This window comes from Collimonas fungivorans, assembly GCF_001584145.1.
GTDB classification, from domain to species: domain Bacteria; phylum Pseudomonadota; class Gammaproteobacteria; order Burkholderiales; family Burkholderiaceae_D; genus Collimonas; species Collimonas fungivorans.
Window position 1 is genome coordinate 974412 of record NZ_CP013232.1, and the last position, 922746, is coordinate 1897157.

A 922746-nucleotide genomic window follows, 5' to 3' on the forward strand; every position below is an offset into this window, starting at 1 on the left:
AATCGCCTATCGTCAAGAACCTGCACGACGCCGCGCTGGCGCAGATCCTGGAATTGACCGGCGCAGAAGACGGCGACCTGATTTTCTTCGGCGCCGACAAGGCCAAGGTAGTCAACGACGCCATCGGCGCGTTGCGCGTGAAGATCGGCCACAGCGAATTCGGCAAGAAGGTCGGCCTGTTCGACGACACCTGGCGTCCATTGTGGGTGGTCGATTTCCCGATGTTCGAATACGACGAAGACGGCGACCGCTGGAACGCCTTGCACCATCCGTTCACGTCGCCGAAAGACGGCCACGAAGATTTCATCGAAACCGATCCGGGCAAGGCAATCGCCAAGGCCTACGACATGGTCTTGAACGGCTGGGAACTGGGCGGCGGTTCGATCCGTATCCACCGCGCAGAAGTGCAGAGCAAGGTGTTCCGCGCCCTGAAGATCGATGCTGAAGAAGCGCAGCTGAAATTCGGCTTCCTGCTCGACGCCCTGCAATACGGCGCGCCTCCGCACGGCGGCCTGGCGTTCGGCCTGGACCGCATCGTCACCATGATGTGCGGCGCCGAATCGATCCGCGACGTCATCGCTTTCCCGAAAACCCAGCGCGCGCAATGCCTGCTGACGCAAGCGCCGTCGGCAGTCGACGAAAAACAGTTGAAAGAACTGCATATCCGCCTGCGTCTGCCGGAAGCCAAGGTAGTCTGATTTCCAGGTAAAAGGCAGCAAAAGAAAAAGCGCGGGGGTTTAGTTTACCTCGGCGCTTTTTTTATGTCCGGGCCAAACAGGTTTATAGTGATGCTTTCTGAGATTGGGTAGGGTGAGCAATTTTTTGCCCACGCGGAACTGGCTGCAAGCGCTGTTTCCGGCAGCACCTGGGCACGCTGTGCCTGCCCAACGCGCAATAATAAAAGATACGCATGTATAAAATTCCCGAATCTGTATTGGTGGTTATTTACACGGAAGACCTCCAGGTCTTGCTGATGGAACGGGCCGACAAGCTGGATTACTGGCAATCGGTCACCGGCTCCAAGGATTTTCCTGAGGAAGACCTGGACGTGACGGCAACGCGTGAAGTACAGGAAGAAACCGGCATCGTGGTGGCCGCTGAAGCAGGCGCCGTGCCGCTGTCTAACCTGCGCGACTGGGGCGTCGCCAACGTGTACGAAATCTACCCGGTCTGGCGTCACCGTTATGCACACGGCGTCACAAAAAACACCGAGCATGTGTTCGGCCTGCTGGTGCCGGACGGCATTCCGGTGACCCTGGCGCCGCGTGAACACCTGCAATACAAGTGGCTGCCGTACCGGGCGGCTGCGGACGCATGTTTTTCGCCGTCGAATGCCGAAGCGATCCTGCAGTTGCCGCGCCACCTTGTCGCGCATTCTGCCAAATAAGCTGAAGAGTCATGAAACTGCGCATCGCAACTTACAACATCCACAAAGGCGTATCGTCGCTGGGCAGCCGCCCGCGCGTGCACGCCTTGAAACAGGCCTTGAGCCGGATGGAGGCCGATATCTTTTTCCTGCAGGAAGTGCAGGGCCGGCACGACCTGATGGCGGCGCGCCATGCGGCGCACTGGCCGGAACAGGCACAGCATGATTACCTGGCTGGCGATTCGCACCACGCCGCCTACGGCATGAACGCTGTCTACGACCACGGCCACCACGGCAACGCCTTGCTGAGCCGTTTTGAAATCGGCTCGCAGAGCAACCAGGATGTGTCTGACCACGCCTACGAGGCGCGCGGCATCCTGCACTGCGTCCTCAAGACCGAATTCACCGATATCCATTGTTATGTGGTGCACCTGGGTTTGTTCGGCGGCGGCCGCCGGCGCCAGACCGCGGCCCTGATCGAGGCGGTGCGCAGTTCGTCGCCGCCGGGAGCGCCGCTGATCATCGCCGGCGATTTCAACGACTGGGGCAACCGCCTCAGCGAATTGCTGCGGGCGCGGCTCGATGTCACCGAAATATTCGATGAGCGGATCGCGGCGCAGGGCATGATGCAGGGCGTCGGTTCCTACCTGCAGCAACTGATAGGGCGGACGCCGAAACTCAAGCCGGCGCGCACTTTCCCCGCCGCTTTTCCCTGGCTGCGGCTGGACCGGATTTACCTGCGCGGCTTTACGGTAGAATCGGCGGAAGTGCTGCATGGAGCGGAATGGGCAAAACTGTCCGACCATGCACCCATCGTGGCGACGCTCAAGTTGCGATGACTGCAGCATCAATTACAACTTCAGAAAGACCGGCGGATGTCGTCTCTCCTCATAGCCATCGCATGCGCGCGGTAAATCTTTGCGCAGATAACCACATCACGCTGTTGCACAACGGCGCTGCCTTTTTTCCGGCGCTGATTGCCGCCATCGATGCTGCCCGCATCGAAATCTACCTGGAAACCTACATCTTCGCCGACGACCAGACCGCGCAGCTGGTGCAGCAGGCGCTGACGCGCGCCGTGCAGCGCGGCGTTGCCGTGCGAGTGATCGCCGACTGGCTGGGCACAGGCCGCCAGCGCTCGGTATCGCTGCAGCAGGAATTCACGGCGAGCGGGGTCATGTACCGCAGTTTCAATCCCTGGTTCCGGCGCGGCGTGGCGCGCATGCATCGCAAGATCTGCGTGGTCGATCGCCAGGTCGGGTTTGTCGGCGGCCTCAACATCATCGACGACATGGTTTCCGACGACGACCTGCGCCAGCCGCTGCCGGCGCCGCGCTGGGATTTTGCGGTCGGCATCAGCGGTACGCTGGTGAACGTGATCCATATCGAACTGGAGGCGCAATGGCTGCGCCTGGGCGAGATGAAGCTGCTGGCGCGTTTCCAGCAATTCAAGCGCACCCGTTTCAAGGGCGGCGGCGTCGCCCATGGTCCGGCATCGGCCGGCCTGGTGCTGCGCGATAACCTGCGCAACCGCCGCACCATCCAGCGCGCCTACCTGCAGGCGCTCGGCCATGCGCGCCAGAGCGCCTTGCTGACCAGCCCTTATTTTGCCCCGAGCCGGAAATTGCGGCGCGGCCTGGAACAGGCGGCGCTGCGCGGAGTCGACGTCACCTTGCTGCTGGGCGTGGGACAGTTCCGGCTGCAAGACGCGGTCAGCCATTCGTATTATCCGAAACTGCTGAAAGCCGGCGTCAAGATCGTCGAATACCGCAAGACCGCCTTGCATGCAAAAGTGGCGGTGATCGACGACGACTGGGCCACCGTCGGCTCCAGCAATTTCGACGGTTTCAGCCTGCTGGTGAACCAGGAGGCCAACGTGGTGGTGATGGATGCCGATTTTTCGCGCGCGCTGCGGCAACAGATAGCAAGCGGGATCGCCGACGGCGAGCCGATATCGGCCGATGCCTTCAACCACCGTTCCTGGCGCGCGCGGCTGTGGCACGGCACGGCTTTTTTCCTGTACCGCTTCCTGATGCGCATCATCACCATCGGCGACGGCGAGCGCTGATGGCTGCTATATCCTGATCCAGGCGCCCTTGAACAGGATAGGGCCGGTCGGTCCCTTGGGATCCGGCGATCCGCCTTTCGGCTCCAGCGTCACCGCCAGCAGCGGCACGGTCTGCGGCGTGGCGTCGGCCGGCAGCGTCAGGCTGATGCTGCCGTTGGCTTCCAGCAGGCCGAGCGAACGCGGCGGCCCTTCTTTCGGCACTGCCCATAATTCCAGGCTCTTGTCGGCTGCGATCTTCTGCGGAATCACCAGCTTGACCAGCAGGCGGCCGCCCGGCGCGTCGCCGGTCACCACGGCGATCGGCTGCGCCTGATCGTTGCTCAGCATGGCGATATACGATACGGCCGGCGCCGCAGGGACAGGCGGCAACTGCTGCCGGGACAGCAGCAGCGAGGTCAGGATGATGGCGGCGGTGGTCGAAACCAGGCCGAGGCCGCGCCAGAAGCTCAGGTCTTCGCGCAGCTCGAGCCAGACCGAGCGTTTGTGTTGCGGTTTGCGCGGCAAATCGAGCCTGGTTTCGATGGCCGACCAGACTGCGGCTGGAGGTTGTGCCGGCGGCGCCAGTTCCGCCATCGGGTGCAGGCGGTCCTGCCATTCGGCGACAGCCTGGCGCAGCACGGCATGACGGCGCAGCAGGGTTTCAAAACGGCGCAAGGCGCCGCCACGCAAGGTGCCGAGCACGTATTCGGCTGCCAGCTTGTCCACCAAAACAGGATTGCGTTCGATATCCATCAGGCGCTCCCCAGCTTGCCGAGGCAGCTCTTGAGGCGCTCCAGCCCGCGCCGGATCCAGGTCTTGACGGTGCCTATCGGCAGCTGCAGCTGCGCCGCCACTTCGCTATGCGAGAGATCGTGATAGAACGACAGGGCAATCGCTTGCCGCTGCATGGCTTCCAGCCGAGCCAGGCAATGCGCCAGCGCCTTGGCGTCGGCAGTCAGCTGCAGCGCCTCCAGCGGCGTCGGATCGGCGCTTTCCATAGCGTCCATGACTTCCTTGTCAAATGTGTCCGCATCGATTTCTACCGCGCCGTCCGTGCGCCGCAGGAAATCGAATGCCTTGTTGCGCACGATGGTGGTGATCCAGGTCATCGGCGCCGCCAGGCTGGCCTGGTAGCTGTCGGCGTTGTTCCAGATGCTGACGAAACTCTCCTGCAGCACTTCTTCCGCCCACTCGTGCTTGACTAGTATACGCAGCGCGAAGCCGAACAGTTTCGGCGAGGCGGCGTCGTAGAGGGCGCGGAAGGCGACGGCGTCCTTGCGCACGACCGCGGCAAGCCAGATTTTCAATTGTTCCGGTTGCAAGTCTTGGGAGGGCAATTCGGCTTCCTTTATGCGCAGTGCCGCCGTTATGTGCCGCGCCTGGATTTTGTTGTTGCAGAGCCAAGCCGGTTATTGCGCAGATTACCCCATGGTAACTTGCGCCGCAACCCGCAAATCCGCTATCGCCGGGCCGCTGAAAACAAAAAGCCCGCTGCAGGCAGCGGGCTTTGGCGACGAGCGCAGGCCACCGTTATTTTTTCAGTGAATCGCGGATTTCGCGCAGCAACACGGTGTTTTCCGGATCGGCGGCAGGCGCGGGAGGCACTTCGCCGCGCAGCTTGTTGATGATGCGCACCATCTGGAAAATCACGAAGGCCAGGATGACAAAATTCAGGGCAATCGTGATGAAATTGCCGTAGGCCAGCACAGCGCCGGCTTTCTTGGCTTCCGCCAGCGTCAGTTCAGTGCTCTGGCCGTTCAGCGGGAAGTAGTGGTTGGCAAAATCCAGGCCGCCGAAAATCTTGCCGACCACCGGCATGATGATGTCCTGCACCAGGGAGTCGACGATCTTGCCGAACGCGCCGCCGATGATCACGCCGACTGCCAGGTCCATCACGTTGCCTTTGAGTGCAAAGGTCTTGAATTCTTGCATCATGCCCATGTGTTGTTTCTCCATAACTAATGTTGACAATCGGGAAGATACTGCGATCCCGGCAGGATTAAAAGGATAAATTTGTCAATTCTTGTTATTTTCCACCCCTGGACTTGCTTGCTGCAGTGCAAGAATCGGCTTCTGAAGGGAATTGTGCCAGGTTTAGCCGCAATTTCCATGGATTTAGCTGATTTTGTACCTGCGTGCATGTATTTCCTTTAAAACAGGCCTCAGCTTCGATATAATCTAGGGTTGCTAGAAGTTCCGTGCAAGTTTCGTATTTTGACTGATTGGGGTTGGTATGAGTATCGAAAAGCAGGTCGACTCCGGTCGACGTGGATTGCTCGTGGCTACATGCGCGGCAGGCGGTGTAGCCGGTTTGGCGACGGCGGGGGCTTTTGTCTCCACTTTCCAGCCATCCGAACGCGCAAAAGCCGCGGGTGCACCAGTGGAAGTGGATATTTCCGGCATTAAACCCGGCGAGATGCAAGTGTTCGAATGGCGCGGCAAGCCAGTCTGGATCATGAAACGCACCCCGGAACAACTGAAGGGGCTGGAACATACCGCCTCCGAAGTGGCCGACCCCGAGTCGCTCAAGCCCTACACCATGGACTTGCCTGACTACTGCAAGAACAAGTCGAACAACCGCGGCCGTGCCGGCCACGAAGAAACCCTGGTGCTGGTGGGCATCTGCCCGCACCTCGGCTGTTCGCCATCCTCGAAATTCGCCCCTGGCGCCCAGCCTTCGCTGCCGGACGACTGGCAAGGCGGCTTCCTCTGCCCCTGCCACGGTTCGACTTTCGACCTGGCCGGCCGTGTTTTCAAGAACAAGCCGGCGCCAAACAACCTCGACGTGCCACGCTACATGTACCTGTCCGATACCAAGATCGTCATTGGTAAAGACGAGAAAGGTGAGGCTTAATCATGGCATTCCACGAAAAACAGCTGCCGGCCGATGCTCCCATCGCCGATAAGGCGCTGAACTGGGTCGATGCGCGTTTCCCCGTCACGTCGACCTGGAAAGCCCATCTGTCCGAGTACTACGCGCCAAAGAACTTCAATTTCTGGTACGCCTTCGGTTCGCTGGCGCTGCTGGTGCTGGTGATCCAGATCGTCACCGGGATCTTCCTGGTCATGCATTACAAGCCGGATGCCGCGCTGGCGTTCGCTTCCGTCGAATACATCATGCGCGACGTGCCGTGGGGCTGGCTGGTGCGCTACATGCATTCGACCGGCGCTTCAGCCTTCTTCATCGTGGTCTACCTGCACATGGTGCGCGGCCTGCTGTACGGTTCATACCGCAAACCGCGCGAGCTGGTATGGCTGTTCGGCGTCGGCATTTTCCTGTGCCTGATGGGCGAAGCGTTCATGGGCTACCTGCTGCCATGGGGCCAGATGTCCTACTGGGGCGCGCAAGTTATCGTCAACCTGTTCGGTGCGATTCCTTTCATCGGCCCTGACCTGTCGTTGTGGATCCGCGGCGACTACGTGGTCTCCGACGCTACCCTGAACCGCTTCTTCTCGTTTCACGTGATCGCGATCCCGCTGGTCCTGATCGGCCTGGTAGTAGCGCATATCATCGCACTGCACGAAGTAGGCTCCAACAACCCGGACGGCGTAGAGATCAAGGAAAAGCTGGACGCCAAGGGCGTGCCGCTGGACGGCGTGCCGTTCCACCCTTACTACTCGGTGCACGACGTGATGGCGGTTGCCGTATTCCTGATCGTGTTCAGCGCCGTGGTGTTCTTCGGCCCTGAAATGGGCGGCTACTTCCTGGAGTACAACAACTTCGTCCCGGCCGATTCGCTGAAGACGCCGCCGCATATCGCACCGGTCTGGTATTTCACGCCTTACTACTCGATCCTGCGCGCAGTCACTTCAGACTTCATCGTCTACCTGCAAGTCGGCGTCGCCGCTTTTGTCGCCCTGCTGTGGCTGAAGTCGAGCCTGAGCAGCGTGCTCAAGATCGCCGCTTCGGTCATCGGTCTGGCCATCATCGGCGCCATGTTCGTGTTCGACGCCAAGTTCTTCGGCGTGGTGCTGATGGGCGTCTCGGTCGTCATCCTGGCCGGCCTGCCTTGGCTGGATCATTCCAAGGTGAAGTCGATCCGCTACCGCCCGAGCTGGCACAAATACATCTACATCCTGTTCGCGATCACCTTCGTGGTGCTCGGCTACCTCGGCGTGCAGCCGCCTTCGGCGATCGGCGGCCTGGTGTCCAAGGTCTGCACTTTCATCTACTTCGGCTTCTTCCTGCTGATGCCATGGTGGAGCGCCGCAGGTACATTCAAGCCAGTGCCGGACCGTGTTGTCTATCACCCGCACTAAGCCAGAGGATAAGAACATGACATTGCTGAAAAAATTAGTGGCGACCCTGGTGCTGCTTCCGGCGCTGGCTTTTGCCAGCGAAGAGGGCGGGTATCCGCTCGATACCGCGCCGGAACAGAGCAACAACCTGTCCGCGCTGCAAAACGGCGCCAAGCTGTTCGTCAACTACTGCCTGAACTGCCACTCGGCATCGTCGATGCGCTACAACCGCTTGCACGATATCGGCCTGAGCGACGAGCAGATCAAGAACAACCTGCTGTTCACCGGCGATAAAGTGGGCGACCTGATGACCATCGCCATGTCGCCGAAAGACAGCAAGGCCTGGTTCGGCGCCGCGCCTCCGGATTTGTCGGTGATCGCCCGCGCCAAGGCATCCGGCGCCGGCAGCGGCCCGGACTGGCTTTACACTTATCTGCGTACTTTCTACAAGGATGACACCCGGCCAACTGGCTGGAACAACATGGTCTTCCCTAACGTCGGCATGCCGCACGTCCTGTGGGAACTGGAAGGAATTCGTACTGCCAAATACGAAGACGTGAAAGATCCGCATGAAGAGGGCAAGACCGAACACAAGTTTGTCGGTTTCGAGCAAGTCAAGCCAGGCAAGATGAACAAGGTCGAATATGACGTTGCAGTCGCTGACCTGGTGTCCTATCTTGCATGGATGGGCGAACCTGCTCAGAACACCCGCAAGCGCCTCGGCGTCTGGGTCCTGCTGTTCCTCGGCATGTTCTTCGTTCTGGCATGGCGTCTCAACGCGTCATACTGGAAAGACGTCAAGTAGTTTTCATGCCCGCGATTTTGCGGGTATGCGTTTTGGGGTGAGCCGTATCGGGTCTCACCCTTTTGTTTCTAAGGAACTATAAAAATGATGGTTCTCTATTCGGGTACAACCTGCCCATTTTCACAACGCTGCCGTCTCGTTCTGTTCGAGAAGGGCATGGACTTTGAAATTCGCGATGTCGACTTGTTCAACAAGCCGGAAGACATCTCGACCATGAATCCGTATGGTCAGGTGCCGATCCTGGTCGAGCGCGACCTGATTCTGTACGAATCCAATATCATCAACGAATACATCGACGAACGTTTCCCGCATCCGCAGCTGATGCCGGCCGATCCGCTGATGCGCGCCCGTGCGCGGCTGATGCTGTTCAACTTTGAGAAAGAACTGTTCATCCACGTGCACACGCTGGAGAACGAGAAAACCAAAGCAGCAGAGAAAAGCCACGAAAAGGCACGCTCGGAAATCCGTGACCGCCTGACCACGCTGGCGCCTTTGTTCCTGAAGAACAAATACATGCTGGGCGACGAGTTCTCGATGCTGGACGTAGCCATCGCGCCGCTGCTGTGGCGCCTGGATCACTATGGCATCGAGCTGTCGAAGACGGCTGCGCCGCTGATGAAGTATGCTGAGCGTATATTCTCGCGCCCGGCCTACATCGAAGCGCTGACCCCGTCCGAAAAAGTCATGCGTCGTTAAGATCGTGTAGATTACCGGTATGCGCTGCCGCTGCGGCAGTGCATATTTCCCCATGCTTTTGTACCGTTGCTTCCCATGTCAGAAACTTCTACCAAACCGTATTTGTTGCGCGCCATTTATGAATGGTGCACCGACAATGGCTACACCCCGTATCTGGCGGCCAGGGTAGATGCGCACACGCGCGTGCCGATGCAGTTCGTCAAGAATGGCGAGATTGTATTGAACGTCAGTTTCGAAGCCACCAGCGGCCTGAAGATGGACAACGAGTTCGTCAATTTCAGCGCCCGTTTCGGCGGCGTATCGCGGGAAATCTCGGTGCCGGTGGAAAACGTGATCGCCATCTATGCGCGCGAAAACGGCCAGGGCATGGCGTTCGAACCATCGGCCACGGCTGCTGAAACGGACACCGAAGCCGCCGCCGAGCAAGAGGCCAATCCAGAGCCGACCGCCACGGTAACGCCGATCCTGAGCTCGGTGCCGTCGTCATCCAGCGACACAAAACAGAATTCGTCCGGCACGGACCCGGAAAAAGATCCGGAACCGCCAAAAAAAGGCGGGAGACCTACCCTAACTCGAATTAAATAGGTATAATTGCGGACTTCGCAGTTTAGCTGGCTTAGCTCATCTGGTAGAGCACCTGACTTGTAATCAGGGGGTGGCGGGTTCAAGTCCTGCAGCCAGCACCAATATCTAAAAGGCCCACCGTTCGGTGGGCCTTTTTCTTTTGTTCCGCAAAAATCATTTTGCAGGTTTGACTAGCTTCCTCCTGCGATGTCGAACATGGTGCGCAGTCATTGTCGCGGTTGCTTGGTCTCAACTGGTTCTGTGCCGCAGAAATACCATCAATTTCCTCTTTGTCGGTCCCTGCATTTACCCATAAATCACGACTTCAAGCTGAAGCGCTCCGCCACGAAATCAACGAAGCTGCGCAGCTTGGGCGACATACGGCGATCACGTAGGTAGATGAGGTTCAACGGCCGGGTCGGCGGCGTGTATCCGGGGAGCAGGCGAACGAGAAGGCCGTCCTCGATATCCTTTGACAGCATTATCTCAGGCAACATGACAATACCCATGCCAGCGAGCGCAGCCTGACGTAATCCTTGAGCGCTGTCGATCTGCATCCGGCCTGAAATCGGTACGCTGATTTCGCCCTCTGGACCGGTCATGCGCCAGGATGCCTGTGCCGATCGCCACTCGGACCGCGAGGAATAGGTATAGGCCAAACAATTGTGCTGGGCAAGATCCTCCGGCCGTCGTGGTTCGCCGCGCTTCGCCAGATAACTCGGTGCGGCGCAAATCATCAATCTATACGGTGCAAGCGGGCGCGCAATCAGGTCGGAACCCTGAAGGTTGCCAAGGCGGATCGCCGCCTCGAATCCGTCCTCAGCCAAATCCACGACAGTGTCGGTGATGACCACGTCGAGATTCACTTTGGGATAGCGCGCCGTATAGTCGGCGAGCGCGGGGACCAATCGTTCCGTGCCGAAAGTCGCAGATGCGGTAACACGAAGTCGCCCTTTGGGGCTGGTTTGTGTTTCGAGTGCGAGGGCATCGGCATCCCCAACGAGACCCAGGATCTCAATGCATCGTTCGTAATAGGCCTTGCCGAATTCAGTCAGATTTTGCCGCCGTGTGGTCCGATTGATGAGGCGTGTACCGAGATGATCCTCTAGCGCCTGCAAATGGTTGCCCACCATGGTTGGCGAAAGGTCGCATTCCGCGGCCGCCGCCGTCAGACTCCCCGTGTCAACTACACGGATGAAGATGGTCATAGCCTTGAGGATGTCCATTGCCAATATTTACTAGGTAGTTATCAAACAAAATGGCAGTTTATATAATTTTTTAAGGTAATACAATGAGATTGGAATTAGTCAGCGGTTTTCGTGACGACCATTTTTCAACAAGAAAACAATCTCCGGGACTCTCCTCTCATGTCTTATCTGAAACCGAATCAATCAACATCGCCACGCCTGACCTTGATAGCCACCAGCCTAGGCTTGGTCCTCGTCACTCTCGACGTCACAGTCGTGAACGTTGCGCTGGAAAGGATCCAAGCGTCGCTCAGCACCAACGTGACCGGTTTGCAATGGATCATTAACGCTTACACGCTGGTCTTCGCGAGTCTGCTGCTAACGGCAGGTGCCATTGGTGACCGCTTCGGTGCCAAACGAATCTTCGTCATAGGCTTTGCGTTGTTTACCATTGCCTCACTGGCCTGCGGCTTGGCGGGCACAATCGGTGCCCTCATTGCGGGCCGTGCCGTCCAAGGAGTGGGTGCGGCACTTTGTGTACCAGCCTCGTTGGCGTTGCTTAGCGCCAGCTTTCCGGAAGCGGCCTCCCGTGCCCGAGCCGTGAGCATATGGGCTGGCGTTGGCGGCTTGGCGCTTGCAGCCGGGCCGGTCGTTGGCGGCATCATGGTGGATCGCTTCGGTTGGCCGAGCATCTTCTTCCTCAACCTGCCACTCGGGCTCTTAGGCATCTGGTTGACTTTATCCTATGCCCCGTCGGGTTCAAAGACACCCAACCGTGGACTGGACCTCGCCGGGCAAGTGTTGGCGATTCTCGCGCTAGGTGGGTTCACCCTCGGATTCGTCGAGGCCGGCGCACTCGGCTGGACGCATCCGCTAGTCCTGTCAGGTTTTACCTGTTCCCTGGTGGCCGGCGCGTTGTTCATATTGGCAGAAGCCCGTGGTGCGGATCCTATGCTGCCGCTGTCATTGTTTCGCTCCTCAGTGGTGAGTACCTCCTGCATCGTTGGACTCCTCACCAACTTCGCCTACTACGGGCTGATGTTTGTGCTCAGTCTATTCTTCCAGGCGACGAAGGGGTATTCACCGTTGATGACTGGACTAGCTTTTCTGCCGATGACGGCACTGGTAACCGTCGCTAATTTGATTTCTGGTCGGCTGACCGCGCGGTTCGGGCCGCGGCTCCCCATGGTGATGGGGCAAGCGCTGGCCGCCTGCGGTTACCTGACTCTGGCTGGCATCGACGGCGGAACTCCCTATAGCGTCATCATTGGTCCACTACTAGCGGCGGGCATCGGTGTGGCGCTGACGGTCCCCGCAATGACGGCCGCCGTTCTCGCCAACGCCGATAAGCAACGCACAGGTATTACCTCCGGAGCGTTAAACGCCGCGCGCCAGACGGGAGGCGTCATCGGCGTCGGGGTATTCGGATCGTTGGTCGCAGGAGGACCGGAAAAACTCCTTGCGGGCATGCATGTCGCGCTAATCCTGGCAGGTCTGGCACTCGGCATTGGCGCCGTCATCAGTTTTGTAAGTATCAAGGTAAGATTGATTACGAAATCAACGTCACTTCCCGTTGAAATGATTACCAAGGGCGAAGCCAGTTGAAGGTTAGAGTTCGAATGCCTGATCAGAGGGCATGCTGCGATGGTTTCTGGCCAATGTGATTCGCGCAGCGTCTAAAATGTAAAAAAATAGGTGACCTCATGGTTCCGCAATTTCATATGAACCCGCGCCGACATTGCGTTCGCAGACTACAGGAGTTGCTAAATTGCGGAACTGAAAATTCAGTAAGTTATTGAAAGTATTGATTTTGTCGCTGGACTTGTAATCAGGGGGTGGCGGGTTCAAGTCCTGCAGCCAGCACCAATATCTAAAAGGCCCACCGTTCGGTGGGCCTTTTTCTTTTTTGTGGAGCAATCAGGTTTTTTGCGGAGCAAGTTCTAAAGTGCGTACGCACCCAATGACGGCTTCCGACGGCGGATTCAACTGGTCGGTCAAGATGGGTTCCTTCATCGTCTGCAATGCGCAAGCGAAAGCAGACATTTAAATTCTTCAGACGAAGCGCAGCTTCTGGCCGAAAATAGTCTAGCAATTGATACTCCGCACTTGTTGAACAATAAAACACATTCACATATTAGCGGTCAGTATTATCAATTGATATCCGGACTTTTGTTGCTCTTGTAGACATTAATACAGGCGCGGCTCGGCCGAGGCGCATGGCACTCGTCCCAACCTGAACCTGCTGCACGTAAGGCTTACTGTAGGTTTATATCCCTTCGGAGCTTTCCTGTGTCAACCAGTTGCGAAAGGTGCGTGCGGCCGTGGGTTCGGTGCGGTCCTGCGGCCATACCGCGTAGTAGCCGCCGCCCAGGCTGGCACTGGCATCGCAGGCCCGCACTAGCAACCCATCGCGCAGGCAGGCGTCGATCATATGGCGCCAGGCCAGCACGATACCCTGACCTTCCATTGCCAACTGCAGCAGGATCGGGTACTGATTGGCCACCAGTTTGTGCTCCGTACGTGCTTCGGTCAGCCCGTTCTGAGCCAGCCAGACCTGCCATGACATCCACTGGCGCTGTCCGTCCTCCAACATAAGCAGCGTCTCTTCGGGTAGGTCGGCCGGCGTAAGTTTTCGGCCGGCCAGGTAGTGCGGCGCGCAAACCGGGAAGACTTCCTCATCATACAACCTGCGTGCAGCCAAGCCAGCTGGCGGCCCTTCTCGCAAGTAATACATACCCACGTCGAACTCGGTTTCGGACAAGGAAGCTAGGCTGTCGTTGACGATCAGTCGCAGGTGGAAATCGGGATGGGTGGCGCGAAAACGCGTGAGCCTGGGCATGAGCCAGAGCACCGCAACGCCGGATGAGCAGGCCACGGTCAGCTCGATATGGCCCTTGCGCTTCATCACGGCTTCGGTAGCTTCGGCACAAGCGACCAGCAAACGCTGTACCTCCTCCGCGTAGGATTGTCCGCTCACCGTTAGGCGCAGTGCGCGTGGCTCACGGATGAAGAGTTTTTTTCCTAGAAACCGCTCCAGTTGAGCAACCTGACGGCTGATGGCGCTCTGCGTCAGGTGCAGTTCGGCAGCGGCACGTGTGAAGCTGCCGTGGCGCATGGAAGCCTCGAATGCAATGAGGCACGGCAGTGGCGGAAGCGGGGAAATACGCATGGCAGTCGCTTAGAAATTAAACTGCCATCATAGGCCCAAAGCGGCCCGTGCGCGCTTCAGGTTGTTTGCCGATACAGGCGGCCGGCCTGCATTACCAGCGCGAGATGTTTGCCTTGGCCTGCGAGCAGGCTGATGTCTGCCAGTGGGTTGCCGTCGACAACAATCAAGTCCGCCAACGCACCGACTCGGACGGTGCCGAGCTCTCCTTCGCGTTGCAGGATTGCCGCCGCTATCGAAGTGGCCGAGCGGATCGCCTCCAGATTGCCGAGCAGTTCGGCCCTGATACGGAACTCGTCGGACTGGTGATTGTGCATCTCGCCCAGCAGGTCGGACCCGAAGCCCATCGGCACGCCGGCTTCGGCATAGATGCGCAGTGAGTCGCGGCCCGCCTGGCGTACTGTTTGTATCTTGACCACCGATTCCGCCGGCAAGCCGAGGCGGGCGCCGTCACGGGCGAGGGCATCGTAAGTGACAAGGGTTGGAACGACGAAGGCGCCGTGGTCGCGCATGATCCCGGCTGCCTCACGGTCGACCAGATTGCCGTGTTCGATAGTACGCACGCCGCAGCGCACCGCTCGGGCGATGGCACGGCCGGTATACGCATGCGCCATCACATAAGTCTGCGCGGCCTCGGCTTCGGCCACAATAGCGCGGATCTCGTCCTCGCTATACTGGGTATTGCCGATCGGGTCGGTTGGCGATGCTACGCCGCCCGATGCCATGATCTTGATCTGGGTCGCGCCTTTCTGGATTTCCTCGCGTACCGCAAGCCGCACCGCGTCAACGCCGTCAACCACGCGAGCGATGGCGCCAGCACGGAAGGCACATGAACACGGTTCCAGTACATCTGAGCGCGGCCGAAAATCGCCATGGCCGCCAGTCTGTGACAGTGCTCTGCCGGACGGAAAGATGCGTGGCCCCGGCACCAGGCCGGTGGCGATAGCGTGCGACAGGCCCCAGTCGGCGCCGCCGGCATCGCGTACGGTTGTGAAGCCACGGTCAAGCATGGCTTTCATGATGGGCAAGGCGCGGATGGCTGCCAGCACGTTGGGTTGCACTGCGTTCAGGCCGAGATTGGCAATCGAGGCTAGCACGTGTACGTGACAGTCGATCAGGCCCGGCATAACGGTCTTGCCGGTGACGTCGATCGACTGCGCGGCGGGCGCGTCGATCGGTGTCGCGGACACCTGGATGATGCGGTCGTCTTCGATCAGCACATCATGACGGTTGAGTATGCTGCCATGGGCAGGGTCGAAAACGTTTCCGCCCTTGAGGAGTATCTGGGTCATATCAATTCTTTTTCAGGTAGTCAGGGTCGCGCACGAAACGTGTGCCGATAGAGCTTATGGCCGCCGCGATCATCACGTAGAAAGCAGGCGCCATGGTGCTGCCGGTGGTGGCAATCAGCCAGGTGATGATGAACGAGGCGAAGCCGCCGAAGATGGTGACAGCGCAGTTGTAGGCGACCGACAGCCCGGTCGACAGCACCTTGGCCGGAAACATCTCCGACATCGCGGCAAGGATTGGTCCGGTGTAGGTGGCAATTAGCACACCGAACACAAACTGAAAAATCATCAACGAGACCAGCCCCGGCATCTGGTTAATATAGACGAACATCGGGTAGACGAGCACCAGGATCAGCAGTGCTGAACCCGACAGCAGGATACGGCGACCAATGTGGTCTGCCAACAGCCCGACCAGAGGCGAGAACACCATGATTGTCAGGCCTCCGACCATGCCGGCAATAAAGCCGGTTGACGGCGGCATATGCAATACTTTGATCGAGTAGGTCGGCATGTAGAAAAGCAGCACATAAGTACACACGGTCCAAAGGATCACCATGGAAAAACTGGCAGCGGTTTCACGCGGGTAATTGCGCAATACCTCAACAAGCGGCGAGTCGGACTTGTCGGAGGTCTCGCGGAAGGTCGGCGTCTCGTCGAGGTGGTGGCGAATGTAGTAACCCAGCGGACCGATGACGATGCCGAGCAAAAATGGCAGACGCCAGCCCCAGCTGTGGAGCGCTTCCGTGCTCAGGGAGCTGGTGACGAAGGTGCCAACGGCCGCGCCCAGCAGCACCGCAACGCCGATGCTGGCCTGGACCCAGCTGGAGTAGTAGGCGCGTTTTCGGAGAGGCGCGTACTCGGTCAGGAACGCGGTGGCGCTGCCCATTTCTCCGCCTGCGGAGAAACCCTGTATCAGCCTGGCTATCACGATCAGTAGTGGTGCGAACATACCGATCTGGTCATAGGTGGGAGCCAGGCCGATGATCGTGGTGCCGAGCGCCATCAGGAGGATTGTGAGCGACAACGCGGCCTTGCGACCGACGCGGTCAGCATAGATGCCAAGGATGATGCCGCCCACCGGACGCATGAAGAAACCCACACCGAATGTACCTACGGCCAGCAATAATGAGGATAGGTCATTGCCAGTTGGAAAGAAGAGCTTCGCGATAATAACGGCGAAGAAACTGTAGACGGTGAAGTCGAACCACTCAAGCCCGTTGCCGATCACCGTGGCGACAATAGCGCGGCGGCGTTGGCTGGCATTGGTGGCAGGTGGGCTTTCTGCTTCTAGATAGGTAGCGCTTGTGTTCACGGCGGTCTCCTTGTGAAGGTAGTACTTATGCGGCCGATGGTAGGGGAGGACGCGGCGCGGTGGAAATGAAATCTGCGCATGTGGGCATGCTGCCAGCGCATGCATGTGGGGGATCCTGGAGTGCAGCGCGACGAGGAGACGCGCATCTCTATTCCTGTGCTATTTGTGCGCTCGAACCTGACCAAGGAGAGCGCTGCCTGGAAGGTTGTGCAGTTAGGCTTCACACCAACCTGTCGGCTCAAATGCCCGTTGGCGGAGGTTTTGGTGCTCAATGCTGATTCTTAATTTTTCTTAGGGTTCCAGGACTGCCATTCGCGTAATTCATTTGCCGAAATTACTATTGCAGTGCAATGAGTGCTGACTATGAAAAGCCCACTGTTGGCGACACCCAAGAAAATATTTTGAAATTTTATTGGCCGGCTTGGGTTGCGTGCCTCTCGTCAGACCAGCGGCCGAACGTCTGATAACAGTCTGAAGCAGCCTGTGAAGCGACGTCACTGGCCGATTGCAGCCGTCTGCTATTGCCCGTTCCCAGATCATTTTTCCACATAAACTAGATTTCACGATTCTTTCCCGGAGCTAGCCCTCGTAGAATCTCTAAACGATTCGCCGGAGCATTAGAAGCAAAGAACTCTGGAATAGTCATTGTGTCGCGCTGCGGTCTGGATAGAAACTCCACAGGCCATTCAGTAATTCGCTGTTCCTGAACATGAACATATTGTCCGGGAATTGATTCGTCAATGTACTCACGTTGCAAGACTAACGCCAGCGGCTCCTCTGTTCCGTCATTAGTTCTGGAAAATGCATCGGCATCTTCGTAACTGGCGAAGGCGTAATAATAATCAGATCCATCCTCATCATCGGGCGCCCCTCGTTCCGGGTGACACCACACTCTGTATTCGAGAACAGCATCCCAAACAAAACCACCACCAGCCTTTGCAACGGCTGGGTACGTACCTACTTTGGAAGGTTCGAGTACGGGAGGATATTGCACAATCGGGCCCTTTCGTAATTTTAAATTTTAAAAAAATGCTGGCGAAGGGACGTTTTTAATGCCTGCTATTGGCCGCGTGCTGCCGGCTTATTGCTGCATTGTTAGTTAGAACACGAGATATATCATCCAATTTCCAGTCTTGCTCATTACACTAAATGCCCGCGACTTCACGAAAACCCTTGGCCCAGAAAATCCCATCTCTGGAATACGATGAGGCGAATTCCACTTCGTAGTTCGCGTTACCCCATTGACGATCCGTGATATCAGTCACAGTACATTCGCATCCAAACGGCATAGGTATGCTAAAACCACCTTGGCCATTTGTGACAATTGCAGTTAACTCAATCCAATTGCTGTCGCCCAAACAAAATACTGCCCGATCAATACGTTGGGCATGATGATCAATTTCCAAATATAGCTTTGACAAACAACCGCCAGCCACTTTAGTCATATTGAGTCGCCATCAATTTTGCGGACACTATCGACCGTCCGCAATTGGCCGGCAACGGCCGCCCCAAAGCGGACAGCGTCACAACGGATAGTATGCTGGCAGTTAGCAGGTTGATATGAGACTTACCAACTGCTGGGGGATGTTTTACTGTTGCCAGGTGACGTACTATAGTGCCGGCCTGGAAAAAAAGCAGATCCTTCCCCGGCGCGAATGGCACTTCGCGACGGGGGCTTGCAAGCGTTCCTTAGGGGCAAACTCCGCCAGAACGAACTGGGCTTAACGATGCATCATGGCGTACGGCACCTCCCATGCAAGGTGCTGATTGAAGTGACTTAGCGGCATGCCCCTGTCCGGACCTTTCTGAGGATCATGGTAAACAACACTGCTGGTCTTCTTGTCAACACCTATCAGAACTGACATGTGCCCATTGTTCTGGTTGGGGTGCCACGCGAAAAGAATGGGACCGTGCTGCTCGAGAAGAGAGACCAACTCCTCGAGCGAAAACGCTTGTGAATCTGGTAGATTGACCCTCGATAGTCCCTCGTTCGAAATGAATTGCTCAATATCAGCTGGTTCTTTTAGTGCCTGATGACCAGCGTCCGAACTATAACGTTGAGGAAGACCTAGTCTAGGACCGGCTTCGGCGCTATGGCCTATCATCCTGGCACATGCGTACCAGCAACCCATCCGTTCACTCCCTTGGGAGACATAAGGCACATTGCGGAGGAGGAATAACGGAGGTTTGCTTTGCATTAAGGCCGCATATCGAGAAGAACTCGATGCCTTCGAACTAGAACTTTTCTGCCCTCCGCCCCCGAACGATGGGGTGCCGCTGAATGTAGGAGCGCCACACTCGGCTGCCGAACTATGACGCGATATAACTTTCAGGCGCGGCGGTTGGGTTGGCAGAGAATTGCGCGTCTGACGCGTACCTAGGGGAGGGAGTGCCGACAGCGCGCTGGGACGCGAGTTCTTGGTTTGAGTGAACTTCTGCTTGGGCTGCTGCGACACTCCACCCGCCTCGGATCTATCGGTTATCTGCGCTTCGTAAGCGGTATTCTGCCCAATCTTCATTGCATACCTAGTTTGTTGAGAATGACGCTGATTTTTTCACCGCTTAGTAACAAGTGACCAGTCAAAGCGAAATTTCTTCTTACTGAGCGAAATCCCGCTCGAAACCACTCTCCCCGGTGTAACGTGATGGCGCTGGATGCTTGTGATGATATATATCTACAAGTATTGTTGCCCGCGCCAGTCTTTTCTTAGATTTTGTCGAGATGGCGCAACAATGAATCACGTATCAACGCTTGGTCGGTAGCACTAAAACCAAGCAAGGGACGCGCTGGATAGGAATACTCGGGCCCTTTTTTGAGACCTTGTCCTTCAATCCCTCCTGGTGCACGCGGACGATGCGCGCCACCCGTCCAAAGAACCCGACCGATAGCTGGTTTTCGTCCTGTTCGGTTTTGAGATTTTTTTGCATGCGGATTTTCTCAAATATCGCAGCTTTCTGCCGTGTGATTCTCCCTTTCTTGCCGCGCAGGTTCCGGCGCACCGTTTCCATCTTCTGCAGGCGGCCAACGGTTATTAAATTCGTAAATCATATTTATATGTACGGTTTTCCCTACGGTTATTTCGGGATTATCCGATGGACGGGAGAGATTGTTTTCTGTAATTATTAATCTAGTAATTGATCAATTCTGTTTTAGACAAGGCTCAATCAAGCCTGATACCGGTGGTAATCGATTATTTATAAATAGTTGATGCGGAACGACAATCTGAGATTTGTAATCTGGTTCTCGATAAACCCTTGCTATGAAGAACTTTCAAAATGGACGAATTGACTAGTATCGAGTTCCAAGACAACGTTGAAGCGACATTCACGATCACGATTTCGCACGCAACCGGGCATACCACGCTGATGAGAGATGAGGCCTTGGCGATTGTCCATTTTATGACGCGAATCGGATGGCCGGATTTGCTCAAACATTCAAAAAATAACGACGAAGCATATGTAATGATGAGAGCAATTGATAAAGCTCAAATAGCGTTTTGTAATGCACAACGTCGGCCCATATAACAGATTCATGTTCGCTAGATTCTGTCTATCTGATTATTTTGGTAGTTCCGCAATCTGAAATGGACCCGCGCAGTTATTGCGTTTTCCGCGCATTGGAATTATTTGATTGCGGAACTAAAATATGGACAAGTGATTGAAAATAATGACTTTGTCATTGGACTTGTAATCAGGGGAGGCGGGTTCAAGTCCAGCAGCCAACACCAGAATTTAAAAGGCCCACCGTCTGGTGGGCCTTTTTCTTTTGTTCCGCAAACATATTTTTTGCGGAACAAGTTCTAAAGCGCATACGCGCCCAATGACAGCTACCGCCAGTAATGGACATGCTGCCAAAAATCTGTCGTGTGATACTCGCTCTCTCAAACAGTAGATCGAACCAATGCCAATTTTGCCGCCGGATAGGCTATTGCAGAGCTTCGGAAAACTGATCAAAATGTTCCTCGGCCTTAATCCCATGAGAATGCGATACGACCATTACACTGCCGTGTCTCACCCTCAGCGTTCTGCTGCCCTACGACTAGATCTTTTTGAACCACTCGACCGCATCCGCGCCGGCCGGAACGCGGAATGCAGTCGAACCGTCTTGCACAACCTGCCAGACCGCGTCGGCAACATCAATCGAATGCGTCACTGAACCGGCGTAATTCTGAAACCCCGACATCACCGCGTTCATCGTGGCCGCGTAATCTTCAGGAAATGTCTGGATGACTCGTGAACCGGCATTGGATGCAAAAGCGGTCTCCGGCGCCATTCCTGGCAACACTACGCCTACCAGGATGTTGAACTCCGCCAGTTCGAGCGCCAGCGATTCGGTGAATGCGACGACTGCGGCCTTGCTGGCTGTGTAGACGGGAAGTAGCGGCAAGGCCTTCAGGGTCACGGCAGATGCCACATTGACGACAACGCCCGCTCTGCGTGCCCGAAACTGCGGCAAAAGTGCCTGCGTCATGGCCATCGTACCGAACGTATTGGTTTCGAACACATCGCGCACGGCTTCCATCGGCGTACTTTCGAAAGGCCCTAGCATACCGATGCCTGCGTTATTCACCAGGACATCCACCTGACCAGCTTCTTCGACTGCACGACGTATGCTTTCAGCGTCGGTTACGTCCAGCTTCAAAATTCGCAAATGTTCAGACTTTGGCAGAACGCCCTCATTCGGCGTACGCATGGTGGCGACCACGTTCCACTTGCGGTCCAAAAAATACTTGGCGATTTCCAGGCCAAATCCAGAAGAGCAGCCAGTGATTAAAACGGTTTTCATGTGAATCCTTTCATCATCAGTGAGCCGCAACGATAACCCTTGCCAGGAAAATCATCTACAATAGAAAGTCCTAATTTTGTTTGCGAGCGTCCGGAATGATTGACCCCTTAGCTTCTGTAGTGGCGCTACTGCAACCGAAAATGACGTTCTCGAAGATTGTGACCGGCGCGGGACGCTGGGGAGTGCGCGGCGAACTCATCGGCACACGATTGTGTTGCTGCGTGGTTTTGGAAGGGAAGCTACGATATACGATCGATGAGGCTGAATTCGTCGTCGAAGCTGGTGATTTCGTGCTAATGCCGTCGATGTCGAAATTTTTGGCAACCAGCTTTGACCTTCCTTCTGAGGATGAATGGCAGTCTGAACCCGCTCTCTTGGAAAACGGCGAACACCGCAATGGGTCTATATCAGCCGATGCCGACGTGAGAACACTGGTCGGCTTTTGCCAATTGACGTCTCCAGACTCCACTTTACTTTTGACACTGCTCCCGAAGCTCGTACATATTCGGGGAGACGTTCGCTTGTCAGCGCTGGTTCAACTCGTTATTGATGAATCACGCTCGCAGCGCTCAGCACGGGACGTGGTTCTCGAGCGCTTGCTGGAAGTCTTGTTGATTGAAGCGCTTCGCTCATCAAACAATGCAGTGACCTCGCCAGGGCTGTTGCGCGGACTTGCCGATATCCGACTGGCGAACGCAATCCGGTGCATCCATGAAAGCCCTCAAGAGTCATGGACCGTTGCGCTTTTGGCGAAAGAATCGGCGCTGTCCCGCTCGGCCTTTTTTGAGCGATTTAGCAAAGCCGTGGGCGTCACACCAATGGACTACCTGCTGTCATGGCGGATGGCATTGGCAAGAAATCTTCTTGAACGAAAAGAGGCAATTGCGGAGGTGGCGGTTCGCGTGGGTTACAGCTCATCTAGCACATTCACCGTCGCGTTCACTCGTCATACCGGTATGCCGCCCGGTCAATATGCCAAATCGTGGCATAACGTGGGTAACTCGTCCGACGCGAGAGTCTCTGCCACGGCATGAATTGCTACAGGGACGTCTGCTATCGGCGATTGCGGCCTTTCAAGTTGAGCGACTTCATCAGAAATATTTGAGTTTTCTCGAAATCTATCTGGGCTACCGCTTGTTCCGCAAAAAATTAGTCAGCAAATACTGAAAAGACTTTGCAGGCATGCGCAAAAATGGAAATTGCGGAATAAAAACTAACTTAACTATTTGTGTTTATTGAGATTTGGTTCGGACTTGTAATCAGGGGGTGGCGGGTTCAAGTCCTGCAGCCAGCACCAATATTTAAAAGGCCCGCCGTTCGGTGGGTCTTTTTCTTTTGCTCCGCAATTCTCAATTAAGCATTAAAATTTCCCTCTAGACATTACGCCGACAAATAAATAACGGTATTGGCAGCTTGCAATCGGCCAAGAGCGATCTGTCGCGACCGACAGCTTTCCGATGCGCTACCTTTGCTCCATATCCTGCACTGTAGATGCGGACCGTCAAATTGGCGTATTTCTCGACACCACCAAAAAAAGGAATCACGCATGACGCCCCCGACCCGCCTTGCTTATCCCACGCCCTTCGAACTCGGCAATGGCAACCAGACCTCCACCTGGGCCGAATGCATCGCCTTCTACGAGCGGCTGGCCGAGCGATTCCCGGGGGTGCTGCGATGGTGGCGGATCGGGACCTCCGACACCGGCCTGCCGATGCACGCCGGCCTGGTCACGGCCGACGGCGTGTTCGACCGCGATACCTTGCGCGAGCAGGGGCGTCCGGTGTTCTTCAACAATAACGGTATCCATCCCGGCGAGCCCGAAGGCATCGATGCCTGCATGGCGCTGGTGCGCGACTTCTGCCTTGAGCCCGAGCGGCTGGCTGCGCTCGGCGATACGGTGTTCCTTTTCATCCCGGTCTACAACGTCGACGGCTGCGTGAACCGCCAGTCCAGCTCGCGGGCGAACCAGCTCGGCCCCGAGGCGTTCGGCTTCCGGGGCAACGGCCGGCACCTCGACCTGAATCGCGACTTCATCAAGTGCGACAGCCTGGCCGCCCAGGTGTTCAACCGCTTCTTCAACGCCTGGGACCCGGATGTGATGGTCGACACCCACACCTCCAACGGCGCCGACTACGCCTACGCCATGACCCTGATCCCGACCCAGCCTGACAAGTTGGGCGGCGGCCTGGGCGACTTCCTGCGTGAGCGCATGCTGCCCGCGATCTACGGCGACATGCAGAGGCGCGGCTGGCCGACCTGTCCCTACGTCAACCTGCTGGCCGAGACGCCGGACGACGGCATCGAAGATTTTCTCGATCTGCCGCGCTTCTCCACCGGCTACGCCGCGCTGCACCACACCATCGGCTTCATGCCCGAGACCCACATGCTCAAGCCCTTCGCCGACCGCGTGGCGGCGACGCGCACGCTGGTTGAGGTGGTGCTGGACTTCAGCGCAGCGCAGGCGGGGCGCATTCAGCAACTGCGGCGCGATGCGCGGGCCGACGCCGCACGCCGTACACAGTGGCCGCTGCGCTGGCGCAACGACCACGAGCGGCCGGCGCGCCTGCGCTTCAAGGGCTACGCGGCGGTGCGTACGCCGAGCTTGCTGGGCGACTATCAACGGCTCGCCTACGACCGCAGCCAGCCGTGGGAGAAGGACATCGTCCACTTCGACCGCTGTGTCGAGGAACAGGCGGTGACGGCGCCGAAGGCCTACCTGGTGCCCCAAGCCTGGCGCGAGGTGATCGAGCGGCTGGAGTGGAACGGCGTCGAGCTGCAGCGCCTGGACGCCGACCGACTATTCGATGCGGCCCGGGTGTACCGGGTTCTGGAAGTCGATACACGCGCGACCGCCTACGAAGGCCACATGTTCCATGACCGGGTGCTGCTGAGCACGCACACCGAGGCCATCCAGGCGCGCGCGGGTGACGTGCTGGTGCCTCTCGACCAACCCCAGGCCCGCTACGCGGTCGAGACCCTGGAGCCCGAAGCGCACGACAGCTTCTTCCGCTGGGGGTTCTTCAACAGCGTGCTGGAGAGGAAGCAGGCCTCCATCTCAGCCTATGTCTTCGAGGACACGGCCTTGCAGATGCTGGCCGACGAGCCGGCGCTGCGGCCGGCGTTCGACGAATGGAAGGCCGCACATCCGGCGCAGCTGTCCGATCCGCAAGCGGTGCTCGGGTTTCTGTTCACCCACGGCCAGCGCCATGCCGAGCCGGAATGGCGGCGCTATCCGGTGGCAGCGTTGATTTAGTCAAGAATCTCCTACGGGATGCGAACGCGTCGCGGGCGATCACCGGATGATGTCAAACGCCAGTGAACTCGAAATGGTGCTGCGCCTGTCGATGGCCGTAGCACTCGGCAGCGTGATCGGCTTCGAACGCGAAGAGCATCGGCCTTCGCATCGACACTGGCGAGATCGTGTTCTTGCTTGGCCCTTCGGGTTCCGGGAAGTCCACGTCTAACAATCCCCATCTAATACGGTTTGAGGTCCTAGAATCATTTCGCAGGAGTTAGCGATTAATGCGACGACACATAGATCGAAGCTGGACCGGCATCAGGCAAGGCAAACGCCTGCTTCATTCTCGTTACTTCCTCAATCGGCGTTCTGCCGAACAGGCGTTTGAATTCGCGGCTGAATTGCGAGGCGCTTTCATAACCGACTTCGACGCAGGCGCTGGCGGCAGTCAGGCCATTCCGCGCCATCAAGAGACGTGCCTGGTGCAGGCGTGTCGACTTCAGGTATTGCATTGGCGAAGTCGCCGTGACGTTCTTGAAATGGGAATGAAACGACGGCGCGCTCATGCCAGCTTCCCTGGCAAGCTGATCGACATCGAGTTTCTGGTTGTAGGACGCGTGGATTTTTTTGAGCGCTTTTGCGATTTTCCCGAACTGTCCTTCGTTCGCGAGGGCTGCGCGCATTGACGCTCCCTGATCTCCAGTCAGCACGCGCAGATAGATTTCTTTCACCAGTGCCGGACCGAGGATCTTCGCTTCCATGGGCTCATCCATGGCTTCCAGGAATCGCAGAATCGACGCCGACATTTTCTCGTCCATTGCAGTGGCGAACATGCCTTGGGGAGTGGCATCGCCTGGCTCAACCACTTCCATCTGCAATAACAGGTCGGCGAGCATTTTGAAATCCAGCCGGAAATAAATTGCCAGCAACGGCTTCTTTTCACTTGCCTCGGTTTCCATCGTGAACGGCACCGGCACCGACACGGCCAGATAATGCCGCGCATCGTAGACGTAGGTTTGGTCGCCTAAAAATCCCCTTTTTGTTCCTTGGCATACGACCACAATTCCTGGTTCATAGAGAACCGGCGTCACACTCAGTGGACGGTTGGATCGAAGAAACCTCACATCCCGCAGATACGAGAGGTTATATCCCTCGTCTGGCGCGAGTTTTGTCAGCAGGCTCACCATGCGCTGTTGCTGCTGTTTGCTGTTGTTCGTCAACTCGGTCATCTGTTATGGGTTGATTGAAAATTGAAGGTCAAAATTTCAGGGTTAATAGGTTTAGGCAAGAACCGCATAAAAACCGGTATTTGGATATTTTGCGTTCGCTCTTAAGATTACGTCAAGCCAAGACTGACTTGGCTGATTGATTCGCTCCGTCAGAATGTTTGAAAATTAACCGTAAAGGACTAAATCCATGGGAAAGCTAACTGAAATGAAGTTTCTGATTACCGGTGTCAGTTCAGGATTCGGCCGGGCCTTCGCTATGGCGGCACTGGCCGCCGGGCACACCGTAGTCGGAACAGTCAGAAATGCATCGGCAAAAAAGGATTTCGAGGATTTGGCTATCGGCCGCGCGATTGCGGTCGTACTTGATGTGACCGATTTTTCTGCAATTGACGTCAAAGTGGCAGAAATAACCGGAAAAGTCGGGCCGATCGACGTCCTGGTCAACAACGCCGGTTACGGACATGAAGGAACGCTGGAAGAGTCGCCATTGGAAGAAATGCGCCGTCAGTTCGACGTCAATGTGTTTGGCGCGGTTGCCATGATCAAAGCCGTGTTGCCGTCCATGCGGGAACGCCGGAGCGGACACATCATCAACGTCACGTCAATGGGGGGCTTCATTACCATGCCAGGCATTGCCTACTACTGCGGCAGCAAGTTTGCACTGGAAGGCATCTCGGAAACACTGGCAAAAGAAGTTGCGGGCTTCGGTGTGAAAGTCACCGCAGTCGCCCCGGGCTCCTTCCGCACTGACTGGGCCGGCCGTTCAATGGTTCGTTCGCCGCGCCATATCCAGGATTACGACACTTTGTTCAACCCTATCCGCGGAGCGCGGCAAGAAAAAAGCGGCAAGCAGCTTGGCGATCCGGCCAAGGCCGCGGAGGTATTGCTGAAGATCGCCAATGCGCCTGACGCCCCTGTGCATTTACTGCTTGGCAGCGATGCGGTGACATTGGTGAAAAATAAGATTGCCGCCATGTCGGATGAAATGAAGTCGTGGGAAAGCGTTTCGACGTCGACGGATTACCAAGGAATGTAATGACGTCTGCAGCCAGGGTGGGGTCATAAGATTTTCTTTACTCTTGTAAAAGCTAATCTCGCTTGTGTGCAAGCCGCCGAAAGAGGACATTACTGAAAAGTTACGACGCCCCCGAAACATTAATTCATAGAACGGTCCGAACGCTCATGGTGAAAACATATATCTCTATTTCCGTCCTTCTGGCGGCCATCCTGTCGATGCATTCTGCCATGGCCGCTGCTACGGTGCCGGCAGCAAAGGATACACAAGTCTTGCAAAGAATCCGCGTGCAGGGAACCGATCGCGAAATGGGCATGGGGATTGCCGAGTTCCCTCCCAATGCCGAAAAACCGCGCCACAAGGCAATTGGGCCTGAGGTCGTCTATGTGCTTGAAGGGGAAATCACAATCCTGGTAGATGGCATGCCTGCAAAGGTCGTTCATGCGGGCGAGAGTTACCAGCTTGCGGCGAAAGATATCCATGTCACTAAAGCAGGACCGGCCGGCGCGAAAACCATCGCATCTTGGGTGACCGTACCAGGCAAGCAATTTAATGTATATGTTCCAAAATAATTGCCCTTCACGCTCACCTTGTTACGTTCCGAACGTCGGTGGATTTCCAGTGAAGGGGATAATTTTGCGCAGGCCAACTCGGCTGGCCTGTCACAAAAATGTCACAAATCCGTTTTCAAAATTCGCTAAAATAAATCTTAATCCACCGACCAAAGAGTGAGCGGCGCATGTCGAAATTGACCCAACAGGATAATTAGGCAGCAGCGGCCGCTTGCGACTGGCGCCAATCTAAAAGCCCACCTTTCGGTGGGTCTTTTTTTGTGGAGCAAGTTCTAAAGCTCATACGTATCCAGTGGCCACGGCGAAGCTACACCTGGCGATGACGCCAGGTAGAAAAGTCGCATTTTGTTAAGAAGATGACGGGTCCTGACTGTTCGTTGTTTGCCGGCTTTCTAAAATCCCAGCGTCAACGCAGTTGTTCTCAGTTGATATATCGGCGCCCTAGGCGTATCGGGGTACCACTGTGCCATCCGTGTGATTCCTGTCACGGCCTCGATGTGAACCTAGAAAGCAACCATGCTAAAAAAGAACTCTTCCAGGCGCCAATTCCTATCCGATACACTCAAACTTGTAGGGGCATCCGCCACCGTCAGCCTGCTGCCGGAAAGCATCCTGAGAGCCCAGTCGATAGCGGCGGCAAGCACTACCGGGACAATACAGGACGTCAAGCACGTGGTCATCCTGATGCAGGAAAACCGGTCGTTTGATCATTATCTGGGCAGCGCGGCCGGCGTTCGAGGTTTTGGCGATCCGCGTCCGGTTGTCTTGCCGACGACTGGCTATCCTGTCTGGTATCAACCGTCGTTGTTTTCCTATGTGCTGCCTTTCCGGCCGGCATCTTCGAGCACGAATGGAGATACCTACTACGCAGGTCTCAATCATGACTGGAGCGGCGGCCACTCGGCCTGGAATCTTGGCCGCTACGATAATTGGATACCGGCCAAATCCTCGGCGACGATGACGTACTTCACCAATCAGGACATTCCTTACTACTACTCGCTGGCGCAGGCGTTTACGGTATGCGATGGCTACCATTGTTCGCAGCTCGGTCCTACCAATCCCAATCGCCTTTATTTCTTTAGCGGCTGCTGTGGAAACGTCGCTGGGGCATCGCCACAAATCGATAACAATGCAACGCCAAATGCCAACTGGACGACTTTACCGGAACGTCTCAACCAGGCAGGCATTACCTGGAAAGTCTATCAGGACAAAGGGCAGGGGCTGGATGCGAACAGCGGTTTCGGGGAATATAAAACGGCGACGACAAGCGATCTCTGGTGGAATGGAAACTACGGCGACAATACGCTGCTCAATTTTAAGCAATACCAGAACCTGGCCTCGACCAGTGCGCTTACTCCGGCATTCAATGGAACGCAAATCGATGCCAGGGGAAGTGGCCAGCCGTATGACACGCGCCTTTTCCAGCAACTCAAAGACGACGTTACGAACGACACGCTGCCGCAAGTTTCATGGATAGCCGCGCCTTATGCCTATACCGAACATCCGTCGTGGGCATCGAGCGGCGGCGAATGGTATGTCAGTAACATCTTGAATGCATTGACGTCCAATCCAGCAGTCTGGGCCAGCACAGTCTTCTTTATCACCTACGATGAAAATGACGGCTTTTTCGATCATATGTCGCCACCGGTTCCGCCTACACCCGGCAACGGCAAATCAAATGTCAGCACGGCTGCCGAGTTTTACAACAGCAGCAATACCCAATCGGCATCGGACGGCTCGAAACAGGGAGATCAGCAAATCGGCCTCGGGGTGCGGGTTCCGATGTTTGTCATCTCTCCGTGGTCGAAGGGTGGCAGGGTCAATTCGGAAGTGTTCGACCACACGTCTATCATCCGTTTCATCGAAGCGCGGTTCAACAGCGCGTCGTCGCCGTTGAAGGAAACGAATATAACGGCATGGCGACGGGCCGTCTGCGGCGACCTGACATCGGCATTCGATTTTTCGGCGCCGCCTCAAACCGGTTCGACGACTACCGTAGCCGACAGCAAGATGGATCCGAATGGTCCGACGGTACCATCCCCCCAGCCACCCAGCCCACAGAAGTTGCCGACGATATCGGCCAGTCGCCGCACGGCATGCCGGCTGCCATATGCCTTCCTGGCCAAGGGCTCTGCCGACCGAACCGCCAAAGCGATGGCGCTGACCTTCACCAATACCGGCCGCGCCGGTTTAAACTTGCAAGTCAGGACAGGAAACAATACCAGCGTCGCACCGCGCCACTACACGCTCGCTCCGGGCAACGCACTGGCGCAGGTGTTGCAGGACTCGTTGGCGGTCAGCGCCGACGGCAGTTACGATCTGTCGGTCTATGGGCCCAATGGCTTCTTGCAGGAGTTCCGCGGCAGCATCGGCAGTTCTGGTACATCGGGGTCGCTGGCTGAGATCCAGCTTGGCTACGACGTCCAGAACGGTAATGTGCGCATCACCCTGGACAACAGCAAGAGCAGCAGGGTCAGCGTATTTCAACTTACCGACAACGCCTACAAAAAGAATGCATTCGTCTCCGTCAACGTCGCCGCAGGGGCCACCCAGGATGTAGCGTGGCTCGGCGACGCAGGCTGGTACGACGTGGGGATCCGCGTGGCTGACGATGCCAATTACCTGCGGCGCGTTGCCGGCTGCGTGCAACTGCAAACAGGAGCCTTGCTGACCGATTCCGCAATCGGCAATACCACTCAGTTTGTGCCGTCGTTTTCCGTCCAGGGTACGACATCCGCCACGCTTCGTTTTGATTATGTTGCGCCTCCGTGGCAGCATAGTCCGAAGAACTGGATTGGCGTATTCAAGCGGGGCGTCAAGCCTAGCTCAGCTTCTTGGCTTGCCTGGGTTTACGCGCCCAAGAGTGTTGGATCGGTAATGCTTGCGAGTCGAAGCGGCAATGCTGTGCTGGCCTCGGGGCAATACGATTTGTGGTATTTGTTTGACGATGGCTACGGTGCGTTGAGTGGGCCGGTGGCGTTGAATTTGTAATCAGGGGAGCGGGTCTTGCAGCTAGCACCAGAATTTAGATGGGCCCTCAGAAATGGGGGCCTTTTTCTTTTGGAACGAAATATGTCTTTGTTATCCAGCACGATATAGCGCTAAACTGCCCTTTAGCATTATCTGCTCATCTCGCGTGACCATTGATAAAGGATGTCTGGTTCATGTTCTTCATTGGTGCTTCCGTCGGTCTCCTGGATAGCTGCAAAGCCCCGTGTTTCGTAGAAGATTCGCGCAGGCGCATTTCGCTGAAAAGTCCAAAGCAGCATACTGGGCGAGGCAGCTTGCGCTATCTGTAGAAGGGCGCTACCGACACCTCGCCCCTGACTATCTGGTAATACGTAAAACTGGTCGATCCATCCAGTACGAAATGCAATCACACCAAGTAACTTTTCATCGATGGCTCCCCAGACCTCGCATTCAGCGAAAACATGCTCCCGAAAATAAGTGCGATCCTCAGCCGGTGTATGAAGTCCGGCAAGCCAAGGAAGGCGCTCATCAAATGATGTTCTCTGTACGATGGCTGCTTGATCCGTGTCTTCCAGCGAAAGGCGTTTCAGGGAAAAAGTCACTGGTGGCTCCATCCAAATCTAATTGGGTAATGTAAAACGCGTGGACTTCGCTTCAACTCACCGTCTCGCCAACCGCACGATCAAGATTGGCATTCACGCGCAGCAATAGCGTCATCAACTGATCCCGCTCTTCCTCGGTAAAGCCTGCCAAAGCCTGCCGGCTGGCCGCATCCATCACAGCTTTTCCCTTCGGCATCCGCTCAGAGGCCCCGGCAGTCAACGAAACCAGCTGGCTGCGCTTGTCATCGGGATTGGGAACCCGCTGCACCAGCCCGTCGCGTTCCATGCGATTCAGCAGCTGCGCCATGCTGGGCTGTTCCACCTGCGCCAGCCGCGCCAGCTCGGCCTGCGACAAGGAGCCGCTTTTCTTGAGCGCCACCAACACCGGCAGTTGTCCCATGGCAAATCCTAGCGCGCGTAGCGGGCCGTCAACCAGCCGCATTGACGTGCGATAAGCCTGACCGATGAGTTTCACGGGATTGTTCGACAGGTCAATCTTCATCATGTTGACATTTAATAGGTAACTATGTTTATATATAGGCGCCTATTATAAACGAATCAATCAATTCTGTGAATACACAATTACGCATCGCCATAGTCGGCGCGGGCCCGGGAGGCCTGACCCTTGCCCGTATCCTCCATCTGAACGGCATCGCCGTGACGGTGTTCGAGAAGGAATCCCATTCGCTGGAGCGCCCGCAGGGCGGCACCCTGGATCTGCATGAAGGATCGGGCCTGCAAGCGCTCAGGCAGGCCGGTCTCATGGAAGAGTTCCTGGCCATCGCCCGTTACGAGGACCAGGGTTCGCGCCTGCTGGACAAGGCTGGCAATGTGCTGTTTGAGGATCAGGACACCAGCGGTGACCGGCCCGAGGTGGATCGCACTGAACTGCGCGCCATGCTGCTGCAGGCGTTGCCCGCCGCCTGCGTGCGCTGGGGTTGCACGCTGCGCGAGGCGCAGGCGCGGGACGACGGCCGCTGGGACCTGATCTTCGATCATGGCAGCGAGGGGCCGTTCGACCTGGTGGTTGGCGCCGATGGCACGTGGTCGCGGATACGGCCTTTGCTGTCGCCTTACCGTCCGCAATACAGTGGTCTCACTTTCATCGAGTGCGGCATCGACGATGTCGACCGCAGTCATCCCGCGTTATCGCAGCTGGTGGGGCGCGGCAAGATGGGCGTTGAAGCCGATTGCAAGGAAATCATCGCGCAGCGCAACGGCAATGCGCACATCCGCGCTTATGCGATTTTCCGCGTGCCGGCCGACTGGGCAGCGCGGCGTTTCGACCTGACTTCGCCCGCTGCCATGCGCGCGGAACTGATCAAGGAATTCGACGGTTTTGCTCCCGAGATACTCGACCTGTTCCGGGCCAGCAACGACAACTTTGCTATCCGTCCGATTTTTGCGCTGCCGGTGGGCCATTGCTGGGCCAACCGGCACGGCCTCACGCTGCTTGGCGATGCTGCGCATGTCATGTCGCCTTTTGGCGGTGACGGCGTGAACAACGCCATGTTCGATGCGGCCGAACTGGCGCGCTTGCTGATTGAACGCGCCGACTGGGCCGAGGCCGTGGCTGAATACGAAGCGCTGATGTTTGCGCGCATTGTCGAATCTGCCGAAGGTGCGGCGGAAGGGGCTGCGACGCAACTGTCGCATGTCGGCCAGGAGCTGACGCTGGCAATGTATCGGAGCCATGCCGGCTAGATTCAACGGGAAAATCTGCTGCAGGCGCCGGAATTAAAATGCCCTCAGTAATGAGGGTTTTTTTTGATTTCTGCCACCCGCGGCTGAGGAGGAGGGCGAGTGTCGGGGGAAAGTCAGATACCGATTTTTTTAAGAAGAACCGGTAACAGCTGGACCAGGAAAACTGCGCCCACTACCCAGACGATGATGCTGTTTTTAGCTTCAGTCAGATCAGCTTTCGTTGCGTAATTAGACCTGATGACTGCAACGTCTGTTTTGACGGCAGCCAGCTCGGTTTCCAGTTTTTCCATACGTATAAGCATATCTTTATCATCCTGCCGCCGGTCGCGTTTGTCAATGCGTCCTGCCGGCTTGTTCGGGAAAGGGTAATCAACATTTCTCATAGCCTGTCCTTATTTTTCACTCGGCAATATTATTCCTCGAAGCTGATTTACGATACCGTCGGTCTTGCCGAGTATTTTCACTCTCTTCGGCTCTGCATGAAATGGCCGCTGTGTCGAAGGAGCATCAATTTTCATCTAGATTATCAGGAAGAGTTTTGTTTTTCGTTCCTCAATGTAAAGTTCTCCCTTTTGCTTAAGAGCTGGGCTGCATCGACATTCAGAAGTACGCCTTTGCGCCCGGCTTGAGGATAGGTTTCAATGCGCGTATCGGCATGACCAACTGCGGTCCCAGGCAAACGCCCATGGCGTGGCCGATGCCGGAAACGACGAAGGAAATCTTGTCCGGTTCGTCAAACTCGAAATCCAGATATTGCGGCAGCACATCGGTGCAATCGATATCCGGATTCAATTTGCCGCGGTTCTTCTTTGACTCCACCTTCTCGCTGATGAAGTCCGCAAGAACAGGGGTAATGTCGGACCCGTCTTTATTCCGTATCCGGACTGGAAACAGGCGGTTGAAATCCAGGTAGCCGCCGCGAATCAGATCAAATGTAAACGGATCGTAATGGTTGTTCGGATGCGCTCCTCCGCAAAAAGTGCTTCCCGCTTCGACGATGCTCATCAGTTTTTCTGACAGATAGCGAACTTCTATTGTCTCCGAGTCATAGTCACCCAGGGTGCCGGAGGCAGGCCCGTCCGCGGTGTAGAGTGTTGCCTTGCACTCCAGCGCAGCCAGGCTCATTTGCCAATGGCGCTGCTCAAGGATCTGGTTGATGCTCGCCAGTACCTGGGGATCGGGATGGCGGGTCAGGCGCGGATAGGCGAACTTGGTTCTCGGATCTGTCACCATTCTGTAGCCGACGTTTTTGCGAATGATTTCGGGCCCAGGCTGCAGCGGGATTTGCATTTTCAGGTAGTCATAGGGAGCGTACTTGAGCGAGATGGCCGTGCCATACGCGATGTTGCTGCCTATGCCTGGCGCAATGGCCGCAGTAACGGCCTCCACGCCGACCGGCCTGATGGCATCGGGGTCGTAGCGTCCGACCTGGTGCAATTCGAACGCCAGGCTCTTCTTTGTTTTGGCGTCACGCCAGGTGCCCAGGTAAGTATCGCCATCGATTTTCCCTTGCCAGACACTGCGCGGTTTTTCCGTGGCTGGATCGATGAATATCGGCTGGTCACGGTTATCGTCGCCGGCCAGCAGCTCTCCATGTTCATATCTGGGCAGCGCTTCCTTGAGCGATGCAAGGGGACCGTGCAGGGGAATATCGACGCCATGGCGCATGTAGAAATAGCGGCCGTCATAGCCATCGGCTACTTTCTCCAGCTCTAGCACGACTTCAGTATTTTTCCCCAGCGTTCCTTTGAAAACGATGCGTTCGCCAGCCAGCGCAGCGCCGGTGGTAGCACAGGACAATGTGCCGAACATGATCAGATATTGAAAGAAAGTTTTCATTGTCGGGTTGGATAATTAGTAGGGCAAGGGAAAACATCTTGGGATCATGTCGAAAATTCTATCTTTAAATGGTACTGTTTCCCCGCTATCGAAAAAATAATTCGCAGCCAAAACACATGAAAGGAAAACATTCATGATGGTTCAAGGAAAATTCCCGAGGATGTCCAATGTCCTTGGTTCGGCCCTGTTGGGGATGATGCTGCTGTCCGCCGGATGCGGCGGCAGTGGCGAGCTGCATCCCGGCGTCCCTGTCAGCTGCACCCAGCTGAACGGCATGGCCATATCTGCGCAGGCCATCGTCACCGACGCGCGCACTGTAGCGCCGGCCGGCAGCGGGGTGGCGGCGACCGGAGAGTATTGTTTGGTGAAGGGGGAAATCAACCCGGTCGATTCGGCCGCACCGAAAATCAAGTTCCAACTTGGCCTGCCTACGGCCTGGAACCACAAGGCGCTGATGTTCGGCGGCGGCGGTTATAACGGTACTGTGCCCGATGTCGGCGGCAACGTCCCCGCCGGCCCGCAAGACAAGGCCAGGCCGCTGGCGCGCGGCTACGCGACCTTCGGCAGCGATTCCGGACACCAGGCCAACCAGATGGGCAGCCGCGACGGCACATTCGGGCAGAACGACGAAGCCTTGCGGAATTTTGCCGGCGATGCGCTCAAGAAAACGCGCGATGCGGCGATGTACCTGATCCAGCGCTATTACGCCGGCGCGCCGCAAAAATCCTACTTCGCCGGCGGTTCGACCGGCGGCCGCGAAGCCTTGGCGGTGGCGCAGCGCTGGTCGCAGGATTGGGACGGCGTGATTGCGCTGTATCCGGCCTGGGCCGCGGCCAGCCTGGATCTGCAGTTCGGCCGCATCACGCGCGCGTTTGCCATGCCGGGTGCCTATCTGAATCCGGCCAAACGCAAGACGCTGTACGACGCGGCAATGGCAAGCTGCGATGCGCTGGACGGCGTCAAGGACGGCTTGATCAGCAATATGGCGGCATGCAACAGCGGTTTTGATCCCGCCAGCGCGACACTGAACGGCGCACCGCTGCGCTGTGCCGGCGGTGCGGATAGCGGCGACAGCTGCCTGTCCGATCCGCAGATCGCCGCGCTGAAAACCTACAGCACGCCGATCACGTTCAGCCACCCTCTCGGCAGCGGAGAAACGCAGTATCCCGGCCTCAATGTATGGGGCGCCGATCTCGGCCTGGCCGGCGACTCGGTGGCGCAGAAAACCGTAAGGCTGCTGGCCATGGGCGACAGCCAGCCGGCGCAGCCGATGCCGACCGATGCGCCTTACTGGGCGACGTTCTGGGACCAGTGGGTGAAATATTTCATCACGCGCGATGCGGCGTTTGATTCCCTGTCGCTCGATCCGCAGAATGCCGGGCCATGGCAGGCGCGCATCGACCGGCTCACGGTCATGCAAGACATCAACAAGACGGATTTGTCGGCATTCAGGGCCAAGGGCGGGAAAATCCTGATGGCGCATGGCATGTCGGATGCGCTGGTCAGCACCCGTTCCAGCGAGGATTATTTCCGGCGCCTGCAATCGACCATGGGCGGCGCTGCGGTCGGCAGTTTTGTCCGTTATTACGAAATCCCCGGCTACGGCCATTCCTTATCGACGGTCTTCAATGCCGCATGGGATTCGCTGACGGCGCTGGAAAACTGGGTGGAGCAGGGCAGTGCGCCGGTAGCGCAGATTGTCGCGGATACGGCAGGCATCCCGGGCCGCAGCCGTCCCCTTTGCGAGTTTCCCGCGTGGCCCAGATACAAGGGCGCGGGCGATATCAACCTGGCGGCGAGTTTCAGCTGCGCTACGCAATAGAGGCCTGGCAGGACAGTAATTGCGGGAGATCGTAGGGTGGGCACCTGTGCCCACGCGGAACGTCGATCATTCGAGGAGTGGATTTGGCGTGGGCAGAAAACCTGCCCACCCTACGTCGTACGGTAAGGACCAAAATTGAATGGCTTTACCACCAGGACAGGCCATTTTAGCCACACAAATAAGGCTAATTTCAGTTGTCGTCTAAATGGCAACGAAATTATGGAGACGACAACAAATCCGAGGAATACAATAAAGCCAAGGGGAGGATGCGGCCAGCCTAGGGTAGGGTCCCGTGTGGCCGCATTGGCTTATGAGAAGCATCAAATACAAGAAAATGACCGGGATGGGCGGCATCGTCGCCCTCGGGTGGCTGATTTTCACCACCGCGGTCGCCGTCAGCCAGCGCAAGCTGATTTTCAAGCCGGTGCGCACCAAGGAAGTCGAACATCCCCATAGCATCGGACACCGCTCCCGCCTTGTCGTTTTACGCAGCACCGACGGCACCCGGCTTTCTGGATGGCTGCTGACGCCGCGTGTGCCCGGCCCCCATCCCGCCGTGGTGTATTTCGGCGGCCGCTCGGAGGAAGTGTCTTGGGTGGCGCGCGATGCCTGGCGCATGTTCCCGAATATGACAGTGCTTGCCATTAACTACCGCGGCTACGGCGATTCGGAGGGCGTTCCGGGCGAGCTGAAAATGATAGAAGACGCACAGATGCTGTTCGACTGGTTTGCCGAGCACCGCCATATCGACGCCGGACAAATCGCCGTGGTCGGGCGCAGCCTGGGTTCGGGCGTGGCGGTACAGATAGCCGTCAGCCGGCCGGTGGCTGCGGTGGTGCTGATTACTCCCTACGACTCGCTGCTGGCCCTGGCCAAGCGCCGCTTCCCGGCGGTGCCGGGTTTTGTCCTCAGGCATCGCTTCGATTCAGTCAAGCATGCGCCTTTGCTGTCGGCGCCGACGTTCATCGTTCGCGCCGCATCCGACGACGTGGTGCCGGCTTCGCATACCGACCTGCTGGTGGCCAAACTGACCAAGGCACCGCAGGACGAAACCATTCCTGGTTCCGACCATCACAACATTCCCTACCTTGATGCAACCCAGGAGCGGATTGCCGGCTTTCTTACCGCGAAATTCAGCGGGGCCGTCCACCTTCCGAGCGCCGGTGAATTGTAAGCGGCGCCTGTTTTTTTGCGGAGCGCGCAGCCGATTCCGCTAACCGCATGTGCCGGCAGGCACAAGCTGCCTTGCTGCTGCAGATTTCTTTCATGGATGTACAGGCGGTGGCTTTTTGGCCAGCCGTCTGGACACCACGCATGATATGCTGGACCAAAAGCTTTTCAAACCAACTAAAACCGCCGAGGACACCGTGAATACACCTGTTCAGAAGTCGTTAGATGCTGTCGTGTTCGAATCCGTTTCCGAGCTTCACCCTAACGCAAGTTTGAGCAGCTTTGCCGGTTCAATTCCCGGCCAGTGGGTTATGCGAAGCAATGGAAGCAAACCCTATGTTTACTACACATGTTCAGATCTCATCGGAGACGTGATTTTCAGCGGCCCTGCGGATTGGATCATAATCGGTACCTGCACGATGCAAACCCATGGCTGGCCCGCACATCCCGGCATTGCGTTTTACCTCGAATATCGCAAGGCCAGCGACAATCTGACATGGTCATTCAATTCGGGAACACAGAACTATCAAAATGTTTCTGCGCCAGAAAGCCCGGTTGGCGTCATCTCTGATTTTGCCAGCGGAAAAATCATCGTCCGTGTGAGTAAGGAAGTACCGCATGGCGTGTTCATACTGCAGCCAAACAGCTTTGTGCTTGCGACAGCCCCGCGGCCATAGCCGCATTCAAACACGATACAAATAAAAAGGTCCGCAGCAATGCGGACCTTTTTCGTTACACCCAACGGCTCCTGTTTCGAGCCGGAAAACTAATTATCTTGCACTAGCTATTCTGTTTATTGGACTTTCTTGGTACGCGCAATCGATCCGCTGCTCGCATCTTCCCGGTAGGCATAAGCCACCTTGCCATTGCGGATTTCACCCATGACGATCATGTTGAGAGCGATCGCTTCATGGTCGGTCGCCGAGAACGGTTTGAAGTAACGCGAGACGACGGTTGACGTGGTGTGCACCTGCAGGTTCTCGAGGGCGTCCTTGACCTTGGCGCCTTCTACCGTGTTGGCCTGGAATATCGCCAGCGTGATCAGGCGCAGCGCATCGTAGGTCTGGGCGGCGGCCACGGCGGACGGGATGCGGTTGGTCTTGTTGACGTTGCGATAGGTCAGCGAGAACTGGTTGCTGACTGAACTCAATTCGTTTTCGATGAAAGTCACCGAGCTGCGCACGCCTTCCGCGCTCTGGCCGGCCTTGTCGATGAAGGTCTGCTGCGACATGCCCCATGGGCCGACGATCGGCAGCCGCAGTTTTAGCTTGTCTGCGCTCTTCACCACCATCGCGCCTTCGGGAGCCAGGCAATACATCACGATGGCCTGGGCGCCGTTGTCCCTGGCATGCTGCAGCTGTGCCGTCATGTCCTGGTCGCCGACCTTGAAACCTTCCACCAGCACCGGCTTGATCTTGCGCCGATCCAGTTCCGCCAGCATGCTTTGCTTGCCGAACTGGCCGTAAGGGCTCTCGTCGTGCAGCACGGCGATCTTGTCGATCTTGCGGCGGTCGATGACGTCGTTGAGGATCACGATAGGCTGCAGCGCGTCGCTGGCCGAAGTGCGGAAAATGTAGCTGACCGGGTAGGCCGGCGGCATGAAGGATTTGGTGATGGTAGCGCCTGTAGCTCCCGTGACGATCAGCGGGATCTTGGCTTCCTGGAACAGTTTCGCCGCAGGCAGGGCGACGCCGGTATTGCCGAAGCCGACCACGGCGACCACGCCTTCTTTCTCGATCATTTCCTTGGCCATGGCGGCGCCGACATCCGGCTTGGCGCGGTCGTCGCGTTCGACCAGTTCGATCTTGCGGCCGAGCACGCCGCCGACCTGGTTGATGTCAGCCAGGAACACCCTGGCGCCGCCTATCATGCTTTGCCCCATGTCTTCCGAAGGGCCGGTGATCGGGCCGATGACGCCGATCTTGATGGGCGGTAGTTCGGCTAGTGCGCTTGCGCTGAATCCTGCTGCTGCCAGACAAAAAATGAAGCCATACGTGCTGCGTTTTTGCATCGCCATCTCCTAGATTTAATTGCCGTTTTTAATTGCGGTTTTAGTTTCTTTTGGGAAATATACAGCAGAGCGACGAAAAACGAGGGGTTTTCAAACCTTCCAATCAAAATATAAGGTTGTCGTTTTAAACTGACTGGACCGCTGCTCCGGATAAAAGAGCGGCGCGCATCAGCTTGCGTCAGGCAGCATGCGCCTGATTGCATCGCCGCAAGCGGCCTTGACCAGGACGCAGACTGCTTCCGCCGACCTGCCGGAGGCGAGCAGGCGAAACATGGCGAAGCCGGTGAGGCCGAAGATGAGGTCGGCAGTGTCGCACTGCTGCGCGGCCGTGGCACGGCCTTCGGCCAGGCGGCCAACCAGTGCGCCGATGATCTGGCGGCCGCGTCCCAGTCTTTCGCCCAATGCCTGGGCAATTTCCGGATCGACCAGCATGGCGTCCTGCAGCCGGCCTATGGCGGGATCGCTGCTCCAGAACTCGCAGAAGATTTCCGCCAGCAGATCCAGGCCGAGCCGCGGATCAGGCGCGGCCCAGGCCTCGCCGAGGCGCATGATGCGGCCCCTGCGCGCTATATCGTCGAACACTGCCTCAAGCAGGCCCTGGCGCGAGCCGAACTGGTTGTACACCGTCAGCCGTGTAACGCCCGCTGCTTTGGCCACCGCCTCCAGCGAAAAAGCGGTAATGCTGTGTTCCTCGCGCAGCAGCTGGGTGGCCGCCTCGACGACGCGGCTGCGCTTCTCGGCCGCGGCGTCCGCCCTCACCGAACTGACATAACTACGTTTAGGCATTGCACCCCTTTTTATTTGAATATACTATGAGTATAGTTAATTTGAATCTCACCGGGAGTCCATCATGCAGCATGTCATTATGTTAGCAACATCCCTTCATGTCCTCGCCACTGTTTTCTGGGCGGGATCGACCATGGCCATGGCCGCTACCGGCGGCGTCGGCAAATCGCTGTTCGTGCGCCAGCTGGTTGCCGGGCTGGTAGCCCTGCTGACTGGCGTCTTTCTCTGGCACACCTTGCATGCAGGCGAACCTGGTCCCGGCGAGCGGATCCTGGCGCTTGGCGCCGGCTGTGCATTGCTGGCGCTCGCGTTGCAGGGACTGCTCGCCGGGCCGGCGGTCTGGAAGCTCAGCAAGGGGGCCAGCGCCGAGGGCGGCGTGCGTACCCGCGTCCTGGTGGGGTATCGCGCTGCGGCGCTGCTGCTGGCGGTGGCGGCCATCGCCATGGGGGCGTTCCGCTACGCCGGGTCTTAGGATTTTCAACGGCTTGATCCGCTGGATATCAGGCGGATGATGCGCCATTCAGGTAGCCGGCCACCGCCAGCATGACGCGCCGTTCCAGCGCAGCCGCATCGAGTTCTCCGCGTTCGCCGGCGGCATCGACCATGCCGTGCACGATCGCCAGCAGGTCGTAGGCTGCCAGCTCCCTGTCGGCCAGCCGCGGCGCGTCGGACAATTGCAGGGCGCCTGTCAGCTGCGCATGGATGGTATCGGCTACGCGTTGATCGCGGTCGCCTAGCGGCAACCGTTTTTCTTCGAAATCGATGAGCCTGGCCAGCACCGGCCGCCGCATCTGATGCGCAACCGAGGCCCGCACCATGTCCAGGATGCGGCCGTGCGAGGTTTGCCCTTGTCCGGCGCGCTCCACATCCGCCAGCAGTTGCGCCGTCTCGCGTTCGATCAAAGCAACGGTCAAGGCATCGCGGTTTGGAAAGTATTGGTAGAGAGAGCCGACGCTGACGCCGGCGCGTTCCGCGATGGCGTTGGTAGTGCAGGCCGCGAGCCCCTGCGTCTCGAGAATGCGAGCCGCCGCTTCGAGAACGGCTTCAACAGTGTGGGCTGAACGCGCCTGGACCGGTAATTTGCGGGGTTTCAGGCGCTGCGTGGCGGGCGATTTCGGCATGAGAGGAGCGCGAGCTTTTAATGTGAATGATAGCTCGTATTATGGACTTGTTCGAGAAACGCAGCGACTTGTCTTTCACTCTCAACGGCACGCCGATAAGCGATTTAAGCGGTACGCCAATATCGGTAGCCGGGTAGTGCAGACGATAATCAATTACCTCGCATATTCCTTCTGATCCGTTGAGCTGGTGCGGCAGGAAAGCATCGGCGGAGAAGCCGGTATTGGGGGCAAATTTCACTCGGAGGATGCGACGCTCTTGGCTGAACTGCTGCAGCGAATCGGCAATGTTTATGAGCAGAGAGGACACGACCAAGCTCCTAGGGAGAAATATTTTGATCTTGGATATGGGCAGGGTGTTATTGGCAAAATACCCGTTATTTACCAAAAGACAATTTTTCAGAATGCTGTGGCATTTTCGGGAAAAGCTTATCGGCAAGTGTGGCAAAATTCCCAAAAAGATAGATTTATTTCTACATAGAAATAATTGTAATTCTGACTGGTGATACAATTGTTTGCAATCTTGCATGCTTATATGGTTGTAAGATTGCTGTACGGAATGCGTTCACGGGTCTTTTCTCATGCCGCCGTTCGTAGCGCGAGGACGTCTCAGGGCCCGTCGCGTTGTGTCGTTTTTCTACAGACACTCTCAGCTTGACGAACTTTCAGTTTCAATCCGCTTGCTTGCGGAATAACCAGCGTTAACCAAGTTTTACTTAATTCATAAGGGGTATCACCATGGCAATAGACGTTTATCTGCAAATCGACGGCATCAAGGGCGAGTCGACGGACAGCGCGCACAAAGACTGGATCGAATGCAAATCGGTGCAATGGGAAGTGCTGCAGCCGAAGTCGGCGACTGCATCCACCGGCGGCGGCCACACTGCCGAGCGTTGCGAGCACAAGGACATCGTCCTGACCAAGATCGCCGATCTGGCCACACCGCTGCTGCTGCAGAACTGCTCGTCGGGCAAGACCATTCCGAAAGCCAAATTCGAATTCCTGCGCGCCGACGGCAAGGGCGACCGCATCAAGTACTTTGAAATCGAGCTGGTCAACTTGCTGATTTCCGATGTCACCCCATCGGTCCAGGAAGGCGATGTGCTGAGCGAGACTGTCAGCCTGAAGTACTCCCAGGTCAAATGGAAGTACACACAGCAAAAAATCGGTGGCGGTTCGGGCGGCAACACTTCCGGCGGCTGGGATCTGTCGACCAACAAGGTCGTTTGATTTTCCTGCACCAATAAAAAAACCGCAGCTTGCTGCGGTTTTTTTTTGTTTGCGCCGGCTCAGGCTAGGCATGCCGTCAGGCTGCAACGATGAACATAGCGGAAGAGAGCAGGCAGCCTATGGTCCGGACGTGGTTCCAGTTGGTCCAGACACGGAGGTAGTTTTGCCAGACCTGGGACGATTCCGGTTTTGACGGATCCACGACAGCCAGTGCGTTATTGAGTGGAACGTTGAATCCCATCGTCACCAGAAAACCTCCCGCAAGATAGAACAAGCCGCCCGCCAGGAGCCAGCCTGCATACGGTTGCTGCCAGCGGAAAATGGCAAACACGACCAGGGCCGCGCAGACCACGGCAGTGCCAAGGAATAAAAGCAGGAACAGTGGATTGAGCACCGTGATATTGACGGACTGCATGGCGGCAATCCCGCTGGCCGGCGCGATGCGGGACAGGGCGTTCATCACGAAATTCGAAAATGCGAAGAACAGCCCGCCCAGCAACCCGCAGGCGAGTGCTGCATAAAGCGAAATGGGAAACAACAGATTTTCAATGAAAGTCATGTGAAGATCTCCGCTGATATAAAACCGTTGATAGCCGCGCGCGGCTTGGCGCCGCCGTTTGCTCCAGGTCTCTTTTTGTTGATTAGAGGCCGATTTCTAATGTACCATGCTGGTCCCTTTGAGCTTTGGCGCAAGCTTGCCATCAGGGGCGCAGCCTTGCCCAGGTTTCATGAAGCCTTCAGCCCTGGGGCTTTTTTATTTTTCCAGTAGGACGTTGGTATTTTCGCAAAGTACGGTTTATTGCGTCAATGGCAATCTCCTCGCGATGCCGGCACAGTCGGGTCGACAGTTTTTGTATTTTTTGTATTTTTGTATGTCTAACGGCCGGATACGTAAATGAAAAAAATTAAAGCAACGACTTGGATCATGGTCGGCATGGTCCTCGGGATCGTGGTCGGCTATATCTGCCACAACCTGGCGCCGGATGAAGCGGCGGCAAAAGAAATCGCCGGCTACTTCTCCATCATCACTGATGTATTCTTGCGTTTGATCAAGATGATCATCGCGCCGCTGGTGTTCGGCACCCTGGTGTCGGGTATCGCCGGCATGAAGGACAGCAGTTCGGTGGGCCGCATCGGCGTACGCGCCCTCGGCTGGTTCGTGATTGCTTCCCTGCTGTCGCTGGCGCTGGGCATGTTGTTCGTCAACGTGCTGCAGGTCGGCCACGCGCTCAACCTGCCGCTGCCTGTGGTAGGAGCAGATACCAAGCTCAATACCAGCGGCTTCAACCTGAAGGATTTTGTTTCGCATGTGTTCCCGAGCAGCTTCGTCGACGCCATGGCGAAGAATGAAATCCTGCAGATCCTGGTGTTCTCGCTGTTTTTCGGGTTTGGCCTGGCTTCGGTCAAGGGCGAGGCCGGCAAGGTAGTCACCAGCGCCATCGACGGCCTGGTGCACGTGATGCTGAAAGTGACCGATTACGTGATGCGCTTTGCGCCGATCGGCGTGTTTGCCGCCATCGCCGCCGTCATCACGGTGCAGGGCTTCGGCGTGCTGACTACCTACGCCAAGTTCCTCGGCGGTTTCTACGCCGGGCTGGCCACCTTGTGGGCGGTGCTGATCGGCATCGGCTACATCTTCCTGCGCGGTTCGATCTTCACCTTGCTGCGCCTGCTGAAGGAGCCGATCATGCTGGCGTTTTCCACCGCCAGCAGCGAAGCGGCTTATCCTAAGACCATGGAGCAGCTGGAAAACTTCGGCGTAAACAACAAAATCACCGGCTTCGTACTGCCGCTCGGTTATTCCTTCAACCTCGACGGTTCGATGATGTACCAGGCGTTCGCCGCCCTGTTCGTGGCGCAGGCCTACAACATTGAAATGTCGTTTGCCCAGCAGCTCACCATGCTGCTGGTGCTGATGGTGAGCAGCAAGGGCATGGCCGGCGTGCCGCGCGGTTCACTGGTGGTGGTGGCCGCCATTCTGCCGATGTTCCATTTGCCGGAAGCCGGCATCTTGCTGATCATCGGCATCGACCAGTTCCTCGACATGGGCCGCACCGCTACCAATGTGGTGGGCAACGGCATCGCCACTTCGGTGATTGCCAAGTGGGAAGGCGAGCTGGATGAAGACGCCGGCCGCCGGGCCCTGGAAAACAGCCGGGCCTGACCGGCAGACGTGAAATGTAGGATTTGAGACACAGCGCCCGCGAGGCGCTGTTTTTCATTGGGGAGTATGCTAATTTACAGGCTCGCATTTTTCTGTAAATAACTGGAAAGAAATCCCGATGGAGCAACTGCGCCTCACCACCGAAGCGGCGGAACTGGATGTTCCGCTGATCCATCGCTTCCTGTCCGAGGAATCGGCGTGGGCCCGCGGCATATCGCTGGCCTTGGTCGAAGAGTCGATACGGAACTCCCTGAATTTCGGCCTGTTTGCCGGTGCTGGCCAGGTGGCTTATGCGCGCGTTGTCACCGACTATTCGACGTTTGCCTACCTGGTCGACGTCTTCGTGCTGGCCGAGCATCGCGGCAAGGGCCATAGCGCCAGGCTGATGGCCGCAGTCATGGAACATCCGCGGCTGCAAGGACTGCGCCGCTTCATGCTGGCGACCAGCACCGCCCACGGCCTGTACGCAAAATTCGGTTTTGCGGCGCCGGCCCGACCGCAATCGCTGATGGAGCGTTATGCGCCTGATGTGTATGCAACCCTAACCTGAACGGACCGCCATGTATATCCCCAAACATTTTGACGAACCGCGCATCGAGGTCCTGCACGAGCTGATCCGTGCGCGCCCGCTGTCGACCCTGGTGACACTGTCTTCGGACGGGCTCAACGCCAACCATATTCCCTTCCTGCTGTCGGCGCAGGCCGGTCCTTTCGGCACTTTGCACGGCCACGTGGCGCGCGCCAATCCGGTCTGGCAGGATTTCCAGAAGGAAGTCGAGGTGCTGGTGATATTCCATGGCCCGGAGGCTTACATCACGCCGTCCTGGTACGCCACCAAGGCCGAGACCGGCAAGGTGGTGCCGACCTGGAATTACGCGGTTGCGCATGCTTATGGCACGCTGCGCATCATCGACGACGCCAGCTGGCTGCCGGCGCACCTGGCGGCGCTTACCGCACATAACGAAGCAGCTTTCCCGGCGCCATGGCAACTGACCGATGCGCCGCATGATTACACGGAAAAGCTGATGAAGGCGATTGTCGGCATCGAGATCGTGATTACCCGCTTGTCGGGCAAATGGAAGGTCAGCCAGAACCAGCCGGCGCAGAACCAGGCGACGGTGATCGACGGCTTGCATGGACAAGGCAGCGACGAGTCGCAGGCGATGGCAGCGCTGGTCGAGGCTGGCAAGACCACACGCTGAACTGCGGGATCAACAGCGCGCCGCGGCCCGGCTTGTCGAGGCCGCGGCGCGGTTTTTACTTCAGGGTCATGGCAAACACGTGCATCAAGGCGCCGTTGTCGGTCTGGTAGGGCAGGGTCACGCTCTTGACCGTGCGCTTCTTGTCAAGCTGCGCATCCCAGTAGAAGACATAGGCTTTGGTAGTGTCGGCATTGCCGTTCTGGTCGACCCGGTAGGCGCTGGTCAGGGCGATCTGGTTGTAGCTGCCGACCTTGCCGCTACCGCCGCCCAGGGTCCAGTCGTCGAAACGCAAGTCGAAACTGGCCTGGGTATCGTCGCTGTAGGTGACGATCAGCTTGCCGGTGGGTGCGGTCGAGGCATTGGTTGAGCTGCCGAGCAGGGCCAGCTTGTCTGCCGATTGTGGTTTGGCGAAGGTGATGACCTGGCCCTGGGTGACCATGTTGTCCAGGCCCGACTTGCCGTCCGGCCAGGCGAACGATACGCCGTTGAAGCTGACGTTGCCGCCCGCGATTGCTCCGGCCGCCGCCAGCGCTTTCGAGGAATAGCTCCAACCGCCCATGTCGTAGGTATAACCTTCCAGCCCGCGCACGGTTTTCTGGCCGTCAGTGCCTATGCCGCGGTTGTTCAGCGCATCAGCCAGGCTGCCGAAACCGTCTAGGCCGAAGGACGGCATCTTGGCCGATGAATCCTTGCCCCACTGCGACTGGCTCGCCGCCAGGGAGAAGTCCAGCGTTGCGCTGTCCTTCAGGTCCTTGAGCCACAGCCATGGCATGTCGAGCGCCTGGCCGTTCAGCGCCAGGCTCTGGATGTAGGGCGAATTGGTGGCGGCGCCGCTGGCGTTGATCACCAGTTTCTTGGCGCCGTCGGCCCAGCGTACCACCACCTTGTCGAACATCGGGCTGCCGATGGTCAGGCCGCTTACCGCCTGGATTTCAGGATACAGGCCGAGCGCCGCCCACACATACCAGGAGGAAACGGCGCCGAGGTCGTCGTTGCCGGGCAAGCCGCCCGGATCGTCCGAGAACACGGTGTTGGCGACATCGCGTACTACCTTCTGGGTGCGCCATGGGGCGCCGGTCCAGTTGTACAGCCACGGCGTAGCGAAACTCGGCTCGTTGCCCATGTAGAAATTGGGTTTGTTCATGCCGGCGTTGAGATCCTGGAAGAAGGCGTCCAGCCGCTTGATGGCGGCGTCGTTGCCGCCGACCAGGCCGAACAGGCCGCGCGCATCGTAGGCCGACATCCAGGTGTACTGCTCGGCGTTGCCTTCCACCATGTCGGCGTTAGGCTGCGGATTGAGCATCCAGGAACCGTTGCGGTAGCGCGGCAGCAGCTGCTTCTGGGCCGGGTTGAACTGGTTTTTCCAGTTGGCGGAACGGCTCAGGAACAGCTGGTAATTCATGTTGTCGCCGAGCGCCTTGGCCAGCTGCGAGGTGGCGAAATCGGCGGTGCCGAATTCGAAGGTCAGCGAGCCTGCCCACCAGCCGTTGTCCATGCCGGCGTAGCCGTGGACCAGGTAGTCGTTCATCCGTTCGGTGCTGTCCCTGACATGGTCGCCGGTGCATTGCACGTCGGCCTTGTTGCCGACCAGGGTCATGTAGTCCAGCGCCTTCTTGGCGTCGAAGCCGGTGGCGCCGAAGGCGTAGCCGCCCATGATGGTCGGCACGCCGGAATCACCCGGCATGATGCCGGCGTCGACGTTGATCGGCGCCCAGCGCGGGATGGCGCCGCACTGATCGGCATCGTTCACCAGCGATTGCATCATGTCGCTGGTTTCTTTCGGAAACAGCATGCTGGTCAGGGGGATCAGGCTGCGATACACATCCCAGTTGGAATAGTTGACGTATTGGGTGCGGCCGGCCGCAACCTGGTGCACTTTCTGGTCGAAACCGATGTAGTCGCCGGTGACGTCGCTATTGGTGTTGGGCGACAGCAGCGAGTGATAGAGCGCGGTGTAGAACTTGCGCTTTTCGGTATCGCTGCCGCCGCTCACCTGGATCGTGTTGAGGCGGTTGTTCCAGGCATCGGCGGCAGCATCGCGCACGGCGTTGAAGTCCCAGCCAGGGTTCTCCTGTTCCAGGTTCTTGCGGGCATTGTCGCTGCTGACATAGGACAGGCCGACCTTCATCAGCACCGCCGGCGTGGTGCTGGCGTCGAAGGTGATATTGGCCTTGCCGTTGCTGATGGCGGCGCTGATGTTGCGGTCGAACTTGGCGTAGAAATACAGGGTGTAAGTGCGGGCGCCGCAAAACTTGCCGCCGACGGTAGAGCCGGACAGCGCATCCTTGCCTTCGGTCTTGATCACGCCAGTGGTCGAGGCGATGGTGTTGGTGCGGGTGGCGTCGAACACCAGATAGGGAGTCTTGTTGGCGCTGGCGATAGCCGATTTGGCGGGAAAGGTGAAACGGCCGAAACCGGTCCTGGTGGTGGCGGTCAGTTCGGTATTGATACCGTCGTTCAACGCCACCTGGTAATAACCTGGACGCGCCGCTTCGTTCTTGTGATCGAAGTTTTCCTTGGCGTTGACGCCGACCGCGCTGGTGTCGAAGGTCGGCATGACCGGCAGCTCGCCTTCATTGCCGTCGCAGCCGGAGCCGCTCATTTGCGTCAGCGGAAAACCAGTGATGGTCTTTTCCTTGTAGATGTAACCGACCGGGTGATCCTGGCCGCCGTTGCTGGGCGTCATGGGTGTCCACTGCACCATGCCGAACGGCGTCGTGGCGCCGGGAAAAGTGCCGCCGCGGGCTCCGGCCGGCACCGGGTCGGTGGCCGGTTTCGACGAGTCCGCGGTGCCGACGAACGGATTCACATACTTGGTGAGCGCGGCTTTGACAAAAACGTCGTTGTTCGGAACTGGCTGCGGCGTGCCTGCGCTCGACGTGGCTGGAGGGGCGGCAGGATCGGTAGCGGGATTGGTGACAGCGACAACCGGCGGCGTGACAGCGGTGCCGTTGGCGACTGGTGTCGATGTCGTTCCGTTGGCGGTGCCAGGTTGCGCAGTGGTGCCCGCGCCATTGGCATTGAGCAGGGATTGGTCGGAGCCGTCGCCGCAGCCGAACAGCAGCGCGACGGCAAGTCCGATCGAGAAATTTTTCTTCAATTGCAGATTCATTGTTCCTCCAATATTTTTGAAAGTCCACGTTTCTGGATAATGCTGGCGTGATGGAACAAGGGCGCAGGCGCCCGCGCCAGCAGCGGGCGGACGTCGGCGGACCGACCGCGTGGGAGCGGTCCGCGCTGTTCAATGCGGATCAGGGAGTCTGTGAGAAATTGCCGCTGGCGCCGGATGGCGGGGCGCTGGCCTGGCCCCACGTGGTGGGAGCATCGGCAGTGCTGAAATCCAGTGTGCCGCCAGCCTGCACCTGGTTCAGTGGCAGCCAGGTGCTGTTCCAGTCCTTGCCGTTCACCTTCAAGGCTTTGACAAATGCGGCATTCTTGTCGCGCTTGATGAGCAGCCGCTTGCCGTCGGCCAGCTGGATGGTGATATTGGCGAACTGCGGCGTCGCCATGGTCAGCCCAGGCACGCCGGGGATCATCGGGTACAGTCCGAGCGAGGCCCATACATACCAGCCCGAGGTGGCGCCGACGTCGTCGTTGCCAGGCAAGCCTTGCGGTTTGCTGGAAAAGGTGGCGGCCATGATTTGCGGCAGCACGAACTGGGTGCGCGACGGGTTGCCGCTCCAGTTATAGGCCCACGGCGCAGCGAAACCGGGCTCGTTGCCCATGTAGAAATCGTTCGAGTTTTCGCCGCCGTTCAGCCGGCTGGGATCGAGCGCCAGTCCGGCCGGCGATTTTTTCGCGTCGGCCGAGGTGGTGCTGACGGAAAACAGGGTGTCGAGCCGCGCTACGGCGGCAGCATTGCCGCCCAGGGCTGTGACGATCTTGCCCAGGTCGTGCGGGATGGCCCACAAGTACTGGGCTGCGGTGCCTTCATGGTAACCGTCGTCCTGCGATGGCGAGGCCCAGTTGCCGGCGAGGTCTTTGACCGCCAGCGTCTTGGTATCCGGCTTGAACAGGTTTTTCCAGTTCTCGCCGCGCAGCAGCAGCGTACTGGCGCTCTTCTTGTCGTCGGTACTGGCGTCGCTCAGGTTGTTGATGAAGCGGCCGATGGCGAAATCGCGGCTGGCGCCTTCGATGGTGATGGAGCCGGTATGGATGCCGCTGGCGTCGCTACCCTCGGCGACGTAACCGAGTTTCAGGTAATCCGGCATGTTGCCTTGCGCGCTGCCCGCCACGTTCCTGCCGAAGGCTGGATTACCGTTGCAGGCCGGCCATTGCGGCGAGTCGGCGGTAGGGCCGAAGGCTGAGCGCTTCAGGAAACCAAGGGCGGTGGCGCTGTCGAACCGGGTGGCGCCGAACGCTTGCAGGCTGGCCAGCAGCATCGGCGCGTGGTCGCCTTCCATCGGCACATCGTCGACATTGGCGTCGGCCCAGTGCGGGAAGGCGCCGCATTGCATGGCGTCGTTGACCAGCGATTGCGCCATGTCGGCAGCCTGGTCGCGGAACAGCCAGGCATGCATCGCGCCCAGCGAGCGGTAGGTATCCCAGATCGAGAAGGTGGTGTAGTGGTTGCGCCGCACCAGCTTGCCGTCCTTGTCCTTGTAAGTCTCGGTCTGGTGGCGCTGCTTGTCCATGCCGATGTAGCTGCCGTCGACATCGCTGAACAGGGTAGGGCCGGACATGACGTGGTAAAACGCCGTATAGAATTGCTGGAGGGCGTCGGCGCTGGCGCCGGCGCTATCGACCTGGATCGTGTTGAGCCGGGTGTTCCATTCGGCGCCGGCCTTTTTCGCGGTGGCGTCGAAATCAAAACCGGCGTTTTCCTTTTTCAGGTTGAGGCGAGCGTTTGCCGGACTGACATACGACAGGCCGATCTTGACCACGACGCTGCTGGCGGCCGACTGCGACAGGTCGAAATTGAGGATCAGCGTACCGTTGTTGTTGATCAAGCGCGGCGCCTTGGCGTAGGCCGATCCGGCCTGCAGGTAGAAATAGGCATCGTAGCCGCCGCCGCAGTTGAACTTGTTGCTGGTCTTGCCGTAGAAGCCGTTGGCGTCGGCCGGATCTTGCCAGATCTGGGCGTTGATGCCGGTCATGGAATTGGTCTGGGTGGCGTCGATCACCAGGATCGCCTTGCTCTTGTCCGGATAGGTGAAGCGCGCCATGCCGCTGCGCGCGGTGGCGGTCAGCTCGGTGACGATGCCGTCGTCGGCCTGCACTTTGTAATAACCGGGCGCGGCTTGTTCGTTCTTGTGGTCGAAGGTGCTGCTGCTTTTGCGCATGACCAGGTTGCTGTTGCTGGTGAGCTGACTGGTCAGCATGGTCGGCATGATCGGCAGGGTGCCGCCGCTGCGGCAGCCGGGGCCGCTGATGCGCGTCATGCTGAAATAATTGATCATCTTGCTGTCGTAGTTGTAACCGGAACCGCTGGAATAATATTCATGATCGATGTCGGTGTCCGGCCCGAATGACACCATGCCGAACGGCAGTGTGGCGGCGGGACTGGTGTTGCCGGGATGGGTGCCGCCCGGCTGCTGCTGGGTGCCGAGGAAGGGCTTGACGTATTGGGTCAGCGCCAGTTCGGGCAGCGGCTTGATGATTTCGTTGGCGTCGGCAACCACAGGGACGGTGCCCGCCGGGCCGGTCGGACCGGTGGCGCCTGTTGCACCTGTCGCTCCGGCAGCGCCAGGCTGGCCGGGAGCGCCGGTCGAACCAGCCGCACCGGTGGTTCCGGCGACGCCAGCCGTTCCTGCTGCACCGTCGCTGCCCGGCAAGCCGCTTGAACCGTCGCTGCAGCCGAACAGCATTGCGGCGGCCATACCAATTGCAAGATTCCTGCATGATTGCTTGTTCATTGTTCCTCCTTATAGTCGTCACCCGGTTCAAACCGGGTAATCGGATACACCTGCCTGCTACGAATGCCACTGTAAAGCCGGTATTGCCAAAATCCGGGCGCAAGTCGGCCCAGCGCGGAGCCACGGGGCGCCACGTATCAAGAGATGATCAAGAGAAAAATGCTGCCGGTTGCGTCGATGGATCCAGGATCAGCGGTAGTTCGGTTTCCTCCGGAGGCGGCGCGTCTGCGCCGCGTGTGCTGCTACAAATTCATGGTTCGGACAAGGCGCCCAGCACTTCGTAACAAGCACCCATGGTGTGATAGTCGGTCTTGCCGGCCGGGCTTTTGTCGTCGCCGTACTTGCGGTTGTCGCGCGTCAGGATGCGGAACCAGGCGCCGTGCTGGTGATCGACAAAATGCTGCCAGCTGTACTGCCAGATATGTTCGTACCAGTCCCAGAAACGGTTCTTGCCGGTGCGTTTGGCGAGCAGGGCGGCGGCGGCGAAACTTTCCGCCTGCACCCAGAAATACTTGTCCTGGTCGCAGATCACGCCGTCCGGTGCGAAGCCGTAGTAGATGCCGCCGCAATCGATATCCCAGGCGGCGTCGAGGCCGGCGTCGAACAGTTCGATGGCGCGCGGCAGCAGCCACTCTTGCGGCCGGTGCCGCTCCAGGATCAGCAGCAGCTTGGCCCACTCGGTATGGTGGCCGGGCTGGAAACCCCAGGGGCGGAAGATATTGCTGCTGTCTTCCTTGTTGTAGTTCCAGTCTGGTGTCCAGTCCTGGTGGTAATGTTCCCAGACCAGGTCGTTGCTGAGCGCGGCCTGGCGTACGGTGACATGGCGCGCCACGGTTTCGGCGCGATCCAGGAATTTTGCATCGCCGCTGGCTTCGTAGGCGGCCAGCAGCGCTTCGGTCATGTGCATGTTGGCATTCTGGCCGCGGTAGCTTTGCACTTGCCAGTCGGCGCTGGCCTCGTCCGCATACAGGCCGGGGCCGGCTTCCCAGAAATGCTGTTCGAGCAGGTCGTAGGTCTGATACAGGTCTTCTCTGGCGCTTTCCACGCCGGCCATCAGGGCATGGGCATAAGCCAGCAGCACGAACGCCAGGCCGTAGCAGTGGCGGGTCGGATCCAGCACCTGCTTGCGGCCGTCTTTCCATGACAGGGTCCAGTCGTAGCCTTTGTGCACTGGATCCCAGTGGCCCTCGCGCAGGAACGCCAAGCCGTGCTTTAGCGCATCCAGGTAGGCGGCGTCGCCGAAATGGCGGTACGCCATCGCGTAGTTGAAGATGAAGCGGGTGCTGCTGACCAGGTGCCGGGTTTCGCTGTCGTATACGCTGCCGTCATCCTTGAAGAAGTGATAGAAGCCGCCGGAGGGATCGAGCGCCGCCGGGTGGTAGAAGCGCATGGTGTCGCGGATGTGCTGCAACAGGAAAGCGGGATTGCGGAATTCGGCTTTAGGCATTGCGGTCGGTTCAAGCATGTTCATGGCGGTAGCGGATCAGTTGCCAAGCGTGCTGGCGCGCTGGATCAGTTCCACCGGCAGCATCACTTCAGGTTGTACGAGGGCGTCTTCCAGCAGCAGCTTGATGCCCAGCTTGCCGAGGGCTTCCTTGTCTACTGCCAGAGTAGTCAGCGGCGGCGAGGAGCTGGCGGCGGCGTCGATATTATCGAAGCCGACAATCGCGATATCTTCAGGAATCCGCAAGCCGCGCATCTGGCATATGCTCATCACGGCCAGTGCGGTGGCGTCGTTGTAGCAGAACACGGCGTCGGGCGGCGAGTCTGACTCCAGCAGGGTTTGCATCGCGGTGGCGGCGTGCAGGTGGAGTTCCGGCCCCGGCAGCAGGGTGACTTCCAGGCGCGGGTCGAACAGGCGGCCGGCTTCGAACAGCGCCTGGCGGTAACCTAGCGCGCGTTGTGCAATACTGTAGTGCGACAGCGGGCCGCTGATGAAGGCCAGCCGTTTGCGGCCGATTTCTATCAGGTGGCGGGTGGCGGCCAGGGCACCGCCCAGGTTGTCGGAATTGATGGAACGGAAACCGGGCGCCCACAAGTCGATCAGCACCACCGGCTTGCCGGTCTGGGTCAGCAGTTCCAGCACTTCCGGTTCCATGAAACCCGCCACTGCCAGCGCATCGGGTTCATGCAGGCGGATCTGTTCCATCACGCTGTCGGCGGGGCCGACGGACAATACGGTAGGCACGATGCTGCGTTCGCGGCAGGCGGTTTCGACGCCGTGCAGCACATGCGAAAAAAACGGGCTGGCGACGAAATTGTTGTGCTGGCGATGCAGCAGGAAAGTCAGGCGCCGGATTTTCCCCTGGCGCAGGTTAGATTCGTTGTAGCCGAGCTGGCTGGCGATCTTTTGCACATGGATGCGCGTCTGTTCGGTCAGGCCGGGCTGCTTTTTCAGGGCCCGCGATACGGTGCCTATGGATACGTTCGCAGCGGATGCGATATCCCGAATCGTTGGTCTCATGATCTCCTCCTGCAAGCTGGGGCGTGCATCTTTCCTGGGCGGGCGCCGCTGGCTGCTGCGGCGATGGTTGCTGCCCGGGATTGTTTTAGTTGAGTAGTAATGTATAGTAAAAAACTTAAATTTACAAATATTCTGAAAAATAAATTCGCATAACGCATTGTTATATAAGGATTTATTGATTGTAAACTGGATTTATTTGTTTATTAAACGTACTAAAACTTTGTTTCTTAAACAGCCTGTAATGGGAATTCGTGCAGAAACAGTATCGAAAGCCGGGCAGGAGGGCATGCTTGCCGCACACAAGGTTTACCAAGTCTCATTCGCCGGCGCCGAAATAAAAATGGCGGACCACCGTTGCCGGTCATCCGCCATGTTCCGACAGCCGGTTTTTATTGCGGCGTCAGGTGCTTGGCCAGGAAGCCTTCCATCGCAGTGTAGAAATCAAAGCGGTTTTCTTCGTTGTGGAAGCCGTGGCCTTCGTTATCCTTCACCATGTATTCGACCGGCACGCCGCGCTTGCGCAAGCTTTCGACGATCTGGTCCGACTCCGCCTTGTTGACGCGCGGATCGTTGGCGCCCTGCGCCACGAACAGCGGAGTCTTGATGCGGTCGGTGTGCAGCGCCGGCGAGACTGCCGTCAGCAATTCCTTGTCCTTGACCGGATCGCCCACCATCTCGTACATCTGGTCGAGGAAGGGTTTCCAGTACGGCGGGATGGTCTTCATGAAGGTGAACATGTTGGAGACGCCGACATAGTCGACCGCCGCCGCATACAGGTCAGGCGTGAAGGTGACTCCGGCCAGCGTCGCATAACCGCCATAGGAGCCGCCATAGATCGCAACCCGCTTGGGATCGGCGATGCCTTGCTGGACCAGCCACTGCACGCCATCGGTGATGTCGTCCTGCATGGTCTTGCCCCACTGCTTGAACGAGGCTTCCCAGAACTGGCGGCCGTAGCCGGTCGAGCCGCGGTAGTTCATCTGCAGCACGGCGTAGCCGCGGTTGGCCAGCAGCTGCACTTCCGGGTTGTAGCCCCAGACGTCGCGTACCCACGGGCCGCCGTGCGGATTGACGATCACCGGCAGGTTCTTCGGGTCTTTGCCGAGCGGCAGCGTCAGGTAGCCGTTGATCACCAGGCCATCGCGCGCCTTGTATTGCACGGGCTTCATTTCCGCCATGTCTTTTTCGGCGATGGCGGGATTGATATCGGCCAGTTTGGTCAGCGAGCCGCTCTTGCTGTCGAACAGATAGCGGCTGCCTTGGGTGCGGTCATTGTAGGCGGCCACGATCCAGGTCGATTCGTCCTTGGTGTGCGACTGCGTGATGACTTCGTAGCCGGGCAGTTTTTCCTGCAGGGTCTTATGCAAGGCTTCGCTTTGCGGATCGAGGAATTTGTACTGGGTTTTCCAGGTGGTGTAGCTGATCTCGGTCAGCACCTTGCGTTTCCGGGAGTAAGCCAGGCCTTCGACGTCGACCTCGGGGTTTTCATACAGCAGCTGCTCTTCCTTGGCGGTTTCGGGATCGAGGATCACGATCGTTTTTTTATCGCGGCCGAGGTTGGACGACACATACAGCTTCTTGTTGTCGAAGGTGAAGAACAAAGGGTCGACCGAATCCTTGAACGAGGTGGTCAGCACGGTCTTGAACGGCGCGCTTTCGGTGGCGCGGTACAGCAGGCTGGTGTTGACGCCGTCGGAAGTGGTGGCGGCCCTGACTTTGCCGTCATGGTCGGTGATCCAGCCCTGGATGTTGCCGGGATTCTTGGCTACCAGCTTTTCGGCGCCGCTCTTGACGTTGACGCGGTAGACGTCGAACACTTCCGGATCGCGTTTGTTGTGGCTGACCAGGATTTCATCCTTGTTGTCTTCCAGGTCGTCGACGATCTGGGCGCGCACCTTGGGATAGGGCGTCAGGTCTTTCAGGCCTTTGCCGTCGCGGCCCACCGACACCACGTGGAAATTTTCATCGCCGCCGAAATCCTTGGCGAACAGGATGTGGTCGTCGCCTTTCCAGAAATAGCCGCTGATGTCGCGCGCTTCCTCGGAGGTGATGCGCAGCGGCGCGGCATCCGAACCGACGGTCCTGACAAAGATGTTCATGCGGCCCTTCCAGGGTTGCATGAAGCTGATGTATTTGCCGTTGGGGGAAATCTGGAAGCCGCTTTGCTCTGGATTGCGGAAGAAATCCCGCACCGAATATTGCTTTAGCGGGCTTGCCGCCAAGGCATCGCCGCCCAGTATGGACAAGCTGAAACATGTTGCGGTAACCACCTGATAAATAGCGCGCATCAAATACCTCCAAAAATACTTCAAGTTGTCGTCGTGCCTCGTCGTTTCGTTTCCGGACCGGTTCGGTTGACGTCTTATTATATGGATAAAATGGAAATGAATCTCAGTCAGCGTCTACTTGAGACATATCGACATGCAAAATCGTTCGTTAGCGGTTGCCGAGGCTTATGTGAATATCGTGTTTTTATTCACGGAGCAAAAATGCGCCATCTTTTCCTCAAGACCTTGCCGCTTCTGTTGCTGGCAGCCGGCATCGCTACTGCCCATGCGCAGGACAAGACCAGGATCAAGGTCGGCGTCTCGGTCGGCAATGCCGAACAGACTTTTGAAGTGGTGAAGAAAGTGGCGGCCCAGGAAGGCCTGGATATCCAGGTGATCACCTTCAGCGATTACCTGCAGCCGAATGAAGCTTTGGCCGCCGGCGACCTGGATGCCAATGCATTCCAGCATAAACCCTTCCTCGACAGCCAGATCAAGGCCAGGGGCTACAAGATCGTGCCGGTGGCGTTGACCATCACGGCGCCGCTGGGAATCTATTCGAAGAAGTATAAAAATGTCGACCAGCTGCCGCAGGGCGCCAGCATCGGCATCCAGAACGATCCCTCGAACGGCAACCGGGCCTTGCTGTTGCTGCAGAAGGCCGGCCTGATCAAGCTCAAGGCGGGTGTCGGCGAAAACGGCGTCAATGCGACGCCGCTGGATGTGGTCTCGAATCCGAAGAAATTGAAACTGGTGGAGCTCGACGCCGCGCAGTTGCCGCGTTCGCTGGACGACCTGGCGGCGGCATCGGTGAACAACGATTATGCGGTGAAGGCCGGCTTGTCGCTGCAACGTGATGCGATTGCGGTGGAGGATGCCAAAGGGCCTTACGCCAACTTGATCGCCACGCGGGCGGAAGACAAGGATAAACCTTGGGTGAAGAAACTGGTCAAAGCCTACCAGTCGGCACAGGTGCGCAATTTTATTGAAACCGAATTCAAGGGTTCGCTGATTCCGGCGTTCTGATCTTGCGTCCTGGCGTGGCTGTTGCTACGCCAGGACGCAGGTTTCAATTGTCAAACAGGCGGCCGAGTTCAACTCCCGGCTGCGCGGCGCGCATGAAGGCTTCGCCGACCAGGAAGGCGTTGACGTTGGCGTCGCGCATGCGTTTGACGTCGTCGCGGGTGTGGATGCCGGACTCGGTCACGACCAGTTTGTCCGCCGGTATCTGCGGCAGCAGGTCCAGGGTGGTTTGCAGAGAGGTATCGAAAGTGCGCAGGTTGCGGTTGTTGATGCCGAGCAGCTTGGTTTTCAGTTTCAACGCCGCCTGCAGTTCTTCCGCGTTATGCACTTCCACCAGCACGCTCATGCCCAGTTCGTGGGCGACAGCCTCCATTTCCGCCATCAGCCCATGGTCCAGCGCGGCCACGATCAGCAGGATCGCATCGGCGCCCCAGGAGCGCGCCTGGTACACCTGATAGGGATCGATCATGAAATCCTTGCGCAGGGCGGGCAAGTTGCATGCGGCGCGGGCCTGTTTCAGGTAATCGGGCGAGCCCTGGAAAAACTGGATATCTGTGAGCACCGACAGGCAGGCTGCACCATGCGCCGCATAGTCGACCGCAATCTCTGCAGGCCGGAAGTCGGCCCGGATCACGCCTTTGGAAGGCGACGCTTTCTTGACTTCGGCAATCACGCCGGCCTGGCCCGCGGCGATTTTTGCGCGCAATGCGGCTTCGTAGCCACGCAAGGCGGCGCGCGCTTCGGCATCGGACTCTACGTCGCGGCGCAGGCTGGCGAAGTCCTGCTGTTTTTTCGCCGCTGCGATTTCATCGGCCTTGACGGCCAGGATTTTATTCAAGATATCTGACATGGTGCGTTTCCTTTGCTGTGCTTGCCGTCAGCCGGCGGCAGCGATGGCTTGCGTGGCTTGCACGAATTGATCGAGTTTGGCCTTGGCCGCGCCGGAAGCGATGACGGCGCGCGCCTTGTCGAGCCCGTCCGCAATCGAACTGGCGACGCCGGCGGCATACAAGGCCGTGCCGGCATTGATGGCGACGATGTCGCGCGCCGGCCCCGGCTGGTCTTCTAGTGCTTCCAGCACTTTCTGTTTCGACTCGGTCGAGTTCGACACTTTCAGGTTGCGGCTGGCGATCATCTGCATGCCGAAATCTTCCGGATGGATTTCGTATTCGCGGATTTCGCCGTCCACCAGCTCACCCACCATGGTGCCGGCGCCCAGCGAAACTTCATCCATATTGTCGCGGCCCCAGACCACGATGGCGTGCTGTGCGCCCAGCCGCTGCAGCACGCGCACCTGGATCCCGACCAGGTCGGCGTGGAATACGCCCATCAGGATATTCGGCGCGCCGGCCGGATTGGTCAGGGGACCTAGGATATTAAAGATGGTGCGCACGCCCAGCTCTTTGCGTACCGGCGCTGCATGTTTCATTGCCGCGTGGTGGTTCGGTGCGAACATGAAACCGATGCCGGTCTGTTCTATCGATTCCGCCACTTGCGCGGGCGTCAGGTTGATGTTGGCGCCGAACGCTTCCAGCACGTCGGCGCTGCCGGACGACGACGACACGCTGCGGCCGCCGTGCTTGGCGACGCGCGCGCCGGCGGCGGCGGCGACAAACATCGATGCCGTTGAAATATTGAAGGTTTGCGCGCCATCGCCGCCGGTGCCGACGATATCGACCAGGTTGGCGGTGTCGCGGCAGGGCACGGGAGTGGCAAATTCGCGCATGACTTGCGCTGCGGCAGCGATCTCGCCTATGGTTTCTTTCTTGACGCGCAGGCCCATGGTCAGCGCCGCGATCATCAGCGGCGACATTTCGCCGCGCATGATGCGGCGGAACAGCGACAGCATTTCGTCGTGAAAGATTTCGCGATGCTCGATGCAGCGCAACAGGGCTTCTTGTTCGGAGATGGGCATGATTTCCTTGCTACGAATCAGGTTGGCGGCGCCTGGTTACGCGCCGGCGCCAAGTGTTCTCAGGCAGTTCTTTGAACAAAGTTACGCAGCAAGGCGTGTCCATGTTCCGACAGGATCGATTCAGGGTGGAACTGCACGCCCTCGATATCGTAATCCTTGTGCCGCACACCCATGATTTCGCCGTCCTCGGTCCATGCCGTGATTTCCAGGCAAGCCGGGATCGAGTTGCGCTCGATGGCCAGCGAGTGGTAGCGGATCACCGTAAACGGGCTCGGCAGATCCTTGAACACGCCGACGCCGGTATGGGTGATCGGCGAGGTCTTGCCGTGCATGACCTGTTGCGCGCGGATCACCTTGCCGCCGAACGCTTCGCCGATGGCCTGGTGGCCGAGGCAGACGCCGAGGATCGGCAGCTTGCCGGCAAACTGCTGCAGCAGCTCGACGCAGATGCCGGCTTCCTTCGGACTGCATGGGCCTGGCGACAGGCAGATGCGGTCCGGTTTCAGCGCCTGGATCTGTTCCAGCGTGATTTCGTCGTTGCGGAAAGTACGTACATCTTCACCCAGTTCACCGAAGTATTGCACCAGGTTGTAGGTGAAGGAATCGTAGTTGTCGATCATCAGCAGCATCAGATTTCTCCATCCAGTCCGTCTTGCACCTGTTCCGCCGCGCGCAATACCGCGCGCGCCTTGTTCTCGGTTTCCTGCCATTCCATCTCGGGCACCGAATCGGCGACGATGCCGGCGGCGGCCTGCACGTACAGCATGCCGTCCTTGATGACGCCGGTGCGGATCGCGATGGCGACATCCATTTCGCCGCCGAACGACAGGTAGCCGCAGGCGCCGCCGTAGATGCCGCGCTTGGTCAGTTCCAGTTCGTCGATGATTTCCATGGCGCGCACTTTCGGCGCGCCGGACAGGGTGCCGGCCGGGAAGGTGGCTTTCAGCACGTCCAGGTTGGACAGGCCGGACTTGAGCTCGCCTTCGACATTGGACACGATGTGCTGCACATGCGAATATTTTTCGATCACCATCTGGTCGGTGACCTTGACGCTGCCGGTTTCGGCGATACGGCCGATATCGTTGCGCGCGAGGTCGATCAGCATAACGTGTTCGGCGATTTCCTTGGGATCGGCCAGCAGTTCGGTGGCCAGCTGCGCATCTTGTTCCGGCGTGGCGCCGCGCGGACGGGTGCCGGCCAGCGGACGGATGGTGACTTTGCGCTTGGCTTCGCCATCAGCTTTTGGCGCCGAGGTCTGTTCGTTGCGGACCAGGATTTCCGGCGAAGCGCCGACGATCTGCATGTCGCCGAAATTATAGAAATACATGTACGGCGACGGGTTCAGCGAGCGCAGGGCGCGGTACAGCATCAGCGGCGAGTCGACATACGGTTTCTTGATGCGCTGGCCGATCTGGACCTGCATCAGGTCGCCGGCCATCACGTATTCCTGGGCTTTGGCCACAGCTTTCAGGTAATCCTCTTTCTTGAATTCGCGGATGGTTTCGGTGCGCACCGAAGCCGAGGTGACCGGGGCGTCGGCCGGGCGGCGCAGCATGTTGCGCAAGTCTTTCAGGCGCTGGCGGCCTTTGGAGAACGCTTCCGGCTGGGTCGGGTCGGCATATACGATCAGGTACAGCTTGCCGGACAGGTTGTCGATCACCGCCAGCTCTTCCGTCAGCAGCAGCTGGATGTCGGGCAGGCCGAGATCGTCCCTGGGCGTCGAGTTGGCCAGGCGCTTTTCGATATGGCGCACCGTGTCGTAGCCGAAGTAGCCGGCCAGTCCGCCGCAAAAGCGCGGCAGGCCGGGGCGCAGCGCGACTTTATAGCGCGACTGGAATTCAGCGATGAAATCGAGCGGATTGCCTTCGCGGCTCTCGACCACCTTGTCGTTATTGAGCACTTCGATGCGCGTGCCGTAGCTGCGCAGCAGCATGCTGGCCGGCAGGCCGATGAAGGAGTAGCGGCCGAAACGTTCGCCGCCGACCACCGATTCCAGCAGGAAGGTGTTCTTGCCGGTCTGCTGGGTTTGCGCCAGCTTCAGGTATAGCGTCAACGGCGTTTCCAGATCGGCAAAAGCTTCTGCGATCAGCGGGATGCGGTTGTAGCCTTGTGTGGCCAGCGATTTGAATTCGAGTTCGGTCATTGTTTCTCTCCAGGCCGCTATTGTAAAACAGCGGTGGTGTACTACAAAAAACGTTGCCTGGGTTCTAATACTGCGGAAGCAGCAGGCAGCGGCGATCTACGGACTTAGTTAGCCCAGGATTGCCAGCGTCGCCAAAGCCAGGCCTCAGGGGCGGCCAGGTAGACGGAATGTTTTTTGTCGAGAAACATGAGTGGTTTAGATAAAACGGTCAGTGACTTATATGTTGTGCTGCAACCAGCAGTGAAGCGACTATACCATCGGAATCGACATTTTGTATAGACTCGCCGTGATTGTATCCGTAAGGCACGTTAAACACCGGGCAGCCGGCGGCGCGGGCGGCCTGGGCGTCGTTGCTGGAGTCGCCGATGGCGACTACCTGCGCCGGCTGCAGCTGGAAAGCGGCGCACACCGCCAGCAGCGGCATCGGGTCGGGTTTTTTCAGCGGAAAGGAATCGCCGCCGTAGACCACTTCGAAATAAGCGCGCAAGCCGGTTTTTTCCAGCAGCGCTTCGGCGAACAGCAGTGGCTTGTTGGTGACGCAGGCCAGGCGCAGGCCTTTGGCACGCATGGCTTGCAAGCCGTCCACCACGCCCGGGTAAAGCGTGGCGTAGCTACCGTTGACCACGGCGTAGTGGCTTTGATAGGAATCCAGTGCGGCGCTGAAGCGCAGCTCCACTTCCGGCGCCGGGTAATCGACGCCGAGCACGCGCCGGATCAGGTTTTCGCTGCCTTTGCCGACAAAATCGACGATCGTCTGCTGCGCCAGCGGCGCCAGGTCCAGTTCGGCGCGCATGCGGTTGACGGCGACGTGGAAATCCGGCGCGGTATCCAGCATGGTGCCGTCAAGGTCGATGATGGCGGCGGCGATGCCCTTCAGGGCGACGATTCCTGGCGCGGCCGCGGTCATACGCTTGCCAGCTGGATCCGCATGTCGTCGATCACGGCCTTATAGTCGGGTTTGCCGAAAATGGCCGAGCCGGCGACAAAGGTGTCGGCGCCTGCCTTGGCGGCGGCTGCAATGTTGTCGATCTTGATGCCGCCGTCGACTTCCAGCATGATCTCGCGGCCCGAGGCGTCGATGCGCTGGCGCGCTTCGGCGATTTTCTTGAGCGCTTCCGGGATGAACGACTGGCCGCCGAAACCTGGGTTGACCGACATGATCAGGATGATGTCGATCTTGTCCATCACATAGTCCAGGTAATGCAGCGGCGTGGCCGGGTTGAACACCAGGCCGGCCTTGCAGCCGTGGTCGCGGATCAGCTGCAGCGAACGGTCGACGTGGTCCGATGCTTCCGGATGGAAAGTAATGATGTTGGCGCCGGCCTTGGCGAAGTCCGGGATGATGCGATCTACCGGACGCACCATCAGGTGGACGTCGATCGGCACCTGCACATGCGGCCGGATCGCTTCCAGCACCAGCGGGCCGATGGTCAGGTTGGGAACGTAATGGTTATCCATCACGTCGAAATGGATCATGTCGGCGCCGTCGCGCACGACATTGCGTACTTCCTCGCCCAGGCGGGCGAAATCGGCGGAGAGGATACTGGGAGCGATACGATAGGTTGGCATAGGCATTATAGGCAATCCAGGGAAGGGCGCTAAAAAGAGCGCTATTTTACCCTTTCGTCTTGCGCCTGGTGGGCTGTTGCAGTCCACTAACTGCCTTGCAGCTTGCGTCCGGGGGTAAATTCGTGTGCAATGACCTGCTATATAGAGTATCTGCAGTATTAATCGAGGAACCCCGCGAGGAAACCAGCATGGCCGCCTATGAATTTACCGTTTCTGTCAAAACCCAGTACCTGGAAGAGCAGTCCCAGCCTGACAGTTCGCACTATGTATTCGCCTATGCGATCACGATCAAGAACACCGGGCAGGTCGCGGCCCAGTTGATTTCACGCCACTGGGTGATCACCGACGCCAACAACCATGTCGAAGAAGTGCGCGGCCTGGGCGTGGTCGGCCACCAGCCCCTGCTGCAGCCGGGCGAGCAGTTCGAATACACCAGCGGCACTTCGATGGCGACGCCGCAGGGCTCGATGACGGGCGAGTATTTCTGCGTGGCCGAAGACGGCGAGCAGTTCGAGGCGCGCATTCCGGAATTCATCCTGTCTTTGCCGCGCACCTTGCACTGATGCATTGGTATTGCGCATTGGAGTTGAACTATTGGTCCTGGCCGCCGTCTTTTGGTGGTAACGGTTTGGCGGGCGGTTTCCGGTCCGGCTTGCGGCCGGAAAACATGGTCCACCAGACAATGAATGCAAATAACAAGAAGGCGAAACACGCTTCGAGAGCCACTAACCACATAAAGAATCCTAAATGCTATTTAAACGTATCAGTCTACCCGCTTCTGCTGCCCTCATCATCGCACTCAGCCTAGCTGCCTGTACTACCACTCCAGTCACCACACCGGCGCCGGAAGGTCCGCGCCAGCCGGGCACGCCGACGGCGCCATCCGCCGCACCGGGCGCCAACTTGCGTGCAACCACCTTTGCTGCCTTGCCAGGCTGGGGCAGCGATGACTTGCGCCAGGTCCTGCCGGCGTTCCTGACTTCATGCTCGACCCAGGCGCGCAAGAGCGACTGGAAAGAGCCCTGCGCGGTGGCGGCTGGCCTGGACGGCAATAATGAAAGCGCGATACGCACGTTTTTCCAGTCCTTTTTCACGCCCTATCAGGTGATCAATCCTGACGGCTCCGATAACGGCCTGGTGACCGGCTACTACGAGCCCTTGTTGAAAGGTTCGCGCAAGCGCGGCGGCCCATACCAGACGCCGATCTACCGGGCGCCGGAAGACTTGCTGACGGTCGAGCTGGCCAGCATTTATCCCGAGCTGAAAGGTTTGCGCTTGCGCGGCCGCCTGGTGGGAAACAAGGTGCTGCCTTACCCGAATCGTGCTGAGCTGGACAAGTCTGGCATGCTGGCGGGCAAGGAAATCCTGTGGGTGGACGACCCTATCGATGCTTTTTTCCTGCAAGTCCAGGGTTCCGGCCGGGTCCAGCTGAACGACGGCAGCAGCGTCGTGCGGGTCGCTTACGCCGACCAGAACGGCTATCCCTACAAGTCGATCGGCCGCTACCTGGTGGATAAGGGCGAGCTGACGCTGGCGCAGGCTTCGGCGCAGGGGATCAAAGCCTGGCTGGCGGCCAATCCGGGCCGCCAGCAGGAATTGCTGAATGCGAATCCGAGCTATGTCTTCTTTAAGGAGGAGAAGGTAGCCGATCCGAGCAAGGGGCCGAAAGGCGCGCAAGGCGTGCCGCTGACGCCGCTGCGCTCGATCGCGGTGGATCCGCAGTTCGTGCCGCTCGGCACACCGGTATTCCTGGCGACCACGCAGCCGAACAGCAATGCGCCGCTGCAGCAGCTGGTGGTGGCGCAGGATACCGGCGGCGCCATCAAGGGTGCGGTAAGGGCCGATTTCTTCTGGGGTTTTGGCAATGAGGCCGGCGACAAGGCCGGCCGCATGAAGCAACGCGGCATGATGTGGCTGCTGCTGCCGAAGCTGGCAGCAGCGCGCTAGGGGAAAAGCAGCCCGAGACCGGCCGGCGCCGGGCTAGATGGGTATTTAGCGCAGGACCAGCACCGGGATGGTGGAATGGGCCAGCACGCGCTGGGTCTTGCTGCCCAAAAACAGCCGGCTCAGGCCGCTGCGGCCGTGCGAAGCCATGAAAATCGCGTCGCAGTGGTATTTTTCGGCGGCGCTGATGATCTCTTCGTCGGGATTGAAGGCTTGCGCTGTCAGCATTTCGCAGGGGACGCCGGCATTCTTGGCGGCGTCGGCGACTTTTTGCACATTGAGTTTTGCCAGCGCCAGCATGTTTTCTTCATAGGTGCCGGGATCGGTGGCCATGGTGCTTTCAGCCATCGGCGAGAACGGATAAGGTTCGGCAACCGAGAGGGCAATGATCCTGCCGCTGCTGAATTTGGCAAATTCAATCGCTGTATTGATGGCCTTGTCCGACAGGTGGGAGCCGTCGGTAGGTACAAGAATGGTTTTGAACATGGCTTGCCTCCTTCTGGTTGAAAAAGGTGTGTCGGTCAAAATCTGGCGATCTTGTCGGTAATATAGAGCCTTGATTCAATAGCCTTGCTTAAATGTATAGACAGTTTGCAGGCAGGAAGATTCCTTGGATTTCTGTAAAGTATTCGCGTTACAGCCATCCTATCTCTTATATAGCGGCGCTACAATTAAGTTTATTCGACTCAAGTTAAATGGGATCTGCAATGACATACGAAAACATTCTGGTTGAAACACAAGGAAAAGTCGGCCTCATCCACCTGAATCGTCCCAAGGCCCTGAACGCCCTGAACGACCAGCTGATGAGCGAGCTGGGCGAGGCTTTGCTGAAATTCGACGCTGATCCCGAGATCGGCTGCATCGTCCTGACCGGCAGCGACAAGGCGTTTGCGGCCGGCGCCGACATCGGCGGCATGGCCGAGCTGAGTTACATGGACGTGTTCAAGGGCGACTACATCACCCGTAACTGGGAGAAGATCCGCAGCGTGCGCAAGCCGGTGATTGCCGCCGTGGCGGGCTTTGCCCTGGGCGGCGGCTGCGAGCTGGCCATGATGTGCGACTTCATCATTGCCGCCGACAACGCCAAGTTCGGCCAGCCGGAAATCAAGCTGGGCATCATCCCCGGCGCCGGCGGCACTCAGCGCCTGCCGCGCGCCATATCGAAATCCAAGGCGATGGACATGTGCCTGACCGCACGCATGATGGACGCCGCCGAGGCCGAGCGCGCCGGCCTGGTGTCGCGCGTGGTTCCGCTGGAAAGACTGCTGCAGGAGGCGCTGGAAGCGGCGATAGTGATTTCCTCGATGTCGTTGCCGGCGGTCATGATGATCAAGGAATCGGTCAACCGCGCCTATGAAACCACCCTGGCGGAGGGTATCAACTATGAGCGCCGCCTGTTCCACAGCACCTTCGCTACAGAGGACCAAAAGGAGGGCATGCAGGCCTTCCTGGGAAAACGTTTACCCGTTTTTAAAAATCTTTAACAAATCGCTTGCCATAGGGGGAAATGGTTTGCTATAGTTCGCCTCCCGTTGAGAACGACGCGAAATTACCGAGACAGCGAAGAGAAGTTAGAGCTGTTTTGTGAGTGGAGTTTGAGAGGGGAAAAGGGGGTTTGCAGGTGATGTGGGCAGGTAAAAGTTTTTCGGTAAGTAGTAAAAAAAGTAGTTGACGAAAAGCTGGAAACGCCACATAATCTCATCTCTCTGCTGCTGACAAACAAAACGATTTGTTGGCGACGCGAACCGGCATGCTGGTGACGCGAAGTAGAAGGTTCTTTAACAATTAACAGTCGATAAGTGTGGGCGTTTGATGGAAGTGCAGCGTCATTCATGTAAATGGGTGGCGTATAACTTAAAACATTAAATGTTCACAAAAGAAGAAAATAGGCGCTTTTGAAAGAAAGTGGCCTGTCAGTATTTTGAGTGAGCGATAGCAGAGATGCTAGGCAGCAATGCCACAAAACAGAGATTGAACTGAAGAGTTTGATCCTGGCTCAGATTGAACGCTGGCGGCATGCCTTACACATGCAAGTCGAACGGTAACAGGGAGCTTGCTCCGCTGACGAGTGGCGAACGGGTGAGTAATATATCGGAACGTACCTTTGAGTGGGGGATAACTAGTCGAAAGACTAGCTAATACCGCATACGATCTACGGATGAAAGTGGGGGCTCGCAAGACCTCATGCTCATAGAGCGGCCGATATCTGATTAGCTAGTTGGTGAGGTAAAGGCTCACCAAGGCATCGATCAGTAGCTGGTCTGAGAGGACGACCAGCCACACTGGGACTGAGACACGGCCCAGACTCCTACGGGAGGCAGCAGTGGGGAATTTTGGACAATGGGGGCAACCCTGATCCAGCAATGCCGCGTGAGTGAAGAAGGCCTTCGGGTTGTAAAGCTCTTTTGTCAGGGAAGAAACGGGGGATCCTAATACGGTCCCCTAATGACGGTACCTGAAGAATAAGCACCGGCTAACTACGTGCCAGCAGCCGCGGTAATACGTAGGGTGCAAGCGTTAATCGGAATTACTGGGCGTAAAGCGTGCGCAGGCGGTTTTGTAAGACAGGTGTGAAATCCCCGGGCTTAACCTGGGAATGGCATTTGTGACTGCAAGGCTAGAGTGTGTCAGAGGGGGGTAGAATTCCACGTGTAGCAGTGAAATGCGTAGAGATGTGGAGGAATACCGATGGCGAAGGCAGCCCCCTGGGATAACACTGACGCTCATGCACGAAAGCGTGGGGAGCAAACAGGATTAGATACCCTGGTAGTCCACGCCCTAAACGATGTCTACTAGTTGTCGGGTCTTAATTGACTTGGTAACGCAGCTAACGCGTGAAGTAGACCGCCTGGGGAGTACGGTCGCAAGATTAAAACTCAAAGGAATTGACGGGGACCCGCACAAGCGGTGGATGATGTGGATTAATTCGATGCAACGCGAAAAACCTTACCTACCCTTGACATGTACAGAATCCCGAAGAGATTTGGGAGTGTTCGAAAGAAAGCTGTAACACAGGTGCTGCATGGCTGTCGTCAGCTCGTGTCGTGAGATGTTGGGTTAAGTCCCGCAACGAGCGCAACCCTTGTCATTAGTTGCTACGAAAGGGCACTCTAATGAGACTGCCGGTGACAAACCGGAGGAAGGTGGGGATGACGTCAAGTCCTCATGGCCCTTATGGGTAGGGCTTCACACGTCATACAATGGTACATACAGAGGGCCGCCAACCCGCGAGGGGGAGCTAATCCCAGAAAGTGTATCGTAGTCCGGATTGTAGTCTGCAACTCGACTACATGAAGTTGGAATCGCTAGTAATCGCGGATCAGCATGTCGCGGTGAATACGTTCCCGGGTCTTGTACACACCGCCCGTCACACCATGGGAGCGGGTTTTACCAGAAGTAGGTAGCCTAACCGTAAGGAGGGCGCTTACCACGGTAGGATTCGTGACTGGGGTGAAGTCGTAACAAGGTAGCCGTATCGGAAGGTGCGGCTGGATCACCTCCTTTCTAGAGTTTGCATGAAAGTTAAGCGTCCACACTTATCGTCTGTTAGTTAAGAAGAACAGGTATCGGTCAAAGGCTGTTGCGTAGAGATACGCGATAGTTGATGGTAGGCTCGTACTGATCCAAGCGGGTCTGTAGCTCAGTTGGTTAGAGCACCGTGTTGATAACGCGGGGGTCGTTGGTTCGAGCCCAACCAGACCCACCAAAGATTTCCGGGGGTTTAGCTCAGCTGGGAGAGCACCTGCTTTGCAAGCAGGGGGTCGTCGGTTCGATCCCGTCAACCTCCACCAAGTTTCCTTGGTGAGAATCGTGAAATATCAAACCTAAGTCGGTGCGAAGGATAGGCACTGGGATTTAGGTTTGGTCTTTTTAAGATCAAAAGCAATAACTGTTCTTTAACAATTTAGAAGAAGTAGTAAAGATTCGTCCATGACAAGACATTGTTGTGGATGGGTATGATTGTATCAAATCAAAAAGTATGTAAAGAGTTCTCAAAAGAGTCCATGGGCGCAAGCTGCATGGACATGCGAAAACACTTTGGATACGGCAAACGCTAAACTCATAGAAATACCTCTATAACCGCTTTTTGGGTGTGAACGCACTCAGAGGCTAAAGTTATAGGGACAAGTGAATAAGTGCACATGGTGGATGCCTTGGCGATATCAGGCGATGAAGGACGTAGTAGCTTGCGATAAGCTGCGGGAGCTAGCAAACAAGCTTTGATCCGCAGATTTCCGAATGGGGAAACCCGGCCCTAGTGGTCATTGCATACTGAATACATAGGTATGCAAAGCGAACGCGGCGAACTGAAACATCTAAGTAGCTGCAGGAAAAGAAATCAACCGAGATTCCCAAAGTAGTGGCGAGCGAAATGGGAACAGCCGCAAGTTTTAGCAGTGGACATAGTAGAACGACTTGGAAACGTCGGCCATAGAGGGTGATAGCCCCTTATACGAAATGATCATTGTGGAACTAAGCTTGCAACAAGTAGGGCGGGACACGTGTAATCCTGTCTGAACATGGGGGGACCATCCTCCAAGGCTAAATACTCGATATCGACCGATAGTGAACCAGTACCGTGAGGGAAAGGCGAAAAGAACCCCGGAAGGGGAGTGAAATAGATCCTGAAACCGTGTGCATACAAACAGTAGGAGCGGACTTGTTCCGTGACTGCGTACCTTTTGTATAATGGGTCAGCGACTTACATTCAGTGGCAAGCTTAACCGTATAGGGAAGGCGTAGAGAAATCGAGTCCGAATAGGGCGTTCAGTCGCTGGGTGTAGACCCGAAACCAAGTGATCTACTCATGGCCAGGATGAAGGTGCGGTAACACGCACTGGAGGTCCGAACCCACTAATGTTGAAAAATTAGGGGATGAGCTGTGGGTAGGGGTGAAAGGCTAAACAAACTTGGAAATAGCTGGTTCTCTCCGAAAACTATTTAGGTAGTGCCTCAAGTATCACCATCGGGGGTAGAGCACTGTTATGGCTAGGGGGTCATCGAGACTTACCAAACCATTGCAAACTCCGAATACCGATGAGTGCGAGCTTGGGAGACAGACGCCGGGTGCTAACGTCCGACGTCAAGAGGGAAACAACCCAGACCGCCAGCTAAGGTCCCAAAGATTGGCTAAGTGGCAAACGAAGTGGGAAGGCTAAAACAGTCAGGAGGTTGGCTTAGAAGCAGCCATCCTTTAAAGAAAGCGTAATAGCTCACTGATCGAGTCGTCCTGCGCGGAAGATGTAACGGGGCTAAGCCAGTCACCGAAGCTGCGGATATCAATTTATTGATATGGTAGGAGAGCGTTCTGTAAGCCTGCGAAGGTGTCTTGTAAAGGATGCTGGAGGTATCAGAAGTGCGAATGCTGACATGAGTAGCGATAATGGGGGTGAAAAGCCCCCACGCCGTAAGCCCAAGGTTTCCTGTTCAACGTTCATCGGAGCAGGGTGAGTCGGCCCCTAAGGCGAGGCAGAGATGCGTAGCTGATGGGAAGCAGGTTAATATTCCTGCACCGTCGTGTGATGCGATGGGGGGACGGATCGCGGAAGGTTGTCCGGGTGTTGGAAGTCCCGGTTCCTATATCAGAGAAGGCTGTTAGGCAAATCCGGCAGCGTAATTCAAGGGTATGGGACGAGCCAATTTATTGGTGAAGCAATCGGAAGTGGTTCCAAGAAAAGCCTCTAAGCTTCAGTCACACGAGACCGTACCGCAAACCGACACAGGTGGGCGAGATGAGTATTCTAAGGCGCTTGAGAGAACTCGGGAGAAGGAACTCGGCAAATTTGTACCGTAACTTCGGGATAAGGTACGCCCATGTAGTTTGACTGGCCTGCGCCAGAAGGACGAAAGGGCTGCAATAAAAAGGTGGCTGCGACTGTTTAATAAAAACACAGCACTCTGCAAACACGAAAGTGGACGTATAGGGTGTGACGCCTGCCCGGTGCTGGAAGATTAAATGATGGGGTGCAAGCTCTTGATTGAAGTCCCAGTAAACGGCGGCCGTAACTATAACGGTCCTAAGGTAGCGAAATTCCTTGTCGGGTAAGTTCCGACCTGCACGAATGGCGTAACGATGGCCACACTGTCTCCTCCCGAGACTCAGCGAAGTTGAAATGTTTGTGATGATGCAATCTACCCGCGGCTAGACGGAAAGACCCCATGAACCTTTACTGTAGCTTTGCATTGGACTTTGAACCAATCTGTGTAGGATAGGTGGGAGGCTTTGAAGCGGGGACGCTAGTTCTCGTGGAGCCAACCTTGAAATACCACCCTGGTTTGTTTGAGGTTCTAACCTTGGTCCGTTATCCGGATCGGGGACAGTGCATGGTAGGCAGTTTGACTGGGGCGGTCTCCTCCCAAAGTGTAACGGAGGAGTTCGAAGGTACGCTAGGTACGGTCGGACATCGTGCTAATAGTGCAATGGCATAAGCGTGCTTAACTGCGAGACTGACAAGTCGAGCAGGTACGAAAGTAGGACATAGTGATCCGGTGGTTCTGTATGGAAGGGCCATCGCTCAACGGATAAAAGGTACTCTGGGGATAACAGGCTGATTCCTCCCAAGAGTTCATATCGACGGGGGAGTTTGGCACCTCGATGTCGGCTCATCACATCCTGGGGCTGTAGCCGGTCCCAAGGGTATGGCTGTTCGCCATTTAAAGTGGTACGTGAGCTGGGTTTAAAACGTCGTGAGACAGTTTGGTCCCTATCTGCCGTGGGCGTTGGAAATTTGAAGGGGGCTGCTCCTAGTACGAGAGGACCGGAGTGGACGAACCTCTGGTGTACCGGTTGTCACGCCAGTGGCATTGCCGGGTAGCTAAGTTCGGAAGAGATAACCGCTGAAAGCATCTAAGCGGGAAACTTGCCTTAAGATGATATTTCCCGGGAACTAGATTCCCCTAAAGGGTCGTTCGAGACCAGGACGTTGATAGGTCAGGTGTGGAAGCGTAGTAATACGTTAAGCTAACTGATACTAATTGCCCGTGAGGCTTGTCCCTATAACCTTAGCAGGTTATATGATGAGCTTATTTGTTTGCCAAGATTCGAAAGAATCGTTTGGACACTCATACCCAACCGGACTCACTCACCCTAGTGAGTTCGGTATAAAAAACTACTTCTTCTAAATTGCGTTCTTTGTTGCTCCAATCGGAGAACAAAAACGATACAAGTTATGCCTGATGACCATAGCGAGTTGGTACCACCCCTTCCCATCCCGAACAGGACCGTGAAACGACTTTGCGCCGATGATAGTGCTGCAACCAGTGTGAAAGTAGGTCATCGTCAGGCTTTTATTAAAAAACCCTCTGCATTCATCTGCAGAGGGTTTTTGCTTTGGGGTTTTGGTTTGCGCAGCCGATAATTTCCGGCAATTTCATCTTTCCGCTAACAAAACCACTGTGTTTTTAACCAGTTGTCCTGTATGATTCATTGATTCACATAAAGGCCAACTGCGATGATAGGTCGTCTTTCCGGGATTCTGCTCGAAAAAAATCCTCCCCAATTGCTGATTGACTGCAACGGCGTCGGCTATGAAGTCGGTGTGCCGATGAGCACTTTCTACAATTTGCCGGGACTGGGTGAGAAGGTCGCCTTGCTCACCCACCTGGCGATACGGGAAGATGCACATGTGCTGTATGGTTTCGGCACAGCTGAAGAACGGAATGTTTTCAAGCAGCTGATCAAGATCAGCGGCGTCGGCGCCCGTACTGCCTTGTCCATTTTGTCTGGCATGTCGGTGCAGGATCTGGCGCAGGCAATCACCATGCAGGAAGCCGGCCGTCTGACCAAGGTGCCGGGCATCGGCAAGAAAACCGCCGAACGCCTGTTGCTCGAATTGAAAGGCAAACTGGGAGCCGACCTGGGACCGGTCGGCAGCCATCATGCCAGCGACGCCAGCGGCGATATCTTGAATGCCCTGATTGCGCTTGGTTATTCCGACAAGGAAGCGATGCTGGCGCTCAAGCAGCTGCCGGCTGACACCAGCGTGTCGGATGGTATCAAATTGGCACTGAAAGCCCTGTCCAAGTTGTAATCGGACAGGCTAAAGCTGATCATTATTGCTTTATTGATGGTGTAGATGTCTTTTTTTATATCTAATCGCTACAGTCTGGCTACAATCCGACCATGAGTATCCAAACCGACGATTTCGCCGAACAACGCATTATCGCTGCCACGCCCGCTTCGCCGAATGAAGAGGCGATCGAGCGGGCGCTGCGGCCGAAGCAGCTGGACGAGTACGTCGGCCAGGAAAAGATACGCGACCAGTTGCAGATATTCATTACCGCCGCCAGGCAGCGGCGTGAAGCTTTGGACCACACTTTGCTGTTCGGTCCCCCGGGCCTGGGCAAGACCACGCTGGCGCATATCATTGCGCGCGAAATGGGCGTCAACCTGCGCCAGACTTCGGGGCCGGTGCTGGAACGCGCCGGCGACCTGGCTGCGCTGCTGACCAATCTCGAAGCCAATGACGTGCTGTTCATCGATGAAATCCATCGCTTGTCGCCGGTGGTGGAAGAAATCCTGTATCCGGCGCTGGAAGATTATCAGATCGATATCATGATCGGCGAAGGCCCGGCAGCACGCTCGGTGCGCCTGGACCTGCAGCCGTTCACCCTGGTAGGCGCGACCACGCGCGCGGGGATGCTGACCAATCCGCTGCGCGACCGCTTCGGCATTGTCGCCCGCCTGGAGTTTTATACGCCGCAGCAATTGAGCAAGATCGTTACGCGCAGCGCCTCCTTGCTGGGCGCGCCGATCATGGACGACGGCGCTTTTGAAATCGCCAAGCGCAGCCGCGGCACGCCGCGCATCGCCAACCGCCTGCTGCGTCGGGTGCGCGACTACGCCGAAGTCAAAGGCAACGGTGAAATCACCAAGCCGATGGCGGATGCGGCGCTGGTGATGCTGGATGTCGATCCGGTCGGTTTCGACGTCATGGACAGGAAGCTGCTGGAAGCGGTGCTGTTCAAGTTCGGCGGCGGCCCGGTCGGCCTCGACAACCTTGCCGCCGCCATCGGCGAAGAACGCGACACGATCGAAGATGTGCTTGAGCCGTACCTGATCCAGCAGGGATACCTGCAGCGCACGCCGCGCGGCCGTATTGCAACTCCGCTGGCATACAGCCATTTTGGCGTGGCGGCGCCCCGCACCGGACCGAACGGCGAGTTATGGGGGCAAAATTAATCCGCCCACAGATACTGATGCAGCAAGCGGACAGCCGGCGGCAATGCAAATCTGGGTCGACGCCGATGCATGTCCCGGCGTCATCAAGGAAATTCTGTTTCGGGTCGCCGACCGGCTGCATATCGTGGTGACCCTGGTAGCCAACAGGTTGTTAAGGGTGCCGCCTTCGCGGTTCATCAAGGCGGTCCAGGTGGCGTCCGGTTTCGACGTCGCCGATCGCGAAATTGTTCGATTGCTGCAAGCGGGCGACCTGGTGATTACCGCCGATATCCCGCTGGCAGCCGATGTGCTTGAAAAGGGCGGCAACGCCTTGAATCCGCGCGGCGAATTTTATACCGAGGACAACATCCAGCAGCACCTGACGATGCGCAATTTCATGGATGAACTGCGCGGCAGCGGCGTAGAAACCGGCGGTCCGGCGGCATTCAGCCAGAGCGACCGCCATCTGTTCGCAGCACAGCTTGACCGGTTTTTGCAGAAGTCGCGGAATCGATGAATGTTTCTAAGAGCCTGTTCACGATCTGTAGCGAGCGCCCGTCAGCTGGTACTAAACGGCGCGGAGAAACCGGAGTGTACTTCAGTACATGAGGATTTCGAGCACCGATTAGTGCCAGATCACGGGTGCGCAGTAAGATCGTGAATAGGCTCTAATCAAGGCAGGACCGCGGGCCCGGTGTCGTCCCGCAATCCAGGTGTCGAAATGTCAATGTTTCTGCGCTTGTGTAAAAATTGAACGTCACAGACAATACGATAGCCTTCACTAATAGTGTGCAAGTCAACCATGCTTATGTCTACCAAAGCTAACCGTTACGCCAACCAGCTTCTGGATGCGCGGGCGCGTGCCAAATTGATGCCGCTGTTGTCGGCCGCCGACGCTCTCTCGCCGATGGATGGATACGATATCGGCAAGCGCATCCTGGACGCCAGCATCGGCCAGGGCGATACCCCGGTCGGCCGCAAGGTCGGCTTCAGCAACCGCACCATCTGGCCGAAATACGGCATCACCGAAACTATCAATGCGCCGATCTGGGCGCACGTATTCGACAGTACCGTGCGCTACGCTGAAGATAACCGCGGCATCCAGAGCCTGGAAGGGGCCCTGCAGCCGCGCATCGAACCGGAAGTAGTGTTCAGCCTGGGACGGACGCCGGCGCCGGATGCGGACCTGGAGGAAATCGCCGACTGCATCGAATGGATGGCGCACGCCTTCGAAATCGTGGTGTGTCCATTCCCGGACTGGAAGTTCGAAGTGGTCGATGCGATCGCTGCGTTCGGCCTGCACGGCACGCTGATCGTCGGCGAGCCGCATATGCTGTCGACGGCAACCCGCCGCAATCTCGCCAGCATGCTGGCCAACGCCAGCGTTTCGCTGTCGTGCTGCACCGAAGATTCGGTGACCCTGTGCGGCGCCGGTTTCGGCAGCGACGTGCTGGATAGTCCGGTGCACGCCTTGTGGCACTTGCACCAGGTGCTGAATGCGCAATCGCAGTTCACGCCTTTGCAGGCCGGCGAAATCATCACTACCGGCACCTGGACCGATGCTTATCCGGTGCAGGCGGGACAGACTTGGGTCACCGCATTTTCAGGCATCGCGCTGCCAGGCTTGACGGTATCCTTCGTGTAATCCATCTGATGCAGGGTGTGGCGCCAGGCAAATAAAAATGCCGTTCAGCGAATCGCTTGAACGGCATTTTTTTGGGAGCAGCGTGCTAGTCTGGCGAAGCACTTACTCTTCGCGTACCCAGGTCTGGGTGCGGCCAAGCATCGGTACGCCGATATAGCCGCGTACGTTCAGTTTTTTGCCGTCGTCGATCAGTGCCATCTTGCTCTTGTAGACCTTGCCGTTGTCCGGATCAAGAATGGTGCCGCCGTTGTACTCGTTGCCATCCTTTTTCATGCCGTTGATGATGGTCATGCCGAGGATAGGCTGGTCTTTCAGCTCGCCCTGGCATTTCACGCATTTCGGATTCTGGTCCTGGCTAGGATCGCGCAGCAGTTTTTCGATCTTGCCGTGCAGTTCGCCATTGGCTTCGCTGATGCGGATCAGTGCCTTGGGCTTGCCGGTATGGTCATCGATATTCTTCCAGAGGCCGACTGCCGAGCTGGTGTCCTGCGCGAAGGCGCCGAAAGCCAGCAAGGCGGTGCTGGCGATTGCGGTCGTCAAAAGATGCGTCAAAAGTTTCTTCATGTTTGTCTCCTGTTTCTGTCGCACCGGCTGCATTGCTGCGGGCCGGGACAATCATATTATTAAGAAATCAAGATACTTTTAATTTTGCAAACTGTTCGCGAAGTTTCTCAAGGGTACTCGAAAAACTGACCAGGCGCTCCCGCATCTGCGCAACCACCTGTGCCGGTGCTCTTGCGACAAAGCTTTCATTGCCTAGCTGGGTCTCGGCTTTCGCCATCTCACCTTCAATACGAGTGATTTCCTTGCCCAAACGTTCCCGTTCAGCTGCAACATCAATTTCTACCTTGAGCAGCAGCTTAGCATCGCCCACTATGGAGACCGGCGCAGGGGATTCGGGTAGAGTCTCTACTACTTGCACCTCTGACAATTTCGCCAAGGCCTGCAGGTACGGTGCAAACGACAGCAAGGTCGCTTGCTGGTCCGCCGCGCCGGCGATGATCAGCGGCACCCGTACTGCCGGCGACAACTGCATTTCGCCGCGCAGGTTGCGGCAGGCGTCGGTCAGCGACTTCAGCTGGGTCATCCAGGCTTCCGCGCTGTCATCGATCTTTTCCAGGTTCGCTTCAGGATAAGGCTGGCGCATGATGGAGTCGCCGGCCGGATCGAGCGCCTTGCCGGTCAGCGGCGCCACGCTTTGCCATAAGGCTTCGGTGACGAACGGGATGACCGGATGCGCCAGGCGCAATACGACTTCCAGTACGCGCAGCAAGGTGCGGCGGGTAGCGCGCTGCTGCGCTTCGCTGCCTTGCTGGATCTGCACCTTGGCCACTTCCAGGTACCAGTCACAATATTCATCCCAGACGAATTTGTAGATGGCCGAAGCGATATTGTCGAAACGGTAGTCGGCAAAACCCTTGGCGACTTCAGCCTCGGTGCGCTGCAGGAGCGACACGATCCAGCGGTCGGCTTGCGAGAATTGCAGTTTTTCCTTGTCGCAGACGCCAGGCGTATGGCCGTCGAAACCGCAGTCCTTGCCTTCGGTGTTCATCAGTACGAAGCGGGTGGCGTTCCACAGCTTGTTGCAGAAGTTGCGATAGCCGTCGCAGCGGCCGAGGTCGAAATTGATATTGCGGCCGAGCGTCGCCAGTGAGGCGAATGTGAAGCGCAGTGCATCGGTGCCGAAGGCCGGGATGCCGTCGGCAAATTCCTTGCGGGTCGCCTTAGCAATGCGTTCCGCATCCTTCGGTTGCATCAACCCGACAGTACGCTTCGCCACAAGCTCCTCGAGCGTGATGCCGTCGATCAGGTCGATGGGGTCAAGCGTATTACCCTTCGACTTCGACATCTTCTGGCCATTGCCGTCGCGTACCAGGCCATGCACATACACGGTCTTGAACGGCACCTTGCCGGTGAAGTGGGTGGTCATGATCACCATCCGCGCCACCCAGAAGAAGATGATGTCGAAGCCGGTGACCAGCACCGACGATGGCAGGAACATCTTGTAGTCCGGCGTTTCTTCCGGCCAGCCCAGGGTCGAGAACGGCACCAGCGCCGATGAGAACCAGGTATCGAGCACATCGTCGTCGCGCCGCAGCGCGCCGGTATAGCCGGCAGCAGCAGCCTTGGCTTGCGCTTCCGCTTCATTGCGGGCGACATAGATCTTGCCGTCGTCGGCATACCAGGCCGGGATCTGGTGGCCCCACCACAGCTGGCGCGAAATGCACCAGTCCTGGATATTGTTGAGCCACTGGTTGTAGGTGTTGTTCCAGTTTTCCGGGATCATCTGGATTTCGCCGTTGGCGACTTTTTCCAGTGCGACTTCGGTAATCGATTTACCCGGGAAGTGCGTGCCTTCCGGCGCCGGCTTGCTCATGGCCACGAACCACTGGTCGGTCAGCATCGGTTCGATCACCACGCCGGTGCGGTCGCCGCGCGGCACCATCAGCTTGTGCGGTTTCACGGATTCCAGCAGACCTTGGGCCTCAAGGTCGGCTACTATCTGCTTGCGCGCCGCGAAACGATCCATGCCCTGGTATTGGGCCGGCCCGTTTTCATTGATCTTGGCGTCCAGCGTCAAGATGGTGATTTGCGCCAGATTGTGCCGTTGTCCTACCGCGTAGTCATTAAAATCATGCGCCGGCGTGATCTTCACGCAACCAGTGCCGAATTCCTTGTCGACATAGCTGTCGGCAATGACCGGGATTTCACGGTCGGTCAGCGGCAGCTTGAGCATCTTGCCGACCAGATGGATATACCGTTCGTCAGTCGGATCGACTGCCACCGCGACGTCGCCCAGCAAGGTTTCCGGACGGGTAGTCGCCACCGTCAGATGGCCGCTGCCGTCGGCAAACGGATAGCGGATATGCCACATCGAACCGTCTTCTTCTTCCGACACTACTTCCAGGTCGGACACTGCGGTACCGAGCACCGGATCCCAGTTCACCAGGCGCTTGCCGCGATAGATCAGGCCTTGCTCGAACAGGCGTACAAATACTTCAACCACGGTCCCGGACAGCTTGTCGTCCATCGTGAAATATTCACGGCTCCAGTCGGTGGAAGCGCCCATGCGGCGCATCTGGCCGGTAATGGTGGAACCGGATTTTTCTTTCCACTCCCAGACTTTTTCGACGAATTTCTCGCGGCCGAGGTCATGGCGCGAAATTTTTTGCGCATCGAGTTGCCGTTCGACCACGATTTGCGTGGCGATGCCCGCGTGGTCGGTGCCCGGGATCCATGCCGTGTTGAAACCGCGCATCCGATGGTAGCGGGTCAGGCCATCCATGATGGTCTGGTTGAAAGCATGGCCCATGTGCAGCGTGCCGGTGACGTTGGGCGGCGGCAACTGGATGCTGAAGGACGGCTTGTCGGCGTCGGTGGTGGCGGTGTAGTACCCGCGCTTTTCCCACTCGCTGCGCCAGAATTGTTCAATCTCGGCAGGGTCGAAAGACTTGGCTAATTCCATGATTTATTGGGGTTCTTTGCTAAAGCGATCTAAAACGATGATTATAAAGTACGCAGCCGACTCGCTCCTAGCATTGGGGCCTGGCAGACATGGTTTTTTGACGTAAAGACAATCGCGCAGGCGGATTTGCCACGGATCGCCGGCTTCTATACTTGATCTGGGATAAGGAAACCCGGATTTTCGATATACCGCAAGCCGATTGCGGGTGTAAAATCCTTTCCGCTGCCTTGGGACTTAGATTCATTCAAACACCGGGGCAATGCAACGCTAGGGGTCCTGATTGCTGAAATGCCAATGCAATCGGGTGAGAAATACCCTCGAACCTGATCTGGGTAATGCCAGCGAAGGGAAGCTGTCGAGATGTAACCGGCCGATTCACAATGCTGTTCCGTGATCCCGCGCCACCAGACTCGAAAACTCCTTTGCTGGCTCCAAGCCATGAATTACAAGCAAAGGAGCCAATATGAACGCCAATCCAAAATTCTTGTCCGCCACAGCAACGGTGGATGAAGCCGCAATCCATCCCCTGCCGAATTCCCGCAAGATCTATGTCACCGGCTCGCGTCCTGACATCCGCGTACCGATGCGGCAGATCAGCCAGTCCGATACGCCGGCCTCGTTCGGCGCTGAAAAGAATCCACCGATCTATGTCTATGACACTTCGGGACCATACAGCGATCCCGATGTAAAGATCGATATCCGTTCCGGCCTGGCGACGCCGCGCCTGCCATGGATCATGGAACGTGACGATACCGAAGAACTGCCGGGCCCGAGCTCGGAATACGGCATCGAGCGCCTCAACGATCCGAAGCTGGCCGAACTGCGCTTCAACCTGCACCGCAAGCCGCGCCGCGCCAAGGCCGGCAAGAACGTCTCGCAAATGCACTATGCGCGCCAGGGCATCGTCACGCCGGAAATGGAATTCGTGGCGATCCGCGAAAACATGCGCCGCAAGGAATACCTGGAAGAGCTGAAAGCCTCCGGCCCGATGGGCAACAAGCTGGCCGATTTGATGGGCCGCCAGCATCCCGGCCAGTCTTTCGGCGCTTCGCTGCCGGCCGCGGGCGATTTTGTCACGCCGGAATTCGTGCGCGACGAAATCGCCCGTGGCCGCGCCATCATTCCTGCCAACATCAACCACCCGGAAATCGAGCCGATGATCATCGGCCGCAATTTCCTGGTCAAGATCAACGCCAACATCGGCAATTCGGCGGTGACCTCGTCGATCGGCGAAGAAGTCGAGAAAATGACCTGGGCCATCCGCTGGGGCGGCGATAACGTGATGGATCTGTCGACCGGCAAGCACATCCACGAAACCCGCGAATGGATCATCCGCAACTCGCCGGTGCCGATCGGCACCGTGCCGATCTACCAGGCGCTGGAAAAGGTTAACGGCAAGGCCGAAGACCTGACCTGGGAAATCTTCCGCGACACCTTGATCGAGCAAGCCGAGCAGGGCGTGGACTATTTCACCATCCACGCCGGCGTCCGCCTGCAATACGTGCCGATGACCGCCAAGCGCCTGACCGGCATCGTCAGCCGCGGCGGTTCGATCATGGCCAAGTGGTGCCTGGCGCACCACCGCGAATCGTTCCTCTATGACCATTTCGAAGACATCTGCGAAATCATGAAAGCCTACGACGTCAGTTTCAGCCTCGGCGACGGCTTGCGTCCTGGCTCGATCTACGACGCCAACGATGAAGCGCAGCTGGGGGAACTGAAGACCCTGGGCGAACTCACCCAGATCGCCTGGAAACACGATGTGCAAGTGATGATCGAAGGCCCCGGCCACGTGCCTATGCACCTGATCAAGGAAAACATGGACCTGCAGCTGGAACAGTGCCACGAAGCGCCGTTCTACACACTCGGACCGCTGACCACCGACATCGCCCCTGGCTACGACCACATCACGTCCGGCATCGGCGCCGCCACCATCGGCTGGTACGGCACGGCCATGCTGTGCTACGTCACGCCGAAGGAGCATCTGGGCTTGCCGAACAAGGTCGACGTCAAGGACGGCATCATCACCTACAAGATCGCAGCGCATGCGGCTGACCTGGCCAAGGGACATCCGGGCGCGCAGATCCGCGACAACGCCTTGTCGAAAGCACGCTTCGAATTCCGCTGGGAAGACCAGTTCAACATCGGCCTCGATCCGGACAAGGCGCGCGAATTCCATGACGAAACCCTGCCCAAGGATTCCGCCAAGGTGGCGCATTTCTGCTCGATGTGCGGTCCGCATTTCTGCTCCATGAAGATCACCCAGGAAGTGCGCGAATATGCCGCCGCGCAAGGCATTTCCGACATCGCCGCGTTGAAGCAAGGGATGGAAGTGAAAGCCATCGAGTTCGTCAAGAACGGCGCGGAAATCTATAGCAAGCAGTGAGGCCGATGATGGAAATCGTTCTGAACGGTGCACCGCATCCGCTGGCTGACGGCGAGAACCTGCAACAGCTGATCACGGCGCTGGAACTGGCCGGCAAGGCGGTGGCGGTCGCCGTCAACCGGCAGGTGGTGCCGGCCAGCCTGTGGCCGCAGCGCGTCTTGCAACCGCAAGACAAGGTTGACGTGGTGCGCGCTATCGGCGGCGGCTGAAACCGTAGGGTGGGCATAGCATGCCCACCCTGCAACTTTCTTTATTAGAGGATTTGTCATGAATCTGAACTCATCTCCCGCAACGGGACAAGCAGACTCCGGCCTGACCATCGCCGGCAAGACCTACAGCTCGCGGCTGCTGGTCGGCAGCGGCAAGTACCGCGACCTAGAGCAGACACGCGCCGCCACCGAAGCCAGCGGCGCCGAAATCATCACGGTGGCGATCCGGCGCGTCAACATCGGCCAGGATCCGAAAGCGCCCAACCTGCTGGACGTGGTGCCGCCGTCGCGTTACACCATCCTGCCCAACACGGCAGGTTGCTACACCGCGGCCGATGCGATCTATACCCTGCAGCTCGGGCGTGAACTGCTGAACGGACACAAGCTGGCCAAGCTGGAAGTGCTGGGCGACGAACGCACGCTGTTTCCCAACATGCCGGAGACCTTGAAAGCGGCCGAGGCACTGGTCAAGGACGGCTTCGACGTCATGGTGTATTGCAGCGATGATCCGATCCAGGCACGCCTGCTGGAAGAAATCGGTTGCGTCGCGGTGATGCCGCTGGCGTCGCTGATCGGTTCCGGCATGGGCATCTTGAACCCGTGGAACCTGTCGCTGATCATCGAACAGGCCAAGGTGCCGGTGCTGGTCGATGCCGGCGTCGGCACGGCGTCCGATGCGGCGATTGCGATGGAGCTGGGCTGCGACGGCGTGCTGATGAATACCGCGATTGCTGGCGCCCAGGACCCGATCCGGATGGCGCGGGCGATGCGACTGGCGATTGAAGCCGGGCGCGAAGCGTTTCTCGCCGGCCGGATTCCGAAACGCTTTGCAGCATCGCCGTCTTCGCCGATGGCCGGACGACTCAAGTGAAAGCAGGTGCTGCGCCGCCACCCTGCGTGCTGGTGTTTTCCGGCTCGGATCCGAGCGGCGGCGCCGGTTTGCAGGCCGACATCACGGCGATTGCCGCACTCGGCGCACATCCTTTATCGGTAGTGACGGTGCTGACGGTGCAGGATAACCAGCACGTGTTCGGCGTCCATCCAGTGGCTGCCGAACTGGTGCGGCAACAGGCGCAGGCGCTGGTCGACCGCATCGATATTTCCGCGGTCAAGCTCGGCATCGTCGGCAATCGCGCCAATGCCGAAGCGATTGCCGCGGTTATCCGCGAACTGCGTTCACGGCAGCCCGATTTACCGGTGGTGTTCGATTCGGTGCTGGCGACCGGCGGCGGCGACAGCCTGGCAAGCGACGACCCGGTCGCGGCGCTGGCCCCGCTATTCGAGCTGGCCACGGTGATTACGCCGAACCGGATTGAGGCTGACCGCTTGTGCGGCGCCGAGATCGGTCCTGAGCAACAAGCCATGCTGCTGCTTGAGCGCGGCTGCCGGCATGTACTGCTGAAGGGCGGCCATGGACCGGAACCGGATGAAGTCTTGAACCGCTGGATCAGCAAGACGCAGCAACGCAACTGGCGCTGGCCGCGCCTGCCGGGCGAATTCCACGGCAGCGGCTGCACCTTGGCGGCGGCGTTGTCGGCGCTGCTGGCGCAAGGCATGGACATGGAGCCGGCGATAGACGCTGCGCAAACCTATTGCCAGCAGACTTTGGCGGCATCCTATGCAATCGCGGCCGGCCAGCGCATCCCTAGCCGCACTCTGCCATTCTTAAAATTACGAGGATAAAGCGATGAAGGGTTTATACATCGTCACACCCGATTGGGACGACACCGACAAATTGTTGCAGGTAAGCGAGCAAGCCTTGCAGGGCGGCGCGGCCTTGCTGCAGTACCGGCACAAGACCGCGGATGCCGTGCAACGGCGGCAACAAGCCGAAGCTTTGCTGAAATTGTGCCGGCGTTATCAACGGCCGTTTATCGTCAACGATTATGTCGAGCTGTGCATGGAACTGGGAGCCGACGGCATCCACGTCGGCGGCACCGACGCCAGCGTGGCCGAAGTGCGGGCCACGGTGGGCGCGGACAAGATTGTCGGCGCGTCCTGTTACGGCGATCTGGAACTGGCGCATGCCGCCTACCGCGACGGCGCCAGCTATGTGGCTTTCGGCGGATTTTATCCGTCGCGCGTCAAGAAATATCCGGTCACTACGCCGCCCGACATCGTCACCCGCGCCAAAGCGCAAATCGCGGCGCCGAACGTGGTGATCGGCGGCATGACGCAAGAGAATGCAGCGCCACTGATTGCCGCCGGCGCCGATATGGTGGCCGCCATCAGCAGCGTTTACCTGGCTGACGATCCTGTCGCTGCGGCGCGCAGCTTCGTTGCGTTATTTGAAAATCGCTAGATCAGGTTTCCAGCAGGCTGCGCAGCATCCACGCATTTTTTTCATGCAGCTGCATACGCTGCGTCAGCAAGTCCGCGGTCGGTTCATCCGAGGCGGCGTCAACCACCGGGAAAATCGAACGCGCGGTGCGGGTGACGGCTTCCTGCCCTTGCACCAGCTGCTGGATCATGGCGGTCGCGTTCGGCACGCCTTCCTCTTCCGTAATCGAGGTCAGCTTGGAGAAGGCCTTGTAGGTAGCCGGCGCCGGGTAGCCGAGCGCGCGTATCCGTTCCGCGATCAGGTCCACCGCCAGCCACAGTTCGTTGTACTGGGTTTCGAACATCAGGTGCAATGTATTGAACATCGGCCCGGTGACGTTCCAGTGGAAATTATGGGTTTTCAGGTACAAGGTGTAGGTATCGGCCAGCAGCTTGCTGAGCCCGTCGGCGATTTTCTTGCGATCCTTGTCGCTGATGCCGATGTCGATGACGGCGACGCTTTTCTTTACCATTGCGCTACTCCTTCTAACAGTGATGTATGAAGACTTGCAGTTCGATTTTAAGTCAATTCGCCGCAGGCAAAGCAATGCGCGTGTTTTTCCCCGCTTAACCGGGGACGGCAGTACTGGCAGCCGGCTGCGCTCGGCGATACATGCTGACGGTCAAAGCTACCGCGGCCAGCGACGCCACGGCGGCGAACAGGAACACTTCCGGATAACCGAACTGGCCCACGATCAATCCCGCCAGCGGACCTGTGACGCCCAGCGCCAGGTCGAGGAACACCGAATAGGCGCCGAGGGCGCTGCCGCGGTTGGTGGCCGGCACCAGGTTTACCGCTTCCACACCGAGCGCGGGGAAGATCAGGGCAAAACCGAAACCGGTGAGCGACGCGCCGACCAGCGCCAGCGCAGGTGAGCTGGCCTGCCACAACAGCAACAGGCCAAGCGCTTCGACCGAAAAACAGACGATCGCCACCCGGAAACCGCCGAAGCGCGAGATGGTGCTGGCGAACAGCAGGCGCGCGCCGACAAAGAAGGTTCCGAACAAGGTCAGGGAAAATGCCGCATTGGGCCATTGGTGGCTGGCGTAAAACAAGGTGATGAAAGTGGCGATGGAACCGAAGCCGATCGAGCCCAGGGCCAGGCCCATGCCATGTGGAAATACTTTGCGCAATACGTGCTGGAACGGCAAGTGTTCGCCGCGCACCACGGCTGTCGCCGCTTTCAGGCGCGCCAGCAGGAAACCGCCCAGCGACAGCACGGTCACCGTGGCGCCTACCGCCGCCAGGCCCCAGGCATGGTGGATCACCACGCCCAGCGGCGCACCGATAGCCAGTGCGCCATAAGTGGCGATGCCGTTCCAGGAAATCATGCGCGCAGTGTGCTGGGCGCCGACCCGGCCAATGCCCCAGGTAATCGCGCCGGTGCCGACCATGCTCTCGCCGCAGCCGAGCACCAGCCGGCCGATCAGCAGGATGGCCAGGCTCAGCGCCGGCATGTGCGGAAAGAACCCCGCCGCCAGCAGGAACACGCCGCTGATGCTGCAGCCGGCCAGGCCGCGCAGGACGGCGGTCTTGGGGCCGACCGAATCGGCCATGCGGCCGGCGAACGGCCGGCTCAGCAGGGTCGCCAGGTATTGCATGCTGATCGCCAGGCCGGCCAGCACCGAGCTGTAGCCGAGGTCGGTATGGACGTAGCCGGGCAGCACCGCCAGCGGTATGCCGATTGCCAGATAGCAAATGAATGTAAAAAATGCAGTAGAAACGATGTGGAACGTGACGGCGGTCCCGGACGGCGGCTGGCTGGCGCGGTCGAGACTAACTTCTTCGGGCATGGTGGACGACGACTTGGTTGTTGGGTTGATTAGGTGAATTGCTGAGAAGAGGATTGATGCGTTGCAGTATTTTACTCTCCTGGCCCCGATGCTGCTGGCGCTTGCCATTGGCGCGATGACAGCATGGTGCTGCCGGTCGCGATCATTGCGTCATCGTTGCATCGGGCAACTGCCGGCGCAGCTTATAATGGCGGCATGCAAAATCTTCTTCATAACCTCAATCCAGAACAGCTCGCGGCGGTCACCTTGCCGGCGCAATCCGCACTCATCCTGGCCGGCGCCGGTTCCGGCAAGACGCGGGTGCTGACCACCCGCATCGCCTGGCTGATCCAGACCGGCCAGGTATCGCCGTCCGGCGTGCTGGCGGTGACCTTCACCAACAAGGCGTCGAAGGAAATGATGACGCGCTTGTCGGCGATGTTGCCGATCAATACACGCGGCATGTGGATAGGGACTTTCCATGGCTTGTGCAACCGCCTGTTGCGCGCCCATTACCGCGACGCCGCTTTGCCGCAGACTTTCCAGATCCTGGATTCGCAGGACCAGCTGTCGGCCATCAAGCGTTTGCTGAAATCGCTCAATGTCGACGATGAAAAATACCCGCCGCGCAACCTGATGTACTTCATCAACGGCGCCAAGGACCAGGGCTTGCGCGCCAACGAAGTCGAGGCGAACGACGATTACAACCGCAAGTTCGTCGAGCTGTACGACCTGTACGACCAGCAATGCCAGCGCGAAGGCGTGGTCGATTTCGCCGAGCTGCTGCTGCGCACCTATGAACTGCTGAGCCGCAACCAGCCACTGCGTGAGCACTACCAGTCGCGCTTCAAGCACATCCTGGTGGACGAGTTCCAGGACACCAACGACCTGCAATACAAATGGCTCAAGCTGATGGCGGGCCAGCGCGGCGCGGTGTTTGCGGTGGGCGACGACGACCAGAGCATCTATGCTTTCCGCGGCGCCAACGTCGGCAACATGAGCGCGTTCGAGCATGAGTTCCGGGTCGAGAACCTGATCAAGCTGGAGCAGAATTACCGTTCCCACGGCCATATCCTGGACAGCGCCAACACGCTGATCGCCAACAACAGCAAGCGCCTCGGCAAGAACCTGCGCACCGACGCTGGCCATGGCGAACCGGTGCGGATCTATGAAGCCACCAGCGACCTGCAGGAAGCGCAGTGGATCGTCGAAGAAACCAAGAGCCTGATCAACGACGGCGCCAGCCGCAGCGAAATCGCCGTGCTGTACCGCTCGAATGCGCAGTCGCGGGTGATCGAACACGCCCTGGTGGCGTCGGGCATCCCTTACCGGGTGTACGGCGGCCAGCGTTATTTCGAACGGGCCGAGGTCAAGCATGCAATCGCCTACCTGCAGCTGATGGACAATCCGCACAACGATTCGGCCTTCCTGCGCGTGGTGAATTTCCCGGCGCGCGGCATCGGCGCGCGCTCGCTGGAGCAGTTGCAGGATGCTGCCAAGCAGTACGGCATCTCCTTGTACGCAGCGGTGCCGTATGTGGCCGGAAAGGCCGGCGCCACGCTCGGTTCCTTCCTCAAGCTGATCGAAGGCGGACGCTTTGAAACCCAGCATCTGCCGCTGCCGGAAATGGTGCAGGTAGTGCTCGACCTGAGCGGCCTGATGCAGCATTACCAGAATGAAAAAGAAGGCGCCGACCGCATCGAGAATCTGGAGCAGCTGGTGAATGCTGCGACCCTATTTGTTTCGGAAGAAGGATTCGGCATCGATGCGCCGGCCTTGTTGGGCCCCAAGGCGCAGGCGGTGTCAGGCGCCGCCATCACCACCGCCGACGGCATCGAGGTGTTCGATGCCGATGCGCCGCTGTCCGCAGTGATGTCGCCTTTGTCTGCCTTCCTCTCGCACGCATCGCTGGAGGCTGGCAACAACCAGGCCCAGGCCGGCGAGGAAGCATTGCAGTTGATGACGGTGCATTCGGCCAAAGGCCTGGAGTTCGACGCGGTATTCATTACCGGCCTGGAAGAGGGGTTGTTCCCGCACGAGAATTCGCAGAAAGAGGACGCCGGCGTGGAAGAAGAGCGGCGCTTGATGTATGTCGCCATCACGCGTGCGAAAAAGCGGCTGTACATGAGTTTTTCGCAAACCCGGATGCTGCATGGTCAGACCCGTTACAACATGCGCTCGCGCTTCTTTGACGAGTTGCCGGAAGATGCGCTGAAGTGGCTGTCGCCCAAGGTGCAGCAGCATAGCTGGTTCGCCAATGCCAAATCGGCCTGGGACGAGGCGCCCGAGAAGGCTGCCAACAGCATCTCCAAGAACTTCGGCCGGCGCGATATCGGCTGGCGCATTGGCGAGAACGTGGCGCACCTGAAGTTCGGCGAGGGCGTGATCGTGAATATCGAAGGCAGCGGCGGCAACGCCCGCGCCCATATCAATTTCGGCAAGCACGGCATGAAGCTGCTGGACCTGAGCGTGGCGAAGCTGGAGAAGGTTGCGTAGGGCGCGCAGCTGTGCCTACGCGTGACCTCGAATTCATCATCATGCTGGTATCGGCGGTAACGCGTAGGCAAAAAAAATCTTGCCCACCCTGCGTTCATTCTTGTGTGGGGTATTCCGCAGGCGGCGGCACGTCCGCTTCGGGTTTGCCGAAGATGTGGGTATAAGTAGGATAGAAAGAGCAATACATCACCACTGTCAGGGCGATCGACAGCGGCAGCAGGATCATGATCGTGACCGCCTGGTTGCCGACCAGCACCGCGATCAATACGCTGACGATCGCCGGCAGTACAACGCCGATGCCGGCCCAGGCCAGTCCATATACGGTGAAGGCCTTGATTTCGCGCGACACCGCAAAGAAGCTGTAGAAAATGGCTTTCGATACGCTCATGTTTTTCCACATGATGAGCGGCGCCGCATACCAGAACGCCATCGCCGCCGGCGTGTAGACCGCGGCGGAAAACAGCATCGCCAGCGACATGCTGGAATCCTGTATCTCCTTGGGATCGAGCGCAGCCTGGCCGGTGATCGTCAGCCAGAACACGCCGCCGTCGATCAGGGAGGAGGCGGCCAGGGCGATGACCGCCGCCACCAGGTACAGGGCGCCCAGGATCAGCAGGTTTTTCAGCGCAGGCGAACGGAAGCTGATCAGCAGCAGGTTGGGATAGACGCGCTTGCCCTGTTCGATCATCAGGCAGGCCTGCATGAAGGACATGGCAAATACCGGAACCAGCATCAGCGGCAGCAATTGCCCAAGCAGCGGCACGAAACTGAGCAGCAGCATCAGGAACATGTAAGCCAGGAATAGAGTGGATATTTCGGCAGGCTGTTTGCGGAACAGCGCAAACCCCTCCTTGATCCATATCCATCCGGTTTTTGCAGGCAGTTTTTCCATTGTTTCAATCAAGAATTTTGCTTAATACAGGAACGGAGCCGGGTGGGCTACGCGTTCCCGAAGAATCCGTTCGAAATGGCCGGGGTCGTGCGGCGTCAGCATTTCTGCTTCGCGCGGCAAATAAAAATCGTAAAGCCGCGACAGCCAGAAGCGCAGGGCGCCGGCGCGCAGCATCGGCTGCCAGGCGCTTTGTTCGTCAGCGCTGAACGGCCGCACCGCATGATAAGCATCGAGCATAGCTCTCACCCGGCTGTCGTCAAGCTTGCCGCTGGCGAGATCTATGCACCAGTCGTTGACTGTGACCGCGAGGTCAAACAGCCAGGTGTCGCAGCCGGCGAAATAGAAATCGAAAAACCCTGTCAGCCGCTCGCCGTCGAACATCACGTTGTTGCGGAACAGGTCGGCATGCACCGGTCCGCTCGGCAACCGATTATACGTTTGCGAGGCGGCGAAGCTTTCCTGGAACGCCATTTCCTCGCGTAGCAGCTGTTGCCCTTGTTCCGGCAGGTAGGGCAGTACCACCGGCGTGGTTTCGCGCCACCAGGAAAGGCCGCGCAAATTCGGCTGGCGAATCGAGAAATCCTGCGCCGCCAGGTGCATCTTTGCCAGCATCGCGCCCACCGCTGCGCAATGCACCGGCGCCGGCGCCAGCTGGCAATCGCCTTCCAGCTTGGTGACGATGGCGGCCGGCTTGCCATGCAGCGGATTGATGATCTGGCCCTGCAGGTTGGCGATAGGCTCGGGCACCAGCACGCCGCGCTGCGCCAGGTGGCGCATCAGTTCCAGGTAGAACGGCAACTGTTCGAAACTGAGGTTTTCAAAGACCGTCAGCACATACTCGCCGCGCTCGGTGTCGATGAAAAAATTGCTGTTTTCGATGCCGGACGAGATGCCCCTGATCGCCAGTGCCTTGCCTAAGGAAAAGGGAGGGATCCACTGCGTGAGATCGTCCAGCGTGACGGGGGTAAATACTGCCATGGGGAAAATCGGAAAAGGACAAGATTCGGACAAGGTTCAGGCCGGGTTGGAATGAATATGCGGCAAATGCGCAGAGGTTTTCCGCGCATCAGCCGCATGGCTGCTGATGAATCGCCAGGTTAGTTCTTGGACGGCTCCACTGTCGGCGGCGGCAATCCGGCATCGCTGTCGCTCTGCACTGCTTCGCCGGGCTTGCGGGCTTTCTGGCCCAGGTCGAATTCCTTGATTTGCCATTGCGCGCCGCGCGGGATCGAATCGCCAGGCTGCAGCGTGCCGGCTTGCGATCCCGGCTTCACGTAATACGTGCTGCCGCCGCTCTCGACCTTGACTTCGGTAACCCGGCCTTGCTCGCGCTTTTGCGAGATTCCGGCTGGTTCGTCGCCCGGTTTGCGGATAGTGACAGCCGGCGCTTCGCCTTCTTCCAGCTTTTGCAGCTCAGGCGGTGGCGGCGCTGCATTCCTGGACGGTTGCGGCGCTTGTTGCGCATTTACCAACAATGGTGTTGCGAGCGAGACAATACCTGCTGCCAGCAGCTGCCAGACTTGTGATTTATTCATGAGAATTTGGCTACCTTGATTAAAACAAGATGGAAGTCTTCATTGTAACAAACCGCCAGCCCCTATAGGCGATAAGGGGCCGGGAATCTGTCGGAAACAGGCTCTCAGGCGACGCCGCGGCTTACAGCAGCACGCTGGCATGGCGGTCGGATTCCGCCATGACGGTTTCACCCGCCTCGTAGAATTTCACCACGGCGGCGAGAATCTCGGCCGGATCGTCCAGCACCTGGATCAGGTCCATGTCCTTGGCTGCGATCATGCCGTCGCCCACCAGCTGGCTGCGGAACCAGTCCAGCAGCCCGCTCCAGAAGCTGCTGCCGACCAGGATGATCGGGATGTGGCGGCATTTGCCGGTCTGGATCAGCGTCAGCACCTCGGTCAGCTCATCCAGCGTGCCGAAACCGCCGGGCAGCACGATGTAGGCGTCGGCGTAACGTACGAAGGCGACCTTGCGGGCGAAGAAATGACGGAAACTGAGCGAGATGTCCTGCCATTTATTCCCGCTCTGCTCGTGCGGCAGTTCGATATTCAGGCCGACCGACGGCGACTTGCCCTCGAACGCGCCCTTGTTGGCCGCTTCCATCAAACCTGGACCGCCGCCCGAAATCACGGCAAAACCTTCGTCGGAAAAGCGTCGTGCGATATCCTTGCACAAGGGATAATAAGGATTGTCCTCCTTGATGCGGGCCGAGCCGAAGATCGACACTGCCGGATGCAACTCGGAAAGGCGTTCGGTCGACTCGATAAATTCTGCCATAATCGTGAACATATGCCACGATTCGCGCGCCTTCTTGGAAGTTGCGCGTTCGATGTCCGTCACTTGCCGCAAACGCGGCACATTTTTTCCGTTCAATTCCATATGCAAAAAACCCTGCTGTTAGTTGATGGTTCCAGTTATCTTTACCGGGCCTTCCATGCCTTGCCCGATATGCGCAATGCTGCCAATGAACCGACCGGCGCGATGTATGGGATCATCAATATGTTGCGCCGCTTGCGCCTCGATTACCCCTCAGCTTACCTCGCCTGCGTGTTCGATGCAAAAGGTAAAACTTTCCGCGACGACATGTACGCCGACTATAAGGCAACCCGGGCATCGATGCCGGAAGACCTGGTTAAACAGATTACGCCTATTCACGCCGCCGTGCGCGCCATGGGCTGGCCGATCCTGATGGTCGAAGGCGTGGAAGCCGACGATGTGATCGGCACCCTGACCGTGCAGGCCGTGACGCACGGCATGCAGGCCATCGTCTCGACCGGCGACAAAGACCTGGCGCAGCTGGTCAACGATGATGTGACCCTGATCAACACCATGAGCAACGAAACGCTGGACCGCGCCGGCGTGATCGCCAAGTTCGGCGTACCGCCTGAGCGCATCGTCGATTACCTGACCTTGATCGGCGACACCGTCGACAATATCCCCGGCGTCGCCAAGGTGGGGCCGAAGACCGCGGTCAAATGGCTGGCGCAATACGACACGGTCGACCAGGTGATCGCACATGCGGCCGACATCGGCGGCGCAGTCGGCGAGAACCTGCGGCAAGTGCTGGACTGGCTGCCGAAAGCAAAGGAATTGGTGACGGTAAAAACCGATTGCGACCTGAGTGCGCACATGGTGTCGATCCCGGAATCGCTGAAGGCGCCCGAGCAGGACAAAGAGACGCTGATCGAATTGTTCACGCGCTATAACTTCAAGACCTGGCTGCGCGAACTGAGCGTAGCGGGCAATGCCGCCGACACAGCTGAGGCGGGAAAGCCGGCCGCTGCCGGCAGCAAGCCGGGAGCCGCCGAGCCGGCCCAGAGCAGCCTGTTTGCGGCAACTGCGGCGCCAGTTGAGCGGCAGTACGAAACCGTGCTGACGGAAGCCCAGCTGGACCAGTGGCTGCAGCGCATCGACAAAGCCAGCCTGACTGCGGTCGATACCGAAACCACTTCGCTCGATCCGATGACGGCCCAGCTGGTCGGCATCTCGCTGTGCTGCGAAGTCGGTATCGCCGCCTATATTCCAGTCGCGCATCGCTACCAGGATGCGCCGGCGCAATTGCCGCGCGAGCTGGTGCTGGAAAAAATGCGCGCTTGGCTGGAAGACGACAGCAAACCCAAGGTCGGCCAGAACCTGAAATACGACAGCCATATTTTCGCCAACCAGGGCGTCAACCTGCGCGGCATCGTGCACGATACCCTGCTCGAATCCTATGTGTTCGAATCGCACCGCAGCCACGATATGGACAGCTTGGCGCTGCGCCACCTGAATCACCAGACCATCACCTTCCAGGAAGTATGCGGCAAGGGCGCTTCGCAAATCGGTTTCGACGAAGTCGAGATCGGCCGCGCCACCGAATACGCAGCCGAGGACGCCGATATCACGCTGCAGCTGCACCTGACCATGTGGCCGCACATCGCCGACGACGCCAAGCTCAGGTTCATCTACGAAAAAATCGAAGTGCCGACATCGGTAGTGCTGCAAAAGATCGAGCGCAACGGCGTTCTGATTGACGCCAGCTTGCTGGCGACGCAATCGAACGAGCTGGGCAAGCGCATGCTGGAGATCGAGCAGCTGGCTTATGAACTGGCCGGCCAGCCGTTCAACCTGAGTTCACCCAAACAGCTGGGCGAAATCCTGTTCGACAAGCTCAAGCTGCCGGTGGTCAAGAAGACGCCGTCCGGATCGCCGTCTACCGATGAAGAAGTGCTGCAGAAACTGGCCGAGGATTATCCGCTGCCGAAAGTACTGCTCGACTACCGCAGCCTGTCCAAGCTGAAATCGACCTATACCGACAAGCTGCCGAAGATGGTCAACCCGAATACCGGCCGCGTGCATACCAATTACGCGCAGGCGGTGGCGGTGACCGGGCGGCTGGCGTCCAACGATCCCAACCTGCAGAACATCCCGATCCGCACGGCCGAAGGCCGCCGTATCCGTGAAGCGTTTGTGGCGCCGCCGGACAGCGTGATTGTCTCGGCTGATTATTCGCAAATCGAACTGCGCATCATGGCCCATATTTCCGGCGATGAAAACATGCTGCGCGCCTTTGCCGAAGGCGTGGACATCCACCGCGCCACCGCCGCCGAGATTTTCGGCACGCCGGCAGCCGAGGTCAGCAGCGAACAGCGCCGTTACGCCAAGGTGATCAATTTCGGCCTGATCTACGGCATGAGCGCATTCGGCCTGGCCGGCAACCTCGGCATCGAGCGCGCGGCCGCCCAGATGTATATCGAAAAATATTTCATGCGTTTTGCCGGCGTCAAGCAGTTCATGGACATGACGCGGGTGGAAGCCAAGTCGCAAGGTTACGTCGAGACTGTGTTCGGGCGCCGCCTGTGGCTGCCGGAAATCAATTCGCCCAACGGCCAGCGCCGCCAGGGCGCCGAGCGCGCGGCGATCAATGCGCCGATGCAGGGCACGGCTGCCGACCTGATCAAGTTGTCGATGATTGCGGTGCAAGGCTGGATTGAAACAGAACGGCTAAAATCCAAGATGGTCATGCAGGTGCACGATGAGCTGGTGCTCGAAGTGCCGCAGGACGAGCTGGCGCTGGTGCGGGAAAAGCTGCCGCAGCTGATGGCCGGCGTGGCTGAACTAAAAGTGCCGCTGATTGCCGAAGTCGGTGTGGGCAAGAACTGGGACGAGGCGCACTAAAGACGATGCGCACACGGTTTTTGCGATAGCTGAAGATCAACTTTAAAGGAGAGCTTGATGCCGAATTTGAAAGAAGATTTTGATAGCCTGGTGGCGAAAACCAGCTTGTCCGATGGCGTGGACCGCCGTACATTCATGAAAACCGCCCTGGGTACAGGGTTTGCCGCCGCCGTGCTGCCGGTAACGGCGCAGACCGTGATCAAGACCGATAGCGAGGGCCTCACGGCCGGCGCGCTGGACATCGAGGAAAATGGCCTGAGCGTGCCGATCTACCGCGCGCAGCCAGAGGGGAAAACCAATTTACCGGTGGTGCTGGTGGTCTCGGAAATTTTCGGGGTGCACGAGCATATCGCCGATATCGCAAGGCGTTTCGCCAAGCTGGGTTATCTTGCGATTGCGCCGAATTTGTTCAAGCGCCAGGGCGATCCGGCGGCTTTCGCATCCATCCCGGAACTGTACGTAAACGTGATTTCCAAAGTGCCGGACGACCAGGTGCTGGGCGATCTCGATGCCTGCGTGGCCTGGGCCAAGAAAAATGGCGGCAATGTCAACAAGCTGGCGGTCACCGGTTTTTGCTGGGGCGGCCGCATCACTTGGCTATACGCCAGCCACAACCCCAAGGTCAAGGCTGCCGCGGCGTGGTACGGCGGCCTGGTCAGGGGGAAGGACCCTGAAGGCAAGACAGAGGCCGAGATCAAGGCATTGACGCCGAAGCAGCCGGTCGACATCGCAGCAACCTTGAAAGTGCCGGTGCTGGGTTTGTACGGCGCCAAGGACCAGGGCATTACGCAAGACCATGTGGCGCAGATGAAGGCGGCGCTGGCCAAGGGCAGCAGCAAGTCGGAGATCGTGGTGTATCCGAATTCCGGCCATGCGTTCAACGCCGATTACCGGCCCAGTTATGTCGAGGCGGATGCAAAAGACGGCTGGAAGCGTGTTCTGGCCTGGTTCAAGGAACATGGCGCGAGCTGATGCCCGCGCCTGTATCTGGACGCCTGCCGTCCAGATAGAGCGATATTTGCCGGCTGCCACCGAGTCCCGATAAACAGCTGATTTTGCTGAAATACGTTTGCTGAAATGCAGCAGCTGTGCTTTAATTTGCAACCTTGTTGCATGTAAAGCTGTTTGCCGGAGCAAAAAAATTAATTCCACACTCGTTTCAATCCTCCTGGCGACCATGATCGCCGGCCTCTTCAGCATTACCGCTGCAGCCGTTTTTTCGTTCGCGCTGCTGTCCAAGATGGTCGAGCGCATGGTCAGCCTGTCGGTCGGCATCATGCTGGCGACTTCCTTGCTGCACGCCTTGCCGGAAGCCTTCGAATCGAAGGCGGACAACCATACGCTGTTCGCCGTGCTGCTGGGCGGCCTGCTGGCGTTTTTTGTGCTGGAAAAGTTCGCCATCCTGCGCCATTCGCACCATCACGAGGACGACGGCCACGGCCATCACCACGGGCATGACAAGAAAGAGGCGGGCAAAGCCGGCTGGATGATCCTGGTGGGCGACGGCTTGCACAATTTTACCGACGGCATCCTGATCGCCGCGGCCTTCCTGGCCGATCCGCACTTGGGCCTGATCACCGGCCTGGCCATCATCGTGCATGAGATACCGCAGGAAATCGGCGATTTCATCGTGCTGCTCAACGCCGGTTTTTCGCGCACCCGCGCTTATGTGTATAACCTGATCTGCAGCCTGATGGCGGTGGTGGGCGGCCTGCTCGGCTACTTTACGCTGGAGCGCGGCATGGAATGGATTCCCTACGTGCTGGTATTTGCTTCATCGGGCTTTATCTACATCGCCGTCAGCGACCTGATGCCGCAGATGCAGCGCCGGGCAACCCTGCGCGAAACCATTCCGCAGATACTGCTGATCGGGGCAGGCGTCGCCATCGTGCTGTTCCTGACGCGCCACGCCCACCATCATTAAATGTAGGGCGGCACATAGCGGTCACGCGTGGGCACAAAGGCGTGCCTACCCTACACGCCCTTGGCCATCGGCCGCTTCGGATCTGAGCACCACTCGCTCCATGATCCCGGATACAAGGCGGCGCCGTGCAAGCCGGCGATTTCCAGCGCCAGCAGGTTATGGCAGGCGGTGACGCCTGAACCGCATTGCATGACCGCAGCTTGCGGTTCGCTGATCAGGGCGCCGAATTCCTCATGCAATTGATGGCCGGGCTTGAAGCGGCCGTCCGCTTGCAGATTGTCTTTGAAGAAACGATTCTTGGCGCCGGGAATATGGCCGCCAACCGGGTCTATGGTTTCATTTTCTCCGCGAAAGCGGTCCGGCGCGCGGGCGTCGAGGATAGTCCGCCGCGGATTGGTCAGGTTGAGCAGGATGTCATGCGCATCGACGCTGCTGGTCAGCGCCGGCTTGGCGCTGATGTTGCCGGCCGCGGGCGCCGGCTCGGCAGTCGACAGGCTGCCCGCAGCCGCTTGCCAGGCCGCCAGGCCGCCGTCCAGCACCGCCGCCGAACTGTGGCCGATGGAGCGCAGCAGCCACCACAGGCGGGCGGCATACATGCCGCCCTGGGCATCGTAGGCGACGACCTGGGTATCGTCATTGATGCCCCATTGCCGCAGCGTTGCCAGCAGCGCATCTGTTTCAGGCAACGGATGGCGGCCCTTGAAGCTGCCGTCGGCCGCCTGCTTGGCGCCGGACAGGTCGCGGTCGAGATTGGCGAAACGGGCTCCGGGAATATGGCCGGCATCATATGCCGTCCTGCCGGCGGCGGCATCCACCAGGTCGTGGCGGCAGTCGAGGATGACCCAGTTGGGGTTCTGCGCATTCTGCAGCAAGTTCGCGGCAGAAATCAGCGTCTGGTAGGGATGGGCTTGAGACATGGCATTCCTTTTATCAAGTGTGTGTCAGGTGATGCAGGGCAACGCTCGGCAGTTCATCAAGGGTCGGGCCAGGCGCCCCCGTCTGGGCGACCCCGTCTAGGCGACCCCGTTTAGCCAGCCACTGGTTTTTCCTCATGCAAGGAGCTGAGCGGACGCGCCTTCTTTTGATTATAAAACGTTGCCAGCAAACCGCTTATAAGGATTACGGCGGTGCCAAGCCAGCCGCGCCAGTCCATCTGGTCGTGCCAGATAAGGATGCCCCATATGCTGGAAAAGACAATGCCGGTGTATTGCAGGTTTGCGGTCAGTAGCGGGTTGCCAAGGCGGTAGGCGCGTGTCATGGCCATCTGGGCCAAGGTGGCCGACAGGCTCAGCGTAATCAGCAAGGCCAGGCCTTGCGCGCTATGCGCATGCCAGAGCGGGATGCCGCCGCCGGATAGCAAGATGCTGCCGGCCAGGCCAGCGAGGGCGCTGGTGCTTGAAAAATAGAACACCACCCGATACTCCGGTTCGCCCAGTTTGCCCAGGCGCCGCACCTGCAGGTAAGCCACGGCGGACAGCAGGCCGGATGCCAGCGCGATCATGCCGCCGGTGGTCTGGTCGGCGTCGAACGATGGCCGCAGCAACAGCATCACGCCGATGAAGCTGAGCAGGATGGTGAACGCCATGCCCCATTCGAAACGGCTGTTGCCGCGCCACCAGGCGGCGCCGAACAGGATTGCCGCCAGCCATATCGAGGAAGTGTAGTTGAGGGTGGTGGCGGTCGCCACCGGCAGCAGGCTGAAGGAATAGAACCACAGCGACAGGGCAATCACGCCGATCACGCCGCGCCACAGGTGCTGGCGCGGCATGGGGGTCTTCAGGGTGCCGCCTTTCAGCAGGATCAGGACGACGATGAACAGCATGCCGATCAGGCCGCGGCTCAGTACGATTTCGGCGATGGAGTAGTGGTCGGAGGCGAGCTTGACGCAGACTCCCATGATGGAAAACATGAGACTAGCGAACAGCATCCAGAGTGATTGCATGGGGCGGGAATGAAGTAGAAGAGCGGTGTTGCTATTCTGACTGATTCTGGTCGCAGTGCATGCCCGTGGCGCTAAATAATGACAAAGGGCCGGGGTTTGTGCGCTTCAGCATGCGCACTGACCCCGGCCCCGTTTCCGATCCGGAAATGCTTAGACCAGGCCGTCCTGGCTCCGGTACCACTCGTGGAAATGCTGCATGCCGTCTTCCATCGGCGACTGGTAAGGGCCGACTTCATTGACGCCGCGCTCCATCAGGATGCGCCGTCCGGCATCCATGCGCAATGCAATTTCATCATCTTCGACGCAGGTTTCCATGTATGCGGTGCGTTCCGCCTCGACCATTTCGCGTTCGAACAGCGCAATTTCCTCGGGGTAGTAGAACTCGACCACATTGGTGGTCTTTTGCGGACCGCGCGGCCACAGCGTCGACACCACCAGGACATGGGGATACCACTCGACCATGATGTTGGGATACAAGGTCAGCCAGATCGCGCCGAACTTCGGCGGTTCGCCGTTGTTGAACTTGAGCACTTGCTCTTGCCACTTCTTGTATGCCGGCGAGCCGGATTTCGCCAGGCCGTGGTTGACGCCCACGGTCTGCACGCTGTAATCCTTGCCGAATTGCCATTCCAGGTCGTCGCAGCTGACAAAGCTGCCGAGGCCCGGATGGAACGGTTCGACGTGATAGTCCTCCAGGTAAACCTCGATAAAGGTTTTCCAGTTGTAGTCGCATTCGTGGACTTCGACATGGTCGAACAGGTAGCCGCTGAAATCGAGATCCTTGGCCACGCCCAGTTGTGCCAGCTTTTCGCCGACATGGAAGGCGTTTTGCTCAAACAGCAAGCCGTTCCAGTTTTGCAAGGGCGTCCTGGACAGGTTCATGCACGGCGTTTCGCCGAAATGCGGCGCGCCTATCAGTTCGCCCTTGAGGTCATAAGTCCAGCGATGCAGCGGACAGACGATATTGCGGGCATTGCCGCGGCCGTCGAACATTTTTGCCTGCCGATGGCGGCAGACATTGGATACCAGCTCAATCCCCTGGGGATTGCGCACCAGCATGCGGCCTTCGTTTTCAGAAGCCAGCGTGGCGTAATCACCGACGTTGGGCACCATCAGTTCATGGCCGACGTAACGTGGGCCATTCTGAAACAATTGCTGGATTTCGCGCTTTAACAGCGCTTCGTCAAAGTAGACGTTGACCGGAAGTTGCGCATCGGAGCGCGCGAGCTTGGTTATAGAAGCCAGATCGGACATCCCTCCACCCCCAAATGTGTTGTATCAACCTAAGAGAGAAAGAATCCGCAAAAACCTGTGTTCAAATAATATGAAACGGAAATTTTGGACAGAACCGAGGATTATCCCATAAAAATGCCGGTTTTGGCGCTGTTTTACGCTTTTTATCCAGATACAGCCCTCGAATTTCAACGGCTTATAGAGCTTTGCTCTAAAATAGCGAACTAAACTATTTATAGCCACTATGCCAAAAAATCCGATTTCCGCCAGCAGCCCTGCATCGTTTGAACAAGCGATGGCCGAGCTGGAGCAACTGGTCGCCCAAATGGAAGCTGGCGAGTTGCCGCTGGAAGCATCCGTCGCCGCCTATAAACGAGGATCGGAGCTGGTCAAGTTTTGCGCCGTGCAACTCGAAAAGGTCGACAGCCAGGTCAAAGTGCTGGAAGGCGACATGCTCAAGCCGTTTGCCGGCGAAGCTTTGAAAGACCATAGCAGCGGGGCCGACGAATGACCGCGGCGCAATTGTCAAACCCGGCATCCAGCCTGGCCCCGGAGCCGGCTTTCGCCGCCTGGATGCGGCAGGTGCAGCTTGATATGGAAGTTGCTCTTGGGCAGTTTTTGCCGGCCGAAACCGGCATCCCGACCAGGCTGCACCAGGCCATGCGTTATGCCGTGCTGGATGGCGGCAAACGGGTCCGTCCCTTGCTGGTATTTGCCGCCGGGGAACTGTTTGCAACGCCAGCCGGCGTTGCCCAGCGCGCCGCCGCCGCAGTTGAAATGATCCACGCTTATTCACTGGTGCACGACGACATGCCTTGCATGGACGATGACGCCTTGCGCCGTGGCAAGCCTACCGTGCATGTGCAATACGATGAAGCGACCGCCCTGCTGGTGGGCGACGCCTTGCAGTCGCAAGCATTCGTGGTGCTGGCCGAAGCCGGCGCGGAAATCGGTGCGAAAATTGATTCGGCGCGCCAGATCGTCATGCTGCGCCTGCTGGCGCAAGCCTCCGGCTCGCTCGGCATGTGCGGCGGCCAGGCGATCGACCTGGCCAGCGTCGGCCTCAACCTGTCGCTGACAGAACTGGAACAGATGCACAAGCTGAAAACCGGCGCTCTGCTGCGCGCTTCGGTATTGCTGGGAGCATGGGGTGGCAAGGCCTTGGTGCCGGCTGAAATCCAGGCGCTGGAAGCCTACGGCACCGCCATCGGCCTGGCGTTCCAGGTGGTGGACGATATCCTCGACGCGACCGCGGATTCCGCGACGCTGGGAAAAACCGCCGGCAAGGATGCCGCGCACAACAAGCCGACGTATGTCTCGATCCTGGGTTTGCCGGAATCGCAGGCGCTGGCAGAAAAATTACGCAACGACGCCCACCAGGCGCTTGCGATCTTTGGGAACAAGGCACGCCGCCTGCGTGAGCTGGCGGACTTGATCGTGCAACGCAAGGCTTAGAACAGAAGGCTTAGATATGGAATTACTCAACACAATCGACAGCCCGGCAGACCTGCGCAAACTGACGCGGGCGCAACTCAGGCCGCTGGCCGACGAGTTGCGCGAATTTGTCATCGAATCGGTGGCGCAGACCGGCGGCCACCTGTCGTCCAACCTGGGCACGGTGGAGCTGACGATCGCGCTGCATTACGTTTTCAACACGCCGGAAGACCGCGTGGTGTGGGATGTCGGCCATCAGACCTATCCGCACAAGATCCTGACCGGCCGCCGCGACCGCATGCACACGCTGCGGCAGCTTGACGGCATTTCCGGTTTCCCGCGCCGCAGCGAAAGCGAATACGACACCTTCGGCACCGCCCATTCGTCAACCTCGATTTCCGCCGTGCTGGGCATGGCGCTGGCCGCCAAGACCAAAGGCGAAACCGACCGTCACGCGATCGCCGTGATCGGCGACGGCGCGATGACTGCCGGCATGGTGTTCGAAGCCATGAATAACGCCGGCGTGTATGACGACATCAACATGCTGGTGATCCTGAACGATAACGACATGTCGATCTCGCCGCCGGTCGGCGCCCTGAACCGCTACCTGGCGCGCCTGATGTCGGGGCAGTTCTATGCCCAGGCCAAGAACGTCGGCAAATCGATATTGCCAGGCCCGATGCGGCAGCTGGCCAAGCGTTTCGAAGAACACGCCAAAGGCATGGTGGTGCCTGCCACCATGTTCGAAGAATTCGGTTTCAACTACATCGGCCCGATCGACGGCCACGACCTGGAATCGCTGATTCCGACCTTGCAGAACCTGAAGAACCTGAAGGGGCCGCAGTTCCTGCACGTGGTGACCAAGAAGGGCCAGGGCTACAAGCTGGCGGAAGCAGACCCGGTGCTGTATCACGGCCCGGGCAAGTTCAACCCGGCCGAAGGCATCAAGCCGGCCGCGGTCAGCAAGATGACCTACACCCAGGTATTCGGCGACTGGCTGTGCGACATGGCGGCGCAAGACGACAAGCTGATCGGCATCACCCCGGCGATGTCGGGCGGCTCCGGCCTGGATACGTTCGCCCAGCGTTTTCCGCAGCGCTTCTACGACGTCGGCATCGCCGAGCAGCATGCTGTCACTTTCGCTGCCGGCCTGGCTTGCGAAGGGCTGAAGCCGGTAGTGGCGATCTATTCGACTTTCTTGCAGCGCGCCTATGACCAGCTGATCCACGATGTCGCCCTGCAGAACCTGGACGTGACCTTTGCGCTCGACCGTTCCGGCCTGGTCGGCGCCGATGGCGCCACCCACGCCGGCAACTACGACATGGCGTATCTGCGCTGCATCCCCAACATGGTGGTGATGGCTGCGTCCGACGAAAACGAATGCCGCCAGATGCTGTCGACCGCGTATCACCATAACGGCCCGGCAGCGGTGCGTTATCCGCGCGGGGCCGGTATTGGCGCCGCCATTGTTCCGGAACTGACCACATTGCCTTTGGGTAAAGGCGAAATCAGGCGTCAAGGCCAGAGCGTAGCGATCCTGGCATTCGGTTCCATGCTGGCGCCTAGCGTGGCAGCGGGCGAACTGCTCGACGCCACGGTCGTCAACATGCGTTTCATCAAGCCGCTGGACGTCGAGCTGGTGCTGGAGCTGGCGCAAAGCCACGATGCGCTGGTCACGGTCGAGGAAGGCTCCATCATGGGCGGCGCCGGCTCCGCAGTAGCGGAAGCGCTGGCGGCGGCAGGATGCGTCAAGCCGCTCTTGAATCTGGGCTTGCCGGACCGATTTATAGACCATGGCGACGTCGGCCAGCTGCTGGCGCAATGCGGCCTGAATGCGGAAGGTATCGCCGCATCGATACGCCAGCGCTTCGGCAAGGACCAGCCGCGCCTGGTCGTCAACCAGAATTAAGCGGGCCTGGCCGCCTGCGCCGTTCTCAAGCAATTCAAGCAATTCCAGCCAGGACGCTGCTGCCGATCGAACGGCTGCTTCCAAGCCAGACTTATATCCAACCACCCCGGTTCTCCTGCCGAGCCTGCAGGCGAAGCGGGATCAGGCTGCTGCCGGCAGCCTTTCATTCAAAGGTTAAGCATGAATACTCGTGACCAGAATCTGACGATTCCAGACGTGCAAAGTAGCGTCGACACCCGCCACCTGGCGATCCAGCGCGTTGGCGTAAAAGGCGTGCGTTATCCGGTGACAGTGCGCACCGGAGCAACGGCGCAGCCAACCATCGGCAGCTGGAACATGTACGTGCATCTGCCGGAACAGCAGAAGGGCACCCACATGTCGCGTTTCATCGCCTTGCTGGAAGGCCTGGAAGGGCCGCTGGATGTCGCGTCGTTCGGCGATCTGATGCGCAAGATGGTGACCCTGCTGGACGCCGAGCGCGGCCGCATCGAGCTGACTTTCCCGTATTTCATCAACAAGACCGCGCCGGTTTCCGGCGTGCAGAGCCTGATGGATTACGAAGTGGGCCTGACCGGCGAGATCAGCCAGGGCCAGCTGGAAATCACGCTGAAAGTGCTGGTGCCGGTGACCAGCCTGTGCCCTTGCTCGAAGCAGATTTCTGCCTATGGCGCGCACAACCAGCGCTCGCACATCACCGTCAACGCGGTGCTGGACGGCGAGATCCAGGTCGACCAGCTGATCGCGAAGATCGAAGCGCAGGCATCTTGCGAACTGTTCGGCCTGCTGAAGCGGCCGGACGAAAAATACGTGACCGAGCGCGCGTATGAAAATCCGAAGTTCGTGGAAGACCTGGTGCGCGACGTGGCGGTGGCCCTGAACAATGAACCGCGCGTGCTGGCGTATGTGCTGGAAGCGGAAAATTTCGAGTCTATCCACAACCATTCGGCGTATGCATTGATCGAACACGACAAGCGCGGCAAATAAGCGCGATTGATGTAAAGCGGGCGGGATGATGCCGGTGGCGGCCTCATCCCTTTTTTTACGTGTCCCGCAACCTGTCCTTCTGCCACAACACATCGCTGCCGCCATCCGCGCGGTTCAATACCCGCGACAGCACGAACAGCAAGTCCGACAAACGGTTCACATACTGCCGCACTGCCTCATTCACCGTTTCACTCTTGCCCAGGCTGACGATGCTGCGTTCCGCGCGCCGGCAGACCGTGCGGCAGACATGCGCCAGCGCTGCCGGGCGGTTGCCGCCTGGCAGGATGAAATCCTTGAGCGGCGGCAGGCCGGCATTGTATTTTTCCAGCAGGTCGTCGAGCCGGGCCACCTGGGCCGCGCTGACCAGCGCATAACCGGGAATGCACAGTTCGCCGCCGAGATCGAACAGGTCGTGTTGTATCGATAACAATGCTTCGCGCAGTTCCGCGGCCAGTTGTTCGCACAGCAGCAGGCCCAGCTGCGAATTCAGCTCGTCGACATCGCCGATGGCCTGGATGCGCAGGCTGTCCTTGTCGGTGCGGCTGCCGTCGCCGAGGCCGGTGGTGCCCTTGTCGCCGGTGCGCGTGGCAATCTTTGAGAGTCGGTTACCCATGGTTTTCTGTGTTGATTCGGAGTGGAATGCGGGAGCTTGTACTTTACACCAGCAGAGCGCAGTCCCGCAGAGTAAAATTCAAAGGACAAGGAGACCTTCCAATGAATCACATAGCCGATCTAGCGGCCCAGAAGAAACCGTTGCCCGACGCCTTGCTTGCCACCCTCGGCACTCTGTTTGGCGAACGGTTCTCGACCACCATGGCGATGCGCGAACATCATGGCCGCGACGCCTCTTCGTATGATCCCATGCCGCCGGATGCCGTCGTGTTTGCCGAATCGACCGAAGAGGTCGCCGCTCTGGTCAAGCTGTGCAGCGAATACCAGGTCCCGGTGATTCCTTTCGGCAGCGGCACTTCGCTGGAAGGCCATGTGCTGGCCCTGCAAGGCGGGATTTCCATCGACCTGTCGCGCATGAACCGCCTGCTGGCGATCCATGCCGAAGACCTGACGGCGACGGTGCAGGCCGGCGTCACCCGCAAGCAGCTGAACCACGAAATCAAGGACAGCGGCCTGTTCTTTCCCATCGATCCTGGCGCCGACGCCTCGATCGGCGGCATGGCCGCAACGCGCGCCTCCGGCACCAACGCCGTGCGCTACGGCAGCATGCGCGAGAATACGCTGGCGCTGACGGTGGTGACCGCCGACGGCCGTATCATCAAGACCGGCACCCGCGCCAAGAAATCGGCGGCAGGCTACGACCTGACCCGCATCTTCGTCGGCAGCGAAGGCACGCTGGGCGTGATCACCGAAGTGACCGTCAAGCTCTATCCGCAACCGGAAGCCATTTCGGCCGCGGTCTGTTCGTTCCAGAACATCGCCGACGCCGTCAACGCCGTGATCCAGACCATACAGCTGGGCGTGCCGGTGGCCAGGGTAGAGCTGCTGGATGAAAACGGTGTACGGGCCATCAACGCGCATTCCAAACTGGCGCTGCCGGAACAGCCGCTGCTGCTGTTTGAATTCCACGGCAGCGAGAATGGCGTCAAGGAGCAGGCGGAGCTGGTGCAGGCGGTAGTCGCCGAGCATCATGCCGTGGGTTTTGAATGGGCGACCCGTCCGGAAGACCGTTCGCGCTTGTGGACCGCGCGGCACAACGCCTATTTCGCCTTGCTGCAATTGCGTCCCGGCAGCCGCGCGATTTCCACTGATTGCTGCGTGCCGATCTCGCGCCTGGCGGAATGCATCCTCGAGACCAAGGCCGATTGCGAGGCCAACGGCATGGTGTATTCGATCATCGGTCATGTCGGCGACGGCAATTTCCATGTGCAGATGCTGGTCGATCCCGACGATGCAGCCGACATTGCACGCGCCGAGGGCGTGAATGCGCGCATGGTCAGCCGCGCCATCGGCATGGACGGCACTTGCACCGGCGAGCATGGCGTCGGCCTGCACAAGATCGATTTCCTGATTGAAGAGCATGGCGTGGAAGCGATTGCCACCATGCGCGCGCTGAAACATGCGTTCGATCCGAAGAACATCATGAATCCAGGAAAAATAATCCGGTGGTAAGTCTACGTGTCTAGGTAATAATGCTGAACAAAACCCCATTGATCAATCGCCTGCCGCCGGTGCATGCCTTGTCCGCGTTTGAAGCCGCCGCCCGCCATCGTTCATTTGCACTGGCGGCGGACGAGCTGTGCATCACGCCGTCGGCGCTGTCGCACCGTATCCGTTTGCTGGAAGATTTTGTCGGCGAGCGCCTGTTCTCGCGCGAAGGCAGGACGGTCACCTTGTCCGAATTCGGCCACCGTTACCTGGATGTGGTGCGCAGCGCCTTGCGCACCTTGACCGAGTTCCCGCTGCCGCAGCGTAACGCCCAGGTGCAGCCGCGCGTCAAGATCACCGCGCCGCCGACTTTTGCCCGCCAGCTGCTGATTCCGCATCTGCACGGGTTTGCCAGCCGGCATCCCGAGATCGTGGTCGAGATATTCCTGTCGGTGCCGCTGTACGACCTGAGTTTGACCGAGAGCGATCTCGAAGTACGTTTCGGCGCCGGCAAGTATCCCAACACCACCACCGAGAAACTGTTTGAAGAACCGACCTTCGCCGTCGCCAGCCCCGGATACCTGAAGAAGGTCGGTCCGCTGCACAAGCCTGCCGACCTGCGCAAGGCAAGCCTGCTGCGTTCGGCCCTGGAGCCTTGGCAGCCATGGTTCCAGGCGGCGGGCCTGGACTGGCCTGAACCGTCCTCGGGCTTGCGCGCCGACGACCTTGGCCTGTTGCTGGAGCTGGTGCGCCATGGCCACGGCGTCGGCCTGACCCGCAAGCATTTTGCCCAGCAAATGATCGCGCAAGGGGAAGTGGTGCAGTTGTTCGATATCAGCCTGACTTCGCCGCCCCACGCCTATTACCTGGTGTACCAGCAAAAACCGCAGGAACGGCCGGAAGTGACGACTTTCATTGAATGGATGAAAGATACTTTCAGCCGCATCTGAAGCGGGCGGCCGGTTGCCTGAAAACATTTCACCTGCGCGGCGCAAGCTTTTCAGGCGGATATCCGAGGAAATTGTTCTGTAAAAAACACAATATCGTTATACTCGACAACAGAAAAGACACCCTCAGATAGCCAGCCTGCCAACGGGAAAACAGAATGAATGGGGAAACAGCATCTCCCGCCTCAGCGCCTGCCGAGCCTGCCTTTAGCCCGCTCCGCCAGCAGCAGGTAGTCAGTGCTTTACGGGCGCTGTTGCCGGCGCACGCGCTGTTATCCAATATCGAAGATACCCGGCCCTACGAATGCGATGGCCTGGCCGCTTATCGGCAGACGCCGATGGTGGTGGCGCTGCCCGAGAACGAGGAACAAGTGGTGGCCATCCTCAAGGCTTGCCGCGATCTCAAGGTGCCTATCGTGCCGCGCGGCGCCGGCACCGGCCTGTCCGGCGGCGCCATGCCGATCGCCGACGGCGTGGTCTTGTCCACCGCCAAATTTACCCGCATCGTCAAGCTCGATCCGTATGCGCGGACTGCGGTGGTGCAGCCGGGCGTGCGCAACCTGGCCATTTCCGAAGCGGCAGCCGCGCACGGCCTGTATTACGCGCCAGACCCGTCGTCGCAGATCGCCTGCACCATAGGCGGCAATGTGGCGGAGAATTCCGGCGGCGTGCATTGCCTGAAATACGGCCTTACCGTGCATAACGTGCTGCGGGTGCGGATGGTGACCATCGAAGGCGAAGTGGTCGAACTCGGCAGCGGCGCGCTGGATGCGCCCGGCCTCGACTTGCTGGCGGTCTTCATCGGCTCGGAAGGCATGCTGGGCGTGGTCACCGAGGTCACGGTCAAGCTGATTCCCAAGCCGCAGGCGGCGCGGGTCATCATGGCTTCGTTCGACGACGTGGTGAAGAGCGGCAACGCGGTCGCCAACGTGATCGCCGCCGGCATCATCCCGGCCGGCCTGGAGATGATGGACCGCACCAGCTCACGCATGGTGGAACCCTTCGTCAAGGCCGGCTACGACATCGACGCCGCCGCCATCCTGTTATGCGAATCGGATGGCACCGCGGAAGAAGTGGAAGAGGAAATCGGCCGCATGAGCGCCGTGCTCAACGCCAGCGGCGCCACCCGCATCGAAGTTTCGAGTTCGGAGGCCGAGCGCCTGCGCTTCTGGTCGGGCCGCAAGAATGCCTTTCCGGCGGCCGGCCGCATTTCACCCGATTACTACTGCATGGACGGCACCATCCCGCGCAAGAACCTGGCGCAGGTGCTGCTGGGCATCGAACAGATGGAAAACAAATACGGCCTGCGCTGCGCCAATGTGTTCCATGCCGGCGACGGCAACCTGCATCCGCTGATTTTGTTCGACGCCAATGTGCCGGGCGAATTCCACCGCGCGGAAGAATTCGGCGCCGAAATCCTCGAACTGTGCGTTGCCGTCGGCGGCACCATCACGGGCGAACACGGCGTCGGCATCGAAAAGATCAATTCGATGTGCGTACAGTTTTCGCCGCTGGAGCGTGACGCTTTCTTCAATGTCAAACGCGCCTTCGATACCGCATTCCTGCTCAATCCGGACAAGGCGATCCCCACTTTGCAACGCTGCGCCGAGTACGGCAAGATGCATGTGCAGCGCGGCCAGCTGAAATTTGCGGAACTCCCGCGCTTCTAAACCAGACCCGACAATATGGACGCAGAATCATTCATGCAGCAGGCTAAAGCGCAGGTTCTCGCCGCCGCTGCAGAACGCCGGCCGCTGGAAATCCGCGGCGGCGGCAGCAAGCGCTGGTATGGCCAGCAGGTGCAGGGCGAGCTGCTCGACACGCGCGGCTATAGCGGCGTCATCGATTATGAGCCGACCGAACTGGTGATCACCGCCCGTTGCGGCACGCCGCTGGCCGAGATCGAGGCGCTGCTGGCGCAGCGCAACCAGATGCTGCCATTCGAACCGCCGCATTTCGGCAGCACCGCGACGTTGGGCGGCATGGTCGCCAGCGGCTTGTCCGGGCCGTCGCGGCAGGCGGTCGGCGCATTGCGCGACTTCGTGCTGGGTGCAGTACTGATGGACGGCAAAGGCGATGTCCTGCATTTCGGCGGCCAGGTCATGAAGAATGTGGCGGGATACGATGTGTCGCGCCTGCTGGCCGGCTCGCTTGGCACGCTGGGTTTGATCCTGGAAGTTTCGCTGAAAGTATTGCCGCGTCCGCTCGCCAGCAGCAGCCGCCGGTTCGCCATGGCCGAAGCGGAGGCGATACGCAGCCTCAACCAGTGGGGTGGCTTGCCTTTGCCGATTTCCGCCAGTTGCTGGCAGGACGGCCAGTTGACGTTGCGCCTGTCCGGCGCGCAGGCTGCGGTGAGCGCGGCCGAAAAGAACCTTGGCGGCGAAGCGGTCGCCGATGCGGACGATTTCTGGCAGGCGCTGCGTGAGCAGACACACGCCTTTTTTGCTCCGATGGCGGCGCAGAAGCCCTTGTGGCGGCTGGCGCTGCCATCGACTGCAGCACCGCTGGTATTACCCGGTACTACCCTGATTGAATGGGGTGGGGCGCAGCGCTGGCTGTTCACTGATGCCGACGCGCAGGCGGTGCGGGGCGCGGCGTCCGCCGCCGGCGGCCATGCCACGCTGTACCGCGGCGGCGACAAAGATGCCGGCGTGTTTCATCCGCTGGCGCCGGCGGTGGCGCAGATTCACCGGCGTTTGAAATCCAGCTTCGATCCCGCGGCGATCTTTAATATCGGCCGCATGTATCGGGACTTCTAGTCCGAACCTCAACCAACCTCTAGCGCAGCAAGCCATGCAAACCAATCTAGCCGACTTCATCAAGAATACACGCGCAGGCAAGGAGGCCGATGCCATTCTGCGCGCCTGCGTGCATTGCGGATTCTGCACGGCTACCTGCCCGACATATCAATTGCTGGGCGACGAGCTGGATGGTCCGCGCGGCCGCATTTATCTGATCAAGCAGGTATTGGAAGGGGCCAAGGCTACCGTCAAGACCCAGTCCCACCTGGACCGCTGCCTGACTTGCCGCAATTGCGAATCGACTTGCCCATCCGGGGTCGAATACGGCCGCCTGCTCGATATCGGCCGCAAGGTGGTGGAAGATCAGGTGCCGCGGCCTTTCGCGCAGCAGCTGACGCGCAAGTTGTTGAAAGAATTCCTGCCGCGTCCCTGGCTGTTCAAGCCGGCCATGGCGGCTGGACAATTGCTGCGACCTCTGCTGCCGCGCAAATTGAAAAACAAGGTTCCGGAAAAACAGCAAGCAGGGATTTTTCCGCGCCGCGAGCATGCGCGCAAGATGTTGTTGCTGGACGGCTGCGTACAGCCTGCGATGTCGCCCAATATCAACCACGCCACGGCACGGGTGTTCGATGCGCTCGAGGTGCAGCTGCTAGTGGCGCCCAAGGCCGGCTGCTGCGGCGCCATTCGCTATCACCTGAACGATCAGGCCGGCGGCCTGGACGACATGCGGCGCAACATCGACGCCTGGTGGCCGTATGTCATCGGCAGCAATGGACAAGGCGTCGAGGCGATCGTCATGACTGCCTCAGGTTGCGGCGTCACTGTCAAGGAATACGGCCATCTGCTGGCGGCCGATCCGGCCTATGCCGTCAAGGCCAAAGCCATTTCAGCGCTGACCAAGGACCTGAGCGAAATCTTGCCGGCGTTCGAAGCAGAGCTGCAGGAAAAACTGCATGGCAAATTTCCCCAGCGCGTGGTTTACCATCCGCCATGCACCTTGCAGCACGGCCAGCAGATCCACGGCAAGGTGGAAGGGCTGTTGCGCAGCGTCGGCGTCGATGTGCAGCTGTGCGCCGACAGCCATTTGTGCTGCGGTTCGGCCGGCACCTATTCCGTATTGCAGCCGGAACTGTCGTATCGCCTGCGCGACAACAAGCTGAACAGCCTGCAGGCGACCCAGCCGGACATGATCGTCTCCGCCAATATCGGCTGCCTGACCCATCTGCAATCAGGCACGCAGACGCCGGTCAGGCATTGGATAGAACTGCTGGACCAGGCGCTGGCCTGACGGTCAAGGTCAGCGGCGCGGCGTCGTTAAAACTGATGGCGGATGCCGATTGCCGCGACAATCTGCTTGCCATTGGAAGACGGCGTCCCATTTTGCGAATCGCCGACAACTGCGACGGCGTCGACCGCTGTCACCCCATCTTTACCCAAGGTCTGGCCGCGCGCCTTTTGATAGGCTTCCAGGAAGTAGAGTGCGGTGCGTTTGGAGAAATCGTAGGTCTGTTCCAGGGACAGCTGCTGATAGCGGGCCGGGTTGCTTATGCCGTTGGCGGCCGATTCGCGCGTATAGCTGTAGCCGGCTGCCAGCGTGACGGCCGGTGTCAGTTTATAGCTTGAAATCAGGCCTGCCGTGTTGAAGCTGGCCTGATGCGTAAACAAGGAAGCTGCTCCGGGCGTCATCTGGACATTGGAAAAATTCAGGCCCAGCATCAGGTTGCCCGACGCCTGGTAGCGCGCGGCGGCGGCGATCATCTGCACCGACCTGGCGGAGGCATAACCGGCGTTGACGGGAGACTGGGCATAACTGCCCGAGGTGACGTTCGGATCCCAGGGCGCAAAGCCTTTCAGGTTGTTGTTGGTCAGCTTGAGGTATCCCAGCGCAACGCTAAACGCGTTGATGTCATAGCGCAGCGCCGCACTCACGGTATTGCCCGAGCCCATGGTTCCGGCATTTTCGCCGAAACCATACAAGGCGCTGGCCTGGAAACCGGCTATCACCGGTGTCGCATAGACCAGGGAATTGTTGATGCGTATGGTCGTGTCGAGGCCGTCCAGGTCGCCTGGATGGGAACCTGTGGCGCCTGTCAGCACGCCGGTTGGCCCCAGCCCGCCGACGTAACGCCAATACGGCGTGTACTGGCGCCCGAGGGTAAAAGTGCCATAGCCGGCATTGCTCAAGCCGATAAAGGACTGGCGGTTGAACGCCTTGCTGGGATCGCTCTGGGCGCCATTGTCGATGTTGAATCCCTGCTCCAGCGTGAAGAGGGCTTTGCTGCCGCCGCCCAGGTCTTCGCTGCCGCTGAAACCCAGTTTGCTGGCATTCAGGTTGCCGCTGTTCATATAGGTGTTGGCGTGGCCGCGCTGGCTGCTGGAGTAGATGATTGCAGCGTCGGCGGTGCCATAGATGGTGACGCTGTTTTGCGCGCGGACATGGCTTGCGCCGGCCAGCGAGGCCGCTGCAGTCAGCAGCGCCAGTGTTTTATGTTTCATGTGTCTCCCGTATAGTTATTGGACTGCTGGCTTGGTGATTCTTATCTGGATTTCTCGGTAGCCATCGACGATGGCATCGCTCACGACGGGGGCATTTGAGGCCAGCCGGCGAGTTTCATGTTTTGGCAGGAGCAGGGCCACGATGTCGGACGCCGGCTGCACGCCGCTGCATCCGACCGTGATTTCCAGGACCGATGCGTGGCTCTGCACATGGATTTTCCACAGGCTGCTCTGGCCGTTCTTGTAGGCATGGCTGGCGCCGTCGTCGTCGAAAAATTCAGCGGCGAAACTGCCGTCGGCCTGGTGCGGAAAGAGCATGAAGCCTTGCTGGTGCGCGGGCCGGTTGAAATGCTGTTCGGCGACATTGACGGCGATGGCGCTGCCGGCCCTGGCCAGCAGCGGCGGCTGGTCGCCGACGGCAGGCAGCACAATTTCCTGCCCGCCATGATGATGCGCACCGCTCCAGAAATCGTACCAGCCGGCGCCGGCCGGAAGATATACGGTGCGGCTGTGCTGGCCCGGCTCTACCACGGCAGCCAGCAGCAGGTTTGGGCCGACCAGCATGTCGTCGTTTTCCGCGAAGCATTGTGGATCGTCGGGAAACGCCAGGAAGGTCGGCTTGATCATCGGTTCGTAGTGCTGGTGATAGCGCCACAGCAGATCGTAGAAATACGGCGTCAGGCGGGCGCGCAGCTTTAGCAGGTTGCGGATGGCGCCGGTGATTTCCGGATACATCCAGGCTTCGTTGACGGTCTTGTCGTCGTTCCACGAGTGGATCGAAAAGCGCGGCATGAAAATGCCGAACTGGACCCAGCGCAGCAACAGCTCCGGGCCCGGAGCCGGGCCGCTGAAGCCGCCTATATCATGGCCGGTGTTGGAGACGCCGGACAAGGCCAGGCCGATGCCCATCTTGATGTTGTACTTGAGCGTCTGCCATGAAGTGTAGTTGTCGCCGGACCAGGTCTGCGCATAACGCTGCATGCCGGCCGCGCCGGAACGCGAAACCAGGTAGGGACGCTGTTGCGGCGCGAAGGCGGTTTGCGCTTCTCGCGAAGCCATCATCATCAGCAAGGTTTGCAAGCCCTTGGCTTGGACTGCCTTGAACGGCTTGCCGAAGCCGTTGGCGACGGCTTGCGGATTGAGCACCTGGAATTCGTTATTGTCGTTCCAGGTGCTGGCGATGCCGTATTCCAGCAGAGAGCTGGTCACCGACTGCTTCCACCAGTCGAAGGTGTCGGGGTTGGTGAAATCCAGGTAGGCGCCGATTTCATCCCAGAACTGCACCATCTCCGGTTCGCCGTCCTGGTCGGTGATGAACAGGCCAAGGTCCCGTGCTTCGGCAAAACAGGGATGGTCCTGCAGCAGGCACGGCTTGATATTGGCGCACAGGTGCACGCCATGCTTCAGGTAGTGCTGCGCAAATTCCTTGGGATCGGGGAATTTCTCGCGATTCCAGTTGAAGACATACCGTTTGTCACCGATCGAGGTGTAGCCGGAGGACAGGTGGAACGACTCGCACAGCATGTCGTGCCGCTCGCAGTTTTCCAGGAATTCATTCATCTTTTCCTGTGCGTTCGGAGCGTCGGTATACGTCATGGTCGAACCGGAATAACCCAGGCCCCATTTCGGCGTGAACGCCGGCTGGCCGGTCATCCAGGTATAGCGCCGCACCACTTGCTCCATGTCGTCGCCGGCGATGAAGTAATAATCCAGGTCGCCATGGTCGGCGACGAAATAGCGGTAGTGGCCATGGTAGTTGTCCATCTCGCAGCCCATGTCCAGCTTGCCTTCCGACAGCGTGTCGTAGAACAGGCCGAAACTGGTTTTCTGCCGCTTGTTCCAGGTCAGGTAGAACGGGATGTGCTTGTACAAGACATCCGTGCTGCTGGCGTTGTAGCCCATTGCATCGATGGTTTTCAGGGAATAGCTGCGGCCATGGCGGTTGGTGTCGCCGCTGCGTTCGCCGAGGCCGAAATACATTTCGTCGCGAGCGTCGCGCTTGAGGTAGTGATAGACCTTGTCGTCCCAGTAGCCGAAATTCACATGTTGCGTGCTGCGATCCTGTGCGACGTTTTGCCAGACGCCGTCCTTGCGGGTTTCCCAGCTGCAGAAGAAGCCTTTGAGCTGCACCGTTAGCCGGATTTTTCCGGTCTCGACCTGCAAGGCGCCGCCATGTTCTTCCGCCGTGTAAGCAGGCTGTGCGAAACCTGACAACGAGAAGCGGTCGCGTCCTGCCAGCGGCAGCTGCTGGTCGCCCGGCGCAATCGCCCAGGTATGAGGAAAGTGCAGGCTGGCGTCGGGCAGCACCATGACGCGGATGATGTCTTGTTCCAGCACGAAGATGTGGGCGGCCTGGCCGCCGGATCCCTTGAGCGTCAGCATGGCGCCCTTGCGAGCGGTGAGATGAAACTCGGGTATTTGTTTGACTGACATGAGAATCTCCAGTTTCTGGTTCAGTTGCCGGCAACGCTGCTGTCTTTGTAGCCGCGATACAGCAGGAACAGGATCGTTACGCCCACCACGTCAAACATGCCTAGCGCGGCGAACAGCGGGGTATAGCCGATGGATTCGGCCAACTGCCCGATCAGCAGCGAAAACGAGAGCCCGCCGATCCAGCTGATCATGCCGGTCAGGCCGTTGGCCGTGCCGACTTCGCGGGTGTTGAAGACGTCGGTGGTCATGGTGTTGACCAGGCCGGAAATCATTTGATGGGAAAAGCCGCCTATGCAAAACAGGGCGATCGCCACGTAGGGGCTTTCTACATAGCCGACAAAACCGACGCTGGTCATCAGCAGTGCGCCGGTGGCGATGCCGGCGATGCGCGAGCTGACCAGCTTGAATTTGAAATGCTTCATCAGGAACGGCGACAGATAACCGCCCAGGATGCCGCCCATGTCGGCGGCAAAGAATGGCATCCAGCCGAAGATGGCGAACTCTTTCAGGTTCATGCCGCGCACCGAAATGAAGTACAGCGGTATCCAGAAATTGAAGGTTTGCCAGGCTGGTTCTGCCAGGAAGCGGGTGATTGCGATCCCCCAGAAGCGGCGGGTGCTGACGATCGTCCGCACCGATGGCTTGGCGTGGGCCTGGCTTTCGGCAATGCTTTCCTGGCCGGAGAGGATATAAGCGCGCTCCGTATCGGACAGGTTGGGATGGTCTTTAGGGGCGCGGTAAAAGAAGAACCACAAGCCGGCAAAGATGAAACCCAGCGCGCCGGTCGCGACAAATGCCGATTGCCAGCCGTGCTTGTAGAGCAGCCATGCTACGAGCACCGGTGCGATCACCGCGCCCATCGAGGTGCCAGCGTTGAAATAACCCACGGCCACCGAGCGCTCTTGTTTGGGAAACCACTCCGATACTGCTTTTACCCCGGCCGGAATCGCGACAGCTTCGGTCAGACCGAGCAAGCCGCGGAAAAACGCCAGCGATATCCAGCCGGTGGCAAGGCCGTGCAGCATGCCAACCACCGACCAGGCGGCGGCAAACAGGGCAAAGCCCACTTTCAAGCCGAGAAAATCGATGATGTAGCCGCATACCGGCTGCATGATGGTGTAGGCCACCTGGAACGCCGCCACCACATACGAATATTCCTTGGTGCTGAACGCCAGGTCGTGTTTCAGCGTATCCGCCAGCACGCCCAGCGAGTTGCGCGAGATGTAGTTAAGTATGGTGCCAAAACAGACGAGGGCAATAATCCACCAGCGCAGACCTTTGATACGTTTCATTGTTTTGTCTCGGTTAGTTTTTATTTATGTGATTGATATCTGACTGAGCGCCAGCCCGGCGTTACGACGGTTCCGGAATATCCGGACCGGAAAAATCCATCCGCAAATCGCAGCTGAACGTGTGGCCGGGGGATAATGTCTGCAAACCGGTATTGGGGAGGCCGGATTGCGCCAGGTTGACTGCATTTGCCACATGGGTCACCGGTTCGATGCAGAAGTAGTCGCCCGCCTTGGGGGCATGCAGCACCAGGTGCGACAGCAGGGGGGAGGCGGAGATCGCGATCTGGTGTTGCCGGCCGTCTCCGATCGTGGCTCGCCGGTTCCAGCCGCCGTAATACAGCGTCAGTTCCTCATCTTGCGTAATGCCGCGCGGAACGTCGTAGTCATGTTGCAGAGGGACGCCGCCGACGCCAGTGGCGACATGTCCGGCATCGGCTTGCCATAACTGTTGCGCGGCAAAGGAAACCTGGCGCGCAAAGCGCCGCGGGAAATACGGGTGGAAACCTGCGCCGAGCGGCATGGGAGGAAGCGCTGCATCGCCGGTATTGGTGACTTCCATCTTCATGGCAAGCGCGCCGGCCACCAGGCTTATCGTCTGTTTTGCCTGGAAGCGCCAGGGCCAGCCGCTGTCGCCGGCGGCATGGACATACAGCATGGCGGCGCTGCTGCCGTCGCAATCCAGCAGCTGCCACTCGGCGCGGTGGCCAAAACCGTGCATGGCGTGCGGTTCTCCCGGGTGTAGCGGCAGGCTGATGTCCAGGCCGGCCCAGGAAAATGCGCCGCCGCGGATACGGTTGGAGAATGGCAGCAACGGGTAGATGCCGGCCTTGGGCCAGGCACTTGCCTGGAAGCCGTGGCGGCGGCAGTGTTCCGGCATGGGGACGATCCAGTCGATCGCACGTCCGTCTTGCAACGAGCTGAGAGAAGTGACGCGGCCGCCGGCGGACGGCGACAGCGTCAAATGCCAGCCGCCGTTGCCGAGGCTGATTTCCGGTGCGAGCAGGAGTGTTTTCATTGGGCGCTCACTGGATGCTTTAGCGCAGCAGGCAAGGCTTCTTGTTATCGAATTTCCAGCCAGGGATCAGGTATTGCATGGCCACGGCGTCGTCGCGTGCACCCAGCCCCATGCCGCGGTAGAGCTGGTGCGCCGCTTCCAGTTCTGCCAGGTCGAGCTCGATGCCAAGCCCTGGTTTTTTCGGCACTTCGACCATGCCGCCGGCGATCTGCAGCGGCTCTTTGGTCAGGCGCTGGCCATCTTGCCAGATCCAGTGCGTGTCGATGGCGGTGATGTCGCCCGGCGCCGCCGCGGCGACATGGGTGAACATCGCCAGCGAGATATCGAAATGGTTATTGGAATGCGAACCCCAGGTCAGGCCCCATTCGCGGCACATCTGCGCCACCCGCACCGAGCCCTGCATGGTCCAGAAGTGCGGATCGGCCAGCGGGATGTCTACCGACTGCAGCTGGATCGCGTGGCCCATCTCGCGCCAGTCTGTCGCGATCATGTTGGTGGCGGTCTGCAAGCCAGTGGCGCGGCGGAATTCCGCCATCACTTCACGTCCTGAAAAACCGTTCTCGGCGCCGCAAGGATCTTCGGCATAGGCCAGCACCGCATGCTGGTCGCGGCACAGACGAATGGCATCCTTGAGCAGCCAGCCGCCGTTCGGATCAAGCGTGATGCGGGCCGCCGGGAAACGTTCGGCCAGCGCCGTCACCGCTTCGATTTCGTCTTCGCCGCGCAGCACGCCGCCCTTCAGTTTGAAATCGTTGAAGCCGTAGCGTTGGTACGCGGCTTCGGCCAGCGCCACCACTGCCTGGGAGCTCAGGGCGGGTTCATGGCGCAGCCGCAGCCAGTCGTCGGCGGCGTCCGGTGCGCTGGCGTAGGGCAGGTCGGTGGCGTTGCGGTCGCCGACGTAGAACAGGTAACCGAGCATTTTCACCGCATCGCGCTGCTGGCCTTCGCCCAGCAATGCCGCTACCGGCACGCCGAGGAATTTGCCCAGCAGGTCGAGCAGCGCGGCCTCGAGCGCCGTCACCGCATGGATCGCGATACGCAGGTCGAAGGTTTGCAGGCCGCGGCCGCCGGCGTCGCGGTCGCCGAACGCCGTGCGCGCGCTGTTGAGGATGGCCTGGTAGTTGCCTATGGATTTCCCCAGCAGCAGCGGGCGCGCATCTTCCAGCGTCTGCCGGATGCGTTCGCCGCCCGGCACTTCGCCCACGCCGGTATTGCCGGCGCTGTCGCTGAGGATCACGATGTTGCGCGTGAAGTAGGGGCCGTGCGCGCCGCTCAGGTTGAGCAGCATGCTGTCGCGGCCGGCTACCGGCACCACGCGCATGTCGACGATATGGGGAGTGCCAGGGACCGGAGAGCTGGTGTTCGAATCTGTCATGAAAGGTTGCCTGTGGCTGTGTTTGTTGTGGTGATTTGTTGTCTTAATTGCTAAAAATGGGACCGCTACCAAATCGTATTCGAGTAAATGGTAGCGGTCCCATTTTTGGCTGTCAACGGATTTTTTGCGAAACGAGGAGTTAAACGCTGGCGCGCTCTATGATGGAGAAGCCGAGATCGCAGATCGGTTCGGCCACGCTTTTGCCTTCGGAGCGGTCGATGATGAAACGCGCCGCGGTGCTGCCGATTGCGGTGCCGTCGATACGGACCGTGGTCAGCGGCGGATGCAGGTCGCGCGAAAAACTGAGGTCGCCCAGGCCGATGACGGCTAGCTGGCCGGGGATGGCGATGCCGCTGGCTTGCGCTTCTATCATCACGCCCAGGGCCAGCAGGTCGGAGCTGCAAAACACGGCGTCGATATCAGGTGCGCGCTGCAATAATTCCCGCAGTCCGCTACGGCCATTGCCAAGCGTGGTGGGCGCCGTCACCAGGCAGGCCGGCACTTCGGTTTCCTGCGGCCGCGCCATGCCGAGCCGGACCGCGGCCTCGGAAAACGCCGTGGCGCGGCGCCGGCTGCGCTCATCGTCGCCGCTGATGGCGGCCACCCGGCGCTTGCCTTTGCTGTGCAGGTATTGCGCCACTGCGGCGCCGATCTTTTCGTGGGAAAAACCGACCAGCATGTCGACCGGGGTCGGCGTCAGGTCCCAGGTTTCCACCACCGGGATGCCGCTTGCCAGCAAGCGCCGGCGCGCCTGCGGCGAACGGGTGATGCCGGTCAGCACGATGCCGTCCGGACGGCGGCCGATAATGGCGTCGAGCAAGGCATCCTCGCGCGAGTTTTCATAGCCGCTCTGGCCCAGCATCACCTGGTAGCCGGCGCCGGCCAGGGTGTCGGTCAGCGCTTCCACGGTTTCCAGGAACATCGGGCCGGACAGGGTCGGCACCACGGCTGCCACCAGGCGGCTTTTCTGCGAGGCCAGCGCGCCGGCCAGCAGGTTCGGCACATAACCGGTCTGCAATACGGCGGCTTGTACTTTTTGCAGGACCTTGGCGGAGACGGCGTCTGGCGTATTCAGCGCGCGCGACGCCGTAATCGGGGCGACACCCGCGAGTTTGGCGACGTCGCGCAAGGTGAAGCCGCCGGCTTTACGGCTGCCTTGGCGGCTGCCTTTGCGGCGCGCGGCGACATCGGCGACGACAGCATTCATCAAGGATTCTTTTTCCATGGTGAAATTCTAACATTAGAAAATGATACCGTTACCATTTTGCTGGGCAATGCGACAAAATGCGATTTGCATTCTCCCCCACGCGGGGCAAATCCCATCATAATAAAAGCCTTTGAAAAATCCGCACGGGACAGGGTTCATGCCAGAGATATCAACGCTAAATCTTAACGGTCGCCAGCGGGAGCTGTTGAGTTATGTGCAACGTGACGGCTTCGTGACGGTAGAGCATCTGGCGACGCGTTTCAAGATCACCCAGCAGACGATACGGCGCGACATCAACCTGCTGGCGGAACTGAACCTGCTGCAGCGTTATCACGGTGGCGTCGGCCTGCCTTCCAGCGCCGAGAATATCGCTTACGGCGCCCGGCAAGGCTTGTATTCCGAGGAGAAGCGCCGCATCGCCGCACTGGTGGTGGAGCACATTCCCGACCAGGCCACGCTGTTCATCAACCTCGGTACGACCAACGAGGAAGTCGCCAAGGCCCTGAGCCGGCGCCGCAACCTGCGCGTCATCACCAATAACCTGAACGTGGCTGCCATCATGAGCGGTTATCCGGGCTGCGAGGTGATCATCACCGGCGGCGTGGTGCGCGCCCGCGACCTCGGCATCACCGGCGAAGAAACCATCGATTTCATCCGCCGCTTCAAGGTCGATTTCGGCATCATCGGCATCTCCAGCATCGAAGCCGACGGCACTTTGCGTGATTTCGATTATCGCGAGGTGCGGGTGTCGGAAGCGATCATCGAGCATTCGCGCACCGTATTCCTGGTGGCCGACCACTCGAAGTTCTGGCGGCCGGCGCTGGTGCGGCTTGGCGATATTTCGAAAATCAATGCGCTGTTTACCGACAAGCCGGTGCCGGAAACCATGGCCGGCATTTTCGAAGAAGCGAAAATCGATGTGTTCGTTGCTGACGACGGCGCGTCTGCAGACTAGCAAATAATCCCGCAGGGCCGTTCGTGCGCTGCAATCCTCCCCTGGCCTTGAATCTGTGGATAGTGTTTATCTATCCATAATTAAGTTTATATCTATCGGATAATTGCTTTTGATAAATATAAACGATTATCAATGTTCGAATTCGAACAATATACTTTCGAATATAAATATTTTATGATGTGCGGTGACATTACAGGCTGCGTGCGGTATTAGCGTGGCTTGTCCGATGAGCAAGTTGCCGACACAAGGAGATGGCTGTGGCATCAAGTGAAATTGTAGATTTGCTGGTGGTGGGCGGCGGCGTCAACGGCGCCGGGATCGCGCGCGACGCCGCCGGGCGCGGACTGAGCGTGTTGCTTTGCGAACAGGACGACCTTGCCTCGCACACGTCATCGGCCAGCACCAAGCTGATACACGGCGGCTTGCGTTACCTGGAGCACTACGAATTCGGCCTGGTGCGTAAAGCGCTGCAGGAGCGCGAACTGCTGCTGCGCCTGGCGCCGCATATCATTGCGCCGCTGCGTTTCGTGATGCCGCATGTGTCGAGCCTGCGGCCGGCCTGGATGATACGCGCGGGTCTGTTTTTATACGACAACCTGAGCAAACGCGAATTGCTGCCAGGGTCGCGCTCCATCGATTTCCGCAAGCATCCGGCCGGCGCACCGCTGAAAAAGACCTTGAGCAAAGGGTTTGTGTATTCCGACGCTTCGGTGCAAGACGCGCGCCTGGTGGTGCTCAATGTGATGGACGCCAAGGAACGCGGCGCTTCCATCCTCACCAAAACCCGTCTGATCGAAGCCAGGCAAGGCACGCAATACTGGGACGCCACCCTGCTGTCGACTATTAGCGGCGAGACTACCAAGGTCAAGGCGCGCTGCGTGGTCAACGCTGCCGGGCCTTGGGTCGCCAGCCTGTTGAACAGCGCCCTGAATACGCCGGCGCAGCATCACATCCGCCTGGTCAAAGGCAGCCATATAGTCACCAAGCGCCTGTTCGACCACGATCACGCCTATATCTTCCAGAACCCCGACAAACGCATCGTGTTCGCGATTCCGTATGAAAGCGACTTTACCCTGATCGGCACCACCGATGTCGAATACAGCGGCAATCCGGGCAAGGTCGAGATCTCGGACGAAGAAACCGCCTACCTGTGCGAATCGGTGAGCCGCTATTTCGAAACCGCGGTGACGCCGCAGCAAGTGGTCTGGTCGTATGCCGGCGTGCGGCCGCTGCTGGAAGAAGAAGTCGCCAATCCTTCCGCAGTGACCCGCGACTACCGCCTGGAATTGCGCAACGAGCAGGGACTGGCGCCGGTGCTGTCGGTATTCGGCGGCAAGATCACCACTTACCGCCGGCTGGCGGAAGAAGCCATGGAACATTTGCAGCCGCTGTTCGGTTACATGAAATCGCACTGGACCGCGCACGAAGCGCTGCCGGGTGGCGATATCGCCAATGCCGATTTCGCCGATTTCCAGCGCATTTTCCAGCAGCGCCATGGCTGGCTGCCGGCCAGCCTGGCGGCGCGTTATGCGCGCACTTACGGCACGCGCGCGGCGCGCCTGCTGGACGGCATTCACGACATGGCCGGCCTGGGCGAACTGTTCGGCGCTGACTTGCATGAAGCGGAAGTGCGCTATCTGATGGACCACGAATGGGCGCTGACTGCCGACGATATCCTGTGGCGCCGTTCCAAGCTGGGATTGCGTTTCGACGCCGCCGGCGTCGAGCGTTTGCGGGCCTGGCTGGAGATGCAGCAAGCATCTGCGCCGGCGGCCATGCTGGCCTGAGTGCTTACCTGAAGTTTTGCCCGGCAGGCAATAGCGCCGGAAGATAAAAAGACGGATCCGGTTTCGTTGCCGGATCAAAGTCGCCCGGTCCGCGCAGGCGGATTCACCAACCTTGGAGTAGACAAGTTGAAAGATAAATACATTTTAGCCCTGGATCAGGGGACCACCAGCTCGCGCGCCATCCTGTTCGACCGTCAAGGCAATATCGTTTCTTCAGCGCAGAAAGAATTCCGCCAGATCTATCCGCAGCCGGGCTGGGTCGAGCACGATCCGCAGGAAATCTGGTCGACCCAGGTGGGCGTCGCCGCCGAGGCCTCGACCAATATCGGCCTGAACGGTACGTCGATCGCCGCCATCGGCATCACCAACCAGCGTGAAACCACCGTGGTCTGGGATCGCGAAACCGGCAAGGCGGTGTACAACGCCATCGTCTGGCAAGACCGCCGCACGGCGGCATTCTGCGACCAGCTTAAAGCCGACGGCCTGGCCGAAACCATCCGTGAAAAGACCGGTTTACTGGTCGACTCTTATTTTTCCGGCACCAAGATCCGCTGGATCCTGAACAACGTTGAAGGCGCGCAGCAGCTGGCGGATCAGGGGCGCCTGGCGTTCGGCACCATCGATACCTGGCTGGTATGGAACATGACTCGCGGCAAGCTGCACCTGACCGACGTCACCAATGCATCGCGCACCATGCTGTTCAATATCCACACCATGGAGTGGGATGACGAGCTGCTCAAGATCATGGGCGTGCCGCGCAGCATGCTGCCGGAAGTCCGCTCTTCCAGCGAAGTCTACGGCCACACGGAAATTTCCGGTTTCGGTTCCGAAATTCCGCTGGCCGGGATTGCCGGCGACCAGCAGGCAGCCTTGTTCGGCCAGATGTGCACCGAGCCCGGCATGGTCAAGAATACCTACGGCACCGGCTGCTTCATGGTGATGAATACCGGCACCAAGCCGATCATCTCGAAGAACAACCTGCTGACCACGGTCGCCTGGAAAATCGGCAACGAAGTCAACTACGCGCTGGAAGGCAGCATCTTCATCGGCGGCGCCGTGGTGCAGTGGCTGCGCGACGGCCTCGGCATCATCAAGACCTCGACTGAAATCGAAGCGCTGGCGCGCAGCGTCAAGAGCAGCGACGGCGTCTACCTGGTGCCGGCGTTTGCCGGCCTCGGCGCGCCGCACTGGAATCCGCATGCACGCGGCACCATCTTCGGCATTACCCGCGGCACCACCTCGGCGCACTATGCGCGCGCCGCGCTGGACAGCATCGCCTATCAAACCATGGATGTATTGAAAGCCATGGAAGCCGACGCCGGCATCGTGATCCCGGAACTGCGGGTCGACGGCGGCGCCACCGCCAACAACCTGCTGATGCAATTCCAGTCAGACATCCTCGGGGTCGACGTGGTGCGTCCGAAAGTGACGGAAACCACGGCGCTGGGCGCGGCCTACCTGGCTGGACTGGCGGTCGGCTACTGGAGCAGCACCGACGACGTGCGCGGCCAGTGGCAGCTCGACCAGCGCTTCAAACCGGCGCTGCCGGCGGATGAAGTGAAAACCAGCATCAAAGGCTGGCAGCGGGCGATTGCAGCGGCAACGGTCTGGGCAGATTCCTGAAGATCAGTCGCTAGGCTAGCTCCACTGTTGGATAAAAACAGAACGGAACGCAGACCAGAATCTGCGTTCCTCTCACTTCCTATTTCCGAAAGAGTTGATCATGACTCCCTTTTTAGCTGAATTCGTAGGCACCGCCCTGATTGTCCTGCTTGGCAACGGCGTGGTTGCCAACGTTCTTTTAAGTAAAACCCATGGTCACGGCAGCGGCCTGATCGTGATCACGGTCGGCTGGGCGATGGCGGTGTTTGTCGGTGTGTTCGTGGCGGCATCCTCCAGCGGTGCTCACCTGAATCCGGCCGTGACCCTGGCGTTGGCGGTGGCCGGCAAGTTTGCCTGGGGCAGCGTGCCCGGTTATATCCTGTCGCAGATGCTGGGCGGCATGATGGGGGCTTTCCTGGTGTGGCTGGTTTACCGTAATCACTTTGCCGAGACCACCGACGGCAACCTGAAGCTGGCGGCGTTCTGCACCGCGCCGGCGATCCGCAACACCTTCGGCAACGTGGTGTCGGAAGTGGTCGGCACCTTCGTGCTGGTCTACTGCGTGCTGAACATCGCTTCGCCGAAGATGGGCCTGGGCGCGCTGGATGCCTTGCCGGTGGCTTTGCTGGTGATGAGCATCGGCGTTTCGCTGGGCGGCACCACGGGTTACGCGATCAACCCGGCGCGCGACCTCGGGCCGCGCCTGATGCACGCATTGCTGCCGATTCCCGGCAAGCGCGACAGCGACTGGGGTTATGCCTTGGTGCCTGTGGTGGGTTCAATTTGCGGCGGCGTGCTGGCGGCGCTGGTGTATGGCTTGCAGATGGCGCACTGACCTGCGATGATGATGTGACCGGATCGGCTGGCCGCAAGGCCGGAAACCGATCCGGGATGTTCCTGCCTTATTTCCCCAGCAATTTCTCAATATCGGCCGCCAAGGCTTCCGGCTTGGTCTGCGGCGCAAAACGGTCGACTACGCCACCGTCCTTGTTCACCAGGAACTTGGTGAAATTCCATTTGATTCCCTCGCTGCCGAGCAAGCCCGGCGCCGCGTTCTTCAGGTATTGGTAGAGCGGGGCCGCGTGATCGCCGTTGACGTCGATCTTCTCGAACAGGGGAAAGGTGACGCCGTAGTTTTTCTCGCAGAAAGCGCCGATTTCGTCGGCGGTTCCCGGTTCCTGGGCGCCGAACTGGTTGCAGGGAAAACCGAGCACTTCGAAACCCTGCTCGTGGTACTTCTGGTAAATCTCTTCCAGTCCCTTGTATTGCGGCGTGAAACCGCAGTTGCTGGCGGTGTTGACGATCAGCAGCACCTTGCCGCGAAAGGCTGCCAGCGACTCGGGCGTGCCGTCTAGTTGCTTGACGGTGAAATCGTAAATGCTGGTGTCGTTGCTCATACTATCCCCAGGTGTTCAGTGCCGGCAGACAGGTCGCGGTCTTTTGCATCCTTGCCGCGCAGCTTGATGGAAAGCCGCAGGTCGTTGACCGAATCGGCGTTGCGCAAAGCGTCTTCGTAACTGATTTTATCTTCTTCGTACAAATCGAACAGGGCCTGGTCAAAAGTCTGCATGCCGAGCTCGCGCGACTTCTTCATGATTTCCTTGATTTCATGCACGTCGCCCTTGAAGATCAAGTCGGAAATCAGCGGCGAATTCAACATGATCTCCACCGCGACCGCGCGTCCCTTCACTGTTTTCAGCGGCACCAGCCGTTGCGAGATGATCCCTTTCAGGTTGAGTGACAAGTCCATCAGCAGCTGCGGCCGGCGCTCTTCCGGGAAAAAGTTGATGATACGGTCAAGCGCCTGGTTGGAGCTGTTGGCATGCAAGGTGGCCAGGCACAAGTGGCCGGTTTCGGCGAAGGCGATGGCGTAGTCCATGGTTTCGCGGTCGCGGATTTCTCCGATCAGGATCACGTCCGGCGCCTGGCGCAAGGTGTTCTTCAGCGCCACGCCCCAGTTGTCGGTATCGACGCCGACTTCACGCTGGGTCACGATGCAGTTCTTGTGCGGATGGATATATTCGACCGGATCTTCGATGGTGATGATGTGGCCGTAGCTGTTTTCATTGCGATAGCCGACCATCGCCGCCAGCGTGGTCGATTTGCCGGAACCGGTGGCGCCGACCATGATCACCAGGCCGCGCTTGGTCATGGCGACCTCCTTCAGCGTGGGCGGCAGGCCCAGGTCTTCGAATTTCGGGATGTCGGTGGTGATGGTCCGCAGCACCATGCCGACCCGGCCTTGCTGGATGAACGCGGAAGCGCGGAAGCGCCCCAGCCCTGCCGGGCTGATGGCGAAGTTGCATTCCTTGGTTTCTTCGAAATCGGCCGCCTGCTTGTCGCTCATGATGGCGCGCGCCAGTTCCAGGGTATGGACCGAAGTCAGCGCCTGGTTCGATACCGGCGTGATCTTGCCGTCGATCTTGAACGCCGGCGGGAAGTCTGCGGTAATGAACAAATCGGAGCCGCGCTTGCTGACCATAAGCCGCAGCAAGTCGTGCATGAATTTGGTGGCTTGATCTCTTTCCATGATTCTCTATCCTAATAAATTACTAGCTTAGCCCGGGAAGTTGTCCGGTGTCTTGGCTGCTGCGCGAGCACTTGCCAGCGAGATCACATTGCGCTTGACCAGCTCGGTCAGGTTGCTGTCCAGGGTTTGCATGCCCATGTTGCTGCCGGTCTGGATCGCCGAATACATCTGCGCAATCTTGCTTTCGCGGATCAGGTTGCGGATCGCCGGCGTGCCCAGCATGATTTCATGGGCAGCAACGCGGCCGGAGCCGTCCTTGGTCTTCAGCAGGCTTTGCGAAATCACCGCTTGCAGCGATTCCGACAACATGGCGCGCACCATTTCCTTTTCTTCGCCGGGGAAGACGTCGACGATACGGTCGATGGTCTTGGCGGCTGAGGAGGTGTGCAGGGTGCCGAATACCAGGTGGCCGGTTTCGGCGGCGGTCAGTGCCAGGCGGATGGTTTCCAGGTCGCGCAATTCGCCCACCAGGATGACGTCAGGATCTTCCCGCAAGGCCGAGCGCAGCGCATTGCTGAAAGAATGGGTGTGCGGGCCGACTTCGCGCTGGTTGATCAGGCACTTGTTCGACTGATGCACGAATTCGATAGGATCTTCGATGGTCAGGATATGCGCGTATTCGTTTTCGTTGACGTGGTTGACCATGGCCGCCAGCGTGGTCGATTTGCCGGAACCGGTCGGGCCGGTGACCAGCACCAGGCCGCGCGGCTTGAGCGCCAGCTCGGCAAAGATGCGCGGCGCATTGAGCTGTTCCAGGGTCAGGACGGTCGATGGAATTGTCCGCAGCACGGCGGCGGCGCCGCGGTCCTGGTTGAAGGCATTGACGCGGAAGCGCGCCAGGCCGGGGATTTCAAACGAAAAATCGCATTCCAGATGTTCTTCGTACGCTTTGCGCTGGCCGTCGTTCATGATGTCATAGATCATGGAGTGCACATCCTTGTGCTCCAGCGGCGGCAGGTTGATGCGGCGCACATCGCCATGAACCCGGATCATCGGCGGCAAGCCTGCGGATAAATGCAAATCGGATGACTTATTCTTCACCGAAAAAGCCAGAAGTTCGGAAATGTCCATTTATAATCCCTGTGCTGTATTTTGTTTGTTGAAAGGCATTTTTCTGCCCAGGCGCTGCTTGCCAAAACCGCCTGGCCATGCAAATTAGTAGTTCTTTACGGCAATTTTCAAACTCTCCGATTATGTCCTTAATGTCGCACAAGTTGCAAGCCGTCCATAGCAGTATTCATGCCACGGCCATTGCGGCGTCGCGCCGACCTGACAGTGTGGCGCTGCTGGCGGTGTCAAAAACCTTCGGCGCCGATGCGGTGCTGGAAGCGGTCGCCGCCGGCCAGCGCGCTTTCGGTGAAAATTATTTGCAGGAAGCACTGACAAAAATGGCTGAGGTGGAACTGAAATTGGCACTGAAATCTGGAGAGGGAGACGATGTCTTGCTGGAATGGCATTTTATCGGCCCGATCCAGAGCAACAAGACGCGTGCCATCGCCGAGCATTTCGACTGGGTGCATACGGTCGACCGCGAAAAGATCGCCCAGCGCCTGTCGCAGCAGCGGCCGCCGCAGCTGGCGCCGCTGAACATCTGCCTGCAGGTGAACATCAGCGGCGAGGCCAGCAAGAGCGGTTTGGCGCCGGCGGAGGTGAAGGATGTGGCGCGCGCCATCGCCGGATTGCCGGGGCTGAAATTGCGCGGCTTGATGGCGATACCGGAGCCGACCGACGACCTGGAAAAACAGCATGCGGCATTTCGCCGGACCAGGGAATTGCTGGAACAGCTGCAACAGGATCCGGATATACAGCAAGCTGGGCAGCGGCTGGATACTTTGTCGATGGGCATGTCGGCCGACATGGCAGTGGCGATTGAAGAGGGCGCTACCATCGTGCGCGTAGGCAGCGCAATTTTTGGACAACGGGAACGGAACCATGAAAAGTAAACTGAATATCAGCTTCATCGGCGGCGGCAATATGGCGGCGGCCCTGATCGGCGGCCTGGCCGGCAAGGTGACCGACGGCGCCAGCATCCATGTGGTCGACCTGAATCCGGAAGCTTTGCAGAACCTGGCGCAGCGTTTCGGCGTCAGTACCGCAACCGGGATCGACGCCGCGATCGAGGCCAGCGAAGTGATCGTGCTGGCGGTCAAGCCGCAGCAGATGAAAGAAGTCGTGGCCAAATTGCGGCCGCATGTGACGGGCCAGCTGGTGTTGTCGATCGCTGCCGGCATCCGCGCCGTGGACCTGGCGCGCTGGCTGGGCGGCCACGACGCCATCGTGCGCTGCATGCCGAACACCCCGGCGCTGGTCGGCCTGGGGATTACCGGCATGGTCGCCACTGCAGGCGTGTCGGCGGCGCAACGCGATACCGCCGACCTGATCTTGCGTGCGGTGGGAAGCACGGTGTGGCTGGATGACGAGGCAAAGATCGATGCGGTGACAGCGGTATCCGGCAGCGGCCCGGCTTATGTATTTTATTTTATCGAAGCGATGCAGCAGGCAGCCCAGGAACTCGGCTTGACTGCGCAACAGGGCATCGAACTGGCCAAGGCCACCTTCGTCGGCGCAGCGCAGCTGGCGGCACAGTCGCCGGAACCGGTGTCCTTGCTGCGCGAGCGCGTCACGTCCAAGGGCGGCACCACCTATGCCGCGTTGAGCAGCATGGAGGCGGCAGATGTGAAGGGCGCGATCATCGCCGCCGTCAAATCGGCCGCGGTCCGCGGCCAGGAGCTGGGCGACGAGTTCGGACGCGACTAGTACCGAGTCCGGCAGCACAGATAAAAAAACAGCGGCATCGCATAACGATTGCCGCTGTTTTTTATTGCAAACCCGCTTGCAGGCCCGCTTGCAGGCCCGAAGGAGTATCCGGGCTCTTGCAGGTCTTATTTGTTGCGGCCGATCGCCAGGCCCGCCAGCAAGCCGATGACGGCCGCCACGCTGACAGCTTTCCAGGGATTGTCGCCGACATATTCGTCAGTCACATGAGCGGCGTGCTTGGTGTGCGCCACTGCTTTCTTAGTGGCTTTCGGCAGTTCGGTTTTAGCCGTTTCCAGCGCCGCTTTCAGTTTTTCGCGCGCCGAGTTGTATTTTTTCTCTGCATGGTCGTGGGTATCGTCGAGCAGGGTTTCTGCTTCCTTGATCACGGATTTGAGCTCGCCAGCCAGATTGTCGCGCATATCTTTTACGTTATCGGTAGTAGTAGCCATGTTTGCCTCTTCAATGTGGATTGCGGGGAAAGATGTTGCCTAATATATCACGATAAATCGTGTCTGAATGTTATCTCAGCGCGTAGTCCAGGGCGATGCCGCCAAATACCGCCGCTCCCAGCCAGTTATTGTGGCGGAAAGCGGTAAAGCAACCGGCGCGTTCGCGTGTGCGGATCAGGCGGTAATGATAGACGGCGCAAGCGGCGGCCAGCAGCATGCCGGCGCTGAACCAGCCGCGCAGGCCGAATTGCCAGCCTACAGCAAATACTAATCCCAAACTGAGCGCGTAACAAAGCATGATTGCCAGCACGTCGTAGCGGCCGAAGGTAATCGCCGAGGTCTTGATGCCGATCTTGAGGTCGTCGTCGCGGTCGACCATGGCGTATTCGGTGTCGTAGGCGACGGCCCAGAATACATTGGCGATCAACAGCAGCCAGGCGGCCGCCGGCACTGTGCCTTGCACGGCGGCGAAACCCATGGGAATGCCGAAACCGAAAGCGATGCCGAGATAGGCTTGCGGAATCGCGAAAAAGCGCTTGAAGTAAGGATAGCTGCCAGCCACGATTACGGCGATCACCGACAATTCCTTGGTCAGCGTGTTCAGCGGCAGGATCAGCAGCAAGGACAGCAGCGTCAGCACGACGGCAACCATCACTGCTTCCCAGGCGGCGATCTTGCCGCTGGTCAGCGGCCTCTGGGCGGTGCGTTTGACATGCTTGTCGAAGTCGCGGTCGGCGAAATCGTTGATCGCGCAGCCGGCCGAGCGCATCAGGGCGGTGCCAAGGATGAAGATGGCGACCAGGCTCCAGGCCGGTTTGCCGCCGGCAGCCAGCCACAGCGCGGCCAAGGTCGGCCACAGCAGCAGCAGGATGCCGATGGGTTTGTCCATGCGGACCAGCTGGAAGTAGAGTTTGAGACGATTCATTGCGATTTGGATCAGTGTTGCCGCCAGGCGGCAGCGGGGAAAACGGACGGATGGAAGAACGGCGGCGGACGGAAACGGCTTCCGCCCCGGCCAGCTCAAGTCAGCGTTTGATTCAACCTTCGACCGCAAGCGCGTCATGCAGCAGGGTGACGCCTTTCAGGCCGCAATCCAGCACCGCTTTTTGCACAGCTTCGATGGCGGCATGGCGGGTGAAGCTCTTGCGCCAGACGATCACCACTCGGCGCGACGGCTCCGGGTCGGTAAACGGCACATAACGCAGCATGCCGTCCTTGGCGTCGAGATCGGGCACCGAAGCCAGCGGCAGCACCGTAATGCCGATGCCGGAAGCCACCATGTGGCGTATGGTTTCCAGCGACGAACCTTCGAAGGTGCGGGCGATGCCGTCGCCGGCAGTCGAGAAGCGCGACATCTCGGGGCACACTTCCAGCACCTGGTCGCGGAAGCAGTGGCCGTTGCCGAGCAACAGCATGGTTTCCGACTTGAGATCCTGGGCGCTGATGCTGCTGCGGTTGGCCCAGGCATGGTGCTTGGGCAGCGCCACCACGAACGGTTCGTCGTACAGCGGCTGCACCATCAAGCCATGCTCGGGGAACGGCAGGGCGATGATGGCGGCGTCCAGTTCGCCCTGGCGCAGCAGCTCCAGCAGGCGCACGGTGAAATTTTCCTGCAGCACCAGCGGCATCTGAGGTACTTGCTCGATCATGGTTTTCACCAGCGGCGGCAGCAGGTAAGGGCCGACTGTATAGATGATGCCGAGGCGCAGCGGGCCGGCCAGCGGATCCTTGTTCTGGTTGGCGATTTCGCGGATGGTGGCGGTCTGCTCCAGCACCCGTTCGGCCTGGGCTACGATCTGCGCACCCAGCGGCGTCACTGAAATTTCGGTGCCGCCGCGTTCGAAGATCACCACGCCTAGTTCGTCTTCCAGCTTCTTGATCGCCACGGAGAGGGTCGGCTGGGCTACGAAGCAAGCTTCTGCAGCATGGCCAAAATGCTTTACGCGGGCTACCGCGACGATGTATTTGAGTTCGGTCAGAGTCATGTTGTTATCTTCGCATATTTTTTTGATGGAGATTGTATCTCCATGTTTCAGTGTCATTTTTGCAAAATAGCCAACATTCCTGGCCATGCAGCTCAAACCTTCAGGAAATCTTCGCGGCCGCCCAGCCAGCGCGCCAGATGGGTGCTGACGGTGGCCTGGTTGGCCGGGGTCGGATCCTGCAGCAGCGTGTGCGCCAGGTCGCGGGCGCGATCGACCAGCCACTGGTCGGTGGCCAGGTCGGCAAAACGCAGCATGGCCTGGCCGGACTGGCGCGCCCCGAGGAATTCGCCGGGGCCGCGGATTTCCAGGTCGCGCCGGGCGATTTCGAAGCCGTCGGTGGTTTCGCGCATGGTCATCAGGCGCTGCTTGGCGATATAGCCAAGCGGGCTTTGGTATAACAACAAGCATACGCTGGCGGCAGAACCGCGTCCAACCCGGCCGCGCAGCTGATGCAGCTGCGACAGCCCGAAGCGTTCCGCATGTTCGATCACCATCAGTGAAGCGTTGGGCACATCGACCCCGACTTCGATCACGGTGGTGGCGACCAGCACATGGCAGGCGCCGGCGCTGAAGGCGTCCATCACTTCCTGCTTCTCGGCTTGCTTGAGGCGGCCGTGGACCAGGCCGATCCGCAGGTCGGGCAGCGCCTCCACCAGCATGGCGTAGGTTTCGGTTGCGGTTTGCAACTGCAGGGCTTCCGACTCCTCGATCAGCGGGCAGACCCAGTAAGCCTGGCGGCCGTCCTGCACCGCTGCATGGACCCGCGCGATCACTTCATCGCGCCGCGACTGGTCGACGGCGCGGGTGACGATAGGGGTACGGCCGGGTGGCAGTTCATCGATCACCGAGATTTCCAGGTCGGCGTAGTAAGTCATCGCCAGGGTGCGTGGAATCGGCGTGGCACTCATCATCAGTTGATGCGGCACCACGGCCGTCGTGTTTTGGACAGAGTCATTGCCGCCGTTCTCGGATACTGTCTTGTTGCGCAGCGCCAGCCGCTGGCCGACGCCGAAACGATGCTGTTCGTCGACAATCACCAGGCCCAGTTTGGCAAACTGCACGCTGTCCTGGATCAGGGCGTGGGTGCCGATCACCAGTTGCGCCTCGCCCGATTCGATCATGGCCTGGGCCGCCAGCTTTTCTTTCTTTTTCAGGCTGCCGGTGAGCCAGGCGACACGCACGCCCAGCGGCTCCATCCAGGCTGCGATCTTGCGGAAATGCTGGTCGGCCAGGATCTCGGTCGGCGCCATCAGCACCGCCTGGTAACCGCTGTCGATGGCTTGCGCCGCGGCGAGGGCGGCGACCACAGTCTTGCCGCTGCCGACATCGCCCTGCAGCAGTCGCTGCATGGGAAACGAGGCGCGCAGGTCGGCGCTGATTTCCGCCACCACCCGCTGCTGGGCCTTGGTCAGGGTGAACGGCAGCGTGCCGAGGAAGGCTGCCGACAATTTGCCGACGACCGGCAGCGCCCGCGCATTCTTGGCGCGCCGTGCGACCTGGGCGCGTTTCAATGACAGCTGCTGGGCCAGCAGCTCATCGAACTTCATGCGCACCCAGGCCGGATGGGAACGGTCTTCCAGCGCATGTTCGTCGACTTCCGGCGGCGGGTTGTGCAGCAGGCGCACCGCATTTTCGAAGGGCATCAGTTGCTGGACCGCCAGTTGCGCCGGCGACAGGGTGTCGCGCCACTCGATGTCCCGCATGGCGTCGGCGATCGCCTTGCGCAGGAAAGTCTGCGACAAGCCTTCACCGGCCGGATAAACCGGCGTCAGCACGTCCGGCAACGGAGCGCCTTCCAGCACCACCTTATAATTAGGATGGACCACCTCGGCGCCGAAAAAGCCGTGGCGGATTTCGCCACGTGCACGTACCCGGGTGCCGACCGCCAGCTGCTTGGTCTGGCTACCGTAGAAATTCAGGAAACGCATTACCAGCTGGCCGCTGTCGTCGGCGATGGTGACTACCAGTTGCCGTCGCGGCCGGTACTGGATATCGCAAGCGGTGACGAGACCTTCGACTTGCGCTACGCTGGCGCCCATCATGCCTGCTTGCTGGATGGCGACGACCTCGGTCTCGTCTTCATAGCGCAGCGGCAGGTGCAAGACCAGGTCGATGTCAGTGCGCAAACCGAGCTTTTCCAGCTTGCTGGCGCGGGTGTTCGCAACCGGGGCAGAAGGGGCGGCAGCAGCAGGTTTTCGCTTCGGAGCAGGCATATCAGGCGTTAATGGAGACTTTTGGGTAGCTTTGAGGCCACAGGGCGTAAAATAGCGGGTTTGCTCATAAAAAAGCATAGCGTTGCTGCATCCCTGTTGTGTACGGATTTCAGCGTTTGCCATTGTAAAGCCTATGGCCGTATTGGCAAATTGAGCCTGATTTCCTTATTTATTTCCTTACTTATTCTGTGCATGCATTCTCTCTCCGATTACGATTTCGAGCTGCCTCCCGAGCTGATCGCGCAAACCCCGCTGTCCGAGCGCAGCGCCTCGCGCCTGCTGCATGTGGACGGCAATCGCCTGATTGACCGCCAGTTTACCGACATCGTCGACCAGCTCAACGCCGGCGACCTGCTGGTGTTCAACGACACCCGGGTGCTCAAGGCGCGCTTCTTCGGCGTCAAGGAAACCGGCGGCAAGGTCGAGGTGCTGGTCGAGCGCGTGGTCGACAACCGCACCGTGCACGCCCAGGTGCGCGCCTCGAAATCGCCGCCTGCAGGCAGCCGGATCTGCCTGGCTGAAGCATTTGATGTGGTGGTGAGCGAGCGCGTCGGCGAGTTTTATACGCTGGTGTTCCCGGCCGATGTATTCGAGCTGATCGATGCCCATGGCCGTTTGCCATTGCCGCCGTATATCGAGCACGATGCCGACGCCTTCGACGAAACCCGTTATCAAACCGTCTACGCCAAACACGCCGGCGCAGTGGCGGCGCCGACCGCCGGCCTGCATTTCGACCAGGCTCTGCTGGAGCGCCTGCAGCAGAAGGGTATCGGTTTTGCCTATGTCACGCTGCATGTGGGCGCCGGCACCTTCCAGCCGGTGCGCAGCGAGAACCTGGCGGAACACAAGATGCACAGCGAGTGGTACACCATCACCGAAGCCACGGTGGAGGCGGTGCGCGCCACCAAGGCTGCGGGCGGCAAGGTGATCGCGGTCGGCACCACCAGCTTGCGGGCGCTGGAATCGGCTTCGCAGTCCGGCGTTTTGCAGGCGGGCAGCGCCGATACCGCCTTGTTCATCACTCCCGGCTATGTTTTCAAGACCGTGGAGCGCCTGATCACCAACTTCCATTTGCCGAAATCGACCTTGCTGATGCTGGTCTCGGCTTTTGCCGGCTACGACTGCATCCGCGCCGCCTACGCCCATGCCATCGCGCAGCGTTATCGCTTCTTCAGCTACGGCGATGCGATGCTGCTTACCTATAACGCCTGATCCTGATTATTAATTGATTGAAACCCATGCTTGAATTCACGCTGCTGAAAACCGAAGGAAAGGCCCGCCGCGGCCGCCTCAAACTCAACCACGGCGTTGTCGAAACGCCGATCTTCATGCCGGTCGGCACCTATGGTTCGGTGAAGGCAATGTCGCCGCTGGAGCTGGTGGAGATCGAAGCCCAGATCATCCTCGGCAATACCTTCCACCTGTGGCTGCGGCCCGGCACCGACGTCATCGACAAGTTCAGCGGCCTGCACAAGTTCATGGCCTGGGACAAGCCGATCCTGACCGATTCCGGCGGTTTCCAGGTGTTTTCGCTGGGCGCGATGCGCAAGATTACCGAGGAGGGCGTGAAATTTTCTTCGCCGATCAACGGCGATAAACTGTTCCTCTCGCCCGAGGTGTCGATGCAGATCCAGAAATCGCTGAATTCCGACATCGTGATGCAGTTCGACGAATGCACGCCGTATGAAATCGATGGCCGTCCCGCCACCAGCGAGGAAGCGGCGCAGTCGATGCGCATGTCGCTGCGCTGGGCCAAGCGTTCCAAGAACGAATTCGACCAGCTGGAAAATCCGAATGCGCTGTTCGGCATCGTCCAGGGCGGCATGTTCGAGAACCTGCGCGACGAGTCGCTCGCCGGCCTTGAAGATGTCGGCTTCCACGGCATCGCCATCGGCGGCCTGTCGGTGGGCGAGCCCAAGGAAGAAATGATGCGTGTGCTGGAGCACATCGGCCCGCGCCTGCCGGCCGACAAGCCGCATTACCTGATGGGGGTCGGTACGCCTGAGGACCTGGTGGCCGGCGTTGAAAACGGCGTCGACATGTTCGATTGCGTGATGCCGACCCGCAACGCCCGCAACGGCTGGCTGTTTACCCGCTTCGGCGACCTGAAGATCAAGAACGCCCGCTACAAGGATGACGAAAAGCCATTGGACGAGACCTGCGGCTGCTACGCTTGCCGTAACTTCTCGCGTGCTTACTTGCATCATTTGCATCGCACCGGCGAAATCCTTGGCGCGCGCCTGAATACGATACACAATCTGCATTACTACCTGGACCTGATGAAAAATATCCGGGCAGCGCTGGATGTCGGGCAATTCGGCGTATTCGTGACCCAATTCCACCTGGACCGGGCGCGCGGCGTCTAGGATTTACCCTGGCAAAAAGTATGCATTTTGCAACTATTTGCCGATAAACCGGTCTATGCCCACTGGCCTGATCTGCCGGCTCACACTATAAAGGCGGCGGATTGGCCGATTTTCCCGGCAATAAATAGCGCCGGGGCGCGGCTGGACGGTTGTATGCCGTTACCCAATGCTAGAATGCTGGGCTATTTTCAAACTATTACCTGGAGCAACTCGTGTCAATTATTTCCAGCGCTTACGCGCAAACTGCACCTGCGGCTACTGCCGCTGCCGGCCCATTTGGCCTGAGCGGCAACCTGACCAGCTTTTTGCCTATCATCCTGATGTTCGTGGTGTTGTACTTCCTGATGATCCGTCCGCAAATGAAGCGTCAGAAAGAACAGAAATCCATGATGGAAGCGCTGGCCAAGGGCGATGAAGTAGTGACAGCCGGCGGCATGCTGGGCAAGATCACCAAGGTTACCGACGGCTACATCACCCTGGAAATCGCCAGCGGCACTGAAGTCGTGGTGCAAAAGGGTTCGGTCACCACATTGCTGCCGAAGGGCACAATCAAGACGGCACTGTAATTCAGGCGCCTGACTGATGGAACGAGAGCATCCGGACGGGTGCTCTCTTCAAATGTAAAGTCCGGAATAAAAAGAGCCTGGCGGTGCAATGCTGGAAGTGCAGTACTGCAAGCGCAGCAACACCAGCGCAGTACTACAAGACATTGCACGCAGGGCATCGGCTGCAAACCATGCAAGCAAGAGACTCCCTCTGAGACTCACACAGAACGCTGAATCAATATGAATCGCTATCCTCTCTGGAAATATATCCTGATCGTCATCGCGCTGCTGTTCGGCGTGCTGTACACCATACCGAATCTGTTTGGCGAATCGCCTGCGGTACAGGTGAGCAGCGGCAAATCGACCTTGAAGATCGACAGCTCGCTGGCCGACCGGGTGTCGCAAGTGCTGCAGCAAGGAAATTTGCTGACCGACAGCGTCACTTTTGAGAACGCCGGCGCCCAAGGTACGGTGCGCGCCCGTTTTCACGATACCGACACCCAGTTCAAGGCCAAGGCTTTGCTGGAACAGACCCTGAATACCGACCCGACCGATCCGGTCTATGTGGTGGCTTTCAACCTGGTGCCGAATACGCCGCATTGGCTGCAAGCCATCCACGCATTCCCGATGTACCTGGGGCTCGATTTGCGCGGCGGCGTGCACTTCCTGATGCAGGTCGACACCAAGGCGGTGATCAACAAGCGCCTGCAGGGTTTGCAAGCCAGCGCCCGCACCGAACTGCGCGACAAGGATATCCGTTACAGCGGCATCAACCGCAATGGCGATACCATAGAAATCAGTTTCCGCGATCAGGATACGCTGAACAAGGCGCGCAACATATTGGCGCCGCAACTGTCCGAGATGTCGATCCAGGTAGTGCCGCCAGTGGCCGGCGCCGATCCCATGCTGACCGCATCGCTGAAGCCTGAAGCGCTCAAGCAGATCGTCGACAACGGCGTCACGCAAAACATCACGACCTTGTCGAAGCGGGTCAATGAACTGGGCGTCAGCGAACCGATCATCCAGCGCCAGGGCGCCGACCGCATCGTGGTGCAGATGCCGGGCGTGCAAGACGTCTCGCGCGCCAAGGACATCATCGGCCGTACCGCGACGCTGGAAGTGCGGATGGTGGATGAATCGGTAACCCGCGGCACGGAAGCCACCGCCGCGGTGCCTTTCGGTTCCGAACTGTTCAAGGTCGGCAAGAACGCGCCGGTAGTGCTGTACAAGGATCCTGTGCTGACCGGCGACTATATCTCTAGCGCTGCCGTCAGTTTCGACCAGAACCAGCAACCCGCGGTCAGCATCGACCTCAACGGCGACGGCGGCCGCAAGATGCGCGACGCTACCCGCGGCAAGGTCGGCAAGGCGATGGCGATCGTGCTGTTTGAAAAAGGCAAGGGCGAAGTCCTGACCGTGGCGACGATCCAGAGCGAACTGGGTTCGCGCTTCCAGATCACCGGCATGGGTTCGCCTGAAGCGGCTGCCGACCTGGCGCTGCTGCTGCGCGCCGGCTCGCTGGCGGCGCCGATGACCATCATCGAAGAACGCACCATCGGCCCGCAGCTGGGCGCCGAGAATATCAAGAAGGGTTTTGACTCGACCATGTACGGTTTCGCCGTCATCGCCGTGTTCATGATCATCTACTACATGCTGTTCGGCTTGTTCAGCGTACTGGCGCTGTCAGTCAACCTGCTGCTGCTGATCGCGGTATTGTCGACTTTGCAGGCGACGCTGACCTTGCCGGGTATCGCCGCGATTGCGCTGACCCTCGGTATTGCGATCGACGCCAACGTGCTGGTGAACGAACGCATCCGCGAAGAACTGCGCAACGGCAATTCGCCGCAGGCAGCGATTTCCATCGGTTTCGACCGCGCCTGGGCCACGATCCTGGATTCCAACGTGACGACGCTGATCGCCGGCCTGGCATTGCTGATTTTCGGTTCCGGCGCCATCCGCGGTTTTGCGGTGGTGCATTGCCTGGGCATCCTGACTTCGATCTTCTCGGCAGTGTTCGTTTCGCGCGGTTTCGCCAACCTCTGGTACGGCCGCAAGAAGAAACTGACCAGCCTGTCGATCGGCCAGATCTGGAAACCGGACGCTTGAGCCGCAACCAAGCGCAAGCGCATATTGAATAACGTTGCGGCCGCCATGGTGCGGCCGCACAGGCAAGAACCAGTGGTGTGAACCAAAAGGAATGTGATGGAACTTTTCCGTATCAAGAAAGATATTCCGTTCATGCGCCATGCATTGATATTCAATGCAATCTCGGCGCTGACGTTTGTATTGGCCGTATTCTTCCTGTTCTCGAAAGGCCTGCATCTGTCGATCGAGTTTACCGGCGGTACGGTAATCGAAGTCGCCTACAGCAAACCGGCCAATATCGAAGGCATACGCAAGACGGTCGAAGGCATCGGTTATAGCGATAACCAGGTCACCAATTTCGGCACCGCCCAGGACGTGATGATTCGCCTGCCGGCAAAAAAAGGTGAAAATTCCAACGCCCAAAGTGCAACCGTACTGAAAGCCTTGCAGCAGCAAGACCCCGATGTGCAGCTCAAGCGCACCGAGTTTGTCGGGCCGCAGGTGGGCGACGAACTGGCGCACGACGGCTTGATGGCGCTGCTGTTCGTGGTGATCGGCATCGTCATCTACCTGGCCATCCGTTTCGAATGGAAATACGCGGTGGCGGCGATTATCGCCAACTTGCATGACGTGGTGATCATCCTCGGCTTCTTCGCCTTCTTCCAGTGGGAATTCTCGCTGACCGTACTGGCGGCGATCCTGGCGGTGCTGGGTTATTCGGTGAATGAATCGGTGGTGGTGTTCGACCGCGTGCGTGAAACTTTCCGCGATCGCCGCTTCGGCAAGCTGGCAGTGGCCGATGTCATGAACCACGCGATCACCAGCACGATTTCCCGTACCATCATCACCCACGGCAGTACGGAAATCATGGTGTTGTCGATGTTCGTGTTTGGCGGTCCGGCGCTGCACTACTTTGCACTGGCGCTGACCATCGGTATCCTGTTCGGTATTTACTCTTCGGTGTTTGTGGCGGCGGCCGTGGCAATGTGGCTGGGCGTCAAGCGTGAAGACATGATCAAGCCGATCAAGGAAAAAGACGAGACTGACGGCGCCGTGGTGTAAAGCGTTGCGGTTATAAAAAAACCAGCCTGCGGGCTGGTTTTTTTTGGTCTGGCGGAAAGCGGCGCTTCAGATTTTCTTGGCCAGCGATGCTGCATGTCCGATGTAGTTGGACGGCGTCATGGCCAGCAGGTGGTCTTTGGCTTCCTGCGGGATTTCCAGCTTGAGGATGAACTCGCGCAATGCATCCTTGGAGATGCCTTTGCCGCGCGTCAGCTCTTTCAGCTGTTCGTACGGATTCTCGATGCCGTAGCGGCGCATCACGGTTTGCACCGGCTCGGCCAGCACTTCCCAGGTAGCATCCAGGTCTTCCGCCAGGCGGCCGGGATTGACTTCCAGCTTGTTCAGGCCGCGCAGGCAGCTGTCGTAAGCCAGGATCGCATAACCGAGGCCGACGCCGATATTGCGCAGCACGGTGGAGTCGGTCAGGTCGCGCTGCCAGCGCGACAGCGGCAGTTTTTCCGACATGTGCTTGAGCACGGCGTTGGCCATGCCCAGGTTGCCTTCGGAATTCTCGAAATCGATAGGGTTGACCTTGTGCGGCATGGTCGAGGAACCGATTTCACCGGCCTTGGTGCGTTGCTTGAAAAAGCCGAGCGAGATGTAGCCCCAGATATCGCGGTTGAGGTCGAGCAGGATGGTATTGCTGCGGCTGATGGCATCGAACAGTTCCGCCATGTAGTCGTGCGGTTCGATCTGGATGGTGTAGGGATTGAACACCAGGCCCAGCCGTTGCTCGATCACGTTTTTCGAGAAATTTTCCCAGTCGAAATCGGGATAGGCCGACAGGTGGGCATTGTAGTTGCCGACCGCGCCATTCATCTTGCCCAGGATTTCCACGGCGGCGATGCGTTTCACCGCGCGTTGCAGGCGCGCCACGACATTGGCCATTTCCTTGCCGAGCGTGGTCGGGCTGGCCGGCTGGCCATGGGTGCGCGACATCATCGGCAGATCGGCGTTGACATGCGCCAGTTCGGTCAGCTTGGCGATCACCTGTTGCAGGGCCGGCAGCAGCACGGTATCGCGCGCCGCTTTCAGCATCATGCCGTGCGAGGTGTTGTTGATGTCTTCCGAGGTGCAGGCGAAGTGGATGAATTCAGACGCCGCGACCAGTTCCGGCACATCCTTGACTTGTTCCTTGAGCCAGTACTCGACCGCCTTGACATCATGGTTGGTGACGGCTTCGATGGCCTTGATGCGTTCTGCATCGGCTTCGCTGAAGTCGCTGGCCAGCTTGTCGAGCAGCGCGGTGGCGCTGGCGGAAAAGGGTTTGATCTCGGCGAAGCCCGCATCCGACAGGGCTTGCAGCCAGGCGATTTCAACCTTGACCCGGTGGTGCATGAAACCGGCTTCGGACAGGATAGGACGCAGCTTGTCGGTTTTGGCGGCGTAGCGGCCATCCAGCGGGGACAGGGCGGAAAGCGTGGAAAGAGACATGATAATGGTGACTATAGAGGTGAATGAAGATAGGGGCGGCAAGCCTGTTGTTTCTATTTTGCAAGTACGCAGCGTGCTTAAGCGCGCTATGAAATTCTGGCAACAAATTTTGGCAACAACGTCTGGCAACAACGCAAGGCAATAACCAGCCAAACCGAATTTTACCATTTGCAACGTGGTAAATATGCCGCTTTGCGTTCGGACCCGGGCGGGGATGGACAAAGTGGCAGGGGGCGAATGCTATAATCAGCCAACATTTTTTACCATAAGTGACATATGAAGCTGATCGGTTCCCTAGGTAGTCCTTTCGTCCGCAAGGTACGCGTAGTGATGGCGGAAAAGAAACTGGACTACGACTTTGTGCTGGAAGATGTCTGGGCCGCCGACACCAAGATTCACACTTCGAATCCCTTGGGAAAAGTGCCTTGCCTGGTGATGGAAGACGGCGGCGCCATGTTCGATTCGCACGTAATCGTCGAATATCTCGACACCCTGACGCCGGTTGGTAAACTAATCCCGATCAACAGCCGCGAGCGCTCCGAAGTGAAATGCTGGGAAGCGCTGGCCGACGGCGTGCTCGAGGCCGGCGTGCTGATCCGCCTGGAGGGCACGCAGCGTGCCGAAGGCGAACGCAGCCAGGCTTGGATCGCCCGCCAGCAGCGCAAGATCGACGGCGGCCTGAAAGCGATGGCGGCGGGACTGGCAGAAAAGCCGTTCTGCTCCGGCACCCACTATTCGCTGGCTGACGTCGCAGTCGGCTGCGCCCTGGGCTGGCTCAGTTTCCGTTTCCCCGAGATTAACTGGCGCGAAGATTATCCGACGCTGGCCAAACTGTATGAGAAATTGTCTGAGCGCCAGTCGTTCAAGGACACCGCTCCGCAATAAGCCCACATCGCCGAAGCCGGCTGTTCCGCAAGATGGACCATGGAACAGCGGCATTCGGAGGCATCTTTCTTCCGCGTAAACCTCTTCTCACTCCTGCATGACCCGAGGCCCGGCCGCGCGCTAATTGCCTGCCTGGCTGCTTTTCTTCGGCGCGAAGAAAGTCGATGGCGACTGCCCGAAAGTTTTCCTGAACATGGCCGAAAAAGCCGACTGGCTGGCGTAGCCCAGTTCGGTCGCCACCAGCGACAGCGGCATGCCGCGCGCGATCATCGGCGCCGCATGCGCCAGCCTGATCTGTTGCCGCCACTGGCCGAAGGTCATGCCCAGGTCGCGTTCGAACAGGCGCGCCAGAGTTCTTTCCGAGGCGCCGACCTGGTCTGCCCAGGCGGCCAGCGTCATGCTGGAATCGGGCGTTTCCATCAAGGCCTGGCAGATGGCGTGCAGGCGCTTTTCGGTCGGCAGGGAGATGCGTATGCCCTGGGTTTGCGCCGCCGCCAGTTCGCTCAGTATCAATTGGCTGAGCAAGGTTTCCCTGCGGCTGCCGTCGTCGGTTTGCGACAGTGCGGCGATCAGCTCGCGCAGCAAGGTCGATACTTCCAGCACGATGCATTCCTGGCCGTCGAACGGCGTCGCATCGGTATGGATGTACAAGGCGCGCAGCTGCGATTTTTCCATGGTGGCGATTTCATGTTCCGCCAATGGCGGAATCCAGATCGCCCTGAGCGGCGGCACGATCCAGGTGCTGTTGCCGACGCTCACGCGCAGCACGCCTTCCGCGGCGTAGGTGACTTGGCCCCAGGGATGGGAATGTGCGCTCAGCAGCTTGGCGGCGTCCAGGTCGCGCGCGCGCAAGCGCACCGGATGCAGTGTGTCCGGCACGACATCAAGCAAGCCGATGGTGGTATGGGTAAGTATTTGGGCTGGCATATGGCAAGAACGGGCAAGAATGGCAGAAATACGACAAATTATGTCTTTCTATCTTAAAACAGTCTCGGGTTTTTTGCTTACACTGACATCTTGCGAATGATGATCATCTTTTCGACGGCGAAACCGGCCGCGTCCTTTGCGCCTTGCACATTATCTCCACTATTCATCTCACCACCATGCCAACCGCAGCCAAGCAGATTTCCCCCGCCATGGGGTCGCAGGACGCCGAGAAAACCGGTTTCCGCGTATTGGGCGCCATCAGTTTCGCCCACTTCCTGAATGACATGATCCAGTCGCTGATCCTGTCCATCTATCCGCTGCTGAAAGGCAATTTCAATCTGAGCTTCGCGCAGATCGGCCTGATTACCCTGACTTACCAGATCACTGCCTCGATCCTGCAGCCGCTGGTGGGGCTCTACACCGATAAACATCCGAAGCCGTATTCGCTGGCGCTGGGCATGGGTTTCACGCTGGTGGGCTTGCTCATCCTGTCGGTCGCGCCCAGCTACGGCATCTTGCTGTTCGCCGCGGCCCTGGTCGGCACCGGCTCGTCGATTTTCCATCCGGAGTCGTCGCGCGTGGCGCGCATGGCTTCCGGCGGCCGTCATGGCCTGGCGCAGTCGATTTTCCAGGTGGGCGGCAACGCCGGCAGTTCCATGGGCCCGTTGCTGGCCGCATGGATCGTGATCCCGCACGGACAGACCAGCATCGCCTGGTTCTCGGCGGCGGCGCTGCTGGCGATCGTAGTGCTGTGGCAGATCGGTAACTGGTACAAGCGCAAGCGCCAGGAAGCCAAGAACCAGCCGGCCAAGGCAAAACAGCATCATGTAACGCTGCCGCGCAACAAAGTGCTGTTCTCGGTAGGCATCTTGCTGATGCTGGTTTTCTCGAAATATTTTTACATGGCCAGCCTGAGCAGCTACTTCACGTTTTACCTGATCGACAAATTCCAGCTGTCGGTGCAGTCTGCGCAGCTGCATTTGTTCGTGTTCCTGTTTGCAGTGGCTGCCGGCACCGTGCTGGGCGGTCCGATCGGCGACAAGGTTGGGCGCAAGGTGGTGATCTGGGTGTCGATCCTCGGCGTGGCGCCGTTTACCCTGATGCTGCCGTACGCCAACCTGTTCTGGACCGGCGTGCTGACAGTGGTGATCGGCGTGGTCCTGGCTTCCGCCTTCTCGGCGATCCTGGTGTTCGCCCAAGAGCTGGTGCCTGGCAAGGTCGGCACCGTATCGGGTTTGTTCTTCGGTTTCGCTTTCGGCATGGGCGGCATCGGCGCCGCTGCGCTGGGCAAGCTGGCCGACATGACCAGCATCAGCTTCGTCTACCAGGTCTGTTCGTTTCTGCCGCTGATTGGCCTGCTGGCGGCGTTCCTGCCCAATCTAGAGGGACACCGGCGCAAAGCTGCCGGTTGACCGGCATCAGTCGTGAAAAAAGCGCGCTGGCGACAGCGCGCTTTTTTTCTGCTCATTTTCTACCTGCTGCAGCATCATTTCTTTTGCTTGGCCACCCACTGTTCCAGCGCTTGCAGCGTGTTGCTGACATGCTTGTCCGGATCCATGCTGCTGTATTCATAGATGATGCTGCCGTTGGGAGCGATCACGTACGATACGCGGTCGGCGTAGTTGGTCTTCGCCAGCAGCACCGAATCATAGGACTTCATGATTTTCTGGTCCTGGTCGGAGGCAACCGCGAATTTGCTGCGGCATTCGCTGACCGAGAATTTGTTGAGAGTATCGATGTTGTCGGCGGATACGCCGATCACCGACGCGCCGAGCGCTTTGTACTTGTCGACCGCATCGGCAAACAGATGGGCTTCGATGGTGCAGCCTTTGGTAAAGGCTGCGGGATAAAAGTAGAGCACTACCGGGCCTTTTTTCAGCTCATCGGCCAGCGAATAGCTGAACACCTTGCCGCCGAGGGAAGCCTGGGTGGTAAACGGCGGCGCCGGCTCGCCAGCCTTGAGAGCGGCAAAAGCCGGTGCTGCAACAGCGCTGCAAACCATTAAAGCGGCAATCAGTCGTTTCATGAAGACTCCTGGATGAATAATAAGCAGCATCATGCGTCGAGATCGCGGCGTTGTCCAATCACTTGTTTAGTCAACGCTGCGATCAGCCATTTTTAATGGCCGCCGTGCCAGCCGCCGCCCCATCCGCCTCTGCCGCCCCAGCCTCGTCCACCCCAACCGCCGCCGCCCCAGCCACGCGAATAGCCAAAGCCGATGTCCACGCTTGGCGCCACATATACCGGCGCCGGAGCGTAATAACCGCCGCCGTAATAACTGCCGTAGCCGCCGCCGTAATATCCGTCACCGCCGTAAGGATAGGCAACGCAGCCGCCAAGCAGCATGGTTGCACCCAGCAGTGTTGCTCCAATTAACAGTCGCTTTTTCATGAGACCCTCCGTCTCTGGTACTGATGGAAATTGGATATAAGCCTAGCAGATAAGTTCAGCTTGGACAGGGCGATGTGTATCACGCCGGAATTGACGGTTACGGGGAGTATGCCTGAGTGATGCAGGGAGATGCGGGAGAGATCGGGGATTTTTCTTCCTATACTCCGTCCAGTACCGGATCGGAGCACAGGATTTGATGTGCTACTTTTACAATCGGTAACCAAATTCACTATGGAAGTGTTCATCGATTTCGGCACGGCTGGGCGCGTGGTTCTGCGGTCCCAGGTGAGCGATCTTGATGCTGCCCAACAAACTGGAGAGGCGGCCGGTGGTGGCCCAGTCCATGCCGTTGCTCAAGCCGTACAGCATGCCGGCGCGGAAGGCGTCGCCGCAACCGGTAGGATCCAGCACCTGGTCGGCCTTGACGCAAGGGATGTCGATCTTGCCGCCGCCGGTGAAAATCTCCGCGCCGAGTTCGCCGCGAGTCACTACCAGCGCCGACACCCGTTCGGCAATCTGCGCTAGCGATAAACCGGTGCGCGAAGCGAGCATTTCAGCTTCATAGTCGTTCATGGCGATATAAGTCGCGAGTTCGATGAACTGCTTCAGCTCGTCGCCGTTGAACATCGGCATGCCCTGGCCCGGATCGAAGATCAACGGGATGCCCTGCGCCGCGCAGTCGGCAGCGTGCTGCAACATGCCGTCGCGGCCGTCGGGGGCGACAATCGCCAGCTTGACCGGGCCGGCGTCGGCTACCTTGTTCTCATGCGAGTGGGTCATGGCGCCGGGATGGAAGGCGTTGATCTGGTTATTGTCGGCGTCGGTGGTGACGAAGCATTGCGCGGTATAGATCGATTCGATGGTGCGCACCGTCTTGCGCGAAATGCCTTGCTGGTCGAGCCGCGCCAGGTAGTCGCCGCCGTCGTGGCCGATGGTCGCCATGATTTGCGGATCGCCGCCCAGCAGTTTCAGGTTGTAGGCGATATTGCCGGCGCAGCCGCCGAAGTCGCGGCGCAAGGTCGGCACCAGGAAGGAGACACTGATCTTGTGCAGCTGGTCGGCCAGCAGCGCATCCGAGAAGCGTCCCGGATATTGCATGATGACGTCGAAAGCCAGTGAACCGCAAATGAGAGAGGTCATAATAAAAGAGGAAAACTCGCTGGTTGGCGCGGATGGTCTGCGCAAATAAAATAATTACGGGATAGAGTTTAAGCGCAACCGGCAAACTTTGCGCCGCTCACTGCAGGCCCTAAGGATAATACAGGTACACCCGGTAACCGGACGCCTTCAGCTGCAATAGCTCAAAACCCAGCTTCACAGGCTGTTCCTGGTCGCTGGCGAAACCCTGGGCCGGATTGGCCGATGCGCTCAAATAATCGTGGGGGTAAACACCCGGCGCGCTATCGCCTTCTCGTTGCCGTCGTTTAAGGTCAGTTCGATATTGGGCCAGGCTTGCACCGTGTCGCTGCGGTTGCGCAGCAGCAGGTTCAGCGAAAACAGGTTGCGGGCCGGATCGACCGCCTGCAGCTCGTTGGCTTCGATGGAAATGCTGTCGATTTTCATGGGCAGGCCGACGCTGCAGCCGATTTTCGCGCAAGCGCCGACCAGCACCGGCTTGAGCTGCGGCACGCGCGCCGCCAGCTGGTCGCGAAAGAAATAAGTCGATTGTCCGGCCAACCCGACCAGCAGTAGCGCACCTGCGCCCCACATGGCCCAGCGCAGCGTGCCGCCGATCCGTTGCCTGCGCCTTGCGCTCAGCACAAAATCGGGCTCGTCGGCAGCAGCCGGCTCCGGTTCGGCAGCGGTTTTGTCGCGGTTCTTCTTTTTGCTGCTGCCGTCGCCGCCGTCCGCTGCGTTCGAGGGATTTGCCACGGCAGGGGTCTTTTCCGCCCGCCACGGCTTGCGCTGCAATTCATCGATGATGCGATCCAGTTCATCGTCGTCAGCAGCGGTGCCGGATTCGGCTTTTGCAGCCTGCACGTAATCTTCCTGGCCGGCGACATGCATCAAGGTCATGCGCGCCATCTGCTTGTCTTCGTCTTCGTCGACATGACGATGCCAGACATTCGGCGTCGGCGGATTGCTTGCCGCTTCGTCCGGATCGGTAGAGGCGGAGGGTTTGATCAGGCCGAACGGCGTGTGATGCACATCGGCCGGCGCCGACTGGCTGGTTTCTTCGGCGATCCGCAAATCCTCTTCGAGGCCGTCAATCGCCGCTTCCACCCGACCCGATGCCATTGATCGGCCGGTGGTTTCAGGCGCGGCTGAAGGTGCGATGACAGGCAACGGGTGATCTGTGGCGACGGCGACTGCCGGCTCGGGTTCTGGTGTTGGTCTCGGTATCGGCGTTGGTTCGGGCGCGACGTAAACCGGGGGCGGCGGAGCGCTATGCTGCGGTTCCGCCTGGGGTGCTTCGTCAGCGCCAAACCCGTGGGTCTGGATAGTTACAGCATCTTGCTCTGGCGCCGTTGCAGGCGCCGGCACCGGTCTCGATATCGGGACCGATACCGGGACCGATACCGGGACCGCCACGTCGGGCCGCACCAGGTGCTCGATGCCATTGAAGACTTCGCGGCAGCTGCCGCAGCGAACCAGGCCGCCGCGCAGCTTCAGCTGGTCGTTGGCGACCCGGAAGGTGGTCTGGCAATGCGGACATTGGGTCGCGAGCGCCATGGCCTGCTTACTTCAAGGTTCCGGACAGCGCTACCCAGCCATCCTGCTCTGCCCAGACACTCAGGGGCAGCCACTGCGCGTAGGCGGCGATGACGTCTTGCGCCTGTTCCGCCAGCACGCCGGACAGGGTCAGGCTGCCGCCGGCAGCGATGCGGCTGCACAGCATGGGCGCCATCAGCTTGAGCGGACCGGACAGGATGTTGGCGACCACGATATCGAATACTTGCACCGTGCTCTTGGCGCTGAAATCTTCCGGCAGGTAATAGGCGACGTCGCAGTGATTGCGTTCGCTGTTGTAGCGTGCTGCATCGATCGCATGCGGGTCGATATCGACGCCGACGACGGTGCTGTCGCTGCCGAGTTTCATGGCCACCATGGCCAGGATGCCCGAGCCGCAGCCGTAATCGAGCAGCGATTTCGGCTTTTGCAGCGGTACATGGATTTCCAGCCATTCCATGCAAAGGCGGGTGGTCGGATGGCTGCCGGTGCCGAAAGCCAGGCCCGGATCGAGTTCCAGGATCAGGCCGTTGGCGTCGGGCGCATCGTGCCAGCTAGGCACCACCCAGATATTCTTGCCGATATGGATGGGTTCAAACTGCGATTGCGTCAGCCGCACCCAGTCTTGCGCCGCCACCGGCCGCAGCGAGTAGGGCGGGACCGCGACGCCGCAAGCCTTGGCGGCGTTGCTGACGATCGCTGCATGATCGGCGTCGACTTCGGCCAGCACCACTACCCGGCTGCGCTGCCAGGCGGCTTCCTTGGGTTCCATGCCGGGTTCGCCGAACAAAGGCTGCTCGGCGGCGGTTCCCAGGTCGGCATCTTCCACCGAAACCGATAAGGCGCCGGCATCCATCAACGCATCAGACAGCGTTTCGGCGTCGTTCAGGGCAACTTCAATAACAATTTCGGTCCAGCTCATCAGATGCCTTACTGTGTAATGGAAACTCCCTAAGGGGAATCCTTATTTCTTTGCTGCTTTATCCGTTTCCTTCGCCACCACCGGCCGCTCGGCCAGTTTGTGTTCCAGGTAGTGGATGTTGGTGCCGCCTTCGATGAAACGGGCGTCAATCATCAGTTCACGGTGCAGCTGGATGTTGGTTTGAATCCCTTCCACCACCATCTCGGACAGGGCGATCTGCATCCGCTTGATCGCCTGCTCACGGGTGGAACCATAGGAAATTACCTTGCCCACCATCGAATCATAATGCGGCGGCACGAAATAACCCGCATAGGCATGGGAATCGACCCGGATGCCAGGACCGCCAGGCGCATGCCACGACAGGATCTTGCCTGGCGACGGCGTGAACTTGAACGGGTCTTCGGCGTTGATGCGGCATTCGATGGCGTGGCCGGAGAGCTGGATATCGCGCTGGCGGAAGCGCAGCTTTTCGCCGGCGGCGATGCGGATCTGTTCCTGCACGATGTCGATGCCGGTGATCATTTCGGTGATCGGATGCTCAACCTGGACCCGAGTGTTCATTTCGATGAAATAGAACTCGCCGTTTTCATACAGGAATTCGAAAGTGCCGGCGCCGCGGTAATCCATCTTGCGGCAAGCTTCGGCGCAGCGGTCGCCGATTTTTTCGATGACCTTGCGCGGGATGCCTGGCGCCGGCGCTTCTTCGATCACTTTCTGGTGGCGGCGCTGCATGGAGCAATCGCGTTCGCCCAGCCAGACTGCGTTCTTGAACTGGTCGGCCAGGATCTGGATTTCCACGTGGCGCGGATTTTCCAGGTACTTCTCCATATACACTTCCGGATTGCCGAACGCGGCGCCGGCTTCGGTCTTGGTCATGGTCACCGCATTGGCCAGCGCCGCTTCGGTGTGCACCACGCGCATGCCGCGTCCGCCGCCGCCGCCGGCCGCCTTGATGATGACCGGATAGCCGATCTTGCGGGCAATCTTGACGATTTCCTTCGGATCATCCGGCAACGCGCCTTCCGAGCCGGGAACGCAGGGCACGCCGGCGCGGATCATGGCTTGTTTGGCCGATACTTTATCGCCCATCAGGCGGATGTTCGCCGGCCGCGGGCCGATGAACACGAAACCCGACTGCTCAACCCGCTCGGCGAAATCGGCGTTCTCGGACAGGAAGCCGTAGCCTGGGTGGATGGCCTCGGCGTCGGTCACTTCAGCTGCGCTGATGATGGCCGGCATGTTGAGGTAGCTCAGGCTGGATGGCGCCGGCCCGATACAGACCGATTCGTCCGCCAGTTTCACATACTTGGCGTCACGGTCTGCCTCGGAATGGACCATGACGGTCTTGATGCCCATTTCACGGCAGGCGCGTTGGATGCGCAAGGCGATTTCGCCGCGGTTGGCGATAAGGATTTTTTCAAACATAGTAATTGGTATATGCGTCGCTAAGAGTTAAGCGTTATCAAGCATTGGGTTGACAATGCGGCCTTGGCACAAAGGCCCGCACTGGCAACCAGAACGGCGGGACCCGGATGAGCGGATGCCGCCGTGCAGGCTACTCGGTAGTTCTCTCGGTACAGATCGCTCGGTACAAATCTATCAACCAATGATGAACAGCGGCTGGCCGAATTCGACCGGCTGGCCGTTTTCCACCAGTATCTTCTTCACTACGCCGGAAGCGTCGGCTTCGATTTCATTGAGCAGCTTCATCGCTTCGATGATGCACAGCGTGCCGCCTTCCTTGATTTCCGAGCCGATTTCGACAAATGCCGGCGAGCCGGGCGCCGACGAGCGGTAGAAGGTACCGACCATAGGCGATTTGACGATATGGCCTTCCGGTACAGCGGCCACTTCTACCGGCGCCGCGGCAGCCACTGGCGCCGGTGCGGCTACCTGGTACTGGGCCGGATGCTGTTGTTGCGGTTGCATCATGACAACCTGGTTTTGCTGGGATGCAGACGACTTGACGATACGGACCTTGCTTTCGCCTTCCGTCACTTCCAGCTCTTCGATGTCTGATTCAGCGACGAGGTCGATCAGCGTTTTGAGTTTTCTCAAATCCATATGCAATCCTTCAGAATAAATAATGAAAAGCTATTTTCGTTTTTATGACACGCAATCCGGCGCTGCAAAGGATCTGCGAACGCCGCATTGCTGCAAGATTATCAACTAGAGTTTCTTAATGGCAAAATCAATTGCTGCATGATAGCCATCCACGCCTAAACCGCAAATGACTCCAACAGCGACATCCGATAAATAGGAATGATGTCGAAACGCTTCTCGCTGGTGGATATTCGAGATGTGGACCTCGACAAAACGGATTGCCACTCCGCTCAATGCGTCGCGCAGGGCGACGCTGGTGTGCGTGAGCCCGCCCGGGTTGATCACAATGGCGTCGACGCCTTCTGCCTTGGCCGCATGGATGCGGTCTATCAGGGCGCCTTCGTGATTGCTTTGGAAGTGCTCAAGCCGAGCCCCAGCAGCAGTTGCCTGGACCCGAGCTGCTTGTTCGATATCGCTCAGCGAGGTCGAACCGTAGACTTCTGGCTCTCTTGTACCCAGCAAATTCAGGTTGGGTCCGTTGAGTAGAAGTATATTTTTTGCCATGGAGATGGTGCTCCGTTTGACGACGATGGCCGCATTTTGCCGTCAAATGACGTTGACTGGCAAGGGGAAATTTGTTTCTGTGAAATTTCAGCCTGGCATTGTTAAATGTTTTTGCAGTAAGTTTTCATCTTATAGCAATGCCAAGTCTTTTCGCAATTCGTCGAATTTGATGCTGCCCAGGTACATTTTTTTCACTGCGCCATCGTGGCCGATCAAGACGGTGAACGGCAGGCCGCCGCTCTGGTTGCCGAACTGCCGCAATAGTGCGGTGGCGCCGGTACCGGCCACATACAAGGGGTAGGAGATTTTGTATTTGTCGGCAAATTTTGCGATGTTGTCGGCAGAATCGATGCCGATGCCCACAACCTGGATGTTTTTGGCAGCTATCTCGGTTTGTAGGGCATTCAGTTCCGGCATCTCTTCCACGCAGGGCGCACACCAGGTTGCCCAGAAATTGACGACCAGGGGTTTGCCTTTCCACTGCGACAAGGCGCTGGCCTTGCCGCTGGCGTCAGGCATTTCCTGGGCCAGCAGGGCCGCTACCGCCACGCTTTCCGGCGCAGCCGGGGTATGGCGTTGCATGCCGAAATAAACGCCGATCGCGCAAAATAGGATGGCGATCGGCACAAATATCAATATGTTTCTTTTCATCAATCTTCTTCTTTATCGATCAAGGCGAGTACGGTATTCAGGTCGGCCCTTAATATACGCCCACCGGACGCGGCCCTGATACTACCGCGCAAATCGTCGGTTTCATATAGGGTCAGGTGCAGGCCCTCTTTCTTATACATGAAACTCAGGGTTTCTACCGGGTCATTATTACCACCGGTTTTAAGCGGCGGGCTGCTGGATACTTCGAATTGCACATTCTTGTTAAAAAGGAAAATTTCTACATCTTTGGGGCTGTCGACAAACAAGTGCAAATAGATGTCCGAGTGCTCGCCGGCAGTGCCGTTAAGGACTGCGCCGGTGAGATAGGGATGGAACTGCACCAGTTCGGCCATGATTTCCGCAGCAATCTTGCGTAAATGCAAAAGCCGTGCCGGTTGTGTGCCGGCAAAGAACAATTCGTTATATATACGCACTTCTTCTTCGATCTGGGCGTTATCGGGCAGGAAGTCGCCACGCGTTTTGCCGCCCCCGCCACGTTTGCCGCCGACGCACAGTTCCACCGCCTTGCGCTTGGCGGTGCCATAGTCGGCGCCGTCTTCGGCAATCATGCGGGCCGCCGCCGCGGCAATTTCCGCGCGCAGCTGTTCTAGTTCAGGTGATAGATTGGATGCCATGAGCGGCATGATAAATCGATTTCCCTGCCGGCGTCCTGGCGTCCCCCAGATGCGGGATTAAGCCGAATCCGAAAACTGCCGCCGGTTTCCTGCATTTCACTTTTTCCAGGCGCGGCTACCGGGTGCAGCAGCCGCTCAGGTAAAATCACGGTAATCCTCTTTTCAGCATAGTGAAATTCAAGAATGCATATTCATATCCTTGGCATCTGCGGCACCTTTATGGGCGGTTTGGCGGTGCTGGCCAAACAGGCCGGGCATAAAGTCACCGGCTGCGACGCCAATGTGTACCCGCCGATGAGCACCCAGCTGGAAGCGCAGGGAATCAGCCTGATCCAGGGTTTTGGCGTCGAACAGACCGCCTTGCAGCCGGACTTGTACGTGATCGGCAATGTTGTGGTGCGCGGCAACCCCTTGATGGAAGAAATCCTGAACCGCGGCTTGCCTTATGTCTCCGGGCCGCAGTGGATAGGCGAGCACATCCTGCGCGACAAGTGGGTGCTGGCGGTGGCCGGCACCCATGGCAAGACCACCACCTCCGCCATGCTGGCCTGGATCCTGGAAGACGCCGGCTACGATCCGGGTTTCCTGATCGGCGGCGTGCCGATGAATTTCGGCATTTCGGCGCGTTTGTCGGGTAAAGAGGGCGCGGCGCCATCGTCATTCTTTGTCATCGAAGCCGATGAATACGATACGGCTTTTTTCGACAAACGCAGCAAATTCGTCCATTACCACGCCAAGACCGCGATCCTGAACAACCTGGAATATGACCACGCCGACATTTTCCCCGACCTGGCGGCGATCGAAACCCAGTTCCATCACCTGGTGCGCACCATCCCGGGCGTAGGCCGGCTGGTCGTCAATGCCCGCGAGCCGGCGTTGCAGCGTGTGCTGGAGCGCGGCTGCTGGAGCGAAAAGGAATTTTTCGGCAGCGACCAGCAGGACTGGTCGTTGCATACCCAGGACAACGGTCATTTTGAGGTCGGCTTCAATGGCCGGCCTCAGGGCACGGTGCAATGGGAGCTGAGCGGCGAACATAACCGCATGAATGCCCTGGCTGCGATTGCCGCCGCCCGCCATGTCGGTGTGCCGCCGGCCCAGGCCATCGACGCCTTGTCCCGTTTCGAAAATGTGAAGCGCCGCATGGAATTGCGTGGCACGGTACGCGAGATTGCGGTGTACGACGATTTTGCCCACCATCCGACCGCCATCGCCACCACGATCGCCGGCTTGCGCAAGAAAGTCGGCGCGGCGCGCATCCTGGCGGTGCTGGAACCGCGCTCGAATACGATGAAGCTGGGCGCCATGAAAGAAGCGTTGCCGGGCAGCTTGGGCGAGGCCGACCTGGTGTTCGGTTATGGCGCCAAGGGAACCGGCAAGGATGCGCTGGACTGGGACCTGGCCGCGGCGCTGCAGCCGCTGGGAGGCAAAGCGAGTACTTACCACGAGCTCGACCAGCTGGTGGCGGCGATAGCCAAGGCCGCCAGGCCGGGCGACCAGGTGCTGGTGATGAGCAACGGCGGTTTCGGCGGCGTCCATCAAAAAATTCTTGCCGCACTGTCTTTGCCGCCATCGTTACCCCTGCCTGGTGCGCAATGATCCTGTACCTGCACGGCTTCCGCTCGTCGCCGCAGTCGTTCAAGGCGCGCTTGCTGGCTGAGCGCATGCAGCAGCTGGGAAGGGCAGCCGAATACCAGTGTCCGCAATTGCCCGCCTCGCCGGCAGCCGCGATCGCCATGGCGCAAGATTGCATCAAAGATTGCGATCCGGCCGCACTGACCCTGGTCGGCTCCTCGCTCGGCGGTTATTACGCCACCTGGCTGGCCGAGCAGCTCGGCTGCCGCGCAGTGCTGCTGAATCCGGCGGTCAAGCCGCCGCGCGACCTGGAAAAGTATGTCGGCGTCAGCACCCAATACCATTCCGACCAGCCGTTTGAATTCAAGCGCGAGTACGTCGCCGAGCTGCAGGCGTTGCAGGTCGACCGGATCACCAGGCCGCAGCGTTATTTCCTGATCGCCGCCACCGGCGACGAAGTGCTGGACTGGCAAGAAATGGTCGGCCATTACCCGCAAGCCAGGCAACAGGTGATCCAAGGCAGCGACCACGGCATCAGCGAATTCGCCGAATATGCCGATGCGGTGCTGGTCTTTTGCGGAATTGCCGTTGCTCATGGAGCCGCATCTGCTATTGTTTCGGCAGCGGGCACCTGATGCCGCGCTCCCGTACCTGTGCCAAATGGCATGACCATGCCAATGGCGTCCATCCCTCCGATAATCTGCGCGGCTGGCTGACCGACCGCGTTTCGCTGACCTACAAGCTGATGGCGCACTGCCAGCAGTTCCGGGTCCAGCGCCTGCGCCAGCAGCGAGCGTCATGCCTGGCGGACGAGTGGCAAAGGATAGAACTGCCGCGCCGCCTGCAGGTGCAGGAGCGGGATGTCTTGCTGCGCTGTGACGACCGTCCGATGGTGCTGGGGCACACGGTAGTAGCGCTGGATGCCACCACCACCGAATGGCCGTTCTTCAGTACACTGGGTGAGCGCTCGCTAGGCACCACGCTGTTCGGCGACCCGCTGGTGGCGCGCGGACAGCTGCAGTTTGCCCGCCTTTATCACGATCATCCGCTGGTGCAGCGCATGTGCGCCGCGACCGGCGCCGACGGTTTTGCCTATCCGCTCTGGGCCAGGCGCTCGACCTTCCGCCGCAAAACCGGCGTGATGCTGGTGACAGAAGTATTTTTCCCCGAGATCGAACAACTGCAGAGGACGCGGCCGGATCCGAAGGCGATGGCCTCCCAGCCTGTCAGGCAGGTTGTTCCGGCCTATCAACAACATTCATTTGACGCTGCGGCACAGCCGGCAGCGGTATCGTCAGAAATCCACACAGAAATTCACAAGTAAAGCGCATGCAATGAATCTATTTTTTGAAGAGTCCGGCGACTTTAAAGCAGGGGTTGTACTGTCGCAGCAAGGCGAGGCCTATCAGGTCGAACTGCAGTCGGGCAAACGCAGCAAGGTCAAATCCAAGGATGTGCTGTTGCAATTCACCGCGCCGACACCGCAACAGCTGCTGGAAGAAGCGCAGCAGATCGCGCAAGGGATAGAGCTCGATTTCCTGTGGGAAGTCGCGGGCCAGGAAGAATTCGGTTTTGCCGAGCTGGGTGCGGAATATTTCGGCCATGCGCCGTTGCCGGCTGAAGCCGCGGGTTTGCTGCTGAGCCTGCACACGGCGCCGATTTATTTTTATAAAAAGGGCAAGGGCCGTTACAAGGCGGCGCCGGAAACCTCGCTGAAAGCGGCCCAGGCCGGCATCGAAAAGAAAAAGCAGCAAGCCTTGGTGCAGGCCGAATATGTAACGCAGCTGAAGGCCGGGCAACTGCCGGAGGTGATGAAGCCGCTGGCGCTGCAGCTGCTGTTCAAGCCGGACAAGAACAGCATCGAATACAAGGCGCTGGAAACCGCCTGCAATGAATTGCAGACATCGCCGCAGCGCCTGATGTTGACGGTAGGCGGCATCGCCTCACCGAAGCAGTTGCATCTTTCCAGGTTCCTGCTGGAATTTTTCCCCAAGGGTTCAGGTTTTCCCAAGATCGTCATTCCAGCGGTAGCGGAGCTGCCGCTGGCATCGGTGCAGGCATTTTCCATTGACGATGTCACTACTACCGAAATCGACGATGCCTTGTCGGTGCAGACGCTGGCGGACGGCAAGGTGCGGGTCGGCATCCACATCGCGGCGCCGGGCCTGGGCATCAAGCGCGGTGACGCGCTTGATGCGATCGCGCGCCAGCGCATGTCGACCGTGTATATGCCGGGCGACAAGATCACCATGCTGCCGGACGAGCTGGTCGAGGCCTTCACCCTGGCCGAAGGCAAGAACTGCCCGGCGCTGTCCCTGTACGCCACGCTCGACCCTGCCGACTGGAGCGTGGTCAGCACCGAGACCAAGGCCGAACTGGTGCCGATTTCAGCCAACCTGCGCCACAACACGCTGGACGAGCTGGTGACCGAGGAAAATCTCGCCAACGACGCCGGCGAGTATCCGCACAAGGCTGACATTGCCTTGTTGTGGAAATGGATACAAGTGCTGGAGCAGGGCCGCATGGCCAAGCGCGAAAGTTTCGGCTTGCGGCCGGAACAGAACAATCGCGTCGACTTCAACTTCTACGTGGAAGACGAGATAGTCACCATCGCTCGCCGCAAGCGCGGTGCGCCGCTCGACAAGATCGTGGCGGAGCTGATGATCTTCGCCAACAGCAGCTGGGGCAAACTGATGTCCGACCATGGCGTGCCGGGCATCTACCGGGCGCAGGGCGGCGGCAGCGGCGGCTGGGCCGCCAAGATGCAGGTGCGCATGGTGACCCACGCGGCGCCGCATCAGGGGCTGGGAGTCGACCAGTACGCCTGGAGCACCTCGCCCTTGCGCCGGTACACCGACCTGGTCAACCAGTGGCAGATCCTGGCTTGCGTCGAAGGCGGAGTCGCGGCGCCCTTGGTCGCCCCATTCAAGCCGCGCGACGCCGATCTGTTCGCCATCGTATCCGGCTTCGACGCCGCTTATTCCGGTTATGGCGATTTCCAGTCGAACATGGAGCGTTACTGGTGTCTGCGCTGGCTGGGCCAGGAACAGGCGCAGCATGGAATGCGCCAGGTCGAGGCGGCAGTGCTGAAAGACGAAATCCTGCGCCTGGCAGAGATCCCGCTGATCATCAAATTGCCAGGCATGCAACAGCTGGCGCGCGGCACCCAGGTCAAGCTGGACATCCTGCGCTGGGATGAGGTCGAACTGACGGTCGAGGCACGCTTGCTGGAAGTCTCCGCGGCGCCAAGCACCGAGGCCCAGCAGCTGGAGCCGGAGGACGAAGAGGAAATTTCGGAAGAACTGGATGCGGCAATGGACATGCCGCACGAGACAGCGCATGAAGCGGTGGACGCGCTGCCGGAGGATCCTGCGGGCGATACGGCCGCCGAGCCTGGGAGCGCTATCGGGGAGATCAAGCCACTAACGGAATGAACTCTCGCGGCAAGCTGAAGAAAGCGACGGTAAATTTCCCGTGGGCATCTCTCTGCACCTCTCTATGCCGTAGAATCTCTCTCTTTTATAGCCATTTTTAGCTCACGCGTGAAATCTTTTTTCCAAAATCGAATCCTGGTCGGCGCCATTGCGGCGTCGGTATTGGCGCATGCGGGCCTGCTGGCGGTGCGCTTTGCCGCGCCGGAAGCGTTCAGGCTGAAACCCACCGACCCGTTGCTGGAAGTGATCCTGGTCAATGCCAAGCACAATACCAAGCCGGTCAAGGCGGAGGCGCTGGCGCAAGCCAACCTGGACGGCGGCGGCAATGCCGATGCCGGCCGCGCCAAGTCGCCGCTGCCCGATATGCGCAAGTCGGAAGACGGCGACAACGTGCAGGCGACCAGGCGCCGGATCGAACAGCTGGAACAGCAGCAGCAGCAGATGCTGGCGCAGATGCGCAAGGAAACGCCGCTGAAGATGCCAGTCATGGATCTCAACGACAAGGTCAGCGACAACACGCCGCAGCCTAGCGGCAAGGACATGGTCGAGAGCGCCAAGGCGATTGCCCGCAAGGAAGCGGAAATCGCCAAGAATATCGACGATTACAACAAGCGGCCGAAAAAGACGCAGATTACGCCGAGCACCCGCGCCGTCGGTTACGCCGCCTATTACAAGTCGTTCCAGGACAAGGTTGAAAAACTGGGCACGCTGAACTTCCCGAAAAAGAATGGCCGCAACCTGTACGGGCGGCTGGTGGTGTACATTCCGATTTACCAGGACGGTTCGCTGTACACCAGAGAGGGCGGCCCGCGGATCGAGCGCGGCTCAGGCAATCCCGAGCTGGACCGCGCCACCCTGAAAATCATTGAGCGCTCCGCCCCGTTCGGACGCTTCCCGGAGAACATGCGCAGCAGCGGCAAAGACGATGTGTGGGAAGTGATTTCCACTTTCGAATTCACCCGTGAAGGCTTGCTCGAAGCGCAACTGATGGGAGGAGTCAACCAGTGACTGCAAAGATGACTGCGGCCTACGTAGTGATCGGCAATCCGATCGCGCACAGCAAGTCGCCTGACATCCACGCCCGTTTTGCCGCCGAGACCGGCCAGGACATGCGTTATGCACGCTTGCTGGCGCCGCTCGACGGCTTTGCCGCGACAGTGCAGGAATTCATCGGGCAGGGCGGCCGCGGCGCCAACGTCACCGTGCCGTTCAAGCTGGAAGCATATGCGCTGGCGAACAGCCTGACCCCTCGGGCGCAGGCTGCCGGCGCCGTGAACACCTTGAAATTCGACGGCGCCGAAATACTCGGCGATAACACTGACGGCGTCGGCCTGGTCACCGATATCGCGGACAATGCCGGTTTCGACCTGGCGCATAAAAAAATCCTGCTGCTGGGCGCCGGCGGCGCCGCGCGCGGCGTCTTGCTGCCGTTGCTGGAGCGCCAGCCGGCGCAACTGACAATCGCCAACCGCACCGCGGCCAAGGCGCAGCAGCTGGTGCAGCAGTTCCAGCCATACAGCGGCGCCGGCTGCACATTGAGCGCTTGCGGTTTTACCGAAGCAACGCAGCAATACGACCTGGTGATTAACGCTACTTCGGCCAGCCTGCAGGCAGAGCTGCCGCCGCTGGCCGCCAGCGTATTCGGTCCGGCGACGCTGGCTTACGACATGATGTACGGTCCTCAGCCGACCATATTCATGCGGTTTGCCGCCAGCCATGGCGCCCTGGTGCGCGACGGCCTGGGCATGCTGGTGGAGCAGGCGGCGGAATCGTTTTTTATCTGGCGCGGCGTGCGGCCGCCTACCGATGCGGTATTTACCGCCTTGCGCGCGCAGCTTTAAGCGTTTGTTAAGTTAATTATTTGCAGGGAACGGGGATGAAGCCAGTCGGCAAGCTTGTGTTGCGCTTATGTATGCTGCTGATTGCGGCCGTCCTGCTGCTGCAGCTGTATTTTTTCCTGCAGATCGGCTGGTGGGTCGATCACAATCCGAGCTCCACCAGCTTCATGCGGCACCGCTTGTCGGAGTTGCATGAAACCGTGCCCGATGCACAGCTGCAATTCAAATGGGTGCCGTACTCGCGCATCTCGAATAACCTGAAGCGCGCAATCATCGCCTCGGAAGACGCCAATTTTTCCGAGCATGACGGCGTCGACTGGGATGCCTTGCAGCAGGCTTACGAAAAAAATGCCAAGAAGGGCAAGGTAGTGCGCGGCGGTTCCACCATCACCCAGCAGTTGGCGAAAAACCTGTTCTTGTCCGGCGAGCGTAGTTACCTGCGCAAGGGACAGGAGCTGGTGATTACCTACATGCTTGAGTTCTGGATGGACAAGGAACGCATATTCGAAATTTACCTGAACGTGGTGGAGTGGGGCAACGGCGTGTTCGGCGCCGAGGCCGCGGCCCAGCATTATTTCAGGACTTCCGCCAGCAATCTCGGCGCCAGCCAGGCCGCGCGGCTCGCGGTGATGCTGCCGAAGCCGCGTTTCTACGACAAGAATCGCGGCTCGGCATATTTGTCGCAACGCACCGGCCTGATTTTACGGCGCATGGGATCGGCCGAATTGCCTTAATATACGCCCTGTCGGAAGTTGTTTAATTGGCAGCGAATCCCCCGTTGTAGGGACGCAAGAAACTGAAAAGCAACTTCCCTGAAAATCAGTCGAGGTAAGCATGATCAATGTATTTGTTTTGCAAAACGGCCGCCTCAACCAGGTCAACATCGAGAGCCACAGCGACCTCGAGAAAGTACAGCCGGTATGGGTCGACCTGACCGAACCGAACGACCAGGAACGGGCCTGGGTCAAGAGTATCTACGGCGTGACCTTGCCGGGTGAAGACGAGGTCAAGGATATCGAGGCATCCGCCCGATACTACGAAGCCGAAAACGGCGACTTGCACCTGCGCACCGATTTCCTGTTCGAAGAAGACGACGGTCCGTCATCGACCGTTACGGTCGCCTTTATCCTGGCGCGCAATATCCTGTTTTCGGTACATGGAGAAGATTTGCCGGTGTTCCGCCTGGTGCGCATGCGCGCGCGCTCGCGGCCGGGCTCTATCGGCGATTACAAGGACGTATTGCTGGACCTGTACCAGACCGATGCCGAGTACTCCGCCGACGCCCTGGAGGGCGTATACAAGCAGCTGGATGAGGTCAGCCAGCGCGTGCTGCAAAAGAAACTGACCGACCAGGCCGCGGCCGAAGCCCTGAGCGCGATGGCGCATGAGGAAGACTTGAACGGCCGCATCCGGCGCAACATGATGGATACGCGCCGCGCGGTGAGTTTCCTGATGCGCGGCCGCCTGCTGAGCGTGGACCAGTTTGAGGATGCGCGGCAGATCCTGCGCGATATCGAATCGCTGGACGGCCACACCGCCTTCCTGTTCGACAAGATCAACTTCCTGATGGATGCGACAGTCGGTTTCATCAACATCAACCAGAACAAGATCATCAAGATCTTCTCGGTCGCTTCGGTGGCGTTCTTGCCGCCGACCCTGATCGCCAGCATCTACGGCATGAACTTCCGTTTCATGCCGGAGTTTGAGTGGCATATGGGTTATCCGCTGGCGCTGGTGCTGATGGTGTGCTCGGCGATCACGCCGTTCTGGTATTTCCGCCGGCGCGGCTGGCTGAATTAAGGCAGAGTGGGATACTTGAAAGAAGTAGGGTGGGCAGGTCTTTTTGCCCACGCGTTATAGAATTGAAGTCACGCGTGGGCACGGGTGCCCACCCTACGTCCCAGGGTTAAACCAGCTGTGCAAATGCACCGCGTGCTGCGGCGATGGTGGTTTCGATCACTGCATCGTCATGCTGCGCCGAAACAAAACCTGCTTCGAACGCCGACGGCGCCAGGTATACGCCGGCGTCCAGCATGGCATGGAAGAATTTGTTGAACAGGTCCTTGCTGGACGCCATCACCGCTGCATAACTGTCCGGCACCGCTGCAGCAAAATACAGGCCGAACATGCCGCCGATCGCATCGCCGCTGAAAGTGACGCCGGCTTCTTTTGCTGCCGCGCTCAGGCCGTTGACCAGCTTGCTGGTCTGGGTCCCCAGCCTGGTGTAGAAACCAGGTTCCTGGATCAGCTTGAGGGTGCTCATGCCGGCCGCTACCGCCACCGGATTGCCGGACAGCGTGCCGGCTTGATATACCGAACCGAGCGGCGCCATGTGGCCCATCAGGTCGGCGCGGCCGCCGAACGCCGCCACCGGCAGGCCGCCGCCTATCACCTTGCCCAGCGCGGTGATGTCGGGCTTGATGTCGTACAGCGCTTGCGCGCCGCCCAACGCCACGCGGAAACCGCACATGACTTCATCGAAAATCAGCACCGTGCCGTACTGCGTGCACAGGCGGCGCATGGTTTGCAGGAATTCCGGCGTAGCGCGCACCAGGTTCATGTTGCCGGCAACCGGTTCGACGATCACGCAGGCGATCTGGTCGCCCATGTCCTTGAAGGCGTCTTCCAGCTGCTGGGTGTTGTTGTAGTCGAGCACCAAGGTGTGCTTGACGAAATCTTCCGGCACGCCGGCCGAAGTCGGATTGCCGAAGGTCAGCAAGCCGCTGCCGGCCTTGACCAGCAGCGAATCGGCATGGCCGTGGTAACAGCCTTCGAACTTGACGATCTTGTCGCGGCCGGTAGCGCCGCGCGCCAGGCGCAGCGCGCTCATGGTGGCTTCGGTGCCGCTCGAGACCAGGCGCACCTGTTCTATCGACGGCACCAGCTTGCAGATTTCTTCCGCGATCTCGATTTCGCCCTGGGTCGGCGCGCCGAAACTCAGGCCGCGCGCGGCGGCGTCTTGCACTGCCTTGATCACGGTCGGGTGGGCGTGGCCGACAATCGCCGGGCCCCAGGAGCCGATGTAGTCGATATAACGACGATCGTCGGCATCCCAGAAATACGGGCCTTCGGCGCGGGTGATGAAGCGCGGCGTGCCGCCTACCGAACGGAAGGCGCGCACCGGCGAGTTGACGCCGCCGGGAGTGGTCAGCTGGGCGCGGGCAAACAAGGTGTCGTTATTGGAAGTCATGTCGTGATCGTCGAAAAATAAGTGTGGAAAGATGCTGGCGCGCGCTGTGTATGGCAAATACACTGAAAAATCAGGAAGCCTCGCCGCCGTCCTCGTCGCGCCGTTCCAGGCCTTCTTCGCGGGCCCAGAAATAACGGTCCGGGATCAGCTTGCCCATGCCCAGCCGCTGTGCGGCGGTGACCGCCGCCAAGGTGAATTCCTGCGCCTCGGACACCGCTTCCGGCACGTCCAGGCCGTTGGCCAGCATCGCTGCGATCGCCGCCGACAGGGTGGTGCCGGCGCCGCTGAAAGAGCCGGAAATGCGCGGCCAGCTGTCTTGCCGCACCACGCCCGATTCATTGAACAGGGTGTTGCCGATTTCGGCGGCAGGGGTCGGTGTGCCGGTCACGAACAGATATTCGCAGCCGAGTTCGATGATGCGCATGGCGTCCAGGCTCATCATGTCTTCGGACGAAGGTTCGCGCCAGGTTTCGGCCAGGCGCGCCAGTTCCACCGCCGATACCAGCATCACCGTGGTTTGCGGAACCAGCAGTTCGCGGATCGCGGTCAGCAGGTCTTCGCTGTCTTGCCCCTGATCTGGCATGGCCGATAAGAAAGGGTCTAGAATCAGCGGGATTTCAGGATAATCCGAAACGATCTCGGCGATCACCGAAACGCTTTCGATGCTGCCGACGGCGCCTACCTTGAAGGCAGCAACAGGCATGTCTTCCAGCAGCACGCGCGCCTGGTCCGCCACCCAGTCAGCGTCGATCTGCTGGGTGTCTTCGATGCGGGCGGTGTCGCCGATCAGGATCGACGTGATGACAGACAGGCCGTGGCAGCCCATGGCCGAAAAGGTGGCCAGGTCAGCCTGGATGCCGGCGGCGCCGACGGGATCGGCAACGCCGAAAGTCAATATAAGTGGAGAAGTTTGGTTTTGCACGGCGGGTAGATTAAGATATCCGACTTTGCATTTTACTTGATTGAAGGGTCACCGCTGTGAGCAATAACGAAACTAACGAGTTCCAAACCTGGATGTGCCTGATTTGCGGCTGGGTCTATGACGAAGCAGCCGGTTTGCCGGAGGAAGGCATTGCCCCCGGCACCAAATGGGCGGACGTGCCAATGAATTGGACCTGCCCGGAATGCGGCGCGCGCAAGGAAGATTTTGAAATGGTTGCTATTTAAGCCAAATACCACATTTTCATTGCAGGAATATCAAGTTATCGTCTCAAGTTACAAAATAAATTGAACTTTATCGGCTGCCCTTCGCAAACATTGTTCTAAGGAATGTCTTTCTTTGTTACAGTGACGCCGTAGATTTATTTGGATTGAATGAGACGATTTCATGACAACATCACTTGGCGGCGTCAACCTGAAGGTAATGGTCATTGACGATAGCAGCACAATCCGGCGTTCTGCGGAGATTTTCCTGAGCCAGGCTGGGTATCAGGTGGTACTTGCCGAAGACGGCTTCGATGCCTTGGCGAAAGTTAACGATCACAAGCCTGCGCTGATCTTCTGCGACATCCTGATGCCGCGCCTGGATGGCTATCAGACTTGCGCCCTGATCAAGAAGAGCGCCAAATTCCATGCTACGCCGGTGGTCATGCTGTCGTCCAAGGACGGCTTGTTTGACCGTGCGCGCGGCGCCATGGTCGGTTCCGACGAATATCTCACCAAGCCGTTTACCAAAGACAGTCTGCTGAAGGCGGTGCGCCAGCACACGCAGACGGCGGACGGTGCCATCCCGGTTACAGCCTGAAGCAAGATCTGGAAGCAGGCTGGCCGATTTACATCATTTGAAGCACGAAGCAATTACGAAGCAATTACGAAGCAAATAAAGGTTGAACATGCCCATACAGAAGATTCTCATTGTCGACGACTCGCCAACCGAGCGTTATGTCCTGACCGATATCCTGGCGAAAGCCGGCTACTCGGTGTCGACCTCCGAAAACGGCGAAGGCATCCTCGACAAGATCAAGGCTGACAAACCGCAACTGATCCTGATGGATGTGGTGATGCCGGGCCAGAACGGTTTCCAGGTGACGCGCTCGATCACGCGCGATGAGGACACCAAGGACATTCCCATCATCATCTGCAGCAGCAAGGGCCTGGAAACCGACCGTATCTGGGGCCTGCGCCAAGGTGCGCGCGACTACCTGGTGAAACCTATCGATCCGAAGGAATTGCTGGCGAAAATCGCTGCGCTTGGTTAATCGAGCGCCGCATTCGACGTTGCTGAATTTAAGCCGACGAATCTAGCCAAGTTTACGCGAAATGAGCGCCCAATCAATATGACCCAATCAAGCTCGCATCTGACGGCAGAAACATCGCCTTCCTCGCTACCAGTCAACAAGGTCGCCCTTGACGCCGACTCGCGCCGCAGCCGGCTGCGTGAATTCCAGTCGCATTTGCTGGAGCGGATGCAGGCCGCGCGCAGCGGCAGCGAAGCGCAGGAAAGCCAGCTCGGCTTGCTGATCGGGCAGACCCGGTGGTTGTTGAATTTGCAAGAGGCGGGCGAAATCGTCGCGGTCGACCAGATCTCGCGGGTGCCTTTGACCCATGACTGGTACCTGGGACTGAGCAATGTGCGCGGTACGCTGATCAGCGTGATCGATTTTGCGCGTTTTCAGGGCCATGGGGTGACGCAAATTGACAAGGAATGCCGGATTGTCGCTTTTGCACCGTCATTTTCATTCAACAGCGGCTTGCTGGTTTCCCGTGTCATGGGCTTGCGCAACGTCGCCCAGATGACCCTGCAAGCCCCGGATTCACTGGACCAGGAAGGCGCCAAACGCTATCTCGACAGTGACTCGCAGCTCTGGACCGAGCTGAGCATGGCCCAGATCTTGCACGACCCTCGTTTTTTACAAGTAGGTTTATGAGTCCCAGGTGCCGTTGCAACAACAGCGGTATCCGGTGGCAGCGAATTTGCAATTAGGAGATTCTGTAATGGCATTCAAACTACCGTCTTTATCCAAGGCGGCCAAGGAAGAGCAGGGCGAAGCAGGTGATCGTTTCGTGCAGGAAGCATTGATGCATGATCCGGAGCAGACTGTGATGGAAGAGCGTTTCATTCCTGAACCGTCGCCTGCGCCGTTGTTGACGCCGATCGCTGCACCGCAGCCGGCTGCGGCCCCAGCCCCGGCGTTCACCGCCGCTCCGCGGGAAGCTGTCAAGGAATCCGCCGCGGCACCGTCTTTCGCCAGTGCCGCCGCCAGCATCGCCAGCCCCGATTCTTCGCCATTGCCGCTGATCGGCAGACTGCCGCAGCAAAAGCAGATCCGCCTGCTGGTGACCGTACTGGTCGGCGCCTTGCTGCTGACCATCCTGTTCCTCTGGCTGAGCGCCAAGAGTTCGGCGATGAGCTCGACCCAGACCCAGATCGCCGGCGACGCGCTGATGCACTCGCAGCGTATCGGTAAGGCGACGCCGAATGCGATTCAGGGTAACCCTGAAGCGTTCAAGCAGTTGGCCGACAGCCGCAAGGAATTCAACCAGGACCTGAACATCTTGTCCAAGGGCGGCGATTACAAGGGACACGATATCGGCAGCCCTAGCGCCACCATGGGTTCCAAGCTGACCGATGTCAACAAGGTCTGGTCGAATACCGACAAGGCCGCGGATACCATCCTCAAGCTGCAAAAGGAATTGACCAGCTTCGGCGTGACGCTGCAAAAACTGAACGGCATCTCGCCTAACCTGCTCGACCTGTCGGAACAGATCGCGACGCTGAAAACCCAGACTGGCGCCACTCCGCGCGAAATCGCTGCTTCTTCGCAACTGGTCATGCTGACCCAGCGTCTGGGCCGTAGCGCGAATGAATTCCTGACCTCGGAAGGTGTGAACCCGGAAACCGCATTCTTGCTGGGCAAGGATACCAATACCTTCCGCGACATCGTCAGCGGCTTCCTGAACGGCAGCGACGTATTGCGCCTGCCGGCCAGCAAGAGCGAAGAAGAGCGCAGCAAGCTGACCGAACTGGAAAAGAGCTTTGCCGAGTACCAGGAATCGGTGGCATCGATCCTGGGCAACATGCAGAACTTCGTTTCGGCGAAACAATCGGAACAGCTGATCTTTACCGAGAACGAAAACCTCAAGCAACGCCTGGGCGCCTTGCAAGACACCTATCGCGACGCGCAGGACTCGCAAAGCATCTGGTTCTGGCTGATGCTGCTGGCCGCCCTAGTTACGCTGCTGGCAGCGGCAGGCATCGCCTGGGTCCAGGTGCAGGACGGACGTCACCGTACCCATGAGGCTGACGTGCGCCGGATGGAAGCGGAAGAACAGCGCCTGCAGGCGATCAAGCAGGAAGAAGATGCAAGTAACGCCAACGACCAGAACCAGGCCGCGATTTTGCGCCTGATGAATGAATTGCAGGAAGTGGCGGACGGTGACTTGACGGTGCAGGCAACGGTGTCGGAAGACATTACCGGCGCGATCGCCGACTCGGTTAACTACACGGTGGAAGAGTTGCGCGGGCTGGTCGGCCGGGTTACCGCCACCGCCCAGCAGGTGACGATTGCATCGGACCAGGCGCAAAGCATTTCGATCGAACTGCTGGCAGCGTCGCAACGGCAGTCGCGCGACATTCAGGAAACCACGCAAGCGGTCCTCGACATGGCGACCCAGATTACCGACGTTTCCAAATCGGCCAGCGAGTCGGCCGAAGTGGCGCGGCAATCGGTTAGTGCGGCGGAAGAAGGTTCCAAGGCGGTGGAAAACGCGATCTCAGGCATGAATGAAATCCGCGAACACATCCAGGAAACTTCCAAGCGCATCAAGCGGCTGGGTGAATCGTCCCAGGAAATTGGCGAAATCACCGAACTGATTTCCGACATTACCGAACAGACCAACGTGCTGGCGCTGAATGCGGCGATCCAGGCAGCATCGGCCGGCGAAGCAGGCCGCGGATTCTCGGTGGTGGCGGAAGAAGTTCAGCGCCTGGCGGAACGTTCCGGCGCGGCGACCAAGCAGATCGGCGCTCTGGTGCGTACGATTCAGACCGACACCCACGATGCGGTGGTGGCGATGGAGCGTTCGACGCAAGGGGTGGTCGAGGGTGCCAAGCTGTCAGATGCGGCCGGTGCGGCCTTGTCGGACATCCGCCGCGTTTCGAACCGGCTGGCGGAACTGATTCAAAGCATTTCTTCCACTACCGAGCAGCAGGCCAACTCGGCAAACGGCGTGGCCACCAACATTCAAAACATTCTTTCAGTGACTGAGAAAACACGGGAAGGTACACGACAGACGGCCTTGTCGATTCGTGAACTGTCCAAGCTGGCAGAAGATTTGAAGAGCTCGGTATCGCGTTTCCGCGTGACCAATTAATGTGTAGCACCGCGCTTGCTGTCCCGCTTGTCATTGGGCCGGGACCAGGCGCGGCATCCTTGCCCGGGTTTGCGCTGCTGTCGCGTGCCTGGGCGAAGGATATGCATCGTGGTCGATTCTCTGGCCACTTCCTGAATCCATGAGGCAGTCATGACCACCGATTTTTCCAGCACCGCTGCTCAGTTGCAAGATTCAGCGCGGACGCGCCTTGATACCGGACCGTTGTCATGGGTGATGAGCGAAATTCGCGAGGCGCTGAACCAGTCCGGCGCCGCCCTGGCGCAAGCCGGCGACGTTGCCAGCGACGATTACCTGACAGCTATCCGCCACGCCAAGACCTATCTGCACCAGGCGCACGGCGCTTTGCAGATGGTCGACATCGATGGCGTCACCATCATCACAGAAACGGTTGAAGACATACTTGAACGCGCAGAATCCGGCCATGCCGAGCTGAGCGCGCAACATGTGCAGATTATCGGCAATGCCTACCAGGCGCTGATCGAATACCTGGACGAAGTGCTGGCCGGCGGCAGCCACCAGCCGGTACGCCTGTTTCCTTATTACCAGGCGCTGCTGGAGATTCGCGGCGCCGAACGCATCCATCCGGCCGACCTGTTTTTCCCTGACCTGACGATTCGCCCCCATTTCCCTGCTGCGGAACTGGCTGCGATAGTTGAAGCGGACGTTTACCTGCCATTACGCAAGCGCTTCGAACGCGCCCTGCTGCCATTCCTGAAAAGCGCCGACAAGGCGATTGAACTGGAAAACGCCGCTGCCATGCAAGGTGTGGTGACGGAAGTCGAACAGATGCAGCGCAACCAGCAATCGCGCGCGTTCTGGTGGGTGATGCATGGTTTTGCCGAAGCAGTAGCCAGCGCTCAGATATCGAACGAGCTCTACGTCAAGCAGTTGTTCGCTCGCATCAACCTGCAGCTGCGGCGTTTGAGCCAGGGTTCGTCGAGCATTTCGGAAAGGCTATTGCGCGATGCCTTGTTTTTTATCGCCGGCATCGAACAGACATCAAGACTGGCGAGCCAGATCCGTGTCGCTTACCGCCTCAACGGCTTGGTGCCGGCCGACTACAGCACGCGCCACTACGGCCAGATCAGCCTGGATGCCTTGAGCACAGCCAAGGACCGTCTGGCGCAAGCCAAGAACATGTGGGACCGGCTGGCCAGCGGCGACGCCAGCCCGGCGTCCGCCTTCGAACAGGAAATGCATGGCCTGAGCGAAGCCGGCAGCCGGCTGAATGCGCCATCGCTGTCCAAGCTGCTGCGCGAACTCAACGGCATTGCCCGCCATGCTGCGCATTCGCGGCCGGGCGATGCGATCTGCATGGAGATCGCCACCAGCCTGCTGTTTATTGAAAATACGCTGAACCACATCAGCCGCCTGCCGGAGAATTTTTCCGAACGCGCCGATGCGATGACGGCGCGCCTGCTGTCGGTAGTGTCCGGCGAGACGCTGGGCAAGCCGGCGCAATGGATTGACGATATCTACCGCGAAGCGCAGCAGCGCCAGACGGTCAAGATGCTGGCTTCCGAAATGCTGGCCAGCCTGCGCCAGGTCGAAAAGATGCTGGACGAATTTTTCAACGATCCGGATCGGCGCGAAGTGCTGGCCCAGATCGAGCAGGTATTGCACCAGATCCAGGGTGCGCTGGCGATCCAGGAGCAGAGCGACGCCATACGCGTGGTCGAGCATACCCGCAGCACTCTGCAGCGGTTTGCCGCCGACGGCAGCGACGTGGTGCCGGAGCAGAAGGAATTCGAACGGATTGCGCAAAACATCGGCGCACTCAGCTTCTTTATCGAAACCCTGCAGCACCAGTCGGATACGCAGAACAATCACTTTACTTTCGATGAGGAAGCCGGGGTGTTCCGCATCAACTTGCTGGAGCGGCGCGCCGTGGTTGCTGCTCCTCTGCCTGATCCGGTGGTGGTGCCGTCTGCCGCCGACAGTCACGCGCTTGCCGCCGGCACAGTGGCCGGCGCGGCAGCCGGTGGCAGCTTGCCGTCCTTGCCCGAACTGGCTACGGTGGAAGAGGAGCTGTTGCAGCACCAGCAGGAATCGGCGGACCTGGCGCTGTCGCTGACCGCGCAGCCGCATGATCCGGAGTTGCAGGAAAGGCTGAAAGAGTCGCTGGTGCAGATGCGGGTCGATGCCGCATTGAGCGACAATCCCGAAGCTACGGACCGGGCCCAGGCAGCCATCGATATCCTCGATCATCCGGATTTCTCGGCACAATCGCTGGCGGGCATTGTCACCGCTATCGTGCCGTTGCACACGGCGGAAGTTGCCGTGCCGGTAGCGCCGGCTGCAGTAAGCGACGAGGAGGCTGACGCCGAACTGCGTGAGATTTTTTTGTCAGAAGCGGACGAGGTCCTGACGAATGCCAGGCAGACCTTGCCGCAATTGCACGACGCCCCGCATAAGCAGGAACCTCTGACTGTACTGCGCCGCGCTTTCCATACGCTCAAGGGCAGCGGCCGCATGATCGGCCTGAACGCTTTCGGCGAAGCAGCCTGGAGCGTCGAGCAGGTGTTGAACCTGTGGCTGTCGGAATCGCGTGCAGTGAGCGCCGACCTGAACGCCTTGCTGGATCACGCCGTGACCCAGCTGGACGGTTGGGTAAAAGAGATACAGCAGCACGGACATTCGCAGCAGACACCTGACGCATTGGCTGAAATTGCGGCAAGAGTCCGTGAAGGCGGACCGTTTGCCGACCCGGCGGCGCTTGCCCTGGCCGAGACAGAGGAAACACTGGAATTCGGCGAGCTGCCGGAACTGCCGGCGCAGGCCGAAGAAATCCAGTTGACGGACGACGCCCTGGCGTTGTTTGCAGCGGCTTCACAGCCTTCAGCTGCCGAAGAAATAAAATTGCCCGAAATTCAATTTGAGGAGCAGGCGGAAGCAGTTGCGGAGCCAGCAGCTGTTGAAGCGGCGCCGGTAGAGGCGCTGGCCAGCGCTGAAGTGATCGCTTTTCCCGGCATGCAGGAAATCCGTCATGACGACAGCACCAAGCAGATCGGCGACCTGACGATCAGCCTGCCGCTTTACAATATTTACCTGGCCGAGACCGACCAGCTGGTGCGGCACTTGTCGCACGATTTTGCCGAATGGCGGCATGAACCTGAACGGCCGGTGATGACGCAGTCGGTCCACGCCGCCCATTCGCTCGCCGGCAGTTCCGCCACAGTCGGTTTCAAGCCTTTGCAGGAAGTGGCGCATGCGCTGGAGATGGCTTTGCAGCGGATGGCGCTGCAGCCGGGCCCTCTGCACGGCGCAGACTACGACACGCTCCAGCTTAGCGTCGAGCGGGTCAAATGGATGCTGCAACAGTTCTCGCAAGGCGACATGCCGTATTACGAACCGGCCCTGGTCAGCAGCCTGGATAGCCTGTGGCAGGGCCAGGAATCGCGCGCCGCCGAAGTGGAAGTAGAGCCGGAAGCTGTCGACGAAACCATAGCCGCCGCCGATGCGGCGGAGACGCCGGAATTTGCTGCAGACGTTGCGGGACCAGCTGTCGAGAGCCATCTCCATGTGGTCCCGGCTGTTGCGGAAGAGGTAAGCGCAAGCGTTCCGGCTGAGGCAGGCGACCTGCAGCCAATAGCTGCGGCGCCGCTGGCAGCCGTGCCGCAGTTGTTCGATTCGGCCAAGGAAGAGATCGATCCTGCGCTGGTGGTGCGGGATGAGCTGGATGCCGACCTGTTGCCGGTGTTCCTGGAAGAGGGCAGCGACATGCTGCCGCAAATCGGCAGCGCCTTGCGCAGCTGGCAGCAGCACCCCACTGACGTCAAGCCGTCGCAAGCCATCCTGCGCCATCTGCATACCATCAAGGGCAGCGCCCGCATGGCCGGCGCGATGGTGCTGGGCCAGCACATGCACGAGATGGAAAGCCATATCGAAGTGATCCTGCAATCGGGCAGCTCTTCGCGGCAGACTATCGACGAATTGCTGGCGCATTATGACCGTGGCGTGCACATGTTCGAGAACCTGCGCAATCCGCAGGCGCCGCAGCCGGTCGCGGCCGCAGTCGTTGCGCCGGCTCCGGAGGCGCACGACCCGGTCAACTTGCCGAGCGTGATGCCGTCGCTGGCGGCTGGCGTGGCGCCGGTGCCGGCGGTTGCCGCCACCACCGGCCTGGTATCGCAGGTGCGTGTCAATGCCGAAGTGCTGGACCGGCTGGTGAACCAGGCCGGTGAAGTATCGATTACGCGTTCGCGGCTGGAGTCCGGCATCGGCACCTTGCAGATATCCTTGTCGGAACTGACCGAGAACGTCGATCGCCTGCGCGGCCAGTTGCGCGAAATCGAAATCCAGGCGGAAGCGCAGATCAGCTCACGCATGACGCTGGCCGGCGAACGCGAATTTGACCCGCTTGAATTCGACCGTTTCACCCGGCTGCAGGAACTGACGCGGATGATGGCGGAGAGCGTCAACGACGTCGCCTCGCTGCAAAAGAACCTGACCAACACGGTAGACGGCGCCAACGCCGACTTGCTGACCCAGCGCCGTTTGACGCGTGATCTGCAACAGGATCTCATGCACGTGCGCATGGTGCAGTTTGCCAGTATCGCCGAGCGTCTGTACCGGCTCACGCGCCAGGTCGCCAAGGAACTGGACAAGCGCGTCAACCTGGATATCCGCGGCAGCAACGTCGAAATCGACCGCAGCGTGCTGGAAAAAATGATTGCGCCGTTCGAGCATCTGCTGCGTAACGCTATCGTGCACGGCATCGAATCGCGTGAAGAGCGGCGCGCCGCCGGCAAGAACGAAACCGGCGAACTGAAGATTGAAATCCGCCAGGACGGCAATGAAATCCTGATCCAGCTTTCGGATGACGGCCAGGGCTTGAACCTGCAGCGCATCCGCGACAAGGCGCGCACGATTGGCTTGTTGGAAAACGACGAACAGATATCCGACCTGGAAACCACGGACCTGATTTTCCGTCCCGGCTTTTCCACAGCGGCCGATATCACGGAACTGGCCGGCCGCGGCGTCGGCATGGACGTGGTGCGCTCCGAAGCGGCATCGCTGGGCGGCCGTGTCGCCGTCAGCAGCGATCCTGGCCAAGGCACGCATTTCACGATTCACCTGCCGCTGACGCTGGCTGTCACCCAGGTGGTGGTGCTGACCACCGGCGGCAGCACGTATGCGGTGCCGTCGGCACTGGTCGAGCAGGTGCAGCAATTGAAGGTGAAGGCGCTGGCCGCGGCCTATAACGACGGTTCGCTGATCTGGCAGGGACATAAAGTGCCGCTGCAATATCTGTCGACCTTGCTGGGCGATACCGAGATGGTGCCGGTGGCGCAGCAATATTCGCCTATCATCATCCTGCGCAGCGGTAACGACCGGGTAGCGATACACGTCGACGAAATCCTCGGCAACCGAGAAGTCGTGGTCAAGAATATCGGCCCGCAGCTGTCACGCATGATCGGCATTGCCGGCGCTACCGTGCTGGGTTCGGGCGATATCGTGCTGATCTTGAATCCGGTGCCGGTGGCAATGCGGCAGTTATCCAATGCGGCCCACGAATTGCGGGCGCCGCGGCAATCGCACCTGGCTACCCACGAGACCTTGGGCGCGGTGGCGGAAATGAGCGTCAGCGCCGAATCCGGCTCACCGCAAGCAGCCCAGGCAGTGCAGGGCCTGCGCAGCCAGAACGTGGTGATGGTGGTCGACGATTCGCTGACCGTGCGCCGGGTTACCCAACGCTTGCTGTCGCGTGAAGGTTACCAGGTGGTGCTGGCGAAAGACGGTGTCGATGCGCTGGAACAGTTGCAGGCGATTACACCTGACGTGATGCTGGTGGATATTGAAATGCCGCGCATGGATGGCTTCGATCTGAGCCGCAACATCCGCAACGATGAACGTACCCGTCATATCCCGATCATCATGATCACGTCGCGAACCGCGGCCAAGCACCGCAGCTATGCGATGGAGCTGGGCGTCAACGAGTACCTGGGCAAGCCGTATCAGGAAGACGAGCTGATCAGCACCATCAAGTCTTTCATCAAGAAAGAAGCCAACACCCTGCAATAACACTTTATGCGCATGCATGGAAGACAGGTCTTCCATGCATGCGCATAATTTTCCTTACCCCGCATTCACTGTCTTCACCACCGCATAACGCTGCAAGGTTGCCTTACGTGCCTCATCGTGTTGCACCAGCGGGAGCGGATAGTCTTGTCCGAGCCTGATTCCGGCTCGTTCCAGTTCTTGCGCGGGCGCCAGCCAAGGCGCGTGGATATGTCTGTTGCCGAGAGCGGACAATTGCGGCAGGTAGCGGCGGATGAACTTGCCGTCGGCATCGAATTTTTCAGACTGGGTAATGGGATTGAAAATGCGGAAATAGGGTTGCGCATCGCAGCCCGACGACGCAGCCCATTGCCAGCCGCCGTTATTGGCGGCGAGATCGAAATCGTTGAGGCGCTCGGCAAAGTAGCGTTCGCCCCAGCGCCAGTCGATGCCGAGATCCTTGATCAGGAACGACGCCGTCACCATGCGCAGGCGATTGTGCATATAGCCGCTCCGATTGAGTTGCAGCATGGCGGCATCGACCAGCGGATAGCCGGTGCGGCCATCGCACCAGGCCAGGAACAGGCTGCGTGCGCGCTCGCCGCTTTCCCATCGGATGGCGTCGTATTCCGGCTTGAAAGCGGCTCGCGCTACGTGCGGATGATGATGCAGGATCATGAAGTAGAAATCGCGCCAGATCAGTTCCGACAGCCATATAGCGGCGCCGCCGGCCGCCGCGCCCTGGTGCAGCGCCTGATAAGCCAGGCGGGCCAGCGTGCGAATCGAAATAGTGCCGAAGCGCAGGTGTATTGAAAGATACGATGGTCCCTTGATGGCCGGGAAATCGCGGCTCTGGCCGTATTGTCCTATACGCGGCATGAAGTCCTCCAGCAGACCGGAGGCGCCAGACATGCCTGGCGCGATCTTCAGCTCTCTCAGGTTGGTTTCCTTGAAGCCTAGCGCGGCCAGGCTGGGTATCTTTTCGGGTGGCGAGGAAGGCGGCGGCGCAAGACGCGCCGCATATTTTTCTATCGGGTAGGGTTTCAGAAAAAACGGGCCATCTGCTGCAGTCAGCCTTTTCATCCAAGCATTCTTGTAGGGCGTGAATACAGAAAACGGCTGGCCCGCCACGGTCAGCACCTCCTCGCATTCAAAAATCACCTGGTCCTTGTAGCTGTGCCAGGCACGGCCATCGGCGGCCAATGTTCTGGCGACGCCGGCATCGCGCTGCCGTGCCTGCGGTTCGTAATCGTGGTTGCTGAACACGGCGTTGACGCCAAGCTGCCGTGCTAGCGCAGGGATGACATCGTGGGCGGGACCATGGCGCACCAGCAGTCCGCCGGCCAGTTTGCGCAGCTCCAGGTCGAGCTCGGTCACGCTGCCGCGGATGAATTCAACCCGGCGATCGGCGCCTAGGCCGGCATCCAGCAATGGCTGCAGGATATCGGTATCGAACACGAATACGCAGAATACCGCCGCGCTGTTTTTTAATGCATGGTGCAGGGCCGCATGATCGGACATGCGTAAATCGCGACGAAACCAGACCAGGGATTTCTCAAATTGCGGCATGAGGGCAATGATGCATACAAAAAATGAATGATTGTGAGGCAACGCCGAGGCGGGCTTGCGAGGACTTTACCCGACAAGCAACACTATGCAAAGCGGCTTTAGCGTATTCAAAACTGATAAAATGCGGTCCATGGCCAAGCTAGACACAACTCCGGACGATTCTCCCGCGCGCAAGAGCAGCGCGAAGGCCGGCGCGGATTCCCCGCCCCTGAACCTGACAAATCATTTCCTTATTGCAATGCCTTCCATGCTGGATCCCGTTTTCGGCGGGACCGTGGTGTATTTGTGTGAACATAATGCCAACGGTGCGCTGGGCGTGGTGATCAACAAGCCGACCGACATGACTATGCAGGTATTGTTCGACCGCATCGATCTCAAGCTTGAAATCAGCCCTGGATTGGGTTTCGACGACCCGATCGCCGACCGGCCCGTGATGTTTGGCGGCCCGGTGCAGGTTGAGCGCGGTTTTGTGCTGCATGCGCCGATCAAGAGTTATTCGTCAACCTTGAAAGTGACGGACCAGATCGCCATGACCACCTCCAAAGATGTGCTGGAAGAAGTGGCGCACGGCAGCGGGCCGCAGCGCATCCTGGTCAGCCTGGGCTGTTCCGGCTGGAGCGCCGGCCAGCTGGAAAGCGAGATTGTCCACAACGGCTGGCTGACTGTCGCCGCCGATCCCGCCATCATTTTTGAATTGCCGATTGCCGAGCGGTTTGCCGCCGCGGTCAACCTGCTGGGCATTTCACCGTACATGCTGACCGCGGAATCCGGACGTGCTTGAACTGATGAATGCGTTTCTGAATGAGTTGCTGAAAAATCTGTGCGGGAGCCGGGCATGACGGGTTTGACCGGCACCGTGCTGGCTTTTGATTTCGGCTTGAAGCGCATCGGCGTGGCGGTCGGCAATACCTTGCTGAAGCAGGCGCAGCCGCTGCAGGTCATCAGCGCTGCCACCAATGACGGCAAATTTGCTGAAATCTCGGTCCTGATCAAAGAGTGGCAGCCGGTGTTGTGCGTGGTTGGCTTGCCTCTGCATCCGGACGGCGCAACGCACGAGATGAGCGTCCGCTGCCAGCGTTTTGCCAACCAGCTGCACGGCCGCTACGATGTCGCTACGGTGCTGGTCGATGAACGCTACTCGTCTGCGGTGATCAAGCAGCAGCGCGGAGAAGTAATCGATGACCAGGCCGCGGCGATCATCCTGCAGCAGTATTTTGATGACTTGTTTGATGACTTAACCGAATGACTTTGACTTTGCGGTGAAGATGCAATGACTACTACTACTCCCCAATCCGCCCAATTCGATGCCGAAGCGCTGTACCAGGCGCTTGAGGCAAAAGTAAAGACAGCCCTGGCGCAAGCCGACAATGTCGCCGTCATCGGCATTTATTCCGGCGGCGCCTGGATCGCCGAGCGGCTGGTCGCGGCCTTGAAGCTGAACCCGGCTGAGCGCCTGGGTTTTATCGATGTCTCGTTCTATCGCGACGACTTTTCCGAAAAAGGCCTGCGCGCCGACATCAAACCGACCCAGATTCCGTTCGACGTCGACGACGCCACCATCCTGCTGGTGGACGACGTGCTGTACACAGGACGCACCACGCGCGCGGCGATCAACGAATTGTTCGACTACGGCCGCCCTAAAAAAATCATGCTGGCGGCGCTGATCGACCGCGGCGAGCGCGATTTGCCAGTGGCCGCCGATTTCATCGCCGATGCAGTCACGCTGCAGCCGGGCCAGTCCCTGCAACTTCAACGCGCCGACGACGGCAGCTTTACTCTAATTATCCAATCTAATGCTTAATCCTCAACTCAATAAAAACGGCGAACTGCAACATCTGTTGACTATCGAGGGACTGCCGACTTCCGTCGTCACGCACATCCTGGACACGGCGTCTTCCTTTGTCGGCGTCAGCGACCGCGATGTCAAGAAAGTGCCGCTGATGCGCGGCAAAAGCGTGTTCAACCTGTTCTTTGAAAACTCCACGCGCACCAGAACCACTTTCGAAATCGCTTCCAAGCGCCTGTCGGCCGATGTGATCAACCTGAATATCTCCGCTTCCAGCGCCAGCAAAGGCGAATCGCTGCTGGACACCATCGACAACCTGTCGGCCATGCACGCCGACATGTTCGTGGTGCGCCACGCTCAGTCCGGCGCGCCTTACCTGATCGCCAAGCACCTGACCGACACCAGGCAGCACCACGTCCACGTGGTGAACGCCGGCGACGGCCGCCATGCCCATCCGACCCAGGGTTTGCTGGACATGTACACGATCCGGCACTACAAGAAAGATTTCAGCAACCTCACGGTGGCGATTGTCGGCGACATCCTGCATAGCCGCGTGGCGCGCTCCGACATCCACGGACTGACTACCCTGGGCGTGCCGGAAGTGCGCGCCATCGGCCCGCGCACCTTGCTGCCCAGCGGCCTGGAGCAGATGGGCGTGCGTGTCTTCACCGACATGAACGAAGGATTGAAGGGCGTCGACGTGATCATCATGCTGCGCCTGCAGAATGAGCGCATGAGCGGCGCCTTGCTGCCGTCGGCGCAAGAATTCTTCAAAAGCTACGGCCTGACGCCGGAGCGCCTGGCGCTGGCCAAGCCGGATGCGATCGTGATGCATCCGGGGCCGATGAACCGCGGCGTGGAAATCGACTCGGCGGTTGCCGACGGCGCGCAGGCGGTGATCTTGCCGCAGGTGACATTCGGCATCGCGGTGCGGATGGCGGTCATGAGTATCCTGGCCGGGAACTGAAGTTGCGAAGTTGCGTTGCCCCGAGCCTGAATCCAGATAATTATTTATAGAATCGCCACGACATTTACAGATGAAACTTCACATCAAAAACGGCCGCCTGATCGACCCCGCAAACAACATCGACGCACAGCAGGATCTGTATATCGCCGCCGGCAAGATCGTCGGCGTCGGCAGCGCGCCGGCTGATTTCTCCGCCAACAAGACGATTGACGCCAGCGGCCTGGTGGTGGCGCCGGGCCTGGTCGACCTGAGCGTGCGCTTGCGCGAGCCCGGTTACGAATACAAGGCCACGCTGGAATCGGAAATGCAGGCCGCCATGCAAGGCGGCGTCACCAGCCTGGTGTGTCCGCCCGATACCGATCCTGTGCTGGACGAACCGGGCCTGGTGGAAATGCTGAAACACCGCGCCAAGAGCCTGAACCAGGCGCATGTCTATCCTCTGGGAGCCTTGACGGTCGGCCTCAAGGGCAAGGAACTGACGGAGATGGCCGAGCTGACCGACGCCGGCTGCATCGGCTTCGCCCAGGCGGAAGAGCCGATCCTGGACACCACTGTGCTGTTGCGCGCCATGCAGTACGCCCGCACCTTCGATTACACGGTGTGGCTGCGCCCGCAAGACCCTTACCTTGGCCATGGCGGTATTGCCCACAGCGGCGCGGTTGCGTCGCGGCTCGGCCTGTCGGGCGTGCCGACCATGGCGGAAACGATCCGCCTGCAAACCATTTTCGAACTGGTCCGTGCGACCGGCGCCCGCGTGCATTTGTGCCGTATTTCATCGGCGCCGGGGCTGGAACTGATCCGGGCCGCCAAGAAAGAGGGTTTGCCGATCACTTGCGACGTCGGCGCCCATCACATCCACATGACTGATGTCGATATCGGCTTTTTCGATTCCAACGCCAGGATGACGCCACCGTTCCGTTCGCAACGTGACCGCGATGCGATCCGGCAGGCGCTGCTGGATGGCACCGTCGACGCCATCTGCTCGGACCACACGCCGGTCGACGACGATGAAAAACTGCTGCCGTTCGGCGAAGCAACGCCCGGCGCTACCGGCCTTGAGCTGTTGTTGTCGCTGGCCCTGAAATGGGCCGACGAGTGTGTCGCCCCGGAGCAGCAAGGACTCAGCCGCGCACTGGCGAAAATCACCGCCGATGCAGCACGCGTGGCAGGCCTGGCCGCCGGCCAGTTGACAGTCGGCAGCGTCGCCGATATTTGCCTGTTCGATCCGGCCGTGCGCTGGAAAGTGGAAGCCAAGGAGCTGGCGAGCCAGGGCAAGCACACGCCGTTCCTCGGATATGAACTGTGCGGAAGGGTCAAGACCACGATTGTGGCTGGCCACATAGCATTCGAACGCGCATGAGGCAGCTGTGGTTCGCCTTGCGCCTGGTGCGGGTGCTGCTGCACCTGCTGATAGGCTTGTGGACTTGTGCCGTGGTGTTTCCGCTGACCGACAACGCTGGACGGCAACGGCGCATACGGCTGTGGTCGATCCAGCTGCTGGCGATCTGCCGCGTCGAGGTCACGCTGCGCAATCCGCACAACAGCATGGCGGCGGCGCGCGCCTTGATCGTTGCCAACCATGTTTCGTGGCTCGATATCTTTGTCATTAACTCGATCCAGACCTGCCAGTTCGTGGCCAAGTCGGATATCCGCGACTGGCCCTTGATCGGCTGGCTGTGCGACAAGGGTGGCACGATTTTCATCGCGCGCGGCAAGCAGCGCGATGTGCGGCGCATATTCCAGGGGCTGGTGACGAGTATCGAAGCCGGCGCGCGGGTTGCCTTCTTCCCTGAGGGGACCACGGCCGCGCAGGGTTCTCTCCTGCCTTTCCACGCCAACCTGTTCGAAGCCGCGCTCGACGCCAAGGTGCCGGTGCAGCCGTATGCCTTGCGTTACCTGGATGAGCAGGGAGGGCTGCATCCGGCTGCGAATTTTATCGGCGACATGACGTTTGCCGAAAGCATGCTGGCGATCCTGAAAGCCCCGTCAATGAAAGCGGAGCTGGTCCAGCTGGCGCCTATCGATACGACCGGATCGCATCGCCGCGACCTGGCTGTCCTCGCACATGCCGCGATTGCCGAGGCGTTGGAGATCACGGAAAAAAAAGTGGCAGATACCTGATTTATCCCGGCCGCTGCGCTTGCGGGCAGCCGACCTGGAGCAGCAAACGGTCGGACAGCCGCACCGCGCTGAGTTTGCCCCCCCACACGCAGCCGGTATCCAACCCGATCAGGTTCGGCCTGAGCACCAGTCCCAGGGTTGACCAATGGCCGTACACCACCGTCACGTCCTGGGTCTGCCGCCGCGGCACATCGAACCAGGGCAGGTAGCCGGGCAGGGATATGCCGGTGCTTTCCTTGGCAGCGAGCTCCATGGTGCCGTCTTCAGTACAGAACCGCAATCGGGTCAAGGCGTTGACGATGCAACGCAAGCGTTCGTTGCCTTGCAGCGCATCGTCCCAGCGCAATGGCTGGTTGCCATACATTTCACGCAAAAAATCTACCCAATGCGGGCCGCGCAGCACAGTTTCGACTTCTTGCGCCAGCGCTACCGTCTTGGCGGCTGACCATTGCGGCAACACGCCGGCGTGTAAAAACAGATGGTCTTGTTCCAGCAGGGCCAGGGGCCGCTGCCTTAACCAGTCGAGCAGTTCATCGCGATCGGGCGCGTCGAGAATCTCCTGCAGCGTATCGCCGCGGTGCAGCTTGCGGATGCCGTGTGCAGCGGCCAGCAGGTGCAGGTCGTGGTTGCCGAGCACTGCCTGGGCGCGATCGCCCAGCGAGCGGATCAGGCGCAGCGTTGCCAGCGATTGCGGGCCGCGGTTGACCAGATCGCCGACAAAAACCAGATGTGCGTCGGGGGTGCTTGCGTCAATGCGTTTTAGTAAATCGAGCAGGCTTTGGTAGCAGCCTTGCAAGTCGCCGATGGCAAATAACGTGGAACTGATAGGTGTCATGTTTGGCAGCGATTGCAGCAATTGAGGTTTGGTATTGTAGATCGCCAGTCAGTTTCTTGAAGCTCTCATTATGTTTTATGTACGCGCAGTCGGCATCGGAATCCAGCATGGGGATTGATAGAGGACGAGCGCGGCACTTCTTGTATTTATTACTGTCTGAAGTTGATTAAAAGTTCCGAATTATTGTTTAGTTGTTATTCTGCAACAAATTGTTACATTGCTTACCAATATGCACCGAGTTAAACATCGTTAAATGATATTTAAGTAACTTATATTGGCCAGCAATAGTGGATAATTCGGGGTTAAGCACGAATTTGGTGAATTGGAAGAGACGCGTAGTATCCAAAGCTGGCCGCGCAAATTCTTCAGAACTCTATTTTTAGGACAAATACATGATTTTCATTACCGGCGGGGCTGGATTTATTGGGTCCAATTTCGTACTCGACTGGTTGGCGCAAAATGACGAGCCAGTGATTAATTTCGATAAACTGACTTACGCTGGCAACATGAATAATCTGGCGAGCGTTCGCCAGGATCCGCGCCATATTTTTGTACAGGGTGATATCGGCGATACAGCACAAGTTGCCGCTCTGTTCGCACAATACAAGCCGCGCGCGATTGTCCACTTTGCCGCTGAGAGCCATGTCGACCGTTCGATCCACGGCCCGGCGGCTTTTGTGGAAACCAATGTCAACGGCACTTTCGGCCTGCTGGAAGCCACCCGCGCCTATTGGAGCGCGCTGCCGGATGCTGAAAAAGCGGCATTCCGTTTTCTGCATGTCTCGACCGATGAAGTATATGGCACGCTAGGCCCTGCCGACGCCCCGTTCAGCGAAACTACCCAGTACGCGCCCAATAGCCCATATTCGGCATCGAAAGCAGCTTCGGACCATCTGGTGCGCTCTTATCACCACACGTACGGATTGCCGACGCTGACCACCAATTGCTCCAACAATTACGGTTCTTACCACTTCCCCGAAAAACTGATCCCGTTAATTATTACCAATGCGCGCGCCGGCAAGCCGCTGCCGATATATGGCGACGGGCAGCAGGTGCGCGACTGGCTTTATGTCAACGACCACTGCGCCGCGATCCGTCGCGTGCTGGAAGCGGGCAAGCCAGGAGAAGTTTATAACGTCGGCGGCTGGAATGAGAAAGCCAACCTGGATGTGGTCCATACGCTATGCGACATTCTGGATGAACTCGATCCGAAGGCAACGGGCAGCTATCGCGACCAGATTACCTACGTCACCGATCGTCCAGGTCACGACCGCCGCTATGCCATCGACGCCGGCAAGATCGAGCGTGAGCTGGGCTGGAAGCCGGTGGAAACTTTTGATACCGGCATCCGCAAGACCGTGCAGTGGTACCTGGCCAACCAGGATTGGGTAAAAAATGTCCAATCTGGCGATTATCTGAAATGGGTTGAGAAAAATTACGAGCAACGCCAAAGCTCGGGGGAGGCAGCGTAATGACTAAACCTCAGAACCGTAAAGGCATCATTCTCGCGGGAGGCTCTGGCACTCGCTTGTATCCAGTCACCATGGCAGTGTCGAAACAATTGCTGCCGGTGTATGACAAGCCGATGATCTATTATCCGCTGACCACCCTGATGCTGGCCGGGATAAGGGAAATCCTGATTATTTCAACGCCTCAGGACACGCCCAGATTCAAGGAGTTGCTGGGCGACGGCCGGCAATGGGGGATTGAGTTGAGCTATGCGGTGCAACCGACTCCGGATGGCCTGGCTCAGGCATTCATTATCGGCCGTGATTTTGTCGGTGATGCACCGTCGGCCTTGATCCTGGGCGACAACATCTACTACGGCCACGACTTCGAAAGCCAGTTGCGTGCAGCTTCGGCCCGTACCGAAGGCTCCACTGTATTTGCTTATCACGTACATGATCCGGAGCGTTACGGCGTGGTCGAGTTCGACGACCAGCGGCGCGCTGTCAGCATCGAAGAAAAACCTCAGCAACCCAAATCCAATTACGCTGTCACCGGGCTGTATTTTTATGACCGCGAGGTATGCGACATTGCCGCCGGCATCAAGCCGTCTCCACGCGGAGAGTTGGAGATTACCGATGTGAACCGCGTATACCTGGAGCGGCAGCGCCTGAATGTCGAGCTGATGGGGCGCGGAATGGCATGGCTGGACACCGGTACTCACGAATCGTTGCTGGAAGCCGGGCAATTCATTGCCACCATTGAGAACCGTCAAGGCCTGAAAGTGGCTTGCCCGGAAGAAATCGCCTTTCGCACGGGATATATCAATGCCGAGCAACTGGAGCAACTGGCGCAGCCGCTGAAGAAAAACGGATATGGCCAATATCTGCTGGGCCTATTAAAAGATAAGGTATTTTAAACATGCAAGTACAAACCACGAATATTCCTGAAGTACTGATTTTCGAGCCGAAGGTTTTCGGCGATGATCGCGGCTTTTTTTATGAGAGCTTCAACGAACGTCGTTTCAATGAGCTGACCGGCCTTAACGTTAGCTTTGTTCAGGACAATCACTCCAAATCCGCCAAGAATGTCCTGCGCGGACTGCATTACCAGATTCGCCAGCCGCAAGGCAAACTGGTGCGCGTGGTGGCTGGAGAGGTATTTGACGTTGCCGTCGATGTGCGCAAAAGCTCGCCGACTTTCGGTCATTGGGTCGGTGTAACGCTGTCGGCTGAAAACAAGCGTCAATTGTGGATACCTGAAGGATTTGCGCATGGTTTTGTGGTTACCAGCGAGTCAGCAGAATTTTTATACAAGACCACTGATTATTGGGCGCCTGAATTCGAGCGCAGCATTCTCTGGAATGACCCCGCGATTGGCATCGACTGGCCAATCAGTGATGCGCCGATGCTTTCCGGGAAGGATCAGCTGGGTAAAATTCTCGCTGATGCAGAGGTGTTCGCGTGAAGATTCTTATTACCGGGAAGACTGGTCAAGTCGGCTATGAGCTAGAGCGCAGCATGCAAGGTCTTGGTGAAATTATTGCCCTTGGTCGTAGCCAAATGAACTTGGCTGATTTAACTCAGGTACGGGACGTTATTCGTGAGATTAAACCTAATCTCATCATTAATCCCGCCGCCTACACGGCTGTTGATCAGGCCGAAAGCGAACCTGACATCGCCATGCGCATCAATGGCGAGGCTCCCGGCGTTATCGCGGAGGAAGCAAAGAAACTCAATGCGGCAGTTATACATTACAGTACCGATTATGTTTTCGACGGCAGTAAAAATACCCCCTATGTTGAGACTGACTCGACATGTCCTATCAATGTCTATGGCAGAAGCAAGCTAGCAGGCGAGCAGGCGATCCAAGCCACCGGTGTTCCACATCTGATTCTTCGCACCAGCTGGGTCTACGGTATGCGAGGGAAAAATTTTCTGCTCACGGTATTGCGTTTGGCTGCAGAGCGTAATGAGTTGCGCATGATCGCGGATCAGCGCGGAGCGCCTACATGGAGCCGTACAATTGCTGACACCACGGCTCATGTGGTAGCACTTGGCAAAGGTATGCAGGATCCTCAGGACTGGTGGCAAGAGCGCTCGGGAATCTATCATTTGACCGCACAAGGCCAGACTACCTGGTTTGAATTTACGCAGGCAATCCTGGAAAATGCGCGGCTTGCCAATAAACCGCTTGTCATGCCAATCACGGCACAGGATTACCCGTTGCCTGCTAAGCGTCCGGCATATTCAAGCCTGTCCTGCGAGCGCTTGATGAATACTTTCTGCGGCTTGCCTGATTGGGATGCTGCATTGAAACTATGCCAGGGATGAAGTGCAACTAACGCAATCTTAGTACTTGCCCACGAGCACCGGACACATCGGTCTCTTCGAGCGATTTGAGATGGACTGATATATGTATTTGCAATAAACAGTACGGTTCAAGCCAGTGGCCCAAACACAATCAATATCATTGAAACAAAAAAATCTATGAAGACAGTTATCCTTGCCGGGGGGTTAGGCACACGCATTAGCGAAGAAACCACAAGTCGTCCTAAACCGATGATTGAGATTGGCGGAAGGCCGATCTTGTGGCATATCATGAAAATATACTCATCCTATGGACTGAATGATTTCGTGATCTGCTGCGGTTATAAGGGCTATATGATCAAGGAGTATTTTGCCAATTACTTCCTGCATATGTCAGACGTAACATTTGATATGAGCAAGAACAACATGGAGGTACATCATCGGAACGCAGAACCTTGGCGCGTCACATTAATTGACACCGGTGAAGAAACCATGACAGGCGGCCGTCTCAAGCGGGTAGCATCTTATATTCAGGATGAAGAGGCTTTTTGCTTCACTTACGGCGATGGCGTGAGCGATGTGAATATTTCTGAATTGATTGCTTTTCACAAGGCGCAGAAGGTCAAGGCAACTCTTACCGCGACGCTGCCGCCAGGGCGTTTTGGTGCACTCGACTTTGATGGACATAAGGTTCGCAGCTTCAAGGAAAAGCCCAAAGGCGATGGCGGGATGATTAATGGCGGCTTCTTTGTGCTGTCGCCTGAGGTGCTTCAGTACCTCGATGGGGATAGCTGTATCTGGGAGCGCAAACCGCTCGAAATGCTGGCCGACGAAGGTCAGCTAGCCGCGTTTCATCATGGTGGCTTCTGGCAACCAATGGATACCTTGCGCGATAAAAATTATCTGGAAGAACTGTGGCAATCCGGTAAAGCACCTTGGAAGGTATGGCCGTGAATCCATTATTTTGGGCAGGCAAGAAAGTGTTTCTCACGGGCCATACTGGTTTCAAGGGAAGCTGGCTGAGCTTATGGCTGCAGCAGCTTGGCGCCGAGGTTACAGGTTTTGCCCTGCCTCCTCCTACCGATCCAAGTCTGTTTGATATCGCAGGTGTTGCGCAAGGAATGACTTCGGTCATCGGCGATATCCGGGACGGTGCAGTGTTGGCCGATGCAATGCTGCGAGCTGCGCCTGACGTTGTGATCCACATGGCGGCGCAGCCATTAGTACGCCGCTCTTATGTTGATCCGGTCGAAACGTATTCCACAAATATCATGGGTACTGTGCATTTGCTGGAGGCAGTGCGCCGAACGCGGTCAGTACGTGCCGTGGTCAATGTCACAACCGATAAGTGCTACGAGAATAAAGAGTGGGTTTGGGGTTATCGCGAGAATGAGCCAATGGGAGGTTTTGATCCTTACAGCAACAGTAAGGGGTGCGCTGAACTGGTTACCGCAGCGTACCGTAACTCATTTTTCAATTCTGCAAAATATGATGAGCATCGGGTCGGATTGGCAACGGCACGGGCTGGTAATGTGATCGGTGGCGGGGACTGGGCCCAGGATCGGTTGATTCCAGATATTCTGGCCGCCTTTGAGAAAGGGGAGCCAGTGGTGATACGTAATCCGCATGCTACACGGCCGTGGCAGCATGTACTGGAACCATTGCGTGGCTATTTAACCCTGGCTGAAAAACTTAGCACCGAGGGAGCTGCATTCGCCGACGGCTGGAATTTTGGTCCGCATAGCGATGATGCTCGTCCGGTCGAGTGGATTGTCAACCAACTCGCGATAAAATGGGAAGACGATGCCGATTGGAAAATTGACGCCGGAGTGCATCCGCACGAAGCCCACTATTTAAAGCTCGATATCTCCAAAGCTGAGCTACTGCTTGACTGGCGGCCTGCTATGAGGCTTGAGCAATCGCTTGGGCTGATTGTTGACTGGTCTCGCGAAAAGCGCGCTGGCAGCAATATGCGCAAGTTTACACAGGCGCAAATCCAGGCTTATCAGGCGCAGGCGCTGACTTCTCATCCTATTTGAACTTAATTAAATCTTACATCATGCAAAACGACAAAACCCAAAGCCTCCGCGAACAAATAGCTAAACTGGTTGAAGAGTACGCCACCATTGCGCTGGCGCCGGATGTGTTCCTGCCGGGCGGCACCATGATTCCGCCATCGGGAAAGCTGCTCGATGCCAATGAGCTTAAAAACATGGTCGAGGCCTCACTCGACGGCTGGTTGACGACAGGCCGCTTCAATGCCGAGTTTGAAAAAAAACTGGCCGCGTTCATTGGCGTCAAACACCTCATCACCGTCAATTCCGGCTCGTCGGCCAACCTTGTCGCATTCAGCACACTGACGTCGCCGACGTTAGGTGACCGGGCGATCAAACATGGCGATGAAGTGATTGGCGTGGCTGCTGGCTTTCCAACAACGGTTAATCCGATTCTTCAGTTCGGCGCAGTGCCTGTGTTTGTTGACGTAGATCATCTGACCCATAACATAGACGCGAGCAAGATCGAAGCAGCCATTGGACCTAAGACCAAAGCCATCATGCTGGCGCATTCGCTGGGAAATCCATTCAATCTCGATGTGGTTACCGCGTTATGTAAAAAATACAACTTGTGGCTGGTGGAGGATTGCTGCGATGCATTAGGCAGTACCTACCGCGGTCAAATGGTCGGTACTTTCGGGGATATCGCCACGCTGAGTTTTTACCCGGCACACCATATCACGATGGGGGAAGGCGGAGCCGTATTCACCAATAACGACGAACTTAAGACCATTGCTGAAAGTTTCCGCGACTGGGGCCGCGACTGCTATTGTGCGCCGGGCAAGGACAATACTTGCGGTAAACGCTTTTGCTGGAAACTGGGGGACTTGCCTGAAGGCTATGACCACAAATACATCTATAGCCATTTGGGTTACAACCTCAAAATCACAGATATGCAGGCTGCTTGCGGCCTAGCTCAGCTGGATAAGGCACCACAGTTCATACAAGCGCGCAAGGATAATTATGCTTTTCTGAAGCGCCGGCTGAAAGATTGCGAAGAATTCATGAGTCTGCCGGAGCCGACTGAACACTCGGATCCTTCATGGTTCGGCTTCCCCATCACACTGAAAGAAAATTGCCCTGTGACTCGGTTGGATCTTCTGACCTACCTGGAGCAGAACAAAGTTGGCACTCGGTTATTGTTTGCCGGTAATCTGACGCGTCAACCGTATATGCAAGGGGCCAAATACCGTATCAGTAGTGAATTAACCAATACCGACAATGTTATGAACAATACCTTTTGGATAGGGGTACAACCTTCGTTAACGCCTGCCATGCTGGAATTTGCGGCGAGCAAGATCGAGACTTATCTCGGCGTCAATTTCTGACCAGGTAAGGCCGCCAGTGAGAACCATTCTTTTAACCGGAGCGACAGGATTTCTTGGCAGTAATCTTGCGCAAAAATTGGTCGCAAGCGGCCATCAGGTAATTGTACTCAAACGATCATCGTCTAAGCTTGATCGACTTGCGTCCATTTTACCTGCGCTGTCTGTCTACGATATAACGGATTTGTCGGCGCCCTTTAAGGAGCATGGCAAGGTAGATGCGATTATTCACACTGCGACTTGCTATGGACGTAACGGTGAGTCGGCGGCTGAAATATTTGAAGCTAACGTTGCTTTTCCGCTCCGCTTACTGGAAACAGCTACTTTATTTGATGTTAATACATTCTTCAACACTGATACTTTCTTTAATTCCGGCACGATTGTTTACAAGTATCTGAATGGATATGCGCTGTCGAAAAATCATTTTCTTGAATGGGGAAAGCTGTTTGCCGATAGCCAAAAAATCAGGTTTGTAAATATTCGGCTAGAACACATGTACGGTCCAGGGGATGATGCTTCAAAATTCATCATCCATGTTCTCCGGCAGCTTCTGGCGAACGTACCGGAAATTAAGCTGACGCCAGGTGAACAAAAGCGAGATTTTATCTACGTAGACGATGTTGTCGCAGCCTATGAAATTCTGCTGGAAAAATCCGATAGCCAAACAGATCTGTTCCAACAATATGGACTGGGAAGTGGCAAGGCCGTTACGGTACGAGAATTTGTAGAATTGGCTCATAAAATAACCGGATCATCCGCCTTTCTAAATTTTGGTGCTTTGTCTTATCGTGAAAATGAAATCATGAGTTCAGCCGCTGACACTGAGCGCTTGAATTCACTGGGCTGGCTTAGCCAAACGGATCTTGCCGAAGGTATCCGAGAAATGGCATCCCAAGAAAAAACGCGCGACTGAGGGTGCGGCAGTGGACGCCAGTAATTTCTGAACTGGTTTTTGCTGGGTATTTTTCGACATTGGCATATTCATTTTTGGCCAGAAAAATCTGAAGAAAATTGAAGTTATTAATACTGCTCTGAGAAAGAAAATGCGAATTTTGTTATGAATAAAATAATATCTCAACGGAAAAGTATTTTGCCGGCTGTTTTTTTTCGGAGGGTGCTTGATTTACAGAATTAAGCGCTTATTGGGCGTTGACCGGGCCATATTATTTACATTGGTAGCTCGCGGCTGGTCTGTCGTTGCCGGTTTAATGACGATTGTGTTTGTTACCCGTTTCCTTTCTCAGGAACTGCAAGGGTATTACTACACTTTCAACAGTCTTATAGCGTTACAAGTATTCGTAGAATTAGGATTGAATTTTGCAATCATCCAGTTTGCCAGCCATGAAATGGCCAAGCTTTCTTGGACTGACGACGGGATCCTGGTGGGAGACGCTGGAGCCAAACGGCGTTTACAGTCTTTATTGCACTTTGCCCTTGTCTGGTTTGGCGCTGCTGCAGTCCTGATGATTGTCGTGCTATTACCTGTAGGAATATATTTCTTTCTTGATGCATCAAAAAACTCGCCTGCGCCTAGTGTGAGCATGGCTTGGTCGCTGCTTGTGGTGTTTTCGGCTATTAACTTGGTCACAACTGCCGCTGTTGCAATTTTGGAGGGTTGCGGCAAGGTTGCGCAGGTAGCGATGCTACGACTATGCCAGTCAGTGTTCGCAGTAGTTGCAATATGGATTGTTTTGAGTTTCGGTGGTCATTTATACGCATTGGCGATGAATAGTCTGATGACTGCCGTGGTCGGTTTCGTCTGGATTTGGAGTCGATATCGAAAATTCTTCAAAGACCTTCTTCGTCACCGAACGTTATTGCAAGGGTTGGATTGGCGTAATGAAATATGGCCTTTTCAATGGCGTATAGCTCTGAGCTGGATGAGTGGCTATCTCATGTTTCAATTATTTACACCGCTTCTTTTCGCCACCCATGGCCCCGTCGTTGCTGGGCAGATGGGGATGAGTTTACAAATCATAGGTGCGATGAATAGCAGCGCGATGGCATGGATTAGTACCAAAGCGCCAACTTATGGGAAATTGGTTGCGACAGGGCAGAGCAAAGCCCTGGACACACTTTTTTTCCGCGGACTTTTCCAGTCTTTGATTTTTCTTTCAACTGGAGTCGTATGCGTTTGGTTAATTTTTTATTATCTTTTTGTGAGTGGAGCTGGTTACGGTACCCGAGTGCTGCCGCCTTTCCTTTTTGCTATTCTGGGTTTTGTTGCAATTGCCAATCACATCGTATCAGCTGAAGCCGTTTATTTGCGCGCACATAAACAAGAACCATTCATGCTCCTGTCAATTCTAAGCGGCACTATAACGGCAATCTTGGCTTGGCTACTTGTACCCGGGTATGGTGTAAGCGGTGCCGTTTACTCATATGCGGCGACTGCATTGCTGGTTACCTTGGTTGGCGGAACATTCATCTTTATTAGAAAGCGCAAGGAATGGGCTGTTTGAGCTGCTATTTTTTTCTTGAGTAAGAATGACCTTAAGGCGCAGTGACTCCCATGAGAAATCCACAATGATTGAAATATCAACTAAATTAGCCATTGCTATTCCAACCTATAATCGCTCGGAGCTGCTTGACGGGCAGCTGAACAGCCTCGTGCCGTTGGTGGAAAAATATGGCATACCGATATATATATCTGACAATGCATCGATTGATTCAACAGAAGCTACTGTAAAAAAGTGGCTGCAGGTATATCCGCACATTATTTATTCAAAAAATAAAACAAATATTGGTATGAGCCGAAACATATCGCGGGTGCTAATGCTACCCGATACAGAATATGTTTGGCTGTTAAGCGATGATGACAGATTGGTTCCGACAGCAATTGAAGTCGTCTTGAAAAATAGTGAATTTGGTAGCGATCTTATAGTTGTCAATACAAAATTTGACGTTCAGAGTAATGATTTGAGAGTCAAAGAACTCCCGGATAGTCTTTATGATGATAAGAATAAATTCATCGAAGACTTGGGTTGGCACATAACCTTGATATCATGTCTCGTTGTAAAGCGCGGATTTGTCGATTCTATCGTATATCAGAAATATGCAGGATCACTTTTTCCACATACTGCCGCATTGCTAGAGATGGCAATAATGAAAAAATCTCTAATTTCCTGGATTGCAAGTCCATTGGTTTATCCAACAAAGAATATAAGTGACTTCACAACAAATAGATCTTTTTTTGACATATTTATAAAAGACTGGTCTACCGTTATCAGCGGACTACCAGAATATAAAAATAAATCAAAAGATAAATGTATTTTGTCTCATGGTGAAAAAGCGGGCATATTTACAATACCTGGCTTCTTTCAATTAAGGTTAAGCGGCGCCTTGGATTTTAATGTTTATAAAGAATATAAAGATTATTTTTCAAGAGTGACGCATATTCCGCGGCTGCATATATTTCTAATATCCCTATGCCCCATATGGCTTGTGGTGCAAATAAGAAAAGTGTGGAGATTAAGGAATTTTCTTAAAAGAAGAAACAATAAATCTTGAATGATTTTATAGTTTCGGAAATTTGACTAAAAAATTGTGAAATTTCAACAATGATGCAAGTTGGCCAATAAATCTGGCCATATTGACATTAATATTATAGATGTGGCGACAGAAAGAATGATGATTCCAATAATAAATAACAAGGCACTGGTGATCTCGTGATTATATATTGGTGTATTTGGGCATTATCCGCATTTAATTGCATATTGCAAAAAAGAATCTCTAAATTCTGGGTTTTTATATTTTTGTTCTTTTTGGCGTTGTTGGTAGGTTTCCGGGGTAGTGAAGTTGATAAGGATTATCCACAATATTTAAAATATATAGAAATCATCGAGAGCGGAGGTTTTTTTTCGATAGGAAAAACATACGCGGGCTATTTTTTTGATTTTATTTCATATGTGGCATTAAATTTAGGCTGGACAGGTTTTGTTTTTATGTTTTATGCGGGAACATCGATTTATCTGAAAACAAAGCTTTTTTATATGAAGGGCAATGATTTTTCGAGTTACATATTAATTTATTGTGGACTTTTTTTATATTTGCATGAATTTACACAAATTCGGGTTGGCTTGGCGATAGCATTCGCATATTTGGCGATTTACTATCTTTGTATTGATGATAAAAAGAAATCTTTCTTATGCTTTGCTGTCAGTGTTTTTATTCATCCGTCAGCTCTAGTATTAGGAGTATTTTATATATTACGCAAAGAACGTTTCAATGGCTTGATCTGGTTTTTTCTTTTATGTGTATCAATGCTGGCAGCGTATTTTGATGCATTGCACTATGTCATACTTAGCGTTGCACAGATATTTAATATCTCAATTATAAATTTGTATATCGATATATTGAATGATGGTGCGCAGAATGATATAAATGTATATGGAATATTTCCTCTGTTGAATGCTGTTCTTGCTGGGATATGCTGTTTTTATTTTCATGAAAAAAAGATCGATTCATTCAATAATTTTTCAATAAAATCGTATTTATTATCATCAATATCATGGTTTTTATTGTCACCAATTCCAGTCTTGGCCGGCAGAACAAGCCAGGTTTTCTTATTTGCGGCGGTTTTTTGCATACCATTGCTGGGACGCGCCATATCCAAGAAATACGGTATGCTGTTGACCTTCACTTATAGTTTGCTTTCATTCATTGCTTTTTTGTATGTAGGAAGTTTGTTGAATGACTACCAGTATCAGTAATAATATGTCTTCTATCAGTATTCTTGTAGTGCTTTATGAGAAAAAGCTGAACGACTCGGAGACATTGTTATCGTTGTTGCATCAAGATGTTTATGGTATTAAAAATTTAAATTTAATAGTCTGGGATAATTCACAAAGCAGATCACTGACCAATCAAGAAATTGCCTTTTTGCAAGATAGGTACCAGCTGACCTATCGCCATTGTCCGGAGAATCGGCCATTACGCTATGTTTATAACTATTTTATTGAAAATGAATTGACGGCGCCAGGAATTTCAATTTTCCTGGACGATGATACTGCGTTGCCAAAAAATTATTTGCGAGAACTGCAGGAAAAGGCTGAGTTATATTCTGATATAGATATATTTGTCCCATTAATCTATGTAAGTGGCAAGATCTATAGTCCTCATGATTACCAATTGTTTCGCGGGAAACTCTGGAAGCAAAAAAAAACAGGAATTGTCAAAACAGTTGATATTGGATGCATCAATAGTGGAATGGCAGTGCGCACAGATTTTTTTGCTGAAACAAATTATAGATATCCAGAATATTGCAAGTCATACGGAACGGACAAACATTTCTTTGATTTTTATGCTAAAAGACGGAAATTTTTTTATGTCATGGATATAGATGTAGAACATGACATCAGTTTTATACCGACAAATACAAATGCAGATTCATATCTCAGGGCATTCAAAGAGTATGTGAGTTTCTGGCGATCATACTTGCAACCCAAGCCGGCTGTCAGAAGTATTTTTATTGCATATGCAATTCTTTTTTCTTTGCGTGAAAGCGTGAGAAGAAGGGATATGAGATTTATAAAGATATTTTTTTGAGATTCCAATGAGTTTTAAAATATTTCCATTTTATTTCCCACAATTACACACTATTCCCGAAAATGACGAGTGGTGGGGAAAAGATTTTACGGATTGGGATCTTGTAAAAAAAGCGTCGTCCTATGGTGCTTTCCAGAAGCAACCAAGAATTCCATTGGATGGAGTGTATTGCGATCAGTCCGATCCTGCTGTAATTGACAGGCAGGCACGACTTGCTCTTGCGTATGGAATATCAGGATTTAATTTTTATCATTATTGGTTTGATGGAAAGCTGTTGCTTGAGAGACCTGTAGAGAATTTGCTTGCCAATCAGAATATCCCAATTGAATATTTTTTTACATGGGCTAATGAAAGCTGGACCCGTCAGTGGATTGGCAAGCCTGAGGATATGCTGATTAAACAAATTCATCAAGAAGATAGAAATATCTGGAATGCTCATTATGATTATCTGAGAAGGCATTTTCTTGATAAGCGTTATTTGAAAATTGAAAATAAACCTGTATTCTGCATTTATAGACCTGAACTTATAAAATCACTGGCAGACTGGATTGAATTTGTTAACAACAAAGCCAGAGAAGATGGATTCGATGGTATTCATTTAATTGCTTGTCGTGCATATGAAATCTCAAATCAGAATGTAATTTATGAAAAATTTTCCGCCATTTTAAATTTTCAGCCCAGATTTTCAATCAATAAATATTTTAAATCCAACAACAAAGCTATCGCATGGCTAGAACCACGGCTTCGATTGTTGCCGGAATTTTTCCAGTTGAAGTTGGCTAAACTGAGAGTATCCGGTGGATTAAAATGCTTTGATTATGAAGATTACTTGAAAGTCCTGGATAATGTCAGTGATTATGCGTGTTGCGATAAAGTGGCATATCAAGTAGTTTTCCCAGATTGGGATAATGGCGCCAGATATAAAGATAAGGCAACTTTTTTTAAAAATGCCAATATTGAAAACTTTAAGGTTGCGTTAAGAAAAGTGAGAGATATTTCTTTGAGGCGCGATGACCAGATATTTTTTATCAATGCATGGAATGAGTGGTCTGAGGGAGCATATTTGGAGCCTGATGAAAGTATGGGCCATCAATATCTGGAAGCCGTAAGAGATGTCTTGGTTAATAACAAATAGAGTAACCACTATTTGCTTGATATATGCTTAATGACATGAATATTATTTTTTGTTTTTCCATTTGATCCTCATCGCCAAGAGCTACGCGAATCGACGAAATAGATTTGGACGCCAATGTGTTCGGGGGATTTGGCGGGCGCGTATCTCGCGGCCTTGATCGTAAGTCTTGGTCTTGTGTATCGCGGTTGAATACTGCGGGGAAGCTGTCGACAACGGCCTTGATGGTGGTGTTATCCATCTTGGAAAGCACCACAAATCCAATCGTGCGTTCGACTGGCGTGCGAACTGATGAGCGGTTGCCAGCGCCCTTGATCTGCTCGTCCTTCCGGTGGTAAGGGATAAGACGATCCTCGATTTCTGGAGGTAGGATACGGATACGTCTACATGTTGATTTGGCCACGGCGATTGGTGCTGCGGCTATGTGCTTTACTGGCCTGTTGTAGTAGAGACCTAATCAATTCGCGCTTGAACTCGCCGCATGGAGGCAAATAGATGGCGTCGCAGATGGTTTCGTGGGATACGGCTTCTCAGTGTTGTTGGGCCAAAGGCGCTTAAGTTTGCGCACAATCTGCTGTGGTGACCAGAGAAGTTTGAGTTGGTGGCAAATGACCTGGAACAAGGCTCCTGCAGCTTGAGAAGACGCGGTGGCAATACGCGACGGGCTTGTTGGCATTGCGCATGGGCTAAGTTGAGATCATAGAGATGCCAACGCCGCCGGTGCACTGGATTTTGCGGCTAATCATGCTAGTTGAAGGGCAAAGGCGTTTAACAATGGATCCGATAGAGCACAAGTCTGCGCGCAAGGTAGTGACGATTGCGCGGTCCTGAGTAGTTAAATTTTTGTAAATTTTCGCTATGGTGCCGCCTTACAGCAGATGGTGTTGCACTTGGCTTTTGAGAACGTCTAGCATCAAACGAATTTGTCATGTTCGCAGGAAAATTAGCATCTATTTTTTGTAAAAAATGGAAATGCAAAAATATTTATTTAGGATATGTATTGATATTTTGTGTGCAACTATTACCTAAATATAAGTGGCAGGAAAATATTCTCTTTCGACTATATAATGAATTTCTGAATGTAATATTGATATAAATTATCGACCGATAAGTGCCTATGAATCCTAAATTTACCTTGTCCATAGTAAGTCATGGGCACAAAGAATATATATGTCAATTACTAAATGATCTTTCTCGTCTTGAACGCGCAGATTTCGATGTTATTTTAACATTAAATTTACGTGAAAATATAGAAATTGATTATTCGGTGCTACCATATTCGATTCAAATTATCCATAATCAATATCCAAAAGGTTTTGCGGAAAATCACAATGCCGCTTTTCTTGTGAGCAAAGGTGATAATTTTGTAATTCTTAATCCTGATATAAAATTTGTTGATGATCCATTCATTATATTGTCATCAATAATTTCTGCGTCGCCTAATTCTATTTTTGCACCGTCAATTATTAATTATTCTGGCGAATTGGAAGATAGTGCAAGGAATTTTCCAACTCCAGTTTTTTTAGTGAAAAAGTTGGTTGCGACAATGTTGAAAATCAAACTAAAAAATGATGTTGTTCCTGAAACAGCTGAATTGCTTTCGCCTGATTGGGTTGCCGGCATGTTTGTTTTGATACCACGTCATGTTTATAAAGAATTGAATGGCTTGAGCGAAAAATACCATATGTATTACGAAGATGTTGATTTTTGCGCTAGGGCTAATTTGGCCGGGTATAAAATTCTAATTAGTAAAAAGGCAAAGGTAATTCATGAGGCACAACGCGATAGCCATAGAAAATTGCGTTATTTATTATGGCATCTGCACAGCGCCATCAAATTTTTTACATCTCGGGCATATTTAAAAATCCACACTCAACGTCTTTTTAAGAAATAATGAAAAAGCTATTAGTTACTGGTGCTGGAGGATTTGTTGGCCAAGCACTATGCTCGACTCTGAAGCGGCGGGATATTGAGTTTTTACCTGTTTATCGTAAAGAGCAGAAGCCGGAAATTAATTCTTTTATAATTAGTGATATAAACGAATCCACTGATTGGTCGCTTGCGCTGAAAAATATCGATGTCGTAATTCATTTGGCCGCTCGTGTTCATGTCATGAATGAAGAAACTGACGATCCCTTGTCAAACTTCCGTGCCCTTAACGTTGACGCCACAATAAATCTGGCGAAGCAAGCAGCTCAGCTCGGAGCCAGGCGCTTTGTTTATGTTAGCAGTATTAAAGTTAATGGGGAAAAAACAACCGATGTCCCTTTCACTGCTTTCGATATGCCAGCGCCAATTGATCCCTATGGACAATCAAAATACGAGGCTGAGTTTGCATTGAAGGAATTGTCGGATGCAACAGGTTTAGAAGTTGTTGTTGTTCGCCCTCCCTTGGTATATGGTCCGGGAGTTCGTGCAAATTTTCTTAGACTGATGAAACTTGTCAAATTGGGGATGCCGCTGCCATTTGGTGCAATTCGTAATTGTCGAAGCATGGTGGCGCTGGATAATTTGATTGATTTGCTGATTGTTTGTGCAGATCATGATAACGCATCAGGAAATACATTTTTAGTTTCAGATGGTCATGATTTAAGTACGACGGAGTTGCTTATTATGCTTGCGAATGCAATGGATAAACGATCTATGCTCTTACCTTTCCCTTCCGGGTTGTTGGCGGGAGGGGCTGCATTAATTGGCAAAGCGGCTATTGCGAACCGATTACTGGATTCTTTACAAGTAGATATTGCTCATACTACAGCGGTATTGAATTGGGTGCCCATCGTTGGAGTTGAGGAAGCGATTAATTCAACTGTGGCACATTTCCTAAATCATGGATGAGCGATTTTTATGAAAAGATGTTTTGATTTAATATTGGCGTTAATTGCTGCATTTATATTATTGATCCCTATTGTATTTGTTGCAATGTGTGTCAAATTGACCTCTAAAGGACCAATTATCTATTGGTCTGATCGTATAGGGCGATATAATAAAATATTCAAAATGCCAAAATTTCGGACAATGAAAATAAATACTCCAGCTATTGCGACCCATTTATTACCGGATCCAAAATTATTTCTTACTCCGATTGGTTCTTTTTTACGGAGATCCAGTTTAGATGAATTGTTACAACTTTGGAGTATTATTCGAGGTGATATGAGCTTTGTGGGGCCAAGACCCGCACTGTTCAATCAAGATGATTTGATAATTTTGAGAACTGAGAACGGTGTCGATAGGCTTTTGCCAGGATTGACTGGCTGGGCTCAGATTAATGGAAGAGATGAGTTACCTATTCCAGAAAAAGTGAAATTGGACGTTGAATATCTGCAACGACGCTCTTTCTTTTTGGATGTAAAAATCATATTCATGACTTTTTTAAAAGTTATTCGTCGAGATGGAGTTGCTCACTGAATCCCGGTAGATATGCGAGCCTCATATTAGTAATGATTTACTTTCCCAACAGTTTTGACTTATTGAATTAATGATATGAATTCTTTTATTGGTTTATCACGACTTCATAAGCAAGTAATCGCGGCGTCGGCAGATTTTATCTTGTTGCCGCTGACATTCTGTTTGGCAATATGGTTACGTCACGATGGTTTGAGTAGCTGGCTTTTACATCAGTATGGCTTGCTGATTTTGGCAGCCCCTTTAATTTCGATCCCGATTTTTATCAAATTGGGATTGTACAGAGCTGTCATTCGCTTCATTGATCACAAGATTGTATATGTAGTGGTGTTTGGGGTAACGCTTTCTGTGGTTGCTCTTGGCGCCATTGGGACTTTCACTCAGACCGCAGGCTATTCTCGTGCGGTTTTTGGCATTTATTGGGTAAGTGCAATTCTGTATGTGGCTGCAAGCCGTTTTTTAGCACGTGGTTATCTGTTGCGCGTCAGCGGCACTAACGGAGCGGTGCCTGTGGCAATTTATGGTGCCGGTCAGGCGGGAACCCAGCTGGCAAGCGCACTTCGTGCTGGGAATGAATATTTGCCTGTTGCATTTATTGATGATAAAAAAGAGTTGTATCGAGCAACGATTACCGGGATTAAAGTCTTTGCTGTTGACGATTTACCGAATTTAATTGCACGCTACAAAATCAAAGAGATTTTGCTGGCAATGCCATCATTGAGTAAGTTACAGCAAAAATATATTCTCGATAAACTCGAACCGCTCAAGGTCAAGATTAAAGTTACACCGCCTATTAAGAGTCTGATTAACGGGGAATTGAGAGTGCAAGATATTCGCGAAGTTGAGATCGAGGATTTATTGGGACGTGATCCAGTCGAACCTAATCCGGAGTTGATTTCTGCTTGTATCGTGAATAAATGTGTATTGGTAACTGGAGCCGGAGGTTCGATCGGATCAGAACTTTGTCGCCAGATTATGCGACAGCGGCCATCGCGTTTGATTTTGCTAGAAATGTCGGAGTTCGGCCTATATGCGATTGAGCAGGAATTGAGTGAGTTGCGAAGGAATCTGAGCCTTGACATTGAGTTATTGCCATTTTTGGGTTCAGTACTGGAAACTGAAAAATGCACACGCATCATGCGGACATTTTCGGTCGAAACTGTATATCATGCGGCTGCCTACAAGCACGTTCCTTTGGTCGAGCATAATCCGATCGAAGGTATACGAAATAATGTATTTGGTACGCTAAGTGTGGCTAAAGCCGCTATGGCTTCCGGGGTCAAGTCATTTGTATTGATTTCGACCGACAAGGCTGTCCGGCCCACTAACGTAATGGGTTCTACCAAACGATTTGCTGAACTGATATTGCAGGCATTTTCTCGTGGACAAGCCAAGAGCGCATCGCAAACAAGATTCTGCATGGTACGTTTTGGTAATGTGCTGGGCTCATCCGGTTCGGTAGTGCCACTATTTCGCAAGCAGATCATGGGGGGAGGGCCGATTACTTTGACTCATCCCGAAATCACTCGTTATTTCATGACAATCCCTGAAGCGGCCCAATTAGTGCTGCAGGCTGGCGCCATGGGACAAGGGGGGGATGTTTTTGTATTGGATATGGGCGATCCGGTAAAGATCATTGACCTGGCAACTAGAATGGTCCACTTAAGCGGGCTAGAGGTGCTGTCCGATTTGACGCCAGACGGCACGATAGAAATCAACCATGTTGGTTTACGACCCGGCGAAAAACTGTACGAAGAGCTTTTGATCGGGGAGAATGTCGAAGGCACGGAGCATCCATTGATCATGCGGGCACAAGAAGTGGAGATTCCTTGGCCTCTTTTGGAGAATCTGCTGAGTCAATTGGACGATGCCTGTACTAGGTTTGCCTATGAAGAAGTGCGTGATCTATTATTGCGGACAGTCGCTGAATATTCGCCGCAATGTGGCATCGAGGATTTTATATGGCGTGCTAAACGTCAATTACCGAATGCTGGGGGGGCGGTGCTCCATTAATTGACGAAACAGTATTTGATTAAATTTCATTTATCGGGGGTAGTATGGATTTATCTGGATTGACAGTAGCTGAATTGCGAGCACTGCAGGATCAAGTCAAGCAAGCCTTGAAAGATCGCGAGCATCAAGAACAGATCAAGGCACGCGAGCAGATTCTGGCGATTGCCCAAAGCGCCGGGATCTCCCTGCAAGATTTGCTCGGCGCGCAATCGCGCGGGAAAACTACAGTTTCCAAGGTCAAAGTCGCGGTCCGTTATCGCCATCCGTCGGATGCGTCGCTGCAATGGACCGGTCGTGGCCGTCAGCCTAAATGGGTTCAGGATTGGGTTGCATCCGGCCAGTCCCTGGATGCCATACGCGTATAACAGCTGAAAACATCTCGTTGCCCTTTTTCGCAAGTGGCAATGATTTGATAGCGGATGTTTGAACCGAAGACGCATGTTGAGAACGCGGCATGCGTCTTCTGGCTTGCTGGCGCTGGAAATGGCGTGCAAACAACGCGTTGGCCACAAGCTTCTTGTGCTGTGAACAGCCATATTCTCCCACCATAAAATCATGCTCCCACTCTCAAAATCCATATTCAAGGCTTACGACATTCGCGGCATCGTCGGTAAAACTCTGGACATCGGCATCGCGCGCCAGATTGGCCAGGCCTTCGGCACCACTGCCCGGGCCAAGGGTGAAAAAACAGTCATTGTCGGCCGCGACGGCCGATTGTCCGGCCCCGAGCTTGCGACCGCCCTGGCGGCCGGTTTGCGCGACGCCGGTGTGGATGTGATCGACCTGGGCGTGGTAGTGACGCCGATGGTGTATTTCGCGACCCATGTGCTGGGCGCTCAGTCCGGCATCATGGTCACCGGCAGCCACAATCCGCCTGACTATAACGGCTTCAAGATGGTACTGGCAGGCGAGGCGATATACGGCGAGACCATCCAGCAGCTGTACCAGGCCATCGACAGCGGCAGCGTCGAGGCAACGATCTCGGTGCCAAGCGGCAGCTACCGCCAGCACGACATCAGGCAGGCTTATCTGCAGCGCATTGTCAGCGACACCAAGCTGGCGCGGCCGATGAAGATCGTGGTCGATTGCGGCAACGGCGTCGCCGGCGCCTTTGCCGGCGAACTGTACCGTGCGCTCGGCTGTGAGGTGCAGGAACTGTTCTGCGAAGTGGACGGCACTTTCCCCAACCACCATCCCGATCCGGCGCATCCGGAAAACCTGCAGGACGTGATTCGCGCCCTGCAAGATTCCGATGCCGAAATCGGCCTGGCGTTCGATGGCGACGGCGATCGCCTCGGCGTGGTGACCAAGGATGGCCAGATCATTTACCCGGACCGGCAGCTGATGCTGTTTGCGGCAGATGTGCTGACGCGCCATCCGGGCCGCGAGATCCTGTACGACGTCAAATGCACGCGCCACCTGGCGCCGTGGATCACTGCACACGGCGGCAAGCCGCTGATGTGGAAGACCGGCCACTCGCTGGTCAAGGCCAAGATGCGGGAAACCGGCGCGCCGCTCGGCGGCGAGATGAGCGGCCATGTGTTCTTCAAGGACCGCTGGTACGGTTTCGATGACGGCCTGTATGCAGGTGTGCGCCTGCTGGAATTGCTGAGCCGCGAAAGCGATCCGTCGGCGGTGCTGAACGCGTTGCCGCAATCGTCCAGCACGCCCGAGCTGCAGCTGAAACTGGAGGAAGGGGAGAACTTCAGCCTGATCGAAAAACTGCAAGGCGAGGCGAAATTCCCTGGCGCCGACGACATCATCAAGATCGACGGCCTGCGTGTCGAATATCCGGACGGCTTCGGCCTGGCGCGCTCATCCAATACCACGCCGGTGGTCGTGATGCGTTTCGAGGCGGAGTCGGAACAGGCGCTGGCGCGGATCCAATCGGAATTCAAGCGGGTGATCCTGGCCGCCAAGCCTGATGCATCGCTGCCTTTTTAACCGGCTCCACGAATTGGTTCCGGTTTGAACATCCTGATCGTCCGTGTCTCCTCGCTGGGAGACGTGGTCCACAACATGCCAATGGTGTCGGACATCCGGCGTCATTATCCCGATGCGAATATCGACTGGGTGGTCGAAGAGGGCTATGTCGGCCTGGTGCGCATGAATCCCGACGTGCGCCGTATCATTCCGATTGCCTTGAGGCGCTGGCGCAAGACCTTGTTCTCAGCCGCCACGCGGGCGGAAATTTCCCATTTCAGGCAACAGCTCAAACTGGATGCCTATGACGTCGTGTTCGATACCCAGGGTTTACTGAAAACCAGCGTGGTAATGCGCATGGCGCGGCTTGCTCTGGATGGCCAGCGGGTCGGGTTGGCGAATGCGACCGAGGGATCAGGCTATGAACCGCTGTCGCGCATATTTCACACTAGGAGCGTCGAGGTCGGCTTGCATACGCACGCGGTATTGCGTGCCCGCGAAGTAGCGGCAAAAGCGCTCGGCTACAGTGTCGAGGGCGTCGCCGATTTCAATATGCATCCTCTCGCCATGGCGCCTGCTGACTCTCCTGCATGGCTGCCGGACGCGCCATACGCGGTTTTTTTTCACGGCACGGCGCGTGCTGCCAAGCAGTGGCCGAACAGCAGTTGGGTAAGCATTGCGACGGTACTTGCCGAACGTGGGTTGCTGGTGCTGCTGCCCTGGGGCAGCGATGCCGAAAAGATCAATGCGGAACAGCTGGCGAGCCAGATGAGCGATGCGCGTGTGTTGCCTAAATTGCCGCTGATGGAAGCGGTGTTGCTGGCACAGCGCGCCGCGCTGGTGATTGGCGTCGATACCGGCCTGACCCATATTGCCGCTGCCTTTAATCGTCCAACCATCGAGTTGTATTGCGATTCGCCCCGCTGGAAAACCGAAGGCAACTGGTCACCGCAAATCGTCAACCTGGGAGAACTCGGGGCACCGCCCACTGTGGAGCAAGTTGCGCAGGCAATTGGCCAGCTAGCGGCATAAGCTGATTGGCGGAAGGCAGCAGGAGTCGAACCTACCCGGGAGCGACTGGCGCCCCCCACCGGGTTTGAAGCCCGGCCGCATCACCGGATACGTGTGCCTTCCTTGGTTCTGGCGCTCTATCTTATCCTGATTCAGCACTTCCATGCCATCCCGGCCAGGCGCCATCGCGCAATACATGCGCATCGCGTACCCGGCGCGTATAACCTATGCGGTCAAAAAATTCCAGGATCTGGATGGCGCGCTTGCGTCCCAGTCCGGTGGCATCGCGCCAGCGCGCTGCGTTCACTCCGGCAGTTGCGCCAGTGTTTACTTCAGTTGCCAGGCCCGCCAGCAGCGCGGCCAGCTCACGCACGCGATCATGGTGATAAAACAGATCGCGCTCAATTTGATATACGAGCCCCTGCTGCAGCAATTTACGCAGCAGCTGCCGTACCTGCTCCTCCGGAATCTTGTGCGCTTGCGCCAGCTCGCGTACCCAGGGCGGATCGAATCCAGCCGCTGCCAGCGCCGGCAGCAGTTGCTGCGCCAACACCTGTTCGCTGTCAGACAGCGACACCGCATGTTGCGGCAGATGCAGCCATGGTCCGCTGCGCTGGATCATCGCGTCGCTGGTGAGCGAGCCGATGACTGCCTGCCACAGTGCATTGTCCAGCGCCGGCAGCGCCATGCGCCGCAGGCGCGCTGCATCCACGCCCTGTTCGTCGGGGAAACGCGCATGAAAATCCGTGAGTGCGGTTACCGCCAGTGTTCTTAGGGACTGCCACTGGGCCGGCAGCATGACAAAATTATCTTGTTCTTGCGAATTGACCGCAATGGATTGCGCGCCTTCCGGCAATTGCAACGCAGTGGCTGGCAATCCGCTGAGCTGCATCAGCATGGACAGGCGCATGCCGCCGGGCGAAGCGGCTTGCAGCAAGGCGCTGACGCCGGCCCCATCCAGCATCAGCTGCATGGCGTCGAGCCAGGCTTGGCGCTCCGGCGCACGGCGTTTGCGCGCCGGAGCAAGCGGATCCAGCACGTGGCCGCCGCCTATCGTCATGTTTGCCTGCGCATTGCGGACGATGAATCGATCGCCGGGAATGGCGCAGACAGGAGATTCGAATAGCAGCTGCACCCTGCTCCGACTGCCCGGCATCATCGTATTTCCGTCCAGTAGCGCGACCTGGGCGACTTGATGCAAGGTGCCCAGGTGCACGTGCAGCGGAGAACGGTTGCGCAGCAATACGCCGGCATGGGCCGACAGCTGGAGTTCCACATCCATCCTGGTCGATGCGGTCATGGCGGACGGAGCAGCCAGCCAGTCGCCGCGTTTGATGGCATCCTTGTCGATGCCGGTCAGGTTGAGCGCGCAACGCTGCCCGGCGTGGCCGCTGGCGGCAGGGCGGTTTTGCACATGCAGGCTGCGCACCCGCACGGTATCGCCGGCCGGCATTAATGCGAGGTGATCGCCAAGCTGGACCTGGCCGGAGAAAACGGTTCCCGTCACCACGGTGCCGTGCCCGGCGAGGGTAAATACGCGATCGATGGCGAGCCTGAACAGGCCGTCATCGCGGCGCGGCGACATGTGCTGTGCGGCCTCATGCAAATGCTGCTGCAGGGCGGCGGTTCCGGCATCCTGCGCATGATGTGCCGCGACGGCAAAGACTGGCGCGTCGGCCAGTTTGGTGGCCGCCAGCAGTTCGCGAATTTCGCTGGTGACTTCTGTCATGCGTGCAGCATCGGCGCGGTCGGTCTTGGTCAATGCCACTGCACCGGTGCTGATGCCCAGCCATTGCAGGATTTCCAGATGCTCGCGAGTCTGCGGCATGACACCATCATCGGCGGCGATCACCAGCAGCGCGAAGTCGATGCCGGACGCGCCGGCCACCATCGTATGCACCAGGCGTTCGTGGCCGGGCACGTCGATAAATCCCAGCACCTCGCCGTTCGGCAGCGGGGTGTAGGCATAACCAAGCTCGATCGAAATGCCGCGGGCCTGCTCTTCCTTGAGGCGGTCGGTGTTGACACCGGTCAGCGCCTTGATGAGTGTAGTCTTGCCGTGATCGATATGCCCGGCGGTGCCGACGATCATATGGACAGGCCTTGCAGCTGCGTGCTGAACAGGGCTTCGTCCTGCTGCTCCAGGCAGCGGCAGTCCAGCCACAGCGCGTCGTTGGCAATCCGTCCTATGACTGGACGCGGCAGCTGGCGCAAGGCTTTCTCCAGCTTGTCGAGCGCGCGGCCGTGGCGCTTGCCGCCATTGGCGGCATTCCCGGCACGAACCACCAGGCCGTGGCTAGGCAATTGATCGACGGGCAGGGCGCCGCTGCCGATCTGGCTGAACATGGCTTCGGCGGAGACGGTATAGTGCGTTCCGAGTAAGCTTTGCAGCGCGGGCAGCAGGCGCTCGGCCTGCGCTTTGATCGACGGCTGGCTGCGGGTAAGCAGGCGCAGTGTCGTCAAGCGTTCCGCCAGGAATTCCGGAGCCAGGTATAGCCGCAGCACCGGTTCCAGCGCGGCCAGGGTGAGTTTGCCGACGCGCAGTGCGCGCTTCAGCGGATTCTTCTTGATGCGGCGTATCAGGTCGGCGCGGCCGACGATGAGGCCGGCTTGCGGCCCGCCCAATAGCTTGTCGCCGCTGAAGGTGACCAGGTCGGCACCTTGGCGGATGGTTTCCCGCACCGTGGTTTCTCCGGGCAAACCCCATTGCGTCAGGTCCACCAGGGTGCCGCTGCCAAGGTCGACGGTCACAGGCAGCCCGTGCGGCTGCGCCAGTTCCGCCAGTGCGCTGACTTCCACGCTGCGGGTGAAGCCGCTGATGGCGTAATTGCTGCAATGGACTTTCATCAGCATCGCGCTGCGAGGCGTGATGGCGTTGGCGTAATCCGCCGGATGAGTGCGATTAGTAGTGCCGATTTCCACCAGCTTTGCACCTGCGCGCTGCATGATGTCGGGAATACGGAATGCGCCGCCAATCTCGACCAGCTCGCCGCGCGAAACGATGACTTCTTTTTTCTGCGCCAGTGCGTTGAGCATCAGCAGCACCGCGGCGGCGTTGTTGTTGACCACGGTGGCGGCTTCGGCGCCAGTCAGTTCGCACAGGACATCTTCAACCAGGCTGTCGCGGTCGCCGCGGCCGCCGGTTTCCAGGTCGAATTCGAGATTGCCGGGAGATGTCAGCGCGCTGACCACCGCCTGTACAGCTTCGTCCGGCAACAGGGCGCGGCCGAGATTGGTATGCAGCACAGTGCCGGTAAGGTTGAATAGTGCGCGCAGGTGCAGCCGGCTGGCAGCTGCCAGTTGTTTCTCAAGAATGTCGATCAGCTGCGATTCATCCACGTCTGCCGGCATCAGTTTGCCCGCGAGGGCATCGGCTCTCAGCTTGTCCAGGTGTTTGCGTAGCGCTGCAGCCAGCTGGGTACGGCCATACAGCGCAAGCAATGGCTTGATATCTGCCAGGTTCAAGACCCGGTCCACCGAGGGAATGTTGCTGGCAGAGGCTGTCGCAGCAGCTGCCGCCCCGGCCGGCGTGATTGCAGCAGCCATTCAATTCTCCATGGATTGCCAGAACAAGGGGTTGCCGCGCCGGCGTGCGTAAGTAGTTTCACCCATCAGCAGGTCCAGGGTTACGCTGGCCAGGTCATCGGCCAGCGGCTCGATAAAGGGATCTTTTTCCTGGTAGAAGATTTTAAGCCAGCTATGGCATTCGTCGCAGGTTTCCGCCTTGACGGCTGCCGGGCCACCTTCTATGACGTGATAAGCAATGCCTTTTGTGGAGTCGCAATGGCTGCACTTGATGCGCACCATATGCCATTCGGCGGCGCACATGCTGCATTGTAAATAACGATGCCCCTGCGACTGTCCATCCATCCGCACCACGCTGGCGACCGGCGGCGAGCCGCAGCATGGGCACAGGCCGGGTGTGTCGAGCAGCGGTACGTCGCGTTCGCTGAAACGGGTTACAAGATCGCAGCACACGACTTGCAAGGCCGCGGTGTAGAACGGTGCAGTGGCCGGATCGACGATTTCAACGTTGCCGCGCAAAATGGCTTCGGCCTGGCTGTCGCGTTGGTTCGCGCTGCTTTGCTGGATGCGAGTTATCAATTGTGCTGCGGCTGCCGGGATGTTGCCGGTTGATGCGGTGTGCTCCAGCAATTGCGCCAGGACTGCTTGCCAGTGCGGGCTGTGCGCCTGGTCTGTGGCCAGGATCAGCGGCATTAAATGCGCGTTTGCGAGGTTGATGCTGGCCTGGTCCCGGGCATGGTCATTCGGTTCGCCGGCCAGTTTGTCCAGGGCCAGTTGTTGCGCTTCCACCAGCACCGCCATCAGGCTCAGGTATTCGCCGATGGCGTTGCCGGCTGCAAGTTGCTTCAGGCGTCGTGCGCGATTGCCGAATACGCTTGCACGCTCCGGCAGGCGAATGCGTGGAATAGCGTTATGATCGAGTGCTTCAATTTCACCTGGTTCGAGAATGCGTTGCAAAGTAATCCCTTTATTTATTCCCGTTATTCGCCAGTCATTTTCCTGTACCACGCCGGGTGATGCTTGCGTGCCCAGGCGCGGCTGACCGTTCCGCGCGTCATGGCGGCTACCGTTCCCTTGATCCACAGCGCGGCGTAGATATGTACGACGATGCCGACGATAAGCAGGAAACCGCACAACGCATGCAGCACAACTGCCGCCCGGATGACGAATATCGGGAACATCCAGGAGAACCAGGCGCGCCAGATGACGATGCCGGACAGCAGCAGGCCAATCATGCAGGCTATCATCATCCAGAATAACAGCTTCTGGCCGCCGTTGTAACGGCCCACCGGCGGCAGGTTTTCTTCGCGGTTGTTGACTACGTCGCGTATGCCTTTCAGCCAGGCGATGTCGTTTTTTTCGACCAGGTTGTGCCGCCAGAAACCCAGCGCCAATATCGCAAAGCAAAGGAACATCACCAGCCCGATGAATGGATGCAGGATCCGCGTCCATGGTCCGCCGCCGAGCACGAAGCTGAGCCAGAACATGGCTGGATGAAACAGCGCCAGCCCTGACAGCGCCAGTATGACAAACGTGATGGCAACGATCCAGTGGTTGATGCGCTCCTTGGCGTTGTAGCGTTGGATCTTTTCTTCTTTTAGGTCTCGTTCAGAATTGTTCATGGTGGCGGATCCTGCGAGGTGACATTGCTGCCGTGCGGCGCTGGCAGTTGCGCGCCGCGCCGTGAGGCATCGGCTTCTTCCCGTTCCGCCGCCTCGTCTTCTGCCGAGACTTCGTTCGGTCCGACCTTGATATAGTGGAAAAATCCTGCCAGCGCGGTCAGGGCGATGCCCGCCAGCGCCAGCGGCTTGGCGGCGCCTTTCCACAAGCCCACCAGCGGGCTGATGCGCGGATTGTCCGGCAAACCGTGATAGAGCGATGGTTTGTCGGCGTGGTGCAGCACATACATGACATGGGTGCCGCCCACGCCTGGCGGATCATACAGCCCGGCCTTGTCGAAACCGCGTTCCTTGAGGTCGACAATACGTTCGGCGGCGTGCTCCTTCATGTCTTCCTTGGTGCCGAACACGATGGCGCCGGTAGGACAGGTCTTGACGCAGGCCGGTTCCTGGCCGACCGCCACGCGGTCCGAGCACAGCGTGCATTTGTAGGCCTTGTTGTCTTTCTTCGAAATACGCGGCACGTCAAACGGGCAACCGGTTACGCAATAGCCGCAGCCGATGCAGTTTTCTTCATGAAAATCGACAATGCCGTTGTTGTACTGGACGATGGCGCCGGGCGAAGGACAAGCCTTGAGGCAACCCGGGTCTTCGCAGTGCATGCAGCCGTCCTTGCGGATCAGCCATTCAAGATTGCCGTCCGGGTTTTCATATTCCGAGAAACGCATGACGGTCCAGGAATGCTCCGTCATGTCGGGCGGATTGTCCAGCACACCGACATTGACGCCGACCTCGTCGCGCAGGTCGTTCCACTCCATGCAGGCGGTCTGGCAGGCCTTGCAGCCTATGCACTTGGTGACGTCGATCAGCTTGGCGACGGTGCCCGTCACCGGCTCGCGCACGCCGGGTGGCGGCGTGGTGGTGGCGGATACCCGTTTTATATCTAATGATTGCAGTGCCATGGCTTCTCCTATGCTTTCTCGACCTTGACCAGGAACGACTTGAATTCCGGTGTTTGCGAATTGCCGTCCCCCACGCCAGGCGTCAGCGTGTTGGCAAGGTAGCCCGGTTTCGCCACGCCCTTGAAACCCCAGTGGATCGGGATGCCGACGTGGTGCACAGGTTTACCTTCAATCATCATTTTCTTGATGCGTTTCGTCACCACCGCGACGGCGACGATATGACCGCGCTTGGAGCTGACCCTGACACGCTCGCCGGCGACCACGCCGACTTCCTTCGCCAGCTCTTCGCCGATTTCCACAAACTGCTCAGGCTGCAGGATGGCGTTGAGGCGCGCGTGTTTGGTCCAGTAATGAAAATGCTCGGTGAGCCGGTAGGTGGTGCCGACATGCGGGAAGGCATCGGCTTTGCCGAACATCGCGCGGTCATCAGGAAACACCCGCGCGCCCGGGTTGCTGGTCGCCGCCGGATTCTTGGGAAACAGCGGGTTATAGCCGACCGGCGTTTCGAACGGCTCGTAATGCACCGGGAACGGCCCTTCGGCCATGCCGGCGCGGGCAAAGAAGCGCGCCACGCCTTCCGGGTTCATGATGAACGGCCCCATGCCGCCGGCGGGGGCTTCATCCACCTTGAAATCGGGGACGTCGACGCCGCCCCATTTCTGACCGTTCCAGCCGATCAGCTTGCGTGTGGCATCGAACGGCTTGCCGCTGATATCGCATGAGGCGCGGTTGTACAGGATGCGGCGGTTGGCCGGCCACGCCCACGACCAGTTCAAGGTCTGGCCGATGCCGGTCGGATCGGAGTTGTCGCGGCGCGCCATCTGGTTGCCGGTCTCGGTCCAGCAGCCGGCGAAAATCCAGCAGCCGCAGGCCGTGCTGCCATCGTCGCGCAGTTCGGAAAAACCGGCCACCTGTTCGTTTTTCTTGCGCACGATCTTGCTCGCATCCTTGGGATCGGCCAGGTCGCTCAGTGCTCGGCCGTTGTATTCCTTGGCCAGCTCGTCCGCGGTCGGGCTCTCCGGATTGGCGTAGGGCCAGGCCAGGTTGACGATAGGATCCGGATATTTTCCGCCGTCCTTGACATACATCTTGCGGATCTTCAGGAACAGCTCCGACATGATCTCCAGGTCGCTGCGCGCTTCGCCCGGAGCATCGGCGCCTTTCCAGTGCCATTGCAGCCAGCGGCCGGAGTTGACCAGCGAACCGTCTTCTTCGGCGAAGCAGGTGGTCGGCAGGCGGAACACCTCGGTCTGGATCTGGCTCGGGTCGACGTCGTTGAACTCGCCGTAGTTCTTCCAGAACTCGGAAGTCTCGGTGGCCAGCGGATCCATGACGACCAGGAACTTCAGCTTGGCCAGGCTGGCGCCGATCTTGCCCTTGTCCGGCGCCGCCGCCAGCGGATTGAAACCCTGCGCGATATAACCGTTGACCTTGCCTTGTTTCATCAGCTCGAACACCTGCAGCATGTCGTACGGCTTGTCCAGCTTGGGCAGGTAATCAAAGGCCCAGTTGTTGTCGGCCGTGGCGGCGTCGCCCCACCATGATTTCATCAGGCTGACGTGGAATTTCCCATAGTTCTGCCAGTAGCTCAGCTGGTTCGGGCGCAGCGGTTTGCTGGCGCGCGCGGCGATGTACTTGCCGTAGTCCTGTTCGGATTCCGAGGGCAGCGTCATGTAGCCCGGCAGCAGGTTGGTCATCAGCCCCAGGTCGGTCAGGCCCTGGATGTTCGAGTGCCCGCGCAGCGCATTCATGCCACCGCCGGCAATGCCGATATTCCCGAGCAGTAGTTGCACCATGGCGCCGGTGCGGATGATTTGCGAACCGATCGAATGCTGGGTCCAGCCGAGTGCGTACAAGACTGTGCCGGCGCGCGTCGGCGATGCGGTCGATGCCAGCATTTCGCATACCTTCAGGAATTTTTCCCTGGGTGTGCCGCAGACGCTTTCCACCATTTCCGGCGTGTAGCGCTCGTAATGCTTTTTCATCAGGTTGAAAACGCAGCGCGGATGGGCCAGGGTCCGGTCGGTCTTTACAAAACCGTCGTCGCCCAGCTCGTAATCCCAGGTGGTCTTGCTGTAATTATGCTTGTCCGCGTTGTAGCCCGAGAAAATGCCGTCTTCGAAAGTAAAGTCTTCGCGCACGATGAACGTGAAGTCGGTGTAGTTCTTGACGTACTCATGCTGGATCTGGTCTTTTTCCAGCAGGTAGCGGATCACTCCGCCGAGGAAAATGATATCCGTGCCGGTGCGGATCGGCGCGTAGAAATCCGCCACCGAGGCCGAACGCGTGAAACGCGGATCAACCACGATCAGCTTCGCCTTGTTATGCGCCTTGGCTTCCGTCACCCATTTAAAACCGCAGGGATGAGCTTCGGCTGCATTGCCGCCCATGATAAGTATTACATCCGCATTCTTGATGTCGACCCAATGATTCGTCATCGCTCCACGGCCAAACGTCGGGGCAAGACCTGCCACCGTCGGACCGTGTCAGACACGCGCCTGGTTATCGAACGCCAGCAGCCCGAGGCTGCGCATGGTTTTATGCGTCAGGTAGCCAACTTCGTTGCTGCTGGCCGATGCCGCCAGCATGCCCGTAGTCAGCCAGCGGTTGACGGTCAGGCCCTGCGGCGTCTTTTCGACAAAATTGGCGTCGCGGTCCTGTTTCATCAGGGTTGCAATGCGGTTCAAGGCGTCATCCCATGACATCCGTTTCCATTCCTTGGAGCCGGGCGCCCGGTATTCGGGATATTGCAGGCGGTTGGGACTGTGGATGAAATCGAGCAGCGCCGCGCCTTTGGGGCAGAGCGTGCCGCGGTTGACCGGATGGTCGGGATCGCCCTCGATGTGGATGATGCTGGCCTTGGCATTTTTTGCGCCATCGCCAAGGCTGTACATCAGGACGCCGCAGCTGACCGAGCAGTAGGGGCAGGTGTTGCGGGTTTCGGTAGTGCGCGCCAGTTTATAGCTGCGTACCTCCGCCAATGCCGGCGCCGGCGAAAATCCCATCAGCGCCAGGCTCGAACCTGCCAGGGTAGCGCCAGTCGTTTTAAGGAACTGGCGTCTTGACATGTGAACCATGGGTAGACCTCTCTTTGTGCATTAATGCCAAATCGCGTCGGAGCATGCCGTTTTATTATAGGATGGATTATTGTTTGCCAACAGCGGGAAATGTATTCGTCCGGTTGGCATGGTGAATCGACCTAATTCAATTTGGCAAGGCGTCCAATTTGTTGCTAATTTTATAATTATAAGAGGATTTCAGAATTCCATCTGGAAGATGGTTATTTCCGAACCACGGCCACCAGATTTAGAGATGGCTGCACATCTGGCGCAATTGTGATGTGCGATTCATCAAAACTGAATTGTTGCGACGGGCCAGATGACTGGTATTTACTTCTTAACGCATGGAGCACGTTCAACAGCTTCACTCTCAAGAACCTTGGTATGAAAGATAGGTGAAGGGGAGTGTTATCCATTTCACTGTTTTTCTCAGGTTTTAATCGGGACTATTTTAGTTTTTGAGGGATTCCAAGGCCGGCATTTTTTCTTCGCACCAAACAATCTTACGCCTTGTAAGTATTTTGCAAGGCGTCTGCGTCTAAGTAGAAGTTGTGGCACGCCGCGAAAAAAATAGCATCGAATAAGCCACTAGAAAACAAAGAGTATCACCTAAAATCGTTGTCAATCTAAAACCAACCACAATCAAAAGACCACTTGAGCCTGGATAACTGTGAGACAGTATTCCCAACATAATCACCTCACGGATACCCAAACCTGCTGGTGCACCAGGGGTGAGAAAGCCAGCGAACCATGCAAGTGCAAAACTGGCGACTAGTAACATGTAATCGTGTTTCATGTCTGGTAGCAACGTTGTCGCTATCACCAAAATCCCTACTCCGATGATGATATAGTTCAAACTATACGCCGCCAATGCTTGCAACAAGGTGGGTGGCCGGGGCAATATGTTACTAAATGACGCGTTGGGGAAAAAGTGCTTTAACAAACGCGGTGCCAAGGGGGGATAAAGGAATATTACGAGGAACAATAGTGCAGCTAGTATTGGTATAAGGATAGCCTGTTTTCCAAAGGTAAAATTGACCAATCCCATTTGTGAAAAAAATGCACCTATCGTGCCGATCATCAAGCCGGCAAGCAAAGTGAGTAAGGTCTCCGAAAACACAGTTAACAAGAATGGACGAATGGCGATATTGCGGGCCATCGACATTGCCGCTCGACCGATATGTTGTCCAATATTGCCGGGTAGATATTTAGCGATCTGGGTAATGCCCATAATCATCGATAACTCCGCCGATGAATGTGTGCAGCCAATATCTGTAAGCATACGTTTCCAAGCCCAGGCACTTATCGGGATGACGGCCGTATAGAGCGCGGCGGCGGCGAAAATTCCTGTCAAGGCATGGGCGGTGAAGTATTGTGAGAGATCATGGACGGTCAAAGTCTTGATCGCGTATACGACAAAAACAATGGCTGCCAACACACCAAGAACCATACCGAACAAGCGGTAGATCTGTTTCAGCATTTACGTTTAGCCTTGATTACGTAACCACTACCCAAATCAGTATTGATGAAACTATTTTGTATGGCGTAGCATAACTGGATTGCCCACTTTCCAGGTAGAGAGCGCAATAAAGGATAGAGCGCCACTTCCGGCTTACGATCAATACCACTGCGGTCGTTATTTTGTTTGCGATTGGCTTCGTCGCTTTGGGCGTTTTTGAGTATGCGACGAGCATAGATTGGAGCTGTTACTCTTTCAATCAAGTTCGTTAAAGGAAAGCCGTAGCACTCAAATACCTCTACTTCTAATCCGGCTTTTTTCAGCAGGGCTAATAGTGAATCGCGTTCATAGCGCCGAAAGTGCCCGGCAAATATATCGCGTGCATTCCATAATTTCATATGTGCAGGTACAGACAATAATAGTTGTCCGTCCGGTTTGAGCCATGATACCCATTCTGCTAACGCATGCTCATCGTCGTCGATATGTTCTAACACCTCAAAAGCGCACAGGACATCGAAAGAATTTTCCCATTTAGCATCAGGGAGTGCGTGAAGTGGAATATTTTGGTCAAATTTCTCAACGATTTTTTTCGATACGATGCGTGCTTCGATAGACAATTCCAATGCCTCGCATTGAAATCCTTTTTGCGATAACTCAACAAGCAGCGTCGCAGCGCCTGGACCAATTTCAAGTAATCGTCCCACAGGAACATTACTTAGCAGGTTTTGGATACGGTCACGCCGCATCAGATATCGTGGCGCAGGAATCCAGCCTAGTTCAGGTGCAGCGGGACCAAATATGGGGTCAATTGTAGTTTTCAATTGCTTAAATCTCTTTTAGTTAAAAGCCAATCACGAAATTGCACTCCGACGGCTACCGCATCAATCCTATTTACAAGATCTGCGTGGCAGCCAGTTTCTGTCCTGCACTTTACCTTGTCCGTATGCTGTAGCACTATCTCTGCTAATGCGTTCGCATTTCCCGCAGGGATCAAAGATACGCAAGGCGGCGAATGTCGCAGAAGTTCTCGAATTGCAGGCGAATCCCGTGTAATCAAAGGCTTTTGCGCAGCAATAATTTGAAAGACCTTGTTCGGAATGACATTGGCCGCTTTCTTGGACGTACCAAAAATACCAAGGCAGATATCCGCTTGCTGAATCCAGGTAATTAAATCCGGGTAAGAGACCCATTCAAGCCAGCGTAGGCGGGGCAAGGGGGTGTTGGCAAGCATATCGCGGATGCGCGGCGTTTCCTGCCCCTTCCCGATCAATATCCAGTCTATTTCTTCATCACGCAGCAAACCGGCAGCTTCCACAATATATTCGATCCCGTGCAAGGGAATAAACTGCCCATAGAACAGTACCTGTAAGGGTTCTCCCAGTCGGGGAGGTGCGACCTGGGAAGCTGGAAATTTTTCTGTTTCGGCGCCTACCCATACCTTGCCGCATTCGCCGTCAGGTAAACGAAAGAGTCGTTCCAAGCGTCTGGCGTGTGCTTCCGTATCCATGAAGATCCCGTCAGCCGCTCTGACGGCGAGCCACTCCAATCCCCATAGCACGCGGGCAACCGGGTGCCGGACACTGAACAGCCGGCGGTCATCAACCACGGTATCGTAGGCCGAGATAAATACATCCCATGCTACCGGCGCGCGCCTCAGCCAGGCAAAACAGCGGATGACCAAGACATCGAACAAGCCTGGGTAGCTGACCAGGACAAGATCATGGGCCGGCAATTGCAGATATCGCCAGATCAGGGAGGGATAGCGGAAAAAAAGGCGGAGCATCAAGGCAAGTTTGCTGAAAACGCTGCTGACCTGGCTTTTGTCTTCAATCCCGCTCCAGATATCTGCATGGCATTCGATCAGTTCAAAGCCGTTTTTCCTCATGCCATCGATCAGCAGCCTCACCCGCGGCTTGCCGGTGTCATAAGTACCCCACAGGACGATTTTCATCGAGTTTGCTTAAGCCGCGATGTCATCGGACGGCGGCACTGATTGCATATCGTGATCAATCGAATGATCCAGTACCGCGTTCACGCCTTTGTCATCCCGTAGCCGAAAACGCACATCTTCTATGAGTTTGCGGTTCGCTGCCAGCAGATCTGCCAAAAAAGCTACCAGCAAGGTTTGAAATCCCATTACCAGCAAGACAGCGGCAAGGATCAGCGACTGTATGTGGCCGCCGCCTTCGCCGCCGACGTATTTCCACATGAAGCGCAAACCGATCAGCAGGCCAGCGCCGAACAATACGGCGCCAATCGTCCCGAAGAAGCGAAACGGACGATAGATGATGAAAATCCGTACGATGGTGACTACGCTCCGTGTTACATAAGATGAGATGCTCTTGACCAGGCGTGACGGTCGCAAGTCTCCATTCACCCGAATTGGCACCGAAATGATGCTCATGTTCTTCTGGCCGGCCTGGATGATGGTTTCCAGCGTGTAGGTGTAGCTGCTGAAAACAGTCAGGTTCTGGGCCGCGCTGCGGCTGATGGCGCGAAAGCCGCTGGTGGCGTCCGGTATGTCCGTCTTGCTGGCGACACGGACTACCCAGCTGCCTAATTTCTGCAGCATCTTTTTCACTGGCGAAAAGTGTTCAATCGCTTCGATCGGGCGTGCACCGACCACGATATCGGCTTGATGGGCGACAATAGGTGCGGTAAGTGCTGGAATATCGTCTGCATTATATTGATTATCAGCGTCGGTGTTGACAATGACATCCGCTTTCAGGTGCAGGGAGGCTTCCAAGCCGGTCATGAATGCTCGTGCTAAGCCTTGATTGCGAGTATGGCGTACAACATGATCAACGCCATTTTCCTTGGCTACCTTAATAGTGTCGTCGTCGCTACCGTCGTCAACGACCAGCCATTCGACGCTATCAAACCCTGAAACTTTCTTGGGTAAGGCTGCAAGCGCGATGGCTAGCGTTCCTGCTTCGTTATAGCAGGGAATTTGAATAATAAGCTTCAATTTTGTTCCATTTTTCAATTTAATATTATCTGCATGGGGGATTTTTACTATCCATCTTCAATGAGATTCCAAATTTTTTGGCCAAAACAGTACTGAAATACTTAAGATGCAAAGCAGAGTCAGCACGATAATAGTGCCTACATATTTATTATGAGACTCGGTAATGGCGCTAATAGAAAATATCAAGCTTTTATTCAGTACTAAACCATTACGAATTAACTTACCTTGAGTTATATCCGATGTCATCCATGCCGAAACAGCTTTTCCCGAGGGGCTGTCAATTCCCTCAAGAATAAGAGTAGCTGGCTTATTTCTAATATCCTTAAAAGAAAGAATCCCATAACAGAATCGTCGATAAGCATTGTCGCGTATCAGACTCGCATTCAATTTAATCTGTTGTGAAAAATTTTCAGATTTCAGAGTCAACGCAAAAGTGCCAATATTGCGCCGATTATTATAATTTGCCAATAATAAATCTACACAAAGGGTATCTGATTTTCCCAATTGTCTTGTATTAATCCAGCTCCAATTGAGCGGTTGTTCGAAGCGAATCCCAGTCGTTAGCTCTCCAGTCGGAGTTTGTTCCGAAATCTCTGGGGGAGAAAGAATAGTATGTTCGTATTTTTTCGAATAATCGCCATTTAGAAAAATATAAATGAAAATCGGGAAGAAAATCAGCCAAAAAAGAAAAATTATGAATGAATTAAAAAATCTCATCATGAATATTTTAAATAAAATGGAAGAGCTTGCTGGACATAGACGAAAAGTTCAGCGCATGCTAATAAAGAAACTGCTATATTAATTAGCAATCCAGGAACTCGCAACCGCATTAGTGCAATCGAAGCTGATAGAAGGGCAAATGGAATAATTGGATAAAAATATCTACCTTGTGTTGCTAAAATTTGACCTTCTGTTAAATAAGCTTGATAAATATGATATAAAAAAACAGAACCAAAAAATAATGTGAATATAAACCCATAAATCGCAATTTTATCTAAGGCATTATTAGGGTGGAAAATTAAAAAGCATGCCACAATCCCGAGGAGTATCGAGATGGGGATGATGAGAAAGAAAATAAAATTCAAATTAGTAATACTTGTATAGCCAATAAAGGCTGTAAAAATGAAAGCAAAAAAAATACCTGCGATCAAAAATAGGAATTTCTTATGATGATTAAAAAAATAAAAATTTCCAAATAAGGGTGAAAATTCTTTTTTATGTGCCAATATTTCATTTTTTGAAATATGTAGAATAAGCATCGCGATGTAAATGACACAAATGCATGCTACGATAAATAAAATTGTCAAGAAAACGGTATAGGGAAAATTATCTGCTGTGGCAATTACAAATCTTAAATGACGTGGTAGCACATCGTATGTAAGATAAAAATTTTCTTGGCCGGGGCCAAAACTAATAAACATGCCGTAAAACCAATGGATGACTGTATCGAACGTTGGATGAAAATGTATAAAATCAGGAAAATTCTGAGATAACGGTATATCTAATCCTGGTTTTCTATCTGTCCCCGATGTATAAAGAGGATTGCCAAAATATATAAAATTGCGCACCATCCAGATTAATGGCATGGATACTGCAGTTAGGGAGACTCCTAAAGCATGAAGGGCTCGATTGGATTTTGGAAGTTCCAGAATCAAAATGAAAATCACGGGAATAAGTAGAACCCAAGGCGTCATCATTTTTGTTGCACCCGCAATAGTAAGCCACATTGCGCATTGATAAGAATCTCTGATTTTGTTATAGATAATGAAACGTGTGAAAAAAAAGGTAGCTAGCGCGCAGAAAAGAAAAAGTAATATATCGTGATTTGTGCCAGAAGATAAATTCGATACCATTGGAATAAAACTAATGGCAGCAGCAATCGCAGTGGATCGTGATGTATCTAGTCCGATTGTTTTGAAGATTCGGAATAAAACTAATAGCAACAAAGCGCCAGATAAGGCCGACACAATTCGAGGTAGGCGAAATAATATCTCTGGATCGTCAGTGATAAAACTTCCAATTTTCAATGGTATTGCTGCAACGACATAATATATTGGGGGATGCTGTGCAATCCAATTGTAAGCAGGTTGTGCATTAGTAGTCTTCTCAACATATTTCATGATATCAGAGCCAATAATCGATTTTCCAGTCGATGGAGCACTCAATATGGGAATTCCTTTTCCATATGCGATATCCTGAACATACGCGAAATGTCCAATTTCATCGGGAACGCCTGGAAAGGGCGTTACAAAAAAAGAAAGATAAAGTGCTTTTATAAAAAAAAGCAAGGAAATAAGCAATATGGATTTTGGATAGTTTTTAAGTATATTTGAGAACATACTTCACTTTGTTTTGAACAAATAAGACATCACAGGGTTTATTTATTTTTTAAGTACTTGCATTACTGAAGTATGATTTTCAAGGAAAATGAAAAAAATTGAGATTGTTTTCATGTATTATTTTGTATCTCAATGTATTGTTTTGTGTGTGCCATATGGATCCTCATTGTTTATTTCTGATAAATTCAATTTTTCTGGCGAAGTGCTGATTTATTCGATGGCGCGCGATTTTCAATGAGAACAGTAGCTAAGAGAGTTGCATCAAATCGACAATCTGCAGGGGATCATACAAAAGAGTTTTTCGGATCTTAAATATGCGGCGAAGAAGAAATTGATGCGGCGCTACCGCTTTCTGGCAGAGATTGATACGGCAGCACCGTAGACCGAGCTGTGGACTGAAATTGCCTCGTTCTATCCGAAAGCAGAAGGTAGTGGCCAGCCGCCGATTTGGCTGGCGCTGATGTTGCGGATGTACGCGGCGCAACAGTGTTTCGGACTTTCCGATGGAGGTATCGAAGATGCAATTTACGACAGCCAGGTCGTCCGCGGTTTTGTCGGCATCGATTTTAATCACGAGTCGACATCGGATGCGGCGACATTGTCGAAATTTCGGCGCTTGCCGGAGAGTCACGACCCGACACGCAAGATATTCGGGCGATCAACGCTCATCTTGCCGCCAAAGGCTTCCTCATGTGGGAAGGGACGATCGGCGATGCCGCGCTGATTGTTGCACCGCCATTGGCGAAGAGCCTTGACAAGGTACGCGATCTGGAAATGCATCAGTCAAAGAAAGGAAATAATGAATAGCTTCGAATTATTTGCAGTTTTGATTTATTCGACAGTGAGCTGGTCTGAAGATTCACGCAACGATGACAACGCGGCATAATACGGCCATGGAACAACAAATTCTCGAAATCGACATCGCCGACTGGCAGATCGGCACGCCCAATTCGGCGTGGATTTCCGCGCTTGAAGCCGGAAAAGTCCTGTATTTCCCTCATCTTGGTTTTACTTTTACTGCCGACGAGCAGCGCTTCTTGACACCCGCGATCCGCGACCCGAAAAGCCGCAATATCAGCCTGGATGCCAACGGCAGGCTGAAAGGCGCACTGGGCGATGCAGCCGACCAGGTTGCGTTGGCGAACATGATCGGGCGTTTCCGGACGCAAGCGCAGCAGCTGATCCACTCCTTGCTCCCGGCGTATGCCGACAGCCGCAGCGAACTGCGCATGGCGCCTACCAGCTACCGGCCGATGCAGGTGGAAACCCGCACACAGTCGTGGCGCGCCGATGATCGCCGCCTGCACGTCGATGCCTTCCCGTCGCGCCCTAATTATGGCGAGCGCATCTTGCGCGTATTCGCCAACGTCAATCCGGACGGCGTGCCGCGCGTATGGCGGGTCGGCGAGCCTTTCGAAGATGTGGCGCAACGTTTCCTGCCGAGGGTGAAAGCCTATTCGCGCTGGCAGGCCCAGGTATTGCAGGCCTTGCATGTCACCAAGTCGCTGCGCAGCGAGTACGACCACCTGATGCTGCAGTTGCACGACACCATGAAATCGGACCCGGAATATCAGAAGGATGGGCCGCAAGTGACCCAGCCGTTTGCCGCCGGTTCGGTATGGGTATGTTTTTCCGACCAGACGCCGCATGCGGTGATGGCAGGCCAGTACATGATGGAGCAGACCCTGCACTTGCCGGCCGCCAAGCAGTACGATCCCGGCGCCAGTCCGCTGGCGATCTTGCGTCGCCTGACCGGCCGTGCGCTGACCGAATGAAGGCTGCGTCGGGGTTTGATGCGGGACGGGCATGGCGTATCCGCTTGCTGTATTCGGCAGTCTGGTGGCTGGCGATGCCTTTGGTCTTGCTGCGCTTGTGGCGTCGCGGCAGCAAGGAACCGGGCTATCGCCAGCATGTGGCGGAGCGCATCGGCTTTTATCCGCCGGTGGCGTCGTCGCTGGCGTCGCGCAAATTCCTTTGGGTGCACGCGGTCTCGGTAGGGGAGACGCGCGCCGCGGAGCCCCTGATTGCGGCCATGCTCGATGCCTATCCGGAGCACGCCATCCTGCTGACACATATGACCGCAACCGGCCGTGCAACCGGACAAGCTCTGTTCGGCAAGTCACCGCGTGTGCTGCAGTGTTTTCTTCCCTACGATACCGGCTGGATGGCCGGCCGCTTCCTGCGCCATTTCTCGCCTGTCCTGTGCGTGCTGATGGAAACCGAAGTGTGGCCGAACCTGATCGCCCAGTGCGGGCACTACAAGGTGCCGGTGGCGCTGGTCAATGCCCGCCTGTCGGAGCGCTCCCTGCGTCGCGGCAAACGCTTTGCCACCTTGATGACTGAAGCTGCCAGCGGCATGTCTTGTGTCGGCGCGCAGACCGAAGCAGACGCCGGACGCCTGCGGCAGCTCGGCGGCGACAATGTGCAGGTGACCGGCAATCTTAAGTTCGACGTTACACCGGCTCCGGCCTTGCTGGCTGTCGGCGCGGCAATGCGGGAACAGATCGGCAGCCGTCCGGTGCTGCTGTGCGCCAGCACTCGCGATGGTGAAGAAGAACTGATTCTTGAGGCTTTGTCCAAACGAAGCCAGGACGATGCCTATGCCGATTTGCTGACAATTATCGTACCGCGCCATCCGCAGCGTTTCGATGAAGTGGCGGAGATGGCGCGAGCAAAAGGATTGCTGCCATTGCGCCGCACTGGCCTGGGCGATCAGGCGGTGCGGCAGCAGGTGAAGGTGCTGGTCGGCGATTCGATGGGAGAAATGTTCGCCTATTACACTGCTTGCGACGTGGCGTTTATTGGCGGCAGCCTGCTGCCGATGGGCGGGCAAAACCTGATCGAGGCGTTTGCAGTCGGCAAACCGGTATTGATCGGGCCGCATACCTTTAATTTTTCGGATATCACCGAACAGGCTATTGCTGCCGGCGCGGCGCAGCGGGTGGGCGATGTCGGCCAAATGCTGGACACAGCCCTGCAACTATTGCAGGCCAGCCAGCAACGCCAGGCAATGGGCGAGCGAGCCATTCATTTTGCGCAACTGCATCGGGGCGCCACCACGCGCACCTTGGCCTTGCTGGCGCCGTTTATCTGATCTTGCCTACAACCATGAATGCATCTTTTGTCGTCACCAAAGTGGTAAGCGCGCTGCTGCTGCTGCCAACCAACCTGATCTTGCTGTGTATTGCGGGAATGCTGCTGCGGCGTGCTTTCCCGCGCATCGGCATGAGCATAAGCCTGGCGTCATTGCTGCTGCTGGCAATATTCAGCAGCAGGGCCGGGGCTTTACTGCTTGTGGCGCCGCTCGAACAGCGTGCTCCGCCGCTGGCCGCCGGCGCTGCCGACGGCGCGCAAGCCATCGTCATATTGGGCGGGGGCAGGCTGGGAAGCGCGCCAGAGTATGACGGCGGCGACACGCCAAACTATTGGACCCTGGCGCGCTTACGTTACGGCGCCAGGTTGCAGCGCCAGACCGGATTGCCAATCCTGGTGACGGGCGGAGCGCCTGAGGGGCAGAAATTGTCGGAGGCGGCAATGATGGCAAACAGTTTGCGGGATGATTTTGCGACGCCGGTCAAATGGCTCGAAGAGGGTTCAGACGATACCGAACAAAATGCAAAATTCACGGCCAGGATCCTGGCGCAAGCGGGGGTGAAAAAGATCGTGCTGGTGACAGACACGTTGCAGATGCCGCGGGCCCAGATGATGTTTGTCGATGCAGGCCTGGAAGTGACGATGGCGCCGACCGTATTCTTTAGCCGGGACCGGCTTACCATTCTCAATTTCCTGCCGTCGGGAGAAGGCTTGCGCCGCAGCGAATACGCCCTGCATGAATGGCTGGGAATACTTTGGTACCGCGCTCGCCACGCGGCAGCTCATTATCGGCTGGCAGCATGACCACGGCAAGCTGACTGGTTGTGGATGCCTGAAATAAAAACGCCGCACAAGTGCGGCGTTTTTTTGTTGCTGAACTCGCTAACTCAAGCGTGAACGACTATTTCGCCGCCACAGCTGTGTTTTCATTCAAGCCGCCGCCCAGGGACCGATACAGGTCAATCGCATTGTTCAGGCGCAGCTGACGCGTCTGGATCAAGGATTGCTGCGCCGAGAACAGGTCGCGCTGCGCATTCAGGCGGTCGGTCGAACTGGCGATGCCGTTCTTGTAGCGCAGTTCGGTCAACTTCACCCGTTGTTCCTGCGCCTTGAGGAATGCATCTTGAGCAGCCAGCTGATCTTCCAATGTGCCACGGGCCACCAGCGCGTCGGCAACTTCCCTGAATGCGCTCTGTATGGTTTTTTCGTAGCTGGCGATCGCCAGGTTCTTGCGGATTTCGCTCAGCGACAGGTTGGCGCGGTTGCGGCCGCCCTCAAAGATCGGCAGCGTCAGCTGCGGCACAAACGACCAGGTACGGCTGCCTGCCGAGAACAAGCTGCCCAGCGACGTGCTCGCATTGCCGATCCCTGCCGTCAACGAGATGGTAGGGAAGAAGGCGGCGCGCGCTGCGCCGATATTGGCGTTGGCGGAGCGCAGCTGCTGCTCTGCTTCACGGATATCGGGACGGCGGTTCAGCAGGTCGGAAGGCAAGCCGGCTGGAATGTCAGTGACGATTTGTTCATCCGACAGCGATTGCGGCGCCGGCAGGTCGCCTAATGGCTTGCCGACCAGAAGCACCAGTGCGTTGGTGGCCTGGCCGCGCTGGCGTACCAGCGTGGTCAGCGAGACACGGGCCGATTGCACCAGCGTTTCGGAATTGCGCAAGTCGAGTTCTGACGATGCGCCGACATCAAAGCGCATCTTGTCCAGCTTGTAGTCGTCCAGGCGGCTGTCCAGGGTCTGCTGCGCCAGTCTTTGCTGCTCGGCATACGACTGCTCGGTCAGGTAAGCCTGGGCCACTTGCGAGATCAGGCTGATCTGCGCTGCCTGGCGTGCTTCTTCGGTTGCCAGGTAGCTCGCCAGTGCAGCGTCTTTCAAGCTGCGTACGCGACCGAAGAAATCCAGCTCGAACGAGGTCATGTTCAGACCGACCTGGTAGACATTGCCAACCGCGTTCTGGCCGGGCACCAGCTGGTACGTGGCAGTGCGGCCGCGGGTGCGGCTGAAATTGCCGTCGAAGTTCGGCAATGCATCGGCCGCGGTGATGTCGTACTGGGCACGCGCCTGTTCGATGTTCAAGGCGGCGGTGCGCAGGTCGCGATTGTTTTCAAGCGCCGAGGCGATCAGCGCTTGCAGCCGCTGGTCCGGGAAAAACTGGCGCCAGCCGAGCGCCACCGCATCCAGCTGCGCCTGGCCGTCGGCGGCGGCAGGATAGCTGCCGGCGACCGGCGCTTCCGGCCGCACGTAGGTCGGCGCCATGGTGCAACCCGAGAGGACGCCGGCCAGCAGCAGGGCGCCGGTCAGTTGCTTGGGTAATAAATTAAACATGCTGATTCTCCGGATCTATTTTCTTGTTGGCATCGTGCAGTTTCTGCTGGCGTTCGCTGCCCTTGAAGAACTTGCGCACCACCACGAAGAACACCGGCACCAGGAACACCGCCAGTACTGTCGCAGTGATCATGCCGCCCATGACGCCGGTACCGATGGCGCGCTGGCTGCCTGAACCGGCGCCGGTCTTGATCGCCAGCGGCAACACGCCGAGGATGAACGCAAACGAAGTCATCAGGATCGGACGGAACCGCAGATGCACCGCTTCCAGCGTCGCTTCGATCAGGCCCTTGCCTTCAGCCTGCAGGTCTTTGGCGAATTCGATAATCAGAATCGCATTCTTGGCCGACAAGCCGACCACGGTAATCATCCCGACCTTGAAGTACACGTCGTTCGGCATGGCGCGCAAGGTAACGCCCAGCAGCGCGCCGAGAATACCGAGCGGCACCACCAGCATCACTGCCAGCGGAATCGAAGTGCTTTCATACAATGCCGCCAGCACCAGGAATACAGCGATCAGCGACAGCAGGTACAGCATTGGCGCTTGCGAACCGGAAGTTTTTTCTTCCAGCGACTGGCCGGTCCACTCGAAGCCGAAGCCAGGAGGCAGTTTGGCAGTCAGCGCTTCCATTTCATCCATCGCTTCGCCGGTGCTGTGGCCAGGTGCTGCGCCGCCGGAAATCTTCATCGCCGGATAGCCGTTATAGCGCGACAGCTGTACCGGGCCCTTGATCCAGTGCGAGGTGGTGAATGACGAGAACGGCACCATGGTTCCTTGGGTGTTCTTGACATACAGCCTGGCCAGGTCTTCCGGTTGCAGCCGTTGCGGCGCATCCGCTTGCACGATCACGCGTTGCTGACGGCCCTGGTTCGGGAAGTCGTTCACGTAAGAGGAGCCGAGAGCGGTCGATAGCGTGCTGTTGATGGCGCTGAACGATACGCCCAGGGCATTGGCCTTGTCGCGGTCGATGTTCAACTCCACTTGCGGCGAATCTTCCAGGCCTTCCGGACGGACGCCAGCCAGGATTTTGCTCTGCGACGCCATGCCCAGGATCTGGTTACGCGCTGCGGTCAAAGCAGCATGTCCCTGGCCCGAACGGTCTTGCAGGCGGAAGGTAAAGCCGGTGGCGTTGCCCAGTTCCGGGATCGGCGGCGGGTTCAGCGGATAGACGATAGCGTCCTTGATTTGCGAGAACACGCCAAACGCTTTGCCGGCGATCGCGTCGGCAGATTCAGCCGGGCCACGTTCGCTCCAGTCCTTCAGCGGGGTAAACACCAGGCCGGCATTCTGGCCGTTACCGGAGAAGCTGAAACCGGTAATTGCCACCACATTGGCCACGGCAGGCAGGCTCGCGTAATACTTTTCGATCTGCTTGATGACTTCCAATGTACGGTTGCTGCTGGCGCCCGCAGGCAATTGCACGTTGGTGATGATGTAACCCTGGTCTTCGGCCGGCAGGAACGAGGCCGGCAAGCGCGTGTAAAGCACGCCTACGCAAATCAGGATCGCACCGTACACCACCAGATAGCGGCCGGTCTTGGTCAGCATCTTGGCAATCACGCCCTGATAGCCGTTGGTGGTTGCGTTGAACTTGCGGTTGAACCAGCCGAAGAAACCCTTCTTCTCGTGATGATGTCCTGCTTCCACCGGTTTCAGGATGGTGGCGCACAGCGCCGGCGTCAGCGTGAACGCCATCAGTACCGAGAACACCATCGAAGCGACCATCGACAGCGAGAACTGGCGGTAAATCGCGCCAACCGCGCCGCTGAAGAACGCCATCGGAATGAATACCGCGATCAGCACCAGGGTGATGCCGATCAGCGCGCCGGTGATCTGGCCCATCGCCTTGCGGGTTGCATCGCGCGGCGACAAACCTTCTTCGCTCATGATGCGTTCGACGTTTTCCACAACCACGATCGCATCATCGATCAGGATACCGATCGCCAGCACCATGCCGAACATGGTCAGCACGTTGATCGAGAAGCCGAACAGCAGCAGCGTCGCAAATGTACCCATCAGCGCCACCGGCACCACCACGGTCGGGATCAAGGTGTAGCGGATGTTTTGCAGGAACAGGTACATCACCAGGAACACCAGGATGATTGCTTCCACCAGGGTCTTGACCACTTCTTCAATCGAGATCTTGACGAATTTCGAGGTGTCGTAAGGGATTTCGTACTTGACGCCAGCCGGGAAGTACTTGGACAGTTCCTTCATCTTGGCTTGCACAGCGGTAGCTGTGCCCAGCGCGTTGGCGGTTGGCGACAGCTGCACACCGACGAACGATGTCGGTTTGCCGTCGAGGCGGCCGGCAGTCGCATAGGACTGGCCGCCGATTTCGATGCGAGCCACGTCGCGCAGGCGCACGATCGAACCATCCGAGTTGGCGCGCAGCTGGATATTGCCGAACTGTTCGACAGTATTCAGCTGGCCGGTTGCCACCACGGTTGCGGAGATCTGCTGTGAGCCGGGGCTAGGCAAATCGCCCAGCGTACCGCCGGCGACCAGTGCATTTTGCGCGGTGATGGCGGCTGTCACGTCAGCTGGCGTCAGGCTCAGGCCAACCAGCTTGACCGGGTCGATCCAGATCCGCATGGCGCGTTCGGTACCGAACAGCTGTGCCTGGCCTACGCCTGGCACCCGTTTGATTTCATTGAGCACGTTACGCGACAGGTAATCGCCCAGCGCGATCGGATCGAGTTTGCCGTCGGTCGAGGACAGGCCGATGAACATCAGGAAGTTGCTGCGCGATTTGGTAACTTGCACGCCGTTCTGCGTAACCACCGCCGGCAGCCGTGCTTCAACCCGTTTCAGGCGGTTCTGCACGTCCACCGCTGCCAGGTCGGCATTGGTTTCCGGGGTAAAGGTGACGGTGATGGATACCGAACCGTCGGCCTGGCTTTGCGACTCGATGTATTGCAAGCCGTCGGCGCCGTTCATTTCCTGTTCGATCAGGCTGGTAACGCTATCGTCGATGGTCTGCGCGGTTGCGCCGGGATAGGAGGCGCTAACGACAATCGTTGGCGGTGCAATCGAAGGATACTGCGCCACCGGTAATTGCGTGATCGCCAAAGCACCCCCGAGCAGGATGAAGATGGCGAGCACCCACGCAAATACGGGGCGGTCGATGAAAAACTTGCCCATTAATAGGCTCCTTATTTAGCGGTAGATGTGGCAACTGAGGCGGCAGCTGACGCAGCTGCGGCACTGGCGCTGGCGCCGGCTGCTGCAGCCGGTGCGGCAGTAGCTGCCGGAGCTGCATTAGGCTTCCATGGCGACGGGTTGACCGGCGCGCCTGGTTTTACCTTTTGCAAGCCATCAACGATTACCTTGTCGCCGGCTTTCAGGCCTTCGGTAACGATCCATTTGTCGCCTTGTGCGACATCGGCGGTTACCGGCCGTACGGCCACTTTATTGTCAGCCCCGATCACGAACACCGAAGCGCCGTTGAGGTCGCGCTGGACAGCCTGTTGCGGCACGGTCAGGGCGGAGGCATTGACTGCCTGCTCGAGCTTGGCGCGTACGTACATGCCAGGCAGCAAGCTGCGGTCCGGGTTAGGGAATTCAGCACGCAGCGTAACCGAACCGGTGTTGGCGTCGACCGTCAAGTCGGAAAACAGCAGCTTGCCGGTTTGCGGGTAAGTGCGGCCGTCTTCAGTCACCAGGGTGACCTTGGCCAGGCCAGCGCCGGCGCTTTCCAGCTGACCGCTCTTCATTGCCTGCTGCAATTTGAGGATGTCGGTGCTGGACTGGGTCAGGTTGACGTAGATCGGATCGATCTGCTGCACCACTGCCAGCTGCGTTACTTCACCCTGGCCGACCAGCGCACCCTCGGTCACCAGCGCCTTGCCGATGCGGCCGGAAATCGGCGATGTTACGGTGGCGTAGCCGAGATTGAGGCTGGCGGTCTGGCGCGCGGCCTTGGCGGATGCCACATCTGCCGCGGCTTGCTTCTGGGTGGCGACGGTGTCGTCGTAATCCTGCTTGCTGACTGCATTGACATCCACCAGCGGCTTGTAGCGCTGGGCTTTCAGGGTCGCGGTAGTCAGATTTGCTTCAGCCTTGGCCAAGGTTGCCTGCGCACTATCGTAAGCGGCCTGCAGCGGCGCCGGATCAATCTGGTACAGGGTCTGGCCAGCCTTTACATCGCTGCCTTCGCGGAAATTCCGCTTGAGCACGATGCCGGCTGCCCGGGCGCCGATCTGGGCGATACGGGTAGCTTCCAGCCGACCTGGCAATTCCGTGGTGAGGGCCAGGCGTTCTGGGGCGATGGTGACGAAGGAAACACTGGCTGGCGGTTGCGCTTGGGCTTCCGGCTTCTTGCCGCAGGCGGCAACTGCGGACAGGAGCGCGATTGCCAGGGTGATACGCGTGAGACGACTGATAGAGCTAACTGAATTCATAAAATTCTCGCACGGTAATTGAGGAAAGACTGCAAATCTGACAGGTGACTCTATTTCTGGAATTGACATAGGATATATAAGTAATTGCTTTGGTGCACCGGATGCTTTGCCAGAAAGCGGGTGGAACAACCGGAATGCTGCTATTATACATACATGCATGAATGTATGCGTTGTGTATATACGATGTCTGTATTGCCAATTAATTATTTGCTGCAAATGCACAAAGTATCGTAACAGTTTGGAGGTCGGCTCAAAATGGCTAGAAGTACAAAAGAAGAGGCACTGGAAACACGCGGCCGCATCCTGGATGCGGCGGCCGAGGTGTTTCACCAGCATGGCGTAGCGCGCACCACCCTGGCTGACGTCGCCAGCGCCGCTGACGTAACGCGCGGAGCTATCTATTGGCACTTCAAGAACAAGAGCGATTTATTCGATGCAATGTGCGAGCGGGTGCGCCTGCCGATGGAGGCGATGATAGAAAGAACCGCCGACGAAAATGCCCATGATCCTTTGAACCAGTTCCGCAACAGATGTTTGTTTACCCTGCAGGAGGCGACGCTGAATCCGGAGTCGCGCAAGATTTTTGAAATCGTCCTGCATAAATGCGAGCTGGTCGATCCGGAAGATCCGATTTATATCCGCCAGCACGAATGTTTTTTGCAAGGCCGCACCGATATCGAACGCTTGTTGCGATTTGCGATTGCGAAAGGGCAGTTGCCGCGCGAGCTCGATCCTATACTGGCTGCGGTCATGGTGCAAGGCTTGCTGTTCGGCATCCTGAACAACTGGACCTTCAGTCCGCAGAGTTTTGATCTCGCGGAGAACGTGTCGAAAGTGGTCGATAACTGCATCCACATGTTCAAGACCTCGCCGTTCATGCTGAAAAGCAGCGAAGCCTGAACGTGGCCTGCGGAGCCGTCTTAATATGCTGCCGGCGTCAGCAAGGCATTGATTTGCTGCAAGTCTTCTTCTTTCAAGGCGCCCACCGCTGACTTCAGCTTCAGGCTATTCATCAGCGTATCGTAACGCGCCTTGGCCAAATCCCTGCGGGTCGAGTACAGCTGCTGCTGTGCGTTCAGCACGTCGATATTGATGCGCACGCCAACCTGATAGCCCAGCCGGTTCGAATCCAGCGACGACTGGCTGGAAATCTCCGCCGCTTCATACGCCTTGATCTGGGCCAGGCCGCTGCTGACACCCAGATAGGCCTGGCGCGCATTCAACGCGGCGTTCCTGCGCGCGTTCTCAAGGTCCGAACGTGCCTTGTCTTCCAATGCCACTGCCTGCCGCACGCCGCTATTGACGGCGCCGCCGGCGTACAGAGGGATCGTCCACTGGACGCCGATCGAGTTGCTCATCTGCGAAATATTATAAAAAGGTATCGGGCTGCCGCTGACATCAGAGTGCGCGCGGCTGGCCACCAGGTCGACCGTCGGCAGATGGCCGGCACGGTTCCTCTTGATCTCGTATTTTGCGCTATTGAGCGCAATTTCCTGGCCCACCACGCCGAAATTCTGCTGTTCGGCGCTGCTGACCCAGTTCTCGATCGCAGCCGGCTGCGGCGCGCTCAGCTGGACTCCGGCGCGCAGGGTTGCCAGCGGCGCCGGCGGCTTGCCGATAATCTGCTGCAGCACATTGCGAGCGACTTCGAGGTTGTTGCTGGCGGCGATTTCCTGCGCGATCACCAGATCGTAGCTGGCCTGCGCCTCGTTGCTGTCGGTAATGGTGGCGGTGCCGACTTCGAAATTGCGCTTGGCTGAAGCCAGCTGCTCGGCAATCGCGCTTTTCTGGGCTTGCAGCGTCGCCAGCACGTCTTGCGCCGTCAGCGTGTCGAAGTAAGCCTGGCTGACGCGCAGCATCAGGTCTTGTTCAGCCTGGGCAAACTTTACCTCGCCGGCGGCGACCGACAGCTTGCTTTCCTGGTACTGCTGCCAATATGCCGGGCGGAACAGCGGCTGGGTAAGCTGCAGGCTGTAATTGTTGGTGATGGTTTTCCAGGATTCCCCGGCGCGGCTGTAGTTGCCGCCGAAGCCGACTACCGGCAGCAGGGCGGCGCGTCCCTGGATGCTGCTTTCATTGCTGGCGCTGAGCGCATAGCGTGCGCTGGTGTATACCGGATCGTTGGCCAGCGCTTGCTGATAGGTCTGGACCAGGTCGACTGCATGCGCATTCGCGGCCAGCAACGCGCTTGCGATCAACGAGGCCATCAGGGTATTGCGCATTACACTCTCCGGAACAATGGCGGCAGGTAGGTATGATCTGGTTTAAAAGGACCTGAGCAGGGCCTGAGCCCTAGTAGGTCGGCATGGCCGGATCCACCTGCTGCGCCCAGGCGTGGACGCCGCCGGTCAGGTTGCTGACCGCGGAAAATCCTTGACGTTCGAGAAACGCGGCGACCTGCATGCTGCGCGCGCCGTGGTGGCAGATGCAGACGATCGCCTGGTCCTCTTCCAGGTCATTCAGGCGCGCCGGCACGGTTTGCATCGGCATCAGCTGCGCCGCGGCGATGTGGCAGGTCTCGTATTCCCAGGGTTCGCGCACGTCCAGCAGCAACGGCGTCGGACGCTGCGGATCGGCGATCCAGGCGGCCAGTTCTGAGGCGGTGAGATGTTGCATGGGCAGGCTTAGAATTTGAATTGGGAGTGAACGGCAGCTTCGCGCAGCGGTTTGACGTTGGTTTCAAACAGGTGCACCGTGCTGTAGTTGCTTTCCGTGGTACGGGTGATGATCTGTGCCGACATTACCGGCGCTTCGCCCAGGATGGCGACAATCCGGCCGCCGACATTGAGTTGCTTGAGGAAGGCGTCAGGCAGCGTCGACAGCGAGCCGGAAATCACGATCACGTCGTAGGTCTTGCTTGCGCCCTGGTCCCAGCCCTGGGCGCCGTTGCCAAGCACTACCTCGACATTGGTGATGCCGTAGGCAGCCAGGTTCTTTTCGGCCAGCGCTTTCAGATCGGGATCGATTTCTACCGTCGTCACATGCCTCGCCTTGTAGCACAGCAAGGCAGCCATGTAACCGGAGCCGGCGCCGATCTCCAGCACTTGCTCATGTTTCTTCACGGCAGCTTGCTGCAGCAGGCGCGCTTCAACCTTGGGCGCGAGCATGCTTTCGCCGTTCGGGCCAGGCAGCGGGATTTCGGTATCGGAAAACGCCAGGCTCTTGTAAGCGGCAGGAACGAATTCCTCGCGCCGTACTACCGTCAGCAATTCCAGCACGTCCAGTTCCAGCACGTTCCAAGGGCGAATTTGCTGTTCGATCATGTTGAAGCGGGCTTGTTCGATATTCATGGTTAAGGCTCGGTAGTGAAAATAAAGGGCTCATTCTATCAAAGCCCACCCTCAAATCCTATTGCACGCTACGGTTTGCTGAGCAAGCCGTGCAGGCAAAGATCGATAAAACTGTCCAGGTAACTGCCTGCATCCACCGGCTCTACGTGGCAGGGGTTGAGCGGTTGTTGCCACATCATCAGCATGATCACCGGAGCGATCAGCACGTTGGCGGTCTGGCGCACGTCGATCGCGCGAAATTCGCCGCGCTCTATGCCACGCTGCAGCATGCGCATGATCATGGCTTCGCCGCGTTCGCTGACTTCTTCGCGGTGGAACGCCGCCAGCTCAGGGAAATTGCCCGATTCGGCCATCAGCAGCTTGGTGATGCCGGCCAGCTTGGTGGCGCCGATCTGCTCCCACCAGCCCAGCAGGATTTCGCGGAACAGGTCGGCGCTTGGGCCCTGGTAGCCATCGATGATATCTTCCGCTTCCGCCAGCGCCGGCAAGATGTTTTCACGCACCACCGCCTTGAACAACTCTTCCTTGCTCTCGAAATACAGGTACAGCGTGCCCTTGGATACACCAGCCAGGGCGGCGACGTCGCCCAGCCGGGTGGCGGCGAATCCGCGTTCGACGAACAGGTCCAGCGCGGCCGCCAGCAGTTCCTGCGGGCGCGCTTCCTTGCGTCTTGCCCAGCGGGGTTTGGAGCTGAAAGGGCAGTTCATGAATACTTGCTATCTTCAATTAATGACTTAAGAGTCAGTAATGTAAGCGGCAACCGTGGGAGTGTCAAGAAGGGTTGGCGCGTGCGCTGGAACTTGGGGCATGCACGGCGATTGCCGGTAGAATCTGGCCTTCGGTTAAATCGGCATTGTCACAGGTTTCGGATGTTTGCAAAAAATACATGGATCGGCGAGGGTGGGGAATGAGCGCGCAAATGGGTGCGCAAGGCAGCGCTTGCCGCCCGGATTGCGGCGCCTGCTGCACGGCGCCGTCGATCTCGTCGCCTATCCCCGGCATGCCCGGCGGTAAACCGGCGGGCGTGCGCTGCATCCAGCTGGACCAGTCCAATCTTTGCCGGATTTTCGGCAGTCCCGACCGTCCCGCGGTATGCGCCAGCCTGCAGCCGGCGCCGGATATGTGCGGCAGTTCCCGGGCGCATGCGATGCATTACCTGGCAACGCTGGAACGTTTAACCGCCGCGTAGGGTCTGTCTGCAGACAGAATAAGGAAAATCCGAATGCAAATGAAAAATTACATGCCTGTTACGAAAATGCCAGTGCTGCTGGGTTTGCTGGCGACGTTGCTGTTGTCTTCCTGTGCGGCCCTGATCGGACCGCGCGATGTCGAATTTCCATTGGCTAAATTGCAGCAATCGGTAGACAAGCGCTTGCCGTTTTCCCAGCGGTACCTGGGCCTGTTCGAAATAACTGCCGACAAGGCCCAGCTCAGCTTGCCGCCCGAGCAGAACCGCCTCGCCATGACAACCGACGTGATCCTGACCATGCCGCTGCTGGGCAAGTCGTGGAACGGCAAGATGGCGATTTCGGGCGTGCTGTTCCTGGACAACCCGCATAACGCGGTGACCTTGCAGGAGCCGAAGCTGGACAGCCTGGTGCTAGATGGCCTCGACAATACCTACGCTGCGCAAGTCACCCAGATCGGCAATCTGCTGGCGCATCAGCTGCTGACCAACCTGCCGCTGTATACCTTCAAACCGGAAGACCTGCGTTATGCCGGCGTCGCGTTCATGCCGACAAAAATCGGCACCAGGGCGGAAAATCTGGTGGTCACGTTTGAACCGGTAAAATAGCCGGCAAGTTTTAAGACAACACTCGCAACAATACGACTGCCAGGGCGGTATCATTCGCCCCGGCGCTTGATTTCTTTTCTCTTACTACTCCCACACTACATGGATATTATTCTCGCGTTAAAAGTGCTCATCATGGGCCTGGTCGAGGGATTCACCGAATTCCTGCCTATCTCGTCGACCGCCACCTGATCCTGGCCGGCAGCTTGCTCGATTTCACCGCCGACATCACGCGCGAAAAAGCCGAAGTGTTCGAGATTGCGATCCAGGCTGGCGCGATTTTCGCAGTGTGCTGGGAATACCGGGCCCGCATCGGCGCGGTCCTGCGCGGCCTGACCAGCGATCCCAAGGCGCGCAAGCTGGTCGTCAACCTGGTCATCGCCTTTGTGCCGGCCGCGCTGCTGGGACTTTTTTTCAGCAAGATGATCAAGGAAAAACTGTTTGCGCCCTTGCCGGTGGCGATTGCGCTGATCGTCGGCGGTTTCATCATCCTGTGGGTCGAGCGCCGCAACAAGGGCGGCGACCGCGTCGCCCGGGTCGAATCGGTGGACGACATGAGCGCGCTGGACGCCTTGAAGATCGGCGTGGCCCAGGCGTTTGCGCTGATTCCCGGCACCAGCCGTTCCGGCGCCACGATCATCGGCGGCATGATGTTCGGCCTGTCGCGCAAGGCGGCCACCGAGTTTTCGTTTTTCCTGGCGATTCCCACCTTGTTTGCCGCCACCATCTATTCGCTGTACAAGGACCGCGCGCTGCTGTCGGCTGCCGACATCCCGCTGTTTTCGATCGGCACAGTCGCCGCGTTTGTCTCGGCATTCTTGTGCGTACGCTGGTTGCTGCGTTACATCAGCAGCCACGATTTCACTGCATTTGCCTGGTACCGTATCGTGTTCGGCCTGGTGGTGATCGTGACCGGCTACACCGGCTGGGTGAACTGGACGCATTGAGCTGGACGCATTGAGCCGGGCCTGCGGCAAAAGAGTTATCCAGGCGAGTTATCCGGGTCTTGAACGAACAGGAGGGTGTTGTGGCAGGTGTATGTTCCGCTGGTACCGATATCGGGTTTGCATCGCTGGATTACGTGCAGGTCGCGATCCTTGGCGTAATTCAGGGCATCTCTGAGCTATTGCCGATTTCTTCCACTGCGCACATGCGCATCGTCCCGGCCATACTGGGCTGGCACGATCCCGGCTCGGCGTTTTCGGCGGCGATGCAGCTGGCGGCGCTGGCGGCCGTGGTCAGCTACTTCTGGCGCGACGTGCGCGAGGTGACCGTCGGCAGCATCACCGCGGTGCGCGAGCGTAATTTCAGCAGTCCGCCGTTCCGTCTCGGGGTGGCGATCATCCTGGCGACGATTCCGATCGGCATCGCCGGGCTGGCGCTGGCGCCGGTGCTGAACGCCTGCGGCTCGCCGCTGCGCAGCCTGAGCGTGATCGGTTACGCCTGCATCGCCATGGGACTGCTGCTGGCGATTGCCGAACTGAGTTGCCGCCATCGCCGCACGGTCGGCGAGATGCGTTTGCGCGACGCCTTGATCGTCGGCCTGGCGCAGGTAGGAGCGCTGATTCCGGGCGTGTCGCGTTCCGGTTCGACCCTGACTGCCGCCTTGTTTCTCAACTTCAAGCGTGAAGAAGCGGCGCGTTTCTCTTTCCTGCTCGGCTTGCCTGCGATCGCGCTGGCCGGCTTGAAAGAGTTGCTGGTTTTGTTCCACCTGCATATGCCGCTGGAGACCTGGATGCTGCTGATTTTCGGCCTGGTGGTCGCCAGCATCTCGGCTTTCGGCGCGATCTGGGGATTGATGAAATTCCTGGAGAAGTTTTCCACCTGGCCGTTCATCGTGTATCGCATCGCCTTGGGGGTTTTCCTTCTGGTGGCTGTGCACAACGGGTTCCTTAGCTAAATGAATATTTGATGTCACACTCGCCACATCCAGACGTATCCGCCGGTTCCGACCCGCAAGCACTCCACATACTGCAAACGGTATTCGGTTACCCCTCTTTCCGTGGCCAGCAGGCTGAGATTGTCAGCCACGTAGCCAACGGCGGCGATGCGCTGGTATTGATGCCGACAGGCGGCGGCAAGTCGCTGTGCTACCAGATCCCGGCCTTGCTGCGGGACGGCGTCGGCGTGGTGGTGTCGCCGCTGATCGCGCTGATGCAGGACCAGGTCGATGCGCTGGCCGAAGTCGGCGTGCGCGCCGCCTTCCTGAATTCGACACAGACCTACGAAGAAGCCTCGCAGATCGAACGCCGCGTGCGCAGCGGCGATCTCGACCTGGTATATGTAGCGCCGGAGCGCCTGCTGACGCCGCGCTGCCTGGACCTGCTGGAATCGTCCAAGATCGCCCTGTTCGCGATCGACGAGGCGCACTGCGTTTCACAATGGGGGCATGATTTCCGGCCCGAATACATCAAGCTGTCGATCTTGCACGAGCGTTTTCCGCAAGTGCCGCGGATTGCGCTGACGGCCACCGCCGACCAGCAGACCCGCGAGGAAATCGCGCTGCGCCTGCAACTGGAGCAGGGCGCGCGTTTCGTTTCCTCTTTCGACCGGCCCAACATCCGTTACCAGATTGTCGAGAAGGCCAACGGCCGCAAGCAGTTGCTCGATTTCATCCAGAGCGAGCACGCCGGCGACGCCGGCATCGTGTATTGCCTGTCGCGCAAGAAGGTTGAAGAGACGGCTGAATTCCTGGAGCAGCAGGGGATACAGGCCTTGCCGTACCACGCCGGCATGGACTATGCCCAGCGGACCAAGAACCAGGGGCGGTTCCTGCGTGAAGACGGCATCGTGATGGTGGCCACCATCGCCTTCGGCATGGGGATCGACAAGCCGGATGTACGTTTTGTCGCCCATCTGGACCTGCCGAAAAGCATAGAGGGTTATTACCAGGAAACCGGCCGCGCAGGCCGCGACGGCGGCCCCGCCAACGCCTGGATGGCGTATGGCTTGCAGGACGTGGTGCAGCAGCGGCGCATGATAGATGAGTCGGAAGCCGGCGAAGTCTTCAAGCGGGTGCTGGGCGTCAAGCTCGATGCGATGCTCGGCCTGTGCGAGACCTTGCATTGCCGGCGTGTGCGTTTGCTGGATTATTTCGGCCAGGGCTCCGAACGCTGCGGCAATTGCGACACCTGCATGAGTCCGCCGGTGTCGTTCGACGCCACGGTGGTGGTGCAAAAGCTGTTGTCGACGATCTACCGGGTCGACCAGCGGTTTGGCGCGATGCATGTGATGGATGTCTTGCGCGGCATCGATTCCGACAAGATCAAGCAATGGCGTCACGAGCAGCTTTCCACCTTTGGCATCGGCAGCGACCGCAGCGAAGCCGAATGGCGGGCCATCTTGCGGCAGTCGATTGCGCTGGGCCTGATCACGGTCGACCATGAAGCCTACAGCGCGCTCAAGCTGACCGACGCCGCGCGGCCGGTATTGCGCGGCGAGCAGCCGGTGCAGTTGCGGCAGTACCAGAAACCGGTCAAGCAGAAACGCAGCGGCAGCAAGCCCAAGGGTTATGTCGAAACCGACCTGTCGACGCTGGAGCAGGCGATTTTCGAGAAACTGCGCTGGTGGCGGGTCGAGACTGCACGCAAGCACAACGTGCCGGCCTACGTCATCTTCCACGACGCCACCATGCGCGAAATCGCCAAGGCGCAGCCGTCATCCCTGGATGATCTGCGCGGCGTCAGCGGCGTCGGCGAGAAGAAGCTGGAGACTTACGGCGCTGAAATTGTCGAGCTGATTGCCGAGTTTGCCTGACATCCCGGAGGCGCTCGACGGCAGCGCCGCTCAATTCCTTAAATCGTCGTACCCAAGGCTGCCATCAGGGCTTGCCGGATTTTCGCCTCTTGCGGCGCCACTCCAAAACCCACCATCACCCCTTGCGCATCAAAGAAACGGCAAATGGTGGTCGCGCCATCCAGTTCGGTTTCCCAGCGGCCGGCCGCCACCGCGTGCGACGGCGGCGGCACCAGCGCCAGCGGATAGCTCGGGGTCTTGACGATCACCGGTGAATGCTTCAGGTCGATCGCGGTATCTTCACCCGTCAGGGTCTTGGCAATCGCGCGTGCCGCGGTAAGGATAGGCGCGATGTATGGCAGGGGACTGGTGCGGCCTTCGCTGTCGACGCGATACTCGGCGCAATCCCCTAGCGCATAGACATCGGCAGCGCTGGTGCGGCCATGGCTGTCAATCATGATGCCGCGGCCAGTAGCCAATTTGGCTGCCTGCGCCAACGCCAGGTCAGGGCGCAGGCCGACAGCGGACAGGACAACATCGGCAATCACTGCTTCGCCGTTCGACAAGGTGAGCTTGATCGCGCCGTCGGCATGGTCGATGCTGGCGGCGGTGGTTCCTAGCTGGAGGGCGATGCCGCGGGCAGTCAGCGCTGCCTGCAAACCTTGCGACAAAGCCGGTGCCGCCAGTGCTGCCAAAGGCAGGGAATTGGGATCGATCAGCGTCACCGTGTGGCCATGCGCGGCCAAGTCGTCGGCAAACTCGCAACCGATCAGGCCGGCGCCCAGGATTGCTACCCGCGCCGTTGCCTGTTGATCCGGCAGCAGCTTGGCGCGGAAGGTGGCGTAGTCTTCGATGTGATTGACCGACAGCACGCGGTCAGCAGCGTCGCCGGCGATGTTCAGGCGGATAGGCTGGGCGCCGACGGCAATCACCAGCTGCGCATATTCGAAAGCGCCGCTGCTGGTGTCGACCACCTTGGCCGCGGTGTCGATGCCCTTGACCCGGGTCTTGGTCATGATGTGGGCGCCGACCTGCTCAGCCATCTGCACCGCGCTTTGCGAGATCAGCTGCGCAGCCAGTTTCTTTTGCGCGAAGGCGTTGGACAGCATCGGCTTCGAATAGAAACCGCCATCGTCGGCAGTAATGATCAGCAGCGCCGCTGTCTTGTCCAGCTTGCGCACCTCGCGCGCCAGAGAATATGCAGCCATGCCGGCGCCGATGATGATGATGGGTTTCATGAATGTCCTGAAGGATGGTTGGCGGTAGCGAGGAACGCGACGTGTGGCATGCTCGCCGCCGCAATATTTGCGGCGGCTAATTTTACAACAAGCGCCTGGATCTCAATCATTTCAAAATTTGGCCCGACGGCGGAATTTCAGATGAACATATCTCAGTGAGTTGATTATATGTATAGGGTCAATAGTTTTTAAGATTGTATTTAAATAATTTAATAGTTTTTATAAATTATCCTATGAAATAGCCATTCACCATGCGAAATTCACATAATCGGCCGCGACCAGTCTGATAAAATCAAGGACTTTCACTTGTTACGCTTGGGGACAGACGCATATGGATTCGATGATCGATAAAAAAGAAGAACTTCGTCAACAATTGCGTCAGGCGGCGCTTGAGTATCACGAGTTTCCGACCCCGGGGAAAATCAGCGTCACCCCGACCAAGCTGCTGACTAACCAGCGCGACCTGGCGCTGGCGTATTCGCCAGGCGTAGCTGCCGCCTGCGAAGAAATCGTGGCCGATCCGGCCAATGCCTTCCGCTATACGGCTCGCGGCAACCTGGTTGCCGTCATCACCAACGGCACTGCCGTGCTTGGCCTGGGCAACATCGGGCCGCTGGCGTCGAAGCCGGTAATGGAAGGCAAGGGCGTGCTGTTCAAGAAATTCGCCGGCATCGATGTCTTCGATATCGAAATCAACGAAACCGATCCGGAAAAGCTGTGCGACATCATCGCTTCGCTCGAGCCGACTTTCGGCGGCATCAACCTGGAAGACATCAAGGCGCCAGAATGCTTCGAGATCGAACGCAAGCTGCGCGACCGCATGAAGATCCCGGTATTCCATGACGACCAGCACGGCACTGCGATCATCGTCGGCGCCGCGATCCTGAACGGCCTGAAAGTGGTCGGCAAAGACATCAAGAGCTGCAAGCTGGTGGTGTCGGGCGCGGGCGCAGCGGCGCTGGCCTGCCTCGACCTGATTGTCGACCTTGGCTTCCCGATCGAGAATATTTTCGTCACCGACCTGGCCGGCGTGGTCTACAAAGGCCGGGTCGAACTGATGGATCCGGACAAGGAACGTTTCGCCCGCGAGACCGATGCGCGCACACTGGCCGAGCTGATTCCAGGTGCTGACATTTTCCTCGGCCTGTCGGCCGGCGGCGTGCTCAAGCAAGACATGGTGAAGGCGATGGCGGCGCGGCCGCTGGTGCTGGCGCTGGCCAACCCGACCCCGGAAATTCTGCCGGAAGACGTCAAGGCGGTACGCGACGACGCCGTCATGGCGACCGGCCGTTCGGACTATCCGAACCAGGTCAACAATGTGCTGTGCTTCCCCTACATTTTCCGCGGCGCGCTCGATTGTGGCGCCACCACCATCACGCGCGAGATGGAAATCGCGGTGGTGCATGCGATCGCCGAGCTGGCGCAAGCCGAACAGTCGGACATCGTAGCAACCACCTATGGCATCACCAACCTGTCGTTCGGCCCTGAGTACATCATTCCAAAACCGTTCGATCCGCGCCTGATGATCAAGATCGCGCCGGCAGTCGCCAAGGCCGCCGAAGCGTCTGGCGTCGCCAGCCGTCCGATCAAGGACATGGAAGCCTACATCGACAAGCTGCAGCAATTCGTTTACCGCAGCGGCACGTTCATGCGGCCGCTGTTCCAGATCGCCAAGAAAACGACGGCGGAGAAGAAACGGATCGTGTATGCCGAAGGCGAAGAAGAACGTGTACTGCGCGCAGTGCAGGTGGTGGTTGACGAAAACCTGGCGCGTCCGATCCTGGTCGGCCGGCCGGCGGTGCTGCAGCAGCGCATCGAGCGCTTCGGCCTGCGCCTGAAAGCTGATGTCGATTTCGAAGTCATCAATCCCGATTTCGACGAACGCTACCGCGACTACTGGCAGACTTTCCTGGCGATGACCAAGCGCCAGGGCGTGACCGAACAGTACGCCAAGCTGGAAATGCGCCGCCGCCATACGCTGATCGGTTCGATGGCGATCCACAAGGGCCATGCCGACGGCATGATCTGCGGCACCTACGGCACTACCAGCCTGCACTTGAACTACATCGACAAGGTGCTGGGCCGGCGCGACGGCGTCAATGTCTATGCGGCGATGAACGCGCTAATCCTGCCGAGCCGGCAGCTGGTGCTGGTCGATACCCATGTGAATGAGGATCCGACCGCCGAACAGCTGGCGGAAATCACGATCCTGGCCGCGGAAGAAATGCTGCGTTTCGGCATCAAGCCGCGTGCAGCCTTGCTGTCCCATTCCAATTTCGGCACCAGCAACAGCGCTTCGGCGCAAAAAATGCGGAATGCCCTGGCCATCATCAAGGAGCAGGCGCCGGATCTGGAAGTCGACGGCGAAATGCACGGCGATACCGCGCTGGACGGCGAGCTGCTGCGGAAAGTGATGCCGGATTCGTCCCTGAAAGGCGACGCCAACCTGCTGGTGATGCCTAACATCGACGCTGCCAACATCGCCTACAACCTGCTCAAGAATACTTGCGGCAACGGCGTTGCGGTGGGGCCTATCCTGCTGGGCTGCGCCAAGCCGGTCCATATCCTGACGCCGTCGGCCACTGTGCGCCGCATCGTCAACATGACTGCGTTGTGCGTGGTGGATGCGATTTCGGCGCGCTAACCCGAAAGCAGCAGTAAAACATAAGCAGAGATAGAAGGACCCAGGAAGGACCCAGCTTTACCGCCAAATGACCGGCGGCAAAGCTGGGTCTTTTTTTTTACGGCAGGCATCTCCGGGCAGGATAAAACGTGTAAATTGCAATAAAAATAAAAACATTACAACGTCAGGAGATGCGATGTCCCAATATCCCAAGAGCCCGCTGATGGGGCAGATGATGAGCCAGCCATTGCTCATCTCCAGCATTATCCAGCACGCCGACCGCTATTTCGGCCGCAATGAAATCGTGTCGCGGCGGGTCGAGGGCGATCTCCACCGCTATACCTACAGCGATTGCCACCGGCGTGCTCGCAAGCTCGCCAATGCCCTGGCAACGCTAGGCGTGGGCATGGGCGAAGGGGTCGCAACGCTGGCCTGGAACGGCTACCGCCACATGGAGGCGTATTACGCGGTGTCCGGGTCGGGCGCCGTGCTGCACACCATCAATCCGCGCCTGCATCCGGACCTGATCGGCTATATCGCCAACCACGCCGAAGACCAGTACCTGCTGTTCGATATCTGCTTCCTGCCGCTGGTCGAGGCGGTAGCGCCGCTGGCCAAGACCATCAAGGGCTACATTGCCCTGTGTGATCCCGAACTGATGCCGCCAGACAGCAAGCTGCCGAACCTGCTGTGCTACGAAGCGCTGCTGGAGCACAGTCCGGATGACTATAGCTGGCCCTTGTTTGACGAGAATTCCGCCTCCAGCCTGTGTTATACCTCGGGCACCACCGGCAATCCCAAGGGCGCCTTGTATTCGCACCGATCGACCGTATTGCATTCGCTGGCCTCGATCATGCCCGACACCATGAACATATCGGGGCGCGACGCGGTGTTGCCGGTAGTGCCGATGTTCCATGTCAATGCCTGGGGTTTGCCGTACGCGGTGCCGATCACGGGCGCGAAGATGGTGTTTCCCGGTCCGGCGCTGGACGGTAAATCCGTGTACGAATTATTTGAACAGGAACAGGTCACCATCTCGGCCGGCGTGCCGACTGTCTGGCTCGGTTTGCTGAACTACATGGAGCAGAACCAGCTGCAGTTCTCCAGTTTCAAGCGCACCATCATCGGCGGCTCCGCCTGTCCGCCGGCCATGATGCAGGCTTTGCGCCATCGTTATGGGGTGGAGGTAGTGCATGCCTGGGGCATGACCGAGATGTCGCCTCTGGGTACCTCTTGCTGCCTGCAGACCAGGCATCTGTCGCTGCCGGTCGAGCAGCAGGAATTGCTGCTGCAAAAGCAGGGCCATGTGATCTACGGCGTCGACATGAAGATTGTCGACGACGCCGGCAAGGAGCTGCCGTGGGATGGCGAAACCTACGGCAACCTGCTGGTCAAGGGGCCGTGGATTATCGATACCTATTTCAAGAATGAAGGCGGGGCGGTGTTGCAGGATGGCTGGTTTGCTACCGGCGACGTCGCGACCATCGACGCCGACGGCTACATGCAGATCACCGACCGTAGCAAGGATGTGATCAAGTCAGGCGGCGAATGGATCAGCAGCATAGACCTGGAAAACATCGTGATGGCGCACCCGGCGGTGCAGATGGCTGCCTGCATCGGCATCTTTCATCCGAAGTGGGATGAGCGGCCGCTGCTAGTGGTGGTCCGGAAGCCGGGCATGGAGGTGGACAGCGCGCAGCTGCTCAAATTTTTCGAAGGAAAAGTCGCCAAATGGTGGACGCCGGACGATGTGACGTTTGTCGACGCCTTGCCGCTTGGCGCCACCGGCAAGCTGCTGAAAAACAAACTGCGGGAACAGTTCAAGGAATATGTCTTGCCGACCGCCTGATGTCATGCACCACCCGGTTCATTCAAATTCGCCCGCCTGTTTCCACGGCACCCGCCCGGTTTGCACTTTACCGGCGGCGCGGTCGCAATGATCGGGGTGGTCGTCAAAAAACATGTGCGGCTTGAAGGCCGCCAGCACATCCGATTTGACGATGCCGCCCATGAAAAAGGTTTCGTCGATTGCGACATTCCAGGCGCGCAGGGTACGGATCACGCGCTCATGGGCCGGTGAGGAACGCGCCGTGACCAGTGCGGTGCGGATAGGCGCCGCATGCCCGTCCGGATTCTTGAAGTTGTTCTGGATGTAGGACAGCGCCAGCAGCAGCCGCGCAAACGGACCTTGCGGCAATGGCAGCAGGGCGTTTTCGCGCTCGTGCTTTTCAAAGGCTTCAATTCCCTCGGTCTGGTAAATCCTTTCCGACTCATCCGAAAAAATCACGGCATCGCCGTCAAAGGCAATACGGATCTGTTCCAGCTCTTCCAGCGCGTTCTCCGGTTTCTGGTACAGCAGCGCCGCCGCCACGCCGGAATTGACCGCCGCCTGGACGTCATCCTCATGCAAGGATAAAAACAGGCTGACATTGAAGGCTTGCAGGTAGGGCGCCAGCGACGAGCCGCCCGACAATACCGCGCGCGTGATGTCGAGGCCGTAATGCTTGATCGAATTGAAGATGCGCATCGAGGTTTCGCTGGAATTGCGCGACATCACGACCACTTCGACGAAACGCTGACCGGTCAGGCGATTTAGTTTCAGCAGCGCTTTCACCAGGGCGAAGCCGGCTCCCGGCTTGAGGATTTCATTTTCATTGCGCAACTGGTGGCGGCGATATTCTTCCAGGCCATGCTGGCGAAAGATTGCCTCTTCGGTTTCCAGGTCAAATAGCGCACGGGATGAAATCCCGATCACCAGCAAATTATCTAAGGACTGCGGCATGGGCGGTGGTCTTGAGGGCTATAGCGAGAGCGCTCATTATAGGCGCTTGCGTGGGCACCGATTGGACTGCCGAGCAGCGCATTAATGATGGTGTTTTTGCAATAATTATTGAAGCGGTGAAGGCGACTTGTTCCCTGCTGTTACGTTACATGTTACGTGTCAAGGGCCGTTGCAGAGTACCTGGCTGTTTTATCGCCGGGTCATTCAAAATTGGTGTTAGTTGTTGATTTTAATGGTTTTTCTTCTCAATGTATAAAAATGGATGTGCGGCCGGAAGCACTGTTTCGAGTGCGTTTCTGGTTGGCACGCTCTTTGCGAAAAGACAGTAGGCAAAGCTTTATCCGATTCATCCAAAAGGGAGATAGATCATGAAAGCATCGAAAAAGAACGGCTTGCTGGCGGCATCGGTATTGCTGACGGCATTACTCGCAGGTTGCGGCAGCGGCGGCAGTTTGCTTAGCCATGCCGGCGGCGCCGGCGGTACAACGACAACGGCCCCTACCACCCCAACTACTCCAACTACGCCAACCACACCGGTCACCCCGACGACGCCAACTGCCAGTTCGTCCAATCTGGTTTCGAACCTGGGCACCACCGTATCCAGCGTCGGCACAGCGGTTGACGGCATCGGCAACACGCTGATCAACCAGCTGCCGCTGGTAACGCCTGGCACCAAGACCGCACTGAACGGCGTGGTCGACAATGCCAGCGGCATCGTCACCGTGCTCGGCGGCGGCTTGACTAACGGCCTGGGCCAAATCGGCACGGCGCAGAATCCGGTCGGCATCACTGTCGGCAGTGCCGGCGGCGTGGTGGCCCAGGTCGGTGCCACCGTCAATAGCGCCGGCCAGGTGGTGACCAGCCTTGGCGCCAGCGGCCCGCTTAGCGTCCTGGCGCCTGTAACGGCGCCGGTCGGCGGCCTGGTCAGTACGATCGGCAGCACGGTCTCCGGCACCGTGGCGCCGATCCTGACTACGGCGCTGACCACAGGTCCGGTGCAGCAAGTAACACAAACGGTGAGCACCGCGATCGTGCCTTTGACCAACACTGCGGCGACCCTGCTGCAGACCGTCGGCAATGTCACTGCGCTGAACCAGCCGGCTAATCTGTTGCTGGGCGTGGCCGGCGGCACTGTCGCCAGCGTCGGCAGCGGCCTGACCAAATCGGGCGTACCTATCGTCAGCAATCTCGGCCCGGTGGTGAGCAATACCGGCAACCTGGTGGGCGGCCTGGCAGTCAACGGCTTGACCACCACTGGCCAGCCATTGCTGGGAAACCAGACCGGCGGCATCTTGCAACCGGTTGACAACGTGCTGATTGGCGCCCTTGCAGGGCCATTAGCGCCAGTGGTCAGCGTCGTCAACGGCTTGACCGGCAGCCTGAGCGGCGCAGCCGCCGGCAGCGGTGCCCTGGCTCCGGTCACTGGCTTGTTGGGTAGCTTGACTGGCGCGGTGGGCGGCGCCAGCGGTGGCAGCAATCCCTTGGCTCCGATAACCGGCTTGCTGGGTGGCCTGGGCGGTGCGGCTGGCGCCGGTGGTGCCGGCAATCTGCTGGCACCCGTAACCGGTTTGCTGGGTAGCGTGGGTGGCGCGGCTGGTGCCGGCGGTACTGGCAACCTGCTGGCTCCTGTAACCGGTTTATTGGGCAGCCTGAGCGGCACGGTAACTTCAGGCGGCAGCGGCAGCGCAAGCAACCCGCTGGCTCCGGTGACCAACCTGATCGCCGGTCTGACCACTACGGTTTCCTCTGGCACTACCGGCAGCACAAGCAGCGGGCAAACTACCGGATTGCTTGGCGGCTTGCTGGGTGGCCTGGGCAAAAAATAGGCAGCAGCGGTGGTTTGTAAAAGGCCCTGGTTTTTACCGGGGCTTTTTTTTGAGCATACGGTAAAACAGTCAAACTGTGCAGAGGCGAAATGACAACGCCTGCAACAACAAAATAGTTGCACTAGATGAATTATTGCCGTAATTTAACAGTGACTTCAGGGCACCGAATTTTAGGCCCCGACTAACAGACTGGTTTTGCCGCCGATAACGAACGAGAGCCGTAGCCGCATGCAATTATCCACATCGAAGTGCTACCGCCGCGCCGCGGTAATCATGATCAGCGGCGCCTGGCTCACCATGTCGTATCCTTTGCCGGCACATGCCGATGCGCGCAGTCCGGTGCAAGGCAACCCGGTCGACACCCTGCCTAAGGCCGAGGCGCCGCCAAGCGCGCCGGTGACTATCAATATCCAGACCCAGGCAGTCGATCCTGCGTTGCAAAACCTGCTGGCCAGCCATCTGACGCCATCGCGTTTCCAGATCGCCGGCGTCAAGACCCTGCCGTTCGAACAGGTAGCTGCGCTGTTCGCGCCGCTGGCCAACCGCGATACCACCGTCGCCGAGTTGCTGGCCGCGGCCAACAAGGTCACGCAGATGTATCAGGACCAGGGTTATCCGCTTTCCTTTGCCTTCATCCCCGCCCAGAGTTTCGAAGGTAACGTGGTAGTGGTCACGGTGGTCGAGGGCTACGTCAAGAATGTCAAGGTAGAAGGCAATCCCGGCGGCAGCGAAGAGCGCCTGAAACAGGTTGCTGAACAGCTGCAGCAGGAGCGGCCGTTGCGGCGCGCCACTTTTGAACGGGTGGCCGGCATTCTCAGTTTGCAGCCTGGCGTCAAGATTGTCGCCAACGTGGCGCCGCCGACCACCACCGACGGCGCCGCCGACATGGTGTTGACGGTGACGAGGCGGCCGATTACAGTCGGCGTCGGCGCCGATTACCGGCAGCCTGGCATCCGCGGTTTGCTCACTGCCAGCACCAACGGCTTGACGCCCTTGGGCGAGCAGGTGACGGTCAGTACACTGCAGCCAAGCGGACCGCAGGATGAAAAATATTATGCGATCAATTATGTCCAGCCTATCGGCACGGACGGCTTGTTGGGACGCCTGAACTGGTCCGATTACCGCGCCAAGCCGGAAAATTCGGCATTGACAGACCTCCAGTTCCAGAATCGCTATCAGACCAAAACGGCACGAGCCGGCGGCTCTCTCAGTTATCCTGTGATCCTTGATAACACGCACAGCCTGACCGTTACCGGCGGCGTTTATGCGGCCGAAAACACACAGGTCTTCACCCGCTCCGTAGAAACCACGCCTATGACGGTCAAGCTCAGTTCCCAGGTTCGGGTATTGAGTGCAGAAGCGGCGTGGACGGATGTCAAAACGAGCCCGGAAAAATTGCAGCAGACGCGCCAGCTGAATGTCGGCATATATAAAGGCGTAGACGCGCTCGGCGCCAAACGCGAGAACAGCAATGTCGACTTGGGTTTTACCAGGGTCACAGTGCAGGCAGCGCAATCGAACCAGCTGCCAGGCGGCTTCGGCATGGCGGTGGCGGTCGGCACCCAGTACAGCAGCAATATCCTGCCGACCTCCGAGCAGATCGGCTTCGGCGGCAAGCTGTTTGGCCTGGCTTATCCGGCTGGCGAACTGGCAGGGGACAAAGGCTGGGGCATATCGGCAGAAATCAATCGTCTGTTCCCGATGAGTTATACCTATCTGAAATCGGTGCAGCCGTATTTTCTGGTCGATCACTCGCGTATCTACTCGAATGCGGGTCCTTTGACCCACGATACCTTGGGTTCTGTTGCGCTGGGGGTACGCTTTTCAGATGGCCGTTATTACACCCTGGACCTGTCGCTGGCGAAGCCGGTAGCAGATGTTCCTGTCAATTCCAGCTCAAGATCGCCGCGTGTGAATGCGAGCTATTCGTATCAGCTGGATTAAATCTCACGCCGTCTCGGCTGGATTGATTTTCGGATTGCATACCACTGCCGTTTTTTTTGTCGGCTCCGAACGATTTTCTGTGCACCTCCGTACTGACTCCAACGTTAAGGAAGTATCGCGCATCTGCCGCTAAAAACGGTCGTCCGTGTGCACATCCGTGATGTCAGGCGATGTGCAGAAGTAGTAAGACCAGTCTGCATTTTTGTGATGAATAAAGCTATGGAAAATGCATGTTGATAGTTGAAATTTTGTTTTGCCGAAAAGTAACTATTGCTTGCTTTGATGTAACTATTTTTTTCGCGATGTAAAATGCTATTTCAAGGTAAACCCATATTTCTCCTATGAAGAGCCAACTAGAGGAATGTCTCTAATAATATGTTTCTTAAAGGAAAAATTTATCTTGAGGTAATTTTTAATCGGGGCTATGCTGATACCGCGTAGTCCGAATTCAGGGGAGTTTTTCACGGTTGAATGTGGAGTCGTTTTGCCGTCGATTGCTGCGCAAAAAAGGCTGCTGCTTTAATGAGGTATGTGCTTTTTCAGGAGAACACAATGAACGCCAAATTAATGAAATTTCTTCGGGATGAAGATGGGGTTACCGCTATCGAATATGGTCTGATTGCCGGCCTGGTTGCGGTGGCGATAATTCTCGGAGCTACGGCGCTGGGTGGCAGTTTGGGAACCATATTCACCAATATCGGCACGAAGATAACAAATATAGCAGCAACAATCGGAGCATAAAAAAGCGTATGCCGATCGCGTGTCATGCATGTTCCAGTTTTTCCCTGGTGTTTATTTAGACGGAATGGAAGATGCCGGACACGAATTCCTTGCTGCTTGTACCGTTTCTGATATTTTGCAGCGCGATATTTTTGTACGATTGCTTGTTTCGCCGCGTACCCAACAGCGTATTGCTGATTGCAGCGGGGTTGCAATTGGCTTGTTTCATGCTGTTGGGAAAAGGGTTAAACGAGATACGCTGGCTGAGTGCTCTTTCCGGTTTTGCCATTGGCTTGGCTTTTTTCGTGCCGCTGTATGCGGCACGCGCGATGGCGGCAGGCGACGTTAAGTTTTTTGCGGTGCTAGGTTTACTGCTTGGGCCCGGTGTATTGCTGCTGGTTTTCCTGATAGCTTCGCTGATCGCCGCTGTTCATGCGCTGCTGGTTTACGCGTCGCGGCTGGGAATCATACCGGGTTTGCAACTGGCGGCAATGCGGGTGACGCGCTGGTCTTTGTATCGGCGGATGCTGGAGAAACGTGGTACCCGTGCCGGCATTCCTTATGCGGCATATCTGGCTTTGGCTGGAGCATGGATGGGAATGCATGGCGCCGGCCTGGCACCAGGTTTTGTTTGAATTCGTATTTGCTTCATGCATGTCAGCGCGCATGTCGGTGTAATACGCGCCGGTAATACACTGATCATATCGGTGGTAAAGATCGGGAGCAGGGATGTATAACAAATATAAATATCCGACTCATCCCGTCAAGGGAGCGAGAGTCAGAAGCAGAGCCCAACGCGGTGTTGCAGCGATAGAATTTGCATTGGTTTTCCCGGTATTTTTCTTGCTGCTATACGGAATTATTACTTATGTCTTGATTTTCCTCGCCCAGCAATCGCTGGCGCTTGCGGCAGAAGAAGGCGCACGTAGTGCATTACGTTACACGCCCGTCCAGGCGCAGCGCGGCCCGAATGGCTGCGCTACCGCCAAGCAGCTGGTTAACTGGCTGGGTAACAACGCCACTTGCGTTTCGACCGGACCGGTCACTTGTGCCCTACCCCTAAATACCACCGCACAGTGCATCACAGTTCACGTTATATACCCATATCGTGCTCAGCCATTGGTACCGCTGCTGCTGGGACCATTAATGAACGTTATGGTGCCCACCACGATAGGGAGTTCGGCTACGGTACAAATTGATTGAAAAGGTTTTGTATTGAGCTGGAAATGGTGTGCTTGTTGCGCTTGTCCCGATTTTACGGGTGATGCCGGGTAATACTTTGGCGCCCCGAAGATTTGACGTCCTTGCTGTTTGGTCTTTGACATGGAAACCACTTTGAACATTCTTCCGGTTCGGATAGGCATCGAGTACACGCTATGAACAATCTGACAAAAATTGTTGCGGCAATACTGGTAGCAGCGGCTCTCGGCCTGGCATTTGTAGCCTGGTGGCTGGGTAGTCGTCCCCCACCGACGATTTCGGCCGCGCCAGTCGCAATAGCCAAGGCTTCCAAGCAGTATGAGGTTTTGGTGGCAGCACGTGCACTGGCTGCGGGCAAGGCGATCGGCACCGACGACATCAGCCTGGTGACCTTACCGATCAATCCCGCCGGCGCATATAGCCAGGCCAGTTCGGTAGTTGGGAAAATTCCCTTGATTGATATAGGTGCGGGTACTCCGATTACCGAAAGCGGTTTGGCGAGCGGCCTCGCAGTGAAATTGGCGGATGGTGAACGGGCGGTTGCAATTCCTGTGGATGAAATTGTGGGAGCTGGAAATCGTGTCCAGGCGGGCGACTATGTGGACGTGTTTTTCACACTCAAGCAAGGCCAGGAGATAGAAAAAACGCAGTCGCGTTTGCTCATGTCGCGTTTGCAGGTTCTATCATATGGCGCCGCGGTGATCGGCACTGCTACCGGTGGCGGCAGCGCAGGAGAAATGCCGAATCAGCAGACTTCGCAATCGAGTCAGCAAGCGCAATCGGCGCCGCAAGCCCAGGTCGCTCGCACGGCGGTGCTGGCGACACCGGTTGCTGATGTCAATCGGCTACTGCTGGCAACCCAGAACGGCAAGTTGACGCTGGCGTTGCGCAATCCTAGCGATGCAGCAATGCCAGATCAGGCGCTGTTCCCGCCGCCGGCAGCCATACTCATCGGGAAAAAGGACCTGACACGCGATCAGCAGCAAGCTATGAAGCAACCCGATAACCAGGCCTTTGCCGGAATGGAGATGAGTGGATTGGCGGGTGACTCGAAGTCAGCGTTGAGCCGTAAGTCTTTCAATAACGCTGCTGTGCCATCGGCTGCGCCGCGCGCGCGCGGCGCCAATACTTCCGGGACAGTAGAGGTGATTCGAGGAACGCAACGAGAGTCGGTGGCTTTCTGACGCCAGGATGTTTTTCAATGACGGGTTTATATCAATAACAGGATTGACCGCAACTCATGAAAATTCACGACCTAATTCTGCCATTGCTATTGAGTGGAAGCGCAATTCCGGTATTTTCACTGGCCGCCACTGCAGACATCACACTCGGTATGCGTGAACAGCAAAGCCTGCCGGTTGCCGGCACGCTAGAACGTATCGCCGTGGCCGATCCGGAAGTGGCTGATGTGCTGATGGTGCGTGGTTCCGGCGGCAAGAGTGGCAGTGTGATCCTGGTAGGAAAAAAAGCCGGTTTCACTACCGTGACTGCCTGGGCCAGAGGAATGCCTGCCAACACCTGGAGAGTGACGGTGCAGGGCGACTTGCAGGCAGCGATAGCAGGACAGGGAGGAGCTCAAGTACAGGTTCGTGGTGCTGCAAGTGTCATCAGCGGACAGGCGCCATCGTTATTGGACCACACAAAAAGCAGTGCCGCTGCAGCCGACGCAGCAGGCAAAGGAAAAGTGCTCGACATTTCGACCATCGATAGCGGCAACGTAGTACAGATCGATGTCAAGATTGTCGAATTCAGTAAAACGGTATTGAAAGAAATAGGCTTTGATTTCGGGGCGGCCCTGAATCGTGGCAATTTCAGTTTTAATCTGGGCAGTAATCTTGCGTCCAACGGAGGTTTGTCGACTGTATCGTCAGCTGTCGGTTTACTGACCAAATTCAGTCGCGGCAGTTACAGTTTGAGCAGCAATTTACGCCTGATTGAAGGCAATGGCTTGGCGCGTGTATTGGCAGAGCCGTCCCTGACGGCACTTTCCGGGCAGAGCGCGAGTTTCCTCGCTGGGGGAGAGCTGCCTATTCCCCAGTCAGGGGGTCTAGGAACCACTACTATTGTCTACAAACCTTTCGGCATCGGTTTGACAGTGTCGCCGACAATCCTGGCCAAAGGAAGAATTGCCTTGAAAGTTGCGCCGGAGGCCAGCGACATCGACTACGCAAATGCCATCAATCTCGGTGGCACTGGCACCTCGCCGATCCCGGCGATTACTACCCGCCGTGCCGATACCACGGTCGAGCTGGGTGACGGAGAGAGCTTCATCATTGGCGGCCTGGTCTCCCGCACTACCAAATCCAACGTTAATAAAGTGCCATTGCTCGGTGACTTGCCAATTATCGGCAGCTTCTTTCGTAATCTCAGTTATACCCAGGACGACAAGGAATTGGTGATTATCGTCACGCCACATGTAGTCCAGCCTATCGCAAAAAATGTGCCATTGCCTTTACCAGGCGAGAACCAGGAGCGTCGTAATACTGCCGGTACCGCTTGGGGAAGTTATTTGCTCGGAGGAGCAAGCAGGGACGAGTTGCCGGGATTTTCGAAATAAGCGACAAATTTTTGGAACAAATGATGAACGCTCGCAACAAGGCATTGAATGAACTGACGGCACTCAGCCGTTTCGTCTTCTGCTCGCGTAATAGCACGCAAGCAGAATGGCTGGGTGCTGCCCTTGGCAAATGGGGCACGCTGTTGCAGGAAAAAGCCGATGTAGCGGATTTGCTGTCACGCATAGTGGAGCTCAATCCTTTGTTGGTGCTGCTGGATTTTTCCGGTATAGAGCAAGTAAGCGATCAATCTGGCGTCCTGTCACTTGATTCTTTAGGCACCACCGCGCATGCAACGGAATTGGCGCGCTCTTTGAGTAAGATATTGCCGAATTTACCTTTGGTAGCGGTCGGTTCGATGGCGTTTCCCGAGGGGACGATTGCGGCATTGCGCGCCGGGGTCAGCGATTTCATCGATGTCAGCGCTTCCGAAGACGAAGCGCGCGACGTGGTGCAACGGGTGCTGGCAAAGGCCGCGGCACGGGCTCCGACGCAGGTCAAGCGCGGTCAGTTGGTTACTTTGCTCGGAGTGCGTTCGGGTATCGGCACAAGTACGCTGGCAGCGCATCTGGCGGACATGATCCAGCAACGCAATACCAGCCACGGCGGCAAGCGCAACGCCACTGACAGCCGAGTGGCGTTACTCGATCTCGGCCTTCCTGCCGGCGATGGCAAGCTGTACCTGAGCGCCAACGGCAATTTCGATTTCGCCGAAGCCGTGCGCAACCTGCGCCGTTTTGACGAAACCCTGGTACATACGGCGCTGCCGTGCAGTCCCGGCGGCGTTACCGTGATTTCCCTGCCGCACAGCCTGAGCGAGATGCGCACGGTGTCGCACCACGATGCGCTGGCTTTGCTCGATCGCCTGCGCTTGTACTTTGACGTGCTGATCGCCGATCTCGGCGGTTTTACCAATCATGAATTCATCGCCAACCTGACCGGCGCTGCCGACCAGGTATGGCTGGTGACTGACCAGAGCGTCGGCGCCCTGGTCTCCCTGGCGGGCACCTTGCAGGAACTGAATGGCCGTCATCCCGACGATGGCAAGCGCCATCTGGTGGTGAACCGTTACGACGACCGCTTCGGCATGGCGGCAAGCCAGATTGCCGAGCGTTTCAAATTGCCCTTGCTGGCGACTTTGCCCGAACGGACGCTGAAACTGACCTCAAGCGCCAATCGCGGCAAGCTGTTGCATGAAGTTGCCCCGCACGATACTTATGTCCGGGCTGTGGAAGCTTTGATCGACGGCTTGCTCAGCCATGGCGAGACGGTGTCGCATAAACACGGCGTGGGGCGCTGGTTACCGAAAATTCTATTGCGAAAGTAAGTAAGCCGATTCAAGCGTAATGCAAATGCAATTCGCGCCGCTATCTCAGAACCTGTTCAAAAAAGCAGGAAGGAAAGCGGCCCCTGATGAAAGACGGGAGAAACGAACGTGAGTAACCAGATTGAATTTGCCGACGACGATCAAGCGTTTACGAACACCCAGGAATTCCAGGATATCAAGACGGCGGCCTACGATCATCTGCTGACGCGGATTGAAGAACTGGGAGCGGAGTTCGGCCGCTGGTCGCGCAGCGCGATCCAGCAATTCGTCAATCTGGACGTCGACGGTTTTGTCCGCCTGCAGCGCATCCCTTTGAATGAAGCAGAAGTGCGGCAGATTGCCGATGCATTGACCAAGGAACTGGCGGGCCTGGGGCCGCTGGAAGATCTGCTGGCCGACATGACGGTCGAAGATATCCTGATCAACGGCTATAACGACGTGTTTGTTTCGCGCCATGGCATATTGCAGCGCGAAACACTGCGCTTTACCGACAATGCCCATCTGCTGCGCATCGTCAGGCGTATCCTGGCGCCGCTGGGACGCCGGCTGGATGAATCGAATCCAATGGTCGATGCGCGCTTGCCGGACGGCGGCCGGCTCAACGTGGTGATCGAACCGCTGTCGGTAGACGGACCGATGGTGTCGATCCGGAAATTCCGCAAGGAGCCGCTGAAGCCTACCGACCTGCTCAATCTCGGCACCATGAATGAGGAGATCTATTCGCTGCTGGATAACGCGGTCAAGGCCCGTTGCAATATCCTGGTCTCGGGCGGCACCAGTTCCGGTAAAACTTCCTTGTTGAATGCGCTGGCATTTTTCATCCCGGAGAATGAACGTGTAGTGACAGTGGAAGACACCGCCGAACTGTCGCTCAACCATCCGCACGTGGTGCGCCTGGAATCGCGCCTGGGCGGCTTCGAAGGCAGCGGCGCAGTCAGTATCCGCGACCTGATCCGCAACAGCCTGCGGATGCGGCCGGACCGGATTATTGTCGGCGAGGTGCGCGGCGCCGAAGTACTGGAAATGCTGCAAGCCATGAATACCGGCCATGACGGCTCGATGGGCACGATCCACGCCAATACGCCGCGCGAATGTTTGTACCGGATTGAAATGCTGGCTGGGTTTGCCGGTTTCCAGGGCAGCGAAAGCAGCCTCAGGCGGCAGATCGCCGGCGCCCTCGATTTCATCGTGCAGATCGGCCGGCTTTCCAATGGTCGCCGCCGCATCGTCTCGATTACCGAAGTCACCGGCATGGGCGACAACATCATCACCCTGCAGGAACTGTATCGGCATGAAAGTTTTATCGGGCCAGATGGCGAAGAAGCCGATCGCTGGATATCGCTGGGCATCTTCCCACATGCACCCAAACTGCAACGCCAACGCCAACTGGGGCAGCAAAGCACCGGCAGTCCGAATACCGGTGGCCCTGGCCATAGCGCAACGGGTAGCCAACAGGGAAAACGCTAATCATGCCTATCGCTCTTTGGCTGCTTGCGGTTGCACTGCTGTTGACTGGAACCGGCCTATGGCTGTGGCAGCGCGCACAGCAGCGTTCGCAGCAGGATGTCAGTGCTGCATTCGTGAATCGGCAGATTGAGGGGATGCAAGCAACGCAGATGCAGCCCCAGGATGGGGGCGAACGGCCACCGCAACTGCAGTTGCAGATAGAAGCTTTACGCCATTTTTTCTTGCGCGCAGGGATCGAACATCCCAGCAGCAGGCTGTATGTCCAACTCCTGGTGCCTGCCATCGGTTTACCTCTGCTGGCTCTGATATTGGGCGGATGGCTGTCGGCGTTGGGAACGCTGATGTTATATGCCATGGTGCTGGTTTTTTATTTTTGGTTGAGAAGTTCGAAATTGCAACGCACCATGGTGCGGCAACTACCGGGATTCCTGGATACCTTGGTACGCCTGGTCACTATCGGCAACAGCATAGGTGCAGCATTTCAAACTGGCATCGCCGGCGCCGAGGGGCCGTTGCGGGTAGTACTGGATCGGGCCAACCGGCAAGTGCAAGCCGGTGTCGATTTGGAACATGCCTTGCGCCACCAGGCAGGGATTTTTCGATTTAAGGAACTTGATCTGGTAGCCGCCGTAATCGGGGTTTCTTCACGCTTTGGCGGACGCTCCGATCTGGTCTTGGAACGCATGGCTGCATTCATGCGAGACCTGGAGCATGCACAAAATGAATTGGTCGCCTTGTCGGCGGAGATTCGATTGTCGGCCTGGATCATGGGTCTCTTGCCGGTCGCTATTGGCATGTTCCTGATCATTTTTAACAACAATATGTTTGTCAATATGTGGCATGACCCGATTGGGAAAAAGATGTTGATTGGCGCACTCGTGCTCGAGTTGTTGGGCGGTTACGGTCTATTCCGACTGGCCAAGTCGGTCTGATGGCACGGTGGATGCTGAGTATTAGATGAGGCGGAAATAGGGTGAATACAACACAACATACGCTGATTATCCTGGCGATCCTGCTGATGGCTGCGGCCTTGTTGCTGGTGGGGGCGGCGTTGCTGGCAAGAGCGTGGAGGCTTAAGCGTAATCTGGCCACGGTTGAGCAAAAGATTGCGGCGCACGACAGGCCCTCGGCTGCGCCCGATATACAGACGCCGGGCTGGCGCGATCGTCTGATGGCGCTTAGTGCAAATTGGATTGATACGCCAGTGGGGCGTCAGTTTGTAGCGGAAGAAGACAGGCATTTGCTGGATCAATGCGGCGTCAATGATTTGCGCGGAAAATCGCTGTTTTTCGTGGCTCGAATAGTGCTGGCGATCGGTTTTTCCGTGTTGGGCCTATTGTTGTTTGCGCGCGAAGGATGGTTATCGGTGCTGTTGATTCTATTCTTTGGCATTGCACTGGGATATATGTTGCCGAAATGGGTAATGCAGCGAGTTGCAATCAAGCGCCAGCGTTCGGCTGCGGAAGAGTTGCCGTTGTTGATAGATTTGCTGCGCTTGTTGCAGGGCGTAGGTTTATCGGTTGACCAGAGCCTGCATGTCATTGAAAACGAATTCAGCAATGTGCTTAAGGTATTGGGAGAGGAGCTGGCGATCGCCGGCCGCCAATACAGCACAGGGCGAAGCAGGGAGCAATCGATGCGGCGCTTTTCGACGGTGTTCGACAATGAGGATTTGCACGCGGTATCGCGCTTGCTGGTGCAGGTAGAGCATCACGGTGGCGCAGTGCAGGAACCGCTCAAGCAGTTCAGCGAACGGATCCGTGAGCAACGCAAGCTGGATATGAAGGAGAGGGTGGGGAAACTGACGGTGAAGATGACCGGCGTCATGGTGCTGACCCTGCTGCCTGGGTTGCTGGTTATTACCGGCGGCATGGGCTTTCTGGCAGTGATCCGGGCACTCTCGAAAATGGGAGCAAATATATGAAATCTTTCCTGATACAGGAAAACACACAAGGCGGAGCCAGGCAACAGGCTCTGCCCACCCGTTTTTTTCCATTCTCCATCGTACTGGTTTCAGCGCTGCTGGCCGGCTGCTCCACCAATTCTGCAAAGGTGTATGCGCAGCAGAACGAAGCTGCACAATTGCGCCAGGAAGCCGGCGAAAAAGCGCCGACTCCGGACAACAAAGGTATGTATCTCGGTTTGATCCGGCAAATGCAGGAGCAGGGCATGTATTTCGCATCACTGGCGCATATCGATGCCTACGAACAGCAAAATGGCAGCACCCCGGAAGTCCAGCGTCTGCGTGCTGACGCTTTGCGCGAAACCCGGCAGGGTGCTGCGGCAGATGCGGCTTACCGCAAATTGCTGAGCTCTTCCGAAGCGAGCGCTGCCTGGCATGGCCTGGGCCTGCTGACGGCGCAAAACGGCGACTATAAGGCTGCCGTTACTTCGTTGCGGGAAGCGGTAAAGCGTGAGCCGACCAATCCCGTGATGTTGAGCGATCTGGGCTATGCGATGCTGCGTAGCGGCGATATAGCCGCCGCCAGAATGCCGCTAGCGCAGGCCGCCGAATTGGCTCCGGACAATCGGAAGATGATAGGCAATCTGGCGCTTCTGTTATTGGTTTCAGGTGAAGCTGAGAAGGCGCGCGCAGTCATGGACAAGGGTAGCTTGTCTGTGGACAGTCGCGCCACTGTATATCGCTTGGCCGCAGAAATCGGTCAGCAGCAGCCGGTGGTGGTCGCGGTTCAGGAACATGCTGGCGGTGCAAAAAAAATCGGCAGCGAATCCGCTGTTAATGCCAGTAAAAACGCCGGTAAAAATGCAAATCCGGCATCACCGCCTGCGACGCCATTCCAGTCTATGCTGGATCGGTTTGGCAACGGCAGCTGAACGCCATGCAATCTAATTTTTGCTCAAGGGGTCGATAATGAAAGCGCAAGGAATCCTCGGTCAATACGTTCTGTTTATCGGCTCCGCGTTACTGGCGACAGCCGGGATTCCTGAAGCGTTTGCACAGACCAATTCTCCGCTTACCGGAAAGCTGTTGCAGGGGCCTGTGGCGGCCACGGCAAACCCGCCGACGCCGGCCGCTCAACCTGCGGCCGTCAGTGCATCCGCCACCTCCCCCGCAGCCGCTGCCGCGCCTGTGCAGACAGCAGAGCCCGCAGCGCCGGCGGCGCGGGAAACAAGAGTACGCGTCGGTGACGTCACGCACATCTTATTGCAGGCGCAAGCCGATGGTCGTGTCGCCGGTCCTCGCTTGCCGATGCTGGGGGCGACAGCCGACGCCAGTTGGCAACGTTACCTGGATAGCTTCAGGCATCCATTGCCGGAATTTTATGAAATCAAAGTAACAAAGAGTCCCTCAAACTGAACATTTTTGAATGAGGACAACGATATCAAATCGGTGCCAACTATCATGATCTCACATCAAAACACCAGTGCTGATCAAGTCTCGGTCTCACGCCAGAAACGGTGTGAGGCCGTCTGCCAGCGTGGTTCGATTGCAGTGATGGCAGCGATTTTCTTGTCTATTATGGTTATTTTGTTGTCGTCGATTGATATCGGCTACATGTTTTACATGAAACGGGATTTGCAAAAATCGGCTGACCTGGCGGCGCTGGCAGGTGCCCAGCAGCTGGTCAGCGTGCCGTTAACCGGAAATCCGGTGCCTACGGCATGCGCGGCGACGGACGGGCCTGTATTGGCCGCCATAGGCAATGCACAGATGAACGGTTTTTCAATTGTTGCCCCTAATCCGATGGGAAATTCCATCAATGTTACTTGCGGCCGATGGGATCCGATTGCCAACGCGGCTATGAAGCCGAATTATTTTTCGGCGCCCGCTGCAGGAACACGCTTGAACGCAGTAAGGATTGTGATGGCGCAGAAAGTGCCGATTTTTTTTGGATTGGGCACGCATACTCTTAATGCTCAGGCGATTGCTTCAACCAGCGATCCTTACGCAGCATTTTCAGTCGGATCGCAACTATTGCAGCTCAACGGCGGGTTGGTACCCGGCCTGCTGTCGGCAATCGGGCTAAATCTGAATGGTACATCTCTGGTGTCATACAACGGGCTGGCTAACGTATCTGTCACGCCAAACGGTTTGCTGAAGGCTCTTGGATTTGAAATTCCGTTGCATGCCGATATCGGAACGGTGAAACAGATATTGCAGTTGAATACTGCCGGATGCAGTAACGGCATGTGCACTTTACAGGCGCTGTTGGGAGCGATTACCACCGTAGGCGGTCAGCAGGACCTGATCAGTGCGCTTGGAGGGCTGACAGTGGGCCAGCTCAATGTATTGATACCGCTGTTGTCTGACGCCAGCGGACAAGGCGGCTTGTTTACGCTGGTTAATGTGGCGGACGGACAATCCGCGCTGGATGCAAATCTGAACGCCTTGAATGTGTTGAATACGGTGATAGGGGTGGCCAACAGCCACCGTTTTGGATCGGTAAACTTGAATGTCGCTTTACCCGGCGTCGCAACTGTGACGACGCAGGTTGGCATAGTGGAGCCGCCTTCGATTGGCATTGGCGGCATCGGCACCACTGCCTTTACTTCGCAGGTGCGATTGTATCTGCATATCCAAAGCAATTTGTTAAACCTGGGACTGCTTAAGCTTGATCTGCCAATCATCGTCGATGTCGTCAACGGACTCGGTACGATAAGCGAGATGTGCACAAAAAAAGACAGCAGCGGCCGCGACCTGGCCAAGATTGATGTGCAGGCGCCGGTACTCAGCCTTTGCGCTGGCAGTATAAATGGCGCTGTCGACGGCAGTACGGTTTTTTCAACCAACGGTGCTTGCAAGAAGAACCTGACGGATTGGCCTATGGTCAATCTTCTCAACGGGGTGCTGAAAGTGAACAAAGCAATTGCTATTGATGGATTGCAGAATAACAGCAGTCTGTCCTTGTACAAAGGACAGACGCTTACTACAGGCAGCAATAGTTTACCGATTGGGACAACCGTATCGAATTTGTTTTCGGCGTTGACGGGTGCCTTGGCCGGCAACCTCCTGGGTCAGGGACAAGGAGGAGTGACCAACAATAATCTGGCGAGCGGCCTTCTTTCTAACATGGGCAATAACTCAAGCACGGTTCTTAGCTATACACAGACGGTTGCGGGGAATTTGCAAACTTTCGTTAACGGTTTGGGAGCGACGGTTCAGAGTCTGCTGAGCGGCGTATTAACGTTGAATCTGCTGAATGTATTGAATAGCGTAGGAAGCTTGGTGGGCGGACTGCTTACTACATTGGGGAATATATTGGGTGGATTGATCGGAGCGTGCGGCTTGATCGGACACAATTCACAGGCTTGCGTAGCGGGCAGTCTTTCCGGAAGCCAGGGCGGTGGCGCGGGAGCAATCACCAATGTCCTCCTGACCCTGGTTGGCCTTCTGGTCACTCTACTGCAACCCATCCTGGATGCACTGGGGGGTGTCGTAGCAAACTTGCTCAACGGTTTGCTTGGCATCCAGCTAGGCCTGGTCGATGTCAGTTTGCTTGATTTGAATTGCGGCGGCACCAGCGTCAAGCTGGTTTATTAGCTAGATGAATATACAAAATACATTCGATATGACGAACACCCATCAACGATTGGCAAAGCTGTCTTATTTTTTTGGATTTGAACGATTGATAGCACCGGTTCTGATCAAGCTGATTTATTGGATCGGCATTGTGGTGATCCTGATTGCCGGTGCGACCAGCTTGGTTAACACCGTAGATGGCATAGGAAGGATGCTGCTTACCTTGGCAGCCTTGCTGTTTTCCCTGCTGATCTGGCGCTTGTTCAGCGAGCTTCTGATCCTGGCATTTAATATTTACGAACGGCTGGTTGAAATCCGCGATTTGCTCGCAGCTAAGGGCACACCGGCGGCAACGATCCAACCAGCCTTGCGCGAAGGTGACTGAAAGAGTTGATCATGCAAAACAAACCTTTGCAAGAAAGTCTCGATATCTACGTATGGGAAGGCAAGTCCGATATTGCCGACCGGATTTCGCAATGCCTGGCGAGTTTCGATATCGAGGTGATCCGTGCCGACGGCATGGCGGTGACGCGCGACCAGGTAGCGTCGCGGCCGTCGCTGGCGGTGATTTCGGTGACGGTGATCGAGCAGGCCGAGTTTTCCGCCGACGCCTGGCAGAAATCGCACGGCATGCCGGTGATCTGGGTGGCCGAAGTGGGGCGTGCCGCCAATCCGCGTGTGTATCCGGTCGAGTACTCGCACATCCTGATGCTTGACTTTACCTGCGCCGAATTGCGCAAGCTGGTGTTCCGCCTGGCTTCCGAGCTGCATGCCAGCACCGGCGCCGATCGCGCGCCGCAGCCGCTGATTGCGCAGTCGGAGAGCATGCAGGCCTTGGTGGCCGAGGCTGAGGCCTTTGCCGATTGTGAGTCGAGCGTGCTGATCATCGGCGAGACCGGCGTCGGCAAGGAACGCATCGCCCAGCTCTTGCATCAGCGCCACGGCCGTTACCGCCATGGACCGTTTGTCGCCGTCAACTGCGGCGCCATTCCGGACGGCTTGTTCGAGTCGCTGTTTTTCGGCCATGCCAAAGGCGCGTTCACCGGCGCCTTGCTGGCGCACAAGGGCTATTTCGAGCAGGCCGACGGCGGCACCTTGTTTCTTGATGAAATCGGCGACTTGCCCTTGTACCAGCAGGTCAAGCTATTGCGCGTGCTGGAACAGAGCACCGTCACCCGGCTCGGTTCGCAAACCGAGGTCAAGCTGGATTTCCGGCTGGTGGCGGCGACCAACCGCAATCTGCGCGAACAGGTGCAGCAAGACATGTTTCGCGCCGACCTGTATTACCGGCTGGCGGTGATCGAACTGCGCGTGCCAAACCTGGAAGAGCGCGGCAGGGTCGACAAGATAGCGATTTTCAGCACCTTGCTGGCGCAGACCTACGAGCAGATCCCGCAACCGCCGGACTGGCTGCTGGAGCTGGTGGCTGCAGCCAAGTTTGCCGGCAACGTGCGCGAGCTGCGCAACGTGGCGGAGCGGGTCGGCATCATCTACCGCCAGCTGGGCGTCTGGGACCGTGTCCGCATCGACCGGGTATTCGACAAGCTGGGCACCATGGAACGGGTCAACGAAGGCAGCGACCTGACCGCGGTACGCAAGAAATGGGACCTGGCCGAGCGCAGCCGGATTCTCTCGGTGCTGGACGCCAACGGCTGGCGGCGCCAGGATACCGCGCATGCGCTGGGCATCAGCCGTAAAGTGCTGTGGGAAAAAATGCGCAAGTTCCAGATTGCGGATACGGAGGCGGTGGGCGAGGCTGAGTAATCACACAATAAGCACACGAATAGATGTGATAAATTGACAACGATAGTGGTTTAGGTAAAAACAATGCCCAGTAACAACAGGATTGCAGATAAAATTGCCGACATGCTGTCTAAGATCGACTAAATTAATGTTAGCGAAGGGAATCAGGGGATGAATGTAAATGTACGCAATGCAGTCCGCGCAGTGTGCGGTTTAGGACTGGGAATGCTCATTGCCGGTTTGTCGGTCAACGCCTTGGCGCAGCCGGCGCCCGCCAGTTCCGCGCCGACCGCCGTTTCTCCTACTCCGCCCACTGCCCCTCAGCCTGCGGCCAACAGCACCATCAGCGAATTGCAGCAATTGATGCAGAGCCAAAGCATCAGCGAGATGCGCACTACCTACAACGGCAATTACGGCGCCAGCCTGCTGTTCAAGCCGGAGAGCCGTACTTATTATGTCGCCCTGTTCCAGCAAAAGAATTTCTGGCGCGTCGTAAAAACCCAGTCGGATGGGCAAGCCGAGCAGATTTACAAGAGTTTTGTCGGCCAGACCGAAAAGCTGGCTGAGGTCGATATCCGCCGCATCAAGCTGGAAGCGGAGAAAAGCTACACCGAGCAGCTGATTGCAGCCCAGGAAACCCGCCTCAATGCCTTGCAGAACGATCTGGTGGTGCAACAGCAGCAAGAGCAGAACGTCAGCGTCCAGCAGGACCAGGCACGCCAGCAGGCACAGCTGCTGAGCAACAAGCAGCAAGCGGCGCGCAGCGAATTGCGTGGTTTGCAGAACCGTATCCGCACGCTGGAAGCCCAGCAGACCGTACTGGATAACGTCAATTACAGTGATCCCAAGAGCGGCAAGAAGTAACGCAGCCACAGCAGGGGGCTAGCGCCAGGCGGTTGCTTCTGGCGCCTGGCAGAAGACATGTCGGGATGCGCATATTGCGCATCCCGATTTTTTTTGTCCGGCGCCTCGCTCTTCTCCCATCAGGCGCACGGTTTTGTCGCGCGCTGCATATTTCACGTCGCCTGCCTACAATCCGCGCCAAATCATCAATCCCACAATGCCTTGCCGACTCCGGTACGTCTACGGACACGAATGCAGATCATTTGAGGGGGAATGGTATGGCGAACAACAAGGCAAGAACATGGTGGGCCGGGCTTATACTTTGCGCGGCGTCCTGCTGCGCTCAGGCGGAAATCGTACTGGATCACTGGCCCGCGGCGGCGGCTGAGAAACTCAAGACAGTCATTGCCGCTAACGCCAACCAGGGTGCGTTCGCCGTGTTCGATATGGACAACACCAGTTATCGTTACGACCTGGAAGAATCGCTGCTGCCTTTCATGGAAATGAAAGGCTTGTTAACCCGGAACAAGCTGCCGGCGTCGCTCAGGCTGATTCCATTCAAGGACACGCCACAGTTCAAGGAAAGCCTCTACAGCTACTACCAGCGCCTGTGCGAGATCGACGACCAGGTTTGCTATCCGTGGGTGGCGCAGGTGTTTGCCGGCTTCACATTGCGCGAGCTGAAGATGCAAGTCGACCAGCTGATGGCGTACGGCAAACCGATATCTGTTAGGTATTACGAAGGCGCCGGGATCAAATCCTCCGAGGTGAAAGCGCCCCAGCTGTTTACCGGCATGCGCGAGCTGTACCAGGCCTTGATGCAGAGCGGCATTGAAGTCTACGTGATAAGCGCCGCCAGCGAGGACCTGGCGCGCATGCTGCTGGCCGATCCCAAATACGGTTACAACGTCAAGCCGCAGAATGTGATCGGTGTCAGCATGCTGCTGAAGAATCGCAAGACGGCTGAAGTGACCACGGTGCGCAAGCTGGTGACCGAAGGAAAATACCGACCCGATGCGCTGCTCGATTACGAGCTGACTCCCGCCTTGTGGGCGCCGCTCACCTGGTTCCAGGGCAAGCCGGCGGCGATCAGCACCTATATCGATGAATGGAAACGTCCGATCCTGGTGGCCGGCGATACGCCGGTCAGCGACGGTCCGATGCTGTTTCACAAGACCGATGTCGAGAAGGGCGGGGTAAGGGTCTGGGTCAACCGCAAGGACAAATACATGCAGCAGCTGAACGGCATGCAGCAGCAGAATGCCGCGCGCCAGAAAGAGCTCGGTCTGCCGGTGACGGCTGACAAGAACTGGATCGTCGTCACCCCCGACGCCATTCAATAAGTCCATCCCGGAGACCACATGAAACTACGCTTCCTGTTAGGCGGCTGTGTTGCCGCCCTGGCCAGCCAGACAACCTGCGCCCAGTCGTCGGTCATCTTTTATGGCCGTATCGATACTGCCATCCGTTACAGCACCAACCAGAACATCGCCGGCGATAAATTGCTTGAACTGACTTCCGGCGGCGCCAGCGGCAGCCGCTGGGGCGTGAAGGGCAGCGAGGACCTGGGTGGCGGAATGAAGGCGGTCTTTACGCTGGAGAACGGCTTCGAGCCGGATACCGGCAAAGCCGCGCAAAGCGGTCGCCTGTTCGGCCGCCAGGCCTGGGTCGGCTTGTCGGGTAAGCTGGGAACGCTGACCGCCGGGCGCCATTACAGCCCGGTGTATAACGTCGAGTTTGCCAATGAGCCTTTCGGCTGGGCCAATGTCTATGAATCAGGCTTCATCTACGACAATTACACCGGCGGCAACCGTTGGGACAATTCGCTGTTTTACCAGTACAAGGTAGGGCCGGTGTCGGGTTCGCTGATGTACGGTTTCGGCGAACAGGCAGGCAGCAACCGCAACGGCAACAAGCTGGGCGGCAGCCTCGCTTATGAGTTCGGACAGGCCGCCGTCAGCGCCGCCTACCAGCAGACCCATGACGCCCAGGGCGTGGCCGATCACAAGGTATGGACCGCCGGCGGTTATTATCCGATCGGCGCGTTGAAACTGTTTCTCAGTTACCTGAACCACCGCAGCGACCTGACGCCGCAAAAGAACGATGTCTGGGCAACCGGCGCTTCCTATGCGGCGACGCCGGCGGTAGAGCTGTACGGGGGCTTCTATTACGATCGCCAGCGTGAGCAGGACGGCAGCAAACGTACCGTGGTGGGCATGTTCAACTACAAATTGTCGAAACGTACCAATGTCTACCTGCAGGCTGATTACAGCAAGGTCGATGCGGGTTATGCCAGTAATGTGTTTGACGTTTATGCGTTTCCAACGACCAAGGATGCCAGCGGCGCCGTGACCGATTTCATCAAGTCGCGTACAAGCATCATGGTGGGCGTACGCCACCAATTTTGACGATATTGTTGATGCAAAACAAAAAGGCCTCCATTTCTGGAAGCCTTATGTCTGTTGGTGCCGAGAGCCGGAATCGAACCGGCACGCTGTCTCCAGCGCGGGATTTTGAGTCCCGTGCGTCTACCTATTCCGCCATCTCGGCAACGCGTCCGCTATTATGACTGGTTTCTGCGGTCCGATCAATAGTTGCATCAATCAATTTTCCCTGCGGATGACCTGCTGCCGGGCAGGAGCTAGTTGCTGACCCGCTGGTACAGGCGGAACCGCTCATCGCGGTCCGACGGCCGGCGGCCGGTCCATAGCAGTTTCCAGTTGCCCTTGAACTCACGCCAGATCGCATCGTCCGACTTGACCGAGATATTGTCCTGGTACAGCAGGAAATCGCAATGCGGCTGGCCGTATTCGCCGAACGGGATGTCGCCGAAATAGGCGAACGATGCGCGCTGCGCCGGGCCGACGTTGGTATCCACGCATTGCTTGACGGCCGGCAGGTGTTCGTCGATCTGGGCGGCCACGCCAGCGTAGCTCTTGCTGTAGTTGATCCATGGCAGCCACAAGGTGGTGAGCAGCAGCCAGCACAGGATCACGCCGCCTGAAGACAGCACCACCGCGCGCCACAGCACCGCCGGCCGGCGCGACAAGCGCCAGTTCACCAGCAGGATCCAGAACACCGAACCGAGCAGGGCGATCGCCAGCGCGATCAGGTTGAATTCCGGTTTAAAGCCGGGCGCCAGCTTGTAGACATTCTTGGCGATCTGCGCCGGCCAGCCGCTTTCCTTGGCGATCCAGGCCAGCCAGATAAATGCCGCGCAAGCGGTCAGGGTCATCACCGAGAACCAGTCCACGGCATTGATGGCGCCGCGTTTCATGGTCGGCAAGCCGAACGCAGCCAGGATCACCAGCGGCGGCAGCAGCGGCAGCAGGATGCCTTCTTCCGGATGCGGATTGAGCAGCAGTATGATCGTCAGGCTGATAAAAAACGCCAGCGGCAAGGCGATATGCAAGGTCGAGCGCTGCTGGCGCCAGGCATACACTGCCCAGCCGGCGAACGGCCATGCCGGCCAGGCGAACCAGATGCCGTATTTAAGGTAATACGATAGTGCGGTCCAGGTCGGCCAGCTTAGCTGCTGCAGGTTGTAATTTTCCCAGGCGACCAGGCGGTTCAGCGCGCCCGGCAACAGCGCCCAGCTGGTGATCAGCCAGGCGGCTGCGACCAACAGGGCGACCGGCAAGGTCACTGCCAGCAAATCGCGGACGATGGCTTTTTCCCGTATCAGGGCCAGGCTCAGCAAACCGCACAGCAAGGCTAGCGGCAGCAGCCAGCCGCGGCTCAGGATCAGCAGGCCGAAGCTGAGGCCGAGCAGGGCTGCGCTGCGCAGGCTGCGTGCTTCGAACAGGCGCACTGCAACGTAGATTGAAAAAGCGACCAATGCGACCTGCAGGCTTTTGGCGGTAGGTTCGTGGCTCGGCAGCAGCAAGCCGAGGCAGCCGAGATAAATCAGGAAGGCGCCGTCGGCCAGGGTGCGGCCGAAATCCTGGGGTTCGGGCTGGCCGCCGAAAGCCAGGCGCAGCGGCTGTGCTTCGGTGCGGCGTCCCAGCAGGTAGGTGGCGTACCAGACCGACAGCGAGCCGACCAGGAAGAAGCCCACGGCCGGCAGGCGGCCTGCCAGCGGATCGCCCAGCAACCAGCCGAACAGCTTGATGAAAACGGCGCCGATCCAGTAAGTCAGAGGACTTTCGCCGGGCATCGGCAAGCCGACGATATTCGGCATCAGCCAGTCGGCGATGCTGCCGTGGGCCATGGTCCAGGCGATGCCGAAGCTGGAGGCGTCTTCATTTTTCCAGGGATCGCGACCGATCAGGCCGGGCAGTATGTATAGCAATCCCAGCGCCCACAGGCCCCAGCGTGGCAGTGCGCTGGTGGCGGAGGCGGGAAGGCGGACGGGCTTCATCACAATGGCGTCTGATCAATGTTGAATTGCTGGGTATTGTGCCGGATAGCGGGTTACTGCGCTATTACTGAGCGTAGTTTTTGTTCTTGATGATCTCAACAAGACATACACTTATTTACGATTTCTTGAAGAGTTAGCTGCAGCGCAGCAGACAGTGTCGATTTTTGCCTGGCTGCCTGTCTCGATAAACAAAAAAAGGCAGCCGCAGCTGCCTTTTTGAACAAGCGATCGAATTAAGTATTTGCGATCGAAGTCTTGGAACCGACAGCGCCGAATTTCTTGCGGAACTTGTCAACGCGGCCAGCGGTGTCGACGATTTTGTGTTGACCGGTGTAGAACGGATGCGATTCCGACGAAACTTCAATCTTCACCAAAGGATATTCTTTACCTTCGTGAGTGATGTTTTCGCGAGTCTGGATAGTCGAACGGGTGACGAACTTGAAATCGTTCGAAACGTCGTGGAACAGGACTTCGCGGTAATTTGGGTGAATGCCGTCTTTCATAATTGCCTCAATTGTGTGGTAGCCAATCAATCACTTCGTCGGTCGTCTTGCTTCTTGACCCGATTGTCGATCACTTGCCGGGGGTGGAAAACCGCAGATTATACAATAAATCCAGCAGCAGACTGGAAAAAATGAATGAAATCAGTGCCTTGGGGACAATTGGCGGCTATTCTGAAGTATTGTCTCTTTGGTATTTATCCTGGGCGAACATGGCATCCGCCCAAGGCGGCCTTAATTTTTGACAGCGGCAGGGGTCTGGTTGCCGTTTTTGCGATACAAATACAATGTTGCAAACAAGCCACATATCGCCGCGGCAGTCATCCACATGCCAGGCGCGCCCTTGTCACCGGTGTATTCGATCAGGCCGGTTGCAACTGCCGGGGTAAAGCCGCCGAAAATCGCGGTCGCCAGGCTGTAGGCCAGGGAAAAGCCGGCGGTGCGCACTTCAACCGGCATGACTTCGGTTAGCGCCACCACCATCGCGCCGTTGTAGCTGGCATACAGGAAAGACAGCCACAGCTCGACCATCAGCATCTTCTGGAAAGTCGGATCAGCCACCAGCCACGACAGGGCCGGGTAGGCGGTGAGGATGGTCAGGATGGTGAACACCAGCAGCAGCGGTTTGCGGCCGATGCGGTCGGACAGGGCGCCCATCACCGGCAGCCAGATGAAATTCGAAATGCCGACGCAGAAGGTCACCACCAGTGCGTCGATGGTAGTCAGCTTGAGCACGCTTTTGCCGAAAGTCGGTGTGTAGACGGTGATCAGGTAAAACGAAACAGTCGTCATCGACACCAGCATCATGCCGGCCACCACCAGGCCCAGTTGTCTACCATGGAGCGAAGGATCTCGCGTATGGCGGGTTTGTGCTTGCGCGCCATGAACTCTTCGGTTTCCTGCAGCGAGCGGCGGATCACGAACAGCACCGGCACGATCATGCAGCCGACAAAGAACGGGATGCGCCAGCCCCAGTCGGCGATTTGCGCCGGCTGCAGCCACACTTGCAGGCCGAAGCCGAGGGCCGCGGCGACGATGATCGCCACCTGCTGGCTGGCGGACTGCCAGCTGACGTAAAAGCCCTTGTTGCCCGGGGTTGCCATTTCAGACAGGTAAACCGAGACGCCGCCCAGTTCGACCCCAGCCGAGAATCCTTGCAGCAGGCGGCCGGTCAGCACCAGCAGTGGCGCCGCATAACCGATGCTGGCGTAGCCAGGCACGAAGGCGATCAGCATGGTGCCGAGCGCCATCAGCGCCAGGGTGGTGATCAGGCCCTTGCGGCGGCCGACCCGGTCGACATAGGCGCCGAGGATGATGGCGCCCAGGGGACGCATCAGGAAGCCTGCGCCGAAAGTCATGAAGGTCAGCATCAGCGACGCAAATTCGTCGCCGGCCGGGAAAAAGGTCTTGGAGATGTAGGTCGCGTAGAAGCCGAACAGGAAGAAATCGAACATCTCCATGAAGTTACCGCTGGTAACCCGCAGGACTGTGCCGAATTTCGATTGGCTGGATTGAGTGGTCGCCATGATGTGCCGTTGCGAAAAAGGAGGTTCGCAAGCATAGCATTTAGCGTGTTGCGACGCTCTTCCTTGCAAGTAAATTATAGTTCTCTCTGTGCAACATTTTGCTGCCCCGGTTCACAGTTCAGCCGCTTCACATGGCAACGTAACCTTGTGGCTAGCCGTTCTGGGCCGCAGCATGGCAAACGATATGAGCGCCGCCAGCAGCGTCAGGCCGGCCAGGACAAACAGCGTGGCATGGAAAGCATCGGCATATATCGTTGTCAGCAATGCATGGTCGGCATGCGCGGCCAGCGTTGCTGCATGGCTGAAATTGCCGGCTGCCATGTCGTTGGCGATGGCGGTAATGGCTGTATCGGCTATTGTGCCTTGCCGCTGCAGGCCCGATTGCATCAAGGCTATCAGCATGGCGCCGACCGCCGCCAGCGCAATCGCTTCGCCTGCCAGGCGCATGGTGGAGAAAATCCCGGTGGCCATGCCGGCGCGTTCTTTCGGCACCACGCTGATCGAAAGATCGTCCATCAAGCCCCAGGGCAGGCCGGTGCCGATGCCTATCAGCAGCATCGGCCAGATCACCGCTATCGACTGCTGCCCGACCGGCATCGTCGCCAGCCATGACAGGCCCAGTGCCGCGATCACCAGGCCCAGCGCCGACAGCAGCCCGGACGAAACATGGCGCGCCAGCATGCCGGCGACGAACGGCACGATGGCCATCGGCGCCGATAGCGGGATCATCATCAAGCCGGCCTGGATTTCGCTGTAACCCTCGACGCCGATGAAGCCGATCGGCAGCACGATCAGCAGCACCACGAAGCAGACCGCGGTCGCCAGCGGCAGCAGCTGCACGCCGACGAAGCGCGGATACAGGAACAGCGACAGATCCAGCATCGGCCGCTCCTGGCGCAATTCGATCCAGACGAACGCCATCAGCAAGGCTGCGGCGCTCAGCAGCAGCGCCAGCACCGGTGCGCTGGACCAGCCCGATTGCGGCGCCAGCGTGATGCCGAAGATCAGCAAGGATAACGCTGCGGTAAAACTCAAGGTACCCCACCAGTCGATGCCGCGCGCATGCGGATCGCGCGTTTCATGCATGCGCGGCAAGCCGAACACCAGCACCAGCATGCCTATCAGCGTACCGGTAAAAAAGATGGCGCGCCAGCCCAGCGCTTCGATCAGGAAACCGGACCAGATCGGGCCGAACGCCAACCCGACGCCGAAGGTCGTGCCCAGCAGGCTGAACGCCCGGGTGCGTGCCGGTCCCTCGAACTCCTGCGCCAGCGAGGCAGCGCCGCCGGCCATGGCGAGCGCCGCGGCAACGCCTTGGGCGCCGCGCAGCAAGTCGAGCAGCAACAGGCTGGGAGCCAACGCCGTCACCAGCGACAGCAGCGTGAACCCGATCACGCCGGCGCGGAAAATCCGTTTGCGTCCCAGCTGGTCGGCCAGCGCGCCGGCCGCCATCACGCAGCTGCCGAACGCCAGCACAAAGGCGTTCACCACCCAGGCCAGCGCCACCGGACTGCCGTGCAGGTCGCGCGCAATGGCCGGCATGGCGACGGCCGGTCCGGTAAAACTGAGCGGCATCATCAAGCCGGCCAGGCACACCGCAGCCAGGATGATTGTCTTGTTCCTGGCATCGCCGCCGCGCTGCGTTTCGCTGGTGATCGCTGACATGGCGCGCTCCTTAGATGTTGTAGCCGCCGTCTATGGTGAGCGCGGCGCCGGTGATGAAGCGGCTTTCCGCGCTGGCCAGGTAAGCAACCAGGCCGCCTATGTCCTCACCGCTGCCGTAGTGGCCAAGCGCCATCAGCGCGCGCAAGGAGTCGGCGCGTTCGCTGTCGGCCGGATTCATGTCGGTGTCTATCGGCCCGGGCTGGACCAGGTTGGCGGTGATGCCGCGCGGGCCGAGATCGCGGGCGATGCCTTTGGTCAGGCCGATCAGTGCCGACTTGCTCATTGCGTACAGGGTGCTGCCGGCGGCCGGCACGCGATCCGCATTGCAGCTGCCGATGGTGATGATGCGGCCGCCGCTTTCCATGTGCGGCGCGGCGGCCTGGGCGCCGGCGAACACTGCGCGCACATTGACTGCGATGATGCGGTCGAATTCTTCCAGGGTGAACTGGTCCAGCGGCTTCCAGTAGCCGATGCCGGCATTGCTCACCAGGATGTCGATGCGGCCCAGTTCCTGCACCGTGCGCTGCACCGCTGCCACGGTGGCATGCGGATCGGCGCTGTCGGCGGCCAGCGCCAGGCTGCGCCTGCCGCCGGCGCGGATATCGTTCGCCACGGTATTCGCCTTGTCGGCCGAATTGACATAGGTGATTGCAACATCCGCCCCTTCTTGCGCCAGCCGTTTCGCTATCGCCGCGCCGATTCCACGGCTTGCGCCGGTGACCAAGGCCACTTTTCCAGTCAGTTTTGACATCGTGTTTCCTATTTAAGTAATGATCGTTATATAATCGTGACTGACGGCGCTTGCTGCTGTCAAGTTATTTTTTAACGATTATTACAAAATTGGATGGCATATGGCTGAACGAGGACGCCCGCGCAGCTTTGACCGCGAAACGGCGCTGCGGCAGGCGATGGAAATATTCTGGGAGCGCGGCTATGAGGGCGCATCGCTGGCCGACCTGATGGCGGCCATGAAGATCAACGCCCCCAGCTTGTATGCGGCGTTCGGCGGCAAGGAAGCGCTGTTTCGTGAAGCGGTGGACTACTACCGCAACACCGAGGGCAGCGCCACCGGCAAAGCCTTGCGCGCGGGCCTGACTGCGCGTGCAGCGATAGAGGGCATGCTGATGGCGGCGGCTATCGTGCTGGCCCTGCCGGGCAAACCGACAGGCTGCCTGGTAGTGCTGGGCGCCACCAACTGCACGCCGTCGAATCGTCCGGTGGATATGTTCCTGCACAATTTGAGAGTGGACTCGGCGCAGGATATCCGCAAGCGCCTGCTGCAGGGCGTGGCCGATGGCGAATTGCCAATCGAAACCGAGGTCGAGCAGATGGCGGCTTATTTCACTACCGTGCTGCATGGCATGTCGCTGCAAGCGCGCGACGGCGCCACACAAGAAGCGTTGCAGGGCGTGGTGCGCACGGCGATGCTGATCTGGCCGGCATCGGCCAGGCGGCAGGCCGCGGCATGACGGCGCTGCCTGCCAGTAAATGAAAAAAGCCTGGTCCATTTGCATGGACCAGGCTTTTACGATTGCCGGTTTTGATCAGCCGCCGCGGCGCATCATGTCGAAGAACTCGGCGTTGTTCTTGGTCGACTTCATCTTGTCGAGGATGAACTCCATCGCTTCGATTTCATCCATGCTGTACAGCAGCTTGCGCAGCACCCAGATCTTTTGCAGCTGGTCAGGCTTGATCAGCAATTCTTCGCGGCGGGTGCCGGACTTGTTCAGGTTGATCGAAGGGTACACGCGCTTCTCGGCGAGGCGGCGTTCCAGGTGGACTTCCATGTTGCCGGTACCCTTGAATTCTTCGTAGATCACGTCATCCATGCGGCTGCCGGTTTCGATCAGGGCAGTGGCGATGATGGTCAGCGAACCGCCTTCTTCGATGTTGCGGGCGGCGCCGAAGAAACGCTTAGGACGTTGCAGCGCGTTGGCGTCGACACCGCCGGTCAGCACCTTGCCGGAGGCAGGGATCACGGTATTGTAGGCGCGCGCCAGGCGGGTGATCGAGTCCAGCAGGATCACAACGTCCTTTTTCATTTCAACCAGGCGCTTGGCTTTTTCCAGCACCATTTCGGCGACTTGCACGTGGCGCGTGGCCGGTTCGTCGAAAGTGGAGGCAACCACTTCGCCGCGCACCGAGCGCTGCATTTCGGTCACTTCTTCCGGACGTTCGTCGATCAGCAGGACGATCATCACGGTGTCGGGATGGTTGGTGGTGATTGCATGCGCGATGTGTTGCAGCATGACCGATTTACCGGACTTCGGCGACGCTACCAGCAGGCCGCGCTGGCCCTTGCCGATAGGCGCGATCATGTCGATGATGCGGCCGGTGATGTTTTCTTCGCCGCGCATGTCGCGTTCCAGCGGCAGCGGCTTGTTCGGATGCAGCGGCGTCAGGTTTTCAAACAGGATGCGGTGCTTGGAGGCTTCCGGCGATTCGCCGTTGACCTTGTCGACCTTGACCAGGGCGAAATAGCGCTCGCCGTCTTTCGGCGTGCGCACTTCACCTTCGATCGAATCGCCGGTGTGCAGGTTGAAGCGGCGGATTTGCGAAGGCGAAATATAAATGTCGTCGGTGGACGCCATGTAGCTGGCGTCGGGCGAGCGCAGGAAGCCAAAGCCGTCAGGCAGGACTTCGAGGGCGCCGTCGCCGAAAATCTGTTCTCCTGATTTCGCGCGCTTTTTCAGGATCGCGAACATCAGTTCTTGTTTGCGCAAACGCGCTGCGTTATCGATGTCGAGGCCGATTGCCATTTCTAGCAGGGCGGAGACATGTAACGCCTTTAATTCAGATAAATGCATAGGTATGAGTGTCCCGGGATGGGAAATATTGGGTGGGGGAGGGAACTGCGTGGTGTAGTTAGTAAAACACAAGTGGCGGTGCGGGCGCACCGCCACGGTTCTTATTATATATTCGAATCAATGAAAGAGGTCAACTGGCCCTTGGCCAGCGCGCCGACTTTTTGTGCAGCAGCGGCACCGTTCTTGAACAGTATCAGGGTCGGGATGCCGCGGATGCCGAACTTGGCAGGCACTGCCTGGTTGGAATCGACGTCAAGCTTGACGATTTGCAGCTTGTCGCCGTAATCCTTGGCGACTTCTTCCAGGATCGGGGCGATCATCTTGCAAGGACCGCACCACTCAGCCCAGAAATCTACCAGGACCGGTTTGTCGGATTTGAGTACGTCTGCTTCAAAAGTTGCATCGGAAGTATGTTTAATATGTTCGCTCATGGTTTCCTCAGTGTGAGGGAAAAAGAATCAATGTGTGCCAAGACGACTTACCATTCCTGCTTGGTGGCTGCCATCGGCGTTCCCTATTCTATTGAATAAGTGGGGATGCCGTGCGCGAATTCAAGTTTTTGTGGGTGCGGTAAGAGGTATTGCGGCGGGATATTCACTAAATCATAACCGATTTTATGAAAAAGTGTGGCTTATGTAATTGGTTATGTAATTATTTGAGGCTGGTTTTCCCGGGGGCTCGCATAAAATGACAGTTAATTGTTGCAAAAATGCGAGAGTTGCAATGCAGCTGTTCCCGCGCTTTCAGTGAGCTACATGCCATCAAAATCCATTCAAATCGTGCCTTCTGCCAACTTCTGGCCGGATGCTGCACGTGCTTTGCTGGCAGCCTGCCGCCAGGCCAGCGGCGACCAGGGGCAGCGTGATTTCGCCCAATGGCGCGTGATGCTGCCCACTTTTGCCCATGCCCAGCCGCTGAAAGCGGCCTTGAGCGCGGAGCTGGGCGGGACTTTCGTGCCGCCGCAATTCTTCACCCTGTCCGGCTGGCTGGCGACCTTGCCGCCGCTGCCCAATGTGCTGCCCGCCAGCGAGCGGCTGATGCGCTTGTATGCCGAACTGCGCCAGCACGGCTGGCTGAAAAAATTATTTACGGCGCGCCGCAATACCGATCTGCTGCCGCTGGCGCAGACATTGTTAGCGTTATCAGACGAACTGACGCAAGCTTTGCTCCCTGCTTTGCACGCCGATGCGGCAAACGATCCGGAGCAGCGCTGGCAACATGCGCTGGAACAGCTGTCGCCGGATGCACGCAAGCTGCTGTCGGATGAAACGCAGCTGGTGTGGTCGATCTGGAAAAGCCAGCTGGACGCCGACGATGCGATCGCCACGCGTTTCACGCAAATGCTGCAGGTCGCGGAAAACGCCAGCCAGCCCATGGCCTGGATCAGTTCGGTAGCGCCGGAACCGCTGGAGCAGGCTTTTCTCGACGCCTACGCCAGGCGCCAGCAAGTGCTGACCATCACTCTCGACTGGCGCGCGCCAGCACTGCTGCCGACCTATACCCAGGCATGGCCGGAAATGGTTGAGACGGTGGCAGATGAAGAAAACGCCGTGGAAGCGATCGGCAGTCAAGCATTGCCGGCCGAGTTGGCGTTGTGCGCAGCGCGCAGTGTCGAAGACGAAGCGGTGCAAGGCGCACAAATGGTGATCGACTGGCTGCAGCAGGGCAAGGCCAGCCTGGCAATCGTGGCGCAGGATCGTGTCGTGGCGCGCCGCATCCGTGCGTTGCTGGAACGGGCGCAGATCCATGTGGCCGACGAAACCGGCTGGAAGTTGTCCACTACGCGCGCCGCATCCGCGATTTCAGCCTGGTTCGATGTTGTCACGGCACGCGGTGAAACCACTGCCTTGCTGGATTTTCTGAAATCGCCGTTTGTCCTGAATGAAGCGTCCAGCGGCCTGCTGCACGATGCGCAGGATAGCGTCGCCAACAAGTCGGCGTTGGTGATGAAGATAGAGTTGCTGCTGCGGCGCGCCAACGTGCTCGGCGAGTGGCGCGCGGTGATCAATGCCTTGACCGCAGCGCCGGCGGAACAAAAGGCGGTGGCTTTGCTGGCGCAGCAAGCCGCGTTGTTCAGCGGCCGCAAGAATCTGCGCGACTGGATAGCTACTACCACGGTAACGCTCGATGCCTTGGGCATCTCAGCGGCGCTCAGCGCGGATTCGGCCGGCCAGCAGATCTTGCAGCTGCTGCAGAATATTACTCCGCCAGGGAACGAGTTTGCGGCTCTGTTCTCCTTTCCCGAATGGCGCGCGCTGGTCAACCTGCAGCTCGACGACACCAGTTTCATCAGCGCCATCAATGACCGCCGGGTGGTGATGCTGCCGCTGAACGGCGCTCGCCTGCGTACCTTCGACGCCGTGCTGGTGGTGGGCGCCGACGCCGATCACCTGCCGTCGCAGCCGCAGGAGACGCTGTTTTTTGCCAATACCGTGCGGCGCGAGCTGGGCCTGGCGACACGCGAAAGCCGGCAGCGCCAGCAATTGCGCGACGTGGTCGAGCTGCTGGCGATGAATCCGCAAGTGGTGTTGTCGTGGCAGGCGCACAAGGACGGTGAACCGAATCCGGTCAGCCCCTGGATCCAGCGCCTGCAGCTGACCTTGGCGCGCGCCATTCCTGCCGCGCCGGCGCTGCCTGAACGGCGGGCGGCGATTGCGTCGCAAAGCTTGCTGGCCACGCCTGCAACCATGCCGGCGCCGGCAGCGCCGCAGTTGACGCCGAGTCGCCTGACGGCCAGCGCCTACAACAGCTTTATCGCCTGTCCGTATCAATTTTTCGCCAGGCGCATGCTCGGCCTGGCATCGCTGGACGAGCTGTCCGACTTGCCGGAAAAACGCGACTACGGCGGCTGGCTGCATGAAATCCTGGAGACTTACCACGAAACCCTGCGCGACCAGCCATGCCCGCTGGACCAGCGCGAATCCTTGCTGGTCGATATCTCAAAAAAACTGTTCGACAGCGTCATCGCCAAAAACGCAGCAGCCCTGGGTTATTACTCGCGCTGGCAAAAAGTCATTTCGGCCTATGTCGCCTGGGCCAATGAGCACGAAGCGCAAGGCTGGTCTTTCGTATTTGGCGAGCAGGCCTATGAAAAACCGATGGCGCTGCCGGACCGCGAACTGATGCTGCACGGCCGGATTGACCGGGTCGACGAGAACGACGCCGGCGAGCGTGCGGTGCTGGATTACAAGACCAACAACCTGGTCGTGCTGAATAAAAAACTGAAAGACCATGAAGATCATCAGCTGGCGTTCTACGGTTTGCTGTCGGACCGGCCGGTTGCGGCGGCGCACTACGTCGCCCTGGAAACCACCAAAGACAAGGTCGGCGACGTCAGCGCTCCCGACTACGACGAAGCACAGCGCGCCTTGGCCGCGCAGATTTCGGTCAATGTGCAAGCGATTGCGCGCGGCGTCGGCTTGCCTGCCAACGGCGTGGCATCGGTTTGCCAGTATTGCGACGTGCGCGGTTTGTGTCGCAAGGGAGCATGGGAATGATAGAAGCCGAAAGTATACGCACTGAGACCGGGCCGCCGAGCGCCTATCGGATGAACGGCGCAATAGTCGCGGCCCAGGACTTCACCAATGCCGCCTGCGATCCGCAGCATTCGGTAGTGGTGGAAGCCTGCGCCGGCAGCGGCAAGACCTGGCTGCTGGTGGCGCGCATGCTGCGGCTGCTGCTGGCCGGCGCCGCGCCGTCGGAACTGCTGGCGATCACCTTTACCCGCAAGGCCGCGCAGGAAATGCGCGAGCGTCTGCTGGAGCTGCTGCACGACCTGGCTTTGCAGCCGGACGCCAAGGTGCGCCAGCTGCTGCTGGAACGCGGCATCGCGCAGCAGGACCTGGCGCAAGTGCTGCCTGCGGCGCGCGATCTGTATGAGCGCGTGCTGGCTAGTCCGCAAAGCCTGTCGATCGATACTTTCCATAGCTGGTTCGCGCGCTTGCTGCAAATCGCGCCGCTGGCGTCGGGCGTGCCGCATGGTTATGCCTTGACCGAGAAAACCGGTGAATTGCTGGCCGACGCTTACCTGCGTTTCATGCAGTCGCTGAACGACGAGGAAAACGGCCAGGTCAGGCAGGACCTGCTGGCGCTGTACCAGCTGGCGGGCGATTTCAGCACCAGGAAATTGCTGAACGCGTTCATCGATAAACGTGCCGAATGGTGGGCCGTGGTCCAGCAGGGCGTGGATGCGCCGCTGCAGTGGCTGCGCGAGCTGTGCGGCGAAGATGCTGAAATCGATGCGCGCCTGTCATTATGGGGCGACGAAAAACTCCTGTCGCAGGTCAAGCAGATTGCCTGGCTGCTGGGGCAGGGTTCTGCCACCAACCAGAAACGCGCTACCGCGATTGAAATGGCGCTGACGGCGGGCGCCGCGGTAGTGAATTTCGACGCCTTGTGCCATCAGTTCTTTGACGATGCAGGAAAACCGCGCAGCAATCTCAAATCCAAGGACTTGCTGAAAGCGCTGGAAAACAGCTTGGGCGGTAACGCCCCTGATGCTTTTGACGCGCAATTCGACGCCACCGGCGACGCCCTCAAGCTATTACGCAAACGCAGCTACGAGCGCACCGTGCTCAGCCTGAACCAGCACCTGTTCAGCGTCGGCAACGCCTACCTGGAATGCTACCAGGCGCTGAAGGCGGAACAGCGGGTGTTCGATTTCGCCGACCTCGAATGGCAGGCCTACCGCTTGCTGACCAATCCGGAAAGCGCGGCTTACCTGCAAAGCCGGCTCGATACACGCTACAAACATATCCTGCTGGATGAGTTCCAGGACACCAATCCTCTGCAATGGAGCATCGTGCATGCCTGGCTGAGCGCCTACGGTGAAGACGCCGGCCAGCCCAGCGTGTTTGTGGTTGGCGATCCGAAACAGTCGATTTACCGTTTCCGGCGCGCCGAGCCAAGGGTGTTCGAGGCTGCGCGCACGCTGCTGCAGCAACAGGGGGCGACGGTATTGCAAGCCAACCAGACCCGGCGCAACGCCACAGCGATCGTGGATGTGCTGAACGCCAGTTTCTACGCCAATCCCTTGTTTTCGGCGCAAACCACGCTGGGCGAAGTCGGCGGCCAGGTCTGGCGTTTACCCTTGATCCGGCAAGCGGACGATGAGGCGGAAGAGCCGCTGCCAGGTTTGCGCAATCCGCTCATAACCGCGCGCGAAGAATCGGAAGACGCGCGCCGCCGCGACGAGGGTAAGCAGCTGGCGCAAGCTCTGTGGCGCGCCAGGCAAGAACTGACGGTGCGCCAGGAACACGGCGATCGCAGGTTGCGCTGGTCGGACGTAATGCTGCTGGTGAAAAAACGCAGTCATCTGGGTGCTTATGAAAGCGCGCTGCGCGCAGCCGGCATACCGTTCATGTCGGACAAGCGCGGCGGCTTGCTGGAATCGCTGGAAATTTCCGACCTGGTCGCCTTGTTGACTTTCCTGATCACGCCGGACGATGCGCGCGCGCTCGGCCATGTGCTGAAATCGCCGATCTTCGGCGCCAGCGACGACAACTTGATCGCCCTGGCGCAACGCGGCGAACGCGGCTGGTGGGCACGCCTGCGGGCTGCTTCGGCAAGTCCGGACGCGGCGCCGGCGCTGCAGCGCGCCACCGCCTTGCTGGAACAATGGCTGCAGGCGGCGCCGCGTTTGCCGGTGCACGATCTGCTCGACGTGATTTTGCACCAGGGCCAATTGCTGGCGCGATATGCGCAGGCGGCTTCGCCTTTATCGCGCAGCCAGGCCATAGGCAATATCGAAGCCTTCGTCGAGCTGGCGCTGAACATGGACGCCGGCCGTTATCCCAGTTTGCCGAAATTCATCGATGCCTTGCGCGGCTTGCAAAACGCCGCCGGCGGCGATGCGCCCGACGAAGCCAGCATCGATGCCGCCACCGATGCGGTGCGCATCCTGACGGTGCACAGCGCCAAGGGGCTGGAAGCGCCGGTAGTGGTGCTGCTGGACGCCAATCACAGCAAACCGGCAAGAGATGACTACGGTATCCTGTGCGACTGGCCGCAGGATGCGGAGGCGCCGCTGCATTTTTCCGCGTTCGGCAGCAGCGCTGAGCGTGGCGCTGCGCGCGACCCGCTGTTTGCCGCGGAAGAGGGCTTCAAGACGCAGGAAGACTGGAACTTGCTGTACGTCGCCACCACCCGCGCCAAGCAGTTGCTGATAGTGAGCGGCGTCGTCGGCATAAGCGGCGGCGTGACGAAAGACAGCTGGTATGCGCGGCTGGAACATGTGCCTGAGTTCAGCTTAGATTCCAGTTCCGACGCCGTCGCGGAACACGCCTCGGCTACCGCCAGCGCACAAAGATTCGAGCAGGAAATATTTGATCCACCGCAAATGCCGCCCGCCGAGCCGGTCATCGCCGCCACATTCGACAGCGAGGCAATCGCCGAGGGCATCGCTTTGCACGGCTTGCTGGAAAGAGTCACCCAGCATGGACATTGGCCGGTGGTGCTGCCGGACGCGGCGACGATTGCACGCTGGCTGCCGTGCCCGCCGGCACTGGCAAAGCAGGTGCGGCGGCAAGCCCAGACCATCCTGGAACAAGCCGAGCTGGAGCATTTCTTCAATCCGGCCATGCACCTGCATGCGCGCAATGAAATGGAAATCATCGCCGACAATGTCGTGCTACGTTTCGACCGTGTGGTGGTCTTCGAGGAAGAGGTATGGATCCTGGACTACAAGCGCAATCTGCTCGACAGCGAGCGCGCGGCGTACACGGCACAGTTGCGCAGCTACCGGCAGGCGGCGCAGGCGGTGTTCGGTGGCAGGCGTTTGCGTACTGCTTTGCTGACTGTCGACGGACGTTTGTCGGAAGTCGACTAACCATTAAAAAACCCTTATTTTCATTGAGAAAATAAGGGTTTTTCGTGGGTGGCTGCCAGCTTGCAGTCAACGATGGTGTGGCGCCGCGTATTTCCGTTCCAGCCGACCGACCAGCGTCGCCAGTATCATGGTCATGGCGAAATAGACCACGGAAATCGTGATGTACGGTTCCCAGTAACGCGAGTAGGCGCCGGCAACAGTCCTCGCCGCATAAGCCAGCTCGGCCAGGCCGATGGCCGATACCAGCGACGAATCCTTGAGCAGGGTGATGGCTTCATTGCCGAGCGGCGGCAGCATGCGGCGGAATGCTTGCGGCAGCACCACGTAGCGCATGGTCAGCTTGTAGCCCATGCCGAGGCTGGATGCCGCATAAGACTGGCCGCGGTCGATAGACTGGATGCCGGCCCGGAAAATCTCTGAAATGTAAGCGCCGGCATTCAGCGACAGGGCGACGATGCCGGAAATGAATGCGCCATAGTCTTGCTTGATGGTGCGCGCCAGGTCGCCGGAGATCAGCAGGCCGTTGTCCTGGTGGATCAGCACGGGCATTACCGCAAAGTGGATCAGCAGGATTTGCACGAACAGCGGGGTGCCGCGGAAGAAGGCGACATAGAAGCTGGCCAGCCCTTTCAACAGGCGGAACGGCCATTTCCATGGACCGTGCTTGACCTCGGCCAGACGCAGCATGCCGAGCAACAGACCGAGGATGGTGCCGATGATGATACTGATCACGGCGACCTGGACCGTCATGAAGAAGCCCTTGACGAATAGCGGCGCGTAGCCTTGTATGATGCTCCAGCGAAAATCCATAAGTGTTATTGAGAAGAAACGGTGCGACGGGCTGAGAGGACGCGTAACCTGGCTGGTTGCTGATCCGGGCTAAACATGAAGATAATAAAAAATTAGCGCAAAATTATACCGTAGTTGCCGCAGACCGCCAAAAACAGCCGGTCTGCGGGCGGGCTACAGCTAATTACTTACCGTTGCCGAAGTACTTTTCATTGATTTTTGCGAAACTGCCGTCTGCCTTGACATCAGCCAGGCCCTGGTTGATCTTGGTCAGCAGCTCGGTATTGCCTTTGCGAACCGCAATGCCATAGTACTCTTTCGGAAAGCCTGCATCGGTCACGACGCGGAAGCTGGCCGACGGATTGTTGGTAATGTAATTCCTGACCACAGGATCGTCCGCCACCACGGCATCGACGCCGCCGCTTTCCAGTTCTTTCAGGGCCAGCGTGGTGGAATCGAAGCGCTTGATGCTGGGATTGTTCTTGCCCACCAGGTTTTGCACCACTTCGTCGCCGGTAGTGGCGCTTTGCACGCCGATCTTCATGGTCTTCAGGTCATTAAACTGTTTCACTGAGGTATTGCCTTGCGGGACGGCGATCAGCTGGCTGGCTTCGAAATAAGGCTCGGAAAAATCGACCGTCTGCTTGCGCTCGTCGGTAATCGTGATGGCGGAAATCAGCAGGTCGCGGTCGCCCTGCGCCAGGAAGTTGAAGATGCCTTCGAACGGGGTCGGGATGAATTTCACTTCGATGCCGATTTTGGCTGCGATCGCCTTCATCAGGTCGATATCGAAGCCGACCACTTCCTTTTTTTCGTTCTCGGCGGAAAACGGCGCGTAAGCCGATTCAACGCCGACCACGTACAGGCTTTGCTTGGCCGCTGCCGCCGGCGTTTCTTCCTTTTTACCGCAGGCGCCCACTGCCAGCAGGCTCATGCTGAGAGCGCACAGCGGCAGGTAGCGGCTTAACATTTTTTTCATGGTGTTCTCGTAAAAATAAGTCGGATTTATAACTTCTCGTCGGCGAAATATTTCTTGTAGATCCGGTCCTGCGTGCCGTCGGCCTTGATCTGTTCCAGGCCATGGTTGAGCTTGGCCAGCAGTTCGGCGTTGCCCTTCTTGACCGCGATTCCGTAGTATTCCTTGGGGAAAGTTGGATCGTTGACGATGCGGAAGCTCTTGCCCGGATTGTTCTTGACGAAATTGGTGACCACGCCGTTGTCGCCGATCACGGCGTCGACGCCGCCGCCTTCCAGTTCCTGGAACGCCAGCGGCATCGATTCGAAGCGTTTGACGTTGGGGCTGTTCTTGCCGACCAGGTTCTGTGCCGCTTCATCCGCGGTAGTGGCGCTCTGGACGCCGATCTTCAATGCTTTCAGGTCTTCGAACTTGGCTACTTTCGAGCTCGACGGCAGCACGATCAGCTGCTTCGCCACGAAATAAGGCTCGGAGAAATCCATGCTCTGGCGGCGCTGGTCGTTGATCGTGATGGTGGAAATCAGGATATCGCGGTCGCCCTGGGCCAGGGCGTTGAACAGGCCGTCGAACGGCGTGTTGACGATCCTGATCTTGAGGCCGGCCTTGTCGGCCACGGCTTTCATGATGTCGATATCGAAGCCGACCAGTTCCTTTTGTTCATTCTCGGAAGCGAAAGGCGCATAAGCGCCGTCGGCGCCGACCACGTATTCGTTATTGGCGGCGGTCGCCGCCGGGTTGCTGTCCTTTTTTCCGCAGCCGGCCAGGACGGCAAGCGAACACAGCAGTGTCAAGGCAAGGGCCGGCAGATATCGTTGTTTCATGTTTTTTCCCGGCGGTTATTTAGCAGAGTCGGTGGCAGAGTCGGCAAAATACTTGGCGTAGATCTTGTCGTAAGTGCCGTCGGCCTTGATTGCCGCCAGCCCTTTGTTGACCTTGGCCAGCAGCTCGGTGTTGCCCTTCTTGACCGCAATGCCGTAATACTCTTTGGAGAAGGCAGGGTCGGAAATCAGGCGGAAACCTTCGGACGGATTGTTCTTGATGTAGTTCTTGACCACGCCGTTGTCGGATACCACGGCTTCAACGCCGCCGCCTTCCAGCTCCTTCATGACCAAGGTCGCCGATTCCAGGCGCTTGATGTTGGGATTGTTCTTGCCCAGTTCCTTTTGCACGATCTCGTCGCCGGTGGTAGCGCTTTGCACGCCCACTTTCATGTTCTTGAGGTCGGCGAATTTGGCGACCTTGGAATTTTTCGGCACCACGATCAGCTGGTTGGCTTCGAAGTAGGGTTCGGAGAAATCGACAGTCTGCTTGCGTTCGTCGGTAATCGTGATGGCCGAGGCCAGCAGGTCGCGGTCGCCCTGCGCCAGGAAATTGAAGATGCCTTCAAACGGCGTGTTGACGAACTTGATCTTGAAACCGCCCTTGTCGGCGATGGCATTCATGACGTCGACATCAAAGCCGACGATTTCCTTTTGTTCATTCTGGTATTCGAACGGCGCAAAAGTCGCTTCGGCGCCGACCAGGTATTCGGTCGGCGCAGGCGCCGCCGCCGTTTTCGGTTCCTGCTTGCCGCAAGCCGCCAGCGACAGAGCGAGTACGCACAGGCCCAGGTTGAAAATGCGATTCATTGAGTAGCTCCTGTAAGGTCGGTAGAGTGTTTAGCCACGAAATTGGCATATTAACAATATTGCCTGGAATAAGCCGCTATTTTAGATTCATCTATGCAAATAACAATGATTTATATAGATAGATTGCAGATAAGGGCACCCTAGCCGGCCAGGTGCGGCCGGCTAGGGTGGACTTCGCCGAATTCCATGACGGAGCGTTATTGCAGGCTCTCGAATGCTTCCGACAGCGACAGTATCTCGCCGGTGGCGCTGCCGTCGTAGCCGTTGAGCTGGTTGACTATGTCGCGGAACGAGGCTGATTGCAGGATGGCGATGACCTGCTGCATCAGCGGGTCTTTCATGGTTGCGCTGGAGACGGCGAAGAAATAGCGTTCGCGCACCAGCGGGATGAAATCCAGGCCGAAACGGTGGGCGGCGGTCTGTACGCCGAAACCGACATCGGCCATGCCGCTGGCGATAAAGGCGGCAATCGCCGAGTGCGTGAATTCGGCGGTTTCGAAACCTTCGATGGCGGTCGGCGACAGTGCTTGCCGGGACAGCATCAGCTCCAGCAGCATGCGGGTGCCGGAACCGGTCTGGCGATTGACGAACAACACGCCCTCGCGGCTCAGGTCGGGCAGGCCGGCAATGTTTTTCGGATTGCCGGGCGCCACCATCAAGCCCTGGTTGCGCACCGCCAGGTGGATCAGGCAGTGCTTGTCTTTATTCAACCAATGACTATAGCTGGCCACCGACGCATCTTCAAACTCTCCCAAAGGCACGTGAAAACCGGCCAGGTCGCATTCTTGCCGCGCCAGCGCCGCCACCGCATCGGCGCTGTTGCGATAGCGCAGTTCTACCGGCAAGCGGCGTTCATTCAGCTGGTTCAGCAGCGCGGCGACGGCAAAACCGTGGCTGGCGTTGAGGCGGATCACCTGCGGCTGGCCGCTCACCGTCTTGCTCAGCTCGCCTTCCAGTTCGGAGGCCAGGGTTTCCAGCGTCGGCGACAAACGCGCGGCGATGCGGCGGTCGGCCCAGATCAGCTTTTCCGCCAGCGGCAGCAAGCGGCTGCCGCGCCCGCGGCCGGTGCTGATCAGCGGATGGCCGAACATCCGCTCGGCGTCGCGCAGCAAGCCCCAGGCATGGCGGTAGGAATTGCCTGTCTGTTTGGCGGCATTGGCGATGGAACCGGTCTCCTGGATGGCGGTAAGCAGGGCCAGCAGTACGGCAGTATCCAGAGGCGGCTCGGTGTCGCGCGAGATTTCCCAGTGCGGCTTGATTTTGACTTTATACATTATGCAAAATATAGCCTATTGAGTGCCTTGGCTGCCAGTGATATTTTTCATATATTCAGGTGGAAATATAGGGGAAAATACGTATAACAAAAAATATTTTTGATATAAAACTATATGTAAGTAATTACCTATGGTACATATAAGCTTTTTTAATTTCCGGGGGGAAAAGTGGGATTTTTAGATAAAGAGCGGACCATTGCAGGTCCCGGTTTCAATCGTTGGCTGGTGCCGCCTGCGGCACTGGCAATTCATTTGTGTATCGGCATGGCTTACGGCTTTTCCGTGTTCTGGCTGCCGCTGTCGAAGGCAATCGGGATCAAGGAGTCGCTGGCCTGTTCCAAGGATATGAGTTTCTTTGCCGAAATATTCGCCAGTACTTGCGACTGGAAGATTTCGATGCTGGGCTGGATCTACACCATGTTCTTCGTCCTTTTGGGAACATCGGCAGCGATCTGGGGCGGCTGGCTGGAGCACGTCGGTCCGCGCAAGGCAGGTTTTGTGGCGGCCTTGTGCTGGTGCGGCGGTTTGCTGATTTCGGCATTCGGCGTCTACCACCACCAGATCTGGCTGATGTGGATAGGCTCCGGCCTGATCGGCGGTGTCGGCCTCGGGCTGGGTTATATCTCGCCGGTGTCGACCCTGATCAAGTGGTTCCCTGATCGCCGCGGCATGGCGACCGGCATGGCGATCATGGGCTTCGGCGGCGGTGCGCTGATCGGCAGCCCGCTGGCGGACAAGCTGATGAAGCATTTCGCTTCCGATGTGTCGGTCGGCGTCTGGCAGACCTTCGTCGTCATGGCCCTGATCTACTTCGTGTTCATGATGGCTGGCGCCTTCGGCTACCGGATTCCGCCTAGCGGCTGGAAGCCGGCCGGCTGGACGCCGCCTGCCGCCAACGGCAATGCGATGATCACCCAGCATCACGTGCACGTCAGCAAGGTGTGGGGCATCCCGCAGTTCTGGCTGGTATGGCTGGTGCTGTGCTTGAACGTCTCGGCCGGCATCGGCGTGATCGGCATGGCTTCGCCGATGCTGCAGGAAGTGTTCGGCGGCCATCTGCTCGGCGTGGGCACCAAGTTTACCGAACTGTCGCTGGAGCAAAAAGGCGCGATTGCAGCGATTGCCGCCGGCTTTACCGGCCTGATCAGCCTGTTCAATATCGGCGGCCGTTTCGTCTGGGCTTCCTGCTCGGACTACATCGGACGCAAGATGACTTACGTGGTGTTCTTTGTGCTTGGCTTCATCCTGTATGTGAGCTTGCCTTGGTCAGGTGCAGCCGGCAGCGTAGCCTTGTTCGTGACTGCGGTGTGCCTGATCCTGTCGATGTATGGCGGCGGTTTTGCAACCGTGCCGGCCTACCTGGCTGACCTGTTCGGTACCCAGATGGTGGGCGCGATCCACGGCCGCCTGCTGACTGCATGGGCGACTGCCGGCATTCTCGGCCCGGTGGTGGTGAACTACATGCGCGAATACCAGATCTCGCTGGGCATGCCGCGCGAATCGGTCTACAACACCACGATGTATATCCTGGCCGGTTTCCTGGTAGTCGGCTTGCTGTGCAACCTGATGATCAAGCCGATTGCCGAAAAGCATTTCATGACGCCGGAAGAACTGGCGCGTGAAAAGAAACTGGCACACGAACAGGCTTCGGCCAATCCGGACGTGACGGTTTCAGCCGAAGACATGGCGCGTATCGGCAGCGGCGGCAGCCCGCTGGTGTTATGGTTGTCGTGGGCGGCAGTGGTTATTCCGCTGGTGTGGGGAATCTCGATTACCCTGCAGAAATCTGCAGTATTGTTTAAGTAGTTGAATGAAGTAGGGTGGGCAGAAATGCCCACCCTACGGCAGCAAGACGTTTTAGAAAAAAGTAACAGAGATGCAGGACGCACCGTAGTGCGCCGATCAAGGTGCATGGTTTCATAACAAGAACATCCAATCTGCGCACCTTTTGTAGTACCGAATACCGGTAGGAGACTGTCGTGAAGATGCAAATCGAGCCAAGTTCCCAAGTTTCAAAAGCAGTTCCGTCGGAACCGTCCGTCGACCTGGACCAGGTCAAATCCATTATCCAGAAATACCAGGCCATGCCCGGCGCCATGCTGCCTGTCTTGCATGCCATCCAGGATGCGCTCGGCTACGTACCGTCGTCGGCGGTGCCTTTGATTGCCGAGCAGCTGAACCTATCGCGCGCCGAAGTGCATGGCGTGATCAGCTTTTACCACCATTTCCGCCAGCAGCCGGCGGGGCGCCATGTCGTGCAGCTGTGCCGCGCCGAAGCCTGCCAGGCAGTCGGCGCGGACGCGCTGGCGGCGCATGCCAAGGCAGCCCTCGGCTGCGATTTCCACGGCACTAGCAGCGACGGCCAGTTTACGCTGGAGCCGGTGTACTGCCTGGGCCAATGCGCTTGTGGCCCGAGCATGCTGATCGACGACGACCTGCATGCGCGCGTCAGCAGCGACAAATTCAACAGGCTGGTGCGCGCCAAGCGAGGTGTGGCGTGAGCATAACCATCTACGTACCACGCGACTCCACTGCACTGGCCTTGGGCGCGAATGAGGTTGCTGCGGCAATCGTCGCCGAGGCGGCGAAGCGCGGCCAGGAAATCACCCTGGTGCGCAATGGTTCGCGCGGCATGTTCTGGCTGGAGCCGCTGGTCGAGGTAGCTACGGCCGCCGGCCGTGTCGGCTACGGGCCGGTCGAACCGGAGGATGTTGCGGGCTTGTTCGATGCCGATTTCATGGCTGGCGGCCAGCATCCCCTGGCTTTGGGGCTGGTCGACGAAATTCCCTATTTGAAGAAGCAGGAACGCCTGACTTTTGCGCGCGTCGGCATTACCGATCCGGTATCGCTGGACGATTACCTGGCGCATGAAGGCTACCAGGGCTTGCAAAAAGCCCTGGCCATGCAGAGCGCCGATATCGTGCAGGAAGTGCTGGATTCCGGCCTGCGCGGACGAGGCGGCGCGGCTTTCCCGACCGGCATCAAATGGAAGACGGTGCTGGGCGCCCAGAGCGCGCAGAAATACATAGTCTGCAACGCCGACGAAGGCGACTCCGGCACGTTTTCCGACCGCATGATCATGGAAGACGATCCCTTCGTGCTGGTCGAAGGCATGACGATTGCGGCGCTGGCGGTTGGCGCGACCCGCGGTTATATCTATGTTCGCTCGGAATATCCGCATGCCATCGCGGCGCTGGACCAGGCAATAGTTACGGCGAACAGCCGCAATTACCTGGGCGAGAATATCCTCGGCTCGGGCCGCGCCTTCCATCTGGAAGTGCGCAAAGGCGCCGGCGCCTATATCTGCGGTGAAGAAACCGCCTTGCTGGAGAGTCTGGAAGGCAAGCGCGGCGTGGTGCGCGCCAAGCCGCCGCTGCCGGCGATCGAAGGCTTGTTCGGCAAACCGACAGTCATCAACAATGTGATTTCTCTGGCCTCGGTACCCATCATCCTGGCGCGCGGCGCCGCCTTTTATAAAAATTACGGCATGGGGCGTTCGCTCGGCACTCTGCCGATGCAGCTGGCAGGCAATATCCGCCATGGCGGCCTGGTTGAAAAAGCGTTTGGCGTCACCTTGCGCGAATTGCTGTTCGATTTCGGCGGCGGCACTGCCAGCGGCAAGCCGATACGCGCGGTACAGGTCGGCGGCCCGTTGGGACCGTACTTGCCGCAATCGCTGTTCGACACCAAGGTCGATTACGAAGCCTTCGCCGCCGTCGGCGGCATGCTGGGCCATGGCGGCATCGTGGTGTTCGACGATAGCGTCGACATGGCGAAACAGGCGCGCTACGCGATGGAGTTTTGCGCGGTCGAATCCTGCGGAAAATGCACGCCTTGCCGCATCGGCTCGACCCGTGGCGTGGAAGTGATCGACAAGATCGTCGCCGGCCAGGCGCAACAGATCCATCTGCTGCGCGACCTGTGCGACACCATGGTCAACGGTTCGCTGTGTGCGATGGGCAGCATGACGCCGCTGCCGGTGCTGTCGGCGCTCGATCATTTTCCCGAAGATTTCGCCAGCGGCGTGCTCAACAAGGCCGCCTGACTGCCATTCAGATAAACACCACCCACGTTCCATCGGAACCAGGAGCATGTGATGAATCAGCTTAATGAAATTGACTACGGCACGCCTGCCAAGCAATCCGAAAAAACGGTAACCCTGGAAATCGACGGCGTCAGCGTCGAAGTGGCCGCCGGCACTTCGGTGATGCGCGCGGCAGTAGAGGCCGGCATCAACGTTCCCAAATTGTGTGCTACCGACAGCCTGGAGCCGTTCGGTTCTTGCCGCCTGTGCCTGGTGGAAATCGACGGCAAGAAAGGTTATCCGGCATCGTGCACCACGCCGTGCGAGCCGGGCATGAAAGTCAGGACGCAGACGCCTAAGCTGGCCGACATCCGGCGCGGCGTGATGGAGCTGTACATTTCCGACCATCCGCTCGATTGCCTGACTTGCCCCACCAACGGTAATTGCGAACTGCAGGACATGGCTGGCGTGACCGGGTTGCGCGAAGTCCGTTATGGCTATGAGGGCGATAACCACCTGAAGATGAAAAAGGATGAATCGAATCCTTATTTCACCTACGATCCGTCCAAATGCATCGTCTGTAATCGTTGCGTGCGCGCCTGCGAAGAAACCCAGGGCACGTTTGCTTTGACAATCGACGGCCGCGGTTTCGAATCGCGCGTGTCGGCAGGGCAGATGGACAGTTTCATGGAGTCGGAATGTGTGTCCTGCGGCGCTTGCGTGCAAGCCTGCCCGACGGCGACGCTGACCGAAAAAACCGTGATCATGATGGGCCAGGCCGAGCACAGCAAGATCACTACATGCGCCTATTGCGGTGTCGGTTGCTCGTTCAAGGCTGAGATGAAGGGCAATGAAGTGGTGCGTATGGTGCCGCACAAGGATGGCCAGGCCAACCACGGCCATTCTTGCGTCAAGGGGCGTTTTGCCTGGGGTTACGCCACCCACAAGGACCGCATCACCAAGCCGATGATACGCAGCAAGATCACCGATCCGTGGCGCGAAGTGTCGTGGGATGAAGCGCTGACGTATGCCGCCAGCGAGTTCCGCCGGATCCAGGCCAAGCATGGCAAGGATTCGATCGGCGGCATCACTTCCTCCCGCTGCACCAATGAAGAAACCTACCTGGTGCAAAAACTGGTGCGAGCCGCTTTCGGCAATAACAACGTCGATACCTGCGCCCGCGTCTGCCATTCGCCGACCGGCTATGGCCTGAAGCAAACGCTGGGTGAATCGGCCGGCACCCAGACTTTCGATTCGGTCATGCAGTCGGACGTGATCATGGTCATAGGCGCCAATCCGGTCGCTGCGCATCCGGTGTTTGCTTCACAGATGAAACGCCGCCTGCGCCAGGGCGCCAAGCTGATCGTGGTCGATCCGCGCACCACCGAAATGGTGAAATCGCCGCACGTGCAAGCTGCTTTCCACCTCAAGCTGCGCCCGGGCACCAACGTCGCCCTGATCACCGCGCTGGCGCATGTGATCCTGTCGGAAGGTTTGCAGAAAGAAGATTTCGTCGCCGAACGTTGTGACCAGAAATCATACGCGGACTGGAAGGAATTTGTCCTGCGTCCCGAGAATTCACCGGAAATGATGGCTGATGTCACCGGCGTACCCGCCGACCAGCTGCGCGGCGCTGCGCGTTTGTTTGCCACTGCCGGCAACGGCGCGATCTATTACGGCCTCGGTGTGACCGAACATGCGCAGGGTTCAACCATGGTGATCGGTATCGCCAACCTGGCGATGGCGACCGGCAATGTCGGCCGCGAAGGCGTCGGCGTCAATCCGCTGCGCGGACAAAACAATGTCCAAGGTTCTTGCGACATGGGTTCCTTCCCGCATGAACTGCCGGGTTACCGCCATGTCTCGGACAGCACCGTGCGTGGTGAATTCGAGCAAGCCTGGGGCGTTACCCTGAGTCCGGAGCCGGGTTTGCGTATCCCGAACATGTTCGACGCCGCGCTCGACGGCAGTTTCATGGGCCTGTATTGCGAAGGCGAGGACATCGTGCAGTCCGATCCGAATACCCAGCACGTGACAGCGGCGCTGTCGAACATGGAATGCATTGTGGTGCAGGACTTGTTCCTGAACGAGACCGCCAAATATGCCCACGTATTTCTGCCGGGATCGTCGTTCCTGGAAAAGGACGGCACTTTCACCAATGCCGAGCGGCGGATTTCGCGCGTGCGCAAGGTGATGCCTGCCAAGGCCGGCCTGTCCGACTGGGAAGTCACGGTGGCGTTGTCCAAGGCGCTGGCTTACGACATGCCGTATACACATCCATCGGAAATCATGGATGAAATCGCGGCGTTGACGCCGACCTTCCACGGCGTCAGCTACGCCAAGCTGGAACAGGCCGGCAGCCTGCAATGGCCGTGCAATGACGCGGCGCCGGATGGCACGCCTATCATGCACATCAAGGAATTCGTGCGCGGCAAGGGCAAGTTCATCAATACCCAGTATTTCGCCACCGATGAAAAAGTGACGCTGAAATTCCCGCTGATCCTGACCACCGGCCGCATCCTGTCGCAATACAATGTCGGCGCCCAGACCCGGCGCACCGAGAATGTCGAATGGCATAGCGAGGACCGGCTGGAAATCCATCCGCATGACGCCGAGGATCGCGGCATCAAGGACGACGACTGGGTCGGCATCGAATCGCGCGCAGGGCAGACGGTTTTGCGCGCAACGGTGACCGAGCGGGTGCAGCCGGGCGTGGTGTACACCACCTTCCACTTCCCGGAATCGGGCGCGAACGTGATCACCACCGATAATTCGGACTGGGCCACCAACTGTCCGGAATATAAAGTGACTGCAGTGCAGGTGATGCCGGTCAGCCAGCCGTCGACATGGCAGAAGCAGTTCAGCCGTTTCACCGAGCAGCAGCTGAAGCTGCTGCAGGGGCAGGCGGCCGAGGCGGCGGTCAGCAAATAACGGTACAAAGGAAAAACATGGTTTCACCCGAATACCCCAGCAGCACCGAAGTCGAAGTAGAGCAGTGGCGTAACGGCGCCGTCGGCAAGAGCCGCGACGCGGTTGCGGAAGAGGTGCCGGTGGCGCTGGAATACAACGGCATTTCGCATGCCGTGATGATGGCGTCGCCTGCCGACCTGGAAGATTTTGCGCTGGGATTTTCCTTGACAGAGGGTATCTTGCAGGACCGCAGCGAGTTGTTCGATTGTGAAATCGTCACTGCCGCCGACGGCATCCAGGTGCAGATGCAGATCTCCACCGAGCGTTTTGTCGCGCTCAAGGAAAAACGGCGCAACCTGACCGGCCGCACCGGCTGCGGCTTATGCGGCGCGGAAACCTTGCAGCAGGCGGTGCGCAAGCCGGCGCCGGTGGTGTCCGCTGCGCGCTTTTCGGCGGCCGGAATTTATGCAGCGATGGCCGAGATGCAGCAGCAACAGCATTTACAAAAGATAACTGGCGCTACCCATGCCGCCGCATGGCTGCAGGCGGACGGCAAGATCGCACTGGTGCGGGAAGATGTGGGCCGGCATAACGCTCTCGACAAGTTGATCGGAGCCTTGTCGCAAGAAAATCCGCGGCGCGATTTTTCCAGCGGCGCGGTGCTGATCACCAGCCGCGCCAGTTATGAAATGGTGCAGAAGGCGGCCAGCATGGGCTGCGGTTTCATCGTCGCGGTGTCGGCGCCGACCGCGCTGGCGATCCGGCTGGCGGAGCAGGCTAACGTGACCTTGCTCGGTTTCGTGCGGCAGCCCGGCCACGTGGTATACGCCCACCCGCAACGGCTATTGCCGTGAATGCAGCAGAAAGGTAGACATATGAATCTGGAACACCTGGTGAAGATGGCGAATCAGATCGGCGCATTCTTCGAAACCATGCCCGACCGCCCGCAAGCCATGGCGGATTTCGCCAGCCACCTGAAGCGTAGCTGGGAGCCGCGCATGCGGCGCGAATTGCTGGCGTATATCGAAACGCAAGGCGGTCCGGAGCTCAATCCGATGGTGCTGGAGGCGGTGCGCCTGCACGCCGCCACCTTGCAATAGCCTTTAATAGCCTTAGGGCAAAAACACCATCTGCGAAGGGCTGCCCAGCCCGGTATACCTGTCGATGAATTCCAGCTTGCCGCTGCGCTTGTCGATGGCGAACTGGGTGATATTGTCGCTGCGCTGGTTCAGCGCGTAGATATAGCGGCCTTGCGGCTCGATCACGAGGCCGCGTGGATAGTCGCCGCGGGTCCAGGTTTCTCCTACCCAGCTCAGTTTTCCTTCGGCGCCGACGGCGAACTGGGCGATGCTGTTGTGCAGGCGGTTCGCGACGTACAGGAAGCGGCCGTCATGGCTCAAGGTCAAGCCGGAGGCAAAATTGGTGCCCTGGTAATTTTCCGGCAGGCTTGAGATGGTTTGCTGTTCCTGCAAAGTCCCGCTGGCCTGGTCGAAGTGGTAGAGCGTCAGCGTCGAGGCTTCCTCGTTGATCAGGTAGACATATTTGCCGTTGGGGTGGAACACGAAATGGCGCGGGCCGGCGCCCGCCGACGATGCCTTGATGAAGGGCGGCGTGTTGGGCGTCAGGCTGCCGCTGCTTTGGTCAAAGCGCCATTGGTAGATACGATCCAGGCCAAGATCGGTTGAAAAGACAAACTTGCCGCTGGGATCGCTGGCGATCATGTGGGCGTGCGGGCCGTTGTGGTCGCTGGCGGCGAAGCTGCCGACGGTTGCGGCGTCCGGCCGTGCCGCTCCGGCCGGACCGGTGCTTTGCTGGACCGACACCGCCGGCCGCAGGCTGCCGTCTTGAGCCAGCGGGAAGGAAGCCACCGAGCCGCTGCCGTAGTTGGCGGCGAGCAGGTAGTCCTGCTTTGGCGTCAGCGACACATATACCGGGTTCTTGCCTTGCGCATCCTGCTGATTCAGCAGCGTCAGCGAACCGTCTGTCCGGTTTACCGCATAGGCAGCCAGCACGCCATGCTGGCTATCGTTATAGTTGGCCACCTCGCTGGCCACATACAGCGTTTTGCCCGCAGCATCGAGATTGAGCTGGGCTGCGTTCGGCAGCGTGCTGACGACTTTTATCCGGCTCAGCGCGCCGGATTGGCCATCCACTTTAAACAGGTATACGCCTTCGCCGTTGGGATTGTAGGTTCCGACATAAGCAAAAAGGGCAGGCGGCTGGTTTTCGGCTCTTAGGGGCATGCTGGTCATGGTAAGTAGTGCGATGGAAAGCGCCATCCATTTGGAACGGCGAATGAGTGTTCTCTGATTTTGCATCTTTTCTCCAATACTACTTAAAAATCAAAGCAGTCCCTGATTGGACCAGGCTGGCGGATTCAAGTCATTTTTGCATCACGGAATTGAATAGCGATGATTCAAGGAGCTGGTCCAGCCAGGCTCTCAGGTTCTTGTATTCGCTGGCGTAAAACCATTCTTTGTCGACGTGCGCGAATTGCCGTACGAAAGGAAAGATGGCCATGTCGGCCAGGCCCGGTTTTTCACCGCACAGGAATCCGTGCAGTGCAATGCGCGCATCCAGTTGCGCCAGGATGGCCGCTCCCTGGGCGCGGTAATAGGCAGCGGGGTGTTCCGGAAAACGCTCGGCATACTTGTAGCGGTCCAGGTAGGCCTTGAATGGGCCGTCATTCTGCTGAATCAGTTCCTGCACCTGCTGCTGCACGGCCGGGTCCGGGCTTAGCCACTGTTCCGGATCATGCTGTCCAAGCGCCCAGTGCATGATGTCCAGGCTTTGTTCAAGTGGCGCGCCATGCGGCAGCTTCAAGACTGGGACCGTGCCCTTGGGCGAACAGTCCAGCATGGCTTGCGGTTTGCTCCTCAAGCTGACTTCATGCATGTCTACGTCGACGCCGCTGACCTTGATCGCAAGGCGGGCGCGGATTGCATACGGGCAGCGGCGAAAGGTGAATAAAATCGGCTTCAAGTTAGTGTATCTATAACAATTCAACATCATAAAATAGCAGAAATTCCTCTTGTCAGGCATTTTTACCGGATTGCCGCGAGAGCAGGACAGTATCGAAACCGGATCGCAACATGCCGATCCGCGATGGCAATCGACGAACCTTGGACGATGTCCGGTATCAGAGCGCAAGGCACTGAAATCTCGGAGTACGCCATGTTCTCGGCTAAAATGGCGCTCGCACCGTGATTTTAAAAGGCCGGGATGGACTTCCAATTCATTAGCCCCAGAAAAAACGCCCTGGTTTACCTGATCAAGATCCTGACGGGCGCGCTGATCACCTGGTACGGATTGCGCGCCCTGGGTTTGCAAGAACCGTATTGGGCCATGATTTCCCTGATTATCGTGACCGAGCCGGATGTCAACCTGGCCAAGGCGAATTTCCGGGCCCGTTTGATCAACACGCTGAACGGCTGTGTTGTCGCTTGCCTGGCGCTAGTGCTGTTCGGCCCGGGATTCCTGTCTTTGCTGGTCGCTTTGGCAACATCGGTGCTGGTCGCCATGCTGTTGCAGAACTATCCGGCCAACTGGCGCCTGGGGCCGGCGACCGTGGTGATCTTGATGTCTGCCGCGATCGGCGGCAAAGGCCTGCACCAGGAGCTGGAGTATGCTTTGTTGCGGGTCGGGGAGGTGATTGCCGGCAGTACCGTGGCATTATTGCAGTCGCTGGCGTATTCCTATGCGCTCAAACGCATGGCGCCCAGCACGAATTGATGGCCGGCCGCGAGATTCATTGGTCGAATCTATTGACGTAATTTCCTTAGCAACACTATAGTGACAAAATGATTTCAGAATTCCATCAATTATCAGAAAAAATCGGCCAGCTGGCTGAGTTGACGCACACCTTGCGCCGGGAAAATGCCCAGCTGCGCCTGCGCACAACCGGTTTGCAGAGTGAAAACGAAGAATTGAAGCAACGCATCGGCGAAGCGCACCAGCGCGTCGCGGCCCTGCTCGAGAAATTTCCGGCATTACCGCAAGAGTTATCGCAAGAGTCGCAAGATCGGGAGCTTACATGAGCCAGTTGAGCGTTAACATCATGGGCCAGCCTTATACCCTGGCTTGCAAGGAAGGTGAAGAGAAGGCGCTGCAGGAAGCCGTGAGCTACCTGGACGGCAAAATGAGCGCCATCCGCGACGCCGGGAAAATTCGCGGCAACGACCGCATCGCCGTCATCGCCGCGCTTGGCATCGCCGCTGAATTATTGGGCAGCAAAGCGCCTGCCGGCCCGTTGTCCGACCTTACCATGTCGGAAGTAAAGCAGAATATCAGCGCAATGCATACAGTACTGGATGAAGCCCTGGCCGCGCAGGAAGACTTGTTCTGACCCTGCGGACAGCCATGCTGCAGGCCGTACTGTAGAAAAGCGGCAGGAAAAACTTTCGGCAAAAGGGGTTTGACTTGAGATATGTTTGGAGTAGACTAACGTCTCCTGCCGTGTTCGCGATTGTCATAAAATCCTTGAACCATTTATACGCAACGGCTGCGGAATTTTGTTCGATAGGTGTGAGCGTCGCTAGTCCGATGAACCCGAAATTGAACTAACTGCGGCCAACTTGAACTGCTTTGGTTCAGGATGCCGACATAGCGGCACAGGCGGGACTTGATTCTGAAGCGGTTGCATATATGTGTGCAGCCGCTTTTTTTATTTCTGGTTTTATTTATTTCTTAGAGATGAAATGAATTACTGGCTAATGAAATCCGAGCCGGACGACGCCAGCATCGACGACGTTCTGGCCATGTCCGGAGAGACCATCGCCTGGTACGGCGTGCGCAATTATCAGGCGCGCAACTTCATGCGCGATGCGATGCAGGTCGGCGACGGCGTGCTGTTCTATCATTCCGGCTGCGCCGTGCCGGGCATAGCCGGCCTGGCCGAGGTGGCGAGCACGCCTTACCCCGACGACACGCAGTTTGACCCCAAGAGTAAATATTTCGACCCCAAGGCCGAACGCGAAAACCCGCGCTGGATGCTGGTCGATGTGCGCGCCTTGCGCAAAACCCGGCTGATTCCCCTGCCCGAGCTGCGGCAGCAGGAAGCGCTGGCCGAGATGCAGATCCTGCGCCGCGGCAACCGGCTTTCCATCACCCCGGTCAGCGCCGCCGAATGGCGCCACATCGCCAAGCTTATGAAGGCGTGAGACTGCCCGCGGCTGGCAGGGCATACAATGCATACTGCTCGCGCAATACATTCTTTTGCACCTTGCCCATGGTGTTGCGCGGCAGTTCATCGGCGAAGAATACCTGCTTGGGCACCTTGAAGTTGGCGATCGAGGTTTTCATCAAGGCGATCACGTCCGCAGTTGTCAGCTTGGCTTCCGGCCGTTTCACGATCACCGCGGTCACCGCTTCGCCGAAATCGATGTGCGGAATGCCGATCACCGCGGATTCCAGCACGCCGTCGATTTCATCGAGCACGCTTTCGATTTCCTTCGGATAGACGTTATAGCCGCCGGAGATGATCAGGTCCTTGCTGCGGCCGACTATAGACAGGTAACCCTGGCTGTCGAAACGGCCGACGTCGCCGGTCTTGAAATAACCGTCGGCGGTGAATTCCTCCGCGGTTTTTTCCGGCATGCGCCAGTAACCGTGGAATACATTCGGCCCCTTGACCTGGATATCGCCGATTTCACCGGCGCCGCAAACCGCGGCGCGGCCTTTGCTATCGGTTCCCATCAAGCGCAGCGACACGCCCGGCAGCGGCAGGCCGACGGTACCGCCGCGTCGTTCCTGCGCATACGGGTTGGAGGTCAGCATGGCGGTTTCGCTCATGCCGTAGCGCTCCAGTATGGTGTGGCCGGTGCGCGCGGCGAATTCGGCAAAGGTATCGGCCAGCAAGGGCGCCGAACCGGATACGAACAGGCGGATATTGCGGCAGGTGCCGCGGTCGAAGCTGCCGCTCGCCAGCAGCCGCACGTAATAGGTCGGCACGCCCATGAAGACAGTGCTGCGCGGCAGCTGGCGGCAGACGTCGGCGGCCTCGAACCTGGGCAGGAAAATCATCTTGCTGCCGTTCAGCAGCGCGCCGTTGGCCGCCACCAGCAAACCGTGGATGTGGAACAGCGGTAGCGCGTGCAGCAGTACGTCGTCCGCTTGCCAGTGCCAGTGTTGCTGCAGCACCTGGGCATTCGAGCCGATATTGCCGTGCGAAAGCATGGCGCCCTTGCTGCGGCCGGTGGTGCCCGAGGTATACAAGATGACGGCGAGGTCGTCAGTTTGCTTTTCAACTGTATTAAACGCATCCGGATGATGCATGGCGCGCGCCAGCAACGATCCGGAATTCCTGCGGCCATTGCCGCCTTCGTCCAGGGTAAACAGGTGGCGGGTGCCGGCCTTGAATGCAATCTGCGCCACCCAGCCGAAATTCTGCGGCGTGCAGACGAACACTGCCGGCTCCGCATCGCCGATGAAATATTCGATCTCGGCGGCGCGGTATGCCGTGTTCAGCGGCAGGTAGACAAAACCGGCGCGCAGGGTCGCCAGGTAGAGTATCAGCGCCTCGGGCGATTTTTCCACCTGCGCGGCGATGCGGGCGCCGCTTGGCAAATCCAGGCTGCTGAGCAGATTGGCGATGCGGGCGGAAGCGCGTTCGATGTCGCCCCAGCTGTAGTACTGGCCGTCGTGGGTTTCGATGCAGCAGGCGGTGCTGTCGGCAGGGAAGCGGGACGCAAAAAGAGCGTAAAGATTGGCTGTCATGTTCAGTATGGGAAGGCGCCGGAAACGTGCTCCTGGCTGCTGCCAGGCGCACAGGTGCACGTTTGCCGTCGCTGGTTCAGGTAGGAGAGTTGCTTGCAGCCTTGGCCGGCGGCGCATCGGCGGGGCCGGCGTACTGGCGCGGATTCCTGTAAGCGATCACCAGCAGCACGATGCCCAGCACGATCATCGGCACCGACAGCATCTGGCCGGCGGAAATGGTGATGCCGCCGAAGGACACGTTATAGTCCGGCACCCGGAAATATTCGGTGAAGAAACGGGCGCAGCCGTACAGCAGCGAAAACATGCCGGCCACCGCCATGCGCGGCCGCGGTTTGCGCGAGAATATCCAGAGGAGGATGAACAGCAGGATGCCGTCGACCAGCATCTGGTAGATCGGCGACGGATGGCGCGGCAGGTTGTCGACATTCGGCCAGATCATGGCCCATGGCAGCGACGGATCGGAGACTACCCGGCCCGGCAGCTCGCCGTTGATGAAGTTGCCGAGGCGGCCGGCGGCATAGCCGAGCGGCACCATGGGCGCGATGAAATCCATGATGTCCATCAGCTTGCGGCCGGCTTTGCGGCCCCACCATGCCATGGCGATCAGGACGCCGAGAAAACCGCCGTGGAACGACATGCCGCCTTTCCAGACCGCGATGATTTCAGATGGATGCGAAAAATAATAAGCCGGATCGTAAAACAGCACCTGGCCCAGGCGGCCGCCGATCACCACCCCCAGTACGCCGTAAAACAGCATGTCGTCGATATCCTCTTTTTTCCAGCCGGCGGCGGCAACATGCGGCTGCTTGATCCTGATCCTGCCGATCCAGATGAACAGGATGAACGCCAGCAGGTACATCAAGCCGTACCAGCGTACATGGAGCGGGCCGAGGGAGAAGGCGATCGGGTCGGGCAGGGGATGAATCAGCATATTCTTTATTTCTTTCGTAACAATTCCAAAAAGGCTTGCAGTACCGGTGAAACATTATCGCGGCGCCAGGCCAGGCCGGTTTCGACCAAGGGTGTCTGGTCCTGCAATTCACGATAGTCGACCCCCGGGCGTTGCAGGTTCGACACCGATTGTGGCACAAGCGCGATCCCCATGCCAGCCGACACCAGGCCGACGATGGTTTGCATCTGGATCGCTTCCTGGCCGATGTGAGGAGTGACGCCGGCGGCGCGGAAGCAGCCGAGGATGGTGTCGTGGAAACCGGGCGAGATGCGGCGCGGGAAAATGATCAAAGGCATGTCGGCCAGGTCGCTCAGCGCAATTTTGCCTTTCTTCGCCCGCAAAGCCTTGAGCCCGCTGGGCGCCGCCAGGATCAGCGGTTCCGCCAGCACCGGCTGGTACTCCAGCGCCAGCTTGGCCCTGTCCGGCAGCGGCGGGATCAGCAGGCCGGCATCGATCCGGCCCTCCATCAGCTGCGCCAGCTGCAGGTCGCTGGTGGCTTCCTGCAAGTCGATCTGCACCTGCGGATAAGCTTCGCGGAAAGCGCGCAGCAGCGGCGGCAGGATGCTGTAGTCGGCGGTCGAGACAAACGATAGCGTGAGCAGGCCGGATTCGCCGGAAGCTGCGCGCCGCACCAGGTCGGGCAGGGCAGCGGCCTGCTGCAGCAGGCGTTGCGCTTCCGGCAGCAGCGCCAGCCCGGCCGGCGTCAGCGCCACGCTGCGCTTGGTGCGGGCAAACAGCGGCGTGCCAAGATTGGCTTCCAGCGCCTGGATCGCTTGCGACAGCGGCGGCTGCGTCATGTGCAGGCGCAGCGCGGCGCGGCCGAAATGCCTTTCTTCGGCAACCGCGACGAAATAGCGCAGCTGGCGCAGCTCTATGTTCATGGATTCAAGCCTGGCTAATAAAAAAGCCGGAGAGAAACCGGCTTTTGTGTTGCGTAACAGTGCGCCCGAGCGCTTCAGCGCCGTTTATGGCTGTCAAAGGTCTTCTTGACGCGTTCTTTCCTGGTTTTTTCGATTTCCTCGTGGGCCTTGCGCTTGTCCAGGCCGAACATCCGTTCCAGGAACTCGAACCAGATAAAGGCGACCCCCATCAAGCCGGCGATCCACCACCACGAAATGCCGGCAAACGGACCGACTTCGAAGTATTTTAACGCTATTAACGAAACGATAATGATAATCAGTGGCATGGCATTCCCTTTTCTTTGCGGAAAGGATAGGGCGAAAGATGCTCCTGGTCAACGGATGTCGCTCTGATATGTCGGATTCCAGATGTATGTAGGTGTTTCAGGGATATGAGACAATACAAACGGGCAGGTAGAATGGTGTCACATTTTTTTGACGGAGATAAGAATGAAACGTTTGTTGATCTGTGCACTGCTGGGCGCAATGGCCTCGGGATCCGCCCTTGCGGACGCCGGCCTGGACCTGGCGAAGAGCAAGAACTGTATGGCATGCCACTCGGTGCAGAACAAAGTGGTCGGCCCGGCATACAAGGACGTTGCGGCAAAATATGCTGGTCAAAAAGATGCGGAAGACAAGCTGGTGGCGAAAGTCATGAAGGGCGGATCAGGCACCTGGGGCGCGATCCCGATGCCGGCTAATCCGCAAGTCAGCGAAGCCGAAGCGCATACCCTGGTGAAATGGGTTTTGTCGCAGAAGTAATACAGCCGGCCATGCCGCAACAAGGCGCTCAAGTGAGCGCCTTTTTTTACGGCCTTGACCTTGACCCGCGCAAGCCAGGATACGGGGCCGGTTGCCGGCCCCTGCTGTCAGTAGCGGGCTGTGCTTTTGGTCACCAGCGGCAACGCCATGGTTTGCTGGCCATCGACGGTGGCGCCGGCAAAGGCGAGGCTGGGCGCCAAGTGCCGATTGATTTCAACCGGGAAACCCAGTACCGGTTTCGACACCTCGTCGAGAATCGCGATCTGCGCCGGCGTCAGGCTGATTTCGAGCGCAGCCAGGTTGGCCCGCAGCTGATCAATCCGGCGCGCGCCGACCAGGGTTGAAGTCACGCCTGGCCGGCTTTGCACCCAGGCCAGCGCCACGGCGGCCGGACTGGCGTCCAGTTCCGCGGCGACCGACTTGAGGGCGTCCACCACGAGATAGTGCGCCTCGGTCGGCATGCCTACCAGGGCGCCGCGATCGGAGACAACGCTGGCAGCATTCTCACGGGTGTATTTGCCCGACAACCAGCCATTCTTGAGCGGACTCCAGGGCATGACGCCAAGGCCCAGTTCCTGCGCCATCGGCGTCAGCTCGCCCTCGACTGTCCGCTCCAGCAAGGAGTACTCGACCTGCAGGGCGATCAGCGGCGTCCAGCCGCGGAACTGCGCGATAAGCTGCGCCTGCGCCACCTTCCAGGCCGGGGCGTCGGAAACCCCCAGGTAGCGCACCTTGCCGGAAGTCACCAGGTCATCCATGGCGCGCATGGTTTCTTCGATTGGCGTGCCGCGGTCCCAGTTGTGCATCCAGTAAAGATCGATGTAATCGGTTTGCAGGCGCCGCAGCGACTGTTCGCACTGCTCGACGATCGCCTTGCGGCCAGCGCCGCCGCCGTTTGGATCGCCAAGGTGAAGGTTGCCGAAGAATTTGGTGGCGATGACCTTGCGGTCGCGGCCTTTGCGGCGAGCGAAGAAATCGCCGATGATCTTTTCGGAATGGCCGACGGTATAGATATTGGCGGTGTCGATGAAATTGCCGCCGCGTTCGAAATACTCGCTCAGGATGGCTTCCGATTCCGCCGCAGTGGAACCCCAGCCCCATTCTTCGCCAAAGGTCATGGTGCCCAGGCAGAACGGGCTGACGCGCAGGCCGGAACGGCCAAGGGTGACATAGGAATCTAGTGACATGTTGTTGCTCCTTAAGAAAATCGTGGATGAGCGCAAGCGCCGCCGGTATTGAGCTTTTATGAAAACATGCGACGCGGCTGCGCCGCTAGATCGATGGACGCAAGCTCTTGCACGATCCTGCCAATTGCGGGGAGTTTGTGCATCCCGGTCTTGCGTTTCGCACGTTCGCCGGTTACGGTACAAGCATGGAACCACTTGCCGAACTTCGCCTGCTGATCGCGCGCCATGCCGGACACGGCCTCACCGACACCGCTTTCCCCGGCCTCAAGCTGATGGCGTCGGACTTCACTACGCAACCTGTCCACCATGTGTCCGAGCCGGCGTTCGCCGTGATGGCGCAAGGCGCCAAACGCGCGGTGCTGGGCGACAAGCTGTTTGAATACGGCGCCGGCCAGTACCTGGTGGTGTCGGTTGACCTGCCGATCGCCAGCCATGTGTCGCGGGCCAGCGCTGCGGAGCCGTTTCTTGGACTTGGCCTGATATTGAGGCCGACAGCCGTCGCTACCCTGCTGGTGGAGACTGCCGCCAGCGAATCCGCCTCCGGCGAACTGTCTGGCATGGGCGTCAGCGACGCCGGCACGGAATTGCTGGATGCCGTGGTGCGCCTGCTCCGTCTGCTGGAGCATCCGCGCGACTTGCCGGTGCTGGGGCCGATGATCGAACGCGAAATCCTGTGGCGGCTGCTCACCGGCGAACAGGGCGCCATGCTGCGCCAGATCGGCTTGGCCGATAGCCGGCTATCGCAAATCGGCCGTGCCATCCGCTGGATCCGCAGCCATTACGCCGAGACTTTTCCGATCGAGGAACTGGCCCGGCTGGCGGCGATGAGCGTCTCGTCCTTCCATCGGCATTTCCGCGCGGTGACCGCGATGAGCCCGTTGCAGTACCAGAAGCAGATCCGCCTGCAAGAGGCGCGCTCGCGGCTGCTGGCGCAATCCGAAGATGCCGCGGCGGTCGGTTTCAGCGTCGGCTACGAGAGTCCGTCGCAGTTCAGCCGCGAATACAGCCGCCTGTTCGGCGCGCCGCCAGGCCGCGACGCGGCGCGATTGCGAGCCGGTTCGCCGCTGGAGCGGAGCGTGATTTGAGCGGCGGTCTCAAAAATCAGAAGTAGGGTGGGCACGCTTTTGTGCCCACGCGGAAGCGCTACAGCGTGGGCACAAAAGCGTGCCCACCCTACACACAAAAGTTTTTTTGCACCTATAGAAAAATCAGATGAATCGTAAACAAAAAAAGCGCCCCGGATGCCGGAGCGCTTTTCAATTGCAGGAAAGAGCTGTTATTTAGTCACTGCCAGCTGCGAGCGTTGCGCACCACGATAGGTGTACAAGGTGATGGTGCCGTCCTTGATGTCCCCTTTGGAGTCGAACGAGATCATGCCGGTCACGCCCTTGTGCTGGATCTTGGCCAGTTCCGGCAGGTATTTTTTCGGATCGGCCGACTTGGCTTTTTGCATGGCGTCCACCATGGTCATCAAGGCATCGTAGGTATATGGCGCATAGATCACGACGTCCTTGCCGTACTTGATCTTGTAAGCGGTCTTGTAGGCATCCAGCCCTTTCCGGGCCGACTCTTCGACACCGCCGGCTTCGGCGCAGATTACCTGGTCGTTGCTGATGCCGTCGCCGGCCAGCTTGGGCAGGTCGGAAGTGCAGATGGCATCGCCGCCCATGAACTTGGCCTTGATTCCCAGCTGCTTCATCTGGCGCAGCATGGGGCCGGCGCCGGCATCCAATCCGCCAAAGAACACGACGTCGGGTTTCTTGGCCTTGAACGAGGTCAGGATTGCATTGAAATCGGTCGCCTTGTCGCTGGTGTACTGGGTTGCCACGATGGTCATGCCGGCGGCTTTGGCGGCCTTGGTGAATTCTTCCGCCAGGCCCTGGCCGTAGGCGGTGCGGTCGTCGATTACCGCTGCGGTCTTGGCATGCAGCGTCTTGGCCGCATAACGGCCGAGGGCGCCGCCCAGCTGGCTGTCGTTGGCCACCACGCGGAAGGTGGTATTGAAACCTTGCTGGGTGTATTTGGCGCTGGTAGTCGACGGCGAGATTTGCGGGATGCCGGCGTCGTAGTAGATTTTCGATGCAGGAATCGAGGTGCCCGAATTGACGTGGCCGATGACGCCGGCGACTTTGGCGTCGACCAGTTTCTGCGCCACCGCGGTTGCCTGCTTGGGATCGGATGCGTCGTCTTCCGCCATCAGGACGAACCTGATTTTTTTGCCGTCCAGCGTCAGGCCCTGCTTGTTCAGTTCTTCGATCGCCATCCTGGCGCCGTTTTCATTGTCTTTGCCGATGTGGGCGATAGGGCCGGTGATCGGGCCGACGTGGGCGATCTTGACCACTTGTTCCTGTGCATGGGCGCTGGCGGACAGGGACAAGGCGATAGCCGCGGCCAGCGGGATCATTTTGGTGGTGTGCACTGGATTTTCTCCTAAGGATTTTTAATGTAATTGATGGTAAGTTTTTTCAGCCATCCGACGTTGATTTCAGTCTGGTCAGGGACTTAAACGTTACAACAATACAAAAGCCAGGCAAAGCGCTTTTATATGTTTTTTTATCAATCCGGCAGAATGAAATGCGTAAACCTCATGGCAGCGCCCGCGCAAATAAAAAAGCGCCCCGGCGCTAAGGCCGAGGCGCTTCCATGCAACAGTTGCTGAATGTAATTTACTTGGTGACGGTCAGCAAGGTACGCTTGCCGTCCTTGTAGGTATACAGGGTCAGCGTGCCGTCCTTGATATCGCCTTTGGCGTCGAACGCGATCATGCCGGTCACGCCCTTGTGATGGATCTTGACCAGCTCCGGCAGGTATTTTTTCGGATCGGCGGAATTGGCCTTCTGCATGGCTTCCACCATGGTCATCACGGAATCGTAGGAGTAGGGCGCGTACAGCTTGACTTCGGCGTTGAACTTCTTCTGGAACGCTGCCTTGAAATCCTCCAGGCCCTTCTTGCCCGATTCCTCGACGCCGCCGGCTTCGGCGCAAACCACCTGGTCGTTGATCAGGCCATCGCCGGCCAGCTTGCCCAGTTCGGCCGTGCACATGCCGTCGCCGCCCATGAACTTGGCCTTGATGCCGAGCGCCTTCATCTGGCGCAGCATCGGTCCGGCCACCGCATCCATGCCGCCGAAGAAGATCACGTCCGGATTCTTGGCCTTGATCGAGGTCAGGATGGCGTTGAAGTCGGTTGCCTTGTCGTTGGTGAACTGGGTTGCGACGATATTGACGCCGGCGCTTTTGGCGCCCTTGGCGAATTCCTGCGCGACGCCCTGGCCGTAGGCGGTGCGGTCGTCGATCACGGCGATGTTCTTGGCTTTCAGCGTGGTGGCTGCGTAACGTCCCAGCGTGCCGCCCAGCTGGCCGTCGTTGGCGACCACGCGGAATACGCTGTTAAAACCCTGCTGCGTGTATTTCGGGCTGGTGGCGGCAGGCGAGATTTGCGGGATGCCGGCATCGTAGTAAATTTTCGAAGCGGGAATCGTGGTGCCCGAATTCAGGTGGCCGATGACGCCGTCGATCTTGGCGTCCACCAGTTTTTGCGCTGCTGCCGTGCCTTGCTTGGGATCGGATGCATCGTCTTCCGCCAGCAGCACGAACTTGATTTTCTTGCCGCCCAGGGTAATGCCCTTGGCGTTCAGTTCTTCGACCGCCATCTTGGCGCCGTTTTCCATGTCCTTGCCGAGGTGGGCGGAAGGGCCGGTCACCGGGCCGACGTGGCCGATCTTGACGATTTGTTCTTCAGCGTGAGCCGAGCCTGCTGCGCCCAGCGCCAACGCGACTGCTGCAGCCAGCGGCAACATTTTGTTCTTCATCTGCACGTGTTTCCTCCTGAGGGTTTATACAAGGTAAGTGAAAGCAATTTCCGCTGTCCAAGGAGCGGAACATGTAAACGTTACAACAGAACAAAATCCTCGTATAGGCTTTTTCCTGCATTTTAGGCAATACCCTTGCGGTCCGTACGGGGATTGATGCAGGCGGCAGAATGGGAGAGATGGTGTGCAGATTTTCAGCAGGCGAAAAAAAACGCCCCGGTTGCCGGGGCGTTTTTATCAGAGACGCGCGACGATTATTTTGTCACTGTCAGCAGGGTGCGCTTGCCATCCTTGTAGGTGTACAAGGTCAGCGAACCGTCCTTGATGTCGCCCTTCGGATCAAAAGCGATATCGCCGGTCACGCCTTTGTAGTGGATCTTGGCCAGCTCAGGCAGATATTTCTTCGGATCGGACGAGCCGGCTTTTTGCATTGCCGACACCATCGCCATCAGCGCATCGTATTCGTACGGTGCGTAGATCACGACTTCCTGGTTGAACTTCTTCTGATAAGCCACCTTGAAAGCTTCCAGCGCAGCCTTGCCTGCATCCGGCACACCGCCGGCTTCAGCGCAGACTACCTGGTCGTCTTTCAGGCCAGCGCCGGCCAGCTTGGCCAGCTCGGTGGTGCACAGGCCGTCGCCGCCCATGAACTTGGCCTTGATGCCCAGCTGGTCCATCTGGCGCAGCATCGGACCGCCGACAGCATCCATGCCGCCGAAGAAGATCACGTCTGGATTCTTGGCCTTGATCGAAGTCAGGATGGCGTTGAAGTCAGTCGCCTTATCGTTGGTGAACTGCGTCGCCACGATAGTAGCGCCGGCCTTCTTGGCGCTCTTGGTGAACTCTTCTGCAACGCCCTGGCCGTAGGCGGTACGGTCATCGATCACGGCAATATTCTTGCCCTTCAGGGTGTTGACCGCATAGCGACCCAGGGTGCCGCCCAGCTGGCCATCGTTGGCGACCACGCGGAATGCCGTGTTGAAGCCTTGCTGGGTGTATTTCGGATTGGTGGCGGAAGGCGAGATTTGCGGAATGCCGGCGTCGAAATAGATCTTCGATGCAGGAATCGTGGTGCCGGAATTCATGTGGCCGATAACACCCTTGACCTTGGCATCCACCAGTTTCTGCGCAGCCGCGGTTCCTTGCTTCGGATCGGAGGCATCATCTTCGGAAGCCAACACGAAAGTCACTTTTTTGCCGCCGATCAGAGTGCCCTTGGCATTCAATTCATCGATTGCCATCTTGGCGCCGTTTTCATTGTCCTTGCCTATGTGCGCGTTAGGACCTGTGAGCGGGCTGACCTGGCCGATGGTGACTACTTCTTGTGCCGAAGCCGAGCCAGCAAAGGCGAAAGCCATGGCAATTGCACCGGCCAACGGAATCAATTTGATCTTGTTCTGCATGAATGTCCTCCTGAGGATTTAAAATAAAACAATCTAATTACAGTTTCACCGTCCGCTGCTTATTTGTTATTTATTCGAACTTGTCCGAATAAGGCAACGTTACAACATAAAAAACGCTTCGCATAGCGGTTTTTGCGAATTCTTAACACAGCTTATGTGTCCCCACTGCAGCCCTTGATCCCTTGGCATGAGCAAACATCACACCCTAGATAAAGTTGACCGCAAGCTGCTTAACTTGCTGCAGCGCGACAATCAAATGCCGACCCGCACCCTGGCCGACAAAGCCCACATTTCCCAGCCGACCTGCCTGCGTCGCCTGCGCGACTTGCGCGAGGCCGGCATCATCAGCGCCGACGTCTCGCTGGTCGATCCATTTGCGCTCGGCTACGGCATGCTGGCCTTCCTCGAAATCTCGCTGAACCACCAGTCAGACGAGCACATGCAGGAATTCGAGCTGCGCATGAACAAGGAAGCCGAGGTCATGCAATGCTATTTCGTGTCGGGCGATTACGATTATTTCCTGGTCGTGCACGTGATCGATATGGATGCCTATTATCAGTTCGTGCGCCGGGTCATTTCAGGCTCCGGCAATGTCCGCCATTTCCAGTCTCGTTTCCCCATGAAGCGCGCCAAGTTCGTGACCCGCGTCGCCTTCGACGAAAAGCCGGCCACGGTCGAGGTGCGCATCGCCAAGTGATGCACTTCAACAGTGCGCCCGGACAATAAAAAGGCGGCGCTGCCGATTCCCGCGGATACATACGCAAAAACCGCGCCATGTCCGACCGGACGAAAAAAAAGACCGATGCTGTCGCCAGCACCGGTCTTTTTTATCGCCTTGCTACATCAGGCTTGGCAGCAATCATGCTTGCACGGGGCGCGGCAGGATCAACGGCTGCGGCGTTTGCCGCGGCATGCCGGTAAATGCGAAATCGACTTCCGGCCGGCGGCCCGAAATGATCTCGGCGATGGCGCGGCCGGAACCGCAGCCCATGGTCCAGCCCAGCGTGCCGTGGCCGGTGTTGAGGAACAGGTTGCTGATCCTGGTCTTGCCGATATACGGCACGTTGGATGGCGTCATCGGGCGCAGGCCGGTCCAGTAAACCGGATTGTCGTAATCGCAACCATCGGGGAACAGCTCGCGGGTGCGGCGCGTAATTGCTTCGCAGCGGGTGGTGTTGAGTTCGCGCGTGTAGCCGTTCAGTTCGCAGGTGCCGGCCACCCGCAGGCGGTCGCCCAGGCGCGACACCACCAGCTTGTAGCCGTCGTCGGTGAGCGAAACGCTGGGCGCCGCTTCCGGATTGGTGATGCGGTAGGTAGCGGAATAACCCTTGCCCGGGTAGATCATCAGTTCGATGCCGAGCGGCTTCAGCAGCGGCGTCGAGAAGCTGCCCATGGCGACCACAAAAGCATCGGCATGCAGCACTTCATGGCGGCCGTCGGCATTGATGACCTCGACCCCGGTGATCTTGGCGCCGGCGCCGCTGCCTTCGGTGATCAGGCGAGTGACGCTGGTGTTGTACTGAAACTTGACGCCGGCTTCGGCGGCCTTGTCAGCCAGGCCGGAGGTGAATTTGTAGACGTCGCCCGATTCATCGGTGGCGGTGAAGTCGCCGCCGACGATCTTGTCGCGGATGCGCGCCAGAGCCGGTTCGATCCTGACCACTTCGTCGGCGCTGATGGAATCGCGCGGGCAGCCGAGGTCGCGCATCAGTTGCGCGGCAGGCAGCGAGATGTCGAATTCTTTTTGTTCGGTATAAAAATGCAGGATGCCGCGCGTCAGGCAATCGTAGTCGACGCCGGTTTCGGCGCGCACGGCTTGCAAGGTCTGGCGGCTGTATTCGCAGATGGCGACGATCTGGCGGATATTGTCGTTGGTGCGGGCCGGGGTGCATTCGCGCAGGAAATTCAGCGCCCATTTCCATTGCAGCCATTCCGGACGGAAGCGGTACAGCAGCGGCGCATCTTCCTGCCCCAGCCATTTCAGCACCTTCAGCGGCGCCTGCGGATTGGCCCAGGGTTCGGCATGCGACACCGAAATCTGGCAACCGTTGGCAAAACTGGTCTCTTGCGCCGCGCCGGGCTGGCGTTCGATCACTGTCACGTCGTGACCTTCCTTGTTCAGGAACCATGCAGAACTTGTTCCGATAACGCCAGCGCCCAATACAATTACTTTCATCTCATCTCCAAAAATCGCTGCTTAGTTACTCTCTGATTACTCGCTGCTGGCTCTCGAGCCACCATTTCAATAGCGCTATTGTAAGAAAACAGAGATTTTTTAGGCGATCAAAATGAGATCTGTTTTTTTTACTTTTATCTACCGTAATTCAAAATGTGATTGAAAAACAAAAAATTCAGACTAAATGTTTGTTTTTTTTAATTTGACTAATTCCAGGCTTACCGCACGGGAAATTACCTCGTCCAGGGTCTGGTGCAAACCTTCCCTGATTTGCGCCGCCATGCCTTCCACCGCGGTCTGCAATACATCCGCCAGGCCGTCGCGCACCCTTTGCTCGATGACAAAATCGATGCGGTCCTGCAACTGCTGCAGCACTTTTTCCCTGACCTCCGCTTCCAGCCGCTCCCAGTCGTGCTGGCTCAGGGTGCGCGCCGCAGTTTCTTCCTGCCGTGCCTTGGGCAGGTCAAAACTGCCGTCGTCGTCCAGCCCGGGCGCGGCCACGGCGGCCGCTTGCGGCGTTTCTATAATGTCGGTCAAAGTCGGCAGCGGGACAATGACCTCGGTCAATAAAGGAATATTGGCGTCGAGATTACTCATTACGGATTCCTCTATAGCTATACGTTGTCGGCGACGAAATGGGTCAGGGGGTAACCGCGTTGCTGGTAGAAGCGGTAGCGATCGCGGCCGCCAGCCTTGTCGTCGTCGGCCAGCGAGATGATTTCGAACATTCTTTCGAAGCGGGCGAAATGCTGTGGCGTCTTGCCGGACAGGTTGATCAGGATCTGGTGATGCGGCCATCCGGTTTCTTCATCGGCGGCCAGGATCACCGGGGTTTGCGCGGCCAGCGGGTCGCCGGCCCTGACGTGGGGCAGGAAGTCGTGCTCGGAGAATGTCCAGAGCGCGCGGTCGAGTGTCGCCAGATCCTCGCTGCTGCCTAATATGACGATCTGGCGTTGGGCCGCGCGCGCTTTACGCACCAGTCGGCAGGTGTACAGGAACTTGTCCGAAATATTGGTGTGAAAGTCGATTTGCGTCATGAATGGTATTGGTAGGGCGGTAGCGTTTTAAAAACGGAATCCGGGCGGCGCGTTGCCGGCTGCCGGCGGAGAGTCGCCATTGCTGGCACTGCCGGCGGCCGCTGGGGCGATCTTGCCGGGCTCGACAACGGTTGGCGCAGCGGCGACCGGAGCGGCATTGCGATAGGTTTTTGGCAAGCGGCTGGTTTCCGGATAACCGGCGGCTGTCAGCGCCGCGCCCCAGGCGGGCGAAGAAAAGCCGCTTTCCTTGTTGCGGCCGACTGTCAGTATCGGCAGCTGGTTTTCACTGGTGACCTTGCGCAAGGCGGCAATATCTTCATTGCTCTTGACGGTCTTTTCACTGAACGGGATGCCGCGCTCGTTCAGCATTTTGCGGCCATCGTCGCACGGAATGCATTTCTCCGAGCTGTACAGAGTGACCGGACTATTCTTGACCGCCTGCGCCAGTTCATAAGGCAAGCCGTCGTTGATGTCGCTGATGCCGGCGCCGGTTTTCTGTTGCGTCACGTTACCCTTGGCAGGCGGGATGTCGCTATAGGTAACTTTGCCGTCGGGGCCGGTCGATTTGTACAGTTGCGCTTGCGCGCCGGCGGCCAGCGTCAGCAGAAAAACCGTTGCAGCGAATTTAGTCCCAGCTTTCATCCTTTTCCCCTATTGTAAGAATCGCCGTTGTACAGCGAAGGTTTGGTAGTGGTATTGCATCGATCCAGTTGCTTCCTGCTTCTTTGATTACTTATGCCGCCATGCCGCTATGGCGCAGCAAGGCGTCTATGTTCGGTTCGCGTCCGCGGAAAGCCTTGAACGATTCCAGCGCCGGGCGCGAGCCGCCGACGGCCAGGATTTCGGCGTGGAATTTCTTTCCGGTCTCTGCCGACACCACGTTACCGCCGCGCGAAGCGGCTTCTTCAAACGCGCTGTAGGCATCGGCCGACAACACTTCGGCCCATTTGTAGCTGTAATAGCCGGCAGCATAACCGCCGGCGAAAATGTGGCCGAACGAATGCTGGAAGCGATTGAAGGATGGCGGGCTGATGACCGCGATCTTGCTGCGCACCTGGTTGATCACGTCCTGCACGCTTTGGCTGCCATACGGATCATAATCGTCGTGCAAGCGCATGTCGAACAGGGAAAACTCGACCTGGCGCAAAGCCTGCAGCCCGGACTGGAAATTCTTGGCGGCGGTCATCTTGTCGAACAGCGCGCGCGGCAACGGTGCGCCGCTGTCCGCTTCCGATGTCATGTGCTGCAGGACATCCCACTCCCAGCAGAAATTCTCCATGAACTGCGAAGGCAGTTCGACCGCATCCCACTCGACGCCGGAAATGCCGGAGACGCCGATCTCGTCGACCTGGGTCAGCATGTGGTGCAAACCGTGGCCGAACTCGTGGAACAGGGTGATCACTTCGTCATGGGTAAACAAAGCGGGTTTGGTCGCGCCGTTGACTGTCGCCGGCGCCGTGAAGTTGCAGGTCAGGTAGGCAATCGGGGTCTGGATTTCGCTGCCGAGGCGGCGCCGGGCGCGCGCGTCGTCCATCCATGCGCCGCCGCGCTTGCCGTTGCGGGCATACAGGTCGAGGTAAAACTGGCCGATCAGCTTGCCGTCTTTCTGGATCCGGAAAAACTTGACGTCGGGGTGCCACACCGCAGCCTGGTCGGCGCTGATGTCGACTGAAAACAGTTTCTGCACCAGCTGGAACAAGCCTGCGACTACCACCGGTTCCGGGAAATACTGTTTCACTTCCTGCTCTGAGAAAGCATAGCGCTGTTCGCGCAGCTTTTCCGCGGCATACGCCAGGTCCCAGGCTTCCAGCGCGGCCAGGTCCAGCTGTTCCGCGGCGAACGCCCGCAGCTCCGCCAGGTCCTGCTCGGCAAATGGACGGGCGCGCTGGCCCAGGTCTTCCAGGAAGTGCATCACTTCGGCCGGGGTCTTGGCCATCTTGCGCACCAGCGACAGCTCGGCGTAATTCTTGAAGCCCAGCAGTTTCGCTTCTTCATTACGCAAACGCAGGATCTCGACGATGTTGGCGCTGTTGTCCCATTCCGGCTTTTCGCCCAGTTCGGAAGCCTTGGTGGCATTGGCGCGATAGATTTTTTCGCGCAGGGCACGGTTATCCGCATATTGCAGGATCGGGAAATAAGACGGGAAATGCAGCGTAAATTTGTAGCCCGCCTTGCCGTCCTGCTCGGCGGCAGCGCGCGCCGCCTGGCGCACATCGTCCGGCAGCCCGGCCAGTTCGGTTTCGTCGTCGACAAACAGGCCGTAGGCATTGGTGGCGTCGAGGATGTTTTCCGAGAAGCGGGTGGTCAGCGCTGCGTGTTTTTCCTGGATTTCGGCGAAGCGAGCCTTTTTGGCCGGCGCCAGCTCGGCGCCGCCCAGCCTGAAATCACGCAGGGCGTTGTTGACGATCTTGCGGCGCGCCTCCGACAGCTCGGCAAAGTCGAGATTGTTCTTGATGGCCTTGTATTTGTCGAACAAGGCCAGGTTTTGCGCCAGCGCGGTCCAGAATTCGATCAGTTTCGGCTGGTTTTCGTTATACGCGGCGCGCAGGTCCGGCGTGTCGGCTACCGCATTCAGATGGCTGACAATGCCCCAGGCCCGGCCCAGCTTCTCCGTCACATGTTCCAGCGGGACGACAAAATTGTCCCAGGTGACGGCGTCGGTCGAGGCTTCCAGCAAGGTCACCACGGTATGCGCCTGCTGCAGCAGCGCCGCGATGGCCGGACTGATGTCGGCCGGCTTGATCTGGTCGAATTTGGCCAGGCCGGTAAAGTCGAGCAGGGGATTGCTGGTCTTGGTTGCGGTAGATGTCATTACAGTTACATTCTTTCTGCGGCTTCGATGGTATTGACCAGCAGCATGGTGATGGTCATCGGCCCGACGCCGCCTGGCACCGGGGTGATGTAGCCCGCCACTTCCTTGGCGTTGGCAAAATCGACATCGCCGCACAGTTTGCCGTTATCGTCGCGGTTCATGCCGACATCGATCACGGCAGCGCCAGGCTTGACCATGTCGGCGGTGACGATATTGCGCTTGCCGGTAGCCACCACCAGGATGTCGGCCATGCGCGTGTGCAGCCCGAGGTCGCGGGTCTTGGAATTACAGATGGTGACGGTGGCGCCGGCCTGCAAGAGCAGCATGGCTTGCGGCTTGCCGACGATATTCGAGGCGCCGACGATCACCGCATGGGCGCCGCGCACCGGGAAGTTGACCGATTCCAGCATTTTCATCACGCCGTAAGGAGTACACGGGCGGAACAGCGGCTGGCCGGTCATCAGCAGGCCGGCGTTGCTGATGTGGAAGCCGTCGACGTCTTTTTCGGCGGCGATGGCTTCGATCACCTTGTGGGCGTCGATATGGGCCGGCAACGGCAACTGCACCAGGATGCCGTTGATCTTCGGATCTTTATTCAAGGCGTCGATACGCGCCAGCAGGGCCGCTTCGGTCAGGTCGGCATCATATTTTTCCAGCACTGAATACAAGCCGTTGTCTTCGCAAGCCTTGACCTTGTTGCGCACATACACCTGTGAAGCCGGGCTGTCGCCGACCAGGATCACCGCCAGGCCGGGCTGCTTGCCCTGCGCGGTCAGCGCGGCGGCGCGTTTGGCGACGTCGGCGCGGAGTTGTTGGGAGAGGAGGTTTCCGTCGATCAGTTGGGCTGGCATAGTAGAGGCAATGAAAATTGAAAGCAAAGCAGGATTATAAGGGGTGCGCGCGCCGAAGACTGCGTCGGTGGCGTGTTGCCGTGTGGAAATTTGCGAATATTTGCAGTTTATTTCTTGCCGACCCGTTCTTGCCGGCCCGCGCGCATCCACCAGGAATTGCCGATTTGATAAAACCAGGCCTCGCCCAGCGTACTTCCTGAGCTCGCGGCCGATTGTAAATTGCTGTCCAGCCGACATCCGACGCGTTCTTTCATTTTCGGCTATTCTCGCCTTCTACGACATCTGCATGTCACCGACCATGCCCGAAATAATGCAACAGGCGGCCGCATGGCAGAGCTGACAAATTTGAAAAAAGGATGCTGAATTGACCGATCATTACACTCGCCGGCTGGCGCTGCTAGGGCAAGAGCAGCACCGCGGCTTGCTGGGCCAGGGCCTGCGCGGCATCGAAAGAGAAACCCTGCGCGTCGAAGCCGACGGCCGGCTGGCCCTGACGCCGCATCCGCGCGCGCTGGGCTCGGCGCTGACCCATCCGCAGATCACCACCGACTATTCGGAATCGCTGCTGGAATTCATTACCCCGGCCGAGCACGACATCGCGACCGCGTTGACCGAACTGGACGCGATCCACCGTTTTGTCTATACCAAGCTGGGCGACGAACTGCTGTGGAGCCAGTCTATGCCGGCCCATCTGCCGGCGGAAGAGCAGATCCCGATTGCCTGGTACGGCACGTCCCACATGGGGACCCTGAAACACGTCTACCGGCGCGGCCTGGCGCTGCGCTACGGCAAGCGCATGCAATGCATCGCCGGCATCCATTACAACTATTCGCTGGCTGAAGGTGTATGGGAAGCCCTGCAGCAGGCCGAAGGCGCCAGCGGCACGGCAGTGCATTTTCAGTCGGAAAGCTATATCGCGCTGGTGCGCAATTTCCGCCGCTACAGCTGGCTGCTGATGTACCTGTTCGGCGCTTCGCCGGCCTTGTCCAAGTGTTTCCTGGACGGCCGCGACCACCGCCTGGAAGAACTGGACAAAGACACCCTCTACCTGCCGTACGCGACCAGCCTGCGCATGAGCGACCTCGGCTACACCAGCGAAGCCCAGGCGCGCCTGACGCCGCAATTCAACAGCCTCGACAGCTACATCAAGAGCCTGGCGCGCGCGGTCAGCCAGCCTTATCCGCCGTACGCGGAAATCGGCACGCATCGCAACGGCGAGTGGGTGCAGATCAACACCAACATCCTGCAGATCGAAAACGAGTACTACTCGACCATTCGGCCGAAGCGCGTCATCAATTCCGGCGAGCGGCCGATCCAGGCGCTTTCCGCGCGCGGCGTGCAGTACATTGAAGTGCGCTGCATGGACATCGACCCGTTCGAACCGATGGGAATCAACCTGGAAACCTCGCGCTTCCTGGATGCTTTCCTGTTGTTCTGCGCACTAGACGACAGCCCGTTGACCAGCGATGAAGAAAGCCTGGAAAATACCGAGAATTTCTCGCGTGCAGTGAAGGAAGGGCGGCGTCCCGGTTTGCAACTGCGGCGTGACGGCAATCCGGTCGGCCTGCAAACCTGGGGCAAGGAGCTGATGCAGCGGATCGGTTCGGCGGCAGCCCTGCTCGACGCCCAGCGCAGCGATGGCGCCCATGCGGCATCGCTGGCGAAACAAAACCTCAAGCTGGAATCGGTTGAACTGACGCCATCCGCGAAGGTATTGGCGATCCTGCGCGACAACCAGGAATCGTTCGGCAGTTTTGCGCTGCGCCAGAGCAAGGCGCATGCGGCATATTTCCTGGCGCATCCTCCGAGCCTGGAAGAAGGCAATTATTTCGAAACGCTGGCGGCCACGTCCCTGTCCGAGCAGGAAAGCCTGGAGCGCAGCCAGACCGGGGATTTCGATACTTTTGTCGCCGCTTATCGCGCCAGCACGCTGGGTAACATGAGTGTGTAGGAAATATAAGTAACTCTTGCTGGCGCCGGCGGCTTACACCGCCGGCTGAGCCTATAGGCATGCAATGGACAAAGGCAATTTCTCAGACAATCCCTGACGTGCTTCCTGCACCGCCTGCGCCACGGCTTCCGGACCGAAGACCAGTCCTTGCAGCGGGAAAAAGTGCACATCGCTGATGCCGATCGATGCCAGCGCATAACGCAGGTACGGCGTCAGGAAGTCAGCCTGTTTCGCCCGTTCTCCCACATGGAAACCGCCGGAACTGACCAGTACAAAGGTCGCGCGGTCTTTTATCAGTCCGACCTTGCCTTGCGGCGTGGCGTGGAAACTGCGATTGATGCGGATTACGTGATCGAGCCACAGCTTGAGCGCGGCGGGTACGGTGAAGTTGTGCATCGGAGTGACGATGAACAGCATATCGTGTTGTTCCAGTTCGACGATCAGGCGTTCCGACCACGCGAATTCTTTTGCATCGGGCGCCGTTTGCGAAGTGAGCGCAATTGCGTAGTCGCGTCCGATTGGCGGAAGAGGCGACTTCACCAGATCGCGTTCGGTGATCTGTACGTTATCGATGCCCGATGCGGCAATCGCTTCCATTGCAAGGCGATAACCATGGCTTGCATCGCTGTACGGGCCGCTGTTCAATACTAAAATGCGCGTCATGTGGAGGTTTCCTGTGTAAGCGGTTCGACAAAATGCATGCCCTTTGCAAGCAGCCCCTGGCGGAAGTAAAAGCGCTGGGCCAGCGCCATATGCAAGCCGGTATCCAGCACAAAATGCTTGCAGTGCGACGCGATGGCTTGTTGCCGCGCTGCCTGCAACAGGCGTTCGCCCAGTCCGGAGCGGTGCAACGTGGCTGTTACCACCAAGTCGTCGACGTAAACGAAACGGCCGTATATCAGGTTGTCTTGCAGCCGGTAGCCGGCAAGTCCGACGATGGCGCCGTCGCGCCATGCCGCGAGCAGGCAATACCCTTGCGTACGTTGCTGCGCAACCTGAGCGCTGTATGTTGCACGATCGCTCAGATGCGGCCGCAATTCCTTCATCACGGAGAACGACGCTGCCAGATCGGCGTCGCTTTCGATGTGTTTTATTTCTACCTCAGACTGCATGCATTTCTCCAGAAAGTTGGCGCTGCTCTATCGTTGCGTCGACAGAGCGGGTGAATCGATAATCGCATTGCAGTTTATCGAGCCGGCTGCGACTTGCTGAACCACGCGGCAAACCCGGTGTCGCCGAGGCGCGCGCTGCCGGCCGGCGTCAGCGATTGATCGTTGATCTGTGCGCCGTAGTAAGCCGCATTGCCATCCGGCACGACGATGCGTTTGTCGCCGAGGGCGTTCAGGTAACGCTTCATCAGGTCGGCGAGCCCGATTTTTTCCGGGCCGGCCGCATCGAATGTACCGTTGATCGCCTGTATCAGCGCTGTATCCGACACGATCGCCGCGATGTCGTCCGATGAAATCGGTTGCACATGCGCCGGCGACAGGCGGATCTCGTTGCCGATCGTGCCTGATTGCGCAATGCCGCCGAGGAATTCGAAGAATTGCGTGGAGCGCACGATGGTGTACGGCAGCCTGGATGCCTTGACCATATTTTCCTGTGCCATCTTGGCGCGGAAGTAGCCGCTGTCGAGCATGCGTTCGGTGCCGACCACCGACAGCGCAATGTGATGCTTGACGCCGGCTGCCTGTTCCGCGGCAAGCAGGTTGCGGCCGGACGTTTCAAAGAATTCGAGCACGGCCTTGTCTTCGAACGAAGGCGAGTTGCTCAAATCGATGACGACCTGTGCGCCTTTGACCGCATCCGCCAAACCTTCGCCGGTGATGGTGTTGACGCCGGTGCCTGGAGAACCGGCGACGACGTCGTAACCGAGCTGGCGCAGGTTGGCGGCGACTTTCGATCCGATCAGGCCGCTGCCGCCGATGATGAGGATTTTCATGGAATGCCTTTCAATGTGTCCCCATCAATGGACGACGGGTTTGTGAACCGGATTGCCGAAGCTGCCGGCAATTACACTGGCATCTTGCGGAATGCGATGGCAAACCGGTTCCAGGTATTGATCGAGGTGATAAGCAAGGTCAGTTCGATCAGTTCGGCGTCGGTGAAATGCGGGCGGACTGCTTCCCACACTGCATCCGGCACATGGTTTTGCGAAACCAGCGTCAGCGATTCGGTCCATGCCAGTGCGGCGCGTTCACGGTCGCTGAAGAACGGGGTTTCGCGCCAGGCCGAGACGGTAGCCATGCGGCGTTCCGATTCGCCGGCCTTGCGGGCGTCGGTGACATGCATGTCGAGGCAGAAAGCGCAGCCATTGATTTGCGACGCACGCAGGCGGACCAGTTCCTTGAGCAGGATGTCCAATGTGCCTTTGTTGATCTGGTTTTCAACACCCATCAATGCCTTGATGGCGTCTTTGTCGGCAGTGTAGAAGTCGAGGCGAGTTTGCATTTGAAGCTCCTTGGTTAGGTAAATCGAAGTAAATCGGGGTTTGCTTGAGGTGTAGTATGCGAGAATCATGGCCATGTTAGAAGGGCCAAGAAATAACAAAAGGACTAGTCCATGGAGTTTGCCAAGCCCGTTGCCAAGCCCGGCCTTGACCTGCACATCGATCGCACGCTGGAATTGCCGATGTATCAACAGATATGTCAACGTTTCAAGACTGCGATCGAGCGGGGAAACCTGCGTGCGGGCGATCGTGTGCCCGCAGTACGGGCGCTGGCGACCGAATTGAACCTCGCGCGCGGCACGGTGGAAATGGCTTATCGCATCCTGGCAGACGAAGGATATCTGCAGGTCAGGGGTGCGGCCGGCACCGTGGTATCGCCGTCTTTGCCGCCGCCGGCGATCCCCAAGCCGCAAGCAGCAATCGCCGGCCAGGCCCATGCCGTCATCGTCGACCACGACGGCAAGGCGCCGAAGCCGTTGCAGATGGGTTTGCCCGCGCTCGATGCATTCCCGCGCAAGGTGTGGAACCGGCTGGTCGGACATCGCCTGCGCGGCAGCGAACCGGCGCGGCTGGCCTATCCCGACCCTGCCGGTTATGACCGTTTGCGCGAAAAAATTGCAACTTACCTGGGCGTCTCGCGCGGCGTGACTTGCCTGCCGGAGCAGGTGTTCATCACGACCGGCTTGCGCAACACGCTGGAACTGACGTTAAGCAGCCTTTCCACTGTCGGCGACGCCTTCTGGTTCGAAGATCCCGGCTATATTTTTGCCCGTCTGTTCCTGCAAAATACCGCAGTCAAGATGGTGCCGGTGCCGGTCGATGATCATGGCTTGATGGTGGAAGAAGGCAAGCGCCTCAGTCCCTATGCAAAATTCGCAATGGTCACGCCCTCGCACCAAAGCCCGCTTGGCGTGACGCTGTCGCTGGAACGCCGGATGGCGCTTCTGGAGTGGGCCAGCAAAGCCGGCAGCTGGATTATCGAAGACGACTACGATAGCGAATTCCGCTATCAGGGACGGCCGCTGCCGGCGCTGAAAAGCCTGGACCGCAATGACCGCGTGATTTACAGCGGCACCTTCAGCAAGGCGATGTTCCCGGGCTTGAGGCTGGCTTATGCGGTCGCGCCGGTCAGTGCGATTGCTCGCTTTCAGGCCGCCTCTTATAACCTGAACGCAGGCTGCCCATACCTGTTCCAGGAAGGCATTGCCGACTTTATCGCCGAAGGCCATTTCTCAAGGCATCTGAAAAAAATGCGCCTGTTGTACGCAGAGCGCCGCGCGGTGACGTCGCGCGTTTTCCAGGAAATATTGGGCGATCGCATACGGATCGATTTGCAGCCTGGCGGGTTGCACGTACTGGCGAAGCTGGCTGATCACGAGGACGATGTCATGCTCGCGGGCCGTGCGCGGACTGCCGGTCTGGCCGTGCATCCTTTGTCGCGCTGGTACATCAATGCAAAACCGCGGCAGGGGTTGCTGCTGGGTTTTGCCAACGTGGTCGATGAGAAGGATGCGATGCGGCTGGCGCTGAGGCTCAAACAAGCATTGGCATAGAGTTGCCTTCAGACTTCTCTGAGAAATACTTGGGCCGCCGAGTCCGCCAACTTGGCAACGCCATCAGCGTTCGATAGTGATAATGTGCGCCTGAATCTTGCCGTCAACAGGACCAGGTCCAAACTGTCGGACGATGGCTTCCTCAGCGGCGTCGGTTGCTTCGCTGAGCCGTGACTTGTCGCGCGCCTCGATCTCGCCGCGTAGCGGCGTCCCTTGGCAGTAAGCGATTGCAGGGATCCGCGCCGACGTCGCCCGGCTGCGCGCCGCGACGGTGCTAATGTGAGGTGACGAGCGGAAACCGCCAGCCTCCAGATCTCGCGTAATGGTTGCGAGGTCGTGGTAACCATGGGGCGTGCGGGCCATGAAGCGCGGAGGATCGTTGGGAAAGAGCGCTGCGAGTGCAGCCGCAACGTTGTGGGCGAACTCGTTCTCCTCGATTCGATCCCAAACGTTGAAAATGAGAACGCCACCCGGCCGGAGAACACGACGCATCTCCGAAAACGCCTTCGGCTTGTCGGGAAAGAACATGACTCCAAACTGGCACACCACGGCGTCGAACATTGAGTCCTCGAAGGGCAGTTGCATGGCATCCGCCTGACGCCACTCCACGGGGTATCTGGTTCCGACCTTGGAAGCCATATCCAGCATCGCCTGATTAAGGTCCGTGGCAACAATGGAGACGCTTTCCGGCAGCGCGGATGCCAGATTGCGGGTCACAACGCCTGTACCTGCAGCAATCTCGAGCACCCGGGTAAGTGGCCGCGAAACTATCCGATTCACCAAATCGACAGCATACGGTTCAAAAATCATCGGAACCAGATACTCTTCATAGAGCCTCGGGATTGAGCCAGTGAAGGCTTTGTCGGCATCGGGACTGCTCAAGCCATTCTCCTTTGTGCCACGGTTTCTGCGGGTTTCATGCCACATTTAATATTGTTTATTTATATAATATAGTGCGCGCAAAGCCAGATGCCAAGCGACTTGTGGAGGTTTTGCGCCACCAGCAACAGACCGCAGCGGATTGCAATCAATATTGCGTCAGCGCTCATGCGGGCTCACATATTTCAGGAGAACTTATGTTTGACCACGTCAAATTCGGAGTCAGCGACTATGCAGCGAGCAAAACGTTTTTCCTCAAGGCCCTCGAACCGCTCGGCGTAGCTGTTGTCGGGGAGGGGCCGCCGACGTACGGTGTCGAGCTTCTTGGCCCAAAGGACAAGGCTTCATTGTGCCTGTACCAAACCGAGGAGCGGCCGGCGCATCTTCATTTGGCGTTCGCGGCCGAGAATCGCCAGCAAGTCGAAGCTTTCTATCGCGCGGCCCTGGAGGCGGGTGGCAAAGACAATGGCGCGCCTGGTTTGCGCCCGCAGTACAACGCGAACTACTATGCCGCTTTTGTCATTGGCCCGGACGGGCACAACATTGAAGTGGTTTGCCATGAGGCCGAGGCCTGACCCTTCCATCGAGGGGACGTCCGTTTCTGGCCGATAGCGGACAGCCGAGAACGACACACGACTTTAAAACAATTCCTTCTGCCCGCCCACCAAAGCCGCAAAATTATCGTCCAGAAACGGCAATATCGCATCCGCCAGCGGCTGCAGCTGCCGGGTCAGATAGTGGTCATAGTCGATCGCCGAGCGCTGCGTTTCCAACGGCTCGGGGCCGGCCGTGGTCATCACGTAGCTGATCCAGCCGCCGTTCTGGTACTGCAATGGCCGGCCTTGTTCGCGGTTGAACTCATCGGCCACGCGCGCGGCGCGCACATGCGGTGGCACATTGCGCTCGTATGCTTCCAAAGGTCGTCTCAGCCGTTTACGGTAGACCAGCAGCTCGTCGAATTCGCCTTTCAGCGTGCGGCTGACGTAATCGCGTACGTAAGCCTGATAGGGCTCGCGCTTGAATATGTGCTGGTAAAGCTGTTGCTGGAATTCCTTGGCCAGCGGGGTCCAGTCGGAGCGCACCGACTCCAGTCCCCGGTACACCATCTCGTCCGCGCCGTCGGCGTTGACGATCAAGCCGGCATAACGCTTCTTGCTGCCCAGTTCGGTGCCGCGGATGGTCGGCATCAGGAAGCGGCGGTAGTGGGTGTCGAACTCCAGTTCCAGCGCGCTTTCGATACCCAGGGTTTGCCGCAGATGCAGGCGCCACCATTCGTTGACGTCCTGCGCCAGGGTATTGCCGATCTTGGCCGCCTGTTGCTCGGTATGCGGTTGCTTGAGCCAGACAAAAGTGGAATCGGTGTCGCCATAGATGACCTGATAGCCTTTGGCCTCGATCAGTTCGCGTGTCTTGTGCATGATCTCATGGCCGCGCATGGTGACCGATGACGCCAGGCGTGGATCGAAAAAACGGCAGCCAGTCGAACCCAGCACACCGCAGAAGGCATTCATGATGATCTTCAAGGCTTGCGACAGCGGCTGGTTGCGCTGGCGTTTTGCCGTTTCGCGCCCTTGCCAGATCTGGCTGACGATGCCTGGCAGGCAGTGCTTGCTGCGCGAGAAGCGGCCGCCGCGAAAGCCCGGCACGGAATCGCTGTCGCCCGGATGCTGCATGCCTTCGACCAGCCCGACCGGATCGATCAGGAAGGTGCGGATGATGGAGGGATACAGGCTTTTATAATCCAGCACCACGACGGAATCGTACAAGCCCGATTGCGAATCCATTACAAAGCCGCCGGGGCTGGAATCGCCAGCCACTTCGCCCAGGTTCGGCGCGACGTAACCCTGGCGGTGCATGTGGGGCAGATACAAATGGCTGAAAGCAGCCACCGAACCACCGCTGCGGTCTGCCGGCAAGCCGGTGACGGCGGCGCGTTCCAGCAGGAATGCCAGCAGTTCGGTCTTGGCGAAGATGCGCGTCACCAGTTCGCAGTCTTTCAGGTTGTAGGTCGCCAGCGCCGGTTTGTCCTCGGCGAAACGGCGGTCGATTTCGGCCATGCGCTGGTAGGGATTGGTGATCGATTTACCTTCGCCCAGCAGGGTTTGGGCTACATGCTCCAGGCTGAAGGAAGGGAAATTCCAGGTTGCCGATTTCAGCGCTTCGATGCCGTCGATGATCAGGCGGCCGGCAGCGGACGCGAAATGGTGGTTCGGCTTGAAGCCGTGTTCGCGCCACTCCATCTGGCTGCCGCCGCGGCCACCGCCACCGCGGCCGATCAGCAGCGGTATCTGGTATTCCTGGGCATGTTTTTGCAGGATACGCAGATCGAACTGCACCAGGTTCCAGCCGATGATGGCATCGGGATCGTGCCGTTCCAGCCATTGGTTCAGTTTCTCCAGCAGCAGCTGGCGGCTGGCGCAATATTCCAGGTCGAAATCGACTTCGCTGGCGTCGCCGTTAGGCGGCCCCAGCATGTACACCTGGCGCTGGCCGCAGCCTTCGAGGGCGATCGAATACAAGTCTCCATGCGCCGTGGTTTCAATATCGAGCGAAACCAGCTTCAGCTGCGGACGGTATTCGGGCGCGGGTTTCATGGTGCTGTTGAACATGGGGCCGCTGCCATTTTTTTCGCCTGCGAACCAGACCGGGGCGGTGATGAAGCGCTCCATCAGGTAGCGTTCGGGCGGGCGGATATCCGCTTCGTAGACGTCGACGCCGCCGTCCCTCAGCAGCTTCTCCAGCTTGATCAGCTGGCGATGCTGCTGCAAATACAGGCCTAGCACCGGACGGCACTGGAAATCCTTCAGGAGCAGCGGACGCAGCTCAAACCGGCGTTCGTTGCGCAGCACGCTTTCTGCCTGTTGCCGCTGCTCGACAGGTATGAAGGCCACCGACTCTTGGGGAGACAGGCGGATGTGCCGGGGGCCGTCGTCAGTCGCCAGCCAGAACTCGACTTCTGTGCCATTGGGAGTGTCGCGCCAGTGCCTGGTCAGGATAAAACCTTGTTGTGCCACTCTGCTGCCTTATGGATCTGCGTATATTTACACCTCGTTTTTACACCCCGTTTACGCCTCGTTTGCGTATCGTTTGCGTATCGGCGCGAGGGAAGCCGGGACGGTCTTGCAATGATACATTTCATGATTGCATTTTGCTTTGGTCGCCAGCCCGCAAGAATGCAATTATTTCGAAACTCTGGGCGTTGCCTTGTTGTCGGAGCAAGAGAGCTGTGGCTGGTGAGGATGGCCCATAGCTATCCGCAATCCCGGCGATAGATTTAAATGCAAATTAGATTGCTTGCAATTTAATTTTAAGCGATATATTATTCAATCCATGGACACCAGCAAACAATCGACTGCAAACTTCGCACCGGAATCATTCGGGCCGGACAGCCTGCTGCTGGACAACCAGCTGTGCTTTGCGCTGTATTCGGCATCGCTGACCATGACCAAGATTTACAAGCCGCTGCTGCAGAAAATGGGTTTGACCTATCCGCAGTACCTGGTGCTGCTGACCTTATGGGAGCGCGACGAAGTGACTGTATCGGCTTTGGGCGAGCGCCTGTTTCTCGATTCCGGCACGTTGACGCCCTTGCTCAAGCGCCTGGAAAGCAGCGGATTTTTGCGCCGCCAGCGCTCGCCTCACGATGAGCGCCAGGTGATTGTCAGCTTGAGCGCGGCCGGCAAGAACCTGCGCCAGCAAGCGCTGGCGATACCGCAGCAGGTGAGTTGCAGCGTTGAATGCTCGCTGGACGAAGTGAAGGCGCTGACCCAGGAATTGCGGCGGTTGCGTGCTGCCATGGCTGGCAATATCGCTTGAAGATAGAGAGCGTAGTTTTGAATGAAATATAAATTGTGAGCAATACAATTGTGTGATTAAGAATCAGCTTATGCCGCGTTTCATTCTTGCGTCATTTTAATGTTGTACCTTTGATCCGGATCAGCAGTACGGCCGACTGTATCGATCCAAAGGATTTTCCAACCGGCCAATAAAGGAAACCATCATGTCAGTCGAAAAAGTTCTGTACCGCGCCCAAGCCACTGCAACCGGAGGCCGTGACGGCCGCGCCGTGTCATCCGATAACGTGCTGGACGTCAAGTTGACCACACCGAAAGAACTGGGCGGCGCCGGCGGCGAAGGCACCAATCCTGAACAGCTGTTTGCAGCCGGTTATTCCGCCTGCTTCATCGGTGCGATGAAATTCGTCGCCTCGCAAGAAAAAATCAGCCTGCCCGCAGACGTGTCGATCACCGGCCTGGTAGGCATCGGCCAGATTCCCGGCGGTTTCGGCATCGAAGTCGAATTGCGCATTTCCCTGCCTGGCATGGATGCCGGCGCAGCAGAAGACCTGGTCAACAAGGCGCACAAAGTCTGCCCTTATTCCAACGCAACCCGCGGCAACATCGACGTTACCCTGACCCTGGTGTAATCAACCGGCGGGTCGCAAGCTGCATCCGCGTAGGGTGGGCACAGGTGCCCACCCTATATTTTTGGCTGAGTTTCAGGCGAGCTTGAAAACAGCAGCAGTTTGCGCCAGCTGCGCTGCCTGGTCCTGCAGGCTCTGGGCGGCAGCCGCGGCCTGCTCGACCAGCGCGGCGTTTTGCTGGGTGATATCGTCTATGTGACCCATGGCGCGGTTGATCTCTTCGATGCCGCTGCTTTGTTCTCCGGTCGCTGCCGTGATTTCATGCATGATGTCAGCCACCCGCTTGACTGCGGCGACTATGCCTTGCATGGTCTGGCCGGCAGCATCCGCCAGCTTGCCACCTGCATCCACCTGTTCCACCGAATCGCTGATCAAGCCCTTGATTTCCTTGGCGGCCGTAGCTGAACGCTGCGCCAGGCTGCGTACTTCCGCCGCCACCACGGCAAAACCGCGGCCCTGTTCGCCGGCCCGCGCCGCTTCCACCGCTGCATTCAGCGCCAGGATATTGGTCTGGAAAGCGATGCCGTCGATCACGCCGATGATCTCGTGGATCTTGCGCGAACTGTCCTTGATCGCCTGCATCGTATCCACCACCTGGCCGACCGCCTGGCCACCCTCGATCGCTTGCCCCGATGCGCTGATCACCAGCTGATTGGCATGCTGGGCGCTGTCGGCGCTGTGTTTCACCGCAGCCGTCAGCTGTTCCAGCGAACTGCTGGTCTGTTCCAGCGAAGCCGCTTGCGATTCGGTGCGGGCCGACAGGTTGGCGTTGCCTTCGGCGATTTCCTGCGAGGCGCGCGCCATCTCACCGGTGCCTTGCCGCACATTGCCGATGACGCCGGCCAAACCTTGGCTGATGCCGTTGATGGCCCGTTCCAGCTGGCCGATTTCATCACCGCGGTTGCTTGCCATGGTGACGCTGAGGTCGCCCGCCGCCAGTTGCTGCGCCGCTTGCTTGACTCTCTCCAGCGGCTGGCTGATGGTGTTGCGGATCAGCCAGTACAGCGCCGCCACCATGATCAGCACCGCCACCAGGCCATACATGGCATTGCGGTTGCGCAGGGTGGTGATCTCCTGCGTCAGTTCGGCGGCATCCTCGCTGCCGACAATCAGCCAGTTCCAGTTCTTGTACAACGCGAAGGCGGCGATTTTTTCCGCACCGGCGCCTTCCTGCGAGGCATAACGCATGCTGCCTTCCTTGTGTTCCAGGATGTCCTTGATGAATTCGCGGCCATCGGCATCCTTCAGCGCCAGCACATTCTTGCCTTCGTCGGCAGGCGCCACCAGCAGCTTGCCGAGGTCCTTGCCTTGGGCGGCGTTGAGCACATAGAAATAACCGGACTCGCCCAGCCTGACCGAGCGGATGCGTGCCTTCAGCGTTTCGATATCGGCGCTGATGTCGACGCCGACAAACAGCGCGCCGACGATGGCTCCGGCCTCGTCCTTGACCGGGTTGTAGGCGGTCATGTACTCCTTTCCGAACAGCGTGGCGCGGCCGATGTACGACAGGCCGTCCTGCAGGCGGGCGTATCCTGGATGGCCGTGGTCGAGCACGGTGCCGATGGCGCGCTCGCCGTTTTCTTTCTTGAGCGAGGTCGAGATGCGGATGAAGTCATCGCCGTTCTTGATGAAGATCGTCGCCACCGCGCGGCTGGCCGAGGTGAAATTGTCGGCGATCGAGAAATTCATGTTGACGGTGTCGTTACCATTCTTCAGCAACGGCAGCGGCTTGCCGGCGACATCGACGGTCCTGCTGCCGTCGATAGAAAATTTCCCGGGGAAATAACTCGCCAGCAGCAACGCGAAACGCTCGGCTTCGCTTTTATGGCTGGCATCGAATGTGTCCAGCATCTGGATCATGGTGCCGGTCCTGCCGGCAATGTCGCGCGTTCCGCGCTGTTCCAGCAATTGGGAGGTGGAGCGGGCGCTGGCCCAGCCGTAGACCAGGAAGATCACGGCTGCCAGCAAAAAGGTAAACAAGCTGAGCTTGATGCCTACGTTGAGGCTGTTGAAGAATTTATTGTTCATTGACTATCCTTTTCTTGTTGGGCGGATTGAAGCGACGCGTTGCATCCTGCCGAATTCCTGGCAATCAAAGTCAATAACGACAACTTTCGCGAAAGTTGAAGGGGCGACAGCGGGACAGGCTGCTTTTGATCCTGAAGAAACGGCGCGGCCTGCCGTTAACAAGATCAGGAAAGCGGCTGGCCGGAATCCGCAATCCCGAGCCAAAGGCTCGCGTGCAACTGAAACCCCATCTGAAAAGAAAATCATGACCTGGTTCTACAACTTGAAAATTGCGACCAAGCTGCTGCTGTCGTTCGCCTTGATATTGATGCTGACGCTGGTGCTGGGCGTGGCCTCGATTACGCAACTGGGGCAAGTCAACGCCACCACCAACCAAATCAACAGCGACTGGCTGCCGAGCGTGCGGCTGCTGCTGACCATGAAGAGCAACCTGGCGCTGCTGCGCAACGTCGAAATGCAGCACGTCATGTCTAACGATGTCGCCGACATGGACAAGAGCGCCCAGTTCATCGGCGAGATCCGGAGCGACCTGCAAAAGAACCTGAACGACTATGCACCCTTGGTCTCCGAGCAGGAGCGCGCCGGATACGATCAGTTCAAGGACAAAATCCCGCCGTATCTGGAGATGGACAAGAAAATCGTCGACATCTCGCGCGCCTTCAGGAAAGACGACGCGATCAAAGAGATACGCGGCGATTCCCTGGCAGCCATCGTCGAATTGGACAAGCTGGTCGAGCGCCTGGTGAAAATCAACAGCGACGGCAGCGCCGCCGCCGCAAAAGATGGTGCGGCCATCTACAGCAACGCCAGGCTCTGGACCATGGGCCTGATGATCGGCATGCTGCTGCTGGGTTTCACCCTGGCGTTGTGGATCGCGCGCGTGGTTGCCCAGCCCCTGGAATTTGCGGTAGACGTGGCGCGCCGCGTCGCCGACGGCGATTTGACGGCCGATATCGAAGTCAGGTCGAGCGACGAGACCGGGCAGCTGATGCAGGCGCTGAAAGACATGAACCACAGCTTGCAGAAGATCGTCGGCGAAGTGCGCAGCGGCACCGATACCATTGCCACCGCCTCCGGCCAGATCGCGGCCGGCAACCAGAACCTGTCGCAGCGTACGGAACAGCAAGCCAGTTCGCTGGAAGAGACTGCCGCGTCGATGGAGCAGCTGACTTCCACCGTCAAGCAGAATGCCGACAACGCCAGCCAGGCCAACCAGCTGGCGGTGTCTGCCTCGGAAGTGGCGCTGCATGGCGGTACCGTGGTGACCCAGGTGGTCAGCACCATGGGCGCCATCAATACCTCATCGAAAAAGATCGTCGACATCATCGGCGTGATCGACGGCATCGCTTTCCAGACCAATATCCTGGCGCTGAATGCAGCGGTGGAAGCGGCGCGCGCCGGCGAACAGGGTCGCGGGTTTGCGGTGGTGGCGGCGGAAGTGCGCAGCCTGGCGCAGCGTTCGGCGGCTGCGGCCAAGGAAATCAAGGGGCTGATCGACGACTCGGTGGAAAAAGTCGGGCTCGGTTCGCGCCTGGTGGACCAGGCCGGCAGCACCATGGAGGAAATCGTGGCCAGCGTACGTCGCGTGACTGACATCATGGGTGAAATCACCGCCGCCAGCCAGGAACAGACCGCCGGCATCGAGCAGATCAACCAGGCCATCAGCCAGATGGACCAGGTAACCCAGCAGAACGCCGCTCTGGTGGAAGAGGCGGCGGCGGCCGCCGCCAGCCTGCAGGACCAGGCTGGCACCCTGGCGGAAGTGGTCGGCGCCTTCAAGCTGGAGCGTGCGCATGGCGCGGCGCGGGCAAACAGGATGATCGATATCACGCCGCATGCGCAGATGCTGCGCGGCGCCGCGGCTTGACACCGTCATAGCCGGAGCAAGCAGGGTTTTAGGCGCTTGTTTGCGGCATCGGCGTAAGGCTGCCATGTTTATATTGCAATACGGGCAGGTGCCGCAGCGGGCGGACCTGTTCACCATGTTAAGGCACACCGGATGACTATCAAACCGAGCACCAGGGTTGCTGCTGCTTCAGCTCGGGATTTTTTGCTGACCGACGGCGATTTTTCCCGGGTCCGTGCGCTGATCCATCAGCGCGCCGGCATCGCGCTGGGCGAGCAAAAGCGCGAGATGGTCTACAGCCGCCTGTCGCGTCGCTTGCGCGAACTGGGCATGAACGATTTCACTTCCTATCTGGCCCTGCTGGAAGCTGAGAAGGATAGCGCCGAATGGCAAGCTTTCACCAATGCCCTGACCACCAACCTGACGGCGTTTTTCCGTGAAGCACATCATTTTCCGTTGCTGGCGGAGCATGCAAAAAAATGCGCGGCGCCGGTGACAGTCTGGTGTTCGGCCGCCTCCACCGGCGAAGAACCGTATTCGATTGCGATGACCCTGATCGAAGCGCTCGGCAGCCGCGCTGCCACGGCCAGCGTGATCGCCACTGACATCGACACCCAGGTGCTGGAAAAAGCCGCGGCCGGGGTCTACACCATGGAACAGGTCAGCAAGCTGCCGCTGGAACGGCTCAAGCGTTTTTTTCTGAAAGGCAGCGGCGCCCGCGCCGGGCAGGTGCGGATACGGCCGGAAGTGGCGGCCATGGTGAAGTTCGGCCAGGTCAACCTGCTGGATACGCAGTGGGGCTTGAAAGAACCGTTCGACGCCATCTTTTGCCGCAATGTGATGATCTATTTCGACAAGCCGACGCAGAACAAGATCCTGCAGCGCTTTGCGCCTCTGATGAAAGCGCAAGGCTTGCTGTTTGCCGGGCATTCCGAGAATTTTTCCTATGCCAGCCAGCCGTTCCGGCTGCGCGGCCAGACCGTGTATGAACTCGATCCGAGGCAGGCTAAAGGCGGCGCATGATTTCAGCAGCGGAAGAGTCGATCGCGACCCATCATTATTTTGACCGCGAGTTCGACAGCGCGGCGGTCAAGCTGCTGCCGAACGAATACTACGTCACGCCTGACGACATGGTGCTGAGCACCGTGCTGGGCTCATGCGTGGCGGCCTGCGTGCGCGACAGCACGGCAGGAGTCGGCGGCATGAATCACTTCATGCTGCCGGACGACGGCAGTTCCGGCAACGGCACTTCGGCTTCCATGCGCTACGGCGCCTACGCCATGGAGATGCTGCTCAACGAGTTGCTCAAGGCCGGCGCACGGCGCGAGCGGCTGGAAGCCAAGGTGTTCGGCGGCGGCGCGGTGCTGGCCAACATGACGCTGCTTAACATCGGCGACCGCAATGCCGATTTTGTATTGCGCTACCTGCAGATGGAGCAGGTACGGGTGGCGGCGCAGGACCTGCGCGGCAACCTGCCGCGCAGGATCAGCTATTTTCCCCGGAGCGGCAAGGTCATGGTGCGCAGGCTGCATCGCATCAACGATGCCGAACAAATCCAGCGCGACGAGCAGCAGCTGGTGCAGACGCTGGCGCAGCAGCCAGTGCGCAGCAAGGTGGAATTATTCAATACGGCCAGCGGCAAGAGAGCCGTAAAACAAGGTGGGGGCAGCGCATGAACGATAAAAAATCAAGGTGTTGTGTGTCGACGATTCAGCGCTGATACGCAGCTTGATGACCGAAATCATCAATAGCCAGGCGGATATGACGGTAGTGGCGACGGCGCCCGATCCGCTGGTGGCGCGCGACCTGATCAAGCAGCTTAATCCGGATGTGCTGACGCTGGACGTCGAAATGCCGCGCATGGATGGCCTGGATTTCCTGGAAAAGCTGATGCGCCTGCGGCCCATGCCGGTGCTGATGGTGTCCTCGCTGACCGAGCGCGGATCCGAAATCACGTTGCGCGCGCTGGAACTGGGAGCAGTCGATTTTGTCACCAAACCGCGCCTCGGCATACGCGAAGGCTTGCTGGAATATACCGACCTGATCGCCGACAAGATCCGCGCGGCAGCCCGCGCCCGCCTGCAGTCGGCGCGCCGCTCCGGCGCCGATGCGGCGGCAGCGGCCGGATTGACGCCCATGCTGCGCAGCCCTTTGCTGAGCACCGAGAAGCTGATCATCATCGGCGCCTCCACCGGCGGCACCGAAGCGATCCGGGAAGTCTTGCAGCCGCTGCCGCCGGATTGCCCGGGCATCATGATCGCGCAACACATGCCGCCCGGGTTTACCCGCTCCTTTGCGCAGCGCCTGGACGGCTTGTGCCGCATCACCGTCAAGGAAGCGGAACACGGCGAGCGGGTGCTGCCGGGCCATGCTTATATCGCGCCCGGCGGCTTCCATCTGTCGCTGGCGCGCAGCGGCGCCAACTATGTCGCTCACCTGGACCAGGAAGAGCCGGTAAACCGCCATCGGCCGTCGATCGATGTGTTGTTCGATTCGGTCGCCCGGCATGCCGGCAAGAACGCCATCGGCGTAATCCTGACCGGCATGGGGCGAGACGGCGCCGCAGGCTTGCTGCGCATGCGCCAGGCCGGCGCCTACACCTTGGCGCAAGACGAAGCCAGCTGCGTGGTGTTCGGCATGCCGCGCGAGGCAATCGCCATGGGTGCGGCCAGCGAAGTAGCCGGCATAGCTGAAATGAGCGCACGCCTGATGGCGCGCCTGATGTCGTACGGCGAACGCTCAAACCGGGTGTGAAACGGGTGTGAAACGGGTGTGAAACGGGTGTGAAAATTACCTGCCCTGCATTTTTTGACATTTGTGACGTTATACAGATATGGCGTCAGGAATTTGTGCAGGTCCTGGACCCTATTTATAGTGTGGAGTAATCATGGTTGATAAAAGCATCAAAATTCTGGTGGTGGACGATTTCCCCACCATGCGGCGGATTGTGAGAAATCTGTTGAAAGAGCTCGATTTCGTCAATGTCGATGAAGCCGAGGACGGCGCAGCGGGGCTGGCCAAGCTCAAGGACGGCAACTTCGGCTTTGTCGTCTCGGACTGGAACATGCCGAACATGGATGGCCTGACCATGCTGCAATCGATACGCGCCGATCCGGCCCTCGCCAGGCTGCCGGTGCTGATGGTGACGGCCGAAGCCAAGAAGGAAAACATCATCGCCGCCGCCCAGGCCGGCGCCAACGGTTATGTGGTCAAGCCTTTTACCGCGGCCACGCTGGAGGAAAAGATCACCAAGATATTCGAAAAAATTGCGAAAGAGAGCGCTTGATATGAGCCTCGCCTTACAGATGCCGGTTGCCGGCGATTCCGCCGAACAGCTGGTCAACCGCATCGGCCACCTGACCCGCCTGCTGCGCGAAAGCATGCGCGAACTCGGCCTGGACCAGGAGATCGCCAAGGCAGCGCAGGCGATCCCGGACGCCCGCGACCGCCTGAATTACGTGGCGGCGATGACCGAACGCGCTGCCGAGAGAGCCCTGAACGCGATCGACGTCGCCCAGCCGATCCAGGAAAAACTCAGCAAGCAGGCCAAGACACTCAACCAGCGCTGGGATGAGTGGTTCGTCAGTCCGGTCGAGCTGGACGATGCACGGGTGCTGGTGCTGGATACCCGCAATTACCTGAAAGAGGTACCGCAGCAGGCTTCGGCCATTAATGCGCAACTGATGGAAATCATGATGGCGCAGGATTTCCAGGACCTGACCGGCCAGGTCATCAAGAAAATGATGGAAGTCGTGCAGGAAATGGAAAAGCAGCTGCTGCAGGTGCTGATCGACAACACGCCGCTGGAAAAGCGCAGCGACGGCAACGGCCTGTTGAACGGTCCGCAAATGAAAGCGGAAGAGAATCCCGACGCGGTTTCCGACCAGGAGCAGGTTGACGACCTGTTGTCCAGCCTGGGTTTCTGAGCCGGGTAATTGGGAGTCAGCATCATGCTTAAAAACGGTCGGGGCGATGGCAAACACGCCCTGACCGCAGCGATTGCCTGAGCAGCGCCGCTATCCCCGCCTTGTTTGCCCGATTGCATCTGCCTCCTTGCATCAATAATCGACATTGATAGGGCGCTGTTCGTCCCTTCTGGTTCGGAGCATGCATGGCGGAAGAAAGCGATCTCGAAAAAACGGAACCCGGTTCTCCCCGGCGCCTGGAAAAGGCGCGCGAAGAAGGCCAGGTTGCCCGTTCGCGCGAGCTGAGCACGTTTGTCATGCTGAGCACCGGCATCGGCGGCTTGTGGCTGACGGCGCTGCCGATGGCCGAGCATATTGGCCACGCCTTGCGGCAGGGCATGCAATTCAAGCGCGCTGCCGCTTTCGACTCGTCCTATATGCTGACCCAGGCCGCCGCCGCCGCGCAGGAAGCGCTGCAGGCTTTGTTGCCCTTGCTGGCTATGCTAGCGCTGGCGGCCCTGACAGCGCCGCTGATGCTGGGCGGCTGGCTGTTTTCTCTGGATGCGCTGGCGCCAAAATTCTCCAAGCTGAATCCTGCGACCGGCATCGCCCGCATCTTCTCCAGCCAGTCGCTGGCGGAACTGGTCAAGGCATGCACCAAGTCGGTGCTGGTAGGCGGCATCGCCTACTGGGTCATGTCGCGCAACCTGGATACGCTGCTTGGCCTGCTGGGAGAGCCGGTACATGGCGCGCTGGCGCATACGGTGCGGCTGGTCGCCAATTGCTGCGGCCTGATCATTGCTTCCTTGCTGCTGGTGGCAGCCATCGACGTTCCATACCAGTTGTGGAGTTATTACCGCAAGCTGCGCATGACGCGCGAAGAGCTGAAGCAGGAACACAAGGAAAGCGAAGGCGATCCGCACGTCAAGGGCCAGATCCGGCGCCAGCAGCAACAGATGGCGCGGCGGCGCATGATGGCCGAGGTGGCGACGGCCGATGTGGTGGTGACCAATCCGACCCATTTTGCGGTCGCGCTCAAATACAGCGACAAGGAAATGCGCGCGCCGCGCGTGGTAGCCAAAGGCACCGACCTGGTGGCGCTGCGCATCCGCGCCATCGGCGCCGAACACAAGATCCCCATGCTGGAAGCGCCGCCCTTGACTCGGGCGCTGTACCGCCATACCAACCTCGGCGAAGAAATTCCGGCCGCCCTGTACACCGCGGTGGCCGAAGTGCTGGCCTGGGTTTACCAGCTGCAGCGCTGGCGCAACGAGGGAGGCGTTGCGCCACGCACGCCGGCTGACCTGCCGGTTCCCGCTTCTCTCGACACCTCACTCGACATATTAGGGAGCCCGGCATGAAGCCAGCAGGCCCAGCTTTTTCATTCAGTTCGTTGCCTCGCATGGGAGCCGCCATATTGGCCGGCAACAGCGTCAAGGGCATGGCCGGTCCGGTGCTGATCATCATGATCCTGGGCATGATGATCTTGCCCTTGCCGCCTTTCCTGCTCGACCTGCTGTTCACCTTCAACATCGCGCTATCGGTGATGGTGCTGCTGGTCAGCATGTACACCATGAAGGCGCTGGATTTCGCCGCCTTTCCTGCGGTGCTGCTGTTTTCCACCTTGTTGCGCTTATCGCTCAACGTCGCTTCTACCCGGGTCGTGCTGCTGGAAGGCCATACCGGACCGGATGCCGCCGGCAAGGTGATCGAAGCCTTCGGCCATTTTCTGGTAGGCGGCAATTTTGCCGTCGGCATCGTGGTGTTCGTGATCCTGGTGGTGATCAACTTCATGGTCATCACCAAGGGCGCAGGACGGATTGCCGAAGTCGGCGCACGTTTCACGCTGGATGCGATGCCGGGCAAGCAGATGGCGATCGACGCTGACCTCAACGCTGGCCTGATCGGCGAAGACGTGGCGCGCAAGCGCCGTGCTGAAGTTGCGCAGGAAGCGGATTTCTACGGTTCCATGGACGGCGCCAGCAAGTTTGTGCGCGGCGATGCGGTGGCCGGTTTGCTGATCATGGTGATCAACGTGGTCGGCGGCCTGATTGTCGGCGTCGCCCAGCATGGCCTGGATATTTCGGTGGCGGCCAAGAACTACACCTTGCTGACCATCGGCGACGGCCTGGTGGCGCAGATTCCGGCGCTGGTGATTTCGACTGCGGCCGGTGTCATCGTTTCGCGCGTGACTACCGACGAAGATGTCGGTCAGCAGCTGATGGGGCAATTGTTCTCCAATCCGCAGGTGCTGTTCCTGACCGCCGGCATCATCGGCCTGATGGGGCTGGTGCCGGGCATGCCGCATGTGGCGTTCCTGATCATTGCCGGCGGCCTGGTCTATCTCGGCCGGCGCTTGCTGCAGAAAACCGCGGCGGCGGAATATGCGGCCAAGGCGCCGCCGCCTTCCGCCGCGGCTGCAGAACCGGCCGACGCCAGCTGGGATGACGTGGCGCTGGTCGATCCGCTTGGGCTGGAAGTCGGCTACCGCCTGATTTCACTGGTGGACCGCAGCCAGAACGGCGAACTGCTGGGGCGCATCAAGAGCATACGCAAGAAATTTGCGCAGGACATCGGCTTCCTGGTGCCGGTGGTGCATATCCGCGACAACCTTGAACTCAAGCCGAATTCTTATGTAATCACGCTGAAAGGCGTGGAGATCGCCAACGGCGAAGCCTGGCCCGGCCAATGGATGGCGATCAACCCGGGCCAGGTCAGCGCCACCTTGCCCGGTACGCAGACGGTCGATCCCGCCTTCGGCCTGCCGGCGGTCTGGATCGAAAGCCACATGCGGGAACAGGCGCAGATCTACGGCTATACCGTGGTCGACGCCAGCACCGTGATCGCTACCCACCTGAACCACCTGATCCATGCCCATTCGGCGGAACTGTTGGGACGGCAGGAAGTGCAGCAACTGCTGGACCGGGTCGGCAAGGATGCGCCGAAGCTGATCGAGGACCTGGTGCCGAAACTGCTGTCGCTGACCACATTGCAGAAAGTATTGCAAAACCTGCTGGACGAAAGCGTCTCGATACGCGACATGCGCACCATCCTCGATGTCCTGCTGGAGCATGGAGCCGCAGTCAGCGACGCCACCGAGCTGACATCGCTGGTACGGCTGGCGCTGGGTCGGGCCATCACCCAGCAGCTGTTCCCTGGCAATGGCGAATTGCAGGTGATCGGCCTCGACAGTTCGCTCGACCGGGTCCTGCTGCAGGCGCTGAGCAATGGCAGCGGGCTGGAGCCGGGGCTGGCCGACAGCCTGCTGGCGCAGACCCAGGCGGCAATCACGCGCCAGGAGCAGTTCGGCCTGTCGCCGGTGCTGGTTGTGCAGCATCCGCTGCGGGTCTTGCTGGCACGGTTTTTACGGCGCAGCCTGCCGCAGCTCAAAGTACTGTCGCATGCCGAAATCCCTGACACTCGCACCATCAAAGTAACCGCCACTATCGGAGGCAAGGTTTGAACATGCACACTGACAGCGTCACCATCGTCGCTCCGTCCAGCCGCGAAGCGCTGCGCCTGGTGCGCGAACAGCTGGGACCGGACGCCATCATCGTTTCCAGCCGGGCGACTCCGGCCGGCGCCGAAATCGTCGCCATGCTGGAAACCGCAAGCGATGAGCGTGCGGCATCGGCGCCTGCACCGGCCGTTGCCGCGCCGGCGGCAAGCGCCGCTGCGCCGTTCAGCATGGACAGCAACGGTAGCGTTATCAGCGAAATCCATTCGATGCGCGGCATGATCGAAGAGCAGCTGGCCGGCCTGGTGTGGAACGACAAGCAGCGTCGCGATCCGGTTCGCGGCCACCTGCTGCGCACCTTGCTGGGCGCCGGCTTCAGCGCCAGCCTGGCGAAAGCAATGCTGGATCATTTGCCCACCGGCCGCAATTTTTCCTCCGGCATGGCCTGGGTCAAGGCTGAACTGGCGCGTAACCTGCCATTGATGGAAAGCGAAGATGCGCTGATGGACGGCGGCGGCGTCTACGCCCTGATGGGCCCGACCGGAGTAGGCAAGACCACCACCACCGCCAAGCTGGCGGCGCGCTGCGTGATGCGCTTTGGCGCTGACAAGCTGGCGCTGCTGACGACCGACAGCTATCGTATCGGCGCGTTTGAACAGTTGCGCATCTACGGCAAGATCCTGGGCGTGTCGGTGCATGCAGTGAAAGACGCGGCTGACCTGCGGCTGGTGCTGGAGGATTTGCGCGACAAGCACATGATCCTGATCGATACGGTCGGCAAGAGCCAGCGCGACCGCAGCGTGTCCGACCAGGTCGCCATGCTGTGCGGCGCCGGTCGTCCTGTCAAGCGCTTGCTGCTGCTGAACGCAGCCAGTCACGGCGATACCTTGAATGAGGTGGTGCACGCCTATAAGGATAGCGCCGGCGGCAACCAGCTGGCGGGCTGCATCTTCACCAAGACCGACGAAGCCACCCATCCCGGCGCATTGCTGGATACCGTGATCCGTCACCGGCTGCCGGTGCATTACGTCTCCTGCGGCCAGAAAGTGCCGGAAAACCTGATGCTGGCCGAGCGTTCGAAACTGGTCGACAGTGTGTTCCAGAGCGCCAGCCGCAGCGCCTTGTTTGTCCCGGGCGAAGCCGGCCTGGGCGAGCTGCCGGCGGCATTGAACAATGACATCGAACTGGCTGCCGCGGCCGCCGCCACGGAACGCTTGCGCAGCCAGTGCCGGCAGTTGATCCGGGTGCTGGCGCATGACGCCGAAGAACTGGCCGCCAACGCCAGTGCGCTGGCCGATGGCGGAATCGGTTTCGAGACCAGCAGCGGATTGTGGCGAGCTCTGGCGGACGACAGCGCGGGCAGCCAGGTGATAGCACACAAACTGCTGACGCACGCAAAAACGGAAATAGAACTTGCCTGCGCCACCCATGTGCTGGCAATCAGCGGCAAGACCGAACTGATTGCCAGCCGCAGCGGCGACGCTTATGCCTTGCAGTCCAGCGTATTGCTGTCGGATCGCGACGGCATGCCGCTGGCGGCGCCGCATCAATTGCTGTCGACTGCGCTTGCCGCCGGTGCAAGCAGCGTCATGCCGACACCGGCGCTGCGCCAGCTGGCCTGGATGCATGGCCAGGATTTCGGCAAGCCGGTGGTGCACCTGCTCGACAGGACGCCGGCGCCAGGCCTGATTGATTCCTGGCAGGCCGGCGGCCTGTCATGGCTGGCACGGGCACGCAGCACGACGCGCGTGGTGCACGGCGGCATCACGACAAACCTGGCGCAACTGACCGCGCAACTGGCCTTCACTGCGCCTCAGATGATTACTTACAAGGGCAGGCCGGCGCAGCAGACGCTGGCGGAAACGGCAATCACCCTGGGCAGCGACTTGCGTTGCGTGGCAGTGCGTATCACCGATCAGCATAACGGCAAGCTGCTGGCCAGCTGGCATTTGCTGAGCAACCTGGCGCCAGCGGCGACGGCATCGCAACTTGCCGTGTGGAGTTGCTGGAAACAGGCCGCCGATCCCTATTACAAGTTGCTCAGGCAAGCCATCCTGCAGCTCGGCGCCTGCACTGAGCCGGGCGACAGTCATATGCAAAAGCGCTTGCTGGTTGCCGCCCAAGTCAGCACGACCATCTGGCGCCTGGCCCAAAACCGGGACAGCTGGGCCGGCGCCGCGCGCACCTTGCTGGCGCAGTTATCCGGACACCGGATCCGTTCCGGTTCGGTCACCGTTGCTTCCGCTGCCGCGCTGTTTGAAGGTTTCGGCAAGCTGATTGCGCTGCTGGATGCCTTGGCGCTGGACGCCGGTAACGTTGCTGGCCTGGCGCCGGCGCACGGCACGGCGGCGTTGCCGGGATGAGGAGGCGGTTTTGAACAAGGTCGTCAGCGACCAGGCGGACGGTTTGCGCTATCTGATGGCGCAGCATTCAGGCATGCAGGTAGCGCATGTCATTGCGCTGGTCGGCAGTAGTCCAAGAGTGGGCGTTACCAGTGTGGCCCTGAACCTGGCTGCGGCGCTGGTGCAGCAGGGAAAGGAAGTGCTGCTGCTGGACGAACAGAGCGGCGCGCGGTCGGCAGCGGCGATGTGGGCTGGCTCTGCGGCAGGCAGCTGGTCCGATGTTACCGGCGGTCTGCCATTGCCGGCAGCGGCCTCGCGCCTGGCTTGCGGCGCGCTGCTGCTGGCAGTGCGTAAAGGCGATGCGACCGCAGCGGCTGAAGTGCGCAATGTGTTCCAGGGACAGGTAATCCTGATCGACGCCGGACTCGACCGGGACGGCGCGCTGTCCCCACTGGCGGCGCAAGCCGACGATGTGGTGGTGGTGTTGCGGCCGCAGGCGGCGTCGATTACCGCTGCCTATGCTTGCGTCAAGCAGCTGCATTACGCGCATGCGCTGCAGCGCATGAGGATCATGGTCAATCTGGCGGCCGGGGTGCCGGCGGCGCAGCACGTGCTGCACAACCTGGCTGCCGCCGGCAGCCGTTACCTGGGCCTGGCGCTGGAACCTGCCGGTTGCGTGGCGGAGGATCCGCAGCTGGTGCGTGCGCAAGGACTCAAGTTGAGTGTGGTGGAGGCATTCCAGACCAGCGCCGCGGCAATCGATTTCCGCCGCATCGCCGGCCAGCTGCTGCAATGGCCGCGCCCTGTTGTTAACCGAAATCTGGACACTGTGTGAGTAGAGCGGGAAGAGGAATCCATCATGTATACGGCTCAGGGAAAAATCGACAAATCCGACACGCTGGCGCAATACGCGCCGCTGGTGCGGCGCCTGGCTTTGCAGCTGATAGCGAAATTGCCGGCCAGCGTAGAGCTGGACGACATGATCCAGGCCGGCATGCTGGGTTTGCTGGATGCCGCCAACCGCTACCAGGACGACCAGGGTGCGCAATTCGAAACCTACGCCAGCCAGCGCATCCGCGGCGCGATGCTGGACGAATTGCGCGCAAACGACTGGCTGTCGCGCGGCCTGCGCCAGTCTTCGCGCAAGGTCGACGCCGCGGTGCAGGCGCTGGAGCAGAAACTGGCGCGGCCGCCCAGCGAGCGTGAAATCGCATTGTCCATGCAGCTGTCGCTGGAAGATTATCAGCACCTGCTGCAGGAGATCCACGGATCGCAACTGGTGTATTACGAAGACTGCGAAGGCGGCAGCAATGAAAACTCCTTTCTTGACCGCCAGCATGACGATAGCAATCGCAGCGGCGCCGGCGATCCGCTGCAACGCCTGCTGGACAGCGGCATGCGCCACATGCTGGTGGAGGCGATCGCCCTGATGCCGGAACGTGAGCGGCTGCTGCTCAGTCTGTACTATGAGCAGGAAATGAATTTGCGCGAAATCGGCGCCGTGCTGGAAGTCAGCCAGTCGCGCGTCTGCCAGCTGCATAGCCAGGCTATCAGCCGCTTGCGGGTGCGTTTGAATGAAACCAGCCGGAGCGAGATTGCCTGAGATGATGAAACTGGCCTGTCGCGAGTCCAGGCTGAGATGGCTGCTGGTTTGCGGTGCGGCTGGCTTGCTGGCGGCGACGAACGTCTTTGCCGGCGAGCAGTCGGCAGCAGCGATTGACCTGAATACCTATATGGGGCGCGACCAGAGCTTGCCAGCCAGACCTGGCGCCATTCGACTTGACAGCAGGGTCGCTGCAGGCGGACAGGCCCGGGTCGCAGGTTCCTGGAGCGCTTCGACTTCCACACCCGCAATGTTCCATCGTGGCGTCAGTTATCAGTCGCCCCAGATCAATCCGGTCGGCAGCGGCGTCTCTTCAGGTTCGAGGACACGTCGGGTCGGCTGGCGTTACGGTTTCCTGACAGCGCCGCCGGCAGGCATCCACGCTTATCTGTGCAACTACGCCAGATGTGTCGGCCTCAGCGGCGCCAGCGGCAGCACCGGCGCTTTTGACGGCGACAACGGCTTGTCGAATTTCGTGTTTGCTTTTGTGATCGACGGACGCGGGCCTTTGACCCCGGCCTTGCAGGGAGCTGCCGGCCAGATCTTGGTCAGCTACGAATAATCGGGCTGCGAACTGTCGGTGTTCAGCTCGACGCCAGGCTGTGGCCGTTGCCGAGCCCGACCTGGTGCTTGCCGTCGGCGCCATAAAGCGATTGCCCGTGGGCGCGCAGGAAATTGATCGAGCGGCGTACGAAGTCCAGGTGAGTATGGATCATGATGCCGTTGCGATGGTTGTTGTCGCGGGCCTGGGCTGCGTGTACCAACAGCTCTTGCCAAACCTGCTGCAGGCCGCCGGCCGCTGCCGCAGCGTCGCCGCCGGCCCGTCCCGCTGCAAAACCGACCGCCTGCTGCCGCTGTTCCCGTTCCTGCTCAAGCGCGGTGATGCGCTCAGCCAGCTGCGCTTTGCGCTCGGTGATGAGCGGCAATTCGTCAAAGCGGCTCTTGATCAGCGCCTCTGCTTCCTGGTCCAGCAAGTCAAGAAAAGCGTCCATCACGGCGCGCTCCTGCTGCAGGTGCTTGAGCAGTGCGCTGCTCATGACGGTTTCTTGCCCAGCAGGTCGCGTACCGTATCGAGCAAGCCGTCGGCTATCTTTCCGGGATTGATCTGGTAGCGGCCTTCGCTGATGGCCTGGCGGATCTCGGCGACCTTGGCGGCATCGAAATCGCCGGCGCCGGGTTGCAGCAACTGGGTTTGCAGCTGGCGCACTTGCGCCGACAGTGAATTCAGGGCGGCGGGCATAGGCGGGCTGGCGCTGGTGGCGGTGCCGGCTGCAGCAGCGTCGGCGGATGCGGCGCGTGCCGCATTATCCTTGCTGGACGCCGCATTGGCTGGGCTCGACACGCTATTGAGCGGCTTTGTAGGTTGATCGATTTTCAAGATGTTTCCTCTAAGGGATCTGTTCGTTATAACGGCAGCTGGCGCAGGAAGTTTAGGGTTTCGGGTTGAAAATGTCGAAACTGTTATCGAAAAAGAACTAATTCGGCAATTCGACCGAACCGTCGGCGCGGGCAACGCCGCTCAGCATCTGGCCGGCCTGCGTCTTGACCTGTATTGCTGCACCAGCCGCGGCATTGGTCATCGCCCGTCCTTCGGTGCTGACTACGAAACCCGAACCTTGCGACTGGACTTTGACGCTTTGCCCCTGTTGTATCACGGTTGCGCCGCGCAACAGCTCCAGCCGCAACGGCGCGCCCAGGGCGATCCGGTTCGAGGCCACCATGCCGGCGGCTTGCTGCGGATTGGTGACCACGCCGCGCGGCAGGGCGCTGAGATCGCCTTGGCGCGGCTGGATATCGGCAAGGCCCAGGGTGTCGCCGGCACTGATGGGACGGCCGGCTACATAGTAGTTCGCTACCACCGCCACATAGGCCGGCACGTAGCGCGTCCATGCCGGCGTGGCGGAGCCGTTGTCGTTGCAGCGCAGGCCGACCGAGACACGGCCCCAGACACGGGCGCCGCTCGGCAGGAACGGCTCCAGTGCGTCGCAGGCGGGCAGGGCGCCTGCCATCGGCGTGTCGATGCGGATGCTGACCTTGCCTGGCAAACCGCCGGCCTGGGCCAGCAGGAATTGTTCAATGACGGGTCTGGCGCTGCCGCTTAGTTCCGTTGCCCTGGCGAGTGCGGCCCGGCTACCGGCGCCTAGTGCTGCCGCCGCCAGGAAGTCCAGGCAGGCAAGTGCAAGCCGCCAGCGCCGGAATGATATTGCATGCATGTGAAATCTTCCCTTCGATCGGAATTCGTTGCGACGGATTGTCCGCCGTCAGATTCTAGACAACCGCGGGACATGGGCAAGCGCCGAACTGGGCGGCGTTTCGCTTGCTGTTTGGCGCATTGGATTGTTATGCCATACCTATAATGGTTTGCGGGAGCTTGCCGCGCGGTGCAAACATCTGCCGGCAGCTGCTTTGAAAATTAAGGATATCCAATGGCGAACGTGAGCGAATTCGATGAAGAAGTCCCGGCTACCCTGGCGGATTTCCTGCGGCAGATGCGTTTGAAGCAGACTGGCGAGAACGGCAAAAGATTATCGTTGACGGCGATGCACCGGCGTTGCGGTTTGTCGGTGCCGGTGCTGAGCAAACTCGAAACCGGCAGGGTGACCGATCCCAGCGGCTCGACCATCAAGCGTGTGTTGGACGGTTACCGGCTGAGCTTCGAAGATGTCGCAAAATATTTTCCTGGCCCTAAATGAGGCTGGCTTTGCGCATCTCGTTCCGCATCCCGTTGCGTATCTCGAATTGAGGCCGAATCAGCCGCCTGTTCCGATGATTGCCGCCAGTTGCTGCTGCCTATAATCGTTTTCATCAAAAGGTCTGTTGAGGGCAGGTACAAGATGGTAGACAAACTGGATGCAGCACTGCGCTTTCAGCAGGAAGCACTGAACCTGCGGGCGCGCCGGCAAGAGGTGCTGTCGTCGAACATCGCGCACGCCGATACGCCGAATTACAAGGCGCGCGATTTCGATTTCAGCAGCAGCCTGGCGCAGGCGATGGAGCACGGCCGGCAAGTGCAGTCGGTGACGATGGCGACTACTTCCGCGCGCCACATCCAGGGCGAAGCCATGGCCACCAGCGAACCTGACCTGATGTACCGGGTGCCGACCCAGTCCAGCATCGACGGCAATACCGTGGAGATGGATGTCGAACGCGTCAATTTCACCGACAACGCAGTCCACTACGAATCCGGCCTAACCGTCATCGGCGCCCAGATCAAGTCGCTGCTGTCGGCGGTGCAGCAATGAATTTCCAGTTTTAGCCAGCGAGGATCAAGCGATGCCATCCATGAGTATTTTCGACGTTGCCGGTTCCGCCATGAGCGCGCAATCGCAGCGCATGAACGTCACTGCCGGCAACCTGGCGAACGCCGACAGCGTGTCCGGCCCCGACGGCCAGCCGTATCGCGCCAAGCAGGTAGTGTTCGCGGTGGCGGCGGGCGAGCAGCAGGACCAGATCGGCGGCGTGCAGGTGGCAGGGGTGGTGGAAGACCAGTCGCCGCTGCGCATGGTGTACGACCCCAAGCATCCGCTGGCCAACGCCGGCGGCTACGTCGCCATGCCTAACGTCAACGTGGTGGAAGAAATGGTCAACATGATTTCCGCTTCGCGTTCTTACCAGGCCAATGTTGAAGTGCTGAATACCGCCAAGAACATGATGTTGAAGACGCTGACCGTCGGCCAGTAGCAAAGCATCGATTAACGAAGAATCCATTGCAGTTCCGATTTGAACGATTAATCCGCGGCCGCCGCAGCGGCGCCGCTTCAGGAGAAAACCATCATGGCAGTATCAGGTGCAGTATCTGGGGTTTCAACCGACAACAGCGCCGCAGGGGCGCTGGCCGGGGCTGCATCCAGCAGTTCCGACCAGGAACAGCGCTTTCTCAAATTGCTGGTTACCCAGCTGAATAACCAGGATCCGCTGAATCCGCTGGATAACGCGGAGCTGACTTCGCAGCTGGCGCAGATGAGCACCGTCAGCGGTATCGAGAACCTGAACAGCACGCTGACTTCGCTGGTGGCGCAGACCGGCGCCAGCCAGACCTTGCAGGCGGCATCGCTGATCGGCCACACGGTGCTGACGCCCGGCAGCAGCGTCGCACTGAAGGACAGCGCCGCCACCTCCTTCGGATTGGACATGCAAGGCGCGGCCGATACGGTCAAGGTCACCATCACCGACGCTGCCGGCAATACCGTGCGCACCATCGACGTCGGCGCGCTGCCGCAAGGCACCAAGACCTTGTCGTGGGACGGCAAGAACGATACCGGCACCGCAATGGGCGACGGCTCCTACAAAATCAGCGTGGCTGCTTCCGTTGGCGGCAGCGCAGTCGCGGCGAACACCCTGACGTACTCGCAGGTTGCCAGCGTGGCGCAGACGGCCAGCGGCGTGACGTTGAACCTGGGTGCGGCCGGCACGGCGGCATTGAGCGACGTTAAGCAATTTCTATAAATCCGGCTTTTTTCATTATTTTTCCGCGATTGGAAGCTGAAAAAATGCTGCAAATTGATTTCAAAAGGAGTGGACCATGGGTTTTCAACAAGGCGTAAGCGGATTGAATGCAAGTTCCAGCAATCTCGATGTGATCGGCAATAATGTCGCCAACTCGGGCACCGTGGGCTTCAAGGCGGGCAGTGTCCTGTTTGCCGATGTGTATGCCGGTTCGCGGGTCGGCCTCGGCACCCAGGTGGCCGGCGTTTCGCAAAATTTCACCCAGGGCGCGGTACAGACCAGCACCCGTGCGCTGGACGTGGCGATCACCAACGGCGACGGTTTTTTCCGCCTGGCCAGCCCATCCGGCGAGGTGTCCTATTCGCGCAACGGCCAGTTCACTATCGACAAGGATAACTACATCGTCAATTCCGGCGGCCTGCGCGTGACCGGTTATCAGGTCGGCGCCAATGGCAGCATCGCCGGCGGCACGCCGGCTGCCTTGCAGCTGCCGGCTGCCGCGATGACGCCGAACGCCACTACCAAGATCAATGCGCAATACAACATCGATTCACGCAGCACTGTGCCCGCCACGGCGCCGTTCAATGCCACTGATTCCACCAGTTTCAACTACCAGAATGCGGTGACCGGCTACGATTCGCTGGGCAACCCGCATGAAATCACGAATTTCTTCGTGAAGACCGCGGCCAACGCCTGGGATGTCTACCAGACCGTCGACGGCGGCGCCAGCAGCAATATCGGCTCGTTGACCTTTGATACGGCCGGCAAGATGCTGACGCCTGCCGCCGGCACCCTGACTCCTGCCGCCGTTCCCCTGACAAACGGCGCGGCGTCGATGAACTTCACGATCAACCTGACCGGCACTACCCAATTCGGCAACGACAACGCAGTCGCCAAACAGACCCAGGACGGTTATACCTCCGGCAGCCTGACTGCGTTCGCCATCAATCCGGACGGTACGGTCACCGGCAAGTACTCGAACGAACAGACCAAGACACTGGGCCAGATCGTCCTCACTTCCTTTGCCAATCCGGACGGCTTGCAATCGAAGGGCGGCAATGTCTGGGCTGAAACGGCGGCCTCGGGCCAGCCGCTGGTCGGGACCGCTGGCGCCGGCACCAAGGTTGGCTCCTTGACTTCGGGCGCGCTGGAATCGTCCAACGTCGACCTTACCGCCGAACTGGTCAACATGATCATTGCGCAGCGTACTTACCAGGCCAATGCACAGACTGTGAAAACCCAGGACCAGGTCATGCAGACCCTGGTGAGCATGCGCTGATGATGGATTATTCCATCATTAGTGCAGCGGCAGCTGACCGGGAGAGCACATGGACCGCATGATCTACATCGCCATGAGCGGCGCCAAGCAGGCCATGGAGCAGCAAGCCTCGGTGGCCAGCAATATGGCCAACGTCTCGACTCCCGGCTTCCGTGCGCAGCTGAACAACTTCCGCGCCGTGCCGGTAGTGGGCGAGGAAGCGGCGACCCGGGCTTTCGTGGTGACTTCGACGCCCGGCGCTGACATGAGTACCGGACCCCTGACCGAAACCGGACGACCGATGGACGTAGCGGTGCGCGGCGAGGGCTGGCTGACAGTGCAGACCGCGGACGGCGGCGAGGCGTATACCAGGGTCGGCAACCTGCAGGTGGGCGCCGACGGCCAGCTGATGACGATGAACAAGTTGCCGGTAATCGGCGACGCCGGACCGATGGCGGTGCCGCCCGGCGCTGCGGTGATGATATCCACCGATGGCCTGGTGAGCGCCATCGGCGCTGGCGATCCGGCCACCAATGTGGCCCAGGTGGGCCGCTTGAAACTGGTCAATCCAGCCGCCAGCGACTTGTTGCGCGGCGATGACGGTTTGTTCCGGATGCGCGCCGGCGCCGCTGCCCCGGATGCCGATCCGGCGGTGACGCTGCAGACCGGCGCGGTGGAAGGCAGCAATGTCAACCCGGTGTCCGCCATGGTGGAAATGATCGCCAATGCACGCAGTTTTGAAATGCAGATGAAAGCGGTCAAGAGCGCAGACGAAAACGACCAGCGCGCCAACCAGCTGCTGAGCATGAGCAGTTAATATATTTTCGACAGGAATTTCACCATGATACGTTCACTTTCCATCGCCAAGAGCGGCCTCGATGCGCAACAGCAGCAGCTCGACGTGATATCGAACAACCTGGCCAACGTCGGCACCACGGGCTTCAAGCGCAGCCGCGCGGTGTTCGAAGACCTGATGTACCAGAACTTGCGCCAGGTAGGCGGCCAGACTTCGGACCAGACCAACCTGCCGTCCGGCTTGCAGATCGGCACCGGCGTGCGGCTGGTGGCGACTGAACGCATCCATACCCAGGGCAATCCGACCAAGACCGACAATACCAAGGATGTGGCGATCACCGGCGACGGTTTTTTCCAGGTGCAGATGCCGGACGGCACCACCGCCTATACCCGCGACGGCTCGTTCCAGTCCGATTCCACCGGCCAGCTGGTCACCGCCAGCGGCTACCCGGTGCAGCCGGCCATCACCATTCCGCAAAACGCCACCAGCATGACCATCGCCAAGGACGGCACGGTATCGGTGACCCAGGCTGGCAGCACCGCCAGTGTGCAGGTCGGCCAGATCCAGCTGGCTACCTTCCTGAATTCGACCGGCCTGCAAAGCAACGGTGAAAACCTGTACACCGAAACCAATGCATCCGGCACCGCCAACCAGACCACGCCGGGCCAGAACGGCGCCGGCACTTTGAGCCAGGGTTATGTCGAATCGTCGAACGTGAATGTGGTGGAAGAACTGGTGAACATGATCCAGACCCAGCGCTCCTACGAAATCAACAGCAAGGCGGTCACTACTTCGGACCAGATGTTGCAGCGCCTGACACAGTTGTGATGACGGCGGCTATCAAACATTGCGCCAGGTGCCTGGTGCTGGCGCTGGTCCCCATGCTGCTGGGCGGCTGCGCGCAGCTGCCGCGCGAGCCGCTGGTGCAGCAGCCGATGACTGCGCGCGCCGAAGTGCGGCCGGCGGCAGCGGTGAACGGCGCCATCTACCAGTCCGGCTATAGCAGCCAGGCCTTGTTCGAAGACCGGCGGCCGCGCAATGTCGGCGATATCCTGACCATCATCGTCAGCGAAAACGTCAACGCCAGCAAGAACTCGGCGGCCAACGCCAGCCGCAACGGCAGCACCAGCAGCGCCCTGACGGCAATACCGAAGATTTTCGGCGGCCTGTTCGGCAACCTCGATACCGACGCCAAGGCCACCAACGCCCTGACCGCCAAGGGCGGCGCCAATGCCGCCAATACCTTCAACGGCGTGATCACCGTCACCGTGACCGAGGTGCTGGGTAACGGCAACCTGATGGTCAGCGGCGAGAAACAGATGATGATCAACCAGGGCACGGAATTCATCCGCTTCTCAGGCGTGGTCAATCCGCGCACGGTAAGCGGCAACAACAGCGTGGCATCGACCCAGGTGGCGGACGCCAGGATCGAATACAGCGCCAAGGGCTACATCGACGAAGCACAGACCATGGGCTGGCTGCAGCGCTTCTTCCTCAACGTTTTACCGTTCTGACCATGCGATTATTATTCCAGCGGTTTTTGCCATTTTCCGGATACAGTCGCTGCGCTGTCTTTCTGGCGTTCTGTTTCCTCTGCAGCGCACCGTCGGCGCAAGCGGAGCGGCTCAAGGAACTGGCCAGCATCCAGGGCGTGCGCGACAATCCGCTGATCGGCTACGGCCTGATGGTCGGCCTGGACGGCAGCGGCGACCAGACCATGCAGACGCCGTTCACCACCCAGACCTTGAACAACATGCTGTCGCAGCTCGGCATCTCGATGGCGCCGGGCACCAACATGCAGCTGAAGAACGTGGCGGCGGTGATGGTGACGGCTACCTTGCCGTCGTTCGCCCGTCCCGGCCAGAACATCGATGTCACCGTGTCGTCCATGGGCAACGCCAAGAGCCTGCGCGGCGGCACTTTGCTGATGACGCCGCTCAAGGGTGCCGACGGCATGGTGTACGCGATCGCCCAGGGCAACATGGTGGTCGGCGGCGCCGGCGCCTCGGCCAACGGCAGCAAGGTGCAGATCAACCAGCTCAGTTCCGGCCGCATTCCAGCCGGCGCCATCGTCGAGCGTGCGGTCAGTTCGCCGCTGGGCGAGGCCAATACCTTGACCCTGGAATTGAATGCCTCGGATTTCGGCACGGCGCAAAAGGCAGTCGATGCGATCAATCGCAGTTTTGGCGCCGGCACCGCCAGCGCCCTCGATGCGCGCGTGATCCAGGTGGCGGCGCCGGCGCAGGCGGAAGCGCGGGTGAGCTTCCTGGCGCGCCTGGAAAACCTCGACATCACACCGGCGCAGGCGGTGGCGCGGGTAGTCATCAACGCCCGTACCGGTTCAGTAGTGATGAACCAGACCGTGCGCGTACTGGATTGTGCGGTGGCGCACGGCAATCTGTCGGTGGTGATCAATACCCAGCCGGTGATCAGCCAGCCGGGGCCGTTTTCGGGCGGCAGCACGGTGGTTACGCAAACTTCGCAAATCCAGCTGAACCAGGCCGGCGGCGCTTTGCAGGTAGTCAAGAACGGCGCTTCGCTGGCCGATGTGGTGAAAGGCTTGAATACGCTGGGCGCCAATCCGCAGGACCTGGTCTCGATCCTGCAGGCGATGAAAGCCGCCGGCGCCTTGCGCGCCGAGCTTGAAGTCATCTGAGGCCGGAAATGAGCGCCTCCGGTCCTATCAGCAGCAGCCGCAGCGGCGACCTGGACCAGCGCTTTGCGCTGGACGTGCAGGGCGTCGACGCCTTGCGCCGAACTACCAGGAATTCGCCGCAAGACGGCTTGAAGCAGGTGTCGCGCCAGTTCGAAGCGATGTTCATGCAGATGGTGCTGAAGAGCATGCGCGAAGCGACGCCTTCGGATGGCATGTTCGATAGCCAGCAGGAAAAAATGTATACCTCGATGCTGGACCAGCAGCTGGCGCAGAACCTGTCCGGCCGCGGCCTGGGCCTGGCCGAGGCGATGCAGGCCCAGCTCAGCCGCGCCGTCGATCAGTCCCGGCAGCTGCCGGCGCCGCTCGGCAAGCTGCCGCCATCGGCAGTCGACCAGAATCCCGGTCAGCCGGCGGCTGCGGCTGCAGCATCGGCGATTCCTGGCAGCGTACAAAATCTTTCCTTGTATGACGCGGCTTCCGGTTCCGGCAGGAATGCCGGGTCTGGTTCTGGTCCGCAAGCCTATGTCGACCAGTTCCTGTCGCGCATGACCGCGCCGGCGCAGGCCGCCAGCCGCGCCAGCGGCGTACCGTCGCAACTGATCCTGGCGCAGGCCGCATTGGAATCGGGCTGGGGCAAACGCGAAATCAAGGGTGCGGACGGCAGCAGCAGCCACAACCTGTTCGGCATCAAGGCCGGCAAGGGCTGGAAAGGACCGGTAGTGCAGGCGGTCACCACCGAATATGTGGATGGCCTGCCGCAGCAGACTACAGCCCCGTTCCGCGCTTATGCATCGTATGAGGAAGCGTTTTCCGACTACGCCCGTTTCCTGGCCGGCAATCCGCGTTATGCGCAGGTACTGGCTACGCGCGATCCGGCCGAGGCCGCCCACGGCTTACAGCGCGCCGGTTACGCTACCGATCCGCAGTATGGCGAGAAGCTGGCGCGCATCCTCAAGCAGATCCTTTGATTTTTTTCCATGGAACCGGGCATTCCCCTCAAATTTTCCAAGCCGCTGCCGTTATACCTCAGGTGAGCCCGGCAGCGACGCCGGGCGGTTGCCTTCTAAAAGGAAGAATGTATGTCGAACAGCATGTTTTTCACCGGGCTCAGCGGACTCAACGCAGCGCAAGCGGCATTGATGACTACCGGCCATAACACGGCCAACGTGAATACGCCCGGCTACAGCCGGCAGATGGCGCAGGTGGTGTCCGCCGGCGGCACTTACACGCCAAGCGTAGGTTTCTTCGGCAACGGCGCCCAGGTGGTCGACATCACCCGCAGCTACGATCAGTTCCTGAGTTCGCAGCTGAACCAGGCGCAATCGACCAACCAGGCGCTCTCTGCTTACTCCACCCAGATCAACCAGATCAACAACCTGCTGGCCAACCAGACTACCGGCCTGGCTCCGATGCTGCAGACCATGTTCAAGGGCGTGCAGGCGGTCGCCAATACGCCGGCCGATGCGGCTGCGCGGCAGCAGCTGATCAGCTCCGGCCAGGCCCTGGCCAACCAGTTCCGCACCATGAGCCAGGTACTGACCGGCCTGAACGCCAACGTCAACGACCAGATCGCCGGTTCGGTCGACCAGATCAATACCTACGCCACCCAGATCGCCAGTATCAACAAGCAGATCGCCCTGCTCAGCAACGCTGCCGGCGGCCAGGTCCCGAACGATTTGCTGGACCAGCGCGACAGCCTGGTGAACAGCCTGGGGCAACTGGTGGCGACCAAGGTGGTGGTGCAGGATGGCGGCCAGTACAACGTATTCATCGGTACCGGCCAGACCCTGGTGCTGGGCGACAAGGCATCGACCTTGAAGGCAGTCACCTCGGCCGCCGATCCGAGCCGTACTTCGGTAGCCCTGGTGAACGCCGCCGGCGTTGCTGTCGAAATGCAGGACAGCGTGATCAGCGGCGGTTCTCTGGGCGGCCTGATGCAGTTCCGTAACCAGACCCTGGGCGATGCCCAGAACGCGCTGGGACGGATGGCGATCGGCCTGGCCGACACCTTCAATGCGCAGCACAAGCTGGGCATAGACCTGAACGGCGCCGCCGGCCAGGATTTCTTTTCGCAAGCCAGCCCGGCGGCAATCGCCAATTCCCGTAACACCGGCAACCTGCAGGTTACGCCCTCGTTCAGCGACACCGGCCAGCTGACCACCAGCGATTACCGGGTCGACTATGCCAATGTAGCCGGCACGCCGCAATATTCAGTCACTCGCCTGTCCGACAACAAAGTGCTGGGCAGCTACGCCAGCCTGCCGGTGACTTTTGACGGCGTATCGCTGCAAGCCGGCAGCGGCACGCCGCAAATCGGCGATTCCTTCCTGGTGCAGCCGACCCGCAGCGGCGCGCGCGACCTGACGGTGACGGTGACAGATCCGGCCAAGATAGCCGCGGCGTCGCCCATCGTCACCGGCAAGGCCGCGGCCAACCAGGGCAGCGCAGTCATCAGCGCCGGCAAGGTCGACGCTTCATACCTGGGAGCACCGCTGAGCAGCCCGCTGACGCTGAAATACGATAGCACCACCACGCCGGCCAGCTTGTCCGGTTTCCCTGCCGGCGCGGCAGTTACAGTCACCAATCCTGACGGCACCGTGATCAACTATGCGGCCGGCGCGACTGTCAGTTATACCGATGGCGCGTCGTACAGTTTCAACGGCATCACTGCCACCGTCAGCGGCAAGCCGGTGAATGGCGACAGCTTCACCATCGGACCGAATACCGGCGGCGTTTCGGACGGCAGCAACGCCTTGCTGCTGGGCGCCTTGCAAAACCAGAAAACCCTGGCCGGCGGCACCGCCAGCTATACCGACGCTTACGGCCAGCTGGTCAGCAGCATCGGCAACAAGGCCAGCCAGCTGACCATCGCCAATACCGCGCAAACCAGCCTGGCGGCGCAAATCAAGTCGGCCCAGCAATCGGTGTCAGGGGTCAACCAGGACGAGGAAACGGCCAACCTGCTGATGTACCAGCAAATGTACCAGGCCAACGCCAAGGTGATCCAGACGGCGTCGACCATGTTCGACGCGATCCTGGGGATCGCCAGCTAATTGGCCCGGCCGGATCTGCAAGCAGGATGATAATCAAGGAAAACAAGCCAAGGAAAACAAGATGCGTATCAGTACCCAGTCGTTTTATGATCAAAGCCTGGCCGCGATGGGCTCCCAGCAAACCAGCCTGTTGCGCGTGCAACAGCAGATAGGCGCCATGTCAAAAATCCTGACCCCATCCGACGACCCGCTGGGCGCGACCCGGGCGCTGAGCGCATCGCAGTCGATTTCCCTCAATGACCAGTACTCGACCAGTCGCGCCCAGGCGTCGCGCACGCTGGGCCTGGAAGACAATGCGCTGCAAAGCGTCACCACGCTCCTGCAAAATATCAAGGGGCTGGTGGTGCAAGCCGGCAACGGCACCATGACCGATGCCGACCGCGCATCGATCGCCACCACCTTGCAAAGCAATTACGACCAGCTGCTGGGCCTGGCAAATACCGACGACGGCAACGGCCAATTCCTGTTTGCCGGCTTCAAGAGCGGCAGTGCGCCTTTTGTGCAGCAGGCCGGCGGCGGCGTACAGTATGTCGGCGACCAGGGCCAGCAACTGCTGCAGGTCGACATCTCGCGGCAAATGGCGGGCACCGATGACGGCCGCAGCATTTTCCAGACCGCGCAGAACAGCTCCGGTTATGTCGCCACTTCTTCTGCCGCCAACAGCGGCGACGGCGTATATGGCGCCACTTCGGTAATCGATGCCACCAATCCCGATTTCGGAAAAAATTTCTCGATCAGCTTTACCTCGGCCACCACGTTCAGCGTGACCAATTCGGATACCCCGCCGGTGGTGACGACCGGCACTTACACGTCCGGCTCGCCGATCCAGTTTGGCGGCTTGCAAATCGTATTGACGGGTGCCCCGCCAGCGGCGACAGCTTCAATGTCAACACCGCAAAGAACGCCAATCCCGACATGTTCGGCGCGCTCAGCGACCTGATCGGCGCGCTCAAGACGCCGGTAGATAACGGCACCCCGGCCGCCAAGGCGCAATTGCAGAATTCCCTGAGCACGGCAAACGTCAAGCTGTCCAACTCCCTCGACAACGTGCTCACCGTGCGTTCGTCGGTGGGCTCGCGCATGCAGGAACTGGATACCCTCAACACCAATGGCGACGCCCGCAACCTGGCGGACAAGAGTTATCTGTCGGATATCCAGGACCTGGACTACACCAGTGCGATTACCGAGCTGTACCAGCGGCAGATGGCGCTGCAGGCGACGCAGCAGACTTTTGTCCAGATACGCAAGATTTCGCTGCTGAATTACCTGTAAGTCTTTCCGACAGGATTAAAAGACCTTGATTTTCAATTGAAAAGACAAGGCGCCGTACAACCTGTCTTTATAGCTGGGAATCACCGCCAGGTTCAAGCCGACGTTCTTGTATTCGTAGCTGGCGACAGGAATGGCAGCCAGGAACCAGTCGCCGCGCCGCATTTTCGGATAACCGTTGAATCCGCCGGCGACGAATCCCAGGCGTACCGGCCCGACATGCAGCGGCTGGTAATACACGCCGATGTAATTGGAATACTCGCGATCGCTGTTGTAGAACCTGCCGGCGGTGGCGGAAGCCACGGTCGAGAACCGGTATTCGGCGCCGAACCCCAGGTTGCTGTTGTTCAGCCCCTTGTCGCGGTTGAAATGATAGGAATAGAAACCGGCATTGAGCCATGTTTCGCTGATCGGCTGGTTCTCTATCCAGCCAAACAGCTCGCTTTGCTGCGCATGCGAACTGGCAGGAAATAAAGCAGTACAGGCCAAAAGGATGGTTGTTTCTCGCCAGCGGGTTAACGTACGCATCGGTTTCCTGTGGATGAAAATTCTGTTGTCACGGATTAATTCCGAGGCTATTTTGACATAAGCATCTGTCCAGCTGGCATTGGCCTGCCCGAAATTGGATGCAACCTTGGTTTTTCCTATGGGCGCAAGGCCTGCGCCAGATGCAGCATGTTGGCCAGCCCAAGCGCAAATTCCTGTTCCAGGAACGGCGCCAGGTGCGGCATCAGCTGCTGCAGCATCAGGATCCCGCCCAGCAAGGTCAAAGGAAAGCCGACGGCAAATATGCTCAGCTGGGGCGAAGCCCGGTTGAGGATGCCCATCGCAAGGTTCAGGGTCAACAGGGCTGCTACCAGGGGTAGCGCCAGCATCAGGCCGGCGGAAAAGACATTGGCGCCGGCCAGCACCAGGAAATGCCAGCCTTCGGCCGCCAGTGGCGCATCTGAAATCGGCAGGACGTGGAAACTCTCAACCAGGGTGCTGATCACCATCAGGTGGCCGTCCACCGCCAGGAAGATCAGCATCGCCAGCATGTTCAGCAGGCTGGCCAGCACCATGGTGTTGCCGCCGCTGTTGGGATCGAAAAAAGAAGCGAACGACAAGCCCATCTGCAGGCCGGCATAATCGCCGGCGGCTTGCACCGCGGCGAACACCAGCCGTATCGAAAATCCCATGGCGGAACCGATCAGGACCTGCTGGATCAGTATCCAGACACCGCCGGCCGAAACCAGCGGCACCGCCGGCACGGCGCCCAGGGTAGGAGCGATGGCGATGGCCAGCAATGCAGCCAGGCCGACCTTGACCTGGCGCGCGACGTTTTTTTCACCGAAGATGGGGGCGGCGCTGATCAGGGCCAGCATCCGGACGAAGGGCCATACAAACGCTACTATCCAGGCGCTCAGTTGCGCGGACGTGACCGACAGCACCGGCGACATCAGCCAACCAGCTGCGGAATGCTGGAAAACAGCTGGCGCATGTAGTCCAGGATGGAGTTCAGCATCCACGGCCCGGCGATGACCATGGTGGCGCATACGGCGAGCAGCTTGGGAATGAACGACAGGGTCATTTCATTGATCTGGGTGGCGGCCTGGAACAGGCTGATGATCAAACCGCTGACCAGGGCCACCAGCAGCAGCGGCGCGCCCAGCAGGAGAGTCATTTTCATCGCCTGGTAGCCCAAGGCCATTACCGATTCGGGAGTCATTTTGTGCAACCTCAGGTATAGAAACTTTGGGCCAGGGCGCCGATCAGCAGCTGCCAGCCGTCGACCAGCACGAACAGCATCAGCTTGAACGGCAGCGAAATGGTGGCGGGCGGCACCATCATCATCCCCATCGACATCAGGACGCTGGCCACCACCAGGTCAACGATCAGGAATGGAATAAAGATGGTGAAGCCGATCTGGAACGCCGTCTTCAGTTCGCTGATGACAAACGCCGGCACCAGTATCCGCAGCGGCACTTCTTCCGGCCCTTGCATCTGCGGCGCCTGGGCCAGCCTGGCGAACAGCGCCAGGTCGCCTTCGCGAGTCTGTTTCAGCATGAACTGCTTGAACGGCTGGATGCCGCGCTCCAGCGCCTGTTCGGCGCTGATCTTGTTGTCTGAAAATGGCTTGTAGGCATCGCTGTAGGCTTTGTCGAATACCGGCGACATCACGAAAAAAGTCAGGAACAGCGCCAGCCCGACCAGGATCTGGTTGGGCGGTGAACTCTGGGCGCCGATCGCGGTGCGCAGCAAACCGAGCACGATGATGATGCGGGTGAAGCTGGTCATCGCCAGCAGCAGCGCCGGCAGGAACGAGAGCGAAGTCAGCAGCAGCATGGTCTGGACGCTGAGCGACCAGGTCTGGCTGCCGCCGGGCCGGCGGTGCTGGTGATGCCGGGCAGCGCCTGGGCGGCGGCGATGGCAGGCAGCATGGTCAGCAATAGCGCTGTGAGCAGTTTGCGATGTTGCGCGAGGAAAGAGAGAGGACGCATTCTGCCAATCGGTTCTAATGGGTAAATGATGTGCGGCTGAGTGCAATATCGAGATGGGCCTATTTGCGGCCTAGCGACTCTCGCAGCTTTTGCGCAAAGGCACTGGCAGCATTGCCGGCAGCGATAGCGCCTTGCCTGATCGGCAGCTTGGGATCTTCCGGCATTTCCTGCGCAGGCATGGCGTGCAACGATTGAATCCGTCCCGGAGTCACTCCCAGCGCCAGCCAGGTACTGCCGATTTCGACTACCACCACCCGCTCGCGCTGGCCGATGGCGGTGCTGGCGATCACCTTGACCAGGCGGCCGCTGTTGTGCTTTTGCAGTCCCAGCCGGCGTGCCGTCCAGGCGCAAAGGAAAATCAGCGCAAGCACCACTGCCAGGCCGGAAGCCGCCTGCAACAGCCCGGCTGCACCCCATGACGGCGTGGCCGGAACGGCTGTTGCGACAGGCGCGGCGATCATGGCAGAGGCAGGCAGAGCCAGGCATGCCAACAGCAGCAGCGCGCGCCGCGCCATGGTTATGGATTTCATCGGTTCAGCTTGTGTATGCGCTCGGACGGCGTGATGATGTCTGTCAGCCGGATGCCGAACTTGTCGTTGACCACCACCACTTCGCCCTGGGCGATCAGGTAGCCGTTGATCAGCACATCCATCGGTTCGCCGGCCAGGCCGTCCAGCTCGACCACCGAACCTTGCGCCAGCTGCAGCAGGTTCTTGATGGTGATCCTGGTGCGCCCCAACTCGGCGGTCATCTGCACCGGGATGTCGAGGATCATGTCGATATCGGTCTTGGCGACTTCGGCAGTGTCGCCGCTGAGCGGCTGGAACACCTTGGCCGCGGGCGCCGGTTCCGGCGCCGGGTGCGATGCGGCGGTCTGCGCAGCGAGCGCGCTGGCCCAGTCGTCGGCGGCTTCGGCGTTTGGATCCGGCTTGTTTTCGTCACTCATGTTCATTCCCTTTTAAATCACCTTCGCGGTGATTGATCATTTTTTCTACCCGCAGTGCATAACGGCCGTTGGAGGTGCCGTAACCGCATTCCATCACCGGCACGCCATCGACCTTGGCCACGATTTTTTCAGGCATTTCTATCGGCAGGACGTCGCCGATTTTGAGCTTCAGGAGCTGGCCTATGGTCGACGGGATATTCATGAAATCGACCTTCAGCTGCACATCGGCGCTTTGCACCTGCTGCGACAATTGCTTGACCCAGCGCTTGTCGACTTCGACCTCGTCCTGCACCGGGTTCGAGAGCAGGTCGCGTATCGGCTCTATCATCGAATACGGAATGCAGATATGCAGGGCGCCGCCGATGGGGCCGAACTCGATGTGGAAAGTGGTGTTCACCACTACTTCGTTGGGCGTCGCGATATTGGCGAACTTGGTATGCATCTCTGCCCGCACGTATTCGAATTCGAGCGGATAGATCGGATTCCAGGCGCTGCCGTAACTGTCCAGCGCCAGGTTCAGCAGGCGGGTGATGATGCGTTGCTCGGTCTGGGTGAAGTCGCGGCCTTCGACCCGCATGTGGAACCGGCCGTCGCCGCCGAACAGGTTGTCGACCACCAGGAACACCAGGTTCGGATCGAATACGAACAGCGCCGTGCCGCGCAAGGGTTTCATGTGCAGCAGGTTGATATTGGCCGGCACCGGCAGGTGGCGGATGAATTCGCTGTATTTCTGGACATGGACCGCGCCTACCGAAATGTCGGCGCTGCGGCGCATGAAATTGAACAGGGAACTGCGCAGCTGGCGCGCAAAACGTTCGTTGATGATTTCCAGCGTATGCATGCGGCCGCGCACGATACGTTCCTGGGTGCCGAGATTGTAGGCCTGAACGCCTTCCGGATTCGGAACCGGCGCCGCGGCAGCATCGGTCTCGCCGGTGACGCCTTGCAGCAATGCATCTACTTCGTCCTGAGACAGTAGCTGTTCATAAGCCATAGCTGGGTCTCGGTTTTACTGCACCACGAAGGCGGTGAACAACACATTGATGATGTGCTGCGGCGGCTGGCTGCTGGCCAGGGGTTTGTTCAATGCCTTGAGGATTTCGGCGGCGAGCTTGCTCTTGTCGTCGGCGGTGATCAGCGAATTCGGATCGCGGTTCGACAGCAGGCTGAGGATGCGGCTGCGCGTCTCCGGCAGGTACTCGACGATCTGCGCCTGGCTTTTGGCGTCCGCCACTTTCAAGGTCAGGCCGATATGCAGGAAACGATCGCGGTCGTCCGCCTGCAGGTTGACGGTAAACGGATCGAGGGCGACAAAGATAGGCGTTTCCGGGACCGGCGCGGCGACGCTCTTGCTGGCTGGCTGCATGATGGTGAAATAATAAGCAGCTCCAGCCGCGGCCAGGGCGGCGGTGAGCACGATCAAGATCAGTCCGAGCTTGCTCTTTTTAGGTGCTGCCACTGCTTCGTTGGTGATAGTTGCCATGGGTTTTTCCTGCATCAGATTCCAGCGTCCATTCTTTGCCAAAAAGGCCTCGAACCATCTGCTGATATAAAGGGAGAAAGCGCTTCAGATCCTCCATTTGTTGCGCCCGGAATTTCTGTTTTTTTTCTGTCAGGCAAAAATATCTACCTTGCCATTGCTGTTCCTGCTGATGGCTGCTGCGCTGCGCTCCGCTTTTGTGTTCAGCTCGCTTGCCGTTGGAGTAGCCTGGAACTGGCTTCCCGACCCCCTGTGGCTGCCCTGGTGCTGGGTAAATGCCCCTTGCTGTTGTTGCTGCGGTTGCTGGGTATCGGCGCTGACCGAAGTGTTGCCCAGATTGATGCCGCTTTCTGCCAGGCTGCTGCGCAACTGCGGCAGGGCGGCTTCCAGCGCCGTGCGCACCGACTGGTGAGCGGAAACAAACATGGCTTGCGCCTGGTTGTCGCTGATGGTGAGCGTGACTTTCAGCGGCCCCAGGTCGGGCGGATTGAGGTGCAGTTCTGCGCTCTGGTTATTGGTGTTGCCCATCCACACGACTTGCTTGCCAAGCGCCGCGCCCCAGCCGTCGCTGCCGACCGCCGGCAGCAGCGCCAGCTTGACGGCGGCCGGCGGCGAGCTGGCTGCAGCTGTGGCTGCCGCTGCCAGATTGTGCGCTACCGCCGGATTTGCCTGCGCCGTGACAGTGAGGTCCGGCTGGCCGATGCTGCCGGCGGCCGCCTTGGCCATGACGATCTCATTAGCATTCGTATTGGCGCTGGCGCCCGCTGGACCAGCCGCGGTCTTGGCCGCGGCCAGGTTGTCCTGCCGTTCTGATTTTTCCAGTTGATCGTGCTTGTTCGCGTGGGCATCATCTTGTGCTGCTTGCTGGCCGGTGGTGCTGGCTGTCCCAACCTGGCTGGCCAGTTGTTGCGCATTTTGCGTCACATTGGCGTATTCGCCGCTGACGGCTTCCTTGCGCGCGGCGGCGCTTTGCCTGGATGGCGCAGCGTCAGCCGGACCGGCTTGCGTCGCCAGCTGAGCTGCGGCGGGTAGGGTCGTTCCAGCCGGAGCAATGTCTGTGTCGGCGGTCTCCGTGGCTGGTGCAGCGATTGCAGCCGAGACTGCGGGTTTGCCGCTGGCGGCGGCGATTGCCGCGTTGAGCTGGCCCTCTGCCGCCGATGGTGGCGGACTATCGCTGCCGGATTGCGGATTTGCCTCAATCGCTTTCGCGCCAGCCTGTGGCAAGACCAGGAAAGCCAGAGCCGGTACGGCGCCTGGATCCTGGTCCTTATCGCTGCTCGCCTGGCGCCTTGGCGCTGCGCGGTCGGTTGGCTTGGCGCTGCTTACCGCCTTTTCAGCCGGTTTGTCGGCGCTGGCCAATGAACGGTCCAGGACCTTGCCAAAATTGTCGGCTCCGTCCTGCTGGGCATTTGGATTTGAATTCGCATTATTGACGGCATTGCCGGCGGACGGCGCAGCTTGGAGGGCAGCGGTGCTGGATGAAACAAGTAAAGACATGGCGGTTCCTTGATTGATTATTCTGCCGCAGCGAGCATGCGCTGCCGGAACTGGCGGGCAGCATGTTCGTCGCTGCTGCGCTGTTCGCGCTTGTTGACCAGTTGCGCCTGCTGTTGCCGGGCACGCTCGGCCAGCGTGTCGAAAGAACTCAGGCGGCGCTTGTTCTGCTGCCAGTCGCTGCGTCCATGCGCCAGCCGCGAATCAGCCTGGCTGGCGACGGCGCGTTGCTGCTCGATGGCGCTGTCCAGCGTGGCGATGAAATGCTGGAAATTGCGCCAGCTCGAAGACGGCAGGCCGTCCTGCATCTGGCTTTGCAGCTGGTCGTAGTACTCCTGGCGATAGCGGGTCAGCATCTCCAGCTTTTCCGCTGCGCCGATCTGGGCGCGCTGCAGCTGCCCCAGGCGGCGGCTGGCTTCATCGGTCTTGTTCTGGGCCAGTTCAATCAACATGGCGAGCGGTAAGGTGGTTGACATGATTTCCTTTCAGGCTTTGCGGCTTATCTTTGTCTTATTTTTGTCTCATTTTTATATTAACGGCGGCTTTCAAGAAAAATATAGAGATCATGTCCACGCGATCTGTTTAATCCGGCTGAAACAGTTGTTCCAGCTGCGTGACTGCTTCCAGGTAGCCCGCGCGTTCAGCCATTCCCTGCTGCAAAAAAGCTTCGATTTTCGGATACAGCGCAATCGCCTTGTCCAGCTGCAGGTCGTGCCCGGCGGCATAGGCGCCGACGCTGATCAGGTCGCGGTTGCGCTGGTAGCGCGACAACATCTGCTTGAAGCGCCGCACCGCATCGAACTGACCCGGTTCGATCAGGGATGTCATGGCGCGGCTGATCGAGGCTTCGATGTCGATTGCCGGATAATGGCCGGATTCGGCCAGGCTGCGCGACAGCACTACGTGGCCGTCGAGGATTGCGCGGGCGGCGTCAGCAATCGGATCCTGCTGGTCGTCGCCCTCGGTCAGCACGGTATAGAAGGCGGTGATCGCGCCGCCTTTGCCGTTGGCGTCGCGGGCGCCGTTGCCGGCGCGTTCCACCAGCGCCGGCAGCTTGGCGAACACCGAGGGCGGGTAACCTTTGGTGGCCGGCGGCTCGCCCACCGCCAGCGCGATCTCGCGCTGTGCCATGGCGTAACGCGTGAGCGAATCCATGATCAGCAAGACATCTTTTCCCTGGTCGCGGAAATATTCTGCCAGCGAGGTGGCATAGGCGGCGCCCTGCAAGCGCAACAGCGGCGAGGTATCGGCTGGAGCGGCGACTACTACCGCACGCGCCAGCCCTTCCACGCCCAGGGTGTTTTCGATGAAATCCTTGACTTCGCGGCCGCGTTCGCCGATCAGGCCGACGATGATCACTTCAGCGCTGGTGTAGCGCGCCATCATGCCGAGCAGCACGCTTTTGCCGACGCCGGAGCCGGCAAACAGGCCCATGCGCTGGCCGCGTCCCACGGTGAGCAGGGCGTTGATGGCGCGCACGCCGACGTCTAGCACGCTGTCGATAGGCGCGCGCGCCAGCGGGTTGATGGGGGCCGCCGAAAGCGGCACTTCGCGGCTGAAATCCAAAGGGCCGAGGCCGTCCAGCGGCCGGCCGGCGGCGTCCACCACCCGTCCCAGCATGCCGGCGCCGGCCGGCAGGCGTTTGCTGCCAGGTTCGGCCGGCGGACTGCCGTTGGCGGCCGGAGAGGTGGTTTCGAGCGGGTAGACGCGCGCTCCGGGCAGCAAGCCCGCGACTTCGGTTTGCGGCATCAGGAACAGACGGTCGCCGGCAAAGCCGACCACTTCCGCTTCGGTAGTGCGTTGCGCATAGCCGGGCGGCAGTTCTATCAGGCAGTCGCTGCCTACCGGCAGGCGCAAGCCGACCGCTTCCAGCACCAGGCCGACGGCCCGGGTCAGGCGGCCGTAGGTGCGGATCGGGATGCTGCGGCCGACGCCTATGCTGGCGTTGCCAAGCGTGGTGCGCCAGGCTTGCAGGTGTCGGTTGCTGGCGAGCGGCTCGGCGCCGGCTAGATCGCGGTTGTCGCTCATGGATTAACCTGGCTGCGGTCGAGTACGGCCAAGTGCAGCCGCTACCCGCTGCCAGCGGGTTTCCATGGTGGCGTCCAGCTCGCCGCTGCTGGCTTGCACCCGGCAGCCGCCGCGTGCGATGGCCGGGTCGCTGCGCAACAGCCAGCCGGCGGCTTGCAGATCCTCCGCCAGGTATTGCTGCACCAGCGCCATATCGTCGGCATGCAATAACAGGCGCGGCGTACCGCTCAGCGCCGGTTCTGTCTGCAGCAGCTCGCGCACCGCTGCCAGGATCAGTTGCGGTTCTACCGCCAATGCCTGGCGCACCACCTGCTGCGCGATATCCAGCGCCAGCGTCAGCAGATCGTCGGCCAGTTCTTTTTCCGCCTGGCGCAAGGCATCAGGCATGGCAAGGCTCAATGCGCGCAGGCTACCGGCTTCGTTTTGTGCGGTTTCCAGCCCGGCCCGGTAACCTTCCTGCCAGCCCTCGGCGTGGCCTTGCCGCAGGCCTGCGCTGGCGCCGTCCTCTTGCGCCTGTTGGCGCAGGCGCTGCAATTCGATTTCGTCGATCAGCAGTTTCGGTTCCAGCTCGACCAGAGCCGGCTCGGCCACGAGCGCTGCCGGCGCTTCTGCATCGGCAGTGCCGGTCGCCAGCTGCATGTCCGCCATTTCCCAGCGCTGCCAGGCGCTCATCTGAGGTTTTGGCTGGCGCCGGCGGCTATCGGCTTGAGCGGCATCAGACATAAGCATCGTTGCCCTGGCCGCCGATCACGATTTCGCCGGAATCCGCCAGGCGCCTGACGATCTGCAGGATGTTTTTCTGCTCGCTCTCGACTTGCGAAACCCTGACCGGACCGCGCACTTCCAGGTCTTCGCGCAGCATTTCGGCGGCGCGCTGCGACATGTTGCGCAGGAATTTTTCGCGCAGTTCCGGCGCCGCTCCCTTGAGTGCGATGATGAGGGATTCCGATTCGACTTCCTTGAGCAGCAGCTGGATGCCGCGGTCTTCGATTTCCAGCAGGTTTTCGAACAGGAACATTTCGTCGATGATGCGTTGCGCCAGGTCGCCGTCGTGTTCGCGCACGTGCTGGATCACGCTTTCTTCCTGGCTGCTGCTCATCAGGTTGAGGATTTCCGCTGCGGCCCTGACGCCGCCCAGGCGGCTGCGCTTGACGCCCTGGCCAGACAGCAGGCCGGACAGCACATCGGTCAGTTCGCTGAGCGCCGCCGGCTGCACGCCGCCGAAGGTGGCGACGCGCAGGATCACATCGTGCCGCAGGCGTTCGGTGAACAGTTCCAGCACTTCGGATGCCTTGCTGCGGTCCAGGTGCACCAGCAGGGTGGCGATGATCTGCGGATGTTCGTCGCGAATCAGTTCGGCTACTTCGTTGGCTTCCAGCCAGTTCAGGGTATCGATGCCGTTGGTGGAATTGTTGCCGGATTCCAGGATATCTTCGATCAGGCTGGCCGCGCGGTCGCTGCCCAGCGCCTTGTTGAGGACGGCCCGTATGTAGCCGCTGGAATCCAGGTTGAGCGCAGAGAACTGCTCTGTTTCAAGGCGGAACTCTTCCATCACCTCGGTGATCTGTTCGCGCGTCACCTGGCGCAGCTTGGACATCGCCATGCCGAGCTTCTGCACATCCTGCGGATTCAGGTGCTGGAACACGGCGGCAGCGCCGTCCTCGCCCAGCGACATCAGCAGGATGGCGCTTTTTCTGGTTCCGTCGTCACTCATTGTTGCCCATCCAGTTCTTGATTACCATGGCGACCAGGCGCGGATCTTTCTCGGCCAGGCTCTGTGCGTGCTGCAGGTTGTCCTGATGGCGGTCAGCCTGGCGCTGCCTTGCTTCTTCGTTCAGCTTGACCTGCTCGGGCGACTGTTCTTCGGCAGCCTTGATGGTTGCCGCAGCTGCCGCCGATCCGGCGCCTTGCGGCCCTTGCAGGTATTTGCGCAGCAGCGGCCGCAGCAGGCCAAACCAGAGCCAGAGGGCGACAACGGCCAGCAGCAGATACTTGCCTGCGCTCTTGGCCAGTTCGATATTGCCGGCCTGGCGCCACAGCGGCAGTTCCGGCTCCGGCGCGTCGCCGGCAAACTGGCTATTCACCACGTTCAGCGAATCGCCGCGGTCGGCGCTGTAGCCCATTGCCTGCTTGACCAGGTTTTTTACCTGCTCCATTTCGGCCGCCGGCAGCGCCTGCGCGGTTACCTTGCCCTGGGCATTGGCCGCGCCGCGGTAATTCACCACCACTGCGACCGACAGCCGTTTGACCGCGCCGGCGGCTTGCTGCACGTGGCTGATCGAGCGGTCCACCTCGTAGTTGGTGGTGACGTCGCGCCGCACGTTGCTGGAGCCGCCGCTTCGCGTAGCGTTGCTGGCGATGTTGCTGGCAGCATTTGCGCCAGCGGCTGCCGCAGCCGGATTGGCCTGTGTGGCGGCCGTTCCCGGCTGGTTGGCCGGAGCCGTGCTGATAGGCGCGGTCGGATTGATTGGCGGCTGGTTCGACAAGGCTCCAGGAACGCCGCCCGGCGGGCTTGCTCCCTGCTGGTTGGCGTCGCTCGATTGCTGGCTGCGGATGGCGGCCTTGGCCGGATCCTGGTTGGGACTGTATTTTTCGTCGGTATGTTCGACCGTCGAGAAATCGATGTCTGCGGCGACCTGTGCACGTACGTTGCTGGCGCCGACTATCGGCTGCAGGATGGCTTCGATACGGCGGATATAACTCTGTTCTATTTCCTGTGCATACTTGAGCTGGCTGGCATCCAGGCCGCGATTGCCGGTGGCGGGGGTGGAGAGCAGGTTGCCGCTCTGGTCGACTATCGTGACGTTCTTGGCGTTCAGTTCCGGCACGCTGCTCGACACCAGGTGGGCTATGGCGCTGACCTGGCCGTCGTCGATGGAGCGTCCGTGGTGCAGGGTGAGCACCACCGAGGCGCTGGGTTTCTGCTGGTCGCGCACAAACAGCGAGGGTTTGGGCAGGGCCAGGTGGACTCGTGCCGCTTCCACCGCCGAAATCGATTCTATCGAACGCGCTAGTTCGCCTTCCAGTGCGCGCTGGTAGTTGACCTGCTCGGCAAACTGGCTGACGCCGAACTTCTGGTTATCCATCAGCTCGAAACCGACCGAGCCGCCCTTGGGCAATCCCTGCGACGCCAGCCGCAAGCGCGCTTCGTGGACCTGGTCGGCTGCGACCAGCACGGCGCCGCCGCCGTCGGCGAACTTGTAGGGGATGTTCATCTGCTGCAGCGAGGCGATGATGGCCCCGCCATCGCGGTCCGACAGGTTGCTGTACAGGACGCGATAGTCAGGCGCCCGGCTCCACAGCCAGAATGCGGCGATAGCCGCCAGCGCGAACGAGGCGCCGATGATCAGCGGCAGCTTTGGATTGGCGCGCAGCTGCTCCAGCAGCGGCAGTTTCCTGTCGCCGGCGAGGTTGGCGCCGGTTACGGCAGCATTCATGCGGCCACCCCGGATGACCACAGGCTGTAACCGTTACTGGTGTTCGCTATGCGCTTCTGTATATCTGACACAAGCTTTCCTTAGAATGGGATAACAGATGTCAACAAAGGTAAGCCGGATCAATCGAGGACGGCTTGTGTCGACGCTAATGATTGTCAACGGCTGGCGCTTATTTCGATCGCTTGAATAGCCGGGGTTTTCCCCATCATTTGCCGCTATGTAAAAAAATCATTGCTGTTACGCTGCCTGTCAGCAGTGAAACGTTATCGGCAGGAGCGGGCGGCACCTGGGCCGAACTCCAGCGCGATAGCGAGAATTCAAAAAAATGGAAAAAGAGGTGGAATATGGCGATATCGGCGATCGAATCGGTATTACAGCAATTGACGGCGACGGCGCAAATCGCCGGCAGCGGCGCCGCGGCAAGTAGCGGCATCGCCGGCGGGGGTTTCGCCGACGAGATGAAAAAATCGCTGGAGCGCATCAGCAACAGCCAGCAGCATGCGGTCGGCCAGGCTGAAGCATTCGAGCTAGGCAAGCCCGGCGTGTCGCTGAACGACGTGATGATTGATCTGCAAAAGGCGAATGTCGGCTTCCAGATGGGACTGCAAGTGCGTAACCGGGTGGTTGCCGCTTATCAGGAAATCATGAATATGCCTGCCTGAAAGTCGGTTTTGGAACAAGCTTGTTTGGAACAAGGCGCCAGTTATCTGTTGCAGGACGCGGCCGATATCGAAAGTATTTTGCGCGAACTGGAGCGTCAGAACAGCAGCATGACCATGCGCCAGCTGGGCGGCGGCGAGAGTGTCGCCACGCGCCTGGTGGCGGTGGCGCTGGCGCATGACATCTTTATCCACGCCGGCGACGCCGATGGCAGCGGGGCGCATTACCTGCCGGGCGACCTGCTGTGTTTTGACGGCGCACTGGACGGAGCGGGGGTACGTTTTGTGACCAGCGCAGCGCGCAACAGCGTCAGCCCGTGGCCGACGGCGCTAGCGGCGGCGCTGCCTACCTGCATTGCGTATTTTCCGCACCAGAAGTTTATCCGCATCGGCGTGCAGCCGGTCGAAGCCTGCGTAGTGCGCGCCAAGCGGCGCGACGGCAACGATTTTGTGCTCGATGTCCATGATTTGAGCGCGCGCGGCATCGGCTTGCGCTCGGCTTATGTATCGCTGCAGGCGCTGCCGGTGGGCACGGTGCTGCCGGCGGCGGTGCTGGATTTCCGTTCTTCCGGCCGGCTGCTGGTGGACTTGAGGGTGGTGTTCAGCCGCAGCGTGCAAGGGCCGGACGGCGTCATCAATCATTTCGGCTGTTATTACGTCGACCTCGACCAGGCTCGGCAGAGCTTGGGCGGTCTGTTGAGCGCCTAGGGCGGTCCTGCTTTATTTTGCGGCAGGCCCTAAATGTTTTCCAGGCAACTGCCGATAACCTGAATAACGGTGGCTTGCTTATCCCGGTTGTTGTTTGGCCGGGAGCGAGTCCAGCGTTACGGCGGCTTAGCCGGAACCCATAAACTTTAGCAACAGGAGTCATGCCATGTCTGTCATCAATACCAATATTCTTTCGCTGGTAGCGCAAAACAACCTCACCAAATCGGCGTCTTCGCTGAGCTCGGCCATCCAGCGCCTGTCTTCCGGCATGCGCATCAACAGCGCCAAGGACGACGCTGCGGGCCAGGCAATTGCGAATCGCTTCACCGCCAACATCACCGGCCTGACACAAGCATCGCGCAACGCCAACGACGGCATCTCGCTGGCGCAAACCACTGAAGGCGCGCTGACTGAAGTCAACAACAACCTGCAGCGTATCCGTGAACTGTCGGTGCAAGCCGCCAGCGGCACCAATTCTTCCAGCGATCTGCAATCGATCCAGGACGAAATTACACAACGCCTGAACGAAATCGACCGTACTTCTTCGCAAACCGACTTCAATGGCGTCAAGGTGCTGGCGTCTAACCAGACCCTGAATATCCAGGTTGGCGCGAATGACGGCCAGACTATCGGCATCGGCCTGCAAAAGATCGATTCGACTTCCTTGAAGCTGAATGCTCTGAACCTGGCTGGTCCTACCGGCGCGACAACGGCCATGACTCCTACCGGCAAGGACAATACCGGCGCCTCGACTGCTGTTGTCGCCGCCGGCTTTACCGCCGTCAACCGCGACACCAGCGGCACAGCTTTTACTGCGGCCCTTACCGATCTGTTTACAGATGCGCGCGGCAATAGCTATGTCAAGAACGGCGCTAACTACTACGCTGCCACCGTGACCGTTGCCGATGCAACCCAAGGCGCGACTGCCGCTACGCCGACAGCGACTGTCACGTACGATTCGTCGAAAGCGCTGACGGCCGCCAGCGGCAGCCCGTTGACTGCAATCGACAGCGCCCTGTCGCAAGTCGACAGCCTGCGCAGCTCGCTGGGTGCGGTACAGAACCGTTTTGCTTCGACCATCGCTAACCTGGGCACCACAGTGACCAACCTGTCTTCCTCGCGTTCGGGCATCCAGGACGCAGACTACGCGACCGAAGTGTCGAACATGACACGCGCGCAGATTCTGCAACAGGCAGGCACTTCGGTGCTGGCGAAGGCGAATCAGTCGACACAAAGCGTTTTGACATTGCTGCAATAAGCAATGAGCCGATTCCGCAGACGCCGCTCCAAGGCGTTTGCGGGGTTAGCCAATTCCAGGGGTGGCTGTTTCTGCGGCTGCCCCTGGTTCCATGATGTTTTGTCCAGTCGGGTTTGGTCCGATAGACCCGAGCGGACAGGTACAGCCGGAAGAGGATGTGATGTCGAATGCGATCAACATGGATGCTGCAAGCAGGGCCGCGCCGGCCGAGAACGCAGTTAACGCCGCCGCAACGAATGAGAAAGCCGCCGGGCACACCGGCGTGGTTATCAACAAAGTGCCGGAAACCGGTGGCGGCAAGTTGGCAGGCGTGCCCGAACGGTCGCAGATTCAAAGCAGGATCGACGATATCAATCGCCAGTTGCAGCTGAGGGCCGTAAGCGTGCAGTTCCAGATCGATCCTGGCTACAAGGATGTGATCCTGAAGGTGGTGGACCAGCAGGACGGCAAGGTGGTCTTGCAGATTCCCAGCGAAGAAGTGGTGCGGATCGCAAAGGTCATGGACCAGATGAAGGGTGTGTTGCTGGAAAAAACGGCGTAGCAGTTACCCGGCCGAAAACGATATTCAATGCAAAGGAATTGAGATGACTTTAGTTACCAACCTGGGAGCGGCATCAGGATTGCCGCTGGCTACCCTGCTAAGCAGCATTACCGTTTCCGAAAACCAGCCGCTCACCGCCATGAGCAACCAGCAGAGCGCGTATAACGCCAAGCTGTCGGCTTACGGCACCATACAGAATGCCCTGAGCACATTGCAGGCGGCGGCCGCGCAGCTGGGCAATCCCGCGCTGTTCCAGAATGTCACGGCGACTGCCGGCACCGCCTCGGTGCTGAGCGCGACTGCGACGACTGCCGCAGGCATAGGAAACTACGCGATCAACGTCAGCCAGCTGGCGCAGGCGCAGTCGCTGGCGACTGCGGGCCTCGCCAGCACTACCGCGGCTGTCGGCAGCGGCACGGTCACCCTGCAATTCGGCAGCATCTCGGGCGGCACGCTGGACCCGGCTTCCGGTAAATACAGCGGCGCGACGTTTACCGCGGACAGTACGCGCGCCGCAGCTTCCATCACTATCGATTCGAGCAACAATACGATGGCGGGAATCCGTGACGCCATCAATAAAAACAAGGCCCTTGGCGTTACGGCTTCTATTGTCAACGACGGCAGCAACACCCCGAACCGCCTGGTCCTGACTTCCACCCAGACTGGCGCGACTTCCACCATGAAGATCAGCGTCAGCGGCGATGCGGCATTGTCCAACCTGCTGTCGAACGATCCTGCCGGCACGCAAAACCTGCAGCAGACCGTGGAAGGCAAGAATGCGCAGATGACGGTCAACGGCATCGCTGTCACCAGCGCCAGCAATACCGTCAAGGAAGCAGTGCAGGGCGTGACCATGACGCTGACCGGCACCGGCGCCAGCAGCTTGTCGTTACAGAGCAATACGGCAACCGTGCAAGCTGCGATTTCGAATTTTGTCACTACCTATAACAGCCTGCAGACGCTTACCAAGCAATACACGGCTTTCAATACGGCAGCGCAGACGCAGGCGCCGCTGACCGGCGACGCGACCTTGCGCAATATCCAGACCCGCATCCGCGACACCATGAACACACCGCAACCCGCCAGCGGCAGCGGCGCATCCTTGACCATGCTGGCGCAGATCGGCGTGACGTTCCAGGCTGACGGCACCATGGCAATCGATTCGACCAAGCTGACCGGCGCGCTCACCACCAACCTGAGCGGCGTGCAGAACCTGTTTTCCAGCACTTCCGGCACTACCGGCTTCGGCTCCACGATGTCGACCTTGCTCACCGGCTTCACAGCCAGCAACGGGCCATTGAAGTCGGCAACCGACGGTTTGAACAGTTCCTTGAAAACGCTGGCGACGCAGATGACCAGCACGCAGTCGCTGATCAGCACAACGATTGCGCGCTATACCAAGCAATTTACGGATCTGGATACGCTGATCGCCGGCATGAACCAGACCAGCAGCTACCTGACCCAGCAATTTGCAGCTCTCAACGACACCAGTTCAAAATAAGACGAGGTTTCATGTATACATCTTCTGCCGCCGCGCCCATGCTCAATTCTGGCGCTCGCGCCTACGCCCGGGTCGGCATCGAAAGCGCGGTCATGAGCGCGTCGCCGCAGCAGCTGCTGACCATGTTGTTCGATGGCGCCAAAGCTGCCATCAGCATGGCGCGCCACCATATGGCGAGCGGCGATGTTGTCGCCAAAGGCAACGCCATTTCGAAAGCGGTCAGCATCATCGACAGCGGCCTCAAGGCCAGCCTAGATGCCGAGGCTGGCGGCAGCGCCGGCGCCGAGCTGGCGGCCAACCTGTCGGCGCTGTACGACTACATCAACCAGCGCCTGCTGTACGCCAACCTGCGTAACGATCCTGCCTTGCTGGAGGAGGCTGACCGGCTGCTGGAAAACATCGCTTCGGCCTGGCGCGACATCAGTGGCGCCCCAAACGGCGCGCTGACCAACGATCTTTCGGCAAGGGGATAAGATGACGCCCCAACATGAACTGATGGAATGCTACGAAAAGATCGCGCCGCTGACCGGCCGCATGCTGGAATCGGCGCGCGCCGGCGACTGGGATGGCCTGGTGCAACTGGGACTGCAGTTCCGTTCCTGGGTTGAGCGCTTGAAGGGAATCGAGCTGGCGGAACCCCTGGAGCCGTTGCAGCTGGTGCGCAAGCACAGCCTGCTGAGCCGGATCCTGGCCGACGACGCAAAAATCCGCGATATCCTGACGCCGGAGCTGGCGCAGTTGAGCAGCTTGCTGGGCAACATGCATCGACAGCAGCATCTCAACCATGCTTACGGCCAGTAACCCGAGCCATGCATCATGAGCGGCGGCACCCCCCTGATCACCGACATCGAAGCGATTGCGAACGATACCCGGTTGCCGTCACGCGCGGCAGTCGGCCGGCAGCTCGGGATCGATCCTGGCCAGCCGGCGCTGCAGGGCAATCCCAGGCTGGCGCAGGGCGCTGCTGACGGCGCCAGCTTGAGCGCGGCGGCGCGCGTCATCAGCGAACTGCTGGGGGCGACGCCGATGAAGGGCGAGGCGGTAAGCGGCAGCGCACCGCTGTGGCCGGCCACAGCCGCACCGAGATCGGGACCGGTATCGGGACCGGAACCACAGCAACTGGCGGCTGCCCTGGCGCGCAGCGTTGCCGGCAGCGGCCTGTTTTATGAATCCCACCTATTGCAATTTTTCACCGGCGAACGCTCGCTGGCCCAGCTGCAGCACGAGCCGCAGGCGAAGCTGGTCCTGCCATCGGCAGCAGCCGATGCAGAAGCTGCCACTACTCCCACTGCCAGCCATGTCACGGCTAACATCGCTGCCGAAGCGGTCCCTCTGGTGCGCCAGCAGCTTGAGTTGCTGGCGCTGTCGCAATTCCGCTGGAGCGGCGAAGCCTGGCCGGACGCGGGCATGGAATGGGAAATTACAGAGCAAGGGCGGCGCCAGCCCGACGATAGCGCACCGCGCAGCTGGAGTACTTGTCTGAGCATGACCTTGCCCCGGCTCGGCGGCATCGAATTGCGCCTGAGCCTGGCGAACCACAGCTGGCGCGCCGACCTGCGTGCGGCCGAGGCGACCACGCTCGGTTCCATGCAGGCCGCCAGTGCGCAACTGCAGCAGCGATTCTCGGCGGCCGGCCTGCATTTGAGCGGTTTACAAGTGGTGCAATTGCCACAAGCCGGCTTGGATAACCCATTGGATACAAAAAATGACAACAAAAACAAATAATTGTATTAGAGTAATGTTTTTTGTATGCAGGACGGCTCCCGCACGGCAAATTGGCGCGGGACCGGCAGCTAGCAACGGCAAGCAGGCGGACAGCAGTGGAAACTGAGGGCTCAGGCCGTAAAAGCGTGGTAGCGTTATCACGCGCGCATCAGGACCAGGCGCCGCTGGTGGTGGCAAAAGGTTACGGCGCCGTGGCCGAGGCCATCATGCAAAAGGCGCGCGAGCACGGTTTGTATGTGCATGCGTCGCCCGACCTGGTGAAGTTGCTGATGCACGTCGACCTCGACCAGCAGGTCCCGCCGCAGCTTTATCTGGCGGTAGCCGAGTTGCTGGCCTGGGTGTACAGCTTGGAAAATGAGCAGGAGCGGTCGGCGCCTGCGTGAATGTCGCGATAGTGCATGCAGATATTAATCATTTGATATCGCTCATCTGCACCGGAGCAAAATGTGTGCATATTATTGATATAGTCGCGCTCCCGTATTGTGCGGACCCGGCAGCAGATCGATAATGCGCAGTCCTCGGTTGTGAAATGAGATTGTTCAAAGAGTCATGGAAATGAAAGTTGCATCACCGATTCGGGTATTGATCGCTGATGATCATCGCATTGTCAGGCGCGGGCTGCAGCACATCCTGGATGCCAGCCCGGGTATCGTCGTGATCGGCGAAGCCAGCGACTACAACGGCATTACCGATATCCTGAGGGAGCAGCCGTGCGATGTCCTGCTGCTGGATATATCGATGCCGGGCAAAGACGGCATCGAAATCCTGCACCTGCTCAAGAAGCGCGAACCGATGCTGCGCATCATGGTATTGAGCAGCCATGGCCCGGAACAGTTTGCGGTGCGCGCCTTGAAGGCCGGCGCGGCTTCCTACCTGACCAAGGACGGCGCACCGGATGAACTGGTGGAAGCGGTGCGGGTGGTTGCGCGCGGCCGCAAGTACATCAGCAAAGGGCTGGCGGAATCATTGGCCAACCATGTCATCGAAGAAGATGACATGATGCCGCACGAACAATTGTCCAACCGCGAATTCCAGACCGTGCGCATGATCGCTTCGGGCCAGACCCGTACCGAGATTGCAAAAAACCTCTCCATCAGCCCCAAGACCGTCAGCGTCTATCGTTCCCGCGTGTTCGAGAAAATGGGCGTGCGCACCAATGCCGAACTGACCCGCTACGCCATCGAGCACGGTTTGCTCGAATAGAGGGCTGTTTCAAGTCCTTTTCGCTATATCGATAGCGCTTGCTCCTGTTTATATTGAGTCACCTAAAGTGCTGTGCAAGCCGGATTTGTTCGGTTCGGCGCGACAGGTGCATTTCAATTCTCAAGGATCAAGTCCATGACGCTTGCCGCTCAAACGCCGACCCAGATACGCCGTTCCACTGTCCAGCACGAAGTTGCGGGCCAGGAATTCCTGACTTTCACCCTGGGCAAGGAGGAGTACGGCATCGATATCCTCAAGGTGCAGGAGCTGCGCGGTTACGACAATGTCACCCAGATCGCCAACGCGCCCGATTTCCTGAAAGGCGTGGTCAACCTGCGCGGGGTGATCACGCCCATCATCGACATGCGCATCAAGTTCAACCTTGCTGCCTCCAGTTATGACCAGTTTACCGTGGTCGTCATCCTCCATCTTGGCCAGCGCACCGTAGGCATGGTGGTCGATGGCGTGTCCGATGTCATCACCCTGTCGAGCCAGCAGATCAAGCCGGCGCCGGAAATGGGCACGGTCCTCAACACCGATTACCTGATAGGCCTTGGCACGCTCGACGACCGCATGCTGATCCTGCTGGATATCGACAAGCTGATGTCCAGCGATGAGATCGGCCTGATCAACAAGCTGACCGCCTGAGCACCTAGCCGCCAGGGCTGCCGGACCGCCGGACCGCCGGACCGCTGAAAATGGAGGGGACATGAATTTTACAAATACAAGAATAGGAGTCCGGCTGGGCGTCGGATTTACAGCCATATTGCTGCTGGCGGTAGCCATTACAGGAATAGGCATCTGGCGTTTGCAGCAGACCGGCGCCGCGGTCGACACCATGGTGTCGCAAGTCCTGGTGCGGGAACGGCTGGCGGCCGAATGGCAGGATGCGGTGGCAGTCAATGCAGTGCGCACGATGGCGGTGGTGCGCAGCGACGACAGTAAAACCCAGAAGATCTTCCAGTCCGAAATGAGTGCGACATCCGAGCGCGCATCGGTACTGCAAACCAAGCTGCATGGATTGTCCGACGACCAGGGCCGGCGAGCGTTGGGAGAGATCGCCGCGGCGCGCGCCGCCTATACCGAAATGCGGGATACCGTGCTGACCACGCGCCAGTACGGCAGTGCCGAAAGCGCGGTGGCCATGATCGAGAAAGACCTGGACCCGGCGCGCAAGGAATACCTGGGCAAGCTGCAGAAGTTCGTCGATGCGCAACGCCAGGCAATCGATGACGCCGCGCTGGATATCGCCGCCAACTATCGTTCCGGCCGCAACCTGCTGGTTGCGTTCGGCGCCTTGGCGATCCTTCTCGGCGCAGCGTTTGCCTGGCGTCTGACCGGCGGCATCGTCAAGCCGCTGCATGCGGCAGTCGCCGTGGCGCAACGGGTGGCGCAAGGCGACCTGAGCGCCAGCATCGAGGTCAAGGGCAGGGATGAAACCGGGCAGCTGCTGCAGGGTATCAAGGAGATGATCCTTGCCTTGCGCGATACGGTCAGCCGGGTGCGCAACGGCACCGAAAGCATCGTCGCCGCCTCGCGCCAGATCGCTGCGGGCAACCAGGATCTGTCCAGCCGCACCGAGGAGCAGGCCGCCAGCCTGGAGCAGACCGCGGCATCGATGGAACAACTGACTTCAACCGTAAGGCAAAATGCCGACAATGCGCGGCAAGCCAACCAGCTGGCAGAAAATGCCGCGTCGACAGCGCTGAGCGGCGGGCAAATGGTGTCCGAGGTAGTTGCCACCATGGCGCTGATCAGGGACAGTTCGCATCAGATCAGCGACATCATAGGCGTCATCGACGGCATTGCTTTTCAGACAAACATACTGGCGCTGAACGCTGCGGTGGAAGCGGCGCGCGCCGGCGAACAGGGGCGGGGTTTTGCAGTGGTGGCTGCCGAGGTGCGCAACCTGGCGCAGCGTTCGGCGGTCGCCGCCAAGGATATCAAGGTCTTGATCGGCGCCTCGGTCGACAAGGTGGACGCCGGCGGCAGGCAGGTTGACGCAGCTGGCGCCGCGATGAGCGAAATCGTTGCGTCGATCCGGCGCGTGGTCGACATCATGGCCGAAATCGCCGCCGCCAGCGAGCAGCAGAGTAGCGGCATCGACCAGGTCAACCAGGCGGTGGGACAAATGGACCAGGCCACGCAGCAGAATGCGGCGCTGGTGGAGCAGGCCGCCGCCGCTGCACACAGCTTGCAGGAACAGGCGGGGGAATTGCTGCAGGCGGTCAGCATCTTTCAGCTGGAGAAGCCGGCCGGGCAAGCCTATCCAGGCATGCAGGAAAGACAAGATTTGGCCGAAGCTGCAGCATTGCGGGACATGCCAGAAGAGCATCATGCCGGCGGCCGGCCTGTCCTGGTTAGCACAAATTGACAGGTGACGGCGTTCTACGATGCTGGATAATAGCGGATACGTTAAGTTGTGCCGGTGCTGACACCATGGCCGCCAGCGGGCTTCACGTATTGTGGCGGTAATATCCGTCACAGTTTCCAATAGATTGTATGCCCATCGTAATGCAAAGATTTACCTCTGCCTGGCGCCGCCTGCTAGCCGCTTCAAAGACGGACAGCATTTTCTGCGGCTCGCGTTTCATGCGCCTTGTCTACGCGATTACAGTAACTGCGATCCTGGTCATCGGCTACGTCTGGCTGTATGCCGGTTACCAGATCGGTTCCGATTACGAGCGCGATGTCAAAACCATACAGCTCAGCCACACCATCGTAGTGCGCGACTTCACCCAGCGGCTGCTGCGTTCCATAGACGAACGCGACCGCTTGCTGCGGCTGGTGCGCGACGATTTCCAGATGGCCGACGGAAAAATCGACCTGCTGCGCTATACAAAGATATTCGGCGGTTTATATACGCAGCTGAACGTGGTGGGCCAGAGCGGGCGCCTGCTGGCATCGACCAAGCCGGCGGCGGCTGTCGACTGGAGCGGCAATGAACTGTATGTTGCCCAGCGCGACCACCTGGATGACGCCTTGCGTTTTGCCCGTCCGCGCAAATTGCCCGGCAGCGGCCAATGGATGATGCATGTGGCGCGCCGCATCTTTTCTTCCAACGGCGATTTCGCCGGCATCGTCGAACTGGAATTTCCGGTAGACAGGCTGCCGGCCTTGTATGCGAGCCTGGACCGGATCCGCGCCGGCGAACGGCAGGTGGTTGGCAGCGACGGCATTGCCGCCGACGGACCGCCGGCCAGCGAAAGAATGATCTTGCGCCGGATCGATGAAACGGTGATGGAGCTGGACGACAGCGAACTGAGCAAGAGCCAGCCGTTCGCCGACCAGAAGGCGCTTGACGACCAGCATTCGTGGGTGTCGCGCAAGCTGGAGCCTTATCCGCTGCTACTGTCGGTGAAACTGCCCGACCCGGAGCCGCTGCCGGGACAGGAAAGTCCCAAGCTGATGGGATATGTCATGTACGCCTGCGTGCCGACCTTGCTGATCCTGCTGTTGATGAGCCTGGCCTACCGCACCATCAAGCGGCAATACGAAGTGGTGCGCAAATACGACACCTTGCGCCGCCGCGCCAGCGATGCCAACAAGCGGAAGTCCCGTTTCCTGGCAACGGTGGTGCATGAGTTGCGCACGCCTTTGAGCGGCGTCCACGGCTATTCCGAGCTGGTGCGGGACACCAGCAGCGATCCGCAGAGCCGCGAGTTCGGCGACCTGATCCATCAGAGCGCGATTTACCTGCACGGCTTGCTGAACACCTTGTTTGACCTGGCGCGCATTGAAGCCGGCAGGGTCGTGATATTCCACGAAAATATCGATACGCTGGGCTATTTCGAATACATCGGCTCCATGCACAGAATCAATGCCGTCAAGAAGGGCCTGGGTTTCCAGATGCGGCTGGCGCCGGATTTGCCGGGCAATTTCCTGTGCGATCGCGTCAGGTTGTCGCAGATACTCAACAACATGCTGGATAATGCCGTTAAATTCACCGTTACCGGCGGCGTCACGATGGAAGTGACTACCTTCAGGGACAAGCTCAAGATCAGGGTGCTCGATACCGGTCCCGGCATCGCCAAAGGCGAGCTGAAACATCTGTTCGAATACTTCTACCAGGCAGAATCGGTGCGCGCCGGCCGCAGCCGCGGCCTGGGCCTGGGGTTGTCGCTGGCCAAAGAGTTTACCGACCTGATCCGCGGCAGCATCCGCATCGATTCCGAGGTGGGCGTCGGCACCGTGGTCAATCTCAGCATTCCGTTGAATGCGCGCTGAGCGCGTCCCATCCATGGCGGATCGCGGGTTTGCTACACTGGATGCCGATGATGTCGTTACGGCGCTCGTACCTGACGCGGCAATGCCCGAGATTGCGGCCAATATTGCAGTCAGCGCATTTTCGGCCGGTTTGCTGCTCCCCATGGTCAACGCCCAAACAGGATATCTTCTCCTTGTCTAGGGCCTGTGGACATTCAATTTGGAAGATGCGTTCAAACCAAAACGTGTGCTGGCAAGGCGCGTGGCTTGCTGGGGCTGGTGCCCCAGCAAGCCATGCAACGCCGCCAGCGCACGTTTTGGTTTGAACCCTTCGGGAACGGCTGCAGGCGTTACATGCCGTTGTTGCAACTCCTTGCCGTAGCACCGCTACGTCGCGTCGTTGCGCCTAGGCCTGTAACGCCTGCAGCGCGTTCGCACTCCCAAATTGAATGTCCACAGGCCCTAGGAGGCGACGATGCGTTCCGCGTTAATTCTTGTGGTTGAAGACCATCCAATCAATCGCCGCATGCTGCAGGCGCAGCTGGCGGCCGAAGGCTGGCAGAGCGAGCTGGTCGCCACCGGCGCCGAAGCTTTACAGTGGCTGACGCATACCAGGCCGGTGGCGGTCATCACCGACTACGTGCTGGAAGACATGACCGGGGTCGAACTGCTGCACCGGGTCAGGCGCTGGGAAGCCGACGCATCGGCTCTGCCGGCGATCCCGATGATCCTGTATAGCGGCATGTCGCTCGACTACCTGCAGCGTGAATCGAGAGGCCTGGATTGCACCGCCATCCTGACCAAGCCCATCAGCCGCGCGCAGCTGCGGCAAACGCTGGCGCCGATAGTTGCGCAAAAAATGCCCGCCGTAACACCCGCCGCGCCCGACGATTTGCTGACCGACCTGCTGCAGTTCGGTTACCTGCAGCTGGCCAGCCTCAAGCTCAGCATTAAAAACCAGCGATGGGCGGAGACGGCGGGCATCGCGCACGGCTTGCGCGGCGCCGCCGCGGTATTGCAGCTGAAAGAAATTTCGCAAGCCGCGGCAGAAATCGAGAACCAATCGCGCAATAACCCGTCGGAGTCTATGGAAGACGCTTACAGCCGTTTGCAAAATGCGCTGGAACGGCTGGCTTTGCAGCTCAATGCAAGCCGCGCAATGCCCCTGGCAAAGCCGCTATAGCACTCCCTTCTTCGTCGCTTCCCCCTGGCTGCCGTGCAATGCGGTGCTGACGTAGGAACAATGCCTACATCGATTCAGCCAAATATTTCATCCATATCGAGAACCTTACCGACTTATTTTCTTTTTTGAAACATTTCATAATTGCCTAGAAGCAGCGGACAAGACAAAAACTAAAAGATTGCTCACCAATTGCCGTAAACATTCATAAGTAGTTTCAGTCTGGGGGAAAGCATGGACAGTAATGGATTTGTAAACGAGATAAGCGAAGTCAATCTGTCTTATCTGCTGCTGGCACAACGTCTGTTGCGCGAGGATAAAGCGACAGCCATGTTTCGTATGGGATTGAGCCGCGAACTGGCCGAGCTGCTCGGCAACCTATCTTTATCGCAGGTGGTGAAGCTGGCGGCATCCAGCCTCTTGTTGTGCCGTTTCCGGTTCGACGATCACGCGATTCTTTCATCTTTGACGCATACCGACAAAGACCACGCCTTGCAACAGGCGCATGCCTCCATCCTGCTGGCGGGACAACCGCTGGAAGGCATCCGATGAAACGGCCTGATTCTTGTGATTTTTGTGATTCTTGCGCCGCAACGGTTGTCGCTAGCGGGGCCGGCAACCATGGCTACTAACAAAAGCGTGATCCTGGAAGCCCAGGAAATCCAGCTCGCCATCGACCTGATCAAGCTCGGCGCGCGCCTGCAGTTCCTGGAATCGGAAACCTCCTTGAGCCGCGACCGCCTGATCAAACTGTACAAGGAAATCAAAGGCATTTCGCCGCCCAAGGGATTGCTGCCGTTTTCCACCGACTGGTTCATGACCTGGCTGTCGAATATCCATTCATCGATGTTCTACAACATCTACCGTTTCATGCTGGCGCATGGCGACGGCCAGCAGATCGTTGCGGTGGTCAAGAGCTACCGGCTCTACCTGGAGCAGGTCGAACGACAAGGCGGCAAGCCGGTGCTCGACTTCACGCGGGCCTGGACGCTGACGCGTTTCTTCGACAGCGGCATGCTGCAGCTAAGCAGCTGCAGCCGCTGCAACGGCCACTTCGTCGCCCATGCCCATGACCTGCAGAACGGTTTCGTCTGCGTCTTGTGCCGGCCGCCGTCGCGCGCCGGCAAGACACGCAAGCTGAGTTCCCCGGCTGTATCCGAAACCGATCTTGTCCAGGCGCGTGAATATGTGCCACTGCCTCGGGTCCGGCGGGTTGCGGGCCTTGCCAAAGGCGGCCTGGCCTGAGCTTGGCGGCGGCAGCATTGGCTATGGCTGCATAAGATTTATTTCAAGGGGAATCAAAAGTGCTAGTTTTTGTTGGCTATATCGTCGTTATAGCTTCTGTGTTTGGCGGTTATGCCATGATGGGCGGTCATCTCGGCGTGCTGTTCCAGCCGGTCGAATTGCTGATGATCGGCGGCGCCGGGGTCGGCGCTTTTGTGGTCGGCAACGATGGCAAGGCCATCATGGCCACCGTCAGGGAATTGCCGAAACTGCTGCGCAGTTCCAAGCACGACAAAGCCTTGTACATGGAGCTGATGGCCTTGCTCTACGTGTTGCTGGCGAAGGCTCGCAAAGACGGCATGCTGGCGCTGGAAGCGGATATCGACGATCCCTTGAACAGCCCCATCTTCGTCCAGTATCCGCTGGTGCAGCACGACCCGCGCGTGATCGAATTCCTTACGGACTACCTGCGCCTGATTGTCAGCGGCAATATGGATGCGTTTGAAATCGAATCGCTGATGGATCATGAAATAGAAACCTACAAGCACGAAGCTGAAGTGCCTGCGCACAGCCTGGCCAAGGTCGGCGACGCCTTGCCTGCGTTCGGCATCGTGGCGGCGGTGATGGGCGTGGTGCATGCGCTGGCATCGGCCAACCTGCCGCCGTCGGAAATGGGCGAACTGATTGCGCATGCGATGGTGGGCACTTTCCTGGGGATCTTGCTGGCTTATGGATTCGTGTCGCCATTGGCGACGCTGATCGAGCACCAGGTAGCGGAATCGGTGAAGGTGTACCAGTGCATCAAGGTCACCCTGCTGGCTAACCTGAACGGCTATGCGCCGCAGCTGGCGGTGGAATTCGGCCGCAAGGTGCTGTACTCGACCGAACGCCCTTCGTTCACGGAGCTGGATGACCATGTGCGCCAAGTCAAAAGCCGATAATGTCCGCCGGCCCGGGGCGGAGGCGGCATGAGCAAGGTCAAGCAGCGGATTGTCGTCAGGCGGGTAACTGCCGCCAAGCATCAGGCGCATGGCGGCAGCTGGAAAATCGCCTACGCCGATTTCATGACGGCGATGATGGCGTTTTTCCTGGTGATGTGGCTGCTGTCGATTTCTTCTCCCAAGCAGCGGGAGGGCATTGCCGAGTACTTCAAGATGCCGCTCAAGGTTGCCATCAGCGGCGGTGAAAAAAGCAGCACCAGCAGCAGCGTGATTCCTGGCGGCGGCACCGATTTTACCCAGGTGGACGGTGACGACAAGCGCAGCAATCCGGATACCGCCGATGCCGAACGGTTGAAGTCGCTGAAGAAACGGCTGGAGCAGGTGATCGATGCGAATCCGGTGCTCAAGCAGTTCCGGCCGCAGTTGCTGATTGACATCACCAGCGAAGGATTGCGGATCCAGATCGTGGATAACCGCAACCGGCCGATGTTCGACCTGTCCAGCGCCAAGGTGCAGCCATACATGAGCACCATCCTGCGCGAAATCGGGCCGGTGCTCAATGAATTGCCGAACAAGATCACCCTGGCCGGGCACACCGATGCGACCCCTTATGTGCTCGGTTCCAAGTATTACAGCAACTGGGAGTTGTCGGCCGACAGGGCGAATGCATCGCGCCGCGAACTGATCGGCGGCGGCATGGCGGAGCAAAAGGTGCTGCGCGTGATGGGCGTGGCGTCGACCATGGATTTGAACAAGGCTGACCCGCTGGATCCGGTCAACCGGCGCATCAGCATCGTGGTGCTGAACCGGCGCGCGCAGGCGCAGATCGAACAGGAAAACAGCAGCGGCAGCAACGCCGGCATCAAGCTCGACGGACAGAAGGACAGCGCCAGCCAGTTGCGGGACAGCGCGCCCAGGCTTCCTGGGGCGGCAAAGCCATGATACAGAGGCCATATGAGGACTAAGACAATATTGGTGGTGGATGACTCAGCCGTCATGCGCAAGCTGATTGAAGCAGCCCTGGCCGAGGACAACTACCAGGTCCTGCTGGCGGCGGACGGCGAAGCGGCCATGCAGCAAGCCCGCATTGCAGCGGTCGACCTGGTGCTGACAGACTGGAATATGCCGGCGATGGGCGGCCACCAGCTGATTCGTGCATTGCGGCAGATGGAAAATCATGGCGAGACGCCGATCCTGGTGCTTACCACCGAGGCCAGCGATGCCGAAAAAGCCGATGCGCGCGCGGCCGGCGCCAGCGGCTGGCTGAGAAAACCGATAGAACCTGCAACCTTGCTGGAAGTGGTGGCCAGCTTGCTGGATACCGAGTAACGCTAAGCCGACAATCAGAGCACGCAGTAAGGAGATCACGAACGATATGGATATTACCGAGTTTTACCAGACCTTCTTTGAAGAAGCGGACGAACTGCTGGCTGAGATGGAGCAATTGCTGCTGGGGCTGGATATGGACGCGCCCGACAGCGAGCATTTGAACGCCATATTCCGCGCTGCGCATTCGATCAAGGGCGGCGCCGCTACCTTCGGTTTTGTTGCGCTGACCGATACCACGCATCTTTTGGAAAATTTACTGGACCGTGCCCGTCATCAGGAAATACGACTGCGCAAGGAAATGATCGACGCCTTTTTGGAAACCAAAGACGTGCTACAAGAACAGATAAGTGCTTACCGGGCTGGCGCTGAACCCGATCCCGACATGGTCGCGCGGATTTGCGCGGTACTGCAACAACTGGCGCAGGAGGAAAACGCAGGCGTCGGCGGCAAGGTTGCTGCGGCGGCACCTGCCTTAGCACCGGCGGCTGCACCATTGCCCGCTGCCGCCGGCGGCGCGCAGCTGCGGGTGCGTTTTTCCGGGATATCCGAGAGCGACCGCAAGCTGTTGAGTGCGGAACTGGAAAACCTGGGCGAAGTGGTGGCGCAGACGCAAGGCGAGGACAGCCTGACCTTGTGGCTGGAAACCAGCTGCGAGGCGGACGACATCATCGCCGTGTGCTGTTTCATCATCGACATCGACCAGATTGATATCATGCAGGAAGCGGCGGCGCAGCCGCCAGCCGAGCCGGTGGCGGCGGTAGCTGCAGAATCGGCGCCGGCAAAGGTGATTGCGATCGCCGCTGCCGCGGCATTGCCGAAAGCCGCCGCGGCGGCAGCCATTCCGGTCGCACCTCCGGCGGCCAAGGAATCCGGCTCGATTCGCGTCGATGTGGAAAAGGTCGACCAGATCATCAACCTGGTAGGAGAACTGGTGATCACCCAGTCGATGCTGGCGCAGACCGCGGCGACGCTGGATCCGGTGCTGCATGAGCGCCTGCTGAACGGCATGGGACAGCTCGAACGCAACGCCCGCGATTTGCAGGAATCGGTGATGTCGATCCGCATGATGCAGATGGATTATGTATTCAGCCGCTTTCCGCGCCTGGTCAGGGACTTGGCCGACAAGCTTGGCAAGCAGGTGCAGCTGGTGACTTTCGGCAAAGCCACGGAACTCGACAAAAGCCTGATCGAACGCATCATCGATCCCTTGACCCATCTGGTGCGCAACAGCCTGGACCATGGCATCGAAAAGCCTGAGCAGCGCATCGCCGCCGGCAAAGATCCGGTCGGCGAGCTGCTGTTGTCGGCCCAGCACCAGGGCGGCAATATCGTGATTGAAGTCAGCGATGACGGCGCCGGCCTGAACCGGGAAAAAATCCTGGCCAAGGCGATACAGCAAGGCATGGCCATCAGCGACACGATCAGCGACGACGAAGTCTGGCAGCTGATTTTTGCTCCCGGTTTTTCCACAGCTGAAAAAATCACCGATGTTTCGGGACGGGGCGTCGGCATGGATGTGGTCAAGCGCAATATCCAGGAAATGGGCGGCCATGTCGAAATCGTATCGCGCCAGGGCAACGGCACGACCACCAGGATCGTATTGCCGCTGACACTGGCGATCCTGGACGGCATGTCGGTCAAGGTCGGCAATGAAGTCTACATCCTGCCTCTGAATTACGTGATCGAATCGCTGCAGCCGCGCGCCGCGGACATCCATTCCGTGAGCAATGAAGAACAGGTCCTGCACGTGCGCGGCGAGTATCTGCCATTGACGGAATTGCATCGTGTATTCAGCGTGGCCGACGCGCGTACCGATCCTACCCAAGGCATCGTGGTGATTTTGCACGGCGAGGGAAAACGTTTCGCTTTGCTGGTGGACCAGCTGGTCGGACAACATCAGGTGGTGGTGAAAAACCTGGAAACCAACTATCGCAAAGTCCCGGGAATTTCCGCCGCCACCATCCTCGGCGATGGCAGCGTCGCCCTGATTGTCGATGTCGGCGCGCTGCAGCGCACCGGCCGTGAGAAAGCGCCGCTGCTGGCAGCCGCTTAGGACATCTTGAAAGAAGAGGAATCAAATGGACAATGATCGCAATAAACTCCTGGCTGGACAGGATGAGTCGGAAGGACAGAAATTCCTGGTGTTCACGCTGGGCAGCGAAGAGTACGGCATCGACATCCTGAAAGTGCAGGAAATCCGCGATTACGAAGCGGTGACGCGGATTGCCCATGCACCTGAATTCATCAAGGGTGTGACCAACCTGCGCGGCATCATCGTACCTATCGTCGACCTGCGCATCAAGTTTCGTCTCGAAAATATCCAGTACAACCACCAGACCGTTGTGATCATCCTGAATGTCGCCCAGCGTGTGGTTGGCATATTGGTGGATGGCGTATCCGATGTGCTGACTTTGGGCCGCGATGAAATCAAGCCGCCTCCAGAATTCGGCGCAGCCTTGTCGGCGGAATATCTCAGCGGCCTGGGCACGGTAGGGCAGCGCATGCTGATTCTGATCGATATAGAAAAACTCATGTGCAGCGCAGACATGGCTTTGTTTGACTCCGCTGAACTTGTCTGAGGTGAGGACAGGGTAGGCAACGACAGGAAATTAAAGATGAAACTTAGAGATAGCCAATGGCAAAAACTGGAGCCTTTGTTGATAGGAAAGCAGGGCGATCCTGGCGCCAAGGGCCGGGACAATCGCTTGTTTATCGATGCAGTGCTTTGGATCATCAGCAATAAATCCATCTGGCGCAGCCTGCCTGCCGAGTTCGGCAAATGGAATACCACGTATATGCGCTTCAGGCGATGGAACGAGTGCGACGTCTGGCGCCAGCTGGAGCAAGACATGTACGACGATCCGTTGCTGAAATCCATGTTCCACGAGATCGTGGCGTATGGCGACAAGCAGACCGGGCGCATCAAGCAAAGGCTGGCGCGGCGCGCAAACAAGCTGGTTTACAACTCATCCCTCGGCAAGGCCGGCGGCGCCAGGAAAAATTCGCCGGGCGTGGACGAATCGACGTCGCACTGGGTTGGGCTGGTGATGAGAGGCTCGGCTATTTGAGCGACGCCGGAAACCTGAATTTTGAAATAAAAATGTAGAAAGACAGTCCCGACAAACTCGTGATTTGCCGTTCAAGAAAGTCAGACGACGTCCGTTAATACAGTAAACGGATGGCCTGCCTGGCCAATGATAGAAGCAAATATTCTGAGGATGTTATGAACAAGGAACTGTCTGCCGGATATTCATTGTCGGTGATCGCGATGGCTGTATCGGTCATGATTTCGGGTTGCGGCGGCGGAGGAGGCGGCAGCAGTAATCCGAGCCCTCCCGCTCCCGCGGTGCCGACCACGCCGCCTGTCGTGACGCCTCCCGCGCCTGACAACAACAGCGGCAATGCCATCACACCGCCGGTAGTGACGCCGCCAGTGCTGCCGCCGCCGATGCTCAACGTACTCGATCCCAGCAATCTCCAGGCCGCCCGCGCCCAGGGCATGACCGGCGCCGGTGTCACGGTCGGCGTGGTCGATACCGACTTCGATGTCAGCGATACCCAGCTGGCCGGACGCATCAGCAAGACCGTCTACAGCAGCGGCGGCGCCAACGGCAACATGCACGGCACGGAAGTGGCGCAGGCCCTGGCCGGCAGTACCCTGGGCGTGGCTCCCGGCGTCTTCGTGCAGGCCGCGGCGGCCGGCACCACCGGCAATAGCCTGCTGCTCAATAACCAGATCTACCAGGACCTGTTCGCCAAGGGCGTACGGATCTTCAACCAGTCCAACGGCATCAGCGCCACCGGCGCCTCGGTCGGCCAGGCGCTGGCCCTGCATGGTTTGTACCAGCCCTATGTGGCGCAGCAAGGACTGTTCATCTGGTCCACCGGCAATGACGGCGCGGCGCAACCGAATCTGAACGCCAGCCTGCCATCCCTGTTCGGCGATCTGCAAAGCGGCTGGCTGGCGGTCACCGCGGTCAACGCCGCCGGCGGCAGCAATGGTTATAGCGCCAGCGATACCGTGCCGGGGGTCATTTCCAGCTACGCCAACCGCTGCGGCGTGGCCGCCAACTGGTGCCTGGCGGCGGCCGGCGATTTCATCTCCAGCAGCAGCGGCACGCGGGTCTTCGGCACCTCGTTTGCGGCGCCGGCGGTGAGCGGCGCGGCAGCCCTGGTGCAGCAGGCCTATCCCTGGATGAACGCCGACCTGATCCGCCAGACCATCCTGTCGACGGCGACCGACATGCACTATACCGCCACCTACGGCTGGGGCTTGCTGAACGCCAGCAAGGCGGTCAACGGCCCGGCGCTGTTCGATGCACGGTTGGCGCTGGGGCCGAATGTGAACATCGCCTTCGATAACGTTTCCTCGGTGTTCAAGAACGATATTGGCGGCGACGCCGGCTTGAACAAGAGCGGCAGCGGGCAACTGACCCTGGCCGGCGCCAATACCTACCAGGGCGCCAGCAATGTGCTGGGCGGCAGGCTGAACATCACCGGCTCGGTGGCTTCCAGCGTCAATGTCAGCGCACTGGGCCGGCTAGGCGGCGATGGCGGCCGCATCCATGGCAATGTCAACAATAATGGCCGGGTCGACAACAGCGGTGCCGGCCTTACCATCGCCGGCAACTACGTCGCCACGCCGGGGGCGGTGCTGGCGAACCAGCTCAACAGCAGCTTGACGGTGGGCGGCGCGGCGATCCTGGGCAATTCGCACCTGGTCGCCACCACCCCCGGCGGCAGCACGGATCCATCCGGCTATGTAACGCAGCAGGTGGGGGTGAGCGGCAAGGTGCTCACCGCAGCAGGCGGGGTCAGCGGCCAGTTCAGCGAGGTCAGCTTCGAGGCCGATGGCGTCAGTTTTACGCCGGGCGTGTTCATTGCGGCGAACTTGTCCTACCAGGCCAGGGAAGTGGACCTGCATATCAGCCGCACCAATGTCGCCACCATGGCTGCGGCTGCGTTTAAAGGGGATGCCACCCGCAATAATGCGGCAGCCAACCTCGAGACCGGACTGCAGGCGGCGGACCAGATGGTCGCCAGCGGCAAGGTGACGGGGACCAACGGGACATTCCTGGCCAGTGCGGCTGCCCTGCAGAAGAGCGCCAGCGTCGCGGTGGCAGGACAGGTGCTCGACAGCCTGTCGGGACAGATCCACGCCTCGGCCCAGGCGCTCACTTTCCAGCAGTCGCAGACATTGAATCGCGACCTGGGCAATCGGCTGGCGGCTTTGGGCAACCAGGCGGAAGGACAGGACGGCGCCGGCTTGTGGGTCAGCGCCATCGGCGCCTCGGGCAAGCTGAACCAGAGCGGCTATGCCAGCGGCGACACGTCGTTATGGGGCGGGCAGTTCGGCGTCGATACCCGGCTCGGTACACACACCATCGTCGGCGCGGCGCTGGCGTATGCGGACAGCAAGGCCAGTTTCGACCGCCTCGGCGGCCAGGGCAAGGGGCACAGTACCGGCGTCTCGCTGTATGGCCGTCATGGCTTCGGCGACGGCGGCGCTTATGTGTCGGGCCGGGCCGGGGTGGCCAGCATCGACAGCACGGTGACGCGCACGGCGCTGATCGGCAATACCGAGCAGGACCTGGGCGCCAGCCACACCGATAGCCTGTGGTCGGCCTATATGGAGGGCGGTTATGGACTGCCGCTGTCGGCGGACCTGCGGCTGACGCCCTATGCCGGCCTGGCCTACGACCGTCTCAAGCGCGGCGGTTTTACGGAAAGCGGCGGAGTGTTCGGCTTGACGGCCGAGAGCCAGGTCTACAAACAAACAGCGGGGTTGCTGGGGGTGCGCGGCGAGAGCCGTTTCCAATGGGCTGGCGGCATGAGTGTGCTGCAGGCATACGCGGCGTGGCAGCATGCGTTCAGCGAGGGCAGCCTGGATTTCGGGGCGGCGTATGTGGGAGCGCCGGCGGCGCGCTTCACGGTGCAGGGGATAGGGCTGGCGCGCAGCAGCGGCTGGGCGGGACTGGGCTTGAGTACGACGGTCGACAGCCGCTGGGGCTGGTACCTGAACTACGATGCGCAGCTGGGCAATGGCGGGTTGCGCAACAACATGCTGGCGCTGGGGCTGCGCTTCAGGCTCGATTGATGTACCTGAACGGCGCCCGATGGCAAGGACGCCGGGTGTTTTTACTCTGTTTGCACCGGCGTCAATACTTCACGGCTGCCGTTGTGCGCCACCGAAGAAACAATTCCTGCCGACTCCATCTGCTCCACCAGCCGCGCGGCGCGATTGTAGCCGACGCGGAATTGCCGCTGCACCGATGAAATCGAAGCGCGCCGGGTACGCACCACAAACGCCACGGCTTCGTCGTACAGCGGATCGGCCTCGACGTCCTGGCTGTCGCCCAGCAGGTCTGTACTGGCACCTTCGGCAGGGACGCCGGCCAGGATCGCTTCTTCGTATTCGGGTTCGCCGAACTGCTTCAGGTGTTCGACTACCCGGTGCACTTCCGCATCCGAGACAAAAGCGCCATGCACGCGTTGCGGATAACCCGATCCCGGCGGCAGGAACAGCATGTCGCCGTGGCCGAGCAAGGCTTCGGCGCCCATCTGGTCGAGGATGGTCCTGGAATCGATCTTGGACGATACCTGGAACGCAACCCGGGTCGGGATATTGGCCTTGATCAGGCCGGTGATGACATCGACCGAAGGCCGTTGCGTCGCCAGGATCAGGTGGATGCCGGCGGCCCGGGCTTTTTGCGCCAGGCGCGCGATCAGCTCTTCGATTTTCTTGCCAGTCACCATCATCAGGTCCGCCAGCTCGTCGATGATGACCACGATCAGCGGCAGGGTGGATAACGGTTCCGGTGCATCGGGAGTAAGCGAGAATGGGTTGCTGACTTTCTTGCCGCGCATTTCGCCGTCGCGGATTTTCTGGTTGAATCCGGCCAGGTTACGCACTCCGAGCGCGGACATCAGGCGGTAGCGCTTGTCCATCTCGGCCACGCACCAGGTCAGCGCATTGGATGCCAGTTTCATGTCGGTGACCACCGGCGCCAGCAGATGCGGAATTCCTTCATATACCGACAGTTCCAGCATCTTGGGATCGATCATGATCAGCCGCACTTCTTCCGGCGTGGCTTTATACAATAGCGACAGGATCATTGCATTGATCGCTACCGACTTGCCGGAACCGGTAGTGCCGGCCACCAGCATATGCGGAGCACGGGCCAGGTCGGCGACTACCGGCGTGCCGGTGATGTCTTTGCCCAAAGCCAGCGTCAAGTGAGATACAGAATCCTGGTAAGCGGGCGACTCCAGAATCTCCGACAGCCGGATCATCTGCCGCTTCGGATTGGGCAACTCAAGCCCCATGCAGGTTTTGCCAGGAATGGTTTCCACCACCCGGATCGAAGTCAGGCCCAGTGCACGCGACAAGTCTTTCATCAGGCCGACGATCTGGCTGCCGCGCACGCCCAGCGCCGGCTCCACTTCGAAGCGGGTAATCACCGGTCCGGCGTCGGCGCCCAGCACTGTCACCGGCACCTTGAATTCTTTCAGGCGCTGCTCGATCAGCAAGCCGGTTTCCGCCAGGCGTTCAAGCGGAATATCGACCTGTTCGTTGACGGCGGCATCCAGCAAATTGAGTCCAGGCAAGTCAATGCGCAGTTCGTGCAGCGGATGAAATGAGAAATCGGCTTCGTTATTGTCGGCGAGCGCCGCCAGAGCGGCGCCTGGCGTGAGCGCAGCTGGCGCAACCTGAGTAACGGCGGCGATTGCCTGGCCCGCCGCGGCAAAGGCGGACGAAATTTCGGGCGGCATGGGCGCAGCCGGCAAATTGATAGATTCAGGCCTGACCGCATCCTGGTAGACGACGTGAGTGGGAGCAATCGGGGCAATGGCCGCATGCGTCGGCGCGGTTGCTGCTGACGGCGATGCTGGTGCATGCGTGGAGGCGGCCGGCTCGTTCACATGCGCATCGTGCCGCGCTTCGACAGCATGTGCATGTTCTGCGGCAGGTCTGGCCGGCGCTGCCTGAACGGCGCCGGTTGCAGGCGCCGGCGTGCCGACAGCAGGACGGGTGCTGATTATCGTGGTCAGCGGCGCCGGCCGATGCTGGATCCGTTCTGCCTGGCGCTGATGCATTGCATCTTTGCGTGTAGCGCTTGCAATCCGCGCCTGTTGCGCCATGGTGGCGCGCGCCCGCATCGCTGGCGTCGGGATGATTTGTTCGACCGTGGCCCATTCCGCCATGCTTCTGGCGCTGGTTTTTGTTGCAGCCGGTTTCGCCAGCGGTTTCTGTTGTTTACCGAAGACTTCAGCCAGTTCGGAACTTGAGGGCAATTGCCAGGATTTTCTGCTGCGCGGCGGGATTGCGATGCTTTCTCGCGCTCGCGCCGGCCCGGGTACGGAATGGACAGGCGCCGCGACGGTTGCAGCACGCGGCTTGCGCGGTTCAGTCGGTGTTTCCGGCTGCTGTTTTTTTAGCGGGAAGATCCGCTGCAGCAAGGGCAGCTTGGCGAATGATTTCAGCCATTCGTTTCCGAACAGCCACGATAACGCCAGAATGCCGATTACCGCCAGCGCCAGCAGGCCGCCGGCAGCCCCCAGCACACCCATGAAACCATGCGCCAGTGCATAGCCAAACAGGTCGCCGTCGGGCGGCGCCGATTCTTGCGTACGCAGCACGGCTTCCAGCGCACTGCTGCTGCACAGTATCAGCAGCGTGCCTAACCACAAACGGATGGAACCCGGACCGCGAAGCGGATTTATCCCGGACCGGCGTGCGTTGAGCACTCGTACAACCATAGGGACAAGCCAGAGCAAAGACCATCCGAACCAACTGAAAACTGCCATATGCATACTCAAATTCAACGAAAAATCGACGTCCGGAAATCTATGTGTTTGTGCAATTCCTGCGACAGGAACAGGTCGGGCCGCGCAGGTCTGGCCGCGTAGGCCTGGCGGGGCAGGTCCTGCCGGAGTAGGCCCGCCATTTGCCCGGAGCAAGGGTGACCTGATCAGGTTGTGGGACGTCCTTAAATGAAAGTAGGTGATATTAACCGAAAAGCATCAGGCTTTCTCGTCCGGTTTGCCATCTACGGCCCGGTATTTGTGTAGACAATTGTGCAATAAAATCACAACCGCCAAAACGGGAATTTGTAACTTCCACGCCAACTCCCTGTAACAACTTTGTTTCATCTCCGACCGGCGCCATCGCGTGCTTTGCTGCAAAGCACAACAAATGTATGCAAATAGCGGCATCAACCTATTATTTCTGCGTATTTGTTTATGCAATATTGTGCTTTTACGACAAATTTGGCGTTTTTTGACAATCCGCTGTCGTAAATTTGTAACGCAATATGACTATTTGTAACCCGGCCAAATAATTTGTAACAAAAAATATTATCTTTAGGATAGATTAGCAACGCAGTGTCTTGGTGCATGGCAATAGCCGGTACCGAAGATGCTGTGTTGCCGTTGTCAGCACCGCGCAAGCGAGGCGGGTAGCGGCAAACCTGGGGGCCAGATGATGAAAAAACCGTCGGGTACGTCGGGTTGATTCTTGGGTTTGTCTGTCTGTGCGGAATCGTAGCAGAGGTCAAAACGCAAATTACGTCGTCCACAAGGCGATTTAATCAGTCTGGTTTGATTACACAAATAATTAAATTCTCAACTCTAAAATTATCGATAGGGAGTGTTGCATATGATCAGGGAACGGAAATTGTCGCAGGCGCTACGCCAGGTGTTTTTTACCAGCGGGGTAGTGGTGGGCATCGGATTAATGGCTCAACCTGTACAGGCGCAGGAGACAAACGACGACAAACCGATGGGACGTGTTGAAATCACCGGCTCCAACATCAAACGTACACAGCAGGAAGGAGCTGCATCGACGCAGATCCTGACGCGCAAGGACATCCAGCAGTCGGGCAAGACCTCGGTAGCCGATGTGGTGCGCAGCCTGTCGGCCGACAACAACGGCTCCATCAGCGGTTCATTCACCAACGGCTTCGCCGGCAGCGCCTCGGGCGTTTCGCTGCGCGGACTGTCAGTCAACTCCACCCTGGTCCTGATCAACGGCCGCCGCACTGCGCCTTACGGCCTGGGCGATGACGGCCAGCGCAACTTTGTCGACTTGAACACGATCCCGCTCGGCGCGGTGGACCGCATCGAAGTGCTGAAGGACGGCGCTTCCGCGATCTACGGTTCGGATGCGATTGCCGGCGTGGTCAACATCATCTTGCGTGAAACCTATGAGGGCAAGACGATCTCCGGATCGCTGGGCACATCGGGCCATGGCGACGGTACCTTGAGAAGCGCATCCGGCACCTTCGGTTTCGGCAATCTGGAAACCGACAAGTACAACTATTTCTTCAGCATCGACGCCAAGCAGAGCAACCAGATCCTGCAAAAGGACCGGCCGGAATACCTGGGAACAGCCGACGCCCGTCCATGGGGCGGCCGTGACCAGCGCGCCGGCGCCACTACCACCAGCAATACCGGCGGCAGCAGTTTTGTCGGCACCGTACGGCCGGTCACTGCCGGCGGCGCCACCATTCCTGGCCGCGGCATCCAGAATCTGCCCGGCTGCGCCAGCATCGACACCGGCACATCGATCAATGGCGGCGGCGGCTGCCTGTGGGATCCAATCAAGGGCGGCTACCAGACGGTGCAGCCGGAAACCCAGAATATCAACCTGTTCGGCCGCGGCACGCTGCAAATCAACAACAACATGCAAGCCTATACCGAACTCGGCTTGTTCAACTCCCAGGCCAAGACCATCAATACGCCGTCCGGCCTGACCAGTGCCGGCTTCGACCTGGTCAACAACCGCGTTATCAACTCAGGCACAGGCCCTGGCCAGCTGCTGCTGCCTATCGGCCATCCGGACAATCCGTTTCCTGCCAACCGGGCTCGCCCGCGCTGGGCCGATCCGGACCGTCCGCGCACTTCCGACCTCGATACCACTGTCACACGCCTGTTGGTCGGCGTGAAGGGAACCAGTTTCGGCTGGGACTATGACAGCGGCATCTTGTACGCGCAGAGCAAGACCCAGCGTACCCAGAACGGCTATTACCGCGCCAGCGCATTGCAGACGGCGGTCAACGATGGTTCTTTCCGTATCGGCCAGGCTGGTGCACTGAACAGCGCAGATACGCTGGCTTTTGTGTCGCCTGAACTGAAAAACTGGGCAACCACCAAGCTCGCTTTGTGGGACTTCAAAGGCACCCGTGAGTTCGGCCAGCTGCCGGGCGGACCAATTGGTATAGCGATCGGCGGTGAACTGCGTCACGAATCAACCGTCAGCGAAGCGACGCCGTACACTGACATCAACGATATCGTCGGCCTGGGTTATGCCGCGGCCAGGTCTTCGCGCAACATCAGTTCCCTGTACACGGAACTGGCGCTGCCGGTCCTCAAGCAGCTGGAATTCCAGCTTGCCTTGCGTACCGACCAGTACTCCGATTTCGGCAACTCGACGACACCGAAGGTAGGCTTCAAATTCACCCCGATCCAGCAATTGGCCATCCGCGGTACATATGCGGAAGGGTTCCGTGCGCCAGGACCGGCTGAAAGCGGCGATAGCGCAGTTTCTGCTTTCACCACTTTTACGCGTGATCCGGTGCGTTGCCCTGCCACTGGCCTCTCCGCGGACTGCGCGGACGGCAAGAATGTCGGTGCGGTGACGGTCGGCAACAAGAACCTGAAGCCGGAAAAATCCCAGAGCTACAGCCTGGGCTTCATCCTGGAGCCGATCAAGAACACCAGCGTGTCGGTGGACTACTGGCGTATCGTTCGCAAGAATGAAATCACCGGCTCTGACGCCGCTTCCATCATTGCAGACCCATCGAAATTCCCTGATGCGACTGTGGTGCGTGGCGAGGCGACTTCAGACTTCCCTGGCCTGGCCGGTCCTATCCTGCTGGTCAAGGCGCCGTATATCAATGCCGGCCAGACTCGCACCAGCGGCATCGATATCGACCTGCGCAGCCGTTTTGACCTGAATTCTTACGGTCGCATGACTGCCGGCCTGACAGTGTCGCAAATGTTCGAGTTCAAGCGTACCACCAATGGCGTGACACAGAACTTCGTCGGCACGCACGGCGATACCAACTTGTCCGGCAACGGCGGCACACCGCGTACCCGTGCTTCGGCTTCGCTGGCATGGGACCGTGGCCCGTTCAACGTGACTACTTCGGTCAACTATGTCAGCGGTATCGAGGACAGGAACGAAGCAGGGGGCGAATGCCTGGACGTCGATCCTGTCACCGGCAATCCTCTGATGAACTGCCGGGTTGCCTCGTTCACTACAGTTGACCTGTTCGGCCGCTGGGATGTGAGCAAGCAATGGCAGGTTACTGCTGCGATCGCCAACATATTTGACCGCCTGGCGCCGCTCGACGTGCAAACCTATGGCCGTATCAACTACAACCCGTCGCTGCATCAATCCGGCGCGGTAGGCCGCTACTTCACTTTGGGTGCTCGCTACACCTTCTAAGTTCTGTAGCTAACTGATCGAAACAAAAACGCCAAGGAGGTTCGCTTCTCTGGCGTTTTTTTTCGGCTGCAGATCGGTTAACTCTGGTTTGTAAACATTTCTGAAGAACTGAATTTTCCGCAATCTCGTTGGTCATCGTTGCGCACGCCTGCAGCAGCCATTGCTCCCGGTTGGGCGCGAGCATGGCCGCAGCGGTCCGCGGGCAATCCTGCGGCCTTACCTAGACAGGGATGACGATATGGAAGAGAAAAGCTTATCGCGCACGACTTCAGTTCAACTCGATAGACAAACGATCATGACAGCACGGATGAGCTTTGCGGCGGACCCGGAGCAGAAGGCGCGCTGCCTGGAGCGCTTGCGTGGGGCGCAGCTCGGTCCGGATAACCAGCCGTCGGATTGCGCGGCAGGGGGTAAGCATAGATTCAGCGAAGAGCTCGGCGTACCGGAGACGCTGGCGGTGATCATCGACGTGCTGTGCTGGCTGCGCCAGGCGGATGGGAAAATCAGCGCCCGCGAGCAGGCAATTGCATTGGTGGAAGCCATCCCGGTAGGCGCCGACCTCGGCGCCGTTCCATATAACTATGCGCATTGGCTGCTGCACGATATGCAATGGGGCATTACGCAATATTGCCAGGCAGGACAGTTGCAGGCATTGTCGGCCCAGCTTAAAGCATTGCACGACCAGGAGCTTGCCGGCGTGGCCGTAGACGACAGCACATGGCGCGAGCTCGAGCAGGAAGCCGTCGGCGAGGCGGGAGAAACAGGAGAAGGAGACCGCCAGTATCTGGAGAGCCTGCTTGGCAGCGTCGCCAGTCCCTTGAGGCGGATCAACGCCGAGCAAATGGGAAAATTGTGCGGAGGCGCCGCGTATTTTGCCGGGGAGCAGGCCAAGGCCAGTTACTGGACGGACAGCGAACAAGACCAGCTGGATGATTTGTATGACGCTTTTCGCGCCAGCGTCGAACAAACGCTGGGGCCGCGTCCGCCGGCCGAGCAAACTGCCGAGCTGAGCGCCTGGCTCCGGCAAGAGCAGGCCATGGACGCCGCATGGGAGAAAAAGATGCGGCGGCAGCAACGCCTGTTATGGCGGCGCTGGGATGCGTGGGGAGAAAAGCAGGCTTCGCTGTACGCAGCCTTTAATGAGTCGGCCGTCGATCTCTTGCTGACGCAGTTCAAGCTGGCACCGCGCCGGAATGTTTTTGCTCCTAGCCAGCAGTTGCACTGACTGGCATGTTGCGTCAGCACGAGAAGCGGGGCCTGATCTGCAATCCGGTTGGATAAAAAAACGCCGGCTATTTCTAGCCGGCGTTTTATACCGCATGTTGCTGGTGGCCCCCCCAGAGTCGAACTGGGCACCAACGGATTATGAGTCAAGGGCGCAGAATGCGCATAAGCTGCAAAGCCGCGCCAGGCAACAACTACTGTTTGCGCATTCAGCGCGTGAAAAACACTGAATGCGCCTAGTTGGTCAAAAAAACCCCACTTGAATAAGCTTCGCTAGCTCAGCTTTGATCCGCCAGCTTTGCAAAAGCGAGAAGATAAAGAAGAGTGGCTATTTAGGAGCGGGGTCGTTCTTTTGCATATCCATCCAAGTGAAGAAATTAGCGGAATGGGTGTATACATCGTTGTTAATGGCCGGAAAATACAAATCCGCGTGAGTCGCCAGTGGAAAATCTTTTAGGCAGACTGCTTTTATAAAACCATCGGCAATAGAGTCCGGGACGATTTCGTTTTCTTTGCTGGCGACACTGGTGGTAGTCCTGACTGAGCGGTCTTTGTTATAAGTCACCATCGTCAAAATCTTTAAGGTTCTTGAGCTGCAATTGAATTGCTCCCTAAGTGCTGTACTGAAGCTACCATCAGCGTCCGCTACCGACGGGTTTTGTACTTGTTTAATCCAGAGAGTGACGTAATTGCCGCTTTTTGCGATAGTCTCGGCGTCGAAGAAATAGGTTGCGTTGGCCGCAGTTGTGGTGAACACATTCCAGGTCGCAGCATGTACAGGTAATGTTAGTAATAAAATTGCACCGACTAATGCGGCTCTTGGTAACATAAATTCGCTCCCCATTTTCTGAATTTTTCTTTTGAAACTAGCAACTTTAATTATTGTAGGAACAGCGCGTGAGAACTATTGAAATTTTTGTTATTAAACAATATGTCAAGGGGCTCGGGTAGTCAAGAAAAGTGCCGATGCTTAACATCAGATTCAACTTGGAAACAGCCGGTTTATGGGCACGGTTACCTGCTTCGGCTTCTACTTATATAAAACGTCCCAGGATACGGTAGCTATCAGATGCTCTGGAACGCCTAGTGCTTCTATTGCAGCCTGTTTTTTCGGTTTTTCCTTCTCGTTGCGGCAAGCCACCGTCCAGTGTGTAGTGGATACGTCGGTCGCTTTGACAATTGCCTGTAAATAGGGCAAATCCACTACAGACAATGAGTGGCCTAGTACGAAGATTTTTTTTATTTTTCCGGATTTTGCGAAGAATGCTTGATTCTCCAGAATGATTTTCGTTGACGGCTTAAACGTAGCACTGAAGAAGTCATCCACAATGCCATATGCTTCAGTCACTCTAGTATCTTGATCTTCAATGTCAGGGTGATCATTTAATGATTTTTTGGTTCCAGGGCCCCACGCATGACCGAGCACTAATTCGGCGTCCTTATTAGCCCCCTCGCCGTGAATGTGTAAGATGTTCGCCGCTGGAATCGAATAGACGGACGCTAGCGTTGACGTGTAGTTAAAGGTTAAATAGAGTCCGTTTTTGTCGAGAGAAGATAGTCGATTTGGTGCACTTGCAGCGTCAGGAATTGTAATTTTCCGAATCCAATTTGCAAATTGAGTTCTTAAATTTCCTGATAGATCTCCGGCAATTTTTTCAATTTCATATTGAAAATCATGATGTCCTGAATCACTCCAATCGTCGGCACCATATGACGAAAGAAATTGAGAGCAATCGTCGATCATGCTATCGACGTCAGCTTCACCCAATGCCATTTCAAGATTCGCCCAATCGTTCTCTAAATCATTGTCGTTGCGCGTGGGGAGGTACGCTTCGATATGCTCGAATAGGTCGCGATCTTCTTGCTCAACAAACGCCCTGAAGTCGCGGTAATTAGAGCGAATTTCATGGTGCAGATCGAAGCCATTACCAATGATATATAGAGCTGTATCCATTCGGCATCAACTATAGAATTGAAAGATATAGATATTAGGCAACTTTACGCCCTTAAAGTAGTAAATCGCTAAAATAAAGTACCCCCTCGGGGAAAACATAACCTTCATAACCTTTTGCTGGAAATGGCTGAAAATCCTTACTGCATAAGGCTTTGCAAGATTCAGCAAACTATAACTTCGGGATAACCTTGGCATAACTAGGTTATAAAGTTAAAGATAATTCTTATAAAAATAAATAACTATATAAATCAATAGCTTAGGGTCTGGTTATGTTTTCGGTTATCAAAAGTTATAGTTCAACCATAACCACCAAAATCTATATAAAACAAAGGCTTACAGTATAGGAAGTCCCTAGGTTATAAAGGTTATGCTTTCCCCGAGGTCAAACCTGAAATCGGTTTTCCATCGCCGACGCCAGAACTCCCTTTTTACCCCTCACGCGTGCGTCATTTTGCGTCACTTTTTTGCGACGTATTTTCGCCCCTTCGACGCTAGGTTTCTCCTATGTGCGTCACTTCAACAAAATTTGAGTCGAAACCGCCCAATTTAGCGGGCAGGCGTGGCGGGGGGATGACTGCGTGCGCCAGCTCTCAGTCTCGTTTCTATATCAGGAAGAAATTCGGGGTGAAAATCCAATGAAATCTAAATCGGCCAGTTCCTTTATTGTTCGGGTACGGGCATGTGCTTCATTTGGCAAAACTGTATTCTTAATTGAAAGATCTAAAATTCCCGCAATTCCAGTGTGATATGCAACAGCGCCTTCAATGCTAGAACAATTCACCGCGAAAACTCTTCCTTGACTGTCGAATACTGGGCCGCCGCTTGTTCCCCCATAGATTGGTACGTCCGATTCATAGCAGGGAAAAGGAAGCATTACCCTGTCCCGCCCATTTGGGTAGTACTCGCGCAAAATACCCCCCGTAATCCTTGACCGCCAGGTCATCCTCACTTCTCGTTGCGGATCTTGCGCAAAGTAGCCGCTAAATTCAAAGGTCGATTTATGCATGGGCGAGCCTACTTCGTTCGTTAAGTTTTGTTCACTCCCGTGGAATGCATGTGTTGCGATAGATGTTCCAATAGCAGGGACTTCTAGCGTAAGCGCCAACGCCATTGTTGGAATATCGTCTTCAGCTTGATTGGTAAATTGAGTAGTTTCGGACAGAGCAAGATCATAGATGGGATGAAACGAAGTGTGCTGAAGTGGTCGAACAATCATGCCGACCCCATCCATCATCTGTATCGCTGCGATCATTCCTTTATCCACTCCATCCTGACCAATGTTTTCGCGGATAACGTGCGCAGCTGTTATTAGTACGCCGGTCTGAGTGATGAAGAATCCTGTTCCGATTAATTTTCCTTCGCCCGGGGGCGATAAGGTAAACAGTGGAACAATTGCTCCCCAAACTATGTGCGCAGTCTCATTGGTGATGGTCGGCATATTAGGGAAATCCTCGTAATTGCAAAATTAGATACGATGATACGCCTCGTAGATCATGGAGAACGCGCAGGCAATTGCGCTTGATTCGCCAAAATCAACCTGCTCGTCATTCAGCGGGTATTTGAAAACCCCAGAGTGCTTAATCAAATTGATGTATGCCGGTTGTAGATCTTTCGAACTGTTCAATTCAGCCAAAACCTCGTCTTCAATGGAATGGATTAGTCGCCAGGTGAGAGGGAGCCCCTCCGTGCGATGGCGGGCGACTGCCGTGTAGATAATTGGCTTGGCGCGGGCAATCACTGCATCAAATTCGTTCATGTCGGTAAGGCGCATCATTTTCCCCAAAGTGCAAATGTACTGTATGTACATACAGTATAAACGCTTATCGTCTTTTTGCTACCCGGGTTAGAACAGTCTTGCTGTCGCAGATTGCCAACAAGAGTGTGAACTCTTGCAAAATTCGCTATTCGTTAATATTTCTCCTTGGTAACTAAAGACATAGGCAGTTATGATTTAGTGAAATATTTATCAAGTAAAATGCCAATAGAGTTTGTTGTTAAAAAATCATAATGATGACGTTGATTTAGTTTCCAGGGGCCTCGCATGAGCAGTGTGTTCAAGTCTTTGATAATGGGGCGTCAGCATGGCCGCATATTGCGGCTCTCTTTCCCGCATGATGATGGTCCACAAGCCCAACTCCTGGTCAACAAACTCGATGGAATAGAAAGCCTGTCTCGCGACTTCGAATTCAACGTCGAATTGATATCTGACGATCCGGCATTGGCGCTCAAGGACCTGCAAGGCAAGCTGTTCAGCGTAGAGCTGGTGCGGGCAGATGGCAGCCTTCGATATTTCAGCGGTTTTTGTTTTGAGTTCCGTTTGACCAGGACCGATGGCGCCATCACGTTCTACCAAACCAAGCTGGGTCCGTGGCTGCAGTATCTGCGGCTGCGTAAAGACAATTACATTTTTCACGGCAAGACGCTACGCGAGCAGACGGAAAACATTTTCAGCGACTACGGCACCCATCCCGACTGGGATTTTCAAGTTCGCGGTGAAGATGCTGTAATGACGGACGCCTGTCAGTTCGGCGAGAGTGATCACAATTATTTGCATCGTCGCTGGGAGGCCGCCGGCTGGTCGTACTGGTACGAACATACCGAAAAGGGTCACAAGCTGATCCTGACCGACGATACCACACGGGCCGCGGCCGTCGACAATGGCCCCGACATACGCTTCCAACGCCACGGCGGCGCGACCGAAGAAGACGGCATAGGCGACTGGTCGCCGGTGCGGCAGATCGTGCCAGGCAATGTCACGCTGGCGGGATTCAATTTCAAAAGGCCCGTTCCGGTCAGCGCAGGCGTACCGACCCTGAACAAGCAAGGCAACGTCCTTGATATCGAGTCCTATGAATATACCGGCGCCTATGGCGCCAAGGATGCCGGGGATGCGGATAAATTGGCGCGGCTGCGCATGGAAGAAATCGAAGCGGCCGGCAAGCACTTCGAGGCGGCAGGCAATAACCGCTCGGTCCTCCCTGGGCGTTATTTTCGTCTGACCAGCCACTTTGCCTTCAATCCCTTCGGCAGCAATGAAGAGGCCGGGAAGAGTGAGTTCCTGATCCTGTCGGTTCATCATGTAGCCATCAACAATTACCTGCAGCAGGCCGATGAAAAGGCAGACTATAGCAACCGCTTGACCTGCATCCGCAAAATGATTCCATGGCGGCCAGGCCGCGGTTTCAATAGTGCCGCCACTACAATCCTGGGGCCGCAAACCGCCACGGTAGTCGGTCCCTCCGGACCGGACAGCATCCACACCGATGAATACGGCAGGATCCGTGTGCAGTTCCATTGGGACCGCATCGGCAACAACGACGAAAAGAGTTCGGCCTGGGTGCGTGTCGCCAGTTCGTGGGCCGGCAGCCAGCTCGGCGCCAAAGCGATTCCCCGGGTTGGCGCCGAAGTGATCGTGATGTGGCTGGACGGTAATCCGGACCGCCCGCTGGTGACTGGCGCTGTCTATAACCAGCGCAATATGCCGCCATGGAAACTGGCGACGCAACAGGCGTTGATGGGATTGCGCAGCCGCGAGCTGACGCCCAACGGTGGCAACGCCGCCGGCGGCCGCAGCAATCACCTGATCCTGGATGATACTAACGCCAAGATCCAGGCGCAGCTCAAGAGCGACCATCAGCACAGTCAGCTAAGTTTAGGCAACATCACCCGTATCGAAGACAATGCGGGCCGCAAAGATGCGCGTGGCGAAGGCTGGGAGCTGCGCACTGACGGCCATGGCGTGGCGCGTTCGGCCAAGGGCATGCTGATTACCACCGAGGGCCGTGGCAACGCAGCGTCGCACATGAAAGACATGGGTGAGACTGTACAACGGCTGACATCTGCGCGCGACCAGCATGAGACTCTGGCAGAGATGGCGCAGCAGGCGGGTGCCCAGGACAAACAGGGGCAGCAAGCCGACATCGCGAAAATTCTTAAAGCCCAGAATGATGCGGTGAAAGGCAATGGCACAGGCAGCGACAGCACTTTCCCTGAATTGTCGGAACCGCACCTGGTGCTGGCCAGCCCCGCCGGTATCGAGTCCACCACCAGTGGTAGCACCCATATTGCCAGTGGTGACCATACCGCCATCACAACGGGCAAGAGCCTGTCGATTGTCAGCGGTGGCAGTTTGTTTGCCAGCATCCGCCAGACATTCCGGTTGTTTGTTCAAAAGGCTGGAATCAAGATGGTGGCTGCAGCCGGTGACATCGAGGTACAGACGCTGACCGATAGCATCAACCTCCTGGCAAAACTGAACATCAGCCAAACCGCGAATCGCATCACGATCACGGCTAAGGAAGAAGTGATGATTAATGGCGGCGGTAGTTACGCCAAGTTCAACGCCGGCGGAATCGAGCATGGCACCAATGGCGCCTATGTTGCGTATGGCGCGACGCACAGTTTGCCAGGCGCAAAAAATCTACCCGTGGTCATCAACCCTACGACAGCGGAAATAAACGGCCATAGCGCGCAATTTGTTCTGAAGTCGACTAAGGGCAAGCCGCTAGCGAACTATCCCTATGTCATGGAATCCGCTGAAGGACATCGTTTTGAAGGTTTTACAGACAAGGATGGGAAAACTGAGCGTGCCTATACGCCACAGGCAGTCAAATTTTCTGTAAAGAAGAACCCAAAAATCGTGGACAACGATATTCAAACACCTGAAAGAGCAGACCGGGATCATGACGAATTCGACGAATGAGCCACTAGGCACAACGACGGCTGACAAAGATCATACGAAAGTCGAAGAGGTAGCCGTCGCATGTGCATGTAACCGCGATATCACGCTGGACGAATTGCGAGAGGCATATCCTGAACGGAAAAAGGAAGTTTTAGAAAAATTTCTTCCCGACTTAAATGCAACGCTGACGACCTATGAGATAACCAGTTGCCTGAAAAAGGTTCATTTTTTGGCTCAGGTAGGACATGAATCGTCAGAGTTTCTTTTCACGGCAGAGATACTCAAGAAAGGCGTTGACGAAAAAGATGTCTATGACGGTTACAAAGGTCGAGGCCTAGTACAGCTGACGTGGAAGAAAAACTATACGTCCTATGGTACTGCCGTGAAAACTGATTTTCTTGACGCAAACAAGGTCAAACTTGAGGAAGTAAAGTGGGCAACAGATTCAGCTGGCTGGTATTGGAGAAATGCCGGAAGTGGACACGATATCGACTTAAATCCATTTGCGGATCAAAATGATATCGTCTATATATCGGCGGCTATCAATGGGGGATTTAACGGCTATGAAGGCAAATCAACGTCTCGGCTGAAGCTGTTAAAAAACGCCGTCGCCGCCTTGCACGTTAAAGCTTGCCCACAACTCGAAGCACTATTTAGCACCTTCCCTGAGGCCGAGAAATTTGACTATGATTCGTATCCACTAGAAAAAAGCAATGCTTACGACGTTCACGATATGTCATTTGCTTGGGGATATTGGCACGATCCAAAGTCAAAGATGGAAGGTGTAAAAAAGGATTCAGCACAAGCAAAAATTGGCTATAGTCGATATCTTGAACTACTTGAATCCCACCCATCAAAGGCAAAACTTGGGCGGTTTGGCATGACGCGGGCTAATATGAAGAAGCACGCGGAAAAACGAGTCGGTGAATTGCCATAAGATTTTTACTAAAGGACGGTATATGAAATTTTTCGCTCCATTTTTTCTCATTTTTTTGAGCAGCTTCGCGATGGCCGATAGTCAAAAAATTGGCACCGATGTCGCTGATGAAGTGATTCGAAAAATAGATGCGGAAAAAATTGCCGATGGCATTTATACCCCATCCGCTTTTCAGTTTATAAAAAAAGACCAAAGCACGCCGACATGTTTACTTGTCGATAAAAATAATTCAAATGCCATATTGGAGATAATGGCTCCGGAAGAAATGGAATACCCCAACTGCAACAAAATTTGGAAACCGATTATTGCAAAAGTCGGTAGCGATTATTTTGCCGCGTATAGGTACGACGTTGAAGATCCGAAAAAAGTGTTCACTGCTTCGTACCAGCTGATAAAGATCACGAAAGATGGTTTTTACAAGTGCAAAGAAGATGATTCCATTAGTGAGCGTCTCCAGAAGAAAAAAGCGAGAACCGAAACCACAATTAAAGACGTCATTAAACTGACAGGTTGTACCCCCACCCCGTTATAAATGAAATTGATGATTGTAAATGGCGAATCTTTTGGGGTCAGATCAACAGGGGGGAAATTTGGAAGCAGCATCTTGGGGCGTCATAGGTACGGTGGTTGGTGCAAGCGCCAGCATAGCTACCACTGCTATCTCTAATTGGAATGCTTTTCGCCTACAAAAAGGTGCAAATGCATTGGAGCGCGCTGAGCGTGCGAGAGCCTTTCAACGTGAGAATTTATTGAATGCGCAAGAGATTCTTCAGGATTTAATGCGTTTAATGGTGCGCACTCATTTCGCAGACATGGCTGCATATCGAGAGACACGAGAATGGGGGAAAAATATTCTCGGTGATGAAATTAGCGAAAATACTATTCTTTCAAATCGAAAAATTTCTGCGCTTATTGTACGAGTCGCCGATGATGCGTTGCGAGGACGACTGAAAGACTTGCATGGCAAGATAAATGCTGTTAGCTCTGCAATTTCAAAAGACCAAGCGGAAAGAATGTACAGCAACCTGCCAGACGTTTATGAAAGTGCAATGGAACACTTGGGGAGTGTCCTTCGCGACAATTATTGACCGGCATTGGCAATCTTGCCAATGCCTTTGGAAATGCCATGTCTCCTGCATCCGAACTCGTGAGACATGAATTTGTAGTAGTTCAGATTTGACCTGATAGTAGGAGTCAAATAGGTTAAAGTCCTTCGCGTTGACAATCGACCATTAGCTGCTTTTCGAAAATTCGTGCTGACTGTCTTCGACTTACACGCATGCCAATCTCACTGGATATGGGAAAACTACGATGGGACGAAAATCACAAATAAATTTTCTCCAAACTATTTTCCCGCCATTTACGAACCGTAATGTCGAACTGCTTGTTAGCAAGGCGAACGAGCATATTGCACAGCATCTGCGACAGAGCAAGTTCTATATGATTGCTGCGCGCGCGCAGGCCAGCTTCGTAAATCATCGCGTGGATCTGAAAAGAGCGACAATTTACTTGGAAATACAGGTTGGGACAGAAGTAGTCGATGCCGGTGTGGTTCACCTTGCAAAATGCAAAGAACTTCCTGACAACTGTACGGTTAAGGTTACTGACGAAGCTGTGCTTTTGGGAGGCACAAAAAAGGGCACGCATGTAAAAGTATGGCTCACGCCTGATTCAGTGTATTGGCAAATAGCTCGTGGTAGTCCCTACTTGGAAGGCTTTACACGTCATGATCTGGTTTGTAACTACGACCTTTTATATGTTGGTATCGCCAAGCAACAGGACAGCTATCAGCGCCTCATAAAAGATCCCCATCATGGACGCCTCAAAGTATTGTCGGAGGAACGCTCGCGAAAGCCGGGTGCTCATCCGTCTGACGAAACGATCTTATTCCTCTTCGACATAGAGCCGTTTATGATTCAAACCATAACAGCGGAAGATGACGACCATGAGTTCTTTCAAGGAGCAATGCCCGCTAAGGTGGTCGCTGATGCTGAAAAGGCGTTCGTAAGCCTGCTGGACCCGCATTACAACGTTACGAAATTTCAGAACTATCCTAAAGGCAAAGATGGTCTATACGGGGAGGGGCTGAATAATTACGGCTACGTCCTCAACGAGAACTTCAGATTCAAGACCGCCACTGAGCTATTCAAGGGGTTTTGGAGCGAGGCGGGCTTTGACAACCGCCAAGACTCCATTTTTGTAGAAGGGGACCAAGTCGAACTGCACTACGGGGATGCCACTGAAGAGCCTCCCATTCCAGGAGTGAAGTGTACTAACTCAGACTTGACCTGACACAATCTGTCAATATACATGGCGCCAAGCTTGGCGTACTTAGCGGAGCATGACGTGGGGACAGTAATCCATTTGGAAGTCAGTGGTGTAAGCATCGATTGGTCGAAGAACAACCCTGGCACAGATCACCGCTCCTTGTTTCAGAATGGTGACCGCACTAAGCTCCCTTCTGAAGAAGCGGACAACGAATCCGACGCGACTTACCCCGAGTACGACGCCCTTTCCCGTACATTGGCCCGGATTCTTCCCCGACTAGACCTAATGGGCTGGACGCTAGATGCCGCACGAGCTGAGTACAATGCACTCGTAGGTGACCAAAGTGAGATTGCCGAAGAATGTGTCCAGGATAATCCCGGCGTAATGACTTTTGAGGAATTTTGCGCCTTTGCGGGGCGTTATTGCCTTAAAGATCTTGACGATACTTACATCGAACGCAGTGACGAAAGGGATTCAATCGTAAAAGGAAGGTTTCATGCAGACGAAGCGGAAATGGACAGACTTCCAATGTCCTACGACTCATTGTATTGGTCAGAAAAATCTTACTTTGCATCGAGAGTCGTTCTACTCAGCCCTTATTCTATGATGCAAGTGTTCGGGCAAGGCGAATTAAACTTGGACTCTGAAGTTGTCTGGAGGTATGGCCCCCTAGTCGATGCAGGCTGGGCTTCCGTTTCGGACTTTGCGGCGGGCGCGAGTCGCCAACAGACGATCTTGGTCGCCACCGAGGGAACTACTGACTCCCGCATTCTGAAGCGAGTCTTCAGCACGTTGCGTCCCGACATAGCGGATTTTTTCCAGTTCGTCGACGTTGATGAGAAACACCCGTTCTGGGGCACGGGTAATTTGGTTAAGTTCGCGGAAGGTCTTGTCCGCATCGATATCCAAAACAAGGTCTTATTCGTTCTGGACAATGACGCAGAAGGGGTAGACGCGCTCAAGCGCCTTAGCGATCTACAGATGCCGCCGAACATGCGCGCAATCCTGCTCCCCGATCACGAAGCATTTTGCAGCTTCCCCGCGATGGGTCCGGAAGGAACCAGAAATGCAAATATCAATGGACGTGCGGCGGCGATCGAATGCTATCTAGATCTACGTCTGCCAAATTATGGCCCGCCGGTTGTTCGATGGAGCAACTACAAGAAGGATATCGACGCTTGGCAGGGAGCGCTGGAGTACAAGGAAACCTACATGCGTCATTTTCTTGAGCAACCGCCCGAAGCGCTCCGAAATGATGGCTATGACACTGCAAAGCTCGAATGCGTGCTGGAAGCGATCACCGTTCAAGCGAAACTGTTGCAGCAACATCGGCTTGATTAGACCTAAATGCGCCAGAACGCGCGCACGGCGCTCAACAATCGTCGGGGATACGATAGTCGTCCGACAGCTTGCGCTGCACTGCTGACGATTACGACTGTCACACCGACCGACGGCAGAGTGCGGATGCTGCCGGTCGCCAGACGTCGTGTGTCAGGTAAAGTCTGAGCTAGCACAATTTTTGCGTCCGATACTATGTCAGCGACCGGTACGAAATAAGGCAGACTGTTCTTTGTCGTAATCATCTCGACAATCCACGTTGCAAAACAGCAGAGCCAGTACAATCAACTCGTCACAAAAATGACAGCGGCCATCACGGTCGAGTATCGGCTGCTTGCCGACATGGGCTCTCGCATTTTTCACATCCTGTTCAATGCGCCAGTCGGCGCGGTCAACCTCGGATCGTGCCGATGCATCGGAAATTGCGCGTTTACGCCAACATCGAGCTACCTGATCAAAGTCGAATATCAAAACATTTCCGGACGGCGAGGGGAAAGATTGGCATGGACTGGCGCCACTTTCATGATCTACGTCATAGCGCCGCAAGCTCAATGATTAATGAAGGTGTCGATCTATACACCGTTGGTGCCATTTTAGGACACAAATCGTCGGCCAGCACACAACGTTATGCTCACCTTGCTACGGACTCGTTAAGATCGGCAATCGACCGTATTGGTCAAAAAAATCCCCACCAAAAGAAAATGCGGGCTGCGTGAACTGTCACGCAACCCGCATCATTGCTGGTGGGCCCCCCCAGAGTCGAACTGGGCACCAACGGATTATGAGTCATTTGTTAGGATGGACAGTCAAATCCAATTAAATGTATAATATCCTTATATATCAATAGGTTGTGTTTTATTTGAGTCCAAGGGAATCCTACTGAATTCACTCAAAGCCTGGCCTGATGTGTCACGTTATGTATCACGATTGGAGCGATTCGGAATATGCTGACGGATAAGGCAATTGAGAAGTTATCGGTTGATGCGAAAAGACAACATACGGTAAAACAGAAATCGGACGACGATGAGAAGCGCGGCTTCGGAAGGCTCATCGTACGTGCGCAGCCATCTGGCAATGTGCGATTTTGGTATCGTTACAGGCAACTCAACAAATGGGTGTTTTTGGAACTCGGTGCGTACGACCGTAAAGGTGAAGCAGGCCTATCGTTGGCAGGTGCGCGTCTAAAACTGCAGGAGTTGATTGCTAAGCGCGCATCGTCAAATGATGGTGATTTGAAAACGCATTTGCAGGAAGAAAAGCAAACGCACAGATTGGCGGTTGAGCGCCACCGCAAAGCAATTGCCGACGAAGCCGAGCAAGCGAAGGAAAGTACCTTCCGTAAGCTGCTTGAGACATATGTTGAATACTTGGAAAAGCTAGGGAAGCAAAGTTCTAAGGACGTACGTAGCCTTTTCCGTAAGAACGTTTTTGAGGCGTGGCCCGAGTTGTCAGCAAAAAAAGCTGCAGATGTTACGGTACCAGAACTGACCGAAGTACTACGCAAAATGATTAACAACGGCATCGGACGCAATACCGCCAAGTTGCGTAGTTATGTTCGTGCCGCCTACACACTTGCAATGCAGGCGTCAAACGACCCAACTGTTCCGGTCAGTGCCCAACTATTCAATTTGACGCAAAATCCCGCGGCCAGCATTCCTGCGCTATCTCAATTCAACAGAACCCGTGATCGTACACTCGATGCTGCTGAGTTGGGATATTACATTCGTCGCGTGGAACAACTACCATCACTCGTTACCCGCTCTCTGATTTTGCTATCACTGTATCTAGGTGGCCAACGTCCGACACAGTTAGCGCGTGTGCGTCGTGAGAATCTGGATATCGTGGCTTCTACCGTGATGCTCTTCGATCCGAAGGGAAAACGTACGTCCGGCCCTAGGCAACATATTTTGCCGTTATCGAGCAAAGCCATATCTCTATTTAAACCGCTTTTACATTTGAATCAAGAGATTCTGTTTAGCAGCGACGGGAAAGTAAATATACGAATAGAAACCGTTTCGAACGCAGTTACACAAATCAGCAATGACATGGCTGAATCAGGCGAGGCGCGTAGTCCATTTGAGATGCGAGATATTCGCCGTACTTGCGAAACGATGCTCGCAGCGATGGGGGTCAGCAGTGAAGTGCGCGCCCAGATACAGTCGCATGGCTTGGGTGGTGTACAAAATCGCCACTACGACCGGCATAACTATATGACAGAAAAACGTCATACATTGGATACATGGGTCAAGAAACTTGCGAGAGTCCGGGCGGAACACAAATTGCCGAAGTAGCAGTTCTTAATACATCTAAGAAAAATTGCATTTAATTTCTGTTGCAAAAAATACTCGCGTAGGATTGTTGATTCCCGCAGTCAGATTTACCGCATTACAATTTCACTTTGTATAAATGGAGGTGAAATTGACTGAGATTACGAGACCGGATTGGGCATTATGGCAGCAGAGTGGTGCGGCAAGGATTTGGTACGCTGTTTTACTTACAATGAATATTGAGCCCTCAGTAAATGAAAGGAAGATTTTAAAATCTAAATTTCCTGACGAGTATAAGGACTATCAACGGCGCCTAAGTATTGCGAAAAGATGCGCTGGGATAGAGCTCAAAGTACACGAAAAGCATTTGAATGCTGGTAAAGGAGTTAAAAATCAATATGTAGGGCTTTCGCACTTTCTTGAATTCGCAATTAGCAAAGGGTGGGGAAAGGTTGAGCCAATGCGGGATGCTTTGCAAGTTGCCTCTGGTAAGCTTAGCCCAGATTCAGGTGAGGAAATTGACAAACGCGTGGAAAAAAACTATTTGATTATTATTGATGCGTTGCTGAGTGAAATTTTTCCAGATTACGCTCCCAAAAAAACAACCGAATCTGCCAACATGTTACGGGACTGGATCAATGATAAAAATGCGTCTTCCGATCGCACATATAAAATTCCCGAAGTGCAAACACTTGAGAAATATATGAGAAAAATAGTTAAGGCACGCAAGAGTTATGCATGACGGTACGAATTTATTTTGACTGAATCGTTTTATCGAATCCATGGAAAACTCGATGACGTTTCAGATAGGCTTGCATCTCGGCGCTGACCTTCTCCATTCTTCCAATGCGAAGGGTTGCTTTCGGCAGTCCAAAGATGGAGCGCGTCTGTACCGACAAAAGAGGCTTGATCAATATTTCGCCGGAATCTGAAAAGGAAATCCATCCGCGATCAAAAAGCTTATCCAGGGGAACCGAGAGCAACAATCCGTTGTTGGGGTCGGTCTTTTCTTGCGGAGTGCATTTGGCCCACGGATGAATATGGGACGCCACCAGTAAGCCGTCGCAATTAGCACCGGTCACTGCGCAGCGACCTTCCCAATGTCGCCAGACAGGATCGCGAAACCGATGATGATTTTTCCTTACCCAAACCAAGCGACGTTCCGTTGCCCCTTCCGGTATCTTACCGTCGAAATCGCCCGATTTCAGCACTGGCCTGGCTTTACCTATTTGTCGAAGATTGCTGGCATAGTTGCGCGATCCACCACCGCCGCCGTTGCCATAAAAGTCTGCATCCGGAACGACCTCTAAATCGTGCTCACCAATGTACCGGAAGCGATCCACGTAAAAGCGAAATCGTTTGTCGTAATCAGTACTGGGTTGAATATCTTCGATGAAGCCAGCCCAGATTTTCCGACGCTTACTACCCACCTCGCCGAGTGAAAGTATAAAGACATCAGTCGGCATAGCGAGGGGTGGCCAATTCTCCGTAAAACCTGATTCAAGCGCTTCCAGATTGTGGTCATCGGGGCGAAGTTTTTGTACGACAGCGAGTGTCGCGTCTGTAAATTCCCCTATAAAGATTTCTTGTATTGACCTCATATTTTGTTCCCATGAAGGAATTATTTGGATGTTGCTGAACCGCAAATATGGTTCAACTTGTTCTGCGATTGTCCGCTTTTGGCGATAGCCGATATCGGTAATGGTCACTCTACTCAAGAAAAATCCATGTTTTTGCGTTTTCACATAGCCTCGTGCGGGTTCCGACAGTATGCGTTGTAAGCCGATTTAGATTTGATCTGCGGAAAAACGCCAGACCAAGTCTGAACTCATACAGCCAAACCGAATAAATAAAATATTTTTTTAGTCGCAGCCCTAATTAACCCCTTAATTAGGGCTTGAGCCGTTAGCCAGTTTGTCATCCTACTCTCTCCAACAAAAACCATATTTGTTCAAGAAAGGGTATTAATGACTCAGAAATTTTCACATCGCGTCTCCAATGGAGCGCTGCCTGAAACCGGTTTTGTCCGGCTTCCAACAATACTCAAGATCTATCCGATCAGCCGTTCGGCATGGTGGCAGGGTGTCCGCGACGGCCGTTTGCCGAAGTCGGTACACCTTGGTCCCAAAACTACCGCATGGCGTGTCGAAGACATCCGCGCTCTTATTGATGCACAAGCAAAGTAAAGGGTTATTGCACTAATACATCCACCTGTTCTACTGTCAACGCGTTGCCTCCCCCGAAGATGGAGGAGATGGAAGTGTTTTCTTTTAATTTCTATATAAAAAAGAAAGGGCTCACCGGAGTCACACACCAGTGATTTGCTCCCATCGCTCCCATAACAGGGGAGGCAGGGCTATATGAGATATAAAAATGAGCAAAAAATCAAAATTGATACCAATAACTAACGAAATGCGTCAGTTCAAGAAGTTTATTCACCCTAATGTAAAGGCATGCTTTCAAACCTTCAGTAAGAAATCTGATCTTAAAAAAAAGTCAGACTACTTCGTCGCTAGCTGGAAGAGCGAAACCAGAGACAAATTGGTGACTGCCAATCTGGATCAGATGGAGGTCAGCATGATGATCAATCGTGGTGATGGCCGTGGCTCCAAGAATGTCACTGACATCACTGCGGTATTCATCGACTGCGATGACAACAAGATGACCAAGGAGAAGTTATTCACCTTGCCTATCCCGCCTCAACTGATTGTCGAGACGTCACCAGGAAATTTCCATGCTTACTGGCTGATCAAGGATTGCAGCGTTTCGCAGTTCAAACCCATGCAGAAGGCATTGGCGGCATCACTTGGGGCTGACCTTAATGTATGCGACCCGAGCCGTGTCATGCGCATGCCGGGAACCATCAGCTGGAAACGTGACAAACCGTTCTTGGCCCAAATTATTCATATTGAAAAGGACTCTAAGCCCATTGCTGTCGGTAGTTTTGTCAAGAAAATGAAACTGGAAATACAGGTGCCGAACACGTTAAGCAAGAAGACGAACGAAGATGGTGATGGTGCATCTACATATGTAATTTCACCTAAAAAAATGACGTCCGACATGCGCGCCAAGGTCAAGGCAGCTATAACCGGAATCAACGCTGATAATCGCTGGTTGTGGTTTCGTTTCGGAATGGCAATTCACAGTGCTGATTGTACTAACCGCGGATATGATTTATGGACCGAGTGGTCGCAGAAATCGACCAAGTTCGATGAAGTCGACCAGCGTAAAAACTGGGGCGCATTTAAGGCGGATGGCGCCCTGAATATCAAATCGCTGTTCTGGCTAGCCAATCGCGAAAAAAGCGATAAGAATTTGGCGCTCGACGAAATGTCTGTGGCCGATATGTTTGCCGATTCTGTGAAACATCGTCTGCGTTACGATCGCGATAATAAAGCATGGCTGTATTTTTCTGGCGTGGTATGGGTGAATGACGCACAGGCTCCACTTCGCATTGCGCGAGATTTTATTGAGGACTTGAGCCAGGGAGAGGTGAGCAACGATTCTGTTAAGCGCTTTCGTAGCAACGGTGGCTTGAAGGGCATCGTTGCCCAAGCGGAATTGCTGGACGATTTTCATATATCAGCCGAGGCCTTTGATAAAGCCCCAAACTTGTTTGCGGTCAAGAACGGTGTGATTGACCTGATCACTGGAAAATGCCGTAAGGCGAAAGCGAACGATTATTTGCGCCGACAAGCAAACGTAGAGTTCGATCCAGATGCTAAATGTCCTCATTGGATTGAGTTCCTTCGTTCAGTATTGTTAGGCGATAAGAAGTTGCATCGCTACCTTCGTCGGACTATGGGATACACCATGTTTGGCCATGCCAATTTGCAGATTTTTTTCATGATCATCGGTTCGGGTGGCAACGGTAAAGGCGTTCTGATGCGCACGATGCAAACGATGATGGGTGAATATGGCCAAAGCGTTGCGCCAAATTTACTGACTAGTGCGTACAGCGGTAACGCAAATGGTCCGTCGCCGGCACTTGCGCGTTTATATGGTGCGCGCATGGTTGTCTGCACGGAACTACCCACTGGCCGCAAGCTCGATGACGCATTCATAAAGCAGTATGCTGGCGGCGACGAGATTACCGCGCGCCAGACCTACGGAGGTATCTTTTCGTTCAAGCCGGAAGGCAAGCTGTGGATCTCGACCAATGAGGTACCTGAAATCAGCGCGAGTGACGAAGCAATGTGGCGCCGGATCAAACCTATTCCCTTCAACCGCAAAATCAGAGGAAAGGATGTTGACGAAAATCTCGAGAAAAAATTTGCGGAGGAATATCCCGGAATTCTCAACTGGATGCTAAACGGAGCAACGGATTTTTCCGAAAACGGATTGGGTGAGTGTGCCGCTATTAAAGAACTGGAAAATAAGTTGCGCAAGGATGCTGATTCCGCACTTGCCTGGAGATCAGAGTTTTGTATTGAGGAGGAAGGCGCGCATACCCAGGCCAGCGTTGCGTACGACAGCTACACGAACTATATGCGCACGCTACGTCGCAAGCCTCTAAGTGTGGCAGCATTCCGCGCGAGCTTGGTAGAAAAAGGTTTTCACCATAAGAAGGGTAGCCAACATAATTACTTCGAAGGATTTCGTCTTCAGGCTTAAATTGCCATAATCGCAATCGGAATAATAATTATTTATGCAGGGACGACCTACGTGTTTCGTAGGTCGGTTTTTATGGTAAAGGTTACTCTCATCAGCGACACTGCATACTTGACGCCTCCCTTTTTTGCTCTACCGCAAATCGTCACAAGCATCAGATCCGCTGGACAGGTTTCGACGACAAGATCATCTCACTGTATGCCCATGGCCTGACGGTCAGGGAGGCCTAATGCCATCTGGAACAAATCTATGGTGTCGAGGTGTCCCAAGCCTGATATCGTCCGTCACAGACGCGGGGGGGGTGAGGAGGTGAAGGTCTGATAGGCCAGGTCGGTCGATGTCCTGTATCCGAACTATGTCTCGATTACATCCACGTCAAAGTGCGCGATACCGGGGCCGAACATGACAAAGCGCAAGGCGACGCTGCAATGGCAGCACTGGCAATGGCGCGCTCACAGGCCACGTTAGCCCCACCCTTTGGCAAGGCCTTACTGTCCGATCAAGTCGGAACTACTACAGATAAGGCGCATCTGCTCGGAATCAAACGCATACCGATTTTCGATGATCTCCACTCCGGCATTGACAAGCTCCGAGACGCGCCCGCTCAGTTCACCCCGGAAATCTCTCCAGGCCCAGCCAACCGCCAACCTATCGCTGAACGTGCTGCCTTCTGTCGTATCCTTGCATTCTTCTTCGTCGGTTCGGCTTGACAGTCATTCAATCACCCGAAATCGCACCCGCAAGGCAGACAACGTTACATTGGGGGCCACCGCATCATGCGGGATCAGCAAGTAGACCCACGGCTTTCCATCGACCTTGGCAGCATAGGCGGATGCGTTCTTACACCAGATGACCGCCTGATCAGCTTTAGCTTTTACCTCGGTCTCGGACTCCTGTGCCTCGGCAACTTCTTTGGCCTTCTTCGTCTCGATCATTAGCGTGACGTCGTCCAGCGCTACGACGAAGTCTGGGATGTACTCGGGCTGATTGACGCCAGCCCGGTAATAGATGTTGAACTGGCCCGACACCGGGCGGAACCAACGGCGTGCTTCACGTTCCAGCACTGTAGCCAAAATGCGTTCGGTATCCGAATGAAACTTCTGGAAGGCGAAGGCGCAACGCTGGAAGCCACCATAGACGTATTGACCGATAGTGCGTTTGTCGTCCGGTGTCCAATGCAGAGGCTTCACATCGTCCTTGGCCGTAAAGGCGCAGGGCTTCAGTTGCATGAAGCCTTGGCTGACGATGATCTCGGAACCAGCCGAATCTTCCTCATAGTGCTTTGCCATCTGAAGATGAATGTTCTCCGCGATGGCCCGCCCATGGTTGCCCAAGATGTTGTGAACCGCCGCGTCGTCAGGTTGCTTGCGGCTGAAGTGCGTCACCGCCTGCCCTGCGAGTTCATAGATCAGATCGGCATGATCGTCATAGGACACGTCGTCGTAATTGATGAGTTCGCGGACGATGTAGTCCTCAAGGCGAGTCTCTTCGATCACGGCAGCCTCGCCGTAGGTAAGTTGTCGACCCGATTGCAAACCTTGAGACAGTAATTGTTGATCTGTCACCTGATAGTTCATGCGCGACACATCGAGAGTGAAGCTGCGATAGCCCCCCTTTACTGGGCCAATCGGGACAACGGTGATGCGCGGAATGTCGATGGTTTGGTCGATGAAGACCTCAATCGACTTTTTCACCACTTCGGCCACCGCTTCGGCATTGGAGGTCATAGTGTCCAGCAACTCGCCCTGTTGCGGCACCAATCGCTCCAAGACCATTTGAGTCAGCGTCTCTTGGACGCTGGCTGTTCCTAACGCCGTGCTGGTGGGAACAAGGATTCGGTTTTTCCCCAACTCTGCGACGGCATCCATGGCCACCATGGCAATTCTGCGTTCTTCGCCTGTGAAAACTATCGATGGCGATTGGGCTGAACCGCCAGCGCCTTGCGTATAACCTGCGGAGACGACCGCTGCGCCATCGGCGCCGGAACCCTTCACGTCAGAGATTCCGAGCATCACTGACGTGTTGGATGGCACTGAAAGGCTGGTCAGCCGGTTCCCGTGGTTGTCGGTAGGCTCCAGCCTCAGTTCTTTCAAACGAATCGGCGAGTCACCTTTGCCAGCCGCGTCGATGACCTCCTTGAATCTGTCGTGCGCGATGATGTTCAGACGATCCACCACCTCGACGCCGGTTTTGCGACCATAAGGAAGACGCAGACCGCGCCCGATGGATTGCTCAATCAAGGTGCGTGCATTAGCAGCCCGCAATGGCACGATGGTGTAGAGGTTCGTTACGTCCCAGCCTTCTTTTAGCATGTTGACGTGAATCACGATCTCGGTCGGCTCGGTATAGCTCTCCACCAGCAGCAGGCGACGGATCATTTCTTCCTCTTCCACGCCCGACTTGCTGCTATCGACTTGAATCACCTTACCCTTGTATTGCCCATCAAACAGCCCCTCTATCGTCCCCAGCAGCACAGCAGCATGTGTGGTGTCGCGGGCGATTACCAGCATGAACGGCTTCACCGGCTTCTGGCCGGTCTGCTCGGCATAGGTCAGCAGGTGAACCTTAGTCTCTTCATGAACGCGAATGCCGTCCATGAGTTTGATGCGCTCCAATTGCTCCGCGCTGTGATCCGCAGGATTGAAGTTCTGCTGAGTGACCACGGCGGGCTCTTTGACGAATCCGTCCTCGATGGCGAGCGCCAGCGGGTAGTCCATCACCACGTTCTTGAACGGTATCGGGCCTTTCGCCCCTTCGGTGAAGGGCGTCGCCGTCAGTTCAAGACCCAGCAACGGTTTCAGCTCGTTCAGCGCTCGAATGCCGGCACTGGCCCGATAACGGTGCGACTCGTCCATGATGAGAACAAGGTCTGGCAAACCGGCCAAGTACTCGAAATAACTTTGGCCGAGGTACTCGGAAAGCCGCTTGATCTTCGGTGCCTTGCCACCGCGAACTTCCGAATTGATCTTCGAGATGTTGAAGATGTTGATCTGAACGGGCGCATCAATCGCCTGTGAAACCAAGTCGCCTTTTTGCTCGTAGGTCTCACCCGTAATCACCTCCGGCGCTTCAACGGCAAAGTCCGCAATGCCCTTGAAAACATACTTCGGCCCGGTCGTATCGCTGAAATCTCGGATCAGTTTGTCGTAGATCGTGAGGTTTGGAGCCAGCACAAAAAAATGCTTGTAGCCGTAGGCGGCGTGCAAGTAGCTGATGAACGCGCCCATCAAGCGCGTTTTCCCCACCCCCGTTGCCAACGCAAAGCACAAGGACGGGAAGTCCCGCTCGAAGTCCGTCAACTTCGGGAACTTGAGTTGAAGCGCTTCCCGCATGACCTTCAGTTCTTCGGCAGAGCGTGCTTCCGAGTCGCGTAACGCGGGCACGAACTCCAGCGCGGTGTGCAGACGTTCCAGGCTGACGGTTTGCGGCTCGCGCAGGCTCAATCGACCAGCCACCGTGCGCACAATTTTTTCTGTATTCATGCAGTGCGCTCCATATCTTTCAGAATTCGCTTGTAGCGTTGCTCGAAGGCCTTTTCTCCGCCCTCCATAATTTCGCAGACCTTCTTTCTCACGGACCGCTCCTGTAGTCCACCCGCTGTATTGTTCACGATCTGGCCACCGACGAATTCCATGGGCATGACCAACTCGGCGTCGCCGTTCACCACGATGTTGGCGTTATGGGTAATGACAATCAGTTGGCGGCGATTTTTGTTGTTCCTGAGCTGAGTCACCACCAGTTGTGATACCAGCGCGTTATCCAAGTCGTCCTCGGGCTGATCCATCAGCAGCGGCTCGCAGCCATGTGCCAGCAGGAACGACAAAATTGCAGCCGTCTTCTGACCCGCCGATGCCTGCTGAAGACTCTGGAACGAACTTGATTCGTCGCGCTTGTACTGAAGATCAACTGCATCTTCGGGAAACCACGCTGCCAACTCGTCAAAGACCGCCGAAGCGACCTCTAGCTTCATGTCCTTCAACTTTTTGATGAACTTTCCGTGCAGCTTGGTGTTCAACACCTGCTCATTCATCTCTTCAAGAGATTGCTTGATCTCTTGCAACCGCTCAGGTACTGACGACGCCAAGGCTGGATTTACCAAGTCCCACACCATGCCGCACTGCTTGGGTGGATCGTCATCGGTCTCGCCATAGATTTCCTTGGTAAAAGTACCTTCGGTTTCAATGCGAAGAATTTCTCGCAGACTGACGGCACCGGCTTCTGCATCCGCCATCGTGTTCAATGTAATCTTCAACGCGGGCACATTAACCAGCACTTGATTGAGAAAGTCCTGCCGCAGCACGGTCAGCCCTTGGCGCTCCAGGTGCAAAGCAGCTTGCGCATCAACAACTATTTTCCGCGCTTGTTCCAGGTCGGTACTGATGGTATTGAATTGATCCAACTGCTTCTTCAGTTTCTCCTCCAGTGCCACGGCTTGAGAGGCATCTTCGGCATTAGTGATGCCTTGGGCTTTGAGTTCCGCCACGATGCGTGCGTACTCATCCAGATGCACTTTGTTTTCTTGATGCCATGCGCTGCTGTCACTGGTAATCTTCGCTGCCAAAAGGTCACCTTGCATGCCCGCAACCAAGGCCGCGATCTGGTCAAAGTTACCGGCCAGCTTTTGCGTTAAGGCTTCCGTTGCCAGCTTCTCGGCATGTTCTGCCGGAGTCGTGGCCTCGAAGTCGGTAAGAGCGAGGCTCTTCAGCCTCGCTGCTTCCGCAGCACTGGTTTGCAGTGACTGAACATCCTCGCCAAGCTGCTTGAAAAAACCTTCTACCGCCCGCTGCTGCTTACGTGCCCGCTGGTATGCCTTGAGGGCAACGCCAAAATTTGATGAGGCAAAGACTTTGGCCTTGCGCGATGCTTCCTTGTACTGAAGCTCGACGGCAGGCTTCTGCGCGATCTCAAGCTCCAATGTGCGGACACGCTTTCTGGCGATGTTCAAGGCCTCGCGCTTGGCGGCAAAGCCTTGTGCCCAAACTTCCTTGCTACCGCCCAGAACGTCGTCGATGTACTGAATCAGATGCTGCGGGTTGTCGGCCAATGCGAGAATCTGCTTCTGGCTAAAGAGTTTCACCGGGAAGTTGCTGCGGGCCTGCTCCTCGGTCAGTTGTGTTGCCTGCCATGTACCGTTGTCCCAGCGCCGCACTGACACCGCAAACTTGGCATCGTCCCCTTTGGTCCAACAGTACTCAAACCGTTCTTCCAAATCACCCTGTCCCTTGGACACTTCGACCGTGATACGGGAATCGTGGAGCATCATGCCCGGCTGATTACGGCCCGTTTTTTCTCTCTTAAAGTTCTCAAACGATTGCCTCAACGCGCTGTCTGCGCGCCCCGTCAGCAGTTCGTTTTCTCGTGCCAACCCCAAGCGCAGGCATTCCAGTACAGTGGACTTGCCGCTGCCCCGGCCGCCAATCAAGGCGTTGTAGCTGGGGTTGAAATGAATCGTCAGTGGGTCTTTCTGGCGCAAGCGTAGCTTCTCAATCGTGATGCTCTTGATCTTCGGATGCCCAAGCTGCTGCGGGTAGTTCGCGCATTCGTCACTCCGGCGGACGGCCGAGTCAGGATCAAGCAGCGCCAGCTTCAACCCCTCGATAGAAGGAACTGACATCTTCACCCATGTGTAGCCTCGGCCAATGTCTTTAGGCTGGTGGCTGTCTGAGCCAAGCACGAACGCCATGTCAGCCAAAGCCGCAGCATGCAGCTGCAAGCAACCTGCTGCCGGATCAATGACTTCGACTGCATCCAGCAACTTGAAGATGGGCTGCAAGGTGTTGTGATCGGTCAGTGAGATCAACAAGCCTTTGGGTTGATCGACATGCGCTGCGCAAGCGACCCCACCCGCAGACTGGATGACACGAATAACCTGTTCGACGCTTTGGCTGGTCACACCATCACTGTCGCCCGGCGTACCCGAATAGCCGACACTGCCGCGAATGGCGTCAATGTCAGAGGTGCCCTTGTTTGGGTCAAGGATCACCTTCAGATGCACGCCGCCGTTGCACGACAACTCCATGCCCGGGAAGAGCGTCATCGAACCCCACGTTGCAGCATCTTGTTGCTTCAACGTCGTCAGTTCCGCCTTCAGCTTGTCGATCCAGCCGCCAGTGTTGTGATCGGTGACGACAATACACTGAATGCCCTTGTCCAGATAGTCTTGTAGCCACTGGCGCGGCATGATGGCTTTGTCGCCCTTGTAATCCAGCGACGCAGGCGTATGGTTGTGAAAGTCAAATTTCCACCAACGCGAGCCGGGGTAAATGTAGGTCATGCTTGTTCCTCCCCATTACCGAACAAGCCGCCTTGGCGCGGTGGCTCAACTTTCGGTTTCTGCTGCATTGGTAGATTTTCAACATTTAAGCTGTAGTCGTCGTGGCCCCATTCGCATTTGCTCAAGACCATCTTCGGAATCTTCTTAAGCGTGAGATTGGCGAAGCGATCCGCCGAACCGCGATAGGCTGCGCAGCACACCAGCAGGCTACGCCCTTCGCCCACCTCGTCACTCAAGGCTTGTAACTGCTCGGTATTGAGCGTCTGCGTCGTGACGTAAATAAAGTCTGTCTCGGTACTGTAGCCGTGCTGCCAGTAGTAAGCATCGTTGGGGCCGTAGGTAAAGCCCTCCAACTTGCAGATTGCCGCAGCTAGCATTTCGGCGTTGTACTCCTTGTTGATAACCCAATTGCCCCAACGATCTTGTAGGAGGAGACTCGGAGCAATTCGGTAGTAGCGAAACCCTCCGCCGCCTTGCCACCCAAGAGCTTCCGAAATACCGCTCTTATCCTCGCCATCGATAACGCCCTTAACACGAGGGATCACATGAGTATGGCAATGCTCACCAAGTTCAACCAAAATCCAGCGTCGGCGCATTTTGTGAGCGACTGCGCCAGTGGTGCCAGAGCCAGCGAATGAATCAAGCACCAAATCTCCTGGGTTTGTTGCAAACGATAGGATTCGCTCCAAAAGTGCTTCTGGTTTCTTTCCCTTTGGGAACGAAACAGCACCTTCTTGGTGGACGTTATTTGACAATAAATCATCCCAAATGTTTGACGCAGCCAACGCACTTGTTTCCTCGCCCATCACAAGCTTCACCTTGTTTTTATAGAACAATAGCTGCTTTCCATTCAGGAAAAAATAGTCATCTTTGTCATCTCGCTTGCTACGAACAACAGCTCCCCCATTATCTCGTGACATTTGAAGTGCAGATCTCGCATTTTCGTTTACATCTTTGTCTCGAACAAGCGCCGGCTGAATTACTCGATCACGTTTTTTCATCACAAACCGAGTTAACTCCTCCTCAAGACGTTCTGCGAACTTGGCGCGAACTTCAGCCCAGCTTGCATTGTGAAATTTTGCGAACGCTTCACGTAAGGTGCACAGCTTCCACTTTGAATAGTGATCTTCAAAATTCTCTATATAACTGCTGTACCGACTGTCTCTAGGGACGGCCTGAAAAACCTTATTGGGCTTCCATTGGCTTTTGTCCTTGGCGTAAAAAACGATATAGTTCGCCGTCGTAACCAGACCGGGATTAATCGCTTTTGGACCTGATGCGGAACTTTGCTTAAAGGTAATTATGTTGATTCTATTTGACCTGCCAAATATCTCATCACACAAAACAATAAGGTACGCCAGTTCATTGTCATCAATGTGTATGAATATGGTTCCATCGGGCGACATTAGCTGACGAAGCAACCGAAGCCGCTGCTCCATAAGGCTCAACCAAATGGAGTGTTCAACACCGTCGTCATAGTGCTCAAATGCCTCACCAGTATTGAATGGTGGGTCGATATAGACACATTTCACTTTGCCAGAAAATTCTTGCTCTAGTGCCTTCAAGGCTAGTAGGTTGTCGCCATAGATCAGGTGGTTTTCAAAAATATCCTCACTAGAAACGCGATGCTTGGCGTGGTAGCTCAATTTCGGATCAGCAAGCAAAATTCGAGGTTCCAGCCTTGGTTTGGCGTCCTTTCCGATCCAGGTCAGTTCTAGTTTGTGTTTCATCTCATTCCTTCAAATTTGCGGCGCTTGCGTGCTCAGATAGCGGAATACTTTTTCCTGTGGAAAAGCCTCTCTTCGGTCTGCTACCTGCTTCACCGCTTGGTATGCATCCTCCGTTTCAAGTCCGTAAATGGCCGACATGCAGCCGTCCAGTAAACGTACCGTGCTGCTCTGATTCTGAAAATACGACAGCACGCTGCGTCCTTTCCCAACCAGCGGTCTGGCCTTGTCCCAGCAGGCCTGTCGGCATTCATCAAGGGGGGCACTCAACAGCTCGTTGAGCTGTGTCTGTCTCAACACGTCCGGTTCATTGACTCGGGTGCGGCAACGCTTCGCCAGGACAGCGGCGACCACAAAGGCACCATGTTTGTAGAAAAGGCCTTCGGCACCACTTGTCGCTGCAGCATTGGAAGCAAGCACGTCTCGCACAAAGCGGAAGAACTTCACTTTGTTCACGAGTTGCGCGCCCGTCAGTGTTGGCGTGAACAGCAATTGGTACTCGGTGGACTCCGCGTTCCGGAAGCGGGCGATTTCGTTCTTGAGCCAGTACGGGAAACGCGAATCGACTTCGAACAAGGCCAATGCCTTCATGGCTTGCTCGATAGTGATGATGTTGGCCGATACTTCCGCATTGCGAGGCGTTGCTTCTGGCCGGTAATGGTAGCTGTAGTCAAAATAGGCAAGCTCACGCCGTAGATCTTCCTGTCGAGGGTCAAGAGACGCAAAGTTGCCGGCAGAAACGGAGTTCTGATGGTTGCGTGCCCGCGTCACAGACCGGCCAAACTTGCCCTCCGAATCGGCCTTGATGATCGTCACCAACACCTTGGCGCTGGAAATGTCGCAGCCAGGATTCTGTGCAACGAACTCCGCCGCAGACGAGATCGTCTGAGCGCCGTTGATGACAGACAAACCGCGCAGTCGCAACCGCTTGTTTGCCTTGGTGCCTTGCGGTGCCTCGACCTGGTCGGCCAAGGCGGTAATGCCGTTATTCAGATAGAAAAATTCGTCTGGGACCATGCGCAAAGTGTCTTGAATCGACCTGTTGACATCCGATTCACGCGAGCCAAGGAAGTACCGGATGTTGCGTTCGTACAGCGCTTTCTTGTGCTTATTGTGCAGCGCCACCAGATCAGACACCAGCGCCACGCCGATGTGCGTATCGCGGCACCCTCCGAGATGTTGCCACTTACTTAACGCCAAGCTATCATTCACAATGCCGACACTCTGTTCGACCAGCAAGTCGGCTTGAACCTTGTCAGGGCCATATTCTGTAATGTCAGGCTGCAAGCGCCCGAATTCGTGGTGGTCTTGGTCTTCGGTCAGTTCCTTGAGCGCAGCATTGGCATGCGCCGAAAAACCCGAGCCGATGTAGGCCACAACTAATTGAATGTGTTCTGCTTCCTCAAAGGCATTATCCAGTTCGTCCTTGCGACACTTGACATTGGCGTTGAAGCGATCGTAACGTTGAGCAAGCAACAGGTCGGCACCACTGCGGAAACGGATGGCATCGCCCTCGTCAAACTGCTCTCGCTCACGGAATTTACTCTGCACGAGATAAAGCGTCCTACTCGTGGCGTAGTAGTAGATGGCATCGAGGCCGTTGTCATCGAAGTCATCGACCACGGACTGCGCCGCGTCGGCAATGCCAACGTTCAACATTTTGTGCAGAACGAAACCACTGAAGGCTCGGGAAAGTTGCTTCTTGTCCTGGTCCGCCTTCGGCCGCTCCTTGTTGAGAAGCTCAGGCAGGTACGGCACGAAGTCCTTTTCGAGTTTGTCCTTGAGGATATTCAGAAAGTTGGTGGCAAGCGCAGGCATCAAGCGCGCCCCCTACCGCCCTGGGGCCCGCTCAATTGCTTGAGTTCGCTGATGCCCAGGGCACTGCCGCCGTCGAAGTTCCTTACCATGGTGGTCAGCGAGATGTAGTCCTGCTCGTGACGTGTGGCGATGGTGACTTCCGCACCTTGGATGTTGATGATGCGGTTCTTCATGATACCTCCCATAGCGCGGCGAACAGTCGGGTAGCAGTCACATGCTGCTTCAGCTGTTTTTCCAGCTCGTCGATCAGACCATCGCGCTTGGCTTGGATTTCGTCCTGACGGTCGAAGAGTTCGCGCCGTCTGCGGTCACGTAAGGCCTCAAGATCGCGCTGATCTTTCTGCGCCGCCAGTTTTTCGGCCAAGGTAGCCGCCCCTTTGCTCAAGGTACGAGTTTCCCTGATGCGGCGATCGAGTTCTTTGATTTCGCGCTCAAGGCTAATTTTCAGATCATCTGCCCAGGTATCGAGCTTGTCCGTCTCCCGCGTGAATGCAGCTAGGTTACGCATCTCAAGTCCGGAGAGTACAAGGGTTTTCTGCCGGTTGATTTCCCGTTCGAGTGCAGGCGACAGCGGTATATGGGAGGCATTGAAATCGGGGTTCGACTGATCCACGCTCGCAACCGCATTGACATCCGCATCGCCCTCTTTGCCGGTCGGAGATAAAGCGCTGGCAACTGCAGGGATGGAAAGCAGTTTTTCGACGGTTTCTGCGTCATGAACAAACCCCGCATCGTCCTGCGCGGCCAGCAGCAGGTGGTCTTCTTTCGTGCCTAAGGACTCGACGGTTAGCAGGCACACGACCACGGTGCCAGAGCGACCCACCAGTTGCTTGACTACGGCGACATGAGCGCCGTAGCTGTTGTAATGCATGCGGAGCTTTGCGGGTACGAGCGACTGGCCTTTGGCGTAGTCAATCAATGTTTGCGCCAACGGGTGTTGCAGCCGGTAAATGTGGGCCTCTTCAGTTCGACGCGGTAGTTCGTACCGGCCAAGCTGGATTTCTTGCCCAGTGACAACGCCAACAAAAGATGGCATGCTGTCCAGTCGGAAGCCAGTTCCATCTTCATCGAAGCTGGCACTGTGTCCCAGCGCGGCTTGCGTGAAACGCATCAGCATGCGTTCGAGCTTGCCTAGCGAAGCACGAGCGGCTTGATCGCGGAGCCGCAGCCGTTCCTGCACGTCTACGTCAAAGTTTTCAAGGAGCGCCTTTCGGGCGCTCAGCATGGCATCGCTGATCTCACCAGCAAGATCGTCCTGCAACTGTTGGAAGGCCGATTGAATCTGCTCGGGGTGGCGGCAGGTCTGGTAAATCTCGGCAATGCGTCGCTCGAAATCGACACCGGACTCAACCGCCCCCAGAACCTCGTCGCTCGCTCCAAACACGCCATCGAACAGTTTGAACTTCAACGCCAGAAGCTCGTACACGCGCCTGTCGGCTTCGTTCTCCTTGTTGAGGAAGTTCACCACCACCACGTCATGCTTCTGACCGTAACGATGACAGCGACCGATGCGTTGCTCCACCCGTTGTGGGTTCCATGGTAGGTCGTAGTTGATGACCATAGAACAAAACTGAAGGTTGATACCTTCTGCACCGGCCTCCGTGGCAATCATGATGCTGCCTTGCTCTTTGAAGTACTCGACCAGTGCAGCGCGGGTGTCAGCAGAGCGCGAACCACTGATGCGGTCGGTGTCCGCATGCTTCTTCATCCAGTCGGCGTATACCTCCTTGGATCGAGCATCATTGTTGGTTCCGTTGAACAACACGACACCTGACGCGTGAGGAGTCTTCGCCAACAATGACAGCAGGTAGTCTTGCGTGCGCCGGGATTCTGTGAAAATGATAGCCTTCTGCGCCGCGCCAAGCTCCTTCGACTTCTCGAAAGCCACCTTGAGAGCTTGTAACAAGGCTAAACCTTTGGCGTTTTCGGTGATCGAAATAGCAAGATCTCGAAACGATTCCAACTCGACGATTTCTGCTTTGATAGACAGAATTTCCTGTTCGGTCTTGGCCCTTTTCCCGGCCTGAGCATCCTGTTCGTCGATGCGTTCGATTTCTTCGACCAGCTCATCCAAGCCTTCAAAGTCCTGATCAAACTCTTCTGCCAGATCTAGACTGAAGGTTTTCTCGTCCAACGTCTGCCTCAACCGCTTTGCTAGAGAATCTAGCGCCCCTGCAATGGCAAACGTGCTAGAGGCCAGCAACTTGCGTAATACTAGCGTGATCAGTTGCCTCTGGCTGTTTGGTAATGCAAACAAGGAGTCGCGTTGGAGGTATTCCGAAACGCGGTTGTAGAGGTCGGTTTCATCGTGACCCGGCACAAACTCTTGTAGCAGTGGAATGCGCTTGGTGTATTTGACATAGGCCTCGACCTGACGTCGCAAGGTGCGCTTGCAGACCGGTTCGATGCGGCGCTTGAGGGCATCGAAGCTGGCTGCATCCTTGACGGAGCCGAATTGACTACGGAAACTGTCCAGATCACCAAAGACCTTTTCATCGACGAAACTCACCAAACCATACAATTCCAGCAGGGAGTTTTGCAGCGGCGTGGCAGTCAGCAGTACTTTTGGGGCGGAGATCAGTGCGTCTTTCAGTATGCGGGCCGTCTTATTATCCGGTTTGTAGACGTTGCGCAGGCGATGTGCTTCGTCGATTACCACCAAGTCCCATGGCACGACCTGAACTTCCTTGGCCTTGCCGCTAGCGAACTGATAGGACGTGATGAGCACGCAAGACGCATCAAAAGGGTTGCTATTACCATCTTTAATGGCCTGCTTGTAGGACTTGGCTTCAAGCACTGCCGCCAAAATTCCGAATTTGTCGGCCAACTCTTGGTGCCACTGCTTGCGAAGATTGGCCGGAGCAATCACGAGAATGCGACGCTTGCGCTCCGCCCAGCGTTGGGCGATGAGCAGACCGGCCTCAATGGTCTTGCCAAGACCAACCTCGTCGGCAAGAATCGAGCCTTTCGACAACGGGTTGCTCGTGACGAACAGTGCCGCATCAATCTGGTGCGGGTTCAGATCAACTTGCGCATCCAGCAATGCACCGGCCATACGATCCATGGAATCCGAAGCGGCGCGGCGCGTGAGTTGGTGTGCAAAGTAGACGAGCTGATGAGGGCAATACCCTGGCGCAGGGTCCTGATCTGGCTGATTCGGCGGCATCAAACTTCGTCTCCCGTCTTGTTGTCATTGGCACCGCCAGCCTTCACCCATTCGTCAACCTCGGTGCGCTGGAATTTCCACAAGCGCCCAACGCGGTGGGCAGGCAGGCCCTTGCGGTCGATCCAGCGGTAGATCGAGTCGCGCGTGACGCCCAAGTGTTCGGCAATCTGCTCGACAGACATCCACGGCTCACTCATGAAATAATTCCGATTGTTGAAGAATGGATGGCATAAAGTCGTAATTAATCGTAATTAATCGCAAAGGACGTACTTTATCACTCCAAAGGCTAAAAAGACATAATAGAGCCAGTGCGCTGAATCAGACCACCTCTCTTAATAACTGGCCCAGGAGATTCGCCCATCCACGCAGTGCGTTAGGCATTTTTTGTATTCTGCAGCCTGAAATGCTTCGTTCCATTGATGGTTATGCTCAAGGAATTTGAAGACCTTGGTAATAGTACCCATTGATTTTTTCACCATTCAGAAGATAAATGCATTGTTACCGAACGGAGTAAGCTACTGGATCGATTTTTTGACTTGATATTTCGTAGAACCTGAACTGTGTCAAGAACGAGATGACACGCTGTACTCAAGTAACGCTACTACTCGGTCCATTTTTTGCAGCATGCCAAATGCAATCAAATTTAAAAAATGAAATGCCAAAATTAGTGGTACAAGCATTTGCACCCACCCATTTGCAAATTGTATGTTTGCAAGTCCAGCCGACAATATGGCAATAGCTCCGAGTGCGGGGAATAATCCTATCTTATCGATGGAGCCAGAAAGAACTGCCCCACGTTTTTCAAGTCCGGTGCGTTCATTTTTATAATGCGTAAGAACATACTTAACGGCCTTTGCATTGCATAGAGCTAAGCGATCTACATATTCGAAATCAAATCGCATTGAAGATTCGACCGCCCCTAAGAAAAATGAATACGGAGCTTTACGAATTTTCAAAAAGAACGGAATCGCTGAGAAGATGGATACAACAAAAAAAGCCAAACTACACAAACTGGATAAAATTCCGATTGATGCCGTCGTCGCTAACAATGGATCTGATCGCAAATAATAGGTAATTGGCGCTAGAAGTAACATCGTCAAAAATCCTATCTTTGCATGTGACATGATCACTTCACCGAGCTCCTCTAGGCGACGTTCCATTGGTGTTCCTGGCTGAAGAGGTCTTTTTTTGCACGTCATCTCCGAAACGATTTTGAATACGTCGCGCATTTCTGCTGTTAGCTCTACAAGTCGCTTGTCCATTAGATTCTTTTAATTCGTTGCATCGACAAGTCAGGATTTCTGATTGCAGAGAGGCGGTTGTCAACATTGACATTTACCGCGAATGAAGTCGAGTTGCAACTGTCATTTTTAACAGGTGTGAGGAATGCATTGAGTCGGCGGGTTAGAAGCTAAGGGGTAATAATAAAGGTGAAAGATGGTGAAGTTGCCCAGGCAAATGACGTTTTTTTTGAGTAGTTGTCTTGGGCGGTAATAAATTCCTGTGGCAAAATAAGTGATAACAAATACAAACCTCAGGGGGTATGAACAATACCTTTGCTGCGTCAATTTTCGGTCAGCAACAACAGATATGCCAAACATTCGCTCCATCGATATGCTTTTCCTGGAAGATCTATTCGTCATGGGGGGCGGATATGTCCTCAATTTTTCCGACCGAACCTTCTCCCAGTTTTTCACCGAGGAGCTCAACTGTGACATCGACGATCCAGCGTATGCGGTGAACGGCGGGTCGAAGGGAAAGCGGCTTCGCTGCTTCCTGCAGGCGGTCGATATCCCCACCGTCGTCCGCGCGCTTAAAGCCTTGTGGGAATACCGCGAGGCCGTGCGGGCTCGCGATCAACAGCTGGACTCTGTCGAGAATGCCGACGGGAGATTGTTGGCGCTGATTAATCGGTTGGAGGGCAAACCCGATGCTGCCAAGCCTGTCAGCCAGGTGCCCGTGCCGGCATTCGATCGTCCGCGGCTCATCCTACTCAAGGCCGAGTTGCTCGCGCTCCACCAGGTCGCTCCCCAAGCGCGAGGCTACGCCTTTGAAAAACTGCTCCGCGACATTTTCAACGTTTACGGACTGGAAGCCCGCGAGCCGTTTCGGCTACGGGGTGAACAGATCGACGGTAGCTTCCAGCTCTCCAATGAAACCTATCTACTGGAAGCCAAGTGGCAAGGAGAGCAAACGGGCGTCGCCGATCTCCATACGTTCCACGGTAAGCTCGAGCAGAAAGCGGCTTGGACGCGCGGCCTATTCATCAGCAACAGCGGTTTCACCGAAGACGGGCTTGCTGCGTTTGGGCGAGGCAAGCGGGTGATCTGCATGGATGGTCTCGATCTGCACGATACGATGCATCGCGAGATTCCGCTCAACCATGTACTCGATAGAAAAGTGCGACGAGCGGCCGAAACCGGTTCTCCGTTTGCGCGTGTGCGAGACCTTTTCCCCAGCTGACCGTCAATACAAGTGCTCGAGACTGACTTGCTGGTTAGTCGCTCAAATACGCAGGGAGATATGTGACGGTCCAAAATGATGGCATAACCAGGATGCATTATTGAGCGCGGTGCTAGTACTGCAAGCTGCCTCGCCATTACTTAGAGATAAGCTTTACTTGTACAGGAGGTCAGGGTTTGTCATTGACATAGTGGTCTGGTGTCGTGTTATCGGCAATCGGGTAGTTCTGGATACTGCCGACAGACTGGAATCGTCATTGTGGTCGATGCATGGTTGATGGTAGGTATAAAACCTTTCCTTAGCATGCACTGTTGCACGGGCACAGCTTCGCCAATAGTGATCGTCTTGATGCTAGATCCTAAGGGGTTCGGATAACCACATTCATACATTGCGGCGAGAGCAAGCCGATCATTTTTGAGACCTTCGTCGGCATTTCGCGCGCCCTGTGGTATACGCCAGCCGACTAAACGTTCGGGGCTGAGATTTAAGCCAGGGCGCATGAGCCAGAAGCCAGAATCGTCGTCAACTGGAAAGGTCACAAGTTGAGCGATGCTCACGGGATAGCCTTGTTTTTCAGCAACGCAGGCGGGAAGCTCTTGGCGTATCGCGCAAATGTCATATGGCGGCGATTTTTGAAAGCCCTTTTGCCTCATGCATTGAAACATTTTCACTGCTTCGTTGCGTGAAGTCGTTCGATCTGTTCCATCAGAGCTGGGATAGCCGCATTCATGCATAGCCTGCTTGACATCAGTTTCTGAAGTGTTGACTTTGCCCCATGTCTTGAATGTCGGAGGATTGGCACAACCTGCTGCTAGGCATAAGACCGTCCCAGCAATGGCGAGATTCCAAACATGAAAAAATGGAAGGTGATTCGTCTCTCGGTTGTCGTTAGCCATTTATTCCATTCTGGTTTGATCTCGTAGCGAGTGTCTAGCAGGTCTGTAAAAAGCTGAGAAATCGCGGCAGCTCGATTTGATTCGCATCCAAATCCGCTTTCGGTAATTTTTCAGAATCCGTACAAACAATAGATCTACATATTCTAGAAATCACTGAATTAAATTTCTGACTTAGGCTTGAATTGTTTGTCGCTGATACGAAATTTTCCTCGACGATCCCCCATCAAGCCACGCAACTCCCCGATTGTGAGGTCGCTGATCTCATGCATGCGAATTAGTAACGATGCCCCCACCGGCAACCGTCGGTGACGGATCTTGCTGATCACCGGCGGCGCCACTTCAAGTGCGCGAGACAGCGCCGCATCATTCTTCAACTGCAATTTATCGATCAAGGAATCCAATAGATGATTTGGATCGTAGGTCGCCAGTTCGGTGAGCTTGTCGCTGAGTGGTTCAACTGAGGTGGGGGTAGTGTTCATGTTGAATTGACTCCTTTTATTGTCTTAAAACCATACTACCATTAACATACAGGCAATAATTGTTGCGCCACAATTGTTTGCAATGTCGCATTCCTATGCAGCGACTAAGAGTCGCGTGCCGGCTTTCTGATAGTGGTGGGATAAGGTTGTCTGCGCACGTTCGGAGAGATTTCACGTATGTGCAATTGAAACGTATTGCCGTCGTCAGTTTTCATCTTCGCCAGCGTGCTTGGTCGTCTGCATGCAGGACAAGTTAGCCTTTGCTCCTGGATTGGACGTGCAGCGATGGGTAGTTGGGTAACGGGTTCACTGCAATGCGGGCAAGCGAGCGCGATCTTATCTAATGGCATGGCACTTAGTTTTCTACGAATCTGAGAATTATAACTACATAGCGGAATCGTTTTTTCGATCTTGGCCCGACAAGAAACATTCACGACCTGCCAAGCTGAGCGAGCTCGAGCTGCGTTACTTAGCCATCATTGGAGGCAAAGACGTGGAGCGCAGTGCGGCGGCGATTCGTCTTGTAGAGGCTACGCGCGTCTACGACTTTGATCCAGAAGACTACGAACCAACCGAGGTGGTCACGGCATTGACGCGCGCGTTCATTCTGTCGCACGTCTCCAATATCCGCTGCCCGCGTTGCGGTGTTGCGGCGTTGAGAGTGAGAAATATTTCCGGTGTTATATGACCATCGGCGAGTGTAGTTTGTATGGTCCTGCCTGCGATGCCAATTTTAGCGTGCAGGATGCAGAACGAACGCTTGGCACAGCAAAAGGTTCGCATTGATGTTAGCCATGATTGGGCAAGGTAGACCTCAATTCCTAGGCACGTGAGTCGCAGCCGGTTTTCGGATTTACTAATCTCTGATTGTTGCAATATCACAACAAATTGATCTTCGGCTGGCCTCCAAAGCGTTAACATTTGCAAAATCCATCAGTTTTTAATAAAAAAGCAATGCTTAACAATTAAGTCCTCATTACACTCTTTCTTCCAAAGCAAGAACAATAAGGAAAATCGTGGAAATGGGGAGGCACTTAACTGTTAGGGGAATCTGCCTGCCTTCGCCAATCTTTTGCTCGCTGGTAGACGTTTTACGCTATCTGAAACCCAACATGCGTTTTGAGTATCGGGCAGCGTGGAAAACAGAGCCAAATTTTTCACAAAAGGTGATTTTAGCGGCTGACATTGCAAGATGTCCTTGGCGATCATATTTCTGATTTGAATATAAGAAGGCAATAAAAAAATATGGCCGCGACCAAAGTACCTTTATTGACCGAGGGCGTTGATAAAGATAGAGACGTATTGTTTGATCATTTAATCCGTGATGGTACCTCTGTCCAGACCATCGACGATTTCAAACAATGGACGCGTGAAGCAATTCGCCCTATTTTTCCTCACGAAACTTTGGGTTGTGGATACGGCCGTATTCATGCCGGCGGGGTCGGCACTGATGGAATCATTGCTGTCGACTACCCCATTGAGCATTTGAAAGATATTTGTAATAAAGCTGGCGGCCTTGATACGCCAATCTTGCGTCGCTGGTTGATGACGCGCGAGCCGCAACTGTTTGACGGTGATGTGCCTTGGCCAGACATCCCTCAGCATTGGTTTGAGCAGTTTCAGCGCCATGGCATGAAAAACGTTGCGGCACATGCGGTCTACGATACCGAGCGCTGTATCGGTACCTATCATAGTTTTCATCGTATTCCTGGTGTTTTAGGCGAAACGCATATCGCCATGCTCAGACAATTGGCTCCGATCATGCACGAAGTGCTGTGTCGCGTGATTGAGAATCTGAACAATGTGAATACCTTTGAAGCGCTTCTATCCTCCTTATCCGTACGCGAACGCGAGATTCTGCGTTGGGTGGCGCAAGGCAAAACAAACCGAGAAATTGCAGAAGCGATCTTCTTGAGCGAAATGACAGTCAAGCACCATCTGATGCGCATTTTCCAAAAACTGGGGATGGAAAATCGGACTCAATTGGTGAGTCGTCTTGCCGAACATGAAGCGCGTGTACAGCCCGCATATGGGGTCAAAATATTTTAAGTCTTCCTTGTTGCCGACCAAGGCATGGTTCGGCTTGCGCCATACCGATGGCGTGCAAAAAGGAACTAAAGTTCTATATACCGCCAATCAAAGATGCGATATTTTGACGCATCTCTTCAATTTATATAAAAAATGAGAGCGTGAAATCGGCGCATCTCAATACGTCAGTCACAATAATAAAGGCAGTAATGTATGGGGAAGCGTTTGAAGCGTAAGGGGAATCTGTCAGGCTTTATCAGGGGGACTAGCTTGATATTGCTGTTGGTGTCGGTACTGCCCGTTGTTCGTGCGCAAACGGTACAGACGCCGGACAGCGAAGAACAGCGCCGCCGCAGTCAGGCCGAAGCGCAGGAGAGGCAACGTCAGTTGCTGGCGCCGAACGTCAATTTGCAAGGCGCCGCACCAGCGAAAGACATGGATAGCCTGGTGCTGCCGGCCGAATCCCCCTGCTTTACGATTCATCAATTTGTCCTGGATGTGCCTGCGCAGTTATCGCCTGCGGTCCGCGCTATCGGTGCCAGCGATTTGCCGTTTGATCATTTCCGTTTCGCACAAGATTATCTGCGTCAGTACGACAAAGCCTGCATTGGTAAGCAGGGACTAGATCTGATCGTCAAACGATTGACCGCGCTGATTTTGAGCAAAGGCTACAGCACGACACGCATCGGCATCCCCGGGCAGGACATCGCAGGCGGTGTCCTGAAACTGGTGCTGGTGCCTGGCGTGATCCGCGCGATTCGTTTTAGCGATCCGTCTCTCTACGGCACCTGGAAAACCGCTTTTCCCACCGGCCCCGGCAAGCTCCTCAACCTGCGCGACCTGGAGCAAGGGCTGGAGCAGATGAAGCGCATCCCTAGCCAGGATGTCGACATGCAGATCGTTCCGGGCGAAGTACCGGGCGAGAGCGATGTCGTGATCTCCGTAAAACGCAGCAAGCCGTGGCACCTGACCGGCACGCTGGACGACAGTGGCGCCAAGGGCACCGGCAAGCTGCAGGCTGGTTTGAACCTGGCCGTCGACAATCCGCTGGGACTGAACGATCTGTTCAACATCGGGATCACGACCGATGCCGACCGCAAGGCCGGTCAGCGCGGCACGGCCGGCAATAATGTGTACTACGCGGTCCCCGCCGGGTACTGGAATTTTGCGGTGTCCGGCAGCACCTATGATTATCACCAACAGGTGGCAGGCGCCAATGAAACCTTTGTTTCCAGCGGCAAGTCGCGCAACCTGGAATTGAAGATTGCGCAACTGTTTCAGCGTGACCAGATACAAAAGAATAGCTGGCAATTCAAACTCGGCAAGCGCTGGAGCCACGCCTATATTGAAGATACCGAAATTGCGGCACAAGACCGCAACACCACCTTTGCCGAATTGGCGTGGGTGCATACCCATTACTTCGGCAGCGCCCAACTTGATCTGACGCTGGCGAATCGCTGGGGTGTGGGCTGGTTCAACGGGCAGACCTATGCCAAAGATGTATTAGGCCAGGAAGACCCCAGCACCAACAATCAACACTACACCTTGCAGACCATCGACGCCACCTTAAGCGTGCCGTTCAAGATCGCAGACCAGCCCTTGACCTATATCGGCACGTTCCGTGGTCAACTTTCGCGTTCGCAATTGAACCTGACAGACCAGTTCAGCATCGGCAACCGGTACACGGTACGTGGTTTTGATGGCGAACTGACCCTGGCCGCCGAGCGCGGTTTCTATCTGCGCAACGAATTGAATCTACCGATTGCCAATAGCGGCCAGTCAGCATACGTCGGCCTCGATGTCGGCAAAGTCTACGGACCGAGTGTGCAATACCTGCTGGGCGATAAATTGGCCGGGGCTACCGTTGGTCTGCGCGGCGGTTTGTTTGGTCTGAGCTATGACGTGTTTTCCAGCTGGGCGCTATATAAGCCGCAAGGTTTTAGCACTGCCACGCCTGCTGTCGGTTTCAGTTTGAATTATCAATATTAATCACTCCCAAAATAAAGAATAAAAATGCACATCCTTCATCAAAAAAATATCGTTTCCCAATTGACCAATATGGCCGGTTTGCTGCTCTTGGGCACGTTGAGCGCGTGCGGCGGGGGGGGCGACAACGGAAACAGCACAGGCAGTGCGGGTGGCTCCACGACATCACCGGTCGTGGCGCCAACGGCGGCGGCCCTGCCGTTTTCCCGTATGGGCTTGGATTACCAGTTTTCCTCACTGCAATATCAAAGCACGGCGTCACGAAATGGACGCGATCTGGGCGCAACGATTGATGCGTCCGCCAACATCACCTTCTCGCATCAAACTAGCGGATCACAAGATTTTCCTCTTAATTACAACTTCACATTTCCTTCTGCGTTTCCTGGCGGAAGCGTGGCTGCCAGCAACGTTTTTTCGACTAGTAATGGTGCGGCTAACAAGGACGTCAAAATACTGGTGCCGAATGCTACGAAGACGGTGCAAAACGTCTTCTGGCGCAATATAAGCGATCCAAATGCAGGAGGATTTGCGCTCCCCGGCTATCAAACCGATCTCACCACATTGACCTGGCCAACTTCCGGCACAGCCATTTATGCAGGCAAGGCTTTCCAGTACGTGATTGAAAACAGCACTGTTGGCACCGCGATCAATCGTTTTGCGTTGTACTCATCGGATGTCACGGCAACGGTCGATTATGCAGCTCAAACAATTGCTATTGCGGTGGCTGCCAATCCCGTACTTATCGATAGCGTCAACAGTCCGTCGACAAGAGATCCGGCAACTTTTGCTTCGGCCATCACGTTTAGCGGGATTAACTATTCCACCCTGAATACTGGGTACAGCATTCCGAAACATTCGAGCGGCATGGGCTTCTCGGGCGACGGCTATGCCACCGTGTTCCGCTTTTTCGGCGCCAATGCGGAAGAGTTTGGCGGTATTTTTGAATACCACAGTCTGCCGAATACATTCCCCACCACGCAATACATTTCCATGGCATTGCGTAAGCAATAACCCTGCATTTCAGCTATACCCGGCTGATCGTCAACACCTGATGTTGTTGACGATGAAACCGGATCACTTTTTACCCTGGATTGATTATGAACAAGCAAAATTTCCGTGTTATTTTTAATAAACACCGCGGCATGTTGATGGCGGTGGCGGAGAACGTAGCCAGCCAGGGTAAAGGAGCTGGGGCCGGCAGCAGCGCGACTACTTTACCGCTGATGCGTCTGGTGCATTTAGGCGTGACGATTGCGGCGCTGTTTGGCAATGTCACTTTTGTGCAGGCGCAAATTGTGGCCGATCCAAATGCTGGGTCGCATCGTCCCACAGTCGGACAAACCGCCACCAGTATCCCCCTGGTCAATATCGTGGCGCCGAACGGCGCGGGCGTGTCCCATAATCAGTACAATCAATTCTCCGTCGGCAGCCAAGGCGCGATTCTGAACAACGCGCCGACGAGCGTGCAAACGCAGCAGGCAGGCTGGGTGCCTGGCAATGCGAACCTCACGCCTGGCAATTCGGCGCGGATTATTTTGAACGAAGTGACCGGAACGAGTCGCAGCCAACTGAACGGCTATATCGAAGTGGCGGGCCAGAAAGCCCAGGTGGTGATCGCTAACGTCAATGGCATATCCTGCTCGGGATGCGGTTTCATCAATACCTCGCGTGGTGTCTTGACGACCGGTGTACCTGTGTTCGGCGGCGATGGCAGCTTGCAGGCGTTCAGGGTGACCCGTGGCGATATTCAAATTGACGCCAACGGCTTGAATGGCAACAATCTGGATCAGCTTGATCTGATTGCACGTTCTGTGTCGGTGAATGGTCAGTTGTGGGCCAACAATCTAAACGTCATTGCCGGCGCCAACGCGGTCAATTATGCCGACTTGGGCGTGCAAGTGATCACAGGGGAAGGCGGCAAGCCTACCGTGGGGATAGATTCGTCCGCTTTGGGCGGCATGTACGCCAACAAGATCAAGCTGGTGGGGACGGAAGCCGGTGTTGGCGTGGTCAGTTTGGGCAATATCGCAGCGCAAGCCGGCGACCTGAACATCGATAATCAGGGAAAAATCACCCTGGGCGGCCACACTTCCGCAACAGGTTCGGTGCGTATCGTCGGCAACGATGGCATCACGAATTCTGGGACTCTTTCTGGCCAGCAGAGCATGCAACTGTATAGCGCAGGCGAGATTGCCAATAGCGGCACCATCGCTGCGCAAAATGATGTATTGCTGTTTTCCGGGTCGATTAATTCGACCGGCGTGTTGGGCGCGGGTATTGACGCGAATGGCCATGCCACGCAGCCGGGAAGCTTGAGTCTGATTGCCGCCGGCGCCATCAGCGCAACGGGCCAGAACACGGCGACCAACAATGTCGGCGCCAATGCGGGAAGCAGCATCAATTTGGCGCATAGTAACACCAACGCCGGAGGCAATATTGGTTTGGCGGCCAATGCCGGGAACATCGACCTGACGGGCGGCATGCTGCAAGCGGCGGGGATGGCCAACCTGAGCGCCACAGGCGCCGTCACCAATGACCAGGGCAGCATCAATGCCGCACAGCTGACGACCACTTCCGCCAGTTTATCGAATATCGGCGGCAAACTGGTCCAGTCTGGCACTGGCGACACCGGCATCACGACCAGCGGTTTGCTCGATAATGGCGCGGGCACCATCAGCACCAATGCGCAGAATGTGACGATCCAGTCGGGCAGCCTGAACAATGCCGGCGGCCAAATCAGCCACGCCGGATCCGGCACCGCAACGATCCAAAGCGGCGCCACGACGAATACGCAGGGATCGATTGCCAGCAACGGTCAAATCAATCTGCGTGCCGCTAGCCTGAATAACCAGGGCGGATCATTGACTTCGGTGCAACAGACGATACTGTCAAGTACTGGCGATATTTCCAATGCGCACGGCACCATCCAATCCGGCACCGGGCTCACACTGAGCGGCGCGAATATCGACAATAGCGCGGGCAGCATCAAGTCGCTCAATGCCGACGGCCTGACGCTGACGGCCAGTGGCCAGCTCGTCAACGCTGCCGGAGGCGTCATTGGCGGCAACGGCAACGCCAATGTGTCGGCAGGATCGCTGATCAACAGCAGCACAATTTCCGCAGCACAAAATCTGACGATCGCCACTACGCAGGCGCTGGACAATTCCTCAGGCACCCTGGCAGCGGGCGGCGTCTTGAACGGTTCTGCCGGATCGGCGCTGAGCAATAACGCGGGCACGATTGCTGCTGCCCAGATCAATCTGCATGCGCATGACATCGCGAATCAATCCGGCGTCATTTCGCAAAGCGATACTGCTGCGATGGCGCTGCAAACGGTCGGCGCTTTTGACAACACACACGGCACGGTGCAGAGTAACGCCAACGACCTGACCCTCACGACAGGTGGTCTGATCAACGACAATGGCACTATCTCGCAAGCTGCCGCCGGCGCGCTGAAGATTGCCTCGGGTGCGCTGTCAAATCAGCACGGCACGATCGTCACCAATGGCGCGGCCAGCATCACGGCGGGTGCGGCCACCAACAGCGGCACCATCAGCGCGCAACAGACGCTGGACCTGAGTGCGGCATCGCTGAACAACAATACCGGCACCCTGGCCTCGAACGGAGCAATGCATGTCAACGCTGGGTCGACGCTGACCAATAGCGGTGGCACCATTCAGGCTGGCTCGAATGCCAGCCCGAGCAGCGCCACTATCACAGCCGCCACGCTCGACAACAGCAACGGTACCTTGGGGGCAGGGTCGATTGACCTGGAAGCCAGTACCCTGGTCAATGCCGGCGGTAAAATCATCCAGGGCGATAGCAATGGCGTGGCAACAGTCAATGTCTCGCAATTGCTCAATAATGACCAGGGCATGATCGGCATTGTGGCGCGCAATCTGACGCTGGCTCCAGGCGCTCTCCAGAACAACGGCGGCACCATTGCCCATACCGGAAGCGGTGCGCTGACGGTACAGACTGGCGCTTTGTCGAATAACGGCGGCGTGCTGGGAACCAATGGCGCCGCGACTGTCACCGCCAGTTCTATCGTGAACCAGGGCGGAAAACTGACGGCGGTCGGCAATGAGTCGGTCACCAGCGGCGCGGGTATCGACAACAGCCAGGGCGGTTATATCGGTGGCGCGGCAGTGGCAGTGAATGCTACTGGCGGCCTGATCAACAACCAGGGCGGGACGATGGAAGGCGCGACGGCAGGCGCAACCGTCAACGCGCAGTCCCTCAATAACGCCGGTGGTAAGGTGCAAAATCTTGGGACGGGCGCTGTCGCGGTGAATGTCGCTCAGGCATTGAACAACGCGGCTGGCAGTATCAGCGGTAAAAGCAATGTCACGACAACGGCCGGCAGCATCAACAACGTCGGCGGCGCCATCGGTGCGCTGGGGGATTTGACCGTATCGTCTGGCAGTACGCTCGATAATAGCAACGGCGCCATGGAAGCCATGGGCAACGTCACCACCACCGCGCAAGGCGCATTGAGCAACATCGGCGGCAAGATCGAAGCCCTGGGCAGTAGCGGCCAGTTGCAGGTCTCCGGCAACACGCTCGACAACACCAGCGGCAAGATCATCAATGTTGGCAGCGGTCAGACTACCGTCACCGGCACGATGGCGATCACCAATGCCAACCCATCCGCCGTAACCGGTTCCGGTTTGATCGGCGGCGCCGGCGACGTCACCATTGCCACTCCAACATTGTCCAACACCCAAGGCGCGCAGATCATCGCCGGCCGCGCCTTGAATCTGGATACTGCCACTAGCCTGAATAATAACGGCGGCCAACTGATTGCCGCCAATGCGTTGACGCTGAATCAAGCCGGTGCAGCCCTGACCAACGTCGGCGGCGACATCAGCGGCGGCAGCGTGGTTTTGACTACGACCAGTATTGACAATACCGCCGGTAAAATTGCCAACCAGAGTGGCAGCGGCGGCGGCATTGCTATCACCACCGGTACCTTTACGAATATCAACGGCGCCGTGGGCAGTGACGTCGACCTGAGCCTGACCGCGACGACCTTGGCCGGCGACGGCAAGGTGGTAGCCGGCCGTGACGGCAATGTCAGCCTGCAGGGGGATTACACCTATGACGCCGCGAACCAGATCACTGCCAACCGCAACCTGACGTTATCGAGCACGGGTACGTTGACCAATACCGGCACCTTAGCGGCAACCGGCAATCTGACGGTCAATGCGGCGAATGTGGTCAATGCGGCGGGTGCCGACATCGCCTCCGGCAATCCGGGTGATTTGACCACGGGAACGACTACGATCAACACGGGGTCCGGCAATATCACGAATGTGGGGCGACTCGAAGGCAACAATGTCAATACCACCAGTAATCAGTTGAACAATACCGGTACGGTGATCGGCAACAACGTGACCGTTAATGCCGGCACGGTCACCAACGATGGGGCTGCCGCAATTATTGCCGGCGTCAACCAGGTCAATCTGTGGGTAACAGGTAGCATCAATAACCAGAACGGCGCGACGCTGTATAGCCTGGGTGATTTGAACATGGCGGCCAACGGCGCCAAGGACGCAAACGGCTACCTGTTCAACCAGACCGGCACTATCAACAACTTGTCGTCGACTATCGAAGCTGATGGCACGTTGAATGTAGCAGCCAACCAGATCAACAACGTCCGGCAGAACGTGCAGACCAATACGGTCACGTTGTCGGATACCACGACCACCATGGGCACGCCGGCCTGGTGGTCCTCGCTGCGTCCCTCGCCATCGTTTGGCGGTGGCGATCCCCTGCGCAATTCGAACACGCGAATTCGAGATGCCTATTATGTCGATCCGTCGCAGATCGTCTCCAGCACCCCCATCGTCACGCCTGACGGGGTTCTGCTCTATAAGGTGGTGGTCAACCTGAAATCCACCGATTCCGCCTTCGAATACCTGCAAAGCGATCTGACCTATGCGTTACCCAATGGTGGCGCGGACATCAAGATCGGCGGCCAGTCACGGGTGACGCCGACCGCTGGCACGCAGACTCTGTATGTGACGGCAATCGCCAATAACCAGGCTAACCCGGATCAGGTCGCCAATGGCGATGCCTGGTCGCAATTTAGCAATAATGTGATTCGCAATACGGTCAGTTCCATCGCCTATTCGAATCAGTACGGCAGTTGCACTGCCAATTGCGTGCGTTTGCAAACGTATAAGGACTATACCGATCCGAGCGCGGTGATTGGTGCTGACACCATGCGTACCCAGGCCGATAACCCCGGTGGTTACCCGGTTGAAGTCCAACGCATTGCCCATCAGGTGGTAACAGAAACGCAACTGGCCTCTACGACCGGTGCGCCAGCGAAGATCACCTCGGGCGGCGCGATGCACATGGCTATCGGCACCCAGCTCAACAATGACAACGGACAAATCGCCGCAGGCAGCAATTTGACCATTGACGGTGTGGCCTCAGCGGACGGCAGCAACAATACCAAGATCGTCAATACCGCTACCCAATTGACACGTACCTATACCTCGGACAACCAGAGCGGTTTTGGTAGTGCCGATAGGGATGGTTCGACACCGGTGCAATGGTCGAGCTGGAGCGCTACGCCGATTACGCAGAACATTGGCGTAGCCGGCGGCACCATCACCAGCAACCAGGCTGTGACTATCAGCGGCGGCAAGATCACCAATACCAGTGTGGGCGCCTCAACGCGGCCGGTTGGCAGCAGTGCAGCCTCGCTCGGCCTTGGCGACGGCATCGCGCCGCTGGATCTGGCCAGCAATGCGCCTATAGGCGGTGTACCAGCAGGTAATCAAACCGGTGTCGCTGGCACGACGCCAGTCGGCAGCACGGGCAGTACGGCTACACCAGGCGCTGCGCGCACGGTAGACGGCGCCCGCGCCGGCGCGGTCAATACTGTGTTGCCGACCAACGGCTTGTATTCGGTGCGCCCACAGCCGAATCAACCGTATCTGATTGCCACCGACCCGCGCTTTACCCAATATGGCAATTTCATTTCGAGCGACTATATGCTGGGGCTGCTGGGGATTAATCCGGCAGTGACACAAAAGCGCCTGGGTGACGGTTTCTATGAAGAAAAGCTGGTCACCGACCAGGTCACCAATCTGACCGGCATGCGCTATTTGAATGGTTATGCCAATGCGGAAGAAGAATATAAATCGCTGATGACCAACGGTGCGCAGTACGCCAAGCAATTCAATATGGTGCCGGGTATAGCGCTGTCGGATGCACAGATGGCGGCGCTGACCACGAATATCGTGTGGTTAGTCAATCAGACTGTGACACTGCCGGACGGCAGCCAGCAAACCGTGTTGGTGCCGCAGGTGTATTTGGCCAAGAACATGGACCTGACGCCGACCGGGGCATTGATCGCGGGTAATTCGGTGGCTATCCAGGGTACCGATATTACCAACAGCGGCGGTACGATGTCCGGTAAGCAACAGTTGTTACTGGCAGCGGATCACGACATCAGCAATATCGGTGGTACGCTCGCCGGCGGCAATGTCGGTCTCTTTGCCGGCAACAATATCCTGGACCAGTCTGTCACCAACACGACGATTACCAATTTCGGCAACAATAGTTCGACCATCACTGCAGTCGGCGCGGTCGGCAAGATTGCGGCGACGCAGAACCTGGTGATGTCTGCTGGCCAGAACCTGACCTTGCAAGGCGCGCAGGTCAGCGCCAGCGGCAATGCCATGCTGACAGCTGGCAATGCGATCAATGTCGAGACAGTGACGACCGGATCCCATTATGTGATGCCGGTAGGCAATACGCATACTGATGCGCAATCGACCCATGCAGTCGGCAGCACGGTGGCTGCAGGTGGCAATCTGGGCGTCGTCAGTGGTGGCGACATGACTGTCACTGGCAGCAATTTGTCCTCGGGTAAGGACATGCTAGTCGCAGCAGGCGGCAACGTTAAAATTCAGAACGCTACGGACAGCAGCAGTTATCATACCGACGGCAGCAGCAAAGATGGCTCACAGACCATTGACCAGCATAACCAGTCGGCTATCGGAAGCACTTTAATTGCAGGCGGCAACGCGACCGTGTTGGCAGGTGCCCAGCAAGACGCCTTTGGCAATACGGTCTTGGTCAAAGGTGCACCGGCCAAAGATATTACGCTGACCGCCAGCGCGATCAGCGCCGGCGCCAATCAAGATGGCAAGGGCAATGCGATCCTGGGCGCAACTGGGAACGTGACTGTCGCTGAAACCATGCTCCATAATGATTTCAGCCAGGAAGACAAGAGCAGTCACAAAGGTTTCCTATCCAGCAGTAGTAGTCACGATGTACAGACCATGAGTGGCAACGTCGCCCAGGGCAGTACGGTGTCAGGAAATCAGGTCAGCGTGACGGCCGGCAATGATGTCACGGTGCGCGGCAGCAATGTGATCGGTGTGAACGATGTATCGCTGACGGCCAACAACGGCAAGGTGGCGATCGTGTCTGCACAAAATACCAGCCAGACTGATTCGAGCCATGAGCAGAAAAAATCCGGTTTCACGGCAGGATTTTCTGGTGGGGTTGCAAGCATTGGGTACGGTAAAGGCAGTGCCAGCAGTCAGAACAGCGTCGAGACGTTGACGCAGCAGGGATCGAGCATTGCCTCGATCAACGGTAACACGCGTATTCAAGCCGGGCAGGCGCTGAGTGTCGTGGCTTCGGATATTAGCGCAGGCCAGAATCTGACGCTGATCGGCAAAAGCGTGGATCTCAGCGCTGCACAAAACACCAGCGTGGAACATGGCGCCCAGCAATCGAGTTCCAGCGGCATATCGCTAGGATTGACGCTGAATCCTGTGGCCGCCTTCAAGAGCGCCTATCAGCAAAGCGCCAGCGGCAATCCGAGTACCAGCATTCTGGGTAAGAGCACCAAGTATGGTGACGCGATTGGCGATGGGACCCTGGCCGCGAGTACGCCGGTGGTGGTGCAAGCCGGCTCGCACAGTAGCAGCGGTAACCAGGATCATGCGACCAGCACAGCGCAGGTCAGTTCGCTCACGGCGGGCAACAATTTGACGGTGCTGGCCACCGGTGGCAGCATCACCAGCCAGGGCACCAACATGAGCTCCGGCGGCGACGCCATGTTGATTGCCAAAGACAATATCAACCTCGATGTGGCGCACAGCTTCGAATCCCAGGGACAAACCAACGCCTCGAAAGGCTGGAGCCTGGATAACCGGGGTAGTTTGCCGGCCGGGGTGTTTAACGGCAAAGGCAACGGTAACGGCAGCACCGACACCGTCACTGGAACAACCTTGTCGGCAGGGGGCAAGGCTACGCTGGCGACGACGGACGGCGACATCAATCTGACCGCCAGCAACTTGGTTGCCACCAGCGATCTGAGCATCAATGCCGCCAGGAACCTGACCATTCAGAGCGGCCAGAATACGGCGACGAATGCGAATCAGAACAACACCCAGGCCATCGGTAAAGTGGTCATTTCCGATACGGAGCGTTTTGCGGGCTATAGCGCAGACAAGAGCAAAAATAACGATACCAGCGTCACCCAGGTCGCCTCTAATGTCGGTAGTTTGCAGGGGAATGTGAATCTCTCCGCCGGAGAGAAATACACGCAGACCGCCAGCAATGTGCTGGCCGCCCAGGATATTAATATTGTCGCTAAATCCATCGACATCAATACGGCCGCCAATACCGGCAATAGCGATCAAAGTACCTCCGACCTGAAAGTAGGCGCATTCGCCCGCGTGACGTCGCCGCTGATCGATCTGGGCAACAATCTTGAGAATGCGAAGAAATCGGACGGTCGCCTGCAAGCCATGCAAGGGCTGGCGGCCGTATCGAATGGATACCAGGTCGCCAGTGCCGCCAGTGCCGCCTTAAAAGAGGGCGGGAGTGGCGAATTGTTGAAAGCGGAAGTCGGTGTTGGTTTTACGACGGCAAATAGCCAGGATCGCAGCAATTATAGCCAGGCTCAGGGCAGCAGCATCCAGGGCGGCGGCAACGTCAATCTGACCAGCACTGAGGGCGATATTCATGCGACCGGAGCGCATATTGCTGCCGGTGATGCGGCAGGTAAAACCTTGACGCTCGACTCGGCCCGCAACATTCTGCTCGATGCCGGACAAAGCACCGCAACCAGTAGCGGGAGCAATCACAGCGCTGGCGTAGAGGTAGGCGTCGGGTATGAGGTGGGTGCGCAAACGGGGGCCTATGCATATGTCACTGCGAATGTGGGTAATGGCAATTACAACAATACTGCAACGACGAACAGCAATACGCAGTTAAGCGGCAACACCGTCACCTTGAAGTCCAAGGGCGATACCACGTTAGCGGGCGCCACGGTCAAAGCCGATACGATCAATGCGGATGTCGGCGGTGCGCTGGCGATTACATCGGTGCAGGATACCGCCACCCAGCACAACGAACAAAACAGCGTGGGCGGACGGGTGCAAATCTCCTTCGGCACGGCATGGGAAGCATCGGGCAATCTGTCGCAATCGAATGCGAACGGAACCAGCAATGCCGTCAATCAGCAATCGGGCTTATTTGCGGGCAATGGCGGTTATCACGTGACTGCCGATGCAGTGGCCTTGAAGGGCGGTGCGATTGCCAGCACCAATGCCGGCAAGTCCGATCTGACGGCTAATTCTCTCACGGTAGAAAACATCACCAACAAGATGGATTATTCCGCTGACTCGGCGAGTATATCGGGCGGCATGAGTGGAAGCCTCGGCGGCAGCGGTTCAGGGAAAGCGCCGACGCAAACCAGTACCGGCGCCAGCAACCCCAATGTCACTCCGGGTATTCCGTTGCTGGAGAGCGGCAGTGCCGGCTCGACGACTTACGGCACGCTCACCGATGGCAACATCAATATTGGCGGTCAGCACATGACCAGTGCTGCCGGGATGGGCGCGCATACCGATCTGGCGACGGCCAATGCGGCCATTGCACCCTTGCCCGATCTGAAAAACGTGATGAACAATCAGCAGGCCATGGCTGCGGCGGCCAACACCGTGATTACCACCAGCAACCAAATCGCTAACGACATTGGCGCCGCGGCGAATAAGAAAAATGAACAGGCACAGGCTGTGCTCCACAATCCGGACAGTACGCAAGCGCAAAAAGAGCAAGCGCAGCAAGATGCCAAGGACGCACAAGCTACCCTCAAAAACTGGGGACCGACAGGCGATTACACGCGCGACTTAAAGGTTGTGACGGCGATCCTGGTCGGTGGCGTCGCCGGTCAAGGGGCGGGTCAACTTGCCGCCAATGCCAGTGCGCCGTTTGCAGCGCAGGCGATAGGAGATTATTTTGCGCAACCGGGGCATGAGAACCAGACGGCGCAGGTTCTGACTCACGCGGTGCTAGGTGGCATCCTCGCCGCCGCTAATGGAGCCAGTGCGGCAGCCGGCGCTGGGGCCGGTGCGGCAGGTGAATTGGCTGCCCAAGAAATCACGCGCCAGTTGTATCCTGATGCTTATGACGCTAACGGCACCTTCCATCCTGAAAAACTGGATGCCGGTCAGATACAGACGGTGATTGGCTTGTCGACGGCAATTGGTGCATTGGTGGCGGGAGCGACGGGCGGTTCGCTGTTGGACGCCAATGTAGGGGCGAATATTGCGCAGAATGCGGTAACGAATAATTGGTTATCGAAAAAAGAAAAACAGAAAGAAAAGGAGCTCTCAGCTGCTTGTTTTGTGAGCAAAAGTGCTGATGCATGTCAACAGCTAGGTAATTTGCAAGCGGAGGATGATCGTCGTAATCAAGAGCTAGTCAAAGCTAATGCTGCGTTGAAAGAAATATCGGGTGAGCCGGCACAAAATTTGGCGAATCAGCTGTTGATAGTTGAGGGAAAAATCTGCACGGCTCCTTCTGATTGTTCTAAGAATCCGGATTGGCTTGCCGTTGATCAGGTCCGTCATTACGCAATGCAGCGGTCTGATGGGCTACAAGGTGTCTATCCGGAGCAATGGGCGCTGGTGGCACTAGGTGCTTTGGATCTGACCATCGCAGGGGTCAACGGAATCAAATACTTGGCGACCGAACAGTTTGTTTCGTCAGGTAGCAAAATTGTAATGGGCGGTGGTGGGATCAGTGTTCCTGATTTGGTAAAAGCGGCAAATAGCGCTACAGGTATTGATTCTGTCTGGCATGCAACAAGGACAACTGGTGCGGCTTCGGGGATTCTGGGAAGTGGAATTGATCCCGCATTCCTGAATGCAAATAGCCGATTTGGTTCAGCATTTTATGTGGCTGAACAGCCTTCAACTTCGCTGGCTGAAATGGCTCATTATGGTGTGGAGCCTACTACGGGAATTCGATTCTCAGTTAATCAAAATAGCTTAAAGGTATTGGACTTGACCAATTCAGATACTGCTGCGGCCTGGGGGTATAAAGGAGGCAGTATTTCATCAACAACCCAACAAATTGGGACGGACGCTTTGGCACAAGGTTACAATGCGATCAGGTACGGTTCTGAGCGGGCCACAGGTGGAACGAATTTGGCCATCCTCAATAATTTCAATCAAATTTTAAAACCTATTATGGTTACTCCGGCGGTTCCATGAAGCTTGAACTAATTAAATACACATGCGCCCGTTGCGCGACCAGTTTTGACGCGCCTGCACTCGGTGAAGATGCGTATGGCGAATTTTTGCTTCGGTCAAAAAACGGGGAAATGGCCTATTTGAATGCTTTTATGGATTTAACCTATAAGGAGGTTGATAATTTGCTGTCGAGTCATCCAAAAGCTTCTGTTCTACAACCTTTAGAAAGGGCCAAAATTCTTCGTCGTATATATGGCGGCTTGGCCTGTGACTTGGACAGCGAAATGTCACCGTTTGAAATTGATGCGCTTCCCCTTTGTCCGTCATGCGGTAGCCAGCAAATGGCTTCATGGGAATTTAAGAATCCACCGGAGATATTGGACGTTCCTGTGTCAGCAGTTACTCACAATTGCTGGTCGATGTTATCGGATTCCGAAAAATTAAAGTTGCTGGATGCGCGACTCGCTATTCTTTAAGGAAGAATAGCAGTAGGGGGGCGCTTGGGCTCGACAGCAAAAAGGCGGCGGCTTTAGTTTGAGTATCTGTATGCCACCGATCTGTGTCGGTCAATGGGTCAACTGCAGCCCAGTTACACCAAACAAACGGCCGACCACAATTACCAGAGCGCAGTCGATCAAAGCGGTTTTGTTGCCGGCAGCGATGGTTTTGCCATCAAGGTCAAGGGAAATATTGATCTGAAGGGTGCGGCAATCACCAGCACAGCCATGCCAAACATGTCAGCATGTAATAAGAAATGGTGCTTGAGGCCGGTAATTTTCCCAAGAAATTTTGATATGACGACCAATACTTCACCAACCCCTACGAGCAATAAGCTCGATGAACAAGCAACATACAATCCAGATAATTTGCTGAATGATTTGATTGATAGGCTACATGTAAAAAATGATGCTGCGCTGAGCCGTGCGCTTGAAGTTGCACCTCACTTAATTAGTAAAATTCGCCATTGCCGTTTACCGATAGGAGCCTCAATGCTGATACGCATGCATGAAGTCAGTGGCCTGAGTATCGGCGAATTGCGTGCGTTGATGGGAGATCGCCGCCAAAAATTTAGGATTAGCGACAAACATTTCAAGCCGCGCAAAGATTGAACCAGCTGCGGCTCACAGTTCTTTAGTAACAAAAAAATGACAGATCGTGGTCGTCAACCGCAAGTAAAAAAACGAATTTCCAGTATCGTTGAGTCTGGCCGCAGAAATGGGACGCTGACTCCAGAAAAATCAGCATCAACAGCAAGGCGCAGAGGAACGCCGCCACTGACAATCGAAATGATGCAGGCTCTTGCCCTCGAGCGTAGCGGTCGCTGCCTTTCTATGCACTATGTCAACTTAACCACACATCTGGAATGGGAGTGCGCCCATGGCCATCGCTGGTACGCGATGCCTGCGGGGGTGAAGAAAGGTAGCTGGTGCCCTAAGTGTGTCCATGACAGCATGCGCGGTTCATTGGACAAGATACAGGTAATCGCTGCATCCCATGGCGGACGCTGCCTGTCCAGCCAATATATCAACTCCCAAACAAAGCTCTTATTTGAATGCAAGCAGGGACATCGCTGGCAAGGGCTGCCAACCCATATTGTGCGAGGGCATTGGTGCGGCTTGTGCAGCCGCGACAATACTCGGAACGGGCTGGAAAAGATGCGTAAGATGGCGGCCGCCCGTGGCGGCGAATGTCTATCCGACACTTATGTGAATATCCAATCCCATTTGCTCTGGCGTTGTGCATATGGCCATGAATGGCAGGCAACGCCTGCACAAATAGCGAGGAATCATTGGTGTCCGGGCTGCCAGCATGACAAGCTGCGAACGGGCATCGATGCGATGCGCGCTCTTGCCGCTGAGCGCGATGGTCGTTGTTTGTCGGAGACGTACACGAATTCCGGCACTTATTTAACTTGGCAATGCGAAAGAGGTCATATTTGGCAAGCCACGCCAGGGACTGTCAGAATTCAGGGATCTTGGTGTCAGCAGTGCCATTTCGATAGCATGACCAAACCGAAACAGCCGCGCAAACGCAAGTTGAAGGGACCGATTCTGCTGTGAATGCAAGGCTATGTTGAACCATTGACGTAGATGGAAACCGGAAATAAGCCATACTGAATTTGTGCCGGACAATGCTGAATACAGACTATTCAGAGCGGCACATGGCAAAAGACACTGAGAAGAACGCGCCTGGCATCTTTAGCAAATGGGGCACGTCGGCAAAAAAATGGTTGTCCGGAAACGTCGAAGACGTGAGCGATCTGGGAAAGGACGACCCCTACGTCTTTGATTTTGGTTCTGCCACACAGTCTCTGCTGGGAACCGGCCGCCGCGAAGCTCGGGGTCCTTGCAATGACACATATTGCATTACGAGTCCGTACTCGATTTCTTGGAGTGGAGCTTCGACAATGTGTCATTGCAAGACTCCCAATTTCTTTCTAGTTCCGACGAAAGAGCGCAACGATTACTTTAAACGAATTACGGTACCGGAGCTGATGAAATGATTGAGAATTTTCAGTTGATATTGCTTGGTGGTACATATGATGCAGTGAATAATCCGTCTGCATATGCTAGTCCGTGGGGTAGCAATTTGGTGGCTGCGCTTGCTGTTGGCTGTCGTTGGCAAAACAAGGGTGTTTGGGTAACGAAATTTCAAGGTTTTCCTGAGCAGGCGCGGCGACAAACAATTGATGCCAACACCCTTTCTGATCATTCTGGAGTGGTTTTTGTCGAAATTGACTATGACTACAGTCGTAATAATAATGCTGTCATTTTCAATCCCGATGGCGGCGAGAGAATTAGATTAACGAGCCCATATGGACAATTTACTGCGGTAAATTACGAAAATGATCAGTTAGGTTTTCTGGTTTGTGATGACAGAAATATCGAACGCTGGTACGCGTACGATGTTGCAGCAAACGAATTTACTCGGTGGCATCCAGTTCGGTGAACAGAGTTCATCGTAGTGCCGCCGCATACATTTTTGCTCGACGTAGGAATGCTTCTTTTTCTCCTTCGAGAATTGCACACGCGGCATCGCGAGTATTCGTATGGTCTATGGATACGCCAAAGCGAGCCGCTTTCGTGGCTCAAATTTTAAAGGGATTCTTTGGTTTTTCTGAGCCGTCGTGTGAAGCCGATGGCAATTTAACTTGAGGCGTCTCGAAGGGAATGGCTTCACACGATTTTGGATCAGAAAAATTCCCATCTATTGAAGGTTGGTTGTCCCACTCGCCATTTCTTTTTTCAAAAACTATATTGATTCCATTTGGTCTTTCTGCCCATTCACTCCAGCGCCAAGACGGTTTGTCGGCTTTCTGCGCTTTATTAAAATCCTCGCAGCCGATGCCAGAGCAACTGGGTACAGGTATTTCCTCTAAAACTCTGATTGCCCTGAAGGTCAGTTTCATGCCCCCTTTCCATTGGAGACCATTTAATCGTTCTACATCTGTTATTGGTCGACCAGAAAATAGTGTAATTTTTGGTTCAAGTATTTGGAAAAAACTTGGCACTCCATCTGATATCCCCCAACGATATCTAAAAAAATGCTGACCATTGCATTGAAAAATCTTCGACTCGATATACTGTTTGCCAATGACGAAGGCCTCTGTGCTTTCCTTTGAATCCTTCACTTCCTCTTTTTTCGTAGCGTGAGAAAAAACGGGGATGAAAATTAGACTGGCTATAAATATTGATAGAGGAACAGTACGAAAAAATTTTGATTTTATTGGATGAGAATTGGACATGGTGCCCTTTCATAATTGAACTTTGAACCGTCAACTATTTGCAGAAAATAACCTACTGGAATCAGTGCCGGTTCGTCGATATTTAGGCGTCATTGCGCTTTTAGAATTTTTCCGTTTTCGGAAATTACGTCGTTTTCGAAAATATATTTCACATTCCGCCCCTTCGTATCTTTCATACGTAATACAATTTTTTCCCCGCTTCGAACAATTTTTGGACTGTCATCGCAAGTTCCAAATGTTGATGATATTTTTACGTCAGCTTTACCTGCTACAGTAATAAAGAAATACAACTGACAAGTTGCGCTAACCTCATCGATCACAAGTACAGTGTCTTTATCGCCTAAATCGTATTTATCTCTAAACGACATTCCCAAAGAGTCTGCATCAGCACTTAATTTTTTGCCGTTGAAAAATAAACTCATACTTCCTATGTCACCTGTGATCGCCAGGGTTCCGAATCGTGTTGCTGCAGTCTTATCGCCATTTGCTGCGACGCCTCCAGCTAGAAGACTGATAGCAAGAAAAATAGAGATGCGAAGTATCGAGATCATTTTGAGATCCTTCCAGAGAAGTACTTTGAATTGCATACTGAGCAGCCGGATTTTAGTTTGTAAGATGCAGCGATACTCAAGTCTGCGGCGATGAATGAGGCCATTGTTTTATCCTTGTTTATGTTGCGAAATACGGTTGTTTAAATTAACCAATCGCTAGTTTATAACAACCATATGGTTGTATGGAAAGAATAAACACGAATCAAACTTGGTGGTATGCCAAGCCCCCAAGACGATAAAAAAGAATTCTCCCTGCGACTGAAACAGGCTTTGAAACGCAGCCCGAAAAAAATCAACACACCAACTGAGCTGGAGGTGGAGTTCAACTTGCGTCACAAGGGGGATTCAATAAGCCAGCAGGCCGCCCAGAAGTGGATGAGTGGTTTAGCACGCCCGACGCCGGATAAGATCGAAACCCTTGCAGAATGGCTTAATGTTTCAGCAAGATGGTTGAGGTATGGTTTTGCTGAAGATAGACCGGCGCCGATTGCTGAGCGAAAGCACCAGCCAAAAAAGTCAGTACCAGCAATTCAGCCCACGGAGGATGAGCTCAAGCTACTGGCAAGGTTGCGTAGTCTCGGTGAGCATCGGCGTAATCTAGTGATCGAGATCCTAGAACAGTTCTCGCTTGAACAGGAAATGTGGAGTGACTATTCGAGGGACAATTGATTTTGGTAACTAGCTAAATGCAGCATTAGGTGTAGTAGTCGCGATCTGATCTGACATTCCCCGGTTTGACGTGTGCAGTTGTCAGGTCAAATTCAGTTGTTCAGTGTCGTGATTTTATCTTGCCAGGCCTCCTTTCCGTCAATTAGTGTTTGTATGGGTGTCCGACCGCAGCACATCTTCCCTTGGTGTGTGCGGTCATTGTTGTAATAAGCCAGCCAGTCGTCGAGATCGCTTTGCAGCTCTTCAATCGAGCGATAGATCTTGCGCCGGAATGTGACCTGATAAAACTCCTGCAGAATGGTTTTATGAAAGCGCTCGCAGATTCCATTGGTCTGCGGATGCCGAACCTTCGTCTTGGTGTGCTCAATGTCATTGAGGGCCAGGTAAAGCTGGTAGTCGTGGGCTTCCGGCCTGCCACAATATTCGGTACCACGGTCGGTCAGCACGCGGATCAAGCCCATTTCCTGTTCTGCCAGGAACGGCAACACTCGGTCATTCAATAGATCGGCTGCGGTGATTGGCGTCTTCGTTGTATAGAGCTTGGCCGCTGCCCACTTCGAGTATGTGTCGACGAAGGTCTGCTGATAGATTCGGCCTACGCCCTTGATGGTGCCGACATAGAAGGTGTCCTGGCTGCCAAGATAGCCAGGATGGGCCGTCTCGATCTCTCCGTGCGCCACGTCGTCTTCCTGCTTCATCTCCAGCGCGACGACCTGCGCTTCGGTCAGAACCTCGCCAGTTTCAGCAACGTGCCGCTCCAGCGCTGAAAGACGCTTCTTGAACGATTCCAAGTCGCGCCGTAACCAGACGGACCGCACACCGGATGGGGAAACAAAAACACCACGCTTACGCAGTTCGTTCGATACACGGACTTGGCCGAACGCCGGCTGCTCCAGGGCGAATTGAGCTACAGCCATTTCAGTGGCTTCTTCAACGCGATTTCTGAGATTGGGCTTTCTACGGTTGGCATCAATCAGGGCATCCACACCGCCTGTTTCTACTGCCGTTTGATAGCGATAAAACGTGTCGCGGGAAAATCCCATCACCTTGCAGGCACGAGACACGTTTCCGAGTTCTGCAGCAAGATTGAGCAGGCCGACCTTGTGCTTGATGACATTCTGAGGAACACTACGCATGGGGTTACTCCTTGGCGCTTACGCGCTGGTTTAATAAAGATTCGCACCTCTAACAAACCGGGTAACCCCACCCATTGGCAAGGTCTTACTGTCCGATCAAGTCGGAACTACTACACATTAGGTGATCAATACTCGTCCGGCAGCAAAAGTGTCGTCACGCTGCGATCATGCTCCGTGATTATCCAAAGCCGCTCGCGTCTGGCTCCCAGCCTATACTCGGACAATATTCGATTGCCGTTGTTAACTGCCCGAGCGTTTTCTTCTGCATCTTCTGCGCAGACAACACCCCAATCGCCGCATTGGTGTCGCCTGACATAGATGCTACCGTTGATCCCGAGGCGGTCCAATAAATCCACGGCACTGCGGGTAGCGACAATCTCTCCAAGTGCAAACAATGGCTCCCCAATCTGCGTGGGTACAAACACAATGAAGGCGGCAAATAGCTCCAGCTCTTCCGGCGAAATTGGCGCTCCAGCCTGAGTGTCTTCTTCAGTTGAGTTGGCATGAATTTCCTGCTTGTCGTGATTATTACGGCTCATATGAACTCCTTCATAAAGTAGGGACGAACAAATACCTCCGATCAGTCGGATGTCGAAATACGAAGGTATTTCTCGTTGGTTGGTTAGATATTGAAGCGGGAGAGAGGCGAGACTACAGAAGCTCGACTGAGTTTTTGGGCAAAAGTAAAACCCAATTCTGATATATCAATAACTAGAATCAAGCTGACACTTATTGCTTGATGGCGCAAAAAAGCGACACACTTTAGTAGCGTTCTTTGACCGCTGTTATATGGTGAAAATTATGAAGGGGGTGATGCGATTGATCGTTGCAAGTACGCTTGATACTCGGAAGAAAATCGATGTTGTGATACTTCTCTACACGTGCGAAACGGACGGCTAAGGCCTCCAAACATTGAATATATTGTACGTCCCCGTGCTGAACACGACCATCAATAAACTCTCGAAGTAGAAGAAATGACATTATTGCAACAACTTGAGGTGTTTTAATCCATGTGTCACGCTATGTGTCATACAAAAATAGATAAAATAAAAGGGTTACATGCAAAAGCATGTAACCCTTTGTTTTATATGGTGGGCCCCCCCAGAGTCGAACTGGGCACCAACGGATTATGAGTCCGCTGCTCTAACCAAGCATGAGCTAGGGGCCCAATTAATCGATCCCGTATTATAGAAAAATACCTGGACGAAAGGTAAGCGAATTATCGAGGATCATTCAAAAAACACCGAGAATGATCCACGATTAACCTTAATTACCTTCGAGGAAGCTCTTCAGCTTGTCGGAGCGGGAAGGGTGGCGCAGCTTGCGCAGCGCTTTGGCTTCTATTTGACGGATCCGCTCACGCGTTACGTCGAACTGCTTGCCGACTTCTTCCAGGGTATGGTCGGTCGACATTTCGATGCCGAAACGCATCCGCAATACCTTCGCTTCGCGCGGGGTCAGCGAATCGAGAATGTCCTTCACCACGCCGCGCATCGATGCATGCAAGGCGGCATCGGCCGGGGCCAGGGTGTTGTTGTCCTCGATGAAATCGCCCAGGTGCGAATCGTCGTCGTCGCCTATCGGTGTTTCCATCGAAATCGGCTCTTTGGCGATCTTCATGATCTTGCGGATCTTGTCTTCCGGCATTTCCATCTTGATCGCCAGTGTCGCCGGATCCGGCTCTGCGCCTGTCTCTTGCAAGATCTGGCGCGAGATGCGGTTCATCTTGTTGATCGTTTCGATCATATGCACCGGGATACGGATGGTGCGCGCCTGGTCGGCGATCGAACGGGTGATGGCCTGGCGGATCCACCATGTCGCATAGGTCGAGAATTTATAGCCGCGACGGTATTCGAACTTGTCGACCGCTTTCATCAAACCGATGTTGCCTTCCTGGATCAGGTCCAGGAACTGCAAGCCGCGGTTGGTGTATTTTTTTGCGATCGAGATCACCAGCCGCAAGTTGGCTTCGGTCATTTCGCGCTTCGCCATGCGGGCTTTTTTCTCGCCCGCGCCCATCTTCTTGTTGATGCCGCGCAGGTCTGGCAGCGGCAGCACGACGCGCGCCTGCAGGTCGATCAGGCGTTGCTGCAGTTCTTTCACGGCAGGCACGTTACGGCTCAGCACGGTGCTATATGCATGGTTGCCGCTGACTTCACCGTCGACCCAGTCGAGATTGGTTTCGTTGCCCGGGAAAACCTTGATGAAATGCGGGCGCGGCATGCCGCACTTGTTGACCGCGACATCGAGGATCTGGCGTTCGATCTGGCGTACTTCATCGACCTGGCCGCGCAGGGTGTCGCACAACTTTTCGACGACCTTGGCGGTAAAGCGGATTCCCAGCAATTCGTTGGAGATGATCTCTTGCGCCTTGACGTAAGGCTTGGAGTTGTAGCCTTCTTTTTCGAAAGCCTTGCGCATCTTGTCGAACTGGGTCGAAATGGTCTCGAACTTGCCGAGCGCATCGCGTTTCAGCTGTTCCAGCTGTTCCGCCGAGAAGCCGGCCGCGCCCGAAGTCGAGCTGGCGTCGTCTTCTTCTGCGTCTTCTTCTTCCTCTTCCTCTTCGTCGTCGCTGTCTTCGTCGGCGGCAGTAGCTGCTGCGCTGGCGGTGGCTGCTTCGTCAGTCTGGTTAGGATCGACCAGGCCATCGACGATTTCATCGATCTTGATTTCGTCCTTGCCGATCTTGTCGGCAGCCAGCAAGATCTCGGCGATGGTGGTCGGGCAGGCGGAAATTGCCTGGATCATGTCTTTCAGGCCGTCTTCAATACGCTTGGCGATCTCGATTTCGCCTTCACGCGTCAGCAGCTCGACCGAACCCATTTCACGCATGTACATGCGGACCGGGTCGGTGGTGCGGCCAAAGTCGGAGTCGACGGTAGACAGCGCGGCTTCGGCCGCAGCTTCGGCGTCGTCGTCGCTGGCGACGGTGGCGACGTTATCCGACAGCAGCAGCGTTTCCGCGTCTGGCGCCTGTTCGTAGACGGCAATCCCCATGTCGCTGAAAGTACCGATGATGCCTTCGATGGCTTCCGGATCGATAATGTTTTCAGGCAGGTGATCGTTGATTTCGGAGAAAGTCAGGAAGCCGCGCTCCTTGCCCATCTTGATCAGGGTCTTGAGCTTCTGGCGGCGCGCTTCGAGTTCTTCTTCGCTGGCTTCGGTATCGGACGAGAAGGCGTCTTTCAGCAGTGCCTTTTCCTTGGCTTTGCGATCTTTCGCCTTGGCCTTGTCGACTGCTTTCAGTTCGGCGCGTTCGACAGCATTGAGCGCCGCGACTTCGTCGTTTTCCGGCTGGAATTCTTTTGGCTTGCGGCCACGACGGCCCGGCACCTTAACCGACGGCAAGATGTAGCCGGAAGTATCAATCGCCGCCAGTGTTGCGGCATCCGTGGTTTGACTTACGCCTGATCCGATCATCACGCTGACATCGGCTTTAATTGGAGCCGGCGCTGCATTTTTGGATGATTTGACGACTTTGAGTTGTGGTTTCTTGATTGTCACAGGGGCTTTCGATTTCACAGATACTGGTTTTGCAACAGTTCTTGATGCTTTCGTGGTCGTTGCAGTTGCTTTAGAAACTACTTTCTTGCTAACGGGCTTCGCCGGCGCTTTGGATGAAGCTGCCGCCGTTTTAACGGGGGACTTCGAGCTTGAGGATGAGGTGCTTACATTGGCCTTGGCCGCAGCCGGCTTTTTTACAGAAAGTGTCAGGGATTTTGCTGGTCTCTTCATTGCATTCGCCATGGAATCAAATACCAATTGGTTACACTGATTTGCGCGCTGCAGCTGCCTGTACTCTGTCCGTTTGAATGTTGATAAGCTTAAATCGCTGACAGAATCACTTGAGCGCCTGCTTTTATTGCTACCTTTACTGCATCCTTGCTGTTTTCCTCACCACGTTCTTGCCCGTCTAAATCAATCTGGTGCTACTATCAATTCAAGGCCCAATTCGCGCCCAATTCGGCTAAGCCTAAGGCGTTGAATCTAAAGCCTTTAATTATAGCATATGGAGGGCCTTTCCTCCAATGAGGACGGCCTTGTAACGCCGTCCGATTTGCCTGTTTTGCGCCGATTTATCTATATTTCAAGTAATTTCTTAGCGCAAATTCATTTCGGCCTCAGCCTCGCGCCGCAACTGTTCTTGTTTTTGCATCAATTCCCGATAGCGATTGCGCGCGTCGTCGTTGCCAAGTCCGGTCGCCGCCAGCTGGTCGAGCTCCTCTTTCAATATCTTCATTTTAGTCTGGCGAATTGCGCCCGCCAGTTCTAATCGCGCCGCTTCCGTTTCGGATTCCGATTCTGCTGCAATTTCTGCAATCAATGATTCAAAATCCTCGCCGCCTTCCCGCAAATGTTCAGCCAATGTTGCAAAATTGGCTTGTCCGCCCATTGCATGGCTGGCAGTGATCAGGCGCGCCAGCATTTCTGCACGGTCCGGTGCGAAATGCGCCACGGCGTCCAGCGCGGCATCGTCCAGTTCCGAGGCGAACGCCGGGTGGGCGACCAGCAGCCTGATGATCTGCCGTTCCAGCCCGACCGGCGCCGGCCGGTTGCCGCGCGGCGGTGCGCGGCGCGCGCTGGCGATCGGCTTGGCCAGTTCAAACAAGGACTCGATCTCGTTAGGCGTCGATTGCGTCAGCTGCGCCAAGCCGCGCACGATCTGCAGCCGCAGCGACGATGGCGGCATCAATTGCATTAAAGGCTTGGCATCGTATTGCGCCCGCGCACGTCCTTCGGAGGTGCTCAAATCGGCCTCGGCCGTGACTTCGTTCAGCAAAAATTGCGATAATGGCATGGCATCATGGATCTGGCGCTCAAACGCTTCCGCTCCCATTTCCCGCACAAAGCTGTCCGGATCGTGTTCCTGCGGCAGGAACAGGAATTTGATGACCTTGTTGTCGGTCGCATGGGGCAGGCAGGCATCCAGTGCGCGCCGTGCAGCTTTGCGGCCGGCGCGGTCGCCGTCGAAACTGAAGACGACGTGATCCGTCTGGCGCAGCAGTTTGTGCACATGGGTCGGCGTGCAGGCGGTTCCCAGCGTGGCAACCGCCTGCGGGAATCCCAGTTGTGCCAATGCCACCACGTCCATATAACCTTCGGTCACCAGCACGTAACCCGCATCGCGGATTGCCTGGCGCGCTTCGAACAGGCCATACAGCTCGCTACCCTTCTGAAATAGGGGTGTTTCCGGCGAATTCAAGTACTTCGGCTCGCCGCTGTCCAGCACGCGGCCGCCAAAACCGATGACCTGGCCTTTTGTATTGCGTATTGGAAACATTATGCGGTCGCGGAAACGATCGTAGCGCTTGCGGTTGTTGCCTTCCTCATCCGTGCGGTCGATCACCAGGCCGGATTCGACCAGGGCGGTGGCCTCATAGTCAGGAAATACCTGGCGCAGGCTGTCCCAGTTGTCGGGTGAGTAGCCCAATCCGAACTTGGCGGCTACCTCGCCGGTCAGGCCACGGCGTTTCAGATAATCGACTGCGTTTGGGGCGCTGCGCAGATGCTGGCGGTAAAAATCGCAGGCAGCGGTCATTGCATCCGACAAGGCCATGCTCTTGGCCTGGTATTCGGCCCGTTGTGCCGGCGGGATCTTGTCGTCGTTGTCCGGCACCGTCATGCCGACGCCTTGCGCCAGGTCTTTCACCGCCTCGACAAAACCGAGGCCGGAATATTCGATCAGGAAGCCGATCGCGGTGCCATGCGCGCCGCAACCGAAGCAATGGTAAAACTGCTTGGTCGGGCTGACCGTGAAGCTGGGCGATTTTTCGTTATGGAAAGGGCACAAGCCCATCAGGTTCGCGCCGCCCTTTTTCAACTGCACGTACTTGCCCACCACGTCGACGATGTCGACGCGGTTGAGCAGGTCCTGGATAAAGGATTGTGGAATCACGTGGATTCGACGGCAGGCAGGGCTATGGCAGAAATGTCAGGCGATCAGGCTTGGCTGAGCGCGGCTTTGATCAAGGCCGAAACCGCTCCCATGTCGGCGCGGCCGGCAAGTTTCGGCTTGACGATGGCCATGACCTTGCCCATGTCCTGTGGGCCGGCGGCGCCGCTGGCGCTGATGGCGGCAGCAACTTCAGCCTGGATTTCCGCATCGGACAGGCCGGCAGGCATATAGTGGGAAAGGATCGCCAATTCGGCTTTTTCGATATCGGCCAGGTCCTGGCGGCCACCGGCTTCAAACTGGCTGATCGAGTCCTTGCGCTGCTTGATCATTTTTTCGATGATCGCCAGCACATGGGTGTCGGTTAGTTCGATACGTTCGTCGACTTCCTTTTGCTTGATGGCCGCAGTGATCAGGCGAATGGCGCCCAGCTTTGCAGTTTCCTTGGCGCGCATCGCGGCCTTCATGTCTTCGGTAATCTGTTCTTTCAAGCCCATGCAGTTCTCCATTTGGTGGTGTTTTCCATTGTAGACGGGAAAAACAAAATTGCTGGATTGTGACGCCGGTTGTGCGACGTATTGCTGATCTCATCGCTGCCGTTTCGCGACCTGGAAAACGGCAAAACCCGCTGCGGAGCAACACCGGAGCGGGTTTGTAACGCAATTCAATCAGCCGCACAGAGTGCGGTGAGGAATCAGTTCAAATATTAGTACAGTTTCTTCGGCAATTGCTGGCTGCGAATGCGTTTGTAATGACGTTTCACAGCAGCTGCCAGCTTACGCTTGCGTTCAGCAGTTGGCTTTTCGTAAAATTCACGTGCACGCAACTCAGTCAGCAGACCTGTTTTTTCAATAGTGCGCTTGAAGCGACGCATCGCAACTTCGAAGGGCTCATTTTCTTTAAGACGAATTGTGGTCATGTAAATTCAAACCAAGTTTGTATAGGGAAGAACGAGATTATAGCTGGGAAAAAGAATAAATGGAAGTGTTATCCCAAGCTGCCTGAACATTGCCGCTTATTCGCAACATTTTTTGCAACATCCCTGCATGTTCTAAGCTTTTGCAAGATTGCGATCCCGAAACATTGCCAACAGAACACCGGCAATCGCGCCAATAATAAGGCCGCTCAGCAGGAGCATCGTGAGTTTTGGGAAAAACGGTTGTTCCGGTACAAAAATGGCGTCAACTATTTTTGTAGGGAAAGTGTTGGTTTTTGTGCGCAAATCTACCAGCGCCGAGTGTTCCGACGTCAATCCTCGTATTAAATCCTCTTGTTTGGACAGCAAATTAATGGCTACCACGCTTGGTTCAAATTTAGCCCCGGTCGACGTCATTGCCGCGCTCTTGAGGCTTGTTTCAAGACGCGTTTTTTCGGTTATTGCCTGGGTCATTTGAAGCGTATTTGCTTCAAGCCGGTTATCCAGATTTTTTATCATTGGCGCCAAAAGCAGCTCGTGCGCATGGATCAGGGCTTGTAGCGCTGCATTCAAGTTGGTTTTTGCCTCTGCTTGGGAAAATGCCGCGACGCTCACATCGACGAAATCGGTGGTTTTTCCCGGAGTCGCTTTGAGGGTTGCACGGAAAAGACGCGTGCGCCGATCACTGTCTTCATTCAAAAGGAGGCCGGCGGCCTTCAAAGCCTCGTCCTGCAGCTGGCGCTGCTTAAAGCGTTCAGCGGCTTGTGCCGTAGGCTCCGTCAAAGTCGTCGGGTTCATTGGCAACTGGCCAACCTGCAAGGTCGCGGATGCTTGCCATTTTGCCGGCAATGTTGCCCAAAGCGCAGTTGCCGCGAGCATGCCGACAATTATGCATACCGCCAGCATGACCCAATGGAGTCTTACGCTGTTCCATATAGCTGAAAAATTAATTAATTCAACCTCTTCAGCGTGGGTAGGACTATTAGTATTTGAAAAATTATTGGACATAAAAAGATTTATTTAATTTATACGTTATTTATTTGTTGCATATTACCGCGAGCCGGGCAATTGTTGTTCAATTTTCTTGCTAAATAGCAAATCCTGTCGCGGTTGCCGACGCCCAGGCCCACTGGAAATTGTAGCCGCCAAGCCAACCAGTGACGTCAACTGCCTCACCAATAAAATACAGGCCGGATGTTCGATTGGACATCATGCTCTGCTGTGATAGTTCCCTTGTATCGACGCCGCCAAGCGTAACTTCGGCTTTACGATAGCCTTCGGACCCGTTTGGCTGGATTGCCCAGCGGTTGACGGCGTTGCCGAGTTCTCGCAATACGCGATCTGGAGTGTCTGCCAGGCGGGCCGCCGGGTCGAGCTTGCTGGCTTCGATGATGCCGTGCGCCAGCCGCGCCGGCAGCCATTGGGCAAATATATTGCCCAGATTTTTCTTGATAGACGTTTTGCCGTCAAGCAGTGTCTGGGTGACATCAATTTCAGGCAAAAGATTCAACTGCAGCGGCGCGCCGCTCTTCCAGAAGCTGGAAATCTGGAGGATTGCCGGCCCCGACAGGCCGCGGTGGGTGAACAGCAGGTCTTCCTTGAATTCGCCGCGGGTCTTCTTGTCGCCGGTTTCGACTTCAACCGGCAAGGCAATCCCGGCCAGCGGCAGGAAGGGCTGCCAGTCGGCGGCATCGAAGGTCAGCGGCACCAGGCCTGGCTGCGGTTCGACCACGCGCAGGCCGAATTGGCGGGCGATGCGATAGGCAAAGTCGGTGGCGCCGATTTTCGGGATGGACAGGCCGCCGGTGGCGATGACGACATTGCTGGCCAATATTTCGCCGCTGCTGCTGTCGATCCGGAACAGGTCGCCGCTCTTGCCTATGCTGGCCACGCTGCAAGGCATGCGCCAACTGACGTTGCCGAGGTCGCATTCGGCTTTCAGCATGGCGATGATCTGCTCCGAGGAGTCGTCGCAAAAAAGCTGTCCCTTGTGTTTTTCGTGATAAGCGATACGGTGGCGTTTCACCAGGCCGAGGAAATCCTGCGGGGTGTAGCGCGACAGGGCGCTTTTGCAAAAATGCGGATTCTGCGACAGAAAATTCTGCGGCCCGGCGTTGATATTGGTGAAGTTGCAGCGGCCGCCGCCTGAAATGCGGATTTTTTCCGCCAGCTTGACGGCATGATCGATCAGGACAACCCTTTTTCCACGTTGACCAGCTACCGCGGCACACATCATGCCCGCAGCGCCGGCGCCGATGACGGCGACATCAAATTGTTTTTGCATCGATCTTCAGTAAATGGAAATTGAAAACTATTGGAAGTATGGTGGCGGCTCCTGCCCCATCCACAATTCCGAAGACAGCCGCATCATGTCATTGAGCGAACCGCGCTCGGTAAATGTCTGCCGCAGCCAGGCGGCGTCGCTGAGGCGATCTTCCGCCAGATGCCGCAAGCGCTTGATGGTCAGTTGCTCGGCTTCGTTCTGAGTATACCGCTGCAAATCCTGCAAATGGTCCAGCAGATGCTGGTAGATCGGCAGTTTTGACGAGGTGGCGGGGGTGTTGCCGTGCAACGCCATGGAGCCGTTCAGGCCGTAACGGCTGGCTTCGAAGCGGTTGTACTGGTACAGCAGGTAAAAGTCGTTGGTGATGACAAACGGCCTTTCGGTCAGGATCCAGCGCGCCAGCAGTTGTGCGTAGCACCCCAGGTGGGCCGCGTGTTCTATCGTCAGGGGGGTGTCGCAGACGCGGATTTCCACGGTGCCGTATTCCGGCTTGGGCCGGATGTCCCAGTAAAAGTCCTTCATGCTGGCGACGATTCCCATGCGTAGCAGCTCATCGTAATACGATTCGAAATCGGACCAGCGGGTCAGCGTGGGTGCAGTTCCTGACAATGGAAACGCACGCACCACATTGCTGCGCGAGGATTCGAACCTGGTGTCCGCGCCTTGATAAAACGGCGAGGCGGCCGACAGTGCGATGAAGTGCGGCACGAAACGCGAGAATGCGTGGGTCAGGTAGAGCGCGTCGTCGCCGTTCGGCACGCCGATATGGATATGCTGGCCGAAGACGGTGAATGTCTTGGCCAGGTAGCCGTACTTTTCATGCAGGTGATAGAAGCGCTCGCTAGGCGTAATCCGTTGTTCGTTCCAGTGCTGGAAAGGATGGGCGCCGCCGCCGGAGACGTCGATGTTCAGGTATTGCGCCCCGCGGTTCAGCGCGGCGCGCAGGCCTTTCAGCTCCTCGATCAGATGATCGACCCGGGTGTGCACGTCGGAATTCAACTCGATCATGCCCTGCGTCATTTCCAGCTTGATCTGTTTTTGCAGGTCGCGCGGTTCGATCCAGGTCAGCAGGTCAACCGCATCGCTGGCCAGGTTGTAGTTGCGGCGGTTCACCAGCTGCAGTTCCAGTTCTATCCCCATTGTAAACGGCGTGGAACTGGTAAACGGCAGGATCTCCGGCGTCGCGGCCCCCGCGCCGGCTTGTGCACTGTTGTCTTGGGTGTTTTCGCTCATGGCATTATCCTTGTTCGCGTCCGCTTTCGCCTGATTTGATCAGGGCAAACTGGGTTGCGATCGGCCCCAGCAATTCCAGGACGATCAGGCAGCCGGCCAGCAACGGCAGGACTTCAGCGGTGGTGTTGGGGTAGAGATAGGCGGTGGTTTGCATCAGTCCTAGTCCGGCCTCCGTCATGGGCAAGGTTCCCAGGGTGATCAGCGCCGCCTGTTTCCATTTCATCTTGGCAAAGTGCGCAAACGAAAAGACGCCGCAGGCCATGGCCAGAAAACGCGCCGCGATGAGTACCGCGACCGAGGCGCCCACCATCGACAGGTCGGACAAGCGGATCGAAGCGCCTATCGTGACAAACAGCATCACGATGAACAGCTCGTTGGCGACGCCGAACTCCAGTTCCATCAGGTCATACTGGTGGTCAAGGTTCTTCGACATGATCGCGAAGATCAGCATGGTGAGCAGTATCGGCAGCTGCAGTGCATGTGCGGCGCCGATCGCCAGGGTGATTACAGCGATCACCAGCACGAACTGGCGGCTCGGCTGGCGGCCGAGCAGGCGCGCCAGCGGGATCATCAGGCGATAGGTCAGGTACGCCAGCACCAGCGAACCGCACAGCGAATACAAGGTATGCGCCAGCAGCGTGCTGAAGGGCGTCGCGCTTTCATGGGCGACGACGGGCAGCAGGGCATACGCCGCCAGCAGGGCGACAAAATTGTTCAGCGCCGTCATGGCTGCCAGGCGGCGCGTCACCTGGCCTTCGGCCTGGAGTTCGCGCACCACCACCATGACCACCGCCGGCGCGGTGGCGATGGCCAGCACGCCGCCCAGCAATGCCGGCACGCGCGCAGTGCCAAACCAGATCAAGGCGCCGCTGACGAAGGTGAAACACAATACGGCGCTGAGGACAACTGTCGCCAGCAGCCATTTTTCGCGGCGCAGCCAGCCGATGTCGACATAGCGGCCCAGCTGATATACCACCAGCGCCATCGCCATGTCGGCAAAGATATTCGCCAGCTTGAGGACGTCGCCTGACAACAGGTCGAGTCCGCCCACGCCAAGCAGGAAACCGACTATCAGATAGCCGGTGATGCGTGGAAACCAGGGGTTTTTCGTTACTATATGGCCGCCCACTAGCCCGAACAGCAGCAAGCTGCCGAACAGTAACAGCGCATTCCATTGGATGGGCTGTGCTAGCGCAAAGGGCGGAAGAGTCCAATCCATGGATCCTCCAGAAAGTTAGTCTTGCAGCAAAAAAGCAAGCTGGACAAGATGCCGTACCGGCAGATGAATGTGTAATGCTGAAATACGTGACTTGCTGCGCACTCTCCTTGATTATATTTGTGTTGCGCTATCGGATCTGCTTAAGGTCTTGCCTAAGAAAAGGCTTCAATTCCCTATGGCAATGTTTTGGCGATTGCCACATAGTACATGCATCCGGCTTTTATCTTGAATCAGTCAGGTTTGTTCACTGCGGCAAAAATTAGTTCCATTAGGAAATTACTGTTGCCTATCGATAGCGGCAGAATTGTATTGCACGCGCAGGGCCCGGCAAACTGTCAGGCATTGTTCGACTTGTTCGGCAATCGGCTTCGGAACCAGCTGGTTTTGCGCCAACGCCTGTCGTATCCAGCTGGCGGTGGTGGCGGCATCGCGCTGCTCGGGCAGGGTGGACATATTGTCGGCGATACTTTGTTTCTCCACCAGCGTGGTTTGCCTGCCGCCATGCAGCCAGTCGATTTTTTGCGCCTTCCTGGCGTTAGCCACCGTTTCGCCTTCCGTGCCGCGCATTAAAAACACATCGCCGCGTTCAGCTGCGGCGGTGGTCGTGAAATACGCCGTCAGCATGGTCAGGTACTCTGGATGCGTGTATGAGCTCAGGCGCAAGGCCGGTTCCACAAACGGCTGCATGATCTTGACCAGGGTGTGGGTGGAGTTGCGTACCCCGAGAATCCTCCGCATGGCGAGCAGCCTTGCCATTTTCGGGGCAAGGGCATCGATCGGCATGAAGGCCGGCATACGCTGTGCGAAACATTGCTGCGCCTGTTCGATGCTGCTGCAGGCCGGCTGGCCGAGCGCCTGGAGAATTTCGGCGCTGGTGACGCGGCCTGGGTCTGTCAATACCCCGTGCAGCAATACCGGCACGCCCTCGCGCGCCAGCAGCATGGCCAGCAACGGCGTCAGGTTGGCCATGTGGCGCGCGCCGTTATAGCTGGGGATGACAACCGGTGCGTATGCCCAGGAACCGTTGCCGGCTTTGTCGGGCAACGGTATTTGCGTAAACGACGCTTCCGCCGCCTGCAGGAAACCGTCGATTTCTTCTACCGATTCGCCCTTGATGCGCATCGCCAGCAAGATTCCTCCCATTTCCAGGTCAGAAACGCGGCCGTCCAGCATGGCGGCATATAAATCATGGGCATCGTTGCGTGACAGGCTGCGCGCGCCATCCTTCCCGCGCCCGATCTCCTTGATGAAGCGGGCGGCTGGGAATGGTTCGGCTGGCGGAAGAATATTCATGTCTAGATGTCGATCTGAGTTTGCAAGCAAGGAGTGAGAGGGCATATCCGCAGCGATTTTACTTTACCAGCCTTAGTCCATGGCCATCGGGTAAAATCATCGCCAATCGGCCAGCTTGTCCACCGGATTGGCTGGCGCCTGTCCTTGTTTTTCCTTATCTGGGTTTATATGGCATTTGATCCTAGCCAGCTTGAAACGTTACGGCCGCAGCTGATACGGTTTGCTGCGCTGCAGTTGCGCAATGACGCCCTGGCCGAAGATGCTGTCTCGGAAACCATACTTGCGGTGCTTGAGCATCCTGACCGTTTTCAGGAGCAGTCTTCGTTCAAGACCTATGTCATCGGCATCCTCAAGCACAAATTGCTGGACCAGTTGCGGCGCGGCAAGCGCGAAGTGCAGCTGAATATCGACGAAGACGCAGACCGCAGCGACGCCGACATGATCGATGCCTTGTTCACATCGACAGGACATGCGGTGGAAGCCGCACCCAGCTGGGGCAATCCGGACCAGGCGCTGGAGCGCAAGGAGTTTTTCGATATCCTGCAATTATGCATCGACAAGCTGCCCGCCAAAACCGGACGCATTTTCATGATGCGGGAATGGCTGGAACTGGATACAGACGCAATTTGCAAGGAACTGGAAATTACCGCTGCGAATGCCTGGGTGCTGCTGTACCGGGCGCGCGCCAGGTTGCGCGAATGTTTACAGCTAAACTGGTTCGGCACGCAGGCTTGAGTTAGCGACGTTCATACGCAATGTAAGATAATTCCAGTTCTATTGTAAGTATTGCATCCGTGATGCGACTAACCATGAATACCGAAATATTCGCCCAGCCAGTTACTTTATTTTATGCCATGTTTTATGCCATATAAGCGCCTGATCCCACATTGTCGCGATACCCAGCAGCTCCTGTCCCAGGCGCAGGACAGCAATCTGTCGCCGCTGACCCGGGTACGGGTGCGCGTGCACCTGTGGACCTGCACGGCTTGCACCAGGTTTTCGCAGCAGCTGGCTTTCATGCGGCAGGCAATGCAGCAGCTAGGCAAGGATTAATCGCCGACTGCAAAGGGGGCGGCCGCGCTTTCCTTTACAATGCGCCATTGCTTACCTATTGCCCTACCCATGATTGTTCTCGGCGTTGAATCTTCCTGTGACGAAACCGGCCTTGCGCTCTACGATACCGAGCGCGGTTTGCTGGCGCACGCCCTTTATTCGCAAGTGGCGATGCATGAACAATACGGCGGCGTGGTGCCGGAGCTGGCTTCGCGCGACCATATCCGGCGCGCCATTCCTTTACTGCAACAGGTATTGTCTGAAAGCGGCATTGCGCGGCATGACATCGATGCCATCGCATACACCCAGGGACCGGGACTGGCGGGGGCGCTGCTGGTAGGCGCCTCGGTTGCCTGCGGCCTCGGCTTGGCGCTGGATAAGCCGATGCTGGGTGTGCATCACCTGGAAGGGCATTTGTTATCGCCGCTCCTGGCCAGCGACCCCCCCAGCTTCCCGTTTGTCGCCTTGCTGGTGTCCGGCGGCCATACCCAGCTGATGCGGGTCGATGGCGTCGGGCAATACAGCTTGCTGGGCGAAACGCTGGACGATGCCGCCGGAGAAGCATTCGACAAATCGGCCAAGCTGCTTGGCCTCGGTTACCCCGGCGGGCCGGCGATTTCACGCCTGGCCGAATTCGGCGACCCTTCGGTGTACCAGTTGCCGCGGCCCATGCTGCATTCGAAAAACCTGGATTTCAGCTTCTCCGGCCTGAAAACGGCGGTGCTGACCCTTGTCAAAAACCATACGGCCAATATCTGCGAACAGGACAAGGCCAATATCGCCCGTGCTTTCGTGGATGCGCTGGTTGAGGTGCTGCTGGCAAAATGCTTGGCCGCGCTGAAACAGACTGGCCTCAAGCGCCTGGTGATCGCAGGCGGAGTAGGCGCCAACCAGCAGTTGCGCAGCGCCCTCAATGCGGCGGCGGAGAAGCGACGCTTCCGGGTGTATTACCCGGAACTGGAATTTTGCACCGATAATGGCGCCATGATTGCCTTTGCCGGCGCGATGCGCTTGCAAATCAGTCCGCAGGCAGCGCAGCGCACCTACGGCTTCAATGTACGGCCGCGCTGGCCGTTGAATGAATTAGGTATCTGAGCAAATTCCCGGCTAGGCGTATAATGCGCGACTGTGGTACAAAACATGTCGGCAACGATGTCAAAGTGGTAACCCGGCTTGCGGTGCTTGTTATGGCACTTCCACAATCATTTGGTTCGCATGGTGGCGCTGTGGCTTGCCTTGGCAAGCACTGGTCGTCAGCAATGGGCCGACACGAAATTCACGATTCAATTGAGAGCAAATAGTGCCTTTGTTTGAGTGCATCCTGCACCAAAGGCCGCCAACTACCATGTCCGATATTCAACCTGAGATTCAGTCCGAGATTCAGTCTGAGATGCAAGCTGATCCAGCAGTGCCAACCACGCCCACCGTCCGTTTCGCAGATTTCGGGCTGTCCCCGGATATCCTGCGCGCGTTGAGCGACCAGGGTTATGTCCATCCCACACCGATCCAGGCAGAAGCAATCCCGGTGGTGTTGCAAGGACGCGACGTGATGGGAGCGGCGCAAACAGGAACCGGCAAGACTGCCGGTTTTTCCTTGCCTATCATCCAGCTGCTGCTGGCGCATGCCAATACCAGCGCCTCGCCGGCGCGGCACCCGGTGCGCGCGCTGATCCTGACGCCGACGCGTGAACTGGCTGACCAGGTCGCGGAAAACGTTAAAGCCTATTGCCGCCATACTCCTCTGCGTTCGACCGTGGTGTTCGGCGGCGTCGATATCGCGCCGCAAACCGCAGCCTTGCGCTCCGGCATCGAGATCGTGATTGCAACGCCAGGCCGCCTGCTGGACCACGTGCAGCAAAAGACGCTGAACCTGTCGCAGACCCAGATACTGGTGATGGACGAAGCCGACCGCATGCTGGACATGGGTTTCCTGCCAGACTTGCAGCGCATCATCAACCTATTGCCGAAAGAGCGGCAGAACCTGATGTTCTCCGCCACGTTTTCGGGGGAAATCAAGAAGCTGGCGGCGACTTTCCTGAAGAACCCGGTAACGATCGAAGTGGCGCGCAGCAACGCCACCGCCGACAACGTGACGCAGACCATGTATCACGTCAATGAGCAAACCAAGGCCGAGGCGGTGTCGCACATCATCCGCGAACGCAAGCTGAAGCAGGTCATCGTTTTTTCCAATACCAAGATCGGCGCATCGAAGCTGGCCCGCCACCTGGAAAACGAAGGCGTCAATGCTTCGGCGATCCATGGCGACAAGACCCAGAATGAACGCATGGCGGCGCTGGAAGCATTCAAGCGGGGCGAAATCGAAGTGCTGGTGGCGACCGATGTCGCCGCGCGCGGCCTGGATATCGCCGAACTGCCGTGTGTGATCAATTTTGATTTGCCGTACAACGCAGAAGATTATGTGCACCGGATCGGCCGTACCGGCCGCGCCGGCGCTTCCGGCGATGCGATTTCCCTGTACGCCGACAAGGACGAACGCTTGCTGGTCGACATCGAAAAGATGATCAAGTACAAGTTTGTGCGCGCCGAACTGACCGGGTTTGTCGCCAAGCCGGCGAGCGCCGAACGTGAGCGTTCTTCCGGACGCGGCGCCGATGCCCGCAACGGCCGTGGCGAAGGCCGTGGCCCCTCGTCCGACCGCAGCACGCAGCACACACGCAGCGCCTACACATCGACCCCGACTTCGCGCAAGGAAAAGGTCGACCCGTGGTTCCTCAAGCCTTACGAACCGACGCTCGCAGCCGAAGTGGATACATCTGGCGTAGCGCCGGCAGGCGGCGGCTCTATCAAGCCGTCGAAGGTGAAGCTGGCGGCCTTGCTGGGCGGACTGCCAAAGAACTGATCAGCCGCGGCGGCTGGTCTCGAGATTGGCCCAGGCGGTAGTAGCCAGCGGCCAGAACGCCGCTACGCTGTCGACTTGTCCGATATCCAGACCCAGGAACCACGCCGCCTTGCTGAGCGCGTGCAGCGGCTGCTTGATGTCGATAGCTTGCGCGCCGTTCTGTTTGGATAGTTTTTCGCCGTCCGCATTGGTGATGACCGGAACATGCAGATATTGCGGCGTCGCCAGTTTCAATTGGCGCTGCAGGTAAATCTGGCGTGCGGTCGAGTCCAGCAGGTCTGCGCCTCTCACTACATGCGTCACGCCCTGGTCCGCATCGTCGACAACCACTGCCAACTGGTAAGCCCAGAAACCATCCGCCCGTTTCAATACAAAATCCCCCACTTCTATCGCCAGGTGCTGCTGTACGCGGCCCAGCCAGCGGTCGTCAAAAATAATCAGTTCATCGATATGCCCAGGATCCGGTACGCGCAGGCGGTAAGCGCGGGCCGGCTTGCCGACCGGCAGGCCGGTGCGGCAAGTGCCGGGATAAACCGCGGCGCCGTCGGCAGCCACGCAGATGCGGGAATCGACGATTTCGCGGCGGGTGCAGCCGCAAGGATAGGCCAGCCGCCCGAGGCGATCGAAGGCCGCTTCATAGAGGGCGGCACGGCGGCTTTGAAACACCACCTCGCCATCCCAGTGCATGCCGAGCAGATCGAGGTCCGCCAGGATGGATTCGGCCGCACCGGCTGCGGTGCGCGCTTCGTCCACGTCTTCCATGCGCAGTAGCCAGCGTCCACGGTTGGCCTTGGCGTCCAGGTAACTGGCCATCGCCGCCACCAGGGATCCGGCATGCAGAGGACCGGTGGGCGAGGGGGCGAAGCGGCCGATGTAGCTTGCTTGATTAGACATTGCTGATCGATTCATGATGATGCGGCGCCGGCGAGCCAAGCAGGATGTGCTGGACCGCGGGTTCGCTGAGTTGCGTGATGAACCATTTGAGAGATTTTCCCACGACTGGCGTGCGCCAGGCGATTTGCGTCTTGTCGATAGGTTTGGCCTCGATGGTTTGCTTTTCGATCAATGCGCCCGATGCAAAATAAGGGGCTGCCATCCAGCGCGGCAAATGGCCGCAGCCGAGGCCGCTGAGCTGGGCCTGCAGCTTGGCAGAGATGGAGGGCACGGTCAGGATGTCCTGTCCGCTCAACAAGCCCGAAGTAATGCCTGGCAAGCTGCGGCCGGTGTCGCCGACGGCCACCGCCCGGTATTGCTGTATCAGGCTGGCGGTGAGCGGTTCCGGCGCAGTCGCCAGCGGGTGGCCGGGGGCGACTGCGAAAACCCATTCGATCATGCCCAGCTGGCGAGTCTGGAAGCCGCCGCTCATGCGGATGCTATCAGGGCCGCTGTGCGGCGCGCCAATCGCCAGGTCGGCGCGATCCGACAACAAGGCTTCCCACACGCCCGACAATGTCTCATGCGAAATGCGCAGCCGGGTGCCGGCATTTTCGCGATCGAAAGCCTCGATCAGCGGCAGCAGGCTGTCAAACGGGATGATGCTGTCAAGGACGATGCGCAGTTCCACTTCCCAGCCGGTCGCCGCACGCTTGACGCGCCGTTCCAGTTCCTGCGCCGCCAGCAGCAGGTGCCGGCCCTCGGTCAACAGCTCCTGGCCGGCGCTGGTCAGCTTGGCGCGATGGCCGCGGCGGTCGAACAGCAACACATCCAAATCCTCTTCCAGCTTGCGCACGCTGTAGGTAAGCGCCGACGGCACCCGATCCAGTTCGACAGCCGCCGCTGCAAAGCTGCCTTTGCGAGCGATCGCATCGAGAACTTGCAAAGCTTCCAGTGTCAGGTTCATTGCTGCTTGGCGAGTGGTTATGTTGTTAAAATTTCATTCAGATAATTTGAATGATATATCGGAATTTGACATCTGTCTTCTGTCGTTCCCCAAGGCTATAGTGCCAAGTAATCCAGCGGATTCATATAGCGCATTTCTATAGTGAAATAAGCTTTCGAATATATCAGGATCGCATTCCGACTTGATGCGCCCAGTTACGATGGCTTGACTCCGGATTCCGTTTTTCGTTCGTCGCTTATTGTGATCCGCGACAAGGCAGCTGGTATGACTATTGCTGTCATATTATTATCTTATTATTGTTTTATTGCTGCTTTATTGTTATCCACGCTGCCTGGTTCATTGTGTTGTTTGTTGTTTATTTTCAATCGGATTCTTACGCCAAAAGGGCATTGCCATGACTAAAGTTGCTATTGTTTATCATTCCGGCTACGGCCATACCAAAAAACAGGCAGAAGCCGTGCATGCCGGAGTGTTGCGGGCCGAGGGCGCTGCACCTGAACTGATCGCCATCGATGCCGAAGGCAATCTCAGCGACGCAGCCTGGGCTTCGCTGGAAGCGGCCGATGCCATCATCTTTGGCACGCCAACATACATGGGCACCGTTTCCTGGCAGTTCAAGAAGTTTGCCGATACCTCGTCGAAGCAATGGTTCGGCCAGAAATGGAAGGACAAGGTGGCTGCCGGCTTTACCAATTCAGCGACGATGAATGGCGACAAGGGCACCACCATGAGTTATCTGATCACCTTCGCGATGCAGCACAGCATGGTCTGGGTCGGCACCGGCTTGATGCCGGCCAACAGCAAGGCCGCGCAACGTAACGACGTGAACTTTGTCGGCGGTTTCTCCGGCGCGCTGGCGCAAAGCCCGTCGGACTCTTCGCCGGAAGAAGGCCCTGCAGCCGGCGATCTTGAAACCGCCAAACAGTTTGGCAAGCGCGTTGCAGAGACCGCACAGAAATTCAAGAAGTAATTTTCCTGCAAGAGGGCGAATCCAGGTTCGCTCCAGAAAGTAAAAAGCCCGCTTGCGATTGCAACCGGGCTTTTTTTACTGGTTCAGTAGTTGCGTTCAGTAAGCGCCGGTGGCTTCTGTTGGAATCGCCGCGGCTTCCGGCAGGCAATGCGGACAGGACTTGCCTGCCACGTATTGCGGCGACAGTTGCTGGCGCGGCGTCACCACGGCGCGGCAAGCGTAGCATTGCACGGTGGCGGTTTCCTGCAGTTGCGGATTGAGCGCGGTGCGATAGTCGAACACAAAACAGTCGCCGTCGTAATGAGCGCCGCCGCATTCTTCGAAATACTTGAGGATCCCGCCTTCCAGCTGATAGACGCTGTCGTAGCCGATATTCTGCATGTGGATTGCGGCTTTCTCGCAGCGGATGCCGCCGGTACAGAAAGTGACGACAGTCTTGTCGGCCAGTTCGTCCTTGTGCGCAGCGATCACAGCCGGGAACTCACTGAATTTTTCGATGCGGTAATCGATCGTGTTTTCAAAGGTGCCGACGTCGACTTCAAATGCGTTGCGCGTATCCAGCATGACTACCGGCCGGCCTTTGTCGTCGTAGCCCTGGTCCAGCCAGCGCTTCAGCGTCTGTGCTTGCACCGCCGGAGCGCGGCCCAGCTCCGGCTTGATCAACGGATGTTTCATTGTGATGATTTCTGCTTTCAGCTTGACCAGCATGCGCGTGAAAGGCTGCTTTTCGGAATAACTTTCCTTCACCTCCAGGTCAGCGAAGCGTTCGTCGGCGCGCAGCCAGGCCAGGAACTGGTCGATTTGCTCACGCAGGCCGGCCAGGAACAGGTTGATTCCCTCCGGAGTAAGCAAAATCGTGCCCTTTAGTTGCAATTGCTTACAAATTGCAAGAAATTCCGGACGCTTTTGCTCTGCGTCTATGAAAGTGATGAATTTATAGGCGGCGATATTGACGTAGGGATGGCTGGACTGCATGGTGTATTTCTCGGTAAGTCGTTGATTTATCAGTATTATAAACGCCGGCTGCAGGATTGCCCAATTTTGCCCTTGGCGGGCGGGGCCTCAGGGTAAAATACCGGCCATGACGACACCGCAATTTATTCATCTCCGCCTCCACTCCGAGTATTCCATTGTCGATGGCCTGGTACGCATCGACGATGTCGTGAAAGCCGCTGCCGGCGACAAGCAGGCAGCACTTGGCATCTCCGACCTCGCCAATCTGTTCGGCATGGTCAAATTCTACAAAGCTGCGCGCGGCAAGGGCATCAAGCCGATCATCGGCTGCGATGTTTGGATCACCAATGACGACGATCGCGACAAGCCGTCGCGCTTGCTGCTGCTGGTCAAGAACCGCGGCGGTTATTTGCAGCTGTGTGAACTGCTGTCCCGGGCCTGGCTGGAAAACCTGCATCGCGGCCGCGCGGAAATCCGCGCCGAATGGCTGGCTGAACTGACGCAGCAGAGTGGCGGCAACGGCCTGATTGCCTTGTCCGGCGCCCATTTCGGCGACATCGGCATTGCCATCGATAATGGCAATACGGGATTGGCGGAACGTTGCATCGAGCGGTGGGCGGCGATTTTCCCGGACAATTTTTATGTCGAGATCCAGCGCGCCGACCAGCCCAACATGGAGGCGCACGTGCGCCAGGCGGTAGCGCTGGCGGCCAAGTTCAACGTGCCGGTGGTGGCTACGCATCCGATCCAGTTCCTGGATAAGGAAGAATTCATTGCGCATGAAGCCCGCACTTGTATCGCCGAAGGCGAAATGCTGGCGAATGCGCGCCGCGTACGCCGTTTCAACGACCAGCAGTCGTTCAAGACCCAGGCGGAAATGGCCGAGCTGTTCGCCGATATGCCGGCCGCGCTGCAGAATTCCATCGAAATCGCCAAGCGCTGCAACCTGACGCTGCAATTGGGCAAGCCGCAGTTGCCGGATTTCCCGACACCGGACGGCATGACCATCGGCGATTTCCTGATACAGCAGTCGCAGGAAGGCCTGGAGCTGCGCCTGCTGCATCTGTTCCCGGACGAAACGAAGCGCGAACAGCAGCGCCAACGCTACCAGGACCGGCTCAAATTTGAAACCGACACCATCATCAAGATGGGTTTTCCCGGCTACTTCCTGATCGTTGCCGAGTTTATCCGCTGGGCCAAGCAGAATGGCGTACCGGTCGGGCCGGGCCGGGGTTCGGGAGCAGGTTCGCTGGTCGCGTATTCGCTGCAGATCACCGATCTCGATCCGCTCAAATACAATCTGCTGTTCGAACGTTTCCTGAACCCTGAACGGGTATCGATGCCCGACTTCGATATCGATTTTTGCCAGGAAGGCCGCGATCGCGTCATCCAGCACGTCAAGGATCTCTACGGCAAGGATGCTGTATCGCAGATCGCCACCTTCGGCACCATGGCGGCCAAGGGCGCGATCCGCGACGTCGGGCGGGTGCTCGATTTTGGCTACAATTTCTGCGACGGCATTTCCAAGCTGATTCCGTTCAAGCCGGGCAAGCACGTAACGATTGCCGACGCCATCCAGGAAGAGCCGATGCTGGCCGAGCGGCTGGAGAACGAGGAAGAGGTCAAGCAGCTGCTCAACCTGGCGCAGCAAGTCGAAGGCATCGCGCGCAACATCGGCATGCATGCCGGCGGCGTGCTGATTGCGCCAGGCAAGCTCACCGACTTCTGTCCGCTATACACACAGGGCGGCGACGCCGGCGTGGTCTCGCAGTACGATAAAGACGACGTCGAAGCCGTCGGCCTGGTCAAGTTCGACTTTTTGGGTTTGACCACACTGACGATTCTTGACCGCGCAGTGCGCTACATCAAGCAGCTCGATCCGGCCATGGCTGATTTCAGCCTGGAAAAACTGCCGCTCAACGACCGGCCGTCGTATGAATTGCTGACCGCCGCTAAAACAGTGGCCGTGTTCCAGCTGGAAAGCCGCGGCATGCAAGGCATGCTGAAAGATGCGCGGCCCGACCGCTTCGAAGACATTATCGCGCTGGTGGCGTTGTACCGGCCGGGTCCGATGGACCTGATCCCGGACTTCTGCAAACGCAAGCACGGCGAGCGTTTCGACTATCCCGATCCGCGCACCGAAGGCATCTTGTCGGAAACCTACGGCATCATGGTGTACCAGGAGCAGGTGATGCAGATGGCGCAGGTGGTCGGCGGTTACTCGCTCGGCGGCGCGGATCTGCTGCGGCGGGCGATGGGTAAGAAAAAAGCGGAGGAGATGGCGGAGCATCGCCAGATTTTCCGCGACGGCGCCGCCAAGGACGGTTTGACCGAAGCCAAGGCCGACGAGATTTTCGACTTGATGGAAAAGTTCGCGGGCTACGGCTTCAACAAGTCGCACGCCGCCGCTTATGCATTGCTGTCTTATCACACCGCTTACCTGAAAGCACATCACCCCGCCGCGTTCATGGCAGCCAACTTGTCGCTGGCGATGGACGACACCGAAAAGATCAAGATCCTGGTGGAAGATTCGCTGACGGTGTGCAAGCTGACCTTGCTGCCGCCGGACATCAATCTGTCGGATTACCGTTTCACGCCGGAAGGCGAGCCGGGCAAGAAGGCGACGTTCATCCGCTACGGCCTTGGTGCGGTAAAAGGTTCGGGGCAGAACGCGATTGAAGCTATCATCGCGGCCCGCCAGGAAAAGCCGTTCGTCAACCTGTTCGATTTCTGCCTGCGGGTAGACAAGCGCCAGATCAATCGTCGCACCATCGAGTCGCTGATACGCGCCGGTGCGTTCGATTGTTTCAAGGTCGACCGCGGAATCCTGCTGGCTTCGGTGCCGCGCGCGATGGAAGCAGCAGACCAGAAACTGGCGTCCGCCAACCAGGTCAGCCTGTTTGGAGGCGACGACAGTGATCTTGAAGCGCCGATCGAATATGTGCAGGCGGCGCCATGGACTGACAAGCAAAAATTGACTGAAGAGAAGAGCGCGCTCGGTTTCTATCTGTCGGGCCATCTGTTCCATGCCTACGCCGCTGAAGCGCGCCGCTTCGCCCGCACTCCGCTCGGCAGCCTGGAACCGTCGCGCGAACCGCGCGTCCTGGCAGGCATCATCTCTGGCTTGCGGGCGCAAATGACACAGCGTGGAAAAATGATGATCGTGACGCTGGACGACGGCAGCGCGACTGTCGATGTCACTGTCTATAACGAGCAGTTTGAACCGAACAAGGCGTTTTTCAAGGAAGACGAATTCCTGGTGGTGCATGGCAAGGTGTCGGAAGATCGTTTCAACGGTGGTTTGCGGGTGTCGGCGGAGAGGGTGATGGATATTGCTACTGCGCGGATTCAGTACGGCCGCCAGATCGTGCTGTCCCTATCGTCGCTGTCACAGAAAATCGATGCGGCGCAGCTTAGGGACATGCTATCGTCGCATCGCTCAGAAACCGGCTTGCCCATGACGCTGCGCTATACCGGGGAAGGCATCGCTTGCGAAATATTATTCGGCAATGAGTGGAGAGTTTCGCCTAGCGATGGCCTGCAGCTCGCCCTGATAGAAAAGGTGGGACCGGAAGCGGTCGCTGTGGAATATTAAACTGATGCGATTTATCCGGCGCCGTCTCACCATTTAACTTAACCCCGGAGAAGAAATTTGTCCTATATCAAATGGCCTGTGATTCTGGCCATTCTGCTGTTTCCTGCTTTATCCATTGTGCTGCACAACGCTGGCAATGCCTGTTTATTCGTGCTTTTGATTTGCAGCATAGTCGCACTGATCCTGCGCTGCAAACCTATGGACATCGCGTTCAGTCAAGTGTTGAAAGACTATTGGCTGCTTCATCTTGCCATGGCTTCCTTGTTCATTGCAGTTATTCTCAATCAGCTTTCGCTTGGAATTTTTGACGCCAAGCAATATGATCGCGCGTTGCGCCTTGCCGTCTTTGCGCCTGTCTTTTGGATAGTAATGGCGGCACCCCTTAAATATCTGAAGTATGTGCAGTGGTCTTTCATTTGCGGAATCATTGCAGCAACGATCAAGATCTATCTGGTGACGGACGGAGGAATATCGCGGCCAGGCAATATCGGATTTCTGCTGATCATTGCTTTTTCTGACATTGCCCTGTTGCTTGGTTGTATGACACTGCTGTCGATCGGCTGGAACAATCGCCGCAATAAAATGATCATGGCCCTGAAATTCATCATTTTTATTGCCAGCCTGTACATCACCATTCTGGGACAGTCCAGAGGCACCTGGATAGCGATTCCTTTTTTCATGATTTTCGCAGTCCATTCCTGGAAAAGAATCCAGTTGCGCCATAAGTTGATGCTGACAATTTTCTCTCTTGTCGTGGTGGGATCCGTGTTTACTTTCAGTAGTACAGTGGAAACCAGGATGACGGAAGCTAAATCGGATATTTCTCTTTATCTGCATGGGAAAAATGTTGATACTTCGCTAGGTATCAGACTTCAGCTCTGGCGGGCATCCTGGGAACTGTTCAAGGAACGCCCGGTTTTTGGGATCGGACGGGAGAACTTCGGTATAGGTTTGGAAACCCTGTCTGCGCAAAACAAGATTAGTCCCCTCGCGGCATCTCTTGCACATTCTCACAATGAACTTTTGTTTAATCTGACCATCTTGGGGATATTCGGGCTACTGGCGAACTTGTCGATATATTGCGTGCCAGCGTATTATTTTTACAGGGAAATACATCACCCTGATAGGGACATTAGAGTGGCGGCAGGATTGGGGGGGCTCCTCTGTCTGGGCTTCTTTATCTTTGGCCTTACGGATCTGATGTTTTTCTGGACAGTTCTTGGCGGGTTTTATTGCATGAGCGTTGCGACATTCCTTGCGATCATACTTAAGCGCAAAAAAGAAATTAAGGCCGACTGACTGATGAGCTCATCTTCCTATACAACTTATTTCAAACGCCTGGCGATACTACACCGGCCGTACAAAAAGCGTCTGTTTCTGGGACTGCTCGGGATGGTGGTAACTGCGGCAACAGAGCCGCTGGTTGCTTATATTTTCAAGATTTTGCTGGATAACGGTTTTGTTCAAAAGCCGACTTTTCCGCTGTGGTTGGTGCCGGTTGCCGTGATCGGTGCATTTGTAGCACGCGGTGCGTCAACCTTCTTGACGACATACATGACTAATTGGGTTTCCACCCGGGTATTGAATACCTTGCGGCAGCAAATGTTCAACCGCATCTTGCAGGTATCAATCGATTTTCATGGCACCCATACAGTGGGCCGAGTGATCAATTCGATCATGTTTGAAGTACAGCAGATCATAGAAATGATCAGCAAGCTGTTTACATCGATTGTGCGCTGCGTCCTGACAGTAGCTGGTTTGCTAGGTTACATGCTGTTTATTAGTTGGAAGCTAACGATTGTCGCGCTGGTGTTGATGCCCCTGATGATCATGGTAGTACGGACGACTGCCAAGCGCCTGAAAAAACTCAACAAGGATTCGTTGGACGTTAATGCCCAGTTGACTCAGGTAATAGAAGAAACCACGCGCGCGCAGCAGGTCATCAAGGTGTTTGGCGGCGAAGCCTATGAAAAGAGACGGTTCGAAGAATCAGCCGAGCATATCCGCCACTACAGCATGCGTATGACTGCGACCTTCGCGGCTACCGTACCCGTTACGCAAATCATGATGGCTTGCGCCATGTCTGCGATGATCACGATGGGGCTGGTGCAAGCAAGTCACGGACAGCTGACCGCAGGCGATTTCGTGTCATTCCTGGCGGCGATGATCGCCCTGCAAGTCCCTCTCAAACAGCTGGCTGAAGTGAACGGTCCGCTGCAGCGAGGCATGGCCGCGGCAGAAGCCGTATTTAAGCTGATCGATAGTCCGGTCGAACGCACCGGAGGCGTACAGTTGGACAAACGCGCAAACGGGAAAATCGAATTTTCCAATGTCGGCTTTTCATATCCGGGCCAGGAAAAGCCCGCGTTAAAAGGCATCAACCTGAGTGTCAAGCCTGGTGAAACCATCGCCTTCGTGGGGATGTCGGGCGGCGGAAAATCCACACTGGTGAACTTGATTCCCGGATTTTATTCGACGACTGAAGGCCGCATCCTGCTGGATGACTTGCCTATCGAAGACATCTCCCTGGAGAGCCTGCGAGCTCAGATAGCCATGGTTAGCCAGAATGTCGTGCTGTTCAACGACACTATCGCTGCCAATATCGCCTATGGCGACAGCGCGCCAGACCAGGTACGGATTGAAGCCGCCGCCAAAGCTGCTTACCTGGTCGAGATGATCGCCGCTTTGCCTGACGGTTACGAAACGCAGATCGGCGACAACGGTTCGCGCTTGTCCGGCGGCCAACGCCAGCGGCTGGCAATGGCGCGCGCTATCTACAAGGACGCTCCTATTCTGATTCTGGACGAAGCGACTTCGGCGCTGGACACCGAGTCGGAACGGGCAGTGCAAGCGGCGCTCGACCAGCTGATGCAGGGCCGTACCACTTTCGTGATTGCGCACAGGCTCTCGACTATCGAGCGCGCCAGCCGCATTGTCGTGCTCTCGAACGGTAGCGTTGTTGAAATCGGCAGCCACGATGAGTTGCTGAGCAAGCAGGGCGCATACGCAAATTTATATCATCTCCAGTTTTCCAAGGACGCGGTGAATGTAGAGATGTAGTGGATGGGATCTCAGGCTGATTGCTTGGGATCGCAGGCCTGCTTCCGCTGAAAATATCGTCCGAGAGAAATCACAAGAAAATCCCATGACAGATCAACTCGTTCCAGCCGAAATATTAAAGAAAACAGATAAGATCCTGTTCATCGCCCATCTTGCCCTCGGCGATTTTACTTACCTGCAGAATTGTTTCCAGGCCTTTGCGCAAGCCTTCCCGCATATCAAGATCCATATATGGGTGGATGAAGTGCGCCGCACCAAGAACACCGCAGCATGGCCCTTCCTGAAGAAATATGCCTTGTATGATTGGCTGGCGGAATGTCCTTTTGTCGCCAAGATCTACCAGCAGACCTATAGTCCCACCCTGTTTGAAGAATCGATCGTAGAGGCGCAAAAACAGCAATATCCGCTGGTGGTGTCGCTGTCGACCTTGAGGCCGCCCATGTATGCGACGCTGGCGCGCCAGATCAGTCCGCAAGGTTTTGTAGCCGGGATGAAAAAACCGGCCGGCATCCTCGCGCTACATAAGCGCCTGGCTTACCGCAAACTGGATGCCGCTTTTGATCCTGACCGGGTGGCGCCGCGGGGAGTGCATATCAGCGATGTATATGCGGCCTGGTTCAATCGTTTGTTCGGCATGGACAGCGCAGCATCGTCACGCCAGCCTTTCGTGCGCATCCCGGAACAATGGAGCCGGCACGCGCAGGAACAGCTGAAGCTTTGGGGTTTTGACCGCGACCGCCGGCAATCCGCCAATCCGGCCAAGCTGGTTTTCATCAATCCCTACGCCAAGACCCGCAAGCGTTGCTGGCCGCTGGAACGGGTGGTCGAACTGGTGGCGGCGATAAGAGCGCAAGACAGCTGGAAAGACACCCGTTTTATCGTCAACGTGGTGCCGGAAGAAATGGCGCAAGCCAGGACATTCTTCGACGGCCACGCGGTTGAGCGCTTGCAGCTGTTCAGTGCGCAGGAGAATTTTTTCCAGCTGCCGGCAATGCTGCGCGAGTGCGACCTGATCATCTCGGTTGAAACCGCGGTAATGCACTTGGCGAACGCAGTGCAAGTGCCTGTGATTGCGTTGATGCGCCAGAAAAATCCGGAATGGGCGCCGATCGATAAAGAGAACAGTATCGTGATCACCGCTGCAAACCGCCGAGACTGGGTGAAAGCGATTACGGTGGCTCAGGTGATCGCGGTTCTTAATCAGAAATAGCGGAAACAGCCAGGCTGGAGGATTTTTCCGCCAGCGTTTCTTGCCGCCATCGCAAAACGATCTCGGCGACACTTTCAGGGGTGATGTTTTCCATGCAGGCGCAAGTCGCGGCCTGGCTATCCTTGCAACCAGCGCAGCTGATCGGCAGGGACAGGGCTTGCGCCCGTTTCCCCAGCGGCGCCCAGCGCCCTGGATGCATCGGGCGCGTCGGCGGAAACAAGCCGAGCGTGCGCTGGCCCAGCGCGGCAGAGATATGGAGCGGACCGGTGCCGCTTGCAATCAAGCCGTCGGCGGCATTAATCAGCGAGCTGAGCTGGTCTAAGGTGTACTTGCCGCACAGGTTGCCTACATTCTGCAATTCCAGCAATTCCTCGGCGTGCTCGGCTAGCCACTGTCCTTCGGCGGCACTGCCGGTCAGCCACAGATGGGTATCCGGGTATTGGCTCAACTGCCGGGCAAGCGCCGCGTAGTGCTTGATGGGCCACTCGCGCCCATGTCCGTTCGATTTTGTATGAAGGATCAGATTGAAGCGATATGGCTGGAGCAGCTGGTTTATTTCGGGATTCTGCGGGACGTCGAAATCGTAGAGGGCTGAAATGACAGGCAGTTCGGGGATCGTGTCAAAGCCGAACGGGCGCAGGAATTCAAAATTGAATTGCGCTTCATGATGCTCGGAATTCCCTTTCTTGAATCGTACCCGGCGGTTGCAATACAGCATCTGATACAGCTTATGGCGCGCGTTGCCGATACGGTTGCGGATGCGGGCTTTGAACGCTATGACCGCAAGGCGTTTGTTCGGCTGCGCCAATATGATGGTGTCGACGTTGGCGTGAGCGAAATAGGCGGGAGGATCCAGCAGGAAACTTTCCAGTTCCACTACCTCATCTATGCTCCGGCATTGCTTGACGACCGGTGCGGCATAAGCCCGGCACAGAAAACTGATTTTCAGGGCCGGATATTGCTGCTTCAGAAAAGCGGCGATGGGTAATGTCAGGATAACGTCGCCGATATTATCGGTGCGGCATATCAAGAGATGAGAGCTGGTTATTGCCATTGTTGGATCGGTTAAGGCTATGTAAACGATGAGTTGCAGAAATTATAACCGGCCGCCTGGATGGCCGGTGGGGTTCTCACTTTTTGTTACTTTTCGCACATATTTACCTGGCGGAAAGGTATTTCATGTACCACTTGAAACTGTCCAGCACCTGGCCGCGTTTCATCAGGAAACGGGAATACATCCTCATCTCTTTATAGTTCCTTGGCGCCGGATCGAGCGCCAGGTCCGCCCAGGGAGAAAGCGCCTGGTATTTCACGAACAACTCGGTGGAGGCATGTAAACACCAGTCGTTCCAGGGTTTCACCGCGCCGGCGAAATGGATGAAGACGACCGGGCCGATGTCGCGCATCTGGCGCTTGTCCTTTTCCAGGTCATGGATCAGGTCGTAGAGGAAATTCCATTTCCTGTCGATGTAGCGGATCTTTCCTTCCAGAACCACATTGAGCGCATCCTGGTCGGGAAATCTGTACTCCTTGCCGTTTTCCAGGATGGCGAGAATGGTCTTCTCGGTGATTTCCTGCGTTATCCAGTTCTCGACATGCATGTACATCACGCCAGAGTTGAAATATTTCTGCGACGACAGCTGCAGGGCGGCGCAGCGTCTTCTGGTGGTTTCATCCGCGTCTGGTACAACAATCGCCGCGCTGTCGCCGAAATCCATGGCCGTCAACTCGGCCATGCTGCCGACGCACAGGATATCCGCATCCAGGTAAAGCACCTTGTCGCACATGCCGCGCAGGGTCGACGGGATCAGCAGGCGAGTGAAGATGGTAGGCGAATAGTAGGAGAACTGCGAGATGTGCGCGAACGGCTTGAATACTTCCGGATCGATAATGTGCACGTGCGTCTTGAGCTGGTACATCTGCTCCAGCTGCTTGAAGCGCTTGCGGTTGTCTTCGGACAGCGCAAAGGCAAACACATGGAAGGTGAAAGTCACGCCAGGACTATTGGCGATGATGGAGGCGATCGTCGCTCCCATGCTGCGGCAATAGTGGTCGTCGACGCAGAAGGCGATATGGAAAGAATCGTCAGCGGCCGCAGGGAATGTCGGTGAAGGGTTATTCATGTAAACCTTACATAAGGATGATGTCGTACTGCTCCTGCGGATAAACCGTTTCCACCTGCAGGGAAATCGGTTTACGGATGAAGTCGCCTAGCATCGCCAGATGCTGGGATTCTTCTTCGAGGAACATGTCGACCACCACCTGCGACGCCAGGATGCGGAATTCGCGCGGATTGAACTGCTTGGCTTCGCGCAAGACTTCGCGCAAGATTTCATAACAAATGGTGCGCGCGGTCTTGACCTGGCCTTTGCCGTTGCAGGCGGGGCAGGGCTCGCACAAGATATGCGCGAGCGATTCGCGAGTGCGCTTGCGGGTCATTTCCACCAGGCCCAGTGCGGAGAATTCGGATACCGATTTTTTGGTGCGGTCGCGCAGCAGGGCCTTGTGCAGCTCGGCCAGCACGGCGCTCTTGTGCTCGCCGTTTTCCATGTCGATGAAATCGAGGATGATGATGCCGCCCAGGTTGCGCAGCCTGAGCTGGCGAGCGATGGCGTGCGCCGCTTCCAGGTTGGTCTTGAAAATCGTATCGTCGAAATTGCGGCCGTTGACGAAGCTGCCGGTGTTGACGTCGATGGTGGTCATGGCTTCGGTCTGGTCGACGATCAGGTAGCCGCCGGACTTGAGCGGCACGCGGCGGCTCAATGCTTCCTGGATTTCTTCTTCGACGCCGTACAGGTCGAACAAGGGCCGTTCGCCGGTGTAATGCATCAGCCGCGCGGTGACGGACGGCGTATAGGTGGCAGCGAACTCCTGCAGTTTCTGGAAATTCTCGCGCGAGTCGACCTGGATGGTGGTGGTTTCGTCGTTGACGAAATCGCGCAGCACGCGCTGCGCCAGGCTCAGGTCCTGGTGCAGCAAGGTAGGCGCCGGTTTGCTTTTCGCCAGCTGGGTGATGGACGACCAGGTCTTGCGCAGATACTCGATATCCATCTGCAGGTCGGCCTCGGAAGCGTCTTCGGCCATGGTGCGGATGATGAAGCCGCCTTTTTCTTCCGGCGGCAGCAGCTTTTGCACTTTGTCTTTCAACAGTTCGCGCTCGGCTTCGTTTTCAATCCGCTGCGAAATGCCGATATGGCGGTCTTGCGGCAGGTACACCAGCATGCGGCCGGCGATCGAAATCTGGGTCGACAAGCGGGCGCCCTTGGTGCCGATCGGATCTTTCACCACTTGCACGGTCAGCGACTGGCCGTCGAACAGCATTTTTTCAATCGGCGTTTGCTGGGCAGCCTGGCCATCGTGGGCGCGGGTTTCCCAGATGTCGGCGACGTGCAGGAAGGCGGCACGCTCCAGTCCGATATCGATGAATGCCGATTGCATGCCGGGCAACACCCGGACCACTTTGCCCAGATAGATATTGCCGGCCAGGCCGCGCGACAAGGTGCGCTCGATGTGCAGTTCCTGCACCGCGCCCTGGAAAATCAGGGCGACGCGGGTTTCCTGGGGGGTGATGTTGACGAGGATGTCTTCGCTCATAAAATGCGGATGCCTGCCTGTTGTAATAGTTGCGCGGTTTCAAAAAGGGGCAAGCCCATGATGCCTGAATGGCTGCCGCGTATGCTTTCGATGAAAATCGCCGCCGGTCCCTGGATGCCGTAAGCGCCGGCCTTGTCGTAAGGCTCGCTGGTATCGCAGTAGGCTTCGATCATGGCCTCGGTCAGCTCCTGGAGTAAGACATCCGAAACCTGCGTGAGTTGCCAGGATTGTTCGCCATGGATGACGGCGATGCTGGTAAGGACCTGGTGGCTGCGTCCCGACAAGCGCCGCAGCATGGCGCTGGCTTCGGCTTTGTCGGCCGGCTTGCCGAGAATCTGGCCGTCGATGGTGACCGTGGTGTCGGCGGCCAGGATGGGCCGCACCGGCAGGCTGCGCCAAACCATCATCTGCTGCGCGGCGCGGGCTTTTTCCATGGTCACCCTGGCGACATAGGCTTGCGGCGCTTCGTGAGGCAGGACTTCCTCGCTGACATCGGGGCCGCGCGGAGTCTGATCGCGTAGCAGCAGCAATTCGAATGCGACGCCGATCTGTCGCAGCAGCTCCCGCCGGCGCGGGCTTTTTGAGGCAAGGTAGATTTTCTGGTAAGGATTTTTCATTGCTGGCGGCTGCGGCGGATACGTCGTCTGATAATTCCAGCGATTATTGCAGAGTTAGCTGCGGATTGGGGGCATATCGAGGACTTATTGGGGTGCAATTATCAGCGATCAAATTCGGGAACAATCAAACCCGGTGATACGGATGATTCTGGGTAATCGACCAGGCCCGGTAGAGCTGTTCCGCCAGCAGCACCCTGACCATGCCGTGCGGCAGCGTCAGGCTGGAAATGCGCAGCAGGCTGTCGGCGCCAGCCTTGAATTCGGGATCCAGGCCGTCGGCGCCGCCGATGATGAAGGCGACATCGCGCCCGTCGCGCTGCCATTGGGTCAGCTGCTGCGATAACTGGACGCTGGTAAGGTCTTTGCCGCGCTCATCGAGGGCGACGATGCGCACGCCTTTCGGCAGCACCGCTTCGATCCGGCTGCGCTCCAGCGCCATGGCGGTTTCCGCGGTCTTGCTGCCGGAACGTTCGACCGGCTTGATTTCCTTGAGGACGATGCGGCAGTCCGGCGGCATGCGTTTCGCATACTCGCCGAATCCGCTTTCTATCCATGCCGGCATTTTATGGCCGACCGCAGCGATGATGAGCTGCATGGGGGGAGGCTAGGGATGCAGCAGCTTATTCAGCTGCTTTTTTGGCCGGAGCACGCTTGACGGCCGGTTTCTTGGCCGGGGCCTTTTTTGGCGCCGCAGTCTTCTTCGGCGGGATCGAACTCTTCGACGGCGCTACCTTGATGGTTTTGCCGACGGCTTTCTTGGCGCCGTCGGTCTTGACCGGTTTCTTGCGCGCAGGAGCTTTTTTCGGTGTTTCCTCTTCCGGCTTCAATGCCTGCGAAGTAGTCAGGTGGCGCGAAATCTTCTTCGGCTCTTCTTCTTCAGCTGCGGTGCGGGTCGAAATTCGTTTGGCGGCGCCGAACTTGACTTCCTTGTCGCCCCAGATCTCTTCCAGGCGGTAATAAGCGCGGATCGCCGGCTGCATGATGTGGACTACCATGTCGCCCATGTCGACCAGCACCCATTCGCCGGTGTCTTCACCTTCGACGCTGAGGATGGTGCCGCCGTTTTCCTTGACCTTGTCGCGCACCGAGGCGGCCAGCGCCTTGGTCTGGCGGTTGGAGGTGCCGGAAGCAATTGCGATGCGGTCGAACAGGCCTGTCAGGTGGACCGTGTCGTAGACGCGGATGTCCTGGGCTTTGACGTCTTCGAGTGCATCGATGACGAGACTTTGTAGTTTTTTGATATCCATTTAATTCTTATAGAGATGATGTTGTTCAATATAGTCCAGTACTGCTGCCGGGACCAGCGTGTCGGGTCGTTTTGCATTGTGCAGCGCGGCACGAATTTCTGTTGCCGAAATGTCTACAGCCAGGTTTTTCGCCAGGTAGGTCAAGCCGTGCGCGCTCTGGCGGATCTGTTCCGGGGTGGCGGCGCGGCGTGTGAATTCGCGCGTAACCTCGGCTGGAACCTGCGATTCGTCCATGGCAAACCCGGGCCGCGAAGCAACGCCCAGATGGGCATAGTCAAACAGGCGGTCCCAGCCTTGCCAGCTGTTCAAGTGCTGCAGCTGGTCGGCCCCCATCAGGAACACGATAGAAGCCTGCGGCCCCAGTTCAGCGCGCAAGGCTTGCAGCGTATCTATCGTATACGTCGCGGTTTGCCGCCGGATTTCCTGCTGGTCTATGACCAAGGGCACGCTTTGCTGGCTGAATGCGCGCTCCACCATCGCCACCCGCTGTTCCGGCGTGGCTTCCAGCCCGTGCTTCTGCCATGGGTTGCCGGCAGGAATCACCCGCAATTCGTCCGGCGCCAGCAAGGTCACAAAGTACTTCGCCAGCGCGACATGGCCATTATGGACCGGATCGAAACTGCCGCCGAGCACTGCAATACATGGCCGGGACTGGCCCTCAGGGCGAGCAAGCTGGCTAGGTATCATAGGGGAGCTGCCCATCACACCCACTCGCGATGGATCAGAAAATCGGTGTACAGCTTGGCTTCCGGGCTTCCTGCCGCCGGTTGCCAGTCGTAACGCCACTTGACCACGGGCGGCATCGACATCAGGATGGACTCGGTGCGTCCCCCGGATTGCAGACCGAACAAAGTGCCGCGATCATACACTAAATTGAACTCGACATAGCGGCCGCGGCGATATGCCTGGAAATCGCGCTCGGTTTCGCCGTAGGGAATATCCTTACGGCGCGCCAGGATCGGGGTATATGCCGGGATGAAGGCATTGCCGACGCTTTGCATCATGGCGAAGCTCTGTTCGAAGCCAAGCTGGTTGAAATCGTCGAAGAAAATGCCGCCGACGCCGCGCGGTTCCTTGCGGTGCTTCAGGTAGAAGTAGTCGTCGCACCATTGCTTGAAGCGCGGATACAGTTTCTGCTCGGCGCCGCTGTCGAAAGGGGCGAGGGCGTCGCGGCAGCTGCGGTGGAAGTGTTCGACGTCTTCCGTAAAACCGTAATATGGCGTCAGGTCGATGCCACCGCCGAACCACCAGACCGGTTCCTGGCCTTCCGCGCTGGCGATGAAAAAACGTACGTTCATGTGCACGGTAGGCGCAAACGGATTACGCGGATGCATCACCAGCGACACGCCCATCGCTTCCCACTGGCGGCCGGCCAGCTCGGGACGGTTGGCGGCGGCCGACGGCGGCAGGCTCTTGCCCATCACATGCGAAAAGCCGACGCCACCGCGTTCCAGTACATTGCCTTCTTCGATGACGCGCGAATTGCCGCCGCCGCCCTCGGGGCGTTGCCATTGGTCGCTGCCGAACTGCTTGCCGTCGATCTGCTCCAGTGCTGCGATGATGCGCGCCTGCAGGTCGAGCAGATAGGATTTGACGGCGCTGGCCGGATTGCCGGCGGTGATGTTTGAGCTCATCGGGAATGGGAGTGGTGCCTGCGCTAACGGGGGTAGGGTGGACAGGTTTTTCTGCCCACGCGGTGTGTGTCGGCATGACGTTCCGCGTGGGCACAAGTGCCCACCCTACATTTTATATGCCAGACAGTGCCGGTTATCTGATCAGGCATGCTTCTTCAATGCCCGCCAGCCGATGTCGCGGCGGAATTGCGCACCGTCGAAATGAATCGCATCGATCACGTTGTAGGCCTGCTTCTGCGCCATCTTGACGCTGTCGCCCAAGCCGACCACGCACAGCACGCGACCGCCGGAAGTGGTCAGGCGCTCGCCGTTCAGGGTGGTGCCGGCATGGAAGGTCACGGTGTCGACTGTCTCGGCGGGAATCCCGGTAATCAGGTCGTCCTTGCGCGGAGCGTCGGGATAACCGGCAGCGGCCATCACTACGCCGAGCGCGGTGCGGCGGTCCCATTCCAGTTCGATCGTATCCAGCGTGCCGTTGACGGCGTGTTCCATCACCGTCAGCAAGTCGGTTTTGAGGCGCGCCATGATGGGTTGGGTTTCCGGATCGCCCATGCGGCAATTGAATTCCAGCGTTTTCGGGTTGCCCTTGTCGTCGATCATCAGGCCGGCGTATAAAAAGCCGCTGAACGGAATGCCGTCCTTGGCCATGCCTTGCACGGTGGGCGTGATGATTTCGCGCATGACGCGGGCGTGCAGCGCCGGCGTGACGATAGGCGCCGGCGAATAAGCGCCCATGCCGCCGGTGTTCGGGCCCTGGTCGTCGTCCTTGAGGCGTTTATGGTCCTGGCTGGTGGCCAGCGGCAGGATATGCTTGCCGTCGACCATGACGATGAAGCTGGCTTCCTCGCCGGCCAGGAATTCCTCGATCACCACCCGTGCGCCGGCATCGCCGAGGCGGTTGTCGGACAGCATCATGTCGACCGCGCCGTGCGCCTCTTCGATGGTCATGGCGACCACCACGCCCTTGCCGGCAGCCAGGCCGTCGGCCTTGATGACGATAGGAGCGCCTTTCTGGTGGATGTACTGGTGGGCGGCGCTGACATCCGAGAAGGTCTGGTATTCAGCGGTCGGGATATGGTGCCGCTGCATGAACGACTTGGCGAAATCCTTGGAGCTTTCCAATTGCGCCGCTTCCCGCGTCGGTCCGAAAATCTTCAGGCCGCGATTGCGGAAAATATTCACGATACCGGCCGCCAGCGGGGTTTCCGGGCCGACCACGGTGAGCGCGACATGTTCGCGCTCGACAAAATCGGCCAGCGCGGCCGGATCGGTGATGTTGATGTTTTCCAGGCGCTGGTCGAGCGCCGTGCCGCCGTTGCCAGGCGCGACGAAGACCGTTTGTATGCGCGGGGATTGGGCGATTTTCCACGCCAAGGCATGCTCGCGGCCGCCAGAGCCCACTACCAGAATTTTCATATGAGTCCGTGTATCAGTCTTCGATTACAGCATTGCTATAGATTTCTTGCACGTCGTCCAGGTTTTCCAGGGCGTCGAGCAGCTTTTGCATCTTGATCGCATCGTCGCCGGCGAACACGGTTTCGGTCGCAGGTTTCATGATGATTTCCGCCATCTCGGCCTTGAAGCCGGATTTTTCCAGTGCTTGCTTGAGCGCGGCAAAGTCGTGCGGGCCGGAAATGACCTCGATGCCGCCTTCGTCATCGGTAATGACGTCCTCGGCGCCGGCTTCCAGCGCCGCTTCCATCAAGGCATCTTCATCGGTGCCAGGCGCGAACAGCAACTGGCCGCAATGCTTGAACATGAAGGCCACCGAACCTTCGGTGCCCATGTTGCCGCCGAACTTGGAAAACGCATGGCGCACTTCGGCTACGGTACGGATTCTGTTGTCAGTCATGCAATCGACAATGATGGCGGCGCCATTGATGCCGTAGCCTTCGTAGCGCACCTCTTCATAGTTGACGCCTTCCAGGCCGCCGCTGCCGCGCTGGATGGCGCGGGTTACGTTATCCTTCGGCATATTGGCGTCGGACGCCTTGTCGACCGCCAGCCGCAGGCGCGGGTTGGCGTCGATGTCGCCGCCGCCCATGCGGGCCGCAACCGTGATTTCCTTGATCAGGCGAGTCCAGATTTTTCCGCGCTTGGCATCGGTGGCGGCCTTCTTGTGCTTAATATTGGCCCATTTGCTGTGTCCAGCCATGATGGTTCTTTCTTGCTTGAGTTAGCTATAATCAAAGCGCAATTTTACCATATTGCACTTTCTTGAAATCCATTGAAATCCACTTAAAACGTCTGCCAAACCATGTCAAATCCTCTCCTGATTGCCAAAAACGCCCAGCACGACCTGGCGCTCCTGCCTGCACTGGTGAACCGCCATGGCTGCATCACCGGCGCTACCGGCACCGGCAAGACTGTTACCTTGCAGGTGATTGCGCAAGCGCTGTCGGACAGCGGCGTGCCGGTTTTCATGGCGGACGTCAAGGGCGACCTGTCCGGCATGGCCAAGGCCGGCGCGGCGTCGGACAAGCTCAAGCAGCGCCTGCAGACGCTCGGCATGGCCGAGCCGCAGTGGGCCGCTACGCCCGTGACTTTCTGGGATGTGTATGGAGTGCAGGGGCATCCGGTGCGGGCCACCATCTCTGACATGGGGCCTTTGCTGCTGGCACGCATGCTTAACCTGAACGATACGCAGCAGGGCGTGCTGCAGCTGGTGTTCAAGATTGCCGACGACAATGGCTTGCTGCTGCTGGACCTGAAGGATCTGCGGGCGATGCTGCAGCATGTCGGCGATAACGCCGCCAGCTTCCAGACCGAATACGGCAATATTTCCGCTGCCAGCATCGGCGCCATCCAGCGCGGCCTGATCGGCATCGGCGAGCAGGGCGGAGAGCAATTCTTCGGCGAGCCGATGCTCAACATCGACGACTTGATCCAGACCGACGGCAACGGCAAGGGCGTGGTGAACATCCTGGCGGCCGACAAGCTGATGAATGCGCCGCGCCTGTATTCGACCTTCCTGCTGTGGATGCTGTCGGAACTGTTCGAACACCTGCCGGAAGTCGGCGACCTGGAAAAACCGAAGCTGGTGTTTTTCTTCGACGAAGCCCACCTGCTGTTCAGCGAAGCACCCAAACCTCTGCTGCAAAAAATCGAACAGGTGGTGCGCCTGATCCGCTCCAAGGGCGTCGGCGTGTTCTTCGTCACGCAAAACCCGCTGGATATCCCCGACACCGTGCTCGGCCAGCTCGGCAACCGCGTGCAGCATGCGCTGCGGGCGTATACCCCGCGCGACCAAAAGGCAGTGCAGGCCGCTGCCGATACCTTCCGCGCCAATCCCGAATTGAATACCGCGCAGATCATCAGCGAACTCGGCGTCGGCGAAGCGCTGGTCTCTTTCCTCGACGAGAAGGGGCGCCCGAACATTGTCGAACGCGCCTTCATCCTGCCGCCGGCATCGCAGATCGGACCGGTCAGCGACGACGAACGCAAGCAGCTGATCGCGGCGTCGATCGTCGCCGGCGTATATGAAACCGCGGTCGATCGCGAATCCGCGTATGAAAAACTGAAAGGGCGCGTTGCCGCCGCTCCGGCCGGCAAAGATGGCGCCGACGCCGCTGCGGACACTGCAGGCAGCGCCGGCGGCAGCTCGTGGGGCAGCGTGCTGGGCGGACTGCTCGGCGGCGGCTCCGGACGCAAAGACAGCGTGGTGCAGGCGGTGGTCAAATCCGCTGCGCGCACCATCGGATCGCAGGTCGGGCGCGAGCTGATACGCGGCGTGCTGGGATCTTTGCTGAAAAAGAAGTAAAAAATAAGCGAGATTCGCCATCACCGACGATCGCGTTTTCGGGCAACGGCAGGAGGCAGCGTTTTTCCTATCCATTGCCTTAGCAACGCGATCTTCACATACCCATTACAATTCAATCATGGGCAAGCAATGAGCGGTAAGTTACAGCCTGGCAGTCGCCAGATTTTTCTTGGCGGCTTGGCAATTGCAGTTGCCGGCGCGGTCCTGTTTTCTGCCAAGGCGATCGTCGCCAAGCTGATCTATCGCTATCAGGTCGATGCCGTGTTGCTGATTACGTTTCGCATGCTGTTCGCCTTGCCCCTGTTTGCCGCAGTGGCTTTGTGGAAGGCGCGCAGCGAAGCGCCGTTGTCGAACCAGGACCGGATGCGGATCGTGGTGCTGGGATTGATCGGGTATTACCTGTCGAGTTTTCTTGATTTCCTCGGCTTGCAGTATATTTCCGCCGGACTGGAGCGCCTGATTCTGTTCTTGACGCCCTCGTTCGTGCTGTTGATGTCGTTCCTGTTTTACCGGCGCCGGGTCAGCTGGATGGAGTGGGCGGCCCTGCTGATTTCTTACCTGGGCACGGTGCTGGTGTTCCTGCACGATGTGCGCCTGGGGGGATCGAATGTCGGCCTCGGCAGTGCGCTGGTGCTGGGAGCGGCAATCAGTTATGCGCTGTACCTGATGCTCTCCGGGGAGCTGGTGAGCCGGGTCGGGGCGATGCGGCTGGTGGCGTATGCGATGTGTGTATCGTGCGCTGCCTGTATTGTGCAGTTCCTGCTGTTGCGGCCGTGGCCGATCCTGTTGCAGCAGCCGGCGGCCGTATATGGCTTGTCGGTCGTCAATGCCATGTTTTGCACTGTGCTGCCGGTATTTTTGACTATGGTCGCGGTGGCTCGCATCGGCCCGGCGACTGCGGCGCAGGCCGGCATGGTAGGACCGGTTTCCACCCTGTTTCTGGGGGCATTGATTTTGGCGGAACCGATTACGGCGATTCAGCTGACCGGTACCGGACTGGTGTTGGCGGGTATTTATCTGATTTCAAAAAAGAAATCATAGGGATTGAAAACAGTAATAACAATTAAAAAAGCGGCAGTTTGGCGCAATATTTGGAGGTGAAAGCAATCATGGTAAAAGCAATCAGGATGTCGCGGACCGGTGGCCCGGAAGTGATGGAATATGTCGACGTCGAAGTCGGTGACCCAGGACCGGGCGAAGTGCGGATAAAGCATGTCGCCTGCGGTCTGAATTTTATCGACGTCTACTTCCGCAGCGGCTTGTACCCACAGCCCTTGCCGGGCGGACTGGGGCAGGAAGCGGCCGGCGTGATCGAAGCGGTCGGCGCCGGCGTGCAACACGTCAAGGTGGGTGACCGCGTGTCATACGCCACCCGCCCCAATGGCGCTTATTCCGAGGCGCGTGTGATGCCTGCCGCGTTCCTGGTCAAATTGCCTGACTCCATCAGTTTCGATACCGCCGCCGCGATGACTTTGCAGGGCTTGACGGTGCAATACCTGTTCCGGCGCACCTTCCCTTTGCGCGGCGGCGAAACCATCTTGTTCCATGCTGCTGCCGGCGGCGTCGGCCTGATCGCCAGCCAGTGGGCCAAGGCGCTGGGCGTGACCATGATAGGCACCGTCAGTTCGGACGAAAAAGCGGCATTGGCGAAGGCAGCGGGCTGCGCCCATGTGATCAATTACAAGACCGAAAATTTCGTCGAGCGTGTACGTGAGATCACCGGCGGCAAAGGCGTGCCGGTGGTCTACGATTCGATCGGCAAGGATACTTTCATCGGTTCGCTGGACAGCCTGGCGCCGCTTGGCACCATGGTCAGTTTTGGCAATGCTTCCGGCGCGGTGCCGCCGTTCAGCCTGAACGAGCTGGCGTCGCGCGGTTCGCTGACCATCACCCGGCCTTCGCTGCCGAGCTATATCGCCAGCCGCGCCGACCTCGATGCGGCTGCAGCGGACCTGTTCCAGATGGTGGACAGCAAAAAGATCACGATTGAAATCAACCAGCGTTATGCCCTGAAAGACGTGGCGCAGGCGCATATTGACCTGGAGTCGCGCAAGACCACCGGCTCTACCATCCTGATCCCCTGAGGCATGCATGAATGATCCCTTGGAACAGCAGCCGGATGTGCAGAATCCGATGAATCATCCGGAAGAGCAGCCCAGCGGCAGCGACGGCTCGCCCAAGTTCGGCCGCCTGCTGATAGTACTGGTGCTGGCAGTCATCCTGATCGGTTTCATCACGTTTGCCAGCGAATGGTTTTATAGCTGACCCGGCATCCAATAAAAAAAGGCCTGTGGTCCCCAGGGAGCACAGGCCTTTTTTCGTTTTTCCGTAAATCTGCAGGCTTTTATTTCTGGTCTTCGACTTTCAGCTCAACCTGGTGCGGCACGCCGCTTTTTCCCGGGAAATCGGTAAATGCGCTGCGCACCAGGTATGGCATCACGGCCGGCAAGGAATTCATCTTGCCTTCGCTGGTTACCGTGACGTCATACAGCTTCTGGCCGCCGGCGGCGCGCGTGATCACAATGTTCAGGCGGCGCTGGAACAGCTGGAAGTTGTATTCGCGCTGGCCCACCACTTGCGGTGCGTACCAGAACGGATCGTAGAACGGGCTGTAGAACCCTGGACGGCCAAAGCCGTAAGGTCCGTAAGGGCCGTACCACATGGGATCCGCCACCACCGGCTCGACCACATGGACGTCGCGCGCGGCAATGCCGTAATTAAGCGCGACCTTCAGTTGCGGCGAGCCGCCGTCGGCCTGCACAAATCCCAGGCGCTGCAGTTCGGTCCGCACCAGGTTCTCGTAATTTCGGTATTCCAGGTCATTCTCATGTGCCGCCGTATGTTCGAACACATAGGATTTGTTCGGCAGATCGGCCGGCCATTCGTTGAAAGCGGTGACGTCGCTGCGGATGACCGTGGCACAACCGCCCAGCAGCAATGTGAATGCGGCCAAACAGAGAGTGATGATGCGTTTCATTGTGATTCCTCTTGGTGGGGGATTGCAGGCCGCTCCAGTGGCTTGCCTGTTTGGCAGTACCTGGCGCCGGCAGCTGGACTGTCACCATTCTAGCCAAGTCTTCATAGTGCTGCTCTATCGCTTGTCGCTGCCTGTCAGCGGAAGAGCAGGGTTTGCAGGCTGGCGCATCAAAATGGTGTATTTATGTTAATTTTAAACGAATTCCGGCAGCAGGGCTTTGTTTGCAATTTGCTACCGGTAACTTGCCTGCCGGCCGGCAATCCGCTGCAAATTGCATGATGCTTTGCGCTTTGATTGGTAGAATCACAGTCTGCCCCAATTATTGAGACTGACCAGCCACGTTATTAAGCAGGCCGCCAAGCGATCCTTGGCAGACCGGCTTAGTTGCCGACTGTAGTTACCAACCATAGTTATCAACCGTCGTTATCAACCGTCACTCCACACCATCCTATGCGCACAGATACCTCCGCCACGCCAACTACCGTTCTTCGTAAGGATTACACCGTTCCCGCCTTCCTGGTCGACACCGTCGACATGGGCTTCGACCTTGATCCGGCAGCCACTCGTATCGCCACCCGCATCACAATGCGGCGCAATCCGGCCAGCGGCAGCAAGGAAATCGTCCTGTTCGGCGAAGAGCTGGAACTGGTGCAACTGCGCCTCAACGGCAAACAATTGAAACCCGGCCAGTACCAGCTGGAGGCCGGCAAGCTGCGCATTGCCTCGGCGCCGGCCAAGGTGGTGCTGGAAATCGAAACGCTGACCAGCCCGGAAAAAAATACTTCGCTGATGGGTTTGTACGTATCCAACGGCAATTTCTTCACCCAGTGCGAAGCGGAAGGTTTCCGCAAGATCACCTATTTCCCCGACCGTCCCGACGTGATGGCCAAATACACCGTGATGCTGCGCGCCGACAAGAAGAAATATCCGGTGCTGCTGTCGAACGGCAACCTGATCGAAGAAGGCGACCTGGCGGATGGCCGCCACTACGCCAAGTGGGAAGACCCGTTCAAGAAACCGTCCTACCTGTTCGCGCTGGTGGCCGGCAATCTGGTCTGCCAGGAACAAAAATACACGCTGAAATCCGGCCGCGAAGTCTTGCTGCAGGTATGGGTCGAAGACGGTAACCTGGACAAGACCCAGCACGCCATGGATTCCCTGATCAACAGCATCCGCTGGGATGAGGAGCGCTTCGGCCTGGAGCTCGACCTGGACCGCTTCATGATCGTCGCCGTCGGCGATTTCAACATGGGTGCGATGGAAAACAAGGGCTTGAACATATTCAACACCAAGTATGTCCTGGCCAATCCGCGCATTGCTACCGATGTCGACTACGCCAATATCGAAGCCGTGGTCGGCCACGAATATTTCCATAACTGGACCGGTAACCGCGTCACCTGCCGCGACTGGTTCCAGCTGTCCCTGAAAGAGGGGCTGACCGTATTCCGCGACCAGGAATTTTCGGCGGACATGGTCGGCACCGACAGCGGCCGCGCCGTCAAGCGCATCGACGACGTGCGCGTCTTGCGCCAGGCTCAGTTTCCCGAAGATGCTGGCCCGATGGCGCACTCGGTGCGGCCGGACTCCTATGTCGAAATCAATAATTTCTATACCGTCACGATTTATGAAAAGGGCGCCGAAGTGGTGCGCATGTACCAGACCCTGTTCGGCCGCGACGGTTTCCGCAAAGGCATGGACCTGTACTTCGAGCGGCACGACGGGCAAGCGGTCGAGTGCGACGATTTCCGCGCCGCGATGGTGGACGCCAACGGCCGCGACCTGAGCCAGTTCGAACGCTGGTACAGCCAGGCCGGCACGCCGCGGGTGCAAGTGCAGAGCAAGTACGACGCCGCCAAGAAAACCTATGAACTGACGCTGACGCAGACTTGTGCGCCGACACCGGGCCAGGCCAAGAAGCTGCCATTCCATATCCCGGTTGCAGTCGGCCTGCTCGACAGCAAGGGCAAGGACATGCCGCTGCGTTTGCAGGCGGACGGCAAGGGCAAAGGCGGTGCCGAAACTACTCGGGTGCTGGAACTGACCAAAGCCGAACAGACCTTCCGTTTTGCCGATGTCGCCGAACAGCCGGTGCCGTCCATCCTGCGCAATTTTTCAGCGCCGGTGGTGCTGGACGTCGAATACAACGACGCCGAGCTGGCTTTCCTGCTGGCGCATGACAGCGATCCGTTCAATCGCTGGGAAGCCGGCCAGCGCCTCGCTACGCGCAGCTTGCTGGTGCTGACCACGGCAGTCCAGGATGCGTCGCAAGCGGGCCATGTGGTGGCGCTGCAAGACGTCCTCAACAACGCCGCCTCCAACAGCGGCGCCCTGGGCGAGGCATTCGGCCTGATACTCAACGATGCAGCGCTCGACGCCGCCTTCCGCGAGCTGGCCTTGACGCTGCCGTCGGAAACGCTGTTGGCGGAGCAGACCGAGGTGATCGACCCGCAAGCAATCCACACATCGCGTCAGTACCTGCGCGGCAAACTGGGGCAGGCGCTCAAGGACGATCTGCTGGCGGCCTACCACGCCAACCAGACGCCGGGCCTGTATAGCCCGGATGCGGAAGCGTCCGGCAAACGCGCGTTGAAGAACGTCGCCTTGTCGTACCTGATCCAGGCCGACGACGAAGCTGCGCACGCACTGGCCCAGCAACAATACGACAACGCCAACAACATGACCGACCGCCTGGCCGCGCTGGTTGCGCTGACCAACAGCAGTGCGCCGGGCAAGGCTGCCGCCCTGGAAAAATTCTACGAGGATTTCGCGCAGGAAGCACTGGTCATCGACAAATGGTTCGCCTTGCAAGCCACTGCCTACACTGCCGATGTCGCGGCGATCCGCGCCTTGTCGGAACATCCTGCTTTCACGCTGAAAAATCCGAACCGTGCACGCAGTCTGATTTTCAGTTTCTGCAGCGGCAATCCGGTGAATTTCCACGCGGTCGACGGCAGCGGCTACGAGTTCTGGGCCGACCAGGTGATCGCGCTCAACGCTGTCAATCCGCAAGTGGCGGCGCGCCTGGCTCGCAGCCTGGACCGCTGGCGCAAATATGCGCCGGCGCTGCAGGAAAAAATGCGCGCGGCCTTGCAGCGTGTCGCGGCGGCGCCTAACTTATCGAAGGACGTACTGGAAGTCATCGGCAAGGCACTCGCCAATTGATTTTTGCAATTTCACTACCGATGGCGGGTTTGTTCCCGCGATCGGCAGCGAATAAGCTGTGAAGCGCCACAACCAAGAAAGAGCAATATGAAACGTATTAGTCTTACCCAGCATCTGATCGAACAACAACGTTTGCACAACAGCATTCCGGCCGAGCTGCGGCTGCTGATCGAAGTGGTCGGGCGCGCCTGCAAAACCATCAGCCACGCGGTCGGCAAGGGTGCGCTGGGCGAAGTGCTGGGCAGCGCCGACAGCGAGAACGTGCAAGGCGAAGTGCAGAAAAAGCTGGACATCATCTCCAATGAAATCCTGCTGGAAGCCAATGAATGGGGCGGCCACCTGGCGGCCATGGCTTCGGAAGAAATGGAATCGATACACCCGATCCCGAACCGCTATCCGCAAGGCGAATACATGCTGCTGTTCGATCCGCTCGACGGCTCCAGCAACATTGACGTGAATGTTTCCATCGGCACCATTTTCTCGGTGTTGAAGGCGCCGGACGGCATGAAATCGCCGACCGAGCAGGACTTCATGCAGTCAGGCCGCAAGCAGGTCGCTGCCGGCTACGCCGTCTACGGCCCGCAAACCATGCTGGTGCTGACTACCGGCAATGGCGTGCACTGCTTTACCCTGGACCGTGAAATGGGTTCATGGGTCCTGACCCAGCGCGACATGCAGATCCCGGCCGAGACCAAGGAATTTGCGATCAACTCGTCCAACGCCCGCCACTGGCACCCGCCGGTCACGCGTTATGTCAACGAGATGCTGGCAGGCAGCAGCGGCCCGCGTCAAAAAGATTTCAACATGCGCTGGATCGCATCGATGGTGGCGGACGTCCACCGCATCCTGAACCGCGGCGGCATCTTCATGTACCCGGCCGATGCGCGCGAACCGGACAAGCCAGGCAAGCTGCGCCTGATGTACGAAGCCAACCCGATGGCTTTCATCGTCGAGCAGGCCGGCGGCGCCGCTACCGACGGCAAGCAGGCGATCATGGATATCCAGCCGGAGAAACTGCACCAGCGGGTGCCGGTGTTCCTCGGCTCGAAGAGCGAAGTCGAACTGGTGACCCGTTACCATCAGGAATAAGCTGGAACCCGCTCCGTGAAGCCCGGCCAGGCACAACGCGAGGCGCTTCACGGGGCGTCATGACGGCAAAACGCCAGACCTAGTAGAATCGCACACTGCGGCAAAATTTATCCATAAAGACAAGAGGAACAGATTGAAAACAGCACTAATCGGAGATAAAGACGTCCCCGAGTTCGATCACGACATCATGACCAATCTGCTGATCACGTCGACAGAACTGAACGTCGTCAGGCAAGAGCAGATATTGCTCGGTATCCGCAATGCGAAACAGGAAATTTACCGTGTCATCGGCGCCTCCAGCAGCAAGCAATTCAACAATGCGGCGGAAGAGCTGGAAGACCTGGGTTTGAGCAATGAACTGGAAGAAGCCGATCGCGCCAAGAATGGCTACGATGCGATTTTCGGTTTGAGCGAGTAATTCCGGCCTGCAAGTACGGACGGCTACGATTGCTACTGCCAGCTCGGTGAGCTGGCAGGGCTGGACAGACAAGATGTCTGCCGGCCTTTGTTTTTCCTCTTTTTCTCCTTTGTCTTCCGGCATGGCGGGACCTGGCGGCTTTTCCCCGGCCAGCTTTTTCCTTCAATTTCCGCCTTTTGCTGATTGCTCCTATGCCGTGCTTTCGCTTAGGATCGCGATAACCCACGCCTAAGTACTGCATTTTTGACTTCATTATATTTCCATATAGAAATATAATGGCCGCTGCACTCAACTAGAGGAACTGAATAATGAAAGCAATCATTGCACTTACGGTGCTAACGCTCATTATCATGGCTGTGATTGCTGTGGTTACCCGGGAGAAGCAGGCGAAGCTGCAGAAGCGCCGCGAATACATCAAGAAAAAACCGATGTCGAACAACGAACAGATCATGTACTGGCGGCTGGTCGGCGCATTGCCGGACCACATGGTGCTGGCGCAAGTCGGGCTGAGCCGTTGCCTGGGCACCAAGGATAGTACCGGCCTCGACAGCCTGACGGCAAAGAACCTGGATTTCGTGATCTGCGATAAAGCCAGCGATGTGGTCGCGGTGATCGAGATAGACAACCGGAATCACAACAGCAAGACCGTCAGCAAAGACGACGAAAGAAAATACAAGGCGTTGAAAAAAGCCGGCATCGATATCATCCGGTGGCGCGCAAATTCACTGCCGAGCGAAGCTGACATCAGGGAGCGGTTCACGCTGCTGGACCCGAGCAAAAAATTGCGGATAGTCAAAAACAAGACCCATCAAACCAGCATATTCGGGATCGGCATAGGCAAATACCGCAACACCGGCGCCGGCTGAGCCGGGCAGGCTGCTTAGGTGCCGCTGCCTCAAGTCGTAATTACGCAGTTGCGGCCCTGGTCCTTGGCGCGATAGAGGCGTTCATCCGCGGCGCGGAAAATCGTGTCGATGGTGTTGCCGTCGCGGCCGAACTGCGATACGCCAATGCTGACCGTGAGTATCACCTTGGACATGACGATGTTGTCGAACACGGCATTTTCCGTGGCGGACCTGATGCGTTCGCCGATGGCTACCGCAACCTCCAGCGTGGCTTGCGGCAGCAACACCATGAATTCTTCGCCGCCCATGCGCGCCACGCTGTCATAGGGGCGGATCTCTTCCAGGCATTTCTGTACGAAACCCTGCAATACCTCGTCGCCTACCTGGTGGCCGTAGTGATCGTTGATGGCCTTGAAATTATCCAGGTCGAGGGCGAGCAGGGAAAACGACAGGTTATCGCGCCTGGACCTGGCGATTTCGGCATCTACCCGTTCGATGAAATGGCGGCGGTTGGAGGCGCCGGTCAAAGGGTCGGTCGAAGCCAGGTGCTCGAGCATGCGGTTGCTGTGCTGCAGTTCTTGCAGCGCGCTTTCGGTCCGGACCATCGCCATCGCCAGCCGATTCACCATTTCTTCCTGGTTGTAGATGCTGGAGAATGAACGGGTGGTATGGAATGCCTGGATGATGCCGTAGCTGAGGAAGAAGAATCCGCCGGCGAAGATGGCGTGGGCCAGCCACCACATATGGTTCCACGGGCGGCCGAGAATGAACGCCAGCGACGACAGGCCGAACAAGGCGATCGAAATGCCGAAGATCGTCATCAGTGGCGAGCGGATGCGTCCGGCCAGCATGAGGATGATGTTGACGGCGGAGAAAAACAGGGCGCCGCCTTCCATTGTCAGACGCACCGCGGGACTGCCCGCAATCGCCGAATAGGCGATAAACGCCACCGCGATATCGATCAGCAAAAACATCGCGATCCAAATCCGCCATGGACGCGGATTGGTACGCTGTTCGGGAGCGTCGGGTTCCTGATTGAAAGATAACAAGCCGATCAGCAGCAGGATCGCCATCGCCAGGCGCGATGCCGGACCGTACAGCAGGAACAGCCAGATATTGTGGTGCGCCATGCCGGTGAAAACGCCGTGCAGGGCGTAGATCAGGGTAAATCCTAAAAACCCCAAGGTCAGCCAGCGCAGCAGCGGCTCTCCCGACGACAGGTAGCAACGCCAGCTGACATAGGTGACAAATACGCCTTCCAGAGTCGCGGCGGCAATCGCGATTTCGTGGAACAGGTGGTCTTCGAATTTGAGTCCAGGGTCCTGGAAGAAATACAGGTAGGCGATCAGGATAGCCGGCGACAGTGCAAAGCCGGCAATTAACAGGCGCGCATAGATTTTCGTCACCCGGCGGATTGCTTCCGGCTGCCCGCCGATTTTTACGCTCATGTCCATATGCATCCTTACCGAGATGATGGTCCCATCATTAAACGGCGGCACGTCTGTTCACAAAACACCAATCGAGAGCAGCTTGCTGAAAGCAAGGTAACTAGTGGACTGCAACAACCACTGGTAACCTTATATCACGTAGGCCCTTGCGATGAAAGTGCTTGTTGGATTGATATTTAAAGCGCCAATCAAAGCAGCTGCCTGCCGCCCGGCTACCTATATCATGGTGGAAATTCAAAACGGAGCGCTGCCATGGTTGAACAGTCTGATAACGGTGAATTTGCCAGCTTGCGCGAAGAGGTTCGCCAGTTCGTCGCCGAGCGCGACTGGGATCAATTCCATACCCCGAAAAACCTGTCGGCTGCGCTGTGCGTCGAAGCGGCGGAGCTGCTTGAACATTTCCAGTGGCTGCCAACCGGCGGCGGCGACGAACTCGCCCCGGGAAAATTGCAACAGGTGCGGCATGAAATGGCCGATGTCCTGGTCTACCTGGTTCGGCTGGCCGATAAGCTCGATGTCGACCTGCGCGCTGCCGTGTCGGAAAAAATGGTTCTCAACCGGCTTAAATATCCTGCTGATAAAGTGCGCGGGGATGCGCGCAAGTATTCGGAATACAAGGATGCCTAGTGCCGCTTGACCAGCTTGCCGTTAACCAGGCTGGCGGTGTTCAGGCATTCTCCTTCTGCCCAGGTTTCTTGCAACGTGCTGCGCAGACTGCCCAGATGCTGGTGCTGCTCACGCAAGGTGTCCATCAGCTGCTCGATTTCCTTTAACCGGCCATCCAGCTTGCTTAGCAGATCGTCCTTGGACAGTTCCTCATTGCTGGCGAATACGCTGCGGATAACATCTAGCGAAAATCCCAGGCTTTGCGCCATCTGGATCCGGCGCAAGCGTTCGATGGCGGCGTCGGCATAGTCGCGGTAGCCGTTGGCGCCGCGCTCAGGTTTAGGCAGCAGGCCGCTTTGCTCGTAATAGCGAATGGCCGAGGCCGCCATGCCGGTTTTGTCCGCCAGTTCACCGATTTTCATATCGCTTGACCTTCAAGTTGACTTCAAGCTTAGCATACAGTATTCCTACTTTCCCAGTGTGCCCGTCATGACTTCAACCATGTTTTCATCTTTGCAACTGCCGAATGGCAGCACCTTGCCCAACCGCCTCGCCAAAGCCGCCATGGAAGAAAACATGGCCGACAGCGGCCAGTTGCCTGGCGCCGCCATCCACCGGCTTTACCGTGCCTGGGCCGAAGGCGGCGCCGGTCTCATCATCACCGGCAATGTGATGATCGACGGCCGGGCGCTGACCGGGCCGGGCGGCATCGTGCTGGAAGCCGATACTCCCTTGCAGCCTTTCAAACAGTGGGCGGAAGCGGCGAAGCGCAAGGGCGCGCAAGTCTGGATGCAGCTCAACCATCCGGGACGCCAGGTGATGGCCGCCATGGGCGGCATGGCGTGGGCGCCGTCGGCGCTGGCGCTGGAGATGGGCAAGCACAGCAAGCTGTTTGTGCAACCTAAAGCGATGAGCGATGCGGAGATCCAGGAAATCATCAAGCGCTTTGCCGCCAGCGCCGCCGCCGCCGAACGGGCCGGGTTCAATGGAGTCGAAATCCATGCCGCGCACGGCTACCTGATCTCTCAATTCCTGTCGCCCTTGAGCAATCAGCGCCAGGACGAGTGGGGCGGCAACCTGGCAAACCGGGCGCGCTTGCTGCTCGATGTGGTGCGCACTGTGCGGGCGACGGTCGCGCCCGGATTCTGTGTGGCGGTAAAGCTCAATTCCGCCGATTTCCAGCGCGGCGGTTTTAGCGAGGACGACGCCCGGCAAGTCATCCTCTGGCTTAACGATTTGCAGGTGGATCTGGTTGAGCTGTCCGGCGGCAGCTATGAAAGCCCGGCGATGCAAGGACGCACCGCGGACGGCCGTACCTTGGCGCGTGAAGCCTATTTCCTGGAGTTTGCCAAAGAACTGGCCGCCGTTGCCCACATGCCCGTGATGACTACCGGCGGCATCGGCCGCAAGGCGGTGGCGGAGCAGGTGCTGGCCAGCGGCGTGGCGGTGGTTGGCATGGCGACGGCGCTGGCGATCGTCCCCGATTTGCCGGCGCAATGGCTGGCTGGCGGCGACCAGACTGCCCGCAGTCCGCAAGTCGACTGGAAGGATCAGGTCATGGCTGCAGTGGCCCGCATGGCGCTGGTCAAGCGGCGCTTGCGCCTGCTAGGCGCCAGTCGCTCCGCGGCGAGCAATCATTCGGCGCTATTCAGTCTGATCATCGACCAGTTCCGCACGCGCCGGCTGACGCGGCGTTACCGGCGCTGGTCGCAGGCCCGGGCCTGAGTTTGAAACTGCGTGAAACCGCGCGCTACAAGCTGATCCTGCCGCGGCCGATTTCGATGACCTTGCCGCCCACCTGGATGGCACGGCCGGCGCTCACTTTCAGCCGCAGCAGGCAGGGGCGCTGTACAGCTTCGCCTTGCTCGATTTCATATTCCGCCGGCAGCGCATGTTCATTGGCGATCAGCCAGCCGCCAAGATTGGCGCAGGCCGATCCGGTACCGGGATCTTCGGCCACGCCGCCGCCTTGCTTGGAAAAGAAGTAACGGGACAACACTCGGCCCGGCCGGTCCGGATCGAAGGCAAACACGTACACGGTCTTGCGTTCCAGGCTGCTCTCGGGCCAGGCATCGAGATGTGCGCTGTCAGGGCTGGTACGGCGCACGGCGTCCGTGCTGCGCAACGCTACCAGCAACTGATCGGCCCCGGTATCTATCCATACCGGTGTGGCCAGCAGATCGTCTTCATTCAAACCTAGCAGCGCCGCCATCTCGGCTTGCGTCAAATTTGCCGGTGCGGTTTTCAGTCCGCCGCTTTGCGGCGCGGTGAGGGTCCAGACATCGCCTTGGGCAGATACTGGAACTACGCCGGCCGTGAACTCCAGTGAGAGTGTATCGCCGGTATTGAGAAGATCACGCACCACGTGCGCGCTGCCCAAAGTAGGATGGCCGGCAAACCGCATCTCATAACCGGGCGTAAACACCCGCACACGGGCAGTGGCGCGTTCCGACGGTAGGATAAACGTGGTTTCCGAAAGATTGAACTGCAGCGCCAGCGCCTGCATGGTGGCGTCGTCCATGCCGCGCGCATCTTCAAATACGCACAGCTGGTTGCCGCCGAAAGTGGATTCTGCAAAGACATTGAGAAGACGGAAGGCATAGGAGGTCATAAGAATCCTGCTGAGCTGACAAGCGTCTTATTCTAGCAGCGAGTGGACTGTAACAGCCAAATCGAGAGCGCTTGTCACGTATCCGACGCGCATGGCGGCGTTGCACATGCTCGCAATAGTCTCGCTATTGCTCCGCTGTGCGCCTTGCCCTGCACGTCGGATACGCGCCCTTCGCTCTCGATTTGGCTGTTACAGTCCACTAGCCTGCCTTATCGATCCAGCTCGTGGTGCTTCAGATATTCCATGTCTTGCAGCGGCGAGGCCCCAAACAGCCGGCGATACTCGCGGCTGAATTGCGACGGACTTTCATAACCCACCTTGAACGCCACCGTGGCGGCTTCGATGTTGCCGCCCAGGAGCAGCTTGCGCGCCTCCAGCAAGCGTATCTGTTTTTGATACTGCAAGGGACTCATGACAGTGATGGCCTTGAAACGGTGATGCAGGTTCGACACGCTCATGCTGACACGCTTGGCCAGCTTTTCGATCTGCATCGGTTCGGCGTAATTGGTCTTGATCCAGTGAATCGCCTGGTTGACCCCTTTTTCCTGGTAGTGGGCCAGTACGGTCTGGCCCAGCACGTCGCCATCTCTGGCAGTGATGAGGCGATACAGGATTTCCTGCTTGACCAAAGGCGCCAGCGCGGCCAGGTCCTTGGGCTTCTTCAGCAACCGCAGCAGGCGCAGGAACGCCTCCTGCAGTTCGGCATCCGATTCCTCCACATAGGCGCCGGCGCGCGAGTGAGAATTTTTTGGAATCGAGAGCTTGCTTTCGATAATCTGCGCAGCTATTTCCTTTGCATCAAGGTCAATCCTCACTCCAAGATAGGGCTGCGCAACAGATGCCTCCACCACCTGGCCTGAAATCGGCATATCGATCGCCGACAGTACGTAGCTGCCGCTCCCGTAGTGCGTGATCTCGGTTCCTATCAATACCTTTTTTGTCCCCTGCAGCACCAGGCACATTGACGGTTCCAGCATGCCTCTGCTGAGTTCGGTGGGACGGGTAAAGCGGATGAAAGTGAGATAGGGCAGGGCGGTGGCGACGTCGCGCTGTTCTTCAGGGACGTCCTCGAAATGACTCAGCACCTCGGCCCGCAGGAGGTCCAGCGGGCCGCAAGGGAGTACAGGGATATTGCCGTTATTGCGCATTTTCATTGCTTGTTTCACCGTGACCCATGACGGCTTTCGGCTCCAGGTAGGCTTCAAGCCCATATGTGCCGAATTCGCGGCCGATGCCCGACTGCTTGAATCCGCCAAACGGCGCTCTTGGTTCATCATACATGCCATTGATGAACACGCGGCCGGCGACGATCTGGGCAGCCACCTTGTTTGCCCTGCCGATGTCCGATGAACTGACAAAAGCGTGCAAGCCATAGACCGTATCGTTGGCGATATCGATGGCTTCCGCTTCGGTTTTGTAGCTCAGGATGGCGAGCACCGGCCCGAAAATTTCTTCTTTCGCGATTCTCATGTCCATGGTCACATTCGTGAACACGGTGGGTTGCACGAAGTAACCCCGGTCCAGGCCGGCTGGATGGCCGGCGCCGCCGACCAGCAGTTCCGCGCCTTCTTCCACGCCCAGGCGGATATAGCGTTGCACCCGGTCATACTGTGTTTGCGTGACCATCGGCCCGATAGCGGTATCGCTATTGCGCGGATCTCCGACCTGCAAGGCTTGCACCGCTTTTTTAACGAGGAATTTGACTTCCTCGAGGCGGCTTTCAGGAACGATCAGGCGGGTGCCGGCCATGCACGCCTGGCCGCTGTTGACAGTCGCGGCCGCTATTGCAATGGGGATGGCTTTTTCAAGATCGGCATCGTCCAGGATCACGTTCGGCGATTTGCCGCCGAGTTCCAATGTGACGCGTTTCATCGTTTCAACCGCGCCTCGCGCGATGGTTTTTCCGACATCGGTCGAGCCTGTAAACGAAATCTTGGCAATGTCGGGATGGCGGGTTATCTCCGCGCCCACCGTGGCGCCGCGCCCGGTGACAATGTTGAACACGCCGGCAGGCAAGCCGGCCGCGTGCAGGCATTCGGTGAGCAACTGGGTTTGCAGGGAGCTCAACTCGCTGGGTTTGATCACCGTGGTGCTGCCGGCGGCGATCGCCATGGCCAGCTTGCTGCAGATGAAACCGTAATTGGCGTTCCAGGGAGTGATGAGGCCGACCACGCCGAGCGGTTCCAGCACGACTTTCGAGATGCCGACATGCTTGACGAAATCGAAGGTCTTCAACAGTTCTTTTGCCTGAAGAAAGCTGTTGGCCGCACGCTGTGTGGTTGCATTGCTTATGCGATGCGGGCCGCCGTATTCTTCGATCATGGTGTCCAGCAGCTCGTCCGATCGCGCCGCCACCGCGTCGTGCAAGCGCTGCAGATATTCCATGCGCTGTTCTTTAGTGGTTTGCGAAAAACTCTTGTAGGCAGCTTTCGCCGCAGCAATCGCGGCTTGTGCATCCTGTTCATCCGCGAGCGTGACTTTGCCGATCACCGCCTTGGTCGATGGGTTGATGAGTTCAAGTACTTCAGTACCGTGGGGTTTGATGAATTTGCCGTTGATATAAATGTGGTCTACCGTTTTCATGGGATCTCCGTGGATGGGTGAAACGTTGATTCCATCTTAGGCGGGCAGGCAAGACGCGGGGTAGACCAATGCTGTGCGAGGATTGCCTGATTCTGCCGAAATCGAAATTTCGCAGACCACAATGTCGGCGTCCGCGAGGTGTGTGCAAATGACGTTTTGAGTGGCCCCGGCGCGGCATTCATATCAAATGCTGTCTCCGAATTCCAACAAGAGTGTTAATTCTTGCAAAGTCCTCGGTTTACCAATATTTCCTGTTGGTAATTAATGCACCTGGCCGTTATGATTTGATAAGATTTGCCATCAGGTAAAATATAGCGTCGTATATTGTTTAAATAACATTTATCGGTAACGGTTCAATTTCGAGGAACCCCGCATGAGCAGTTTGCCTCAATCCATCCTGGCCCTGGTGCAGGGCCGCCAGCATAACCGGATATTGCGCTTGTCCTTTCCGCACGGCGACGGGCCGCAGACCACATTGGTGGCGAATCGTCTTGAAGCCGAAGAAGGCCTGTCGCGCGATTTCGAATATACGGTTGAAGTGCTGGCAGATGATGCCAGCATTCCGCTCAAGGATATCCAGGGCAAGATGGTGACCATTGAACTGGTGCGCGGCGACGGCAGCCTGCGCTATTTCAACGGCTATGTCTTCGAATTCCGATTGGCCAAGACCGATGGCAGCGTGGCGTTTTACTCGATGGTACTGAAGCCGTGGCTGGCCTACCTCCGGCTCCGGAAAAATAATCTTCTGTTCCACGGCAAGACCTTGCGCGAGCAGACCCAGGACATCTTCAGCGATTACGGCAAGCATGCCGACTGGGATTCGCATGTCAAAGGCAACGACCTGCCGTTCACCATGGCCTGCCAGTTTGACGAATCCGATCACAACTATCTGCACCGCCGCTGGGAAGTCGCCGGCTGGCACTACTGGTATGAACATTCCGAGAATGGGCACCAGCTGGTTCTGTCGGACGATTCCACGCAAGCCGAAGCGATTGCCGGCAACAGCTCGGAAATCCGCTTCCAGCGCCACGCCGGCGCGCAGGAAGAAGACGCCATCGGCGAATGGACTCCGATACGGCAGATCGTCCAGTCGCGGGTCGCCTTGTCGGGATTTAATTTCAAGGCGCCGATCCCGGCCAACCTTGATATCCCCACCATCAACCAGCAAGGCGACGTGCTCGATGTCGAGTCATACGAATATGCGGGCGCATACGGCTTCAAGGACCGCCAGGACGGCGACGCCATGGCCAAGCGGCAGATGGAACAGATCGAAGCCAGCGGCAAGCATGTGGCGGCGGCAGGCAACAGCCGGTTCGCTGCGCCGGGGCGTTCGTTTCTGCTGACTGGCCACTTCAATCTCGGTGTCTCCGGCCAGGCGGAGGGATCGGGCAAGAACGAGTTCCTGATCGTCAGCGTGGTCCATAGCGCCAGCAACAATTATCTGCAACAGGCAGATCAGGCGGCTGCCTATGACAACCGCCTGATCTGCATCCGCAAGAGCATCCCCTGGCGTCCGGCGCGCGGTTTCAATAGCGTCGACACCAGGATCCAGGCGCCGCAGACGGCGACCGTGGTCGGGCCGGCCGGGCAGGATGTGTATGTCGACGAATTCGCCAGGGTCAGGCTGCAATTCCATTGGGACCGCATCGGCGTCAATGACGAAAAGAGTTCAGCCTGGGTGCGTGTCGCCAGTTCGTGGGCCGGCAGCGACCTCGGCGCCATCTCCACGCCGCGCATCGGTTCCGAATGCATCGTCCAGTGGCTGGACGGCAATCCGGATCATCCGATCATCACCGGCGCTGTCTACAACCAGCAGAACATGCCGCCATGGCAGCTGGCCGACCAGCAGGTATTGACCGGCTTGCGCAGCCGCGAGTTCGGCAACGGCGGCAGCGGACGCAGCAATCACCTGATCCTGGACGACAGCAACGGCAAGATCCAGGCGCAGCTGAAAAGCGATCACCAGCACAGCCAGCTTTCCCTCGGCAATATCACGCGCATTGAAGACAATGCCGGGCGCAAAGATTTCCGCGGCGAGGGATGGGAGCTGCGCACCGACGGCCATGGGGTCGCCCGCTCCGCCAAAGGCATGCTGATTACTACCGAGGCGCGCGCCAATGCGGCTTCGCATATCAAGGACATGAGCGAAACGGCACAACGCTTGTCGCAAGCAACAGATGGTCATCAGGCGCTGGCTGAATTGGCCGAGCAGAGCGGCGCCCAGGAAGCGCCTGCACAGCAAGCCAATGTTGCGCAGGCCCTCAAAGGCCAGAACCAGGCAATCCAGGGCGGCGCTGCCGAAGGGGAAGGCAGTTTCCCCGAGCTGGCGGCGCCGCACCTGGTATTGAGCAGCCCGGCCGGGATTGAAACGACGACGGCGCAGTCGATGCATATCGCCAGCACCCAGCATACCGCGATCAGTTCCGGCAAGAGCCTGTCGATCGCCAGCGGCGACAGCCTGTTCGCCAGCGTCGCTCAGACTTTCCGCCTGTTTGTCCACAAGGCCGGCATGAAAATGATCGCAGCGGCAGGTGATATCGATGTGAAGGCCTTGTCGAACAACATCAACCTGCTGGCCAAGCTGAACATCAGCGTGACTGCCGAGCGCGTCACCATCACGGCCAAGGAAGAAGTCCTGATCAACGGCGGCGGCAGCTATGTCAAGCACAATGCCGGCGGCATTGAATACGGCACCAACGGTCCGCACGTGGTGCATGCCGCGAGCCGCAGCTGGCCCGGACCGCAGAGCCTGCCGGTCAAGACCCAGCCGGACATCTGCGTCAGCTGCATGCAGGAGGCGAACCAGCAGGCCTCAACGTTGACCAAGCGTCTCTGAATGGATATCGCATGAGCGCTCCGTTACACGCAATTCCTGATTCGGCAGAATCGACGCCGCTGCACGATCCGCAGCAATTCCTGGACGAAGTCGCGCAGGCGCTAAGCCACGATTTGCGCATTCTGCTGCGGCCGCTGCGCAGCGCTCAGTGCTACGCGCTGGTCAACGCCGGACAATGCGCGCCAGGCAGCGTCGCCAAACTCGTCGCCGACCACGAACTCGATGCCGAGCCTTTGTTCGCGCATACGGCAGAGGAGGCTCATGTCGACCAGGGACCATGGCTATTGCGCCTGCCGTCGCAGCCTTCGGACGCTTTGTTGCTGAGGCTGGCTGCCGATGCCGGCAGTAAACAGGCCCTCAGCATGATCGCCAGCCCGCTGCGCAATCATGTACTGTGCGCCCACCTGCGCAGCTGGTTCAACGGCCTGCTGGAAGACAAATCGCAAGTGCTGATGCGTTATTTCGATCCGCGCATAGGCCTGGACATGGTGCAATGCTGGCCGCAACCGGTGCGCCAGCAATTCCTCGGCGCGCTGCAGTGGTGGGCCAGCTGGGACCACCTGTTCACGCCGCGGGCGATTCGCGGTGCGGCCCAGCCTCAGCCGGCTGCGTTAGAAGAACCGCTCGAAATCGGCGCCGAACTGCAGCTGGCGCTGGATCGCCTGAACCACGCCGAGCGGTTGCAGGCTCTGATCCTGAAAGAAGATACCGATCCCGGCGAGCTCGACCACATTGCACCACCCCTACTACGCGTGATTGCCCATCTCCAGCTGCAACGGGCCGAGCAGCTGGATTTGAACGAATGGGGCGACCAGCGGCTGCTGATCGCCCTCGGCCTGCGGATGCACCCGCAAGCTTGCGACGAGCCCCGGTTGAACGCTCTGCTGCACACCAGCGCCGCTGCAAAGGAATCGATCGCTGCCGTCATCGGGCGCATGCCTGCGGCGTATTGGGAAGAACAGCAGGCCGATGCGCCGCGCAGCCTGGCGCTCCTCTCTGAAAAAATACTGACCCCGTTACGCATGCGCCGCGCTGGAAACGCTTCCAGCCACCCGCTAGCGTCATTGGCCTAATACTTTTATCCGGACTCTTACATGGCTGATATCTCTTCAAGCGTAGCAAATGCATCCAGCGGCAAGAACCAGGCTCCCGGCGTTACCGAGTGCGAAAAAGATCCGCCTATCAGTGCTGTCATTCTTTATCCCAGCCTCGGCACGCCGTTGATCTTGGCGCCGGGGCAGACCAAGTGCAGCATTTTCCTGGGAGCGGCTGCCGAGGCGCGTACGCATTTCACCATCGACGAGAAGACCAAGCAGGCGCATACGATCCATTGCGCAGTTGATCGCCATCTGCGGCTGTATGACATCGCGAAGAAAGACACAAAGACCGATACTACCCAGGGTACGTTATTTGGCGATGGTAAGAGTTTTTCTCAGGCCAAGACCGCGATCAAAGGCTGGCTGGTGGGCGACTTTGCTGCCGGGGTGCTGATCAAGAATCGCTTTGGCCAGCCATTTGCGACGATTTCAACCCAGGCTGCCGCAGTGTATCGCGGTCTGGCACATGTCTACGAAATCGAGATCGACCTCACGCAAGGCCCGTTCAAAGATATAAATGAGCATGCTTTCAAGACATTTGCCTGGATGGTGGAAATCGATGCAGAGCATGCCCGTCATCGCGAATATCAAGGCGTCACCCACGTGGAAGGGCAGGATATGTATATCCACGATTTCCTGCATAACGCCAAGAACGTCGCCGCCAATCATTTCGCTGCTCCCTATGAATTCAATCTCGATAACTTTCAGGCGACGGGCCTGCCGGCGCAGAGAACTGATCGGCTGATGAGCTGGCACCCGGTAATTAAGGCCAAGAAAGAGATACTCAAGATAGGGCATCTGTCGGATGTACATGTGAACGTGCGCCATAACGCGCTGGCGCAATCGCCGGCGCGTATTGTTGAAGATGATGCCGCTGGCGCACTTGCAGGTAAAGTGGGGGGCAAAGTCTGTAATAGTTTCATCGCTCTTAAGGACTTGTTTGAGCAATTCGGTAAGGGTGAAGACCGAGCAGACGCCATCTTCCTGACTGGAGACCTGATCGACTTCAACCGTAATATCGATCCCGACAAGGTGGGAGGAACGATTGGCGATCAGTGGAAAAATTTCAACGTATTAGGAAAGCTGCCTGACGGAAATTTGTATAAACGGGGCATGGACGACATGTTGATGTATAGCTTGGTGCGGCACGCCTACCGTGAATTGGCATTGCCGGTATTTATGACCACAGGGAACCACGAGGCGTATGCAGTGCCCTATGGGATTAGCCCGCGCAAAGAAGGATGGGCTTTCGATCTTGGTGTGCTGGATGGAGGTGTGCGTACGCCGTTTAAATGGAATAGCAAGGAAGAGGCTATAGAAGCGCATCGCCGCAAACTTGAAGAGGCGAGTAAATGGGTCGCAGGAAAAGCGAACGAGGGGATAGCTGCCGACCACAACATGACGATTTATGAAGCAACTTTGGCTTACGGACCGACTTACACCCACGTGTGGACGACAAGCAATTTTGATAACGATAATTTTGACTGGTTTGGCGCCTTGTTCACCCCACTGTCTGATTTTGTCATCAAATTCGGATCACAAGAGGGTGTTCAACCCAAGCAGATTTTATGCGGGCTGGAATGGGGGCAAGGAGAAGAATACAAGAATCTCATGGGGTTGATCGGGGTTGGCTTACCGGACGCACAAAGTGCCGGGATATTGCCGCGTGCTACAGAGTCAATTAATAAAAATCAAAAATTGCTATTGGAGCAAGCGCTCACGACAAAAATGGCTGCAGGGAAGATCCCGATAGTGGTCGGGACGCACTTCACCATCATCAACTACAACAAATCACCGCTGTCGAAAAAGCTTAGTTTTACGCCCTATGACACTGGAACAGGCGCGATACGGGTTAACAGCGACGGTGCATTCAACGATGCCAATTTCGGCACTTGCGAGAAAAATCTACGCTGGTATTTTCAAACCTGCGTGTTCTCTCCATCTCCGCAGCGGGTCGACTATCATCTGTCGGGGCACAGTCATCGCTCTGCCGTTTATACGGCAGAAGAAGACAAGGGTTATGGTATTTTGATGAGCACTGCCGAGATCAGCCCGTTGGGCGATCCAGGATTTTTGAAGGCCAACGAAGTATCGATTAAAGCGTCAGCTAATCACACCAATTTTATTGTCAGCAGCTGCGGCGGGCCGATCGGTGTGCAAAACCTGAATGGGGAACTTAACGGCTGGACCTTGCGTCCGCCAAGTGGAACCTTGCTAGACGTCGGTAGCGGCACCATCAGGCAAATCAAGAGCAATGACCCTAAGAAAAATACTCAACCGCGCTTGTGCGTGGCGCTCGATTATCTGGCTGTCATGAGCCGCGACGATAAAGACATCAAAGTCCCGATTCTCTTTGAGTTTGCCGCAATGAAACCGGGACAGGCAATGTTTGCTGGCGAATTGGATCTCATATTGAGCGAACAGTTGCTGAAGATGGACTGCATCGCCTCCGTCAAGATTTGGGTATTTGAAAATGGCAAAGATGAAGAAACCGGTAAGAAAAAAAGAATCTGGCACTCTCTATCTCCAAAACTGACCTCGAACAGCCCAGGACTTTTTCGCCCCACTTCTGGCCAGAAGCGACTGAGTTTCAGCGAGGAAGATATAAAAAAACTGAACAGTGCAGTCAAGTCCAATGGCGGCATGTCGGTTGCGCAAGCCTTTTGTGAAATACAGCTAAAGAAACCGACGATTGCTACCGGACTCGACTGGAGCAAGGATATGAATTGCAGTGATCCATGGGTGTTTCCACTGGACTTTCGATTCAGGTCGACTGGGATGGGGCCGATGCCAGACGTGGGTAGGCCTCCGGGAGAACGTGGCGAGGTGCCGGATTGGGCATTCTTGGAAAACAATTTTGCGGACAGAGGTTACATCGGTGCAAAAATGGCTATCAGACCAAATAACAGATAATCGGATACTGCCATGACCACTCGTCGCCGTTTTCTAAGTGCAGCATTGGGAGCTGCAGTTTTTCCTATATTGACTGGATGTAAAAACATGAATAAGCAAAACATTCGTACGTTTGGCAAAACCTTTGACTATCTCAAGGATCCGATGCTTCGCCAAAAAGAAGTCGGGGATGTGTTATTGACTGTACAGAATGCTGAGTTTAGCGGCGAAAAATTTGAAGGCATGGAATGGCGCAATATCCGGTTTATCAATTGTGATTTTGCAGGCGCTTACGAAATAGCTCCACGAAAATTGACAGATGCGAAATTTGAAGACTGTCGTTTCACTGGAATATTGAGTTACGGAGTGACAGATAATGTCCAGTTCTTGCATTGCAGTTGGACTGGGCAATCGGTGATGTACGGAGAGAGGGGCAGCAAGAATACCTTATTCCAGGAATGCCAATTTTTTGGACCGGATGCAGACAAGAACCATTGGGGCGGGGTTGGCACAGATGGTGAGGCTGAATTTGTCAAATGCAAAGCCAAGTGGTTTGGTTTTAGCGGGCAAACCAAACTTTCAATCCGTGATTGCGAATTTGAAGACTCGGAAATCGACACCGACAGCTTCGGTAATAGCGGAGAAAATTTTCTTTCTTCCGCTGTCTTGATCGAGAACAGCAAGCTGCGCGGGAAATTCGAAATAATTAGCCGCCAATTGCAGTCGCTTATCATCCGCAACACTGCTCTCGACCACATCGATCTTTCTAACAGTACCGTCAAAGGCGATGTACTTATAGAGGGACTTGAGGCCGGCTTTGTCGATGCGCTTTTCGACAAAGCCGCGAGTCTGACGATACGCAGCAGCAAAGTGAATGGCAATGGACGCGATGTATTTCAAACTTCACCGGCCGGGATTGTGCGGATTGACATTGATGGCGTGACTTTTGGCAAAGGGGAGGAGCCGGTATTTATTGGCGGAGGATTTTCCAATAAACAGGAAATAGCGCGTGTTAATCAATATCTGCGCCTTCATAATTGCAAGATCCCTGTATTGGCATCGAATCATTTGAATACGGAAAACTTGATTCTTGATACTTGCGCCATCCAGGAAGCCAGCTTCAAGGAAAGCCGCATCAGCAGGCTGGACATCAAGAATACAAAGATCCTCGAAAGGCTTGATTTCACGAATACGCAAGTCGAAACGCAAGATTTGACAACATTGGCGCCGTATAAGGGACGCGTTGATAAACTGGACGGATCAAATGTAAAGCTGCCGGGTTAATGCGAACGAGTGGCTGATTCAGAAATTTTAGATCGGAAAAAATACGATGATGGAAACGAGTCAAGCGCAGGCAAGTTGGCTGAGTCTATTGCCGGTTCTACTGGTGCTGTTGGTGCTGGCATTGCTTGTGTGGATCGTCAAAACCGTCAGGTCGGCAAAAAAACAGGAATCGACCTTGCAAGATGAGAAGACCGACGTCCGCGCGTGGAATTGGATACTGCGTGGAATCGGCCTGTCGCTATTGGTTAGTATTGCCTTTATTGTATTGACCGTCCTCCTGGGCCGTTCCATCAATTCGGCTGCCGTCGCTCCCTTCATCCCGCCGCTGTTTACCCTGTTATTCATAGGATGGCGCCGAATGATGAGGATGGCGCCGGGGAGTGCTGAGCCTGCCGCTCAGGCCTCGCGCCCGAATACATGGATCTGGCTGCTGGTAGCGGTCGGACTATTCCTGTTTTTCTGGCTGGCGTCGGTGAATATCGTCTATGTTTTTTATCTGGCCTTGCCTGCGCTGATAATCGCCGCGTGGTATTGCGCCAGGCGGCAATGGCGAAAAGAGGCTTATCTAGCGGTCGGCAGCGCCATCGCCTTCCCGTTTGTGGGCATCGGCCTTATGGTGGCGATGAACGTATTGTCCATGTATTCTAGTTCTTACAGATGAGTTTCGGATTGCACGAGGCCGCGTAATTGCGAGCGCTGCCTGCTTGGCTTAACGTAGTTGCACTTTTTTTCAGGACAAATCATGGCTTTAAAAATTATCGTGGTGGGCGACAAAACCAGTCATGGCGGTCACGTGATCAGCGGATCTCCCACGCACAACATACTGGACAAGCCCATCGCACGGCTGGGCGATCTGGTCGAATGTCCGCTGCTCTATCCGGGTGGTATACCGCACGGCGTCAACAAGATCATCGAAGGACATTCGACGTTTATCCTTGACGGGATTCCCGTTGCGCTGGAAGGTCACAAGACCGAATGTGGCTGTACGCTGATCGGCAGTATCGGCGCCACTGTGGGATAAATCAAACCGTTCCATATCAAAACGTTTTTGAATGAAAAAACGCCACCGAGTCTGTTAAACAGATTCTGTGGCGTTTTACGTTACTTGTCAGGAAATCTCGTGGTGCCGGAGAGAGGAGTCGAACCCCCGACCTCTTCATTACGAATGAATTGCTCTACCAACTGAGCTACACCGGCACTACTTTTGCAAAAAACACATGCAAGAGTACAAATATATTCTAGCAGCAATCAATCACTAGGTTAATGCAATTCAATGCCCAGGCAGGGCGGCATCTGCATCCCGTTCCGGGCGGCAGCGATAAATCTCGCGGTAAGCCGCCAGCCGCGGCTGCAGTGCTGCGTGGCGTTGCGGGTTGGGAGTGAAAGTTTCACGCAACGGCGGTTTGGCGCAGATGACGGCTTCTTTTCCAGGCTGGTCGTTGGCAGCCAGCCAGGCCAGGCGGGCGGCGCCCAGCGCTCCGCCGGTTTCGCTGCCGATGTGGGTCACCATGCGCACGTTCAGCGCATCGGCGATCAGTTGCGCCCAGTAGGGACTGCGTGAACCGCCGCCTACGAGAGACAATTCCGTGACTTCGGTGCCGGCGGTGTGCAAGGCGGCAAGGCCGTCTGCCATGCCGAAGGTGACGCCTTCGATCACGGCGTAACCCAGCGCGGCGCGGCCGTGGGCGTGCGACAGGCCATGGAATACACCTTGTGCATAGGGATCGTTGTGCGGGGTACGTTCGCCCGACAGGTAGGGCAGGAACAGCGGTGCGTTTTCCAGCGCCGCCGAATCGAGTTCGGCGATTTCATTCAGCAACGTGGCTTCGTCGACGCTGACCAGCCGGCAGAACCAGCGCAGGCAGCTGGCTGCCGACAGCATCACGCTCATCTGGTGCCAGCGGCCGGGCAGGGCGTGGCAGAAGGCGTGCACGGCCTGGGCCGGATTGGGGCGGAAGCGGTCGTTGACGACGAACAGCACGCCCGAGGTGCCGAGCGATACAAAACCGTCGCCGGGATTCACCGCGCCTATGCCTACCGCACTGGCAGCGCCATCGCCGCCACCGCCGGCGACGATGACTTCTGGCGACAAGCCCCAGGCATCAGCCACTTCGGCCAACAGCGTGCCGGACGATTCTCCTCCTTCGACCAAGCGCGGCATGTGCGAGCGGCGCATGCCGGTCGCTGCCAGCAGTTCATCCGACCAGTCGCGCTTGGCGACATCGAGCCAGAGCGTGCCGGCGGCATCGGACGGTTCGGATACCTTGTTACCGGTCATTTTCAGGCGCAGCCAGTCCTTGGGCAGCAGCACCATCTGCATGGCGGCAAATACCTCAGGTTCGTGGCGCGCCAGCCATAGCAGCTTAGGGGCGGTAAAACCGGGCATGGCCAGGTTGCCGGCGATCTGGTGCAGTTGCGGCGCACGTTCGGTCAACTCGACGCATTCGCTGATGCTGCGCAAATCGTTCCATAAAATTGCCGGACGCAAGACGCGGTCTTGTGCGCCGAGCACTACAGCGCCGTGCATCTGCCCCGACAGGCCGATGGCGCGCACGGCGCGGAACTCTGCCGGCGCTTTTGCACGCAGCTTGGCGATGGCTTCGCCGGTGGCTTGCCACCATTGCCCCGGATCCTGTTCCGACCAGCGCGGCTGCGGGCGTGATACCGTGAGTGCGCTGCCGGCGTCGGCCAGCAGCTTGCCGGCCTGGTCCATCAGGACGATCTTGACTTCCGAAGTGCCCAAGTCGATACCGAGATACATATCTCCATCCTATTGTATTTTTATGTGTGGCTATTAACACAGGCGCGGCAACGGATGCTGTCAGCGCGGCATCCTGTCAGGTCTGCTGGGCAAGCCAGTTTTGTACATGCACCAGTGCTTCCCGCAACGGCAACTCAAGCTGCGGGCTGCCAGCTAGTGTGCCCCATAAGGCGGGATCGGCGCAATAGGCGCGCACCGGGTCGGCGCTGGCGAGCATGGTCCGGGTGGCGGATTCGTCGAAGATGCCGTCCTGATAAGCATAAGGCAGCTTGTTTTTTGCCCAGCGTTGCAGGAACAGGAAGAAAAGCGCCGGCAGGACCAGAGTGGCGTGCGGCACCGCGCCGCGCGCGATGCATTCCTGCAGGGTCGGTACGATGAAGCCGGGGATTTTGGAGAAACCGTCGGCCGCCACGCGCTGGTTGCTGTCCTGGATATTCGGATTGCCGAAGCGTTCCAGCACCACGTCGCGATAGTTCGCCAGGTCGAGCGGGCTCGGCGTCAGGCAGGGAATGACGTCCTGCGTGACATAGTCATAAGCCATTTTGCGGATATCCGGCCGGGCGCAGCCTTCATGGATATAGTTCAGTCCGACCAGCGTGCCAGCCCAGGCGATGCAGCTGTGGGTAGCATTGAGTATGCGGATCTTGGCTTCTTCATAAGGCAGCACCGAGCGCACCATTTCGACGCCGACTTTTTCCAGTGCAGGGCGGCCGGCGGCGAACTGGTCTTCGATCACCCATTGGATGAACGACTCTGCCATCAGCGCGCAGGGATCGGTGTGGCCGGTTGCCTGTGCCACGCGCGCCCTGACTTCTTCGGTAGGACGCGGCGTGATGCGGTCGACCATCGAGTTGGGGCTGCTGGTGTGGGCGCTCACCCATTGCTGCAGGGCGGTTTCGCCGCGCAACGCCAGGAACTGCAGCAAGCCGTCATGAAACCGCTCGCCGTTGTGGCGCAGGTTGTCGCAGTTGAGCAGGGTGACAGGGCCGCCGTTGGCCGCGGCGCGTGCGCGCAGGATGGCGGTCAGGGCGCCGTAGATGGTATTGAGTTCACCTTGCAGGTCGGCCGCCAGGTCCGGATTGCCGGTGTCGAGGCGATGCTGGTGGTCCAGGTAATAACCGGCTTCGGTGACCGTGAATGAAATGATTTTGGTGGTGCTCCGGGCGCCGAACGCTGTCAGTTCCAGCAGTGCTGCATCCCACGGCACGATGGTCTTGATCGAGCGGATCGTTTCGTAGTTGCGCACGCCACCCGGCGTCACGGTTTCCAGAGTATAGGCGCCGCCCTGGCGCTCCAGGGCATCCAGCAGCGGCGTCATGTCGTCACGGATGTTGGCCAGCGCCAGCGACCAGCCGATGTTGCTGGCATCGCCGGTTTCCATCAGATGGTGCAGGTATACCGCCTGGTGCGCGCGATGGAAGGAGCCTGCGCCGATGTGCAGCCAGGTATTGCCGGCGGCGTCGGTGGTGGAGGAAGTGGCTTGCATGGTGAGTCCTGAATAAATAATGGCGAACGCCGCTTTGGTAAATAATGGTTATGCCGTCTGTGCGGAGGCGGGATGAGTTTGTCCTGTAGCGGAGACAGTCGCATCCAGCCGGCGCAGGGCACGGCCGCTCTGGTCGAACAGGTGGCAGCGCTGTGGATCGGCCGACACGCCGATTTCGCTGCCGCGCTGCATGTCCACCGTATCGGCCACGCGCAGCACCAGCGGTTCTTCGGATGCCGTGGAATCGGCATACAGATAGGAAAAATCTCCCAGCGCTTCCAGCACGGTGAATTTTGCCTTCAGCATCGGATTGTGCGGATCGAGCATCAGGTGCTCGGCGCGTACGCCGATGCTGACCGGGTCGCCGATCTGCAGGCTGCTGCCGTCGACCGCAACCGACTGGCGGCCGCCGCTGGCCAGTTCGACCAGTACGCCGTGGGTGGCGATGGCCGCTACCTTGCCGTCGATGAAATTCATCTTGGGCGAACCGATGAAACCGGCTACAAAACGATTCGCCGGGTGATGGTAAAGCTGCTGCGGCGAACCAACCTGTTCGACCCGGCCGGCAGACAGCACCACGATCTTGTCGGCCAGCGTCATGGCTTCGATCTGGTCGTGGGTGACGTAGATCATGGTGGTCTTGAGCTGGTCGTGCAGCCGTGAGAATTCCAGGCGCATCTTCACCCGCAGGGCGGAATCCAGGTTCGACAAAGGCTCGTCGAACAGGAATACGCTGGGCTCGCGCGTGATGGCGCGGCCGATGGCGACACGCTGGCGCTGGCCGCCCGACAGGGCTTTCGGCTTGCGGTCCAGCAGGTGATCGATGTGCAAAGTCTTGGCGGCGCGCTGGACCGCGGTGTCGATCTCGGCTTTCGATTTGCCGGCGATCTTGAGGCCGAACGCCATGTTGTCGTACAGCGTCATGTGCGGATACAGCGCGTAGGATTGGAACACCATGGCGATGCCGCGCTTGGCCGGGGGCACGTCGTTCATGCGTGTGTCGCCGATGAACAGGTCGCCGCTGCTGATGTCTTCCAGGCCGGCGATCATGCGCAGCAAAGTGGATTTTCCGCAGCCGCTGGGGCCGACAAAGACGACAAATTCGCCATCCTCGATGTCGAGGTTGATGTCGCGCATGACTTCATTGTCGTCGTAGCTCTTGATGAGGTTTCTGATCGTTACGCCTGCCATGATGGTCTCCTTCTGTTTTGTTCGTAGATCGCGGCCACGGATGGCTGCGACGCAATAGAATTAAGCGGCCTGTTTGCCGAGCAGTTCTGTCAATTGCTGCATGTCGTCGAATATCCGTTCGGCGCCGGCTGCCAGTAGTCGGGCGCCGGCTTGCTTGCGGTCATGCGCGACGCCGGTGAAGCCGATGACCCGGATGCCGGCGGCTACCGCCGAACGGACGCCGGTGATGCTGTCGTCGATCGCAATGCATTGCTGCGGCGCCACGCCAAAGCCGGCAGCGGCAGCCAGGTAGACGTCCGGCGCCGGCTTCGGGCTGCCAAGGTCGTGACCGCTGTGGATATGGCCGGTGAACAGGTCCAGCAAATCGCAGCGCCGCAAGCCGGCGTGGATGCGGTCCAGGCTACTGTTGCTGGCGACCGCTTTCGGCAAGGCGATCGCCGCCAGCGCTTCTCTGACGCCGGGAACCGGATTGACTTCTTCGCTGCAGGCACGGCCGACCGCGAGGTTGATCGCCTCGTAGTCCGCTGCAGCCAGGCCCAATTTGAACTCGCCGTCGACTTCATCCAGCAGCAGGTTGGTCATCATGCCCAGCCGCTCGGCGATGGCGCTGTGCAGCGCCGGTCCGGCCTGCAACATGGACGGCGGCAAATACGGCGTCAACTCGCGATGCAGGACAGTGAGAGCGATGCTCTCGCTGTCGAGCAAAACGCCGTCGCAATCGCAGATAAGGTGAGTGATATGTGAGGTCATGGTTAGCCTCACTTCACCGCGCCGAAAGTAAGGCCGCGCACCAGCTGCTTTTGCGCCAGCCAGCCGAGCACCATGATCGGAGCGATCGCCAGCAGCGAGGCGGCCGACAGCTTGGCCCAGAACAGTCCTTCCGGATTCGAGTAGGAGGCGATGAAGACGGTCAGTGGCGCACCGCTGACGCTGGTCAGGTTGATGCTCCAGAACGCTTCGTTCCACGACAGGATGATCAGCAGCAGGGCAGTCGAGACCAGCCCCGGCATGGAGGTCGGCAGCAGCAGGTATACCATTTCCTGCCAGGCGTTGGCGCCGTCGATGCGTGCCGCTTCCAGGATTTCCTTGGGCACGTCGTTGAAATAGGTGAACGCCATCCAGACCGCGATCGGCAGGTTGATCAGGGTGTAGATGATGGTCAGGCCGGTCACCGTATCGAGCAGGCCGGTATTCTTGGCCAGCAGGTAGATCGGGATCAGCACGCCGACGGCCGGCATCATCTTGGTCGACAGCATCCACAGCAGCAGCTTCTGGGTCCGTGCGGTGGGGAAGAACGCCATTGCATACGCTGCCGGCACCGCGATCAGCAATGACAGGATGGTCGAGCCGAGCGAGACGATCAGCGAATTGCCGACGAAGTTCATGTAATTGCTGCGCGCCATCACTTCATGAAAGCTTTCCAGCGTCGGCCAGAAGATCAGTGTCGGCACGTAAGCCTGGTGCTCGGTCTTGAAGGCGGTGATGGCAACCCAGAAGATAGGGAAGAACAGGATGATGGCGCAGACCCACGCCAACAGTCCCAGCCACAGGCGGTTTTTATTTTTAGCGCTCATTTTTCGTTCGCTCCTTTCAGGTTCTTCGCCATCATCCGTACCAGGAAGAACGACACAATATTGGCCAGGACCACGGCGATGATGCCGCCGGCCGAGGCGATGCCGATATCGAACTGCTGCAAGCCGATCGAATACACCAGGTAAGCCAGATTGGTGGTGGCGGTGCCAGGGCCGCCAGCGGTCGTGGTGAAGATTTCAGCAAAAATCGACAGCAGGAAAATGGTTTCGATCATGATCACCACCGTGATCGCGCGCTTGAGGTGGGGCAGCACGACATACCAGAACACCCGGATCGGCCCGGCGCCGTCCAGCTGCGCGGCTTCTTTCTGTTCCAGGTCGAGCGACTGCAATGCTGTCAGCAGGATCAGGAAGGCGAACGGAATCCACTGCCAGGCGACGATCATGATCACCGACAGCATCGGATATTCGGCTAGCCAGTCGATCGGCTCCAGGCCGACCAGGCGCATGGCCCATGCCAGCAGGCCGTAGACCGGATGCAGGATCATGTTTTTCCAGATCAGGGCGGCAACGGTCGGCATCACGAAGAACGGGCCGATCACCAGCAGGCGGGCGATGCCGCGGCCGAAGAACGGCTGGTCGAACAGCACCGCCAGCAGCGTGCCGGAAACCACGCTGATGACCAGCACCGAGCCGATCAGCAGCAGCGTATTGAGGATCGATGGCCAGAACGCCGGATCGTTGAACAGGAAAGCGTAATTGTCCAGCCCGACAAAACCGGTTGCTTCCGGCATCATCAGGTTGTAGCGGATGACCGAGAAGTACAGCGTCATCGCCAGCGGCACTATCATCCATAACAGCAGCAGGAATACCGAGGGCGTTTGCAGCAGCCGCACTGGCTTGAATTTGCTGGCGTTTGGCCGTGCCGGCGCGGCCGCGTTGGCGACCTGGGCGGAAGGAGTCGACATGATTTACCTCTTACATTATTGCGCGCCGATTGGCGGGGGTAGGGTGGGCACATCGTGCCCACGCGTGAATGTACTCCGCGTATTTAACTGCATTGGCTACCGCGTGAGTCGGTACTCCGTTTATCACGGTCACGCGTGGGCACGGGGGTGCCCACTCTACGGATTACTTGCGCATTTACTTGATATAGCGTCCTTGGCGCATCACCCGGTCCGCTTGCGCCTGCGATGTCTGCAAGGCAGCGTCCACTGTCGACTTGCCTGCCAGTGCACCGGCAATCGCCTGGCCGACTACCGTGCCCAGCGACTGGAATTCGGGAATCGTCACGAACTGGATGCCGGTGTAAGGCACTTTCTGCAAGGTGGCGTCCTTGGTGTCAGCCGACTGGATCGCGTTCAGCACGAAGTCGGAGTAGGGCGCGGCCTTCTTATACTCAGGCGAAGCGTAAGTCGACATACGGGTGCCCGGCGGCACCAGGCCCCAGCCCTTTTCCTTGGCGACCAGTTGCACATATTCCTTGGAAGTCGCCCAGGCTGCGAATTTCTTGGCGGCGTCCTGCGATTTCGACGATTTCGGAATTGCCAGCGACCAGATCCACAACCAATGCGAACCCTTAGGCGTGACCGCCACCGGCGACGGCGCGAATGCTACCTTGCCGACTACCTTCGATTCCTTGCTGCTGTAGATCATGCCGGCCGCCACCGTGGCGTCGATCCACATGCCGCATTTGCCGCTGGAGAACAGCACCAGGTTTTCGTTGAAGCCGTTCGAGGTGGCGCCTTGCGGGCCGTACTTGCGCAATAGGTCGACATAAGTAGTGACCGCGTTTTTCCACTCAGGCGAGTTGAGCTGCGGCTGCCATTTTTCATCGAACCAGCGGGCGCCGAAGGTATTCACCATGGTGCCGACCAGCGCCATGTTCTCACCCCAGCCGGCACGGCCGCGCAGGCAGATGCCGGCGATGCCGTTCTGCTTGTCGGTCAGTTTTTCAGCGAAGCCGGCGATATCCTGGAACGTCGGGTGTTCAGGCATTTTCAGGCCCTTTTCCGCAAACAGGTCTTTGCGGTAGTAGGTCATCGAGCTTTCGGCGTAGAACGGCAGCGCGTACAGCTTGCCGCCTTCGGTCAGGCCTTCGCGCACGGTCTTGATCAGGTCGGCTTCGTCGTAGTTGGCCGGCAAGCCTTCCATCGGCGCCAGCCAGCCTTTCTTGGCCCAGATCGGCGCTTCATATGCGCCGATGGTCATCAGGTCGAACTGGCCGCTGCCGGTGGCGATGTCGGTGGTGACGCGCTGGCGCAGCACGTTTTCTTCCAGCACTACCCAGCGCAGCTTGATGTCGGGGTTGGCGGTTTCGAAATTCGAGGAGAGTTTTTGCAGTTCGATCATGTCCGGATTGTTGATCGTTGCGATGTTCACGGTAACTGGTGCGGCCCAGGCGCTGCCGCAGAACACAGCCAGCAGGCTGAGTGGGGCCAGGGCGGCTGAAAACGAGCTTGCGCGGATGCTGCGACGTTTCATGTTTGTCTCCATTGTAGGAATGATTAATACGCCATGCCGACTTGCGCGGCTTCGCGTTATCACTTTCTCAGGCGGCGTAGCGGTCGCCCGGAAAATTCGTTAACGTTGTCTTTTGGTTCATGGCTTGCTGCTTCAAATATTGAGCAAAAGACTTTTCGTTGAGCAAATAATCATGCATGATTCAAAGCGTGTCAAGATTTAGTTCTGCTGCAATGCACTATCTGGGACAATTCCTGGGTCGAATGCCAAAAACAAGGCAGTAGCGGCCCAGGCGATGCATGTTGCGCAGATGCATGCCGGGCGCGCCATGCCCAAAAAAGGAAATCAGATGGCAAATGAAAAACTGGACCTCGCCGCGCGTGCGGCGTGGATGTATTACGTGGCCGGCAATACCCAGAACGAAATCGCCGACCACCTGGGCATCTCGCGCCAGATGGCGCAGCGGCTGGTGGCTTATGCGCGCGAATCGGGGCTGGTCAAGGTCAGGGTGGAACATCCGGTGTCGACTTGCCTGGAGCTGGCGGCCGCTTTGCAGCAGCGCTACGGCCTTGAGCAATGCCATGTGGTGCCGAGTATGGGGGCGGGCGACAACGTGGTCGACGACGCCGGCGTGCAGCAGATGCTGGCGGTGGTCGGCGCCGAGGTGATGGAGCGTTATCTGCAGCAGGAGACGCCGCTGGTGGTCAACGTCGGTTCGGGACGGACCTTGAAGGCCGTATTGGAGGCGGTCACCGAAATGGAACGGCCGCAGCACCGGATCGTGTCGATGGTGGGGGCGATTGCGGCCGACGGTTCATCGAATCGCTATGACGTCGCGCTTACCGCCGCCGACAAGATCCAGGCCCGTTTCTTTTTCCTGCCGGCGCCGCTGGTGGCCGACAATGCCGAAGACATGCGCCAGTGGTGCAGCCACCGGGTATATCGCATCGTGGCCGACCTGGCGCAGTATGCCGACGTCACCTTTATCGGCGTCGGCACCATTGCGCTTGGCTGTCCGATGCACGAAGACGGTTTCATCACGGCCGAAGAAGTCGCGCAATTGCAGGGATACGGAGCGGTGGGAGAAATGATCGGCCACGCCATCGCCGGCGACGGCCGCCTGATTGCATCGCCGCTGGAAGACCGCGTCACCAGCCTGCCACTGGCCTCGCCGCCGACACGCCCGGTGATCGGCATGGCAGGCGGCGTCAAGAAGGCGGAAGCGATCCGCGCGGTACTGCGCGGCGGCTGGTGGTCAGGCCTGATCACCGACGAATACTGTGCACGCTACGCACTGCAGGACGAGTAATTAATTAGGGTCAGATACCGTCTTGAATAGCAAGGCCGTTCGCTAAATAATTGGGATCGAAGGGCTTGCCAGTACGGACCACTCCGTAAATCAGATGTGTCATTTTGTGCATCACGGCCCCGATTACAGCTTTTTTTGCCATACCGGTGGCCAATAGTCGCTCAGCAAAGCGACGTAGTAGCGGGTTGTGTCGACATGCTACTAAGCTAGGCATATAAAGCGCCGCCCGCATAGACATGCTTCCAACTCGGCTAATCATGGTTCGACCTTTGATGGAGGTGCCGGAGCTGCGTTGTTTCGGAGTTACGCCGAGAAATGCGGCAAATGCCTTGGCGCTGTCAAATCTCCGGATGTCACCCAACTGGCCTAAGATCCTCGCCACCGTAGTGCCGCCGATACCTGGGATGCTCGTGATGAGCTCGGCATCATGCTTGAGGCCGGGATGTCGATCGATGTGATCATCGATGTCACCCTCCAATTTTTTGATCTCAGCGCTTAGCCAGGCGATGTGTTGCTTCACATGGTCGGCGACGTCGCTCATACCGGTGAAGGTGTTCGCTTCAAGCCGGTTTTCTTCCTGTTGGCGAATATCCTTTAATGCTTGTACTCGCATCGACCAAGCCCGCAACTGGCGCTGTTCCAGCGGTGGCGGCACCCAAGGCGCGGGCTTCATGGCAGCGCAATAGCGCGCAATGAGTCCGGCATCGGCAGTATCGTTCTTGTTGCGGATATTCTCACTATGGCCGAAGCCTTTGATGCAGGCCGGATTGACCACGCTAACGCTCATTGCTGCGTCATGCAGCGCCAATGCCACCGGTTCATAGTAAATCCCAGTGGCCTCCATGCAGACATGCAGCGTTTCTTTAGCGACTTTCGCCTTGCTTAACCACTCCAGGAGTAATTTGTATCCCTCGGCCGAATTATCCACCACCTTGGCCTTGGTCTTGCCGTTGACCAGCAAGGCAATATCGAGCTTCTTCTTGCTCACATCGATACCAACAACTGCGCACACCGTTTCCATTTTGACCTTTCTCGTATGCGGGCTTACGCGCCAGGCGATGGCCCAAGATACCGTTCGGACTTATAAAATGAAACGGGCAGAGGCACCTATCTGACCCACGTGCTCAACCGCACTCAGTCTAATCGGCATCACTCTGCCCGACCGCTTCGACATCATGATTATCCAATGGCGATGCGGTAGGTTCAATATACGAGAGTCAAATTGTTTAGGACCAAACAATTCGACTCTGACCCTAATTAACGGATTGCGGAGTACATGCGGCTTCGGATTGATTATTCGCGCGAACGCTCGCGGAACTGCAGCGGCTGCTCATCCGCCGCCGGCGTTGAACCGCAACCTGTGGCGCATGAGCCGCAGCCGCTATCGCATCCTCCCGCCGCAGCAGCCGGCTGCAAACGCTTGCCGATCGCGCGCAATGCTGCGGGCCGCGAGGCGGCGCTCAGGGAATTTGCCAGCGCTCCCTGCCAGCGCTGGCTGGTAGCCGGCATCAGCCGGCGGCAGGCATAGACCAGGCTGGCGGCGACGGCGACGCCGATCACGATGGCCTGAATCGCGAGAAACGGCGTCATGTCAGGAACCTCGTAATCTGATAGGTGAGGAAAGCCGCCAGGTAAGCCAGGCCAAACAGGTAGGCGGTGGCGACCGCAACGATCTTCCAGGAATTGGTTTCACGCCGCATCACTGCCAGCGTCGACATGCATTGCGGTGCAAACACATACCAGGCCAGCAGCGACAATGCAGTCGCCAGCGACCATTGATGTGCAATCACCTGTCCCAACTGCGATGCGATCGCGTCTTCGCTGCCGGACATGGCATACACGGTCCCCAGCGCCGATACGGCAACTTCGCGCGCCGCCATGCCGGGCACCAGTGCAATGCATATCTGCCAGTTAAAGCCGATAGGCGCAAATACGTATTCCAGCAGATGGCCGATGCGGCCGGCCAGGCTGTAATCGATGGCTGGCAACGTCGCGCCCGCCGGCGGGCCGGGAAAGGTCGAGAGAAACCACAGCAGCACCGTCAGCGACAGGATGATGGTGGTAACCCGTCGCAAGAAAATCAGCGCCCGTTCCCACAGGCCGATGGCGATATTGCGGGCGCCGGGCAAGCGGTAGGACGGCAGTTCCATCAGCAATGCATGTTCGCTCTTGTCCTTGCGCACGCGCTTGATGATCCAGGAGACGGCCAGCGCACTGACGATGCCGGCCACGTACAGCACGAACAGCACGATGCCCTGCATATTGAACAGGCCCCATACGCTGCGGCTCGGAATGAAGGCGGCGATCAGCAAGGTGTACACGGGAAGCCGTGCCGAGCACGTCATCAGCGGCGCCACCAGGATGGTGGTCAGGCGGTCGCGCGGGTCCTGGATGCTGCGGGTGGCCATGATGCCGGGAATTGCGCAGGCGAAACTCGACAGCAGCGGGATGAAGGAACGGCCGGTGAGTCCGGCCTTGAACATCATGCGGTCCAGCAGAAAGGCGGCGCGCGGCAGGTAGCCGGATTCTTCCAGCACCAGGATAAAGAAAAACAGGATCAGGATCTGCGGCAGGAACACCAGCACCGTGCCCAGGCCGCCGAAGATGCCGTCGCTGATCAGGCTGCGCAGCAGGCTCTCCGGCAAGGCGGCGGCGACCCAGGCGCCGACGGCGCCGACGCCGGCCTGGATGCCTTCCATCAGTGGCTGCGCCCAGGAAAAAACCGCCTGGAAAATGAAAAACATGATGGCCGCCAGCAGCGCCAGCCCGATCACCGGATGCAGCACCCAGCGGTCGATGGCGTCGTCGATCATCGATGTATTGCGCGGCATGGCGACGGCTGCCGCCAGCATGCCGCGCACCTGGGCATGCAAATCGTCGTCGACGCTGCCGCTTGCCGGCGCCGGCGCTTCCGCCTGGTCCAGGTGCCGGATCAGTTCGCGTGCGCCGCCGCTGCGCACCGCCACGGTTTCAATCACCGGAATGCCAAGGCGGCGCTGCAGCTCTTCGCGGTCGATCGTGATGCCGCGTTTGCGGGCGGCGTCCATCATGTTCAATGCCAGCACCATGGGCCGGCCCAGCCGTTTGACTTCAAGTACGAAGCGCAGGTGCAGGCGCAGGTTGGTTGCATCGGCGACGCAGACCACCAGGTCCGGCAGCGCTTCGCCCGGCATCTGGCCGAGGCAGACCTTGCGGGTGATCATCTCGTCCGGGCTGGTCGCTTCCAGGCTGTAGGCTCCCGGCAGGTCGAGCAGCTGGAACACGCGTCCGGACGGTGCGGTGAAGCGGCCTTCCTTGCGCTCTACCGTGACGCCGGCGTAGTTCGCCACTTTCTGGCGGCTGCCGGTCAGCTGGTTGAACAGGGCGGTCTTGCCGCAATTGGGATTGCCGACCAGGGCGATGCGGAGGGAGGATGCACTAGACATGAGGCCGGGATTCAGGAGGCTGGATCAGCAGGGTTGACATGGACCCGGTGCGCTTCGGCGCGACGCAGGGCAAAACGGGTGAAGCCGATCTGGATCATCAACGGATCGGCGCCGACCGGGCCGCGCGCCACCAGGCTCACGGCTTCGCCATGGACGAAACCAAGCTCGCGCAAGCGTTTGGCGATCGGGTCCTGCTCCAGCACGTCTTCTACATATTCAATCACTGCAGGCGTAAACGGCGTCAAATCACAAAGTCTCATACAAAAGCCATGATCAATAATCATTCTCATTATATACATTCACGGCTGCGGCTTGGCGAACAAAACAGGGGCGGGCACGCTGGCTCGGCGTCATTCGTGCCAGGATTTTTGCTTATCTTGCCTGGAAGCCATCTTATTACCGTGCCATTTGGAAAAAATAGTGTGGCTTGCTTGACAGCATTGCCCCCTTTGCGTTTTACTTGGCGCAATTTTCTGCACCGCAACAAATTTTTCGATGGTTTTCGGTAGCGCTAACATCGAATGTGTTGAATTTGCAATATAAATACTTTATCTAAACGAACAATCGGATTCCGCATGCGACTTCATAAAATTCTTGTCCTGTCATCCTTGCTGCTGGCAAGCGCATTCTGCAGCGCAGAGAGCGGCGTCACCGCCACCACCATTACCCTCGGGCAGTCGGCCGCGTTCAGCGGCCCTGCCAAGGAACTGGGCAAGGGCATGCATGACGGCGCGCAAGCGTATTTCGACCAGGTCAACGCCAGCGGCGGCGTGTTCGGCAGGAAAATCATCCTCAAGACCCTGGACGACGGCTATGAACCGGAGCGGGCGGCGGCGAATACCCGGCAGTTCATCGAACAAGACGACGTGCTGGCCTTGTTCGGCTATGTCGGCACGCCGACCTCGAACGCCTCGATTCCGGCCTTGACCAAGGCCAAGGTGCCGTTCTTTGCACCGTTTACCGGCGCCCAGTCGCTACGCGAACCGTTCAACCGGAACATCTTCAATATCCGCGCCAGCTACTTTGCCGAGACTGAAAAAATCGTGCAGCAGATCACCACGCTGTCGTTGAAGAAAATTGCGGTCTTTTATCAGAATGACGCCTATGGCAAGGCTGGCCTGGAAGGGGTGACGCGGGCGCTGAAGAAGCGCGGCATCGAGGTTGCCGGGCTGGGGACGGTCGAGCGCAACAGCGTGGATGTCGGCGACGCCGTCGCCAAGATCCGCCAAAGCCAGCCGCAGACGGTGATCATGGTCTCGGCCTACAACTCCAGCGCAGCCTTCATCAAGGCCATGATTGCAGCCGGCAGTCCGCCATCGTTCTGGAACATTTCATTTGTCGGCAGCCAGCAGCTGGTGAATGCGCTGGGCAAGGACGCCAGCGGCGTGCAGATCGCACAGGTGATGCCAGCCCCTTGGGATGAAGTCAACGGCATCGTCAAGGAATACCGCAAGTACTACCTGCAAGACGGCAAGAGAGAATGGGATTACGTCAGCATGGAAGGGTTCATCGCGGCCAAGGTGCTGGTGGAAGGCCTCAAGCGCGCCGGCGGCAGCCTGTCGCGCGAGAGCCTGGTCAAGGCCCTGGAAACCATCAACCACTACGACGCCGGCGGCTATTTTGTCACCTTCAGCCCGAGCAACCACAACGGCTCAGAATTCGTCGACCTGACCATGGTCGCCAAGAGCGGCCGGTTCCTGCACTGATTTATCCAGAGGCCGCTACGATCACGTGTTTTATTTCCTGAAACGCCTGCAGGCCCCAGGGTCCGAGTTCGCGGCCCAGGCTGCTTTTTTTCATGCCGCCCCATGACGCCTGCGGAAAAATCACCTGCGGGCTGTTGACCCAGACTAGGCCTACCTCCAGCGCCGCCGACACGCGGCTGGCGCGTTCGGGATCGGAAGTCAATACGGTTGCTACCAAGCCGTACTCGCTTTGATTGGCGACTGCAACCGCTTCCTGTTCGCTGTCGAAGGTATTGATGCACAGTACCGGACCAAAAATTTCCTCACGCCAGAGCGGGCTGTCGAAGGGCACATCGGCGAAGATCGTCGGCGCCACAAAATATCCCTTGGCCATGCCTGGCGGCTGCGTGCCGCCGGTAACCAACTTAAGCCCGGCGGCGACTCCCTGCTGGATGTATTGCTGCACTTTCTGATGCTGCCGGCGGCTGCTCAAGGGACCCATTTGGGTTGCGGGATCCATCGGATCGCCGACCTTGATCGATTCGACGCGCTGCTTGAGGCGCGCCATGAAATCCTGGGCGACGCTGCGTTCGACCAGTAGCCGCGAGGTGGCCGAGCACATCTGTCCGGCGTTGAAAAATATCCCGCCGCAGACAATCTCAAGCGCCAGCTCGATATCGGCGTCGGCAAACACCAGCGCCGCTGATTTCCCGCCCAGCTCCAGGCTGATCCGCTTGAGGTCGTCCGCCGCTGTTTTCATCACCGTCTGTCCGACTGCCGTGCTGCCGGTGAAGGAAACCTTGCGTACCGCCGGATGGGAAACCAGCGCCGCGCCGGCCTCGGCGTCGCCGGTAACCAGGTTGAAGACGCCGGCCGGCAATCCGGCCTGAGCGATAATCGCCGCCAGCGCCAGTTCCGGCAATGGCGCTATCTCCGACGGCTTGAGCACGACCGTGCAGCCGGCTGCCAGCGCCGGCGCCACCTTCCAGGCAGTGGTCACCATCGGGAAATTCCATGGCACGATCAGGGCTGCAATGCCGCAGGGTTCATGCCGCAGCGTTGCGCTAAAGCCGGCGCCGGGCAGGGCAACCGGCTGGTCCTGATGGTCATCGAGCTGCTCGGCCAGTCCAGCGTAATAATTGAACGTGGCGACGACATCGCCGACATCGATCAGCGCTTCGCTCAGGGGTTTGCCATTGTTGGCGGTTTGCAGCTGCGCCAGTTGTTCCTGCTGCTGTTGCACGCCGTCGGCGATGGCACGTAAAAAGGCGCCACGCTCGCGGCCGGAACTCATGCCCCATTCTGACTGGATGGCGGCGGCAGCTACGACGGCATCGTCGATATCCTGCATTGCGCCGAAGGCGACGTCGGCCAGTGCTGCTTCGGTAGCCGGATTGAATACCGTTTCCACCCGGCCGGAACGCGCATCGCACCAGCGGCCGGCGATGTATAGTTGATGCGGCAGTGGGTTCAGCATCATTGCTCCTGGCCAGTCCATTCGGTTTCAGAAATTTCAATCACGGTCGGCCTGCCGGCTGTTGCCGCCAGCTGCAAGGCGTCGGCCAGTTCCGCCGCTGTCGCCACGTGCCGGGCACTACAGCCGAAGCCGCGCGCAATCGCCAGGAAATCGGGTGTGTAGATATCGACGCCAACCGGCTCGATAGCCCGGTTTTCCATGTATTTCTTGATTTCGCCGTAGCCGTTGTTATTCCATAGCAGGATGATGACCGGCACGCCGGCTTCCACCGCGCTGGCCAGTTCCGGCAAGGTGAATTGAATGCCGCCGTCGCCGATCAGGCATAGCACCGGCCTGGCGGCCGCGGCCAGTTTGGCGCCTATCGCGGCCGGCAGCGCATAACCGAGCGTACCGTATCCGGTCGAAGAGTTGAACCAGCTGCGCGGCTGCGCGGCGTCAAAGGTGATATTGCCGGTATAAACGGGCTGGGTAGAATCGCCGACGTAGATCGCATCCGGCAGTACGCTTGCCGCCACTTCCAGCATGCGGTGCTGCATGCGAGCGGGTCGATCGAGGCTGGCGTCGACCTCGCGCCGCAAGGCGGCGGTCCTGCTGCTGCCCCACAGCGCATCGTTGCGCATCGTATCAGGTAGCGCCGGCAGTTGCTGCAACAGTCCCTGCAACGCGCTGGCGGCGTCCGACAGCAGCGTCAGCGATGCCGGATAGTTGCGCGCCAGCTGCTGGGCGTCGATATCGATCCTGATCAGCTTGCCGGGGATGCGAAAGCCGCCGTCGAACACGGTGTCGTAATCGGTTTCCCCGAGCTCGGTGCCGATCGCCAGCACTACGTCGGCCTCGCACACCAGTGCGCGGGTCGCGGCGGTGGACTGGCTTGAGCCGAGCAGCAGCGGATGCCGGGGAGGCAACAGGCCCTTGGCATTGATGGTGAGTGCAACGGGAGCTTGCAAGCATGCTGCCAGTTGCTGCAGTTCCACGCCGGCGTTGACGGCGCCGCCGCCGGCCAGGATCAAGGGGCGTTTGGCCTGGCGCAGTATTGCTGCCGCATCGGCTACGCTGCGCGGGTCGGCATGAGGTCTTGCGCTGCGCGCAGGCGTGGCGATGGAGAGGTGCGCGGCAGGAGCGACGATTACATCCAAAGGAATTTCGATATGGACCGGACGCGGGCGGGCGCTGTCGAACACGGCAAACGCGCGCGCCAATACCGCCGGCAGCTCCTCGGGGCTCATCAGGGTGTGCGAAAAAGCCGTCATTCCGGCAAACACGCCGCGCTGCGACGGCAACTCATGCAGCATGCCGTTGCCGTTGCCCAGATGCTGGCGCGCATTGACGCTGGAAATGACCAGCATCGGGATCGAGTCGGCATAGGCTTGCGCCATGGCGGTAGCGATATTTGTCATGCCGGGGCCGGTGATGATGAAGCAGACGCCAGGCTTGCCGCTTACCCGCGCATAGCCGTCGGCCATGAAGCCGGCACCCTGTTCGTGGCGCGGCGTGATGTGGCGCAAGCTGGACTGCGCCAGGCCGCGATACAGCTCCACGGTATGGACGCCGGGAATGCCGAACACCAGTTCGACCCCGTAATTTTCCAGCAGCTTGATCAGCACTTCGCCGCAGCTGCTTGCCGGGGTGGCAATCGTCAGCGATCCCGCGCCGGTGTCGCCGGTCTTGCCTATTTCAGTACTCTCGAGTCGTTTCATTTTTGTCAACGTTGGTGTGGCGTTATAGATCGGCGGGGAGTGGCAGCCGCAGCCATTTTTGCGAAATCTTGTTGAGGCTGCCGTCTTTCTTGGCTTGTACGATGGCCTGGTTGATTTGCTGCGTCAGTCGCGCTTCGTTCTTGTTGAAGCCGACATGATCGGGCGAGCTGAACAGCTGGAATTTCTGCTGTATGCCGGCAGCCGGATTCTTGGCCATGATGGTGGCGCCGACATTGTTGCCGACTACCATCAGTTGTGTCTGGCCCGACATGAAGGCCGAGATGGCGCCGTTGGCGTCGTCAAAACGTTTGATGGTGGCGCCGGCCGGCGCTGCCTTGGAAATGCTCAAGTCCTCCAGGGTGCCGCGGGCTACGGAGATGGTCTTGCCGGCCAGGTCGGCATTGTTCTTGATCGCCAGTTTAGGACCGCCGAAGACCGCAAGGTAGTAGGGCGCGTAGGCATCGGAAAAATCGATGACTTTGGCCCGCTCCGGTGTTTGTCCCACCGACAGCAGCAAATCGACCTTGCCGCCGGCGAGGTAAGCCATGCGGTTGTCGCCGGTGACTTGCACCAGTTCCACCTTGGTTTTCAACGCCTTGCCGATCAGTTCGGCCATGTCGATGTCGTAACCGAGCGGCTGCATGTCGGGACCGATCGAGCCGAACGGCGGATAGTCCATGAAGACGCCGATCCTGACCTTGCCGTTTTTAGCGATGGTGTCGATGGCGTCTGCGTGGCTGGGAGCGGCATGCAGCATGCCGGCAGCGAGCAGCATGGCAGCGCCCAGCTGGCGCAGGCGGCGATTCAGGAAGGCTGGCAATATGTTCATGAAATTTTCCTATGAATAAATGGATGCGTCGCTTGGCGATGCTTCTTGTCAGGCCGCCAGCCGGCCCGGGCTGGCGTCGATCAGCTTGCAGGCGTGCGGCGGCAGTGTCGCCAGCACCGGGCTGCCGATTGCCAGCCCCGGCACTTCGCGTGGACTGGTGGCCACCGTCAGTGTAAAACCGGCGCAGTCTATGGTTGCTTCCAGCGAAGAACCGACATCGCGGATAAAGCTGACTTGTCCCGCTATGCAATTGTTGTGGATGCTGGCATGCAGATCCTTGTGCGCCTGCGCTTCGCTGATTTTCAGGCAAACGTCTTCCGGCCGGATCAGCAGGCGGATATCCTGGCCGGTGCTGGCTTTGCGCGCGCCGCCGATGTCGATCAGCTGGCCGCCGGCCAGCCGCACGCGTTGTTCGCCGTTGGGTACTGCCGGCAGGATGTTGCCGAGGCCGATGAAGTCGGCGACAAATTCATTGACCGGGTCCCGGTACACTTCCAGCGGCGAACCGACCTGGGCGATCTGGCCTTGTTCCATCACCACAATCACGTCGGCCATGGTCATCGCTTCCCGCTGGTCATGGGTGACCATGATGGTGGTGATGCCGAGGCGTTGCTGCAGCAGGCGGATTTCCACCTGCATGGCTTCGCGCAGCTTGGCGTCGAGTGCAGATAGCGGTTCGTCCAGCAGCAACAATTTGGGCGCGGACGCCAGTGCACGGGCAATCGCGACACGCTGCCGTTGGCCGCCCGACAGCTGCGCTACCGGCCTGTCGGCCATGTGCGGCAGCTGGATCAATTGCAGCAATTCGTCGACTCGCTGCTTCTGGCTTTGCTTGTCGGCCTTGCGCAAGCGCAGCGGATAGGCGATGTTGCCGGCCACCGTCATGTGCGGAAACAGCGCCAGCGACTGGAACACCATGCCGAAATCGCGCTCGCAGGCAGGCACATGGGTGAGATCCTTGCCGTCCATGCTGAGACGGCCGCTGGTCGGCGTTTCGAGTCCGGCGATCATGCGCAGCAGCGTGGTCTTGCCGCAGCCGGACGGCCCCAGGAAACACACCAGCTTGCCTTCGGGGATGTTCAGGTTGACATGCTTGACGACGTGCACTGCGCCGAAATGCTTGTTAACGTTTTCGATAATTAATTGCTTGCTCATGTTGTTCTCGTCAGGTTGAAACGCATTGCTTCACGATTCGATGAAAGTACGATCAGAGCGCCACGCCATCGTCGCCTACCAGTTTTTCCAACAGCCAGATCAGGCCGAAATCGATCAGGACGATGAATACGGCAAAGGAAAATACGGTCGGATCCAGCGAAGATACGGTGCGGCTATACAGCCACACCGGCAAGGTCATGGTGTCGACGTCGTACAGGAAAAAAGTGACCGTGAATTCGTTGAAGGAGACGATGAAGGCGAACAGCATCCCGGCCAGGATGCCGGGCCGCATCAGCGGCAGCACCACGTCAAACATGGCGCGCAAGGGCCGGGCGCCCATCAGGTAGGCCGCCTCTTCGAATTCGGGACCGATGCCGGCGATCGATGCCGCGCAATTCTTGACAGCGAACGGCAAAGCGAGGATCACATGGGCGATCACCAGCCGGAAAATGCCCAGTTCGACCGGGAAATAATTAAACACCAGCAGCAGCGAAATGCCCAGCATCACCAGCGGATACACCATCGGCAAGGCGATGAATTGTTCGACCACGGCTTTGCCCGGAAAATTGAAACGATTCAGCGCATAGGCGGCCGGGATGGCCGCGGCTGCGGCAATCAGCATGGTCGCGAACGCTACCATCAGGCTGGTGCCGAGCGCTTGCCCCATCGACAGGACGTCGCTGGCATCGGGCGACATGAAGGTGTGCCAGGCTGCGCGATACCATTGCAAGCCATAGCTGGGCGGCGGAAACGCCAGGGTGTCGGAAGCCCCGAACGACATGATGATCATGGTGATGATCGGCATTGCCGCCAGGATCAGCACCACGGCGGCCAGAACGCCGGTCAGCCATGTCAGCTGGCCGGGCAGGGCGCGCCGCAGGAATGGTATGGCGAGCGAAGTCATTGCGCGTCTCCCAACATTCTTTGCGAGCGCTGAACCAGTTTTTGCGACAGCGCCATCACCGCCAGGGTCGCCAGCATCAGGACCACGCTGGTGGCGGATGCCGCCGGCCAGTTGAGCAAGGGCGTAATCTGGTCGCGCACCAGCACTGCCAGCATCGAAACCCGGCGCCCGCCGAGCAGCAGCGGCACGGCAAACGCGCTGGCGTTATAGGCGAACACCAGCAGGGCGCCCGACAGGATGCCCGGCATCGCCGGCGGCAGCAGTACGTGGCGCAGGATCTGCCAGCGGCTGGCGCCCATGGTGGCGGCGGCTTCTTCGTAGCTGCCGGAAATCGCTTTCAGGGCGCTGGCCATCGGCAGCGCCGCCAGCGGGAATGCGGTTTGTATCAAGCCCAGCAATACGCCGTTTTCACGATACAGCCATTGCACCGGGCGCTGTACGATGCCGAGCGCCAGCAACGAATTGTTGAGCACGCCGCCGGGGCCGAGGATGATCAGCCAGCCGTAGCTTTGCAGCAGCAAGTTAACCAGCAGGGGCAGCAACACGCCGGTCAGCAACAGGCGCCGCGCCAGCTTGGATTTGGCGCGCGCCATGGCGATCGCTACCGGGATCGCCAGCAGCACCGCCAGCACCGTGCTCTGGAACGCCAGGCGCAAGGTGAGCCAGAGCGACTTCATGTAGTAAGGTGTCGCCAGGTCGGCGTAACTGCTGAGCGAAACGCTGTGCCATTCGTCGCCGTTGCTGCCGACGCTCATGCGGATTACCGCCAGCGCCGCCGCTGCCAGCACTGCCAGGAACAGCAGTACCGGCAACAGCAGCAGCCACGGGCGCGCATTGGAGTTTTGATCGAGCATTGCTTTTACCTTTGCCTTTACCTGTAACGGTTACGCCGAAAAGATCTCGGTGTAGCGGCGCACCCATTCGCTTTGCACCACGGCCAGCGCCTTGTCGTCGTGGATCTGCGCTTTCTCGGCGATCTGCCTGGCGCTGGGAACGTAGCGGCTGCTGTCGGCCGGTATCGACGCCTTGGTGTTCACCGGGCCGTTGAGGACATCGGCGGCCATCTTGCCTTGCACCACCGGATCAAGCGTATGGTTGATGAAGGCGTGGATCAGGTCGAGGTCGCCCGGATGGGATTTCGGAATCACCGTGTACATCAGCTGCGCGGCAAAACCTTCTTTCATGTCGTAGGTGACGCCCATCTTGTATTCCGGTTTCTTGATCGCAACCGGGAAGAAGGCCGGCGAGTAGATGCCGCCCAGGTCCAGCGCATTGGTGCGGAACAGCTCGGCTACCTGGTTGGGGTTTTCGCCGAGCATCAGGATGCGGTCCTTGAGCAGCGCCAGCTTCTTGAAGCCGGGGTCGATATTCTTTTGCGAGCCGCCCGACAGCTTGGCGGCAATTATGGCAAGGTCGACGGCCTCGACCCAGCTTGGCGGCGGCAGGAAGATGCGGCCGCTGTATTTCTCATCCCACAAAGCCTCGTAGCTGGACGGCGCGGCTTTGAAGGTCGAGGTGTTGTAGATCAGGCCGTTGGTCCATAGCAGGTAGCCGACGCCGAAGCCGTTGGCGCCGCTGCGATGCTGGGGAGCGACGTCTTTCAGGTTCGGCAGGCGCGCCAGGTCTGGCTGCATCAGCAGGCCGGCATCGGCCAGGCCGGAAGCGCCTACGCCTGCCAGCGTGATCACATCGTATTGCGGTTTGTTGCCGGCCGCCTTCAGCTTGGCCACCATGCCTGAGGTACCGTCGGCACGGTCAGCGATGACTTTGGCGCCGGTCTTCTCCGAGAAGCTGGCCGCGATGTTGCGCAGCGCCGCCAGGCCGGTGTCGTCTGACCAGGTCAGGAAGCGCAGCGTCTTGCCTTTAAAGTTCTGTTCCTGTGCAAAGACGTTCACAAATGGTGCGGATAACGTGGATGCTGCAATCGAGGCGCCGATCGCCTTCATGACGTTGCGTCGTTTGGTATTTGTATTTTGCATGGCTTGCTCCTGCTGTAAGAGTATGGAAACAACTGCTGAATGCCTGCGACCTGCTCGAGCGGCGGTATATGCCGATGCAAGAGGTGTGCCAGATGTTGTTGTAAGACATTAGTTTTATTGATGCCTATGATGCGTAAAACTGATGTCTGCGAAGGCTTGGCGTAATTGCAGATGAATGTGGTCTGGCAAGTGGAAGCAAGATGCTTCCGGCAATGGCGGCAGGCTCTGGGGTAGGGTGCATTTGTCTCGCTCCGGTATCAGGAAATGTATTTTCTTTGTGAAGTGTCCCTATGGGATCTGCTCACTTTTTTATGCTTGATATTCTTGGGCATTGCCCGGGCCTTCACAAACGAAATATAATCATAGGAGCCATGCATTTTCCTGTTGGCTTGGATCTCCGGAGACACTCATGCGTAAATTGCCGCCTTTGAATGCCCTGCAAGTCTTCGAGACTGTCGCGCGCCATCAAAACATTACGCATGCCGCCAACTACCTTTGCCTGACCCAGGGTGCGGTCAGCCGGCAGATACTGATCCTGGAAGAGTATTACGGCTTTCCCTTGTTCCAGCGCCACGCGCGCGGCTTGACGCTGACCGAGGAAGGCGAGCTCTTGCTGCCCGCGGTGCGTGAAAGTTTCGCGCGGATCGAGGAGATATCGACCCGGCTGACGCGGCAGCGCACTGACCTGGCATTGAAGGTGCCGACCTGCATCATGCGCTGGATCTATCCCAAGATCATGCTGTTCCAGGCCGCTTATCCGGATATCCAGCTGCAGGTCACGACTGCCTTGCAGCACAATGTCGACTTCCAGCGCGAATCGTTTGACGCCGCCATCGTGTATGGCGCGCCGACCGGCAAGGATACCCATTCCCTTTTATTGTTTACCGAGCAGCTGACGCCGGTATGTTCGCCTTCGATGCTCAAGGAGCAGCCAGACCTGAAGCCGGAACAGCTGGCGCAGCAGACTTTGCTGCATCCGACCAGGGATCACCGGGACTGGGAAATGTGGCTGCGCTTTGCCGGCGTCAAAGGCGTCGACGCCGCCAGCGGCCAGAGTTTCGAAACGCTGGACCTGGCGGTAAATGCAGCGGCGCAGGGATTCGGCGTAGCGATAGGGGACTGCATCCTGGCCAGCGACGACCTCGAGATGCAACGGCTGGTGAAACCGTTCGATTGTGTGATGCCGGGCCAAAGTTATTACTTCGTGTATCCGGAAAGCGTCGCCAACCAGCAAAAAATCGCCATCTTCCGCGAATGGATCGCCCAGCACTGCATGGAGCGCGCAGCGACAATTGCCTGAGTGGCCTCCAGGCCAAAAAAATAAGCCTCTGTACAAATGCAACTGTGTTGCATTACAATCTCTATATGCAACTAAGTTGCATGTGCGATTGAGCCATGAAAAATACTGATTGCCGTCGCACCGCATATCCGGCATCTGCCGTGCCGCCTGATCATTCTTGAATACAAAGACCACTATGAAACAGCCAAAAAAACTTCCCGTCACCGTGCTGTCGGGTTTCCTGGGCGCAGGGAAAACCACCTTGCTGAACCACATCTTGCGCAATCGCGAGGGCAAGCGGGTGGCGGTGATCGTCAACGACATGAGTGAAGTCAACATCGACGCCGAACTGGTCCGCGACGGCGCCGAGGCTGCCGGCGCAGCGTTGTCGCGCACCGAGGAAAAACTGGTGGAGATGTCGAACGGCTGCATTTGCTGCACCTTGCGCGACGACCTGCTGCAAGAAGTGCGGAAGCTGGCGGCGTCGGGACGCTTCGATTACCTGCTGATCGAATCGACCGGCGTTTCGGAGCCGATGCCGATTGCCGCGACCTTCGATTTTGAGGACGAAGAGGGCAACAGCCTGAACCATGTGGCGCGCATCGACACCATGGTGACGGTGGTCGACGGCGCCAACTTGCTGGCCGATTTTTCCAGCAAGGATTTCCTGGCCGATCGCGGCGAGACCGCGGGAGAGGGCGATTACCGGCGGCTGGTGCAGTTGCTGACCGAACAGATCGAGTTCGCCAACGTGATCGTGGTCAACAAGACTGACCTGATCGACGACGCTCAATTACAGAACGTGCTGGCCATCATCAAGGCGCTCAACCCGAGTGCGCGCGTGGTGCTTGCGCAGCATTCGAAAATTCCGCTGGCCGCCATCCTGGATACCGGCTTGTTCAACCTGGAACAGGCTTCTGCCATGCCCGGCTGGGCGCGAGAACTGGAAGGACATCATGCGCCGGAGACCGAGGCTTATGGCATCAGCAGCTTTGTGTACCGTACGCCGGAACCGTTTCATCCGCGGCGCCTGCATGATTTCCTGGCCGCGCCGCCGCCGGGCGTGATCCGCAGCAAAGGTTATTTCTGGCTGGCCAGCCGCCCGGAGTGGGTCGCCAGCATGTCGGGCGCGGGTAAATTGATGGATAGCGAACCGGTCGGTTTCTGGTGGGCTGCGGTGCCGGCCGAACGCTGGCCGCAAGACACTCATGCACGGGCCCAGATCAAGGCCGGCTGGAGCGAACCTTATGGCGACCGGCATCAGGAAATCGTGTTCATCGGGCAGGACATGGACCAGGATGAAATTCGCAAGAAGCTGCAAGCCTGCCTGCTGGATGCGGCTGAAACCGGCCTCGGCATGGCTGCCTGGCGCCGCTTCGACGATCCGTTTCCAGGCTGGCAAAGAACCGTCGCGGAAGGGCATTGAGCATGGCCGCCGCTCCCACCATGCTGGCGCGTTCAGCATGGATGCGGCTGTTGCTGGTGCTGCCGGTATGCCTGCTGTTCTGGCTGGGGGTCTGGTGGGCGCTGGCTGGAGATATAGGATGAAACCGGCCGTCGCAATCCACGATTTGAATGTCGCTTATCGCCGGCATCCGGCCTTGCATTGCATCAGCGGCAGTTTTGCGCGCGGCTCGCTGACAGCGGTGGTAGGGCCCAACGGCGCCGGCAAAAGCACCTTGCTGAAGAGCTTGCTGGGCCTGGTGCCTGTCGATAGCGGCCAGGTAACGCTGCATGTGGCGCGCAAGCGTATCGCCTATCTGCCGCAGCAGGCGGAGATCGACCGCAGTTTTCCGATTTCGGTGCTGGATTGCATTTGCCTGGGTTACTGGCAACGGCTTGGCATCTTCGGCGGCGTCAGTCTGGCGCTGATTGAACGGGCTACAGATGCCTTGCTGGCGGTTGGTCTGCAGGGGTTTGCGCAGCGCTCTGTCGGCAGCTTGTCGGCCGGGCAGATGCAACGGGTGCTGTTTGCGCGCATCCTGGTCCAGGACGCCGACCTGATCTTGCTGGACGAACCGTTCAATGCGGTTGACGCCAAAACCACCGAGGACCTGCTGGCGATCGTCCATGCCTGGCATGCGCAGCAGCGCACTGTCATCGCTGTGTTGCACGACCATGAACAAGTACGCTGCCATTTCCCGCAAGCTGTCCTGCTGGCGCGGCGCCTAGTGGCCTGGGGCGATACCGCTCAGGTGCTGAGCGAATCGCATCTGCATCTGGCCAAACACATGCCGGACACAAACACTGCAGAGGCCGCGGCGTGACTTCGGCAGCATGGCTGGGCGCCGCGCAGCAGCTTGCATGGGCGCCATTTTCCGAATTCGCTTTCATGCGGCGCGCCTTGATCGGGGCCCTGGCACTGGCACTCAGCAGCGCGCCGTTGGGCGTGCTGCTGACCTTGCGGCGCATGAGCTTGTTCGGCGATGCGCTCAGCCACGCGGTATTGCCGGGCGTTGCCATCGGTTTCATCTTGTTCGGCCTGTCGCTGCCGGCTTTGAGTATCGGCGGCTTCCTGGCCGGCGTGATCGTGGTGGCGATCGCCGCCCGCATCAGCCGGACTACCGGCCTGAAGGAAGACGCCAGCCTGGCTTCCATTTACCTGACTGCGCTCGCCCTGGGGGTGATGCTGATCTCCATGAATGGCTCCAAGCTGGATCTGCTGCATATCCTGTTCGGCAATGTGCTCGGAGTGGATCGGCCCGGACTGCTGCTGGTGGCGGGAGTCAGCACTTTCAGTTTGCTGGCGGGCGCGCTTGCCTATCGCGGCCTGCTGCTGGAAAGTTTCGATCCCTCCTATCTGGCAGCAAGCGGCAGGCGGGCGGGATTGTTCCAGCAGTTGTTCCTGATGCTGGTGGTGCTCAATCTGGTCGCCTCGTTCCAGACCCTGGGCACGCTGATGGCAGTGGGCCTGATGATGCTGCCGGCGGTCTCGGCCCGGCTGTGGCATGACAGCTTGCCGGCGCAACTCTTGAACAGCGCCTTGCAGGCAGCGCTGGCAGCTTATGCCGGCTTGCTGCTGTCCTACTACACCGCGGCCCCTTCCGGTCCGACCATCATCGTTTGCGCGGCCGCCTGTTACCTGGTTTCGCTGATGGTTGCGCCGCGCGGCTGGCTGCCGCGGGTTTTGCGGCGACAAGGCTGACGCAGTTTCAGGCATCTCGATTACTGATCTTCCAGGAGCAATAATGAAAAATTTTGGCAAATTATTATTGGCGGCGGTTTTGCTGTCAGCCTGCAGCGCGGCGATGGCGGCCGAAAAAATCCCGGTGGTCGCCAGTTTCAGCATCCTCGGCGATATTGTCGGCGCTGTCGGCGGCGATCGGGTGGCGGTGGTTACGCTGGTTGGTCCGGACCAGGATGCGCATATATTCGAACCGACGCCGGCCGATGTCAAGGCGATTGCCAAGGCGAGACTGGTGGTGATCAACGGTCTGGGGTTTGAAGGCTGGATGGAAAGATTGACCGCTGCCGCCAGCTACAGCGGGACTCTGGTGGCCGCCAGCGATGGCGTCCAAGCCAGGCAGCGTGCCGGCAAAGGCCCTGGCGCGGCACTGCGGCCCGATCCGCATGCATGGCAAGATCCGCTCAATGTGATGACCTATACCCGCAATATAGTGGCGGCGCTGAGCAAGGCCGATCCGGCCGGTGAAGTGTTTTACAAGGCGAATGGCGAACGCTATCTGCATGCCTTGGCAGACCTGGACCGGTGGGCGCAGACCCAGTTTGCGCAGATTCCCGGCAGACAGCGCACCGTGATTACTTCGCACGACGCGTTTGCTTATTTTGGCGCCCGTTACGGCGTGCGTTTCCTGGCTGCGCAGGGAGTATCGACCGAAAGCGAGCCAAGTGCGCGCGATGTCGCAGCGCTGATCCGGCAAATGAAGCAAGAGGATAGCAAGGCGGTCTTCTTCGAGAACATGAGCAATCCGCAACTGCTGCAGCAGATCAGCCGGGAGGCAGGCGTCGTGCCGGGCGGCAAATTGTATGCGGATGCATTGTCGGCGCCGGCCGGCGACGCGCCGACGTACCTGCGCATGATGCGCTACAACATCACGCAAATGCTGGAGCGCCTGCGCCGGCCTTGATCATGCGCCGTCACGGCGATGGCGGAATTCGCAAAACTTCTGCAATATTTCCTGGCTTCAAGGGTGCGGATTGGATATCCATTGTTAACCAGATGCGCGTGGGCGCCTGAGTTTGCCAGCGGCCCAGCATGAAACCGACAGGCAATAAAAATTAGCCAAGAGAAATAGTTAAATCGGCTTTGTTTTCTGTGGGAAAGAATAGGTGTGCATTTCACGCCATTAGACGGTTAAATATTGTTAATTTGTGTCAACGATAGTTAAAGATTGAGTTTTTTAGTGGTTTCATACGCTTCTTGCTTTTACTCTTTGCTTGCGTGCTGCCGCCGGATTTAACAAACCGGTGAATGTATAGCGCAGGGTTAACCGACTGGATCTGGGCAGGCAATTTCCAAAAGAAAAAAGATTTGCCAAGAGGCAATTCGATGCGCTTGCTCCATATCCAACAATCAAAGAGTAAACAGATGCAGAAAATTGATGGCGTTCTTCGAGATGATCAGTGGGAGAAACTGGAACCTCTGCTGGTTGGGCGGCCAGGAGATTCCGGGATGTGCGGCCGCGACAATCGCCTGTTCATGGAGGCGGTGCTGTGGGTTGCGCTGAAATCCGGTTCATGGAGCAATCTGTCGCCTGAATTCGGCCGCTGGAGAACCAGCTACATGCGGTTCCGGCGCTGGACCAAGGCCGACGTCTGGCGGCGCCTGGCCGAAAACCTGGTTGACGACCAGGAGTTGCAAGTCATGCTGGGGGCGATTGTCGACCTTGGCGACGAACATACCCGCCTGAACACGGAAAGGTCGATCCGGCGCAGCAATGTGAAAATCTATGGACGCGCCTTGGCTTCCGCCGCAGGCGCAAACGCAAAACCGGTGCGCGCCGACGAATTGTCTTCGTCTTGGGTGTGGCTGGTCACCAATGACAGCCAGACCGGCTGATCTTCAATAGCAAAACTTCCGGTTGCAGGCGCTCGCCGCACAGCGTTCTCGTGTAACCGGTATCATCCTGCGCCTGCAGCCGATGCTGGCATATGTTGTTTTTTTGAAATCCTCTCCTTCTCCAAGTTACCTATAGGCACAATAGGGTTCCTGCTCTAAAGCCGCGCCTCATCGCACTACCGCCGTGCGGGATCAGGTATTATCGGCAACCATAGGGACAGTGTTTGATAGGAAACTTTCTGAGCGATACGCCACACGGCTGCCGCTGCGCCTCCTCTATACATAACAAAGAATGGCCCTTGTTAAGGGGCTGAGACAAGTCTGAACAGCAATATGCCAAAGCCGCTGGCGGCTCGGGCAATGGTTTGGGCAATTAACATTCGATTAAAAGTACGATTTTGATGAATTTCATTCTGTATTCGGATATTGGCGAAAGCACGATCGATAAAAGCCTTGGTTTGCCAGAGTACAGCTACTACTTTGTCTTAAAAGCTTTTCGCACCGTTTTGGCCGAGCTCGGCACGGTTACATTGGTGCGGCACCCGGAAACCGAAGTCGACCCGCTGTTTGAAGAATGCCGGCAGCGCGGCGAAGAATGCGTGTTCCTTTCCTTTTCCCCACCGAACAAGACTCAGATCGACCTCAAGTGCCCGACGGTGTCGGTGTTCGCCTGGGAGTACAGCAACATTCCCGACGAGATCTGGGATGACGATGTCCGCAACGACTGGCGCGTGGTGTTTGCCCGCCATGGCCGGGCGATCACCTTGTCCAGCTATACCGCGCGCGTTGTGAAAGAGGCGATGGGCGCGGCCTTCCCGGTGCTGGCGGCGCCAGCGCCTTTGTGGGAACAGTTTGCCGGCGCCCGCTCGCGATTTGGCGCGAAATTGCCGCCCGGAGCAAGCGTCTTGCAGCTGCGCGGCACCGTGATCGACAGCCACTTGCTGGGTTTGTCGGCGGACGGCTTGATCGCTCACATTACTTTTCCTGAGGCGGAGGATGAGGACGAGCTGTCATCGCCGCCGCCCGCACCTGCGCCAGAACCTGTACCCGAACCAGTACCTGTACACGAACTGCCGCCGCAGTTGGCGCCCGAACCCCAGGCCCAGCCTGAACCACCAGCCCCGGCCAAAAACCTGCGTTATCGGCTGGCGGTGACCAAACGCCATCTGCTGACCTGGTATCGTGAAGCATTGCGCGACCTGCTGCCTTTATGGCTAGCCAGGGCGGTAGCGGTCAGCGGACGTAGCGGGAACGCCATGGCACGCGCCATGATGGGTTATGAACGCCGTGCAGCTCCGCAGCCGCAGCTGCCGGCAGAGCCACCGCAACTGCCAGAATTGCCGCCGGAACCGCCGCCAGTGGAGGCAGTTGCGCCAGCCCCGGTGCCGGAGCCTGAAGCTGTAGTCAACCTGGATGGCGTGGTTTACACCTCTATCCTCAGCCCCAAGGATGGCCGCAAGAACTGGTTCGACATGGTGACCGCATTTTGCTGGACTTTCCGCGATGTCGACGACGCGACGCTGGTGCTGAAGATGAACGAACGCGACCTGTCGCGCTATCACAACACCTTGCTGACCCTGCTGTCGCAGTTGGCGCCGTTCAAGTGCCGGGTCCTTACCCTGCACGCCTACCTGGACGATCCGACTTACGAAGAGCTGATCGGCGCCACCAGTTATTACGTCAATACATCCCTGTGCGAAGGCTTGTGCTTGCCGCTGATGGAATTCATGTGCTGCGGCAAGCCGGTGATCGCGCCGCAGCATACGGCGATGGAAGACTATATCGACGATCGCGCTGCCTTTGTCATCAAGTCCGGCCTCGAACACAACGTCTGGCCGAACGATCCGCGCGACTTGTTCCGCACCTTGCGCTACCGTCTCGACTGGGAATCAATCTGTACCGCATACGAAGACAGCTATCGGATAGCAAAACAGCAGCCTGAGAAATACCTGGAAATGAGCAAGCACGCCATGGCGCGCCTGGAGTCCTTCAGCTCGGGCGCAGTCGTGAAAGAACAGTTGCGCAGCTTCTTCCAGCAGGCAGGGGCCGCCAGATGATTATCATTATTTATTCCGAGACCAACGCCGGCTCGATTGCTTCCAATCTCGGCTTACCCGAATACAGCTACTACTTCGTCCTGAAGGAATTCAGGCCGGTGCTGGAACAGCTCGGCATCGTGGTGGCCGTCAGCGACCCTGCGCGTGAAGTGGATGAGATTTACAGGAATGCCCTGGCGCATGGCGAATCCTGCGTTTTCCTGTCGTTTTCACCGCCGCACAAAACCGTGGTCGACCTGGCTTGTCCAACCATTCCGGTATTTGCCTGGGAATTCAGCACGCTGCCCAATGAAACCTGGTTTGGCGAACCGCGGCACGACTGGCGTTATGTGTTTGATAAAGTCGGCACTGCGATTACGCACTCGGCATTCACCGCCGATACGGTGCGGCAGGCGATGACGCCGGAATTTCCGGTAGCGTCTATCCCGGCGCCGGTCTGGGACCGGTTTGCCGCGATACGTAAAAGACTGTCGATCGCAAATCATCCCGACGGTGTCGATCTGCACGTCGCCGGCACCGTGATCGACAGCCGGACAGTCGATCTCTCTCCCTACAGCGTGCCGCGCCGGCGCGATCCCAAGCCGAACCTGGTGCGGCCGCCGGCGCTGGCCCGGCGCGAGCCGGTCAAGGTCCATATCGATGGCGTGGTGTATACCTCGGTCTTCAATCCGTATGACGGACGCAAGAACTGGTACGACATGGTCAGCGCTTTCTGCTGGGCGTTCCGGGATGCCGAAGACGCCACGCTGGTGTTGAAGCTGACTCACCATGATGTCCGCATCGGCATCGACAACTTGCTCGAGAACGTCTACAAGCTGACGCCGTTCAAGTGCCGGATCCTGCTGATCCATGGCTACCTGAGCGATGCCGACTACGAGAACCTGGTGTCTGCAACGACCTACGTCCTGAATACCTCGCATGGAGAAGGCCAGTGCCTGCCTTTGATGGAGTTCATGTCCTGCGGCAAACCGGCTATTGCGCCGCGCAACACCGCGATGGCCGACTATATCGATCACGAGAATGCATTTGTGCTGGACTCCAGCACCGAGCCCAGCCATTGGCCGCATGATCCGCGCCAGGCATACCGCACCCTGCGTTACCGCATAGACTGGGGCACTCTGCTGGCCGCCTATAAAGACAGTTATCGCGTCGCCAAACAGGATCCGGACAGATACTGGCAGATGGCGGAACACGCAGTACGGCGCTTGCAGCGGCATTGTTCGCATGCGGTGACCAGGGAGCGTTTGCTTGCTTTCTTTGCAAACCACCCGCGGATGAATGGGAACGGCCTTGCCAAGATTGTGGAAAAGGTCGGCGTATGAAGAACACCCTTGGCGGCCGGCTGTGCACAGCTAGCCGCTGGCAGCAATATCATGCGCCTGGCGCTCGTCGCCCGCAAATTGGACCGTAGCTATCGGGAGCCGATCGCATATGAACCATCGGATTAAAGACATCGAATTATTGCGCGGGATCGCCGTGCTTTTTGTGTTGTTCCAGCATATGCGATTCAATTTGATGGGACAGCCGAGCGACGTCCTTGACTATGTCTATCGCCATTTCGGATTCTGGACCGGGGTTGATCTGTTTTTTGCGATTTCTGGTTTTGTCATTGCCAGGGACCTGATTCCGCGGCTTAGCCAAGGCCAGGACCGGCAGGGTTTTTTTGCCGTGGCGGCCAAGTTCTGGATCAGGCGCGCCTGGCGCTTGTGGCCTTCCGCATGGCTCTGGCTGGCGCTGCTGTTGCTGGCGGCGGTGGCTTTCAGGAAATCCGGCATATTCGGCTCGCTGCAGGCAAACCTGGATGGCAGCCTTGCAGGGATCTTGAATTATGCAAACTTGCGCCTGGTGTTCAAGTTCGGCCATGAAGAACTTGGCCCGGCCTTTCCATATTGGAGCCTGTCCCTGGAAGAACAGTTCTACCTGTTGCTGCCGATTGTCGTGTTCATCTGCCGCCGCTGGCTTTCCGGTGTGTTGATTGCCTTGGTAGTGCTGCAGTTTTTTGCGTCTCGCCATCAATCATTGCTGCTGATGATGATGCGATCCGATGCGCTGCTGCTGGGCGTGCTGCTGGCAATCTGGAGCAAGCACGACAGCTATCGCAGGCTGGAACCGGTTTTTCTCAAGCAGCACCACTGGATGCGTTTTGCCGTCCTCGCGGTACTGGCGGGCGGCCTGGTTGTAATCGGCTCGGAACGGTACCAGGACTTTCGTTATTGGGTCGGTATCGTTGCATTGCTCTCTGTCGTGCTGGTTTGGATCGGTTCCTACGATGCGGATTACCTGATGCCGGACAATGCCTTGAAACGTGTGCTGCTTTGGGTGGGAAGCCGTTCCTACGCGCTATATCTGATACATATGCCGGCCTATCTCATGAGCCGCCAGATCTGGTACTGGATCGCCCCCGCGGATACCGTTTTTGACCAAACCTACAATGCCAGGCTGGTGTTTACCGCCTTGGCGCTGGTGCTGGTATTGAGCGAACTTAATTATCGTTTTATTGAAGTCCCCCTGCGTGCACGCGGCAAAAGAATTGTCGACCGGATGGGCAAGTCCCAGCTCCAGTTCCAGACCTAGCTCACTTGCATCAGGAAGCGTCCATCGATAACAGTGAAAGCAAAATAGTATGCGAGACATGTTCAAAAAATTTTTTGGCGTTCGAAAGACAGAAACGGTAGTTCCGGTGACCCCGGCCCCGGCGATCTCGGTTCCGGCGCCGGCCGCCGCCATCGATTCCTTCCATATAGGCTTGCGTGATGCCTTGGCAAGCGGCTGGTACCTGCATAAAAGCAGCGAGCTGTATCGTGGCTTTTTTATCAGCGCCGAAGATGTGGTGCTCGATATCGGCTGCGGCGATGGCGGCAATTCGCTGTTCTGCGCCAACCACGGGGCGCATGTGATCGTGGCTGACATTGATGCGGACAAGGTGGAATCCACCATACAGCGCCTGGCGCAAACGCCGGCGCGGCTGGTGCAGGGAGTGGTGGGCGACGCCAATCCCTTGTTGCTGGAAGATGGCATAGCGTCCAGGGTGATCTGCATGGAAGTGCTGGAGCATGTCGACGATACGGCACAGTTTTTGAGTGAACTGGCCAGGGTTGGAAAATCGGGCGCTCAATACTTGCTGTCGGTACCGGATCCGGTACAAGAGACTTTGCAGAAGGGCGTGGCTCCGGCTTCGTATTTCGAGAAGCCGAACCATATCCGCATCATCCAGCGCGACGAATTTGAAAAGATGGTGACAGATGCCGGCCTGGTGATCGAAAGGCATGAGTACTACGGTTTCTACTGGTCAGTCTGGTGGCTGTTTTTCTGGATATGCAAGGTCGACCTGAACAATGCCAGCCATCCCTTGCTGGATAACTGGGCAAAAACCTGGGAAGCGCTGATGGACACGCCGAACGGCGAGCAGGTGAGGCAGGCTTTGAACGATTTCATGCCGAAAAGCCAGGTCATCATTGCGCGCAAGCCATGATCGGAAGCACGACGGCAGGCAGACAGCAAAGGAGCGGTTGCATATGAAACGACTATTTGTTACCGGGCAATCAGGGTTTGTCGGCCTTGCCTTTGAACGCATGCGCGGGCGTATCGCCGCTGCGCATGGCTGGGAGCTGGTGTCGGCCGACAATTCTTATGACTTGCTGGAGCCGGCGGCTTTGGACCTGGTCATTCAGCAGGTCCGTCCGGATGCCGTGATCCATCTTGCCGGACAAACCTTTATTCCGGAAGCGTTCCACGATCCGGCGCATACCCTGGATGTCAATCTGAAAGGAACGCTGCACCTGCTGCAGGCACTGCAGCGCAACGGTTTCAGCGGGACTTTCCTTTATGTCAGTTCGGGCGACGTGTACGGCAAGGTGAACCCCGAGTTATTGCCGATCAGCGAGCAGTTGCCGGTGCGTCCGCAAAATCCTTATGCAGTCAGCAAAGCGGCGGCTGAGCTGCTTTGTTATCAATGGAGCAGCAACCAGCCATGGCGCATCCTGATCGCGCGGCCGTTCAACCATATCGGTCCGGGACAGCGTGAAGACTTCGTGATTTCCAGCGTGGCAAGGCAGCTGGCGCGCATCCGCCAGGGCTTGCAGGAGCCCCGCATACAGGTGGGAGACGTCGACGTCAGCCGCGACTTCCTGGATGTCGAAGACGTCATTTATGCCTACCTGGCATTGCTGGAAAATGGCCTGAACGGAGAAACCTACAACGTCTGCTCAGGCAAGGAATATCTGATCCGCGACCTGATCGCCAGCATGCTCTACCTGACCGAGATCGACGCGCAAATCGAGCAGGATCCGGCGCGCTTGCGGCCTTCGGACTTGCGCCGGGTAAAGGGCAGCAATCAAAAAATCACGCAGGCAACGGCATGGCAGCCTGGCATTCCCATGCAGCAGACTTTGCTGAATGTGTTGTCGGACTGGGAGAGCAGAGTAGCAGCGGAGACTGCGGCTCAAGCTCATCCGCGTGCATGACGGAAAAAGTGGAAAAAATTAGAACAGACTCATGGAGATACAGGCAATGACAAAAACAGCATTGATTACCGGCGTGACCGGACAAGACGGCGCCTATCTTGCCAAGCTGCTGCTTGACAAGGGCTACAAGGTGTATGGCCTGCTGGCGCGACGCAGCAGCGATACCCTGTGGCGCCTGCGCGAACTGGGCATCCTGGAAAAATTGCAGTTTGTCGAGGGCGACCTGGCCGATGCTACTTCCGCCATCCGCGCCGTGTGCCAGTCGCGGCCAGACGAAATCTATAACCTCGGCGCGCAGAGTTTTGTCGGTACTTCCTGGAACCAGCCGGTGGTGACAGGCATGGTGGATGGCCTGGGCGTCACGCACATGCTGGAAGCGATCCGTCAGTTCAGTCCCGAAGCACGCTTTTACCAGGCATCCACCAGCGAGATGTTCGGCCTGATCCAGGCCGAACACCAGGACGAAAACACCCCGTTTTATCCGCGCAGCCCATATGGAGTGGCGAAGTTGTACGGACATTGGATTACCGTCAATTATCGCGAAAGCTTTGGTTTGCATGCTTCCAGCGGTATCTTGTTCAATCATGAATCGCCCTTGCGCGGAATCGAGTTCGTTACGCGCAAGGTAACCGATGCAGCGGCGCGGATCAAACTCGGCAAGCAGCGGGAACTGCGGCTGGGAAATATCGACGCCAAGCGCGACTGGGGATTCGCCGGCGACTACGTCGAAGCAATGTGGCTGATGCTGCAGCAAGAGCGGGCCGACGACTATGTGATCGCCACTGGCGTAACCACCAGCGTGCGTGAAATGTGCCGCATCGCCTTTTCTCATCTCGACCTGAATTATGAAGACTACCTGGTGATCGATCCGCAGCTGTTCCGGCCGGCCGAAGTGGATGTGTTGCTCGGCAATCCGGCGAAAGCGCACGATAAACTGGGCTGGAAGCCGAGAACCAACCTGGTGCAGTTGATGCAGCAAATGGTCGATGCAGACATGCGTCGTGTAGCTAAAGAATAAGGGAGATCAAGATGCGTACGCCAGAACCCGGCATTCCATTGACAGCAACGGCAGTCATCGTTCCGGTGGTGCTTTCGGGCGGCGCCGGCACTCGCTTGTGGCCGGTATCGCGGGAAGGACATCCGAAACCCTTCATCAAACTTCCGGACGGCAAGAGCTTGTTGCAAAAGACTTACCAGCGGGTAGCCCAGCTTGGCATCCGCGGCGATATCCTGAGCGTGACCAACCGAGACTATTATTTCCAGAGCAAGGACGAATTCGTTTCGGCCGATCTGGGCGCGCACTATCGGCCGCATTTCATCCTTGAGCCGTCCGGCCGCAATACCGCGCCGGCAATCGCGGTCGCTGCCCTGTCGTTGCGTGCACTGCATGGCGATAACACCATCATGGTGGTGATGCCGGCCGATCACTTGATCAAGGATGTGGAGTGTTTTACCGAAGCCGTGCATCATGCGGTGGAAGTCGCCAAACAAGGTTACCTGGTGACGTTCGGGGTCCGCCCGTTGACGCCCGAAACCGGTTTCGGCTACATCGAATGCGGCGATCAGATCGATAGCGCCGGAGCGGCCCAGGTAAGCCGTTTCATAGAAAAGCCGGATGCCGAACGCGCTGCCGGTTTTGTCGAAAGCGGCCGGCATCTGTGGAACGCCGGCATATTCTGTTTCTCGGTGTCGACCTTTTTAAGCGAACTCGAAAGGCATGCGCCTGAAATCCTGGCGCAGGCCACTGCATGCATAGAGGCCAGCCCGGCCGCCGCTTCGGCCGGGGTCTTGCTGCAGGAGCTGGACGGCGACAGCTTCATGGCGATGCAAGACATCTCAATCGACTATGCGGTGCTGGAGCGTTCCGACCGGGTGGCGGTGATACCGGCCGGTTTCGACTGGAACGATATCGGTTCCTGGGGCGCTCTGCGGCAACTGGTGGAGCCTGACGAACAGGAAAATCGCGTGCTGGGCGAAGCTGTGCTGATCGACAGCCGCAATAACTACATATATTCCGAACAGCGCCTGGTGGCGACGGTTGGCATCAATAACCTGATCGTGGTGGATACGCCTGACGCGCTTTTGATCGCCCATCCGGACCACGTGCAGAACGTGAAGAAAGTCGTGCACCAGCTCAAGAGCACCGAGCACGCCACTTATAAACTGCATCGCACCGTATTCCGGCCCTGGGGCAGTTATACCCTGCTGGAGCAAGGACCGAATTTCAAGATCAAGCGCATCGTCGTCAAACAGGGCGCGTCGCTGTCGCTGCAGATGCATCATCATCGCAGCGAACACTGGGTGGTGGTGCATGGCATGGCCAAGGTGGTCAACGGCGAGCAGGAAATGTACGTCAACACCAACGAATCGACTTACATTCCTGCCGGCACCAAACACCGCCTGGAAAATCCGGGTTTGCTGGAACTGGTGATGATCGAGGTGCAGAGCGGCGCCTATCTGGGTGAAGACGATATCGTGCGCTTTGACGACAAGTATGGCAGGTGCAAATCATGTTGAAAATGCGGTTGAAAATGCGGTTGAAAATGCAGATGCAGGAAAAAAACCAGACCATGCTGCGCTCGTTATGGCACTACCGCGGCTTCATGCTCGGCAGCGTCAAGCGCGAATTCCAGTCGCGCTATCGCAATTCGATGCTGGGCGCGGTATGGATGGTGCTTAATCCGCTGGCCATGATTGTGGTCTATACAGTGATCTTCTCGCAGTTGATGCATGCGCGCCTGCCTAACGCCAGCAGCCAGTTTGCCTACGGGATTTATCTGTGCGCCGGTTTGCTGACCTGGGGATTCTTTACTGAAACCGTATCGCGCATGCAGAACGTATTCCTGGAAAACGGCAACATGATCAAGAAGCTGAACTTTCCGCGCATCTGCCTGCCGATCATCACGGTGATGAATGCAGGCGTGAATTTTTCCATCATTTTCGGATTGTTCCTGGGGTTCCTGCTTATCTCCGGCAATTTCCCCGGCTGGGCTTTCCTTGGCGTGCTGCCGCTGCTGCTGATACAGATACTGTTTTCTATCGGCTTGGGCATTGTTCTCGGCGTGCTCAACGTTTTTTTCCGCGACGTCGGCCAGCTGTTCGGCATCGTGCTGCAGTTCTGGTTCTGGTTTACCCCGATTGTCTATACAGTCTCCACCCTGCCCGAGGGAGTGCAGGGCTTGCTCAAATTTAATCCGATGACTGCGCTGATGGTTGCTTACCAGGGGATTTTTGTCAGCGGCGCCTGGCCGCTGTGGAGCGACCTGTGGGCGGTGACGCTGCTGAGCGTGGTGTTGTGTGTGATCGGCTTGCAGCTGTTTCGCCGGCATGCGGGCGAAATGGTGGATGAACTATGATGGGCAAGATTACAGTTAAAGGTTTGGGCAAGGCCTACAAGACGTACAACGGGCGCTGGGCGCGCCTGGCGGAATGGGTGCTGCCTTTTTCCCGGCAACGGCACCAGTTGCACTGGGTCTTGCAGGATATTGACTTCCAGCTGGCGGCCGGCGAGGCGGTCGGCATTGTCGGCGTCAATGGCGCCGGCAAGAGCACCTTGCTGAAAATGATCGCTGGAACTACCCAGAGCACCACCGGCAGCATCGACATCCAGGGACGGGTGGCGGCGCTGCTTGAACTCGGCATGGGTTTTCATCCGGATTTTACCGGCAGGCAGAACGCCATCATGGCCGGTCAGCTGCAGGGCCTGAGAGCAGATGAAATCGAAGCGCTGATGCCGGCTATCGAAGCGTTCGCCGAAATCGGCGAATACATAGACCAGCCGGTGCGGACTTATTCCAGCGGGATGCAGATGCGGCTGGCGTTCAGCGTTGCGACCGCCAGCCGGCCGGATGTGCTGATTGTCGATGAAGCCCTGTCCGTCGGCGACGCGTATTTCCAGCACAAGAGTTTTGAACGGATCAGGGAATTTCGCCGCGCCGGCACTACCTTGCTGATCGTGTCGCACGATCGCTATGCCATCCAGACCATTTGCGACCGCGCCATATTGCTCAATCGCGGGCGGCTGGAAATGCAAGGCGATCCGGTGGAAGTGATGGATTTCTACAATGCCATGATGGCTGAGCGCGACCGCAGCACCGTCAGGCAAGAGCGCCTGCCCGACGGCAAATTGCGGACCATCTCCGGAACCGGACAGGCCAGCGTTGCCGAGGTCAGGCTGCTGGACGACCAGGGCCAGGAAGTCGACGTGGTTGAAGTCGGCGCGCAGGTTACGCTGGAAGTCCGGGTTGCGATCAACTCTGAAGTGCCGCGGCTGGTAATGGGCTACCTGATCACGGACAAGCTGGGGCATGCCGTATTCGGCATCAATACCCATCGCCTCAACCAGCCGCAGACCGATTTGCGCGCGGGGGAAGACCTGGTTTATCGCTGGCGCTTTGCGATGGACCTCGGCAAGGGAAATTATGCGATATCCATTTCCCTGTCGCGGGTGGATTCCCATCTTGACACCAACTATGAATGGCGTGACTACAGCGTTATTTTCCATGTGGTCAATACGCATCGCCCCGACTTTGTCGGTTGTGCATTCCTGGAGCCTGAAGTAGCCATAGTGCGGTCGCTTGGCAGCGCCAGCAAGGACGGTTTAGCAGCATGACCAGACTCCTGATCGAATGTACTTATGTCTTCCATCATCCCGAAATGAATTCCGGGATACAACGTGTCGTCCGCAATATCATCAATCATTTGCCGCGGGTGCAAGATGAGGCGGTTTGCATTCCCGTCATATTCAAGGATGGGAAGATACTTGAAGTCATGCAGCTGGCGCCGAAACATACCGATGAGTGGCGCAGCCGGCTGCAGCAGAAACTGGAGAAGATGGCGCAGAAGCTGGTACAGGTGCGTAACCGATATTGGCTGGTTCACTCGCGCTTGCTGCGGTTTTGGCCATGGAGCGCCTCGCATAATGTAAAGCGCGCGACGTACGTATTATGCCGCCTGGCCAGTTTTTCGTTCGCGTTGCCCTTGTACCTGACCGAGCGGGTCCTGGAAAAAATCGAAGTGCAGCCGCGCGCCTTTGAAATGGCGTGCCGCTCCGACGATATCCTGGTATTGCTGGATTCGTCTTGGCACGCCGATTTTTTCCCTGTAGCCGAGAAACTGCAGCGGCAGGGAGTATCCATCGTGTCGGTGATCTACGATCTGATCCCGTTGACCCATCCCCAGTTTTGCGACGGCCCGCTGGTGCAGGTATTCGACCGCTGGTTCGAATGGATCGCAAATACGGCGAACGGTTTCATTGCCATATCGAACACCATTCGTGATGAAGTGAACAGTGAGGTAAGGCGCTGGCTTGGCAGCGAACGCACTGACAGCCGCTGGTTTGATTTCTTCCATCTGGGATCGGAACTTGACCAGGTCGATACCGATAAATCGGTACGCTCCTCGGTGGAAAAATTGTTCGGCTCCGGCCTTTCCATTTACCTGATGGTCAGCACCATCGAGCCGCGCAAGAATCATGCTTACCTGCTGGATGCCTTTGAGCAGCTGTGGCGGGACGGCAGCGATGTCGTATTGTGTTTTATCGGCCGCATAGGCTGGAAGAACGAGCGTCTGATCGAGCGTGTAAAAAATCACCCGCAGCTGAAGCGGCACCTGTTCATGTTCAATGACCTGAGCGACGTCGAGCTGGAATATTGTTATAGCCATGCCAAATCGCTGGTTTTTCCGTCATTTGTAGAAGGTTTCGGTTTGCCGCTGGTGGAAGCCATGCAGCGCGGTTTGCCAGTGATGGCGAGTGATATCCCCGTGTTCCACGAGATTGGCGGTGAATTTGTCAGCTATTTCGACCTGGGCCAGCCAGAATCGCTGGCACAGAAAATCCTGGAATTTGAAGACAGCGGCATATTTCCAGCGGCGCGGCATATGACGAACTGGTCCTGGCTCAACTGGGAGGATTCGGCACGCCAGCTGGTAGAACGGGTCGTGCGCCAGGTACAAACGCAAAAGCATAAGCAAAGTGAATTTCATGAAATTGAACATTGCCCTGAATAGCAAGATCCTGCTGGCGCCCCGCACCGGCATCGGCAACTACGTTGCCGAGCTGGCGCAGGCCCTGCAGCAAACGCCTGACCTTGGAATGCAATATTTCAATGGCTTGCGCTGGCAAGACGAGTTGGCCGGCGAGCCGATGCAGGACTATTCGCGCTGGGCCGGCATTGCCAAGCATTTGCCTGGCGCCTATGTTGTTCGCCGGATGCTTGAGCAACGGCGCTTTAACCAGGGTGCGCGCACGTTGCGTCCGGATGTGTACCACGAACCCAGCTTGTGGCCGCTCAATTTCAACGGACCGACAGTGATGACCGTGCACGACCTGACGCATGTGCATTTTCCGCAAACGCAGCCTGGAGACCGCCTGAGAGAAATCGAGCGCAGGCTGCCGTCGGCCTTGGCGCGTGTCAGCCGGATCCTGGTGGATTCCGCATTCATCGGACAGGAAATCAAGAAACATTTCGGCGTGCCGGATCAAAAAGTGGTGGTGGCGCCGCTTGCCAGCTCTGCTGTCTTCCAGCCCAGGGTGGAGCAGCAGCTGTCGGTTCGCCTCAATAATATGGGTCTGGCTTATCGCGGTTTCATCCTGTCGGTCGGTACCTTGGAGCCGCGTAAAAACCTGTTGCTGACGCTCAAGGCACATGCGCGTTTGCCCGCGCCTTTGCGCGAGCGCTTTCCTCTGCTGGTGGTGGGCATGCCAGGCTGGCAGGCGCAAGAATTGGACGGCGCCCTGGCGCAGGCGGTCAGCGCCGGCCATGTGCGCCTGGCAGGTTATCTGGACCAGGCCGACCTTGCTTGCGTCACGGCGGCGGCCAAGATCATGGTGTTCCCTTCTTTGTATGAGGGATTCGGTTTGCCGGTGCTGGAAGCAATGGCCAGCGGCACGCCGGTAATTACGTCTGATTGCGCCAGCCTGCCTGAGGTGGCGGGTGCTGCTGCTGCTTATGTCGATCCGCAGGACGAGGCGGGGCTGACAGAGCAGATGCGCCGCTTGCTGGAAGACGACAGAGCCTGGATGGGGCAGCGCATAGCGGGTTTGGAGCGGTCCGTGCAATTTTCCTGGCGAAAGTGCGCGGCCATTACTGCCGAAGTTTACCGGCAGGCGGCGAATGGTTAAGTAATGTCGGCAATCGTTGGCGCAGGCAGTCCGCGCTGATAGAAAATGGCTTTTCACTTCCGGTTGCAAAGGGAGATGGGGCAGATTACGAGAGGAGTAGACAATGCGGGTTCTTCATTTTTACAAGACCTATCAGTCGGAATCGTACGGCGGGATCGAGCAAACCATTTACCAGCTGTGCAAATGTTCGCCAGCCAGCGGGACCGAGAGCGAAGTGCTGACGCTGAGCGACGATCCCGATCCGGCGGAATTGATGTACGACGGCCATAAGGTGCACAGGGTCAAGCTTGACCTGCAGATCGCTTCGACTGGCTTTTCGTTGTCCGCGCTGAAGCGTTTCGCGCAGCTTGCTGCCGAGGTCGATATCGTGCACTACCATTTTCCGTGGCCGTTCATGGACCTGGCCCATTTTGTCACACGCATGAACAAGCCGAGCGTGGTTACCTATCATTCCGACATCGTGCGCTACAAGACGCTGTTGCAGTTGTACCGGCCGCTGATGCACCGCTTCCTGAACAGTGTCGACGCAATCGTCGCCACCTCTCCGAATTACCTGCAAACCAGTTCTGTGCTGGCCGGGTACAAGGACAAGACGCAGGTCATCCCCATCGGCCTCGACAAGAGCAACTATCCGACGCCATCGACGGCTCTGACGGAGAAATGGCAAAAGCAGATCGGCGGGCGTTTCTTCCTGTTCGTAGGCGCCATCCGCTATTACAAAGGTTTGCACATCCTGCTCGATGCCGCGCGCGGAACCGATTATCCGATTGTGATCGTAGGCGCCGGGCCGATTGAACAGGAACTGAAGCAGCGGGTCCAGGAGCAAGGCTTGCGCAATGTGATCTTCCTCGGCGTTGTCAGCGATGAAGACAAGGTCGCGTTGCTGCAGCTGTGCTACGCCATTGTGTTCCCGTCGCACCTGCGTTCGGAAGCGTTCGGCATCTCGTTGCTGGAGGGAGCGATGTACGGCAAGCCCATGATTTCCAGCGAGATCGGCACCGGCACCAGTTATATCAACAACCATCGGGAAACCGGCCTGGTGGTCCCACCCAGCGACCCGGAGGCTTTCCGGCTGGCGATGCAGCAGTTATGGGATGACCCTGAGCTGGCGCGGACCATGGGTGCGCGGGCGCAAGCGCGTTATCACAAATTGTTTACGGCCAGGGTGATGGGGGAAAGTTATGCCGGCCTCTATCGCGACGTGCTGCAAATACATGGGCAGGCGGAAACGCAGGTAAGCCTGGAGGCCTGAACACCCGGCAAGTTGCGGTTTTTGCGAGGTGTGATACGATAATTTAATGAATAATCTATTTAAGTGTGATTTTAAATAGATTATAACTATTAAAAACAATGTATTACATTCCCGTCTGGACGTATGTTATTTCGTATGTCGCTCAATCGTTTGTTCTGGCTGATTTCGATCTTGCTGATGCTGCTTTTTCTGGTTCTGATCGGCCGGATCGTTAGCAGCGAGTGGTCCGTATACGAACGCAGCACAAAAAGCATGCCCGCCATCCGGAACCTGCAGCTGGCATTGCTGGTGGAAGAAAGGCTGGCGGCCGAGCGTGATCCCGGCAATTCACTGCTGCTGCAAGAAGCTGGCGCTGCTGCCAGGGAATTTGCAGGACTGGACCAGGCGCGGTTCGCGAGCGATCGGGCGCTGGCAAGCTTGCGCCGCGCCTTGCAAAAGCAGGCGGTTCCACAGCTGGCGCCGGTGGTCGCACATGTTGCGTCGACCGAGCAGGCGCTGGCGGCGATGCGCAAAGAGATGGATCTGCTGCTGGCGCTGTCGGAACGGCAGCGCGACATGGCAGCCGTCGGCGCCGTACTGCGGACGATGGACCATGTGGATAGCGGTTTTTCTCCGGTAATCGTTGCTCTGGCCGACACCGCCATTCGCTCCGATTCGCAGCTTAGCGACGGCTTGGAAGGCGCCTTGCTGGCTTCCAGCTTGCGCAATATCGCTGGTCGGATCGGCGCTGTCTTTACCGCGCCGGTAATTGCTCAACGGCCTTTGACTTCCCAGGAAATCGATGCATTTTCAAGGCTGTCGGGTCAAATCGGCCAGTTGTATTCCGGGATTGAGCTGCAGTTGCGTCCTTACCAGGATAATCCGGTTTTGAAAGCCGCCCTGGATACGGTGCACGATCGTTATCTTGGCGCCGGCCTGGGTTTCCTGAACGAATTGTTTGCTATCGGACGCAGCTCTGGAGACTACGGTCTCGGCGCTCGCGACATGGCGGTTCGCTATGTGCCGCAAATGGCTGCGATTCCGCATCTGCGCGACCTGGTCCTGGCCGAAATGCTGCAGCAGGCCAGGCACCAAAACAGGCAGGCTGCTTTTTTCCTGGTGGCGGTAAGCGGCCTGGGAGTGGTGGCCCTGGCTATTTTCGTGCTGCTCATGCAGGTGATACGGTTGCGTGTCTTGCGTCCTATCCTTGACGCCACGGATCTGTTTGTATCGCTGGCCGACGAACGGTTCAGCACGATAATTCCGATACCGCGCCATGACGATGAGATCGGCGTCATGATGCGGGCAATCCATGTGCTGAAGGCGCATAGCCTGGCCAAGGTCCGGCTGGAAAAACAGCGCGAAGAAATGATTGCGCAACTGCGGACTTTGTCTGACACGGATTTCCTGACCGGCCTGCTGAATCGCCGCGCTTTTTTTGCGCAGGGCGAGCAGCAATTCGGCATTGCCCAGCGCTACCGGCGGCAATTGACGCTGATCTTGATGGACGTAGATCATTTCAAGGCCGTCAATGACCGCCACGGACACCAGGCTGGCGACCAGGTATTGCGTGTAGTAGCGGACTTGTGCCGGCGACATCACCGTAAGGTCGACTTGCTGGCGCGTTACGGCGGCGAGGAATTCCTCCTGATGCTGCCCGAAATCGACTTGTCCCAGGGGCTTGCGGCGGCTGAGAAATTGCGCTGCGCTATCGACGCCTGCCATTTCCGGCTGGATGGGGGCGAGATGATCAATGTCACCGCCAGTTTTGGCGTGGTGGCTTTTGAATGCGACAACGACCTTGAAAGCCTGATAGGCCGTGCCGACCAGGCCTTGTATCAAGCCAAGCACAGCGGCCGCAACGTGGTGGTGGCGGCGCCGCGGGGTAAATTGGACGAGACGATTGTCTTTGTCTGATGCCGCTTTTTTAGGCTGAAATCCGGCTGCGGAAAGGGATTTCTATCGAGAAATTTTCTCCTGCTTAGTTTGCTAGAATGGCGAGCTAATCTTCGGAGACATGGATGAATAAATTCCTTTTTCTTTTTAGCCTGCTGCTGGCGTCGCTAAGCCACGCAGCAACACCGCAACAGCAACTCAATACGCTGTTCGACAGCGACTGGCAATGGAGCATGCGCAACGCGCCAGAATTCGCTACGGCGGTCGGCGACAATCGTTATAACGACCGCCTGTCGGATGCATCGCTCGCCGCCAGCCTGGCTGGCAATACTCATCAGCAGCAGATGCTGCTGCAAGCCAAGCGCATCGACCGCAGCAAGCTGAGCGGCCAAGACCTGCTTTCATATGACCTGTTTATCTACGAAAAACAGAAAAACATCCAGGCTGCGAAGTTTTATCCGTATAACCCGGAGCCGATCTCGCAATTGAGCGGGGTCCAGTTCGAATTTCCTCAGCTGGTAGCGCAGACGCCGTTCAGCACTGTCAAGGATTACCGCAACTACCTGGGGCGCTTGCGCGCTTTGCCCAAGTATGTCGACGGCGTGATCGCGCAATTGCAGCAAGGGGTCAAATCCGGCTGGGTGGCACCGAAAGTCACGATGAGCGTGGTCCCGGACAACTGCAGGAATTTGTCGCCAAGCTCGACAGCAGTCCCCTGGCTGTCCCGTTCAAGGACATGCCGGCGTCGATCCCGGCGGCGCAGCGCGCAAGCCTGGCGCGTGAAGGCCAACGCTTGCTGCATCAAAGCGTGGCGCCGGCTTTCCGCAAGCTGGAGGCGTATATCAGCAGCAGCTATCTGCCAGCTTGCCGCGACGGCATAGCAGCGTCCAGTTTGCCTGGCGGCGCGGCGTATTACGCATACAAGGTGAAGGAAAACACAACCACCGGCATGACGCCGCAAGAAATCCATGACGTCGGCTTGCAGGAAGTGGCGCGGATCCAGGGAGAAATGAAGCTGGTGATGCAGCAGACCGGCTTCAAGGGAACGTTTGCGGAATTCATCACTTTCCTGAATACCGATCCGCGCTTCTATTACACCAAGCCGGAAGATTTGCTGGCCGGTTACAAGGACATCATCAAGAAATCTTCGGCACAGCTGCCGCGCTTTTTTGCCGATATTCCGCGCGCTCCGGTCGACGTCAAACCGGTGCCGGAAGTAGGCGCCGAGAACCAGGCCGGCGCTTATTACGAACCGGGAACGCCAGACGGCTCGCGGCCGGGTTATTTCGTCGCCAACCTGTCGAAGCTGGATTCGCGCCCCAAGTGGGAAATGGAAACCCTGACCTTGCATGAATCGGTGCCGGGCCACCATCTGCAAACCGCGCGAGCCCAGGAAATCAAAGGCCTGCCGGAATTCCGGCGGTTCGGCTGGTATGTCGCGTTTGGCGAAGGCTGGGCGCTGTATGCTGAAAGCCTGGGCGGTGAAATGGGTTTCTATACCGATCCCTACTCGAAATTCGGCCATCTCAACGATGAACTGTTCCGCGCCGCCCGGCTGGTGGTGGATACAGGCATGCATGCACTGGGCTGGAGCCGGCAGCAGGCGATCGACTACATGAATGTGAACACCGCCAATCCGCCGCACGACAACCAGGTCGAAATCGACCGTTACATCGTCGATCCGGGCCAGGCCCTGGGTTACAAGATAGGCCAGCTGAAAATCAAGGCCTTGCGGGAAAAAGCGCAGCAGGAGCTCGGCAGCAAATTCGACCTGCGGCGTTTTAACAACGCCGTCATCGACAATGGCGCTTTGCCGCTGGAGATGCTGGAAACGCAGATAGATCTGTGGATTGCGCAGCAGGCCTCGGCGGTTTAGCACGCATCCTAGAGTTTTAGCTGCAGGAAATCCAGGAAGCAGGTGATGCGCCGCGCCAGCTGGGTGTTCCTGTAGTACACCGCGTGGATTTGCTGGCGGTAGCCATTGTTATGGTCCGCGAGGATATCGACCAAAGTCCCCTGAGCGATATCCTCGCGCACCATGAACGCCGACAGGCAGGTAATTCCCAGCCCGTGCAGCGCCAGCTGACGTATGGTTTCGCCGCCGGACGCCAGCAGCGTCGGACTGATGGTCAGGTTTTCTTCCAGCTGCTGCCGCAGCGGCCAGGTATTCAGCGACTCCGGTTGCGTGAAGCCGATCAGCTGATGCTGCTTCAGTTCTTCCGCTCTGGCTGGCGTACCATGTTTGCGCAGGTACTCGGGACTGGCGACGATGTGCTGCAGACTGGATCCGAGGCGGCGTGCATGCAGCATCGAGTCTTGCAAGGCGCCGTGGCGGATGGCGATGTCGGTGCGCTGCTGCAGCAGGTCGATGTTCTGGTCGTTGCTGGTCAGCTCCAGCGTGATGTCCGGGTAGTTGCTGCGGAATTCGGCGATGTGCGGCACTATGCAATGCAGCATGAAGGGTGGCGAAGCGTCCACCCGCAGGCGTCCTGACGGTCTCTGGTGGCGCACCTGGATCGCCTCTTCGGCTTCTTCCATCGCCGCGATGATCGTGCGCGCCTTTTCCAGGAAAAGATGGCCTTCTTCCGTCAGCTCCATGCGGCGCGTGGTGCGCGTGAGGAGCGAAGTAGCCAGTTTTTGTTCCAGTCGTGACAAGGCCCGGCTCAGGCCGGACGTGGTCTGGCCCAGCTGTTCGGCGGCGGCGCTGAGCGTGCCGCTGTCAACCACGGCGATAAAAATCCGCAGATCGTCGGAGTGAATGTTCATCTTGTCGGTTTAATGGACGCCGCCGCCATGGCTGCCAAGGTTGGCCGGCGCTTCGTCTTCCATGTCAGCCAGGCCTTGCAGGATGCCGCAATCCTTGGCAGCTTGCGTTTTCTGGCATTGCTTGCGCAACTGTTTGAGCTGGGTCTGCAATGCCTTCAATTCGCTGATGCGGTCGGCGACATGCTCGATATGGTGGTCCAGCAAGCTGTTGACTTCGGCGCAATTGTCTTCCGGCAAATCTCGAAACTGCAATAACCTGCGTACTTCGTCCAGCGTCATGTCCAGCGAACGGCAATGGCGGATGAACTGCAGGCGCTCGATATGCGCCTGTCCGTACAAGCGGTAATTGTTTTGCGAGCGCGTCGCCAGGGGCAGCAGGCCTTCGCGTTCGTAGTAGCGAATGGTTTCCACCGGACAGCCGGCGTGGCTGGCCAGCTCTCCGATTTTGAGTGTAATTGCGCTCATGGCAGCTCTTTCCGGGTTATTTCGAGATAAATCCTTGACCTTATAGTAGCTACAGGGTTTTAAATATGCAAGGAGTAATCAATTGCATCCTCAAAACCCGAATCAAGGAGTACGCCATGAGCCATTGCGAAGATAACCATCGCGACCATCACGATCACCAGCATGAGCATGGTCATAGGCACGATCATAAGCATGACCATCAGCACCAGCATGCGCAGGCAGACGCGGGCGCGTCCGCCGCCGGCCGCGCGCCGCCGCTTGCAGGAGCAGAACAGGCGGTGTTCCTGATCCAGAATATGGATTGTCCCACTGAAGAAAAGCTGATCCGCGACAGGTTCAAGAGCATGGCCGGCATCGAAGCCATGCAATTCAACCTGATCCAGCGCGAACTGACGGTCCAGCATCGCCTGGCTTCGGTGGACGCCATCGTTGCTGCCTTGAAGGCGCTGGACATGGAGCCGGCGCTCAAATCGGATACCCTGACCGGCGCCGTCGACCTGGCCGCCGGCGACGACGGCGCTTCCAAGATATCCCGCAGGAAGTGGTTGCTGATGGCGCTTTCCGGCATCACCGCGATAGGCGCCGAGGTGGTGGTCTGGAGCGGCGGCCAGGACAGCTCATGGCTGGTGATCGGCCTGGCGCTGGTGGCGATCCTGAGCGGCGGCCTGGATACCTTGAAAAAGGGCTGGATTGCCTTGCGCAATTTTTCCCTCAACATGAATTTCCTGATGTCGCTGGCAGTGATAGGCGCCGCCATCATCGGCCAATGGCCGGAAGCGGCGGTGGTGATCTTCCTGTTCGCGCTGGCGGAAATGATCGAAGCCTTGTCGCTGGACCGGGCCCGCAATGCAATCAAAGGGCTGATGGCGATGGCGCCGGACCTGGCGACGGTGCAAGGCGCCGACGGCGAGTGGCGCGAGATTGCTACCGGAGAGGTGGCATTGGCGGCGCTGATCCGCGTCAAGCCGGGTGCGCGCGTGCCGCTGGATGGCCAGGTGACCGAAGGCCAGACTACCATCAACCAGGGGCCATTACCGGCGAGAGCATGCCTGTGGAAAAACAGGCCGGCGACCAGGTGTTTGCCGGCACCATCAACGAGCGCGGTTCCTTTGTCTATCGGGTGACGGCGCTGCAAGCCAATTCGACCTTGGCGCGCATCATCAAGAGCGTGCAGCAGGCGCAGGGCGAGCGCGCGCCGACCCAGCGTTTCGTCGATCAGTTTGCACGCTATTACATCCCTGTAGTGGTGCTGGCTGCGTTGCTGGTTGCCACCTTGCCGCCGCTGCTGCTGGGCGCGGCGTTCTATCCGTGGCTATACAAGGCCTTGGTGCTGCTGGTAATCGCCTGTCCTTGCGCGCTGGTGATTTCGACGCCGGTGACAGTGGTGAGCGGGCTGGCGGCAGCGGCCCGGAGCGGCGTGCTGGTCAAGGGCGGGGTGTACCTGGAGATGGGGCGCAAGATCAAGGCGTTGGCGCTGGACAAGACTGGCACGCTGACCTTGGGCAGGCCGCGCGTCACCGACGTGCAGCTGGTGCAGCCGACGGCCGATGATGGCCTGCTGCTGCAGCTGCAACGCCAGGCCGCGAGCCTGGCCAGCCGTTCCGACCATCCGGTATCGGGTGCGGTAGCGGCGCACTGGCAAACCTTGGCCAATGGCGGAAACCTGTTTGAAGTCGGCGCATTTGAGGCGTTGACAGGGCGCGGCGTACAGGGCAGCATCGACGGCCAGCAATTCTATCTCGGCAATCATCGCCTGGTGCATGAGATGGATATCTGCAGCCCTGAACTGGAAGCGCGCCTGTCGGCGCTGGAGAGCGCGGGCAAGACTACGGTGGTGCTATGTTCGGCGAGCCAACCTTTGCTGATCCTGGCGGTGGCCGATACGGTGCGCGACATCGCAGTCGAAGCGGTCGCCAGGCTGCACGCGATCGGGGTCGAGGCAGTCATGCTGACCGGCGACAATGCGCATACCGCGCAAGCCATCGCAACCCAGGTCGGCATCAGCGACGCCCGCGGCGACCAGCTGCCGCAAGACAAGCGCGACGCCATCAACGACTTGCGCGCGCGTTACGGCTACGTCGGCATGGTGGGCGACGGCATCAACGATGCGCCGGCGCTGGCGCAAGCCGATATCGGATTTGCCATGGGAGCGGCGGGCAGCGACACGGCGCTGGAAACGGCCGATGTGGCGCTGATGGATGACGACCTGCGCAAGATTGCGGATTTCATCCGCTTAAGCAAAAAGACGCACACGGTGCTGATGCAAAACATCACTTTGGCTTTGAGCATCAAGGCCATTTTCCTGGTGCTGGCGCTGAGCGGCGAAGCCACCCTGTGGATGGCGGTGTTCGCGGATATGGGAGCGAGCCTGCTGGTAGTGTTTAACGGCTTGAGATTGCTGCGGGCATAACGCCGACTACGGATTCTCGGCGGATTCCGATGACTTCGCCAGCCACTCTTTGCCTCTCAGCATCAGCTTCCAGTAAACCCAGGGCAGCACGGTGGTCTTCAGCAACCAGGCGCTGCGCCGGGCGACGGTCGGGTCGAGCCGGAAGGTCGGCAGCAGCTTGCCGCCATAACCGAACTCGGCCAGTATCACTTTGCCCTTTTCGACCGTCAGCGGGCAAGCGCCATACCCGTCGTAACGTGCGTCCAGCGCTTTGCCGGCGCAGGAGGCGAGCAGGTTGCTTGCCACCACTACGGCCTGTTTGCGGATTGCCGCGACGGTCTTGGCGTTAGCGGTCGAGCACACATCTCCCAGTGCGAACACATTGCGGTAACGGACGTGCCGCAGCGAAGCAGGATCGACTTCGCACCAGCCATCGACATTGGCTAGCGGACTGTTGCGTACTGCATCCGGGGCAACCTGCGGCGGCACCGCGTGCAGCATGTCAAACGATTTTTGCTGGCGGCTGCTGCTGCCGGCATTGTCCTTGACGTCGAACCACGCCAGCCGGTTTGGACCGTCGACCTTGACCAGATTCGATTCAAGCACCAGGCGCGCCTGGTATTTTTTGACATAGCGCATCAGCGGCGGCACGAATGCGGCGACGCCGAACAGTGCAGTGCCGGCGCTGTTGAATTCGACCTCTATCTGCTTCAGCACGCCTCTGCGCAGCCAGTAGTCGCACGAGAGGTACATGGCTTTTTGCGGCGCGCCGGCACATTTTATCGGCATGGCCGGTTGCGAAAACAGTGCCTTGCCGTGTTTTAATTGTGATACCAGTTGCCAGGTATAAGGGGCCAGGTCGTGGCGGTAATTCGAGGTCACGCCGTTTTTACCCAAAGTCTGTTCCAGGCCCTCTATCTTCTCCCATGCAAGCCGCAAGCCGGGCAGACGATCAGTTGCTGGTAGGCGATCAGGCAGCCGTTGTCGAGCCGGATGCGGTTATGGTCAGGCAAGAATTCAGACACTGCCTGCGGGATCCACTGCGCAGCACTAGGTATCAGCGACGCCATCGGCCGTACGGTTTTTTTGCTGTCGAAAATGCCGCGCCCGACCAGCGTCCAGGCCGGCTGGTAATAATGCTGGCTGCTGGGGTCGACGATGGCGATCTGGGCGTTCGGAGCGCGCTTGAGCAAGCTGCTCGCAACCGTGATGCCGGCGGAACCGCCGCCGACGATCACGATTTCATACTGCTTGAGTTTGTCGTTCCCGGCGCCGGCTGCCTGGATCGGCGTATCGATCAGGTTCGCCAGCCGGAAAATGTTGGTCGAGCGGTTGCCGGTGCGGCAAAAGGCCAGGACCGGGGCCGGCATGTCGGCCAGCAGCAGGCGCAGCGCTGTGCCGTGTTCTTTGCTGAGATGGGTGGCGTCGGCGGGCAGGTAGCTGAAGGCAAGGCCAAGCGCTTCGCAAGCCGCGGCCAGTTCCTTGCTGCCGACGTGGTGGCCGCCGTCTTCGCCGTCAGGGCGATTGCAGATCACCGATTTGTAGCCGGCGGCCAGGATGATGGGCAAGTCTTCCAGTCCGATTTGGCTGGCAGTTGAAAACAGGTCGTTATGCTTGAAGAGATTAAAGTTCATAGGTGCTGATTCCATCATGATGGGCGGGTGGCACTACTTACTTGGGTTTGTTTGAACCTGCTTGAATCTGCTTGTTTGCGACCAAAACCTGGCGAGCGGGCGCGGCTTGCCGGGCGAGGGTGGCGGCCTGTTAAAGTTGGCAACGCGGGAAGGCGCGGATAATGTTGCTTTGCCGGCGCCAGGGTGGACTGACGGAAGTCAGGGATTGACCTTGGTTTACCAATTCTGTTAACAATGTGCGGTCAGGGCTCGCGGCCGCGCTATATCTTGTTTTGCTCCAGTGAAATTATCTGTTCAATCCAGGCATTGCTGCTTGCCTGCTACTTGTTTGATTGTTAATAATATAAGATGGATTAGGCATTTGTCAATGTTGTATATGTTTATATATAGTTACGTATTGTTAAGTTGAGGATGAATATAGATGGCAAGTCCACAAATAGAAGTCATTTTTGATGAGAACACCGCGACGTTTACTTATGTGGTTTATGCCGCGGCAGGCAACGAGTGCGCGATTATCGATTCGGTGCTCGATTACGATCCGGTCGCCGGCCGCACGTCGACCGTCGCGGCTGACCGGGTGATCGAATTCGTGCACAGCAAGAGCCTGAAGGTGCAATGGCTGCTGGAAACCCACGCCCACGCCGATCACATTTCGGCGGCGCCTTACCTGCGCCGGCGCTTGGGCGGCGCAATCGCCATCGGCGACCAGATCCGGGTAGTGCAGGGGGTATTCAAGAAAATCTTCAACCTGCAATCGGAATTTTTACTGGACGGCGCCCAGTTCGATCATTTGTTCGCGCCGGACGAGCTTTTCCATATCGGCAGCCTGCCTGCGCAAGCGCTGCATGTCCCGGGCCATACGCCGGCCGACATGGCTTACCTGGTGGGGCAGGACGTGGCGTTTGTCGGCGACACGCTGTTCATGCCGGACCTCGGCACTGCGCGCTGCGATTTTCCCGGCGGCAGCGCCAGCGCCTTGTATCGGTCGGCAGGCAAGCTGCTCAGCTTGCCGCCATCGACCCGGCTGTTCGTCTGCCACGATTATCCGCCAGACGGCCGGCGCCCGGCCTGCGAGTCGACAGTCGCCGAGCAGCATGCAAAAAACATCCATGTGCGCGACGGCATCAGCGAAAGCGAATTCATCGCCATGCGCAACCAGCGCGACGCCACGCTGGTCTTGCCGACCCTGATGCTACCCTCGATCCAGCTCAACATCTGCGCCGGCGTATTGCCGGCGGCGGAAGAGAATGGCGTGAGTTACCTGAAGATCCCTCTGAACGTTGCTTTGTAAAGCTGAAGGGTCTTAAAAAGACGATCCGGGCTGCTGCAGGAATTCCAGTTCTGCAGGCGTCGATTGCCGTTGCAGGATCTGGTTGCGGTGCGGGAACCGGCCAAAGCGCGCGATGATGTCGCGATGCCGGATGGCGAACGACAGGTAGCCGGCAAAACATTCCTTCTGGCTGGCCGCAACTTGCGCTACCAGTGCTGCGCCAAGCGTCACTGCCTGCTCCTGGTCTTGCAGCAGTTCCGAATGCGTCAGGGGCAAGTGCAGGAAGATGCGTTCGATCGGGCGCAGCGCTGCATAAAAATCGGCTTGCAGGCCCTTGCGGCAAAAGCCGCGCGCCAGCGTATCGAAGGCAAATGAACGTGGCGTATTGCGGTACATGTTGCGGGGGAACTGATCGGTCAGCAGGACCAGGGCAACTACGCCTTGCGGTGTATTTTCCCAGTCTGCCAGCTGGTTGTTCTCGGCGGCCAGCAAGGTCGTTTCAAAGCGCTGCCTGATCTGCAGATCGACATCAGGATTTTTGCCCCACCACAGGCCAGCTTGCCGGTTGGCGGCGGTGACGTCGTCCTGACTGTCGCCAAACCAGAATTCCCTGATCGCCTGGATATTTTCCATCCGGTAGTCAGCCGGCGCTGCGCCGAGGCAGCACGTAGATAAGCAGATCGCCGATGGTGACTTTCTGGCCAGCCTGGATCTTGCAGGTCTTGCGCAGTTCGATCTTGCCGTCGACGGCAACCACGCCGCTGGCGACCAGCGCCTTGCCGGCGCCGCCGCTGTCGCACACGCCGGTCAGCTTGAGCAGTTGATTGAGTTCGACATAGTCGCTGTTGAGGCGTAGTTCCAGTTGTTGCATAGCATTCCGATGAAGATGAATAAATATCAGGTGTTGGCGGTGCGGCTCAACGCCAGTTGCGCCTGGTCCAGCCAGACGTGCAGGTTGTCCAGCAAATCCTGCTGGCTGAACGAGCAGCTTTCCTCTGTGAACAGGTTGCTTGCTTCCAGCCGTCCGAGAAAATTTTCCGCGACTTCCGCAAAACGCGGCGGCAGCGCCGACAGCAGCGCGGTTTGCGCGCGCCAGGCCTGGCACAGGGTTGCCACGGTGCTGCTCTTGTTCTGCAATGCGCTCAAGGCTTCGCGCAAGTGTTGAATCGTGTCCTGGTGTTGCATGATGTAATTTTTAATGCGTCAGCCCGGCCAGCACGAACAAACCGATCGCGGACAGGAATGCAATAGTCCACACGGCTGAACGCAGGCTGGGACGGTCAGTCAGGTACAAGACAGTGTAGACGACGCGGGCGACGATAAATAATACCGCCAGCAGATTCAGCATGTTTTGCGGCGCATGCACTTGCTGCGCAATGATCACGCCGGCGGCAAAAAACGGGAAGGCCTCGAAATGATTGCGGTGGGCATAATCGGCGCGGCGCCGCAGTCCCGACTGTTGCTCCAGCCAGGCGCGCGGTTCAGAGTTGTCAAAGTCAGGGCGGCCGCGCTTGGCGAAGACGACCGTAAACAGCGGCATCAATCCGGCAATCAGTACGCACCAGTAGGCAATCGTCATGGAATTTTCTTGGTCCGGTTATAAGGTGGCACGCTGCCGCTAAAGCGTTTTGACTTCAAACGTATTGCAGGATTTGACTTCGCCGCTGCTGACGCCCTGCTTGAACCAGCGTACCCGCTGCGCCGAAGTGCCGTGGGTGAACGAATCGGGCACCACATATCCCTGCTCCTGTTTTTGCAGGGCATCGTCGCCGATCGCGGTGGCCGCGTTCAGGGCGCCTTCGACATCGCCTTGCTCCAGGATGCTGCGCGCCTGGTTGGCGTGGAAGGCCCAGACGCCGGCCAGGCAGTCGGCTTGCAATTCCAGCCGCACCGACATGGCGTTTGCCTGTGCTTTCGACATCTGGCGTTCGGCGCTGTTGACCTTGTCCATGATGCCCATCAGGTTTTGCACATGGTGTCCGACTTCATGGGCGATCACGTAAGCCTGGGCAAATTCGCCGGAGACATGGAAGCGCTGCTGCATCAATTGATAAAAGCTGAGGTCGATGTATACCTTGCGGTCGCCGGGGCAATAGAAAGGGCCGGACGCGGTCTGGCCGGTGCCGCAGGCAGTTTGCGTGGCGCCGGAAAACAGCACCAGGGTCGGCGCCGGATAGGTCTTGCCGTTGGCGCGGAAAATCTGGGTCCAGACGTCTTCGGTATCGGCCAGCACGGTGCGCACGAACTTGGTCTGGCGGTCTTCGGCCGCCGGCGCGGCGCGGTTGGGGCCGGGGGCTTGCTGCGATTGCGGCTGGCTGACCGGTCCGCCGCTGAGCAGGCTCAGTACGGTGCTCGGGCTGATGCCGAAGAAATACGAAGCCACCAGGGCAATCGCAATAGTGCCGAGGCCGATGGAGCGGCCGCCGCCGAAACCGCCGCCGCCGCCGTCGCTGCGGCGGTCTTCGACGTTGTCACTTTCCCGATTGCCTTCCCATTTCATGGCTGCTTCCCCTGTTGACTTTAGTAAGCAATTCTAACGGAATGGCTACGGATATAGACGCAAAACTACTGTGAGATATTGTAAAAAATCTACTTGAAGTCCCACTTCATCTGCTCGGCAATCGGGATGTGTTTTGCCGATTCGACGCAGAGCGCAATGTAATCGGTAAACAGCGGGGCAGGGCGGATCCCTTCGGTCAGCAGGTTTTGATTATCAAATACATAATTCAGGCCGGCGAAAGCGCCATACAGCTTGAGTGCGCGCAACAGCAGGCGGTCATTGCATTCGGGTACGCATTCACGCATGCGCGGCAACAGCGTGGCGATGGCGTCCGGCGTGATCTGCTTGTAAGTGGCGCCAATCGGTTCGATGCCGCGCGCCGCCGCCAGCGCCAGGTCGATTTCCCGGAACGATACGCTGGAGCCGAGGCCGGCCGAGATATGGAAAACGTTATGCGTCAGCGTCTCTTTCTGGGCCAGGTCGATGATGGCCTGGGCGCACCAGTCGACCGGCACCACATCGACTTTTTCGTCGAGTGAGGTAGTCAGTGCTCCCAGCAACTGCCAGACCATGAAGACCCAGAAAATGCTTTGCGACGGCGCGCAGCCCAGTACCGTATGGCCGACAATGATCGATGGCCTGACATACACTACCGGCAGGTCAGGATAAGTGTCGCGCAATTTCTTTTCGCCCATTGCCTTGGAGCGGGTATAGGCCACCAGATGTTCATCGCCGAGCGGGAGGTCGATCCGTTCTTTCACCACGGCATTGATGCCGGCGCCTTCGCCGCAAGCCATGGCGGTGCCGATATACATGAAGCGCTTCAAGGCCGGCCGCCGGTGCATCAGCTTGCCGAGCGCCAAAGTGCCGTCGACATTGATTGTTTCGAGCAAAGGGTGGTTCGAGAAAGTCGCCAGGGCGGCTGAATGGATCACCACCGATACCTGGTCCAGGCGCGGGTCGCCGCTGACCTTGTCGAGTTCGGACAAGTCGCAGCAGAGGATTTGCTCGACGCTGATTTGCGCAACGTCGGCCGCGCTCGCGCCCAGCAACTGCAGATTTTCGATAACCCTGGCGTGCGCTGCGGCCGGAGTTTCCGCCCTTGCCAGCAGCAGCAGGTTCTTGCCTAGGCCACGATGAATTGCCTCCACTGCATTGGCGCCACCTAAAAAGCCGGTTGCACCGGTCATCAACATTAAATTATTCATGAAAGGCGTGTGCTCTTGTAACTTATCTTATATGGGTTGATGGCTGCTTGCAGGCTTGGGCTGGCGACGAGGTGTCCATGACGGCGAGGAGTTGTTGGTTGTTATATTCGGCGGCCCGGTTTTTTGTAGTTTTTTCTCATATGGCGCGCAGGTTTACAAGCAACGTAACGCGCGATTGTATAGTAAGGTTGACAAACGGATACAAAGATTTACAAAGGCTTTCATATTACGAATATGACATCGCTTATTTATTGCTAAATATTTACATAAAATAATTTTTGTATAACATTTAAATTTGCTTTTCGTGAACTTTCCTTGGCAAAAAAGTGACCAAAGGTTAAAGAATTAACGGGTCGCCGGGCCATTTTTCAGGCAAGGCCTTTGCCTGCGCTGTCCGTTCCACATAAAGTCCTGCCCCTGTCTTCATGATTGCGAGCGCGTCTGCCTCGGTTGTGGCCGAGACGCGTGGCACGATGAACCGCCAAATTGGGAGTCAACATGTTCTATTGGATCGCAGCGTTGCTGGTCGGCGCTATGGCATTAATGCAGTTGCGCGTGAGCGCCTGGATCTGGCTGCTTGCCATTCTGCTCTGGATAGGGGGCGGTTTCCGTTTTGCCGGGATTGGCGCGTTGGCTGCAATACTGCTGTCGCTGCTGCTGGTGATACCGACCCTGATCGTGGCTGTCAAGCCGCTGCGTTACGCCTTGCTCAGCCGCCCGATACTGAAAATATTCCAGCGTATCCTGCCGCGCATGTCGCAAACCGAGCGCGACGCCATCGAAGCCGGCACCACCTGGTGGGACGCCGAGCTGTTTTCCGGCAAACCGGCTTGGGACAAGCTGCTGCAGCTGCCGGCGCCGCAGCTGACGATTGAAGAGCAGGATTTTTTCGACAACGAAGTCGAACAGTTGTGCGGCCTGGTCAGCGACTGGGAAAGCACTGAGGTCTGGCAGGACCTGTCGCCGCATGCCTGGCAGTTCGTCAAGGAAAAAGGGTTTCTCGGCATGATCATTCCCAAGCGGTATGGCGGCAAGGAATTCTCTGCCTACATGCACTCGCAGGTGATCATGAAGTTATCGTCGCACTGTTCGGCCGCGGCGATTTCGGTGATGGTGCCGAACTCGCTGGGCCCGGCCGAACTGCTGCTGCAATACGGTACCGAAGTGCAAAAGGATTATTTCCTGCCGCGGCTGGCTGCCGGCGAGGAGATCCCCTGTTTTGCCTTGACCAGTCCTTACGCCGGCTCCGATGCGGCAGCCATCCCGGATATCGGGGTGGTGTGCACGGGCAGTTACGACGGCCAGGAAATGCTGGGTTTCCGCATTACCTGGGACAAGCGCTACATCACGCTGGGGCCGGTGGCGACGGTGCTGGGCCTGGCGTTCCGGATGCACGATCCGGACCATTTGCTGGCGGCCGAGGGGTCAACTGATCGATCGACCGACCTCGGCATCACCTGCGCGCTGATCCCTACCAACCATCCCGGCGTGGTGACCGGCCGCCGCCATTGGCCCTTGAATGCAGTGTTCCAGAACGGCCCGACTTCCGGCAAGGATGTTTTCATCCCGCTGGACTGGGTGATCGGCGGCCGCGACATGATCGGCAAGGGCTGGCGCATGCTGATGGAATGCCTGGCCGCTGGCCGGGCGATCTCCCTGCCGTCGTCGACGGTCGGTTTTTCCAAGCTGGCGGTGCGCGGCACCAGTGCTTACGTAGCGATGCGCCACCAGTTCAAGATCCCGATCGGCAAGTTCGAAGGCATACATGAGATGCTGGCGCGCATGGGCGGCAACTTGTACCTGATGGATGCGGTGCGGCGGCTGTCGGCGCTGGCGGTGGATGCAGGCGAAAAACCTTCCGTGATTTCCGCCATCTCGAAATACCATGTGACCGAGCGCGGCCGGGTGCTGGTCAATGCCGGCATGGATGTGCTGGGAGGCAAGGGTATTTGCATGGGGCCGAACAATTTCCTGGCGCGCAGCTACCAGCAGATGCCGATCGCGATTACGGTGGAAGGCGCGAATATCCTGACGCGCTGCCTGATCATTTTCGGCCAGGGTGCAATCCGCTGCCATCCCTATGTGCTGAAGGAAATGGCAGCTGCCGGCCAGGGACAGGATGAAGACAAGGCCCTGGCCGATTTCGACCAGGCATTCTTTGCGCATGTCAGTTTTGTGTTCGCCAATTTTTCACGGACCTTGCTGGCCGGACTGTCCAGCGGCAGCCTGCCAGCCGCGCCGAGCGCGGCGCCGCAGGAGCTGCGGCATTTCTACCGCGCGGTCAACCGCATGTCGGCCGCCTTCGCGCTGCTGAGCGACATGTCGATGTTTGTCATCGGCGGTTCGCTGAAATTCCGTGAGCGGATTTCCGGCCGGCTGGGCGACATCCTGTCGCAGCTGTACCTGGTGTCCAGCGTCCTCAAGCGCTACGAGGACGACGGCCGGCCGCAGGAAGATTTACCCTATGTGCATTGGGCGATACAGGATTCCCTGCACCAGGCGCAGGAAGCTTACCTGGGCGTGCTGGAGAATTTCCCGAACCGTGTGCTGGCAGTCCTGCTGCGTTTCGTCGCCTTTCCTTTCGGGCGACCTTACCAGCTGCCATCGGATGCGCTGGACAGCACGGTAGCCCGGATCATGCAAACCGACGGCGGCAGCCGCGACCGCCTGACCGCCGGCATGCACATGCCGAGCGCGGAACAATCGCCGCATGCCTTCGGCGAGCTGGCGTTCCAGTTGATCCCGCAGGTGAATGCAATTGAAGCGCGGCTCAAGCCGGCGATCCAGGCCGGCACGCTGCCGCCTCTGCCGCAGAGCTTGATCGAGATGCAGTACTGGGTAGCCGCAGCGGCGGCCAGCGGCGACATCACGGAAGCCGAGCAGCAGGTCTTGCACGATTTTGCGCGTTACGGCGATATCAGCGTGCAGGTGGACGATTTTCCGCAGGATTTCAACTTGCTGCAATCGGCGCAAAAACGCGCGCAGTCTTGAGCCGCAACCATGGAATTTGCAACAAGTAAGAGAGAAACCAATGACTACCCTAGTGCAACCGGGCCTGAAACTGCGGCCTCTGGAGCGTAACGATCTGCACTTTGTGCATCAGCTAGACAATAACAGCCACATCATGCGTTATTGGTTCGAAGAGCCATACGAAGCTTATGTCGAACTGGTGCAGCTGTATGACCAGCATGTCCATGACCAAAGCGAACGGCGCTTCATCCTGGAAAGCGACAACGGCGAAATGGTGGGGCTGGTGGAGCTGGTCGAGATTACCCATATCCACCGGCGCGCGGAATTCCAGATCATCGTTGCCCCTGGCGCCCAGGGCAAGGGTTACGCCGAGCGCGCCACCCGGCTGGCGATTGAATATGCCTTCTGCGTGCTCAACCTGTACAAGCTCTACCTGTATGTCGACAAGGAAAACCACAAGGCCATCCATATTTACCAGAAGTGCGGGTTCGAGCTGGAAAGCGAACTGAAAAGCGAGTTTTTCATCAATGGCGTGTATCGCGACGCCATCCGCATGTGCATGTTCCAGCCCGAATACCTGGTCAAACGCGGGCGCTGAAGATTTCTCAAGATGCGCCCTGAGGCATCAAAATCTCCTTGACTTAGCAATTTCTAAGATATATCTTAGTATTTCATTCAATGAGATAAGGAAGAAACATGTTTGGACATAGAGGAGGCTGCGACCGCGGCCGTATGCATCAGGGCCACGAAAGGCAACATCGTGGCGGCGGTCTGTTTGAACGCGGCGGGCGGCGCGAAGGCGGGCGCGGCGGAAGGATGTTTGAGCAGGGCAGTCTGCGCCTGGTCATTCTCAAGCTGTTGCAAGAAAAGCCACGCCATGGCTACGAAGTCATCAAGGCGATCGAAGAACTGGTCGGGGGCGATTACAGTCCGAGCCCGGGGGTGATTTATCCGACTCTGACATTGCTGGAAGAATTGGGTTACACGGCTATCGAAGCGGAAACCGGCGGCAAGAAACTGTATCGCATCACAGCGGAAGGCAGCGCGTTCCTGGCTGAAAACAGCGAAGCCCTGGCCCTGGCGCTGCAACGCCTGGAAACTGCACAGCGCGCATCGGGCAGTTCGGCGCCGGAGCTGCGGCGAGCAATCCAGAATTTCCGGATGGCATTGCATACAAGGCTGGAAAAGGGCGAACTCAGCCAGGATCAGATCCACGCCATCGTCGACGCCATCGACCTGGCAGCTGTGAAGATCGAACGTATCTGAAACAAGCCGTGATCGCCGCAACAGGCGACAGCAAGTCGTTTGAAAAGAAGAAGGAGCAGCCATGCGTGAACACCGTTACCGCATCACCCTGGAGCATCTGGCAACGCCAAAACAAGGCGAGCCGACCCATGCCGCCATCAGTTTTGAAACCGGCAACCACGACGATCTGTTCACGATCGTCGACAAGGTGCGCAGCAAAAGCCAGTTTGACGCTGACACTGCGGCCTCGCTGGCGCTGGGTTTGAAGTTGTTCACTGAAGTGATGCTGAAAAATCGCAGCAACCCGCTGTTCGCGGACATCAGCCAGCCCATGCGTGATTTTATCCAGAAGCTGAAAGCGCAGCCGCAGGTAACAGAAGCAGAGAATTGACAAGAGGCCCGAGCGGGACGCCGCCCGGGAGATGACGATACGCGGGGCCAGGATAATTTTCGTGCAAGTGAAAATTATCCTGGCCCCGCTTTGTATGCATAGCCCTGGCGGAACAAGCCAGCGGCAAATGTTTATTCGCGCGCCGGCGCGATCATCTCTGCATAGTCATACAGGGCGCCGAGGATTTCTTCACCGCGCTCGTCGGCCGTTTCCGACAGATTGTCTATCTCTTCAAACAGCATGTCGACCGTGCGCGCCTTGCCTTCGCCGTCGAACAGGCGAGCGGCGCGGTGTTCCTCCCAGCGCTGCTGGTCTTCTGCCGCCAGGGTTTCAGGAAAATTGCGGGCGCGGTAGCGGAATGCCAGTTCTTCCAGGCGCTGGTCGTCAAAACTGACGCGGGCTGCCGCCAGTTTTTGCGGCGGCATGGCGCGCAGTTCATTCAGTTTGCGGCGGTCGTTGTTGCCGACGAAACCGCCGTACAAGTCTTCATCGACATCGCTCGCCGCTTCTTCGGGGCGCTGGAATACCTGGCGCCACAAGCCGCTGAGGTCGGGGGCTTGCGCTGCAATTTCCGCATGGCGCAGCGCCAGCGGAATATCCGTGCCCCAGCGCGCGGCCATGTCGGCGGAGAGGGTTTGCAGCTTGTTGATCACCATCGGCGATTTGTTCAGGTGCACCGATTTCAAGGGCAGGCGCGTTACGCCTTCGGGCAGGTCGGCGGTCTTGCTGAACAGCCGGGTGCGCACGGTATCGGCATCCAGGGAAAACAGTTCGCTGGGATCGAACGCCAGGTCCCAGGCCAGTATTTCATTCTTGTTGGTGGGATGCACGCCGAGCGGCCACATGACCGCCAGGCAGCCATGCTCGGCCGGAAACATGCCGGAAATATGCAGGAATGGCCGCGGCGTCGGCAAACCGATTTCAGCGCCGGCGCGATCTTTCTTGTGCAAAGCGAGGCAGAAATCGAACAGTCGCGGCTGCTGCTGCCGGATCAGCCTTGCCAGGCCGATGGTGGCCCGCACGTCTGACAGCGCATCATGCGCGGCTTCATGGCTGAGGCCGTTGGCGGCGGTCAGGTGTTCCAGGCGAAAACTCGGCCGGCCCTCATCGTTGAGCGGCCACTGGATGCCCTCCGGGCGCAGGGCATAGGCGGTGCGCACCACGTCCAGGATATCCCAGCGGCCGCATTGGTTCTGCCATTCGCGCGCATAGGGATCGATCAGGTTGCGCCAGAACAGGAAGCGGGTGACCTCGTCATCGAAGCGGATCGTGTTGTAACCGACGCCTATGGTGCCGGGTTCGGAAAACGCTTTTTCGATCTGCGCCGCGAACTGGTGCTCGGGGACCCCACGTTCCAGGCACAGCTGCGGCGTGATGCCGGTGATCAGGCAGGATTGCGGATCCGGCAAAAAATCATTTGCTGGTTGGCAATACAACATGATCGGCTCGCCGATCTCGTTCAGTTCGGCATCCGTGCGGATCGCCGCAAATTGTGCCGGGCGGTCGCGCCGCGGTTGGACGCCGAAAGTTTCGTAGTCGTGCCAGAGGAAGGTATGTGTGGACATTGAGGCTCAGGTGCGTGCTTAGGTGCGTAATTAAGTGCTTAACAACAGCAGGAGGTGCAGCAGTTTACAGTCATCTTTCCAAGCCTGTATAGCAGTTTTACAACGCTTTAGGCCAAATCGTAAGTCAGGTTCAAACGGGGCTTTAGCCCCTTAAATTCACAAAACTGATAACAGCTATTGGCAATCGAAATTGGATAATTGATGGGGAAACGCTATTCTGATTGTGCGACGCAACAATTGGCTTGCGGTGAACGCAAAACGAAAGAGGAATACATCATGTCTACAATGACCATCAGCAACAGTTCCAGCATTTCCCGTCCAGCCGCTTCGGTGCAAACCGCCGGCGTCCTGACCAGCATCGCCGCTTTTTTCAAGCGTGTCGGCAATGCCTACGAGCGTTCGGAAGCAGCACGCAAGGAAGCTTACCTGGCAGAAGCCGTCGACCTGTACGACCTGGAATACCGCATGCAGCGCCTGGACCGTGAAAGCGCCCAGACTGCAGCATGGATCAAGGGTTTCTAAGCATCACGTCGGGTATTACGGCAGCTGAATGCCGGCAGCAAGCTGCAAGTGTTTGCAGCAAAAAGTAGTTTCAGTATCGAGCAGCAGTTCGCTGCAGCAGTTCGTCTATATCGCTGCGTAGCAGTCGGGCATCCCGCCGGCATTGGCCGTCAGAACGGGTTGCCCTGCTGCTCACACAGCGCATGTCTTGTCACATATCTCGGCTACAAATTCAGTTCGATTCCGTCAACAGCGTGAAATGCTCGACGGTTGGCGCCACTGCAAAAAACGGCCCGACCAGCGCGCGCCATTCGGCAAATGCCGGCGATTCGCGAAAATCCACAGTATGGTTTTCCAGCGTTTGCCAGGAAATCGTCAGCACATAACGTTCCGGCGACTCAATTCCCTTGTGTATCTTGAAACCGGCAAATCCCTTGGCTTTGCTGATGACTTGTTCGATTCCGCGCTGGATGGCGGCGTCGAATTCCTGTTGTTTACTTGGCTGGATGCGGATATCGGCTAATTCGAGAATCATGGTGTTTCCATCTTGATTGGTTGGCGGAACGGGAATTGTCGCATTTTTAGACAAAACAGGCGGCAATCAACCTTTGTGGATTCCTCGCTCATTGACTATGCTGAATGTATACACAGTCACAGGAGGCCATCATGTTGGGTAGACAACGACTTTATTTCATGTTGCCGGACGTTTCCAGTGCACGCAGCACGCTTGATGAATTACTGCTGGCCAGGGTGGGGATTCGGAACATTCACTTCTGGGCTGCCGACGGCAAACTGCCGGCGGATATGCCGGAGGCCAATGTGCTTCATAAAACCGACCTTGCCAACGGTGCTGAGATCGGTCTGCTGGCAGGCGGCTTGATAGGTTTGTTGCTGGGCATGTGGCTGGTGTATTTTCCACCCGAATGGGTGCACCTGAACTGGCTGGCGCTGGTAGCGCTGACGCTGGCCGGCGCGGTGCTCGGCAGCTGGATGTCGGGCATGGCGGCAGCGGCGCTGCCCAACTCCCGCCTGAAAGCGTTCCATGCCGGGATCGACGAGGGCAAGATACTGCTGCTGGTCGATGTGCCTTTCAAACGGGTGCCGGTGATAGAGGAGCTGATTGAAAAGCGTCACCCGGAAGCTGCTTTCTCTGGAGTCGAAAAGCATCTTCCTGTCTTCCCGTAATTGCATCGGACTAGCGACAAAAAAACACCGGCCATCGTGCCGGTGTTTTTTTGCGGCGTTTTATGTGAATCTTTATGTAAACCGCAATACATTTCTTCCTCGCCGCGATTGTTATTTTGCGGCGGGCTTCGTACACTAGCTTCCGGTAAAAAAACAAAACAACAATCAGAGAGGAAATTCATGGCGGCTTCTTATTTTCCCAAATGGCGCCTGCGCGCCAGCACCGCGGACGGGCAGGGCCAGGTCATCGCAGCCGACGAGCGTTTGCCGTGGCCGCAGACTTTTGCCATGGGAGTGCAGCACGTTGTGGCGATGTTCGGTTCGACCGTGCTGGCGCCGCTGCTCATGGGTTTCGATCCGAACCTGGCGATTTTCATGTCGGGCATCGGCACCTTGCTGTTCTTTGTGCTGGTCGGCGGCCGGGTGCCGAGTTATCTCGGCTCCAGCTTTTCGTTCATCGGCCTGGTCATCGCTGTCAGCGCTTACGGCGGCCACGGCCTTAATCCGAATCTCGGCGTGGCGCTGGGGGGCATTATTGCCTGCGGCGTGCTGTACGCGCTGATCGGCCTGCTGGTGATGGCGATCGGCACACGCTGGATCGAAACCTTGATGCCGCCGGTGGTCACCGGCGCGGTGGTGGCGGTGATCGGCTTGAACCTGGCGCCGATTGCGGTCAAGGGCGTCAGCGGCAACAATTTCGATGCCTGGATGGCGCTGGGGACGGTGTTGTGCGTAGGCGGCGTCGCCGTGTTTGCGCGCGGCATGTTGCAGCGCCTGCTGATCCTGGTCGGACTGATGCTGGCCTATGTGATTTACGCCGTGCTGACCAACGGCGCCGGCCTCGGCAAGCCGATTGACTTTGCGATTGTCGCCAACGCCGCATGGTTCGGCATGCCGCATTTCTCGGCGCCGGTATTCAAGGCCGACGCCATGGCTTTGCTGGCGCCGATCGCCATCATCCTGGTGGCGGAAAACCTCGGCCATATCAAGGCGGTGGCCGCCATGACCGGGCAGAACCTGGATAAATACATGGGGCGCGCCTTTGTCGGCGACGGCCTGGCGACAATCGCATCGGGCAGCGTCGGCGGCACCGGCGTCACCACTTACGCCGAGAATATCGGCGTGATGGCTGTCACCAAGATCTATTCTACGCTGGTGTTTGTGGTCGCTGCCTGCCTGGCGATCATCCTGGGCTTTTCACCGAAATTCGGCGCCGTGATCCAGACCATTCCTGGCGCGGTGCTGGGCGGCGTATCGATCGTGGTGTTCGGCCTGATCGCCGTCTCGGGTGCACGCATCTGGGTCGAGAACAAGGTGGACTTTTCCGACAACCGCAACCTGATCGTGGCGGCAGTGACCCTGGTGCTGGGGGCTGGCGACTTTACCCTGAAGCTTGGGCAATTCTCGCTGGGTGGCATCGGTACCGCGACTTTTGGTGCGATCATCTTGCACGCTCTGCTGCGGCAGAGGAAAGCTTAAGGTAGATTATTAGTTCGTCAGGCAACCAGAATTTCATGGCAGCGTGGGGCCGTTCAGTCAACAACAGCGCGGCCCCGCCTGCGTTTACACTAGATTTCCGCCGACGCCAGTGCGGTGAAATTCTGGATTCTTACCGCGCCGTCAGGAAACCAGGCGATGATTTCCAGTTCGCCGCCCATTGCTTCAATATGAGCGCGCAGCGAGGAAATATACATATCGGCGCGGCGTTCAAGTTTGGCAATTGCCGGTTGTTCGACATGCAGCACTTCGGCCAAGGCCTTTTGCGACAGGCCTCGAGCGCGCCGCAACTCATGCAATGGCATTTCCTCGAGCAAAGCGTGGAATTTGGCATTCGCGCGCGCGCGCGAGGCCGGCGACATCTTGGCCTCCAGTTCAGAGAATTTCTTGGTCATCTGAGGGTCCTTCCTTTCGTAATGCAGCTAAATGTTCGTCATATAGGCGATCTGCAAGCGGCACATGTATGTCATACCAGCGCCGGTTGCCGGTTTTGTCGCCTCCTAACAGCAAGATCGCGCAGCGACGCGGATCAAAAGCGAACAAGGTGCGATAGGGGCGACCCGCGTGCTGAGTGCGCAGCTCTCGCATGTGTGAATGCTTGGAGCCATGCACTCCACTTGTGTAAGGGAAGCGCAAATCCGGTCCCAGTAGTTGTAGCAATTCAACACTCGCATGGACTGACTCTTGTTCATCCTCAGTTAAGGATTGCCACCAGTTGTCGAATTCGTCGGTATATTCAATTTCCCATTCCATTCAAGTATTCCATAAAAGGTATATTCCATCAACGGAATATACGATGTCTTTTGACGACCCAAAGAAAAACGACCCGCCACATGTGTGAGCGGGTCGTTTAGTCTAATCAGCAAGCCAAGTAGCCGGACAGCAGGAAAATCTTAAAAGTTCGTCTCTGATTTCAGGTTTGCCCGGCGATCTTTGTCGTGGCTGCGGCAACAACCGCGGGTTTGAGTTCCGCCTGCAGACTTTTCATCAGGCACACCATATATAGCACCAGCACCATCGAGAACGGCAACGACGCCAGCACGATCGTGGTTTGAATCGCGCTGATGTTATCCGCAAACATCAGGCCGACCGTTACCGCCATGATCAGCGCCGACCAGAAAATCCGCAGCCAGTGCGGCGCATCGGCATCGTTGTCGCTATCACTGCGGTTGCTGCGCACCGACAGGTTGGCCAGCATCACGGCGCCCGAGTCGGCCGGCGTCAGGAACAGCACGAAGCCGACGAAAATCGCCACGCCTGACATGGCCGTGCCGAACGGGTAGTGCGCCAGCAGCTTGTACATGGTCATGGCTGGCTGTTCCAGCGCGGTACGGCTCAGTTCTGCAGCGCCATGGTTGATCAACAGATCCAGGGCGCTGTTGCCGAACACCGAAAGCCATACCAGGGTGAACGCCAGCGGCAGCAGCAATACGCCGGTCACCACTTCGCGAATGGTGCGGCCGCGCGAGATGCGGGCAATGAACAGGCCGACGAATGGCGCCCAGGAAATCCACCAGGCCCAGTAGAACAGGGTCCACTTGCCGAGCCAGTCGCTGGGACGGTCATAGGCATACAGGTCAAAAGTCTTGCCGACGAAATTGCTGACATAGTCGCCGAGATTCTGGATCAGGGCATTCAGCAGGTGCAGCGTCGGTCCCATCGACAAGGTAAAGATCAGCAGGCTGGCAAACAGCACTACGTTCAGATTCGACAGGCGGCGGATCCCGGTCTCGATGCCTGAGATTGCCGCCAGCGTCGCCACTATCGTCATCACGATGATTACTGCCAGCAGCGTGCTGTGGCTGTTCTGCAGGCCGAACAGATGTTCCAGGCCGGCGCTGATCTGCAGCGAACCGATGCCGAGGTTGCTGACCAGGCCCAGCACGGTCACCACGATGCCGAAACAATCCACGGCGTGGCCGGCCGCGCCGTGGACGCGTTCGCCGAGCAGCGGATAGAGGGCGGTGCGCAAAGCCAACGGTTGCTTGTGGCGATAGGCAAAGTAGCCCAGCGCAACGGCGATCAGGGCATAGATGGCCCAGCCGTGCAGGCCCCAGTGCAGGAAGGTCAGCGTCATCGCCTGGCTGGCCGCCGCCGGCGTTGCCGCTGCGCCTTGCGGCGGATACAGGTAATGCGTCAAGGGTTCGGAGGCGCCGAAGTACAGCAGGGAAATGCCGATGCCGGAGGAGAACAGCATGCCGGCCCAGGCGCCGTAACTGAAGGCTGGCTGTTCGTCGTCAGCTCCCAGTTTTATTTTGCCGTAAGGCGATATCGCCAGCCAGATGATGAAGCCGAGGTAAGCAGCCACTACCAGCATGTAGTACCAGCCGAAACTGTTGGCCAGGGTCACTTGTGCGCTCGACAGCCAGGCGGTGGATGCCTGCGGGAAAGCGATGATGACGATGGTGAAGGCGATGATCAGCAGCGCTGACGAGAAAAAGACCGGGCGGTTGAGCCTGGTCGCGTTCGCCGGCTGGGCTGCGATGGCGGCAGAGGCGCTCATTTGATCTGCCCGCAGTGCACTGGGATAGCTGAATGGCTTGACTGTCTCATTATTTCTACACGTGTTTGATGTTGCATTTAAATAAACCTCATTCCGATTCTATTGCCGGGTTCTGACTTGATGTTGTTCTTAAAAAGAAAACATTTATTGCTGCCGAGAGCCTAAACTTAAATTGATTGAACGTCCAATCAATTTAAATTATACTGATTTCACGCAGCGGATGGGTAGACCGCTTTCCGCGAACGCAATGGGAGAGTGAGTTGAGGAAAAGAAACGAGATGCTGCCATTGCGCCGCAAGCAGCTGATCCAGGCCACGCTGGAAGTGATCGACCGGGTCGGCCTGGCAGACGCCACGATTGCCCTGATCGCCCGGCAGGCGGGTTTGTCGACCGGCATCATCAGCCACTATTTCGGCGATAAAAGCGGTTTGCTGGAAGCCACCATGCGTCAGATCCTGCACGACCTGAGCGCGGATACCCGGCGGCGGCGCGACGAGCTTGGAGAAGGCAGTGCCGCCGCCCACCTGCGCGCCATTGTCGACGCCAATTTCAACGACAGCCAGGTCAGCGGCCCGGTCATGAAAACCTGGCTGGCGTTCTGGTCTTCCAGCATGCACCAGGAATCGCTGCGCAGATTGCAGCATGTGAATGACCAGCGCCTGCGTTCCAACCTGTGCTGCCAGTTCCTGCGTGAACTGCCGCTGGCACAGGCACGCCAGGCCGCACGCGGACTGGCCGCCATGATCGATGGCTTATGGCTGCGCGGCTCCCTCGCCGGCACGGCTTTCGATGCCGATGCGGCTCGCCGGCTGGCTTACGAATACCTGGATTACCAACTGGCAAAGAACAGCGGCCCAAAAGACGCGGCCTGATCTTTGATCTATCTGACAGCAACCTATTGAGGAGAATTTGCATGCCTGTTTTCAAGCAACAACAACTTTACATCGGCGGCCGCCGTGTCGACGCCAGCGGCAGCGATACCTTCCAGACCATCAATCCCGCCAATGGCGAAGTGCTGGCCGAAGTCCAACGCGCCACCAAGGAAGACGTCGACCGCGCCGTTGCCAGCGCCAGGCAGGGCCAGCGCATCTGGGCTGCGCAAACTGCGATGCAGCGCTCGCGCGTGCTGCGCCGCGCGGTAGCCATCCTGCGTGAACGCAATGACGAACTGGCTGAACTGGAAACCCTGGACACCGGCAAGGCCTTGTCGGAAACCCGTGCAGTCGACATCGTCACCGGCGCCGACGTCCTCGAATACTATGCCGGCCTGGTGCCGTCGATTGAGGGCACGCAAATCCCGTTGCGCGAAAGTTCATTCGTCTACACCCGCCGCGAACCATTGGGCGTGGTGGCCGGCATCGGCGCCTGGAATTATCCGATCCAGATCGCCCTGTGGAAATCGGCGCCGGCGCTGGCGGCAGGCAATGCCATGATTTTCAAGCCGAGCGAAGTGACGCCGCTGAGCACGCTCAAGCTGGCTGAAATCTACGCCGAAGCAGGCTTGCCTGATGGCGTCTTCAATGTCCTCACCGGCAGCGGCCGCGAAGTCGGTACCTGGCTGACCGAGCACCCCGGCATCGAAAAAATCTCCTTCACCGGCGGCACTGCCACCGGCAAGAAGGTGATGGCGAGCGCTTCCAGTTCCACCCTGAAGGAAGTGACCATGGAACTGGGTGGCAAGTCGCCGCTGATCGTGTTTGCCGACGCCGACCTGGAACGCGCCGCCGACGTCGCCGTCATGGCCAATTTCTACAGCTCCGGCCAGGTCTGCACTAACGGTACCCGCGTCTTCGTGCACAGCTCGATCAAGCAGGCGTTCGAAGCCAAGGTGCTGGAGCGGGTGGCGCGCATCCGCCTCGGCATGCCGCTCGACGCCAATACCAACTTCGGCCCGCTGGTCAGCTTCCCGCACATGGACAGTGTGCTGTCCTACATCGAATCCGGCATCTCCCAGGGCGCACGCCTGCTGGCCGGCGGCAAGCGAGAAATCAACGGCGCTTTTGCCCAAGGCGCGTTCGTGCAGCCGACCGTGTTCACCGATTGCCGTGACGACATGAAGATCGTGCGCGAAGAAATCTTCGGCCCGGTCATGTGCATCCTCGGCTTTGAAGAAGAAGATGAAGTGATCCGCCGCGCCAACGATACCGAATACGGCCTGGCGGCCGGCTTGATGACGGAAAACCTGAGCCGCGCGCATCGCGTCATCCATCAGCTGGAAGCCGGCATCTGCTGGATCAACACCTGGGGCGAATCGGCGGCGGAAATGCCGGTTGGCGGCTACAAGCAATCCGGCGTCGGCCGCGAAAACGGCTTGACCACGCTGGAACATTACACCCGCATCAAATCGATTCAAGTGGAACTGGGCGCCTATACCTCGGTGTTTTAAGAAAACGTCGCGTCTTATCACGATACCGCACCCTGCCGCGTGAGCGGCAGCGGCAAGCAAGGAGCATCATGCAACAAGCAAAAGAATACGATTACATCATCATCGGCGCCGGTTCGGCTGGCAATGTGCTGGCCACCCGCCTGACGGAAGACGCCGACACCACGGTGCTGCTGCTGGAAGCCGGCGGCCCCGACTACCGCTTCGATTTCCGCACCCAGATGCCGGCGGCGCTGGCGTTTCCGCTGCAGGGGCGGCGTTACAACTGGGCTTATGAAACCGATCCCGAACCGCACATGAACAACCGCCGCATGGAATGCGGCCGCGGCAAAGGGCTGGGCGGTTCGTCGCTGATCAACGGCATGTGCTACATCCGCGGCAATGCGCTGGATTACGATCATTGGGCCAAACGGGAAGGGCTGGAAAACTGGTCTTACCTGGATTGCCTGCCTTACTTCAAGAAAGCCGAAACGCGCGACATCGGCGGCAACGACTACCACGGCGGCGATGGCCCGGTCAGTGTGACCACGCCGAAGAGCGGCAACAACGTGCTCTACCATGCGATGGTGGAAGCCGGCGTGCAAGCCGGTTATCCGCGCACCGACGACCTCAACGGCTACCAGCAGGAAGGTTTCGGTCCGATGGACCGCACCACCACGCCGCAGGGACGGCGCGCCAGCACTGCGCGCGGCTACCTGGACCAGGCGCGGGCACGGCCTAACCTGAGCATCGTCACTCACGCTTTGACGGATCGCATACTGTTTTCCGGCAAGCGCGCCGTCGGCGTCGCCTGGCTGCATAACGACCAGCCGCAGACCGCGCAAGCGCGGCGCGAAGTGCTGCTCTGCTCCGGCGCAATCGCTTCGCCGCAAATCCTGCAGCGCTCCGGCGTCGGCCCGGCTGCGCTGCTGCGCCAGCACGACATTCCGCTGGTGCTGGACTTGCCCGGCGTCGGCGCCAATCTGCAGGACCACCTGGAGATCTACCAGCAATACGAATGCAAGCAGCCGGTATCGCTGGCGCCGGCCTTGAAACCTTGGAACCAGCCGCAAATCGGCGCCGAATGGCTGCTGATGGGAACCGGCATCGGCGCCAGCAACCAGTTCGAAGCGGGCGGTTTCATCCGCAGCGACGACAGTTTCGAGTGGCCGAACATCCAGTATCACTTCCTGCCGGTAGCGATCAACTATAACGGCAGCAATCCGATCAAGGTACACAGCTTCCAGGCCCACATGGGTTCGATGCGTTCGCCCAGCCGCGGCCGTATCCACCTGCGCTCGAAAGATCCGCGCCAGCATCCGAGCATTCTGTTCAACTACATGTCGACCGAACAGGACTGGCAGGAATTCCGCAACGGCATCCGTATCACGCGCGAGATCATCACCCAGCAAGCCTTGTCCGCCTATGCCGGCCGCGAAATCTCCCCGGGTGTGCAAGTGCAGAGTGATGCCGAACTGGACGCCTTCGTGCGCCAGCATGCGGAAACCGCCTTCCACCCATCCTGTTCCAACGCCATGGGCTACGACGAGATGGCGGTAGTGGATAACCAGGGACGGGTGCACGGCCTGGATGGTCTGCGGGTAGTGGACGCCTCCATCATGCCGCTGATCACCACCGGCAACCTGAACGCGCCGACCATCATGATTGCGGAAAAAATCGCCGACTGCATCCGTGGCCGGCAACCGCTGCCGCGGCTGGAAGTGCCTTACTACGTCGCTGGCGACAGGCCTGCGCGGCAGGGCTGACCCGAGTTTCGATTGCGGCGGCCCAGCAGATGCCGCCGTCACTTGCCATTGATTCCTACAGACCAGGTTAGCCGTCGTGCCGACCTGGATCTTATCGTTGCGTTGCGCCAGTTGTTATAGGTGCTTTGCACATGCCTGCTTCCTACATTCCTTAGATCTGCTACTCAATAGCCGCGTTACAGTTGGCCTTCCCACATCGATGGGCAGCCGCGATCTCTGCGATATCGGTGGTGCCTATCCATTTTCCAGGAGGGCAGACCATGTTTGTTTCATTTTTTCCCACCAGCATTCGTGAAGTTGTGCCAAGACACGCCGGGTCATGGCTGGTCAAGTTGATGCTGTTGATGACCCTGATGATTACCGTGTCCGGCTCGACAGCGGCTGCGGCGCCGGCATCTCTGGACAAAACCCGGCAAGCTCAGCTTGAAGCCCAGCTGACGGGCGAGCTGCAACGCGTTGTCAATGCGCAGCGGCGCATCGAGGGGCAAGGGCGGGATGTTGCCGTCAGCGCCAGATTCGTCCGTGATAACAGGCAACAACTCGGACTGGTAATTGATTTGAGCGAGACGTATGTGCCGCGTGTATTTGGTGCTGAGATGGAAGATCTGGAACATGAACTAAGCACGGTATGTCATCAACTGCTACGAGATATAGTCGTTGTTAGAAACGTGGAATTTCGTTATGGGGGCAAAGATGTCTACCACTATTTTCCTGAGCAACTTGAGGAAGATAAGCAGGCTAGAACTGTCAGTGCGGCTTCCGCCTGGCCAATGGCTGCAGCTACCGTGGTGACGGCATCTGGTCATGGTATCTATTATCACTACGGATTCAAAGACTGGCGAGCTCAGCGTGATCCGAGTAATGGCATTGTCGAAGACTTCCTCACCCCAAATTATGCAACGGAGCTGTCGCTTTGGCTGAGCAGGCGTAGCGAAGCTGCGAGCCACTTCCCGCGTTCAACGTCTTCTGATGAGCATGAACCTAGCAGCCAACCATGGAGTAATGTTGGAGCGCGCTATCATTTACGAGCAATGTATCCGGATAGGCCAGAGATTTGGCATTCGTTGCCGAATGCTTCTGATAATTTGCGAGAGCGGAATGAAGATATCCGCAGCAGACCGTTATTTGCCAATGTCATTGGGGCAAATGCTCTCTTCCACATGCATACCAATGCCGCTAATGATGCGGCTGCTTCCGGAGCATCTGCGTTTTTCCAGACAGGACGTGTGAAGGATCAGCAACTGGCTGACAATATTCTTTGTTACATGAAGGAGCTGATTCAAGCGAAGGATTCGTATAAAAATTATAAAGTATCGAGTAAGGCGAGTGGAGGAAATTATGCGGAGAATCGATTGGCAACCATGCCCTCGGTCATCATTGAAGCGGGCTTCCATACCAATCCCAGCGATGCTGCAGCACTCAAGGACCCGGTATTTCGGACGGCGGCGATGAAAGGTGTAGAAAAAGGTTACCGGCTCACTGCTGAAGACAAGGGCTGTGAACCATTCAAGATTGACCGCATTCCGGATGCGAGCGGCATGCAGAACACCTACATTCCGGTCGAGGTGCATTACCAAGGGTATCCGCAGTTTGCGGTGACAGCGAAAGTGGAAGTCGTGAGCTGCCCGAGCGGCTGGATTTGCAGCGGCGGCGAACTGGAGTATCTGGACCAGGAGGATACGCCGCTGGTCTATGAAGTCATGTGTAACGGCATATCGTGGTCACCGGCGACTTTCCGCTTCAAGACCAGTCTGAGTGACCTGGATGGCGTCAGCCCCGCCGCGGTTGAACATAATATGACTTGCCTGCCGCCAGGGATTCGGAGCAACAGCGGGACAGACGAGAGGCCAAGCATCAGCGTCCGCCCGCAAAAGACACTTTAAAAAGACCCTTTAATAAGCGCCCATGAAGTCGCGCTTGCCGACTTCCACGCCGTTATGGCGCAGGATGTCATAAGCGGTGGTCACGTGGAAGAAAAACTGCGGCAGGCCGTAACCCAGCAGGTAAGTCTGGCCGGTCAGCTTCTTTTCTTTCGGCGTGCCGGGACGCAAGACGATTTCCAGCGTTTCGCTGCCGTCGATTTGCGCCGCGGTCAGGCCGTCGATGAATGCCAGCGTCTTCTGAACGCGCGCATGCAGATCGGCGAATGTCAGTTCGCTGTCTTCATAAGAAGGTACTTCGGCGCCGGCCAGGCGGGCCGGCACGCTCTTGGCGAAATCGGCGGCGATCTGAACCTGGCGCAGCAGCGGGAACATGTCGGGGAACAGGCGTGCCTGCAGGAAAGCATTGGGATCGATTTTCTTTTCGGCGGCGTGCGCTTCGGCTTTTGCCAATACGTCGTTGAGTGCGCTCAGCATCTGCTTGAAGACGGGAATCGAGGCGCTGTACATGGAGATTGTCATGGGTGTTCCTTGGTTGGTGATGGCTTGGTGTCCGGGAAGGGTGGCGTGATTATAGTGCTTGCATGCGGAGTCCGCTGCAACTGTCCCATATCCTTAAAGTCCCAGCAGTCTTTTCTTGGTGCTGATCCATTCCGAACGCGAAATCAATCCCTGCTTGTACTGCTCCGCCAGCCTGTCCAGTTGCTCAAAATCCACGGGCGCACGGGTGACCGCCTGGGAGGCCGCGATTTTTTTCTCGATCGCGGTTTTCAGGTTGGCGAATTTAGTGAATTGCCTGTGGTTGAACAGCACCGTATTTTCGTCGCTGGCCGCGCGGATCAGGGTGTCGTCGCTTTGTTTGCCATGGCTCAGGTAAAAACGGATATAGCCATTGGTCAACAGGCCAGGCAACTGGATGCGGACCGAGCTCAGGGCCGCGACCGGGATGTCTTTTTCACTATTGCGGGACTGCGTCAGGCGCGCCATGGCGCCGGCGCGTTTTATCTGGACGCGGTCGCTGAGCAAGGTTACCTGGCCGTTGATGCCGCGCACCTGCATCTCTACCTGTATGACTGCCTGGTTCACGTCTGCTGCTTTCTGGTTCACGATTGTTTCAAGTTCGTCTCAAACGATGATTATTGTTGTCTATGCATCACATAATGTAACACCGCGGCCAGAATGGATAAAGACGCCGGACCGGATTTACGGTGCGACGTCTTTGTCTTCAGCTGCCAGGCCTGTTACCCGAATCTGTTACTTGATCCAGCTGTCCTTCAAGGTAACAGTCCGGTTGAATACCAGCTTGCCCGGCTGCGAATCAACCCGGTCGGCGATGAAGTAGCCGTGCCGTTCGAACTGGTAGCGCTGCTCCGGCTGGGCATCTTTCAGGCCGGGCTCGAGGTAGGCGGTGATCACTTTCTTGGCGTCCGGGTTCAATGCCGCCTTGAAGTCCTTGCCGCCGGCGTCCGGATGCGGATCAGTGAACAGGCGGTCGTACAGGCGTACTTCGGCCTCGATCGCATGCGCCACGCTGATCCAGTGAATGTTACCTTTAACCTTGTAGTTGGCGCTGCCTTCGGTGCCGCTCTTGCTGTCCGGGAAATAGGTGCAATGGACCGCAGTCACCTTGCCATCCGCATCTTTATCAAAGCCGGTGCATTCGACTACATAACCATGGCGCAGGCGCACCCGGCTGCCCGGCTTGTCGGCAATCGGCGGGAACAGGCGGAAATAGCCTTTGACCGGCGTTTCCATGAAATCTTCCTGTTCTATCCACAGCGTCTTGCTGATCGGGAAGTGGCGCAACGCCGTGGCGTGTTCCGGATGCGCAGGCGGATAGACCGGCGCATGGCAGGCCACGGTTTCGCCTTCGGGAAAATTGTCAATGATCAGCTTCAGTGGCTGCAGCACGGCGCTGGCGCGTGGCGCCTTGGGATCGAGATCTTCGCGCAGGGCGCCTTCCAGCGAACTCATGTCGATCCAGCCGTCGGACTTGGTGACGCCGGTGCGGTCGCAGAACAATTGCAGCGATTCCGGTGTAAAGCCGCGGCGCCGGATGCCGACCAGGGTGGGCATGCGCGGATCGTCCCAGCCGTCGACGATGCCTTCGTCCACCAGCTGGCGCAGCTTGCGTTTGCTGGTGATCACGTAGGTCACGTTGAGGCGCGAGAATTCAAACTGGTGCGGCACCGGTTTTTGCAGGAAACCGGCGCTGCTCAGGTGCTCCAGCAGCCAGTCGTAGAACGGGCGGTGGTCCTGGAATTCCAGGGTGCAGATCGAATGCGAAATGTTTTCCAGCGCATCGGAAATCGGATGCGTGTAGTCGTACATCGGATAGATGCACCATTTGTCCCCGGTACGATGGTGATGGGCATGGCGGATCCGGTAGATGGCGGGGTCGCGCAGGTTCATGTTGGGCGACGCCATGTCAATCTTGGCGCGCACGATATGTTCGCCATCCTTGAATTCGCCGGCTTTCATGCGGCGGAACAGGTCCAGCGATTCCTCGGCCGAGCGGTTGCGGAACGGCGAATCCTTGCCTGCTTCGCCGAAATTGCCGCGGTTGGCGGTCATCTGTTCGGCGCTTTGACTGTCGACGTAAGCCAGGCCGGCGGTAATCAGGTATTCCGCCATTTCATACAGCTTGTCAAAATAGTTGCTGGCGAAGTACAGGTGTTCGCCGGTGTTGTCTGTCCAGTCGAAACCCAGCCAGCGCACGCTGTCGATAATGGTGTCGACGTATTCCTGTTCTTCTTTTTCAGGATTGGTGTCGTCGAAACGCAGGTGGCAGCGGCCGGCATAGTCGCGCGCCAGACCGAAGTTGACACAGATCGACTTGGCGTGGCCGATATGCAGATAGCCGTTGGGCTCCGGCGGAAAACGGGTGACCACTTGCGGCAACGGCTGACCTTGGCTGTCCTTGCGTTCGGCGTAGGCGCCGGCGGTCAGGTCGGTTTCGATGATGCCGCGCAAGAAATTGGACGAGGCTGGTGCAGGTGGGGTGTGGCCGTTGGTGTGATCGTTGCTCATGGAGGATCTATATGTACGCTTTGCGCTTTGCTGAATAAGGATGTGTGACTCATTTTACCGTAGCGTGGCGCTTTGCAGGAGCGGCCGGAGGGATTTTGTTGCACTGCGGTCCGGCGGCTGGCAAAGGCAGGCGGGCAAGAGACATTTGTTGTCATAAATGCTATCGCAAACTGCCTCCCGGATGACCGTTGTCAGTTACATCTGCCTGAACAGATGGGCGAATACGCGGCTGACCGCCAGGCTTTCGCTGCGGCCGCGCAGCTTCAGCGACAACTTTCCGCTTTCGTCGCGGGTCGCCAGCTGGATGAACTGGTGATTGACGATGGTGCCGCGATGCACCTGCCAGAACTGCCGGCTGTCGAGCTGCGGCAGCAATTCCTTGAGGCTGGTGCGTATCAGCGATTCGTGCTCGGCAGTGACTACATTGATGTATTTGTCGGTGGCTTCGAAATAGATGACCTCGCCGATCGGGATCATGCGGATCTGGTTGCCGACCGCGGCCCGGATCATGGTCAGCGGCTCTGCGCTGGCCTTGGGCTGCATATTGCGCAATTGGCCGATCAGGTTGTCCAGCGCTGCATTGCCGTCGCCGTTCTGCTGCAGGCGTTGCTGCAGGCGGGCGATGGTCTTGCCCAGGCGAGCGTCGCTGATCGGTTTCAGCACGTAATCGGCGGCGGCCTGCTCGAAGGCGCTGACTGCATATTCGTCATAGGCGGTGACAAACACGATCAGCGGAAAGGCTTCGTTCTCCGGCCATTCCTCGGCCAGTTCCTGGGCTGCTTCGAGCCCGGTCTTGCCGGGCATCTTGATGTCCAGGAACAGGATGTCGGGACGCTGCCTGAGGGTTTGCTCGACTACCGCCTGGCCGTTGTCGACGCTGGCGATGATCTGCAGCTCCGGCCACAGGCGCTGCAGGGCTTGCTGCAGTGCAGCCGCCAGGATCGGTTCGTCTTCGGCTATCAGGGCACGCAAATTGGATGAGTTGGTCATGGCGGGATGGGTAACTGGAGTTGAGCGACAACGCCGTGCGGCAGCTTGGGTTTCAGGGTCAGGCTGGCCTGGGCCCCGTACAGCGCCTGCAGGCGTTCATGGATATTGCTGAGGCCGATGTGGCTGGCATGGCTGGCCGGCGGCGGCTGCTGCAGCGACGACCAGGCCGTCAGCCCCAGGCCGGTGTCGCTGACGTCGAGCAGCAGCAGCTGGCCTTGGCGGCTGGCGACAACTTCGATCCGGCCGCCTTCGATCTTGGGTTCCAGTCCATGCTTGATGGCGTTCTCCACCAGCGGCTGCAGCAGCATCGGCGCTATCACGGTGCCGCGCAGGGCCGCCGGCAGCCGCAGGTCAAAGCTGAGGCGGTTGCCCATGCGCAGCGACATCAGTTCCAGGTAGGCTTCCATCAGGGCGAATTCCTGCGCCAGCGTGGTCTGTTCGATGCGCGACGAGGATAGCGAAGCGCGCAGGAAATGGATCAATTGATCCAGCATCTGCTGCGCCCGCGGCGGATCCAGCGCGATCAGGCTTTGCAGGGTAGCCAGCGTATTGAACAGCATATGCGGCTCGATCTGCGCCTGCAGCATCTGCAGTTGTGCCTGCAGTGCCTGTTTCTCGATGCCGACCGAGCGCGCTTTTTCGGTAGCTGCCTGGTTGCGCAGTTCAGCCAGCGTGCTGAGATTCCAGAAAAACAGCGTGGCGCCGATGCAGACCGACACTGTCAGGATCACCAGGCCGAGGCCGCCAAGGTTCATGTACATGGAAAAATTATCCACGGCCAGGCCGAGCATCCAGCTGGCCAGCTGGATGCCGAGGAACAGGGCGAGGCCGGAAGCAACCATTGTGAATGCGAGGAAATGCACTTTGTGCAGCGTTGCTTTGCGCTGGAACAGATAGCGGCCGGTCTGGATGAACAGCAGCGCCAGCATGCCGATGCATAGCGAAAACACCAGGTTGGTCCAGAAGAGATCGTTGATGCGCATTACATAGGTGACTATCACGGCGCAGATGACGTCGATGCCGATGTTGACGAGCAGGCTGCGCAGCAGGCGCCGGGCGAGCGGCTGGTCGTTTTGCGGCAATGAGGTGGTCGGCTTCATGCGGGAGGATTGTGGTTATGTTTGTCTAGTTCGCGTTCTATCATGCGCCGCTTCCATTGCGCGCCCGGAGCGTGCAGGAACACCGCCAAGGCGTGTGATAGTAACCCGATTCCCCAGCCTAGGATCGGCCAGAATGCCCATGCGTGGCCAGGATTTTGCAGGTAATTCAGCAGCGCCAGCCCGCTGTTGACGATCAGGTATATCGCCAGGTGCCTGAAAAAGCCGATTTTGCGTTCAACCCGGTCTTGTGCATCCTGATAACTGAGGGTGTTGTGGTTCATCGTTGTTCTCCTGTGTAGGTATGCATGAATTCTGAACGCCATGGCCCGCGGCCGACAGCAAAATGCGACGAAACCGGCTCAGGATGTCGCGAATGGCGTCCGCGGCGCGATGAACGAAATCCGGGGCAGGATCGCCGGGCGGGGTGTGCCAAACAAATCGAATCATTTAAGATGGCAGTTCAGGATCGGCAATACAGCTTCCAGTACCTTTTATGGTTGCCTGATCGTTATTCCAACGTATTTGCTTGAAAGAGAAGAGTTATGTGGCCTTATCCAAAAGTTGTCGCACATCGCGGCGGCGGCACCCTGGCGCCCGAAAACACCCTGGCTGCCATGCGCTCCGGTCTGCAGCATGGTTTCCATGCAGTGGAATTCGATGTCATGCTGGCGCGCGACGGCGTGCCGGTGCTGATGCACGACGCCGTGTTCGGACGCACCGTGCGCGGCGTCGGCAAGGTTGCCGATTTTAGCGCGGAGGAACTGACCGCAATGGACGCCGGCAGCTGGCTGGGGCCGCAATTTGCCGGCGAGCCGGTATGCACTTACCGGCAGGTGCTCGAATTCTGCCGCCGGAACGGCATCTGGATGAATGTCGAAATCAAGCCGGCCGAAGGGTTTGAGATAGAGACCGGGCGCGTGGTGGCCCAGGTCACAGAGGAGTTCTTCAGCGCCGAGGTGGCGGCACACGCAGCTCACGGGCGCGACGCCTGGGCCGATCCGGCTTTGCCTTTGTTATCGTCTTTCTCGTTTGCCGCCCTGCGCGCCGCGCAAGTCGCCGCGCCAGATATACCGCGCGGCTTCCTGACAGACGTCATCGAGGATGACTGGCAAGAACGCTTGCAGGAACTGGATGCGGTGGCGCTGCACACCAACCACAAATACCTGTCGCCGATGCAGGCGCAGGCAGTCAGCCAGGCCGGCTACGGTTTGTTTTGCTACACGGTGAATACGCCGACCCGGGCCAGGGAGATCCTGGGCTGGGGCGTGGATGGGTTTTGCACGGACCGGATCGACCTGATCGGCGCGGATTTCCCCGGTGCGCCAGGCTGAAAACCGCTTTGCAGCCGCCGCCCAAAACTGTTGGTAACTTCATGTCAACCAAATCCAGAAGCTGGCGTTAATAGAGTGCGGAACCGAGTTTCAGGCCATGTGCTCCGTGACCGGGCGAATGGTTGATTGTAGATTTCACTCGCAAAGTATCAAATAAGCACTAAATTTGCTTGTTTTTAAAATAACTGAAAGGAAGTCAAAATGAAGATCAATAAATTGCTGGCTGCCATCGTTGTCGCTGCTTTCGCTCTGCCAGTCATGGCGCAAAACGCTCCTGCAGCCGCACCTGCTCCTGCCGCACCAGCAGCCGCACCGGCCGCTGATGCAGCTGCCGCAGCGCCAGCGAAAAAAGCTGGCAAGAAACATCACCACAAGAAAAGCCACAAAATCACAGCTACACCGGTAAACAAAGGCGCTTAAATAGCGTGCAATACAACTGATACAGGCGCAAATACCGCCTTCATATCATTAAAAGCCCGCCGGAAGCGATTCTGGCGGGCTTTTTTCATGTGGCCGCGGCAGAATAGCCCGGCAGGTATCACGTATAATCAAAGGTTTGCAAAAGGACATACTTAGAGGACTTACGCAAAACTGCCCCAGCGGCGTACTCCTCCTAGCCGTACGCCGTACTGTCTTCGTCGTCGTGCCTTGCTGGGACAGTTTTGCGTAAGTCCTTATATTGTGTCCCTTGCCTTTTTCCGTTTCATTTTTTGCCCAAGAACATGAACTCAGCCGAAATCCGCGAAAAGTTTCTCAAATTCTTTGAATCCAAAGGCCACACCATTGTGCGCTCGTCGAGCCTGGTGCCAGGCAACGATCCGACATTGCTGTTTACCAATTCCGGCATGGTGCAGTTCAAGGACGTGTTCCTGGGCACCGAAAAGCGCAACTATGTGCGCGCCACCTCGGTCCAGCGCTGCCTGCGCGCCGGCGGTAAGCACAACGACCTGGAAAACGTCGGGTATACCGCACGCCACCATACTTTTTTCGAAATGCTGGGCAACTGGTCGTTCGGCGACTATTTCAAGCACGATTCGCTGGTCTGGGCCTGGGAGCTGCTGACCAAGGTGTACGGCTTGCCGGCTGACAAGCTGTGGGCCACTGTATATGAAACCGATGACGAAGCCTTCGATATCTGGCACAAGGTGATCGGCCTGCCGAAGGAGCGCATCGTGCGCATCGGCGACAACAAAGGTGCGCCGTATGCGTCGGACAATTTCTGGCAGATGGCCGACACCGGTCCCTGCGGTCCTTGCTCCGAGATTTTCTACGACCACGGTCCCGACGTCTGGGGCGGTCCTCCGGGCAGTCCGGAGCAGGACGGCGATCGCTACATCGAAATCTGGAACAACGTGTTCATGCAGTTCGACCGCCAGATCGATCCGAAAACCGGCGTCGCCACTCTGACGCCGCTGCCTAAGCAATGCGTCGACACCGGCATGGGGCTGGAGCGCCTGGCCGCTGTGCTGCAGCATGTGCACAGCAATTATGAAATCGATTTGTTCCAACGCCTGATCAAGGCTGCTGCGCGCGAAACCAATATCACCGACCTGGAAAACAATTCGCTGAAAGTGATCGCCGATCATATCCGCGCCTGTTCTTTCCTGGTGGTCGATGGCGTGATTCCAGGCAATGAAGGCCGCGGCTACGTGCTGCGCCGCATTATCCGGCGCGCGCTGCGCCACGGCCACAAGCTGGGCCAGACCAAGCCGTTTTTCTACAAGCTGGTCAAGGACCTGGTGCTGGAAATGGGTGCTGCCTATCCAGAACTGCCGGCGGCTGCCGAGCGTGTCGAGCAGATACTGAAGCAGGAAGAAGAGCGCTTTGGCGAAACCCTGGAACACGGCATGAAGATCCTGGAAGCCGAGTTGCTCAAGAATCCGAAGAAACTGAGCGGCGCCACGGCGTTTACGCTGTATGACACGTTTGGCTTCCCGCTGGACCTGACGGCGGATATCTGCCGTGAACGCGAGATCGAACTGGACGAGGCCGGTTTTGCGGCAGCCATGGAGCGCCAGAAAACAGCGGCGCGCGAAGGCGGCAAATTCAAGATGACGGCGGCTGTCGAGTACAGCGGCGACAAGACCCGTTTCGTCGGCTATGACGAGCTGGCGCATGAAGCCAAAGTGCTGGCCCTGTATGTGGACGGCAGCGCGGTACAGAAAATCGACGCTGGCCAGGATGCCATCGTGGTGCTCGACACCACGCCGTTCTATGCCGAGTCAGGCGGCCAGGTAGGCGACTGCGGCGTGCTGGAAGCAGCCGGCACCCTGTTCGAAGTGACCGATACCCTGAAAATCCAGGCTGAAGTGTTCGGTCATCACGGCAGCCTGCGCAGCGGTTCGCTGGCAGTCGGCGACACACTCAATGCCAAGGTCGATATCGCGGTGCGCAACCGCACCATCCGCAACCATTCGGCGACGCATTTGATGCACAAGGCCCTGCGCGAAGTGCTGGGCGTGCATGTGGCGCAAAAGGGTTCGCTGGTCGATGCCGACAAGACCCGTTTCGACTTCAGCCACAATGCCGCTGTCAGCGCCGATGAAATCCGCCGCATCGAAGAAATCGTCAACCGCGAAATCCTCGCCAATGTCGCTACCGAAGCGAAACTGATGTCCTTCGACGACGCCGTCGGCGCCGGCGCCATGGCCTTGTTCGGCGAAAAATACGGCGATGAAGTGCGGGTGCTGTCGATTGGTACTTCGCGCGAATTGTGCGGCGGCACCCACGTCAGCCGCACCGGCGACATCGGCCTGTTCAAGATCGTGGCTGAAGGCGGCGTTGCCGCTGGCATCCGCCGCATCGAAGCGGTGACCGGCGAAGCCGGGCTGGCGCTGGTGCAGAACCTGAGCAACCGCGTCAATGAAGCGGCGGCGGCATTGAAAGCGCAGCCGGAAGAACTGACCCAGCGCATCGCGCAGGTGCAGGACCACGTCAAGGCGCTGGAAAAGGAACTGAGCAGCCTGAAATCGAAACTGGCGGCGAACCAGGGCGACGAGCTGGTGTCCCAGGCAATCGACGTCAAGGGCATCAAGGTGCTGGCGGCGACGCTGGAAGGCGCCGATAGCGCGACCTTGCGCGAAACCATGGACAAGCTGAAGGATAAGCTGAAGACTGCCGCCATCGTCCTGGCTGCGGTGAAGGATGGCAAGGTCAGCCTGATCGCCGGCGTCACTGCCGATGCCACCGCCAAGGTCAAGGCTGGCGAGCTGGTCAATTTCGTCGCCTTGCAGGTCGGCGGCAAAGGCGGCGGCCGGCCCGACATGGCGCAAGCCGGCGGCACCGACGCCAGCGGCCTGGCGGCGGCGCTGCAAGGCGTTGCAGCCTGGGTCGGCGAGCGTGTGTAATATTTGTAAATCGTTATTTTTATGCGCCTAATGAATTGCTTTGTCTTGTTATTTTTCTTTGCAATTTGACCGCTTTTTCTAGTCAGTTGGGGACAGAGTAATTCGCCACGCTACGGTGGCTCTTAAACTCTGTCCCACAATTAATTATGAATGATTTTAAATTCTGCCCGGTTTGCGCCACTTCCCTGATCCAGCGCAACGATGAAGGCGAAGGCGGGAAGTCGCGCCTGGCCTGCCCGAAGGACACTGGACGCACTGGGACAATCCGTTGCCGGTACTGGCGGCGATTGTCGAGATCGACGGCAAGATCCTGCTGGCGCGCAATGCGGCATGGGAAGAGGGCATGTTTGCGCTGATCACCGGTTTCATGGAGCGCGATGAAACCCCGGAGCAGGGCATCGCCCGCGAAATCAAGGAAGAAACCAATCTCGACGCCGAGCAGGTCACGCTGGTCGGCGTGTATGAATTCATGCGCAAGAACGAGCTGATCATTGCCTACCACGTCAAGGCATCCGGCCAGGTCCGGCTGTCGCCGGAACTGCTGGAATACCGCCTGCTGGAACCGGTCGCATTGCGCCCCTGGCGCGCGGGTACCGGTCACGCCGTCGCCGACTGGATGCGGGCGCAGGGACTGGCGGTCGAATATGTCGAGCGGCCCTTGTTGCAGAAGGCGCAGCCTGAACCTGCCGTGAAAGCGTAAAGGCGCTCGGGCAGTAAAAAAATAACACTGCCAGGCGGCAATGACTGGGTAAAATTGCATGATTAAAATCCCCACTTGCTCTTGACCCGCCATGTTGATTATTCCGGTAGACCGTAAGCCTGACTGGAAGCGCCCGCCGCTGGTCACTATCCTGCTGGTGCTGGTCAACCTGCTGATCTATTTCGGCATCCAGTGGCACGAGCGCAGCCAGATGGAGCCTGCTGCGCACTATTACCTGGTTGAGTCGCGCCTGCCGGAATTCGAATTCCCCGCCTATGCACGTTACCTGGAAAGCGATAACAAGCCCGAGGCCGCAGCCGCCATGCGCAAGGGGCTGGAGCGCTGGCGGCTGCTGCGGGCGCGGGCCGACCTGGCCGCGGCGCGCGACGGCAAGACCGCTTCGCTGGAAAACTACGAAGCGCTGATTGAGAACTGGTACGTGCTGGACGCCGACCTGCGTTTTTCTGCCTTGATGCAGCAAGCAAAACCGGCTCTGCTGGGCACCATGGCCGCTGACGACCTGGCCGAATGGAAGGAGCAGCGCGAGCACTACATGTCGACCCGCAAACGCAGTTTCACCGAACGCTACTCATTGATCCCGGCGCAGGCGTTCGAGCGCCCGGTTACCTTGCTGACGCATATGTTCCTGCACGCCAGCGTCGAGCACGTGCTGGGCAACATGGTGTTCCTGGCGATGGTCGGTTACGCGGTCGAGATATTGCTGGGCGGCGGCTGGTACCTGCTGTTTTATCTGTTGTCGGGTTTGCTGTCGGCCGCGTTTTATCTTGTATTCCGCGGCGACAGCATGATCCTGTCGCTGGGTGCTTCAGGCGCCATTTCCGGCGTCATGGGGATGTACACCGTGCTGTACGGTTTGCGCAAGATACGTTTTTTCTACTGGTTCCTGTTTTATTTCGACTTCTTCAAGGCACCGGCATTGATCATGCTGCCGATCTGGGTCGGCAAGGAAGCCTTCGACCTGTGGTTCGGTGCAGCCTCGAACACCAATTACTACGCCCATATCGGCGGTTTGCTGGGCGGCGCCTTGCTGGCCCTCGTTTATCGCTTGCTGGCGCGGCACAGGCTGGAGCAGGCGCACGCTACCTACGTTGCTCCCGCGGACGATGACAAGCAGTTGCGTAGCTTGCAGCAGAGCGCCTATTCAGCCTTGAGCCGCCTGGATTTCGAACGCGCGCGCCGTGATTTCAGCAGCCTGGTGAACCGCACCCTGGCGCAGCAAAAAGCACCGCGACCGGACTGGCTGCTGCAATTGTTCAATCTGTCGAAACAGGCGCCGGCCGCGCCGATTTTCCACAAGACTGCCGAGATGCTGCTGCGTCTGCCGAAGGGCAGCCTGGCCGAAGACAAGATCCATCAGGTCTACCTGGATTATGTGGCGAGAGCCGAACCGCGGCCGCAGCTGAGCAGCGAGCAATCGCTGGCGGCTGCCAAGCGCTTTGCCTTGAACGGCCAGCCGCAAACCGCGGCAGCCATCCTGCAGATATTGATGGTGACTGCGCGCCAGCACCAGCAGCTGCCGCAGCTGGTGCAGTTCGTGGCGCGGGGATTCATGGCGGCCGGCATGCACGACAAGGCGCAGCATTACCAGAAACTATTGCTGCAGCAGTTTCCGTTAAGTGAGGAAAGCCGGCTGGCGACCAGTCCCGGCAATCGATACTGATCAGGTTTGCGGCGCACCCTGGGCCAAACGTTCGATCACGTTCTTGTAGCGCTGCGCTTCGTCCGCCGCCGGGTTGGTCGGCCATTGCGCGATCACGTGGTTGAACAGCGACAGGGCGCGGGCATCCTGGCGCAAGTGGTCGGACAGCAGCTTGCCGGCCAGGACCAGCACTGCCGGCACATCTTTATGACGGGCGGCCCGCTTGTGGAAGCCTGACACGATTTCCAGCGCAATCTGGTATTCGCGCACCGAAGCGGCGGCCGCGGCAATTTCCAGTACATGGTCGGGATTGTCGATCTTGAATTCAGGATCGAGCTGGCGCGCCTGGCGCCAGGCGTCGCCGATGCGGCCCGGCTTGCCCGAGCGGGCCAGCGTAAACAGATGGCGCGGCGCATATTCCAGCTGCTTGGCCTTGTCGCCCTTGAGCATCAGCAGCTTGGCGTAATGGCTCGACAATTGCGCGTTGAACTGGTCGTAGCGCAGTTCTTCCCACACCATTTCGATGGCCAGGTTGATGTCGCCGTCGCGAATCAGCGCACCGATCTGCTGCGCCAGGATTTCGTCGTCGCTCAGGGGGCGGTTCTGGCGGCTGCTGGCCAGCGCATTGACTTCAAAGTTGCGATCGGGCGCATAGCCGATCTCCTGATGGTACTGGTACATCGTATAACCCATCAGGTTGAAGCCGACCAGAGTGAAATAGGCGCAAACGAAGATGGCCAGGCCGATCAGCATGGTAATCGGCAATTTCCCGAGGAACAGCTCAATGGTGATCGGCGCGCACTGGCTGAGGATGAAGCCGAATGCCCACAGCGCCAGGTAGGGCCAGCCGCAGGCCTTGATCATCTTGAACACGTTGAACGGATTGATGGCGTCGGTAAAGCTGTGGGTATGTCCCAGCACCATGATGCTGGCCGGCAGCATCAGGTTGGCCAGGGCACTCCCCAGCAGCCCGAGGAAGGGGTGGAGATCGGCCATGATGGCGACAAAGATCCCTTGCACCAGCATCACGAAATAAAGCTTGTAGGGCGACATCTTGTGCATGTCGTCCGGCTCGTCGAAATCGGCGTAGCGCAAATTGCCGAGCGAGGTTTGCTCCAGGATCCGGAATGCCTGGCGCATCAGGTCGATCGACAGGCCCAGGCCAACCAGCACCGCGACAATCAGGATGGCCGGCGAGTAGCCGTCGTCGCCGCTCCTACCCAGCAGCCACAGGCCGCTGCCGATCAGGGCGTATACGGCAGGGCGCCAGATCAGCTGCTGTTGCAGCGGATAGAGGAAAAAAAGAGGCAAGCGCTGCCAGAACGGCGTAATGTTGTTGTAAGGATTTTGGCTAAGACTGTCCTGCATGCTGGTTCCCCGGAATGACGCGCAGAGCTGCCTTAGAGCGGCATTGGCCCCGATATTTGTTCGTTACATTTTGTTACGTCAGAAAATGAATGTTAGCATGCGAATCGAAATTTAAATTGCATTAAAGACATATTTATTTGCGGCACTGCTGTTGTAAAAATGATTGATGGTTTGTTGCGATGCGTCAAAGGGTCCTGCGTTTGGAGTAGAATCATCAAACAGCAGCAAATGTTAAAAATTTTTACATTAGAAGTGGTTATGGAATTTAATAAAGAACTCGATGCACGCGGTCTGCACTGCCCACTGCCGATTTTGAAAACCAAGAAGGCGTTGGCGGACATGCTGAGCGGTGAAGTGCTGCGTGTGTTGGCGACTGACTCCGGTTCGGTGCGCGATTTCCAGGCGTTCGCGAAGCAGACCGGTAATGATTTGCTGGAGCAGAGCGAAGAAAACCGCGAGTTCATTTTCTTCATGAAGCGCAAGTAACAAAACAAGCCGCTGTCCTGCTGCAAGTCTTTACCTCTTCATGCGTAACCAGCGTCCTGCCGGTTACGCCATCCCTTGATTTTCCTGAATTTTGCTTAATTCTTGCCAGCCTTGTCCAAGGCTGGCGCATCATATTTCCAAAGCTTTAGCCGCGCCGCGCCTGTCATGCTCTACTAAGGGCTGGCGCGATTAGTCGGTTTGCTCTAAGATTTAATAGAACGATCGTGCTAAATTTCAGCGTCGGATCGAATTCTCTCTTATAATTCCCAATTAAGATTTACGTTAACGTCAATTCAGATTTTTTATTTTCAATAAAAGGCATAACGATGAAAGTATTAGTACCAGTCAAGCGTGTCGTCGACTACAACGTCAAGGTGCGGGTCAAGTCGGACGGCAGCGGTGTAGATATTGCCAACGTCAAGATGTCGATGAATCCGTTTGACGAAATCGCGGTGGAAGAAGCCACGCGCCTGAAAGAGGGCGGCAAAGTGACTGAAGTGATCGCCATTTCCTGCGGCGTGACGCAATGCCAGGAAACACTGCGCACGGCAATGGCGATCGGCGCCGACCGCGGCATCCTGGTCGATACCGCCGATACCGACCTGCAGCCGCTGGCGGTGGCCAAATTGCTGAAGGCCGTGGCTGACAAAGAACAGCCGCAGCTGATCATCCTCGGCAAGCAGGCGATCGACGACGATTGCAACCAGACCGGCCAGATGCTGGCTGCGCTGTTGGGCTGGCCGCAAGCGACTTTTGCTTCCAAGGTCGTGCTGGAAGACGGCAAGGTCACGGTCACGCGCGAAGTCGACGGCGGCCTGGAAACCATCGCCCTGACGCTGCCGGCCATCATTACCACCGATTTGCGGCTGAACGAGCCGCGTTACGTGACGCTGCCGAACATCATGAAAGCCAAGAAGAAGACGCTGGACGTGTTCAAGCCGGCCGACCTCGGCGTGGACGTCGCACCGCGCCTGAAGACATTGAAGGTAGTGGAGCCAGCCAAGCGCAGCGCCGGCATCAAGGTGCCTGACGTGGCGACCCTGGTCGCCAAGCTGAAGAATGAAGCCAAGGTCCTGTAAACGATTGCAGAACCGGATTGCAGAATCGGATTGCAAAACCGGCGAATTTCCAAACCACTATTCAAGAACCAAGCGTAACGCCGCGGCATTGCCGACACGATGCAGGCGAGCGCACATAAATCAGGAGCCCACATGACAGCCTTAGTCATCGCTGAACACGATAATGCCTCATTAAAAGGCAGTACTCTCAATACCGTCACCGCCGCCAGCCAATGCGGCGGCGAAGTCCATGTCCTGGTCGCAGGCAGCAATTGCGGCGCAGCCGCTCAAGCCGCGGCGCAACTGGCTGGCGTCAGCAAAGTATTGGTGGCGGATGCCGCTTATTTTGCCGATGGCCTGGCCGAGAACGTCGCCGAACAGGTGCTGGCCCTGGCTGCGGCCTACAGCCATATCCTGGCGCCGGCTACCGCCTACGGTAAAAACATCTTGCCGCGCGTTGCCGCCAAGCTGGACGTCGGCCAGATTTCCGAAATCACCAAGGTCGACAGCCCGGACACTTTCGAGCGTCCGATCTACGCCGGCAACGCCATCGCCACCGTGCAATCGAGCGACGCCACCAAGGTCATCACCGTCCGCACTACCGGCTTTGACGCTGCCGCCGGCGGCGGTTCTGCTGCCGTCGAAAACATCACGGCCGCTGCCGACTTCGGCAAATCCGCATTCGTCTCGCGCGAGCTGGCGAAATCGGATCGCCCTGAACTGACCGCAGCCAAGATCATCGTGTCTGGCGGCCGCGGCATGGGTTCCGCCGAAAACTTCAAGATCCTGGAACCGCTGGCCGACAAGCTCGGCGCCGCCATGGGCGCTTCGCGCGCCGCGGTCGACGCCGGCTTCGTGCCTAACGACTGGCAGGTCGGACAAACCGGCAAGATCGTGGCGCCGCAGCTGTATATCGCGGTCGGCATTTCCGGTGCGATCCAGCATCTGGCCGGGATGAAAGACTCCAAGGTGATCGTCGCCATCAACAAGGACGAAGAAGCGCCGATTTTCTCGGTGGCGGACTACGGCATTGTCGGCGACCTGTTCGAGATCGTGCCGCAGCTGGTGGCTGAACTGGGCTAAGTCAACTACGGCCGACGGGCATTTTGCACGACGTCGAGAAGCAGGGTTTTTCGACGTTCTGTTAAAAATCGAAAGTATACGGGTGGTATTGCAGGTGCCGGTTTTGTCAGGCCCGGTGGTGCCGCCCAATTTTTTGGAGTCACTCATGAGTTATGTTGCCCCCTTGAAAGACATGCTGTTCGTTCTTAACGAGCTGGCTGGTCTGGAGCAGGTCAGCACGCTGCCTGGTTGCGAAGACGCGACACCGGAAACAGTAGAAGCGGTATTGCAGGAAAACGCCAAGTTCTGCAGCGAAGTCGTGGCGCCCTTGAACCGTAGCGGCGACCAGGAGCCCAGCTATTGGCGCGACGGCGAAGTCACCACCAGCAAAGGTTTTAAAGAAGCGTTCAAGGCATTTGCCGAAGCCGGCTGGCAAGGCGTGCAGCATCCGGTGGAATTCGGCGGCCAGGGTTTGCCCAAGCTGGTGGCGACGCCATGTATCGAGATGCTGAATGCGGCCAACCTGTCTTTCGCCCTGTGCCCTTTGTTGAGCGACGGCGCGATTGAAGCCTTGCTGACTGCCGGCAGCGACGAGCAAAAACGGATCTACCTGGAAAACCTGGTATCCGGCAAATGGACCGGCACCATGAACCTGACCGAGCCGCAGGCCGGCTCTGACCTGGCGCTGGTGCGCACCCGTGCGGTGCCGCAGGGCGACGGCACTTACAAGATTTCCGGCACCAAGATTTTCATCACCTACGGCGAACACGATATGGCTGAGAATATCGTGCACCTGGTGCTGGCGCGCACGCCGAGTGCGCCGGAAGGAGTGAAGGGCATTTCGTTGTTCATCGTGCCGAAATTCATGGTCAACGCCGACGGCACCCCGGGTGCACGCAACGATGTCCATTGCGTTTCGCTGGAACACAAGCTGGGCATCAAGGCCAGCCCGACCGCGGTGCTGCAGTTCGGCGACAACGGCGGCGCTGTCGGCACCCTGGTGGGTGAAGAGAACCGCGGCCTCGAATACATGTTCATCATGATGAACGCTGCGCGTTTTGCGGTTGGCTTGCAAGGCATCAGCGTGGCCGAGCGCGCTTATCAGAAAGCGCTGGCCTATGCCAAGGACCGCGTGCAATCGCGCGACCTGGCGGGCTCCGCCGGCGCCGTGACCATCATCCACCAGCCGGACGTGCGCCGCATGCTGATGAGCATGCGTTCGCAGACCGAGGCAGCGCGTGCGCTGGCTTATGTCACTGCAGCTGCCCACGACGCCGCCCATCATCACGCCGACGAAGCGACGCGTAAGGCCAACCAGGCGTTCTATGAATACATGGTGCCTGTGGTCAAGGGCTGGTCGACCGAGATCTCTATCGACGTCGCTTCGACCGGGGTGCAGATCCACGGCGGCATGGGCTTCATCGAAGAAACCGGCGCGGCCCAGTTCTACCGCGATGCGCGCATCCTGACGATTTACGAAGGCACCACTGCGATCCAGGCTAACGACCTGGTCGGCCGCAAGACCGCGCGTGACGGCGGCGCGGTGGCCAAAGCCATCATTGCCCAGGTGCGCGCCACGCAAGCCGAGCTGGCGAACAGCGGTGCGGCTGACCTGGTCGCCATCGGCAAGCAGTTGGCCAGCGGCGCCGACGCGCTGGAGCAAGTGGTCGCTTACGTGGTCGGCAACCTGAAGAGCGACATCAAGGGCGTGTTTGCCGGCAGCGTGCCGTACCTGAAGCTGGCCGGCATCGTGCTGGGCGGCTGGCAGCTGGGGCGGGCGGCGCTGGTGGCGACGCAAAAACTGCAGTCGGCGGCGGGCGACAGCAATTTCTACCAGGCCAAGATCGGCACGGCGCGTTTCTTTGCCGAACATATCCTGTCCCAGGCTGACGCTTATCGCATTTCGATCGTCGAAGGCAGCAGCGGCGTGATGGCGCTGACGGAAGACCAGTTCTGATTTTTCCTGGCGTAACGTAAAAAAAGCAGCCGCTTGGCTGCTTTTTTTATTGATGCAAGGGTGCCGGCTCAGCCGTAGGCGCCGCCGGTGAACAACAGGTCGAAAGTGCGGGCAATCGCGCCGATCAGGGCAATCGCTCCCACTCCCAGGGTCAGCACCACCAGCAGCACCACAAACCAGCTGGAGTCCGATTGGCGGCCGGAGCCGGGGTTGTATTGCGCATCCCATTTTTCGTCCGGCGTCAGTCCTATGACCAGCGATTCGATGCAGGCAACCAGGCCGGAGACGATCAGCGGTCCGAACAGGAATGCGGTTTGCTGGGTTTGTCCCAGAAACAGGTACGCCAGCAGGGAAATTGGCAAAGTGGCAAAATGTAGCCAGCCCCACACGTCTTTGCTTCCCCTCAGGTAAAAGCGATGCAGGCCGATGCTGCCGAATACGGTAGCCACGAAAGTGGCGAGGGTCTTGTTCTTGTGGGCTTGGGTCATGTGCGGGATGGATGGGGCTGGAACAAAAAAAGAAGGCAATCCTTGCATCAAGTGGGAATATTGCTAATATACTGGCTTGGCTATCGCCACTGATGTTTCCGAAGCGCACCATGCGTGCCGGAAAGCAGATTGAGGGCGTAGTGTACAGCCTGCTTCAATAGAATGTCACTTTGATAGTCAGGCCCGCTCGCGGCATAGAGCCGCAGAGCGTTTTAGAGCCCTGCAAATACCTGTTTGACGTAGTGAAACCACACCCATGGCCTGCTTTGGTTGCGGGAGCGGCTCACTTTGCGTTATAATTTGCGGCTTTTTCCGTGTTCGAACACTTTTTGGAAACATTATGGTCGTTATTCGTTTATCCCGTGGTGGCGCAAAGAAGCGTCCTTTTTACAACATCGTAGCTACTGATTCGCGCAATCGCCGTGACGGTCGCTTCATCGAGCGCATCGGCTTTTACAATCCGGTAGCTTCCGGTGCAGAAGAGACTTTCCGCATTGCTCAGGACCGCCTGACGCATTGGCAAGGTGTTGGCGCGCAATTGTCGCCGACCGTTGCACGTCTGGTAGCCGACGCTGCCAAAAAAGCTGCTTAATTAGCAGCTTGAACCGTTGAGTGCGTCAGTAAACTTGTCGGCCACAGCACCAGCTGGAACTGCAATACCTTCAGATTTGGTGGTGGTCGGTTACATTACTGGCGCCTACGGTATTAATGGCTGGGTCCGGATCAAACCGTATTCAGCGGATGCTGATGCGCTGTTGCACGCCAAGACATGGTGGCTGAACCGGCAGAACTCGCCGGAATTGCACGATGTCGAAATGATGCAGGCCAAAAACCACAGTGGCGACATTGTGGCGCGCCTGATGGGTGTGGCAGGGCGTGACGCAGCCGAAGCCATGAAGGGCAGTGTGGTGCATATTCCACGCAGCCATTTCCCGGCGCTTGCCGACGATGAATTCTATTGGGTCGATCTGATCGGCATGATGGTTGAGAATCTGCAAGGCGAGCAGATGGGCGTGGTCGCTGATCTGATGGACAACGGTGCGCATCCGATTCTTCGGATTACGGTGCCGGCAACTGCAGATCAGGACAAGGTTGCTCCAGAATTATTGATTCCGTTTGTCGAGCAGTTCGTAAAGACGGTGGATCAGGCAGCAAAGAAAATCACGGTTGACTGGGGACTGGATTATTAAATCCACCCGGCCGGCCAAAGCGGCAAACAAGATCGCAAGCGAAACAAGAAGGTGAGCGGTATGCAATTTGATGTCGTCACGCTGTTTCCCGAAATGTTTGCGGCATTGACGCAGTCGGGCATCACCCGCCGTGCGTTTGAACAAAAAAAATGTGAGCTGGCGCTGTGGAATCCGCGTGATTTCACCACCGACAATCATCGTACCGTGGATGACCGGCCTTATGGCGGCGGCCCGGCATGGTGATGATGGCGAAGCCGCTGGAAGCTGCGATTGAAGCGGCCAAGGCGCGCCAGTTGCAGGAAGATCGGCCTGCGCCAAGAGTCGTCTATCTGTCGCCGCAGGGCCAGCCGCTGACTCATCGGCGTGTCATGGAGTTGTGTACCGAACCGGGTTTGGTGCTGCTCTGTGGACGTTATGAAGCGGTAGACCAGCGCTTGCTGGATCGTTGCGTGGATGAAGAAATCAGCCTTGGCGATTTTGTCTTGTCCGGCGGCGAATTGCCGGCGATGGCGCTGATGGATGCAGTGATCCGGCAGTTGCCGGGTGTGTTGAACGATGGCGCGTCGGCTGTTGAAGACAGTTTTGTCAACGGCTTGCTGGATTGCCCGCACTACACCAGGCCGGAACAGTACGAAGGCGTGGCGGTGCCGCAGGTCCTGATGGGCGGCCATCATGCCGAAATCGAAAAATGGCGGCGCCAGCAGATGTTGTCGGCGACAGCAAAAAAGCGGCCGGACCTGATTCAGAAAATACGCGCGGCCGGCTTGCTGAGCGCCGCCGATGAAAAGTTTTTACGGAATATGGATTGAGCGTGGTCAGTAACTGAGCAATAACTGAGCGCCCGGCCCGTTGTGGTTTGTAGTAAGCAGTAACCAAGGGAGGCCAGCCGGCCGCCTGTGTATTAACCCCATCCTCTACTGAGCAGTGCCTGGCAAAAAAGCTTTGCACAAAACGGCGTCAGCAAGATGGTATATGGAGCTAAAAATGGACTTGATCCAACAACTTGAGCAAGAAGAAATTGCCCGCCTCGGCAAGAATATCCCTGACTTCGCACCAGGCGATACAGTAGTGGTCAGCGTCAACGTGGTCGAAGGTACGCGCAAGCGCGCCCAGGCTTACGAAGGCGTCGTGATTTCGCGTCGTAACCGTGGTTTGAACTCCAACTTCATCGTCCGCAAGATTTCTTCCGGCGAAGGCGTTGAGCGTACATTCCAGCTGTACTCGCCACTGATCGCTTCGATCGAAGTCAAGCGTCGCGGCGATGTCCGTCGCGCCAAGCTGTACTACCTGCGTGAGCGTTCCGGTAAATCGGCGCGTATCAAGGAAAAACTGCCGCAACGTCGCAACACTGCAAAGGCTGCGCCAGCAGCAGAGTAAGTCGTTGTTATGCAGGCATAGGTATTGCATGGAAAAAGGGCGCCGTCAGGCGCCCTTTTTTTTGCGCCTGCAGTTTGTTTGCTGCGGCTCGTCTTCGGCGCGCATGTTTTTAGTTGCTGTAAAGTAAAATAGACATAATTGTTATTAACTGTGACGACAATAGGCCATTCGCTGCCATCGCGGTAAAGTATCAAAAGATTGCTAGATTGTTAGAGGAATTTTCTTGGTTAAATTGACTTTCGATCCCCTGATGCTGCCGGTTGACGCGGTTGCCGGCGAATCTGCGCTGGCCACCGAAAGGATGAGCGCGACATGGCTGCGGCAACGGTTCGCGCAGCAGCCGGACTGGCATCCCGAACATATCGACAGCCAGACCTTGCAGCGCATGACACAGTTGCAGAGCAAGCCGGTGACGCCGGCATCGGTGCTGATCCCTATCGTCATGCACGAACAGCAGCCGACCTTGCTGTTTACGCAGCGGGCAGCCCACCTGACCGATCATGCCGGACAAGTCAGTTTTCCCGGCGGCCGGATGGAAGAAAGCGATGCTTCGCCGGTTGAAACGGCGTTGCGCGAAGCGGAAGAAGAGATTGGCCTGGCGCGCAGCCAGGTCGAGGTAATCGGCAGCCTGCCCGAATATTTTACCGGCACCGGCTATCGCGTCACACCGGTGGTGTGCCTGGTCAATCCGCCGGTCAGCTTGCGCGCCGATCCGGACGAGGTGGCTGAAATTTTCGAGGTTCCGCTGGCGTTCCTGATGGACGGCCTGAATCATCAGTTGCGCAGCTTTGACCTGCCGGATGGTTATCGCCGAACGTTTTATGCGATGCCCTACGAGCGTTTCTTCATTTGGGGCGCGACGGCTGCCATGCTAAGAAATTTGTTTCACTTTCTTCGCGCTTAGATTTATCGTATGGGATACTGTGATTTTAGACGTTATGGCAAGATCGGCGCGCTGCCATCAAGCTGTGATGCAGCAACGGCGAAACGGATCCTGCGGGGCTATTGCTTTACTTATAAGGCTGGTTGATGACATTTCTTTCTATTCTGTTTGCATTGCTGATCGAGCAACTGAAGCCGCTGCGCGCGGATAATCCCGTGTATGCATGGGTCAAGCAGTTTGCGGGCAAGATAGAAGCTTCGTTCAATGCCGGACAGGCGCGCCAGGGCCGCCTCGGCTGGTTCTGCGTGATCCTGGCGCTGACCGTGCCGACCGCGCTGGTGTACTGGCTGTGCGTGCACATCGGGGCCTGGGCTGCGCTGCTGTGGAATGTCCTGATCGTGTACCTGACCCTCGGCTTCCGCCACTACAGCCATTATTTCAGCTCGATCCAGCTGGCGCTCAACACCGGCGACGACGCCACCGCGCGCACCTTGCTGGCCGAATGGACCAAGCTCGACACCACGGATATGGATGTCAGCGAAATTTCCCGCATCGCGGTGGAAAAAGCGCTGATCACCACCCACCGCCATGTATTCGGCGTGTTTTTCTGGTTCCTGATGCCGGTCGGCCCGGCCTGCGCCGTCATGTATCGCATCGCCGAGTACCTGGCGCGCGGCTGGAATGAACCCGACCACATGCGCAATGAAGCTTTCGGGCGTTTCGCGGCCCAGGCGTTTTACTGGATCGACTGGATTCCCGCACGCATGACGGCAGCAGCGTTTGCGGTGGTCGGCAATTTCGAAGATGCGATCTACGCCTGGCGCAATTTTGCTGACCGCTGGAAAAATGAAACCGACGGCATCATCTTGTCTACCGGCGGCGGCGCCATGGGAGTACTGCTCGGCACGCCGCTGGAAACCGCGATTGCGATCCTGCCGGCCGACGCCTCGACGATCGACTCGACCGCGATGGAAAGCGAAAGTCCGCCGGGCGACGTGCCGACGCCGCGCGCCCTGCAAAGCACGGTAGGCCTGGTGTGGCGCGCACTGCTGTTGTGGATGTTCCTGCTGTTGCTGTTGTCGGCCGCGGTCTGGTTCGGATAAAGCGGACTGGCAGGTGGCTGTGGCGGATGGTGTGCTGGTCTTCTATAAGATATAATACGTAAGAATCGCTTACGTAAATGAGTAGGTGAAAATTTGTCGCTTGCTTCTACCAGAGGTTAAGCAAATGTCTGTAGCAAGCGTTATAGAAGAAACGAGCTGTACGCATGGCTGATACCATCCAACCTCCTGACGCCCCCGCCCGCGAATTTTTCATTCAAGGTATTACCAGCGACGGCAGGCAGTTCCGCCCCAGCGACTGGGCTGAGCGCCTGTGCGGCGTCATGGCCTGTTTTCGCCCGGAAGGATCGGGCGGCCGCAACGCCCATCTGCAATATTCGCCATATGTGCGGCCGGTGCTGCTGAATGGCGTGCGCTCGGTGGTCGTTAATGAAGACTTGCGCCAGATCGAACCGCTGGCCTATCATTTTGTAGTCAATTTTGCGAAAGACAATGATCTGCAGATCCTGCATGCCTGCCTGTTGCCCGACGCGGAAGCCCCGAAACCTACATGATTCCCTGCCTGCGCCGGTAACGGCTCTTGCCCCACGGCTTTTAGTTGATTCACGGCACTAAAAAGAAATCAGCGCGCGACGTTCTCGAGTAAAAAGACCGTGTAATATTTCGCCTATTGTTCGCAATGGAGTAGAAATGTTTCGTCGTGGTTCGTCAATCTTCATACCCATTGCCTCTTTATCCAGTTTGATATTGGGTCTGGCCATCACGCTCGGCTTGTTTGTCTCGGTACGCCACCTCGAATACGAAAAAATGGACGCCGAATTCCGGCGCCTGGCCAGCGGCCACCTGAAGGCAGTGGTGGACGGCCTTGACGCCCTGGTGCATGAGCTGGAAACCGTGAATCGGCTGTTCCTGACGGTGGAAGATGTCAGCCGCGAACAATTCCACACTTTTACGGCGCCGATGTTGCGCCGCTCTCCCTTTATCAAGTCCCTGACTTTCCAGCGTGTGCTGACGGCTGCCCAGCGGCCCGCCTATGAAGCGGAAATGCGTAAACATTTCCCCAATTTTTCGATTCGCCAGCTGAGCGACGGCTTGCCGGAACCAAGTGCCGGCCGCGACCAGTACCGAGTGGTTGACTATGTGGAGCCGATGACAGGCAATGAGAATGTATTTGGCGTCGACGTCGCCCCCAGCGCGCTGCAGGCAGAGCCGGGGCAGCGCGCGCGCGACTCCGGCTTGCCTGCGTCTACCGATTTGTTTGCATTGCGCACTTCCAGCAACGGCGGCAAGCTGGGACTGGTCATCCTGATGCCGGTGTATCGGCGCGGCGCGGCGCTGGACAGCGTCGACCAGCGCCGTGCTGCATTGAGCGGTTATACCAGCGCGGCATTGCGAGCGGATGCTTTCGTCAACAATGTGCTGTCGCGCGACGGCGTGCAAGCCGCGAGGATTTTTATCTGCGGGTATATGCCAGCGCCAAGCCGGAAGAGGGCACGCTGGTATATCGCCAGGGCAATCCGATCACCCTGTCCAACGCCAGCGACTGGCTGCCGTCCTGGCTGCTGTACGACGCCCCGCAAGACATGTCGCAGACTTTCGAACTGGCCGGCAAGTCCTGGTATATAGAAGCATCGGCGCCGCCGCGCGTATTCACCAAGAAGAATGCCGGATCTATCCTGGTCCTGATACTGGGCAGCCTGCTGAGCTGGATGGGCGCAACCTATCTGTATTTCCTGTCGACCCGCTCCAAGCGGATCGAGCAGCTGGTGGACGCCCGCACCCAGCAGGTCAGGCTGGCGACGCAGATGATGAAAGAGGACATCGTCGCCCGCAAGCGCGCTGAAGACGCCTTGCAGCTGCGCGAGCGCGCCATCGAGTCGAGCGCCAACGCCATCATCATCTCCAGCGCCAAATTGCCGGACTACCTGGTGGAGTACGTCAATCCGGCATTCGAACGGATTACCGGCTACACCGCCAGCGAGATGATCGGCCGCAACCTGGAGATGCTGCACGGCGACGACCACGACCAGATCGGCCTGGAAGAAATCCGCGCCGCCTTGCGCGAAAAGCGCAGCGCCAACGCGGTGTTCCGCAGCTACCGCAAGGACGGCACCCTGTTCTGGAACGAGCTGTACGTGGCGCCGGTGAAAGACAGTTCGGGCCGCGTCAGCCATTTCGTCACCGCGCTGTACGACATCACGGAAATGAAAAGCTACGAAGCCGAGCTGGAACACCAGGCCCGGCACGATACCTTGACCGGGCTGGCCAACCGCAACGTGCTGAGCGACCGCCTGAGCCAGGCGATTGTCTACGGCGAACTGTACGGCCACCGGGTGTGGGTGCTGTTCGTCGATCTCGACCGCTTTAAATTCGTCAACGATACGCTGGGCCACAACGCCGGCGACCTGTTGCTGAAGGAAGTGGCCGGCCGCCTGAAGGCGTTCACCCGAGAAGCGGATACCATCGCCCGCCTGGGCAGCGATGAGTTTGTACTGATCCTGCCGGAGCGCCTCGATGAAGAGCTGAGCGTAGGCTTGATCCAAGGCATGATGGATGCGATCGCCCGTCCTTTGCAAATCGAAGGCTACGACTTTTTCCTGAGCTGCAGCATCGGCGTTGCGGTCTATCCGAACGATGGCGAAGATCCGGAAAGCCTGCTCAAGCATGCCGACATCGCCATGTATCGCGCCAAGGAAATGGGAAACAATAACTACCAGTTCTACACTGCGGCGATGAATGAGCGGGCGCTGGAACGCCTGCGCATCGAGGGCGACCTGCGCAACGCAATGGAACGCAAGGAACTGCTGCTTTACTACCAGCCGCAAGTCGATCTGCGCACCGGCCGCATGGTCGGCATGGAAGCGCTGATCCGCTGGAAGCACCCGCAGCTGGGCATGATTTCGCCGACGCGTTTCATCGACCTGGCCGAAGAAACCGGCCTGATCGTGCAGATGGGGGCCTGGGTGATGCATACCGCCTGCGAGCAGAACAAAGCCTGGCAACGCATGGGCCTGGGTTACCTGCGGATGTCGGTGAACCTGTCGACGCGCCAGTTCTTCCAGCAGAACCTGGTGCAGCAGGTGGCCAAGGTGCTGGAAGAAACCGGGATGGCGCCGCACTACCTTGAAATCGAATTGACCGAAAGCCTGGTGATGACGGATGTCGAGCTGGCCGTCGGCATCCTGAATGACTTGAAATCGATCGGCGTACAATTGTCGATCGACGATTTTGGCACCGGCTACTCAAGCCTGGCCTATCTCAAGAGTTTCCCGATTGACGCATTGAAGATCGACCAGTCTTTTGTGCGCGACATCACGGTTGACCAGGACGACGCGGCGATCGTGGCTTCCATCATTTCCCTGGCCCATAACCTGCGCCTGCAGGTGATCGCGGAAGGAGTGGAAACTCGGGAGCAGCTGTCCTATCTGCAACGCCATCGCTGCGATGAAATGCAAGGCTTTTATTTTAGCGAACCGGTGTCCGCGGATGACATCGAAGTTATCCTGCGCGAAGGAAAAGTATTACCATAAGACTTTGTTGACGCCCTCGCTGAATTTTCAGTGCGGGACGCCGCCACTTTTATGGAGCTGAAATGACTACCAGCAGAATCGAACGCGACACCTTTGGCAAGATTGAAGTCCCGGACGAGCGCCTGTGGGGCGCGCAGACCCAGCGCAGCCTGCACCATTTCCATATCTCCAGCGAACGCATGCCGCCCGAACTGATCGTGGCGCTGGCGGCGGTCAAGCAAGCTTGCGCACAAGTCAACCAGGATCTCGGCAAGCTGCCGAAAACCCAGGCCGCGGCCATCATCCAGGCGGCGCAGGAAGTGATAGCGGGACAGCACCCCGATGAATTCCCGCTGTCGGTCTGGCAGACCGGCTCCGGCACCCAGAGCAACATGAACATGAACGAGGTGCTGGCCAACCGCGCTTCGGAAATCCTGGGCGGCGTGCGCGGCGAATCGCGCCTGGTGCATCCCAACGATGCGGTCAACCTGAGCCAGTCCTCGAACGATATCTTTCCGACAGCGATGCACGTCGCCGCCGCCATCGCCGTGGCCAACAAGCTGCTGCCGGCGCTGCGGAAACTGCGCGCGACCTTGCACAAGAAAGCGACCGATTTTGACGACATCGTCAAGATCGGCCGCACCCATTTGCAGGACGCGACGCCGCTGACGCTGGGCCAGGAATTCTCCGGCTATGTGGCGCAGCTGGATTACGCGGAAAAAATCATCAAGGCCGCACTGGAGCCTCTGTGCGACCTGGCCGCCGGCGGCACCGCGGTCGGCACCGGGCTCAACGCGCCCAAGGATTTCGGCGAGCGCGTCGCCGCGCAGCTGGCAAAGACCGAGAACCTGCCTTTCCGTACTGCCGACAACAAGTTTGCCGCACTGGCCGCGCACGACGCCTTGGTTGCCGCCCACGGCGCCTTGAAGACCCTGGCCGCGGCCCTGATGAAAATCGCCAACGATGTGCGCTGGCTGGCGTCCGGGCCGCGTTCAGGTCTGGGCGAGATCAGCATCCCGGAGAACGAGCCAGGCAGCTCCATCATGCCGGGCAAGGTCAACCCGACCCAGTGCGAAGCGCTGACCATGCTGTGCTGCCAGGTATTCGGCAACGACGTCGCGATCAATTTCGGCGGCGCTTCCGGCAATTTTGAACTGAACGTGTTCAAGCCGCTGATCGCCCATAATTTCCTGCAGAGCGTGCGGCTGCTGGCCGACGGCATGGCCAGTTTTGAAGAGCATTGCGCCGACGGCATCGCGGCCAACCGCGACCGCATCGCCGAACTGATGGAGCGTTCGCTGATGCTGGTGACGGCGCTGGCGCCGCACATCGGCTACGACCGCGCGGCGCAGATCGCCAAGCATGCGCACCATGACGGCAGCACGCTGAAGCAGGCGGCGCTGGCGCTGGGTTATGTAACGGAACAGGAGTTTGCCGAGTGGGTGCAGCCGGCAAAAATGACTTACCCGGAGTAACAGTCTTGCCGGGGCGTGCTTGCCGCCCCGGATCGCCTGAGGTTAAATCACGTTACATCGCCCCGTGCGTACAGGGCATCCAATACAATGACACCATAGGGATAATGTCGTTTTTGCAATACAAAAACAATATTTGTTAAAATGACCCTCCGCTACTGTTGCCCTTGCTTATGCCCTTACTGGTTTTCCTGATAGAAACGGACATGCCGTTGCCGCTGTCGTTGCCATTGCTGGTCATGGGCTGCCGCGCATGATGAAATGCTTGCGCATGCCCGTTGCCTGCTTCAAGCCCTACTTGTATGGCATGGTTTTTGGCCTGCTGTCCCTGAGCGCGGCCGGCGCCGGCGCCACTTATCGAGTCGAGATCGACGCTCCTGGCGATCTGAAGGCTTTGCTCGAGCAGCACCTGGACCTGTCGCGCTACAAGGATCGGCAGGACCTCAGCGAGGATCAACTGAAGTTCCTGGTCGATACGGTTGATGAGCAGGTCACGCAATTGACGTCGACCGAAGGTTATTTTTCACCCAAGACCAGTGTCACGGTGGAAGCGGGCGAGGTCAAGACTGTCCGTTTGAAAGTCGATCCGCAGCAACGCACCATAGTCTCCGCCGCTACCGTCGATGTCAGCGGCAGCGCCGCTGCCGAAGTGCCTGAGCGGGTGCGCCAGATACAGCAGAACTGGGGCTTGCCGGCCGGCCAGCCTTTCCGCCAGGCTGACTGGGCCAAGGCCAAGGACGACGGTTTACAGGTATTGCTCAAGAAACGTTATCCGGCGGCCAAGGTGGCGCATTCGGAAGCGCGGATCACGCCGGAAGACAACGATGCCGAGTTGTCCGTGCAATACGACAGCGGTCCTCCATTTACCCTGGGCGCGTTGCACATCACCGGCACCAAGCGCTATCCGGCCAGCATCATCGAGAACGTCAATCCCTTGCAGGTAGGAGAAGAGTACAGCGTCGACCGCCTGCTGTTGCTGCAGCGCCAGATCCAGAACACGCCATACTTTGGCAATGTGATCGTCAGCATCAACGACGATCCGGCGCATGCGCTGGAATCGCCGGTGAATGTGCAAGTCACCGAATTCCAGACGCAGCGGATACGCACCGGCCTTGGTTATGCCTCCGACACCGGGGCCCAGGTGCAGGGCCGTTACACCAACTACAATGTGTTCGGCAAAGCATGGGTGTTCGATGCCCAGACCAAGATTGAACAGCGCCGCCAGTACGGCTCGCTGGATTTGTCGATGCCGCCCGACAAGCGCAGCTTCGTCAACGGCATCAACGGCTCGTATGACCGCACTACCTTGCAGGGAGTAGACCTGCGCAGCATGAAAATCGGGCTGAAGCGCGCCCGCTCGCTGGAAAACTACGATACCGCGCTGACCCTGGATTATTACCGCGACCGCCTGGAGCAGACCGATGGCGCAACCTTGCCGCCGGATACCGTGGTCCAGCCGGGTCAGCACCAGGCCCTGGTGCCGGGATTTGCCTGGGTCAGGCGCGCTGTCGACGATCCTATCTTTCCGCGCAGCGGCCATATCTTTTCGGTACAGACCGGGTTTGCCGTGAAGGGCTTTCTGACCGACCAGACCTTTTTCCGGGCCGACGGCCGCTACAAGCATTATTTCCCGGTAGCGAAACGCGATGTGGTGATTTTGCGCACAGAGCTGGGCGGCGTATTCACAGCGGGCTCCAGCGCCGCGGTGCCGGCTTCCTTGCTGTTCCGTGCCGGCGGCAACGAATCGGTGCGCGGCTACAGTTACGACAGCATCGGCAATTCACAGAACGGCACGGTCTATCCGACCAAGTACATGGTGACCGGCAGCGCCGAATATCAGCACTGGCTTACCCAGCAATGGGGCGGCGCCGTGTTTTACGATGTCGGCACCGCTACCGACAGCTGGGCCGACCGCGCGACCAAGGTCGGCACCGGCGTCGGCGTGCGTTATCGCAGTCCGGTCGGGACAGTGAATGTCGACCTGGCCTACGGCGTCCAGGCCAAGCAGTTCCGGCCGCATATTTCGCTGGGCATCGCCTTCTGATTTTTCCATTTTCAAGACTGAACGCATATTAAACAGATGAAGCCCGAAGCAGCCACCTCTCCGCAACCAGGCCCGCCGCCGAACCAGAGCGGCGGCCGCAGCCGCCTGCGCTGGCTGTGGCGATTGCTGGCGGCCATCCTGCTGTTGTTGGCGGTGCTGGCAGCTGCGCTGTTTTTCGGCGTCCGTTCCGAGTCCGGCGCACGCACCTTGTGGCAACTGAGTACATGGGCGATGCATGGCAAGCTGTCCGGCCAGCTGGCCGGCGGCACCGTGGCGGACGGTCTGCAGCTGCGCAATCTGGTTTATCGCGACGCTACCCAGCAATACAAGATCGATCGTGTCGACGCCAAGTGGCGCCTCGGCCTGTCGCCGCTCAAGCTGGATGTCGCTTACCTGCATGTAGGCAATGTCGATGCGCGCCTGCAGCCGACGCCGCCGGAGCCGACGGTGATGCCGGCCAGCCTGGCATTGCCGCTGCAGCTGGTCCTCAACGATATTTCACTGGGCAAGCTGTCCTTGCACCAGGGGTTGAGCACGACCGAACTGAGCCACTTGCAGCTGCATGGGGAGTCGGACGGTACGCAGCATAAGCTGGTGCTGGAACGGCTGGACACGCCCTACGGCAAGGCCAGCGCCACACTCAGCCTGAACGGCGTGCAGCCGTTTGTTTTGAGCGGCGGCGCGGAGCTGAGCGGCGAATACCAGAAAGAAAAATACCAGGTGGATGCGGCTCTGTCAGGCAGCCTGGCGCTGCTGGACATAGACTTGAATGCGCGCGGCGACAAACTGAGCGGTACTGCCAAGATCGCAGCGACGCCGTTTGCGGCTATCCCGTTCCGGCAGCTTGAATTGAACGCCGCCCACATCAATCCCAAATTGTTCAGCAGCGGCGCGCCGCAGGCCGACCTCAGCCTGCAGGCTTCGCTGAAGCCGGAGACACCGCCTGCCACGGCGGCCGGCAGCGCACCCGCGGTGGTCGACCTGGCGACGCTGACGGTGAGCGGCCCGATACGCATCGTCAATGCAATGCCCGGTTCCCTGGACAAGGACCGCCTGCCGCTGGTCAGCGCCGGCGCCGAACTGCGGCTGGATACCCAGGCCCAGCAATTGTCGCGGTTGCAGCTGAAGCTGCTGAAAGACGCCAGCATCAGCGGCCAGGGCGAATACCATAGCGACGGCAAAAACAAGAGCAACGGCGAATTCAGTTTCGATGTCGCCGGCCTCGATCTGCAAGCGCTGCACGGCAAGCTGAAGCCGACGCAGCTGCGCGGGCCGGTCAAGGTCAGGCTGACGCCGGAAAACCAGCAGATCAGCCTGAACCTGGCCGACGCTACTTACAAGGCGAAACTGGAAACCGTCATCGACGCCAAGCAGATCGCAGTGAAGACGGCGCAGCTTGCAGCCGGGCCGGCGCGTCTCGATGTCAGCGGCAGCCTGGGGCGCGATGCCGGCATGGCGTATGCGGTGAAGGGCAGTTTGCGCGATTTCAATCCTTTCCTCTGGATCAACAGCGCAGATCCAGTTAAAAGCGCGGTTAAAGGTGCGGCCAAAGCCAGCAGCGCCCCCAAGGCCAAAGCGGTGACGGCAAACATCAACATGGATATCGACGCCAGCGGCAACCTGACGCCGGAGCTGAAGCTGAGACTCAAGTTCGCCATCCGCGACAGCCGCTACGATCAGCTGCCGATGACCGGCAACGGCTTGCTCAACCTGGCCGGCAGCCGTTTGCTGCCCAGCGATATCGCCTTGTCTGTAGCGGGCAACGAGCTGCAGGCCAAGGGCAGTTTCGGCGCCGCCGGCGATCGCCTCAACCTGAAGCTCGATGCGCCGCAGCTGCAAGGCTTGGGTTTCGGCATTTCCGGCGCGCTGCATCTGGACGGCCAGCTCAGCGGCAGTTTGCAAAAACCGAATGTGCAAGCCACCTATCGCGCCGAAAAACTGGCTTACGGCGAACATCGGGTGGATAGCCTGTCAGGCCAGGCCGATGTGCAGGCCGACTTGAACGCCAAGCTGAATTCAGGCGGCAACAGGCTGGCAGTCAGCCTTGACGGCCGCGGCTTGCATAGTTCCGACATGGCGCTCGACAAGCTGAGCCTCAACCTGTCCGGCACCTATGCCGCACATACCTTGAAACTGGACAGCAGCGGCACGCTGCGCGGCAAGCCGCTGCACTTGACGATGGCGGCGCAAGGCCAGCTGAGCGAGAGCAAAACCGGCTACGGCTGGCAGGGGCAGGTGAGCGAACTGCAAAACCAGGGCACGCCGCGCATCAGCCTGGGCGCGCCGCTGGCGATCAGCGCCGATGCCGGCCGCCTGGTGCTGGGTGCGACCCGCCTGACGGTGGCGGATGCGCAGATCGATTTGAAGGATTTCAGCTACGACAACGGCAAAATCCGTTCAGCCGGCGCCATCAATGCGCTCAACGTGGCGACGATACTTGGCCTGGCGCACGAATTCGGCGCGCCAGAAATTCCCTTGAAGACCGACCTGGTGCTCGACAGCAGCTGGGATTTTTCCCTGGCGGAGACTGTCGCCGGTTATCTGCAGATCGCGCGCCGCGGCGGCGACCTGCGCGTCAATCCCGGCCGCGGCGACGTCAGCCTGGGTTTGTCCGAACTGAAGCTGCGGGCTGACCTGCTGGCCGGCCAGATCAAGCTGGACGGCCAGTTGGCGGCATCCAGGATCGGCACCCTGAGCGCGCAGCTGCAGTTGGCTTTGCAGCACAGCGGCAGCAGCTGGACTGTCAGCGACAGTTCGGCTTTGTCCGGGCAGGCCAAACTGCAGGTGCCGCAGCTGAAATCGATGGGCGCCTTGATCGGACCGCAGGTTGCGCTCGATGGCAGCCTGGCGCTGGACCTGAACCTGGCCGGCCAGCTGGGCAAGCCGATGCTGTCAGGCAAAGTCGCGGGCGACCAGCTGGCCGTCACCCTGTTCGATCAGGGCATCAAGCTGAAAGACGGCACTGCGCGCCTGAACCTGGCTGACAACGTGGTCGACCTGCAGCAGCTGGAGTTCCATGGCGGCGACGGCACCATACGCGCCACCGGACGGCTGCAGCTGGGTCATGACAATCCCGACCTGACCGCCAATGTCGTCGCCGACCACCTGCAGTTGTTCGCCAGCCCGGACCGCCAGCTGATGCTGTCGGGCCAGGCCAAGATCGCCAACGTCAAGGAGCAGTTGCATGTCGACGGCAAGTTCACGGTCGACAAAGCCTTGTTCGATTTGCCGAAGAGCAGCGCACCGGTGCTGGGCGACGATGTGATCATCGTGCGCAAGGAATCCAAAGCGCGGGCGACACCGTTGACGGAACAGGAAAAGCTGGCCAAGGCGGCGCAGAAACCGGCCGGCGGCGCCACCCCGGTGATGAACGTGGAAGTCGATTTCGGCAGCGATTTCCGCTTCCGCGGCAGCGGCGCCGACCTGCTGCTGCGCGGCGCCATGCAGGTGCGCAGCGAGCCTTACCAGCCATTGCGCGCCACCGGCACGATCCGGGTCGCAAGCGGCAGCTACGAAGTGTTTGGCCGCAAGCTGGCGATTGAACGCGGACTGATCAATTTCCAGGGACCGATCGACAATCCGAATATCAACATCCTCGCCATGAAACGCAACCAGGAAGTCGAAGCGGGCGCCGAGATCACTGGCAATCCCAGCAACCTGCGGGTCAAGCTGGTGTCGGAACCGAACGTGTCGGATGAGGAAAAACTTTCCTGGCTGATGTTTGGCCACGGCAGCGACAGTTCCGCGCTCGGCCAGCGCCAGGCCGCCGGCCAGGCGTTGGCGCTGCTGGGAAATTACGGTGGCAAGAAAATTGCGCAGGGCATCGGTTTCGACGAATTCTCGATCGGGTCCAGCGATTCCGGCATCGAAAACGAGCAAGTGGTGAGCCTGGGCAAAGTCATCACCGAGAAAATCAACCTGGGTTACGAGCAGAGCCTGACCAGCGCCGCCAGCATCCTCAAGCTGACCTGGCAATTTTCGCGGCGCTGGTCGATGGTGATGCGTGGTGGCACCATCAACGGTCTGGAAGTCCTGTACAACCTGCGCTTCGATTAGGCCCGGTTATCAGGCACGGCGGCCCGACAGTTCCGCGCCGGCATCGGGCTGCAGTTTCAAGGCAAACGGCAGGGAAGCCAGGGCAACCAGCGCGATCAGCAAGAAGGCCGGCCAGAAATCGGCGCTGACGATGGTCGTGTGGCCCTGCACCTGGTTAGATACCTGCAATGCAAAACCGCCGACTGTCACGCCCAGGCCGATCGCCAGCTGCTGGGCGACGCTGGTCAAGCTGGTGGCCTGGCTCATCTGGCGCTGGTCGATCTCGGCGTAGGCAATCGCATTCAGGCTGGTGAACTGCATGGAACGCACGCAGCCTCCCAGCAGCAGCATGAGGATGATGAAGACATGCGGCGAATCCGCTTTCAGCACGCCGAATGCCGCCATCGACAGCGCGCCAAGCACAGTGTTATAGATCAGCACACTCCTGAAGCCGAATTTTTTCAGCACCGTGGTCGTCATGGTCTTGACAAAAATCGCGCCGGCTGCCGAAGCGCAGGTCAGCAGGCCGGACTGGAACGGCGTCAGGCCGAAACCCAGCTGGAACAGCAGCGGCAGCAGGAACGGCAGGGCGCCCACGCCGATGCGGAACAGCGAGCCGCCGAAGACGTTCATGCGCAGCGTTGGAATCTGCAGCAGCCGCAGGTTGATCAGCGGATGCGGCGTACGGAAGGCGTGCCATACATACGCCAGCAAGCTGATTGTGCCGACCACCACGCAGATCAGCGAGACGTCGCCAGCCACCAGGTGCCGGCCGGCGCTGGCCAGGCCGAACATCAGCGTCGAGCAGCCGATTGCCGACAGCAGGAAGCCGATCCAGTCGAGCGGCACGGTATCGTCGCTGCGCAGGTTCTCGATGTAGCGCGTGGCCAGGTAGATGCCGAGGATGCTGATCGGGACGTTGATGAAGAAGATCCAGCGCCAGTGGAAATAGGTGGTGATGAAACCACCCAGCGGCGGCCCGATCACCGGTCCCAGCAAGGCCGGGATAGTCAGGTAGCTGAGCGCGCGCACCAGTTCCGCCTTGGTGGTGGTGCGCAAGATCACCAGCCGTCCGACCGGCACCATCATGGCGCCGCCCACGCCCTGCAGGAAGCGGGCGGCGACAAATTGCGCCAGCGTATCCGACATGCCGCACAGGATCGAGCCGAGCATGAACACGCCGATCGCGCTGCGGAATACCGTGCGCGCGCCAAAACGATCCGCCATCCAGCCGCTGACCGGGATGAACACAGCCAGGCTGACCAGGTAGGAAGTCATCGCCAGCTTGAGCGCGATCGGGCTTTCTCCCATGTCATGCGCCATCATCGGCAACGAGGTGGCGATCACGGTGGAGTCCATGTTTTCCATGAACAAGGCGCATGCCACGATCAGCGGGGTGAGGAAGACGCGGGATATGGCCATGAGGGGATGGATGGGCAGGGTGGGTACAAAAGCCCGCCCAGCCTGCTTAAAAGAGCATAATTATAGCGTTTTAGACTATCCCTTACCGTTCAGGTAGCATGCAGGCTGTTTCTCTGGCCGCCTGCCGCTTTTTACAAGAACCATGATCAACACGTTTCCCTCGCCAACCGAGTGTTTTGCCTTGCTGGATGACCGCAGCGCCGCTTCCGCGCAATCGCCGTCTTCGCGCCTGTACACAGGCCACGTACACAGCCTGTCCTGTCTTGACGCGGACCGGCTGCCGCAGCTGATCGAGCAGATGCAACAAGCCCTGCGCGAAGGCTTGCATGCGGTGACCTTGTTTACCTACGAACTCGGGATCGGACTGCAGCATGTTGGGTTGCCGGAGCGGTTGCCAGTGCCGTCCCGGCCTTTGGCGCAGATCCTGCTGTTTGCGCATTGCGAACATTTGAGCGATGCCGAGGTGGATGCCTGGCTGGCGCAGCGCCAGGCTGCGGAAACCGGCGCGGCAGAAGCCGGCGCCGGCATCGCCAACCTCCGTCCGAACGTCAGCGCCGAACAATTCGCCGCTGCCATCGCCAAGATACACGCCTACATCGAAGCCGGCGACACCTACCAGGTCAACTATACCTACCGCCTGCGTTTCGATGTCTACGGCAGCCCTGTCGCCCTGTATCGCCAGCTCCGGCAACGGCAACCGGTGCCTTACGGCAGCCTGATCCTGCTGGAGGACGGCGCGGCGGTATTGTCGTTGTCGCCGGAACTGTTCGTGCGCCATGCGGCGGGCGTGCTGACGGCGCGCCCGATGAAAGGAACCGCCGCCGCCAGCGGCGATGCGGAACAGGATGCACTGGCCGCCAAGGCGCTTGCCGCGGATCCCAAGAACCTGGCGGAAAACCTGATGATCGTCGATTTGCTGCGCAACGACCTGGGACGCATCGCCGTTCCCGGTTCGGTACGCGTGCCGCAATTGTTCGAGGTGACGCGCTTCAGTAGCGTGCTGCAGATGACTTCCACCGTGCAGGCGCAGGTGCGCGACGATGTCAGCCTCAGTGCCGTGATCCAGGCGCTGTATCCCTGCGGTTCGATCACCGGCGCGCCCAAGCATCGCACCATGCAAATCATCAGCGAGCTGGAGCCCGAGCCGCGCGGTTTGTATACCGGCGCGATTGGCTGGTTCGAGGTGGAACAGCCAGGCCGCCGCTTCGGCGATTTCTGTTTGTCGGTGCCGATCCGCACCTTGTGGCTGCAGCCGGCCGCGGCGGACGGCCTGCACGGCGCCGGCATACGTCATGGCGAAATGGGAGTCGGCGCCGGCATCGTGCACGACAGCGTAGCGGCGGAAGAATATGCCGAATGCGCGTTGAAAGCAAAATTCCTGACCGGCATGGGTGGCGATTTTTCCTTGTTTGAAACCATCTACGCCACCAGCGCGGACGGCTGCCGCCACCTGGACCTGCATCTGCAGCGTTTGCAGGCATCGGCTGCCTACTTCGGCTTTCCCTATGACGAAAACGTCTTGCGTGCGGCTTTGCGGACGCATTGCGCGAACCTGCCCGCCAACGGGCCTCAGCGCCTGCGCCTGACCTTGGCGGCGGATGGCGGCTGCAGCCTGCAAAGCGCGCAACTGGGGACGCTTGAGCTGCCGGTCCGCCTGCTGATCGCGTCGACGCCGACGCAGTCCGACGACCTGTTCCTGCGGCATAAAACCACGATACGGCAAGGTTACGACCAGGCCTGGCAACAGGCGCAGCAGCAGGGCGCCTTCGACATGCTGTTCTTCAACCGCGAAGGTGAATTGACCGAAGGCGGGCGTAGCAGTGTCTTTGTCAAGCTGGACGGGTGCTGGTATACACCGCCGCTGCGGGCTGGATTGCTGCCGGGCGTGATGCGTAGCGTGGTATTGAACGATGCGACGTGGAATGCCAGCGAACGCAGCCTGAGCATGGCGGATTTGCTGGCGGCCGAGCAGGTCATGGTGTGCAACGCCTTGCGCGGAACCATGCCGGCAACGCTGCTGCAGCTAGCTTAAAACGCGATAATCACGACCGAGCCGGCGACGATCAGGGAGCCGCCGATGGCCACCGGCCAGGTCAGCTGTTCGCCGGCAAACAGCAAGCCCAGCACAATGGCGAAGGCCACGCTCAGCTTGTCGATCGGCGCCACCTTGGATACCGGCCCGATTTGCAGCGCATGGTAGTAGCACAGCCAGGACAGGCCGGTAGCGATCGCCGACAGCACCAGGAACAGCCAGTTGGACGAACTGACCAGCGCCGGTTTTTGCCATTCGCCGCGCAAGGTGACGATGCCGGCGATTACGAACAGGATGATGACGGTGCGGATGAAGGTGGCGAAGTTGGAATTCATGCCGGCAACGCCGAACTTGCCGAAGATCGCCGTCAGGCCGGCGAAAAATGCCGAACCGAGGGCAAATACCTGCCAGCTGGAACCGAAATTCATTTTGTTCTCCCAGATATCGGATTGTAGGGTGGACACCTGTGCCCACGCGTGACCATGATAACCGGAGTGCATGCCTGCGTAGCATCGTAATGGCATGTACGTGGTGTGAGTTCACGCGTGGGCAAAAAAATCTTGCCCACCCTACAGTTATTTCGCCGCAGGCTTGCTGTCTTTAGCGGCGCCGCGGTCATTCAGCATGGCGTTGTCCGGCAGCTCGGCCTGGTTCCAGCCGCCGCCCAGCGCCTTGATCAGCAGCACGCTGGCGGCAAAGCGCCGGTTCTGGATATTCAGCGCCGACAGGTCGGCGTTGAACGCGGTCGCCTGCGCCGTCACCACGCTGGTGTAGTTGACGGTGCCGGCCTTGTACTGGTTCATGATCAGCTCCAGGGCGTGATGCGCGAACTGGACCGTCTCGGCCTGGACCGCGGCTTCCTGTTCCAGGATGCGCAAGGCCGCCAGGTTGTCTTCGACTTCCTGGAAGCTGGTCAGCACCGCCTGCTTGTACACTGCGACGCTGGCGTCGTAGGCGGCGATCGCCTGGTCGCTTTGCGCGCGGCGGGCGCCGCCGTCGAACAGGGTTGCCGCCAGAGCCGGTCCGAGCGACCAGATGCGGTTGGGCACGGTCAGCCAGTTAGAGAAACTGTTGCTTTGAAATCCGCCGGAAGCCGACAAGGTCAGGTTCGGGAAATAAGCCGCTTTGGCCACGCCGATCTGGGCATTGGCTGCTGCTGCCAGCCGTTCCGCCGCGCTGACGTCTGGACGGCGTTCCAGCAGCGTGGACGGCACGCCGACCGGGATCGCCGGCAATACGGCCACCAGCGGCGCCGGTGCCAGCGAGAATGTGGATGCAGCCTGCCCGGTGAGCAGCGCGATCGCGTGTTCCAGCTGGGAGCGCGATACGCCATTGTCCAGCGCCTGCGCCTGCGCGCCTTTGAGCTGGGTCTGGGCCTGGATCACGTCAGAACGGGCGACCACGCCGACGGCATACTGGTTCTGCGTCAGCTGCAGCGACTTCTGATAGGCCGCTACCGTGTCGTCAAGCAAGGTCTGCTGCAAGTCGAGTACGCGCAGCTGCAGGTAATTCTGCGCCAGTGTGGATTGGGCGCTGAGCCTGGCCACCTGCAAATCGGCGGCGCTGGCCTGGGCCGAAGCCTGGTTGGCTTCCACCGTGCGGCCGATGCGGCCCCACAGATCGGGTTCCCAGCTGGCGCTCAGGCCGAGCGCGTCGGTGGTGCTTACCGAGCCGCCGCTACTCAGGCTGCTGCTATTGCGTCCGCCCGAACGGGTAGCCGAGACATTGGCCGATACCGTCGGGAAGTAGGACGACCTGGCGGAATCGACCAGGGCTTTCGCCTGCCGGAACTGGGCCTCGGCTTGCGCCAGGTTCTGGTTGGAGATATTGACTTGCTCGACCAGTGCATTCAATTGCGGGTCCTGGTAGATCTCCCACCACTTGCCGTGCAACTCCTGGTCTTGCGGCGTAGCCGTCTTCCAGTCCTTCATTTCCTTGAAAGCAGCCGGCGCAACCGTGGCCGGCCGTACGTAATCCGGGCCGACGGCGCAGGCGCTCAACAGCAGCACCGCGGCTGCAATCGCCAACAGGGTTTTATTCGTATGTGCTTGCTTCAAATTCTGTCTCATATTCGATCCGTTGATTATCTTCGTGCGCCTGCCATGTTCTTATGCTTCGCTTGTATCCGGCAACGGCCTGCCGCCGCGCCGTTTCCACTTATCCTTGCTCCACAGGCGGAAGCGATCCATATACAGATAGACCACCGGCGTCGTGTACAAAGTCAGCAGCTGGCTCATGATCAGGCCGCCGACAATCGCGATGCCCAGCGGCCGCCGCAGCTCGGCGCCGTCGCCCTGGCCCAGCGCCAGCGGCACCGCGCCCAGCATGGCCGCCATGGTAGTCATCATGATCGGCCGGAAACGCAGCTTGCAAGCCTCGAAAATCGAATCGCGCGGCGACAGTCCGCGCGTGCGTTCAACATCGAGGGCGAAGTCGATCATCATGATGGCGTTTTTCTTGACGATGCCGATCAGCAGGATCACCCCGATCAGGGCGATCAGGCTGAACTCGGTGCCGGTCGCCAGCAACGCCAGCAGGGCGCCGACGCCGGCCGACGGCAAGGTCGAGAGGATGGTGATCGGATGGACATAGCTTTCATACAAGATGCCCAGCACGATATACACCGCCAGCAGCGCCGTCAGGATCAGCATCGGCTGGCTGCTCAGGGATGACTGGAACAGGTTGGCGCTGCCTTGGAAGCTGCCGTGAACTGAAGTCGGCACCCCGATCCGGGCCATGGCATCGTTGATCGCCAGGGTGGCGTCGGACAGGGAACCGCCGACCGGCAGGTTGAAGGAAATGGTGGAGGCGATGAACTGGCTCTGGTGGTTGACGCCAAGCGAGGTATTGGTCGGCTGGAAGCTGGAGAACGCCGCCAGCGGCATCTGCTGTTCCGCCGTGGTCGACAAGGTCAGCGCCAGCGATGAATTGGAAGCCAGCTTGCCGCCCGCGGTCAGCGCCGGCGGCGTGCCGAGGGCGGAGGTGGTGGGCGACAGGTTGGCCGTGCTGGAAGGAATGCTGACGTAAGTGTCATGCAAGACCTGCGGGCTCTGCCAATACTGCGGCGCTGCTTCCATCACCACGTGGTACTGGTTCATGCCGCTGTAGATGGTCGACACCTGGCGCTGGCCGAACAGGTCGTTCAGGGTCGAATCGATCAGCTGCGGCGTGACGCCGCTGCGGATCGCGGTTTCGCGATCGATGGTCAAGGTAGTCTGCAAGCCCTTGTCCTGCTGGTCGGTGCTGACGTCGGCCAGCTGCGGCAAGGCGCTGAACGCCTCGCGGATCTTGGGTTCCCAGGTGCGCAGCTCATTCAGGTCGTCGGATTGCAAGGTGTACTGGTACTGGCCGTCGCTGGAACGGCCGCCGACCCGGATATCCTGCACCGACTGCATGAACAGGTTGGCGCCGGCGATATGGCTGAGCTTGCCGCGCAGCCGCGCGATCACCTGGTCCGCGGTCAGCTTGCGCTGCGTCAGAGGCTGCAGCGTAATGAACATCTGGCCGCGGTTGCTCTGGCCGCCGCCGGTGAATGCGATCACGCTTTTTACATCTGGATCCTTGCGCACGATGTCGACAAACTGGTCCAGCTTGACGCGCATCGACTGGAAGGAAATCGACTGGTCGCCCTGGATGCCGCCGATCACCAGGCCGGTATCCTGCTGCGGGAAGAAGCCCTTGGGAATCGCCGTGTACAGGTACACATTGAGCACGATGGTGCCGAACAGGATCAGCATCATCAGCGGCGCAAAACGCAGGGCCCACGCCAGCGACCGTTCGTAGCCGCGCAGCATGGCGTCGAAGGCGCGTTCGGTGGCGTTGAAAAAGCGTCCTTGCTTGCGCTCCGGGTCGTGTTTCAGCAGGCGCGCGCACATCATCGGCGTAGTGGTCAGCGAGACCACCAGCGACACCAGGATCGCAACCGACAAGGTGACGGCGAATTCACGGAACAGGCGGCCGACGATGCCGCCCATCAGCAGGATCGGGATGAAGACGGCGATCAGGGAAATGCTCATCGACATCACGGTAAAGCCGACTTCCTTTGCGCCCTTGAGCGCCGCGGCGAACGGCTTCATGCCTTCTTCGATATGGCGCGAAACGTTTTCCAGCACCACGATGGCATCGTCGACCACAAAACCGGTAGCGATCGTCAGCGCCATCAGGGACAGGTTGTCGAGGCTGTAGCCGAGCAGGTACATGACGCCGAAAGTGCCGATCAGCGAGATCGGCACCGCGACCGCCGGAATCAGCGTGGCGCGGCCGTTGCGCAGGAACAGGAACACCACCATGATCACCAGCGCGATCGACATCAGCAAGGTGCTTTCGGTTTCGTGCAAGGAGGCGCGGATGGTCGGCGTCCGGTCCATGGCGACATCGAGATTGATGGCAGCCGGGATCGAGGCGCGCAACTGCGGCAGCAGGGCCCGTACTTCATCCACGGTTTCGATGATGTTGGCGCCAGGCTGGCGGCTCAGGATCACCAGCACCGACGGCTTGCCGTTGGCGGAACCGGCGTTACGCAGGTTGGCTACCGAGTCGACTACCGTGGCGACATCGCTGACGCGCACCGGCGCGCCGTTGCGATAAGAAACGATCAGCGGCATGTATTCGGCGGCGGTCTTGGCCTGGTCGTTGGCGTAAATTTGCCAGTTCTTGTCGCCGTCTTCCAGCATGCCCTTGGGGCGGTTGGCGTTGGTGGCGGCGATCGCGGTGCGCACATCGGCCGTGCCTATGCCGTATTTGTTGAGTGCGGTCGGATTCAGTTCGACGCGCACCGCCGGCTGCGAGCTGCCGCCGACGCTAACCTGGCCGATACCTTTCACCTGCGACAGTTTTTGCGCCAGGATGGTGTCGGCGGCATCGTACATCTGGCCTTGCGTCATGCTGTCCGAGGTCAGCGCCAGGATCATGACGGGTGCATCGGCCGGATTCACCTTGCGATAGCTGGGATTGCTGGGCAGGCCGGTCGGCAGCAGGTTGCGCGCCGCATTCAGGGCTGCCTGGACGTCGCGCGCCGCGCCGTCGATGTCGCGGCTGAGGTCGAACTGCAAGGTGATGCGGGTCGAACTGAGCGAGCTCGATGACGTCATTTCGGTGATGCCGGCGATCGATCCCAGCGCCCGTTCCAGCGGCGTGGCGACGGTGGCGGCCATGGTTTCCGGACTGGCGCCGGGCAACGAGGCCGAGATCGAAATGGTCGGGAAATCTACTTGCGGCAACGGCGAGACCGGCAGCAGCCGGAACGCCACCATGCCGGCCAGGGCGATGCCGATGGTCAGCAGGGTGGTGGCGATCGGCCGCTGGATAAAGGGACGCGAGATATTCATGCTGTCTTTGCCTTCCCCTACGGCTTGGCCGGTTCAGGGATTGCACCGTCGCTGTCGCTGTCATCATCGCCCCTGCCCTTGCCCTTGTGCTCGTCCTCCTTGATGCCGAAACGCGCTTTGGTACGGCGCGCCAGGTTGTCGAACGCCAGGTAGATGACCGGCGTGGTGAACAGGGTCAGCACCTGCGACACCAGCAGGCCGCCGACCATGGTGATTCCCAGCGGCTGCCGCAGCTCGGAACCGACGCCCGAACCCAGCATCAGCGGCAAGGCGCCCAGCAAGGCGGCCATGGTGGTCATCAGGATGGGACGGAAGCGCAGCAGGCAAGCCTGGTAGATCGCTTCGCGCGGCTCTTTGCCTTCATTGCGTTCGGCGTCCAGCGCGAAGTCGATCATCATGATGGCGTTCTTCTTGACGATACCGATCAGCAGGATGATGCCGATGATGCCGATAATCCCCAGGTCCGTGCCGGCGATCATCAGCGACAGCAGGGCGCCGACGCCGGCCGACGGCAGCGTCGACAGGATCGTGATCGGGTGGATATAGCTTTCATACAGGACGCCGAGCACGATGTACATCGTGATGATGGCGGCCAGGATCAGCATCAGGGTATTGCTCAGCGAAGCCTGGAACGCCAGCGCCGCGCCCTGGAAGCTGGTCTGGATGCTGTCCGGCATGCCGATTTCCTTTTCGGCTGCCTGGATCGCCTTGACGGCGTTGCCCAGCGAGGCGCCGGGCGCCAGGTTGAAGGAAATCGTGGTGGCCGGGAACTGGCCGATATGGTTCACTACCAGCGGCGAGGTGCGTTCCTCGACGGTGGCGATGCTCGACAGCGGGATCTGGCTGCCGTTGCCTGCGACCAGGAAAATGCTGTTCAGCGCCGCCGGCCCTTTCTGGAATTCCGGCTTCACTTCCATCACTACCCGGTACTGGTTCGACTGGGTGTAGATGGTCGAGATGAGGCGCTGGCCGAAGGCGTTGTACAGGGCATTGTCGATGGCGGCGGTAGTGATGCCCAGCCGTGAAGCGGCGTCGCGGTCGATCGCGATGTAGGCCTGCAAGCCGAGATCCTGCTGGTTGCTGGCGATGTCCGCCAGTTCCGGAATCTTGCGCAGGCGCTCGATCAGCTTCGGCACCCAGGCGCTCAGTTCGGCGGCGTTGGCGTCTTCGACGCTGAACTGGTACTGGGTGCGGCTGACGCTGTCTTCAATCGTCAGATCCTGCACCGGCTGCATGTACAGCGTGATGTCACCGACCTCGCGGTCCAGTTCCGGCTGCAGGCGGCGGATGACGTCGCTGGCGCTGATGTTGCGCTGTTCGCGCGGCTTCAGGTTGATCAGCATGCGGCCGCTGTTCAGGGTGGCGTTGCTGCCGTCGACGCCGATGAACGACGACAGGCTTTCGACCGCCGGGTCTTTCAACACCGTCGCGGCCAGCGCCTGCTGCCGCTCCGACATGGCGGCAAACGAAATCGACTGGCTGGCTTCCGAAATGCCCTGGATCACGCCGGTATCCTGCACCGGGAAAAAGCCCTTCGGAATGAATATGTACAGTACCGCGGTCAGCACCAGGGTGCCGATCGCCACCACCAGCGTTGCAAACTGATGGCGCAGCACCCATTCCAGCATCACGCCGTAGCGAGCGATAATCTTGTCGAAGAAGGCGCCGCTCTTGCGGTAGAACCAGCTCTGTTTTTCTTCCGGGATGTGGTGCAGCAGCTTGGCGCACATCATCGGCGTCAGCGTCAGCGAGATCACGGCGGAAATCAGGATCGCCACCGCCAGCGTGATGGCGAATTCGCGGAACAGGCGTCCCACCACGTCGCCCATGAACAGCAGCGGGATCAGCACCGCAATCAGCGAGAACGTCAGGGAAATGATAGTGAAGCCGATCTGCTCGGCGCCCTTCAGCGCCGCCTGCAAAGGCTTCATGCCTTCTTCGATGTAGCGCGAAATGTTTTCGATCATCACGATCGCATCGTCCACCACGAAACCGGTAGCAATGGTGAGCGCCATCAAGGTCAGGTTGTTCACCGAGAAACCGGCCAGATACATGATGCCGAACGTGCCGATCAGCGACAGCGGCACCGCCACGCTGGGAATGATGGTGGCGGGGACGCTGCGCAGGAAAATGAAGATCACCATCACCACCAGGGCGATTGACAGCAGCAGCTCGAACTGCACGTCAGCCACCGAGGCGCGGATGGTGGTGGTGCGGTCGGTCAGGATCTGGACATCGATTGCGCCAGGCAGGGTTTCCTGCAGCTTGGGCAGGATCTTCTTGATATTGTCGACCACGCCGATCACGTTGGCGCCCGGTTGCCGCTGGATATTCAGGATCACCGCCGGCGATGTATTGGACCAGGCCGCCAGGCGGATGTTTTCCGCATCGTCCACCACATCGGCGACATCCGAGACCCGGATCGGCGCGCCGTTCTTGTAGGCGATGATCAGGTTGCGGTATTCGTCGGCGGAACGCAGCTGGTCGTTGGCATCGATGGTCGAAGCGCGCGCCGGTCCGTCGAAACTGCCCTTGGCCTGGTTGACGTTGGCATTGCCGATGGCGGTGCGGATGTCATCCAGGTTCAGGCCCAGCGCGGCTACCGCGCGCGGATTCAGCTGCAGCCGCACGGCTGGCCGCTGGCCGCCGGACAGGCTGACCAGGCCGACTCCCGGCACTTGCGAAATCTTTTGCGCCAGGCGGGTATCGATCAGGTCCTGCACCTTGGGCAGCGGCAGCGTTTTCGAGGTGATCGCCAGCGACATGATGGGCGTGTCGGCCGGATTCACCTTGTTGTAGATCGGCGGCGTCGGCAGGTCGGACGGCAGCAGGTTGCCGCCGGCATTGATCGCTGCCTGGACTTCCTGTTCGGCGATATCGAGACTCAGGTCGAGGCTGAACTGCAGCGTGATGACCGAAGCGCCGCCGGAACTGGTCGACGACATCTGGTTGAGGCCTGGCATCTGGCCGAACTGGCGCTCCAGCGGGGCGGTGACCGACGAGGTCATGACGTCCGGGCTGGCGCCGGGATACAGCGTCACCACCTGGATGGTTGGGTAGTCGACTTCCGGCAAGGCTGAAAGCGGCAGCTGCTTGTAGGCGACGATGCCGGCCAGGAAAATGGCCAGCATCAACAGGGATGTGGCGACTGGCCGGAGAATGAACTGACGTGAGGGATTCATGCGTTCTTGACAGCCGGTTATTGACTGCTGCGGTTATTGGGTGCGGCAGGTGCAGGTGCAGGTGCAGGTGCAGAAGCCGCAGGCGCGGCAGCATCGCCGCTGGCGTCCGCGCGGTGGCGGCGGCCGCCCTTATGAGCGCCGGCGCCGGCAGCTGCAGGGTTGGCGCTGGCGCCGGCTGCAGCCGGACCGCCGCGATTCACGGGCTCCACCTTGGCGCCTTCTTTCAGTTTGTCGATGCCGTCGATTACCACGGTTTCACCGACGGCGATACCCTTGTCGATTGCGGTCGACTCACCTTCTACCGGACCGGCCGTCACCAGGCGGATGGTGACGCTGTGATCCGGTTTCACGACATATACAAAATTGCCGCTGGAACCGCGCTGGATCGCCGCGTTAGGAATGACGATGGCGTCGCGGCGCGTGTCGAGCAGCATGCGGACATTGACGAACTGGCTTGGAAACAGAGCGTAGCCGGCGTTCGGGAATTCAGCCTTGAGCTTGACGGTGCCGGTAGTGCTGTCGACCTGATTGTCGATGGTGAGCAGGGCGCCGCTGTCGAGCTTGTTTTTCTGGTCGCGGTCCCAGACATCGGTCGCCAGCGTCTTGCCGGCCTGGATCTGCTTCATGACGCTGGGAATGTTATCTTCCGGGATGCTGAATACGCTGGTGATAGGCTGCAGCTGGGTGATGATGGCGATGCCGTTGGTGTCGCTGCTCTGCACTATATTGCCAAGGTCGACCTGGCGCAGGCCGATGCGGCCACCGATCGGCGCGGTGACGCGCGAGTAGGTCAGTTGCAGGCGGGCGCTGTCGAGCGCGCCCTGGTCCGACCTGACCGTGCCTTCATATTGTTTGACCAGGGCGGCCTGGGTGTCGACCTGCTGGCTGGCGATGGAGTCCTGCGCCAGCAGTGTGCGATAGCGCTGCAGATCGATCTGCGCCGCCTTCAACAGGGCAGTGTCGCGGATGAGCTGGCCTTCAGCTTGCGTCACCGCCACCTGGTAAGGACGCGGATCCAGTTCCGCCAGCAAGTCGCCGGCTTTGACCACCTGGCCTTCCTTGAAATGCAGTTTCATCAACTGGCCGTTGACCCGGCTTTTCACCGTCGCCGTCGCTTCCGGCGTGACGCTGCCGAGGCCGGAAAGATAGATCCGGATATCACCCGTCTTGGCTACTGCGACGCCCACCGGCAACGGACCGCCGGCGCCGGCAAATGCGCCGCGCCGTCCGCCTTTTCCACCTTTGCCGCCGCCATTGGCCGCCTGCCCCGCTGTTGCTCCTGCTTGTCCCGTTTCGGCGTCGCCGGACTGGTGGCTGCGGCCCCAGATCAGGTAAGCCGCCAGCGCCAGCACGACGACTGCGGCCAGCCACCACCAGCCGCGCTGGAATCCGCCCTGGCGTCGATTGGGAAGGGCAGGCCGGGACTGGCTGGATTGGTCGATTTGAGGAGTCGGTGTAGTAGTCATCGCAGGCAGGAGGTCAGTCAGAATGTGGACGGGTGCAATGCAACAATTTGCCGCCGGCAGGCGTCCGGCAGATTGTTGAAAAATAATTACATGAGTTTAGCGAGTAAATTTTACTGCCGTGTGTATTTATTAGAAATTGTTTCAAATTAATGAAAGGCGCCAGCGAGGCAGTGTAGCTACTGGCTTGGCGGTCGGCAATTGGGCTAGTCCGGACAGGGTACGGCGGAAAACAGCAACGCCGCGAAAACACGCCTGGCGCGAGATCAAGCCAGGCTGCTTCCGGGACCTCGCCGCCTGCGACAAGCGGGTTTTGGCCCGGCCGGCAACCGGGCCCTTTGCAGTTACTTGGCTGTGTCCGGACCGCCGCGGTGACCACCGCGATGGCCGCCGAAGCGATGCTGTTCCATCTGCCTGAAATGGTCGTCGAACACTTTTTGCTGGACCGGCGTCAGCACGGCATAGAACTCCTTGACCGCAGCGGTGCGCTCGGCCAGGCGTGTTTCAGCGTGTTTCAGGAATTCCATCCGGTGGTCGAGGCGTTCAGGGGCGGTTTGCTTGGCCCATTCTTCCTTGTTTGGACGTTGCGGCATATCAGTCGGCCGGACTGGCTTGATCTTGCCGATGAAGGTTTGCCATGCAGTTTCCTGGGCCGAGGTGATTTTCAGGTCATCATGCAGTTTAGCCTGGCGTTTTGCCATTTTTTCGGCAAATTTGGCCTTTTGCTCCGGCGTAGGGGCATGGCGGGCTGGACCGTCGGGGCCGCTGTCGGCCTGGGCGTGGGCAGTCATGCCCATGGCAGCAAAACTCAGTGCGGTCATGCCGATCAGCAGTTGTTTACGAAGCTTGAACATAATGAAATCCTTCCGTGAATTTAAGTGCAATCCGCACAGTTCGCATTGGAACGCGCTGGTGTATCGCCGATTTTTCATGGGGAAGCAGCTTTGTATCGCCATGTATGGGATCAAGATTGCTTTGTATCTTAATGTGTCCGCGCACGTGGCAGATATGCCAATATACAAATTACTATCGTCTTTCTTGCGCCGAGTTGCCATAATCCTAGAAACTGCAGCCGTCCGCAGCTGCCACCCACCAGGGATTGATTGTTTTGAATACTTCGTCACCCGTCATCAAGCTTTTCTTTTTTCGATTGGCCGCACTTCCGGTCCTAGGATAATCACGCATATGGAAACTGCTGCTCACATACTGGTGGTCGACGACGACCACGAAATCCGCACCCTGCTGGCCGAATACCTGGACGCCAACGGGTTCCGCACGCTGATGGCGACCAACGGCAGCGACATGCGCAAGATACTGTCGGAAGCACGGGTCGACCTGGTGGTGCTGGATCTCACCTTGCCCGGCGAAGACGGCCTGACGCTGTGCCGCAACCTGCGCGCCGATTCGAATATCCCGGTAATCATGCTGACCGCACGCGGCGAACCGCTGGACCGCATACTCGGCCTGGAAATGGGCGCCGACGATTATTTGTCGAAGCCGTTCGAGCCGCGCGAACTGTTCGCCCGCATCCGCAGCGTCTTGCGCCGCACCCAGGCGCTGCCGCCGAACATGGCGTCGCCGGAAGCCCAGCAGATCCAGTTCGGACGCTGGACGCTGGACCTGATCGCGCGCCACCTGGTCAATAACGAGGGGCTGGTGGTGGCGCTGTCCGGCGCCGAATACCGCATTCTCAAGGTATTCCTGGACCATCCGAACCGGGTCCTGAACCGCGACCAGCTGCTGGAGCTGACCCAGGGACGCGAATCCGATCCTTTCGACCGCTCGGTCGATATCCAGATCAGCCGCCTGCGCCAGAAACTGGGCGACGACGCCCGTACCCCGGTGATCATCAAGACCGTGCGCAACGAAGGATATGTGTTGGCCACCGCGGTGACGGTTGAGTCGTGACGGCAAAATTGCAATGCACGCCAGCTGCGCGCCTGGATAGGTAGAAGAGGGATGCCGTCCGTGAGAAATTTCTTTGGCTCGGTTGCCAACCGGGTGTTCCTGATCCTGCTGACCGGGATCCTGGTCGCCGCCGCCACCACCAGCTGGCTGGCCGAAAACGAAAGGCGCAAGTCTTTCAAGGAATTTTATGAATTCCGCATCGCCGAACGGGTCGAGCAGATCGTTTTCTCGCTCGACAACGTCGGTCCCGACATGCGTTCCGTCGTGCTGCAGACCAGCGAGAATTTCGGCCTGGAAGCCAGCATGGTCAAGGACACCGAAGACGCCGTCGACGACAATCCATCCCTGACCTCGCTGCTGAAGGCGCGCCTGGGCGGAGACCGCAGTATCCTGGTCGACAAGCAAAGCGACTGCAAGCTGCACACGCGCAAGAATTTCGATTTCCGCCGGCCCGAAGAATGCCAGGTGGTATACGTCAGCCTGAAAGACGGCACGCTGCTGAAGCTGAAGCTGCGCATGACGCGCGGCCCCGGCGCGCCGCCTCCCGCACGGCCGCCGGGCATGCCCTACCTGTCGCCTTATTTCGCCTTGTTCCTGTTGCTGATCGGCGGCCTGGCCTATTTTGTCGCCAAGATGACGGCACGGCCGATCAAGCACCTGGCGATTGCCGCCGGCGAACTGGGGCGCGATATCGACCGCCCGCCGCTGGATGAAACAGGACCGACCGAAGTGCGCCAGGCTGCTACCGCTTTTAATGCCATGCAAGCGCGCATCAAGCGCCAGATCCAGCATCGCACCCACATGCTGGCGGCGATCACCCACGACTTGCAAACGCCCCTGACCAGGTTGCGCCTGCGCCTGGAAAAGGTCGGCGAGGCCGATTTGCGCCGCAAGCTGCTGGAGGACCTGGCGGTCATGCAGAGCATGGTGCGCGAAGGCCTGGACCTGGCGCGCAGCATGGATTCGGCGGAAGCGATGCAGAAGCTGGATATCGATTCCCTGCTCGACAGCGTGTGCGCCGACGCCGTCGACGCCCGGCAGGACGTCACGCTGGAAGGGCGCACCCGCGCTTCGATCATGGCGCAGCCGAACACGCTGCGGCGTTGCCTGACCAACCTGGTCGACAATGCAACCAAATACGGCCGTTATGCGCGCCTGCTGGTGGCGCGTGAAGGCAGCGATATCGTAATCCGCATCCGCGACGGCGGCACAGGCATTCCCGCCGAGCTGCTGGAGACGGTATTCGATCCGTTCTTCCGCCTGGAGACTTCCCGTTCGCGCGATACCGGCGGCACCGGGCTGGGGCTGACCATCGCGCGCAACATCGCCGAGAACCACCGGGCCACGCTGCAATTGCGCAACCATCCCGAGGGTGGCCTGGAGGCGACCTTGCGATTGCCCGCCTTGAACGGTATCTGAACAGCTTAAAAAAACTACACCAGGCAGTTAAATAGGGTCAGAGTTTTTTTCGCGCTCTTTGCGAAAATTACTCTGGCCCCATTTAACGAACCACGGAGTACATCAAGTCGCATCCAGAGGCCGATTTTTCTCTAAATGTATCGAAGCTATCCTTAGACAATCCCCGTCAGGTAGTAAGCCGCAATCACCACAAACACAGCCGCCGTCTTGATCATCGTCACCACAAAAATATCCTTGTAAGACTGCCGGTGCGAAAGCCCGGTCACGGCCAGCAAGGTAATCACCGCACCGTTATGCGGCAGCGTATCCATGCCGCCGCTGGCCATGGCCGCAACCCGGTGCAGCACTTCCATCGGGATGCCGGCAGCCTGCGCGTTTTCAATGAAAGTGTGCGACATCGCCGCCAGGGCGATGCTCAGGCCGCCGGAAGCGGAGCCGGTGACGCCGGCCAGCGTGGTGACTGTCACCGCTTCGTTGACCAGCGGATTCGGAATGCTCTTGAGGGCGTCGGCGATGACCAGGAAACCCGGCAGGCCGGCAATGACGGCGCCGAAGCCATATTCGGAAGCGGTGTTCATCGACGCCAGCAAGGCGCCGCCGACGGCCGCTTTACTGCCTTCGGCGAATTTTTCCTTGACGGCGCTGAAGGCAAACAGCAGCACCGAACAGATCCCGACCAGCAGCGCCGCTTCGACCGCCCAGATCGCTACCACGCCGGAGACCTGGGTAGTAATCGGTTTGCTTGAACCGGCCAGCGTCATTTCATGGCTAGTCCCGTAAAGCATGGGAATCCATGCCGTGAACAGCTTGTTCATCACCCCCACCAGCACCAGTGGCAGCAGGGCGACCAGCGGATGCGCCAGCTTGCCGTCGGCCACGGGTTCCGGCTCGTTCAGCAAGTTGCTGCCGTAGCCTTCGCCGCTGGCAGCCGCGCGGCGGCGGCACCAGTCCAGGTAGAGCAGGCCGGTGACCAGGATGAATACGGTGCCGATTACGCCCAGCCAGGGCGCGGCCCAGGTAGTGGTATTGAAAAAGGTGGTGGGGATGATGTTCTGGATCTGCGGCGTGCCTGGCAGCGAATCCATGGTGAAGGTGAACGCGCCCAGCGCAATCGTGCCGGGGATCAGGCGTTTCGGGATGCCGCCCTGGCGGAACATTTCGGCGGCAAACGGATAGACCGCGAACACCACCACAAACAGCGAGACGCCGCCATAGGTCAGCAAGCCGCATACCAGGACAATGGAAAGCATGGCGCGCTGTCGTCCGACCACATTGATGACGCTCGACACGATGGATTTGGAAAATCCCGAGAGTTCGATCACCTTGCCGAATACCGCGCCCAGCAGGAAAACGGGAAAGTAGAGCTTGACGAAACCGACCATCTTTTCCATGAACACGCTGGTGAACATGGGAGCGACCAGGCTGGGGTCGGTGAGCAGCACGGCGCCGAGCGCGGCGACCGGGGCAAACAGGATAACGCTGTAGCCGCGGTAGGCGACAAACATCAGGAACAGCAAAGCCAGAATAACTACGATGAAACTCATCCTTTATCTCCTACGGATCAGGGTTGCTCTAGCGGATTCGATCGGGCCTGCGGGAAATGGCCGTCGAATGTTGCGATTATTTTAACGTGGCTCGCGGGGGAGGCAAAGATGAGAGAGAGGCGGAATGCAGCTTGAGTTCCGTCGCCGGCCGCAGGAAACGCGCCCTGAATGCAAAAAGACATGCATGAAGCATGTCTTTTTTGTGGCTGCGATCAAAGGCGATCAGTAGGGAACGTAGTCTGGCGGCGGACCGTAATTACCCCGTTGCGGCGGGTAGTAGTCAGGCGGCGCCGAGTACTGCGGAGCCGGAGCATATTGCTGGCGACGGCTGTTTGCGTAGCCGCCGGAGACCGGAACCTGGTTACCCTTGGCATACATGCATTGGGTATAGACATTGTTGTACTCGCGCTGCATGCCGTAGCTGCTGCGCGCCGCCGAGTCGCCGGCAACCGAGCTACCTGCCAGCAGGCCGACGCCGCCGCCGATTGCCGCACCGGCGCCGGCACGGCCGGTTGCCGCGCCGATCAGGGCGCCAGCCGCTGCGCCGATGACGGTGCCGGCTGCCGCTGTTCCTACCGCATTGTCAGCTGCGGCTTGCGGCGCATACGGGCCTATTCTTTCCTGGGCAGCACGCTGGCATACTGCCTCATCGTTGCGGAATTGCTCGTAGCTTTTACCTGAACCAGGCAACGCCATCACATTCGGACCCGACGGCGCGGTAACGCAGCCGGTCAGGAGGACGGCCAGCGAGGCCGCGATTATCTTGGTAGTTCCACTTATCATCACACACCGCCTTATCTAGGTTGAGCTTGGTCCGGCATTACCTTCATCCAGCCTTTCGGGCAGCGAGGAATCTGGGGATAATAGCCAGCCGGACTAGGGCAGTAATATGCATAGTTCGGGGCTTTTTCTATATAAGTCTGCGGTTCCGGTTCAACGTAGACCGGCGGCGGGGCGTAATACACCGGCGGCGGCGCGTAGTATACCGGCGGCGGGCCCCAATACAGCGGTCCGCCTATGGTTACACCGATGCGTGGGCCGTAGAAGCCGCCATGTCCGTAATAACCATAGGCAAAACTGGCCGAACTGGTAACCATCAGGCCCGCAGCTGCAAGTACCAATAGAGCAATTTTTTTCATGATATTTCCCACGCATTTATCAGTGATTTAATAGTAATCCCGGACCGTCAAAAGTAGCAAAAGGAGTTACTTCTGGTTGCAAATGTTGGCGTCAAGACCAACCATTTTAACTCTTTGATACAAAGCGATTGCTGCGGGGCAGCCAATGAAGGGAATTGTTGCAGGACAGCAGGATTTTTTACTTGCCGTCGCGTGGCAGACCGCAAGGCTGGCGGCTCGCAGACTATTCTATAATCTGCCGATCCGCAGCATGAACAGATGACAGAAAACAGGTGAAAAGAAATGCAGCAGCCAGGCGCAGAGCAGCAATCCTCCCTCCAGGGCGTCAAGGTGATCGAACTCGGCACCTTGATCGCCGGCCCGTATGCCGCCAGCCTGCTGGGGCAGTTTGGCGCCGAGGTGATCAAGATCGAAGCGCCGGGAGATGGCGACCCGCTGCGCAAATGGCGCAAGCTGCACAACGGCACTTCGCTGTGGTGGTATTCGCAGAGCCGCAACAAGAAATCGGTGACGCTGAACCTGAAATCGGAACAGGGCCAGCAGATTGTGCGCGACCTGGTCAAGGATGCCGATATCGTGATCGAGAATTTCCGCCCCGGCACGCTGGAAGGCTGGGGCCTGGGCTGGGAGGATCTGTCGAAGATCAATCCGAAACTGATCATGGTCCGCGTGTCGGGATATGGCCAGGACGGCCCTTACCATGCGCGTCCGGGTTTTGCGGCGATTGCCGAGTCGATGGGCGGTTTGCGCAACCTGGCCGGTTATCCGGACCGGCCGCCGGTGCGGGTCGGCGTCAGCATCGGCGACACGCTGGCGTCGCTGTATGGCGTGATCGGCGCGCTGCTGGCTATGCACCATCTGAAAGCAAACAACGGCACAGGGCAGTTCATCGACATCGCCTTGTATGAAGCAGTGTTCGGCGTGATGGAAAGCCTGATCCCGGAATACGCCGAGTTCGGATTCGTGCGCGAGCGCACCGGCGCCAGTTTTCCCGGCATTTCGCCATCCAGCACTTATCCCTGCCTGAGCGATGCCCGCGGCGAACACTATGTGATCATCGCCGGCAACGGCGACAGCATCTTCAAGCGCCTGATGCACGCCATCGGCCGCAGCGACTTGGCGCAGGATCCGCGCCTGGCGCGCAACGACGGCCGGGCGCAGCACAACGACATGCTCGACGCCGCCATCACGGAATGGACTTCGCAACATGATCTGGAACATGTACTGCAGGTGCTGGAACAGGCCGAAGTCCCGAGCAGCAAGGTGTATACCGCCGCCGATATCCACCAGGATCCGCATTTCCGCGCGCGCGACATGATCCAGCAGCATGTGCTGCCGGACGGCCAGCCGATAGACTTGCCGGGCATCGTGCCTAAACTGTCGGCGACGCCGGGCCAGACCAACTGGGTGGGACCGGAGCTGGGGCAGCATACGGCGGAGGTGCTGGCCGCCATTGGCAAAAGCGCGGAGCAGATCGCAGAGCTGAGGCAACTGGGCGTAATCTGAGCGGGTAATTTTCGGTTGCCCGGCGAAAATTGCACATGATAGTATTGGTCCATCCAATGGACCTTTCGTCGCAACTGCCGTGCCAAAGATACTGATCCGAGACCAACAATATGCCTGACGATATGCCTGATACAGCGCCGGCCCCCATGCGCATCGACGCCCACCAGCATTTCTGGCTGCTGGCGAACCGGACCGGACAATGGCCGCCGTCGGAACTGGCGGCAATCCATCGCGACTTCCTGCCGGACCAGCTGGAACCTTTGCTGCAGCAGCACGGCATCAGCGGCAGCGTACTGGTGCAATCCTTGCCCAGCATGAGCGATACCTTGTTCATGCTGGGGCTGGCTGAGCGCAGCGCATTTATCCGGGCAGTGGTCGGCTGGGCCGATCTGAAGGCGGCCAACGCCGAACAGCAAATACAGCTGCTGGCCAGCCATCCGAAGATGCGCGGCCTGCGGCCCATGCTGCAGGGGCTGGCCGACGACTGGATCTGCGATCCGCTGCTGGCGCCGGCAATCGACGCCATGCAGCGCCACCGGCTGAGCCTGGACGCGCTGGTGGTGCCGCGCCAGCTGCCGTCTCTACTGGAGTTCGCCGAGCGCTATCCGGATCTGCCTATCGTCATCGACCACGCGGCCAAACCGCTGATCGCCAGCACCGCAATGGAACCCTGGCGGGCATCGATGAGCCGCCTGGCGACGCTGCCACAGGTGTATTGCAAGTTGTCGGGGCTGGTGACCGAAGCGGCGGCCGGCTGGCAGGTAGCACAGCTGCAGCCATATGCATCTCACGTGCTGGATGTATTCGGCGCCGAACGGGTGATCTGGGGCAGCGACTGGCCGGTAGTCAACCTGGCGGCGGATTATGGGCGCTGGCTGGCGGCTACCGATGATTTGCTGGCGGGTCTTGATGTCTCCCAGCGGCAGCAGGTCATGGGCCTGAATGCGCAGCGCTTCTACCGTCTATAGCGCGACCGCGCTTACCGCAAGAACACTTTGTTCATGATCTGCGTGACCGGGTAGACCACCATCGACTGCACCGCGGGCGGCAGGTCCAGCGGCCGCATGATCATCTTGATCGTCATGTCGGGCGACAGGTGGCTGCGGATGGTGGTGTTCATCTTGCTGTGGATCTGCTGCAGCATGGCCTGGTCGTCGGCATGCTGCGGCGCCCTGGTGCCGAGCACGTGGCGCAGGGCGCAGGCGGCGTCTTCGTTTTTCATTTCCAGGGTACGGCGGCGCAGGGCACCGAAGATGCGGTGGCGGCGCAGTCCCTCGTGCTGCCGGAAGCGGCGGAAATAACGGAAGAAATGCTTGTAATGGTTCACCTCGTCCCTGGCGATGCGCGAGGCCAGGTCCTTCAGCACCGGCTCATCGGTGCTGCGCGACAATGCGCTGTAGAAGGTGGCGGTGCCGGCTTCCACCACGCAGCGCGCCACCATTTCCAGGCCTTTGCTGGGTTCCAGCAGTTCAACCTTGCAATAAGTTGAATATTCGTCGAGGAAGTTGCGATAAGCGGCAGGCCAGTCGAATTCCGGCCATATGTGTTCGACATAAGCGCGCAGCGCCTGGCCATGCTGCAGTTCCTCGACTTCCCACTGCTCGCGCAGCCAGGTGGAGATTTCCGGCTCGTCGCCGTAGTAGTCCACCAGGTTCTGTGTATACAGGTCGGAGCCGCTTTCGACAAACGAGGCGCAGGTGACCAGGTAAAAAAGATTCTCGTCGGGCCGGACTTTAGGGATGTTGATTTTTGAAAAATCCAGGTCGGCGATTTTCCAGTGCGTGTTCTGTTCGCTACCTTTGTGCATAATCAATCTCTCCATGTGGTTGTGACTGATATAGAACGTACCTGCAGGTATGACGCATGCTTCAGCAATAGGTTCAAGGTACACGATTTTGCTGGAATGTGTGCATTCCACACTCATGCTAGGATTAAGTCTTATTTGCAGCGAGGTAAACATGGACAATCAAACCGGTGAAAACGTCGAATATCGCGGTTATGTCATTGTGTCGAAACCGGCGCGGAACCCGCGTGATGATCTGTGGCATGACGGTTACCAGATATCAAAATCAGGGATCAGCGTTGCCAATTTCACCAACACGGAAGTTGTGCATAACAACTGGAAAGCCGCTTATGACAGCAGCATCTTGCTTGCCAAAAATGAGGTGGATAATCTCATCGCCATCTGAGACACCATGATTTTTGCGGCACGGGGCCTTCCGGCGCGGGGCCTGGTAATAGCTGGTTTGTAAATAAAATACAAAAGAGATAAACGCTTATGCAACGACCTATCTGGGCTCCGTCTGCGGCGGCGCTGCTGGTGTTATTGGCAGCAGCCTCAAGCCAGGCCAGGGATGTTTTGCCGGCGCCGGCAGCTACCTACAAGATTGCGGGCTTGAAAAAGCCGGCAGAAATTTTAGTAGACCAATGGGGTGTACCGCACATATACGCGGCGAACCAGGATGACGCTTTTTTTGTCCAGGGCTTCAATGCGGCGCGCGACCGTCTGTTCCAGATCGATTTGTGGCGCCGCCGCGGCCTCGGGCTGCTGGCCCAGGTATTCGGCCCGGCCTACGTGCAGCAAGACCGCGCGGCCCGGCTGTTCCTGTACCGCGGCGACATGCAGCGCGAGTGGCAGTCCTACGGTCCGCACGCGCAGCAGGTGGCGAACACCTTCGTGGCTGGCATCAATGCCTATGTCGACTACGTCAATACCCATCCGGAAAAATTGCCGTTTGAATTCAGGCAGCTGGGTTATGCGCCGGCCAGGTGGCAGGCGGAGGATGTGGTGCGCATCCGTAGCCACGGCCTTACCCGCAACCTGGACAGCGAAGTGGCGCGGGCCAACGTCGCCTGCAAGGCCGACCTGAAATCGGACGAAATCCGTTTCGGCCTGACGCCGAAATGGGAGACGACCATGCCGGAAGGACTGGATCCCTGCCTGCCGAAGGATTTGCTGAAAGTGTTCCAGCTTGCTACCCAGGGCGTGAAGATCAGCAAAGACAGCTTGCAGAAAGGGCAGAGCGATGCCGTCGTGATCGCCGCCGCCGAGAATCCTGAAGAAATCGCCGAAGGTAGCAACAACTGGGTAGTTGCACCGGCAAAATCGGCGACCGGCCGCGCCATCATGGCGAACGATCCGCATCGCGCGTATTCGGCGCCGTCGCTGCGCTACATCGCCCATATCAATGCGCCGGGCCTGAATGTGATTGGCGCCGGCGAACCGGCGTTGCCGGGCATTTCGATCGGACATAACGGCAGCGTCGCCTTCGGCCTGACGATTTTCAATATCGACCAGGAAGATTTGTACGTCTACCAGCTTAACCCCGAGCATTCCGACCAGTATCAATACCAGGGCAAGTGGGAGCCGTTCAATATCATCACGGAACAGATTCCGGTCAAGGGCGGGAAACCTGTTGCTGCCGAACTGGTGTTCAGCCGCCACGGTCCTGTGATTTTTTCCGAGCCAGGGAAAAACCGCGCTTTTGCCGTCCGTTCCGGCTGGCTGGAACCCGGCATGTCGCCGTATTTCGGCAGCATCGACTATATGCGCGCCAGGAATTTTGCCGAGTTCAAGCATTCCCTGCTGCACTGGGGCGCGCCGACCGAGAACCAGGTATATGCCGACACCAAGGGCAATATCGGCTGGATGCCGGGCGGGTTGGCGCCGATCCGCCCCAACTGGGACGGTTTGCTGCCGGTGCCTGGCGACGGCCGCTACGAATGGGCCGGATTTTGGTCAGGCGACCGGCTGCCCTCCAGCTACAATCCGAAACAGGGCTGGTTCGCCTCCGCCAACCAGATGAACCTGCCGGACGGTTATCCGTATCGCGAACGCAAGCTCGGGTTTGAGTGGACCAATAATTCACGTTTCACGCGCATCAGCGAAGTACTGTCGTCGCTGAACAAGGTGTCGCTGGAAGATTCCATGCGCCTGCAGAACGATGACCTGTCGATCCCGGCACGGCGCCTGGCGGCGCTGCTGAAACCGCTGTCCGCCGGCGATGCGCAGACCCAGGCGGCGTTGAACCTGTTTGCCGGCTGGGATTTTGTCGAGCGCGCCGATTCGGCGCCAGCCGCCTTGTTTGAAGTCTGGCTCTCACGGCACCTGGGCAAGGCGTTCAAGGCTGCGGTGCTGAGCCCGGCTGCGGCGGAAGCGATGGGCGCGCCGGATACCGCAGTGCTGCTGGATACGCTGGAGCAGCCGCAGGCGCGTTTTGGCCCGGACGCTGTGCAAAAGCGCGACCAGTTGCTATTGAGCAGCTTGAGCGCAGCTTATGCCGAACTGCAGAAGCTGCAGGGCAGCGACGCTAGCCAATGGCAATGGGGCAAGCTGCACCATAACCTTATGGAGCACCCGCTGGCCGCTGCGGTGGATGAGGCTACCCGCGCAAAATTGAATGTCGGCCCCATGCCGACCCATGGCGGCGCCTATTCGCCCAACCAGTCGACTTATCGCAGCAGCGATTTCCTGCAAACCAACGGGCCCTCGTTCCGAGTGGTGGTCGATGTCGGCAACTGGGATAATTCGCGCGCGGTCAATTCGCCGGGACAATCGGGAGACCCGGACAGTCCGCATTACCGCGACCTGGCTGTCAAATGGCTCAAGGGCGAATATTTCCCGCTGCTGTATTCGCGGGCGGCGGTGGAGCAGGCCACGGTGCAACGGATTCGCCTGCAGCCGGCAAACTGAACTGCGGGTGCAAAGTAAAAAGGGCGCAGATCAGCGCCCTTTTTTATGCCAGCTCGATACGTTGAGTCGTCTGCGGATCGAACCAGTGTAGGGCCGTGGCGTCAAAACCGGCAGTGATTTGCTGGCCTGTCACGACCGCGGTCGCGGCCGGCACCCGCATCACCAGCAGCTGGTCTCCTATCGAAGCATGCACCAGCAGGTCGGCGCCCAAGGCTTCCACCAGTTCCGCGCGCAGGTTCAAGCCGGGCCGGCCGAAGATCAGCTGCTCCGGACGCAGGCCCATGATGCACTCGCGGCCGGCGATTGCGCCGTGGACGAATGGCAATGCGACGGCGTCGGCGTTGGCCAGGATGAAGCTGCTGCCGTCCTCCGCCAGCTGTCCCTGCAGCAGGTTCATCGGCGGCGAGCCGATAAAGCTGGCGACGAAGGTGGTGGCCGGTTTGGCGTAGACCTCGGCAGGCGTGCCTATCTGTTCGGCGCGGCCGCCGTTCATGACGATCATGCGTTGGCCCAGGGTCATGGCTTCGACCTGGTCATGCGTCACATACAAGCTGGTGGTGCCCAGCGTGCGGTGCAGTTTCTGGATTTCCAGGCGCATCTGTACGCGCAGCTTGGCGTCCAGGTTGGACAGCGGTTCATCGAACAGGAACACCGCCGGCTCGCGCACGATGGCGCGTCCCATCGCCACCCGCTGGCGCTGGCCGCCGGACAGCTGGCGCGGGGTGCGTTGCAGCAGCGCGCCCAGTTCCAGGATCTTGGCTGCCTTCTGCACTCGCACCTCGATGTCGTCCTTGCCCAGGCCGCGGATCTTCAGGCCGTAGGCCATGTTCTCGTACACGCTCATGTGCGGGTACAGCGCGTAATTCTGGAACACCATGGCGATGTCGCGGTCTTTCGGCTCCAGCCGGTTGACCACGCGGTCGCCGATGACGATGTCGCCGGAAGTGACTTCTTCCAGGCCCGCCACCATGCGCAGCAAGGTCGACTTGCCGCAGCCGGAAGGACCTACCATGACGATGAATTCGCCATCGGCGATATCGATCGAAATGCCGTGGATGACATCGACCGCCTTGGGCGCCTTGCCGTAGGTTTTCTTGACGTTTTCTAGGTGTACTTTTGCCATATCACTTCTCGGAATCAACCAGACCTTTAACAAACCATTTTTGCATCACCACCACTACCAGGCCCGGCGGCAGCATCGCCAGCACCAGGGTCGCCATCACCATATTCCATTCCACCGCCGAATCGCCGCCGGCGATCAGCGTCTTGATGCCTATGCCGATCGGATACATGTCTTGGTTGGTGGCGATCATCAGCGGCCACAGGTACTGGTTCCAGCCGTAGATGAACATGATCACGAACAGCGCGATGACATTGGTGCGCGACAGCGGCCAGATCACGTCCTTGAAAAAGCGCAAGGGACCGGCGCCGTCGATGCGCGCTGCTTCCGCCAGTTCATCGGGAATGGTCAGGAAGAACTGGCGGAACAGGAAAGTGGCGGTGGCCGACGCGATCAGCGGTATGGTCAGGCCGGCGTAGCTGTTGAGCATGTGGAAGTCGGACACCACCTGGTAGGTCGGCGTGATGCGCACCTCCACCGGCAGCATCAGAGTCATGAAAATCATCCAGAAGAACAGCGAGCGTCCGGGAAACCGGAAGTACACCATGGCGAATGCCGACAGCATCGAAATCGAGATCTTGCCGATCGCGATCGTCAGCGCCGATATCAGGCTCACCAGCAGCATGCGCGCCACCGGCGGCGCCGAGACGTTGCCGGATGCACCCTTGGTCAGCAGGGCGCCGTAGTTTTCGACAAGATGGCTGCCGGGCAGCAGCGACAGTGGCGCTGCCGCTGCTTCCTGCGCGGTTTGCGTGCTGGCGACAAAAGCTACATACAGCGGGAAGGCGATGATGATGAGGCCCAGGATCAGCACCAGGTGGCTGACCATGTCGAGGATGGGGCGGCGCTCAATCATGGGCGGCTTTCGTGACAGTTTTCATGCGTACTGGACTTTCTTTTCAACATACTTGAACTGCGCCACGGTGAGCACGATGACGATGGTCATCAGGATCACCGACTGCGCCGCGGCGCTGCCCAGGTCGCCGCCCTTGAAGCCGTCGATGAAGACCTTGTAGACCAGGATCTCGGTATCCTTGCCGGGGCCGCCCTGGGTGGTGGCTTCGATGATGGCAAAGGTGTCGAAGAAGGCGTAGACGATGTTCACCACCAGCAGGAAAAAAGTGGTGGGCGACAGCAGCGGGAAAATGATGGTGGCGAAGCGCTTGACCGGGCCGGCGCCGTCGATCGCGGCGGCTTCGATCAGCGACTTCGGTATCGCTTGCAGGCCGGCCAGGAAGAACAGGAAGTTGTAGCTGACCTGTTTCCAGACGGCGGCGATCACGATCAGTATCATCGCGTGACGGCCGTTCAGCACGTGGTTCCAGTCGATGCCGATGTAATGCAACCAGTTGGAGACGATCCCGAGCGTGGGGCTCAGCATGAACATCCACAGCACGCCAACCACCACTGGCGACACAGCGTAGGGCCAGATCAGGAAGGTCTTGTAGATGGCCGAGCCTTTCACCACGCGGTCGGCAAAAGCGGCCAGCATCAGCGACAGCGACAGGCCGAGTACGGCGACCAGGATGGAAAACACCGCGGTGGTCTTGAACGAGGCGAGGTAATTGCTGTCGGCGAACAGGGTGCGGAAATTGTCGAACCAGACGAATTCGGAATAACCGCCGAAAGCGTCCTGCAGCAGCATCGACTGGTACAGGGCTTGCACCGCCGGCCAGACGAAAAACAACAGGGTGACAATGATCTGCGGCGCGACCAGCGCGTAAGGCAGCCAGGCAGACTTGAAGCGAGCGCGTTTTTCCAAGATGAGGCTTTCTGACCGGAGCATCCGCGCTGGCGCGGGATTTCAGGGTATGACGGAATGCAATTCCGTAGGGTGGGCAAATATGCCCACCCTACATTAATTACTTGTTGGTTTTCTCGAAACGTTCCAGCAGCAGGTTGCCGCGCTCCACCGCGGTATCCAGCGCCTGTTTCGGCGTGATCTTGCCGGTCCAGACGTTTTCCAGTTCTTCATCGATGATGGTGCGGATCTGCGGCATGTTGCCGAGGCGGATGCCGCGCGACTTGTCGGTGGTCTTGGTGATCATCTGCTTGACTGGCACATCGGTGCCCGGATTGCGTTCATAGAAACCGGACTTCTTTGTGATTTCGTAAGCCGCCGTGGTGGTCGGCAGGTAGCCGGTTTCCTGATGCCATTTGGCTTGCACTTCCGGTTTCGACAGGAATTTGAAGAACTTGGCCACGCCCTTGTAGTCCTCGGTTTTCTTGCCGCCCATGACCCACAGCGAAGCGCCGCCTATCATGGTGTTTTGCGGCGCGCCCGGCACGTCGTTGTAATACGGCAGGGTGGCGATGCCGAACTTGAACTTGGAATTTTTGGCGATATCCGCATAGCTGGACGACGAACCGGTCAGGATGCCGCACTCGCCGGCATAGAATTTCGAGGTAGCTTCATCCTTGCGGCCGGCGTAGGTGAAGTAGCCTTGCTTGGCCCAGTTGGCCAGGTTTTCGATATGCTTGACGTGCAGCGGGCTGTTGAATTTCAGGCGTGTGTCGAGGCCGTCGAAGCCATTGTTCTTGGAGGCAAATTCGACATTGTGCCAGGTCGAGAACGATTCCAGCTCGACCCACGACTGCCAGGTCGTGGTGTAGGCGCATTTGGCGCCGCTGGCTTTCAGCTTGGCGGCATCGACCGCGAGTTCCTGCCAGGTCACCGGCGGCTTGTTGGGGTCCAGCCCGGCCTTGGTGAACATGTCCTTGTTATAGAACATCACTGTAGTCGAACTGTTGAACGGCAGCGACAGCAGGCCGCCGCCTTTAGGCGCGGCGTAATAGCCGCCGATGGCCGGCACGTAGGCAGAAGGATCGAACGGTTCGCCGGCCAGCTTCATGACTTCCGACACCGGCTTGATGGCGCCCTTGGAGTACATCATGGTGGCGGTGCCGACTTCGAACACCTGCAGGATATCTGGCGCGTTGCCGGCGCGGTAGGCGGCGGTTGCCGCTGCCATGGCTTCGTCGTAGGCGCCTTTGTAAACCGGGGTGACCTTGTATTCCGACTGGCTCTTGTTGAATTCGTCGGCCAGCCCGTTGACGCGGTCGCCGAGAGCGCCGGCCATCGAGTGCCACCACGATATCTCGGTGGCGGCGTGCGCCGCAACGCTCATGGTCGCCAGTGTGCAAGCGACAGCCAGTGCTTTCAATTTCATCAGGGCCTCCGTAAAATTTTTTATGGTAGCGAAGTCATATGACGACTGCGTGACAGCAGCGGCCTCGCTATAAAGCCGGATTCTATAGGTGAGTTTGTCAGCCGCGCAATGTTTGTTTTTCTTATGCGCAATGAAAGGCGATATGCAGCCCGATTTACAAGCTTGATTCACGAGCCTGGTTTGCGGCTTGCCATTGCTCCATAAGCGCAGCTTCGGGAATTGAGTCTGGTGTAATAATAATTACCGATAGTCCGAGACCTGTCTCTAGCTTTCATATTGAAAACCGGTGTATTCTCAAATACCATCAATCCCGGTGATTTCGACCCTGTGATTGATGTAAGTGTAAATTAAATTACACAATAAAATATCAGGAGACTACATGTTTCACGCACTTATCTGCCGTACCGACGGCTGCGCCGGTCTTGCCGCTTGCCGGGGCCGCGCATGATCCCGCGCCTGCTGTTCAATTCCGACCATGAAGAGTTTCGCCAGAGTCTGCGCCGTTTTCTGCAGACTGAAATCTTGCCGCGCCATGCTGCCTGGGAGGAGCAGGGTTTTGTCGACCGCGATGTCTGGCAGCGCGCCGGCGAGCTAGGTTTCCTGTGCACCAATATGCCGGAGAATTACGGCGGCTCCGGCGTCGACCGCAAATTCAGCACCATCGTGCTGGAAGAGCTGGCCAGCAGCAACGCCTCGGGCATAGGCTGGCCCCTGCATTCCGACATCGTGGCGCCTTACCTGCTGCGTTACGGCAGCGAAGAACTGAAGCAAGCCTGGCTGCCGAAGATGGCCGCCGGCACCGCGATCACGGCGATCGCGATGACCGAACCGGGCACCGGCTCGGACCTGCAGGCGATACAGACCACGGCGATCGAGGACGGCGACGATTACATCGTCAACGGCTCCAAGATATTCATCACCAACGGCTATAACAGCGACATGGTGGTGGCGGCGGTCAAGGTCGGCGACAAGAGCCGCGGAGCGAAGAATGTGTCCTTGCTGGTGATCGAGGCCGGCCGGCCCGGTTTCAGCAAGGGCAAGCCGCTGAAGAAGATCGGCATGAAGGCGCAGGATACCTGCGAGCTGTTCTTTGACAATGTGCGGGTCCCGAAGAGCAACATCGTCGGCCAGGTCGGCGCCGGTTTCACCATGCTGATGCAAGAGCTGGCCTGGGAACGGCTGCTGATTGCGATCACCTCGGTCGCCAATGCCGAAGCCATGCTCACCGCAACCATCGAATACACGCGCGACAGGCAAGCCTTCGGCCGCGCCGTGTCGTCGTTCCAGAACACGCGCTTCAAGCTGGCCGAGATGAAAACCGAGTTGCAGATCGCACGCGTGTTCGTCGACCGCTGCGTCGAGCTGGAAGTGGCGGGCGAATTGCGGGTTGACGCGGCGGCGGCCGCCAAGTACTGGTGTTCCGATTTGCAAGGCAAGGTGCTGGACCAATGCCTGCAACTGCATGGCGGATACGGTTTCATGCAGGAGTACGCGATTGCGCGTGCATTTATCGATGCGCGTGCCCAGCGCATTTATGGCGGCACCAACGAAATCATGAAAGAAATCATTTCCCGCTCAATATGAGTGCGGGTTTTTCTATTTTGAATAAAGACACAGACCATGGAAAATGAATTACGGAATGAATTGCACTACGACGGCCGGGTGGCGATCGTCACCGGCGCCGGCAATGGCCTGGGACGGGTGCATGCCTTGCTGCTGGGAGCGCGCGGCGCCCACGTAGTGGTGAATGACCTGGGCGGAGACGTGCATGGCGGCGGCAAGTCCAGCGCCGCTGCCGACCAGGTGGTGGCGGAGATCAAGGCGGCCGGCGGCAGCGCGATCGCCAATTACGACTCGGTGGAAGACGGCCGCCAGATCGTGCAGACCGCGCTCGACCATTTCGGCGGCGTCGATATCGTGATCAACAATGCCGGCATCCTGCGCGACAGCAGTTTCGCCAAGATGAGCGCCGACGACTGGGACCTGATCTACCGCGTCCACGTGCTGGGCGCTTTCCGCGTCACCCATGCCGCCTGGCCGCACATGCGCAACAAAGGTTACGGCCGCATCGTCATGACCACTTCGGCGGCGGGCATCTACGGCAATTTCGGCCAGGCCAACTACAGCATGGCGAAGATGGGCCTGATCGGCATGGCGAATACGCTGGCGATCGAAGGCGCTGCCAAGAACGTGCTGGTCAACACCATCGCGCCGCTGGCCGGTTCGCGCATTTCGGAAACGGTGATGCCGCCACAGATGATGGAAGCGCTCAAGCCGGAGTTCGTGGCGCCGCTGGCGGCATACCTGTGTCACGAGAGCTGCAAGGAGAACGGCAGCTTGTTCGAGGTCGGTGCCGGCTTCCACGCCAAGCTGCGCTGGCAGCGCACGCAAGGCCATCATTTCCACGGACAGGCTTTCGGCCCTGAGCAGGTGGCCCAGCATTGGCAAGAGATTGTCGATTTCGACGACGTTACCTATCCAGGCAGCATAGGCGAATCGCTGATGTCCATCGTGCAGGACGTCGGCTCGCCCTTTGGCCAGGGCAAGCCATGATCCGCAATGGCTAATCCGCTGCTGTCCGGCATCCGGGTGCTCGACCTGACCCGTTTGCTGCCTGGTCCCTTTTGCAGCCTTTACCTGGCGCAGATGGGGGCCGAGGTGGTCAAGCTGGAAGAGCCGCAAGGCGGCGATTACGCGCGCATGCTGTCGCCTGAATTGTTCACCCTGGTCAATCGCGGCAAGAAATCGGTGACGCTGGATTTGCGGCAGCCGGAAGCGGTCGCCGTGCTGAAGGTCATGGTGGCGCAGGCCGATGTCCTGATCGAATCGTTCCGGCCCGGCGTGATGGACAAGCTGGGCTGCGGCTACCAGGAACTGAAGATCATCAATCCGCGCCTGGTCTACGCCGCGCTGACCGGTTACGGCCAGACCGGCCCCTACAAGGACCGCGCCGGCCATGACATGAATTACTGCGCCTACGCCGGCCTGCTGGACCAGAGCGGCGCCGCCGGCGGTCCGCCGGCGCTGTCGAATTTCCAGAGCGCCGACCTGGCCGGCGGCGCGCTGACCTGCGCCCTGGGCATCCTGGCGGCGGTGATAGGCGCCCGTGCCTCGGGCCATGGCACCATGGTCGACGTCGGCATGCTGGACGGCACGCTGGCACTGCAGGCGCTGTCGCTGGCAACTGTCCGCACCCTGGGCGCGAGCGCGGCGCGCGGCGGCGATATCTTGAGCGGCGGCCTGGCCAACTACAGCATTTACGCCTGCGCCGACGGCAAGCATGTGGCGATGGCGGCATTGGAGCCTAAATTTTTCCTGAATTTCTGCAAGGCCGTCGGCCGTCCCGACCTGGCGGCCTTGCCGCTGGCGCCAGGGCCGGATGGCGCAGCGCTGCGGAGCGCCCTGGAAGTATTATTCAAGGCCCGTTCGCGCGATGAATGGGAGTTGCTGCTGGCTGACCGCGACTGCTGCGTATCCGGCATCTATACCCCGCAGGAAGCGCTGGACAACCCGCAGGTCAAGGCCCGCGGCCTGGTGCGAATGGACGACGGCAAGCCGTTGCCGGACCTGCCGATCAAGTTCAGCGACGCTGCCGGCACGACTGGCGATTGCCCGGCATTGGGATCGGATACTTCCAGCGTTCTGACAGGATTGGGGTTTGGTACCGCGGCGCTGGCCGCACTGCGCGCAAGCGGCGCGATTTGAAGCAAGGCCATCCGACAGAATAAAAATATCGGCAAGCGGTTATCCAGAGCGATGGGCGAGGAGGCAATATGAACGGGCAAAAGAATCCGGTGCAAATGCTGTTGCAGTGGGCGTCGCAAAAACCTGACATGCCCTGGCTGTTCCAGCCGGTCGACGGCCAGTGGCAAGCCACTACCTGGGGCCTGGGCAGCGACCAGATCAGACGCATGGCGGCGGCGCTGAAGGCGATGGACTGGGAGCCCGGCAGCCGCATCTGCATCTCCGGGCGCAATACCGCGCACTGGATCATGGCCGACCTGGCGATCGCCATGGCCGGCCATGTCAGCGTCGGCATGTACCCGAAACAGGCGGCGGCCACCACACGTTATATCTTCGAACATAGCGAGGCCAAGGCCGTGTTCCTCGGCCCCATGCCGGACGCCGACGATTTCATGGGGGCGATTCCGGAATCGGTCCGCACCATCTCGTTTCCCTACCAGGAAGCGCTGGCGGGCCAGTTCAAGTGGGACGAACTGGTCGCGGCCAACCAGCCGATGGAGGACTATCAGGCGCCGTCGCAGGAGGCGCTGATGACCCTGATCTACACTTCCGGCACCACCGGCAATCCGAAGGGGGTGATGCTCAGTTACGGCAACGTATTGTTCGCGGTATACAGCATCATGGACCTGGCGCCGTCACCTACCCAGGAGCGCTATTTTTCATACATGCCGCTGGCGCACGCATTCGAGCGCTTTGCGATCGCCATTCCCAGCTGCTACAACGGCGGCGAAGTACATTTCCTGGAAAATGTCGACAAGATGGGCGAGCAGCTGGCGCAGGTGGCGCCGACCCGTTTTTTTGGCGTACCGCTGGTTTACAGCCGGATACAGAACGCCATCCTGCACAAGATGCCGCAGCGGAAGCTGGACCGGCTGATGGCGATTCCCCTGTTGAGGAACATCATCCGGCGCAAGATCCGCACCGCCGTCGGCCTGCAAAATACCCGCATTTGCCTGTCCGGCGCAGCGCCCATACCAGTGGCGCTGCTCGACTGGTACCGCCGCAACCTGGGGCTGGAAGTGCTGCAAGGTTATGCGCCTACCGAAGCCTCGGTCTATTCCAGCGCCTGCCTGCCGGGCAATAACCGCAGCGGCTCGGTCGGCAAGCCGCCGCCGAATGCGGGATTCAGATTGTCGGATGAAGGCGAAATCCTGTTCAAGCATCCGGGGCTGATGATGGGGTATTACAAAGACCCCGAGAGTACACGCGCTGCGTTCACCGCGGATGGTTACCTGCGCACTGGCGATAAAGGCAGGGTGGACCAGGACGGTTACCTGTATATTACCGGCCGTGTCAAAGACATCTTTAAAACCGCCAAGGGAAAATATGTGGCGCCCGCGCCTATCGAATGTTCGCTGGCGCGCAATACTGATCTGGAGAATCTGTTGTTCATCGGCAGCGGCATGAACCAGCCAGTGATGGCGGTGACCCTGACCGCAGCGGCGCGCAGCAAGCCGCGCGCCGAAGTGGAGCAGCAGCTGATCGCCGACATGGCGCTGGTCAACGCTACGCTGGAGCCACACGAAAAGATCGCCAAATGCGTGGTACTGAAAGAGGCCTGGAGTATAGACAACGGGCTGATGACGCCGACCATGAAAGTCAAGCGTGGCGAAGTGGAAAAACGCTACGCTGCGCTGATGGAGAAGGAACTGCAGATACGCAACGCGGTCGGATGGGAATGATAAGCTGCTTGCCTGCGCCGGCAAGCGATAGTACTGATTTTAAACAACCGGAGGAACAGCAATGACAGTCAACGACATCATCAAGCTCATGCCGTCGTGCCTGAACACCGTAGCGGCGGCAGGCATGAAAAGCAGCATCCAGTTCGATATTTCGAAACCGATGTACCTGCTGATCGACCATGGCACATGCACCGCGCACGAAGGCGTGGTCGATGCGCCGGATGTGGCGCTGACCATGGCCGACGAAGATTTGAAGGCCATGCTGAAAGGCGAACTCAACGGCGCCATGGCGTTCATGGGCGGCAAGCTGAAGCTGAAGGGCGACCTGATGCTGGCCCAGCGCATTCCTTCCCTGTTCGACGCCAGCAAGATCGGCTGAACCGCCTGCGGCTCTTCGTCGTCGCCGAGGAAGAGCCGCGGCCTGTCGTTAGCCCGCTATTCGAAACGTTTTCCTTGTTCCGCCATTTTCACCAGTATCGCCGCCGGCGCAAAATAACTGCCGAACTGCTCTGACAGCTGGTTCGCGCGCTGGACAAAATCGGCGACGCCGTAGGCATTGATGTATTGCAGGGCGCCGCCATGGAACGGTGCAAATCCCCAGCCGAAAATGCTGCCGATATTGGCGTCGGCTACTGTCAGCACCACCTGTTCCTCATAACATTTGGCAGCTTCGTTGGCTTGCACAAACATCAAACGCTCGATCAAGTCCTTTTGCGGCAGCTGCGTGGCTGCGAGCGGGAAGGCTTGCTGCAGGCCGGGCCACAGGTGCTTGCTTTCGTTTTCGGGATAATCATAAAATCCCTTGCCGGCTTTTTTCCCTTTGCGGTCCAGCTGGGTCACCATTTTTTCCAGCCCGGCATCGGCCGGATGGCCGGCGAAAGGCTTGCCGGCTTCAGCAAAATCCTTGCGCGTCTGTTGCAGGATATGCAGCGACAAGGACAGGCTGACTTCGTCGTGCACTGCCAGCGGGCCCACCGGCATGCCAGCCTGCAAACCGGCCATCTCGATGGCGCGCGGATGTTGGCCCTCCGTCAGCAGCTTCAAGCCTTCCATCACGTAGGTGCCGAATACGCGCGAGGTGTAGAAACCTCGCGAATCGTGGACTACGATCGGGGTTTTCTTGATCTGCTGTACGTAGTCGAAGCCGCGCGCCAGCGTCTGCTGGCTGGTCCGCTGGCCTACGATGATTTCGACCAGCGGCATCTTGTCCACCGGCGAGAAGAAATGCAGGCCGATGAAATTTTCCGGCCGCACGCTGGCTTGCGCCAGGCCGGTGATCGGCAGGGTAGAGGTGTTCGAGGCAAACACGGCGTCGGCGCTGATCAGCGCTTCGGTTTTGCGGGTGACTGTCGCTTTGATCTCGCGCTCTTCAAACACCGCCTCGATAACCAAGTCGCAGCTTGCCAGATCGTTGAAATCCACGGTTGGTCTGATGCGGTCCAGCAGGACTTGTTTGCCCTCCGCGGTTTGCTGCTTGCGCTTGATGGCCTTGTCGAGCAGCTTGCTGGAATAGTCCTTGCCGTTTTGCGCGGTTTCCAGGCTGTTGTCCAGCAACACAACTTCTATGCCGGCCTTGGCCGAGGCATAGGCGATGCCTGCGCCCATCATGCCGGCGCCGAGGATGCCGACCTTGCCGACTTTGGATGGCGCGATGCCTTCCGGGCGCGACTTGCCCTTGTTGATGGCGTTCAGCTGGAACCACAAGCTGCCGATCATGTTCTTGGCGACCGGTGACAAGGCGCAGTTGACGAAATAGCGCGATTCGATTTCGCAGCCGGTATCGAAATCGACGATGCCGCCTTCGAATACGCAGCTCATGATGTTGGTCGCCGCCGGATAATTGCCATGGGTCTTGGCGCTTGCCATGGACGGCGCGATCGCCCACAGCTGGCCGTTGCCCGGGCTGCGCGAGTCGCCGCCGGGCCAGCGGAATTTCTTGTCGTCCCACGGCTGTTTGGCCTTGGGATTGGCCAGACACCAAGCCTTGGCTTTGGCCAGCAAGTCCTCCTTGTCGCTCGCCAGTTCCTGGACGATGCCTTGCTGCAGCGCTTCTTCGGCGCGCAGCTCTTTGCCTTCCAACATCAGCTGCAGCGCGCCCTGGATGCCGATCATGCGCGGCAGGCGTTGCGTGCCGCCGCCGCCCGGCAGCAGGCCGAGCTTGACTTCCGGCAGGCCGAACTTGGCTTTCGGATTGTTGATGGCGATGCGGTGATGGCAGGCCAGCGCCAGCTCCAGTCCGCCGCCCAGCGCGGTGCCGTTCAGCGCGGCCACTACCGGCCGGCCGCATGATTCGAGGCGGCGCAGGAAACCTTTGAATTCCTGCACCAGGTCGAAGGCTGCTTGTGCATCGGTGATCTGGAACAGTTTTTCGATATCGGCGCCGGCCACGAAATCCGCCTTGCCCGAGGTGATGATGACGCCAGCGACGGCCGGGTCGGCTTCGATGGCGGCAATCGCTTCCATGAACGGCGCGGTCAGCGCTTCATTCAATACATTCATCGAACGCCCCGGCATGTCCAGGGTCAAGGTTACGATATTGTCGCTGTCTTTCTGAAAATTTACGCTCATGATCTGATCCAGTCTTCCAGTCTGTTAGACACGTTCAATGATGGTGGCGATGCCCATGCCGCCGCCCACGCACAGCGAGATCAGGGCAGTCTTCTTGCCGCTGCGCTCCAGTTCGTCGAGCGCGGTGCCGAGGATCATGGCGCCGGTTGCGCCCAGCGGATGGCCCATGGCGATCGAGCCGCCATTGACGTTGACCCGTTCCGGGTCGATCTCCAGGTCGCGCATGGCGCGCATCACCACTGCGGCAAACGCTTCATTGATTTCAAACAGGTCAATATCCTTGGCTGACATCTTGGCCTTGACCAGTGCCTTGCGCGCAGCCGGAGCGATGCCGGTCAGCATGATGGTCGGCTCCGAGCCGGTGACGGCAGTCGCCACGATCCTGGCGCGCGGCTTCAGGCCCAGTTTCTGGCCCATCTCCTTGCTGCCGACCAGCACCAGCGCAGCGCCGTCGACGATGCCGGAAGAATTGCCGGCATGGTGCACATGGTTGATCTTTTCGACAGTGGTGTACTTGCGCAGTGCAGTGGCGTCGAAACCCATCTGGCCGATTTGTTCGAAGGCGGGTTTCAGCGCAGCCAGGTTTTCGATAGTGGTTTGCGCGCGGATGTATTCGTCATGGTCCAGCACCACCAGGCCATTCAGGTCCTTGACCGCGACCAGCGATTTGCCGAAGCGGCCTTCGGCGCGGGCGCGCGCAGCTTTCTGCTGCGATTGCAGGGCAAAATTGTCGACGTCGCTACGCGAGAAATTTTCCAGCGTCGCGATCAGGTCGGCGCCTATGCCTTGCGGCGCGAAGCCGGTGACCTGGTTGACCCGCGGATCCATGAACCAGGCGCCGCCGTCCGAACCCATGGCCCAGCGCGACATGCTCTCGACGCCGCCGGCCACTACCAGCTGCTCCTGGCCGGACATGACTTTCATCGCCGCCAGGTTGACCGATTCCAGGCCCGAGGCGCAAAAGCGCGATTGTGTCACGCCCGCCACCGACTGGTCCCAGCCGGCATACAGCACCGCGGTGCGGGCGATATCGGCGCCTTGCTCGCCGACCGGCGTCACGCAGCCGAGCACGACGTCGTCGACCTGCGAAGTATCGAGGCGGTTGCGCTGCTCCAGCGCCTGCAGCAGCTGGGCCAGCAGGCTGACCGGCGTTACCTGGTGCAGGCTGCCGTCTTTTTTGCCCTTGCCGCGCGGGGTCCGCACGGAATCGAAAATATAGGCTTCAGTCATAGCGTCTCCGGCTTGTATGTTCTAGTAATTAAAATTACACTTAGCTTGCTGCTGATTCATCCTGAATGCCCACTGTAGTTAAAGCAGTGGCCGGCGTCAATTGGTAAGCCACTCTAAATCCGAGCGGAAATTGATTGTCGTATTGGTAGTAATATTAATTACACATATGGTAAAACCATAACAAAATTTATGGCTTCGGAAAAACAGAAAATCATATTGGACCGCGCCTTGCTCAAGCCCTTGATCAGGCAGAGGATAGAAAACGCCGTGCTGGACCTGTTTTCAGAACGCGAATTCCATAGCGTCGCCTACGGTGAGATCGCCAGCGCCGCCAGCGTCTCCCTGCAAACCATCTATAAATACTACGGCAGCAAGGAAGCATTGTTGTTTGCCTGCCTGGAAACCTGGCTAGGCACGCTGGCTTCGCGCATGCTCGATCACCTGCAAGGCATCGAGAGCTGCCAGGACAAACTGCGCAAGGTGTTCTGGGTAGTGCTGGATTTTTTCGACCGCAACCCCAAGGTCAGCCAGCTCATCATGAGTTCGCTGCAGATCAGCGCATGGGGGCGCGACCGTACTTTCCGCCAGCCGGAAATGATGGAAGTGCTGATGAAGACCCTGACCGACGGCAGGGCGCAAGGCGTGCTGACCGATGAAGTGGATGAAAAAATCCTGCTGGACTATTTCATCGGCATCCTGGAAAGGCTGGTGCACATGCACACCATGCGCGGCGAAAAAGAGCCGCTGGCGTTGCAGGCGAATGCGCTGTTCAGGATGTTGTGGCGGGCGATCGCGAAGCCTGAGCAACTTTAGCCGATTTGGCTTGCAGATAAAAAAAATAGCGCCGGCGGTAAGCGGCGCTATTTTTGCAATGTCGATAAAGTGTTTATCGATATTTACGAATTTGCTTATGCGAAATTCTTCGAAGCAAATTCCCAGTTCGCCAATGCCCAGAATGCTTCCAGGTATTTTGGACGGGCGTTGCGGTAGTCGATGTAGTAAGCATGTTCCCAGACGTCGACAGTAATCAGCGGCTTGGCGTCGGTGGTCAGCGGAGTGGCTGCATTCGAAGTCGACACCAGGCCGAGCGAACCGTCAGCATTCTTCACCAGCCATGCCCAGCCGGAGCCGAAAGTGCCGACTGCGGTCTTGGTCAGTTCAGTCTTGAAATTGTCGAACGAACCCCATTTTGCATTGATCGCATCTGCCAATGCGCCGGTTGGTGCGCCGCCACCTTGTGGCGAAAGGCTGTGCCAGTAGAACGTATGGTTCCAGATCTGCGCCGCATTGTTGAAAATGCCGCCGGACGATTTCTTGACGATTTCTTCCAGGGTAGCGTTTTCGAATTCTGTGCCCGGAACCAGGTTGTTCAGGTTGGTCACATAAGTCTGGTGATGCTTACCATAGTGGAATTCCAAGGTTTCCTTGGAGATGTGCGGAGCCAGTGCGTCCAGATCGTACGGGAGAGGCGGGAGTGTGTGTGCCATGGTGCGTCCTTTCTATAGTTTTATTGGAATTACAAAGAAGCTGTTGCCTATACATCTAGTGCCGTGAACAGATTCTGGAGAGAGCTATTGTAAAGCGCTTAGCTATTCCATGCAGCATGCTTGCGCTTTTATTCGATCCGCTATGTGACTTGCATCACAAAAAAACATCCGTTCAATCCAGCGTCGCCTGCACGCTGTCTATGCCGACCTGGGCGCTGCCTTCGGCCAGCTGCACGGTGATCACGTGGCGCGGCTGCAGCGCCTGCGGCGTCCGGATCACATGGCCCTTGGCGTCCGAAACGATGGCGTAGCCGCGTTCCAGCGTGCGTTGCGGATTCAGCAGTTCCAGCTGCGCATTGAGCGCTGCCAATGCCTGGCGGCGATCGCGGTTTTGCGCCGCCAGCGCGCCGTTGAGGCGTCGGCCCTGTTCCAGCAGCGCGATGCGCGGTGCAATCGTGCTGGGCATTTGCGCGGCCCAGCGGGTGCGCAAGTTCAGCAGCGCGTGACGCGATTGCGTCAACGGAATACGGGTGGCGTGCAGCAGCCTGGTTTGCAGGCTTTGCAGCTTGACCCGCTCGTGGGCGATGGTGGTGGCCGGGCTGCTCAGGCGCCGGCTCAGCCAATCCAGGGTCTGGCTGGTTTCAGCCAGCCGCCGGCGCAGGGCGCGGGTCAGGTCGTCAGCATGCGTCTCTAGCGTCGCCAGCCATTCGGCGCGTGGCACTGTCGCCAGTTCGGCGGCGGCGGTCGGGGTGGCGGCGCGCAGGTCGGCGGCAAAATCGGCAATCGTGAAGTCGGTTTCATGGCCGACCCCGGAAATCACCGGCATGGGCGCGGCGACGATGGCGCGCGCTACCGCTTCGTCATTGAACGACCATAAATCTTCGATGCTGCCGCCGCCGCGGCACACCAGCAGCAGATCGCATTCGGCGCGCGCGGCAGCGGTATTGATGGCGCGCGCGATTTTCTCCGCCGCGCCGTCGCCCTGGACCGGGGTCGGATAAAGGATCACGCGCACATGCGGCGCACGCCGCGCCAGGGCGCTCAGGATATCGCGCAGCGCCGCCGCCTGCAGGCTGGTGACGATGCCTATGGTGCGGGCGAATGGCGGCAGCGGCCGTTTGCGGGCCGGATCGAACAAGCCTTCCGCATTGAGTTTTTCTTTCAGGCGCAAGAACGCTTCGTACAGGTTGCCGACGCCGGCGCGCCGGATCGCTTCGACGTTGAGCTGGTAGTCGCCGCGCGCAGCGTACAGCGTCACCAGCGCCCGCACTTCCACCTTGTCGCCGTCGCGCGGGGTGAAACCTGCATGCTGGGCGCGGCCCTTGAACATCACGCCGCGCACTTGCGCCGTATCGTCTTTCAAGGTGAAGTACCAGTGGCCGGAAGCGTAGCTTTTGAAATTCGATATCTCGCCTGCCACCCAGGCCAGCGGGAAGCTGCGTTCCAGCAAACGCGCCACGGCTTGATTCAAGGCGGAAACCGTCAGTACTGGCGGTCCGCTGGAACGGAGGTCGGTGTCGCTGGAGAAATTCATACGGGCTTTCCGGGGTTCTTTATTGGCGCGTGATTTGCTGGAGTTTGCCATTGTAAAGCACGGTCGCTGATCATCAATGGAAAAGCGAAACAAATCAAAGGCTTGCCCGGATTGCAGTGTGCTTGCGCACAAGCTTATCCACAAATTCTGTGGGTAACTGTGGATGAGCCGAGGCTTGTGGATATCCATGGGTGGGATCATGGCAAAGCGGCTACAAAAGATCCGTCGAAATCGTCATCGCCCTCCGTAAACCGCTGTTTGAGGTGCCTTTGCACCTGCCGCCAACAGTTGTGAAAAGGCGTTTCCAATCAAGGACTTCTCGTGAATCCAGTGCGCTTGTGCACAAAGTTATCCCCAAAAACTGTGGAGAACTTTGCTGGTGTGGCGTCCGACGATACTGCACGTTTTTCATGCAGCGCCAAAAAAACCTTTCAAATCATCGGCTTAAGTTTCGAGTTAAGTACTTGTCCACAATCTTGTTCACATAATATGTGTGGAACTCTGCATTGAAGGCGCCGGGTCCGGTGTCAGGCTTTTTTTATCCAGCCGTTATGTGCAGTCCAGGATTCGAACAAGCCGGGCCAGGCACGCGGCTGGCTATCCGGTTTCCCCAGCCCCCAGCCATGTCCGCCATCCTGGAACACATGCATTTCCGCCGGGATCTGCGCGGCCTTGAGCGCATTGAACATCAGCAGGCTGTTCTGGATCGGCGCAATCGGATCGTCCGCAGCCTGCGCCAGGAAGGTCGGCGGCATGCCGCTGGTAACGTGCCGTTCCACCGAGAATTCTTCGCTGGCTGCAAGATCCGGGTTTTTGCCGATGATTTCACGGCGCGAACGCGTGTTGTCGTAGGGTGGCATGAAGGTGAGCACAGGATAGATCAATCCGGCGAAATCGGGGCGCGCGGAAAATTGATCGGCCGCATCGATGGCCTGGTAGCGCCGGGCATCCGGTTCTGCCGCCGTGGTTCCCGCCAGATGGCCGCCGGCGGAAAAGCCGAGTATCCCGATGCGGTTGGTCGCCAGTTCATATTTCGGCGCCAGTGCCCGGATCAGGCGCATGGCGCGCTGGCCATCCTGGAACGGCGCAATGTTTGACCAGCCTTCGCCGGGCAAACGATAGACCAGTTCGAATACGGTGACGCCAAGCGATTGCAGCCACTGGGCTGCCGGGATGCTTTCGCTTCCTCGTTCGATATGCCCATAACCGCCGCCGGCAATCACCAGTACAGCGCTGCCGTCAGGCCGTTCGGGACGATAGACCACCAGGCGCGGACGGGAGATGTTGGTGACCGAGCCTTTGGCATTGGTCCGTTCCGGTCCGTCGGGGCCATTGCCTCCAGGCGGTTTGGACCAGAGCGGGATCTCATGTTGTTCCGCGGATGAGGATGCGGCGTAAAGCACGCGCGGGGCGATCAGCGCCGATGCTCCCAGCACGCCCATTCCTAACAAGGTCCGCCGTTTTATGTTGTCCATGTCAAAGTCCCGTTGAAATTGCCGATGTGATTACGCCACTGATAATAAGAGGGCGGCAGGTCAATGTAAAATATAATAAAAACGGCATCTCCATACTTTATATGTATCGCTGTAGTGCATTGAGGGCATCATGGAATTGAGGCATTTGCGTTATTTTGTGATTGTTGCCGAGGAGGGGAATTTCACGCGTGCGGCGAAACGGTTGAACATGCAGCAGCCCCCGCTCAGCCAGCAGATCCGCATGCTGGAGACCGAATTGGGATTTGCGCTGTTCCACCGGCATCCGAAAGGCGTCGACCTCAGCATCGGCGGCGAGGTGTTTTTGCACGAGGCGAAGGCTATCCTGGCAAATGTCGCCCAGGGCGCGCAGCGTGCGGTGCGTGCGGCAAGCGGGATCGAAGGCATCATTTCGGTAGGGTTCACCAGCTCGGCTGCGGCGCATCCCTTGATCCCAGAGATCCTGCGGGCGCACCGCGCGGCAAAGCCCGGCGTCGCCGTCAAATTCAGCGAAGGCAATGCGGCGGAACTGACCAGCGCGATCGCCTCGGGAAAGCTTGACCTCGGCTTCCTGCGCATGCCGGTCAGCCGTCCTCCCGGTTTGGCGTTCCACCGTCTGCTTGACGAAGAAATGCTGCTGGTCCTGCCCGTCGGACATGCGCTTTTGCAAAAGCGGCCAAAAAAGGGCATGCCGGCAATTTCCCTGAAGTCATTGCGCGACGAACAGTTCATCATGGTCCGCAACCCGGGAGCTACCGGCATGTATTCCAATTTTATCGATGCCTGCGTGCGCGCCGGATTCTCGCCCAAGATCGCTGTCGAAGTCGACCGCATGCTGACCAATATCTGCCTGGTTGCCTCAGGTGTTGGTATTTCCGTTGTGCCGGCATCCATGAATGGCTTCCACACCGACCAGGTGGCGTATTGCCGCCTGCTTGAAAGCGGCGGCGGATTCAGCGCGCCGTTGACCTTGGTGTGCCGGCAGACGGACACGCTGCCGGCCGTGCAACATTTTCTTGCGGAGGCCGGCCGTTTCGCCAAGGCGGATGGATAAAATTTGCACGTTTTTCAAGCAGCGCAAAAAAATCCTTTGAAATCATGGACTTCGCATCCGAGTCCGGCACTTGTCCACAATCTTGTTCACATAAAATGTGTGGAACTTGCAGTGTCGCTTAGCCGCGGTCAAATTAAGCGTAAAAATTTCCGTCCCGCAACGCTTGTCGCCCTTGCTCACAAGCCTTCAACAAGTTACATTCTGCATCCATGCTGATGAACCCCTCATCCGCATTTGCCGATATTGAATGCGATTTCACCAAGGAGTTTCTTTTGTTTGCCATTATTCAAGCTGCGGGCTGGCCGATCTGGCTGTTGCTGATTGCCTCCATCATTGCCACCGCATTGATTATCGAACGTCTGGTTTACCTGCGCCGGCCGCGCATCCTGCCGCCGCAGCTGCTGCAGGAAGTGATACGGGTTTATCACAACGGCAAGGTCAATAAGGAAGTCCTGACCAACCTGGAAACCAATTCGCCGCTGGGCCGGGTGCTGGCTGCCGGCCTGCGCAACGTCGATGCGCCGCGCGACCTGATGAAAGAGTCGATCGAAGAAGCTGGCCAGGCTACCGCCCATGAACTGGAGCGGTTCCTGACTACGCTCGGCACGATTGCCTCGCTGGCGCCGCTGATGGGCTTGTTCGGCACCGTGGTCGGCATGATTGAAATCTTTGGCGCGACCAACGGCGCCGGCGCCGACCCTGCGCAGCTGGGCCACGGCATTTCGGTAGCCTTGTACAACACCGGCTTCGGCCTGGCGATCGCCATGCCGGCGCTGATTTTCTACCGCCATTTCCGCGCGCTGGTCGATGGCTTCGTGGTTGACATGGAGCAGCAGGCTGTAAAATTTGTCGATACCGTTCACGGCGCACGCAAATGAACTTCCGCAAAGGCAAGGGTCGCGACGACCCGGAAATCAACCTGATTCCGTTTATCGACGTCTTGCTGGTAATCGTCATTTTCCTGATGGTGACCACCAGCTACAGCAAATTCACCGCGCTGCAAATCACCTTGCCGACGGCTGACGCCGACAAGGCAGTGGTGCAGCCGCAGGAGATCAACGTCGCTGTCAGTCCGCAAGGGCAGTACGCGGTCAACAATGTCCAGGTATCGTCCAAGGATGCGGCATCGCTGGCGCTCGACCTGAAGAATGCGGTGCAGGCCGACGGCGCCAAGGGCGACCCTGTGGTGATCATCAACGCCGATGCCATGGCTACTCACCAGACCGTGATCAATGTACTGGAAGCGGCGCGCCTGGCTGGTTTCGACAAGATCACGTTTGCTGCCCAGACTAGTGGCCACAAATAAATCTTCGCTGGAATCGGTCCTGAGCGCTGCCTGGCAGCGGCGCGGTTTGCTGGCATGTCTGCTATGGCCGCTGTCGCTGTTGTTCGGGCTGGTGGCGGCACTGCGCCGCCGTCTGTACGCGGCCGGCTGGCAGGCCAGCACGCGCCTGCCGGTGCCGGTGATCGTGGTCGGCAACATCTTTGTCGGCGGCACCGGCAAGACGCCGCTGACGATCTGGCTGGTGCAGGCGCTGCGCCAGGCCGGTTACGTGCCGGGCGTGATCTCGCGCGGTTATGCCGCGCAGTCCGGCGACGGCCAGCCAGCCGTGCAACATGTAAATGCGGCATCGCTGGCGGCCGAAGCAGGCGACGAGCCTTTGCTGATCGCCGCCCGCGCGCAATGTCCAGTGGTAGTGGGCCGCAACCGGGTGGCTGCCGCCGAAGCGCTGCTGCAGGCGCACCCCGAAGTCAACCTGATCCTGTCGGACGACGGTCTGCAGCACTACCGTTTGCAGCGCGACATCGAAATCGTGCTGTTCGACGCACGCGGCGCCGGCAACGGCTGGCTGCTGCCGGCCGGGCCGCTGCGCGAACCGGCCAGCCGCCGCCGCGACTTTACCGTGGTGAATGCGGCAACCATGCCGGCTGCCATGCCGGCCTCGGCGATCCGCATGCAGCTGGTGGGTGAGCAGGCCGAGCAGCTGGGCGACCCGAGCCGGACCAGGCCGCTGGCCAGCCTGCAAGACCCGGGCTTGCGGCTTGCCGCCGCCGCCGGCATCGGCAATCCGCAGCGGTTTTTTTCGATGCTGACGGCGGCCGGATTGCGCTTCGAAGCGCTGGCTTTGCCTGATCATCATGATTTTTCCGACAACCCGTTTGCAGCACTCCAGGCCGAGATCATCCTGATAACTGAAAAGGATGCAGTAAAATGTCGGCAAATAGACAGCATCAGGAACGATCCGCGCATCTGGGTGGTTCCGGTGACGGCGCAGATCGACGCCGTGTTGTCTCGTCAAATACATCAAATTCTGGAGAAGCTCCGTGGACACCCGACTGCTTGACATCCTCGTTTGCCCGATCTGCAAAGGTCCGCTGCATTACGACAAAAAAGCCCAGGAACTGATTTGCTCTGCCGACAAGCTGGCTTACCCGGTGCGCGACGGCATCCCTATCATGTGGGCCGACCAGGCGCGCGACCTGAGCAGCCCGGCCGCGCCGGCTGCAACTCCTGCGGCGTAGGCGGCGTTTATCGTGAGCGTGAGCGTGAGCAAGCCTTTCACCGTCATCATCCCGGCGCGGCTGGCGTCTACCCGGCTGCCTAACAAGCCGCTGGCCGATATCGGCGGCAAGCCGATGATCGTGCGCACCGCCGAGCGTGCTGCACTGTCCGGTGCGGCGCAGGTCATCGTGGCGACCGATCATGCGGATATTCTGGCGGCCTGCGCCCGGCACGGCATCGCCGCGCGCCTGACGCGCGCCGACCATCCGTCCGGCACCGACCGCATTGCCGAAGTGGCGGCGGCGCTGGGCCTGGCGACGGACGCCGTGGTGGTGAACGTGCAGGGCGACGAACCGATGATCGAGCCTGAGCTGATCGCCGCTACCGCGGCGCAGATCAGCGGCGAGGTGCCGATGGCAACCGCGGCGCACGCGATCGACTCGGCGGCCGATGCCTTCAATCCGAATGTGGTCAAGGTGGTCCTGAACCAGGCCGGGCGCGCGCTGTATTTTTCGCGGGCGACGATTCCGTGGCACCGCGACGGCTTTGCGCCGCCGTTTGCACCGCCGCGCCAGGATTTGCCGGCGGCCTATGTGCCGTTGCGCCATATCGGCCTGTACGCGTACAGCAATGGTTTTTTGCAAACCTACCCGACGCTGGCGGTGTCGCCGCTGGAACAGATCGAGGCGCTGGAGCAGCTGCGGGTGCTGTGGCACGGTTACCCGATTGCGGTGCATATTGCGCCGGCGGCGCCGGCAGTGGGCGTGGATACGCCGGAAGACCTGGAGCGGGTAAGACGTTTTTTCAGCGCTCTATAAAGAGCGAAAGTGTCGCGCAAGTGCTTGGAAATTATCGTTGAACCAACAGAAATAGTGCCGCGGACTGGCTGTTTGGTAAAATTGTATGGTAAGTTTCATGCAAAGATAGCGTGATGTAAATAAAGCATATCGGAGACGTCGCAGCAAATCCAGCAACCTTTGGGTGCGCCGTCGCCACAATCAATTCACAAACTCACCTTAGGACTTTAACATGCGCCTCATCCTTTTAGGAGCGCCTGGTGCCGGTAAAGGCACGCAAGCGACTTTCATTAAAGAGAAATTCAACATTCCGCAGATTTCCACCGGCGACATGTTGCGCGCAGCAGTCAAGGCCGGCACTCCGCTCGGTATCGAAGCGAAGAAGGTGATGGACGCAGGCGGCCTGGTCTCCGACGACATCATCATCGGCCTGGTCAAGGACCGGCTGAAGCAGTCGGATTGCGCCAACGGCTACCTGTTCGACGGTTTCCCGCGCACCATTCCGCAGGCCGACGCCATGAAGGACGCCGGCGTGAAGATCGACTATGTGCTGGAAATCGACGTTCCCGACAGCGCCATCATCGAACGCATGAGCGGCCGCCGCGTGCATCTGTCGTCCGGCCGCACCTACCATGCCAAGTTCAATCCGCCCAAGGTGGCAGGCAAGGACGACATCACCGGAGAAGACCTGATCCAGCGCGACGACGACAAGGAAGAAACCGTCAAGAAGCGGCTGTCGGTGTATCACGAACAGACCGAGGTGCTGGTCAATTACTACGGCGACTGGGCCAAGGCCGGCCTGCCGGGTGCTCCCAAATACCGCAAGATCGCCGGCGTCGGTCCGGTTGAGCAAATACGCGACAGCGCGTTTGCTGCGTTGGAAGCATAAAGAAAAGCGGACTTCGGTCCGCTTTTTCTTTTGATCAACAAAATAATTTAGAATTCATCAGGGATCTATCAGCCGCAAACCAGCCCAGGCGCCTCTCCGAAAATAAAAGGGCAGCGAAAAGAAATGCATTACGCAGTATTGGCCGGCAGCCACCCATTTGGGAAACATGGCCGCAGGTGAAATGGTGTAGTTGTCTTACTTTGTCGTGAAGCCGTAACAAAAACTGGAGGAGTCAACATGGCATTAAGTCTATGGTTTGCCGTCGCTTGCGGCATCATTGCCGTCATCTATGGGCTAGTCTCGCGCAGCTGGATATTGAAGCAGGATCCTGGAAACGCACGCATGCAGGAAATCGCCGCCGCAATCCAGCAGGGAGCGGCGGCCTACCTGGCGCGCCAGTACCGCACCATCGCCATCGTCGGCGTGGTGCTGTTCATCATTATCGCGATACTGCCTGGGCTGGGCCTGGTGACAGCAGCCGGTTTCCTGGTCGGCGCGGTGCTGTCGGGAGCGTGCGGCTTCATAGGCATGAATGTCTCGGTGCGCGCCAACGTGCGCACGGCGCAGGCTGCGACCAAGGGCATGGGGCCGGCGCTCGACGTTGCTTTCCGCGGCGGCGCCATTACCGGCATGCTGGTGGTCGGGCTGGGGCTGCTCGGCGTGACTCTATTCTTCCTGTGGCTCCTGGCGTTCGCCGGGCCTTCCGGACTCTCTCTGCATGACATCATCCGGCCCTTGATCGGACTGGCGTTCGGCGCCTCCCTGATTTCGATTTTCGCGCGTCTCGGCGGCGGCATTTTCACCAAGGGCGCCGACGTCGGCGCCGACCTGGTGGGCAAGGTGGAAGCCGGCATCCCGGAGGACGATCCGCGCAATCCGGCGGTGATCGCCGATAACGTCGGCGACAATGTCGGCGACTGCGCCGGCATGGCGGCCGACCTGTTCGAAACCTATGTGGTGACGTTGATCGCCACCATGCTGCTGGGTTCCTTGCTGATCCACGGCGCCGAGCTGCAGGCGGTGCTGTATCCGCTGGCCCTGGGCGGCGTGTCTATCCTGGCTTCCATCGTCGGCTGTTCCATGGTCAAGGCCAAGCCGGGCAAGAAAATCATGTCGGCCTTGTACACCGGCTTGTGGTGGGCGGCGATCCTGAGCCTGATCGGCTTTGTCGTGGTGACCTGGCTGATCCTGCCTGAACCGATGCGGGTGCCGATGATGGGTTCGGCCGTGATCGGCATCGTGCTGACCGGCCTGATGGTCTACATCACCGAGTATTACACCGGCACCGATTTCAAGCCGGTGCGGCATATTGCGCAAGCTTCCACTACCGGCCACGGCACCAACATCATCGCCGGCCTCGGCGTTTCGATGAAGTCGACCGCGTATCCGGTGCTGGCGGTATGCGTCGCCATCCTCGCCTCTTACTGGCTGGGCGGCTTGTACGGCATTGCGATTGCGGCTACCGCCATGCTGTCGATGGCCGGCATCATTGTCGCGCTGGACGCCTATGGTCCGATCACCGACAACGCCGGCGGCATCGCCGAGATGTCGGGCCTGCCTGATTCGGTGCGAGCGATCACCGATCCGCTGGATGCGGTCGGCAACACCACCAAGGCAGTCACCAAGGGTTACGCCATCGGTTCGGCCGGCCTGGCGGCGCTGGTGCTGTTCGCCGACTACACCCATGCTCTCGATTCGGTCGGCAAAAGCACGGTGTTCGATTTGTCGAACCCGCTGGTGATCGTCGGCCTGTTCATCGGCGGCCTGATTCCCTACCTGTTCGGCGCGATGGCGATGGAAGCAGTCGGCCGCGCTGCCGGTGCGGTAGTGGTCGAAGTACGCCGTCAGTTCCGCGACATCAAAGGCATCATGGATGGCACCGGCAAGCCGGAGTACGACAAGGCGGTCGACATGCTGACTTCATCGGCCATCAAGGAAATGATCGTGCCGTCGCTGCTGCCGGTGGTGGTGCCGATCGTGGTCGGCCTGCTGCTTGGACCGGCGGCCTTGGGCGGCTTGTTGATGGGGACCATCGTGACCGGTTTGTTCGTGGCGATTTCGATGACCACCGGCGGCGGCGCCTGGGACAACGCCAAGAAATATATTGAAGACGGCAACCATGGCGGCAAGGGTTCGGAAGCGCACAAGGCGGCGGTGACCGGCGACACCGTCGGCGACCCCTACAAGGATACCGCGGGGCCGGCTGTCAATCCGCTGATCAAGATCATCAATATCGTGGCTTTGCTGCTGGTGCCCTTGCTGCCGGCTTCCGGCATGCAGCAGGCGGCGGCAGGCCGCGAGGTGGTGCTGGTGCCTGTGCCGGTGACTGCCACGGCGACCGAGATCGTGGTCAACAACGGCGCTGCCGCAACCACTGCGCCGGCAGCAGCTCCGGCGTCTTCGCCCGCGACTGTCATCTATTTTGAATCCGGCAAGGCCGATGCGCCAGGCGATACCGCTGAAAAACTGGCGGCCGTGGTCGACGCGGCGAAAGCCAAGGCCGGCTCCAAGATCGTGATCAGCGGTTTCCACGACACCACCGGCGATCCGGCCAAGAATGAGGAAATTTCCAAGGAACGCGCCAAGAGCGTGAAAGCGATCCTGCTGATCGCCGGGGTGGCGGAAGACGCCATCGTGTTGGAAAAACCCCAGGTGACGACCGGCAGCGGCGACAACGCCCAGGCGCGGCGGGTCGAAGTCAGCGTCCACTAGCCGTTTGGCGAAGAGCGAGGGAGCGGCAGGCGCGGCCTGCCGCTCCCTTTTTTTCAGCAGCGTTCTACACGAATTTCCTCTCCCTGTTACTCTTTATATCCATGGAGACAAAACACAAAACAGGCCTCATCCTGACCGGCGGCGGCGCCCGTGCGGCTTACCAGGTCGGCGTGATGGATGCGGTGGCGTCGATCTTGCGCGAGCATGGCTGGGCGCCGGAACAGAATCCCTTCGCCATCATTTGCGGCACCTCTGCCGGCGCCATCAACGCTACGGCGCTGGCGTGCCGGGTCGAGAACTTCGGCCAGGGCGTGCAAAAACTGATGGATGTCTGGGAGCACTTCACCGTAGAGCAGGTGTATCGCGCCGATTCGCTCGGCGTGCTGCGTTCGGGCGCGCGCTGGCTGTCGCTGCTGTCGTTCGGCTGGCTGCTGCGCAAATGGCATGCGCATCCGCCCAATTCGCTGCTCGACAATACGCCGCTGATTACCTTGCTGCACCGGCTGCTGGACCTGGAGCGACTGGATGCGGCCCTGGTCAACGGCAGCCTCGAGGCGCTGGCGATCACCGCTTCCTCATACAGCGGCGGCCAGCACATCACGTTTTACCAGAGCGCCATCGAAATCCAGGGCTGGACCCGCAGCCAGCGGCGCGCGGTCAGGGACCAGATCAATGTCGGCCATTTGCTGGCGTCGTCGGCGATTCCTTTCATCTTCCCGGCGATCCCGATCTACTGCGACGGCCGCCGCGAATATTTCGGCGACGGCTCGATGCGGCAATTGGCGCCGATTTCTCCGGCGATCCACCTGGGCGCCAGCAAAGTGCTGGTGGTGGGAGCGGGGCGCCGCCAGGAAGCGCCGACCGATGCCCCGGTGTTTGCCCGTTATCCCAGCCTGGCGCAGATCGCCAGCCATGCCTTGTCCAGCATTTTCCTGGACGGGCTGGCGGTGGATATCGAACGGCTGGAACGCATCAACCATACGCTTTCTTTCCTGACCGAAGAACAGCGCCAGCGCACGCCGCTGAAACCGGTGGAAATGCTGATCATTTCGCCGTCGGAACAAATCGACGATATTGCTACCAAGCACTTCGGCAGCTTACCGATGCCGATCCGCACTTTGCTCGGCGGCCTTGGCGCCAAGGATGCGCGCGGCGGCGGCCTCGCATCTTACCTGCTGTTCGAGTCGGGTTATACCCGCGAGCTGATACGCATGGGCCAGAAAGATACGCTGGCGCGCCGGGACGAAGTAGCTGCTTTCTTCGGCCCCAGCCCGGACGCGCAGCAAAAAACTGCGAACTTGTGATTGGTAAATATTGTCAAATATTGCAACACTTGCTGCCAGGGCAAGGATACGGGTTGATTCGTTTTCATCAACACGTTACCCTACGGTATCAGAACCATAAAATATTAAATTTATGAAAAGCCACGCAACCCGGCGCCATTTCCCTGGTCTAAGTTCCGATTTCGCGGCTGATACCGTTGTTGCAACCGCTGTTGCAATCGCACGCAACGGAGTCTTGCTGCTGCTCGGTTTGTTGTTGTCTTTTCAAGTATTTGCTAGGGAATCCCTGTCGCAGGATGTGGTTCCGTTGGCCCAGTTGCCGCAGGAAGCGCAGGCGACGCTGGTATTGATCAAGCAAGGCGGGCCGTTCCCGTATGCCAAGGATGGCGTGGTATTCGGCAATTATGAAGGGATGCTGCCCAGGCAGCGGCGCGGGTATTACCATGAATTCACGGTGAAAACCCCGCGCGCGCGCAACCGCGGCGCACGCCGGATCATCGCTGGCGGCAATCCGCAGACTTCGGGTGAGTATTACTACACTGATAATCATTATCAAACATTCAGGCGCATCCAGGAGTGACCGAGAAGAGTGAATGAGATACAACAACAGCAATCCATCATCATTGCTCTAGCTGAGGGAAAAATGAGTTTGTTTAAAACCGTACCGCCAAATGTAGTGCAGTCCATCCGCGCCTTCCGTGTGACCGACCTGCAGGCGGAAGCCAACCGCCTGGGGCAGCATTTCCTGTATGCCTATTGCGCGGAAGCAACGACTAAACAGCAAGTACTGGCGAATATTGCCCACGCCTTTCATTTTCCCAAGCATTTCGGCAAGAATTTCGACGCCCTGGCCGATTGCCTGACCGACCTGGCCCACAAATCCGGCCCGCAGCCGGGGTTTATTGTGGTGATCGAACAACTGCCGAATACCCCCAAGTTTGACAAGGAAGCACGGGAAACCCTGCTTGACGTATTCCGCGACAGCGCCGATTTCTGGGCCGACAAGAAAGTAGCTTTCCGCGTTTTTTATTCATTCCAGTAACAATGTCTTAATCAAAATTACCGCTGTTTTTAATCAAAAACGGCATTGCAACGGGTACAATGCGCGCCATGAGAAGCATTGTTATCCTGATTTCCGGGCGTGGCAGCAACATGCAAGCCATCGTCCGCGCCGCTCAAACCGAACAATGGCCTGCCAGAATCGCCGCGATTGTCAGCAACCGGGCCGATGCCGAGGGTTTGAAATTTGCTGCTGCCCAAGGCATTCCAACGGCAGTGGTAGCGAATAAAGACTATCCTGACCGTGAACAGTTCGACGCCGCCTTACGCGTAGTGATCGATGGATTTGCGCCCGACTTGGTGGTGCTGGCAGGTTTCATGCGGATCTTGACCGCGCCGTTTGTCGAACATTACGCCGGCCGCATGATGAATATCCATCCTTCGCTGCTGCCGAGCTTTACCGGCATGGCGACCCATCGGCAGGCGCTGCAGGCCGGCGTCAAGGTGCATGGCGTGACCGTGCATTTCGTCACGCCGACGCTGGATCACGGTCCGATCGTGGCGCAGGTCGCGGTGCCGGTGCTGGAGGACGATACCGAACAGTCGCTGGAGCAGCGCGTGCTGATCGAAGAGCATCAGCTATACCCGCGCGCAGTGCGCTGGTTTGTCGAAAATCGCTTGAGCATCGAGGATGGCCGAGTGCATAACAATGCGGCTCAGCACGAACGCTAAGACAGTCGTTTGGCTGGCCCCGGCACCATCAACAGATTAAAAAGATTTTTATGAAAGATTCATTATGAGATTGCCTCCCGCGATCGTCGGTCACACCGAAGAAGTTTTGCGCGAAATTCTACGTTTCACCGGTCCTGCCGACGGTACCTTGTCGCGTTATTTCCGCGATCATCCAAAGCTGGGTTCGCGCGAACGCGGCGTGGTGGCCGAAGCAGTATACGGGTTGCTGCGCAACAAGGCGATCTACACCAGCTTTGCCGAATCCGGCAACGGCCCGACCATGCGCCGCATGACGCTGCTGGGCCTGGCCGACGCGGTCAGCATCGAGTCGCTGGGCGGCTTGTCGGACGAAGAAACCGAATGGCTGAAACGGGTCGCCGAAATCGACCGCAACCTGATGCCGCCGCTGATGCGTTCCAACCTGCCGCAATGGCTGTTCGACAAGCTGGTGGCGCGCGACGGTGAAGCAGCCACTTTGCAGCTGGCGCATGCGATGAACCAGCCGGCGCCGCTCGACCTGCGTGTCAATTCGCTCAAGGCCAACCGCGAAGAAGTCATTACCGCCCTGGCTGAAGCGCCTATCCTGTGCGAGCCGACTCCGTATGCGCCGCTGGGTTTGCGCGTCATCAAGAAACCGACCCTGCAAAACCTGCCGCTGTTCAAGAGCGGCGCGATCGAAGTACAGGACGAAGGCAGCCAGTTGCTGGCGCAGATCGTCGGCGCCAAGCGCGGCGAGATGGTGGTCGATTTCTGCGCCGGCGCCGGCGGCAAGACGCTGGCCCTGGGCGCCACCATGCGCAATACCGGCCGCCTGTACGCATTCGACGTCTCCGAGAAGCGCCTGGCGAAACTCAAGCCGCGCATGGCGCGCAGCGGTTTATCGAACATCCATCCGGTCCTGATTGCGCACGAAAACGACGGCAAGGTCAAACGCCTGGCCGGCAAGATCGACCGCGTGCTGGTCGATGCACCATGCAGCGGCCTCGGCACGCTGCGCCGCAATCCGGACGTCAAATGGCGGCAGACGCCGGAAGCGATCGCCGAGATGAACGTCAAGCAGATCGCGATCCTGTCCAGCGCTGCGCGGCTGGTCAAGTCCGGCGGCCGTCTGGTGTACGGCACCTGCAGCTTGCTGGATGAAGAAAACGAAGCGATTGCCGCGCAGTTCCTGGCCAGCCACGAAGATTTTTCGCTGCTGCCGATGAAAGACGTGTTGGCCGAGCAAAAGATTGAACTGGAGATGGGCGATTATCTCAAACTGCTGCCGCACCAGCACCAGACCGATGGTTTTTTTGCCGCGGTATTCGTGCGCAAAGCAGCAGGCGGCTCGCCTGACAAGGATAAGCGCGAGGACGTTGCGCCGTAAGAAGCGCTGTAAGAATCGCCGTAAGAAAAACAATGCCAGATATCTTCACTGACCTGCTCAATGATTTGCTGAACAACCTGCGCGCACCGGGTTTGCCGGCGCAGGTCGGCTTGCTGCTGTTATGCGTAGGCCTGGGCTGGCTGCTGGCGCGCCTGTTGCGCCGTTCTTTCAGCGTCAGTACGGTGCAGCCGCAGGCGATGCAGATCGGGCTGGGCAGTTTTTCCAAGGTGCTGACTCCTATCATTACCTTGCTGTTGCTGATACTGGTCAAGCTGGCCCTGCAGAAATGGCAGCAGCCGGTGAATGTGATGCGGCTGATGATTCCGCTGGTGGCGTCGTTGGCGCTGATGCGTTTCGTGTTTTACGTATTGCGCCGGGTATTCGCGCGCAACAGCGGCGTCGGCACTTTCCTGCTGCTGTTTGAAAAGAGTTTCGGCGTGCTGGTCTGGATCGGCCTGCTGCTGTACATCACCGGCTGGTGGCCGGACCTGTTCGACTACCTGGACAGCACGGTGCTGCCTATCGGCCGCTACAAGGTGTCGCTGCTGGCTGTCATGCAGGCGCTGGTTTCGGTGCTGGTGACGCTGGTGATTGCCTTGTGGGCCGGCGCCGCGCTGGAAGAGCGCCTGATGCGCGTCAACACCGTGCATTCATCGGTGCGCACTGTGGTGGCGCGCATGGCGCGCGCTTTCCTGATCCTGGTGGCGGTCTTGCTCAGCCTGTCGCTGGTCGGCATCGACCTGACCGTGCTGTCGGTCTTCGGTGGCGCGCTGGGTGTGGCGCTGGGGCTTGGTTTGCAGAAAATCGCCAGCAGTTATGTATCGGGTTTCGTGATTTTGCTGGAGCGCAGCCTGGCGATCGGCGATATGGTCGGGGTCAGCACGTTTTACGGCAAGGTGGTGCAGATCAATAGCCGCTATACCGTGCTGCAGGGACTGGACGGCATCGATACGGTGGTGCCGAATGAAGTCTTCATGATCAATGCGGTGCAGAACTATTCGCTGACCAACCGTATATTGCGCCTGGCGACGCATGTGATGATCGAGCATCAGGATGATGTCGAAAGCATATTGTTGTTGCTGGAACAAGTTACAGTCGAGGTTGACCGGGTATCGCGCGAAATCCTGCCGCAAGCCTTGCTGATGAAAATAGGCCCTGACGGCCTAGAGCTAGAGGTCGGATTCTGGATCACGGATCCGGAGAACGGCCGGCTGAATGTGTTGTCTGATGTTAATCGTGCGATCTGGCGGGTGTTGCAGTCCCGTCAAATCAAGGTTGCTCAGTTGAAACGAGATATCAGGATGGTGCACGATGCGGAATTGCATAAAAGCAATTTCGACGCCTATTCACAACAAGATTTGCCATTAGATCGCCTGCGCGATTCGCCAAAACCTAAAAACATCTAATAATAAGGGTACAATTGCACTCGAAATTCGGGTAACTGTTCGGTAACTACCCGTCAACTTACCCGTATCTCACTGTAAAATAAGCAGTTAAGCAGTGGCATCATCTACCCATCTACACATGGAGTACACATAGTGTTCAATGCAATACTCGATTTCTTATCGAATGGCGTAACAGGCGCGAGCGCCTGGCAGGTCGTCGTGTTCACGCTGGTCGTGACGCACATCACGATCGCTGCAGTGACTATTTTCCTGCACCGTTGCCAGGCCCATCGCGCCCTGGACCTGCACGCGATTCCAAGTCATTTCTTCCGCTTCTGGCTGTGGATGACGACCGGCATGGTGACCAAGGAGTGGGCATCGATCCACCGCAAGCATCACGCCAAATGCGATACCGAGGAAGATCCGCATAGCCCGGTGACACGCGGCATCAAGAAAGTATTCTGGGAAGGCGCGGAGCTGTATCGCGCAGAATCGAAGAACCTGGAAACCATGGAAAAATTCGGCCATGGCACACCGGACGACTGGATCGAACGCAACCTGTACACCAAGCACAGCGCCCTGGGCATCGTGGCGATGCTGTTTATCGACGTCATGCTGTTCGGTGTCGTCGGCGTCAGCGTCTGGGCTGTGCAAATGGTCTGGATCCCGATTACCGCCGCCGGCATCATCAACGGCATCGGCCACTATTGGGGCTATCGCAACTACGATTGCAACGATGCTGCGACCAACATCATTCCATTCGGAATCATCATCGGCGGCGAGGAGCTGCACAACAACCACCACACATTCGGCACTTCGGCCAAGCTGTCGTCGAAGTGGTACGAGTTCGACATCGGCTGGATGTACATCCGGATCCTGGAGATCTGCGGCCTGGCCAAAGTGAAGAAAGTCGCACCTGCGCCGAAGTTCAACCATGCCAAGCTGGTGCCTGACCTGGATACGCTGCAGTCGGTGATCGCCAACCGCTACGACGTCATGGCGAAGTATGCAAAATCGCTGAAGAACGCCTGGCATGAAGAGCGCGGCCAGCTGACCGACAAGGCCAAGCAGGGCGCGGTTTTCCTGAAGTCGTCGAAGAAGCTGCTGCAACGTGAGCCGACCAAACTGGAAGCGCCGCAAAAGCAGCAGTTGACCGAGCTGTTCCTGCATAGCAAAGCGCTGCAAACCATGCATGAGATGCGGGTTGAGCTGGGCGCCATCTGGGAGCGTTCGCACTTCACGCGCGATCAGTTGCTGCATCAGCTGCAAGACTGGTGTGCTCGTGCCGAAGCTTCCGGCATCAAGTCGCTGCAGGATTTCTCGCTGCGCCTGCGCAGCTACTCCTGACCAGAAGGGCGGGGCGCCGATATATTGAAGCGCTCGCCCTGAACAAGAAAACGGCCCAAGCGGGCCGTTTTTTTTCGCCTGGCGATCGCCGCGCAAGCGCAAAAGGCAGAACATAAAAAAGCCCCGCAGGACAGATGTCGTGCGGGGCTTTTTGCAGAACCTTGATCGCTTACTTGATCTTGGTTTCTTTGTATTCAACATGCTTACGAACCTTCGGGTCGAACTTCATGATCGACATTTTTTCCGGGGTTGTACGCTTGTTCTTGGTAGTGGTGTAGAAATGACCCGTACCTGCGGTCGATTCCAGCTTGATTTTGTCGCGGCCTGATTTCGCCATGATTCTTCCTTTATTCTGCTAGTTAGACTTTTTCGCCACGAGCGCGCAAATCGGTCAACACGGCATCGATGCCGATTTTGTCGATCACGCGCAAGCCGGCGTTGGACAAGCGCAGGGAGACCCAGCGATTTTCAGACTCAACGAAAATGCGGCGATTTTGCAAGTTAGGCAAAAAGCGACGTTTCGTCTTGTTGTTTGCATGGGAAACGTTGTTGCCGACCATCGGCCCCTTCCCGGTGACTTGGCAGACACGTGCCATGTTTTTACTCCTAAAAGATTTCCGAAACTGGAAAAAAGGAGAGTATATATAAAAAAATGAGATTTTTCAACGACTTGCAGAAAACAATTGTGTCTTTTGCGCGTTTATGGATTTAACATTTTGTTTGGGCGGCATATTGTGGCTGGCTGGCTGGCTGGCTGGCTGGCTGGCTGTCTCGGCAAGCATGTATGTGTTGTAACGACTCATCCTAGCCGTTTGATCTTGGCAGCGGCCACAGCGACATGGTTTTCAAGTGCGGCGATGCACGGTGCGAATCGACTGCTGAATCCCGCTGCCGCCGTTATCCGGATTAGGAACGCCCGTGCCAGTTGTTCCGCGCGCTGCCATGTCTGGTTGGGCACGCTGGAGTGAAGGGCCATCTCTGAGAGAGTGTCCGGCAATCCCCCGCCCGTGCGGGGCGCGAAGGCCATCGAGGTCATGTCGTAGGCCGGTGCAATTTCGTAAGGACGACCATGCTCGGAGATGAACGACAGATTGCCGTTGTGCATGTCGGAGTTGCCAATCAGGCAGCCAAACGCCCACAAAAGACCAGCATCGTCCGCTGCTTTTGGGCGAATTTGTCCTGAAGCCGCAAGGCGCTTGGCGATGTCTGGCCAGTTGCCATTTCCTGCTCCGACGAATTCGGCATCCAGCGCTGACAAGGAGAATAGTGCGCATCGGCCCAAAGCTCCGATGCGATCAAAGCGTTCGACCTCAAGGAAGGATTGACCTCCATGCTCGACTATCGTCGTATTGGCGGCAGGGATGCCAGCTTCGCGCAGTGTGTTCAACGCGAGATGTTCGGCCAGCAACAGATCACGCCAGCGTTCACTTACACTGCTTTCTTCCAGTTCGCTGAATTTCACGATGACGTGCCGAGGTCTATCCGGCGTCGTGACATAAGCGGTGAACTTCGGTTGTTCCCCCCCAGCTGACGATCCAGGTCTCTCGCCGCGAGCGGCTTCGATCGCCAACCGGGCATACTCCTCGGCTTTCCGTTCCTCGGTGATCGGTTCGGGGATAGGGGTAGCGAGAAAGCGATCTCTCGCAATATCGCCTAACAGCAGATTACCTACCAAATCATGGCCATGCGCAAGCAGTGCCCGCAGCACGTGGGTATCGGACCACAGTTTGACGTGCTCTGGAAGACCGAGTTCAGCGCCATGGCGGGCCGCGTACGCGCGGCCGAGATATCCTTGGGGGCGCATGTCAAACAGCCACCAAGGCAGGCCGTAGCTGTGAAGGCTCTTACCGTTTTCTTGGCGCATGACGAAGCCTTCGGAGCGTACCGGAATCAGTGCGCCAAGCGGCCGGATCCGGCCATCTGCATCGACCCGATATATCCGGATGTCTGGTAATCCGCGCGCGGCATCGCGTAACGCGTATTGAACAGGCCGCCCGGCGATCCATACGACTTCATCGCCAAGCCCGGTTAGTGCGCGCGATATGGTTGGTTGGCTGACCGCAAGACCGTCAGCCAATTGGCGCGCAGACAGCGGCTCACCGGACAGGTGAAGACGGATGGCGTCAGCATGCAAGGAAGTATGCATGAATAAAATTATGAATAGATAATTGAATATTTAAATGAATAGTTATTATAGCTGGATTCGATGTCCTGCGTGAAATCTCGCTGTACTAGCCTCCTGCCAGGTTTCATTGGGAGGATTGCGTTTCAAGCGCGCACTGAGGTCGTTTGGAATTGCAGTGTTTGCCAGCAGACTATCGAAGGGGCGTTACAGGCGGTGAATAGATGTTTACAGTTGTCCGTGTTCGGCAAACGAGTGGACCTGGGTGCCGGCGACGATGAAATGATCCAGCACCCTGACGCCGATCAGGTCCAGCGCCTGCTTCAGGGTCTGCGTCAGCTGGTGATCGGCGGAACTGGGCTCCAGCGTGCCGGAGGGATGGTTATGCGCCAGCATGACGCTGGCGGCATTGTGCGTCAGTGCCGCCTTGACCACTTCGCGCGGATAGACGCTGGCGTGGGTCAGGGTGCCGCGGAACAGTTCCTCGGCGCAGATCAGGCGGTTCTTGACGTCCAGGAACAGCACCAGGAATGATTCGTGGGGTTTGTTGGTCAGCAGCAGCTGCAGGTACTGCTTGACGGCGGCCGGGGCGTCGAAGCTGCTGCCGGCCTGCAGTTCTTCCGCCAGCGAGCGCCTGCCGAGTTCCAGGATCGCTTGCAGCTGGGCAAACTTGGCGGGGCCGAGGCCATTGATCTCGCTGAATTCCTTGAGCGGGGCGGAAAACAGGCGGTTCAGCGAGCCGAAATGGCTGGTCATTTCGCGTCCCAGGTCGACCGCGCTTTTGCCGGCGGCGCCGACTCTCAGGAATACCGCCAGCAGTTCCGCATTGGAAAGCGCCTGCGGGCCGAGTTTGATCAAACGTTCGCGCGGCCTCTGATCTGCGGGCCAGTCGGTAATTGCCATGGTGTAATCGAGGTAAGGTCAGTGTCAGCCACGTCATATGGTCCAAGGTGGCTTACAATATCATCTTCTGACTGGCAGTTATTTTTTTGTTAATGGTTCTTTTGCCTAATTTATGTCCAATTTGTCTCTCCCTGTCGTTACCGAAGCATCTTATCTGACCTTGCACTATCGCCTCGCCTCGCAAGAGGGCGAGGATATCGTCACTACTTTCAAGGAGTCGCCTGCCACCCTGCAGTTCGGCATGGGCCAGCTGGCGCCATTCCTGGAAGCTTGCCTGCTGGGTTTGCCGGAAGGCACACATCAAACCTTCGAGCTGCCGCCGGAACGCGCTTTCGGACCGCGCAATCCTGAGCTGATCCAGCGTGTCTCGCGCGCCACGCTGCGCCAGAATTCCCAGCTGGGAGAGGAATACCGCATCGGCGACCTGGTGGAATTCGCGGCGCCGGGCGGCGGCCAGTTTGCCGGCGTGCTGCGCGAGATCGACGAGCAGGGCGCCTTGTTCGATTTCAATCATCCGCTGGCCGGGCAGTCGCTCCAGTTCGAAGTAAAAATCATCGGCATTTTGTAGTTCGGGGCCGAAAAGCATAGACATGGATATGAATATGGATAACGAAATTTTATTGGCGCAGCCGCGTGGTTTCTGCGCCGGCGTCGACCGCGCGATCGAAATCGTCGAACGCGCGCTGGAACAGTTCGGCGCGCCGATCTATGTGCGTCACGAAATTGTCCACAATGCCTATGTAGTGGCGGACCTGCGCAACAAGGGCGCCATTTTCATTGAAGAGCTGGCCGATGTCCCGGCTGGCAATACCGTGATTTTTTCCGCCCACGGCGTCTCCAAGGCCGTCCAGGAAGAGGCTGAAGTGCGCGGCTTGAAAGTGTTCGATGCGACTTGCCCGCTGGTGACCAAGGTCCATATGGAAGTGGCCAAGATGCGGCGCGAGGGCCGCGAAATCGTCATGATCGGGCATGAAGGCCATCCCGAAGTCGAGGGCACCATGGGCCAGACCAACGACGGCATGCACCTGGTCGAGACCGTGGCCGACGTCGAGCGGCTGCAGGTCGGCAATCCCGATATGTTGGCGTATGTGTCGCAGACTACCTTGTCGGTCGATGATACCGCCGACGTGATCGCTGCGCTGAAACAGAAATTCCCGGCCATTACGGAGCCGAAGAAAGGCGATATCTGCTACGCCACCACCAACCGCCAGCAGGCGGTCAAGTTCATGGCGCCGCAGGTCGACGTGGTGATCGTGGTCGGCAGCCCGAACAGCTCGAATTCCAACCGCCTGCGCGAAGTGGCGGAGAAGAAGGGCACCGTCGCCTACATGGTGGACAACGCGGAGCAGATCGACCAGGCCTGGCTGCAAGGGAAACGCCGCATCGGCGTCACTGCCGGCGCCTCGGCGCCGGAAATCCTGGTGCAAGCCGTGATAGACCGGCTGAAGGCCTATGGCGCCAAGAACGTGCGCACACTGGACGGCGCCGAAGAGAATGTCACTTTCCCCATGCCCAAGGGGCTGGCGCGCGTCTAAGTCCAAGTCTGAGCGCGAGTTCGGGCTTAAATAGGGGCAGAAATTTGCGAAACGGTATTACCGATTATCGTCCGGTGACGATTATTGGTAATATTGTTTCGATGATGTTTGTTTTCTGTCAAAACTTCGCGGCCAAAGCCACGCGCGGCGGTCCCGACGATCCATTTTGGCGCGAAATTATATTTCGAAGAATCTCCACTTTTCCATCGATAGTTTTTTGTTTTCCTCGCTATCATTGCGGCGCTGCGGTTTGAATGTAAAAACCTGTGCGAACCGCGGTCAGCAGGTTAATATTGCATTGCTGTCAGAGTTGATTATCGCTCAACGTTAGCTATAATCCGCACAGTAATGGTGCATTGCCCCCAGGCACGGCGCTTTAGGACAAAAAACGTTTTTACATAAAGACGTATAGGAGACAAACAAGTATGTGTACCCAGTTCTTTTTTCTTATTCCGGCTATTCACGCAATGCCAAATTACCTTTCCGGCCATCGCTGCAGATGAGAGGAAGGGCGTCTCCCAACGGCACTAGGACTTTATCCAGGGTGCCGTTTTTGTATCGGGAATGATTTTTGCTGTGCTGCCTATGGTCGCAATAGTGTTCTGACCGATTTGACCCAAAACACATAGAACAAGGAAATTATGGATATCTTTATCCAGCAAGTTATCAACGGCTTGGTGCTGGGAAGCATGTATGCGTTGATTGCCCTCGGCTACACCATGGTGTACGGGGTGCTGAACCTGATTAACTTCGCCCACGGCGACATCCTGATGATCGGGGCCATGGTCGGCCTGTCCATCCTCAAACTGCTGCAGCATGTGGCGCCCGGCCTGCCCGGCATCGTCCAGCTGGCGATCGCCATCATCGGCGCCATCCCGGTCTGCGTCATCATCAGCCTGATCATCGAGCGGGTCGCCTACCGGCCGCTGCGCAATGCGCCGCGCCTGGCGCCGCTGATCACCGCGATCGGCGTTTCCATCCTGCTGCAGACGTTTGCCATGATGATCTGGGGCCGCAGCCCGCTGCCGGTGCCGCAAGTCATGCCTTCCGATCCCGTGCATATCTTCGGCGCGCTGATTTCGCCGACGCAGATCATGCTGCTGATCCTGGCTGCCGCGTCGATGGTCGGCCTGGTGCTGCTGGTCGAGAAAACCAAAATGGGCCGCGCCATGCGCGCCACTGCCGAGAATCCGCGGGTCGCCGGCCTGATGGGCGTCGATTCCAACCGCGTCATCGTGATGACCTTCGCCATCGGCGCCGCGCTGGCGGCTGTGGCCGGCGTGATGTGGGGCGCCAACTATTCGTCGGCGCAGTTCGCCATGGGCTTCGTGCCTGGCTTGAAGGCCTTCTCGGCCGCGGTGCTGGGCGGTATCGGCAACATTTACGGCGCCATGCTGGGCGGTATCCTGCTGGGCCTGATCGAAAGCCTGGGCGCCGGTTACATCGGCGACCTGACCGGCAATTTCTTCGGCAGCAACTACCAGGATATCTTTGCCTTCATCGTCCTGATTATCGTCTTGACCTTGCGTCCGTCCGGCATCATGGGCGAACGTGTGGCTGACCGCGCCTGATCGGAGAGGGACATATGGCTAATTTCTTCGACACCAAAAAGAACCCGACCAAGGCATACACCAGCCTGGTCGCCCTGGCGATCCTGTTCATGATCTTCCCGTTCATTGCCTCCAATTTCGGCAATTCCTGGGTCCGCATCATGGACTTCGCGCTGCTCTACATCATGCTGGCGCTGGGTCTCAACATCGTGGTCGGCTTCGCCGGCCTGCTCGATCTGGGCTACATCGCTTTCTATGCGATCGGCGCCTACATGACCGGATTGCTGGCGTCGCCGCAGTTTGCGTCGGTCCTGGAATCTTTCGTCAATACCTATCCGGCCATCGGCAATTTCCTGGTGATGGTCTGCGGCCCCGAGATCGTCCAGAACGGCATTCACCTGTCGCTGTGGGTGATCGTGCCGCTGGGCGCTGCGCTGGCCGGCCTGTTCGGCGCCATCCTCGGCGCGCCGACGCTCAAGCTGCGCGGCGACTACCTGGCCATCGTGACCCTCGGTTTCGGTGAAATCATCCGTATCTTCATGAACAACCTGAACGCGCCGGTGAATATCACCAACGGCCCGCAAGGGATCAACCTGATCGATCCGATCCGCATCTTCGGCGTGTCGCTGGCCGGCGAGCGCGGCTCCAGCGCCACGGTGTATGTGGCCGGTTTCGGCATGCCGTCGGTGAATGCCTACTACTTCCTGTTCCTGATCCTGTGCATGGCGATCATCTTCATCTCCATCCGTTTGCAGAATTCGCGCCTGGGCCGTGCCTGGGTGGCGATACGCGAGGATGAAATCGCCGCCAAGGCGATGGGCATCAACACCCGCAACATGAAGCTGCTGGCATTTTCCATGGGCGCTTCGTTCGGCGGCGTGGCCGGCGCCATGTTTGCCTCGTTCCAGGGCTTCGTTTCGCCTGAATCGTTCTCGCTGACCGAATCGATTGCGGTGCTGGCGATGGTGGTGTTGGGCGGCATGGGCCATATCCCTGGCGTGGTGCTCGGCGGCATCCTGCTGGCGGCCTTGCCGGAGGTGCTGCGGCATACCGTCGAGCCGATGCAGATGGCGGTGTTCGGCAAGGTGCTGATCGATGCCGAAGTCTTGCGCCAGCTGCTGTACGGCCTGGCGATGGTGGTCATCATGCTGACCCGCCCGGCCGGTTTGTGGCCTTCGCCCAAACATGAGGATCGGCCGGATGCCGATATCGACAATCCGACAGCGCCGACCGGCGTGGTAAAGGCTTAAGGGGATCTCATGAGCGCACCAATCATTCTGAATATCTCCGGCGTCAACAAGCGGTTCGGCGGTTTGCAAGCCTTGTCGGAAGTGAACATCAAGATCCTGCAGGGCCAGATCTACGGCCTGATCGGACCGAACGGCGCCGGCAAGACTACTTTCTTCAACGTGATCACCGGTTTGTACCAGGCCGATACCGGCTCGTTCGAGCTGGCCGGCAAGGCTTACTCGCCGTCGGCGCCGCACGAAGTGGCCAAGGCCGGCATTGCCCGCACTTTCCAGAACATCCGCCTGTTCGGCGAGATGACCGTGCTGGAAAACGTCATGGTGGGTTGCCATGTACGCACTCACCAGGGCGTGTTCGGCGCGGTGTTCCGCCACAAGAAGGCGCGCCTGGAAGAGATTGCGATCCGCAAGCGTTCCCAGGAACTGCTGGATTTTGTCGGCATCGGCCGTTTCGGTGACCGCACCGCGCGCCATCTGTCGTACGGCGACCAGCGCCGCCTGGAAATCGCCCGCGCGCTGGCGACCGATCCGCAGTTGCTGGCGCTGGACGAACCTGCCGCCGGCATGAACGCTACCGAGAAACTGGCGCTGCGCGAGCTGCTGGTGAAAATCAAGAACGAAGGAAAGACCATTTTGCTGATCGAACATGATGTCAAGCTGATGATGGGCTTGTGCGACCGCCTTACCGTGCTGGACTACGGCAAGCCGATTGCAGAGGGGCTGCCTGCCGAAATCCAGAAAAACCCGGCGGTGATCGAAGCCTACCTGGGAGGTGGTCACTAATGGCAACCAATATCCTCAAGGTCGAGAACCTGAAAGTCGCTTATGGCGGCATCCAGGCCGTCAAGGGCATCAACCTGGAAGTCAATGACGGCGAACTGGTGACGCTGATCGGCGCCAACGGCGCCGGCAAGACCACCACGCTGAAAGCCATCACCGGCACTTTGCCGCAGTGTAAGGTCGAAGGCGAGATGCATTACCTGGGTGAACACACCAAGGGTATGACCTCGTTCAACCTGGTCAAGCAAAAACTGGCCATGGTGCCGGAAGGGCGCGGCGTGTTCACGCGCATGAGTATCCAGGAAAACCTGCTGATGGGCGCTTACACGCGCGACGACAAGGCTGGCATCGCGGCCGACATCGACAAGTGGTTTGGCGTGTTTCCGCGCCTGAAAGAGCGTGCCGCGCAAATGGCGGGCACCTTGTCCGGCGGCGAACAGCAGATGCTGGCCATGGCTCGTGCCCTGATGAGCCATCCCAAGCTGCTGCTGCTGGACGAACCGTCGATGGGGCTGTCGCCGATCATGGTGGAAAAGATCTTTGAAGTGATCCGCAGCGTTTCCGCGCAAGGCATCACCATCCTGCTGGTCGAGCAGAACGCCAAGCTGGCGCTGGAAGCGGCGCACCGGGCTTATGTGATGGATTCCGGCCTGGTGACCATGAGCGGCAATGCCAAGGACATGCTGGACGATCCTAAGGTCAAGGCGGCGTATCTGGGTGAATAATGGGCGAGTGATGGGCCAATGAGCGCCGCGGCCGGGATTGCTTGCAACCCCGGCCGTTTTGCCTGGACGAAAAAAAAGAGCCATAGGCTCTTTTTTTATATCCCGCGGATAAGCTGCCATCAGGTCATGGGTTGGGAATTGAACTGATTGTCCGACTGCTGGATCCGGTGTTCGATCGGATCCGGCACGTTGACTGCGGCTTCAGCCGGAACCGGGCTGGCGTCGCTTGGCGCAACCGTGGTCTGGATGGCGCGCGGTTTCGGCGTGGCGATCGGCGCCGGCGAACCGGTCGAAGGCACGTTCTTACCGATGGCGACATCTTGCAGGCGACGGTACTCGGCCAGCACCTTGTAGCCGTAACCGCCGTCATTGGCGAACGCCGCAGCGCCGACATAGCGTTTCAAGCCAGCTTCGACCGAACCGCCCTGGGTCACATAATCCTTGAGGATCATGGAGCCGACCTTGATGTTGGCAGCCGGGTTCAGGGCCGCCTTGATGCCGCCCATGCTTTCGAACTTGTCTTCATGCACTTTCGACATGACCTGCATCAGGCCTTGCGCGCCTACCGGGCTTTCGGCAAACGGGTTGAGGCCGGATTCAATCGCCATCACGGCCAGGATCAACAGCGGGTCGAGCTTGGTTTCCCGCGCTGTCTTGTAGGCTGTCGTCACGAACATGTTGGTAGCGTCGCCGGCCACGCGGTAACGCTTGGACAGCCAGCTGGTGACCCATTGCTGCTGGCGCGCGCTGTCGAGCGGCTTGATGGCCTTGTTCGACAGGCTGTCCATGTGCAGCACATGACTGTTGCCGATCGCCGGCACGGTCAGGTTCGCCACCTTGGGGGCGGTACTGGCCTGGTTTGACAGCATCGGTGCAGCTGCAGCCAGCGGCGCAGCTTTTGGTTCAGTGCTGCTGGCGAACAGCGGCAGGTTTTGCAGCTTGTATGCCAGGTCCGGTTTCACCAGCATGGTGGTGAAGCCGATGACGGCCAGCATGGCGCTGAACAGTACGGTGATGCGGGTGGTGGCGACGAGGCCGCCGACGGTGTCGCGGGCGTAAAACACGCCGTTGATGGATTGCATGCCGAATTTCTTTGCTTGGTCGAGCGTAGCCCAACCGGGTAGTGCTCTGGTAGATCTTGCTAACAATTGAACCTCCTGAATCGTCGCGGCGCATGCAGGCTCCCTGATAAAGCTGGAACTAATCTGCCAGCTGGAGCTAATCTACCGAATGCTGCGTGCACCGTAATCAATATCGCAAGGCATCGCAGATGGTGTGCGGTGTGCCGTTGCGTCGTTGTTGTCTGCGCTTAAGTAGCTTTGGATCGATCGGCCGCAGTAGAGCGCGCCGGCTACAGGCAAACAACTTGTTCGGGGGAGAAGGCTGACGCCTTTTGAAAACACTCCTTAAAATGTCATGTGGGACCCCGATCCCGTGAGTATTGAGAGTCGACATAAAAATCGCTTTTTGGGCGATGCGACTGCTTCAAGCTGGGCGCATTGTAGGGGGCTGTTTATATCAAGTCAATACTATAAAGAATAAAATCAATAACTTTTATGTCTAAAGAATATGCCGGTTTACCGCCGCAAGCCAATAAAATCAAGCACTTGGCTGAAAAGCCTTAATTGTCGAATTAACATTCATAAAGATTGTAAAAGTCCATGAAATACTCAGATTTACGTGATTTTATTGTCAAATTAGAACAAATCGGTGAGCTAAAACGTATTTCGACGCCGATTTCCCCTTATTTGGAGATGACGGAAATCTGCGACCGCACTTTACGGGCGGCCGGGCCCGCACTGCTTTTTGAGAATCCTGTCGGCCATTCGATACCTGTGCTAGGCAATTTGTTCGGCACGCCGCGCCGCGTGGCGCTTGGCATGGGAGCCGACGACGTCAGCGAATTGCGGCGCATCGGCCATGTGCTGGCGATGCTGAAAGAGCCGGAACCGCCGAAAGGTTTTAAAGATATCCTCGGCCTCGGCACCCTGGTCAAGTCACTGTGGGACATGGCGCCTAAGGAGCACCGTTCGGCGCCGTGCCAGGACATCGTATGGGAAGGCAACGACGTCGACCTCGCCCGGCTGCCGATCCAGCACTGCTGGCCGGGCGACGTTGCGCCGCTGATCACCTGGGGCCTGGTGATTACCAAAGGGCCGCACAAGAAGCGCCAGAACCTCGGCATCTACCGCCAGCAGGTGCTGGGCCGCAACAAGGTGATCATGCGCTGGCTGGCGCATCGCGGCGGCGCGCTCGATTTCCGCGAGCATGCGATCGCTACCGGCGGCAAGCCGTATCCGGTGGCGGTAGCGCTGGGCGCCGATCCCGCTACTATATTAGGAGCGGTGACGCCGGTGCCGGACAGCTTGTCCGAATATCAGTTCGCCGGCCTGCTGCGCGGCAGCCGCACCGAACTGGTCAAGGCGATCGGCAGCGAGCTGCGGGTGCCGGCCTCGGCCGAGATCGTGCTGGAAGGGCATATCAATCCCGATCCGTCCCATCCCTCCGGTTATGAAATGGCGCTGGAAGGACCGTATGGCGACCATACCGGCTATTACAACGAGCAGGACTGGTTCCCGGTATTCACCATCGACCGCATCACGATGCGCAAGTCGCCGATTTATCACTCTACGTATACAGGCAAGCCGCCGGACGAGCCGGCGGTGCTCGGGGTGGCGCTGAACGAAGTGTTCATCCCCTTGCTGCAAAAGCAGTTTTCTGAAATCACCGATTTTTATCTGCCGCCGGAAGGCTGCAGCTACCGCATGGCGGTGGTGCAGATGAAGAAAGCGTATGCCGGCCATGCGAAACGGGTGATGTTCGGCGTCTGGAGCTTCCTGCGCCAGTTCATGTATACCAAGTTCATCGTGGTGGTGGATGAAGACGTCAACATCCGCGACTGGAATGAAGTGATCTGGGCCATCACCACGCGCGTTGATCCGATCCGCGACACCACGATAGTGGACAACACGCCTATCGACTATCTCGACTTCGCCTCGCCGGTCAGCGGCCTGGGCAGCAAGATGGGGATAGACGCCACCAACAAATGGCCCGGTGAAACCAGCCGCGAGTGGGGGCGCACCATCAGCATGTCGGATGAAGTGAAGACGCGCGTCGACCAGATCTGGCAGGAACTGGGGTTATGAGGCGAGGCCGGTAAAGCGGGGCTGGCAGGCGGTGCAGGCAGAAAATGGCGGCAGGGATGCAAAAAGCCCTGCCAGCAATGCCGCAATGCGGTACAATTCACCCCGGCGGGCCCCTGCGCATTGTGGCGTGGTCAACCTGGTCAGGTCGGGAACGAAGCAGCCACAGCCATTTCCTGCAAGTGCCGCAGACAAGGCTCGCCTCTATCCTCTGTATTCCTTCCGTACTACTCCCCACGCTCGTCCTTGCGGTTGTCGTTTCGCAGTTATTGTTTATTTACGGCAAGCCGTTACCATCCATGCAAGCTGGCAAGCCCTTCAAGGCATCGTCGCGTGGCTCGCGGGAATGCTGAACCCTATCGTAGTCGTACCGTCAGTGCTGTCGGCGAACACGCCGCCGCCATGCATCTTGGCGATCGCCTTGACGATTGCCAGCCCCAGGCCGTGGCCGTGCAGCTGGCTCTGGTCCTTGTCGTTGCGGGCGGCGTCAACCCGGTAGAAACGATCGAACAGGCGCGGCAGGTGATTGTCGGCGATCGGTTTGCCCGGATTCGACACCGCGATCCGGATCACCTCAGGCTGCTCCGTGATCGTCACTGCTATCGCGGCGCCAGGGCTGGAATGCTGGATCGCGTTGTGCAGCAGGTTGCTCATTGCGCGCTTGAACAGCGAGGTTTCGATGGAGGCTTCGGCGCTCATGTCGCCAGCCACCTTGACCGTCATTTTCGAATCGTCCAGCAGGAACTCGAAAAACTCCACGGTCTTGCCGACTTCCTGCGCAATCGAGGTGCGCACCAGGCTGGTGGCGGCTTCGCCCTGGTCGGCGCGCGCCAGGAACAGCATGTCGTTGATGATGGAGCGCAAGCGCTCCAGCTCTTCCAGGTTCGATTGCAGCACTTCCTCGAATTGCGGCGCCGTGCGTTGCCGCGACAAGGCCACCTGGGTTTCGCCGATCAGGTTGGCCAGCGGCGTGCGCAGTTCGTGGGCAACGTCGGCGTTGAACGCCTCCAGCTGGTTGTATGCGCCTTCCATGCGTTCCAGCACGCCGTTGAAGGCGATCGTCAGGTCCGACAGTTCGCCCGGCAGCGGCGAAATCTGCAGCCGTTGCGACAAGGTCTTGGGTCCCAGCGACTGCGCTGCGCTGGACAGCTGTTTCAGCGGCCGCAAGCCGACCTGCGCAATCCAGTAGCCGAGCAGCATGACCAGCAGCACGCCCAGCAGGGACAGGCCGACCAGCGCAATCATGAAGGTATGCAAGGTGTGCATGTAAGGCGCGGCGTCCACCGCCACGATGAGGCGCACCGCGGGCCGCTCCTGGAACGGCTCGATGGTGCCTACCATGGTGTGCAGCGGATATTCGCGGCCATGCAGCGACATGATGCCCATGCCGCTCGGGTTGCGGTCCAGCTGCTCAACATCGGCCAGGCCTTTGCCATACTCGAAACGGGGATCGTCGCTCAGCACCCAGTAACGGATGCTGCCGTCGGCCGGCGTCAGGGTGTCCAGCTTGGTCTGCACCCGCGGCCAGCGTGCCGGGTCGCCGTTATGGCCGATCATGTAGCGGGTATCCAGGAACCGTGTATTGAGTTCGTCCTGCTGATGGCGCGCCAGCTCGCGCTGCAGCACGCCATACAGCGCGCTGCCGATCAAGGAAAAAATCAGCAGCGCCGCTACGGCAAACATCGCCACCAGGCGCGCGGTGATGGAGCGCTTCATTCGTTGCTCTCTTGGCTGCGCAGCTCCAGCACATAACCCATGCCGCGTATGGTATGCAGCAGCTTGGGGCTGAACGGCGTGTCGATCTTGGCGCGCAAGCGCTTGATGGCGACCTCGACGACGTTGGTGTTGCTGTCGAAATTCATGTCCCAGACCAGCTCGGCGATCGCGGTCTTGGACAGGATTTCACCCTGGCGCCGCGCCAGCACCGCCAGCAGGGAAAACTCCTTGGCGGTGAGGTCGATGCGGACATTGGCCCGGTAAGCCTTGCGGCTGATTAGGTCGATCTGCAGGTCGGCAATCCGCAGCTGCGCCGGTTCGAAAGCGCGGCCGCGCCGGGTCAGCGCCTGCAGGCGCGCCAGCAGTTCGAGGAAAGAAAACGGTTTCACCAGGTAATCGTCGGCGCCGCCTTGCAGGCCTTTGATGCGGTCTTCCACGCGGTCGCGCGCGGTGAGCATGATGACCGGGGTCTGCTTGATGGCGCGCAAAGCGTGCAGGACCGTAAAACCGTCTATGCCGGGCAGCATGACGTCCAGCACGATGACGTCGTAATCGTGCTGCAGGGCCAGGTGCTGGCCGTCGACGCCGTTATGCGCGACATCGACGGCGCAGCCCTGTTCGGTCAGGCCCTTGCACAGATAGTCGGCCGTCTTCAGTTCATCTTCGACGATCAGTATTTTCATGTGTAGCCTGTCTCCTGGCTAGGTTCCTGCATGCCGGCACCGTGCCGGCATGCAGGAGGATATTTCATTGCCTGCATTATATTTGACGCATTATTTTGAATTTATCATGCCGCAGCCTTGCGGGCCGCTTTGCGCGCCTGGCGCGCTTCCTTGCGCCGCATGTACCAGTAGTGTGCGCGGTCCAGGTACAGATACACCACCGGCGTCGTGAACAAGGTCAGCGCTTGCGACAGCACCAGGCCGCCCACCATGGCGTAACCCAGCGGCCGCCGCAGTTCGGAGCCGGCGCCGTGGCCCAGCATCAGCGGCAGGCCGCTCAGCAACGCACACATGGTGGTCATCATGATCGGCCGGAAGCGCAGCACGCAGGCCTGGTAGATCGCTTCTTCCGGCTTCATGCCGTGCTGCCGTTCCGCCGTCAGGGCGAAGTCGATCATCATGATGCCGTTCTTCTTGACGATGCCGATCAGCAGGATGATGCCGATCAAGGCGATCACGCTCAGGTCATAACCGCCCATCATCAGGATCAGCAGGGCGCCGACGCCGGCCGAAGGCAGGGTCGACAGGATCGTCAGCGGATGGATATAACTTTCATACAGCAAGCCCAGCACGATATACACCGCGACCAGCGCTGCCGCGATCAGGTAGGGCTGCGACGACAGCGAGTCGCCGAACGCCTTGGCCGTGCCCTGGAACGCGCCGGTCAGGGTAGCCGGCACGCCCATCTCGGCCTGTGCCTTCTGGATCGCATCGACCGCTTCACCCAGCGCCACGTTCGGCGCCAGGTTGAAGGAGATCGTCACCGCCGGGAACTGGCCCTGGTGGCTGATCGACAGGTAGGAAGTCTTGTTGGTGTCGATGGTGACGAAGGTCGACAGCGGCACCTGCTGGCCGGTCACCGGCGAAGTCAGGTAAAGCTTGTTGAACAGTTCGGGATCTTCCTGCAGCTTGGGCGTCACTTCCAGGATCACATGGTAACTGTTGATCTGCGTGAAGTACTGCGCAACCTGGCGCTGGCCGATGGCGTCGTAGATGGTCGAGTCGATCAGCGCCGGCGTGATGCCGAAGCTGGAAGCGCGCGCGCGGTCGATGGTCAGGTTGGCTGCCGCCGCGGCGTTCTGCTGGTCGGAAGCGACGTCGGTCAATTGCGGCAGCTGGCGGAAACGGTTCAGCAGTTTCGGCGCCCAGACGTTCAGTTCATCCAGGTTTGAGTCAGTCACGGTGTACTGGTACTGGGTGCGCGACAGGCGGCCGCCGACGTTGATATCCTGGCCTGCCTGCAGGAACAGGTTGACCCCTTGCACCTTGGCCAGTTGCGGCCGCAAGCGTGCAATCACTTCGTCGGCGCTGGCGGTGCGTCCCTCGTCTTTCGGTTTCAGGCTGATGAAGAAGTTGCCGGTATTGAAAGTGCTGCCACCGCCGCTCATGCCGAAGCCGGTGACGTCCGGATCCTTGCGTACGACGTCGGCCAGCGCCAGCATGCGTTTGTTCATCGAGGCGAACGAGGAATCCTGCGCCGATTCGGCAAAGCCGTAGACGAAGCCGGTGTCCTGCTGCGGGAAAAAGCCTTTCGGGATAATCACGAACAGCACCACGGTGGCAGCCATGGTAGCGAAGAACACCATCAGGGTGATGAACTGATGGCGCAGCACCACGTGCAGGCCGCGCTTGTAGCCGTTGAGCATGGCGTCGAAACCACGTTCGAACATCTGGTACATGCGGCCATGCGATTCAGCCGTATGCGATTTCAGGAAGCGCGAGCAGAGCATCGGCGTCAAGGTCAGCGAAATCACCACCGAGACGGCAATCGTCAGCGTCACGGTGATGGCGAATTCGCGGAACAGGCGGCCGACGATGCCGCCCATCAGCAGCAACGGGATGAACACCGCCACCAGCGATACCGAGATCGAAATAATCGTAAACCCGATTTCTCCCGCTCCCTTGTAGGCCGCCTCCATCGGCGACATGCCTTCTTCGACATAGCGATAGATATTCTCCAGCATCACGATCGCATCGTCGACCACAAAACCGACCGCGATGGTGAGCGCCATCAGCGACAGGTTGTCGAGGCTGAAGCCGAGCAGGAACATGATCGCCGCGGTGCCGAGCAGCGCCAGCGGCACGGTCACGCTGGGGATCAGGGTAGCGGGGACGTTGCGCAGGAACAGGAAGATCACCAGCACCACCAGGGCGATGGTCAGCACCAGCGTGAACTCGACGTCGGACACCGAGGCGCGGATGGTCTGGGTACGGTCGATCAGGGTGTTGACATGCACTGTCGGCGGGATCGCCGCTTGCAGGCGCGGCAAGGCAGCCTTGATGCGGTCTACGGTTTCGATCACGTTGGCGCCAGGCTGCTTGGTGATCGCCAGCACGATCGAACGGCCGTTGGTGATGGTGTTGCCGGCCGGCGCCGCGGCGCCGGCATAGGCCCAGCCGGCCACCTTCAGATTTTCCGCGGCGTCGATGGCGACGCCGACATCGCGCACCCGGATCGGCGCGCCGTTCTTGTAGGCCAGCACCATGTCGTTCCACGGTTCCGCGCTCAGCAGCTGGTCATTGGTGTACACGGTGAAGCTTTGCTTGGCGCCGTCTACCGTGCCTTTCGGCTGGTTGACGGTGAGGTTGGCGATGACGCCCCTGATATCTTCCAGGCTGATGCCGATCGCTGCCAGCTTGGTCGGATCGACCTGGATCCGCACCGACGGTTTTTGCACGCCGCCGATATTCACCAGGCCGACGCCGGGAATCTGCGAAATCTGCTGCGCCAGGATATTGTCGGCGAAGTCATTCACCTGGATCAGCGGCAGCGCATCCGATTGCACCGACATCACCAGGATCGGCGAATCGGCCGGATTCACCTTGCGGAAGGTCGGCGGGCTCGGCAGGTTGGCCGGCAGCTGGCCGCTGGCGGCGGTGATCGCCGCCTGCACGTCGAGCGCCGCGGCGTCGATGCTGCGGTTGAGGTCGAACTGCAGCGTGATCTGGGTAGAGCCGAGCGAGCTGGTCGACGTCATTTGCGACAGGCCGGCAATCAGGGAAAACTGCCGCTCCAGCGGCTGCGCCACGCTCGACGCCATGGTTTCCGGATTGCCGCCGGGCAGGTTGGCTGAGACCTGGATGGTCGGGAAATCGACCTGCGGCAGCGGCGCCACCGGCAGCAGCGGCCATACCGCGGCGCCGATCAGGAAAATTGCGATGGCGAGCAGCGTGGTGCCGATCGGCCGTTTGATGAAGGCTGCGGAGATGCTCATTTGCCGGCCTTGCTTGTTTTGTCTGTGGCGGCGGCAGGAGCAGCTACTGCGCTGGCTTCAGTGATCTTGGCGCCGGGTTTCAGCTTGTACTGGCCGTCGACCACTACCCGTTGTCCCGCGTCCACGCCCTTGTCGATAACCGCCACGCCGTCCTGGATGTTGGCAACCTGGACCGGCTGGATTTTCACCGTGCTGTCAGCGTCGACCACATATATGTAAGTGCCGTCCTGGCTGCGCTGCACTGCTGCTGCCGGCACCGTCAATGCCTGCTTGCGGTCACCCAGCACCAGCCTGACATTGACGTACTGGCCCGGCCACAGCACATGCGACGGATTCTGGAAAATGCCTTTCAGCTGCACCGTGCCGGTGCTGGTGTCGATCTGGTTGTTGAGCAACGCCAGGTTGCCCTGGGCCAGCATGGCGCTGCTGTTGCGCGCATAGGTCAACACGCTGAGCGGCTTCTGGCTGCCGCGCAGGGCATTGTTGATGCTCTGGAAGGTTTCTTCCGGCAAGGTGAACACCACGGCGATCGGGTCGATCTGGTTGATCACTACCAGGCCGTTGGCGTCAGCGGCATGGACGATATTGCCAGGGTCGACCAGGCGTGCGCCGACCCGGCCGCTGATCGGCGCCAGGATGCGGGTAAAGCTGAGCTGCACCTTGGCGAAGTTGATCTGCGCTTCATCGGCTTGCACCGCGGCTTGCAGCTGGTTGACCTGGGCTCGCGTGGCGTCCAGCGTCTGTTGGGTGGCGGCGTCTTGCTGCACCAGGGTGGTGTAGCGTTGCAGGTCAAGCCGGGAGTTGACCAGCTGCGCCTGGTCCTTGGCTTTTTGCGCCACGGCCTGGTCCAGCTGCGCCTGCAGCGTACGCGGATCGATCTGCGCCAGCAGCTGGCCGGCCTTGACGTCCTGGCCTTCGACAAAACCCACTTTGTCGAGCTGGCCGTCGATGCGGGCCTTGACGGTGACGCTGGCATTCGAGGTCACCGTACCGACGCCGCTCAGGTACATCGGCACATCCTGTTGCTTGACGGCGACGGTGCTGACCGAGATGGCGCCAGGGGCGACCTTTGGCGTGCCCTGGGCATCGGCCTTGTGCACCATGATCCAGCCGGCGGCGCCGATCAGGACCAGTATCGCGGCGGTGATCAGCAGCGTCGAACGTGGTTTGGAAAGTGTGGAGGTCATCTTTATCGGCTCGCGGAATTAATTGGTCGTATTGTTTTGTGAATTGTTTTGCGCCTGGCCGGCGTGCTGGTCGCCGTTCAGCTGGCTGCTCAGTTGACTACTATCCCAGCCGCCGCCGACGGCCTTGATCAACGCCACGCTCGCCAGCAGCTGGCGTCCCAGCAATTGCACCAGGGTGCGTTCGTTGCCGAGCGAAAGGGTTTGCGCTGTGACCACTGTCAGATAGGTCGCGGTGCCGGCGCGGTACTGGCTCAGCGCCAGACGTTCCGCCAGTTGCGAAGCCTGCACCGCCTGGTTCTGGGCGATCGCTTCCTGGTCCAGCACCTTGAGCGTGGCCAGGTTGTCTTCCACTTCCTGGAAGCCGCCCAGCACGGTTTGTTTGTATTGCGCTACCGCGGCGTCATAGACGGCGATGGCCTGGTCGCTGTGCGCGCGCCGCAGGCCGCCGTCGAAAATGGTTTCAGCCAGCGCCGCGCCCAGCGACCAGACCCGGCTCGGGGTATCGAACCACTGCGCCAGGCTGGCGCTGTTGAAACCGCCGCTGGCGCTCAAGGTCAGGGCCGGGAAAAAGGCTGCCTTGGCGACGCCGATGTTGGCGTTGGCGACCGCAACCTGGCGTTCAGCGCTGGCGATGTCGGGACGGCGCTCCAGCAGGTCGGACGGCAGGCCGGCCGGAACCGGCGGCAAGCCGGCCTGCATCTTGCTCAGCATCTGGGTATCGGCCGGCAGCGCGGTCAGGTTGAAGCCGGAAGGCGCTTTGCCGGTGAGGATGGCGATCGCGTGTTCCAGCTGGCTGCGCTGCGCCTGCAGGTCGAGGGCTTGGGCTTCCGCGGTTTTCAGCTGGCTTTCGGCCAGCGCCACGTCCGAACGCAGCGCCACGCCGGCGGCGTACTGGTTCTGGGTCAACTGCAGCGAGCGGGCGTAGGCAGCCGTGGTGCGCGCATACAGATCTTTCAGCAGGTCGGTGATGCGCAGTTGCAGATAATCCTGCGCCAGGGTGGCCTGGATGCTGAGGCGGGCGGCAGCCAGGTCGGCCGCGCTGGCCTGGATGCCGGCGTCGCCGGCTTCCACCGAGCGCCGCACGCTGCCCCAGATATCCGGCTCCCAGCTGCCTTGCAGGCCGGCGTTGTAGCTGTTGCCGACCTTGATGCCGTTGCTGTTGGTGCGCGAACGGTCTACCCCTGCACTGATGCCGGCCGTCGGCCAGAAGCCGGCGCGCGCCGCATCGCCGGCGGCACGCGCCTGGCGATACTGGGCTTCCGCCACGCGGATGTTCTGGTTGGCCTGGTTGGCTTGCTGTATCAGGCCGTTCAGGGTGGCGTCGCCATAGACTTCCCACCAGTTGCTGCTGTCTATCTGTTGCGGCTGCGCCTGTTTCCACGGACCGCTTTCTTTATAGGCGGCGGGCACGTCCATGGCAGGGCGCACGTAATCGGGACCGACTGCGCAGCCGGCCAGCGCAAACGCAATCGCGGCAGCCATGGCGGTGGCCGAGAAGGTTCTTGGGGGAAAGGGAAAATTCATGAGTCCTGGGCTGACATTCGGCACATCGGATGGAATGTCCGATGTGCAGGTCAACACAAGCGCAGCACCGGACAGTATTTGAGAACACTTTAAAGCTTGCTGCGGTACGTGATGCTGTCGCTAGTATGACAATTCTGTCAGTTTCGCCCGTGCTTGATGCGCAATGCACTGATGATGGTGGCAAGCAAGGTTGCGCTTGCGGCAAGCCAGAGCGACAAATGCACTGCGCTGGCGTCTAGCTGCGCAGTACTGGCGCTGGCTTGGGCGATGCTGGTAGCGGCCAGCACCACGGCAACCAATGCTGCTCCCAACGACTGGCCGAAGGTGCGGGCAATCGCCAGTACGCCGGAGGCGGTGCCGCTGCGGGCGCGCGGTGCATTGCTCAGCATTTCGCGGTTGTTTGGGCTTTGGAAGAAGCCGAAGCCGAGTCCGCAGACGAACGCACGCCACAGGATGTCCGGGATGGAGGCATGCTCGCCGAGGCAGGCCAGCAGCGCCAGGCCGGTGGTCAGCACCAGCAGGCCACAGGTTGATAGCAACGCCGCCGAGTAGCGGTCGGCCAGGCGGCCGGCGATCGGCGCGGTGATGGCAATCGCTACCGGCCAGGGTGTAAACAAGGCGGCCGACAGCAGCGGGCTGAAACCGTATGCGCCTTGGAACAGGAATGGCAGTGCAATAAAGGCAATGCCCTGGCCGACGAAAGAGCAGAGCGAGGTGGCGACCGCCATCGAAAAGCGCTGTGATGCAAAAATATCAAGCGGCAGCAGCGGTGCGGAATAACGACGTTGTCTAATGATAAACAAAATCACCGATGCCAGGGCGATCCCGCCCAGCAGCAGCTCCTGGGTCCAGCTATCGTGGCGCGACAGCCCGTCGACCACCATGACGATGGTGCCCAGCGCCAGCGCCGAGAGCACGGCGCCGACCGCATCGAAGCGGCCGCCGCGGCCCGGATCGCGCGGCAGCACGCGGCGCGCCAGCAGCAGGGTGACGATGCCGATCGGCACATTGACGGCGAACAGCCACTGCCAGCTCAGCACCGACAGCATCAGGCCGCCGATGGCCGGGCCGGCGGCGGTGGAGGACGCCACCACCAGGGCATTGATGCCCAGCGCGGCGCCCAGCAGGCGGGTCGGGAAGATATTGCGGTAGAGCGCCGGGCCGATGCTCATGGCGGCAGCGCCGCCGACGCCTTGCAAAAAACGCATGCCGTTCAGCATCGCCAGCGACGGCGACAGGGCGCAGCCCAGCGAAGCCAGGGTGAATACCAGGATGCCGCTCATATATACACGGCGAAAACCCAGCACTTCGCCCAGCGAGGCGAAAGTGACCATGGTCATGGCGCCGGCGAGTATATAAGCATTGGCGATCCAGACCGCGGCGGCCGGGTCGACCTGCAGGCTGCGCGCGATCATGGGCAGCGCGACATTAACAATGGAACCGTCCAGCACAGTCATGCTGGTGCCGAGGATCATGACGATAATCGCTACCCGGCGCGCTGCGCCGGGCAGGCCGTCGTCTTCAGGCAGATCGCCGAACAGCTGGCTCATGCAGCAAGGCGCGGCTTTGGCGCAACACTTGATTGAAATAATGGCGAGGTAGGCACAGGCGACAATAGAATGAGGAAAGTATTGATAGGGCGGGGCGGAAGCCGCGAATTATCACATGAAGCGCGATTTCACGCATGGGCCTGGGTTGCCGGCCAGCCGGGGCGATCACGGGTGTGCCAACAAATAGCCGCATTTTTCAGGCCGCCGGCGGCTGCCGCGGCGCCTGTTTGATGTATAATTCGAATTTCCCGCATGTGCCGTTCGGCACCTTCTGTAATGACTAAGTTTGTATTTGTTACCGGCGGCGTTGTCTCTTCCCTTGGTAAAGGGATTGCAGCCGCCTCTCTCGCCGCGATTTTGGAATCGCGCGGCCTTAAAGTCACCCTTCTTAAACTCGATCCGTACATCAACGTCGATCCAGGCACCATGAGCCCGTTCCAGCACGGCGAAGTGTTTGTGACCGACGATGGCGCGGAGACAGATCTCGATCTTGGCCACTATGAGCGTTTCATTACGGCCAAGATGAAGAAGGTGAATAACTTCACTACCGGCCAGATCTACGAATCGGTGATCCGCAAGGAGCGCCGCGGCGAATATCTGGGCAAGACGGTGCAGGTTATTCCGCACATCACCAACGAGATCCAGGATTACATCTATCGCGGCGCCGAAGGTTTCGACGTGGCGCTGGTGGAAATCGGCGGCACCGTCGGCGATATCGAATCCTTGCCCTTCCTTGAAGCGGCGCGCCAGCTGAGCCTGCGCGCCGGCCGCAAGGCGGCGGCTTTCGTCCACCTGACCCTGGTGCCTTACCTGGTGTCGGCCGGCGAGCTGAAGACCAAGCCGACCCAGCACAGCGTGCAGAAACTGCGCGAAATCGGTATTTCGCCGGATGCCTTGCTGTGCCGCGCCGACCGTCCGATCCCGGACGACGAACGGGCCAAGATTTCCCTGTTCTCGAACGTCCAGGGCGATGCCGTGATTTCGGTGTGGGACGCTGACACCATCTACAAGATTCCGCAAATGCTGCACGACCAGGGCCTGGACGCGATCGTCTGCGAAAAGCTCGGCCTGTCGCCGAAGCCGGCCGACCTGTCGGTCTGGACCAAGCTGGTGCACGCGCTGGAAAATCCAACCTACGAAGTCACCATCGGCATGGTCGGCAAATACGTCGACCTGACCGAATCGTACAAATCGCTGACGGAAGCCTTGCGTCACGCCGGTATCCATACCGGCAGCCGGGTCAACATCGAATACCTGGATTCGGAAGAAATCGAAGCCACCGGTACAGGCCCGCTGGCCAAATACGATGCGATCCTGGTGCCTGGCGGTTTCGGCAAGCGCGGCGTGGAAGGCAAGATCGCGGCTGCGCGTTTTGCTCGCGAAAACAAGATCCCTTACCTGGGTATCTGCCTGGGCATGCAAGTCGCGCTGCTGGAATATGCACGCAACAAGGCTGGCCTGCCGCACGCCAATTCGACCGAATTCGATGCACAGACCGACCAGCCTGTAGTGGCCCTGATCACCGAATGGCAGAACCATGACGGCAAGGTAGAGCTGCGCGACGTCAATTCCGACCTGGGCGGCACCATGCGCCTGGGCGCGCAGACCTGCGACGTCAAGGCCGGCACCCTGGCCGCCGAAATCTACGGCCCGACCGTGACCGAACGCCATCGTCATCGCTACGAAGCCAACAACCATTACCTGGACCGCATCGAAGCAGCGGGCCTGGTGGTGTCGGCCCGCACCCCGACTGAAGACTTGTGTGAAATCATGGAATTGCCGCGCAGCGGCGAGAATGCCCATCCTTGGTATGTCGGCGTGCAGTATCACCCGGAATTCAAATCGACTCCGCGCGACGGCCATCCGCTGTTTATTTCGTTCATCAAGGCTGCGCTGGCGCACAAGCAAGCTAATACTGCAACTGCAGCGTAAGGAAAGAACATGAAACTTTGTGGCTTTGACATCGGCCTGGATCAGCCGTTTTTCCTGATCGCCGGTCCGTGCGTGATCGAGTCGCGCCAGATGGCGCTCGACACTGCCGGGAAACTGAAAGAGATCACCAGCGAGCTGGGCATCAACTTCATCTACAAATCGTCTTTCGACAAGGCGAATCGTTCTTCCGGCTCTTCTTTCCGCGGCCTCGGCATGGAAAAAGGGCTGGAGATCCTGGCTGAAGTCAAAGCGCAAATCGGCGTGCCGGTGTTGACCGATATCCATGAAATTTATGAAATCAAGCCGGTGGCAGCAGTAGTCGATGTCTTGCAGACGCCGGCTTTCCTGTGCCGCCAGACCGATTTCATCAACGCTTGCGCCCAATCGGGCAAGCCGGTGAATATCAAGAAGGGCCAGTTCCTGGCGCCGCACGACATGATCAACGTCATCGCCAAGGCCCGTGCCGCGGCGCGCGAAGCCGGCCTGGACGAAGATAATTTCATGGCCTGCGAACGCGGCGCCTCGTTCGGTTACAACAACCTGGTGTCCGACATGCGCTCGCTGGCGATCATGCGCGAAACCGGTTGTCCGGTGGTGTTCGACGCTACCCATTCGGTGCAGTTGCCGGGCGGCCAGGGCAGCACTTCCGGCGGCCAGCGCGAATTCGTGCCGGTGCTGGCGCGCGCTGCGATTGCCGTGGGTGTCTCGGGCGTGTTCATGGAAACCCATCCGAACCCTGCCGAAGCCAAATCGGACGGACCGAATGCGGTGCCGCTGAACCGTATCAAAGAATTGTTGTCGACCATGATAGACCTGGACCGGGTCGTCAAGAAGAATGGCTTTATCGAAAGCAATTTCGGTTGATTGCTTGAGGGATGGAATATATCGCTGCCGCTATACAAGCAAGTGGCTGCGCGTGAAGTCTGTTCCTGCAAATGGTTTTAATATCGCGCATATTTTTATTTGATAGGGAAATACATGAGTGCAATCGTTGACATCATTGGCCGCGAAATCATTGATTCGCGTGGTAATCCGACAGTCGAATGCGACGTCCTGCTGGAATCCGGCGTCATGGGCCGTGCGGCCGTGCCGTCCGGCGCGTCCACCGGTTCGCGCGAAGCGATCGAGCTGCGCGACGGCGACAAGAGCCGTTACGGCGGCAAGGGCGTTTTGAAAGCCTGCGAGCATATCAACACTGAAATTTCCGAAGCCATCATGGGTCTCGACGCCAGCGAACAAGCGTTCCTGGACCGCACCCTGATCGATCTCGACGGCACCGAAAACAAAGGCCGCCTGGGCGCCAACGCCATGCTGGCGGTATCGATGGCGGTGGCCAAGGCTGCAGCTGAAGAAGCCGGCCTGCCGCTGTACCGTTATTTCGGCGGCAGCGGCGCGATGCAGATGCCGGTGCCGATGATGAACGTCATCAACGGCGGCGAGCATGCCGACAACAACCTGGATATCCAGGAATTCATGATCATCCCGGTTGGCGCACCGAGTTTCCGCGAAGCCGTGCGCTACGGCGCCGAAGTGTTCCATGCGCTGAAGAAAATCCTGCACGACAAGGGCTTGTCGACCGCGGTTGGCGACGAAGGCGGCTTTGCGCCTAACCTGGCCAGCCACGAAGAAGCGCTGAAGTTGATCATCCAGGCAATCGAAGCCGCGGGCTATGAACCAGGCACCCAGATCGCCCTCGGCCTGGATTGCGCCGCCAGCGAATTCTACAAGGACGGCAGCTACGTCCTGGCCGGCGAAAACATGACCCTGACCGGCGCCCAGTTCACTGGCTTGCTAGCGTCGTGGTGCGACAAGTACCCGATCATCAGCATCGAAGACGGCATGGCGGAAAACGACTGGGACGGCTGGAAGCTGCTGACCGAAACACTCGGCAAGAAGATCCAGCTGGTAGGCGACGACCTGTTCGTCACCAACACCAAGATCCTGAAAGAAGGCATCGACAAGGATATCGCCAACTCGATCCTGATCAAGATCAACCAGATCGGCACTTTGACCGAAACTTTCGCTGCGATTGAAATGGCCAAGCGCGCCGGCTACACCGCAGTAATCTCGCACCGTTCGGGCGAAACCGAAGATTCGACCATCGCTGATATCGCGGTTGGCATGAACGCCTTGCAGATCAAGACCGGCTCGATGTCGCGTTCGGACCGCATGGCCAAGTACAACCAGCTGCTGCGCATTGAAGAGGACCTGGGCGACATCGCCAGCTATCCGGGCCGTGGCGCGTTTTACAATCTGAAGTAATTGCGCAAGGAGTAGGGTGGGCACTTGTGGGCACGCGGATGCAGCCACTGCCGCGTGGGCAAAAAAACTTGCCCACCCTACGTTTGATTTGATAAGACAGTAGAGTCAATCTTGACACGATGCGTTTAATTGCCATTTTCCTGACCGTCCTACTGCTGCTTGTCCAGTACCCACTGTGGCTAGGCAAGGGCGGCTGGCTGCGCGTCTGGGACATGGACCAGCAGGTGCATGCGGCGCATGACAAGATCGACGAGCTGAAGGCTCGCAACGCCAAGCTGGATTCGGAAGTACACGATTTGAAAGAAGGCACCGGTGCGGTCGAAGAGCGGGCGCGCACTGAGCTGGGCATGATCAAGCAGGACGAGATTTTTATCCAGGTGCTCGATCCGAACGGCAATCCGGCCGATGCGCCGGCGCCGCCCAATGCGGCGTTGACAGCGGTGGAAAAGACCGTGGCGGTCGCCGTGCCGACAGAAAAGAAACCAGAGCGCTAACGTTCGTTAACCAGCAGGGCGCCCATGCTGTTCGCAGCGCCCATACTCCAATCTTAATGTTTGCTGCTGCCGGTAGGGAGCAGCGCTTCAACCGGCGCCGCGCTGGCGAACAAGTGCGCGCAATCGACTTTGTCGAATTCATAATGCTGGCCGCAGAAATCGCAATCCACCGCCAGCTTGCCGAGGTCCGCAAGCGCTTCCTCGATCTCAGGCTGGCCCAGCATCTTCAGCATGTTGCCGACTTTTTCGCGTGAACAATTGCACTGGAAGCGGGGCTGCTGCGGTTCGAAAACACGGATGGTTTCTTCCCAGAACAGGCGGCGCAACAAAGTCTGGATGTCTGTGGACAGCATTTCTTCCGGACGCAGGGTGCCGCCCAGCGCCAGGAAACGGTTCCATGTTTCCAGCTCATCGTTGACAGGCACATCGATGCCGCCGTGGTTCGGCAGTTTCTGCAGCAGCAAGCCGCGCGCAACCTTGTCGTCGGCGGCCAGCCACAGCTTGGTGTCCAGCTGTTCCGAGCGCAGCATGTAGTTTTCAATGACGGTAGCGACATTCTCCCCATCCAGCGGCACGATGCCTTGGTAAGCCTGCTGGCCGGGCATCTTGTCCAGCGGGTCGAGCGTAATCGCAAAGCGCCCTTGGCCGTTCAGGTTGACCAGTTGCGACATGGTGGCGTCGGCGTCGATCACTGCATCCGGCGCCAGTTTGGCGGTGGCGCGCATCTGCAGCTGCGAATCGCACTCGGCCACCAGCAGCCGGATAGGACCGTCGCCGTGGATCTGCATGACAATGACGCCATTGAATTTCAGGTTAGCCGACAGCAGGGCCGCGGCCGCCATCATTTCGCCCAGCAAGGTTTTGACCGGCGCCGGATAGTTGCGGTGCACCAGCACTTGCTGCCAGGTGGAAGAGAGCTCCACCAGCTCGCCGCGCACGGCGGCGTTCTCCACCATGAATTTTTGCAGTGAATCGCCGTGTGCGTCGCCGCCATTCGTCATCTTTGTTACGTCCATATTTTTTCCGCCGGTGTATTACTTCTAATTTATTACTTCAATACTGCTCTGCTGCCTGTCACCCGATTAGCTTCAGGCTGTCCTTGTATTCCTGCCCGCGTTGTATGTAATGCGCGGAGTTGCCGGCCAGCGCTGCTACATCCTGCTCGCTCAGGGTGCGCACGGCCTTGGCCGGGCTGCCGATGATCAGCGAGTTGTCCGGGAATTCCTTGCCTTCGGTGACCAGCGCACCGGCGCCGACCAGGCAGTTCTTGCCGATCTTGGCGCCGTTCAGGATCACCGCCTGGATGCCGATCAAGGCGCCGTCGCCAATCGTGCATCCGTGCAACATCGCCTGGTGGCCGACGGTCACGTTCTTGCCCAGCGTCAGGGGAAAACCCATGTCGGTATGCAAGGTGCAGCTTTCCTGTACATTGCTGCCCTGGCCGACCGTGATCAGTTCATTGTCGCCGCGGATAGTCACCCCGAACCAGACGCTGGCGTCGGCTTCGATCCTGACCTTGCCGATCAGGTTGGCGGACGGCGCGATGTATGCTGACGGGGCGATGTCGGGGGCATGCTCGCCCAATTGGTAGATGGCCATAAATTTGTGTAAAATCCGCTCCGTAAAATGCTGGTTGCCGGGCATGGCCCTGATTCAGTCCCTGTAGATAGGTCCATATTGCGATTTTTCAACCGTAGCGCCATTTTACCGCTCTCAACATGAACCATTCACCCTTTCCAGCTCAGGCGGACTTGCGCCGCGCCGCCTTGCACTGCTTGTGCGAGGCCGAGGTCGCTGCCAAGGTGGCTGTTGTCGGGGCGATGGCGACGGCCTGGGAATGCGGCGCCATGGCGCTGGATAGCCAGTGCGAACTGCATGCAGCCTCGAGCATACCGGGGCGTCCGCCGCAGCCCTTGCTGGTCCCGCCGCGCGAGGTCAGGCATCGCTCCATGGCTACCGTGGAAGGGCGGGCCGCCATGATCCACGCCCTGGCGCATATCGAATTCAACGCCATCAACCTGGCGCTGGATGCGATCTGGCGCTTTGCCGGCATGCCGCGGGACTATTATGCCGACTGGTTGCGCGTTGCAAAGGAAGAAGCTTATCACTTTAGCCTGCTGGCAACGCACTTGCAAAGCCTGGGGTTTGCCTACGGCGATTTCTCGGCGCATAACAGCTTGTGGGAACTGACTGAAAAAACCAGCCACGACATCCTGGCCAGGATGGCGCTGGTGCCGCGCCTGATGGAAGCGCGCGGCCTGGATGCATCGCCGCGCACCCGCGCCAAGCTGGCACAGGCCGGCGACGAAGAAGCGGCGGCGATCATAGACATCATCTTGCGCGACGAGATCGGCCACGTGGCGATCGGCAACCGCTGGTATGGCTGGCTGTGCCAGGCGCGCGGACTGGAGCCGCTGCCGACATTCGCCGCCTTGGTGGTACAGCACCAGGCGCCGCTGTTGCGCGGACCGTTCAATATGGAAGCGAGGAGGGCGGCCGGTTTTTCCGAGCCGGAATTGCAGGCCTTGCTACAGCAAATGGGGCAGGCTTAAGCGCGCCTTAGTGATACCACTTGTGCTTGCCGGGGCGTTTGGCGATTTCCGCCATGTCGACCAGCCTGGTGCCGGCGATGCGGTCATGCAGGAACTGGCGCTGGGGATCAAGATAAACTGTCATCGCCCACAGCAGGAAATTCGCGGCCGGGATCCAGACCAGCATCCAGGTATGTGCGCCCAGCGCCCACGCCAGCGCCAGCCCGGGCAGGAACCAGCACCAGCTGAGCAGGAAGCGGATGGCGGCGCGGCCAGCCTTGACGGCACTGCCGTCGCGGTTGACCAGCTGGATGCGCCAGGTTTTCATGGCCAGCGTTTGTCCGCCGTGGCTCCAGCACCAGACAAAATACAAAGTCAGCACGATGAACAGCCAGGCTTGCTGGGCATGCCGCAGGTAAAGCGCGTGGCGCTGCTGCAGCAAGGTCGAGAAAATCCAGCCCGAAATGAACAGGATGCCGAACAGCAGCATCGATTCATACATGATGCTGCCGAAGCGGCGTTTCAGCGATGGCGTCTGCTGCTGGCTGGAGAGCTGGAGTGTTGCGGAAGGATCCAAAATGCTTATTTCGCGGTGGGCGTCAGCGCCGCGGCTGGCGACGTCGGAGCCGCCACCACAGCCTGTTCCTGGCCATTCGGCGGCGTCAGGCTGACTGGCGCCGCAGGCTTAGGCTTGTTGAGTTTGGCCGGAGGCATCGTGGTCACCCGTTTGTGGCTGGGCGTGGCTTGTTCCGCCAGCTCTTTTTTTTGCTGCTCCGACAATTGCTGGTACTGCTGCCAGCGCAAGGCGCGTTGCTCGGTATCGAGCTTGTTGGCGCGCGCATAATTTTCGCGCGCGATACGGCGTTGTTCCGGAGTCAATGTTACCCAGCCGCGCATCCTGGCCTGCAGTCTTTCCTGCTCGGCCGGCGTCATGCTGGCGTAGCGGTTGCTGATTTCCAGCCATTTCTTGCGGGTAGCCGGCTTCAGCTTGTTCCAGTCGCCGGCCAGCGGCTCCAGTACGTGCTGCTGGACAGCGCTCAATTCATTCCAGTTAGGCGCGGTGATGCCTACCACCTTGGTCATTTTGGGCGGATTGAGCGGGGCCGGCTTGATACTTGCGACAGCCGGCTGTATCGCTGCTGCGGGCTGCGCCGCGGCCTGGGTCGATGCGAGCGGCCCCAGCACCGCCAGCGCAGCACCGGCGCTCACCAGCAGCGCGCAAGCGGCGCCGATCAGGCGTTTGCGGCGGCTGCCCAGCAGCCCGGAGGAAGGTGTAGGCGTCATTGGTCTTGCTGTTGCTGCTGGGCGAGATAAGCGCTGAAGCCGTTATCCAGGTAAGCCGACGGCGGCAATTCGTCCGACAGCACGGCGGCGTCGATGTCGGCGGTATCGTTGATCCGGTGTTGTTGTTCGTATTGATACAAACCCGACAGCAGCAGCATGCCGACCAATATTGGCGCGGCGACGCCAAGCCGCGTCAGCCAGGACAGGCGGTCGCCGAAAAAGCTGCCGGCGTCGCCCGCCAGCACGCCTTGGCGCGCCAGCACGCGGGTCGGAGCATCTTTTTTCTTGCGCGCCATGGCCGCCTTGCGGGCAGCCGCCAGGCGGTCGGCGGTAGGGGCCGGCAAATGGTCCAGGTTTTCATTCAGTGCATGCCGCACCTTGAAAGCGAAATTGATTTGTTTGTGGTTCATAAACTGATTCCTTTGGCCTTGAGCGAAAGCGCCAGAGTGTGCGTTGCGCGAGAGCAGTGCGTCTTTACGCTGCCTTCCGAGCATCCCATTGCGGCCGCGGTCTCGGCAACATCCATGTCCTCCCAATAACGCATCAGGAAGGCTTCCCGTTGACGTGCGGGCAGCTTCTGCACTTCTTCATCGATGATGTTGAGAATTTGCTCACGTTCCAGCTTGTTGGCGCTGGATTCGGTCGCTTGCGAATCTTCATCCGATTCGAAGGTCTCCAAGACGTCGTAATCTTCGTCGTTGGCGTTGTTGCGCCCCATGCTGGAAAACAGGCTGACCCAGGTGTTGCGCACTTTTTCCCTGCGGAAATAGTCGTGGATCGTATTCTGCAAGATGCGCTGGAACAGCATCGGCAACTCGGCCGCGGGTTTGTCGCCGTATTTTTCCGCCAGCTTGATCATCGCATCCTGGACGATGTCGAGCGCGGATTCATCCTTGCGGACGGCGTACACCGCCTGCTTGAAAGCCCGGCGTTCTACGTTTTCAAGGAAATCGGAAAGTTCTTTATCGGTGGCCATGCATCGCGGCGAATTGGGTCATACACTACTGCTGATTCAAGATTCTCAAGATTCTGTTATGCGGCCGGAACACGGTCAGGTCCGGGAAGCCCCGATGCTGACTGGTTTGCGCTAGCCGCCCTTGGCCTGTGCCCGGAAATCGCAGTTCGCCTTGCCTTCATAAACGATGGCTTACGATTAATTTTCAGACTGGCCGAATCCTAGCAAAAAAGGCGAGGGTTGTGGGCAAATCTACTGCAAAAGACACGATTTAACCCGGATTTGATGTAATTTGGCTTGACCAGAATGAAACTACGCATTATGGTAGCTATCCACTTCAGAACCCTGGGGTGCAAGCCTTTTCGCTGACGACTCAAGATGTTGTTCAACGGACAGGCATGCTTCACATTTGTAAGCTGTTTGCTCCAACCCGTGCCACAAGCGCGAGAAACAGGCAACGGCGTAATCAGAATTTTCGGCCGAACGAGTAGCGTTTAGCGCCATTTTGAATCGTATCTACGGCTACGCAACGGAATGACGTGATCGCACAAAAAAGGGACGCCGTGGCACTGGTACGCTGCGCCATTTCGTCAGGAAAGAGCATCCGATCAATTTCCAATGGACCTTGAAAGGATCTAGTCATCATGAGCAAAGATACGAACCTGCCTGTTACCGGCGCGGAAATTCTCGTGCGCTGCCTGGCGGAAGAGGGTGTCGAACACGTGTTCGGTTATCCCGGCGGCGCAGTGCTGTACATCTACGACGCCATATTCCAGCAAGAAAAATTCCAGCATATCCTGGTACGTCATGAGCAAGCTGCGATCCACGCAGCCGATGCCTATTCCCGCAGCTCGAACAAGGTTGGCGTGGCCATTGTCACGTCCGGCCCCGGCGTCACCAATGCGGTGACCGGCCTGGCCACGGCCTACATGGACTCGATCCCGATGGTGGTGATTTCGGGCCAGGTGCCTTCGTATGCGATCGGCGAAGACGCGTTCCAGGAATGCGACACGGTCGGCATCACCCGTCCGTGCGTCAAGCACAACTTTCTGGTCAAGGATGTCAAGGATTTGGCATCGACCATCAAGAAGGCGTTTTTCATCGCCAGCACCGGCCGTCCCGGCCCGGTATTGGTGGATATCCCTAAAGACATCACCATGCACCGCCATGTTTTCGACTATCCGAAGGAAGTCGAAATGCGTTCCTACAAGCCGGTCGACAAAGGCCACTCGGGGCAGATCCGCAAAGCGGTGCAACTGCTGCTGACCGCCGAACGGCCGATGATCTACGCCGGTGGCGGCGTGATCCTGGCGAATGCCGCGCCTGAGCTGAACAAGCTGGTGGATCGCCTGGGCTACCCATGCACCACCACCCTGATGGGCCTGGGCGGCTACAAGTCGTCGAGCGACAAGTTTGTCGGCATGCCGGGCATGCACGGCACTTACGAAGCCAACATGGCGATGCAGAACAGCGATGTGCTGATCGCTATCGGCGCCCGTTTCGACGACCGCGTGATCGGCAATCCGAAGAACTTTACCTCGGTGTCGCGCAAGATCATCCATATCGATATCGACCCGTCGTCGATTTCCAAGCGCGTCAAGGTCGACATTCCTATCGTCGGCAACGTCAAGGACGTGCTGCAGGAATTGCTGGCGCAGCTGGATGCCGCCGAGACCCGGCAAAATACTGCAGCCCTGTCCAGCTGGTGGAAGCAGATCGAAGAATGGCGCGGCCGCGACTGCCTCAAGTTTGCCGATTCGAATGAAGTGATCAAGCCGCAGTCCGTGGTGCAAAAAGTATGGCAGATCACCGACGGCGACGCTTTCATTACCTCCGACGTCGGTCAGCACCAGATGTGGGCGGCGCAATACTACGGCTTCGACAAGCCGCGCCGCTGGATCAATTCGGGCGGCCTTGGCACCATGGGCGTCGGCTTGCCGTATGCGATGGGCGTGCAGATGGCCAATCCCGGTTCGACCGTGGCCTGCATCACCGGCGAAGCCTCGATCCAGATGTGCATCCAGGAGCTCGCCACCTGCAAGCAATATCATCTGACGCCGAAGATCATCTTGCTCAACAACCGTTTCCTCGGCATGGTCCGGCAATGGCAGCAGATCGATTACGGTTCGCGCTATTCCGAGTCGTATATGGATTCGCTGCCGGACTTCACCAAGCTGGCCGAGTCGTTCGGCCACGTCGGCATGAAGATCGAAAATCCGGCCGATGTCGACGGCGCACTGAAGGAAGCATTCGGCATGAAAGACAGGCTGGTATTCATGAATTTCATCACGGATCAAACCGAAAACGTCTGGCCGATGGTCAAGGCGGGCAAGGGCTTGACTGAAATGCTGCTCGGTTCGGAGGATCTGTAATCATGCGACATATCGTTTCTGTATTGCTGGAAAATGAAGCGGGCGCCTTGTCGCGCGTGGTCGGCCTGTTTTCCGCCCGCGGCTACAACATCGAGACATTGACGGTCGCACCGACCGAAGATGCGACCTTGTCACGCATGACCATCGTGACAAGCGGTTCGGATGACGTGATCGAACAGATCACCAAGCACCTGAACCGTCTGATTGAAGTCGTCAAAGTGGTCGACCTGACCGAAGGCGCACATATCGAACGCGAGCTGATGCTGATCAAGGTGCGCGCGGTCGGCAAGGAACGCGAAGAGATGAAGCGCACCGCGGACATTTTCCGCGGCCGCATCATCGACGTCACCGACAAGTCCTATACCCTGGAACTGACAGGCAACAAGGGCAAGCTGGATGCGTTCATCGATTCGATCGACCGCGCGGCGATCCTGGAAACCGTCCGTACCGGCGGCTCCGGCATCGGCCGCGGCGAACGCATCCTCAAAGTTTAAATAAAGTTTAAATAAACAGTCATCGCGCTGAAACGTTCGGTGCGAATCACATCAAGATTTACATCAAATTACATATATAGGATCAAAAATGAAAGTTTTCTACGACAAAGACAGCGACCTCTCCCTGATCAAAGGCAAGAACGTTGCCATCATCGGTTACGGTTCGCAGGGCCATGCCCATGCACAAAACCTGAACGATTCCGGCGTCAAGGTCACTGTTGGCCTGCGCAAGGGCGGCGCATCGTGGGACAAGGCAAAGAACGCTGGCCTGAACGTGGCTGAAGTCAACGACGCAGTGAAAGCCGCCGACGTCATCATGATCCTGCTGCCGGACGAAAACATCGCCCAGGTCTATGCAGAAAACGTCGCGCCGCACGCCAAGCAAGGCGCCACGCTGGCCTTCGCCCACGGCTTCAATGTGCACTACGGCCAAGTCGTGCCGCGCGCCGACCTGGACGTCATCATGATCGCTCCCAAGGCGCCAGGCCATACTGTCCGCGCTACCTACACCCAGGGCGGCGGCGTGCCGCACCTGATCGCGGTTTATCAGGACAAGTCCGGCAGCGCCCGCGACATCGCCTTGTCGTATGCAACCGCCAACGGCGGCGGCCGTGCCGGCATCATCGAAACCAACTTCCGCGAAGAAACCGAAACCGACCTGTTCGGCGAGCAAGCAGTGTTGTGCGGCGGTGCGGTTGAACTGATCAAGGCCGGTTTCGAAACCCTGGTAGAAGCCGGCTACGCGCCTGAAATGGCTTACTTCGAGTGCTTGCACGAACTGAAGCTGATCGTTGACCTGATCTATGAAGGCGGCATCGCCAACATGAACTACTCGATTTCCAACAACGCTGAATACGGCGAGTATGTCACCGGCCCGCGCATCGTGACCGAAGACACCAAGAACGCCATGCGCCAGTGCCTGAAGGACATCCAGACCGGCGAATACGCGAAGAGCTTCATCCTGGAAAACAAGGCTGGCGCGCCGACTTTGATTTCCCGTCGCCGCATCACAGCCGAGCATCAAATCGAGCAGGTTGGCGAACAGCTGCGCGGCATGATGCCATGGATCAAAAAGAACAAGATGGTTGACCAGTCGAAGAATTAATCAGGGCTTTATTGTTTTGAGGGCAGGCATCATGCAGCAAGCGCCTGCATGCGCTTGCTGGGCAGGACGGCGCAAAGCGGTGCTTTGCGCCGTCCTGCCTGCCATGGATCAAAAAGAACAAGATGGTTGATCAATCGAAGAACTGATCAAATTCATTTCGATTCAGTGAAAAGGACGGCGATGCCGTCCTTTTTCTTTTTCAGACGCAGCGATTGACCCGCAACCGTACATTGTTTAGATTGTGGCATCACCAATCGCGTAAATTCCTGGGCAATATGGCAACTAATGCAATCGGCAGCAAATTCGGCAAGCCTGACCGCGGCTGGCGGGAGCGTCTGTACACGATTATTTTTGAAGCCGACACCGCCGCCGGGCGCCGCTTCGACACTGCCTTGCTGGTCATTATCGTGCTCAGTGTGGCGACCGTGATCATCGACAGCGTCGGCGCCGTGCGTTCGCGCGATTTCCTGGCGCTGAATATCCTGGAATGGCTGTTCACCATCCTGTTCACCATCGAGTACGTGGTGCGCCTGCTGTGCGTCAAGCACCCCTTGCGTTATGCCCTCAGCCTGTTCGGCATCATCGACCTGGTATCCATCCTGCCGACCTATCTGGCGATCCTGCTGCCGGAATTCCATTTCCTGATCGATGTCCGCCTGCTGCGCATGCTGCGCGTATTCCGCGTGATGAAGCTGCCGCGCTATTTCGACGAATCGCAGATCCTGCTGCAGGCGCTGCGTAACAGCCGCCACAAGATCCTGGTGTTCCTGGGCGTGGTGCTGATCATGAGCGTGATCCTGGGCACCATCATGTACGTGATCGAAGGACCGGAGAACGGCTTCACCAGCATTCCGGTCGGCATGTACTGGTCGATTGTGACGCTCACCACTACCGGCTATGGCGACATCCACCCGAAAACGCCGATGGGCCAGCTGATTACTTCCTGCGCCATGCTGCTGGGCTACGGCATCATCGCCTTGCCTACCGGGATCGTCGGCGTAGAACTGGCGATGACCATGATGAAGGGCACGCCGACTACCCGCACCTGTACGCATTGCCTGACCGAAGGACATGAAGCCGATTCGCTGTTTTGCAAACACTGCGGCGAGAAGCTGGAACCCTATCAATACGATGCCGCCGCGGCCGGCGCCGATCCGTTCAACAAGCTGGCCGAACTCAAAGGCCGCATGGGGCGCAATGTGCACCAGGAGCCGCCGAAAAAATAAGGCGGAGGCACGGTTTTATGCGGTCTTGCGTTTGCCACTAACTACAGGCAATATTGTCAGCGAACTAATTCGACGGAACACAATCGAAGGTTGGTCTGTAATTGATAGTCTTTGGGGCGCACTTCCGGTAGCGCTCCATTTTTTCTTGGAGAAGAATATGTCGCGATCACGCAAATTGATGTTGTCGTCACTGCTGGCTGCAACGGGTTTCGCCGCGCACGCCCAGGCGCCGACCAGCGGTACCCTGGTGGTGGTGCCGGCCTATGGCGAAGTCAAGCATGCCAACGACCAGGTAAGGATCACGTTCAACGTTGAAGAGCAGGACAAGGACAAGGCGGCAGCGGCTTCCCGCGTCAACCTGAAGATGAAGCAGGGCACCGATATCCTCAAGCGCCAGGATCCGCAAGCGATCTTGCAGACGCGCGGCTATTACACCTACCCGGTTTATCCGGAAGACCAGCCGCAACCGCGCAGCAATGCCAACAAGCCGCGCCAGCCGACCGGCTGGCGCGTCGGCCAGTACCTGGATGCCACCACCACCAACCTGAACAATCTGCCGAAAACGGTAGCCGCGGTGCAAAGCATCCTCGGCCTCAACGGCTTGTATTTCGGTCTGAGCGACGCCACCAGCAAAAAACTGGACGACCAGCGGATTGCCGCCACCTACCAGAACCTGACCGAGCGCATTTCTTCGATTGCCCGCGCCATGGGCCGCAATGTATCGGATGCCGTGCTCGATACGGTGGATTTCGAAGGCTCCGGCAATTATGCCCAGGAAGCGGCGGCGCCAAAAGCGATGATGATGCGCGCGGCATCCATGAACGACTCGGCCCAGGTGGAAGAACCTAGTTTCGAACCGGGTGAAACCACCTTGAACATGCGCCTGGTTGCCAAGTACCGCTTCAAATGAGCCGCCTGACTGTCTTCGGCCTGATCATGGGCGTGGCTCTGGCGCTGGCCGGCTGCAAGCCGTCGGCGCCGACGCCGCAAGTCTTCAAGACCCAGACCGATGCGCTGGAAAAGGCAAAAGGGGTTGAGCAACAGCTGCAGCAAGCCCAAGACAAGGCTAAGGCAGCGGAAGACGAACAGCAGAAATAAGAAAAGGAAGCTGGGGCGCCTGCCTCGGCTTCCTTTTTTTGCGATATGCCCTTATTTTGTTGTTATATTAAAAATATTTTTCTGATTGTATTTACCCAGGCCAATAAAATCGAGCGAAAAGCTTGGTCTTTTTATACAATGCCAAGGCGCTGTTTCTTTCGCTGAACACCCGGACCACTGATATCATGCAGGCGGTCCCAAATCACCGACTTACCAGTGTTTATTAATCAAGAAGCGGCATGGGGGTTGGCAGAACTGGCTTCGCGCCCCCTGGCAAGCAATAAAGCAGCAGGTTACATTTATTTCCCGCTCGACTAGAATAGCCACGCTTTCAAATTTCCATCATTTACCCAGATAATCCGGAGTGCAGTTGAATAATTACCCCCATCCTATTATTGCCCGCGAGGGTTGGCCGTTTTTGGGCATCGCCTTTGCGGTCGCGCTGCTGATCACGTTTTTCTCTCCTGCATGGTCGCTGCCATTCTGGATTATTGCTTTATTCGTATTGCAGTTTTTCCGCGATCCGGCCCGCGTGATTCCGCAGAATCCCGCCGCAGTGCTGTCGCCGGCCGATGGCCGCATCGTCGTGGTGGAAAAAACCATGGATCCTTACGCCAATCGCGAAGCTCTGAAAATCAGCGTCTTCATGAACGTATTCAATGTCCATTCGAATCGCGCCCCGGTCGACGGCAAGATTGAGAAGGTTGAGTATTTCCCGGGCAAGTTCGTCAACGCCGACCTCGACAAGGCCTCGATCGAAAACGAGCGCAACGCCCTGGTCATCACCGCCGCCAACGGCCAGACCGTGACTTGCGTGCAGGTCGCCGGCCTGATTGCGCGCCGCATCCTGTGCTACGTCAAGGTGGCCGACGTGCTGGCGCGCGGCCAGCGCTACGGCTTCATCCGCTTCGGTTCGCGGGTCGACGTCTACCTGCCGCTGACAGCGACGCCCAAGGTTGCCGTAGGCGACAAGGTATCCGCCACCGAGACTATCCTGGCCGAATTTTAAGCAGTGTTGCTGGTAATCAGAGTCGATTGAAACGGAACTTACATGGCCACATTCAAGCGCCGTAAAGCGAAGAACAATATCGCGCAGTTCCCCAAGGCGCTGCGCCCGAACAAGAACGCGGAACGCAGCGAATACCTGGACCAGGATGCGGGGGACAACCCTCGGGTCCGGCGTCGGCGCGGCATCTACCTGTTGCCGAACGCCTTCACCACGGCAGCGCTGTTTTGCGGTTTTTATGCGATCGTGATGGCGATGAACCTGCGTTTCGACCAGGCTTCGATCGCCATCTTCGTGGCGATGGTGCTGGACAGCCTGGACGGCCGCGTGGCGCGCCTGACCAATACCCAGAGCGAATTCGGCGCGCAATACGACAGCCTGTCCGACATGGTGTCGTTCGGCGCCGCGCCGGCGCTGGTAGTGTATGAGTGGTCTTTGCGCGGCATGGGTAAACTGGGCTGGCTGGCGGCTTTTGTGTATTGCGCCGGCGGCGCCTTGCGCCTGGCGCGCTTCAACACCAATATCGCGGTGGTCGACAAACGCTATTTCCAGGGTTTGCCCAGTCCCGCGGCGGCAGCCCTGGTGGCCGGTTTTGTCTGGCTGATGGACGATCTCGGCTTCCGCGGCGCATCGCTGAGCTGGGCAGCGTGGGCGATCACCCTGTACGCCGGCCTGACCATGGTCAGCAACGTCCCGTTTTATAGTTTTAAAGACATCAACCTGCGCAAGCCGATGCCATTCATCGCGGCTTTCCTGGTGGTGCTGGCGCTGGTGGCGATTTTCAGCGATCCGTCGAAGGTGCTGTTCGGTTTGTTCGTGCTGTACGGCCTGTCCGGTTTCGGCGTGTATTTCTGGCGCTGGTTCAAGGGCAAGCCGGTCAGCATCGTGCAGACGGAACTAGAGCACGACGATAAGGACTAAGGTAATGCCTGTGAAACATTAGTAAGGTTAAATGTTGTTAAACCTTGGGTTGCAAGCGGCACGGTAGCGAAGCTAGTGGCATCATCCTTTTTCAACTATTACTGGAGAAAAAAATGGGTTTACTTTCTTTTTTTAAAGAAGCTGGCGAAAAACTGCTGGGCACCAAGAAGCCAGAGGAAATCGCGGCAGCTCCTGATGTTGAAGATCTGCAAAACAAGGCGGCAGACGCGATCAAGGCCTACGTTGGCACGCAAGGCATCGACACCAGCGGCCTGACGCTGGCCTTTGATGCAAGCAAATCGGAGGTGACCGTCAGCGGCGAGGCGCCGGACCAGGCGACGCGCGAGAAAATCATCCTGTGCTGCGGCAACGTCAAGGACGTCGCCAGCGTCAACAGCGACAATCTGAAGCCTGATGTCGATGAGTCGCAATGGTACACGGTGGTCAGCGGCGACAATCTGTCGAAGATCTCCAAGCAGTACTACGGCGATCCAAACAAATACAATGCAATTTTTGAAGCCAACAAGCCAATGCTGAAAAGCCCTGACCTGATTTATCCGGGCCAGATGCTGCGTATTCCGCCACAGTAATCCGGATTCAACCCGAACAGAACCGCCCGGTATGCCCCGGGCGGTTTTTTTACGGCCGCCGTTTTGTTATTTTCATACCTGAATCCGCCAAAGTCTTTAAAATTGATGGTTTACAAGACCAATCAGGAGCACAGCATGGCAGCCAACTCGCCCGAAAAACTGATCATATTCGACACCACCTTGCGCGACGGCGAACAATCTCCCGGCGCATCGATGACCAAAGACGAAAAAATCCGCATTGCCAAGCAGCTGGAGCGGATGAAGGTCGATGTGATCGAAGCCGGGTTTGCGGCTGCTTCCCCTGGCGATTTCGAGGCGATCAAGGCAATCGCCGGCATCATCAAGGATTCCACCGTCTGTTCCCTGTCACGCGCCAACGACAAGGACATCGCACGTGCTGCCGAAGCGCTGCAGCCAGCCGAACGCAAGCGTATCCATACTTTCCTGGCGACCTCGCCGCTGCACATGGAAAAGAAGCTGCGCATGACGCCGGACCAGGTGTTCGAACAAGCCAAGCTGGCGGTGCGCTACGCCCGTAAATTCACCGACGATGTCGAGTTCAGTCCGGAAGATGGCAGCCGCTCCGACATGGATTTCCTGTGCCGGGTGCTGGAGGCGGTGATCGCGGAAGGCGCGACCACCATCAACTTCGCCGACACCGTCGGCTACGGCGTGCCGGAACTGTACGGCCACATGCTGAAGACCCTGCGCGAACGGATTCCGAATTCTGACAAGGCGATCTGGTCGGTGCATTGCCATAACGACCTCGGCATGGCGGTCGCCAATTCGCTGGCCGGCGTCATGATCGGCGGCGCGCGCCAGGTCGAATGCACCATCAACGGCCTGGGCGAACGGGCCGGCAACACGGCACTGGAAGAGATCGTGATGGCGGTGCGCACGCGCCGCGATTACTTCAACCTGGACATCGGCATCGACACCACGCAAATCGTGCCTGCTTCCAAGCTGGTGTCGCAAATCACCGGGTTTGCAGTACAGCCGAACAAGTCGGTGGTGGGCGCCAATGCCTTTGCGCATGCCTCGGGGATTCACCAGGATGGCGTGCTGAAGGCGCGCGATACCTATGAAATCATGCGTGCCGAAGATGTAGGCTGGAGCGCCAACAAGATCGTGCTGGGCAAGCTGTCGGGACGCAATGCGTTCAAGCAGCGCCTGGAAGAACTGGGCATCGCGCTCGAATCGGAAACGGAAGTGAACGCGGCTTTTGCGCGCTTCAAGGAGCTGGCGGACCGCAAGTCGGAGATTTTTGACGAAGACATCATCGCCCTGGTTTCGGATGAGCAGCAGTCGCACGACAAGGAGTTCTATCGTTTCGTGTCGTTGTCGCAGCATTCGGAGACTGGCGAAAAGCCTAGCGCCAGCGTGGTGTTTTCCATCGACGGCAAGGAATCAAGCTGCGAAGGGCAGGGGAATGGACCGGTGGACGCCATCGTCAACGCCATCGAAACCAAGGTGGCCAGCGGCGCCGAGCTGCTGCTGTTCTCGGTCAACGCGATCACCACCGGCACCCAGTCGCAGGGCGAAGTCACCATGCGCCTGTCCAAGGCCGGCCGCATCGTCAACGGCGTCGGCGCCGACCTGGATATCGTGGTGGCCTCGGCCAAGGCTTACCTGTCAGCGCTCAACAAACTGCATTCGAAGTCCGAAAAACTGAACCCGCAGCTGTAGCAGCAGTTAAATGGGGTCAGAGTTTTTTTTCGCGTTTTTTGCGAAAATTACTCTGACCCTATTTAACGGACCGCGGAGTACGTGCGGCCGCATTCGATAGTCTTCGTTGGTCGTTACTAATCAGATTCCAGCTGCGCCCACAGCCGCGCCAGATACGGATCGCGGAATCCTTCTTTCAGCAGCCCTTCCAGGGTATGCCGCAAATAATCCCTCGCCGGCCCATAGAGTCCGCAAGCGTCGCGCAGGTGGGAAACCACTTTCAGGTCCGGCAGGCGGCCGGTGTAGCTTTCGTGCTGGCGGTTCATGACAAACGCCAGCGCCTTGACGCGCGGGCCGTTCTTGCCTTTGAGCTGCATCGGCAGCCAGCGCGGCAGGTAAGCGCCGGTCATCATTTCGCGGCGCCACAGCATTTTCAGTTCGGTTTCGATGCTGATGGCGGGGATGCGGAATGCAATGCCTTGGCAAGAGCCGCCGCGGTCCAGGCCCAGCACCAGGCCGGGATTGTCCCAGGTGCCGCGGTTGATGCGCGAATACAGGTAAAAGCCGCGGTGGTAGCCGTACAGCATGGCCGGCACGCGCTCGCTGTATTCCACCATCGGATTCCAGATCAATGAGCCGTAGCCGAACAGCCAGACATCGCCGTTGGGATCTGGCAGTGAAGCCAGCGCGGCGCGCCAGGAAGCCTCCAGCGCTGCTTCGGACAGCAGGGCAGAGGCAATCGGGGTATTGTCCAGGATGGTCCGCAGGCGGTCCTGTTCCAGATCTTCACGGGTGATGCTCATGGTTACAGAATAAGCCAGATCGATGGGCTGCAACAAGTGCTTTGCCAAACTTCCGTGGTTTAACGGCAATGCACGCATTGCATCATTCTCTGAGTGCAGCCAGGATAAGCGTTGCTAGCTTGATCCCAATATCTCTTCTACCTGCGCTGCGCGCGGAATCGGCGCCACCGCACCGTAACCGGTAGTCGACAAGGCGGCGCAGACATTGGCGTAGCGGGCAGCGCGAAACGGGTCGTCGCCGGCTGTCAGGCGGGCAATGAAAGCGCCGCCAAAACAATCGCCGGCGCCGGTCGCGTCGACTGCTTCCACGCCGTAAGCCGGCACCAGCCGGCGTTCATCGGCGGTCGCGACATAACAGCCCTCGGCGCCAAGCTTGAACGCGACCAGGCCGATGCCGTAGGACAGCAAGGTATCGACAATCGCGTCGCGGTCGTCGAGGCCGGTGAGGGCGCTGACGTCGTCCCAGCTGGGCAGGCAGATATCGCACAACGCAAACGCTTCGCGCATTTTTTCGCGGGCCCGTTCCAGCGGCCACAGCTTCAGCCGCAGGTTGGTGTCGAGCGAGGTGCGTACACCGTGCTTGCGCGCATGCGCCATCGCCGCCAGTCCGGCATCGCAGGCCGATGCGCTGATCGCCAGGCTGATGCCTGACAGGTGCAGTACCTTGGCCGCAGCGATCGCCGCCAGCGGCAGCTGCGCGCTGGCATAGCGGCTGGCGGCCGAGCCGGCGCGCAGATAGTCGAAGTGATGGCCGTCCTGGTCGTGCGATACAAAATACACGCCGGTGGCGGCCTGCGCATCGCTGGCGACGTGGCTGGCGTCGACCTGTTCGGCCAGCCACAGCTCGCGCAGCTTCTGCCCGAAATGATCGTTGCCGAGCGCGCTGATGTAACCGCTGCGCGCGCCCTGGCGGGCGGCGGCGATGCAGAAATTCGACGTGTCGCCGCCGAAACCCTGCAGGTACATGCGGGCATCATGCTGCCGCTGGTTGAATTCCACCATGGCTTCGCCATAGGCCAGGATATCTGTAGTCATTGCTTGTGCCGGATCAGGTTAAAAGAAAGTCTGGATCACATCGACAACCTGGTGCTGGGGATCGAGCACCGCGATCTGGCGCCACTTGTCGAAGGTCAGGCAGGGATGGGAGATGTCGAAGCCGATCATGTCGCCGACCTTGATGTCGTCGCCTTCGGTAATCTGCAAATATGCGTGCTGGTCCATCATGCCGGTCAGTTGCCAGTGCGCCGGCGTAACCGTGGGGGCCGGATTGCCCGGGCGATAATGCGCAGCAGGCAAAGGCAGGCCGGCATCGAATGCGGCGTCGCGCTTGCCGAGCGCAATGATGGCTTTGCCGGTTTCCGGGATCGACTGTACATAAGCCCATAACTGCAGGGCCGGCAGCAGCTCGGTGCGCATCTTGCGGGCGATCGGATTGCGGGTCTGGATCTGCGCCTGCGCGGCGCGATAAATGCCGACGTCATGGGTCAGGTAGCAGCCCGGGCGCAGCACTACATCCAGCGGCAGGCCGATGTCGGTCTTGGCGAATTCTTCGGCGACTACGTCATACCAGGCCGAACCGGCGCCGGTCAGTATTACCGGCCTGCCTGCACTACCGCCTGTGCGTGCGGCAAAACGGCCATCCTTGGCCAGCTGTTTGGCGCAGGCGACTGCATGCCGCAGGAAACTGCGGATATCGGCTTCTTCTTTCAGCACGCCTTCGTACACTTCGACGCCAGCCAGCACAATGCTTTCGGGCCAGCGCGCCAGTGCCGCCAGCACCGCTTCTTGCTGCTGCGGATTGCGGATGCCGGTGCGGCCGCCGTCAGGGCCCAGCTCCAGCAGCACATGCAGTTTTTGCTTGCGCGCCTGGAAGAATGCGCCCAACTGGTCGACGCCGTCGGCCGAATCGATCAGGCAGCAGAATTCAAAGGAGGGGTCGGCCAGCAAATCGGAAATGATCGCCATGTTCTGTTTGCCGACCAGCTGATTGGCCATGATCACGCGCTGGACGCCGTGCTGGCGGGCGACCCGGGTCTGGTGCGCGGTAGCCAGGGTAATGCCCCATGCGCCGCCGGCCAGCTGGCGTGCAAACAGTTTCGGCGCCATTGTGGTTTTGCCATGCGGAGCCAGCTTGACGCCGTATTCGGTGACGAACTGCTGCATCCACTGCAGGTTGTGGGTCATGCGCTCTTCGTACAGCACAGCAGTAGGCAGGCTCAGGTCTTCCCGCAGCAGGTTCCAGTTGCGCGCCTTGACTTCGGCGGCAGGCAGCGCTTGCTGGAATGCGCCCAGGCCCTTGTTCAGGGGATCGATCAACGGGTTCTGGTAATCGCTGTGATAGTTAATAACATTTGTCATCGGATCTCCTCCATCAGAATTCATTTGACGTAATCATATCCTTGAATTTACTATATTAAAAGCATGTTACAAAGTAACATAGGGTTTTCTTCCTGCCGTGTCTGTTGCCGCGCTTGTTGCCAGATACTGCGGCTTGTTGTTGTTTCCCGTTGCGGTTCCACCCGTATTATCCAACTGACAGCTGATGACACAATTATTCGATATTGTCTCGCGCATCGCCGAACGCAGCAGCCAGCTGCGCCTGGCTGAGCAAAAAGTGGCGCAGGCAATCCTGGGCGACCTGCCGTTTGCGGCAAGCGCCAGCATCCAGACCCTGGCCAGGCAGGCCGGCGTCAGCGAAGCCAGCGTCACCCGCTTTGCCAAGGCTATCGGCTGCCGCGACGTGCGTGAACTGAAGATGCGCCTGGCCCAGGCCGCGGCGATCGGCCAGCGGTTTTTGCGGGTAGAGAATTCTGTTGCTGAAAATCAATTTCCGCAAATCGTCGATATCGTCTATGCCGATATCCACAAGTCGCTGGAGGTCAACCGCAGCTTGCTGAGCCAGGAAAATTTGCTGCAGGCGGCGCGGGCGCTGCTGCAGGCGCGCATGATTTACGCCTTTGGCATGGGCGGCGGCTCGACTATGCTGTCGGATGAGGCCGTTACCGGCTGGTGCGCCTGGGGCGCCCGGTGGCCACCTACCACGACGCCATGCTGCAGAAAATGGTGGCGGCGACGCTCGACAAGGACGATGTGATCCTGGCCCTGTCGACTACCGGCAATGTGCCCGAACTCAATGCCAGCTGCGCCATCGCCAAGGAGTATGGCGTGCGGCTGGTGGCGATCACCGCCCTCGGTTCGCCGCTGGCGGCGATGGCCGATGTGCTGCTGCCGTTGAAGTCGCTGGAAACCGATTTCATTTTCAAGCCGTCGTCGTCGCGCTACGCCATGATGATGGCGCTGGACGTGCTGATGACCGAGTTGGCATTGCTGCAAAAGGACCACAGCCAGGAGTTGCTGCGGCGCCTGAAATTCACACTGGATACACATCGCGGCGGCGGCAATCGCGAGCCGTTGGGAGACTGAAATGAGTACTGATTCAAATACATTGCCGACGCCCGGCAGCGCACCCAGCTGTGACACCCTGATTCGTAACGTCTCGGTGATCGACGGCAGCGGCAGCGCGGCGTATGTCGCCGATGTCGCCCTGGCCGGCGGCCGCATCCTGCATATCGAACCGCGCGGACCTCATGGCAACGCCAATGCCGGCGCGCTTTCCGGCTGGCAGGCCCAGCAGGTGATAGACGGCAGCGGCAAGGTCCTGAGCCCCGGTTTCATCGACGTCCACACGCACGACGACACCAACGTCATACGCACGCCGAGCATGCTGCCGAAGTTGTCGCAGGGCGTCACTACCGTGGTGGTCGGCAATTGCGGCATCAGCGCCGCGCCGGTCAGCCTCAAGGCGGAACCGCCGGATCCGATGAACCTGCTGGGCGAAGCGAGCGCTTTCAGCTATCCGACTTTTGCTTCCTATGTCGAAGCGGTGACCCAGGCCCAGCCGGCGATCAATGTCGCCGCCCTGATCGGTCATACCGCCTTGCGCAGCAACCAGATGGACCGGCTCGACCGCGCCGCCACCGAGACCGAAATCGCCGCCATGTGCGAGCAGTTGCGCGAAGCGCTGGCGCACGGCGCGCTGGGACTCAGCACCGGCCTGGCCTATGGCAATGCGATCAACGCCCCGACCGCCGAAGTGCTGGCGCTGGCGCAACCGCTGGCCGAGGCCGGCGCCATTTACGCTACCCATTTGCGCAGCGAATTCGCCGATATCCTGGAAGCCATGGATGAGGCATTCCGCATCGGCAAGCATGCCCGGGTGCCGGTGGTGATTTCGCACCTGAAATGCGCCGGCGTCGAAAACTGGGGTCGCAGCGGCGAGGTGCTGGAAGCGCTGGAGCAGGCGCAACGCTACCAGCCGGTCGGCTGCGACTGTTATCCCTACACTGCTAGCTCCTCCACCCTGGATTTGAAGCAGGTGACCGACACCATCGACATCATGGTGACCTGGTCGGAACCGGAGCCGGCTATGGGCGGCAAGCTGCTGGCCGACATCGCCGCCGAATGGCAGGTCGACCTGATGGCGGCCGCGCGCCGCCTGCAGCCGGCCGGCGCGGTCTACCACTGCATGCAGGATGAAGACGTCAACCGCATCCTGAGCCACCCGGCCAGCGTGGTCGGTTCCGACGGCCTGCCTAACGATCCCCTGCCGCATCCGCGCCTGTGGGGCGCCTTCCCGCGCGTGCTGGGTTATTACAGCCGCGAACAGAAACTGTTCCCGCTGACCGTGGCGATCCGCAAGATGACCGGCCTGTCGGCCGAGCGTTTCGGCCTGGCCGAACGCGGCCTGGTGCGCGAAGGATATTGGGCCGACCTGGTGCTGTTCGATGCGGCGACCGTGCGCGACGCCGCCACCTTCTCCGATCCGATGCAGCCGGCCGAAGGCATCGATGCGGTGTGGGTGAATGGCGCGTTGTCTTACCTGGGCGGCGCGCAAAAAGCGCCGACCGAGTTGCGGGCAGGGCGGTTCCTGGCGCGCCAGGCCGGCGTCAGCGGCGTACTGGCAAGTTGAGTCTTGTTTTGAATTTTGTTCTTTACTGAGGAGTTGTCATGACAATCAAACGATATGGTGTTGAAGGTGGTTCGGGAACCGGCGGCCAGCATCTGCCGTTCGCGCGTGCGGTGGAAGCCGACGGCTGGCTGTATGTTTCCGGCCAGGTAGCGATGGTGGACGGCGAAGTGATCGACGGCGGCATCGTCGCCCAGTCGCACAAGACCATCCAGAACGTGCTGGCGATCCTGAAAGAGGCCGGCTACGGCCCCGAGCACGTGGTGCGTTGCGGCGTCTGGCTCGACGATACCCGCGATTTCCAGTCGTTCAACCGGGTCTTCAAGGAATACTTTGGCGCCAATCCGCCTGCCCGCGCTTGCGTGCAGTCGAGCATGGTGGTCGATTGCAAGGTGGAAGTGGATTGCATCGCTTATAAAAAATAAACCAGGACCAGGTCGTTGAATTGACTGGCAACTGGTAGTTAATGGCTGCAAAATGGCGCCGTTATGGATTTGTGCGCCGAGGCAGGCGGCAGGTATATGGTGGTGTCAAAAAAATAAATCGGACTTTAGGAGGATTTGATGGAGATGGTTCAAGGAAACATGTTGCTGCTGTATGCAGTGATTGCAGTGATCGCGCTGGTGGTGCTGATCGCCAAGTTCAAGATGAATCCGTTCATCGTGCTGATCGTGGTGTCGGTGATCCTGGGGCTGGTGGTCGGCATGCCGATGGCCAGCATCGTCAAATCCTATGAAACCGGCGTCGGCGGCGCATTAGGGCATATTGCGCTGGTGGTCGGGCTGGGCACCATGTTCGGCAAGATGATGGCCGAATCGGGCGGCGCCGAGCGCGTGGCCAATACGCTGATTGGCGTGTTCGGCCCCAAGCGGGTGCACTGGGCCATGATGGTGGTGGCCCTGATCGTCGGCCTGCCGGTGTTCTTTGAAGTCGGTTTCGTGCTGCTGATCCCGATTGCATTCAACGTCGCCAAGCGCACCGGGACTTCGATGATCATGGTCGGGATTCCGATGGTTGCCGGCCTGTCTGTCGTGCATGGCTTGATTCCGCCGCATCCGGCCGCGTTGTTCGCCGTGACCGCCTACAACGCGGACATCGGCCGCACCATCATGTACGCGCTGATCGTCGGCATTCCTACCGCGATCATTGCCGGCCCGCTGTTTGCCAAGCTGATCAGCCGCTTCGTGGTGCCGAATCCAGACAATCCATTGATCGCGCAATTCGTGGAAGAAGGCAAGACCCGCGAATTGCCTGGTTTCGGCATCACCATAGCAACCATCCTGCTGCCGGTGGCGCTGATGCTGATCGGCAGCTGGGCCGATGTGTTTTTCACGCCAAAAACTTTCGCCAACGATTTCCTGCGCCTGATCGGCAACTCGGTGATTGCACTGCTGATTGCTACACTGGTAAGTTTTTACACCTTCGGCAAGGCGCGCGGTTTTGATCGCGCGGCGATTCTGAAATTTACTACCGAGTGTCTGGCGCCTATCGCCGGGATCACGCTGATCGTCGGCGCCGGCGCCGGTTTTGGCCGGATCCTGATCGACGGCGGCGTCTCCAAGGCGATTGTCGAACTCGCCAACAACGCCCATTTGTCGCCGTTGCTGCTGGGCTGGTTCGTGGCGGCGCTGATCCGCGTCGCTACCGGTTCCGCCACGGTGGCGATGACCACTGCCTGCGGCATCGTCGCACCTATCGTCACCGCCGCCGGCGTTACCGTCAGGCCGGAACTGATGGTGCTGGCTACCGGCGCCGGTTCGCTGATCCTGTCGCACGTCAACGATGGCGGTTTCTGGCTGGTCAAGGAGTACTTCAACATGACCGTGACGGAAACCTTCAAGACCTGGACTGTGGCAGAGACCATCATTTCGGTGGTGGCGCTGTTGCTGACCTTGGGCCTGGCTACAGTGATCTGATCCATCCGAAGGTCAACTCGCCACGGGCGAGGCGGAACAAACGCTGTCAAAACGGCTTGCAGAACACCATTCTGCAAGCCGTTTTTTGCGTCTCCCGATTGTGAAAGGCGCACGTCTCAAGATAATTTCATAATGTTGTATTTCTGAAACATCATTTTGTTAATTCTGGGAATACTTTTTATTTAACAAAACAGAGCTGCACCTGATCTGGGTTGATCGAGAAATAAACTGGCTTGGCTACTTGTAAACCTCGTTATATATAGGCAGCTATTGCGTCACATCCATATGTGGCAATCTCAGGCCAGACCATCCTGTCGGGCGCGGGGACGATATATTTCCATGTGGAATTGTAAAAAAATATTCTAAGAATGTTAATTTACAAAATGTAAACGTTAACTAATGTTAATTATTAAAATAAACATTACTTCCATATTCAATATCTTTGAAATACGTCTAAAATGACAATTAATTTCCATGCCGCATTGTTTTCATATGGAAAGCCCGAGCAGGGTATTCAGCGTCATTCCGGGCCTGCAGCATCGCGCAGAATCATTCTGTGCCTGCAACGATGCGGCAAGCATGTCAGTTTCTTACATCTCATTTTCCTGATGTAGCCGCCGCCGCGGAAATTGAGCCAGAGGTTGTTGGACCAGCAATTGGAGTCAGCCATGGCAATACGGATTTATCCCCCAACAGAAAGTATTTGCTCCGCCCACACGTACTTCGCCATCCAGGCGAGGTGCACTCTTATCGAAAGTTTTGTTGCCGCCGCAATGCGTTGGGGATAAGCCGCCTCAAAAGCATCGCCGGCAGTGTTTAGCCAAACGGGCAATTCTGCATTAGGCATGCTTGGTCTCAATTCAGACTGAGACAAAATCCCTGTTTTTTTACCCTCAATTTTCTTCGCTATGGACCCGTCCCGGCGTTGAGGGCGTCTTTTTGCCTATTTTTTTGTATTTTTCCGGAGAACGTCATGAGCAAGACTTATCGTTTGGTATGGAGCAAGACACAAGGTGCGCTGGTAGTCACATCGGAACTGGCCAAGACCAATGGCAAGGGAGCATCGAACCTGCTGTTGTCGACTGGCCCGGTCGGCGCAGCCGGCGGCCTGTCCGGCCAAGGCGAAGCGGCGCCGCAACTGCGGCGCTTGCCGGCATTGCTGGCGCTGGCGACCAGCGGTTTTTTTGCCCTGAACGGTTCGTCAGCCTGGGCCAATTGCACGCCGAGTAATCCGGCTAACGGCGCAACAGTCACCTGCACCGGCGCCGCGCCGTTGCTGGCGCCTTCATTCAGCAGCGCTGCCAATAACCTGACGGTGAACGTCAACACCGGCGCCAGCGCCGGAGTACTGCTGGGCCTGCTCGGCACGGCAATGAATTTGACCGGCAACAATGTCACGCTCAATAACGGCGGCACCATAGATCCGTCGCTGCTGGGGGCGGCCAGCCTGTTATCGACCGGCACCGTGATCGGCAATGCCGCGGCCAGCACCGTTACCGTCAACAACAGCGGCACCATGAAGGGCACCAGCGGCTTGCTGGGGGTGAGCCTGAGCAATCTGAACGGCGTCGCGCTGGCTGTGCAGAACGGCACCGGCGGCGTCAGCAATCTTTCCAATACCGGCACCATCGGCAGTTCGCCTTTGCTGGGCGTCTCGCTGTTCGCATCCGATGCGCCGGTGGTTGCGGCCTACGGCGGCGGCCAAGTCAACTTCGTCAATTCCGGCACTATCACCGGCCGGGTTGCGTTCGAGGCCTCGGGTACTCCGGGCACTGGCAACACCTTCGTCAATTCCGGGACCATCACCGGCAGCGTATCGATGGGCGCCAACAGCAGCAACACCTTTACCGCGGTGACCGGCTCCAACGTCAATTCAGGCGGCAGCCTTGGCCTCAACCTGCTGAACGTGGTCGGCCTCAATCTCGGATTTGCGTCGACCGGGACGGTCGACGGCGGCGCCGGCGGCAACAATACCTTGCTCCTGCAAAATACGGCAACGGGTACCGGCAGCGGCAGCACCGGCTCGGGCACCATTACCAGCGGCACCTACGTCAACTTCCAGCACCTGGGACTCAACAGCGGCAGCTGGACCTTGAGCGGAGCGCAGACATTCCAGGATGCGACACTGAACGGCGGCCTGGCGCTGTTCGATAATTCCGCCTCTTTCGGCACCGGTGCAATTACGGCCAACGGCGGCGCGATCCAGGCCACTGCCGCCGGCCTTGACCTTGGCAACAGCTTCAACCTGCAAGGCGGCGGGCTGACGGTCCAGGGCGCGAGCGCACTGACCATATCGGGCATCATCTCGGGCGTCGGCGGATTGACCAAGAACGATAGCGGAACGCTGACCTTGAACGGCGCCAATAACTATAGCGGCAACACCAATCTCAACGCCGGCGGACTGGTCTTGGGGAACGCCACGGCTATCGGCAGCGGTGCTTTGGCAGTGGGGGGCAATGCAACACTGGATACCAGCATCGGACTGACTCTGGGCAACAACATCAATCTCGCCGGCGGAGCGGACCTGACCCTCACCGGCAGCAATAACCTCGGTTTGAGCGGCATCATTTCCGGCGCCGGCGGCCTCGTGAAAAACGGCAGCACCACGACCACGCTGACCGGCGCCAATACCTTCACTGGCGCTGCGACAATCAACGCCGGGACGCTGGCTATCGGCGCGGGCGGCAGCCTGGCGCCGATCGTGGCAGTCAACGTGGCCGGTATCGGCGCCGGTTTCGACATTTCTGCCGGCGGCAACCAGACCATCGGCTCATTGGCTGGCGTGGCAGGCAGTACAGTCGCCTTGGGCGCCAACACCCTGACCTTCGGTGACGCCACCAACCAGACCTATGGCGGTGTCATTGGCGGCACAGGTGGCCTGATCAAACAAGGCAGCGGCACCGAAACCCTGACTGGCGCCAATACCTTCACTGGCGCTGCGACGATCAACGCCGGGACGCTGGCCATAGGCGCAGGCGGCAGCCTGGCGCCGACTGTGGCAGTCAACGTCGCGGGCGCTGGCGCCGGCCTGGATATTTCCGCCGGCGGCAACCAGACCATCGGTTCGCTGGCAGGCGTGGCAGGCAGCACAGTCGCACTGGGCGCAAATACCTTGACCTTCGGCGATGCCACCAACCAGACCTTCGGCGGCGCCATCGGCGGCACCGGCGGCCTGATCAAACAAGGCAGCGGTACCGAAACCCTGACGGGCGCCAACACCTTTACTGGCAGCGCGACGATCAATGCCGGTACGCTGGCTCTTGGCGCGGGCGGCAGCCTGGCGCCGACCGTGGCAGTCAACGTCGCCGCAGCTGGCGCCGGCCTGGATATTTCCGCCGGCGGCAACCAGACCATCGGTTCGCTGGCAGGCGTAGCAGGCAGCACAGTGGGCTTGGGGGCAAATACCCTGACCTTCGGCGATGCCACCAACCAAACCTTCGGCGGCGTCATCGGCGGCACTGGCGGCTTGATCAAACAAGGCACTGGCACGGAAACCCTGACGGGCGCCAATACCTTTAGCGGCGGCGCAACCATCAACGCCGGCACGTTGGCCCTGGGCGCTGGAGGCAGCCTGGCGCCGACCGTGGCAGTCAACGTCGCAGGCGCCGGCGCCGGCCTGGATATTTCCGCAGGAGGAAATCAAACCATCGGTTCGCTGGCTGGCGTGGCAGGCAGCACAGTGGCCTTGGGCGCCAACACCCTGACCTTCGGCGATGCGACCAACCAAACCTTCGGCGGCGTCATCGGCGGCACTGGCGGCTTGACCAAACAGGGGACGGGTACAGAAACCCTGACAGGCGCCAATACCTTTACCGGTGGCGCGACGATCAATGCCGGTACGCTGGCCTTGGGTGCTGGCGGCAGCTTGCTGCCAACGGTGGCGATCAATGTCGCCGGCGCCGGCGCCGGCTTTGATATTTCTGCCGGCGGTAACCAGACCATCGGTTCGCTGGCTGGCGTAGCAGGCAGCACAGTGGGCTTGGGCGCCAATACCTTGACCTTCGGCGATGCCACCAACCAGACCTTCGGCGGCGCCATCGGTGGTACTGGCGGCCTGGTCAAACAAGGCACGGGCACCGAAACCCTGACTGGCGCCAACACCTTCACCGGCGGCGCGACGATCAACGCCGGCACGCTGGCCATAGGCGCTGGCGGCAGCCTGGCGCCGACTGTGGCAGTCAACGTTGCGGCCGCTGGCGCCGGCCTGGATATTTCCGCCGGCGGCAACCAGACCATCGGTTCGCTGGCTGGCGTGGCCGGCAGCACAGTAGCCTTGGGCGCGAATACCCTGACATTCGGCGACGCCACCAATCAAACCTTTGGCGGCATCATCGGCGGCACCGGCGGTTTGGTCAAACAGGGTACTGGCACTGAAACCCTGACGGCAGCCAATACCTTTACCGGCGGCGCAACCATCAACGCCGGCACGCTGGCCATAGGCGCAGGCGGCAGCCTGGCGCCGACCGTGGCAGTCAACGTCGCGGGCGCTGGCGCCGGCCTGGATATTTCCACCGGCGGCAACCAGACCATCGGTTCGCTGGCCGGCGTGGCAGGCAGCACAGTCGCCTTGGGCGCGAATACCCTGACCTTCGGCGACGCCACCAATCAGACCTTTGGCGGCGCCATCGGCGGCACCGGCGGCCTGGTCAAACAAGGTAGCGGCACCGAAACCCTGACTGGCGCCAATACCTTCACTGGCGGCGCCACGATCAATGCCGGTACGCTGGCTCTTGGCGCGGGCGGCAGCCTGGCTCCAACCGTGGCAGTCAACGTCGCCGCAGCTGGCGCCGGCCTGGATATTTCCGCCGGCGGCAACCAGACCATCGGTTCGCTGGCCGGCGTGGCAGGCAGCACAGTGGCTCTGGGTGGTAACACCTTGACCTTTGGCGACGCCGCCAATCAAACCTTCGGCGGCGTCATCGGCGGCACCGGCGGCCTGGTCAAACAAGGCAGCGGCACCGAAACCCTGACGGGCGGCAATACCTTCACTGGCGGCGCAACCATCAATGCCGGCGCCTTGATCCTGGGCGCAGGCGGAAGCCTGGCGCCGAGCGTGGCAGTCAACGTCGCCGGCGCCGGCGCAAGCCTGGACATTTCTGCCAGCGGCAACCAGACCATCGGTTCGCTGGCCGGCGTGGCAGGCAGCACAGTTGCCTTGGGCGCCAATACCTTGACCTTCGGCGATGCCACCAACCAGACCTTCGGCGGCGTCATCGGCGGCACCGGCGGCCTGGTCAAGCAAGGCACGGGCGCGGAAACACTGACCGGCGCCAATACATACACCGGCGGCACGGCCATCAATGCCGGCTCGCTGATACTTGGCAACAGCTCAGCGATCGGTACCGGTGCATTGACTGTCGGCGGCGCCGCAACCGTCGACAACACCATTCCGCTGACATTGAATAATGCGGTAGTCCTCAATGCCGGCCTGACCGTGGCGGGCAGCAACGACCTGACATTGAGCAACGTGGTGTCCGGAACCGGCAGCCTGACCAAGGATGGCGCAGCCAACCTGACCCTGGCCGGCGCCAATACCTACAGCGGTGGCACGGTTCTGAACAACGGCACGATCACCGTGGGCAATAATTCTGCGCTTGGTACAGGCAGCCTGGCTCTGAATGGCGGCCAGCTCGATGTGAACGGCTTCCAGATAACGGTGGCCGGCTTGAGCGGCAACGGCAATGTGACCCTAGGCAGCAACAGCGGTAGCGTGACGGTGAACGGCGGCGGCACGTACGGCGGCGTCATTTCGGGAGCCGGGACGGTGGCCAAGGACGGCAGCGATACCTTGACGCTGACCGGCGCCAACACTTACACCGGCGGCACCACCATCAATGCCGGTACATTGCAGATCGGGAATGGCGGCACCACAGGAAGCATTGTGGGCAACGTGGTCGATAACGGCACACTGGCTTTCAATCGCTCCGACGATATCACTTATGGTGGCGTGATCAGCGGCAGCGGCAGCGTGGTCAAGCTGGGCGCCGGGGTGTTGGATTTGAGCGGCGTCAGTACTTACAGCGGACCAACCACTGTAAATGCCGGTACGCTTGCGGTAAGCGGTTCGATCGCCAATTCGACTGTCACCGTCAACAGCGGCGGCGCCATCCAGGGGCCCGGCACTATCGGCGGACTGCTGGTCAACAGTGGCGGCACGGCTGCGATCGCCGCCGCCGGCCAGCCTATCGGCAGCCTGACGGTAGCCGGCAACGCTGCCTTTACACCTGGATCGTTTTACCAGGTGAAAGCCACGCCGCAGCAAGCCGACTTGATCAGCGTCGGCGGCAGCACCAGCTTGACTGGCGGAACGGTGCAGGTGATGGCGGCGGTGGGCGACTACAAGCCGACCAACAACTATACGATTCTTACTTCTGCCGGCGGCGTCAGCGGCACGTTTTCCGGGGTGACGTCAAACCTGGTATTCCTGACGCCTAGCCTGAGCTACGACGCCAAGAACGTATTTCTGCAACTGGTGCGCAACAGTGTGTCGTTCCAGCAGGCGGCCAGTACGCCGAACCAGCAAAGCGTGGCAAACGCGGTCGCCATCCTCGGCGGCGGCAATACGATTTACGACACCATCACCTCGCTCGACCTGGCATCGGCGCAAGCGGCGTTTGACAGCCTGTCCGGCGAGACTCAGGCCAGCGCACGCAGCGTCATGCTGGAAGATAGCCGTTACATCAGGGATGCGGTCACGGCGCGGGCGCGCCAGGGTTCGGCTGCCCGTTCCGGCGTCTTGTCGGCGCTCTCGGCCGGCGGCGCAGCCAGCTGCACGACAGACAGCGCAACCCAGCAGAACGATCAGTTGCGAGTCGATAACGCCTGCGCCGACGACCGGCGCAATGCGCGGGTAGTCTGGGGCCAGGTATATGGCGCCAAGAGCAACCTGGATGGCGAGAACGGCGTGGCCAACGTGAACCGCAGCACCGGCGGCTTCATTGTCGGGGTCGACACACCGCTGAACGATACCTGGCGTGCAGGTGTCGCCGGCGGCATCGGTCACACGTCGTTTGACACCAGTCGTTCCAACGGTTCCGGTTCCATCGATAGCTATCACCTGGCGCTATACGGTGACGCGCAGTTCGGCGCGCTTGGCGTACGCCTGGGGACTGCATATACCTGGAACAAGCTGGATACCGACCGCAGCATCGTGTTCCCGGGTTTCTCCGACAGCACCAAGGCCAGCTACGATGCGCACACCACCCAGGTTTTCGGTGAGCTGGGCTACGCCATTGCGGCGGGCCGGGTAGCGCTGGAACCGTTCGCCGGCCTGGCGTATGTCAACCTGCATACCGACGGCTTCAGCGAAAACGGCGGCGCCGCGGCCCTGAGCGGCAAGAGCGACAGCCAGAATGTCACCTTCTCGACATTGGGTGTAAGGGCGGCAACCCTCCTGGGCGCTCCCGGCTCGGGCGTGACTGCCCGCGGCACGGTCGGCTGGCGCCACGCATTCGGCAGCGTGACGCCGACCGCCGATCTGGCGTTCAAGAGCAACGCCGCTGCATCATTCGCGGTGACTGGCGTGCCGGTAGCGCGCGACGCCATGCTGGTGGAAGCCGGGATTGATGTCGGCATCGGCAAGAGCGCAACGCTGGGCCTGGGATATTCAGGACAGTTCGGCGACAAGGTAAGGGATAACGCCATCAAGGCAAACATAGCGTGGAAATTCTGATGGCGCGACGTTGGTGTAGCTGAAAACAGCCCTGCATTTGCGGCGTTGTCTCGGGAAAAGCCGGGATAGCCGCATCTGCAGGGCGATCGTCTGGCGGTTCCCGGGGCCTGTCCATCAGGCCTTCTCCTTGTCATTCCCGCGTCACATTCCCTCCTTACAATCAGCATTGCCATATTGGTAATTGCTGAAAAATCCGCCTTTATCTTACATATTCCCCGACTATTTTCTGACCAGACCATGACTTTCCCATTGCTCAATCGCGAACTCGGTGTGCTTGCCTTTAACGAGCGGGTCCTGGCGCAAGCTGAAGACCCTGCGGTCCCCTTGCTGGAACGGCTGCGCTTTGTCTGCATCACCAGCAGCAACCTGGACGAGTTTTCCGAGATCCGCATGTCCGGTTTGCAGGAACAGATCAGGGTGGCGGTGGACGGCGTGACGCCAGACGGCATGTCGCTGCAGCATGCCTACAGCACCATCAGCGAGCGCGCCCAGAAACTGGTGGCGCGCCAGTACGCCTTGTTCAACGATGTGCTGCTGCCGGCGCTGAATGCCGAGGGCATCGCTTTTTACCAGGAGTCGGAGTGGAACGAGGAACAGACTGCCTGGGCCCATGAGTTTTTCAAGAGCGAGCTGTTGCCGGTGCTGACGCCGATCGGCCTGGATCCGGCCCATCCTTTTCCGCGGGTACTCAACAAGAGTCTGAATTTTGCTGTCAAGCTGAGCGGCAAGGATGCCTTCGGCCGCGAGACCGAACTGGCCATCGTGCAGGCGCCGCGGGTGTTGCCGCGCCTGGTCCGGATGCCGGAACATCTGTCGGCGCATGCATACGGTTTTGTGCTGCTGAGCAGTTTCATGCAGCGTTTTGTCGGCGAACTGTTTCCGGGTTTGTCTATCGGCGGCTGTTATCAGTTCCGCGTGACGCGCAACAGTGACTTGTTTGTCGACGAGGATGAAGTCACCGACCTGCGGCTGGCCTTGCAAGGCGAGTTGCCGACGCGCCAGCTGGGCAATGCGGTGCGCCTGGAGGTGGCGGACGGCACGCCGGCTTCGCTGGTGCAGCGCCTGCTGAACCAGAACGGCCTGGCGCCCGGCGATTGCTACCGGGTCAACGGCGCGGTCAACCTGGTGCGCCTGATGCCTTTGCCGGACCTGGTCGACCGGCCTGACCTGAAGTTCACGCCGCATACGCCGGTGCTGCCGAAAGCTTTCGTTACCGGCGCCTCGGTGTTCGATATCATCGACCAGCAGGATGTGCTGCTGCACCATCCCTACGAAAGTTTCCAGCCGGTGCTGGAGCTGTTGCAGCAGGCGGCGATCGACCCCGATGTGCTGGCCATCAAGCAAACCATTTACCGTACCGGCAACGATTCGCCGCTGATGAGCGCCCTGATGCAGGCGGCCAAGAACGGCAAGGAAGTCACGGTGGTGCTGGAGCTGATGGCGCGCTTCGACGAAGAAACCAATATCGGCTGGGCGGCCAAGCTGGAAGCGGTCGGCGCCCATGTGGTGTACGGCGTGTTCGGTTACAAGACGCACGCCAAGATGCTGCTGATCGTGCGCCGCAAACGCCACGCCAAACATACCAAGCTGAAGCGTTATGTGCATCTCGGCACCGGCAACTATCATCCGAAAACCGCGCGCCTGTACACCGACTTCGGCCTGATGACCAACGACGACAAGATTTGCGAAGACGTGCACCACGTATTCCAGCAGCTGACCGGTTTTGGCAAGCAGGTGGCGCTCAAGCGCTTGTGGCAATCGCCGTTCACCTTGCACGCGAACGTCTTGCATGCGATCCAGAAAGAAGTCGACGCCGCCAAGGCCGGCAAGCAGGGCTACATCATCGCCAAGATGAATGCATTACTGGAACCGACGGTAATTGAAGCCTTGTACCTGGCGTCCCAGGCCGGGGTCAAGATCCAGCTGCTGATCCGCGGCGTGTGCGCGTTGCAGCCAGGCGTGCCGGGTTTGTCGGAAAACATCAAGGTGCGCTCCGTGATCGGGCGCTTCCTTGAACATCATCGGGTATTTTATTTTTACGCCGACGGCGAGGAACATGTGATGCTGTCCAGCGCCGACTGGATGGACCGCAATCTGTTCCGCCGTATCGAAACGGCGTTCCCGATCCTGGATGGCAAGCTCAAGCGGCGTGTGATCGAAGAGAGTCTGCTGGTGCATCTGCAGGATAATGCATCGGCCTGGGACATGGACAGCGACGGCAGCTACAACAGGGCCGATCCTGGCGAAGCCACGCCGCTGGTCAGCCAGATCGATCTGCTGTCGCGCTTTTAATTAACGTTTTTAATTTGCGTTTTTAGTTCGCGTTTTTAGTTCGATTTGTGGGCCTGTCCCAGCTTGTCTTCCAGGCGGCTCTGCAAACGCTCGAAGCACAGGCTCAGGCACCAGTAGATCGCCGCGGCCGCCAGGTACAGGGGCAGCGGACGGAAGGTCACGGCGATGATTTCCTTGGTGGCCAGCATCAGCTCCGTTACCGTGATGACCGACACCAGCGAGGTATCCTTGATCAGGCTGATCAGGGTATTGCTCATCGATGGCACGGCGATCCGGATCGCTTGCGGAATCACGATGTGGCGCAGCGTTTGCCAGTAGTTCAGGCCGATGCTGTAGCTGGCGGCCCATTGCCCCTTGTGCACGCCGAGAATGGCGCCGCGCAGGCTTTCCGACAGATAGGCGCCGGCATTCAGGCTGAGAGCCAGGATGCCCGCGGTCAGCGGCGAAAAACTGATGCCTATGCTAGGCAGGCCGTAATAGATCACGAAGATCTGCACCAGCAGCGGCGTGCCGCGCATCAGGCTGACATACACGCTGGCTGGCCAGCGCGCCAGGCGCGCAGGCAGGATGCGCGCAATCGCCAAGGGAAAACCGAGCAGCAGGCCGCCCAGCATCGACGCCACCGCAAACACCAGGGTGTAGCCTACGCCGCGCAGCAAAGTCGGCGCCGCCTGCTGCAGCAAATCCAGTAATTCCATAAGGTCTCTGTTAAATCCGGACTTCCCAGGTTAAAAAAACATCCCCGCGGCGGGCGGGGATGGTGGGTGAGTCAGAAGTGTAGCGCAGAAATTACCAATGCGTTATCAATGCGCTCTCATTGCACGGATGGCGCTTTGCTAACATCGAAACCGAACCACTTGAAGGACACTTGCTTGAAACTGCCGTCTTTCAGGATATCGTCGAGCGCTTTGTTCAGCGCTGCCTCGAATTTCGGATTGCCTTTCTGGAAAGGGATGCCGATCTTGTCGATGTCGCCGAAGGTGGCGCCGGCTTTCAGCGGCAGGTTCGAGCTCTTCAGCAGGTAGCCGACCAGCAGGCGGTCGTTCAAGGCCGCATCGATGCGGCCGCTGGCTAGGTCGGCCAGGTATTCAGGCGAACCGGGATAGGTTTTGACATCGATGCCCGCAACCGCCTTGGCTTTTTGCTCGAAGTTGGTGCCCTGGCCCAGACCGAGCTTGTAGCCCTTCAGCGATTCCAGGGTAGGGAAGCTGCGCTTCTCGTCTTTGCGGACAATCAGCTGCGCAGTCGACAAGGTGTACGGCTGGGAAAAATCGAAGGCTTTCTGGCGCGCTTCGGTAATCCCGACCTGGTTCAGGATGACATCGTATTTGCCGGCGCCGAGGCCCGCCAGGATGCCGCTCCATTCGGTTGTAGTGAATTCCGGCTTCACCCCAAGCTTGGCCGCCAGCAGTTTGGCGACGTCGACTTCAAAGCCGGTCAGTTCACCGCTTTTCGGGTCCTTGAAATTGAATGGCGGATAGTTGCCTTCCATCGCTACTTTCAGGGTGCCGCGGGTTTTGACGGTATCCAGCAGGTCTGCTGCGAACGCATTGAGCGTGACGCCGGCGATCAGTATCGCTGCTGCGATCTTGCTCAGTTTTGAGAGTGTGGCGGCCATTTTTTTCCTTTTTTGGTTGGTGGGCATTGGCTGACGACTATGTTAAGCGGTTTCTCCTGCAAATGTGAAATGACCGTTTCGCCACTCCATATGCACTTATTGTCTTTGCATTTCAGGAAAATATCAGCTATCGGCGGTCTGCGCAATTTTATGACTTGCTACGGCTTGCCGTTTTTCTTGCGCAGGGCCAGATCGCCAGTCAATGCAGCGAATTGCTGGTACAGGCTGGCAACCTGCGGTTGCCACTTCTGGATCGCCTGATATTGCCTGGCGACGGTAGCCATGTCGCCGCGCGCGATGGGGCCGGTGAGGGCGGCGGCGGGGCCGAGCCTGAAGGCATTGGCAGCGCTTTCGGACAGCAATGGCTCGATCAGCTGCAGAGCAAGTTCGGGGCAATGCCGGCTGCCGCATAAGCTTGTTGCGCCACGTCTATCAGCGTTACCTGGTAGTTGGACGCGAAGACCGCGGCAGCGTGGTACAGGGTTTTTTGCTCACGACGGATAGCCACCAGTTGCGCGCCGATGGCGCTGAACGCCGGGCCGAGGACGGCAAGGGCGGCGGCATCGCCTTCGCTGCCGCACCAGGTGCCGGCGAAATGCTCGGCTACCTGTTGCGGCACGGCGAAGCTGCGGATCGGGTGGATGCTGGCGACAGCGGCGCCGCGTTCGGACGCGGCTGCCAGTTCGAGCGACGACAGGGCGCCGCTGCAATGGAACACGATGCTGCCGGGCTGCAATTTTCCGGCGGCGGCAAGGGTGCTGCAGCAAGCAGCGATCTGGTCGTCGCCGGCCGCGATCAGGTAGGCGTCGGCAATGCGCAGGTCGACGCAGGAAGCCGCTACGCTGCCGGCGCCGATGAAGGCGCTGGCTTCCTGCGCGCTGGCAGTCGAGCGGTTCAGGATGTCGAGCAGGGTAAACGTCCGACTGTCGTACCACAGCCGGCCCAGGGTGCGGCCAAGCTTGCCGCAGCCGATGATGCTCAGGGTAGGCGCGTTTGCGCCAGCTGCGCCTAGCTGCCCAGTTGCTCCAGCGCTTCCTGCTGTTCCAGCCATTCCGCCTCCAGTTGCGTCAGTTCCTTGGCATAAAACGCCTGATCGGCGAGCAGCGTCGCCAATTCTTTTTTCTTGTCTTTATCGTAGATTTCTGGATCTGCCAGGCGCGTATCGACAGTATGCTTCTGCGCGCTGCGTTTGGCGATCTGTTCATCCAGGCGCTTGATACGCGCTTCGATAGGCTTCTTCTGTGTCGCCAGCTTTTGCCTGGCTTCCGCTTCCGCGCGTTTCTGTTCCCGGCGGTCGGCATTGTCGACTGCAGCTGCTGCCGCCGGCGCTACTGCGCTGGCGATGGTGGCCTTGCTGCTGGCTTTTGGCAGCGCGGTAGCAGCAGTCCCGGCGGTCGCGCTGTTCTTGGCCGCGAGCTTGGTCTTGAACAGCCAGTCCTTGTAATCGTCGAGGTCGCCGTCGAACGGCGCTACCTTGCCGTCGGCAACGATGATGAACTGGTCGGTGGTGGCGCGCAACAGGTGGCGATCATGGGATACCAGCACCAGCGTGCCCTCGAACTGCGCCAGCGCCATGGTCAGCGCCTCGCGGGTTTCCAGGTCCAGATGGTTGGTCGGCTCATCCAGCAGCAGCAGGTTGGGGCGTTGCCAGACGATCAGCGCCAGCGCCAGGCGCGCTTTTTCGCCGCCGGAAAACGGCGCGATCGAGCTGGTCACCATGGCGCCGTTGAAATTGAAGCCGCCGAGGAAGTTGCGTAGTTCCTGTTCGCGCACGGTAGGCGCGATCTTGCCCATGTGCCAAAGCGGCGATTCGTCGTGGCGCAGCATTTCCACCTGGTGCTGGGCAAAATAACCGATCGACAGGCCTTTGCCGAACTGAGCGTCGCCGCGCAGCGGCTTGAGCTCTTCCGCGATGGTTTTGATGAAAGTCGATTTGCCGGCGCCGTTGACGCCCAGCAGGCCGATACGCTGGCCGATCTGCAACGAGAAGTTGATGCAGGAGACGATTACTTTTTCGGTGACATCGTGGCTGGTCTCGCTTTCAGTGCGGTAGCCGGCGCTCACATCTTCCATCACCAGCAGCGGGTTAGGCGCGCTCAGCGGCACCCGAAACTCGAAAGAGAATTCCGCTGCTGCGCGCAATGGCGCCAGCTCTTCCATCTTGGCCAGCGCCTTCATCCGGCTCTGCGCCTGGCGGGCCTTGCTGGCCTGGGCCTTGAAGCGGTTGATGAATGACTCCAGGTGGGCGCGCTGGCGCATCTGCTTTTCCAGGGTGCCGGCAGCCAGTTCCAGCTGCGCGGAACGCTGGCGTTCGAACGAGGAATAGTTGCCCGAATAGCGCTTCAGCTTGCGCTCGTCGATATGCACGATGACATTCACCACGCCGTCCAGGAAATCGCGGTCATGGGAGATGATGATCAGGGTGCCGGGATAGCGCTTGAGCCAGTCCTCCAGCCAGATGATGGCGTCCAGGTCCAAGTGGTTGGTCGGTTCATCGAGCAGCAGCAGGTCGGATGGGCACATCAGCGCCTGCGCCAGGTTCAGGCGCATGCGCCAGCCGCCGGAGAAGCTGGCTACCGGCTGGTCCATTTGCGCCAGTGAAAAACCGAGACCGGTCAGCAGCTGTTCGGCGCGCGAACGCACCGTGTAGGCATCGGCATCGGCCAGGGCGCTGTACAGCTCGCCGATCAGGATGCCGTTGGAAGTGCTTTCCGGTTCGCTTTCGAGGAACGCCAGTTCTTCTTCCAGCCGGCGCAGGGTGACGTCGCCGTCGATAGCGTATTCAATCGCCGGGCGATCCAGCGCAGGGGTTTCCTGGGCAACGTAGGCCATGCGCCATTTCGAGGGGAAGTCGATCTCGCCCTGGTCGGCATGCAGTTCCCCGCGCAGCAGCCCGAACAGGCTGGACTTGCCGGCGCCGTTGGCGCCGATCAGGCCGATCTTGTCGCCCGGATTGAGGGTGACCTCGACATTGTCGAGCAATGGCTTGATGCCGCGCATCAGGGAAACTTGTAAAAAACGTATCATATCTACTGTCTGCTAATTATCTGTTAACTATCGTGCTCAATGAGTGGCCATGCATGTGTCTGTAACGACATGCAGGTTGTGATGATCTTGCTTGCTGCTTATTTGCCGTCATTTGGGCGCCGGGCCCGCGCGGGCTAGGGCAACTGGTCTGCCGTCAGCAGGAACACCATGTCGTCGCCGGCGCTGGTCGAGACCCAGGTCATTTCCAGGTCCGGGAACGCAGCTTCGGCGAAAGCGCGCTCGTTGCCGATTTCGACCACCAGCACGCCGTCCGGGGTCAGGCGCTGCTTGGCGCCGGCGACGATCTTGCGCACCAGGTCCATGCCGTCGTCGCCGCCGGCGAGGGCGATTTGCGGTTCGCGCAGGTATTCCGGCGGCAGCTTGCCCATCGAACCCGAATTGACATACGGCGGGTTGGTGACGATCAGGTTGTATTTCTTGGCAGGCACCTTGCTGTACAGGTCGGATTCGATCAGCGTGATACGGTCCTGCAATTCATAATCGTCGACGTTGCGGCGCGCCACGGCCAGCGCATCGGCCGAAATATCCGCGGTATCGACGTGCGCCTGCGGGAAAGCGTCCGCCAGCATGATAGGCAGGCAGCCGGAGCCGGTGCACAGTTCCAGGATATTGCTGACCGCTTCCGGGTCTTGCAGCCACGGCGAAAAATGGTCCGGGATCAGTTCGGCGATGAAGGAGCGCGGCACGATCACGCGCTGGTCGACGTAGAACCGGTATTCGCCCAGCCACGCCTCGTTGGTGATGTAGGCGGCGGGGATGCGGTCGACGCTGCGTTTTTCGATGACTTGCAGTACGGCGTCGACTTCATGCCGCAGCAGGCGCGCGTCGAAAAACGGCTCGATTTTATCCAGCGGTAGCTTCAGCGTGTGCAGGATCAGGTAAGCCGCCTCGTCCAGCGCGTTGCTGCTGCCGTGGCCGAAAAACAGGCCGGCGGTGTTGAAGCGGGTCACGGCATAGCGCAGCAGGTCGCGGATGGTGGTAAAGGATTGTGGTGTCATGGCGCGGATAATAAAAGTAAGGCTGGTAACGCAGCGGCTTGGGGTAGCGCTTTGCAAATGTCAGGCGGATTCTAACGGAAATGCCCGGTCGAAAGGGCACAGCGGGCTGAATAAGCCGGGTATCGGCGCTAATTGGCGCTATATTGTCAGGATTCGATCAAGACAGCATTATATCTGAGTGCGTGCAGGGCATTCCGGACATGCTCGCCGGCCTCGGTGCGCAAGGCATGCGGATCGGCTATGCGTTGGCCGTCCTTATCCTTGAATTCGAGCATTTTCTGCTGTTCCTGCTGCAGGATGAAGTCGACCAGCTGGGCCTGGGTATGGCTGCCGTCAAGTTTGGGCAACAGCAGTTTCTGGATGATATTCAGGGGAATCCGCTGGTGCCACAGGCTGGTAGGCATGAATTCCGGGTCCAGTGCAATGTCGGCGCGGGCCGCGGCCAGGGCAACCGGCTTTTCCGCCACGCTGTACGCGGCATCCAGTGCCCGCGTCCGGTAATCGACGGCGCCGCGGATGATCAGTATCTCCATCAGCTTGACCACAGTGCCGATATCGACTGCCGCAGTATCGACTGCCGCAGTATCGACTGCCGCAGTATCGACATCCTGCTCGCGTCCCAGGCGCTGGCGAACGGCGGCAACGATCTCCGCCACGCGCATGGTGGCAGGGAAGCGTTCGCCCAGCACTTGCAGGGCGACCTTGTTGACTTGCCCCGTGATCAGCAATTGCTGGTCGCCGAGCTTGATCGATTGCCCGGCATCGTCGTGGGTGATCGCGGCGCCGCCGCTGTCGACCACACAAGCGTAATGCAACTGCGCCAGCCGGGCCGGATCCAGCTGGTACCTGATCTGGCCTTGCTGTTCCGCATGCACCAGCAGGGTATGGCGGAACTGGCGGTTGCGCAGGAAATCCATATACTGTTCCAGCACTACCTGGTCGTTACCGCATTCGCGCAGCAGCGGCTCGGAAATGTTGCTGCCCAGGTTGCCGACAAACATGGATTGCGTTTCGGCATCCGCCAGGTAAGCGAGTTTGTGTTCGCGCGCACGCGCCATGAATTCGCTCAGGTAGCAGGGCGAGTTGTACGGCTCAAGGTATTCGTGCAGCAGGTAATAATCGTCGAACTGGCCGTTGAGCACAGCGGCATGCTGTTCCAGCACCTGGTTGAGCACGCTGCCTTTGCCAGACATTTCATGCATGAAATTGAACATGCCGCGCGCATGCGCAAGCTTGTCGGCCGGATTCTCATATTTGTTGCCGCGAAACAGCATGGCTTCACGCACCACTTCCTTGAACTTCCAGCCTGGATAGGTGTTGTAGCTGATGATGGCGATGCCGTTGGCCGCCAGGTTTTCAGCGCAGACGCGCAAGATGGCGTCCTGCACCTGCGGCGGCACCCAGCTGTAGACGCCGTGGCAAATGATGTAGTCGAACTGGCCGAGCGCCGGGCCGATATCGGTGATGCTCATGTGATGCAGGGCGATGTTCTGCAGTCCGAGGGCGGCGATGCGCCGTTGCCCGGTCTTGATTTGCACCTGAGACAGGTCGATCCCGACGTAGCGCCCGCCAGGGTTTTGCTGGGCATGCGGGATCAGGTTGCCGCCGGAGGCGCAACCCAGCTCCAGCACGCGCGCATTGCCGGTGCCGGGCGGTTCCAGGCTGAACAGGGTTGCTACCGCCGCCAGGTGTTCCGGCGCGGTGGCCTTGAAAGGATGAGAGGTGTATGGCGTTGCATCGTATGCTTGTTCGACGATGTCTTTTTTTGTATCGGCCATAGGCACCTTTCCGTGATTCAGTGCTGATTGGTGGGCAGATGCCCTTAAGTCGAGGCAGGCGGCAGCAGGTTTTCCAGCGTGCGGCGGTAGATGTTTTTCAGGGGATCGATAAACTGCACTTCGACATGTTCGTCGATCTTGTGGATGCTGGCGTTGGGCGGCCCGAATTCGATCACCTGCGGACAGATTTGCGCGATGAAGCGTCCGTCCGAAGTGCCGCCGGTAGTCGACAGCTCGGTGTTGATGCCGGTTTCGACCTTGATGGCGGCGGCGATGGCGTCGCTCAGCGTACCGCGCGGCGTCAGGAACGGCCGGCCGCCAACGGTCCAGGCCAGGGTGTATTCCAGGCCATGTTTATCGAGGATCGCGTGCACGCGCTGCTGCAAACCTTCGATGCTGCTGGCGGTGGAAAAGCGGAAGTTGAAATCGATCACGACTTCGCCGGGAATCACATTGGACGCGCCGGTGCCGCCATGGATGTTCGACATCTGCCAGGAGGTCGGCAGGTAATATTCATTGGCCTCATCCCATTTTTCGGCAGCCAGTTCCGCCAGCGCCGGCGCCGCCAGGTGGATAGGGTTTTTCGCCAGCTGCGGATAGGCGATATGGCCCTGTATGCCTTTCACCGTGAGCTTGCCGGACATGGTGCCGCGGCGGCCGTTCTTGATCATGTCGCCCAGCGTCGAGCTGGAAGTCGGTTCGCCGACGATGCAGTAGTCGAGCTGCTCGCCGCGCGCCTTGAGTTTTTCGCAGACCACCACGGTGCCGTCGGTGGCCGGGCCTTCTTCATCGCTGGTGATCAGGAAAGCGATGGAGCCGGCATGGTCCGGACGGGATTGCGTGAATTCTTCCACCGCCACCACCATCGCTGCAATCGAGGTCTTCATGTCCGCCGCGCCGCGGCCGTACAGCTTGCCGTCGCGGTGGCTGGGCAGGAAGGGATCGGACTGCCATTGTTCGCGCGGGCCGGTCGGCACCACGTCGGTGTGGCCGGCAAACACCAGCAGCGGCCGCGCCGTGCCTTTGCGTGCCCACAGGTTGGTGACGTCGCCGGACTGGATGGTTTCGCAGGTGAATCCCAGCGGCGCCAGCAGTTCGATCAGGAGCGCCTGGCAGCCTTTGTCTTGCGGCGTGACGGACGACAAGGCAATCAGTTGTTCGGCCAGCGCCAGGGTTTTGCTATCGTTGCTCATATGGGGCATTTTGTGTAGGCTTATTGGCCGAATTATTGGCTGAATATCTCTTGGTACAGCGCATCCGAAAAGCCGACATAGGCTTGCTTGCCGGTGAACAGCACTGGCCGCTTGATGATGGATGGCAGTTCCAGCATCAGGGGAGTGGCGCTGATGCCGTCGCTGATGCCGTTGCGGCGCTGTTCCGGCAAGCCACGCCAGGTAGTGCCCTTGCGGTTGACCAGCGTATCCCAGGGAATGTCCTTGAGCCAGGTGGCGATCAGCTCGGCGCTGACGCCGTCTTTCTTGAAATTATGGAAGGTGTATGCGATCTCTTGCTCTTCAAGCCAGGTGCGGGCTTTCTTGACTGTGTCGCAATTGGGAATGCCGTAAAGTGTAATTGCCATAGATTGAATGCGGTGTGATGCGGATGTTTACAGGTCCAGCGTGAATTCGGTGAAGGTCGCGCCTTCGACGCGTTCCGGTTCCGGCAGCGTCGGCATCGAATTCTTCTTCGAGCTAGGCGTGTGGTTGTTGATCAGCCAGTACAGGTTGCTTGGCGAATCGGCGTGCGCCAGCGCTTCGTCCTGGGTGATGACGCCGTCGTCGATCAACTGCATCAGCGCTTGTTCGAAGGTTTGCGAACCGGGCGCCAGGCTTTTTTCCATCGCTTCCTTGATCTGGCTGATATTGTCTTCTTCAATCAGTTCGGAAACGTGGCGGGTGTTGAGCATGATCTCCACTGCCGGCGTGCGTTCGCCTTTGACGGTGGTGACCAGCCGCTGCGAGACGATCGCAGCCAGCGTCGACGCCAGGTCTTCCAGCAGCGCTGGCCGGTTCTCCAGCGGGTAAAAGCTGATGATGCGGTTCAGCGCGCGGTAGGTATTGTTGGCATGCAGAGTCGATACCACCAGGTGGCCCGACTGGGCATAGGCCATGGCGGCCGACATGGTCTCCTTGTCGCGGATTTCGCCGATCAGGATGCAGTCCGGCGCTTGCCGCAAGGCGTTCTTCAGGGCGCCGCCGAGGTCGGTGGTGTCGCTGCCGATTTCACGCTGGTTGACGATGGAACGATGACTATGGAACAGGAATTCGATCGGGTCTTCCAGGGTCAGGATATGGCCTGCCTGGGTCTTGTTGCGATAGTCCAGCATCGAGGCGATGGTGGTCGACTTGCCGGAGCCGGTGGCCCCGACCACCAGCAGCAAGCCGCGCTTGCGGCCTATCAGCTCGGTCAGGGCGGGCGGCAGGCGCAGGTCTTCGAAAGCCGGGATTTCATACGGAATATAGCGGATCACGGCCGAGATGCTGCCGCGCTGGCGGAACGCCGATAGCCGGAAACTGCCGACGCCGGGCACCGGCAAACCAAGATTCAACTCATTGTTGCGCTCCAGTTCCTGCAAGCGCTCGACAGACAGCACTTCCTTCAGCAGCATCTGGATCGTGTTGTCATCCATCGCCTGCTGGTTGACCGGGACCATCTGGCCCTTGATCTTGAGATGAATCGGCGAACCGGGCGCCAGGAACATGTCCGACGCCTCCTTCTCCTGCATCAGATGAAACAAGCGATCCATTGCCATCAAAAAAACTCCTCAATGCAAGAAAAGTGCAAATTATTATTATGAAATCGCAATGGGCTTGCGCATTTTCATACGTCAAGCCCGGTCACACTTGGATCAGGCTTCGCGCAGCAGTTCGTTGATGCCGGTCTTGGCGCGCGTTTTTGCATCGACGCGCTTGACGATAACCGCGCAATACAAGCTGTATTTGCCGTCGGCCGAGGGCAGGCTGCCTGACACCACTACCGAACCCGAAGGGATGCGGCCGTAAGTTACTTCACCGGTGGCGCGATCATAGATCTTGGTCGACTGGCCGATGTAGACGCCCATCGAAATCACCGAGTTTTCTTCCACGATCACGCCTTCGACGATTTCCGAACGGGCGCCGATGAAGCAGTTGTCTTCGATGATGGTGGGGTTGGCCTGCATCGGTTCCAGCACGCCGCCGATGCCGACGCCGCCGGACAGGTGGACGTTCTTGCCGATCTGGGCGCAGGAGCCGACCGTGGCCCAGGTGTCGACCATGGTGCCTTCATCGACATAAGCACCGATGTTGACGTAGGACGGCATCAAGACCACATTCTTGCCGATGAAGCTGCCATGGCGGGCGACTGCCGGCGGCACTACGCGGAAACCGCCCTTGGCGAAATCTTCCGCGGTGTAGTTGGCGAACTTGGTCGGCACTTTATCGTAGAACTGCATGTTGTCGCCGGCCGGCATCGGCAGGTTGTCTTCCAGGCGGAACGACAGCAGCACGGCTTTCTTGATCCATTGGTTGACCACCCAGTTGCCGTCGGTTTTTTCGGCGACGCGCAATGTGCCCTGGTTGAGTTCGGCAATGACCTTGGCGACGGCTTCGCGGACATCGGCCGGCGCTGTCTTAGGCGAGAATTCGGTGCGCTGTTCCCAGGCCTGGTCGATAAATGCTTGCAAGGATTGAGTCATGATTATTCGTTGATATGAAAGTTTAAAAACATGGATTTGACCATGAAGACGCTTGGTAGCACATCGTCATGGTGCAATACGTAGGATCAGGCTGCTGCCGCTCAAAGTCGCAGGCTAGAGGCCACGGCAAAACGCTGTAATGCGTTGCGCCGCTTCCAGGCATTCCTCGACTTCGGCTACCAGCGCCATGCGGATGCGTTGCCGGCCCGGATTGCTGCCATGGGCGTCGCGCGCCAGATAGCTGCCGGGCAATACCGTTACATTATATTCGGCATACAGCCGCTTGGCGAAGTCGGTATCGGAGATTGCTGCCAGCTTGTCCACTTTGGCCCACAGGTAAAAGCCGGCGTCGGGCAGCGCCACATCCAGCACGGTTTGCAGCACCGGGGTGACTTGTTGAAATTTAGCCATGTATTTGGCGCGGTTTTCGACGACGTGGGTTTCGTCGTTCCAGGCGGCGACCGAAGCCGCTTGCACCGGCGGGCTCATGGCGCCGCCGTGATAAGTACGATACAGCAGGAATTTCTTCAGTATGGCGGCGTCGCCGGCGACGAAGCCGGAGCGCATGCCCGGCACGTTGGAACGTTTCGACAGGCTGGAAAAGGCGATCAGGCGCGGATAACCCTCACGGCCCAGCATGTGGGCCGCCTGCAGCCCGCCCAGCGGCGCTTCCGGCTTGAAGTAGATCTCGGAATAGCACTCGTCGGCGGCGATCACGAAACCGTGGCGGTCCGACAACGCAAACAGTTCTTTCCAGTCCTCCAGCGACAGCACGGCGCCGGTCGGATTGCCGGGCGAGCACAGGTACAGCAGCTTGACGCGCGGCCAGACATCGTCCGGCACGCTGCGGTAATCCGGAGCGAAGTTGCGGCTCGGGTCGGAATTGACGAAATACGGCTCGGCGCCGGCCAGATAGGCCGCACCCTCATAAATTTGGTAAAACGGATTGGGGCACATCACCAACGCATCTTGCTGGGCCGGATCGACCACCGTCTGCGCCAGCGCAAACAGCGCCTCGCGCGAGCCATTGACGGGCAGGATCTGGGTTGCAGGATCCAGCGGCGGCAGCCCGTAGCGGCGCTCCAGCCAGCCGGCAATCGCTGCCCGCAAGGGTTCCGCGCCTATGGTGCTGGGATAGCTCGCGAGGCCGTTCAGGTTGTCGGCCAGGGCTTGCTGGATGAATTTCGGAGTCGGGTGCTTGGGTTCGCCTATTCCCAGGCTGATTGGCTTGTACGCAGGATTGGGCGTGACGTCGGCGAACAAGGCGCGCAGTTTTTCAAACGGATACGGCTGCAGCCGGTCTAGTAATGGATTCACGTGTTTAGTAACGGATGGATAACAAAGGTGAAATGGGGGAATCGCAATGATTACGCTGTTTGCATTATATACAGAACTCTGGCTCCGATCGTCAGAAATGGCTGACTTCTCCTCGGGCGGAGGCAAATTTAGCCTGGTCATCACTGACAACTTGAAATATAAGCACTGGTCTTATTTTTCTGCGTTGTTTCCCATGCAATAAATAAAATTCGATAGACTGGGTTTTCGCCGCTTTGCCATGCTTTTGCCAGCACCCCGCGCTTGTCCGACAGCCGAAGTCTGCCGGAAGCCAGGTGCGTCACCTATCAGCCAGACTTGCCATGATTTCCCCTGCACTTAGCGATGCCGCACTGATTGCCGATATCCGGCAGCTGATTGACGCCGCCCGCCGGCGCGCGGTGCAGACCATCAACGCTGAACTGAGCTCGTTGTATTGGCAGGTAGGGCGGCGTATCCATGCTGAAGTGCTGGGCGGGAAACGGGCTGCATATGGTCACCAGATTCTGCGGAACCTGGCTGCTCAATTGACCGCTTCCTACGGTCGCGGCTGGAGCGAAAAGCAGCTGCGCCATTGTCTCCGCTTCGCAGAGACAATGCCCGACGAAGACATTGTCACCGCACTGCGGAGAGATTTGAGCTGGACCCATATCAAGACACTGATCTATATCGATGACGAGCTGAAGCGCAGTTTTTACATCGAACTGTGCCGGCTCGAACATTGGTCCTCGCGGCAGTTGCAGGAGCGCATGAATGCCATGCTGTTTGAACGCAGCACGCTGTCGAAACAGCCTAACAAAATCATTGCGCATGAAGTGGCCCAACTACGGCAGACAGGGCAGGTATTGCCGGCCTTTTTACTGAAAGACCCTTACTTGCTGGATTTTCTCGGGCTGCAGGATCGTTATCTGGAAAAAGACCTGGAAGACGCCATCTTGCGCGAGATGGAGCAGTTCCTGCTGGAGCTGGGAGCGGGATTTACATTTGTGGAAAGGCAGAAACGCCTGCAGATAGATCAGGATGATTTTTACATCGATTTGCTGTTCTACAACCGCAAGCTCAAGCGCTTGATTGCCGTCGAACTGAAGTTGGGCGATTTCAAGGCCGAGTATAAAGGGCAAATGGAGCTCTATTTGCGCTACCTGTCGAAATTCGAACAGGAACCGGACGAAAATCCGCCGCTGGGCATCATCCTGTGCACCGGCAAGAAGCAAGAGCAGATCGAATTGCTGGAGTTGAACAAGAGCGAAATCCATGTGGCCGAATATGTGACCGTGTTGCCCCCGCGCGAAGTTCTGCAGGCACGCCTTAACCTTTCGGTAGAACAGGCGCGTCAACGGCTGGAGAGCCTGGAGAAGCATACCTGACCGGCGTCAGTCGTGAAAACGCCGTCCATGCCGGCAACGGCGAACCGGCGCAATTCGTTTCCCTATCAGGAAATGGCCTTCCTCCTACGTGATTAACAGTAAGGTAACAATCACATTTCACGCTTGTCATCGCCATCCATATCGCATATATGGCAGGGCAGAATGTTATGATGTCGACCTCCTGCGAGGTTTTTCCTCGTTTTTATAGTGTGAAGTATGGCGGCTGCTTTTTCGCCGACTTTGATAAGAACAGTCGATAACGTGCGTCTAACCTCCATTAAATTATCAGGATTCAAGTCTTTCGTCGATCCCACCAATTTTCAGGTCCCGGGCCAGCTGGTCGGCGTGGTCGGACCTAACGGCTGCGGCAAGTCGAATATCATCGATGCGGTGCGCTGGGTCTTGGGCGAATCCAAGGCTTCCGAGCTGCGCGGCGAATCGATGCAGGACGTCATTTTCAACGGTTCCTCGCACCGCAAGCCGGCTGGCCGCTCATCGGTCGAACTGGTGTTCGACAACGGTCTCGGCAAAGCCGCCGGGCAGTGGAGCCAGTATGCCGAGATCGCCGTCAAGCGCACCTTGACGCGCGACGGCACCTCCACTTATTACATCAACAATCAGGCGGTGCGCCGGCGCGATATCCAGGACATTTTCCTGGGCACCGGCCTCGGCCCACGCGCTTACGCCATCATCGGCCAGGGCATGATCTCGCGCATCATCGAAGCGCGCCCGGAAGAATTGCGGATTTTCCTGGAAGAGGCCGCCGGCGTTTCCAAGTACAAGGAACGCCGCCGCGAAACCGAGAACCGCCTGAACGACACCCGTGAAAACCTGGTGCGGGTCGAAGACATCCTGCGCGAGCTCAACGCCAACCTGGAAAAGCTGCAGTCGCAGGCCGCGGTCGCCCAGAAATTCCATGAACTGCAAGGCGACCAGGAAGAAAAGCAGAAACTGCTGTGGCTGCTGCGCAAGAACGAAGCCAAGACCGAGCAGGAAAAGCATTTCCGCGATATTGAAAAAGCGCAGCTCGAACTGGAAGAACAGACCGCCAAGCTGCGCCATGTGGAAACCGAGCTGGAGCACATGCGCCAGGCGCATTACGCAGCCGGCGACCGCATGCACCAGGCACAAGGCCACCTATACCAGACCAATTCGGAAATCGGCAGCCTGGAAGCGCAGATCAAGTTTGTTATCGAGTCGCGCAATCGCCTGCAATCGCAGCTCAATTCGCTGACCGCGCAGCGCGACCAGTGGCAACGCCAGGGCAGCCAGTTCCAGGACGACCTGGTCGAGGCCGAGATGCACCTGGAAGAACTGGCGGCGCGGGTCGAGCAATCGCAGGTGGTCTCGCAGCAGCACAACGACCAGTTGCCGGCGCTGGAGCAGAGCTGGCGCGAGGCGCAGCTGAAGAGTACCGAGTCGCGCGGCAAGATCATGCAGATCCAGCAGCAGATCGAACTCGAATCCACCCATCAGCGCAACGCCTCGAATATCTTGAACGGCCTTGCCAGCCGGCGCGAACGCCTGGCGCAGGAAAAGAACGGCTTGAACCTGCCGGACAACGCCCACCTGACCAACCTGCGCATGCAGCTGGAAGAGAAGCAGGCCGGGCTGGAAGAAGTCGGCATGCAGCTGGAAGAAGTACAGGAACAGCAGCCGCGCCTGGAAGAAGAACGGCGCAATGCGCAACAGCAGGTCAATACTGAAAGCGCCAACAACGCGCAGCTGGAAGCGCGCCTGACGGCGCTCAAGCAATTGCAGGAAAGCGTACAGACCGAAGGCAAGGTGCAACCCTGGCTGCAAAAGCACGAGCTGGCTGGGCTGCCGCGCCTGTGGCAAAAACTGCATATCGACGGCGGCTGGGAAACCGCGCTGGAGTCGGTGCTGCGCGAGCGTACTTCGGCATTGGAAATGTCAAACCTGGACTGGGCCAAGGCCTTCTTCAACGATGCGCCGCCGGCCAAGCTGGCCCTGTTCTCGCCGAACGGCGTGGCGCCGGCCGACAATATTGAAACACCTGCCGGCCTCAAGCCTTTCCTCAGCCTGTTGCAGCTGAACGATCCGGGGCTGCGGGTCTTGATGCAAGACTGGCTGCACAATTTCTACGTCGCCGACGATACCGTGACAGCTTTTGCCGAGCGCAACAAACTGCCGCTGGGCGCCAGTTTCGTCACCCGCCAGGGCCACGTGATCAGCAGGACCGGCGTACGTTTTTATGCTTCCGATTCGGAGCAGGACGGCATGCTGGCGCGCCAGCAGGAAATCGAAAACATCACCAAGCAGTTGCGCGCGCAGCAGATGCTGGCCGACGAAGCACGGTCGCGTTCGGTGCGCGCCGAAGCAGCGCTGTCGCAAGCGACCCAGCGCCTGCAGGAAATGCGCCTGCGCCATACCGGCCTGACCCAGGCGGTGCATGGCTTGCAGATCGATGTCATGAAATTGTCCGAGTTGCAGGAGCGCTTCAACCAGCGCAGCTCGCAGATTGCTGCCGACCTGGCCGAAATCGCCGCGCAGGAAAGCGAGCAGCAGCAGGTCAAGATGGAATCGGAAGCCAAGTTCGAACAGCTCGACATGGAACTGGCTGAGCTGCAGGAAAAGCACGAAGACGGACAAACCGATTTCCTGGGCAAGGAACAGCAGCTCAACGATGCGCGCCAGCGTTTGCGCGAAATGGAACGCGCTGCGCAAGAAGCGGAATTTGCCGAAAAATCCCATCGCAACAAGATCGAAGAACTCAAGCGCAGCATCGCGACCGCGCTGGAGCAGGCGGCACAGCTGTTCGCCAACATGCAGCAGGGCCATCTGGAGCTGGAAAGCCTGGACGACCAGGCGGCGCAAGCCGGCCTGCAAGACTTGCTGGACAAGCGCAGCGAACAAGAGCGTGCGCTGGCCGATACCCGCCACGAGCTGGACCAGGTATCGCAGAACTTGCGCCAGCATGAAGAAACACGCTTGCAAGCCGAGCGCAGCCTGCAGCCGCAGCGTGACCGCATCATGGAATTGCAGCTGAAAGAGCAGGCCGCGCGCCTCAACCAGGAACAATACGTGCAGCAGCTGCTCGAAGCGCAGGCTGACGAAGCCGCCCTGAGCGAGAAGCTGACAACGGAAATGCGGCCATCGTACCTGCAGGGTGAAGTTACGCGCCTGACCAATGCCATCGCCGGCCTGGGCGCGGTCAACCTGGCGGCGCTGGATGAGCTGGCGCAGGCGTCCGAGCGCAAGAATTTCCTGGATGCGCAAAATGCTGACCTGACCGAAGCGATCAATACGCTGCAAGATGCAATCCACAAGATCGACAAGGAAACCCGCGACCTGCTGCAAGATACCTTCGACAAGGTCAACCACCACTTTGCCGAGCTGTTCCCGATCCTGTTCGGCGGCGGCCAGGCCAAGCTGATCATGACCGGCGACGAAATCCTCGATTCCGGCGTGCAAGTCATGGCGCAGCCGCCGGGCAAGAAGAATGCAACGATCCACTTGCTGTCAGGCGGTGAAAAGGCGCTCACGGCGACCGCCCTGGTATTTTCGATGTTCCAGCTGAATCCGGCGCCGTTCTGCCTGCTGGACGAAGTGGATGCGCCGCTGGACGACGCCAATACCGAGCGTTTCTGCAATATGGTGAAGCGGATGTCGGCCAATACCCAGTTCCTGTTCATTTCGCATAACAAGATTGCGATGGAAATGGCGCAGCAGCTGATCGGGGTGACGATGCAGGAGCAGGGGGTGTCGCGGATCGTGGCGGTCGATATGGAAGCGGCACGCAGTTTCGCCAGCGACGCCGTCGCTGCTTAAGGGTAAAACAGGCAGCCCTGGCTGGCCCGGATGCCATGCTTGGCCAGCTTGACAACTTTTTTAGACCCCACTAAGCTGATTTTCTGGTCGTAATGCAATATATTGTAAGAAATTGTCTCAATATTTTTACGTTGGCGACATATACAGTAATACTTGTATTGTTTTTATAAAAAGAAATGGCTTTGCTTGGGGAGTGCTTTGGGTTTTAAATAAGAAATAAACATATACGCGGTCACTGACAACTATTTTAGAAGTGTTTTTTCCTCGGATTCAATCAATGACCAGTCCACGATTTCAATCGCGAATTCACAGCCCGTTGACCGTTTGCACGGCAGCGCCGGCTATTAAGGCATCAACAGAATGACAGATCTACAAGCAAGCCTGTTTATCATCGGAGGCGCGTTTCTTGTCGGCGTCATTTCCTATAACAAATGGCAGGAATACAAAGCCAAGAAGAGTGTCGAGCGGGCGTTTTCCGGATCGCACGACGATGTCCTGATGACTCCCGGCAAAGCTCCGGGCAAAGACAGCGGCGAAGCGCCGCCCCGTCACGAACCTAAGCTGTTCGAAAGCGAGCTGGATGCCGATGCGCTGCCGCGTGACGATCTGGAGCAGAGCGCCGAGCAGCAGGCAATAGAGCCGCAGCTCGGCAATCCTGCGCCGGCGCAGGCGGTGCGCAAGGATCTGCCGGTGGACGAACTGATCGATTGCGCCATTCCGCTGGTGCTGGAAGCCCCGGTGCGCGGCGACAAGGCGTTGCCGGCGCTGCAAAGCTTGCGCCACGTCGGCAACAAGCCTATCCATTTCATCGGCGAAGACGCCAACGGCGAATGGGAGCCGGTGGCGCACGGCGGCATTTACAGCACCCTGCTGGCCGGAGTGCAGCTCGCCAACCGCACCAATCCGCTCAACGAAATCGAGTATTCGGAACTGGTCAGCCGCTTGCGCCAGATCGCCGACGACCTGGGCGCCGAACCGGATCTGCCGGACATGTCGGAAGTGATGCATACCGCGCGCTCCTTGCATCAGTTCGTGATCGAACACGATGCCCAGCTGGGCGTGAATATCCAGTCCAATGGCGCGCCATGGGCCATCAGCACCTTGCTGGCGGCGCTGACCCGCCAGGGTTTCGATGTGCGGCCGGAAGGCCGCATGGTGATGTCGGACGGCGAGGGCGGCCTGCTGTTCTCTTTGTCCACCAATGCCAGTGCGGTCGCCGAAACCACCAGCCGCCTGACCTTGCTGCTCGACGTGCCGCGGGTGGCGCCTGACCGTGACGGTTACGGCGCGATGGTGGCTTGCGCACGTTCATTGGCGGCACGCCTCGGCGGTGTGCTGGTCGACGACAGCAACCAGCCCCTGGCTGATGTACAGCTGGCCGAGATCGCTGGCCAGGTCGATGCCTTTTACCGTGAAATGGATGCCGCTGAAATTCCAGCCGGCTCGATTCGGGCTTTGCGTCTATTCAGTTAATCATGTCCTCATTATCATCACAAGCAGGCGGCCCGGGAAATACTTCCGATGCCGCCGAATGGCGTTCGCGCGCCACCTGGCTGGCAGCTGAGCTGAACCGCCACAACCATTCTTATTACGTGCTCGACAATCCCTCGATTCCGGATGCTGAATACGATCAGCTGTTCCGTGAATTGCAGGCGCTGGAGCAGGCCCATCCGGAGCTCAATACGCCGGATTCGCCGACCCAGCGCGTAGGCGCCGCACCGTTGCCGCTGTTCGAGCAGGTGACGCACTCGATACCGATGCTGTCCCTGGGCAACGGGTTTGAAGACAACGACATCATCGAATTCGACCGCCGCGTCAGGGATGGCCTCGATACCCAGGCCGACAGCGACATCGAGTACGCTGCCGAGCTGAAGTTCGACGGCCTGGCCATCAACCTGCGCTACGAAGACGGCGTGCTGGTGCAAGCCGCCACCCGCGGCGACGGCACCACCGGCGAAAACGTCACCAGCAACATCCGCACCGTGCGTGCGATTCCGCTGAGGCTGCATGCCGAGCGTCCGCCCAAGGTGCTGGACGTGCGCGGCGAAGTGCTGATGTTCAAGGACGATTTCGCCAAGCTCAACGCCCGCCAGCGCGAAGCGGAGATGAAGGAATTCGCCAATCCGCGCAACGCCGCCGCCGGCAGTTTGCGCCAGCTCGATTCGCGCATCACGGCGCAGCGCACCTTGCGCTTTTTTGCCTACGGCATCGGCATGCTGGAAGGCGCCGACATGCCGCCGTCGCATTCGGCGCTGCTGGACTGGTACAGCCAGCTTGGGCTGCCTGTGTGCAAGGAGCGCGGCGTCGTCAAGGGCGCCAGCGGCCTGCTGGAGTTTTTCCGCGATATCGGCGGCAAGCGCCCGCAACTGCCCTATGAAATCGACGGCGTGGTGTACAAGGTGAACCGCCTGCTGCAGCAGCAGACCTTGGGATTCGTGTCGCGCGCGCCGCGCTTTGCGCTGGCGCATAAATTTCCGGCGGAAGAAGCCACTACCCAGGTGCTGGGCATCGAAGTGCAGATCGGCCGCACCGGGGCTGTCACTCCGGTGGCGCGGCTGGCGCCGGTGTTTGTCGGCGGCGTCACGGTGACTAACGCCACCCTGCACAATGAAGACGAAGTGCGGCGCAAGGATATCCATATCGGCGACACCGTGATCGTGCGCCGTGCCGGCGATGTGATTCCGGAAGTGGTTTCCTTTGTGCCGGAACTGCGGCCAGCGGATGCGCAGCCGTTTGTCATGCCGAGCGAGTGCCCGATCTGCGGCTCTGCCATCGTCAAGCTGGAGGACGAAGCCATCGCGCGTTGCTCAGGCGGCTGGGTCAAGTGCGCGGCGCAGCGCAAGGGCGGCTTGCAGCATTTTGCATCGCGCCGGGCGATGGATATCGAAGGCCTGGGCGACCAGCTGATCGAACAGCTGGTCGATCGCGACATCATTCACACTGCGGCCGACCTGTACAAGCTGGGCCTGGTGAAACTGGCGGCGCTGGACCGCATGGCCGACAAATCGGCGCAGAATGTCATGTCTGCGCTGGAAAAATCGAAGTCGACCACGCTGGGACGTTTCATTTATGCGCTCGGCATCCGCCATGTGGGCGAGGCAACGGCGAAAGAGCTGGCGACGCACTTCGGCAACATCGACGGTTTATTGCAGGCTTCCGAGGAACAGCTGCTGGAAGTTGCCGATATCGGCCCTGTGGTGGCACGATCATTGCTGGCTTTTTTTGCAGATCCGCTGAACCGGGAGCTGGTCGAACAGTTGCGGGCCGCCGGAATCCACTGGCCGGAGAACTTGCCGGCTGCCGGCGGGTCCAAGTTCTTGTTAGGCAAGACCTTCGTGCTGACCGGCAGCCTGCCGACCCTGACGCGCGATGCTGCCGCTGCCATGATTGAGGCGGCAGGCGGCAAAGTGACAGGTTCGGTTTCCAAGAAGACCAGCTATGTGGTCGCGGGCGCTGAGGCCGGCAGCAAACTGACTAAGGCGGAAGAACTGGACATCCCTATACTGGATGAGGACGGACTCCGCACTCTTTTAGAAAGCAATCATGACCAAGATTAGAAAAGCCGTATTTCCCGTCGCCGGCCTGGGCAGCCGTTTTTTACCTGCCACCAAGGCGCAGCCGAAAGAAATGCTGCCTATCGTCGACAAGCCCTTGATCCAGTATGCAGTGGAAGAAGCTGTCGCCGCCGGCATCACCGACATGGTGTTCATTACCGGCCGCAACAAGCGCGCGATCGAGGACCACTTCGACAAGGCCTACGAGCTGGAAACCGAACTGGAAGCGGCCGGCAAAGCGCGCTTGCTGGAGCTGGTGCAAAACGTCATTCCCAAGCACATCAATTGCATTTTCATTCGCCAATCGGAAATGCTGGGACTGGGACACGCAGTGCTGTGCGCGCGTCCGGTGGTCGGCGACGATCCTTTTGCGGTGCTGCTGGCCGACGATTTCATGGATGTGGCGGCCGGACAAAAACCTGTGCTGGCGCAGATGACCGATATCTTCGCCGCCGAAAAATCGAGCATGCTTGCAGTGCAAGACGTGCCGCGCGCCGATACCAAGCAGTACGGCATCGTCAGCATCGATGCTTACAAGACGGACCTGGAAAAGGTCAACAGCATCGTTGAAAAGCCGCAGCCCGACCAGGCGCCTTCCACCTTGGCGGTGGTTGGCCGCTATGTGCTGACCAACGGCATTTTCGATTGCCTGGAAGGCTTGGGCAAAGGCGCCGGCGGCGAGATCCAGCTGACCGACGGCATTGCCGCATTGATGAAAAAAGAACGCGTGCTGGCCTACCGCTACGCCGGCCAGCGTTATGATTGCGGCTCCAAGCTGGGTTATCTGCAAGCGACGCTGGCGATGGGCCTGAAACATCCGGAAACCGGCGCGGCGTTTGCCGAGTACCTGAAACAATTCAAATAATCCTACTGAAGATCGCGCCATGACCGTTCGTGAAATCCTGAAAATGGGCGATCCGCGCCTGCTGCGGCAAGCCGAGCCGGTCACTGCCTTTGGCACGTCGGAACTGGAGGCGCTGATCGCCGACATGTTCGATACCATGTATGCGGCCAACGGCGCCGGCCTGGCGGCGCCGCAGATCGGCGTCAACCTGCAGCTGGTGATCTTCGGTTTCAAGAACAACGTGCGTTATCCCGATGCGCCGGCGGTGCCGGAAACGGTGCTGATCAACCCGGTATTGCGGCCGCTTTCCGACGAAACCGAAGACGGCTGGGAAGGCTGCCTGTCGGTGCCCGGCCTGCGCGGCGTGGTGCCGCGCTGGACCAGCCTGCATTACGAAGGCTTCGACCAGACCGGCGCAGCCATCAGCCGCGACGTCGACGGTTTTCATGCACGTGTTGTGCAACATGAAACCGATCATCTGAATGGCATCCTGTATCCGATGCGTATCAAGGATTTCACCCGCTTCGGTTTTACCGAAGTGCTGTTCCCCGAGCTGGATCCCAGCCACGACGACTGATTTGCGGTTTTCCGGCGTTGGCCGGACTGCAATCCCTATTTCATTCGGCCGTTGAGAGGTTGAATGCCATGCCGGTTGTCGCCGGCAATATATAATTGCAAGAAAGCCAAGCATGGCGGCGCCTGCCGCTGCTGCTTGTGCGCCTCTTCAATCTGCTTACTTCGGAAACCCACCCATGCACCATGCGGTAGAAACGTTTATCCAGGATCTGGCCGTGATCATGCTGATTGCAGGCGTCGTGACAGTGCTGTTCAATCGTTTCAAGCAGCCGGTGGTGCTTGGCTACATCGTCGCCGGCGTCATCATCGGACCGCATACGCCGCCGTTTTCACTGATCACGGATGAGCGCACGATCCAGATCCTGGCGGAACTGGGCGTGATCTTCCTGCTGTTTTCGCTGGGCCTGGAATTCAGCCTGAAGAAACTCGGCAAGGTCGGCGCTACGGCTTTCGTGGCGGCCCTGGCGGAGATTACGCTGATGCTGTGGGTGGGTTACGAGATCGGGATCTATTTCGGCTGGAAGACGATGGACGCGGTATTCCTCGGCGCCATGCTGTCGGTATCGTCGACTACCATCATCGTCAAGGCGCTCAACGAACTGGGCATGAAGCGCGAGAAATTCGCCCAGCTGATTTTCGGCATCCTGATTGTCGAGGATGTGCTGGCGATCGGCATGATTGCCTTGCTGTCCGGGGTGGCGACCAGCGGTTCGGTGGATGCCGGCGACGCCGCGGTCACCATCGGCAAGCTGGTGCTGTTCATGATCGTGTCGCTGGTGGCCGGCATCCTGGTGGTGCCGCGCCTGCTCGATTATGTGGCCAGGTTCAAGAGCAAGGAAATGCTGCTGGTAACCGTGCTCGGCCTGTGTTTCGGCTTCTGCCTGCTGGTCATGAAAATGCAGTACAGCGTGGCGCTGGGCGCCTTCATCATTGGCGCGGTGATGGCCGAGTCGCGCCATCTGCATCAGATCGAACGTCTGATCGAACCGGTGCGCGACATGTTCAGCGCCATCTTTTTCGTCGCCATCGGGCTGCTGTTCAATCCCTCCATCCTGGCCCAGTACTGGCTGCCGATCGGCGTGATTACATTGGCCGTGGTGCTGGGCAAGGTGGTCAGCTGCGGCCTGGCGACTTTCCTTTCGGGCCACGACGGCCGCACCTCGATGCGGGTCGGCATGGGGCTGTCGCAGATCGGCGAGTTTTCATTCATCATCGCGGCGCTTGGCGTCAGCCTGAAAGTCACCAGCGATTTCCTGTATCCGACCGTGGTGGCCGTTTCCGCCGTCACTACCTTGCTGACACCCTACCTGATCAAGCTGGCCGATCCGCTCTCGACCCGCCTGGCGCAGGCCATGCCGCAGAAGCTGGCGTCGGTGTTCGGCATGTATTCAACCTGGCTGGACAGCCTGCAGCCGCAAGGCGACCGTGCCGAACTGTCGCGCATCATCCGCCGCATCCTGATGCAGGTGGTGGTGAACCTGGCGCTGGTGGTGGCGATTTTCATCATCGGCGGCTATTTTGCCGAGGCGCTCGGCAACAGCATGTCGGCGTGGGTGGCGGATGCGCAAGTGCAGAACGCGATCGTATGGGGTGGTGCGCTGCTGATTTCGCTGCCTTTCCTGATCGCAACCTATCGCAAACTGCATGCGCTGAGCATGCTGCTGGCGGAAATCAGCGTCAAGCCGGAATGGGCCGGTTCCTACAGCCACGCGGTGCGGCGCGTGGTCGCCGAGGTAATCCCGGTGGTGTCGATCATCGGCATCATGCTGATGATTGCAGCGCTCAGCAGCAGGATCCTGCCGCCGACCAACCTGTTGATCCTGGTGCTGGTGGCTGCCGCCGCACTGGTGTTAGTGTTGTGGCAACGGTTTGTGAAATTGCATTCGAAGCTGCAAATCGCGCTGCGCGAAACGCTGGAGCAACAGCCCGACGAAAATCACTGAAACGAGAGAAGGGCGGCTTTGTTTTCCAAATTCGTCGTCTCGTTTGGTTAAAATAGCGTCTTTACTTCTTTTTCAAGACAAAGCCATGACTGCCATGACCCAGGACGAACTCAAACAAGCCGTTGCCCGTGAAGCAATCAAATACGTGGTGGACGGCCAGATTGTCGGCGTCGGCACTGGCTCAACCGCCAATTTTTTCATTGACGAACTGGCCAAGATCAAGCACCGCATCAAAGGCGCGGTGGCATCGTCGGAAGCCACCGCGGCGCGGCTGCGCGCGCACGACATCGAGGTGTACGACCTGAACCAGGTCGCGACCATGCCCGTCTATATCGACGGCGCCGACGAAATCACCGAGCAGGGCGCCATGATCAAGGGTGGCGGTGCGGCCTTGACGCGCGAAAAGATCGTCGCCTCGGTGGCTGAAAAATTCATCTGCATCGCCGACGGCTCCAAGCTGGTCAAGGTGCTTGGCAAGTTTCCGCTGCCGGTCGAAGTGATCCCGATGGCGCAGGCCGTAGTGGCGCGCAAGCTGATCAAGCTGGGCGGCGAACCGCGTTTGCGCTTCAAGGACGGCAAGCCGCTGATTACCGACAACGGCTGCGTGATCATCGACATGGTCGACCTGAAAATCACCGATCCGGTCGAGCTGGAACGGCAAATCAACCAGATCACCGGGGTGGTGACAGTCGGGCTGTTTGCCCAGCAAGGAGCGGATGTCTGTTTGCTGGGGACGCCGGATGGCGTGAAGACGCTGAAATTCTGACCAGGACTGCGGTCGCACGGAATTGAAAAAAGCCCGGATTCCGGGCTTTTTTTTTGCGCTGAAAACCAGGGCGGGAGTCCTGGCCAGCAATCCGGCCAGCCTATCCGATGTCCATAGACTGTTGTGTATTGGAAACTAAAATCTTTATCAAAAAAGACATTTTTCGGTAGCCATTATATTCGGCAGCGCTATCGCAGCGGCAAATCCATGTCGATTATTGATACATATCGGCGCTGTCGTCATTTATTCCAGAGAATGCGTCGATTTCGGCTATTGCTCATATATAAGCTCGTATAACGCATATCCTCAGTCACAAATGTCATAAACGGCTGCCAAAAAACAACAAGTATGCTCAACTTCACCTAAATTTTTCTTTTATTTCAAAGAAGTCCGCAAAAATCAATGCAATTTTCTTATGGATAGGTAATATCTAGGCCGTTCCACTTGTAACAATTAGTAACGTCGCTAAAAACGTTGCCAAAATACTCAAGCAGGACACCGGGATAAGATTATTTACATACCAACAAAGGGTAGAAATGAAAAAGACCGTATTCGCATTAGCCGCCCTCGGCCTGATCGGCGCCAATGCACAAGCACAAACCAACGTCACCATCTATGGCGTGATCGACGCTGGCCTTACTTACACCAGCAAAGTCGGTCCGAAGAACGACGGTCGCTTCAGCCTGGATTCCGGCGACATGGCGACTTCCCGTATCGGCTTCCGCGGAACGGAAGACCTGGGCGGCGGCTTGAAAGCTGTTTTCCAGCTGGAAAACGGTTTCAATGCAGACGACGGTTCGCTCGCTACTGCCAGCACACTATTTGACCGTAAGGCGGTAGTCGGCCTGTCCGGCAGCTTCGGTACCGTCACCCTCGGCCGCCAGACCGACTACCTGGATGACATCGGCAGCAAATATACGTCGGTGCAGACATTCGGCAGCAACGGCATCAAAGCCGGCCATTTCAATAACCTGGACCGCGTCGGCGGCGTCCGTGCGAATAACTCGATCCGCTATGACAGCGCCAACCTGAGCGGCTTCACCGGCAGCCTGTTCTACGGTTTCGGCGAAGTTGCCGGCCAGACTTCGGCAGGCCAGTCATTCGGCCTGGCAGGCAACTATGCAAATGGCCCGTTCGGCATCGGCCTCGGCTACTTCCAGACCAAGCTGGCTGCCGATGCGCTGCCTAGCAAGGCTGGCGACACCGACCTCAAGACCTTCACCCTCGGCGCCAGCTACCAAGCCGGCCCAGCCAAGATCTACGGCGCATGGTCGCAAACCAAGCGTCCGTTGGCTGCCGCACTGGCGGCGACCGGCCTGGTCAACATCACTACCGCGACCAAAGCCAACATCTTCGACCTGGGCGTCGATTATTCGCTGACTGGCAACCTGCATCTGCTGGCCAGCGTGATCTATGACCGCGCCGACCTCAGCCGCAAGACAGCCGGTTCGACCAAGGGCAAGACTACCCAGCTGAACCTGGGCGTGGACTACTACCTGTCGAAGCGCACCGACCTGTATGCTCTGTACACCAACCAGCGCGCCAACGACGTCAACAACCCAGGTGTGATCAACGCTGCATACAGCAGCGCACCGGCGGACGACACCAGCCAGAACGTATTGCGCGTAGGCCTGCGCCACAAGTTCTGATTGTTGGAAGCTAACTAGCAGCAAAAGGCAATATGGGCGGGGAAGCGAATATGCTTCCCCGCCATTTTTTTATCAAGCCAGCCAACGCAGCACCAGCATATTGATCAAGGCGCCGCCGACGATCAGCCAGCCGAACAATACCGCCGCAAACACCAGCGGTTTGACTCCTGCGGTGCGCAGCGAGGAAAAATGGGTGGATATGCCCAGCGCCGCCATCGCCATGGCCAGCAACACGTTGTCGGCATCGTTGACATGCGACACCAGCGCACCCGGCAGCAGGTGCAGTGAATTGAGCGCTACGATCGCTACAAAACCGAATGCAAACCAGGGAATCGCCAGGCGGCCTTTTGCGCTGCTGCCTGCTTTCCTGGCGGCGCAGCTTTTCTTCGAGATGTAAGCCGACAGCAGCATCAGGAACGGCGCCAGCATCATCACTCTCACCATCTTGGTAATCACCGCCGTATTGGCCGCATCGGGGCTGATGGCGCGGGCCGCGGCCACCACTTGAGCCACTTCATGCACGGTGGACCCGGTAAAGATGCCATAGGCTTGCGGCGAAGCCGCCAGGAACTGCCAGTGCAGGTTGAGCTGGTACAGCAGCGGATAGAGAAAGATCGCCAGCGACCCGAACACTACGACGGTCGCCACCGCCACCGTCACCTGCGCCGGCTTTGCCCGCAGCACAGGTTCGGTAGCCATCACGGCAGCCGCGCCGCAGATCGAGCTGCCGGCGCCGATCAGCATGGCGGTTTCGCGGTCCAGCTTGAATACGCGGGTGCCGAGCAGCAGCGCCATGCCGAAGGTGGAGCACAGGACCAGGGCGTCGATCAGCACGCCGCTCAGCCCGACGTGGCCGATATCCTGGAACGTCAGCCGGAAACCGTAGAGGATGATGCCCAGCCGCAGCAGGTTTTGCTTGGAGAAATTGACACCGGCGGCGCAGGAGGGGGCAATCCGCTGGTAACCCAGGTTGCCGGCCAGCATGCCGAGCACGATAGCCAGGGTCAGCGCGCTGAAGCCGTGTGACTGCAGCCAGTCTATCCTGGCGGCGGCGATTGCAGCTGCTGCAATCAGGGCGCTAAGCGCCAGTCCGGCCAGCAGCGGAGGCGGCGTTTTTACGGGGCGGGATGTTGTTGTCAGCGTCGAGGTATTCACTAGGACTTCCAGTCAGATGCGGCCATGCCGCCATGGAAGTCACTATAGCTATTTGATATCTAAAAGAAAAACAGATTAATTTTGTATAATTAACCTGTTTTTCAGGTAAATTGATCTCGATAAATGTTTCAGACAAAGGCCAACATGCGCCTCACTATCAGGCAATTGCAGATTTTCCTGGCGATAGCCCAGTCCGGCAGCACGACAGCGGCGGCGGTACAGATCGCCTTGTCGCAGTCGGCCGCCAGCGCCGCCCTGAACGAGCTGGAAAACCTGCTCGACTGCCGTTTGTTCGACCGCGTCGGCAAGCGCCTGATCCTCAATGACAACGGCCGCCTGCTGCTGCCGCAGGCGGGCCAGGTGGTGGATGCCGCCAAGACCATAGAACAGCAGTTCCTGGCGCCAGGCATGGCGCAGGGCGGCAGCCTGCAGATCGGTTCCAGCACTACCATTGGCAGTTACCTGCTGCCTGCGCTGATTGCCGCTTACCGGCAACAGCACAGCGAGCTGCAAGTGCGGGTGACGATCGCCAATACCGCCGACATCGTCGCCGCCGTGGTCAATTTCGAAGTCGACGTCGGCCTTATCGAAGGCCCTAGCCATGCCGCCGACCTGCAGGTGGAGCCATGGATGGTCGACGAGTTGCTGGTGGTTGCTTCGCCGCAGCATCCGTTGGCCGGCGGCGACCAGAAAGTCGGCTTGGCGCAGCTGCGCCAAGCCGAATGGCTGCTGCGCGAGCCAGGCTCAGGCACGCGTGAAGCCGTCGAACAAGCCTTGCTGCCGCATCTGCACCATTTGCGGCAAAGCTATGAATTCGGCAATTCGGAAGCGATCAAGCACGCGACCGCAGCCGGCCTCGGCATCAGTTGCCTGTCGCATGCGGTGGTAGCCGATTTCCTGCAAAGCGGACGGCTGGTGGAGCTGAAAACATCGCTGCCAAGATTGCATCGGCACTTCTACCTGGTCCACAGCAAGCACAAGATCCTGTCGCTGCGGCTGATGCAGTTCCTGGCGTATTGCCGCAGCTGGTCTTGAATATCCTTTGTTTCCAGCTGTCGTATGTGGCTGCCTTGCCAATGTCGATATCAAAATGGATATCGGTTGTGATAAAAAAGTGATTAGTAAGACTAGCCAAGTGTTTTTACACTGGCTTCGGTATTTATTCTCTTGAGATTGGCGGGGAAAAGCCTGTCGTGCGATTTTCTTCTTCACTATATTGATATCTGAAACCGTATCGAAACTACGAAAAAATTCATTTGTTTGATATCAATGATGTTCGTAAGATAGTGAGGAATTTCATCAGGAAAGGTCTATATTTACTGTTACCCGGCAACGGACCACGCAGTCAATGCAGGTGCATCACAATGTTCTGGCGCAAGATCAAAATAACTAAAGGAGACAAGCTGTGAAAATGTTTAAAACGACGATTGTTGGATTGCTGATTGGCGCATTCGGCCTGGTGTCCCAGGCTGGCGCGCAGGAGAAAGGTCCGATCGGCATTTCGATGCCTACCAAATCCTCGGCGCGCTGGATCGCCGATGGCGACAATATGGTCAAGGTATTCAAGGAAAAAGGCTACAAGACCGACCTGCAATACGCTGAAGACGACATCCCGAACCAGCTGGCGCAGATCGAGAACATGGTGACCAAAGGCGTCAAGGTGCTGGTGATCGCCGCCATTGACGGCACTACCTTATCCAACGCCTTGCAAAAAGCTGCCGACAAGGGCATCAAGGTCATCGCCTATGACCGCCTGATCCGCGGTTCCAAGAACGTCGACTACTACGCTACTTTCGACAATTTCCAGGTCGGCGTGCTGCAAGCCGGCTATATCGAAAAAACACTTGGCCTGAAGGAAGGCAAGGGCCCGTTCAATATCGAATTGTTCGGCGGTTCGGCTGACGACAATAACGCCTTCTTCTTCTACAACGGCGCGATGTCGGTGCTGCAGCCGTATATCGACAAAGGCAAGCTGGTGGTGCGCAGCAAGCAGACCGGCATGGACAAGGTTTCGACCTTGCGCTGGGATGGCGCGGTAGCCCAGGCGCGCATGGATAACCTGCTCAGCGCCTACTACGGCAACGCCCACGTGGACGCAGTGCTGTCGCCGTACGACGGCATCAGCATCGGCATCCTGTCGTCGCTCAAGGGCGTAGGCTACGGCACGCCGAAGCAACCGATGCCGATCGTGACCGGCCAGGACGCTGAAGTCCCTTCGGTGAAATCGATCGTGCGCGGCGAGCAGCGCCAGACCGTATTCAAGGATACGCGCGAACTGGCCAAGGTGACGGTCGGCATGGTAGACGCCATGCTGAGCGGCAAGGCGCCGGCCATCAACGATACCAAGACGTATAACAACGGCGTCAAGATCGTGCCTTCCTACCTGTTGAAGCCAGTCAGCGTCGATGCCTCCAACTGGAAGCAAGTGCTGGTCGGCAGCGGTTACTACACCGAAGCCCAGATCAAATAAGCGTCGGCCGGGATGTAGCAATACGTAGTAATGAAGAGTCTTGTTTGGCCGGACCTTGCAATTCGCAGAAGCGGGTTGCAAGGTCCCGGAGTCAGGCGCTGGCGTAGGTTTGAGGTAAGCGAGGTAACAACAGATGGAAACCATCCTGGAAATGCGCGGGATCGGGAAGACATTCCCGGGAGTCAAAGCATTGGACAATGTCAACCTGGCAGTCCGTAACGGCGAGATCCACGCCGTGGTCGGTGAAAACGGCGCCGGAAAATCCACCTTGATGAAAGTATTGAGCGGCGTCTATCCGCACGGTTCCTATACCGGCGAGATCCGCTTCGAAGGCATGGCGCGGCAGTTCGACGGCATCGCCGACAGCGAAAAGATCGGCATCATCATCATCCACCAGGAATTGGCGCTGGTGCCGCTGCTGTCGATTACGGAGAACATTTTCCTCGGCAACGAACAGGCTACAAACGGCGTGATCGATTGGGAAGTTTCCTACGCCAAGACCAAGGAACTGCTGGCCAAGGTCGGCCTGAAGGAATCGCCCAGCACGCTGATCACCAACCTCGGCGTCGGCAAGCAACAGCTGATTGAAATCGCCAAGGCGCTGTCGAAGCAGGTCAAGCTGCTGATCCTCGACGAACCGACCGCCAGCCTGAACGAAAGCGACAGCGACGCCTTGCTGGATTTGCTGCTGGAGCTCAAGGCGCAGGGTATTTCCTCCATCCTGATTTCCCACAAGCTCAACGAAATTTCCAAGGTCGCCGATTCGATCACGATCCTGCGCGACGGCTCCACGGTCGATACCCTGGATTGCCACAAGGAAGTGATCAGCGAAGACCGTATCATCCAGAACATGGTCGGACGTGAGATGGCGGACCGCTATCCCAAGCGCAACCCGGATATCGGCGAGACCATATTCGAGGTAAAGCAATGGTCTGTCCACCACCCGATCCATCCTGAACGGCAGGTGATCAAGGGTGTCGATTTCCATGTCAAGAAAGGCGAGATCGTCGGCATCGCCGGCTTGATGGGGGCCGGCCGCACCGAACTGGCGATGAGCATTTTCGGCCGTGCCTACGGCCAGCGCATCAGCGGCAAGGTGTTTTTGCGCGGCAAGGAAATCGACGTCAGCAACGTGCAAAAAGCCATCGACAACGGCATTGCCTATGTCACCGAAGACAGGAAAGGCTACGGCCTGATCCTTGACCAGGATATCAAGAAGAACATCACGCTGGCCAATCTGAACGGCATTGCGGACAGCAGCGTGATCGACGAAGGGCGCGAGTATGCGGTCGCCGCCGATTACCGGCGCCAGCTGAAGATACGCTGCTCGAACGTGTTCCAGAAAGTGCTGAACCTGTCCGGCGGCAACCAGCAGAAAGTGGTGCTCAGCAAGTGGCTGTTTTCCAACCCCGACGTGCTGATCCTGGACGAACCGACGCGCGGCATCGACGTCGGCGCCAAGTACGAGATCTACACCATCATCGACCAGCTGGCCCGCGAAGGCAAATGCATCATCATGATTTCATCGGAAATGCCGGAACTGCTGGGCATGTGCGACCGCATCTATGTCATGAACGAGGGAAAATTTGTCGGCGAAATGGCGGCGGCGGAAGCATCCCAGGAAAGAATCATGCGCAGCATAGTGAGAAATGAGTGCGTAAAGTGAAGAACGGAGACAACTGAAATGAACCAAGATATAGCAGCGCCGGCAGCCAGCGAAAACCGGCCCCAGCCCGCAGCCGAAAAGAAGGAATACAACGGCTTCCTGAAGAACAACATGCGTGAATACGGCATGCTGATGTCGCTGATCGCGATCATGGCGTTTTTCCAGTACATGACCAACGGCACCCTGATGCAGCCGCTGAACCTGACCAACCTGGTGCTGCAGAACAGCTATATCGTCATCATGGCGCTCGGCATGCTGATGGTCATCGTGGCCGGCCATATCGATTTGTCGGTGGGGTCGGTAGTCGGATTCATCGGCGCTCTGGCGGCGGTACTGATCGTCAACCTGCACATGAATTTCGTACTGGCCAGCATCCTGTGCATCCTGGCCGGCGCCGTGATCGGCGCGGCCCAAGGATATTGGGTAGCGTTTTTCAAGATACCTTCGTTCATCGTCACCCTGGCCGGCATGCTGGTGTTCAAGGGATTGACGCTGGCGCTGCTGCAGGGGCAATCGATAGGACCGTTCCCCGACGATTTCCAGATGCTCAGTTCGGGCTTCATCCCGGATCTCTTCAGCGCAGCCGACTTGCGCATCACTTCCCTGCTGGTAGGCGTGGCGGTCGCCGCCATCATGATCTTTGTCAAGGTCCGTGCCCGCACCAAGCAGACCAAGCATGGCATGGAAGATGAACCTTATGTGTTCTTCATCTTGAAGAACGCCGTGTTTGCCGCCGTCATCATCTTCTTCAGCTATCTGCTGGCGTCCTATAAAGGCATGCCGAATGTGCTGATCATCATGTTCCTGCTGATGGTGGTGTATACCTTCGTCGCTAACCGCACCACGATCGGACGCCGCATCTATGCGGTCGGCGGCAACGAGAAGGCCGCCAAGCTGTCCGGCATCAAGACTTCGCGCGTATCGTTTTACACCTTCATCAACATGGGCATGCTGGCTGCGCTGGCAGGGCTGATTTTCGCGGCCCGCCTCAATACCGCTACACCCAAGGCCGGCACCGGTTTCGAGCTGGACGTGATTGCAGCCTGCTTCATCGGCGGCGCGTCGGCTTCCGGCGGCGTCGGCAAGGTCATGGGAGCGGTGATCGGCGCTTTCGTGATGGGCGTGATGAACAATGGCATGTCGATCATGGGCATCGGCATCGATTATCAGCAGGTGATCAAGGGGCTGGTGTTGCTGGCCGCGGTATTTGTCGACGTCTACAACAAGAACAAATAACAAGGCGGCTGCGCTTATTCGCCATTATTAACTGCGGCCGGCGATTTTTCATATTTCAATTTTAAAGCTGGCGTCCGTCCCGATGCGGATGGATGCCGCCCCGACAATTTCAAGAGGAAGCCAAAGATGACTGTCGATAAAAAGCATCCGCTCCAGAATACACGCCCGTTGCGTTCGGCCGAATGGTTCGGCAGCAACGACAAGAACGGCATGATGTACCGCAGCTGGATGAAGAACCAGGGAATTCCCGACCACGAATTCCAGGGCAAGCCCATCATCGGCATCTGCAATACCTGGTCGGAACTGACACCGTGCAACGCCCATTTCCGCAAGATCGCCGAACACGTCAAGCGCGGCATTTCGGAAGCAGGCGGATTCCCGGTGGAGTTCCCGGTATTTTCCAACGGCGAATCGAACCTGCGGCCGACCGCCATGCTGACCCGCAACCTGGCCAGCATGGATGTAGAAGAATCGATCCGCGGCAATCCGATGGATGCGGTAGTGCTGCTGGTGGGCTGCGACAAGACTACGCCGGCCTTGCTGATGGGCGCCGCCAGCTGCGATATTCCGGCGATCGTGGTGACCGGCGGCCCGATGCTGAACGGCAAACACGAAGGCAAGGACCTGGGTTCCGGCACCGCCGTCTGGCAGCTGAGTGAAGCGGTCAAGGGCGGCGAGATCAGCATGCACCAGTTCCTGGCGGCCGAAGCCGGCATGTCGCGCTCGGCCGGTACCTGCAACACCATGGGCACGGCTTCGACCATGGCCTGCATGGCCGAGGCGCTGGGCACATCGCTGCCGCACAATGCGGCGATTCCGGCAGTCGATGCGCGTCGTTATGTGCTGGCGCACATGTCGGGCATGCGGATTGTCGACATGGTGTGGGAAGACCTGCGCTTGTCGAAAATACTGACCCGCGAAGCGTTTGAAAACGCGATCCGGGTGAATGCCGCGATCGGCGGCTCGACCAACGCCGTGATCCACCTGAAGGCGATCGCCGCCCGCATCGGCGTGCCGCTGGAACTGGAAGATTGGACTCGCATCGGCCGCGGCACGCCGACCCTGGTCGACCTGCAGCCGTCCGGCCGCTTCCTGATGGAAGAGTTTTATTACGCCGGCGGTTTGCCCGGCGTACTGCGCCGCCTGGGCGAAGCGGGACTGCTGCCGCACAAGGACGCCTTGACGGTGAACGGCAAGTCGCTGTGGGAAAACAACCAGGACGCGCCTATCTATAACGATGAAGTGATCCGCGTCATCGACAAGCCCCTGATCGCCGACGGCGGCATCTGCATCCTGCGCGGCAACCTGGCGCCGCGCGGCGCAGTGCTCAAGCCGTCTGCCGCCACGCCGGCACTGATGCAGCATCGCGGCAAGGCGGTAGTGTTCGAAGACTTCGCGCATTACAAGGCGCGCATCAACGATCCCGAACTGGAAGTCGACGCCAGCTCGGTGCTGGTGATGAAAAATTGCGGCCCCAAGGGTTATCCCGGCATGGCCGAGGTCGGCAACATGGGTTTGCCGCCGAAACTGCTGGCGCAGGGCATCAAGGACATGGTGCGGATTTCGGATGCCCGCATGAGCGGCACCGCCTACGGCACCGTGGTGCTGCACGTGGCGCCGGAAGCGGCCGCCGGCGGCCCGTTGGGCATCGTGCAGGATGGCGACTGGATAGAACTGGATTGCGCCGGCGGCCGTTTGCACCTGGATATCAGCGACGCCGAAATGGCGCAGCGCCAGGTGGCAAGGGAAGCGGTGAACGCTGCAGCGGTGACGGCGCACAGCGGCTACCAGCGTCTGTACATAGACCGGGTATTGCAGGCCGACGAAGGCTGCGATTTCGATTTCCTGGTCGGCTGCCGCGGCTCGGCCGTACCTAAGCACTCCCACTAAGTGCAGTCGTAGGGTGGGCACGCTTTTGTGCCCACGCTGTTTTGATATCCGCGTGGGCACAAAAGCGTGCCCACCCTACAATTAATTTCGTGACGTTAGTAAATGGGAGAAACACATGTTGTTGATTCAATTCAAGCAGGCCGACGGCCAGCGCCGGATCGGCGTACTGGAAGACGACGGCCGCAAAATCCATGTGGTGGAAGGCTTTGCCTCGACTTACGCTCTGGCGCAAGCGGCGATTGCCGGCAGCCGTTCATTGCAAGAACTTGCCGCTGCCGCGCTCGGCGGCACCGTGCTGGATTACGCTGAGGTAGCGCAAGCCGGGCGCCTGCTGCCGCCGCTGGATCACGGCGACAGCGCCCATTGCTACGTCACCGGCACCGGCCTGACCCACCTGGGCAGCGCCGACGGCCGCGACGCCATGCACAAGAAAATCAGCGATGTCGACAGCCTGACCGACAGCATGAAGATGTTCCGCATGGGCCTGGAAGGCGGCAAGCCGCAGCCGGGAACAGCGGGCGTGCAGCCGGAATGGTTCTACAAAGGCGACGGCAGCATCGTCTGCGCCGGCGAACAGGCGCTGACGATGCCGCATTTTGCGCTGGATGGCGGCGAAGAGCCTGAGATCGCCGCGTTGTATGTGATTGGACCGGACGGCACGCCATGCCGGCTTGGTTTTGCGATCGGCAACGAATTTTCCGACCATGTCACCGAGCGCCAGAATTACCTCTACCTGGCGCACTCCAAGCTGCGCGTCTGCGCGGTCGGCCCGGCCTTGCTGCTGGGAGATTTGCCGCCGCACGTGGAAGGCATGTCGCGCATCCGCGACATCAGCGGCCGGGTCCGCTGGGAAAAACCTTTTGTCAGCGGCGAAGAGAACATGTCGCACACCGTGGCCAACCTGGAGCACCACCATTTCAAATATCCGCTGTTCCGGCGTCCGGGCGATGTGCATATCCATTTCTTCGGCACCGCCACCCTGAGCTGTTCGGATGGCATCCAGGTGGCGCCGGGAGAAACATTCGAGATCGACGTCGCTGCCTTCGGGCCGCCGCTGCGCAACCGGCTTGCGGTCGAGACCTTGCCAGCGCCGCGCATCCGTCAGTTGTAAACTGTTCGCTGCATGCCGCAATCCGGCACTGCAGCCTTTCAATTTTAGGAAAAGCATGGACCTCAGTATGAATATTACGGGCGAATCCCTGATCGGCGCCTCCCGTATCAAAGGCGGCGGCGCTGCCTTTTTTGCTTTTAATCCCGCTACCGCAAGCGATATCGAACCGGCATTCCATACCGCCGGCAAAGTCGAAATCGACTGCGCCTGCGATCTTGCGCGCATTGCTTTCGATCCTTACCGCGCGACCGATCCGGAAACGCGCGCCCGTTTCCTGGAAAGCATCGCTGCCAATATCCTGGCGCTCGGCGACCAACTGATAGAACGTGCGATGAGCGAAAGCGGCTTGCCGCGCGCCCGGCTGGAAGGCGAACGCGGCCGCACCATGGGGCAGCTCAAACTGTTTGCCGAAGTGCTGCGCGAAGGTTCCTGGCAGGATGCGCGCATCGACCCGGCGCTGCCGGAGCGCCAGCCCTTGCCGCGTGTCGACCTGCGCTTGCGCATGATTGCGCTGGGGCCGGTGGCGGTGTTCGGCGCCAGCAATTTTCCGCTGGCGTTTTCAGTCGCCGGCGGCGATACCGCGGCGGCGCTGGCGGCGGGTTGCCCGGTGGTAGTCAAAGCCCATCCGGCCCATCCAGGTACCTCGGAACTGGTTGGCCGGGCGATCCAGCAAGCGGTGGCGGCAGCGGGTTTGCCGGAAGGCGTGTTTTCCCTGCTGACAGGCGTCGGCAACGAACTCGGCATCGCGCTGGTCCGGCAGCCGGCGATCCAGGCGGTAGGTTTTACCGGCTCGCGCCAGGGCGGGCTGGCCTTGATGGCGGCGGCTGCCGCACGGCCGCAACCGATTCCGGTGTATGCCGAAATGAGCAGCATCAATCCAGTGTTTCTACTGCCGCAGGCACTGGCCGGCAAGGCTGAAGCGCTGGCTGCGGCGTTTGTCGATTCGCTGGTGCTGGGCGTCGGCCAGTTCTGCACCAATCCCGGCCTGGTGCTGGCGCTGCAAGGACCGGATCTTGAGCGTTTCAGCGCCGCGGCTGCGGCGCAGCTGGCGCAGCGCAATGCCGCCACTATGCTGACGGCCGGCATCCATCACGCCTATCAAAACGGCGTCAGTCGCCTTGCCGCCAATTCCCGGGTGCGCCAGCTGAGCCAAGGCGTCGCCGGCGATGCCGCCGGCAGCGGCGTGCCGGCATTGTTCAGCACCAGCGCCCAGGATTTCCTGGCCGATCCGCATTTGTCGGAAGAGATATTCGGACCCGCGTCATTGCTGGTCGCCTGCCGCGACCTGGGCGAGATGTTTGCCGTAGCAGAGCACCTGGAAGGGCAGTTGACCGCGACGCTGCAGATGACAGACGGCGACCATGAAACCGTACGCGGATTGCTGCCTATCCTGGAGCGCAAGGTTGGACGGATCCTGGCCAATGGTTTTCCGACCGGGGTCGAGGTATCGTATTCGATGGTCCATGGCGGGCCGTTCCCGGCGACATCGGACAGCCGCGCCACCTCGGTCGGCACGGCAGCCATCCAGCGTTTCCTGCGCCCGGTTTCCTACCAGAACCTGCCGCAAGACTTGTTGCCCGCAGCCGTCCAGGACAGCAATCCGCTGGCGATCTGGCAGCGCATCAACGGTCAATTGAAAAAATAAGCTGAACTCATCGGCATAACACCGGAATAACACAGGAGTTGACATGTCCGCAGTAAAAGATACGCAGCTGGCGCATTTCCCCAGCCTGAAAGGCAAGAATGTATTCATCACCGGCGGCGGCAGCGGCATCGGCGCGGCGATTGTCGGCGCGTTTGCCGAGCAGGGCGCGCGCGTGGCTTTCGTCGATATCGAGACCGCAGCCAGCGAAGCGTTATGCGAGCAGCTGGCAACGGCAGGCTTGCCCAAGCCGTTGTTCCGTCATTGCGATATCCGCGACATCGCGGCATTGCAGTCGACCATCGAAGGATTGGCGCAAGAGCTGGGCGATTTCGATGTGCTGGTCAACAATGCGGCCAACGATCAGCGCCATCAGTGGGAAGAAGTGACCGTCGATTACTGGAACGACCGCATCGCCATCAACCAGCGGCCGATGTTCTTTACCTGCCAGGCGGTGGCGCCCGGCATGCGCAAGAAGGGCGGCGGTTCGATCATCAACCTCAGCTCGATCAGCTGGCATCTGTCGAACGGCGGCTACCCGGTGTACACCACGGCCAAGGCGGCGGTAGTCGGCCTGACCCGCGGCCTGGCGCGCGACCTCGGGCCGCACAATATCCGCGTCAATACCGTGTCGCCGGGCTGGGTCATGACTGAAAGGCAGATCGCTCTGTGGCTGGATGCCGCCGGCGAGGAAGACATCAAGCGCAACCAGTGCCTGCCTGGGAAACTGCAGCCTTGGCACCTGGCGCGCATGGTGCTGTTCCTGGCTGCGGACGACAGTGCGATGTGCACTGCCCAGGAATTCATCGTCGATGCCGGCTGGGCCTGAAGAAAAGGCCGCGCTTCAGTAAATCTGCGTCGCCACCTCACGGATCGTCTGCTGCAAAATCTTGGCGCCCGGCGACAGGATCTGCAGGCGGCGCGTGATGATGCCGAAACCATCCATCTTGCACGGCAGCTCGATCGGCAGTATCGCCAGCACGTTGACCTGGGCGTAAAAGCGCGCCACTTCGGCCGGCATCACATGCAGGAAATCGGTTTGCTGCAACAGGCTGCTGATCACCAGTATCGCGGTGGTGTCGACCACATTCGCCGGCGGCGCCAGGCCATCCTTGTGGAACATCATGTCGACCCGGTGGCGCAGGATGCTGCCCTTGGGCGGCAGGATCCAGCCGGCGTCGGCGATATCCTTCAATTGCAGGTTCGAGACATGGCGCAGCGGATGGTCGACCCGCGCCACTGCGCACACCGGCTCGTCCGACAGCTCTTCGTATTCGAGGTTGCGGTTGTCTTCCTGGTCCAGGATGCGCGCCACCAGGAAATCGAGCGAGCCGCGCTGCAGCCGCTCCAGCAAGATATTGCTGCTCTCGACCTCGACCCCGATGCGCAGCATCGGCGCCTGCTGCTTGAGCCGCGCAATCGCCGGCGGCAGCAGCACCATGCCCGGCGACAGGATCGCACCGACATTGACTTGCCCCGACAGGCCGGATTTCAGCGCGGTGATGTCGTCATGCGCGTGCGACAGGCTGGTCAGCGCCATGCGTGAATGGCGGATCATCGCCTCGCCGTAGATGGTCGGCCGCATGCCGCGCGGCAGCCGCTCGAACAGCTGTACATCGAGCATGTCTTCCAGGTCCTTGAGCTGCTTGGAGGCGGCCGGCTGCGTCATGTTGAGCGCTTCCGCCGCGCGGTGGATATTGCGTTCCTCGTCCAGCGCGATCAGCAAGAGCAGCTGGCGGGTTTTAAGGCGCGCGCGCAGAAACCAGTTGGTGTCGTTGGTAGGCATTGTCGTCTCGCTGGTTGGTTTTTTTATATGCCGCTCGCTCAATCCTTTGATCTTTCCAGTTTGGCGAAGCTCCCAAAATGATACCAAATACAGTATTGATGTAGTGGAAAAATTCATTGGATCGATATCAATCGAATCCTTACTATGAGCCCACATTCACGCAGGTTTGCCGCCTCCAGGTACAGGGGGCAGGCCGGCAGTGGATGAATTCATAATAATTTCAAGGAGACGACAACATGATTCTTTCCAAAACCCTTGCTGCGGCTAGCCTGTTAGGCCTGGTCGCCGCAGCCTCTAGCCAGGCGCAAGCGCAGACCAATGTCACCATCTACGGACGCGTCGATGCCGGCATCGATTTCCAGAGCGGCGTCGCGCTGAAGGACGCCAACGGCAACCAGACCGGCGCCACCGGCAGCAAGTTCGGCACTTCCGGCAACCAGTGGGGCACCAGCATGTTCGGCTTCAAGGGCACGGAAGACCTGGGCGGCGGGCTCGGCGCCTTCTTCCTGCTGGAGTCCGGCTTCAACGCGCCTACCGGGCAGACCAACGGCAGCGCATTGTTCAACCGCCGTTCCTACGTCGGCCTGAACGGCAGCGCGGGCTCCATCAAGTTCGGCAAGAACCTGTTCATCGTCAACGATGTCTGGTACCTGGATCCGACCGGCCAGCAATTCATCGGCACCGCCAACCTGGTCAAGGGCCGCAACTGGCCGGGCGCCAACAATGTGATCGAATACCAGACTCCGACCTGGAGCGGCTTCAATGCCACCGTGCAGACCAGCCTGGGCGAACAGGCCGGCTCGACCCGCAACGGCCGCAGCGACGGCGTCTCGCTGGTGTATACCAACGCCGGGCTGGAACTGCGCGCCATCTATGACGTGATCCGCGACGTCAACGGCAAATACAGCGATATCTACGCCGCGTCCAAGGACCTGATCGTGGGCGGCACCTACACCATCGATGCCTTGAAACTGTTCGCCGCTTATGAAAACGTGTCGGCGCCGGACAGCGTTGCCGGCAGCCCCGACAAGATCCAGCATTACTGGATCGGCGCCAACTACGTGCTGACGCCGGCGCTGACCTTGATCGGCGGCGCTTTCCACGCCAAGCTGAACAACGACGGCGGCAGCGGCAACCTGTTCATGCTGGGCGCCAATTACAACCTGTCCAAGCGCACCTTGCTGTACGCCAGCGTCGGTACCGTGCGCAACAAGGGCAATGCCGATTTTTCGGTCGAAATGAGCGGCGACAATCCACTGGCCGGACATAGCCAGAATGGCGGCTACCTGGGCGTCAGCCATTCTTTCTAGAGCCCGGCTTTGAGGTAAGCTGTGGGTTCTGCGCAACATCACAACGAGGTCGTCAAGACCTCGTTGGCATTTCAAGAAGGATGGAGACATGAGCACCGAGATAGCCACCGCCAGCCTGCTGTTTGACGGCAAGCACCTGCTGGGAGAAGGAGTGTTGTGGTGTGATCGCACGCAACGCCTGTTCTGGACCGATATCCTCGGCGCCAGCCTGTGGTGCCACGATCCGGCCGCAGGCACGACCCGCAATTGGCCGATGCCGGAACGGCTGGCGACGTTTGCCCTGACCGCAGACGACGACCGCCTGCTGCTGGGGCTGGCCTCGCAACTGGCCTGGTTCAGTTTTTCCAGTAATGCCGTGACGCCGATTTGCGCGGTCGAGGCCGACTTGCCGCACACCCGGCTGAACGATGGCCGCTGCGATCGCTTCGGACGTTTCGTGTTCGGCACCAAGAACGATGCCCCCGGCCTGGCGCGCTGCTGCAGTTTCTACCGGCTCAATACCGACCTGACGCTGGAGCGCCTGGCGCTGCCGATGGTGGCAATCAGCAACAGTATCTGCTTCAGCCCGGATGGCCGCACCATGTATTACTGCGACTCTCCCAGCAAGACGATACGCTGCTGCGACTATGACACCAGTACCGGCGCCACCAGCAACGATCGCCTGTTTGCCGACTTGCAGGAGCAGCCGGGCGAACCTGATGGTTCAACCGTGGATAGCGAGGGTTACCTGTGGAACGCGCAGTGGGGCGGCCATCGCGTGCTGCGTTTTGCGCCGGACGGCAGCATCGACCGCATGGTGCGGATGCCGGTGGCGCAGCCCAGCTGCGTGGCATTGGGTGGCGCGGCCCTGGATACCTTGTATGTGACGAGTGCGCGCGAATCGCTGTCGGCCGCCGCCTTGCTGGCTGAACCGGCCGCCGGCGGTCTGTTCCAGCTGCATTTGCCTGGCGTGCGTGGTTTGCCGGAGGGGCGTTTCGGCGGCCGGCTTACAGATAGCTGATGGTCATCACCACCGGACTAAGGGTGGCGCCGGCAGCTGCGGGAGCGACGCGCAGGCCGAGCCGGCTGTTGCCCTGCAAGGCCAGGCGGTAGGCTGTTGCTTCTTCGGTTCCCAACGCTTTGCCGTCGCGCGTCAAGGTAACAATGGAGGCTGCCGAATTGACGGAAGGACCGACGCGCTGGAATGAAACGGCGACAGCGCTGCGTTTGTCGCAGTGAATGTTAATTTGTCCGGCATCGAAGCTGCTGGTGCTGCAAGGCGGCTCGACGATGTTGCCGGTGAAATGAATGATGCCGCCGTTGGCGCTGGCCATGGCGCCTGAAGCCAGGGACAGCAGGGCGGATGCAGCCGCGAGTTTTAACAGGGCGATGTTCATTGTTACTCCTTAGATAGTCAAACCCGCAAATAAGTTTCCATGTAGAAATGGTACTACATGGAAACTTTAGTTGCCAGCGTTTAACTTGTCTTAATCAGGAGAAACGATAAGTTTTGTCTTGAACATTCCTTGTTCTAAAAATCCCGCTTCCGGGATTTACCGTCACGCGGCCAGGATGCGCCCGATCGCCGCGCTGTTGACTGCAATTTTTTCACTGTCTTGATAAAGCAGTTCCACCCGCTGCTGCAGCGGATGCCAGGCTGGCCAACTCTCGGCCTGGTTGCCGCCGTCGGTTGCTTGCGCGGAGGCCGCCGCGGCATCGGCCGCCGCAGCATCGGAAGGTGGCAAGGGCGCGTTCGGATCGAGTACCTGTTCCGCCAGTCCCAAGGTCTTGCTGACCCGCGCAGTGGCCGCATCCAGTTCGCCATTGACTGCATCCTGCGGCAGGCCTTCGGCATTGCGCCGCAACAGCATGCGCAGCGCGGCGACATGGGCGATGACCAGGTAGTTCTGTACGATGAACTGATTCAGGTTTTCCACCGCGCGATGTTTGCTGGCCGGTTCATCGAGCATGCGCACCAGGGTCGACACCAGTTCGGAAATACTGTCGAGGAAGCGCTTGCGGCAGACGCGGTAAATGAAGTCGTCGCGCACCTTGCCTTGCAACAGGTTGTTGCCGGCTTCGAGAAAGCGCTGGTTGCTTTTCAAGACGTTGCGGACCAGCTGCGGCAGCGTGCGGTATTCCCAGCTCGGCAAGACGAAGCTGAACGCGGTGGCGATGGCGGCGCCGATCAAGGTGTCGATCAGGCGCTCGCCGATGACGTGGCCGCTGCTGGGAATCACCAGGTTGATCTGCAGCAGGATTTGCATGCTGGCGGCAATTGCCGTGTAGCGGTACTTGACGTAGATGAAAGCCGGCGCCGCCACGGTGGCCATGAACAGGAAACCGAGCAGGGCCACCGGTTCGTGCACGAAGCGCAGGATCAATGCCGTCGCTACGCAGCCGATCAAGGTGCCGACCAGGCGGTCGCTGCGGCGCTGCTTGGTCTGGCTGAAGCTGGGCTTGAGGATGATGGCGATGGTCAGCACGATCCAGTAGCCGTGGCCGGCATACGGCAAGGCATCCGCCGCCAGCAGGCCGCAGGAAATCGCCAGCGCCGCGCGCACCGCAAAACGAAAGGTCGGCGATTGCCAGCGCAGGTTGGAGACCAGCACGCCGAGCTGGTATTTCTGCTGGGTCAGGAACGGCGTCATGTCCTTGCCCATCAGCACCGGCAGCGGCCCTTGCACGCTTTGGGTGGCGTGGTGCAGCTGGCCGATCATGTCGATTGCATCGCAGATCTTGGTATACGTGGTGCGCAGGATATCCAGCGCTTCTTCGGATACCTTGCCGGCCAGGCTGTCTTGCTGCAGCTGCTGCAGCTCGCTCTCGATCGAACGCATCTCGGCCTTGTAGCTGATGCTGGCGAACGAAGCGCGCTTGCGGGTGATGGCGTAGGCGATGGTTTCGATATCCTTGGCGGCCTTGCTGACCAGGTCGCGCAGGTAAGTCAGGACTTCGGCGTCGGCCAGGTGGCGGCGCAGGATGGCGTAGTCGGTATGGGTCGACAGGATATGTTCATACAGGTCGAACATGCCGAAATGGACTTGCACCAGGATCGCATCTTCCTGGTTCTTGGAGTCGCGCAGGATCAGGTCGCGCGAGGCCTGCTGCTTTTCGGCCAGCACGATCTGCTGGCGCACCAGCGTATTGAACTGGCTGTTGAGGTCGACATGCATGTCGTAGAAATCGGCCTTGATATTGATATAGCGCGCCAGTTCGAACAAGGCTTCGGCCAGCACCTGCTGCTTGATGCGGCTGCGCAGGAACCACGACACCGTCATCGAATAAGCCAGGTAAGCCAGGCCGCCGCCCAGGAACAGGCCGGTATGGAAAAGCGCCTGCTCCACGTTCATGGCGTTTTCCATCGACAAGGTCATCACGAACAGCGCGGAAAACTGCAAGGGCATGGCTTTTTTGCCGTACACCACCATCATGCTGGCCAGGAAAGTGACCACCACCAGCATGATGCTCAGCAGCCAGTGGAACGGCGCGCACAAGCTGATGACCAGGGTGACCACGGTGCACAACAGCACGCTCGACAGCATTTCATTGAACTTGTGGCGCAGCGTGCTGGGCAGGTCCATCAGGCTGGTCGACAAGGCGCCGATGCAGACCGTCATCGCGGTCGGCAGGTCGCTGAACTGCAGCACCAGCAAGGTCAGCCCGACTACGCCCGTGGCGATCCGCAAACCAGTATAGAAATAATGGCTGAAGATAAAGGTGCGCAGATCCAGAGCGTAGTGCATGAGTGTCTTAGCGGTAGCCGGCAAGGCTGAAAGTGTACCGCGTTTGCCACAAAAAATCGGGCAGGAAGGTGCAAAAAAGGCATGAAATCAATCCGGGCTTCCGGCGCTTGGCTTTCCCAGAGGATTTTTACGGCTTTTTTACACTTTGTTTACACCCCTGTCGCGTCTCTTTACGACATTTTTAGAAGCTTCTGTATAGCCTGTCGGTACCGCAACTAATCTGTAATGAGGGTAATGATGGACCTGGTACTGGATGGAATTTATGTCGGCGCGGTGGTGGCGATGTTTGTCGTCACCTGGGCGCTGGCGGTGGGCTGCAAGAAGCTGGAGGATAAGCAATGAACCCGTTTTATGTACTCGGTGCGCTGGTCACCGTGGCGCTGCTGGTATACCTGGTGGTCGCCTTGTTAAAAGCGGAGGACTTCTGATATGACCTCCCAATCCACCATGTTGCTGATCGCTTTCCTGGCAGTGCTGCTGGTGCTGAGCTATCCGCTCGGCAAATTTATCGTGCAGGTCGCCGGCGGCTCTTCCGACCATGCCCCGGTGCCTGGCTTCGGCTGGTTCAACCGCATCGAGCAATGGCTGTACCGTTGTGCCGGCATCCAGGCCAAGTCCGAAATGAACTGGAAGCATTACGCGCTGGCGCTGCTGCTGTTTAACACCATAGGCGCGCTGGCGACTTATGCCCTGCAGCGCTTGCAAGTCTGGCTGCCGCTCAATCCGCAGCATTTTGCCAACGTCAGCCCCGACTCTTCGTTCAATACGGCAGTCAGCTTTATTTCCAATACCAACTGGCAGGGATACGCCGGCGAAGGCACGATGAGCTACCTGACCCAGATGCTGGTGCTGGCAGTACAGAATTTCTTCTCCGCGGCCACCGGCATCTCGGTTGCGTTTGCCTTGATCCGCGGTTTTTCGCGTCATTCGGCACAGTCTATCGGTAATTTCTGGACCGACGTCACGCGTTCCACCGTGTATGTATTGTTGCCGCTGTCGGTGATTTTCTCGGTATTCCTGATCAGCCAGGGCGTGATCCAGAATTTCGATTCGTATAAAGACGCCAACATCGTGCAGTCGCTGGATTATCAGCAGCCTAAAGTCGGCGCCGACGGCCAGCCGCTCATGGGTACCACCGGCGATGCAGCGGGCAAGCCTGTGATGGAAGCCGCCAACACCAAGGTGCAGACTTTGGCGATGGGTCCGGTGGCGTCGCAGGAAGCGATCAAGATGATAGGGACCAACGGCGGCGGTTTCTTTAACGCCAACTCGGCCCATCCCTATGAGAATCCGACGCCTTTGTCGAATTTCATGCAGATGCTGGCGATCTTCCTGATCCCGGCCGCGCTGTGCTTCACGTTCGGTTTCATGGTCGGCGATATCCGCCAGGGCTGGGCGGTGCTGGCGGCGATGACGATCATCTTCGTCATCATGACCGCGGTAGTCATGTATGCGGAACAGCAGCCGCATCCCGGCCTGACCGCGATGGGCATCGACCAGGGCCACAGTTTGCTGCAGTCCGGCGGCAACATGGAAGGCAAGGAAACCCGTTTCGGCATCAGCGCTTCGGCTCTGTTTGCAGCGATCACCACGGCAGCTTCTTGCGGTGCGGTCAATGCCATGCACGATTCGTTCACGGCATTGGGCGGCCTGGTGCCGATGGCCCTGATACAGATGGGTGAAGTGGTGTTCGGCGGCGTCGGTTCAGGCCTGTATGGCATGCTGGTGTTCGCCATCATGGCGGTGTTCATCGCCGGCCTGATGATCGGCCGCACCCCGGAATACCTGGGCAAGAAGATCCAGTCGTTCGAAATGAAGATGACTTCGATTGCGATCCTGGCGACGCCGATACTGGTATTGGCCGGCACCGCGATTGCGGTGATGGCGACAGCCGGCGTAGCAGGCATCCTGAATCCGGGCGCCCATGGCTTCAGCGAAATCCTGTATGCCTTCTCTTCTGCCGCCAACAACAACGGCAGCGCTTTTGCCGGCCTGTCTGCCAACACGCCGTTCTATAACGTGATGCTGGCGATAGCCATGTGGTTCGGACGATTCATCATCATCGTCACGATCCTGGCGATGGCTGGTTCGTTTGCAGCTAAAAAACGGCTGGAGCCCAACTCCGGAACCATGCCTACCCATGGCCCGCTGTTCATCGTGTTGCTGATCGGTGTCGTGGTGCTGGTGGGGGTACTGAACTATGTACCGGCCCTGGCGCTTGGTCCCGTCGTTGAACATCTGCAGATGTTTGCACAGTAAAAATATTTGCGGGACAGAGCCGCCCGGGTAGGGTTTAAGGGCCACCGCAGCGTGGCGAATTACACTCCCCGTGCGGCTCTGTCCCCAACTAATCAAGAAGAAGGATCATCATGTCTCGCACTAATCTGACGCTCTTCGATTCCGCGCTCATGGGCCCGGCCATCGTCGCATCGTTCAAAAAGCTGGCGCCGCAAACGCAATTGCGCAACCCGGTCATGTTCGTGGTTTATGTCGGCAGTATCCTGACCACCCTGTTGTATTTCCAGGCCCTGATCGGCAAGGGCGAAGCCAGTCCGGCCTTCATCCTGGCGATCTCGGTGTGGCTCTGGTTCACTGTGCTGTTCGCCAATTTCGCCGAAGCGCTGGCGGAAGGGCGCAGCAAGGCGCAGGCGGAATCGCTGCGCGCCTTGAAGCAAACCGTTTCCGCCAAAAAACTGGACAATAACGGCAGCGGCAAGCCCAATGGCCAGCTCAGCAAGTGGTCGGCCACTCCGGCCAGCAACCTGCGCAAGGGCGACATCGTGCTGGTGGAAGCCGGGGACGTGATCCCGGTCGACGGTGAAGTCATCGAAGGCGTGGCCTCGGTTGACGAAAGCGCTATCACCGGCGAATCGGCACCCGTAATCCGCGAATCCGGCGGTGACTTTTCCGCTGTCACCGGCGGCACCCGGGTGCTGTCCGACTGGCTGGTGGTGCGAGTCTCGGTGAACCCTGGCGAAGCCTTCCTCGACCGCATGATCTCAATGGTGGAAAGCGCCAAGCGGCAAAAGACACCGAACGAGATCGCCCTCACCATCTTGCTGGTGGCGCTGACCATCGTGTTCCTGCTGGTGACTGTCACGCTGCTGCCGTTCTCGCTGTTTAGCGTGACCGCCGCCAAGTTCGGCACGCCGATCACCATCACAGTGCTGGTGGCTTTGCTGGTGTGCCTGATCCCGACCACCATCGGCGCCTTGCTGTCCGCCATTGGCGTGGCCGGCATGAGCCGCATGATGCAGGCCAATGTGATCGCCACCTCCGGCCGTGCGGTCGAAGCTGCCGGCGACGTCGATGTACTGTTGCTGGACAAGACCGGCACCATCACGCTGGGCAATCGCCAGGCTTCGGCATTCATTCCGGCGCCCGGCATCACCGAGCAGCAATTGGCGGACGTGGCGCAACTGGCTTCGCTGGCCGATGAAACACCGGAAGGGCGCAGCATCGTGGTGCTGGCGAAGCAGCGTTTCAATATCCGCGAACGCGAGATGGGTTCGCTGCACGCCACTTTTGTGCCGTTCACCGCACAGACGCGCATGAGCGGCATCGATATCGGCGAAGCAGGCCACGAAGGTGGAAAAATTCGCGCGATCCGCAAGGGCTCGTCCGAGGCGCTCAAGAACTACCTGCAGGAACTGGGGCAGCCGTTCCCGGCCGAAGTCGCTCACAACGTCGACGACGTCGCCCGCCGCGGCAGCACGCCGCTGGTGGTGGTGGACGACGGTGTGGTGATGGGTGTGGTCGAGTTGAAAGACATCGTCAAGGGCGGCATCAAGGAACGTTTTGCCGAACTGCGCCGGATGGGCATCAAGACCGTCATGATCACCGGCGACAACCGCTTGACAGCGGCATCGATTGCCGCCGAAGCGGGGGTTGACGATTTCCTGGCGGAAGCGACGCCGGAAGACAAGCTCAAGCTGATCCGCAGCTACCAGTCGGAAGGCCGGCTGGTAGCGATGACCGGCGATGGCACCAACGACGCACCGGCGCTGGCCCAGGCCGACGTGGCGGTGGCGATGAACAGCGGCACACAGGCAGCGAAGGAAGCCGGCAACATGGTCGACCTCGATTCGAACCCGACCAAACTGCTGGAGATCGTCGAGATCGGCAAGCAGATGCTGATGACGCGCGGCGCCTTGTCGACCTTCTCGATTGCCAACGATGTCGCCAAGTATTTCGCGATTATCCCGGCGGCCTTCATCACCACTTATCCGCAGCTCGCGGCATTGAATGTGATGCACCTGGCCAGCCCATCGTCGGCCATCATGTCCGCGGTCATCTTCAACGCCCTGATCATCGTGGTGCTGATCCCGCTGGCGCTGAAAGGTGTGCGCTATCGCGCAGTTGGAGCGGCTTCGCTGTTGCGTCGCAACCTGCTGATCTACGGCCTGGGCGGCATCATCCTGCCCTTTATCGGTATCAAGCTGATCGACATGATCTTGTCGGTCATGCACCTGGTGTAATTAGGAGTATAGAAATGAAATCCGCATCTACAACGCTGCCGCCGGCAAAACTGGCGGCCAATTCGAAAGTATCTTCGTCGAAAGCGGCTTCGCAAGGCGTAATGCGCCCGGCACTAGTGCTGTTCGCCAGCCTGACAATCCTATGCGGAGTGATCTATCCGCTGGCCGTGACCGGCATCGGCAAGGCGGTCTTTCCCGACCAGGCTTCCGGCAGCCTGATCGTGCAAAACGGCAAGCTGATCGGCTCGCGCCTGATCGGCCAGGAATTTTCAGCCCCCAACTATTTCTGGGGACGTCTGTCGGCAACCAGCCCGATGCCATACAACGCCCAGGCTTCCAGCGGCTCCAATTTCGGACCTAGCAATCCGGCTTTGATAGACGCGGTCAAGGGCCGGGTCGACGCCCTGAAAGCCGCCGATCCGGGCAACACGCTGCCGATGCCGGTAGACCTGGTGACTGCCTCCGGCAGCGGCCTGGATCCGGAAATCAGCCTGGCTGCCGCCTATTACCAGGCCGGACGCATTGCACGCGAACGCAAGCTGAGCGTCGATACCGTGCACAGCCTCATCGACAGCCTGCAGCTGCGGCGCAGCCTGGGCTTCTTCGGCGAGCCGCGCGTCAATGTGCTGGCGTTGAACCTGGCGCTTGATCGGGCAACTGAGCGCCAGCATCCGGCTGCGAACTAAGTTTCACCACCCATTTCATTCCAGAAGGGATAGTGCTCGCAGGACTGGCCGTACAGCGTGCGGCCAGCTTGCACACGTCCATGTTTCTTCGGGTTTGAAATAAAACACCACGCTATCTTTGTCTTATCTGGAACATATGAAGAAAATCATCTATTTTGCTGGCCTGCTGTCCGTCATCGGTGTTACCGCCTTCACTGCAAATTTCTCGCAGGCTGAAGAGGCGCCTGTTGAAGCTGCTGTCCCTGACAATTCCCTGACGTTCAATGCCAGCCTGGTCTCCGACTATCGCTTTCGCGGCATTTCCCAGACACGCTTGAAACCGGCCCTGCAAGGCGGCGCGGATTATAGCAACGCTCCTACCGGGCTGTATGTCGGCACTTGGCTGTCGACTATCAAATGGGTCAAGGACGGCGGCGGCGACGGCAATATCGAATGGGATGTCTACGCCGGCAAGAAAGGCAATTTCACCCAGGACTTGAGCTACGATTTCGGCGTCCTGACGTATGTATATCCGTCCAATGAATTGAATCCGGACGCCAATACCACGGAACTCTACGGCCAGCTTGGCTACGGTCCCGCATATGTCAAATATTCGCAGTCGCTGACCAATCTGTTTGGCTTTGCCAACAGCAAGAACAGCGGTTACCTGGATATCGGCGCCAATATCGATGTCAGCAACGGTTATACGGTCAATTTGCATGCCGGCCATCAAACCGTCAAAAACAACTCGGCTTCCAGTTATAACGACTGGAAAGTCGGCCTGACCAAGGATTTCGGTTTCCTGTCCGCCAGTGTGGCCGTGATCGGCACCGATACCAACAACTATGTAGGCCCGGGGCCAGATCGCAAGAACCTGGGGAAAACCGCGCTGGTAGTATCGGCGGCCAAGATATTCTAAGGATTGCTGACCGACGGTTTCAATAGTACGGGTCGGAAGGCGCAGAGTCTTCCGGCCTGTTTGCCGTTGCGGTCCCGGTATCGGCCCCGGTATCAGCCCCGATACGGGCAAGGAATTCATGCGGATTTCGGTATATCGTAGCGATAACTGGATTCCATCTACAATTAGCGCTACGATTTTATCTAACCGTCTTATCGATGGCTTTCACAAGGCAATCAGTGTCCTCACCCTATTCAAACGACGATCTGCGTCCGGATCCGGATGCTTTGCTGGCGCGGCTGCAGGTGCAGGAGAGCCTGGCCGGGCGCGGCAAGCTGCGCATCTATTTCGGCGCTTCGGCCGGCGTCGGCAAAACCTACGCCATGCTCAGCGCCGCACACAAGTTGCATGGCGAGGGGCGCGACGTCTTGGCGGGAGTGATCGAAAGCCACGGCCGCGCTGAAACCGCTGCGTTGCTGAACGGGCTGGAACTGCTGCCCATGAAGCAGGTCGCTTATCGCGACAAGCAGCTGCCGGAATTCGACCTCGACGCTGCCTTGCGGCGCAAGCCATCGTTGATACTGGTCGATGAACTGGCGCATTCCAATGCAGCCGGCTCACGCCATCCGAAGCGCTGGCAAGACGTGGAAGAGTTGCTGAATGCCGGCATCGATGTATTCACCACGCTCAATGTCCAGCATCTGGAAAGCCTGAACGATGTGGTGGGCGGCATCACCGGCATCCGGGTCGCGGAAACATTGCCGGACACCGTATTCGACGCTGCCGATGAAGTGGTGCTGGTGGACCTGCCGGCCGACGAATTGCTGAACCGGCTGAAACTAGGCAAGGTCTACAAGCTGCCGCAGGCGGAACGCGCCTCGCGCAATTTTTTCCGCAAAGGCAACCTGATCGCACTGCGCGAACTGGCTTTGCGCCGCACCGCGGATCGCTTGCAGGGCGATGTCCAGGCCTACCGGATCGAGAAGTCGATAGGCGCGGTGTGGCAGACCGACGCCGCCCTGCTGGCCTGCGTTGGCCCGTCGCCCAGCGCGGAACATGTCATCCGCAGCACCGCACGGCTGGCGACCCAGCTCAATGCCGAATGGCATGCGGTGTATGTCGAGACGCCGAAACTGCAGCGCCTGCCTTCCGCCAAGCGCGAGCGCATCCTGAAGACGCTCAAGCTGGCGCAGGACCTGGGCGCGACCACTGCTGTACTGGCCGGCAGCGAAGTAGCCGAGGTTGTGGCCAGTTATGCACGCAGCCACAATTTCTCGAAGATCATCATCGGCCGCAGCCAGCGCCGCTTTCCCTGGCAAGCCAGCCATTCCGCGCGGATCGCGGCCCATGCCCGCGATATCGACCTGATCGCCATCGGCGCAAGCTCGGCCGGCACTGCGGAAAAAGCCGAGGAGGGCGCCGGCGGCATCCTGCCGCGCCACTTGCCGATGCAGAACCGGGTCGAATGGTGGGGTTATGCCTGGGCGCTGGCGGTATGCGTGCTGGTGACTTTACTGGCGACGCCGATACTGCCGTTTTTCGACCTGGCCAACATCGTCATGTTATATCTGCTGGCGGAAGTCCTGATCGCTATCCGTTATGGCCGCGGACCGGCGATTTTTGTCGCGCTGTTGAGCATCGCTTCCTTCGATTTCTTTTTTGTGCCGCCGCGCTTTTCGTTTGCCGTCAGCGATTTCCAGTACCTGGTGACCTTCGGCGTGATGCTGGCGGTCGGCCTGACCATTAGCCACCTGACCTCCGGGCTGCGCTACCAGGCGCGGATCGCCTCGGACCGCGAAGCGCGCTCGCGCGCCTTGTTCGAATTTGCCCGCGCCTTGTCGGGAGTGCTGCAGACAGAACAGATCTTCGAGACCAGCGGACAGTTCTTGCAGCACAGTTTCCAGGCCAAGACCTTGCTGCTGATACCTGACGATGCCGGCCGGCTGAACTTGCCGGCGGCGATACCGGACGATGTGGCCAATGTCGCCGCCACGCTCGACATGGGTATCGCCCAGTGGGCTTTCGACAATGCCAGCAGCGCAGGCATCGGCACCGATACCCTGCCAGCCAGTAATTATCTCTATCTGCCTTTGGTGGCGCCGATGCGCACCCGGGGCGTGCTGGTGATCTTGCCGCATAACCGGCGCTGGATCCTGATCCCGGAGCAGCAGCAACAGTTGTATACCTTCGCCACCCTGACCGCGATTGCGCTGGAGCGCGTGCACTATGTCGAAGTGGCGCAAGACGCTCTGGTGAGGATGGAGTCGGAGCGTTTGCGCAACTCCCTGCTGTCGGCGCTGTCGCACGATTTGCGCACGCCGCTGACCGCCTTGATCGGCTTGTCCGAGTCGCTGGTGCTGTCGAAGCCGCCATTGCAGCAGAACCAGCAAGTGCTGGCCAGCGCACTGCACAGCGAAATGCTGCGCATGAGCGCGCTGGTGACCAACCTGCTGGACATGGCGCGTATCCAGAGCGGAGAGGTCAAGCTGAATTTGCAATGGCAGCCATTCGAGGAAGTGGTCGGCAGTGCATTGCGCGCCAGCGGTTCAGCGCTGCACGGACACCAGGTCGAGATAAGGGTGGCGCACGAGTTGCCGCTGGTCCATTTCGATGCGGTGCTGATCGAACGCGTGCTGTGCAATTTGCTGGAGAATGCCGCCAAATACACGCCGCCCGGCTCCCACATTGTTTTAGCAGCCGTAGCCAATGCACGTTTCCTGACGGTGACCATCGCCGATGATGGACCGGGGCTGCCGAGCGGCATGGAAGATACGATATTTGAAAAATTCACGCGCGGCGAGCGCGAATCGGCCAAACCCGGCGTCGGACTCGGATTGGCCATCTGCCGGGCAATCGTGGAAGCCCATGGCGGCAGCATCCATGCCCGCAGCGGCCATCGCGGCGAAAGCGGCGCCGAATTCATCTTCACCATTCCGCTCGGTGCGCCGCCCAGCATGCCGGACCTGGAAGAACACGAACCGAGCGCCGGTGACGATACGGAGAACGCATGACGATACAACCTACACCCATAGCACTGCTGGTCGAAGACGAACCTCAGATCCGGCGTTTTGTACGCGCCGCCCTCGAGGATGAGGGCTGGCAGATTTTCGAAGCGGCCACCATGCAGCGCGGCCTGATCGATTGCGGCACCCGCAAGCCGAACCTGGTGATCCTCGATCTCGGCCTGCCGGATGGCGATGGCATCGATTTCATCCTGGATGTCAGGAAATGGTCGCGTGTGCCGATCATCGTGCTGTCGGCGCGGGTCAATGAAACCGACAAGATCAAGGCGCTCGATGCCGGCGCCGACGATTACCTGAGCAAGCCGTTCGGCGTCGGCGAACTGCTGGCGCGGGTGCGCGCCACGCTGCGGCGGCAGCACCAGCCGCTGGCCGGCGACGATGGCTTGATCCGCTTCGGCGACGTCACGCTGGACCTGCAGGCGCGGCTGGTCACCAAGGCGCAACAGCAGGTGCACCTGACGCCGACCGAGTATCGCCTGCTGTCGGTGCTGGTGGCCAATGCCGGCCGGGTGGTGACCAATCCGCAGCTGCTGAAAGAAGTGTGGGGGCCGTCGCATTCGGAGAGCGGCCACTACCTGCGGATTTATATGGGACACTTGCGGCAGAAGCTGGAAGACGATCCGGCACAGCCCAAGCACCTGCTGACCGAAACCGCAGTTGGCTACCGGATCCTGCTGTCCCAGTAAAGGCCAATGAACGAGAAAAAACGGAGAAGACAATGACCAGACCGGAATGCATCAAACACTGGCAAGAGATCCAGGGCGCGGACGATTCCAGCTATCCCGGCAGCGCCGAGCTGATGTCGATCGGTTCGCCGTTCGGCCGCGTCTTCGGCCTGAACCGCCTCGGCATCCATCATGAACTGCTGCAGCCTGGCCGCCGCACTTCCTGGCCGCATGCCGAGAAGACCGAGGAAGAATTCGTCTACGTCATCGAAGGCGCGCCGGATGTCTGGCTGGACGGTCATTTGCACCGGCTGGCGCCGGGAGACGGCGTCGGCTTTGCACCCGGCACCGGCCTCGCGCATACCTTCATCAACAATACCGCAACCGATGTGCGCTTGCTGGTGGTGGGCGACCGCTTCCGCGCCGACAACCAGGTTTATTACGCCTTGCACGCGCAGCGCAATGCCGAGATCGGCGAACAGCTTTGGCTGGATGTGCCGAAACAGCCGCTGGGTCCGCATGATGGTTTGCCGGACAAATTGCGGGAGTCCAACGGGCCGTTCTGAAGGTAGGAGGGGGGCGATCCGGGGCAACGGAAGTTGTCCTGAAAAGAAAGCAGTCATCGTACATCCTGCCAAATTCCAGGAATAGGTGTAAACTATCGGGCAGACAGATGCAAACTGCTTGCATCTGTCTTTTTGTTTACCCTACGGTTATCGGCAGTGCCACGTACTCTTCTCATTCCGCTCATTGTTGCCTGCGCGCTGTTCATGGAAAACATGGACGCGACGGTGATTGCCACCTCGCTGCCGGTACTGGCGCGCGACCTCGGCCAAGATCCCCTTACCCTGAAACTGGCGTTGACCTCGTATGTGGTCGGCCTCGGCGTGTTCATCCCGATCAGCGGCTGGGTCGCCGACCGTTTCGGCGCACGCACCGTGTTCCGTGCCGCCATCCTGGTGTTCCTGGGCGGCTCGCTGATGTGCGCAGCCTCGAGCTCGCTGGCGGCGTTTGTCGCAGCGCGCTTCTTGCAGGGCATAGGCGGCGCCATGATGGTGCCGGTGGGGCGTATTGTCATTTTCCGTTCGGTGCCGCGTACTGATCTGGTGAAAGCCATCAGCTACCTGACCATTCCGTCCCAGCTGGGACCGGTGATCGGGCCGCCGCTGGGCGGTTTCATCACGACTTATTTCCACTGGCGCTGGATTTTCCTGATCAATGTGCCGATCAGCATCCTCGGCATGTACCTGGCCAGCCGCTATATCGAAAATTACCGTTCCGACGATCTGCAGCCGCTCGACATGAAGGGTTTTGTGCTGTCGGCTATCGGCAGCACCTTGCTGATGCTTGGCCTGTCTCTGATCGACGGCGAATTGCTGGCGCCGCAGTGGGCGTTCGCCATGTGCGTGCTGGGCGGCCTGACCTTGTATGTGTATTTGCTGCATGCAAGGCGCGAACCGTTTCCGCTGCTGGACTTGCGCCTGCTGCGGATCCCGACGTTCCGCGCCAGCGTCATTGGCGGCTCGCTGTTCCGCATCGGGCTGGGCGCCGTGCCGTTCCTGCTGCCGCTGGCGCTGCAGGTGGGGTTTGGCATGAATGCCTTCCACGCCGGCACCATTACTTGCGCCTCTGCTTTCGGTGCGATTTTCATGAAAGCCATCGGCACCTCGGTCCTGCGCCGTTACGGCTTCCGTTCAGTGCTGATCTGGAATGCAGTGCTGGCCGGGCTGGCGCTGGCCTCGTACGGCCTGTTCACGCCGACCACGCCCTACCTGGTGATGATGGCGGTGGTGCTGCTGGGCGGGTTTTTCCCTTCCATGCAATTCACCTGCCTCAACACCATGGCTTACGCCGACCTCGATAGCGCCGACGTCAGCCGGGCCACCAGCCTGGCCAGCGTGGTGCAGCAGATTTCCTTGGGTTTGGGAGTGACCATAGGCGGCCTGGCGGTGCATCTGTCGAGCCGTTTGCAAGGGCATTCGACCATCGTGGCGGGGGATTTCTGGCCGGCCTTCATTGTCATCGGCCTGTTTTCGTTGGCCTCGATTCCGGTCACCCGGCGCTTGCCTTTGAATGCGGGCTCTGCATTGACCGGACATAAGCCGGCTTGATAGCGGTTTTAATTTAAACTTCCGCGATACGCTTGGCGATATGCGCCAGCGCTTCTTCGACCTGGTCGACCAGGATCAGGCAAAGATCTCCCGGCGCCAGGTGCGACAAGGCGGTATCGATGGCGACGAATTCGCCGTTGATTTCCTCGGTCGACGTGGTGCGGCGGGCGTTTTGCAAACCTTCGCGCAACAGACCGAGCACCTCGCCGTCGGCGCGGCCGCGCTGGCACTGGTCCTGGTACAGGATCACCTGGTCGAAAGCATCGCCCAGGATTTCGGTCTGGTGGCGGATATCGATATCGCGCCGGTCGCCGGCGCCGCTGATGACGACCGAGCGGCGTTTGGCTGGCATGCTGTCGATGGCCTTGACCAGCGCCTGGATCGCATCCGGGTTGTGGCCGTAGTCGGCGATCAGGGTCGCGCCGCGGTAATCGAATACATTGAAGCGGCCTGGCGCCGTGGCGGCATCGTTGACGAAGGTGCTGAGGCCGGCGCGGATCACTTCCCAGTCCAGGTCCAGCGCCCAGGCTGCGGCAATCGACGCCATGGCGTTTTCGATCTGGAAGCCGATGGCGCCGTTGCGCGTCAGCGGAATGTCTTGCAGCAAAATCCGATGTTCCTGCTTGCCCTTGGCGGCGACGATGGCGTTGCCGTCCTGGTACACCACCCGGTGGCCTTGCGCACGATGGGTAGTCATCAGCGGGTGATGGAAATCGTGGGCGAAAAAGGTGACCGAGCCGGTGCAGGATTTGGCCATGCTGGCGACCATCGGGTCGGCCGCGTTGAGGACGGCGTGGCCGCCGGGCGCGACGTTTTCCACGATCACGCGTTTTACCACGCTCAGGTCTTCCACCGTGCTGATATAACTCAGCCCGAGGTGGTCGCCCATGCCGATGTTGGTGACCACGGCGACATCGCAGCGATCGAAGCCAAGGCCCTCGCGCAAGATGCCGCCGCGCGCGGTTTCAAACACGGCGGCGTCGACGTCGGGATGCATCAGGACATTGCGGGCGCTGCGCGGACCGCTGCAGTCACCGGTATCGATGCGTTGCTGTTCGATGTAGACGCCGTCGGAATTGGTCATGCCGACGCGCAGTCCCTTGCGCCCCAGCAGGTGGGCGATCAGGCGCACGGTAGTGGTCTTGCCGTTGGTGCCGGCCACCGCTACCAGCGGGATGCGGCCGTTGTCGCCGCTGGCGAACATGGTCGACATGATGGCGGCGCCGACCGCACGGCCCTTGCCGTAGGAAGGGCTGATGTGCATGCGCAAGCCAGGCGCGGCGTTGACTTCGACTACGCCGCCTTCCTGTTCTTCCAGCGGCTGGTGGACATTGTTGCAGACCACGTCGACGCCGCAGATATCGAGTCCCACCATTTGCGCCGCGGCGACGGCGCGCGCCGCCAGCTCCGGATGGACGTCTTCGGTGACGTCGGTGGCGGTGCCGCCGGTGCTCAGGTTGGCGTTGTTGCGCAGGACTACGCGCACGCCTTGCTGCGGAATCGAATCCGCGGCGTAATTCTGTTTCGCCAGGGTGGCCAGGGCGATCGCATCAAAGCGGATCTTGGTCAGCGAAGTGGCATGGCCATCGCCGCGCAGCGGGTCGCTGTTGACCTGGTCTACCAGCTGGCTGATGGTGCGCACACCGTCGCCGATGACTTGCGGCGGATCGCGGCGGGCAGCGGCGATCAGCTGGTTGCCAACCACCAGCAGGCGGAAGTCATGCCCCGGCAGGTAGCGTTCGACAATCACTTCCGAGCAGATCTTGGCCGCCACTTCGAACGCAGCCATGACTTGCTCGCGAGCGGTGATATTGACCGCCACGCCTTTGCCCTGGTTGCCGTCGCGCGGCTTGAGCACCACCGGGCCTGCGATTTCCTGGGTCGCGGCCCAGGCTTCTTCCGCGCTGGACACCACCCGGCCCATAGGCACCGGAACGCCGGCGGCGTTCAGCAGCTTCTTGGTCAGGTCCTTGTCCTGCGCGATCGATTCCGCGATGGCGCTGGTATGGTTGGTTTCGGCGGCCTGGATGCGGCGCTGGCGGCTGCCCCAGCCGAACTGCACCATGCTGCCGCTGGTCAGGCGCCGGAATGGAATCCCGCGCATGACTGCGGCCTGCACGATGGAACCGGTGCTAGGCCCGAGACGGACGTCTTCATCCAGTTCCTGCAAGCTGGCCAGTGCGCCGGCCAGGTCGAACGGCTGGTCGTCCAGCGCTGCCTGGCACAGTTGCTGCGCCAGCTGGAACGCCAGCCGGCCGACTTCTTCTTCGGTATATTCAACGATGACCTGGTAGACGCCGCCTTCCAGCGTCGGCACCGTGCGGCTGAAGGTGACCGGGCAACCGGATTCCGACTGCAGTCCGAGCGCTGCTATCTCCAGCGCATGCGCCATCGACACCACTTCGTTCTTGCTGCCGGCCTCCAAAAAGCCGATTTTTGGAAAGCGTTCACGCAGCCTGGCTTCGAAACCGGCGATGCCCGCAATGGCGCGCTCGACATCGGGACAAGACACAATGGCTTCGATAGCGGTATGTCGACTCCACAGATTGGGGCCGCGAAGTACTCGGATACGTGATACGTCCATCAACAGGTTTTCCTAATATTACCAATAATTACCAATAAAAAAGCAGGATCGGCAGCAGCCGTCCTGCTTAGCTTTTTAAGCCATTTCGAAGGTCTCTATCCCTGCACGGATCAGATCGTGAGAGATGTCCAGCGCCCATGCCGCTGCTACTGCCGCCAGCACGTTTTCCACCTGGAAGCTGTCCTTGCTGCGGGCAATCAGCGGCACGGTGGCGATGTCGGCCAGCAGCATTTCATTCTTGCCGACCGCCAGCATGATCTGGTCGTTGCGGACAAACACCGCACGCTTGTCTTGCTCCAGCTGTTCGGCGATCACCGGCAGGGTAGGGGAGAGGCCAAAGAAGATCACTTCACCATCGCACAGCGACGCCATGCCCGCTACCAGCGGATCGGCGGCATTCAGCACGGCGACGCCGCTAGGCAGCACGACATCGACCTGGGTGCGGGTGACCTTGACCATTTCCTCGGCATCGCTGATGTAGTACTGCGGCGAACTGTCGCCGGCGGCGATATTGGTGACGACGCCGACCTGGCAGCGGTCGTAGACCAGGCCTTCCGACAGGATAGTGTCGTGGCTGTTTTCGAACACCGCTGCTTCGACCGCACGATTGATCAGCACCCGTTGCGCCGATTCCCAATTGGCGCGGTCGCCCTTTTCGACTTGGCGCTGGGCGAAATACAGGCCGTCGCCGCAAGCCAAGCCGACATGGTTGCCGCTCAGGTGCAACTGCCAGGCTATCAGGCGCGAGACCGTGGTCTTGCCGTGGGTGCCGGTGACGCCGACGATAGGGATGCGGCCATTGTTGGCAGCGGCAAACAAGTGTTCGATGATGGCGCGGCCAACCGGGCGCGGCCGGCCTTCGGCCGGTTTCAGGTGCATCAGCAGGCCGGGGCCGGCATTGACTTCGACAATCGCGCCGCGCTGTTCTTCCAGCGGCCGGGAAATGTCTTCGGCCACCAGGTCGACGCCGGCGATATCCAGGCCCACCACGCGTGCGGCGAGCGAGGCCGCGGCGGCGACGCTGGGGTGGACCAGGTCGGTAACGTCGATGGAAACGTTGCCGTTGCGCTGGATCAGCACTTGTTTGCCTGCGGGTGGGATCGATTCGCCGTTGAAGCCTTGCCGTTCCAGCTCTACCCGCACCACCGGTTCATCGTCCAGCAGCACCAGGCTGAGCGGACATTCTTCCAGTTCGCCGCGGCGCGGGTCGGAATTGATCTGGCTGTCGATCAGCTGGCGGATGGTCGACTTGCCGTCGCCGCTGATGGACAGCGGCTCGCCGCGCGCAGCTGCCGCCAGGCGGCCGCCGACGATCAGCAGCCGGTGTTCGTTGCCGCGGATGAAACGCTCGACGATCACGCTGCTGCCTTCTTGCAGCGCCAGCGTGTAGGCGGTTTCGATCTCGGCCTGGGTATTGAGGTCGATGAAGACGCCGCGGCCATGGTTCGCATCGGAAGGCTTGACCACCACCGGCAAGCCGATGTCTTCCGCCGCTTCCCAGGCCTCAGCGGCGCTTTCCACCAGTTGTCCTTCTGGCACCGGCACGCCGCAAGCCTGCAGCAGGCTCTTGGTCAGGTCCTTGTCGCTGGAGATGCTTTCGGCGATGGCGCTGGTCTGGTCGGTTTCCGCGGTCCAGATGCGGCGCTGGCGGATGCCGTGGCCGAGTTGCACCAGGTTGCCTTCGGTCAGGCGGAATGAGGGGATACGTCGTTCGTCTGCTGCTTCCACGATGCAGGCCGTGCTTGGCCCCAGGCAGCGCGAATCGACCATGCTGCGCAGTTCGGTGATAGTGGCGGGGACGTCGAACGGCTTGTCTTCAATCGCAGCCATGACCAGGTCGCGTGCAGCGTGCAGGGCGGCGCGGGTGACCTGTTCGTGGCGCGCGCGCACCGCAACCTTGTAGACGCCGCGCACCGAAGTGCTGCGCGCCTTGCCGAAACCGCCGGGCATGCCGGCCAGGTTTTGCAGTTCCAGGGTGACGTGTTCGAGGATGTGGCCGGGCCAGGTGCCGTCTTGCAGGCGCTGGACAAAACCGCCGCGTTCGCCGTAGCTGCAGCGATGTTCGATCAGGGTAGGCAGCCAGCTGGTCAGGCGCTGGTTGAACCCGGGCAAGGTATTTGAAGGGAAATCTTCCAGTTCGCCAATGTCGATCCACGCCTCAAGGGTTGAGCGGTAGGTCCAGATATTTGGACCGCGTAGCGACATGATGCGGAGAATTTCAATGTTTTTCATGAGTGAGCAATGAGGCTGTGCGATAGGGCTGCAATAGGGCTGCAATAGGGCTACGTGAGTGCTGAAAATTTTTCTTGTTTTATGTCGGTTCAACACCCTGCAACTATCTGTAACGCGCTAATACGTGAATCGGTTTACAGAAGCTCACTTAAAATAGCAAAATGATAGGGTTATGGTAACGAAATGTAACGTTTCTGAAAAACACGATAGGATATAATACTTGCGGCAGACGATGTGCGCCATTTGAGGCGATTTCACACAAAATTCAATCCGGTCCGTGCCTGCGGACACACCATGCCGTTTAGATGAAAAGCAACCCCTTATCCCCTGTGCCTACCTCCAGTAATTATTTATCCCATATCCTGTCTGCCGATTTGCGTGCCGAAGTGACAACACTGCTGGCCCCGGCCGAAGAGGTATTGGCGTCGCTGCAGGTCGATCTTAACGCTTCGCTGCATTTCGCGCGCGGCACGGTGCTGCTTACCAATCGCCGCGTGCTGGCCAAGATGGAACAGGACAGCAGCTGGCGCGAATGGGCTTACCGGCCGGGTCTGAGCCTGAGCCACCATGACCATGCCGGCGTCGGCAGCCTGGAGCTGTTCGACGAGCAGCGGCAACTGGCCTGCTGGCGCTACACGCTCGGCCTCAACCTGGAAGCGCTGCGCCTGATCAAGGTTTTCGAGCAGCAGCGCGACGATTACCTGGCCGGGCGTTCAGCAGCGCGCCAGGAGCAGGCGCTTTGCCCGCAGTGCCAGGCGCCGTTGCCGCCGGGTAGCGATGAATGCCTGATCTGTCCGGAAAAAGGCGAAGCGCCATCCTCGACCTGGGCTCTGTTCCGGCTGGCGCGTTTCGCCACGCCCTACAAGGGCATGCTGCTGCTGGGCTTCATCCTGATGCTGATCTCGACTGCCGCTACCCTGGTGCCGCCTTACCTGATGGGCCCCTTGATGGATAACGTGCTGATTCCTTATCAGAACGGCAAGCCGATCAATTACGACCTGGTCAAGCTCTACCTGTCCGGATTGCTGGCTTCCGCCCTGGTGGCATGGAGCCTGGGCTGGGCCCGCACCTATATCCTGGCGCTGGTCAGCGAGCGTATCGGCGCCAACCTGCGCACTACTACCTATGAACACCTGCTGCGCCTGTCGCAGGAATATTTCGGCGGCAAGCGCACCGGCGACCTGATGGCGCGCATCGGTTCCGAAAGCGACCGTATCTGCGTGTTCCTGTCCCTGCACCTGCTGGATTTCGCGATCGACGTGCTGATGATCGTCATGACCGCGGTGATCCTGTTCTCGATCAATCCCTGGCTGGCGCTGGTGACCCTGGTGCCGCTGCCGTTCATCGCCTGGATGATCCACCTGGTGCGCGACCGGCTGAAGCACGGCTTTGAAAAGATCGACCGCATCTGGGCCGAAGTGACCAACGTCCTTGCCGACACCATCCCGGGGATCCGCGTGGTCAAGGCGTTTGCCCAGGAAAAGCGCGAAGCCACGCGTTTCCGTGACGCCAACCAGCACAACCTGCTGGTCAACGACCGCGTCAACAAGATCTGGTCGCTGTTCTCGCCGACGGTCACCTTGCTGACCGAAGTCGGATTGCTGGTGGTCTGGGTGTTCGGCATCTGGCAGGTCTCGAAAAACGAAATCACGGTCGGTGTGCTGGCCTCGTTCCTGGCTTACATCAGCCGCTTCTATACCCGCCTCGATTCGATGAGCCGTATCGTCTCGGTGACGCAAAAAGCCGCAGTCGGCGCCAAGCGCATTTTCGAAATCCTGGATCACGTATCGAGCGTGCCGGAACCGGCCAACCCGGTGCACCTGGAGCATGTGAAAGGCGCCATCGAGTTGCGCAACATCGGTTTCCGCTACGGCAACCGGGCGGTGATGCGCGACGTTAACCTGACCATTGCGCCGGGCGAGATGATCGGCCTGGTGGGCCATAGCGGCTCCGGCAAGAGCACGCTGGTTAACCTGATCTGCCGTTTCTACGATGTGTCGGAAGGATCGATACGGATCGATGGCGTCGATATCCGTTCCATGCCGATCTCGGAATACCGCCGCAATATCGGCCTGGTGCTGCAAGAGCCGTTCCTGTTCTTCGGCACCATTGCAGAGAATATCTGCTACGGCAAACCGGAAGCCACGCGCGAAGAAATCGTCGCCGCCGCGCGCGCCGCCCATGCCCATGAGTTCATCCTGCGCCTGCCGCAAGGCTATGATTCGCTGGTCGGAGAACGCGGCCAGGCGCTGTCCGGCGGCGAGCGCCAGCGTATTTCGATCGCACGCGCCTTGCTGATCGATCCGCGCATCCTGATCATGGATGAGGCTACTTCCTCGGTCGACACCACTACCGAAAAAGAAATCCAGAAAGCGCTCGACAACCTGGTGCAAGGCCGCACCACGATTGCGATTGCGCACCGCTTGTCGACCTTGCGCAAGGCGGACCGACTGGTGGTGCTGGACCGCGGCCAGATTGTCGAAGTCGGCAGCCATGACGAACTGATGCTGCGCGAGGGCGCTTACTACCGCCTGTACCAGGCGCAGCTGCGCAATGCCGATACCGAGCCGACCCTGGTCGATGAAGATAGCGAAGACAGTGACGAGAGGGCTGCATGACAATCCACGATTTCAAACTCAGCCGCAACGCCTTCGGCCGCCTGGTGTACACCGCCGCCGGCGGCGAAGTGCATGAAGGCGTGGTGCCGGTGCGCGCTTTTCCCATCGGCGCGCCGGACGACGGCATTTCACTGGTAAACGGCGACGGCCAGGAGCTGGCCTGGATTTCGCGCCTGAGCGATTTGCCCGGCGAAACCCGGACGATGGTTGAAAAAGAACTGGCGAGCCGCGAATTCATGCCGGAAATCCGCCGCATCCAGCGGGTTTCCAGTTTCACCGCACCCAGCACCTGGTACGTCGAGACCAATCGCGGCGATGCTTCTTTCACGCTCAAGGGCGAGGAAGATATCCGGCGTATCGTGGCGACCAGCCTGCTGATTGCGGACAGCCACGGCGTACAGTTCCTGATCCGCGATACCCAGGCGTTGGACAAGGCCAGCCGCAAGATACTGGATCGTTTCTTGTAATCGGCAGCGGCCTTGGCGGGCCGCATTCCCTTAGAACTGCTCGTCCGCACCCAGGTAGCGCCATTGGCCTTCCGGCAAATTCCCCAGCTTCACACCGCCAATCCGCACCCGTTTCAATCCCAGCACCTTGAGGCCGACCATGTCGCACATGCGGCGGATCTGGCGCTTTTTCCCTTCGCGTAAAGTGAAGCTCAACTGGTCGTCATTCTGCCATTTGACGATGGCCGGCTTGAGCTTCTTGCCGTCCAGCGTCAGGCCGTGGTTGAGGCGGCGCAGTTCGGCGTCGGGCAGCTTGTCGCCCTTGGTGTAGCGCACCCGCACCAGGTATTCCTTGTCGACGCTGGTTTCTTCGCCGATCAGGTGCTTGGCGATACGGCCGTCCTGGGTCAGCACCAGCAGGCCGACCGAGTCGATGTCGAGGCGGCCGGCGGGCACCAGGCTGCGCAGCTGGGTTGGATGGAACAGGGTCGGAGAGCGGTCTTCGCTCCAGCGGTTGGCTTCCTTGATCAGCGCTACCGCCGGCTGGTAGCCGTCTTCGGCCTGGCCGCTGACGTAGCCGACCGGCTTGTTGATCAGGATGGTGACGCGTTTCGATTGTTCGGCCGCGGCCTGGCGCTCGACGCTGATGCGCTGGCCGGGCAGGACTTTGCTGCCGAGTTCCGATACGACGACGCCGTCGACCCGGACCCAGCCGCGGGCGATCCACTCATCGGCTTCGCGGCGCGAGCATAGCCCGAGTTCTGACATGCGTTTGGAAAGGCGTAATGGTTCGGTCATGAGGTGCAAACAATAAGGAAGATAAAATACATCAGATATGCAGCGCATCCAGCAGGTCGGTTTCCAGCTGGATCTGCAGGCGTGCATGGTTGAGCGCATTGCCGTCGACCAGGAACACGTCTTCGACCCGTTCGCCGAGCGTCATGATCTTGGCGGTGTGCAGATTGATCTTGTGCTTGGCCAGCACGCTGGCGACGGAGAACAGCAGGCCGGTGCGGTCGTTGGCGGTGATCGACAGCAGGTAGTACTGGCCGCGCTCGTCGGGACGCAGGTCGACCGTCGGTGTTACCGGGAAGGTGCGCGACAGGCGCGACAGTCGTCCCTTGGACGGCGCCGGCAGGGGACTGTCGGTTTGCAGCAACAGCGTCAGTTCATGCTCGATCAGGTTGATGATGTCGCGATAGTGCTTGGCAAATAGCGGCGCGCTGATCAGGAAAGAGTCGAGCGCGTAGCCGTGCCGGGTAGTCTGGATCTTGGCGTCCAGGATGCTGAAATTCTTGCTGTCGAAATAGCTGCAGATGCGGATGAACAGATCGTTCCGGTCCTTGGTGTAGACCGCCACCTGCAGACCTTCGCCGATCGGCGCCAGGCGGCATTTGACGATCGGGCTCGGGCTATCAGTCTGGTTGTAGAAGGAACGGGTTTGCCAGGCGATGTCGGACGAGTCGTGGCGCAGGAAATAGGCGACGTCGAGCTGGCGCCACAGGGTTTCGTGGGCGTCTTCCGCCAGGCCGTACAGGCGCAGGGTTTTCAGCGCTTCTTCCTGGCGGTTTTTCAGCTCGCGGTCAGCCGACGGCGTTTCACCGCCGAGCACACGCAAGGTCATGCGGTACAGATCTTCCAGCAACTTGCCTTTCCAGGCATTCCATACCTTGGGACTGGTGCCGCGTATGTCGGCCACGGTCAGCAGGTAGAGCGCGGTCAGGTGCCGTTCGTCCTTGACCGTATTGGCAAAATTGAGGATCACTTCGGGATCCGACAGGTCCTGTTTTTGCGCCACTTGCGACATGGTCAGGTGATGCTCAACCAGGAACACCACCAGCGCGGTGTCCGCCGCCGGCAAGCCGTGCTGCTGGCAGAAGTGCAGGGCGTCGGTCATGCCCAGCTTGGAGTGGTCGCCGCCGCGGCCCTTGGCGATGTCGTGGAACAGGGCGGCGACGTACAGCAGCCAGGAACGCGGGAAATTGGCGATCAGCTGGCTGCAGAACGGATATTCATGGGCATGTTCGCTCATCGTGAAGCGGCGCACATTGCGCACCACCATCAGGATGTGCTGGTCAACGGTGTAGACATGGAACAGGTCGTGCTGCATCTGGCCGACGATGCGCCGGAAGTTCGGCAGATAGCGGCCCAGGATGCTGGTCTGGTTCATGCCGCGCAGCGCGTGGGTGATGCCTTGCGGCGCCTGGATGATCTGGATGAACAGCGAGCGGTTATGCGGATCGCGGCGGAAGCTGTTGTCGATCTTGACGCGGGCGTGCCACAAGGCGCGCCGGGTGCGTGCGGTCATGTCCTTCAGTTCGCTGTGCTGGGCCAGCAGCAGGAACAGCTCCAGCATGGCTGACGGCGTGGTCTTGAACAGGTCGTCGTGGGCGATATCGATCAGGCGGTTCAGATGGTTGAAGCGGTCGTTGATACGTTGCGGCACCATCGGCTGCGGGAACAGTTGCACTTCGATGTTCTGCAGCAGGATGGTGTTGAGCTGGGTCACCGCCTTGGCGGCCCAGTAATAACGCTGCATCAGGTATTCGCTGGCGCGCCGGGTTTCCGTGGTCTGGAAGCCGAGCGCTTCGGCAATCGGCGTCTGGACATCGAATACCAGCCGGTCTTCGCGGCGGTTAGTGTAGATGTGCAGGCGGATCCGGATATCCTTGAAAGCGCGCTCCTGGCGCGACAGCTGGCGCGCTTCGGCGGCCGTGATCAGGCCGCGCTGGGCCAGTTTGGGCCAGGATTCGCCGAGCCCGGCTGCCTTCGCCACCCACAGGATCACTTGCAGGTCGCGCAAGCCGCCCGGGCTCTCCTTGCAGTTCGGTTCCAGGCTGTACGGCGTATCTTCGTATTTGACGTGGCGCTGGCGCATTTCCAGGATTTTCCCCTGGAAAAAGGCGCAGGCGTCCATGGCGCCATTGCAGCGTTCCTGCAATTGCACGAACAGCGGATGGCTGCCGCTCACCAGCCGCGCTTCCAGCAGGCTGGTCTGGACTGTGATGTCGGCGGCGGATTCGCTCAGGCACTCGTCAACCGTGCGGATGCTGTGGCCGATTTCCAGGCCGATATCCCAGAACAGCTGCACCAGCTGTTCCAGCCGGGATTTCAATTCGGCGTCCGGACTGGCTTCCAGCAGGATCAGGACATCAACGTCGGAATGCGGGAACAGCTCGCCGCGGCCGTAACCGCCGACCGCCACCAGTGCTGCGCTGGACGGCAGTTCCAGCATTTTCCAGGCTTGCGTCAGGGCGATGTCGACACTGCGCCGCAGCGCCGTCAGCAGTTCGCCGGGTTTACCGTCCGCCAGGAAGGCAGAGATGATGGTTTGCCGCTCGCTTCTAAGCTGTTGTTTGAGTGTGGCGGCAAGGGTCGTCATGTAGGCGCGGGTCGAGATACAGCTCAACTAAGCGGCAGCGGCCGCTTGTTGGATGAATGCAGGCGGAGGCGGCGTACCCTCGGATACGGTCAGCACTTCGTAGCCGGTTTCGGTGACCAGCACGGTGTGTTCCCATTGTGCGGACAGGCTGCGATCCTTGGTCTTGATGGTCCAGCCGTCGCCCATTTCGCGGATGTCGCGGCGGCCGGCGTTGATCATCGGCTCGACCGTGAAGATCATGCCGGCTTCCAGCCGTTCCAGCGTGCCGGGGCGGCCGTAGTGCAATACCTGCGGCTCTTCGTGGAAGACCTTGCCGATGCCGTGGCCGCAGAATTCGCGGACTACGCTGTAGCCGGCTTTTTCGGCGTGCTGCTGGATCACATGGCCGATATCGCCCAGGTGCGCGCCGGGTTTGATCTTGGCGATGCCCAGCCACATGCACTCATAGGTGATGTCGCCCAGGCGCTTGGCCATGATCGACGGTTCGCCGACATAAAACATGCGGCTGGTGTCGCCATGGTAGCCATTCTTGATGACGGTAATGTCGAGATTCACCACGTCGCCGCTTTTCAGCACCTTGTCGCCCGGAATGCCGTGGCAGATGACGTCGTTGACCGAGGTGCAGATGGCCTTCGGATACGGCGTATAGCCAGGCGGGCAGTAATTCAGCGGGGCAGGGATGGTATCTTGTACATTTGTCATGTATTCATGGCACAGGCGGTCCAGCTCGCCGGTGGTGACGCCGGCTTTGACAAAAGGCGTGATGTAGTCGAGCACCTCCGAGGCAAGCTTGCCAGCGACGCGCATGCCGGCGATATCCTCAGCGGTTTTAATGGAGATGGAGGTCATAAGATTAGGAAAAATCGAGAAAATTCGGTGAATTCTTTAGCAAAAGGCGCAAAAAACGCCTGGATTCAGTCAGTATCGAGTCAATGAGCGATTATAAACGAGGCCAGCCGGATGCGCTTAAAGATATGCCTCGCAGCGCTTGAAGAAACCTGGGGTTTTGGGTTACAATCTTGGGTTAGCTCGAATTGCTATTGGGCTATATCGATGTTTGTGTAGTTTATTTTATGTGTCAAAACGCGAATTCACTCGAAAAGGGTGCTGTGTTTGTCTCTCGACAAAGGCGGTGACTGAGTGGGTTCCAGACCAAACCCTGGAGAAAATTATGTCCGTAACAATGCGTGAAATGCTGGAAGCCGGTGTCCACTTCGGTCACCAAACCCGTTTCTGGAACCCAAAGATGGCGCCGTTCATCTTCGGTCACCGCAACAAGATTCATATCGTCAACCTGGAAAAGACCCTGGGCATGTACCAGGAGGCGATGAAGTACATCCGCCAACTGTCGTCCAACCGCGGCAACATCCTGTTTGTCGGCACCAAGCGTCAAGCACGCGAAATCGTAGCTGCTGAAGCGGCGCGTTCGGGTTCGCCTTTCGTTGACCAGCGTTGGCTGGGCGGCATGCTGACCAACTTCAAGACCATCAAGACATCGATCAAGCGCCTGAAGGAAATGGAAGCATCGATCGAAGACGGTTCGGTCGAGAAGCTGAGCAAAAAAGAAGGCCTGATGTTCCAGCGCGAGCTGATCAAGCTGCAAAAAGCTATCGGCGGCATCAAGGACATGGGCGGCATTCCTGACGCAATTTTCGTGATCGACGTCGGCTACCACAAGGGCGCCATCACTGAAGCCGCCAAGCTGGGTATCCCGGTAATCGGCGTGGTTGATACCAACCACTCGCCAGACGGCGTGACTTATGTCATTCCTGGCAACGACGACTCGTCCAAGGCAATCGCTTTGTACGCTCGCGGTGTTGCCGATGCCATCCTGGAAGGCCGCGCCAATGCAGTGAACGACGTAGTTGAAGCCATCAAGGGCGCAGCTGGCGACGAATTCGTCGAAGTTAACGACCAGGCTTAAGCCCTGCATCTGAGGTTTCATACTCAGAAGAAAAAAGGGGGCGTGGTTGCCCCTTTTTTTGTATCACTTGCACCTGTTTTACCCGAATTTATTTTGAATGATGGCGCTGGATAGCTGTGGATCACCGGCACGGCGCCACTTGTTAGGAGAATAGTATGGCAGCAATTACAGCAGCACTGGTAGGCGAACTGCGCGCAAAGACTGATGCGCCAATGATGGAATGCAAGAAGGCGCTGACCGAAGCCGGCGGCGACATGGACAAGGCAGAAGAAATCCTGCGCGTGAAACTGGGCGGCAAGGCTTCCAAGGCCGCTTCCCGCGTGACCGCCGAAGGCGTGGTCGCGGCTTACATCGCCGGCGGCGTCGGCGCCCTGGTTGAAGTCAACTGCGAAACCGACTTCGTCACCAAGAACGACGACTTCCTGGCCCTGGCGAATGCCTGCGCCAAGCTGGTTGCGGAAAAAAATCCTGCTGACGTGGCTGCCCTGTCGGCGCTGCCTCTCGACGGCAGCACCGTTGAAGAGACCCGCGCGGCCCTGATCGGCCGTATCGGCGAAAACATGTCGATCCGCCGTTTCACGCGTTTCGACACTGCCGCCAAGCTGGTTTCCTACCTGCACGGCACACGCATCGGCGTGATGGTCGAATTCGACGGCGCTGACGAACAAGTCGGTAAAGACGTGGCCATGCACATCGCTGCTATGAAGCCTGTTTCGCTGTCGTCCGAGCAAGTACCTGCCGACCTGATCGAAAAAGAGCGTTCGGTAGCAACCCTGAAGGCGGCCGAATCCGGCAAGCCTGCAGATATCGCTGCCAAGATGATCGAAGGTTCGGTGCAGAAATTCCTGAAGGAAGTTTCCCTGCTGAACCAGACTTTCGTCAAGAACGACAAGCAAACCGTTGAACAGATGCTGAAGGCAGCCAACACCAGCGTTAAATCGTTCACCATGTTTGTGGTCGGCGAAGGCATCGAGAAGAAACAGGATGACTTTGCTGCAGAAGTTGCAGCGACAGTTGCTGCGGCCAAGCAGGCGTAAGCAAGAATACGGGCCGAAAGGCCCGTTTTTTTGGCTCTGAGGAATTTTCTTCCCAAGCCAAGGACTAAGGGATGCCTTGCTGAATTGCTGCCTCGTATCCAAGGGTAGGGAAAAGCCGCAGGAACCGGCGCCGCGTATTCTCGCTGTGCATGCTAAATAGCGCCGGTAGTGGATTTTGCTGCGGTTTGGCCTGACAATGGCGCTGCAGTCCTTCAGCACTACACAAGGCATCGACCAATATATATTTCAATCGGAAAGCCATAAGGGGCCCAGACCATGACAAAACCAGCTTATAAGCGTGTTCTCCTGAAACTCTCCGGTGAGGCCCTGATGGGCGACGACGCCTACGGCATCAATCGTGCAACGATTGAGCGCATGGTGGCTGATGTTGCCGAAGTGGCCAAGTTGGGCGTTGAACTGGCGATCGTGATCGGCGGCGGCAATATTTTCCGCGGCGTGGCGCCAGGCGCCCAAGGCATGGACCGTGCTACCGCTGACTATATGGGGATGCTGGCCACGGTGATGAACTCGCTGGCGCTGGCGGACGCCATGCGCCAGGTAGGCATCACGGCGCGCGTGATGTCGGCCATCAGCATCGAACAGGTAGTGGAACCGTACGTGCGGCCCAAGGCGCTGCAATACCTGGAAGAAGACAAGATTGTCATTTTTGCAGCAGGTACCGGCAATCCGTTTTTCACCACCGATACCGCGGCTGCGCTGCGCGGTTCGGAAATCGGGCCGAAATCGTCCTGAAAGCGACCAAGGTTGACGGCGTCTACAGCGCGGATCCGAACAAGGACCCGACAGCAACCCGCTATTCCCACATCACTTTCGACGAAGCGATCACCAAGCACCTGCAAGTCATGGATGCTACCGCGTTCGCCCTGTGCCGCGACCAGAAGCTGCCGATCAAGGTGTTTTCCATCATCAAGCCGGGCGCGCTGAAGCGTGTCATCCTGGGTGAAGATGAAGGCACTTTGGTACACGTTTAAATTATTTGCCCAATTTGTAATATTTGTGCAAATCGTTTGCACAAATTGCTGGCGCAAATCGCTGGCATCAATAAGTATTACTTAATTTAAAAAATCACCCGCTTTCGAAGAGGAGAACAGCATGAGTATTGCTGACGTCAAAAAGAATACCGACCAAAGAATGCAAAAGTCGCTTGAGACTTTGCGTGCCGACCTGGCGAAGGTACGCACCGGCCGCGCCCACACCGGCATTCTCGACCACATCATGGTGGAATACTACGGTAGCCCGACCAACCTGAGCCAGGTTGCCAACGTGACCCTGATCGATGCCCGCACCATCGGCGTGCAGCCGTTCGAAAAGAAAATGGTCGCGGTGGTCGAGAAGGCCATCCGCGAATCCGACCTGGGCCTGAATCCTGCCACCCAGGGCGAAATGATCCGGGTGCCGACGCCGCCGCTGACGGAAGAGCGCCGCAAGGAAATGGTGAAGCTGGTCAAGGGCGAAGCGGAAGATGCGAAAATTGCAATCCGCAATATCCGCCGCGACGCCAACGAAGGCTTGAAGAAGCTGGTCAAGGACAAGGAATGTTCGGAAGACGACGAACGCCGCGCACAGGACGAGATCCAGAAGCTGACCGACAAGTTCGTGGCTGAAATCGACAAGCAAGTGATCGATAAAGAAAAAGAGATACTGACGGTGTAAAACAGGGCAAGTACTGTATCTCCGGGGTACAGTGCTTATCTGCCGGTCTTTTCGTATTTCTCTGTTGTTTATTTCATTACTTATGGCCCATACAAGTTCCACGCAAACGCTACCAGCAATTCCGACGGTGCCGCGGCACGTTGCCATTATCATGGACGGCAACGGCCGCTGGGCGACCAAGCGTTTTTTGCCGCGTTTCGCCGGCCATGGCAAGGGCGTCGAAGCAGTGCGGACGGTGGTCGAAGCCTGCGTTGCGCGCGGCGTCGAATACCTGACGCTGTTTGCCTTCAGCTCGGAAAACTGGCGCCGTCCGGCCGACGAAGTGTCCTTGCTGATGCGTTTGTTCGTGGTGGCGCTGGAACGCGAGGTCAGCAAGATGCACGCCAACGGCATTCGCCTGAAAGTGGTCGGCGACCTGAGCCGTTTCGACGCCAAGCTGCAACAGATGATCGATAACGCCGAGCGCAAGACGGCCGGCAACACTACCTTGACCGTGACCGTCTGCGCCAACTACGGCGGCCGCTGGGATGTGATGCAGGCGGTGCAGAAGATGCTGGCCGCGCGCGGCTCGGATTCAGGGCAGGATCCCTCGGTGTTTTCCGAGGAAGAGCTGGCGCAGCACCTGGCGATGGCCTATGCGCCCGAGCCGGACCTGTTCATCCGCACCGGCGGCGAGCAGCGCATTTCGAATTTCCTGCTGTGGCAGCTGGCCTACAGCGAACTCTATTTCACCGATACCTACTGGCCGGATTTCGGCGCCGGCGAGCTGGACCAGGCGATTGCCTCCTATCAGCAGCGAGAGCGCCGTTTCGGACGCACCAGCGCGCAATTGCTGGAACAGGCTTCCTGATGCTGAGAACGCGTGTCATCACGGCCTTGCTGTTATTGGCAGTCCTGCTGCCGATCTTGTATTTCAATTATTTCCCCGCATTCGCCGTCGTTTCGACGCTTTTTTTTGCCGCCGCCATCTGGGAAAGCGCCAGGATCTTCGGCGCTGCTCCTAAAGCAGCCCTGGCCTGGGGCTTGGCGGCGCTGATCCTGTTTGCCGCCATCATGTACTACGGCAGCGGTCCCGATATCCGTCTGCTGTTCATGCTGTGCGTGGCAATCTGGGGTTTGCGGTTCGTGCCGGCGCTCGGTTTTGGCTTGCCGCCGCTGGCCAGCTTCGCCAACCGCATGGTCGCCGGCACCTACGCGATTGCCATTTTCGGCTGTTTCCTGGCGATCGTGGTGCTGTTCCATCACTCTCCTTTATATCTGCTGTCGGTCCTGGTGATCGTCTGGGTGGCGGATATCGGGGCTTATTTTTCCGGCAAGGCATTCGGCCGCCATAAGCTTGCGCCATCGATTTCTCCCGGCAAGTCCTGGGAAGGGGCGCTTGGCGGCTGGTTCCTGGTGCTGGCCATGATGTTCGGTTTTAGCCTGGCGCCGGCGCTGGCCGAGACCTTCCCGGCACGCCTGCTGGCAAGCTGGGGCTGGGCCGGATTGCTGGTGGCGGCGACGGTGCTGGTAGCCGCCAGCGTGGTCGGCGATCTGTTCGAGTCGCTGCTCAAGCGCCGCGCCGGCATCAAGGACAGCAGCAACCTGCTGCCTGGCCATGGCGGCGTGCTGGACCGGGTCGATGCGCTGATCCCGGTATTGCCGCTGGCTGCCTTATTGAGTTTCTGGTTTTAGGTCGTATGCAAAATATTACTATTCTCGGCTCCACCGGTTCGATCGGCATGTCGACGCTGGATGTGCTGTCGCGCCATCCTGAACGTTATTCGGTCTATGCCCTGACCGCCCACAGCCGGGTCGAACAGCTGGCGGAGCAATGCCTGCGCTTCAAGCCGCAGCTGGCCGTGGTCGGCAGCGCGGCGGCGGCGCAGCAGCTGAGCGCCTTGCTGCAAGACAAAGCGCCCGCGATCGAAGTGCTGTTTGGCGATGCTGCGCTATGCCAGGTGGCCAGCGCCGAGGCTTGCGACACGGTGATGGCTGCCATCGTCGGCGCTGCCGGGCTGGCGCCTAGCCTGGCCGCGGCCAGGGCCGGCAAGAAGATCCTGCTGGCGAACAAGGAAGCGCTGGTCATGTCCGGCCAGCTGTTCATCGATGCGGTGAAGCAGAGCGGCGCCGTGCTATTGCCGATCGACAGCGAACACAATGCAGTTTTCCAATGCCTGCCGCATGGCTATCAGCGCCAGCCGGCTGCGCTTGGCGTAGAAAAAATCCTGTTGACCGCGTCCGGCGGCCCGTTCCTGCACCGGGCGGTAGAGACGCTGGAGTCGGTTACCCCGGAAGAGGCAGTAGCCCACCCGAACTGGGTCATGGGACGCAAGATTTCGGTCGACTCCGCGACCATGATGAACAAGGGCCTGGAGGTGATCGAGGCGCACTGGCTGTTCGGCGCCGCCGCCAGCCAGATCGAGGTGGTGATCCATCCGCAAAGCGTGATCCACTCCATGGTGTCTTACATCGACGGTTCGGTGCTGGCGCAGCTGGGCAATCCCGACATGCGCACGCCGATCGCCTATGCGCTGGCCTATCCGGAACGGATCGCGTCCGGCGTCAGCCCGCTGGACCTGACCGTAGTGGGGCAGTTACAATTTACCCGCCCCGACCTGCAACGTTTTCCCTGCCTTAAACTCGCGTATGATGCATTGCAGGCCGGCGGTTCGGCTGCTGCATTATTGAACGCCGCGAATGAAGTGGCTGTCCAAGCTTTCCTAGATGGAAAAATCGGGTTTCGCATGATTGATCAACTGATAGCGCGCACCATGGATAAGTTGCCGCTGTGCGCAGTAAGCGATATCGATTTGTTGCTTGAGCAGGATCTTCTAGCGCGCCAGACGGTTCACAGTTTCCTGAACGCATAAATCGTACAAATGGCCTTCCTGCAAACCATCCTCGCATTTGTTGTCGCCCTTGGCTCCCTGGTCATCATCCACGAGCTTGGCCATTATGTGGTCGCGCGCTTGTGCGGGGTCAAGGTGCTGCGTTTTTCGGTAGGGATGGGCAAGATTGTTTTCTCGCGCAAGTTCGGCCCCGACCAGACCGAATGGGCGATTTCCATCCTCCCCCTGGGCGGCTACGTCAAGATGCTCGATGCGCGCGAGCAAGACGTCAGCGGCTTGTCGGCGCAGGAACTGAAGCGCGAATTCACCGGCCAGTCGGTATGGCGGCGCATGGCGATCGTGGCGGCTGGCCCCCTGGCTAATTTTGCTCTTGCCATTTTGTTATTTGCCGGCCTCTACATGCACGGCGAGATGGAGCCGACGCCGCGGGTGCGCACCGTCGCCGAGCAGACTGCTGCCTACCAGGCGGGCTTGCGCGGCAATGAACTGATTACCGCGGTCAACGGCGAAGCGATCCAGACCTGGTCCGAGCTGCGCTGGAAAGTGCTGCAAGGGGTGATCGACAAGACGCCGATCAGGCTCGACGTGCGCCGGTCGAATCCGGGCCCGGGTGGGGATAACCGGGGTAACCTGTTGGATACGGTCAACCTTCCTATAGACGGGCTGAGCACCAAGGACCTGGAAGGCGATTATCTTGGCAAGTTAGGCATCAAGATGGCGCGCGCCAAGCCTATCCTGGGCACGGTCATGCCAGGCGGTCCCGGGATGCTGGCCGGCTTGCATGAAGGCGACCTGATCACCAGCATCGACGGCGAGCCAGTGGGCGACAGCGGCACTTTCGTCGACAAGATCAAGGCTTCCCCGGGCAAGCCGCTGAGCCTGACAGGTTTGCGTAACGGCAATAGTTTCACTGTGAGCGTGACGCCGCAGGCGGAAGCCGGCAAGGAAGGGCAGATCGGCCTGATAAAAGTGGTCATGTCTGGCATGCCGGAAATGATCCTGGCCAGCAGCCCGCCGCTGGAAGCGCTGGCCAAGGGCGCCAGGCGCACCTGGGACAGCAGTATCTTGACCCTCAAGATGCTGGGTAAAATGGTAACTGGCGAGGTTTCCTGGAAAAATATCACCGGTCCCATCACCATTGCCGACTATGCAGGCCAGACTGCGCGCATCGGCGCATTCAGCTACCTGAGCTTTATTGCCTTCATCAGCATCAGCCTGGGCGTCATGAATTTGCTGCCCATTCCGGTGCTAGACGGTGGCCATTTGCTGTATTATTCGCTGGAAGTTTTGACTGGACGTCCCATTCCCGAGCGAGTTGGTGCAATTGCACAGCGCGCGGGCATTGGTATTCTGATGACGTTGATGATGGTCGCCATGTTTAACGACATCGTTCGGCTCATATTTTAAGTTCTCTCTCTTGTCTGACAATCGTGGCAGGCAAGGACATTGATAAAAAACGATCGCTAATGAAATTACATTCTGAGCACTTCCCTTTGTCGATTCTTCCCCGTCGTTTGATTGCTGCTGCCGCCTTTGCCGTGTGTTCAGGCCAAGCGCTGGCGGTGCAACCGTTTGTGGTCAAGGATATCCGCATTGAAGGTATTCAACGTACCGAGGCCGGCACCGTTTTCAGCTACCTGCCGGTACGCGTCGGCGAAACCTTTACCGATGAAAAAGGCACGGCAGCGATCAAGGCGCTGTACGCGACCGGTTTCTTCAAGGATGTCCGGGTTGAGTCCGAAGGCGATGTGCTGGTGGTCATGGTGGAAGAGCGGCCATCGATTGCCGGCGTCGATTTTTCCGGCATCAAGGAATTCGATAAAGACCAGTTGACCAAGGCCCTGAAGGAAATCGGCGTTGGCGAATCGCGCATTTTCGACAAGGCCCAGGTCGACCGCGCCGAGCAGGAGCTGAAGAAGCAATACCTGTCGCGCGGCCTGTACGGCATGAAGGTGACGACTACCGTGACGCCGATCGAGCGCAACCGGGTCAATGTGACGTTTGCGGTGGATGAAGGCGAAGTCTCGCGCATCAAGGAAATCCGTTTCGTCGGCAACAAGGAATTTTCCGACAGCAAGCTGCGCGACCAGATCAAGCTGCGTTCGCCAGGCTGGTTTACCTGGTACACCAAGGCTGACCAGTATGCAAAAGAGAAATTGTCGGGTGATATCGAAACCCTGCGTTCGTATTACCTGAACCGCGGTTATATCGAGATGCAGGTGGAGTCGACCCAGGTCTCGATCACGCCGGACAAGAAAGACATCTACATCACCATCAATATCAACGAAGGTCAAAAATACACGGTTTCCGATATCAAGATGGAAGGCGAGATGTTTGGCCGCGAGGACGAACTGCGGGCCTTGATGGAGCTGAAAAAAGGCGAAGTATTCAACGGCGAAAAGCTCAACAACAGCACCAAGAAGATGTCGGAGCGGCTGGGCAATTTCGGTTATGCGTTCGCCAACGTCAACGCCAATCCGGAGCTGAACCGCGACAAGAAAGAAGTCGCGTTTACCATCATGGTCGACCCTGGCAAGCGCGTCTACGTGCGCCATATCAACGTTGCCGGCAACACCAAGACGCGCGACGAAGTGGTGCGCCGCGAATTCCGCCAGTTCGAGGATTCCTGGTACGACGGTTCGAAGATCAAGCTGTCGCGCGACCGGGTTGACCGCCTGGGCTACTTCAAGGACGTCGGCATCGAAACGCCGGAAGTGCCGAACACTTCCGACCAGGTCGACATCAACATGGCGGTCACTGAAAAACCGACCGGCAACATCCAGGTCGGCGCCGGCTTTTCGCAGCAGGACAAATTGAGTTTGTCCGGTTCGATCCAGCAGCAGAATGCCTTCGGCAGCGGCAACACCATCGGGCTCGACGTCAACACCAGCAGCTACTCGCGGGTGATTGCGCTGTCCCAGACCAATCCTTATTTTACCGATGACGGCATCAGCCGCACCTACGACGTGTACTACCGTACCGTGCGTCCGTCGCAGTACACCACCGGCGACTACAAGGTGCGGACCATCGGTAGCGATATCAAGTTCGGTGTGCCGTTCTCGGAACTGGATACCGTGTTCTTCGGCATCGGCGTGGAAAACACCAGCGTCTCGGCCGACGCCTCCAGCCCGCTGCTGTACCAGCAGTATGTCTCCGACTTCGGCAGCGGCAAGCTGGTCGACAGCGGCCTCGGTTATAACGTGCTGCAGAACCCGGCGACGGCAACCACCAACAGCTTCCCGCTGACGGCCGCATGGCAGCGCGACAGCCGCGACAGTGCCCTGGTGCCGACCAAAGGCCGCTACCAGCGCGCCAGCCTTGAAATTTCCGCAGTAGGCACCTTGCGCTACTACCGCGCAAGCTACCAGCACCAGTACTTCCAGCCTTTGTTCAGCAATGCCGTGACCTTGGCCATGAACGGCGAAATCGATTATGGCCGCGGCATCGGCGGCAAGCCGTTCCCAGTGTTCAAGAACTACTATGCCGGCGGTATCGGCACCGTGCGCGGTTTTGAAGGCTCGACCCTGGGCGTCGGCACCAACGTCGACCAGTACGGCGATTCGATGGGCGGCGCCTCGCGGGTGTTCGGCAACCTGGAAGCGCAGTTCCCGTTCCCGGGTTCGGGCAGCGACCGCACCCTGCGCTGGTTCACCTTCCTCGACGGCGGCCAGGTGTATGCCGACAAGGCGCCGATGCAGTTGAGCGAGTTGCGTTACTCTACCGGCATCGGCTTGAGCTGGGTATCGCCTATCGGTCCGCTGAAAATCAGCTACGGCAAGCCGCTGAATGCGAAACCTACCGACAAGCAGCAATCCTTCCAGTTCCAGCTGGGCACCGGGTTCTAAATTATCGGAATGGTGCACAATTGCAGATTCTTGCAAGAGTGGCATAATGCACAAGTTGCATCATTTGAATTGCGGAGAATAGTGTTGAAATCTCTAATTAAAACCTTTACATCATTGCCAACTGCCGGATTGCTGGCGGTATGCTTATTGTCGGCGGCCCCGGCGCGCGCAGATGAAGGTTCGAAAATCGCCTTCGTCAGCAGCGAGCGCATCTTGCGCGAGGCGACCCCGGCCAAGGCTGCCCAATCCAAGATCGAAGCCGAATTTTCCAAGCGCGACAAGGATCTGCAAGATCAGGCGACCCGCCTGAAAGGCATGGCAGACAAGCTGGACAAGGATTCGGCCGTGATTTCGGAAACCGAGCGGATCAAGCGCCAGCGCGAGTTGAGCGACCTCGACAAGGATTTCCAGCGCAAGCAGCGTGAGTTCCGCGAAGACCTGAACCAGCGCCGCAACGAAGAGCTGGCGATCGTGCTGGAGCGCTCGACCAAGGCGATCAAGCAGATTGCCGAAGCCGAGAAATACGATATGGTGTTCCAGGAGGGCGGGGTGTATGTCAGCCCGCGCATCGACATCACCGATAAAGTATTGAAAATCCTCAATAAGTAAATTCATTCTGTTAAGGCCACTATGAGCATTCGGCTAAAAGAACTGGTCGAAAGCTTGGGTGGCCAACTGATCGGTGATGCGGATACCCAGGTAACCGGCATTGCGCCGCTGAGCGACGCCAGCGCATCGCAGATTACCTTCTTGTCCAATCCCAAGTTTCGGCCCCAGGCAGCGCAAACGCAGGCGGCGGCCATTATCCTGTCCGCGGCGGACGATGCCGTGGTCGGCGCCGATTACCATGGCGCACGGATTGTCGCCGCCAATCCTTATGCATATTTTGCGCGGGCGGCGCAGTTTTTTGCTGCCAGTAACGCAATCCCCGTCATTCCGGGAATCCACCCTGCGGCTACTGTCGACCCTACTGCCCAGATTGCGGCGACCGCCTATATCGGCGCCAATGCGGTAATCGGCGCCGGCGCTTCGATCGGCGACAAGGTCCAGGTCGGGGCCGGATGCGTGATCGGGCGCGGCGTCGCGATAGGCGAGGGAAGTTATCTGTATCCCAACGTCACGATTTATGACGCTTGCCAGGTCGGCCAGCGCGCAATCATCCATTCAGGCGTCGTAATCGGCGCCGACGGCTTCGGTTTTGCCAACGATGGCGGGGCCTGGGTCAAGATTCCACAGACCGGGCGGGTGCTGATCGGCGACGACGTCGAAATCGGCGCTAACACCACCATTGACCGTGGCGCCCTGGCCGATACGGTGATTGAAGAAGGGGTCAAGCTGGACAACCAGATCCAGATCGCCCATAACTGCCATATCGGCGCGCATACTGCGATTGCAGCCTGCGCCGGAATTGCCGGCAGCGCCAGGATCGGCAAATATTGCTCTATCGGCGGGGCGGCGATGATCCATGGCCACATTACCATCGTCGATCACGTGCATGTATCAGCGGGTACGCTGGCACTGCGCTCGATTTCCGAGCCAGGCCAATACACCGGTTTTTACCCGATTGCCAAACACGGCGACTGGGAAAAATCTGCTGCTTTGGTGCGCAACCTGAATACAATGCGTGAGAAAATCCGGGCTCTGGAAAAATCCATTAAACAGCTCACCAAACAGTTACCGCAACAGCTTACTGAAAAAGATAATGAATAGTCCAAACCAAACGCTAGACATCAACCAGATCAAGACCTACCTGCCGCACCGTTATCCGCTGCTGCTGGTTGACCGCGTATTGAATTGGGAAAGCGGCAAGTCGATCACGGCGATCAAGAATGTCACGATCAATGAAGAATTCTTCAACGGCCATTTCCCCAACAAGCCGGTGATGCCTGGCGTCCTGACCATAGAAGCCCTGGCGCAGACCGCCGCGCTGCTGTCGTTCCTGACCGAAGGCCGCAAGCCGGACGAAAATACCGTGGTGTATTTCCTCGGCATCGACAAGGCCCGTTTCCGCCGCCCGGTCGAGCCCGGCGACCAGATCAAGCTGGAAGTCGAGATCGTGCGCGTGGTGCGCGGCATCTGGAAATACAAGGCGGTCGCCAGCGTCGACGGCGAGCTGGCGGTAGAAGCCGAATTCATGTGCACCATGCGCACCGCGGTCAGCCCCGGCGCTGCTGCGACTGTGGTGGTGGATGCCAGCCCGTCAGAGTGATCCCATGACGCGCATTCACCCTACGGCCGTCATCGATCCCAAGGCGGCCCTCGACAGTTCCGTGGAAGTCGGCGCCTATACGGTGATCGGCCCCAATGTAGCTATCGGCGCCGGCAGCAAGATCGGGCCGCATGCCGTGATCGAAGGCCATACCACTATCGGACGCGACAATTCGATTTTCCAGTTCGGCTCGATAGGCGCTGTGCCGCAAGACAAGAAATACGCTGGCGAACCGACCCGGCTGGAGATCGGCGACCGCAACACCATCCGCGAGTTCGTCACCCTCAACCTGGGCACCGTGCAGGATGGCGGCGTCACCCGCATCGGCGACGACAACTGGGTCATGGCTTACGTCCACGTGGCGCACGATTGCCAGATCGGCAGCAATACCACGATCGCCAATAACGCGACGTTGGCCGGCCACGTCCATATAGGCGACTGGGTGCTGCTCGGCGGCTTTACCACCGTGCACCAGTTTTGCCGTATCGGCGCTCACGCGATGACAGCGTTCACCGCTGCCGTCAGCCAGGACATCCCGCCGTTCGTGACCGCCGCCGGCAACCGCGCCGAACCCGCTGGCATCAACAGCGAAGGTTTACGCCGCCGCGGTTTCAGTAGCGAGCAGATCATGACGATCAAGCGCGCCTACCGCATCATTTACCGTTCCGGCCTGGCGCTGGAAGACGCCATGACGGCCCTGGCGCAGGAAGAGCAAAAATTACCTGCATCCGCCGCGGACCTGAAGCTGATGCGTGATTTCATCGCCGGTTCTACGCGCGGCATCATCCGCTGAGATGGCGGACGCCAATTCCAATGTGACGATTGCGATGGTCGCCGGCGAAGCCTCCGGCGACCTGCTGGCCAGCCGCCTGCTGTCCGGGCTGCGGCCGCACCTGCCGCAGGCCCGTATGCACGGCATCGGCGGCGCCAGGATGGCGGAATATGGATTTGTCAGCGACTGGCCGATGGAAAAACTGTCGGTCAACGGCCTGTTCGAAGTGTTGGCTCATTACCGCGAGCTGAAGGGCATCCAGATAACACTGCGCGATCGCCTGCTGGCGGACAAGCCGGAAGTGTTCATCGGCGTCGACGCTCCCGATTTCAACTTTGGCCTGGAAACGCAGCTGCGCCAGGCCGGCATTCCCACAGTGCATTTCATCGGCCCTTCGATCTGGGCCTGGCGCGGCGGCCGCATCAAGAAGATCGCGCGCGCGGCTTCGCACATGCTGGTCATCTTCCCGTTCGAAGAAGAAATTTATCGTAAAGCCGGCATCCCGGTGACCTACGTCGGCCATCCGCTGGCGCAGGTGATTCCCATGGTGCCGGATGTGGCCGCGGCACGCAGCGCGCTCGGCTTGCCCGCCGGCGGCAGGGTGGTTGCGATCATGCCCGGCAGCCGCATGGGCGAGCTGAAGCACAATACGATAGCTTTTGTGCAAGCCGCCAGGATACTGGCGCAGCGCGATCCCGGCATGCGTTTCATCGCGCCCATGGCGGGCGAGAAACAAAGCCGGTTTTTCCGCGAACTGGTCAGCCAGGCCGGCTTGCAGGACCTGCCTATCCAGCTGCTGGACGGACAGTCGCACACGGCGATGGCGGCGGCCGATGCGGTGCTGGTCGCTTCCGGCACCGCATCGCTGGAAGTGGCTCTCTACAAGAAGCCCATGGTGATCGCCTACAAGATGATGCGCGCCACCTGGGAAATCCTGCGCCACATGAGCTACCAGCCGTGGATAGGCCTGCCGAATATCCTGGCGCGTGAATTCCTGGTGCCGGAGCTGCTGCAGCATAATGCCACGCCGCAGGCGCTGGCCGATGCGCTCTGGGCGCAGCTGGAAGATCCGGTGCGCCAGGCAATGCTGCGGCAACGCTTTACCGACATGCATCACGCTTTGCTGCGTGACACCGCCAACGAAAGCGCGCAAGCTGTATTGCAAGTGATTGAGCAGAACCGTCGGCAGCCTCGACGCGCATCGCCGGCCTGATCCGGCGCACTTATTTTGTACTTATTGCCGTGAAATTATTGCCGTGACCTCATCCGATCCAAATTTCTCTCTTTTTACCTACGACGGCGAAACCATCTGCGGCGTCGATGAGGCCGGCCGCGGCCCCCTGGCCGGCCCGGTGTTTGCCGCCGCCGTGATACTCGACCCGGCGCGTCCGATTGCCGGCTTGCGCGATTCCAAGAAGCTGACTGCCGAACGGCGCGAGCTGCTGGCCGGACAGATCAAGGCCAATGCGCTGGCCTGGGCCATCGCCGAATGTTCCGAAGCCGAAATCGACACGCTGAACATTTTGCAGGCAACCATGCTGGCGATGCGGCGCGCGGTCGAAGGATTGTCGATCCTGCCGACGCTGGCGCTGATCGATGGCAATCGCTGCCCGCAGCTCAGCATCCGCTCCGAGGCAATTGTCAAAGGCGACGACAAGGTGCAAGCCATTTCGGCTGCGTCGATCCTCGCCAAGACTGCGCGCGACGCCGCGCTGCAGCTTCTGCACGAACAGTATCCGCATTACGCATTCGATCAGCACAAGGGTTATCCGACTGCGCTGCACATGGAGCGCCTGCGCCTGCATGGCGTCTCGCCGGTGCACCGCAAATCCTATGCGCCGGTGCGGGCCTTGCTGGCGATCGGAGCAGCATAATGAAAAGCATCACCTCGTCCGCCAATCCTTTATACAAGGAACTCAAGCAGCTGGCGACCAGCGCCCAGGCGCGGCGCAAGGCTGGCCGCACCTTGCTGGACGGGGTCCACCTGACCGAATCGTATCTGCAGCACGGCGGTAGACCGGAACTGTGCGTCGCCAGCGAAACCGCGCTGTCGCATGCCGAGGCTGCGGCAGTGATCCGGCAATGCCAGGCAGCGGCGGTGCAGTGCGTGGTGCTGCCGGACGGCCAGTATCAGGCACTGAGCCAGGTCGAGCACGGCGTCGGCCTGCTGTTCGTGATTGAAACGCCGAAAACCGCGCTGCCGGCTGCGCTAGCCCAGTCCGCCGTGCTGCTCGACAACCTGCAGGATCCCGGCAACCTCGGCTCCATCCTGCGCAGCGCCGCCGCCGCCGGCATCAAGCAGATCTATTGTTCGGAAGGCAGTGCGTCCGCATGGTCGCCGAAAGTCTTGCGGGCAGGGATGGGCGCTCATTTCATACTGGATATCTTTGAAGGCGTCGACCTGGCGGCGCTAATGAAGGCGACGCAGGTGCCGGTGTTCGCCACCAGCTCCTATGCTACCCAAAGCATCTACCAGGCCGATCTCAGCGCGCCGCTGGCGTGGCTGTTCGGCCACGAAGGGCAGGGCGTTGCGGAAGACCTGTTGCAGCTGGCCGGCCAACAAGTCGTGATTCCACATCGCGGCCAGATGGAATCGCTGAATGTGGCTGCTGCAGCGGCGGTATGTTTTTTTGAACAGCTGCGGCAAACCAGCTAGATCTGCAAGTACTCGCTATTCCTCCTCCTCTGTAGAACCACAGGCGTTATCCGTCAATAATTCATTACGTCCGCTGTGCTTGCGATAAGGCTGTCACGTCGCCAGTAAAAATCACATTCCAATTCTGTATTTTAAATACTGTTGGTTGTTATATTTCCGGCTATTTTCATGTAATTAAATGTCGGATTTTTTATTTCAGAATCTATTATTGTTTTTGTAATTATTCGCCGATTGAAGCGACTATATCGAAGGCCAAGTAGCCAGGTTATCTGTGCTTACTTCGCTGTTGGTATTTGTTTCCTTGATTCAATTTGATAGACGGTGAGGTTTTATGGATTCCAATAATAGAAATTTTGGTGTGCCCGGTTTGTCCGATGACATAGGCAATGCAGCGTTTCTGACAGAGGCGGCCAAGTCCGATCTCCAAGGCGTCTCGAATGTTGCGCCAGTTGCTGTTCTTCAAGAGATTGCGCTCCCCTCGATTGACAGTATCCGTGACGCGGCCGGTACCGAAACCGGCAATGTGGGGAGCGGCGCCACCATCGACGACGTGCGCCCTATTATTCAGGGACATGGCGGCGAGCCAGGCACAATCATCGAGATCCACGATCAAAAAGGCGAACTGGTAGCCTTGTCGCGGGTTGGCCCGCTTGGCGAGTGGAGCGCCAGGATCACTCCTGACCAGACGCTTGCGGCGGGCGAGCATGTGTTTACTGCGGTCACTGAGGGTGGTGTGGTGTCGGAACCGTTCACATTGAATGTGGATATTCCCGCTTCATCCAGGCCGACAATTGATGCGGTATTCGACAATGCGGGTGTGACCGGAGAAATTGCCAATGGCGACACGACCGACGACCGTAATCCGATGCTGCGCGGTCATGGTGAACCTAACACATCGGTGGGGATTTATATCGATGGCGCGCTGGTTGAATATACATTGGTTGACGCGAATGGTTCTTGGGAATACAGCGTTAGAGACAATAACTCTCTGTCGTCGGGCGAGCACGAGTTCAAGGTAAGCGTCTTAGGCATTGCCTCTGAACCATTTGTGTTGACAGTGGGTGATACTGAGACGGTCCTTAAGCCGGTGATCGATTCGGCGTTTGACGACGTCGGCGCCCCTGCTTATGTCGCCAACGGCGGCAATACCGACGACGCCACACCGTTCTTGCAAGGCCACGGCGCGCAGCCATTCGGCTTATTGTCCGTCTACGACGGCAGCACCCGCGTCGGCTATGCTTATGCTGACGGTAATGGCAGCTGGAGCTTCGATGTGAAGAACGCGCTGGCATCGGGTGAGCACAGCTTCACGGTGGTGGAGGCAGGCGTTAGCTCCGATGCATTCGTGCTGAACATCACAGCGGCGAACTTGCACAAGCCGGTGATCGACTCGGCGTTTGACGATTTCGGCAGCGTTGGCATTGTCGCCAATGGTAGCAATACTGACGACGCGACACCGCTGCTGCAAGGCCATGGCGCGCAGCCATTCGGCTTACTGTCCGTCTACGACGGCAGCACCCGCGTCGGCTATGCGTATGCTGACGGCAACGGCAACTGGAGCTTCGATGCGAAGCAGGCGCTGACGTCGGGCGAGCACAGCTTCACGGTGGTGGAGGCAGGCGTTAGCTCCGATGCATTCGTGCTGAACATCACAGCGCCGGACTCGCACAAGCCGGTGATCGACTCGGCGTTTGACGATTTTGGCACCATTGGTTATGTCGCCAACGGCGGCAATACCGACGACGCCGCACCGTTCCTGCAAGGCCATGGCGCGCAGCCATTCGGCTTACTGTCTGTCTACGACGGCAGCACCCGCGTCGGCTATGCTTATGCTGACGGCAATGGCAGCTGGAGCTTCGATGTGAAGAACGCGCTGGCGTCGGGTGAGCACGCTTTCACAGTGGTGGAGGCGGGCGTTAGCTCCGATGCATTCGTGCTGAACATCACTGCGCCGGATGCGGCCAAGCTGGCGATCGATACGGTCATCGACAACGTTGGCACCGTGGAGGCTCTCATCAATGGCGCTACTACCGACGATGCGCGGCCATCGTTCCACGGTCATGGCGAACCCAATACCGATGTTTATCTTTTTGATCATGGCGTCTTTGCTGGATCTGGCAGGGTGGAGGCGGATGGCAGCTGGGTCTTGAATGTCGACCGTCCGCTTGCTTCAGGCGAGCATGAGTTCTCGGTAGGTAGCACTGACGCTAGCGGGACGTCCGAGCCGTTCCGCTTGACGGTAGAAAATGCGCCGGAAGCGCCAAGGCCTGTGATCGAATCGGCAATTGACGATGTCGGCGTAACTGGCGTGATCGGCAATGGCGACAGCACCGACGATGTCCAGCCGGTATTCCATGGCCATGCGGACGCTGATGCCAGCAGAATTGCGTTCTTTGACGACGGCAAGTACATCGGCGAGACGGCGGTGCGAGCTGACGGCAGCTGGACCTTCGAGCTGCTGGATGCAAACCAGAGCGTTGTGCTGCATCCAGGAGACCATTCGATTACCGCATCCACCGATGGCCTGGTGTTCTCCGATCCGTTTGTGCTACATGTGGTGGGTGCTGCGACTGCCGCCATGGGCGGGCAGGCTGTGGAAACAAGCGATGGCGCGGATGTTTCTGGCTTGTCGCTGTCCGATCTGCTGCAATCGGCCGCCGAGTTGTTTGCTGGCGAGGCGCAAATCTCGCCGTTCAGCGACACCGTGCATGCGCTTGACCTGTCGAGCGCCGGGTTCGGCGACAGTGCGCAGGCAGGCTCGCAGTTCGTCGAAACTACTGGCGGCGTCAGCGCCGCTTTGCCGGCAGTGACGCCGACGGAGCTATGGCAGCAGGAAGCTGCACAAGCTGTAGCGTAAGCTGGTAGCAACCCCGGCCGTCCTGCAATGGGACCGTCGGGATTGTTCAGGTCATCTATCCATCGGCAGGTAGGCCCTGAGCAAGTTTTTCCCGTTTGCCTGACTGATTTTTCCTATTCTGACGGGGTCATGCTCCTTTATCTATTTCAATTGCAATAAGTGCAATAAAATGGATTGTTGTTATCGTTTTCCCATTTTTGTCGAGTATATTTTCTCTTGATCTTAGCCTAGGGAGCAATGAGATTTAATGAGTTCCAATAAAAAGAAGTCTGGCGCATGGATCGAGCTGGATGAATTTGGCCCCGCAGTTTCCATGGCCGATGCAGTAAGGTCCGATGCGCAAAGTCCGGCCAATGACATGTTCGCTGCGGTTGACGGCGTGGCTGCCAGATCCGCGTCAGTGCCGGCTGACAGTGTTCATAGGGATGCCGAACTTGAGGTAGCCCCGGTGAGCCGGCTGGCTGCTATCGACCATCCCCCTCCATTACCGTCTAATGTTGCTGCCCAAATCCTGGACAATGGCACGCTGATGAGTTCGGCTTATGTCGACCAGGCCGGCGGCTGGGAGCCACAATGGCTCCGCCCGGCTCGCCTACAGCAGTCGAGCTGGTAGAGAACGCGGCATTACCCGATATTACCGACCAGACGCTGTCCGAACCTCTCCCGGATCCGGAGCTTCCCGGCTTGCCGCCGCCTGTGATCGCGCTGGCGCTTGACGATTTCGGCAGAACCGGAGTCGTCGCCAACGGCGGCGCTACGGATGATGTAACGCCGGTGCTCAGCGGCCAGGGCGCGCCGTTGGCCCAGCTGATGATCTTCGACAATGGCATCTATCTTGGGCAGGCCACGGCAGGCCAGGACGGCCAATGGCGGTTTAATGTGATCGAACCGTTGACGCAAGGCGAGCACGTGTTCACTGTGGCCAGCGCGGGTGTGACGTCGGCACCGTTCGCGCTGACGATAGGCGCTCCGGACTCAGCCAGGCCGATGATCGATCAAGTGCTGGACAACATCGGCGCAACGGCACAGCTGGCCAGCGGCGACACGACCGACGATGCGCGCCCGGCCTTCCATGGCAGCGGCGAGCCCGGCACGCTGCTTGAACTCTACGACAACGGGGCGCTGGTCGGTAGCCTGCCGGTGGGCCTGGACGGCCGCTGGAGTTACACCGATCACTTCGACCGGCTTAGCCCGGGGGAGCATGTATTCACCCTGGTCGGCGCCGGCGTGGCCTCTGAACCGTTTGTGCTGCATGTGGCGAATGTCCCTGCGGCGCCGGTGCCGGTGATCGACAGCCTTGTCGGCCAGGCAGGAGACATCTCCAGCGGCGCCGTGACGGACGACAATCGCCCTGTGTTCAACGGTCGTGGCGAGCCGGATGCGCTGGTGCGGCTATACGATGGCGAACTGTATCTAGGCGCGGCCATTGCCGATGAAAACGGCAACTGGACGTTCCGGCCGGGAGAGCATGCGCCGTTGAGCGATGGCGCGCATGTATTCACCGCGGCTACCGGTGGCGACAGTTCAGCGCTGTTTGTGTTGCATATCGCTACTTCTACAGCAGGAGGGGAGGCGCTTGCCTTGCTGGCAGCTGAAGAGGGACTTGGTAGTTTGGTGTTGGCTGACCTGCTGCAACCCCCGGCAAAGGAATTGTTGGCGGACCAGAAGAGCGGCGATGTTGTAGATACTTGCTTCGTCAAAAACGCAATCGCCGATGGTGTGGTTTTGCCGGTAGCGATGCCGGCGGAGCTATGGCTGCAAGATGCTGCACCAGCCATAACATAGCGCCGACAGATTTTTTGCCCACGCTGAATTTTCTCCTCGGATAATCGATGCCCCGCGTGGGCACAGGTGCCCACCCTACCAAGGCCTGCAATCGGCCCTGTCGGATCGCTAGAATGTCCGTATATCCGGCTTGATATCCTGCAGAATCGTCGCCGCGATTTCTTCGATCGACTTGGTGGTCGACGACATCCAGCGTATCCCTTCGCGCCGCATGATCTTTTCCGCTTCGTTCACTTCATAACGGCAGTTCGCCAGCGCCGCATATTTGCTGCCAGGGCGGCGTTCGTTGCGGATTTCCGACAGGCGGTCGGCGGCAATGGTCAGGCCGAAAATCTTTTGCTTGAACGGTAGCAGCCCGCTCGGCAGTTTGTCGCGTTCGAAATCTTCCGGAATCAGGGGGTAGTTGGCGGCCTTGACGCCGAACTGCATCGCCAGGTAGAGGCTGGTCGGGGTCTTGCCGGAACGCGAGACGCCGACCAGGATCACATCGGCGTCGGCCAGGTTCTTGTGCGACTGGCCGTCGTCATGCGCCAGCGAGAAATTGATGGCTTCGATACGGTTCTTGTATTCGTCGGTATTGGCCGTGTTGTGGGTGCGGCCGATGGTATGGGTGGACTTGACGCCCAGTTCCCTTTCCAGCGGTTCTACAAAAGTCTGGAACAGGTCCATGTGCATGGCCTTGGCCTGCTGGATCACTTTCGACAGGTCGGCCTTGACCAGCGTCGAAAACACGATCGGCAGCTTGCCGTCCGCCACGCATGCCTCGTTGATCTTGCGGGTGGCGTCGTAGGCTTTGTCCAGGGTGTCGATGAACGGCAGGCGCACTTGCTTGAAGCGCAGCTCGAACTGGGTCAGCACCGAGTGGCCGAAGGTCTCGGCGGTGATGCCGGTGCCGTCGGAAACGAAGAATACGGTGCGATTGGCTGGGACCAGCGGGGCGGGAGCGGCATCTAGCATAATGTTGTCGAAAATAAAGTAAAAAATAAAAAGCCAGGCGCTGCCCAAGGACCGCGCAAGCGCCGCAGCGCCGCCGAAACTTTTAACCGAGTACCGACTCTAGCTTACAGGCCGTTGCATACTGCCATGTGCGCCTGTGAACGCTAAATTGGCATAAAATGGCAGCCAACCGAATATTTAAGCTACCTGACGAAGAATAACAAAAAGCCAAGGGCGGCGAAGGCAATTGTGAAGATTTCTTATCATCAAACTAGAGGTTGTTATGTCCAATGCAATACAGATGGGTGCTACCCAGGGGGCGGCTTACGTCATCTCCTTTGAAAATCTGCGGATGACGGATGTCGATTCCGTCGGCGGCAAGAACGCATCGCTGGGTGAAATGATCAGCCAGCTGGCCGGCGCCGGAGTACGGGTGCCGGGCGGTTTTGCCACCACGGCGCAAGCCTTCCGCGATTTCCTGTCGCACAGCACGGATGGCGGTCCAGCCCTGGCCGATCGCATAGCCGAACGCCTGGCGACCCTCAACATCGAGGACGTGCGGGCCCTGGCGCAAGCCGGCGCCGAGATCCGTCAATGGATCGTGGAGACACCTTTCCAGCCACGCCTGGAGCAGGAAATCACCGATTTCTACAAGCGCCTGGTGGCTGATTCCGCCAGCGAGATGTCGTTCGCCGTGCGTTCTTCCGCCACTGCGGAAGACTTGCCGGATGCGTCGTTTGCAGGCCAGCAGGAAACCTTCCTCAACGTGGTCGGCATTGAAAATGTGCTGGAAGCGATGAAGCACGTGTTCGCCTCGCTGTATAACGACCGCGCCATCTCTTACCGCGTGCACAAGGGTTTTACCCACGCCGAAGTGGCGTTGTCGGCCGGCGTCCAGCGCATGGTCCGTTCCGATGTCGGCGCTGCCGGCGTCATGTTCACCCTGGATACCGAATCGGGCTTCAAGGATGTGGTCTTCATCACTTCCAGCTACGGCCTGGGCGAAACCGTGGTGCAGGGCGCGGTCAATCCCGACGAATTCTACGTGCATAAGCCGATGCTGGAACAGGGCAAGCTGCCTATCATCCGCCGCAACATCGGCTCCAAGCTGATCAAGATGGAATTCACCGGCGAAGCCAAGGCCGGCCTGTCGGTCAAGACCGTTGACGTGCCTATCGAGTTGCGCAACCGCTATTCGCTGAACGACAGCGAAATCGTCGAGCTGGCCAAATACGCCACCATCATCGAGAAGCACTACGAGCGTCCGATGGATATCGAATGGGGCAAGGACGGCCGCGACGGCAAGCTGTACATCTTGCAGGCGCGTCCGGAAACCGTGAAGTCGCAGGAAAAATCGACCGACGCCCAGCAGCGTTTCAAACTCAAGGGCATCGGCAACGTGCTGACCCACGGCCGCGCCATCGGCCAGAAGATCGGCGCCGGCCGCGTGCGTGTGATCCATGACGCTTCCGAAATGGAGCGGGTGCAGCCGGGCGACGTACTGGTGGCCGACATGACCGATCCTAACTGGGAACCGGTGATGAAGCGTGCTTCGGCGATCGTCACCAACCGTGGCGGACGTACTTGCCACGCCGCGATCATTGCGCGCGAACTAGGCGTGCCGGCGGTAGTCGGCTGCGGCGACGCCACCGATGTGCTGAAAGACGGCACATTGGTTACCGTTTCCTGCGCCGAAGGCGACGAAGGCAAGATCTACGACGGCCTGCTGGAAACCGAAGTCACGGAAGTGGCGCGCGGCGCACTGCCTGAGCTGCCGTTGAAGATCATGATGAACGTCGGCAATCCGCAGCTGGCGTTCGACTTCCAGTCGATCCCGAACGGCGGCGTTGGCCTGGCGCGGCTGGAATTCATCATCAACAACAACATCGGCGTGCATCCGCGTGCGATCCTGGAATACCCGAACATTGACGCCGACCTGAAGAAGGCGGTGGAATCCGTAGCGCGCGGCCATGCTTCGCCCAAGGCTTTCTACGTCGACAAGCTGGCGGAAGGGATCGCCACCATCGCCGCAGCGTTCTGGCCGAAAAAAGTCATCGTGCGCCTGTCCGACTTCAAGTCGAACGAGTACAAGAAACTGATCGGCGGTTCGCGCTACGAGCCGGATGAAGAAAACCCGATGCTCGGTTTCCGCGGCGCTGCCCGTTACCTGGCGGCCGATTTTGCCGAAGCATTCGAAATGGAATGCCAGGCGATGAAACGCGTGCGTAACGACATGGGCCTGACCAACGTCGAGATCATGGTGCCCTTCGTCCGTACCCTCGGCCAGGCTGAGAAGGTCATCGGCCTGCTGGGCAAGAACGGCCTGGTGCGCGGTGAAAACGACTTGCGCGTCATCATGATGTGCGAAGTGCCGTCGAACGCCATCCTGGCCGACCAGTTCCTGGATTACTTCGACGGTTTCTCGATCGGCTCCAACGACCTGACCCAGCTGACCCTGGGCCTGGACCGCGATTCCGGCATGGAATTGCTGGCGGCCGATTTCGACGAGCGCGATCCGGCTATCCTGGCCTTGCTGGAGAAGGTCATTGCGACGTGCCTGGCCAAAGGCAAGTACGTCGGCATCTGCGGCCAAGGCCCATCGGACCATCCTGATTTTGCCGAGTGGCTGATGAAGCAGGGGATTGAATCGATTTCGCTGAATCCGGATTCGGTGATTGATACCTGGCAGAAGCTGGCAGCCGCGCAATAAAGTTGATACACGGGACGATGATTCGTCCTGGTCATAAGAAACGCGAGCCCTGGGCTCGCGTTTTTATTTTCAGGGTCAGATGCTAGCCTGGTTGTCTAGCAAGACATGTAAGGATTCGGCTACGCGCAGTATCGGACTTTGCCAGTCACCGGCCTGTTTTTGCCGGAACAACCTTGCACTCGGATACCACGGGCTATCCTCGCGATCCAGCAGCCAGCGCCAGTCCGGCACCCAAGGCAGCAGGATCCAGACCGGCACTCCCAAGGCGCCGCTCAGATGGGCGACGGAGGTGTCGACGCTGATGACCAGGTCGAGATTGGCAATGATCGCTGCCGTGTCGTCGAAACCGCCAATGTCGTGGGCGACCAGCTGCAGTCTTGGCGTTTGCTGCACATAGGCGTGATCCGAAGCCCTGATGTCTTTCTGCACCAGGAAAAAATCCACGCCATCCAGTTGCAGCAGCGGTGCGAATTCCTGCAGCGGCATGGAGCGCCTGTGATCGTTGGTATTGCCTGCGTTGCCTGAGCCGACCAGGCCGATTTTCAGTTTGCCGCCGGCGAAATCCTGGCGTTTTCTCCAGCTTTCTTTTTTCCTCGCATCGGCTGTGAAATAAGAGGGCGGGGCCGGGATGGTCGCCAGCTCGGTCTTGAACACCAGCGGCAGGCTCATCAACGGCGTCTGGCAGTCGACCGGCGCGAACACTTCACCGATGGCGATCACCTGGAAATCCCCCATTGTCTGGGCGATTGCTTTCAGCGCAGGATCGACCTCCAGCACTACCTCGGCCCCTAGAGCCGCGACCAGGACGGCGTAGCGGCAAAACTGGATAGTGTCGCCCAAGCCCTGTTCCGACCATAACAAGATGCGCTTGCCGCCGATGGCTTGCTGGCCCAGCCACAGGGGAATTCCGGTATGGCGCGGAAAATCCGCATTGCCTTTTTTCCATCGGTATTCATAGCTCTGCCAGCCGGCCTCGAACTGCCCCAGCACCAGTTGCGACAGCGACTGATTCGACAGCGCATCCGCGTAGCCGGCCTGCAGGCCGATGGCGCGCTGGTAGCTGTCGAGCGCTTGCTGGTGGCCGTTCATGCGGCTCAGGGTCAGGCCGTGGTCGCCCCATGCTTCGGCGTTGCCGGGCGCCAGCGCCAGGCCGGTTTCATTGTCGCTCAGGGATTCGGCATAGCGTTCCAGCTTGTGCAGGATGACCGCGCGGTCGAGCCAGTAGGCAGCGGTTTTCGGCGCCAGTGCGAGGGCGCGGTCGAGGCTGGCAAGGGCGTCGGCATAACGCTCCAGCTTGTCCAGCGCCAGGCTTTTTTTATACCAGCTGTCGGCCATGGCCGGCTGCAGCGCCAGCGCGCGGTCGAAATGAACCAGCGCTTCTTCATGCTGCTGCAACTGATACAGCAGGGCGCCCTTGTGGGCCCAGCCGTCGGCGTAGTCGGGCCATGCGGACAGCGTCTGTTCGATGCAGTCCAGCGCTTCCTGGCGGCGCTGCAGGCTGAGCAGGGTCACGGCCTTGGCCAGCAGGATCTCGGGCTTGACATATCCCAAGGCGATGATTTTTTCATAAGCGCGCAGTGCGGCTTCGAACTGGCCTGATTCAAACTGTACCCGGGCCAGCTTGTAGTGCAGCGAGACATTCTTGCCGTCCAGCGCCAGCGCTTGCCCGAACAGCTGCGCCGCTTCGTTGCGCTGGCCGGTGGCGGCGCAGATGACGCCGAGGATATGCAGGGCGTCGAAGTTCTGCGGCTGGTTCTTCAGGATGTCCTTGAGCGAGCGTTCGGCATGGCCGGCATTTCCGTTCTGGAAATCCTTGTATGCTTGCTGGATAAGTTGAATCGTATTCATGTGTGGCGGGTTGAGAGCGGCTTTGGCCGAGGGCAATTCGTGGAAAAGGGAGCATAGCACCGGATTGGAGAGCCATCATCTTTGGCGGCGCCAACGAAATCTGGTGTGAGTTATTGTAACTTCAGTTGTCAGATGGATTACACTGTGTGTTCTACATAACGGAGAGGGTCATATGGCCGGATGGGTGATGTGGATGTTGGCGGCTGGTTTGCTGGTGGTGATGGAACTGTTCACTACGACCTTGTATTTGCTGATGGTGGCGATTGGCCTTGCCGTGGGCGGCGTCGCCGCGCTGATCGGGTGGGGCGTGGAATGGCAGTTGCTGGTTGCCGCCGTGGTGGCCCTGGTTGCCACTTACCTTTTGCGGCGGAGCAAATTCGGCCGCCGCACCAAGGTCCAGGCTGAGCGCGACCCGAATGTCAATCTCGACATCGGGCAATCGATCACGGTCGAACAATGGCAGCAGGATGCCGGGGCGGCCGGTTATACGGCGCGCGTCAAGTATCGCGGCGCGATGTGGGATGTCGAACTGGCGCCGACGGCAAATGCGGATGGGGGGCTGTTTTTCATTCAGGAAATACGCGGCAGCCGGCTAATTGTCGGCAACAGCCCGGGCCAGCACTGATCGGCCTCGGCTTTCGCCGTTGCGTGGCGAATGACTCTGTTTCAATTCATAAGGAAAAAAATCATGTTCGGAAGCGTCTCGTTAGTCCTGCTGGTGATAGTCATTATCTTTATCGCCAAAACGATCAAAGTGGTACCGCAGCAGCATGCGTGGGTGGTAGAACGCCTGGGCAAGTACCATGCAACTCTGGGGCCGGGGCTGAGCATCGTGGTGCCGTTCATCGACCGCGTCGCCTACAAGCACATCCTGAAGGAAATCCCGCTGGATGTGCCGCCGCAGGTTTGCATCACCCGCGACAACACCCAGTTGCAGGTGGACGGCATCCTGTATTTCCAGATTACCGACCCGATGCGCGCTTCTTACGGTTCGTCCAACTACATTGCCGCGATCACGCAACTGGCGCAGACCACCTTGCGTTCGGTGATCGGCAAGATGGAACTGGACAAGACTTTCGAAGAGCGCGATCACATCAACACCACGATCGTTAACGCGATTGACGAATCGGCCGCCAACTGGGGTGTCAAGGTGCTGCGTTATGAAATCAAGGACCTGACGCCGCCGAAGGAAATCCTGCATGCGATGCAGGCGCAGATTACCGCCGAACGCGAGAAGCGGGCGCTGATCGCCGCTTCTGAGGGCCGCAAGCAGGAGCAGATCAATATCGCGACCGGTGAACGCGAAGCGTCGATCGCCAAATCCGAAGGCGAGAAGCAGGCGTCCATCAACCGTGCCCAGGGTCAGGCCGCGGCGATCTTGTCGATTGCCGAAGCCAGCGCCGAGGCTATCCGCAAGACTGCGGCTGCGATCCAGTCGCCAGGCGGTTCGGATGCCGTCAACCTGAAAGTGGCTGAGCAATATGTGGCGGCCTTCGGGCAATTGGCGAAGACCAATAATTCGATCATCGTGCCGGCCAATCTGGGCGATATCAGCGGCTTGATTGCTACGGCGCTGCAAGTGGTCAAATCCCAGACCAAGTCTTAATCGGCGACAGAAAAAAGGGCGGGCCGGCGAAATGCATGTTTCGCCGGCCCGCCCTTTTTGTTGGTGTCGCTTATTGGCGTCGCTTCAACGCCGGTGCTGTTTCATCGCAGCCTGGACTTCCCGTTCGCCGTCGCGTTGCCGCTCGGTGTCGCGCTTGTCATGCTGTTTTTTTCCCTTGGCCAGGCCGATTTCGCATTTGATGCGGCCGCGCAGGTAGTGCAGGTTGATCGGCACCAGCGTGTAACCGGAGCGTTCGACCTTGACGATCAGTTTCTTGATTTCCTCGGCGTGCAGCAGCAGCTTGCGGGTGCGCACCGCTTCCGGATGGACGTGGCTGGAGGCGCTGAGCAGGGCGCTGATATGGGCGCCGAACAGGTAAATTTCGCCGTTGCGGACGATGACGTAGGCTTCTTTCAGGTTGGCGCGTCCGGCGCGGATGGACTTCACTTCCCAGCCATGCAGCTCCATGCCGGCCTCGAAACGCTCTTCGATGAAGTAGTCGTGGAAGACTTTTTTGTTGTCAATAATGCTCATGTATTAGGAAAATCGCGCAGGTCGGTTAAAATTTCAAGTTGTGATTCTATCAAACGGTTGATATTCAATGGCAGTAGTGCATAAAACGGTTCTTTTGGGATATAGCGCTGAACAGATGTTTGCGCTGGTCGACCGGGTCGAAGACTACCCGCAATTCCTGCCGTGGTGCGGCGGGGTGGATGTGCGTGAACGCGATGCCGGCAAGCTGGTGGCGACGCTGAATATACATTACCACGGCATCAAGCAATCGTTTACTACGGAAAACACCAACACGCCGCCCACCAACATGCAGATGCGGCTGGTGGAGGGGCCTTTCAAGCAGCTCGACGGCAACTGGAACTTCAAGGCGCTGCGGGCCGACGCCTGCAAGATCGAATTCGACCTGCACTACGAATTCTCCAACCGCATCCTGGAAAAGCTGATCGGGCCGGTATTCAGCATGATCGCCAACAGTTTTGTCGATTCCTTCTGCAAACGCGCCGATGCGGTGTACGGCCGCCATGACTGAGGCGGCCGCCGGCGAAATACAGATACAGGTCTGCTACGCCAGCCCCGGCGTGCAGGCCCTGAAGCAGCTGTCGGTGCCAGCCGGGACGCTGCTGCACGAAGGCATCAAGCGCAGCGGCCTGCTGGAAGAAATACGCGAAATCGACCTCAGCTGCTGGCGCGTCGGCATCTACGGCAAGCTGAAGACGCTCGATACCGTGCTGCGCGACCAGGACCGGGTTGAAATCTACCGTCCGCTGATCGCCGATCCGATGGAGTCGCGCCGCAAGCGGGCCGATAAAAAAGCCCGCTGAAGGCGGGCTGTCGGGGTTTGCTGCCTTATTGGCAATCGTTCAAGGTTTCCCGGTTCTGTGCATTTTGCTGCGCTCGCTGCTGGTCGCTCATGAATGAGCGCTGGCCGTTGGCGTCGGTCTGGGCAACCCTTGCGCCGGAATCCAGGGTGCGCTGGTTGGCGCGGGCACGGGCGCAATTTTCAGCCTTGCTGGAGGCCAGCTTGGCTTCCTGCTCGGCTTTCTTGTTCTTCTCTGCCAGTTCGGTCTTGCGTTTCTGGAATGCGGCGTTTTGCTCAGCGACGGTCGGCGGTGCTTTTGCTTCCGGCTTGCTGTCGGCGGCAGCGTCGGCGGCGGCTCCCGGTTCTTCTTCGGCGGCGCCGCGCGGCAGGCTTTGGCTCGGCGTTTTCAGGATGCGCTTGTTCGGCACCGAGGAGGGCGGCGGCATGTCTGAATACTGTTTCACGCCTTTTTCATCCAGCCACACGAATTGCGCCAGGGCGGAAGTCGCCAGGCTGAGCAAGACCGTTGCCGCGGTGGCGGAAAAGACATGTTTCAGGCGGATTGCATTCATTGCTGTTCCTTGGGGCGGTAGAAGTAGATTGAGCGCAGATTTCGCCATGTTTCACTAGTCGTGTCAATTGATCGGTAGTGCTTTGTGGAAATATTTTCCCTGTTGTGGCTAAAATTGCGCAACGTTAGGCGAGTTGTCCGGTTTTCTGTATAATTCGCTTTTGCGCCTATAGGAAAAACTATGCGTCTACTTCAGAAAGCACTCACGTTCGATGACGTGCTGTTGGTCCCCGCTTATTCGGACGTCCTCCCCAAAGACACCACCCTTAAAACACGCCTGACCCGCAATATCGATATCAACATTCCGTTGCTGTCGGCTGCGATGGACACCGTGACTGAAGCGCGGCTGGCGATCGCCATGGCGCAAGAGGGCGGTATCGGCATCATCCACAAGAACCTGACCGCGCAGGAACAGGCGCGCGAAGTCTCCAAGGTCAAGCGTTTCGAATCCGGCGTGGTGCGTGACCCGATCACGATTCCGCCCAACATGCGCATCCGTGAAGTGATCGCCTTGTCGGAACAGCACGGCATCAGCGGTTTCCCGGTGGTCGACGGCAACCGCCTGGTCGGCATCATCACCAACCGCGACCTGCGTTTTGAAGAGGAGCTGGACGCCGAAGTCAGCGCCAAGATGACGCCGCGCGAGAAGCTGGTCTACGTCAAGGACGGCGCCGACCTGTCGGAAGCCAAGCGCCTGATGAACAAGCACCGTCTGGAACGCGTAATGGTGGTTAACGACGCTTTCGAGCTGCGCGGCCTGATCACCGTCAAGGATATCCAGAAATCGACCTCGCACCCGCTGGCCTCCAAGGACAGCCAGGGCAAGCTGCGCGTAGGCGCCGCGGTCGGCGTCGGCGCCGATAACGAAGAACGCATCGAGCTGCTGGTGAAAGCCGGCGTCGACGTCATCGTGGTCGATACCGCGCACGGCCACTCCAAGGGTGTGCTGGATCGTGTCAAATGGGTCAAGCAGAATTTCCCGCAGGTGGAAGTCATTGGCGGCAATATCGCTACCGCAGCCGCTGCCAAGGCGCTGGCTGACCACGGCGCCGACGGCGTCAAGGTCGGCATCGGCCCTGGCTCGATCTGCACCACGCGGATCGTGGCCGGCGTCGGCGTGCCGCAGATTTCCGCCATCGCCAATGTCGCGCAAGCGCTCAAGGGCACAGGCATTCCATGCATCGCCGACGGCGGCATCCGCTTTTCGGGCGACATCGCCAAGGCGCTGGCCGCCGGCGCCTCGACCGTGATGATGGGCAGCATGTTCGCCGGCACCGAAGAAGCGCCGGGCGAAGTGATCTTGTTCCAGGGCCGCAGCTACAAGTCGTACCGCGGCATGGGCAGCCTGGGCGCGATGTCGGACGGTTCCGCCGACCGCTACTTCCAGGATTCGGCCAACAAGGCTGACAAGTTCGTGCCGGAAGGTATTGAAGGCCGGGTGCCTTACAAGGGTAGCGTGCTGACCATCTTGTACCAGCTGATCGGCGGCGTGCGTTCTTCCATGGGCTACTGTGGCTGTGCGACGATCGACGAACTGCGCGAAAAAGCTGAATTCGTGGAAATCACTTCAGCCGGCATGCGCGAGTCGCATGTCCATGACGTCCAGATTACCAAGGAAGCGCCTAACTATCGGACTGATTGATAGCTGGGTTGTTCAGTGATCTAGTCCAGGAACGCGCCACCTGCGGGGATACCGCCGGTGGCGCGTGCACTTTAAAGATTCTCATTTTTTGCTAAATCAGCCACCATGCACTCAAAAATCCTCATCCTCGATTTCGGCTCCCAGGTTACCCAACTGATCGCACGGCGCGTGCGCGATGCTGGCGTGTTTTCTGAAGTGTTTCCCTACGATGTGTCGGATGAATTCGTCCGCAACTACGGCGCCTCCGGCATCATCCTGTCGGGCGGCCCGAACAGCGTCACCGACGGCGACACCCCGCGCGCGCCGCAAGCGGTGTTCGAGCTGGGCGTGCCGGTATTCGGCATCTGCTACGGCATGCAAACCATGGCCGAGCAGCTGGGCGGCAAGGTCGAGATGGGCAAGGTACGCGAGTTCGGCTACGCCGAAGTGCGCGCCCGCGGCCACAGTGCGCTGCTGGAAGGCATCAGCGATTTTGTGACGCCCGAATCGCATTCCATGCTGAAAGTCTGGATGAGCCACGGCGACAAGGTCGATCACATGCCGCCTGGTTTCAAGCTGATGGCATCGACGCCGAACTGCCCGATCGCCGGCATGGCCGACGACGAGCGCCGTTTCTACGCGGTGCAGTTCCATCCGGAAGTCACGCATACGGTCAAGGGTGAAGCCATCCTGAGCCGCTTCGTGATCGATATCTGCGGCTGCAAGCCGGACTGGAACATGCCCGACTACATCGCCGAAGCGGTTGAGTCGATCCGCCAGCAGGTCGGCAGCGACGAAGTGATCCTGGGCCTGTCCGGCGGCGTCGACAGCAGCGTTGCTGCAGCCTTGATCCACCGCGCCATCGGCGACCAGCTGACCTGCGTCTTCGTCGACCACGGCCTGCTGCGCCTGGACGAAGGCAAGATGGTGATGGAGATGTTCGCCCAGAACCTCGGCGTCAAGGTGATCCATGTCGACGCCACCGCCCAGTTCATGGGGCACCTGGCCGGCGTCACCGATCCGGAAGCCAAGCGCAAGATCATCGGCCGCGAATTCGTCGAAGTGTTCCAGGTCGAATCCGCCAAGCTGCAGAACGCCAAATGGCTGGCGCAGGGCACGATCTACCCGGATGTCATCGAAAGCGCCGGCAAGGGCAAGAACGCCGCGCACACCATCAAGAGCCACCACAACGTTGGCGGCCTGCCGGAAACCCTGAACCTGAAATTGCTGGAGCCGCTGCGCGAGCTGTTCAAGGACGAAGTGCGCAAGCTTGGTGTCGCCCTCGGCTTGCCGCACGCGATGGTATACCGCCATCCGTTCCCAGGCCCGGGCCTCGGTGTGCGCATCCTGGGAGAAGTAAAAAAGGAATTCGCCGACCTGCTGCGCCGCGCCGACGCCATCTTCATCGAAGAACTGCGCAACACCAAGGACGACCAGGACGAAAGCTGGTACGACAAGACCAGCCAGGCGTTTGCGGTGTTCCTGCCGGTGAAATCAGTCGGCGTGATGGGCGATGGCCGCACCTACGAATACGTGGTGGCCTTGCGCGCAGTGCAGACCCAGGATTTCATGACTGCGCATTGGGCACATCTGCCGCATGAGTTGCTGGGACGGGTGTCGAACCGCATCATCAATGAAGTGCGCGGGATCAATCGGGTGGTGTACGATATTTCGGGCAAGCCGCCTGCGACTATCGAGTGGGAATAAGGGAAGTATTTTTCCCATATAAATCAATAACTTAAAAAATTACTCAAAAATAGTTAACGAGAATGTGGTTTCTCTAAGTTGTTGATTTTAAAGGTATTAAGAATTAGTTTTCGTTCTAATGCCACTTCCAAGGTGGTGAATCTGACGGTAAAACTGACGGGGTGCATGAGGCCTTTCCATTGGACCTTTTTCGTGCTTCCACAGCAATACCGTCTGTGACGGTAATATCTATGCGCATTAGCTAAGCTCCATGCGGGCTCGCAGGGATATGTAGGTGTCGTGATAGGTGACGGCAATCGGCCGTCTCAATCAGGAGACCAATCCCATGCTCACAGACTTTGCCTTGCGCAACCTTAAACCTCGCGCGACCCCTTACAAAGCCGCAGATCGAGATGGCATGTACGCCGCCATCTCGCCGAAAGGCACTATTTCCTTCCGATACGACTACCGGATCAATGGCCGGCGTGAGACGCTGACCATCGGTCGCTATGGCTTCGGCGGCATCTCACTTGCCGAAGCCCGGGAACGGCTGCGAAATGCTAGACGGCTGCTGGGTGAGGGAACTTCACCAGCACTACAGAAGCAGCGGGAGAAGGCTCGTGGACCCGAAACGCAGACTTTCAGCGATCATGCGACCCGGTGGCTTTATGGAGCCACCATGGCAGAGTCGACGCGATCGATGCGAAAGAGCGTACTGGATCGCGACATCCTGCCCAATTTTAAAAAGCGTCTTCTCTGCGAAATTCATGGTGAAGATCTGCGGGCGCTTTGTATGCGCGTGAAAGCGCGCGGTGCTCCAGCAACTGCCGTTCAAATTCGCGACATCGTGAAGCAGATCTATGGTTACGCGAATTTGCATGGAGAGAAAGTAGCAAACCCGGCCGACAGCGTAGATGCAGCTTCCATTGCGACTTTCGTGGCGAAGGACCGAGCCTTGTCACCGCAGGAGATTCACCTGATGTCCAAGCAATTGGAGTCTGTAGCTACCTATCCGACCATCCGGCTGGCGTTGCGCATGATCTTGTTGACGCTGGTGCGTAAGAGTGAACTGATAGAGGCGACTTGGGACGAGATTGATTTCGAGAATGCGATCTGGACGATTCCAAAACAGCGTATGAAGGGGCGTAAGCCTCATGTGGTCTATCTGTCGCGACAAGCGCTAGACATCTTCATGGCACTGCATACTTGTGCCGCAGGATCTAAGTTCGTGCTGCCGTCGCGTTACGATGCTGATCGATGCATGTCACGTGCAACTCTGAACAGGGTCACGCAGATTGTTGTAGAACGAGCCAAGACAGCGGGCGTACCGTTGGAGTCGTTTACTGTTCACGATCTACGTCGCACTGGCTCGACACTCTTGAATGAAGCGGGCTTCAACCGTGACTGGATTGAGAAGTGCTTGGCTCACGATGAGGGGCGTTCTTCGCGCTCGATCTACAACAAAGCCGAGTATGCCGAACAGCGGCGCCACATGCTGCAGGAATGGGCGAATATGGTTGATGCTTGGGCGGAAGAGCGTGCCTATACTTCCACGCTGTTCCCGGCGCCTAAAGGAGGGTGACAAGTCATTTATCAGTCAACTTGACAAGTGTCAGAAGTTTTTGCATAATTCTGACAAATAGGGCGTTTCATATGCAAACCATTGCCAAACAAGTACTGGAATACGCAGCCGGATTGCCGGAAGGCACCCCTTTGGTCGCGAAGGAGCTTCTGCATTTGGGTGGCAGGGCTGCTGTTGATCAAGTGCTCTCTCGCCTGGTGAAGCGCGGTGCCTTGTTGCGGGCTGGGCGAGGTATTTACGTTTTACCCGTGGAGAGCCGTTTCGGGACGCATGCGCCGTCCACCAGCAAAATGGTAGAGGGACTGGCTGTCCAGCGTGGGGAAACGATCGTGCTCCACGGGGCAGCTGCGGCCAATGCGCTTGGTCTCACTACCCAAGTGCCGATGAAGGCTATCTATCTGACATCCGGGCGCAATCGACGTCTGAGGGTTGGCGCGCAAACGGTCGAATTCCGGCACGCGCCAATCTGGCAACTGATCTTTCCTGGTCGTCCAGCGGGAGAAGTAGTGCGAGCGCTCGCTTGGCTGGGGCCTGAGAAGGCTGGCGAAGCACTGCGCAAGCTTCGGTCCAAACTGCAACCGTCCGAACTCGAAGAAGTCGCATCGGCGCGTGCGCGCCTGCCGACCTGGATGGCGCAAGAAGTAAGCGCTTTGCTGGCGCATGGCTGAGTTTTTCGAACTCTCCACTGCTGAGCGTCTGGAGGCGCTCAACGCGGCTGCCAGCAGTTCCGGCCGTCTGCCTCATCTGCTTGAAAAAGATATCTGGGTCGTCTGGTCGTTGCGGCACCTGTTCGATGGTCCGCATGCAGATCATCTGGTTTTTAAGGGTGGCACATCTCTGTCTAAGGCCTACGGTGTCATCCGCCGGTTTTCGGAAGATGTCGATTTGACCTACGACATCCGCGCGATCGCAGGCGATCTGGTTGGAGACGCCGATGTTCCCCTGCCAGTTAGCAAGAGCCAAGAAAAGAAGTGGAGCAAAGAAATTCGGGCGCGCTTGGCAGAATGGGTTGCCAGCGAAATCGTGCCGAGGCTCAAGCAGGACCTTGAGCAGCAGTCTCTGCCCGCATTGGTACGCGCCGAAGATGACAAGGTCTTTATCGATTACATTCCGTTATCCGCTGGTACGGGCTATGTTGCCCCGGCCGTCATGCTGGAGTTTGGTGCTCGTTCTACCGGCGAACCCAGCGAACCACGTCTCATCCAGTGTGATGCGGCTACGTACCTGCCGATGCTTGTGTTTCCCACTGCCACGCCGCAGGTGATGCGCGCCGAGCGTACCTTCTGGGAAAAGGCCACGGCGATTCATGTCTTCTGCGCTCAAGGTACTTTCCGTGGCGGCGAACGCTTCGCCCGTCATTGGCATGACGTGGCTCGGCTTGATAAGGCCGGATTCGTTGACGCAGCCATCGCGGACACGGCGCTCGGCAAAGCAGTTGCCGATCACAAGAGTATTTTCTTCGCGGAGAAATCCTCGCATGGAGAACTGATCGATTACCACGCTGCAGTTTCTGGTGCCCTGCAGCTTGTACCAGATGACGGTGCGCTGGTCACGCTTGCTTCCGACTATCAGCACATGGTCGATGACGGTTTGTTCCTGGATGACGCTGAGCCTTTTGAGGTTCTGCTGGAACGATGCCGAATCATTCAGCAAAAGGCAAATACAAAACCGTCTCAGGACGCGATTTTCCTAGGCGCAACCGTGTAGGCATCTATCCTCACTTAACCGGAACAGGCGATGTACCTTTCAGAAATCCAGATCAAGAATTTTCGCCAGTTCGGGGCTGAAGAACAGATTTTCTGTGTGTCGTTTCATGAGGGCATGACCGCGCTTGGCGGTGAAAATGATGTCAAAAAATCCTCTGTCGTCGATGCGATTCGCCATGTGCATCTGACCCGCGACATTGAGTTCATGCGGCCGCAGCCTGATGATTTTCACATTCGTCTGGATATGCAGCCTGCTGTAGATGTCACCACCTGCAGCAGGCTATTGAAGCTGCCCGACTCATCCGTACTGACCGGAGATCAATGAAATGGCCAAGACCATCGTATCGTCTTGGCTAACAACATTGCGGCTACATGTCGAATCGAAACCTTGCGTTCTGCTGCGGTTGGACGAAGCCGACAGCACCCAGCTTAGGGAGTCGCGGCTTGGCTTCAATGAATTTACTCTGGCTCGGCCGCACGAACTTTTATCAGGCATTAAGACGCCAACAGTGTGTCTAATCTTCGAGACAGCTTCGAGCTGGGTGCGAGAGGAGGATGCCTACAAGCATGCTTATATCGGGATCGTAAGCTCACGCAGTGCAGTTACCACACTCGACACTCGTATCAAAATCAAGCGCGCAGTACGCATCGAGCCGGGTACGGAGCAGGCTCTCTTGAAACTCCTCGGTACCAGCTCTCATGCTGACCAGCTGCGGAAAAAGCTAGAACTGGCGGCGCCAGTCATTGTGCTATCGCCCAAACTTAGTAGCGCGCTAATCAGCTGTCTGGCTGGTATTGCTGGCAATGAAGGTCCGATGCGAGCAGTTATCGAATCACTTCATGCGCCACAGCGCTATACGAATTTTTCCGCTGTGCAGGAGGATGCTGTACAGACGGCGTTGAAGGCCTTCGGCTTGGGCGCGAGCGATCGAGCTGAACACGTTGAACTATTCGAAGGGAAGGCGACGGCGCTGGCGCGAGTGCCGCTGCTTGAGGACGCGGTGATCGAGAATCCACGGGCGTCAGCCAACAATGATCTATTCCTCACGGTTCAGCAGCGGATGCCGCTGATCGAAGACTCTGCAATAGAGAAAGACGCTCGCTCGGTTCCTGGCTACACACTTACGTCTAGTGATCTCACAGGCCGCGCCGTATTCAAGAAGGGGCAGGAAAGGCTTGAAGTGTTTACGGCTAACCGACGTGACCTGGAACACGTCTTCGGTGTGGATTTGATTTACCTGAATCTGACCAAAAAGAACATCGTTATGGTTCAGTACAAGATGCTGGAACCGAACCGCCGGGATGGACAGCCTTCCGATTGGTTGTACCGGCCAGAAGCCAGCATGACGAAAGAGGTAGCGCGGATGAAGATGTTCGCCAAACAGCATGCACCTGGCCCACTTGAATACCGCCTCAACCCGCAAGTGTTCTATCTCAAATTTGTTAAGCGTGACGGTGCGCTAAGTAGCGGCGGTATTGTCACGCCAATCGATCACTACGAACAGTTGCTTGCTGATCCTGTTTGCAAAGGACCGCGCAATGCCATCCGGATTAGCTATGAGTCATTGGGTGGTCGGTATCTGCGTCAAGGAGCCTTTCTGGATCTTATACAGTCGGGGTACATCGGCGCGCATGCAGCGACGACCGATTACCTCAACACTTTGGTGGATGCTGTATTGAAGGGGAATCGTGCGGTCATCATGGCCGTGCAATCTCCAAGCGACATTGCTAACGAAACGGGTTCGTCATGACCATCAAGTCGATTTCGCCCTCGCGCCTAATGCATCGCTGTGTAGCGATGTCGGGTATGCAGCGTTTTTTTTCGTCTCCGGTGTCGAGGCGTTAATGGGAGCGCCAGCCCCACGAATTGCGCTTGATACCTTGCGAGACCGCATTGCCGAAGGCATTAAAGAAAGTGCGAAGTCATACGACGTTCCTGCCGTCTGCGTCAGGGTAGGAATTCAGGAGCGTGTGGAGGAGGGCGATACCGACGAAGCCTTTCGAAGCCGCAAGGTCTATGTCAAGAGCCGATTGATGGAGCGTGACCAGCCTGCGTTGCTGGTCATCGCAATTGCTGTTCTAAAGGAATTCGACGTCCCCAGTTTGGCTGAGGCTGTGAGCGAACTGACCGTACACGCGGAGCACCGCATCACAGAAATTACTCGGCGAGACGCACTGAAGGTTCTAAATCGTCTTGATTCGTTATTCAATGACGTTGACCTTTTCGAAGGGCTCAATATCATTTCGTACGAGTACCTGACCTACGATGGCGTCGATCACCATCTCAATTTCTTACCCGCCCTCTCCAAAGACGTCGTCCAACATTATGTACGCAATCCCGACGACTCCAACGAAGAAGTACTGATTCGATGTGGTGCACTGACATGCAGCCAGACCAAGTTTTTCGCGCTACTGGAAAAATTGCTTCACCCGGTTGTTCGACGAGGCGATGAGCAGGTCGAGCTAGTAATCCACTTGAATGCCGTTCTACGGCCCGATGGATTTCAGGCCGTAGTGGTCGGTGAGCAATCCACGCATCCGATCTACGCCGTTCAGCGCATAGGAAATGGTGTTGCAGGCGCGGTCAAGAATCTGATCTTCGCGTCCGTAGGACCAAAGCCGGAATTGATACTGCGCGATGCGGTCAGCAATGACATCGAAATTACTAAGCATGCAGACATGTGTCTGGTGTTTGACCGTCCGTTGCCGGTGAGTGGCCTGGCGTGGGTAGATATGGCCGAATGGTGGCAAGAGCGCCAAGGGCTGGCGGAGTTGAAATCCGCGCGTCAATCTTTGGGGGAGCGCCTGAAGCGATCGGTGGAGCTTTCGCATTCTCCAGGGGAATACGCGATCTTTCGTACCTACCACGAAGTGTTTGGCCCGAAACTTGGAGATCGTTTACCTGCCTTAATCCCACAGGTCTATCTTCACTACGATCCTTTCACGCAGGCCGAGCGCATGCAACTGGGAAAAGACAGCGTGCTGGCACGACAACGCATGGATTTCTTGATGTTATTGGATAGCCGTGTTCGTATCGTGATTGAGGTTGATGGGCAGCAGCACTACGCGGAGGGGGGTAGAGCGTCTCCCGCTCATTACGCCATGATGGTCGAGGAAGATAGGCGGTTGCGACTCCAAGGTTATGAGCTATACCGGTTTGGCGGCGCCGAGTTTCCCGATGCGGACAAGAGCAATGATCGCTATGTTGTAGGACCGCAGTCCAAGAAAGTGGTGATCGATTTTTTTGAACGTTTGTTCGACAGACATAAGGTCAAGCCGTGACAATTCCCAGCGATGATGAAGAACCGCAATTGGACGACCTCTTTGATTCGATCGATGGTGTCTCATTCCCTGTATCCGGTGACAAACTTTTCAAAAGTGGTTCCTGGGTTGACAGCGCGCAGCTTAACCACCGCTTGTATGGCGACAAGTGGTCGGTCTATGCAACAGGCTACAAGGATGCTGCGGACATGCTGGTGGATCAAGCGGCAGGGACGGGTCGACATCTGGACTTTCTGGTCTATCCCATCGTCTTTTTGTACCGCCAGCATATCGAATTGATGGTCAAGAGTCTGATCCGCTCGCTGTGGTTGTTGTTGGAGAAGAATCCCTCGGACAAGCAGGCTGGGTTGGTGGGCCATCGCCTGGGAACATTCTGGGCCATCTTGCGCCCTCTCTTGGAGGAGCATGCGCCCTGTCAATCAACGGTCGCCTTGGATCAGACGGGAAGTTTGATCGACGAATTGTGTGCTGTTGATCCAGAGTCTATGGGTTTTAGATATCCCCACGGCATTCCAGATAAGACAGGAGCCCGATTGCCGACACTCAGTGGCCTGGCCGAGGTTGATCTACGGAACTTGAAAGCTGTGATGGAAAAAATTGCTGTCCTGTTAGGGGCCTGTGAGATGTCCATTGATGCGGCTTTGCAGAGCAAAGCCGAGATGCATGCTGAGTGTCTGTCCCTCAACGGGGCGAATGGAGATCCATATGGCCCTTGAATTGTTCGGAAGCATTGTATCGTCCAGTTTTTGGCCCGCGCACAAAATGGCGAAGGCAACACGCTCGTATGTCGTCGAAGAGAGCCGGCCATGACTCTTTCGTTTTTCTTCGATGAGAGCGGACACAGCGGCGATCTCGTCAAATCAGGCGTGGCCTACGATTTTCTGGATCAGCCGTTTTTTGTCTTGGCGGCGTTAGGCATCGAAGATGAAGCGCCGCTTGTGCAGCAGATCGAGGCGATGCGGCTCAGGCATAGGATACCGGCAGGTGAACTGAAATCGAAGTCGCTCCAAAGCCAATCAGCCTTCGTTGCCGAGTTGCTCTCTGAAGTGCTCGACGCGGGGCTCCCGCTTTTCATCGAGGTTGTCGACAAGCGCTACTTCATTTGCATGAACTTGGTAGACCACCAGTTGTTGCCGCCCGTGATGGGTTTTCCTGACGGTTCGCAGCTTCATTTTCTGAAGAACGTTGCCGTCGACTTCCTGTACGACGAGGTCTCTGAGCACGTCCTGAACCGGTTTGTCGAGGCTTGCCTCTCTCCGTCCGATCATTCGCTGATGAGCTTGTTCGGAAGTCTGATGCTGTTTTCTGCGGGAGAGTCCACGATGCCCAAGAATCAGGATATACGTGACGGCGTGCACCGCATGGTCATTGAAGCCGCAACGGAATACGGCGAGATGCGGAAGGCTGACCCAACGGCTTACCTGAGGTTTCTTCCTTCGCCCGATTTGAACAGGCACAGCAAACAGGTATGGATGCTTCCCAATCTTTCGTCGTTCACGAATATCTACGCAAGGATCAACCTGTTCCGTAGGCGAAAGCTAGCAGGCGTGCGTCTTGTGCACGACCAGCAATTGGAGGTCGAAGAAATCCTGCGTGAGGCCAAACGCACTGCGGAGGGTATTAAGGATTCAGGCTTTGAGGCATTCACACCCGCTGCCGACTATATGTTTCATGAGCAGGCATCGCTTGAATTCGCGGCATCGCATGAGTCGGTAGGCATTCAGGCTGCCGATGTGATCGCAGGGACTGTGATGAGATTCTTTCGAGATATGCAGCGCAACCCGGAGAAAATTCATCCTGACGTCGATAGGTCGATGCGCGAGTTACAGAAGCGCTCCGATGAAATTACTGCATTTGGCTTGAACCAAGTCGTGCCGCGCCGTCACATGCTGTGAGATGTCTGTGATTCAGAACGATCTATTTGCTGGATAAAGCTCTTTATTTTGAATAATTTTGGGGACAGGGGAATGACGAAATCAGCCGTAGATGTTCGAACCTTGCTTGCTGCTGCGGCCGACAGCATGTGGGCTACGTTTAAGGCAAGCGCAGCTAGCACTCGTCCTGATCATAAGGGTGGGCCGCGCGAGCAGCAAGTACGCCAGTTCCTCAAGGAGCGTCTTCCGCCTAAATGGGGTGTCACGCGCGGGCATGTGTTTTTTGCCGGTAACGCTACATCACAGGAGTTCGACGTGATTGTCTATGACGCACTAAATTGCCCAAGCTGGACACTGGACGGCAGCGATGATCCGCGGCGCCTGGTACCCCTGGAGGCAGTGATCGGCGTCATTGAAGTTAAGTCGACACTTGACGATCGTACTCTGAAATCCGCGATCGACAAGATCGCCGAGTTTGATTCGATTGTTGAGAATGGAGATATCGATAGTTCCTATCGCCCGTTTCGCTATTTGTTTGCCTACCGACTTGATCGCGATGCCGATTTCGATGGCTGGGGTGGTCCAAACCGAATCCTCACCCGCTACGCGGGGGCACGTACTCAACCGGATGGTGTGTTTGTGCTGGACTCAGAATTTTCTGTCCTGACTGCGCGACACGATATTGCTCGTTCGTTCGCGCTTCACCGTGGAGAAACCGTCGATGAAGTTCTTGCGAAAAGTTGGGATGTGCAAAATGAGGAAATCCGTCGCGACATTGAGTTGGACCCGTCATACTGTCACGACTATTTCACCACTCGGGCAAACGATGGGCTACTCCTCCTCTCATTTTTGACATTCGTGCTGGAATCGGCTTCGTCCTATCGAGTGTCCGAAATTGACTATGCAGATATTTTCTGTCGCTGGGGTGGGCCGATGTTGGGAGGATTGCTGCACTTTCACGAACCGAGTAATTTAGATTTGTTATCCGTTCCAATCATGAAGTAGACGGTCAATCCATTCGAGTAGAATTTTGACTAAAAATATTTATGTCGCGAAGGCCCATCTCGCGGAGCTTCTTTCAATGAGGGAGACACATGAAAATAAGAAAAATCAGTATCCAGAACTTCAGGGGCATCAAGCAGTTGGAATGGAATTTACCTGATCAGAAAATATTTTGTCTGATAGGGAAGGGAGACTCTGCCAAGTCGACGGTCCTTGAGGCCATCCGATGTGTTTTCAATCCTCAGTGGAACCTTGCATTCAACGACTCTGACTTCCACCTTTGTAAGACAGATGGCCGGATTCAAATCGAGATCATCATTGGTGATCTACTCGACGAATTCTGTTCCGAACAGAGGTACGGTGCGCATTTGCGAGGCTGGGATAGGATCACTTCCACGCTTCACGACGAACCTGAGGATCACGATGAAGTAGTGCTCAGCGTTCGCCTCAGCGTGGCCAAAGACCTAGAGCCGAAGTGGAAAATCGTCACGGCTAGAAACCCCGACGGCGTTGACTTCAGATCGGCTGATCGAGCCAAAGTCAACGTTGGCCTTATCGGTTCCTATAGCGAGAAGCAGTTGACTTGGGCCGCCGGCACCGCGCTGGCCAGGATCACAGAATCCGACAATCTGAACGAGTCGCTCGTTGATGCGACACGTGCTGCACGAAGCTCGCTTGATGGACAGCGAGCCGTTGCGTTGAAGAATTTCGATGCGGCAGCAACCCGATCGGAGGCCGTGGCAAAGAAACTCGGAATTCCCGTAGACGACTCTTTCAAGGCTCATCTTGATCTCGGCTCGATCAGTATTCGCGTCGGCGGGTTGACGTTGCACGACGGCGACATGCCGTTACGTCAACTGGGACTTGGGTCTCGACGAATGCTGCTCTGTGGCATCCAGAAAGAAAACCTCGAAGAGCAACACATTACGCTGTTCGACGAACTTGAACTTGGGTTGGAGCCCCATCGGATCGCGCGGCTGATCAAGCACATTAAGGACGACGCGACAGGGCAGTACTTCCTGACGACACATTCGCCCTCTGTGCTGAGAGAGTTGACGGTGGAGCAGCTCCACGTCGTGCACAAGGCGGCCGGCAACGTGGAGGTGGTGGCAACGACGGGTAAGGAACTAGAGGGACTCAACATCCAAGGACATGTCCGGTCCAGCGCGGAAGCGTTCCTCTCTATGAAGGTCATCGTCTGCGAGGGTGCAACGGAGGTGGGTTTTCTGCGGGGCCTCGATAACCTTTGGGCAGCGTCCAGCTTGGCCCCGTTTTCTTATCTCGGGGCGGTATTGCTGGATGCGCATGGCGCCAGCAAGGTTAAGAGCCTTGCCTCCGGATTCAAGGCGCTGCATTACGAGGTGTGTGCAGTTGCCGATGGTGATGCACCGGCACAGTTCTCTCCGCAGGATGCGGAAGACTTGACGGCGAAGGGGATCGAGGTACTCATCTGGTCCGATCAATTGGCTCTGGAGCAGCGCGCGATGTTTGATCTACCTTGGGCCAGTGTCCAGGCAAGTGTCAAGTTGGCGCAGGACTCTGGGCTTGATGTGCATGCCAACGTCCGGTCGAAATGGAACGTCGAGCTCGACATGGATATTATGAAGTGGGTCGATTCGCGCGACCTTCGTAAGGCAATCGGCGATGCTGCGAAAGCCAAGGCATCACCGTGGTTCAAGACCATTTCCGATGCGCAAACGTGGTTTGAACTTATTGCACCAGCTTTCGATGACCCCGAATTCAAACAGCGGGAGATGGCTACCAAGCTGAGTCGCCTTCGCGTCTGGGCGGATCATGGATGATGATTTGCCAGCGAAGCTCGCGGCATTTTCTGGCAAGGGATATGTGATCGCGCCGGCCGGCTACGGCAAGACGCATCTCATTGCTATGGCGGTCAAAGCCTCATTACAGCGGCAGTTAATCCTGACGCACACTTATGCCGGGGTCAATGCGATCAAGAAGAAGATGCAGATGCTGTCCGTTCCAGCATCGCGCTACCAGATCGACACCATTGCAAGCTGGACGCTCCGGTTGTGCCTTTACTTTCCCAATACGTCCAAGTGGAATAAGGAGTACCCCAGCGGAAAAGAGTGGGCGAAGCTTTATGAGGCGGGAACTGCGTTGCTAGCTAAGCCATTCGTTGAGCGATTTGTTAGAAGCTCATATTCCGGCGTCTACGTGGACGAGTATCAGGATTGCTCATCTCAGCAACATACATTGGTAGCGGCAATCGGAAAACATCTGTCTTGCCGACTCTTAGGTGATCCGATGCAGGCGATCTTTGACTTTGCCGACAAGCCGGTCGATTGGGAGCGAGATATCTATCCTCACTATCAGTTGCTGGGCGAACTGAAGAAGCCTTGGCGATGGCACTCGGCTGGCGCTCCAGAACTGGGAGGTTGGCTCGATGAGGCCAGCAAGCGGCTTCGTGCGGGCGAGAGGATTTCGATCGCCACACCGTTGCCAAAGGGCGTCAACAGGGTTGCGATCGATCTAACTGACTTCACGAACCCCAAGCGCCTCAACTGTTTCTTTTCTTTTTTAGACAATGACGATGCTGTGATTGCTATCCACTCTGGCGATCAAAAGTCGAAGAATAAGACGCACAAATTGGCACAGGCGCTCGGAGGCAGGTTTTCCAGCATTGAAGAGGTCGAAGGAAAAGACCTGTTCAGTTTCATAAAGAAGCTGGAAGCTGCCAAGACAGTTTCCGAGAGGCTCTGTCTGGTCATCGAGTTCGCCAAAAAATGCTGTAACGCCGTAGATGGCATCTTCAGCGCCGCCACCAAACGTGGTGAGCAGGCGAGAGCTACGAAGGCGACAAAGTATCCCGACATACTGGAACTCGCCAATCGCTATCTGGCTGACCCGTCAAGTCCGAATCTGGCGCGCCTGCTGGCCGCTATTCAATCCAATCCAGAGACGTCAACGTATCGGCGGGACCTGCTGAACAGATTCATGAAGATCCTGCGCGTGCATGAGGAAAACGCCGCATTAAGTCTTCAGGAAAGCGCGCAGCGTTACCAGCGCGACTTTCGTCATTCAGGCCGGCCGATTCGGCATAACAAGCTTATTGGAACTACTTTGCTTGTCAAAGGCCTGGAGTACGACCGCGCCATCATTTTGGAAGCCGATTCGATGTCTCCTAAAGAGCTGTATGTCGCATTAACGCGTGGCGCGAAGACTATCACGATTGTTACACTACGCAACACCATTCCGGCCTGACCATACCTGAAGTGGCCTTGGTCGTGCTACCCAAAAGAAGAAGTATTAATCAGATAACCAACGCATAAAATCTTATGACCGAACTTACCTTTACCCTCCGAGAAAATTCAATTGATAGCCTGAACGAAGCCCTCGATAAATTTCAGCAGGGCCAGGATGGTAACGTTCGCGCACTTAAATTTTCTATCCTTTTCACCGCGCAATTTATCGAACTCCTGCTAAAGCAGTATCTTATTAGTATTGACCCGTTTCTTGTCTACACAAAATGCTTTAGGGAAATACAGAAAAAAGCTAAGACTGACAAGGTCGATATACGTCAAGCCTATGAAACGCTTAAGGCAGACGGTTTTGATTTCAATGCGTTAGTAAAGGGTGACCCTAATCCACATACTGTTGCGCTGGACGATGCTCTAGGCTTTGCCCGGTTGGAAATGTGCTCTATCACCGGGGGCGAGTTGGTTGACAATGATTTTGCCGACGACATCTCATGGTTGAAGCAGCTGCGAAACAATATTGAGCATTTCGAGTTTACGTTGACCGCACAAGAGGTGCGCCTTTGTATTGGCCGTATAGTGCGGGCGGCCATCGATTTTTGCGAAACTTTCTCTTTGATGGACTTGGCAGATGAGATTGGTAAAGAGCGATTCCACACGTTTGAAATGCTGGCGGACGAGTACACGCAACACAGGACGGAAGCGAAAGCCGAAATGAAAAGAGGGGAGAGTGATGCTTTCCGTGGCTTGCGGCCGAAAGAATGGCAGTTTGTGGAATGGAACGTATATCGGTGTGATGCTTGCGGTGAACACACGATGGTGCCAGACGATGAATCAGCAACCGGCTACAAGTGCAAGATGCCTCTGTGTGGGAATGAAGAATCAGAAGACATCGAAGTCCCCTGTGACGTTTGCGGTGTGCCTTGTGCGAATGGTGACATGCAATATTGGGACGAAGGATTGCCTAACGTTTGCCCCCAGTGCAATAGCCATTCGGACTAAAAATCTCATTGGAGGTGAAAATGGAATCCGAAGTCTTTTTTGTAAAGAGTTTCGATAAAAATAAAGATATAAACACTTTTTTTAAAGAGTTGAATCGGTCTGGATTAAACAATGAGTATTTGGTTTGCAGGATGAATCCAACCAATATAGGAGATTATCTAAGAGAATATTATGTGAAACATGGCATCTCCTCCTTGTTTCACTATTCGCTGGCGTGTGATGCAGTGCTACACGCCGGCATTCATGTCGATGAGATTGAAAATATCGTGGTGGAATTTCTGAGCAGTCTAAAAGGAGTGAGGAACCTATTAATAATAGACCCCTATTTTTTTAAATGTGCTGCGGACATTGCATCCTTGGAATTGTTTAAAAGAATAGTAGCTGAAATTTCAGAAAACTTAGAAAAGGTAACGTTTATTACTAATGGTTCGGGAATGGTTGGAAAGTCTAATGTGTTTGACGCATTAAAATCTGTCAAATCATCTGTTGAAGTTAGCGATGTGAAGACCGACGAATTCCACGACCGTTTTTGGATAGACCCTGATACGAACAAAGGGATAGTCATGGGAACTTCTTTGAATGGAATCGGAAAAAAAATTGCGTTAGTGGATAAATTGCAAAATCATGATGTTAAAGAAATTTTACGTCTTGCACGCCAAATTATTGGGGCCGGCACTTAAGATGGGTGAAAAATCGTAGTGCTAAGGACGCTGCAAGCAATCGTGACGATCATGCCGTCGTTCGCCAAGCTTGTATCGTGGGCAGAACCAGAGACGCAAGGTAACGCGTGTCCTCTGCCGTGCCGGAGCAGTCGAATGACAAGGATATGGTCACGAGAGACGCGGTCGTGATGAGTGGCCGAACAGTGTCCAGAAATCCTAGTACTTCTTCGTCCGACCACGCGTCGCCAGGATCGTCGAGACCTATCCACTAGAACGGTTGTCGATTTCCTAGCGGATATTTTCTCCAAGGAACACGCACTTTTTGAATAAATGAGTTAACCCGAAATAGCTCCATTGTCTTTTTTTCGCCACCGTTAACGCATGGCTAGCGACAGATACGGTATTAAAAGATTTGTGATAATGTTTATGATTATGTATGCAGCTGAGGCACGAGGATAAATGGCCTTGGTGACTTTGTGTCATAGTGACCTGTTCGTCCTTCGTTTCGAACACCGCACACAAAATGATGTCGCACAATAATAAATGAGGGGAAGGCGGGAAAAAATGACTCAACCGAGCGTGTCGACCTTCGGCGCTGGTGCGTCGATGGTGGGTTACCTCTACCAGGTACGAATCGCACTGTTGTGGGCGATTCGCCGCAGCCGCGTCAGCGACTTCACGGTCAGCATCGAGACCTTGGACGATGTGAGCTTCGAAGTCGATGGCGAACCCGCCGCCGTCCTGCAGGCCAAGCATTCGCTTAACGCCGCTGCCTCATTGACCGATTTCAGTCCCGAACTATGGAAGACGCTACGCGTCTGGATGGTCGGCCTGGCCAGCGGCGAGGTTCCTCTCGATACGGCCCGTTTCCTAATCGCTACGGCAGACGCACCGCCGGGGAGTGCGTGTGCCGCGATGGGAATCAGCCCTGAACGCGACATCGCCGAGGCTGCCAAGCGGCTTAAGCATGCCGCTGTCACCTCAAGCAACAATGACCTCAAGAGTGCATTCGACGCATACCTGACTCTGGGCGAAGCCGAGCGAGAACATCTACTGTCGCGCATCTACGTCGTGCCGACCCAACCCGATGCGGCCGCAATCCTCGAACAGTTGCAAGCCGAGCTGTACCACGTCTCTTTGCACCACCAGGATCTCTCGGTGCAAATGCTGGAGGGCTGGTGGTTCAAACGAGTGTTGAACGAGCTGGTTCATCCTGACGGGGGCATCCCTCGCGCCGAGATCGACGCCCAGATTTCGGAGATTCAGGAATCGCTCAAGCCCGACTCGCTACCCATTGACGAAGAACTCGACGCGCTAATGGTCGCGCTTGATCAGTTGCCGGAGTTCTCGACTCGTCCGTTCTATAAGCAGGTGGAACTTGTCGGTGGTAGTCAACTGCGCATCCGCAACGCGATCACCAGCTACCTGCAGGCCTTCAGGCAGCGTTCTGCATGGACCCGCCACGACCTGCTATTCGATGCCGATCTGCAGAAGTACGACAAGCGCCTGCATGCCGAGTGGGAGCTGCAGTACGCACAGGTCTGCGACGAACTTGGCCCAAATGCTACTGAGACCGCGATGACCCGGGCGGGACGCGCAATCCTGAAGTGGGCCGAGGATGCGCATCTCCCAATCCGATTTGGCGTCAACGTCCCTTGGGTATGTCGCGGTTCATTGCACATGCTTGCAGAAGACCGTCGCCTCGGTTGGCACCCAGAATTCGAGACCCGGCTCAAGGCCATCTTCGACGCGCCCGTTGAAGGGAAAACGGCATGACGGCTTGGCAGGAGCGTACCATCGAGCAGCGCAACCTGCTCAATCCGGCCTTCTGCGCCATCGTCGTCTGGCACCTTGTGCGGGGCTACCGTACCGAATCGACAACGCTCGGAGTACCCGCTAACGGCTTGCCTGTCGAACTCGCATTCGTGGGAGCGAGTCTCGTGCTGCGTGGCCAGACGCGAGATCAGCTCCCTCGCACGATCGCCAGTTCGCTCGCCACCTGGGTGCACGACAATCCGCTGGAGCGTTCGGCCGTTGCGAAGGGTGTAGTTGTACTTAGGGACACCGTGCGGGAAGCCGTACTCTTCGGCGCGCTGCACGGAATGCTATCACTTGATGGTCGTCGGATCGACGCGAACGACGCCCAAACGAAGAAGATTAACGCCTACCTCCAAGCATCAAGCGACGAGGTGAAGGAGTGTATGCGCCTTGCCGTGTTCGTCGGCCGTTGGCTGTGCAAAGCGGGAGCGCCCCCGACCGTGTTGGCGCTGTTGGGAGTACAAGCATGATTCAAATTCGCGCTATCGTGACCTATAGCCATGATGGACGTCAACGCGTTGTCCCGTTCGAGCCGGGCCGCGTCAATATTATCTCGGCGACTCGCGCACCGGCAAGTCGGCCATCCTCGGCATCATCGAGTATTGCTTTGGTGCTTCGGAAATCGATGTTCCAGAAGGTAAGGTTCGGCGCAATGTCGCGTGGTTCGGCCTGTTATTGCAGACACGTCGTGGTCAAGCCTTCGTCGCGCGGCAGTTGCCGCGGGGCGATGGCAAATCCAACGAAGTGGTCTATGTACAGACCGACATCGAAGTGGCGATCCCATCAGCGAGCGTGCTGCGCCAGACCACCAATCGTGAAGGTTTACGCTCGCTGCTAGGCTCCTGGGTTGGGCTTTCTGACTACCTGCACGAGCCACCATCGGGGCAGACGCGTGTGCCGCTGGCAGCCACCGTCAGCCACGCTCTCATCTTCTGCCTGCAATCTCAAAACGAGATTGCGCAGCGACGGCATTTGTTCCACGGGTCGAGCGACCGTTTCATCGCGCAGGCGATCAAAGACACGCTGCCTTATTTCCTCGGTGCGGTCTCCGACGACTACGTGGCACAACAACAAGAACTAAAGCGTGTGCGCACGGAGATACGGCAAATCGACCGCAGGCTAGCTGAAGCCGCCGCAATCCATGGCGAGGGCGTCGGTCGGGCTGATACGTTGCTGGCTGAGGCCAAGGCCGCTGGCTTGACCGCACTGGACGACAGCGCGGCATGGCAGGAGAAGATTAATGTGCTGCGTGCAATTCAGAGCACACCCATACCTTCTGCCATGGTGGGGGTTGGTGAGGATGCCGAGTTTCGACGCCTATCTACCGTGCGTAGCGAGCTAGTGGAAGAACAGAGGATGCTGCAATCGACCCTGGAGCGCGCACGCAGCTTCGAGGGTAGCTCCAAGGGTTACTCAGCCGAGGCCCGCGAGCACACGGCGCGTCTCAATGCAGTGACCGTTTTCGAGCACGAAGCGCCAGGCCACTCATGCCCGCTGTGTCTGCAGGGCTTGCCCGAAGCCTCGCAGGTGCCATCCATCGGCGACCTCCGCGCTGCACAGAATTACATTGGTGAGCGTAGCGGAGCAATGGATTCGGCAACGCCTCGCATCACGACGGCAATTCAGGACGTCGAAACCAAACTCGCCGACGTGCGGCGCCGTATCGATGAAAACCGTGTTCTGCTCACGGCAGTCAAGCGTGCCAACCAGCGCTTGCAACTGGCGACTGACATCGAGGCCCGGGGTGCCATGGTCCTCGGGCGAATCAGTTTATACGTAGAAAATATTCCGCAGATGCCCGACATCAGCGAGCAGCAGATGCGGTTGAATGAATTACGAGCGCAAGAGACCCGGCTTGATGAGGCTGTCAGCACTGACGTTATCCAGGCAAAGATGGAGTCCTGTCTGTCCAATGTTAATCGGTACCTTTCGGATTACGCCAAGCAAATTGATCTGGAATATTCGGATTCCCCGCTTCGCCTTGATCCTCGTGGGTTGACGATTGTCGCAGATACGCCCGAGCGGCCGGTGCCCATGCGTGAGATCGGCAGCGGCGAGAATCATGTGGGTTACCACATCGTCGCACATCTCGCGTTGCATACGTGGTTCGCGAACCGTGACCGGCCAGTACCGGCGTTCTTGCTGCTCGATCAACTATCGCAGGCACATTTCTCTCCTGACGCCGTACTAGGCGACGGAGTGACACAAGAGAAGATCGACGCGGATCGCAAAGCGGTCAAACGTCTCTTCGGATTGATATTCGACATAGTCGACAGCCTCGAAGGCAAGTTTCAAGTGATCATCACTGACCATCCAGATTTCAGTGACGATCCCAGGTTCCAGAATGCAATGCGGGAGCGATGGCGCGACGGGCTCAAGCTAGTCCCAGAGGACTGGCCACGTGAGTCTTGACCTCATTAGGGCCAACAAACGCACATGGGCCCCTTATTTTCTGTACCCTTGGAGCTGATTGATCATTGCTTTGAAGACGTTGCCGCCTCCGCAAACTGCCCCATCTCCCGCGTGAGCAAAGGATGTGCGTTTTTTGACGGTAAAAGCGACGGTAAAGCCCAAGTCAATCACCACCAATCCCTTTAACCACGCGGGTCTAGGTGGCTTGTTGATGACCGAGTGGGAGTGATCCGATGTCTAGCACTCGCTAGTACTCAGAAGTAGAAAATGCCTGAAAGCCCGTGTAAATGCGGGCTTTTTTGCTTTTTGGTTCGGCATTGGCTGGTACGCTAACGTATACTCCAACTGCTCATGGAACAACAGTCAGGCGGAAATCGTCGTTTAAAGCGTGCCTTCAAAGTGCAGTCTGCAGCTTTTATGGCCGCACTGATGATTGGCAACTGGCCAGTGTTCCAGCCGCCTCCAGCGATTGCGGCGATGCCGGAGCGACATTGCTGCCGCTCAGTTAGCCAGTTTTATGCAGTTGGGGCAGTCATCAAAAGAGCCAATGGCACATATCGAGAGTGCTTTCTGGACCGACCTGGTGCAAAACCATATTGGGGGCGGAATCTCGTCCTCGTTCACGTGCACCGCGACTGATTTAGATGTAGCGGCTGAGACTTGGCCTGACAACGATTAGCAGATGGATTAGAGTCGTCTTTGGTCCGCAACCGGCCGAGGCTGTGTAAAAACGCAAAATAAATTTCATTGAAGAAAAATCGACTTCTTAAAACACCCGCTGTGCGATTTTTTCGACCTCGGCAAGGGTGTGCCTACCCACGATTTTTGTCAGATTTACGTTTTTACACAGCCTCGGCCAATTGCGGACGGTCGGATGTGCCTGCCAAATTGATGCTGACTCAACATATTGTGCAATAAACACATTGGCCAACAACAGGACTTGCCCTTCAAATATTTGCTGAATACTCCTTATGCCCCTTATGTATTGTTCAGAATCTACGTTCTAATTTTATTGCTGGACTCTCTGATGAAACGCCTCCTTTCGACGGTATTTAATATTGCTTTAATGTTTGCATTTCCCATTTGCGGCTGGCTTTTTTACCTAGATTCGTCACGCCACACTGATTGGTCAAAACCAATTTATTCAATAACCGTTTGTGCAGTATTAATCTTGATAGCGCTCATAGGAGTACAGCGATTAACCGTGCGGTGGTCATTAAACAGCAGAGTTGGTCTTGGTGCTTTATATTCTCTTTTTCTATTTTTTATACTTTTTTCCCTTGGTTTCGCATCAGCGTTGGTTGGTGCGAATCAAATGCCATAGATACGCGACAGGCGGCAACCGGCCAGTAGCAGCCTCTCGGCTCCTTTGCAGTTGTGCCCATCCCAAAGCCGACCCTCGGTAATCCCCCCAATTTTTAGAGCGATCATTTGGTCGGGGATTACCATCTGTTGCGACTCAAAAAAAGCGTCTAAAAGTGCCGTCTGAATTTCGCGTATGCGATCTCCGGCGGTGCCGGCATCACGACGACAAAGTTTGAAAGAGTATTTTTTAGTTTATGGGCAATAGGCCGGAATAATTGTTCAGGGCCGACTACTTACCTGAGATGGAGTGCACAGACGAACTCGCTACACCGACGGCCAGGTTAGCTGCTGCGTTGATGCGTGAGTCCCCTCGAGACGGGACCGTTTCCTCCCTTCGCGGCCGTCGCTGTCCTGCGCACAGGACAGCGCGTAAGAGTGAGTAACCCTGTTCTAGAGCTCCAAATATTGGCGGAAATTCCTACATTATTTTAAGGATTGCCTGATTGAAATTTATTCTGACATTCCTCACTATTGCAATTAGAGAATTAAATCAATACCTCTCTAAGCTAATAGCTGATGTTGCGACAAGAGACGTTGTGTGAAGTTTTTTACAGTGCAACTAGCCGGCATTATTTGATATTTCGGATTTGTTTCCAGACGACGAATACGTTAATAAAGATTGAAAATCTTATGTACTAATCCGGCTTTATTCAGATTGACCGAGCCGACTGTACTGGGCATCAATCTTCAAGACGAAGCGCAAATTCTACTTATTCTGTGCGACGTTCATCTCTAAAATCTGACCTCATTGCATAGAGGGCAGATGAAAAAAGAAAAGAATAGGCGGGAGCGGTTGGTACTGCCATATGCTCTTGCGGTTTTTTGCATTCATTGACAGCCATTCTATCTGCGATGGGCCAAAGGCGTCTTCGCAAGCAATTTTTCACCACGTAATTTAGCGTAAGACACTGGGAGTACAAGTTTTTCAGACTGTGTTTGCCGCAAGTTATTCACTCGAGTAGATCCATGAATCGCAAACATAGCCGCAAACATGTCAGCCGTTTTCCTTTGTCAGTCGTTTCCGTAGCCGTCTTGAGCACGCTTGCAGCCTGCGGCGGCGGTGGCGGTGGTTCCAGCAACTCCGATGGCGTCCAGCCGCCGGTGCCCACTAACGCGGCGCCAGTCACAGCCGCGCCGAGCGTAACGATCCCGACCCTGAGCTCCAGCGATCCGAGCAACGCCAATGCAGCGCACGCGCGCGGCATTACCGGGGCCGGCGTGACGGTAGCAGTGGTCGACACGGATTTCAATGTCTCCGATCCGGAGTTTGCCGGACGCTTGACCAAATACGTCTATGCCAGCGGCGGCGCCGGTAATTCGCACGGCAGCGAAGCGGCGGAAGCGCTGGGCGGCAGCAGCTATGGCGTGGCGCCGGCAGTCAACATGCTGGGCGCCGCAGTCGGCACCGGTGGTGAAAACGTCACCTTGAATGCCTCGGTTTACCAGGACTTGTTCAACAAGGGGGCGCGCCTCTTCAACCAGTCGAACGCCTTTGGCTCGATCGCGACCCCCGGCGGTAATGGCCCGACTTTCTACAATATCTATCAGCCTTTCGTGAGCAAGGGCAGTTTGTTCATCTGGGCCGCAGGCAACGATGGCAGCGCCCATCCCAGCTTGACAGCCGGTTTGCCGGCCCTGTATCCCGACCTGCAAAAAGGCTGGCTGGCAGTGGTGGCGGTGAATGCTGCCGGCGGCGCCCAGGGATACAGCAGCAGCGATACCACGCCAGGCGTGATTTCCAGCTATTCCAACCGCTGCGGCGAGGCCGCCAACTGGTGCCTGGCGGCGCCCGGCGATTTTATCTCGGCTGCCGCCGGCCGCCGGGTCTACGGCACTTCGTTCGCCGCGCCGGCGGTAACCGGCGCCGCTGCCCTGGTGCAGCAAGCCTATCCCTGGATGAATGCCGACCAGATCCGGCAAACCATCTTGTCGACCGCCACCAGCATGGGCGACACCGCCACCTACGGCTGGGGTCTGCTGAACGCCAGCAAAGCCGCCAACGGTCCTGGCTTGTTCGATACCCGGCTGACCTTGGGCGGCAACTTCGTCGCCAAGTTCGACTCCGCCAGCTCAACCTTCGCCAACAATATCGGCGGCAATGCCGGCCTGCTGAAAGACGGCAGCGGCACGCTGACCCTGTCCGGCAACAACACCTATGCCGGCGCCAATGAAATTCTGAAAGGCACGCTGAACGTCACCGGATCGGTTGCTTCCGCAGTCACCATCGACAGCGCCGGCGTGCTGTCCGGCGACGGCGGCCGCATCGGCGGCAGCGTCTCCAACAACGGCCGTCTCAGCAATACCGGCAGCGGCATGACGATTGCCGGCAACTATACGGCCACGGCCAGTGCGGTGCTGGCCAACCAGTTCAATACGACCTTGACCATAGGCGGCAGCGCCACGCTCGGCAATTCACACCTGGTGGCGACCACGCCTGCCGGCAGCAGCGATCCGTCCGGCTACGTGGCGCAGCAGGTCGGCGTCAAAGGTAAGGTGTTGACCGCTGCCAACGGCGTATCCGGCGTGTTCCAGGATGTGTCGTTCGAACACGACGGCACGGCTTTCAACCCGGGTACCTTCTTGAACGCGACGCTGGCTTATACCGCCAACGAAGTTGACTTGAGCATTGCACGCAACGACGTCAAGGCGGTTGCAGCGCAAGCGTTTGCCGCGGATCCTACGCGCAACAACAGCGCCGCCAACGTCGAGACCGGACTCAAGGCGGCCGACGCCATGGCCGCCAGCGGCAACACCGGCGGCGGCATTAGCAGCAGCGACAGCGCCTTCCTGAACAGCGCCGCGGCGCTGCAGCGCACAGCGGATATCGCTGCCGCGGCCCAGGTGCTGGATAGCCTGTCGGGACAGATCTATGCCTCTTCGCAGGCGCTGACTTTCCAGCAGTCGCAAGCAATCAACCGCGACCTGTCGAACCGCCTGTCGCTGTTGGCTAATCCGGTTGCGGGCGGCGCCAAGGCGGGCTTGTGGGCCAGCGTGATCGGCGCCAGCGGCAAGCTGGGCGAGTCGGGTTATGCGTCTGCCGACACTTCCACCTGGGGCGGCCAGTTCGGTTTCGATACGCACCTGGATGACAAGGCGATAGTCGGCGCAGCGCTGTCCTACTCGGAAAGCAAAGCCAGCTTCGACCGAAACGGCGGTGCTGCAAACAGCCAGGATGCCGGCTTGTCCCTGTATGGCCGCTATGCGCTCAGCCATGACGGCATCTACGTTTCCGGCCGTGCCGGCATTGCCCGCGTGACCAGCAAGATCAACCGCAGCGTGATCCTCGGCAGCGAGGTCGACAGCCTGTCGGCCAATCATACCGACAGCATGATTTCAGCCTATGCCGAAACCGGCTACATGCGCAAGCTGTCGGCTACCTCGACGTTGACACCGTTTGCCGGCATCAGCTACGACCGCCTCAAGCGCGGCGCGTTTACCGAAACCGGCAGCCCCTTCGGCCTCACCGCCGGCAGCAGCACCTACCATCAGACTGCGAGCGTACTTGGCTTGCGCGGCGATACCGGTTTCGACTGGCTGGGCGGCCATGCCAGTGTGCAAGCTTATGCGGCCTGGCAGCATGGTTTCAACGACGGCAAGCTGGATTTCAACGCGGCTTTCGTGGGCGCGCCGGCTGCCGGTTTTTCGGTGCAGGGCATAGGCCTGGCGCGCAACAGCGGCTGGGCGGGGGTCGGCATCTCCGGCGTGTTTGCCAGCAACTGGAGCTGGTACGGCAATTACGATGCGCAGTTCGGCAAGGGCGGGCTGGTCAACAATGTGTTCTCGGTAGGTGCTCGCATGGCCTTCTGAATATAACGTGAAAAATTATGCGAAATTTACTTCGAGAGGGTCGGCAACCCATTTCTGATTGGTTGCCGTTGCCTCAAACTGCCGGTCCAGCAGATTCGGGACAATTGCATGCACGCTAGGTTGAAGTTGGGCAGGATGACGGCGTCGCTTATGGCGGGCCTTGATGCCGGCAGTCTTCATCAGCCGCCCCACGCGCTTCTCGCTGCACGCCAAGCCAGCGTCAACAAGGTGCGAACTATACCTACCCCGCTGCCATGTTGTTACGGCAGCGACTGCATCGTCTCAGGCCGCCTTACGCGGCTTTTTTAACGCCCCGGCATTGTTGCCTTGCCATGGAAAAAAGCTGTCGGCGAAGACCTTCTGCGACCAGTCTCCCCCACACCTGCCCGCCCCGTTAAATGCACTGCTTTTAACGCATTTTGTAAAAGCGCCAAGCCCCCAAGCTGTGCGGGGTGCGCCGGGAAATCGTATGCAACGGGTTGACGCAAAATAACGCATTCTGTGTGCGCAGGTCGGCATTGATCTGGCTCACCAACAGAGATAGCCAGCTGGCGTGGCGCTGAATTAATTTGATCGCCTTGATGCCGCGTATGGTTTCCAGGAAATGAGTTTGCTGCTTGGCGGCGTGAATGATTAGTACTTCGGTAGCTATCAGGATAGGTTAGCGTGACCCAACACGGTAGATCAAACAGAGCTGGCGCAGCAGTCAGTTTGTACCAGCGCCTGCTCGCCCGACACCGCATCGATCAACACGCGCGTGCCGATTCCGAACCATAATCAAGACCGATGATAAACGAGCCGCTCATTCCTCAGACTCCCTTGCCAACGGCAGGGCCGCCAGCCAATGCGCTACGCACGACCTTTTCAACACGCGTGGCCGTCAATTTAATCCGCCCACAGTGGCATGAGGCTGACCGGGTTGTCGCCCTTGCGTGGCAGTGGAGGTTGAATCAGCTAGATGGGGTCAACTTCGCAAGCATACGAACAAGCGCTACGTTGCGCTGAGGAAAGCAAGCAAACTCTCAGGAGAATAAGTGAATTTTGGCATTATTTCCTCTCCATTCTCTTCTCGACCATTGGGCAGGTTTTCCAGCATCAGAATTCCATACCGGTGGTAGTTGATAGGTGCACCGATTTCTAGCAAATGTTGTTCAGATTCAATCACAAGGGCTAGACGTTGGTCGCGATTTTTTCTTTCCATTAGAAAACTTTGCTCTTGGGCAGGTTTTATCGTTAATTTGACGTTATCTTGCACGTTAATTCTCCATGGAGAGGCGACCAGGAGGGATAGTAATTTCTTTGAATCCGAAAGGATGAGAAATAACAATATTTAACATCCTGTTGTAAATTTACCTTTAATTTCCATGGCCACGTAAAAGTTGCTGCTGCCGTTCATGAGGAGTCTGTCCGGTCCAGCGCCGGAACGCCCGGTTGAAAGTACTTTGCTCGGAATAGCCAAGCAATTGCGCAATTTCGCTCAATCGCAGGCGAGGATCCAATAGATAACGTTCAGCTAGATGCTTACGTATATTTTCAAGCAATGACCGATAATTTAATCCCTCTTCGTCCAAGCGGCGCCGAAGAGTGCGTGGAGTCATATTCAGCTCTTGAGCTACTTGTTCCAATTGAGGCTCACCATCGTGAATCAATCGAGCTATGGACTGCCGGACGGATTGTTCGATATCACTGGCTTGCGGCAGCTCTTCCAGCATCATGTCGGCTAACTGTTCAAGCATCTGCAACAGCATTTCGTCAGGCTGAAGTAATCTTGTCGCCAAATGCCATAACCCGCCTCGTATAGAAGTTACTGGCTGTTCAAATAGCACGGGGCAACCAAAAAAGTCGATATAGGGCTGGATATCCGGCGGCGCCTTGTTAATAAAACAGATCTGCGTGGCCGAAATCGGCTTGCTTGAAATATTCCTGACAAACTGTACGAAGCTTGCAATTGAACATTCATCCGCAAGGGCTCCACAACGGCCAGATTCCTCTCCCCACGTAAGGACAAAATCAAAGCCTTGAACGCTAGTATGAAGGTGACCTGCTTCATATACCAAACGGCTATATCCTTTAAATCTTAGCAGTGCATTCGCCAAGTATCGGCCGGATGAGAAGACATATCCCATTACTCCTAAATGAGCGGCCGTGATATTGCCGCCCAGCCGCAGGCCCAGAAGAGGGTCATTTAATCGATCGGAAGCAAGTTGCAGCATCGCCCGCCAGTGTTGCATCGGATAGCGCTGCAGGCCGCGATCGAGTGGCTCAGGGGCGGGGATGCCAAGGAGGACAACGGGGTCTATATCTTGCTGCTTCAGATATTCAAACAGCAAGCGCACAAATCCGCTTGATACGAACCCCTTTACAACTTCCGATTGATGAAATTTATGCATATGCCAGGTGTAATACTTCCAACTAGTTCAACGAGGAGCCTCGGTGACTGGATGGCTTCGTTCATTCACGTATTTTGCTGTTTAAATCGCGAGTTCCATATCGAGCTTGGCACTCGCGATGTCTGCTGTAAAGTGTAATTCGGCGCTTCAAAGGTGTTTAGTCAAGCCGGTGCGATCCAAATTGCTATCTCACGGAAATTGCATTAAGAAAAATAACAATGCGGTCGTCGTCGCATTGTGGCGGACACAGCCAGGTCTGCTTACCCATCTCCCTCTCCCACGATTTTGATAGCGACAGCATCATGGCAACGCGTCATGCACGCTTACGGATGAGATTGCTTTTGACCGTTAGGCGGTTTTGTCTCGGTTTGAAATTTAAGCATTTTTCATTCCATGAATGGCATTGCGGTGAAGACAGATCCATGCTGCTCTATCGCGCGTATGGCCGAATTGCTAACCCCCTTGCCATCTATGTAACAGGGGATCTGGAGCCGGATTGCTCCCTCTGCACACATATGGAGCAGGGATCCAGGGAAATTCTTTAAACAAATAATCGTGTGGTCAAATCTGCCAATTATTTGTCCCTTAATGTCAATTCAAAAAAATGACATCCGTTTAGCATCTGCATATCAGAAATTCAATTGATAGAAATTGAAATCAATTGTTCAGTTTCTCTGAGGGAAGCAATTCAAGTTACCAATAAATTGTGATGCGTACAGGGATAGTTATGTTTCTTCGGGACGATCAATGGCTGCAATTGGCTCCATTGCTATTAGGAAATAAATATAGCGGAGGAAAGACAGCTAAAGATAATCGTCTTTTTATTGAAGCCATATTGTGGCGCGTCAATACCCTGAAGCGCTGGTCTGATTTGCCGGTTGAATATGGCAGCTGGAATACGTGTTACGTACGGTTCAGACGCTGGAATGAAAGTGGTATTTGGAGGGATTTGGTCATTGCTTTGAATGACTTTCCAGAATTGGCGTCCGAAATTCAAAAAATTGCGGCATATGGCGCTTTATCCGATGTTCAGGCCATGGCAAGAATGCGGCGAAAAGTGAGTCGAAAAAACCGAGAAAGCCAGTTTTCCTTATCGATGGAAGGCAGTAATAACATCGTTGGATAATGGGGATTTAAATTCTTCGTAGAATTAATTTTCCTGGTGGATTGAATGCTGAGTTAATACGGATGCCGGAATATATCGTCTAATTTTGTCTTGGATATATCGCAAAGAAATAATGCAAATTGGCTGCGATTAATATCTAAATCGAATCCTTGATAAAGATCAAATAAATCAGTTTGGCAATTTTACCTTATTAATAATGCCAATCATGTTGTTATCATTTTATAAATATTAAATATCGACTTGTTAATTTTAATAATTCATATCACGCAATTTTGAGTAATACCGTTGAGGCGCAACCGATCAGGTATTGCAAGCGTTTGCGCGACAGGGGCTAATCTTGAATAAAATTTATCGTACTGTTTATAGCGAAACACTCAATGCATGGGTTGTCGTCTCAGAAAATGCGAAAGCATGCGGCAAACGCAGTGGCTCGACAAAACTGGCAGGGGGAATGGCAGTCGTACTTGCAGGAAATTTATTTTTCGGCATTTCTGGTGCGCACGCCGATTTTATCGTGAACGATACGGGATTCGGAAATGTTGATCCCGGAGCCTGTCAAGCATTGGACGGAACAAATACCTCTTCGGTAAAACTCTACGGAGCGAATAACGCAAACTGCTCAGGGGCAAAAACACAGACCGCAAATACTGTTGTGCAGCCGGAAGGCTTGTCAGTTGGAGGATTTACATACATTAATGGTGTAGATAGTACAAATGGCAATGCTTTAACGATTACAAAGAGTGGCGCCGGCATTGGGTTGAATGCTGGAAAGATAAGCGGTCTCGCCGCCGGTACCCAGAATACCGATGCCGTCAATTTTGGACAGTTGACTTCCTTGTCTACTGCTGCAAACCGCTACTTCAAGGTTATTGGCCTTAACGATGGTACTGATGATGCGAAAGCAAGCAGTTCTGGAGCGGTCGCAATTGGTCCCAAGGCAAATGCCAATGGTGCCAATACAATCGCTATAGGAAACACCTCTACAGCGACTGGCGGAGGAGCAGTGGCATTTGGCAATAATGCCAATGCGGCGTTTGGCAATGATATGGCATTTGGGACGAATGCTACGGCCGTTGGGGACGCAGGCGGTAAAGCGCCTTCCACAGCATTCGGCAATAGCGCAAATGCTACCGGATCTGGTTCCATCGCGGTCGGAACGCTATCGAACGCAACTGGGGCTACTTCAGCTGCGTTCGGCTATGCGGCAAGTACCGGTACCAATGCGACGAATGCCTTGGCGGTGGGGACAAATTCGGTCGCTAATGGAAACCGCAGTGTTGCTGTTGGATCAGGCGCGAACGCCATTGGCGATTTTTCCTCGGCCATTGGTCGGACGGCAAACGCGGCTGGGACGGGTGCAACTGCACTGGGAACGAATACCAACGGCGGCGCCTCTGCTGCCGCCACCGATGCCATAGCGATCGGTGGACAGTCCGTTGTTGTTTCCATTGCCACATCCGGCATTGCCGTTGGCCGTGGCGCGACCGCCAATGGTGCGTTTGGCATCGCCCAGGGCGATGGCGTGACCAGCGGTGCGACGGGGCAAAACGTCGCGATTGGTTCGTCGAGCACGACCGCCAATTCCGGTACCGCCGCAGGCGGCGCGGTGGCCATCGGCCGCGGGCAGAAAGCGACAGGGGACGGTGCGGTTGCTATCGGCGATCCCAATACATCGAACGGCACCGGCGCAGTCACCTTGGGGGCCAACAACACCGCGGCAGGCAAGGCGGATGGCTCGACTGCTGCAAACGGCGCCGTGGCAATCGGCAACGCGAACAATGCGATCGGGCAGGGCGCCGTTGCGCTGGGGAATAGTTCCAACGCCGCCGCTGCGGGTGCGCTCGCGCTCGGCGACACTGCGACGGCATCCGCATCGAACGCTATTGCCTTAGGCTCCGGAGCCAATGCAGCTTACGCCGGCGGCGTCGCACTCGGCTCGTCGAGCACGACATCGGCTTCTCTGGCGGCGTTGCAGGCGACAGCGGCATATGTGCCATTTGCGGGCGCGGCCATTTCCGGCGCTGCGCCAGCCGGAGAGGTGTCTGTCGGATCGAGCGGCAACGAGCGGAGGTTGACCAACCTGGCAGCCGGCGGTGCGCCGACAGATGCCGTCAATGTCAGCCAGCTTTCCACGGCTACCGCTTCATTGTCGACCGGGTTGAGTACAACCAACAGTAACGTGACTTCGTTGTCGACGTCTGCTTCGACTGGCCTTAGCACAACGAATAGTAGTGTCAGGTCATTGTCGACCTCGACTTCGACAGGTTTAAGCACGACCAACAGCAATGTGGCGTCGCTGTCGACGTCAACCTCGACCGGCATCGCTTCCTTGTCGACGTCCACTTCGACTGGCCTGAGCACGACGAACAGCAATGTGGCATCACTTTCGACCTCGACTTCAACGGGTTTAAGCACGACCAATAGCAACGTAGCATCGTTGTCGACGTCAACCTCGACCGGCATCGCTTCCTTGTCGACGTCTACTTCGACCGGCCTGAGCACAACGAATAGCAGTGTTACGTCGTTGTCAACCTCGACTTCGACAGGCTTGAGTACGACCAACAGCAACGTGAACTCGCTGTCGACTTCCACCTCAACGGGTTTGAGTACGACCAACAGCAATGTGAGCTCGCTGTCGACCTCGACCTCGACCGGTCTGAGTACGACCAATAGCAACGTCAGCTCGCTGTCGATTTCCACCTCAACCGGTCTGAGCACGACCAACAGCAATGTGAGCTCGCTGTCGACTTCCACCTCGACGGGCCTGAGTACAACCAACAGCAACGTCAGTTCGCTCTCAACGTCGGTATCCGGTCTGCAGAAATCCGGCGTCAACAACTACTTCAAAGCTGACGGCAAGCTGGATGGTTCGGATGATGCGTCGGTCAGTGCCGGCTCGAACTCGGTGGCGATCGGGGCCAACTCGACCAACGGCACCCGTAACAATGTAGTGTCGGTGGGTTCGGTCGGCAGCGAACGGCAGATTATCAACGTGGCACCAGGTACGCAGAACACGGATGCGGTCAACCTCAGCCAGTTGAACTCTTTGTCGACCTCGACTTTGAACGGAATAAGTTCGCTCTCGACTGGTTTGAGTTCGACCAACAGCAATGTAGCGTCGCTGTCGACATCGACTTCGACCGGTCTGAGCACGACCAACAGCAACGTGAGTTCGCTGTCGACCTCTACGTCGACCGGCCTGAGTACGACCAACAGCAACGTGAGTTCGCTGTCGACCTCGACTTCGACTGGCCTGAGTACGACCAACAGCAACGTGAGTTCGCTGTCGACCTCTACGTCAACCGGCCTGAGTACGACCAACAGCAACGTGAGTTCGCTGTCGACCTCGACTTCGACCGGCCTGAGTACAACCAATAGCAACGTGAGTTCGCTGTCGACCTCTACGTCGACCGGCCTGAGTACGACCAACAGCAACGTGAGTTCGCTGTCGACCTCGACCTCGACTGGCCTGAGTACGACCAACAGCAACGTGAATTCGCTGTCGACTTCGACCTCAACCGGTCTGAGCACCACCAACAGCAACGTGAATTCGCTGTCGACTTCGACCTCGACCGGGCTGAGCACAACCAATAGCAACGTGAGCTCGCTGTCGACTTCAACGTCGACTGGCCTGAGTACGACCAATAGCAACGTGAATTCGCTGTCGACCTCTACGTCGACCGGCCTGAGCACAACCAATAGCAACGTGAGCTCGCTGTCGACCTCGACCTCGACTGGCCTGAGTACGACCAACAGCAACGTGAGTTCGCTGTCGACTTCAACATCAACCGGCCTGAGCACGGCCAACAGCAACATCGAGTCACTGTCGACTTCGACTTCAACAGGATTGAGCACTACCAACAGCAACTTGAATTCATTGTCGACCGGTTTGAGTTCTATGACTAGCGGTATTGATTCCCTGTCTACGTCCACTTCGACCGGCCTGAGCACCACCAACAGCAATGTAGCGTCGCTGTCGACTTCAACCTCGACCGGCATCGCGTCCTTGTCTACGTCCACTTCGACTGGCCTGAGCACCACCAACAGCAATGTGGCGTCGCTGTCGACTTCAACCTCTACAGGCATTGCTTCCTTGTCGACGTCTACTTCGACCGGCCTGAGCACGACCAACAGCAATGTGACGTCACTGTCGACTTCAACCTCGACCGGCATCGCCTCCTTGTCTACGTCCACTTCGACCGGCCTGAGCACCACCAACAGCAATGTGGCGTCGCTGTCGACTTCAACCTCTACAGGCATTGCTTCCTTGTCGATGTCTACTTCGACCGGCCTGAGTACCACCAACAGCAATGTGACGTCGCTGTCCACCTCGACCTCAAGTGGCCTGAGTACAGTCGGCAGCAATATCAGCTCGCTATCGACATCAACGTCTACTGCCATTGCAGCCGTCAGGTCTCCGATTGCATCCAGTGAAGGAAAGGCGTTTGTTGGAGAAGTGGGGGCGGCAGGCAGCAATTCACTTGCGGTCGGCACAGATGCCGTAGCCACGGGCCAAAACTCGACGGCAGCAGGCCAAGGCGCGGTAGCCAACGCCAGCGGTACGACCGCATTGGGGGGCAATGCCAAGGCAACATCTGCCAATGCCACCGCAGTTGGCGCCGGGGCGCAGGCAACAGCTAGCAATTCCGTGGCGGTAGGCGCCAATTCCGTGGCGAACGAGGCAAATACTGTATCTATCGGTTCTGCCGGCAATGAGCGCCGCGTCGTTAATGTCGCCTCTGGCGTGAACGGCACAGATGCGGTCAACGTGAGTCAGCTCAACGCTGGCGTGACACAGGCGATCAATTACACCAATCAGCAAGTAGGGCAGCTGCAGCAATCGCTCAATAACACTGCGGATCGTGCTTATTCCGGGATTGCGGCGGTAACTGCATTGACCATGATCCCCGATGTGGATAAAGGAAGGAATTTCTCGCTTGGGATCGGCGCCGCGACTTATTTGGGTCATGCGGCGATGGCGATCGGCGGCACTGCTCGCGTTACGGAAAATATCAAGGTACGCGCGGGTGTCGGCCTAAGCCCCAACGGTAATACGGCTGGGGTTGGTGCTGCAATGCAGTGGTAAAAGCATGGCCGGGAACGTGGATAGTGCGGATCCGGCCTGTATGTCCAAATAAAAAAACAGGTAAAGACGATGAAAAAAGTAATGGTATCGGGATTGTTCCTGTCCACATTGCTCACTGGCTGTTCTGCTGCCTGGGGGCCAACATTCAACGCCTATTCAATCGGTATTGCGAACGGTGCGGCGATTTATGAAGTTGAATGCCACGGATTGCTGACAGACGCAAGCTCTTGCCAAAAAGCAGCGGAACGTATCTGCGGTGAGCAACCGGTAAACATCCTTGAAAAGACGGGAAATTTAAGCCAGTCCGGTGACGACATCAAGGATCCACGCGTACTCAGGTTCCAATGCAGTGAGTCGGCACAATAAATACCACTATTGAACAAATTTTCCCCCATCGCTTAGAAATGTGATGTCGACAAAATCAGACCCGCTTTTTTTGCTGGGGGAGAACGATATGCTGAAGTCGCCTACGTCGACAGGTCCGGAATTCTCAATGGCATGGCGCAATGATTCCGTCGTAATTGAGCCTGATACCCGCCGCAGCATTTCTGTAAAAACTTTTGCGGTAATGTAGCCTTCGAGGCCCATGTAAGAAGCCTGGTTTTGTTGGCCTGCGCCTTGCAGCGCCTGTTGGTATTCTTTCGTGATGCGCAGACGTGTTTGCCAGAACGGAGGCATGACTTGGGAAAGAATAATGCCGCGGCTTTTATCACCGAGTTCCTTGTAGAGAAGAAATGAACTTCCTACCGAGTTTGTATAAATGGGCGGATGGCTTGGCAGCACTGACAAGGCCCGGATGACGTTAATGGCAGGCAATCCGGCAGCAATTACATAGACAGCCTGGGCATTGCTTTTCGTCACGCGCTCGGCAACATCGCGGAGATTATCTTGCTTCGGGTCAAAGCGCAGTGAAATTACCGCGGGATTGCCACCGTCGGTAAGCGCGCGCAATGTAACTTCCTCGATGCCTTTGCCATAGGCATCGTCGCTACTGACGACTGCAACTCGGGTCTGGCCGATAATCCGCAGATGCGTCATCGTACGGCGCGCTTCATCGGCGTAGGATGCTCGTATATGGTAGACAGGGAGTTTCGTGTCGCGTAGAACTTCCGCTCCCGTCAAGCCGCCGAAGATAAAGCTGTGGTTCGCCATGGCGACCTTCGTCATGGCGGCGCCGATCGCGGTTCCCATGGTCCCGAAGAGGCAAACGACATGATCCTGCTTGATGAGCTGTTCCGCGTTTGCAGCGGCCTTGTCGCCCAAATAAGCATCATCGTAGGTAACGACCTTGATACGGCGGCCGTTGAGGCCCCCAGCTGCATTGAACTTGTCAAAGAAAAGGGTCTGGCCTGAGATAAAGGCCAAGCTATTCGGCGTAAATGGTCCTGTGAGGACGGCGGATTGTCCAACCAGGATCGGATCGCCATCTGCATGTGCATGTGCCGCAAATAAAACCACTATCAAGGCCGCCGTGACGCGCATCAGATTCAATAAACAAGAGCTCCCGGCTGGTTTTGGAGTTTGTACCGTATGACTGGATTGTTTAAAAAAGAAGGGCATATCTTCTCCATTGACGACGATTTCAATAAAATCAGCCAATTGCTCGTGCTTACCAGCGAGTGTCTTGGTCCAGGGGATAAATCGGCCGGCGCACGTTACGGATCGGGAACAGATTGAAATTGGAGCTGGTCGGCCCTCCGGTATCGGAGTCGCATTCTTCCAGACCCTTGCTAATCGGGACGAACACCGGGCGGCAATACATACGCGACTTCAGGATCAGGTAGGTTTTGCGCGCCGGATCCAGGCCGAGACTGGTGAAGACGCCGAGATCGTAAGGTTCCACGCGCTCTTCTGCCACCACGATTTGCGCCGCGCCGATATCGAACAACACGCTTTTTCCCATTTGCATGGAAGAGCCGGTATAGATCGGCCCCGTTACATGGAAGTGGCCGTCGCTAATCGCCAGCACCGTGCCGCTCAATCGCAGCGGGGTTTTCTCAATACCTTGCGACAACAACGACACATTGTTGCCAAGTGCGATCGTCGCCTGCCCGCCGATGCCGACGGCTATCAGCTCGGCCACCGCCTGCGGATCGCTGATCGGTCCCACGCCGATATCAGTCATGCCTTCCGCCAGCGCCGCTTCTAGCACATCCATGGTGTTGCAAGTGCCGCCCGACATGACGTTATCGCTGTGATCCAGCAGCAGCACCGGTCCCGGCCCCGCGGCTGCAGCCAATTCCCTGGCGTGCGCCAGCGATTGCCGCAGCGGTCTGCTGTCATAGACAAAATCGGTACGCTCGTTCCAGATGCTGCGAGCGATGCGGTCGGCCACGCGGTTAGCGAGCGCCGCATCGTTATCCGTCACTACCACCACCGACATCCCTGCGTCGCGAAAATCGGACAGCGGGAACCCGGCTAGCACCGACACCGCCAGCACGCCCGCCTCGGTTTCGGCGGCTTGCGCGGCCTGCACCGCGCGTTGCATCGCACGTAAAGAGGTGTTGCTGGTCAATGTCGCCGACAGCAGCGGCAACTGACACCAGCCAAGCAGCGGACGGCATTTCCCTTGCAGCATGTCGGCCAGCAGACGGCCGGCATGTGCGCCGGTTTCGTACATGTCGATGTGCGGATAAGTCTTGAAACTGACGATGATGTCGGCATTCGCCACCATTTTTCTTGTGACATTGCCGTGCAGGTCTAGAGCCACGCAGATCGGCGTATACGGCGCTATCTTGCGGATTCTTTCGAGCAGCTCGCCTTCGCCGTCCGCTGCATTTTCCGCCACCATGGCGCCGTGCAGATCCAGCATGATGGCATCACAGCCGTTAGCGACCGCCTCCAGGATCGCTCCACACATCGCGTCATAGGCTGCCGCCGCCACTGTCGCGCTGGGATTCGCCATGGCGGCCAGCGGCGTGACGACAGTTGCGCCCAGCGCGGCGGCTATATCCAAGAAACCGCCCATCGCGGTGCGTGCGTCCTTCTGGCTGTTGTAGGCAGCGGCGTCCCATTGCGGCGCAAAAGCGGTCAGCGGCGTTGCAATGGGCGAAAAGGTATTGGTTTCGTGATTCATGCGTGCGATCACAATTTTCAAAAGCATGCCTTGCTCCCTTTCCAATTGAAGGTTCAATTTGCCACGACGGCGCTGGCTAGCATCGCATGCAGCAGCACGTTGGCGCCGGCTTCCAGATGTTCCGGCTTGGCATCTTCGATTTCATTGTGGCTGACGCCATCCTTGCAGGGAACGAAGATCATGCCGGCCGGCGCCACCCGCGCCGCATAGATTGCGTCATGACCGGCGCCGGAAACCACATCCATGGTGGGATAGCCGAGCAGGGCGGCGGCGGCCCGCACCTGTGTTATGCAAACCGGATGGAAAGGGCAGGGCGGAAAATAAGAAACCTGCTGCAAGACGATGTCCAGGCCGCTGGTGGCGCGCAACTTGCCGATATAGGTCCCGAGCTCGGTCGTCATCGCATCCAGCGTAGCGTCGCTGACATTGCGCATATCGACAGAAAACCTGACCTCGCCGGGAATCACGTTGCGGCTGTTCGGCGTCACTTGCACGAAACCGACCGTGCCGCGTCCGTAAGGACCATGACGCCCGGCGATAGCCACCACTTCCTGCATGATGTAGGTAGCCACTTGCAGCGCATCCTTGCGGCTCTCCATCGGCGTCGGCCCGGCATGCGATTCGAAACCGGTGACGGTGCAGTCGTACCAGGCCTGTCCCAGCACCGCGGGCACCACGCCTATGATGGTATCGGCATGCTCCAGCACCGGACCCTGCTCGATGTGCGCTTCGTAATAGGCGCCGATCGGGTGATCCCCGCAGCGCTGCTGGCCGGCATAGCCTATCCGCTCCAGTTCCTGCTTGACGTTCTTGCCCTCGGTATCGGTGGCTGCGTAGGCGTGCTCCAAGGTGAAGGCGCCGCAAAACACGCCCGAGCCCATCATCACCGGCACGAAACGCGATCCTTCTTCATTGGTCCAGACCGCAACTTCAATCGGAGCCTCGGTTTCAATCCCATGCTGGTTCAGTGTCCGCACCACCTCCAGGCCAGCCAGCACGCCGTAGTTGCCGTCGAACTTGCCGCCGGTCGGCTGGGTGTCGATGTGCGAACCGGTGACCACTGGCGGCAGCGCATTGTTGCGGCCAGGCCTGCGCATGAAGATATTGCCGATCTGGTCAACCGTGACGCTCATGCCCATGTTCCTGGCCCAGGTGCCGACCAGGTCGCGGCCCTGTCTGTCGAGATCGCTCAGGGCCAGGCGGCAGACGCCGCCTTTAGGCGTAGCGCCTATGGCGCCAAGCTCCATCAGCGACAGCCACAGGCGGTCGCCGTCTATGCGCAGGCTTGCGCTTGCCGATATATTCTTGTTGTCCATGCTTGCTCCGTAAATGGTCGATGGCGTCAAGCCGGCGTTGGCGCCAGGTTGACGCCGAGATAGCGGTCCTTGGCCTGCTCATCCGCCAGGAATTCCGCATTGCCGGCGCTATACACGATCCTTCCCTGTTCAACGATGTAATGGCGGTCCGCCAGCTGGGTGCAGACTTCCAGATTCTGTTCGACCAGGATAATCGCAATGCCACTGGCTTTGATCAGCTTCAGCTGCGCCACGATCTCGTCGACGATCACCGGCGCCAGTCCCTCCACCGGCTCGTCCAGCATCAGCAGTTTGGGAGCGGTCATTAAGGCCCGTCCGATCGCCAGCATCTGCTGCTCGCCGCCGGACAGCTGGCCGCCGCCGTTCTTGCGCCTCTCTTTCAGGCGTGGAAAGATCCGGTAGATGTCGGCCAGTTGCCATGGCGATTCGCGGTGCGCTGCCATGGTCAGGTTTTCTTCCACCGTCAGTAGCTTGAAAATGCCGCGATGCTCCGGCACCAGGCACAAACCGCGCGCGGCGATACGGAAGGATGGCAGGCCAGTCAGTTCTGCGCCTTGAAACCAGACCTTGCCCCGCGCTGGTTTCAGCACACCGACAATGCTCTTCAGCGTAGTGGTCTTGCCGGCGCCGTTGCGGCCCAGCAGGGTCACCACTTCGGCCTCTGCGACGGTGATCGAGACGCCTTGCAGGATATGGCTTTTTCCGTAGTAGCTATGAATATCTTCGAGCTGCAATATCATGCGCGGCCTCCCGTGATCATGCTGCCCAGGTAAGCACGGCGCACGCGTTCGTCGCCGCGGATGGAATCGGGTTTGCCTTCCGCCAGGACCTGTCCCTGCTGCATCACCGTAATGCGGTCTGAAATGTCCATCACGATATCCATATTGTGTTCAATCAGCAGCACGGTATAGCTGGCTCGCAGACCATGGATCAGGCGTTTCATTTCAGCGATGTCGTCGATGCCCATGCCAGAAGTCGGCTCATCCAGGAAAATCACCTTCGGACGGCCCGCCATCGCCATGCCGACTTCCAGCCTGCGCTGCTGGCCGTGCGACAGTTCGCCTGTGATGCGGGCGGCGACAGTGTGCAAATTCAATTGCACCAGAAGGGCCTCGGCCAGCTCGCAGGCCGCGGTCAGCGCTTCCGTCCGCCGCCATGGATTGAAGGCCTGGTCCGGCCGCGTTCCTTGTGCCGCCAGCCGCAGGTTTTCGCGCACGCTCAGGTTGGGGAACAAGCTGGTCACCTGGAACGAACGCGCCAATCCCTTGTGCACTCGTTTGAAACCAGGCAGATGCGATACTTCCTCGCCTTGCACCAGGATGCTGCCGGCGCTGATCGGCGTACTGCCGGTGAGCGTATGGAACAGCGTGGTCTTGCCGGCGCCATTGGGCCCGATCACCGAATGCACGGTGCCAGGCATGATGTCCAAGCTGACGCCATTAACTGCAGTGAATTTGCCGTAGCGCTTGGTCACATTGACTGCCTTGAGAATCGGCGAGTTCATGATTGTTCCTCCTTGGCCGGATTGCGATTGATTTGCGCAGCTTCGACCACAGTGCGCCGCCGCAATTTTTGCAGCAGCGATTGCGTCAGGCCGTACAAGCCCTTGTGCATGTAAAGACTGACGCCAATCAGGAGAAAGCCCAGCAGCATGAGCCAGCGCGGCCACAGGCTGGATAGCCAATTGCCGATCAGGACATAGAACGCCGCGCCAAGCACGGAGGCAAAAAGATTGCCGGTGCCGCCGATGACGGTCATGATCAGTATCGATTCGCTGGCGTGATATTCGATGTTGGACAAGGGCGCAATGCCGGTCATCATCGCGTGCAAGCCGCCCGCCAGGCCGGTGACAGCGCCGGATATCACGAACGCCGCCAGCTTGAAGCGGGTGACGTCATAGCCGACAGCGGCCGCGCGCGTTTCATTGTCGCGTATCGCCAGCAGGGTGCGGCCAAACACGGAATCGACGACGCGCTGCAGCAGCCAGAATGTGGCTACGAACAGCACGGCGACGAAGGCGTAGTATTGCCATGGCGAGCCAGTCGCCATCAACCGATGGCCGAACAGGGCCAGGTCCGGCCGCGGTATATTCAGCAAGCCATTGTCGCCGCCGGTGATGTCCTTCATCGTATAAGCGAGGAAGTAAAACATCTGGGCAAAGGCCAGCGTCAGCATGACAAAATAACTGCCGCGCTGGCGAATCGAAAACCAGCCCACCAGCAACGCTACCAAGGCCCCCGCCAGCATCGCGCAGAACAGGGCCGGTAGCAGCGGCAGATGCCAATGCAACAGCGACAGGCCGCCCGCATAACTGCCGATACCGAGGAAAATTCCTTGGCCGAAGGACATCAGCCCGGTATAGCCAAGCAGCAGGTTGCAGCCTAGCGCTGCCAGCGCGAAAATCAAGACTTCGGTCGCCAGTGTGCCGGACCCGAGGCTCAACGGCAGGATGAGGACTGCGGCGATCACCAGCAGGGTGAAGCGGAAATGGACAAGATTCTTCATTGCGCTCTCCCTAGCTGGCACGGCCGAACAGGCCGTTAGGGCGCAACAGCATGACCGCTGCCATGGCGATGTAGATCATCAGGTGCGCGCCTTCCGACCAGATCGTGCTCATCAGGCTTTGCAGCACGCCCACCAGGATGCCGCCGGCCAGCGCACCGAAGAAACTGCCAAGGCCGCCGATCACCACCACCACGAATGCGATCCCCAAAGCTTCCACGCCCATGAACGGTTCAACGCCGCGTATCGGCCCCGCCAAGGCGCCGGCGAGGCCGGCGGTGGCGGCGCCCAGCGCAAACACCAGGCTGAAGATGCGATCGATATTCAGTCCCAGCAATCCGACCATCTCGGTCGATTCGCTGCCGGCGCGCACAATCGAACCAAGCCGGGTGCCTTCCAGCAGCCACCACAGCAGCAAAGCCATGACGGCAGTAAACGCGATCACGAACAAGCGGTATTTGGGATAGACGAAATCGCCGGCGACGATCACTCCTTGCAGCAGGTCGGGCGGGGAAATATTATTGCCCAGCGGCCCCCAATAGGAAATCACCGCTTCCTGCAACACCAAGGCCAGGCCGACCGTGAACAGGATATGAAAATGATGCGGCAGCTGATAGATATGCCGCAGCACGAATTTTTCCACCAGCCAGGCGAATGCGCCTACCGTCAGCGGCGCCGCCAGCAGCGTCCACCAGAAACTCATGCCTAGCTCGCCGAGCTGGAAGCACAGGTAGGCGCCGAGCAGGAAGAAGGCGCCGTGCGCGAAGTTGACGAAACGCAGCAGGCCGAAGACGATGCTCAGGCCCACCGCCAGCAGGAAATACAGCATGCCGATACCGATGCCGTTGACGATTTGCAGCAGATATATATTCATGACGTCTCTATATGTGTAAGCGGGCGGACCTGCCGCGCACCCAGGGGAACCCGGGCCGCGAACAGGTCCGGCCGTCTTCAGCCAAGTTTGCACATGGTCTTGTCGAGCGGCAGGAAGGACTTGCCGAAGGAAACGATGTCGGCGTAATCGTTCTTGTTGCGCATCTTCGCTTTCGGCTTGCCTTTGAGCAGGTAGTAATTCTTGATCACCTGATGATCGCCCTTGCGGATCTCCTCGGTACCGGTCAAGCCTTCGTACTTCATCCCTTCCATCGCCGCGATCACTGCTTTCGGATCGCTGCTGCCAGCCTTGATCATGGCGTCCAGCATGATCTTGGTGCAGATGTAGGAGCCGGCCAGGCTGTAGTTCGGATCCATCTTCAGGCCGGCGTTGACGATCGATACGAATTCCTTGTTGAATGGCGCATCGATGCCATGCCAGTACTGCGCGCCGAAATACACGCCGTCGCAAATATCGGCGCCAAGGGCTTCGAACTGCTCCAGGCCCGAGGCCCAGGCCACCAGGATGGTCATATTGTTTTTCATGCCGAAGCTGACCGCCTGGCGCAGCGCATCCGAGGATTGCGAACCGAAATTCAGCAGTAGCAAAACGTCCGGCTTGCTGGCGATGGCATTGGTCAGGTAGCCGCTGAATTCCTTTTCCGCCAGCGAGTGATAGCTGTTGCCGACATGCTCTATGCCTTTTTCCTTGAAGATCGCCTTGGCCGCATTCAGCAAACCGTCGCCGAATACATATTGCGGCGTGATGGTGTACCAGCGCTTGGCTTTCGGCAGCTTTTCCAGCAGTGGCCGCACGGTTTGCTCGATGGCGCCGAAGGTCGGCACCGACCAGCGGAAGGTGGCGCGATTGCATTCGCTGCCAGTGATTTCGTCGGCGCCAGCGGTGGTGACGAAAATGCTGTTACCCTTCTCCGCTTCCTTGCCCATGGCCAGCGATTCCGATGACAGGATTCCGCCGGCGAAAAATCGAGTCCCTTTTTCTATCGACTCCTGCAACTTGCGCACTGCGGTCGCCGGTTTGCCTTCGGTGTCGATCACGCTGTAGGCGAGCTCCTTTCCCAGCACCTTATTGTATTTTTGCAACACGAGTTTCATGCCCATCTCGGCATATTTGCCGTTAGCGGCAAACGGACCCGACATCGGCAGGGGGCAGGCAAACTGAATCGCACCCGCGTTCTGAGCGAAGGCCGGACGATTGAGCAAGAGGGAAGTGGGGGTTGCCGCCAGGGCTGTAAATTGCAGGAAATGTCGACGCTTCATGAGAACTCTCCAACGAAGTTAGTATCCAGGTGTCCGCGGTACCGCTTTTTTTAGGAAATGCGGATTTCGCTATTTATACGTATAAATATGATAAATTGAAAGCGAAATCCGTTATGCAAATCCCGTGCCAAAGATCGGCCGGGAAGAAAGCCCGATACTTGCTTGGTATGCATGCAGGTGGCCGTGCTGGAAGCGCAGTGCTACAGGTAGAATGCCTGGCGACGCAGAAAATTACTGAAAGAAAGATTGGCGAGATGGGAAAAAAACCAATGGAGGATGCACTAAACATGAGCATCCGGCACCAAAAACGTGCGGACCTAGTGGCCGAGGAAATCAAGCGGCTGATTACCGAAAAGAATCTTTGCCCCGGCGACAAGTTGCCGCGTGAAAACGAATTGCAGACGACTTTCGGCGTCAGCAAAAGCACCATACGCGAAGCGCTGAAATCGCTTGAGGTGCAAGGCTTGATCAAGGTAACCACCGGGCCAACCGGCGGCGGCACCATCGTTGAGGTGCCGCTGGCTCGCACCTTTCAGCTGATGCAGAACTATCTGTTTTTCAAGGATGTCAGCATCGACGACATCTATGCCGTGCGCCAGTTGCTGGAGCCGGAATTGGCGGCGGGCGCGGTCGCGCATCTGACCGAGGCAGATTTCGAAGCGCTCAACCACAGCATCGCCTGCTGCGATCCTGCTGCCGGCCATGGCAATCTGCTTGCCGAGCGCCAGGAAGACGTCAATTTCCACGACATTCTCGGCGCCGCCAATCCCAATCCTTTCCTGCGCTTTTGCTGCGCCCAGATCAATGAAATGATTCGCCAACTGATCGTCTTCGAGAACAAGACCACCGCAGCAGAACACAAGCGCTTCGGCGACGCCAACGTCAAGATCCACACCGCGATTGCTGAGGCAGCGCGCGCACGCGACGTGCCAAAGGTACGCGAGCTGATGGCCGCGCACATGGTAGAGGCGACGCGCTACGTCAAGCGCATGCAGGGGCGGGTGCAGGGGCGCTTGGTGCTGGATTCGGACGTGTCGCAGCGCGTCCCCCCTAAGCGATAACTAGGTGTGCCGAGTACTGGCTCTTTTCCAGGTTGCCGACAAGTAGCCGTTAATATTTCGAAATATTTCTGGTCGCCTGCCTCGACATATCTTCATGTCATCTTAATGTTATTCAATTAAGTCCGCTTTATACTTAAGCTGTCATTAACCATGGCAGTATCCCCCGATGTTCCTTCATGCCCGCAACCGACAGGTTGGCGGGCTTTTTTTTGCTCGCGGTACCGGGCACAGGCCATGTGCCGGCCCGGCCCCAGTCCTGAGTCCGAATCAATTATTGCCACGAGAATCACCAAGCCGCCGTACAGAAAGGGTAGCCCTTAAACCTCGCCGAGGGCTCCGGGGAAACCGAGTGGGTGGCAGCGACGCAAACCAGTGCAGTTTACATTTTGAATTAAATGTATTAAATTGGTCCAACCATTAAACCGGTATACTAAATGTCGAATAATTAATAATATTAAAAATCAATATTTGGAGACTGTTATGAATCTGGATGAAAAACGAAATTTTCTTGCCATGCCAGTACATGTCTTTTTATATATATCCATAGCTTTTGCCTTAGGCGCCTGCGGCAGCGGAGATTCGATCCCGAGCGGACAAACCGTCAACTCCACTCCCGACAGCGTTGCGCCTAGCACTACCCCACCGAACACCACGCCACCTGGCACTACATCGCCTAGTACCACGCCACCTGTGGTCACGCCACCGGTCACCACGCCGTCTGATCCCGCTGCGACGCCCACTGCGATCTACGTGTCGCCGTCTGGAAGCGATGCCGCGAGCGGAGACAAGTCAGCTCCTAAAGCGACATTGGCGGCAGCGGTTTCAAGTGCGATCAAGGCGAATTTAAAAGAAGTGATTGTTGAAGACGGTACGCATTACCTGGCGCAACCGCTGCTGCTGGGGCCGAGCGCCTCAGGCATCTTCATCCATGCTGACAGTGGAACGCATCCTGTCGTTAGCGGCGCCAGGCCGTTGAGTGGCCTGACGTGGACGACCTACAAGGGAAACATCATGCAGGCAAGCGTGAGCGGGGCCGCATTTGATCAGCTCTTTGTCAACGGGGCCGGCCAGGTCCGCGCACGTTATCCGAACTATCAGCCGGGTGCGACTGTAGTATTCAACGGTTTTGCCAGCCAGGCAGCGATACAGGCGCGCGCCGCGGCATGGAAAAGTCCGGCAGGAGGCTTTTTGCATTCGATGATGAACGCGGCCTGGAGCGACCAGAACCAGAATATTCTCGGCGTCAATGCAAACGGTACGCTTAAGCTGAGCAGCCCTATAGGCAACAATCGCTTGTCGCAAGGGACCGATACATCGACGGAGTACGTCGAAAATATTTTTGAAGAACTCGATGTGCCCGGTGAGTGGTTTTACAACACGCAAACCGCTACCCTCTATTTTTATCCGCCAGCAGGGGTGGACCTGAAGTCGGCCAAGTTCGAAGGTACGGCGCTCGAAAACCTGATCAATATTCAGGGTACGGAAGCGAATCCCGCGCAAAATATTCACATCGACGGGCTGACTTTCACCGCCACCAGCCACACCTTCATGAAAACCACGGAACCGTTGCTGAGAAGCGACTGGACCATCTATCGGAGCGGCGCCGTCCTGACGGAAGGCGCTTCCAATATAGAAATTTCAAACAATGTCTTCCAGGGGCTGGGCGGCAACGCCATCTTCGTCAGCGGCTATAACCGCAACATCAATATCCACACCAACGAAATCTACAATATCGGCGCCAGCGCGATTGCGTTTGTCGGCAGGCCAGATGCGGTGCGGTCGTCTACTGCAGCGAATGCGGTGCCGCCGATGAATTACAACACGGCGGCGAATTACGCTTCCCTGGATATGACGAAAGGCCCGAAGAGTAACAATTATCCATCCGGCTCCTTTGCCTCGGACAACCTGATACACGACATCGGCACCAAGGAAAAGCAGGTGGCTGGCGTCGAAATTTCGATGGCCTCCAAGATCACGGTGCAGCACAACAGTATTTACAATACGCCGCGCGCCGGCATCAACATCGGCGACGGCACCTGGGGCGGCCACTTGATCGCCTATAACGATGTATTTAATACGGTGTTGGAAACGGGCGACCATGGCGCGTTCAATGCCTGGGGACGGGATCGGTACTGGAGCCCTGATTCAAATGCAATGACCGCGGAAATGCTGAAGAATCCGACGATCTGGAATCTTGACGCCGTAGACCAGACTGTTATCCAGAACAATCGCTTCCGCTGCGACCGCGGCTGGGATATCGATTTCGATGACGGCACGTCAAATTACCTGGTCCAGAACAATGTGCTTCTCAGCGGCGGCAAAACCATTGCCAACGACCTGAAGGGCGGCTTGAAATTCCGCGAAGGCTTCATGCGCATCGGCAGCAACAATATCATCCTGAACAATTCGTTCTATCCGCAGGTATGGTTTGCCGGCAGCGGCGATGTTTTCCAGCACAACATCGTCATGGGGGCGCATCAGCCGGCAATACTATCCAATTTCGGAAAAACCGTGAACAGCAATCTGTTCATGACCAATGCCGATCTGGTCGCCTCGCAGAATATTTCACCGGGAAGCTGGGAGACGGCGTCTGCGGTTGGCAACCCGTTGTTTACCAGCGCCGCAACCGGGGACTACAGTGTGCCGGCCAATTCTCCCGCTGTGACAAACATAGGATTTGTGAGCTTCGCAACGAATCAGTTCGGCGTCCAGAATGCGGCCCTGAAAGCCAAGGCACAAACGCCAGCGCTGCCTGTACTCGACTTTGGCGGATCCGCCACGCCGACCTCCGATAAAACCACTTTGATCGGCGCCACGATTGAATCCATTACCACGGTCGCGCAGCAGTCGGCCGCGGGCTTGCCGACGGTCCAGGGAGTACTGGTTGACGCGGTACAGGCGGGAAGCCCGGCGGCGACCTCTGGTTTGCTGGCAGGGGACGCGATCATAGGCAGCGTTGCGGGCGGCAAGAGCACGCCTGTCAATACAGTGAAAGATTTGATCAATGCCTATAACGCAGCCGGCAGCAGCGGCAGCCTGACACTGACAATCTATCGCAATCAGCAGCCGATGACGCTGACGCTGGCTTTTCAGATTATCTACAACGACGATTGGGCCGGTATTGCCTATACGGGGGGCTGGAAGTATTCGAGTAACCGCAACCAGGCATCCGGCGACTATAACTTTGATGTCCACTACACCACAACCGACGGCGACTCCGCCACGATCACGTTCACCGGAACGGGAATTGCGGTGCTCGGCCCGACAGACGTCAATGCCGCAGTGACGGCAACTGCGCTGCTGGACGGCGCTACAACTTCTTCCATTGCGATTCCGGCCGCGGCCAAGTATACGGCGCAGCAGCCAATGATCACGCTGTCCAAGCTTGCCGCGGGTACGCATACCTTGAAGATTACAAAAAATAGCGGCATTTACTTGCAAATCGATGCCGTGACTATCGATAAATGAAAGGGGGAAATGGCAACGTTGCCAGGTGAATAGAGGTATCTGGCGAAGGTTTGATCCTGTCTTTAAAAATTAGAGACAGGTGATTGAACAAAATTTAACTATAAAAGGGGACTCAACATGAAAAAACATACATTGCAGTACATGCAGGCGGCCGCGGCTCTGCTGGTTGGCGCAGCCTGCGGCCAGGCACAAGCGCAGACCAGCGTCACTATCTACGGCCGGGTCGATGCCGGCGTCGATTACCAAAGCAGCGTCGCCCTGAAAGACGCCAACGGCAACCCGACCGGGCAGACCGGCGGCAAGCTGGCGGCTTCCGGCAATCAATGGGGCACCAGCATGATCGGTTTCAAGGGCACCGAAAACCTGGGCAGCGGACTGAGCGCGTTCTTCCTGCTGGAATCCGGCTTCGACGCCACCAAAGGGGTCACCAACGGCAACGCCTTGTTCAATCGCCGTTCGTATGTCGGCCTGAATGGCAGCGCCGGTTCGATCAAGTTCGGCAAGAATCTGTTCATCGTCAATGACGTCTGGTATCTCGATCCGACCGGTCAGCAATTCATGGGCACCGCCAGCCTGGTCAAGGGCCGCAACTGGCCGGGCGCCAACAACGTCATCGAATACCAGACGCCAACCTGGAGCGGATTCAACGCCACCGCCCAGACCAGCCTGGGCGAACAGGCCGGATCCAGCAAGAATGGCCGCAGCGACGGTATCTCCCTTGTGTACATCAACGGCGGTCTTGAGTTGCGCGGCATTTATGACGTGATCCGCGATACCAACGGCCGCTATACCGATGTTTATACGGCGTCCAAGGATCTGATCCTGGGCGGCACCTACACGATAGACAAGCTGAAACTGTATGCCGGCTACGAAAACATCTCAGCCCCCGATACTGCAGCGCCTACCGATCCGGACAAGCTGAGCCATTACTGGATCGGCGCCAACTATACGTTGACGCCGGCCCTGACCCTGATCGGCGGCGCCTTCCACGCCAAGCTCAATCATGACGCCGGCAGCGCCAGCCTGTTCATGGTCGGCGCCAACTACAACTTGTCGAAACGGACTTTGCTGTATGCGGCTGTCGGCACGGTGCGCAACAAGGGCAATGCCGATTTCGGCACCGAGTTCGACAGTCCTTTGCCGGGACATGCGCAAAACGGCGGTTACGCGGGCATCAGCCATACCTTCTAAGCCGCAAACGTTTGTCTCGCCGATCTTGCCGGGTCTCCGAGGTTAGAGGCAACACTGATCCTTCTGAAAGTGTTGTCTCTTTTTTTTTTGACAAAGCTTAGATCTTTATCGACAAATGTCCGTGCGTGGGCAGGACCTGCCGCACTATCAAGGGCGGCTTATACCTTGACGTGGGGTGGCAGTTCGGGATGTTTTCAGCCAGGTCCGCTGCCTTGCTGGAGATGGGGGTTTTTATGCATAATGACTGCACCATCCTGTCAAGAGGCCAACTTCCCATGAGTGACACGCAAGAACGAATCGCAGCCAGTTTCAAAGCGCAAGGCCTGATGGCGACCCTTGGCGCGCAGCTTGTCTCGGTCGCAGACGGCGAGGTGCAGATAGAATTGCCGTTTTCCACGCAACTGTCCCAACAGCGCGGTTATGTTCATGCAGGCGCAATAACAAGCATTGTCGACAGCGCTTGCGGCTATGCGGCGTTGACCAAGGCGCCGTCCGGTTGCGATGTCGTTACCGCCGAGTTCAAGATCAATTTCGTTCGGCCTGCGATTGGCGAACGGTTTTTGGCGACCGGGAAGGTGCAGGCATCGGGCAAGCTGCTTGCGGTCTGCACAGGAGAAGTCCGGGCCTTGTCGGGAACCGAGTGGAAAGTGGTTGCCATCATGCAGGCAACCATCGTCAACATCAGTGCCTGACGCCTATGCGCGATCAAGCCGGGAGGAATGCAGCATGCCGCAGAGCACGATAGACGGATTCGCCCACGATCAATTTTCGGCGGCGAAAGAAGCGTTCGAAGCCAACTTCGCCAGCGGAGAGGAACTGGGCGCCTCGTTCTGTGCGACAGTGGAGGGCGAGACGGTGATCGATCTCTGGGGCGGCTTCGCGGACGAGGAGAAGAGCCGTCCCTGGAGCCGCGACACCATCGTCAACGTCTACTCCACCACCAAGACCATGACGGCGCTGACTGCGCTGCTGCTGGCTGACAGGGGCGAGCTCGACTTCGCGGCGCCGGTCGCCAGGTACTGGCCCGAGTTCGCCGCCAACGGCAAGGATCGCATCACCGTGGCGCAGCTGATGAGCCATTCTTCTGGCCTTTCCGGCTGGCGTCCGGCTGTCAGCGGCGCGGATTTCTACGATTGGGACAAGGTGACTTCGATGCTTGCCGCCCAGGCGCCGCTATGGGAGCCGGGAACGGCCTCCGGTTACCATGTCTATACCTTCGGCTTCCTGATCGGCGAGGTAGTGCGCCGCATTACCGGCAAGAGCCTCGGCACGGTATTCCGCGAAGAGATCGCGGAGCCGCTGGGCGCGGACTTCTGGATCGGCCTGCCGCCATCGGAAGATCATCGCGTAGCCGACCTGGTGGGGTTTGAACTGCCGCCCAGCACGGCTGATTTGCAGCTCACCGAAGTCCAGAAAATTACCTTTATCGATACCCAGACCGATGTGCCGTCCACCCGCACCCGCGCCTGGCGCGGCGCCGAGATCCCGGCCGCCAACGGCCACGGCAACGCCCGTTCCATTGCCGAGATCCACGCTCTGCTGGCCAACGGCGGCATCGCCAAGGGCAAGCGAATCATGTCCGAGGCCGGTTGCCGCAAGGCGCTGGAGCAGCAGATTGAAGGGGCCGACCTGGCCATGCGCGGCATGCAAGTCCGCTTCGGCCTGGGTTTTGGCCTGCCGAGCCCGATCCTGAAACTCGTGCCACCACACCCCAACTCTCTTTTCTGGTCTGGCGGCGGAGGCTCCTTCATCCTCATCGACGTCGATGCGCGCACTACCTTTTCCTACGCCATGAACAAGATGCAGCGCGCCATGGTCGGCGACGAACGTTCCTTTCGCATCATCCGCGCCATGTGGCAGGGACTGGATGCAGGGCGAACTTGAACCAGCGGTTTACACTGATTTTGCGATGTACTCGCGCAGCCATTGATGTGCTGGATCGCGATGGCAACGCTCGTGCCAGAGCATGGCCATCTCATAGCCCGCTACTTCAACCGGCGGCTCGACAACTTGCAGCTCGCTAGTGTCGCGCACCAGGCGCGAAGGCAGCATCGCCACCAGGTCAGTGTTTGCCAGCACCGACCTGACAAACAGGAAGTGCGGAACGGAAAGCACCACCCGGCGCGCCAGACCTGCCTCCGCCAGTGCTTCATCGGTGACGCCATGGAATCCTCCGCCATCCGGCGACACGATCACGTGATCGAGCTTGCAGAATTGCGCGAGTGTTGGACGTTTTTTCAGGCGCGGATGCCCGGCGCGGCCAACCAGGACATAACGCTCGGTAAAAAGCATCCGGCGCCGCAATCCTGGCGGCGATCCCTCGCTGGTATGGAATGCAAGGTCAATCTCCCCCTGTTCCGCTTGCCTGGCTATGCGCGGCGGAACCAGTTCAAGGACCGCCAGCCGGGTGCCAGGCGCCGCTGAACGCAAGCCGTTCAAGGCGGGCAGTACTATCGTCGATTCGCCATAGTCGGTCGCAGCAACGCGCCATGTCTGACTGGCCTGGGCCGGGTCGAACGGGCTGGCGGGCGACACCGCCTGCTCGAGTGCGGCAAGCGCCTGCCGCAAAGGCTCGCGCAATTCGTCGGCCCGCGCGGTGGGCCGCATTCCTCGCGGCCCGGGCAACAGCAGCGGGTCGCCGAAGATATCCCGCAGCTTGGCGAGATGAACGCTGATCGATGGCTGGGAGAAGTTCAGGCGCTCTGCCGCGCGGGTCACATTGTGTTCTGCAAGCAGGACATCCAGCGTCACCAGCAGGTTCAGGTCGAGTTGTCGGAGATTATTCATGTCTATACCTGGAATATTGAGAATTCATTTTCAATATACCTGACAGGAACCTAAGCTGCATGTTCCTAATCGTTGAAAGCCCAATCATGAATATTCTTCTTGTCTATGCCCACCCCGAACCGAAGTCCCTGAACGGTTCGCTTAAGGACTTCTCGGTCAAACACCTTGAGGATGCCGGACACGTCGTCCAGGTTTCGGATTTGTACGCAATGAAATGGAAAGCATCGCTGGACGCCGACGACAGCACGGATCGGCCAGCCGATGCCCGTTTTGTTCCATCGCTTGACTCCAAGCGCGCGTTCGAGCATGGCCTGCAAAGCGAGGACATCGCGCTGGAACAGGACAAGCTGCGCTGGGCGGATGCCGTCATCCTGCAGTTTCCCCTGTGGTGGTTCTCGATGCCGGCGATCCTGAAGGGCTGGGTAGAACGGGTCTATGCTTACGGCTTCGCATACGGCGTAGGAGAGCACTCCGATGCGCGCTGGGGCGACCGCTATGGCGAAGGCACGCTGGCGGGGAAGCGTGCGATGCTGGTCGTCACTATGGGCGGATGGGAGTCGCATTACAGTGCGCGAGGCATCAATGGTCCGATAGACGATGTTTTGTTCCCCATACAGCACGGGGTGCTGTATTACCCCGGCTTCGACGTTTTGCCGCCGTTCGTGATCTATCGCACAGGCCGGACCGACGAAGCAAGATTTGCAAAGATCCGCGATGCGCTCGGGCAGCGTCTTGACGACCTTTGGCAGGCCGCACCGATACCGTTCCGTCCGCAAAATGCCGGTGCCTACAACATCCCTGAACTCACGCTGCGGCCTGAAGTTGCGCCGGACCAGGCGGGGTTCGCTGCACATATCGGATAAGCAGGTTTGCCCATGTTGAGATGAGGTGTGACACGACACTAGATTGCATCGCTGAAGTACGCGACTGCAGCGCCACAAATCTTGGGAGTGTCAGTGGGAACGGGCCGGAAATGATCCTGCGTCCGGCATTTGTTAATATACGAAAATGAGAGATGCGCGAAAGCCCGCATGATTGCGGGCTTTTTTTTGTTTTTTGATGCTGCCGGAAACATGTTTCCAATCGAGCACGAAAAGTGGACAACGGCGGCGGACAACGGCGTATATGCTTTGATTCTCCATGCCCGTCAAGTTTGGCAAGGGCTGGACAGTTTCGTATTTTTTAGACCCCACTATGCAAAAAAACATCAAGAAAATCGTTTTTTCATTAAGCTGCATGTCGCCGGTGCTGCTGCATGCGGCTGAACTGGAACAGCAACTCGCGCGTTGCTCCGTATTAGGCGACGCCAGCGCGCGGCTGGGCTGCTTCGATGCGCTGGCCAAGGCTACAGCGGATGCGCCGGTTCCCGCTGCTGCCGTTGATTCCCAGGCCACACCTGCATCGCCGCCGGCCGTGGCCACGGTCAAGAAGGCAAGCGAGCCCAGCGATTCGCCGATTTCGCATACGGTGCAGAGCTGGGAACTCGATCCCAGTTCCAAGCGCGGCGTGTTCGCCCTCAAGTCCTACCTGAACAATTATGTATTGCTGGCCAATTACAGCACCTCCACCAACGACGCGCCATTCGCCAGCGACGCCAACGGCCTCAAACCGCAGCACACTGAATTGACCTACCAGCTCAGCTTCAAGATGAAGATGGCGGAAAACATCGCCGGCAGTCCGGTCGACCTGTGGCTGGCTTATACCCAGCAAAGTTTTTGGCAAGCTTACAACCGGGCCGATTCCAGCCCGTTCCGGGAGACCAATTACCAGCCTGAACTGATTGCAACGCTGCCATTGAGCGCCAAGATCGGCGATTTCAACTTCCGCTATCTGAATTTCGGGCTGGTGCATCAGTCCAACGGACAGTCCTCTACCTTGTCTCGCAGCTGGAACCGTTTTTATACTGAACTGGGTGCCGAATACGGCAACCTGGCGCTGTCGGCGCGGATCTGGAAGCGCCTCGACAATGCAAAAGCCAACAACGACAACATCGATATCGTCGACTACATGGGCCACGGCGACGTGCGCGCTGCCTACCGCCAGGACGGTTACGAGTATTCGCTGACCGCGCGCCGCAATTTCCAGACTGGGCACGGCGCGCTCGAGGCCGGCTGGGCGTTTCCGGTCACGACCAACCTGAAAGGTTACCTGCATCTGTTTTCGGGTTATGGCGAAAGCCTGATCGACTACAACTATTCGCAAAAATCGATCGGCGCGGGATTTTTGGTCGATTTCTAAAGCGCTGGCAGGATTCAATGGCGACGTGCAGACCTGGAAAAATGCGGGTCTTGTGAGGTATATCGTACTGTCGGTTTACGGTTTGTGCCTATACTTGTGCCATGGGAAAAATCTACATCGGCATCTCCGGCTGGCGTTATGCGCCGTGGCGCGGCGTATTTTATCCGGATGGCCTGAAGCAGGCCGACGAGCTGGCGTTCGCTTCGCGCGCCTTGCCGTCGATTGAACTCAACGGTTCGTTTTACGCGCTGCAACGGCCGGAAAGCTACAGCGCCTGGTACCAGGCGACGCCGCCGGGATTTGTCTTCAGCCACAAAGGCAACCGTTTCATCACCCACATCCAGCGCTTGCGCGACATTGAAGGGCCGCTGGCGAACGTGTTCGCCTCCGGCGTCCTTAACCTGCGCGAAAAGCTGGGGCCGTTCCTGTGGCAGTTCCCACCCAGCTTTCGTTATGATGCCGGACTGGTCGAACATTTCCTCAGCCTGCTGCCGTCCGATACGGAACAGGCGCTTGCTCTGGCGCGTCATCGCGAGCCGCGCATGCACGGCCACAGTGCCCTGGCCATCGACAAGAAACGCAAATTGCGCCATGCGATGGAAATCCGCCATGACAGCTTCGTCGACGCATCCTTCATCGCGCTGCTGCGCAAATACCATGTGGCGCTGGTGGTGGCGGACGCGGCCGGGAAATGGCCTTACCAGGAAGACGTAACCGCGGATTTCATGTACCTGCGCCTGCATGGTGAGAAAGAATTGTATTCGGGCGGTTATACCGAAGAGGCGATTGACCGCTGGGCGGAACGCATCCGCACCTGGAGCAAAGGCGCGCAACCGAGAGAAAGCAAATTGACTTCCGGTACCGCGCCCTCGCAGCGTGCCAGCCGCGACATCTACTGCTACTTCGATAACGACGTCAAAGTGAAAGCGCCGTTCGACGCGCACCGCCTGATCGACAAGCTGGGACTGGAGCTGGACCTGGCGCCGCTCGGCGCTCAGACCGGCTCGTAGCCTGTTTTGCTTAAAACGCTGATCCGCTCTTTTCCTTGTGTACGAAGATGAGCGACAGCTTTTATAAACAAGGCATTCTTGAAATCGGCTTGTCCCAGGATTTTATATTTTGCTTTTCCGAAAATACGCCATCGCTTGTCATTCTTTTTCTTCAAGATATGAGCATCAAGGGGAGCGTCGCTATAACTGCGGGCGATATAACTCAAACCGTTTTCAGAAAACTCATAGATATCGTATTCGTAGTAATAATCGTACATTCCATTTTCATCAAGCTCACTCTTGTCGATGTGGTGTGTACTCGTGATTTCCATATCCTCTCCTGCGTTTCAGGGCCTTCGCATGGTGCCTGGCAAGGCGCAATCCTGGCAAAGATTATACGGCCCCGTCGTGTGCTTCCGGACTTGCTCTCACTCCGCGGGAAAGGCGTAGACTGATATCCCTTTTCATAGCAAGCGGTTGATTTCATGAAACGCATTCATCACGTGCCCGGGCAACTTTATTTGCCTGGCTTCGAAGCACCGCCGCAGCCAACCGACCGCTTGTTCTTTGCGCTCATTCCAACCCCGGATGCTGCTGCTGCCATCGTACGGCAGAGGGGGCTGTTGCGCGACGAGTATGGGGTGACAGGCAAGCCGATCGGGATGACTCGCCTGCATGTCACCTTGATCCACCTGGGCGACTATCTGGAACTGCCGCAAGGCGTCGTCAAAGCGGCAATGACGGCGGCGGAGAGCGTCAAGGCGGCGCCGTTCGATGTCGTTTTCGACCAGGCCAAGAGTTTTCACGGCAGGCCGCGCAAACGCCCTTTGGTCCTGCTGGGCGACGATGGCGTCGCTGCTCTGGAAAAATTCCAGAAGACGCTCGGCAAGGCGCTGGAGAAAGCCGGCTTCGGAAAAGCAAATCCACATTACACGCCTCACGTCACCCTGTTGTACGACAATCGCCTGGTTCCGCCAGGAACGATCGAACCCATCAGCTGGACCGCGCGCGAATTTGTCCTTGTGCATAGCCTGCTTGGCCAGACCCGGCACATACAACTGGGGCGCTGGGCATTATCGTCCTGATGTTCCAAAGCCATATGCCGGGTGCTTCGGATTGCTAAAAAAGCAGCGTTTCACTGTTCGAATATAGCCCGCGCGTCGCTGGAACGGTCTTTCTACGCTAAAATACAGGGTTGGGTCGGCATCTGCTCATGGGTTTGAGGCAGAAATGCAGCTTTCCCGCAAATCGACCTATCCCCCAAACCAGCGAAAAACCAACGTTTTTGATAGTGAAAACGCCGGAAAACTGCGAGTATTGACAGTGTCAGGCCCGATATCCATACGGATATGCAGCGGCTGGCGAACATATGCGAGAAGCACCGTGACCTACAGCATCAAGGAAATTTTCTACACATTGCAAGGCGAGGGCACCCATGCCGGCCGCCCTGCAGTGTTTTGCCGCTTCAGCGGCTGCAACTTGTGGACCGGCCGCGAAGAGGACCGCAGCAGCGCGGTCTGCCAGTTCTGCGATACCGATTTTGTCGGCACCGACGGCGAAGGCGGCGGCAAGTTCAAGGACAGCGCGGCGCTGGCCGATACTATCAATGCGCTCTGGCCGGAGACCTACGCCGCCAGCAAGTTCGTGGTGTTCACCGGCGGCGAACCCTTGCTGCAGCTGGATGCGGCGCTGATAGACAGCATGCATGCGGCCGGTTTCGAGATCGCCATCGAAACCAACGGCACGTTGCTGCCGCCGCCAGGCATAGACTGGATCTGCGTCAGCCCGAAGATGGGTTCGGTGCTGAAGCTGCGCAAGGGCAATGAGCTGAAAGTGGTGATCCCTCAGCTCGGCCAGTCGCTGGCGGCATACGAATCGCTTGATTTCGAACATTTCTATGTGCAGGCCATGGATGGCCCGCAACTGGCGCACAATCTGGAACTGGCGATTGAGACCTGCAAGCGCAACCCGAAATGGAAGCTGAGCCTGCAAACCCACAAGCTGCTGCAGATTCCCTGAACAGATTTTTTAAAGAAACGATTACCCATGCTTACCATCACCCGCAAACTTGAATTCGACGCCGGCCACCGGATCCCCGACCACAAGAGTCAGTGCCGCAACCTGCACGGCCATCGTTATACGCTGGAAATCACCCTGGTCGGCGCCGTGATTGAAGTCGAGGGCAGTTCCGACAACGGCATGATCATGGATTTTTCCGACATCAAGACGCTGGCGAAACAGCATCTGGTGGATGTCTGGGACCACGCTTTCCTGGTCTACGAAAAAGACACGGCGGTGCGTGATTTCCTGGCGACGCTGCCGGACCACAAGACCGTCATCATCGACCGTATCCCGACAGTGGAAAACCTGGCGCGCACCGCCTACGATATCCTCAAGGCGGCTTACAAGGACCACTACGGCACCGGCTTGCATCTGCAAAAACTGGTGCTGCACGAAACGCCTAATTGCTGGGCCGAGATTTCCGAAGACCGTTGAGCGCCCCTGCCTATGATGCGTGACGCCATTTATATGCAGCAAGCCATCTCCCAGGCGCGCAATGCCTGGGCCTTGGGGGAAGTGCCGGTAGGCGCGCTGATAGTGAAAGACGGACAGGTCATCGCTACCGGCTTCAACCAGCCGATCGGCAACCACGATCCCACCGCGCATGCGGAAATCATGGCGTTGCGCGCGGCCGCCGCCATCCTCGGCAATTATCGTCTGCCCGGTTGCGAAATGTATGTCACCCTGGAACCGTGCGCGATGTGCGCCGGCGCCATGATGCATGCGCGCCTGGCGCGTGTGGTGTTCGGCGCCAGCGATCCCAAGACTGGCGCCTGCGGTTCGGTGCTCAACCTGTTCGAACAGGAAAAACTGAACCACCACACTGAGCTCACGGCTGGCGTGCTGGCTGAAGAATGTGGCACACTACTCAAAGAATTTTTCGCTGAACGCCGCCAAGCCCAACAAAAACAATCGTGACTGAACCTGCCCAAGTATCCCCAAGAGAATCCATCGGCGTCGCGCTGATCGCACCTGGCGGCTACGCCTCCGACGAAGTTGCGCTGGCGCGTGGCATCCTGGCGTTGCAGAGCCAGGGTTGCGTGGTTTATGACTACTACGATCCGGCCGCCAAATACCAGCGTTTCGGCGGCACCGATGCCGCACGGGTAGGGCAGATCTACGAGGCGATCGAAAATCCGCAAGTGCAGATCGTGCTGGCGATACGCGGCAGTTACGGCATGTCGCGCCTGTTGCCATTGCTGGATCTGGAACGCCTGGCTGCCAGCAAGAAGATATTTGTCGGCCATAGCGACGTCACCGCGCTGCACCTGGCTTTGCTGGCGCAGACCGGAGCGCCCAGCCTTGCCGGGCCGATGCTGTGCAGCGATTTCGGTGAAGCCGAGCTGAGCGAGTTTACGATGTCGCATTTCTGGCAGTGCCTGCGGCAGCCGGAACAGGTGCTGCAAGTCAGCGCCGCCGGCAACCCGGCGGTTAACGCCAGCGGCACCTTATGGGGCGGCAACCTGGCAATGCTGAACCATCTGGTCGGCACTTCCTATCTGCCGCAGGTCGATGGCGGCATCCTGTTCCTGGAAGATATCGGCGAGCATCCATATCGCATCGAGCGCATGATGCTGCAGCTGCAGTACGCCGGCATCCTGGAGCGGCAGCAGGCAATTGTGCTGGGCGATTTTTCCAACTATCGGCTGGCCGAGCACGACAACGGCTATGACTTCGATGCCATGCGGGCTTACCTGCGGGACCACGTAGCAGTGCCGATACTGACCGGTTTGCCGTTTGGCCACATCCGCGACAAAGTGACCCTGCCTGTCGGCGCGCAGGCGCAATTGCTGTCGGATGCTGGCGGCTTTCAGCTGACCACCCAGAATCCGCTTACCCTGGTGCCCTGATTTCTGCGGGCAGAGGCAGCTGCTTTCCAATTAATTCGACTCTCGTATATTGAACCTACCGCATCGCCATTGGATAATCATGATGTCGAAGCGGTCGGGCAGAGTGATGCCGATTAGACTGAGTGCGGTTGAGCACGTGGGTCAGATAGGTGCCTCTGCCCGTTTCATTTTATAAGTCCGAACGGTATCTTGGGCCATCGCCTGGCGCGTAAGCCCGCATACGAGAAAGGTCAAAATGGAAACGGTGTGCGCAGTTGTTGGTATCGATGTGAGCAAGAAGAAGCTCGATATTGCCTTGCTGGTCAACGGCAAGACCAAGGCCAAGGTGGTGGATAATTCGGCCGAGGGATACAAATTACTCCTGGAGTGGTTAAGCAAGGCGAAAGTCGCTAAAGAAACGCTGCATGTCTGCATGGAGGCCACTGGGATTTACTATGAACCGGTGGCATTGGCGCTGCATGACGCAGCAATGAGCGTTAGCGTGGTCAATCCGGCCTGCATCAAAGGCTTCGGCCATAGTGAGAATATCCGCAACAAGAACGATACTGCCGATGCCGGACTCATTGCGCGCTATTGCGCTGCCATGAAGCCCGCGCCTTGGGTGCCGCCACCGCTGGAACAGCGCCAGTTGCGGGCTTGGTCGATGCGAGTACAAGCATTAAAGGATATTCGCCAACAGGAAGAAAACCGGCTTGAAGCGAACACCTTCACCGGTATGAGCGACGTCGCCGACCATGTGAAGCAACACATCGCCTGGCTAAGCGCTGAGATCAAAAAATTGGAGGGTGACATCGATGATCACATCGATCGACATCCCGGCCTCAAGCATGATGCCGAGCTCATCACGAGCATCCCAGGTATCGGCGGCACTACGGTGGCGAGGATCTTAGGCCAGTTGGGTGACATCCGGAGATTTGACAGCGCCAAGGCATTTGCCGCATTTCTCGGCGTAACTCCGAAACAACGCAGCTCCGGCACCTCCATCAAAGGTCGAACCATGATTAGCCGAGTTGGAAGCATGTCTATGCGGGCGGCGCTTTATATGCCTAGCTTAGTAGCATGTCGACACAACCCGCTACTACGTCGCTTTGCTGAGCGACTATTGGCCACCGGTATGGCAAAAAAAGCTGTAATCGGGGCCGTGATGCACAAAATGACACATCTGATTTACGGAGTGGTCCGTACTGGCAAGCCCTTCGATCCCAATTATTTAGCGAACGGCCTTGCTATTCAAGACGGTATCTGACCCTAATTAATTGGCGGCTGCCAGCAGCCATTCTCTGAAGGCTTGCATCGCGGGGGTGGCTTGTTTTGATTTGAGGCGGGTCAGCCAGTAGCTGCCGCTGGCGATTTCGATGTCGAACGGGCGGGTCAGGCGGCCGTGCTGCAATTCGCGGGCGAACATGCGGGCCGGCAGCAGCGCTACGCCGGCGCCTTGGGCGGCGGCTTCGGCCATGGTGAGCGAGGAATCGAATACCGTGCCTCGCAGCAGCGGGCAGGGCAGGTCTGCGGCGGCGAACCATGCGGCCCATTCGTCGGTGCGGTAGGAGCGCAGCAATATTTGCCCGGCGAGGTCGGCCGGATCGCGTAGGAAAGAGGCGATGGCGGGCGAACACATCGGCGACAGCGGCGCCGCCAGCAGCTCTTCAGCTTCTGTCGAGTGCCAGGCGCCGTCGCCGAAACGGATGGCGTAGTCCAGGCCCTCGCCGGCGATGTCGACTCGGTTATTGTTGGTGAACAGGCGGAAGTCGACGAACGGGTGGGCTTGCTGGAAATCGCGCAGGCGCGGGATCAGCCAGCCGACGGCGAAGGTGCCGACCGCGCCCACCGTCAGTACTTCGCGCAGCCGGCGGCCGTCGCCGAACTGCTGCAGCACGGCTCCTATGCGTCCGAACGATTCCGCCAGCACCGGCAGCAGGGCGATGCCCTCGTCGGTCAGCGCCAGCCCGCGCGGCAGCCGGCGGAACAGTTGCACGCCCATTCTTTCTTCAAGATTTTTTACCTGCTGGCTGATCGCGGCTTGCGTGACGTTCAGCTCGGAGGCCGCGCGGGTGAAGCTGAGCAAGCGCGCAGAAACTTCGAAAGCGCGTAGGGAATTCAAGGGGAGGTGCATGGTGTTTCTCCGTCTTTGCAATAGTATTTCTTATGCCTTACCTTGGATATTGTAGCTTGAGCGGCAGCCGGGTCAACGTTATCGTTGATGCCTTCTTCACTAAATCCAGAGGGAAAACATGAAACGACGCCAGTTTGCCGGAAACCTGGGGGCAGCCTTGGGAGCGCTGGTCTTAAGCGGCTACACTCAGAAATCCTGGGCCTCGGCCGCCGCTGCCGCTAAGCCGGTCGCCGATCCGGTCACCCGGCAATTGCGCCAGATAGAGGCCAAGAGCGGCGGCCGCCTCGGCGTTGCCATCCTCGACACCGCTAGCGGACAAAGCCATGCCTATCGCGGCGATGAACTGTTTCCCATGTGCAGCACCTTCAAATTGCTGGCGGCGGGATTGACGCTGCATCGTGTGGACCAGGCGCAGGAGCAGCTGGCGCGGCGCATCCGCTACGAAACTGCCGAGCTGGTTCCGTATTCTCCCGCCACCGAGAAACATGCCGGCGGCGATGGCATGTCGGTGGCGGAACTGTGCGAAGCAACCCTCACCCTGAGCGACAATACCGCCGCCAACCTGCTGCTGCACAGCTTCGGCGGCCCGACTCAGCTGACGGCCTACCTGCGTTCCCTGGGCGACAAGGTGACCCGGCTTGACCGCATCGAGCCTGACCTCAACCAGGCCACCCCGGGCGATCCGCGCGATACCACGTCGCCCAGCGCGATGCTGTCCACCATGCAACAACTGCTGCTGGGAAATGCTTTGTCGGCCGATTCCCGCAAACAGCTGGCCACCTGGCTGCTGGCGAATAAAACCGGCGACAAGCGCTTGCGCGCCTTGCTGCCGGCCGGCTGGCGGGTAGCCGACAAGACTGGCTCTGGCGCCTACGGCAGCACCAACGACATCGGCATGCTGCTTCCGCCCGGCCGGGCACCGCTGCTGGTAGCGGCTTACCTGACCGGGACCAAGGCGTCGGAAGCAACGCGTAATGCAACCCTGGCAGAAGTCGGGCGCCTGGCGGCGTCGCTGGCGGCGAAGTAAGGCGATAGGTCGGAAATCTGGCCGGATTCATGGAAATAGTCGCGGCAGGCGTTGGTTTTATGCCGGTTCATGCAGTGCACAAATGTGGATACTGCGGGGGATACTGTATAATGCCGCGACTATCTAACCCCATGATTCAATTAAGAAAAGACCAAATCTAAGATGTTGTCCACCGCAAATATCACGATGCAGTTCGGCCCCAAGCCGCTGTTTGAAAACATTTCCGTCAAATTCGGCGATGGCAACCGTTATGGCCTGATCGGCGCCAACGGCTGCGGCAAGTCGACCTTCATGAAGATCCTGGGCGGCGACCTGGAGTCGTCGGGCGGCAACGTGATGCTCGATCAGAACGAGCGCCTGGGTAAATTGCGCCAGGACCAGTTCGCGTTTGAAGAAATGCGCGTGCTGGACGTGGTGATGATGGGACACACGGAAATGTGGGCGGCGATGGCTGAGCGCGACGCGATCTATGCCAATCCGGAAGCCACCGACGACGACTACATGAAGGCGGCCGACCTGGAAGCCAAGTTTGCCGAATACGACGGTTATACCGCCGAAGCGCGCGCCGGCGAACTGCTGCTGGGCGTGGGTGTCTCGATCGACCAGCACCAAGGCCCGATGAGCAATGTCGCGCCGGGCTGGAAACTGCGCGTGCTGCTGGCGCAGGCGCTGTTTTCGAATCCGGATATCCTGCTGCTCGACGAGCCGACCAACAACCTCGACATCAATACCATCCGCTGGCTGGAAGATGTGCTGAACCAGCGCAATTCGACCATGATCATCATTTCCCATGATCGCCACTTCCTGAACCAGGTGTGCACCCACATGGCCGACATGGACTACGGCACCCTGAAGGTTTATCCGGGCAATTACGACGACTACATGCTGGCTTCCTCGCAAGCGCGTGCGCAGCAGCTGTCGGTGAACGCCAAGGCCAAGGACAAGGTCGCCGAACTGCAGGATTTCGTGCGCCGCTTCTCGGCCAACAAATCGAAGGCGCGCCAGGCGACATCGCGCGCCAAGCAGATCGAAAAAATCAAGGTCGAGGATGTCAAGCCTTCGAGCCGCGCCAATCCTTTCGTGCGTTTCGACGGCGAGAAAAAACTGCATCGGCTGGCGGTGGAAGTGCAAAGCATCAGCAAGACGTATGACCGGCCGATTTTCAAGAACTTCAACATCATGGTCGAAGCCGGCGAAAAAATCGCCATCATCGGCGCCAACGGCGCCGGTAAAACCACCTTGTTGCGCAGCATCGGCGGCAGCGACATCGCCGGCCTGGCGGCCGACAGCGGCCTGGTGAAGTGGGCGGAAAATGCCAACGTCGGCTACATGCCGCAGGATCCGACTGACGATTTCGCCACCGACAAGACGCTCACCGACTGGATGGGGCAGTGGACCCAGGAAGGCGACGATGACCAGGCCGTGCGTTCCAGCCTGGGCCGCCTGCTGTTCAGCGGCGACGACGTCAAGAAGTCGGTCAAGGTGCTGTCCGGCGGTGAAAAGGGCCGCATGATGTACGGCAAGCTGATGCTGGGCCGCCATAACGTGCTGCTGCTGGACGAACCGACCAACCACATGGACATGGAGTCGATCGAGTCGCTCAACATCGCGCTGGAAAAATATGCCGGCACCCTGATCTTCGTCTCGCATGACCGCGAGTTCGTCTCATCGCTGGCCACCCGCGTGCTGGAAGTCAAGGAAAACGAAGTGGTCGACTTCCAGGGCTCCTACGAGGATTACCTGAGCAGCCAGGGCATCGAGTAAATCGCCAGGCGCGGGAATCCCTGCGCCATGAAGTAACAGAAAAAGCAAAAAAACAGCGTGGCAGAATTTATCTGCCACGCTTTTTTTATCGCTGCGTTGTTTACTGTTGCGGCCGTTCGCCCAGGTACAGCAACTGATCCAGCCGGCCGCGCAGGCTGCGGGCGATTTCCTCGCCCTTGGCCTTGAGCACCGCCTCCAGGTACTGCTGGCGCAGTTCGCGGAAATCCTGGACGCTGCTGGCGCGTTCGACCTTCAGCTGCAGGCCGTAGCCGCGCAAGCCGATCATGCTCTTGATGGTGTCATTATAGAAATGATAAATCGCTTCAAACTGGGTTTGTCCCGGCGGCAGCACCTGCTCAGCCGGCATGGATGCAGCAGTGGGCGGCGCCATGTTTTTCGATGCCGGAGTTTCAACTGGAGCGGGGCTGCTGCCCGTGTTTGCCTTGGTGCTGCCGCTATCGGCGGTGGCCTGGATCAGGCCAGCTTGCAGCAACTCGTCGAGGTGTTCCTGGCCCAGGCCGAGGCCGGCTACCTTCCGCAGCAACTCGTCGTTGCCGGTCTTGCCATCCACCAGCAGCAGCAGGGTACGCAGGCGCGGCGCCACGGTTTGGCCGCGTGTTGCTATTTCGGTACGGCCGCGATCGGTTTTGTCGTAAATTATCATGTTGTCCCTGTGTTCTTATATGTATCCAGCAAAATGCTCGGACATTTAACCCGGCAGATTTTTTTTATGACAATTATGAAATCATAGTACGGGAGTTCATTCTTGCTTGCAATAAGGTAATGCTCACACGCGATGTCAAGGTTGGCGCTAGAATTCCTGTCTCGACGCCTCCCGTTTGCCGTTGCAAAATGCCTTGTTGCAGCTTCTGTCGTATCATTGCGTATTCCCGCAGCTCATGACCCTCTCATCCATCGTAGCCATGCAAACCCACGCCATCAAAACCGTTGAATTCGAGCGGCCGCAAATGGACTCAGGCAGCAGCAGTTGCACCGCTCATGCCTGGGCTCGCGTCCCTGACACCCCCACCCCTGACCAGAAAATCGCCCTCAAGGAGCGCATCAGGCGCCTGCTGAAAGAACAGCAGGCAGTGCTGGTCGCGCATTATTACGTTGATGGCGATTTACAGGACCTGGCAGAAGAAACAGGTGGCTGCGTCTCCGATTCGCTCGAGATGGCGCGCTTCGGCCGCGACCACCCGGCCCAGACGCTGGTGGTTGCCGGCGTCAAGTTCATGGGCGAGACTTCAAAAATACTGAGCCCGCACAAACGCGTGCTGATGCCCGACCTGGACGCCACCTGCTCGCTCGACCTGGGTTGCCCGGCTGACGAATTTTCCGCTTTTTGCGATGCGCATCCGGATCGCACCGTGGTGGTATACGCCAACACCAGCGCTGCGGTCAAGGCGCGCGCCGACTGGATGGTGACATCGTCCATCGGCCTCGACATCGTGGCCCACCTGCACGCGCAGGGTAAAAAGATCCTGTGGGCGCCGGACAAACACCTGGGCGGCTATATACAGAAACAGACCGGCGCCGACATGCTGCTGTGGCAGGGTTCCTGCCTGGTGCATGACGAGTTCAAGGGCGTCGAACTGGAATTGCTGCGCCAGCAGCACCCGAAGGCCAAGATCCTGGTGCATCCGGAATCGCCGGAAGCGGTGGTGGCGCAAGCCGATGTGGTCGGCTCCACCACCCAGCTGATCGCCGCGGCCCAGAGCCTGGACGCCGATGAATTCATCGTCGCCACCGATAACGGCATCCTGCACAAGATGCGCATGGCGGCGCCCGGCAAACGTTTTATCGATGCGCCGACCGCCGGCAACAGCGCCACCTGCAAGAGCTGCGCGCATTGCCCGTGGATGGCGATGAACGGCTTGCAGAACCTGGCCGATGTGCTGGAATTCGGCGGCAATGAAATCCACGTCGACGCTGAAACCGGCCGCAAGGCGGTGGTCTGCATCGACCGCATGCTGGATTTCGCGGCCCAGCGCAAAGCCAATGTGCGCCCGTCCAGCGACCTGGCGCAAGAACAAAAACTGTTTTCAGGAATCGGTCCAGCATGAGTACATCCACCAGCAACTCAGTTAGCAATTTGGAGAATCGTTTCGCGCCGTTTGACGCTGCGCTGCAAACGGCGTTCGACAACAATATCCGCACCGCGATTGCCGAAGACGTCGGCAGCGGCGATCTGACCGGCAAGCTGGTTCCCGAGCAGCAGATGGTCAAGGCGCGCGTGATCGTGCGCGAGCAGGCCGTGCTGTGTGGCGCGCCATGGTTCGAAGCCGTGATGCGGCAGCTGGATGAACGCATCCGCATCGACTGGTCGTATGCCGAGGGCGACCTGATGAGCGCCGACAGCCAGGTCTGCCTCATCGATGCCCCGGCCCGGGCCTTGCTGACTGCCGAACGCGGCGCCTTGAATTTCCTGCAGCTGCTGTCCGGCGTGGCCAGCGCCACCCGCGTTTACGTCAACGCCATTGCCGATACCAAGGCGCATATCCTCGATACCCGCAAAACCCTGCCCGGCCTGCGCCTGGCGCAGAAATACGCAGTGCGCGTCGGCGGCGGCCACAACCAGCGGCTGGCCCTGTACGACGGCATCCTGATCAAGGAAAACCATATCGCCGCGGCCGGCGGCATCGCTGCCGCCATGCAGGCGGCGCACAAGCTGGATGCGGACGTTACGGTACAGATCGAAGTGGAGAACCTGGTGCAGCTGGATGAAGCGTTGAGCGCCGGCGCCAATTCGGTCCTGCTCGACAATTTCAGCCTCGACGCCATGCGCGACGCCGTCAAGCTGACCGACGGCAGGGCGCTGCTGGAAGCCTCCGGCGGCATCAATATGGATACGGTGCGGGCCATAGCGGAAACCGGCGTCGACCGGATTTCGATCGGCAGCCTGACCAAGGATATCCGGGCGACCGATTATTCACTGCGGATCATTGGATAAAACCTGGCGGAACGGGCATGCAGCGGCAATAAAGCGCTCAGTGAATGAGTTTTGCTGCAGTGAATGCCAGGGCTGTCAGCGAGACGGCGGTTCCGATAAACCATCTTAGAAGAGTGGCCTCAAGCCTGGACACATCTTCTTTGGTGGCCATATGGTCCAGGCGTGTTTCAATGCGCGTCAGGCGGTCACGCGCCTCGCCGGCAAATTCTTCAAGTTTGATGATCCTGGTTTCCATGCAGAGATGTTAACTGCAGCTTGTGCCAGGATCAAGCCCTCCAAGCCGCGATTTGAATCGGTTTAGGCATTTACCGTATAGGCTGGGCAGGGCAAGCAACCCGGCCGTATACGGCATGTTACCTGGTACGTTACTGGACTTTCCCTTGAGCAAAATCCATGATCAGCCGCGTCGATAAATACAGGCGCGGAACGATGGTGTTCAGCAGGACGTATTCAGCGTCGTTCGAATGCGCGCCGTAACCGCTCAGTCCCATTCCTTCCACCACCGCAGCTTTCGATTTTAATGCCGCGAACGCCGCATCGGTGCCGCCGCCGCTGGCTACGTCTACCACGGTCATCGGCAGGTCCAGTTCCTGGTAGATCTTCTGGCCGTAAGCCGAGACGGCGCGCGAAGCGGCGTTGGTTTCCAGTGGCGGCCGCCGCATTTCAAATGTCAGGTGCACCTTGGCGTCCGGGATCAACTGTTTCTTGACGCGTTCTTGCAGCTGTTCCTGCAGCTGCTGGAAATCGCTCACTTTCAAGGCGCGGGCGTCGGCTTGCGCACTGGCGCTGGCTGGAATCACGTTGCGGTTGGTGCCGGCTTGCGCCACGGTCCAGTTCAGTTTCAGGCCGCGTTCCGGCTGCGACAAGGAGCTCAGCTGCAGCACCTGGTGCGACAGTTCATACAAGGCGTTGATGCCTTTTTCCGGTGCCGCCCCGGCGTGCGAGGATTTGCCTTCAACCTTCAGGTAAGCCGCGGCGATGCCGCTGGTCGCCAGCCGCAGCTGGCCTTGGGCGCCGCCGCCTTCATAGGAAAACACGGCATCCTGTTCGGCCCCCAGCCTGGTATGCAGGCTGCGGCCGCCAGGCGAACTGATTTCTTCGTCGCCGTTGATCAATACCGTCAGCGTGTCGTAATCCTTGAAACCGATTTTTTGCAGGATGGCGATGGTGTGCAGTATGGTGGCGACGCCTTGCTTGTCGTCGGCGATGCCGAGGCCGTAGGCCTTGTCGCCGTCAACCCGGAACTGCTGGTCCTTCAGCATGCCGCGCAGGTACACCGTATCCATGTGTGCGATCAGCATGATCTTGCGCTTGCCGGTGCCCTTGAAAACCGCGTGTACGATCTGCCCGATCTTTTCCGGAGTGTCGCCCATCCGGTAGATTTCCGGCGCGTCCAGCAGTTCGGCCTTGCCGCCCAGCTGCGTCAGGCGATCGCGGATCAAGGCGGCGATCCTGGCCAGGCCTTCAAGGTCGCCGCTGCCCGATTCGATATTCACCAGGTCGCGCATGGTGTCCATCATCGCCGGCTTCTCTTTTTGCGCCAGGTCGTATACCGGCGCCACCGGCGCCGCCTGGACCAGGCCGGCGCTCAATAGCAGGGCGGCAAGCAGGCTTTTTTTCAGGGAAAAGGATGTCTGTTTCAACTTCTGTCTCCGTTGGTTTGAATGAGGTGCTGCATGAGGTACTGCGTTTTTGTTGCTAGAGCTGCTGCAGGTTGGTATCGCGTGTCTCGCGCATGCACAGCACCGCAGCCAGGCTGAGCGCCGCGGCCACCGATACATAGGCGCCGACATAAGCCAGGCCGCCACGCTGCGCCAGCAGCTGCGCGATATAGGGCGCCACCGATGCGCCGAGGATGCCGCCGATGTTGTATGCCACACCGGCGCCGGTATAACGCACGCTGGTGGGAAACAGTTCCGGCAGCAGTGCTCCCATGGGTGCGAAAGTCACGCCCATCAGGAACAGGAAGATGATCAGGAACAGGGCAATCGCTACCATATTGCCGCTGCCGAACAGCGGTTGCATGGTGAAGCCCGCCGCGATCGCCGCCAGGGTGCCGACGATCAGCACCGGGCGCCGGCCGAAACGGTCGCTGGCCATGGCCGAGAACGGCGTGGCCAGCGCCATGAACACCACTGCCAGGCATAGCAGCGCCAGGAATTCCTGGCGCGGGATATGCAGGGTAGTGACGCCATAGGACAGCGAGAACACGGTCGCGATATAGAACAAGGTATAGCAGACAATCATTGCCACGGCGCCCAGCATCACCGGCCGCCAGTGATGCTGGAACAGGGTGACAGCCGGCACTTTCACGCGCTGGTGCTTCTCCAGTGCCGCGGCAAACACCGGCGTTTCGGCAATCTTCAGCCGCACATACAGGCCCAGCACCACCAGCACCGCGCTGAAAATGAAAGGGATGCGCCAGCCCCAGCTCTTGAACTGCTCATCCGACAGGCTCAAGGCGAGGGCGAGGAACAGGCCGTTCGCCATCAGGAAACCGACTGAAGGGCCAAGCTGCGGGAACATGCCGTACCTGCCGCGTTTTCCCGGCGGCGCATATTCGGTGGCCAGCAGCGCTGCGCCGCCCCATTCGCCGCCCAGGCCAATGCCCTGGGCAAACCGCAGCAGGCACAGCAGGACCGGCGCCAGCGCACCGATAGAGGCGTAACTCGGCAGGAAACCGATCAGCGTGGTGGCTACGCCCATTACCAGCAGCGACAGCACCAGCGTTGATTTGCGTCCGATGCGGTCGCCGAAATGGCCGAACAGGAAGGCGCCGACCGGGCGCGCGATAAAGGCGATGCCGAAGGTGACGAAAGCCGACAGCGCTTGCGCCGTCGGTGAGTCATGCGGGAAAAATACCGGACCGATGACCAGCGCCGCCGCGGTTGCGTAGACGTAGAAGTCGTAGAATTCTATGGCGGTGCCAATGAAGCTGGCGAAGATCACGCGCCTGGCGCTGTTCTGCGCAGGGCTTGGGGCAGATGTGATTGGCTGCGACGCTGCACTCATCGTTTCTCCTCATTTTTTAGTTTGAAGTCCAAGCATAGCCGAGATGAAGCGGAAGCGACACTGTTGCAGATCAGACCAGCTAGGCCAGCGGCGCCGGCAGCCGCTCCAGCACGCGTACCTCGGAATCGAAGATGATCCAGGCTTGCACCACGAAGCCGGCCAGTGCCAGCACCAGGCAGGCCGGTTCGCCCCAGCGTGCGCCGACCAGGCCGCCCAGTGCGGCGCCGATCGGCCGCGCGCCGGTATTGACCGTCAGGAAAATCGCCGAGACCCGTCCCAGCATGGCGCCGGGCGTGACGGTCTGGCGCAGCGTGGTCGAGGTGATGACCCAGATGATCGGGCCGACGCCGAACAGGAAGAAGGCCACGGCCGCCAGCACACCACTCGGCAGCAACAGCGTCGCCACCATGGTGATGGCCGCCAGCACCGAGATCGCCGGGCCGATCTGGATCGCGCGGCCGAACGGCAGCCTGGCCACCACCCGCGGCGTCAGCAGCGCGCCCAGCATCATGCCGACGCCATAGGCGCCGAGCGTCATGCCGACCTCGCCGGCGCTGAGGCCGAGCTTGCGCACCGCGTATGGTACATATGCAGCCTGCAGCACGAACCAGGAAATGTTCCAGGCCACGGCGGTCAGCAGGATCGGCCGCAGCAGCTTGTCGCGCCAGACCATGTGCGCGCCGTCGCGCAACTCCAGCAGCGGATGGCGCGGCGCTGCCGGCGCCCGCTGCGGTTCGCGCAGTTGCAATAGCAGCACCACGGCCGAGCCCGACAGGATGGCCGCCAGCACGAATGCGGTCGAGGCGCCGGCCCATGAAGTCAGCGCGCCGCCGAGGGCGGGACCGGCGGCAAAGGCGGTGCTGCGCGCCAGTTCCAGCCGGCCATTGGCTTTCGCCAGCAGTTCGCGTCCTACCAGCGCCGGCACGATGGCAGGAGCGGCGACGCTGAAACCGACAGTGCCGACGGCGCCGATGAAGCCGAGCACCGCCAGCAAGCCGATCGAAAGGTGACCGGACAGGAGCGCCGTCAGCACGCCCAGCAAGGCCAGCATGCGCAGCACCTCGGCGATTACCATCAGGCGCTTGCGCGAGGTGCGGTCGGCCAGCAGGCCGAATGGAATCGAGAGCAGGAGAAACGGCAGCGACTGCACCGCGGCCAGCGTACCGATTTCGCCGGGGCCGGCGCCCAGCAACAGCACTGCCATGATGGGCGTGGCCGCCAGGCTGAGCTGTTCGGCCGATTGGGCGGCAAGGTTGGACCAGGTGAGGGCGACCAGGGAAGGAGGGAGTTTTGACGTCATGAAATTCTTTGGTGTTCTTGGAGAACGGAAGTGTCGCACCGTCGCCGGCGGCGAGCACTCCGTTTCTTGGTGCGCAATTCGTCTGCGCGCAGAGCAGTTAGCGGCGCTCCGGCGTCAGCACGCTGGGCAAAGCCTTGGCCAGCGTTTCCGGATAATCCTGGCTGTAGTGAAGGCCGCGGCTCTCGTGGCGCGACAAGGCGCTTTCAACGATCAGCGACGCCACTTGCACCAGGTTGCGCAATTCCAGCAAATCGCGGCTGATGCGGAAGTGCGCATAATATTCGTCGATTTCTTCCTTCAGCAGGCGGATCCGGTGCTGGGCGCGCTCCAGGCGTTTGTTGGTGCGCACGATGCCGACGTAATTCCACATGAAGCGGCGCAATTCGTCCCAGTTATGGGAGATCACCACTTCCTCGTCGGCGTCGGTCACGCGGCTTTCATCCCAGGCCGGCAGCGGGACGGCTTTCGGCGTCTCTTGCTGGGCGATGAACTTGGCGGTGGCGCGGCCCACCACCACGCATTCCAGCAGCGAATTGCTGGCCAGGCGGTTGGCGCCGTGCAAACCGGTATAAGCGGTTTCGCCGACCGCATACAAACCGGGCAGGTCGGTGCGGCCGTTCAGGTCGGTGACGATGCCGCCGCAGGTAAAGTGCACTGCAGGCACCACCGGGATCGCCTGCTTGGTGATGTCGATGCCCAGCTCCATGCAGCGCGCGTAGATGGTGGGGAAATGCTCTTTCAGGAATTCCGGCGACTTGTGGGTGATGTCGAGGTCGACGTGGTCCAGGCCGCGTTTTTTCATCTCGAAGTCGATCGCCCGCGCCACCACGTCGCGCGGCGCCAGCTCGGCGCGCTCGTCGTGCGCCGGCATGAAACGCATGCCGGCATCGGCGCCTTCGGTGTCCGGCAATTTCAGCACGCCGCCTTCGCCTCGTATCGCTTCGGTAATCAGGAAAGACTTGGCGTACGGGTGGTACAAGCAGGTCGGATGGAACTGGATGAATTCCATGTTGGCGACCCGGCAGCCAGCGCGCCAGGCCATGGCGATGCCGTCGCCGGTGGCGCTGTCGGGGTTGGTGGTGTACAGGTAGACCTTGCCGGCGCCGCCGGTGGCCAGCACCGTGTGGTTGGCGGCCAGGGTCAGCACCTTGCCGGTCTTGACGTTCTTGGCGTACAGGCCGAGGCAGCGCGGTGCGCTCTTGCCGGTTTCGCCGGTGGCTACCTTCTTCGACGTGATCAGGTCGATCGCGTAGTGATCTTCCAGCAGCGTGATGTTCGGATGGGCGCGTACCTTTTGTTCCAGCGTCACCTGCACCGCATGGCCGGTGGCGTCGGCGGCGTGGATGATGCGGCGCTGGCTGTGGCCGCCTTCGCGCGTCAGGTGGAAGCCCAGTTCGGCGCTGGCGTCGGGTGTGAAGGGCACGCCCTGTTCAATCAGCCATTCGATGGCGGCGCGGCCGTTCTCGACGATGAAGCGGGTCGCGCTTTCATCGCACAAGCCGGCGCCGGCGACCAGGGTGTCGTTGATATGCTGTTCATGACTGTCGCCGGAATCGAGCACGGCGGCGATGCCGCCCTGGGCCCAGTTGCTGGCGCCGTCGAGCAGCGCGCGTTTGGAGATGACGGCAACCTTGTTGTTTTCGGCAAGGTGCAGCGCGACCGACAGGCCGGCCAGGCCGCTGCCGATAATGGCGACATCGAATTTCATGGTGGATGCTTGGTTATTGTTTTAATCCGGATCGCCCCAGAGCCTGGGGCGATGTCTCTACTACCCTCTGTTACTGTGCTGCGGGTTATTCCACGATTATTCCACGATTATTCCACGATTACCGGTTTGACTTTGGCCGCAGCCTGTTTGGCCCTGATGCGCGCGGTCTCGACATCGTCAGCCGTGGCCAGCGCCACGCCCATGCGCCGCCGTGCGAAGGATTCCGGCTTGCCGAACAGGCGGATATCCACGCCTGGCACCCGCAGCGCGTCGGCCACGCCTTCAAACGCGATGCCCTTGGCGTCATGCTGGCCATAGATCACAGCTGAAGCCGCCGGGCTGCGCAAGGCGACGTTGACTGGCAGGCCGAGGATAGCCTTGGCGTGCAGCTCGAATTCGCTTTGCTGCTGGCTGGCCATGGTCACCATGCCGGTGTCGTGCGGGCGCGGGCTCACTTCGGAGAACCAGACCATTTCGTTCTTGACGAACAGCTCAACCCCGAACAGGCCGAGGCCGCCCAGGTTGTCGGTGACTTTCTTGGCGATGTCGCGCGCCCTGAGCAGCGCTTCCGGATGCATCGGATGCGGCTGCCAGGATTCGACGTAATCGCCTTGCACCTGGATGTGGCCGATCGGCTCGCAGAAATGGGTGGCGATGCTGCCGTCCTGCTGTAGCGCGCGCACCGTCAGCAACGTGATTTCATAATCGAAATCGATGAAGCCTTCGACGATGACGCGACCCGAATCGACCCGGCCGCCGGCGGCGGCGTAGGCCCAGGCGGCTTCGATTTCAGCGGCGCTGTCGATCTTCGACTGGCCTTTGCCCGAGGACGACATGACCGGCTTGATCACGCATGGAAAGCCGATTGCCGAGCAGGCGGCTTTCAGTTCGTCCAGGTTATTGGCAAAACGGTAGGGCGATGTCGCCAGCGCCAGCGTTTCGCCGGCCAGGCGCCGTATGCCTTCGCGGTTCATGGTCAGCCAGGCGGCGCGCGCGGTGGGGATGACGGTGACCTTGCCGGCAGCTTCCAGCGCGACCAGGGTTTCGGTGGCAATCGCTTCGATTTCCGGCACGACCAAGTCGGGTTGCTCCAGCGCAATCAACGCTTCCAGCGCTGCGCCGTCGGCCATGTTGATCACGTGCGAACGGTGCGCGACCTGGTGGCCGGGGCGTTCGGGTAGCGGTCGACGGCAATGACTTCGACGCCTAGCCGCTGCAGCGAGATGATGACTTCCTTGCCGAGTTCGCCGGAGCCGAGCAGCATGACTTTGGTGGCGGAAGGGGAAAGCGGGGTGCCGATTGTGATTGGTGTCTTCATATTGGAAAGGAGCTGCGGCGCCTGGTTGCCATGCGCCGCGAATGTGCTGTTAGTCGTTGATCGGTGAGGTGGGTAATGGCGGTGAAAAATTCGTAAAGAGGGTATTTTATCGTTGGCCAGCGCCCGACAATAGCAAATATCAGGGCACAAGGACAGTTGGCAAAATGAAAAAAGCCGCCAGAATCATCCGGCGGCTCTTGTTGCGCTGCTCAGGCATAGCCGTAAGCATATGCCATATCGTTCATTAGCGCTCGGCTTGGTAGATATCGTAGTCCTTGGTTTCCTTGACAAACAGCATGCCGATCACGAAGGTGGCGACGGCAATGATGATCGGATACCACAGGCCGT

Annotated in this window: 776 protein-coding genes, 7 tRNA genes, 3 rRNA genes, 3 other RNA genes, 17 pseudogenes and 1 riboswitch (2 of these 807 running past the window's edge); of the genes and pseudogenes, 474 read left to right on the forward strand and 332 right to left on the reverse strand. The window is 58.3% G+C overall.

The genetic code is table 11. The features are described from left to right. From aspS to CFter6_RS04195, 4 genes are all read left to right on the forward strand, one after another. Nucleotides 1-698, forward strand: partial view of an aspartate--tRNA ligase gene (gene aspS / locus CFter6_RS04180; protein ID WP_061538857.1) — the 3' end only. The gene continues 1105 nt to the left of window position 1, outside the view; 698 of the gene's 1803 nt are visible here — the last part of the coding sequence; its start codon lies beyond the left edge, outside the window; it ends in the stop codon at nt 696-698. Nucleotides 699-910: 212 nt separating this feature from the next. After that, nucleotides 911-1387 (forward strand): dihydroneopterin triphosphate diphosphatase, encoded by a 477-nt coding sequence (gene nudB, locus CFter6_RS04185; RefSeq protein ID WP_061538858.1) that lies wholly within the window; start codon nt 911-913, stop codon nt 1385-1387. Between the two features lie 11 nt (nt 1388-1398). After that, on the forward strand, nt 1399-2205 hold the full coding sequence (locus CFter6_RS04190; RefSeq protein ID WP_061538859.1) for an endonuclease/exonuclease/phosphatase family protein: 807 nt from the start codon (nt 1399-1401) through the stop codon (nt 2203-2205). 62 nt (nt 2206-2267) lie between these two features. Further along, nucleotides 2268-3434 (forward strand): phospholipase D-like domain-containing protein, encoded by a 1167-nt coding sequence (locus CFter6_RS04195; RefSeq protein ID WP_061538860.1) that lies wholly within the window; start codon nt 2268-2270, stop codon nt 3432-3434. 6 nt (nt 3435-3440) lie between these two features. Here the strand turns inward: CFter6_RS04195 and CFter6_RS04200 are convergent, their stop codons facing one another. The 3 genes from CFter6_RS04200 to mscL all read right to left on the reverse strand — a co-directional run bounded on the left by CFter6_RS04200 (nt 3441) and on the right by mscL (nt 5354). Beyond that, nucleotides 3441-4166 (reverse strand): anti-sigma factor, encoded by a 726-nt coding sequence (locus CFter6_RS04200; RefSeq protein ID WP_061538861.1) that lies wholly within the window; start codon nt 4164-4166, stop codon nt 3441-3443. After that, entirely contained in the window at nt 4166-4750 is a 585-nt protein-coding gene (locus CFter6_RS04205; RefSeq protein WP_061538862.1) for an RNA polymerase sigma factor, read from the reverse strand. Before CFter6_RS04205 ends, CFter6_RS04200 begins: the two co-directional genes overlap by 1 nt. Nucleotides 4751-4943: 193 nt before the next feature. Continuing rightward, complete coding sequence (mscL, locus tag CFter6_RS04210; protein WP_061538863.1) at nt 4944-5354, reverse strand: large conductance mechanosensitive channel protein MscL; 411 nt, start codon at nt 5352-5354, stop codon at nt 4944-4946. A gap of 292 nt (nt 5355-5646) precedes the next feature. Between mscL and petA the strand changes: the two genes are divergently transcribed. The 6 genes from petA (at nt 5647) to CFter6_RS04240 (ending at nt 9839) form a co-directional block, all read left to right on the forward strand. Further along, nucleotides 5647-6267, forward strand: coding sequence for a ubiquinol-cytochrome c reductase iron-sulfur subunit (gene petA, locus CFter6_RS04215; protein WP_014004650.1), 621 nt, complete (start codon nt 5647-5649; stop codon nt 6265-6267). Further along, a complete protein-coding gene (locus tag CFter6_RS04220) occupies nt 6267-7673 on the forward strand; it encodes a cytochrome b (protein ID WP_061538864.1) in 1407 nt (468 codons plus the stop codon). The genes petA and CFter6_RS04220 overlap by 1 nt, the downstream gene beginning before the upstream one ends. Nucleotides 7674-7689: 16 nt before the next feature. Next, nucleotides 7690-8457 carry a cytochrome c1 gene (locus CFter6_RS04225; protein WP_061538865.1) on the forward strand — a complete coding sequence of 256 codons (768 nt, stop codon included), beginning with the start codon at nt 7690-7692 and terminating at the stop codon, nt 8455-8457. A gap of 84 nt (nt 8458-8541) precedes the next feature. Then, complete coding sequence (locus tag CFter6_RS04230) at nt 8542-9153, forward strand: glutathione S-transferase N-terminal domain-containing protein (RefSeq protein ID WP_014004653.1); 612 nt, start codon at nt 8542-8544, stop codon at nt 9151-9153. A gap of 75 nt (nt 9154-9228) precedes the next feature. After that, nucleotides 9229-9738, forward strand: a complete 510-nt coding sequence (locus CFter6_RS04235; protein ID WP_061538866.1) for a ClpXP protease specificity-enhancing factor — start codon at nt 9229-9231, stop codon at nt 9736-9738. Nucleotides 9739-9763: 25 nt separating this feature from the next. After that, nucleotides 9764-9839, forward strand: a tRNA-Thr gene (locus CFter6_RS04240). Between the two features lie 195 nt (nt 9840-10034). On the opposite strand, the gene CFter6_RS04245 is transcribed toward CFter6_RS04240, so the two are convergent. Further along, complete coding sequence (locus CFter6_RS04245) at nt 10035-10943, reverse strand: LysR family transcriptional regulator (RefSeq protein WP_061538867.1); 909 nt, start codon at nt 10941-10943, stop codon at nt 10035-10037. A 93-nt stretch (nt 10944-11036) separates the two neighbouring features. Here CFter6_RS04245 and CFter6_RS04250 point away from each other — a divergent pair, with 93 nt between their 5' ends. After that, complete coding sequence (locus tag CFter6_RS04250) at nt 11037-12509, forward strand: MFS transporter (RefSeq protein ID WP_082814586.1); 1473 nt, start codon at nt 11037-11039, stop codon at nt 12507-12509. 661 nt (nt 12510-13170) lie between these two features. Here CFter6_RS04250 and CFter6_RS04255 read toward each other — a convergent pair. The 7 genes and pseudogenes from CFter6_RS04255 to CFter6_RS04280 all read right to left on the reverse strand — a co-directional run bounded on the left by CFter6_RS04255 (nt 13171) and on the right by CFter6_RS04280 (nt 19680). Continuing rightward, complete coding sequence (locus tag CFter6_RS04255; RefSeq protein WP_061538869.1) at nt 13171-14073, reverse strand: LysR substrate-binding domain-containing protein; 903 nt, start codon at nt 14071-14073, stop codon at nt 13171-13173. 56 nt (nt 14074-14129) lie between these two features. Then, nucleotides 14130-15362, reverse strand: a complete 1233-nt coding sequence (locus CFter6_RS04260) for a metal-dependent hydrolase family protein (protein ID WP_061538870.1) — start codon at nt 15360-15362, stop codon at nt 14130-14132. A gap of 1 nt (nt 15363) precedes the next feature. Continuing rightward, a complete protein-coding gene (locus CFter6_RS04265) occupies nt 15364-16671 on the reverse strand; it encodes an MFS transporter (RefSeq protein WP_061538871.1) in 1308 nt (435 codons plus the stop codon). 553 nt (nt 16672-17224) lie between these two features. Beyond that, nucleotides 17225-17665: a GCN5 family acetyltransferase gene (locus CFter6_RS24885; RefSeq protein ID WP_082814588.1), complete on the reverse strand. Its 441-nt coding sequence runs from the start codon at nt 17663-17665 to the stop codon at nt 17225-17227. A 151-nt stretch (nt 17666-17816) separates the two neighbouring features. Further along, nucleotides 17817-18116 (reverse strand): hypothetical protein, encoded by a 300-nt coding sequence (locus tag CFter6_RS25465; RefSeq protein WP_150118624.1) that lies wholly within the window; start codon nt 18114-18116, stop codon nt 17817-17819. 276 nt (nt 18117-18392) lie between these two features. Next, entirely contained in the window at nt 18393-19190 is a 798-nt protein-coding gene (locus tag CFter6_RS26905; protein WP_417924785.1) for a papain-like cysteine protease family protein, read from the reverse strand. Between the two features lie 188 nt (nt 19191-19378). Then, nucleotides 19379-19680 (reverse strand): annotated as a pseudogene (locus CFter6_RS04280) (phage virion morphogenesis protein). Nucleotides 19681-19947: 267 nt separating this feature from the next. Between CFter6_RS04280 and CFter6_RS04285 the strand changes: the two are divergent. Then, nucleotides 19948-20196 (forward strand): DUF7706 family protein, encoded by a 249-nt coding sequence (locus CFter6_RS04285; protein WP_061538874.1) that lies wholly within the window; start codon nt 19948-19950, stop codon nt 20194-20196. A gap of 514 nt (nt 20197-20710) precedes the next feature. On the opposite strand, the gene CFter6_RS04290 is transcribed toward CFter6_RS04285, so the two are convergent. After that, complete coding sequence (locus tag CFter6_RS04290; protein WP_061538875.1) at nt 20711-21457, reverse strand: SDR family oxidoreductase; 747 nt, start codon at nt 21455-21457, stop codon at nt 20711-20713. A gap of 95 nt (nt 21458-21552) precedes the next feature. Here CFter6_RS04290 and CFter6_RS04295 point away from each other — a divergent pair, with 95 nt between their 5' ends. The 3 genes from CFter6_RS04295 to CFter6_RS26910 all read left to right on the forward strand — a co-directional run bounded on the left by CFter6_RS04295 (nt 21553) and on the right by CFter6_RS26910 (nt 24973). Continuing rightward, complete coding sequence (locus tag CFter6_RS04295) at nt 21553-22491, forward strand: AraC family transcriptional regulator (protein ID WP_061542207.1); 939 nt, start codon at nt 21553-21555, stop codon at nt 22489-22491. Between the two features lie 512 nt (nt 22492-23003). Continuing rightward, nucleotides 23004-24710 carry a M14 family zinc carboxypeptidase gene (locus CFter6_RS04300; RefSeq protein ID WP_061538876.1) on the forward strand — a complete coding sequence of 569 codons (1707 nt, stop codon included), beginning with the start codon at nt 23004-23006 and terminating at the stop codon, nt 24708-24710. 164 nt (nt 24711-24874) lie between these two features. Continuing rightward, entirely contained in the window at nt 24875-24973 is a 99-nt protein-coding gene (locus CFter6_RS26910; protein ID WP_417924801.1) for a hypothetical protein, read from the forward strand. A gap of 3 nt (nt 24974-24976) precedes the next feature. Here CFter6_RS26910 and CFter6_RS04305 read toward each other — a convergent pair whose 3' ends face one another. Then, nucleotides 24977-25924 carry an AraC family transcriptional regulator gene (locus CFter6_RS04305; RefSeq protein ID WP_061538877.1) on the reverse strand — a complete coding sequence of 316 codons (948 nt, stop codon included), beginning with the start codon at nt 25922-25924 and terminating at the stop codon, nt 24977-24979. Between the two features lie 187 nt (nt 25925-26111). Between CFter6_RS04305 and CFter6_RS04310 the strand changes: the two genes are divergently transcribed. The 3 genes from CFter6_RS04310 (at nt 26112) to CFter6_RS04320 (ending at nt 30502) form a co-directional block, all read left to right on the forward strand. Further along, a complete protein-coding gene (locus CFter6_RS04310) occupies nt 26112-26960 on the forward strand; it encodes an oxidoreductase (RefSeq protein ID WP_061538878.1) in 849 nt (282 codons plus the stop codon). A gap of 146 nt (nt 26961-27106) precedes the next feature. After that, nucleotides 27107-27511 carry a cupin domain-containing protein gene (locus CFter6_RS04315; protein ID WP_061538879.1) on the forward strand — a complete coding sequence of 135 codons (405 nt, stop codon included), beginning with the start codon at nt 27107-27109 and terminating at the stop codon, nt 27509-27511. 516 nt (nt 27512-28027) lie between these two features. Continuing rightward, nucleotides 28028-30502: a phosphocholine-specific phospholipase C gene (locus CFter6_RS04320; RefSeq protein ID WP_061538880.1), complete on the forward strand. Its 2475-nt coding sequence runs from the start codon at nt 28028-28030 to the stop codon at nt 30500-30502. Between the two features lie 128 nt (nt 30503-30630). Here the strand turns inward: CFter6_RS04320 and CFter6_RS04325 are convergent, their stop codons facing one another. Both CFter6_RS04325 and CFter6_RS04330 read right to left on the reverse strand, forming a co-directional pair. Continuing rightward, nucleotides 30631-31083, reverse strand: coding sequence for a GNAT family N-acetyltransferase (locus CFter6_RS04325; RefSeq protein WP_205631443.1), 453 nt, complete (start codon nt 31081-31083; stop codon nt 30631-30633). A 52-nt stretch (nt 31084-31135) separates the two neighbouring features. Beyond that, the gene (locus tag CFter6_RS04330) at nt 31136-31588 is read right to left on the reverse strand and encodes a MarR family winged helix-turn-helix transcriptional regulator (RefSeq protein WP_082814590.1); all 453 of its coding nucleotides are present in this window, start codon (nt 31586-31588) and stop codon (nt 31136-31138) included. 65 nt (nt 31589-31653) lie between these two features. Here CFter6_RS04330 and CFter6_RS04335 point away from each other — a divergent pair, with 65 nt between their 5' ends. Continuing rightward, the gene (locus CFter6_RS04335; protein WP_061538882.1) at nt 31654-32787 is read left to right on the forward strand and encodes an FAD-dependent oxidoreductase; all 1134 of its coding nucleotides are present in this window, start codon (nt 31654-31656) and stop codon (nt 32785-32787) included. 113 nt (nt 32788-32900) lie between these two features. Here CFter6_RS04335 and CFter6_RS04340 read toward each other — a convergent pair whose 3' ends face one another. Both CFter6_RS04340 and CFter6_RS04345 read right to left on the reverse strand, forming a co-directional pair. Continuing rightward, complete coding sequence (locus tag CFter6_RS04340; RefSeq protein WP_061538883.1) at nt 32901-33170, reverse strand: hypothetical protein; 270 nt, start codon at nt 33168-33170, stop codon at nt 32901-32903. Between the two features lie 217 nt (nt 33171-33387). Continuing rightward, nucleotides 33388-34626, reverse strand: coding sequence for a hypothetical protein (locus CFter6_RS04345; protein ID WP_061538884.1), 1239 nt, complete (start codon nt 34624-34626; stop codon nt 33388-33390). Nucleotides 34627-34759: 133 nt separating this feature from the next. Between CFter6_RS04345 and CFter6_RS04350 the strand changes: the two genes are divergently transcribed. From CFter6_RS04350 to CFter6_RS04360, 3 genes are all read left to right on the forward strand, one after another. Further along, the gene (locus CFter6_RS04350) at nt 34760-36448 is read left to right on the forward strand and encodes a tannase/feruloyl esterase family alpha/beta hydrolase (RefSeq protein ID WP_061538885.1); all 1689 of its coding nucleotides are present in this window, start codon (nt 34760-34762) and stop codon (nt 36446-36448) included. A 310-nt stretch (nt 36449-36758) separates the two neighbouring features. Continuing rightward, nucleotides 36759-37622: an alpha/beta hydrolase gene (locus tag CFter6_RS04355; RefSeq protein ID WP_236904514.1), complete on the forward strand. Its 864-nt coding sequence runs from the start codon at nt 36759-36761 to the stop codon at nt 37620-37622. Between the two features lie 115 nt (nt 37623-37737). Continuing rightward, nucleotides 37738-38295, forward strand: coding sequence for a hypothetical protein (locus CFter6_RS04360; RefSeq protein WP_061538886.1), 558 nt, complete (start codon nt 37738-37740; stop codon nt 38293-38295). Between the two features lie 116 nt (nt 38296-38411). On the opposite strand, the gene CFter6_RS04365 is transcribed toward CFter6_RS04360, so the two are convergent. Both CFter6_RS04365 and CFter6_RS04370 read right to left on the reverse strand, forming a co-directional pair. Next, nucleotides 38412-39629, reverse strand: coding sequence for an ABC transporter substrate-binding protein (locus tag CFter6_RS04365; RefSeq protein ID WP_236904515.1), 1218 nt, complete (start codon nt 39627-39629; stop codon nt 38412-38414). A gap of 168 nt (nt 39630-39797) precedes the next feature. Further along, nucleotides 39798-40415, reverse strand: a complete 618-nt coding sequence (locus tag CFter6_RS04370; protein WP_061538888.1) for a TetR/AcrR family transcriptional regulator — start codon at nt 40413-40415, stop codon at nt 39798-39800. 79 nt (nt 40416-40494) lie between these two features. Between CFter6_RS04370 and CFter6_RS04375 the strand changes: the two genes are divergently transcribed. After that, a complete protein-coding gene (locus CFter6_RS04375; RefSeq protein ID WP_150118626.1) occupies nt 40495-40887 on the forward strand; it encodes a hypothetical protein in 393 nt (130 codons plus the stop codon). 28 nt (nt 40888-40915) lie between these two features. Here the strand turns inward: CFter6_RS04375 and CFter6_RS04380 are convergent, their stop codons facing one another. Continuing rightward, the gene (locus CFter6_RS04380; RefSeq protein WP_061538890.1) at nt 40916-41536 is read right to left on the reverse strand and encodes a TetR/AcrR family transcriptional regulator; all 621 of its coding nucleotides are present in this window, start codon (nt 41534-41536) and stop codon (nt 40916-40918) included. Further along, nucleotides 41460-41843 (reverse strand): hypothetical protein, encoded by a 384-nt coding sequence (locus CFter6_RS25935; RefSeq protein WP_167351355.1) that lies wholly within the window; start codon nt 41841-41843, stop codon nt 41460-41462. Before CFter6_RS25935 ends, CFter6_RS04380 begins: the two co-directional genes overlap by 77 nt. A 428-nt stretch (nt 41844-42271) precedes the next feature. Here CFter6_RS25935 and CFter6_RS04390 point away from each other — a divergent pair, with 428 nt between their 5' ends. Beyond that, nucleotides 42272-42763, forward strand: coding sequence for an Hcp family type VI secretion system effector (locus tag CFter6_RS04390; protein ID WP_014004678.1), 492 nt, complete (start codon nt 42272-42274; stop codon nt 42761-42763). Between the two features lie 76 nt (nt 42764-42839). Here CFter6_RS04390 and CFter6_RS04395 read toward each other — a convergent pair whose 3' ends face one another. Further along, the gene (locus CFter6_RS04395) at nt 42840-43322 is read right to left on the reverse strand and encodes an anthrone oxygenase family protein (protein WP_061538892.1); all 483 of its coding nucleotides are present in this window, start codon (nt 43320-43322) and stop codon (nt 42840-42842) included. Nucleotides 43323-43658: 336 nt separating this feature from the next. Between CFter6_RS04395 and CFter6_RS04405 the strand changes: the two genes are divergently transcribed. The 3 genes from CFter6_RS04405 (at nt 43659) to CFter6_RS04415 (ending at nt 46129) form a co-directional block, all read left to right on the forward strand. Further along, nucleotides 43659-44927: a dicarboxylate/amino acid:cation symporter gene (locus CFter6_RS04405; RefSeq protein WP_061538894.1), complete on the forward strand. Its 1269-nt coding sequence runs from the start codon at nt 43659-43661 to the stop codon at nt 44925-44927. Between the two features lie 118 nt (nt 44928-45045). Continuing rightward, complete coding sequence (locus CFter6_RS04410) at nt 45046-45477, forward strand: GNAT family N-acetyltransferase (protein ID WP_061538895.1); 432 nt, start codon at nt 45046-45048, stop codon at nt 45475-45477. 10 nt (nt 45478-45487) lie between these two features. After that, on the forward strand, nt 45488-46129 hold the full coding sequence (locus tag CFter6_RS04415) for an FMN-binding negative transcriptional regulator (RefSeq protein ID WP_061538896.1): 642 nt from the start codon (nt 45488-45490) through the stop codon (nt 46127-46129). Between the two features lie 55 nt (nt 46130-46184). On the opposite strand, the gene CFter6_RS04420 is transcribed toward CFter6_RS04415, so the two are convergent. The 5 genes from CFter6_RS04420 to CFter6_RS04440 form a co-directional block, all read right to left on the reverse strand. Beyond that, a complete protein-coding gene (locus CFter6_RS04420) occupies nt 46185-49241 on the reverse strand; it encodes a GH92 family glycosyl hydrolase (protein WP_061538897.1) in 3057 nt (1018 codons plus the stop codon). 139 nt (nt 49242-49380) lie between these two features. Next, nucleotides 49381-51948 (reverse strand): GH92 family glycosyl hydrolase, encoded by a 2568-nt coding sequence (locus tag CFter6_RS04425; protein WP_061538898.1) that lies wholly within the window; start codon nt 51946-51948, stop codon nt 49381-49383. Nucleotides 51949-52234: 286 nt separating this feature from the next. Next, a complete protein-coding gene (locus tag CFter6_RS04430; RefSeq protein ID WP_061538899.1) occupies nt 52235-53455 on the reverse strand; it encodes an AGE family epimerase/isomerase in 1221 nt (406 codons plus the stop codon). Between the two features lie 12 nt (nt 53456-53467). After that, nucleotides 53468-54448 (reverse strand): LacI family DNA-binding transcriptional regulator, encoded by a 981-nt coding sequence (locus CFter6_RS04435; RefSeq protein ID WP_061538900.1) that lies wholly within the window; start codon nt 54446-54448, stop codon nt 53468-53470. A 389-nt stretch (nt 54449-54837) separates the two neighbouring features. Beyond that, on the reverse strand, nt 54838-56727 hold the full coding sequence (locus CFter6_RS04440; protein ID WP_061542210.1) for a S9 family peptidase: 1890 nt from the start codon (nt 56725-56727) through the stop codon (nt 54838-54840). A gap of 210 nt (nt 56728-56937) precedes the next feature. Between CFter6_RS04440 and CFter6_RS04445 the strand changes: the two genes are divergently transcribed. After that, nucleotides 56938-57741: a MetQ/NlpA family ABC transporter substrate-binding protein gene (locus CFter6_RS04445; RefSeq protein WP_061538901.1), complete on the forward strand. Its 804-nt coding sequence runs from the start codon at nt 56938-56940 to the stop codon at nt 57739-57741. Between the two features lie 43 nt (nt 57742-57784). On the opposite strand, the gene trpC is transcribed toward CFter6_RS04445, so the two are convergent. The 6 genes from trpC to rpe form a co-directional block, all read right to left on the reverse strand. Further along, a complete protein-coding gene (gene trpC, locus CFter6_RS04450; protein ID WP_061538902.1) occupies nt 57785-58588 on the reverse strand; it encodes an indole-3-glycerol phosphate synthase TrpC in 804 nt (267 codons plus the stop codon). A gap of 27 nt (nt 58589-58615) precedes the next feature. After that, nucleotides 58616-59653, reverse strand: coding sequence for an anthranilate phosphoribosyltransferase (gene trpD / locus CFter6_RS04455; protein ID WP_061538903.1), 1038 nt, complete (start codon nt 59651-59653; stop codon nt 58616-58618). 59 nt (nt 59654-59712) lie between these two features. After that, nucleotides 59713-60282, reverse strand: a complete 570-nt coding sequence (locus CFter6_RS04460) for an anthranilate synthase component II (RefSeq protein ID WP_061538904.1) — start codon at nt 60280-60282, stop codon at nt 59713-59715. Next, nucleotides 60282-61796 (reverse strand): anthranilate synthase component I, encoded by a 1515-nt coding sequence (gene trpE, locus CFter6_RS04465; RefSeq protein ID WP_061538905.1) that lies wholly within the window; start codon nt 61794-61796, stop codon nt 60282-60284. The genes CFter6_RS04460 and trpE overlap by 1 nt, the downstream gene beginning before the upstream one ends. A gap of 208 nt (nt 61797-62004) precedes the next feature. Continuing rightward, on the reverse strand, nt 62005-62703 hold the full coding sequence (locus CFter6_RS04470) for a phosphoglycolate phosphatase (protein WP_061538906.1): 699 nt from the start codon (nt 62701-62703) through the stop codon (nt 62005-62007). Beyond that, nucleotides 62700-63365: a ribulose-phosphate 3-epimerase gene (gene rpe, locus CFter6_RS04475; protein WP_061542211.1), complete on the reverse strand. Its 666-nt coding sequence runs from the start codon at nt 63363-63365 to the stop codon at nt 62700-62702. Before rpe ends, CFter6_RS04470 begins: the two co-directional genes overlap by 4 nt. A gap of 188 nt (nt 63366-63553) precedes the next feature. Here rpe and apaG point away from each other — a divergent pair, with 188 nt between their 5' ends. Then, on the forward strand, nt 63554-63928 hold the full coding sequence (apaG, locus tag CFter6_RS04480) for a Co2+/Mg2+ efflux protein ApaG (RefSeq protein WP_014004694.1): 375 nt from the start codon (nt 63554-63556) through the stop codon (nt 63926-63928). Nucleotides 63929-64112: 184 nt separating this feature from the next. Next, a complete protein-coding gene (gene mltA / locus CFter6_RS04485) occupies nt 64113-65312 on the forward strand; it encodes a murein transglycosylase A (protein ID WP_061538907.1) in 1200 nt (399 codons plus the stop codon). Between the two features lie 45 nt (nt 65313-65357). Here mltA and CFter6_RS04490 read toward each other — a convergent pair whose 3' ends face one another. Beyond that, complete coding sequence (locus CFter6_RS04490) at nt 65358-65795, reverse strand: universal stress protein (RefSeq protein ID WP_061538908.1); 438 nt, start codon at nt 65793-65795, stop codon at nt 65358-65360. 221 nt (nt 65796-66016) lie between these two features. Here CFter6_RS04490 and CFter6_RS04495 point away from each other — a divergent pair, with 221 nt between their 5' ends. The 9 genes from CFter6_RS04495 to CFter6_RS04535 all read left to right on the forward strand — a co-directional run bounded on the left by CFter6_RS04495 (nt 66017) and on the right by CFter6_RS04535 (nt 74986). After that, nucleotides 66017-66793, forward strand: a complete 777-nt coding sequence (locus tag CFter6_RS04495; protein ID WP_014004697.1) for an enoyl-CoA hydratase — start codon at nt 66017-66019, stop codon at nt 66791-66793. Nucleotides 66794-67282: 489 nt separating this feature from the next. Beyond that, nucleotides 67283-68813, forward strand: a 16S ribosomal RNA gene (locus tag CFter6_RS04500). Between the two features lie 125 nt (nt 68814-68938). After that, nucleotides 68939-69015 (forward strand) — tRNA-Ile (locus CFter6_RS04505). Nucleotides 69016-69024: 9 nt separating this feature from the next. Further along, nucleotides 69025-69100: transfer RNA gene (locus CFter6_RS04510), tRNA-Ala, on the forward strand. A gap of 331 nt (nt 69101-69431) precedes the next feature. Beyond that, nucleotides 69432-72305: ribosomal RNA gene (locus CFter6_RS04515) — 23S ribosomal RNA — on the forward strand. 176 nt (nt 72306-72481) lie between these two features. Beyond that, nucleotides 72482-72594, forward strand: a 5S ribosomal RNA gene (rrf, locus tag CFter6_RS04520). The 16S, 23S and 5S rRNA genes sit together here with 2 tRNA genes alongside, the layout of an rRNA operon. 166 nt (nt 72595-72760) lie before the next feature. Beyond that, nucleotides 72761-73339, forward strand: a complete 579-nt coding sequence (gene ruvA, locus CFter6_RS04525; protein WP_061538909.1) for a Holliday junction branch migration protein RuvA — start codon at nt 72761-72763, stop codon at nt 73337-73339. A 92-nt stretch (nt 73340-73431) separates the two neighbouring features. Continuing rightward, a complete protein-coding gene (ruvB, locus tag CFter6_RS04530) occupies nt 73432-74490 on the forward strand; it encodes a Holliday junction branch migration DNA helicase RuvB (protein WP_061538910.1) in 1059 nt (352 codons plus the stop codon). Between the two features lie 43 nt (nt 74491-74533). Further along, on the forward strand, nt 74534-74986 hold the full coding sequence (locus CFter6_RS04535) for a YaiI/YqxD family protein (RefSeq protein WP_061538911.1): 453 nt from the start codon (nt 74534-74536) through the stop codon (nt 74984-74986). 15 nt (nt 74987-75001) lie between these two features. Here the strand turns inward: CFter6_RS04535 and CFter6_RS04540 are convergent. Further along, nucleotides 75002-75076, reverse strand: a non-coding RNA gene (locus CFter6_RS04540) — sX9 sRNA. 195 nt (nt 75077-75271) lie between these two features. On the opposite strand from CFter6_RS04540, the gene CFter6_RS04545 reads away from it, so the two are divergent. Beyond that, a complete protein-coding gene (locus CFter6_RS04545) occupies nt 75272-76114 on the forward strand; it encodes a 2-keto-4-pentenoate hydratase (protein ID WP_061538912.1) in 843 nt (280 codons plus the stop codon). Between the two features lie 102 nt (nt 76115-76216). On the opposite strand, the gene CFter6_RS04550 is transcribed toward CFter6_RS04545, so the two are convergent. Next, nucleotides 76217-76678 carry a DUF2147 domain-containing protein gene (locus CFter6_RS04550; protein WP_061538913.1) on the reverse strand — a complete coding sequence of 154 codons (462 nt, stop codon included), beginning with the start codon at nt 76676-76678 and terminating at the stop codon, nt 76217-76219. Nucleotides 76679-76745: 67 nt separating this feature from the next. Beyond that, complete coding sequence (locus tag CFter6_RS04555; protein ID WP_061538914.1) at nt 76746-79580, reverse strand: valine--tRNA ligase; 2835 nt, start codon at nt 79578-79580, stop codon at nt 76746-76748. Nucleotides 79581-79839: 259 nt separating this feature from the next. Further along, a riboswitch (TPP riboswitch) is annotated at nt 79840-79947 on the forward strand. 96 nt (nt 79948-80043) lie between these two features. Between CFter6_RS04555 and thiC the strand changes: the two genes are divergently transcribed. Genes thiC through thiE form a run of 5 tightly spaced genes read left to right on the forward strand, consistent with a single transcriptional unit; the run spans nt 80044 to nt 84477 of the window. Continuing rightward, nucleotides 80044-81966: a phosphomethylpyrimidine synthase ThiC gene (gene thiC, locus CFter6_RS04560; protein WP_061538915.1), complete on the forward strand. Its 1923-nt coding sequence runs from the start codon at nt 80044-80046 to the stop codon at nt 81964-81966. 8 nt (nt 81967-81974) lie between these two features. Continuing rightward, on the forward strand, nt 81975-82175 hold the full coding sequence (gene thiS, locus CFter6_RS04565; RefSeq protein WP_082815000.1) for a sulfur carrier protein ThiS: 201 nt from the start codon (nt 81975-81977) through the stop codon (nt 82173-82175). A gap of 58 nt (nt 82176-82233) precedes the next feature. After that, the gene (locus tag CFter6_RS04570) at nt 82234-83046 is read left to right on the forward strand and encodes a thiazole synthase (protein ID WP_061538917.1); all 813 of its coding nucleotides are present in this window, start codon (nt 82234-82236) and stop codon (nt 83044-83046) included. Beyond that, entirely contained in the window at nt 83043-83858 is an 816-nt protein-coding gene (thiD, locus tag CFter6_RS04575) for a bifunctional hydroxymethylpyrimidine kinase/phosphomethylpyrimidine kinase (protein ID WP_061538918.1), read from the forward strand. Before CFter6_RS04570 ends, thiD (CFter6_RS04575) begins: the two co-directional genes overlap by 4 nt. A gap of 4 nt (nt 83859-83862) precedes the next feature. After that, complete coding sequence (gene thiE / locus CFter6_RS04580) at nt 83863-84477, forward strand: thiamine phosphate synthase (protein WP_061538919.1); 615 nt, start codon at nt 83863-83865, stop codon at nt 84475-84477. A 1-nt stretch (nt 84478) separates the two neighbouring features. Here the strand turns inward: thiE and CFter6_RS04585 are convergent, their stop codons facing one another. Both CFter6_RS04585 and CFter6_RS04590 read right to left on the reverse strand, forming a co-directional pair. Further along, the gene (locus CFter6_RS04585) at nt 84479-84967 is read right to left on the reverse strand and encodes a Dps family protein (protein ID WP_041741205.1); all 489 of its coding nucleotides are present in this window, start codon (nt 84965-84967) and stop codon (nt 84479-84481) included. A 94-nt stretch (nt 84968-85061) separates the two neighbouring features. Then, nucleotides 85062-86288: an MFS transporter gene (locus CFter6_RS04590; protein WP_061538920.1), complete on the reverse strand. Its 1227-nt coding sequence runs from the start codon at nt 86286-86288 to the stop codon at nt 85062-85064. Between the two features lie 195 nt (nt 86289-86483). Here CFter6_RS04590 and CFter6_RS04595 point away from each other — a divergent pair, with 195 nt between their 5' ends. Next, the gene (locus CFter6_RS04595; protein WP_061542212.1) at nt 86484-88763 is read left to right on the forward strand and encodes a UvrD-helicase domain-containing protein; all 2280 of its coding nucleotides are present in this window, start codon (nt 86484-86486) and stop codon (nt 88761-88763) included. A 94-nt stretch (nt 88764-88857) separates the two neighbouring features. Here the strand turns inward: CFter6_RS04595 and CFter6_RS04600 are convergent, their stop codons facing one another. The 4 genes from CFter6_RS04600 to CFter6_RS04615 form a co-directional block, all read right to left on the reverse strand. Continuing rightward, entirely contained in the window at nt 88858-89655 is a 798-nt protein-coding gene (locus CFter6_RS04600; protein WP_061538921.1) for a BPSS1780 family membrane protein, read from the reverse strand. Nucleotides 89656-89676: 21 nt separating this feature from the next. Then, nucleotides 89677-90633 carry a homoserine kinase gene (locus tag CFter6_RS04605; RefSeq protein WP_061538922.1) on the reverse strand — a complete coding sequence of 319 codons (957 nt, stop codon included), beginning with the start codon at nt 90631-90633 and terminating at the stop codon, nt 89677-89679. Nucleotides 90634-90752: 119 nt separating this feature from the next. Continuing rightward, a complete protein-coding gene (locus tag CFter6_RS04610) occupies nt 90753-91190 on the reverse strand; it encodes a hypothetical protein (RefSeq protein ID WP_061538923.1) in 438 nt (145 codons plus the stop codon). Between the two features lie 121 nt (nt 91191-91311). Beyond that, nucleotides 91312-92049 (reverse strand): LOG family protein, encoded by a 738-nt coding sequence (locus CFter6_RS04615; protein WP_061538924.1) that lies wholly within the window; start codon nt 92047-92049, stop codon nt 91312-91314. Here CFter6_RS04615 and polA point away from each other — a divergent pair, their 5' ends adjacent. From polA to CFter6_RS04630, 3 genes are all read left to right on the forward strand, one after another. Beyond that, complete coding sequence (gene polA, locus CFter6_RS04620) at nt 92050-94827, forward strand: DNA polymerase I (protein ID WP_061538925.1); 2778 nt, start codon at nt 92050-92052, stop codon at nt 94825-94827. It begins immediately after the preceding gene. Between the two features lie 57 nt (nt 94828-94884). Next, nucleotides 94885-95799: a dienelactone hydrolase family protein gene (locus tag CFter6_RS04625; RefSeq protein ID WP_061538926.1), complete on the forward strand. Its 915-nt coding sequence runs from the start codon at nt 94885-94887 to the stop codon at nt 95797-95799. A 190-nt stretch (nt 95800-95989) separates the two neighbouring features. Continuing rightward, nucleotides 95990-96751, forward strand: a complete 762-nt coding sequence (locus CFter6_RS04630) for a ZIP family metal transporter (RefSeq protein WP_257722415.1) — start codon at nt 95990-95992, stop codon at nt 96749-96751. A 50-nt stretch (nt 96752-96801) separates the two neighbouring features. Here the strand turns inward: CFter6_RS04630 and CFter6_RS04635 are convergent, their stop codons facing one another. The 3 genes from CFter6_RS04635 to CFter6_RS04645 all read right to left on the reverse strand — a co-directional run bounded on the left by CFter6_RS04635 (nt 96802) and on the right by CFter6_RS04645 (nt 99947). Continuing rightward, nucleotides 96802-97668 carry a sulfurtransferase gene (locus CFter6_RS04635; RefSeq protein ID WP_061538927.1) on the reverse strand — a complete coding sequence of 289 codons (867 nt, stop codon included), beginning with the start codon at nt 97666-97668 and terminating at the stop codon, nt 96802-96804. A 110-nt stretch (nt 97669-97778) separates the two neighbouring features. Next, a complete protein-coding gene (locus tag CFter6_RS04640; protein WP_061538928.1) occupies nt 97779-98693 on the reverse strand; it encodes a DMT family transporter in 915 nt (304 codons plus the stop codon). A 150-nt stretch (nt 98694-98843) separates the two neighbouring features. Next, nucleotides 98844-99947: an aromatic ring-hydroxylating oxygenase subunit alpha gene (locus tag CFter6_RS04645; protein ID WP_061538929.1), complete on the reverse strand. Its 1104-nt coding sequence runs from the start codon at nt 99945-99947 to the stop codon at nt 98844-98846. A 223-nt stretch (nt 99948-100170) separates the two neighbouring features. On the opposite strand from CFter6_RS04645, the gene CFter6_RS04650 reads away from it, so the two are divergent. The 4 genes from CFter6_RS04650 (at nt 100171) to folE2 (ending at nt 104253) form a co-directional block, all read left to right on the forward strand. Continuing rightward, on the forward strand, nt 100171-100437 hold the full coding sequence (locus CFter6_RS04650; RefSeq protein WP_061538930.1) for an exodeoxyribonuclease VII small subunit: 267 nt from the start codon (nt 100171-100173) through the stop codon (nt 100435-100437). After that, on the forward strand, nt 100434-101381 hold the full coding sequence (locus CFter6_RS04655; protein ID WP_061538931.1) for a polyprenyl synthetase family protein: 948 nt from the start codon (nt 100434-100436) through the stop codon (nt 101379-101381). Before CFter6_RS04650 ends, CFter6_RS04655 begins: the two co-directional genes overlap by 4 nt. 16 nt (nt 101382-101397) lie before the next feature. Then, nucleotides 101398-103269: a 1-deoxy-D-xylulose-5-phosphate synthase gene (dxs, locus tag CFter6_RS04660; protein ID WP_061538932.1), complete on the forward strand. Its 1872-nt coding sequence runs from the start codon at nt 101398-101400 to the stop codon at nt 103267-103269. Nucleotides 103270-103449: 180 nt separating this feature from the next. Then, entirely contained in the window at nt 103450-104253 is an 804-nt protein-coding gene (gene folE2, locus CFter6_RS04665; protein WP_061538933.1) for a GTP cyclohydrolase FolE2, read from the forward strand. 55 nt (nt 104254-104308) lie between these two features. Here the strand turns inward: folE2 and CFter6_RS04670 are convergent, their stop codons facing one another. After that, nucleotides 104309-104866: a cob(I)yrinic acid a,c-diamide adenosyltransferase gene (locus tag CFter6_RS04670; protein ID WP_061538934.1), complete on the reverse strand. Its 558-nt coding sequence runs from the start codon at nt 104864-104866 to the stop codon at nt 104309-104311. A 101-nt stretch (nt 104867-104967) separates the two neighbouring features. On the opposite strand from CFter6_RS04670, the gene CFter6_RS04675 reads away from it, so the two are divergent. The 5 genes from CFter6_RS04675 (at nt 104968) to glcF (ending at nt 111329) form a co-directional block, all read left to right on the forward strand. Beyond that, a complete protein-coding gene (locus CFter6_RS04675; protein ID WP_061538935.1) occupies nt 104968-106377 on the forward strand; it encodes an FAD-binding oxidoreductase in 1410 nt (469 codons plus the stop codon). Nucleotides 106378-106415: 38 nt separating this feature from the next. After that, a complete protein-coding gene (locus tag CFter6_RS04680; RefSeq protein ID WP_150118878.1) occupies nt 106416-107303 on the forward strand; it encodes a LysR substrate-binding domain-containing protein in 888 nt (295 codons plus the stop codon). 155 nt (nt 107304-107458) lie between these two features. After that, the gene (locus CFter6_RS04685; protein WP_061538937.1) at nt 107459-108970 is read left to right on the forward strand and encodes an FAD-linked oxidase C-terminal domain-containing protein; all 1512 of its coding nucleotides are present in this window, start codon (nt 107459-107461) and stop codon (nt 108968-108970) included. Nucleotides 108971-109003: 33 nt separating this feature from the next. After that, a complete protein-coding gene (gene glcE, locus CFter6_RS04690) occupies nt 109004-110059 on the forward strand; it encodes a glycolate oxidase subunit GlcE (RefSeq protein ID WP_061542213.1) in 1056 nt (351 codons plus the stop codon). Between the two features lie 34 nt (nt 110060-110093). Beyond that, complete coding sequence (glcF, locus tag CFter6_RS04695) at nt 110094-111329, forward strand: glycolate oxidase subunit GlcF (protein WP_061538938.1); 1236 nt, start codon at nt 110094-110096, stop codon at nt 111327-111329. A gap of 26 nt (nt 111330-111355) precedes the next feature. Here the strand turns inward: glcF and CFter6_RS04700 are convergent, their stop codons facing one another. The 6 genes from CFter6_RS04700 to CFter6_RS04725 form a co-directional block, all read right to left on the reverse strand. Further along, on the reverse strand, nt 111356-112537 hold the full coding sequence (locus tag CFter6_RS04700; RefSeq protein WP_061538939.1) for a porin: 1182 nt from the start codon (nt 112535-112537) through the stop codon (nt 111356-111358). A 15-nt stretch (nt 112538-112552) separates the two neighbouring features. Continuing rightward, nucleotides 112553-114970: a glycoside hydrolase family 31 protein gene (locus CFter6_RS04705; RefSeq protein ID WP_061538940.1), complete on the reverse strand. Its 2418-nt coding sequence runs from the start codon at nt 114968-114970 to the stop codon at nt 112553-112555. Between the two features lie 20 nt (nt 114971-114990). Next, nucleotides 114991-116262 (reverse strand): MFS transporter, encoded by a 1272-nt coding sequence (locus CFter6_RS04710; RefSeq protein ID WP_061538941.1) that lies wholly within the window; start codon nt 116260-116262, stop codon nt 114991-114993. A gap of 61 nt (nt 116263-116323) precedes the next feature. Then, a complete protein-coding gene (locus CFter6_RS04715) occupies nt 116324-117277 on the reverse strand; it encodes an aldose 1-epimerase (protein ID WP_061538942.1) in 954 nt (317 codons plus the stop codon). 19 nt (nt 117278-117296) lie between these two features. Then, on the reverse strand, nt 117297-118652 hold the full coding sequence (gene gudD / locus CFter6_RS04720) for a glucarate dehydratase (protein WP_061538943.1): 1356 nt from the start codon (nt 118650-118652) through the stop codon (nt 117297-117299). Nucleotides 118653-118791: 139 nt separating this feature from the next. After that, nucleotides 118792-119877, reverse strand: coding sequence for a LacI family DNA-binding transcriptional regulator (locus CFter6_RS04725; protein WP_082814595.1), 1086 nt, complete (start codon nt 119875-119877; stop codon nt 118792-118794). Nucleotides 119878-120016: 139 nt separating this feature from the next. On the opposite strand from CFter6_RS04725, the gene CFter6_RS04730 reads away from it, so the two are divergent. From CFter6_RS04730 to CFter6_RS04745, 4 genes are all read left to right on the forward strand, one after another. Next, nucleotides 120017-120814 (forward strand): DeoR/GlpR family DNA-binding transcription regulator, encoded by a 798-nt coding sequence (locus tag CFter6_RS04730; protein WP_061538945.1) that lies wholly within the window; start codon nt 120017-120019, stop codon nt 120812-120814. 251 nt (nt 120815-121065) lie between these two features. Further along, entirely contained in the window at nt 121066-122601 is a 1536-nt protein-coding gene (glpD, locus tag CFter6_RS04735) for a glycerol-3-phosphate dehydrogenase (RefSeq protein ID WP_061538946.1), read from the forward strand. 126 nt (nt 122602-122727) lie between these two features. Beyond that, on the forward strand, nt 122728-124224 hold the full coding sequence (gene glpK, locus CFter6_RS04740) for a glycerol kinase GlpK (protein WP_061538947.1): 1497 nt from the start codon (nt 122728-122730) through the stop codon (nt 124222-124224). A gap of 100 nt (nt 124225-124324) precedes the next feature. Next, nucleotides 124325-125038: an MIP/aquaporin family protein gene (locus CFter6_RS04745; RefSeq protein ID WP_041742976.1), complete on the forward strand. Its 714-nt coding sequence runs from the start codon at nt 124325-124327 to the stop codon at nt 125036-125038. A gap of 67 nt (nt 125039-125105) precedes the next feature. On the opposite strand, the gene CFter6_RS04750 is transcribed toward CFter6_RS04745, so the two are convergent. Genes CFter6_RS04750 through CFter6_RS04760 form a run of 3 tightly spaced genes read right to left on the reverse strand, consistent with a single transcriptional unit; the run spans nt 125106 to nt 127804 of the window. Continuing rightward, nucleotides 125106-125600 (reverse strand): glutathione peroxidase, encoded by a 495-nt coding sequence (locus tag CFter6_RS04750; RefSeq protein WP_061538948.1) that lies wholly within the window; start codon nt 125598-125600, stop codon nt 125106-125108. After that, complete coding sequence (locus CFter6_RS04755; protein ID WP_061538949.1) at nt 125597-126733, reverse strand: PilT/PilU family type 4a pilus ATPase; 1137 nt, start codon at nt 126731-126733, stop codon at nt 125597-125599. Before CFter6_RS04755 ends, CFter6_RS04750 begins: the two co-directional genes overlap by 4 nt. Before the next feature lie 27 nt (nt 126734-126760). Further along, nucleotides 126761-127804 carry a type IV pilus twitching motility protein PilT gene (locus CFter6_RS04760; protein ID WP_014004744.1) on the reverse strand — a complete coding sequence of 348 codons (1044 nt, stop codon included), beginning with the start codon at nt 127802-127804 and terminating at the stop codon, nt 126761-126763. Between the two features lie 122 nt (nt 127805-127926). Between CFter6_RS04760 and CFter6_RS04765 the strand changes: the two genes are divergently transcribed. Together CFter6_RS04765 and proC are read left to right on the forward strand one after the other, a co-directional pair. Next, complete coding sequence (locus CFter6_RS04765) at nt 127927-128676, forward strand: YggS family pyridoxal phosphate-dependent enzyme (protein WP_061538950.1); 750 nt, start codon at nt 127927-127929, stop codon at nt 128674-128676. Continuing rightward, a complete protein-coding gene (gene proC / locus CFter6_RS04770; RefSeq protein ID WP_061538951.1) occupies nt 128666-129490 on the forward strand; it encodes a pyrroline-5-carboxylate reductase in 825 nt (274 codons plus the stop codon). Before CFter6_RS04765 ends, proC begins: the two co-directional genes overlap by 11 nt. A 125-nt stretch (nt 129491-129615) precedes the next feature. On the opposite strand, the gene CFter6_RS04775 is transcribed toward proC, so the two are convergent. The 4 genes from CFter6_RS04775 to recG form a co-directional block, all read right to left on the reverse strand. After that, a complete protein-coding gene (locus CFter6_RS04775; protein WP_061538952.1) occupies nt 129616-129939 on the reverse strand; it encodes an ElaB/YgaM/YqjD family protein in 324 nt (107 codons plus the stop codon). Nucleotides 129940-130009: 70 nt separating this feature from the next. After that, nucleotides 130010-130864, reverse strand: a complete 855-nt coding sequence (ubiA, locus tag CFter6_RS04780; RefSeq protein ID WP_061538953.1) for a 4-hydroxybenzoate octaprenyltransferase — start codon at nt 130862-130864, stop codon at nt 130010-130012. 112 nt (nt 130865-130976) lie between these two features. Beyond that, the gene (locus tag CFter6_RS04785) at nt 130977-131924 is read right to left on the reverse strand and encodes a LysR substrate-binding domain-containing protein (protein WP_041742977.1); all 948 of its coding nucleotides are present in this window, start codon (nt 131922-131924) and stop codon (nt 130977-130979) included. A gap of 92 nt (nt 131925-132016) precedes the next feature. Then, nucleotides 132017-134137 (reverse strand): ATP-dependent DNA helicase RecG, encoded by a 2121-nt coding sequence (gene recG, locus CFter6_RS04790; protein WP_061538954.1) that lies wholly within the window; start codon nt 134135-134137, stop codon nt 132017-132019. Nucleotides 134138-134329: 192 nt separating this feature from the next. On the opposite strand from recG, the gene queA reads away from it, so the two are divergent. The 5 genes from queA (at nt 134330) to secF (ending at nt 140195) form a co-directional block, all read left to right on the forward strand. Beyond that, nucleotides 134330-135349: a tRNA preQ1(34) S-adenosylmethionine ribosyltransferase-isomerase QueA gene (gene queA, locus CFter6_RS04795; protein WP_061538955.1), complete on the forward strand. Its 1020-nt coding sequence runs from the start codon at nt 134330-134332 to the stop codon at nt 135347-135349. 26 nt (nt 135350-135375) lie between these two features. Next, a complete protein-coding gene (tgt, locus tag CFter6_RS04800; protein ID WP_061538956.1) occupies nt 135376-136503 on the forward strand; it encodes a tRNA guanosine(34) transglycosylase Tgt in 1128 nt (375 codons plus the stop codon). Nucleotides 136504-136715: 212 nt separating this feature from the next. Next, complete coding sequence (yajC, locus tag CFter6_RS04805) at nt 136716-137069, forward strand: preprotein translocase subunit YajC (RefSeq protein WP_014004754.1); 354 nt, start codon at nt 136716-136718, stop codon at nt 137067-137069. 219 nt (nt 137070-137288) lie between these two features. Then, on the forward strand, nt 137289-139154 hold the full coding sequence (gene secD, locus CFter6_RS04810; protein WP_061538957.1) for a protein translocase subunit SecD: 1866 nt from the start codon (nt 137289-137291) through the stop codon (nt 139152-139154). Nucleotides 139155-139250: 96 nt separating this feature from the next. Next, entirely contained in the window at nt 139251-140195 is a 945-nt protein-coding gene (gene secF / locus CFter6_RS04815) for a protein translocase subunit SecF (RefSeq protein WP_061538958.1), read from the forward strand. 66 nt (nt 140196-140261) lie between these two features. Here secF and purB read toward each other — a convergent pair whose 3' ends face one another. After that, complete coding sequence (purB, locus tag CFter6_RS04820; RefSeq protein WP_061538959.1) at nt 140262-141629, reverse strand: adenylosuccinate lyase; 1368 nt, start codon at nt 141627-141629, stop codon at nt 140262-140264. Between purB and CFter6_RS25940 the strand changes: the two genes are divergently transcribed. Continuing rightward, complete coding sequence (locus CFter6_RS25940) at nt 141628-141774, forward strand: hypothetical protein (RefSeq protein ID WP_167351356.1); 147 nt, start codon at nt 141628-141630, stop codon at nt 141772-141774. The genes purB and CFter6_RS25940 overlap by 2 nt on opposite strands. Before the next feature lie 131 nt (nt 141775-141905). Beyond that, complete coding sequence (locus CFter6_RS04825) at nt 141906-142514, forward strand: glutathione S-transferase C-terminal domain-containing protein (RefSeq protein WP_061538960.1); 609 nt, start codon at nt 141906-141908, stop codon at nt 142512-142514. 120 nt (nt 142515-142634) lie between these two features. On the opposite strand, the gene CFter6_RS04830 is transcribed toward CFter6_RS04825, so the two are convergent. Then, nucleotides 142635-143441, reverse strand: a complete 807-nt coding sequence (locus CFter6_RS04830) for an AraC family transcriptional regulator (RefSeq protein WP_061538961.1) — start codon at nt 143439-143441, stop codon at nt 142635-142637. A gap of 209 nt (nt 143442-143650) precedes the next feature. Between CFter6_RS04830 and CFter6_RS04835 the strand changes: the two genes are divergently transcribed. Beyond that, on the forward strand, nt 143651-144853 hold the full coding sequence (locus tag CFter6_RS04835; RefSeq protein ID WP_417924802.1) for an MFS transporter: 1203 nt from the start codon (nt 143651-143653) through the stop codon (nt 144851-144853). 74 nt (nt 144854-144927) lie between these two features. Here CFter6_RS04835 and CFter6_RS04840 read toward each other — a convergent pair whose 3' ends face one another. From CFter6_RS04840 to CFter6_RS04885, 11 genes are all read right to left on the reverse strand, one after another. Further along, nucleotides 144928-145467 (reverse strand): peroxiredoxin, encoded by a 540-nt coding sequence (locus CFter6_RS04840; RefSeq protein ID WP_061538963.1) that lies wholly within the window; start codon nt 145465-145467, stop codon nt 144928-144930. A 92-nt stretch (nt 145468-145559) separates the two neighbouring features. After that, on the reverse strand, nt 145560-145832 hold the full coding sequence (locus CFter6_RS04845) for a hypothetical protein (RefSeq protein WP_082814596.1): 273 nt from the start codon (nt 145830-145832) through the stop codon (nt 145560-145562). 207 nt (nt 145833-146039) lie between these two features. Continuing rightward, nucleotides 146040-146972, reverse strand: a complete 933-nt coding sequence (locus tag CFter6_RS04850) for a carbohydrate kinase family protein (protein ID WP_061538965.1) — start codon at nt 146970-146972, stop codon at nt 146040-146042. Nucleotides 146973-147081: 109 nt separating this feature from the next. After that, nucleotides 147082-147204 (reverse strand): DUF3426 domain-containing protein, encoded by a 123-nt coding sequence (locus CFter6_RS26330; RefSeq protein ID WP_150118631.1) that lies wholly within the window; start codon nt 147202-147204, stop codon nt 147082-147084. Continuing rightward, nucleotides 147201-148505 carry a DUF3426 domain-containing protein gene (locus CFter6_RS26710; RefSeq protein WP_061538966.1) on the reverse strand — a complete coding sequence of 435 codons (1305 nt, stop codon included), beginning with the start codon at nt 148503-148505 and terminating at the stop codon, nt 147201-147203. Before CFter6_RS26710 ends, CFter6_RS26330 begins: the two co-directional genes overlap by 4 nt. Nucleotides 148506-148512: 7 nt before the next feature. Further along, nucleotides 148513-149424: a 50S ribosomal protein L11 methyltransferase gene (gene prmA, locus CFter6_RS04860; protein WP_061538967.1), complete on the reverse strand. Its 912-nt coding sequence runs from the start codon at nt 149422-149424 to the stop codon at nt 148513-148515. A 42-nt stretch (nt 149425-149466) separates the two neighbouring features. After that, nucleotides 149467-150849, reverse strand: a complete 1383-nt coding sequence (gene accC, locus CFter6_RS04865) for an acetyl-CoA carboxylase biotin carboxylase subunit (RefSeq protein WP_014004766.1) — start codon at nt 150847-150849, stop codon at nt 149467-149469. Nucleotides 150850-151023: 174 nt separating this feature from the next. Next, a complete protein-coding gene (gene accB / locus CFter6_RS04870) occupies nt 151024-151488 on the reverse strand; it encodes an acetyl-CoA carboxylase biotin carboxyl carrier protein (RefSeq protein WP_041741235.1) in 465 nt (154 codons plus the stop codon). 105 nt (nt 151489-151593) lie between these two features. After that, nucleotides 151594-152031, reverse strand: coding sequence for a type II 3-dehydroquinate dehydratase (aroQ, locus tag CFter6_RS04875; RefSeq protein WP_014004768.1), 438 nt, complete (start codon nt 152029-152031; stop codon nt 151594-151596). A gap of 129 nt (nt 152032-152160) precedes the next feature. Next, on the reverse strand, nt 152161-152682 hold the full coding sequence (locus CFter6_RS04880) for a TlpA family protein disulfide reductase (RefSeq protein WP_061538968.1): 522 nt from the start codon (nt 152680-152682) through the stop codon (nt 152161-152163). Next, nucleotides 152682-153326, reverse strand: a complete 645-nt coding sequence (locus CFter6_RS04885) for a hypothetical protein (RefSeq protein WP_061538969.1) — start codon at nt 153324-153326, stop codon at nt 152682-152684. Before CFter6_RS04885 ends, CFter6_RS04880 begins: the two co-directional genes overlap by 1 nt. A 174-nt stretch (nt 153327-153500) precedes the next feature. On the opposite strand from CFter6_RS04885, the gene mpl reads away from it, so the two are divergent. The 8 genes from mpl to corA all read left to right on the forward strand — a co-directional run bounded on the left by mpl (nt 153501) and on the right by corA (nt 161961). Then, entirely contained in the window at nt 153501-154913 is a 1413-nt protein-coding gene (gene mpl / locus CFter6_RS04890; RefSeq protein WP_061538970.1) for a UDP-N-acetylmuramate:L-alanyl-gamma-D-glutamyl-meso-diaminopimelate ligase, read from the forward strand. Then, on the forward strand, nt 154910-155524 hold the full coding sequence (locus tag CFter6_RS04895) for a YqiA/YcfP family alpha/beta fold hydrolase (RefSeq protein WP_061538971.1): 615 nt from the start codon (nt 154910-154912) through the stop codon (nt 155522-155524). The genes mpl and CFter6_RS04895 overlap by 4 nt, the downstream gene beginning before the upstream one ends. Beyond that, nucleotides 155524-156213, forward strand: coding sequence for a chorismate--pyruvate lyase family protein (locus CFter6_RS04900; protein ID WP_082814597.1), 690 nt, complete (start codon nt 155524-155526; stop codon nt 156211-156213). The genes CFter6_RS04895 and CFter6_RS04900 overlap by 1 nt, the downstream gene beginning before the upstream one ends. A gap of 10 nt (nt 156214-156223) precedes the next feature. After that, the gene (locus CFter6_RS04905; RefSeq protein WP_061538972.1) at nt 156224-158323 is read left to right on the forward strand and encodes a ribonuclease catalytic domain-containing protein; all 2100 of its coding nucleotides are present in this window, start codon (nt 156224-156226) and stop codon (nt 158321-158323) included. 108 nt (nt 158324-158431) lie between these two features. Next, a complete protein-coding gene (locus CFter6_RS04910) occupies nt 158432-159331 on the forward strand; it encodes a TonB C-terminal domain-containing protein (RefSeq protein WP_061538973.1) in 900 nt (299 codons plus the stop codon). 8 nt (nt 159332-159339) lie between these two features. Beyond that, nucleotides 159340-160164, forward strand: a complete 825-nt coding sequence (gene aroE / locus CFter6_RS04915) for a shikimate dehydrogenase (protein WP_061538974.1) — start codon at nt 159340-159342, stop codon at nt 160162-160164. 35 nt (nt 160165-160199) lie between these two features. After that, nucleotides 160200-160895 (forward strand): monofunctional biosynthetic peptidoglycan transglycosylase, encoded by a 696-nt coding sequence (gene mtgA, locus CFter6_RS04920; RefSeq protein WP_061538975.1) that lies wholly within the window; start codon nt 160200-160202, stop codon nt 160893-160895. 100 nt (nt 160896-160995) lie between these two features. Beyond that, complete coding sequence (corA, locus tag CFter6_RS04925; protein WP_014004778.1) at nt 160996-161961, forward strand: magnesium/cobalt transporter CorA; 966 nt, start codon at nt 160996-160998, stop codon at nt 161959-161961. 106 nt (nt 161962-162067) lie between these two features. Here the strand turns inward: corA and hemL are convergent, their stop codons facing one another. Both hemL and thiD (CFter6_RS04935) read right to left on the reverse strand, forming a co-directional pair. Further along, complete coding sequence (hemL, locus tag CFter6_RS04930; protein ID WP_061538976.1) at nt 162068-163351, reverse strand: glutamate-1-semialdehyde 2,1-aminomutase; 1284 nt, start codon at nt 163349-163351, stop codon at nt 162068-162070. 70 nt (nt 163352-163421) lie between these two features. Continuing rightward, nucleotides 163422-164273, reverse strand: a complete 852-nt coding sequence (thiD, locus tag CFter6_RS04935) for a bifunctional hydroxymethylpyrimidine kinase/phosphomethylpyrimidine kinase (RefSeq protein WP_061538977.1) — start codon at nt 164271-164273, stop codon at nt 163422-163424. 92 nt (nt 164274-164365) lie between these two features. Here thiD (CFter6_RS04935) and CFter6_RS04940 point away from each other — a divergent pair, with 92 nt between their 5' ends. The 6 genes from CFter6_RS04940 (at nt 164366) to CFter6_RS04965 (ending at nt 174709) form a co-directional block, all read left to right on the forward strand. Next, entirely contained in the window at nt 164366-164518 is a 153-nt protein-coding gene (locus tag CFter6_RS04940) for a rubredoxin (RefSeq protein ID WP_082815002.1), read from the forward strand. A 160-nt stretch (nt 164519-164678) separates the two neighbouring features. Next, the gene (locus tag CFter6_RS04945; protein WP_014004782.1) at nt 164679-165095 is read left to right on the forward strand and encodes a response regulator; all 417 of its coding nucleotides are present in this window, start codon (nt 164679-164681) and stop codon (nt 165093-165095) included. Nucleotides 165096-165183: 88 nt separating this feature from the next. Then, nucleotides 165184-165549, forward strand: coding sequence for a response regulator (locus tag CFter6_RS04950; protein ID WP_041742982.1), 366 nt, complete (start codon nt 165184-165186; stop codon nt 165547-165549). 78 nt (nt 165550-165627) lie between these two features. Next, the gene (locus CFter6_RS04955; protein ID WP_082814598.1) at nt 165628-166218 is read left to right on the forward strand and encodes a chemotaxis protein CheW; all 591 of its coding nucleotides are present in this window, start codon (nt 165628-165630) and stop codon (nt 166216-166218) included. A gap of 67 nt (nt 166219-166285) precedes the next feature. Next, on the forward strand, nt 166286-168664 hold the full coding sequence (locus tag CFter6_RS04960) for a methyl-accepting chemotaxis protein (protein ID WP_061538979.1): 2379 nt from the start codon (nt 166286-166288) through the stop codon (nt 168662-168664). A 150-nt stretch (nt 168665-168814) separates the two neighbouring features. Further along, nucleotides 168815-174709 (forward strand): hybrid sensor histidine kinase/response regulator, encoded by a 5895-nt coding sequence (locus CFter6_RS04965; RefSeq protein ID WP_061538980.1) that lies wholly within the window; start codon nt 168815-168817, stop codon nt 174707-174709. Nucleotides 174710-174763: 54 nt separating this feature from the next. On the opposite strand, the gene CFter6_RS04970 is transcribed toward CFter6_RS04965, so the two are convergent. Next, nucleotides 174764-176254 (reverse strand): cryptochrome/photolyase family protein, encoded by a 1491-nt coding sequence (locus CFter6_RS04970; protein WP_061538981.1) that lies wholly within the window; start codon nt 176252-176254, stop codon nt 174764-174766. Between the two features lie 121 nt (nt 176255-176375). Here CFter6_RS04970 and CFter6_RS04975 point away from each other — a divergent pair, with 121 nt between their 5' ends. The 6 genes from CFter6_RS04975 (at nt 176376) to CFter6_RS05000 (ending at nt 181128) form a co-directional block, all read left to right on the forward strand. Further along, nucleotides 176376-177035, forward strand: coding sequence for a YqgE/AlgH family protein (locus CFter6_RS04975; RefSeq protein WP_417924786.1), 660 nt, complete (start codon nt 176376-176378; stop codon nt 177033-177035). A 54-nt stretch (nt 177036-177089) separates the two neighbouring features. Beyond that, a complete protein-coding gene (ruvX, locus tag CFter6_RS04980) occupies nt 177090-177500 on the forward strand; it encodes a Holliday junction resolvase RuvX (protein WP_061538982.1) in 411 nt (136 codons plus the stop codon). A 24-nt stretch (nt 177501-177524) separates the two neighbouring features. Continuing rightward, nucleotides 177525-178055, forward strand: a complete 531-nt coding sequence (gene pyrR / locus CFter6_RS04985) for a bifunctional pyr operon transcriptional regulator/uracil phosphoribosyltransferase PyrR (protein ID WP_061538983.1) — start codon at nt 177525-177527, stop codon at nt 178053-178055. Beyond that, a complete protein-coding gene (locus tag CFter6_RS04990) occupies nt 178048-179007 on the forward strand; it encodes an aspartate carbamoyltransferase catalytic subunit (protein ID WP_014004791.1) in 960 nt (319 codons plus the stop codon). The genes pyrR and CFter6_RS04990 overlap by 8 nt, the downstream gene beginning before the upstream one ends. Before the next feature lie 70 nt (nt 179008-179077). Continuing rightward, the gene (locus CFter6_RS04995; RefSeq protein ID WP_061538984.1) at nt 179078-180367 is read left to right on the forward strand and encodes a dihydroorotase; all 1290 of its coding nucleotides are present in this window, start codon (nt 179078-179080) and stop codon (nt 180365-180367) included. Next, entirely contained in the window at nt 180364-181128 is a 765-nt protein-coding gene (locus tag CFter6_RS05000) for a lysophospholipid acyltransferase family protein (protein WP_061538985.1), read from the forward strand. The genes CFter6_RS04995 and CFter6_RS05000 overlap by 4 nt, the downstream gene beginning before the upstream one ends. 1 nt (nt 181129) lies before the next feature. On the opposite strand, the gene CFter6_RS05005 is transcribed toward CFter6_RS05000, so the two are convergent. Further along, entirely contained in the window at nt 181130-181963 is an 834-nt protein-coding gene (locus CFter6_RS05005) for a symmetrical bis(5'-nucleosyl)-tetraphosphatase (protein ID WP_061542216.1), read from the reverse strand. A gap of 392 nt (nt 181964-182355) precedes the next feature. Between CFter6_RS05005 and rfbB the strand changes: the two genes are divergently transcribed. The 13 genes from rfbB (at nt 182356) to CFter6_RS05070 (ending at nt 195779) form a co-directional block, all read left to right on the forward strand. Next, nucleotides 182356-183435 carry a dTDP-glucose 4,6-dehydratase gene (rfbB, locus tag CFter6_RS05010; RefSeq protein ID WP_061538986.1) on the forward strand — a complete coding sequence of 360 codons (1080 nt, stop codon included), beginning with the start codon at nt 182356-182358 and terminating at the stop codon, nt 183433-183435. Next, a complete protein-coding gene (gene rfbA / locus CFter6_RS05015) occupies nt 183435-184328 on the forward strand; it encodes a glucose-1-phosphate thymidylyltransferase RfbA (protein WP_061538987.1) in 894 nt (297 codons plus the stop codon). Before rfbB ends, rfbA begins: the two co-directional genes overlap by 1 nt. Before the next feature lie 2 nt (nt 184329-184330). Beyond that, entirely contained in the window at nt 184331-184876 is a 546-nt protein-coding gene (gene rfbC / locus CFter6_RS05020; RefSeq protein WP_061538988.1) for a dTDP-4-dehydrorhamnose 3,5-epimerase, read from the forward strand. Beyond that, the gene (gene rfbD, locus CFter6_RS05025; protein ID WP_061538989.1) at nt 184873-185742 is read left to right on the forward strand and encodes a dTDP-4-dehydrorhamnose reductase; all 870 of its coding nucleotides are present in this window, start codon (nt 184873-184875) and stop codon (nt 185740-185742) included. Before rfbC ends, rfbD begins: the two co-directional genes overlap by 4 nt. 156 nt (nt 185743-185898) lie before the next feature. Next, on the forward strand, nt 185899-186672 hold the full coding sequence (rfbF, locus tag CFter6_RS05030) for a glucose-1-phosphate cytidylyltransferase (RefSeq protein WP_061538990.1): 774 nt from the start codon (nt 185899-185901) through the stop codon (nt 186670-186672). Then, nucleotides 186663-187757 (forward strand): CDP-glucose 4,6-dehydratase, encoded by a 1095-nt coding sequence (gene rfbG / locus CFter6_RS05035; protein WP_061538991.1) that lies wholly within the window; start codon nt 186663-186665, stop codon nt 187755-187757. The genes rfbF and rfbG overlap by 10 nt, the downstream gene beginning before the upstream one ends. 20 nt (nt 187758-187777) lie before the next feature. Then, nucleotides 187778-189100: a lipopolysaccharide biosynthesis protein RfbH gene (gene rfbH, locus CFter6_RS05040; RefSeq protein ID WP_061538992.1), complete on the forward strand. Its 1323-nt coding sequence runs from the start codon at nt 187778-187780 to the stop codon at nt 189098-189100. Between the two features lie 16 nt (nt 189101-189116). After that, nucleotides 189117-190010, forward strand: a complete 894-nt coding sequence (locus CFter6_RS05045) for an NAD-dependent epimerase/dehydratase family protein (RefSeq protein ID WP_061538993.1) — start codon at nt 189117-189119, stop codon at nt 190008-190010. A gap of 205 nt (nt 190011-190215) precedes the next feature. After that, entirely contained in the window at nt 190216-191559 is a 1344-nt protein-coding gene (locus CFter6_RS05050) for a lipopolysaccharide biosynthesis protein (RefSeq protein WP_167351357.1), read from the forward strand. A gap of 64 nt (nt 191560-191623) precedes the next feature. Then, the gene (locus CFter6_RS24890; protein WP_167351358.1) at nt 191624-192607 is read left to right on the forward strand and encodes a glycosyltransferase family 2 protein; all 984 of its coding nucleotides are present in this window, start codon (nt 191624-191626) and stop codon (nt 192605-192607) included. A gap of 158 nt (nt 192608-192765) precedes the next feature. Continuing rightward, the gene (locus CFter6_RS24895) at nt 192766-193809 is read left to right on the forward strand and encodes an EpsG family protein (protein ID WP_082814601.1); all 1044 of its coding nucleotides are present in this window, start codon (nt 192766-192768) and stop codon (nt 193807-193809) included. After that, nucleotides 193790-194644 (forward strand): glycosyltransferase, encoded by an 855-nt coding sequence (locus tag CFter6_RS05065; RefSeq protein ID WP_061538997.1) that lies wholly within the window; start codon nt 193790-193792, stop codon nt 194642-194644. Before CFter6_RS24895 ends, CFter6_RS05065 begins: the two co-directional genes overlap by 20 nt. Before the next feature lie 7 nt (nt 194645-194651). Continuing rightward, complete coding sequence (locus tag CFter6_RS05070) at nt 194652-195779, forward strand: glycosyltransferase WbsX family protein (protein ID WP_061538998.1); 1128 nt, start codon at nt 194652-194654, stop codon at nt 195777-195779. Here CFter6_RS05070 and CFter6_RS25485 read toward each other — a convergent pair. Then, nucleotides 195766-196179: a hypothetical protein gene (locus tag CFter6_RS25485; protein WP_150118634.1), complete on the reverse strand. Its 414-nt coding sequence runs from the start codon at nt 196177-196179 to the stop codon at nt 195766-195768. The two genes, CFter6_RS05070 and CFter6_RS25485, sit on opposite strands and share 14 nt — an antisense overlap. 714 nt (nt 196180-196893) lie before the next feature. Here CFter6_RS25485 and CFter6_RS25490 point away from each other — a divergent pair. The 7 genes from CFter6_RS25490 to waaC all read left to right on the forward strand — a co-directional run bounded on the left by CFter6_RS25490 (nt 196894) and on the right by waaC (nt 204149). Further along, nucleotides 196894-197670: a glycosyltransferase family protein gene (locus CFter6_RS25490; RefSeq protein WP_150118635.1), complete on the forward strand. Its 777-nt coding sequence runs from the start codon at nt 196894-196896 to the stop codon at nt 197668-197670. After that, nucleotides 197670-198614: a UDP-glucose 4-epimerase family protein gene (locus CFter6_RS05080; RefSeq protein WP_061539000.1), complete on the forward strand. Its 945-nt coding sequence runs from the start codon at nt 197670-197672 to the stop codon at nt 198612-198614. The genes CFter6_RS25490 and CFter6_RS05080 overlap by 1 nt, the downstream gene beginning before the upstream one ends. A gap of 9 nt (nt 198615-198623) precedes the next feature. Further along, on the forward strand, nt 198624-199184 hold the full coding sequence (locus CFter6_RS24900; RefSeq protein ID WP_082814602.1) for a sugar transferase: 561 nt from the start codon (nt 198624-198626) through the stop codon (nt 199182-199184). Between the two features lie 75 nt (nt 199185-199259). Continuing rightward, a complete protein-coding gene (locus CFter6_RS05085) occupies nt 199260-201194 on the forward strand; it encodes a polysaccharide biosynthesis protein (protein WP_061539001.1) in 1935 nt (644 codons plus the stop codon). 44 nt (nt 201195-201238) lie between these two features. Then, entirely contained in the window at nt 201239-201559 is a 321-nt protein-coding gene (locus tag CFter6_RS05090) for an H-NS histone family protein (protein WP_061539002.1), read from the forward strand. A gap of 190 nt (nt 201560-201749) precedes the next feature. Continuing rightward, nucleotides 201750-203138, forward strand: coding sequence for a phosphomannomutase/phosphoglucomutase (locus tag CFter6_RS05095; RefSeq protein WP_061539003.1), 1389 nt, complete (start codon nt 201750-201752; stop codon nt 203136-203138). A gap of 24 nt (nt 203139-203162) precedes the next feature. Further along, nucleotides 203163-204149 (forward strand): lipopolysaccharide heptosyltransferase I, encoded by a 987-nt coding sequence (waaC, locus tag CFter6_RS05100; protein ID WP_061539004.1) that lies wholly within the window; start codon nt 203163-203165, stop codon nt 204147-204149. Nucleotides 204150-204155: 6 nt separating this feature from the next. Here the strand turns inward: waaC and CFter6_RS05105 are convergent. The 13 genes from CFter6_RS05105 to CFter6_RS24905 all read right to left on the reverse strand — a co-directional run bounded on the left by CFter6_RS05105 (nt 204156) and on the right by CFter6_RS24905 (nt 220059). Continuing rightward, nucleotides 204156-204251: transfer RNA gene (locus CFter6_RS05105), tRNA-Sec, on the reverse strand. Between the two features lie 19 nt (nt 204252-204270). Further along, nucleotides 204271-206220 (reverse strand): selenocysteine-specific translation elongation factor, encoded by a 1950-nt coding sequence (selB, locus tag CFter6_RS05110; protein ID WP_061539005.1) that lies wholly within the window; start codon nt 206218-206220, stop codon nt 204271-204273. Next, nucleotides 206217-207674 carry an L-seryl-tRNA(Sec) selenium transferase gene (gene selA / locus CFter6_RS05115; RefSeq protein ID WP_061539006.1) on the reverse strand — a complete coding sequence of 486 codons (1458 nt, stop codon included), beginning with the start codon at nt 207672-207674 and terminating at the stop codon, nt 206217-206219. The genes selB and selA overlap by 4 nt, the downstream gene beginning before the upstream one ends. Continuing rightward, entirely contained in the window at nt 207675-208610 is a 936-nt protein-coding gene (gene fdhE, locus CFter6_RS05120; protein ID WP_236904531.1) for a formate dehydrogenase accessory protein FdhE, read from the reverse strand. It lies immediately after the preceding gene. A gap of 23 nt (nt 208611-208633) precedes the next feature. Then, the gene (locus CFter6_RS05125; protein ID WP_061539007.1) at nt 208634-209275 is read right to left on the reverse strand and encodes a formate dehydrogenase subunit gamma; all 642 of its coding nucleotides are present in this window, start codon (nt 209273-209275) and stop codon (nt 208634-208636) included. Beyond that, on the reverse strand, nt 209272-210234 hold the full coding sequence (gene fdxH / locus CFter6_RS05130; RefSeq protein ID WP_061539008.1) for a formate dehydrogenase subunit beta: 963 nt from the start codon (nt 210232-210234) through the stop codon (nt 209272-209274). Before fdxH ends, CFter6_RS05125 begins: the two co-directional genes overlap by 4 nt. 8 nt (nt 210235-210242) lie before the next feature. Then, nucleotides 210243-213311 carry a formate dehydrogenase-N subunit alpha gene (gene fdnG, locus CFter6_RS05135; RefSeq protein WP_150118637.1) on the reverse strand — a complete coding sequence of 1023 codons (3069 nt, stop codon included), beginning with the start codon at nt 213309-213311 and terminating at the stop codon, nt 210243-210245. Between the two features lie 520 nt (nt 213312-213831). Beyond that, nucleotides 213832-214773, reverse strand: coding sequence for a lysylphosphatidylglycerol synthase domain-containing protein (locus CFter6_RS05145; protein ID WP_061539010.1), 942 nt, complete (start codon nt 214771-214773; stop codon nt 213832-213834). Next, on the reverse strand, nt 214767-215573 hold the full coding sequence (locus tag CFter6_RS05150; protein WP_150118638.1) for a class I SAM-dependent methyltransferase: 807 nt from the start codon (nt 215571-215573) through the stop codon (nt 214767-214769). The genes CFter6_RS05145 and CFter6_RS05150 overlap by 7 nt, the downstream gene beginning before the upstream one ends. Continuing rightward, a complete protein-coding gene (locus CFter6_RS05160) occupies nt 215570-216703 on the reverse strand; it encodes a glycosyltransferase (RefSeq protein WP_061539013.1) in 1134 nt (377 codons plus the stop codon). The genes CFter6_RS05150 and CFter6_RS05160 overlap by 4 nt, the downstream gene beginning before the upstream one ends. Nucleotides 216704-216712: 9 nt before the next feature. Continuing rightward, complete coding sequence (locus tag CFter6_RS05165) at nt 216713-217720, reverse strand: glycosyltransferase family 2 protein (RefSeq protein WP_061539014.1); 1008 nt, start codon at nt 217718-217720, stop codon at nt 216713-216715. A gap of 57 nt (nt 217721-217777) precedes the next feature. Further along, entirely contained in the window at nt 217778-218440 is a 663-nt protein-coding gene (locus CFter6_RS25495; RefSeq protein WP_150118639.1) for a hypothetical protein, read from the reverse strand. Then, entirely contained in the window at nt 218437-220059 is a 1623-nt protein-coding gene (locus tag CFter6_RS24905) for a DUF2142 domain-containing protein (RefSeq protein ID WP_082814606.1), read from the reverse strand. Before CFter6_RS24905 ends, CFter6_RS25495 begins: the two co-directional genes overlap by 4 nt. A 286-nt stretch (nt 220060-220345) precedes the next feature. Between CFter6_RS24905 and CFter6_RS26350 the strand changes: the two are divergent. The 4 genes and pseudogenes from CFter6_RS26350 to CFter6_RS05180 form a co-directional block, all read left to right on the forward strand. Further along, nucleotides 220346-220857 (forward strand): annotated as a pseudogene (locus CFter6_RS26350) (transposase); the annotation flags it as partial. A 95-nt stretch (nt 220858-220952) separates the two neighbouring features. Further along, entirely contained in the window at nt 220953-221834 is an 882-nt protein-coding gene (locus CFter6_RS05170; protein WP_061539015.1) for a Kdo hydroxylase family protein, read from the forward strand. Continuing rightward, on the forward strand, nt 221831-223153 hold the full coding sequence (waaA, locus tag CFter6_RS05175) for a lipid IV(A) 3-deoxy-D-manno-octulosonic acid transferase (RefSeq protein WP_236904532.1): 1323 nt from the start codon (nt 221831-221833) through the stop codon (nt 223151-223153). Before CFter6_RS05170 ends, waaA begins: the two co-directional genes overlap by 4 nt. Nucleotides 223154-223167: 14 nt before the next feature. Continuing rightward, the gene (locus tag CFter6_RS05180) at nt 223168-223956 is read left to right on the forward strand and encodes a YdcF family protein (RefSeq protein WP_061539016.1); all 789 of its coding nucleotides are present in this window, start codon (nt 223168-223170) and stop codon (nt 223954-223956) included. 97 nt (nt 223957-224053) lie between these two features. Here CFter6_RS05180 and CFter6_RS05185 read toward each other — a convergent pair whose 3' ends face one another. The 3 genes from CFter6_RS05185 to CFter6_RS05195 are packed head-to-tail and all read right to left on the reverse strand — an operon-like array spanning nt 224054 to nt 229885. Further along, nucleotides 224054-225481 (reverse strand): efflux transporter outer membrane subunit, encoded by a 1428-nt coding sequence (locus tag CFter6_RS05185; RefSeq protein WP_061539017.1) that lies wholly within the window; start codon nt 225479-225481, stop codon nt 224054-224056. Further along, the gene (locus CFter6_RS05190; RefSeq protein ID WP_061539018.1) at nt 225474-228626 is read right to left on the reverse strand and encodes an efflux RND transporter permease subunit; all 3153 of its coding nucleotides are present in this window, start codon (nt 228624-228626) and stop codon (nt 225474-225476) included. The genes CFter6_RS05185 and CFter6_RS05190 overlap by 8 nt, the downstream gene beginning before the upstream one ends. An 11-nt stretch (nt 228627-228637) precedes the next feature. Next, nucleotides 228638-229885, reverse strand: coding sequence for an efflux RND transporter periplasmic adaptor subunit (locus CFter6_RS05195; protein WP_061539019.1), 1248 nt, complete (start codon nt 229883-229885; stop codon nt 228638-228640). Between the two features lie 255 nt (nt 229886-230140). Between CFter6_RS05195 and CFter6_RS05200 the strand changes: the two genes are divergently transcribed. After that, on the forward strand, nt 230141-230785 hold the full coding sequence (locus tag CFter6_RS05200) for a TetR family transcriptional regulator (RefSeq protein ID WP_061539020.1): 645 nt from the start codon (nt 230141-230143) through the stop codon (nt 230783-230785). A gap of 20 nt (nt 230786-230805) precedes the next feature. Here CFter6_RS05200 and CFter6_RS05205 read toward each other — a convergent pair whose 3' ends face one another. The 4 genes from CFter6_RS05205 to CFter6_RS05220 form a co-directional block, all read right to left on the reverse strand. Next, a complete protein-coding gene (locus CFter6_RS05205; RefSeq protein ID WP_061539021.1) occupies nt 230806-232107 on the reverse strand; it encodes a TolC family outer membrane protein in 1302 nt (433 codons plus the stop codon). Between the two features lie 70 nt (nt 232108-232177). After that, nucleotides 232178-232501 (reverse strand): rhodanese-like domain-containing protein, encoded by a 324-nt coding sequence (locus tag CFter6_RS05210; protein WP_061539022.1) that lies wholly within the window; start codon nt 232499-232501, stop codon nt 232178-232180. A gap of 8 nt (nt 232502-232509) precedes the next feature. Then, a complete protein-coding gene (locus CFter6_RS05215) occupies nt 232510-233175 on the reverse strand; it encodes a protein-L-isoaspartate O-methyltransferase family protein (RefSeq protein WP_061539023.1) in 666 nt (221 codons plus the stop codon). Between the two features lie 68 nt (nt 233176-233243). After that, on the reverse strand, nt 233244-233882 hold the full coding sequence (locus CFter6_RS05220) for a TetR/AcrR family transcriptional regulator (RefSeq protein ID WP_061539024.1): 639 nt from the start codon (nt 233880-233882) through the stop codon (nt 233244-233246). Nucleotides 233883-234082: 200 nt separating this feature from the next. Between CFter6_RS05220 and CFter6_RS05225 the strand changes: the two genes are divergently transcribed. The 5 genes and pseudogenes from CFter6_RS05225 to recQ all read left to right on the forward strand — a co-directional run bounded on the left by CFter6_RS05225 (nt 234083) and on the right by recQ (nt 238723). After that, nucleotides 234083-234364: a YkgJ family cysteine cluster protein gene (locus CFter6_RS05225; RefSeq protein ID WP_236904533.1), complete on the forward strand. Its 282-nt coding sequence runs from the start codon at nt 234083-234085 to the stop codon at nt 234362-234364. Between the two features lie 51 nt (nt 234365-234415). Next, nucleotides 234416-234970 carry a DUF1439 domain-containing protein gene (locus CFter6_RS05230; protein WP_167351359.1) on the forward strand — a complete coding sequence of 185 codons (555 nt, stop codon included), beginning with the start codon at nt 234416-234418 and terminating at the stop codon, nt 234968-234970. 99 nt (nt 234971-235069) lie between these two features. After that, nucleotides 235070-235914: pseudogene (locus CFter6_RS05235) on the forward strand (undecaprenyl-diphosphate phosphatase). A gap of 80 nt (nt 235915-235994) precedes the next feature. Then, nucleotides 235995-236867 (forward strand): undecaprenyl-diphosphate phosphatase, encoded by an 873-nt coding sequence (locus tag CFter6_RS05240; RefSeq protein ID WP_061539027.1) that lies wholly within the window; start codon nt 235995-235997, stop codon nt 236865-236867. An 11-nt stretch (nt 236868-236878) separates the two neighbouring features. Further along, nucleotides 236879-238723 (forward strand): DNA helicase RecQ, encoded by a 1845-nt coding sequence (gene recQ, locus CFter6_RS05245; protein ID WP_061539028.1) that lies wholly within the window; start codon nt 236879-236881, stop codon nt 238721-238723. Between the two features lie 38 nt (nt 238724-238761). Here recQ and CFter6_RS05250 read toward each other — a convergent pair whose 3' ends face one another. Beyond that, nucleotides 238762-239940: an FAD-dependent oxidoreductase gene (locus CFter6_RS05250; protein ID WP_061539029.1), complete on the reverse strand. Its 1179-nt coding sequence runs from the start codon at nt 239938-239940 to the stop codon at nt 238762-238764. 331 nt (nt 239941-240271) lie between these two features. Here CFter6_RS05250 and CFter6_RS05255 point away from each other — a divergent pair, with 331 nt between their 5' ends. After that, complete coding sequence (locus CFter6_RS05255) at nt 240272-242584, forward strand: NADP-dependent malic enzyme (protein ID WP_061539030.1); 2313 nt, start codon at nt 240272-240274, stop codon at nt 242582-242584. Between the two features lie 175 nt (nt 242585-242759). Further along, nucleotides 242760-244412: a 3-(methylthio)propionyl-CoA ligase gene (locus CFter6_RS05260; protein ID WP_061539031.1), complete on the forward strand. Its 1653-nt coding sequence runs from the start codon at nt 242760-242762 to the stop codon at nt 244410-244412. 18 nt (nt 244413-244430) lie between these two features. Here CFter6_RS05260 and CFter6_RS05265 read toward each other — a convergent pair whose 3' ends face one another. Beyond that, the gene (locus CFter6_RS05265; RefSeq protein ID WP_061539032.1) at nt 244431-245345 is read right to left on the reverse strand and encodes a 5'-nucleotidase; all 915 of its coding nucleotides are present in this window, start codon (nt 245343-245345) and stop codon (nt 244431-244433) included. 368 nt (nt 245346-245713) lie between these two features. On the opposite strand from CFter6_RS05265, the gene CFter6_RS05270 reads away from it, so the two are divergent. The 19 genes from CFter6_RS05270 (at nt 245714) to CFter6_RS05355 (ending at nt 266860) form a co-directional block, all read left to right on the forward strand. Then, nucleotides 245714-247171 (forward strand): collagen-like triple helix repeat-containing protein, encoded by a 1458-nt coding sequence (locus CFter6_RS05270; RefSeq protein WP_061539033.1) that lies wholly within the window; start codon nt 245714-245716, stop codon nt 247169-247171. Nucleotides 247172-247399: 228 nt separating this feature from the next. After that, the gene (locus CFter6_RS05275; protein WP_417924787.1) at nt 247400-249115 is read left to right on the forward strand and encodes a ShlB/FhaC/HecB family hemolysin secretion/activation protein; all 1716 of its coding nucleotides are present in this window, start codon (nt 247400-247402) and stop codon (nt 249113-249115) included. A gap of 552 nt (nt 249116-249667) precedes the next feature. Further along, a complete protein-coding gene (locus tag CFter6_RS05280; protein WP_061542220.1) occupies nt 249668-249856 on the forward strand; it encodes a Flp family type IVb pilin in 189 nt (62 codons plus the stop codon). Between the two features lie 71 nt (nt 249857-249927). Continuing rightward, nucleotides 249928-250470, forward strand: a complete 543-nt coding sequence (locus tag CFter6_RS05285) for a prepilin peptidase (RefSeq protein WP_082814609.1) — start codon at nt 249928-249930, stop codon at nt 250468-250470. A gap of 94 nt (nt 250471-250564) precedes the next feature. Then, nucleotides 250565-251038 (forward strand): TadE/TadG family type IV pilus assembly protein, encoded by a 474-nt coding sequence (locus CFter6_RS24915; protein ID WP_082814610.1) that lies wholly within the window; start codon nt 250565-250567, stop codon nt 251036-251038. A gap of 173 nt (nt 251039-251211) precedes the next feature. Then, entirely contained in the window at nt 251212-252219 is a 1008-nt protein-coding gene (cpaB, locus tag CFter6_RS05290; protein WP_082814611.1) for a Flp pilus assembly protein CpaB, read from the forward strand. 56 nt (nt 252220-252275) lie between these two features. Next, nucleotides 252276-253592: a type II and III secretion system protein family protein gene (locus CFter6_RS05295; protein WP_061539036.1), complete on the forward strand. Its 1317-nt coding sequence runs from the start codon at nt 252276-252278 to the stop codon at nt 253590-253592. 20 nt (nt 253593-253612) lie between these two features. Continuing rightward, the gene (locus CFter6_RS05300) at nt 253613-254917 is read left to right on the forward strand and encodes a CpaE/TadZ family protein (protein WP_150118641.1); all 1305 of its coding nucleotides are present in this window, start codon (nt 253613-253615) and stop codon (nt 254915-254917) included. Nucleotides 254918-255025: 108 nt separating this feature from the next. Continuing rightward, complete coding sequence (locus CFter6_RS05305; RefSeq protein ID WP_061539038.1) at nt 255026-256384, forward strand: TadA family conjugal transfer-associated ATPase; 1359 nt, start codon at nt 255026-255028, stop codon at nt 256382-256384. A gap of 2 nt (nt 256385-256386) precedes the next feature. Then, on the forward strand, nt 256387-257316 hold the full coding sequence (locus CFter6_RS05310; RefSeq protein WP_061539039.1) for a type II secretion system F family protein: 930 nt from the start codon (nt 256387-256389) through the stop codon (nt 257314-257316). Between the two features lie 41 nt (nt 257317-257357). Next, nucleotides 257358-258308 (forward strand): type II secretion system F family protein, encoded by a 951-nt coding sequence (locus tag CFter6_RS05315; protein ID WP_061539040.1) that lies wholly within the window; start codon nt 257358-257360, stop codon nt 258306-258308. A gap of 158 nt (nt 258309-258466) precedes the next feature. After that, nucleotides 258467-259219: a tetratricopeptide repeat protein gene (locus CFter6_RS05320; protein ID WP_236904534.1), complete on the forward strand. Its 753-nt coding sequence runs from the start codon at nt 258467-258469 to the stop codon at nt 259217-259219. A gap of 37 nt (nt 259220-259256) precedes the next feature. After that, entirely contained in the window at nt 259257-259703 is a 447-nt protein-coding gene (locus CFter6_RS05325; RefSeq protein ID WP_082815004.1) for a DUF3613 domain-containing protein, read from the forward strand. Between the two features lie 45 nt (nt 259704-259748). Further along, entirely contained in the window at nt 259749-261887 is a 2139-nt protein-coding gene (locus CFter6_RS05330) for a pilus assembly protein TadG-related protein (protein ID WP_150118642.1), read from the forward strand. A gap of 28 nt (nt 261888-261915) precedes the next feature. Beyond that, nucleotides 261916-262251, forward strand: a complete 336-nt coding sequence (locus CFter6_RS05335) for a DUF4282 domain-containing protein (protein ID WP_167351360.1) — start codon at nt 261916-261918, stop codon at nt 262249-262251. 11 nt (nt 262252-262262) lie between these two features. Continuing rightward, nucleotides 262263-263630 (forward strand): sigma 54-interacting transcriptional regulator, encoded by a 1368-nt coding sequence (locus CFter6_RS05340; protein WP_061542221.1) that lies wholly within the window; start codon nt 262263-262265, stop codon nt 263628-263630. A 150-nt stretch (nt 263631-263780) separates the two neighbouring features. Further along, the gene (locus CFter6_RS05345) at nt 263781-264473 is read left to right on the forward strand and encodes a DUF2968 domain-containing protein (RefSeq protein ID WP_061539045.1); all 693 of its coding nucleotides are present in this window, start codon (nt 263781-263783) and stop codon (nt 264471-264473) included. 257 nt (nt 264474-264730) lie between these two features. Continuing rightward, on the forward strand, nt 264731-265795 hold the full coding sequence (locus CFter6_RS05350) for an HAD family hydrolase (protein ID WP_061539046.1): 1065 nt from the start codon (nt 264731-264733) through the stop codon (nt 265793-265795). An 18-nt stretch (nt 265796-265813) separates the two neighbouring features. Next, nucleotides 265814-266860: a porin gene (locus CFter6_RS05355; RefSeq protein ID WP_061539047.1), complete on the forward strand. Its 1047-nt coding sequence runs from the start codon at nt 265814-265816 to the stop codon at nt 266858-266860. Between the two features lie 55 nt (nt 266861-266915). Here the strand turns inward: CFter6_RS05355 and CFter6_RS05360 are convergent. From CFter6_RS05360 to CFter6_RS05385, 6 genes and pseudogenes are all read right to left on the reverse strand, one after another. Continuing rightward, a tRNA-Leu gene (locus CFter6_RS05360) sits at nt 266916-267002 on the reverse strand. A gap of 91 nt (nt 267003-267093) precedes the next feature. Further along, the gene (locus CFter6_RS05365) at nt 267094-268812 is read right to left on the reverse strand and encodes an ArnT family glycosyltransferase (RefSeq protein ID WP_061539048.1); all 1719 of its coding nucleotides are present in this window, start codon (nt 268810-268812) and stop codon (nt 267094-267096) included. Between the two features lie 233 nt (nt 268813-269045). After that, nucleotides 269046-269315: a type B 50S ribosomal protein L31 gene (locus CFter6_RS05370; RefSeq protein WP_014004858.1), complete on the reverse strand. Its 270-nt coding sequence runs from the start codon at nt 269313-269315 to the stop codon at nt 269046-269048. Between the two features lie 231 nt (nt 269316-269546). Then, a pseudogene (gene tcuC / locus CFter6_RS05375) lies at nt 269547-270838 on the reverse strand (tricarballylate/proton symporter TcuC). A 111-nt stretch (nt 270839-270949) separates the two neighbouring features. Then, nucleotides 270950-272503 (reverse strand): MFS transporter, encoded by a 1554-nt coding sequence (locus CFter6_RS05380; RefSeq protein ID WP_082814613.1) that lies wholly within the window; start codon nt 272501-272503, stop codon nt 270950-270952. A 10-nt stretch (nt 272504-272513) separates the two neighbouring features. Beyond that, a complete protein-coding gene (locus CFter6_RS05385; RefSeq protein ID WP_061539049.1) occupies nt 272514-273254 on the reverse strand; it encodes a 3-oxoacyl-ACP reductase family protein in 741 nt (246 codons plus the stop codon). A 100-nt stretch (nt 273255-273354) separates the two neighbouring features. Here CFter6_RS05385 and CFter6_RS05390 point away from each other — a divergent pair, with 100 nt between their 5' ends. Continuing rightward, nucleotides 273355-273972: a TetR/AcrR family transcriptional regulator gene (locus tag CFter6_RS05390; RefSeq protein ID WP_061539050.1), complete on the forward strand. Its 618-nt coding sequence runs from the start codon at nt 273355-273357 to the stop codon at nt 273970-273972. A 75-nt stretch (nt 273973-274047) separates the two neighbouring features. Here CFter6_RS05390 and rho read toward each other — a convergent pair whose 3' ends face one another. Then, on the reverse strand, nt 274048-275310 hold the full coding sequence (rho, locus tag CFter6_RS05395) for a transcription termination factor Rho (protein ID WP_014004861.1): 1263 nt from the start codon (nt 275308-275310) through the stop codon (nt 274048-274050). A gap of 104 nt (nt 275311-275414) precedes the next feature. Next, on the reverse strand, nt 275415-275741 hold the full coding sequence (gene trxA, locus CFter6_RS05400; protein WP_061539051.1) for a thioredoxin TrxA: 327 nt from the start codon (nt 275739-275741) through the stop codon (nt 275415-275417). 324 nt (nt 275742-276065) lie between these two features. Between trxA and CFter6_RS05405 the strand changes: the two genes are divergently transcribed. Together CFter6_RS05405 and CFter6_RS05410 are read left to right on the forward strand one after the other, a co-directional pair. Then, nucleotides 276066-278807: a PD-(D/E)XK nuclease family protein gene (locus tag CFter6_RS05405; RefSeq protein ID WP_061539052.1), complete on the forward strand. Its 2742-nt coding sequence runs from the start codon at nt 276066-276068 to the stop codon at nt 278805-278807. Further along, nucleotides 278804-282136: a UvrD-helicase domain-containing protein gene (locus CFter6_RS05410; RefSeq protein ID WP_150118644.1), complete on the forward strand. Its 3333-nt coding sequence runs from the start codon at nt 278804-278806 to the stop codon at nt 282134-282136. Before CFter6_RS05405 ends, CFter6_RS05410 begins: the two co-directional genes overlap by 4 nt. A 66-nt stretch (nt 282137-282202) precedes the next feature. Here CFter6_RS05410 and CFter6_RS05415 read toward each other — a convergent pair whose 3' ends face one another. From CFter6_RS05415 to CFter6_RS05435, 5 genes are all read right to left on the reverse strand, one after another. Beyond that, on the reverse strand, nt 282203-282946 hold the full coding sequence (locus tag CFter6_RS05415; protein WP_061539054.1) for an amino acid ABC transporter permease: 744 nt from the start codon (nt 282944-282946) through the stop codon (nt 282203-282205). Nucleotides 282947-283109: 163 nt separating this feature from the next. Next, nucleotides 283110-283904: a basic amino acid ABC transporter substrate-binding protein gene (locus tag CFter6_RS05420; RefSeq protein ID WP_061539055.1), complete on the reverse strand. Its 795-nt coding sequence runs from the start codon at nt 283902-283904 to the stop codon at nt 283110-283112. A 26-nt stretch (nt 283905-283930) separates the two neighbouring features. Beyond that, a complete protein-coding gene (locus CFter6_RS05425; protein WP_061539056.1) occupies nt 283931-284722 on the reverse strand; it encodes a basic amino acid ABC transporter substrate-binding protein in 792 nt (263 codons plus the stop codon). 15 nt (nt 284723-284737) lie between these two features. Continuing rightward, a complete protein-coding gene (locus tag CFter6_RS05430; protein ID WP_061539057.1) occupies nt 284738-285529 on the reverse strand; it encodes a basic amino acid ABC transporter substrate-binding protein in 792 nt (263 codons plus the stop codon). Nucleotides 285530-285726: 197 nt separating this feature from the next. After that, nucleotides 285727-286803 carry a substrate-binding domain-containing protein gene (locus CFter6_RS05435; protein WP_061539058.1) on the reverse strand — a complete coding sequence of 359 codons (1077 nt, stop codon included), beginning with the start codon at nt 286801-286803 and terminating at the stop codon, nt 285727-285729. A gap of 168 nt (nt 286804-286971) precedes the next feature. Between CFter6_RS05435 and CFter6_RS05440 the strand changes: the two genes are divergently transcribed. The 6 genes from CFter6_RS05440 (at nt 286972) to CFter6_RS05465 (ending at nt 294837) form a co-directional block, all read left to right on the forward strand. Next, nucleotides 286972-288609 (forward strand): OFA family MFS transporter, encoded by a 1638-nt coding sequence (locus CFter6_RS05440; RefSeq protein WP_061539059.1) that lies wholly within the window; start codon nt 286972-286974, stop codon nt 288607-288609. Nucleotides 288610-288788: 179 nt separating this feature from the next. Further along, a complete protein-coding gene (locus CFter6_RS05445; protein WP_061542222.1) occupies nt 288789-289304 on the forward strand; it encodes a formate dehydrogenase subunit gamma in 516 nt (171 codons plus the stop codon). Continuing rightward, on the forward strand, nt 289301-290848 hold the full coding sequence (locus CFter6_RS05450; protein WP_061539060.1) for a formate dehydrogenase beta subunit: 1548 nt from the start codon (nt 289301-289303) through the stop codon (nt 290846-290848). Before CFter6_RS05445 ends, CFter6_RS05450 begins: the two co-directional genes overlap by 4 nt. A 51-nt stretch (nt 290849-290899) precedes the next feature. Continuing rightward, on the forward strand, nt 290900-293758 hold the full coding sequence (fdhF, locus tag CFter6_RS05455) for a formate dehydrogenase subunit alpha (protein ID WP_061539061.1): 2859 nt from the start codon (nt 290900-290902) through the stop codon (nt 293756-293758). Nucleotides 293759-293775: 17 nt separating this feature from the next. Further along, on the forward strand, nt 293776-294591 hold the full coding sequence (fdhD, locus tag CFter6_RS05460; protein ID WP_061539062.1) for a formate dehydrogenase accessory sulfurtransferase FdhD: 816 nt from the start codon (nt 293776-293778) through the stop codon (nt 294589-294591). A 21-nt stretch (nt 294592-294612) separates the two neighbouring features. Then, entirely contained in the window at nt 294613-294837 is a 225-nt protein-coding gene (locus CFter6_RS05465; protein WP_061539063.1) for a formate dehydrogenase subunit delta, read from the forward strand. Nucleotides 294838-294849: 12 nt separating this feature from the next. On the opposite strand, the gene CFter6_RS05470 is transcribed toward CFter6_RS05465, so the two are convergent. Continuing rightward, on the reverse strand, nt 294850-296055 hold the full coding sequence (locus CFter6_RS05470; RefSeq protein WP_061539064.1) for a lactonase family protein: 1206 nt from the start codon (nt 296053-296055) through the stop codon (nt 294850-294852). A gap of 64 nt (nt 296056-296119) precedes the next feature. Continuing rightward, a complete protein-coding gene (locus tag CFter6_RS05475) occupies nt 296120-296719 on the reverse strand; it encodes a glutathione S-transferase (RefSeq protein ID WP_236904535.1) in 600 nt (199 codons plus the stop codon). A gap of 240 nt (nt 296720-296959) precedes the next feature. On the opposite strand from CFter6_RS05475, the gene CFter6_RS05480 reads away from it, so the two are divergent. From CFter6_RS05480 to CFter6_RS05500, 5 genes are all read left to right on the forward strand, one after another. Beyond that, nucleotides 296960-297469, forward strand: coding sequence for an FUSC family protein (locus CFter6_RS05480; protein ID WP_061539065.1), 510 nt, complete (start codon nt 296960-296962; stop codon nt 297467-297469). A 68-nt stretch (nt 297470-297537) separates the two neighbouring features. After that, nucleotides 297538-297774, forward strand: a complete 237-nt coding sequence (locus CFter6_RS05485; protein WP_061539066.1) for a hypothetical protein — start codon at nt 297538-297540, stop codon at nt 297772-297774. Further along, on the forward strand, nt 297771-298082 hold the full coding sequence (locus CFter6_RS05490) for a cell division protein ZapA (RefSeq protein WP_014004880.1): 312 nt from the start codon (nt 297771-297773) through the stop codon (nt 298080-298082). The genes CFter6_RS05485 and CFter6_RS05490 overlap by 4 nt, the downstream gene beginning before the upstream one ends. A 99-nt stretch (nt 298083-298181) precedes the next feature. Then, nucleotides 298182-298362, forward strand: a non-coding RNA gene (gene ssrS / locus CFter6_RS05495) — 6S RNA. 72 nt (nt 298363-298434) lie between these two features. Then, entirely contained in the window at nt 298435-298896 is a 462-nt protein-coding gene (locus tag CFter6_RS05500) for an EVE domain-containing protein (RefSeq protein ID WP_061539067.1), read from the forward strand. Here CFter6_RS05500 and CFter6_RS05505 read toward each other — a convergent pair. From CFter6_RS05505 to CFter6_RS05520, 4 genes are all read right to left on the reverse strand, one after another. Further along, nucleotides 298883-300451, reverse strand: a complete 1569-nt coding sequence (locus CFter6_RS05505) for a malonate--CoA ligase (protein WP_061539068.1) — start codon at nt 300449-300451, stop codon at nt 298883-298885. The two genes, CFter6_RS05500 and CFter6_RS05505, sit on opposite strands and share 14 nt — an antisense overlap. A 76-nt stretch (nt 300452-300527) precedes the next feature. Further along, the gene (gene lgt, locus CFter6_RS05510) at nt 300528-301382 is read right to left on the reverse strand and encodes a prolipoprotein diacylglyceryl transferase (protein WP_061539069.1); all 855 of its coding nucleotides are present in this window, start codon (nt 301380-301382) and stop codon (nt 300528-300530) included. Between the two features lie 5 nt (nt 301383-301387). After that, complete coding sequence (locus CFter6_RS05515) at nt 301388-302284, reverse strand: LysR family transcriptional regulator (protein WP_061539070.1); 897 nt, start codon at nt 302282-302284, stop codon at nt 301388-301390. Nucleotides 302285-302358: 74 nt separating this feature from the next. Continuing rightward, a complete protein-coding gene (locus CFter6_RS05520) occupies nt 302359-302589 on the reverse strand; it encodes a TIGR04438 family Trp-rich protein (protein ID WP_061539071.1) in 231 nt (76 codons plus the stop codon). A 163-nt stretch (nt 302590-302752) separates the two neighbouring features. Between CFter6_RS05520 and CFter6_RS05525 the strand changes: the two genes are divergently transcribed. Continuing rightward, entirely contained in the window at nt 302753-303064 is a 312-nt protein-coding gene (locus CFter6_RS05525; protein WP_061539072.1) for a c-type cytochrome, read from the forward strand. Nucleotides 303065-303171: 107 nt separating this feature from the next. Here CFter6_RS05525 and CFter6_RS05530 read toward each other — a convergent pair whose 3' ends face one another. Next, complete coding sequence (locus CFter6_RS05530; protein WP_061539073.1) at nt 303172-304251, reverse strand: aldo/keto reductase; 1080 nt, start codon at nt 304249-304251, stop codon at nt 303172-303174. A 185-nt stretch (nt 304252-304436) separates the two neighbouring features. Between CFter6_RS05530 and CFter6_RS05535 the strand changes: the two genes are divergently transcribed. Further along, nucleotides 304437-305336: an AraC family transcriptional regulator gene (locus CFter6_RS05535; RefSeq protein ID WP_061539074.1), complete on the forward strand. Its 900-nt coding sequence runs from the start codon at nt 304437-304439 to the stop codon at nt 305334-305336. A gap of 191 nt (nt 305337-305527) precedes the next feature. On the opposite strand, the gene CFter6_RS05540 is transcribed toward CFter6_RS05535, so the two are convergent. From CFter6_RS05540 to CFter6_RS05550, 3 genes are all read right to left on the reverse strand, one after another. Next, the gene (locus CFter6_RS05540) at nt 305528-306655 is read right to left on the reverse strand and encodes a branched-chain amino acid ABC transporter substrate-binding protein (RefSeq protein WP_061542224.1); all 1128 of its coding nucleotides are present in this window, start codon (nt 306653-306655) and stop codon (nt 305528-305530) included. Between the two features lie 262 nt (nt 306656-306917). Next, entirely contained in the window at nt 306918-308063 is a 1146-nt protein-coding gene (locus CFter6_RS05545) for a branched-chain amino acid ABC transporter substrate-binding protein (RefSeq protein WP_417924788.1), read from the reverse strand. 254 nt (nt 308064-308317) lie between these two features. Then, nucleotides 308318-309466 (reverse strand): branched-chain amino acid ABC transporter substrate-binding protein, encoded by a 1149-nt coding sequence (locus CFter6_RS05550; protein WP_041741316.1) that lies wholly within the window; start codon nt 309464-309466, stop codon nt 308318-308320. 187 nt (nt 309467-309653) lie between these two features. Here CFter6_RS05550 and CFter6_RS05555 point away from each other — a divergent pair, with 187 nt between their 5' ends. Beyond that, the gene (locus tag CFter6_RS05555; protein WP_061539076.1) at nt 309654-310163 is read left to right on the forward strand and encodes an Lrp/AsnC family transcriptional regulator; all 510 of its coding nucleotides are present in this window, start codon (nt 309654-309656) and stop codon (nt 310161-310163) included. A gap of 162 nt (nt 310164-310325) precedes the next feature. On the opposite strand, the gene CFter6_RS05560 is transcribed toward CFter6_RS05555, so the two are convergent. The 7 genes from CFter6_RS05560 to CFter6_RS25945 form a co-directional block, all read right to left on the reverse strand. Next, nucleotides 310326-311642 carry a D-amino acid dehydrogenase gene (locus tag CFter6_RS05560; protein WP_061539077.1) on the reverse strand — a complete coding sequence of 439 codons (1317 nt, stop codon included), beginning with the start codon at nt 311640-311642 and terminating at the stop codon, nt 310326-310328. Between the two features lie 180 nt (nt 311643-311822). Further along, nucleotides 311823-312239: a hypothetical protein gene (locus CFter6_RS05565; RefSeq protein ID WP_061539078.1), complete on the reverse strand. Its 417-nt coding sequence runs from the start codon at nt 312237-312239 to the stop codon at nt 311823-311825. Between the two features lie 17 nt (nt 312240-312256). Next, a complete protein-coding gene (locus tag CFter6_RS05570; protein ID WP_061539079.1) occupies nt 312257-312679 on the reverse strand; it encodes a DNA polymerase III subunit chi in 423 nt (140 codons plus the stop codon). A gap of 27 nt (nt 312680-312706) precedes the next feature. Then, nucleotides 312707-313321, reverse strand: coding sequence for a glutaredoxin family protein (locus tag CFter6_RS05575; RefSeq protein WP_061539080.1), 615 nt, complete (start codon nt 313319-313321; stop codon nt 312707-312709). A 91-nt stretch (nt 313322-313412) separates the two neighbouring features. Then, nucleotides 313413-315491 (reverse strand): M3 family metallopeptidase, encoded by a 2079-nt coding sequence (locus CFter6_RS05580; RefSeq protein ID WP_061539081.1) that lies wholly within the window; start codon nt 315489-315491, stop codon nt 313413-313415. Nucleotides 315492-315496: 5 nt separating this feature from the next. Then, complete coding sequence (folD, locus tag CFter6_RS05585) at nt 315497-316342, reverse strand: bifunctional methylenetetrahydrofolate dehydrogenase/methenyltetrahydrofolate cyclohydrolase FolD (RefSeq protein WP_061539082.1); 846 nt, start codon at nt 316340-316342, stop codon at nt 315497-315499. A gap of 107 nt (nt 316343-316449) precedes the next feature. After that, complete coding sequence (locus CFter6_RS25945) at nt 316450-316596, reverse strand: hypothetical protein (protein ID WP_167351361.1); 147 nt, start codon at nt 316594-316596, stop codon at nt 316450-316452. Between the two features lie 110 nt (nt 316597-316706). Here CFter6_RS25945 and gshA point away from each other — a divergent pair, with 110 nt between their 5' ends. After that, nucleotides 316707-318293: a glutamate--cysteine ligase gene (gshA, locus tag CFter6_RS05590; RefSeq protein WP_061539083.1), complete on the forward strand. Its 1587-nt coding sequence runs from the start codon at nt 316707-316709 to the stop codon at nt 318291-318293. A gap of 51 nt (nt 318294-318344) precedes the next feature. Here the strand turns inward: gshA and CFter6_RS05595 are convergent, their stop codons facing one another. From CFter6_RS05595 to CFter6_RS05610, 4 genes are all read right to left on the reverse strand, one after another. Beyond that, complete coding sequence (locus tag CFter6_RS05595) at nt 318345-318956, reverse strand: FMN-dependent NADH-azoreductase (protein WP_061539084.1); 612 nt, start codon at nt 318954-318956, stop codon at nt 318345-318347. Further along, the gene (locus CFter6_RS05600; protein ID WP_061539085.1) at nt 318953-319405 is read right to left on the reverse strand and encodes a GNAT family N-acetyltransferase; all 453 of its coding nucleotides are present in this window, start codon (nt 319403-319405) and stop codon (nt 318953-318955) included. Before CFter6_RS05600 ends, CFter6_RS05595 begins: the two co-directional genes overlap by 4 nt. Before the next feature lie 74 nt (nt 319406-319479). Then, nucleotides 319480-320235, reverse strand: a complete 756-nt coding sequence (locus CFter6_RS05605; RefSeq protein ID WP_061539086.1) for an SDR family oxidoreductase — start codon at nt 320233-320235, stop codon at nt 319480-319482. 71 nt (nt 320236-320306) lie between these two features. Then, nucleotides 320307-320744, reverse strand: a complete 438-nt coding sequence (locus CFter6_RS05610) for a carboxymuconolactone decarboxylase family protein (protein WP_061539087.1) — start codon at nt 320742-320744, stop codon at nt 320307-320309. A gap of 111 nt (nt 320745-320855) precedes the next feature. Here CFter6_RS05610 and pdxR point away from each other — a divergent pair, with 111 nt between their 5' ends. Further along, complete coding sequence (pdxR, locus tag CFter6_RS05615; RefSeq protein WP_061539088.1) at nt 320856-322295, forward strand: MocR-like pyridoxine biosynthesis transcription factor PdxR; 1440 nt, start codon at nt 320856-320858, stop codon at nt 322293-322295. 63 nt (nt 322296-322358) lie between these two features. Here the strand turns inward: pdxR and CFter6_RS05620 are convergent, their stop codons facing one another. Next, nucleotides 322359-323177 (reverse strand): class I SAM-dependent methyltransferase, encoded by an 819-nt coding sequence (locus CFter6_RS05620; RefSeq protein WP_061539089.1) that lies wholly within the window; start codon nt 323175-323177, stop codon nt 322359-322361. A 194-nt stretch (nt 323178-323371) separates the two neighbouring features. On the opposite strand from CFter6_RS05620, the gene CFter6_RS05625 reads away from it, so the two are divergent. Further along, a complete protein-coding gene (locus CFter6_RS05625) occupies nt 323372-323749 on the forward strand; it encodes a VOC family protein (protein ID WP_061539090.1) in 378 nt (125 codons plus the stop codon). 63 nt (nt 323750-323812) lie between these two features. Here the strand turns inward: CFter6_RS05625 and CFter6_RS05630 are convergent, their stop codons facing one another. Then, nucleotides 323813-326188: a DNA polymerase II gene (locus CFter6_RS05630; protein ID WP_061539091.1), complete on the reverse strand. Its 2376-nt coding sequence runs from the start codon at nt 326186-326188 to the stop codon at nt 323813-323815. A gap of 316 nt (nt 326189-326504) precedes the next feature. On the opposite strand from CFter6_RS05630, the gene CFter6_RS05635 reads away from it, so the two are divergent. Beyond that, nucleotides 326505-326990 carry a MarR family winged helix-turn-helix transcriptional regulator gene (locus tag CFter6_RS05635; RefSeq protein WP_061539092.1) on the forward strand — a complete coding sequence of 162 codons (486 nt, stop codon included), beginning with the start codon at nt 326505-326507 and terminating at the stop codon, nt 326988-326990. A gap of 184 nt (nt 326991-327174) precedes the next feature. Further along, the gene (locus CFter6_RS05640; RefSeq protein ID WP_014004909.1) at nt 327175-327600 is read left to right on the forward strand and encodes an organic hydroperoxide resistance protein; all 426 of its coding nucleotides are present in this window, start codon (nt 327175-327177) and stop codon (nt 327598-327600) included. Between the two features lie 72 nt (nt 327601-327672). Here CFter6_RS05640 and CFter6_RS05645 read toward each other — a convergent pair whose 3' ends face one another. Then, entirely contained in the window at nt 327673-329625 is a 1953-nt protein-coding gene (locus tag CFter6_RS05645; protein WP_061539093.1) for a methyl-accepting chemotaxis protein, read from the reverse strand. A 244-nt stretch (nt 329626-329869) separates the two neighbouring features. Here CFter6_RS05645 and CFter6_RS05650 point away from each other — a divergent pair, with 244 nt between their 5' ends. The 12 genes from CFter6_RS05650 (at nt 329870) to CFter6_RS05705 (ending at nt 343340) form a co-directional block, all read left to right on the forward strand. Beyond that, nucleotides 329870-331492, forward strand: coding sequence for a methyl-accepting chemotaxis protein (locus CFter6_RS05650; RefSeq protein WP_236904549.1), 1623 nt, complete (start codon nt 329870-329872; stop codon nt 331490-331492). 132 nt (nt 331493-331624) lie between these two features. After that, nucleotides 331625-332494, forward strand: coding sequence for a CheR family methyltransferase (locus CFter6_RS05655; protein ID WP_061539094.1), 870 nt, complete (start codon nt 331625-331627; stop codon nt 332492-332494). Further along, complete coding sequence (gene cheD, locus CFter6_RS05660; protein WP_061539095.1) at nt 332491-333147, forward strand: chemoreceptor glutamine deamidase CheD; 657 nt, start codon at nt 332491-332493, stop codon at nt 333145-333147. Before CFter6_RS05655 ends, cheD begins: the two co-directional genes overlap by 4 nt. 55 nt (nt 333148-333202) lie before the next feature. After that, complete coding sequence (locus CFter6_RS05665; protein WP_061542226.1) at nt 333203-334225, forward strand: protein-glutamate methylesterase/protein-glutamine glutaminase; 1023 nt, start codon at nt 333203-333205, stop codon at nt 334223-334225. A gap of 133 nt (nt 334226-334358) precedes the next feature. Further along, nucleotides 334359-334757: a chemotaxis response regulator CheY gene (gene cheY, locus CFter6_RS05670; RefSeq protein ID WP_061539096.1), complete on the forward strand. Its 399-nt coding sequence runs from the start codon at nt 334359-334361 to the stop codon at nt 334755-334757. Between the two features lies 1 nt (nt 334758). Next, nucleotides 334759-335397 (forward strand): protein phosphatase CheZ, encoded by a 639-nt coding sequence (gene cheZ, locus CFter6_RS05675; protein ID WP_061539097.1) that lies wholly within the window; start codon nt 334759-334761, stop codon nt 335395-335397. Nucleotides 335398-335582: 185 nt separating this feature from the next. Further along, on the forward strand, nt 335583-336737 hold the full coding sequence (flhB, locus tag CFter6_RS05680; protein ID WP_061539098.1) for a flagellar biosynthesis protein FlhB: 1155 nt from the start codon (nt 335583-335585) through the stop codon (nt 336735-336737). A 41-nt stretch (nt 336738-336778) separates the two neighbouring features. Further along, nucleotides 336779-338839, forward strand: coding sequence for a flagellar biosynthesis protein FlhA (gene flhA / locus CFter6_RS05685; protein ID WP_150118879.1), 2061 nt, complete (start codon nt 336779-336781; stop codon nt 338837-338839). A 2-nt stretch (nt 338840-338841) separates the two neighbouring features. Beyond that, nucleotides 338842-341196, forward strand: a complete 2355-nt coding sequence (gene flhF, locus CFter6_RS05690; protein WP_061539100.1) for a flagellar biosynthesis protein FlhF — start codon at nt 338842-338844, stop codon at nt 341194-341196. Nucleotides 341197-341206: 10 nt separating this feature from the next. After that, the gene (locus CFter6_RS05695) at nt 341207-342010 is read left to right on the forward strand and encodes a P-loop NTPase family protein (RefSeq protein ID WP_061539101.1); all 804 of its coding nucleotides are present in this window, start codon (nt 341207-341209) and stop codon (nt 342008-342010) included. 24 nt (nt 342011-342034) lie between these two features. After that, on the forward strand, nt 342035-342778 hold the full coding sequence (locus tag CFter6_RS05700) for an RNA polymerase sigma factor FliA (protein WP_061539102.1): 744 nt from the start codon (nt 342035-342037) through the stop codon (nt 342776-342778). A 1-nt stretch (nt 342779) separates the two neighbouring features. Further along, complete coding sequence (locus CFter6_RS05705) at nt 342780-343340, forward strand: flagellar protein FlhE (protein WP_061539103.1); 561 nt, start codon at nt 342780-342782, stop codon at nt 343338-343340. A gap of 22 nt (nt 343341-343362) precedes the next feature. On the opposite strand, the gene CFter6_RS05710 is transcribed toward CFter6_RS05705, so the two are convergent. From CFter6_RS05710 to flgA, 3 genes are all read right to left on the reverse strand, one after another. Continuing rightward, entirely contained in the window at nt 343363-343815 is a 453-nt protein-coding gene (locus CFter6_RS05710) for a flagella synthesis protein FlgN (protein WP_061539104.1), read from the reverse strand. Next, the gene (gene flgM / locus CFter6_RS05715; RefSeq protein ID WP_236904550.1) at nt 343812-344156 is read right to left on the reverse strand and encodes a flagellar biosynthesis anti-sigma factor FlgM; all 345 of its coding nucleotides are present in this window, start codon (nt 344154-344156) and stop codon (nt 343812-343814) included. Before flgM ends, CFter6_RS05710 begins: the two co-directional genes overlap by 4 nt. A gap of 97 nt (nt 344157-344253) precedes the next feature. After that, nucleotides 344254-344991 (reverse strand): flagellar basal body P-ring formation chaperone FlgA, encoded by a 738-nt coding sequence (gene flgA, locus CFter6_RS05720; protein ID WP_061539105.1) that lies wholly within the window; start codon nt 344989-344991, stop codon nt 344254-344256. 213 nt (nt 344992-345204) lie between these two features. Between flgA and CFter6_RS05725 the strand changes: the two genes are divergently transcribed. The 13 genes from CFter6_RS05725 to CFter6_RS26750 all read left to right on the forward strand — a co-directional run bounded on the left by CFter6_RS05725 (nt 345205) and on the right by CFter6_RS26750 (nt 356259). Continuing rightward, nucleotides 345205-345471, forward strand: a complete 267-nt coding sequence (locus tag CFter6_RS05725) for a helix-turn-helix domain-containing protein (RefSeq protein WP_061539106.1) — start codon at nt 345205-345207, stop codon at nt 345469-345471. Nucleotides 345472-345612: 141 nt separating this feature from the next. Further along, complete coding sequence (gene flgB, locus CFter6_RS05730) at nt 345613-346020, forward strand: flagellar basal body rod protein FlgB (RefSeq protein ID WP_061539107.1); 408 nt, start codon at nt 345613-345615, stop codon at nt 346018-346020. Between the two features lie 31 nt (nt 346021-346051). Further along, on the forward strand, nt 346052-346459 hold the full coding sequence (flgC, locus tag CFter6_RS05735) for a flagellar basal body rod protein FlgC (RefSeq protein WP_061539108.1): 408 nt from the start codon (nt 346052-346054) through the stop codon (nt 346457-346459). A gap of 93 nt (nt 346460-346552) precedes the next feature. Further along, a complete protein-coding gene (gene flgD, locus CFter6_RS05740) occupies nt 346553-347224 on the forward strand; it encodes a flagellar hook assembly protein FlgD (RefSeq protein WP_061539109.1) in 672 nt (223 codons plus the stop codon). A gap of 76 nt (nt 347225-347300) precedes the next feature. Next, a complete protein-coding gene (gene flgE / locus CFter6_RS05745) occupies nt 347301-348503 on the forward strand; it encodes a flagellar hook protein FlgE (RefSeq protein WP_061539110.1) in 1203 nt (400 codons plus the stop codon). Between the two features lie 49 nt (nt 348504-348552). Then, nucleotides 348553-349299 carry a flagellar basal body rod protein FlgF gene (locus tag CFter6_RS05750; RefSeq protein ID WP_061539111.1) on the forward strand — a complete coding sequence of 249 codons (747 nt, stop codon included), beginning with the start codon at nt 348553-348555 and terminating at the stop codon, nt 349297-349299. 24 nt (nt 349300-349323) lie between these two features. Further along, entirely contained in the window at nt 349324-350106 is a 783-nt protein-coding gene (gene flgG / locus CFter6_RS05755; protein ID WP_014004932.1) for a flagellar basal-body rod protein FlgG, read from the forward strand. Then, nucleotides 350106-350792: a flagellar basal body L-ring protein FlgH gene (locus CFter6_RS05760; RefSeq protein WP_061539112.1), complete on the forward strand. Its 687-nt coding sequence runs from the start codon at nt 350106-350108 to the stop codon at nt 350790-350792. Before flgG ends, CFter6_RS05760 begins: the two co-directional genes overlap by 1 nt. Nucleotides 350793-350794: 2 nt before the next feature. After that, complete coding sequence (locus tag CFter6_RS05765; RefSeq protein ID WP_082814616.1) at nt 350795-351934, forward strand: flagellar basal body P-ring protein FlgI; 1140 nt, start codon at nt 350795-350797, stop codon at nt 351932-351934. An 8-nt stretch (nt 351935-351942) separates the two neighbouring features. Next, the gene (gene flgJ, locus CFter6_RS05770; protein WP_061539113.1) at nt 351943-352902 is read left to right on the forward strand and encodes a flagellar assembly peptidoglycan hydrolase FlgJ; all 960 of its coding nucleotides are present in this window, start codon (nt 351943-351945) and stop codon (nt 352900-352902) included. A 111-nt stretch (nt 352903-353013) separates the two neighbouring features. Then, entirely contained in the window at nt 353014-354987 is a 1974-nt protein-coding gene (flgK, locus tag CFter6_RS05775; RefSeq protein ID WP_061539114.1) for a flagellar hook-associated protein FlgK, read from the forward strand. A gap of 61 nt (nt 354988-355048) precedes the next feature. Continuing rightward, nucleotides 355049-355927 carry a flagellar hook-associated protein FlgL gene (gene flgL / locus CFter6_RS05780; RefSeq protein ID WP_335340303.1) on the forward strand — a complete coding sequence of 293 codons (879 nt, stop codon included), beginning with the start codon at nt 355049-355051 and terminating at the stop codon, nt 355925-355927. Beyond that, complete coding sequence (locus CFter6_RS26750; protein WP_335340304.1) at nt 355903-356259, forward strand: flagellin; 357 nt, start codon at nt 355903-355905, stop codon at nt 356257-356259. Before flgL ends, CFter6_RS26750 begins: the two co-directional genes overlap by 25 nt. Nucleotides 356260-356274: 15 nt before the next feature. Here the strand turns inward: CFter6_RS26750 and CFter6_RS05785 are convergent, their stop codons facing one another. The 14 genes and pseudogenes from CFter6_RS05785 to fliF all read right to left on the reverse strand — a co-directional run bounded on the left by CFter6_RS05785 (nt 356275) and on the right by fliF (nt 368121). Next, nucleotides 356275-356784, reverse strand: coding sequence for a hypothetical protein (locus tag CFter6_RS05785; protein WP_236904551.1), 510 nt, complete (start codon nt 356782-356784; stop codon nt 356275-356277). 116 nt (nt 356785-356900) lie between these two features. Beyond that, nucleotides 356901-357695, reverse strand: coding sequence for a flagellar biosynthetic protein FliR (gene fliR, locus CFter6_RS05790; RefSeq protein ID WP_061539116.1), 795 nt, complete (start codon nt 357693-357695; stop codon nt 356901-356903). Continuing rightward, nucleotides 357695-357964: a flagellar biosynthesis protein FliQ gene (gene fliQ, locus CFter6_RS05795; protein ID WP_041743011.1), complete on the reverse strand. Its 270-nt coding sequence runs from the start codon at nt 357962-357964 to the stop codon at nt 357695-357697. The genes fliR and fliQ overlap by 1 nt, the downstream gene beginning before the upstream one ends. An 11-nt stretch (nt 357965-357975) precedes the next feature. After that, nucleotides 357976-358676, reverse strand: a pseudogene (gene fliP, locus CFter6_RS05800) (flagellar type III secretion system pore protein FliP). A 119-nt stretch (nt 358677-358795) separates the two neighbouring features. Further along, nucleotides 358796-359266, reverse strand: a complete 471-nt coding sequence (gene fliO / locus CFter6_RS05805; protein ID WP_061539117.1) for a flagellar biosynthetic protein FliO — start codon at nt 359264-359266, stop codon at nt 358796-358798. Continuing rightward, a complete protein-coding gene (gene fliN, locus CFter6_RS05810; RefSeq protein ID WP_061539118.1) occupies nt 359263-359682 on the reverse strand; it encodes a flagellar motor switch protein FliN in 420 nt (139 codons plus the stop codon). Before fliN ends, fliO begins: the two co-directional genes overlap by 4 nt. Next, the gene (gene fliM, locus CFter6_RS05815; RefSeq protein WP_061539119.1) at nt 359675-360676 is read right to left on the reverse strand and encodes a flagellar motor switch protein FliM; all 1002 of its coding nucleotides are present in this window, start codon (nt 360674-360676) and stop codon (nt 359675-359677) included. Before fliM ends, fliN begins: the two co-directional genes overlap by 8 nt. Before the next feature lie 15 nt (nt 360677-360691). Next, a complete protein-coding gene (gene fliL, locus CFter6_RS05820) occupies nt 360692-361165 on the reverse strand; it encodes a flagellar basal body-associated protein FliL (RefSeq protein WP_061542229.1) in 474 nt (157 codons plus the stop codon). 129 nt (nt 361166-361294) lie between these two features. Then, complete coding sequence (locus CFter6_RS05825) at nt 361295-362659, reverse strand: flagellar hook-length control protein FliK (protein WP_061539120.1); 1365 nt, start codon at nt 362657-362659, stop codon at nt 361295-361297. A gap of 17 nt (nt 362660-362676) precedes the next feature. Then, nucleotides 362677-363132, reverse strand: a complete 456-nt coding sequence (gene fliJ, locus CFter6_RS05830) for a flagellar export protein FliJ (protein WP_061539121.1) — start codon at nt 363130-363132, stop codon at nt 362677-362679. A 106-nt stretch (nt 363133-363238) separates the two neighbouring features. Beyond that, nucleotides 363239-364684 carry a flagellar protein export ATPase FliI gene (gene fliI, locus CFter6_RS05835; RefSeq protein WP_061539122.1) on the reverse strand — a complete coding sequence of 482 codons (1446 nt, stop codon included), beginning with the start codon at nt 364682-364684 and terminating at the stop codon, nt 363239-363241. A 3-nt stretch (nt 364685-364687) separates the two neighbouring features. Next, nucleotides 364688-365407 (reverse strand): flagellar assembly protein FliH, encoded by a 720-nt coding sequence (gene fliH / locus CFter6_RS05840; protein WP_236904552.1) that lies wholly within the window; start codon nt 365405-365407, stop codon nt 364688-364690. Then, complete coding sequence (gene fliG, locus CFter6_RS05845) at nt 365400-366398, reverse strand: flagellar motor switch protein FliG (protein ID WP_061539124.1); 999 nt, start codon at nt 366396-366398, stop codon at nt 365400-365402. The genes fliH and fliG overlap by 8 nt, the downstream gene beginning before the upstream one ends. After that, complete coding sequence (gene fliF, locus CFter6_RS05850) at nt 366391-368121, reverse strand: flagellar basal-body MS-ring/collar protein FliF (protein WP_061539125.1); 1731 nt, start codon at nt 368119-368121, stop codon at nt 366391-366393. The genes fliG and fliF overlap by 8 nt, the downstream gene beginning before the upstream one ends. A gap of 344 nt (nt 368122-368465) precedes the next feature. On the opposite strand from fliF, the gene fliE reads away from it, so the two are divergent. The 23 genes from fliE to CFter6_RS05970 all read left to right on the forward strand — a co-directional run bounded on the left by fliE (nt 368466) and on the right by CFter6_RS05970 (nt 390693). Then, nucleotides 368466-368783 carry a flagellar hook-basal body complex protein FliE gene (gene fliE, locus CFter6_RS05855; RefSeq protein ID WP_061539126.1) on the forward strand — a complete coding sequence of 106 codons (318 nt, stop codon included), beginning with the start codon at nt 368466-368468 and terminating at the stop codon, nt 368781-368783. A gap of 24 nt (nt 368784-368807) precedes the next feature. After that, nucleotides 368808-369488 carry a flagellar regulator YcgR PilZN domain-containing protein gene (locus CFter6_RS05860; RefSeq protein WP_167351362.1) on the forward strand — a complete coding sequence of 227 codons (681 nt, stop codon included), beginning with the start codon at nt 368808-368810 and terminating at the stop codon, nt 369486-369488. 166 nt (nt 369489-369654) lie between these two features. Then, the gene (locus CFter6_RS05865; protein ID WP_061539128.1) at nt 369655-370746 is read left to right on the forward strand and encodes a FliC/FljB family flagellin; all 1092 of its coding nucleotides are present in this window, start codon (nt 369655-369657) and stop codon (nt 370744-370746) included. Nucleotides 370747-370906: 160 nt separating this feature from the next. Beyond that, complete coding sequence (locus CFter6_RS05870; protein WP_061539129.1) at nt 370907-371287, forward strand: flagellar protein FlaG; 381 nt, start codon at nt 370907-370909, stop codon at nt 371285-371287. 43 nt (nt 371288-371330) lie between these two features. Next, nucleotides 371331-372788, forward strand: coding sequence for a flagellar filament capping protein FliD (gene fliD, locus CFter6_RS05875; RefSeq protein ID WP_061539130.1), 1458 nt, complete (start codon nt 371331-371333; stop codon nt 372786-372788). Nucleotides 372789-372799: 11 nt separating this feature from the next. Continuing rightward, a complete protein-coding gene (gene fliS / locus CFter6_RS05880) occupies nt 372800-373261 on the forward strand; it encodes a flagellar export chaperone FliS (RefSeq protein ID WP_061539131.1) in 462 nt (153 codons plus the stop codon). 1 nt (nt 373262) lies between these two features. Beyond that, nucleotides 373263-373589 carry a flagellar protein FliT gene (locus CFter6_RS05885; RefSeq protein ID WP_061539132.1) on the forward strand — a complete coding sequence of 109 codons (327 nt, stop codon included), beginning with the start codon at nt 373263-373265 and terminating at the stop codon, nt 373587-373589. Nucleotides 373590-373604: 15 nt separating this feature from the next. After that, on the forward strand, nt 373605-374513 hold the full coding sequence (gene fliK, locus CFter6_RS05890; protein WP_061539133.1) for a flagellar hook-length control protein FliK: 909 nt from the start codon (nt 373605-373607) through the stop codon (nt 374511-374513). Nucleotides 374514-374608: 95 nt separating this feature from the next. Further along, a complete protein-coding gene (locus tag CFter6_RS05895; protein WP_061539134.1) occupies nt 374609-374896 on the forward strand; it encodes an EscU/YscU/HrcU family type III secretion system export apparatus switch protein in 288 nt (95 codons plus the stop codon). Between the two features lie 172 nt (nt 374897-375068). Continuing rightward, nucleotides 375069-375716: a response regulator gene (locus CFter6_RS05900; RefSeq protein WP_061542230.1), complete on the forward strand. Its 648-nt coding sequence runs from the start codon at nt 375069-375071 to the stop codon at nt 375714-375716. Nucleotides 375717-375851: 135 nt separating this feature from the next. Continuing rightward, the gene (locus CFter6_RS05905; RefSeq protein WP_061539135.1) at nt 375852-376364 is read left to right on the forward strand and encodes a chemotaxis protein CheW; all 513 of its coding nucleotides are present in this window, start codon (nt 375852-375854) and stop codon (nt 376362-376364) included. 61 nt (nt 376365-376425) lie between these two features. Next, nucleotides 376426-378090, forward strand: coding sequence for a methyl-accepting chemotaxis protein (locus CFter6_RS05910; protein WP_061539136.1), 1665 nt, complete (start codon nt 376426-376428; stop codon nt 378088-378090). Between the two features lie 218 nt (nt 378091-378308). Then, on the forward strand, nt 378309-379943 hold the full coding sequence (locus CFter6_RS05915) for a sensor histidine kinase (protein ID WP_167351363.1): 1635 nt from the start codon (nt 378309-378311) through the stop codon (nt 379941-379943). Nucleotides 379944-380397: 454 nt separating this feature from the next. Beyond that, nucleotides 380398-381105, forward strand: coding sequence for an Hpt domain-containing response regulator (locus CFter6_RS05925; RefSeq protein ID WP_082814621.1), 708 nt, complete (start codon nt 380398-380400; stop codon nt 381103-381105). A 231-nt stretch (nt 381106-381336) separates the two neighbouring features. Beyond that, on the forward strand, nt 381337-381654 hold the full coding sequence (gene flhD, locus CFter6_RS05930) for a flagellar transcriptional regulator FlhD (protein ID WP_014004965.1): 318 nt from the start codon (nt 381337-381339) through the stop codon (nt 381652-381654). 69 nt (nt 381655-381723) lie between these two features. Further along, on the forward strand, nt 381724-382347 hold the full coding sequence (flhC, locus tag CFter6_RS05935) for a flagellar transcriptional regulator FlhC (protein WP_061539140.1): 624 nt from the start codon (nt 381724-381726) through the stop codon (nt 382345-382347). A 59-nt stretch (nt 382348-382406) separates the two neighbouring features. Continuing rightward, nucleotides 382407-383267, forward strand: coding sequence for a flagellar motor stator protein MotA (motA, locus tag CFter6_RS05940; protein ID WP_014004967.1), 861 nt, complete (start codon nt 382407-382409; stop codon nt 383265-383267). A gap of 27 nt (nt 383268-383294) precedes the next feature. Next, nucleotides 383295-384209, forward strand: a complete 915-nt coding sequence (gene motB / locus CFter6_RS05945) for a flagellar motor protein MotB (RefSeq protein ID WP_061539141.1) — start codon at nt 383295-383297, stop codon at nt 384207-384209. Nucleotides 384210-384221: 12 nt separating this feature from the next. Further along, entirely contained in the window at nt 384222-384596 is a 375-nt protein-coding gene (locus tag CFter6_RS05950) for a response regulator (protein ID WP_061539142.1), read from the forward strand. A gap of 46 nt (nt 384597-384642) precedes the next feature. Continuing rightward, nucleotides 384643-386649: a chemotaxis protein CheA gene (gene cheA, locus CFter6_RS05955; protein ID WP_082814622.1), complete on the forward strand. Its 2007-nt coding sequence runs from the start codon at nt 384643-384645 to the stop codon at nt 386647-386649. Nucleotides 386650-386674: 25 nt separating this feature from the next. Then, on the forward strand, nt 386675-387175 hold the full coding sequence (locus tag CFter6_RS05960) for a chemotaxis protein CheW (RefSeq protein WP_061539144.1): 501 nt from the start codon (nt 386675-386677) through the stop codon (nt 387173-387175). Between the two features lie 36 nt (nt 387176-387211). Beyond that, nucleotides 387212-387664 (forward strand): transposase, encoded by a 453-nt coding sequence (locus CFter6_RS05965; RefSeq protein ID WP_082814623.1) that lies wholly within the window; start codon nt 387212-387214, stop codon nt 387662-387664. Nucleotides 387665-387819: 155 nt separating this feature from the next. Continuing rightward, complete coding sequence (locus tag CFter6_RS05970) at nt 387820-390693, forward strand: autotransporter serine protease (RefSeq protein WP_236904553.1); 2874 nt, start codon at nt 387820-387822, stop codon at nt 390691-390693. Nucleotides 390694-390734: 41 nt separating this feature from the next. On the opposite strand, the gene CFter6_RS05975 is transcribed toward CFter6_RS05970, so the two are convergent. Then, nucleotides 390735-393422, reverse strand: a complete 2688-nt coding sequence (locus CFter6_RS05975) for a DNA translocase FtsK (RefSeq protein ID WP_417924789.1) — start codon at nt 393420-393422, stop codon at nt 390735-390737. 832 nt (nt 393423-394254) lie between these two features. On the opposite strand from CFter6_RS05975, the gene CFter6_RS05980 reads away from it, so the two are divergent. Together CFter6_RS05980 and CFter6_RS05985 are read left to right on the forward strand one after the other, a co-directional pair. Next, entirely contained in the window at nt 394255-397047 is a 2793-nt protein-coding gene (locus CFter6_RS05980) for a TonB-dependent receptor (protein WP_236904555.1), read from the forward strand. Nucleotides 397048-397342: 295 nt separating this feature from the next. Further along, nucleotides 397343-398272 carry a hypothetical protein gene (locus CFter6_RS05985; RefSeq protein WP_150118645.1) on the forward strand — a complete coding sequence of 310 codons (930 nt, stop codon included), beginning with the start codon at nt 397343-397345 and terminating at the stop codon, nt 398270-398272. A 327-nt stretch (nt 398273-398599) separates the two neighbouring features. Here CFter6_RS05985 and CFter6_RS05990 read toward each other — a convergent pair whose 3' ends face one another. The 4 genes from CFter6_RS05990 to CFter6_RS06005 all read right to left on the reverse strand — a co-directional run bounded on the left by CFter6_RS05990 (nt 398600) and on the right by CFter6_RS06005 (nt 401999). Further along, nucleotides 398600-399100 (reverse strand): surface-adhesin E family protein, encoded by a 501-nt coding sequence (locus tag CFter6_RS05990; RefSeq protein WP_150118646.1) that lies wholly within the window; start codon nt 399098-399100, stop codon nt 398600-398602. A gap of 201 nt (nt 399101-399301) precedes the next feature. Then, entirely contained in the window at nt 399302-400225 is a 924-nt protein-coding gene (locus tag CFter6_RS05995) for a bacteriophage abortive infection AbiH family protein (protein ID WP_061539151.1), read from the reverse strand. A 607-nt stretch (nt 400226-400832) separates the two neighbouring features. Continuing rightward, entirely contained in the window at nt 400833-401663 is an 831-nt protein-coding gene (locus CFter6_RS06000; RefSeq protein WP_061539152.1) for a S1 family peptidase, read from the reverse strand. A gap of 27 nt (nt 401664-401690) precedes the next feature. After that, complete coding sequence (locus CFter6_RS06005; protein WP_150118647.1) at nt 401691-401999, reverse strand: DUF2471 family protein; 309 nt, start codon at nt 401997-401999, stop codon at nt 401691-401693. A gap of 267 nt (nt 402000-402266) precedes the next feature. Here CFter6_RS06005 and CFter6_RS06010 point away from each other — a divergent pair, with 267 nt between their 5' ends. From CFter6_RS06010 to CFter6_RS06035, 6 genes are all read left to right on the forward strand, one after another. Beyond that, entirely contained in the window at nt 402267-404927 is a 2661-nt protein-coding gene (locus tag CFter6_RS06010) for a type VI secretion system Vgr family protein (RefSeq protein WP_082814625.1), read from the forward strand. Next, complete coding sequence (locus tag CFter6_RS06015; protein ID WP_061539154.1) at nt 404908-405843, forward strand: glycoside hydrolase family 19 protein; 936 nt, start codon at nt 404908-404910, stop codon at nt 405841-405843. The genes CFter6_RS06010 and CFter6_RS06015 overlap by 20 nt, the downstream gene beginning before the upstream one ends. Nucleotides 405844-405865: 22 nt before the next feature. Continuing rightward, nucleotides 405866-406375: a hypothetical protein gene (locus CFter6_RS06020; RefSeq protein ID WP_061539155.1), complete on the forward strand. Its 510-nt coding sequence runs from the start codon at nt 405866-405868 to the stop codon at nt 406373-406375. Nucleotides 406376-406394: 19 nt separating this feature from the next. Then, nucleotides 406395-406931 carry a hypothetical protein gene (locus CFter6_RS06025; protein WP_061539156.1) on the forward strand — a complete coding sequence of 179 codons (537 nt, stop codon included), beginning with the start codon at nt 406395-406397 and terminating at the stop codon, nt 406929-406931. A 223-nt stretch (nt 406932-407154) separates the two neighbouring features. Then, nucleotides 407155-408135: a hypothetical protein gene (locus CFter6_RS06030; RefSeq protein ID WP_061539157.1), complete on the forward strand. Its 981-nt coding sequence runs from the start codon at nt 407155-407157 to the stop codon at nt 408133-408135. A gap of 54 nt (nt 408136-408189) precedes the next feature. Beyond that, nucleotides 408190-409452 (forward strand): HEPN/Toprim-associated domain-containing protein, encoded by a 1263-nt coding sequence (locus CFter6_RS06035; protein WP_061542231.1) that lies wholly within the window; start codon nt 408190-408192, stop codon nt 409450-409452. A gap of 195 nt (nt 409453-409647) precedes the next feature. Here CFter6_RS06035 and CFter6_RS24925 read toward each other — a convergent pair whose 3' ends face one another. Continuing rightward, nucleotides 409648-409920, reverse strand: coding sequence for a hypothetical protein (locus CFter6_RS24925; RefSeq protein ID WP_150118648.1), 273 nt, complete (start codon nt 409918-409920; stop codon nt 409648-409650). A 32-nt stretch (nt 409921-409952) separates the two neighbouring features. Here CFter6_RS24925 and CFter6_RS26355 point away from each other — a divergent pair, with 32 nt between their 5' ends. The 3 genes from CFter6_RS26355 to CFter6_RS06050 all read left to right on the forward strand — a co-directional run bounded on the left by CFter6_RS26355 (nt 409953) and on the right by CFter6_RS06050 (nt 412458). Beyond that, nucleotides 409953-410165 (forward strand): tyrosine-type recombinase/integrase, encoded by a 213-nt coding sequence (locus tag CFter6_RS26355; RefSeq protein WP_236904556.1) that lies wholly within the window; start codon nt 409953-409955, stop codon nt 410163-410165. A 228-nt stretch (nt 410166-410393) separates the two neighbouring features. After that, nucleotides 410394-411740 (forward strand): tyrosine-type recombinase/integrase, encoded by a 1347-nt coding sequence (locus CFter6_RS06045; protein WP_082814627.1) that lies wholly within the window; start codon nt 410394-410396, stop codon nt 411738-411740. Nucleotides 411741-411867: 127 nt separating this feature from the next. Beyond that, a complete protein-coding gene (locus CFter6_RS06050; RefSeq protein WP_150118649.1) occupies nt 411868-412458 on the forward strand; it encodes a hypothetical protein in 591 nt (196 codons plus the stop codon). 10 nt (nt 412459-412468) lie between these two features. Here the strand turns inward: CFter6_RS06050 and CFter6_RS06055 are convergent, their stop codons facing one another. Further along, nucleotides 412469-413461 carry an HNH endonuclease gene (locus CFter6_RS06055; RefSeq protein ID WP_150118650.1) on the reverse strand — a complete coding sequence of 331 codons (993 nt, stop codon included), beginning with the start codon at nt 413459-413461 and terminating at the stop codon, nt 412469-412471. A gap of 222 nt (nt 413462-413683) precedes the next feature. Here CFter6_RS06055 and CFter6_RS24935 point away from each other — a divergent pair, with 222 nt between their 5' ends. The 4 genes and pseudogenes from CFter6_RS24935 (at nt 413684) to CFter6_RS06065 (ending at nt 417037) form a co-directional block, all read left to right on the forward strand. Beyond that, the gene (locus tag CFter6_RS24935; protein ID WP_082814628.1) at nt 413684-413902 is read left to right on the forward strand and encodes a helix-turn-helix transcriptional regulator; all 219 of its coding nucleotides are present in this window, start codon (nt 413684-413686) and stop codon (nt 413900-413902) included. Between the two features lie 187 nt (nt 413903-414089). Continuing rightward, nucleotides 414090-416330 (forward strand): phage/plasmid primase, P4 family, encoded by a 2241-nt coding sequence (locus CFter6_RS06060; RefSeq protein ID WP_082814629.1) that lies wholly within the window; start codon nt 414090-414092, stop codon nt 416328-416330. A gap of 146 nt (nt 416331-416476) precedes the next feature. Continuing rightward, nucleotides 416477-416622 (forward strand): annotated as a pseudogene (locus CFter6_RS25500) (transposase); the annotation flags it as partial. 133 nt (nt 416623-416755) lie between these two features. Next, entirely contained in the window at nt 416756-417037 is a 282-nt protein-coding gene (locus CFter6_RS06065; RefSeq protein ID WP_061539162.1) for a hypothetical protein, read from the forward strand. A 3-nt stretch (nt 417038-417040) separates the two neighbouring features. On the opposite strand, the gene CFter6_RS06070 is transcribed toward CFter6_RS06065, so the two are convergent. The 8 genes from CFter6_RS06070 to CFter6_RS06105 form a co-directional block, all read right to left on the reverse strand. Beyond that, nucleotides 417041-419809: a DEAD/DEAH box helicase gene (locus tag CFter6_RS06070; protein ID WP_061539163.1), complete on the reverse strand. Its 2769-nt coding sequence runs from the start codon at nt 419807-419809 to the stop codon at nt 417041-417043. Beyond that, nucleotides 419806-422601 (reverse strand): TrlF family AAA-like ATPase, encoded by a 2796-nt coding sequence (locus CFter6_RS06075; RefSeq protein ID WP_061539164.1) that lies wholly within the window; start codon nt 422599-422601, stop codon nt 419806-419808. The genes CFter6_RS06070 and CFter6_RS06075 overlap by 4 nt, the downstream gene beginning before the upstream one ends. After that, entirely contained in the window at nt 422598-424331 is a 1734-nt protein-coding gene (locus CFter6_RS06080; protein ID WP_061539165.1) for a site-specific DNA-methyltransferase, read from the reverse strand. The genes CFter6_RS06075 and CFter6_RS06080 overlap by 4 nt, the downstream gene beginning before the upstream one ends. A 9-nt stretch (nt 424332-424340) precedes the next feature. Then, the gene (locus CFter6_RS06085; RefSeq protein ID WP_061539166.1) at nt 424341-426146 is read right to left on the reverse strand and encodes an AIPR family protein; all 1806 of its coding nucleotides are present in this window, start codon (nt 426144-426146) and stop codon (nt 424341-424343) included. Then, nucleotides 426146-426319 (reverse strand): hypothetical protein, encoded by a 174-nt coding sequence (locus CFter6_RS26155; protein ID WP_205631444.1) that lies wholly within the window; start codon nt 426317-426319, stop codon nt 426146-426148. Before CFter6_RS26155 ends, CFter6_RS06085 begins: the two co-directional genes overlap by 1 nt. Next, complete coding sequence (locus CFter6_RS06095; RefSeq protein ID WP_417924790.1) at nt 426316-429312, reverse strand: SNF2-related protein; 2997 nt, start codon at nt 429310-429312, stop codon at nt 426316-426318. The genes CFter6_RS26155 and CFter6_RS06095 overlap by 4 nt, the downstream gene beginning before the upstream one ends. Beyond that, nucleotides 429312-429509, reverse strand: coding sequence for a helix-turn-helix domain-containing protein (locus CFter6_RS06100; RefSeq protein WP_061539168.1), 198 nt, complete (start codon nt 429507-429509; stop codon nt 429312-429314). The genes CFter6_RS06095 and CFter6_RS06100 overlap by 1 nt, the downstream gene beginning before the upstream one ends. Nucleotides 429510-429875: 366 nt before the next feature. Then, on the reverse strand, nt 429876-430574 hold the full coding sequence (locus CFter6_RS06105) for a hypothetical protein (protein WP_061539169.1): 699 nt from the start codon (nt 430572-430574) through the stop codon (nt 429876-429878). 328 nt (nt 430575-430902) lie between these two features. Between CFter6_RS06105 and CFter6_RS06110 the strand changes: the two genes are divergently transcribed. After that, nucleotides 430903-431775, forward strand: a complete 873-nt coding sequence (locus tag CFter6_RS06110; protein WP_167351364.1) for a restriction endonuclease — start codon at nt 430903-430905, stop codon at nt 431773-431775. A 206-nt stretch (nt 431776-431981) separates the two neighbouring features. Here the strand turns inward: CFter6_RS06110 and CFter6_RS25510 are convergent, their stop codons facing one another. Further along, nucleotides 431982-432671, reverse strand: coding sequence for a hypothetical protein (locus CFter6_RS25510; RefSeq protein ID WP_150118652.1), 690 nt, complete (start codon nt 432669-432671; stop codon nt 431982-431984). 158 nt (nt 432672-432829) lie between these two features. Beyond that, nucleotides 432830-433150: a hypothetical protein gene (locus CFter6_RS06115; protein WP_061539170.1), complete on the reverse strand. Its 321-nt coding sequence runs from the start codon at nt 433148-433150 to the stop codon at nt 432830-432832. A 343-nt stretch (nt 433151-433493) separates the two neighbouring features. Here CFter6_RS06115 and CFter6_RS06120 point away from each other — a divergent pair, with 343 nt between their 5' ends. From CFter6_RS06120 to CFter6_RS25525, 9 genes are all read left to right on the forward strand, one after another. Next, complete coding sequence (locus CFter6_RS06120; protein WP_061539171.1) at nt 433494-433838, forward strand: hypothetical protein; 345 nt, start codon at nt 433494-433496, stop codon at nt 433836-433838. Nucleotides 433839-434395: 557 nt separating this feature from the next. Continuing rightward, complete coding sequence (locus tag CFter6_RS24940; RefSeq protein WP_082814630.1) at nt 434396-435199, forward strand: helix-turn-helix transcriptional regulator; 804 nt, start codon at nt 434396-434398, stop codon at nt 435197-435199. Between the two features lie 249 nt (nt 435200-435448). Then, a complete protein-coding gene (locus tag CFter6_RS06135; RefSeq protein WP_236904557.1) occupies nt 435449-437167 on the forward strand; it encodes a ShlB/FhaC/HecB family hemolysin secretion/activation protein in 1719 nt (572 codons plus the stop codon). A gap of 24 nt (nt 437168-437191) precedes the next feature. Then, on the forward strand, nt 437192-438175 hold the full coding sequence (locus CFter6_RS25515; RefSeq protein WP_150118653.1) for a transferrin-binding protein-like solute binding protein: 984 nt from the start codon (nt 437192-437194) through the stop codon (nt 438173-438175). Between the two features lie 86 nt (nt 438176-438261). Beyond that, entirely contained in the window at nt 438262-449703 is an 11442-nt protein-coding gene (locus tag CFter6_RS06145; protein WP_061539175.1) for a hemagglutinin repeat-containing protein, read from the forward strand. Then, complete coding sequence (locus CFter6_RS06150; RefSeq protein ID WP_061539176.1) at nt 449700-450158, forward strand: hypothetical protein; 459 nt, start codon at nt 449700-449702, stop codon at nt 450156-450158. Before CFter6_RS06145 ends, CFter6_RS06150 begins: the two co-directional genes overlap by 4 nt. Nucleotides 450159-450476: 318 nt before the next feature. Beyond that, complete coding sequence (locus CFter6_RS06155) at nt 450477-450791, forward strand: hypothetical protein (RefSeq protein WP_061542236.1); 315 nt, start codon at nt 450477-450479, stop codon at nt 450789-450791. Nucleotides 450792-450827: 36 nt separating this feature from the next. Beyond that, on the forward strand, nt 450828-451742 hold the full coding sequence (locus tag CFter6_RS25520) for a zinc-ribbon domain-containing protein (protein ID WP_150118654.1): 915 nt from the start codon (nt 450828-450830) through the stop codon (nt 451740-451742). Between the two features lie 439 nt (nt 451743-452181). Next, nucleotides 452182-452631, forward strand: coding sequence for a hypothetical protein (locus CFter6_RS25525; RefSeq protein ID WP_150118655.1), 450 nt, complete (start codon nt 452182-452184; stop codon nt 452629-452631). A gap of 139 nt (nt 452632-452770) precedes the next feature. On the opposite strand, the gene CFter6_RS25530 is transcribed toward CFter6_RS25525, so the two are convergent. Together CFter6_RS25530 and CFter6_RS06160 are read right to left on the reverse strand one after the other, a co-directional pair. Further along, nucleotides 452771-453427 carry a hypothetical protein gene (locus CFter6_RS25530; RefSeq protein ID WP_150118656.1) on the reverse strand — a complete coding sequence of 219 codons (657 nt, stop codon included), beginning with the start codon at nt 453425-453427 and terminating at the stop codon, nt 452771-452773. A gap of 89 nt (nt 453428-453516) precedes the next feature. After that, nucleotides 453517-453978: a hypothetical protein gene (locus CFter6_RS06160; RefSeq protein WP_150118657.1), complete on the reverse strand. Its 462-nt coding sequence runs from the start codon at nt 453976-453978 to the stop codon at nt 453517-453519. Between the two features lie 216 nt (nt 453979-454194). On the opposite strand from CFter6_RS06160, the gene CFter6_RS06165 reads away from it, so the two are divergent. Next, nucleotides 454195-454647 carry a helix-turn-helix domain-containing protein gene (locus CFter6_RS06165; protein ID WP_061539178.1) on the forward strand — a complete coding sequence of 151 codons (453 nt, stop codon included), beginning with the start codon at nt 454195-454197 and terminating at the stop codon, nt 454645-454647. Nucleotides 454648-454739: 92 nt separating this feature from the next. Here the strand turns inward: CFter6_RS06165 and CFter6_RS06170 are convergent, their stop codons facing one another. The 4 genes from CFter6_RS06170 to rpoD form a co-directional block, all read right to left on the reverse strand. Beyond that, the gene (locus CFter6_RS06170; protein WP_061539179.1) at nt 454740-455783 is read right to left on the reverse strand and encodes an IS481 family transposase; all 1044 of its coding nucleotides are present in this window, start codon (nt 455781-455783) and stop codon (nt 454740-454742) included. A 125-nt stretch (nt 455784-455908) separates the two neighbouring features. After that, nucleotides 455909-456322, reverse strand: a complete 414-nt coding sequence (locus CFter6_RS06175) for a hypothetical protein (protein WP_335340305.1) — start codon at nt 456320-456322, stop codon at nt 455909-455911. Nucleotides 456323-456872: 550 nt separating this feature from the next. Beyond that, nucleotides 456873-456951, reverse strand: a tRNA-Ile gene (locus tag CFter6_RS06180). Between the two features lie 98 nt (nt 456952-457049). Continuing rightward, the gene (rpoD, locus tag CFter6_RS06185; RefSeq protein ID WP_150118658.1) at nt 457050-459287 is read right to left on the reverse strand and encodes an RNA polymerase sigma factor RpoD; all 2238 of its coding nucleotides are present in this window, start codon (nt 459285-459287) and stop codon (nt 457050-457052) included. On the opposite strand from rpoD, the gene CFter6_RS25535 reads away from it, so the two are divergent. Next, on the forward strand, nt 459244-459558 hold the full coding sequence (locus CFter6_RS25535; protein ID WP_167351320.1) for a hypothetical protein: 315 nt from the start codon (nt 459244-459246) through the stop codon (nt 459556-459558). The two genes, rpoD and CFter6_RS25535, sit on opposite strands and share 44 nt — an antisense overlap. Nucleotides 459559-459882: 324 nt before the next feature. Here CFter6_RS25535 and dnaG read toward each other — a convergent pair whose 3' ends face one another. From dnaG to ybiB, 8 genes are all read right to left on the reverse strand, one after another. Further along, nucleotides 459883-461679 (reverse strand): DNA primase, encoded by a 1797-nt coding sequence (dnaG, locus tag CFter6_RS06190; protein ID WP_061539180.1) that lies wholly within the window; start codon nt 461677-461679, stop codon nt 459883-459885. Nucleotides 461680-461723: 44 nt separating this feature from the next. After that, complete coding sequence (locus CFter6_RS06195) at nt 461724-462173, reverse strand: GatB/YqeY domain-containing protein (protein ID WP_061539181.1); 450 nt, start codon at nt 462171-462173, stop codon at nt 461724-461726. Nucleotides 462174-462382: 209 nt separating this feature from the next. Next, nucleotides 462383-462595 (reverse strand): 30S ribosomal protein S21, encoded by a 213-nt coding sequence (gene rpsU / locus CFter6_RS06200; protein ID WP_005665410.1) that lies wholly within the window; start codon nt 462593-462595, stop codon nt 462383-462385. A 132-nt stretch (nt 462596-462727) separates the two neighbouring features. Continuing rightward, a complete protein-coding gene (locus CFter6_RS06205; RefSeq protein ID WP_082814632.1) occupies nt 462728-463600 on the reverse strand; it encodes a Wzz/FepE/Etk N-terminal domain-containing protein in 873 nt (290 codons plus the stop codon). Nucleotides 463601-463679: 79 nt separating this feature from the next. Then, nucleotides 463680-464876 carry a BaiN/RdsA family NAD(P)/FAD-dependent oxidoreductase gene (locus CFter6_RS06210; RefSeq protein ID WP_061539183.1) on the reverse strand — a complete coding sequence of 399 codons (1197 nt, stop codon included), beginning with the start codon at nt 464874-464876 and terminating at the stop codon, nt 463680-463682. Between the two features lie 27 nt (nt 464877-464903). Further along, nucleotides 464904-466109, reverse strand: a complete 1206-nt coding sequence (locus CFter6_RS06215; RefSeq protein ID WP_061539184.1) for a YbdK family carboxylate-amine ligase — start codon at nt 466107-466109, stop codon at nt 464904-464906. A gap of 4 nt (nt 466110-466113) precedes the next feature. Then, on the reverse strand, nt 466114-467328 hold the full coding sequence (locus CFter6_RS06220; RefSeq protein WP_014005017.1) for a cation:proton antiporter: 1215 nt from the start codon (nt 467326-467328) through the stop codon (nt 466114-466116). A 276-nt stretch (nt 467329-467604) separates the two neighbouring features. Further along, nucleotides 467605-468621 carry a DNA-binding protein YbiB gene (gene ybiB / locus CFter6_RS06225; RefSeq protein ID WP_061539185.1) on the reverse strand — a complete coding sequence of 339 codons (1017 nt, stop codon included), beginning with the start codon at nt 468619-468621 and terminating at the stop codon, nt 467605-467607. Between the two features lie 168 nt (nt 468622-468789). On the opposite strand from ybiB, the gene CFter6_RS06230 reads away from it, so the two are divergent. The 4 genes from CFter6_RS06230 (at nt 468790) to CFter6_RS06245 (ending at nt 472534) form a co-directional block, all read left to right on the forward strand. Beyond that, nucleotides 468790-469356 (forward strand): sigma-70 family RNA polymerase sigma factor, encoded by a 567-nt coding sequence (locus CFter6_RS06230; RefSeq protein WP_061539186.1) that lies wholly within the window; start codon nt 468790-468792, stop codon nt 469354-469356. Between the two features lie 126 nt (nt 469357-469482). Then, the gene (locus CFter6_RS06235; protein ID WP_061539187.1) at nt 469483-469674 is read left to right on the forward strand and encodes a zf-HC2 domain-containing protein; all 192 of its coding nucleotides are present in this window, start codon (nt 469483-469485) and stop codon (nt 469672-469674) included. A 69-nt stretch (nt 469675-469743) separates the two neighbouring features. After that, nucleotides 469744-470769 carry a tRNA (adenosine(37)-N6)-threonylcarbamoyltransferase complex transferase subunit TsaD gene (tsaD, locus tag CFter6_RS06240; protein WP_061539188.1) on the forward strand — a complete coding sequence of 342 codons (1026 nt, stop codon included), beginning with the start codon at nt 469744-469746 and terminating at the stop codon, nt 470767-470769. 295 nt (nt 470770-471064) lie between these two features. Further along, entirely contained in the window at nt 471065-472534 is a 1470-nt protein-coding gene (locus CFter6_RS06245) for a DEAD/DEAH box helicase (protein WP_150118660.1), read from the forward strand. Here the strand turns inward: CFter6_RS06245 and gluQRS are convergent, their stop codons facing one another. Both gluQRS and CFter6_RS06255 read right to left on the reverse strand, forming a co-directional pair. Next, on the reverse strand, nt 472535-473428 hold the full coding sequence (gene gluQRS, locus CFter6_RS06250) for a tRNA glutamyl-Q(34) synthetase GluQRS (RefSeq protein WP_061539190.1): 894 nt from the start codon (nt 473426-473428) through the stop codon (nt 472535-472537). It lies immediately after the preceding gene. After that, nucleotides 473421-474374, reverse strand: a complete 954-nt coding sequence (locus CFter6_RS06255; protein ID WP_061539191.1) for a LysR family transcriptional regulator — start codon at nt 474372-474374, stop codon at nt 473421-473423. Before CFter6_RS06255 ends, gluQRS begins: the two co-directional genes overlap by 8 nt. A gap of 394 nt (nt 474375-474768) precedes the next feature. On the opposite strand from CFter6_RS06255, the gene CFter6_RS06260 reads away from it, so the two are divergent. Continuing rightward, the gene (locus CFter6_RS06260; protein WP_061539192.1) at nt 474769-475344 is read left to right on the forward strand and encodes a flavodoxin family protein; all 576 of its coding nucleotides are present in this window, start codon (nt 474769-474771) and stop codon (nt 475342-475344) included. A 96-nt stretch (nt 475345-475440) separates the two neighbouring features. Here CFter6_RS06260 and CFter6_RS06265 read toward each other — a convergent pair whose 3' ends face one another. Next, nucleotides 475441-476319, reverse strand: coding sequence for a sulfurtransferase (locus CFter6_RS06265; RefSeq protein WP_061539193.1), 879 nt, complete (start codon nt 476317-476319; stop codon nt 475441-475443). Between the two features lie 106 nt (nt 476320-476425). On the opposite strand from CFter6_RS06265, the gene dnaE reads away from it, so the two are divergent. From dnaE to CFter6_RS06285, 4 genes are all read left to right on the forward strand, one after another. Beyond that, a complete protein-coding gene (gene dnaE, locus CFter6_RS06270) occupies nt 476426-479893 on the forward strand; it encodes a DNA polymerase III subunit alpha (protein ID WP_061539194.1) in 3468 nt (1155 codons plus the stop codon). Between the two features lie 57 nt (nt 479894-479950). After that, on the forward strand, nt 479951-481192 hold the full coding sequence (locus CFter6_RS06275) for an O-antigen ligase family protein (RefSeq protein ID WP_061539195.1): 1242 nt from the start codon (nt 479951-479953) through the stop codon (nt 481190-481192). Nucleotides 481193-481195: 3 nt separating this feature from the next. Next, nucleotides 481196-482953 (forward strand): lipid A export permease/ATP-binding protein MsbA, encoded by a 1758-nt coding sequence (gene msbA, locus CFter6_RS06280; protein WP_061539196.1) that lies wholly within the window; start codon nt 481196-481198, stop codon nt 482951-482953. A gap of 85 nt (nt 482954-483038) precedes the next feature. Further along, nucleotides 483039-484163, forward strand: a complete 1125-nt coding sequence (locus CFter6_RS06285) for a glycosyltransferase family 9 protein (protein WP_061539197.1) — start codon at nt 483039-483041, stop codon at nt 484161-484163. On the opposite strand, the gene CFter6_RS06290 is transcribed toward CFter6_RS06285, so the two are convergent. The 10 genes from CFter6_RS06290 to CFter6_RS06335 all read right to left on the reverse strand — a co-directional run bounded on the left by CFter6_RS06290 (nt 484150) and on the right by CFter6_RS06335 (nt 493410). Continuing rightward, a complete protein-coding gene (locus CFter6_RS06290; RefSeq protein ID WP_335340306.1) occupies nt 484150-485040 on the reverse strand; it encodes a glycosyltransferase family 9 protein in 891 nt (296 codons plus the stop codon). The two genes, CFter6_RS06285 and CFter6_RS06290, sit on opposite strands and share 14 nt — an antisense overlap. 280 nt (nt 485041-485320) lie before the next feature. After that, nucleotides 485321-486286 (reverse strand): glycosyltransferase family 8 protein, encoded by a 966-nt coding sequence (locus tag CFter6_RS06295; protein WP_061539199.1) that lies wholly within the window; start codon nt 486284-486286, stop codon nt 485321-485323. Nucleotides 486287-486293: 7 nt separating this feature from the next. Next, nucleotides 486294-487757: a ribonuclease G gene (rng, locus tag CFter6_RS06300; protein ID WP_061539200.1), complete on the reverse strand. Its 1464-nt coding sequence runs from the start codon at nt 487755-487757 to the stop codon at nt 486294-486296. Further along, nucleotides 487754-488374 carry a Maf family protein gene (locus tag CFter6_RS06305; protein WP_061539201.1) on the reverse strand — a complete coding sequence of 207 codons (621 nt, stop codon included), beginning with the start codon at nt 488372-488374 and terminating at the stop codon, nt 487754-487756. The genes rng and CFter6_RS06305 overlap by 4 nt, the downstream gene beginning before the upstream one ends. Before the next feature lie 124 nt (nt 488375-488498). Continuing rightward, the gene (rlmH, locus tag CFter6_RS06310) at nt 488499-488969 is read right to left on the reverse strand and encodes a 23S rRNA (pseudouridine(1915)-N(3))-methyltransferase RlmH (protein WP_014005034.1); all 471 of its coding nucleotides are present in this window, start codon (nt 488967-488969) and stop codon (nt 488499-488501) included. Between the two features lie 25 nt (nt 488970-488994). Then, nucleotides 488995-489621, reverse strand: a complete 627-nt coding sequence (rsfS, locus tag CFter6_RS06315; protein ID WP_061539202.1) for a ribosome silencing factor — start codon at nt 489619-489621, stop codon at nt 488995-488997. Continuing rightward, entirely contained in the window at nt 489622-490323 is a 702-nt protein-coding gene (locus tag CFter6_RS06320) for a nicotinate-nucleotide adenylyltransferase (protein ID WP_236904558.1), read from the reverse strand. Beyond that, entirely contained in the window at nt 490323-491255 is a 933-nt protein-coding gene (hemF, locus tag CFter6_RS06325; RefSeq protein ID WP_061539204.1) for an oxygen-dependent coproporphyrinogen oxidase, read from the reverse strand. The genes CFter6_RS06320 and hemF overlap by 1 nt, the downstream gene beginning before the upstream one ends. 141 nt (nt 491256-491396) lie before the next feature. Then, nucleotides 491397-492671 (reverse strand): phosphoribosylamine--glycine ligase, encoded by a 1275-nt coding sequence (gene purD, locus CFter6_RS06330; protein WP_061539205.1) that lies wholly within the window; start codon nt 492669-492671, stop codon nt 491397-491399. 13 nt (nt 492672-492684) lie between these two features. Further along, the gene (locus CFter6_RS06335) at nt 492685-493410 is read right to left on the reverse strand and encodes a YebC/PmpR family DNA-binding transcriptional regulator (protein ID WP_061539206.1); all 726 of its coding nucleotides are present in this window, start codon (nt 493408-493410) and stop codon (nt 492685-492687) included. A 102-nt stretch (nt 493411-493512) separates the two neighbouring features. Here CFter6_RS06335 and CFter6_RS06340 point away from each other — a divergent pair, with 102 nt between their 5' ends. From CFter6_RS06340 to CFter6_RS25950, 4 genes are all read left to right on the forward strand, one after another. Further along, on the forward strand, nt 493513-495015 hold the full coding sequence (locus CFter6_RS06340) for a helicase HerA-like C-terminal domain-containing protein (protein WP_061539207.1): 1503 nt from the start codon (nt 493513-493515) through the stop codon (nt 495013-495015). A gap of 129 nt (nt 495016-495144) precedes the next feature. Continuing rightward, nucleotides 495145-496056 (forward strand): DMT family transporter, encoded by a 912-nt coding sequence (locus tag CFter6_RS06345; protein WP_061539208.1) that lies wholly within the window; start codon nt 495145-495147, stop codon nt 496054-496056. A gap of 68 nt (nt 496057-496124) precedes the next feature. Continuing rightward, nucleotides 496125-497099: a quinone oxidoreductase family protein gene (locus CFter6_RS06350; RefSeq protein WP_061542239.1), complete on the forward strand. Its 975-nt coding sequence runs from the start codon at nt 496125-496127 to the stop codon at nt 497097-497099. Nucleotides 497100-497106: 7 nt separating this feature from the next. Further along, nucleotides 497107-497280 carry a hypothetical protein gene (locus tag CFter6_RS25950; RefSeq protein WP_167351365.1) on the forward strand — a complete coding sequence of 58 codons (174 nt, stop codon included), beginning with the start codon at nt 497107-497109 and terminating at the stop codon, nt 497278-497280. A gap of 79 nt (nt 497281-497359) precedes the next feature. Here the strand turns inward: CFter6_RS25950 and CFter6_RS06355 are convergent, their stop codons facing one another. Continuing rightward, the gene (locus tag CFter6_RS06355; protein ID WP_061539209.1) at nt 497360-497992 is read right to left on the reverse strand and encodes a DUF4136 domain-containing protein; all 633 of its coding nucleotides are present in this window, start codon (nt 497990-497992) and stop codon (nt 497360-497362) included. A gap of 450 nt (nt 497993-498442) precedes the next feature. Between CFter6_RS06355 and pepN the strand changes: the two genes are divergently transcribed. From pepN to CFter6_RS06375, 4 genes are all read left to right on the forward strand, one after another. Continuing rightward, nucleotides 498443-501154: an aminopeptidase N gene (pepN, locus tag CFter6_RS06360; RefSeq protein WP_061539210.1), complete on the forward strand. Its 2712-nt coding sequence runs from the start codon at nt 498443-498445 to the stop codon at nt 501152-501154. 87 nt (nt 501155-501241) lie between these two features. Continuing rightward, nucleotides 501242-502243, forward strand: coding sequence for a class 1 fructose-bisphosphatase (locus CFter6_RS06365; protein ID WP_061539211.1), 1002 nt, complete (start codon nt 501242-501244; stop codon nt 502241-502243). Nucleotides 502244-502376: 133 nt separating this feature from the next. Continuing rightward, entirely contained in the window at nt 502377-502661 is a 285-nt protein-coding gene (locus CFter6_RS06370) for a hypothetical protein (protein ID WP_150118661.1), read from the forward strand. A 308-nt stretch (nt 502662-502969) separates the two neighbouring features. Then, nucleotides 502970-503527: a DUF2726 domain-containing protein gene (locus CFter6_RS06375; protein ID WP_082814635.1), complete on the forward strand. Its 558-nt coding sequence runs from the start codon at nt 502970-502972 to the stop codon at nt 503525-503527. A gap of 29 nt (nt 503528-503556) precedes the next feature. Here CFter6_RS06375 and CFter6_RS06380 read toward each other — a convergent pair whose 3' ends face one another. Beyond that, nucleotides 503557-504960, reverse strand: a complete 1404-nt coding sequence (locus tag CFter6_RS06380; protein ID WP_061539214.1) for a GGDEF domain-containing protein — start codon at nt 504958-504960, stop codon at nt 503557-503559. Nucleotides 504961-505206: 246 nt separating this feature from the next. Here CFter6_RS06380 and CFter6_RS06385 point away from each other — a divergent pair, with 246 nt between their 5' ends. Continuing rightward, on the forward strand, nt 505207-505581 hold the full coding sequence (locus CFter6_RS06385; protein WP_061539215.1) for a nucleotide pyrophosphohydrolase: 375 nt from the start codon (nt 505207-505209) through the stop codon (nt 505579-505581). Here the strand turns inward: CFter6_RS06385 and CFter6_RS06390 are convergent. Then, nucleotides 505578-505982, reverse strand: coding sequence for a MerR family transcriptional regulator (locus CFter6_RS06390; protein WP_061539216.1), 405 nt, complete (start codon nt 505980-505982; stop codon nt 505578-505580). The genes CFter6_RS06385 and CFter6_RS06390 overlap by 4 nt on opposite strands. A 79-nt stretch (nt 505983-506061) precedes the next feature. Here CFter6_RS06390 and CFter6_RS06395 point away from each other — a divergent pair, with 79 nt between their 5' ends. Next, nucleotides 506062-507285 (forward strand): NADH:flavin oxidoreductase/NADH oxidase family protein, encoded by a 1224-nt coding sequence (locus CFter6_RS06395; RefSeq protein ID WP_061539217.1) that lies wholly within the window; start codon nt 506062-506064, stop codon nt 507283-507285. Between the two features lie 25 nt (nt 507286-507310). On the opposite strand, the gene CFter6_RS06400 is transcribed toward CFter6_RS06395, so the two are convergent. The 3 genes from CFter6_RS06400 to CFter6_RS06410 all read right to left on the reverse strand — a co-directional run bounded on the left by CFter6_RS06400 (nt 507311) and on the right by CFter6_RS06410 (nt 510754). Then, entirely contained in the window at nt 507311-508171 is an 861-nt protein-coding gene (locus CFter6_RS06400) for a PhzF family phenazine biosynthesis protein (protein ID WP_061539218.1), read from the reverse strand. Between the two features lie 209 nt (nt 508172-508380). Beyond that, on the reverse strand, nt 508381-509325 hold the full coding sequence (locus CFter6_RS06405) for an AraC family transcriptional regulator (protein ID WP_061539219.1): 945 nt from the start codon (nt 509323-509325) through the stop codon (nt 508381-508383). Continuing rightward, entirely contained in the window at nt 509309-510754 is a 1446-nt protein-coding gene (locus CFter6_RS06410) for an aldehyde dehydrogenase family protein (RefSeq protein ID WP_061539220.1), read from the reverse strand. The genes CFter6_RS06405 and CFter6_RS06410 overlap by 17 nt, the downstream gene beginning before the upstream one ends. A 373-nt stretch (nt 510755-511127) precedes the next feature. Here CFter6_RS06410 and CFter6_RS06415 point away from each other — a divergent pair, with 373 nt between their 5' ends. From CFter6_RS06415 to CFter6_RS06440, 6 genes are all read left to right on the forward strand, one after another. Beyond that, entirely contained in the window at nt 511128-513590 is a 2463-nt protein-coding gene (locus CFter6_RS06415; RefSeq protein WP_061539221.1) for a type VI secretion system Vgr family protein, read from the forward strand. Nucleotides 513591-513601: 11 nt separating this feature from the next. Further along, nucleotides 513602-514663, forward strand: coding sequence for a DUF4123 domain-containing protein (locus tag CFter6_RS06420; protein WP_061539222.1), 1062 nt, complete (start codon nt 513602-513604; stop codon nt 514661-514663). Between the two features lie 21 nt (nt 514664-514684). Beyond that, on the forward strand, nt 514685-517600 hold the full coding sequence (locus CFter6_RS06425) for a metallophosphoesterase (RefSeq protein ID WP_061539223.1): 2916 nt from the start codon (nt 514685-514687) through the stop codon (nt 517598-517600). Nucleotides 517601-517612: 12 nt separating this feature from the next. After that, nucleotides 517613-518863, forward strand: a complete 1251-nt coding sequence (locus tag CFter6_RS06430) for a pentapeptide repeat-containing protein (protein ID WP_150118662.1) — start codon at nt 517613-517615, stop codon at nt 518861-518863. 46 nt (nt 518864-518909) lie between these two features. Then, on the forward strand, nt 518910-519524 hold the full coding sequence (locus tag CFter6_RS06435; protein ID WP_061539225.1) for a hypothetical protein: 615 nt from the start codon (nt 518910-518912) through the stop codon (nt 519522-519524). A gap of 81 nt (nt 519525-519605) precedes the next feature. Beyond that, nucleotides 519606-519884, forward strand: coding sequence for a PAAR domain-containing protein (locus tag CFter6_RS06440; protein ID WP_061539226.1), 279 nt, complete (start codon nt 519606-519608; stop codon nt 519882-519884). Nucleotides 519885-519984: 100 nt separating this feature from the next. Here the strand turns inward: CFter6_RS06440 and CFter6_RS06445 are convergent. The 8 genes and pseudogenes from CFter6_RS06445 to CFter6_RS06480 form a co-directional block, all read right to left on the reverse strand. Next, a tRNA-Thr gene (locus CFter6_RS06445) sits at nt 519985-520060 on the reverse strand. A gap of 73 nt (nt 520061-520133) precedes the next feature. Further along, nucleotides 520134-521624, reverse strand: coding sequence for a xylulokinase (gene xylB / locus CFter6_RS06450; RefSeq protein WP_061539227.1), 1491 nt, complete (start codon nt 521622-521624; stop codon nt 520134-520136). A 76-nt stretch (nt 521625-521700) separates the two neighbouring features. Further along, nucleotides 521701-523110, reverse strand: coding sequence for a D-arabinitol 4-dehydrogenase (gene dalD / locus CFter6_RS06455; protein ID WP_061539228.1), 1410 nt, complete (start codon nt 523108-523110; stop codon nt 521701-521703). A 48-nt stretch (nt 523111-523158) separates the two neighbouring features. Continuing rightward, nucleotides 523159-524301 carry a sn-glycerol-3-phosphate ABC transporter ATP-binding protein UgpC gene (ugpC, locus tag CFter6_RS06460; RefSeq protein WP_061539229.1) on the reverse strand — a complete coding sequence of 381 codons (1143 nt, stop codon included), beginning with the start codon at nt 524299-524301 and terminating at the stop codon, nt 523159-523161. 60 nt (nt 524302-524361) lie between these two features. Next, a complete protein-coding gene (locus tag CFter6_RS06465) occupies nt 524362-525051 on the reverse strand; it encodes an HAD-IA family hydrolase (RefSeq protein ID WP_061539230.1) in 690 nt (229 codons plus the stop codon). A gap of 8 nt (nt 525052-525059) precedes the next feature. Continuing rightward, nucleotides 525060-525842: pseudogene (locus CFter6_RS06470) on the reverse strand (carbohydrate ABC transporter permease); the annotation flags it as partial. A 29-nt stretch (nt 525843-525871) separates the two neighbouring features. Then, complete coding sequence (locus CFter6_RS06475; protein WP_061539232.1) at nt 525872-526801, reverse strand: carbohydrate ABC transporter permease; 930 nt, start codon at nt 526799-526801, stop codon at nt 525872-525874. 175 nt (nt 526802-526976) lie between these two features. Then, entirely contained in the window at nt 526977-528317 is a 1341-nt protein-coding gene (locus tag CFter6_RS06480; protein WP_061539233.1) for an ABC transporter substrate-binding protein, read from the reverse strand. A gap of 328 nt (nt 528318-528645) precedes the next feature. Between CFter6_RS06480 and CFter6_RS06485 the strand changes: the two genes are divergently transcribed. After that, a complete protein-coding gene (locus tag CFter6_RS06485) occupies nt 528646-529605 on the forward strand; it encodes a sugar-binding transcriptional regulator (RefSeq protein ID WP_417924791.1) in 960 nt (319 codons plus the stop codon). A 10-nt stretch (nt 529606-529615) separates the two neighbouring features. Here CFter6_RS06485 and CFter6_RS06490 read toward each other — a convergent pair whose 3' ends face one another. The 4 genes from CFter6_RS06490 to CFter6_RS06505 form a co-directional block, all read right to left on the reverse strand. Then, nucleotides 529616-530626 carry an IS110 family RNA-guided transposase gene (locus CFter6_RS06490; RefSeq protein WP_061539234.1) on the reverse strand — a complete coding sequence of 337 codons (1011 nt, stop codon included), beginning with the start codon at nt 530624-530626 and terminating at the stop codon, nt 529616-529618. Between the two features lie 272 nt (nt 530627-530898). Next, the gene (locus CFter6_RS06495) at nt 530899-531195 is read right to left on the reverse strand and encodes a DUF6587 family protein (protein WP_061539235.1); all 297 of its coding nucleotides are present in this window, start codon (nt 531193-531195) and stop codon (nt 530899-530901) included. Then, on the reverse strand, nt 531192-533030 hold the full coding sequence (gene feoB, locus CFter6_RS06500) for a ferrous iron transporter B (RefSeq protein WP_061539236.1): 1839 nt from the start codon (nt 533028-533030) through the stop codon (nt 531192-531194). Before feoB ends, CFter6_RS06495 begins: the two co-directional genes overlap by 4 nt. 11 nt (nt 533031-533041) lie before the next feature. Continuing rightward, nucleotides 533042-533290: a FeoA family protein gene (locus CFter6_RS06505; protein WP_061539237.1), complete on the reverse strand. Its 249-nt coding sequence runs from the start codon at nt 533288-533290 to the stop codon at nt 533042-533044. A gap of 315 nt (nt 533291-533605) precedes the next feature. Between CFter6_RS06505 and CFter6_RS06510 the strand changes: the two genes are divergently transcribed. After that, on the forward strand, nt 533606-534736 hold the full coding sequence (locus CFter6_RS06510; RefSeq protein ID WP_061539238.1) for an ABC transporter substrate-binding protein: 1131 nt from the start codon (nt 533606-533608) through the stop codon (nt 534734-534736). A 1-nt stretch (nt 534737) separates the two neighbouring features. Here the strand turns inward: CFter6_RS06510 and CFter6_RS06515 are convergent, their stop codons facing one another. From CFter6_RS06515 to CFter6_RS06545, 7 genes are read right to left on the reverse strand one after another with little or no spacing between them, the layout of a single operon-like run. Then, nucleotides 534738-536195 carry an aldehyde dehydrogenase family protein gene (locus CFter6_RS06515; RefSeq protein WP_061539239.1) on the reverse strand — a complete coding sequence of 486 codons (1458 nt, stop codon included), beginning with the start codon at nt 536193-536195 and terminating at the stop codon, nt 534738-534740. Then, on the reverse strand, nt 536192-537889 hold the full coding sequence (locus CFter6_RS06520; protein WP_082814636.1) for a 5-guanidino-2-oxopentanoate decarboxylase: 1698 nt from the start codon (nt 537887-537889) through the stop codon (nt 536192-536194). The genes CFter6_RS06515 and CFter6_RS06520 overlap by 4 nt, the downstream gene beginning before the upstream one ends. A 22-nt stretch (nt 537890-537911) precedes the next feature. After that, a complete protein-coding gene (locus CFter6_RS06525) occupies nt 537912-538718 on the reverse strand; it encodes a transporter substrate-binding domain-containing protein (RefSeq protein WP_061539240.1) in 807 nt (268 codons plus the stop codon). Between the two features lie 48 nt (nt 538719-538766). Continuing rightward, a complete protein-coding gene (locus tag CFter6_RS06530) occupies nt 538767-539873 on the reverse strand; it encodes an ABC transporter ATP-binding protein (protein ID WP_061539241.1) in 1107 nt (368 codons plus the stop codon). 52 nt (nt 539874-539925) lie between these two features. Beyond that, the gene (locus CFter6_RS06535; RefSeq protein ID WP_061539242.1) at nt 539926-540777 is read right to left on the reverse strand and encodes an ABC transporter permease; all 852 of its coding nucleotides are present in this window, start codon (nt 540775-540777) and stop codon (nt 539926-539928) included. Next, nucleotides 540774-541631, reverse strand: a complete 858-nt coding sequence (locus tag CFter6_RS06540) for an ABC transporter permease (protein WP_061539243.1) — start codon at nt 541629-541631, stop codon at nt 540774-540776. Before CFter6_RS06540 ends, CFter6_RS06535 begins: the two co-directional genes overlap by 4 nt. Nucleotides 541632-541661: 30 nt before the next feature. After that, on the reverse strand, nt 541662-542756 hold the full coding sequence (locus tag CFter6_RS06545; RefSeq protein WP_061539244.1) for an ABC transporter substrate-binding protein: 1095 nt from the start codon (nt 542754-542756) through the stop codon (nt 541662-541664). Nucleotides 542757-543165: 409 nt separating this feature from the next. Here CFter6_RS06545 and CFter6_RS06550 point away from each other — a divergent pair, with 409 nt between their 5' ends. From CFter6_RS06550 to CFter6_RS06650, 20 genes and pseudogenes are all read left to right on the forward strand, one after another. Next, complete coding sequence (locus CFter6_RS06550) at nt 543166-544056, forward strand: LysR substrate-binding domain-containing protein (protein WP_061539245.1); 891 nt, start codon at nt 543166-543168, stop codon at nt 544054-544056. Nucleotides 544057-544231: 175 nt separating this feature from the next. Continuing rightward, nucleotides 544232-545461: a zinc metallochaperone GTPase ZigA gene (gene zigA / locus CFter6_RS06555; RefSeq protein ID WP_061539246.1), complete on the forward strand. Its 1230-nt coding sequence runs from the start codon at nt 544232-544234 to the stop codon at nt 545459-545461. Nucleotides 545462-545579: 118 nt separating this feature from the next. Continuing rightward, nucleotides 545580-546302 (forward strand): metal ABC transporter ATP-binding protein, encoded by a 723-nt coding sequence (locus CFter6_RS06560; RefSeq protein WP_061539247.1) that lies wholly within the window; start codon nt 545580-545582, stop codon nt 546300-546302. A gap of 65 nt (nt 546303-546367) precedes the next feature. Further along, on the forward strand, nt 546368-547180 hold the full coding sequence (locus tag CFter6_RS06565; RefSeq protein WP_061542242.1) for a metal ABC transporter permease: 813 nt from the start codon (nt 546368-546370) through the stop codon (nt 547178-547180). A 43-nt stretch (nt 547181-547223) separates the two neighbouring features. After that, nucleotides 547224-548123, forward strand: a complete 900-nt coding sequence (locus tag CFter6_RS06570) for a metal ABC transporter substrate-binding protein (RefSeq protein WP_061539248.1) — start codon at nt 547224-547226, stop codon at nt 548121-548123. Between the two features lie 461 nt (nt 548124-548584). Continuing rightward, a complete protein-coding gene (locus CFter6_RS06575; RefSeq protein ID WP_082814637.1) occupies nt 548585-549055 on the forward strand; it encodes a transposase in 471 nt (156 codons plus the stop codon). A 401-nt stretch (nt 549056-549456) separates the two neighbouring features. Then, nucleotides 549457-551112: a glycosyltransferase gene (locus CFter6_RS06580; protein ID WP_061539250.1), complete on the forward strand. Its 1656-nt coding sequence runs from the start codon at nt 549457-549459 to the stop codon at nt 551110-551112. After that, complete coding sequence (locus tag CFter6_RS06585) at nt 551109-552434, forward strand: glycosyltransferase (protein WP_061539251.1); 1326 nt, start codon at nt 551109-551111, stop codon at nt 552432-552434. Before CFter6_RS06580 ends, CFter6_RS06585 begins: the two co-directional genes overlap by 4 nt. 109 nt (nt 552435-552543) lie before the next feature. Next, a complete protein-coding gene (locus CFter6_RS06590) occupies nt 552544-553686 on the forward strand; it encodes an acyltransferase family protein (RefSeq protein ID WP_061539252.1) in 1143 nt (380 codons plus the stop codon). Between the two features lie 106 nt (nt 553687-553792). Further along, a complete protein-coding gene (locus tag CFter6_RS06595) occupies nt 553793-554584 on the forward strand; it encodes a class I SAM-dependent methyltransferase (protein WP_236904560.1) in 792 nt (263 codons plus the stop codon). A gap of 43 nt (nt 554585-554627) precedes the next feature. After that, on the forward strand, nt 554628-555575 hold the full coding sequence (locus CFter6_RS06600; protein WP_061539254.1) for a GDP-mannose 4,6-dehydratase: 948 nt from the start codon (nt 554628-554630) through the stop codon (nt 555573-555575). 46 nt (nt 555576-555621) lie between these two features. Next, nucleotides 555622-556593, forward strand: a complete 972-nt coding sequence (locus CFter6_RS06605) for a GDP-mannose 4,6-dehydratase (protein ID WP_061539255.1) — start codon at nt 555622-555624, stop codon at nt 556591-556593. A gap of 11 nt (nt 556594-556604) precedes the next feature. Beyond that, on the forward strand, nt 556605-558092 hold the full coding sequence (locus CFter6_RS06610) for a mannose-1-phosphate guanylyltransferase/mannose-6-phosphate isomerase (protein WP_061539256.1): 1488 nt from the start codon (nt 556605-556607) through the stop codon (nt 558090-558092). 14 nt (nt 558093-558106) lie between these two features. Continuing rightward, entirely contained in the window at nt 558107-558931 is an 825-nt protein-coding gene (locus CFter6_RS06615) for an ABC transporter permease (protein ID WP_269465637.1), read from the forward strand. Beyond that, nucleotides 558931-560187, forward strand: coding sequence for an ABC transporter ATP-binding protein (locus CFter6_RS06620; RefSeq protein WP_061539257.1), 1257 nt, complete (start codon nt 558931-558933; stop codon nt 560185-560187). The genes CFter6_RS06615 and CFter6_RS06620 overlap by 1 nt, the downstream gene beginning before the upstream one ends. Next, complete coding sequence (locus CFter6_RS06625; protein WP_061539258.1) at nt 560184-561584, forward strand: glycosyltransferase family 4 protein; 1401 nt, start codon at nt 560184-560186, stop codon at nt 561582-561584. The genes CFter6_RS06620 and CFter6_RS06625 overlap by 4 nt, the downstream gene beginning before the upstream one ends. Continuing rightward, nucleotides 561559-562698, forward strand: a complete 1140-nt coding sequence (locus tag CFter6_RS06630) for a glycosyltransferase family 4 protein (protein ID WP_236904561.1) — start codon at nt 561559-561561, stop codon at nt 562696-562698. The genes CFter6_RS06625 and CFter6_RS06630 overlap by 26 nt, the downstream gene beginning before the upstream one ends. A 103-nt stretch (nt 562699-562801) precedes the next feature. Then, nucleotides 562802-563950 carry a glycosyltransferase family 4 protein gene (locus tag CFter6_RS06635; RefSeq protein ID WP_061539259.1) on the forward strand — a complete coding sequence of 383 codons (1149 nt, stop codon included), beginning with the start codon at nt 562802-562804 and terminating at the stop codon, nt 563948-563950. Between the two features lie 135 nt (nt 563951-564085). Next, entirely contained in the window at nt 564086-565846 is a 1761-nt protein-coding gene (locus CFter6_RS06640) for a GGDEF domain-containing protein (protein ID WP_061539260.1), read from the forward strand. Between the two features lie 212 nt (nt 565847-566058). After that, a pseudogene (locus CFter6_RS06650) lies at nt 566059-567701 on the forward strand (DUF885 domain-containing protein). Nucleotides 567702-567709: 8 nt separating this feature from the next. On the opposite strand, the gene CFter6_RS06655 reads toward CFter6_RS06650, so the two are convergent. Next, on the reverse strand, nt 567710-568591 hold the full coding sequence (locus CFter6_RS06655) for a LysR family transcriptional regulator (protein ID WP_061539263.1): 882 nt from the start codon (nt 568589-568591) through the stop codon (nt 567710-567712). A gap of 9 nt (nt 568592-568600) precedes the next feature. Then, complete coding sequence (gene cadR / locus CFter6_RS06660) at nt 568601-569056, reverse strand: Cd(II)/Pb(II)-responsive transcriptional regulator (RefSeq protein WP_061539264.1); 456 nt, start codon at nt 569054-569056, stop codon at nt 568601-568603. A 116-nt stretch (nt 569057-569172) separates the two neighbouring features. Here cadR and CFter6_RS06665 point away from each other — a divergent pair. Beyond that, nucleotides 569173-571466, forward strand: a pseudogene (locus CFter6_RS06665) (heavy metal translocating P-type ATPase). 6 nt (nt 571467-571472) lie between these two features. Here CFter6_RS06665 and CFter6_RS06670 read toward each other — a convergent pair. After that, nucleotides 571473-573094, reverse strand: a pseudogene (locus CFter6_RS06670) (bifunctional protein tyrosine phosphatase family protein/NAD(P)/FAD-dependent oxidoreductase). A 406-nt stretch (nt 573095-573500) separates the two neighbouring features. Here CFter6_RS06670 and CFter6_RS06675 point away from each other — a divergent pair. After that, nucleotides 573501-574370 (forward strand): MBL fold metallo-hydrolase, encoded by an 870-nt coding sequence (locus CFter6_RS06675; RefSeq protein ID WP_061539265.1) that lies wholly within the window; start codon nt 573501-573503, stop codon nt 574368-574370. Between the two features lie 12 nt (nt 574371-574382). Here CFter6_RS06675 and CFter6_RS06680 read toward each other — a convergent pair whose 3' ends face one another. The 6 genes from CFter6_RS06680 to CFter6_RS06705 all read right to left on the reverse strand — a co-directional run bounded on the left by CFter6_RS06680 (nt 574383) and on the right by CFter6_RS06705 (nt 578057). Beyond that, nucleotides 574383-574982, reverse strand: coding sequence for a DUF924 family protein (locus tag CFter6_RS06680; RefSeq protein WP_061539266.1), 600 nt, complete (start codon nt 574980-574982; stop codon nt 574383-574385). Nucleotides 574983-574989: 7 nt separating this feature from the next. Then, nucleotides 574990-575220 (reverse strand): RNA-binding S4 domain-containing protein, encoded by a 231-nt coding sequence (locus CFter6_RS06685; protein WP_061539267.1) that lies wholly within the window; start codon nt 575218-575220, stop codon nt 574990-574992. Nucleotides 575221-575246: 26 nt separating this feature from the next. Then, a complete protein-coding gene (locus CFter6_RS06690) occupies nt 575247-575534 on the reverse strand; it encodes a hypothetical protein (protein ID WP_061539268.1) in 288 nt (95 codons plus the stop codon). A gap of 10 nt (nt 575535-575544) precedes the next feature. Continuing rightward, entirely contained in the window at nt 575545-575928 is a 384-nt protein-coding gene (locus CFter6_RS06695; protein ID WP_061539269.1) for an MAPEG family protein, read from the reverse strand. 39 nt (nt 575929-575967) lie between these two features. Further along, nucleotides 575968-576849, reverse strand: a complete 882-nt coding sequence (gene ypfJ, locus CFter6_RS06700; RefSeq protein WP_061539270.1) for a KPN_02809 family neutral zinc metallopeptidase — start codon at nt 576847-576849, stop codon at nt 575968-575970. A gap of 89 nt (nt 576850-576938) precedes the next feature. Further along, complete coding sequence (locus tag CFter6_RS06705) at nt 576939-578057, reverse strand: SDR family oxidoreductase (protein WP_082814640.1); 1119 nt, start codon at nt 578055-578057, stop codon at nt 576939-576941. Between the two features lie 498 nt (nt 578058-578555). Between CFter6_RS06705 and CFter6_RS06710 the strand changes: the two genes are divergently transcribed. The 4 genes from CFter6_RS06710 (at nt 578556) to CFter6_RS06725 (ending at nt 582663) form a co-directional block, all read left to right on the forward strand. Continuing rightward, a complete protein-coding gene (locus tag CFter6_RS06710; protein ID WP_061539272.1) occupies nt 578556-581048 on the forward strand; it encodes an acyl-CoA dehydrogenase in 2493 nt (830 codons plus the stop codon). A 40-nt stretch (nt 581049-581088) separates the two neighbouring features. After that, complete coding sequence (gene speG, locus CFter6_RS06715) at nt 581089-581625, forward strand: spermidine N1-acetyltransferase (RefSeq protein WP_061539273.1); 537 nt, start codon at nt 581089-581091, stop codon at nt 581623-581625. Nucleotides 581626-581723: 98 nt separating this feature from the next. Further along, entirely contained in the window at nt 581724-582293 is a 570-nt protein-coding gene (locus tag CFter6_RS06720) for a PadR family transcriptional regulator (protein ID WP_061539274.1), read from the forward strand. Nucleotides 582294-582354: 61 nt separating this feature from the next. Further along, nucleotides 582355-582663: a DUF3861 domain-containing protein gene (locus CFter6_RS06725; RefSeq protein WP_061539275.1), complete on the forward strand. Its 309-nt coding sequence runs from the start codon at nt 582355-582357 to the stop codon at nt 582661-582663. Nucleotides 582664-582794: 131 nt separating this feature from the next. On the opposite strand, the gene sbcB is transcribed toward CFter6_RS06725, so the two are convergent. After that, nucleotides 582795-584228, reverse strand: a complete 1434-nt coding sequence (gene sbcB, locus CFter6_RS06730; RefSeq protein WP_061539276.1) for an exodeoxyribonuclease I — start codon at nt 584226-584228, stop codon at nt 582795-582797. A gap of 285 nt (nt 584229-584513) precedes the next feature. On the opposite strand from sbcB, the gene CFter6_RS26685 reads away from it, so the two are divergent. Beyond that, a complete protein-coding gene (locus CFter6_RS26685; RefSeq protein WP_061539277.1) occupies nt 584514-584750 on the forward strand; it encodes a DUF3563 family protein in 237 nt (78 codons plus the stop codon). Nucleotides 584751-584961: 211 nt separating this feature from the next. Here CFter6_RS26685 and CFter6_RS06740 read toward each other — a convergent pair whose 3' ends face one another. Next, nucleotides 584962-585264 carry an antibiotic biosynthesis monooxygenase family protein gene (locus CFter6_RS06740; protein ID WP_061539278.1) on the reverse strand — a complete coding sequence of 101 codons (303 nt, stop codon included), beginning with the start codon at nt 585262-585264 and terminating at the stop codon, nt 584962-584964. A gap of 131 nt (nt 585265-585395) precedes the next feature. Between CFter6_RS06740 and CFter6_RS06745 the strand changes: the two genes are divergently transcribed. Both CFter6_RS06745 and CFter6_RS06750 read left to right on the forward strand, forming a co-directional pair. Continuing rightward, a complete protein-coding gene (locus CFter6_RS06745; RefSeq protein WP_236904562.1) occupies nt 585396-585914 on the forward strand; it encodes a DUF1269 domain-containing protein in 519 nt (172 codons plus the stop codon). A gap of 180 nt (nt 585915-586094) precedes the next feature. Then, on the forward strand, nt 586095-587393 hold the full coding sequence (locus tag CFter6_RS06750) for a solute carrier family 23 protein (RefSeq protein ID WP_061539280.1): 1299 nt from the start codon (nt 586095-586097) through the stop codon (nt 587391-587393). Nucleotides 587394-587482: 89 nt separating this feature from the next. Here the strand turns inward: CFter6_RS06750 and CFter6_RS06755 are convergent, their stop codons facing one another. The 3 genes from CFter6_RS06755 to CFter6_RS06760 all read right to left on the reverse strand — a co-directional run bounded on the left by CFter6_RS06755 (nt 587483) and on the right by CFter6_RS06760 (nt 589914). Further along, nucleotides 587483-587806: an XRE family transcriptional regulator gene (locus CFter6_RS06755; protein ID WP_061539281.1), complete on the reverse strand. Its 324-nt coding sequence runs from the start codon at nt 587804-587806 to the stop codon at nt 587483-587485. Next, the gene (locus tag CFter6_RS24945) at nt 587787-588164 is read right to left on the reverse strand and encodes a type II toxin-antitoxin system RelE/ParE family toxin (protein WP_082814642.1); all 378 of its coding nucleotides are present in this window, start codon (nt 588162-588164) and stop codon (nt 587787-587789) included. The genes CFter6_RS06755 and CFter6_RS24945 overlap by 20 nt, the downstream gene beginning before the upstream one ends. Before the next feature lie 160 nt (nt 588165-588324). Then, nucleotides 588325-589914, reverse strand: coding sequence for a BCCT family transporter (locus tag CFter6_RS06760; RefSeq protein ID WP_061539282.1), 1590 nt, complete (start codon nt 589912-589914; stop codon nt 588325-588327). Nucleotides 589915-590192: 278 nt separating this feature from the next. Between CFter6_RS06760 and betI the strand changes: the two genes are divergently transcribed. The 4 genes from betI to CFter6_RS06780 all read left to right on the forward strand — a co-directional run bounded on the left by betI (nt 590193) and on the right by CFter6_RS06780 (nt 595925). Next, a complete protein-coding gene (gene betI, locus CFter6_RS06765) occupies nt 590193-590786 on the forward strand; it encodes a transcriptional regulator BetI (protein WP_061539283.1) in 594 nt (197 codons plus the stop codon). Between the two features lie 41 nt (nt 590787-590827). After that, nucleotides 590828-592300, forward strand: a complete 1473-nt coding sequence (gene betB, locus CFter6_RS06770; protein ID WP_061539284.1) for a betaine-aldehyde dehydrogenase — start codon at nt 590828-590830, stop codon at nt 592298-592300. A gap of 68 nt (nt 592301-592368) precedes the next feature. Then, on the forward strand, nt 592369-594042 hold the full coding sequence (gene betA, locus CFter6_RS06775; RefSeq protein ID WP_061539285.1) for a choline dehydrogenase: 1674 nt from the start codon (nt 592369-592371) through the stop codon (nt 594040-594042). A 260-nt stretch (nt 594043-594302) separates the two neighbouring features. After that, entirely contained in the window at nt 594303-595925 is a 1623-nt protein-coding gene (locus tag CFter6_RS06780) for an N-acetylmuramoyl-L-alanine amidase (protein ID WP_061539286.1), read from the forward strand. A 9-nt stretch (nt 595926-595934) separates the two neighbouring features. Here CFter6_RS06780 and CFter6_RS06785 read toward each other — a convergent pair whose 3' ends face one another. The 6 genes from CFter6_RS06785 to CFter6_RS06810 all read right to left on the reverse strand — a co-directional run bounded on the left by CFter6_RS06785 (nt 595935) and on the right by CFter6_RS06810 (nt 601323). Next, nucleotides 595935-596444 carry a DUF1993 domain-containing protein gene (locus tag CFter6_RS06785; RefSeq protein WP_061539287.1) on the reverse strand — a complete coding sequence of 170 codons (510 nt, stop codon included), beginning with the start codon at nt 596442-596444 and terminating at the stop codon, nt 595935-595937. A 93-nt stretch (nt 596445-596537) separates the two neighbouring features. Beyond that, entirely contained in the window at nt 596538-597029 is a 492-nt protein-coding gene (locus CFter6_RS06790; protein WP_061539288.1) for a DUF4429 domain-containing protein, read from the reverse strand. Nucleotides 597030-597176: 147 nt separating this feature from the next. After that, complete coding sequence (locus CFter6_RS06795) at nt 597177-598952, reverse strand: glutamine--tRNA ligase/YqeY domain fusion protein (RefSeq protein WP_061539289.1); 1776 nt, start codon at nt 598950-598952, stop codon at nt 597177-597179. 195 nt (nt 598953-599147) lie between these two features. Beyond that, a complete protein-coding gene (locus CFter6_RS06800; RefSeq protein WP_061539290.1) occupies nt 599148-599942 on the reverse strand; it encodes a LytR/AlgR family response regulator transcription factor in 795 nt (264 codons plus the stop codon). Beyond that, the gene (locus CFter6_RS06805) at nt 599939-601042 is read right to left on the reverse strand and encodes a sensor histidine kinase (RefSeq protein ID WP_061539291.1); all 1104 of its coding nucleotides are present in this window, start codon (nt 601040-601042) and stop codon (nt 599939-599941) included. The genes CFter6_RS06800 and CFter6_RS06805 overlap by 4 nt, the downstream gene beginning before the upstream one ends. Next, on the reverse strand, nt 601039-601323 hold the full coding sequence (locus CFter6_RS06810) for a 2TM domain-containing protein (protein ID WP_061539292.1): 285 nt from the start codon (nt 601321-601323) through the stop codon (nt 601039-601041). The genes CFter6_RS06805 and CFter6_RS06810 overlap by 4 nt, the downstream gene beginning before the upstream one ends. A 261-nt stretch (nt 601324-601584) precedes the next feature. Between CFter6_RS06810 and ugpQ the strand changes: the two genes are divergently transcribed. From ugpQ to CFter6_RS06835, 5 genes and pseudogenes are all read left to right on the forward strand, one after another. After that, on the forward strand, nt 601585-602373 hold the full coding sequence (gene ugpQ, locus CFter6_RS06815; RefSeq protein ID WP_061539293.1) for a glycerophosphodiester phosphodiesterase: 789 nt from the start codon (nt 601585-601587) through the stop codon (nt 602371-602373). 201 nt (nt 602374-602574) lie between these two features. Further along, nucleotides 602575-602793 (forward strand): hypothetical protein, encoded by a 219-nt coding sequence (locus tag CFter6_RS06820; protein ID WP_061539294.1) that lies wholly within the window; start codon nt 602575-602577, stop codon nt 602791-602793. A 302-nt stretch (nt 602794-603095) separates the two neighbouring features. Beyond that, complete coding sequence (gene alaS / locus CFter6_RS06825; protein ID WP_061539295.1) at nt 603096-605720, forward strand: alanine--tRNA ligase; 2625 nt, start codon at nt 603096-603098, stop codon at nt 605718-605720. Between the two features lie 146 nt (nt 605721-605866). Continuing rightward, nucleotides 605867-606420: pseudogene (locus tag CFter6_RS06830) on the forward strand (NUDIX domain-containing protein). 91 nt (nt 606421-606511) lie between these two features. After that, nucleotides 606512-608101: a rhomboid family intramembrane serine protease gene (locus CFter6_RS06835; protein ID WP_061539296.1), complete on the forward strand. Its 1590-nt coding sequence runs from the start codon at nt 606512-606514 to the stop codon at nt 608099-608101. On the opposite strand, the gene CFter6_RS06840 is transcribed toward CFter6_RS06835, so the two are convergent. Next, nucleotides 608102-609448, reverse strand: a complete 1347-nt coding sequence (locus CFter6_RS06840; protein WP_061539297.1) for a tetratricopeptide repeat protein — start codon at nt 609446-609448, stop codon at nt 608102-608104. A 258-nt stretch (nt 609449-609706) separates the two neighbouring features. Between CFter6_RS06840 and CFter6_RS06845 the strand changes: the two genes are divergently transcribed. From CFter6_RS06845 to CFter6_RS06860, 4 genes are all read left to right on the forward strand, one after another. Further along, the gene (locus tag CFter6_RS06845) at nt 609707-609934 is read left to right on the forward strand and encodes a sulfurtransferase TusA family protein (protein WP_038491550.1); all 228 of its coding nucleotides are present in this window, start codon (nt 609707-609709) and stop codon (nt 609932-609934) included. Between the two features lie 326 nt (nt 609935-610260). Next, nucleotides 610261-611013, forward strand: coding sequence for an electron transfer flavoprotein subunit beta/FixA family protein (locus tag CFter6_RS06850; protein WP_014005149.1), 753 nt, complete (start codon nt 610261-610263; stop codon nt 611011-611013). A 132-nt stretch (nt 611014-611145) separates the two neighbouring features. Next, nucleotides 611146-612075, forward strand: a complete 930-nt coding sequence (locus tag CFter6_RS06855; RefSeq protein ID WP_061539298.1) for an electron transfer flavoprotein subunit alpha/FixB family protein — start codon at nt 611146-611148, stop codon at nt 612073-612075. 145 nt (nt 612076-612220) lie between these two features. After that, entirely contained in the window at nt 612221-614011 is a 1791-nt protein-coding gene (locus CFter6_RS06860; RefSeq protein ID WP_061539299.1) for an acyl-CoA dehydrogenase, read from the forward strand. 68 nt (nt 614012-614079) lie between these two features. On the opposite strand, the gene CFter6_RS06865 is transcribed toward CFter6_RS06860, so the two are convergent. Then, nucleotides 614080-614499, reverse strand: a complete 420-nt coding sequence (locus tag CFter6_RS06865; protein ID WP_061539300.1) for an NINE protein — start codon at nt 614497-614499, stop codon at nt 614080-614082. Between the two features lie 340 nt (nt 614500-614839). On the opposite strand from CFter6_RS06865, the gene rpsP reads away from it, so the two are divergent. From rpsP to CFter6_RS06920, 12 genes and pseudogenes are all read left to right on the forward strand, one after another. Further along, on the forward strand, nt 614840-615091 hold the full coding sequence (gene rpsP, locus CFter6_RS06870) for a 30S ribosomal protein S16 (protein ID WP_041741387.1): 252 nt from the start codon (nt 614840-614842) through the stop codon (nt 615089-615091). A gap of 34 nt (nt 615092-615125) precedes the next feature. Next, nucleotides 615126-615689, forward strand: coding sequence for a ribosome maturation factor RimM (gene rimM, locus CFter6_RS06875; RefSeq protein ID WP_061539301.1), 564 nt, complete (start codon nt 615126-615128; stop codon nt 615687-615689). A 60-nt stretch (nt 615690-615749) separates the two neighbouring features. Beyond that, nucleotides 615750-616498: pseudogene (gene trmD / locus CFter6_RS06880) on the forward strand (tRNA (guanosine(37)-N1)-methyltransferase TrmD). A 175-nt stretch (nt 616499-616673) separates the two neighbouring features. Then, nucleotides 616674-617066: a 50S ribosomal protein L19 gene (rplS, locus tag CFter6_RS06885; RefSeq protein ID WP_014005156.1), complete on the forward strand. Its 393-nt coding sequence runs from the start codon at nt 616674-616676 to the stop codon at nt 617064-617066. 223 nt (nt 617067-617289) lie between these two features. Continuing rightward, nucleotides 617290-617970, forward strand: coding sequence for a CoA pyrophosphatase (locus CFter6_RS06890; protein ID WP_205631447.1), 681 nt, complete (start codon nt 617290-617292; stop codon nt 617968-617970). Between the two features lie 125 nt (nt 617971-618095). Next, nucleotides 618096-619052, forward strand: a complete 957-nt coding sequence (locus CFter6_RS06895) for a CobD/CbiB family protein (RefSeq protein ID WP_061539302.1) — start codon at nt 618096-618098, stop codon at nt 619050-619052. Between the two features lie 164 nt (nt 619053-619216). After that, a complete protein-coding gene (locus tag CFter6_RS06900) occupies nt 619217-619564 on the forward strand; it encodes a DUF3579 domain-containing protein (protein WP_061539303.1) in 348 nt (115 codons plus the stop codon). Between the two features lie 136 nt (nt 619565-619700). After that, on the forward strand, nt 619701-620636 hold the full coding sequence (locus CFter6_RS26755) for a CHASE domain-containing protein (protein ID WP_335340308.1): 936 nt from the start codon (nt 619701-619703) through the stop codon (nt 620634-620636). Next, entirely contained in the window at nt 620594-622540 is a 1947-nt protein-coding gene (locus tag CFter6_RS06905; RefSeq protein ID WP_335340309.1) for a putative bifunctional diguanylate cyclase/phosphodiesterase, read from the forward strand. The genes CFter6_RS26755 and CFter6_RS06905 overlap by 43 nt, the downstream gene beginning before the upstream one ends. A 62-nt stretch (nt 622541-622602) precedes the next feature. Beyond that, nucleotides 622603-623994, forward strand: coding sequence for a class II fumarate hydratase (gene fumC, locus CFter6_RS06910; RefSeq protein WP_061539304.1), 1392 nt, complete (start codon nt 622603-622605; stop codon nt 623992-623994). A gap of 250 nt (nt 623995-624244) precedes the next feature. Next, on the forward strand, nt 624245-626035 hold the full coding sequence (locus tag CFter6_RS06915) for an autotransporter assembly complex protein TamA (protein WP_417924792.1): 1791 nt from the start codon (nt 624245-624247) through the stop codon (nt 626033-626035). A 36-nt stretch (nt 626036-626071) separates the two neighbouring features. Further along, nucleotides 626072-630091, forward strand: coding sequence for a translocation/assembly module TamB domain-containing protein (locus CFter6_RS06920; RefSeq protein WP_236904563.1), 4020 nt, complete (start codon nt 626072-626074; stop codon nt 630089-630091). Between the two features lie 9 nt (nt 630092-630100). Here the strand turns inward: CFter6_RS06920 and CFter6_RS06925 are convergent, their stop codons facing one another. Beyond that, entirely contained in the window at nt 630101-631492 is a 1392-nt protein-coding gene (locus CFter6_RS06925) for an MFS transporter (RefSeq protein WP_061539305.1), read from the reverse strand. 142 nt (nt 631493-631634) lie between these two features. Between CFter6_RS06925 and pabB the strand changes: the two genes are divergently transcribed. After that, entirely contained in the window at nt 631635-633524 is a 1890-nt protein-coding gene (pabB, locus tag CFter6_RS06930) for an aminodeoxychorismate synthase component I (protein WP_061539306.1), read from the forward strand. Here pabB and CFter6_RS06935 read toward each other — a convergent pair. From CFter6_RS06935 to CFter6_RS06960, 6 genes are all read right to left on the reverse strand, one after another. Beyond that, complete coding sequence (locus CFter6_RS06935) at nt 633521-633952, reverse strand: EamA family transporter (RefSeq protein WP_061539307.1); 432 nt, start codon at nt 633950-633952, stop codon at nt 633521-633523. The genes pabB and CFter6_RS06935 overlap by 4 nt on opposite strands. A 147-nt stretch (nt 633953-634099) precedes the next feature. Beyond that, nucleotides 634100-635593 (reverse strand): efflux transporter outer membrane subunit, encoded by a 1494-nt coding sequence (locus tag CFter6_RS06940; protein ID WP_061539308.1) that lies wholly within the window; start codon nt 635591-635593, stop codon nt 634100-634102. 39 nt (nt 635594-635632) lie between these two features. Continuing rightward, nucleotides 635633-638851 carry an efflux RND transporter permease subunit gene (locus CFter6_RS06945; protein WP_061539309.1) on the reverse strand — a complete coding sequence of 1073 codons (3219 nt, stop codon included), beginning with the start codon at nt 638849-638851 and terminating at the stop codon, nt 635633-635635. A gap of 17 nt (nt 638852-638868) precedes the next feature. Further along, on the reverse strand, nt 638869-642033 hold the full coding sequence (locus CFter6_RS06950) for an MdtB/MuxB family multidrug efflux RND transporter permease subunit (RefSeq protein ID WP_061539310.1): 3165 nt from the start codon (nt 642031-642033) through the stop codon (nt 638869-638871). Nucleotides 642034-642050: 17 nt separating this feature from the next. Beyond that, on the reverse strand, nt 642051-643499 hold the full coding sequence (locus CFter6_RS06955; RefSeq protein ID WP_061539311.1) for an MdtA/MuxA family multidrug efflux RND transporter periplasmic adaptor subunit: 1449 nt from the start codon (nt 643497-643499) through the stop codon (nt 642051-642053). A gap of 341 nt (nt 643500-643840) precedes the next feature. Next, nucleotides 643841-644350 (reverse strand): Spy/CpxP family protein refolding chaperone, encoded by a 510-nt coding sequence (locus tag CFter6_RS06960; protein WP_061539312.1) that lies wholly within the window; start codon nt 644348-644350, stop codon nt 643841-643843. Nucleotides 644351-644681: 331 nt separating this feature from the next. On the opposite strand from CFter6_RS06960, the gene CFter6_RS06965 reads away from it, so the two are divergent. Together CFter6_RS06965 and CFter6_RS06970 are read left to right on the forward strand one after the other, a co-directional pair. Then, a complete protein-coding gene (locus CFter6_RS06965) occupies nt 644682-645404 on the forward strand; it encodes a response regulator (protein ID WP_061539313.1) in 723 nt (240 codons plus the stop codon). A 51-nt stretch (nt 645405-645455) separates the two neighbouring features. Beyond that, complete coding sequence (locus CFter6_RS06970; RefSeq protein ID WP_061539314.1) at nt 645456-646823, forward strand: ATP-binding protein; 1368 nt, start codon at nt 645456-645458, stop codon at nt 646821-646823. A 152-nt stretch (nt 646824-646975) separates the two neighbouring features. Here the strand turns inward: CFter6_RS06970 and CFter6_RS06975 are convergent, their stop codons facing one another. From CFter6_RS06975 to CFter6_RS06985, 3 genes are all read right to left on the reverse strand, one after another. Further along, nucleotides 646976-648367 (reverse strand): GntP family permease, encoded by a 1392-nt coding sequence (locus tag CFter6_RS06975; protein ID WP_061539315.1) that lies wholly within the window; start codon nt 648365-648367, stop codon nt 646976-646978. Nucleotides 648368-648589: 222 nt separating this feature from the next. Further along, entirely contained in the window at nt 648590-649150 is a 561-nt protein-coding gene (locus CFter6_RS06980) for a glycine zipper family protein (protein WP_061539316.1), read from the reverse strand. Nucleotides 649151-649161: 11 nt separating this feature from the next. Further along, nucleotides 649162-649506, reverse strand: coding sequence for a hypothetical protein (locus CFter6_RS06985; protein ID WP_061539317.1), 345 nt, complete (start codon nt 649504-649506; stop codon nt 649162-649164). A gap of 282 nt (nt 649507-649788) precedes the next feature. Between CFter6_RS06985 and CFter6_RS06990 the strand changes: the two genes are divergently transcribed. Both CFter6_RS06990 and CFter6_RS06995 read left to right on the forward strand, forming a co-directional pair. Then, on the forward strand, nt 649789-651012 hold the full coding sequence (locus CFter6_RS06990) for a CaiB/BaiF CoA transferase family protein (RefSeq protein WP_061539318.1): 1224 nt from the start codon (nt 649789-649791) through the stop codon (nt 651010-651012). A 110-nt stretch (nt 651013-651122) separates the two neighbouring features. Continuing rightward, on the forward strand, nt 651123-651980 hold the full coding sequence (locus CFter6_RS06995) for an amidohydrolase family protein (RefSeq protein WP_236904564.1): 858 nt from the start codon (nt 651123-651125) through the stop codon (nt 651978-651980). Nucleotides 651981-651991: 11 nt separating this feature from the next. Here the strand turns inward: CFter6_RS06995 and CFter6_RS07000 are convergent, their stop codons facing one another. Next, nucleotides 651992-652819, reverse strand: a complete 828-nt coding sequence (locus CFter6_RS07000; RefSeq protein ID WP_061539320.1) for a ferritin-like domain-containing protein — start codon at nt 652817-652819, stop codon at nt 651992-651994. A gap of 151 nt (nt 652820-652970) precedes the next feature. Here CFter6_RS07000 and CFter6_RS07005 point away from each other — a divergent pair, with 151 nt between their 5' ends. Together CFter6_RS07005 and CFter6_RS07010 are read left to right on the forward strand one after the other, a co-directional pair. After that, nucleotides 652971-653201, forward strand: coding sequence for a hypothetical protein (locus CFter6_RS07005; RefSeq protein WP_061539321.1), 231 nt, complete (start codon nt 652971-652973; stop codon nt 653199-653201). Between the two features lie 89 nt (nt 653202-653290). After that, a complete protein-coding gene (locus CFter6_RS07010) occupies nt 653291-655705 on the forward strand; it encodes a penicillin acylase family protein (RefSeq protein ID WP_061539322.1) in 2415 nt (804 codons plus the stop codon). A gap of 43 nt (nt 655706-655748) precedes the next feature. Here CFter6_RS07010 and CFter6_RS07015 read toward each other — a convergent pair whose 3' ends face one another. The 4 genes from CFter6_RS07015 to ugpB all read right to left on the reverse strand — a co-directional run bounded on the left by CFter6_RS07015 (nt 655749) and on the right by ugpB (nt 659995). Then, a complete protein-coding gene (locus CFter6_RS07015) occupies nt 655749-656828 on the reverse strand; it encodes a sn-glycerol-3-phosphate import ATP-binding protein UgpC (protein ID WP_061539323.1) in 1080 nt (359 codons plus the stop codon). Between the two features lies 1 nt (nt 656829). After that, complete coding sequence (ugpE, locus tag CFter6_RS07020; RefSeq protein WP_061539324.1) at nt 656830-657681, reverse strand: sn-glycerol-3-phosphate ABC transporter permease UgpE; 852 nt, start codon at nt 657679-657681, stop codon at nt 656830-656832. 21 nt (nt 657682-657702) lie between these two features. Next, complete coding sequence (ugpA, locus tag CFter6_RS07025; protein WP_061542248.1) at nt 657703-658587, reverse strand: sn-glycerol-3-phosphate ABC transporter permease UgpA; 885 nt, start codon at nt 658585-658587, stop codon at nt 657703-657705. A 100-nt stretch (nt 658588-658687) separates the two neighbouring features. After that, nucleotides 658688-659995 carry a sn-glycerol-3-phosphate ABC transporter substrate-binding protein UgpB gene (ugpB, locus tag CFter6_RS07030; RefSeq protein ID WP_061539325.1) on the reverse strand — a complete coding sequence of 436 codons (1308 nt, stop codon included), beginning with the start codon at nt 659993-659995 and terminating at the stop codon, nt 658688-658690. A 444-nt stretch (nt 659996-660439) separates the two neighbouring features. Here ugpB and CFter6_RS07035 point away from each other — a divergent pair, with 444 nt between their 5' ends. The 5 genes from CFter6_RS07035 to CFter6_RS07055 all read left to right on the forward strand — a co-directional run bounded on the left by CFter6_RS07035 (nt 660440) and on the right by CFter6_RS07055 (nt 665800). Continuing rightward, nucleotides 660440-661579, forward strand: a complete 1140-nt coding sequence (locus CFter6_RS07035; protein WP_061539326.1) for an acyl-CoA dehydrogenase family protein — start codon at nt 660440-660442, stop codon at nt 661577-661579. Nucleotides 661580-661615: 36 nt separating this feature from the next. Further along, nucleotides 661616-662548 (forward strand): SDR family oxidoreductase, encoded by a 933-nt coding sequence (locus CFter6_RS07040; RefSeq protein WP_061539327.1) that lies wholly within the window; start codon nt 661616-661618, stop codon nt 662546-662548. Between the two features lie 6 nt (nt 662549-662554). Then, nucleotides 662555-663700 (forward strand): CaiB/BaiF CoA transferase family protein, encoded by a 1146-nt coding sequence (locus CFter6_RS07045; protein ID WP_061539328.1) that lies wholly within the window; start codon nt 662555-662557, stop codon nt 663698-663700. Between the two features lie 68 nt (nt 663701-663768). Beyond that, on the forward strand, nt 663769-665421 hold the full coding sequence (locus CFter6_RS07050) for an AMP-binding protein (RefSeq protein ID WP_061539329.1): 1653 nt from the start codon (nt 663769-663771) through the stop codon (nt 665419-665421). A 61-nt stretch (nt 665422-665482) separates the two neighbouring features. Then, the gene (locus CFter6_RS07055) at nt 665483-665800 is read left to right on the forward strand and encodes an SCP2 sterol-binding domain-containing protein (protein ID WP_061539330.1); all 318 of its coding nucleotides are present in this window, start codon (nt 665483-665485) and stop codon (nt 665798-665800) included. 56 nt (nt 665801-665856) lie between these two features. Here CFter6_RS07055 and CFter6_RS07060 read toward each other — a convergent pair whose 3' ends face one another. Continuing rightward, nucleotides 665857-667989: a 3-hydroxyacyl-CoA dehydrogenase NAD-binding domain-containing protein gene (locus CFter6_RS07060; protein WP_061539331.1), complete on the reverse strand. Its 2133-nt coding sequence runs from the start codon at nt 667987-667989 to the stop codon at nt 665857-665859. Between the two features lie 24 nt (nt 667990-668013). Beyond that, a complete protein-coding gene (locus tag CFter6_RS07065) occupies nt 668014-669219 on the reverse strand; it encodes an acetyl-CoA C-acetyltransferase (RefSeq protein WP_061539332.1) in 1206 nt (401 codons plus the stop codon). A gap of 189 nt (nt 669220-669408) precedes the next feature. On the opposite strand from CFter6_RS07065, the gene CFter6_RS07070 reads away from it, so the two are divergent. Next, a complete protein-coding gene (locus tag CFter6_RS07070) occupies nt 669409-670032 on the forward strand; it encodes a TetR/AcrR family transcriptional regulator (protein WP_061539333.1) in 624 nt (207 codons plus the stop codon). Nucleotides 670033-670127: 95 nt separating this feature from the next. Here the strand turns inward: CFter6_RS07070 and sodB are convergent, their stop codons facing one another. The 3 genes from sodB to CFter6_RS07085 all read right to left on the reverse strand — a co-directional run bounded on the left by sodB (nt 670128) and on the right by CFter6_RS07085 (nt 673715). Then, the gene (sodB, locus tag CFter6_RS07075) at nt 670128-670706 is read right to left on the reverse strand and encodes a superoxide dismutase [Fe] (RefSeq protein ID WP_061539334.1); all 579 of its coding nucleotides are present in this window, start codon (nt 670704-670706) and stop codon (nt 670128-670130) included. Between the two features lie 172 nt (nt 670707-670878). Beyond that, on the reverse strand, nt 670879-672240 hold the full coding sequence (xseA, locus tag CFter6_RS07080) for an exodeoxyribonuclease VII large subunit (protein WP_061539335.1): 1362 nt from the start codon (nt 672238-672240) through the stop codon (nt 670879-670881). Between the two features lie 527 nt (nt 672241-672767). Continuing rightward, complete coding sequence (locus tag CFter6_RS07085) at nt 672768-673715, reverse strand: alpha/beta hydrolase (protein ID WP_061539336.1); 948 nt, start codon at nt 673713-673715, stop codon at nt 672768-672770. A 130-nt stretch (nt 673716-673845) separates the two neighbouring features. Between CFter6_RS07085 and CFter6_RS07090 the strand changes: the two genes are divergently transcribed. The 15 genes from CFter6_RS07090 to CFter6_RS07160 all read left to right on the forward strand — a co-directional run bounded on the left by CFter6_RS07090 (nt 673846) and on the right by CFter6_RS07160 (nt 688779). After that, nucleotides 673846-674766 carry a LysR family transcriptional regulator gene (locus tag CFter6_RS07090; protein WP_061539337.1) on the forward strand — a complete coding sequence of 307 codons (921 nt, stop codon included), beginning with the start codon at nt 673846-673848 and terminating at the stop codon, nt 674764-674766. Between the two features lie 272 nt (nt 674767-675038). Next, complete coding sequence (locus tag CFter6_RS07095) at nt 675039-675644, forward strand: MotA/TolQ/ExbB proton channel family protein (RefSeq protein WP_061542249.1); 606 nt, start codon at nt 675039-675041, stop codon at nt 675642-675644. After that, complete coding sequence (locus CFter6_RS07100; RefSeq protein WP_061539338.1) at nt 675641-676072, forward strand: ExbD/TolR family protein; 432 nt, start codon at nt 675641-675643, stop codon at nt 676070-676072. Before CFter6_RS07095 ends, CFter6_RS07100 begins: the two co-directional genes overlap by 4 nt. Further along, nucleotides 676059-677111, forward strand: a complete 1053-nt coding sequence (gene lpxK / locus CFter6_RS07105; RefSeq protein WP_205631449.1) for a tetraacyldisaccharide 4'-kinase — start codon at nt 676059-676061, stop codon at nt 677109-677111. Before CFter6_RS07100 ends, lpxK begins: the two co-directional genes overlap by 14 nt. Further along, nucleotides 677092-677289, forward strand: coding sequence for a Trm112 family protein (locus tag CFter6_RS07110; RefSeq protein WP_061539340.1), 198 nt, complete (start codon nt 677092-677094; stop codon nt 677287-677289). The genes lpxK and CFter6_RS07110 overlap by 20 nt, the downstream gene beginning before the upstream one ends. Before the next feature lie 18 nt (nt 677290-677307). Beyond that, complete coding sequence (gene kdsB / locus CFter6_RS07115; protein ID WP_061539341.1) at nt 677308-678087, forward strand: 3-deoxy-manno-octulosonate cytidylyltransferase; 780 nt, start codon at nt 677308-677310, stop codon at nt 678085-678087. Between the two features lie 211 nt (nt 678088-678298). Then, nucleotides 678299-678955, forward strand: a complete 657-nt coding sequence (gene adk / locus CFter6_RS07120) for an adenylate kinase (protein WP_061539342.1) — start codon at nt 678299-678301, stop codon at nt 678953-678955. 237 nt (nt 678956-679192) lie between these two features. Further along, nucleotides 679193-681667, forward strand: coding sequence for a sodium-translocating pyrophosphatase (locus tag CFter6_RS07125; protein ID WP_061539343.1), 2475 nt, complete (start codon nt 679193-679195; stop codon nt 681665-681667). Nucleotides 681668-681768: 101 nt separating this feature from the next. After that, on the forward strand, nt 681769-682971 hold the full coding sequence (locus tag CFter6_RS07130; protein ID WP_061539344.1) for a patatin-like phospholipase family protein: 1203 nt from the start codon (nt 681769-681771) through the stop codon (nt 682969-682971). Nucleotides 682972-683083: 112 nt separating this feature from the next. Then, nucleotides 683084-683530, forward strand: a complete 447-nt coding sequence (locus CFter6_RS07135) for a ribonuclease (RefSeq protein WP_082814645.1) — start codon at nt 683084-683086, stop codon at nt 683528-683530. 63 nt (nt 683531-683593) lie between these two features. Next, nucleotides 683594-683992, forward strand: a complete 399-nt coding sequence (locus CFter6_RS07140) for a barstar family protein (RefSeq protein ID WP_061539345.1) — start codon at nt 683594-683596, stop codon at nt 683990-683992. A gap of 59 nt (nt 683993-684051) precedes the next feature. After that, the gene (gene purN / locus CFter6_RS07145; protein ID WP_061539346.1) at nt 684052-684681 is read left to right on the forward strand and encodes a phosphoribosylglycinamide formyltransferase; all 630 of its coding nucleotides are present in this window, start codon (nt 684052-684054) and stop codon (nt 684679-684681) included. A 64-nt stretch (nt 684682-684745) separates the two neighbouring features. Beyond that, the gene (locus CFter6_RS07150) at nt 684746-686047 is read left to right on the forward strand and encodes an RsmB/NOP family class I SAM-dependent RNA methyltransferase (RefSeq protein ID WP_061539347.1); all 1302 of its coding nucleotides are present in this window, start codon (nt 684746-684748) and stop codon (nt 686045-686047) included. A gap of 32 nt (nt 686048-686079) precedes the next feature. Continuing rightward, entirely contained in the window at nt 686080-687453 is a 1374-nt protein-coding gene (locus CFter6_RS07155; protein ID WP_082814646.1) for a mechanosensitive ion channel family protein, read from the forward strand. 132 nt (nt 687454-687585) lie between these two features. Then, the gene (locus tag CFter6_RS07160; protein WP_061539348.1) at nt 687586-688779 is read left to right on the forward strand and encodes a DesA family fatty acid desaturase; all 1194 of its coding nucleotides are present in this window, start codon (nt 687586-687588) and stop codon (nt 688777-688779) included. Nucleotides 688780-688948: 169 nt separating this feature from the next. On the opposite strand, the gene rpmG is transcribed toward CFter6_RS07160, so the two are convergent. The 4 genes from rpmG to radC form a co-directional block, all read right to left on the reverse strand. Then, entirely contained in the window at nt 688949-689116 is a 168-nt protein-coding gene (rpmG, locus tag CFter6_RS07165) for a 50S ribosomal protein L33 (RefSeq protein WP_009667251.1), read from the reverse strand. Nucleotides 689117-689138: 22 nt separating this feature from the next. Next, the gene (rpmB, locus tag CFter6_RS07170; protein WP_014005219.1) at nt 689139-689375 is read right to left on the reverse strand and encodes a 50S ribosomal protein L28; all 237 of its coding nucleotides are present in this window, start codon (nt 689373-689375) and stop codon (nt 689139-689141) included. 203 nt (nt 689376-689578) lie between these two features. Next, nucleotides 689579-690925, reverse strand: coding sequence for a type II toxin-antitoxin system HipA family toxin YjjJ (yjjJ, locus tag CFter6_RS07175; protein ID WP_061539349.1), 1347 nt, complete (start codon nt 690923-690925; stop codon nt 689579-689581). A gap of 204 nt (nt 690926-691129) precedes the next feature. Next, nucleotides 691130-691804, reverse strand: coding sequence for a RadC family protein (radC, locus tag CFter6_RS07180; protein ID WP_061539350.1), 675 nt, complete (start codon nt 691802-691804; stop codon nt 691130-691132). A 112-nt stretch (nt 691805-691916) separates the two neighbouring features. Between radC and CFter6_RS07185 the strand changes: the two genes are divergently transcribed. From CFter6_RS07185 to CFter6_RS07210, 6 genes are all read left to right on the forward strand, one after another. Continuing rightward, on the forward strand, nt 691917-692372 hold the full coding sequence (locus tag CFter6_RS07185; RefSeq protein ID WP_061539351.1) for an FKBP-type peptidyl-prolyl cis-trans isomerase: 456 nt from the start codon (nt 691917-691919) through the stop codon (nt 692370-692372). A 34-nt stretch (nt 692373-692406) separates the two neighbouring features. Then, a complete protein-coding gene (gene ispH, locus CFter6_RS07190) occupies nt 692407-693339 on the forward strand; it encodes a 4-hydroxy-3-methylbut-2-enyl diphosphate reductase (protein ID WP_041743069.1) in 933 nt (310 codons plus the stop codon). 641 nt (nt 693340-693980) lie between these two features. Then, a complete protein-coding gene (locus CFter6_RS07195; RefSeq protein WP_014005223.1) occupies nt 693981-694910 on the forward strand; it encodes a branched-chain amino acid ABC transporter permease in 930 nt (309 codons plus the stop codon). Nucleotides 694911-694924: 14 nt separating this feature from the next. Further along, entirely contained in the window at nt 694925-696139 is a 1215-nt protein-coding gene (locus tag CFter6_RS07200) for an ABC transporter permease subunit (protein WP_061539352.1), read from the forward strand. A 9-nt stretch (nt 696140-696148) separates the two neighbouring features. Next, nucleotides 696149-696919: an ABC transporter ATP-binding protein gene (locus CFter6_RS07205; protein WP_014005225.1), complete on the forward strand. Its 771-nt coding sequence runs from the start codon at nt 696149-696151 to the stop codon at nt 696917-696919. Beyond that, nucleotides 696919-697641: an ABC transporter ATP-binding protein gene (locus CFter6_RS07210; protein ID WP_061539353.1), complete on the forward strand. Its 723-nt coding sequence runs from the start codon at nt 696919-696921 to the stop codon at nt 697639-697641. The genes CFter6_RS07205 and CFter6_RS07210 overlap by 1 nt, the downstream gene beginning before the upstream one ends. A 119-nt stretch (nt 697642-697760) precedes the next feature. Here the strand turns inward: CFter6_RS07210 and CFter6_RS24950 are convergent, their stop codons facing one another. Next, nucleotides 697761-698723: a transglycosylase SLT domain-containing protein gene (locus tag CFter6_RS24950; RefSeq protein WP_082814647.1), complete on the reverse strand. Its 963-nt coding sequence runs from the start codon at nt 698721-698723 to the stop codon at nt 697761-697763. Between the two features lie 579 nt (nt 698724-699302). Here CFter6_RS24950 and ubiD point away from each other — a divergent pair. Next, nucleotides 699303-700787 (forward strand): 4-hydroxy-3-polyprenylbenzoate decarboxylase, encoded by a 1485-nt coding sequence (gene ubiD, locus CFter6_RS07220; RefSeq protein ID WP_061539354.1) that lies wholly within the window; start codon nt 699303-699305, stop codon nt 700785-700787. Nucleotides 700788-700891: 104 nt separating this feature from the next. Further along, an RNA gene (gene ffs / locus CFter6_RS07225) (signal recognition particle sRNA small type) lies at nt 700892-700990 on the forward strand. A gap of 112 nt (nt 700991-701102) precedes the next feature. Here ffs and CFter6_RS07230 read toward each other — a convergent pair. From CFter6_RS07230 to CFter6_RS07255, 6 genes are all read right to left on the reverse strand, one after another. Continuing rightward, on the reverse strand, nt 701103-702500 hold the full coding sequence (locus CFter6_RS07230) for a heavy metal sensor histidine kinase (RefSeq protein WP_061539355.1): 1398 nt from the start codon (nt 702498-702500) through the stop codon (nt 701103-701105). Next, nucleotides 702497-703183, reverse strand: a complete 687-nt coding sequence (locus CFter6_RS07235) for a heavy metal response regulator transcription factor (protein ID WP_061539356.1) — start codon at nt 703181-703183, stop codon at nt 702497-702499. Before CFter6_RS07235 ends, CFter6_RS07230 begins: the two co-directional genes overlap by 4 nt. Before the next feature lie 104 nt (nt 703184-703287). Continuing rightward, on the reverse strand, nt 703288-706437 hold the full coding sequence (locus CFter6_RS07240) for an efflux RND transporter permease subunit (RefSeq protein ID WP_061539357.1): 3150 nt from the start codon (nt 706435-706437) through the stop codon (nt 703288-703290). Further along, nucleotides 706434-707624, reverse strand: coding sequence for an efflux RND transporter periplasmic adaptor subunit (locus CFter6_RS07245; protein WP_061539358.1), 1191 nt, complete (start codon nt 707622-707624; stop codon nt 706434-706436). Before CFter6_RS07245 ends, CFter6_RS07240 begins: the two co-directional genes overlap by 4 nt. Before the next feature lie 18 nt (nt 707625-707642). After that, nucleotides 707643-709148, reverse strand: coding sequence for an efflux transporter outer membrane subunit (locus CFter6_RS07250; RefSeq protein WP_061539359.1), 1506 nt, complete (start codon nt 709146-709148; stop codon nt 707643-707645). Between the two features lie 137 nt (nt 709149-709285). Next, a complete protein-coding gene (locus tag CFter6_RS07255; protein ID WP_061539360.1) occupies nt 709286-710698 on the reverse strand; it encodes an MFS transporter in 1413 nt (470 codons plus the stop codon). Nucleotides 710699-710974: 276 nt separating this feature from the next. On the opposite strand from CFter6_RS07255, the gene CFter6_RS07260 reads away from it, so the two are divergent. From CFter6_RS07260 to ftsB, 4 genes are all read left to right on the forward strand, one after another. After that, nucleotides 710975-712630 carry a CTP synthase gene (locus CFter6_RS07260; RefSeq protein WP_061539361.1) on the forward strand — a complete coding sequence of 552 codons (1656 nt, stop codon included), beginning with the start codon at nt 710975-710977 and terminating at the stop codon, nt 712628-712630. A gap of 9 nt (nt 712631-712639) precedes the next feature. Next, on the forward strand, nt 712640-713494 hold the full coding sequence (gene kdsA, locus CFter6_RS07265) for a 3-deoxy-8-phosphooctulonate synthase (RefSeq protein WP_061539362.1): 855 nt from the start codon (nt 712640-712642) through the stop codon (nt 713492-713494). A gap of 114 nt (nt 713495-713608) precedes the next feature. Continuing rightward, entirely contained in the window at nt 713609-714892 is a 1284-nt protein-coding gene (eno, locus tag CFter6_RS07270) for a phosphopyruvate hydratase (RefSeq protein WP_061539363.1), read from the forward strand. Nucleotides 714893-715011: 119 nt separating this feature from the next. After that, on the forward strand, nt 715012-715386 hold the full coding sequence (gene ftsB / locus CFter6_RS07275) for a cell division protein FtsB (protein WP_061539364.1): 375 nt from the start codon (nt 715012-715014) through the stop codon (nt 715384-715386). A gap of 53 nt (nt 715387-715439) precedes the next feature. Here ftsB and hslO read toward each other — a convergent pair whose 3' ends face one another. After that, a complete protein-coding gene (gene hslO / locus CFter6_RS07280) occupies nt 715440-716402 on the reverse strand; it encodes an Hsp33 family molecular chaperone HslO (RefSeq protein WP_061539365.1) in 963 nt (320 codons plus the stop codon). A 58-nt stretch (nt 716403-716460) separates the two neighbouring features. Further along, nucleotides 716461-716985, reverse strand: a complete 525-nt coding sequence (locus CFter6_RS07285) for a gamma carbonic anhydrase family protein (protein ID WP_061542252.1) — start codon at nt 716983-716985, stop codon at nt 716461-716463. 119 nt (nt 716986-717104) lie between these two features. Here CFter6_RS07285 and CFter6_RS07290 point away from each other — a divergent pair, with 119 nt between their 5' ends. After that, entirely contained in the window at nt 717105-717938 is an 834-nt protein-coding gene (locus CFter6_RS07290) for a ferritin-like domain-containing protein (protein WP_061539366.1), read from the forward strand. Between the two features lie 7 nt (nt 717939-717945). Here the strand turns inward: CFter6_RS07290 and CFter6_RS07295 are convergent, their stop codons facing one another. Genes CFter6_RS07295 through CFter6_RS07310 form a run of 4 tightly spaced genes read right to left on the reverse strand, consistent with a single transcriptional unit; the run spans nt 717946 to nt 720177 of the window. Continuing rightward, entirely contained in the window at nt 717946-718494 is a 549-nt protein-coding gene (locus CFter6_RS07295) for an RDD family protein (RefSeq protein ID WP_082814648.1), read from the reverse strand. A gap of 5 nt (nt 718495-718499) precedes the next feature. Next, nucleotides 718500-719201, reverse strand: a complete 702-nt coding sequence (locus CFter6_RS07300) for a DUF3106 domain-containing protein (RefSeq protein WP_061539367.1) — start codon at nt 719199-719201, stop codon at nt 718500-718502. After that, nucleotides 719198-719611 carry a DUF3619 family protein gene (locus CFter6_RS07305; RefSeq protein WP_061539368.1) on the reverse strand — a complete coding sequence of 138 codons (414 nt, stop codon included), beginning with the start codon at nt 719609-719611 and terminating at the stop codon, nt 719198-719200. Before CFter6_RS07305 ends, CFter6_RS07300 begins: the two co-directional genes overlap by 4 nt. Beyond that, nucleotides 719608-720177 (reverse strand): RNA polymerase sigma factor, encoded by a 570-nt coding sequence (locus tag CFter6_RS07310; protein WP_014005246.1) that lies wholly within the window; start codon nt 720175-720177, stop codon nt 719608-719610. Before CFter6_RS07310 ends, CFter6_RS07305 begins: the two co-directional genes overlap by 4 nt. A 623-nt stretch (nt 720178-720800) precedes the next feature. Between CFter6_RS07310 and CFter6_RS07315 the strand changes: the two genes are divergently transcribed. The 10 genes from CFter6_RS07315 (at nt 720801) to CFter6_RS07360 (ending at nt 730654) form a co-directional block, all read left to right on the forward strand. Beyond that, nucleotides 720801-722528, forward strand: a complete 1728-nt coding sequence (locus CFter6_RS07315; protein WP_061539369.1) for an acetolactate synthase 3 catalytic subunit — start codon at nt 720801-720803, stop codon at nt 722526-722528. A gap of 2 nt (nt 722529-722530) precedes the next feature. Continuing rightward, nucleotides 722531-723022: an acetolactate synthase small subunit gene (ilvN, locus tag CFter6_RS07320; RefSeq protein ID WP_014005248.1), complete on the forward strand. Its 492-nt coding sequence runs from the start codon at nt 722531-722533 to the stop codon at nt 723020-723022. 88 nt (nt 723023-723110) lie between these two features. Continuing rightward, a complete protein-coding gene (gene ilvC / locus CFter6_RS07325) occupies nt 723111-724127 on the forward strand; it encodes a ketol-acid reductoisomerase (RefSeq protein ID WP_061539370.1) in 1017 nt (338 codons plus the stop codon). A 275-nt stretch (nt 724128-724402) separates the two neighbouring features. After that, on the forward strand, nt 724403-725353 hold the full coding sequence (locus CFter6_RS07330) for an ion transporter (protein WP_167351367.1): 951 nt from the start codon (nt 724403-724405) through the stop codon (nt 725351-725353). 157 nt (nt 725354-725510) lie between these two features. Beyond that, nucleotides 725511-726263, forward strand: a complete 753-nt coding sequence (locus tag CFter6_RS07335) for an SIMPL domain-containing protein (RefSeq protein WP_061539371.1) — start codon at nt 725511-725513, stop codon at nt 726261-726263. Next, complete coding sequence (locus CFter6_RS07340; protein WP_061539372.1) at nt 726260-726451, forward strand: hypothetical protein; 192 nt, start codon at nt 726260-726262, stop codon at nt 726449-726451. The genes CFter6_RS07335 and CFter6_RS07340 overlap by 4 nt, the downstream gene beginning before the upstream one ends. Nucleotides 726452-726815: 364 nt before the next feature. Then, on the forward strand, nt 726816-727460 hold the full coding sequence (locus tag CFter6_RS07345) for a phosphatidylserine decarboxylase (protein WP_014005253.1): 645 nt from the start codon (nt 726816-726818) through the stop codon (nt 727458-727460). Between the two features lie 42 nt (nt 727461-727502). Then, on the forward strand, nt 727503-728378 hold the full coding sequence (gene pssA / locus CFter6_RS07350) for a CDP-diacylglycerol--serine O-phosphatidyltransferase (RefSeq protein ID WP_061539373.1): 876 nt from the start codon (nt 727503-727505) through the stop codon (nt 728376-728378). A 113-nt stretch (nt 728379-728491) separates the two neighbouring features. Beyond that, nucleotides 728492-728968, forward strand: a complete 477-nt coding sequence (gene lysM, locus CFter6_RS07355; protein WP_061539374.1) for a peptidoglycan-binding protein LysM — start codon at nt 728492-728494, stop codon at nt 728966-728968. 135 nt (nt 728969-729103) lie between these two features. Continuing rightward, nucleotides 729104-730654, forward strand: coding sequence for a 2-isopropylmalate synthase (locus CFter6_RS07360; protein WP_061542255.1), 1551 nt, complete (start codon nt 729104-729106; stop codon nt 730652-730654). A 116-nt stretch (nt 730655-730770) separates the two neighbouring features. Here CFter6_RS07360 and CFter6_RS07365 read toward each other — a convergent pair whose 3' ends face one another. The 3 genes from CFter6_RS07365 to CFter6_RS07375 form a co-directional block, all read right to left on the reverse strand. Next, on the reverse strand, nt 730771-731436 hold the full coding sequence (locus CFter6_RS07365; protein WP_081466423.1) for a gamma-glutamylcyclotransferase: 666 nt from the start codon (nt 731434-731436) through the stop codon (nt 730771-730773). Nucleotides 731437-731550: 114 nt separating this feature from the next. Continuing rightward, nucleotides 731551-732471: a sugar kinase gene (locus CFter6_RS07370; protein ID WP_061539376.1), complete on the reverse strand. Its 921-nt coding sequence runs from the start codon at nt 732469-732471 to the stop codon at nt 731551-731553. Between the two features lie 18 nt (nt 732472-732489). Beyond that, nucleotides 732490-733794 (reverse strand): amino acid deaminase, encoded by a 1305-nt coding sequence (locus CFter6_RS07375; protein ID WP_061539377.1) that lies wholly within the window; start codon nt 733792-733794, stop codon nt 732490-732492. Nucleotides 733795-733978: 184 nt separating this feature from the next. On the opposite strand from CFter6_RS07375, the pseudogene CFter6_RS07380 reads away from it, so the two are divergent. The 6 genes and pseudogenes from CFter6_RS07380 (at nt 733979) to ppk1 (ending at nt 748282) form a co-directional block, all read left to right on the forward strand. Beyond that, a pseudogene (locus CFter6_RS07380) lies at nt 733979-734859 on the forward strand (MurR/RpiR family transcriptional regulator). A gap of 1 nt (nt 734860) precedes the next feature. Beyond that, nucleotides 734861-736405: an N-acyl-D-amino-acid deacylase family protein gene (locus CFter6_RS07385; RefSeq protein ID WP_061539378.1), complete on the forward strand. Its 1545-nt coding sequence runs from the start codon at nt 734861-734863 to the stop codon at nt 736403-736405. A 38-nt stretch (nt 736406-736443) separates the two neighbouring features. Then, nucleotides 736444-736827, forward strand: a complete 384-nt coding sequence (locus CFter6_RS07390) for a RidA family protein (protein WP_014005262.1) — start codon at nt 736444-736446, stop codon at nt 736825-736827. 138 nt (nt 736828-736965) lie between these two features. Then, the gene (locus CFter6_RS07395) at nt 736966-738318 is read left to right on the forward strand and encodes a GntP family permease (protein WP_041741411.1); all 1353 of its coding nucleotides are present in this window, start codon (nt 736966-736968) and stop codon (nt 738316-738318) included. Nucleotides 738319-739291: 973 nt separating this feature from the next. Continuing rightward, nucleotides 739292-745990: an autotransporter-associated beta strand repeat-containing protein gene (locus tag CFter6_RS07400; RefSeq protein WP_082815010.1), complete on the forward strand. Its 6699-nt coding sequence runs from the start codon at nt 739292-739294 to the stop codon at nt 745988-745990. Between the two features lie 237 nt (nt 745991-746227). Beyond that, entirely contained in the window at nt 746228-748282 is a 2055-nt protein-coding gene (gene ppk1 / locus CFter6_RS07405; protein WP_061539379.1) for a polyphosphate kinase 1, read from the forward strand. Nucleotides 748283-748317: 35 nt separating this feature from the next. Here the strand turns inward: ppk1 and CFter6_RS07410 are convergent, their stop codons facing one another. The 12 genes from CFter6_RS07410 to dapC all read right to left on the reverse strand — a co-directional run bounded on the left by CFter6_RS07410 (nt 748318) and on the right by dapC (nt 760717). Then, nucleotides 748318-748980, reverse strand: a complete 663-nt coding sequence (locus CFter6_RS07410) for an amino acid ABC transporter permease (RefSeq protein ID WP_061539380.1) — start codon at nt 748978-748980, stop codon at nt 748318-748320. A gap of 116 nt (nt 748981-749096) precedes the next feature. Further along, nucleotides 749097-749900 (reverse strand): transporter substrate-binding domain-containing protein, encoded by an 804-nt coding sequence (locus tag CFter6_RS07415; RefSeq protein ID WP_061539381.1) that lies wholly within the window; start codon nt 749898-749900, stop codon nt 749097-749099. Nucleotides 749901-750058: 158 nt separating this feature from the next. Continuing rightward, nucleotides 750059-750262 carry a DUF2520 domain-containing protein gene (locus CFter6_RS26760; RefSeq protein WP_335340310.1) on the reverse strand — a complete coding sequence of 68 codons (204 nt, stop codon included), beginning with the start codon at nt 750260-750262 and terminating at the stop codon, nt 750059-750061. An 8-nt stretch (nt 750263-750270) separates the two neighbouring features. Continuing rightward, complete coding sequence (locus CFter6_RS07420; RefSeq protein ID WP_335340311.1) at nt 750271-750951, reverse strand: Rossmann-like and DUF2520 domain-containing protein; 681 nt, start codon at nt 750949-750951, stop codon at nt 750271-750273. Continuing rightward, on the reverse strand, nt 750909-752927 hold the full coding sequence (locus CFter6_RS07425) for an ATP-binding cassette domain-containing protein (protein ID WP_236904565.1): 2019 nt from the start codon (nt 752925-752927) through the stop codon (nt 750909-750911). Before CFter6_RS07425 ends, CFter6_RS07420 begins: the two co-directional genes overlap by 43 nt. 134 nt (nt 752928-753061) lie before the next feature. Continuing rightward, a complete protein-coding gene (gene prmB, locus CFter6_RS07430; protein ID WP_061539382.1) occupies nt 753062-753946 on the reverse strand; it encodes a 50S ribosomal protein L3 N(5)-glutamine methyltransferase in 885 nt (294 codons plus the stop codon). A gap of 146 nt (nt 753947-754092) precedes the next feature. Then, complete coding sequence (locus CFter6_RS07435; RefSeq protein ID WP_061539383.1) at nt 754093-755724, reverse strand: methyltransferase regulatory domain-containing protein; 1632 nt, start codon at nt 755722-755724, stop codon at nt 754093-754095. A 44-nt stretch (nt 755725-755768) separates the two neighbouring features. Continuing rightward, nucleotides 755769-756917, reverse strand: coding sequence for a succinyl-diaminopimelate desuccinylase (gene dapE, locus CFter6_RS07440; RefSeq protein ID WP_061539384.1), 1149 nt, complete (start codon nt 756915-756917; stop codon nt 755769-755771). A 32-nt stretch (nt 756918-756949) separates the two neighbouring features. Next, the gene (locus CFter6_RS07445) at nt 756950-757303 is read right to left on the reverse strand and encodes an ArsC family reductase (RefSeq protein ID WP_061539385.1); all 354 of its coding nucleotides are present in this window, start codon (nt 757301-757303) and stop codon (nt 756950-756952) included. Nucleotides 757304-757330: 27 nt separating this feature from the next. Next, on the reverse strand, nt 757331-758476 hold the full coding sequence (locus CFter6_RS07450) for a PilT/PilU family type 4a pilus ATPase (RefSeq protein WP_061539386.1): 1146 nt from the start codon (nt 758474-758476) through the stop codon (nt 757331-757333). Nucleotides 758477-758572: 96 nt separating this feature from the next. Continuing rightward, nucleotides 758573-759400, reverse strand: coding sequence for a 2,3,4,5-tetrahydropyridine-2,6-dicarboxylate N-succinyltransferase (gene dapD, locus CFter6_RS07455; RefSeq protein ID WP_014005275.1), 828 nt, complete (start codon nt 759398-759400; stop codon nt 758573-758575). A gap of 114 nt (nt 759401-759514) precedes the next feature. Beyond that, complete coding sequence (dapC, locus tag CFter6_RS07460) at nt 759515-760717, reverse strand: succinyldiaminopimelate transaminase (protein WP_061539387.1); 1203 nt, start codon at nt 760715-760717, stop codon at nt 759515-759517. Between the two features lie 320 nt (nt 760718-761037). Here dapC and CFter6_RS07465 point away from each other — a divergent pair, with 320 nt between their 5' ends. The 9 genes from CFter6_RS07465 to CFter6_RS07505 all read left to right on the forward strand — a co-directional run bounded on the left by CFter6_RS07465 (nt 761038) and on the right by CFter6_RS07505 (nt 775205). Next, the gene (locus CFter6_RS07465; protein WP_061539388.1) at nt 761038-762081 is read left to right on the forward strand and encodes a PDDEXK nuclease domain-containing protein; all 1044 of its coding nucleotides are present in this window, start codon (nt 761038-761040) and stop codon (nt 762079-762081) included. 261 nt (nt 762082-762342) lie between these two features. Beyond that, complete coding sequence (gene smc, locus CFter6_RS07470; RefSeq protein ID WP_061542258.1) at nt 762343-765873, forward strand: chromosome segregation protein SMC; 3531 nt, start codon at nt 762343-762345, stop codon at nt 765871-765873. 360 nt (nt 765874-766233) lie between these two features. Then, the gene (locus CFter6_RS07475; protein WP_061539389.1) at nt 766234-767346 is read left to right on the forward strand and encodes a cell division protein ZipA C-terminal FtsZ-binding domain-containing protein; all 1113 of its coding nucleotides are present in this window, start codon (nt 766234-766236) and stop codon (nt 767344-767346) included. Nucleotides 767347-767348: 2 nt separating this feature from the next. Then, nucleotides 767349-769430 carry an NAD-dependent DNA ligase LigA gene (gene ligA, locus CFter6_RS07480; RefSeq protein WP_061539390.1) on the forward strand — a complete coding sequence of 694 codons (2082 nt, stop codon included), beginning with the start codon at nt 767349-767351 and terminating at the stop codon, nt 769428-769430. Then, complete coding sequence (galU, locus tag CFter6_RS07485) at nt 769417-770292, forward strand: UTP--glucose-1-phosphate uridylyltransferase GalU (RefSeq protein ID WP_061539391.1); 876 nt, start codon at nt 769417-769419, stop codon at nt 770290-770292. The genes ligA and galU overlap by 14 nt, the downstream gene beginning before the upstream one ends. A 19-nt stretch (nt 770293-770311) precedes the next feature. After that, on the forward strand, nt 770312-770848 hold the full coding sequence (def, locus tag CFter6_RS07490) for a peptide deformylase (protein WP_061539392.1): 537 nt from the start codon (nt 770312-770314) through the stop codon (nt 770846-770848). A 175-nt stretch (nt 770849-771023) separates the two neighbouring features. Continuing rightward, a complete protein-coding gene (locus CFter6_RS07495; protein ID WP_061539393.1) occupies nt 771024-772790 on the forward strand; it encodes a cation:proton antiporter in 1767 nt (588 codons plus the stop codon). Nucleotides 772791-772884: 94 nt separating this feature from the next. Further along, nucleotides 772885-773556, forward strand: a complete 672-nt coding sequence (gene rpiA / locus CFter6_RS07500; RefSeq protein ID WP_041743081.1) for a ribose-5-phosphate isomerase RpiA — start codon at nt 772885-772887, stop codon at nt 773554-773556. Between the two features lie 536 nt (nt 773557-774092). Next, nucleotides 774093-775205 carry a porin gene (locus CFter6_RS07505; protein WP_061539394.1) on the forward strand — a complete coding sequence of 371 codons (1113 nt, stop codon included), beginning with the start codon at nt 774093-774095 and terminating at the stop codon, nt 775203-775205. Nucleotides 775206-775277: 72 nt separating this feature from the next. Here CFter6_RS07505 and CFter6_RS07510 read toward each other — a convergent pair whose 3' ends face one another. Continuing rightward, nucleotides 775278-776360, reverse strand: coding sequence for a YeiH family protein (locus CFter6_RS07510; protein WP_061539395.1), 1083 nt, complete (start codon nt 776358-776360; stop codon nt 775278-775280). A 144-nt stretch (nt 776361-776504) separates the two neighbouring features. Here CFter6_RS07510 and CFter6_RS07515 point away from each other — a divergent pair, with 144 nt between their 5' ends. The 8 genes from CFter6_RS07515 (at nt 776505) to CFter6_RS07550 (ending at nt 787204) form a co-directional block, all read left to right on the forward strand. Beyond that, nucleotides 776505-777395, forward strand: a complete 891-nt coding sequence (locus tag CFter6_RS07515; protein WP_061542259.1) for a LysR family transcriptional regulator — start codon at nt 776505-776507, stop codon at nt 777393-777395. A 376-nt stretch (nt 777396-777771) separates the two neighbouring features. Then, nucleotides 777772-778830 carry a multiple monosaccharide ABC transporter substrate-binding protein gene (gene chvE / locus CFter6_RS07520; protein WP_061539396.1) on the forward strand — a complete coding sequence of 353 codons (1059 nt, stop codon included), beginning with the start codon at nt 777772-777774 and terminating at the stop codon, nt 778828-778830. 133 nt (nt 778831-778963) lie between these two features. Next, a complete protein-coding gene (gene mmsA, locus CFter6_RS07525) occupies nt 778964-780496 on the forward strand; it encodes a multiple monosaccharide ABC transporter ATP-binding protein (protein ID WP_061539397.1) in 1533 nt (510 codons plus the stop codon). An 18-nt stretch (nt 780497-780514) separates the two neighbouring features. Further along, nucleotides 780515-781732, forward strand: coding sequence for a multiple monosaccharide ABC transporter permease (gene mmsB, locus CFter6_RS07530; RefSeq protein ID WP_014005291.1), 1218 nt, complete (start codon nt 780515-780517; stop codon nt 781730-781732). 126 nt (nt 781733-781858) lie between these two features. Further along, complete coding sequence (locus CFter6_RS07535; protein ID WP_061539398.1) at nt 781859-783622, forward strand: IlvD/Edd family dehydratase; 1764 nt, start codon at nt 781859-781861, stop codon at nt 783620-783622. A 115-nt stretch (nt 783623-783737) separates the two neighbouring features. Continuing rightward, complete coding sequence (gene araD1 / locus CFter6_RS07540; protein ID WP_061539399.1) at nt 783738-784733, forward strand: AraD1 family protein; 996 nt, start codon at nt 783738-783740, stop codon at nt 784731-784733. A gap of 67 nt (nt 784734-784800) precedes the next feature. Beyond that, nucleotides 784801-786378 carry an aldehyde dehydrogenase (NADP(+)) gene (locus CFter6_RS07545; protein WP_061539400.1) on the forward strand — a complete coding sequence of 526 codons (1578 nt, stop codon included), beginning with the start codon at nt 784801-784803 and terminating at the stop codon, nt 786376-786378. Nucleotides 786379-786421: 43 nt separating this feature from the next. Continuing rightward, entirely contained in the window at nt 786422-787204 is a 783-nt protein-coding gene (locus CFter6_RS07550) for an SDR family NAD(P)-dependent oxidoreductase (protein ID WP_061539401.1), read from the forward strand. Nucleotides 787205-787219: 15 nt separating this feature from the next. Here CFter6_RS07550 and CFter6_RS07555 read toward each other — a convergent pair whose 3' ends face one another. Beyond that, on the reverse strand, nt 787220-788161 hold the full coding sequence (locus tag CFter6_RS07555) for a LysR family transcriptional regulator (RefSeq protein WP_061539402.1): 942 nt from the start codon (nt 788159-788161) through the stop codon (nt 787220-787222). A gap of 236 nt (nt 788162-788397) precedes the next feature. On the opposite strand from CFter6_RS07555, the gene CFter6_RS07560 reads away from it, so the two are divergent. Then, entirely contained in the window at nt 788398-789471 is a 1074-nt protein-coding gene (locus CFter6_RS07560) for a porin (RefSeq protein WP_061539403.1), read from the forward strand. 88 nt (nt 789472-789559) lie between these two features. Further along, a complete protein-coding gene (locus tag CFter6_RS07565) occupies nt 789560-790471 on the forward strand; it encodes an SMP-30/gluconolactonase/LRE family protein (protein WP_061539404.1) in 912 nt (303 codons plus the stop codon). Here the strand turns inward: CFter6_RS07565 and CFter6_RS07570 are convergent. Further along, nucleotides 790458-790847, reverse strand: a complete 390-nt coding sequence (locus CFter6_RS07570; protein WP_061539405.1) for a hypothetical protein — start codon at nt 790845-790847, stop codon at nt 790458-790460. The genes CFter6_RS07565 and CFter6_RS07570 overlap by 14 nt on opposite strands. 162 nt (nt 790848-791009) lie before the next feature. Further along, nucleotides 791010-793196, reverse strand: coding sequence for an FUSC family membrane protein (locus tag CFter6_RS07575; protein WP_061539406.1), 2187 nt, complete (start codon nt 793194-793196; stop codon nt 791010-791012). Between the two features lie 338 nt (nt 793197-793534). Between CFter6_RS07575 and kdpF the strand changes: the two genes are divergently transcribed. The 9 genes from kdpF (at nt 793535) to CFter6_RS07620 (ending at nt 805036) form a co-directional block, all read left to right on the forward strand. Then, nucleotides 793535-793624 (forward strand): K(+)-transporting ATPase subunit F, encoded by a 90-nt coding sequence (gene kdpF / locus CFter6_RS07580; protein ID WP_061539407.1) that lies wholly within the window; start codon nt 793535-793537, stop codon nt 793622-793624. A 1-nt stretch (nt 793625) separates the two neighbouring features. Beyond that, nucleotides 793626-795455, forward strand: coding sequence for a potassium-transporting ATPase subunit KdpA (kdpA, locus tag CFter6_RS07585; RefSeq protein WP_061539408.1), 1830 nt, complete (start codon nt 793626-793628; stop codon nt 795453-795455). 110 nt (nt 795456-795565) lie between these two features. Then, nucleotides 795566-797674 carry a potassium-transporting ATPase subunit KdpB gene (kdpB, locus tag CFter6_RS07590; protein WP_061539409.1) on the forward strand — a complete coding sequence of 703 codons (2109 nt, stop codon included), beginning with the start codon at nt 795566-795568 and terminating at the stop codon, nt 797672-797674. A 101-nt stretch (nt 797675-797775) separates the two neighbouring features. Beyond that, on the forward strand, nt 797776-798360 hold the full coding sequence (kdpC, locus tag CFter6_RS07595; protein WP_061542260.1) for a potassium-transporting ATPase subunit KdpC: 585 nt from the start codon (nt 797776-797778) through the stop codon (nt 798358-798360). 136 nt (nt 798361-798496) lie between these two features. Further along, nucleotides 798497-799258 (forward strand): TorF family putative porin, encoded by a 762-nt coding sequence (locus CFter6_RS07600; protein WP_061539410.1) that lies wholly within the window; start codon nt 798497-798499, stop codon nt 799256-799258. A 218-nt stretch (nt 799259-799476) separates the two neighbouring features. Then, on the forward strand, nt 799477-802248 hold the full coding sequence (gene kdpD / locus CFter6_RS07605) for a two-component system sensor histidine kinase KdpD (RefSeq protein WP_082814651.1): 2772 nt from the start codon (nt 799477-799479) through the stop codon (nt 802246-802248). Then, nucleotides 802245-802946, forward strand: a complete 702-nt coding sequence (gene kdpE / locus CFter6_RS07610) for a two-component system response regulator KdpE (RefSeq protein ID WP_061539412.1) — start codon at nt 802245-802247, stop codon at nt 802944-802946. Before kdpD ends, kdpE begins: the two co-directional genes overlap by 4 nt. Before the next feature lie 32 nt (nt 802947-802978). Then, complete coding sequence (locus tag CFter6_RS07615; protein WP_061539413.1) at nt 802979-803491, forward strand: cupin domain-containing protein; 513 nt, start codon at nt 802979-802981, stop codon at nt 803489-803491. A gap of 156 nt (nt 803492-803647) precedes the next feature. Further along, nucleotides 803648-805036: an MFS transporter gene (locus tag CFter6_RS07620; protein WP_257722413.1), complete on the forward strand. Its 1389-nt coding sequence runs from the start codon at nt 803648-803650 to the stop codon at nt 805034-805036. 13 nt (nt 805037-805049) lie between these two features. Here the strand turns inward: CFter6_RS07620 and cphA are convergent, their stop codons facing one another. Together cphA and CFter6_RS07630 are read right to left on the reverse strand one after the other, a co-directional pair. Further along, nucleotides 805050-807620, reverse strand: coding sequence for a cyanophycin synthetase (gene cphA / locus CFter6_RS07625; protein WP_061539415.1), 2571 nt, complete (start codon nt 807618-807620; stop codon nt 805050-805052). Between the two features lie 75 nt (nt 807621-807695). Next, on the reverse strand, nt 807696-809852 hold the full coding sequence (locus tag CFter6_RS07630) for a cyanophycin synthetase (protein WP_061539416.1): 2157 nt from the start codon (nt 809850-809852) through the stop codon (nt 807696-807698). Between the two features lie 305 nt (nt 809853-810157). Here CFter6_RS07630 and CFter6_RS07635 point away from each other — a divergent pair, with 305 nt between their 5' ends. Both CFter6_RS07635 and CFter6_RS07640 read left to right on the forward strand, forming a co-directional pair. Continuing rightward, nucleotides 810158-812470 (forward strand): cyanophycin metabolism-associated ABC transporter, encoded by a 2313-nt coding sequence (locus tag CFter6_RS07635; protein ID WP_061539417.1) that lies wholly within the window; start codon nt 810158-810160, stop codon nt 812468-812470. Beyond that, complete coding sequence (locus tag CFter6_RS07640; RefSeq protein ID WP_061539418.1) at nt 812467-812937, forward strand: cyanophycin metabolism-associated DUF1854 family protein; 471 nt, start codon at nt 812467-812469, stop codon at nt 812935-812937. Before CFter6_RS07635 ends, CFter6_RS07640 begins: the two co-directional genes overlap by 4 nt. A gap of 30 nt (nt 812938-812967) precedes the next feature. Here the strand turns inward: CFter6_RS07640 and CFter6_RS07645 are convergent, their stop codons facing one another. The 3 genes from CFter6_RS07645 to map are packed head-to-tail and all read right to left on the reverse strand — an operon-like array spanning nt 812968 to nt 817147. Beyond that, complete coding sequence (locus CFter6_RS07645) at nt 812968-813714, reverse strand: pseudouridine synthase (protein WP_061539419.1); 747 nt, start codon at nt 813712-813714, stop codon at nt 812968-812970. Between the two features lie 31 nt (nt 813715-813745). Continuing rightward, nucleotides 813746-816298 carry a [protein-PII] uridylyltransferase gene (locus tag CFter6_RS07650; protein ID WP_061539420.1) on the reverse strand — a complete coding sequence of 851 codons (2553 nt, stop codon included), beginning with the start codon at nt 816296-816298 and terminating at the stop codon, nt 813746-813748. Nucleotides 816299-816325: 27 nt separating this feature from the next. Then, nucleotides 816326-817147, reverse strand: a complete 822-nt coding sequence (gene map / locus CFter6_RS07655; RefSeq protein WP_061539421.1) for a type I methionyl aminopeptidase — start codon at nt 817145-817147, stop codon at nt 816326-816328. Between the two features lie 322 nt (nt 817148-817469). Here map and rpsB point away from each other — a divergent pair, with 322 nt between their 5' ends. The 19 genes and pseudogenes from rpsB (at nt 817470) to CFter6_RS07755 (ending at nt 837888) form a co-directional block, all read left to right on the forward strand. Then, nucleotides 817470-818222 (forward strand): 30S ribosomal protein S2, encoded by a 753-nt coding sequence (gene rpsB / locus CFter6_RS07660; RefSeq protein WP_014005317.1) that lies wholly within the window; start codon nt 817470-817472, stop codon nt 818220-818222. A 155-nt stretch (nt 818223-818377) separates the two neighbouring features. Further along, complete coding sequence (gene tsf, locus CFter6_RS07665) at nt 818378-819259, forward strand: translation elongation factor Ts (RefSeq protein ID WP_061539422.1); 882 nt, start codon at nt 818378-818380, stop codon at nt 819257-819259. Nucleotides 819260-819535: 276 nt separating this feature from the next. Continuing rightward, nucleotides 819536-820251, forward strand: a pseudogene (gene pyrH / locus CFter6_RS07670) (UMP kinase). 121 nt (nt 820252-820372) lie between these two features. Continuing rightward, entirely contained in the window at nt 820373-820933 is a 561-nt protein-coding gene (frr, locus tag CFter6_RS07675) for a ribosome recycling factor (RefSeq protein ID WP_061539423.1), read from the forward strand. A gap of 82 nt (nt 820934-821015) precedes the next feature. Further along, the gene (uppS, locus tag CFter6_RS07680) at nt 821016-821783 is read left to right on the forward strand and encodes a polyprenyl diphosphate synthase (RefSeq protein ID WP_061539424.1); all 768 of its coding nucleotides are present in this window, start codon (nt 821016-821018) and stop codon (nt 821781-821783) included. Then, nucleotides 821783-822607 (forward strand): phosphatidate cytidylyltransferase, encoded by an 825-nt coding sequence (locus CFter6_RS07685; RefSeq protein WP_061539425.1) that lies wholly within the window; start codon nt 821783-821785, stop codon nt 822605-822607. The genes uppS and CFter6_RS07685 overlap by 1 nt, the downstream gene beginning before the upstream one ends. A gap of 5 nt (nt 822608-822612) precedes the next feature. Further along, nucleotides 822613-823785, forward strand: coding sequence for a 1-deoxy-D-xylulose-5-phosphate reductoisomerase (ispC, locus tag CFter6_RS07690; protein ID WP_061539426.1), 1173 nt, complete (start codon nt 822613-822615; stop codon nt 823783-823785). 9 nt (nt 823786-823794) lie between these two features. Then, complete coding sequence (gene rseP / locus CFter6_RS07695; RefSeq protein WP_061539427.1) at nt 823795-825171, forward strand: RIP metalloprotease RseP; 1377 nt, start codon at nt 823795-823797, stop codon at nt 825169-825171. Between the two features lie 59 nt (nt 825172-825230). Beyond that, the gene (gene bamA / locus CFter6_RS07700; RefSeq protein WP_061539428.1) at nt 825231-827609 is read left to right on the forward strand and encodes an outer membrane protein assembly factor BamA; all 2379 of its coding nucleotides are present in this window, start codon (nt 825231-825233) and stop codon (nt 827607-827609) included. A gap of 84 nt (nt 827610-827693) precedes the next feature. After that, nucleotides 827694-828218, forward strand: coding sequence for an OmpH/Skp family outer membrane protein (locus CFter6_RS07705; protein ID WP_041741427.1), 525 nt, complete (start codon nt 827694-827696; stop codon nt 828216-828218). 21 nt (nt 828219-828239) lie between these two features. Then, nucleotides 828240-829319, forward strand: coding sequence for a UDP-3-O-(3-hydroxymyristoyl)glucosamine N-acyltransferase (lpxD, locus tag CFter6_RS07710; protein ID WP_061539429.1), 1080 nt, complete (start codon nt 828240-828242; stop codon nt 829317-829319). Continuing rightward, nucleotides 829312-829818, forward strand: a complete 507-nt coding sequence (gene fabZ / locus CFter6_RS07715; protein WP_050808497.1) for a 3-hydroxyacyl-ACP dehydratase FabZ — start codon at nt 829312-829314, stop codon at nt 829816-829818. The genes lpxD and fabZ overlap by 8 nt, the downstream gene beginning before the upstream one ends. A gap of 4 nt (nt 829819-829822) precedes the next feature. Then, nucleotides 829823-830611: an acyl-ACP--UDP-N-acetylglucosamine O-acyltransferase gene (lpxA, locus tag CFter6_RS07720; protein ID WP_061539430.1), complete on the forward strand. Its 789-nt coding sequence runs from the start codon at nt 829823-829825 to the stop codon at nt 830609-830611. A 1-nt stretch (nt 830612) separates the two neighbouring features. Then, nucleotides 830613-831803 carry a lipid-A-disaccharide synthase gene (lpxB, locus tag CFter6_RS07725; protein WP_061539431.1) on the forward strand — a complete coding sequence of 397 codons (1191 nt, stop codon included), beginning with the start codon at nt 830613-830615 and terminating at the stop codon, nt 831801-831803. A gap of 43 nt (nt 831804-831846) precedes the next feature. Further along, nucleotides 831847-832464, forward strand: a complete 618-nt coding sequence (gene rnhB / locus CFter6_RS07730; RefSeq protein WP_061539432.1) for a ribonuclease HII — start codon at nt 831847-831849, stop codon at nt 832462-832464. Next, on the forward strand, nt 832464-833246 hold the full coding sequence (locus CFter6_RS07735; RefSeq protein ID WP_061539433.1) for a TrmH family RNA methyltransferase: 783 nt from the start codon (nt 832464-832466) through the stop codon (nt 833244-833246). The genes rnhB and CFter6_RS07735 overlap by 1 nt, the downstream gene beginning before the upstream one ends. A 331-nt stretch (nt 833247-833577) precedes the next feature. Beyond that, on the forward strand, nt 833578-836103 hold the full coding sequence (locus CFter6_RS07745; RefSeq protein ID WP_150118672.1) for an Ig-like domain-containing protein: 2526 nt from the start codon (nt 833578-833580) through the stop codon (nt 836101-836103). A 247-nt stretch (nt 836104-836350) separates the two neighbouring features. Next, complete coding sequence (locus tag CFter6_RS07750; protein WP_061539436.1) at nt 836351-836716, forward strand: hypothetical protein; 366 nt, start codon at nt 836351-836353, stop codon at nt 836714-836716. After that, nucleotides 836677-837888: an Ig-like domain-containing protein gene (locus CFter6_RS07755; protein WP_150118673.1), complete on the forward strand. Its 1212-nt coding sequence runs from the start codon at nt 836677-836679 to the stop codon at nt 837886-837888. The genes CFter6_RS07750 and CFter6_RS07755 overlap by 40 nt, the downstream gene beginning before the upstream one ends. A gap of 108 nt (nt 837889-837996) precedes the next feature. On the opposite strand, the gene ppsR is transcribed toward CFter6_RS07755, so the two are convergent. Further along, on the reverse strand, nt 837997-838845 hold the full coding sequence (gene ppsR, locus CFter6_RS07760; protein ID WP_061542261.1) for a posphoenolpyruvate synthetase regulatory kinase/phosphorylase PpsR: 849 nt from the start codon (nt 838843-838845) through the stop codon (nt 837997-837999). A 331-nt stretch (nt 838846-839176) separates the two neighbouring features. On the opposite strand from ppsR, the gene ppsA reads away from it, so the two are divergent. After that, nucleotides 839177-841534: a phosphoenolpyruvate synthase gene (ppsA, locus tag CFter6_RS07765; RefSeq protein WP_061542262.1), complete on the forward strand. Its 2358-nt coding sequence runs from the start codon at nt 839177-839179 to the stop codon at nt 841532-841534. Nucleotides 841535-841609: 75 nt separating this feature from the next. On the opposite strand, the gene CFter6_RS07770 is transcribed toward ppsA, so the two are convergent. Continuing rightward, complete coding sequence (locus CFter6_RS07770) at nt 841610-843382, reverse strand: tetratricopeptide repeat protein (RefSeq protein WP_061539438.1); 1773 nt, start codon at nt 843380-843382, stop codon at nt 841610-841612. Nucleotides 843383-843554: 172 nt separating this feature from the next. Here CFter6_RS07770 and CFter6_RS07775 point away from each other — a divergent pair, with 172 nt between their 5' ends. Together CFter6_RS07775 and CFter6_RS07780 are read left to right on the forward strand one after the other, a co-directional pair. After that, nucleotides 843555-844007, forward strand: a complete 453-nt coding sequence (locus tag CFter6_RS07775; protein ID WP_061539439.1) for an NfeD family protein — start codon at nt 843555-843557, stop codon at nt 844005-844007. 63 nt (nt 844008-844070) lie between these two features. Then, nucleotides 844071-844988 carry an SPFH domain-containing protein gene (locus CFter6_RS07780; protein WP_061539440.1) on the forward strand — a complete coding sequence of 306 codons (918 nt, stop codon included), beginning with the start codon at nt 844071-844073 and terminating at the stop codon, nt 844986-844988. A gap of 84 nt (nt 844989-845072) precedes the next feature. Here the strand turns inward: CFter6_RS07780 and smpB are convergent, their stop codons facing one another. Then, nucleotides 845073-845522: an SsrA-binding protein SmpB gene (smpB, locus tag CFter6_RS07785; protein WP_014005340.1), complete on the reverse strand. Its 450-nt coding sequence runs from the start codon at nt 845520-845522 to the stop codon at nt 845073-845075. Between the two features lie 67 nt (nt 845523-845589). On the opposite strand from smpB, the gene CFter6_RS07790 reads away from it, so the two are divergent. Then, nucleotides 845590-846030, forward strand: a complete 441-nt coding sequence (locus CFter6_RS07790) for a type II toxin-antitoxin system RatA family toxin (protein WP_061539441.1) — start codon at nt 845590-845592, stop codon at nt 846028-846030. Continuing rightward, entirely contained in the window at nt 846023-846322 is a 300-nt protein-coding gene (locus tag CFter6_RS07795) for an RnfH family protein (protein WP_061539442.1), read from the forward strand. Before CFter6_RS07790 ends, CFter6_RS07795 begins: the two co-directional genes overlap by 8 nt. A 25-nt stretch (nt 846323-846347) precedes the next feature. On the opposite strand, the gene CFter6_RS07800 is transcribed toward CFter6_RS07795, so the two are convergent. Further along, nucleotides 846348-846872, reverse strand: coding sequence for a DUF4124 domain-containing protein (locus tag CFter6_RS07800; protein WP_236904566.1), 525 nt, complete (start codon nt 846870-846872; stop codon nt 846348-846350). A gap of 180 nt (nt 846873-847052) precedes the next feature. Between CFter6_RS07800 and guaB the strand changes: the two genes are divergently transcribed. From guaB to CFter6_RS07895, 19 genes are all read left to right on the forward strand, one after another. Further along, entirely contained in the window at nt 847053-848513 is a 1461-nt protein-coding gene (gene guaB, locus CFter6_RS07805) for an IMP dehydrogenase (protein WP_061539444.1), read from the forward strand. A gap of 105 nt (nt 848514-848618) precedes the next feature. Continuing rightward, nucleotides 848619-850199 carry a glutamine-hydrolyzing GMP synthase gene (guaA, locus tag CFter6_RS07810; protein WP_061539445.1) on the forward strand — a complete coding sequence of 527 codons (1581 nt, stop codon included), beginning with the start codon at nt 848619-848621 and terminating at the stop codon, nt 850197-850199. A 325-nt stretch (nt 850200-850524) separates the two neighbouring features. Next, entirely contained in the window at nt 850525-851760 is a 1236-nt protein-coding gene (locus CFter6_RS07815; RefSeq protein ID WP_061539446.1) for a tyrosine-type recombinase/integrase, read from the forward strand. Between the two features lie 71 nt (nt 851761-851831). Beyond that, entirely contained in the window at nt 851832-852428 is a 597-nt protein-coding gene (locus CFter6_RS07820) for a DUF6088 family protein (protein ID WP_061539447.1), read from the forward strand. Then, nucleotides 852421-853467, forward strand: coding sequence for a nucleotidyl transferase AbiEii/AbiGii toxin family protein (locus CFter6_RS07825; protein ID WP_061539448.1), 1047 nt, complete (start codon nt 852421-852423; stop codon nt 853465-853467). Before CFter6_RS07820 ends, CFter6_RS07825 begins: the two co-directional genes overlap by 8 nt. 30 nt (nt 853468-853497) lie before the next feature. Continuing rightward, nucleotides 853498-853791 (forward strand): OLD family protein, encoded by a 294-nt coding sequence (locus CFter6_RS07830; RefSeq protein ID WP_061539449.1) that lies wholly within the window; start codon nt 853498-853500, stop codon nt 853789-853791. A 1-nt stretch (nt 853792) separates the two neighbouring features. Then, a complete protein-coding gene (locus tag CFter6_RS07835) occupies nt 853793-855217 on the forward strand; it encodes a hypothetical protein (protein ID WP_061539450.1) in 1425 nt (474 codons plus the stop codon). Between the two features lie 94 nt (nt 855218-855311). Continuing rightward, nucleotides 855312-856748, forward strand: coding sequence for an AbiJ-related protein (locus CFter6_RS07840; protein ID WP_061539451.1), 1437 nt, complete (start codon nt 855312-855314; stop codon nt 856746-856748). Beyond that, nucleotides 856745-857464, forward strand: a complete 720-nt coding sequence (locus CFter6_RS07845; RefSeq protein WP_061539452.1) for a hypothetical protein — start codon at nt 856745-856747, stop codon at nt 857462-857464. The genes CFter6_RS07840 and CFter6_RS07845 overlap by 4 nt, the downstream gene beginning before the upstream one ends. Before the next feature lie 90 nt (nt 857465-857554). Further along, nucleotides 857555-858643, forward strand: a complete 1089-nt coding sequence (locus tag CFter6_RS07850; protein ID WP_061539453.1) for a DUF3800 domain-containing protein — start codon at nt 857555-857557, stop codon at nt 858641-858643. 72 nt (nt 858644-858715) lie between these two features. Then, complete coding sequence (locus tag CFter6_RS07855; RefSeq protein WP_061539454.1) at nt 858716-859627, forward strand: DUF6602 domain-containing protein; 912 nt, start codon at nt 858716-858718, stop codon at nt 859625-859627. A gap of 89 nt (nt 859628-859716) precedes the next feature. Next, complete coding sequence (locus CFter6_RS07860; RefSeq protein ID WP_061539455.1) at nt 859717-861426, forward strand: ATP-dependent nuclease; 1710 nt, start codon at nt 859717-859719, stop codon at nt 861424-861426. Beyond that, a complete protein-coding gene (locus CFter6_RS07865; protein WP_061539456.1) occupies nt 861419-862849 on the forward strand; it encodes a UvrD-helicase domain-containing protein in 1431 nt (476 codons plus the stop codon). Before CFter6_RS07860 ends, CFter6_RS07865 begins: the two co-directional genes overlap by 8 nt. A 74-nt stretch (nt 862850-862923) precedes the next feature. Further along, on the forward strand, nt 862924-863844 hold the full coding sequence (locus CFter6_RS07870) for a hypothetical protein (RefSeq protein ID WP_061539457.1): 921 nt from the start codon (nt 862924-862926) through the stop codon (nt 863842-863844). Nucleotides 863845-863864: 20 nt separating this feature from the next. Beyond that, the gene (locus CFter6_RS07875; RefSeq protein ID WP_061539458.1) at nt 863865-864524 is read left to right on the forward strand and encodes a hypothetical protein; all 660 of its coding nucleotides are present in this window, start codon (nt 863865-863867) and stop codon (nt 864522-864524) included. A 546-nt stretch (nt 864525-865070) separates the two neighbouring features. Next, nucleotides 865071-866282, forward strand: a complete 1212-nt coding sequence (locus tag CFter6_RS07880; protein WP_061539459.1) for an ABC-three component system protein — start codon at nt 865071-865073, stop codon at nt 866280-866282. After that, a complete protein-coding gene (locus tag CFter6_RS07885; RefSeq protein ID WP_061539460.1) occupies nt 866279-866794 on the forward strand; it encodes a three component ABC system middle component in 516 nt (171 codons plus the stop codon). The genes CFter6_RS07880 and CFter6_RS07885 overlap by 4 nt, the downstream gene beginning before the upstream one ends. 205 nt (nt 866795-866999) lie before the next feature. Further along, nucleotides 867000-868736 carry a DUF3732 domain-containing protein gene (locus CFter6_RS07890; RefSeq protein WP_150118674.1) on the forward strand — a complete coding sequence of 579 codons (1737 nt, stop codon included), beginning with the start codon at nt 867000-867002 and terminating at the stop codon, nt 868734-868736. Between the two features lie 2331 nt (nt 868737-871067). Continuing rightward, nucleotides 871068-873908, forward strand: a complete 2841-nt coding sequence (locus CFter6_RS07895; RefSeq protein WP_236904568.1) for an autotransporter serine protease — start codon at nt 871068-871070, stop codon at nt 873906-873908. Between the two features lie 15 nt (nt 873909-873923). On the opposite strand, the pseudogene CFter6_RS26915 reads toward CFter6_RS07895, so the two are convergent. The 3 genes and pseudogenes from CFter6_RS26915 to CFter6_RS07905 form a co-directional block, all read right to left on the reverse strand. After that, nucleotides 873924-874127: pseudogene (locus CFter6_RS26915) on the reverse strand (IS3 family transposase); the annotation flags it as partial. A gap of 772 nt (nt 874128-874899) precedes the next feature. Next, a complete protein-coding gene (locus CFter6_RS07900; RefSeq protein WP_150118675.1) occupies nt 874900-875163 on the reverse strand; it encodes a hypothetical protein in 264 nt (87 codons plus the stop codon). Nucleotides 875164-875263: 100 nt separating this feature from the next. Next, a complete protein-coding gene (locus tag CFter6_RS07905; protein WP_061539464.1) occupies nt 875264-876298 on the reverse strand; it encodes an AraC family transcriptional regulator ligand-binding domain-containing protein in 1035 nt (344 codons plus the stop codon). 727 nt (nt 876299-877025) lie between these two features. On the opposite strand from CFter6_RS07905, the gene CFter6_RS24955 reads away from it, so the two are divergent. The 4 genes and pseudogenes from CFter6_RS24955 (at nt 877026) to CFter6_RS25545 (ending at nt 882876) form a co-directional block, all read left to right on the forward strand. Next, a complete protein-coding gene (locus CFter6_RS24955) occupies nt 877026-877424 on the forward strand; it encodes a transposase (protein ID WP_167351368.1) in 399 nt (132 codons plus the stop codon). A 337-nt stretch (nt 877425-877761) separates the two neighbouring features. After that, nucleotides 877762-881955, forward strand: a pseudogene (locus tag CFter6_RS26765) (ESPR-type extended signal peptide-containing protein); the annotation flags it as partial. 138 nt (nt 881956-882093) lie between these two features. Then, nucleotides 882094-882510, forward strand: coding sequence for a YadA-like family protein (locus CFter6_RS26370; RefSeq protein ID WP_236904661.1), 417 nt, complete (start codon nt 882094-882096; stop codon nt 882508-882510). A 69-nt stretch (nt 882511-882579) separates the two neighbouring features. After that, entirely contained in the window at nt 882580-882876 is a 297-nt protein-coding gene (locus CFter6_RS25545) for a hypothetical protein (RefSeq protein WP_150118676.1), read from the forward strand. Between the two features lie 6 nt (nt 882877-882882). Here the strand turns inward: CFter6_RS25545 and CFter6_RS07930 are convergent, their stop codons facing one another. The 8 genes from CFter6_RS07930 to CFter6_RS07965 form a co-directional block, all read right to left on the reverse strand. Next, nucleotides 882883-884109, reverse strand: coding sequence for an ABC transporter substrate-binding protein (locus CFter6_RS07930; RefSeq protein ID WP_150118677.1), 1227 nt, complete (start codon nt 884107-884109; stop codon nt 882883-882885). Nucleotides 884110-884119: 10 nt separating this feature from the next. Then, nucleotides 884120-885613: a M81 family metallopeptidase gene (locus tag CFter6_RS07935; protein ID WP_061539468.1), complete on the reverse strand. Its 1494-nt coding sequence runs from the start codon at nt 885611-885613 to the stop codon at nt 884120-884122. Nucleotides 885614-885639: 26 nt separating this feature from the next. Next, entirely contained in the window at nt 885640-886902 is a 1263-nt protein-coding gene (locus CFter6_RS07940) for a Zn-dependent hydrolase (protein ID WP_061539469.1), read from the reverse strand. A gap of 26 nt (nt 886903-886928) precedes the next feature. Then, entirely contained in the window at nt 886929-887642 is a 714-nt protein-coding gene (locus CFter6_RS07945; RefSeq protein WP_061539470.1) for an ABC transporter ATP-binding protein, read from the reverse strand. Then, nucleotides 887639-888406 (reverse strand): ABC transporter ATP-binding protein, encoded by a 768-nt coding sequence (locus tag CFter6_RS07950; RefSeq protein WP_061539471.1) that lies wholly within the window; start codon nt 888404-888406, stop codon nt 887639-887641. Before CFter6_RS07950 ends, CFter6_RS07945 begins: the two co-directional genes overlap by 4 nt. Then, nucleotides 888403-889407, reverse strand: a complete 1005-nt coding sequence (locus CFter6_RS07955; protein ID WP_061539472.1) for a branched-chain amino acid ABC transporter permease — start codon at nt 889405-889407, stop codon at nt 888403-888405. The genes CFter6_RS07950 and CFter6_RS07955 overlap by 4 nt, the downstream gene beginning before the upstream one ends. A gap of 10 nt (nt 889408-889417) precedes the next feature. Beyond that, complete coding sequence (locus CFter6_RS07960; RefSeq protein WP_061539473.1) at nt 889418-890278, reverse strand: branched-chain amino acid ABC transporter permease; 861 nt, start codon at nt 890276-890278, stop codon at nt 889418-889420. A gap of 77 nt (nt 890279-890355) precedes the next feature. Beyond that, nucleotides 890356-891558, reverse strand: a complete 1203-nt coding sequence (locus CFter6_RS07965) for an ABC transporter substrate-binding protein (RefSeq protein WP_061539474.1) — start codon at nt 891556-891558, stop codon at nt 890356-890358. Between the two features lie 287 nt (nt 891559-891845). Between CFter6_RS07965 and CFter6_RS07970 the strand changes: the two genes are divergently transcribed. The 5 genes from CFter6_RS07970 (at nt 891846) to CFter6_RS07990 (ending at nt 899162) form a co-directional block, all read left to right on the forward strand. Beyond that, nucleotides 891846-892619 carry a FadR/GntR family transcriptional regulator gene (locus tag CFter6_RS07970; protein ID WP_236904572.1) on the forward strand — a complete coding sequence of 258 codons (774 nt, stop codon included), beginning with the start codon at nt 891846-891848 and terminating at the stop codon, nt 892617-892619. A 513-nt stretch (nt 892620-893132) separates the two neighbouring features. After that, nucleotides 893133-896087, forward strand: coding sequence for a PDZ domain-containing protein (locus CFter6_RS07975; RefSeq protein WP_150118678.1), 2955 nt, complete (start codon nt 893133-893135; stop codon nt 896085-896087). A gap of 117 nt (nt 896088-896204) precedes the next feature. Continuing rightward, nucleotides 896205-897278, forward strand: a complete 1074-nt coding sequence (locus tag CFter6_RS07980) for a porin (protein ID WP_061539477.1) — start codon at nt 896205-896207, stop codon at nt 897276-897278. A 275-nt stretch (nt 897279-897553) separates the two neighbouring features. Continuing rightward, complete coding sequence (locus CFter6_RS07985) at nt 897554-897970, forward strand: PaaI family thioesterase (RefSeq protein WP_061539478.1); 417 nt, start codon at nt 897554-897556, stop codon at nt 897968-897970. A 34-nt stretch (nt 897971-898004) separates the two neighbouring features. Next, nucleotides 898005-899162, forward strand: a complete 1158-nt coding sequence (locus CFter6_RS07990) for a serine hydrolase domain-containing protein (protein ID WP_061539479.1) — start codon at nt 898005-898007, stop codon at nt 899160-899162. 9 nt (nt 899163-899171) lie between these two features. Here the strand turns inward: CFter6_RS07990 and CFter6_RS07995 are convergent, their stop codons facing one another. Then, on the reverse strand, nt 899172-900065 hold the full coding sequence (locus CFter6_RS07995) for a LysR family transcriptional regulator (RefSeq protein ID WP_061539480.1): 894 nt from the start codon (nt 900063-900065) through the stop codon (nt 899172-899174). Between the two features lie 86 nt (nt 900066-900151). Here CFter6_RS07995 and CFter6_RS08000 point away from each other — a divergent pair, with 86 nt between their 5' ends. From CFter6_RS08000 to CFter6_RS08015, 4 genes are all read left to right on the forward strand, one after another. Then, nucleotides 900152-900928, forward strand: a complete 777-nt coding sequence (locus CFter6_RS08000; protein ID WP_061542263.1) for an NAD(P)H-dependent oxidoreductase — start codon at nt 900152-900154, stop codon at nt 900926-900928. 168 nt (nt 900929-901096) lie between these two features. Beyond that, a complete protein-coding gene (locus CFter6_RS26375; RefSeq protein WP_061539481.1) occupies nt 901097-901330 on the forward strand; it encodes a hypothetical protein in 234 nt (77 codons plus the stop codon). After that, the gene (locus CFter6_RS08010; protein WP_061539482.1) at nt 901302-902303 is read left to right on the forward strand and encodes a phospholipase A; all 1002 of its coding nucleotides are present in this window, start codon (nt 901302-901304) and stop codon (nt 902301-902303) included. Before CFter6_RS26375 ends, CFter6_RS08010 begins: the two co-directional genes overlap by 29 nt. A gap of 101 nt (nt 902304-902404) precedes the next feature. Continuing rightward, the gene (locus tag CFter6_RS08015; protein ID WP_061539483.1) at nt 902405-903313 is read left to right on the forward strand and encodes a DUF72 domain-containing protein; all 909 of its coding nucleotides are present in this window, start codon (nt 902405-902407) and stop codon (nt 903311-903313) included. Here the strand turns inward: CFter6_RS08015 and CFter6_RS08020 are convergent. Then, nucleotides 903298-903624: a hypothetical protein gene (locus CFter6_RS08020; RefSeq protein ID WP_061539484.1), complete on the reverse strand. Its 327-nt coding sequence runs from the start codon at nt 903622-903624 to the stop codon at nt 903298-903300. The genes CFter6_RS08015 and CFter6_RS08020 overlap by 16 nt on opposite strands. 153 nt (nt 903625-903777) lie before the next feature. Between CFter6_RS08020 and CFter6_RS08025 the strand changes: the two genes are divergently transcribed. The 6 genes from CFter6_RS08025 to CFter6_RS08050 all read left to right on the forward strand — a co-directional run bounded on the left by CFter6_RS08025 (nt 903778) and on the right by CFter6_RS08050 (nt 908449). Continuing rightward, complete coding sequence (locus CFter6_RS08025) at nt 903778-904377, forward strand: 2'-5' RNA ligase family protein (protein WP_082814658.1); 600 nt, start codon at nt 903778-903780, stop codon at nt 904375-904377. A 298-nt stretch (nt 904378-904675) separates the two neighbouring features. Further along, the gene (gene queE, locus CFter6_RS08030; protein WP_061539485.1) at nt 904676-905311 is read left to right on the forward strand and encodes a 7-carboxy-7-deazaguanine synthase; all 636 of its coding nucleotides are present in this window, start codon (nt 904676-904678) and stop codon (nt 905309-905311) included. A gap of 27 nt (nt 905312-905338) precedes the next feature. Next, nucleotides 905339-905788: a 6-carboxytetrahydropterin synthase QueD gene (gene queD / locus CFter6_RS08035; RefSeq protein WP_014005360.1), complete on the forward strand. Its 450-nt coding sequence runs from the start codon at nt 905339-905341 to the stop codon at nt 905786-905788. Nucleotides 905789-905803: 15 nt separating this feature from the next. Further along, nucleotides 905804-906271, forward strand: a complete 468-nt coding sequence (tadA, locus tag CFter6_RS08040; protein WP_061542265.1) for a tRNA adenosine(34) deaminase TadA — start codon at nt 905804-905806, stop codon at nt 906269-906271. Beyond that, entirely contained in the window at nt 906268-907203 is a 936-nt protein-coding gene (ldcA, locus tag CFter6_RS08045) for a muramoyltetrapeptide carboxypeptidase (protein WP_061539486.1), read from the forward strand. The genes tadA and ldcA overlap by 4 nt, the downstream gene beginning before the upstream one ends. A gap of 235 nt (nt 907204-907438) precedes the next feature. After that, nucleotides 907439-908449: an IS110 family RNA-guided transposase gene (locus tag CFter6_RS08050; RefSeq protein ID WP_061539234.1), complete on the forward strand. Its 1011-nt coding sequence runs from the start codon at nt 907439-907441 to the stop codon at nt 908447-908449. Nucleotides 908450-908455: 6 nt separating this feature from the next. Here CFter6_RS08050 and CFter6_RS08055 read toward each other — a convergent pair whose 3' ends face one another. After that, on the reverse strand, nt 908456-909316 hold the full coding sequence (locus CFter6_RS08055) for a LysR family transcriptional regulator (protein WP_061539487.1): 861 nt from the start codon (nt 909314-909316) through the stop codon (nt 908456-908458). Nucleotides 909317-909434: 118 nt separating this feature from the next. On the opposite strand from CFter6_RS08055, the gene bla reads away from it, so the two are divergent. Together bla and CFter6_RS08065 are read left to right on the forward strand one after the other, a co-directional pair. Beyond that, a complete protein-coding gene (gene bla / locus CFter6_RS08060) occupies nt 909435-910343 on the forward strand; it encodes a class A beta-lactamase (RefSeq protein WP_061539488.1) in 909 nt (302 codons plus the stop codon). Nucleotides 910344-910505: 162 nt separating this feature from the next. Continuing rightward, complete coding sequence (locus tag CFter6_RS08065) at nt 910506-912107, forward strand: ABC-F family ATPase (RefSeq protein WP_061539489.1); 1602 nt, start codon at nt 910506-910508, stop codon at nt 912105-912107. A 100-nt stretch (nt 912108-912207) separates the two neighbouring features. On the opposite strand, the gene CFter6_RS08070 is transcribed toward CFter6_RS08065, so the two are convergent. After that, nucleotides 912208-912771 (reverse strand): hypothetical protein, encoded by a 564-nt coding sequence (locus CFter6_RS08070; RefSeq protein ID WP_061539490.1) that lies wholly within the window; start codon nt 912769-912771, stop codon nt 912208-912210. Between the two features lie 259 nt (nt 912772-913030). Here CFter6_RS08070 and nadA point away from each other — a divergent pair, with 259 nt between their 5' ends. Beyond that, nucleotides 913031-914173: a quinolinate synthase NadA gene (nadA, locus tag CFter6_RS08075; RefSeq protein ID WP_061539491.1), complete on the forward strand. Its 1143-nt coding sequence runs from the start codon at nt 913031-913033 to the stop codon at nt 914171-914173. After that, nucleotides 914170-915060, forward strand: coding sequence for a carboxylating nicotinate-nucleotide diphosphorylase (gene nadC, locus CFter6_RS08080; protein WP_061539492.1), 891 nt, complete (start codon nt 914170-914172; stop codon nt 915058-915060). Before nadA ends, nadC begins: the two co-directional genes overlap by 4 nt. Before the next feature lie 37 nt (nt 915061-915097). Here the strand turns inward: nadC and CFter6_RS08085 are convergent, their stop codons facing one another. The 7 genes and pseudogenes from CFter6_RS08085 to CFter6_RS08115 all read right to left on the reverse strand — a co-directional run. Beyond that, nucleotides 915098-915295, reverse strand: a complete 198-nt coding sequence (locus CFter6_RS08085) for a hypothetical protein (RefSeq protein WP_061539493.1) — start codon at nt 915293-915295, stop codon at nt 915098-915100. Between the two features lie 130 nt (nt 915296-915425). Further along, complete coding sequence (locus CFter6_RS08090) at nt 915426-916703, reverse strand: M20/M25/M40 family metallo-hydrolase (protein ID WP_061539494.1); 1278 nt, start codon at nt 916701-916703, stop codon at nt 915426-915428. Nucleotides 916704-916758: 55 nt separating this feature from the next. Then, complete coding sequence (locus CFter6_RS08095) at nt 916759-918072, reverse strand: MFS transporter (protein ID WP_061539495.1); 1314 nt, start codon at nt 918070-918072, stop codon at nt 916759-916761. Nucleotides 918073-918151: 79 nt separating this feature from the next. Continuing rightward, nucleotides 918152-919372 (reverse strand): MFS transporter, encoded by a 1221-nt coding sequence (locus tag CFter6_RS08100; protein WP_061539496.1) that lies wholly within the window; start codon nt 919370-919372, stop codon nt 918152-918154. Nucleotides 919373-919469: 97 nt separating this feature from the next. Beyond that, nucleotides 919470-921080, reverse strand: coding sequence for an L-aspartate oxidase (gene nadB / locus CFter6_RS08105; protein ID WP_061539497.1), 1611 nt, complete (start codon nt 921078-921080; stop codon nt 919470-919472). Between the two features lie 107 nt (nt 921081-921187). Continuing rightward, nucleotides 921188-922398, reverse strand: a pseudogene (gene purT / locus CFter6_RS08110) (formate-dependent phosphoribosylglycinamide formyltransferase). A gap of 244 nt (nt 922399-922642) precedes the next feature. Next, a protein-coding gene (locus tag CFter6_RS08115) for an MFS transporter (protein WP_061539498.1) crosses the window boundary here: on the reverse strand, nt 922643-922746 show its 3' end. 1582 nt of this gene lie beyond the right edge of the window; 104 of the gene's 1686 nt are visible here — the last part of the coding sequence; the start codon falls outside the window, past its right edge; the stop codon is at nt 922643-922645.

Excerpts from the sequence above, each read along its gene's own strand:
- CFter6_RS04960 (WP_061538979.1), top strand. The coding sequence starts at position 166,286 with ATGGCATTCAAACTACCGTCTTTATCCAAGGCGGCCAAGGAAGAGCAG.
- CFter6_RS05600 (WP_061539085.1), bottom strand. The coding sequence starts at position 319,405 with ATGCAGTCTGAGGTAGAAATAAAACACATCGAAAGCGACGCCGATCTG.
- CFter6_RS04415 (WP_061538896.1), top strand. The coding sequence starts at position 45,488 with ATGTATATCCCCAAACATTTTGACGAACCGCGCATCGAGGTCCTGCAC.
- xseA (WP_061539335.1), bottom strand. The coding sequence starts at position 672,240 with ATGAATTTCTCCAGCGACACCGACCTCCGTTCCAGCGGACCGCCAGTA.
- rpmB (WP_014005219.1), bottom strand. The coding sequence starts at position 689,375 with ATGGCACGTGTCTGCCAAGTCACCGGGAAGGGGCCGATGGTCGGCAAC.
- CFter6_RS07090 (WP_061539337.1), top strand. The coding sequence starts at position 673,846 with ATGGAATTGAGGCATTTGCGTTATTTTGTGATTGTTGCCGAGGAGGGG.
- CFter6_RS06565 (WP_061542242.1), top strand. The coding sequence starts at position 546,368 with ATGCGGCGCGCCTTGATCGGGGCCCTGGCACTGGCACTCAGCAGCGCG.
- dnaE (WP_061539194.1), top strand. The coding sequence starts at position 476,426 with ATGACGACACCGCAATTTATTCATCTCCGCCTCCACTCCGAGTATTCC.
- ispC (WP_061539426.1), top strand. The coding sequence starts at position 822,613 with ATGCAAAATATTACTATTCTCGGCTCCACCGGTTCGATCGGCATGTCG.
- CFter6_RS05255 (WP_061539030.1), top strand. The coding sequence starts at position 240,272 with ATGGATTCGATGATCGATAAAAAAGAAGAACTTCGTCAACAATTGCGT.
- CFter6_RS24945 (WP_082814642.1), bottom strand. The coding sequence starts at position 588,164 with ATGGAATGGGAAATTGAATATACCGACGAATTCGACAACTGGTGGCAA.
- CFter6_RS05080 (WP_061539000.1), top strand. The coding sequence starts at position 197,670 with ATGAAAAAGCTATTAGTTACTGGTGCTGGAGGATTTGTTGGCCAAGCA.
- CFter6_RS04745 (WP_041742976.1), top strand. The coding sequence starts at position 124,325 with ATGACTCCCTTTTTAGCTGAATTCGTAGGCACCGCCCTGATTGTCCTG.
- CFter6_RS05910 (WP_061539136.1), top strand. The coding sequence starts at position 376,426 with ATGAATTTTACAAATACAAGAATAGGAGTCCGGCTGGGCGTCGGATTT.
- CFter6_RS08100 (WP_061539496.1), bottom strand. The coding sequence starts at position 919,372 with ATGACGTCAAAACTCCCTCCTTCCCTGGTCGCCCTCACCTGGTCCAAC.
- CFter6_RS04550 (WP_061538913.1), bottom strand. The coding sequence starts at position 76,678 with ATGAAGAAACTTTTGACGCATCTTTTGACGACCGCAATCGCCAGCACC.
- rfbF (WP_061538990.1), top strand. The coding sequence starts at position 185,899 with ATGAAGACAGTTATCCTTGCCGGGGGGTTAGGCACACGCATTAGCGAA.
- ugpE (WP_061539324.1), bottom strand. The coding sequence starts at position 657,681 with ATGATTGAGCGCCGCCCCATCCTCGACATGGTCAGCCACCTGGTGCTG.
- CFter6_RS04615 (WP_061538924.1), bottom strand. The coding sequence starts at position 92,049 with ATGGAATTGAACGGAAAAAATGTGCCGCGTTTGCGGCAAGTGACGGAC.
- kdpF (WP_061539407.1), top strand. The coding sequence starts at position 793,535 with ATGAACCCGTTTTATGTACTCGGTGCGCTGGTCACCGTGGCGCTGCTG.
- flgB (WP_061539107.1), top strand. The coding sequence starts at position 345,613 with ATGGTAGACAAACTGGATGCAGCACTGCGCTTTCAGCAGGAAGCACTG.
- trxA (WP_061539051.1), bottom strand. The coding sequence starts at position 275,741 with ATGAGCGAACATATTAAACATACTTCCGATGCAACTTTTGAAGCAGAC.
- CFter6_RS04650 (WP_061538930.1), top strand. The coding sequence starts at position 100,171 with ATGCCAAAAAATCCGATTTCCGCCAGCAGCCCTGCATCGTTTGAACAA.
- CFter6_RS07630 (WP_061539416.1), bottom strand. The coding sequence starts at position 809,852 with ATGAAAAACATTGAAATTCTCCGCATCATGTCGCTACGCGGTCCAAAT.
- CFter6_RS06680 (WP_061539266.1), bottom strand. The coding sequence starts at position 574,982 with ATGGAAAATATCCAGGCGATCAGGGAATTCTGGTTTGGCGACAGTCAG.
- CFter6_RS06960 (WP_061539312.1), bottom strand. The coding sequence starts at position 644,350 with ATGTTCAAGCTTCGTAAACAACTGCTGATCGGCATGACCGCACTGAGT.
- CFter6_RS24915 (WP_082814610.1), top strand. The coding sequence starts at position 250,565 with ATGTATAACAAATATAAATATCCGACTCATCCCGTCAAGGGAGCGAGA.
- CFter6_RS07570 (WP_061539405.1), bottom strand. The coding sequence starts at position 790,847 with ATGAACATCGCCCTGTTAAAACTCGCGGCTGCATCCGCCCTGCTGTCC.
- CFter6_RS07335 (WP_061539371.1), top strand. The coding sequence starts at position 725,511 with ATGTCGCGATCACGCAAATTGATGTTGTCGTCACTGCTGGCTGCAACG.
- CFter6_RS05905 (WP_061539135.1), top strand. The coding sequence starts at position 375,852 with ATGACGCTTGCCGCTCAAACGCCGACCCAGATACGCCGTTCCACTGTC.
- CFter6_RS07495 (WP_061539393.1), top strand. The coding sequence starts at position 771,024 with ATGCACCATGCGGTAGAAACGTTTATCCAGGATCTGGCCGTGATCATG.
- mmsB (WP_014005291.1), top strand. The coding sequence starts at position 780,515 with ATGAACCAAGATATAGCAGCGCCGGCAGCCAGCGAAAACCGGCCCCAG.
- CFter6_RS05575 (WP_061539080.1), bottom strand. The coding sequence starts at position 313,321 with ATGAAAGCTGGGACTAAATTCGCTGCAACGGTTTTTCTGCTGACGCTG.
- ugpQ (WP_061539293.1), top strand. The coding sequence starts at position 601,585 with ATGTGGCCTTATCCAAAAGTTGTCGCACATCGCGGCGGCGGCACCCTG.
- gudD (WP_061538943.1), bottom strand. The coding sequence starts at position 118,652 with ATGACAGATTCGAACACCAGCTCTCCGGTCCCTGGCACTCCCCATATC.
- CFter6_RS24935 (WP_082814628.1), top strand. The coding sequence starts at position 413,684 with ATGACTCAGAAATTTTCACATCGCGTCTCCAATGGAGCGCTGCCTGAA.
- CFter6_RS07060 (WP_061539331.1), bottom strand. The coding sequence starts at position 667,989 with ATGAGCGTAAATTTTCAGAAAGACAGCGACAATATCGTAACCTTGACC.
- CFter6_RS07150 (WP_061539347.1), top strand. The coding sequence starts at position 684,746 with ATGAGATTGCCTCCCGCGATCGTCGGTCACACCGAAGAAGTTTTGCGC.
- CFter6_RS07815 (WP_061539446.1), top strand. The coding sequence starts at position 850,525 with ATGCTCACAGACTTTGCCTTGCGCAACCTTAAACCTCGCGCGACCCCT.
- CFter6_RS06530 (WP_061539241.1), bottom strand. The coding sequence starts at position 539,873 with ATGAGCAAGCAATTAATTATCGAAAACGTTAACAAGCATTTCGGCGCA.
- fliL (WP_061542229.1), bottom strand. The coding sequence starts at position 361,165 with ATGGCAACTATCACCAACGAAGCAGTGGCAGCACCTAAAAAGAGCAAG.
- CFter6_RS05515 (WP_061539070.1), bottom strand. The coding sequence starts at position 302,284 with ATGAACATAGAGCTGCGCCAGCTGCGCTATTTCGTCGCGGTTGCCGAA.
- flgE (WP_061539110.1), top strand. The coding sequence starts at position 347,301 with ATGGGTTTTCAACAAGGCGTAAGCGGATTGAATGCAAGTTCCAGCAAT.
- dalD (WP_061539228.1), bottom strand. The coding sequence starts at position 523,110 with ATGCAAGCCACTTCCTCCACCACCGACGCCGCCGGCAATACCTGGCTG.
- CFter6_RS07535 (WP_061539398.1), top strand. The coding sequence starts at position 781,859 with ATGACTGTCGATAAAAAGCATCCGCTCCAGAATACACGCCCGTTGCGT.
- flhF (WP_061539100.1), top strand. The coding sequence starts at position 338,842 with ATGCACACTGACAGCGTCACCATCGTCGCTCCGTCCAGCCGCGAAGCG.
- CFter6_RS07840 (WP_061539451.1), top strand. The coding sequence starts at position 855,312 with ATGGGAGCGCCAGCCCCACGAATTGCGCTTGATACCTTGCGAGACCGC.
- CFter6_RS04775 (WP_061538952.1), bottom strand. The coding sequence starts at position 129,939 with ATGGCTACTACTACCGATAACGTAAAAGATATGCGCGACAATCTGGCT.
- CFter6_RS04355 (WP_236904514.1), top strand. The coding sequence starts at position 36,759 with ATGAGAAGCATCAAATACAAGAAAATGACCGGGATGGGCGGCATCGTC.
- CFter6_RS07940 (WP_061539469.1), bottom strand. The coding sequence starts at position 886,902 with ATGGACAACAAGAATATATCGGCAAGCGCAAGCCTGCGCATAGACGGC.
- CFter6_RS04405 (WP_061538894.1), top strand. The coding sequence starts at position 43,659 with ATGAAAAAAATTAAAGCAACGACTTGGATCATGGTCGGCATGGTCCTC.
- CFter6_RS04710 (WP_061538941.1), bottom strand. The coding sequence starts at position 116,262 with ATGAAACGTATCAAAGGTCTGCGCTGGTGGATTATTGCCCTCGTCTGT.
- CFter6_RS06895 (WP_061539302.1), top strand. The coding sequence starts at position 618,096 with ATGACATTTCTTTCTATTCTGTTTGCATTGCTGATCGAGCAACTGAAG.
- fliN (WP_061539118.1), bottom strand. The coding sequence starts at position 359,682 with ATGAGTGACGAAAACAAGCCGGATCCAAACGCCGAAGCCGCCGACGAC.
- speG (WP_061539273.1), top strand. The coding sequence starts at position 581,089 with ATGACTACCCTAGTGCAACCGGGCCTGAAACTGCGGCCTCTGGAGCGT.
- betI (WP_061539283.1), top strand. The coding sequence starts at position 590,193 with ATGCTGCCATTGCGCCGCAAGCAGCTGATCCAGGCCACGCTGGAAGTG.
- msbA (WP_061539196.1), top strand. The coding sequence starts at position 481,196 with ATGAGCTCATCTTCCTATACAACTTATTTCAAACGCCTGGCGATACTA.
- CFter6_RS06860 (WP_061539299.1), top strand. The coding sequence starts at position 612,221 with ATGAGTTATGTTGCCCCCTTGAAAGACATGCTGTTCGTTCTTAACGAG.
- CFter6_RS05160 (WP_061539013.1), bottom strand. The coding sequence starts at position 216,703 with ATGAAAATCGTCCTGTGGGGTACTTATGACACCGGCAAGCCGCGGGTG.
- ilvN (WP_014005248.1), top strand. The coding sequence starts at position 722,531 with ATGCGACATATCGTTTCTGTATTGCTGGAAAATGAAGCGGGCGCCTTG.
- CFter6_RS04655 (WP_061538931.1), top strand. The coding sequence starts at position 100,434 with ATGACCGCGGCGCAATTGTCAAACCCGGCATCCAGCCTGGCCCCGGAG.
- CFter6_RS06065 (WP_061539162.1), top strand. The coding sequence starts at position 416,756 with ATGGCAGCACTGGCAATGGCGCGCTCACAGGCCACGTTAGCCCCACCC.
- CFter6_RS05900 (WP_061542230.1), top strand. The coding sequence starts at position 375,069 with ATGAAAGTTGCATCACCGATTCGGGTATTGATCGCTGATGATCATCGC.
- CFter6_RS07635 (WP_061539417.1), top strand. The coding sequence starts at position 810,158 with ATGAAAAGCAACCCCTTATCCCCTGTGCCTACCTCCAGTAATTATTTA.
- CFter6_RS08015 (WP_061539483.1), top strand. The coding sequence starts at position 902,405 with ATGGGAAAAATCTACATCGGCATCTCCGGCTGGCGTTATGCGCCGTGG.
- hemL (WP_061538976.1), bottom strand. The coding sequence starts at position 163,351 with ATGACTTCCAATAACGACACCTTGTTTGCCCGCGCCCAGCTGACCACT.
- CFter6_RS04705 (WP_061538940.1), bottom strand. The coding sequence starts at position 114,970 with ATGTCAGTCAAACAAATACCCGAGTTTCATCTCACCGCTCGCAAGGGC.
- CFter6_RS05220 (WP_061539024.1), bottom strand. The coding sequence starts at position 233,882 with ATGAACTGCCCTTTCAGCTCCAAACCCCGCTGGGCAAGACGCAAGGAA.
- flgD (WP_061539109.1), top strand. The coding sequence starts at position 346,553 with ATGGCAGTATCAGGTGCAGTATCTGGGGTTTCAACCGACAACAGCGCC.
- CFter6_RS04225 (WP_061538865.1), top strand. The coding sequence starts at position 7,690 with ATGACATTGCTGAAAAAATTAGTGGCGACCCTGGTGCTGCTTCCGGCG.
- CFter6_RS04755 (WP_061538949.1), bottom strand. The coding sequence starts at position 126,733 with ATGGAAAGAGATCAAGCCACCAAATTCATGCACGACTTGCTGCGGCTT.
- CFter6_RS04495 (WP_014004697.1), top strand. The coding sequence starts at position 66,017 with ATGACATACGAAAACATTCTGGTTGAAACACAAGGAAAAGTCGGCCTC.
- CFter6_RS07475 (WP_061539389.1), top strand. The coding sequence starts at position 766,234 with ATGACAGATCTACAAGCAAGCCTGTTTATCATCGGAGGCGCGTTTCTT.
- CFter6_RS06465 (WP_061539230.1), bottom strand. The coding sequence starts at position 525,051 with ATGACCTCACATATCACTCACCTTATCTGCGATTGCGACGGCGTTTTG.
- ispH (WP_041743069.1), top strand. The coding sequence starts at position 692,407 with ATGGATAACGAAATTTTATTGGCGCAGCCGCGTGGTTTCTGCGCCGGC.
- CFter6_RS04435 (WP_061538900.1), bottom strand. The coding sequence starts at position 54,448 with ATGAGACCAACGATTCGGGATATCGCATCCGCTGCGAACGTATCCATA.
- rfbG (WP_061538991.1), top strand. The coding sequence starts at position 186,663 with ATGGCCGTGAATCCATTATTTTGGGCAGGCAAGAAAGTGTTTCTCACG.
- CFter6_RS05750 (WP_061539111.1), top strand. The coding sequence starts at position 348,553 with ATGGACCGCATGATCTACATCGCCATGAGCGGCGCCAAGCAGGCCATG.
- CFter6_RS06020 (WP_061539155.1), top strand. The coding sequence starts at position 405,866 with ATGAAATTTTTCGCTCCATTTTTTCTCATTTTTTTGAGCAGCTTCGCG.
- glcF (WP_061538938.1), top strand. The coding sequence starts at position 110,094 with ATGCAAACCAATCTAGCCGACTTCATCAAGAATACACGCGCAGGCAAG.
- yjjJ (WP_061539349.1), bottom strand. The coding sequence starts at position 690,925 with ATGCATACTTCCTTGCATGCTGACGCCATCCGTCTTCACCTGTCCGGT.
- CFter6_RS04900 (WP_082814597.1), top strand. The coding sequence starts at position 155,524 with ATGCCGCGCTCCCGTACCTGTGCCAAATGGCATGACCATGCCAATGGC.
- waaA (WP_236904532.1), top strand. The coding sequence starts at position 221,831 with ATGAAGGCTGCGTCGGGGTTTGATGCGGGACGGGCATGGCGTATCCGC.
- lpxA (WP_061539430.1), top strand. The coding sequence starts at position 829,823 with ATGACGCGCATTCACCCTACGGCCGTCATCGATCCCAAGGCGGCCCTC.
- recQ (WP_061539028.1), top strand. The coding sequence starts at position 236,879 with ATGTCACACTCGCCACATCCAGACGTATCCGCCGGTTCCGACCCGCAA.
- CFter6_RS04605 (WP_061538922.1), bottom strand. The coding sequence starts at position 90,633 with ATGGCAGTATTTACCCCCGTCACGCTGGACGATCTCACGCAGTGGATC.
- CFter6_RS08000 (WP_061542263.1), top strand. The coding sequence starts at position 900,152 with ATGAATATTCTTCTTGTCTATGCCCACCCCGAACCGAAGTCCCTGAAC.
- CFter6_RS07435 (WP_061539383.1), bottom strand. The coding sequence starts at position 755,724 with ATGGCCGATACAAAAAAAGACATCGTCGAACAAGCATACGATGCAACG.
- CFter6_RS07375 (WP_061539377.1), bottom strand. The coding sequence starts at position 733,794 with ATGACAAATGTTATTAACTATCACAGCGATTACCAGAACCCGTTGATC.
- CFter6_RS05250 (WP_061539029.1), bottom strand. The coding sequence starts at position 239,940 with ATGAAACCCATCATCATCATCGGCGCCGGCATGGCTGCATATTCTCTG.
- CFter6_RS06570 (WP_061539248.1), top strand. The coding sequence starts at position 547,224 with ATGAAAAATTTTGGCAAATTATTATTGGCGGCGGTTTTGCTGTCAGCC.
- CFter6_RS04685 (WP_061538937.1), top strand. The coding sequence starts at position 107,459 with ATGAATGGGGAAACAGCATCTCCCGCCTCAGCGCCTGCCGAGCCTGCC.
- CFter6_RS04850 (WP_061538965.1), bottom strand. The coding sequence starts at position 146,972 with ATGACCTCTCTCATTTGCGGTTCACTGGCTTTCGACGTCATCATGCAA.
- CFter6_RS04970 (WP_061538981.1), bottom strand. The coding sequence starts at position 176,254 with ATGCCGCAATTTGAGAAATCCCTGGTCTGGTTTCGTCGCGATTTACGC.
- CFter6_RS05705 (WP_061539103.1), top strand. The coding sequence starts at position 342,780 with ATGATGAAACTGGCCTGTCGCGAGTCCAGGCTGAGATGGCTGCTGGTT.
- rpe (WP_061542211.1), bottom strand. The coding sequence starts at position 63,365 with ATGCCAACCTATCGTATCGCTCCCAGTATCCTCTCCGCCGATTTCGCC.
- CFter6_RS06440 (WP_061539226.1), top strand. The coding sequence starts at position 519,606 with ATGGCTTTAAAAATTATCGTGGTGGGCGACAAAACCAGTCATGGCGGT.
- smpB (WP_014005340.1), bottom strand. The coding sequence starts at position 845,522 with ATGAGCATTATTGACAACAAAAAAGTCTTCCACGACTACTTCATCGAA.
- CFter6_RS05215 (WP_061539023.1), bottom strand. The coding sequence starts at position 233,175 with ATGAATATCGAACAAGCCCGCTTCAACATGATCGAACAGCAAATTCGC.
- CFter6_RS06675 (WP_061539265.1), top strand. The coding sequence starts at position 573,501 with ATGGCAAGTCCACAAATAGAAGTCATTTTTGATGAGAACACCGCGACG.
- CFter6_RS07050 (WP_061539329.1), top strand. The coding sequence starts at position 663,769 with ATGAACGGGCAAAAGAATCCGGTGCAAATGCTGTTGCAGTGGGCGTCG.
- CFter6_RS06230 (WP_061539186.1), top strand. The coding sequence starts at position 468,790 with ATGGCATTTGATCCTAGCCAGCTTGAAACGTTACGGCCGCAGCTGATA.
- CFter6_RS05085 (WP_061539001.1), top strand. The coding sequence starts at position 199,260 with ATGAATTCTTTTATTGGTTTATCACGACTTCATAAGCAAGTAATCGCG.
- fliF (WP_061539125.1), bottom strand. The coding sequence starts at position 368,121 with ATGAATGCTGCCGTAACCGGCGCCAACCTCGCCGGCGACAGGAAACTG.
- CFter6_RS08050 (WP_061539234.1), top strand. The coding sequence starts at position 907,439 with ATGGAAACGGTGTGCGCAGTTGTTGGTATCGATGTGAGCAAGAAGAAG.
- CFter6_RS06255 (WP_061539191.1), bottom strand. The coding sequence starts at position 474,374 with ATGAACCTGACACTGGAAGCTTTGCAAGTTCTCGATGCGATCGCTCGC.
- CFter6_RS06575 (WP_082814637.1), top strand. The coding sequence starts at position 548,585 with ATGCAGAAAATTGATGGCGTTCTTCGAGATGATCAGTGGGAGAAACTG.
- CFter6_RS05470 (WP_061539064.1), bottom strand. The coding sequence starts at position 296,055 with ATGCAAAATCAGAGAACACTCATTCGCCGTTCCAAATGGATGGCGCTT.
- CFter6_RS05325 (WP_082815004.1), top strand. The coding sequence starts at position 259,257 with ATGAAAGCGCAAGGAATCCTCGGTCAATACGTTCTGTTTATCGGCTCC.
- CFter6_RS04555 (WP_061538914.1), bottom strand. The coding sequence starts at position 79,580 with ATGGAATTAGCCAAGTCTTTCGACCCTGCCGAGATTGAACAATTCTGG.
- ilvC (WP_061539370.1), top strand. The coding sequence starts at position 723,111 with ATGAAAGTTTTCTACGACAAAGACAGCGACCTCTCCCTGATCAAAGGC.
- secD (WP_061538957.1), top strand. The coding sequence starts at position 137,289 with ATGAATCGCTATCCTCTCTGGAAATATATCCTGATCGTCATCGCGCTG.
- CFter6_RS07370 (WP_061539376.1), bottom strand. The coding sequence starts at position 732,471 with ATGACTACAGATATCCTGGCCTATGGCGAAGCCATGGTGGAATTCAAC.
- flgC (WP_061539108.1), top strand. The coding sequence starts at position 346,052 with ATGCCATCCATGAGTATTTTCGACGTTGCCGGTTCCGCCATGAGCGCG.
- CFter6_RS06655 (WP_061539263.1), bottom strand. The coding sequence starts at position 568,591 with ATGAACATTCACTCCGACGATCTGCGGATTTTTATCGCCGTGGTTGAC.
- ubiD (WP_061539354.1), top strand. The coding sequence starts at position 699,303 with ATGAAATACTCAGATTTACGTGATTTTATTGTCAAATTAGAACAAATC.
- CFter6_RS05390 (WP_061539050.1), top strand. The coding sequence starts at position 273,355 with ATGGCTGAACGAGGACGCCCGCGCAGCTTTGACCGCGAAACGGCGCTG.
- eno (WP_061539363.1), top strand. The coding sequence starts at position 713,609 with ATGAGTGCAATCGTTGACATCATTGGCCGCGAAATCATTGATTCGCGT.
- CFter6_RS05065 (WP_061538997.1), top strand. The coding sequence starts at position 193,790 with ATGACTACCAGTATCAGTAATAATATGTCTTCTATCAGTATTCTTGTA.
- CFter6_RS25510 (WP_150118652.1), bottom strand. The coding sequence starts at position 432,671 with ATGGCTAACGACAACCGAGAGACGAATCACCTTCCATTTTTTCATGTT.
- CFter6_RS07045 (WP_061539328.1), top strand. The coding sequence starts at position 662,555 with ATGGCTAATCCGCTGCTGTCCGGCATCCGGGTGCTCGACCTGACCCGT.
- CFter6_RS04305 (WP_061538877.1), bottom strand. The coding sequence starts at position 25,924 with ATGACCGAGTTGACGAACAACAGCAAACAGCAGCAACAGCGCATGGTG.
- CFter6_RS05710 (WP_061539104.1), bottom strand. The coding sequence starts at position 343,815 with ATGAGCAGCGCACTGCTCAAGCACCTGCAGCAGGAGCGCGCCGTGATG.
- fliS (WP_061539131.1), top strand. The coding sequence starts at position 372,800 with ATGTATACATCTTCTGCCGCCGCGCCCATGCTCAATTCTGGCGCTCGC.
- mltA (WP_061538907.1), top strand. The coding sequence starts at position 64,113 with ATGCTATTTAAACGTATCAGTCTACCCGCTTCTGCTGCCCTCATCATC.
- CFter6_RS06805 (WP_061539291.1), bottom strand. The coding sequence starts at position 601,042 with ATGAAGCCGACCACCTCATTGCCGCAAAACGACCAGCCGCTCGCCCGG.
- CFter6_RS07985 (WP_061539478.1), top strand. The coding sequence starts at position 897,554 with ATGAGTGACACGCAAGAACGAATCGCAGCCAGTTTCAAAGCGCAAGGC.
- CFter6_RS04365 (WP_236904515.1), bottom strand. The coding sequence starts at position 39,629 with ATGCAAAAACGCAGCACGTATGGCTTCATTTTTTGTCTGGCAGCAGCA.
- CFter6_RS07310 (WP_014005246.1), bottom strand. The coding sequence starts at position 720,177 with ATGGCCACCGATAAAGAACTTTCCGATTTCCTTGAAAACGTAGAACGC.
- ruvX (WP_061538982.1), top strand. The coding sequence starts at position 177,090 with ATGACGGGTTTGACCGGCACCGTGCTGGCTTTTGATTTCGGCTTGAAG.
- CFter6_RS06580 (WP_061539250.1), top strand. The coding sequence starts at position 549,457 with ATGAATTTCATTCTGTATTCGGATATTGGCGAAAGCACGATCGATAAA.
- CFter6_RS06740 (WP_061539278.1), bottom strand. The coding sequence starts at position 585,264 with ATGATTCTCGAATTAGCCGATATCCGCATCCAGCCAAGTAAACAACAG.
- CFter6_RS05645 (WP_061539093.1), bottom strand. The coding sequence starts at position 329,625 with ATGAACAATAAATTCTTCAACAGCCTCAACGTAGGCATCAAGCTCAGC.
- CFter6_RS04955 (WP_082814598.1), top strand. The coding sequence starts at position 165,628 with ATGACCCAATCAAGCTCGCATCTGACGGCAGAAACATCGCCTTCCTCG.
- CFter6_RS04585 (WP_041741205.1), bottom strand. The coding sequence starts at position 84,967 with ATGGTAAAGAAAAGCGTCGCCGTCATCGACATCGGCATCAGCGACAAG.
- CFter6_RS05565 (WP_061539078.1), bottom strand. The coding sequence starts at position 312,239 with ATGAGTAATCTCGACGCCAATATTCCTTTATTGACCGAGGTCATTGTC.
- CFter6_RS07360 (WP_061542255.1), top strand. The coding sequence starts at position 729,104 with ATGGCAGCCAACTCGCCCGAAAAACTGATCATATTCGACACCACCTTG.
- CFter6_RS06690 (WP_061539268.1), bottom strand. The coding sequence starts at position 575,534 with ATGCAACACCAGGACACGATTCAACACTTGCGCGAAGCCTTGAGCGCA.
- CFter6_RS04880 (WP_061538968.1), bottom strand. The coding sequence starts at position 152,682 with ATGAAAAGAAACATATTGATATTTGTGCCGATCGCCATCCTATTTTGC.
- CFter6_RS05370 (WP_014004858.1), bottom strand. The coding sequence starts at position 269,315 with ATGAAAGACGGCATTCACCCAAATTACCGCGAAGTCCTGTTCCACGAC.
- CFter6_RS05490 (WP_014004880.1), top strand. The coding sequence starts at position 297,771 with ATGAGCCAGTTGAGCGTTAACATCATGGGCCAGCCTTATACCCTGGCT.
- CFter6_RS05170 (WP_061539015.1), top strand. The coding sequence starts at position 220,953 with ATGGAACAACAAATTCTCGAAATCGACATCGCCGACTGGCAGATCGGC.
- ubiA (WP_061538953.1), bottom strand. The coding sequence starts at position 130,864 with ATGAATCGTCTCAAACTCTACTTCCAGCTGGTCCGCATGGACAAACCC.
- ppsR (WP_061542261.1), bottom strand. The coding sequence starts at position 838,845 with ATGCTAGATGCCGCTCCCGCCCCGCTGGTCCCAGCCAATCGCACCGTA.
- rsfS (WP_061539202.1), bottom strand. The coding sequence starts at position 489,621 with ATGGATATCAAAAAACTACAAAGTCTCGTCATCGATGCACTCGAAGAC.
- CFter6_RS07135 (WP_082814645.1), top strand. The coding sequence starts at position 683,084 with ATGAAAAGCCACGCAACCCGGCGCCATTTCCCTGGTCTAAGTTCCGAT.
- CFter6_RS04260 (WP_061538870.1), bottom strand. The coding sequence starts at position 15,362 with ATGACCCAGATACTCCTCAAGGGCGGAAACGTTTTCGACCCTGCCCAT.
- CFter6_RS05180 (WP_061539016.1), top strand. The coding sequence starts at position 223,168 with ATGAATGCATCTTTTGTCGTCACCAAAGTGGTAAGCGCGCTGCTGCTG.
- CFter6_RS05825 (WP_061539120.1), bottom strand. The coding sequence starts at position 362,659 with ATGTCTTTACTTGTTTCATCCAGCACCGCTGCCCTCCAAGCTGCGCCG.
- CFter6_RS06010 (WP_082814625.1), top strand. The coding sequence starts at position 402,267 with ATGAGCAGTGTGTTCAAGTCTTTGATAATGGGGCGTCAGCATGGCCGC.
- CFter6_RS07250 (WP_061539359.1), bottom strand. The coding sequence starts at position 709,148 with ATGAATTTTCCCTTTCCCCCAAGAACCTTCTCGGCCACCGCCATGGCT.
- CFter6_RS04285 (WP_061538874.1), top strand. The coding sequence starts at position 19,948 with ATGGACGAATTGACTAGTATCGAGTTCCAAGACAACGTTGAAGCGACA.
- CFter6_RS07945 (WP_061539470.1), bottom strand. The coding sequence starts at position 887,642 with ATGATATTGCAGCTCGAAGATATTCATAGCTACTACGGAAAAAGCCAT.
- CFter6_RS07780 (WP_061539440.1), top strand. The coding sequence starts at position 844,071 with ATGTTCGGAAGCGTCTCGTTAGTCCTGCTGGTGATAGTCATTATCTTT.
- CFter6_RS06625 (WP_061539258.1), top strand. The coding sequence starts at position 560,184 with ATGACCAGACTCCTGATCGAATGTACTTATGTCTTCCATCATCCCGAA.
- CFter6_RS06220 (WP_014005017.1), bottom strand. The coding sequence starts at position 467,328 with ATGGATTGGACTCTTCCGCCCTTTGCGCTAGCACAGCCCATCCAATGG.
- CFter6_RS07245 (WP_061539358.1), bottom strand. The coding sequence starts at position 707,624 with ATGACCTCCACACTTTCCAAACCACGTTCGACGCTGCTGATCACCGCC.
- CFter6_RS06170 (WP_061539179.1), bottom strand. The coding sequence starts at position 455,783 with ATGCGTAGTGTTCCTCAGAATGTCATCAAGCACAAGGTCGGCCTGCTC.
- proC (WP_061538951.1), top strand. The coding sequence starts at position 128,666 with ATGAAAAGTAAACTGAATATCAGCTTCATCGGCGGCGGCAATATGGCG.
- fliE (WP_061539126.1), top strand. The coding sequence starts at position 368,466 with ATGGCGATATCGGCGATCGAATCGGTATTACAGCAATTGACGGCGACG.
- lpxD (WP_061539429.1), top strand. The coding sequence starts at position 828,240 with ATGAGCATTCGGCTAAAAGAACTGGTCGAAAGCTTGGGTGGCCAACTG.
- sbcB (WP_061539276.1), bottom strand. The coding sequence starts at position 584,228 with ATGTCCACACATACCTTCCTCTGGCACGACTACGAAACTTTCGGCGTC.
- CFter6_RS06265 (WP_061539193.1), bottom strand. The coding sequence starts at position 476,319 with ATGCAGTCCAGCCATCCCTACGTCAATATCGCCGCCTATAAATTCATC.
- CFter6_RS04445 (WP_061538901.1), top strand. The coding sequence starts at position 56,938 with ATGCGCCATCTTTTCCTCAAGACCTTGCCGCTTCTGTTGCTGGCAGCC.
- pyrR (WP_061538983.1), top strand. The coding sequence starts at position 177,525 with ATGACTACTACTACTCCCCAATCCGCCCAATTCGATGCCGAAGCGCTG.
- rho (WP_014004861.1), bottom strand. The coding sequence starts at position 275,310 with ATGCATTTATCTGAATTAAAGGCGTTACATGTCTCCGCCCTGCTAGAA.
- CFter6_RS06070 (WP_061539163.1), bottom strand. The coding sequence starts at position 419,809 with ATGAATACAGAAAAAATTGTGCGCACGGTGGCTGGTCGATTGAGCCTG.
- fliM (WP_061539119.1), bottom strand. The coding sequence starts at position 360,676 with ATGGCTTATGAACAGCTACTGTCTCAGGACGAAGTAGATGCATTGCTG.
- CFter6_RS07795 (WP_061539442.1), top strand. The coding sequence starts at position 846,023 with ATGACTGAGGCGGCCGCCGGCGAAATACAGATACAGGTCTGCTACGCC.
- tgt (WP_061538956.1), top strand. The coding sequence starts at position 135,376 with ATGCTTGAATTCACGCTGCTGAAAACCGAAGGAAAGGCCCGCCGCGGC.
- CFter6_RS06935 (WP_061539307.1), bottom strand. The coding sequence starts at position 633,952 with ATGAATTTCGGTTCCAGCTGGCAGGTATTTGCCCTCGGTTCGGCATTT.
- CFter6_RS06305 (WP_061539201.1), bottom strand. The coding sequence starts at position 488,374 with ATGAAAAATCCTTACCAGAAAATCTACCTTGCCTCAAAAAGCCCGCGC.
- CFter6_RS07820 (WP_061539447.1), top strand. The coding sequence starts at position 851,832 with ATGCAAACCATTGCCAAACAAGTACTGGAATACGCAGCCGGATTGCCG.
- lysM (WP_061539374.1), top strand. The coding sequence starts at position 728,492 with ATGGGTTTACTTTCTTTTTTTAAAGAAGCTGGCGAAAAACTGCTGGGC.
- CFter6_RS07070 (WP_061539333.1), top strand. The coding sequence starts at position 669,409 with ATGGCTTCGGAAAAACAGAAAATCATATTGGACCGCGCCTTGCTCAAG.
- CFter6_RS06950 (WP_061539310.1), bottom strand. The coding sequence starts at position 642,033 with ATGAATCCCTCACGTCAGTTCATTCTCCGGCCAGTCGCCACATCCCTG.
- CFter6_RS04340 (WP_061538883.1), bottom strand. The coding sequence starts at position 33,170 with ATGAGAAATGTTGATTACCCTTTCCCGAACAAGCCGGCAGGACGCATT.
- CFter6_RS05980 (WP_236904555.1), top strand. The coding sequence starts at position 394,255 with ATGATCAGGGAACGGAAATTGTCGCAGGCGCTACGCCAGGTGTTTTTT.
- rpsB (WP_014005317.1), top strand. The coding sequence starts at position 817,470 with ATGTCCGTAACAATGCGTGAAATGCTGGAAGCCGGTGTCCACTTCGGT.
- sodB (WP_061539334.1), bottom strand. The coding sequence starts at position 670,706 with ATGGCACACACACTCCCGCCTCTCCCGTACGATCTGGACGCACTGGCT.
- CFter6_RS07755 (WP_150118673.1), top strand. The coding sequence starts at position 836,677 with ATGGCTCCGCCCGGCTCGCCTACAGCAGTCGAGCTGGTAGAGAACGCG.
- accC (WP_014004766.1), bottom strand. The coding sequence starts at position 150,849 with ATGTTTGAAAAAATCCTTATCGCCAACCGCGGCGAAATCGCCTTGCGC.
- CFter6_RS06400 (WP_061539218.1), bottom strand. The coding sequence starts at position 508,171 with ATGACCTCCTATGCCTTCCGTCTTCTCAATGTCTTTGCAGAATCCACT.
- fdhF (WP_061539061.1), top strand. The coding sequence starts at position 290,900 with ATGAATCAGCTTAATGAAATTGACTACGGCACGCCTGCCAAGCAATCC.
- CFter6_RS04350 (WP_061538885.1), top strand. The coding sequence starts at position 34,760 with ATGATGGTTCAAGGAAAATTCCCGAGGATGTCCAATGTCCTTGGTTCG.
- CFter6_RS06515 (WP_061539239.1), bottom strand. The coding sequence starts at position 536,195 with ATGATGCTGAACCCACTGCCGCATCAACTATACATCGCCGGCCGCTGG.
- CFter6_RS07750 (WP_061539436.1), top strand. The coding sequence starts at position 836,351 with ATGAGTTCCAATAAAAAGAAGTCTGGCGCATGGATCGAGCTGGATGAA.
- CFter6_RS04715 (WP_061538942.1), bottom strand. The coding sequence starts at position 117,277 with ATGAAAACACTCCTGCTCGCACCGGAAATCAGCCTCGGCAACGGCGGC.
- purD (WP_061539205.1), bottom strand. The coding sequence starts at position 492,671 with ATGAAAATTCTGGTAGTGGGCTCTGGCGGCCGCGAGCATGCCTTGGCG.
- CFter6_RS04990 (WP_014004791.1), top strand. The coding sequence starts at position 178,048 with ATGCTTAATCCTCAACTCAATAAAAACGGCGAACTGCAACATCTGTTG.
- CFter6_RS05070 (WP_061538998.1), top strand. The coding sequence starts at position 194,652 with ATGAGTTTTAAAATATTTCCATTTTATTTCCCACAATTACACACTATT.
- CFter6_RS08065 (WP_061539489.1), top strand. The coding sequence starts at position 910,506 with ATGTTGTCCACCGCAAATATCACGATGCAGTTCGGCCCCAAGCCGCTG.
- CFter6_RS06795 (WP_061539289.1), bottom strand. The coding sequence starts at position 598,952 with ATGAGCAACGATCACACCAACGGCCACACCCCACCTGCACCAGCCTCG.
- CFter6_RS04420 (WP_061538897.1), bottom strand. The coding sequence starts at position 49,241 with ATGAATCTGCAATTGAAGAAAAATTTCTCGATCGGACTTGCCGTCGCG.
- CFter6_RS05870 (WP_061539129.1), top strand. The coding sequence starts at position 370,907 with ATGTCGAATGCGATCAACATGGATGCTGCAAGCAGGGCCGCGCCGGCC.
- CFter6_RS06710 (WP_061539272.1), top strand. The coding sequence starts at position 578,556 with ATGTTCTATTGGATCGCAGCGTTGCTGGTCGGCGCTATGGCATTAATG.
- chvE (WP_061539396.1), top strand. The coding sequence starts at position 777,772 with ATGTTTAAAACGACGATTGTTGGATTGCTGATTGGCGCATTCGGCCTG.
- CFter6_RS07425 (WP_236904565.1), bottom strand. The coding sequence starts at position 752,927 with ATGATACGTTTTTTACAAGTTTCCCTGATGCGCGGCATCAAGCCATTG.
- CFter6_RS05480 (WP_061539065.1), top strand. The coding sequence starts at position 296,960 with ATGGACTTCCAATTCATTAGCCCCAGAAAAAACGCCCTGGTTTACCTG.
- CFter6_RS05960 (WP_061539144.1), top strand. The coding sequence starts at position 386,675 with ATGGACAATGATCGCAATAAACTCCTGGCTGGACAGGATGAGTCGGAA.
- CFter6_RS04760 (WP_014004744.1), bottom strand. The coding sequence starts at position 127,804 with ATGGACATTTCCGAACTTCTGGCTTTTTCGGTGAAGAATAAGTCATCC.
- CFter6_RS07390 (WP_014005262.1), top strand. The coding sequence starts at position 736,444 with ATGACAATCAAACGATATGGTGTTGAAGGTGGTTCGGGAACCGGCGGC.
- CFter6_RS06435 (WP_061539225.1), top strand. The coding sequence starts at position 518,910 with ATGATGGAAACGAGTCAAGCGCAGGCAAGTTGGCTGAGTCTATTGCCG.
- CFter6_RS04200 (WP_061538861.1), bottom strand. The coding sequence starts at position 4,166 with ATGGATATCGAACGCAATCCTGTTTTGGTGGACAAGCTGGCAGCCGAA.
- CFter6_RS04640 (WP_061538928.1), bottom strand. The coding sequence starts at position 98,693 with ATGCAATCACTCTGGATGCTGTTCGCTAGTCTCATGTTTTCCATCATG.
- CFter6_RS05435 (WP_061539058.1), bottom strand. The coding sequence starts at position 286,803 with ATGTATAAAGTCAAAATCAAGCCGCACTGGGAAATCTCGCGCGACACC.
- CFter6_RS06520 (WP_082814636.1), bottom strand. The coding sequence starts at position 537,889 with ATGAAACGACTCGAGAGTACTGAAATAGGCAAGACCGGCGACACCGGC.
- CFter6_RS05610 (WP_061539087.1), bottom strand. The coding sequence starts at position 320,744 with ATGCAAACTCGCCTCGACTTCTACACTGCCGACAAAGACGCCATCAAG.
- CFter6_RS05095 (WP_061539003.1), top strand. The coding sequence starts at position 201,750 with ATGCTCCCACTCTCAAAATCCATATTCAAGGCTTACGACATTCGCGGC.
- CFter6_RS07565 (WP_061539404.1), top strand. The coding sequence starts at position 789,560 with ATGAGCACCGAGATAGCCACCGCCAGCCTGCTGTTTGACGGCAAGCAC.
- fliO (WP_061539117.1), bottom strand. The coding sequence starts at position 359,266 with ATGAAATCCATAACCATGGCGCGGCGCGCGCTGCTGCTGTTGGCATGC.
- CFter6_RS06165 (WP_061539178.1), top strand. The coding sequence starts at position 454,195 with ATGCCAAGCCCCCAAGACGATAAAAAAGAATTCTCCCTGCGACTGAAA.
- CFter6_RS07240 (WP_061539357.1), bottom strand. The coding sequence starts at position 706,437 with ATGAGCATCTCCGCAGCCTTCATCAAACGGCCGATCGGCACCACGCTG.
- CFter6_RS05640 (WP_014004909.1), top strand. The coding sequence starts at position 327,175 with ATGTCAGTCGAAAAAGTTCTGTACCGCGCCCAAGCCACTGCAACCGGA.
- CFter6_RS05555 (WP_061539076.1), top strand. The coding sequence starts at position 309,654 with ATGAGCAAACATCACACCCTAGATAAAGTTGACCGCAAGCTGCTTAAC.
- prmB (WP_061539382.1), bottom strand. The coding sequence starts at position 753,946 with ATGACACCACAATCCTTTACCACCATCCGCGACCTGCTGCGCTATGCC.
- CFter6_RS06120 (WP_061539171.1), top strand. The coding sequence starts at position 433,494 with ATGGCATGGCACTTAGTTTTCTACGAATCTGAGAATTATAACTACATA.
- CFter6_RS05300 (WP_150118641.1), top strand. The coding sequence starts at position 253,613 with ATGATGAACGCTCGCAACAAGGCATTGAATGAACTGACGGCACTCAGC.
- CFter6_RS05485 (WP_061539066.1), top strand. The coding sequence starts at position 297,538 with ATGATTTCAGAATTCCATCAATTATCAGAAAAAATCGGCCAGCTGGCT.
- CFter6_RS04635 (WP_061538927.1), bottom strand. The coding sequence starts at position 97,668 with ATGTCTCAAGCCCATCCCTACCAGACGCTGATTTCTGCCGCGAACTTG.
- map (WP_061539421.1), bottom strand. The coding sequence starts at position 817,147 with ATGACCTCCATCTCCATTAAAACCGCTGAGGATATCGCCGGCATGCGC.
- CFter6_RS05560 (WP_061539077.1), bottom strand. The coding sequence starts at position 311,642 with ATGAAAGTAATTGTATTGGGCGCTGGCGTTATCGGAACAAGTTCTGCA.
- CFter6_RS06640 (WP_061539260.1), top strand. The coding sequence starts at position 564,086 with ATGTCGCTCAATCGTTTGTTCTGGCTGATTTCGATCTTGCTGATGCTG.
- tsaD (WP_061539188.1), top strand. The coding sequence starts at position 469,744 with ATGATTGTTCTCGGCGTTGAATCTTCCTGTGACGAAACCGGCCTTGCG.
- CFter6_RS07735 (WP_061539433.1), top strand. The coding sequence starts at position 832,464 with ATGAAAAGCATCACCTCGTCCGCCAATCCTTTATACAAGGAACTCAAG.
- fliJ (WP_061539121.1), bottom strand. The coding sequence starts at position 363,132 with ATGTCAACCACCTTACCGCTCGCCATGTTGATTGAACTGGCCCAGAAC.
- CFter6_RS05355 (WP_061539047.1), top strand. The coding sequence starts at position 265,814 with ATGAAACTACGCTTCCTGTTAGGCGGCTGTGTTGCCGCCCTGGCCAGC.
- cheZ (WP_061539097.1), top strand. The coding sequence starts at position 334,759 with ATGAGCCTCGCCTTACAGATGCCGGTTGCCGGCGATTCCGCCGAACAG.
- petA (WP_014004650.1), top strand. The coding sequence starts at position 5,647 with ATGAGTATCGAAAAGCAGGTCGACTCCGGTCGACGTGGATTGCTCGTG.
- CFter6_RS07555 (WP_061539402.1), bottom strand. The coding sequence starts at position 788,161 with ATGCCTACCAACGACACCAACTGGTTTCTGCGCGCGCGCCTTAAAACC.
- CFter6_RS05885 (WP_061539132.1), top strand. The coding sequence starts at position 373,263 with ATGACGCCCCAACATGAACTGATGGAATGCTACGAAAAGATCGCGCCG.
- CFter6_RS07950 (WP_061539471.1), bottom strand. The coding sequence starts at position 888,406 with ATGAACTCGCCGATTCTCAAGGCAGTCAATGTGACCAAGCGCTACGGC.
- CFter6_RS24905 (WP_082814606.1), bottom strand. The coding sequence starts at position 220,059 with ATGTTCTCAAATATACTTAAAAACTATCCAAAATCCATATTGCTTATT.
- rpmG (WP_009667251.1), bottom strand. The coding sequence starts at position 689,116 with ATGGCGAAATCAGGCCGCGACAAAATCAAGCTGGAATCGACCGCAGGT.
- CFter6_RS06355 (WP_061539209.1), bottom strand. The coding sequence starts at position 497,992 with ATGAAACGCATCATCACTCTCTGTTTGGCCGCATTCACATTGCTGCTG.
- aroQ (WP_014004768.1), bottom strand. The coding sequence starts at position 152,031 with ATGGCAAAAAATATACTTCTACTCAACGGACCCAACCTGAATTTGCTG.
- CFter6_RS04390 (WP_014004678.1), top strand. The coding sequence starts at position 42,272 with ATGGCAATAGACGTTTATCTGCAAATCGACGGCATCAAGGGCGAGTCG.
- CFter6_RS05190 (WP_061539018.1), bottom strand. The coding sequence starts at position 228,626 with ATGGGCAAGTTTTTCATCGACCGCCCCGTATTTGCGTGGGTGCTCGCC.
- apaG (WP_014004694.1), top strand. The coding sequence starts at position 63,554 with ATGGCCGCCTATGAATTTACCGTTTCTGTCAAAACCCAGTACCTGGAA.
- queD (WP_014005360.1), top strand. The coding sequence starts at position 905,339 with ATGCTTACCATCACCCGCAAACTTGAATTCGACGCCGGCCACCGGATC.
- CFter6_RS07420 (WP_335340311.1), bottom strand. The coding sequence starts at position 750,951 with ATGGCTGGAACAGCAGGAAGCGCTGGAGCAACTGGGCAGCTAGGCGCA.
- CFter6_RS06110 (WP_167351364.1), top strand. The coding sequence starts at position 430,903 with ATGCCAAACATTCGCTCCATCGATATGCTTTTCCTGGAAGATCTATTC.
- pdxR (WP_061539088.1), top strand. The coding sequence starts at position 320,856 with ATGGAGTTTGCCAAGCCCGTTGCCAAGCCCGGCCTTGACCTGCACATC.
- CFter6_RS05535 (WP_061539074.1), top strand. The coding sequence starts at position 304,437 with ATGGAACCACTTGCCGAACTTCGCCTGCTGATCGCGCGCCATGCCGGA.
- CFter6_RS04785 (WP_041742977.1), bottom strand. The coding sequence starts at position 131,924 with ATGACTCTGACCGAACTCAAATACATCGTCGCGGTAGCCCGCGTAAAG.
- CFter6_RS06080 (WP_061539165.1), bottom strand. The coding sequence starts at position 424,331 with ATGAAACACAAACTAGAACTGACCTGGATCGGAAAGGACGCCAAACCA.
- CFter6_RS07650 (WP_061539420.1), bottom strand. The coding sequence starts at position 816,298 with ATGACGACCCTTGCCGCCACACTCAAACAACAGCTTAGAAGCGAGCGG.
- CFter6_RS06260 (WP_061539192.1), top strand. The coding sequence starts at position 474,769 with ATGACTAAAGTTGCTATTGTTTATCATTCCGGCTACGGCCATACCAAA.
- CFter6_RS05195 (WP_061539019.1), bottom strand. The coding sequence starts at position 229,885 with ATGAATTCAGTTAGCTCTATCAGTCGTCTCACGCGTATCACCCTGGCA.
- CFter6_RS07980 (WP_061539477.1), top strand. The coding sequence starts at position 896,205 with ATGAAAAAACATACATTGCAGTACATGCAGGCGGCCGCGGCTCTGCTG.
- fliD (WP_061539130.1), top strand. The coding sequence starts at position 371,331 with ATGACTTTAGTTACCAACCTGGGAGCGGCATCAGGATTGCCGCTGGCT.
- ybiB (WP_061539185.1), bottom strand. The coding sequence starts at position 468,621 with ATGAATATTCTTCCGCCAGCCGAACCATTCCCAGCCGCCCGCTTCATC.
- CFter6_RS07040 (WP_061539327.1), top strand. The coding sequence starts at position 661,616 with ATGGAAAATGAATTACGGAATGAATTGCACTACGACGGCCGGGTGGCG.
- CFter6_RS07560 (WP_061539403.1), top strand. The coding sequence starts at position 788,398 with ATGATTCTTTCCAAAACCCTTGCTGCGGCTAGCCTGTTAGGCCTGGTC.
- CFter6_RS05655 (WP_061539094.1), top strand. The coding sequence starts at position 331,625 with ATGACTATCAAACCGAGCACCAGGGTTGCTGCTGCTTCAGCTCGGGAT.
- CFter6_RS06210 (WP_061539183.1), bottom strand. The coding sequence starts at position 464,876 with ATGCAAAAACAATTTGATGTCGCCGTCATCGGCGCCGGCGCTGCGGGC.
- CFter6_RS07895 (WP_236904568.1), top strand. The coding sequence starts at position 871,068 with ATGAATCGCAAACATAGCCGCAAACATGTCAGCCGTTTTCCTTTGTCA.
- CFter6_RS06235 (WP_061539187.1), top strand. The coding sequence starts at position 469,483 with ATGCCATATAAGCGCCTGATCCCACATTGTCGCGATACCCAGCAGCTC.
- CFter6_RS06865 (WP_061539300.1), bottom strand. The coding sequence starts at position 614,499 with ATGACCCAAGCCCACAAGAACAAGACCCTCGCCACTTTCGTGGCTACC.
- CFter6_RS04235 (WP_061538866.1), top strand. The coding sequence starts at position 9,229 with ATGTCAGAAACTTCTACCAAACCGTATTTGTTGCGCGCCATTTATGAA.
- CFter6_RS04570 (WP_061538917.1), top strand. The coding sequence starts at position 82,234 with ATGAATCTGAACTCATCTCCCGCAACGGGACAAGCAGACTCCGGCCTG.
- CFter6_RS25525 (WP_150118655.1), top strand. The coding sequence starts at position 452,182 with ATGATTGAGAATTTTCAGTTGATATTGCTTGGTGGTACATATGATGCA.
- motB (WP_061539141.1), top strand. The coding sequence starts at position 383,295 with ATGAGCAAGGTCAAGCAGCGGATTGTCGTCAGGCGGGTAACTGCCGCC.
- CFter6_RS07465 (WP_061539388.1), top strand. The coding sequence starts at position 761,038 with ATGATTTCCCCTGCACTTAGCGATGCCGCACTGATTGCCGATATCCGG.
- CFter6_RS04430 (WP_061538899.1), bottom strand. The coding sequence starts at position 53,455 with ATGAACATGCTTGAACCGACCGCAATGCCTAAAGCCGAATTCCGCAAT.
- CFter6_RS06925 (WP_061539305.1), bottom strand. The coding sequence starts at position 631,492 with ATGGCCATATCCCGCGTCTTCCTCACCCCGCTGATCGTGGCATGCGCC.
- CFter6_RS04595 (WP_061542212.1), top strand. The coding sequence starts at position 86,484 with ATGCAAAATCTTCTTCATAACCTCAATCCAGAACAGCTCGCGGCGGTC.
- CFter6_RS08010 (WP_061539482.1), top strand. The coding sequence starts at position 901,302 with ATGTCGCCGGTGCTGCTGCATGCGGCTGAACTGGAACAGCAACTCGCG.
- CFter6_RS04345 (WP_061538884.1), bottom strand. The coding sequence starts at position 34,626 with ATGAAAACTTTCTTTCAATATCTGATCATGTTCGGCACATTGTCCTGT.
- frr (WP_061539423.1), top strand. The coding sequence starts at position 820,373 with ATGAGTATTGCTGACGTCAAAAAGAATACCGACCAAAGAATGCAAAAG.
- pabB (WP_061539306.1), top strand. The coding sequence starts at position 631,635 with ATGATCAACACGTTTCCCTCGCCAACCGAGTGTTTTGCCTTGCTGGAT.
- kdpC (WP_061542260.1), top strand. The coding sequence starts at position 797,776 with ATGCGCCCGGCACTAGTGCTGTTCGCCAGCCTGACAATCCTATGCGGA.
- CFter6_RS05420 (WP_061539055.1), bottom strand. The coding sequence starts at position 283,904 with ATGAAAAAAATGTTAAGCCGCTACCTGCCGCTGTGCGCTCTCAGCATG.
- CFter6_RS04470 (WP_061538906.1), bottom strand. The coding sequence starts at position 62,703 with ATGACCGCGGCCGCGCCAGGAATCGTCGCCCTGAAGGGCATCGCCGCC.
- CFter6_RS07685 (WP_061539425.1), top strand. The coding sequence starts at position 821,783 with ATGCTGAGAACGCGTGTCATCACGGCCTTGCTGTTATTGGCAGTCCTG.
- CFter6_RS05580 (WP_061539081.1), bottom strand. The coding sequence starts at position 315,491 with ATGACATCTACCGCAACCAAGACCAGCAATCCCCTGCTCGACTTTACC.
- CFter6_RS06295 (WP_061539199.1), bottom strand. The coding sequence starts at position 486,286 with ATGAATAACCCTTCACCGACATTCCCTGCGGCCGCTGACGATTCTTTC.
- flgK (WP_061539114.1), top strand. The coding sequence starts at position 353,014 with ATGTCGAACAGCATGTTTTTCACCGGGCTCAGCGGACTCAACGCAGCG.
- nadC (WP_061539492.1), top strand. The coding sequence starts at position 914,170 with ATGAGTACATCCACCAGCAACTCAGTTAGCAATTTGGAGAATCGTTTC.
- lgt (WP_061539069.1), bottom strand. The coding sequence starts at position 301,382 with ATGCTGATTCATCCCCTGCCCGACCCGATCGCCTTCTCCCTCGGCCCG.
- CFter6_RS07285 (WP_061542252.1), bottom strand. The coding sequence starts at position 716,985 with ATGGCCATCTACCAATTGGGCGAGCATGCCCCCGACATCGCCCCGTCA.
- CFter6_RS04190 (WP_061538859.1), top strand. The coding sequence starts at position 1,399 with ATGAAACTGCGCATCGCAACTTACAACATCCACAAAGGCGTATCGTCG.
- zigA (WP_061539246.1), top strand. The coding sequence starts at position 544,232 with ATGAAACAGCCAAAAAAACTTCCCGTCACCGTGCTGTCGGGTTTCCTG.
- CFter6_RS06385 (WP_061539215.1), top strand. The coding sequence starts at position 505,207 with ATGGTTGAACAGTCTGATAACGGTGAATTTGCCAGCTTGCGCGAAGAG.
- CFter6_RS04410 (WP_061538895.1), top strand. The coding sequence starts at position 45,046 with ATGGAGCAACTGCGCCTCACCACCGAAGCGGCGGAACTGGATGTTCCG.
- CFter6_RS05125 (WP_061539007.1), bottom strand. The coding sequence starts at position 209,275 with ATGAACAATTCTGAACGAGACCTAAAAGAAGAAAAGATCCAACGCTAC.
- CFter6_RS07965 (WP_061539474.1), bottom strand. The coding sequence starts at position 891,558 with ATGAAGCGTCGACATTTCCTGCAATTTACAGCCCTGGCGGCAACCCCC.
- gluQRS (WP_061539190.1), bottom strand. The coding sequence starts at position 473,428 with ATGTCTAATCAAGCAAGCTACATCGGCCGCTTCGCCCCCTCGCCCACC.
- CFter6_RS04945 (WP_014004782.1), top strand. The coding sequence starts at position 164,679 with ATGACAACATCACTTGGCGGCGTCAACCTGAAGGTAATGGTCATTGAC.
- CFter6_RS06480 (WP_061539233.1), bottom strand. The coding sequence starts at position 528,317 with ATGAAACGTCGCAGCATCCGCGCAAGCTCGTTTTCAGCCGCCCTGGCC.
- CFter6_RS04300 (WP_061538876.1), top strand. The coding sequence starts at position 23,004 with ATGACGCCCCCGACCCGCCTTGCTTATCCCACGCCCTTCGAACTCGGC.
- CFter6_RS07235 (WP_061539356.1), bottom strand. The coding sequence starts at position 703,183 with ATGAAAATACTGATCGTCGAAGATGAACTGAAGACGGCCGACTATCTG.
- cadR (WP_061539264.1), bottom strand. The coding sequence starts at position 569,056 with ATGAGCGCAATTACACTCAAAATCGGAGAGCTGGCCAGCCACGCCGGC.
- nadB (WP_061539497.1), bottom strand. The coding sequence starts at position 921,080 with ATGAAATTCGATGTCGCCATTATCGGCAGCGGCCTGGCCGGCCTGTCG.
- CFter6_RS05000 (WP_061538985.1), top strand. The coding sequence starts at position 180,364 with ATGAGGCAGCTGTGGTTCGCCTTGCGCCTGGTGCGGGTGCTGCTGCAC.
- cheD (WP_061539095.1), top strand. The coding sequence starts at position 332,491 with ATGATTTCAGCAGCGGAAGAGTCGATCGCGACCCATCATTATTTTGAC.
- flgL (WP_335340303.1), top strand. The coding sequence starts at position 355,049 with ATGCGTATCAGTACCCAGTCGTTTTATGATCAAAGCCTGGCCGCGATG.
- nudB (WP_061538858.1), top strand. The coding sequence starts at position 911 with ATGTATAAAATTCCCGAATCTGTATTGGTGGTTATTTACACGGAAGAC.
- cheY (WP_061539096.1), top strand. The coding sequence starts at position 334,359 with ATGGTTGATAAAAGCATCAAAATTCTGGTGGTGGACGATTTCCCCACC.
- CFter6_RS05665 (WP_061542226.1), top strand. The coding sequence starts at position 333,203 with ATGACCGAAATCATCAATAGCCAGGCGGATATGACGGTAGTGGCGACG.
- CFter6_RS06335 (WP_061539206.1), bottom strand. The coding sequence starts at position 493,410 with ATGGCTGGACACAGCAAATGGGCCAATATTAAGCACAAGAAGGCCGCC.
- def (WP_061539392.1), top strand. The coding sequence starts at position 770,312 with ATGACCGTTCGTGAAATCCTGAAAATGGGCGATCCGCGCCTGCTGCGG.
- CFter6_RS05505 (WP_061539068.1), bottom strand. The coding sequence starts at position 300,451 with ATGACAGCCAATCTTTACGCTCTTTTTGCGTCCCGCTTCCCTGCCGAC.
- ppsA (WP_061542262.1), top strand. The coding sequence starts at position 839,177 with ATGACGGATGTCGATTCCGTCGGCGGCAAGAACGCATCGCTGGGTGAA.
- cpaB (WP_082814611.1), top strand. The coding sequence starts at position 251,212 with ATGAACAATCTGACAAAAATTGTTGCGGCAATACTGGTAGCAGCGGCT.
- CFter6_RS05230 (WP_167351359.1), top strand. The coding sequence starts at position 234,416 with ATGCCTGTTACGAAAATGCCAGTGCTGCTGGGTTTGCTGGCGACGTTG.
- fliQ (WP_041743011.1), bottom strand. The coding sequence starts at position 357,964 with ATGACTCCCGAATCGGTAATGGCCTTGGGCTACCAGGCGATGAAAATG.
- CFter6_RS05465 (WP_061539063.1), top strand. The coding sequence starts at position 294,613 with ATGAATCTGGAACACCTGGTGAAGATGGCGAATCAGATCGGCGCATTC.
- CFter6_RS05500 (WP_061539067.1), top strand. The coding sequence starts at position 298,435 with ATGAATTACTGGCTAATGAAATCCGAGCCGGACGACGCCAGCATCGAC.
- cphA (WP_061539415.1), bottom strand. The coding sequence starts at position 807,620 with ATGGACGTATCACGTATCCGAGTACTTCGCGGCCCCAATCTGTGGAGT.
- CFter6_RS07000 (WP_061539320.1), bottom strand. The coding sequence starts at position 652,819 with ATGCACAAAGGTAGCGAACAGAACACGCACTGGAAAATCGCCGACCTG.
- fliR (WP_061539116.1), bottom strand. The coding sequence starts at position 357,695 with ATGTCGCCGGTGCTGTCGGTCACGTCCGCGCAACTGAGCGCCTGGATA.
- CFter6_RS05385 (WP_061539049.1), bottom strand. The coding sequence starts at position 273,254 with ATGTCAAAACTGACTGGAAAAGTGGCCTTGGTCACCGGCGCAAGCCGT.
- CFter6_RS07100 (WP_061539338.1), top strand. The coding sequence starts at position 675,641 with ATGAACTTCCGCAAAGGCAAGGGTCGCGACGACCCGGAAATCAACCTG.
- CFter6_RS04545 (WP_061538912.1), top strand. The coding sequence starts at position 75,272 with ATGCTTATGTCTACCAAAGCTAACCGTTACGCCAACCAGCTTCTGGAT.
- mtgA (WP_061538975.1), top strand. The coding sequence starts at position 160,200 with ATGAAGCCAGTCGGCAAGCTTGTGTTGCGCTTATGTATGCTGCTGATT.
- CFter6_RS06195 (WP_061539181.1), bottom strand. The coding sequence starts at position 462,173 with ATGGGCTTGAAAGAACAGATTACCGAAGACATGAAGGCCGCGATGCGC.
- ruvA (WP_061538909.1), top strand. The coding sequence starts at position 72,761 with ATGATAGGTCGTCTTTCCGGGATTCTGCTCGAAAAAAATCCTCCCCAA.
- fumC (WP_061539304.1), top strand. The coding sequence starts at position 622,603 with ATGACTACCAGCAGAATCGAACGCGACACCTTTGGCAAGATTGAAGTC.
- rpsP (WP_041741387.1), top strand. The coding sequence starts at position 614,840 with ATGGTCGTTATTCGTTTATCCCGTGGTGGCGCAAAGAAGCGTCCTTTT.
- CFter6_RS05650 (WP_236904549.1), top strand. The coding sequence starts at position 329,870 with ATGACCTGGTTCTACAACTTGAAAATTGCGACCAAGCTGCTGCTGTCG.
- CFter6_RS06585 (WP_061539251.1), top strand. The coding sequence starts at position 551,109 with ATGATTATCATTATTTATTCCGAGACCAACGCCGGCTCGATTGCTTCC.
- CFter6_RS06205 (WP_082814632.1), bottom strand. The coding sequence starts at position 463,600 with ATGTCCAATAATTTTTCAAATACTAATAGTCCTACCCACGCTGAAGAG.
- rfbB (WP_061538986.1), top strand. The coding sequence starts at position 182,356 with ATGATTTTCATTACCGGCGGGGCTGGATTTATTGGGTCCAATTTCGTA.
- CFter6_RS07330 (WP_167351367.1), top strand. The coding sequence starts at position 724,403 with ATGGCAACTAATGCAATCGGCAGCAAATTCGGCAAGCCTGACCGCGGC.
- fdhD (WP_061539062.1), top strand. The coding sequence starts at position 293,776 with ATGGTTTCACCCGAATACCCCAGCAGCACCGAAGTCGAAGTAGAGCAG.
- CFter6_RS05725 (WP_061539106.1), top strand. The coding sequence starts at position 345,205 with ATGGCGAACGTGAGCGAATTCGATGAAGAAGTCCCGGCTACCCTGGCG.
- CFter6_RS06285 (WP_061539197.1), top strand. The coding sequence starts at position 483,039 with ATGACAGATCAACTCGTTCCAGCCGAAATATTAAAGAAAACAGATAAG.
- mpl (WP_061538970.1), top strand. The coding sequence starts at position 153,501 with ATGCATATTCATATCCTTGGCATCTGCGGCACCTTTATGGGCGGTTTG.
- CFter6_RS05550 (WP_041741316.1), bottom strand. The coding sequence starts at position 309,466 with ATGCAGAACAAGATCAAATTGATTCCGTTGGCCGGTGCAATTGCCATG.
- CFter6_RS04320 (WP_061538880.1), top strand. The coding sequence starts at position 28,028 with ATGCTAAAAAAGAACTCTTCCAGGCGCCAATTCCTATCCGATACACTC.
- CFter6_RS06845 (WP_038491550.1), top strand. The coding sequence starts at position 609,707 with ATGGAATTTAATAAAGAACTCGATGCACGCGGTCTGCACTGCCCACTG.
- bla (WP_061539488.1), top strand. The coding sequence starts at position 909,435 with ATGAAACGACGCCAGTTTGCCGGAAACCTGGGGGCAGCCTTGGGAGCG.
- thiC (WP_061538915.1), top strand. The coding sequence starts at position 80,044 with ATGAACGCCAATCCAAAATTCTTGTCCGCCACAGCAACGGTGGATGAA.
- CFter6_RS07955 (WP_061539472.1), bottom strand. The coding sequence starts at position 889,407 with ATGAAGAATCTTGTCCATTTCCGCTTCACCCTGCTGGTGATCGCCGCA.
- CFter6_RS25520 (WP_150118654.1), top strand. The coding sequence starts at position 450,828 with ATGACAGATCGTGGTCGTCAACCGCAAGTAAAAAAACGAATTTCCAGT.
- CFter6_RS07515 (WP_061542259.1), top strand. The coding sequence starts at position 776,505 with ATGCGCCTCACTATCAGGCAATTGCAGATTTTCCTGGCGATAGCCCAG.
- polA (WP_061538925.1), top strand. The coding sequence starts at position 92,050 with ATGCAAAAAACCCTGCTGTTAGTTGATGGTTCCAGTTATCTTTACCGG.
- tadA (WP_061542265.1), top strand. The coding sequence starts at position 905,804 with ATGCGTGACGCCATTTATATGCAGCAAGCCATCTCCCAGGCGCGCAAT.
- CFter6_RS06720 (WP_061539274.1), top strand. The coding sequence starts at position 581,724 with ATGTTTGGACATAGAGGAGGCTGCGACCGCGGCCGTATGCATCAGGGC.
- CFter6_RS05295 (WP_061539036.1), top strand. The coding sequence starts at position 252,276 with ATGAAAATTCACGACCTAATTCTGCCATTGCTATTGAGTGGAAGCGCA.
- CFter6_RS05405 (WP_061539052.1), top strand. The coding sequence starts at position 276,066 with ATGCCATCAAAATCCATTCAAATCGTGCCTTCTGCCAACTTCTGGCCG.
- CFter6_RS05350 (WP_061539046.1), top strand. The coding sequence starts at position 264,731 with ATGGCGAACAACAAGGCAAGAACATGGTGGGCCGGGCTTATACTTTGC.
- CFter6_RS05415 (WP_061539054.1), bottom strand. The coding sequence starts at position 282,946 with ATGGATTTTCGCTGGAGCATCATACAAGGCTACGCGCCGCTATTCGTC.
- secF (WP_061538958.1), top strand. The coding sequence starts at position 139,251 with ATGGAACTTTTCCGTATCAAGAAAGATATTCCGTTCATGCGCCATGCA.
- CFter6_RS06835 (WP_061539296.1), top strand. The coding sequence starts at position 606,512 with ATGTTGATTATTCCGGTAGACCGTAAGCCTGACTGGAAGCGCCCGCCG.
- CFter6_RS06915 (WP_417924792.1), top strand. The coding sequence starts at position 624,245 with ATGATGAAATGCTTGCGCATGCCCGTTGCCTGCTTCAAGCCCTACTTG.
- CFter6_RS04370 (WP_061538888.1), bottom strand. The coding sequence starts at position 40,415 with ATGCCTAAACGTAGTTATGTCAGTTCGGTGAGGGCGGACGCCGCGGCC.
- kdpE (WP_061539412.1), top strand. The coding sequence starts at position 802,245 with ATGACGATACAACCTACACCCATAGCACTGCTGGTCGAAGACGAACCT.
- CFter6_RS07505 (WP_061539394.1), top strand. The coding sequence starts at position 774,093 with ATGAAAAAGACCGTATTCGCATTAGCCGCCCTCGGCCTGATCGGCGCC.
- CFter6_RS07975 (WP_150118678.1), top strand. The coding sequence starts at position 893,133 with ATGCCAGTACATGTCTTTTTATATATATCCATAGCTTTTGCCTTAGGC.
- CFter6_RS06495 (WP_061539235.1), bottom strand. The coding sequence starts at position 531,195 with ATGACGCCGTTTCTCGCGATTCAGGCCATCGTGATCGGCGTCGCCGTC.
- CFter6_RS06075 (WP_061539164.1), bottom strand. The coding sequence starts at position 422,601 with ATGACCTACATTTACCCCGGCTCGCGTTGGTGGAAATTTGACTTTCAC.
- CFter6_RS06005 (WP_150118647.1), bottom strand. The coding sequence starts at position 401,999 with ATGATGCGCCTTACCGACATGAACGAATTTGATGCAGTGATTGCCCGC.
- CFter6_RS04670 (WP_061538934.1), bottom strand. The coding sequence starts at position 104,866 with ATGGGTAACCGACTCTCAAAGATTGCCACGCGCACCGGCGACAAGGGC.
- CFter6_RS06410 (WP_061539220.1), bottom strand. The coding sequence starts at position 510,754 with ATGAAAACGGTAGACCACATTTATATCAACGGCAAATTCATCAAACCC.
- ugpC (WP_061539229.1), bottom strand. The coding sequence starts at position 524,301 with ATGGCAGGCGTAACGATCAGAAACCTCATCAAGAGCTACGACGACAAT.
- CFter6_RS05380 (WP_082814613.1), bottom strand. The coding sequence starts at position 272,503 with ATGTCAGCGATCACCAGCGAAACGCAGCGCGGCGGCGATGCCAGGAAC.
- radC (WP_061539350.1), bottom strand. The coding sequence starts at position 691,804 with ATGGCAATTACCGACTGGCCCGCAGATCAGAGGCCGCGCGAACGTTTG.
- CFter6_RS04600 (WP_061538921.1), bottom strand. The coding sequence starts at position 89,655 with ATGGAAAAACTGCCTGCAAAAACCGGATGGATATGGATCAAGGAGGGG.
- CFter6_RS06545 (WP_061539244.1), bottom strand. The coding sequence starts at position 542,756 with ATGCAAAATACAAATACCAAACGACGCAACGTCATGAAGGCGATCGGC.
- ruvB (WP_061538910.1), top strand. The coding sequence starts at position 73,432 with ATGAGTATCCAAACCGACGATTTCGCCGAACAACGCATTATCGCTGCC.
- CFter6_RS07065 (WP_061539332.1), bottom strand. The coding sequence starts at position 669,219 with ATGACTGAAGCCTATATTTTCGATTCCGTGCGGACCCCGCGCGGCAAG.
- CFter6_RS06810 (WP_061539292.1), bottom strand. The coding sequence starts at position 601,323 with ATGAACCACAACACCCTCAGTTATCAGGATGCACAAGACCGGGTTGAA.
- CFter6_RS05700 (WP_061539102.1), top strand. The coding sequence starts at position 342,035 with ATGTATACGGCTCAGGGAAAAATCGACAAATCCGACACGCTGGCGCAA.
- CFter6_RS07775 (WP_061539439.1), top strand. The coding sequence starts at position 843,555 with ATGGCCGGATGGGTGATGTGGATGTTGGCGGCTGGTTTGCTGGTGGTG.
- CFter6_RS06550 (WP_061539245.1), top strand. The coding sequence starts at position 543,166 with ATGCGTAAATTGCCGCCTTTGAATGCCCTGCAAGTCTTCGAGACTGTC.
- CFter6_RS07550 (WP_061539401.1), top strand. The coding sequence starts at position 786,422 with ATGTCCGCAGTAAAAGATACGCAGCTGGCGCATTTCCCCAGCCTGAAA.
- CFter6_RS06605 (WP_061539255.1), top strand. The coding sequence starts at position 555,622 with ATGACAAAAACAGCATTGATTACCGGCGTGACCGGACAAGACGGCGCC.
- CFter6_RS24890 (WP_167351358.1), top strand. The coding sequence starts at position 191,624 with ATGATTGAAATATCAACTAAATTAGCCATTGCTATTCCAACCTATAAT.
- CFter6_RS25495 (WP_150118639.1), bottom strand. The coding sequence starts at position 218,440 with ATGATGAGATTTTTTAATTCATTCATAATTTTTCTTTTTTGGCTGATT.
- CFter6_RS04700 (WP_061538939.1), bottom strand. The coding sequence starts at position 112,537 with ATGAAACATAAAACACTGGCGCTGCTGACTGCAGCGGCCTCGCTGGCC.
- CFter6_RS05530 (WP_061539073.1), bottom strand. The coding sequence starts at position 304,251 with ATGTCACTAGATTCCTATGTCACCCTTGGCCGTTCCGGCCTGCGCGTC.
- CFter6_RS07855 (WP_061539454.1), top strand. The coding sequence starts at position 858,716 with ATGACGAAATCAGCCGTAGATGTTCGAACCTTGCTTGCTGCTGCGGCC.
- CFter6_RS06485 (WP_417924791.1), top strand. The coding sequence starts at position 528,646 with ATGGCAAATGAAAAACTGGACCTCGCCGCGCGTGCGGCGTGGATGTAT.
- CFter6_RS07300 (WP_061539367.1), bottom strand. The coding sequence starts at position 719,201 with ATGACGCCTACACCTTCCTCCGGGCTGCTGGGCAGCCGCCGCAAACGC.
- CFter6_RS07875 (WP_061539458.1), top strand. The coding sequence starts at position 863,865 with ATGGAATCCGAAGTCTTTTTTGTAAAGAGTTTCGATAAAAATAAAGAT.
- CFter6_RS06970 (WP_061539314.1), top strand. The coding sequence starts at position 645,456 with ATGCCGTCCGTGAGAAATTTCTTTGGCTCGGTTGCCAACCGGGTGTTC.
- selB (WP_061539005.1), bottom strand. The coding sequence starts at position 206,220 with ATGATCGTCGGCACCGCCGGGCATATCGATCACGGCAAGACTACACTC.
- CFter6_RS05285 (WP_082814609.1), top strand. The coding sequence starts at position 249,928 with ATGCCGGACACGAATTCCTTGCTGCTTGTACCGTTTCTGATATTTTGC.
- corA (WP_014004778.1), top strand. The coding sequence starts at position 160,996 with ATGATCAATGTATTTGTTTTGCAAAACGGCCGCCTCAACCAGGTCAAC.
- rpiA (WP_041743081.1), top strand. The coding sequence starts at position 772,885 with ATGACCCAGGACGAACTCAAACAAGCCGTTGCCCGTGAAGCAATCAAA.
- CFter6_RS04290 (WP_061538875.1), bottom strand. The coding sequence starts at position 21,457 with ATGAAAACCGTTTTAATCACTGGCTGCTCTTCTGGATTTGGCCTGGAA.
- CFter6_RS06100 (WP_061539168.1), bottom strand. The coding sequence starts at position 429,509 with ATGAGTGAGCCGTGGATGTCTGTCGAGCAGATTGCCGAACACTTGGGC.
- CFter6_RS06375 (WP_082814635.1), top strand. The coding sequence starts at position 502,970 with ATGAAAGCAATCATTGCACTTACGGTGCTAACGCTCATTATCATGGCT.
- ugpB (WP_061539325.1), bottom strand. The coding sequence starts at position 659,995 with ATGAAATTGAAAGCACTGGCTGTCGCTTGCACACTGGCGACCATGAGC.
- CFter6_RS06615 (WP_269465637.1), top strand. The coding sequence starts at position 558,107 with ATGCGGTTGAAAATGCAGATGCAGGAAAAAAACCAGACCATGCTGCGC.
- CFter6_RS06340 (WP_061539207.1), top strand. The coding sequence starts at position 493,513 with ATGTCAAATCCTCTCCTGATTGCCAAAAACGCCCAGCACGACCTGGCG.
- CFter6_RS05520 (WP_061539071.1), bottom strand. The coding sequence starts at position 302,589 with ATGCCACTGATTATCATTATCGTTTCGTTAATAGCGTTAAAATACTTC.
- hemF (WP_061539204.1), bottom strand. The coding sequence starts at position 491,255 with ATGAGCTCAAACATCACCGCCGGCAATCCGGCCAGCGCCGTCAAATCC.
- CFter6_RS06945 (WP_061539309.1), bottom strand. The coding sequence starts at position 638,851 with ATGAATATCTCGCGTCCCTTTATCCAGCGGCCGATCGCCACCACCCTG.
- CFter6_RS04825 (WP_061538960.1), top strand. The coding sequence starts at position 141,906 with ATGAAGCTGATCGGTTCCCTAGGTAGTCCTTTCGTCCGCAAGGTACGC.
- CFter6_RS05340 (WP_061542221.1), top strand. The coding sequence starts at position 262,263 with ATGCAAAACAAACCTTTGCAAGAAAGTCTCGATATCTACGTATGGGAA.
- rfbA (WP_061538987.1), top strand. The coding sequence starts at position 183,435 with ATGACTAAACCTCAGAACCGTAAAGGCATCATTCTCGCGGGAGGCTCT.
- CFter6_RS08020 (WP_061539484.1), bottom strand. The coding sequence starts at position 903,624 with ATGGAAATCACGAGTACACACCACATCGACAAGAGTGAGCTTGATGAA.
- CFter6_RS06365 (WP_061539211.1), top strand. The coding sequence starts at position 501,242 with ATGAAACGTATTAGTCTTACCCAGCATCTGATCGAACAACAACGTTTG.
- CFter6_RS26375 (WP_061539481.1), top strand. The coding sequence starts at position 901,097 with ATGATTGCGGGCTTTTTTTTGTTTTTTGATGCTGCCGGAAACATGTTT.
- CFter6_RS05605 (WP_061539086.1), bottom strand. The coding sequence starts at position 320,235 with ATGAAAATCCTCATCATCGGCGGCAGCGGCCTGATCGGATCGAAAGTC.
- CFter6_RS05765 (WP_082814616.1), top strand. The coding sequence starts at position 350,795 with ATGCGATTATTATTCCAGCGGTTTTTGCCATTTTCCGGATACAGTCGC.
- CFter6_RS05270 (WP_061539033.1), top strand. The coding sequence starts at position 245,714 with ATGAAAGCATCGAAAAAGAACGGCTTGCTGGCGGCATCGGTATTGCTG.
- CFter6_RS07860 (WP_061539455.1), top strand. The coding sequence starts at position 859,717 with ATGAAAATAAGAAAAATCAGTATCCAGAACTTCAGGGGCATCAAGCAG.
- CFter6_RS06085 (WP_061539166.1), bottom strand. The coding sequence starts at position 426,146 with ATGCCTGCGCTTGCCACCAACTTTCTGAATATCCTCAAGGACAAACTC.
- CFter6_RS04535 (WP_061538911.1), top strand. The coding sequence starts at position 74,534 with ATGCAAATCTGGGTCGACGCCGATGCATGTCCCGGCGTCATCAAGGAA.
- CFter6_RS07995 (WP_061539480.1), bottom strand. The coding sequence starts at position 900,065 with ATGAATAATCTCCGACAACTCGACCTGAACCTGCTGGTGACGCTGGAT.
- CFter6_RS06800 (WP_061539290.1), bottom strand. The coding sequence starts at position 599,942 with ATGACCAACTCATCCAATTTGCGTGCCCTGATAGCCGAAGACGAACCG.
- CFter6_RS25940 (WP_167351356.1), top strand. The coding sequence starts at position 141,628 with ATGATAATGGTGACTATAGAGGTGAATGAAGATAGGGGCGGCAAGCCT.
- CFter6_RS06760 (WP_061539282.1), bottom strand. The coding sequence starts at position 589,914 with ATGAGCGCCTCTGCCGCCATCGCAGCCCAGCCGGCGAACGCGACCAGG.
- CFter6_RS06105 (WP_061539169.1), bottom strand. The coding sequence starts at position 430,574 with ATGGACAAGCGACTTGTAGAGCTAACAGCAGAAATGCGCGACGTATTC.
- trpE (WP_061538905.1), bottom strand. The coding sequence starts at position 61,796 with ATGACCGAACTCGAATTCAAATCGCTGGCCACACAAGGCTACAACCGC.
- CFter6_RS06490 (WP_061539234.1), bottom strand. The coding sequence starts at position 530,626 with ATGGAAACGGTGTGCGCAGTTGTTGGTATCGATGTGAGCAAGAAGAAG.
- CFter6_RS05410 (WP_150118644.1), top strand. The coding sequence starts at position 278,804 with ATGATAGAAGCCGAAAGTATACGCACTGAGACCGGGCCGCCGAGCGCC.
- CFter6_RS06820 (WP_061539294.1), top strand. The coding sequence starts at position 602,575 with ATGAAGATCAATAAATTGCTGGCTGCCATCGTTGTCGCTGCTTTCGCT.
- CFter6_RS05965 (WP_082814623.1), top strand. The coding sequence starts at position 387,212 with ATGAAACTTAGAGATAGCCAATGGCAAAAACTGGAGCCTTTGTTGATA.
- CFter6_RS04315 (WP_061538879.1), top strand. The coding sequence starts at position 27,107 with ATGGTGAAAACATATATCTCTATTTCCGTCCTTCTGGCGGCCATCCTG.
- CFter6_RS06785 (WP_061539287.1), bottom strand. The coding sequence starts at position 596,444 with ATGACAATCTCCATGTACAGCGCCTCGATTCCCGTCTTCAAGCAGATG.
- CFter6_RS05985 (WP_150118645.1), top strand. The coding sequence starts at position 397,343 with ATGACAGCACGGATGAGCTTTGCGGCGGACCCGGAGCAGAAGGCGCGC.
- CFter6_RS06955 (WP_061539311.1), bottom strand. The coding sequence starts at position 643,499 with ATGACTACTACACCGACTCCTCAAATCGACCAATCCAGCCAGTCCCGG.
- CFter6_RS08025 (WP_082814658.1), top strand. The coding sequence starts at position 903,778 with ATGAAACGCATTCATCACGTGCCCGGGCAACTTTATTTGCCTGGCTTC.
- CFter6_RS07645 (WP_061539419.1), bottom strand. The coding sequence starts at position 813,714 with ATGACCGAACCATTACGCCTTTCCAAACGCATGTCAGAACTCGGGCTA.
- CFter6_RS06155 (WP_061542236.1), top strand. The coding sequence starts at position 450,477 with ATGACGACCAATACTTCACCAACCCCTACGAGCAATAAGCTCGATGAA.
- CFter6_RS06965 (WP_061539313.1), top strand. The coding sequence starts at position 644,682 with ATGGAAACTGCTGCTCACATACTGGTGGTCGACGACGACCACGAAATC.
- CFter6_RS04940 (WP_082815002.1), top strand. The coding sequence starts at position 164,366 with ATGTGCCTGATTTGCGGCTGGGTCTATGACGAAGCAGCCGGTTTGCCG.
- CFter6_RS04395 (WP_061538892.1), bottom strand. The coding sequence starts at position 43,322 with ATGACTTTCATTGAAAATCTGTTGTTTCCCATTTCGCTTTATGCAGCA.
- CFter6_RS07205 (WP_014005225.1), top strand. The coding sequence starts at position 696,149 with ATGAGCGCACCAATCATTCTGAATATCTCCGGCGTCAACAAGCGGTTC.
- CFter6_RS26905 (WP_417924785.1), bottom strand. The coding sequence starts at position 19,190 with ATGAAGATTGGGCAGAATACCGCTTACGAAGCGCAGATAACCGATAGA.
- CFter6_RS06115 (WP_061539170.1), bottom strand. The coding sequence starts at position 433,150 with ATGAACACTACCCCCACCTCAGTTGAACCACTCAGCGACAAGCTCACC.
- betA (WP_061539285.1), top strand. The coding sequence starts at position 592,369 with ATGCAACAAGCAAAAGAATACGATTACATCATCATCGGCGCCGGTTCG.
- flgA (WP_061539105.1), bottom strand. The coding sequence starts at position 344,991 with ATGCATGCAATATCATTCCGGCGCTGGCGGCTTGCACTTGCCTGCCTG.
- rplS (WP_014005156.1), top strand. The coding sequence starts at position 616,674 with ATGGACTTGATCCAACAACTTGAGCAAGAAGAAATTGCCCGCCTCGGC.
- CFter6_RS07055 (WP_061539330.1), top strand. The coding sequence starts at position 665,483 with ATGACAGTCAACGACATCATCAAGCTCATGCCGTCGTGCCTGAACACC.
- araD1 (WP_061539399.1), top strand. The coding sequence starts at position 783,738 with ATGTTGTTGATTCAATTCAAGCAGGCCGACGGCCAGCGCCGGATCGGC.
- CFter6_RS05335 (WP_167351360.1), top strand. The coding sequence starts at position 261,916 with ATGACGAACACCCATCAACGATTGGCAAAGCTGTCTTATTTTTTTGGA.
- kdpB (WP_061539409.1), top strand. The coding sequence starts at position 795,566 with ATGTCTCGCACTAATCTGACGCTCTTCGATTCCGCGCTCATGGGCCCG.
- feoB (WP_061539236.1), bottom strand. The coding sequence starts at position 533,030 with ATGTCTAGTGCATCCTCCCTCCGCATCGCCCTGGTCGGCAATCCCAAT.
- CFter6_RS05260 (WP_061539031.1), top strand. The coding sequence starts at position 242,760 with ATGTCCCAATATCCCAAGAGCCCGCTGATGGGGCAGATGATGAGCCAG.
- CFter6_RS07445 (WP_061539385.1), bottom strand. The coding sequence starts at position 757,303 with ATGGCAATTACACTTTACGGCATTCCCAATTGCGACACAGTCAAGAAA.
- CFter6_RS07575 (WP_061539406.1), bottom strand. The coding sequence starts at position 793,196 with ATGCACTACGCTCTGGATCTGCGCACCTTTATCTTCAGCCATTATTTC.
- CFter6_RS06840 (WP_061539297.1), bottom strand. The coding sequence starts at position 609,448 with ATGCAGGACAGTCTTAGCCAAAATCCTTACAACAACATTACGCCGTTC.
- CFter6_RS07935 (WP_061539468.1), bottom strand. The coding sequence starts at position 885,613 with ATGCTTTTGAAAATTGTGATCGCACGCATGAATCACGAAACCAATACC.
- CFter6_RS07260 (WP_061539361.1), top strand. The coding sequence starts at position 710,975 with ATGACTAAGTTTGTATTTGTTACCGGCGGCGTTGTCTCTTCCCTTGGT.
- fdxH (WP_061539008.1), bottom strand. The coding sequence starts at position 210,234 with ATGGCACTGCAATCATTAGATATAAAACGGGTATCCGCCACCACCACG.
- CFter6_RS04425 (WP_061538898.1), bottom strand. The coding sequence starts at position 51,948 with ATGGCCGCCGCAATGCTGTTCGGCTGCAGCGACGGTTCAAGCGGCTTG.
- CFter6_RS25945 (WP_167351361.1), bottom strand. The coding sequence starts at position 316,596 with ATGAAAGAACGCGTCGGATGTCGGCTGGACAGCAATTTACAATCGGCC.
- CFter6_RS07640 (WP_061539418.1), top strand. The coding sequence starts at position 812,467 with ATGACAATCCACGATTTCAAACTCAGCCGCAACGCCTTCGGCCGCCTG.
- CFter6_RS04730 (WP_061538945.1), top strand. The coding sequence starts at position 120,017 with ATGCCAGAGATATCAACGCTAAATCTTAACGGTCGCCAGCGGGAGCTG.
- CFter6_RS04375 (WP_150118626.1), top strand. The coding sequence starts at position 40,495 with ATGTTAGCAACATCCCTTCATGTCCTCGCCACTGTTTTCTGGGCGGGA.
- flgG (WP_014004932.1), top strand. The coding sequence starts at position 349,324 with ATGATACGTTCACTTTCCATCGCCAAGAGCGGCCTCGATGCGCAACAG.
- CFter6_RS08070 (WP_061539490.1), bottom strand. The coding sequence starts at position 912,771 with ATGATAATTTACGACAAAACCGATCGCGGCCGTACCGAAATAGCAACA.
- CFter6_RS05330 (WP_150118642.1), top strand. The coding sequence starts at position 259,749 with ATGATCTCACATCAAAACACCAGTGCTGATCAAGTCTCGGTCTCACGC.
- aroE (WP_061538974.1), top strand. The coding sequence starts at position 159,340 with ATGACTGCGGCCTACGTAGTGATCGGCAATCCGATCGCGCACAGCAAG.
- CFter6_RS06635 (WP_061539259.1), top strand. The coding sequence starts at position 562,802 with ATGCGGGTTCTTCATTTTTACAAGACCTATCAGTCGGAATCGTACGGC.
- CFter6_RS06855 (WP_061539298.1), top strand. The coding sequence starts at position 611,146 with ATGACAGCCTTAGTCATCGCTGAACACGATAATGCCTCATTAAAAGGC.
- CFter6_RS04230 (WP_014004653.1), top strand. The coding sequence starts at position 8,542 with ATGATGGTTCTCTATTCGGGTACAACCTGCCCATTTTCACAACGCTGC.
- CFter6_RS24950 (WP_082814647.1), bottom strand. The coding sequence starts at position 698,723 with ATGCAATCCATCAACGGCGTGTTTTACGCCCGCGACACCGTCGGCGGC.
- uppS (WP_061539424.1), top strand. The coding sequence starts at position 821,016 with ATGGCCCATACAAGTTCCACGCAAACGCTACCAGCAATTCCGACGGTG.
- CFter6_RS04840 (WP_061538963.1), bottom strand. The coding sequence starts at position 145,467 with ATGAAACGACTGATTGCCGCTTTAATGGTTTGCAGCGCTGTTGCAGCA.
- CFter6_RS05595 (WP_061539084.1), bottom strand. The coding sequence starts at position 318,956 with ATGACGCGCATTTTAGTATTGAACAGCGGCCCGTACAGCGATGCAAGC.
- prmA (WP_061538967.1), bottom strand. The coding sequence starts at position 149,424 with ATGAGCTGGACCGAAATTGTTATTGAAGTTGCCCTGAACGACGCCGAA.
- thiS (WP_082815000.1), top strand. The coding sequence starts at position 81,975 with ATGGAAATCGTTCTGAACGGTGCACCGCATCCGCTGGCTGACGGCGAG.
- CFter6_RS07290 (WP_061539366.1), top strand. The coding sequence starts at position 717,105 with ATGAACCATTCACCCTTTCCAGCTCAGGCGGACTTGCGCCGCGCCGCC.
- flhA (WP_150118879.1), top strand. The coding sequence starts at position 336,779 with ATGGGAGCCGCCATATTGGCCGGCAACAGCGTCAAGGGCATGGCCGGT.
- CFter6_RS06920 (WP_236904563.1), top strand. The coding sequence starts at position 626,072 with ATGAAGCCCGAAGCAGCCACCTCTCCGCAACCAGGCCCGCCGCCGAAC.
- CFter6_RS04895 (WP_061538971.1), top strand. The coding sequence starts at position 154,910 with ATGATCCTGTACCTGCACGGCTTCCGCTCGTCGCCGCAGTCGTTCAAG.
- CFter6_RS06150 (WP_061539176.1), top strand. The coding sequence starts at position 449,700 with ATGAAGCTTGAACTAATTAAATACACATGCGCCCGTTGCGCGACCAGT.
- CFter6_RS06030 (WP_061539157.1), top strand. The coding sequence starts at position 407,155 with ATGGGACGAAAATCACAAATAAATTTTCTCCAAACTATTTTCCCGCCA.
- CFter6_RS05310 (WP_061539039.1), top strand. The coding sequence starts at position 256,387 with ATGCCTATCGCTCTTTGGCTGCTTGCGGTTGCACTGCTGTTGACTGGA.
- CFter6_RS07005 (WP_061539321.1), top strand. The coding sequence starts at position 652,971 with ATGGACAATCAAACCGGTGAAAACGTCGAATATCGCGGTTATGTCATT.
- CFter6_RS06390 (WP_061539216.1), bottom strand. The coding sequence starts at position 505,982 with ATGAAAATCGGTGAACTGGCGGACAAAACCGGCATGGCGGCCTCGGCC.
- glcE (WP_061542213.1), top strand. The coding sequence starts at position 109,004 with ATGCAGCAGGCTAAAGCGCAGGTTCTCGCCGCCGCTGCAGAACGCCGG.
- glpD (WP_061538946.1), top strand. The coding sequence starts at position 121,066 with ATGGCTGTGGCATCAAGTGAAATTGTAGATTTGCTGGTGGTGGGCGGC.
- bamA (WP_061539428.1), top strand. The coding sequence starts at position 825,231 with ATGAAATTACATTCTGAGCACTTCCCTTTGTCGATTCTTCCCCGTCGT.
- CFter6_RS06540 (WP_061539243.1), bottom strand. The coding sequence starts at position 541,631 with ATGCTCGATCAAAACTCCAATGCGCGCCCGTGGCTGCTGCTGTTGCCG.
- CFter6_RS04905 (WP_061538972.1), top strand. The coding sequence starts at position 156,224 with ATGAATCTATTTTTTGAAGAGTCCGGCGACTTTAAAGCAGGGGTTGTA.
- CFter6_RS06755 (WP_061539281.1), bottom strand. The coding sequence starts at position 587,806 with ATGACCAAGAAATTCTCTGAACTGGAGGCCAAGATGTCGCCGGCCTCG.
- CFter6_RS05915 (WP_167351363.1), top strand. The coding sequence starts at position 378,309 with ATGCGCCTTGTCTACGCGATTACAGTAACTGCGATCCTGGTCATCGGC.
- CFter6_RS04255 (WP_061538869.1), bottom strand. The coding sequence starts at position 14,073 with ATGCGTATTTCCCCGCTTCCGCCACTGCCGTGCCTCATTGCATTCGAG.
- CFter6_RS04750 (WP_061538948.1), bottom strand. The coding sequence starts at position 125,600 with ATGAGCAACGACACCAGCATTTACGATTTCACCGTCAAGCAACTAGAC.
- CFter6_RS06560 (WP_061539247.1), top strand. The coding sequence starts at position 545,580 with ATGAAACCGGCCGTCGCAATCCACGATTTGAATGTCGCTTATCGCCGG.
- CFter6_RS07210 (WP_061539353.1), top strand. The coding sequence starts at position 696,919 with ATGGCAACCAATATCCTCAAGGTCGAGAACCTGAAAGTCGCTTATGGC.
- CFter6_RS07255 (WP_061539360.1), bottom strand. The coding sequence starts at position 710,698 with ATGAGCCAGCTGTTCGGCGATCTGCCTGAAGACGACGGCCTGCCCGGC.
- CFter6_RS05990 (WP_150118646.1), bottom strand. The coding sequence starts at position 399,100 with ATGTTACCAAGAGCCGCATTAGTCGGTGCAATTTTATTACTAACATTA.
- CFter6_RS06745 (WP_236904562.1), top strand. The coding sequence starts at position 585,396 with ATGTTGGGTAGACAACGACTTTATTTCATGTTGCCGGACGTTTCCAGT.
- rfbC (WP_061538988.1), top strand. The coding sequence starts at position 184,331 with ATGCAAGTACAAACCACGAATATTCCTGAAGTACTGATTTTCGAGCCG.
- rlmH (WP_014005034.1), bottom strand. The coding sequence starts at position 488,969 with ATGCAGCTCATCATCGCTGCGGTCGGCCATAAAATGCCGGCATGGATA.
- recG (WP_061538954.1), bottom strand. The coding sequence starts at position 134,137 with ATGCCTGCTCCGAAGCGAAAACCTGCTGCTGCCGCCCCTTCTGCCCCG.
- alaS (WP_061539295.1), top strand. The coding sequence starts at position 603,096 with ATGAACTCAGCCGAAATCCGCGAAAAGTTTCTCAAATTCTTTGAATCC.
- CFter6_RS07365 (WP_081466423.1), bottom strand. The coding sequence starts at position 731,436 with ATGAGCATCACCCGTGAAGATCTGGAACAGGACCGCCTGCGGACCATC.
- CFter6_RS04765 (WP_061538950.1), top strand. The coding sequence starts at position 127,927 with ATGTCCTTAATGTCGCACAAGTTGCAAGCCGTCCATAGCAGTATTCAT.
- CFter6_RS07130 (WP_061539344.1), top strand. The coding sequence starts at position 681,769 with ATGGAGACAAAACACAAAACAGGCCTCATCCTGACCGGCGGCGGCGCC.
- trpD (WP_061538903.1), bottom strand. The coding sequence starts at position 59,653 with ATGCCCATCTCCGAACAAGAAGCCCTGTTGCGCTGCATCGAGCATCGC.
- CFter6_RS26685 (WP_061539277.1), top strand. The coding sequence starts at position 584,514 with ATGACCATCAGCAACAGTTCCAGCATTTCCCGTCCAGCCGCTTCGGTG.
- CFter6_RS04645 (WP_061538929.1), bottom strand. The coding sequence starts at position 99,947 with ATGTCCGATCTGGCTTCTATAACCAAGCTCGCGCGCTCCGATGCGCAA.
- CFter6_RS05950 (WP_061539142.1), top strand. The coding sequence starts at position 384,222 with ATGAGGACTAAGACAATATTGGTGGTGGATGACTCAGCCGTCATGCGC.
- CFter6_RS05090 (WP_061539002.1), top strand. The coding sequence starts at position 201,239 with ATGGATTTATCTGGATTGACAGTAGCTGAATTGCGAGCACTGCAGGAT.
- CFter6_RS06590 (WP_061539252.1), top strand. The coding sequence starts at position 552,544 with ATGAACCATCGGATTAAAGACATCGAATTATTGCGCGGGATCGCCGTG.
- folE2 (WP_061538933.1), top strand. The coding sequence starts at position 103,450 with ATGAATACTCGTGACCAGAATCTGACGATTCCAGACGTGCAAAGTAGC.
- CFter6_RS07850 (WP_061539453.1), top strand. The coding sequence starts at position 857,555 with ATGACTCTTTCGTTTTTCTTCGATGAGAGCGGACACAGCGGCGATCTC.
- CFter6_RS06420 (WP_061539222.1), top strand. The coding sequence starts at position 513,602 with ATGAGCGCTCCGTTACACGCAATTCCTGATTCGGCAGAATCGACGCCG.
- CFter6_RS06620 (WP_061539257.1), top strand. The coding sequence starts at position 558,931 with ATGGGCAAGATTACAGTTAAAGGTTTGGGCAAGGCCTACAAGACGTAC.
- CFter6_RS06145 (WP_061539175.1), top strand. The coding sequence starts at position 438,262 with ATGAACAAGCAAAATTTCCGTGTTATTTTTAATAAACACCGCGGCATG.
- CFter6_RS25515 (WP_150118653.1), top strand. The coding sequence starts at position 437,192 with ATGCACATCCTTCATCAAAAAAATATCGTTTCCCAATTGACCAATATG.
- CFter6_RS06985 (WP_061539317.1), bottom strand. The coding sequence starts at position 649,506 with ATGAAAAAAATTGCTCTATTGGTACTTGCAGCTGCGGGCCTGATGGTT.
- rng (WP_061539200.1), bottom strand. The coding sequence starts at position 487,757 with ATGAGCGAAGACATCCTCGTCAACATCACCCCCCAGGAAACCCGCGTC.
- CFter6_RS06430 (WP_150118662.1), top strand. The coding sequence starts at position 517,613 with ATGACCACTCGTCGCCGTTTTCTAAGTGCAGCATTGGGAGCTGCAGTT.
- CFter6_RS05145 (WP_061539010.1), bottom strand. The coding sequence starts at position 214,773 with ATGCTGAAACAGATCTACCGCTTGTTCGGTATGGTTCTTGGTGTGTTG.
- CFter6_RS04310 (WP_061538878.1), top strand. The coding sequence starts at position 26,112 with ATGGGAAAGCTAACTGAAATGAAGTTTCTGATTACCGGTGTCAGTTCA.
- ligA (WP_061539390.1), top strand. The coding sequence starts at position 767,349 with ATGTCCTCATTATCATCACAAGCAGGCGGCCCGGGAAATACTTCCGAT.
- CFter6_RS04975 (WP_417924786.1), top strand. The coding sequence starts at position 176,376 with ATGCGGTCCATGGCCAAGCTAGACACAACTCCGGACGATTCTCCCGCG.
- flhB (WP_061539098.1), top strand. The coding sequence starts at position 335,583 with ATGGCGGAAGAAAGCGATCTCGAAAAAACGGAACCCGGTTCTCCCCGG.
- CFter6_RS05280 (WP_061542220.1), top strand. The coding sequence starts at position 249,668 with ATGAACGCCAAATTAATGAAATTTCTTCGGGATGAAGATGGGGTTACC.
- CFter6_RS05865 (WP_061539128.1), top strand. The coding sequence starts at position 369,655 with ATGTCTGTCATCAATACCAATATTCTTTCGCTGGTAGCGCAAAACAAC.
- CFter6_RS08055 (WP_061539487.1), bottom strand. The coding sequence starts at position 909,316 with ATGCACCTCCCCTTGAATTCCCTACGCGCTTTCGAAGTTTCTGCGCGC.
- dapE (WP_061539384.1), bottom strand. The coding sequence starts at position 756,917 with ATGAGCAACGATAGCAAAACCCTGGCGCTGGCCGAACAACTGATTGCC.
- rfbH (WP_061538992.1), top strand. The coding sequence starts at position 187,778 with ATGCAAAACGACAAAACCCAAAGCCTCCGCGAACAAATAGCTAAACTG.
- CFter6_RS07200 (WP_061539352.1), top strand. The coding sequence starts at position 694,925 with ATGGCTAATTTCTTCGACACCAAAAAGAACCCGACCAAGGCATACACC.
- flhD (WP_014004965.1), top strand. The coding sequence starts at position 381,337 with ATGGACAGTAATGGATTTGTAAACGAGATAAGCGAAGTCAATCTGTCT.
- hslO (WP_061539365.1), bottom strand. The coding sequence starts at position 716,402 with ATGGACGTAACAAAGATGACGAATGGCGGCGACGCACACGGCGATTCA.
- CFter6_RS07140 (WP_061539345.1), top strand. The coding sequence starts at position 683,594 with ATGAGTTTGTTTAAAACCGTACCGCCAAATGTAGTGCAGTCCATCCGC.
- CFter6_RS26355 (WP_236904556.1), top strand. The coding sequence starts at position 409,953 with ATGGACTGGCGCCACTTTCATGATCTACGTCATAGCGCCGCAAGCTCA.
- CFter6_RS04830 (WP_061538961.1), bottom strand. The coding sequence starts at position 143,441 with ATGCCAGCCCAAATACTTACCCATACCACCATCGGCTTGCTTGATGTC.
- CFter6_RS07230 (WP_061539355.1), bottom strand. The coding sequence starts at position 702,500 with ATGAAGCGCTCCATCACCGCGCGCCTGGTGGCGATGTTTGCCGTAGCG.
- CFter6_RS05540 (WP_061542224.1), bottom strand. The coding sequence starts at position 306,655 with ATGATCCCGCTGGCCGCGGCTATCGCCTTGTCCCTGTCCGCCAGCGCC.
- CFter6_RS06415 (WP_061539221.1), top strand. The coding sequence starts at position 511,128 with ATGAGCAGTTTGCCTCAATCCATCCTGGCCCTGGTGCAGGGCCGCCAG.
- CFter6_RS06600 (WP_061539254.1), top strand. The coding sequence starts at position 554,628 with ATGAAACGACTATTTGTTACCGGGCAATCAGGGTTTGTCGGCCTTGCC.
- CFter6_RS25950 (WP_167351365.1), top strand. The coding sequence starts at position 497,107 with ATGAATGATCCCTTGGAACAGCAGCCGGATGTGCAGAATCCGATGAAT.
- CFter6_RS24900 (WP_082814602.1), top strand. The coding sequence starts at position 198,624 with ATGAAAAGATGTTTTGATTTAATATTGGCGTTAATTGCTGCATTTATA.
- queA (WP_061538955.1), top strand. The coding sequence starts at position 134,330 with ATGCATTCTCTCTCCGATTACGATTTCGAGCTGCCTCCCGAGCTGATC.
- CFter6_RS04245 (WP_061538867.1), bottom strand. The coding sequence starts at position 10,943 with ATGGACATCCTCAAGGCTATGACCATCTTCATCCGTGTAGTTGACACG.
- CFter6_RS04725 (WP_082814595.1), bottom strand. The coding sequence starts at position 119,877 with ATGGAAAAAGAATCCTTGATGAATGCTGTCGTCGCCGATGTCGCCGCG.
- CFter6_RS07015 (WP_061539323.1), bottom strand. The coding sequence starts at position 656,828 with ATGGCAAAAGTACACCTAGAAAACGTCAAGAAAACCTACGGCAAGGCG.
- CFter6_RS08085 (WP_061539493.1), bottom strand. The coding sequence starts at position 915,295 with ATGGAAACCAGGATCATCAAACTTGAAGAATTTGCCGGCGAGGCGCGT.
- CFter6_RS06215 (WP_061539184.1), bottom strand. The coding sequence starts at position 466,109 with ATGAGCGAAAACACCCAAGACAACAGTGCACAAGCCGGCGCGGGGGCC.
- CFter6_RS04950 (WP_041742982.1), top strand. The coding sequence starts at position 165,184 with ATGCCCATACAGAAGATTCTCATTGTCGACGACTCGCCAACCGAGCGT.
- CFter6_RS06475 (WP_061539232.1), bottom strand. The coding sequence starts at position 526,801 with ATGTCGACTCCTTCCGCCCAGGTCGCCAACGCGGCCGCGCCGGCACGG.
- CFter6_RS07155 (WP_082814646.1), top strand. The coding sequence starts at position 686,080 with ATGCCAGATATCTTCACTGACCTGCTCAATGATTTGCTGAACAACCTG.
- folD (WP_061539082.1), bottom strand. The coding sequence starts at position 316,342 with ATGCCAGCCCAACTGATCGACGGAAACCTCCTCTCCCAACAACTCCGC.
- fliH (WP_236904552.1), bottom strand. The coding sequence starts at position 365,407 with ATGTCTGATGCCGCTCAAGCCGATAGCCGCCGGCGCCAGCCAAAACCT.
- CFter6_RS06980 (WP_061539316.1), bottom strand. The coding sequence starts at position 649,150 with ATGATAAGTGGAACTACCAAGATAATCGCGGCCTCGCTGGCCGTCCTC.
- CFter6_RS06000 (WP_061539152.1), bottom strand. The coding sequence starts at position 401,663 with ATGCCGACCATCACCAATGAGACTGCGCACATAGTTTGGGGAGCAATT.
- pssA (WP_061539373.1), top strand. The coding sequence starts at position 727,503 with ATGGCCACATTCAAGCGCCGTAAAGCGAAGAACAATATCGCGCAGTTC.
- CFter6_RS07745 (WP_150118672.1), top strand. The coding sequence starts at position 833,578 with ATGGATTCCAATAATAGAAATTTTGGTGTGCCCGGTTTGTCCGATGAC.
- CFter6_RS04590 (WP_061538920.1), bottom strand. The coding sequence starts at position 86,288 with ATGCCCGAAGAAGTTAGTCTCGACCGCGCCAGCCAGCCGCCGTCCGGG.
- CFter6_RS07315 (WP_061539369.1), top strand. The coding sequence starts at position 720,801 with ATGAGCAAAGATACGAACCTGCCTGTTACCGGCGCGGAAATTCTCGTG.
- CFter6_RS06780 (WP_061539286.1), top strand. The coding sequence starts at position 594,303 with ATGTTTGTTTCATTTTTTCCCACCAGCATTCGTGAAGTTGTGCCAAGA.
- CFter6_RS07410 (WP_061539380.1), bottom strand. The coding sequence starts at position 748,980 with ATGGAATTACTGGATTTGCTGCAGCAGGCGGCGCCGACTTTGCTGCGC.
- rseP (WP_061539427.1), top strand. The coding sequence starts at position 823,795 with ATGGCCTTCCTGCAAACCATCCTCGCATTTGTTGTCGCCCTTGGCTCC.
- CFter6_RS07880 (WP_061539459.1), top strand. The coding sequence starts at position 865,071 with ATGACTCAACCGAGCGTGTCGACCTTCGGCGCTGGTGCGTCGATGGTG.
- CFter6_RS05625 (WP_061539090.1), top strand. The coding sequence starts at position 323,372 with ATGTTTGACCACGTCAAATTCGGAGTCAGCGACTATGCAGCGAGCAAA.
- adk (WP_061539342.1), top strand. The coding sequence starts at position 678,299 with ATGCGCCTCATCCTTTTAGGAGCGCCTGGTGCCGGTAAAGGCACGCAA.
- pepN (WP_061539210.1), top strand. The coding sequence starts at position 498,443 with ATGCGCACAGATACCTCCGCCACGCCAACTACCGTTCTTCGTAAGGAT.
- CFter6_RS05785 (WP_236904551.1), bottom strand. The coding sequence starts at position 356,784 with ATGCGTACGTTAACCCGCTGGCGAGAAACAACCATCCTTTTGGCCTGT.
- thiE (WP_061538919.1), top strand. The coding sequence starts at position 83,863 with ATGAAGGGTTTATACATCGTCACACCCGATTGGGACGACACCGACAAA.
- CFter6_RS26710 (WP_061538966.1), bottom strand. The coding sequence starts at position 148,505 with ATGGCGCTCGCGACCCAATGTCCGCATTGCCAGACCACCTTCCGGGTC.
- dxs (WP_061538932.1), top strand. The coding sequence starts at position 101,398 with ATGGAATTACTCAACACAATCGACAGCCCGGCAGACCTGCGCAAACTG.
- CFter6_RS04625 (WP_061538926.1), top strand. The coding sequence starts at position 94,885 with ATGCCGAATTTGAAAGAAGATTTTGATAGCCTGGTGGCGAAAACCAGC.
- CFter6_RS06750 (WP_061539280.1), top strand. The coding sequence starts at position 586,095 with ATGGCGGCTTCTTATTTTCCCAAATGGCGCCTGCGCGCCAGCACCGCG.
- CFter6_RS07970 (WP_236904572.1), top strand. The coding sequence starts at position 891,846 with ATGAGCATCCGGCACCAAAAACGTGCGGACCTAGTGGCCGAGGAAATC.
- CFter6_RS06995 (WP_236904564.1), top strand. The coding sequence starts at position 651,123 with ATGCCTGACGATATGCCTGATACAGCGCCGGCCCCCATGCGCATCGAC.
- kdsA (WP_061539362.1), top strand. The coding sequence starts at position 712,640 with ATGAAACTTTGTGGCTTTGACATCGGCCTGGATCAGCCGTTTTTCCTG.
- CFter6_RS04675 (WP_061538935.1), top strand. The coding sequence starts at position 104,968 with ATGAATCACATAGCCGATCTAGCGGCCCAGAAGAAACCGTTGCCCGAC.
- CFter6_RS07545 (WP_061539400.1), top strand. The coding sequence starts at position 784,801 with ATGAATATTACGGGCGAATCCCTGATCGGCGCCTCCCGTATCAAAGGC.
- lpxB (WP_061539431.1), top strand. The coding sequence starts at position 830,613 with ATGGCGGACGCCAATTCCAATGTGACGATTGCGATGGTCGCCGGCGAA.
- CFter6_RS06610 (WP_061539256.1), top strand. The coding sequence starts at position 556,605 with ATGCGTACGCCAGAACCCGGCATTCCATTGACAGCAACGGCAGTCATC.
- CFter6_RS07885 (WP_061539460.1), top strand. The coding sequence starts at position 866,279 with ATGACGGCTTGGCAGGAGCGTACCATCGAGCAGCGCAACCTGCTCAAT.
- CFter6_RS07905 (WP_061539464.1), bottom strand. The coding sequence starts at position 876,298 with ATGCATAAATTTCATCAATCGGAAGTTGTAAAGGGGTTCGTATCAAGC.
- CFter6_RS06695 (WP_061539269.1), bottom strand. The coding sequence starts at position 575,928 with ATGACGATTGCCTACTGGTGCGTACTGATTGCCGGATTGATGCCGCTG.
- CFter6_RS06380 (WP_061539214.1), bottom strand. The coding sequence starts at position 504,960 with ATGGACATGAGCGTAAAAATCGGCGGGCAGCCGGAAGCAATCCGCCGG.
- kdpA (WP_061539408.1), top strand. The coding sequence starts at position 793,626 with ATGACCTCCCAATCCACCATGTTGCTGATCGCTTTCCTGGCAGTGCTG.
- CFter6_RS07010 (WP_061539322.1), top strand. The coding sequence starts at position 653,291 with ATGCAACGACCTATCTGGGCTCCGTCTGCGGCGGCGCTGCTGGTGTTA.
- CFter6_RS07340 (WP_061539372.1), top strand. The coding sequence starts at position 726,260 with ATGAGCCGCCTGACTGTCTTCGGCCTGATCATGGGCGTGGCTCTGGCG.
- CFter6_RS06045 (WP_082814627.1), top strand. The coding sequence starts at position 410,394 with ATGCTGACGGATAAGGCAATTGAGAAGTTATCGGTTGATGCGAAAAGA.
- CFter6_RS06850 (WP_014005149.1), top strand. The coding sequence starts at position 610,261 with ATGAAAGTATTAGTACCAGTCAAGCGTGTCGTCGACTACAACGTCAAG.
- CFter6_RS07125 (WP_061539343.1), top strand. The coding sequence starts at position 679,193 with ATGGCATTAAGTCTATGGTTTGCCGTCGCTTGCGGCATCATTGCCGTC.
- CFter6_RS05210 (WP_061539022.1), bottom strand. The coding sequence starts at position 232,501 with ATGCAACATCTCACCGCCTCAGAACTGGCCGCCTGGATCGCCGATCCG.
- CFter6_RS06940 (WP_061539308.1), bottom strand. The coding sequence starts at position 635,593 with ATGAGACAGAATTTGAAGCAAGCACATACGAATAAAACCCTGTTGGCG.
- guaB (WP_061539444.1), top strand. The coding sequence starts at position 847,053 with ATGCGTCTACTTCAGAAAGCACTCACGTTCGATGACGTGCTGTTGGTC.
- rpsU (WP_005665410.1), bottom strand. The coding sequence starts at position 462,595 with ATGACCACAATTCGTCTTAAAGAAAATGAGCCCTTCGAAGTTGCGATG.
- purB (WP_061538959.1), bottom strand. The coding sequence starts at position 141,629 with ATGTCTCTTTCCACGCTTTCCGCCCTGTCCCCGCTGGATGGCCGCTAC.
- CFter6_RS26750 (WP_335340304.1), top strand. The coding sequence starts at position 355,903 with ATGTTCGGCGCGCTCAGCGACCTGATCGGCGCGCTCAAGACGCCGGTA.
- CFter6_RS06095 (WP_417924790.1), bottom strand. The coding sequence starts at position 429,312 with ATGCCGCCGAATCAGCCAGATCAGGACCCTGCGCCAGGGTATTGCCCT.
- nadA (WP_061539491.1), top strand. The coding sequence starts at position 913,031 with ATGCAAACCCACGCCATCAAAACCGTTGAATTCGAGCGGCCGCAAATG.
- mmsA (WP_061539397.1), top strand. The coding sequence starts at position 778,964 with ATGGAAACCATCCTGGAAATGCGCGGGATCGGGAAGACATTCCCGGGA.
- CFter6_RS05200 (WP_061539020.1), top strand. The coding sequence starts at position 230,141 with ATGGCTAGAAGTACAAAAGAAGAGGCACTGGAAACACGCGGCCGCATC.
- CFter6_RS05185 (WP_061539017.1), bottom strand. The coding sequence starts at position 225,481 with ATGTTTAATTTATTACCCAAGCAACTGACCGGCGCCCTGCTGCTGGCC.
- CFter6_RS05345 (WP_061539045.1), top strand. The coding sequence starts at position 263,781 with ATGAATGTAAATGTACGCAATGCAGTCCGCGCAGTGTGCGGTTTAGGA.
- CFter6_RS07870 (WP_061539457.1), top strand. The coding sequence starts at position 862,924 with ATGACCGAACTTACCTTTACCCTCCGAGAAAATTCAATTGATAGCCTG.
- CFter6_RS08095 (WP_061539495.1), bottom strand. The coding sequence starts at position 918,072 with ATGAGTGCAGCGTCGCAGCCAATCACATCTGCCCCAAGCCCTGCGCAG.
- CFter6_RS25545 (WP_150118676.1), top strand. The coding sequence starts at position 882,580 with ATGAAAAAAGTAATGGTATCGGGATTGTTCCTGTCCACATTGCTCACT.
- CFter6_RS04295 (WP_061542207.1), top strand. The coding sequence starts at position 21,553 with ATGATTGACCCCTTAGCTTCTGTAGTGGCGCTACTGCAACCGAAAATG.
- CFter6_RS06705 (WP_082814640.1), bottom strand. The coding sequence starts at position 578,057 with ATGAATAATTTAATGTTGATGACCGGTGCAACCGGCTTTTTAGGTGGC.
- CFter6_RS07035 (WP_061539326.1), top strand. The coding sequence starts at position 660,440 with ATGATCCCGCGCCTGCTGTTCAATTCCGACCATGAAGAGTTTCGCCAG.
- guaA (WP_061539445.1), top strand. The coding sequence starts at position 848,619 with ATGCACTCAAAAATCCTCATCCTCGATTTCGGCTCCCAGGTTACCCAA.
- ypfJ (WP_061539270.1), bottom strand. The coding sequence starts at position 576,849 with ATGAAATGGGAAGGCAATCGGGAAAGTGACAACGTCGAAGACCGCCGC.
- CFter6_RS07770 (WP_061539438.1), bottom strand. The coding sequence starts at position 843,382 with ATGAATACGATTCAACTTATCCAGCAAGCATACAAGGATTTCCAGAAC.
- CFter6_RS05265 (WP_061539032.1), bottom strand. The coding sequence starts at position 245,345 with ATGCCGCAGTCCTTAGATAATTTGCTGGTGATCGGGATTTCATCCCGT.
- cheA (WP_082814622.1), top strand. The coding sequence starts at position 384,643 with ATGGATATTACCGAGTTTTACCAGACCTTCTTTGAAGAAGCGGACGAA.
- CFter6_RS04845 (WP_082814596.1), bottom strand. The coding sequence starts at position 145,832 with ATGAAAAAGCGACTGTTAATTGGAGCAACACTGCTGGGTGCAACCATG.
- trpC (WP_061538902.1), bottom strand. The coding sequence starts at position 58,588 with ATGTCAGATATCTTGAATAAAATCCTGGCCGTCAAGGCCGATGAAATC.
- fabZ (WP_050808497.1), top strand. The coding sequence starts at position 829,312 with ATGAATAGTCCAAACCAAACGCTAGACATCAACCAGATCAAGACCTAC.
- CFter6_RS04995 (WP_061538984.1), top strand. The coding sequence starts at position 179,078 with ATGAAACTTCACATCAAAAACGGCCGCCTGATCGACCCCGCAAACAAC.
- CFter6_RS05005 (WP_061542216.1), bottom strand. The coding sequence starts at position 181,963 with ATGACACCTATCAGTTCCACGTTATTTGCCATCGGCGACTTGCAAGGC.
- CFter6_RS07400 (WP_082815010.1), top strand. The coding sequence starts at position 739,292 with ATGAGCAAGACTTATCGTTTGGTATGGAGCAAGACACAAGGTGCGCTG.
- CFter6_RS07415 (WP_061539381.1), bottom strand. The coding sequence starts at position 749,900 with ATGGCCGCCACACTCTCAAAACTGAGCAAGATCGCAGCAGCGATACTG.
- selA (WP_061539006.1), bottom strand. The coding sequence starts at position 207,674 with ATGGCTGCTGCAATCACGCCGGCCGGGGCGGCAGCTGCTGCGACAGCC.
- CFter6_RS07185 (WP_061539351.1), top strand. The coding sequence starts at position 691,917 with ATGTCCAATTTGTCTCTCCCTGTCGTTACCGAAGCATCTTATCTGACC.
- CFter6_RS07385 (WP_061539378.1), top strand. The coding sequence starts at position 734,861 with ATGAGTACTGATTCAAATACATTGCCGACGCCCGGCAGCGCACCCAGC.
- CFter6_RS05425 (WP_061539056.1), bottom strand. The coding sequence starts at position 284,722 with ATGAAACAACGATATCTGCCGGCCCTTGCCTTGACACTGCTGTGTTCG.
- CFter6_RS05275 (WP_417924787.1), top strand. The coding sequence starts at position 247,400 with ATGCAATTATCCACATCGAAGTGCTACCGCCGCGCCGCGGTAATCATG.
- CFter6_RS07085 (WP_061539336.1), bottom strand. The coding sequence starts at position 673,715 with ATGGACAACATAAAACGGCGGACCTTGTTAGGAATGGGCGTGCTGGGA.
- CFter6_RS05205 (WP_061539021.1), bottom strand. The coding sequence starts at position 232,107 with ATGCGCAATACCCTGATGGCCTCGTTGATCGCAAGCGCGTTGCTGGCC.
- CFter6_RS07195 (WP_014005223.1), top strand. The coding sequence starts at position 693,981 with ATGGATATCTTTATCCAGCAAGTTATCAACGGCTTGGTGCTGGGAAGC.
- CFter6_RS05545 (WP_417924788.1), bottom strand. The coding sequence starts at position 308,063 with ATGAAGAACAAAATGTTGCCGCTGGCTGCAGCAGTCGCGTTGGCGCTG.
- CFter6_RS06905 (WP_335340309.1), top strand. The coding sequence starts at position 620,594 with ATGTCGCAGACTTTCGAACTGGCCGGCAAGTCCTGGTATATAGAAGCA.
- CFter6_RS06505 (WP_061539237.1), bottom strand. The coding sequence starts at position 533,290 with ATGAGACTTTGTGATTTGACGCCGTTTACGCCTGCAGTGATTGAATAT.
- accB (WP_041741235.1), bottom strand. The coding sequence starts at position 151,488 with ATGGATTTGAGAAAACTCAAAACGCTGATCGACCTCGTCGCTGAATCA.
- CFter6_RS05525 (WP_061539072.1), top strand. The coding sequence starts at position 302,753 with ATGAAACGTTTGTTGATCTGTGCACTGCTGGGCGCAATGGCCTCGGGA.
- CFter6_RS06350 (WP_061542239.1), top strand. The coding sequence starts at position 496,125 with ATGGTAAAAGCAATCAGGATGTCGCGGACCGGTGGCCCGGAAGTGATG.
- CFter6_RS04490 (WP_061538908.1), bottom strand. The coding sequence starts at position 65,795 with ATGTTCAAAACCATTCTTGTACCTACCGACGGCTCCCACCTGTCGGAC.
- purN (WP_061539346.1), top strand. The coding sequence starts at position 684,052 with ATGCGCGCCATGAGAAGCATTGTTATCCTGATTTCCGGGCGTGGCAGC.
- CFter6_RS25490 (WP_150118635.1), top strand. The coding sequence starts at position 196,894 with ATGAATCCTAAATTTACCTTGTCCATAGTAAGTCATGGGCACAAAGAA.
- CFter6_RS04195 (WP_061538860.1), top strand. The coding sequence starts at position 2,268 with ATGCGCGCGGTAAATCTTTGCGCAGATAACCACATCACGCTGTTGCAC.
- CFter6_RS07800 (WP_236904566.1), bottom strand. The coding sequence starts at position 846,872 with ATGAATGCAATCCGCCTGAAACATGTCTTTTCCGCCACCGCGGCAACG.
- CFter6_RS06425 (WP_061539223.1), top strand. The coding sequence starts at position 514,685 with ATGGCTGATATCTCTTCAAGCGTAGCAAATGCATCCAGCGGCAAGAAC.
- CFter6_RS05225 (WP_236904533.1), top strand. The coding sequence starts at position 234,083 with ATGAGCGCGCAAATGGGTGCGCAAGGCAGCGCTTGCCGCCCGGATTGC.
- CFter6_RS07835 (WP_061539450.1), top strand. The coding sequence starts at position 853,793 with ATGGCCAAGACCATCGTATCGTCTTGGCTAACAACATTGCGGCTACAT.
- flgJ (WP_061539113.1), top strand. The coding sequence starts at position 351,943 with ATGAGCGCCTCCGGTCCTATCAGCAGCAGCCGCAGCGGCGACCTGGAC.
- CFter6_RS06535 (WP_061539242.1), bottom strand. The coding sequence starts at position 540,777 with ATGACTTCGCTCGCCATACCATTCCTGCGGCGCGCCCTGCCCGGCCAG.
- CFter6_RS06510 (WP_061539238.1), top strand. The coding sequence starts at position 533,606 with ATGCGACTTCATAAAATTCTTGTCCTGTCATCCTTGCTGCTGGCAAGC.
- CFter6_RS04330 (WP_082814590.1), bottom strand. The coding sequence starts at position 31,588 with ATGATGAAGATTGACCTGTCGAACAATCCCGTGAAACTCATCGGTCAG.
- CFter6_RS06395 (WP_061539217.1), top strand. The coding sequence starts at position 506,062 with ATGTTTTCATCTTTGCAACTGCCGAATGGCAGCACCTTGCCCAACCGC.
- CFter6_RS05365 (WP_061539048.1), bottom strand. The coding sequence starts at position 268,812 with ATGAAGCCCGTCCGCCTTCCCGCCTCCGCCACCAGCGCACTGCCACGC.
- CFter6_RS06060 (WP_082814629.1), top strand. The coding sequence starts at position 414,090 with ATGAGCAAAAAATCAAAATTGATACCAATAACTAACGAAATGCGTCAG.
- ftsB (WP_061539364.1), top strand. The coding sequence starts at position 715,012 with ATGCGTTTAATTGCCATTTTCCTGACCGTCCTACTGCTGCTTGTCCAG.
- CFter6_RS05430 (WP_061539057.1), bottom strand. The coding sequence starts at position 285,529 with ATGAATCGCATTTTCAACCTGGGCCTGTGCGTACTCGCTCTGTCGCTG.
- CFter6_RS07865 (WP_061539456.1), top strand. The coding sequence starts at position 861,419 with ATGGATGATGATTTGCCAGCGAAGCTCGCGGCATTTTCTGGCAAGGGA.
- betB (WP_061539284.1), top strand. The coding sequence starts at position 590,828 with ATGCCTGTTTTCAAGCAACAACAACTTTACATCGGCGGCCGCCGTGTC.
- CFter6_RS05635 (WP_061539092.1), top strand. The coding sequence starts at position 326,505 with ATGGACACCAGCAAACAATCGACTGCAAACTTCGCACCGGAATCATTC.
- CFter6_RS06725 (WP_061539275.1), top strand. The coding sequence starts at position 582,355 with ATGCGTGAACACCGTTACCGCATCACCCTGGAGCATCTGGCAACGCCA.
- CFter6_RS05445 (WP_061542222.1), top strand. The coding sequence starts at position 288,789 with ATGCAAATCGAGCCAAGTTCCCAAGTTTCAAAAGCAGTTCCGTCGGAA.
- CFter6_RS07990 (WP_061539479.1), top strand. The coding sequence starts at position 898,005 with ATGCCGCAGAGCACGATAGACGGATTCGCCCACGATCAATTTTCGGCG.
- CFter6_RS07600 (WP_061539410.1), top strand. The coding sequence starts at position 798,497 with ATGAAGAAAATCATCTATTTTGCTGGCCTGCTGTCCGTCATCGGTGTT.
- CFter6_RS07450 (WP_061539386.1), bottom strand. The coding sequence starts at position 758,476 with ATGGCAATGGATCGCTTGTTTCATCTGATGCAGGAGAAGGAGGCGTCG.
- CFter6_RS06245 (WP_150118660.1), top strand. The coding sequence starts at position 471,065 with ATGCAAGCTGATCCAGCAGTGCCAACCACGCCCACCGTCCGTTTCGCA.
- CFter6_RS04835 (WP_417924802.1), top strand. The coding sequence starts at position 143,651 with ATGGGGTCGCAGGACGCCGAGAAAACCGGTTTCCGCGTATTGGGCGCC.
- CFter6_RS06345 (WP_061539208.1), top strand. The coding sequence starts at position 495,145 with ATGAGCGGTAAGTTACAGCCTGGCAGTCGCCAGATTTTTCTTGGCGGC.
- CFter6_RS26155 (WP_205631444.1), bottom strand. The coding sequence starts at position 426,319 with ATGAAGAACCGCATCATCAACATCCAAGGTGCGGAAGTCACCATCGCC.
- CFter6_RS06015 (WP_061539154.1), top strand. The coding sequence starts at position 404,908 with ATGACGAATTCGACGAATGAGCCACTAGGCACAACGACGGCTGACAAA.
- CFter6_RS07305 (WP_061539368.1), bottom strand. The coding sequence starts at position 719,611 with ATGAACCACAAACAAATCAATTTCGCTTTCAAGGTGCGGCATGCACTG.
- CFter6_RS24940 (WP_082814630.1), top strand. The coding sequence starts at position 434,396 with ATGGCCGCGACCAAAGTACCTTTATTGACCGAGGGCGTTGATAAAGAT.
- mscL (WP_061538863.1), bottom strand. The coding sequence starts at position 5,354 with ATGGGCATGATGCAAGAATTCAAGACCTTTGCACTCAAAGGCAACGTG.
- CFter6_RS07395 (WP_041741411.1), top strand. The coding sequence starts at position 736,966 with ATGGAGATGGTTCAAGGAAACATGTTGCTGCTGTATGCAGTGATTGCA.
- CFter6_RS07830 (WP_061539449.1), top strand. The coding sequence starts at position 853,498 with ATGTACCTTTCAGAAATCCAGATCAAGAATTTTCGCCAGTTCGGGGCT.
- tsf (WP_061539422.1), top strand. The coding sequence starts at position 818,378 with ATGGCAGCAATTACAGCAGCACTGGTAGGCGAACTGCGCGCAAAGACT.
- CFter6_RS07825 (WP_061539448.1), top strand. The coding sequence starts at position 852,421 with ATGGCTGAGTTTTTCGAACTCTCCACTGCTGAGCGTCTGGAGGCGCTC.
- CFter6_RS06025 (WP_061539156.1), top strand. The coding sequence starts at position 406,395 with ATGGCGAATCTTTTGGGGTCAGATCAACAGGGGGGAAATTTGGAAGCA.
- galU (WP_061539391.1), top strand. The coding sequence starts at position 769,417 with ATGACCAAGATTAGAAAAGCCGTATTTCCCGTCGCCGGCCTGGGCAGC.
- CFter6_RS06975 (WP_061539315.1), bottom strand. The coding sequence starts at position 648,367 with ATGAGTTTCATCGTAGTTATTCTGGCTTTGCTGTTCCTGATGTTTGTC.
- CFter6_RS07790 (WP_061539441.1), top strand. The coding sequence starts at position 845,590 with ATGGCAGTAGTGCATAAAACGGTTCTTTTGGGATATAGCGCTGAACAG.
- CFter6_RS05925 (WP_082814621.1), top strand. The coding sequence starts at position 380,398 with ATGCGTTCCGCGTTAATTCTTGTGGTTGAAGACCATCCAATCAATCGC.
- CFter6_RS07615 (WP_061539413.1), top strand. The coding sequence starts at position 802,979 with ATGACCAGACCGGAATGCATCAAACACTGGCAAGAGATCCAGGGCGCG.
- dapD (WP_014005275.1), bottom strand. The coding sequence starts at position 759,400 with ATGACTCAATCCTTGCAAGCATTTATCGACCAGGCCTGGGAACAGCGC.
- xylB (WP_061539227.1), bottom strand. The coding sequence starts at position 521,624 with ATGTATCTCGGTATCGACTTGGGCACTTCGGAAGTCAAGATCGTCCTG.
- CFter6_RS25465 (WP_150118624.1), bottom strand. The coding sequence starts at position 18,116 with ATGACTAAAGTGGCTGGCGGTTGTTTGTCAAAGCTATATTTGGAAATT.
- fliK (WP_061539133.1), top strand. The coding sequence starts at position 373,605 with ATGAGCGGCGGCACCCCCCTGATCACCGACATCGAAGCGATTGCGAAC.
- CFter6_RS24955 (WP_167351368.1), top strand. The coding sequence starts at position 877,026 with ATGTTTCTTCGGGACGATCAATGGCTGCAATTGGCTCCATTGCTATTA.
- ppk1 (WP_061539379.1), top strand. The coding sequence starts at position 746,228 with ATGACTTTCCCATTGCTCAATCGCGAACTCGGTGTGCTTGCCTTTAAC.
- CFter6_RS05570 (WP_061539079.1), bottom strand. The coding sequence starts at position 312,679 with ATGACGCAAATCGACTTTCACACCAATATTTCGGACAAGTTCCTGTAC.
- CFter6_RS04460 (WP_061538904.1), bottom strand. The coding sequence starts at position 60,282 with ATGCTGCTGATGATCGACAACTACGATTCCTTCACCTACAACCTGGTG.
- flhC (WP_061539140.1), top strand. The coding sequence starts at position 381,724 with ATGGCTACTAACAAAAGCGTGATCCTGGAAGCCCAGGAAATCCAGCTC.
- CFter6_RS25530 (WP_150118656.1), bottom strand. The coding sequence starts at position 453,427 with ATGTCCAATTCTCATCCAATAAAATCAAAATTTTTTCGTACTGTTCCT.
- CFter6_RS05995 (WP_061539151.1), bottom strand. The coding sequence starts at position 400,225 with ATGGATACAGCTCTATATATCATTGGTAATGGCTTCGATCTGCACCAT.
- CFter6_RS06175 (WP_335340305.1), bottom strand. The coding sequence starts at position 456,322 with ATGAGCCGTAATAATCACGACAAGCAGGAAATTCATGCCAACTCAACT.
- CFter6_RS07960 (WP_061539473.1), bottom strand. The coding sequence starts at position 890,278 with ATGAATATATATCTGCTGCAAATCGTCAACGGCATCGGTATCGGCATG.
- CFter6_RS06405 (WP_061539219.1), bottom strand. The coding sequence starts at position 509,325 with ATGAAAATGCGCAATAACGGCAATATCCCTGTACTCCCTTGCGGCCCG.
- CFter6_RS04965 (WP_061538980.1), top strand. The coding sequence starts at position 168,815 with ATGACCACCGATTTTTCCAGCACCGCTGCTCAGTTGCAAGATTCAGCG.
- CFter6_RS04380 (WP_061538890.1), bottom strand. The coding sequence starts at position 41,536 with ATGCCGAAATCGCCCGCCACGCAGCGCCTGAAACCCCGCAAATTACCG.
- CFter6_RS06990 (WP_061539318.1), top strand. The coding sequence starts at position 649,789 with ATGCAGCAGCCAGGCGCAGAGCAGCAATCCTCCCTCCAGGGCGTCAAG.
- CFter6_RS06525 (WP_061539240.1), bottom strand. The coding sequence starts at position 538,718 with ATGAACATATTGCCAGCCTTCCTGAATCGCCGCCTGCGCCAGCTGGGC.
- CFter6_RS06630 (WP_236904561.1), top strand. The coding sequence starts at position 561,559 with ATGAAATTGAACATTGCCCTGAATAGCAAGATCCTGCTGGCGCCCCGC.
- CFter6_RS06900 (WP_061539303.1), top strand. The coding sequence starts at position 619,217 with ATGGCTGATACCATCCAACCTCCTGACGCCCCCGCCCGCGAATTTTTC.
- fliG (WP_061539124.1), bottom strand. The coding sequence starts at position 366,398 with ATGAGTGACGACGGAACCAGAAAAAGCGCCATCCTGCTGATGTCGCTG.
- CFter6_RS05970 (WP_236904553.1), top strand. The coding sequence starts at position 387,820 with ATGAACAAGGAACTGTCTGCCGGATATTCATTGTCGGTGATCGCGATG.
- CFter6_RS06320 (WP_236904558.1), bottom strand. The coding sequence starts at position 490,323 with ATGGGCAGCTCCCCTATGATACCTAGCCAGCTTGCTCGCCCTGAGGGC.
- CFter6_RS06160 (WP_150118657.1), bottom strand. The coding sequence starts at position 453,978 with ATGATCTCGATACTTCGCATCTCTATTTTTCTTGCTATCAGTCTTCTA.
- CFter6_RS26755 (WP_335340308.1), top strand. The coding sequence starts at position 619,701 with ATGTTTCGTCGTGGTTCGTCAATCTTCATACCCATTGCCTCTTTATCC.
- CFter6_RS06685 (WP_061539267.1), bottom strand. The coding sequence starts at position 575,220 with ATGCAACAACTGGAACTACGCCTCAACAGCGACTATGTCGAACTCAAT.
- fliI (WP_061539122.1), bottom strand. The coding sequence starts at position 364,684 with ATGAGCGACAACCGCGATCTAGCCGGCGCCGAGCCGCTCGCCAGCAAC.
- CFter6_RS05760 (WP_061539112.1), top strand. The coding sequence starts at position 350,106 with ATGACGGCGGCTATCAAACATTGCGCCAGGTGCCTGGTGCTGGCGCTG.
- CFter6_RS04610 (WP_061538923.1), bottom strand. The coding sequence starts at position 91,190 with ATGAATAAATCACAAGTCTGGCAGCTGCTGGCAGCAGGTATTGTCTCG.
- CFter6_RS04885 (WP_061538969.1), bottom strand. The coding sequence starts at position 153,326 with ATGCCGCTCATGGCATCCAATCTATCACCTGAACTAGAACAGCTGCGC.